General features: G+C 70.5%; 819 protein-coding genes, 13 tRNA genes, 6 rRNA genes, 2 other RNA genes, 29 pseudogenes and 3 riboswitches (1 of these 872 running past the window's edge). Of the genes and pseudogenes, 485 read left to right on the top strand and 384 right to left on the bottom strand.

Going from position 1 to position 922,746, the window contains the following annotated elements; genetic code table 11:
• The 8 genes from REH65_RS12905 to REH65_RS12870 all read left to right on the top strand — a co-directional run.
• Window positions 1-984: the 3' portion of a M16 family metallopeptidase gene (locus REH65_RS12905; protein WP_406692604.1), read on the top strand. It extends 336 nt beyond the left edge of the window; 984 of the gene's 1,320 nt are visible here — the last part of the coding sequence; the start codon falls outside the window, past its left edge; its stop codon occupies window positions 982-984.
• Entirely contained in the window at window positions 981-2,348 is a 1,368-nt protein-coding gene (locus REH65_RS12900; RefSeq protein ID WP_406692603.1) for a M16 family metallopeptidase, read from the top strand. Before REH65_RS12905 ends, REH65_RS12900 begins: the two co-directional genes overlap by 4 nt.
• A 25-nt stretch (window positions 2,349-2,373) precedes the next feature.
• Window positions 2,374-3,300, top strand: a complete 927-nt coding sequence (gene nudC, locus REH65_RS12895; protein WP_406692602.1) for an NAD(+) diphosphatase — start codon at window positions 2,374-2,376, stop codon at window positions 3,298-3,300.
• 166 nt (window positions 3,301-3,466) lie between these two features.
• The gene (locus REH65_RS12890; protein ID WP_406692601.1) at window positions 3,467-5,542 is read left to right on the top strand and encodes an ATP-dependent DNA helicase UvrD2; all 2,076 of its coding nucleotides are present in this window, start codon (window positions 3,467-3,469) and stop codon (window positions 5,540-5,542) included.
• A 116-nt stretch (window positions 5,543-5,658) separates the two neighbouring features.
• Window positions 5,659-5,853 (top strand): hypothetical protein, encoded by a 195-nt coding sequence (locus tag REH65_RS12885; protein WP_406692600.1) that lies wholly within the window; start codon window positions 5,659-5,661, stop codon window positions 5,851-5,853.
• A 138-nt stretch (window positions 5,854-5,991) separates the two neighbouring features.
• Window positions 5,992-6,342, top strand: a complete 351-nt coding sequence (locus tag REH65_RS12880) for a WhiB family transcriptional regulator (protein ID WP_281456352.1) — start codon at window positions 5,992-5,994, stop codon at window positions 6,340-6,342.
• Window positions 6,339-6,548, top strand: a complete 210-nt coding sequence (locus REH65_RS12875; protein WP_281456351.1) for a hypothetical protein — start codon at window positions 6,339-6,341, stop codon at window positions 6,546-6,548. The genes REH65_RS12880 and REH65_RS12875 overlap by 4 nt, the downstream gene beginning before the upstream one ends.
• A gap of 164 nt (window positions 6,549-6,712) precedes the next feature.
• Window positions 6,713-7,594 carry a class I SAM-dependent methyltransferase gene (locus REH65_RS12870; RefSeq protein WP_406692599.1) on the top strand — a complete coding sequence of 294 codons (882 nt, stop codon included), beginning with the start codon at window positions 6,713-6,715 and terminating at the stop codon, window positions 7,592-7,594.
• An 8-nt stretch (window positions 7,595-7,602) separates the two neighbouring features.
• On the opposite strand, the gene REH65_RS12865 is transcribed toward REH65_RS12870, so the two are convergent.
• Both REH65_RS12865 and REH65_RS12860 read right to left on the bottom strand, forming a co-directional pair.
• Window positions 7,603-8,922, bottom strand: a complete 1,320-nt coding sequence (locus REH65_RS12865) for an ABC1 kinase family protein (RefSeq protein ID WP_406692598.1) — start codon at window positions 8,920-8,922, stop codon at window positions 7,603-7,605.
• Window positions 8,923-9,191: 269 nt separating this feature from the next.
• Entirely contained in the window at window positions 9,192-9,341 is a 150-nt protein-coding gene (locus REH65_RS12860) for a DUF5679 domain-containing protein (protein ID WP_010693945.1), read from the bottom strand.
• Between the two features lie 227 nt (window positions 9,342-9,568).
• On the opposite strand from REH65_RS12860, the gene REH65_RS12855 reads away from it, so the two are divergent.
• Window positions 9,569-10,138, top strand: coding sequence for a YgjP-like metallopeptidase domain-containing protein (locus REH65_RS12855; protein WP_406692597.1), 570 nt, complete (start codon window positions 9,569-9,571; stop codon window positions 10,136-10,138).
• A gap of 164 nt (window positions 10,139-10,302) precedes the next feature.
• Here the strand turns inward: REH65_RS12855 and REH65_RS12850 are convergent, their stop codons facing one another.
• Window positions 10,303-11,739 carry a zinc-dependent metalloprotease gene (locus tag REH65_RS12850; protein ID WP_406692596.1) on the bottom strand — a complete coding sequence of 479 codons (1,437 nt, stop codon included), beginning with the start codon at window positions 11,737-11,739 and terminating at the stop codon, window positions 10,303-10,305.
• Between the two features lie 142 nt (window positions 11,740-11,881).
• On the opposite strand from REH65_RS12850, the gene REH65_RS12845 reads away from it, so the two are divergent.
• Entirely contained in the window at window positions 11,882-12,880 is a 999-nt protein-coding gene (locus REH65_RS12845) for a PDZ domain-containing protein (RefSeq protein ID WP_406692595.1), read from the top strand.
• On the opposite strand, the gene REH65_RS12840 is transcribed toward REH65_RS12845, so the two are convergent.
• Window positions 12,881-13,405 (bottom strand): PPA1309 family protein, encoded by a 525-nt coding sequence (locus REH65_RS12840; RefSeq protein ID WP_281456345.1) that lies wholly within the window; start codon window positions 13,403-13,405, stop codon window positions 12,881-12,883.
• 276 nt (window positions 13,406-13,681) lie between these two features.
• On the opposite strand from REH65_RS12840, the pseudogene REH65_RS12835 reads away from it, so the two are divergent.
• The 14 genes and pseudogenes from REH65_RS12835 to REH65_RS12770 all read left to right on the top strand — a co-directional run bounded on the left by REH65_RS12835 (window position 13,682) and on the right by REH65_RS12770 (window position 26,020).
• Window positions 13,682-16,554, top strand: a pseudogene (locus REH65_RS12835) (UPF0182 family protein).
• A 175-nt stretch (window positions 16,555-16,729) separates the two neighbouring features.
• Window positions 16,730-16,803: transfer RNA gene (locus REH65_RS12830), tRNA-Met, on the top strand.
• Window positions 16,804-16,868: 65 nt separating this feature from the next.
• Window positions 16,869-17,294: a nuclear transport factor 2 family protein gene (locus REH65_RS12825; RefSeq protein ID WP_406692594.1), complete on the top strand. Its 426-nt coding sequence runs from the start codon at window positions 16,869-16,871 to the stop codon at window positions 17,292-17,294.
• 333 nt (window positions 17,295-17,627) lie between these two features.
• Window positions 17,628-17,701: transfer RNA gene (locus tag REH65_RS12820), tRNA-Met, on the top strand.
• Between the two features lie 629 nt (window positions 17,702-18,330).
• Complete coding sequence (locus REH65_RS12815; protein WP_093414959.1) at window positions 18,331-18,828, top strand: PadR family transcriptional regulator; 498 nt, start codon at window positions 18,331-18,333, stop codon at window positions 18,826-18,828.
• A gap of 143 nt (window positions 18,829-18,971) precedes the next feature.
• Entirely contained in the window at window positions 18,972-20,078 is a 1,107-nt protein-coding gene (gene prfB / locus REH65_RS12810) for a peptide chain release factor 2 (RefSeq protein WP_281456340.1), read from the top strand.
• 102 nt (window positions 20,079-20,180) lie between these two features.
• Complete coding sequence (gene ftsE, locus REH65_RS12805) at window positions 20,181-20,870, top strand: cell division ATP-binding protein FtsE (protein ID WP_093414956.1); 690 nt, start codon at window positions 20,181-20,183, stop codon at window positions 20,868-20,870.
• A 68-nt stretch (window positions 20,871-20,938) separates the two neighbouring features.
• Window positions 20,939-21,841 (top strand): permease-like cell division protein FtsX, encoded by a 903-nt coding sequence (gene ftsX / locus REH65_RS12800; RefSeq protein ID WP_281456339.1) that lies wholly within the window; start codon window positions 20,939-20,941, stop codon window positions 21,839-21,841.
• Window positions 21,842-21,919: 78 nt separating this feature from the next.
• Window positions 21,920-22,396: an SsrA-binding protein SmpB gene (gene smpB / locus REH65_RS12795; protein WP_093414952.1), complete on the top strand. Its 477-nt coding sequence runs from the start codon at window positions 21,920-21,922 to the stop codon at window positions 22,394-22,396.
• A gap of 1 nt (window position 22,397) precedes the next feature.
• Window positions 22,398-23,300: an amidohydrolase family protein gene (locus REH65_RS12790; RefSeq protein ID WP_406692593.1), complete on the top strand. Its 903-nt coding sequence runs from the start codon at window positions 22,398-22,400 to the stop codon at window positions 23,298-23,300.
• Window positions 23,301-23,385: 85 nt separating this feature from the next.
• Window positions 23,386-23,755, top strand: a transfer-messenger RNA (tmRNA) gene (gene ssrA, locus REH65_RS12785).
• Between the two features lie 427 nt (window positions 23,756-24,182).
• Complete coding sequence (locus REH65_RS12780) at window positions 24,183-24,782, top strand: DUF6230 family protein (RefSeq protein ID WP_406692592.1); 600 nt, start codon at window positions 24,183-24,185, stop codon at window positions 24,780-24,782.
• Window positions 24,783-24,797: 15 nt separating this feature from the next.
• Window positions 24,798-25,235 (top strand): DUF6114 domain-containing protein, encoded by a 438-nt coding sequence (locus REH65_RS12775; protein ID WP_406692591.1) that lies wholly within the window; start codon window positions 24,798-24,800, stop codon window positions 25,233-25,235.
• A complete protein-coding gene (locus tag REH65_RS12770) occupies window positions 25,232-26,020 on the top strand; it encodes a hypothetical protein (protein ID WP_406692590.1) in 789 nt (262 codons plus the stop codon). The genes REH65_RS12775 and REH65_RS12770 overlap by 4 nt, the downstream gene beginning before the upstream one ends.
• Here REH65_RS12770 and REH65_RS12765 read toward each other — a convergent pair whose 3' ends face one another.
• From REH65_RS12765 to REH65_RS12750, 4 genes are all read right to left on the bottom strand, one after another.
• Window positions 26,021-28,012, bottom strand: coding sequence for an iron ABC transporter permease (locus REH65_RS12765; protein ID WP_406692589.1), 1,992 nt, complete (start codon window positions 28,010-28,012; stop codon window positions 26,021-26,023).
• Window positions 28,009-28,653 (bottom strand): ABC transporter substrate-binding protein, encoded by a 645-nt coding sequence (locus REH65_RS12760; protein WP_406693152.1) that lies wholly within the window; start codon window positions 28,651-28,653, stop codon window positions 28,009-28,011. Before REH65_RS12760 ends, REH65_RS12765 begins: the two co-directional genes overlap by 4 nt.
• Before the next feature lie 339 nt (window positions 28,654-28,992).
• Window positions 28,993-29,787 (bottom strand): ABC transporter ATP-binding protein, encoded by a 795-nt coding sequence (locus REH65_RS12755; protein ID WP_406693151.1) that lies wholly within the window; start codon window positions 29,785-29,787, stop codon window positions 28,993-28,995.
• A 128-nt stretch (window positions 29,788-29,915) separates the two neighbouring features.
• A complete protein-coding gene (locus tag REH65_RS12750; protein WP_406692588.1) occupies window positions 29,916-30,830 on the bottom strand; it encodes a DUF559 domain-containing protein in 915 nt (304 codons plus the stop codon).
• A 355-nt stretch (window positions 30,831-31,185) separates the two neighbouring features.
• On the opposite strand from REH65_RS12750, the gene REH65_RS12745 reads away from it, so the two are divergent.
• Together REH65_RS12745 and REH65_RS12740 are read left to right on the top strand one after the other, a co-directional pair.
• A complete protein-coding gene (locus tag REH65_RS12745) occupies window positions 31,186-31,698 on the top strand; it encodes a GNAT family N-acetyltransferase (protein WP_406692587.1) in 513 nt (170 codons plus the stop codon).
• Window positions 31,699-31,799: 101 nt separating this feature from the next.
• Entirely contained in the window at window positions 31,800-34,790 is a 2,991-nt protein-coding gene (locus REH65_RS12740; RefSeq protein ID WP_406692586.1) for a glycine--tRNA ligase, read from the top strand.
• Window positions 34,791-34,920: 130 nt separating this feature from the next.
• Here the strand turns inward: REH65_RS12740 and REH65_RS12735 are convergent, their stop codons facing one another.
• Window positions 34,921-35,340 (bottom strand): GtrA family protein, encoded by a 420-nt coding sequence (locus tag REH65_RS12735; protein ID WP_406692585.1) that lies wholly within the window; start codon window positions 35,338-35,340, stop codon window positions 34,921-34,923.
• Between the two features lie 215 nt (window positions 35,341-35,555).
• Here REH65_RS12735 and REH65_RS12730 point away from each other — a divergent pair, with 215 nt between their 5' ends.
• From REH65_RS12730 to REH65_RS12720, 3 genes are read left to right on the top strand one after another with little or no spacing between them, the layout of a single operon-like run.
• Window positions 35,556-36,560 (top strand): glycosyltransferase family 2 protein, encoded by a 1,005-nt coding sequence (locus tag REH65_RS12730; protein ID WP_406692584.1) that lies wholly within the window; start codon window positions 35,556-35,558, stop codon window positions 36,558-36,560.
• On the top strand, window positions 36,523-38,001 hold the full coding sequence (locus REH65_RS12725; RefSeq protein ID WP_406692583.1) for a DUF2142 domain-containing protein: 1,479 nt from the start codon (window positions 36,523-36,525) through the stop codon (window positions 37,999-38,001). Before REH65_RS12730 ends, REH65_RS12725 begins: the two co-directional genes overlap by 38 nt.
• A gap of 13 nt (window positions 38,002-38,014) precedes the next feature.
• Entirely contained in the window at window positions 38,015-38,722 is a 708-nt protein-coding gene (locus tag REH65_RS12720; RefSeq protein ID WP_406692582.1) for a class I SAM-dependent methyltransferase, read from the top strand.
• A gap of 13 nt (window positions 38,723-38,735) precedes the next feature.
• Here the strand turns inward: REH65_RS12720 and REH65_RS12715 are convergent, their stop codons facing one another.
• Together REH65_RS12715 and REH65_RS12710 are read right to left on the bottom strand one after the other, a co-directional pair.
• Complete coding sequence (locus REH65_RS12715) at window positions 38,736-39,791, bottom strand: sodium:calcium antiporter (protein ID WP_406692581.1); 1,056 nt, start codon at window positions 39,789-39,791, stop codon at window positions 38,736-38,738.
• A 128-nt stretch (window positions 39,792-39,919) separates the two neighbouring features.
• Window positions 39,920-41,272 carry a LytTR family transcriptional regulator DNA-binding domain-containing protein gene (locus tag REH65_RS12710; protein WP_406692580.1) on the bottom strand — a complete coding sequence of 451 codons (1,353 nt, stop codon included), beginning with the start codon at window positions 41,270-41,272 and terminating at the stop codon, window positions 39,920-39,922.
• 163 nt (window positions 41,273-41,435) lie between these two features.
• Between REH65_RS12710 and REH65_RS12705 the strand changes: the two genes are divergently transcribed.
• The 3 genes from REH65_RS12705 to REH65_RS12695 all read left to right on the top strand — a co-directional run bounded on the left by REH65_RS12705 (window position 41,436) and on the right by REH65_RS12695 (window position 44,669).
• Window positions 41,436-41,945, top strand: coding sequence for a Chromate resistance protein ChrB (locus REH65_RS12705; protein WP_406692579.1), 510 nt, complete (start codon window positions 41,436-41,438; stop codon window positions 41,943-41,945).
• A gap of 59 nt (window positions 41,946-42,004) precedes the next feature.
• Window positions 42,005-42,421 carry a YkvA family protein gene (locus REH65_RS12700; RefSeq protein ID WP_406692578.1) on the top strand — a complete coding sequence of 139 codons (417 nt, stop codon included), beginning with the start codon at window positions 42,005-42,007 and terminating at the stop codon, window positions 42,419-42,421.
• A 148-nt stretch (window positions 42,422-42,569) separates the two neighbouring features.
• A complete protein-coding gene (locus REH65_RS12695; protein ID WP_406692577.1) occupies window positions 42,570-44,669 on the top strand; it encodes a BTAD domain-containing putative transcriptional regulator in 2,100 nt (699 codons plus the stop codon).
• Window positions 44,670-44,677: 8 nt separating this feature from the next.
• On the opposite strand, the gene REH65_RS12690 is transcribed toward REH65_RS12695, so the two are convergent.
• Together REH65_RS12690 and REH65_RS12685 are read right to left on the bottom strand one after the other, a co-directional pair.
• Entirely contained in the window at window positions 44,678-45,970 is a 1,293-nt protein-coding gene (locus REH65_RS12690; protein ID WP_406692576.1) for a hypothetical protein, read from the bottom strand.
• Window positions 45,964-47,019: a hypothetical protein gene (locus REH65_RS12685; RefSeq protein WP_406692575.1), complete on the bottom strand. Its 1,056-nt coding sequence runs from the start codon at window positions 47,017-47,019 to the stop codon at window positions 45,964-45,966. The genes REH65_RS12690 and REH65_RS12685 overlap by 7 nt, the downstream gene beginning before the upstream one ends.
• 439 nt (window positions 47,020-47,458) lie before the next feature.
• Between REH65_RS12685 and REH65_RS12680 the strand changes: the two genes are divergently transcribed.
• Genes REH65_RS12680 through REH65_RS12665 form a run of 4 tightly spaced genes read left to right on the top strand, consistent with a single transcriptional unit; the run spans window position 47,459 to window position 51,502 of the window.
• Window positions 47,459-48,823, top strand: coding sequence for a condensation domain-containing protein (locus REH65_RS12680; RefSeq protein WP_406692574.1), 1,365 nt, complete (start codon window positions 47,459-47,461; stop codon window positions 48,821-48,823).
• Window positions 48,820-49,779 carry a condensation domain-containing protein gene (locus tag REH65_RS12675; RefSeq protein WP_406692573.1) on the top strand — a complete coding sequence of 320 codons (960 nt, stop codon included), beginning with the start codon at window positions 48,820-48,822 and terminating at the stop codon, window positions 49,777-49,779. The genes REH65_RS12680 and REH65_RS12675 overlap by 4 nt, the downstream gene beginning before the upstream one ends.
• Window positions 49,776-50,240, top strand: coding sequence for a hypothetical protein (locus REH65_RS12670; RefSeq protein WP_406692572.1), 465 nt, complete (start codon window positions 49,776-49,778; stop codon window positions 50,238-50,240). Before REH65_RS12675 ends, REH65_RS12670 begins: the two co-directional genes overlap by 4 nt.
• 2 nt (window positions 50,241-50,242) lie before the next feature.
• Window positions 50,243-51,502, top strand: coding sequence for a condensation domain-containing protein (locus tag REH65_RS12665; RefSeq protein ID WP_406692571.1), 1,260 nt, complete (start codon window positions 50,243-50,245; stop codon window positions 51,500-51,502).
• Here REH65_RS12665 and REH65_RS12660 read toward each other — a convergent pair.
• Entirely contained in the window at window positions 51,436-52,344 is a 909-nt protein-coding gene (locus REH65_RS12660; protein ID WP_406692570.1) for a LysR family transcriptional regulator, read from the bottom strand. The genes REH65_RS12665 and REH65_RS12660 overlap by 67 nt on opposite strands.
• Before the next feature lie 93 nt (window positions 52,345-52,437).
• Here REH65_RS12660 and REH65_RS12655 point away from each other — a divergent pair.
• A pseudogene (locus tag REH65_RS12655) lies at window positions 52,438-52,617 on the top strand (YybH family protein); the annotation flags it as partial.
• 285 nt (window positions 52,618-52,902) lie between these two features.
• On the opposite strand, the gene REH65_RS12650 reads toward REH65_RS12655, so the two are convergent.
• Window positions 52,903-54,813 carry a UvrD-helicase domain-containing protein gene (locus tag REH65_RS12650; RefSeq protein ID WP_406692569.1) on the bottom strand — a complete coding sequence of 637 codons (1,911 nt, stop codon included), beginning with the start codon at window positions 54,811-54,813 and terminating at the stop codon, window positions 52,903-52,905.
• A gap of 102 nt (window positions 54,814-54,915) precedes the next feature.
• Window positions 54,916-56,574, bottom strand: coding sequence for a DUF885 domain-containing protein (locus REH65_RS12645; RefSeq protein WP_406692568.1), 1,659 nt, complete (start codon window positions 56,572-56,574; stop codon window positions 54,916-54,918).
• Between the two features lie 75 nt (window positions 56,575-56,649).
• On the opposite strand from REH65_RS12645, the gene REH65_RS12640 reads away from it, so the two are divergent.
• From REH65_RS12640 to REH65_RS12615, 6 genes and pseudogenes are all read left to right on the top strand, one after another.
• Window positions 56,650-57,471, top strand: a complete 822-nt coding sequence (locus REH65_RS12640) for a GNAT family N-acetyltransferase (protein ID WP_406692567.1) — start codon at window positions 56,650-56,652, stop codon at window positions 57,469-57,471.
• 242 nt (window positions 57,472-57,713) lie between these two features.
• Window positions 57,714-58,154, top strand: a pseudogene (locus REH65_RS12635) (MFS transporter); the annotation flags it as partial.
• 82 nt (window positions 58,155-58,236) lie between these two features.
• Window positions 58,237-58,854 carry an MFS transporter gene (locus tag REH65_RS12630; protein WP_406692565.1) on the top strand — a complete coding sequence of 206 codons (618 nt, stop codon included), beginning with the start codon at window positions 58,237-58,239 and terminating at the stop codon, window positions 58,852-58,854.
• 68 nt (window positions 58,855-58,922) lie between these two features.
• Complete coding sequence (locus REH65_RS12625) at window positions 58,923-59,174, top strand: DUF6158 family protein (protein WP_281456307.1); 252 nt, start codon at window positions 58,923-58,925, stop codon at window positions 59,172-59,174.
• Window positions 59,167-60,510 carry an NAD(P)/FAD-dependent oxidoreductase gene (locus REH65_RS12620; protein ID WP_406692564.1) on the top strand — a complete coding sequence of 448 codons (1,344 nt, stop codon included), beginning with the start codon at window positions 59,167-59,169 and terminating at the stop codon, window positions 60,508-60,510. The genes REH65_RS12625 and REH65_RS12620 overlap by 8 nt, the downstream gene beginning before the upstream one ends.
• Before the next feature lie 218 nt (window positions 60,511-60,728).
• Window positions 60,729-60,801, top strand: a tRNA-Ala gene (locus REH65_RS12615).
• Here the strand turns inward: REH65_RS12615 and REH65_RS12610 are convergent.
• Together REH65_RS12610 and REH65_RS12605 are read right to left on the bottom strand one after the other, a co-directional pair.
• Entirely contained in the window at window positions 60,767-62,569 is a 1,803-nt protein-coding gene (locus REH65_RS12610) for a recombinase family protein (RefSeq protein ID WP_406692563.1), read from the bottom strand. The two genes, REH65_RS12615 and REH65_RS12610, sit on opposite strands and share 35 nt — an antisense overlap.
• Before the next feature lie 48 nt (window positions 62,570-62,617).
• Window positions 62,618-63,028: pseudogene (locus REH65_RS12605) on the bottom strand (recombinase family protein); the annotation flags it as partial.
• Window positions 63,029-63,090: 62 nt separating this feature from the next.
• Here REH65_RS12605 and REH65_RS12600 point away from each other — a divergent pair.
• The gene (locus REH65_RS12600) at window positions 63,091-63,357 is read left to right on the top strand and encodes a hypothetical protein (RefSeq protein ID WP_406692562.1); all 267 of its coding nucleotides are present in this window, start codon (window positions 63,091-63,093) and stop codon (window positions 63,355-63,357) included.
• Window positions 63,358-63,597: 240 nt separating this feature from the next.
• On the opposite strand, the gene REH65_RS12595 is transcribed toward REH65_RS12600, so the two are convergent.
• Genes REH65_RS12595 through REH65_RS12585 form a run of 3 tightly spaced genes read right to left on the bottom strand, consistent with a single transcriptional unit; the run spans window position 63,598 to window position 66,050 of the window.
• Entirely contained in the window at window positions 63,598-64,110 is a 513-nt protein-coding gene (locus tag REH65_RS12595) for an AMP-binding enzyme (protein WP_406692561.1), read from the bottom strand.
• Entirely contained in the window at window positions 64,059-65,711 is a 1,653-nt protein-coding gene (locus tag REH65_RS12590) for an AMP-binding protein (RefSeq protein WP_406692560.1), read from the bottom strand. Before REH65_RS12590 ends, REH65_RS12595 begins: the two co-directional genes overlap by 52 nt.
• Before the next feature lie 45 nt (window positions 65,712-65,756).
• Window positions 65,757-66,050, bottom strand: coding sequence for a hypothetical protein (locus tag REH65_RS12585; RefSeq protein WP_183659039.1), 294 nt, complete (start codon window positions 66,048-66,050; stop codon window positions 65,757-65,759).
• Between the two features lie 661 nt (window positions 66,051-66,711).
• On the opposite strand from REH65_RS12585, the gene REH65_RS12580 reads away from it, so the two are divergent.
• The 5 genes from REH65_RS12580 to REH65_RS12560 all read left to right on the top strand — a co-directional run bounded on the left by REH65_RS12580 (window position 66,712) and on the right by REH65_RS12560 (window position 71,299).
• Window positions 66,712-67,056, top strand: coding sequence for a helix-turn-helix transcriptional regulator (locus REH65_RS12580; RefSeq protein ID WP_183659037.1), 345 nt, complete (start codon window positions 66,712-66,714; stop codon window positions 67,054-67,056).
• A gap of 81 nt (window positions 67,057-67,137) precedes the next feature.
• A complete protein-coding gene (locus tag REH65_RS12575; RefSeq protein ID WP_343054164.1) occupies window positions 67,138-67,620 on the top strand; it encodes an NADH-quinone oxidoreductase subunit B family protein in 483 nt (160 codons plus the stop codon).
• A complete protein-coding gene (locus tag REH65_RS12570) occupies window positions 67,617-69,635 on the top strand; it encodes a proton-conducting transporter membrane subunit (protein WP_183659035.1) in 2,019 nt (672 codons plus the stop codon). Before REH65_RS12575 ends, REH65_RS12570 begins: the two co-directional genes overlap by 4 nt.
• Window positions 69,632-70,588: a respiratory chain complex I subunit 1 family protein gene (locus tag REH65_RS12565; RefSeq protein WP_406692559.1), complete on the top strand. Its 957-nt coding sequence runs from the start codon at window positions 69,632-69,634 to the stop codon at window positions 70,586-70,588. Before REH65_RS12570 ends, REH65_RS12565 begins: the two co-directional genes overlap by 4 nt.
• Window positions 70,589-70,636: 48 nt before the next feature.
• Window positions 70,637-71,299: a hypothetical protein gene (locus REH65_RS12560; RefSeq protein WP_183659031.1), complete on the top strand. Its 663-nt coding sequence runs from the start codon at window positions 70,637-70,639 to the stop codon at window positions 71,297-71,299.
• 166 nt (window positions 71,300-71,465) lie between these two features.
• Here REH65_RS12560 and REH65_RS12555 read toward each other — a convergent pair whose 3' ends face one another.
• Entirely contained in the window at window positions 71,466-71,840 is a 375-nt protein-coding gene (locus REH65_RS12555) for a hypothetical protein (protein ID WP_406692558.1), read from the bottom strand.
• Between REH65_RS12555 and REH65_RS12550 the strand changes: the two are divergent.
• From REH65_RS12550 to REH65_RS12520, 7 genes and pseudogenes are all read left to right on the top strand, one after another.
• A pseudogene (locus tag REH65_RS12550) lies at window positions 71,722-72,498 on the top strand (proton-conducting transporter membrane subunit); the annotation flags it as partial. The gene REH65_RS12555 and the pseudogene REH65_RS12550 sit on opposite strands and share 119 nt — an antisense overlap.
• Window positions 72,499-72,775: 277 nt before the next feature.
• A complete protein-coding gene (locus REH65_RS12545) occupies window positions 72,776-74,305 on the top strand; it encodes an NADH-quinone oxidoreductase subunit C (RefSeq protein WP_406692557.1) in 1,530 nt (509 codons plus the stop codon).
• 288 nt (window positions 74,306-74,593) lie between these two features.
• On the top strand, window positions 74,594-74,803 hold the full coding sequence (locus REH65_RS12540; RefSeq protein WP_406692556.1) for a hypothetical protein: 210 nt from the start codon (window positions 74,594-74,596) through the stop codon (window positions 74,801-74,803).
• Window positions 74,800-75,135, top strand: coding sequence for a metalloregulator ArsR/SmtB family transcription factor (locus REH65_RS12535; RefSeq protein WP_183658447.1), 336 nt, complete (start codon window positions 74,800-74,802; stop codon window positions 75,133-75,135). The genes REH65_RS12540 and REH65_RS12535 overlap by 4 nt, the downstream gene beginning before the upstream one ends.
• Before the next feature lie 191 nt (window positions 75,136-75,326).
• Window positions 75,327-76,052, top strand: a complete 726-nt coding sequence (locus REH65_RS12530; protein ID WP_406692555.1) for a hypothetical protein — start codon at window positions 75,327-75,329, stop codon at window positions 76,050-76,052.
• Window positions 76,053-76,472: 420 nt separating this feature from the next.
• Entirely contained in the window at window positions 76,473-78,287 is a 1,815-nt protein-coding gene (locus REH65_RS12525; RefSeq protein ID WP_406692554.1) for a phosphoenolpyruvate carboxykinase (GTP), read from the top strand.
• Window positions 78,288-78,626: 339 nt separating this feature from the next.
• Window positions 78,627-79,064: a DUF5313 family protein gene (locus tag REH65_RS12520; protein ID WP_183658434.1), complete on the top strand. Its 438-nt coding sequence runs from the start codon at window positions 78,627-78,629 to the stop codon at window positions 79,062-79,064.
• Between the two features lie 75 nt (window positions 79,065-79,139).
• Here REH65_RS12520 and REH65_RS12515 read toward each other — a convergent pair whose 3' ends face one another.
• The 5 genes from REH65_RS12515 to REH65_RS12495 all read right to left on the bottom strand — a co-directional run bounded on the left by REH65_RS12515 (window position 79,140) and on the right by REH65_RS12495 (window position 83,674).
• Complete coding sequence (locus tag REH65_RS12515; protein WP_183658431.1) at window positions 79,140-79,973, bottom strand: hypothetical protein; 834 nt, start codon at window positions 79,971-79,973, stop codon at window positions 79,140-79,142.
• 83 nt (window positions 79,974-80,056) lie between these two features.
• On the bottom strand, window positions 80,057-80,719 hold the full coding sequence (locus REH65_RS12510; protein WP_221219868.1) for a carbonic anhydrase: 663 nt from the start codon (window positions 80,717-80,719) through the stop codon (window positions 80,057-80,059).
• 79 nt (window positions 80,720-80,798) lie between these two features.
• Complete coding sequence (locus tag REH65_RS12505) at window positions 80,799-81,656, bottom strand: DUF2637 domain-containing protein (protein ID WP_406692553.1); 858 nt, start codon at window positions 81,654-81,656, stop codon at window positions 80,799-80,801.
• Complete coding sequence (locus tag REH65_RS12500; RefSeq protein ID WP_406692552.1) at window positions 81,653-81,955, bottom strand: hypothetical protein; 303 nt, start codon at window positions 81,953-81,955, stop codon at window positions 81,653-81,655. Before REH65_RS12500 ends, REH65_RS12505 begins: the two co-directional genes overlap by 4 nt.
• A 912-nt stretch (window positions 81,956-82,867) precedes the next feature.
• Window positions 82,868-83,674, bottom strand: a complete 807-nt coding sequence (locus REH65_RS12495; protein WP_406692551.1) for a MerR family transcriptional regulator — start codon at window positions 83,672-83,674, stop codon at window positions 82,868-82,870.
• Window positions 83,675-83,760: 86 nt separating this feature from the next.
• Here REH65_RS12495 and REH65_RS12490 point away from each other — a divergent pair, with 86 nt between their 5' ends.
• The 8 genes from REH65_RS12490 to REH65_RS12455 all read left to right on the top strand — a co-directional run bounded on the left by REH65_RS12490 (window position 83,761) and on the right by REH65_RS12455 (window position 90,002).
• The gene (locus REH65_RS12490) at window positions 83,761-84,567 is read left to right on the top strand and encodes an SDR family oxidoreductase (protein ID WP_406692550.1); all 807 of its coding nucleotides are present in this window, start codon (window positions 83,761-83,763) and stop codon (window positions 84,565-84,567) included.
• 15 nt (window positions 84,568-84,582) lie between these two features.
• Window positions 84,583-84,915, top strand: a complete 333-nt coding sequence (locus REH65_RS12485) for a nuclear transport factor 2 family protein (protein WP_406692549.1) — start codon at window positions 84,583-84,585, stop codon at window positions 84,913-84,915.
• A gap of 184 nt (window positions 84,916-85,099) precedes the next feature.
• Window positions 85,100-85,327: a DUF2795 domain-containing protein gene (locus REH65_RS12480; RefSeq protein ID WP_406692548.1), complete on the top strand. Its 228-nt coding sequence runs from the start codon at window positions 85,100-85,102 to the stop codon at window positions 85,325-85,327.
• A 204-nt stretch (window positions 85,328-85,531) separates the two neighbouring features.
• Window positions 85,532-86,233: a M15 family metallopeptidase gene (locus REH65_RS12475; protein WP_406692547.1), complete on the top strand. Its 702-nt coding sequence runs from the start codon at window positions 85,532-85,534 to the stop codon at window positions 86,231-86,233.
• A 151-nt stretch (window positions 86,234-86,384) separates the two neighbouring features.
• Window positions 86,385-87,719 (top strand): lipase family protein, encoded by a 1,335-nt coding sequence (locus tag REH65_RS12470; protein WP_406692546.1) that lies wholly within the window; start codon window positions 86,385-86,387, stop codon window positions 87,717-87,719.
• A 293-nt stretch (window positions 87,720-88,012) separates the two neighbouring features.
• A complete protein-coding gene (locus tag REH65_RS12465) occupies window positions 88,013-88,699 on the top strand; it encodes a GPP34 family phosphoprotein (RefSeq protein WP_406692545.1) in 687 nt (228 codons plus the stop codon).
• Between the two features lie 84 nt (window positions 88,700-88,783).
• On the top strand, window positions 88,784-89,545 hold the full coding sequence (locus tag REH65_RS12460; RefSeq protein WP_406692544.1) for a PIG-L deacetylase family protein: 762 nt from the start codon (window positions 88,784-88,786) through the stop codon (window positions 89,543-89,545).
• Window positions 89,546-89,717: 172 nt separating this feature from the next.
• Complete coding sequence (locus tag REH65_RS12455; RefSeq protein ID WP_406692543.1) at window positions 89,718-90,002, top strand: hypothetical protein; 285 nt, start codon at window positions 89,718-89,720, stop codon at window positions 90,000-90,002.
• A gap of 272 nt (window positions 90,003-90,274) precedes the next feature.
• Here REH65_RS12455 and REH65_RS12450 read toward each other — a convergent pair whose 3' ends face one another.
• Complete coding sequence (locus REH65_RS12450; RefSeq protein WP_281456299.1) at window positions 90,275-91,066, bottom strand: ion transporter; 792 nt, start codon at window positions 91,064-91,066, stop codon at window positions 90,275-90,277.
• Window positions 91,067-91,208: 142 nt separating this feature from the next.
• Between REH65_RS12450 and REH65_RS12445 the strand changes: the two genes are divergently transcribed.
• On the top strand, window positions 91,209-91,763 hold the full coding sequence (locus REH65_RS12445; RefSeq protein ID WP_406692542.1) for a glycerol-3-phosphate responsive antiterminator: 555 nt from the start codon (window positions 91,209-91,211) through the stop codon (window positions 91,761-91,763).
• Window positions 91,764-91,864: 101 nt separating this feature from the next.
• Here the strand turns inward: REH65_RS12445 and REH65_RS12440 are convergent, their stop codons facing one another.
• The 4 genes from REH65_RS12440 to REH65_RS12425 all read right to left on the bottom strand — a co-directional run bounded on the left by REH65_RS12440 (window position 91,865) and on the right by REH65_RS12425 (window position 96,349).
• Entirely contained in the window at window positions 91,865-93,274 is a 1,410-nt protein-coding gene (locus tag REH65_RS12440) for an FGGY-family carbohydrate kinase (protein ID WP_406692541.1), read from the bottom strand.
• A gap of 60 nt (window positions 93,275-93,334) precedes the next feature.
• Window positions 93,335-94,714: an FAD-binding oxidoreductase gene (locus REH65_RS12435; RefSeq protein ID WP_406692540.1), complete on the bottom strand. Its 1,380-nt coding sequence runs from the start codon at window positions 94,712-94,714 to the stop codon at window positions 93,335-93,337.
• Window positions 94,715-94,798: 84 nt separating this feature from the next.
• Window positions 94,799-95,575 (bottom strand): SDR family oxidoreductase, encoded by a 777-nt coding sequence (locus REH65_RS12430; RefSeq protein WP_406692539.1) that lies wholly within the window; start codon window positions 95,573-95,575, stop codon window positions 94,799-94,801.
• Window positions 95,576-95,761: 186 nt separating this feature from the next.
• A complete protein-coding gene (locus tag REH65_RS12425) occupies window positions 95,762-96,349 on the bottom strand; it encodes a TetR family transcriptional regulator (protein ID WP_406692538.1) in 588 nt (195 codons plus the stop codon).
• 95 nt (window positions 96,350-96,444) lie between these two features.
• On the opposite strand from REH65_RS12425, the gene REH65_RS12420 reads away from it, so the two are divergent.
• Window positions 96,445-97,476 (top strand): NAD(P)-dependent alcohol dehydrogenase, encoded by a 1,032-nt coding sequence (locus REH65_RS12420; protein WP_406692537.1) that lies wholly within the window; start codon window positions 96,445-96,447, stop codon window positions 97,474-97,476.
• Here REH65_RS12420 and REH65_RS12415 read toward each other — a convergent pair.
• Window positions 97,440-97,961, bottom strand: a complete 522-nt coding sequence (locus tag REH65_RS12415; RefSeq protein WP_406692536.1) for a molybdopterin-binding protein — start codon at window positions 97,959-97,961, stop codon at window positions 97,440-97,442. The two genes, REH65_RS12420 and REH65_RS12415, sit on opposite strands and share 37 nt — an antisense overlap.
• A gap of 192 nt (window positions 97,962-98,153) precedes the next feature.
• On the opposite strand from REH65_RS12415, the gene REH65_RS12410 reads away from it, so the two are divergent.
• Window positions 98,154-99,077: an alpha/beta hydrolase gene (locus REH65_RS12410; RefSeq protein WP_406692535.1), complete on the top strand. Its 924-nt coding sequence runs from the start codon at window positions 98,154-98,156 to the stop codon at window positions 99,075-99,077.
• A gap of 292 nt (window positions 99,078-99,369) precedes the next feature.
• Here REH65_RS12410 and REH65_RS12405 read toward each other — a convergent pair whose 3' ends face one another.
• Window positions 99,370-100,578 carry an acyl-CoA dehydrogenase family protein gene (locus REH65_RS12405; protein ID WP_281456290.1) on the bottom strand — a complete coding sequence of 403 codons (1,209 nt, stop codon included), beginning with the start codon at window positions 100,576-100,578 and terminating at the stop codon, window positions 99,370-99,372.
• Window positions 100,579-100,608: 30 nt separating this feature from the next.
• Window positions 100,609-101,902: pseudogene (locus REH65_RS12400) on the bottom strand (acyl-CoA dehydrogenase family protein).
• A gap of 361 nt (window positions 101,903-102,263) precedes the next feature.
• Between REH65_RS12400 and REH65_RS12395 the strand changes: the two are divergent.
• The gene (locus REH65_RS12395; protein WP_406693150.1) at window positions 102,264-103,754 is read left to right on the top strand and encodes a potassium/proton antiporter; all 1,491 of its coding nucleotides are present in this window, start codon (window positions 102,264-102,266) and stop codon (window positions 103,752-103,754) included.
• A gap of 3 nt (window positions 103,755-103,757) precedes the next feature.
• Here the strand turns inward: REH65_RS12395 and REH65_RS12390 are convergent, their stop codons facing one another.
• The 5 genes from REH65_RS12390 to REH65_RS12370 all read right to left on the bottom strand — a co-directional run bounded on the left by REH65_RS12390 (window position 103,758) and on the right by REH65_RS12370 (window position 108,193).
• Complete coding sequence (locus tag REH65_RS12390) at window positions 103,758-104,105, bottom strand: hypothetical protein (RefSeq protein WP_406692534.1); 348 nt, start codon at window positions 104,103-104,105, stop codon at window positions 103,758-103,760.
• A gap of 84 nt (window positions 104,106-104,189) precedes the next feature.
• The gene (locus REH65_RS12385) at window positions 104,190-104,489 is read right to left on the bottom strand and encodes a hypothetical protein (protein ID WP_281456288.1); all 300 of its coding nucleotides are present in this window, start codon (window positions 104,487-104,489) and stop codon (window positions 104,190-104,192) included.
• Between the two features lie 112 nt (window positions 104,490-104,601).
• Entirely contained in the window at window positions 104,602-106,269 is a 1,668-nt protein-coding gene (locus REH65_RS12380; RefSeq protein WP_406692533.1) for a sodium:solute symporter family protein, read from the bottom strand.
• Window positions 106,270-106,441: 172 nt separating this feature from the next.
• On the bottom strand, window positions 106,442-107,320 hold the full coding sequence (locus REH65_RS12375) for a LysR substrate-binding domain-containing protein (RefSeq protein WP_406692532.1): 879 nt from the start codon (window positions 107,318-107,320) through the stop codon (window positions 106,442-106,444).
• Window positions 107,321-107,437: 117 nt separating this feature from the next.
• Window positions 107,438-108,193 (bottom strand): SDR family oxidoreductase, encoded by a 756-nt coding sequence (locus REH65_RS12370; RefSeq protein ID WP_406692531.1) that lies wholly within the window; start codon window positions 108,191-108,193, stop codon window positions 107,438-107,440.
• A 237-nt stretch (window positions 108,194-108,430) separates the two neighbouring features.
• On the opposite strand from REH65_RS12370, the gene REH65_RS12365 reads away from it, so the two are divergent.
• Window positions 108,431-108,874 (top strand): hypothetical protein, encoded by a 444-nt coding sequence (locus REH65_RS12365; protein WP_406692530.1) that lies wholly within the window; start codon window positions 108,431-108,433, stop codon window positions 108,872-108,874.
• Window positions 108,875-108,954: 80 nt separating this feature from the next.
• Here the strand turns inward: REH65_RS12365 and REH65_RS12360 are convergent, their stop codons facing one another.
• Window positions 108,955-109,581: a LysE family translocator gene (locus REH65_RS12360; protein WP_406692529.1), complete on the bottom strand. Its 627-nt coding sequence runs from the start codon at window positions 109,579-109,581 to the stop codon at window positions 108,955-108,957.
• Between the two features lie 86 nt (window positions 109,582-109,667).
• On the opposite strand from REH65_RS12360, the pseudogene REH65_RS12355 reads away from it, so the two are divergent.
• Window positions 109,668-110,165: pseudogene (locus REH65_RS12355) on the top strand (protein phosphatase 2C domain-containing protein); the annotation flags it as partial.
• Between the two features lie 246 nt (window positions 110,166-110,411).
• Here REH65_RS12355 and REH65_RS12350 read toward each other — a convergent pair.
• Window positions 110,412-110,900: a Pycsar system effector family protein gene (locus REH65_RS12350; RefSeq protein WP_406693149.1), complete on the bottom strand. Its 489-nt coding sequence runs from the start codon at window positions 110,898-110,900 to the stop codon at window positions 110,412-110,414.
• Between the two features lie 145 nt (window positions 110,901-111,045).
• On the opposite strand from REH65_RS12350, the gene REH65_RS12345 reads away from it, so the two are divergent.
• From REH65_RS12345 to REH65_RS12325, 5 genes are all read left to right on the top strand, one after another.
• The gene (locus tag REH65_RS12345; protein ID WP_406692528.1) at window positions 111,046-111,729 is read left to right on the top strand and encodes a Crp/Fnr family transcriptional regulator; all 684 of its coding nucleotides are present in this window, start codon (window positions 111,046-111,048) and stop codon (window positions 111,727-111,729) included.
• 142 nt (window positions 111,730-111,871) lie between these two features.
• On the top strand, window positions 111,872-112,651 hold the full coding sequence (locus tag REH65_RS12340; RefSeq protein WP_406692527.1) for a hypothetical protein: 780 nt from the start codon (window positions 111,872-111,874) through the stop codon (window positions 112,649-112,651).
• Complete coding sequence (locus REH65_RS12335; RefSeq protein WP_406692526.1) at window positions 112,638-114,614, top strand: hypothetical protein; 1,977 nt, start codon at window positions 112,638-112,640, stop codon at window positions 114,612-114,614. Before REH65_RS12340 ends, REH65_RS12335 begins: the two co-directional genes overlap by 14 nt.
• Window positions 114,611-115,618, top strand: a complete 1,008-nt coding sequence (locus tag REH65_RS12330) for a hypothetical protein (protein ID WP_406692525.1) — start codon at window positions 114,611-114,613, stop codon at window positions 115,616-115,618. The genes REH65_RS12335 and REH65_RS12330 overlap by 4 nt, the downstream gene beginning before the upstream one ends.
• Before the next feature lie 89 nt (window positions 115,619-115,707).
• Entirely contained in the window at window positions 115,708-116,055 is a 348-nt protein-coding gene (locus REH65_RS12325) for a helix-turn-helix domain-containing protein (protein WP_406692524.1), read from the top strand.
• Between the two features lie 69 nt (window positions 116,056-116,124).
• Here the strand turns inward: REH65_RS12325 and REH65_RS12320 are convergent, their stop codons facing one another.
• From REH65_RS12320 to REH65_RS12310, 3 genes are read right to left on the bottom strand one after another with little or no spacing between them, the layout of a single operon-like run.
• Complete coding sequence (locus REH65_RS12320) at window positions 116,125-116,946, bottom strand: FAD binding domain-containing protein (protein ID WP_406692523.1); 822 nt, start codon at window positions 116,944-116,946, stop codon at window positions 116,125-116,127.
• Window positions 116,943-117,416, bottom strand: coding sequence for a (2Fe-2S)-binding protein (locus REH65_RS12315; protein WP_406692522.1), 474 nt, complete (start codon window positions 117,414-117,416; stop codon window positions 116,943-116,945). The genes REH65_RS12320 and REH65_RS12315 overlap by 4 nt, the downstream gene beginning before the upstream one ends.
• A gap of 54 nt (window positions 117,417-117,470) precedes the next feature.
• Entirely contained in the window at window positions 117,471-119,729 is a 2,259-nt protein-coding gene (locus tag REH65_RS12310) for a xanthine dehydrogenase family protein molybdopterin-binding subunit (protein ID WP_406692521.1), read from the bottom strand.
• A gap of 229 nt (window positions 119,730-119,958) precedes the next feature.
• On the opposite strand from REH65_RS12310, the gene REH65_RS12305 reads away from it, so the two are divergent.
• From REH65_RS12305 to REH65_RS12280, 6 genes are all read left to right on the top strand, one after another.
• Entirely contained in the window at window positions 119,959-121,785 is a 1,827-nt protein-coding gene (locus tag REH65_RS12305) for a hypothetical protein (RefSeq protein ID WP_406692520.1), read from the top strand.
• A gap of 89 nt (window positions 121,786-121,874) precedes the next feature.
• Window positions 121,875-122,165, top strand: a complete 291-nt coding sequence (locus REH65_RS12300) for a hypothetical protein (RefSeq protein WP_406692519.1) — start codon at window positions 121,875-121,877, stop codon at window positions 122,163-122,165.
• A 110-nt stretch (window positions 122,166-122,275) separates the two neighbouring features.
• Window positions 122,276-123,076 carry a hypothetical protein gene (locus REH65_RS12295; protein ID WP_406692518.1) on the top strand — a complete coding sequence of 267 codons (801 nt, stop codon included), beginning with the start codon at window positions 122,276-122,278 and terminating at the stop codon, window positions 123,074-123,076.
• Between the two features lie 11 nt (window positions 123,077-123,087).
• The gene (locus tag REH65_RS12290; RefSeq protein ID WP_406692517.1) at window positions 123,088-124,980 is read left to right on the top strand and encodes a fumarate reductase/succinate dehydrogenase flavoprotein subunit; all 1,893 of its coding nucleotides are present in this window, start codon (window positions 123,088-123,090) and stop codon (window positions 124,978-124,980) included.
• Complete coding sequence (locus REH65_RS12285; protein ID WP_281456273.1) at window positions 124,980-125,720, top strand: succinate dehydrogenase/fumarate reductase iron-sulfur subunit; 741 nt, start codon at window positions 124,980-124,982, stop codon at window positions 125,718-125,720. The genes REH65_RS12290 and REH65_RS12285 overlap by 1 nt, the downstream gene beginning before the upstream one ends.
• Window positions 125,721-126,516: 796 nt before the next feature.
• Complete coding sequence (locus REH65_RS12280; protein ID WP_406692516.1) at window positions 126,517-127,296, top strand: VanZ family protein; 780 nt, start codon at window positions 126,517-126,519, stop codon at window positions 127,294-127,296.
• Window positions 127,297-127,561: 265 nt separating this feature from the next.
• On the opposite strand, the gene REH65_RS12275 is transcribed toward REH65_RS12280, so the two are convergent.
• Entirely contained in the window at window positions 127,562-128,434 is an 873-nt protein-coding gene (locus REH65_RS12275; RefSeq protein ID WP_281456271.1) for an SDR family oxidoreductase, read from the bottom strand.
• A 128-nt stretch (window positions 128,435-128,562) separates the two neighbouring features.
• Window positions 128,563-129,096: a DUF305 domain-containing protein gene (locus REH65_RS12270; RefSeq protein ID WP_406692515.1), complete on the bottom strand. Its 534-nt coding sequence runs from the start codon at window positions 129,094-129,096 to the stop codon at window positions 128,563-128,565.
• A 367-nt stretch (window positions 129,097-129,463) separates the two neighbouring features.
• On the opposite strand from REH65_RS12270, the pseudogene ctaD reads away from it, so the two are divergent.
• From ctaD to REH65_RS12255, 3 genes and pseudogenes are all read left to right on the top strand, one after another.
• Window positions 129,464-131,253: pseudogene (ctaD, locus tag REH65_RS12265) on the top strand (cytochrome c oxidase subunit I).
• A gap of 345 nt (window positions 131,254-131,598) precedes the next feature.
• A complete protein-coding gene (gene serB, locus REH65_RS12260; protein WP_406692514.1) occupies window positions 131,599-132,825 on the top strand; it encodes a phosphoserine phosphatase SerB in 1,227 nt (408 codons plus the stop codon).
• A gap of 39 nt (window positions 132,826-132,864) precedes the next feature.
• Window positions 132,865-133,647 carry a peptidyl-tRNA hydrolase gene (locus tag REH65_RS12255; RefSeq protein WP_406692513.1) on the top strand — a complete coding sequence of 261 codons (783 nt, stop codon included), beginning with the start codon at window positions 132,865-132,867 and terminating at the stop codon, window positions 133,645-133,647.
• Window positions 133,648-133,923: 276 nt separating this feature from the next.
• Here REH65_RS12255 and REH65_RS12250 read toward each other — a convergent pair whose 3' ends face one another.
• From REH65_RS12250 to REH65_RS12215, 8 genes are all read right to left on the bottom strand, one after another.
• The gene (locus tag REH65_RS12250; protein ID WP_406692512.1) at window positions 133,924-134,529 is read right to left on the bottom strand and encodes an energy-coupling factor transporter transmembrane component T family protein; all 606 of its coding nucleotides are present in this window, start codon (window positions 134,527-134,529) and stop codon (window positions 133,924-133,926) included.
• Window positions 134,526-135,200, bottom strand: a complete 675-nt coding sequence (locus tag REH65_RS12245) for an energy-coupling factor ABC transporter ATP-binding protein (RefSeq protein ID WP_406692511.1) — start codon at window positions 135,198-135,200, stop codon at window positions 134,526-134,528. Before REH65_RS12245 ends, REH65_RS12250 begins: the two co-directional genes overlap by 4 nt.
• Complete coding sequence (locus REH65_RS12240; RefSeq protein WP_406692510.1) at window positions 135,197-136,306, bottom strand: thiolase family protein; 1,110 nt, start codon at window positions 136,304-136,306, stop codon at window positions 135,197-135,199. Before REH65_RS12240 ends, REH65_RS12245 begins: the two co-directional genes overlap by 4 nt.
• Complete coding sequence (locus tag REH65_RS12235) at window positions 136,303-137,568, bottom strand: AMP-binding protein (protein WP_406692509.1); 1,266 nt, start codon at window positions 137,566-137,568, stop codon at window positions 136,303-136,305. The genes REH65_RS12240 and REH65_RS12235 overlap by 4 nt, the downstream gene beginning before the upstream one ends.
• A gap of 1 nt (window position 137,569) precedes the next feature.
• Window positions 137,570-138,148: a biotin transporter BioY gene (locus REH65_RS12230; protein WP_406692508.1), complete on the bottom strand. Its 579-nt coding sequence runs from the start codon at window positions 138,146-138,148 to the stop codon at window positions 137,570-137,572.
• A 96-nt stretch (window positions 138,149-138,244) separates the two neighbouring features.
• Entirely contained in the window at window positions 138,245-140,308 is a 2,064-nt protein-coding gene (locus REH65_RS12225; protein ID WP_406693148.1) for an ATP-dependent DNA helicase, read from the bottom strand.
• A 122-nt stretch (window positions 140,309-140,430) separates the two neighbouring features.
• Window positions 140,431-141,003, bottom strand: coding sequence for an isochorismatase family protein (locus tag REH65_RS12220; protein WP_406692507.1), 573 nt, complete (start codon window positions 141,001-141,003; stop codon window positions 140,431-140,433).
• Window positions 141,004-141,044: 41 nt separating this feature from the next.
• Window positions 141,045-142,331, bottom strand: coding sequence for a nicotinate phosphoribosyltransferase (locus REH65_RS12215; RefSeq protein ID WP_406692506.1), 1,287 nt, complete (start codon window positions 142,329-142,331; stop codon window positions 141,045-141,047).
• A gap of 114 nt (window positions 142,332-142,445) precedes the next feature.
• Here REH65_RS12215 and clpS point away from each other — a divergent pair, with 114 nt between their 5' ends.
• Together clpS and REH65_RS12205 are read left to right on the top strand one after the other, a co-directional pair.
• Complete coding sequence (gene clpS, locus REH65_RS12210; RefSeq protein WP_281456258.1) at window positions 142,446-142,739, top strand: ATP-dependent Clp protease adapter ClpS; 294 nt, start codon at window positions 142,446-142,448, stop codon at window positions 142,737-142,739.
• Window positions 142,740-143,303, top strand: coding sequence for a DUF2017 domain-containing protein (locus tag REH65_RS12205; RefSeq protein ID WP_281456257.1), 564 nt, complete (start codon window positions 142,740-142,742; stop codon window positions 143,301-143,303). It begins immediately after the preceding gene.
• A 160-nt stretch (window positions 143,304-143,463) separates the two neighbouring features.
• On the opposite strand, the gene REH65_RS12200 is transcribed toward REH65_RS12205, so the two are convergent.
• Genes REH65_RS12200 through REH65_RS12185 form a run of 4 tightly spaced genes read right to left on the bottom strand, consistent with a single transcriptional unit; the run spans window position 143,464 to window position 147,698 of the window.
• A complete protein-coding gene (locus tag REH65_RS12200; RefSeq protein ID WP_281456256.1) occupies window positions 143,464-144,357 on the bottom strand; it encodes a TAXI family TRAP transporter solute-binding subunit in 894 nt (297 codons plus the stop codon).
• Window positions 144,357-145,703, bottom strand: a complete 1,347-nt coding sequence (locus REH65_RS12195; protein WP_406692505.1) for an ATP-binding protein — start codon at window positions 145,701-145,703, stop codon at window positions 144,357-144,359. The genes REH65_RS12200 and REH65_RS12195 overlap by 1 nt, the downstream gene beginning before the upstream one ends.
• Window positions 145,696-146,358 carry a response regulator transcription factor gene (locus tag REH65_RS12190; protein WP_406692504.1) on the bottom strand — a complete coding sequence of 221 codons (663 nt, stop codon included), beginning with the start codon at window positions 146,356-146,358 and terminating at the stop codon, window positions 145,696-145,698. The genes REH65_RS12195 and REH65_RS12190 overlap by 8 nt, the downstream gene beginning before the upstream one ends.
• Before the next feature lie 41 nt (window positions 146,359-146,399).
• Window positions 146,400-147,698 (bottom strand): MFS transporter, encoded by a 1,299-nt coding sequence (locus REH65_RS12185; protein ID WP_406692503.1) that lies wholly within the window; start codon window positions 147,696-147,698, stop codon window positions 146,400-146,402.
• A 114-nt stretch (window positions 147,699-147,812) separates the two neighbouring features.
• On the opposite strand from REH65_RS12185, the gene REH65_RS12180 reads away from it, so the two are divergent.
• The 4 genes from REH65_RS12180 (at window position 147,813) to REH65_RS12165 (ending at window position 150,711) form a co-directional block, all read left to right on the top strand.
• On the top strand, window positions 147,813-148,844 hold the full coding sequence (locus REH65_RS12180) for a P1 family peptidase (RefSeq protein ID WP_406692502.1): 1,032 nt from the start codon (window positions 147,813-147,815) through the stop codon (window positions 148,842-148,844).
• Between the two features lie 101 nt (window positions 148,845-148,945).
• Entirely contained in the window at window positions 148,946-149,401 is a 456-nt protein-coding gene (locus REH65_RS12175) for a Mov34/MPN/PAD-1 family protein (protein WP_093414820.1), read from the top strand.
• Between the two features lie 69 nt (window positions 149,402-149,470).
• Window positions 149,471-149,749, top strand: coding sequence for a MoaD family protein (locus tag REH65_RS12170; protein WP_281456251.1), 279 nt, complete (start codon window positions 149,471-149,473; stop codon window positions 149,747-149,749).
• Between the two features lie 11 nt (window positions 149,750-149,760).
• Window positions 149,761-150,711, top strand: a complete 951-nt coding sequence (locus tag REH65_RS12165) for a cysteine synthase (RefSeq protein ID WP_281456250.1) — start codon at window positions 149,761-149,763, stop codon at window positions 150,709-150,711.
• Window positions 150,712-150,952: 241 nt separating this feature from the next.
• Here REH65_RS12165 and REH65_RS12160 read toward each other — a convergent pair whose 3' ends face one another.
• The gene (locus REH65_RS12160) at window positions 150,953-151,795 is read right to left on the bottom strand and encodes an SMP-30/gluconolactonase/LRE family protein (protein ID WP_406692501.1); all 843 of its coding nucleotides are present in this window, start codon (window positions 151,793-151,795) and stop codon (window positions 150,953-150,955) included.
• Window positions 151,796-151,975: 180 nt separating this feature from the next.
• Here REH65_RS12160 and REH65_RS12155 point away from each other — a divergent pair, with 180 nt between their 5' ends.
• Genes REH65_RS12155 through REH65_RS12130 form a run of 6 tightly spaced genes read left to right on the top strand, consistent with a single transcriptional unit; the run spans window position 151,976 to window position 156,420 of the window.
• Window positions 151,976-152,617 carry a rhomboid family intramembrane serine protease gene (locus tag REH65_RS12155; RefSeq protein WP_343231387.1) on the top strand — a complete coding sequence of 214 codons (642 nt, stop codon included), beginning with the start codon at window positions 151,976-151,978 and terminating at the stop codon, window positions 152,615-152,617.
• On the top strand, window positions 152,614-153,429 hold the full coding sequence (gene murI / locus REH65_RS12150) for a glutamate racemase (protein WP_281456248.1): 816 nt from the start codon (window positions 152,614-152,616) through the stop codon (window positions 153,427-153,429). The genes REH65_RS12155 and murI overlap by 4 nt, the downstream gene beginning before the upstream one ends.
• Window positions 153,426-154,196 carry an MBL fold metallo-hydrolase gene (locus REH65_RS12145; RefSeq protein ID WP_406692500.1) on the top strand — a complete coding sequence of 257 codons (771 nt, stop codon included), beginning with the start codon at window positions 153,426-153,428 and terminating at the stop codon, window positions 154,194-154,196. Before murI ends, REH65_RS12145 begins: the two co-directional genes overlap by 4 nt.
• A gap of 50 nt (window positions 154,197-154,246) precedes the next feature.
• Window positions 154,247-155,002: a ribonuclease PH gene (rph, locus tag REH65_RS12140; protein WP_281456246.1), complete on the top strand. Its 756-nt coding sequence runs from the start codon at window positions 154,247-154,249 to the stop codon at window positions 155,000-155,002.
• Entirely contained in the window at window positions 154,999-155,604 is a 606-nt protein-coding gene (gene rdgB / locus REH65_RS12135; RefSeq protein ID WP_406692499.1) for an RdgB/HAM1 family non-canonical purine NTP pyrophosphatase, read from the top strand. The genes rph and rdgB overlap by 4 nt, the downstream gene beginning before the upstream one ends.
• Window positions 155,605-155,661: 57 nt before the next feature.
• On the top strand, window positions 155,662-156,420 hold the full coding sequence (locus tag REH65_RS12130; RefSeq protein WP_281456244.1) for a sulfite exporter TauE/SafE family protein: 759 nt from the start codon (window positions 155,662-155,664) through the stop codon (window positions 156,418-156,420).
• 42 nt (window positions 156,421-156,462) lie between these two features.
• On the opposite strand, the gene bcp is transcribed toward REH65_RS12130, so the two are convergent.
• Together bcp and REH65_RS12120 are read right to left on the bottom strand one after the other, a co-directional pair.
• Window positions 156,463-156,936 (bottom strand): thioredoxin-dependent thiol peroxidase, encoded by a 474-nt coding sequence (gene bcp / locus REH65_RS12125; protein ID WP_406692498.1) that lies wholly within the window; start codon window positions 156,934-156,936, stop codon window positions 156,463-156,465.
• Window positions 156,937-156,967: 31 nt separating this feature from the next.
• Entirely contained in the window at window positions 156,968-157,099 is a 132-nt protein-coding gene (locus tag REH65_RS12120; protein WP_406692497.1) for a hypothetical protein, read from the bottom strand.
• A gap of 215 nt (window positions 157,100-157,314) precedes the next feature.
• On the opposite strand from REH65_RS12120, the gene REH65_RS12115 reads away from it, so the two are divergent.
• The 3 genes from REH65_RS12115 to REH65_RS12105 all read left to right on the top strand — a co-directional run bounded on the left by REH65_RS12115 (window position 157,315) and on the right by REH65_RS12105 (window position 160,548).
• Window positions 157,315-159,048 carry a pyruvate dehydrogenase gene (locus REH65_RS12115; RefSeq protein WP_281456241.1) on the top strand — a complete coding sequence of 578 codons (1,734 nt, stop codon included), beginning with the start codon at window positions 157,315-157,317 and terminating at the stop codon, window positions 159,046-159,048.
• A gap of 456 nt (window positions 159,049-159,504) precedes the next feature.
• Window positions 159,505-160,353 (top strand): helix-turn-helix transcriptional regulator, encoded by an 849-nt coding sequence (locus tag REH65_RS12110; RefSeq protein WP_281456240.1) that lies wholly within the window; start codon window positions 159,505-159,507, stop codon window positions 160,351-160,353.
• Window positions 160,354-160,548, top strand: a complete 195-nt coding sequence (locus REH65_RS12105; RefSeq protein WP_406692496.1) for a DUF397 domain-containing protein — start codon at window positions 160,354-160,356, stop codon at window positions 160,546-160,548.
• An 18-nt stretch (window positions 160,549-160,566) separates the two neighbouring features.
• On the opposite strand, the gene REH65_RS12100 is transcribed toward REH65_RS12105, so the two are convergent.
• From REH65_RS12100 to REH65_RS12090, 3 genes are all read right to left on the bottom strand, one after another.
• Window positions 160,567-162,087: a PH domain-containing protein gene (locus REH65_RS12100; RefSeq protein WP_406692495.1), complete on the bottom strand. Its 1,521-nt coding sequence runs from the start codon at window positions 162,085-162,087 to the stop codon at window positions 160,567-160,569.
• Window positions 162,084-162,578: a PH domain-containing protein gene (locus REH65_RS12095; RefSeq protein WP_406692494.1), complete on the bottom strand. Its 495-nt coding sequence runs from the start codon at window positions 162,576-162,578 to the stop codon at window positions 162,084-162,086. The genes REH65_RS12100 and REH65_RS12095 overlap by 4 nt, the downstream gene beginning before the upstream one ends.
• A gap of 68 nt (window positions 162,579-162,646) precedes the next feature.
• A complete protein-coding gene (locus REH65_RS12090; RefSeq protein WP_406692493.1) occupies window positions 162,647-164,149 on the bottom strand; it encodes an ArnT family glycosyltransferase in 1,503 nt (500 codons plus the stop codon).
• A gap of 182 nt (window positions 164,150-164,331) precedes the next feature.
• On the opposite strand from REH65_RS12090, the gene REH65_RS12085 reads away from it, so the two are divergent.
• The 4 genes from REH65_RS12085 to REH65_RS12070 all read left to right on the top strand — a co-directional run bounded on the left by REH65_RS12085 (window position 164,332) and on the right by REH65_RS12070 (window position 168,713).
• Window positions 164,332-165,570 carry a sensor histidine kinase gene (locus REH65_RS12085; protein ID WP_406692492.1) on the top strand — a complete coding sequence of 413 codons (1,239 nt, stop codon included), beginning with the start codon at window positions 164,332-164,334 and terminating at the stop codon, window positions 165,568-165,570.
• Window positions 165,563-166,222: a response regulator transcription factor gene (locus tag REH65_RS12080; protein ID WP_281456234.1), complete on the top strand. Its 660-nt coding sequence runs from the start codon at window positions 165,563-165,565 to the stop codon at window positions 166,220-166,222. The genes REH65_RS12085 and REH65_RS12080 overlap by 8 nt, the downstream gene beginning before the upstream one ends.
• Before the next feature lie 708 nt (window positions 166,223-166,930).
• A complete protein-coding gene (locus REH65_RS12075) occupies window positions 166,931-167,719 on the top strand; it encodes a serine protease (protein WP_281456233.1) in 789 nt (262 codons plus the stop codon).
• A gap of 214 nt (window positions 167,720-167,933) precedes the next feature.
• Window positions 167,934-168,713, top strand: a complete 780-nt coding sequence (locus REH65_RS12070) for an IclR family transcriptional regulator (RefSeq protein WP_281456232.1) — start codon at window positions 167,934-167,936, stop codon at window positions 168,711-168,713.
• Between the two features lie 244 nt (window positions 168,714-168,957).
• Here the strand turns inward: REH65_RS12070 and REH65_RS12065 are convergent, their stop codons facing one another.
• Window positions 168,958-169,725, bottom strand: coding sequence for a dioxygenase (locus REH65_RS12065; RefSeq protein ID WP_406692491.1), 768 nt, complete (start codon window positions 169,723-169,725; stop codon window positions 168,958-168,960).
• A gap of 72 nt (window positions 169,726-169,797) precedes the next feature.
• Between REH65_RS12065 and REH65_RS12060 the strand changes: the two genes are divergently transcribed.
• From REH65_RS12060 to REH65_RS12035, 6 genes are all read left to right on the top strand, one after another.
• Entirely contained in the window at window positions 169,798-170,256 is a 459-nt protein-coding gene (locus tag REH65_RS12060) for a MarR family winged helix-turn-helix transcriptional regulator (protein ID WP_406692490.1), read from the top strand.
• A 72-nt stretch (window positions 170,257-170,328) separates the two neighbouring features.
• Window positions 170,329-171,192, top strand: coding sequence for a fumarylacetoacetate hydrolase family protein (locus REH65_RS12055; protein ID WP_406692489.1), 864 nt, complete (start codon window positions 170,329-170,331; stop codon window positions 171,190-171,192).
• Between the two features lie 103 nt (window positions 171,193-171,295).
• Window positions 171,296-174,091: a penicillin acylase family protein gene (locus REH65_RS12050; RefSeq protein ID WP_406692488.1), complete on the top strand. Its 2,796-nt coding sequence runs from the start codon at window positions 171,296-171,298 to the stop codon at window positions 174,089-174,091.
• Between the two features lie 107 nt (window positions 174,092-174,198).
• Complete coding sequence (locus REH65_RS12045; protein WP_281456227.1) at window positions 174,199-176,202, top strand: hypothetical protein; 2,004 nt, start codon at window positions 174,199-174,201, stop codon at window positions 176,200-176,202.
• A 168-nt stretch (window positions 176,203-176,370) separates the two neighbouring features.
• The gene (locus REH65_RS12040) at window positions 176,371-177,756 is read left to right on the top strand and encodes an ABC transporter substrate-binding protein (protein ID WP_406692487.1); all 1,386 of its coding nucleotides are present in this window, start codon (window positions 176,371-176,373) and stop codon (window positions 177,754-177,756) included.
• Between the two features lie 21 nt (window positions 177,757-177,777).
• A complete protein-coding gene (locus REH65_RS12035) occupies window positions 177,778-179,016 on the top strand; it encodes an amidohydrolase (RefSeq protein WP_406692486.1) in 1,239 nt (412 codons plus the stop codon).
• Window positions 179,017-179,125: 109 nt separating this feature from the next.
• Here the strand turns inward: REH65_RS12035 and REH65_RS12030 are convergent, their stop codons facing one another.
• Both REH65_RS12030 and REH65_RS12025 read right to left on the bottom strand, forming a co-directional pair.
• Complete coding sequence (locus REH65_RS12030) at window positions 179,126-180,001, bottom strand: virginiamycin B lyase (protein WP_406692485.1); 876 nt, start codon at window positions 179,999-180,001, stop codon at window positions 179,126-179,128.
• Window positions 180,002-180,168: 167 nt separating this feature from the next.
• Window positions 180,169-180,699 (bottom strand): TetR/AcrR family transcriptional regulator, encoded by a 531-nt coding sequence (locus tag REH65_RS12025; RefSeq protein ID WP_281456223.1) that lies wholly within the window; start codon window positions 180,697-180,699, stop codon window positions 180,169-180,171.
• Between the two features lie 96 nt (window positions 180,700-180,795).
• Here REH65_RS12025 and REH65_RS12020 point away from each other — a divergent pair, with 96 nt between their 5' ends.
• Window positions 180,796-181,659 carry an aldo/keto reductase gene (locus REH65_RS12020; RefSeq protein ID WP_406692484.1) on the top strand — a complete coding sequence of 288 codons (864 nt, stop codon included), beginning with the start codon at window positions 180,796-180,798 and terminating at the stop codon, window positions 181,657-181,659.
• A gap of 16 nt (window positions 181,660-181,675) precedes the next feature.
• On the opposite strand, the gene REH65_RS12015 is transcribed toward REH65_RS12020, so the two are convergent.
• Window positions 181,676-182,242 carry a TetR/AcrR family transcriptional regulator gene (locus tag REH65_RS12015; protein ID WP_406692483.1) on the bottom strand — a complete coding sequence of 189 codons (567 nt, stop codon included), beginning with the start codon at window positions 182,240-182,242 and terminating at the stop codon, window positions 181,676-181,678.
• A gap of 225 nt (window positions 182,243-182,467) precedes the next feature.
• On the opposite strand from REH65_RS12015, the gene REH65_RS12010 reads away from it, so the two are divergent.
• The 6 genes from REH65_RS12010 (at window position 182,468) to REH65_RS11985 (ending at window position 189,869) form a co-directional block, all read left to right on the top strand.
• A complete protein-coding gene (locus tag REH65_RS12010; RefSeq protein WP_406692482.1) occupies window positions 182,468-182,971 on the top strand; it encodes a (2Fe-2S)-binding protein in 504 nt (167 codons plus the stop codon).
• Window positions 182,971-183,933 (top strand): FAD binding domain-containing protein, encoded by a 963-nt coding sequence (locus REH65_RS12005; RefSeq protein ID WP_406692481.1) that lies wholly within the window; start codon window positions 182,971-182,973, stop codon window positions 183,931-183,933. The genes REH65_RS12010 and REH65_RS12005 overlap by 1 nt, the downstream gene beginning before the upstream one ends.
• Complete coding sequence (locus tag REH65_RS12000; protein WP_406692480.1) at window positions 183,930-186,092, top strand: xanthine dehydrogenase family protein molybdopterin-binding subunit; 2,163 nt, start codon at window positions 183,930-183,932, stop codon at window positions 186,090-186,092. The genes REH65_RS12005 and REH65_RS12000 overlap by 4 nt, the downstream gene beginning before the upstream one ends.
• A gap of 355 nt (window positions 186,093-186,447) precedes the next feature.
• Window positions 186,448-187,464 carry an alpha-amylase family glycosyl hydrolase gene (locus REH65_RS11995; protein WP_406692479.1) on the top strand — a complete coding sequence of 339 codons (1,017 nt, stop codon included), beginning with the start codon at window positions 186,448-186,450 and terminating at the stop codon, window positions 187,462-187,464.
• On the top strand, window positions 187,356-188,069 hold the full coding sequence (locus REH65_RS11990; RefSeq protein WP_406692478.1) for a hypothetical protein: 714 nt from the start codon (window positions 187,356-187,358) through the stop codon (window positions 188,067-188,069). The genes REH65_RS11995 and REH65_RS11990 overlap by 109 nt, the downstream gene beginning before the upstream one ends.
• Before the next feature lie 174 nt (window positions 188,070-188,243).
• Window positions 188,244-189,869 carry an alpha-amylase family glycosyl hydrolase gene (locus tag REH65_RS11985; RefSeq protein ID WP_406692477.1) on the top strand — a complete coding sequence of 542 codons (1,626 nt, stop codon included), beginning with the start codon at window positions 188,244-188,246 and terminating at the stop codon, window positions 189,867-189,869.
• Between the two features lie 118 nt (window positions 189,870-189,987).
• Here REH65_RS11985 and REH65_RS11980 read toward each other — a convergent pair whose 3' ends face one another.
• On the bottom strand, window positions 189,988-190,146 hold the full coding sequence (locus REH65_RS11980; protein ID WP_406692476.1) for a hypothetical protein: 159 nt from the start codon (window positions 190,144-190,146) through the stop codon (window positions 189,988-189,990).
• On the opposite strand from REH65_RS11980, the gene REH65_RS11975 reads away from it, so the two are divergent.
• The gene (locus tag REH65_RS11975; protein ID WP_406692475.1) at window positions 190,145-192,121 is read left to right on the top strand and encodes an Ig-like domain-containing protein; all 1,977 of its coding nucleotides are present in this window, start codon (window positions 190,145-190,147) and stop codon (window positions 192,119-192,121) included. The genes REH65_RS11980 and REH65_RS11975 overlap by 2 nt on opposite strands.
• Before the next feature lie 210 nt (window positions 192,122-192,331).
• Here the strand turns inward: REH65_RS11975 and REH65_RS11970 are convergent, their stop codons facing one another.
• The 5 genes from REH65_RS11970 to REH65_RS11950 form a co-directional block, all read right to left on the bottom strand.
• A complete protein-coding gene (locus REH65_RS11970; protein ID WP_406692474.1) occupies window positions 192,332-192,949 on the bottom strand; it encodes a dihydrofolate reductase family protein in 618 nt (205 codons plus the stop codon).
• Between the two features lie 89 nt (window positions 192,950-193,038).
• On the bottom strand, window positions 193,039-194,190 hold the full coding sequence (locus tag REH65_RS11965) for a sensor histidine kinase (protein WP_406692473.1): 1,152 nt from the start codon (window positions 194,188-194,190) through the stop codon (window positions 193,039-193,041).
• 14 nt (window positions 194,191-194,204) lie between these two features.
• Complete coding sequence (locus REH65_RS11960) at window positions 194,205-194,948, bottom strand: ABC transporter permease (protein WP_406692472.1); 744 nt, start codon at window positions 194,946-194,948, stop codon at window positions 194,205-194,207.
• Window positions 194,945-195,850 carry an ABC transporter ATP-binding protein gene (locus tag REH65_RS11955; RefSeq protein WP_406692471.1) on the bottom strand — a complete coding sequence of 302 codons (906 nt, stop codon included), beginning with the start codon at window positions 195,848-195,850 and terminating at the stop codon, window positions 194,945-194,947. The genes REH65_RS11960 and REH65_RS11955 overlap by 4 nt, the downstream gene beginning before the upstream one ends.
• Window positions 195,851-195,933: 83 nt before the next feature.
• Window positions 195,934-197,061 carry a sensor histidine kinase gene (locus REH65_RS11950; protein ID WP_406692470.1) on the bottom strand — a complete coding sequence of 376 codons (1,128 nt, stop codon included), beginning with the start codon at window positions 197,059-197,061 and terminating at the stop codon, window positions 195,934-195,936.
• Between the two features lie 161 nt (window positions 197,062-197,222).
• Between REH65_RS11950 and REH65_RS11945 the strand changes: the two genes are divergently transcribed.
• Window positions 197,223-197,471, top strand: coding sequence for a PLD nuclease N-terminal domain-containing protein (locus REH65_RS11945; protein ID WP_281456208.1), 249 nt, complete (start codon window positions 197,223-197,225; stop codon window positions 197,469-197,471).
• On the opposite strand, the gene REH65_RS11940 is transcribed toward REH65_RS11945, so the two are convergent.
• The 3 genes from REH65_RS11940 to dnaE form a co-directional block, all read right to left on the bottom strand.
• Window positions 197,468-198,115 (bottom strand): response regulator, encoded by a 648-nt coding sequence (locus REH65_RS11940; RefSeq protein ID WP_406692469.1) that lies wholly within the window; start codon window positions 198,113-198,115, stop codon window positions 197,468-197,470. The two genes, REH65_RS11945 and REH65_RS11940, sit on opposite strands and share 4 nt — an antisense overlap.
• Before the next feature lie 48 nt (window positions 198,116-198,163).
• Complete coding sequence (locus REH65_RS11935; RefSeq protein ID WP_406692468.1) at window positions 198,164-199,018, bottom strand: SDR family oxidoreductase; 855 nt, start codon at window positions 199,016-199,018, stop codon at window positions 198,164-198,166.
• Between the two features lie 383 nt (window positions 199,019-199,401).
• Window positions 199,402-202,992, bottom strand: coding sequence for a DNA polymerase III subunit alpha (dnaE, locus tag REH65_RS11930; protein ID WP_281456204.1), 3,591 nt, complete (start codon window positions 202,990-202,992; stop codon window positions 199,402-199,404).
• Between the two features lie 292 nt (window positions 202,993-203,284).
• Here dnaE and REH65_RS11925 point away from each other — a divergent pair, with 292 nt between their 5' ends.
• Window positions 203,285-203,413 carry a hypothetical protein gene (locus tag REH65_RS11925; protein WP_406692467.1) on the top strand — a complete coding sequence of 43 codons (129 nt, stop codon included), beginning with the start codon at window positions 203,285-203,287 and terminating at the stop codon, window positions 203,411-203,413.
• Window positions 203,414-203,453: 40 nt separating this feature from the next.
• Here the strand turns inward: REH65_RS11925 and REH65_RS11920 are convergent.
• Window positions 203,454-203,527: transfer RNA gene (locus REH65_RS11920), tRNA-Leu, on the bottom strand.
• A 145-nt stretch (window positions 203,528-203,672) separates the two neighbouring features.
• Here REH65_RS11920 and REH65_RS11915 point away from each other — a divergent pair.
• Entirely contained in the window at window positions 203,673-203,894 is a 222-nt protein-coding gene (locus tag REH65_RS11915; RefSeq protein ID WP_093414760.1) for a DUF3618 domain-containing protein, read from the top strand.
• A 51-nt stretch (window positions 203,895-203,945) separates the two neighbouring features.
• Here REH65_RS11915 and REH65_RS11910 read toward each other — a convergent pair whose 3' ends face one another.
• The 10 genes from REH65_RS11910 to REH65_RS11865 form a co-directional block, all read right to left on the bottom strand.
• Window positions 203,946-204,656, bottom strand: coding sequence for an MOSC domain-containing protein (locus tag REH65_RS11910; protein ID WP_406692466.1), 711 nt, complete (start codon window positions 204,654-204,656; stop codon window positions 203,946-203,948).
• Between the two features lie 51 nt (window positions 204,657-204,707).
• A complete protein-coding gene (locus tag REH65_RS11905) occupies window positions 204,708-205,310 on the bottom strand; it encodes a TetR/AcrR family transcriptional regulator (protein ID WP_406692465.1) in 603 nt (200 codons plus the stop codon).
• A 141-nt stretch (window positions 205,311-205,451) separates the two neighbouring features.
• Complete coding sequence (locus tag REH65_RS11900) at window positions 205,452-205,751, bottom strand: hypothetical protein (protein ID WP_281456201.1); 300 nt, start codon at window positions 205,749-205,751, stop codon at window positions 205,452-205,454.
• 103 nt (window positions 205,752-205,854) lie between these two features.
• Window positions 205,855-206,430: an NTP transferase domain-containing protein gene (locus tag REH65_RS11895; protein WP_406693147.1), complete on the bottom strand. Its 576-nt coding sequence runs from the start codon at window positions 206,428-206,430 to the stop codon at window positions 205,855-205,857.
• An 81-nt stretch (window positions 206,431-206,511) separates the two neighbouring features.
• Window positions 206,512-207,930, bottom strand: coding sequence for an NCS2 family permease (locus REH65_RS11890; protein ID WP_406692464.1), 1,419 nt, complete (start codon window positions 207,928-207,930; stop codon window positions 206,512-206,514).
• 379 nt (window positions 207,931-208,309) lie between these two features.
• Window positions 208,310-208,795, bottom strand: a complete 486-nt coding sequence (locus REH65_RS11885) for a nucleoside deaminase (RefSeq protein ID WP_406692462.1) — start codon at window positions 208,793-208,795, stop codon at window positions 208,310-208,312.
• A 29-nt stretch (window positions 208,796-208,824) separates the two neighbouring features.
• Window positions 208,825-211,161: a xanthine dehydrogenase subunit D gene (gene pucD / locus REH65_RS11880; RefSeq protein WP_406692461.1), complete on the bottom strand. Its 2,337-nt coding sequence runs from the start codon at window positions 211,159-211,161 to the stop codon at window positions 208,825-208,827.
• 2 nt (window positions 211,162-211,163) lie between these two features.
• A complete protein-coding gene (locus REH65_RS11875; RefSeq protein WP_406692460.1) occupies window positions 211,164-212,504 on the bottom strand; it encodes an 8-oxoguanine deaminase in 1,341 nt (446 codons plus the stop codon).
• On the bottom strand, window positions 212,497-212,967 hold the full coding sequence (locus REH65_RS11870) for a (2Fe-2S)-binding protein (RefSeq protein ID WP_093414750.1): 471 nt from the start codon (window positions 212,965-212,967) through the stop codon (window positions 212,497-212,499). The genes REH65_RS11875 and REH65_RS11870 overlap by 8 nt, the downstream gene beginning before the upstream one ends.
• Window positions 212,958-213,821, bottom strand: a complete 864-nt coding sequence (locus tag REH65_RS11865; protein ID WP_406692459.1) for an FAD binding domain-containing protein — start codon at window positions 213,819-213,821, stop codon at window positions 212,958-212,960. Before REH65_RS11865 ends, REH65_RS11870 begins: the two co-directional genes overlap by 10 nt.
• A 325-nt stretch (window positions 213,822-214,146) precedes the next feature.
• Here REH65_RS11865 and REH65_RS11860 point away from each other — a divergent pair, with 325 nt between their 5' ends.
• From REH65_RS11860 to REH65_RS11845, 4 genes are all read left to right on the top strand, one after another.
• Window positions 214,147-215,646, top strand: coding sequence for a PucR family transcriptional regulator (locus tag REH65_RS11860; protein ID WP_406692458.1), 1,500 nt, complete (start codon window positions 214,147-214,149; stop codon window positions 215,644-215,646).
• Between the two features lie 130 nt (window positions 215,647-215,776).
• A complete protein-coding gene (locus REH65_RS11855; protein WP_406692457.1) occupies window positions 215,777-217,000 on the top strand; it encodes a type III PLP-dependent enzyme in 1,224 nt (407 codons plus the stop codon).
• Between the two features lie 82 nt (window positions 217,001-217,082).
• Window positions 217,083-217,475, top strand: a complete 393-nt coding sequence (gene speD / locus REH65_RS11850) for an adenosylmethionine decarboxylase (RefSeq protein ID WP_406692456.1) — start codon at window positions 217,083-217,085, stop codon at window positions 217,473-217,475.
• A 236-nt stretch (window positions 217,476-217,711) separates the two neighbouring features.
• Window positions 217,712-218,584, top strand: a complete 873-nt coding sequence (locus tag REH65_RS11845) for a spermidine synthase (protein ID WP_406692455.1) — start codon at window positions 217,712-217,714, stop codon at window positions 218,582-218,584.
• Between the two features lie 137 nt (window positions 218,585-218,721).
• On the opposite strand, the gene REH65_RS11840 is transcribed toward REH65_RS11845, so the two are convergent.
• Complete coding sequence (locus REH65_RS11840; RefSeq protein WP_406692454.1) at window positions 218,722-219,792, bottom strand: hypothetical protein; 1,071 nt, start codon at window positions 219,790-219,792, stop codon at window positions 218,722-218,724.
• A gap of 33 nt (window positions 219,793-219,825) precedes the next feature.
• Between REH65_RS11840 and REH65_RS11835 the strand changes: the two are divergent.
• Window positions 219,826-220,191, top strand: a pseudogene (locus REH65_RS11835) (PfkB family carbohydrate kinase); the annotation flags it as partial.
• Complete coding sequence (locus REH65_RS11830; RefSeq protein ID WP_406693146.1) at window positions 220,125-220,793, top strand: PfkB family carbohydrate kinase; 669 nt, start codon at window positions 220,125-220,127, stop codon at window positions 220,791-220,793. The pseudogene REH65_RS11835 and the gene REH65_RS11830, both read left to right, overlap by 67 nt.
• Window positions 220,794-220,906: 113 nt before the next feature.
• Here the strand turns inward: REH65_RS11830 and REH65_RS11825 are convergent, their stop codons facing one another.
• Window positions 220,907-221,251: an Lsr2 family protein gene (locus REH65_RS11825; protein ID WP_281456188.1), complete on the bottom strand. Its 345-nt coding sequence runs from the start codon at window positions 221,249-221,251 to the stop codon at window positions 220,907-220,909.
• A 359-nt stretch (window positions 221,252-221,610) separates the two neighbouring features.
• Between REH65_RS11825 and REH65_RS11820 the strand changes: the two genes are divergently transcribed.
• From REH65_RS11820 to REH65_RS11800, 5 genes are all read left to right on the top strand, one after another.
• Window positions 221,611-222,054 carry an Lsr2 family protein gene (locus REH65_RS11820; RefSeq protein ID WP_406692453.1) on the top strand — a complete coding sequence of 148 codons (444 nt, stop codon included), beginning with the start codon at window positions 221,611-221,613 and terminating at the stop codon, window positions 222,052-222,054.
• Between the two features lie 1,059 nt (window positions 222,055-223,113).
• Window positions 223,114-224,636, top strand: a 16S ribosomal RNA gene (locus tag REH65_RS11815).
• Between the two features lie 218 nt (window positions 224,637-224,854).
• Window positions 224,855-227,930, top strand: a 23S ribosomal RNA gene (locus REH65_RS11810).
• A gap of 128 nt (window positions 227,931-228,058) precedes the next feature.
• Window positions 228,059-228,175: ribosomal RNA gene (rrf, locus tag REH65_RS11805) — 5S ribosomal RNA — on the top strand.
• The 16S, 23S and 5S rRNA genes sit together here, the layout of an rRNA operon.
• 127 nt (window positions 228,176-228,302) lie before the next feature.
• On the top strand, window positions 228,303-230,684 hold the full coding sequence (locus REH65_RS11800; protein WP_406692452.1) for a glycoside hydrolase family 3 protein: 2,382 nt from the start codon (window positions 228,303-228,305) through the stop codon (window positions 230,682-230,684).
• Between the two features lie 50 nt (window positions 230,685-230,734).
• On the opposite strand, the gene REH65_RS11795 is transcribed toward REH65_RS11800, so the two are convergent.
• Both REH65_RS11795 and REH65_RS11790 read right to left on the bottom strand, forming a co-directional pair.
• A complete protein-coding gene (locus tag REH65_RS11795) occupies window positions 230,735-231,658 on the bottom strand; it encodes an ABC transporter substrate-binding protein (protein WP_406692451.1) in 924 nt (307 codons plus the stop codon).
• 141 nt (window positions 231,659-231,799) lie between these two features.
• A complete protein-coding gene (locus tag REH65_RS11790; RefSeq protein WP_406692450.1) occupies window positions 231,800-232,321 on the bottom strand; it encodes a DUF5134 domain-containing protein in 522 nt (173 codons plus the stop codon).
• A 252-nt stretch (window positions 232,322-232,573) separates the two neighbouring features.
• Between REH65_RS11790 and REH65_RS11785 the strand changes: the two genes are divergently transcribed.
• Both REH65_RS11785 and REH65_RS11780 read left to right on the top strand, forming a co-directional pair.
• Window positions 232,574-234,244, top strand: coding sequence for a hypothetical protein (locus tag REH65_RS11785; RefSeq protein ID WP_406692449.1), 1,671 nt, complete (start codon window positions 232,574-232,576; stop codon window positions 234,242-234,244).
• A gap of 35 nt (window positions 234,245-234,279) precedes the next feature.
• Window positions 234,280-235,077 carry a LuxR C-terminal-related transcriptional regulator gene (locus tag REH65_RS11780; RefSeq protein ID WP_406692448.1) on the top strand — a complete coding sequence of 266 codons (798 nt, stop codon included), beginning with the start codon at window positions 234,280-234,282 and terminating at the stop codon, window positions 235,075-235,077.
• 42 nt (window positions 235,078-235,119) lie between these two features.
• Here the strand turns inward: REH65_RS11780 and REH65_RS11775 are convergent.
• Together REH65_RS11775 and REH65_RS11770 are read right to left on the bottom strand one after the other, a co-directional pair.
• Window positions 235,120-235,192: transfer RNA gene (locus REH65_RS11775), tRNA-Lys, on the bottom strand.
• A gap of 149 nt (window positions 235,193-235,341) precedes the next feature.
• A tRNA-Lys gene (locus REH65_RS11770) sits at window positions 235,342-235,414 on the bottom strand.
• Between the two features lie 346 nt (window positions 235,415-235,760).
• On the opposite strand from REH65_RS11770, the gene REH65_RS11765 reads away from it, so the two are divergent.
• Window positions 235,761-236,879 (top strand): Ig-like domain-containing protein, encoded by a 1,119-nt coding sequence (locus REH65_RS11765; RefSeq protein ID WP_406692447.1) that lies wholly within the window; start codon window positions 235,761-235,763, stop codon window positions 236,877-236,879.
• 116 nt (window positions 236,880-236,995) lie between these two features.
• On the opposite strand, the gene REH65_RS11760 is transcribed toward REH65_RS11765, so the two are convergent.
• From REH65_RS11760 to REH65_RS11725, 8 genes are all read right to left on the bottom strand, one after another.
• Window positions 236,996-237,229 (bottom strand): hypothetical protein, encoded by a 234-nt coding sequence (locus REH65_RS11760; protein WP_406692446.1) that lies wholly within the window; start codon window positions 237,227-237,229, stop codon window positions 236,996-236,998.
• Window positions 237,230-237,525: 296 nt separating this feature from the next.
• A complete protein-coding gene (locus REH65_RS11755) occupies window positions 237,526-237,840 on the bottom strand; it encodes a hypothetical protein (RefSeq protein ID WP_406692445.1) in 315 nt (104 codons plus the stop codon).
• 84 nt (window positions 237,841-237,924) lie between these two features.
• On the bottom strand, window positions 237,925-238,245 hold the full coding sequence (locus tag REH65_RS11750; RefSeq protein ID WP_406692444.1) for a hypothetical protein: 321 nt from the start codon (window positions 238,243-238,245) through the stop codon (window positions 237,925-237,927).
• 494 nt (window positions 238,246-238,739) lie between these two features.
• Window positions 238,740-238,812, bottom strand: a tRNA-His gene (locus tag REH65_RS11745).
• 123 nt (window positions 238,813-238,935) lie between these two features.
• Window positions 238,936-239,577: an oligoribonuclease gene (gene orn / locus REH65_RS11740; RefSeq protein ID WP_406692443.1), complete on the bottom strand. Its 642-nt coding sequence runs from the start codon at window positions 239,575-239,577 to the stop codon at window positions 238,936-238,938.
• A gap of 63 nt (window positions 239,578-239,640) precedes the next feature.
• Window positions 239,641-241,278 (bottom strand): AMP-binding protein, encoded by a 1,638-nt coding sequence (locus REH65_RS11735; RefSeq protein ID WP_406692442.1) that lies wholly within the window; start codon window positions 241,276-241,278, stop codon window positions 239,641-239,643.
• 174 nt (window positions 241,279-241,452) lie between these two features.
• Window positions 241,453-241,650, bottom strand: coding sequence for a hypothetical protein (locus tag REH65_RS11730; protein ID WP_281457209.1), 198 nt, complete (start codon window positions 241,648-241,650; stop codon window positions 241,453-241,455).
• 251 nt (window positions 241,651-241,901) lie between these two features.
• Window positions 241,902-242,642, bottom strand: coding sequence for a hypothetical protein (locus tag REH65_RS11725; protein ID WP_281457201.1), 741 nt, complete (start codon window positions 242,640-242,642; stop codon window positions 241,902-241,904).
• Between the two features lie 174 nt (window positions 242,643-242,816).
• On the opposite strand from REH65_RS11725, the gene REH65_RS11720 reads away from it, so the two are divergent.
• The 4 genes from REH65_RS11720 (at window position 242,817) to REH65_RS11705 (ending at window position 245,269) form a co-directional block, all read left to right on the top strand.
• Window positions 242,817-243,053, top strand: a complete 237-nt coding sequence (locus REH65_RS11720; RefSeq protein ID WP_281457200.1) for a hypothetical protein — start codon at window positions 242,817-242,819, stop codon at window positions 243,051-243,053.
• 41 nt (window positions 243,054-243,094) lie between these two features.
• Window positions 243,095-243,189, top strand: a riboswitch (TPP riboswitch).
• Window positions 243,177-243,974, top strand: a complete 798-nt coding sequence (thiD, locus tag REH65_RS11715; RefSeq protein WP_281457199.1) for a bifunctional hydroxymethylpyrimidine kinase/phosphomethylpyrimidine kinase — start codon at window positions 243,177-243,179, stop codon at window positions 243,972-243,974. (Overlaps the previous riboswitch by 13 nt.)
• Before the next feature lie 102 nt (window positions 243,975-244,076).
• Window positions 244,077-244,787 (top strand): thiaminase II, encoded by a 711-nt coding sequence (gene tenA, locus REH65_RS11710; RefSeq protein WP_406692441.1) that lies wholly within the window; start codon window positions 244,077-244,079, stop codon window positions 244,785-244,787.
• Between the two features lie 221 nt (window positions 244,788-245,008).
• On the top strand, window positions 245,009-245,269 hold the full coding sequence (locus tag REH65_RS11705; protein ID WP_406692440.1) for a hypothetical protein: 261 nt from the start codon (window positions 245,009-245,011) through the stop codon (window positions 245,267-245,269).
• On the opposite strand, the gene REH65_RS11700 is transcribed toward REH65_RS11705, so the two are convergent.
• The 4 genes and pseudogenes from REH65_RS11700 to REH65_RS11685 all read right to left on the bottom strand — a co-directional run bounded on the left by REH65_RS11700 (window position 245,260) and on the right by REH65_RS11685 (window position 247,835).
• Window positions 245,260-245,832, bottom strand: a complete 573-nt coding sequence (locus REH65_RS11700; RefSeq protein ID WP_406692439.1) for a hypothetical protein — start codon at window positions 245,830-245,832, stop codon at window positions 245,260-245,262. The two genes, REH65_RS11705 and REH65_RS11700, sit on opposite strands and share 10 nt — an antisense overlap.
• Window positions 245,833-245,957: 125 nt before the next feature.
• A pseudogene (locus tag REH65_RS11695) lies at window positions 245,958-246,395 on the bottom strand (polysaccharide pyruvyl transferase family protein); the annotation flags it as partial.
• An 80-nt stretch (window positions 246,396-246,475) separates the two neighbouring features.
• Entirely contained in the window at window positions 246,476-246,868 is a 393-nt protein-coding gene (locus REH65_RS11690; RefSeq protein ID WP_406692438.1) for a hypothetical protein, read from the bottom strand.
• 34 nt (window positions 246,869-246,902) lie between these two features.
• Window positions 246,903-247,835 carry a hypothetical protein gene (locus REH65_RS11685; RefSeq protein ID WP_406692437.1) on the bottom strand — a complete coding sequence of 311 codons (933 nt, stop codon included), beginning with the start codon at window positions 247,833-247,835 and terminating at the stop codon, window positions 246,903-246,905.
• A gap of 304 nt (window positions 247,836-248,139) precedes the next feature.
• Here REH65_RS11685 and REH65_RS11680 point away from each other — a divergent pair, with 304 nt between their 5' ends.
• From REH65_RS11680 to REH65_RS11640, 9 genes are all read left to right on the top strand, one after another.
• Window positions 248,140-249,492: a GNAT family N-acetyltransferase gene (locus REH65_RS11680; RefSeq protein ID WP_406692436.1), complete on the top strand. Its 1,353-nt coding sequence runs from the start codon at window positions 248,140-248,142 to the stop codon at window positions 249,490-249,492.
• 92 nt (window positions 249,493-249,584) lie between these two features.
• Entirely contained in the window at window positions 249,585-256,625 is a 7,041-nt protein-coding gene (locus tag REH65_RS11675; protein ID WP_406692435.1) for an amino acid adenylation domain-containing protein, read from the top strand.
• A 34-nt stretch (window positions 256,626-256,659) separates the two neighbouring features.
• The gene (locus REH65_RS11670; protein ID WP_093424246.1) at window positions 256,660-256,848 is read left to right on the top strand and encodes an MbtH family protein; all 189 of its coding nucleotides are present in this window, start codon (window positions 256,660-256,662) and stop codon (window positions 256,846-256,848) included.
• Window positions 256,848-258,245, top strand: a complete 1,398-nt coding sequence (locus tag REH65_RS11665; protein WP_406692434.1) for a DHA2 family efflux MFS transporter permease subunit — start codon at window positions 256,848-256,850, stop codon at window positions 258,243-258,245. Before REH65_RS11670 ends, REH65_RS11665 begins: the two co-directional genes overlap by 1 nt.
• 108 nt (window positions 258,246-258,353) lie before the next feature.
• The gene (locus REH65_RS11660; RefSeq protein ID WP_406692433.1) at window positions 258,354-259,181 is read left to right on the top strand and encodes a siderophore-interacting protein; all 828 of its coding nucleotides are present in this window, start codon (window positions 258,354-258,356) and stop codon (window positions 259,179-259,181) included.
• A 90-nt stretch (window positions 259,182-259,271) separates the two neighbouring features.
• Window positions 259,272-260,573 (top strand): lysine N(6)-hydroxylase/L-ornithine N(5)-oxygenase family protein, encoded by a 1,302-nt coding sequence (locus REH65_RS11655; RefSeq protein ID WP_406692432.1) that lies wholly within the window; start codon window positions 259,272-259,274, stop codon window positions 260,571-260,573.
• Between the two features lie 199 nt (window positions 260,574-260,772).
• Window positions 260,773-261,831: an LLM class flavin-dependent oxidoreductase gene (locus REH65_RS11650; RefSeq protein ID WP_406692431.1), complete on the top strand. Its 1,059-nt coding sequence runs from the start codon at window positions 260,773-260,775 to the stop codon at window positions 261,829-261,831.
• Window positions 261,832-262,044: 213 nt separating this feature from the next.
• On the top strand, window positions 262,045-262,434 hold the full coding sequence (locus tag REH65_RS11645) for a DUF3817 domain-containing protein (protein WP_281457187.1): 390 nt from the start codon (window positions 262,045-262,047) through the stop codon (window positions 262,432-262,434).
• Window positions 262,431-263,372, top strand: coding sequence for a heme o synthase (locus tag REH65_RS11640; RefSeq protein WP_406692430.1), 942 nt, complete (start codon window positions 262,431-262,433; stop codon window positions 263,370-263,372). Before REH65_RS11645 ends, REH65_RS11640 begins: the two co-directional genes overlap by 4 nt.
• Window positions 263,373-263,406: 34 nt before the next feature.
• Here REH65_RS11640 and REH65_RS11635 read toward each other — a convergent pair whose 3' ends face one another.
• Window positions 263,407-264,030, bottom strand: coding sequence for a maleylpyruvate isomerase N-terminal domain-containing protein (locus tag REH65_RS11635; protein WP_406692429.1), 624 nt, complete (start codon window positions 264,028-264,030; stop codon window positions 263,407-263,409).
• Window positions 264,031-264,149: 119 nt separating this feature from the next.
• Between REH65_RS11635 and REH65_RS11630 the strand changes: the two genes are divergently transcribed.
• From REH65_RS11630 to REH65_RS11620, 3 genes are all read left to right on the top strand, one after another.
• Complete coding sequence (locus REH65_RS11630) at window positions 264,150-265,757, top strand: GTPase-associated protein 1-related protein (RefSeq protein WP_406692428.1); 1,608 nt, start codon at window positions 264,150-264,152, stop codon at window positions 265,755-265,757.
• 226 nt (window positions 265,758-265,983) lie between these two features.
• Window positions 265,984-266,592, top strand: a complete 609-nt coding sequence (locus REH65_RS11625; RefSeq protein WP_406692427.1) for a hypothetical protein — start codon at window positions 265,984-265,986, stop codon at window positions 266,590-266,592.
• A gap of 212 nt (window positions 266,593-266,804) precedes the next feature.
• Window positions 266,805-266,975, top strand: a complete 171-nt coding sequence (locus REH65_RS11620) for a hypothetical protein (protein ID WP_281457182.1) — start codon at window positions 266,805-266,807, stop codon at window positions 266,973-266,975.
• A 59-nt stretch (window positions 266,976-267,034) separates the two neighbouring features.
• On the opposite strand, the gene REH65_RS11615 is transcribed toward REH65_RS11620, so the two are convergent.
• On the bottom strand, window positions 267,035-268,372 hold the full coding sequence (locus tag REH65_RS11615; protein ID WP_406692426.1) for an MFS transporter: 1,338 nt from the start codon (window positions 268,370-268,372) through the stop codon (window positions 267,035-267,037).
• A gap of 423 nt (window positions 268,373-268,795) precedes the next feature.
• On the opposite strand from REH65_RS11615, the gene REH65_RS11610 reads away from it, so the two are divergent.
• A complete protein-coding gene (locus REH65_RS11610) occupies window positions 268,796-270,394 on the top strand; it encodes a FadD3 family acyl-CoA ligase (protein ID WP_406692425.1) in 1,599 nt (532 codons plus the stop codon).
• On the opposite strand, the gene REH65_RS11605 is transcribed toward REH65_RS11610, so the two are convergent.
• Complete coding sequence (locus REH65_RS11605) at window positions 270,369-271,391, bottom strand: acyl-CoA dehydrogenase family protein (RefSeq protein ID WP_406692424.1); 1,023 nt, start codon at window positions 271,389-271,391, stop codon at window positions 270,369-270,371. The two genes, REH65_RS11610 and REH65_RS11605, sit on opposite strands and share 26 nt — an antisense overlap.
• A gap of 202 nt (window positions 271,392-271,593) precedes the next feature.
• On the opposite strand from REH65_RS11605, the gene REH65_RS11600 reads away from it, so the two are divergent.
• The 7 genes from REH65_RS11600 to REH65_RS11570 all read left to right on the top strand — a co-directional run bounded on the left by REH65_RS11600 (window position 271,594) and on the right by REH65_RS11570 (window position 281,047).
• Window positions 271,594-272,163 carry a hypothetical protein gene (locus tag REH65_RS11600; RefSeq protein ID WP_406692423.1) on the top strand — a complete coding sequence of 190 codons (570 nt, stop codon included), beginning with the start codon at window positions 271,594-271,596 and terminating at the stop codon, window positions 272,161-272,163.
• A 239-nt stretch (window positions 272,164-272,402) separates the two neighbouring features.
• A complete protein-coding gene (locus REH65_RS11595; protein ID WP_406692422.1) occupies window positions 272,403-272,801 on the top strand; it encodes a hypothetical protein in 399 nt (132 codons plus the stop codon).
• Window positions 272,802-272,819: 18 nt separating this feature from the next.
• On the top strand, window positions 272,820-274,388 hold the full coding sequence (locus REH65_RS11590) for a PPE domain-containing protein (protein WP_406692421.1): 1,569 nt from the start codon (window positions 272,820-272,822) through the stop codon (window positions 274,386-274,388).
• Entirely contained in the window at window positions 274,385-275,137 is a 753-nt protein-coding gene (locus REH65_RS11585) for an ESX secretion-associated protein EspG (protein ID WP_281457175.1), read from the top strand. Before REH65_RS11590 ends, REH65_RS11585 begins: the two co-directional genes overlap by 4 nt.
• Window positions 275,138-275,156: 19 nt before the next feature.
• Window positions 275,157-275,714, top strand: coding sequence for a type VII secretion target (locus REH65_RS11580; protein ID WP_406692420.1), 558 nt, complete (start codon window positions 275,157-275,159; stop codon window positions 275,712-275,714).
• Window positions 275,715-275,789: 75 nt separating this feature from the next.
• Window positions 275,790-276,392 carry a YbaB/EbfC family nucleoid-associated protein gene (locus REH65_RS11575; RefSeq protein WP_406692419.1) on the top strand — a complete coding sequence of 201 codons (603 nt, stop codon included), beginning with the start codon at window positions 275,790-275,792 and terminating at the stop codon, window positions 276,390-276,392.
• A gap of 44 nt (window positions 276,393-276,436) precedes the next feature.
• On the top strand, window positions 276,437-281,047 hold the full coding sequence (locus tag REH65_RS11570) for an RHS repeat-associated core domain-containing protein (RefSeq protein WP_406692418.1): 4,611 nt from the start codon (window positions 276,437-276,439) through the stop codon (window positions 281,045-281,047).
• 117 nt (window positions 281,048-281,164) lie between these two features.
• Here the strand turns inward: REH65_RS11570 and REH65_RS11565 are convergent, their stop codons facing one another.
• Complete coding sequence (locus REH65_RS11565) at window positions 281,165-281,788, bottom strand: LysE family translocator (RefSeq protein ID WP_406692417.1); 624 nt, start codon at window positions 281,786-281,788, stop codon at window positions 281,165-281,167.
• Between the two features lie 148 nt (window positions 281,789-281,936).
• On the bottom strand, window positions 281,937-282,377 hold the full coding sequence (locus REH65_RS11560; protein WP_406692416.1) for an ArsI/CadI family heavy metal resistance metalloenzyme: 441 nt from the start codon (window positions 282,375-282,377) through the stop codon (window positions 281,937-281,939).
• An 84-nt stretch (window positions 282,378-282,461) separates the two neighbouring features.
• Between REH65_RS11560 and REH65_RS11555 the strand changes: the two genes are divergently transcribed.
• The 3 genes from REH65_RS11555 to REH65_RS11545 are packed head-to-tail and all read left to right on the top strand — an operon-like array spanning window position 282,462 to window position 284,363.
• Window positions 282,462-282,830: an ArsR/SmtB family transcription factor gene (locus REH65_RS11555; RefSeq protein WP_406692415.1), complete on the top strand. Its 369-nt coding sequence runs from the start codon at window positions 282,462-282,464 to the stop codon at window positions 282,828-282,830.
• Window positions 282,827-283,921: an ACR3 family arsenite efflux transporter gene (gene arsB, locus REH65_RS11550; RefSeq protein WP_406692414.1), complete on the top strand. Its 1,095-nt coding sequence runs from the start codon at window positions 282,827-282,829 to the stop codon at window positions 283,919-283,921. The genes REH65_RS11555 and arsB overlap by 4 nt, the downstream gene beginning before the upstream one ends.
• A gap of 34 nt (window positions 283,922-283,955) precedes the next feature.
• Window positions 283,956-284,363, top strand: a complete 408-nt coding sequence (locus REH65_RS11545) for an arsenate reductase ArsC (protein ID WP_406692413.1) — start codon at window positions 283,956-283,958, stop codon at window positions 284,361-284,363.
• Between the two features lie 96 nt (window positions 284,364-284,459).
• Here the strand turns inward: REH65_RS11545 and REH65_RS11540 are convergent.
• Window positions 284,460-284,533, bottom strand: a tRNA-Arg gene (locus REH65_RS11540).
• Between the two features lie 132 nt (window positions 284,534-284,665).
• The gene (locus REH65_RS11535) at window positions 284,666-285,250 is read right to left on the bottom strand and encodes a DUF3558 domain-containing protein (protein WP_406692412.1); all 585 of its coding nucleotides are present in this window, start codon (window positions 285,248-285,250) and stop codon (window positions 284,666-284,668) included.
• A 195-nt stretch (window positions 285,251-285,445) separates the two neighbouring features.
• On the opposite strand from REH65_RS11535, the gene REH65_RS11530 reads away from it, so the two are divergent.
• From REH65_RS11530 to REH65_RS11505, 6 genes and pseudogenes are all read left to right on the top strand, one after another.
• On the top strand, window positions 285,446-287,401 hold the full coding sequence (locus tag REH65_RS11530; RefSeq protein ID WP_406692411.1) for a cytochrome c oxidase assembly protein: 1,956 nt from the start codon (window positions 285,446-285,448) through the stop codon (window positions 287,399-287,401).
• 67 nt (window positions 287,402-287,468) lie between these two features.
• On the top strand, window positions 287,469-289,142 hold the full coding sequence (ettA, locus tag REH65_RS11525; protein WP_281457164.1) for an energy-dependent translational throttle protein EttA: 1,674 nt from the start codon (window positions 287,469-287,471) through the stop codon (window positions 289,140-289,142).
• 29 nt (window positions 289,143-289,171) lie between these two features.
• Entirely contained in the window at window positions 289,172-291,616 is a 2,445-nt protein-coding gene (locus tag REH65_RS11520; protein ID WP_406692410.1) for a hypothetical protein, read from the top strand.
• 141 nt (window positions 291,617-291,757) lie between these two features.
• Window positions 291,758-296,697 (top strand): annotated as a pseudogene (locus REH65_RS11515) (NAD-glutamate dehydrogenase).
• 59 nt (window positions 296,698-296,756) lie between these two features.
• Window positions 296,757-297,182, top strand: coding sequence for a thioesterase family protein (locus tag REH65_RS11510; RefSeq protein WP_281457162.1), 426 nt, complete (start codon window positions 296,757-296,759; stop codon window positions 297,180-297,182).
• Complete coding sequence (locus tag REH65_RS11505) at window positions 297,175-297,816, top strand: hypothetical protein (protein WP_281457161.1); 642 nt, start codon at window positions 297,175-297,177, stop codon at window positions 297,814-297,816. Before REH65_RS11510 ends, REH65_RS11505 begins: the two co-directional genes overlap by 8 nt.
• 138 nt (window positions 297,817-297,954) lie before the next feature.
• On the opposite strand, the gene REH65_RS11500 is transcribed toward REH65_RS11505, so the two are convergent.
• The 5 genes from REH65_RS11500 to REH65_RS11480 form a co-directional block, all read right to left on the bottom strand.
• A complete protein-coding gene (locus REH65_RS11500) occupies window positions 297,955-299,181 on the bottom strand; it encodes a heparan-alpha-glucosaminide N-acetyltransferase domain-containing protein (RefSeq protein ID WP_406692409.1) in 1,227 nt (408 codons plus the stop codon).
• Window positions 299,182-299,342: 161 nt separating this feature from the next.
• Entirely contained in the window at window positions 299,343-300,404 is a 1,062-nt protein-coding gene (locus REH65_RS11495) for a DUF3459 domain-containing protein (protein WP_406692408.1), read from the bottom strand.
• A gap of 35 nt (window positions 300,405-300,439) precedes the next feature.
• Window positions 300,440-300,823, bottom strand: a complete 384-nt coding sequence (locus REH65_RS11490) for a globin (protein WP_281457158.1) — start codon at window positions 300,821-300,823, stop codon at window positions 300,440-300,442.
• Between the two features lie 235 nt (window positions 300,824-301,058).
• A complete protein-coding gene (locus REH65_RS11485) occupies window positions 301,059-302,039 on the bottom strand; it encodes a mechanosensitive ion channel family protein (RefSeq protein WP_406692407.1) in 981 nt (326 codons plus the stop codon).
• Between the two features lie 133 nt (window positions 302,040-302,172).
• Entirely contained in the window at window positions 302,173-304,281 is a 2,109-nt protein-coding gene (locus REH65_RS11480) for a prolyl oligopeptidase family protein (RefSeq protein ID WP_406692406.1), read from the bottom strand.
• Between the two features lie 278 nt (window positions 304,282-304,559).
• Here REH65_RS11480 and REH65_RS11475 point away from each other — a divergent pair, with 278 nt between their 5' ends.
• Complete coding sequence (locus tag REH65_RS11475; protein ID WP_281457155.1) at window positions 304,560-305,207, top strand: HNH endonuclease; 648 nt, start codon at window positions 304,560-304,562, stop codon at window positions 305,205-305,207.
• Between the two features lie 33 nt (window positions 305,208-305,240).
• Here REH65_RS11475 and REH65_RS11470 read toward each other — a convergent pair whose 3' ends face one another.
• Window positions 305,241-305,558, bottom strand: a complete 318-nt coding sequence (locus tag REH65_RS11470) for a hypothetical protein (protein WP_406692405.1) — start codon at window positions 305,556-305,558, stop codon at window positions 305,241-305,243.
• 411 nt (window positions 305,559-305,969) lie between these two features.
• On the opposite strand from REH65_RS11470, the gene REH65_RS11465 reads away from it, so the two are divergent.
• Together REH65_RS11465 and REH65_RS11460 are read left to right on the top strand one after the other, a co-directional pair.
• Window positions 305,970-306,227 (top strand): hypothetical protein, encoded by a 258-nt coding sequence (locus tag REH65_RS11465; protein WP_281457153.1) that lies wholly within the window; start codon window positions 305,970-305,972, stop codon window positions 306,225-306,227.
• Window positions 306,214-306,732: a DUF5130 family protein gene (locus REH65_RS11460; protein ID WP_406692404.1), complete on the top strand. Its 519-nt coding sequence runs from the start codon at window positions 306,214-306,216 to the stop codon at window positions 306,730-306,732. The genes REH65_RS11465 and REH65_RS11460 overlap by 14 nt, the downstream gene beginning before the upstream one ends.
• A 254-nt stretch (window positions 306,733-306,986) precedes the next feature.
• Here REH65_RS11460 and pepN read toward each other — a convergent pair whose 3' ends face one another.
• Window positions 306,987-309,560 carry an aminopeptidase N gene (gene pepN / locus REH65_RS11455; protein WP_406692403.1) on the bottom strand — a complete coding sequence of 858 codons (2,574 nt, stop codon included), beginning with the start codon at window positions 309,558-309,560 and terminating at the stop codon, window positions 306,987-306,989.
• Between the two features lie 233 nt (window positions 309,561-309,793).
• Here pepN and REH65_RS11450 point away from each other — a divergent pair, with 233 nt between their 5' ends.
• Window positions 309,794-310,411: a DsbA family protein gene (locus tag REH65_RS11450; RefSeq protein WP_406692402.1), complete on the top strand. Its 618-nt coding sequence runs from the start codon at window positions 309,794-309,796 to the stop codon at window positions 310,409-310,411.
• A 196-nt stretch (window positions 310,412-310,607) separates the two neighbouring features.
• Here REH65_RS11450 and REH65_RS11445 read toward each other — a convergent pair whose 3' ends face one another.
• The 5 genes from REH65_RS11445 to REH65_RS11425 are packed head-to-tail and all read right to left on the bottom strand — an operon-like array spanning window position 310,608 to window position 315,718.
• Window positions 310,608-312,011 carry an MmgE/PrpD family protein gene (locus REH65_RS11445; protein WP_406692401.1) on the bottom strand — a complete coding sequence of 468 codons (1,404 nt, stop codon included), beginning with the start codon at window positions 312,009-312,011 and terminating at the stop codon, window positions 310,608-310,610.
• The gene (locus REH65_RS11440) at window positions 312,008-312,835 is read right to left on the bottom strand and encodes a cyclase family protein (protein WP_281457149.1); all 828 of its coding nucleotides are present in this window, start codon (window positions 312,833-312,835) and stop codon (window positions 312,008-312,010) included. The genes REH65_RS11445 and REH65_RS11440 overlap by 4 nt, the downstream gene beginning before the upstream one ends.
• On the bottom strand, window positions 312,832-313,728 hold the full coding sequence (locus tag REH65_RS11435; protein WP_406692400.1) for an HpcH/HpaI aldolase/citrate lyase family protein: 897 nt from the start codon (window positions 313,726-313,728) through the stop codon (window positions 312,832-312,834). The genes REH65_RS11440 and REH65_RS11435 overlap by 4 nt, the downstream gene beginning before the upstream one ends.
• Window positions 313,725-314,921 (bottom strand): CoA transferase, encoded by a 1,197-nt coding sequence (locus tag REH65_RS11430; protein ID WP_281457147.1) that lies wholly within the window; start codon window positions 314,919-314,921, stop codon window positions 313,725-313,727. The genes REH65_RS11435 and REH65_RS11430 overlap by 4 nt, the downstream gene beginning before the upstream one ends.
• Complete coding sequence (locus tag REH65_RS11425) at window positions 314,918-315,718, bottom strand: IclR family transcriptional regulator (protein ID WP_281457146.1); 801 nt, start codon at window positions 315,716-315,718, stop codon at window positions 314,918-314,920. Before REH65_RS11425 ends, REH65_RS11430 begins: the two co-directional genes overlap by 4 nt.
• A 193-nt stretch (window positions 315,719-315,911) precedes the next feature.
• Between REH65_RS11425 and REH65_RS11420 the strand changes: the two genes are divergently transcribed.
• From REH65_RS11420 to REH65_RS11390, 7 genes are all read left to right on the top strand, one after another.
• Window positions 315,912-317,294: an FAD-binding protein gene (locus REH65_RS11420; RefSeq protein WP_406692399.1), complete on the top strand. Its 1,383-nt coding sequence runs from the start codon at window positions 315,912-315,914 to the stop codon at window positions 317,292-317,294.
• Window positions 317,291-318,757 (top strand): dihydroorotase, encoded by a 1,467-nt coding sequence (locus tag REH65_RS11415; protein WP_406692398.1) that lies wholly within the window; start codon window positions 317,291-317,293, stop codon window positions 318,755-318,757. Before REH65_RS11420 ends, REH65_RS11415 begins: the two co-directional genes overlap by 4 nt.
• A gap of 44 nt (window positions 318,758-318,801) precedes the next feature.
• Window positions 318,802-320,082 (top strand): MFS transporter, encoded by a 1,281-nt coding sequence (locus tag REH65_RS11410; RefSeq protein WP_281457143.1) that lies wholly within the window; start codon window positions 318,802-318,804, stop codon window positions 320,080-320,082.
• Complete coding sequence (locus REH65_RS11405; RefSeq protein ID WP_406692397.1) at window positions 320,079-321,434, top strand: MmgE/PrpD family protein; 1,356 nt, start codon at window positions 320,079-320,081, stop codon at window positions 321,432-321,434. The genes REH65_RS11410 and REH65_RS11405 overlap by 4 nt, the downstream gene beginning before the upstream one ends.
• Window positions 321,435-321,442: 8 nt before the next feature.
• Window positions 321,443-322,078: an aspartate/glutamate racemase family protein gene (locus tag REH65_RS11400; protein ID WP_406692396.1), complete on the top strand. Its 636-nt coding sequence runs from the start codon at window positions 321,443-321,445 to the stop codon at window positions 322,076-322,078.
• Between the two features lie 131 nt (window positions 322,079-322,209).
• Complete coding sequence (locus REH65_RS11395) at window positions 322,210-322,332, top strand: toxin-antitoxin system, antitoxin component, PHD family protein (RefSeq protein WP_406692395.1); 123 nt, start codon at window positions 322,210-322,212, stop codon at window positions 322,330-322,332.
• Window positions 322,333-322,380: 48 nt separating this feature from the next.
• On the top strand, window positions 322,381-322,521 hold the full coding sequence (locus REH65_RS11390; protein WP_406692394.1) for a hypothetical protein: 141 nt from the start codon (window positions 322,381-322,383) through the stop codon (window positions 322,519-322,521).
• A gap of 322 nt (window positions 322,522-322,843) precedes the next feature.
• Here REH65_RS11390 and REH65_RS11385 read toward each other — a convergent pair whose 3' ends face one another.
• The 6 genes from REH65_RS11385 to REH65_RS11360 all read right to left on the bottom strand — a co-directional run bounded on the left by REH65_RS11385 (window position 322,844) and on the right by REH65_RS11360 (window position 329,532).
• Window positions 322,844-323,704 carry an immunity 49 family protein gene (locus REH65_RS11385; RefSeq protein ID WP_406692393.1) on the bottom strand — a complete coding sequence of 287 codons (861 nt, stop codon included), beginning with the start codon at window positions 323,702-323,704 and terminating at the stop codon, window positions 322,844-322,846.
• A gap of 9 nt (window positions 323,705-323,713) precedes the next feature.
• Window positions 323,714-324,184 (bottom strand): hypothetical protein, encoded by a 471-nt coding sequence (locus REH65_RS11380; RefSeq protein ID WP_406692392.1) that lies wholly within the window; start codon window positions 324,182-324,184, stop codon window positions 323,714-323,716.
• 22 nt (window positions 324,185-324,206) lie between these two features.
• Complete coding sequence (locus REH65_RS11375; protein WP_406692391.1) at window positions 324,207-327,737, bottom strand: hypothetical protein; 3,531 nt, start codon at window positions 327,735-327,737, stop codon at window positions 324,207-324,209.
• A 14-nt stretch (window positions 327,738-327,751) separates the two neighbouring features.
• Window positions 327,752-328,081, bottom strand: coding sequence for a WXG100 family type VII secretion target (locus tag REH65_RS11370; protein ID WP_406692390.1), 330 nt, complete (start codon window positions 328,079-328,081; stop codon window positions 327,752-327,754).
• On the bottom strand, window positions 328,078-328,638 hold the full coding sequence (locus REH65_RS11365) for a YbaB/EbfC family nucleoid-associated protein (protein ID WP_281457136.1): 561 nt from the start codon (window positions 328,636-328,638) through the stop codon (window positions 328,078-328,080). Before REH65_RS11365 ends, REH65_RS11370 begins: the two co-directional genes overlap by 4 nt.
• A 120-nt stretch (window positions 328,639-328,758) precedes the next feature.
• The gene (locus tag REH65_RS11360; protein ID WP_406692389.1) at window positions 328,759-329,532 is read right to left on the bottom strand and encodes an MBL fold metallo-hydrolase; all 774 of its coding nucleotides are present in this window, start codon (window positions 329,530-329,532) and stop codon (window positions 328,759-328,761) included.
• Between the two features lie 48 nt (window positions 329,533-329,580).
• On the opposite strand from REH65_RS11360, the gene REH65_RS11355 reads away from it, so the two are divergent.
• Together REH65_RS11355 and REH65_RS11350 are read left to right on the top strand one after the other, a co-directional pair.
• Window positions 329,581-329,886, top strand: a complete 306-nt coding sequence (locus tag REH65_RS11355) for a hypothetical protein (RefSeq protein ID WP_406692388.1) — start codon at window positions 329,581-329,583, stop codon at window positions 329,884-329,886.
• A 77-nt stretch (window positions 329,887-329,963) separates the two neighbouring features.
• On the top strand, window positions 329,964-330,773 hold the full coding sequence (locus REH65_RS11350) for an Fpg/Nei family DNA glycosylase (protein ID WP_406692387.1): 810 nt from the start codon (window positions 329,964-329,966) through the stop codon (window positions 330,771-330,773).
• A 90-nt stretch (window positions 330,774-330,863) separates the two neighbouring features.
• Here REH65_RS11350 and REH65_RS11345 read toward each other — a convergent pair whose 3' ends face one another.
• From REH65_RS11345 to REH65_RS11330, 4 genes are all read right to left on the bottom strand, one after another.
• Entirely contained in the window at window positions 330,864-332,870 is a 2,007-nt protein-coding gene (locus tag REH65_RS11345) for a GNAT family N-acetyltransferase (protein WP_406692386.1), read from the bottom strand.
• A 43-nt stretch (window positions 332,871-332,913) separates the two neighbouring features.
• Window positions 332,914-333,534 (bottom strand): 2'-5' RNA ligase family protein, encoded by a 621-nt coding sequence (locus REH65_RS11340; RefSeq protein ID WP_281457128.1) that lies wholly within the window; start codon window positions 333,532-333,534, stop codon window positions 332,914-332,916.
• 60 nt (window positions 333,535-333,594) lie between these two features.
• Window positions 333,595-335,058, bottom strand: a complete 1,464-nt coding sequence (locus REH65_RS11335) for a DHA2 family efflux MFS transporter permease subunit (protein WP_281457127.1) — start codon at window positions 335,056-335,058, stop codon at window positions 333,595-333,597.
• 186 nt (window positions 335,059-335,244) lie between these two features.
• Window positions 335,245-335,315, bottom strand: a tRNA-Gly gene (locus tag REH65_RS11330).
• Between the two features lie 128 nt (window positions 335,316-335,443).
• Between REH65_RS11330 and REH65_RS11325 the strand changes: the two genes are divergently transcribed.
• The 7 genes from REH65_RS11325 to REH65_RS11295 all read left to right on the top strand — a co-directional run bounded on the left by REH65_RS11325 (window position 335,444) and on the right by REH65_RS11295 (window position 341,521).
• Window positions 335,444-335,517, top strand: a tRNA-Pro gene (locus REH65_RS11325).
• A 122-nt stretch (window positions 335,518-335,639) separates the two neighbouring features.
• Complete coding sequence (locus tag REH65_RS11320; protein ID WP_281457126.1) at window positions 335,640-335,843, top strand: hypothetical protein; 204 nt, start codon at window positions 335,640-335,642, stop codon at window positions 335,841-335,843.
• Between the two features lie 161 nt (window positions 335,844-336,004).
• The gene (tig, locus tag REH65_RS11315) at window positions 336,005-337,411 is read left to right on the top strand and encodes a trigger factor (RefSeq protein ID WP_406692385.1); all 1,407 of its coding nucleotides are present in this window, start codon (window positions 336,005-336,007) and stop codon (window positions 337,409-337,411) included.
• 253 nt (window positions 337,412-337,664) lie between these two features.
• On the top strand, window positions 337,665-338,291 hold the full coding sequence (locus tag REH65_RS11310; RefSeq protein ID WP_281457124.1) for an ATP-dependent Clp protease proteolytic subunit: 627 nt from the start codon (window positions 337,665-337,667) through the stop codon (window positions 338,289-338,291).
• A gap of 44 nt (window positions 338,292-338,335) precedes the next feature.
• A complete protein-coding gene (locus REH65_RS11305) occupies window positions 338,336-338,968 on the top strand; it encodes an ATP-dependent Clp protease proteolytic subunit (RefSeq protein WP_093421173.1) in 633 nt (210 codons plus the stop codon).
• Between the two features lie 472 nt (window positions 338,969-339,440).
• On the top strand, window positions 339,441-340,721 hold the full coding sequence (gene clpX / locus REH65_RS11300) for an ATP-dependent Clp protease ATP-binding subunit ClpX (protein WP_281457123.1): 1,281 nt from the start codon (window positions 339,441-339,443) through the stop codon (window positions 340,719-340,721).
• A gap of 161 nt (window positions 340,722-340,882) precedes the next feature.
• Window positions 340,883-341,521: an alpha/beta hydrolase gene (locus REH65_RS11295; protein ID WP_281457122.1), complete on the top strand. Its 639-nt coding sequence runs from the start codon at window positions 340,883-340,885 to the stop codon at window positions 341,519-341,521.
• A 134-nt stretch (window positions 341,522-341,655) separates the two neighbouring features.
• Here REH65_RS11295 and REH65_RS11290 read toward each other — a convergent pair whose 3' ends face one another.
• Window positions 341,656-342,507, bottom strand: a complete 852-nt coding sequence (locus REH65_RS11290) for an alpha/beta hydrolase family protein (RefSeq protein WP_281457121.1) — start codon at window positions 342,505-342,507, stop codon at window positions 341,656-341,658.
• Window positions 342,508-342,562: 55 nt separating this feature from the next.
• The gene (gene fdhD, locus REH65_RS11285) at window positions 342,563-343,399 is read right to left on the bottom strand and encodes a formate dehydrogenase accessory sulfurtransferase FdhD (RefSeq protein ID WP_406692383.1); all 837 of its coding nucleotides are present in this window, start codon (window positions 343,397-343,399) and stop codon (window positions 342,563-342,565) included.
• Window positions 343,400-343,507: 108 nt separating this feature from the next.
• Between fdhD and REH65_RS11280 the strand changes: the two genes are divergently transcribed.
• The 4 genes from REH65_RS11280 (at window position 343,508) to REH65_RS11265 (ending at window position 349,868) form a co-directional block, all read left to right on the top strand.
• Window positions 343,508-344,845 carry an OFA family MFS transporter gene (locus REH65_RS11280; RefSeq protein WP_406692382.1) on the top strand — a complete coding sequence of 446 codons (1,338 nt, stop codon included), beginning with the start codon at window positions 343,508-343,510 and terminating at the stop codon, window positions 344,843-344,845.
• A gap of 244 nt (window positions 344,846-345,089) precedes the next feature.
• The gene (locus REH65_RS11275; RefSeq protein WP_406692381.1) at window positions 345,090-347,741 is read left to right on the top strand and encodes a valine--tRNA ligase; all 2,652 of its coding nucleotides are present in this window, start codon (window positions 345,090-345,092) and stop codon (window positions 347,739-347,741) included.
• A 292-nt stretch (window positions 347,742-348,033) separates the two neighbouring features.
• Window positions 348,034-349,392 (top strand): bifunctional tetrahydrofolate synthase/dihydrofolate synthase, encoded by a 1,359-nt coding sequence (gene folC, locus REH65_RS11270; RefSeq protein WP_406693145.1) that lies wholly within the window; start codon window positions 348,034-348,036, stop codon window positions 349,390-349,392.
• Window positions 349,389-349,868 (top strand): DUF4233 domain-containing protein, encoded by a 480-nt coding sequence (locus tag REH65_RS11265; RefSeq protein WP_406692380.1) that lies wholly within the window; start codon window positions 349,389-349,391, stop codon window positions 349,866-349,868. The genes folC and REH65_RS11265 overlap by 4 nt, the downstream gene beginning before the upstream one ends.
• 9 nt (window positions 349,869-349,877) lie before the next feature.
• Here the strand turns inward: REH65_RS11265 and REH65_RS11260 are convergent, their stop codons facing one another.
• The gene (locus REH65_RS11260) at window positions 349,878-350,978 is read right to left on the bottom strand and encodes a zinc-binding dehydrogenase (RefSeq protein WP_406692379.1); all 1,101 of its coding nucleotides are present in this window, start codon (window positions 350,976-350,978) and stop codon (window positions 349,878-349,880) included.
• A 165-nt stretch (window positions 350,979-351,143) separates the two neighbouring features.
• Here REH65_RS11260 and REH65_RS11255 point away from each other — a divergent pair, with 165 nt between their 5' ends.
• From REH65_RS11255 to REH65_RS11230, 6 genes and pseudogenes are all read left to right on the top strand, one after another.
• Window positions 351,144-352,676: an alkaline phosphatase D family protein gene (locus tag REH65_RS11255; RefSeq protein WP_406692378.1), complete on the top strand. Its 1,533-nt coding sequence runs from the start codon at window positions 351,144-351,146 to the stop codon at window positions 352,674-352,676.
• A gap of 188 nt (window positions 352,677-352,864) precedes the next feature.
• Window positions 352,865-353,280, top strand: a pseudogene (gene ndk, locus REH65_RS11250) (nucleoside-diphosphate kinase).
• A gap of 302 nt (window positions 353,281-353,582) precedes the next feature.
• On the top strand, window positions 353,583-355,547 hold the full coding sequence (locus REH65_RS11245) for a TIGR03960 family B12-binding radical SAM protein (protein ID WP_406692377.1): 1,965 nt from the start codon (window positions 353,583-353,585) through the stop codon (window positions 355,545-355,547).
• 219 nt (window positions 355,548-355,766) lie between these two features.
• Window positions 355,767-356,561: a TIGR03936 family radical SAM-associated protein gene (locus tag REH65_RS11240; RefSeq protein ID WP_406692376.1), complete on the top strand. Its 795-nt coding sequence runs from the start codon at window positions 355,767-355,769 to the stop codon at window positions 356,559-356,561.
• Window positions 356,562-356,728: 167 nt separating this feature from the next.
• Window positions 356,729-359,755, top strand: coding sequence for a translation initiation factor IF-2 N-terminal domain-containing protein (locus tag REH65_RS11235; protein WP_406692375.1), 3,027 nt, complete (start codon window positions 356,729-356,731; stop codon window positions 359,753-359,755).
• A 71-nt stretch (window positions 359,756-359,826) separates the two neighbouring features.
• A complete protein-coding gene (locus tag REH65_RS11230; RefSeq protein WP_406692374.1) occupies window positions 359,827-360,732 on the top strand; it encodes a hypothetical protein in 906 nt (301 codons plus the stop codon).
• Here REH65_RS11230 and REH65_RS11225 read toward each other — a convergent pair.
• Genes REH65_RS11225 through REH65_RS11215 form a run of 3 tightly spaced genes read right to left on the bottom strand, consistent with a single transcriptional unit; the run spans window position 360,717 to window position 363,663 of the window.
• Window positions 360,717-361,010: a helix-turn-helix transcriptional regulator gene (locus tag REH65_RS11225; protein ID WP_406692373.1), complete on the bottom strand. Its 294-nt coding sequence runs from the start codon at window positions 361,008-361,010 to the stop codon at window positions 360,717-360,719. The genes REH65_RS11230 and REH65_RS11225 overlap by 16 nt on opposite strands.
• Window positions 361,007-361,969, bottom strand: coding sequence for a glycosyltransferase family 2 protein (locus REH65_RS11220; protein ID WP_406692372.1), 963 nt, complete (start codon window positions 361,967-361,969; stop codon window positions 361,007-361,009). Before REH65_RS11220 ends, REH65_RS11225 begins: the two co-directional genes overlap by 4 nt.
• Window positions 361,966-363,663 (bottom strand): hypothetical protein, encoded by a 1,698-nt coding sequence (locus REH65_RS11215; protein WP_406692371.1) that lies wholly within the window; start codon window positions 363,661-363,663, stop codon window positions 361,966-361,968. The genes REH65_RS11220 and REH65_RS11215 overlap by 4 nt, the downstream gene beginning before the upstream one ends.
• Window positions 363,664-364,117: 454 nt before the next feature.
• On the opposite strand from REH65_RS11215, the gene rplU reads away from it, so the two are divergent.
• From rplU to proB, 4 genes and pseudogenes are all read left to right on the top strand, one after another.
• Window positions 364,118-364,426: a 50S ribosomal protein L21 gene (rplU, locus tag REH65_RS11210; protein WP_093421132.1), complete on the top strand. Its 309-nt coding sequence runs from the start codon at window positions 364,118-364,120 to the stop codon at window positions 364,424-364,426.
• A 14-nt stretch (window positions 364,427-364,440) separates the two neighbouring features.
• Entirely contained in the window at window positions 364,441-364,698 is a 258-nt protein-coding gene (gene rpmA / locus REH65_RS11205; RefSeq protein ID WP_093421130.1) for a 50S ribosomal protein L27, read from the top strand.
• 198 nt (window positions 364,699-364,896) lie between these two features.
• Window positions 364,897-366,397: pseudogene (gene obgE / locus REH65_RS11200) on the top strand (GTPase ObgE).
• On the top strand, window positions 366,394-367,509 hold the full coding sequence (proB, locus tag REH65_RS11195; RefSeq protein ID WP_406692370.1) for a glutamate 5-kinase: 1,116 nt from the start codon (window positions 366,394-366,396) through the stop codon (window positions 367,507-367,509). The pseudogene obgE and the gene proB overlap by 4 nt, the downstream one beginning before the upstream one ends.
• A gap of 33 nt (window positions 367,510-367,542) precedes the next feature.
• On the opposite strand, the gene REH65_RS11190 is transcribed toward proB, so the two are convergent.
• Window positions 367,543-368,814, bottom strand: coding sequence for an MFS transporter (locus REH65_RS11190; RefSeq protein ID WP_406692369.1), 1,272 nt, complete (start codon window positions 368,812-368,814; stop codon window positions 367,543-367,545).
• Between the two features lie 136 nt (window positions 368,815-368,950).
• Here REH65_RS11190 and REH65_RS11185 point away from each other — a divergent pair, with 136 nt between their 5' ends.
• Window positions 368,951-370,540, top strand: coding sequence for a DUF885 domain-containing protein (locus REH65_RS11185; protein ID WP_406692368.1), 1,590 nt, complete (start codon window positions 368,951-368,953; stop codon window positions 370,538-370,540).
• On the opposite strand, the gene REH65_RS11180 is transcribed toward REH65_RS11185, so the two are convergent.
• Window positions 370,518-372,638 carry a RecQ family ATP-dependent DNA helicase gene (locus REH65_RS11180; RefSeq protein ID WP_406692367.1) on the bottom strand — a complete coding sequence of 707 codons (2,121 nt, stop codon included), beginning with the start codon at window positions 372,636-372,638 and terminating at the stop codon, window positions 370,518-370,520. The two genes, REH65_RS11185 and REH65_RS11180, sit on opposite strands and share 23 nt — an antisense overlap.
• 199 nt (window positions 372,639-372,837) lie before the next feature.
• Between REH65_RS11180 and REH65_RS11175 the strand changes: the two genes are divergently transcribed.
• The 7 genes from REH65_RS11175 (at window position 372,838) to REH65_RS11145 (ending at window position 378,818) form a co-directional block, all read left to right on the top strand.
• Complete coding sequence (locus tag REH65_RS11175; protein WP_093421117.1) at window positions 372,838-374,166, top strand: glutamate-5-semialdehyde dehydrogenase; 1,329 nt, start codon at window positions 372,838-372,840, stop codon at window positions 374,164-374,166.
• A 2-nt stretch (window positions 374,167-374,168) separates the two neighbouring features.
• Window positions 374,169-374,750 carry a TetR family transcriptional regulator gene (locus tag REH65_RS11170; protein WP_406692366.1) on the top strand — a complete coding sequence of 194 codons (582 nt, stop codon included), beginning with the start codon at window positions 374,169-374,171 and terminating at the stop codon, window positions 374,748-374,750.
• 83 nt (window positions 374,751-374,833) lie between these two features.
• Entirely contained in the window at window positions 374,834-376,042 is a 1,209-nt protein-coding gene (locus REH65_RS11165; RefSeq protein WP_406692365.1) for a cytochrome P450, read from the top strand.
• Window positions 376,043-376,070: 28 nt separating this feature from the next.
• Window positions 376,071-376,292, top strand: a complete 222-nt coding sequence (locus REH65_RS11160; protein ID WP_406692364.1) for a ferredoxin — start codon at window positions 376,071-376,073, stop codon at window positions 376,290-376,292.
• Window positions 376,293-376,598: 306 nt separating this feature from the next.
• Window positions 376,599-377,207: a nicotinate-nucleotide adenylyltransferase gene (gene nadD, locus REH65_RS11155; RefSeq protein WP_281457099.1), complete on the top strand. Its 609-nt coding sequence runs from the start codon at window positions 376,599-376,601 to the stop codon at window positions 377,205-377,207.
• A gap of 136 nt (window positions 377,208-377,343) precedes the next feature.
• The gene (locus REH65_RS11150) at window positions 377,344-377,886 is read left to right on the top strand and encodes a type IV toxin-antitoxin system AbiEi family antitoxin domain-containing protein (RefSeq protein WP_093421105.1); all 543 of its coding nucleotides are present in this window, start codon (window positions 377,344-377,346) and stop codon (window positions 377,884-377,886) included.
• On the top strand, window positions 377,883-378,818 hold the full coding sequence (locus tag REH65_RS11145; RefSeq protein WP_406692363.1) for a nucleotidyl transferase AbiEii/AbiGii toxin family protein: 936 nt from the start codon (window positions 377,883-377,885) through the stop codon (window positions 378,816-378,818). The genes REH65_RS11150 and REH65_RS11145 overlap by 4 nt, the downstream gene beginning before the upstream one ends.
• A gap of 375 nt (window positions 378,819-379,193) precedes the next feature.
• Here the strand turns inward: REH65_RS11145 and REH65_RS11140 are convergent, their stop codons facing one another.
• From REH65_RS11140 to REH65_RS11130, 3 genes are all read right to left on the bottom strand, one after another.
• Window positions 379,194-379,604 carry a hypothetical protein gene (locus REH65_RS11140; RefSeq protein ID WP_406692362.1) on the bottom strand — a complete coding sequence of 137 codons (411 nt, stop codon included), beginning with the start codon at window positions 379,602-379,604 and terminating at the stop codon, window positions 379,194-379,196.
• Between the two features lie 347 nt (window positions 379,605-379,951).
• Complete coding sequence (locus tag REH65_RS11135) at window positions 379,952-380,671, bottom strand: DUF1990 family protein (RefSeq protein WP_406692361.1); 720 nt, start codon at window positions 380,669-380,671, stop codon at window positions 379,952-379,954.
• Window positions 380,668-380,877 carry a hypothetical protein gene (locus REH65_RS11130; protein ID WP_139274129.1) on the bottom strand — a complete coding sequence of 70 codons (210 nt, stop codon included), beginning with the start codon at window positions 380,875-380,877 and terminating at the stop codon, window positions 380,668-380,670. Before REH65_RS11130 ends, REH65_RS11135 begins: the two co-directional genes overlap by 4 nt.
• 90 nt (window positions 380,878-380,967) lie before the next feature.
• Between REH65_RS11130 and REH65_RS11125 the strand changes: the two genes are divergently transcribed.
• From REH65_RS11125 to REH65_RS11100, 6 genes are all read left to right on the top strand, one after another.
• Complete coding sequence (locus REH65_RS11125) at window positions 380,968-381,660, top strand: DUF1990 family protein (RefSeq protein WP_406692360.1); 693 nt, start codon at window positions 380,968-380,970, stop codon at window positions 381,658-381,660.
• 393 nt (window positions 381,661-382,053) lie between these two features.
• Window positions 382,054-382,437, top strand: a complete 384-nt coding sequence (gene rsfS, locus REH65_RS11120) for a ribosome silencing factor (protein ID WP_093421092.1) — start codon at window positions 382,054-382,056, stop codon at window positions 382,435-382,437.
• Window positions 382,434-383,054, top strand: a complete 621-nt coding sequence (locus REH65_RS11115) for a histidine phosphatase family protein (protein ID WP_093421090.1) — start codon at window positions 382,434-382,436, stop codon at window positions 383,052-383,054. The genes rsfS and REH65_RS11115 overlap by 4 nt, the downstream gene beginning before the upstream one ends.
• 35 nt (window positions 383,055-383,089) lie before the next feature.
• Window positions 383,090-383,950 (top strand): DegV family protein, encoded by an 861-nt coding sequence (locus tag REH65_RS11110; protein ID WP_406692359.1) that lies wholly within the window; start codon window positions 383,090-383,092, stop codon window positions 383,948-383,950.
• Between the two features lie 123 nt (window positions 383,951-384,073).
• A complete protein-coding gene (locus REH65_RS11105; RefSeq protein WP_406692358.1) occupies window positions 384,074-384,886 on the top strand; it encodes a helix-hairpin-helix domain-containing protein in 813 nt (270 codons plus the stop codon).
• A complete protein-coding gene (locus tag REH65_RS11100; protein WP_406692357.1) occupies window positions 384,883-387,234 on the top strand; it encodes a DNA internalization-related competence protein ComEC/Rec2 in 2,352 nt (783 codons plus the stop codon). The genes REH65_RS11105 and REH65_RS11100 overlap by 4 nt, the downstream gene beginning before the upstream one ends.
• Before the next feature lie 84 nt (window positions 387,235-387,318).
• Here the strand turns inward: REH65_RS11100 and thrC are convergent, their stop codons facing one another.
• Entirely contained in the window at window positions 387,319-388,587 is a 1,269-nt protein-coding gene (gene thrC / locus REH65_RS11095) for a threonine synthase (RefSeq protein ID WP_406692356.1), read from the bottom strand.
• A gap of 14 nt (window positions 388,588-388,601) precedes the next feature.
• A riboswitch (SAM riboswitch) is annotated at window positions 388,602-388,739 on the bottom strand.
• Window positions 388,740-388,836: 97 nt separating this feature from the next.
• Between thrC and holA the strand changes: the two genes are divergently transcribed.
• Complete coding sequence (gene holA / locus REH65_RS11090) at window positions 388,837-389,823, top strand: DNA polymerase III subunit delta (RefSeq protein ID WP_281457093.1); 987 nt, start codon at window positions 388,837-388,839, stop codon at window positions 389,821-389,823.
• On the opposite strand, the gene REH65_RS11085 is transcribed toward holA, so the two are convergent.
• Together REH65_RS11085 and REH65_RS11080 are read right to left on the bottom strand one after the other, a co-directional pair.
• Complete coding sequence (locus REH65_RS11085; protein ID WP_406692355.1) at window positions 389,824-390,699, bottom strand: EamA family transporter; 876 nt, start codon at window positions 390,697-390,699, stop codon at window positions 389,824-389,826.
• 23 nt (window positions 390,700-390,722) lie between these two features.
• Window positions 390,723-391,529 (bottom strand): TSUP family transporter, encoded by an 807-nt coding sequence (locus tag REH65_RS11080; protein WP_406692354.1) that lies wholly within the window; start codon window positions 391,527-391,529, stop codon window positions 390,723-390,725.
• A gap of 208 nt (window positions 391,530-391,737) precedes the next feature.
• Between REH65_RS11080 and rpsT the strand changes: the two genes are divergently transcribed.
• Window positions 391,738-391,998, top strand: a complete 261-nt coding sequence (rpsT, locus tag REH65_RS11075) for a 30S ribosomal protein S20 (RefSeq protein ID WP_281457090.1) — start codon at window positions 391,738-391,740, stop codon at window positions 391,996-391,998.
• Window positions 391,999-392,059: 61 nt separating this feature from the next.
• On the opposite strand, the gene manD is transcribed toward rpsT, so the two are convergent.
• Window positions 392,060-393,271, bottom strand: a complete 1,212-nt coding sequence (manD, locus tag REH65_RS11070) for a D-mannonate dehydratase ManD (protein ID WP_406692353.1) — start codon at window positions 393,269-393,271, stop codon at window positions 392,060-392,062.
• On the bottom strand, window positions 393,255-394,619 hold the full coding sequence (locus tag REH65_RS11065) for an MFS transporter (RefSeq protein ID WP_406692352.1): 1,365 nt from the start codon (window positions 394,617-394,619) through the stop codon (window positions 393,255-393,257). The genes manD and REH65_RS11065 overlap by 17 nt, the downstream gene beginning before the upstream one ends.
• Before the next feature lie 85 nt (window positions 394,620-394,704).
• On the opposite strand from REH65_RS11065, the gene REH65_RS11060 reads away from it, so the two are divergent.
• The 4 genes and pseudogenes from REH65_RS11060 (at window position 394,705) to lepA (ending at window position 398,065) form a co-directional block, all read left to right on the top strand.
• Window positions 394,705-395,418, top strand: coding sequence for a GntR family transcriptional regulator (locus REH65_RS11060; RefSeq protein WP_406692351.1), 714 nt, complete (start codon window positions 394,705-394,707; stop codon window positions 395,416-395,418).
• Window positions 395,415-395,603 carry a hypothetical protein gene (locus REH65_RS11055; RefSeq protein WP_406692350.1) on the top strand — a complete coding sequence of 63 codons (189 nt, stop codon included), beginning with the start codon at window positions 395,415-395,417 and terminating at the stop codon, window positions 395,601-395,603. The genes REH65_RS11060 and REH65_RS11055 overlap by 4 nt, the downstream gene beginning before the upstream one ends.
• A 26-nt stretch (window positions 395,604-395,629) precedes the next feature.
• A complete protein-coding gene (locus tag REH65_RS11050) occupies window positions 395,630-396,010 on the top strand; it encodes a VOC family protein (protein WP_281457086.1) in 381 nt (126 codons plus the stop codon).
• A gap of 202 nt (window positions 396,011-396,212) precedes the next feature.
• Window positions 396,213-398,065 (top strand): annotated as a pseudogene (gene lepA, locus REH65_RS11045) (translation elongation factor 4).
• Window positions 398,066-398,255: 190 nt separating this feature from the next.
• Here the strand turns inward: lepA and REH65_RS11040 are convergent.
• Entirely contained in the window at window positions 398,256-398,990 is a 735-nt protein-coding gene (locus REH65_RS11040) for an SDR family oxidoreductase (RefSeq protein WP_406692349.1), read from the bottom strand.
• Between the two features lie 122 nt (window positions 398,991-399,112).
• Between REH65_RS11040 and REH65_RS11035 the strand changes: the two genes are divergently transcribed.
• The 3 genes from REH65_RS11035 (at window position 399,113) to REH65_RS11025 (ending at window position 403,215) form a co-directional block, all read left to right on the top strand.
• Window positions 399,113-399,541, top strand: a complete 429-nt coding sequence (locus tag REH65_RS11035) for a MerR family transcriptional regulator (protein WP_406692348.1) — start codon at window positions 399,113-399,115, stop codon at window positions 399,539-399,541.
• Between the two features lie 379 nt (window positions 399,542-399,920).
• Window positions 399,921-402,269, top strand: a complete 2,349-nt coding sequence (locus REH65_RS11030; RefSeq protein WP_406692347.1) for an arylsulfatase — start codon at window positions 399,921-399,923, stop codon at window positions 402,267-402,269.
• A 61-nt stretch (window positions 402,270-402,330) separates the two neighbouring features.
• The gene (locus REH65_RS11025) at window positions 402,331-403,215 is read left to right on the top strand and encodes a LysR family transcriptional regulator (protein WP_406692346.1); all 885 of its coding nucleotides are present in this window, start codon (window positions 402,331-402,333) and stop codon (window positions 403,213-403,215) included.
• A gap of 237 nt (window positions 403,216-403,452) precedes the next feature.
• Here the strand turns inward: REH65_RS11025 and REH65_RS11020 are convergent, their stop codons facing one another.
• The gene (locus REH65_RS11020) at window positions 403,453-404,919 is read right to left on the bottom strand and encodes a helix-turn-helix domain-containing protein (protein WP_406692345.1); all 1,467 of its coding nucleotides are present in this window, start codon (window positions 404,917-404,919) and stop codon (window positions 403,453-403,455) included.
• 119 nt (window positions 404,920-405,038) lie between these two features.
• Between REH65_RS11020 and aceA the strand changes: the two genes are divergently transcribed.
• The 11 genes from aceA to REH65_RS10965 all read left to right on the top strand — a co-directional run bounded on the left by aceA (window position 405,039) and on the right by REH65_RS10965 (window position 415,425).
• Window positions 405,039-406,352 carry an isocitrate lyase gene (gene aceA / locus REH65_RS11015; RefSeq protein ID WP_281458020.1) on the top strand — a complete coding sequence of 438 codons (1,314 nt, stop codon included), beginning with the start codon at window positions 405,039-405,041 and terminating at the stop codon, window positions 406,350-406,352.
• 495 nt (window positions 406,353-406,847) lie between these two features.
• Window positions 406,848-407,897, top strand: coding sequence for an NAD(P)H-dependent flavin oxidoreductase (locus tag REH65_RS11010; RefSeq protein ID WP_406692344.1), 1,050 nt, complete (start codon window positions 406,848-406,850; stop codon window positions 407,895-407,897).
• 57 nt (window positions 407,898-407,954) lie between these two features.
• Window positions 407,955-408,605 (top strand): MOSC domain-containing protein, encoded by a 651-nt coding sequence (locus REH65_RS11005; protein WP_406692343.1) that lies wholly within the window; start codon window positions 407,955-407,957, stop codon window positions 408,603-408,605.
• A gap of 103 nt (window positions 408,606-408,708) precedes the next feature.
• Complete coding sequence (locus REH65_RS11000; RefSeq protein WP_281458017.1) at window positions 408,709-409,227, top strand: EF-hand domain-containing protein; 519 nt, start codon at window positions 408,709-408,711, stop codon at window positions 409,225-409,227.
• Between the two features lie 275 nt (window positions 409,228-409,502).
• The gene (locus tag REH65_RS10995; RefSeq protein ID WP_406692342.1) at window positions 409,503-411,002 is read left to right on the top strand and encodes a CoA-acylating methylmalonate-semialdehyde dehydrogenase; all 1,500 of its coding nucleotides are present in this window, start codon (window positions 409,503-409,505) and stop codon (window positions 411,000-411,002) included.
• 58 nt (window positions 411,003-411,060) lie between these two features.
• Window positions 411,061-412,224: an isobutyryl-CoA dehydrogenase gene (locus tag REH65_RS10990; RefSeq protein ID WP_406692341.1), complete on the top strand. Its 1,164-nt coding sequence runs from the start codon at window positions 411,061-411,063 to the stop codon at window positions 412,222-412,224.
• Window positions 412,225-412,268: 44 nt separating this feature from the next.
• The gene (locus REH65_RS10985) at window positions 412,269-413,303 is read left to right on the top strand and encodes an enoyl-CoA hydratase/isomerase family protein (protein WP_406692340.1); all 1,035 of its coding nucleotides are present in this window, start codon (window positions 412,269-412,271) and stop codon (window positions 413,301-413,303) included.
• Between the two features lie 50 nt (window positions 413,304-413,353).
• Window positions 413,354-414,241: a 3-hydroxyisobutyrate dehydrogenase gene (gene mmsB, locus REH65_RS10980; protein WP_406692339.1), complete on the top strand. Its 888-nt coding sequence runs from the start codon at window positions 413,354-413,356 to the stop codon at window positions 414,239-414,241.
• A 118-nt stretch (window positions 414,242-414,359) separates the two neighbouring features.
• Window positions 414,360-414,599, top strand: a complete 240-nt coding sequence (locus tag REH65_RS10975) for a hypothetical protein (protein ID WP_406692338.1) — start codon at window positions 414,360-414,362, stop codon at window positions 414,597-414,599.
• Complete coding sequence (locus REH65_RS10970) at window positions 414,596-415,012, top strand: ribonuclease domain-containing protein (protein WP_406692337.1); 417 nt, start codon at window positions 414,596-414,598, stop codon at window positions 415,010-415,012. Before REH65_RS10975 ends, REH65_RS10970 begins: the two co-directional genes overlap by 4 nt.
• Window positions 415,013-415,017: 5 nt before the next feature.
• Window positions 415,018-415,425 carry a barstar family protein gene (locus REH65_RS10965; protein WP_093421031.1) on the top strand — a complete coding sequence of 136 codons (408 nt, stop codon included), beginning with the start codon at window positions 415,018-415,020 and terminating at the stop codon, window positions 415,423-415,425.
• Window positions 415,426-415,507: 82 nt separating this feature from the next.
• Here the strand turns inward: REH65_RS10965 and REH65_RS10960 are convergent, their stop codons facing one another.
• From REH65_RS10960 to REH65_RS10910, 11 genes are all read right to left on the bottom strand, one after another.
• Window positions 415,508-416,284, bottom strand: a complete 777-nt coding sequence (locus REH65_RS10960; RefSeq protein ID WP_406692336.1) for an enoyl-CoA hydratase family protein — start codon at window positions 416,282-416,284, stop codon at window positions 415,508-415,510.
• A gap of 203 nt (window positions 416,285-416,487) precedes the next feature.
• Window positions 416,488-418,821 carry an ADP-ribosylglycohydrolase family protein gene (locus tag REH65_RS10955; RefSeq protein ID WP_406692335.1) on the bottom strand — a complete coding sequence of 778 codons (2,334 nt, stop codon included), beginning with the start codon at window positions 418,819-418,821 and terminating at the stop codon, window positions 416,488-416,490.
• A gap of 6 nt (window positions 418,822-418,827) precedes the next feature.
• Window positions 418,828-423,606, bottom strand: coding sequence for a type VII secretion system-associated protein (locus REH65_RS10950; protein WP_406692334.1), 4,779 nt, complete (start codon window positions 423,604-423,606; stop codon window positions 418,828-418,830).
• Between the two features lie 268 nt (window positions 423,607-423,874).
• Entirely contained in the window at window positions 423,875-424,099 is a 225-nt protein-coding gene (locus tag REH65_RS10945) for a hypothetical protein (protein ID WP_406692333.1), read from the bottom strand.
• A 134-nt stretch (window positions 424,100-424,233) separates the two neighbouring features.
• Window positions 424,234-424,989 (bottom strand): sirohydrochlorin chelatase, encoded by a 756-nt coding sequence (locus REH65_RS10940; RefSeq protein WP_281458007.1) that lies wholly within the window; start codon window positions 424,987-424,989, stop codon window positions 424,234-424,236.
• Complete coding sequence (locus tag REH65_RS10935) at window positions 424,986-426,329, bottom strand: sulfate adenylyltransferase subunit 1 (protein ID WP_406692332.1); 1,344 nt, start codon at window positions 426,327-426,329, stop codon at window positions 424,986-424,988. The genes REH65_RS10940 and REH65_RS10935 overlap by 4 nt, the downstream gene beginning before the upstream one ends.
• Window positions 426,330-426,592: 263 nt before the next feature.
• Window positions 426,593-427,519 (bottom strand): sulfate adenylyltransferase subunit CysD, encoded by a 927-nt coding sequence (gene cysD, locus REH65_RS10930; protein WP_281458005.1) that lies wholly within the window; start codon window positions 427,517-427,519, stop codon window positions 426,593-426,595.
• 67 nt (window positions 427,520-427,586) lie between these two features.
• Entirely contained in the window at window positions 427,587-428,318 is a 732-nt protein-coding gene (locus tag REH65_RS10925) for a phosphoadenylyl-sulfate reductase (RefSeq protein ID WP_281458004.1), read from the bottom strand.
• Window positions 428,318-428,473: an Insertion element protein gene (locus REH65_RS10920; RefSeq protein WP_281458003.1), complete on the bottom strand. Its 156-nt coding sequence runs from the start codon at window positions 428,471-428,473 to the stop codon at window positions 428,318-428,320. Before REH65_RS10920 ends, REH65_RS10925 begins: the two co-directional genes overlap by 1 nt.
• Complete coding sequence (locus REH65_RS10915; protein ID WP_281458002.1) at window positions 428,470-430,167, bottom strand: nitrite/sulfite reductase; 1,698 nt, start codon at window positions 430,165-430,167, stop codon at window positions 428,470-428,472. Before REH65_RS10915 ends, REH65_RS10920 begins: the two co-directional genes overlap by 4 nt.
• Before the next feature lie 119 nt (window positions 430,168-430,286).
• Window positions 430,287-430,379, bottom strand: a complete 93-nt coding sequence (locus tag REH65_RS10910; RefSeq protein ID WP_343231403.1) for a putative leader peptide — start codon at window positions 430,377-430,379, stop codon at window positions 430,287-430,289.
• Between the two features lie 66 nt (window positions 430,380-430,445).
• Between REH65_RS10910 and hemW the strand changes: the two genes are divergently transcribed.
• The 18 genes from hemW to REH65_RS10820 all read left to right on the top strand — a co-directional run bounded on the left by hemW (window position 430,446) and on the right by REH65_RS10820 (window position 445,842).
• Window positions 430,446-431,669: a radical SAM family heme chaperone HemW gene (gene hemW, locus REH65_RS10905; RefSeq protein ID WP_406692331.1), complete on the top strand. Its 1,224-nt coding sequence runs from the start codon at window positions 430,446-430,448 to the stop codon at window positions 431,667-431,669.
• 142 nt (window positions 431,670-431,811) lie between these two features.
• A complete protein-coding gene (gene hrcA / locus REH65_RS10900) occupies window positions 431,812-432,834 on the top strand; it encodes a heat-inducible transcriptional repressor HrcA (protein ID WP_281458000.1) in 1,023 nt (340 codons plus the stop codon).
• Window positions 432,835-432,896: 62 nt separating this feature from the next.
• A complete protein-coding gene (gene dnaJ, locus REH65_RS10895) occupies window positions 432,897-434,072 on the top strand; it encodes a molecular chaperone DnaJ (protein WP_406692330.1) in 1,176 nt (391 codons plus the stop codon).
• Window positions 434,073-434,076: 4 nt separating this feature from the next.
• On the top strand, window positions 434,077-434,811 hold the full coding sequence (locus REH65_RS10890; RefSeq protein WP_406692329.1) for a 16S rRNA (uracil(1498)-N(3))-methyltransferase: 735 nt from the start codon (window positions 434,077-434,079) through the stop codon (window positions 434,809-434,811).
• A 345-nt stretch (window positions 434,812-435,156) separates the two neighbouring features.
• Window positions 435,157-435,522, top strand: coding sequence for a histidine triad nucleotide-binding protein (locus tag REH65_RS10885; protein WP_281457997.1), 366 nt, complete (start codon window positions 435,157-435,159; stop codon window positions 435,520-435,522).
• A 118-nt stretch (window positions 435,523-435,640) separates the two neighbouring features.
• The gene (locus tag REH65_RS10880) at window positions 435,641-436,702 is read left to right on the top strand and encodes a PhoH family protein (RefSeq protein WP_406693144.1); all 1,062 of its coding nucleotides are present in this window, start codon (window positions 435,641-435,643) and stop codon (window positions 436,700-436,702) included.
• Window positions 436,699-437,259: an rRNA maturation RNase YbeY gene (ybeY, locus tag REH65_RS10875; RefSeq protein ID WP_406692328.1), complete on the top strand. Its 561-nt coding sequence runs from the start codon at window positions 436,699-436,701 to the stop codon at window positions 437,257-437,259. The genes REH65_RS10880 and ybeY overlap by 4 nt, the downstream gene beginning before the upstream one ends.
• A gap of 10 nt (window positions 437,260-437,269) precedes the next feature.
• The gene (locus REH65_RS10870) at window positions 437,270-438,592 is read left to right on the top strand and encodes a hemolysin family protein (RefSeq protein WP_281457995.1); all 1,323 of its coding nucleotides are present in this window, start codon (window positions 437,270-437,272) and stop codon (window positions 438,590-438,592) included.
• Entirely contained in the window at window positions 438,585-438,950 is a 366-nt protein-coding gene (locus tag REH65_RS10865) for a cytidine deaminase (protein WP_406692327.1), read from the top strand. The genes REH65_RS10870 and REH65_RS10865 overlap by 8 nt, the downstream gene beginning before the upstream one ends.
• A gap of 70 nt (window positions 438,951-439,020) precedes the next feature.
• The gene (gene era, locus REH65_RS10860) at window positions 439,021-439,926 is read left to right on the top strand and encodes a GTPase Era (RefSeq protein ID WP_281457993.1); all 906 of its coding nucleotides are present in this window, start codon (window positions 439,021-439,023) and stop codon (window positions 439,924-439,926) included.
• Window positions 439,927-440,051: 125 nt separating this feature from the next.
• The gene (locus tag REH65_RS10855; protein WP_281457992.1) at window positions 440,052-440,795 is read left to right on the top strand and encodes an RDD family protein; all 744 of its coding nucleotides are present in this window, start codon (window positions 440,052-440,054) and stop codon (window positions 440,793-440,795) included.
• Window positions 440,792-441,238, top strand: a complete 447-nt coding sequence (locus REH65_RS10850; RefSeq protein ID WP_406692326.1) for a DUF2752 domain-containing protein — start codon at window positions 440,792-440,794, stop codon at window positions 441,236-441,238. Before REH65_RS10855 ends, REH65_RS10850 begins: the two co-directional genes overlap by 4 nt.
• A gap of 76 nt (window positions 441,239-441,314) precedes the next feature.
• Window positions 441,315-441,734, top strand: a complete 420-nt coding sequence (locus REH65_RS10845; RefSeq protein WP_406692325.1) for a CD225/dispanin family protein — start codon at window positions 441,315-441,317, stop codon at window positions 441,732-441,734.
• 51 nt (window positions 441,735-441,785) lie between these two features.
• Entirely contained in the window at window positions 441,786-442,601 is an 816-nt protein-coding gene (gene recO / locus REH65_RS10840; RefSeq protein WP_406692324.1) for a DNA repair protein RecO, read from the top strand.
• Window positions 442,602-442,659: 58 nt separating this feature from the next.
• On the top strand, window positions 442,660-443,490 hold the full coding sequence (locus REH65_RS10835; RefSeq protein ID WP_281457988.1) for an isoprenyl transferase: 831 nt from the start codon (window positions 442,660-442,662) through the stop codon (window positions 443,488-443,490).
• Between the two features lie 3 nt (window positions 443,491-443,493).
• Window positions 443,494-443,919: a hypothetical protein gene (locus REH65_RS10830; protein ID WP_281457987.1), complete on the top strand. Its 426-nt coding sequence runs from the start codon at window positions 443,494-443,496 to the stop codon at window positions 443,917-443,919.
• A 190-nt stretch (window positions 443,920-444,109) separates the two neighbouring features.
• Window positions 444,110-445,141, top strand: a complete 1,032-nt coding sequence (locus tag REH65_RS10825) for a permease (RefSeq protein WP_406692323.1) — start codon at window positions 444,110-444,112, stop codon at window positions 445,139-445,141.
• Complete coding sequence (locus REH65_RS10820; RefSeq protein ID WP_406692322.1) at window positions 445,141-445,842, top strand: TIGR03943 family putative permease subunit; 702 nt, start codon at window positions 445,141-445,143, stop codon at window positions 445,840-445,842. Before REH65_RS10825 ends, REH65_RS10820 begins: the two co-directional genes overlap by 1 nt.
• A gap of 58 nt (window positions 445,843-445,900) precedes the next feature.
• Here REH65_RS10820 and REH65_RS10815 read toward each other — a convergent pair whose 3' ends face one another.
• Together REH65_RS10815 and REH65_RS10810 are read right to left on the bottom strand one after the other, a co-directional pair.
• Window positions 445,901-446,326 (bottom strand): Fur family transcriptional regulator, encoded by a 426-nt coding sequence (locus tag REH65_RS10815; RefSeq protein ID WP_281457984.1) that lies wholly within the window; start codon window positions 446,324-446,326, stop codon window positions 445,901-445,903.
• Window positions 446,323-446,778, bottom strand: a complete 456-nt coding sequence (locus tag REH65_RS10810; RefSeq protein WP_406692321.1) for an ArsR/SmtB family transcription factor — start codon at window positions 446,776-446,778, stop codon at window positions 446,323-446,325. The genes REH65_RS10815 and REH65_RS10810 overlap by 4 nt, the downstream gene beginning before the upstream one ends.
• Window positions 446,779-446,959: 181 nt before the next feature.
• On the opposite strand from REH65_RS10810, the pseudogene REH65_RS10805 reads away from it, so the two are divergent.
• The 6 genes and pseudogenes from REH65_RS10805 (at window position 446,960) to REH65_RS10780 (ending at window position 452,747) form a co-directional block, all read left to right on the top strand.
• A pseudogene (locus REH65_RS10805) lies at window positions 446,960-448,347 on the top strand (glycine--tRNA ligase).
• 88 nt (window positions 448,348-448,435) lie between these two features.
• Window positions 448,436-449,089, top strand: coding sequence for a YdcF family protein (locus REH65_RS10800; RefSeq protein WP_281457982.1), 654 nt, complete (start codon window positions 448,436-448,438; stop codon window positions 449,087-449,089).
• Between the two features lie 138 nt (window positions 449,090-449,227).
• Window positions 449,228-450,505, top strand: a complete 1,278-nt coding sequence (locus tag REH65_RS10795) for a deoxyguanosinetriphosphate triphosphohydrolase (protein ID WP_406692320.1) — start codon at window positions 449,228-449,230, stop codon at window positions 450,503-450,505.
• A gap of 176 nt (window positions 450,506-450,681) precedes the next feature.
• Window positions 450,682-450,867 (top strand): hypothetical protein, encoded by a 186-nt coding sequence (locus REH65_RS10790; RefSeq protein WP_093420954.1) that lies wholly within the window; start codon window positions 450,682-450,684, stop codon window positions 450,865-450,867.
• Window positions 450,868-450,986: 119 nt separating this feature from the next.
• Window positions 450,987-452,075 (top strand): serpin family protein, encoded by a 1,089-nt coding sequence (locus REH65_RS10785; RefSeq protein ID WP_406692319.1) that lies wholly within the window; start codon window positions 450,987-450,989, stop codon window positions 452,073-452,075.
• A 105-nt stretch (window positions 452,076-452,180) separates the two neighbouring features.
• Window positions 452,181-452,747: a carboxymuconolactone decarboxylase family protein gene (locus tag REH65_RS10780; protein ID WP_406692318.1), complete on the top strand. Its 567-nt coding sequence runs from the start codon at window positions 452,181-452,183 to the stop codon at window positions 452,745-452,747.
• Here the strand turns inward: REH65_RS10780 and sigJ are convergent.
• The gene (gene sigJ / locus REH65_RS10775) at window positions 452,744-453,631 is read right to left on the bottom strand and encodes an RNA polymerase sigma factor SigJ (RefSeq protein WP_406692317.1); all 888 of its coding nucleotides are present in this window, start codon (window positions 453,629-453,631) and stop codon (window positions 452,744-452,746) included. The two genes, REH65_RS10780 and sigJ, sit on opposite strands and share 4 nt — an antisense overlap.
• A gap of 70 nt (window positions 453,632-453,701) precedes the next feature.
• Here sigJ and dnaG point away from each other — a divergent pair, with 70 nt between their 5' ends.
• The 5 genes from dnaG (at window position 453,702) to REH65_RS10750 (ending at window position 457,817) form a co-directional block, all read left to right on the top strand.
• A complete protein-coding gene (gene dnaG, locus REH65_RS10770) occupies window positions 453,702-455,594 on the top strand; it encodes a DNA primase (protein ID WP_406692316.1) in 1,893 nt (630 codons plus the stop codon).
• Window positions 455,591-456,118 carry a hypothetical protein gene (locus tag REH65_RS10765; RefSeq protein WP_406692315.1) on the top strand — a complete coding sequence of 176 codons (528 nt, stop codon included), beginning with the start codon at window positions 455,591-455,593 and terminating at the stop codon, window positions 456,116-456,118. The genes dnaG and REH65_RS10765 overlap by 4 nt, the downstream gene beginning before the upstream one ends.
• A gap of 81 nt (window positions 456,119-456,199) precedes the next feature.
• Entirely contained in the window at window positions 456,200-456,961 is a 762-nt protein-coding gene (locus REH65_RS10760; RefSeq protein WP_406692314.1) for a trans-aconitate 2-methyltransferase, read from the top strand.
• A gap of 113 nt (window positions 456,962-457,074) precedes the next feature.
• Window positions 457,075-457,147: transfer RNA gene (locus REH65_RS10755), tRNA-Asn, on the top strand.
• 100 nt (window positions 457,148-457,247) lie between these two features.
• Window positions 457,248-457,817 carry a thymidine kinase gene (locus REH65_RS10750; protein WP_406692313.1) on the top strand — a complete coding sequence of 190 codons (570 nt, stop codon included), beginning with the start codon at window positions 457,248-457,250 and terminating at the stop codon, window positions 457,815-457,817.
• Window positions 457,818-457,852: 35 nt separating this feature from the next.
• Here the strand turns inward: REH65_RS10750 and REH65_RS10745 are convergent, their stop codons facing one another.
• Together REH65_RS10745 and REH65_RS10740 are read right to left on the bottom strand one after the other, a co-directional pair.
• On the bottom strand, window positions 457,853-458,998 hold the full coding sequence (locus REH65_RS10745; RefSeq protein WP_406692312.1) for a magnesium and cobalt transport protein CorA: 1,146 nt from the start codon (window positions 458,996-458,998) through the stop codon (window positions 457,853-457,855).
• Between the two features lie 298 nt (window positions 458,999-459,296).
• Window positions 459,297-459,971 (bottom strand): annotated as a pseudogene (locus tag REH65_RS10740) (SAM-dependent methyltransferase); the annotation flags it as partial.
• 714 nt (window positions 459,972-460,685) lie between these two features.
• Between REH65_RS10740 and REH65_RS10735 the strand changes: the two are divergent.
• The 6 genes from REH65_RS10735 to REH65_RS10710 all read left to right on the top strand — a co-directional run bounded on the left by REH65_RS10735 (window position 460,686) and on the right by REH65_RS10710 (window position 463,787).
• Window positions 460,686-460,892, top strand: coding sequence for a hypothetical protein (locus REH65_RS10735; protein WP_281457967.1), 207 nt, complete (start codon window positions 460,686-460,688; stop codon window positions 460,890-460,892).
• Window positions 460,893-461,469: 577 nt separating this feature from the next.
• Window positions 461,470-461,544: transfer RNA gene (locus REH65_RS10730), tRNA-Ile, on the top strand.
• A gap of 81 nt (window positions 461,545-461,625) precedes the next feature.
• Window positions 461,626-462,633, top strand: a complete 1,008-nt coding sequence (gene xerC, locus REH65_RS10725) for a tyrosine recombinase XerC (RefSeq protein WP_406692311.1) — start codon at window positions 461,626-461,628, stop codon at window positions 462,631-462,633.
• Window positions 462,572-462,709, top strand: a complete 138-nt coding sequence (locus REH65_RS10720) for a tyrosine-type recombinase/integrase (RefSeq protein ID WP_406692310.1) — start codon at window positions 462,572-462,574, stop codon at window positions 462,707-462,709. Before xerC ends, REH65_RS10720 begins: the two co-directional genes overlap by 62 nt.
• A gap of 292 nt (window positions 462,710-463,001) precedes the next feature.
• Complete coding sequence (locus tag REH65_RS10715) at window positions 463,002-463,487, top strand: hypothetical protein (protein WP_406692309.1); 486 nt, start codon at window positions 463,002-463,004, stop codon at window positions 463,485-463,487.
• Window positions 463,488-463,532: 45 nt separating this feature from the next.
• The gene (locus REH65_RS10710; protein ID WP_406692308.1) at window positions 463,533-463,787 is read left to right on the top strand and encodes a hypothetical protein; all 255 of its coding nucleotides are present in this window, start codon (window positions 463,533-463,535) and stop codon (window positions 463,785-463,787) included.
• Between the two features lie 237 nt (window positions 463,788-464,024).
• Here the strand turns inward: REH65_RS10710 and REH65_RS10705 are convergent, their stop codons facing one another.
• Genes REH65_RS10705 through REH65_RS10695 form a run of 3 tightly spaced genes read right to left on the bottom strand, consistent with a single transcriptional unit; the run spans window position 464,025 to window position 466,361 of the window.
• Complete coding sequence (locus REH65_RS10705) at window positions 464,025-464,333, bottom strand: hypothetical protein (RefSeq protein ID WP_406692307.1); 309 nt, start codon at window positions 464,331-464,333, stop codon at window positions 464,025-464,027.
• Between the two features lie 3 nt (window positions 464,334-464,336).
• Window positions 464,337-466,049: an alpha/beta hydrolase gene (locus tag REH65_RS10700; RefSeq protein WP_406692306.1), complete on the bottom strand. Its 1,713-nt coding sequence runs from the start codon at window positions 466,047-466,049 to the stop codon at window positions 464,337-464,339.
• A gap of 42 nt (window positions 466,050-466,091) precedes the next feature.
• Window positions 466,092-466,361: a hypothetical protein gene (locus REH65_RS10695; protein ID WP_406692304.1), complete on the bottom strand. Its 270-nt coding sequence runs from the start codon at window positions 466,359-466,361 to the stop codon at window positions 466,092-466,094.
• A 461-nt stretch (window positions 466,362-466,822) separates the two neighbouring features.
• Here REH65_RS10695 and REH65_RS10690 point away from each other — a divergent pair, with 461 nt between their 5' ends.
• Entirely contained in the window at window positions 466,823-467,203 is a 381-nt protein-coding gene (locus tag REH65_RS10690; protein ID WP_406692303.1) for a DUF4440 domain-containing protein, read from the top strand.
• 55 nt (window positions 467,204-467,258) lie between these two features.
• On the opposite strand, the gene REH65_RS10685 is transcribed toward REH65_RS10690, so the two are convergent.
• Window positions 467,259-467,459: a cold-shock protein gene (locus REH65_RS10685; RefSeq protein ID WP_093420904.1), complete on the bottom strand. Its 201-nt coding sequence runs from the start codon at window positions 467,457-467,459 to the stop codon at window positions 467,259-467,261.
• Between the two features lie 276 nt (window positions 467,460-467,735).
• Between REH65_RS10685 and REH65_RS10680 the strand changes: the two genes are divergently transcribed.
• Entirely contained in the window at window positions 467,736-468,743 is a 1,008-nt protein-coding gene (locus REH65_RS10680) for a hypothetical protein (protein ID WP_406692302.1), read from the top strand.
• A 50-nt stretch (window positions 468,744-468,793) separates the two neighbouring features.
• Here REH65_RS10680 and REH65_RS10675 read toward each other — a convergent pair whose 3' ends face one another.
• Together REH65_RS10675 and pobA are read right to left on the bottom strand one after the other, a co-directional pair.
• Entirely contained in the window at window positions 468,794-469,489 is a 696-nt protein-coding gene (locus REH65_RS10675) for a class I SAM-dependent DNA methyltransferase (protein WP_406692301.1), read from the bottom strand.
• Between the two features lie 124 nt (window positions 469,490-469,613).
• Complete coding sequence (pobA, locus tag REH65_RS10670; protein ID WP_281457948.1) at window positions 469,614-470,786, bottom strand: 4-hydroxybenzoate 3-monooxygenase; 1,173 nt, start codon at window positions 470,784-470,786, stop codon at window positions 469,614-469,616.
• Window positions 470,787-470,908: 122 nt separating this feature from the next.
• On the opposite strand from pobA, the gene REH65_RS10665 reads away from it, so the two are divergent.
• Complete coding sequence (locus tag REH65_RS10665; protein ID WP_281457947.1) at window positions 470,909-471,532, top strand: TetR/AcrR family transcriptional regulator; 624 nt, start codon at window positions 470,909-470,911, stop codon at window positions 471,530-471,532.
• A 7-nt stretch (window positions 471,533-471,539) separates the two neighbouring features.
• Here the strand turns inward: REH65_RS10665 and REH65_RS10660 are convergent, their stop codons facing one another.
• The 3 genes from REH65_RS10660 to REH65_RS10650 all read right to left on the bottom strand — a co-directional run bounded on the left by REH65_RS10660 (window position 471,540) and on the right by REH65_RS10650 (window position 474,867).
• On the bottom strand, window positions 471,540-471,746 hold the full coding sequence (locus REH65_RS10660; protein WP_281457946.1) for a YbdD/YjiX family protein: 207 nt from the start codon (window positions 471,744-471,746) through the stop codon (window positions 471,540-471,542).
• The gene (locus REH65_RS10655; protein ID WP_406692300.1) at window positions 471,743-473,878 is read right to left on the bottom strand and encodes a carbon starvation CstA family protein; all 2,136 of its coding nucleotides are present in this window, start codon (window positions 473,876-473,878) and stop codon (window positions 471,743-471,745) included. Before REH65_RS10655 ends, REH65_RS10660 begins: the two co-directional genes overlap by 4 nt.
• A gap of 164 nt (window positions 473,879-474,042) precedes the next feature.
• Entirely contained in the window at window positions 474,043-474,867 is an 825-nt protein-coding gene (locus REH65_RS10650) for an LLM class F420-dependent oxidoreductase (protein WP_406692299.1), read from the bottom strand.
• Window positions 474,868-475,106: 239 nt separating this feature from the next.
• Between REH65_RS10650 and REH65_RS10645 the strand changes: the two genes are divergently transcribed.
• From REH65_RS10645 to REH65_RS10635, 3 genes are all read left to right on the top strand, one after another.
• Complete coding sequence (locus tag REH65_RS10645) at window positions 475,107-475,637, top strand: SigE family RNA polymerase sigma factor (protein WP_406692298.1); 531 nt, start codon at window positions 475,107-475,109, stop codon at window positions 475,635-475,637.
• Window positions 475,634-476,623 carry a hypothetical protein gene (locus REH65_RS10640; RefSeq protein ID WP_406692297.1) on the top strand — a complete coding sequence of 330 codons (990 nt, stop codon included), beginning with the start codon at window positions 475,634-475,636 and terminating at the stop codon, window positions 476,621-476,623. Before REH65_RS10645 ends, REH65_RS10640 begins: the two co-directional genes overlap by 4 nt.
• Window positions 476,624-476,746: 123 nt before the next feature.
• On the top strand, window positions 476,747-477,349 hold the full coding sequence (locus tag REH65_RS10635; protein ID WP_406692296.1) for a hypothetical protein: 603 nt from the start codon (window positions 476,747-476,749) through the stop codon (window positions 477,347-477,349).
• Window positions 477,350-477,434: 85 nt separating this feature from the next.
• On the opposite strand, the gene REH65_RS10630 is transcribed toward REH65_RS10635, so the two are convergent.
• Window positions 477,435-478,661 carry a hypothetical protein gene (locus tag REH65_RS10630; RefSeq protein ID WP_406692295.1) on the bottom strand — a complete coding sequence of 409 codons (1,227 nt, stop codon included), beginning with the start codon at window positions 478,659-478,661 and terminating at the stop codon, window positions 477,435-477,437.
• Between the two features lie 381 nt (window positions 478,662-479,042).
• Between REH65_RS10630 and REH65_RS10625 the strand changes: the two are divergent.
• Together REH65_RS10625 and REH65_RS10620 are read left to right on the top strand one after the other, a co-directional pair.
• Window positions 479,043-479,557 (top strand): annotated as a pseudogene (locus REH65_RS10625) (DUF3145 domain-containing protein).
• A gap of 49 nt (window positions 479,558-479,606) precedes the next feature.
• Window positions 479,607-480,173, top strand: a complete 567-nt coding sequence (locus REH65_RS10620; protein ID WP_281457938.1) for a hypothetical protein — start codon at window positions 479,607-479,609, stop codon at window positions 480,171-480,173.
• 63 nt (window positions 480,174-480,236) lie between these two features.
• Here REH65_RS10620 and REH65_RS10615 read toward each other — a convergent pair whose 3' ends face one another.
• The 5 genes from REH65_RS10615 to REH65_RS10595 all read right to left on the bottom strand — a co-directional run bounded on the left by REH65_RS10615 (window position 480,237) and on the right by REH65_RS10595 (window position 485,073).
• Window positions 480,237-481,481: a beta-ketoacyl-[acyl-carrier-protein] synthase family protein gene (locus REH65_RS10615; protein WP_406692293.1), complete on the bottom strand. Its 1,245-nt coding sequence runs from the start codon at window positions 481,479-481,481 to the stop codon at window positions 480,237-480,239.
• Window positions 481,478-481,717: an acyl carrier protein gene (locus tag REH65_RS10610; RefSeq protein WP_281457936.1), complete on the bottom strand. Its 240-nt coding sequence runs from the start codon at window positions 481,715-481,717 to the stop codon at window positions 481,478-481,480. The genes REH65_RS10615 and REH65_RS10610 overlap by 4 nt, the downstream gene beginning before the upstream one ends.
• A 74-nt stretch (window positions 481,718-481,791) precedes the next feature.
• Window positions 481,792-482,772 carry a beta-ketoacyl-ACP synthase III gene (locus REH65_RS10605; protein WP_281457935.1) on the bottom strand — a complete coding sequence of 327 codons (981 nt, stop codon included), beginning with the start codon at window positions 482,770-482,772 and terminating at the stop codon, window positions 481,792-481,794.
• A complete protein-coding gene (locus tag REH65_RS10600) occupies window positions 482,769-483,689 on the bottom strand; it encodes an ACP S-malonyltransferase (protein ID WP_406692292.1) in 921 nt (306 codons plus the stop codon). The genes REH65_RS10605 and REH65_RS10600 overlap by 4 nt, the downstream gene beginning before the upstream one ends.
• 169 nt (window positions 483,690-483,858) lie before the next feature.
• On the bottom strand, window positions 483,859-485,073 hold the full coding sequence (locus tag REH65_RS10595) for a helix-turn-helix domain-containing protein (protein ID WP_281457933.1): 1,215 nt from the start codon (window positions 485,071-485,073) through the stop codon (window positions 483,859-483,861).
• Between the two features lie 240 nt (window positions 485,074-485,313).
• Here REH65_RS10595 and REH65_RS10590 point away from each other — a divergent pair, with 240 nt between their 5' ends.
• Together REH65_RS10590 and REH65_RS10585 are read left to right on the top strand one after the other, a co-directional pair.
• Window positions 485,314-486,051, top strand: a complete 738-nt coding sequence (locus tag REH65_RS10590) for a mechanosensitive ion channel family protein (protein ID WP_281457932.1) — start codon at window positions 485,314-485,316, stop codon at window positions 486,049-486,051.
• 125 nt (window positions 486,052-486,176) lie between these two features.
• A complete protein-coding gene (locus tag REH65_RS10585; RefSeq protein ID WP_406692291.1) occupies window positions 486,177-487,052 on the top strand; it encodes an N-acetylmuramoyl-L-alanine amidase in 876 nt (291 codons plus the stop codon).
• Between the two features lie 47 nt (window positions 487,053-487,099).
• Here the strand turns inward: REH65_RS10585 and REH65_RS10580 are convergent, their stop codons facing one another.
• Window positions 487,100-487,327 carry a DUF3263 domain-containing protein gene (locus REH65_RS10580; protein WP_281457930.1) on the bottom strand — a complete coding sequence of 76 codons (228 nt, stop codon included), beginning with the start codon at window positions 487,325-487,327 and terminating at the stop codon, window positions 487,100-487,102.
• A 161-nt stretch (window positions 487,328-487,488) separates the two neighbouring features.
• A riboswitch (FMN riboswitch) is annotated at window positions 487,489-487,617 on the top strand.
• A 99-nt stretch (window positions 487,618-487,716) separates the two neighbouring features.
• Between REH65_RS10580 and REH65_RS10575 the strand changes: the two genes are divergently transcribed.
• Window positions 487,717-488,361, top strand: a complete 645-nt coding sequence (locus REH65_RS10575; RefSeq protein ID WP_406692290.1) for a nicotinamide riboside transporter PnuC — start codon at window positions 487,717-487,719, stop codon at window positions 488,359-488,361.
• A 99-nt stretch (window positions 488,362-488,460) separates the two neighbouring features.
• Here the strand turns inward: REH65_RS10575 and REH65_RS10570 are convergent, their stop codons facing one another.
• Together REH65_RS10570 and aceE are read right to left on the bottom strand one after the other, a co-directional pair.
• Window positions 488,461-489,516 (bottom strand): isocitrate/isopropylmalate dehydrogenase family protein, encoded by a 1,056-nt coding sequence (locus REH65_RS10570; RefSeq protein WP_406692289.1) that lies wholly within the window; start codon window positions 489,514-489,516, stop codon window positions 488,461-488,463.
• 243 nt (window positions 489,517-489,759) lie between these two features.
• On the bottom strand, window positions 489,760-492,534 hold the full coding sequence (gene aceE, locus REH65_RS10565) for a pyruvate dehydrogenase (acetyl-transferring), homodimeric type (protein ID WP_406692288.1): 2,775 nt from the start codon (window positions 492,532-492,534) through the stop codon (window positions 489,760-489,762).
• Window positions 492,535-492,834: 300 nt separating this feature from the next.
• On the opposite strand from aceE, the gene REH65_RS10560 reads away from it, so the two are divergent.
• The 3 genes from REH65_RS10560 (at window position 492,835) to REH65_RS10550 (ending at window position 494,030) form a co-directional block, all read left to right on the top strand.
• Window positions 492,835-493,269 (top strand): DUF3052 domain-containing protein, encoded by a 435-nt coding sequence (locus REH65_RS10560; protein ID WP_093420851.1) that lies wholly within the window; start codon window positions 492,835-492,837, stop codon window positions 493,267-493,269.
• A gap of 124 nt (window positions 493,270-493,393) precedes the next feature.
• Window positions 493,394-493,858, top strand: coding sequence for a peroxiredoxin (locus tag REH65_RS10555; RefSeq protein ID WP_281457926.1), 465 nt, complete (start codon window positions 493,394-493,396; stop codon window positions 493,856-493,858).
• A gap of 100 nt (window positions 493,859-493,958) precedes the next feature.
• Window positions 493,959-494,030, top strand: a tRNA-Val gene (locus REH65_RS10550).
• A gap of 634 nt (window positions 494,031-494,664) precedes the next feature.
• Here REH65_RS10550 and REH65_RS10545 read toward each other — a convergent pair.
• From REH65_RS10545 to REH65_RS10505, 9 genes are all read right to left on the bottom strand, one after another.
• Window positions 494,665-495,078, bottom strand: a complete 414-nt coding sequence (locus REH65_RS10545; RefSeq protein WP_406692287.1) for a DUF3592 domain-containing protein — start codon at window positions 495,076-495,078, stop codon at window positions 494,665-494,667.
• Between the two features lie 71 nt (window positions 495,079-495,149).
• Window positions 495,150-495,959 carry an SAM-dependent methyltransferase gene (locus REH65_RS10540; RefSeq protein ID WP_406692286.1) on the bottom strand — a complete coding sequence of 270 codons (810 nt, stop codon included), beginning with the start codon at window positions 495,957-495,959 and terminating at the stop codon, window positions 495,150-495,152.
• Window positions 495,960-496,026: 67 nt separating this feature from the next.
• Window positions 496,027-496,650, bottom strand: coding sequence for a LysE family translocator (locus REH65_RS10535; protein WP_406692285.1), 624 nt, complete (start codon window positions 496,648-496,650; stop codon window positions 496,027-496,029).
• A gap of 158 nt (window positions 496,651-496,808) precedes the next feature.
• On the bottom strand, window positions 496,809-497,303 hold the full coding sequence (locus REH65_RS10530) for a DUF1059 domain-containing protein (protein ID WP_406692284.1): 495 nt from the start codon (window positions 497,301-497,303) through the stop codon (window positions 496,809-496,811).
• Window positions 497,263-497,685 (bottom strand): methyltransferase domain-containing protein, encoded by a 423-nt coding sequence (locus REH65_RS10525; RefSeq protein WP_406692283.1) that lies wholly within the window; start codon window positions 497,683-497,685, stop codon window positions 497,263-497,265. Before REH65_RS10525 ends, REH65_RS10530 begins: the two co-directional genes overlap by 41 nt.
• A complete protein-coding gene (locus REH65_RS10520) occupies window positions 497,682-497,879 on the bottom strand; it encodes a hypothetical protein (protein WP_406692282.1) in 198 nt (65 codons plus the stop codon). The genes REH65_RS10525 and REH65_RS10520 overlap by 4 nt, the downstream gene beginning before the upstream one ends.
• 182 nt (window positions 497,880-498,061) lie before the next feature.
• The gene (locus REH65_RS10515) at window positions 498,062-498,916 is read right to left on the bottom strand and encodes a GNAT family N-acetyltransferase (protein WP_406692281.1); all 855 of its coding nucleotides are present in this window, start codon (window positions 498,914-498,916) and stop codon (window positions 498,062-498,064) included.
• Window positions 498,913-499,557, bottom strand: a complete 645-nt coding sequence (locus REH65_RS10510; RefSeq protein ID WP_406692280.1) for a helix-turn-helix domain-containing protein — start codon at window positions 499,555-499,557, stop codon at window positions 498,913-498,915. Before REH65_RS10510 ends, REH65_RS10515 begins: the two co-directional genes overlap by 4 nt.
• Before the next feature lie 33 nt (window positions 499,558-499,590).
• The gene (locus REH65_RS10505; protein ID WP_406692279.1) at window positions 499,591-500,484 is read right to left on the bottom strand and encodes a DMT family transporter; all 894 of its coding nucleotides are present in this window, start codon (window positions 500,482-500,484) and stop codon (window positions 499,591-499,593) included.
• 95 nt (window positions 500,485-500,579) lie between these two features.
• On the opposite strand from REH65_RS10505, the gene REH65_RS10500 reads away from it, so the two are divergent.
• Window positions 500,580-501,161, top strand: a complete 582-nt coding sequence (locus tag REH65_RS10500; protein ID WP_406692278.1) for a TetR/AcrR family transcriptional regulator — start codon at window positions 500,580-500,582, stop codon at window positions 501,159-501,161.
• Between the two features lie 12 nt (window positions 501,162-501,173).
• On the opposite strand, the gene REH65_RS10495 is transcribed toward REH65_RS10500, so the two are convergent.
• Entirely contained in the window at window positions 501,174-501,662 is a 489-nt protein-coding gene (locus tag REH65_RS10495; protein ID WP_406692277.1) for a YbaK/EbsC family protein, read from the bottom strand.
• A 214-nt stretch (window positions 501,663-501,876) separates the two neighbouring features.
• Between REH65_RS10495 and REH65_RS10490 the strand changes: the two genes are divergently transcribed.
• Entirely contained in the window at window positions 501,877-502,674 is a 798-nt protein-coding gene (locus REH65_RS10490) for a thioesterase family protein (protein WP_406692276.1), read from the top strand.
• Window positions 502,675-502,857: 183 nt separating this feature from the next.
• Entirely contained in the window at window positions 502,858-503,604 is a 747-nt protein-coding gene (locus REH65_RS10485; protein WP_406692275.1) for a D-Ala-D-Ala carboxypeptidase family metallohydrolase, read from the top strand.
• 585 nt (window positions 503,605-504,189) lie between these two features.
• On the opposite strand, the gene REH65_RS10480 is transcribed toward REH65_RS10485, so the two are convergent.
• Window positions 504,190-504,405 carry a hypothetical protein gene (locus REH65_RS10480; RefSeq protein ID WP_281458861.1) on the bottom strand — a complete coding sequence of 72 codons (216 nt, stop codon included), beginning with the start codon at window positions 504,403-504,405 and terminating at the stop codon, window positions 504,190-504,192.
• Window positions 504,406-504,415: 10 nt separating this feature from the next.
• Window positions 504,416-504,592 carry a hypothetical protein gene (locus tag REH65_RS10475; RefSeq protein ID WP_406692274.1) on the bottom strand — a complete coding sequence of 59 codons (177 nt, stop codon included), beginning with the start codon at window positions 504,590-504,592 and terminating at the stop codon, window positions 504,416-504,418.
• Between the two features lie 101 nt (window positions 504,593-504,693).
• Between REH65_RS10475 and REH65_RS10470 the strand changes: the two genes are divergently transcribed.
• The 3 genes from REH65_RS10470 to mshB all read left to right on the top strand — a co-directional run bounded on the left by REH65_RS10470 (window position 504,694) and on the right by mshB (window position 507,379).
• A complete protein-coding gene (locus tag REH65_RS10470; RefSeq protein WP_406692273.1) occupies window positions 504,694-505,410 on the top strand; it encodes a Clp protease N-terminal domain-containing protein in 717 nt (238 codons plus the stop codon).
• Between the two features lie 64 nt (window positions 505,411-505,474).
• The gene (locus tag REH65_RS10465) at window positions 505,475-506,437 is read left to right on the top strand and encodes a DUF3048 domain-containing protein (protein WP_406692272.1); all 963 of its coding nucleotides are present in this window, start codon (window positions 505,475-505,477) and stop codon (window positions 506,435-506,437) included.
• 99 nt (window positions 506,438-506,536) lie between these two features.
• The gene (gene mshB, locus REH65_RS10460; RefSeq protein WP_406693143.1) at window positions 506,537-507,379 is read left to right on the top strand and encodes an N-acetyl-1-D-myo-inositol-2-amino-2-deoxy-alpha-D-glucopyranoside deacetylase; all 843 of its coding nucleotides are present in this window, start codon (window positions 506,537-506,539) and stop codon (window positions 507,377-507,379) included.
• Between the two features lie 200 nt (window positions 507,380-507,579).
• Here mshB and REH65_RS10455 read toward each other — a convergent pair whose 3' ends face one another.
• The gene (locus REH65_RS10455; RefSeq protein WP_406693142.1) at window positions 507,580-508,302 is read right to left on the bottom strand and encodes a maleylpyruvate isomerase family mycothiol-dependent enzyme; all 723 of its coding nucleotides are present in this window, start codon (window positions 508,300-508,302) and stop codon (window positions 507,580-507,582) included.
• Between the two features lie 189 nt (window positions 508,303-508,491).
• Here REH65_RS10455 and REH65_RS10450 point away from each other — a divergent pair, with 189 nt between their 5' ends.
• The 3 genes from REH65_RS10450 (at window position 508,492) to REH65_RS10440 (ending at window position 512,270) form a co-directional block, all read left to right on the top strand.
• A complete protein-coding gene (locus REH65_RS10450; protein WP_406692271.1) occupies window positions 508,492-510,072 on the top strand; it encodes an alpha/beta hydrolase in 1,581 nt (526 codons plus the stop codon).
• A gap of 408 nt (window positions 510,073-510,480) precedes the next feature.
• Window positions 510,481-511,122 (top strand): TMEM165/GDT1 family protein, encoded by a 642-nt coding sequence (locus tag REH65_RS10445; protein ID WP_406692270.1) that lies wholly within the window; start codon window positions 510,481-510,483, stop codon window positions 511,120-511,122.
• A 101-nt stretch (window positions 511,123-511,223) separates the two neighbouring features.
• Window positions 511,224-512,270, top strand: coding sequence for a saccharopine dehydrogenase family protein (locus REH65_RS10440; protein WP_406692269.1), 1,047 nt, complete (start codon window positions 511,224-511,226; stop codon window positions 512,268-512,270).
• Window positions 512,271-512,380: 110 nt separating this feature from the next.
• Here REH65_RS10440 and REH65_RS10435 read toward each other — a convergent pair whose 3' ends face one another.
• Complete coding sequence (locus REH65_RS10435) at window positions 512,381-512,932, bottom strand: VOC family protein (protein WP_281458854.1); 552 nt, start codon at window positions 512,930-512,932, stop codon at window positions 512,381-512,383.
• A gap of 83 nt (window positions 512,933-513,015) precedes the next feature.
• On the opposite strand from REH65_RS10435, the gene REH65_RS10430 reads away from it, so the two are divergent.
• A complete protein-coding gene (locus REH65_RS10430; RefSeq protein WP_406692268.1) occupies window positions 513,016-513,501 on the top strand; it encodes an N-acetyltransferase family protein in 486 nt (161 codons plus the stop codon).
• Window positions 513,502-513,503: 2 nt separating this feature from the next.
• Here the strand turns inward: REH65_RS10430 and REH65_RS10425 are convergent, their stop codons facing one another.
• The 4 genes from REH65_RS10425 to REH65_RS10410 are packed head-to-tail and all read right to left on the bottom strand — an operon-like array spanning window position 513,504 to window position 521,711.
• On the bottom strand, window positions 513,504-514,724 hold the full coding sequence (locus REH65_RS10425; RefSeq protein WP_406692267.1) for a DUF2399 domain-containing protein: 1,221 nt from the start codon (window positions 514,722-514,724) through the stop codon (window positions 513,504-513,506).
• Between the two features lie 29 nt (window positions 514,725-514,753).
• A complete protein-coding gene (locus tag REH65_RS10420) occupies window positions 514,754-518,872 on the bottom strand; it encodes a TIGR02680 family protein (protein ID WP_406692266.1) in 4,119 nt (1,372 codons plus the stop codon).
• A complete protein-coding gene (locus tag REH65_RS10415) occupies window positions 518,869-520,068 on the bottom strand; it encodes a TIGR02678 family protein (RefSeq protein WP_406692265.1) in 1,200 nt (399 codons plus the stop codon). Before REH65_RS10415 ends, REH65_RS10420 begins: the two co-directional genes overlap by 4 nt.
• Window positions 520,065-521,711 (bottom strand): TIGR02677 family protein, encoded by a 1,647-nt coding sequence (locus tag REH65_RS10410; protein WP_406692263.1) that lies wholly within the window; start codon window positions 521,709-521,711, stop codon window positions 520,065-520,067. The genes REH65_RS10415 and REH65_RS10410 overlap by 4 nt, the downstream gene beginning before the upstream one ends.
• Before the next feature lie 139 nt (window positions 521,712-521,850).
• Here REH65_RS10410 and REH65_RS10405 point away from each other — a divergent pair, with 139 nt between their 5' ends.
• Window positions 521,851-522,786, top strand: a complete 936-nt coding sequence (locus tag REH65_RS10405) for a cobalamin biosynthesis protein (RefSeq protein WP_406693141.1) — start codon at window positions 521,851-521,853, stop codon at window positions 522,784-522,786.
• A 188-nt stretch (window positions 522,787-522,974) separates the two neighbouring features.
• Here the strand turns inward: REH65_RS10405 and REH65_RS10400 are convergent, their stop codons facing one another.
• Genes REH65_RS10400 through REH65_RS10390 form a run of 3 tightly spaced genes read right to left on the bottom strand, consistent with a single transcriptional unit; the run spans window position 522,975 to window position 525,369 of the window.
• Window positions 522,975-524,048 carry an SURF1 family cytochrome oxidase biogenesis protein gene (locus REH65_RS10400; protein WP_406692262.1) on the bottom strand — a complete coding sequence of 358 codons (1,074 nt, stop codon included), beginning with the start codon at window positions 524,046-524,048 and terminating at the stop codon, window positions 522,975-522,977.
• Between the two features lie 47 nt (window positions 524,049-524,095).
• Window positions 524,096-524,980, bottom strand: a complete 885-nt coding sequence (locus tag REH65_RS10395; RefSeq protein WP_406692261.1) for a fructosamine kinase family protein — start codon at window positions 524,978-524,980, stop codon at window positions 524,096-524,098.
• On the bottom strand, window positions 524,959-525,369 hold the full coding sequence (locus tag REH65_RS10390; protein ID WP_406692260.1) for a low molecular weight protein-tyrosine-phosphatase: 411 nt from the start codon (window positions 525,367-525,369) through the stop codon (window positions 524,959-524,961). The genes REH65_RS10395 and REH65_RS10390 overlap by 22 nt, the downstream gene beginning before the upstream one ends.
• A gap of 307 nt (window positions 525,370-525,676) precedes the next feature.
• On the opposite strand from REH65_RS10390, the gene cobC reads away from it, so the two are divergent.
• The 16 genes and pseudogenes from cobC to REH65_RS10310 all read left to right on the top strand — a co-directional run bounded on the left by cobC (window position 525,677) and on the right by REH65_RS10310 (window position 541,562).
• Window positions 525,677-526,723, top strand: a complete 1,047-nt coding sequence (gene cobC / locus REH65_RS10385) for an Rv2231c family pyridoxal phosphate-dependent protein CobC (protein ID WP_406692259.1) — start codon at window positions 525,677-525,679, stop codon at window positions 526,721-526,723.
• Complete coding sequence (locus REH65_RS10380) at window positions 526,704-527,579, top strand: Nif3-like dinuclear metal center hexameric protein (protein ID WP_406692258.1); 876 nt, start codon at window positions 526,704-526,706, stop codon at window positions 527,577-527,579. The genes cobC and REH65_RS10380 overlap by 20 nt, the downstream gene beginning before the upstream one ends.
• Window positions 527,576-528,301, top strand: coding sequence for a zinc ribbon domain-containing protein (locus tag REH65_RS10375; RefSeq protein ID WP_281458843.1), 726 nt, complete (start codon window positions 527,576-527,578; stop codon window positions 528,299-528,301). Before REH65_RS10380 ends, REH65_RS10375 begins: the two co-directional genes overlap by 4 nt.
• Window positions 528,298-529,428: a bifunctional RNase H/acid phosphatase gene (locus tag REH65_RS10370; protein ID WP_406692257.1), complete on the top strand. Its 1,131-nt coding sequence runs from the start codon at window positions 528,298-528,300 to the stop codon at window positions 529,426-529,428. The genes REH65_RS10375 and REH65_RS10370 overlap by 4 nt, the downstream gene beginning before the upstream one ends.
• A 52-nt stretch (window positions 529,429-529,480) precedes the next feature.
• Window positions 529,481-529,873, top strand: an RNA gene (gene rnpB / locus REH65_RS10365) — RNase P RNA component class A.
• Between the two features lie 808 nt (window positions 529,874-530,681).
• The gene (locus tag REH65_RS10360; protein WP_281458841.1) at window positions 530,682-530,972 is read left to right on the top strand and encodes a hypothetical protein; all 291 of its coding nucleotides are present in this window, start codon (window positions 530,682-530,684) and stop codon (window positions 530,970-530,972) included.
• A gap of 6 nt (window positions 530,973-530,978) precedes the next feature.
• Window positions 530,979-531,448 (top strand): annotated as a pseudogene (locus tag REH65_RS10355) (hypothetical protein); the annotation flags it as partial.
• A 75-nt stretch (window positions 531,449-531,523) separates the two neighbouring features.
• The gene (locus REH65_RS10350) at window positions 531,524-534,415 is read left to right on the top strand and encodes an ATP-binding protein (protein WP_406693140.1); all 2,892 of its coding nucleotides are present in this window, start codon (window positions 531,524-531,526) and stop codon (window positions 534,413-534,415) included.
• Entirely contained in the window at window positions 534,412-536,373 is a 1,962-nt protein-coding gene (locus REH65_RS10345) for a hypothetical protein (protein ID WP_281458839.1), read from the top strand. Before REH65_RS10350 ends, REH65_RS10345 begins: the two co-directional genes overlap by 4 nt.
• Window positions 536,373-536,960, top strand: coding sequence for a hypothetical protein (locus REH65_RS10340; protein ID WP_406692256.1), 588 nt, complete (start codon window positions 536,373-536,375; stop codon window positions 536,958-536,960). The genes REH65_RS10345 and REH65_RS10340 overlap by 1 nt, the downstream gene beginning before the upstream one ends.
• A gap of 2 nt (window positions 536,961-536,962) precedes the next feature.
• On the top strand, window positions 536,963-537,976 hold the full coding sequence (locus tag REH65_RS10335) for a C40 family peptidase (protein WP_281458837.1): 1,014 nt from the start codon (window positions 536,963-536,965) through the stop codon (window positions 537,974-537,976).
• A gap of 57 nt (window positions 537,977-538,033) precedes the next feature.
• Window positions 538,034-538,480: a hypothetical protein gene (locus REH65_RS10330; RefSeq protein ID WP_406692255.1), complete on the top strand. Its 447-nt coding sequence runs from the start codon at window positions 538,034-538,036 to the stop codon at window positions 538,478-538,480.
• 154 nt (window positions 538,481-538,634) lie between these two features.
• A complete protein-coding gene (locus tag REH65_RS10325) occupies window positions 538,635-538,778 on the top strand; it encodes a hypothetical protein (RefSeq protein WP_343231412.1) in 144 nt (47 codons plus the stop codon).
• Window positions 538,779-538,784: 6 nt separating this feature from the next.
• The gene (locus REH65_RS10320; protein ID WP_406692254.1) at window positions 538,785-540,236 is read left to right on the top strand and encodes an RNB domain-containing ribonuclease; all 1,452 of its coding nucleotides are present in this window, start codon (window positions 538,785-538,787) and stop codon (window positions 540,234-540,236) included.
• A 79-nt stretch (window positions 540,237-540,315) separates the two neighbouring features.
• Entirely contained in the window at window positions 540,316-540,981 is a 666-nt protein-coding gene (gene npdG / locus REH65_RS10315; RefSeq protein ID WP_406693139.1) for an NADPH-dependent F420 reductase, read from the top strand.
• A gap of 194 nt (window positions 540,982-541,175) precedes the next feature.
• Window positions 541,176-541,562, top strand: a complete 387-nt coding sequence (locus tag REH65_RS10310) for a DUF4326 domain-containing protein (RefSeq protein WP_281458834.1) — start codon at window positions 541,176-541,178, stop codon at window positions 541,560-541,562.
• Between the two features lie 62 nt (window positions 541,563-541,624).
• On the opposite strand, the gene panB is transcribed toward REH65_RS10310, so the two are convergent.
• The 5 genes from panB to REH65_RS10285 all read right to left on the bottom strand — a co-directional run bounded on the left by panB (window position 541,625) and on the right by REH65_RS10285 (window position 549,433).
• The gene (gene panB / locus REH65_RS10305; RefSeq protein WP_281458833.1) at window positions 541,625-542,494 is read right to left on the bottom strand and encodes a 3-methyl-2-oxobutanoate hydroxymethyltransferase; all 870 of its coding nucleotides are present in this window, start codon (window positions 542,492-542,494) and stop codon (window positions 541,625-541,627) included.
• 119 nt (window positions 542,495-542,613) lie between these two features.
• On the bottom strand, window positions 542,614-543,402 hold the full coding sequence (locus REH65_RS10300) for a transporter substrate-binding domain-containing protein (protein ID WP_406692253.1): 789 nt from the start codon (window positions 543,400-543,402) through the stop codon (window positions 542,614-542,616).
• Window positions 543,403-543,694: 292 nt separating this feature from the next.
• Window positions 543,695-544,498, bottom strand: a complete 804-nt coding sequence (locus REH65_RS10295) for an SWIM zinc finger family protein (protein WP_406692252.1) — start codon at window positions 544,496-544,498, stop codon at window positions 543,695-543,697.
• The gene (locus REH65_RS10290) at window positions 544,491-547,469 is read right to left on the bottom strand and encodes a DEAD/DEAH box helicase (RefSeq protein ID WP_406692251.1); all 2,979 of its coding nucleotides are present in this window, start codon (window positions 547,467-547,469) and stop codon (window positions 544,491-544,493) included. The genes REH65_RS10295 and REH65_RS10290 overlap by 8 nt, the downstream gene beginning before the upstream one ends.
• A gap of 218 nt (window positions 547,470-547,687) precedes the next feature.
• Window positions 547,688-549,433 carry an NAD+ synthase gene (locus REH65_RS10285; protein ID WP_406692250.1) on the bottom strand — a complete coding sequence of 582 codons (1,746 nt, stop codon included), beginning with the start codon at window positions 549,431-549,433 and terminating at the stop codon, window positions 547,688-547,690.
• 83 nt (window positions 549,434-549,516) lie between these two features.
• On the opposite strand from REH65_RS10285, the gene REH65_RS10280 reads away from it, so the two are divergent.
• The 11 genes and pseudogenes from REH65_RS10280 to REH65_RS10230 all read left to right on the top strand — a co-directional run bounded on the left by REH65_RS10280 (window position 549,517) and on the right by REH65_RS10230 (window position 568,853).
• Complete coding sequence (locus REH65_RS10280; RefSeq protein ID WP_406692249.1) at window positions 549,517-551,097, top strand: alpha/beta hydrolase; 1,581 nt, start codon at window positions 549,517-549,519, stop codon at window positions 551,095-551,097.
• Between the two features lie 58 nt (window positions 551,098-551,155).
• Window positions 551,156-552,769 (top strand): SLC13 family permease, encoded by a 1,614-nt coding sequence (locus tag REH65_RS10275; protein WP_406692248.1) that lies wholly within the window; start codon window positions 551,156-551,158, stop codon window positions 552,767-552,769.
• Between the two features lie 73 nt (window positions 552,770-552,842).
• Window positions 552,843-554,185, top strand: a pseudogene (locus tag REH65_RS10270) (glutamine synthetase family protein).
• 222 nt (window positions 554,186-554,407) lie between these two features.
• The gene (locus REH65_RS10265; RefSeq protein ID WP_406692247.1) at window positions 554,408-557,365 is read left to right on the top strand and encodes a glycosyltransferase; all 2,958 of its coding nucleotides are present in this window, start codon (window positions 554,408-554,410) and stop codon (window positions 557,363-557,365) included.
• Window positions 557,275-558,108, top strand: coding sequence for an FkbM family methyltransferase (locus REH65_RS10260; protein ID WP_406692246.1), 834 nt, complete (start codon window positions 557,275-557,277; stop codon window positions 558,106-558,108). Before REH65_RS10265 ends, REH65_RS10260 begins: the two co-directional genes overlap by 91 nt.
• 607 nt (window positions 558,109-558,715) lie before the next feature.
• Window positions 558,716-560,237 (top strand): 16S ribosomal RNA (locus REH65_RS10255).
• Window positions 560,238-560,455: 218 nt separating this feature from the next.
• Window positions 560,456-563,532: ribosomal RNA gene (locus REH65_RS10250) — 23S ribosomal RNA — on the top strand.
• Window positions 563,533-563,658: 126 nt separating this feature from the next.
• Window positions 563,659-563,775, top strand: a 5S ribosomal RNA gene (gene rrf / locus REH65_RS10245).
• Between the two features lie 93 nt (window positions 563,776-563,868).
• The gene (locus REH65_RS10240; RefSeq protein WP_406692245.1) at window positions 563,869-564,615 is read left to right on the top strand and encodes a type 1 glutamine amidotransferase; all 747 of its coding nucleotides are present in this window, start codon (window positions 563,869-563,871) and stop codon (window positions 564,613-564,615) included.
• Between the two features lie 52 nt (window positions 564,616-564,667).
• Complete coding sequence (locus REH65_RS10235) at window positions 564,668-567,706, top strand: bifunctional [glutamine synthetase] adenylyltransferase/[glutamine synthetase]-adenylyl-L-tyrosine phosphorylase (protein WP_406692244.1); 3,039 nt, start codon at window positions 564,668-564,670, stop codon at window positions 567,704-567,706.
• A gap of 286 nt (window positions 567,707-567,992) precedes the next feature.
• A complete protein-coding gene (locus REH65_RS10230) occupies window positions 567,993-568,853 on the top strand; it encodes an SMP-30/gluconolactonase/LRE family protein (protein WP_406692243.1) in 861 nt (286 codons plus the stop codon).
• 119 nt (window positions 568,854-568,972) lie between these two features.
• On the opposite strand, the gene glnA is transcribed toward REH65_RS10230, so the two are convergent.
• Window positions 568,973-570,397 (bottom strand): type I glutamate--ammonia ligase, encoded by a 1,425-nt coding sequence (glnA, locus tag REH65_RS10225; RefSeq protein WP_281459143.1) that lies wholly within the window; start codon window positions 570,395-570,397, stop codon window positions 568,973-568,975.
• A gap of 263 nt (window positions 570,398-570,660) precedes the next feature.
• On the opposite strand from glnA, the gene REH65_RS10220 reads away from it, so the two are divergent.
• Window positions 570,661-571,086: an RDD family protein gene (locus REH65_RS10220; RefSeq protein WP_406692242.1), complete on the top strand. Its 426-nt coding sequence runs from the start codon at window positions 570,661-570,663 to the stop codon at window positions 571,084-571,086.
• An 86-nt stretch (window positions 571,087-571,172) separates the two neighbouring features.
• Here the strand turns inward: REH65_RS10220 and REH65_RS10215 are convergent, their stop codons facing one another.
• The 3 genes from REH65_RS10215 to REH65_RS10205 all read right to left on the bottom strand — a co-directional run bounded on the left by REH65_RS10215 (window position 571,173) and on the right by REH65_RS10205 (window position 574,019).
• Entirely contained in the window at window positions 571,173-571,901 is a 729-nt protein-coding gene (locus REH65_RS10215; protein ID WP_281459141.1) for a DUF4191 domain-containing protein, read from the bottom strand.
• A gap of 351 nt (window positions 571,902-572,252) precedes the next feature.
• Window positions 572,253-573,254 carry a lipoyl synthase gene (gene lipA, locus REH65_RS10210; RefSeq protein WP_281457343.1) on the bottom strand — a complete coding sequence of 334 codons (1,002 nt, stop codon included), beginning with the start codon at window positions 573,252-573,254 and terminating at the stop codon, window positions 572,253-572,255.
• A 273-nt stretch (window positions 573,255-573,527) separates the two neighbouring features.
• A complete protein-coding gene (locus REH65_RS10205; protein ID WP_406692241.1) occupies window positions 573,528-574,019 on the bottom strand; it encodes a hypothetical protein in 492 nt (163 codons plus the stop codon).
• Window positions 574,020-574,130: 111 nt separating this feature from the next.
• On the opposite strand from REH65_RS10205, the gene REH65_RS10200 reads away from it, so the two are divergent.
• The 3 genes from REH65_RS10200 to REH65_RS10190 all read left to right on the top strand — a co-directional run bounded on the left by REH65_RS10200 (window position 574,131) and on the right by REH65_RS10190 (window position 578,809).
• A complete protein-coding gene (locus REH65_RS10200) occupies window positions 574,131-574,733 on the top strand; it encodes a TetR/AcrR family transcriptional regulator (protein WP_406692240.1) in 603 nt (200 codons plus the stop codon).
• 43 nt (window positions 574,734-574,776) lie between these two features.
• Window positions 574,777-575,721, top strand: a complete 945-nt coding sequence (locus REH65_RS10195) for an LLM class F420-dependent oxidoreductase (protein WP_281457340.1) — start codon at window positions 574,777-574,779, stop codon at window positions 575,719-575,721.
• Window positions 575,722-575,935: 214 nt separating this feature from the next.
• On the top strand, window positions 575,936-578,809 hold the full coding sequence (locus REH65_RS10190; protein WP_406692239.1) for an FAD-binding and (Fe-S)-binding domain-containing protein: 2,874 nt from the start codon (window positions 575,936-575,938) through the stop codon (window positions 578,807-578,809).
• Between the two features lie 112 nt (window positions 578,810-578,921).
• On the opposite strand, the gene REH65_RS10185 is transcribed toward REH65_RS10190, so the two are convergent.
• From REH65_RS10185 to lpdA, 6 genes are all read right to left on the bottom strand, one after another.
• Window positions 578,922-579,404 (bottom strand): ArsR/SmtB family transcription factor, encoded by a 483-nt coding sequence (locus REH65_RS10185; protein WP_406692238.1) that lies wholly within the window; start codon window positions 579,402-579,404, stop codon window positions 578,922-578,924.
• A 14-nt stretch (window positions 579,405-579,418) separates the two neighbouring features.
• Window positions 579,419-580,501 (bottom strand): serine hydrolase, encoded by a 1,083-nt coding sequence (locus REH65_RS10180; RefSeq protein ID WP_406692237.1) that lies wholly within the window; start codon window positions 580,499-580,501, stop codon window positions 579,419-579,421.
• Window positions 580,502-580,558: 57 nt separating this feature from the next.
• Window positions 580,559-581,305: a lipoyl(octanoyl) transferase LipB gene (gene lipB, locus REH65_RS10175; protein ID WP_406692236.1), complete on the bottom strand. Its 747-nt coding sequence runs from the start codon at window positions 581,303-581,305 to the stop codon at window positions 580,559-580,561.
• A 45-nt stretch (window positions 581,306-581,350) separates the two neighbouring features.
• Window positions 581,351-582,238: a TIGR01777 family oxidoreductase gene (locus tag REH65_RS10170; RefSeq protein ID WP_406692235.1), complete on the bottom strand. Its 888-nt coding sequence runs from the start codon at window positions 582,236-582,238 to the stop codon at window positions 581,351-581,353.
• Between the two features lie 152 nt (window positions 582,239-582,390).
• Window positions 582,391-584,154 carry a 2-oxoglutarate dehydrogenase, E2 component, dihydrolipoamide succinyltransferase gene (sucB, locus tag REH65_RS10165; protein ID WP_406692234.1) on the bottom strand — a complete coding sequence of 588 codons (1,764 nt, stop codon included), beginning with the start codon at window positions 584,152-584,154 and terminating at the stop codon, window positions 582,391-582,393.
• Window positions 584,155-584,222: 68 nt separating this feature from the next.
• Window positions 584,223-585,593: a dihydrolipoyl dehydrogenase gene (gene lpdA, locus REH65_RS10160; RefSeq protein WP_281457333.1), complete on the bottom strand. Its 1,371-nt coding sequence runs from the start codon at window positions 585,591-585,593 to the stop codon at window positions 584,223-584,225.
• A gap of 236 nt (window positions 585,594-585,829) precedes the next feature.
• On the opposite strand from lpdA, the gene REH65_RS10155 reads away from it, so the two are divergent.
• Complete coding sequence (locus REH65_RS10155) at window positions 585,830-586,180, top strand: oxidoreductase (protein WP_406693138.1); 351 nt, start codon at window positions 585,830-585,832, stop codon at window positions 586,178-586,180.
• An 84-nt stretch (window positions 586,181-586,264) separates the two neighbouring features.
• Here REH65_RS10155 and REH65_RS10150 read toward each other — a convergent pair whose 3' ends face one another.
• Both REH65_RS10150 and REH65_RS10145 read right to left on the bottom strand, forming a co-directional pair.
• Window positions 586,265-586,765 (bottom strand): OsmC family protein, encoded by a 501-nt coding sequence (locus REH65_RS10150; protein WP_281457331.1) that lies wholly within the window; start codon window positions 586,763-586,765, stop codon window positions 586,265-586,267.
• A 121-nt stretch (window positions 586,766-586,886) separates the two neighbouring features.
• Window positions 586,887-588,374, bottom strand: coding sequence for a leucyl aminopeptidase (locus tag REH65_RS10145; RefSeq protein ID WP_406692233.1), 1,488 nt, complete (start codon window positions 588,372-588,374; stop codon window positions 586,887-586,889).
• Window positions 588,375-588,588: 214 nt separating this feature from the next.
• On the opposite strand from REH65_RS10145, the gene REH65_RS10140 reads away from it, so the two are divergent.
• Together REH65_RS10140 and REH65_RS10135 are read left to right on the top strand one after the other, a co-directional pair.
• Entirely contained in the window at window positions 588,589-589,845 is a 1,257-nt protein-coding gene (locus REH65_RS10140) for an APC family permease (RefSeq protein WP_281457329.1), read from the top strand.
• Between the two features lie 7 nt (window positions 589,846-589,852).
• A complete protein-coding gene (locus REH65_RS10135; protein ID WP_406692232.1) occupies window positions 589,853-590,518 on the top strand; it encodes a DUF402 domain-containing protein in 666 nt (221 codons plus the stop codon).
• Here the strand turns inward: REH65_RS10135 and REH65_RS10130 are convergent.
• Entirely contained in the window at window positions 590,511-590,807 is a 297-nt protein-coding gene (locus tag REH65_RS10130; protein ID WP_281457327.1) for a hypothetical protein, read from the bottom strand. The genes REH65_RS10135 and REH65_RS10130 overlap by 8 nt on opposite strands.
• Window positions 590,808-590,942: 135 nt before the next feature.
• Between REH65_RS10130 and REH65_RS10125 the strand changes: the two genes are divergently transcribed.
• Window positions 590,943-592,046, top strand: a complete 1,104-nt coding sequence (locus tag REH65_RS10125) for a branched-chain amino acid aminotransferase (protein WP_281457326.1) — start codon at window positions 590,943-590,945, stop codon at window positions 592,044-592,046.
• A gap of 51 nt (window positions 592,047-592,097) precedes the next feature.
• Here REH65_RS10125 and REH65_RS10120 read toward each other — a convergent pair whose 3' ends face one another.
• Window positions 592,098-592,514, bottom strand: coding sequence for a pyridoxamine 5'-phosphate oxidase family protein (locus tag REH65_RS10120; protein ID WP_406692231.1), 417 nt, complete (start codon window positions 592,512-592,514; stop codon window positions 592,098-592,100).
• Window positions 592,515-592,596: 82 nt separating this feature from the next.
• Here REH65_RS10120 and REH65_RS10115 point away from each other — a divergent pair, with 82 nt between their 5' ends.
• Window positions 592,597-593,535, top strand: a complete 939-nt coding sequence (locus tag REH65_RS10115; protein WP_406692230.1) for an AraC family transcriptional regulator — start codon at window positions 592,597-592,599, stop codon at window positions 593,533-593,535.
• Window positions 593,536-593,581: 46 nt separating this feature from the next.
• Here REH65_RS10115 and cobS read toward each other — a convergent pair whose 3' ends face one another.
• The 11 genes from cobS to REH65_RS10060 form a co-directional block, all read right to left on the bottom strand.
• Window positions 593,582-594,319, bottom strand: a complete 738-nt coding sequence (gene cobS / locus REH65_RS10110) for an adenosylcobinamide-GDP ribazoletransferase (RefSeq protein ID WP_406693137.1) — start codon at window positions 594,317-594,319, stop codon at window positions 593,582-593,584.
• Window positions 594,319-595,374, bottom strand: coding sequence for a nicotinate-nucleotide--dimethylbenzimidazole phosphoribosyltransferase (gene cobT / locus REH65_RS10105; RefSeq protein WP_406693135.1), 1,056 nt, complete (start codon window positions 595,372-595,374; stop codon window positions 594,319-594,321). Before cobT ends, cobS begins: the two co-directional genes overlap by 1 nt.
• A gap of 76 nt (window positions 595,375-595,450) precedes the next feature.
• The gene (gene cobU / locus REH65_RS10100; protein ID WP_406692229.1) at window positions 595,451-595,990 is read right to left on the bottom strand and encodes a bifunctional adenosylcobinamide kinase/adenosylcobinamide-phosphate guanylyltransferase; all 540 of its coding nucleotides are present in this window, start codon (window positions 595,988-595,990) and stop codon (window positions 595,451-595,453) included.
• A 181-nt stretch (window positions 595,991-596,171) separates the two neighbouring features.
• Window positions 596,172-597,326, bottom strand: coding sequence for a hypothetical protein (locus REH65_RS10095; RefSeq protein WP_406692228.1), 1,155 nt, complete (start codon window positions 597,324-597,326; stop codon window positions 596,172-596,174).
• Window positions 597,323-597,628, bottom strand: coding sequence for a type VII secretion target (locus REH65_RS10090; protein WP_406692227.1), 306 nt, complete (start codon window positions 597,626-597,628; stop codon window positions 597,323-597,325). Before REH65_RS10090 ends, REH65_RS10095 begins: the two co-directional genes overlap by 4 nt.
• Window positions 597,628-598,029, bottom strand: coding sequence for a YbaB/EbfC family nucleoid-associated protein (locus REH65_RS10085; RefSeq protein ID WP_406692226.1), 402 nt, complete (start codon window positions 598,027-598,029; stop codon window positions 597,628-597,630). The genes REH65_RS10090 and REH65_RS10085 overlap by 1 nt, the downstream gene beginning before the upstream one ends.
• A gap of 24 nt (window positions 598,030-598,053) precedes the next feature.
• The gene (locus tag REH65_RS10080) at window positions 598,054-598,869 is read right to left on the bottom strand and encodes an ESX secretion-associated protein EspG (RefSeq protein ID WP_406692225.1); all 816 of its coding nucleotides are present in this window, start codon (window positions 598,867-598,869) and stop codon (window positions 598,054-598,056) included.
• Window positions 598,866-599,192, bottom strand: a complete 327-nt coding sequence (locus REH65_RS10075; protein ID WP_406692224.1) for a hypothetical protein — start codon at window positions 599,190-599,192, stop codon at window positions 598,866-598,868. The genes REH65_RS10080 and REH65_RS10075 overlap by 4 nt, the downstream gene beginning before the upstream one ends.
• A 14-nt stretch (window positions 599,193-599,206) precedes the next feature.
• Entirely contained in the window at window positions 599,207-600,316 is a 1,110-nt protein-coding gene (locus tag REH65_RS10070; RefSeq protein ID WP_406692223.1) for a hypothetical protein, read from the bottom strand.
• Window positions 600,317-600,810: 494 nt separating this feature from the next.
• The gene (locus REH65_RS10065) at window positions 600,811-601,950 is read right to left on the bottom strand and encodes a glycerol dehydrogenase (RefSeq protein ID WP_406692222.1); all 1,140 of its coding nucleotides are present in this window, start codon (window positions 601,948-601,950) and stop codon (window positions 600,811-600,813) included.
• A 157-nt stretch (window positions 601,951-602,107) separates the two neighbouring features.
• Window positions 602,108-602,746 (bottom strand): DUF3043 domain-containing protein, encoded by a 639-nt coding sequence (locus REH65_RS10060; RefSeq protein WP_406692221.1) that lies wholly within the window; start codon window positions 602,744-602,746, stop codon window positions 602,108-602,110.
• Window positions 602,747-602,976: 230 nt separating this feature from the next.
• Here REH65_RS10060 and REH65_RS10055 point away from each other — a divergent pair, with 230 nt between their 5' ends.
• A complete protein-coding gene (locus REH65_RS10055) occupies window positions 602,977-603,339 on the top strand; it encodes an iron-sulfur cluster assembly accessory protein (protein ID WP_093416791.1) in 363 nt (120 codons plus the stop codon).
• Window positions 603,340-603,396: 57 nt separating this feature from the next.
• Here the strand turns inward: REH65_RS10055 and REH65_RS10050 are convergent, their stop codons facing one another.
• The gene (locus REH65_RS10050; protein ID WP_281457313.1) at window positions 603,397-603,612 is read right to left on the bottom strand and encodes an RNA-binding S4 domain-containing protein; all 216 of its coding nucleotides are present in this window, start codon (window positions 603,610-603,612) and stop codon (window positions 603,397-603,399) included.
• 145 nt (window positions 603,613-603,757) lie between these two features.
• Here REH65_RS10050 and REH65_RS10045 point away from each other — a divergent pair, with 145 nt between their 5' ends.
• Complete coding sequence (locus REH65_RS10045) at window positions 603,758-604,690, top strand: carbohydrate kinase family protein (RefSeq protein ID WP_281457353.1); 933 nt, start codon at window positions 603,758-603,760, stop codon at window positions 604,688-604,690.
• A 180-nt stretch (window positions 604,691-604,870) separates the two neighbouring features.
• Window positions 604,871-606,319 (top strand): alpha-amylase, encoded by a 1,449-nt coding sequence (locus tag REH65_RS10040; RefSeq protein ID WP_406692220.1) that lies wholly within the window; start codon window positions 604,871-604,873, stop codon window positions 606,317-606,319.
• Between the two features lie 212 nt (window positions 606,320-606,531).
• Here the strand turns inward: REH65_RS10040 and mmuM are convergent, their stop codons facing one another.
• From mmuM to REH65_RS10020, 4 genes are all read right to left on the bottom strand, one after another.
• Window positions 606,532-607,425, bottom strand: coding sequence for a homocysteine S-methyltransferase (mmuM, locus tag REH65_RS10035; protein ID WP_281457311.1), 894 nt, complete (start codon window positions 607,423-607,425; stop codon window positions 606,532-606,534).
• Window positions 607,426-607,550: 125 nt separating this feature from the next.
• Window positions 607,551-608,447, bottom strand: coding sequence for a carbohydrate ABC transporter permease (locus tag REH65_RS10030; protein WP_281457310.1), 897 nt, complete (start codon window positions 608,445-608,447; stop codon window positions 607,551-607,553).
• Complete coding sequence (locus REH65_RS10025) at window positions 608,447-609,364, bottom strand: carbohydrate ABC transporter permease (RefSeq protein WP_406692219.1); 918 nt, start codon at window positions 609,362-609,364, stop codon at window positions 608,447-608,449. The genes REH65_RS10030 and REH65_RS10025 overlap by 1 nt, the downstream gene beginning before the upstream one ends.
• 2 nt (window positions 609,365-609,366) lie before the next feature.
• Window positions 609,367-610,596 carry an extracellular solute-binding protein gene (locus REH65_RS10020; protein WP_406692218.1) on the bottom strand — a complete coding sequence of 410 codons (1,230 nt, stop codon included), beginning with the start codon at window positions 610,594-610,596 and terminating at the stop codon, window positions 609,367-609,369.
• Window positions 610,597-610,786: 190 nt separating this feature from the next.
• Here REH65_RS10020 and REH65_RS10015 point away from each other — a divergent pair, with 190 nt between their 5' ends.
• The 3 genes and pseudogenes from REH65_RS10015 to REH65_RS10005 form a co-directional block, all read left to right on the top strand.
• Complete coding sequence (locus REH65_RS10015) at window positions 610,787-611,809, top strand: LacI family DNA-binding transcriptional regulator (protein WP_406692217.1); 1,023 nt, start codon at window positions 610,787-610,789, stop codon at window positions 611,807-611,809.
• A 90-nt stretch (window positions 611,810-611,899) separates the two neighbouring features.
• Window positions 611,900-613,456, top strand: coding sequence for a glycoside hydrolase family 13 protein (locus REH65_RS10010; RefSeq protein WP_406692216.1), 1,557 nt, complete (start codon window positions 611,900-611,902; stop codon window positions 613,454-613,456).
• A gap of 68 nt (window positions 613,457-613,524) precedes the next feature.
• Window positions 613,525-614,043: pseudogene (locus tag REH65_RS10005) on the top strand (M23 family metallopeptidase); the annotation flags it as partial.
• Between the two features lie 65 nt (window positions 614,044-614,108).
• On the opposite strand, the gene asnB reads toward REH65_RS10005, so the two are convergent.
• Window positions 614,109-616,037: an asparagine synthase (glutamine-hydrolyzing) gene (gene asnB / locus REH65_RS10000; protein WP_281457305.1), complete on the bottom strand. Its 1,929-nt coding sequence runs from the start codon at window positions 616,035-616,037 to the stop codon at window positions 614,109-614,111.
• A gap of 236 nt (window positions 616,038-616,273) precedes the next feature.
• Between asnB and coxB the strand changes: the two genes are divergently transcribed.
• From coxB to REH65_RS09985, 3 genes are all read left to right on the top strand, one after another.
• Complete coding sequence (gene coxB / locus REH65_RS09995) at window positions 616,274-617,212, top strand: cytochrome c oxidase subunit II (RefSeq protein WP_281457304.1); 939 nt, start codon at window positions 616,274-616,276, stop codon at window positions 617,210-617,212.
• A gap of 42 nt (window positions 617,213-617,254) precedes the next feature.
• Window positions 617,255-617,653, top strand: coding sequence for a cytochrome c oxidase subunit 4 (locus tag REH65_RS09990; RefSeq protein ID WP_093416763.1), 399 nt, complete (start codon window positions 617,255-617,257; stop codon window positions 617,651-617,653).
• A gap of 100 nt (window positions 617,654-617,753) precedes the next feature.
• The gene (locus REH65_RS09985; protein ID WP_281457303.1) at window positions 617,754-618,038 is read left to right on the top strand and encodes an Lrp/AsnC ligand binding domain-containing protein; all 285 of its coding nucleotides are present in this window, start codon (window positions 617,754-617,756) and stop codon (window positions 618,036-618,038) included.
• A gap of 1 nt (window position 618,039) precedes the next feature.
• On the opposite strand, the pseudogene trpD reads toward REH65_RS09985, so the two are convergent.
• From trpD to REH65_RS09970, 3 genes and pseudogenes are all read right to left on the bottom strand, one after another.
• Window positions 618,040-619,073 (bottom strand): annotated as a pseudogene (gene trpD / locus REH65_RS09980) (anthranilate phosphoribosyltransferase).
• A gap of 172 nt (window positions 619,074-619,245) precedes the next feature.
• A complete protein-coding gene (locus REH65_RS09975) occupies window positions 619,246-619,653 on the bottom strand; it encodes a hypothetical protein (RefSeq protein WP_281457301.1) in 408 nt (135 codons plus the stop codon).
• 138 nt (window positions 619,654-619,791) lie between these two features.
• Window positions 619,792-620,229, bottom strand: coding sequence for a hypothetical protein (locus tag REH65_RS09970; protein WP_406692215.1), 438 nt, complete (start codon window positions 620,227-620,229; stop codon window positions 619,792-619,794).
• Between the two features lie 86 nt (window positions 620,230-620,315).
• Here REH65_RS09970 and REH65_RS09965 point away from each other — a divergent pair, with 86 nt between their 5' ends.
• The 5 genes from REH65_RS09965 (at window position 620,316) to REH65_RS09945 (ending at window position 625,118) form a co-directional block, all read left to right on the top strand.
• Window positions 620,316-620,927 (top strand): heme-copper oxidase subunit III, encoded by a 612-nt coding sequence (locus REH65_RS09965; RefSeq protein WP_281457300.1) that lies wholly within the window; start codon window positions 620,316-620,318, stop codon window positions 620,925-620,927.
• 88 nt (window positions 620,928-621,015) lie between these two features.
• On the top strand, window positions 621,016-621,822 hold the full coding sequence (locus tag REH65_RS09960) for a cytochrome c (RefSeq protein WP_281457299.1): 807 nt from the start codon (window positions 621,016-621,018) through the stop codon (window positions 621,820-621,822).
• A complete protein-coding gene (locus REH65_RS09955; RefSeq protein WP_281457298.1) occupies window positions 621,819-622,949 on the top strand; it encodes a ubiquinol-cytochrome c reductase iron-sulfur subunit in 1,131 nt (376 codons plus the stop codon). Before REH65_RS09960 ends, REH65_RS09955 begins: the two co-directional genes overlap by 4 nt.
• Window positions 622,946-624,598 carry a cytochrome bc complex cytochrome b subunit gene (locus tag REH65_RS09950; RefSeq protein WP_281457297.1) on the top strand — a complete coding sequence of 551 codons (1,653 nt, stop codon included), beginning with the start codon at window positions 622,946-622,948 and terminating at the stop codon, window positions 624,596-624,598. The genes REH65_RS09955 and REH65_RS09950 overlap by 4 nt, the downstream gene beginning before the upstream one ends.
• Before the next feature lie 94 nt (window positions 624,599-624,692).
• Entirely contained in the window at window positions 624,693-625,118 is a 426-nt protein-coding gene (locus REH65_RS09945; protein WP_406692214.1) for a PPOX class F420-dependent oxidoreductase, read from the top strand.
• A 136-nt stretch (window positions 625,119-625,254) separates the two neighbouring features.
• On the opposite strand, the gene REH65_RS09940 is transcribed toward REH65_RS09945, so the two are convergent.
• Window positions 625,255-626,970, bottom strand: a complete 1,716-nt coding sequence (locus tag REH65_RS09940; RefSeq protein ID WP_406693134.1) for a DEDD exonuclease domain-containing protein — start codon at window positions 626,968-626,970, stop codon at window positions 625,255-625,257.
• Between the two features lie 127 nt (window positions 626,971-627,097).
• Here REH65_RS09940 and REH65_RS09935 point away from each other — a divergent pair, with 127 nt between their 5' ends.
• From REH65_RS09935 to REH65_RS09925, 3 genes are all read left to right on the top strand, one after another.
• Entirely contained in the window at window positions 627,098-628,408 is a 1,311-nt protein-coding gene (locus REH65_RS09935; RefSeq protein ID WP_406692213.1) for an NYN domain-containing protein, read from the top strand.
• A 385-nt stretch (window positions 628,409-628,793) separates the two neighbouring features.
• Window positions 628,794-629,840 carry an NlpC/P60 family protein gene (locus REH65_RS09930; RefSeq protein WP_406692212.1) on the top strand — a complete coding sequence of 349 codons (1,047 nt, stop codon included), beginning with the start codon at window positions 628,794-628,796 and terminating at the stop codon, window positions 629,838-629,840.
• A 99-nt stretch (window positions 629,841-629,939) separates the two neighbouring features.
• On the top strand, window positions 629,940-631,229 hold the full coding sequence (locus REH65_RS09925) for a hypothetical protein (RefSeq protein ID WP_281457292.1): 1,290 nt from the start codon (window positions 629,940-629,942) through the stop codon (window positions 631,227-631,229).
• Between the two features lie 209 nt (window positions 631,230-631,438).
• Here the strand turns inward: REH65_RS09925 and REH65_RS09920 are convergent, their stop codons facing one another.
• The gene (locus tag REH65_RS09920) at window positions 631,439-633,247 is read right to left on the bottom strand and encodes an AMP-dependent synthetase/ligase (protein ID WP_406692211.1); all 1,809 of its coding nucleotides are present in this window, start codon (window positions 633,245-633,247) and stop codon (window positions 631,439-631,441) included.
• Window positions 633,248-633,519: 272 nt separating this feature from the next.
• Here REH65_RS09920 and REH65_RS09915 point away from each other — a divergent pair, with 272 nt between their 5' ends.
• The 5 genes from REH65_RS09915 (at window position 633,520) to REH65_RS09895 (ending at window position 637,325) form a co-directional block, all read left to right on the top strand.
• Complete coding sequence (locus REH65_RS09915; protein WP_406693133.1) at window positions 633,520-634,311, top strand: metallophosphoesterase; 792 nt, start codon at window positions 633,520-633,522, stop codon at window positions 634,309-634,311.
• A gap of 86 nt (window positions 634,312-634,397) precedes the next feature.
• Window positions 634,398-634,838 carry an SRPBCC family protein gene (locus tag REH65_RS09910; protein ID WP_406692210.1) on the top strand — a complete coding sequence of 147 codons (441 nt, stop codon included), beginning with the start codon at window positions 634,398-634,400 and terminating at the stop codon, window positions 634,836-634,838.
• Window positions 634,839-634,845: 7 nt separating this feature from the next.
• Window positions 634,846-636,063: an ArsA family ATPase gene (locus tag REH65_RS09905; protein ID WP_406692209.1), complete on the top strand. Its 1,218-nt coding sequence runs from the start codon at window positions 634,846-634,848 to the stop codon at window positions 636,061-636,063.
• 6 nt (window positions 636,064-636,069) lie between these two features.
• Window positions 636,070-636,417 (top strand): hypothetical protein, encoded by a 348-nt coding sequence (locus REH65_RS09900; protein ID WP_406692208.1) that lies wholly within the window; start codon window positions 636,070-636,072, stop codon window positions 636,415-636,417.
• Window positions 636,411-637,325 carry an ROK family protein gene (locus REH65_RS09895; protein ID WP_281457287.1) on the top strand — a complete coding sequence of 305 codons (915 nt, stop codon included), beginning with the start codon at window positions 636,411-636,413 and terminating at the stop codon, window positions 637,323-637,325. Before REH65_RS09900 ends, REH65_RS09895 begins: the two co-directional genes overlap by 7 nt.
• A gap of 198 nt (window positions 637,326-637,523) precedes the next feature.
• Here the strand turns inward: REH65_RS09895 and REH65_RS09890 are convergent, their stop codons facing one another.
• Window positions 637,524-638,009 carry a DUF308 domain-containing protein gene (locus REH65_RS09890; RefSeq protein ID WP_406692207.1) on the bottom strand — a complete coding sequence of 162 codons (486 nt, stop codon included), beginning with the start codon at window positions 638,007-638,009 and terminating at the stop codon, window positions 637,524-637,526.
• Window positions 638,006-638,767 carry an alpha/beta hydrolase gene (locus tag REH65_RS09885; protein WP_406692206.1) on the bottom strand — a complete coding sequence of 254 codons (762 nt, stop codon included), beginning with the start codon at window positions 638,765-638,767 and terminating at the stop codon, window positions 638,006-638,008. Before REH65_RS09885 ends, REH65_RS09890 begins: the two co-directional genes overlap by 4 nt.
• A 246-nt stretch (window positions 638,768-639,013) precedes the next feature.
• Between REH65_RS09885 and REH65_RS09880 the strand changes: the two genes are divergently transcribed.
• The 5 genes from REH65_RS09880 (at window position 639,014) to REH65_RS09860 (ending at window position 643,685) form a co-directional block, all read left to right on the top strand.
• Window positions 639,014-639,760, top strand: a complete 747-nt coding sequence (locus REH65_RS09880) for a lysophospholipid acyltransferase family protein (protein WP_281457284.1) — start codon at window positions 639,014-639,016, stop codon at window positions 639,758-639,760.
• Between the two features lie 45 nt (window positions 639,761-639,805).
• Window positions 639,806-640,309 (top strand): polyadenylate-specific 3'-exoribonuclease AS, encoded by a 504-nt coding sequence (locus REH65_RS09875; protein WP_406692205.1) that lies wholly within the window; start codon window positions 639,806-639,808, stop codon window positions 640,307-640,309.
• A 154-nt stretch (window positions 640,310-640,463) separates the two neighbouring features.
• Entirely contained in the window at window positions 640,464-641,489 is a 1,026-nt protein-coding gene (locus REH65_RS09870; protein WP_281457350.1) for a 6-phosphofructokinase, read from the top strand.
• A 182-nt stretch (window positions 641,490-641,671) separates the two neighbouring features.
• Complete coding sequence (locus tag REH65_RS09865) at window positions 641,672-643,117, top strand: MFS transporter (RefSeq protein ID WP_406692204.1); 1,446 nt, start codon at window positions 641,672-641,674, stop codon at window positions 643,115-643,117.
• A gap of 94 nt (window positions 643,118-643,211) precedes the next feature.
• On the top strand, window positions 643,212-643,685 hold the full coding sequence (locus REH65_RS09860) for a PPOX class F420-dependent oxidoreductase (RefSeq protein ID WP_406692203.1): 474 nt from the start codon (window positions 643,212-643,214) through the stop codon (window positions 643,683-643,685).
• A gap of 218 nt (window positions 643,686-643,903) precedes the next feature.
• On the opposite strand, the gene REH65_RS09855 is transcribed toward REH65_RS09860, so the two are convergent.
• The gene (locus REH65_RS09855) at window positions 643,904-644,128 is read right to left on the bottom strand and encodes a hypothetical protein (protein WP_406692202.1); all 225 of its coding nucleotides are present in this window, start codon (window positions 644,126-644,128) and stop codon (window positions 643,904-643,906) included.
• Between the two features lie 93 nt (window positions 644,129-644,221).
• On the opposite strand from REH65_RS09855, the gene REH65_RS09850 reads away from it, so the two are divergent.
• On the top strand, window positions 644,222-645,412 hold the full coding sequence (locus tag REH65_RS09850; protein WP_406692201.1) for a helix-turn-helix domain-containing protein: 1,191 nt from the start codon (window positions 644,222-644,224) through the stop codon (window positions 645,410-645,412).
• Between the two features lie 201 nt (window positions 645,413-645,613).
• Window positions 645,614-646,999, top strand: a complete 1,386-nt coding sequence (locus REH65_RS09845; protein ID WP_281457278.1) for a class II 3-deoxy-7-phosphoheptulonate synthase — start codon at window positions 645,614-645,616, stop codon at window positions 646,997-646,999.
• A 244-nt stretch (window positions 647,000-647,243) separates the two neighbouring features.
• Here REH65_RS09845 and mptB read toward each other — a convergent pair whose 3' ends face one another.
• Complete coding sequence (gene mptB / locus REH65_RS09840) at window positions 647,244-648,812, bottom strand: polyprenol phosphomannose-dependent alpha 1,6 mannosyltransferase MptB (RefSeq protein WP_281457277.1); 1,569 nt, start codon at window positions 648,810-648,812, stop codon at window positions 647,244-647,246.
• Window positions 648,813-649,020: 208 nt separating this feature from the next.
• Complete coding sequence (pknB, locus tag REH65_RS09835) at window positions 649,021-651,012, bottom strand: Stk1 family PASTA domain-containing Ser/Thr kinase (RefSeq protein ID WP_406692200.1); 1,992 nt, start codon at window positions 651,010-651,012, stop codon at window positions 649,021-649,023.
• Window positions 651,013-651,159: 147 nt separating this feature from the next.
• Between pknB and REH65_RS09830 the strand changes: the two genes are divergently transcribed.
• A complete protein-coding gene (locus tag REH65_RS09830; protein WP_175548061.1) occupies window positions 651,160-651,525 on the top strand; it encodes an Rv2175c family DNA-binding protein in 366 nt (121 codons plus the stop codon).
• Between the two features lie 46 nt (window positions 651,526-651,571).
• On the opposite strand, the gene REH65_RS09825 is transcribed toward REH65_RS09830, so the two are convergent.
• The 4 genes from REH65_RS09825 to REH65_RS09810 form a co-directional block, all read right to left on the bottom strand.
• Window positions 651,572-651,994: a PPOX class F420-dependent oxidoreductase gene (locus tag REH65_RS09825; protein WP_281457275.1), complete on the bottom strand. Its 423-nt coding sequence runs from the start codon at window positions 651,992-651,994 to the stop codon at window positions 651,572-651,574.
• Between the two features lie 137 nt (window positions 651,995-652,131).
• Entirely contained in the window at window positions 652,132-653,607 is a 1,476-nt protein-coding gene (gene crtI / locus REH65_RS09820; RefSeq protein WP_406692199.1) for a phytoene desaturase family protein, read from the bottom strand.
• Between the two features lie 4 nt (window positions 653,608-653,611).
• Window positions 653,612-654,730: a polyprenyl synthetase family protein gene (locus tag REH65_RS09815; protein ID WP_406692198.1), complete on the bottom strand. Its 1,119-nt coding sequence runs from the start codon at window positions 654,728-654,730 to the stop codon at window positions 653,612-653,614.
• A gap of 147 nt (window positions 654,731-654,877) precedes the next feature.
• On the bottom strand, window positions 654,878-655,540 hold the full coding sequence (locus tag REH65_RS09810; protein ID WP_281457272.1) for a DUF3153 domain-containing protein: 663 nt from the start codon (window positions 655,538-655,540) through the stop codon (window positions 654,878-654,880).
• Window positions 655,541-655,652: 112 nt separating this feature from the next.
• Between REH65_RS09810 and REH65_RS09805 the strand changes: the two genes are divergently transcribed.
• On the top strand, window positions 655,653-657,335 hold the full coding sequence (locus REH65_RS09805) for a DUF885 domain-containing protein (protein ID WP_406692197.1): 1,683 nt from the start codon (window positions 655,653-655,655) through the stop codon (window positions 657,333-657,335).
• 64 nt (window positions 657,336-657,399) lie between these two features.
• Here the strand turns inward: REH65_RS09805 and REH65_RS09800 are convergent, their stop codons facing one another.
• Window positions 657,400-657,960, bottom strand: coding sequence for a GNAT family N-acetyltransferase (locus REH65_RS09800; protein WP_281457270.1), 561 nt, complete (start codon window positions 657,958-657,960; stop codon window positions 657,400-657,402).
• 249 nt (window positions 657,961-658,209) lie between these two features.
• Here REH65_RS09800 and REH65_RS09795 point away from each other — a divergent pair, with 249 nt between their 5' ends.
• From REH65_RS09795 to REH65_RS09785, 3 genes are read left to right on the top strand one after another with little or no spacing between them, the layout of a single operon-like run.
• Window positions 658,210-658,665 carry an SAV_6107 family HEPN domain-containing protein gene (locus REH65_RS09795; RefSeq protein WP_406692196.1) on the top strand — a complete coding sequence of 152 codons (456 nt, stop codon included), beginning with the start codon at window positions 658,210-658,212 and terminating at the stop codon, window positions 658,663-658,665.
• A gap of 22 nt (window positions 658,666-658,687) precedes the next feature.
• A complete protein-coding gene (locus REH65_RS09790) occupies window positions 658,688-659,422 on the top strand; it encodes a maleylpyruvate isomerase N-terminal domain-containing protein (RefSeq protein ID WP_406692195.1) in 735 nt (244 codons plus the stop codon).
• Window positions 659,423-659,480: 58 nt separating this feature from the next.
• Window positions 659,481-659,999, top strand: a complete 519-nt coding sequence (locus REH65_RS09785) for a GNAT family N-acetyltransferase (protein ID WP_406692194.1) — start codon at window positions 659,481-659,483, stop codon at window positions 659,997-659,999.
• Window positions 660,000-660,002: 3 nt separating this feature from the next.
• On the opposite strand, the gene REH65_RS09780 is transcribed toward REH65_RS09785, so the two are convergent.
• Together REH65_RS09780 and REH65_RS09775 are read right to left on the bottom strand one after the other, a co-directional pair.
• Window positions 660,003-664,568 carry an ATP-dependent helicase gene (locus tag REH65_RS09780; RefSeq protein WP_406692193.1) on the bottom strand — a complete coding sequence of 1,522 codons (4,566 nt, stop codon included), beginning with the start codon at window positions 664,566-664,568 and terminating at the stop codon, window positions 660,003-660,005.
• A gap of 234 nt (window positions 664,569-664,802) precedes the next feature.
• Window positions 664,803-664,925 carry a hypothetical protein gene (locus REH65_RS09775; RefSeq protein WP_281248770.1) on the bottom strand — a complete coding sequence of 41 codons (123 nt, stop codon included), beginning with the start codon at window positions 664,923-664,925 and terminating at the stop codon, window positions 664,803-664,805.
• Window positions 664,926-664,962: 37 nt separating this feature from the next.
• Between REH65_RS09775 and REH65_RS09770 the strand changes: the two genes are divergently transcribed.
• Complete coding sequence (locus REH65_RS09770) at window positions 664,963-665,157, top strand: DUF3046 domain-containing protein (protein ID WP_281457265.1); 195 nt, start codon at window positions 664,963-664,965, stop codon at window positions 665,155-665,157.
• A 6-nt stretch (window positions 665,158-665,163) separates the two neighbouring features.
• On the opposite strand, the gene REH65_RS09765 is transcribed toward REH65_RS09770, so the two are convergent.
• Window positions 665,164-665,910 carry a DUF4383 domain-containing protein gene (locus tag REH65_RS09765; protein WP_406692192.1) on the bottom strand — a complete coding sequence of 249 codons (747 nt, stop codon included), beginning with the start codon at window positions 665,908-665,910 and terminating at the stop codon, window positions 665,164-665,166.
• Window positions 665,911-666,187: 277 nt separating this feature from the next.
• Between REH65_RS09765 and recA the strand changes: the two genes are divergently transcribed.
• From recA to REH65_RS09750, 3 genes are all read left to right on the top strand, one after another.
• On the top strand, window positions 666,188-667,243 hold the full coding sequence (gene recA, locus REH65_RS09760; protein ID WP_281457263.1) for a recombinase RecA: 1,056 nt from the start codon (window positions 666,188-666,190) through the stop codon (window positions 667,241-667,243).
• A 16-nt stretch (window positions 667,244-667,259) separates the two neighbouring features.
• Window positions 667,260-667,856 (top strand): regulatory protein RecX, encoded by a 597-nt coding sequence (locus tag REH65_RS09755; protein ID WP_406692191.1) that lies wholly within the window; start codon window positions 667,260-667,262, stop codon window positions 667,854-667,856.
• 145 nt (window positions 667,857-668,001) lie between these two features.
• Window positions 668,002-668,658, top strand: a complete 657-nt coding sequence (locus REH65_RS09750; protein ID WP_406692190.1) for an HAD family hydrolase — start codon at window positions 668,002-668,004, stop codon at window positions 668,656-668,658.
• Window positions 668,659-668,716: 58 nt separating this feature from the next.
• Here REH65_RS09750 and eda read toward each other — a convergent pair whose 3' ends face one another.
• A complete protein-coding gene (eda, locus tag REH65_RS09745; protein WP_406693132.1) occupies window positions 668,717-669,340 on the bottom strand; it encodes a bifunctional 4-hydroxy-2-oxoglutarate aldolase/2-dehydro-3-deoxy-phosphogluconate aldolase in 624 nt (207 codons plus the stop codon).
• A 41-nt stretch (window positions 669,341-669,381) separates the two neighbouring features.
• Window positions 669,382-671,229, bottom strand: a complete 1,848-nt coding sequence (edd, locus tag REH65_RS09740; protein WP_406692189.1) for a phosphogluconate dehydratase — start codon at window positions 671,227-671,229, stop codon at window positions 669,382-669,384.
• A 179-nt stretch (window positions 671,230-671,408) separates the two neighbouring features.
• On the opposite strand from edd, the gene REH65_RS09735 reads away from it, so the two are divergent.
• Window positions 671,409-671,993, top strand: coding sequence for a transporter substrate-binding domain-containing protein (locus REH65_RS09735; protein ID WP_406692188.1), 585 nt, complete (start codon window positions 671,409-671,411; stop codon window positions 671,991-671,993).
• A gap of 58 nt (window positions 671,994-672,051) precedes the next feature.
• Here REH65_RS09735 and REH65_RS09730 read toward each other — a convergent pair whose 3' ends face one another.
• From REH65_RS09730 to REH65_RS09715, 4 genes are all read right to left on the bottom strand, one after another.
• Window positions 672,052-672,924: an amino acid ABC transporter permease gene (locus REH65_RS09730; protein ID WP_406692187.1), complete on the bottom strand. Its 873-nt coding sequence runs from the start codon at window positions 672,922-672,924 to the stop codon at window positions 672,052-672,054.
• Window positions 672,921-673,580, bottom strand: a complete 660-nt coding sequence (locus tag REH65_RS09725; protein ID WP_406692186.1) for an amino acid ABC transporter permease — start codon at window positions 673,578-673,580, stop codon at window positions 672,921-672,923. Before REH65_RS09725 ends, REH65_RS09730 begins: the two co-directional genes overlap by 4 nt.
• A 74-nt stretch (window positions 673,581-673,654) precedes the next feature.
• A complete protein-coding gene (locus REH65_RS09720) occupies window positions 673,655-674,530 on the bottom strand; it encodes a glutamate ABC transporter substrate-binding protein (RefSeq protein WP_281457257.1) in 876 nt (291 codons plus the stop codon).
• A gap of 66 nt (window positions 674,531-674,596) precedes the next feature.
• Complete coding sequence (locus REH65_RS09715; protein ID WP_406693131.1) at window positions 674,597-675,325, bottom strand: amino acid ABC transporter ATP-binding protein; 729 nt, start codon at window positions 675,323-675,325, stop codon at window positions 674,597-674,599.
• A gap of 278 nt (window positions 675,326-675,603) precedes the next feature.
• Here REH65_RS09715 and miaB point away from each other — a divergent pair, with 278 nt between their 5' ends.
• Entirely contained in the window at window positions 675,604-677,088 is a 1,485-nt protein-coding gene (miaB, locus tag REH65_RS09710; RefSeq protein ID WP_406692185.1) for a tRNA (N6-isopentenyl adenosine(37)-C2)-methylthiotransferase MiaB, read from the top strand.
• Window positions 677,085-677,528 carry a hypothetical protein gene (locus REH65_RS09705; RefSeq protein ID WP_406692184.1) on the top strand — a complete coding sequence of 148 codons (444 nt, stop codon included), beginning with the start codon at window positions 677,085-677,087 and terminating at the stop codon, window positions 677,526-677,528. The genes miaB and REH65_RS09705 overlap by 4 nt, the downstream gene beginning before the upstream one ends.
• A gap of 74 nt (window positions 677,529-677,602) precedes the next feature.
• Here REH65_RS09705 and REH65_RS09700 read toward each other — a convergent pair whose 3' ends face one another.
• Window positions 677,603-678,928, bottom strand: coding sequence for a DUF349 domain-containing protein (locus tag REH65_RS09700; protein ID WP_406692183.1), 1,326 nt, complete (start codon window positions 678,926-678,928; stop codon window positions 677,603-677,605).
• A 332-nt stretch (window positions 678,929-679,260) separates the two neighbouring features.
• Here REH65_RS09700 and REH65_RS09695 point away from each other — a divergent pair, with 332 nt between their 5' ends.
• The 4 genes and pseudogenes from REH65_RS09695 to hflX all read left to right on the top strand — a co-directional run bounded on the left by REH65_RS09695 (window position 679,261) and on the right by hflX (window position 683,368).
• Window positions 679,261-679,971: a hypothetical protein gene (locus tag REH65_RS09695; RefSeq protein ID WP_406692182.1), complete on the top strand. Its 711-nt coding sequence runs from the start codon at window positions 679,261-679,263 to the stop codon at window positions 679,969-679,971.
• A gap of 29 nt (window positions 679,972-680,000) precedes the next feature.
• Entirely contained in the window at window positions 680,001-680,912 is a 912-nt protein-coding gene (gene miaA, locus REH65_RS09690; protein ID WP_406692181.1) for a tRNA (adenosine(37)-N6)-dimethylallyltransferase MiaA, read from the top strand.
• Between the two features lie 9 nt (window positions 680,913-680,921).
• Window positions 680,922-681,764, top strand: coding sequence for a diaminopimelate epimerase (gene dapF / locus REH65_RS09685; RefSeq protein WP_406692180.1), 843 nt, complete (start codon window positions 680,922-680,924; stop codon window positions 681,762-681,764).
• A 232-nt stretch (window positions 681,765-681,996) separates the two neighbouring features.
• A pseudogene (gene hflX / locus REH65_RS09680) lies at window positions 681,997-683,368 on the top strand (GTPase HflX).
• Between the two features lie 486 nt (window positions 683,369-683,854).
• Here hflX and REH65_RS09675 read toward each other — a convergent pair.
• Both REH65_RS09675 and lexA read right to left on the bottom strand, forming a co-directional pair.
• Window positions 683,855-684,028: a hypothetical protein gene (locus REH65_RS09675; RefSeq protein WP_406692179.1), complete on the bottom strand. Its 174-nt coding sequence runs from the start codon at window positions 684,026-684,028 to the stop codon at window positions 683,855-683,857.
• Window positions 684,029-684,473: 445 nt separating this feature from the next.
• The gene (lexA, locus tag REH65_RS09670; protein WP_406692178.1) at window positions 684,474-685,184 is read right to left on the bottom strand and encodes a transcriptional repressor LexA; all 711 of its coding nucleotides are present in this window, start codon (window positions 685,182-685,184) and stop codon (window positions 684,474-684,476) included.
• A gap of 569 nt (window positions 685,185-685,753) precedes the next feature.
• On the opposite strand from lexA, the gene REH65_RS09665 reads away from it, so the two are divergent.
• The 4 genes from REH65_RS09665 (at window position 685,754) to REH65_RS09650 (ending at window position 690,301) form a co-directional block, all read left to right on the top strand.
• Entirely contained in the window at window positions 685,754-685,906 is a 153-nt protein-coding gene (locus tag REH65_RS09665) for a LysM peptidoglycan-binding domain-containing protein (protein WP_406692177.1), read from the top strand.
• 260 nt (window positions 685,907-686,166) lie between these two features.
• Window positions 686,167-686,658, top strand: a complete 492-nt coding sequence (nrdR, locus tag REH65_RS09660) for a transcriptional regulator NrdR (RefSeq protein ID WP_281457248.1) — start codon at window positions 686,167-686,169, stop codon at window positions 686,656-686,658.
• A gap of 176 nt (window positions 686,659-686,834) precedes the next feature.
• Window positions 686,835-689,660, top strand: coding sequence for a vitamin B12-dependent ribonucleotide reductase (locus REH65_RS09655; RefSeq protein WP_281457247.1), 2,826 nt, complete (start codon window positions 686,835-686,837; stop codon window positions 689,658-689,660).
• A gap of 266 nt (window positions 689,661-689,926) precedes the next feature.
• Window positions 689,927-690,301 (top strand): hypothetical protein, encoded by a 375-nt coding sequence (locus REH65_RS09650; protein ID WP_281457246.1) that lies wholly within the window; start codon window positions 689,927-689,929, stop codon window positions 690,299-690,301.
• A gap of 60 nt (window positions 690,302-690,361) precedes the next feature.
• Here the strand turns inward: REH65_RS09650 and REH65_RS09645 are convergent, their stop codons facing one another.
• The gene (locus tag REH65_RS09645) at window positions 690,362-691,639 is read right to left on the bottom strand and encodes an aminotransferase class I/II-fold pyridoxal phosphate-dependent enzyme (RefSeq protein WP_406692176.1); all 1,278 of its coding nucleotides are present in this window, start codon (window positions 691,637-691,639) and stop codon (window positions 690,362-690,364) included.
• A 201-nt stretch (window positions 691,640-691,840) separates the two neighbouring features.
• Here REH65_RS09645 and REH65_RS09640 point away from each other — a divergent pair, with 201 nt between their 5' ends.
• Window positions 691,841-692,581: an SDR family oxidoreductase gene (locus REH65_RS09640; protein ID WP_406692175.1), complete on the top strand. Its 741-nt coding sequence runs from the start codon at window positions 691,841-691,843 to the stop codon at window positions 692,579-692,581.
• On the opposite strand, the gene REH65_RS09635 is transcribed toward REH65_RS09640, so the two are convergent.
• Window positions 692,568-692,861 carry a hypothetical protein gene (locus REH65_RS09635; RefSeq protein ID WP_281457243.1) on the bottom strand — a complete coding sequence of 98 codons (294 nt, stop codon included), beginning with the start codon at window positions 692,859-692,861 and terminating at the stop codon, window positions 692,568-692,570. The two genes, REH65_RS09640 and REH65_RS09635, sit on opposite strands and share 14 nt — an antisense overlap.
• A gap of 149 nt (window positions 692,862-693,010) precedes the next feature.
• Here REH65_RS09635 and REH65_RS09630 point away from each other — a divergent pair, with 149 nt between their 5' ends.
• Together REH65_RS09630 and REH65_RS09625 are read left to right on the top strand one after the other, a co-directional pair.
• Window positions 693,011-694,795, top strand: coding sequence for a Xaa-Pro dipeptidyl-peptidase (locus REH65_RS09630; protein ID WP_406692174.1), 1,785 nt, complete (start codon window positions 693,011-693,013; stop codon window positions 694,793-694,795).
• Window positions 694,796-694,986: 191 nt separating this feature from the next.
• Window positions 694,987-696,087, top strand: coding sequence for a DUF4192 domain-containing protein (locus REH65_RS09625; protein WP_406692173.1), 1,101 nt, complete (start codon window positions 694,987-694,989; stop codon window positions 696,085-696,087).
• A gap of 26 nt (window positions 696,088-696,113) precedes the next feature.
• Here the strand turns inward: REH65_RS09625 and galE are convergent, their stop codons facing one another.
• The 3 genes from galE to REH65_RS09610 form a co-directional block, all read right to left on the bottom strand.
• On the bottom strand, window positions 696,114-697,076 hold the full coding sequence (gene galE, locus REH65_RS09620; protein ID WP_406692172.1) for a UDP-glucose 4-epimerase GalE: 963 nt from the start codon (window positions 697,074-697,076) through the stop codon (window positions 696,114-696,116).
• Between the two features lie 63 nt (window positions 697,077-697,139).
• The gene (galK, locus tag REH65_RS09615) at window positions 697,140-698,318 is read right to left on the bottom strand and encodes a galactokinase (protein ID WP_406692171.1); all 1,179 of its coding nucleotides are present in this window, start codon (window positions 698,316-698,318) and stop codon (window positions 697,140-697,142) included.
• The gene (locus REH65_RS09610) at window positions 698,315-699,010 is read right to left on the bottom strand and encodes a metal-dependent transcriptional regulator (RefSeq protein ID WP_281457238.1); all 696 of its coding nucleotides are present in this window, start codon (window positions 699,008-699,010) and stop codon (window positions 698,315-698,317) included. The genes galK and REH65_RS09610 overlap by 4 nt, the downstream gene beginning before the upstream one ends.
• 122 nt (window positions 699,011-699,132) lie before the next feature.
• Here REH65_RS09610 and REH65_RS09605 point away from each other — a divergent pair, with 122 nt between their 5' ends.
• From REH65_RS09605 to REH65_RS09585, 5 genes and pseudogenes are all read left to right on the top strand, one after another.
• Window positions 699,133-699,984 carry a sulfurtransferase gene (locus REH65_RS09605; RefSeq protein ID WP_406692170.1) on the top strand — a complete coding sequence of 284 codons (852 nt, stop codon included), beginning with the start codon at window positions 699,133-699,135 and terminating at the stop codon, window positions 699,982-699,984.
• An 84-nt stretch (window positions 699,985-700,068) separates the two neighbouring features.
• Entirely contained in the window at window positions 700,069-701,244 is a 1,176-nt protein-coding gene (locus REH65_RS09600) for an acetoin utilization protein AcuC (protein ID WP_406692169.1), read from the top strand.
• Between the two features lie 12 nt (window positions 701,245-701,256).
• Window positions 701,257-703,930, top strand: a pseudogene (locus REH65_RS09595) (GNAT family N-acetyltransferase).
• A gap of 80 nt (window positions 703,931-704,010) precedes the next feature.
• Window positions 704,011-704,892: an alpha/beta fold hydrolase gene (locus REH65_RS09590; RefSeq protein WP_406692168.1), complete on the top strand. Its 882-nt coding sequence runs from the start codon at window positions 704,011-704,013 to the stop codon at window positions 704,890-704,892.
• A gap of 265 nt (window positions 704,893-705,157) precedes the next feature.
• Entirely contained in the window at window positions 705,158-705,460 is a 303-nt protein-coding gene (locus tag REH65_RS09585) for a hypothetical protein (RefSeq protein ID WP_281457233.1), read from the top strand.
• A gap of 191 nt (window positions 705,461-705,651) precedes the next feature.
• Here REH65_RS09585 and REH65_RS09580 read toward each other — a convergent pair whose 3' ends face one another.
• Window positions 705,652-707,307, bottom strand: coding sequence for a fumarate hydratase (locus REH65_RS09580; protein ID WP_281457232.1), 1,656 nt, complete (start codon window positions 707,305-707,307; stop codon window positions 705,652-705,654).
• Between the two features lie 177 nt (window positions 707,308-707,484).
• Between REH65_RS09580 and REH65_RS09575 the strand changes: the two genes are divergently transcribed.
• A complete protein-coding gene (locus REH65_RS09575; protein WP_281457231.1) occupies window positions 707,485-708,192 on the top strand; it encodes a tyrosine-protein phosphatase in 708 nt (235 codons plus the stop codon).
• Between the two features lie 235 nt (window positions 708,193-708,427).
• Here REH65_RS09575 and REH65_RS09570 read toward each other — a convergent pair whose 3' ends face one another.
• The 3 genes from REH65_RS09570 to REH65_RS09560 form a co-directional block, all read right to left on the bottom strand.
• On the bottom strand, window positions 708,428-709,399 hold the full coding sequence (locus REH65_RS09570; protein ID WP_281457230.1) for a sigma-70 family RNA polymerase sigma factor: 972 nt from the start codon (window positions 709,397-709,399) through the stop codon (window positions 708,428-708,430).
• Between the two features lie 300 nt (window positions 709,400-709,699).
• Window positions 709,700-710,125, bottom strand: a complete 426-nt coding sequence (dtd, locus tag REH65_RS09565) for a D-aminoacyl-tRNA deacylase (protein ID WP_406692167.1) — start codon at window positions 710,123-710,125, stop codon at window positions 709,700-709,702.
• Complete coding sequence (locus tag REH65_RS09560; RefSeq protein ID WP_406692166.1) at window positions 710,122-711,636, bottom strand: methyltransferase; 1,515 nt, start codon at window positions 711,634-711,636, stop codon at window positions 710,122-710,124. Before REH65_RS09560 ends, dtd begins: the two co-directional genes overlap by 4 nt.
• A 122-nt stretch (window positions 711,637-711,758) precedes the next feature.
• Between REH65_RS09560 and REH65_RS09555 the strand changes: the two genes are divergently transcribed.
• Window positions 711,759-712,316 (top strand): isochorismatase family protein, encoded by a 558-nt coding sequence (locus REH65_RS09555; RefSeq protein WP_406692165.1) that lies wholly within the window; start codon window positions 711,759-711,761, stop codon window positions 712,314-712,316.
• A gap of 47 nt (window positions 712,317-712,363) precedes the next feature.
• Window positions 712,364-713,080 carry a class I SAM-dependent methyltransferase gene (locus REH65_RS09550; protein ID WP_406692164.1) on the top strand — a complete coding sequence of 239 codons (717 nt, stop codon included), beginning with the start codon at window positions 712,364-712,366 and terminating at the stop codon, window positions 713,078-713,080.
• 10 nt (window positions 713,081-713,090) lie between these two features.
• Here REH65_RS09550 and REH65_RS09545 read toward each other — a convergent pair whose 3' ends face one another.
• Window positions 713,091-713,921 carry a hypothetical protein gene (locus REH65_RS09545; RefSeq protein ID WP_406692163.1) on the bottom strand — a complete coding sequence of 277 codons (831 nt, stop codon included), beginning with the start codon at window positions 713,919-713,921 and terminating at the stop codon, window positions 713,091-713,093.
• Window positions 713,922-714,005: 84 nt separating this feature from the next.
• Between REH65_RS09545 and REH65_RS09540 the strand changes: the two genes are divergently transcribed.
• Together REH65_RS09540 and REH65_RS09535 are read left to right on the top strand one after the other, a co-directional pair.
• Entirely contained in the window at window positions 714,006-714,461 is a 456-nt protein-coding gene (locus tag REH65_RS09540; protein ID WP_406692162.1) for a hypothetical protein, read from the top strand.
• A 44-nt stretch (window positions 714,462-714,505) separates the two neighbouring features.
• Window positions 714,506-715,084 carry an HhH-GPD-type base excision DNA repair protein gene (locus REH65_RS09535; RefSeq protein ID WP_406692161.1) on the top strand — a complete coding sequence of 193 codons (579 nt, stop codon included), beginning with the start codon at window positions 714,506-714,508 and terminating at the stop codon, window positions 715,082-715,084.
• An 85-nt stretch (window positions 715,085-715,169) separates the two neighbouring features.
• Here REH65_RS09535 and REH65_RS09530 read toward each other — a convergent pair.
• From REH65_RS09530 to REH65_RS09510, 5 genes and pseudogenes are all read right to left on the bottom strand, one after another.
• Window positions 715,170-716,791 (bottom strand): annotated as a pseudogene (locus tag REH65_RS09530) (allophanate hydrolase).
• Window positions 716,792-716,826: 35 nt separating this feature from the next.
• The gene (gene uca, locus REH65_RS09525) at window positions 716,827-720,390 is read right to left on the bottom strand and encodes an urea carboxylase (protein WP_406692160.1); all 3,564 of its coding nucleotides are present in this window, start codon (window positions 720,388-720,390) and stop codon (window positions 716,827-716,829) included.
• Window positions 720,383-721,009, bottom strand: coding sequence for an urea amidolyase associated protein UAAP2 (locus REH65_RS09520; RefSeq protein ID WP_406692159.1), 627 nt, complete (start codon window positions 721,007-721,009; stop codon window positions 720,383-720,385). Before REH65_RS09520 ends, uca begins: the two co-directional genes overlap by 8 nt.
• Window positions 721,006-721,836, bottom strand: coding sequence for an urea amidolyase associated protein UAAP1 (locus REH65_RS09515; RefSeq protein WP_406692158.1), 831 nt, complete (start codon window positions 721,834-721,836; stop codon window positions 721,006-721,008). The genes REH65_RS09520 and REH65_RS09515 overlap by 4 nt, the downstream gene beginning before the upstream one ends.
• 11 nt (window positions 721,837-721,847) lie before the next feature.
• Window positions 721,848-723,317, bottom strand: a complete 1,470-nt coding sequence (locus REH65_RS09510; RefSeq protein WP_406692157.1) for an amino acid permease — start codon at window positions 723,315-723,317, stop codon at window positions 721,848-721,850.
• Window positions 723,318-723,490: 173 nt separating this feature from the next.
• On the opposite strand from REH65_RS09510, the gene REH65_RS09505 reads away from it, so the two are divergent.
• Entirely contained in the window at window positions 723,491-724,135 is a 645-nt protein-coding gene (locus REH65_RS09505) for a TetR/AcrR family transcriptional regulator (protein ID WP_406692156.1), read from the top strand.
• 22 nt (window positions 724,136-724,157) lie between these two features.
• Here the strand turns inward: REH65_RS09505 and REH65_RS09500 are convergent, their stop codons facing one another.
• The gene (locus REH65_RS09500; RefSeq protein WP_406692155.1) at window positions 724,158-724,832 is read right to left on the bottom strand and encodes a lysophospholipid acyltransferase family protein; all 675 of its coding nucleotides are present in this window, start codon (window positions 724,830-724,832) and stop codon (window positions 724,158-724,160) included.
• A gap of 136 nt (window positions 724,833-724,968) precedes the next feature.
• Between REH65_RS09500 and REH65_RS09495 the strand changes: the two are divergent.
• Window positions 724,969-725,317 (top strand): annotated as a pseudogene (locus REH65_RS09495) (DUF3099 domain-containing protein).
• 72 nt (window positions 725,318-725,389) lie between these two features.
• Window positions 725,390-725,641 (top strand): DUF3039 domain-containing protein, encoded by a 252-nt coding sequence (locus REH65_RS09490; protein ID WP_093416538.1) that lies wholly within the window; start codon window positions 725,390-725,392, stop codon window positions 725,639-725,641.
• A gap of 26 nt (window positions 725,642-725,667) precedes the next feature.
• Here the strand turns inward: REH65_RS09490 and REH65_RS09485 are convergent, their stop codons facing one another.
• Window positions 725,668-726,828 (bottom strand): YihY/virulence factor BrkB family protein, encoded by a 1,161-nt coding sequence (locus REH65_RS09485; protein ID WP_406692154.1) that lies wholly within the window; start codon window positions 726,826-726,828, stop codon window positions 725,668-725,670.
• A gap of 257 nt (window positions 726,829-727,085) precedes the next feature.
• Between REH65_RS09485 and REH65_RS09480 the strand changes: the two genes are divergently transcribed.
• Window positions 727,086-728,855 (top strand): DEAD/DEAH box helicase, encoded by a 1,770-nt coding sequence (locus REH65_RS09480; protein WP_406692153.1) that lies wholly within the window; start codon window positions 727,086-727,088, stop codon window positions 728,853-728,855.
• Window positions 728,856-728,920: 65 nt separating this feature from the next.
• Window positions 728,921-730,132 (top strand): cysteine desulfurase-like protein, encoded by a 1,212-nt coding sequence (locus REH65_RS09475; RefSeq protein ID WP_406692152.1) that lies wholly within the window; start codon window positions 728,921-728,923, stop codon window positions 730,130-730,132.
• Window positions 730,133-730,211: 79 nt separating this feature from the next.
• Here REH65_RS09475 and REH65_RS09470 read toward each other — a convergent pair whose 3' ends face one another.
• From REH65_RS09470 to ppgK, 3 genes are all read right to left on the bottom strand, one after another.
• Window positions 730,212-730,400, bottom strand: a complete 189-nt coding sequence (locus REH65_RS09470; protein WP_281457218.1) for a hypothetical protein — start codon at window positions 730,398-730,400, stop codon at window positions 730,212-730,214.
• A gap of 483 nt (window positions 730,401-730,883) precedes the next feature.
• Window positions 730,884-732,266, bottom strand: coding sequence for an RNA polymerase sigma factor (locus REH65_RS09465; protein ID WP_406692151.1), 1,383 nt, complete (start codon window positions 732,264-732,266; stop codon window positions 730,884-730,886).
• A 423-nt stretch (window positions 732,267-732,689) separates the two neighbouring features.
• Entirely contained in the window at window positions 732,690-733,451 is a 762-nt protein-coding gene (gene ppgK, locus REH65_RS09460) for a polyphosphate--glucose phosphotransferase (RefSeq protein ID WP_406692150.1), read from the bottom strand.
• 87 nt (window positions 733,452-733,538) lie between these two features.
• Between ppgK and REH65_RS09455 the strand changes: the two genes are divergently transcribed.
• Window positions 733,539-734,342 (top strand): inositol monophosphatase family protein, encoded by an 804-nt coding sequence (locus tag REH65_RS09455; RefSeq protein ID WP_406692149.1) that lies wholly within the window; start codon window positions 733,539-733,541, stop codon window positions 734,340-734,342.
• Between the two features lie 91 nt (window positions 734,343-734,433).
• Here REH65_RS09455 and cei read toward each other — a convergent pair whose 3' ends face one another.
• A complete protein-coding gene (cei, locus tag REH65_RS09450; protein ID WP_406692148.1) occupies window positions 734,434-735,135 on the bottom strand; it encodes an envelope integrity protein Cei in 702 nt (233 codons plus the stop codon).
• 481 nt (window positions 735,136-735,616) lie between these two features.
• Here cei and REH65_RS09445 point away from each other — a divergent pair, with 481 nt between their 5' ends.
• Window positions 735,617-735,916, top strand: coding sequence for a DUF4193 domain-containing protein (locus tag REH65_RS09445; protein ID WP_093416518.1), 300 nt, complete (start codon window positions 735,617-735,619; stop codon window positions 735,914-735,916).
• A gap of 271 nt (window positions 735,917-736,187) precedes the next feature.
• Here REH65_RS09445 and REH65_RS09440 read toward each other — a convergent pair whose 3' ends face one another.
• Window positions 736,188-736,697: a DUF3093 domain-containing protein gene (locus tag REH65_RS09440; RefSeq protein WP_281457213.1), complete on the bottom strand. Its 510-nt coding sequence runs from the start codon at window positions 736,695-736,697 to the stop codon at window positions 736,188-736,190.
• A 24-nt stretch (window positions 736,698-736,721) separates the two neighbouring features.
• On the opposite strand from REH65_RS09440, the gene dut reads away from it, so the two are divergent.
• The 4 genes from dut to REH65_RS09420 all read left to right on the top strand — a co-directional run bounded on the left by dut (window position 736,722) and on the right by REH65_RS09420 (window position 739,097).
• Window positions 736,722-737,216 carry a dUTP diphosphatase gene (gene dut / locus REH65_RS09435; protein WP_406692147.1) on the top strand — a complete coding sequence of 165 codons (495 nt, stop codon included), beginning with the start codon at window positions 736,722-736,724 and terminating at the stop codon, window positions 737,214-737,216.
• 57 nt (window positions 737,217-737,273) lie between these two features.
• Window positions 737,274-737,846 (top strand): DUF3710 domain-containing protein, encoded by a 573-nt coding sequence (locus REH65_RS09430; protein ID WP_406692146.1) that lies wholly within the window; start codon window positions 737,274-737,276, stop codon window positions 737,844-737,846.
• A gap of 178 nt (window positions 737,847-738,024) precedes the next feature.
• A complete protein-coding gene (locus REH65_RS09425) occupies window positions 738,025-738,402 on the top strand; it encodes an OB-fold nucleic acid binding domain-containing protein (protein ID WP_406692145.1) in 378 nt (125 codons plus the stop codon).
• Window positions 738,399-739,097, top strand: coding sequence for a DUF3159 domain-containing protein (locus tag REH65_RS09420; protein ID WP_281457210.1), 699 nt, complete (start codon window positions 738,399-738,401; stop codon window positions 739,095-739,097). The genes REH65_RS09425 and REH65_RS09420 overlap by 4 nt, the downstream gene beginning before the upstream one ends.
• Window positions 739,098-739,154: 57 nt before the next feature.
• On the opposite strand, the gene REH65_RS09415 is transcribed toward REH65_RS09420, so the two are convergent.
• Together REH65_RS09415 and REH65_RS09410 are read right to left on the bottom strand one after the other, a co-directional pair.
• Complete coding sequence (locus tag REH65_RS09415; RefSeq protein ID WP_281457803.1) at window positions 739,155-739,817, bottom strand: TrkA family potassium uptake protein; 663 nt, start codon at window positions 739,815-739,817, stop codon at window positions 739,155-739,157.
• Entirely contained in the window at window positions 739,817-740,482 is a 666-nt protein-coding gene (locus REH65_RS09410) for a TrkA family potassium uptake protein (RefSeq protein WP_281457802.1), read from the bottom strand. Before REH65_RS09410 ends, REH65_RS09415 begins: the two co-directional genes overlap by 1 nt.
• Window positions 740,483-740,725: 243 nt before the next feature.
• On the opposite strand from REH65_RS09410, the gene REH65_RS09405 reads away from it, so the two are divergent.
• The 4 genes from REH65_RS09405 to REH65_RS09390 all read left to right on the top strand — a co-directional run bounded on the left by REH65_RS09405 (window position 740,726) and on the right by REH65_RS09390 (window position 746,109).
• Window positions 740,726-742,753, top strand: coding sequence for an APC family permease (locus tag REH65_RS09405; protein WP_406692144.1), 2,028 nt, complete (start codon window positions 740,726-740,728; stop codon window positions 742,751-742,753).
• The gene (locus tag REH65_RS09400) at window positions 742,725-743,975 is read left to right on the top strand and encodes a class I SAM-dependent RNA methyltransferase (RefSeq protein ID WP_406692143.1); all 1,251 of its coding nucleotides are present in this window, start codon (window positions 742,725-742,727) and stop codon (window positions 743,973-743,975) included. Before REH65_RS09405 ends, REH65_RS09400 begins: the two co-directional genes overlap by 29 nt.
• A gap of 137 nt (window positions 743,976-744,112) precedes the next feature.
• Window positions 744,113-744,979, top strand: a complete 867-nt coding sequence (locus REH65_RS09395) for a hypothetical protein (protein ID WP_406692142.1) — start codon at window positions 744,113-744,115, stop codon at window positions 744,977-744,979.
• Complete coding sequence (locus REH65_RS09390; protein WP_406692141.1) at window positions 744,976-746,109, top strand: hypothetical protein; 1,134 nt, start codon at window positions 744,976-744,978, stop codon at window positions 746,107-746,109. Before REH65_RS09395 ends, REH65_RS09390 begins: the two co-directional genes overlap by 4 nt.
• On the opposite strand, the gene REH65_RS09385 is transcribed toward REH65_RS09390, so the two are convergent.
• The 3 genes from REH65_RS09385 to REH65_RS09375 are packed head-to-tail and all read right to left on the bottom strand — an operon-like array spanning window position 746,106 to window position 748,108.
• A complete protein-coding gene (locus tag REH65_RS09385) occupies window positions 746,106-747,278 on the bottom strand; it encodes a hypothetical protein (protein WP_406692140.1) in 1,173 nt (390 codons plus the stop codon). The two genes, REH65_RS09390 and REH65_RS09385, sit on opposite strands and share 4 nt — an antisense overlap.
• Window positions 747,279-747,287: 9 nt before the next feature.
• A complete protein-coding gene (locus tag REH65_RS09380; protein WP_281457796.1) occupies window positions 747,288-747,596 on the bottom strand; it encodes a WXG100 family type VII secretion target in 309 nt (102 codons plus the stop codon).
• Entirely contained in the window at window positions 747,596-748,108 is a 513-nt protein-coding gene (locus REH65_RS09375) for a YbaB/EbfC family nucleoid-associated protein (RefSeq protein WP_406692139.1), read from the bottom strand. The genes REH65_RS09380 and REH65_RS09375 overlap by 1 nt, the downstream gene beginning before the upstream one ends.
• A gap of 242 nt (window positions 748,109-748,350) precedes the next feature.
• On the opposite strand from REH65_RS09375, the gene dxs reads away from it, so the two are divergent.
• From dxs to REH65_RS09350, 5 genes are all read left to right on the top strand, one after another.
• Complete coding sequence (gene dxs, locus REH65_RS09370; RefSeq protein WP_406692138.1) at window positions 748,351-750,267, top strand: 1-deoxy-D-xylulose-5-phosphate synthase; 1,917 nt, start codon at window positions 748,351-748,353, stop codon at window positions 750,265-750,267.
• A 137-nt stretch (window positions 750,268-750,404) separates the two neighbouring features.
• Entirely contained in the window at window positions 750,405-751,091 is a 687-nt protein-coding gene (locus tag REH65_RS09365; protein WP_281457793.1) for a response regulator transcription factor, read from the top strand.
• Window positions 751,091-752,227 carry a sensor histidine kinase gene (locus REH65_RS09360; protein ID WP_406692137.1) on the top strand — a complete coding sequence of 379 codons (1,137 nt, stop codon included), beginning with the start codon at window positions 751,091-751,093 and terminating at the stop codon, window positions 752,225-752,227. The genes REH65_RS09365 and REH65_RS09360 overlap by 1 nt, the downstream gene beginning before the upstream one ends.
• A gap of 34 nt (window positions 752,228-752,261) precedes the next feature.
• Window positions 752,262-752,534 (top strand): type II toxin-antitoxin system Phd/YefM family antitoxin, encoded by a 273-nt coding sequence (locus tag REH65_RS09355; RefSeq protein ID WP_406692136.1) that lies wholly within the window; start codon window positions 752,262-752,264, stop codon window positions 752,532-752,534.
• The gene (locus REH65_RS09350; RefSeq protein ID WP_406692135.1) at window positions 752,534-752,935 is read left to right on the top strand and encodes a type II toxin-antitoxin system VapC family toxin; all 402 of its coding nucleotides are present in this window, start codon (window positions 752,534-752,536) and stop codon (window positions 752,933-752,935) included. The genes REH65_RS09355 and REH65_RS09350 overlap by 1 nt, the downstream gene beginning before the upstream one ends.
• Window positions 752,936-752,997: 62 nt before the next feature.
• Here the strand turns inward: REH65_RS09350 and REH65_RS09345 are convergent, their stop codons facing one another.
• The 5 genes and pseudogenes from REH65_RS09345 to REH65_RS09325 all read right to left on the bottom strand — a co-directional run bounded on the left by REH65_RS09345 (window position 752,998) and on the right by REH65_RS09325 (window position 759,714).
• Window positions 752,998-755,094, bottom strand: coding sequence for a 3-hydroxyacyl-CoA dehydrogenase NAD-binding domain-containing protein (locus REH65_RS09345; RefSeq protein WP_281457789.1), 2,097 nt, complete (start codon window positions 755,092-755,094; stop codon window positions 752,998-753,000).
• Window positions 755,091-756,332, bottom strand: coding sequence for a thiolase family protein (locus REH65_RS09340; protein ID WP_406692134.1), 1,242 nt, complete (start codon window positions 756,330-756,332; stop codon window positions 755,091-755,093). Before REH65_RS09340 ends, REH65_RS09345 begins: the two co-directional genes overlap by 4 nt.
• A 279-nt stretch (window positions 756,333-756,611) precedes the next feature.
• Window positions 756,612-757,867: pseudogene (locus REH65_RS09335) on the bottom strand (HRDC domain-containing protein).
• Between the two features lie 99 nt (window positions 757,868-757,966).
• Window positions 757,967-758,620, bottom strand: a complete 654-nt coding sequence (locus REH65_RS09330; protein ID WP_175548076.1) for a response regulator transcription factor — start codon at window positions 758,618-758,620, stop codon at window positions 757,967-757,969.
• Between the two features lie 494 nt (window positions 758,621-759,114).
• Window positions 759,115-759,714 carry a DUF3000 domain-containing protein gene (locus REH65_RS09325; RefSeq protein ID WP_281457786.1) on the bottom strand — a complete coding sequence of 200 codons (600 nt, stop codon included), beginning with the start codon at window positions 759,712-759,714 and terminating at the stop codon, window positions 759,115-759,117.
• A gap of 198 nt (window positions 759,715-759,912) precedes the next feature.
• On the opposite strand from REH65_RS09325, the gene hemE reads away from it, so the two are divergent.
• From hemE to hemQ, 3 genes are read left to right on the top strand one after another with little or no spacing between them, the layout of a single operon-like run.
• Window positions 759,913-760,998 (top strand): uroporphyrinogen decarboxylase, encoded by a 1,086-nt coding sequence (hemE, locus tag REH65_RS09320; protein WP_406692133.1) that lies wholly within the window; start codon window positions 759,913-759,915, stop codon window positions 760,996-760,998.
• Window positions 760,998-762,443, top strand: coding sequence for a protoporphyrinogen oxidase (gene hemG, locus REH65_RS09315; protein WP_406692132.1), 1,446 nt, complete (start codon window positions 760,998-761,000; stop codon window positions 762,441-762,443). Before hemE ends, hemG begins: the two co-directional genes overlap by 1 nt.
• 4 nt (window positions 762,444-762,447) lie before the next feature.
• Window positions 762,448-763,143: a hydrogen peroxide-dependent heme synthase gene (hemQ, locus tag REH65_RS09310; RefSeq protein WP_281457783.1), complete on the top strand. Its 696-nt coding sequence runs from the start codon at window positions 762,448-762,450 to the stop codon at window positions 763,141-763,143.
• A 97-nt stretch (window positions 763,144-763,240) separates the two neighbouring features.
• On the opposite strand, the gene msrB is transcribed toward hemQ, so the two are convergent.
• On the bottom strand, window positions 763,241-763,657 hold the full coding sequence (gene msrB / locus REH65_RS09305) for a peptide-methionine (R)-S-oxide reductase MsrB (protein WP_281457782.1): 417 nt from the start codon (window positions 763,655-763,657) through the stop codon (window positions 763,241-763,243).
• An 87-nt stretch (window positions 763,658-763,744) separates the two neighbouring features.
• Entirely contained in the window at window positions 763,745-764,044 is a 300-nt protein-coding gene (locus REH65_RS09300) for a hypothetical protein (RefSeq protein WP_281457781.1), read from the bottom strand.
• 135 nt (window positions 764,045-764,179) lie between these two features.
• Here REH65_RS09300 and REH65_RS09295 point away from each other — a divergent pair, with 135 nt between their 5' ends.
• Window positions 764,180-764,950 (top strand): DUF4389 domain-containing protein, encoded by a 771-nt coding sequence (locus REH65_RS09295; protein WP_406692131.1) that lies wholly within the window; start codon window positions 764,180-764,182, stop codon window positions 764,948-764,950.
• 275 nt (window positions 764,951-765,225) lie between these two features.
• Here REH65_RS09295 and REH65_RS09290 read toward each other — a convergent pair whose 3' ends face one another.
• Entirely contained in the window at window positions 765,226-766,782 is a 1,557-nt protein-coding gene (locus REH65_RS09290) for an alpha/beta fold hydrolase (RefSeq protein WP_406692130.1), read from the bottom strand.
• A gap of 284 nt (window positions 766,783-767,066) precedes the next feature.
• Between REH65_RS09290 and REH65_RS09285 the strand changes: the two genes are divergently transcribed.
• A complete protein-coding gene (locus tag REH65_RS09285) occupies window positions 767,067-767,939 on the top strand; it encodes an EamA family transporter (protein WP_406693130.1) in 873 nt (290 codons plus the stop codon).
• Here the strand turns inward: REH65_RS09285 and REH65_RS09280 are convergent.
• From REH65_RS09280 to REH65_RS09235, 10 genes are read right to left on the bottom strand one after another with little or no spacing between them, the layout of a single operon-like run.
• Complete coding sequence (locus REH65_RS09280; protein WP_406693129.1) at window positions 767,936-768,196, bottom strand: ketopantoate reductase C-terminal domain-containing protein; 261 nt, start codon at window positions 768,194-768,196, stop codon at window positions 767,936-767,938. The two genes, REH65_RS09285 and REH65_RS09280, sit on opposite strands and share 4 nt — an antisense overlap.
• Window positions 768,163-768,831 (bottom strand): 2-dehydropantoate 2-reductase N-terminal domain-containing protein, encoded by a 669-nt coding sequence (locus REH65_RS09275; RefSeq protein ID WP_406692129.1) that lies wholly within the window; start codon window positions 768,829-768,831, stop codon window positions 768,163-768,165. Before REH65_RS09275 ends, REH65_RS09280 begins: the two co-directional genes overlap by 34 nt.
• A gap of 10 nt (window positions 768,832-768,841) precedes the next feature.
• Entirely contained in the window at window positions 768,842-769,945 is a 1,104-nt protein-coding gene (locus REH65_RS09270) for an ATP-dependent DNA ligase (RefSeq protein WP_406692128.1), read from the bottom strand.
• Window positions 769,945-770,547: an alkaline shock response membrane anchor protein AmaP gene (gene amaP / locus REH65_RS09265; protein WP_406692127.1), complete on the bottom strand. Its 603-nt coding sequence runs from the start codon at window positions 770,545-770,547 to the stop codon at window positions 769,945-769,947. Before amaP ends, REH65_RS09270 begins: the two co-directional genes overlap by 1 nt.
• Window positions 770,544-771,080, bottom strand: coding sequence for a DUF6286 domain-containing protein (locus tag REH65_RS09260; RefSeq protein ID WP_406692126.1), 537 nt, complete (start codon window positions 771,078-771,080; stop codon window positions 770,544-770,546). Before REH65_RS09260 ends, amaP begins: the two co-directional genes overlap by 4 nt.
• 3 nt (window positions 771,081-771,083) lie before the next feature.
• Window positions 771,084-771,449, bottom strand: a complete 366-nt coding sequence (locus tag REH65_RS09255; RefSeq protein ID WP_406692125.1) for a hypothetical protein — start codon at window positions 771,447-771,449, stop codon at window positions 771,084-771,086.
• The gene (locus REH65_RS09250) at window positions 771,446-771,628 is read right to left on the bottom strand and encodes a hypothetical protein (protein ID WP_281457773.1); all 183 of its coding nucleotides are present in this window, start codon (window positions 771,626-771,628) and stop codon (window positions 771,446-771,448) included. The genes REH65_RS09255 and REH65_RS09250 overlap by 4 nt, the downstream gene beginning before the upstream one ends.
• A 31-nt stretch (window positions 771,629-771,659) precedes the next feature.
• Entirely contained in the window at window positions 771,660-771,941 is a 282-nt protein-coding gene (locus REH65_RS09245; protein ID WP_406692124.1) for a hypothetical protein, read from the bottom strand.
• Between the two features lie 43 nt (window positions 771,942-771,984).
• Complete coding sequence (locus tag REH65_RS09240) at window positions 771,985-772,287, bottom strand: hypothetical protein (protein ID WP_406692123.1); 303 nt, start codon at window positions 772,285-772,287, stop codon at window positions 771,985-771,987.
• A gap of 35 nt (window positions 772,288-772,322) precedes the next feature.
• Window positions 772,323-772,838 carry an Asp23/Gls24 family envelope stress response protein gene (locus REH65_RS09235; protein WP_281457770.1) on the bottom strand — a complete coding sequence of 172 codons (516 nt, stop codon included), beginning with the start codon at window positions 772,836-772,838 and terminating at the stop codon, window positions 772,323-772,325.
• Between the two features lie 267 nt (window positions 772,839-773,105).
• On the opposite strand from REH65_RS09235, the gene zapE reads away from it, so the two are divergent.
• The gene (gene zapE, locus REH65_RS09230; protein ID WP_406692122.1) at window positions 773,106-774,137 is read left to right on the top strand and encodes a cell division protein ZapE; all 1,032 of its coding nucleotides are present in this window, start codon (window positions 773,106-773,108) and stop codon (window positions 774,135-774,137) included.
• A 213-nt stretch (window positions 774,138-774,350) separates the two neighbouring features.
• On the opposite strand, the gene rocD is transcribed toward zapE, so the two are convergent.
• Both rocD and REH65_RS09220 read right to left on the bottom strand, forming a co-directional pair.
• Window positions 774,351-775,577: an ornithine--oxo-acid transaminase gene (rocD, locus tag REH65_RS09225; protein WP_406692121.1), complete on the bottom strand. Its 1,227-nt coding sequence runs from the start codon at window positions 775,575-775,577 to the stop codon at window positions 774,351-774,353.
• A 113-nt stretch (window positions 775,578-775,690) separates the two neighbouring features.
• The gene (locus REH65_RS09220) at window positions 775,691-777,313 is read right to left on the bottom strand and encodes a serine/threonine-protein kinase (RefSeq protein ID WP_406692120.1); all 1,623 of its coding nucleotides are present in this window, start codon (window positions 777,311-777,313) and stop codon (window positions 775,691-775,693) included.
• Between the two features lie 230 nt (window positions 777,314-777,543).
• Between REH65_RS09220 and REH65_RS09215 the strand changes: the two genes are divergently transcribed.
• The 4 genes from REH65_RS09215 (at window position 777,544) to REH65_RS09200 (ending at window position 782,183) form a co-directional block, all read left to right on the top strand.
• Entirely contained in the window at window positions 777,544-779,052 is a 1,509-nt protein-coding gene (locus REH65_RS09215; protein WP_406692119.1) for a sugar ABC transporter ATP-binding protein, read from the top strand.
• Complete coding sequence (locus REH65_RS09210) at window positions 779,045-780,055, top strand: ABC transporter permease (RefSeq protein WP_093416417.1); 1,011 nt, start codon at window positions 779,045-779,047, stop codon at window positions 780,053-780,055. Before REH65_RS09215 ends, REH65_RS09210 begins: the two co-directional genes overlap by 8 nt.
• Window positions 780,056-780,088: 33 nt before the next feature.
• Window positions 780,089-781,093: a substrate-binding domain-containing protein gene (locus REH65_RS09205; protein ID WP_281457765.1), complete on the top strand. Its 1,005-nt coding sequence runs from the start codon at window positions 780,089-780,091 to the stop codon at window positions 781,091-781,093.
• A gap of 265 nt (window positions 781,094-781,358) precedes the next feature.
• Window positions 781,359-782,183 carry a serine hydrolase gene (locus REH65_RS09200; RefSeq protein ID WP_406692118.1) on the top strand — a complete coding sequence of 275 codons (825 nt, stop codon included), beginning with the start codon at window positions 781,359-781,361 and terminating at the stop codon, window positions 782,181-782,183.
• Here REH65_RS09200 and REH65_RS09195 read toward each other — a convergent pair.
• Window positions 782,167-783,357: a low temperature requirement protein A gene (locus REH65_RS09195; RefSeq protein ID WP_406692117.1), complete on the bottom strand. Its 1,191-nt coding sequence runs from the start codon at window positions 783,355-783,357 to the stop codon at window positions 782,167-782,169. The two genes, REH65_RS09200 and REH65_RS09195, sit on opposite strands and share 17 nt — an antisense overlap.
• A 360-nt stretch (window positions 783,358-783,717) precedes the next feature.
• On the opposite strand from REH65_RS09195, the gene REH65_RS09190 reads away from it, so the two are divergent.
• A complete protein-coding gene (locus REH65_RS09190; RefSeq protein WP_406692116.1) occupies window positions 783,718-784,578 on the top strand; it encodes a 3-hydroxybutyryl-CoA dehydrogenase in 861 nt (286 codons plus the stop codon).
• Window positions 784,579-784,608: 30 nt separating this feature from the next.
• Here REH65_RS09190 and REH65_RS09185 read toward each other — a convergent pair whose 3' ends face one another.
• Window positions 784,609-785,259, bottom strand: a complete 651-nt coding sequence (locus REH65_RS09185) for a GntR family transcriptional regulator (RefSeq protein ID WP_406692115.1) — start codon at window positions 785,257-785,259, stop codon at window positions 784,609-784,611.
• A 118-nt stretch (window positions 785,260-785,377) separates the two neighbouring features.
• Between REH65_RS09185 and REH65_RS09180 the strand changes: the two genes are divergently transcribed.
• Both REH65_RS09180 and REH65_RS09175 read left to right on the top strand, forming a co-directional pair.
• Window positions 785,378-786,559: a CoA transferase gene (locus REH65_RS09180; RefSeq protein ID WP_281457760.1), complete on the top strand. Its 1,182-nt coding sequence runs from the start codon at window positions 785,378-785,380 to the stop codon at window positions 786,557-786,559.
• On the top strand, window positions 786,556-787,749 hold the full coding sequence (locus tag REH65_RS09175; protein ID WP_406692114.1) for an acyl-CoA dehydrogenase family protein: 1,194 nt from the start codon (window positions 786,556-786,558) through the stop codon (window positions 787,747-787,749). Before REH65_RS09180 ends, REH65_RS09175 begins: the two co-directional genes overlap by 4 nt.
• A gap of 61 nt (window positions 787,750-787,810) precedes the next feature.
• On the opposite strand, the gene REH65_RS09170 is transcribed toward REH65_RS09175, so the two are convergent.
• A complete protein-coding gene (locus REH65_RS09170) occupies window positions 787,811-788,173 on the bottom strand; it encodes a hypothetical protein (RefSeq protein WP_406692113.1) in 363 nt (120 codons plus the stop codon).
• Between the two features lie 62 nt (window positions 788,174-788,235).
• Between REH65_RS09170 and REH65_RS09165 the strand changes: the two genes are divergently transcribed.
• The gene (locus REH65_RS09165; protein ID WP_406692112.1) at window positions 788,236-788,982 is read left to right on the top strand and encodes an MFS transporter; all 747 of its coding nucleotides are present in this window, start codon (window positions 788,236-788,238) and stop codon (window positions 788,980-788,982) included.
• Window positions 788,983-788,988: 6 nt separating this feature from the next.
• Here REH65_RS09165 and REH65_RS09160 read toward each other — a convergent pair whose 3' ends face one another.
• On the bottom strand, window positions 788,989-789,792 hold the full coding sequence (locus REH65_RS09160; RefSeq protein WP_406692111.1) for an SAM-dependent methyltransferase: 804 nt from the start codon (window positions 789,790-789,792) through the stop codon (window positions 788,989-788,991).
• Between the two features lie 185 nt (window positions 789,793-789,977).
• Between REH65_RS09160 and REH65_RS09155 the strand changes: the two genes are divergently transcribed.
• The 5 genes from REH65_RS09155 (at window position 789,978) to REH65_RS09135 (ending at window position 795,001) form a co-directional block, all read left to right on the top strand.
• The gene (locus tag REH65_RS09155) at window positions 789,978-791,060 is read left to right on the top strand and encodes an S-(hydroxymethyl)mycothiol dehydrogenase (RefSeq protein ID WP_406692110.1); all 1,083 of its coding nucleotides are present in this window, start codon (window positions 789,978-789,980) and stop codon (window positions 791,058-791,060) included.
• Between the two features lie 35 nt (window positions 791,061-791,095).
• A complete protein-coding gene (locus tag REH65_RS09150) occupies window positions 791,096-791,725 on the top strand; it encodes an MBL fold metallo-hydrolase (RefSeq protein WP_406692109.1) in 630 nt (209 codons plus the stop codon).
• Between the two features lie 211 nt (window positions 791,726-791,936).
• Window positions 791,937-793,178: a sensor histidine kinase gene (locus REH65_RS09145; protein ID WP_406692108.1), complete on the top strand. Its 1,242-nt coding sequence runs from the start codon at window positions 791,937-791,939 to the stop codon at window positions 793,176-793,178.
• A gap of 37 nt (window positions 793,179-793,215) precedes the next feature.
• Window positions 793,216-793,914 carry a response regulator transcription factor gene (locus tag REH65_RS09140; RefSeq protein ID WP_093416391.1) on the top strand — a complete coding sequence of 233 codons (699 nt, stop codon included), beginning with the start codon at window positions 793,216-793,218 and terminating at the stop codon, window positions 793,912-793,914.
• A gap of 25 nt (window positions 793,915-793,939) precedes the next feature.
• Window positions 793,940-795,001, top strand: coding sequence for a Gfo/Idh/MocA family oxidoreductase (locus REH65_RS09135; RefSeq protein WP_406692107.1), 1,062 nt, complete (start codon window positions 793,940-793,942; stop codon window positions 794,999-795,001).
• Window positions 795,002-795,160: 159 nt separating this feature from the next.
• On the opposite strand, the gene REH65_RS09130 is transcribed toward REH65_RS09135, so the two are convergent.
• Both REH65_RS09130 and REH65_RS09125 read right to left on the bottom strand, forming a co-directional pair.
• Complete coding sequence (locus REH65_RS09130) at window positions 795,161-795,358, bottom strand: DUF397 domain-containing protein (RefSeq protein WP_406692106.1); 198 nt, start codon at window positions 795,356-795,358, stop codon at window positions 795,161-795,163.
• A gap of 23 nt (window positions 795,359-795,381) precedes the next feature.
• The gene (locus tag REH65_RS09125; RefSeq protein WP_406692105.1) at window positions 795,382-796,221 is read right to left on the bottom strand and encodes a helix-turn-helix domain-containing protein; all 840 of its coding nucleotides are present in this window, start codon (window positions 796,219-796,221) and stop codon (window positions 795,382-795,384) included.
• A 118-nt stretch (window positions 796,222-796,339) separates the two neighbouring features.
• On the opposite strand from REH65_RS09125, the gene REH65_RS09120 reads away from it, so the two are divergent.
• From REH65_RS09120 to REH65_RS09085, 8 genes are all read left to right on the top strand, one after another.
• Entirely contained in the window at window positions 796,340-796,561 is a 222-nt protein-coding gene (locus REH65_RS09120) for a hypothetical protein (protein WP_406692104.1), read from the top strand.
• Window positions 796,562-796,680: 119 nt separating this feature from the next.
• A complete protein-coding gene (locus tag REH65_RS09115) occupies window positions 796,681-799,056 on the top strand; it encodes a phosphoketolase (RefSeq protein WP_406693128.1) in 2,376 nt (791 codons plus the stop codon).
• A complete protein-coding gene (locus REH65_RS09110) occupies window positions 799,041-800,141 on the top strand; it encodes an acetate/propionate family kinase (RefSeq protein ID WP_406692103.1) in 1,101 nt (366 codons plus the stop codon). The genes REH65_RS09115 and REH65_RS09110 overlap by 16 nt, the downstream gene beginning before the upstream one ends.
• A gap of 248 nt (window positions 800,142-800,389) precedes the next feature.
• Window positions 800,390-801,274, top strand: coding sequence for an ectoine/hydroxyectoine ABC transporter substrate-binding protein EhuB (gene ehuB, locus REH65_RS09105; RefSeq protein ID WP_406692102.1), 885 nt, complete (start codon window positions 800,390-800,392; stop codon window positions 801,272-801,274).
• Window positions 801,275-801,280: 6 nt separating this feature from the next.
• Window positions 801,281-801,982, top strand: a complete 702-nt coding sequence (gene ehuC, locus REH65_RS09100) for an ectoine/hydroxyectoine ABC transporter permease subunit EhuC (RefSeq protein ID WP_406692101.1) — start codon at window positions 801,281-801,283, stop codon at window positions 801,980-801,982.
• Window positions 801,979-802,635, top strand: coding sequence for an ectoine/hydroxyectoine ABC transporter permease subunit EhuD (gene ehuD / locus REH65_RS09095; protein ID WP_281457747.1), 657 nt, complete (start codon window positions 801,979-801,981; stop codon window positions 802,633-802,635). The genes ehuC and ehuD overlap by 4 nt, the downstream gene beginning before the upstream one ends.
• A 4-nt stretch (window positions 802,636-802,639) precedes the next feature.
• Entirely contained in the window at window positions 802,640-803,395 is a 756-nt protein-coding gene (gene ehuA / locus REH65_RS09090; RefSeq protein ID WP_406693127.1) for an ectoine/hydroxyectoine ABC transporter ATP-binding protein EhuA, read from the top strand.
• A gap of 149 nt (window positions 803,396-803,544) precedes the next feature.
• Window positions 803,545-805,533: an APC family permease gene (locus REH65_RS09085; RefSeq protein WP_406692100.1), complete on the top strand. Its 1,989-nt coding sequence runs from the start codon at window positions 803,545-803,547 to the stop codon at window positions 805,531-805,533.
• A gap of 7 nt (window positions 805,534-805,540) precedes the next feature.
• Here REH65_RS09085 and REH65_RS09080 read toward each other — a convergent pair whose 3' ends face one another.
• Complete coding sequence (locus REH65_RS09080) at window positions 805,541-806,509, bottom strand: LLM class flavin-dependent oxidoreductase (protein ID WP_406692099.1); 969 nt, start codon at window positions 806,507-806,509, stop codon at window positions 805,541-805,543.
• Between the two features lie 57 nt (window positions 806,510-806,566).
• Complete coding sequence (locus REH65_RS09075) at window positions 806,567-806,749, bottom strand: PspC domain-containing protein (protein ID WP_093416368.1); 183 nt, start codon at window positions 806,747-806,749, stop codon at window positions 806,567-806,569.
• Window positions 806,750-806,828: 79 nt separating this feature from the next.
• Between REH65_RS09075 and REH65_RS09070 the strand changes: the two genes are divergently transcribed.
• Both REH65_RS09070 and REH65_RS09065 read left to right on the top strand, forming a co-directional pair.
• The gene (locus REH65_RS09070) at window positions 806,829-807,629 is read left to right on the top strand and encodes a hypothetical protein (protein WP_406692098.1); all 801 of its coding nucleotides are present in this window, start codon (window positions 806,829-806,831) and stop codon (window positions 807,627-807,629) included.
• Window positions 807,630-807,874: 245 nt separating this feature from the next.
• The gene (locus tag REH65_RS09065) at window positions 807,875-809,314 is read left to right on the top strand and encodes an Nramp family divalent metal transporter (protein WP_281457743.1); all 1,440 of its coding nucleotides are present in this window, start codon (window positions 807,875-807,877) and stop codon (window positions 809,312-809,314) included.
• A gap of 156 nt (window positions 809,315-809,470) precedes the next feature.
• Here the strand turns inward: REH65_RS09065 and REH65_RS09060 are convergent, their stop codons facing one another.
• Window positions 809,471-811,498, bottom strand: coding sequence for a glycosyltransferase (locus REH65_RS09060; protein ID WP_406692097.1), 2,028 nt, complete (start codon window positions 811,496-811,498; stop codon window positions 809,471-809,473).
• A 69-nt stretch (window positions 811,499-811,567) separates the two neighbouring features.
• The gene (locus REH65_RS09055; RefSeq protein WP_406692096.1) at window positions 811,568-811,912 is read right to left on the bottom strand and encodes a hypothetical protein; all 345 of its coding nucleotides are present in this window, start codon (window positions 811,910-811,912) and stop codon (window positions 811,568-811,570) included.
• Window positions 811,913-812,056: 144 nt separating this feature from the next.
• Between REH65_RS09055 and REH65_RS09050 the strand changes: the two genes are divergently transcribed.
• Entirely contained in the window at window positions 812,057-813,010 is a 954-nt protein-coding gene (locus REH65_RS09050; RefSeq protein ID WP_281457740.1) for an LCP family protein, read from the top strand.
• A gap of 5 nt (window positions 813,011-813,015) precedes the next feature.
• Here the strand turns inward: REH65_RS09050 and REH65_RS09045 are convergent, their stop codons facing one another.
• From REH65_RS09045 to REH65_RS09015, 7 genes and pseudogenes are all read right to left on the bottom strand, one after another.
• Entirely contained in the window at window positions 813,016-813,492 is a 477-nt protein-coding gene (locus REH65_RS09045; RefSeq protein ID WP_281457739.1) for a (2Fe-2S)-binding protein, read from the bottom strand.
• 18 nt (window positions 813,493-813,510) lie between these two features.
• Window positions 813,511-815,847, bottom strand: coding sequence for a molybdopterin cofactor-binding domain-containing protein (locus REH65_RS09040; protein WP_406692095.1), 2,337 nt, complete (start codon window positions 815,845-815,847; stop codon window positions 813,511-813,513).
• Window positions 815,848-816,039: 192 nt separating this feature from the next.
• Window positions 816,040-816,366, bottom strand: coding sequence for a hypothetical protein (locus REH65_RS09035; RefSeq protein ID WP_406692094.1), 327 nt, complete (start codon window positions 816,364-816,366; stop codon window positions 816,040-816,042).
• Window positions 816,363-818,360, bottom strand: a complete 1,998-nt coding sequence (locus tag REH65_RS09030) for a hypothetical protein (RefSeq protein ID WP_406692093.1) — start codon at window positions 818,358-818,360, stop codon at window positions 816,363-816,365. Before REH65_RS09030 ends, REH65_RS09035 begins: the two co-directional genes overlap by 4 nt.
• Entirely contained in the window at window positions 818,357-819,034 is a 678-nt protein-coding gene (locus tag REH65_RS09025; protein ID WP_406692091.1) for a TIR domain-containing protein, read from the bottom strand. Before REH65_RS09025 ends, REH65_RS09030 begins: the two co-directional genes overlap by 4 nt.
• A gap of 35 nt (window positions 819,035-819,069) precedes the next feature.
• Complete coding sequence (locus REH65_RS09020) at window positions 819,070-820,038, bottom strand: transcriptional regulator (RefSeq protein ID WP_406693303.1); 969 nt, start codon at window positions 820,036-820,038, stop codon at window positions 819,070-819,072.
• A 177-nt stretch (window positions 820,039-820,215) separates the two neighbouring features.
• Window positions 820,216-820,428 (bottom strand): annotated as a pseudogene (locus REH65_RS09015) (helix-turn-helix domain-containing protein); the annotation flags it as partial.
• A gap of 58 nt (window positions 820,429-820,486) precedes the next feature.
• Between REH65_RS09015 and REH65_RS09010 the strand changes: the two are divergent.
• Window positions 820,487-820,768, top strand: a complete 282-nt coding sequence (locus REH65_RS09010; protein ID WP_406692090.1) for a hypothetical protein — start codon at window positions 820,487-820,489, stop codon at window positions 820,766-820,768.
• Between the two features lie 99 nt (window positions 820,769-820,867).
• Here the strand turns inward: REH65_RS09010 and REH65_RS09005 are convergent, their stop codons facing one another.
• A complete protein-coding gene (locus REH65_RS09005) occupies window positions 820,868-821,851 on the bottom strand; it encodes a sugar-binding transcriptional regulator (RefSeq protein WP_406692089.1) in 984 nt (327 codons plus the stop codon).
• Between the two features lie 130 nt (window positions 821,852-821,981).
• On the opposite strand from REH65_RS09005, the gene REH65_RS09000 reads away from it, so the two are divergent.
• The 5 genes from REH65_RS09000 to REH65_RS08980 all read left to right on the top strand — a co-directional run bounded on the left by REH65_RS09000 (window position 821,982) and on the right by REH65_RS08980 (window position 826,755).
• Window positions 821,982-822,983, top strand: a complete 1,002-nt coding sequence (locus REH65_RS09000; RefSeq protein WP_406692088.1) for a zinc-dependent alcohol dehydrogenase family protein — start codon at window positions 821,982-821,984, stop codon at window positions 822,981-822,983.
• The gene (locus REH65_RS08995) at window positions 822,976-824,334 is read left to right on the top strand and encodes a sugar ABC transporter substrate-binding protein (protein ID WP_281457731.1); all 1,359 of its coding nucleotides are present in this window, start codon (window positions 822,976-822,978) and stop codon (window positions 824,332-824,334) included. Before REH65_RS09000 ends, REH65_RS08995 begins: the two co-directional genes overlap by 8 nt.
• Complete coding sequence (locus REH65_RS08990; RefSeq protein WP_281457730.1) at window positions 824,331-825,254, top strand: carbohydrate ABC transporter permease; 924 nt, start codon at window positions 824,331-824,333, stop codon at window positions 825,252-825,254. Before REH65_RS08995 ends, REH65_RS08990 begins: the two co-directional genes overlap by 4 nt.
• Window positions 825,254-826,075 (top strand): carbohydrate ABC transporter permease, encoded by an 822-nt coding sequence (locus tag REH65_RS08985; protein ID WP_406692087.1) that lies wholly within the window; start codon window positions 825,254-825,256, stop codon window positions 826,073-826,075. The genes REH65_RS08990 and REH65_RS08985 overlap by 1 nt, the downstream gene beginning before the upstream one ends.
• A gap of 269 nt (window positions 826,076-826,344) precedes the next feature.
• Window positions 826,345-826,755 (top strand): FHA domain-containing protein, encoded by a 411-nt coding sequence (locus REH65_RS08980; protein ID WP_281457728.1) that lies wholly within the window; start codon window positions 826,345-826,347, stop codon window positions 826,753-826,755.
• 66 nt (window positions 826,756-826,821) lie between these two features.
• On the opposite strand, the gene REH65_RS08975 is transcribed toward REH65_RS08980, so the two are convergent.
• Window positions 826,822-828,150, bottom strand: coding sequence for an MFS transporter (locus REH65_RS08975; protein WP_406692086.1), 1,329 nt, complete (start codon window positions 828,148-828,150; stop codon window positions 826,822-826,824).
• Between the two features lie 371 nt (window positions 828,151-828,521).
• Here REH65_RS08975 and REH65_RS08970 point away from each other — a divergent pair, with 371 nt between their 5' ends.
• Complete coding sequence (locus REH65_RS08970) at window positions 828,522-829,685, top strand: LLM class flavin-dependent oxidoreductase (RefSeq protein ID WP_406692085.1); 1,164 nt, start codon at window positions 828,522-828,524, stop codon at window positions 829,683-829,685.
• A 51-nt stretch (window positions 829,686-829,736) separates the two neighbouring features.
• On the opposite strand, the gene REH65_RS08965 is transcribed toward REH65_RS08970, so the two are convergent.
• Window positions 829,737-830,147, bottom strand: coding sequence for a hypothetical protein (locus tag REH65_RS08965; protein ID WP_406692084.1), 411 nt, complete (start codon window positions 830,145-830,147; stop codon window positions 829,737-829,739).
• Window positions 830,148-830,564: 417 nt separating this feature from the next.
• On the opposite strand from REH65_RS08965, the gene REH65_RS08960 reads away from it, so the two are divergent.
• The gene (locus REH65_RS08960) at window positions 830,565-831,494 is read left to right on the top strand and encodes an LCP family protein (protein WP_406692083.1); all 930 of its coding nucleotides are present in this window, start codon (window positions 830,565-830,567) and stop codon (window positions 831,492-831,494) included.
• Window positions 831,495-831,567: 73 nt separating this feature from the next.
• Here REH65_RS08960 and REH65_RS08955 read toward each other — a convergent pair whose 3' ends face one another.
• Window positions 831,568-832,452: a formylglycine-generating enzyme family protein gene (locus tag REH65_RS08955; RefSeq protein WP_406692082.1), complete on the bottom strand. Its 885-nt coding sequence runs from the start codon at window positions 832,450-832,452 to the stop codon at window positions 831,568-831,570.
• Window positions 832,453-832,612: 160 nt separating this feature from the next.
• Between REH65_RS08955 and REH65_RS08950 the strand changes: the two genes are divergently transcribed.
• Window positions 832,613-834,016 (top strand): PepSY-associated TM helix domain-containing protein, encoded by a 1,404-nt coding sequence (locus REH65_RS08950; RefSeq protein ID WP_406692081.1) that lies wholly within the window; start codon window positions 832,613-832,615, stop codon window positions 834,014-834,016.
• Between the two features lie 463 nt (window positions 834,017-834,479).
• Window positions 834,480-835,931, top strand: a complete 1,452-nt coding sequence (locus tag REH65_RS08945) for a DHA2 family efflux MFS transporter permease subunit (RefSeq protein WP_406692080.1) — start codon at window positions 834,480-834,482, stop codon at window positions 835,929-835,931.
• Window positions 835,932-836,126: 195 nt separating this feature from the next.
• Here REH65_RS08945 and REH65_RS08940 read toward each other — a convergent pair whose 3' ends face one another.
• Complete coding sequence (locus tag REH65_RS08940) at window positions 836,127-837,545, bottom strand: FAD-dependent oxidoreductase (RefSeq protein WP_406692079.1); 1,419 nt, start codon at window positions 837,543-837,545, stop codon at window positions 836,127-836,129.
• 61 nt (window positions 837,546-837,606) lie between these two features.
• A complete protein-coding gene (locus tag REH65_RS08935) occupies window positions 837,607-838,509 on the bottom strand; it encodes a diiron oxygenase (protein WP_281457720.1) in 903 nt (300 codons plus the stop codon).
• Between the two features lie 103 nt (window positions 838,510-838,612).
• On the opposite strand from REH65_RS08935, the gene REH65_RS08930 reads away from it, so the two are divergent.
• Window positions 838,613-839,299 carry a TetR/AcrR family transcriptional regulator gene (locus REH65_RS08930; protein ID WP_406692078.1) on the top strand — a complete coding sequence of 229 codons (687 nt, stop codon included), beginning with the start codon at window positions 838,613-838,615 and terminating at the stop codon, window positions 839,297-839,299.
• A gap of 1 nt (window position 839,300) precedes the next feature.
• On the opposite strand, the gene REH65_RS08925 is transcribed toward REH65_RS08930, so the two are convergent.
• Both REH65_RS08925 and REH65_RS08920 read right to left on the bottom strand, forming a co-directional pair.
• Window positions 839,301-840,191 carry a diiron oxygenase gene (locus REH65_RS08925; RefSeq protein ID WP_406692077.1) on the bottom strand — a complete coding sequence of 297 codons (891 nt, stop codon included), beginning with the start codon at window positions 840,189-840,191 and terminating at the stop codon, window positions 839,301-839,303.
• Window positions 840,192-840,463: 272 nt separating this feature from the next.
• Window positions 840,464-840,874: a DUF5997 family protein gene (locus REH65_RS08920; protein ID WP_281457717.1), complete on the bottom strand. Its 411-nt coding sequence runs from the start codon at window positions 840,872-840,874 to the stop codon at window positions 840,464-840,466.
• Window positions 840,875-840,916: 42 nt separating this feature from the next.
• Between REH65_RS08920 and REH65_RS08915 the strand changes: the two genes are divergently transcribed.
• Window positions 840,917-841,654 carry a LysR family substrate-binding domain-containing protein gene (locus REH65_RS08915; protein WP_406692076.1) on the top strand — a complete coding sequence of 246 codons (738 nt, stop codon included), beginning with the start codon at window positions 840,917-840,919 and terminating at the stop codon, window positions 841,652-841,654.
• An 88-nt stretch (window positions 841,655-841,742) separates the two neighbouring features.
• On the top strand, window positions 841,743-842,177 hold the full coding sequence (locus REH65_RS08910) for a nitroreductase family deazaflavin-dependent oxidoreductase (protein ID WP_406692075.1): 435 nt from the start codon (window positions 841,743-841,745) through the stop codon (window positions 842,175-842,177).
• Window positions 842,178-842,244: 67 nt separating this feature from the next.
• Here REH65_RS08910 and REH65_RS08905 read toward each other — a convergent pair whose 3' ends face one another.
• A complete protein-coding gene (locus REH65_RS08905) occupies window positions 842,245-843,660 on the bottom strand; it encodes an amino acid permease (protein ID WP_406692074.1) in 1,416 nt (471 codons plus the stop codon).
• A 933-nt stretch (window positions 843,661-844,593) separates the two neighbouring features.
• Between REH65_RS08905 and REH65_RS08900 the strand changes: the two genes are divergently transcribed.
• Window positions 844,594-845,307, top strand: coding sequence for a C39 family peptidase (locus REH65_RS08900; RefSeq protein ID WP_406692073.1), 714 nt, complete (start codon window positions 844,594-844,596; stop codon window positions 845,305-845,307).
• A 379-nt stretch (window positions 845,308-845,686) separates the two neighbouring features.
• Here REH65_RS08900 and REH65_RS08895 read toward each other — a convergent pair whose 3' ends face one another.
• Entirely contained in the window at window positions 845,687-846,292 is a 606-nt protein-coding gene (locus REH65_RS08895) for a glycoside hydrolase family 25 protein (RefSeq protein ID WP_406692072.1), read from the bottom strand.
• Between the two features lie 498 nt (window positions 846,293-846,790).
• Between REH65_RS08895 and REH65_RS08890 the strand changes: the two genes are divergently transcribed.
• Window positions 846,791-846,919 (top strand): hypothetical protein, encoded by a 129-nt coding sequence (locus tag REH65_RS08890; protein WP_406692071.1) that lies wholly within the window; start codon window positions 846,791-846,793, stop codon window positions 846,917-846,919.
• A 171-nt stretch (window positions 846,920-847,090) separates the two neighbouring features.
• Entirely contained in the window at window positions 847,091-847,897 is an 807-nt protein-coding gene (locus REH65_RS08885) for an SAM-dependent methyltransferase (RefSeq protein WP_406692070.1), read from the top strand.
• A 15-nt stretch (window positions 847,898-847,912) separates the two neighbouring features.
• On the opposite strand, the gene REH65_RS08880 is transcribed toward REH65_RS08885, so the two are convergent.
• Window positions 847,913-848,830, bottom strand: coding sequence for a hypothetical protein (locus REH65_RS08880; RefSeq protein WP_281457709.1), 918 nt, complete (start codon window positions 848,828-848,830; stop codon window positions 847,913-847,915).
• Between the two features lie 203 nt (window positions 848,831-849,033).
• Here REH65_RS08880 and REH65_RS08875 point away from each other — a divergent pair, with 203 nt between their 5' ends.
• Entirely contained in the window at window positions 849,034-849,795 is a 762-nt protein-coding gene (locus tag REH65_RS08875) for an SGNH/GDSL hydrolase family protein (RefSeq protein WP_406692069.1), read from the top strand.
• Between the two features lie 118 nt (window positions 849,796-849,913).
• Here REH65_RS08875 and REH65_RS08870 read toward each other — a convergent pair whose 3' ends face one another.
• The 12 genes from REH65_RS08870 to sbnA all read right to left on the bottom strand — a co-directional run bounded on the left by REH65_RS08870 (window position 849,914) and on the right by sbnA (window position 863,690).
• Window positions 849,914-850,771 (bottom strand): SAM-dependent methyltransferase, encoded by an 858-nt coding sequence (locus REH65_RS08870; RefSeq protein WP_406692068.1) that lies wholly within the window; start codon window positions 850,769-850,771, stop codon window positions 849,914-849,916.
• A gap of 285 nt (window positions 850,772-851,056) precedes the next feature.
• A complete protein-coding gene (locus REH65_RS08865; protein WP_406692067.1) occupies window positions 851,057-852,526 on the bottom strand; it encodes a sulfatase in 1,470 nt (489 codons plus the stop codon).
• Between the two features lie 138 nt (window positions 852,527-852,664).
• On the bottom strand, window positions 852,665-853,258 hold the full coding sequence (locus tag REH65_RS08860; RefSeq protein ID WP_406692066.1) for a class I SAM-dependent methyltransferase: 594 nt from the start codon (window positions 853,256-853,258) through the stop codon (window positions 852,665-852,667).
• Window positions 853,259-853,359: 101 nt separating this feature from the next.
• Entirely contained in the window at window positions 853,360-854,538 is a 1,179-nt protein-coding gene (locus REH65_RS08855) for a type III PLP-dependent enzyme (RefSeq protein WP_406692065.1), read from the bottom strand.
• A complete protein-coding gene (locus REH65_RS08850; RefSeq protein WP_406692064.1) occupies window positions 854,531-855,304 on the bottom strand; it encodes an HpcH/HpaI aldolase family protein in 774 nt (257 codons plus the stop codon). Before REH65_RS08850 ends, REH65_RS08855 begins: the two co-directional genes overlap by 8 nt.
• Window positions 855,298-857,073 carry an IucA/IucC family protein gene (locus REH65_RS08845; RefSeq protein ID WP_406692063.1) on the bottom strand — a complete coding sequence of 592 codons (1,776 nt, stop codon included), beginning with the start codon at window positions 857,071-857,073 and terminating at the stop codon, window positions 855,298-855,300. Before REH65_RS08845 ends, REH65_RS08850 begins: the two co-directional genes overlap by 7 nt.
• Window positions 857,070-857,516 (bottom strand): IucA/IucC family C-terminal-domain containing protein, encoded by a 447-nt coding sequence (locus REH65_RS08840; protein WP_406693126.1) that lies wholly within the window; start codon window positions 857,514-857,516, stop codon window positions 857,070-857,072. The genes REH65_RS08845 and REH65_RS08840 overlap by 4 nt, the downstream gene beginning before the upstream one ends.
• Entirely contained in the window at window positions 857,488-858,471 is a 984-nt protein-coding gene (locus tag REH65_RS08835; protein ID WP_406692062.1) for an IucA/IucC family protein, read from the bottom strand. Before REH65_RS08835 ends, REH65_RS08840 begins: the two co-directional genes overlap by 29 nt.
• A gap of 380 nt (window positions 858,472-858,851) precedes the next feature.
• Window positions 858,852-860,072, bottom strand: coding sequence for an MFS transporter (locus REH65_RS08830; RefSeq protein ID WP_406692061.1), 1,221 nt, complete (start codon window positions 860,070-860,072; stop codon window positions 858,852-858,854).
• On the bottom strand, window positions 860,072-861,709 hold the full coding sequence (locus tag REH65_RS08825; RefSeq protein ID WP_406692060.1) for an IucA/IucC family protein: 1,638 nt from the start codon (window positions 861,707-861,709) through the stop codon (window positions 860,072-860,074). The genes REH65_RS08830 and REH65_RS08825 overlap by 1 nt, the downstream gene beginning before the upstream one ends.
• Window positions 861,709-862,728: a 2,3-diaminopropionate biosynthesis protein SbnB gene (sbnB, locus tag REH65_RS08820; protein WP_406692059.1), complete on the bottom strand. Its 1,020-nt coding sequence runs from the start codon at window positions 862,726-862,728 to the stop codon at window positions 861,709-861,711. Before sbnB ends, REH65_RS08825 begins: the two co-directional genes overlap by 1 nt.
• Window positions 862,729-862,757: 29 nt before the next feature.
• Entirely contained in the window at window positions 862,758-863,690 is a 933-nt protein-coding gene (gene sbnA / locus REH65_RS08815) for a 2,3-diaminopropionate biosynthesis protein SbnA (RefSeq protein WP_281457804.1), read from the bottom strand.
• Between the two features lie 401 nt (window positions 863,691-864,091).
• Here sbnA and larA point away from each other — a divergent pair, with 401 nt between their 5' ends.
• On the top strand, window positions 864,092-865,372 hold the full coding sequence (gene larA / locus REH65_RS08810) for a nickel-dependent lactate racemase (protein ID WP_406692058.1): 1,281 nt from the start codon (window positions 864,092-864,094) through the stop codon (window positions 865,370-865,372).
• Here larA and REH65_RS08805 read toward each other — a convergent pair.
• The 4 genes and pseudogenes from REH65_RS08805 to menD all read right to left on the bottom strand — a co-directional run bounded on the left by REH65_RS08805 (window position 865,365) and on the right by menD (window position 870,463).
• Window positions 865,365-866,384, bottom strand: coding sequence for a methyltransferase (locus tag REH65_RS08805; RefSeq protein WP_406692057.1), 1,020 nt, complete (start codon window positions 866,382-866,384; stop codon window positions 865,365-865,367). The two genes, larA and REH65_RS08805, sit on opposite strands and share 8 nt — an antisense overlap.
• Window positions 866,385-866,402: 18 nt before the next feature.
• Window positions 866,403-867,578 (bottom strand): isochorismate synthase MenF, encoded by a 1,176-nt coding sequence (locus REH65_RS08800; RefSeq protein WP_406692056.1) that lies wholly within the window; start codon window positions 867,576-867,578, stop codon window positions 866,403-866,405.
• 14 nt (window positions 867,579-867,592) lie between these two features.
• Window positions 867,593-868,747, bottom strand: a complete 1,155-nt coding sequence (locus tag REH65_RS08795; RefSeq protein ID WP_406692055.1) for an acyl-CoA dehydrogenase family protein — start codon at window positions 868,745-868,747, stop codon at window positions 867,593-867,595.
• Window positions 868,748-868,763: 16 nt separating this feature from the next.
• A pseudogene (gene menD, locus REH65_RS08790) lies at window positions 868,764-870,463 on the bottom strand (2-succinyl-5-enolpyruvyl-6-hydroxy-3-cyclohexene-1-carboxylic-acid synthase).
• A gap of 352 nt (window positions 870,464-870,815) precedes the next feature.
• Between menD and REH65_RS08785 the strand changes: the two are divergent.
• The 10 genes from REH65_RS08785 (at window position 870,816) to REH65_RS08740 (ending at window position 879,576) form a co-directional block, all read left to right on the top strand.
• On the top strand, window positions 870,816-871,082 hold the full coding sequence (locus REH65_RS08785) for a hypothetical protein (protein WP_406692054.1): 267 nt from the start codon (window positions 870,816-870,818) through the stop codon (window positions 871,080-871,082).
• A gap of 74 nt (window positions 871,083-871,156) precedes the next feature.
• Window positions 871,157-871,765: a malonic semialdehyde reductase gene (locus REH65_RS08780; protein WP_281457690.1), complete on the top strand. Its 609-nt coding sequence runs from the start codon at window positions 871,157-871,159 to the stop codon at window positions 871,763-871,765.
• A 22-nt stretch (window positions 871,766-871,787) separates the two neighbouring features.
• Entirely contained in the window at window positions 871,788-872,711 is a 924-nt protein-coding gene (locus tag REH65_RS08775; RefSeq protein ID WP_406692053.1) for a 1,4-dihydroxy-2-naphthoyl-CoA synthase, read from the top strand.
• Window positions 872,712-872,782: 71 nt separating this feature from the next.
• Window positions 872,783-872,905, top strand: coding sequence for a type B 50S ribosomal protein L36 (gene ykgO / locus REH65_RS08770; RefSeq protein WP_093416249.1), 123 nt, complete (start codon window positions 872,783-872,785; stop codon window positions 872,903-872,905).
• A gap of 430 nt (window positions 872,906-873,335) precedes the next feature.
• Entirely contained in the window at window positions 873,336-874,127 is a 792-nt protein-coding gene (locus tag REH65_RS08765; RefSeq protein ID WP_406692052.1) for an enoyl-CoA hydratase/isomerase family protein, read from the top strand.
• Window positions 874,128-874,190: 63 nt separating this feature from the next.
• Entirely contained in the window at window positions 874,191-875,447 is a 1,257-nt protein-coding gene (locus REH65_RS08760) for an acyl-CoA dehydrogenase family protein (RefSeq protein ID WP_281457687.1), read from the top strand.
• A 161-nt stretch (window positions 875,448-875,608) separates the two neighbouring features.
• Window positions 875,609-876,901, top strand: coding sequence for a phosphotransferase family protein (locus tag REH65_RS08755; protein WP_406692051.1), 1,293 nt, complete (start codon window positions 875,609-875,611; stop codon window positions 876,899-876,901).
• A complete protein-coding gene (locus REH65_RS08750; RefSeq protein ID WP_406692050.1) occupies window positions 876,894-878,549 on the top strand; it encodes a class I adenylate-forming enzyme family protein in 1,656 nt (551 codons plus the stop codon). Before REH65_RS08755 ends, REH65_RS08750 begins: the two co-directional genes overlap by 8 nt.
• Window positions 878,546-878,731 (top strand): hypothetical protein, encoded by a 186-nt coding sequence (locus REH65_RS08745; protein ID WP_406692049.1) that lies wholly within the window; start codon window positions 878,546-878,548, stop codon window positions 878,729-878,731. The genes REH65_RS08750 and REH65_RS08745 overlap by 4 nt, the downstream gene beginning before the upstream one ends.
• A 14-nt stretch (window positions 878,732-878,745) precedes the next feature.
• Window positions 878,746-879,576, top strand: a complete 831-nt coding sequence (locus REH65_RS08740) for a phosphotransferase family protein (RefSeq protein WP_406692048.1) — start codon at window positions 878,746-878,748, stop codon at window positions 879,574-879,576.
• A 163-nt stretch (window positions 879,577-879,739) separates the two neighbouring features.
• On the opposite strand, the gene REH65_RS08735 is transcribed toward REH65_RS08740, so the two are convergent.
• The 3 genes from REH65_RS08735 to REH65_RS08725 all read right to left on the bottom strand — a co-directional run bounded on the left by REH65_RS08735 (window position 879,740) and on the right by REH65_RS08725 (window position 882,374).
• A complete protein-coding gene (locus tag REH65_RS08735) occupies window positions 879,740-881,197 on the bottom strand; it encodes an MDR family MFS transporter (protein WP_406692047.1) in 1,458 nt (485 codons plus the stop codon).
• Window positions 881,198-881,442: 245 nt separating this feature from the next.
• The gene (locus REH65_RS08730) at window positions 881,443-881,658 is read right to left on the bottom strand and encodes a hypothetical protein (protein WP_406692046.1); all 216 of its coding nucleotides are present in this window, start codon (window positions 881,656-881,658) and stop codon (window positions 881,443-881,445) included.
• Complete coding sequence (locus tag REH65_RS08725; protein WP_406692045.1) at window positions 881,655-882,374, bottom strand: hypothetical protein; 720 nt, start codon at window positions 882,372-882,374, stop codon at window positions 881,655-881,657. The genes REH65_RS08730 and REH65_RS08725 overlap by 4 nt, the downstream gene beginning before the upstream one ends.
• A 234-nt stretch (window positions 882,375-882,608) precedes the next feature.
• On the opposite strand from REH65_RS08725, the pseudogene REH65_RS08720 reads away from it, so the two are divergent.
• From REH65_RS08720 to REH65_RS08710, 3 genes and pseudogenes are all read left to right on the top strand, one after another.
• Window positions 882,609-888,088, top strand: a pseudogene (locus REH65_RS08720) (carboxyl transferase domain-containing protein).
• Window positions 888,089-888,406: 318 nt separating this feature from the next.
• Complete coding sequence (locus tag REH65_RS08715) at window positions 888,407-889,720, top strand: Nramp family divalent metal transporter (RefSeq protein WP_406692044.1); 1,314 nt, start codon at window positions 888,407-888,409, stop codon at window positions 889,718-889,720.
• An 18-nt stretch (window positions 889,721-889,738) separates the two neighbouring features.
• On the top strand, window positions 889,739-890,659 hold the full coding sequence (locus REH65_RS08710; RefSeq protein WP_406692043.1) for a D-isomer specific 2-hydroxyacid dehydrogenase family protein: 921 nt from the start codon (window positions 889,739-889,741) through the stop codon (window positions 890,657-890,659).
• On the opposite strand, the gene REH65_RS08705 is transcribed toward REH65_RS08710, so the two are convergent.
• The 10 genes from REH65_RS08705 to REH65_RS08660 all read right to left on the bottom strand — a co-directional run bounded on the left by REH65_RS08705 (window position 890,642) and on the right by REH65_RS08660 (window position 902,578).
• Window positions 890,642-892,438 (bottom strand): FAD/NAD(P)-binding protein, encoded by a 1,797-nt coding sequence (locus tag REH65_RS08705; RefSeq protein WP_406692042.1) that lies wholly within the window; start codon window positions 892,436-892,438, stop codon window positions 890,642-890,644. The two genes, REH65_RS08710 and REH65_RS08705, sit on opposite strands and share 18 nt — an antisense overlap.
• Window positions 892,435-893,739, bottom strand: coding sequence for a cytochrome P450 (locus tag REH65_RS08700; RefSeq protein ID WP_406692041.1), 1,305 nt, complete (start codon window positions 893,737-893,739; stop codon window positions 892,435-892,437). Before REH65_RS08700 ends, REH65_RS08705 begins: the two co-directional genes overlap by 4 nt.
• Complete coding sequence (locus REH65_RS08695; protein ID WP_406692040.1) at window positions 893,736-894,662, bottom strand: ACP S-malonyltransferase; 927 nt, start codon at window positions 894,660-894,662, stop codon at window positions 893,736-893,738. Before REH65_RS08695 ends, REH65_RS08700 begins: the two co-directional genes overlap by 4 nt.
• A 38-nt stretch (window positions 894,663-894,700) precedes the next feature.
• Window positions 894,701-895,594, bottom strand: a complete 894-nt coding sequence (locus tag REH65_RS08690) for a DUF4429 domain-containing protein (RefSeq protein WP_281457675.1) — start codon at window positions 895,592-895,594, stop codon at window positions 894,701-894,703.
• Between the two features lie 176 nt (window positions 895,595-895,770).
• Window positions 895,771-895,965: a hypothetical protein gene (locus REH65_RS08685; RefSeq protein ID WP_281457674.1), complete on the bottom strand. Its 195-nt coding sequence runs from the start codon at window positions 895,963-895,965 to the stop codon at window positions 895,771-895,773.
• Between the two features lie 47 nt (window positions 895,966-896,012).
• Entirely contained in the window at window positions 896,013-897,560 is a 1,548-nt protein-coding gene (locus tag REH65_RS08680) for an MFS transporter (protein WP_406692039.1), read from the bottom strand.
• Window positions 897,561-897,566: 6 nt separating this feature from the next.
• On the bottom strand, window positions 897,567-898,745 hold the full coding sequence (locus tag REH65_RS08675) for an MFS transporter (RefSeq protein WP_281457672.1): 1,179 nt from the start codon (window positions 898,743-898,745) through the stop codon (window positions 897,567-897,569).
• Window positions 898,746-898,905: 160 nt separating this feature from the next.
• The gene (locus REH65_RS08670; RefSeq protein ID WP_139274061.1) at window positions 898,906-898,989 is read right to left on the bottom strand and encodes a SapB/AmfS family lanthipeptide; all 84 of its coding nucleotides are present in this window, start codon (window positions 898,987-898,989) and stop codon (window positions 898,906-898,908) included.
• Between the two features lie 306 nt (window positions 898,990-899,295).
• The gene (gene lanKC, locus REH65_RS08665; RefSeq protein WP_406692038.1) at window positions 899,296-901,890 is read right to left on the bottom strand and encodes a class III lanthionine synthetase LanKC; all 2,595 of its coding nucleotides are present in this window, start codon (window positions 901,888-901,890) and stop codon (window positions 899,296-899,298) included.
• A gap of 22 nt (window positions 901,891-901,912) precedes the next feature.
• Window positions 901,913-902,578 carry a GNAT family N-acetyltransferase gene (locus REH65_RS08660; protein ID WP_406692037.1) on the bottom strand — a complete coding sequence of 222 codons (666 nt, stop codon included), beginning with the start codon at window positions 902,576-902,578 and terminating at the stop codon, window positions 901,913-901,915.
• A 556-nt stretch (window positions 902,579-903,134) separates the two neighbouring features.
• Here REH65_RS08660 and REH65_RS08655 point away from each other — a divergent pair.
• The 6 genes from REH65_RS08655 to fabI are packed head-to-tail and all read left to right on the top strand — an operon-like array spanning window position 903,135 to window position 911,168.
• Window positions 903,135-904,076 (top strand): ribonucleotide-diphosphate reductase subunit beta, encoded by a 942-nt coding sequence (locus REH65_RS08655; protein ID WP_406692036.1) that lies wholly within the window; start codon window positions 903,135-903,137, stop codon window positions 904,074-904,076.
• A 49-nt stretch (window positions 904,077-904,125) separates the two neighbouring features.
• Window positions 904,126-906,801, top strand: coding sequence for an aldehyde dehydrogenase family protein (locus REH65_RS08650; protein ID WP_406692035.1), 2,676 nt, complete (start codon window positions 904,126-904,128; stop codon window positions 906,799-906,801).
• Window positions 906,794-908,419, top strand: coding sequence for a thiamine pyrophosphate-binding protein (locus REH65_RS08645; protein WP_406692034.1), 1,626 nt, complete (start codon window positions 906,794-906,796; stop codon window positions 908,417-908,419). Before REH65_RS08650 ends, REH65_RS08645 begins: the two co-directional genes overlap by 8 nt.
• Window positions 908,416-909,678 carry a beta-ketoacyl-ACP synthase II gene (gene fabF, locus REH65_RS08640; RefSeq protein ID WP_406692033.1) on the top strand — a complete coding sequence of 421 codons (1,263 nt, stop codon included), beginning with the start codon at window positions 908,416-908,418 and terminating at the stop codon, window positions 909,676-909,678. The genes REH65_RS08645 and fabF overlap by 4 nt, the downstream gene beginning before the upstream one ends.
• A 3-nt stretch (window positions 909,679-909,681) precedes the next feature.
• Window positions 909,682-910,377, top strand: a complete 696-nt coding sequence (locus REH65_RS08635; protein ID WP_406692032.1) for an SDR family oxidoreductase — start codon at window positions 909,682-909,684, stop codon at window positions 910,375-910,377.
• 26 nt (window positions 910,378-910,403) lie between these two features.
• Window positions 910,404-911,168: an enoyl-ACP reductase FabI gene (gene fabI, locus REH65_RS08630; RefSeq protein WP_281457664.1), complete on the top strand. Its 765-nt coding sequence runs from the start codon at window positions 910,404-910,406 to the stop codon at window positions 911,166-911,168.
• Between the two features lie 52 nt (window positions 911,169-911,220).
• On the opposite strand, the gene REH65_RS08625 is transcribed toward fabI, so the two are convergent.
• From REH65_RS08625 to REH65_RS08600, 6 genes are all read right to left on the bottom strand, one after another.
• A complete protein-coding gene (locus REH65_RS08625; protein WP_406692031.1) occupies window positions 911,221-912,195 on the bottom strand; it encodes an acetyl-CoA hydrolase/transferase C-terminal domain-containing protein in 975 nt (324 codons plus the stop codon).
• Window positions 912,081-912,728: a hypothetical protein gene (locus REH65_RS08620; protein ID WP_406692030.1), complete on the bottom strand. Its 648-nt coding sequence runs from the start codon at window positions 912,726-912,728 to the stop codon at window positions 912,081-912,083. Before REH65_RS08620 ends, REH65_RS08625 begins: the two co-directional genes overlap by 115 nt.
• A 277-nt stretch (window positions 912,729-913,005) precedes the next feature.
• The gene (locus REH65_RS08615) at window positions 913,006-913,413 is read right to left on the bottom strand and encodes a hypothetical protein (protein WP_406692029.1); all 408 of its coding nucleotides are present in this window, start codon (window positions 913,411-913,413) and stop codon (window positions 913,006-913,008) included.
• A gap of 167 nt (window positions 913,414-913,580) precedes the next feature.
• Window positions 913,581-913,994 (bottom strand): ribonuclease domain-containing protein, encoded by a 414-nt coding sequence (locus REH65_RS08610; protein ID WP_406692028.1) that lies wholly within the window; start codon window positions 913,992-913,994, stop codon window positions 913,581-913,583.
• A 328-nt stretch (window positions 913,995-914,322) separates the two neighbouring features.
• Window positions 914,323-915,081, bottom strand: coding sequence for an enoyl-CoA hydratase/isomerase family protein (locus REH65_RS08605; RefSeq protein ID WP_406692027.1), 759 nt, complete (start codon window positions 915,079-915,081; stop codon window positions 914,323-914,325).
• Window positions 915,078-916,001 (bottom strand): SMP-30/gluconolactonase/LRE family protein, encoded by a 924-nt coding sequence (locus REH65_RS08600; protein WP_406692026.1) that lies wholly within the window; start codon window positions 915,999-916,001, stop codon window positions 915,078-915,080. Before REH65_RS08600 ends, REH65_RS08605 begins: the two co-directional genes overlap by 4 nt.
• Before the next feature lie 261 nt (window positions 916,002-916,262).
• On the opposite strand from REH65_RS08600, the gene REH65_RS08595 reads away from it, so the two are divergent.
• Entirely contained in the window at window positions 916,263-916,583 is a 321-nt protein-coding gene (locus REH65_RS08595) for a nucleotide pyrophosphohydrolase (protein ID WP_406692025.1), read from the top strand.
• Window positions 916,584-916,688: 105 nt separating this feature from the next.
• On the opposite strand, the gene REH65_RS08590 is transcribed toward REH65_RS08595, so the two are convergent.
• Window positions 916,689-917,729, bottom strand: coding sequence for an NAD(P)-dependent alcohol dehydrogenase (locus tag REH65_RS08590; protein ID WP_406692024.1), 1,041 nt, complete (start codon window positions 917,727-917,729; stop codon window positions 916,689-916,691).
• Window positions 917,730-918,069: 340 nt separating this feature from the next.
• Here REH65_RS08590 and REH65_RS08585 point away from each other — a divergent pair, with 340 nt between their 5' ends.
• The 3 genes from REH65_RS08585 (at window position 918,070) to REH65_RS08575 (ending at window position 920,682) form a co-directional block, all read left to right on the top strand.
• Window positions 918,070-918,483, top strand: coding sequence for a hypothetical protein (locus REH65_RS08585; RefSeq protein ID WP_281457656.1), 414 nt, complete (start codon window positions 918,070-918,072; stop codon window positions 918,481-918,483).
• A gap of 339 nt (window positions 918,484-918,822) precedes the next feature.
• On the top strand, window positions 918,823-919,275 hold the full coding sequence (locus tag REH65_RS08580) for a hypothetical protein (RefSeq protein ID WP_406692023.1): 453 nt from the start codon (window positions 918,823-918,825) through the stop codon (window positions 919,273-919,275).
• Window positions 919,276-919,353: 78 nt separating this feature from the next.
• The gene (locus REH65_RS08575; RefSeq protein WP_406692022.1) at window positions 919,354-920,682 is read left to right on the top strand and encodes a DUF222 domain-containing protein; all 1,329 of its coding nucleotides are present in this window, start codon (window positions 919,354-919,356) and stop codon (window positions 920,680-920,682) included.
• Window positions 920,683-920,800: 118 nt separating this feature from the next.
• On the opposite strand, the gene REH65_RS08570 is transcribed toward REH65_RS08575, so the two are convergent.
• Window positions 920,801-922,204 carry an MFS transporter gene (locus REH65_RS08570; protein WP_406692021.1) on the bottom strand — a complete coding sequence of 468 codons (1,404 nt, stop codon included), beginning with the start codon at window positions 922,202-922,204 and terminating at the stop codon, window positions 920,801-920,803.
• 270 nt (window positions 922,205-922,474) lie between these two features.
• Here REH65_RS08570 and tatA point away from each other — a divergent pair, with 270 nt between their 5' ends.
• On the top strand, window positions 922,475-922,681 hold the full coding sequence (tatA, locus tag REH65_RS08565; protein ID WP_406692020.1) for a Sec-independent protein translocase subunit TatA: 207 nt from the start codon (window positions 922,475-922,477) through the stop codon (window positions 922,679-922,681).
• Window positions 922,682-922,746 lie beyond the last annotated feature (65 nt).

The raw sequence follows: 922,746 nt of genomic DNA, 5'->3' as shown, positions 1-922,746 counted from the left end.
GAAGCCGACCGGATGCGCGCCCCCAAGCTCACCGAGGAGAACCTCGCCAACCAGGTGGACGTGGTCAAGGAGGAGATCCGGCTCAACGTCCTCAACCGCCCCTACGGCGGCTTCCCCTGGATCCTGCTCCCCCCGGTGCTGTACTCGACCTTCGCCAACGCGCACAACGGTTACGGCGACTTCACCGACCTCGAACAGGCCACCGTCGACGACTGCGCCGCCTTCTTCGACACCTTCTACTCGCCCGGCAACGCCGTGCTCACCGTCGCCGGTGACCTCGACGTCGACCGGACGATCAAGCTGATCGAGAAGCACTTCGGCGACGTCCCCGCCCGCGGCGTCCCGCAGCGGCCGTCGTTCGGCGAGCCGTTCCCCACCAGCGAGGTCCGCGGCAAGCACGCCGACCCGCACGCGCCGCTGCCGGCCGTCGCGCTCGGCTACCGGCTGCCCGACCCGGTCGGCGAGCTCGACGCCTACCTCGCCAACGTCGTGCTCTCCGGCATCCTCTCCGACGGCGACGCCTCCCGGCTCCAGCAGCGCCTGGTGCACGGCGAAGCCCTCGTCGTCGACGTCAGCGCCGGAACCGGCCTGATGGGGGCGCCGCTCGACGCGCGCGACCCCGACACCTTCACCTTCACCGCCATCCACACCCCCGACGTCGGGGTGGAGCGCGTGATCGGGGCCATCGACGAGGAGCTCGACAAGCTCGCCACCGAAGGCCCCACCGAGGAGGAGCTGCACCGGGTCACCGCCCGCTGGGCCGCCTCGCTGCACCGCGAGAACGACCGCGTCGTCTCGCGCACCCTCGACCTCGGCAGCGCCGAACTGCTGCACGGCCGGGCCGAGCTCATCTCCGAGCTGCCCGACCGGATCGGCAACGTCCGCGCCCAGGACGTCGCCAACGCGGCCAAGGAGCTGCGCTCCGACGCCCGCGCCGTGCTCGAGATCGAACCCGCTGGTGACGAGAACGGAGGTGCGGCATGACCCGCGCAACGCACCGCAGCGCCGAGGAGATCGGCCGCACCGAGCTCGGCCCGCGGCCGCTGCCGCCGCTGGGCGAGGCCCGCACCGGCGTCGCCCCCGCCGTCGTCGACACCGTCCTGGCCAACGGGCTCCGCGTCATCGCCGCCCGCCACGGCCAGGTGCCGATGGTCGAGATGCGCCTGCGCATCCCGTTCGCCGGAGACGACGCGATGCACCCGGCGACCGCCGAGGTGCTGGCCGAAACGCTGCTCACCGGCACCGAACGCCGCGACCGCGTCAAGATGGACACCGACCTGGCGGCCGTCGGCGGCGACCTGCACGCCGTCGTCGACCCCGAGCGGCTCAGCATCGCCGGCGACTCCCTCGCCAGCGGCCTGGACACGCTGCTCGACGTCCTCGCCGACGCGCTCACCGGCGCCACCTACACCGACGACGAGATCAACGCCGAGCGCGCCCGCCTCGTCGAGCGCATCGGCGTCGCCCGCTCGCAGCCGCGCGTCATCGCGCGCGAGGAGCTGCAGCGCCACCGCTACGGCGACCACCCCTACGTCCGCGAGGTGCCCGAGGCCGAGGACGTCGCCCAGGTGACGCCCGAGCAGGTCCGCGCCCTGCACCGCTCCCACGTGCTGCCGCGCGGCTCGGTGCTGGTGCTCGTCGGCGACATCGATCCCGACGCCGTCACCGGCGAGGTCGAGCGGGCCCTGTCCGGCTGGAGCTCCTCGGAATCCGCGCACGAACTGCCCGCGCTGCCGCCGGTGACCGGCGGGAACGTGCGGCTCGTGCACCGGCCCGGGGCCGTGCAGTCGCAGCTGCGCTTCTCCGCGCAGGCGCTCGCGCGCACCGACGAGCGCTACCCGGCGCTGCAGATCGCCAACCTCGTCTTCGGCGGCTTCTTCTCCTCCCGGCTGGTGGAGAACATCCGCGAGGACAAGGGCTACACCTACGGCGCGCACTCGTCGTTCGAGTTCACCCGCGGCAACGGCACGCTGCTCGTCGACGCCGACACCGCCAGCGAGGTCACCGCGGCCGCGCTGCTGGAGACCCGCTACGAGCTCGCCCGGCTGTCGCTGGTGCCGCCGACGGAGTCCGAGGTCGAGTCGGCGCGCCAGTACGCCATCGGCGGACTGCTGACCTCGACCGCCTCGCAGGCGGGCCTGGCCTCGACGCTGTCCGCGCTGGCCTCGGCGGGCCTGGACCAGAACTGGCTGACCGCGCACCCCGAGCGGCTGCGCGAGGTCACCGCCGAGCAGGTCGCCGAGGCGGCGAAGCTGTTCGCTCCCACCGCGTTCACCGGCGTCGTCGTCGGTGACGCCGACAAGCTCGCCGACCAGCTGCGACTGCTCGGCGGCGTGGAGCTGCCATGACCCGGTTACCGGATGGAGCGCAAGAATGACCAGCGAAGTGTTCGCCGGTGCGGGCTTCCAGCTCGACTCCCCGCCCCTCCTCTCGCGGTCCACAGTGGACCGCCGGGAGGAGTTGCGGGAATCCCTCGACGGCGGCGCGAAGCTGTGGCACAGCGGCAAGGTCGTCCTCGTCGACGCCAAGGGGCGCACCCAGATCGACGAGGACTCCCGGCTCGTCGTGCAGCCGGCCGTCGACTTCGGTGAACGGCCGTCCCCGAACGCCGTGCTGCTCGGCGTCGAGGACGACGTCAGCTACTGGGCGCTGCGCACCGACCACGACGGCGCGGCCGACGAGTGGCGGGACCTGCGCACCGGCGGCGCGCTGCTCAACGACACCGACGCCGGCCTGCTCACCACCGCCGTCGGACTGCTCGGCTGGCACGACAACGCCCGCTACTGCGCGGTCTGCGGCGCGGCGACCACCCGCGTCAAGGTCGGCTGGGCCCGGCGCTGCTCGGGCTGCGACCGCGAGGAGTACCCGCGCACCGACCCGGCGGTGATCTGCCTGGTCAGCGACGGCGCGGACCAGGTCCTGCTGGCCCGCCAGCCGATCTGGCCGAAGTACCGGTTCTCCGTGCTGGCCGGGTTCGTGGAGGTCGGCGAGTCGCTGGAGGCCTGCGTCTCCCGCGAGATCGCCGAGGAGGTCGGGGTCCGGTGCACCGGCATCCGCTACCTCGGCAGCCAGCCGTGGCCGTTCCCGCGGTCGCTGATGCTCGGCTTCGCCGCCATCGCCGACCCGGAGGCCCCGCTGGTCCCCGCCGACGGCGAGATCGAGGAGGCCCGCTGGGTCCACCGCGACACGATCCTCGCCGCCCTGGAAGCCGGAGGAGAACCGGTCGACGGAGTCCGCCTCCCCCCGAGCGTCTCCATCGCCTACCGCATGATCAAGGGCTGGGCCACCACCAAGCCCTGACGAGCCGCCGCCGGCAGGGCGATTCGGGTGTCGCGCGGATCCCGAGCGGGAATCCGCGCGACATTCGTCTCCGTCCGCGCTGGTCAAGGTCGTGGGGACGCGATCTGGGCGACACACGGTGGTGGGTATCGGCTGGGCGGGGTCGGGGGTCTGCGAGGATGCCTGCATGGCCGATCAACCGCGACTCCTGGAAGGTTTGGACCCGGAGCAGCGGCAGGCCGTCACCGCACCGCGCGGACCCGTGTGCGTCCTGGCCGGTGCGGGAACGGGGAAGACCCGGACCATCACCCACCGCATCGCCTACCTCGTCCAGCGCGGGCTGGTGACGCCCCGGCAGGTGCTGGCCGTGACGTTCACGGCGCGCGCCGCCGGTGAGATGCGCACCCGGCTGCGCGAGCTCGGCGCCGCGGGGGTGCAGGCCCAGACCTTCCACGCCGCGGCCTTCCGGCAGCTCCGCTACTTCTGGCCGCGCGTGCACGACATGGCGATGTGGCAGCTCACCGACAACAAGTTCCGCCTGGTCATGCAGGCCGCGAACCGGTTGGGGCTGTCCACCGAGCGCGAGGACGTGCGCGACCTCGCGGGCGAGATCGAGTGGGCCAAGTCCTCGCTGATCAGCCCCGAGCAGTACCCGGCCGCCGCGCAGCAGGCCGGTCGTGAGACGCCGATCCTGCCCGAGCTGATCGCCAAGGCCTTCGCCGGGTACGAGCGGATCAAGAGCGGCGCGCAGATGCTCGACTTCGACGACCTGCTGCTGCACATCGCCGCGATCCTGGAGGACCGCGAGGACGTCGCCGAGGAGTTCCGCAGCCAGTACCGGTCGTTCGTCGTCGACGAGTACCAGGACGTCAACCCGCTGCAGGCGCGCGTGCTCGACGCCTGGGTCGGCAACCGCGACGACCTCACCGTCGTCGGCGACGCCAACCAGACCATCTACTCCTTCGCGGGCGCCTCCCCGAAGTGGCTGATCAACTTCCCGCGGAAGTACCCCGAGGCGACCGTGGTCCGCCTCGAACGCGACTACCGCTCCACCCCGCAGGTCGTGGGCCTGGCCAACCAGGTCATCGGCGCCGCCCGCGAACGGCCCGCCGGGACCCGGCTCAAGCTCGTCGGCCAGCGGCCCGACGGCCCGCGCCCCGACTTCGCCGAGTACGACGACGAGACCGACGAGGCCGACGCCATCGCCCGCAAGGTCGCGCAGCTGGCCAAGCGCGGCGTGCCGCTGTCGGAGATCGCGATCCTGTTCCGCGTCAACGCCCAGTCCGAGGTCTACGAGAAGGCGCTGTCCGACGCCGAGATCCCGTACCAGGTGCGCGGCGGCGAGCGGTTCTTCGCCCGCGCCGAGATCCGCCAGGCGATGGCCACCCTGCGCACCGCGATCGCCCGCGACACCGATGCCACCGACCTGCCCGGGACCGTGCGGGAACTGCTCGCCGAGGTCGGCCTGACCGACGAGCCGCCCGCCGGCGGCTCCGCCCGCGAGCGCTGGGAATCGCTGATCGCGCTCGTCGAACTCGCCGAAGGGCTGGTCGGCACGGTTCCGGACGCCGACCTGCAGCGCTACGTCGCCGAGCTCGACGCCCGCGCCGAGGCCCAGCACCCGCCGACCGTCGAGGGCGTCACCCTCGCCTCGCTGCACGCCGCCAAGGGCCTGGAGTGGGACGCGGTGTTCCTCGCCGGACTCGTCGAGGGCACGCTGCCGATCCAGCACGCCGACACCGACGCGGCCGTGGAGGAGGAGCGGCGGCTGCTCTACGTCGGCGTCACCCGCGCCCGCGAGCACCTGCACCTGTCGTGGGCGCTGGCCCGGGCGGGCGGCAAGCGGTTCCGCCGCCGCAGCCGCTTCATCTACAACCTCGTCCCCGACGGGCACCCGGCCGCGCTGCCGAGCAAGGCCAAGCCGCCGCAGCCGCCCGCGCGGCAGGCGGCCACGATCAAACCCGAGTGCCGGGTGTGCTCGACGACGCTGGTCAGGACGATGGACATCAAGCTCGGACGCTGCTCGGACTGCCCGTCCGACGTGGACGAGACGCTGCTGGAGCAGCTCAAGGCCTGGCGCAGCGAACGCGCCCGGCAGCTCAAGGTGCCCGCCTACGTGGTGTTCACCGACGCGACGCTGACCGCGATCGCCGAGCAGCGGCCCACCGACGAGTCGGCGCTGGTCGGCATCTCCGGCATCGGCGCGAGCAAGATCCAGAAGTTCGGCGGGGACGTGCTCGCCCTGATCAACCGGGTGAACTAGCGAAATCGCAGGTCAAAAATGTGTTGCGGCTTCTGGGGCCCGGCACATAACCTCGTAGACACGCGCGGGCCGAGAGTCCGCTTTGGCCGACCGAGACCGAGAAGGAGGTGGGGACAGTGAAGATCTTCGAGATCATCAACGACGCCCCGCGTTCCTTCATGGCCGGGGTTGTTTCGCTGCTCCCGGGCACCTTTGTGCCCTTCGCCGATGAGCTGCGCGTCGAGAAGCCGCGTGGCTACCGCACCAACCCGGCGACCCCGCAGCACCCGTGCACTTCGGTCCGTTGGCACTTCCTGGATCCGCTGATCTAGGAGAGCCCCAGGCTTTTCACAAGGCCGCGGACCTGCACACAGGTCCGCGGCCTTTTTGTGCTTCGGGTTGATCCACATCCACAACCACATCCATCCACAACCACGATTCGCCTGCCATCGACTACTGGAGGAAGTCGTATGTTCACCGCGAGTGTGCCGATACCCGAGTCGGCCGTGGACTCGCAGTTCGAGCCCGAGCAACCCTCGGCCTCATCGCTGCAGCGCCGCCTGCCCTGCCGCCGGGACCCGGACCTGTGGTTCGCCGAGAACCCGTCCGACCTGGAGCAGGCCAAGGTCCTGTGCAGCGACTGCCCGATCAAGACCGAGTGCCTGGCCGGCGCGCTGGACCGCTGCGAACCCTGGGGGGTCTGGGGTGGCGAGATCTTCGAGCGCGGCGAGGTCGTGGCCCGCAAGCGCAGGCGCGGTCGCCCGCGCAAGCACCCGCGTCCGGAGGAGACCGGACCCCGCAAGCAGGAGCAAGCAGCATGACCAGCGAGAACACCATCAGCCTGATCCAGCCGAACGCTCTGGAGACGCGCATGCACCCGACCGAGGAACTCCTGCGATTACACCGCAGGGAGAGATTGGCCGAAGCCGAGCGACAACGCGAAGCCCGCTCGCTCACGGCCGGACGGAGATGGCGGGCCCTGGCCCGCTACGCGACGAGGAGAGCCGAAGCCGCTGAGCAGCGCTGAACTCACGTGATCGCGCGCTCGCGGATGCCGCGTCGGCCGTCGTGTCGGTGGGGAGGTTTTCATGAAAACTTCCCTCCCCGACGGCCGACGCACTCTCGTCGCTCTTTGCTGGAACCGCAAACGAACGTGCGTGATTCGCCGCGCCGGGTTTAGTGTTCCGGCTCGTGGGAGCACATTCGCACGACAACATCGACTGGGACGCGCACCTGCAACGGCTTCGCGCGGCCGACGACTTCATCGCACCCGACATCACGCAGGTGATCGGCAGACTCCTGCGACCCGACGACCGCTCGGTGATCGAGATCGGTGCCGGAGCCGGTGGCACGGCGGCGATCATCGCGAAAACCCTGGCGGCGCACGGCGACGACGCGCAGCTGACGATCGTCGACACCGCCGAGCAGCTGCTCAACGCGGCGGGGGAGCGGGCCGCCGCCGACGGCGTCGAAGTCCGCACGGTCCGCGCCGACGCGGCCGCCGACACCCTCGCCGAGGAGATCGAGAAGGCCGGCGCCACCCCGCAGGCCGACCTGGTCTACGCGGCGTTCGTGGTGCATCACCTGCCCGACCAGCTCGCCGGGCTGCGCAGGCTCGCCCGGCTGGTCAAGCCCGGCGGGCGGCTCGCCGTCGTCGAGTTCGGCCTGCAGACCCGGGTGCTGCCCGCCGACATCGGCCAGGGCGAACCCGGCCTGGAAGCGCGGCTGCTCAACGCGAGCGAGCAGTGGTTCCAGAAGATGCGCGCCGAGATGGACGGCGCGGTCCGGCTCCCGATGGGCTGGTCGAAGGCCATGACCGAAGCCGGTCTCGTCGAGGCGACGTCGTTCAGCTACCTGATCGACCGCCCCGCCCCGCTGGACGACACCGGCCGCGCCGCCGCGATCCGCCAGCTGGCGATGCTCCGCCGGGACGCCGACGAACGCCTTCCCGCCGCCGACGTCGAGATCCTGGACCAGCTCCTCGACCCCGACGGCGAGCACTACGCCGGAAACCGGGACGACCTCCACTACCTCGGCGCCAACACCGTCCACGTCGGCACCAAGCCCAGCTGACCTGCGGTTCAGGCCTCCGCTTCGGCGAAGCCGGGTTGCCACTCGGCGATGATGTCCCGGGTGGCGACCTCGGCGTCGAGCTGGCAGAGGATGCCCGTCGCGCCCAGGGTGACCCGGTGGATCAGGAGGTAGTCCGGGGGCAGGTTCAGGAGGCGGCCGGTGCGGAAGTCCTGGCCGCGCAGGTCGGAGACGCGCTCGGCCTGGCGCTGCAGCCAGCTGCGGGTGAAGTGGAACGTCTCGGTGCGGGCCGGGTCGACGAACGGGGCCAGGTAGGCCAGCACGTCCTCGGCGTGCAACTCCTGGTCGGGCTGGACGAACCGCTCCTCGCGCAGCAGCTCCAGCAGCTCGATCGACTTGTCCTGCAGCGCCAGCCGGATCATCTTGCCGAACGTCGGCGGCAGACCGCCGGGAAGCCGCGACACCGCGCCGAAGTCGATCACGCACAGCCGCTCGTCCGGCAGCAGCATGAAGTTGCCCGGGTGCGGGTCCGCGTGCAGCAACCCGACCTTCGCAGGGGTGGAGAAGTGGAACTCCGCCAGCAGCCGCCCGGCCAGGTCCCGCTCGGCCTGCTCGCCCTCGGCGATGATCTTCGCGAACGGCGTTCCGGTGACCCACTCGGTCACCACGACCTTCGGCGCGCTGGCGATCACCGCGGGCACCACCACCCGGGGATCGTCGGCGAAGACCTTCGCGAACGTGCGCTGGTTGTCGGCCTCGATGCGGTAGTCGAGCTCCTCGACCATCCGCTCCTGCAACTCCTCCAGCAGCGGCTTGACCTCGGCGCCCGGCGCCAGCGACTGGAACACGCGGGAGAACCGCATCAGCTGCCGCAGGTCCGAGCGCAACGCCTCGTCGGCACCCGGGTACTGGACCTTGACCGCCACCTCGCGGCCGTCGTGCCACACCCCGCGGTGCACCTGGCCGATGCTGGCCGAGGCCGCGGGCTCGTCGTCGAACGACGCGAAGCGCTTGCGCCACGACGACCCCAGCTGCTCGGTCAGCACCCGGTGCACGCTGGAGGTCGGCATCGGCGGCGCCGCCGACTGCAACTTGGTCAGCGCCTCGCGGTAGGGGCCGGCCATCGCGTCGGGCACGGCGGCCTCGAACACGCTCAGCGCCTGCCCGAACTTCATCGCCCCGCCCTTGAGCTGCCCGAGCACCGCGAACAGCTGCTCAGCGGTCTTGGCGGCCACGTCGGCGTTGATCTCGGCGGCGTTCTGGCCGGTCAGGCGACGTCCCCAGCCTGCGGCGACCCGTCCGGCGACGCCCAGTGGCAGGCTGGCGAGCTTGGCGGTGCGGTGTGCTGCTTGGCGGGGAATGTCGGCCACGAATTCTCCCTAGGTGCGCGCAGGAAAACCCTCTCGAAGCCCGAAAGGCGTGCGGTCACCATTCGGAAAACGAGAAACCCATCAACATGCTAGTCGTTCAAGCGGGCATGGTGGGTCGTGATCGGCATTCCGGGTGAGCGGGGTTCGTTCCCGCGGCCGAATGTGATGGGCCGACGGGAACGATTGAACGGCTCAAAACGGATTAACTGCGTCGGGAAACCCCGTGAAACCAGCGCGGGGTGGGCCGCTGGCGGCCCACCCGTGCCCGGTCACGCCTTGCCGAGGATGCGGGTCATCTTGGTCCCGCACACCGGGCATGTGCCCTTGGCCATCCGGCGACCGTTGGTCTCCGAGACCTCACCGGAAAAGTCGCGCTTCTCCCGGCACTTCACGCAGTAGCCGTTGTACGTCTCGGCCACGGCTCCCCTCCTTCTGGTAATTGACCCAGCGCCATAGCTGGATCTCCTGCGCCCTCCTGCGGACGGCTGGGGGAACCGTACAGGCGGAGTAATTGAGATGCATGCATTACGCACAGGGCATGTTCGACTCGATGGAGTAATGATTCGCCCATTGACCACAGCGGCGAGTTGAGGTGCAGCTCACAGGGGGAACCGTTTGTCGGAGCCAGTCGCTAGGGTCCACTTCCGTGGCTGAACCGCAGGTCGAGGTCCGCCGCAGCAAGCGCCGCCGCCAGACGGTGAGCGCCTATCGCGACGGCGACAAGATCGTGGTGCTGCTCCCGGCTCGGATGAGCCGTGCGGAGGAAAAACGCTGGGTGGCGGACATGCTGAGCCGTCTCCAGCGCAGTGAGACGCGACGCCGATCCCCCGCGCGCAACTCGGACGAGGCGCTGGTGCAGCGCTGCCGTGAGCTGTCCGTCAAGCACCTGGACGGCAGGGCGGATCCGAGCAGCGTCCGGTGGGTGCCACCGATGCGCACGCGGTGGGCCTCGTGCACGCCCAGCGAGGGCACCATTCGGGTGAGTCAGCGGCTGCGAGATGTACCCGGATGGGTGCTCGATTACGTGCTCGTCCACGAGCTCGCGCACCTGCTCGTGCCCGGCCACGGCCGCGACTTCTGGAAGTGGGTCGAGCGCTACCCCAAGACCGAGCGCGCCATCGGCTACCTCGAAGGTCTGGTGGCCGCAACTCAGCTCCAGATCGGCCTCACCGACGACGAGACCGACGACGAGGCCGAGGACTCTGACGGCGACTGACCCGCAGCGGTCTGACGGTGTCAACGGCCGTTGGCGTTGGGACAGTTTTAGCCATAATCACCCATGATCAATGTCCGTTTTGTCCGGGCAATTATGGCTAAAACTGTCCCAACGCAAGACCACCCGCCCTCCGCGGGGTGCGGCGAGCGGGTGGTGCGCGCGAATCAGGGCCTGGGGTTGTCCGGGCCCTGGTCTTCGTCCTGGTCCGTGCTGGGGTTTTCGTCGCCCTGGTGGTTCGGGGGGTTTTTGCCCTTCTCGGCTTCCTCGGCGCGGCGGATCGCCGCGATGGGGTCGTCGAGGTCGGAGGACGAGCCCCAGCGGTCGGCGAAGTCCAGCGGTTCGTCCAGGTCGGAGCTGTCCGGCAGCAGGTCCGGGTGGTCCCACACCTGGTCGCGGGCGTCGGTGCCGTGGCGCTCGGCCATCAGCCGCCAGAGGTTGGCCGCATCGCGCATCCGGCGCGGGCGCAGCTCCAGACCGATCAGCGTCGCGAAGGTCTGCTCCGCCGGTCCGCCGCTGCCGCGACGGCGACGCATCAGCTCGCCCAGCGCCTCGGCGCCCGGCAGCCGGTCGCCCAGCGCGTCGGCGACGACGACGTCCACCCAGCCCTCGACCAGCGCCAGCAGCGTTTCGAGCCGCGTGAGCGCGGCCTCCTGCTCGGGCGTGGTCTTCGGTTCGAGCATGCCGGAGCTCATCATCTCCTGCATCGACGCCGGGTTCGACGGATCGATCTTGCCCGCCAGGTCCTCCAGCGCGGAGGTGTCGATGTGGATGCCGCGCGCGAACTCCTCGACACCCGCCAGCAGTCGCTGCGCCAGCCACGGGACGTGCCCGAACAGCCGGTGGTGCGCCGCCTCGCGGGCGGCCAGGAACAGGGTGGCCTCGCTGATCGGTCGGTCCAGCCCCTCGATGAACCGCGCGATGTTGGCCGGCAGCAGCGCCGCCGTGCCCTCCGGGCCCAGCGGCAGGCCGACCTCGGTGGAGGTGAGCACGTCGCCGCCGAGCTGGGCGAGTCCGCTGCCCAGCTGCGAACCGAAGGTCATGCCGCCCATCTGGCCGAGCATGTTCAGCAGCGGACCGGCCGCCTGCTTGGCCTCCTCCGGCAGGGCCTCCAGCCACGCCGAAGACATGCGCTGCGCGATCGGGTCACACAGCCGCTGCCACACCGGCAGGGTCTTCTCCACCCAGTCCACCGAGGACCAGGTCTGCACCGAACGCACTCCGGCGGGCAGCGAGGTGCTGCCGTCGAGCCACAGCTCGGCGAGCCGGACCGCGTCCTCGATCGCCTTGACCTGCTCCTGGCTGGGACGTTCGGTCTTCTGGTTGTTGTGCAGCTGCTGCACCGCGAGCTGCTTGGCCAGGTCGTAGTTGACCGGCCCGGACTGGCCGCCACCGGAGTGGCTCAGCGCCTGACCGAGCTGGGTCAACATCTGGCCGAGCTGCCCGATGTCGAAGTTGCCGCCCGGTCCGGGCATGCCGGCGAAACCGAAGGGGTTGTCCCCAGGGTTGCCACCGGACCCGCCCTCAGAGCGGCCTTGCGACGAGTCGCCCTTGTCAGGGTCGTCGGGGTCCTGCGAGCTGAACCCGAACGGCATATTGGTCATAGTTCCACCGTACGCGGCCTAGGCCGCCCCTTTGAAGGATCCACCGGACTGGTCGGGCGCGAGCACCGGGCACATCGCCAAGAGCGAACACGTACGCTGTCGCCTCGTGAACCGCCGTACCTGGACGCTGTTGACGAGTGTCGTGCTGGTTGTCGCCTTCGGTCTGCTCGGCGCGTTCGCGCGAGTGCCGTTCGTGGCGCTGGGCCCCGGGCCCACGTACGACACGCTCGGCCTGGAAGGCGACCACCCGGTGATCAGCATCGAGGGTCAGGAGACCTACCCGACTGCCGGTCATCTCAACATGACCACGGTATCGGTCACCGACCAGCTGTCGCTGTTCGGTGCGCTGGGCCTGTGGGTCTCCGGTCGCTACGCGCTGGCGCCCCGCGACGTCTACTTCCCGCCCGACAAGAGCGAGCAGCAGATCGAGCAGGAGAACACCGAGGCGTTCAACGACTCGCAGACCACGGCCGAGGCCGCGGCGCTGCGCTTCCTCGGGTACCCGCACAAGGTGCTGATCGGGCAGATCGTCAAGGGCAGTCCGGCCGACGGCACGCTGGAGCCGGGAGACCGCCTGATCTCCGCCAACGGCAAGCCGATCACCGACGCGGCCTCGCTGAAGGCGGCGCTGACCGGCGTCAAGCCCGGCGACCGCGCGGAGATCCGCTACCAGCGGGGCGACCAGCCCGAGCAGGTCGCCAACGTGCAGCTGGGGACCAACACCGAGCAGGGAGGCGACCCGGCGCAGGGCTTCCTGGGGGTGGCCGCGACCGAGCGCCCGGACGTGCCGTTCGACATCAAGATCAGCCTGGCCGACGTCGGCGGTCCCTCGGCCGGTCTCATGTTCACCCTCGCGATCATCGACAAGCTGACGCCGGGCGAGCTCAACGGCGGCAAGTTCGTCGCGGGCACCGGCGAAATCGACCCGGCGGGCAACGTCGGCCCGATCGGCGGCATCCCGTTCAAGATGATCAAGGCTCGGGAGGCCGGCGCCACGACGTTCCTGGTCCCGGCCGACAACTGCGCCGAGGCCAAGTCGCAGGCCCCGGAGGGCCTTCAGCTCGCCCGAGTCGGCAACCTCGTCGACGCCACCAAGGCCCTGGACGCCCTGCGCAACAACCAGGCTCCAGCGCCCTGCTGATCAGGCGAAGGTGGCCTGCAGGGCCTTGACCAGGTTCGGGGCCAGCGACGGATCGTTGAAGACCTCGTCGTCCTCGCCCTCCCGACCGCGCAGGCGCATGACGCAGGACTGGGCCTCGCCGCCGCGGAGAACCGCCCCCACCAGGCGCGCCTCGCGCCGGTCGGGGTGCTCGGCGGCGAGCTTGCGGGCGCCCTCGGCGTCCTCGGGCAGCGCGGCCTCGGCCTCCGGCGGCAGCACCACGATCTCCTGGACCAGGGCGCAGCCGATCACCTGCTCCGGCCACTCGATGCGGGCCAGCGCCTCACCGAGGTCGTCGGAGGGCAGCGACTCCTGCGCCAGCGGCGTCAGGGGAGAGGCCTCCGGGTCGAGCTGATCGGCCATGTCGGGGGCCGCGGCCAGCATCGTCTCGGTCGCCACCAGGGCGAAGATCTGCGTCGGCTGGTCCCAGCCCGCAGCGGCGACGAACTCCTCGACCTCGCGGGTCGCGACGGGCAGGGCGAACCCCAATTCCTCAACGGACGGCATGCCGGTCATCGTCGCATCACCGGCGCCGACGTCCGGCAGCGCGCCGCGTCGGGTCGGTCGGGTGCACGGCGTCGGGTCGGTAGGGCGGCGCGCCGGGTCGGGTCGATCGATACCGATCTGTGTCCGAAAAATACCGTTCGCGCGGGGCCTTCCAGGAACTTCACACCTGGGTCGTAGAGTTGAACATCACGAGGGATCGTGTTCACCAGCACGATTACCAAGTTCAGCTGACCGTCCCCAGGAGCGTGCGCTGTGGCCATGCGGCCCCCGGTAGGAATGCCGAAACTATCCCGGCGAAGCAGGATCCTGCTGATTCTGGGCGGAGTGGTCCTGCTCGCCCTGATCCTCGGATCACGACTGCTGGGCGCCTACGTCGACTGGTTGTGGTTCGGCGAGGTCGGCTACCGCGGTGTCTTCACCACCCAGATCCTCTCGCGACTCGGCCTCGGCGTCGTGGCCGCGGTGTTCCTCGGCGGCGTGCTGCTGCTGAACCTGTGGATCGCCTACCGCAACCGCCCGGTGTTCGTGCCGGTCAGCGGCCCGGACGACCCGCTGACGCGGTACCGGACGGTCATCAGCGAGCACTCCCGGCTGTTCGGCCTGGGCGTCCCGATCGCGATCGCCGCGATCGGCGGGCTCGCGGCCCAGGCCGACTGGCAGACGCTGCAGCTGTTCCTGCACAGCACCCCGTTCGGGCGGACCGACCCCGAGTTCGGCAAGGACATCAGCTTCTACGTCTTCCAGCTGCCGTTCTGGCGGCTGCTGCTGTCCTGGGCGTTCATCGCCGTGACCGTGTCGTTCCTCGGCTCGCTGGTCACCCACGACATCTTCGGCGGCATCCGGCTCACCGGCCGGGCCGGCCAGCTGTCGATGCCCGCCCGCGTCCAGCTGGGCGTGCTGGCCGGGCTGTTCGTGCTGCTCAAGGCCGTCGACTACTTCTTCGACCGGTACGACCTGCTGCTGTCCCAGCGCAACAGCCTGTTCACCGGTGCCAGCTACACCGACCTCAACGCGGTGATGCCGGCGAAGCTGATCCTGATGTGCATCGCGGTGTTCTGCGCCCTGGCGTTCTTCTCGGTGATCTTCCTGAAGAACCTGCAGATCCCCGCGCTGGCGACGGTTCTGCTGCTGCTGTCCAGCGTCGTGGTCGGCGCGGTGTGGCCGGCGCTGCTGGAGCAGTTCTCGGTGCGGCCGAACGCCAACCAGCGCGAGGCCATGTCCATCGAGCGCAACCTGGAGGCCACCAAGGCCGCGTTCGGCATCGGCGACGACAAGGTCAAGTTCGTCGACTACCCGGGCCGGACCCAGCTGCAGCCCAGCGAGGTCGCGCCGACGACGCGGGGACGATCCCCAACATCCGGCTGCTCGACCCGAACATCCTGGCGCCGACGTTCACCCAGCTCACGCAGCAGTACAACTTCTACGGCTTCCCGGACAAGCTGGACGTCGACCGCTACCGCGACGCCAACGGCGAGCTGCAGGACTACCTGGTCGCGCTGCGCGAGATCAACACCGACGGCCTGGCCGTCAACCAGCAGAACTGGATCAACCGGCACACCGTCTACACGCACGGCAACGGCTTCGTCGCCGCACCGGCCGACCGCGTCGACTCGACCTTCAACGAGGGCGCCACGCAGGGCGGCTACCCGGTGTTCCAGATCAGCGACGTCGCCAACGACGGCAAGGGCGCGATCCCGGTCAAGCAGCCGCGCGTCTACTACGGGGAGCTCGTCGGGCCCGACGACTACGCCATCGTCGGCGGCAACCCGGGCGAGGCCCCGCGCGAGTACGACACCGACACCCAGCAGTTCACCTACGACGGCAGGGGTGGCGTCCCGATCTCCAACCCGCTGCAGCGGCTGGCCTTCGCCGCCTACTACGGCGAGCGGAACTTCCTGTTCAGCGGTGTGATCGGCGAGAACTCGAAGCTCATCTACGAGCGCAACCCGCGTGACCGGGTCCAGAAGGTCGCACCGTGGCTGAAGCTCGACGGCGACCCGTACCCGGCCGTGGTCGACGGCCGCATCAAGTGGATCGTCGACGGCTACACCACGCTGAACAACTACCCGTACTCGAAGATGACCGAGCTGGGCGAGGCCACCAACGACACCCTCACCGGTGTCGAGCGCCAGCCCAACCAGCAGATCAACTACATCCGCAACTCGGTCAAGGCCACCGTCGACGCCTACGACGGCACGGTCGACCTGTACTCCACCGACGACAACGACCCGGTCCTCAAGACCTGGGAGGGCGTGTTCCCGGGCGTGATCAAGCCCGCCAGCGCGATCTCGCCGGAGCTGCGCGAGCACTTCCGGTACCCGGAGGACATGTTCAAGGTGCAGCGCAAGCTGCTCACCGAGTACCACGTGGACAATCCGGGCGACTTCTTCTCCACCCAGACGTTCTGGGAGGTGCCGAACGACCCCACGGCCCGCGGCGCCGTCGGCAGCAGCGAAGGGCAGCAGCCGCCGTACTACGTGCTCGCCCAGGTGGAAGGCCAGCAGCAGCCGAACTTCCAGCTGACCAGCGCGTTGACCGCGCTGCGGCGGCAGAACCTGTCGGCGTGGGTGTCGGTGTCCTCGGACCCGAAGAACTACGGGCAGATGACCGTGCTGCGGCTGCCGACGAACACGCTGACCCCGGGTCCGAACCAGGTCCAGAACCAGATGGAGTCGACGCCCGAGGTCACCGAGAACCGGACGCTGTTCAACAACCCGAACGTCACCGCGATGTTCGGCAACCTGCTCACGCTGCCGGTCGCCGGGGGTCTGCTCTACGTCGAGCCGATCTACATCCAGCGCAACGAGCAGGAGTCGTACCCGCAGCTGGCGCGGGTGCTGGTGTCCTTCGGCGGCAAGGTCGGGTTCTCCGAGACGCTGCAGGGCGCGCTCGACCAGGTCTTCGGGTCGGGCGCCGGGCAGGGCACCCAGCCCGGGGAGCAGCAGCCGCCGCAGGGCCAGCAGCCCGGGCAGCAACCGCCGGCGCCGGGGACTCCCGACACCGGGCAGGCCGTGGGTCAGATCCGGGACGCGCTCGAACGGGTCCGGCAGGCCCAGCAGTCCGGCAACTTCGCGGAGCTGGGCCAGGCGTACCAGCAGCTCGACGAGGCCATCAAGCGCTTCGAGCAGACCCAGGGCACCGGCGGCTGAGCCGACCGTGTGGAAGTCGGCGGGGTGGTGACCGGCGCGGTCGTCACCCCGCCGACGCTTCTGCGGTCCAGGTCAGCGGGGTGCGACGGTGTTCGGGGACCCCGGTTTGAGGCGCTGGTGAGCGGTGCGTACACTTGAGGGCACAACTTCAGCAGCCGGTTCTTCCGGCTGACGGCGCGGGGTGGAGCAGTTCGGTAGCTCGCTGGGCTCATAACCCAGAGGTCGCAGGTTCAAATCCTGTCCCCGCTACTGATCGAGAGGCGCTTTCCGGATTTTCCGGGAAGCGCCTCTCCTTCTTCTGTGAGGATGCGGGGATGATCCAGCAGATCCAGGACCGCTTCGCCATCGAGGACGTCCTCATCCGCTACACCCGCGCCATCGACACCGGCGAGTGGGACCGCCTCGACGAGGTGTTCACCCCCGACGCCCGCATCGACTACACGGCCTCCGGCGGTATCGAGGGAGACCTGGCCACCGTGAAGCCGTGGCTGGCCGAGAACCTGCCGATCTTCCCGAGCCGGATGCACTCGCTGCACCAGATCGCCATCGACCACGACGGCCCGGACGAGGCCCGGGTCGCGGCCTACTTCCACAACCCGATGACGCTCCCGCAGGGGGACGGCCAACCGGACCTGCTCGTCGAGTTCGGCGGCATCTACCACCACCGCTTCACCCGCACCCCGGAAGGCTGGCGCAGCCGCCACCTCCACGAGCAGATCTGCTGGAAGCGGGGGCTATGACCGAGGACGGTTCTTCCTCGAAACACCCGTGATCGATATCCGCCTCGTGTCGGGACAGTTTTCATGAAAACTGTCCACTCCCGCGCCCGGGGGCCGTGCGATGTGCTGTGTTCGGGGAAGAAGTCGATCGTGGTGCTGCACGGAGACGGGCTTCGCCCGATTCGGTAAGGGCGACGGTCTCGACGTGATTCCGACCAGTCGCTGCTCCGGGCCCTGTGACCTGCGGTTCGGGGGCTGCGGGCGAGAACGGGGACCCCGCGTTCGGATCGATTCGGCGCGGGTGTAGAGTTCTAATCACAACAGAACGAAGCAGCCGGAAATCGCGGCTGACGGCGCGGGGTGGAGCAGTTCGGTAGCTCGCTGGGCTCATAACCCAGAGGTCGCAGGTTCAAATCCTGTCCCCGCTACTAGAGAAAGAGTGCCTCCGGTGATCCGGAGGCACTTTTCTTTTCGCTCAGTCCTTCAAACCCTCGGCCCATTTGCGAGCGCAGGTGGGGGAGCAGACCCTGCCCTCGCCTCGGACCACGGCCGTCTGGCGCATGGTTCGGCCGCAGACCATGCAGGCGTCCGTCTCGGCGCCGCGCTGCGTCGGGACCATGGACTTGGCTCGTTCGGTGACCCGCTGAGCCACCTTCGTCTTGTTCTCACTGACCTTGGTACGCAACCAACTGCGATGCACGCCCGAACCTCCTGCTATCCATGCCGTGCGCCCACCGGTAGCCCGGCGGCCAACAGCAGCGTGAGGGTAACCACCTGTAGTTGTGCAGTTTCAGAACGTGATAGCACCTCATTGCGCGCCCAAGAACCCCCATCCAGGCGAACGAGAGGCCGGGTGGTTGCAATGCGTGCAGGAGAGGCGGCTGCATTCGGGTGGGATCCGGGATTCGCGGGCCTTCCGGCGTCGAAGAACCCGTGATCCCGGTCTGGAACCAATGGCGGAATCGTTCGTCCACTTGGACCAGTGGGGTGCAACCACTGTGGACAGAAGCGCCGACCACTGTGGACAGCTCAGGCGGGACGTGGCACCGTTGGTGTCGTGAGCGAGCTGAATGCGACATCCGCTGCCCTGTTGGGACTACTGCACGAAGGGCCGAAAACCGGTGGCCAGCTGGTCGCCGCGGCCACCGAGCGCTTCGCCGGGTTCTTCAGCGTCACCCGCAGCCAGGTCTACCGGGAGCTGCCCGCGCTGACCGAGGACGGCCTGCTGCGCCTCGGCAAGCAGGGGCCGCGCTCCAGCCAGCAGTACGCGATCACCGCCGCGGGCAAGAAGGCCTTCAAGGCCTGGTTGAACACCGCTCCCGGGCCGGACAACGTCCGCAGCCCGCTGATCCTGCGGCTGGTCTACTCCGGCACCCTCACCCCGCGTCAGCGCGCCTCGCTCGTGGAGTCGGCCCGCGCGCAGACCGCGGTGAAGATGGACGAGGCTCGCAACGCCGCCAAGACGGCGGGCGACCCCTACGAGAAGGCCGCCGCCGACTTCACCGTCGCCTACAACCGGGCGATCATCAAGCTCCTGGACTCGATCCCCGACTGACGGCAGGGTCCCCGCTCGCGAACGACGGCTGCGCCGATCACCGGCGCAGCCGTCGTTCGCGTTCAGCCGAGGGCGGAAGCCGATCTCGCCGCAAGGTGCCGTCCTCGTGGGCGGCCGCTCACCCGTGAAGTACCCTGAGCACTGTGAATCCCGACGTCGCGGCCTCCCTCAAGGAACTGTCCAACACGCTCGAAGGCATCGAGAGCGTGATGGATCTCGACGCGCTTCGCGCGGAGATCTCCGAACTGGAGGAGGAGGCGGCCAAGCCCGACCTCTGGGACGACGTCGAGAACGCGCAGCGCGTCAGCAGCCGGCTCGTGCACCGGCAGTCCGACCTGCGACGCATCACCGAGCTCCGCCAGCGCGTCGAGGACCTGGAGGTCCTCTACGAGCTCAGCGAGGACGAGGGCGACAGCTCCGGCCTGGCCGAGGCCGACGAGGAGCGCGAGCGCCTCGCCAAGGACCTGGAGACCCTCGAAGTCCGCACCCTGCTCTCCGGTGAGTACGACTCCCGCGAGGCCGTGGTCACCATCCGCGCCGAGGCCGGTGGCGTCGACGCCGCCGACTTCGCCGAGATGCTCATGCGCATGTACCTGCGCTGGGCCGAGCGCCACGACTACTCGACCGAGGTCTACGACACCTCCTACGCCGAAGAGGCGGGTCTGAAGTCGGCGACCTTCCGGGTCAACGCCCCCTACGCCTACGGCACGCTCTCGGTCGAGCAGGGCACGCACCGCTTGGTGCGCATCTCGCCGTTCGACAACCAGGGCCGCCGCCAGACCTCCTTCGCCGGTGTCGAGGTGCTGCCGGTCGTCGAGGAGACCGACCACGTCGAGATCCCGGAGAAGGACATCCGCGTCGACGTCTTCCGCTCCTCCGGTCCCGGTGGGCAGAGCGTGAACACCACCGACTCGGCCGTGCGCATCACGCACATCCCGACCGGTGTGGTCGTGTCCTGCCAGAACGAGAAGTCGCAGCTGCAGAACAAGGCCGCCGCGATGCGCGTGCTCCAGTCCAAGCTGCTGGCCCGCAAGAAGGAGGAGGAGCGCGCCGAGCTGGACGCCCTCAAGGACGGCGGCTCCAGCTGGGGCAACCAGATGCGCTCCTACGTGCTGCACCCGTACCAGATGGTCAAGGACCTGCGCACCGAGCACGAGGTGGGCAACCCCGACGCGGTGCTCGACGGCGACCTCGACGGATTCCTGGAATCCGGCATCCGCTGGCGCCGCCAGCAGCAGAGCGTGGCCTGATCGACGCCCAGCGGGTCGATCAAAACCCCTGGTCATCGGTGGTGCAACCACCTCTGTGGGTGAGTGCCGGTCGCCTCATCGGGCGGGGGTAAACTCCCGCCCGTGATCCGCCTTGAGCACGTGTCCAAGTCTTACAAGACGTCGACCCGGCCCGCTCTCGACGATGTCTCGGTGGGCATCGACAAGGGCGAGTTCGTGTTCCTCATCGGGCCATCGGGCTCCGGTAAGTCGACGTTCATGCGCCTCCTCCTGCGCGAAGACGTGCCCAGCCGCGGTCGGGTCTTCGTCGCCGACTGGAACGTGGCGAAGCTGCCGCGCCGCCGGGTGCCCCGGCTGCGCCAGCGCATCGGCTGCGTCTTCCAGGACTTCCGGCTGCTGAACAACAAGACCGTGGCGGAGAACGTCGCGTTCGCGCTGGAGGTCATCGGCAAGCCCCGCGGCGACATCCAGCGCGTGGTCCCGCAGGTGCTGCAGCTGGTGGGCCTCGACGGCAAGGCCGACCGGATGCCGCACGAGCTCTCCGGTGGTGAGCAGCAGCGCGTCGCCATCGCGCGCGCGTTCGTCAACCGGCCGCTGGTGCTGCTGTGCGACGAGCCGACGGGAAACCTGGACCCCGACACCAGTCAGGACATCATGCTGCTGCTGGAGCGGATCAACCGCACCGGCACCACCGTCGTGATGGCCACGCACGACCACGGCATCGTCGACTCGATGCGCCGTCGCGTCGTGGAGCTCAGCTACGGCCGGGTCATCCGCGACGACGCCCGCGGCGTGTACGGCGTCGGCCGCTGATCCGCGACGAGATCGCCCGGCCCGTGCACCTGACACACACCCCCGAACGGCAGGAAAGCTGACCCAAGATGCGTGCGAGCTTCGTATTCAGCGAGGTCGTCAACGGCCTTCGGCGCAACGTGACGATGACCATCGCGATGATCCTGACGACCGCCATCTCGGTGGGTCTGCTCGGTGGCGGTCTGCTGGTCGTCCGGCTCATCGACAAGATGCAGGACACCTACCAGGACCGCGTCGAGGTCGTGGTGTTCATGACCGACGACGTCAGCGCCAATGACACCGATTGCAGCCAGGAGCCCTGCTCCTCGATCAAGTCGGCGCTGAGCAGCGCCGAGGGCGTCGAGTCGGTCAAGTACGAGAACCGCGAGCAGGCGTTCGCCAGCTTCAACAAGGTCTTCGAGTCGCAGCCCGAGCTCAAGGACGTCGCCCGCGCCGAAGCGATGCCGGCGTCGCTGCGCGTGAAGCTCTCCGACCAGGAGCGGTTCCCGCAGATCCAGGCCGAGTTCGCCAGCAAGCCGGGCGTGGACAGCGTCGTCGACCAGGCGGAATACCTGGACAGGCTGTTCGACATCCTCAACGGCGTGCGCAACGCGACCTTCTCGATCGCGCTGGTGCAGGCGCTGGCGGCACTGCTGCTGATCTCCAACACCATTCAGCTCTCGGCGTTCACCCGCCGCACCGAGACCGGCATCATGCGCCTGGTGGGCGCGACCCGCTGGTACACCCAGCTGCCGTTCCTCCTGGAGGCGATGGTCTCCGGTCTCATCGGTGCGGTCCTGGCGATCGCGGGCCTGCTGATCGCGAAGGCGGCGTTCATCGACAGGGTCATGGGCCCGGTGCTGGGCACCGGCATCATCCCGGCCGTCGAGTGGGGCGACATCGCGCTCATCTCGCCGATCCTGCTGCTGGTCGCGGCGGCGATCTCCGCGGTGACCGGCTACGTCACGCTGCGGTTGTACGTGCGGCTGTAACCTGGTGCTCGGCGGCCTCCTGGTTGGGGGCCGCCGAGTTCCGTTTAAACGGGTGACACGAGGACTAGAGTTGTTCGCATGGTGAAGGAACGCGGCCGCAAGGTCATCTCGCAGAACCGCAAGGCGCGGCATGACTGGTCGGTGCTCGACACCTACGAGGCGGGCATCGCGCTGACCGGTACCGAGGTCAAGAGCCTGCGCCAGGGCAAGGCGCAGCTCGTCGACGGCTTCGCCACGGTCGACGACGGCGAGGTCTGGCTGCGCAACGTCCACATCCCCGAGTACACCGAGGGGACCTGGACCAACCACGAGCCGCGACGCTCCCGCAAGCTGCTGCTGCACCGGCACGAGATCGAGCGGCTGGTCGGCAAGATCAAGGAGAGCGGGCTGAGCCTCGTCCCGATGTCGCTGTACTTCAGCGACGGCAAGGCCAAGGTCGAGCTCGCTCTGGCGCGAGGCAAGAAGGCGCACGACAAGCGCCAGGACATCGCCAAGCGCGACGTGGAACGCGAGATCCAGCGCGCCATCGGGCGCGCGCGAAAGGGCCGGCGCTGACTTGACGGCACCGCGTGACGACAACCGAATCCCCACCTGGCTCGACGAGCTCGGCCTGCCGGGGCTGGTCGACATCCACACCCACTTCCTGCCGCCGAACGTGCTGGACAAGGTGTGGGCGTACTTCGACAACGCCTCCGAGCACTACGGGATGCGGTGGGACATCTACTACCGCCACGACGAGCCCACCCGGGCCCGGTTGCTGCGCGAGTTCGGCCTGCGCGCCTACGCGCCGCTGGTCTACGCCCACAAACCGGCGATGGCCGAGTGGCTCAACGACTGGGTGCGCGACTTCGCCGAGCGCACCCCGGACGCGGTCCCGACCGCGACGATCTACCCGGAACCCGGCGTCGGCGACTACCTCGCGCGCGCCCTCGACGAGGGCGCCCGGTGCGTGAAGATGCACGTCCAGGTGGGCGGTTTCGACCCGCGCGACCCGCTGCTGGACCGCGCGTGGGGCCTGCTCGCCGAGACCGGCGTGCCGGTCGTCGTCCACTGCGGGCACGGGCCCATCCCCGGTTCCTACACCGGGCTGGACGTGTTCGAGGGCGTGCTGCGCAGGCATCCCGACCTGACCGCGGTGCTCGCGCACGCCGGAATGCCGGACTACCTCGCGGCGTTGAGCCTGGTGGAGCGGTACCCGCGGGTCCACCTGGACACCACGATGGTCGGCGTCGCGTTCAGCGAGAAGTTCGCGCCGCTGCCCAAGGACTGGGCGGCCCGCATCGCCGCGCACCAGGACCGGGTCGTGCTCGGCACCGACTACCCGAACATCCCGTACTCCTACGCCGACCAGCTCGCCGCCATCGCCGGCTGGGCGGACTCCGACCAGCGCCTGGGCAAGCAGTTCCTGCGCGCGGTGCTGCACGACACACCGGCGAAGCTGCTGGGTCTGGGCGGTTGAGGGATATGGGAATGATCGTCGGGACCCGACGCGTTATCCTGTTGGACACCGGTTCGACAACCGGTGCGAGTGGAAGTACAGACATGGGGGTGAACGGTTTCGACTCCGTACGTTGATCCTTGGGAAGCGTGCCGGTGCAGGCGGGAGACCACCGAGAGCGTCGCCGCAAACAAATAAGCGCCGACAAGAGTCAGCGCGAGTTCGCCCTCGCCGCCTGAGCGAGGAGCGACTCTGTCGGACCGGGAAAGCCTCCGTCCCGGAATCCGGCATCAGCTAGGAGGCTCCACTGCGAGGTTCGGTCGCGGGACCTCGTGGGACATCAAACAGCGACTGGGCTCGTCACACCGGCTGGTTCGCGTGACCGGTGGAGCCGAGTAGAGGCATAGCGGACTGCGCACGGAGAAGCCTTGGTGAGGCGACGGAGGACCCGGGTTCGATTCCCGGCACCTCCACTCGGCTCGGGGCGGGGTGTGTTCGCGGAACGCGCGAACCATCTCGCCTCGTTGTGTTGGTTGCGGGGGCCGAGCCCCCGCAGGCCCCCACGGTGCGGTGGCCGGTCTTCGTTGGCTCCTCGCCCTGCGAGCGGTTCTCGGCCTGCTCACCGACCAGCAGTGCGGTTTCGGGCATGCCGCGGCACCCTCACGGTGCCGGGAGCACGTTCTGCGTGCTCCCCGCGTTTTTCGTTGCTCCCGGGCCAGCCCCATCGGTCGCGCGACTTCTGTGGTGGGTGGGGTTCTTGAGGTGCAATCGGACGGGATTACTTGCATTTGTGTGCGTTTAGTGACTTCGGTCACAGCGATCTGTGTGACGTTTGGCTTACGTTTGCGCCCGTTCGGAGTAGTGCCCATCACGCTGCGAACACTCCGAGTGAGGGGAGCCGATGTGGGTGAGACAACGAGCGGCCGGACCCGCTGGCGTCTGTTCGGACTGGTCCTGGTGGCCGGGATGGTCGGCGTCGTGCTGATGTTCACCGGCCTGTCCCAGGGCGCGATCGCGGCCTCGTTCGCCGTCGCGGGCACCAGCTACAAGGCATCCGCCGACCGGCTCGACGCCCAAGGCGTCGTGCAGTACGGCTCGGTGGACCGCAGCGCCGACCAGGCGCACCCGGTGCTGGTCAACGGTTTCCGGAAGGCCAAGCTGGACAACTTCTGCCAGTCCATCGTCGTCCCGGACCTGCCCGGGGTCGGCGACATCACCGTGAAGATCGCCGCGCCCGGCGGCATGACCGCCGACAACCTCGTCCTCGGCATCGAGGAGGTCACCGGCGACCTCACCCTCAACAACGTCGAGATCGGCCGCGACGCCGGGACGATGGACAAGGGCCCCAACGGCGTGACCGGCGGCGCGGGCACGTTCGGCATCCAGGCCGACAGCACGCAGATCTCCGGGCTGCGCCAAACGGCCTGGTCGACGACGGCGTCCACGCTCAAGCTCAACCAGGTGCACATCACGGCCGGCGCAGGCCGCCACGAGTGCTTCTGATCGGTGGGTGAACTCATGAAGAAGACCGACTCGAAGTTCCGCCAGTGGCGGCGCTCCCGCCCGTTCTGGGCCGGGATCTGCACGCTGGCCTCGGGACTGCTGATCCTGTTCCCGCCGTACGCGTCGCTGAAGTTCGGCGACATCGTCGTCTCGCTGAACACGCTCACCGGGCTGTCCGCGATGGTTATCGGGGTGCTGCTGGTGTGCTGCGGGCTGTCGTTCTGGACGCGGCAGGAGTTCCGGCTCCCGGCCGGGATCGTGACGCTGCTGCTGTCGGTGGCCGCCATCGTCACCGCCAACCTAGGGTCGTTCCTGATCGGCACGCTGCTCGGCCTGGTCGGAGCGGCGCTCGGCATCGCGTGGACGCCGCGCGCGCGTCAACCCAGCGCCGCTCGGGAGCGCGTCGAGGGGACCTCCACGCGTCCGGCGCACATCGCGGGAGGTCATGCGTGAGCAGTCCCCGCCTGCTCGCGGGGGTGCTCGGCGCGGTCGTGGTCCTCGGGGCGTTCGCCCCGGTGGCCGCGGCGCAGGAGACCGACGGCGGTCTGATCGGGTTGCTGCCGCTGCCCGCTCCATCATCGGAGCCCGCTCCGACTTCGGAACCCGCTCCGATGTCGGTGCCTGCCCCGACATCGGTGCCTGCCCCGACATCGGAGCCTGCCCCCACTTCGGTTCCTGCACCTACTTCGTTGCTCGCGCCCGCGCCCGTGCCCGTGCCGGTTCCGGCACCCGTGCCCGCCTCTGCTCCGGCCCCTGCCCCTGCTCCTGCTCCGGCGCCTGCGCCGAAGCCGCCGCCGGCCTCGAACTCCGACGCCGAGCCCGGGCCCGGGCGGGAGTGGACGCTGACCGGCAGCGCGCTCAAGCTCGTCGGCTCCCGCTACCGCGGCGTCGTCGACCGCGACGGGGTGCGGACGCTGCACTTCACCGTCGACCGGCTGGAGATCACCGACCTCGTCCAGCGCGGCGACCTCGGAAACGGGCGCGTCGTGCGCACCTCGGCGCGAGCGGGCAGCGTGTCGACCGTGACCGACGGACCCATCGAGCTCTACACCCGCGAGCTCACCGGGAACCTCGGCGTCGCGCGGACCACGCTCACCGCCGACTCGGTGCTCATGCCCGATGTGGACCTGGGCTTCCTGCAGCTGCCCGAGCTCACCTTCACCGACGTCGTTGTCCGCAACACCGACCTCGCCGGTGGTGTCCTGACCATCCCCGGTGGCCGCGTCGGCCTGGAGTGATCAGGCGCGCGTGCGGCGCAGCAGGTGCAGGAAGTACGGGGTGCCGATGAGCGCCGTGATCAACCCCGCCGGGAGCTGCTCCGGAGCGATCGCGCTGCGGCCGATCGCGTCCGCGGCGCACACCAGGACACCGCCGAGCAGCGCCGCGACCGGCAGCGACCGGGAGTGCCTGCGGCCCACGAGGGCGCGTGCCGCGTGCGGCGCGACCAGCCCGACGAACGCGATCACGCCGACGGCCGCCACCGCCGTCCCGGTCAGCAGCACCGCGCACAGCAGCAGGAGCAACCGTGCCCTCGGCACGGGAACGCCCAGCACGCGCGGGGTCTCGTCGTCAAGGGACAGCAGGTCGAGCTCGGAACGGGCACCCGCCAGCAGCGGGATCGCCACCAGCAGCGCCAGCGCGATCGGCAGCAGGTGCTCCGGCAGGCGGCCGTAGGTCGAGCCGCCGAGCCAGGTCAGGGCCTTGGTCTCGTTCCACGGGTCGGTGAGCGTGATCAGCAGCGTGATCAGGGCTTGCGTTCCCGCCTGCACGCCGAAACCGATGAGCACCAGGCGTTCTCCGGCGAATCCGCCGCGCGCCGCCACCGCGAACACGACCCCGGCCGCGATCGCCGCGCCGATGCCCGCCGCCGTCGCCTGGGCCCAGAAGCCCGCGCCCGGCGCGAACGTGATCACCGCGACCGCGGCGACGCCCGCGCCGCCCGAGGTGCCGAGGATCCCCGGTTCCGCCAGGGGATTCCGGGTCACGGCCTGGATCGCGGCACCGGCCAGGGCCAGCGCCGCGCCCGCCAGCAGCGCCGCGAGCACGCGCGGCACCCGGTTGCCCATCACGTTCGACACGATCGGCCCGGCCTGCCCGCTCGCCCAGTTGGCGACGTCGCCGAGCAGCAGCAACCGGTCGCCGAGCAGCACCGACAGCACCACGACCAGGACGGCGGCGACCACCGACGACACCAGCACGAGCCGGAAGCGCCGCGCGCTCACCGAGCCCCGCGCACCCGCCGACGGCGGCTCGGACACCGCGCGCGAGACGCGGATTCCCCTGGCCAGCGCGATCAGGAACAGCACGCCCAGCAGCGTCGTCACCACGCCCGCCGGAACCTCCAGGGCGCCCTGGGCGCCGACGACCGCGCGCAGCAGCACGTCCGCGCCGAGCAGCAGCACCACGCCCGTCGCCGCCGACACCGGGATCAGCGCCACGTGCCGGTGCAGGCCCGGCACGACGTTCGCAGCGAGCCGCACCACCGCCGGTGCGGCCAGGCCGACGAAACCGATCGGACCGGCCAGGGTGACCGCCGAAGCGGCCATGAGCACCGCCAGCGCCACCGCGCCCAGCCGGATCCGTCCTACGTGGACACCGAGCGTGCGGGCGTGGTCGTCGCCGAGGTGGATGAGGTCGAGCTTGCGGGCCAGCGCCAGCAGCCCGACCAGCGCGCACAGCACGACAGGGGCGAGCGCGGCGACGCCGTCGAGCCCGTTCTGGCTCAGCGATCCCGCACCCCACGCGAACAGGCCCTGGGTCTCCTCGGAGAACAGCAGCAGCAACATCTGCGTCACCGAGCTCATCGCCAGCGCCAGCGCCGTGCCGGCCAGCACCAGCCGCACCATCCCGGTGCCGCCGGACAGGCCCAGCACCACCAGCGCCGCGGCCAGCCCGCCGACGAAGGCGATGCCCGCCATGCCCAGCAGCGGCACCGACACGCCGAACGCGGCGACGGCCACGATCGCCAGGTGCGCCCCCGCCGACACCGCCAGCGTGTCCGGCGCGGCCATGATGTTGCGCGACACCGACTGCAGCACCGCGCCCGCCACCGCCAGCGCGGCACCGACCAGCACGGCGGCGAGCAGGCGCGGCAGCCGGGACTGGAGGATCACCGCCGCCTGGGCGTCCGGGTTCAGGACGTCGACGTCGGCGGTGCCCTGCGTCAGGTGCACCAGCGAGCCGGCGGCGATGAGCGCGCCGAGCCCGATGATGACCAGCGGCGGCCTCACTCCCGGACCGCGGCGATGGCCGCGTCGACGAACCGCTCCATGGACTTCGGGCCGCCGAACGTCCAGAGCGCCTCCGGAAGGCGGTGGACCTCACCGCGCTGCACGAACGGCAGGTTCGTCCAGATCGGGTTGGCGGCGAGGTTCTCGGCGAACGGGTCGCCGGAGCTGCCGGAGTACCAGAACGGGACGTCGCCGAGCTGCGTCAGGCCCTCGACGTCGGTCTGCGCCATGCCGTAGGCCGGGTCGCCCTGCATCCGCCAGGCGCTGGGCAGGCCGATCCGGTCGAAGACCGAGCCGACCAGGGAACCGCTGGTGTAGGGGCGGATGGTGACCGATCCCGCGTTGACGTAGCCGTCGGCGAAGGCCACCGGCCTGCCCGCCATCCCCGCCTGCTGGACGGCCGCGCGGCCCTCCTCGATCTTGGCGTCGAACTCGGACTTCAGGCGTGCGGCGGCGGTTTCGGTGCCGGTGGCCCGGGCGATCAGGTCGACGTTGCCGAACATGGCGCCGATCGGGTCCTGCGCGTTGCCGCCGGGGACGACGATGACGGGGACCTTCGACTCGATCTGGGCGAGCGCGCCTTCGGGGAGTCCGCTGGTGACGACCACCAGGTCCAGGTCCAGCGAGCCGAGGGTGTCGATGCTCGGCTCGCCGCGGGTGCCGATGTCGGCGACGGAGGCGTCGAGCGGGGCGGCGCCGGAGTACTCGCCGTAGCCCCACGTCGGAGACCGCGGCGGGCATGACTCCGAGCGAGACCAGGTATTCCGCGGCGTTCCACTCGGTGGCGGCGACGCGGCGGGCCGGGTGGTCGAGGTGGACCTCCTTGCCGCGCGAGTCGACGACCGTCACGGGCGGGCCGCTCGCTTCCGGTGCCGGGCCGGTCGGTGCTTCGGTGGTTCCGCAGGCCGTCGACAGCGCGCCCAGGGCGAGAGCGGTGGCGAGGAACGCACGTCTGGTGCGCATGGTGTCTCCCTTGAGGGCTAGTGCGAGGTGCCGTTGAAGCGGCCGACCGCGCGGGTGTGTATGCGTCCGTCGGCCCGGTGGACCTCGACCTCGATGCCGTAGGCGCGGGTGAGGTTCTCGCCGGTCAGGACGTCGTCGGGGGTTCCTTCGGCGCTGATGCGGCCGTGTTCGAGCAGCAGCAGGTGGTCGGCGAGGGCGGCGGCCTGGTCGAGGTCGTGCAGCACCACGCCGACGCCGACGTCGTGCTCGTCGGCGAGATCGCGCACCACGTCGAGGATTTCGACCTGGTAGCGCAGGTCGAGGAAGGTCGTCGGCTCGTCGAGCAGCAGCAGCGCGGTGTCCTGCGCGAGGCAGGCGGCCAGCCACGCCCGCTGGGCCTGCCCACCGGAGAGCGCCTGCACCGGGCGGTCGGCGATGTCGCCGAGCCCGGTGAGCTCGATGGCCCGCTCGACCGCTGCGGGCCCGTCCGGGTCGTGGCCGCTCCAGCGGGAGCGGTGCGGGTGGCGGCCGAACTCCACGAGCTCGCGGACGTTGAGCCCACCGGGCGCGGTGCGCTGCTGGGAGAGCAGGGTGATCCGGCGGGCCAGGTCCTTGGCCGACAGGGCGCGCAGCTCGGCGCCGTCGCCGAAGCGGATGTCGCCGGACGCCGGCGGGTGCAGCCGCGCCAACGTTCGCAGCAGGGTCGACTTCCCGCTGCCGTTCGGGCCGATCAGGGCCGTCACCGCTCCCGCCCGCAACGTCACCGACGCAGCCCGGACGACGACGTCCCGCCCGTACGCGACATCGACCCCCTCAGCGGAAACAGACCCCAACGATGAGTAGCGCGACACACCATCACACTAAAGTGAGCCTTACCTAAACCTCAACCCAGGTCGGGCATCACGACAGTTTTTCCTCGAATTACCCATGATCAATGTCCGTTTTGCTCGGACAGTTTTCACTAAAACTGTCCACTGCTGAGGAGTTCACGAGCCGAGCAGTCCCGCTCACCCCTCTCGCGCACCGCGCGGACGACGGTGTCGACGAGGTGATCCGGAGCCGTCGCCAGGTCCTCCGCGGTCACCACGATGATCAGCCAGCCGTTGGATCGGAGCCAGCGACGGCGTCGCTCGTCGCGGCGGAACTGGTCGGGGTCGGCGTGCCAGCGGCCTTCGTACTCGACGATGACCTTGGCGTCCGGGAAGCCGAGGTCCCCGCGGAGGGTGGCGCCGAATTCGCCCGGGATCTCCAGCTGCGGGACCGGGTGGAGCCCTCGGAGCCGGAACTTCACGCGTAGCACGGATTCCGGGAGCGACTCCGCGCGGCCGTCCAAGAGCTCGAAGCCGCGACGGGCTCGGATGATGCCGTCGTCGTGCCGGCCGTCCATGAAGCGGCCGAGCGCTTCGCGGGACAGCATCCCGGAGTGCAGCAGGGCGTCGACGCAAGCGACGCCCTGCTGCAGGGGGTTCTTGGTGAGCAGGTCGAGGGCCGTGCGAACGAGGGTCGCCATCTGCACTCCGCCCCACGGCAGGTATTCAGAGTGGTGCCTGCGGGTGTCCCAGACCCGCAGGCCGTGGGCTCGCTTGAGGTTCTTGGCCAGAACCTCCACCGGGTCGTAGGTGCTGGCCAGTTCGATGCCGTGCAGCGTTGCCGCCGAACGGCCGGTGATCACGGCGCTAGACGGCAGCACCATCGCGGCGCCGAGACAGCGCAACTCGTGGGTCACCGGTACCGACTCGTGGGCGTACACACCGTGGAAGATGCGCCGGAAAGGACCCTTCTGCAGCTGCTTGTCCGTGAAACCCTGCTGCAGGGCTTCGGTGCGGGTGAAGAGGCCTCGGGTGCGGCCGATGGCGATCTTGTTCGATGCGGACATGAGGCCAAAGTGCTCGGTGAAAGCTCCTGGAACCAAGCACATTTCGAGATCTGTGGACGGATTCGCGGGTTGTGGACAACTCTCGGGGCTCCTTCGGGGGAATGTGGACAGTTTTTCCTCGAATCACCCATGATCAATGTCCGTTTTGCCCGGACAGTTTTCACTAAAACTGTCCACTGCCGCGCGGACCACCATCCCGACCCTCGCACTGCCGCTCGGTGCCGAGGACCGAGGGATGAGTGCGGGAGGATCGGTGCGGTAGTGCGGTAGTGCGGTAGTGCGGTAGTGCGGTAGTGCGGTAGTGCGGTAGTGCGGGCGTCGGGTGTTGCCGTCGTTGTGGGTTGGGGGTGATGTGGTGGACGTTGCTGTCGAGATTCCTGCGGGGGCCTACCGGCTTCGCCGTTGGCGGTCGGTTGATGCCGGGCAGGTGTTCCGGGCTTGCCAGGGCCCCGAGATCCAGCGGTGGACGACCGTTCCGGTGCCCTACACCGAGGCGGATGCCGAGGGGTTCGTCGCCGGGGCCGGGGACGAACCGCTGTTCGCGGTCACCGAGCGCGGTGACGACGTGCTGGGGTCGTTCGGGCTGGTCGTCGTCGAGGGCGAGCGCGCCGAGGTCGGCTGTTGGGTCGCGCCCTGGGCTCGCGGGATCGGGGTCGGCGAGGCGGCTGGGCGGGCGCTCGCGCGGTGGGCGCTCGGCGAGCCGGGGTTCCGGAGGCTGGAGTGGATCGCCGACGTCGGCAACGAGGCCTCGCTGCGACTGGCTGCGCGGATCGGGTTCGCGCCGGAGCGAACGCTGCCCGGTCACCTGGAGAACCGGGACGGGACTCGCTCCGACGCCGTGCTGGCGGTGCTCGACGAGACGCCCTGAAGCGGCCGGGCGGGGGCCGGAACCGAGCGTCAGCAGAATGCGCCTGGTCGAAAAACCCAGAGTATCCACATGACCACGGGCGATTGAAGGGTTCGGAACCGGTGACCGAGAGCAGCACACCGACGATGCAGGACGCGCTGCTGGCGCTGCAACGCTACTGGACCGAACGAGGTTGCATGATCATGCAGCCGTTCAACACCGAGGTCGGTGCCGGTACCGCGAACCCCGCCACGATGCTGCGGGTGCTCGGGCCGGAGCCCTGGCACGTCGGCTACGTCGAGCCCAGCGTCCGTCCCGACGACGCCCGCTACGGCGAGAACCCGAACCGGCTGCAGACCCACACCCAGTTCCAGGTGATCCTCAAGCCCGACCCGGGCAACCCGCAGGAGCTCTACCTGGGCAGCCTCGAAGCGCTCGGCGTCGACACCAAGGCGCACGACATCCGCTTCGTCGAGGACAACTGGGCCTCCCCGGCGCTGGGCGCCTGGGGCCTGGGCTGGGAGGTCTGGCTCGACGGGCTGGAGATCTCGCAGTTCACCTACTTCCAGCAGGCCGGTGGCCTGGTGCTCGACCCGGTTTCGGTGGAGATCACCTACGGGATCGAGCGCATCATCATGGCGCTGCAGGGCGTCGACCACTTCAAGGACATCCGCTACTCCGACGGCGTCTCCTACGGCGAGATCTTCGGCCAGTCCGAGTACGAGATGAGCCGCTACTACCTCGACGACGCCGACATCGAGGCCACCCACCGCATGTTCGACACCAGCGCCGCCGAGGCGGACCGGCTGCTGGACCTGCGGCTGCCCTCGCCCGCGTACGTGCACGTGCTCAAGTGCAGCCACATGTTCAACGTGCTCGACGCGCGCGGCGCCATCAGCACCACCGAGCGCGCCAAGGCGTTCGGGCAGATGCGCAGCCTGACCCGTCGCGTCGCCCAGCTGTGGGCCGAGCGCCGCGAGGAGCTCGGCCACCCGCTCGGCGTGGTCGAGGCGTCCCCGGCGGCCACCGCCGGGGACCTGCCGAGCGCGAGCGAGCCGGCGACGCTGCTGTTCGAGATCGGCCTGGAGGAGCTGCCGCACGCCGACGTGTCCACGATGGCCGGTTCGGTGCGGGACTCGCTGGAGTCCAAGCTCGCCGGAACCCGCCTGGAACACGGCGAGATCAGCGCCTTCGCCACGCCGCGGCGGATCATCGTGCAGGTCGCCGACGTCGCCCCGGCCGAGCCGGACGCCGAGCGCACCGTGCGCGGCCCGAAGACCGCCGCCGCGTTCGGCCCCGACGGCGCGCCCACCAAGGCCGCCCAGGGGTTCGCCGGCAAGCACGGCGTGGCGCCCGAGGACCTCAGCCGCGTCGAGGTCGACGGCACCGAGCACGTCGCCGTGGTGCGCACCGAGGAGGGCCGCACCGCCCCGGTCGTGCTGGCCGAGCTGCTCGCGCAGCTGGTCGGCGAGCTGCGGGCCGACAAGAACATGCGCTGGCGCGACCCGAAGCTGTCGTTCAGCCGCCCGGTCCGCTGGCTGCTGGCGCTGCTCGGCGACACCCCGCTCCCGGTGGCGGTGTCCTCGCTGGTCAGCGGCACCACCACGCGGGTGCACCGCACCGCGGCGGAACCGGTCGTGGAGGTCTCCTCCGCCGACGGCTACCTGGAGTTCCTGGCCGGGCACGGCATCGTCGCCGACGCCGCCGAGCGCCGCCGCAGCATCGTCGCGGCGGCCACCGAGCTGGCGTCGAGCGTCGGCGGCACCGTCGACTTCGCCGTTGAGGCCGGGCTGGTCGACGAGGTCACCAACCTCGTCGAGAGCCCCACGCCGATCCTCGGCGGCTTCGCAGAGCGGTACCTGGAGCTGCCCGAGCAGATCCTCACCACCGTGATGCGCAAGCACCAGCGCTACCTGCCGGTGCGCGGCGAGAACGGCCTGCTGCCGCACTTCATCACCGTCGCCAACGGCGACTGCGACACCGACCTGGTCCGGGAGGGCAACGAGTCGGTGCTGCGGGCCCGCTACGAGGACGCCGCGTTCTTCTGGCGCGCCGACCTCAAGCGCAAGCCGGAGGAGCTGCGCGAGGGCCTGCACAAGCTGACCTTCGAGGAGCGGCTGGGTTCGATGGCCGATCGCGCCGACCGGATCGCGCGCGTCGCGGTCTCCCTCGGCGACACCACCGGCCTGTCGGAGGCCGACCGGGCGACCGTGGCGCGTGCCGGTGAGCTGGCGAAGTTCGACCTGGCCTCGCAGATGGTCGTCGAGCTGTCCGGCCTGGCGGGCACGATGGCCCGCGAGTACGCGGCGCGGGCGGGCGAAACCCCCGCCGTGGCCACGGCTCTCGCGGAGATGGAGCAGCCGCGCGGTGCCGGGGACGCGCTCCCGGAGACCAACCCGGGCGCGGTGCTCGCGCTGGCCGACCGGTTCGACCTGCTGGCGAGCCTGTTCGCGATCGGTGCGAACCCGACCGGCAGCTCCGACCCGTTCGGGCTCCGCCGCGCCGCCGGTGGTGCGGTGACGATCCTGCGCGCCACCCCGGCCGCCGCGGCGGTGACGCTGCGGGCCGGTCTGGAGGCCGCTCGTGCGCAGGTCGCCGAGCAGGGCTCGACGCTCAGCGACGAGGCGCTGGCCGAGGCGCACGACTTCATCGTCCGCCGCTACGAGCAGCAGCTCCTCGACGCCGGGCACGAGCACCGGCTCGTGCAAGCCGTCCTGCCGCTCGCCGACGCCCCGGCGCTGGCGGACACGGCGCTGGCGGAGCTGGAGAAGCGGATCAACGACGAGGACTTCGCAGCGCTGGTCGCGGTGATCCAGCGGGCCCGCCGCATCGTCCCGGAGGGCACCGCGGCGGCCTACGACGCGGACCGGCTCACCGACCAGGCCGAGCGGGACCTGCACGCCGAGGTCGCCGAGGTCGCCCAGCAGCTGTCGGGCACCACGACGCTGGCGGAGTTCACGGCGATCGCGGGTCGTCTGGTCGCGCCGGTCAACCGGTTCTTCGACGAGGTCATGGTCATGGCCGAGGACGCCGGCCTCCGCCAGGCCCGCCTGGGTCTGCTCGCCACCATCACCGACCTCGCGGACGAGGTATTGGACTGGCGAGCCCTCTGAGGGTTCGGCACCACCGAGCAGCCCCGGAACCGCGCGGTTCCGGGGCTGTTTCGCGTCTCACGTGGGGTGTGTCCCCGGCAATGGACAGTTTTAGCCATAATCACCCATGATCAATGTCTGTTTTGCCCGGTCAATTATGGCTAAAACTGTCCCCCTCCAGCACCCGCTCGGGTCGGGACGGGGTTCGGGTGAGCACGAGCTGCGTGACGGCGAAGGTCGCGGGGACCGCGAGGACCGTGGCCAGGAGGGGGGCCGTCCGCTGATCCATTCCGAAGAATTCGACCAGCACGTAGAGGAACACCGTCACGCCCGCGAAATTGGTGATGTTGGTCAGCGGGAAGAGGAGGAATTTTCGCATTGATGGGCGGGTGCGGAACGTGAATCGGCAATTGAGGAAGTAGGACACGATCACCGCGGGCGCCATCGCCATCAGATGCGCGATCAAGTACGGGAAGGCGCCGCGCAGCAGCAGGTACGCCGCGTAGTAGACGAGCGTGTTGATCAGGCCCACGACGCCGTAGCGCGCGATCTTGCCCAGCAGTGATGTCACTGTTGCGACCTTCCCCACGGAATCCCCGGAGTGCACGATTCATCATTCGGACTGATGAGCGCAATTCGCTCGATGGGTCGATGTTGGCCCGCGATTCCTCGCGAATTAGAGGAAGCCGCTGGTGCTGCGCTAACGTGCCGGGCATCCGATCCACGGCCAGCGTGCACGAATGGACCGTGAATTCGCAAATAGCTTTCACAGTTTCGGGAGATTCCGTGTTCTCCTCCACGACCGAGCTGCGCCCGCTGCCCGAACCCGGCGGACCGCGGATCGCCGCGATCGTGCCCTGCCACAACGAGGCCCTGTCGGTGACCTCGGTCGTCCGCGACCTGCGCAAGGCCGTCCCCGGCATCACCGTCTACGTCTACGACAACAACTGCACCGACGGCACCGCCGAGATGGCCGAGCGAGCCGGGGCGATCGTGCGCCGAGAACGCCTCAAGGGCAAGGGCAACGTGGTCCGGCGGGCCTTCGCCGACGTCGACGCCGACGTCTACCTGCTCATCGACGGCGACGACACCTACGACGCCTCCCGCGCGGGAGAGCTCGTCGACGCGCTGCTGGAAGGCCCGTACGACCAGGTCATCGGCACCCGCACCGGCACGGCCTACCGGCGCGGCCACGCGGCGGGCAACCGCATGTTCAACCTGCTGGTCGGCTCGCTGTTCGGCATGCCGGTGCGCGACATGCTCAGCGGCTACCGGGTGCTGTCGCGGCGCTTCGTGAAGTCCTTCCCGGCCGCGTCGCGGGAGTTCGAGATCGAGACCGAGCTGACCGTGCACGCCATGAACCTCCGCGTCCCGCAGGTGGAGGTCCCGGTCGGGTTCAAGGAACGCCCCGAGGGCAGCGAGAGCAAGCTCCGCACGGTCCACGACGGCAGCCGCATCCTGTGGCTCATCGGCGAGCTCACCCGGCACGAGCGCCCGATGCTCTACTTCGGACTGATCTCGCTGGTGCTGGCGGTGCTCGGCCTGCTGCTCGGGCTCCCGGTGATCGCCGAGTTCGCCGAGACCGGCGTCGTGCCCCGGCTCCCCACGGCGATCTTGGCCTCCTCGCTGATGATCCTGGCCCTGCTGATGCTGGTCAGCGGCCTCGTGCTGGACGGCCTGCGCCGGTCCCGGCGGGAGGCGACGCGACTGGCCTACCTCGCCCTGCCCGCCCTCGGCGACGACGGAGATGAGAGTGACGAACACCGACACCACCGCGTTCGAGCACGTTGACGACGTCGCGGAACCCGCCGCGCCGCGGGTGCCCGAACCGCGTCGGCGGCGACCGAAGGACCCGTGCGGCCTGGTGTTCGTGGCGCTGAGCCTGCTGTTCGGCTGCGCGTTCGCGCTGATCACGCCACCGCTGTGGGGTTTCGACGAGGCCACGCACTTCTCCCGCGCCTACGCCGTCGACCACGGCCGCATCCTGCCGCAGCTGATCCCGGGCTCCGACGTCGTCTACGGCGGGCCCATCCCGGAGACCGTCGCCGAGCTGTCGCACTTCGCCGCCAACGGCTTCAACAACGTCCCCGCCTTCCCGGAGCACGGCGTCGCGCATCCGGAGACCTACGCCGAGTTGCTCGCCCAACCGCTCAACGCGCCGCTGGTGGACGTGGGGTTCGTCAACACCTCCTCGTACTCGCCGGTCGCCTACGTCCCCAGCGCCCTGGCGCTGCGCGCCGTCGAGGTCGTCGACGGTTCGGTGGGGCTGGCGCTGACGCTGATGCGGCTGGCCGACGTCCTGGCCTTCACCGGCGTCGTCTGGCTGACGCTGCGGGCGCTGCGCGGTCTGCGGTTCCGGTGGGTGGTGTTCGTGGTGGCGCTGATGCCGATGACGGTGTTCGTCGCCGGGATGATCACCGCGGACGCGCTCACCAACGCGTTGTCCCTGCTGTTCGGCGCGCTGTTCGTCAAGGCGGTCCTCCTCGCGAAGAGGCTGTCGCGGTGGGAGACCGCGCTGCTGTTCACGGCCGCGGTCCTGCTGCCGCTGGCGAAACCGACCTACGTGCTGCTGGTGCTGCTGCTGCCGCTCGTCCCGGGCTCGCGGATGGCCGCGCGCCGCTGGGCGGGCATCGCCGCGACCGCCGCCGGGGTCACCGGGTTCGGGATCTGGACGGCGCTGTCGGCGCGGACCAGCGAGGGCATGCACGTCATGCGCCCGAACGAGGTCGTCGACCCCGGTCTGCAGGTGCAGTACCTGCTCACCCACCTCACCGACGTGCCCGGGCTGCTGGCCAGGACCTTCGCGGCGCAGGAGCAGGGGATCGTCACCGGGTTCTTCGGCGTGTTCGGCAGCAGCTTCGTGCTGGCCCCGGCCACGGCCGGGCTGGCGACGCTGGCAGCGGGCGCGCTGGCGTTCGGCATCACCGATCGGATGCGCGCTACCCGCGCGCAGTGGATCACCTCCGCCGGGTTCGTGCTGGTCAGCGCGGCGGCGCTGTTCGGCACGCTCTACCTGGAGTTCAGCCCGGTCGGCCAGTACCAGATCGAGGGCGTGCAGGGCCGCTACTTCCTGCCGCTGGTGGTCATCGCCGTCGCGGTCCTGGCGCGGGTGATCCCGCTGCGCCTGGAGATCCCGCGCGCCCGGCTGCTGCGCGGGACCGAGGTGGCCATCGTGGTCCTGGTGTTCTACGCGCTGCTCTCCAGCGCCTTCAAGTACGAATTCCTCCTCTAGGAAAGGGAGATCGATGACGCAGATCAGCGGCGACACCCACCTGCAGTCCGACGCGCTGGAGGACCTGACCTCGGCGGTCAACTACCGGAAGTGGTTGTGCTCGCTGGGTTTCCCGCACTTCGGCGACGACGTGCTGGAGATCGGTTCGGGCCTGGGGCACTACGCGTCGGAGTGGGCCGACATGGGCGCCCGGATCACCGCCAGCGAAGCCGACGAGAGCCGCCTGCGCACGCTGCGGAAGCGCTTCGCCCACGACGCCCGGGTGACGGTCCGCGAGCTGACGGTGCCGATCTCCGAGACCGCCGACTACTCCTCGGTCGTGGCCTACAACGTCCTGGAGCACATCGAGGACGACGTGGCAGCGCTGCGCTCGTTCTCCGGCCTGCTTCGGCACGGCGGCGCGATCGTGCTGGTCGTGCCCGCGTTCGAGTTCGCGATGAGCCGGTTCGACCGAGCGATCGGGCACCACCGCCGCTACCGCGCGGCCGGGCTCGCCCGGGCGCTCACCGAGGCGGGCCTGACCGTCGAGCACTGCCACTACATCAACGGTCCCGGCCTGCTGGCCTGGTACGTGACCTGCAGGCTGCTGGGCGGGCGCCCGAAGGAGGGGCCGATGCTCACCGCCTACGACAAGCTCTACGTGCCCGTCGAACGCCGCATCGAGTCCCGCCTGCGGATGCCGTTCGGCCAGTCGGTCTTCGCCGTGGCCCGCCGCCCGTGAGACGCGCCGGCGATCAGTCGAGTTCGACGGGGGCGATGCCGAGGACGCCGTAGCTGACCGCCCAGTACAGGACGTAGCCGGCGAGCAGGACCACGCCGTGCCAGCGGCGCAGGTAACCGGTGGACAGGAAGTAGGCGGCCAGCGCCGTGAGCACCACCAGCGCCGGGAGGTGCCATCGCAGCACGCTCGAGTCGACCACCAGCCCCCCGGCCAGCAGGATGATGCCGAGCTTGCCGGTCACCGAGAACAGCACGCTGCCGATGACGTTGCCGACGCCGATCTCCGGAGCACCGCGCCGGGCGGGTTCGACGGTGAGGAAGATGTCCTCGACGGTCAGCACCAGCGTCGCGATGGTCGCGCCGAACAGGGTGCCCTCCAGGCCGAACTCCTCCAGGACGCCCTCGGTGCCCATCCCGGTCGCCGAGGCGCCCACGATGAGGCCGACCAGGGCGAGCAGGGCCAGTCCGGCACCGGCCCAGCCGGAGAGCCTGCGGGCCGAGGCGAAGGGCATCTGGTCGGCGAACCCGGGCTGCTTGGGCACGTCGGGCGGCAGCTCGGCCACGGCCGTACCGCCGCGGTCGCGGGTCGAGGCGAACGCCTCGTAGAGCTCCGCGTCGCGGAACACCGGCTGCGAGCTGCGGGACTCGCGGACCACGACGTAGCCGAGGAACGCCGCGAACAGCGCCAGCAGCACCACACCGGTCAGTGCGGTCATCGGCACGAACGCCACGAATCCCACCAGCACCAGGGGCGCGCAGGCGAACAGCGCCAGGTAGTCGCGCGGGATGTTCACCTTCGTCGGGGTGAGCAGCGCGGCGACGGCCAGCACGACGCCCGGCAGCGACAGGGCGGTGCCGAACACGATGCCGAGCGCGACCCCGTCGAGGTCCTCCAGGTTGAGCGCCACGCCGAGGAAGATGTCGTCGAACTCGATGCCGGTGAAGATGATCGCCAGCAGGAACAGCGAAATCCGCAGTCCCGCAGCCATTCCCACGAGGTAGCCGACCAACTTCTCCGCGCTGTAGATCAGCAGGGCCGCACCGGCGGCGAAGACGAGCATCGATTCCATGACACCTCGAATCCTCGTGCCGACGGGAGCTCACAACACCATGGAGCGGCCGGAACCGACGGGCAACCTTCCGCGCCACGGGCGGGAGATCATCCGCAACGAGCGGCCGCGATCCCGGAACGGGCGGTCTAGACGCCCAGGATGCGCCGCACCTGCGGCACGTGCCTGCGGGCGACCGGGATGAACTCCGGCGCGCGCGGGTCGGTGATGAGCAGCAGCTCGCCCCGGCCACCGCGTTCGAGTTCGGCGACGCGGCGCATGTTGACCAGGAAACGCCGGTGCACGCGGCAGAAACCGTGCGGCGTCAGGACCTCGTCGACGTGGTCGAGACCGCGCATCGCGGCCTGGATCCGGCCCCGGTCGGTGCTCAGCCACACGGTGTTGCGGTCGGCCTCGGCGTAGCGGATCTCGGCGGGCATCAGCACGACCAGCCGTTCGTTGCGCAGGCCGATGATCCGGTCCGGCGCGGGGGAGGGGACGTGGTCGCCGCGCGGGGTGTGCGGTTCGCCGTCGGCGACGCCAAACTCGCAGGTGAACCCGACCAGCCGGTCCTCGACGTGCAGCGGCCGCAGGGTGATCGGCCGTTCTCCGGAGGGCGTGGTGAGGAGCGCGGACCCGGTCCAGTCGGGGGCGCCGGAGGCGCGTCCGGCCGCCCACGCGACCACTGTGGACAGTTCGGCGGCATCGGGTTCCCGGCGGTCACCGGGGGCGATCATCGGGGTCGATCCGGGGAGTCCGAGCAGTTCGGCGGCGGCGTCGTTGCCGATGACGGCGCGCCCGCCGACGTCCACGCCCAGCAGCGGGTTCCGGGTCCGGGGCTGCTGATCGGCGAACGCGGCGACCAGCCGCCGCCCGTCGGCCACGGCGCGCTGGTGCAGCTCGGCCTCGACGCCGCGCGCCGCGCGCTCCAGCCACCCGGTCGTCCGGTCGGACAGCGGTTCGCCCCAGCGGGAGATGTCGAGCATCCCGATCGGTGCGCCGGTGACGACGTCGCGCACGGCGATGCCCGCGCAGGCCCAGTCGTGGAAGCCCTCGCACCAGTGCTCGGCGCCGGTGACGGTCACCGCCCCGGTGGTCTCCAGGGCGGTGCCCAGGCCGTTGGTGCCGGTGGTGTCCTCGGCCCAGGTGGCGCGCGGGGCGAGGTTGCTGGCCTCGGCGCGGCGCTGCGCCTCCGGGTCGCCGTAGCTGGCCAGGACGCGGCCGGAGCCGTCGGCGACCGCGATGAGACCGCCGGAGCTCTCCATCTCCTGCCCGGCGATGGCGGCGAGCCCGCCGAGCTCGGCGAGGACGACCTCCTGCTCCAGGCAGTGGTCGGCGTGCTCGGGCGCGGCGGGCGCGATGCGCAGCGCCGGATCGACGTCGTAGCGGTCGCGGCAGCGCGACCAGGAGGCGAGGATCTCCGGGCGCACACCCGCTGCGACGTCGCGGCCGGCGGCGAAGTCCTCCCGCGCCCGCGCCACGGGTTCCGCGCTGATCGTCACCGGTAGCCACCTGCCCATCGCGAACGCAGCATCACCGTGACCCCCATCACAGGCTAGCGATCTCAGCTCACCGGCTCAACCCGTCTGCGCAGGCCACGGGGTTGCGAGATCCGCGCGCCGCCCGGTGCGGGAGACTGGGGGAGTGACTGGTGGGGCGTGGTTGATGCTGGTGTACAGGGTGCCGGGCGAGCCCTCGCGGCTGCGGGCGACCGTGTGGCGACGGCTCAAGGCGGCCGGGGCGGTGTACCTGGCGAACTCGGTGGCGGTTCTGCCGTCCTCGGTCGAGGCGGAGCGGACGTTGCGCAAGCTCCGCGCCGAGATCGAGGGCATGGGCGGCACCGGGCAGTTGCTGCGGGCCGAGGCCCTGGCCGGGCAGGACGAGGTCGTCGCCGCGTTCAACGCCGCCCGCGACGCCGAGTACGACGAGGTCCTGTCGCGCTGCGAGGACTTCCAGGCCGAGCTCGACAAGGAGTCCGCGGCGAGCAAGTTCACCTACGCGGAGCTGGAGGAGAACGAGGAGGACCTCGCCAAGCTCCGCCGCTGGATGGACAAGATCCGCTCCCGCGACACCCTCGGCGCACCCCGCGGCGAGCAGGCCGTGGAGGCCGTCGAGCGCTGCGCGCAGGCACTGGACGCCTTCGCGGAGCGCGTCTACGCGGCCGAGGCGGAGTGATCTGGTGCCATCTCTCACTGGCACTACCAGCGAAGTCTAACCGCCGTTACACTTCAGGAATGACGCTCGTGACCATCCTCCTGTCTCTGGCCGCGGGGCTGCTGCTGGCGTGGCTGGCGCTCGTGGTGGTCCTGCTCGTGATGTGCCCGCGCAAGGGCATGCTGACCGAGGCGCTGCGGCTGCTGCCGGACACGCTGCGGCTGCTGCGCAGGCTCGCCGCCGACCCCGGCATGCCGCGCGGCGTGCGGTTCCGGCTCGGCGCGCTGCTGGCCTACCTCGCGCTGCCGTTCGACCTGGTGCCCGACTTCGTCCCGGTGCTGGGCTACGCCGACGACGCCATCGTCGTCGTGGCGGTGCTGCGCTCGGTGGTCCGCAAGGCCGGTCCGGAGGCCGTCCAGCGGCACTGGCCGGGTTCCGACGAGGGTTTCGCGGCGCTGTCGCGGCTGGCCGGATTGCGCGCGCACGCGGTGGATTAGAGCGGATTTCTCGTTTTTGGAATACTCCACTGGAAACATCGGGCAGTTTCGGAAGAAACACCGCCGCATTTCTTGCGCGCGCACCCCGAACCCGAGGAAACTCGGAAGATCGGCGTGACCTCGTTCTCTGCGTGGGGGTGGAATTCCGTTGCGGTTCGACGTGCTGGGACCGGTTCGGGTGCGGCACGGCACCGTGGAGGTACCGGTTCCCGGTCTGCTGCGGCAACGTCTGCTCGGGCTGCTCCTCGCGCACGCCAACACCCCGGTTTCCGCCGAGTGGTTGTCGACGGCGCTGTGGGGCGGCGAACCCGAGCGCCGCGGCGGCAGCAAGCTGCACCTGCTGGTGCACCGGCTGCGCAAGACCCTCGGCGAACCCGAGCGCCTGGTCTCCGACGCGGGCGGGTACCTGCTGCAGGTCGAGCCCGACGAACTCGACTCTGAGCGGTTCGAGACTCTGCTGGACCTCGCCGAGCGCAACTTCGACCCGCAGCGCCGCGCCGACCTGTTGCGCCAGGCCCTGCGGTTGTGGCGCGGAGCGCCGTACCAGGACCTCGACCTGGCCGAGCTCGCCGGTGAGGCGCAGCGCATCGAGGAACGCCGGCTGGTCGGGCTCGAACAGCTGCACGCGGCCGAACTCGACTGCGGCAGGCACTCCTTCATCATCGCCGAGCTCTCCGATCTGGTGCGCGAGAACCCGCTGCGGGAACGCCTGCACGCCCTGCTGATGACTGCGCTGTACCGCGCCGGACGGCAGGCCGACGCGCTGGCGGTCTACCGCCGCGCCCGCCGCACGATGGTCGACGAGCTCGGGCTGGAACCCGGTCCCGCACTGCGCGATCTGGAGCAGCGCATCCTCGCCGGCGAGCACATCGAGTTCGAGCCGCCGACCGCGCGGCCACCGACGCGACCGGCCCAACTCCCGCACGACGTACCGGGTTTCGTCGGTCGCGACGCCGAGCTCGCCGAGCTCGACCGGCTCGGCGAGAAGGCCGAGGTGCCGATCGCGGTCGTCGCGGGCACCGCCGGTGTCGGCAAGTCCGCGCTGGTGACGCACTGGGCGCACGCCGCCCGGGAGCGCTTCCCCGACGGCCAGCTCTACGTCGACCTCCGCGGCTACGGCCCGGACCAGCCGCTGACGACCACCGAGGTGCTCGCCGGATTCCTGCGCGCGCTGGGCATCCCGGGCGACGCGATCCCCGCCGACGCCACCGAGCGCGCCGCCCGCTTCCGCACCGTCGTCGACCAGCGGCGGATGCTCATCGTGCTGGACAACGCCGCCGCACCGGGTCAGATCCGGCCGCTGCTGCCCGGCACCCCCACCAGCTTCGTGGTCGTCACCAGCCGCGATTCGCTGTCCGGGCTCACCGCCCGCGACGGCGCCTACCGGCTGGTCCTCGACCGCATGGACTCCGACGAGGCGCACGCGCTGCTCACCGACCGGCTCGGCGAGCAGGTGATGGGCGCCGACACCTCGCGGCCGCTGATCGAGCGCTGCGCGCGGCTGCCGCTGGCGCTGCGGGTCGCCGCCGAGCGCATCCACCAGAGCAGCAGCCGCGACGTCTCCGAACTGCTGGAAGAGCTCACCGACGAGCAGCGCGGACTCGACGCGCTCGACACCGGCGACGAGCACACCTCGGTGCGCGCGGTGTTCTCCTGGTCCTACCGCAACCTGCCCGACGACGCGGCCCGCCTGTTCCGGCTCTACGGCTTCACCTGCCGCCACGCCGGGCACCGCATCGGCGTCTTCGCGCTCACGGCCCTGCTGGGCTGCGACGACGTGCAGACCACCCGGCGGCTGCTGGACGTGCTGGTGCGGGCGCACCTGCTCACCGAGGTCAGCTACGGCCGCTACGAGATGCACGGGCTGCTCGGCGACTACGCCGCGGAGCTCGCCGAGCTGGAGCAGGACCGGCCGGCGATCGTGGCCCGGCTGCTCGGCTTCTACCTGCACACCGCCGACCAGGCGATGCGCATCCTGCACCCCGGCCGCGACCCCGACGCGGGCGGCCTGCCGCGCCCGGTGGCGATGCCGACCCTGTCGAACCAGGAGTCGGCGGTGAAGTGGCTGGACACCGAGCGCCCCAACCTCATGTGCGCCGCGGAGAGCGCCGCGAAGGCGGGCATGCAGGACCTGGTCACCGTCCTGTTCCGGATGCTGCACGGCTACTTCGCCGACGGCGACCGCTACTACGACGACGCGCGGCGCCTCGAAACCCTCGCCGGAGGAGCGATCCCGGACGACTGCTGAGCGGGCGGTCACCAGGGGGTGGCGGGGATCGACCAGGTGGCGAGGGTGTTCGCCGCGTGGTCGCGCAGGGTTCGGGCGTCCGGGAAGTGATCGGGGTCGAGGGCCAGGACCGCGAGGGTGAGCGTGCCGCCGGTGCGGGTGAGCCAGGCCGTGAGACCGCCGCCGCGGGCTCGGAGGAGGGCGGGGCTGGTGCCGCCCGTGAGCGACCGCATCATGACCGAGGTGGCCGGAAAACCCGTGGGAGCAGCGAATTCTCGGGGGAGTTCGCCGAGGTTCGAGCACAGGCACAGCGGAACCGGGGAGTTCTCGGCGGTTCTGGCGACGACCGCGTCGGGCAGGAGCTGGACCAGCGGTTCCAGCAGGCGCGTCGGGCTCTCCTCCGCCGCTGAGGCGAAAGCCCGCTTGCTGGCGGCGCGGATGGCGGCGAGGTCGGTGACGCGGCCGCCTGCCGGGGTGACGGCGAGGGAGACACCGGTGGTGGCGTTGGAGCGGTCGTCGTCCTCGCGGCGGGTGCTGACCGGCAGCGACACCTTGATCGGCGCGTCCGGCGAGACACGCCCGGAAGCCAGCAGGATCTCGGTGAGGACCGCGATGAACAGCGTGTTCGCCGAGCCTCCGCGCGCGGCGGCGGCGACGTCCCACGCCTCGGCGTCGCAGTCGAAGACCGCGCACGGCGGGCGCGCCGGGGTCTCGTCGCCTGCGCGCTCGCGGGTCCGGGACGTCTGCGTGCCCGGCGGCAGCGGTGCGCCCTTCGGGGCGCGCGCGGCCCGCAGCACGCCCCGCCCGGCGCGGAGGAGCTGTCCGCCCGCGTCGCGGACGTCGTCCCACCACCGCACCGGTGTCGGAGCCGGACGTCCGGCGCGGACGCCGCGCACCGCCTCGACGACCGCGTTCACGTGCACGCCGCCGTCGCCGACGACGTGCGAGACGACCAGCGACAGCACCGATCCGCCCGCTGCGGTGGGCGCGCAGGCCAGCCGCCAGCCGGGACCGCGCACGGGATCCAGGCGCTTCTCCGCCTCGGCATCGGCCCAGGTCAGCACGTCCTCGACGGGCTCAGTACGCACCGCCACCGGCGGTACCGCCTCCGACGGCACCCAGCGCGCCCGCGCGCCCGGGACGGCGCCGCGCACCACGCGCCTGCCCAGCCGCCCGGTGCCCAGCCGGTGGGCGAGCTCGTCGAGCTCGGCGGTGTCCAGAGCGCGGTCGAAGCGCCACACGCTCTGGTTGGTGACCGGGATGCCCAGCACCCGCTCGGAGCGCAGGAACAGGTCGTCGTCGAAGGTCAGCCGGTTCACCACGCGCGCACCACGACTCCCCACGACGCGAACTCCGCGACCACGAGCTCGCGCAGCTCCTCGACCCCGCTGATCCGCCCGGGAGCCAGCCCGCACACCGAGATCGTGCTGCGCTCGCCGCTGTCGCTGAGCCACCCGGTGACGCCGTCGCCGATGGTGGCGACCTCCTCGGGCCCGGCGCCGGGGTAGTGGGCGGTGGCCGACGCGCTGCGCACCGGAGCCCCGCACAGCTCGCCGGGCAGGCGACCGACGTTCGAGGCCAGCACCGTCGCCGCAGGTGGTGGCGGCAGTCGGCGCACCACGGCGTCCGGCAGCATCTGCAGCAGCGCCAGCGGCTGCGCGGCCGAGGAACTCGCCGCGAGCCGCTGGTAGGCGCGCTTGCACTCGGCCTTGACCTCGGCGAGGTCCTGCTCCTCCAGCACCGACCGGTCCAGGCCCGCGACGGCGATGCGGGTCGAGTTCGCCCGCGCGTCACCGGGTTCCCGCCCGCTGACCGGCAGCGCCGCCGGGAGGACGTCGCCGGCGCACCCGGCCGCGGCGGCGACCCGCGAGAGGGCCGCGACGAACAGCGAGTTGACCGAACCTCCGTGCGCGGCAGCGGTTCTCGCGAGCTCGTCGCTGCCGCACTCGACGACGACGTGCGGCACCCGCCACCCCTCCGGGGCCTGCGGCGGGACGGGCCTGGTCGGCGGGGACGACTTCTCGCCGCGCTGCCGGGTGATCGCCCAGCGCACGGCGGTCCTCAGCTGCCTCCCGCCGTCGGCGAGATCGTCGAGCACCGTCGGGATCAGCCCGTCGCGCTCGGCCACCGGGGCCGGGGTTCCGCCGTCGGCGCGGACCACGGCGTCGAGCAGCGCGGCGCCGTCGGCGATCGCGTGCGCCGCCACCAGCGACAGCACCGCGCCTCCGTCGGTGGTGCGGGCGAACGACAGCTCCCAGCCGCGTCCCGCAGCCGGGTCGAAGTCCGCGGACACCCGCCCGTCGAGCCAGCCGAGCACGTCTGTCACCGGCTCCGGTTCGACGTGCAGCGGGGTGCGGCCGGACGCGCGCACCCACCTGTCCCGGGCGGCCGGGAACCACGCCCGTTCCACTTTCCGGGAAAGCGCGCCCTTCGCGATTCCTTCATGGAAATTTTTCACGCTGGACATATCGGGCGGGGTGTCGAATCGCCAGCCGAACTGGTTTATCGCGGGTGTTCCGAGTCCCCGATGGCGCCGCATGAACAGATCGTCGGCGAATTCGAGTCTTGCTGAGCGGGAAATGACGCCTCCTGCGGTGGAAAACCCCGAGCGAAGGCGCGTTTCACCAGCTTGAAACAACGCGCGTCGAGGTGGTACCGATTGTGGCCAATGCTCGTCCGAGCATGAAACCGACAATGCGGTGACCATCAACACACTCGATTGGGCGTGTGTTGTGGGGATACTCTGCGGCCCTGCGGTCAACGGTGATTGCGCGTGGGGCACTTGCTGAAATACCGGGGGAGATCGCGACGTGGAATACACCGAATTAGCTGACTACCCGCTGCCCGACGGCGCGGTCACCACGTGGTCCCCGGTGTGCGCCCCGGAGTCGTGGACCGACGACGACCGCAGGCTCACCCACGACCACGAGGCGCACCTCGCCTCGGCCGCGGACGGCTCCTGGATCGGCTCGGTGCTGCGCATCCCGCTGCGCCACGACGCCGGAGCCCTGCGCCGCGCCCTGCGCGCCTGGATCGCCCGGCACGAGGCCCTGCGCACCACGGTCAGCCGCGACGGCGAGTCCTCCTGGCGGCGCCACCTCGTCGCCGAGGACGCCGTGGACGTCGACCCGCAGCCGCGCGGTGAGCTGACCGGTTCGGCCGCCCACGACCTCATCGCGGACTTCTTCGCCGGGGTCACCCCGGATCGCTGGCCGCACTGCCGTTTCGCCACCGTCGTCGGCGACGACGGGTTCGTGCTGGCCTTCGGCGCCGACCACAGCGTCATGGACGCCTACTCGCAGCTGCTGTTCTTCGGCGAGATCGTCGAGCTCTACGAGCGCGCGCTGGCCGGGGACCGCGACGGTGAGATGGCCGCGCTCGACGTCGGCAGCCACGTCGACCACAGCGCCGCCGCCCGCTCCCTGTCCGAGGTCGTCGACGCCGAGCACCCGGTGGTGGCGCACTGGCGCGAGTTCCTGCACGACGGCGAGTTCCCGGCGATGGAAGGCGCATCGCCGCAGGTCCCCGCGTCGTCGGAGCTGCCGCAGCACTCGCTGTCGCGGTGGGCGGTCCGGCCCGCCGACGCCGACCGCATGGAACGGCTGTGCTCGAACCTGGGCACCGGGCCGCAGTCGGGCGTGTTCGCCGCGATCGCCCTGGCGATGCGGGAGCGGACCGGCTCCGAGCGGCTGCGGTTCGTGCTGCCGATGCACACCCGCAGCGACCGGCGGCACGCCGGTGCCGTCGGCTGGTACGTGGGGTTGTGCCCGGTGGACGTCGACCTGGGCGGCGTCACCGACTTCGGCGAGGTCGTCGCCCGCACCCGCGCCGGCATCTCCGGTGGACGCGGTTGCGTGAAGACCTCCTTCGCCCGCGTCGCCGACATCCTGGAGCTAGACGCCGAGCCGCGCTTCGTCATGTCCTACGTGGACGTTCGCAAGGTGCCCGGCTCCGAGCGCTGGCCCGAGTGGAACGCCCGCGCCCTGCGCAGCCCCGAACCCAGCCGCGACGAGGTCTACCTGTGGCTGGTGCACTCCGACGAGGGCATCAGCGTCTCGGCCCGCTGCGGCCGCTCCGAGCGCTCGCTGCTCGCGGTCGAGAGCCTGATCACCGGGTTCGAGAAGACGTTCACCGAGGTCCTGGGCGCGCCCGAGGCGTTGGAGGTGGGTGCGTGAAGCTCGCCGCGATGGCCGACTGGCGCACCGCGCCCGGCCGCGTCCTGCGCTGGACGCCGACCGCCGCGGCCCGCGCGGCCGCCGCCGACGCCCCGGTCGATCCGGGCCCGCCGTCGGACCTGCAGTCGGATCACCTGGGCGCGTTCCGCGCCTTGGGGCGGAACCGGGCGTGGACCGGGGTGGCCACCGACGTCGACGGCGACCTGGACCGGGCCGCGATGACCCGCGCCCTGCGGCGGCTCGTGCGCTCCCACGGCGGTTTCCGCACCTGGTTCGACCTGTCCGGTCCGGAACCGGTGCGTCACCTGGTGCCCGCCGACGCCGTCGACTTCGAGGTCGAGGAGATCGCTGCCGAGGACCTCTCTGCCGGTGAGGGCGACTGGGATTCGGCGTTGCAGGAGCACCTGGCCGCGCGCTTCGACGAGGAGTGCACGCCCGACTCCTGGCCCGGGTTCGCCCTCGGCGTCGTCGAGCGGCCCGGCGGGTTCGGCCTGTTCTGGGGCTGCGACCACGCCTTCACCGACGGTGCCTCGCAGATCCTGCTCGGCTCCGAGCTCGCCGACCTCTACGCCGCCGAGCTCGCCGAGCCCGGTGGACCGGAGGTCGTCGAGGGCGCGCTGCCGAAACCCGAGGAGCGCGGGGACTTCCGCGACTACGTGGAGGAACAGCGCGAGGCCGCAAGGGGTTTCACCGCCGACTCGCCGGAGGTCCGCGAGTGGGTGCGGATGGTGTCGTCCCACGGCAACCGGCTGCCCCGGTTCCCGCTGCCGCTGGGGCTCGACGAGGGCGAGAAGGCGCCGGTGCGCATCCGCACCCTCACCTTCCTCGAAGGCGACGAGGTCGCCGCGTTCGACCGGGCTTGCAAGGAGGCGGGTGCGCGGATCAGCGGCGGGGTGTTCGCGGCGGGGCCGCCACCGAGCGGGAGCTGGCCGGGCGGGACCGCTACTTCGGCATGACGGTGCTCAGCACCCGCGATCGCGGCCCGTACTCGCGGTCGCAGGGCTGGTTCTGCACCTTCGCCCCGGTCGAGTTCGAGGTCGGCGACGCCGGTTTCGGCGAGCTCGCGCACCGCGCGCAGGAGGCGCTGCGCCACGCCAAGCGGCTCGCGCAGGCCCCCGTTCACCTGGTCGTCGACACCCTGCTGCGCAGCGGCACCTGCACCCCGGCCGACATCGGCAGCCCGCAGCTGCTCTCGTACCTGGACCTGCGCTGGTTCCCCGGCGCGGGCCGCCCGGCGGACGAGCGCGGAGTGCACTTCACCGGCACCGGCCGCACCTCCAACGCCTCCATGTGGATCAACCGGGACGCGGACAGCCTCTACCTGCTGGCCCAGGTCCCCGACACGGACCAGGCCCACGACGCGGTCGAGACCTACCACCACCGCCTGCGGGAGACCTTCCGCAGCGCAGCCACCTGACCGTGCACGTCACCGCGGCCGACCTCTGGCACATCCCCCCGGGCGAGGTCCGCGCCTGGACAGCCACCCCGACCAGCACCCCGGAGCCGGCCACCCTCTCCGTCAACCAGCGCAACCACCTCGCCTCCGCGGCAGCGGGTCACCCCACGATCTGGCTGGCAGCCACCTTCGAGGTGGAAGGGCCGATCGACGAGCGATCCCTCACCGAAGCCTTCAAAGCCCTCCTCACCAGGCACGATTCCCTGCAGTACGAGTTCCACCCCGACACCGCCACCGCCGTCCGCCACGACCCCGGTCACTTGACCGTCCGCCCGATCCCCCTCCCACCCGAATCGAACAGCGCAGGCGTCGAGGCGCCGCGGGTGCGGGCGTTGCTGGATCGGGAGTGCGCGCCGTCGACGTTCCCGGCGTTCGCGCTGGTAGCGGTGTCGCGGCCGGGGCGTTCGACGGTGGTGTGCGGTTTCGACCACGCGCACGTGGACGCTCACTCGATCGCGTTGATCGCGAGGGATCTCCACGCGCTCTACACCGGGGCCGAGCTACCGGTGGCGGGGAGCTTCGCCGCGCGGGTCGCGGAGTGGTCGCGGCCGTCCGAGGCGTCCGGGCCCGCGATGGCGAGTTGGCGCGAGTTCCTGGACGCCGTTGATCACCGGTTGCCGGTGTCGCCGGTGAGGACCGGTGTGCCGGAAGGGGGAACGGCGGAGCAGGTCACGGATCGGCGGCTGCTGGCCGATTCCGGGGCCGTCGCCGCGCTGAGCGAGGTCGCCCGCGGATCGGGCACCACGACCTTCGGGGCATTGCTGTCGACGATGGCCTCCGCCGCGGGGGAGGTGCTGCCGGTGCTGGTGCCGGTGCAGACGCGGGAGCCGGAGGACGCCGACGCGGTCGGCTGGTTCACCACCACGGTCCCGGTCTGGGCCGATCCCGACCTGGCCCGCATGGGCGAGCACCTGCGCCGAGCCCGCGAGCGAGCCGAACCGCCGCTGGACCAGGTCCTCGCCTCGCTCCCGCGCCCGTTGCGCGCCGACCGCCGCGACGTGTTCATGGTCTCCTACATCGACTACCGAAGGCTCCCGAAAACCCCAGCAGCGCAGCACGTCTCAGGAACAGCCCCCGCGGACGACGTGCAGCTCTGGCTCTCCCGCACCGACGACGGCGTTCACGTCCGCACCCGCTACCCGAACACCCCCGGAGCTCACCGCGGGGTCACCTCACTGCTGGAGACCTGGTCGTCCGAAATCCGAAAAGCCGTGCGGCAGTAGCGGATCAGCTCCCGCGCAGCGGCGCTCGCGCCAGGTCGCCAGGCGAGCGCCAGCAGGGCGGGCTCGCGGGCATCGGTGATCGGCAGCGGCGTGAGCGCGTCGAACTCGGCCGCCATCGACTCGCTGAGGACCGCCACGCCGAGCCCGCGCGCCGCCAGATCCGCGATCGCCCCCGCCGCACTCGCCTGCAACGCGATCACCGGCTCGACGCCGCGCGTCGCGCAGGCCCGGTCGAACACCGCCCGCAGCCCGGTGCCCGGCGGCATGCACACCACGGGGTGCGCGGCGAGCTCAGCGAGCGACACCTCGGGTCCGACCAGCTCGTGACCCGGTGGGACGGCCGCGACCAGCGGTTCCGCGACGACCGTGAGGCAGTCCAGCCCCTCGGGTCGGGTCTCGGCGCCGATGAGCGCGAGGTCGAGCGACCCGGTGCGCACGTCGTGGACGAGCCGGTCCGAGTTGTCCTCCCGCAGCGACAGCTCCACCCCCGGATGCGATTCGTGGAAGGCCGCCAGGGCGTCGAACAGCGGCGTCACCGCGCACCCGATGACCATCCCGATGCCAAGGTTCCCGCGTAGCAGCCCGGTGATCTCCCCGACGGCCTGCCCCACGGCTCCCGCCGCGGCGAGCGCCGCCCGCGCGTGCTCCAGCGCGGCCTCGCCCGCCGCGGTCAGCTCCGCCGACCGCCCGGACCGGTCGAACAGCTCGGTCCCCAGCTCCTTCTCCAACCGGCGGATCTGCGCGCTCACCCCGGACTGGCTGATGTGCACGCGCTGCGCCGCCCGGGTGAAGTTCCGCTCCTCGGCCACGGCCACGAAGTACTCCAGCTGCCGCAAGTCCATAACCGGTGATTCTAGTTCTCATCACAACCAGCTGTTGGACTTCTACCTGAGCTCGGAGCAGCCTGGACCCAGAACCCGAGAGGAGACAACGCCGTGCGCGAGAAGGCCCGCGAACCCGAAGACCTCACCCGCCTGTTCGTCGAACGCAGCAACGCCGGAGATGCCGAAGGCGTCGCCGAGCTCTACGAACCCGACGCCGTCATGGCCTACCCGCCCGGCGAAACCACGGTCGGGCGCGCGGCCATTCGAGCTCTCTGGGAGGAGGTCCTCGCCCACAACCCCCACTTCGAACCGGAGCCGCCGCTGCCGACCCTCATCAGCGGCGACATCGCCCTCACCGCCACTCCGCCCCAGGACGGCACGGGCGCTCGCGCCCAGGTCGCCGCCGCCAACCCGACGGCACCTGGCTCCGCCTCCTCGACCAACCCGAATTCCGCCCACCCGAGTGAACCTCCACGCCCACCACGTCGAAAACCGCTGTTTTCACGCGACGAAAACCGCTGTTTTCGACGCGCGAATGCTGCGGTTTTCGCGCGACGAATGCTGCGGTTTTCGTTGTCAGGGGGTGCTCGGGTGGGCGAGCCAGAGGTGGTCCTGGGCTCTGGTCATGGCTGTGAGACGGCGGCGTTGGTGGGTTTCGCGGTCTTCGAGGGAGTCCGGTGGAGGAGCGGGTTCGAGCGGGAGGAAGACGGAGCGGAACTCGGCCCCCTTGGCGTGCAAGCAGGTTCCGACGAGGATGTCGGTGGTGTCGCGGCCGTCCCACGCGGCCAGCGGTCGGGCGGCGACGCCGGCTTCGCGGAGGACGCGCAGCCAGTGGTCGGCCGCGGCGTCGGTCTCGGTGATGACGGCCGCCGACGAGTCGTCGTCGAGGGCGAGCAGGGCGCCGAGCAGAGCGCGCTCCTGGTCCCGGCCGTGCCACTCGACGACCTTGCCGCCGCTGCGGACCGGCAGCGCCGCGCTCAGCGGCAGCGACGGGCCCTCGTCGAACCGGTTGATCGCCTCCACCTGACCCGCGCGCTCCAGCACCATCGCCCGGTTGCGGTAGTCGTTGCGCAGCGCCTCGCCGCGCCCGTGCAGCGAGATCCCGGCCTCGGACAGCCGCCAGCCGCCCGCCAGGACCTGCTGCTGACCGTCGCCGACCAGCAGCAGCTGGTCCGGCCCGGCCCCGCTGATCGCGTGCGCCAGCCGCAGCCCGGTCAGCGTGAGCTCCTGCGCCTCGTCGACGACCACGCCGGTGTACTGCCGGGGAAGCGGGCGCCGCTCCAGCTCTGCCAGCGCGCGCTTGAGCACGTCGTTGTGGTCGAACACGCCCCGCTCGGACAGCTCCCGCTCGTACTCGCAGTAGAAGCGCCAGGCGTGCGACCGGAAGTCCGACGGCAGCTGCCCGCCCCGGCCCTTCCGCGACACCGTCCGGTAGACGTCGAACGACGAGATCCCGCGGCCCTTGATCACCCGGTCGATCTCGTCCCGCCAGTACTCCCGCGAGTTCCGCAGCCCGTGCAGCACCACGTCCCGCGACCACACCGCGTCGAACGCGCGCCGCACCTCCCGCTCGTCGACCTCGGCCGCGCGCCCGCGCCCGGCCAGCAGGTCCCGCGCCCACGCGTGCAGCGAGCTGAACTCGATCTGCCCGGCGAGCTCCGGTGCCATCTGGTCGAACCGCACCGCCGCGCGCGCCGCGACCCACGGCAGCGGTGAGGTGCACAGCAGCTTGCCGTCGCCGCGCCGCGCCAGGTACGCGAGCCGGTGCAGCGCCAGCGTCGTCTTCCCGGTGCCGGCGGGGCCGCTGATCTGCGCCGGACCCGAGTAGCTGCGCCGCACCGCGCCCAGCTGCGCGTCGTCCAGGAAGTACCGCCAGTCCCGGAACGGCCGCCGCGTCGACGGCGCCACCGGTTCCTGCAGCACCTCGGGAACGCTGCCGCGCTGACGCGGGATGCGCTGCGAGTTCCACATGATCGGCGTCAGGTCGAACGTGCGGCTGTCCAGGTGCCTCGCCAGCGCCAGCGCCTCGTCGGAGGTCAGGATCCGCTCGCCGCGCTTGAGCAACCGGTCCAGCTCGTCCTCGGTGATCGCCAGGTGGTCGGTGCTGCGGCCCTTGCGGCCGGTGTGCTCGATCGGGTGCACCACGACCGCGCGCAGCACCGACTCGCTGAGCATCCCGGACCCGATCGAGGCGCCCGCCAGCAGCTCCGCGGTCCACACGAACGCGGCGCGCGAGTCCTCCCAGTCCGGCTCCGCCTCCCGCAGCAGCACCACCAGCACCCCCATCCGGCCGACCAGCACCAGGTCCGGGCGCTGCCGGGGGGTGTGCGGCGCGAACTGGTTGAGCAGCGGGTACCAGCCGTTGTCCCGTTCGGCGGCGAAGCGGTGCAGCACCCGCTTCTGCCACGACGGCAGCGGCCGGTCCCGCAGCTGCACCTCCGCTTCGCGCCGAAGCAGTTCCTGGCGGTGGTGGAAGGTCCCGGTCACGGCGCCTCCTGTTCCCACAAGGCCTGGTCGCGCGCAGCGATGGACACGGTCGGTATCGACATTAATGCGTTGCGTGGCGAATTCGAGCGTGTCGGGACGTCATCACCTGGATGTCGCAGGAGGCTGGTCGTTGACGAGGAATTCGAGCGTCGAGATCGGCAGCGCCCCGTGCCCGAGGACCGCGTCGTGGAACCGGCGGATGTCGAACTCCGCGCCCAGCCGCTGCCGCGAGGTCTCCCGGATCCGCTCCAGCTCCAACCTCCCCACCAGGTACGACAGCGCTTGAGCGGGGTAGACGATGTAGCGGTCGACCTCGGAAGCCGCCTCCAGGTCGGACAACGTGGTGCTGGAGATCATCGTCTCCAGCGCGCGCTGCCTGCTCCAACCGAACTCGTGCAGCCCGGTGTCGACCACCAGCCGGGCCGCGCGCAGCAGGTCCTGCACGACCATGCCCAGCCGCATCAGGTCGTCGGAGTACAGCCCCATCTCGTCGGCCAGCCGCTCGGTGTAGAGCCCCCAGCCCTCGGCGTAGGCGTTGAACTCGGCGATCCTGCGCAGCAGCGGCAGCTCGGTGAGCTCCTGAGCGAGGCTGACCTGGAGGTGGTGGCCCGGCACGACCTCGTGGAAGGCGATCACCTCGGACGCGAACCGGGGCCGCTGCTCGGCCCGCAGCGTGTTGGCGAAGTACACGCCGGGCCGGGACCCGTCCAACGCCGGCCCCATGTAGAAGCCGATCGGGGTGCTCTCCGACGGCGTGCCCGGCACCGGCCGCACCTCGCACGGTTGCTGCGGCAGCTTCCCGAACCAGCCCGGCGCGGCCTGCTCCGCCTTGGTGATGGCCGCGCGGGCGGCGGCCAGCATCTCCTCGCCGTCGTTCCAGCACAGCGACGGATCGGTCTGCATCCGGTGCAGCACCGCCTCCGGGTCGGGCTCGTTCCAGATCCGGGCGCCGAGCGTGGAGATCTCCGCGCGCAGCGACGCCAGCTGCGCCCGGCCGATCTCGTGCAGCTCGGCAGGGGTGCGCTCGGTGGTGGTGTGGGCGTGGATCAGCCGCTGGTAGATCTCGTGCCCCTCGGGCAACCAGCGCAGGCCCGGCCGGTCGTCGCCGCGCGCGTGCGGCGCGATCTCGCCCGCCAGCACCTCCCGGTACTCGGCCAGCGCCGGGTTCACGACCTCGTCGATCAAGCGTTTCCGCTGGTCGGCGAGGTCGTCGGGGAGCTGCTGGGTGAGCAGCGGGTCCTGGTCGGGATGAGTCAGGTGGGAGTCGAGGTGCGCGACCGCGTCGTCGAGCAGCGAGCGCACCGGGACCCGCCCGGCACGCACGCCCTCGCGGTGGCGCTGGGCGGCCGCGGCGGTGAAGTCGGGGATGCGGGCGATGCGCCGCAGGTAGTCCTCGCCCTGCTGCCGCCCGCTCACCGGTACCTGCCCGAGGAGGAACAGCAGGCCCGCCACCGGCGCGAACATGTTCCCGCTCAGCGTGTACTCGGGGGAGCGGGAGTCGAGCCGGTCGACGGTCGACTGGGCGTGCTGCACGACGACCGCGATGGTCAGCCGGTCCTCCAGCCCGCAGTGGGTGGTGTCGACGGCCATCGCGCGCACCCGGATGTCCTCGGCCCGCTCGCGGTGGGAGAGCTCGGCGGCAGCGGAGATGTCCGGCAGCAGGTGGTCGCGGCCGGGCAGGCCGTAGAGCGAGGCGCCGATCGGATCGGCGTCCAGGTCCAGGTCCAGGAGTTCGTCGGCGAGCTGATCCGGGGTCGTCACGGACCAATCGTGCCCCTTCGGGCCGACATCCGGCAGGGCATCCGGTCCTGCGTTCGAGCGAGGGACAATGGCCGTGTGGACCCGCTGCACGATCCGGACGACGAAACCCTCCTCGACCCCAGGCAGGCCCGAGACCTGGCCGGGCTGGTCGAAACCGCCCGTCTGGCCTCGGCCGTGGTCCGCTACGGCGTGAGCACCCGGGTGGGTGTGGGGACGGTGGTGCTCAACCAGGACAACCCGCTGCCGGTCGCCAACCACGCGTGCGCGCTGTGGGGCACCGGCGCGCAGGTCGCCGGCACGCTGATGGAGCTGGAGCAGGTGTTCGCGGAGGCCGGGCGCTCGGAGGCCGTCGTCTACGCCTCGCCGACGACCGTCGGGGAGATCGAGGGCATCGCCGACGACGCGCTGTGGCGCGCGGTCGAGGAGCAGGTGGTGCTGCTGCACCGCGACCGGGGTTTCAGCCGCGGCGTCGCCAGGCCCGTCGAGGACCGTGACCTGGAGGGCGTCGTCGAGCTCTACGCCGACGAGACCGGCCTGTCGGAGGAGGGCGAGCAGCGCCTGGCCCGCCACCTCGGCCACCGCGCGGACGAGAACCGGGCCGTCCTGCTCGTCGTCGACGACCCGGGCGTGGACCGCATCGCCGGGTTCGTCCAGGGCTTCGTCGAACGCGGCGTGGGTCTGATCGAGCAGGTCGTGGTGCGTCCCGGCCGCCGCAGGCGCGGCTACGGGCACGACCTGGTCACCGAGGCGGCCGAGGAGCTGCGCCGGATGGGCGCGCTGCTCGTCGCGGGCCACGCCGAGGAGGGCGGCACGGCGCAGCGCTTCGCCGAGGCCACCGGTTTCGAGGTCGCCTACGGCGTCACCGCCTACGCCCGCCGCATCGACGACCTCCTCTGACGACCCGTCCCGGCATGTGGACTGGACCAGCCGGGTGAGGTGCGCGCCACGAAACCGCCCCGGCGGAATTTCGGCGGTACCGGGCGGCGTTGGGGTTCTTGGCTCGGACTGTCGAGAATTCGGGGAGGAACCCTGTGGCCAGCGGCGCAGCGTCGGAGAAGACCAGCAGGGGCCCAGGGATCAGCGACCTTCCCCGGGAGATCTGGATCCTCGTCGCGGGCAGTTTCATCGTCGCCGTCGGCATGGGGATCGTCGCTCCCGCGTTACCGGCGTTCGCCACGAGTTTCGACGTCGGGGTGACCGCGGCCGGGTTCATCGTCAGCGCCTTCGCGATGATGCGGCTGATCTTCGCGCCGCTGAGCGGGCGCCTGGTCTCGGCGGCGGGCGAGCGCACGATCTACGTCATCGGCATCACGATCGTGGGCATCAGCAGCACCGCGTGCGCCTTCGCCGACTCCTACTGGCAGCTGCTGGTGTTCCGGGCGCTCGGCGGCATCGGGTCGACGATGTTCACCGTCTCCGGCGTCGGCCTGCTGATCCGGTTGTCGCCGCCGCACCTGCGCGGACGCGCCTCCGGCTTGTGGGCGACGAGCTTCCTGCTGGGCAACATCTCCGGTCCGATCGTCGGTGGTGTGATGGTCGGGTACTCGCTGCGGCTGCCGTTCGTCACCTACGGCATCGCCCTGTTCGGCGCGGCCTTCCTCGGCTGGTTCATGCTGCGCAAGTCGACCCTGGCGGCCCCGCTCGGCGACGACCACCCCGGCGATGCCGCTCGGCGAAGCCCTGAGGATGCGCTCCTACATCGCCGCGCTGCTGTCGAACTTCGGCACCGGCTGGGCGGTGTTCGGCGTCCGGATCGCGCTGGTCCCGCTGTTCGTGGTGGAGGCGCTGAAGGCGCCGCAGTCGATGTCGGGCATCGCCCTGTCGGTGTTCGCCGCGGGCAACGCGGGCGCGCTGCTGGTGTCCGGGCGGATGGCCGACCGGCACGGCCGCAAGCCGCTGGTGCTGATCGGCCTGGTCGTGCAGGGCGTGGCGACGGCGTCGCTGGGCTTCACCGACTCGGTGCCGCTGTTCCTGGCGGCGTCGCTGATCGCGGGCATGGGTGCGGGCGTGCTCAACCCGGCGCAGAACGCGGCGGTCGCCGACATCATCGGCGGCAACCGGCGCGGCGGCACGGTGCTGGCGACCTTCCAGCAGTCGGCGGACCTGGGGGCCATCCTCGGACCGCTGATCGCCGGAGCCCTGGCCGACACGGTGTCGTACCAGGCGGCGTTCCTGGTCACGGGCGCCACGGCGGCCCTGGGCCTGCTGGCCTGGGTCGGCGCCCCGGAGACCCGGCCGCGCCCGGAGTCCGACCCGGAGCCGCAGCGCGCCACCGCCTGAGGTGTCGATCCCGCCCGGGTCGGGTACTCATGGGGTGACGCCGCGGGCGTCGTGGTGACCCCTGCCCGATGCGGGAGGACGACATGAACACCACCGGGATTCCCGGACATGAGCTGACCGAGGACCTGCTGCTGCGGGAGCTCGGGCACCTGCACCGGACGCGCAACGAGACGTTCCTGCACGGCTCTCCGGACGCGCTGCGCGAGCACACGGCCCGCACGTTCGAGCTGGAGCAGGAGTACCTGCGTCGCCACCCGGAGCGCGAGGTCGATCCGCGTCGCACGCGCGACGGTGCCCGAGGGGAGCCGCAGCATGCCTAGTCCACGCGTGGTGATCATCGGTGGCGGGCACGTGGGCCTCACCCTGGCGCTGCGGCTGCAGAAGAAGCTCGACGCCGGTGAGGCGAGGGTGACCGTCATCGACACCCAGCCGCACATGACCTACCAGCCGTTCCTCCCGGAGGCCGCGGCCGGTTCGCTGGAACCCCGCCACGTGGTGGTGCCGCTGCGGGAGGCGCTCAAGCGCTGCGAGGTGCTGACGGCCCAGGTCAGCACGATCGACCACGCGAACCGGTGCCTGACGGCGACGTTGGGCGACGGCAAGGTCGAGCAGCTCGGCTACGACATCCTGGTTCCGGTGCCGGGTTCGATCTCCCGCGCGCTGCCGATCCCGGGCCTGGCGGAGCAGGGCGTCGGGTTCAAGACCATCGGCGAGGCGATCTACCTGCGCAACCACGTTCTGTCCAGGTTGGACATCGCCGCGAGCACGGAGGACGAGCGGCTGCGGCGGAGGCTGCTGACGTTCCTGTTCATCGGCGGCGGTTACGCGGGAATCGAGGCGCTGGCGGAGCTGCAGAGCATGGCCCGCTACGCGATCCGCAGCTACCCGCAGCTGTCCGAGCACGACATGCGCTGGGTGCTGGTGGAGGCGATGGGCCGGATCATGCCGGAGGTCAGCCCGCCGATGGGCGAGTACACCCGGCGGCAGCTGGAGAGCCTGGGCATCGAGGTCAAGCTCAACACCACCGCGAACTCCCTTGTGGACGGACGCGTGGAGCTCTCCGACGGCGACGTCTTCGACTCGGACACGATCGTCTGGACGGCGGGCGTGAAGCCGCACCCGATGCTGGAGGACAGCGACCTGCCGCGAGATGCCAAGGGCCGCTTGGAGTGCACGACGAGACTGCAGGTGAAGGGCACCGATGATGTCTTCTCGGCGGGCGACTGCGCGGCGGTGCAGGACCTCACCAGCAGCGACCCGGAGGCGTTGACGAGCCCGTCGGCGCAGCACGCGGTCCGGCAGGCGAAGCTGCTGGCGGACAACATCATCGCCCAGCTGCGCGGCGAACCGCTGCACGAGTACCGGCACAAGCACGCGGGCTCGGTCGCGGGCCTGGGCCTGTTCCGCGGCGCCGCCGAGGTCTACGGCATCAAGCTCAAGGGCCTCCCGGCGTGGCTGCTGCACCGCGCCTACCACCTGATGAAGATGCCGACGGCCTCCCGCAAGGCCCGCATCCTCGGCGACTGGCTCCTGGAACTCCCGTTCCACCGCCAGGTCGTGGCCCTGGGCGAACTCCACGACCCGAGAGCGGAGTTCGTGAAGGCCGCCAACACCAGGGGCCTCCCACAACCCCGAAGGACCACAGCAGCGGGGTGATCGAAGTGACCGTCCTCACGGAGCTCCGGGGACTCCGTGAGGACGGCACCCCTCCGGGATCGATCCGGGTAATGTTTCCGCAGGTCAGGATGGATGCAAAGCGGCTCGACGCACTAATGAGACCCCCCTGAAAACGCCCCCGAACGACTGTTGTACTGTATTGGCACACGAGATGAGCGGGACGGAAACGAACCGAACACCTCGGGAAAACAGAACAAGGGGCTGTGGCGCAGCTGGTAGCGCACTTGACTGGCAGTCAAGGGGTCACGGGTTCGAATCCCGTCAGCTCCACCTTAGAGGTACTACTAGAACACGTGCCTGATTGAAGGCCCTGGAGTAGTACCTCAACGCCGGAAGGCGTGGATGGGCCACCCGCTTGGCGGGTGGCCTTTTTGCTGTCTCGGGGCTCCGGAATGGCGGGCATGGTGTGCTGTGCGTGCGTTGACCGTTGCGTCTGCTGGATGGCGTGGAGCTGATTGAAGGGTTCCTGGAGGTCGTGGTCGGTGACCTCCTCGTCCTCGATGTAGATGTTGTGGAAGATCGCCTGGTTGAGTAGGCGCCGCTGCTCGTCGTTGCACCGCCGGTACAGGTCCTCGGGGCGTTCGAGCAGCTTCAGGCTCACGTCGATCAGTCGGGCGGCATCGGTGAGGTCGGCGGAGGCGGTGGCCAGGCGCCCGGTGAGGTGCCGTCTCTGGCGTTCGATGTCGCGGAGCTTGGCTTTGACCTTGGTTTGCGGCAGGGTGCCGTCGGCTGCCAGGTCGATCACGTTCTCCTCCTGGGTGTCGAGTTCGGCGAGCTGGGTGGAGAGCTGCTGGTGCAGCAGTCGTGCGGACTTTTCCTGTTCGCTGATGACGGTGTCGATCTGGGCTCGCACGTCGCTGATGAACGACTGGCTGAAGCGGATCGTGGCGTAGTGCCGTTCGATGGCGTCCTCGACGAGTTCGGCGTTGACGTGCGGGGCGTCGCAGGTGCTGTTCTGCCGGTTGCGGCAGAAGAAGTACAGGTACTCGGCCCCCTTGGAGTTGATGGTGCGCTGGATGATCATCCGTTGGGTCACCCCTGCTCGTCGGCAGCGCCCGCAGAACAGTGAGCCCTTGAGGTAGTGGTGGTGCAGCCGGCGCCGCTCCTTGGCCGCGGATCGGGAGTTGATCCGGTCCTGAACCCGGTCGAAGAGGTCTTCGTCGATCAACGGCTCGTGTCGGCCTCGGACCTCCTCGCCTTTGTAGGTCACGTAGCCGATGTAGTAGCGGTCCCGCAGCATCTGGGAGAGCTTGTTGATCGAGACCTTCTTCGCCGGGTGCTTGGCGGTGGGTCGCGTGCGGAGGCCGCGGTCGTAGAGTTCGTCGGCCAGCTCATCGAGCGTGTAGTTGCCGGTGTCGTACAGCTCGAAGGCGAGCTGTACGAAAGGTGCCCGTTCGTCGTCGAGGACGATGGTGCGGATCACCCGGCCGTCGGAGTGGTCGATGTGGTTGAGATACCCGATCTTGGCGCGGCCGAGAGTGCCGCCAGTGCGGGCTTTTTGCCCCATCTTGTTGGCGATGTCGGCGCCGGACTGGCGGGACTGGTACTCGTTGAAGGTGGCCAGGATGCCGTGCATGAGCTGTCCGACGGGCGAGTCATCGACTGCCTCGGTGGCGGAGACGAGCGTGACGCCGCGTTTGCGGAGGTCGGCCATGACGATGGCGTCGTCGTAGCGGTTCCGTGCCATGCGGGAGAGCATGTAGACGATGACGTAGTCGACATCGCCTTGGCCGCGCACACGGGCCAGCATCCGTTGGAATGCTTCCCGTTTGGTCATCTCCGTCGCCGAGCGGCCGGGCTCGACGTACTCATCGATGACGGTCAGGCCCAAGTCCTTGGCTTTGCGCAGGCACGCCTCCCGCTGGGCCGGGATGGAGATGCCTTCGGGGTCGTAGTCGGTCTTGACCTGCCCGGTGGAGGACACGCGCAGGTAGATCACCGCACGCGTCCCTGGTTCCACGCCATCCGCAGGGTGCTCGACAGGAACAGCGATATCCTGCTGCAACTCGTCGTTGGAGTCAGCGTATGCGCTGGTCATGACAGCCCTTCGTGATTCGTTGTGAGCAAACGGATTTCGTCCAAGGGCTCACTGGTTAATAGCGGCGCTCTGGCCAACCTGTCGGCCAGTGACCGAGCGGCCCAGGTCCTGGCCAGGCGAACAGCCGTTGCTCAACCCGGCGCTGGAGCCTCGTGCAGCACGGCGATCTTCGAGCGCTCCTTCTTCCTCGAACCGGGCAAAAGAGCCCAGCATCTGCATCTGGAACCGGCCCGTGGGAGTCGAGGTGTCGAAGGAGTGGTCGAGGGCCGAGTGGAAGACCACGCCGTACGAGTCGAGTTTTCCGAACAGGAAGTGGAGGTGACGCTCCTTGCGGGACAGGCTGTGGACGTGGCCTACCAGCAGGACGTCGAGCAATCCTGCGCGTGCGGCGTCCAGAACGCGTTGCAGCCCTGGCCGATTCAACGTTCCGCCGGACGCATGGTCGGAACACCGCATGACCGTGTGCCAGCCGGGTCGAGACTCTGTTCACTGAGACGCAGTTCGACACCTTCCTGACCGGGGTGCGCTCCGGTGAGACCGTCGGTCTTTGCCTGGAGATGACCCGCCGCACCGACGGGATGTACGCCTTCCGCGGCACCGTGCCCCAGCCCTCCGGGACCGGCGCTGAGCTGAAGTTCACCGAGGCGGAGGTCGTAGCCTTCCTAGACGGCGTCGCCAAAGGCGAGTTCGACCAGGAAACCACCCCGGACATGGCCGTGTGCGGCAAACCGGCCCCAGGGTTCGTTTCGGTCGACTCGCTTCATAGTCCACGGTCCGTAACGCGCTGATCGCACGTTGTCGGGGTCGGGGTACATGCTGCTGGTATGTCGGTTGCGGAACTTCGTACTTAGTTGACGCCTGGTTGCGCAACTTCCCGTTTCCCAGCTCTCCACCGCCCACCGCAGCGCCGAGGGTGTCTTGCGGTTAGCCGGCCGGTAGCTCGACTCGATGCCCCTCCAAGCCAGGAAGTCGACGAGTCTCAGCGGGCCAACCGGGTGGGGACATGACCGGCCCGGCGGGGCCAGCGACTATTCGACCCGGCCGAACGATTGGATCTCCTCGGCTTCCTGTGGTGTGAGCTGGCGGGGGACATCGCCGTGGGCCAGTTTGTCGCTCTGGATGTGGTGGCGGATGTCGTCAACGATCTCCGGGTTCGCCAGTGTCGAGACATCCCCGACGTCGCCGAAGTTGGAGATGCTTGCGATGACGCGTCGCATGATTTTCCCGGAGCGGGTCTTGGGCATGTCGGTGACGACCCAGACGTTCTTTGGTCGCGCGATCTTGCCGATCTCGCGGTCGATCGCCTGGGCGACCCTGTCCTCGATGTCCTTGCTGGGCTTCAACCCCGGTTTCAGGGACACATACATCTCGACGGCCCGCCCACGGAGCTCGTCGACAACCGGGACCGCGGCGGCTTCGGCGATCTCCTCGACGGTGAGGCTGGCCGATTCCAACTCCTTGGTGCCGAGCCGGTGGCCAGCCACGTTGATCACGTCATCGACCCGGCCGAGGATCCGGAAATAACCATCGGCGGCCTGCACGGCGCCGTCACCGGCGAAGTACGGCCAGTCGTGCCAGTCCTTGCTCTCGGGGTCGCGGCAGTACTTCTGGTAGTAGGTCTCGACGAACCGGCCGGCTGGCCCCAAATGGTCTGGAAGATCCCGGGCCAGGGGTTGCGGATGCAGATGTTTCCCGCCTGACCGCTCCCGGCCTCGACGGTGTTGCCGTCCTCGTCGTAGATCACCGGGTAGATACCCAGTACGCCGGGACCGCAGCTACCTGGTTTCATCGGCTGCAGGGCAGGCAAGGTGCTGCCGAGGAATCCCCCGTTCTCGGTCTGCCACCAGGTGTCGACGATGGCTGCTTCGCGCTTGCCGGCGGTCTCGTAGTACCAACGCCACACCTCCGGCTCGATCGGCTCGCCCACCGTCGTCATGTGCTTGAAGCGGTAGTGGTACTTGCCCGGCTCGTCCGGGCCGAGCTTGCGCAGCATCCGGATCGTCGTCGGCGCGGTGTGGAAGATGCTCACCCCGAGCCGTTCGGCGATTCGCCAGACCCGGCCAGGATCCGGATAGGCCGGTGCGCCCTCGTACATCACGCTCGTGGTGCCCAGTGCCAGCGGCCCGTAGACGATGTAGGAGTGCCCGGTGATCCACCCGATGTCCGCGCAGCACCAGTACGTGTCGTCGGGATGGATGTCCTGGTAGTACTTCGAGGTGCCCGCCACGTAGGCGAGATACCCGCCGGTCGAATGCTGGCAGCCCTTGGGCCGTGCCGTCGTGCCGCTGGTGTACATCAGGAACAGCGGGGCTTCCGCGGGCATCGACACGGGATCGACCACCTTCCCGCGCTGCTCGGCGAGCAACTCGTCGACGAAGAAGTCCCGGCCCTCGACCATCGGACTCTGCGACCCGTAGCTACCGGGGTGCCGCCGCCACACGAGCACTTTGTCGATCTCGTGGCCGCGCTCGTGGGCGGTCGCGACAGCCTCGTCGGCCTTGGCCTTGTGATCGACCAGCTGACCGTTCCGGTAGTAACCGTCCATCGTCACCAGGACGTGGCTGGTCGCGTCAGCGGCTCGGTCCCCACACGCCGCACCGCTGAACCCGCCGAACACCTCGGAATGGATGGCGCCCAGCCTGGCGCAGGCGAGCATGGCAACGGGCAGTTGCGGAACCATCGGTAGGTGGAAGGTCACCCGGTCGCCGGTCTCGACGCCGCAGAACTCGCGCAGCACGGCGGCGAACTCGTTGACCTGCTGGTATAGCTCCTGATAGGTGATCGCCTGCGTGGTCTCGCCTTCAGGCTCGGGTACCCAGATCAGGGCTGCCTCGTTGTGTCGCGTGGCCAGGTGCCGGTCGACGCAGTTGTAGCAGGCGTTGAGCCGACCCCCGACGAACCACTTCCAAAACGGTGGGTTACTGGAATCGAGGATGGTGTGCCAGTAGGAGTCCCAGGTGAGCAGTTCCGCGTACTCCTTGAAGCAGTCGGGAAAGTACTGTTCGCTAAAGCGTTCGAAAATAGCCGGATCGGCCGCATTCGCCTGGCCAATGAACCTCGCCGGCGGCTGGTAGTACTCCTCCTCACGCCAATGGACGGAGATCTGCGCCTCGGAGACCTGCGGCTCATGTGCTGTGGTCATGGCTTAACCTCCCGTAGGTAACTTCGATCTGGGAGGGCTTCGGCGCTAGCCCTCGGTGAGCAGCCCAGCGCACACGCTGAATTCGTAAAGCTCGGCGGACACCGCGGCCTCGCGGTTGAACGAGGCCACGTCTCCGCGTGTCACTGAGCTCCAGCACAAGACATCGGCGAGGTCGATCGCACGATTGGCGATCGAGGCCAGCTCGGTCAGCGGGTCGGTCTCCGCGTGGTGACGCAGCGACGCGACCCTACGCAGCGAGGTCTCGTCCGCGGCCAGTGTCTGCAGCTGCGCCAAGCGCAGGGACAGTTCACCGGCGAGGTACTGCTGTGTCATCGCCATCGCCGCCCACCCGTTCCAGGTCTCCTCGGGGAGGGGGCCACCTCCACGAGGTCCTGAGTGCGCCACCCATGTCTGCTTGATCACATCGGCGCCCAGCGGATCTTCTAGTGGACGTCATCCGTGGCGGACTCGATTGCTCGTAGCAAGCCGACAGTCAGCGTCTTGGTGAAATCCATCGTATCTCCGGAGATGCCCCCCGGGCACGTCAGCGCTGATGCCAGTCGCGCCGCTCCGTCATAGCTGCCTGCCCCTCGGGTTTCGCCTCGTAGCTCCCGGCGCGAGCCGAGGTCACCGAGCGGGCGCGGGCGGATGGCAGTGCTGGATCGCCGCGCCGCTTGCTCCCGCTCTCTTAACTTAAAGCCAGCTCGCGTGCTTGCCTCGAACCGAGGCGTGGTGGGCAGGGATGGCGATCTATCCGCTCCATCCGCCTGCTGTCGGACTGGCTTCGTGCAGTCTTGTTGCGGTGTATGACGTCTGTCCCCGCGTGCCTTCCCGGAGTAAATAATTGCTAAGGTTTGCAATTGCTGACTTCTTGTGTTCGGCTGAGCGGCGCGGAGGGATCGATGCGTAGGACTCGACTTCGTCGGGCAGGCGCAGGCCGGGGCCTGGCGTGTGCACGCTGGTGGTGGACACGCATCGAGGGTTCCGTGGAGGGAGCTGGATGAGCACGCCGCTGTATCAGCTGAAGGCTGAGTTCTTTAAGACGCTGGGACATCCTGCGCGGATTCGGGTGCTGGAGCTGCTGAGTGAGCGTGAGCATGCCGTCTCCGAAATGCTCCCGGAGGTCGGGATCGAGTCGGCAAACCTCTCGCAGCAGTTGGCGGTGTTGCGCCGGGCCGGGCTTGTCACCACGCGCAAGGAAGGCTCCGCCGTCTACTACTCATTGACGAGTCCGCATGTGGCGGAACTGTTGGCGGTGGCGCGGACAATCCTGACCAAGGTGCTGTCCGGGCAGGCCGAGCTGCTGGACGACCTACGCAATCCTGGCGCGTCCGCGAGCGCGTGAGCTGCGGTCACCCTGCCGTACCGGGGTCCTGCCGATCGGCAGGGTGACCGCTCCCCTCCGAAGAGGAATTGGGAGCACAGTGTGTTGAGTTTGTGGCGCAAGATCCGCAGGACGGGTCGGGTCGCCGAGCCTGCACCGTCGCAGCCGAGCGAGGAGCTTTCGGTTGCGGCGGAGTTGGGTGGTTCGGTGCAGATCCGGCATGTGGATGCCGGGTCGTGCAACGGCTGCGAGGTCGAGATTGGGTCTGCGTTCGGGCCGGTGTATGACGCCGAACGCTATGGTGCTCGGCTGGTGGCCTCGCCTCGTCATGCGGACGCGCTGCTAGTGACCGGCCCGGTGACTCGGAACATGGCCGAGCCACTGCGGCGGACCTACGAGGCGCTGCCGGAGCCGAAGTTCGTTGTGGCCGTCGGCGACTGCGCCCGGAACTGCGGAGTGTTCGCCGAGGCGTACGGGGTCACGGGTGCCGTGCGGGACGTGGTGCCTGTGGACGTGGAGATCGCGGGTTGTCCGCCTCGCCCGGAGGAGATCGTCGAGGGCTTGCGGAAGTTGACTGGTCGATGAACCTCGTCCATGCGGGCCTCGGTGCGGCCGTGGCCGTCGGTGTGCTGAGCGCGTTGCTCGCCCTGATCACTCCGCGACGACTTCGTCTCGTCCCTGTCGGAGTCGGGACGGTGCTCGTTGGGGCATTTGGCGTGCTGGCAGGGGCTGTTGCTGTGGCCGGACAGGCGTACTCGGTGGAGATCCCCGCGCTGTTGCCGTTGTTTGGTGTGTCGTTTGCGGTAGACGCGCTGAGCGGGTTATTCCTGGTTGTGACCGGGGGTGTCGCGATCGCGGTCGCGGTGTATGGCATCGGTTATGCCCGCCACGGACTCGACGGCCGGGGCGTCCAAGCGGTGTTGCCGCTGTTCGTGCTGGCCATGCTGCTGGTTCCGGCGGCGGCCAGCGTGGGCACGTTCCTAGTGTGCTGGGAACTGATGGCGCTGACCTCGCTGGTACTGGTGCTCGCCGAGCATCAGCAGCGCGACACCGTGGCGGTCGCCGGGCGCTGGTACGCGGTGATGACCCATCTGGGCATGGTGGCGATCCTGATCGGGTTGCTCGTGCTGGTGGCGCATTCCGCCGATGACTCGTTCCCAGCTTTGCGGGCCGCTGCAACGAATCTGTCGCCGGTCGTGGCCAACGTCGTGTTCGTGTTGACTCTGGTGGGGTTCACATCCAAGGCCGGGATCTTGCCGCTGCACGCCTGGTTGCCGCGGGCGCATCCCGAGGCCCCGAGTCATGTGTCGGCGCTGATGTCGGCAGCGATGGTCAACCTCGGTATCTATGGCATCGCCAGGGTCGGTTTCGACCTGCTGGGCGGCGGCCCCAGATGGTGGTGGCTGCTGGTGCTCGTGCTGGGCGCACTGTCTGCGGTCTACGGGATCTTGCAGGCCGCAATGAGCAGCGACCTGAAGCGGCTTTTGGGCAATTCGACGACCGAGAACATGGGACTTGTGCTGGTCGGAGTCGGAGCGGCCGGGCTTTTCGCCTCCGCGGGCGACGATGTGCTGGCGGGGGTGGCGTTGTCTGCGGCGCTGCTGCACGTGATCAATCATGCCGCGTTCAAGACCTTGTTGTTCCTCTCTGCCGGCTCGGTGCTGCACGCGACCGGCAGCCGTGATCTCGACGCGTTGGGTGGGCTTCGGGCAGGTATGCCAGTCACCACGTGGGGCTTCGGGCTCGGAGCGCTGGCAGCCTCGGCATTGCCGCCAGGAACCGCGTTCGTCAGCGAGTGGCTGCTGTTGCAGGCCCTGATCCACGGGCTGCCCGCCTCGGGCGCGGCGACCGCGATCGTGATGCCGGTGGCCGTGGCGGCCGTGGCACTAACCGCCGGGTTGGCCGTGGCCACCTTCGTCAAGGCGTTCGGAGTCGGGTTTTTGGCTCGGCCACGCAGCAGCGCTGCCGCGAATGCCACCGAAAGCCCGGTCAGCATGCTGGCCGGGATGGGGCTTGCGGCAGTGGCCTGCGTCACATTGGCCCTGGTGCCCAGCGTGGTCCTGCCCGCGGTCGGCTCCGCGAGCACCATGACCCTGGGGACTGCGCAGCCCGCTGTGAGCGGGCAGGTCACGCTGCAGTTGAACGGGGTCGCGGGAGCGCTCTCGCCCTTGCTGCTGACCGTCGCCCTTCTAGTGGTCAGCGTCGTCCTTGTCGGAGCGGTGCGCCTGATCGCGGCACGCCGAGCCCGGCGCACCGCCCGACTGTGGGACTGCGGTGCGGGACCACTGTCGCCCCGCATGGAGTACACGGCGACGTCCTTCGCCGAACCGCTGCAACGGGTCTTCGACGACGTGGTGCAGCCAGAACAGGACATCGACGTGACCCACCATCAGGAGTCGAGCTACCTCGTGCAAGCCGTGGAATACCGCCAGCGCGTGCCCGATCGCCTCGAACGCCGCCTCTACGAGCCTGTTCTGCGATTGATCACTGCCTGGGGGAGTGTTGCCCGCCGGCTGGCCACCGGCAGTGTGCACCGCTACCTCGGCTACGGCTTCTACACCGTGTGCGGCTTGTTGATCCTGCTGGTGGTGATCCGATGAACGCGTTGGGCGTGATCGGCGGGGTCCTGCAGTTCGTGCTCGTCGTCGCAGGATCACCCTTCTTGGTAGGGGTGATGCGCCAGGTGCGGGCACGGCTGGAAGGCCGTGCCGGGGCGGGAATCGGTCAACCGTGGCGGGACTTGCGCAAGCTGCTGCGCAAGGAGTCCATCACGCCACGCGGCACCAGCGAGGTGTTCCGGATCGCGCCGTTGGTGCTAGTGGCCACGACCGTGGTCGTCGCGATCGTGGCCCCGTTCGTGACGACCGCATCCGCCGTGGATTCGGTCGCAGACCTGTTCGCGGTGGTCGCCCTGCTGGCGCTGGGCACCGTCGCGCTGGCGTTGGCCGGGTTAAACACCGGCACCGCGTTCGGCGGCATGGGCGCCAGCCGCGAGATGACCATCATCGCGCTCGTCGAGCCGACACTGCTGGTGTCGATCTTCGCGTTGTCGGTGCGAGTCGGGTCGACCAATCTGGGCGCGATCGTGACCTCGACCTTGCAGGACCCGGCCCGGGTGATCTCCCCGGTCAGCCTTTTGGCCGCGGTGGCCCTGGTCGTGGTGATCATTGCCGAGACAGGGCGGCTGCCGGTGGACAACCCCTCCACGCACCTGGAACTGACGATGGTGCACGAGGCAATGATCCTGGAGTACGCAGGCCGGGACCTGGGCCTGGTCGAATGGGCCTCGGCGATGCGACTGACGGCATTTCTCGGGTTGCTGGCGAACCTGTTCGTTCCGTGGGGCATCGCGACCGCCGCCACGCCCGTCGCCCTGCTCGCGGGAGTCGCGGCCTTCGTGATCAAGGTGGTGCTGCTCGGGGTCCTGCTCTCTGCGGGGGAGGTGTTCCTGGCCAAGTTGCGTCTGTTCCGGGTGCCCGAGCTGCTGGCCGGATCATTCCTGCTGTCGTTGCTGGCCGTCACCGCCTCCTTCTTCCTGGCACAGCCCCACTGACGAATCTTCGATGGGAACCACCATGACGACCGAGCATCTGAGATCGCGATGAGTCACGACCTCTACGTCCAACTGTTGGACTTGGCCTGCGGCGTCCTGCTGCTCACTGCTGTACTCGTGCTGTGGCGCCGGGAACTGGCCGTCATCATCCGCGTGTTCGCGCTGCAAGGACTGGCACTGGCCGCTCTCGTCGCGGTCCTGGCTGCGCACGAAGGCTCGATCGAGTTGGGGGCCGTCGCAGTCGGAATCCTAGTGCTGCGTGCTGGGGTGCTTCCCGCGTTGCTGCGACGCGCGCTGGCGGCGGCTGGCGAAGAGCGCCGGGAGACCCGGCCACTGGTCAACGTCGCCTCGTCCCTGCTCGCTGCAGCGGTGCTGACGCTGCTGGGGTATGCGGTGTCCCAACCGTTGGTCGCCTTGGCTCCGTCACCGGCGACGCAGGCCGTCGCCGTGGGCATGACCGTCGTATTGATCGGGTTCTTCGTGCTGGTCACTCGACGGCGCGCCCTATCCCAGTTGGTCGGCTTCCTGCTGATGGACAACGGCATCACCGCAGTCGGATTCCTCACCACCTCCGGAGTCGGACTCGTCGTGGAGCTGGGGGTGTCCCTGGACGTGCTGCTGGCCGTCCTGGTCCTGCAAATTCTGACCACGCGCATGCGGGCCACGTTCGGCGATACCGACCTGGACGAACTGCGGGAGCTGCACGACTGATGACTCACCTTCTCCTCCTTGCCCCCGTCGTCGTCCCCGCGCTCGGAGCCGTGATCTACGCGCTGGCGGGATGGCGCCGCGCCACCGCCTGGGTCAGCGCCGCAAGCGCGGCGCTCGTGCTCGCCACCGCGATCGCCACCTCCGCCGCGGTCGTCAACGACGATCCTCACACCGTCTTGGCAGGGTTGCTGCGGGTTGATGCGCTGAGCGCGTTCATGCTTGTCGTGATCGGAGCCATCGCTTTCTTGGCCACGGCAGCGACACCAGACCACCTGCGTACCGAGATCATCGCCGGGCGGGCCAGTTCGCGCACCGCCGCTCGGCACTGCCTGCTGGTCCAGTTGTTCCTGGCGGCGATGGCACTCGCGGTGTTGGCCGCGAACCTGGGGATGCTGTGGGTCGCGGTCGAGGCCACCACCATCGTGACCGCGTTTCTGGTGGGACAGCGGCGAACTCGTCCCGCGGTGGAGGCGGCGTGGAAGTACGTGGTGATCTGCTCAGCGGGCATCGCGTTGGCGCTGCTGGGCACGTTCCTGCTCAACTACGCCTCGCAGCACACTGCTCCCGGTGCGGGTCTGAACTGGGCGGAGTTGGCTGCCAGTGCCCACACCCTCGACCCGGGCGTCACTCGCATCGCCGTCGTGCTGCTGATCGTCGGGTTCGGGACCAAAGCGGGCCTGGCGCCCTTGCATGCGTGGCTGCCCGATGCGCACAGCCAAGCACCGGCGCCCGTGTCGGCGTTGATGTCCGGGGTGCTGCTCTCCGTGGCCTTCTACGCAATTCTGCGGGTGAAAGTGATCGCCGACGCCGCACTGGGAACCGGCTTCGCCCGGACGCTCCTGGTGGTGATCGCCCTGGCTTCGCTGGCACTCTCGGCGTCACTGCTGCTGGCCCAACGTGATTACAAGCGGATGTTGGCCTACTCCAGCATCGAGCACATGGGCCTGCTGGCCTTGGGGGCCGCGGTCGGCGGACGACTCGCGATCGCTGCGGTCTTGCTGCACATCCTCGGCCACGGGCTGGCCAAGAGCGTGCTGTTCCTCGGGTCCGGACACATCCTGCAGATCACCGGCACCAGCCGCATCGACCAGGTTCGGGGCCTGGCCGCCCGACAGCCGGTCCTGGCCGGATGTTTCGGGCTCGGTGTCCTCGCCCTCATCGGGTTGCCACCGTTCAGCCTGTTCGCCAGCGAGCTTGGCATCGCCCGAGCAGGATTCACCGCAGGACTCGGCTGGGCGATGGCCGCTGCGCTCGTCCTCGTCCTCGTGATCGCCGCCGCCTTGGTAACCCATACCAGCCGCATGGTGCTCGGGGCCGCGCCCGATGGGCCGGGTGCGGCCACCGCGTCGCCCCGAATGAACGTCATCGCCGGTGCCGCACTGGTCGTCGGCCTCCTGGCCTGCGCCGCGATCGGGGTCACCACCGGCCGTTGCACCCGTTGCTGTCCCTGGCCGCCGATCTCCTCGCGGGAACACCATGACCACACCCGAACACCACGCTCACGGCGAATCGGTCGGCTACCGCCGCACCGCGCTCACGATCAGCCCCGACGCGGTCCCCGGACAGGTGGGGGAGCTGCTGGATGCCGGATTCCGGATCGCTCTGATCGCCGGGCACGACGACGGCGACGCGCTGCGCGCCGTCTACCTGTTCACGCAGGCGGGCACCGATCGTCGCATCGAACTGCACGTGCCACTCGACCGCGACCATCCGCACCTGCCGAGCGTGGCAAGGTTGTCCTTCTCCGCCGGCCGCTTCGAACGCGAAATGCGCGATCTGTTCGGCATCGTGCCCGACGACCACCCGCTGCCACGCCGACTGGTCCGGCACTTCCACTGGCCCCAAGGCTGGTACCCGATGCTGCACGACGCCGGGGAGCCACCAGAGTTCGGCGACGTCGACGGTCCTTACCCCTTTCGCACCGTCGAAGGCCCCGGCGTCTACGAGATTCCCGTGGGGCCAGTACACGCCGGGATGATCGAACCCGGCCACTTCCGCTTCTCGGTCGTCGGCGAAACCATCCTCAACCTCAAAGCCCGCCTCTGGTTCGTCCATAAAGGACTGGAAAAGCTGTTCCAAGGACGCCGCCCCGAGGAAGCATTCGAACTCGCCGAACGCGTCAGCGGCGACACGGCTGTCGGGCACACGCTCGCGTTCTGCCAGGCCATCGAAGACGCCCGGTCGCTGTCAGTCCCGGTACAAGCCCAGCAGCTCCGCGCGATCCTGCTGGAACTGGAGCGCCTCTACAACCACGTCACCGACCTCGGCGCCTTGTGTAACGACGCGGGACACAGCATTCTCAACGCCCACGCTGGCCGCATCCGCGAACAACTGCTCCGCATCAACGATCACGTCGCCGGTCACCGGCTCCTGCGTGGCGGCATCCACCTCGGCGGCACCGCTGTCCGGCACCTGCCCGACACCGATACGCTGGCTTCCATCGGCGAGGACATTGCCGAGCTGGCCAGCCTCGCGCTGGGCCATAGCGTGGTGCGGGACCGCTTCTCGGGGACCGCGGTCTTGACTCATGAGCAGGCCACCGACCTCGGTACGCTGGGCTACGTGGCCCGCGCCAGCGGACTTGCCGTCGACGCCCGGCACGACCATCCCACTCTTCCTGAACCCGGGGAGCGTGCCTCCCACAGCCACACTCAGGGCGATGTCCTGGCCCGCTTCACTGTCCGCACTGAGGAGATCGCCCACTCCATCGAGCTGATCACACGTCTGGTCAAGGTTCTCGACGGCCGGACGACCTCTCCGGGCGACACCTCGGATGCCGGCCCCCATGCCGCTGGCTCCGGCGTCGGCATCGTCGAAGGCTGGCGCGGCACGATCGTGCACCGCGTGGAACTCGCCTCCGACGGCACCCTGCGCCGGGTCAAGGTCGTCGACCCCAGCTTCCTCAACTGGCCCGCCTTGCCCGTCGCACTGACCGACACGATCGTGCCGGACTTCCCGCTGACGAATAAGAGCTTCAACCTCTCCTACGCCGGCAACGACCTTTAGTCACAACCGCGGCCTAGGCCTCATCCGAGGAGTCTGGGCTGGTCCATGACCCACAACCTGGTTCGGTCTGCCTGCCGGCGGGCTACCTCGCTGGTGGCTCACCAGCGAGTCGGACTGAGGTGAGCCAGGTCGCCGTCGTGCAGAGAGCGAAGCATCCGACACCCAACCATCGCGCCGAGGTAGGCATCTTCCACTTCACATAAGTGCATACTTGCAAAACTCTTTAACTGCATACATCATTGAGGCATGCTGCGTGGCGGATTTGTGACGGCAGGAAGAGGCGGGGCGATGAACGAGTTTCTGACGGTCCTGCGGGACCGCATCGACGCTGCCCAGCACGGGCTGGAGCAGGCCGAGAAAGCCGGCCACGAGCACGAGGTCCACCTGCACAGCGCCCGGCTCCTGGACTTGGTCGACCGTGCCACCAGTCACGGAGTGGACACCACAGAGTGGGTACCTTCCGTCGTCCTGGCGACCGCGACCAGGAGCGTCCGATGACCGTGCCGCTGTATCAGGTCAAGGCCCAGCTCTTTCGTACGCTGGGACATCCGGTGCGCATCCGTGTCCTGGAGCTGCTACTGGACGGCCCCAAGGCGGTGCACGAGCTGTTGACAGAGCTTCCGATGGGATCGGCCAAGCTGTCGCAGCAGTTGGCCGTTCTGCGCGGAACCGGCGTGGTGTCGGCACGTCGAGACGGCAACACGGTCGAATACTCGCTGAGCACCACCGATGTCGGTGACTTGTTGCGCGCGGCACGCCTCGTCTTGACCCAGCACGCGGTAGGGCAAGGAAAGCTGCTGGCCGAACTGCGCATGGAGACAGCATCGTGACATCGCTATCGTCCGGTGGGTACTCCAAGCGTCAGCCGGCCATTCCCGGCCAGCGCCCCTCCGGACCGGAACCAATCGGTCGTGCCAGGTCGGCACACCACAACCGAGCCGAACGCGGCGAGGTTGTGATCGTCAGTGATGGCAGTGGCCTGCGGCACCAAAGGCCACCTCGACTACGGGTGCAACCGACGGTGCGCGCTTACGCGGCCTTGATCAAGGACCTCGGTGGACCCCACGCCGTTTCGCAGCCGGTCACCGCCCGGAGTAACCGCGAACTCATCGGCTCTCTCCAGGCGCTTCCCGCTGACACCGGGGCCGTTTATCTGGCACACACGGACCCCGAACGAGGGTTCGTGGCCCAACGCGCGTTGTCCGAGGCTGGTGGGCCGCCGCTGATCACCGATCAGGACACCACCGCGATCGGACTGACGGCCGAGTTGCTGACCGCGTTGATGCGTGCTGGACGCCAGCTAGCGACCAGCTACGTAGTGGTCGCGGGCGCCGATGCCATGCCCAACCTCTGCCCACTGCTGATGGCCGCCGGCATTCGCGACATCGGCATCTGGAAACAAGCCGACGCCGCAGTGCTTCCGCTCGCCCAAGCCATCCAGGGAGCCGACGCTGTCATTGACGTCCGGGATCGAGCCAGCAGCCCACACGACTCAGGGATCGACGGCCCGAGCGTGGTGGTCGCCCCGAACGACCCCACCTGCTCGATCGTCGCCGTTCCAGGATTGCTGCGGGCGGTCGTGGACGCGGCGAATCCGCGGATGGACGTGGGTGTTTATGGGGCCTGCGCTCATGCCCTAGTGATGGCGACGCCGGCCGATCGCTGCCTGCCCGCGCCCGACCTCGCGCTCACTGACAGCGTCGCGTGGGCGACCGCGCAAGCGCTCAAGCATGATCCCGGCACATGACGAATACTGACCGATCTTCCCATTTCTCGTCCCACGGACAGGAGGAGGTAGAACACTAAACAAGAACGGCATGGGGTGCACCGAGAAAGTGTCGAGCAATGCGGGAGTATCGGAGTTAGTTGCCAGCTTCCGTTTTCGGTAGTGTGCGCAAGAATGCGACTAGGCATTTTCTTGAGGCAGCATCTTGGCAGTTCAGATGCGGTGCTGTGGACGTCGGCTGTCACCAATCTAAGGCTGTCTAGATCCTGTCCGCGCTTCTGTGGCGGCTTTTTGCCTTCGCTACTTAATCGATTCCCAAACTGATGGAGTGAGTAAAAATACATACTGATCGTTCCGTGATTTGAAGGCATTCCCGTTACTCTGGTGGCCATCCCTTCCAACGATGTGAATGGTGCCTATGCACCTGTGAGGAGCGGCAGGATGACCGCAGCGACCATCCCCGGTCTCGACCAGGCACCGACCACGCACGAGCGTCTGCTGTCGTGGGTGCGCGAGGTCGCCGAGCTGACCACACCCGACCAGGTCGTGTGGTGCGACGGTTCGCAGGAAGAGTGGCAGCGACTCACGGACCAGCTCGTTGAGGCCGGCACGTTCACTCGTCTGGAGAAGAAGCCGAACTCCTTCTGGGCCGTGTCCGACCCCAGCGACGTCGCACGGGTCGAAGGCTCGACCTACATTTGCTCGGAGAAGCCGGAAGACGCGGGTGTCACCAACAACTGGATGCACCCGGTCGACATGAAGATGATCATGCGGGAGCTCTACCGGGGCGCCATGCGTGGCCGCACGATGTATGTCGTCCCGTTCTGCATGGGCCCGGTGGACGCCGAGCCGCCGAAACTGGGCGTGGAGATCACCGATTCCGAGTACGTCGTGGTTTCGATGCACATCATGACGCGGATGGGCTCGAAGGTCTTGGAGCGCTTCGGCGCCGACGCGGAGTTCGTCCCAGCGCTGCACTCGGTAGGTGTTCCGCTGGAGCCGGGCCAGCAGGACGTGGCCTGGCCGTGCAACGACACCAAGTACATCACCCACTTCCCCGAGGAGCGGATGATCTGGAGCTTCGGCTCCGGTTACGGCGGTAACGCGCTGCTGGGCAAGAAGTGCTACTCGCTGCGCATCGCGTCGGTCATGGCCCGCGACGAGGGCTGGCTCGCCGAGCACATGCTCATCCTCAAGCTGACCTCGCCGGAGGACAAGGTCCACTACGTCGCCGCCGCGTTCCCGTCCTCGTGCGGCAAGACGAACCTGGCGATGCTGCAACCGACGATCCCGGGCTGGAAGGTCGAAACGCTCGGTGACGACATCGCGTGGATGCGCTTCGGCGAGGACGGTCGCCTTTACGCGGTCAACCCCGAGGCCGGGTTCTTCGGCGTCGCCCCCGGCACGGACTACCACACCAACCCGACCGCGATGCGCACCATCGAGCAGGGCAACACGCTGTTCACCAACGTCGCCCTCACCGACGACAACGACGTCTGGTGGGAAGGCATGGGAACCCCGCCCGCGCACCTGACCGACTGGAAGCAACGGGACTGGACCCCGGACTCTGAGGAGCCCGCGGCACACCCGAACTCCCGCTACTGCACGCCGATGTCGCAGTGCCCGATCCTTGCACCGGAGTGGGACGACCCGAAGGGCGTGCCGATCTCGGCGATCCTCTTCGGTGGCCGCCGCAAGACGACGGTGCCGCTGGTGAACGAGGCGTTCGACTGGCAGCACGGCGTATTCATGGGCGCCACCATGTCGTCTGAGACTACGGCAGCGGCCACCGGCCAGGTTGGTGTGGTGCGACGTGACCCGATGGCCATGCTGCCGTTCATCGGCTACAACGTCGGCGACTACCTGCAGCACTGGCTGCACATCGGCGAGACGGCGGACACCTCGAAACTGCCGCGGATCTACTACGTCAACTGGTTCCGCCGCGACGAGTCGGGAAAAAAGATCGTGTGGCCTGGTTTCAGCGAGAACTCCCGCGTGCTGAAGTGGATCATTAATCGCATCGAAGGCAACGCCACAGCCGAGGACACCGCCATTGGCAGGGTGCCCTCAGCCGATCAGATCGACCTGTCGGGCCTAGACACCCCGCGTGAGGACGTCGAAACAGCGCTCAACGTGGACGTCGAGGAATGGAAGGCCGAGATCCCGCTGATCGAAGAGTGGTTCGCCAAGATCAGCAACTCGCTGCCAATGCCCTTGGGCGACGAGCTGAACGCCCTCAAACACCGCCTCGGATAGGCGCCACAGGTCGGCTCGCGGTACTGCCAAGCGGCACGCTGAGGTTTGGCAATGACTGCTCAGTCGAGGGAGTCGTGGTGACTACATCCGACTCCCCAAAGCGGGCACGGAAAGTCCAGTGGGCTGTCCAGTGCGACAGCCCACTGGGCATCGCTCGGCGCCGACCAGCCTGGAACGTTCGCAAAATGGACGTTCGGGACCACTCGTTGGTGATCTTCGATGGATCCACTGGCTTTGAGCCGAGCGGCTTTGCGGATGCCGCGCTCCGCCATCGCTAGATGGCAAGGTGAGGGTGCCCAACACACGCTTACGCTGACCTCGCATTGATGGACCGAATCTATGTGCCAAGATCTTGAATCTGCCAGCCAGTCTGTAGGCGAGGGAGGTCGGCGACGTCCAAATCCTGCGCTGTGGCTGTACTACCAGTATGGAGGCAGGCTGCCAGCGAGGTACAGCAAATGGATTCTCCACGACGGAACATGTACAACATGGCTGCTGCGTGTCCTGATCCGCAGCCTCGTGCAGATCGCTCCAATCGCCATCGCGCTGTTCGTTACGCTAGGCGTGCTTGGCGGTAATTGGCCACTTGCTGCCGGCTCACTCCTGCTCGGGATTCTGGTCGTCGTCAGAATTTCACTGACCAGCGCAACGGACAGTGTTGACAATCGGCTTGCGAATTACGGGTTCCCGCCAGGACACGGGTCAAGAGTGCGTAGTCAAATCGACGAGGCTGCAGCGGCGCGATACCGCGCGAGATGGCGACAAGACCGCCCCTAATTGTCATGACAACTTAGTGCGATAAGTGTCTTTACCTCTCCTTGGGATTTATCAGCCCTTGGTTCGAGGCGCTTCTCATGTGCCACGTGGATGTCGCACCGCCTGGCGAACGGTCCATTCAATACTGTCCGTCAGGGCGGGATCTATACCGGGGAAATCCTGGTCTGGTGGAGTCATCGTACACAGAGCTTGAGCCACTGCGGCGTACACGTCGATATCGATCCTTGTTATGGGCGAGTCCAAGGCGACGTTGAGCAGTCCAGGCAAGGCCCCGATGGAGCCGACGAAATCTTTGTCTTTGGGGGTGAGGATCGCAGGTCCGGTTTCGCCTAGCGCGCGGAGGTCATCATGCTGCTCGGTTCGCAGGTCGATAACGGCATCGGCGTCCTGAGAAACGCGTTCTAGTGGAAAAATTGGGGCATCTGCTTCCTTCCAGAACGCGATGTCAAAGATCTGGACAGCCATGAGCAAGGGGCCGAGGTTGGGCAGGGTGCTGCCTTCGGCGAGGACGACTTGACTGGTAGCAGTCGCGCGTCCTCTGCGCGTCAGGATTGTCAACAACTTTGCGCACAGGGCCATTGCAGTGACGTCCTGATCAGCGATCACAAGGCGTCCCCCGGACCCGCCTCCCAAGTTTCGCTGAACGGTCGCCAGTCGCGAAGCGTCCGTGTGTACGAGGTAGACCGCCCGGACCTCCGCAGGCAAGGCGCGCAAACCATCAACAAGCTCATGGGCGTCGTAAGCATTCAGCAGGATGTCGCAGGCCCTTGGCCCTCCGAGTTGCCGAAGCAACCTGGCGTACCCGCGTAGCACCGAGTCCAGCTCGAATCCCACGGGTTCGGCCAAGCCGCTCCCGTCACTGACCACGGCGACGGGCATAGCGAGGCCGTTGGACTGGTCGGTGGTCACCGTTTCACTCTCGCACTTGTGGAGGCTGATCGATCCCGCCACCGTCGTGTGCAGTTGTCCTTTGCCACGGACAGGTCAGTAGGTCACTGATCCCGTCGCTCGGACGGAAAGGCGGTTCCGTCTTCCGTTGGAAGCCCGCGGCTTGCCACCAGTCCCGCCGTGCCCTCGGCCAGCCGGTACGACAGGCCCGCGATCGCACAACGGCCGGCTTCGACCTCGGCCGCGAGCAGGGTGGAGCGCCCCACCAGATAGTCGACGGTCCGCCGGATGTGCTCATCCACAAACTGATTGATCTCGGTCAGGCCAGCCGCACGTCCAGACAGCACACTCGGCGTCACTCGCTCCACGACATCCCCCAGGTAACCGGCTGGCGCGACACCGTCACGGTGAGCCTCAGCGGCTGCCGTGACAGCTCCGCACGAGTCATGCCCGAGCACCACTACCAGTGGCGCCCCTAGCACGCTCACCCCGTATTCGATGCTTCCTAGAACCTCCGGCCCTGACACATGGCCAGCCGTACGTACGACAAAGAGATCGCCCAGACCGCGGTCGAAGATGATCTCGGCCGCGAGGCGGGAATCCGAACACCCGAAGAGCACAGCGAAGGGACGTTGGCCCGGCGTCAGGGCGGATCTGCGGTCCGCGTCCTGGTTCGGGTGCAACCGGTCGCCGTGCACGAAGCGCTCGTTGCCCTCCACCAAGACAGCGAACGCGTCTTCAGGAGAGGAGGGGATGAAGCTGGACATACGTAGCAAATTACCGAACTATCGATGAGGACGGGCCGTGGCACTTGTCACCCGCAGTCCAACGCCTGGCTTCTAGGACTCACCCAACGTGAGGTAAGAGGACGGCGGGCTGCCGAGGTTCGACAGCTGCTGCGGTTCGGGTGTTCATTCCACTGCCGCCAGCACGGCTCCGGGTTGGCGGTGTTGGCGGATGTGGCGGGTGAGGGTGCGGGCTCGTTTCGAGCCGATGCTGAGTTTTCGGCGGAGGGTGTCGGCGGAGATCGGACGTTGGTAGAGGTTCCAGTGTTCGGCGGTATGCCTCCTCGCGCAGCGGATCATCGTCCTCACCGTGCGGTACCTCTGAGTCTGCGTCGGTGGTGTTGGCGCTGTGACCGGGCACGTTGTTCACGACCGTGCGCAGCGCTGGCACATCGTCGGCCTCTTCGGGCACCTCTGGTGACGTGCTGGCTTCGCCCGAGTCCGTCGAGTGCGGCTGCGCTGATGCGCTCTCGTCGGACTCGGGAACAGTCCCACTCGTCGTCTCGGCGTGGCGCCGTTTGAGTGCCTGGTTGAGTAGTTCGACTGACAGCAGTAGCGCTAGTGGTGGGCAGGCGGCTACGGCGATGGAGAAGGTGTTCAGTTCGGGTGCGGAGGCGATGTTGGCGCATAGCGATAGCCCGATGCCGAGGGCGAAGGAAAGCCATGCTTTCCACTGCCCGGTGGCGCGGTGGCGGTGGCCGGTTTTCCAGAGTTCGATGGTGGCCATCGTCAAGAGTCCGTCGACGATGAGTGGCCAGAGGGTGGCGGTGGTTTCGTCGGCGCCGAAGCGCAGGGCGAAGTCGCGGCCGTGCCGGTAGGAGACGTAGGCGGCGCCCGCGGCCACCAGGAGGGTGCAGGCGCACTGTAGATGCAGTGATCGATCGGGGGTGGGGCTCGGTGTGGATGGCGTGCTGGTCATCGGGCTTCACCTGCCCGGGGCTGTCCGTGGGTGTCGCGGATCGGGACGCCGCGTTCGTGCAGGCGTTGGCGGACGGTGCCGGCGGCGACGTCCATGCGTGCGGCGATGCGGGTCAGCGACCATCCCTGGTTGTAGAGCCGGACGGCGTCGTCGATCTGCTCGGTGGTCAGGCCGCGGCGGCGCATCGGGATATCGTGGCGGTGCAGGATCGCGCTGACGGTGCGGCGCTCGATACCGAACTGATCACCCAGCTCGTAGACGGTGGAGCCGGACTTGTAGCCCTCGATCAGTTGCTGCACCTGGTCGTCGCGGAGTCGCCGGGTGCGGCCGGGCTTTGCCCGCTTTGGTGTCGGTTGGGACGGTGCAGTCAGGTCCGGCAGCTCCTTTCGCAGTGTTTCCAGTGCGCTGACCTGGGCTTTTGTGTTCGAGTAAGCTCCCCCAACCTCCACCTCGATGACCAGGGCCGATGCTTCCGAGCATCGGCCCTGGTCTGTTTCTGCCTGTCTAACGCTCTAACAAGCTCTTCGTCGTTCTGGCGAGAACTTGGTCAACACGGCTCACCCTGTCGTCCGACGGGTAGTGGGTCCCGGTTGCTGCCCGTCCGAATGGTGTTCACGGGTGGGCAGGCACCCGAATCCGCTACTTCACTTCACCGCGCTCTCGGCGGTCACCGGGTCGCGGTTCCCGCTTCGCAGCAGCATCAGGCTGCCACCCCACAGGGCGAAGAGCAGCAGCACTCCCAGACGCGCCACGGGCGGCTCGTCTGCGTGGGGGCCGCCGGGAAGTTCCCACGTGCACGTTCGGCCCGGCGGGAGCCAGGACCATTCAGCGGTGCCGAACACGGACGTTCCCGGGCCGAGTTCGCAGGAGGTCGTGCCAGCGAGATACCCCTCGGCCGCCAACATGATGATCCATCCCGCCAGGGCAAGCGCCCAAACCGCGCCCAACAGCCCAAGTTTCGAACTGAGCGGCATCATTTGCGCTCCTTTTGGCGGATTCACGTAGCAGCATCCTTGGCCTCGTGGGGGTTGGGCTGTCCGCAGGACGCCCGGGACCGGAGCGGGGTTGTTCCGAGAATGCTTGTGCCGCACCGTCTTGTTGTCCATCGGCTACCCGACTCAGCCCCCACGCCACCGAAGGCAGCGCCCTGGCGGTGACGCTCCGGCGAGGATCGTCCCTGGTCACCGCTGCCGCTGCCAGTGCCGGGTCATTCACGTCGAGGACAAGTGGAAGACGGGCCAGCCGATCTCCGTGCGCCACGATTCCGGCGCGGGGTCGTCGCGAGGTCCGCACAGGTAGGTCTCGTGGGTGGGGCCGTCAACGGCGAGAGCGTGCTCGGCGACCCAGGAACCGAGCCTGCCGTACGTGACGTCGATGTCATCGTGCGGGCCGCGATGGACCGCGACCGCGAGTTCCACCGCTGGCAGGGTGTGCGGGGCGACGCGACCGGTTGCCCGAACCTCGCTGACCGGCCGGTAGACCAGGACAGTGCCTCGCCCCGCGGTGAACAGCTCGTTGTCGTACAGGCCTCCCGGCGGTCCGACGCACCCGGCGACGGCGGCGTCGAGTTCAGCCATCGCTTCGTCGTACCAGGCCAACACTTCGTCCAGCCCGACCGTTCCGCTGACTGCGGCCACAGTCCGGGCCGGCACCGATCGCAGCTCCACCGCCAGCCGCTCGACGTCCGGCCAGAGCAGCTGACGCAGCGACGTGACCGCGGCCCGGGTCCGATCGAGCTGAACCTCCATCCGCCGCAGATGCCCGGCGATCAACCCCGAGCGCTCCTCCGTGTCCTCGGTGGCGAGGATCCCCTTCACCTCGGCGAGCGGCATGTCCAGCTCCCGAAGCCGGTGGATTACCTGCGCGTTGGGGATCTGCCCACTGGTGTAGTAGCGGTAGCCGGTCGCCGGATCAACTGAGGCCGGCTCCAACAGCCCGGACTCGTGATAGCGGCGCAACGTGCGCACGCTCAGGCGGGTCAGCTGGGCGAACTCCCCGATGGTCAGGCCGTGGCGCATGCGACCACTGTGCACCCTCTCCCCGCGGGAGGCTCAAATCCATGCGGCTGGTACTCTCTCCCCAGGTGAGACCCCACGGTCGCAGCATGACGAACTCAGGACGTGCCGGCCGGATCAGCGAACGCCTCGATGGCAGGCGGGCATTGGTGACCGGTGCGAGCAAAGGGACCGGCGCCGCGATCGCCACCCGGTTGCGGGAGGCTGGGGCGACGGTGATGGCGATCGCCCGCACGCGCCCAGCGGACCATCCGAGCCCGGGCCTGTTCCTCACGGCCGACCTCACCACACGCGAAGGCGTCACCACCGTCGTCGACGAAGTGCGCGAACGGCTCGGCACGGTCGACATCCTCGTGCACACGCTCGGCGGTTCGCATACCTCGCCCGGTGGCTTCGCCGCGCTTACCGACGACGACTGGGACGACGAGCTCAGGCTCAACCTGCTCGCTGCGGTCCGCCTGGACCGCGCCCTGCTGCCACCGATGATCGAGGCCCGCCGCGGGGCGGTGGTGCACGTCTCCTCCATCCAGCGACGTCTGCCTCTGCACGACTCGACCCTGGGCTATGCCGCGGCAAAGGCAGCACTGACCACCTACAGCAAAGGGCTCGCCAACGAAGTCGGCCCGCACGGCATCCGGGTCAACGTCGTCTCGCCCGGCTTCATCCGAACGGCTGGTGCCGACGGCCTGATCGACCGGACGGCTCAAAGCCTGGACATCTCCCGGGAACAGGCGCTGAAGCAGATCATGGATTCTCTCGGAGGCATCCCGCTCGGCCGCCCTGCCGAGCCCACCGAGGTCGCCGAACTCGTCGCGTTCCTCGCCTCCGACCGCGCCGGCGCCATCACTGGAACCGAACACACCATCGACGGCGGAACCGTCCCGACCGTCGGCTGAACCTAGGAGTACTCCATGACCACCGAACTACCCCACCCGATCAGCTCATTCCTGGCCGCCCACCGCGTCCGCGACGTCGACGCGGCGATGCGGTACCTCACCACCGACGCCACCGTCACCGATGAAGGCCGCACCTACCGCGGGTCAACCGCGATCCGCGCCTGGGTGCAGCGAGGGGGCAGCGAGTACACCTACACCAGCGAGCTCACCGAAACCGAGAAGGTTGACGACGACCACTACGTGGCGACCCACCACCTGGAAGGCGACTTCCCCGGCAACGTCGTGGACCTTCGATTCCAGTTCACCCTCCGCGATGCGCAGATTACGAGCCTCGTCATCACCCCCTGAGAGCTGGTTCACCGTGGTTTTCGCGGTCACCTCCCAGGTGATGCGGTCGGAACCCGGTCCGCTTCTCAACGTCTGCACGGCCTCCACCGGCGCGGACGGCCTCGCCGTCCTGGGCGCGTGGGGAACGGGGAAAGCGGGTAGCCCTCGCGTGGACCGTGCATCAGCGACGAGGGACGGAGTGGTCATGACCAGGAGAGATGACATGCGGGTCGCCAAGGCGCTGCAGGGGCTCGACTTCCCCGCCGACCGCGATCAGATCCTCGATTTCGCCACCGACCGCGAGGCCGACGCGGAAACCCTCAGCGCGCTCCGGTCCATCCCGTCCGCGCGGTACGCCAGCAAGGACGAGGTCGTGCACGCGGTTCCCCAGGAACCCGAGGGCGATGCCCCGGGTGGTACCGCGCGCGGCTGACTTCGCGTTCGCAGGCCGTCGAGCGCCCCCGGAGCTATCGTGACCGGCATGGTCCGGGGGCTGGCTCTTCTCGTGTTCGCACTGGTGGCGGCGTGCGGGACCACCTCGCCGCCACCACCCGCTCCCAGCGCGCCCCCTCCCAGCACGCCCGCACCGAGTCCCGCCCAGCCGCCGCCCCCTGCGCCGTCGCCCCCCGCGCTTCCGGTGAAGCAGGCTCCCGACGGGTTCGTGCGGTTGCGGGATGTGGATTCCTCGATCTTGGAGGACGTGCGGTACGCGACTCCGCACAACTTCACCGGGGATCCCGTGCCCGGGTACGACGAGCCGATGTGCGTGCTGACCCGCCCGTTGGCGGAGGCGTTGCACCGGGCTCAGCAGCAGCTCGTGCCCGAGGGGTATTCGCTGAAGGTGTACGACTGCTACCGGCCGCAGCAGGCCGATGACCGGTTCGTCGAGTGGGCGCAGAACGACGACCACCGGATGAAGGACGAGTTCTACCCGGGCCTGGCCAAGTCGGAGCTGTACTCGGCGGGCTACATCGCCGAGAACTCCGGGCACAGCAGGGGGAGTTCCGTCGACCTGACGCTGGTGCGGTTGCCCGCCGCGCCGCAGCGGCCCTACGTGCCCGGTGAACCGCTCCACCCCTGCACCGACCCCGAAGGCAAGCGGTTCCCGGACAACAGCGTCGACATGGGCACCGGGTTCGACTGCTTCGACGACCGCGCGCACACCGACGACCCGCGCATCACGGGGGAAGCGCGGGCCAACCGGGACGTGCTGCGCGACGCGATGACCTCCGTCGGGCTGCAGGGCTACTCGGGTGAGTGGTGGCACTTCAACCTGCCCGACGAGCCGTTCCCCGGCGAGTACTTCGACTTCCCCGTCAACAGCGCGGCTTTCCGCTGATCGGGCGGTTCGGACCAAGTTCGTCGTTGCGCGACGCAACTTTCGCGGTGGTGCGTCGTTGACCATCCCGACATGACACGCACGGGTCGCCTCGCGGCCCGATCGACTTGCGCAGTTCGCACCATCCAAAGACGCAGGGAGCGACCCGCAAATGCCCCGATCCGTCCTGCCGGCGCGCGGAATCATCACCGCGGCCGCGTTGTCGCTGGTCATCGCCGGTGTGCAGGCAGCACCCGCGCTGGCCGACGAGGCGCCGACCACTCCGCCGATGGTCAGCGCCGACTTCTACGACCCGCCCGCCGAGCTCCCCGACGCCGACGGGGCCCTGGTGCGCACCGAGCCGCTGCCGCTGGCGCTGAGCCTGCCCAGCATCGGCGGCCAGCGGCTGCCCGGAACGGCGACGCGGCTGATGTACAAGACCACCGACTCCACCGGCAAGCCCGCCGCGGTGACCGGGGCTTACATCGAACCCGCAGCTCAGTGGCGCGGCGAAGGTCCGCGGCCGGTGGTGGCCGTGGCGCCCGGGACGATGGGGCAGGGCGACTCCTGCTCGGCGTCGATGGGCCTGGAGCGGCCGATCTCGCTCAACGGCGACTCGGTGTCGGTCGGCTACGAGGACATCGCGATCTACCGGCTGCTCGCCGAAGGCGCCGCCGTGGTCGTCACCGACTACGTCGGGCTGGGCACCACCGACCGGCTGCACACCTACGTCAACCGGATCGACGGCGGGCACGCGGTGCTCGACGCGGTCCGCGCGGCCCGGTCGCTGCCCGGCACCTCGATCACCCCGGACTCGCGGGTCGCCCTCTACGGCTACAGCCAGGGCGGCGGCGCCACCGGATCGGCGGCCGAGCTGCAGCCGACCTACGCCCCCGACGTCCCGCTCGCCGGCGCCTACGTCGGTGCACCGCCCGCGAACCTCACCGAGGTCATCGGCGGCATCGACGGCAGCGCCCTGGTCGGGGCGCTCGGCTGGTCGCTCAACGGCTTCATCCAGGCCAACCCCGAGCTGCAGCCCATCGCCGACGAGTACCTCAACGAGGATGGCAAAGCCGCGCTGGAGGACCTGTCGACCTCCTGCATCGGCGACGGCATCTTCCGCTACGCCTTCGGCCGCAGCTCGCAGTGGACCACCACCGGGCAGACCCTCGGCGAGGTCGTCGACGCCGAACCCGCGGTGCGCGATGTCCTCGACGAGCAGCTGATCGGCACCCACCAGCCCGCCACCGCGGTCCGCGTGGCGACCGGCGTGCAGGACGACATCGTGCCGCACGAGCAGGCCCGCCAGCTCGCCGTCGACTGGTGCAACGCGGGCGGCGACGTCACCTACGCGCCCGTGCAGATCCCCGACCTGGGCAAGGGGCTGCTGACGAACCACCTGGTCCCGCTGCTCAACGACCAGGGCGCGGCCATCTCGTGGCTCACCGACCGCCTCAACGGCACGCCCGCCACCAACAACTGCAGCACCCTCCCGGAACAACCCTGACGCGCAACGGGGCCGCGCCCCTCGCGGCCCCGTTCGCAGGGTCCGGCCGACGCTGGAGTTGATCTCGGAGGTGCTGCGAGGACGGTTTTTCCTCGAATCACCCATGATCGATGTCCGTTTTGCCCGGACAGTTCTACTGTCACCTGGCGACCCTCGTGGCCTCGCCAGGCGGCGAACACCGCGCTCCTTCGAGGTGTTCGTGCGGAGCCGCGTGCGCTCGTGGATCGTGACTTGAGCGTGCCGCAGCGGCATGGTTTACACCTGCTCTCGGGAACACGTCCGAGAGGAAGACCATGCACCACGACCTGCTGATCGTCGAAGACCTGATGTTGCTGCTGCTCCACGACGAGCACGGCACCATCGCCCAGGCCGGGACCCTGCACTACACGCTCGGCGGGGCGATGCTCGTCGAACTCGCGCTGCGCGGCGCGATCGAGACCGAGGAAGGCGGGGCGAGCCTCAACGGCCCCCGGGTCCGGGCGGTGGAGAGCGCGGTGCTCGAAGATCCGCTGCTTCGGTCGGCTCACGCCGAGGTCGCGCGGAAAACCCAACGCGCGCAACCACTCCTGATCAGCATCGGCGGCGGACTGCGGGAACCGGTGATCGACCGGCTCGTCGAGCGCGGCCTGATCCGCCGTGAGCAGAAGCGGGTGCTCGGGGTCTTCCGCACGACCACGTGGCCGGCCGAGGACACCCGGCACGAGGCGGAGCTGCTGGCCCGGGTGCGCGCCGTCCTCGAAGACGGCGAGGAACCCGATCCGCGCACGGCCGCGGTGATCGCGCTGCTGTCGTCGAGCGGCGCGCTGCCCGGGCTCCACCCGAACCCGAAGTGGTCGAGCCGGGTCGCCACGCGGGCCAAGGAGATCGAGCAGGGCAACTGGGGTGCGACGGCCGTGAGCGCCGCCGTCACCCGGACCGCGGCGGCCCTGGCCGCCTCGACCGCGGCGGTCAGCGTCACCGTCATCACCGCGGTGCAGTAGCCCGAACAGCGGTGCGAAGGTGCGGCGGAGCGGGGTTGGCGGGGGCAGAATCGGGGCACCTGCGACCGAGGGAGGGCCGTCGCGATGGTGCTGCCCGCTCTGCCCGACGAGACGTTCCGGCGCGTGCTGTGCGTCGTGGCGCACCCGGACGACATGGAGTACGGCACGTCGGCTGCCGTCGCCCGCTGGACGTCGCGCGGTATCGACGTCGGATACCTGCTGCTCACGCGGGGTGAGGCGGGGATGCCGAACCCGCCGGAGGAGACCGCTCGGCTGCGACTGGCCGAGCAGCGCGCCGCGTGCGCGACCGTTGGCGTCGAGCACCTGACCGTGCTCGAACACCCTGACGGGGTGCTCGAGCACTGTGTGGGGCTGCGCCGCGACATCTGTCGGGAGATCCGCCGGTTCACCCCCGACGTCGTGGTCATCGGCACGCCGTTCGAGATCGAGACCCCGATGGGCTTCAACCAGGCCGATCACCGAGTGGCGGGCGTGGCGACCGCCGACGCCGTCAACGACGCCGGCAACCGGTGGATCTTCCCCGAGCAGGTCGACGACGAAGGGCTCGCCACCTGGAACACCCGGTGGATCCTCATCCCCGGCATCGCAGGGGAGCTCGCCGCCACCCACGCCGTCGACGTCAGCGGCCGCCCCCTCGAACTCGGCGTCGCGTCGCTGGAGGCCCACGCCGCATATCTCGCCGCCATCCCGGACCACCCGGCGCCGGACGACTTCATCCCGAAGATCCTCGCCGCCAACGGCAAGCACGCCGGAGTCGACCACGCGGTCCTCTTCCGGGCCCAGGACCGCCACGCACCCCCGACGTTCCTGGAGGACCTGGTCTGATCACACGTTCCCGGTGAAGTAGGCCGTGGTCGAGGCGAACGCGTTCGGCTTCACCGACAGCTGCAGATCGCCGGAGGACCCCTCGACCTCGAAGCTTTCAAGCACCGCGGGTTCAGCAGCCCGGCTACTGGTCGTCTGAGGTGTTCTCCGAGCGGTACCGGCATTCACGGCAGTGGAAGTGGATGTCACGGATCGAATTGGCCTGCACGACGGTGTCGGCACGGTCTACGACGAGTTCGTTGCGGACCCGATCCGACGTGTCTTGGTCGGAGGCCATCGGCTCAGGAGCGCGATTCGGGAAGAGCTTCGCGGAGCATCGGTCGGCGAGGCCGATCGCTATCCGAACCAGGAACGTGGTCAAGGCTATGACCAGCGCTATCGCGCCTCCGTAAAGGAGGATCCGGATCGTGTTTTGGGCAGTACTCCCCGCAAGGGCATTAGCAGAAAGGATGCATAATGCTCAAGTCAAACGGGTTCAATTCGCTGACGGTCCTTTCGTCGCGAGGCTGCCGCATTGATCGTACCGCTCATTCGATCGCTGCGGAATGGTCTGATCGGGGTGAGAGCCGAGAGCACCTGGCCGGTTGGGGTTTTTCGGGGCTGGCTTTGGACGTCGTAGGGGCGGGCTCGACGGGCTGAGGTTGTGTGGCTCTGCTGGGGAGGCACTATTCGCTGCCAGGGTGTCGTTCATGGTGATGACGTTCTCGGCCCCGGCGATGGCGTGCCTTCTCAGCGGTACTCGGCGCGGTAGGCGGTGGGGTCTGCCGGGGGTTCCGGGTCGGGGTCGGTTTCGTGGAGGCCGAGCTGGACGGAGCGGCGGATCTGGTCGCGGTTCTCGCGGACGACCTCGGTGAAGAACTGGTCCGTGCGCTCGTCGTTGAGCACGTCGAGGATGACCCGGATCGTGGTGTCCACGATGGACTTGACGATCTCGTCGTGGAACGGCAGGTGCTTGATCCGGCCCACCTGCTGGTCGTTCTTGAGCTTCTCGGTGACGATCTCGCGCAGCACCTCGCGGTGCTCGCCGAGCGAGCGCGCGACGTTCTCCGGGTAGTGCCCGGTCTCGACGACCTTGACGACCTCGTCGAGCACCGCCACCGTGATCGGCTTCTTGATGGCCAGCACGATCGGCCGGGAGAAGCGCTCGATCACCCGCTGCGTCACGCGCTCGCCGAACGCTCGGTCGGCCGTGCGGGCCAGCCGCATCAGCACCACGACGACCCGCAGCAGCCGGAACCCGCGCAGCGCGGGGTGGGCGACCGGGATCATGCCGAGGATCTCGTACCAGCTGGCCAGCGGGAACCGCCGCTGCCAGCCGGTTCCGCGCCACCGCCAGAGGAACTCGACGAAGAACACCCCGCAGATCGCGGTGTCGATGACGAACACCGCGTGCGCGGTCTCGGGCGAGGTGTCGAAGAACATCGCGTAGCAGAGCAGGCCGAGCGAGAACACGGCGAGCACGAGCATCGAGATGTCCACGGCGGTGGTGCTGCGCCGCGGAGCTGCGATCGCGCTGGTCATGGTCCCGCATTGTGACGGTTGTTCGCGTCCGCCCGGTACAGGCGCGCGTGGTGCCCGGCCGAACCGTTATCGGCACCGTGACCGACAGCACCCCGCGAACCGGCTGTCGGTGCAGGTCGCGGGGGTGCGAGCATGCCTTCTCGTGGAAGAACTGCTGCTCGATAACCCGGTCATCGCCAGCGTCAAGGACGAGGCCGGGGTGGACGCCGCGCTCCGGGCGGAGTGCCCGGTGGTGTTCCTGCTGTTCGGTTCCGTGCTGACGCTGCCGCCGCTGGTGGAGCGGCTGATCGCCGGCGGCAAGACCGTGCTGGTCAACGTCGACATGGTCGACGGGCTGGAGGCCAAGGACGTCGCCGTCGAGTTCGTGCGGGCCCGGACCGGTGCGGCGGGCGTGCTCAGCTCCAAGGCGGCCGTCGTCAGGGCCGCGCGGGCGCACGGGCTGCTCGGCGTGCACCGCTGCTTCCTGGTCGACTCGTTCTCCTACCGCAACGTCGGCAAGCAGCTCGCGATCTCCAAGCCCGACTACGTCGAGATCCTGCCCGGCTGCGTCCCGCGCGTGATCAGCTGGCTGCGCGCGGACGTCGAGGTCCCGATCATCGCCGGCGGCCTGGTCTGCGACAAGGACGACGTCGTCGCAGCTCTCGGCGCCGGCGCCACGGCCATCGCCTCCTCCAACACCGACGTCTGGTCCATGTGACCCGTCCCCGGCATCGAAAACCCCGGCATTCGTCGCGTGAAAACCGCAATTTTCGTCGCGTGAAAACCGGAGTTTTCGACCGGGGGACACTCGGTGCGGGGTCAGCCGAAGAGGGTTGTTGAGCGGTGGAAGATCTGGTCGGTGTGGTGGGTGATGTCGCGGTGGATCTCGCGCAGTCGGGTGTAGAGGTGGTGGTCGTCGGGGTTCGGGGTGAACACCTCGGGGGTGGCGACCATCGTTGCCGCCGCTTCGTCGGCGTTGGGGAACAGGCCGAGGCCCACGCCTGCTGTGATCGCTGCGCCCAGGGCTGCGCCGTTGTTCGCCGTGCGCGAGGCGGGGAGGCCGAAGACGTCGGCGATGATGCGCATCATCACGTCGGCCTCCGCGCCGCCGCCGGAGACGATCACCCGCGAGAACTCGGTGCCCAGCTCGGCGGCCATCGCCTCGGCGTGCTCGACCATCGTCAGCGCGATCGCCTCCAGCACGGATCGGTGCAGGTGGAAGCGGCCCTGCCTGCCGTCGAAGCCGAGGAAGGCCCCCTTGCGGTGCGGTTTCTCGGTCGGAGCGAGCCAGTCGAGCACGGTCATCAGCCCGTCGCTGCCCGCCGGAACCCGTGATGCGCCGTCGTCGAGGTACTCCTCGGGGCTCAGCCCGGCCTCCCGCGCGGCGCGCGCGACCTCCTCGCCGAACAGCTCCCGCAGCCAGCTGACGGTCCACATGCCGCGCCGGATCCCGCCGCTCTCGTAGAGGTACTCGCCGGGCACGCACCCGAAGTTCGTCCAGAACCCGGTGGCGTCGCGGACGTTGCGCGACCCGGTGGTCATGCCCGCGATGTAGGTGCCCAGTGACAGCAGCAGGGAACCCGGCTCGCGCAGCCCGCTGCCCAACGCCTCGACCGCCTTGTCGTTGGCGGTGGCGACCACCGGCAGACCAGCGGGCAACCCGGTGCGCTCGGCGGCCGACGCGGTCACCGTCCCCAGCACCTCACCCGGCATGACCAGGTCGAACAGCATTTCGCGGGGAACGCCCCCGGTGTCGCCGCGCCACTGCCAGGTGTCGGTGTCGATCGGCCACGCGCCCTGGTAGTTCGCCGCCGTGTCGCGGAACTCGCCGGTCAGCCGGTGCGTGATGTACCCCGAGGACGTGGTGACGCGGGCGACGGCGGGATCGGTGTGCTCGTAGGGCCGCGACACCCGCTCGTCCATCCAGCTCAGCACCGGTGCCGCCAGGGTCCCGTCGGCGCGCAGCAGCGCCCGGCAGAACCGGATCGTGCACAACCCGACCGCGACGATGTCGCCCGGATCGCCGTCGAAGGACGCCATCGCCTCCCGGCAGGCCGCGCCGATCGAGGTCCACAGGTCGTCGTCGGGGTGCTCGACGACGCCCGGGCGCGGGGTGTGGTTGGGCCGCAACGGTCGTCGGCCCCGGCTGACGACGGTGCCGCGCTCGTCGAAGATGCTGACCTTGGTGCTCTGCGACCCGTTGTCGATGCCGACCAGGTAACGCGTCAACGTGGAAACCAATCGAGGGAGGAGGGGGAGGCGGCCGCGCCGTTGCGGCCGCCGCGCTGGTCAGGCCGGGAAGATGGTGCCCCGGTTCATGATCCCGTTCGGGTCGAAGGCCAGCTTGAGCCGCTGCAGCACGGGGTAGGCGCTGCCGTGCTCCTGCTCGGTCCACTCCGCGCGGTACTTGCCGATCCCGTGGTGGTGCACCATCGAACCGCCGTGCCGCAGCGCCTCTTCCACGATGATCGCGTTGATCGGCTTGTGGTACTTCTCGATCTCCTCGCGCGGCTCGCAGTTGATGACGTAGTCGTAGACGAAGTACATGTTCGTGCCGGTCTGGTAGCTGTGCGAGGAGTGCCCGCCCAGCATCGTCAGGTCCGCGGCGTGCGGGTACTCGGTGCGGACCCGGTGCATCACCGCGTCGTAGATCGCGCCGACGCTCGACCAGTCCGCCGAGACCTCGGTGGTGTAGCCCAGGCGTCGCTCGGCGAGCATCGTCTCCTTCTCGGCCTCGATCTTGTCCTGCCCCCAGTTGAGGTTCTCGAACCAGGTCTCGATCAGCGCCGGGTCGACGGGGGAGTGGGAGTGCTGGGCGACGACGCGGTCGATCTCGGCGCTGGTGGCCTCGACGATGCCCTTCGGCCCCTCGGCCACGAAGATCACCACGCAGCGGCCGTCGGCGAAGTGCGCGAAGTGCTGCGCGGCGTCCTCCTCGGAGTACACCCGCGCCACCGACGGCCGGAACCCCTCGGTGATCACCTCGCGGAGGATGGAGATGCCGGTGTGCACGTCGTCGACGAGGAAGCCGTGGAACCGGTTGTTCTCGGGCGCGTGCTTGAACAGCTTCACCGTGACCTCGGTGACGAAGCACAGCGCGCCCTCGTTGCCGATCACCACGTGCCGGATGTCGGGTCCGGCGGCGCGGCGCGGCACGTTCTTGATCCGGCTGATCGTGCCGTCCGGGAACACCGCCTCCAGGCCGACGACCATGTCCTCGATCCCGCCGTAGAGCGTGGAGAACTGGCCGATGGAGCGGGTGGCGACCAGCCCGCCCAGCTGCGCCAGCGGCTTGGACTGCGGCGAGTGCCCGGTGGTCAGCCCCTGCTCGCGCAGGGTGTCCTCCAGCACCTGCAGCGGCACCCCGCACTGGGCGGTGACCTGCATGTTCTCGACGTCGATGCGGATGATGGCGTTCATGTCGGAGCCGTCGAGCACGATCGTTCCCTCGACGCTGGTCTCCAGGCCGCCCTCGGTTCCGGTGCGGCCGGTGCGCGGCACGACGTTGATCCGGTGCTCGTCGGCGAAGGCCAGCACCGCGGCGACCTGCTCGGCGGAGGAGGGGTGCACGACCGCGCGGGGGAGCGGGCCGTCGAAGATGCCGTGCACGGCGGTGTACTTCTTGAACCGGTCCACGCTGGACTCGCGCAGCACCTGCTCGTCGGTCACCACCCGGTCGCTCCGACGAGGTCCCGCAGCTCGGCGATGATGGGGTCTGTCACGGTTGTCGTTCTCCGTATCGTGGAAGGGTTTTCAGCGGGTCAGGTAGCCGCCGTCGACGGTGAGCACCTGGCCGTTGACGTAGTCGGAGGCGCGGCTGGCGAGGAATACCGCCGCGCCCATCAGGTCGGCGACCTCGCCCCAGCGGCCGGCCGGGATGTGGTCGAGGACGCGCTGGTCGGTCTCGGGGTTCGCCCGGGTCCGCTCGGTGATGGCGGTGGCGAAGTAGCCGGGCGCGATGGCGTTGACCTGGATGTTGTGCTGCGCGAGCTCGTCGCAGTAGGCCCTGGTGAAGCCGACGATGCCGTGCTTGGTCGCCGCGTAGGCGGGGGACCACCGGCCGCCGAGGAAGGAGAACAGCGACGCGATGTTGATGATCTTCCCGGAGCGCTGCTCGACCATGAGGCGGGAGGCCTCGCGCCCCAGCTCGAACGGCGCGGTCAGGTTCACCCCCACCATCGGGTCCCACTGCTCGCGGCCGAAGTCGGCGACCTCGGCGGTGTGGCAGATCCCGGCCGAGTTGATCAGCACGTCCACCGATCCGAGCCGCGTCGCGCACTCGTCGACGACCCGGCGCGGCGCTCCGTCGGCTGTGATGTCGACGTGCAGGAACTCCATCCGGCGCCCCTCGGCCTCGACGAGCTCGCGGGTGGCGCCGTCGTCGTCGAGCACGCTGGGCACGAACACGTCGGCACCGGCCTTGGCCAGCGCCAGCGTGAACGCCTGCCCGAGCCCGGTGTTGCCGCCGGTGACGACGGCGTTCTTGCCGGCCAGCGAGAACGCCTCCAGCGAGAAGTCGCGAATGTCCATGGAACGCCTTCCTCCGGCGCGCGGCCGGACCTCTCGGGCATGAAAAAAGAGAACAGTGGTCCCCGGGATGAGCACGGGTCACTGTTCTCTGAGTCTCTAGCGACCGCCCGCCATGAGCGGGCGAGTATGCGGTTGTCCGGCCCCTGGGCCGTGAAGCGGAACGCTAGCCACCGCCCGCGAACCCTGTCAAGAAGCCACCATGACGGCGCGGTGGACCGAGTCGCGGAGCAGTTGGCGGCGGCGCTCGTGGGTTTCTTCGGGTTCGTCGGCGTGGGCGGCGAAGACGTTGCTGACCGGGGACCAGGCCATCGACATCGAGATGACCAGGGCCATCACGTCGAACGGGTCTCCGGGGCGGATCCGGCCCGCGTCCTGGCCCTCGGCGATGGCGCGCAGCTTGTGGTCGTGGCGGTGGTCGGCGTCGGGCAGCAGGTCGCCTGTGGGGCGGCGCTCCAGGCGTGACCAGGTGGCCAGCCGGACCAGGTCGGGTCGTCGCAGGTAGTCGTCGTAGAGGCGGACGGCCCAGTCGGCGAGGTCGTCGCCGATCGGGACGGCGTCGACGATCCGGTCCAGGGAGGCGTTGAAGATCGCGTCGAACAGCGCTTCCTTGTTGCCGAAGTAGCCGTAGAGCTGGGCCTTGTTGGTGCGCGCGTCGGCGACGATCCGCTCGATGCGCGCTCCGGCGATCCCGTGCTGGGCGAATTCGCGGGTGGCGATCTCGATGATGCGGTCGCGCGTGGCGGCTCCGCGCGAGGTCAGCGGCTTGTCGACCATCCTCGCAGGGTAGCAAACAGAACAGTTGGTTTGCTTTTGGTGCGATCCGGGGCTAGCTTGAAATAGACAGAATGGTCTGTTTGGAGGGGCTTCGGATGAGGACCACCACGGGATGGCGGGCGGACGGACCTGCGGCGACCCTGCGCCAGGCCCCCCTCGAACGGCGCGACCTGCGCGCCGACGACATCGCGGTGCGCGTCGAGCGCTGCGGCGTCTGCCACACCGACCTGCACAGCATCAACAACGCCGACGGGGCCGTCGTGCCCGGCCACGAGTTCACCGGGACCGTGACCGAGATCGGCTCGGCGGTCGCCGGTTTCGCGGTCGGCGACGCCGTGGCCGTCGGCAACATCGTCGACTCCTGCGGGCAGTGCGCGATGTGCCTGGCCGGGCAGGAGAACTTCTGCCACGAGTTCCCGACGATGACCTACGGCGGCACCGATCGGCACGACGGGACGACCACCCTCGGCGGCTACGCCCGTGAGTACGTCGTGCGGGAGTCCTTCGCCTACGCGCTGCCCGACGGGCTCGATCCGGCGGCCGCCGCGCCGCTGCTCTGCGCGGGCGTCACCGTGTGGGAACCGCTGCGCGCGCTCGGCGTCGGTCCCGGCAGTCGCGTCGCCGTGGCGGGTCTGGGCGGGCTGGGGCACCTGGCGGTCAAGTTCGCGGTCGCGCTCGGCGCGGAGGTCGCGGTGATCAGCCGAACGCCCGACAAGCTCGACGACGCCCTGGAACTCGGCGCCCGCGACCTGATCGTGTCCACTGAGGACGACCGGATGGCGGCCTCGCGCGAGAGCTTCGACGTCGTCATCGACACCATCTCCGCCGCCCACGACCTCGGCTCCTACCTGCGGCTGGTGGCCGTGGACGGCACGCTCGCCGTGGTCGGTCACCTCGGCCCGATCTCGCTGGAGGCGATGGACCTGCTGGTCGGCCGCAAGAAGCTCACCGCCGCCGGGAGCGGCGGGCGTCCCGCGACGCGGGCGATGCTGGAGTTCTGCGCCGAGCACGACCTGGTCGCCGACGTCGAAGTGCTGCCGTCCGCGCAGGTCAACGAGGCCCTGGAGCGTCTGGGGCGGGGTGACGTGCGCTACCGGTTCGTGCTGGACATGTCCGACTTGGACTGAGGTTCGTCCTGCGGGGGCACGGTGACGAGGCGGAGGCGGCAGAGGTGGCGGACGTAGCGGCTGGCTCGTCCGTCGCCGGGGAGCACCAGCGTCGGGCGCCGCAGGGTCTCGTCGTTGTAGCGGGTGGCCAGCAGCGCCCCGCTGGCGCCGAACTCCGGGTCGATCTCGGCCAGCGACAGCACCACCTGGAAGCCGTCCTCGGAGATCGCGACGATCACGACGTTGAGCCGGCCCATCTTGTGCCGCCGGTCCCAGCGCGGCTCCAGCTCGGACAGGACCTCGTGCAGCGGGACCCCGCGCACCCGGTGCACCTCGCGGATTCGCCTGGTCGCGTAGTCCACGTCCAGCGGTTCGCCCGCGCGGGCGTCGAGGTCGCGGGTGTCGATGAGCTTGTCGTCGGCCACGTCGCCGGTGACTAGCACCTGACCCGGTTCGAGAGGCTTCCGCTGGGTCGGCACGAGCCTGTCCATGCTCGACGGGTTCATGATCAAGCACGGTAGAGCGCTGCGGAGGGGGTCACATCCGCCGATCAGGGGTGGGTTCGAGCCGCAGACGATCACTCGCAGCAGTGGTTCGCACGCATCTGCGGATCATTCGCGTTGTTGCCAACGCATCTGCGGAACGCGACGCGAAGCGGGAGAGTTGTCGGCCGGGTGATCGGCGCTCACCCTGGTGGGGTGGACAGCGCGAGTTATGCCCGCTTCCTGCCGGATTCCTACCGGCGGCGCGCCACCGCGGTGGAGCCGACGTCGACCTGGTGGCGCTGGCGGGGCGGTCACGTGCACATCGCCCGAGCGGCGGCCCCGGACGCTCCCGCCCGGGTGATGGCGATCCACGGCGCAGCCGGTCACTCCGGGGCGCTGTGGCCGGTGTGCTCGCCGGTCGCGGGCATGGCCGACCTGCTGCTCCCGGACCTGCCGCCCTACGGCGCCAGCGCCGTCGACCGGCCCGGCCGGATCCGCTACGGCCACTGGGTGGAGCTGCTGTGCGAACTGGTCCTCGCCGAACGGCTGCGGGACGACCGGCCGCTGGTGCTGGTCGGCGCGAGCATGGGCGGGATGCTGGCCTACGAGGTCGCCGCCCGCACCGGCCAGGTCTCCGCCGTGGTCGCCACCTGCCTGCTCGACCCGGCCGACCCGGACGCCCGTCGGCACGCGGCCCGCGGCGTCCTCGGCTCGATCCCGGCGCCCCTCCTGGCCGTGGCGGAGCGGCTGGTCGGCGGGGTGCGGGTGCCGATGCGGTGGATGGCCGAGGTCGGCAGGATCAGCCGGAACCCGGAGCTCTCGGCGCTGTGCGCCGCCGACCCCCGGGGCGGCGGGCTGCACGCCCCGATCGGCCTGCTGACCAGCTTCGCCCGCTACCGCCACACGCCACCGGAGGACTTCGCCGAGGCACCGGTGATCCTCACCCACCCGGCGGCCGACGACTGGACGCCCCCGGAGCTCAGCCTCCGCTTCCTCGACCGGATCAAGGCCCCGACCGCGGTCGTCATGCTCGAAGGCTGCGGCCACTACCCGGCCGAAGAACCCGGCCTCACCCAACTCGCCGAAACCCTCTACAGCCTAGTCGGCAACACCCTCGGAGAGGTCGCGGAAGGCTGAACGCCCGGTTCCGGGCACGGGGAAGTTCTCATGAAAACCTCCCGTCCACCCCAAAACCGAAGTTTTCATGAAAACTGTCCCCACAACCATCCACCCGAGTTGTCGGAAGACCCCCGTGAGGGGTCTCCTGACGTGCGGATCCCTCCTCGAGTGGGGAAGTTTTCATGAGAACCTCGGTTCTGGTGGGGGAGGGAAGTTTTCATGAAAACTTCCCTCCCCTTGAGGCGGGACCGGCCCGGGGTCGTCCACTGAGGACGGTCCCGGGCCGGGTTCGCGTTGAGCGGGGGAGGGATCACTTGAGCTCGGCGCTGGACTTGCCGAGCAGGCGGCGGGCGACGATGAGCTGCTGGATCTGCTGAGTCCCCTCGAAGATGTCGAGGATCTTCGAGTCGCGGGACCACTTCTCCAGCAGCGACTCCTCGGTGTAGCCGACGGTGCCGCACAGCTCGACGCAGCGCAGGGTGATGTCGACGACCGAGCGACCGGCCTTGGCCTTGGCCATCGACGCCTGCAGCGAGTTCGGCTTGCGGTTGTCGGCCATCCACGCCGCCTGCAGCGTCAGCAGGTACGCGGCCTCGTAGTCGGCCTCCAGCTGCAGGAACGCAGCGGCGGCGGCGTGCTGCGAGTTGGCCGGGCGGTCGTAGTCGACCGTCACGCCCGCCTCGGCGAGGACCTTCTGGGTCTCCTCCAGCGCGGCCCGCGCGACGCCGATGGCCATCGCGGCCACCAGCGGGCGGGTGTTGTCGAAGGTCTGCATGACGCCCGCGAAGCCCGACTTGGTGTCGATCTCCGGCGAGCCCAGCAGGTTCTCCTTCGGCACCCGGCAGTTGTCCAGCCGGATGACCGCGGTGTCGGAGGCCTTGATGCCGAGCTTGTGCTCCAGCCGCTCCACCTTGATGCCCGGGCGGGTCTTCTCCACCACGAACGACTTGATGGCCGCGCGGCCCTTCGTCTTGTCCAGCGTCGCCCACACCACGACCGTGTCGGCGCGCTGACCTGCGGTGACGAAGATCTTCTCGCCGTTGAGCACGTACTCGTCGCCGTCGAGCTCGGCGGTGGTGGTGATGTTGGCCGAGTCCGAGCCGGTGTGCGGCTCGGTGATGGCCATCGCCGCCCACACGTTCGCGAACCGCTTGGCCTGCTCCTCGTTGGCGACCGAGGCGATGGCCGCGTTGCCCAGGCCCTGGCGCGGCATGGCCAGCAGCATCGCGACGTCGCCCCAGCACATCTCCATGGTGCCCAGCACCAGGTTCAGGTTCGCGCCGTTGCGGTTGCCCTTCTGGGCGTCGTCGCCGCTCTTGCGCACGCCTGCCGCGCCCGCGCCGCCCTCACCGGACGAGTTGAGCCCGTCGAGCAGGGCGGCGAGGGTGTCGAGCTCCTTGGGGTAGTCGTGCTCGGCGCGGTCGTACTTGCGCGAGATCGGGCGGAAGACCTCGGAAGCGGCCTGGTAGGCCTGGTTGACCAGCGCGGTCGCCTTCTTCGGGACCTCAAGATTGATCATGGGATTAAGTCCTTCGCGTCTCGAAAGCCCTCAGACGAGGACCGCGCCTTCCATCACGCCGATGGCGCGCAGGTCTCGGTACCAGCGCTCGACGGGGTGTTCCTTGGTGTAGCCGTGGCCGCCGAGCAGCTGCACGCCCGCGCTGCCGATCTGCATCCCCTTGTCGGTGGCCAGCTTTCGCGCCAGCGCGACCTCGCGGGCGAACGGCTTGCCCTGCTCGGCGCGACCGGCGGCGCGCAGCGTGGTCAGCCGGATGCTCTCCAGCTCGATGCCGATGTCGGCGACGTTGAAGGCCACGGCCTGCCGGTGGCTGAGCGGCTCGCCGAACGCGGTGCGCTCGTTGACGTAGGGGATGACGTAGTCGAGCACGGCCCGGGCGGTGCCCGCTGCGAGCGCGGACCAGGCCAGCCGGGACAGCCGCACCAGGTCGGTGAACACGTCGAGGTCTCCCTCGCCGAGCAGCGCGGTCCGCGGCACCTCCACCTGCTCCAGGTGCACCTTGCCGGTCGCCGCCGAGCGCAGGCCCATCGCGGGCTCGGCCTCGACGGACAGGCCCGAGGTGGAGGACTCGACGAGGAACAGCGCGGGCTTGCCGTCGAGGTTCGCCGAGATGATGAACAGCTCGGCCTGGGCGGCGCGCGCGCACCATCGACTTCACGCCGGTGAGCCGGTAGCCCTGCGGGGTGCGCTGGGCGGTGGTGGTCGGGTTGAGCGGGTCGCCGAGTGCCACCCGCTCCTGCAGCGCCAGCGCGGCGGCGGGCACGTTCTCGCCGGTGAAGGCGGGCAGGTAGGTGGCCTGCTGGTCCTCGTCGCCCCACAGGGTCAGCGCGGTCGAGACGGCCGACGGCGCGAGCACCGCGACGGCCAGGCCCATGTCGCCGTGGGCGAGGGCCTCGCTGACCAGCACGTTCGTCACGGCGGAGCGCTCGGTGCCGATGCCGCCGAGGGACTCGGGGATGCCCACGACGCTCAGGCCGAGCTCGGCGGAGCGCTCCAGCAGGCCGTCCGGCGGGGCGAGCTTGGCGTCGCCGCCCGCGGCGGCCGGGCGCAGCTGCTCGGCGGCGAACTCGCGCACCGTCTCGGCGATGAGCGCCTGCTCCTCGTCGGGCTCGATGTCGAAGAGGTCCTTGGACGGGGCCGGGGTGAGCCGCGCGGGCTTGTTGTGGCCCTGGGCCTTCTTGAAGGACCGGGTGGCGGCGCCGGCGGCCTTGAAGCCGGTTCTCGTGCCGGACTGCACCAGGTTCTCGAACTGCTTGCGCAGGCCGAACTTGTCGATGATCGGCGCGCTGGCGATCTTGGTCAGGGCCGCGAGGCCGAGGCCCATGGCGTCGCGCTTCTTCGCGCCGCCAGCCTGTCCGGGTTGGGCGTTTGACACGGTGCGTCTCCAATCGGCCGGCTGCACGGCCGGGCATTACCTACTGACGAGTAAAATAACGCGTTCGAGTGCCGCCGCGCCAGAGACCCCGATCACGACTTGCTTGCGTTCTCGCCCACCCCTGGTCCGCAACCCACCCGTGGGTCCCCCGAACGAAAACCCCGGTTTTCGTCGCGTCGAATGTTGCGGTTTTCGACGCGACGAAAACCGCAACATTCGACGCGGGGAGGGGGTGGGGATGTCGTCAGGTCGCGTGGGTGAAGCGATTGGCTAGTATCACTGGCCGATTCCGTTCGGGGGACTCATGTCGTTGGAGCAGCTCTACCTGGTGCTGCTCGCCGGTGGGCTGGTGCTGCTGGCGGGTGTGGTGGGCACCCGCGTCGCGCACGGGGCGGGGTTGCCGAGCCTGCTGCTGTTCCTCGCGCTCGGCGTGCTGCTCGGGGAGAGCGGGATCGGGTTCGACTTCGACAACGCCGAGCTGGCGCGCAACCTCGGCACGGCCGCGCTCGCGGTGATCCTCGTCGAAGGTGGTCTGACCACGAAGTGGTCCGACGTGCGCAGGGTGGTCGCCCCCGCCGGGGTGCTGGCCACGCTCGGCATCGTCGTCAGCCTCGCCGTCACCGCCGCCGGGGCGCACTACCTGATGGGCTTCGACTGGCAGCTGGCCCTGCTGCTCGGCGCGATCGTGTCCTCGACGGACTCCGCCGCGGTGTTCTCGGTGCTGCGGGTGCTGCCGCTGCCGCGCCGGGTCGCCGGACTGCTGGAGGCCGAGTCCGGTTTCAACGACGCGCCCACGGTCATCCTGGTGCTGCTGTTCAGCGCCACCCCGTTGCTGTTCGAGCCCGGCCACCTGCTGCTGAGCCTGGTCTACCAGCTCGGTCTGGGCGGGCTGCTCGGCGTGGGCGTGGGCTGCCTGGGCGCCCTGGTGCTGCCGCGCGTGGCGCTGCCCGCCTCCGGGCTCTACCCGCTGGCGGCGTTCGGGCTCGGGTTCGTCGCCTTCGCCGCCGCCGGCGCCGCCCACGCCAGCGGGTTCCTCGCCGCCTACGTGTCGGGCGTGGTGCTCGCCAACAGCGGCCTGCCGCACCGCTCGGCGACGCGGTCGTTCGCCGAGGGGCTGGGCTGGCTGGCCCAGATCGGGCTGTTCGTGCTGCTCGGGCTGCTGGTCTCGCCGAGCAGGCTGCCGCTGGAGGTGGTCCCGGCGCTGGTCGTCGGCCTGGTGCTGCTGCTCCTCGCCCGGCCGCTGTCGGTGGTGCTGTCGCTGGTGTGGTTCCGGGTCCCGCTGCGCGAGCAGGTGTTCCTGTCGTGGGCGGGGCTGCGCGGCGCGGTGCCGATCGTGCTGGCCACGTTCCCGGTGGTGCAGGGGGTGCCGGGCAGTCAGCGACTGCTGGACGTCGTGTTCGTGCTGGTCATGGTGTTCACCGTGGTGCAGGGGCCGAGCCTGCGGTCGCTGGCGCGGTGGATGGGGCTCATCCCGCGCGAGGCCACCCGGGAGATCCAGGTCGAGGCGGCCCCGCTGGACGTCCTCGACGCGGAGCTGCTGTCGATGGAGGTGCCACCGGGTTCGGCGATGCACGGCGTGGAGGTCCGCGAGCTCCGACTGCCCGAACCCGGCGTGGTCACCCTGATCATCCGCGACGGCCACACCTTCGTCCCGGCGCCGGACACCGCCGTCGACAACGGGGACGAGCTGTTCATCGTCACCACGCTGGCCCAGCGCCAGGCCACCGAGAACCGGCTGCGCGCGGTGAGCAGGCGGGGCCGCCTCGCCCACTGGTTCGGCGAGTTCGGCGAGCCCGCCTGATCCTCAGCTCCGTCGCGCGACCTCGGCGGTGAGGATCTCCGACTCGTGCCGGGCTCGGATGCGCCCGAAGGACCAGATCGTCACCGCGTGCGCCGCGGCCAGGACCAGCAGCAGCGCGCCGATCCGCCCGACCACGGTCTTGGGCTCACCGCCCAGGTCCATCGGCAGGATCGCGATGAGCGCGACCAGCCCGAGCGTCGCGAGGTGGAACACGACGGTGACCAGCTGGTTCAGCGGCGCCGCAGTGCTCCCGAGCTCTCGGAGGTAGGCGGTGCCGCTGCGCCGCAGCAGGTGTCCGTCGACCGCGACCAGCAGGGTTCCGGCGACCAGGAACGTCAACAACGATGCCATCGGACGACTCCTTCCCTCGCCCGACGCGGTACCCGGAGATCCACTGGGGCGAAACCGGAGATCAACCGAAAGCACCAGTCGCGTCTACTCCTTCGGCGGCGTCTGCAGCGGCCGCAGCCGCAGCCACAGCAGGAACAGACCGCCGACGACCAGCATCGACACGCCCGTCCACAGGTTGATGTTGATGCCCTGCGCCTTCTCCAGCTCGGCGGCGTCGGGGGCGATCCCGGCGGCGCCGATGAGCACGCCGTAGATGAGGAACAACCCGCCGATCACGGTGCGCACGTCGAACAACCGCGACGCCGTGCCGGACTGCCGCTCCAGGTCGGCGATCTCCGCCGCGTGGTGGGCGATCTCTGTTTCTTCGGGCTGGTTTTCGGCCATCACATTCTCTTTTCGGTGAGTGGTCTCGCAGCCGGCACCGCCGGGGGTCTGAGCGGCTTCGTGGCGAGCGCGCCGCGACGCCGTGCGCCGAGCAGCAGGAGCGGACTCTTCGTCAGAGGGTGAACGGGATGTAGCAGAGGGCGGAGAGGACCAGCGCGCCCCAGCCGAGGACGGCGGGCTTGCGGTACCAGGCGTCGTCGCCCGCGGCCACCACGCCCTTGTCGCGGGCGGAGGCGCGGGTGTAGACGAGGCCTTCGAGCTCGGCGTCCGGCTTCGGCTTGGTCGCCAGCGCGATCGGGACGCTGACCAGCAGGTCCACCGCGAATGCGATCATCGAGGCGGTCATGTTCGCGCCCTGGTCGGAGCCCATCTCGACGATCCCGGCCTGGTAGGCGAAGTAGAACGCGATCGGCGCCGCGGTGCCCAGCAGCAGGCCCCAGAACCCGGCCTTGGCGGTCATCCGCTTCCAGAACAGCGCCAGGATGAACGTGGCGAACAGCGGGACGTTGAAGAACGCGAACAACGTCTGCATGTAGTTCATGATGTTGCTGAACGAGGCGGCCAGGAACGCCGTTCCCATGCCGATGACCACGCCGATCGCGGTGATCGCCCGGCCCACCCGCAGGTAGTGCGCGTCGGGCATGTGCGGCTTGATGTAGGCCCGCCAGATGTCGGTGGTGAACACCGTGTTGAAGCTGGAGACGTTGGCCGCCATGCCCGCCATGAACGAGGCCATCAGACCGGTGACCGCGAGCCCGAGCACGCCGTTCGGCAGCAGGTCGCGCATCAGGATCGGGATCGCGTCGTTGTAGTCGTAGCCGCCGGTCTTGCCGATCGTCGGCTCGATGACCAGCGCGATGATGCCCGGCAGCACCACGATCAGCGGGATGAAGATCTTCGGGAACGCCGCGATCAGCGGGGTGCGCCGCGCGGCGGAGAGGTTCTTGGCCGACAGCGATCGCTGCACCTCGGCGAAGTTCGTCGTCCAGTAGCCGAAGGAGATCGCGAAGCCGAGGCCGAGGGTGATGGTCAGCCAGTTGGTGCCGAGCGGGTTGGTCTCGCCGAATCCCGTTCCGGCCCAGGTGGACATGAACATCTCGCCCTGCTGCGAGGTCACCTTGTCGATGAGCCCGTCGACGCCGCCGACCCGGACCAGGCCGAGCACGGTCAGCGGGATGAGCGCGGCGACGATGACGAAGAACTGCAGGACCTCGTTGTAGATCGCCGAGGACAGCCCGCCGATGACGATGTAGGCGAGCACGAAGATCCCCGCGGTGAAGATCGAGACCGGCAGCGGCCAGCCCAGCAGCGCCCGCAGCACGATCGCGAGCGCGTAGAGGTTCACCCCCGCGATGAGCACCGAGGCGACCGCGAAGATCACCGCGCTGAGCAGGTGCGAGGAGCGGCTGAACCGCAGCAGCAGGAACTCGGGAACGCTGCGCACCTTGGAGTTGTAGTAGAAGGGCATCATCACCAGGCCGAGGAACACCATGGCCGGGATCGCGCCGATCCAGTACCAGTGCACGGTGTAGGCCCCGTACTGGGCGCCGTTGGCGGCCATGCCCAGGATCTCGGTGGCGCCGAGGTTCGCCGACACGAACGCCAGACCCGTGACCCAGGCGGGCAGCGCTCGGCCCGCCAGGAAGAAGTCAAGGCTGTTGCTGACGCTGCGCCGCGCGGCCACTGCGATGCCGAGGACCACGGCGAAGTAGATGACCAGGATGAGCGTGTCCATCCAGTTCATCGACAACCTGAGGTCGCCCGCTGCTGCCAGTGCCATGGTTTCCATCCCCGTCGTCGTCGCTGACGATGTTCGACCAGCCGGACATCGTTCGGCACGCTACGTCAGGGGCTATGGCCGGGTCAATCATCCGTTCGCAGTGCGCGATGATGCGCCGATCGGCTGTGAACCCTTGTGGCGCCGAAACTTTCAAACCCTCCACAGTGGAGGATCAGTGCTCGGCGGCGGCGCTCAGGAAGTCCTCGCGGGCGGGGGAGAGGGTGTTCGCGGGCCACAGCGCGTGCAGCGGAGCGAACGTCGGCGGCAGCAGGTCGACGACCTGGACCGCGCCGCCGAGCGACGGCCCCGCCGGGGCGGTCACGAGCGCGACGTCGTCGCCGCCCTGCACCGCGGTGACCGGCGGAGTTCCCTGGATGGGGTTGCGGCGGACGACGGGTTCGAACCCGGCCCGGCGGCAGTGCGCGATGAGCAGATCGGTGTAGCCGGAACGCCCGGGCCTGCCCCACATCACGATCGTCTCGTCGGTGAGCTCGCCGAACTCCACCGACTCCCGCCGGGCGAACCGGTGCCCGGCGGGAACCGCCACCCGCAGCCGGTGGTGCGCCAGCGTGGCCCGGGACAGCCCGGGCTCGGGTTCCATGCCCCGGCACAGGCCGAGGTCGAGCTCCCCGGCGATCAGCTGCTCGGTGAGCTCGCCCGGGTATCGCTGGTTGACCTGCGTGGACAGGTCCGGTTTCGCGTCGTGGACGCGGTGCAGCAGCGCGGTCACCTCGTCACCGGCGACCGCCGGGGTGTGGCCGATGCGCAGCATCTCGGGCTCGCCGCGGCCGATCCGCCGGGCGCGCAGCAGCGCCGACCGGGCGGCCCCGTGCAGCAGGCGCGCGTCGGCGATCAGCGCCTCACCGGCGGGCAGCACGGTCAGCTTCGCGCCGCTGCGGTCCAGCAGGTCCACGCCGACCTCGCGCTCCAGCGCGCGGATCGACGTGGACAGCGCCTGCTGCGACAGGTGCAGCCGCCGGGCGGCGCGGGTGAACCCGCCCTCCTCGGCGACCGCGATCAGGTGGGCGAGCTTGTTCAGGTCGAGCACCATCTACGACCGGTCCGCGCGAACATCGGAGTCGAACACCACGACCCGACCGTATCCCCACGTCAGGGGCATGTGCAGGCTTCCTCCGGGAAGGGGCGGCCCGCACGGGCCGCCGTCGGATCAGCGAGTGGTGTAGCCCCCGTTGGGGAACAGGGTCTGACCGGTGAACCACCAGCCCTCGGTGGCCAGGTGGCGGATGATCGGCACGATGTCCTCGATCTGCGTCAGCTGCCCGCCCAAGGCCTGGGACTTGTGGAACTCGACCCGCTCCGGCGTCTCCTGCGGGTAGAAGAACGGGGTGTCCATCGGCCCGGGCGCGACGACGTTCACCGAGATCCCCCGGTCGGCGAACTCCTTGGCTGCGGCCCGCGTGAAGTGCTCCAGCGGGGCCTTGCCGCCGGCGTAGGTGGAGTAGCCGTCGGTGAAGGCCGCCAGCAGCGAGGTGCCCAGGCTGATGATCTTCCCGTTGTCGTTGAGGCGGCGCCCGGCTTCCTGGATGAAGAAGTAGCCGGCCTTCGCGTTGATCGCGAACATCCGATCGAACTCCTCCTCGGTGGTCTCCAGGATCGGCTTGCGCAGCACCATCCCGGTCGTGTTCACCGCGACGTCGGCGCCGCCGAAGGTGTCCACCGCCGTGTCGAAGAGCCGCCGCACGTCGGCCACCTTCGTCAGGTCGCCCTGCACCGCGGCGGCCTGGCCGCCCGCCTCCTGCACGGCCCGCACCGTCTTGTCGGCGTCGTCCGCGGAGGCGTCGCCGTGGTAGTGCACGACGACCTTCGCGCCGTCGGCGGCCAGCGTCCGCGACAGCAGTCCGCCGAGGTTCTTCGCGCCCCCGCCGATGACCACCACCCGGTCGCGCAGTCCGTTCTCGCTCATCGTCATCCCCTTCTGATCGGCTCCCGGTCCGACGCTAGGTCCTGAACGGGGGAGGCGGAAACACGAACGACTGGTGACGCCACAAAGGACTCCTGTAGCAGCAGGTCAGCGGGGGTCCGTTCGGTCGAGCGACCGCCCGGTGCAGCACTTTCCGGTGACGGCGTCGAAACGGCCCGCAGCGGAGTCCTGATCACCTACACTTCGCCGCGACATGCGCGCCGTTGCCGGGAGGTACACGTGGCGACCTGGGAAGACCTGAGCACGTTCATCCGTTCCGAATACCTGCCGCCGCCGGAGGAAGAGGACGACGACCTGGAGGAGGAGCCGGAGTACCGGATCATCGAGTCCAGCGAGGAGGAGATCCGGATCCTCGTCGAGTACGAGGACGACCGCAGCCAGATCGTCATCGTGGCCCGCGAGCGGCTCGACGACAGCGAGGACTGGGTGCAGGTCGTCTCCGTGATCGGCCGCGCCGAGCAGGTCGACCTGCACAAGGTCCTCGACGAGCTCGGGCAGACCTCGGTCGTGTGCGGCGCCGTCATCATCGGCGACTACCTCGTCCTCCGCCACGCGGTCCCGCTGCTCAACCTCGACATCAACGAGTTCACGGACCCCCTCAACTTCGTGGCCGAAACAGCGGACGACCTGGAAGAGATGTTCTTCCGCGAAGACGACCACTGACCCGCTGCCCCCGCGACGAGTCCTGCGGTGCTCGACCGGTCCGCAGGACTCGTCGGGGCGATGCTCGCCTCCGGGAACGGTCAGTCGGGGCGGCCGGTGAGGACGACGGTGGCGCCGAGACCGATCATGGTGGCGCCGCCGGTGCGGGTGAGGCGGGTGAGGCGGCGGGGTGAGCGGCCGAACCAGGTGCGGGCGGCGGAGGCAGTGAGGCCCCAGGTGCTGTCGGAGAGCAGCTGCAGCAGGGCGCCGGCGAGGCCGAGGACGAGCATCTGGACGATGACGCCGCCGGCGTCGCGGTCGACGAACTGCGGCAGCACCGCCATCAGGAACACGATGCTCTTGGGGTTGCTGACGCCGACCAGCGCGCCCTCCCAGATCCGGCGACGTCCCGGAACCGGCGGTGCGGCACCGATCTCGGGAGCGGGCGAGCGCAGGGCCTGAACGCCCAGGTGGATCAGGTAGGCGGCACCGCACAGCTTGACCGCGGTGAACACCAGCGCCGACTGCGCCACCACCGTTCCCAGCCCGAACGCCACCGCGACGACCAGCGCGTACCCGCCGAGCGCGTTGCCCAGCGCCGAGGACAGCGCGGCCCGTCGGCCGTGCGCGAGGGCGCGGCCGACGACGAAGAGCACGCTGGGCCCCGGGATCGCGGACAGCAGCAACGACATCGCGCAGAACGCGATCAGTCTCTGCAGGTCAACCACGCGTCGAGGATGCCACGCGGATCGGCCGAGCGGGTCCGGAACGCCTATAGTTCCGGCGGAATCGGTGGTGCGGAGGAGGTGCGCGGGTGTCCGTGACGGGGGCGACGGTCGCGACTCCGGGGCGTCGCAACGAGGACCACTTCGCGATCGGCCCGGGCTGGGCGTTCGTGCTGGACGGCGCCACGGCGCCGGACGGCGTGGACAGCGGGTGCGTGCACGACGTCGTCTGGCTGGTGCGACGTCTCGGCGGAGCGCTCGCGGAACTGCTCACGACCAGCGACGATCCGCTGCCCGAGCTGCTGGCCGAGGCGATCGACCGGCTCCGCGCCGCTCACGCCGACACCTGCGACCTGAACAACCCCAACAGCCCGTCCTCGACGGCGACGCTGCTGCGGCTGCGCGATCGGGCCGAGCACCTGGTGCTCGCCGACAGCCCGCTGGTCCTCGACGTCGACGGGGAGGTCCGCGCGATCACCGACGACCGCATCGACCACCTGCCCAGCTACACCCGCGAAGCCGTCGCCGAACTCCGCAACACCGAGCGCGGTTTCTGGGTCGCCTCGACGGATCCGGAAGCCGCCCACCACGCCGTCACCGGCACCACCGCCCCGTTCAGCCGCGCGGCCCTCCTCACCGACGGCGCGCCTCCCGTCACGTCGACCACTTCGCGCTCACGGACTGGCCGGGCCTCCTCGACCTCCTCGCCGAACAAGGCCCGAACACCCTCCTCACCCAGGTCCGCCACGCCGAAACCACCGGCCCACCCCCACCCAGGGCCAAACCCCACGACGACGCCACAGCCGTCCTCTGGATCCGTTGAACCCGGGCGTTCAGCGGAGCACGCCCGCAGCGAGAGCGTTGATCAGTGCGAATCCCAACAGCCAGATCGCCGGCGAGACGTTGCGGAACTTGCGCCGCGCGATGTGACTCGTCGTCCACACCTGCTCGGCGAGAGCTTTCTCGAATTTCGTCGCGTCGTTGAGCAGTTTCCGGTATTCGGTCACGAATTCCGACGGATCGGTGAAACGGCGGGCGATCGTGCCGAAGTAGAGCAGGGAACGGGGGCGATCGTTGCTCAGCCGGGGTATGAACACGCGCAGCGCGAAGAGGATGCTCGTGGCCACCGCGGCGACGCCGACGAGGAGCAGCGTGACGTGCGGCCATGCGGCCGACCATTCGCCGTGCGGTGGCAGGACTTTGAGGAGCACGCCACCGAGCACGCCGTTGCCGGTGACGATCGCCGCGGCCTTCGCGTCGGCGACCTTGATCAGATCATGGTTCTGCTGAAGGATCTTCCACGCGTCCTCGCTGTGCGACATACCTTCGAGCGTGCGGCGATCGTTCCGGAATGCCAACGCCATTCGAGTGAGACGCTCGTGACTTTCGGTGCGCGGTCTGCTCTCTTCGAGCGGACTCTCGCCGAATTGCTCGCCCGCCTCTTCCCGCACGCGGTACCGATTCCCCGTGCATGACCACGATGACGCAGATCTCCGAGGCTTCGCGGAACTGCTGGGGGAACGACGGTGGCGGCTGCTGGCGACGAGAGGCGGGATCCGCCATTACAAACCGGGGGAGGCACTGCTCCGGCAAGGAGAGATGGGGAGTTTTCTGCTTGTCCTGCTCCAAGGAAGGGTCAAGGTGCTGGCCGGAGACAGCGAGGGATCGGAGCTGCTGCTGTCGCTGCGGGGACCTGGCGACCTGGTGGGGGAAATGGCCGCAGGTCGCTGCACACCTCGGACGGCCACCGTCGTGGCGCTCGAGAAGTGCACGGCCCGAACGCTGACGCGGGCGGAATTCGATCGCTTCCTCGAAGAGCAAGGAGCACGGGCGACGTACGCCGACTACCTCGTCGGCAAGCTCTCCGAGACCGTTCCGTACCAGGTCCAGCAGGTGCACTTCCCGCCGAGGCAACGCCTCGCGCGACTGTTCCTGGAGGTCGTTCGGCTCGCGGACCCGAACCGGCCGGACTGCTATCGGATCCCGTTCTCGCAGGACGCGCTGGCCAAGGCGCTGGGGCTGGTCCGGAGCACCGTCGCGGAGCAAATCCGCACCATGCGCGCCGACGGCGTCCTAACCCCCGGCCCCCGCCTCGTCGTCGCCAACATCCGAGCACTGGCCGACGATGCGAGAGCGGTCCGCCTTGAGTGATCGGGGTCACATCAAGACTGTCCGATGGCGGACAGTTCGAGGGTGTGAAGTTCGGGATCTTCCAAGCATGGACGATGAAATCGCAGTGCGGGCCGAACGCCCCGTTCGTCACGAGCCGATCGAACTTCCTCCGTACCGGGCCGTGCTGGTCGCGGACGTCAAGGACTTCAGCGGCACGAAGAGCCGCTACCACTCCGAGATCACGTGCGAGATCCCGCGCATCCTGGAGAACGCCTTCGCCCGTTGTGGGCACGGATACCTGGGCGATGCGGGATTCGGAGGTCCCTCCGGCGGAGACGGCTACTGCCGGGTCCTCGACCCGGGCTACCTGCCGTACCTGGTGAACCCGTTTCTCCAGGCTCTGCAAGACGAGCTCACCGAGCAGAACAACATGCTCCCGAGGGCGTACGGGAACCTCCGGATGCGCGTGAGCCTGTCGGTCGGGCCCGTGACCGACTCGGGCAAGGAACTGCTCGGAGACGGCAACGGGGCGACCCGCATCGAGGCTCACCGGATCCTCGATTCCGAGCCGGTCCGGGACATCCTCGACCGTTCGAGCGACGTCACTCGCGTGGCGGCCATCGTCTCCCAACGGGTGTACGAGGACGCCGTCCTGGCGGGGTACACGGCGGAGGAAGTCGAGGAGTACGTCGAGGTCACGGCCAAGGTGAAGACCTTCAACAGCCACGCCTACCTGCGCGTCCCGAAGCCGTCCGGTCGGCTCCTCCGGGAGGGTTTCCTCACCGGCAAGCCGGCGAGCGCTGAGGTGGGGGAGGGGGAAGTGAGTCGAACTCGCTCGCCGGAAGTGGCGCCCAGAATTGAATTCCACGGTCGGGCGACGCAACAGACCGCTATCGGGTCCAACTACGACGGACTGCACATCGGGGACAGCTACTCGGGTGGACCCGATGACGACCGATGAGGAAGAACGTCTCCCGGTCGGCATGAAGGACGTCGACTCGAAGTACGCCACGACCGTGGCCAGAGCCGATACCGTCTTCATCGGAGAATGGGGCGAGGCCCAGCGGCGACGGTTGCGCCAGAACCTCCCCAAACCAGAGCTGGCCGAGTCCAGGTTGAAGTGGTTGAAAGACAGGTTCGTCGAACCCGGCAATCTCGATGAGGCGCGAGTCAGGGTCAAGGAATCGCGCACGGTCCTGGTGGGTGGTTCTGCCGGAGCCGGGCGGCGCAGCGCCGCGAAGATGCTGCTCCGCGAGTGCGCGGGCGCGAGCTCACCGGTCAGAGAGGTTCCTGTCGACACCGAGGAGGAGGAGAAGGACTTCCTCAAGCCCGAGACCGTTCTCCGAGGCGAATGCCTGCTGGTCGACCTCTCCGCGGACAGCGAACTGCGTCGGCTCGATGCCGGCGAGGGGACGTTGGAGTCCTTCCTCGGGGCGGTTGAGAAGGCCGAAGGCCACGCGGTGGTCGTGCTACCTCCTGAGGCCGGTGACTTCCTCTCCGTGGAGTTGTCGTCGGAGCTCGTGGAGATCGAGCGGCCCGATGCGGCGCAGGTTCTCGCTCTGCACCTGAATGACCTGAGTTCGGAGTTGTCTCCCGACAGGTTCAACGACGAGGACCTGGCGGACTTCCTGTCCACCGCCTCGATGGAAGAGATCGGGCGGCTGGCCGAGCGATGCTCGAAGCTTCGCAGGCAGCGGCCGGGGCAATCCGTCGAGACTTGTCTGCACATAGCGCTGCAGGCGGTGTCCAAGCGGGACAAGACGTTCGAGAAGTTCGTCGCGATCCTGCCGGCGCCCAAGCGGGCGCTGCTGCTGTCCGCCGGCTTCCTGGAAGGTGCGCACGCCGATGTCGTGGGCGACGCGGCGGAGAAGCTGCACGCACAAGCAGAAGGGTTGGAAGAGCGGCTTCCCGTGCTCAGCAGCGCGGGCTTGGACACGCAGCTGCGTGAGCTGCGGCTCGAACTCACGGAGTCGCGGGAGGTGCGTTTCGGCGAATGGTCGGCCGAAGCCGTCGTGAACCACTTCTGGTACGCGTTCCCGCGGCTTCGTCCGGTTCTGCTGGAGTGGGTGGGACGGTGCTGCGCCTCGTCGCTGCTGACCGATGCCGACCGAGAGCAGCTCGTGAAGCGGTTCGCATCGGTGTGCAGACAAGGGCGGCACGGCGCGGACCTCAGCGCCCTCGCAGCCTGGCTGTTGCGGTTGGATTCCCGCTACCAACCACCCCACGTGCAGGACTGGGCCGCGCGAATCCTGACCGAAGGTCTGAAGGAAGAACCGGGTGCTCTGGCGATCAGGCGACAGATCTACGAGTGGGTCACGAGCCGTTCTCTCGCGGCGGACCTGGCTGATGTTCTGGTGTTCGTCTGCTCGAACGTGCTGGCTGAAACCCATCCTGAGCAGGCGATGGTGCGGTTGCGTCATCTCACGAGGCATTCTGATCACCGAATCGCTCGGAACGCCTCGGACGCGCTCGTGAATCTCGTCGAGGACCACCGGATCTTCTTCGACCTGCTCTGGCGCTTGCCCCGTGCTTACAAGCGCGTAGACGCCGATGCGGATCTGTTCCTGCGGATCGCTGATCCGGAGCGGTTTCTCCGCGCACCCGGATTGCTCAAAAGCGCGGCTGTACGTGAGCAGCTGACCAGGAACTGGGCCGTTGTCGTCGAACGGCCCAGGGAGTGCTGGTCGGCGCGGGTGCGCGATTGGCTCGATGCCGTCATCGCGGACAACTCGGCAGAGGCCCTTCTCGACGTGCTGGTGGACGCCGCCGGACGGGCCGGACGCGTGGGGCGGTTGTACGTCGTGCTGCGGGATTGGGCGCCTGACGGTGGGCAGACCTCGGCCGAAGAACGTCGTCCGACGGTGCAGCTGCTGCGGAAGAAGATCGACGAAGTGCAGCTCAGCACGGCTGAGGAGGCGAAATGACCAGGGAACAGCGCAGTGCGGTGCGGATCGCCTCATTGCTGGCCGCCATTCTGTGGGTGGTCCTCGGGTTGATGCGGGGGTGGGCGCCGGGAGTGTGGGTCGTCCTCGCGGCGGTGACCGCGATCGCTCCGTCGTTGTTGGCCGGGCCCGTCAGCCAGTGGCTGCACGAGCGGCGACGGCCAGAACCTCAGCCCGTCATCGCTGCCGTGGCGCCTGTTGAACCTCCGCCCCCGAGTCGGTACGAGCTGTCGTACGTCCCGCTGTCGAGTGCCAGGGCTGACTACCGACTGGTCCTCTCGTGCGTGGTGTGGTGGCGACGCAAGTCGCCCGAGCCGGGGATTCCGCACGCGGACCCGGGCAGTTTGGCCGCTGAAGTGGTGTTGGAGCAGTCGCGGCAATTGGTCGGGGCCGCTTCTCCGGAGGAAGTCGAGATCGCCCAGGCGAAACTCACGTCGTATCTGGGCGTTGTGCGCGCCGATGCGACCGGGCACATCGAGGTGTGGGCGACGGACGTGGCGTTGAGGCTGCCGGAGTCCGATGCCGACCGGTTACGCCGACTCGCGGATGTGCGGAAGGAAGAAGAGGTCTGGGAGCACGAGCGCAATCACGAGCGGAAGAAGCGCGAGTACCTCGGTGGCGACGTGCTCAAAAGCGCTGGTAGCGCGCTGGTGTGGTGGCTGGCTCGTGATGAGAGCCAGATCGACGACGCGGTCGGGAAGATCCCGAACCTGCGCAAGCTCACCGCTGCCGCGCACGATGAACGGGTTCCCGAGCTTGATGTGGAGCGTGGGGAACTCGGTGCTCAGGACCACCTGGTCGAACTCATCCGGGGTCTGCAGCCGGAAGATGAGGACGAGCGCGCGTTGTTGAGCGACAGCATCGCCTCCGCGCTCGAGAGGCGCGGGCAGAGCGAGCTCGCGGCGAAGATCCGCGCCGAGTTCGACTCGCCCGATGCCGCACCGAACCCGGAGGCCAACGGCCACGTTCGAGCGAGAAGTACCTGACGAGCAACGCTCCGCGCTTGTGATGGCGACTTGGCGTGGCAATAATCCCTGCATTATATTCGCTGGCTGAGTTGGAGGAGGGCTGAGCGATGGGACGTTCCTGGGACGAGGTCAAGAAGGACAAGCACGCCCTGGACCGCGCGCGGGGGCGGGACGTGGAGGCGAACCAGGAGCACGCCCGCGCGGCCACCCACGCCTACATCATCGGTTATCGGCTTGCTCAGTGCCGTGAGGAGCTCGGCTTCTCGCAGACGCAGCTCGCCGCTCGGATGGGCGTGAGCCAGCCGCGGATCAGCAACCTGGAGAAGGGAGATCTCGCCCAGTTCGAGGTGGGAACCATCGAGCGGTACGTGCAGGCGCTCGGCGGGTCGCTGCGGTTGGTGGTCAACTTCGGGGAGCAGGACATCACGCTGGACCAGCCCGCGGTGTGCGCGTGACCGGTCGTCTCTCGCGCTGACGACGAAGGGCGCCCCCGGCTGGTGCTGGGGGCGCCCTTCGGGTGTTCGTCAGGAATTGCGGGTGGTTGCTGCTTCGAGGGCTCTGCGGACCAGGACCTTGGCGAGGTGGTGGCGGTACTCCGCCGTGGCCGAGGGCTGGTCCGGGGGAGAGGTGTTCTCCGCGGCGCGCTCGGCCGCTTCGGCCGGGGTGGCGCCGGAGGCCAGGGCCTCCTCGACGCCTGCCGCGCGCATCGGGGTCGGGCCCATGTTGACCAGGGCGACGCGGTTGCCCGCGACCGCCACGCCCACGACCGCCCAGTCGATGGCGCGCTTGGTGAACTTCTGGAAGTCCCAGCCCTGGTTCGGGTTCTTCTCGACGCGGATCTCCACCAGCAGCTCGTCCTCGCCGAGCGAGGTCTCGAAGAAGTCGGTGAAGAAGTCCGTGATCGCGATCTCCCGGGTCCCCGACGGGCCCTGGGCCACCAGCACCGCGTCCAGCGCCAGCGCCACGGCCGGCAGGTCCGAGGCCGGGTCGCCGTGGACCAGCGAACCGCCGATCGTGCCGCGGTGGCGGACCTGCGGGTCGCCGATGGTGCCCGCCGCGTGCGCGAGCAGCGGGATCTCGCGCCGCAGCAGCTCCGAGTGCTCCAGGTCGTGGTGCCGGGTCAGGGCACCGATGCGGATCTGCGAACCCTCATCGCGGATGTAGGACAGGTCGCGCAGGCCGCCGACGTCGATGACGACCTCCGGCACCGCGAACCGCAGCTTCATCAGCGGCAGCAGCGAGTGCCCGCCCGCCAGCAGCTTCGCGTCGTCGCCGTGCTCGGCGAGCAGGTTCAGCGCCTCGTCGACCGTGGTGGCGCGCTTGTAGGTGAAGGCGGCAGGAATCATTCCGCGGCCCCCTGCTTCTCCTGGGCCGCGTCGAGCACGGCCTGAACGATGTTGTGGTAGCCGGTGCAGCGGCAGAGGTTGCCCTCCAGCCCGGACCGCACGTCGGCCTCGGTCAGGTTCGGGTTCTCCTCCACCAGCGACACCGAGGCCATCACCATGCCCGGCGTGCAGTACCCGCACTGCAGGCCGTGGTTCTTCTGGAACGAGCGCTGCATCGGGTGCAGCTCCTCGCCGTCCGCCAGGCCCTCGATGGTGGTGACCTCGCGGCCCTCGGCCTGCGCGGCCAGCACCGTGCAGGACTTGACCGACTCGCCGTTGAGCAGCACCGTGCACGCACCGCACGACGTGGTGTCGCAGCCGATGTTGGTGCCGGTCAGCTCGCAGTCGTCGCGCAGGTACTGGACGAGCAGGGTGCGGTCCTCCACGTCGTGGGTCCGCTGCTCGCCGTTGACGTTGATCGAAACTTGCACGAAGGAACTCCTAGGCTTCTCAGGTGCACTACCTGAACGAGATCAGCGGTGTTTCTATGCCTGGTTGATCGCTTCCCACACCCGCTGGGGCGTGGTGGGCATGTCGATGTGCCGGACGCCGAGGTGGGACAGCGCGTCCACCACCGCGTTCTGCACCGCGGGAGTGGACCCGATGGTCCCGGCCTCGCCGATCCCCTTCACGCCCAACGGGTTCAGGGTGGTGGCCGTTTCCATGGTCAGCAGCTCGAAGCTCGGCAGCTCGGCGGCGGTGACGATCGCGTAGTCGGCGAAGCTGGCGTTCTGCGGGTTGCCGTCGGAGTCGTAGGAGACCTCCTCCAGCAGCGCCTGCGCCGCGCCCTGGGCGATGCCGCCGTGCCGCTGGCCCTCGGTGAGCACCGGGTTGATGATCACGCCCGCGTCGTCGACCGTGACGTGCCGCAGGTAGTCGACCTTGCCGGTCTCCACGTCGACCTCGACGACCGCGAGGTGGCTGCCGAACGGGAACGTCGGCCGGTCCTCCACGAAGTGCACGTCGGCGGCCAGGCCGTCGGCGGACTTCTGCGCCAGATCGGCCCACGACACCGTGACGTTCGGGGCGCCGCGCACCTGCCACTTGCCGTCGGTGAGCTCGATGTCGGCCTCGTCGCTCTCGATCATCTCGGCGGCCAGCTTGCGGGCCTTGTCCTTGACGTCGATCGCGGCCCGGTGCACGGCCGTGCCGCCCAGCTGCAGCGAGCGCGAGCCCATCGTGCCCACGCCCTTGGGGATCAGGTCCGTGTCGCCGTGCACGACCTCGATCTTGTCCAGGTCGATGCCCAGCTGCTCGGACACCAGCATCGCGTAGCTCGTCCAGTGGCCCTGGCCGTGCGGGGAGCTGCCGGTGAGCACCAGAACGCTGCCGTCGGGCCGGATCTCGACGTGCCCGGTCTCGCCCTCGGTGTTGTTCGGCGCGGTGATCTCCACGTAGCTGGCCAGGCCGATGCCCAGCTGCTTGGCGCTGCCGTCCGCGCGCCGCTTCGCCTGCTCCTCGCGCAGCGAGGCGTAGTCGGCGGCCTCCAGGACCGAGTCGAGCCCCTTGATGTACTCGCCGGTGTCGTAGAGCATCCCGCCCGGCGTCTGGTATGGGAACTGCTCCGGCTTGACCAGGTTCTTGCGTCGCACGTCGGCCGGGTCGGCGCCGATCTCGGCGGCGAACAGGTCGATCGCGCGCTCCACGGCGGCGGTGGCCTCCGGGCGCCCGGCACCGCGGTAGGCGCCGATCGGCGTGGTGTTGGTGACCACGGTCTGCGCCCGCGACTCGACCTTTGCGATGTCGTAGACGCCGCTGGCCATCATCTGCGTGAACACCGGCAGGAACGCGCCCATCCGCGGGTAGGCGCCGACGTCCTGCACGATCTCCAGCCGGTAGGCCTGCACCCGGCCGTCGCGGCTGCCGCCGATGGTGATCTGGTGCCGCTGCGCGCGGCCGTGCGTCATCGCGACCAGGTTCTCGCTGCGGGTCTCGACCCACTTGACCGGCTTGCCGATCTTGCGGGACACCAGCGACAGCAGCGCGGCCTCCTGCTCGGAGCCGATCTTGGCGCCGAAGCCGCCGCCCACGTCGGGCGTGATGACGCGCAGCTTGTCCTGCGGCAGGCCGAGATTGCCCATCAGCTCGTCGCGGCAGGACTGCGCGTTCTGGTTGGACAGCCACAGGGTGACCTTGTCGCCCTCCCAGGCGCAGGCGGCCGAGCGGCCCTCCAGCGAGGCCGCGGCCACGCGCTGGTTGACGATCTGCCTGGTGACCACGACCTCGCAGTCGTCGAACAGCGAGTCGTCGAGCTCGCCCGCGGTGCCGATGACGTTGGTGCCCGCTTCCGGGAACACCAGCTTCTCGCCGGCCAGGGCCTCGTCCAGGTCGATCACCGGGTCGAGCGGGTCGTAGTCGATGGAGACCATCTCCGCCGCGTCCTGGGCCTGGGCCAGGGTTTCGGCGGCCACCGCCACGACCGGTTCGCCGACGTAGTGCACGACGCCCTTGGCCAGGTGCGGCCGGTCGAGGCCGGGCGGGGTGGGGCCGGAGAGGCTGCCGCCCGAGGCGTAGGGCGGGAGGTCGACGTCGTCGGCGGTGAAAACGCCGTGCACGCCGGGCGCCGACCTGGCTTCGTCGACGTCCACTTCGGTGATGGTGGCGTGGGCCAGCGGACTGCGGACGAACAGGACGTGCAGTGCGCCTTGCAGGGCGGGTTCACGCAGGTCGTCCACGTAGGTGCCGCCGACTGTGAGAAGGCGTGGGTCTTCGACACGTTGGACCCGGGTGCCGAGAATGCTCAAAGCTGCCTCGCAGTCAACAGGATCAGATAGTTCGGGAACCGTACGGGAGTCTTGTGCTCCGGACTGTGAGCCACAAGACTTAGCGGCCAAAGAAGTCGGCGTGTCGCGGATTCCGCGTGAGGGGAGAATCGTCGCGCGGTTGGGCCGAAAGAGTGAACCCTCTTCGTGACAACGTTGAATGTCACAGTAAAGCCTGACAGCGTTAGAGGGTTTGGTGTTCGATCACCGCATGACCTCGCTCATCCAGCAGTCGCCGGGCTCCGGCCCGGCGGGAGGCGCGGACCTCGATCAGATCCTCATCGCTTCCGGTAGCGCCGCACTGCTGGCCGCGCTGCTGATCGCGTTCGGCTACGGGCACCGCACCGGCAAGATCACCGCGCTGGCCCGCCACGCCGAACGCGCCGAGCACTCCTGGCTGCTGCGGGGGCTCCCCGGCTGGTCCGCGCTACCGCTGCGGATCGCGCTGATGTCGCTGCTGGTGACACTGCTCGGGCTGTACTGGGACATCGCCCTGCGGATCACGCAGGGACGCGGCCACGGCCCGCTGGCCAACATCGCGCACTACCCGATCCTGTTCGGGCTCTTCGGCCTCTGCGTCGCCGGAACCCTGGCGACGGTGCTGCCGGTGGGCGAGAGCCCCGGCCGCGCGGCGCTGCGCATCACCCGCTGCTGGGAGGCCCCGACCAGCGGACTGCTGCTGGGCCTGGCCGGGTTCTTCTCGCTGCTGGGGTTCCCGCTCGACGCCGTGTGGCAGCGGCTCTTCGGCCAGGACGTGACGCTGTGGGGGCCCGCGCGGCTGATCATCATCGGCGGCGTCTCGCTGTCGCTGGTCGCGATGGCCCTGCTGGAGCGCGAGGGCCGGTTCGTGCGCACCGGCCGCGCCGAGACGATGCGCGCGCTCTACGTGCGACGCGGCCTGCTGTGCGGGGCGCTGCTGGTCGGGCTGTCGCTGTTCCAGGCCGAGTGGGACTTCGGCGTCCCGCAGTTCCGGATGGTCTTCCAGCCGCTGCTCATCGCCGTGTCCGCCGGGTGCGCGCTGGTGGCCGCGCGGCTGTGGATCGGGCGCGGGGGAGCGGTGCTGGCCGTCGCGCTGTTCCTGCTCACCCGCGGCGGGATCGCGCTGCTGGTCGGAACGGCCCTGGGCGGGCCGACCTCGGCGATGCCGCTCTACGTCGTCGAGGCGCTGTGCGTGGAGATCGCCGCGGTGGCCCTGGTGCGCAGACCGCTGGTGCTGGGCGTGTTCTCCGGCCTGCTCATCGGCACCATCGGCTACACCAGCGAGTACGTGTGGACCTCCGCCGCCTACCGGCTGCCGTGGTCACCGGACATGCTGCCGGAGGGCGTGCTGATGTCGCTGCTCGGCGGCGTCTGCGGTGGCCTGCTGGGCGCGCTGCTGGTGCGGGCGCTGCGCGGTGAGCTGCCGCCCGCTCGGGTTCGCGTCGGCGTGTTCGCGGCGGCGCTGAGCGGCATCGCGATCGCCGTGGTCAACGGGCTGGTGGGCGCCGCGCCGGGAGACGTGCGCGCGGAGGTGACCGTCGACGAGCGGACTCGGCAGGCCGAGGTGCGCATCGAGCCCGCGCCGATCGCCGAGCACCCGACGTGGCTGACGATCACCGGCTGGCAGGGCGGAGCGCTGCACGTCGACCGGATGACCGAGATCGGCCCCGGCGTGTACCGGACCAATCAGCCGATGCCGATCAGCGGGCCCTGGAAGACGATCATCAGGCTGCACTCGGGCCGCGCGATCCTCGCGACGCCGGTGTACTTCCCGGCCGACGCGTCCCGCGACAAGCCGGGCGTGTCCGCGCCCGCGCAGTTCACCCGCCCGGCCATGCCCGAGTACCAGCTGCTGCGCCGCGAGGCGGCCCCCGGCGTTCCGGAGTGGCTGTGGCCGTCGGCGTCGGCGGTGGTGATCGCCTGCTCGCTGGGCTACGTGCTGGCGCTGGGCTGGGGCGCTCAGCGCATCGGCCGCGCGATCTCCGGCCCGCCCTGCGCCGAGCGCGACGCGGCCGAGCGGACCGCGTCCCGGCGCCCGTTCGAGGGACGCATCGGATGATCGTTCGATGTGGTACTTGTCACATTTGACGGAGGCGGGCAGAGTCCTAGGGGGAGGTTCCACCACCTAGGCGCGAGAGGTGTTCGCCGATGGCCTCGACTACGACCGAACTGGCCGAGTTCCAGCGCGTTCTGGCGCAGCTCAAGAGCAGCGCCGGGGCTTTGCGGCAGCGCTACGGCGACGCCGCCGCGCTCCGCCGGATCCACAACGACATCGAACGACTCGACATCGACGCCGCCGAGCTCGTCACCGAGCTGCCCGCACCGCGGCGCAGCGACGAGACCCGCGACGACGTGGTGATCGTGCCGGACACCCCCTACGACTCGTCGCTCTGGCAGGACGCCGACGACGAGGGCCTCGGAGGCCACCCCCGGCGCTGAGGCGGCGGCGATTGAACCTTACGGGGGACTAGCAGCGGACTGTGGCCTGATCCACAATGAGCGGCCTCAAGGTGAGCACGTCGGACGACTCATGACAACGAGGTCAACGAATGTCCGCACCCGCTAGCGCCACCGGCCGGGCCCGCATCGGCGCGCGCACCCTGCGCACCGACCGCTGGTGGCTCCCGCCGCTGGTGACCTTCCTCGGCCTGACGGCCTTCGTGGTCTACGGCCTGATCCGCACGTTCATGAACCAGTGGTACTGGGTCCCGGAGCACAACTACCTGGCGCCGTTCTTCTCGCCGTGCCTGTCGGCGGCCTGCGTGCCCGGGTCCAGCCACTTCGGACAGCCCTTCCCGGACCTGGGGTGGCTGGTGCCACCGCCGATCTTCGTGCTGCCGTTCGTGCTCGGGTTCCGGCTGACCTGCTACTACTACCGCAAGGCCTACTACCGGGCGTTCTGGGCGTCGCCGCCGGCCTGCGCCGTGGGCGAACCGCACCGCCGCTACACCGGCGAGACCCGGTTCCCGCTGATCCTGCAGAACGCGCACCGCTACTTCTTCTACGCGGCGATGCTGGTCGCGTCGGTGCTGACCTACGACACGGTCATCGCGTTCAAGGGCACCGACGGCGGTGTCGGCGTCGGTCTCGGCACGGTGCTGATGGTGGTCAACGTGGTGCTGCTGTGGGCCTACACGCTGTCCTGCCACTCCTGCCGCCACCTCATCGGCGGCAGGCTCAACCACTTCTCGAAGCACCCGGTGCGCTACTGGCTCTGGACCAAGGTCACCTGGCTCAACGGCAAGCACATGCTGCTCGCCTGGTGCTCCCTGGCCTCGGTCGCGCTGGTCGACCTGTACGTGATGCTGGTGGCCAGCGGCGCCATCAGCGATCCCCGGCTGTTCAACTAGAAGGACTGGATGTGGAGATCGAACGGCACGAGTACGACGTGGTCGTGATCGGCGCCGGTGGCGCGGGTCTGCGCGCGGCGATCGAGACCCGCTCGGCGGGACTGCGCACCGCGGTGGTGTGCAAGTCCCTGTTCGGCAAGGCGCACACGGTCATGGCCGAGGGCGGCATCGCCGCCTCGATGGGCAACGTCAACTCCCACGACGATTGGCAGGTGCACTTCCGCGACACCATGCGCGGCGGGAAGTTCCTCAACAACTGGCGGATGGCCGAGCTGCACGCCCGCGAGGCGCCGCAACGGGTGTGGGAGCTGGAGACCTACGGGGCGCTGTTCGACCGCACCCCCGACGGCCGGATCAGCCAGCGCAACTTCGGCGGGCACGAGTACCCGCGGCTCGCGCACGTCGGCGACCGGACCGGGCTGGAGCTCATCCGCACGCTGCAGCAGAAGATCGTCTCGCTGCAGCAGGAGGACCACGCCGAGTTCGGCGACCACGAGGCGCGCATCAAGGTCTTCCAGGAGTGCACGGTCACCGAGCTGACCAAGGAGGGCGACCGGATCTCCGGGGCGTTCGGGTACTGGCGGGAGTCCGGGCGGTTCGTGCTCTTCGACGCGCCCGCCGTCGTCCTCGCCACCGGCGGCATCGGCAAGTCCTTCAAGGTCACCTCGAACTCCTGGGAGTACACCGGCGACGGGCACGCGCTGGCGCTGCGCGCCGGGGCCTCGCTGATCAACATGGAGTTCGTGCAGTTCCACCCCACCGGCATGGTGTGGCCGCCGAGCGTGAAGGGAATCCTGGTCACCGAGTCGGTGCGCGGCGACGGGGGAGTGCTGCGCAACTCCGAGGGCAGCCGGTTCATGTTCGACTACATCCCCGAGGTGTTCAAGGACAACTACGCCGACAGCGAAGCCGAGGCCGACCGCTGGTACGACGACCCGGACAACAACCGCAGGCCGCCCGAGCTGCTGCCGCGCGACGAGGTCGCCCGCGCCATCAACAACGAGGTCAAGGAGGGCCGGGGCTCCCAGCACGGCGGTGTGTTCCTCGACGTGGCCACGCGGCTCCCGGCCGAGACGATCACCAAGCGGCTGCCGTCGATGCACCACCAGTTCAAGGAACTGGCCGACGTGGACATCACCGCCGAGGCGATGGAGGTCGGCCCGACCTGCCACTACGTGATGGGCGGCGTCGAGGTCGACCCGGACACCGCGGCCTCGCGGGTGCCGGGGCTGTTCGCGGCCGGTGAGGTCGCGGGCGGCATGCACGGGTCGAACCGCCTGGGCGGCAACTCGCTGTCGGACCTGCTGGTCTTCGGCCGCCGCGCCGGAACCGGCGCCGCCGATTACGTGCGGGGCCTGTCGGGCAGGCCCGCGATCGCCGAGTCCGATGTGGACGCCGCGGCGCGGCGCGCCGCCGACCCGTTCAACCCCGAGGAGGGCCGCAGCGAGAACCCCTACGCGCTGCACTCCGAGCTCCAGCAGTCGATGAACGACCTGGTCGGCATCATCCGGCGCGGCACCGAGATGCGCGAGGCGCTGGACCGGCTGCGCGAGCTCGTCGCCCGCGCCGAGCACCTGGAGGTGGAGGGCAACCGGCAGTTCAACCCCGGCTGGCACCTGGCGCTGGACCTGCGGAACATGCTGCTGGTCAGCGAGTGCGTCGCCCGGGCAGCGCTGCTGCGCACCGAGAGCCGCGGCGGCCACACCCGCGACGACCACCCGGGGATGGAGGCCCAGTGGCGCCGGAAGCTGCTGGTGTGCACGAAGTCCGGCGACGGCGTCGAGGTCGCCGAGCAGCAGCAGCCGCCGATGCGGCACGACCTGCTGGAGCTGTTCAAGCTCGACGAGCTGCGCAAGTACTACACCGAGGAAGAACTCGCGGACGTCCAGGCTGAGGAGCGGTGATGGGATACCAAGCGCACTTCCGCGTGTGGCGCGGCACCGACGACGGCGAGCTGCAGGACTACACCGTCGAGGTCAACGAGGGCGAGGTCGTCCTCGACATCATCCACCGGCTGCAGGCCACCCAGGCCCCGGACATGGCGGTCCGCTGGAACTGCAAGGCGGGCAAGTGCGGTTCGTGCTCGGCGGAGATCAACGGCCGCCCCCGCCTGATGTGCATGACGCGGATGTCGACGTTCACCGAGGACGAGACGATCACCGTCACCCCGATGCGCACGTTCCCGCTGATCAAGGACCTCGTCACCGACGTGTCGTACAACTACGTCAAGGCCCGCGAGGTCCCGGCGTTCACCCCGCCGGCGGGCCTCGAACCCGGCGAGTACCGGATGCAGCAGGTCGACGTGCAGCGCTCGCAGGAGTTCCGCAAGTGCATCGAGTGCTTCCTGTGCCAGGACACCTGCCACGTCATCCGCGACCACGAGGACAACAAGGAGGCGTTCTCCGGTCCTCGCTTCCTCATGCGCGTCGCCGAGCTGGAGATGCACCCGCTCGACGAGGCCCGCGACCGCCCGGAGGAGGCCAGGGGAGACCACGGCCTGGGCATGTGCAACATCACCAAGTGCTGCACCGACGTCTGCCCCGAGCACATCCACATCACCGACAACGCCCTCATCCCCCTCAAGGAACGAGTCGCGGACCGCCGCTACGACCCCCTCCGCCGCCTCTTCAAGAAGAAGGACTGACGACGAGCACCACCGCGGCCCACCGGTTCTGACGAGCCGGTGGGCCGTTCTCGTCAATCGGGGGCGGTAGGGGTAGGTTGGGCCCCGGTCCGGTTGGGGCACGGTCCGGTTGGGGCGCGGGTTGCGGTTCGGGTGGGTTCACCGCGGGATTCCCCGTTATTCACGGACTTGTCGTCGTGTTCACGTGCGGTTACGCGGAATTCACGAATGAACGCGCGCTGGGAATTGTGGGAATATTCGGACCGGTTCGGCGACTCCGGTACTTGATCGTTGCAGATTCGCAGTTCACGGCGCTTTTCGCGGCCGTTCTCGTCCATTGTGGAGAGCTATTCGGGCTATGGCGTCTTCTTGCCATTCCTGTCTTTCGACCTGCGATTCCGGTTACCTTTCACTGCGAACGGAGTCGATTCAGATGGACACCACCAGACCAGTCGCGGGGACCGCGTCGTGGTCGGCCGGACGGAAGCCGGGACCCGTACCCCGACGAGGGCCCGGAAATCCGCCGAATGGCCTGCTACGTCGCGAAACCCCGCCCTGCCGCCCCAGCGGTGGCAGGGGTCCGGCGGCCGGACGTCGCGAAACCCCGAGGCGGCGTCCGGCCGCCACCGGCCGATGCAGACCCCAGAAGATCTCGGTCAACGCCGACCGCTGGAAATGACAATTCCCAACGGTTTCCAGGTATTCGGTAGATCCGCTGAGGATTCACCGCGTGCCTTGAGTCCTGGCGCTGGCTGCCAGAGGAAGTGCGGCGGACGTGCAGCAGATTCTCGTGGCATTCGACGGATTCGTTCCCGTGGTGACGACGCTGCTCCTGGTCGCGCTCGCCGTGGGGTGCGGATCCGGAGTGTTCCGCGGCTATTCGACCGAGCCGTTCGTGATGCGGGAACCGCTGATCGACGGAGCCCTGGCCTACTCGATCCTCGTCGTGGGCTACCTGGTCTTCACGCCCCAGGTGCCGACGCTGGAGCCGTTCCGGCCCGAGATCGGCAACGACGTCACCGAAGCGCTCAGCGCGGCCCCCGGTGATTCGCAGCCGTGGCTGCAGCTGGCGGGCAACCTCGTGCTGCTGCTGCCGCTGAGCGTGCTCGTGCCGCAACGGCTCCCGTGGTTCGACAGCGTCGCCAAGATCGCCGTCGGCGGCATGCTGTGCTCCGCCTCGATCGAGGCCATCCAGTTCGTGGCCATCAGCGGCCGCGTCTGCTCCGCCGACGACGTCGTGTGCAACACCATCGGCGCCGTCCTCGGCGGCATGATCGTGCGGCTGCCGTACTGGATCAGCCCCGCCAACCGCCCGCAGCACCGGCCCACCGGCGAAGGGGATCCGACGGTCTGGCTGCTCATCGCCCGCATCGAGCACGAGCGGCAGTGCTACCAGGCCGCCGCGCAGAGCCGCCGCAGCCTCCCGCGCCGCCGTCCCGTCGTCCCGCAGCAGCCGGTGCTCGCCAAGCGCCCGGTCCTGGCCGGTCACGACGTGTTCCACCCGGCGCGCGCCGCGCTGCCGCAGCGGGGGCCGCTCGGGCACCAGCGGACCGTCCCGCAGCAGCGCCCCCTGGTCGGCCAGCAGAACGCCCGCTGACCCCGGTGGTCGGGAGCTCTCCCGTCGCGATCCCGACCACCGGCCCTCGGGGCCGGATCCCGGCTCCCGCGCAGTTTTCATGAAAACTTCCCCCACCACGTCCCCGAACCGAGGTTCAACTGAAACCTCAACCGCATCGAACTGAGAGAACGTGCTGGTGGTGGGGTGTCCGGGGTTCGTCGGGGGAAGTTTCAGTTGAAATTTCCTCTGGGTGGGTGGTCGGGGAAGTTTTCATGAAAACTTCCCCGGTCGACGAGTGCGGGGATCAGGAGTTCAGCTTCTGGTTCCGCTCGCTCATGTAGCGGCCGAGCTCGCGGACCTCCTGCTCGAGCTGCGGGATGAGCTTGATCAGCTGCGGGCGCATGAACAGCTCCACCAGCGCCGAGCCCGGCACGTTGCGCAGCCAGTGCATGAGCATGACGCCGCGCGGGACGTAGACGCGGCGCTTGCGGCGCTCGACGGCGTGGGCGAAGGCCCGCGCGCACGCCTCCGGGGTGGTGATGGCGCGCATCGGCCACGGCAGGCGCTTGCGCATCTCGGTGAAGGTCTTGAGATCGCCCGCGACCTCGCGGACCAGGTCGGTGTCGATCCACGAGGGGTGCGCCGAACCCACCGAGACGCCCAGGTGCAGCACCTCCATGCGCAGCGCGGAGGCGAACGCCTCGGAGGCGGCCTTGCTCGCCGTGTAGGCGGCCATGCCGCCGATCGGCGCGAACGCCGACAGCGAGGACACCACCAGCAGGTACCCCTTCGACTCGGCCAGGGCGGGCATCACCGCGCGGGCGGTGTGGAACACGCCGTTGACGTTGACGTCCATGGTCTTGAGGAAGCCGCGCGGATCGCTCTCGCGGATGCTGCCCAGCGGGGCGATGCCTGCGTTGGCGATGGCCGCGTCGATCCTGCCGAACTTCTCGCGCGCCGCGTCCACCGCGGTCTGCAGCGACTCGGGGTCCGTGACGTCGGCCTCGGCCCAGAAGTGACCTTCGCCGAGCTCGGCGGCGACCTCCGCCAGCTGCTCGGGCTCCAGGCCGACCAGGGCGAGCTTGGCGCCGCGCTTGGCCAGCTCGCGCGCGGTCTCGGCGCCGATCCCCCTCGCGGCCCCGGTGATCAGGACGACCTTGCCGGCAACGTTCGGCATCTGCTCTCCCTTGAGTCAACCCGCTATCTACTCCGCAGTAGCCTACTCGCAGTAGGTTGGCTCGTGAAGAGCGAAAAGAAGAGGCACCCGCGACGACTCGCGGGTGCCTCTTCTGCAGAGCTCGTGGATCAGGCGACGGCGTTGAGCTTCGCCGTGATCTCCTGCTGCTCGGTGGTCAGCTCGGTCGCGAGCTCGGAGAGCTCGGCGTCGCCCTGGGCCAGCGTCGGGGCCTGGCCGACCAGCGAGAGCACCTTCTGCTTCCACTGGGCGTCGAACGCCGCGCCGCTCAGCGCGGACAGCGCGGCGTCGGCCTCCGGGGCCTGGCCGGTGGCGCCACCGGCGAGCTGCTTCAGCTCGGTGACCTGCTCGGTCGCCGACTGCTGGAGCTCCGCGGCGACCTCCTTGGCCTGCGGGCTGGTGGCCTTCGTGGCGGCGAGCTCGGCCAGCGCCAGCACCTGCTGGCGGTTGCTCAGCAGCTGCGCGGCCGCCCCGCTCTCGCCGGTCGAGCCGTGGCCGGTCGAGGCCTGACCGGCCATCTTCGGCGCGTCGGCGGGCGGCGTGCCCGGGGCCGGCGGCTGGTCGCTGTCGTACTCGGCCGGTGTGCAGCCCGCGAGTGCGATACCGCCGACCAGCACAGCGCCGATGATCGTGCTCTTCCGCACGTGCTTCCCCTCCAGGATCTGGTGGACGTCGTCCCAGGGCTGCCCGGTGCGAACGCAGGTGGGCTGCCGGACCTGTTGCCACGTAGGTTATCTGTCCGCCTCGCGCCCGGTGCGCGCGACGTCGTCCACGTCGCGCTGTGTCTGATGGATCTCACCGCGGGTGACGATCGGGGCCCCGATGAATAGGGTGGCTACGGCCCGGCCGAACTCCGGCCGGACCCCGGGACTAGTATCCGCAGTCGGCGGCATCGCGACCGGCTCGTCATGCAGGGTTCCTGCCGGGCATCGCATGCTGTCACCGGCCCACCCGGGTCGGGGCGGACCTCGTTCGGGTCCGAGAAGGCTTCAAGGGAGTGCAGGAGGCACCGTGACGGCCGTCGCGCCACAGCCGATCGCCACGCGCCCCTATCCGGTGCGCAAAACGGTCAAGGGGTCGTTCCTGGCGCGGATGTTCCGCACCACGGACCACAAGCAGATCGGCATCCTCTACCTGGTCACCTCGATCGCGTTCTTCCTGGTCGGCGGCCTGATGGCGATGCTGATCCGCGGTGAGTTGGCCGTTCCGGGACTTCAGTTCCTGTCGCAGGAGCAGTACAACCAGCTGTTCACCATGCACGGCACGATCATGCTGCTGCTGTACGCGACCCCGATCCTGTTCGGCTTCGCGAACTACATCCTTCCGCTGCAGATCGGCTCGCCGGACGTCGCGTTCCCGCGGCTGAACGCGTTCGGGTACTGGCTCTACCTGTTCGGCGGCCTCATGGTCGTCAGCGGCTTCCTGCTGCCGGGTGGCGCGGCCGACTTCGGCTGGTTCGCCTACACCCCGCTGTCGGACGCCCTGCACTCTCCGGGCCACGGCGCGGACATGTGGATCGCCGGTCTCGCCGTCTCCGGTCTGGGCACGATCCTCGGTGCGGTCAACATGCTGACCACCGTGATCTGCCTCCGCGCGCCGGGCATGACGATGTTCCGGATGCCGATCTTCACCTGGAACATCATGGTCACCAGCGTGCTGATCCTGATGGCGTTCCCGATCCTGACCGCCGCCCTGATGGGCCTGATGGCCGACCGGCACCTCGGTGCCCACGTCTTCGACCCGGCCAACGGCGGCGTGATCCTCTGGCAGCACCTGTTCTGGTTCTTCGGCCACCCCGAGGTCTACATCGTCGCGCTGCCGTTCTTCGGCATCGTCTCGGAGATCTTCCCGGTGTTCAGCCGCAAGCCGCTGTTCGGCTACTCGGGTCTGGTCTACGCGACCCTGGGCATCGCCGCGCTGTCGGTCGTCGTCTGGGCGCACCACATGTACGCCACCGGCGCCGTGCTGCTGCCGTTCTTCGCGTTCACCACGTTCCTGATCGCGGTCCCGACCGGTGTGAAGTTCTTCAACTGGATCGGCACCATGTGGAAGGGGCAGCTGACCTTCGAGACGCCGATGATCTTCTCGGTCGGCTTCCTGGTCACCTTCCTCTTCGGTGGTCTCACCGGTGTCCTGCTGGCCATGCCGCCGGTCGACTTCCACGTCTCGGACACCTACTTCGTGGTCGCGCACTTCCACTACGTGCTCTACGGCACGATCGTGTTCGCCACCTTCGCCGGCATCTACTTCTGGTTCCCGAAGATGACGGCCGGATGATGGACGAGCGGCTGGGCAAGCTGCACTTCTGGCTGACCTTCATCGGCTTCCACGGCACGTTCCTGGTCCAGCACTGGCTGGGCAACGAGGGCATGCCGCGCCGGTACGCCGACTACCTGGAGTCCGACGGCTTCACCACGCTGAACACGATCTCCACGATCGGCGCGTTCATCCTGGGCGCCTCGATGCTCCCGTTCCTGTACAACATCTTCAAGAGCTACCGGTACGGCGAGGTCGCCGAGGTCGACGACCCGTGGGGCTACGGCAACTCCCTGGAGTGGGCGACCTCCTGCCCGCCGCCGCGGCACAACTTCAAGGAGCTGCCGCGGATCCGCTCCGAGCGCCCGGCGTTCGAGCTGCACTACCCGCACATCTCCGAGCGGATGCGGCTCGAAGCGCACCTGTCGCTCACCGGCAAGACCTTGGCCCACAAGCACGAGGAAGGTGCCGGCGGTACCGCCACCCTGACTCAGCCGCCCAAGACCAAGGACGACTCGGATCGGGACGACACCACCGAGAAGTGATTTCGTCGATAGCCCCGAACGGCACGGCTGTGCCAGGCTAGGGCTAGCTCGACGGCGAGCCCCGGCGGGTTTCCCGCCGGGGCTCGTTGCGTTTACAGAAGGTGAGGGAATGGCGAACGCGGCGGTGCGGGTAGCGGAACCTGAGGCGGTCCTCCTGCTCCGGGCGCCACTCCTGATGTGTGCCGATGCACGGCGTCGCGGCGTCCTCGCAGGAGAACCGCATCAGAACCCGCGGCGGTGCGAGCTGCCCGGGTGGTGGAGGAGGAAGCGGCTTCGCCGCTCGGCCACGGCCGTCCCCACGCCTTCTGAGTCCACTTTCTCGGGTAGAGAGGAAACATCGCAGTCGTGAGCTCGCATGCGACCACCGTGCTGATCACCGTCACCGGCAAGGACAAGCCCGGCGTCACCTCCGTGCTCTTCGCGGCGCTGACGCGCCACGGCGTGGACATCGTCGACGTGGAGCAGGTGGTGATCCGCAGTCGCCTGGTGCTGGGCGTGCTGGTGTCCACCGAGGCCGATCCGGAGAGGCTGCAGGAAGCCGTCGAACAGGCGATGGCGACGGTCGGCATGACCGTCGACGTGGAGATCGGCGCCGAGGACATCGACGCCGCCAAGCTCGGATCCACGCACGTCGTGGTCGTGCTGGGACAACCGGTGACGGCCCGCAACTTCAGCGACGTCTCGCGCGCGCTGGCCGAGATCGACGTCAACATCGACTCGATCCACCGCGTCGCCGACTACCCGGTCACCGGGCTCGAGCTGAAGGTCACAGCACCCGACGCGGAGGACGACGACGAGCTCACCGAGGCGATGGCGGCGCTGGCCGCCCGCACCGGCGTCGACCTCGCGGTCGAGCGCACCGGGCTCGCGCGCCGCGCGAAGCGCCTCGTGGTCTTCGACGTCGACTCCACGCTCATCCAGGGCGAGGTCATCGAGATGCTGGCCCGCCGCGCGGGCTGCGAGGACCAGGTCCGCGAGGTCACCGAGCGCGCGATGCGCGGCGAGCTGGACTTCGCCGAGTCGCTGCGCCAGCGGGTCGCGGTCCTGGAGGGCCTGCCCGCCACGGTGCTCGACGAGGTCGCCGCCGAGCTGGAGCTCACCCCGGGCGCGCGCACCACGATCCGCACGCTGCGCCGGCTGGGCTTCCACACCGGTGTCGTCTCCGGCGGGTTCACGCAGATCATCGATCAGCTGGTGGACGAGCTGGGGCTGGACTTCAGCGCGGCCAACGAGCTGGAGGTCGTCGACGGCAAGCTCACCGGCCGGGTCATCGGCGAGATCGTGGACCGGCCCGGCAAGGCCAAGGCGCTGCGCCGCTTCGCCGAGGACTACGGGGTTCCCGCCGCCCAGTGCGTGGCCGTCGGCGACGGTGCCAACGACATCGACATGCTCAGCGCGGCCGGTCTGGGCGTGGCGTTCAACGCCAAGCCCGCGCTGCGCGAGGTCGCCGACACCGCGCTGTCCTACCCGTTCCTGGACACGGTGCTGTTCGTGCTCGGCGTGACGCGCGCCGAGATCGAGGCGGCCGACGCCGAGGACGGCGTGCTGCGACGGGTGCCACTCGAACAGTGATGCCGGAACACCTGCGGCGTGGTGGGAGTTGAGCGAGACGTGTTGCCGCTTTCCGTGCTCGACCCGCTCGTCTCCCGCTACGCCCGGTGGCTCGCCCTGCCCGGCGAGGCCACCGCTGACACCTCCGACGAGGACCCCGACAACGTCGTGCTGATGCCGATGGTGCTGCGCATCGAGCGCCGCGAACCCCCGGCCCGCACGGCGCTGCTGGAGGCCGCCGCCGCGGCGGCGCTCGCGGTCTGCCTCGACGAGCGGTGCGCTCCCGGCGGGGAGTGGCACGAGGCGATGCACGGCTGGATCTCCGGCCGCATCCGCAAGGTCACCCGCCGCGCCCGCGGCGCGCACTGGGAAGCGGTGCAGGCGCTGCCCGGCATCACCGTCGACGTCGGCGGAGCCGAGGTCCGCGCGCTGCTGCCGATGCGGGTCGCCGACATGCCCAAGGAGCTCAGCCGCCTGCAGATCTCCGGCAGCGAGCTCGAAGCCGACGAACCCGGCCCGGTCCCGGACGGCGTCCCGGTCCTGTGGCTCAACCCCGACGTCCCGATGAGCGCGGGCAAGTCCGCCGCCCAGGTCGGCCACGCCACGATGATCCTCGCCGCCCAGCTCCACGGCGAGGGCCTCGACGCGGACCTCCGCCGCTGGGCCACCGCCGGCTACCCCTGCGCGGTCCGCCGGGCCACCCCGGACACCTGGGCCGACCTCCACCCCGGCGACGACCCCGAAACCGCCTGGCGCAAGTCCCGAGTCGCGATGGTCCGGGACGCGGGCTTCACCGAGGTCGACCCGGGCACCGTCACAGTCCTCGCCCAGTGGCCTTCATGAGCGAAGTTCTCATGAAAACCTCCCGGTTCAGGAGTGGGGGAAGTTTTCATGAAAACCTCTCCCACCCCACACCGAAAACCCTCGACATCTTCGGTCTCGGGGAGAGTGCAGTTTTCATGAAAACTTCCCCTACCTCGGGGTCTCGGTGTGCCTGGGGCGGGGTTCGTGGGTGGGTGCAGTTTTCATGAAAACTGCGTCTCACTCGGGCACTTGAGGTCGTCGGTGTCGTGAGTGGTGGGGGAGGGAAGTTTTCATGAAAACTTCGCTCTGAAGGTGTCAGTCGTCGTCGAGGCCTCTGGCTGTGAGGGCTTCTCCGAGGTCGTCGGCGTGGCGGAGGGTCCTGACGAGGAAGGGGATGGCGAACGCCTGGAGCGAGCGGTCGGCTCCTCTCGCTCGTTGCGCTTCTCTGACCTGGGTGGCGATGGTCGAGAGGGTGGCGATGGCTTGGACCGTGAGGCCGACGAGGAGGCCGACCCGGTCGGGGCGGATGCCGAAGCGGGCGAACGGGGTCAGGGCACGCTCCACCGATGACACGAGGTCGTCGACCTTGGTGACCAGGGTGAACAGGTTCGCCGCGGCGAGGGTGGCGAGCAGCCGGAGGCTGATCGTCTCGGCCCGGGCGAGGTCGAGCATCCACCACTGCAGCGCGAAGACGATCGCCATCAGCGGGAGCAGCACCCGGGCGAGCTGCCAGACGCGGCGGAGCCGGATCCCGGCCAGCGCGTAGCCCAGGGCCGCCGCCAGCGCGCACGCCGACAACGCCACCGGGCCGCTGAGCACGAACGTGACGACCGCGAACACCAGCAGCGCCAGCAGCTTCCAGCCCGCGCCGAGCCGGTGCAGCGGGCTGGTGCCGGGTTCGTGCAGGCCCAGCGGGTTCACCCGATCAGCTCCCGGTAGAAGCCGACGGCCCGGTCCGGGACGTCGTCGGCGACGACGCGGCCCCGGTCGAGGACGATGACGCGGTCGAAGCCGTCGAGCAGGTCGAGGTCGTGGGTGACCAGCACGACCTGCTGCTCCAGCCCGGACAGGACCTCGGCGAAGTGCCGCTTGTTGCGCAGGTCCAGCAGCGTCGTCGGCTCGTCGCACACCAGCACGTCCGGTTCCAGCACCAGCATCGAGCACAGCGCCAGCAGCTGCTTCTGGCCGCCGGAGAGCTGGTGCGCGGGGTGCTCGGCGTAGCCGTCGAGGCCGTGGCGGGCCAGCACTTCGACCGCGCGGCGCTGCCGCTCGGACTTCGACAGGCCCTGCTTGCGCAGCGAGAACGCGACGTCCTCGCCCGCGGTGGGCATGACGATCTGGCTGTCGGGGTGGGTGAACACGAACCCGACGCGGCGCCGGACCTCGCGGCCCTCGCGGGCCACGTCCCGCCCGTCGACGCGAACCCGGCCGCGACCGGGGCGCACCAGGCCGTTGATGGTGCGGGCGAGCGTGGACTTGCCGGAGCCGTTGGCCCCGACGAACGCCACCCGCCGCTCCGGGATCCGCAGGTCCACGCCGTCCAGCACGGTGCGCTCGTCGTAGCTGTGCCCGACGCCCTCGAACTCGATCAACCCACTCGCTCCCACATCGTCGCCACGCCCAGCCCGCCGCCGGAGGACAGCGCCGCCAGGCCGAAGCGCGGGCCGTCCTGCCGCACCATCCGGCTGAACAACCGGACCACCAGCACCGCGCCCGACGCGCCCCACGGGTGCCCGAGCGCGATCGCGCCGCCGTCCGGTCCCGCCAGCTCCTCGTCGATCCCGGCTCCGTCCAGGCAGGCCAGGGCTTGCCCGGCGAAGGCCTCGTTGAACTCCACGACCTCGGGCGCGTGCCGCTCGCACAGCGCGCGCATCGCCGGGACCGCGCCCAGCCCGAGCCGGTTCGGATCCACCGCCGAGGTCCGCGCGCCGACCAGCCGCAGGCCCGGCACGCCCAGTCTCGCGCGCTGCCGCTCGCTGGTGATCAGCACCGCCGCGGCGCCGTCGCTGATGCCGCACGAGTTCGCCGCCGTCGCCGTGCCCTCCGCGGTGAACGCGGGCCGGAAGCGGGCGAGCCGTTCCGGGGTAAAACCGCGCCGGGGCCGCTGGTCCCCGGCCGCCGAGCCGATCCGGACCAGCTCGTCGTCGAAGCGGCCCGCGTCCTGGGCGGCGACCGCGCGGGCGTGGCTGCGGGCGGCGAACGCGTCCTGGCGCTCCCGGCCGACACCGGCCTCGGCCGCCACCAGGTCGGCGGCCGGGCCCATGTCCGGGTCGCCGATCTCGGCCGGGGCGAACGGGGCGCGCCCGTAGAAGCGCGGCGGCTCGGTCGCGGTGCGCGGCCGCCAAGCCCGCCACGGCGCGGTGGAGGCGCTCTCCACGCCTCCGGCCAGGAAGAACTCGTCGCCGGTGACCATCGCGGCGGCCGTGGTGATCGCCGACAGGCCGCTGGCGCACTGCCGGTCGAGCGTCATTCCCGGGACCGACTCGCCGAGCCCGGCGCGCAGCGCGGCGACCCGGGCCGGGTTGCCGCCCGGACCGAGGACGTTGCCCAGCAGCACGTCGTCGACGCGCTCGACACCGGCGTCGTCGAGCACCGCGCGCAGCACCGGTGCCGCGAGCCGGTCGGCCGCCACGTCGCGCAGGACGCCGCCCGCCTCGCCGATCGGGGAGCGGCGCGCTGCGATGATCACCGGGGTCACAGGGTGCCTCCGCTGGTCAGCCGCTCGTCGATCACCGCGCGGGCGGGCTTGCCGGAGGAAGTGCGGGGGAGCGCGTCGACCGGCAACCAGCGGCGCGGGCGCTCGGCCGGGTGCAGCCTCTCGCGGGCGTGGGCGCGCAGCGCGCGCACCGGGGCCTCGCCCTCGACCACGGCCGTGACCAGCGCCCCGAAGCGCGGGTGCGGGGTCGCGGCCACCACCACGTCCCGCACGCCGTCGACCTCGCGCAGCACGGCCTCCACGGCCTCCGCCGCGACCAGCCGGGCACCGGTGTCGATCACGGCTCCCGCGCGGCCGAGGATCTCCAGCGAGCCGTCGGGACGCTGGACAGCCCGGTCACCGGTCCCGTCGGAGTCGGCGGGGACGAGTTCGCCGCACTCCAGGTAGCCGTCGAAGGCCAGGTCGGAGCGCACCCGCAGCCGCCCGCCGGTGACCTCCACGTCGACCACCGGCATCAGCCGCTCGTCGTGGCGGACCGCGATCAGCGACTGCTCCGCCGAGCCGTAGTACTCGACCAGGCGGCATCCCGGGATCGCCTCGGCGAGGCGCTCCTCCAGCGCGGGGTCGACCTTCGCGCCGCCGCAGATCACCAGCCGCAACGCCGACTCACCGCCGTCGTGCTCCAGCACCGCCAGCAGCGCCGACAGCTGAGCGGGGACCAGGTGCACCGCGGTCGCCTCGCGCGCCGCCTCGGCCGCGGCCCGCGCCGACCAGCGGCCCAGAAGTCGCAGGTCAGCGCCGCAGTGCAGGGCGTGCAGGGCGCCGAACAGGAACAGCGAGGAGCTCAGCGGACCGGGGATCAGCACCCGGTCGCGGGCGTCGAGGGGCACGCCGAGCGCGGTGAAGCTGCGCAGCCACGAACCGCGCGAGCGCACCAGCACCTTCGGACGCCCAGTGCTGCCCGAGGTCGTGGGCAGGTAGAAGCGGGTCGACTCGTCGCCCACCGGGACCTCGGTGCCCAGGTCCTCGCCCAGCGCGGCGTCGGCGTCGAGGTGCACGTCCGGGCGGGCGTCGTCGAGCACCGCCGCCGGGTCCGGCCACTCCGGGTCGACCAGCAGCGAGGCGCATCCGGCCAGGTCGGCGCCCAGGAACGCGATCAGCCGGGCCGTCTCGTCCGATCCCGAGATCGCCACCCGAGCCCCCGGCGGCAACCGGCGGGCGACCCGGTGCGCGGCCTCCGCCAGCTCCGGACCCGACAGGTCACCGACACAGGAGGTGGGGGCGCGTCCCAGGATCGGCAGCACGTCAGCCCTCGGCGGGCCGCCGCGACGCGCCCGGCAGCGCCTGCGGCACCGCCCGGTGCACGGCCACCGCGATCAGCGACACCGCCACCAGCTTCACCGCGTCGCCCGGCAGGAACACCAGCGACTGCACCGCCGCCGACGGCAGGTCGCCGATCATCGCGCCCCAGAACGGGATGCCGATCAGGTAGTCGGCGGCGACACCGGCGAGGTTCGCCAGCAGCAGCACGCCGATTCCCGGTTTGGCCGAGCGCTGCACGATCAGGCCCACGACCAGCGCCGACAGGATCCAGCCGAGCAGGAAACCCCCGCTGGGGCCGAGGAACGGGGCGATACCGCCGCGCCCGCCGGACAGCAGCGGCAGGCCGATCGCGGTCAGCGCCACGAACAGCAGCACCGACGCGGTCCCGCGCCGGGCGCCGAGGATGCTGCCCGCCAGCAGCGGGCCCGCGTTCTGCAGCACGACCGGCACGGCCGCACCCGCGAGGTAGAAGCCCGGGAAGATCCCGAGCACGGCGATGAAGGCGGCGAACACCACGGTGCGCGCCAGGTTCGCGGCCGGCGAGGACGGGCGTTCGGACACGGCGGACTCCCAGAAGTCGAGGTCGGCGACCGGATGAACCTACCCGCAGCCGAGCGGGCGGCGGGAGCGAGTGGGGCAGTTTTACCCCGGTCGGCCTCAACCGGAGGTGAGGCGCTTCAGCGCACCCCGGACCACCTCGGGATCGTGCGTGGTCCAGAACGGCGGCAGCGACGCGCGCAGGAACCCGCCGTAGCGCGCGGTCGACAACCTCGGGTCCAGCACCGCGATCACGCCCCGGTCGTTCGGCGAGCGCAGCAGCCGCCCCGCGCCCTGGGCGAGCAGCAGCGCGGCGTGCGTGCCCGCCACCGTGAGGAAGCCGTTGCCGCCGTGCTCGGAGATCCGCTGCTGGCGGGCCGAGGCCAGCGGGTCGTCGGGACGCGGGAACGGGATCCGGTCCATGATCACCAGCTGCAGCGACTCGCCGGGCACGTCCACGCCCTGCCACAGCGACAGGGTGCCGAACAGCGAGGTCTCCGGGTCCTCGGCGAAGCGCTTGACCAGCAGCGCCGTCGTGTCGTCGCCCTGGCACAGCACCGGCGTGGACAGCCGCTTGCGCAGCTCCTCACCGGCCTGCTCGGCGGCGCGGCGGGACGAGAACAGCCCCAGCGTCCGGCCACCGGCGGCCTGCACCAGCTCGGTGATCTCGTCGAGGACCTGCGGCTGCAGGCCGTCGCGGCCCGGCGGCGGCAGGTGGCGGGCGATGTAGAGGATGCCGCTGCGCTGGTGCTCGAACGGCGATCCGACGTCCAGGCCGGTCCACTTCAGCGTGCCGCCGTCCGACGGCGCCTCCTTCGCGGTGGCCATCCCGGCGGCCTGCTCCACCTGCTGCTCCGGCGGCAGGCCCCACTGGCGGGCCAGGGTGTCGAAGGACCCGCCCAGCGACAGCGTCGCCGAGGTCAGGACCGTCGTGCGCTGGCCGAACAGCCGCTCGCGCAGCAGGCCGCCGACGCCGATCGGCGCCACCCGCACCGCCTTCGGGCGGTTCAGCTCGCCGGAGACCCACACGACGTCGTGCTGCTGGTCGCCGAAGCCCTCCAGCAGCCGGACCGCGGTGTCGTGCACGTCCTCGGTGAGCGCGTGCGCGAGCTTGCGGGCGGTGCTGCCCTCGACGTCCTCCTTGCGCTCGGGCCCCAGCGCCGAGATGCACGCCCACGCCGCGTCGCGGACCACCGCCAGCGCGCCGCCCAGGGCTTCCGGCAGCTCTTCGAGCCTGCCGGGGGCGGCGTCCTCCAGCACCAGCTCCAGGCCCTCGGCGGCCTCGTCGAGGCGGTCGGCGGTCTCCTCGTCGACGGCGCGGCCGCAGCGGCGGGCCGCCAGCTTCACCGCCCCGGCGGTGAGCTCGCCGGTGGCCGCCGAGGTGACCCGGTCGACCAGGTCGTGGGCCTCGTCCACCAGCACCACGTCGTGCTCGGGCAGCACCGGGCGGTCGTCGAGGGCGTCGATGGCCAGCAGCGCGTGGTTGGTGACCACGATGTCCGCCCGCCCGGCCTCGGCGCGGGCGCGCTCGGCGAAGCAGTCGGTGCCCACCGGGCAGCGGTGCACGCCCAGGCACTCCTTGGCGGTGACCGACAGCTGCCGCCACGCCTGGTCGGTCACGCCCGGCACCAGCTCGTCGCGGTCGCCCGTCTCGGTCTCGGTGGCCCACTCCTGCACCCGCTGCACCTGGCGTTCCAGGGCGGAGGCGGCGAAGGCGTCGAACAGCGCGTCCTCGTCGGGCTCCGACGGGGCGTTGCCGTGGATCCGGTTCAGGCACAGGTAGTTGCGGCGTCCCTTGAGGATCGCGAAAGTCGGTCTGCGGCCCAAGGTCTCGGCCAGCGCGTCGGAGAGCCGCGGCAGGTCGCGGTCGACGAGCTGGCGCTGCAGCGCGATCGTCGCGGTGGACACGACCACCGTGGTGCCGTCGGCGACGGCGTGCCGGATCGCCGGGACCAGGTAGGCCAGCGACTTGCCGGTGCCGGTGCCCGCCTGCACCGCGAGGTGCTGGCCGGTGGTGATGGTGTGCTCCACGGCCTCGGCCATCTGAGCCTGGCCCTCGCGCGGGACGCCGCCGACGGCCTCGACGGCCACCTTCATCAGGGTCGCGAGGTCCGGGATGTCCTTGCGCGCCTTGGCCAGCGGGAGCTTCGGCTCCTCGTCGCCGCCCCTGCTCGCCCGCTCCAGGTCGGCGGCGATCTCCGGCGGGAGCTCGTCGGCGTCATCGGACTCGAACGCGACCGGGTCGGACCAGCGCGGGACAGAGGTGGGCACCCGGCGAATCTACCGCCCGCCCCCGACGGGATCGGTCAGGAGACCACGACCGGGTCTCCCAGCAGGGTGGTACCGGCCGCGTCGAGGTCCTTGAGCGCCTGATCGACGGTCGCGCGCGACACGCCCGCGGTGAGGTGGAGGTGCACGGTGGTGTCCAGCCCGGCCGCGACCGCGTCCAGCGCGGTGGCGCGCACGCAGTGGTCGGTGGCGATGCCGACGACGTCGACGGCGCGCACGCCCCGGTCCCGCAACCACGTAGCCAGGTCCTGGTGCGCGCGGTCCACGCCCTCGAAACCCGAGTAGCCGTCGCTGTACTGGCCCTTGGAGAACACCGCCGTGACCGGGGCGACGTCGAGCTCCGGGTGGAACGCCGCGCCCGCCGTCCCCGCCACGCAGTGCCTCGGCCAGGAGCGCACGAAGTCCGGATCGTCGCTGAAGTGCGCGCCCGGGTCGATGTGGTAATCGCGGGTGGCCACCACGTGCTGGTGGTCGGAATCAGCCAGGAACTCCGAGATCGCCGCGGCGACCCCGGCACCTCCGGCGACGGCGAGCGCCCCGCCCTCGCAGAAGTCGTTCTGCACGTCGACGATGATCAGCGCCGTGCTCATCGGGTCTCACCTCCACGGGATCGCCCGATTCTTCCGCACTGTCAGGCTCCGTGGAAGACCGTCGGGATGGCCGGTTCGCCGTTGGACAGCTTCAGGCCCTCCCACGGCAGGGTCACCAGCGCCCGGCGCAGCCGCTCCCGGTCCTGCTCCAGCGTCGGCAGGCCCTCGACCCGCTTGCCGTCGCGGATCAGCGGGATCTGCAGGCGGCGGTCGTGCGGCCCCAGATCGGGTTCGGCTCCGACGCGGTGCACGACCTCCTCGACGGCCGTGCCGGTGTCCTTGTAGCGGCGGATCGCGGCCTTGCGGCCCCCGCGCGACTCCTTGTGCGAGCTGCGCTTGGCCACCGGGCGGCCCTCGACCTCCACCAGCTTGTAGACCATCTCCGCGGTCGGCGCGCCCGAGCCGGTGACCAGCGACGTTCCCACGCCGTAGCCGTCGACGGGCTCCGCGCGCAGCGACGCGATGGCGTACTCGTCGAGGTCGCCGGAGACCACCACGCGGGTGTTGGAGGCGCCCAGCGAGTCGAGCTGCTCGCGGGCCTGGCGGGCCAGCACGCCCACGTCGCCGGAGTCGATGCGGACCGCGCCCAGCCCCGTCCCGGCCACCTCCACGGCCAGGTCGATGCCGCGGCTGATGTCGTAGGTGTCGACCAGCAGCGTGGTGCCGGTGCCCAGCGCGGCGATCTGCGATTCGAACGCCGAGCGCTCGTCGTCGTGCAGCAGCGTGAAGGCGTGCGCGGCGGTGCCTGCGGTGGGGATGCCGTAGCGGCGCCCGGCCTCCAGGTTGGAGGTGGCGGTGAACCCGGCCAGGTAGGCGATGCGGGCGGCCGAGACCGCCGACTCCTCGTGGGTGCGGCGCGAGCCCATCTCGATGATCCGACGGCCGTTGGCGGCCGAGACCATGCGGGCCGCCGCGGCGGCGATCGCGCTGTCGTGGTTGAGGATCGACAGCACCACGGTCTCCAGCACGACGGCCTCGGCGAAGGTGCCGCGCACCGTCAGCAGCGGGGAACCGGGGAAGAAGAGCTCGCCCTCCGGGTAGCCGTCGATCTGGCCGCTGAACCGGTAGTCGCGCAGCCACTCCAGGGTCCGCTCGTCGACCACGCCGTGCTCGGCGAGCTGGGCGATCTCGGCGTCGCCGAAGCGGAAGTTCTCCACCGCGTCGAGCAGTCGGCCGATGCCACCGGCGACGCCGTAGCGGCGCCCGTTGGGCAGCCGCCGGGTGAAGACCTCGAACGTGCACTCGCGGTGCGCGGTGCCGTCGCGCAGGGCGCTGGCCAACATCGTCAGCTCGTAGTGGTCGGTCAGCAGCGCGGTGCTAGAGCTCATGGTCCAGAGGTTACGTGGTGCGTGTGGGGGACCGACCTGGCGAGTCGGTCACCGACGGCCCGATTTGTTCGTGCGGTGGGCACGTGCCCGAGGGGGCCGTGCGACGATGGGGGCATGACCTCGCCCGCTGAAATCGAGCGCGCGCAACTCGAGCAGGACGCCGAAGGCGCTGCGGACAAGCCGTGGGTGACCGTGGTCTGGAACGACCCGGTCAACCTCATGTCCTACGTGACCTACGTGCTCCAGAAGATCTTCGGGTACTCCCGGGATCACGCTACGAAGTTGATGCTGGACGTGCACCACAAGGGCAGGGCGGTGGTGTCCTCGGGTTCCAAGGAGAAGGTCGAGGGCGACGTGGCCAAGCTCCACTCCGCCGGCTTGTGGGCGACGATGCAGAAGGATTCGTGAGTGGACGGCTGGACCCGCAAGAACGGCCACGTGCAGGCCGAGCTCTCCCAGCAGGAGGCGGCCGTCATCCGCGGCCTGGTCGGGCAGATCAAGGACATGCTCACCGCCCGCGCCGACGAGGCCCCCAAGGATGAGCTGGCGGAGCTGACCGGCATCCGCACCGGCCCGTCGACACCGCCGGAGGACCGGGTGGTGGCGCGGCTGCTGCCGGACTTCTACCGGCGCGACCCGGTCACCGGGGACACCGACGAGGAGGAGACCGACGCCGCGGGGGCCATGCGGTCGCTGCACGAGCCGGAGCTGCTGGAGGCCAAGACCGGTGCGGCGCAGCTGATCCTGGAGACCTGCCCGCCGATGGGCGGCAAGGTCAAGCTCACCAGCGAGCAGGCCGACAACTGGCTGACGGCCCTCAACGACGTCCGCCTCGCCCTGGGCACGGCCCTGGACGTCGAGGAGGACATGCCCGACGAGCTGCCGGAGGACGACCTCCGCCGCGAGCACCTCGGCGTCTACCAGTGGCTCACCTGGGTCCAGGACTCCCTCGTCTCCGCCCTCCTCGGCTGATCGCCGTCGGTTGAGCTCTCGTCAGGTGATCGCCCTCGGTTGAGCGTCGTGCGGCAGTGGACAGTTTTAGCCATAACTGTCCGGGCAAAAAGGACATTGATCATGGGTGATTATGGCTAAAACTGTCCACTGGTGACGCACGAGCTCGTCGCGCCCGGCCTCACCCGTGGAGGTCGCGGTAGGCGGTGGTGGCTCCCGGGTGGAGGGGGACGTCCCCGGTGCCGATGAGGTTGCGGACGTCCAAGAACTGCGTCCCGACCGTTTCCCGGGGGACCAGGAACGGGGCCCTGCGGACCAGGACGCGGACCACCGCCGCGGCGAGGTCATCGGGCAGGTCCGGGGTGCAGGCGAGCACGTTGGGGACGCCGATCGTCGAGACTCCCGCCGCGTGGCGGTAGGCGCCCGCCGGGACCAGGACCTGGTCGCAGACCGGTGTGCAGCGGGCGGCGACCGCGTCCAGCGGCAGCAGCCGGATGCCGATCCGGTCGTCGAGCGTCTTCAGCAGCGGCGTCGGAAGTCCGCCCGACCACAGGAAAGCCTCGATCCGCCGCTGCTCCAGCGCGGCCACCGCCTCCACCAGGCCGAGCGCCTCGGTGCGCACCTGCGGCCGGTCGGCGAACAGCCGCGCTCCCATCAGCGCCGTGCCCGACTTCGGCGCGCCGATCGACACCGAGCGCAGCTCGCCGAGCTCGCGGACCGGTGAGTCGGCCCGCACGACCAGCTGCGTGTAGTTCTCGTACACCCGCCCCACCGCCCGCAGGTCCGCAGCCGGTCCGAGCTCCCCGGCCAGGGCCGCGTGCGCGGCATCCGCCAGCACCATGCCCAGGTCGGCGCGGCCGTCGCGCAGCATCTCCAGGTTCTCCACGCTGCCCTGGCTGGGCAGCACCACCGCGTGCACGCCCGGGTCGGCGGCGGCGATCTCGGCGGCGAGCAGCGTGCCGAACGCGGTGTAGAACCCGCCGGGCTCGCCGGAGGCGATGCGCAGCTCGCGCACCGGTTCACCGCGCCCGCACGCGGCCAGCAGCCCCAGCCCGAGGAACGCGCGCCGCCGCATCAGCGCACCTCCGGCAGGTCGAGGTGCGCGGTGAGGCCGTGCGGCGCCGTCCGGGCCAGGCGCAGCGCGCCGCCGTGCGCGGCGAGCAGCTGCCCGGCGATGGCCAGGCCGAGCCCGCTGCCGCGGCTTCCCCGGTGCTGATCGGCCCGCCAGAACCGTTGCGCGGCCAGCGAGATCTCCTCCTCCGGTAGTCCCGGACCGGTGTCGGCGACGCTGAGAGTCCGCCCGTCCCAACCGATCTCGACCGACGCGCCGGGCGCGTACTTCACCGCGTTGTCCAGCAGCACGTCGAGCACCTGCGCCAGTTCCTCCGCGGACAGCGCGACCCGGGCGGGCGGGATCTCGGGATCCGGCAACGACAGCCCGGCGGCTTCGGCGGCGGGACGCCACGCCAGCACCCGGTCGGCCACCGCCGCGGCCACGTCGCCGGGCTCGCCGGAGACCGCGGCCCGGTCGGCGTTGGCCAGCGCCAGCAGCCGGTCCAGCAGGGCCTCCAGCCGGTCGACCTCGCCGACCGCCGACCGGTAGGTGCGCTCGCCGTCGGGGGTGATGCGCCGCTCCAGCGCGTCGACCCGCAGCCGCAGCGCCGCCATCGGGTTGCGCAGCTGGTGCGAGGCGTCGGCGACCAGCTGCCGCTGCCGCTCGTCGGCCTCGGCCACCGCCTCCGACATCCGGTTGAACGACGCCGCGACCTCCCGCAGCTCGGGCGGCCCCGCGTCGACCGGCACCCGCGAGCGCCGCGAGCCCGCGCTGATCGCCCGCACCCCGGCGCCCAGGTCGGCCAGCGGTCGCAGCACCCAGCGGGCCAGCACCAGCGCCAGCAGCCCGCACACCACCAGCGCGGTCAGCGCGCCCGCGCCGATCAGCGCCCAGTGCGCGGCGATGTCGGCGGTGGCCTGCCGCACCGAGGCCTCCAGCACGACCGCGCCGGTCACCCGAGTGCCGTCGCCGACCGGCCGGTAGCGCACCAGGTCGTCCCGGGACCACGGCCGCAGCCACGGCACCGACCCGGCGGGCTCGTTGCGCAGCGCCTTGTCGACCGACCCGGCCACGTCGGACGCCCGCACCCCGCCGGTCTCCACCACGGGCGCGCGCGAGGCGTCCACGACGACCAGCGGTTCGCCGTAGAGGTCGGTGTAGCGGCGGGCCTCGGCGCGCAGCACGGTGGCGTCGCCGGTGCCGAAGGCGCGGTCGGCGAGCCCGGCGAAGCGGTCGAGGTCGGCGTTGCGGGCCAGCACCAGCTGCTGGGTGCGCTCGGCGGCGGTGGCGCGCAGCAGCGGGGCGGCGAACCCGGCCACGGCCAGCACCGAGAACGTGAGCAGCACCAGCAGCAGCCGCTTACCCATCGTCGCCCAGCCGGTAGCCGAAGCCGCGGATGGTGACCAGCAGTTCCGGGCGGCCGAGCTTCGCGCGGAGCTGCGCGATGTGCACGTCCAGCGACCGCGACACGGTCAGGTAGGCGTCGCCCCACACCTCGTCCATCAGCCGCTGCCTGCTCACCGCCGTGCCCGCCTCCGACGCCAGGATCGCCAGCACGTCGAACTCCTTGGGCGTGAGCTCGACCTCCTGCCCGGCGACCTGCACCCGCCGGGTGCGCAGGTCGATCCGCACGTCGGCGACGTCGACGGCCTCGGAGCCGGGGGAGAGGTGCCTGCCGCGCCGGGCGACGGCTTCGATGCGGGCGATCAGCTCGGCCATCCGCACGGGTTTGACCAGGTAGTCGTCGGCACCGGAGCGCAGTCCGCGCACCACGGTCCGCTCCTCGCCGCGCGCGGTGAGCACCACGACCGGGATCGGGCCGATGCGCCGCAGCTTGCGCAGCACCTCCAGGCCGTCGGTGTCGGGCAGGCCGAGGTCGAGCAGCACCAGGTCGTGCTCGCGGTGCCGGAGCAGCGCGTCGGCGCCGCGGCTGACGCGCGTCGTGCGGTGTCCGTGGGAGTCGAGGACGTCGACGAGCGCGTCCGCCACGCCGTCGTCGTCCTCGACGAGCAGAACCCGCACCGGCCACACCTCCGAACCGAGAGTATGGCCGGTGCCGGGAATCATTTCCGCATCCGGGAATCCTTCGAGGTCTCCCGCATCTTCAGGTAGACCAGCAGCGAGATCAGCACGCAGCCGGAGACGTAGTAGAAGAACACGCTCTCCATGCCCGCCTTCTTCAGCCACAGCGCCACGTACTCGGAGGTGCCGCCGAAGATCGCCACGGTCAGCGCGTAGGGCAGCCCGACGCCCAGGGCGCGGATGTTGGACGGGAACAGCTCGGCCTTCACGATCGCGTTGATCGAGGTGTAGCCGGTGACGATGATCAGACCGCCCATCATCAGCAGGAACGCCGCGATCGGGTTCTGCGTGCCGCCCAGCGCGGTCATCAGCGGCACGGTCAGCAGCGTGCCGGCGACGCCGAAGAACATCAGCAGCTTGCGGCGCCCGATCCGGTCGGACAGCGAGCCCGCCAGCGGCTGCAGGACGCCGAAGGCGAGCAGCGCGAGGAAGTTGATCCAGGCGGCCGTGGGCTTGTCGATGCCGCCGGTGTTGACCATGTATTTCTGCAGGTAGGTGGTGTAGGTGTAGAACGCCACCGTGCCGCCGAGGGTCAGGCCGACCACCAGCAGGCACTCCTTCGGGTACTGCAGCAGCGCCTTGATGGTGCCCTGCTCGGCACCGGATTCCGAGGCGGCCTTGTAGCTCTCGGTCTCGTCCATGCCGCGCCGCAGCCACAGCACGACCAGCGCGCCGACGGCGCCGATGACGAACGGGATGCGCCAGCCCCAGGCGTCCATCTGTTCCTCGGCGAGGAACTGCTGCAGGACGATCTGCACGCCGAGCGCGACCAGCTGCCCGGACACCAGCGTCACGTACTGGAAGCTGGAGTAGTAGCCGCGCTTGCCTTCGGTGGCGACCTCGGAGAGGTAGGTGGCCGAGGTCGCGTACTCGCCGCCGACGGAGATGCCCTGCAGCAATCGTGCGGCCACCAGCAGCACCGGCGCGGCCAGGCCGATCGAGTCGTAGCCCGGGGTCAGCGCGATGACCAGCGAGCCGAACGCCATCAGCGCCACCGACAGGGTCAGCGCGGCCCGCCTGCCGAAGCGGTCGGCGTAGCGGCCCAGCATCCACCCGCCCAGCGGGCGCATCAGGAATCCCACGGCGAACACCGCTGCGGTGTTGAGCAGCTGCGCGGTCGAGTCGCCCTTGGGGAAGAACGTCGCGGCGAAGTACACGCTGAACGCCGTGTAGGCGTACCAGTCGTACCACTCGATGAGGTTCCCGATGGATCCTCGCACGACGTTGCCGATCACTCGGCGTTCGGAGCGAACCGCCACATCGCGGTTTGCAGTCGTCATCTCAGCCTCCAGGTCTTGCGAGCTGAGAAGTGACGATGAACAGCCGAGGGCGTCCGGACAACGCCCGGCGGGCTTCCTTTACATCGGGATAACGTGATCGCCGGGAGGTGCGCGATGTCGTGGCAGCCGGGTGAACTGGACGCGCTGGTCGACGTGGGGGGTCTGCTCGTGGGCCATGACCAGCGGCTCGACGAGCACTGGGCGACCGGGGCGACCGCCGTGCTCGCCCCGGAGGGCGCCACCGGGGCGGTCGACGTGCGCGGGGGAGGCCCGGGCACCCGCGAGACCGACGTGCTCGAACCCAGCCATCTCGTGCAGCGGGTCAACGGGCTGGTGCTGGCGGGCGGCAGCGCCTACGGGCTGGCCGCGGCCGACGGCGCGATGCGCTGGCTCGGCGAGCGCGGCCACGGCGTCCCGGTGGCCGGACCCGGCCAGGTCGTGCCGGTGGTGCCCGCTGCGGTGATCTTCGACGTGCCGATGAACGACTGGGGCAACCGTCCCGACGCCGAGTTCGGCTACCGGGCGTGCGAGAACGCCAGCGCCACCGAGACCCGGCAGGGCAACGTGGGGGCCGGGGCGGGCGCCGTGGTCGGGCCGGTCAAGGGCGGTGTCGGCACCGCCAGCGCCGTGCTGCCCGACGGCACCACGATCGGCGCGCTGGTGGTGGTCAACGCTGCCGGGTCGGCCGTCGACCCCGACACCGGCCTGCCGTGGACGCCCGTGCCGGGACTCCGGGCGCCCGGTTCTCAGGAAGTGGAAGCGGCCCGCCCTCGTTACGCGGGGAGACCCGGCCGTAACGGACCGGTCGACCGGCCGCTCAACACCACCCTCGGCGTCGTGGCCACGGATCTGGAGTTGAGCAAGTCGGAGTGCCGGAGGCTGGCCGTGGCCGGTCACGACGCGCTGGCCCGCGCCGTGCGGCCCGCCCACCTGCTCGTCGACGGCGACACGATGTTCGCCCTGGCCACGGGCACCGGCGAGGCCCTGCCGGAGCCCGGCGAGCCGGGCTGGGCGCTGCGGTTGGACCAGGTCAGCGCGGTGGCGGCCGAGGTGGTCGAGCGGGCGATCGTGCGCGGGATGCTCGCGGCGGAGCCGGTCGGGGAGGTGACGTGCTACACGAGCCTCTACCCCTCCGCGCGGGAATGAATCATCGTTGAGCGTCGTTTGCCGAAACGACGAAGCCGCACCGGCGACCCCGCGATTTCACATCCTGGGAGCCCGGTGCCCCACCTACTAGGATGGTTGCTGTGCTGGTGATCCGACGCGACCTCGTCGACGCGATGGTCGCGCATGCCCGACGGGACCACCCGGACGAGGCGTGCGGCGTGATTGCCGGACCGGAAGGGTCCGACCGTCCGGAACGCTTGATCGAGATGATCAACGCCGAGCGTTCGCCCACGTTCTACCGGTTCGACTCCGCCGAGCAGTTGCAGGTGTGGCGAGGCATGGACGCCGCCGACGAGGAGCCGGTGGTCATCTACCACTCGCACACCGCGACCGAGGCCTACCCGTCGCGCACCGACGTGTCCTACGCCTCGGAGCCCAACGCGCACTACGTGCTCGTGTCCACGCGGGATCCCGAGACCCACGAACTGCGCTCCTACCGCATCCTCGATGGCGAGGTCACCGAGGAGCCGGTGGAGGTCGTCGAGTCGTACATGTTCGCCCACACCGGTGGCGACGAGGTTCCCGACCGCGACTGATCCGCGGCTCGATCCCCAACCGCATGTTCGCGTTCCCTATGTAGTCCTTTGTGGACAGGAGGATTCCTCATGGCAGTCAACGTTTCCATCCCGACCATCCTGCGGACCCACACCGACGGGCAGAAGTCCGTGGAGGCCAAGGGCGACAACCTCGCCGCGGTGATCGACGACCTCGACACCAACTTCAACGGCCTCAAGGACCGCCTGGTCAAGGAGGGCAACCTGCACCGGTTCGTCAACGTCTACGTCAACGACGAGGACGTCCGCTTCGCCGGTGGCCTGGAGGCCAAGGTCTCCGACGGCGACAACGTCACCATCCTGCCGGCCGTCGCCGGCGGCATGCGCTGACGGAGGCTCCCGTGGCTCGATTCGGCTCGCTGCTCGACGCGCTGGGTGAGACCCCGCTCGTCGGGTTGCCGCACCTCTCACCCGCACCGGACGTGCGGCTGTGGGCGAAGCTGGAGGATCGCAACCCGACCGGTTCCATCAAGGACCGGGCGGCGTTGAACATGATCGAGGCCGCCGAGAAGGAAGGTCGGCTCACCGCCGGCTGCACCATCCTCGAACCCACCTCGGGCAACACCGGCATCTCGCTGGCCATGGCCGCCAAGCTCAAGGGCTACGGGCTGGTCTGCGTCATGCCGGAGAACACCTCCGAGGAGCGGCGCCAGCTGCTGCAGGCCTACGGCGCGCGGATCATCTCCTCGCCCGCGGCGGGCGGGTCGAACCAGGCCGTCGCGATGGCCAAGGAGCTGGCCGAGCAGAACCCGGACTGGGTGATGCTCTACCAGTACGGCAACCCCGCCAACGCCGACGCGCACTACCGGGGCACCGGGCCGGAGATCCTGCGGGACCTGCCGACCATCACCCACTTCGTGGCCGGTCTCGGCACGACCGGGACGCTGGTGGGCGTGGGCCGGTACCTGCACGAGAACAAGCCGGGGGTGCAGGTCGTCGCGGCCGAGCCCCGCTACGGCGAGCTCGTGTACGGCCTGCGCAACCTGGACGAGGGCTTCGTGCCGGAGCTCTACGACCCGGACGTGCTCTCGCGGCGGTTCTCCGTCGGCTCCTACGACGCGTTGCGCCGGACCCGGCAGCTGCTGGAGAGCGAGGGCATCTTCGCCGGCATCTCGACGGGCGGCGTCCTGCACGCCGCCCTGACGATCGCGGAGAAGGCCGCCGCGGCCGGGGAGTCCGCGGACATCGCCTTCGTCGTGGCCGATGCCGGCTGGAAGTACCTCTCCACCGGCGCCTACAGCGGCACCATCGACGAAGCGGCCCAACGCCTCGAAGGCCAGCTCTGGGCCTGACCCCGCACCGCAGAACCCCCGCCTCCCCCTGGGACGGCGGGGGTTTTCGCGTATCCAGGGCTCGATCTCGGGTGCTCGGGGTGGGGAAGTTTTCATGAAAACTTCCGCACCCCCACATCGATTCGGACGTTTTCAAGGGAAACGTTCGGGGTGAAGTTCCTGGTGAGCGGGTTGTGGGTGCTGAGTGGGGGAAGTTTTCATGAAAACTTCGCGGTCCTCAGGAACGTGAGGGTGGGTTCGGTCAGCCGGTGAAGGCGAAGGCTCGGAGGCCTTCGGCCGGGGTGCGGAGGGTGAGGACGGTGCCGTCCGTGCTGGTGGGGGACGGGACGTCCTCGCGGGACGTGGTGATGTAGAGGTCTCGGAGGTCCTGGCCGCCGAAGCAGAGGTTCGTGGGGCGTTGGGCCGGGAGCGGGATCGTCTCCGCGAGCTCACCGGTCGGGGAGTAGCGGTGGAGCTCGGCCTTGTCGCGGACCGCGGTCCAGAGGGTGCCGTCGGTGGCGACCGCCAGCCCCGACGGCTGGCCGCCGACCTCGCAGAGGGTGCGGCGGTTGCCCATCAGACCCGCGTTGACGTCGAAGTCCAGGACCTCGATCCGGCCGGTGCCCGCGTCCGCGATGTAGAACCGCGAGTCGTCCGGGCTCGTGGCCAGGCCGAACCCGGCCTTCAGGTCCTTGATGATCACGCCCGCCGAACCGTCCGGGTTCACCCGCGCCAGCCAGCCGTCACCGGACTCGTCGGTGCGCATCGTGGTGGCCCACATCCGGCCCTTGCGGTCGATCATCGTGGCGCCCGCGGTCATCCCCTCGCGGGCCCAGTAGACAAGCCAGGTGCGCTGCTCGCCGTGGGCGTCGAACAGCGCGATGCCCTCGTGCAGGTGCAGCGCCAGACCGCCCCGGCTGCGGGGCTTCGCGCCGCCGGTCCGCTGCTGCAGCGTCATCGTGGCGTTGGTGTGGCCCGGCCGGTAGCGGTGCACATCGCCCGCCAGCGGGTCCGTCCACAGCAGGGTCTCGGTGCCGATGTCCCAGGTGGGCGCCTGTCCGGAACGCGCCGCCGCCTGCACTGCGATGTCGACCTGGGCGTGCACACTTCACCTTTCAACCACACGACGCAACGGGGCCGAACCTTACCGCGCGGATCACCCGACGGGGCCGGATGGAGGAAACCTCCCCGAGATCCGCAACGCTCCCGTCACCACCCCGATGCGCACCCGGAATCGGGGGCATTCCCGATCCCCCGCCCGATTTCTGCGGCTAGGCTCGGTGGGGTGACACGCCCGATGGAACGTCCGCGCCCGCGAGTCCTGCCGACGAACCCGCTCAAGGCCGCGATCGGCATGCTCGTCACGGTCGCCGTGCTGTTCGGCATCGAGCTCTACGACGTGGCGACACCGGTGCCGAACCCCGCGATGGACCTCGACGCCAACGGGATCCAGCCGCGCACCCTCGACGGGCTCGACGGCATCCTCTGGGCGCCGCTGCTGCACTTCGGCTGGCAGCACCTGATCAGCAACTCGCTGCCGCTGTTCGTGCTCGGCTGGCTGCTGCTGGCAGGCGGGCTCCGGCAGTTCATCGGCGTCACCGCCGTGGTGTGGATCGTCGCCGGGGCCGGGACCTGGCTGATCGGCGCGCCCGGCTACCACGTCGGCGCCTCCGGCGTGATCTTCGGCTGGATGGTGTTCCTGCTGCTGCGCGGGTTCGCCCAGCGCAGCATCGCCCAGATCCTGGTGTCGGTGGTGCTGTTCTTCTACTGGGGCGGCATGCTCTGGGGCGTTCTGCCCGGTCAGCCGGGCATCTCCTGGGAGGGGCACCTCTTCGGCGCGATCGGTGGGGTGCTCGCCACGTGGCTGGTGGCGCGCAGCACTCGGCGGCGGGTTTCGCGGGCCGAGCCTGGCACACTGGCCGGGTGACCAACGCTCCGATCGGGATCTTCGACTCCGGTGTCGGCGGGCTGACCGTGAGCCGCGCGATCATGGACCAGCTGCCCGGCGAGACCGTCCACTACGTCGGTGACACCGCCAACGCCCCCTACGGGCCGATGCCGCTGGCCGAGATCCGCTCCCGCACCCTCGCGATCACCGATTCGATGGTCGACGGCGGAGTGAAGATGCTGGTCATCGCCTGCAACACGGCCTCGTCGGCCTGCCTGCGCGACGCCCGCGAGCGCTACTCCGTCCCGGTGGTGGAGGTCGTGCTGCCCGCGGTGCGCCGGGCCGTGGCCACCACCCGCAACCGCAAGGTCGGCGTCATCGGCACCGACGCCACCATCCGCTCCCGCGCCTACGACGACGCGTTCACCGCGGCCCCGGACATCGCGCTGACCACCGCGGCCTGCCCGCGGTTCGCCGACTTCGTCGAGCGCGGCATCACCAGCGGCCGCCAGGTCCTCGGCCTGGCGCAGAACTACCTGGACCCGCTGCAGCAGGCGGGCGTCGACACGCTGGTGCTGGGCTGCACGCACTACCCGCTGCTCACCGGGGTCCTGCAGCTGGCGATGGGCGAGGACGTGACGCTGGTGTCCAGCGCGGAGGAGACCGCCAAGGACGTCGTGCGGGTCCTCACCGAGCGGGACGAGCTCGCCGAGCCCGGCCACGTGCCCTCCCACGAGTTCCGCGTCACCGGCGCGCCCGAGCGCTTCGCCCGGTTGGCACGCCGCTTTCTCGGTCCGGCTCCCTCGGCCGATGCCGTTCTGCCGCTGCGCATGTCAGGCTCTCCCGCATGAAGCTGACGGTCCTCGGTTGCGCCGGGAGCATTCCCGGACCCGACTCGCCCGCCTCCGGATACCTGCTGGAGTCCGGGGGCACCCGGATCGTGCTGGACCTGGGCAACGGCACCCTCGGTGCGATGCAGCGCTTCCTCGACCCGTTCGACCTGGACGCGCTGCTGTTCAGCCACCTGCACCCGGACCACTGCGCCGACTTCGGCGCGCTCGCGGTCTACCGGCGCTACCGGCCGAACCCGCCCTACGACCCGCGCGCCCGGCGGCTGCCCGTGGTCGGCCCGGCCAACGCCCCCGAGCGGCTCGCCGCGCTGTACGCGCCGAACGCCGAGGAGCTCGCGGAGACCGACCTGTCGGACGTGTTCGAGTTCCGTCCGGTGAGCACCGAGCCGGTGACGGTCGGGCCGTTCACGATCCGCGCGGTCGAGGTGGCGCACCTGTGCCAGACCTGGGGTTTCCGCGTCGAGGCCGAGGGCCGGGTGCTCGCCTACACCGGTGACACCGGCCCGTGCGAGCAGCTCACCGACCTCGCCGCGGGCGCGCACGCGCTGCTCGCCGAGGCGTCCTGGGAGCACCACGAGGACGCCCCGGAGAACGTCCACCTCTCCGGCCGCCAGGCGGGCGAGGTCGCCAAGACCTCCGGCGCCGAGCGCCTGCTGGTCACCCACCTCGTGCCCTGGACCGACCACGCCGCCATCGAGGCCGAGGCCAAGGCGGCCTTCGGCGGCCCGGCCCACCTCGTCGAAGCGGGCGCCACCTACGAGGTCTGACGCGCGGGGGCTTCCGCGAAGGTGCGGGTGCCTGGGCTTAGGGTTGGGGCGTGGCTAGAGCGGATGGACGCAGTGACGATCAGCTGCGCGATGTGAAGATCACGCGCGGGTACCAGGACTGGCCGGCGGGCTCGGTGCTGGTGGAGTTCGGGCGCACGCGGGTGCTGTGCGCGGCCAGCGTGCAGGACGGCGTTCCGCGCTGGCGGACCGGCTCCGGCCTGGGCTGGGTGACCGCCGAGTACGCGATGCTGCCGTCGGCGACCAACACGCGCGGCGCCCGCGAGTCGGTGAAGGGCCGCATCGGCGGCCGCACCCACGAGATCTCCCGGCTGATCGGCCGCTCCCTCCGCGCCTGCATCGACATGGCGGCGCTCGGCGAGAACACCATCACCCTGGACTGCGACGTCATCCAGGCCGACGGCGGCACCCGCACCGCCGCGATCACCGGCGCCTACGTGGCGCTGGCCGACGCGGTGACGTGGCTGGGCTCTGCCGGTCGGCTGTCCGACCCGAAGCCGCTGTCCTGCTCGATCCAGGCGGTCAGCGTCGGCGTCGTCGACGGCCGGGTGCGGCTGGACCTGCCCTACGAGGAGGACTCCCGCGCCGAGGTCGACATGAACGTGGTCGCCACCGACCACGGCACGCTGGTCGAGGTGCAGGGCACCGGCGAGGGCGCCACCTACACGCGGTCCACGATGGACAAGATGCTCGACTTCGCGCTGGCCGGCTGCGGTGAGCTCGCCCGCCTGCAGGAGGCCGCGCTGGCCGAGCCGTACCCGGGCGAGCTGCCCGGAGACGCCGCATGACCCGGTTGCTGCTGGCCACCCGCAACCAGAAGAAGCTGGTGGAGCTGCGCCGGATCCTGGAGGCCGAGGGCGTCACCGGTCTGGAGGTCGTGGGCCTGGCCGACGTGCCGGAGTTCCCGGAGGCACCGGAGACCGGGGCGACGTTCGAGGAGAACGCCGTGGCCAAGGCCGCCGACGCGGCCCGCGCCACCGGCCTGCCCGCCGTCGCCGACGACTCCGGCCTGGAGATCGACGCGCTCAACGGCATGCCCGGGGTGCTCTCCGCGCGCTGGTCCGGCGAGCACGGCGATGACCAGGCGAACCTGGAGCTCGTGCTGGGCCAGCTGGGTGACGTGCCCGACGAGCGGCGGGGCGGCGCGTTCGTCTCCGCCGCCGCGCTGGTGCTGCCCGACGGCACCGAGACCGTGGTGCGCGGCGAGTGGCGCGGCGCGATCATCCGGGAACCCCGGGGCACCAACGGCTTCGGCTACGACCCGATCTTCGTTCCGGAGGGTGAGACCCGCACCAGCGCGGAGCTCACCCCGGCCGAGAAGGACGCCGGTTCCCACCGAGGCCGAGCCCTCCGCCTGCTGCTTCCCTCCCTGAAACCGCTCGCCGGGTGATGTGACTCCGCTCGCCCCGGTGGGGGCGGGACGTGGTTGGACGGCTAACTTCGGTTCGTGTTCACGGATTGGTTGGAGCTGGGCCTGCTCGTCGTCGTCGGATTCCTGTCCGGCGCGGTGAACGCGGTGGCCGGTGGCGGCTCACTGCTGGTGTTCCCGGCGCTGCTGGCGACGGGGATGCCCCCGCTGGTGGCCAACGTGACCAACTCCGTGGCGCAGGGGCCGGGTTTCGTGGGCGCGGCGATCAGCCAGCGCGACGACCTGAAGGGGAATTCGCGCAGGCTGTGGACCACGTCGATCGCGGCCTGCGCGGGTTCGGCGATCGGCTGCGCGCTGCTGATGGTGCTGCCCGGCGAGGTCTTCGACGCCGTGGTCCCGGCGCTGGTCGGGCTGTCGGCGGTGCTGATGGCCTTCCAGAACACCATCCGCACGTGGCTCGGCTCGCCCGCCGAGGGCGCGCCGGACCGGACGGTGCTGCTCACCGTCGGGATCTTCCTGGCCTCGATCTACGGCGGCTACTTCGGCGGCGCGCGCAGCGTGATCCTGATCGCGATCCTGGTGCTGGCGGCCACCGACAGCATGCGCAGGCTCAACGCGCTCAAGAGCTGGCTGGGCATGATCGGCAGCGCGGCCACGCTCGTCGTCTACGCCCTGATCGCGCCGGTCGACTGGGTCGCGGTGGCGATGCTGGTGCCGACCACGGTCATCGGCGGTTTCGCGGGCGGCAAGCTCGCCCAGCGCCTGCCCTCGACGCTGCTGCGCTACCTGGTGGTCGTCATCGCCGCGGGCGTGGCCCTCTACATGGCCTTCGACTGACGCCGCCCGGGCGGTCGCGGTGACCTGCCCGGGCGGGCGGGATCAGACCCCGATGTCTTTGCGCAGCCGGTCTACGTGGCCGGTGGCCTTGATGTTGTAGAGGGCCTTGGCGATCTTGCCGTCGGGGTCGACGACGAACGTCGAGCGGATGACGCCCTGGACGATCTTGCCGTAGTTCTTCTTCTCGCCGAAGGCGCCCCAGGCGGTCATCACCGAGCGGTCCTCGTCGGACAGCAGCGGGAACGTCAGCCCCTCCGCGTCGCGGAACTTCGCGAGCTTGGCGGGCTTGTCCGGGGAGATGCCCACCACGTCGAACCCGGCGTCGTTGAGCTCGGCGAGGCTGTCGCGGAAGTCGCAGGCCTCCTTGGTGCAGCCCGGGGTGCTCGCGGCGGGGTAGAAGTAGACGACGACCGATCGGCCGCGGTAGTCGCTGAGCGAGACGGTGTTGCCTTCGGCGTCCGGCAGCGAGAACTCGGGCGCCGCGTCGCCGTCCGCAAGTCGGTTCTGTTCGGTCATGCCCGCGACGCTAGCCGATGGGCCGGACGGCTCACTCGGGCAGCGCCGCACCGCCCGCGGCGGGAGTGAGCTGGGACACCTGCTCGATGGCGGGCGGGTCCGCCTGCTGATGCGTGACGAGGAATCCGCCGACGATGAGCCCGGCCAACGCCGAAGTGGTCACGGCAACAGCGCACCTGATGTAGACGCGGACGGACACCGTCGAAATTCCTTTCGTAGCGCGAGAAAACCGCTTCCGAGGCGGACGTGGTGGAGATCGCCGGAATCGGGCGGTTCGTTACCGGTATCCCTCGAACGGGCTACCGGGTTGCGGGTGCCTGGTGCCGCGCGTAGACGAGTGGGTGGCCCCATCGATCAACCGTTCACGGAGGAGCGAGCATGCCGACCGTCGCCGAGCAGTTCATCGAAGTACTCGTGCAGGCCGGGGTGAAGCGGATCTACGGCATCGTCGGGGACAGCCTCAACCCGGTCGTCGACGCCGTCCGCCGCACCGAGGGGATCGAGTGGGTGCACACGCGGCACGAGGAGGCCGCCGCGTTCGCCGCCGGCGCCGAAGCGCAGGTCACCGGCAGGCTCGCGGTGTGCGCGGGCAGCTGCGGGCCCGGCAACCTGCACCTGATCAACGGGCTCTACGACGCGCACCGCAGCGGAGCGCCGGTGCTGGCGCTGGCCTCGCACATCCCGTCGGAGCAGATCGGCACCGGCTTCTTCCAGGAGACCCACCCGGAGGAGCTGTTCAACGAGTGCAGCCACTTCTGCGAGCTGCTGTCCCAGCCCACCCAGATGCCGCGGCTGCTGCGCAGCGCGATCCAGACCGCCGTGGGCAGGCGCGGGGTGTCGGTGCTGGTGATGCCGGGTGACGTGGCCGAGGAGTCGGCGGCCAAGCCGACCGGTCGGGGCGTGGTCGACTGGGAGCCGCCGACGCTGCTGCCCTCGGCCGACCAGGTCTCGGCGCTCGCGGAGCGGATCAACCGGGCGGAACGCCCGATGCTGTTCTGCGGCGCGGGTTCTCGCGGCGCGCACGCCGACGTGATGGAGCTCGCGGAGAAGATCAAGGCCCCGGTCGGGCACGCGCTGCGCGGCAAGGAGTGGATCCAGTACGACAACCCCTTCGACGTCGGCATGAGCGGCCTGCTGGGCTACGGCGCCTGCTACGAGGCGATGCACAAGGCCGACCTGGTGCTGCTGCTGGGTACCGACTTCCCGTACGACAACTTCCTGCCGCAGGCCAACACGGTGCAGGTCGACATCGAGCCCACGCACCTGGGCAGGCGCACGGTGCTGGACCTGGCCGTGCACGGCGACGTCGCCGAGACGATCCGCGCGGTGCTGCCGCAGCTGCGGACCAAGACGGACCGCTCGTACCTGGACCGGATGCTGCGCGAGCACGCCGGACAGCTGGAGAAGGTCGTCGACGCCTACACCCGCAACGTCGAGTCGCAGGTGCCGATCCACCCCGAGTACGTGGCCGACGTGCTCGACGACCTTGCGGCCGAGGACGCGGTGTTCACCGTGGACACCGGGATGTGCAACGTCTGGGCCGCCCGCTACGTCACGCCGAACGGGCGTCGCCGGGTGCTGGGCTCGTTCGTGCACGGCTCGATGGCCAACGCGCTGCCGCAGGCCATCGGCGCGCAGCTGGCCGAGCCGAACCGGCAGGTGGTGTCGATGTCCGGCGACGGCGGGCTGGCGATGCTGCTGGGCGACCTGCTGAGCCTGCGCACCCACCGGCTGCCGGTGAAGACCGTGGTGTTCAACAACTCCTCGCTGGGCATGGTGAAGCTGGAGATGCTGGTCGACGGCCTGCCGGACTTCGGCACCGATCACGACGGCGTCGACTTCGCCGCCATCGCTCGCGCGGCGGGCATCCACTCGGTGCGGGTGGAGAAGCCGGGCGAGGTCCGGGACGCGCTCGCCGACGCGCTGTCGCGGCCGGGCCCGGCGCTGGTGGACGTGGTGACCGATCCCAACGCGCTGTCGCTGCCGCCGAACATCACGGCCGAGCAGGTCAAGGGCTTCGCCCTGGCGGTGAGCCGCACGGTGCTCTCCGGCGGGGTGGGCAAGATGCTCCAGCTGGCCCGAAGCAACCTCCGCAACGTCCCGCGACCCTAGAACTGTTGCTCTGGTCGCGCTGCGTGGCGGTGCGGGTGGCGGAACCCGAGCGCCTTCGTGGTCTCCGTGCGCCGCTCCTTGAGCATGTGAATACGCGGCGTCACGGCGTACTCGCCACGAAGGCGCTCAGAACCCGCGCCGGTGCGAGTTGCTCGGGTGGTGGAAGAGAACGCGGCTCCGCCGCGTGCACGAGCAGTCCCTGAGTCAGTCCCGGGGGCGTCGGGGTGCGAGGTGGCCGGCTCGCCACCACAGCAGCAGGCCGAAACCGAAGAACGCGGCCCACACCAGCACGGACACCATCATGAGCAAGTACACCTGTCACCCCCACCGCGCGGCGGTCCGGCCCTCTCGCTCGGGCCGCCGCACACCAGGATCCCCGGAAGGAGCGGCCGCGTGAAGATGTCGTACGGGTGATCGGGTTGTGACTCGTCGTGGTTGGCCGGGCAGGATGGGGGCATGACAGTCAGTCCCACGGTGCGTCGCCGCAGACTGGCCGCCGAACTGCGCAGGTTGCGCGCCCGTTCGGAGGTCACGCAGCAGCAGGCGGCCAGTCATCTCGGTTGCACGCAGGCGAAGATCGGTCGATTCGAGACCGCGAAGAGATCACCCTCGGTCGGTGACGTGTCGGCGCTGCTGGACTTCTACGGGGTGGACAGCGCCGAGCGGGACCAGCTGATCAACCTCGCCCGCGACGCCCGCAAGCGCGGCTGGTGGCACTCCTACAGCGACGTGCTGCCCGAGTGGTACGAGACCTACGTGGGTCTCGAAGCCGAGGCGTCCAGCATTCACACCTACGAGTCCGAGGCGATCCCCGGGCTGCTGCAGACGCGTGAATACGCCTACGCCATCACCAAGTCCACGCTCATCCGCGCGCACGACGCGGAGATCGGGCGACGCGTGGACCTGCGCATCCAGCGGCAGGAGCGGGTCACCGGGGACAACCCGCTGGAGCTGTGGGCGGTGGTCGGCGAGGCCGCGCTGCGGCGTCGCGTCGGCGGTGACGGCGTGCTGCGCAGGCAGCTGGAGCACATGCTCAAGCTGGGGCAGCTGCCGAACGTGACGCTGCAGGTGATGCCGCTGGACGCCGGTGCCCACCCGGCGCAGGCCGGTCCGTTCGTGATCCTGCGCTACTCCAACCACATCGACCCCGACGTGGTGTACCTGGAAACCCATGTGGGTGGCCTGTACCTGGAGCGCGAGATCGAGCTGACGAACTACGCCACGATGATGGATCATCTGAGGGCGCACGCGGTAGATCCCGAGGGCTCGGTCGATTTCATCCAACAACGCATAGGAGAGCTGTAGATGGCGCACATATCCGGCTGGCGCACGAGTTCCCGATCCCAGGGGCAGGGGCAGTGCGTCGAGGTCGGCTTCGGAGCCGACCACGTTGGTGTGCGGGACACCAAGAACCGGGGGGCGGGGCGCATCGAGGTCGCCTCGCAGCTGTGGAAGGACTTCGTCGGCGGCGTGAAGAACGGCCGGTTCGACCAGGACTGAATCCGACGGGGGAGCGCGCTAATTCGGGGGGCGCTCCCCGTCAGAAATCGAAACAGACTCTGCCGCAGCGTCTTCCAGGAAAGGCGTGAGGAGACCGGGAACGGCTTCATCGGCCAGCGCCAGGCCGTCGCCGGTGCGGACGTCGTAGACGCGGTAGAGGCTCGACCCGGCGGCGGTCGTCGCGCCCACGGTCATCAGGTCGGCGCGGCGCTGGAACACCGTGCGGGAGATCCGCCAGCCGATGATGTTCTCGCGCTGCAGCGCGACCGTGCTCCGAGCCGCGCTTCCGTTGCGCGCCACCAGGTATCGCTCGCCCAGCGCGTGCCCGAGGCCGCGGTGGGCGTCGACGGCGAAGCCGAGCCCGACCGCCAGGGCGAGCACCACGAGGACGACGGCGAAGGACGTCGGGATCCAGCCGGGCACCGCCGGGATCGCCACCACGACCGCCACGCCCAGCGCGCTCCACAGCGCCCAGCCGATCCGCCGCCGCAGGGCGGCGCGCGGGTGCGGGGCGAGGGCCAGGTCGAACGGCCGGTCGCGCAGCACGGCCGCCGCCACGCGGCGGGCCTCGGCGCGGGGCGCGGGCGGCAGCAGGGTCTTGCTCTCCGGCTGCTTCTTGTCCTGCGACCTGACCTGGAGCCCGGTCGCGACCGCGCCCAGCCGGGCGCCGCCGGCCAGCCGCAGCGGCAGCGGCTCGCCGAGCTCGACGCCGCGCAGCCGGCGCTCCTCCAGCGACAGCGAGCGGGTGGTGAGCAGGCCGCGCTTCACGCGCAGCGTGCCGGGTTCGCGGGTGAGCTGGTAGCCCCACCACATCTCCAGCGACAGCAGGAACGCCCCGACGACCCCGACGACCAGCGCGATCCCGGCCACGACCAGCACGAACGCCACGATGCCCAGGGTCACCACGACGCCACCGAGGGCCTCGAACACGCCCCACGCGCGCAGCAGCTGGTCGAAGGAGCCGACGGCGGACCCGATGGCGCCCCACACCACCAGCATCAGCGACGTGGTCAGCGCCGAGTAGCCGAGCCACCGCGGTTCGAGCCGCGACAGCACTCCCTCGTCCGGCGCGTCGTCCACAGTGGAGCCGTCGCCGAGGGTCATGCCGCGGCGCAGCGACTCGGCGTCTTCGCGGGAGATCGACTGGAGCTTGATGGTCGCCTCGTCCGCTTGCGCCCCGGTGCTCACCTTCACCGTCGCGATGCCGAACAGCCGCTCGTGCGGCGCGGCGGTGATGTCGACGGTGCGGATCCGCTCGCGCGGGATCGACCGGTGGTTGCGGAACACCCCGCCCTGCCGCTGCTCGAAGCGCTCCTCGGTGATCCGGTACCGGAAGAAGACCCGCTCGTAGATCGCGCCGCCGACGATGAGCAGCGCGGCGCCCAGGCCGACCAGGACCGTGATGAGCAGCGCGGTCGTCCCGGCACCGGCCAGGGCCATGACCAGCAGCGTCGGCAGCATCGGCGCGACCACGATCGCGGCCGAGGCGGGGATGGCCCTCACGTCCAGCCGGTGCCACTGCCCGTCGACGACGTTCACGTCGCATCTCCCGGGGTGGCCTGGGTGGTCGCGGTGAGCTGCTCGACGACCGCCGTCGCCCGCTCCCGGTCCATGCCGTCGATGGTCAGCGGCCCGGCCGCCGAGGCGGTGGTGACGGTGACGCTGGAGAGGTCGAACAGCTGCTGCAGCGGTCCGCGCACGGTGTCGACGGTCTGGATCCGCGACATCGGCGCGATCCGCCACTCCTGCCGCAGCCAGCCCGCCGCGGTGTAGACGGCGTCGTCGGTGATCTCCCAGCGGTGCACCCGGTACCGCCACTGCGGCATCACCACGACGTAGACCGCGCCCAGCACCGCGATGAGCACCGCGGGCAGCAGCAGCCAGAAGCGGGCCGGTGCGATCAGGACGCCCAGCACCACCAGCACGATCACCGGCGGCAGCACGGTGGCCAGGGCCTGCGCCGTCCACCAGCCGATCGCCCGCTTCTCCACGCGGTGGTGCGGTGGGCGCAACCGCAGTTCCTCGGCCATCTCGGGCCCCTTTCGTGGACGTGCAGCCGATTGTGTCGACATCGCGGGTCCGCCGCTCGGGTTTCGGCTCATCGCATCGACCTGACGGCGGGCCAGATCTGCGCCCACGGCTCGGTGCGGCCGCTGAGCACCCACACCTTCAGGTCGCCGCCGGGGACGGCGAGCCGGGCGTCGGTGAAGAACGGCCGGATCTCGTCCGCGCTGCGCGCGAACAGCACGATCGTGTCGATCCCGTCGTCGGGGTGGCCGAAGAACCCGTAGCCGCGGTGCGGGCTGAACACCTCGGGCAGCGGGTGGTGCCTGCCGCCGATGTCGAGCATCGAGGCGGAGATGTAGCTGTCGCCGATGACGGCGGTGCGCGAGCGCTGCTCGGGTGGCAGCGCCCGGTAGACGTCGGAGACCTGCCGCGCGATGCCGTCGCTGATCCGCTCGGCCTGCACGTGGGTGATCGCCGAGGAGAACCCGCGGTTGATCGCGTCGGCGGTGAAGATCATGGCTCCGGCCGCCAGCGCGGTGACCGCGTAGACCGGCCAAGCCGCCCACCCCCAGCGGGACGGCTTGGCCTCGCGCCTGCGCTGCAAGCCGACGACCGCCGCCGCGATCGGCAGCCCGTACATCCCGATCAGGTAGTAGGGCCGCGCGGCGGTGACGACGAAGAAGATCCACAGCACGATCATGGCCGGCGCGAACATTCGGTACGGCCGCAGCCGCTCCTCCGCCAGCAGCAGCCACAGCCCCATCAGCACCAGCGCCGTGCCGAGGACACCGGCGTAGAGCAGCAGCATCACCGCCGTGCCGCCGCGACCACCCGACAGCACCGGCGACTCGGCGGCCACCACCCGCGACATCTCCAGCTGCGGCCAGCCGTGCAGCGCCTGCCAGATCAGCGCGGGCGAGGCGATGAGCAGCGCGATCCCGGCGCCCGCCCACAGCTTCGGCCGGGCCGGCAGCGCCCGAGGACCGACCACCAGGGTGCTCAGCAGCAGCGCCGCGCACAGGATCGCGACCTGGAACTTGGCCTGCAGGTTGATGCCCAGCAGCAGCCCGAACACCAGCAGCAGCCGGTCGTCGGCCACGCCCTGCGAGTGCTGCCGCAGCCAGCGCACCAGCGGCAGGAACAACGCCGTCCACAGCAGCGGCTCGAAGCTGTAGGGCGCCAGCCAGTGCCCCACCAGGTTCGCCCACAGACCCGTGGCACCCGCGAACGCGGCGATCGTCTGCGCCCTCCGGTCGGCGCCGAACTCGCGGGCCAGCAGGGCTATCAGCACGACCGTCGCCCCGGTGGCCAGCGCGACCGGGAGCCGCAGCACGAACATCGAATCCGGTGCCAGGAAGTCCATCGCGGCGCCGATCATCGGCACCAGCGGCGGCTGGTCGGCGTAACCCCAGTCCGGGTGGAAGCGCCCGGCCGCGAGCATGTAGACCTCGTCGATCCAGTAGTCGCCGAACGCCCCCATGACAGCGTGCGCGACGGTCAGGGCGCCGGCGATGGCCAGCGTCGGCCACATCGCCCACGGGTGCGGAGGTCGTCCCGCGCTCGCGCTCGACCGCTCGGTCTGATCGATGATCATCGGTTCCCCCAGGAATCGCGGTGCGCCACCAGTGAAGCGCGGTCGCCGAGCGGCTCACCACCGCTTTTCGTCGAGCGCTCGCGCGCCGGAAGTTGCGGGCCGGTGCAACCTTCGTCTACTCCTGCGGGCTGCTCGGCGGTTCTCGCCGGGTGCGCCGCGCACCGGCGCCTACCGTGGGAGCTGTGGAACACCCGTGGTGGCGGCTGCTGTGGAACGATCGGCGCGAAGCGGTCTTCGACATCGCGCTCGTCGTCGGGCTGCACGTGTTCGTCTGGACGCTCGGCAGGCTCTACCCGGAGGTGTCCTCTCCCGAGAGCTACGACTGGATCGGCGGGCTCTGGCTCGCCGACGTCCTCAACACGGCCTTCGGCATCGGACTGCTGGTGCGCCGCCGCTACCCGATGTGGCTGCTGTGGCCCGCCGCCGCGGTCTCGGTGGCCCAAGCGCTGCTCATCCAGTTCGGTCCGGGCCCGTTCATGCAGGTGAACCTGCCCTCGGACCCGTGGGCGCCGGGACTGACGCCGCTCATCCTCTACGCCGCCGTCGTCTACCAGCGCCGCTCCCGGGGCCTGATGTGGGTGCTGATCGGGGTCGTGACGGCGGTGTGCCTGCGCCCGTGGACCTTCCCCGACGCCGACACGGTGCTGGGCGGCGCGCTGTGGTCGATCGTGCCGATCCTGCTCGGCCTCTCCGCGCTCGGGCTGCGCGACCGCGCCGAACGCGCCGAGCGAGAGCAGGAGCTGCGCGCCGCGCAGGCCCGCGCCGACGAGCGGGCGCGGCTGGCAGTCGAGATGCACGACGTCGTCACCCACCGGATCAACCTGATGGTGCTCCAAGCCGGCGCGCTGGCCGTCGCCGGTGAGGACCCGGCCGTGCGCCGGGCCGCCGACGAGCTGCGCGCCAGCGGCAGCCAGGCCCTGGCCGAGCTGCGCGACCTGGTCGGCGTGCTCCGCCGCAGCGAGACCGACCCGCAGGAGGACCGCGCCGAAACGCCCGAATCCCCGCCCGATCTCGACGAGCTCGTCGCCGAGTCCCAGGCCGTCGGGATGTCCGTCGAGTACACCGTGGACGGAGCAGCGGGCCCGGTGACCGCCGCGGTCGCCCGCACCGCCTACCGCGTGGTGCAGGAAGGGCTGACCAACGCGCACAAGCACGCTCCCGGCGCCCACGTCGACGTCCGCGTCCGCTACGGCGACGACCGGGTGCGGGTGCTCGTCCGCAACACCGCCACCGACGGACCCCGCGAACACGCCGACAGCGGCGGGGGAGTCGGGCTGCTCGGGCTCCAGCAGCGGGTCGAGCTCGTCGGCGGCACGTTCCGCTCCGGGCCCGTCGACGGCGGGCCCGAGGGCGCGGGCGGCTTCGAGGTCGAGGCGGTACTGCCCGGATACGTGCCCACCGAGGAGAGCGCCGATGCGTGAGACGATCCGCGTGCTCGTCGTCGACGACGAGCCGATGGTCTGCGCGCACCTGCGCACCATCCTCGGCTCCGCGCCCGACATCGAAGTCGTCGACGACGCCCAGGACGGCGCCGCCGCCGTCGAAGCCGTTGTGCGGCACCGGCCCGACGTCGTGCTCATGGACCTGCGGATGCCCGGCGTCGACGGGCTCACCGCCACCGAGCGGATCTGCGGGATGCCCGAGCACCCGTCCGTCGTCGCCCTGACGACCTTCGACGCCGACAAGTACGTGCTGCGCGCCCTGCGCGCCGGAGCCGTCGGGTTCCTCGTGAAATCCACGCCCCCGCACGACCTCATCGGTCTCGTGCGCGTCGCCGCCGACGGGCACACCGTGCTCTCCGAGGAGGCCAAGCGCCGGCTGCTCGCCGCCACCGGAGGCGAGCAGACCGCGCGCGACCGCGCCCTGCGGATCACCCGCGACCTCACCGAGCGCGAGATCGACGTGCTCACCTGCCTCGGCCGCGGCATGTCCAACGCGCAGATCGCCTCCCGGCTGCACCTGTCGGAAGCGACCGTGAAGTCCTACGTCTCGCGGATGCTCGTCAAGCTCGACTGCGAAAACCGGTTGCAGGCCGGGCTGCTCGCCTACGACGCCGGACTCGTGCCCCGGTGACGCACGACACAGCGGTTTGTCACTAGGCCATCCGGGTGGATTGGGCCAACAGGTTTAACGATCAATCGAGTGAGGTCCGCCGATTGGCTCTGGAATATTCCACCCAAGATCGGTACACCATAGGAGACGCGTTCCACGCGGTTGTCGGGGCCGGGAACGCGTCAGCGCCATCGGTTCGGGGATCGACGGCGCAACCGGTCGGAGGGGTCCGGCCGAAACGAAGGTGCCCTCGGCGCAATCGGGGTGCGCCGAGGGTTCCTTTTTGCCGTGGTCCTTCGGGTCTGCTGACGATGGTCTTGTTGCTTAGCGGTGCGGGTAGGGGAACCTGAGCGGCTCCGTGGACTCCGCGCGCCCCGACTTATGTATGTCCAATACACGGCGTCGAGGCGTGCTCGCCACGAAGCCGCTCAGAACCCCCGGCGGTGCCAGTGCCTTGGGTGGGGTGGTGAGAAAGCACCTCCGGTGCTTGCCTGACGTTGTCTTGTTGCTATTTCTTGGTGAGCAATTGTCGCCGTGTTGTTGATTTCTTCGTTCTCCTTGAGGCTGTGACCTGCGGGTTAATGGGGAAAAGCGGTAAAAAGCTTCTCTTTCGCGGTTGTTCTTTGGTTGGTTAGTGTTCGATCAAGATTGCTGCGGGGAGCCGGTTGGGGGAAGGCAGGCCTTCGGCTGGAGTTCTCGTGGCATGACCTTCGGACAAGGAGATTCACGATGGTCGATGCCCCACGTCGCCTCGCCCGGTTCGCCGGTGTCGCTGCGATCGCCGTTGCCGCGCTGACCTCGGCCTCCGTCGCGCAGGCGGCCCCGGCCGACGTCAACCCGTACATCGTCGGCGGCCAGGACGCCGAGATCGCCGACCACCCGTTCACCGTCGCGCTGACCACGCCGGACGGCCAGCAGTTCTGCGGCGGTTCGATCGTCGCGCCGACCAAGATCCTCACCGCCGCCCACTGCACCGACGGGCAGCAGGCCGCCGACATGAAGGTCGTCAGCGGTCGCACCACCATGAGCTCCACCGAGGGCACGGTCTCGGACGTGACCAACATCTGGGTGCACCCCGAGTACACCGACGCCACCAAGGGCTTCGACGTCTCGGTGCTGACCCTCGCCGCCCCGGTGCAGGAAGCGCCCATCGAGCTCGCCACCGCCGACGACCCGGCCTACGCCCCCGACACCCAGGCCACCATCCTGGGCTGGGGCAACACCTCCGAGGGCGGTCAGCAGTCCGACCACCTGCAGATGGCTCAGCTGCCGGTCAACGCCGACGAGACCTGCTCCAAGGCGTACCCGGAGTACAGCAACGAGTCGATGGTCTGCGCCAGCGTGCCGGAAGGCGGCATCGACAGCTGCCAGGGCGACTCGGGCGGCCCGATGGTCGCCGACGGCCGCCTCATCGGCGTCGTGTCCTGGGGTCAGGGTTGCGCGCAGCCCGGCTTCCCGGGCATCTACGCCCGCGTCGGCGCCTACAACGACGTGATCACCGAGCAGATCAACTCCTGACGAGCGGCCCGGCCGGGGTTGTCATCCCGCTGGCCCCGGCCGGGCCCGCTCCTCGGGGAAGGCGAAGGCCGTGGACGCTCGTAGTCCACGGCCTTTCGCGCGCCCGAACCCCCCCTCGCAGGTGGAGCCGCGCGGTCACCGCGCGCCCGCTGTACTGTTCGGTAGGTTCCGCTCCGGATGCGGCGGGACGACGAGGAGCAGGAGGATTCGAGGGGTGACGGCGGAGAGCGCGGCCGGCTCTAACGGGCACAACCTGGTGAAATCGGCGGATCGGGCGCTGATCATTCTGGAACTGCTCTCCCGGGGCAGGCACCGGCTCAGCGACATCGCCGAGACGCTGCGGCTCCCGCTCTCCAGCGTGCACGGCCTGCTCGGCACCCTCGTGCACCGCGGCTTCGCCGAGTTCGACCCCACGACCCGCACCTACGGGCTCGGGCTCAAGGCGTGGACCGTCGGGCAGGGCTACACCGGGCACCGCGACATCGTCGGGCTCGCGCTGCCGCTGATGGAACGACTCGCGCAGCAGACCGGTGAGACCGTGCAGCTGTCCCGGCTCGACGGCATCGAGAACGTCTACATCGCCATCGCCGAATCCCCGCAGCCGATGAAGCTCGTCTCCGCCGTCGGCATGCGGTTGCCCGCCCACTCGGTCGCGCTCGGCAAAGCCCTGCTGGCGGGCCTGGACGACGACGAGGTCACCGCCCGCTACGCCGACGTCGAGCTCGAACGCTTCACCGACAACACCATCACCGACCTCGGCGAACTCCTCGCCCAGCTCGACCAGGTCCGCCGCGACGGCTACGCCACCGACGACGAGGAGTACATCATCGGTTGCCGCTGCCTCGCCGTCCCGATCCGCGACCACGCGGGCGAGGTCGTCGCCGGCATGTCGGTCTCAGCCCCCACCCCCCGCTGCGGCCCCAACTGGACCGAGGAAACCCGAGCCCCCCTCGCCGAAGCAGCAACCTCGATCCACCACCAACTCCGCCACTGACCACGAAACACCGAAACCCCAACCACGCAGTGCCAACCACGAATCGCCAACCGCGAATCGCTCGCGGCGAATCGCTGCCCGCGAGTTGCTGACCGCGAGCGCCGAGCTGTGGCTTCCGGGGGTGATGGTGCTCGGCAGGGGACAGTTTTTCCTCGAATCACCCATGATCAATGTCCGTTTTGCCCGGACAGTTCTCACTGAAACTGTCCCCTGGTGAGGGGGCGGAGCAGCGGGACGAGGGAAATCAGCCGAATTGGATGGAGCGCTTGGCTAGGCCCCACCAGAAGCCCTCGATGGGGACGGACTGGGTGTCGAGGTCGTCGCCCGCGGCGCCGAGGGTGACGAACAGCGGGGCGAAGTGCTCGGTGCGCGGGTGCGCCAAGCGCCCGGCGGGGGCCTTGCGCTCGAAGTCCAGCAGGGCGTCGACGTCGCCGGACGACAGCGCGCGGCCGCCCCAGTCGTCGAACTCCACCGACCAGTTCGGCGTCGACGGCGAGCGCAGCGCGGCCAGGTTGTGGGTGAAGAAGCCGCTGCCGACGATCAGCACGCCCTCGTCGCGCAGCGGTTGCAACGACCGGCCGAGGCGCATCAGGGCGGTGGGTTCCAGCGTCGGCATCGAGATCTGCAGCACCGGGATGTCGGCGTCGGGGTACATCTCCTTCAGCGGCACGTAGGCGCCGTGGTCGAGGCCGCGGTCCGGCACGTCGACCACCGGGGTCTCCGCGCCGCCGAGCAGCGCCCGAACCCGCTCGGCCAGGGCCGGAGCGCCCGGCGCGGCGTAGCGGACCTCGTAGTAGCGGTCCGGGAAGCCCCAGAAGTCGTAGACCAGCGGAACGGTGCTGGTCGCGCCGATGGCCAGCGGTGCTTCCTCCCAGTGCGCGGAGATGATCAGGATCGCGGACGGCCGGGGCAGGTCGGCCGACCAGGCGGCGAGTTCGCCGGGCCAGAGCTCGTCGTCGGCCAGCGGCGGGGCGCCGTGGCTGAGGTACAGGGCGGGCATGCGGGAGGACATCCGACACCTCCTAGTTCGAATTCGAACCAACTCTAGCTCGTCGTTCAAATTTGAACAAGATAAGATGGCGGGGTGACCGAACCGCGTTGGCTCGACGCCGATGAGATGGCCGCCTGGAACGCCTTCGTCGAGGCGGGCAACCTCGTGAACCGCCGCGTGGAGCACCAGCTCCGCGAACAAGCCGGACTCTCGCACCCGCAGTACGAGATCCTCGTCCGGCTCTCCGCCGCGCCGGGCGGCGAAGTCCGCATGTCCGAGCTGGCCGAGCTCGTCGTGACCTCCAAGAGCGGCCTGACCTACCAGGTCACGCAACTGGAGAAGGCTGGCCTGGTGAGCCGCCGCACCTGCGACACCGACGACCGCGGCGTGATCGCCTGCCTGACCGAGGACGGCCGCCGCAAGCTGGAGGCCACCGCGCCCGGGCACGTCGAGATCGTCCGCGAGCACCTCATCGACGTCCTCGACCGCGACCAGCTGCGCGCGCTCACCGCCGCGCTCGACGTGGTCTCCCGCAAACTGCGGAGCTCTTGACGCCGGTCGTCCGCGCTGATCGGATTTCGCTTGCTTGAACGGTCTTCGAACAGGTGAAGCGGAGTCGGTGTGATGAGGTTTCTGAGGCTGGGGTCGTTGTCCGAGGAGCGCCCGCACGTGCTCGACGACCGGGGGCGGCTGTTCGACCTGAGCCCGGTGACCGGCGACATCGACGGCGCGTTCCTGTCCGGTGACGGCGTCGCGCGCGCCCGCGCGGCGCTGGCGGCGGGCGAGCTGCCCGCCGTCGACGACCCGGCCGACGGCACCGGGTTGCGGGTGGGCGCGCCGATCGCGCGGCCGATGGCGGTGCTGTGCATCGGCCAGAACTACGCCGCCCACGCGGCCGAATCCGGTTCCGCGCCACCGGAAGTCCCGATCCTGTTCTTCAAGCACCCGAACACCGTGGTCGGGCCCTACGACGAGGTCGCGATACCGCGCGGAGCCGAGCGGGTCGACTGGGAGGTCGAGCTCGGCGTGGTCATCGGGCGCCGCGCGAGCTACCTCGACAGCGCCGAGCAGGCCCTGTCGCACGTGGCCGGCTACGTGCTGGCCGACGACGTCTCGGAGCGCGCGTTCCAGAAGGAGCAGTCCGGCGGCCAGTGGTCGAAGGGCAAGTGCGCGCCGACGTTCAACCCGGTCGGCCCGTGGTTCGTGCCCGCCGACGAGGTCGGCGACCCGCAGGCGTTGCGGCTGCGCAGCTGGGTCAACGGCGAGCCGAGGCAGGACTCCAGCACGGCCGACATGATCTTCGGCGTCGGCGAGATCGTCCGCCACCTCTCGCAGTACCTGACGCTGGAGCCGGGAGATCTGGTCATCACCGGAACCCCGGAAGGAGTGGCGATCTCGGGCAGGTTCCCGTTCCTGGCGGCGGGCGACGTGGTGGAGATGGAGATCGACGGCCTGGGCCGGCAGCGCAACGACGTGCGGTCCGCCTGAGGCTGCGCCGTTCGGATCAAACACAACGTGAAAATCTTTCTATTCAACGTCGGGGTAGCTAGCGTGCCGATGCCGGAGTGATCCGCATCGGAAAGGGCTTGGCATGGCGCGACGTTCACTGGTCACCGTCCTCGTGGCGGCCATCGCGGGGTCCCTGCTCATCGCTCCCGGGGCCGGTGCCCAGGACGTCGCGCCGCCGGAGGACCACTGCCGCGACCAGTGCCACGACATCCTCCCGCCAGGTCAGAACGGCAACGCCACCTTCGCCGAGCTGGTCTCGCACATGCTGCTGGGCACCCGCCCGAAGCACTCCGACGACCAGCTCGGCAAGTACGGTTCCCTGGCCGGTGGCTACGAGGAGCTCACCACCGGCACCATCCGGGAGTTCTTCAACGACCACTCCTTCGGCGTGAAGCCCGAGGACGTCGAGCGCACCTACCAGCCGCGCGCCGACGTCACCGTCGTCCGCGACAAGACCGCCGGCGTCCCGCACGTCTACGGCGAGACCCGCTCCGGTACCACCTTCGGAGCCGGGTTCACCACCGCCGAGGACAAGCTGTTCCTGATGGACGCGCTGCGCCACGCCGGACGCGGCGAGGTCACCCCGTTCGCGGGTGGTGCGCCCGCCAACCGGGAGCTGGAGCAGAGCTTCTTCTCCGTCGCGCCCTACACCGAGCAGGAGCTGCAGGACCAGATCGACCGGGTCGCCGCTCAGGGCGAACGCGGCCGAATCGCGTTGCAGGACGCGCAGTCCTACGTCGACGGCATCAACGCCTACGTCCAGCAGGCCCACCGCGGCCGCTACTTCCCCGGCGAGTACGTCGCCACCGGCCACGTCGACCCCGTCACCAACCGGGGCACCATCGCGCCGTTCGAGCTCACCGACCTGGTCGTGCTCGCCTCGCTGGTCGGCGCCCAGTTCGGCGGTGGCGGCGGGGGAGAGGTGCAGAACGCCGTCGCCCGCATGTCGCTGCACGAGCGCTTCGGGCCCGAGCGCGGCGAGCAGATCTGGGCCGCCTTCCGCGCCGAGAACGACCCGGAAGCCATCAGCACCATCCACGACGGACGGTCGTTCCCCTACGGCAACGCCCCGGCCAACCCGACCGGCGTCGCCATGCCGGACCCGGGATCGGTGCGCGAGCAGCAGCTCGTCTTCGACCCGACCGGCTCGGCCGCCGAGCCCGACGAACCGCCGTCGCGCCGGGTCGTCGACCCGCAGGACCCGCTGCGCGGCATGTTCGACGACGGCGTCCTGCCCGCCGACATGGCCGAGCGGCGCGGCATGTCCAACGCGCTGGTCGTCTCCGGCGAGCACACCGAGAGCGGCAACCCGGTGGCCGTGTTCGGCCCGCAGACCGGCTACTTCTCGCCGCAGCTGCTGACCCTGCAGGAGCTGCAGGGGCCCGGGATCTCCTCGAAGGGCGCCTCGTTCGCGGGCCTGAGCTTCTACACGCTGCTCGGCCGAGGCCAGGACTACTCGTGGAGCGCCACGACGGCCTCCCAGGACATGATCGACACCTACGCGGTCGAGCTGTGCTCGCCCTACGGCGGCCCGGTCACGACGGAGTCGAACTCCTACCTCTTCCGCGGCGAGTGCCTGCCGATGCAGACCATCGAGCGCCGCAACTCCTGGGAGCCCAACCTCGGCGACGACACCCCGGAGGGCTCCTACCGGCTGGTGTCGTTCCGGACCCGCTACGGGCCGGTGACCCATCGGGCCACAGTGGACGGAAAGCCCGTCGCCTACACCACGGCGCGCTCCACATTCCTGCACGAGGTCGACTCGATCATCGGGTTCCAGCAGTTCAACGACCCGTCGGCGGTGCGTTCGGCGCGGGACTTCCAGCACGCCGCGCACGACATCAACTACACGTTCAACTGGTTCTACGCCGATTCCCGCGACACCGCGTACTTCAACTCCGGCGCGAACGTGGTGCGCCGACCCGACGTCGACCCGAGCATGCCGATCGTCTCCGATCCCGCCCACGACTGGCCCGGCTGGGACCCGGAGACGAACACCGCGACCTACCAGACCTTCGACCAGCACCCGAACTCCCTCAACCAGGACTACTACATCAGCTGGAACAACAAGCAGGCTCCGGGAACCGCGGGCGACCGCGCGGAGAAGAACGCGGTGCAGCGGGGTGACCTGCTCGACCGCCGGGTCCGCGAGCAGATCGAGTCCGGCGACGACTTCAGCCGCGCCGAGCTGGTGCGGGCGATGGCCGACGCCGGCGTCACCGACCTGCGCGCCGAACGCGTCCTGCCCGACCTGCTGCGCGTCGTCGGCGAACCCGACGAGCGCACGAAACCGCTGGTCGACGAGCTGCGCGCGTGGCTGGACGACGGCGGCAAGCGCGTCGAGACCGAACCGGGGAGCAAGCGCTACGCCCACGCCGAGGCCATCGAGCTGCTCGACGCGTGGTGGCCGCTGCTGGTCCGCGGCCAGTTCGAACCCGCCGTCGGCGCCCCGGCCTACCGGGCGATGACCTCGATGATGCAGATCAACGAGTCGCCATCCGGCTGGCAGAACGGTGAACCCGGCCTGCACGTCGGCCAGGGACATCAGGGCTCGTCGTTCCAGTTCGGGTGGTACGGCCCGGTGTCCAAGGACCTCCGCGCCGTGCTCGGCGAGAACGTCCCCGGCGGCTTCGGCGCCCCGCTGTGCGGCGGCGGCGATCCGGCCGCGTGCCGCCAGATGCTGCTGGACACCCTCGCCCAGGCCGCCGAGGTGCCGTCCGAGGAGACCTACCCGGGCGACGGCGACTGCGACCCCGGCGACCAGTGGTGCGCCGACGCGATCGTGCACAACGAGGTCGGCGGCATCCAGCAGGACCCGACCACCTGGCAGAACCGCCCCACGTACCAGCAGGTCGTCGAGTTCCCCGAGCACCGTTGACCCGTTCGGCCCAGCGCTTTCCGGTCGAACCGACCCCGCGCGATCTCCGCGAGCCGTAGAATCGACGGCCAAATCGGGCATCGGTGTCCGAGGCGAGGGGGACGCGGATGACGGAGCCCGTGCGGTTGACCGACAGCGCCATGCTCGCTCGACGGCTCCTGTGGAACCGGGCCGTCGACGAGCCGTCCAGCGCACAGCCCGTCGTGGTGCTGCTCGGGCCGACCGGATCGGGCAAGACCCGTGCTCTGCAGTCCATCTCGCAGGACTGCGGGAACGGCGTGGTGCACGCGCAGCCCTTCGACTTCGCCCGCGAGCAACCCGCCACCACGGTCGAAGCGCTGGCCACGATCTCCGACGACCTCTCCCGGCGCTGGCCCGCCCGGCGCAGCGCGAAGTTCACCCGCTTCGCGCTCGGGCTGGTCGCCGTGCACACCAACCTCGACTCCTACGACCGGGTCAAGGCCCGGGCCGCGATGAACAGCGCCCTGCGCGAGTTCGCCGACAGCCCCCGAGCCAACGACCTCGCGGGCCAAGTGGATTCGGTGGCCGACGCCGCAGAACCCGTGCTGGACAACCCGATGCTGGTCACGGCCGCGAAACTGGTGCTGCCCAGGCTGATCCGGACGATCGGCCGCCGATCCCTGGGCAGCGCAAAGCGCTGGCACGCCGACATCCCGGAGGCCGAGGGCGCCGAGCCGCTGGACGCGCTGATCCAGCTCAGCCGACGCGCCCGCAACGAACCCGAGGCGATGACGGCCTGGCTGACCTCGGCGTTCCTGGCCGATGTGCGGGAGAGCCACCCGGTCATGGCGCGCCCGGAGCTGGGCAGCCCGTGCGCCTGCGAGAACGAGGCGGGAAAGACCCACGCGCACAACTGGGTCGTGCTGCTGGACAACCTCGACAACCCCGGTGGGTACCGGTTCCTCGACGACATCATCGCCGCCCGGGAACGACATCTGCGCCAGCACAACGAGCACGACCCGCTGCTGCTCATCGGCACCAGCGGCCGGTGGAACCCCGAATGGGAATCGCACTGGCACGCACCGTGGAAGTCCGCTGCCACCAGGTCCGACGAGGTCCTGGTGGTGCCGCGCTGCCGCGACGCGGGCCACTGGCGCAGCAATCCCGAGGTGGACAGGCCGCAGGCGCACGTGCACCCGGTCCTGCTGGAGCCGCTGGAGATCGAGGAGACCGCGAGCCTGATCGACCGCAGTCCCTACTTCAGCGAGGCGAAGCTGGCGCAGCGCGCCACCGCCGGGCTGCCGAAGGCCGTCGAGGCGGTCGCCGAGATGCTGCCCAACGCCCGGCTGCGGGAGGGCAGGCGCGACATCCTCGAACCCGCCGAGTCGACCCCCGAAGCGTGGCAGCAGCGCCTGGCCGACCTGCGCGTCTCCGAACAGCTCCAGGACGTCGACCTCGCCGAGTTCGTCAACGCCGCCCCGTTCGCGACCGCCCCGTGGCTGGTCCCGGCCGAGTCGACCAGCCTCGTCTCGTTACCGCAGACCGGGCGCATCCTCACCGAGCTGCGCAGCGCGCTGTGGGTGATCGCCCCGGACCGCGACGGCGGGACCGAGGACCAATCCCTGCTGCACCCGTGGATCGCTCGGACGCTGCTGTTCGCCCTCAACGCGCGTGGCGAGCAGGACGGGGGCTCGTACGAGACGCAGTTCCAGGCTTTGCTCGACGACCCGCACACCCGGCGCGACCTCGCCCGCTCCTCGTACTGCCGGCTCGCGCTGGGACGGTTCGCCGAGGTCGTGGGCACCCTGCACGAACGCTTCGACCAGATCCCGCACCAGAAGTGGGTCGACCTGCTGATCCTGATCACCAGCGCCCCGGACGGCAAACCGCTGCACCGCGACAACGCCGAGGTCTACGCCGACCTCGTCGAGCAGGACCTGTGCGACGGCCCGGCCGACCGCGGTCAGGTCCGCAACGTGCTCGCCCGGCTGATCGCCGCGTACTGGCTGCTCGCGAACCCGCTGGCCGGTCCGGACCGGGAGTGCAAGAGCGTCGTCGTGCAGAGCTTCTACGAACTCGCGCCGCTGTCACACCGCCCGGACGTCGCGGCCCTCTACGAGGCCGCGCGTCGCGCCGACCAGCTCTTCTAACCCCGGATTGGACCGGTCATGCCGCTGCTCCGCCGCTCCACCTCGCCCGGCCCGCTGCAACCCCGATCGTGGGTGCGCCGCCACAAGTTCGTGACCGCCGCAGTGGTTCTCGCGGTCGTGGCCGCCGGATTGGCGGTGTGGCAACCGTGGAGACCGTGCGGTGCGGGGATGTCCGCAGCAGGCTCATCGGGCAGCTGCGTCGGTCTGAACGTCGAGAGCGGCTCGTTCGGCACCAACGACGCGGTCGCCGCACTGCGGGAACGGGTCGTCGAGCACAACGCGGGCGTGACCGACCCGGACTTCGTCACGGTCGTGGTGCTGGACAACATGACGCCGGATCCCTCGATCGACAGCATCGGGGGTGACACCGTGCGCCACGGCGTGGAGGGCGCGCTCACCGCAGCGCGGCGCGCCAACGACACGACCGCGGTGGGGGCCAAGACGCCGAAGGTGAAGCTGCTGCTCGCCAACTACGGCACCGACGAGGTCCAGGCGGCGGAGGCGGTGCGGCAGATCGAGCTCGCCCGCGAGCAGGAGCGCATCGTCGCGGTCGTCGGGCTGGGGCAGAGCCTGGAGCACTCCCGGACGGCGGCGAGCGGGCTCGCCGATCACGGGATCGCCGTGGTCAGCGGGATGGCCAGCGCTGACGACATGAACCAGCACGTCGACACCGGTGAGAAGCTCCACGAGTTCTTCCGGATCACCCCGACCAACATCGACGCTGCCAAGGCCGGCGCCGCCTACCTGCGGCAACAGCGGCCGGAGAAGGTGATGCTGGTCGAGGACACCAACGACGCCGACAGCTACTCGCTCACGCTGGCCGAGGCGTTCAAGGACGCCTACCGAGACCAGGAGATCAGTTCGGCCGAGTTCACCTCGTTGAGCGATCCCTCGGGAACAGCGCGGCCGGACTTCATGGCCGGCGAGTTCGCCCGCGTCTACTCGAGGATCTGCTTGGAGAAGCCCACTCACCTGTACTTCGCCGGTCGCGGCAACGACTTGAGATCGTTGCTCGACGTCATGTCGCAGAACACGAACTGCACCGGGATGTCCGACGTGGACGTGATCACGAGCGATGACGCCACCAACCTCGTGGGGCGACCGCTGCCCAGGTTCGACAACCGCCAGGTGCGGGTGCTCTACACCAGCGTCGCGACCAAGGGGCAGTGGGACGGCGTGCCCGGGCAGGAGGAGAGCCGGGCCAGCTACGAATCCTTCGAGTCGGCGTTCGTCGGGATGGGGATGGACAACGCCGACGCCCTGATCGACGGTTACGCGATGTCGGTCCACGACGCGTTCCTGGTGGCGACGAAGGCCGCCCGTGAGGTGGGCGGGGCGTACGGCATGGTGGCCGACAAGATCAAGGCCCTCGACTGCGTCGAGCCGTTCGGCGGTGCCACCGGCAAAATCGCGTACAAGAACGGTCATGCCGGGCAGGGGAATCCGGTGGGCAAGGCGATGCCGATCATGCGCCTGGACGTGAACGGGCACCCGGTCCAGGAGTCCCTGGTCTGGCCTTCCGGGCAGCCGTTCGGTCCGCAATCGTGCGAGTAGGCGGCGACATCGGAGGCTGAGATGGATTTCCGGCGGCTGGACGACATCCGCGACGACCTGCACGTCCTCTACGAGGACCTGCACGCCCACCCGGAGCTGTCGTTCCAGGAGCACCGGACGGCGGCCGAGGTCGCGCGGCGGCTCGGTGAGCTGGGTCTGGAGGTCACCACCGGGGTCGGCGGGACCGGCGTGGTGGGCGTGCTGCGCAACGGGGACGGGCCGACGGTGCTGCTGCGCGCGGACTTCGACGCGCTGCCGGTGCTGGAGCGGACCGGCCTGGACTACGCGAGCACCCAGCGGGCGACGGCCGCCGACGGCTCGGACGTGCCCGTGATGCACGCGTGCGGTCACGACATGCACGTGACCTGCCTGGTCGGTGCGCTGGACCTGCTGGTCTCGGCTCGTTCGCGCTGGTCGGGGACGGTGCTGGCGGTGTTCCAGCCCGCCGAGGAGATCGGCGCCGGGGCGCGGGCGATGCTCGACGACGGGCTGCTGGAGCGGTTCCCGCGCCCGGACGTGTGCCTGGGGCAGCACGTGTTCCCGTTCCAGAGCGGGCTCGTGGGGATGATGCGCGGGCCGAGCATGTCGGCCGCGGACACCCTGAAGATCACCATGTTCGGGCGCGGCGGGCACGGTTCGCAGCCGCAGAACGCGGTGGACCCGGTGGTGATGGCCTCGGCGACGGTGCTGCGGCTGCAGACCGTGGTCTCCCGCGAGGTCGCCGGCGACGACACGGCGGTGGTCACGGTCGGGTCGATCCGCGCGGGCACCCAGGGCAACATCATCCCCGATCAGGCGGAACTGCTGGTCAACGTTCGCTCGTTCGACGAGCGCGTCCGCGAGCGGGTGCTGGCCGCCATCCGCCGCATCGTCCGCGCCGAAGCGGTGGCTTCCGGCGCCGACCGGGAGCCCGAGTTCGAGCAGCTCAACCGCTTCCCGCTGCTGGTCAACGACCCCGATGCCACCGACCGCACCGCCAAGGCCCTGCGCACCGCGCTGGGCGAGCACGCGGTCCTCGACCTCCCACCGGCGATGGCCAGCGAAGACGTGGGCCTCTTCGGCACCGAAGCGGGGGTCCCGACCTGCTACTGGTTCTTCGGCGGTACGGAACCCGGCCGCTTCCAGAAGGCCCTCGCCGAGGACGCGGTGGCCGAGATGATCCCCGCCAATCACTCCCCGCACTTCGCCCCCGAGATCGAACCCACCCTCACCACCGGAGTCAAAGCTCTCGTCACCACCACCCTCGAATGGCTCTCCTGACGTCCCGTGCTCCGCGTCCCGTTCCCGACGTCGGTCAGCAGGGGACAGTTTTAGCCGTAATCACCCATGATCAATGTCCGTTATGTCCGGACAGTTATGGCTAAAACCGTCAGCTGGTGAGGGCGGTCCAGGCCAGAGCCCCGGATTCCAGGGCGACCCAGAGCGTTCCGTCGGGCGCGGTGGTGAGCCCGTGGGGTTCGGAGTCCGGGCGGGGGAGGGCGTGGGTCTCGATGCCGCCGGACGGGGTGATGCGGCCGATGCGACCGGTGGCCCACTCGGTGAAGCAGCAGGAGCCGCCGGGAACCGCAGTGATCGCGTGCGGGCGCGCCTCGCGGTCCGGGAGCGGGTGCTCGACGATCTCACCCTCCGGAGTGATGCGGCCTATTTGACCTGCGCCGATCTCGACGAAGCAGAGGGCGTCGCCAGTGCTGGTGATGCCGACCGGGGCCGCGTTCGCGGTCGGCAGCGGGAACGTGCGCACCGCGCCTTCGACGTCGATCCGGCCGATCGCGTTCGCCTGGTTGAGCGTGAACCACAGCGCGCCGTCCGGGCCGGTGGTGATCATCGACGGGAAACCGCCCGGGGTCGGCAGGTCGAACTCGCTGATCGCGCCGTCGATGGTGATCCGCCCGATCCGGTCGGTGTTCATCGCCGTGAACCACAGGGCCGAGTCCGGGCCGACCGCGAGCCCGTACGGGTTGGCGCCCGGAACGCCGAAGCACCGCACCGACCCGTCGAGCCCCACCCGCCCGATCCCGTTGCCCTGGTACAGGCTGAACCACATCGCCTCGTCCGGACCGGCCACGATGACGGTGGGCCGGCAGTCCACGGGACCCACCTGAAAACCCCGGTAGTCGCCGTCGGCCCCCAGCCGCCCCACGCGCCCGCGGTGCACCTCCGTGCACCACACGTCCCCGTCGAGATCGACGGCCACCCCGTAAGGCCCGCACCCGGCCTCGCCGACCTGCACCTCGGTGAACTCCACCCGGGCAGCCTGCTCCCCGGACCCGTCCCCGGCAACCGATTTTCAGCTCTCCGGAGGCCGCGCCGTCCGCTCGAACCCCACCAGAACTCGGAAACCGTCCAGGCGCCCTCTGATCAGTGGCGACGGCCTCGGTCCCGAGGCTCGAAGAAGTTCCCTCGGGCGAGTGGTCAGGGGCGGAGGGCGTCCATGAAGAGGTCGAGGATTCTGGCGGCCTGCTCGGGATCGTCGGGGGTGGCGAGGTGGATGCCGACGACGGCGGCGACGACGTCCTCGGGCAGGACGTCGGGGCGCAGCGAGCCGTCGGCGGCGCCCGCCTCCAGGACTGTGCGGGCGGCTTCGGCGAGCTCGGCTCGCTTGGCCGACAGCGGGATGGTGGCGATGACCGCGCGCAGCGCCTCGGCCATCTCGCGCTTGGTGGCGACGTACTCGCCGAACCGGGCCATCCAGGCGCGCAGCGCGGCGTCCGGCGGGAGTTCGGCGAGGAGTTCGGCGGCGCTGTCGCGCAGCGCGGCGAACTCGGTCTGGTAGACGGCCTCGGCCAGCGCCTCCCGGGTGGGGAAGTGCCGGTACAGCGTGCCGATGCCGACGCGGGCCGCGCGGGCGACCGAATCCAGCGACACCTTCGGCTCGCCCGAGGCGAACGCCTCCCGGGCCGCCGCGACCAGGCGCTCCCGGTTCCGGCGCGCGTCGGAGCGCATCTCCTGCTGGTTAATCGGAGGATCCTCCGCTTCCGTGCTAGTCTGGTTGAAGCGGAGGGTCCTCCGCCTCGTCCTCCACTATCCCAGGGGTGCGCCATGAACACCTACTCCGACCTCGCCGGACGGCGCGTCGCGCGCGTCGGATTCGGCGCGATGCAGCTCCCCGGCCGGGACCGGGACACCGCGATCGCCGTGCTGCGCCGCGCCGTCGAGTCCGGCGTCAACCACATCGACACCGCGCACTTCTACGGTCCGGGCGAGGCGAACGCGCTGATCCGCGAGGCGCTGAGCCCTTACCCGGACGATCTCGTGCTGGTCAGCAAGGTCGGCGCCGAGCACGCACCGCAGACCGAGATCGGCCTGGTCCTGGCCCAGCGCCCGGAGCAGTTGCGCGCCGGGGTCGAGGCCAACCTCGCCCAGCTCGGCGTCGAGCGGATCCCGGTGATCAACCTGCGCCGCACCGACATCCCACCGGGCGTCGTCGCCGAGGGCGACCAGGTCGTCGACCTCGACGACCAGCTGGCCGAACTCGCCGCGCTGCGCGACGAGGGCAAGATCGGCGCCATCGGCCTCAGCGCCGTGTCCGCGGAGAAGCTGAAGCAGGCGCTGCCGGTCGGGATCGCCTGCGTCCAGAACGCCCACAGCGTCCTCGATCGCGGGTCCGAACCGGTCCTGGACCTCTGCCGCGAGCACGGCATCCCGTGGGTCCCGTTCTTCCCGTTGGGCTCGGCCTTCCCAGGAGCGCCCAAGGTCACCGACAACCCCGCGGTCAAGCGGATCGCCGACGAGTCCGGCGCCACCCCGGCCCAGATCGGCCTCGCGTGGGAACTCGCCCACTACGAGAACGCGCTGCTCATCCCAGGAACGGCCGACCCGGACCACCTCGCCGAGAACATCGCCGCCGTCGACGTCGAGCTCACGCCGCAGGCCAAGTCCGAATTGGACGTCCTGGCAGCCTGATCCGGACGGGCCCGGTTCAGACGCGCATGCCGCGCCAGAGGAGGTCGAGGAGGTCGCTGGTCTCGGTGCGCCAGTCGCTCTTGGGGTCGAGGTAGAGCAGGCCGCCGAGGCCGCGCATCACCGTCTCCGGGTTCAGGTCCGGGCGGAGGTTGCCCGCCTCGGCGTTGGCGCGCAGCAGCGCGCTCAGCGCCTCGACCAGCGTCTCGTGGGCGTTGACCGGCAGCTCGGCAGGGGAGGACGACGCGGCGCTGAGCGCCTTGGCGAGACCGCGCTTGGTCATCATGTAGTGCGCCAGGTGATCGGTGACCCAGGTGCGGAACGCCTGTTCGGGATCGTGCCTGTCCAGCAGCTCCGGGGCGACCTCGCCGAGGTGCTCCAGCTCGCGCCGGTAGACGGCGATGATCAGCGACTCCGGGGTGGGGAAGTGCCGGTAGACGGTGCCGACGCCGACCCCCGCCTGCTTGGCGATGTGGTTGAACGAGACCCGTTCGGTGCAGGCCAGCGACTGGGCGGCGGCGTTGAGGATGGCCTCGTGGTTGCGCCGGGTGTCCGCGCGGCGCGGGTTCACCGAGCCCGTCGTCATCGTCCCTCCCCGGTCGGCTACCTGGTCTTAACCCGGAATGTAGTGCACCGCTCGCCGAACCTGGGCAACCTTGAGGGTGAGAACACTCGTTGCGAAGCGGATAAGAATCCGGTAGCTTCGGATCCACCTGAAGCGGATGACTATCCGTTCAGGGTCGAGTCTAGCTCCCACCACCACGAGCATTCCGCCCTCCGCGTTCTGCGTGCTGGGCGGGGAAGAGATTCTGTGGACCTCTCACTGGAAATCAACGGCAGGACGGAAGAGCTCAGCGTCGATCCCGGCGTGACCCTGCTCGACGCGCTGCGCGAGAAGCTCGACGTGACCGGCCCCAAGAAGGGCTGCGACCGGGGCCAGTGCGGTGCGTGCACCGTGCACGTCGACGGCCGTCCCGTCCTGTCCTGCCTCACGCTGGCGGCCACCGTGCAGAAGCCGGTGACGACCATCGAAGGGCTCGCCGACGACGAGTCGCTGCACCCGGTGCAGCGCGCGTTCCTCGACCAGGACGCGCTGCAGTGCGGTTTCTGCACGTCAGGCCAGATCATGTCGGCCGTCGCGGCGGTCGAGCAGGACGTCGAGGACGTCCGCGAGTTCATGTCCGGCAACATCTGCCGCTGCTCGGCCTACCCGAACATCGTCGCGGCAGTGGAGCAGGCCAGGCAGGGCCCCGAGAAGGCCGCGCAGGGCCCCGAGATGGCCACGCAGGACTCCGAGAAGACGAGGCAGGGCTGATGCGCACCTTCGAACTCACCGCACCCACCACGATCGACGAGGCGCTCGGCGACACCGGAACCTTCCTGGCCGGCGGCACCACCCTCGTCGACCTCATGAAGCTCGACGTGCTCACCCCGCAGCGGGTGCAGAACATCAACGGTCTGCCGCTGCGCGGGATCGACACCTCCCACGGCCTCCGCATCGGCGCGCTGGAGCGGATGAGCGACGTCGCGGCGAATCCCGGCGTGTACCCGGCGATCTCGCGGGCGCTGCTGCAGAGCGCCTCGCAGCAGCTGCGGAACATGGCCAGCATCGGCGGCAACCTCATGCAGCGCACGCGCTGCGGGTACTTCCGCGACGTCGACATGCCCTGCAACCGGCGCGATCCGGGCAGCGGCTGCCCGGCGATCGAGGGCGCCAACCGGATGCACGCGATCCTGGGCACCAGCGACTCCTGCGCGGCCACCCACGCCAGCGACCTCGCGGTCGCGCTGGTCGCCCTCGACGCCGAGGTCCGGCTGGTCAGCGCCGGAGGCGAGCGCACCGTGAAGCTGGCCGACTTCTACATGCAGCCGGGCCAGACGCCGGAGGCCGAGCACGACCTGCGCGAGGGCGAGCTCATCGGCGAGGTCGTCGTGCCGAAGCTCGACTGGGCCGCGAACTCGACCTACGTCAAGGTCCGCGACCGGCAGTCCTACGAGTTCGCGCTGACCTCGGCCGCTGTGGCGCTGGACGTGCGCGACGGCGTGATCGCCGACGCCCGCGTCGCAGCGGGCGGTGTGGCGACGGTGCCGTGGAAGCTCGGCGTCGTCGAGGACGTGCTGCGCGGCAAGCCAGCCACCCAGGAGACCTTCGAAGCCGCCGCCGCGCTCGCCGCCGAAGGCGCGAAGCCGTTGTCCGGCAACGCCTTCAAGGTGTCCCTGCTGAAGCGGACGATCGTCCGCGCCCTGCTCGAAACCACCGAAGGGATGCAGCTGTGACCGCTCGGCTGGACGGCCCGCTGAAAGTCACCGGCCAGGCCAAGTACGGGGCCGACAACAACGTCCCCGGCACGGTCTACGGCTACCTCGTGCTCAGCACGATCGCGCACGGCGAGATCGAGAGCATGGACGTCACCGCCGCCAAGAGCGCGCCCGGTGTGCTCGGCGTGTACACGCCGTTCGACAAGCTGGAGTTGAACACACCGACCTCGATGCTGGGCGAGACGTGGGTTCCGCTGCAGGACCGCGAGGTCACCTACTACGGCCAGCCGATCGGGTTCGTCGTCGCCGAGACCTTCGAGCAGGCCCGCGACGCGGCGGCCCTGGTGCGCACCGGCTACCAGGCCAGGCCCGGCAAGACCTCGTTCGAGGCGGGACTGGCCGAGGCCGAGCCGGCACCGGGCCGCGAAGACCTGGAGATCCTCGACGAGGAGTCCGGCGTGACCTCGATCGCCGAGGCGTTCGAGGCCAGCCCGGTCGTGGTGGAGCAGACCTACTCGACCGCGACCCAGAACCACGCCGCGATGGAACCGCACTCCGCGGTCGCGGTCTGGGAGGGCGACCAGCTCACGCTCTACACCCCGAACCAGGGTTCGCACCTGCTGGCCGCCGACATGGCCGCCGCGCTGGGCGTGGACGCCTCGAAGGTCCACGTCGTGAACCCGTACGTGGGCGGCGCTTTCGGCGGCAAGGGCAAGACCTCCACGCCGGCGTTCCTCGCCTCGGCGGCCAGTCGCGCTCTGGGCCGGCCGGTCAAGGCGACCCTGACCCGCGAGCAGGTGTTCACCGCGACCGCGGGCCGCGCCGCCACGCAGCAGAAGGTGGCGCTGGGAGCCGACCGCGACGGCAACCTGATCGCGGTCCGGCACGACTCGTGGTGCACCACCGACGCGGCGCGCTCGTTCGTCGAGCCGACCTCGCACGGCACCTCGCTGGAGTGGTACGCGACGCCGAACCTCGCGGTGTCGCAGCGGATCGTGCCGCTGAACGTGCCGCCGACGACGTTCATGCGCGCCCCCGGTGAGGCGCCGGGCTCGTTCGCGCTGGAGAGCGCGATCGACGAGCTGGCCGTCGAGCTGGGCATGGACCCGATCGAGCTGCGCAAGCGCAACAACTCGACCGCCCCGCCCGGCAAGGACCTGCAGTGGTCCAGCAAGCACCTCGACGAGTGCTTCGACCTCGGCGCGCAGCGGTTCGGCTGGGCCAACCGCACTCAGCAGGGCCGCACCGAAGGCGACTGGCAGGTCGGCATGGGCGTGGCGGTGGCCATGTTCCCGGCGCTGCGGTTCCCGGCCACGGTCGGCATCCAGCTGCGGGCCGACGAGACGGCCGTGGTCTCCACCAGCGGTGCCGACCCGGGAACGGGCCTGCTGACGGTGATGCGCCACATCGGCGCGGAGTCGCTGGACCTGCCGGAGGACCGGATCACGCCGCAGCTGGGCGATTCCGCGCTGCCGCCGGGCGGCCTGTCGGGCGGCTCGACGGCGACGGCCAGCGTCGGCACCGCGATCCAGCTCGCGGGCACGGCCGCGGTCGACGAGCTCACCGCGCTGGCCTCCGGGCCGGGTGCGCCGTTCGCGGGCAAGGACGTCACCTACGCCCACGGCGAGCTGTTCGCCGACGGCGAGTCGATCACCTTCGGCCAGCTGCTGCGGGCGCTGGGCCGCGACTCGGTGTCGGTGACCGGTACTTCGCAGCCGGGGGAGGAGCTGACCAAGCACTCCTTCAGCTCGTTCGGAGCGCAGTTCGTCGAGGTCAAGGTGCACAGGTGGACGCGCGAGACCCGGGTGTCGCGGATGCTCGGCGTGTTCGACTGCGGCCGGATCATCAACGAGAAGCTGGCCACGAGCCAGCTGCAGGGCGGCATGATCTGGGGCATCTCGGCGGCGCTGCACGAGGCCGTGGAGGTCGAGGACAACGGCCGGCTCGCCAACGGCGATTTCGCGAGCTACCTGCTGCCGGTCAACGCCGACATCCCCGAGGTCGACGTGGAGTTCGTGAAGTACCCGGACACGCTGCACAACTCGGTGGGAGCCAAGGGGCTCGGCGAGATCGGCACGGTCGGCGTCGCCGCCGCGGTCGCCAACGCGGTCCACAACGCCACCGGCGTCCGAGTCCGCCACATCCCGATCACCATCGAAGACCTGCTGGTGGACTGAACCCTCCCCGCGAGGAGAACCTGGCACGAAGCGGCCCCGGGGGAACCCCTCCGGGGCCGCTTCGTGGTCGTGGGGTGCGTCCGTCACCAGTGGACAGTTTTATCCATAATTGACCGGGCAAAACGGACATTGATCATGGGCAATTATGGCTAAAACTGTCCGCAGCCCAGGCACTCCCACCCGGATGGGCGTCGTGATCACTCGATCGGCCTGAGGCTCGGGAAAAACGGCAACCGGGAATGGTCTGGGCCAGTCGGGTCTTGATGGGTTCTTGCACGTTCCGCGCGGTGATCGACCGGCGTAGCTTCGGCCGGGCATTTTCATACGCATTCCGATTGGGGAACAGAGTATGACGGTGTCCAGGCGAACGTTCCTGATCTCCGGTGCGCTGGTCGCGGGAGCGACCGCGCTGCCGATCTCCCGGCCTCTCACCTCGATGGCGAGCGCGGACGGCTCGTGGCTGGCCGATTCCGTGATGTACCAGATCTACCCGCAGACCTTCGCCGACTCCGACGGCAGTGGCGTCGGCGACCTGCAGGGCATCATCGACCACCTCGACCACCTGCAGTGGCTCGGCATCACCGCGGTGTGGATGAACCCGATCTTCTCCTCCCCGCTGACCGACGCCGGTTACGACGTGTCCGACTACGTCGGCGTGCACGAGCGCTACGGCACGCAGGACGACGTGGTCCGGCTCGTCGACGAAGCGCGCAGGCGCGGCATCCGCATCCTGTTCGACCTGGTCGCCGGGCACACCTCGGACCAGCACCCGTGGTTCCTCAACTCGCTCAACGACCCCGCGGACGACCGGTTCGTCTGGGCGACCCCCGATCAGTTCCCGAACGGCGAGCTGCCGGAGAACTTCGTCGCCTCACCGGGTCCCCGCGAGGGCGCGTTCCTGAAGAACTTCTACGACACCCAGCCCGCCATCAACTACGGCTACGCGCGGATGAACCCGGACGAACCGTGGCGGCAACCGATCGACGCCGAAGGCCCCAAGCGCAACCGGGAAGCGATGCGCGAGGTGATGGATCACTGGCTGCGGCTGGGCATCTCGGGTTTCCGGTGCGACATGGCGGGCAGCCTGATCAAGGACGATCCGGGCCTCGTCGAGACCGGCGGGCTCTGGGTGAGATGGCGGCCTGGCTCGACGACAACCACCCCGACGCGGTGCTGGTCTCGGAGTGGGGCGACCCGAAGGTCGCGGTTCCGGCCGGTTTCGACGGCGACTTCTTCTTCCAGACCGGCGAGGCATGGCGGTCGTTGTGGCAGGACAACCCCTACTTCGGCGCCGACGGCACCGGCACGGCGAAGATCTTCGTCGACGCCTGGCGCGAGGCCGAGGACGCCATCGGCAGACCCGGGGGAGTGATCCTGCCGTCGGCCAACCACGACACCGCGCTGCGGCTGAACAACGGCGTCCGCACGCCGGAGGAGATCCCCGCGGTCTACGCGTTCTGGCTGACCTGGCCGATCGTCCCGCTGATCTACTACGGCGAGGAGATCGGTATGCGCCTGGTCGAGGGCCTGCCGGACGTGGAGGGCAGCGACGGGCGGCAGAACAACCGCACGCCGATGCAGTGGAACACCGGTCCCAACGCCGGTTTCTCGACCGCTCCCGCCGAAAACCTCTACCTCCCGCAGGACCCCGACCCGAACCGGCCGGACGTCGAGACCCAGCGCAACGATCCGGGATCGCTGCTGAACCTGGTGCAGCGCCTCATCGCCCTGCGGCAGTCGCACGCCGAGCTCGGCATCGGCGCCGACGTGCAGGTCTTCCACGACGGCTACCCGCTGACCTACCTGCGCGGCGACCGGTTCCTGGTCGCGGTCAACCCCAGCCGGAACCCGGTCACCGTCACGGTCCCCGACGATCGCCTGGCCGGCGCCACCCCTGTCGAGGACAGCGGGGTCACCGTCGACGGTCACGACCTCGCGGTCCCGGCCTTCGGCTACGCCGTCCTCGACCTGAAGTGACCTCGTGGCCGCGCTCGGTGGGAGCCGGGCGCGGCCGCGGTCGAATTCTGGGAACGGGAGGGGAATGTGAAAACGACGTGCCTTCCGTGATCGATCCGGATGACGTACATTCCACCCGGCTTTGAATACGTATTCAGACGGGAGCTGGGTGCTGTGGTGTCGAGGCGGTCGTTCATGGTCGGTACGGGGGCGGTGCTCGCGGGAGCGGCTGCGCTGCCGATCGCGCGGGTGAGGCCCGCCGCGGCGTCCGGTCAGCCCTCGTGGCTGGCCGACGCCGTGCTCTACCAGGTGTATCCGCAGAGCTTCGCCGACACCGACGGCAGCGGGATCGGCGACCTGCGCGGCATCACCGAACACCTCGACCACCTGGCCTGGCTCGGCGTGACCGCGATCTGGGTGAACCCGGTCTACCCGTCGCCGTTCACCGACGCCGGCTACGACATCACCGACTACGTCGGCGTGCACCCGCGCTACGGCACGCAGGGCGACGTGGCCGCGATGGTGGAAGCGGCGCGGTCGCGCGGCATCCGGGTGCTGTTCGACCTGGTCGCCGGGCACACCTCGGACCAGCACCCGTGGTTCCTCAACTCGCTGAACGACCCCGCTGACAGCCGCTACGTGTGGGCGACACCGGACCAGCTGCCGCCGGACGGCAGCCTGCCGGAGGACTTCGTGGCCTCGCCCGGACCGCGCGAGGGCGCGTTCCTGAAGAACTACTACGACACCCAGCCCGCGATCAACTACGGCTACGGCCGGATGAACCCGGACGAGCCGTGGCGCCAGCCGGTCGACGCCGAAGGCCCCAAGCGCAATCGGGAAGCGATGCGCGAGGTGATGGATCACTGGCTGCAGCTGGGGATTTCCGGCTTCCGCTGCGACCTGGCGGCGACGCTGGTCAAGGACGACCCGGGTTGGGTCGAGACCGGCAAGCTGTGGGGCGAGATGCGGGCGTGGCTCGGCGAGAAGCACCCCGACGCGGTGATGATCGCCGAGTGGGGCGACCCGGCCACCTCGGTCCCGGCGGGTTTCGACGGCGACTTCTTCCTGCCCGTCAACGGTCCCGGCGACGGCGCGCCGTGGAAGACGTTGTGGCAGGACAACCCCTACTTCGGCGCAGACGGGACCGGGACCGCCAAGGTCTTCGTCGACGCGTGGAAGGAGACCGAGCGGACCATCGGGCGTCGCGGGCACATCCTGTTGCCCTCGGCCAACCACGACGGCGCGCTGCGGCTCAACAACGGGGTCCGCAAGCCGGAGGAGATCCCGGCGGCGTTCGCGTTCTGGCTGACCTGGCCGACCGTTCCGACCCTGTACTACGGCGAGGAGATCGGGATGCGCCTGATCGAAGGGCTTCCCGACGTCGAGGGCAGCGCGGGCAGGCAGAACAACCGCACGCCGATGCAGTGGGACGACGGGCCCAACTCCGGGTTCTCCACGGCTCCGGCCGATGAGCTCTACATCCCGCAGGATCCCGACCCGAACCGGCCGACGGTCGCCGGCCAGCTCGCCGATCCGGGTTCGCTGCTGAACTTCGTGCAGCGGGTCATCGCGCTGCGCAAGCGCCACCCGGAGCTCGGCAGCGGGGGTGCGGTGGAGGTGTTCCACGACGGGTACCCGCTGACCTACCTGCGCGGTGACCGGTTCCTGGTGACGATCAACCCGAGTCGCGAGGAGGTCGCGGTCGAGGTGCCCGACGACCGGCTGGCGCGTGCGAAGCCGGTGGAGGACAGCGGTGTCCGCATCAGCGGGCACACCGTGACGGTTCCGGCTTTCGGATACGCAATTCTCGATCTTCGATGATGTTCTGGTGAGCGGCCGGACTCGGATCACCCCGAGTCCGGCCTTTTCTTGATCGCATTTCGAGAAGGCTCATACCGCAATTCTTTTCATGTTTCGACCATCCGACCAAATAGGATGTTCAGGTCGCCCAATGGTGGTTGCCGCCGGGCCGAATTCGAATTGGAAGCTTAAGCTCCATAACGATCTTCGCATGATCGTTGATATTGCTCCCTCGGTTCGGAAAGGCGTTCTCCATGTCCAAGCGCCGATCGAAATCGGCCTTCATCTCAGTGCTCATGGCACTGTCCATGGGGGTCTTGGCCCACGCACCCGCGTACGCGGAACCGCTTCCCGCGCAATACTCCGGATCCACCTCCGGTGACGTTCTCTCCCTCGGCCTCAGCGGTCTCGGCGTCCCCACCGTCGACGCCGACATCGGTCATTCGGCCACGGACGTCAACAGCACCGAAGACCCTCGGGCGCACGCGGAATCCTCCAACGTCGGGGCGAACGCGCTGGGCCTGCCGGTCGACCTGATCAGCGGTGAGGCCAATTCCGGGCCGGGAACACCGACCGATTCCTACGCGATGGGCCTCGGTGACATCAGCGTTCCGGGCGTGCTCAACGTCGGCGCGCTGCAGGGCTCGGGCAGCACGAACTGGCCGGGGGACCTCTCCTGCGTTCCCGACGGCACGCCCATCGCCGAATCGACCACCGAGCTGGCCAACGCCAACCTCGGGCTCGACGTCGCAGGCACCGGGCTGAACGTCCTGAACGTGGGCGCGGTGTCGACGTCGGGCAACACGACGCTCAACTCGGGTTCGGTCGTCTCGACCGCGACGGGCAACGTCGCGAGCCTGTCGCTGATCAACAACCTCGTCCAGGTCCAGGTGCTCGACTCGCCCACGATCACCGCGACCTCCGACGGGATGACCGGCACGGTCACCGCCGACGACTACTCGGTCGCGGTCACGATCGCCGGGCAGACCACCGTGCTCACCGCGGGCATGTCGATCCCGATCAACCTCGACCTCGGGTTCGCGCAGACGAACCTGACGCTGAGCGTCGGTGAGCTGCAGGACAACTCGGTCGGGGCGACCGCGTCGGGCTCGATGGACTTCCTCAACCTCAGCGGTTCCATCTCGGCACCGCTGCTGGGGCAGATCGCGAACCTGGACCTCGGACTGCTGCCGCTGAGCGCCACGGCGACGGCCCCCGAGGGCGGCGTGGAGTGCGACCGCGTCGACGCGCCGACGATCACCTCGCCGCTGGACGGCTCCACGGTCACCGACAACCCGCCGACGATCACCGGCACGGGTGTTCCCGGCGCGGAGGTGACCGTCTACGACAACGGTCAGCCGATCGGCACCACGACGGTCAATCCGGACGGGACGTGGACGTTCACGCCGACGGAGCCGTGGAGCCCCGGTGATCACCAGATCACCGCGACGCAGTCGGGTCCCGACGGCGCGACGTCGGACCCGTCGAACTCCGTCACGGTCACGGTTCCCGGCCCGCCCGCTCCGGAACCGCCGGTGATCACGTCACCGGCGACGGGGACCACTGTGGACGACACCACGCCGGCGATCACCGGGACCGGTGAGCCGGGGGCGACCGTGACCATCATCGACAACGGCCAGCCGATCGGCACCGCGGTGGTGGGGTCGGACGGGACGTGGACGTTCACGCCGACGACCCCGCTGACGCCCGGCGATCACGAGCTCACCGCGACGCAGACGAATCCCGCGGGGGCCACGTCGACGCCCTCGGATCCGGTCGTGATCACGGTGGTCGAGCCGGCGTCGCCGGAACCGCCGGTGATCACCTCGCCGGCCGCCGGCTCCACGGTCGACGACACCACGCCACCGATCACCGGTACCGGTGAGCCGGGCGCGACGGTGACCGTCTACGACAACGGTCGGCTGATGGGCACGGCCGTGGTCAACTCCGACGGCACCTGGACGTTCACCCCGAGCGAGCCGTTGTCCTGCGGCGAGCACACCATCACGGCGACGCAGACCACCGACGCCCGCGCGGCTTCGGAAGCGAGTGCTCCCGTGACGATCACGGTCGCCTGCCCGTCGGGCGGCACCGGTGACGGTGGTGGAGCGGGCTCCGGCGTTCAGCAGACCTCGGGATCGGGTGGCGGCTCGACCGCGCCGCTGGCGCAGACCGGTTCGCCGGTCGACGTCGGACTGCTGGGACTGCTCGGCGTGCTGCTGATGATCCGCGGCGCCACCGCGGTGCACCGCACCCGCAACACCAGGTCCTGACACCGGGAGGGATCGACACCGGCGCCGGGCACCCTCGCGGTGCCCGGCGCCGGTCTTCGTCCGGGTGGGGCGCGGCGTTCGAGGTGGGTGTTGGGACAGTTTTAGCCATAATTGTCCGGGCAAAACGGACATTGATCATGGGTGATTATGGCTAAAACTGTCCCAACCCTCCGCCGAGGCCGGGAGCCCGGGGGCCTGCCCGGACGGTTTTCACCAGAACTGCCCCGGTCCCTGCTCTCGTGGGTCCGGGTGGCCCTGCCCCGAGCGTTCGGAGTCGAGGATCGTCGGGGTGTATTCGAGTAGTTGGAGGCGGTTGTCGAAGGTGCGGCTGGTGATCAGGTCGAGCTTGATGTCGGGGTAGCCGTCGAAGATCCGCTCCCGGCCGGTCTTACCGGTGATGATCGGGAAGACGACCACGCGGAACCGATCCACGACGCCGGCTTCCAGCAGCGAACGGCTCAGGCCGAGGCTGCCGATGGTGCGCAGTTCCCGGGTCTCGCGTCGCTTCATCTCCCGGACCGCGGTGACGGCATCGCCCGTGATCAGCTCGCTGTTCTCCCAGGCCAGCGGCGCGGTCAGGGTGGAGGAGAAGACGACCTTGGGCAGTGCGGTCAGCTCGGCGAGTCCGGCTTCCGACGGTGCTTCGGCGGCGAAGCCGGACATCAGCCGGTAGGTCGTCGCGCCCATGAGCGCGACGTGCTGCGCCTCGGCCTCCCCGGCGATCCAGTCGAGGTATTCCGGCCCCTCCATTCCCCAGAACCCGGGCCATCCCTCGGCGGACGCGTACCCGTCGAGCGAGATGATGAAGTCCACCATCAGTTCCGACATCTCGATCTCCTTCCAGCGCAGCTCCTGCGAGGAATGACCGATGCGGGGGCGGAAACTCATCGGTCGTCGGAGCCGAGCCCCAGGAGCCCTCAGCCGTCGGCGCCCGAGGTGAGGGGGAAGGAGGCGTGGACTCGGTAGCCGCCCTCGGGGGTGCGGCCGGTGTGGAGGGTGCCTCCGGTGAGGGCCACCCGTTCGCGCATGCCGACCAGCCCGAACCCGGAGGTGGGGAGTGCGACGTCGTGCCCGCGAGTGCTCCGGCGGTTGGTCACCTCCACCGACAGCTCCTCGTCCTCGCAGCGCACCTCCACCCGAACCGCCGCGTGCGGGGAGTGCTTGGCGGCGTTGGTCAGCGCTTCCTGCACCACGCGGTAGGCCGCGCGCCCCACCTCGGGCGGGACCTCCGGGGCGGGTTCGGGCATCTCCAGCCGCACGTTCGCCCCCGACCGCACGGCGCCGTCGACGAGGTCGGCGATGCCGGTGGTGCTCGCCGACGCGGGCTCCGGTTCGGCGTCGTCGCGCAGGGCGCGCAGCATGTCGTGCAGCTCCGACATCGCGGTCGCGCTGGTCGAGCGGAGGACCTCGGCGAGCTCCGCGCTGCGCTCGTCGGCGGCCTGGCGGGCGAGCGCGTCGGCGTGCCGGGAGACCACGCCGATGCGGTGCGCGACGACGTCGTGCATCTCGCGGGCGATCTCGCGGCGCTGCGCCTCCACGGCCCGCTCGGCCAGCAGCTCCCGCTCGCGCTCGATCTGCGCGGCCCGCTCCCGGAAGTCGGCCAGCGCGCGCCGGCGTCCGAACACCCACAGCCCGAGAAGCAGCGGCACGACGACCGTTCCGACGATGACGCTCGCCATCGGGACCAGCACGAACCGCTCCCAGCCCCAGATGAGCGGCACCTCGGCCCCCAGGTGGGCGGCGACGGCGATCCACGTCAGCCCTCGCGGGCCGAGCCTGCTCGCCGCGGTGTAGAGCGCGACCTCGGACAGGCCGATCACGGGATTCATCGGCAGGCCGGTCGCGGCGACCACCAGCGCCACCGCGAACGGGAAGCGCCTGCGCACCACCAGCGCGAGGAATCCGGTGATCAGCGCCGCGATCGTCAGCGGAGCGGTGTCGCTGAGACGGCCGCCGTGCGAGTAGAACTCCCCGGCGATCGGGGCCGCCGCCACCGCGAGGTCGAACAGCAGCGACCGCGGCGAACCGTCCCACCACGACAACCACGAGCGCTTCCGTTCGACCAGCACGCCCGTCACGGTACTCACACGTCGCGACGGGTCAGCACGATGGCGGAGGCCCCCAGCAGCACCGCCGCCAGCCCCAGCAGCGGCAGCGCCCCCGGCCACTCGGGCGAGTCGTTGATCAGCTGCCGCGCCGAGTAGAACGGGTGCAGCACGGTCAGCAGCCACTCCGGCAGGTCCAGCCGGTTGATCAGGAACATCTCGATCTGCGGCCACACCACCAGCATCGCGATCGGCGTGATCGACCCGTGCAGCAGCACCGCGAGCCCCAGCCCCACCAGCGTGGCCAGCGCGGTGTAGACGACCGCCCCCGAGCCCAGCGCCAGCGAGGTCGACACCGTCGGCGCCGCCCCGAACATCCCCGCGAGCACCAGCCAGGACGAGGCGAGAACCGCGCACTCGGTGACGATCGCGGCCGAGGTGACCACGACGGCCTTGGCGAGCAGCACGTGCGTCCGGGACCGGGCGGTGAGCACCGTCGTCACGATCGTCCGGTGCCGGTACTCGGTCCCGAAGGCGTTGACCCCCAACGCCGCCACCAGGACCGTGAACAGCCACGCGACCGAGAGCACCTTGTCGAAGGTGATGTCGCCGGTGTCGCGGCCGTCGTGCGCGACGATCGTCAGCAGCAGCTGGACGACCACCGCGGACCCCATCAGCACCCAGTTGGACCGCAGGCTCCGGAACGCGGCCCACTCGTACCCCAGCGAGCGCCCGAAGCCGGCGGATCGGTCGGCGAGCGGCTGGGCTTCCAGCGTCCTCATGCTGCTTCTCCTCGGTAGCTCGTGGCGTCGGCGGTGGCGTTGAAGAACGCGTCCTCCAGGCTGCTGCGGCGGGTGTGCAGCTCGCGGATCGCGACACCGGCCCGGCGGGCGGCGGCGCTGACCGCGTCGACGTCGCCGCTGTCGACCCGCAGCGCGCCGTCGTCCTCCTGCGCGACCGGGAACCCGTTGGCGCGCAACCACTCCTGGAACCGATCGGCGTCAGGGGTCCGGACGACGACGTGGGTCCGGGTGTGCGCGGCGATGAAGTCGCGCACCGGCTCGGCGGCGATCAGCCTGCCCTCGCCGATGACCACGAGGTCGTCGGCGAGCTGCGCGACCTCGGAGAGCAGGTGCGAGGAGACGAACACGGTCTTGCCCTCGTCGGCGAGGTTGCGCAGCAGCGCCCTGATCCAGCGCACGCCTTCGGGGTCGAGCCCGTTGGTGGGCTCGTCGAGGATCACGTGCTCCGGGTCGCCGATGAGCGCCGCCGCGATGCCCAGCCGCTGCTGCATGCCGAGGCTGAACCCGCCCGCGCGGCGGAACCGCACGTCGTCGAGCCCGACGGCGGCCAGCACCTCGCGCACCCGCTGCTCGGGGATCCCGGCGCCCGCCGCGATCATCCGCAGGTGCTGGAGCGCCGTGCGGCCCGGGTGCACGGCCCGAGCGTCGAGCAGCGCGCCCACGCTGCGCACCGGGTTCGGCAGCTCCCGGTAGGTGCGGCCGCCGAAGCGCACCTCGCCCTCGCCGCGGTCGAGGCCGAGCATGAGCCGCATCGTCGTGGACTTGCCGGCCCCGTTCGGGCCGAGGAAGCCGGTCACGACCCCCGGCCGGATGGTGCAGGTGAGCTGGTCCACGGCGAGCTGGTCGCCGTAGCGCTTGGTCAGTTCCCTGATGGTGATCAACCCTGCTCCTCGATGTCGGATCGGATGTCCCGCATGGCATCGAGAATCGCGAATCCGCAGGGCGCGGGGCGTCTTACTTCCAGCTACGAGTCGGTACGACTTTCGGGCACCTTCGGCAGCACCGCCGCCACCCGGAACCCGCCGTCGCCGGTCGGCCCGGTCTCCAGCGTCCCGCCCGCGAGGGCGACCCGCTCCCGCATCCCGAGCAGCCCGTACCCGGCGCCGGAGGCGGGTGGCTGGGTGCTCGGGCCGTTGGTGACGGTCACCGACAGCGCGTCACCGGCCTCGACGACGACGGACACGTCGGCGTCCGGCGCGTGCCGCGCGGCGTTGGTCAGCGCTTCCTGCACCACCCGGTAGGCGGCGCGGCCGGTGGTCCCGGAGGTCTCCGGCAGCTCATCGGGGATGCTCAGCCGCACCCCGGGCCCGTTCTCGCGCACCAGCTCGGCGATGTCGCCCGCGGTCGGCGCCTCGGCGATCTCCGACGGGCCTTCGCGCAGGACCCGCAGCATGCCCCGCAGCTCGGTGAGGGCCTTGGCGCTGTTGTCCCGGATGATCTCGGCGGTCTCGGCGGTGCGCTGGTCCTTCGCGTGCATCGTCAGCGCCCCGGCCTGCAGCGACAGCACGCTGGCCCGGTGGGCGATGACGTCGTGCAGCTCGCGGGCGATGCGGCGCCGCTCGTCGCCGACGGCCCGCTCGGCCCGCAGCGCGCGTTCCCGCTCGGCCCGCTCGATGCGCTCGCGGGTGGCGGCCACGAGCACCTGCCGCTGCTGCAGCCACAACCCGAGCATGCCCGGGACCGTGAACAGCGCCGCGTTCACCCCGATGCTCAGCACGGACGCGAACCCGTCCCAGCCCGGGTAGCGGACGAAGTTCGAGCCGACCCCCACGGTGATGATCACGACACCGGTGATCCACGTCGTGCGGGACGCGCCGTAGCGCCGCGCGCAGGTGTAGAGCGCCACCCAGGCCACCGGCAGGTACTGGGCGAACACGAGCAGCGCGATCGACACGGCCGCGAGCGCCAGCGGGAACCGCCTGCGCACCACCATCGCGAACAGGCCCGCGAGGTGCAGGAGGAACACCCACGGCGAGTCGAATTCCCGGAACAGCCCGCAGAAGCACAGCGCGACGGCGACGTCGATCAGCAGGTGGTGCACCTTGCCGTCCCACCAGGACAGCAGGCGCTCATGGTCGAGGAGGTGGCGCACCGGATCGACTCTAGCTGCGCCGATCGCCGCTCACCTTCGCCGACCGGCCGGGGTGGGTACGACTTTCGGCCAAGTTCGGTCGAGCGGGTAGGGGGACGTCCCGACGGCCGCGGATCCATAGCGTTGGTGATCGAACGACGAACTCGTGGAAGGGACACGCAATGGATTGGGAACAGCTCTTCAACAGCCCGGAGCAACTGCTCGCGTTCGGCGGCTTCGGTCTGGTCGGCCTGCTGCTGATCGGCTGGCTGGCGCTGTTCATCTGCGCGGTGGTGAGCATCATCGGTTCGCCGCTGTCGTTCGGCATGACGCTGGTGTGGCTGGTGATCGCCTTCTGCGCCCCGTTCCTGGGCGTGCTCGCGTGGTTCCTCATCGGCCGCGGAGACGCCTACCGCCGAGCCGCCTGCTAGGCCAGACCGGCGTCGTGGGCGATGATCGCGACCTGGGTTCGGTTGACGGCGTCCAGCTTGTGCATGATCCGTCCGATGTGGACTTTCACGGTGGACTGGCTCATGTAGAGGTCGGCGGCGATCTCGGCGTTGCTCGAACCCTGCGCGACGGCCACGGCCACCTCGCGCTCCCGCGCGGTCAGCTGCTCCATCTTGGTCTTCGCCGACCGCGCGGCTCCGCCGCCGGTGGAGAAGGCGGCCAGGAGCTTCCGGGTGATGCGGGGCGAGAGCATCGCCTCGCCCCCGGCGAGGGTGTGCACGGCGGCGACGAGGTCGTGCGGCCGGGTGTCCTTGAGCAGGAATCCGGCCGCCCCGTTCTGCAGGGCCGCGTGCACGTACTCGTCGATGTCGAAGGTGGTCAGCACGCCCACCGCGGGCGGGTCGGGCAGCGCGGCGATGCGCCGGGTCACCTCCAGGCCGCCGACCTCGGGCATCTGGATGTCGGTGAGCACCACGTCCGGCGCGTGCTTGGCGACCAGGTCGACGATCCCGCTGCCGTTGGCGGCCTCGGCGACCACCTGGATCTCGGGGTCGGACTCCAGGATCATCCGGATCCCGGACCGCACCAGGTCCTCGTCATCGAGCAGAACAACCTTGACGCTCACCGATCACCACGTCCGCAGCTAGAGAAGATCCACCACCTCAACGGTATATCAGCCCGCGATGTCGGCGATCAGCTTCTCGGAAACGGCCCACAGCCGCTGCCGCACCTCGACGTCGTAGGAGGTCTTGCTGGTGGCCACCGGGCGGCGCTTGATGAAGTACTCGCCGGTGACGTCGGCGACCTCCGGCGAGTTCGCCAGGTGCAGGATCGTGTCGGCGCCCTTCTCCGGCGAGATGCCGAAACCCGCGTAGAAAGCCCCGATCACGGCCTTGACGACGCCGTCGGTGCCGTTCTTGAACCCGGACGCGACGGCCCCGGGGTGCATCGCGTTGACGGTGACGTCGGTTCCGCGGAGCCGTTCGGCGAGCTCGTAGGTGAACAGGATCTGCGCGAGCTTCGACTGCCCGTACCCGCGCATCGCGTTCTTGCCGCTGCGGTTCTGGAGGTCGTCGAAGTCGATCCGCGCACCCTTGTGCGCCATCGAGCTGACGTTGACGATCCGCGCGTGCCCGGCGGCCTTGAGCCGGTCGAGCAGCGAGGTGGTCAGCAGGAAGTGCCCGAGGTAGTTGCCCGCGAACATCGCCTCCAGCCCCTCGGAGGACTCGCGGCGGGTCTGGGTGATGCCCCCGGCGTTGTTGACCAGCACGTCCAGCGTCGAGTGCCGTTCGGTGAACTCCCGCACGGCCCGGCGCACGTCGGCCATCTCGGCCAGATCCACCACGATCAGCTCGACCCGATCGTTCCCGGTCTCGGCCACGATCGCAGCCCGCGCGGCCTCGCCCTTCTCGGCGTTCCGGCACATCATCACGACGGTCGCCCCGCCCCGGGCGAGCTCCAACGCCGTCACGTACCCGGTCCCCGAATTGGCCCCGGTCACAACACAAACCCGTCCGTCACTACCCATGCCCAACCCCAATCAGAAGTAAGCAACCGCCTACAAAGACCCTACGACCGAACCGCAACCCGAGACCCGCCAGGACGCGTATCCCCGACCCGATTCGATCAGTCGCAGCAGCAGGTCCCCCGGAGGCGGTTTTAGCCAGAACTGTCCGGGCATAACGGACATTGATCATGGGCGATTATGGCTAGAACTGCCCCGGGGCGAACTCAGAAGCGATGCTCATGAGTCCGCAAGTGCGGTAGTCGATCGAGCGCGAAATGCGATGCGTCTGACAGCGGGGAACCCGAGTTGCACGCGAGAGGGCGGCGTCGACGTCGTGGCGCTGGGGCACTTGGCGCCGTGAGAAGTCCGTGGTCCGGAGCTGGAGGCTCCGGACCACGGGTGTGTCAGCGGCCTGCTCTTTCCACCGCGATTCCGCGGACCGACTTGAGCTCGGAGACGAGTTCGGTGCAGACGTTGACCGGCCACTTCGGGAGTTCCAGGCGGGTCTTGCCGAGGTGCACGTGCACCGGGGTGGTGCCCTTGTGCGCGGCGAAGGTCTGCTTGAGCTCGCTGATCACGTCCTCGGTGAGCTTGCGGGAGTCCGCGCGCAGCACCAGCGGCGGTTCGCTGCCCGGGTCGGTCTCGGCGGCGGTGATGTCGATCGGCACGGCGTCGGAGGCGAACACGCTGATCTCGCCCTCGCGCTCGTTGACCCGGCCCTTGACCGCCAGCGCGTTGTCCTCGACCAGGCAGTCGGCGAACATCTCGTAGGACTTCGGGAAGAACAGCACCTCGATGCTGGCCTCGAAGTCCTCCAGGGTCACGATCGCCCACGGCTGCCCGTTCTTGTTCAGCCGCCGCTGGATGCCGGAGATCATCCCGGCGATCTTGGGCTGCTGCTCCTTGCTGCCGTAACCGCTGGGTTCGCGCTCACCGCCGACGAGCTCGGCGATGCTGGTGTCCTGGTACGGCGCGAGGAGCCGCTCGGCGCCGTCGAGCGGGTGCGCCGAGACGTACAGGCCCAGCATCTCGCGCTCGTAGGCCAGCAGCTGCTTGCGCGGCCACTCCTCGTCGGTGAACTGCAGGTGCGCCAGCGGCGAGGTGTCCTCGGACGGTCCCGCGTCGTCGCCGCCGAAGAGGTCGAACTGGCCCATCGCCTGCTGCCGCTTGAGGCCGATCACCGCGTCCACCGCGGCCTCGTGGTGGGCGTTGAGCGCCATCCGGGTGTGGCCGAGCGAGTCGAACGCACCCGCCTTGATCAGCGATTCGATGACCCGCTTGTTGCAGGCGGTGATCTCGATCTTGTCGAGGAAGTCGGTGAACGACGAGAACTTCCCCTTCTCCTCCCGCGAGGAGATGACCGACTCGACGACGTTGGCGCCGACGTTGCGGATCGCGCCCATGCCGAAGCGGATGCGGCCCTCGACGGCCGTGTGCTGGGTCATCGACTCGTTCACGTCCGGCGGCAGCACCTGGATGCTCATCCGGCGGCACTCGGACAGGTAGACCGCGGTCTTGTCCTTGTTGTTGCTGTTCGCGGTCAGCAGCGCGGCCATGTACTCGGCCGGGTAGTGGGCCTTGAAGTAGGCGGTCCAGTAGGTCACCAGGCCGTAGGCGGCGGCGTGGGACTTGTTGAACGCGTAGCCGGCGAAGGGGAGGACGGTGGCCCACAGCTGCTCGATCGCATCCTTCGAGTAGCCGCGCTCCTGCATGCCCGCCGAGAAGTTGGCGAACTGCTCGTCCATCACCTCCTTCTTCTTCTTGCCCATCGCTCGCCGCAGCAGGTCCGCTTGTCCGAGCGTGTACCCGGCGACCTTCTGGGCGATCGCCATGATCTGCTCCTGGTAGACGATCAGACCGTAGGTCTCGCCCAGGATGTCCTTGAGCGGCTCGTCCAGCTCCGGGTGGATCGGCTCGACCGGCTTCTTGCCGTTCTTGCGGTCCGCGTAGTCCAGGTGCGCGTTGACGTCCATCGGGCCCGGCCGGTACAGCGCCACGCAGGCGACGATGTCGCCGAAGCGGGTGGGTTGCATGCGCTTGAGCAGCGACTGCATGCCCCCACCTTCCAGCTGGAACACTCCCAGGGACTCGCCGCGGCCGAGCATCTCGTAGGTCTTGGTGTCGTCCAGCGGGATGTCCAGCGGTTCGACCTCGGTGCCGTGGTTGGCCTTCACCATCCGCACGGTGTCGTCGATCGTGGTCATGTTGACCAGCCCGAGGATATCGATCTTGAGCAGGCCCACGGCCTCGCACTGCGGGCCGTCCCAGCCGGTGATGATCTCGCCGTCGTCGCGCTTCCACAGCGGCAGCACGTCCAGCAGCGGTTCGCGCGAGATGATGTGGGCGCACGCGTGCACGCCCGCGTTGCGGATCAGGCCCTCCAGGCCGCGGGCGGTGTCGAAGATCTTGCCGATCTGCGGATCGGTCTCGATCAGCGAGCGGACCTCGGCGGCTTCCGGGTAGCGCTCGTGCTCGGGATCGACGATGCCCGACAGCGGGATGTCCTTCGCCGCGATCGGCGCGGGCAGCGCCTTGGAGAACTGGTCGGCGAGCTGGAAACCCGCCTGCCCCATGTGCACGCGGGCGGCGTCCTTGAACGCGGCCTTCGTCTTAATCGTGCCGTAGGTGATGACCTTGGCGAAGTACTCCTCGCCGTACTTCTCCTTGGCGTACTGGATGACCCGCTCGCGCTGGCGCTCGTCGAAGTCGATGTCGATGTCGGGCGGGGAGTCGCGCTCCGGGTTGAGGAACCGCTCGAACAGCAACCCGTGCTGCAGCGGGTCGATGTCGATGATGTGCAGCACGTACGACAGCAGCGCACCCGCCGCCGAACCACGACCCGGGCCCACCCGGATGCCGTTGTTCTTGGCCCAGCGGATCATGTCGCCGACCACCAGGAAGTAGGAGCTGTAGCCCTTCTCCGTGATGACCTTGAGCTCCCACTCCAGCTGGTCGCGGTACTCCTGGGTGAACTGGCCGTCCTTGAAGCGGGTCGGGATGAACGACTCGACCTCGTCGCGCAGCATCTCGACGTCGGTGCGGCCGGCCTCGACCTTGGCCTGCGGCATCCGGTTGTGCGGCGCGAACGCCTCCTCGTAGCCCTCGACCATGTCGGTGATGAGCAGCGTGCTGTCGGCCGCGCCCGGGACCTCCTCGTCCCAGTACGCGCGCATCTCCTCGGAGCTCTTGATGTGGTAGCCGTCGCCGTTGAACTTGAACCGGTCGGTGTCGGCGATCATCGAGCGGGTCTGCAGGCACAGCAGCGCGTCGTGGTGACCGGCCTGGTCGTTGGTGACGTAGTGGCTGTCGTTGGTCGCCACCGTCCGCAGGTCCAGCTGCTTGGCGAGGTCCAGCAGCTCGGTCCGGATGTTGCGCTCCATCTGGATGCCGTGGTCCATGACCTCGATGAAGAAGCGGTCCGGCCCGAAGATGTCCTTGTAGTCCGAGGCGGCCTGCAGCGCTTCCTGCTTCTGCCCCAGGCGCAGCCGGGTCAGGATCTCGCCCGCGAGGCAGCCGGAGGTGGCGATGATGCCCTCGGAGTGCTCGGCGATGAGCTCCTTGTCCATCCGCGGCTTGCGGAAGAAGCCCTGGAGGCTCGCCAGCGAGGACAGCTTGAACAGGTTGCGCAGCCCGGTCGAGTTCTGCGCGAGCATCGTCATGTGCGTGTAGGCACCGGCGCCGGAGACGTCGCCGCTCTCGCCGTACTCGTCCACTTCCTTCTTGCCGGTGCGCGCCCGCTCACCCCAGAAGACGGGCTTCTTGTGGTAGCGGCTCTCCGGTGCGATGTAGGCCTCGATGCCGATGATCGGCTTCACCCCGGCCTTGGTGGCCTTGGTGTAGAAGGAGTGCGCCCCGTACATGTTGCCGTGGTCCGTCATCGCCACCGCGGGCTGTTCGAGCCGGGAGACCTCGGTGAACAGCGCATCATGTTTCGCAGCACCGTCGAGCATCGAGAACTCGGTGTGCACATGCAGGTGAACGAACTGATCAGACACGCAGACCTCTCCGAAGACATCGACCCGGGCGGAGCTCTCCCGACTCTAGTCGCCCCACCCGACGTGATTGGGAAGGCTCGCCAGCGTGGTCACGACAGCTCGGGGAGGGGCCGCCAGAGGGCGTTCCCGGTCCGAATCGACCAGGCAAAACGGACGTCGAACCTGGACACTTCCGACCGAATTGGCCAGTGGCGCCCCGGCGGGACGCACGGGGGGATCATGTCGCCCGAGGAGGTGGTGGCTGTGAACGCCGAGGAGTTCGACGAGCGCTTCGACGGCGGCGCAGCTCGACATGACGACGGTCCAGCGGCCGAACCTGGAGGTCGCCTACGACTCCGCGTGGGCCGAGTTCGACGCGGACGAGGACGCGGAGCTCTGGGACACGGTCAGCGCCGACAGCCCCGACGATGCGGCGCGGTGACCTGGGGGCTGTCCACCGGACGGGGTGCTGGTGAATGCGGTGGGGCCGGAGGGACTCGAACCCTCACTGTCTAGGACCTAAACCTAGTGCCTCTGCCAATTGGGCTACGGCCCCTCAGTGGACACAGCGTATCGCGTGTGTCGATCATGTTTTCGGCGGTGGGCGCCAGACCCGAGCAGGGGACATGGGCGCGGCTCGTGCGTCGAGTGATCCGCCGTGAACTACGGTGTGGGCAGCCAGGTGAACGTGAGGAGGACACGTGGCCCGTGATCAAGATGCCATCGAGCGTGACATCGAGCAGGCGCGTGACGCGCTGGCCGACACGCTGGACCGGCTGAGCGTGCAGGCGAACCCGCAGAAGTTCGTCGACGCAGGCAAGGCCAGCGTCAAGGAGAAGCTGAACGACCCCAAGGTGCGCTACGCGCTGATCGGGGTCGGCGCACTGGTCACCGTCGTGGTCGTGCGCAAGCTGTTCAAGTGAGGTGCCGTTGTTCTGGGGTCTCGGACCTGGCCCCAGGACAACGGAACCCGCTCACCCCGCCGCGACGGCGTCGCCCACGGCGACCGTGCCCGGCCGGGTCACCCTCATGATCACGCCGAACTTGTTCTCGTGCCGCTGGATCAGGTGAGCCTGCAGCTCCCGCCAGCGCTCCCGCCCCTCGGCGTCCCAGCTCGGCACCGCGCAGCGGATGCACGGGCCGGAGTGCTCGCCGGTCACGGCCAGCTCCACGTCGCCGACGGTGATCGTCGTGCCCGGTTCCCAGTCCTGCTCGGCGAACGGCGGCAGGTCTCCCCCGACGTGCAGGTTCGTCCGGAACCGCCGCAGGTCGACGTCGGCGCCCAGCTCCTCGCCCAGACCTCGTCGCGAGGACTCGAAGGTGACCAGCACCGTCGGGCCCCGGTCCTGCTGGCCGTCGGCCGGGTTCAGCCGCACCGGGATGTCCAGCGACTTCGAGAGCTCGCCGGTCAGCGCCGGGTCGTCCCAGGAGAGCTGCTGGGATTCCGGTCCGACCAGGGTCGGTGAGTCCACCGGGTCCGGCCGGTCGCCGTAGTGGGCCGACCAGGACAGCAGCGACTGGTTCTGGCGGACCGTGACGATGTTGCCGACGCGGTTCGGCCGCTCGTCGAGCAGCGCGTAGGCGCGGTCACCGGCCATGCCGCGCTCGTCGAAGCGGGCGGCGGTCACCTGCTCGCCGCGCAGCGACTTCACCGGCCAGCGGCTGAGCGAAACAACCTCGGACACGAACGACCTCCCTCCGGGACGTCCTGCGACCCTAACCGGCCGAACGGAGGCTCAGCGCTTGAGCAGCGGCAGCAGGGCCTCGTTGAGCAGGCGGTCCACGAAACCGGTGTCCAGCGGTTCGTCGGCCAGCATCAGCCGGTAGATCAAGCCCGCACCGGCCAGCTCGCCGACGGTGTCGATCGGGGCGTTCGGGCTGATCTCGCCGCGCTGCACGCCGCGCTCCATGATCCGGCGCAGCACGTCGCGCTGCGGCAGCAGGAACGACTCGCGGAACTTCACCGCGAGCTCCGGTTCGTGCGGCAGCTCGCCGACCAGGGCTTGGGCGGCCTTGCCGACCGGGCCGGTCAGCAGCGTGGCGAACGAGCGCAGGAACTCGCCGAGGTCGGCGGCCACCGACCCCAGGTCGGGTTCGGGGATGCGGCGCTGGACGAGCTCGTTGCAGGTGTCGATGACCAGGTCGAGCTTGGAGTCCCAGCGGCGGTAGATCGTGGCCTTGCCCGCGCGCGCGTGCGCGGCGACGGCGTCCATCGTCAGGGCCCGGTAGCCGACCTGCGCCAGCACCTCCATCGCGGCCTGGCGCAGCGCGGCGTCGCGGGAGGCGTCCCGCGGGCGTCCCCGGCCGGCGGGCGGCCTGCTCGGTTCGAGGCTGGCCACCGCTGCTTCCTCCTGGAGTGCACTACTGGTCGGCGCGTTCACGGAAGCCATCCTAAGGTCCCGGCGCGTTCATCCCCTGTGCACGTGATCGGTGGGTCGCGAAGAGTCACCGAGCGGTGGCTCCGCGCCCGTTGCCGAGGACTACTGCGCGGGGGCGTTGGCGACGGCGGCGCGGGCCGCGCTGTCGGTGGCCTCGTCGGACAGGCCGTGCCGGGCCTGCAGGTAGGCGGTGGTGAAGGCGAACCCGTCGCCGTCGAGCAGGTGGATCACCACGCGACCGGCCTTGCCGGGCGAGAGCTGCTCGATGAGCTGGTCGGCCTGGTCCCGGGCGGCGATCAGGCCGGGCGCACGCGCGGTCTTCTTGTCGTCACCATCCGTGACGATGATCTGCCAGTCATCGCCCTGGGGTACGTAGTTCGCGGTGATATGACCGCCAGCCATGAATGCCTCCGCTCTCCACTTTGCTCGGGCGTTGGAGCTCTTGACCGGAAGACAATGCTAGGCGCACCGGCTCTCAACAGCGCCTCTCGGTCGCCCTGGCACTCTACGTGGCAGGGCGGCCCAGATCTTCAGGCCGGTCGACATCAAAGCCCTCCGATATGTCGTCGCACGACACCATCGTCACCGTGCGTTTCCGGAGGTAGTCGCGAGCACCCGCATCACCCGTCGCAGAGGCGGCTGCACCGGTCCAGTGCTCGCGTCCCAGCAACACGGGGTGACTGCGCCGCCCGTCGTGCGAGGCGGCCGCGAGGACGTCGGGAGCGGTCAGCGCCGCGACCCGGCGAACGGCCTCCGGGCCGATGCCGGGCATGTCGACCGGCAGGATCAGCGCGGCTGGCGCGTCGGAATCCCGCAACGCCTCCAGCCCGGTCCGCAGCGACGACCCCATGCCCGTCGACCACTCCGGGTTGTAGGCGGTGGTGACCCCGGCGAGCTCGGCCCGCTCCCGGACCTCATCGGCAGCAGCCCCCAGCACCACGACCACCGGATCGCACCCGCCCTCGGCGAGCACCCGCGCGGCCCGGTCGACCAACAACGATCCCTGGTGCTCGACCAGGGCCTTCGGCATCCCGAACCGCCGTCCCGCCCCCGCGGCGAGCACGATCCCAGCTGGCGACATCACGCCCCCGACGGTAGTACCCGCGTCGAAAACCCCGGCTCTCGCGGCACGAGGACCGGGGTTTCCGACGCGGGGAGGGGATCAGACCCCGGTGAGGCCGGAGACGAGGAAGTAGACGGCGAAGACGATGGCGAGGGAGCCGACCAGCCAGCCGATCTCGCGGACCTTGCCCCGGGCGAGCTTGATGACCGCGAAGGCGATGAGACCTGCGCCGATGCCGTTGGTGATCATGTAGGTGTAGGGGATGACCGCCAGGGTGAGGAACGCCGGGATGATGTAGTCCGGGTCGTTCCACGGGATGAGCCTGACCTGCGACATCATCAGGCCGCCGACGATCACCAGGGCCGGGGCGGCGGCCTGGGCCGGGACGATCGAGGCCAGCGGCGTGATCAGCAGCGTCACGCAGAACAGCAGACCGGTGACCACGCTGGCCAGGCCGGTGCGGGCGCCTTCGGCGACACCCGCCGCCGACTCCAGGAACACCGTGTTCGGGGCGGCGCCGGTGAGCCCGCCCGCCGCGGCGGCCACGCCGTCGACGGCCAGAATGCGGCCCATGCCCTGCACCTTGCCGTCCTGGGCGAGCCCGGCCTGCGAGGAGACGCTGGTGATCGTGCCCATCGCGTCGAAGAACCCGGACAGCACCAGCGTGAACAGGAACACCGTCGCCGCCACACCACCGGCCGCGGCGAACCCGCCGAACAGGTCCACCTGGCCGAACAGCCCGAAGTCGGGGGTGCCGACCAGGTTCGCGGGCAGCTCGGGAACCACGGTTCCCCACTCGTCCGGCGCCACGTCCAGCGCGGCGTTGGCGATGAGCGCCAGCACGGTCCCGGTCACGATGCCCAGCAGGATGGCCCCGGGCGTGCGGCGGGCCATCAGCCCGATCATCACCAGCAGCGTCACGCAGAACACCACGATCGGGATTCCGGCCAGGTGCCCGTCGGTGCCCATCTGCACCGGCACCGTCGTCTCCTGCGAGTCCGGTACGCGTGTCACGAACCCGGCGCTGACCAGGCCGATCAGCGCGATGTAGAGGCCGATGCCGACGGTGAGCGCGATCTTGAGCGGCTCCGGGATGGCGTTCATGATCTTCTCGCGGACGCCGCTGACCGCCAGCGCCACGATCACCACGCCTTCGAGGACCACGAGCCCGAACGCCTCGGCCCAGGTCATGGTGGGGGCGATGGTGAACGCCACGACCGCGTTCACGCCCAGACCGGTCGCCAGCGCCAGCGGGGCGTTGCCGACCAGGCCCATCACGATGGTCATCACGCCCGCCGTGGCGGCGGTGGCGGTGGTGAGCTGCTCGGGGGAGAGCTTCGCCCCGGTCGCGTCGGTCCCGGAACCGAGGATGAGCGGGTTGAGCATCACGATGTAGGCCATCGCGACGAAGGTGGTCAGGCCGCCGCGCAGCTCGCGGCTGAAGGTGGAACCGCGCTCGGTTATCCGGAACACGCGGTCCAGACCGCTGTCGGGTCTGGTGGTCACTTGCTGGGTCATTGCGTCCTCCCATGCCGGTGGGCGCCCCCGGGACGTCGGTTTTCCGGGCAGGGTTGAGCCCGGCGAGAATTCGCCGAAAGCCAGGTGCGGGGCGTTTGGTGACGGAACCGCTGGTCAGCGGCTCGTTTCAGGTGGCGACCCGGTCATCGCCGTGGAAAAGCGCGGGTTTTCCGCTTGATCTTTTGTTCTTAAGCGGCGGAGCCACTTTCTTGGTGAGCGGTCTCGCGGCTTGCACCGCCGGGGGTTCTGAGCGGTTTCGTGGCGAGCACGCCACGACGCCGTGCATTGGCATGCATCAGGAGTGGCGCGCGGAGTCCACGGAGCCGCTCAGGTTCCCCTACCCGCACCGCCAAGCAAAAGGACCACATACCGCTCCTTCTCAGTAATCGACTCGGTCGGCTTTGTCGCGCCAGGCGTCGAAGGCGTCGTTTCGGTTGTGGATGTCGATCCGCACGACCGCGGTCGGGTTCTGGGCGGGGTCGACCATCGCGTCGTAGAAGGCGCGGTCGTCGAAGCCCGCGGCCGCCGCGTCGTCGCGGTCGGCGGCGAACAGGACCCGGTCGACCCGGGCCCACATCGCCGAGGCCAGGCACATCGGGCACGGCTCGCACGAGGTCACCAGCACGCAGCCCGTGAGCGAGAACGTGCCCAGCTCCCGGCAGGCGTTGCGGATCGCGACGACCTCGGCGTGCGCGGTCGGGTCCAGGTCGGGGGTGACGCGGTTGGCGCCGGTGGCCACGACCTCGCCGTCGCGGACGATCACCGCGCCGAACGGGCCGCCGCCGGTGTGCACGTTGGCGGTGGCCAGCTCGATCGCGCGGGCCATCCAGGACTGCTCCTGCTGGGTTGCCACGTCGACGGACATCGTTTCACTCCAATGGTTTTCGGTGACGCTCAGATGATGTGCCCGGGAGCGACCGGGGTGTGGGTGAGGAACTTGCCGGTGGCGGCGCGGATGGCCGCGACGACCGCCGGCGTGGTGGAGATCGTCGGCGGCTCGCCGACACCGCGAACCCCGTAGGGCGCGTTGTCGTCGGCGCGCTCGACGACGTCGATCTCCATCGTGGGCATGTCGAGGATCGTCGGGATCAGGTAGTCGGTGAAGGAGGGGTTGCGGATCTTCCCGTCGCGGACCTGGATCTCCTCCATCACCGCCAGCCCGAGCCCCTGCGCCGAACCTCCCTGGATCTGGCCGAGCACGGCCTCCGGGTTGACGGCCTTGCCGACGTCCTGCGCGCAGGCCAGCTGCACGACCTTGACCAGCCCCAGCTCGGTGTCGACGTCGACGACGGCGCGGTGCGCGGAGAAGGCGTGCTGCACCTGCACCACGTCGCTGCGCCCGTCGGCGTCCATCGGGAAGGTCTGCCGGTGGTGGTACTCGCGGGTCTCCTCGATGACGTCGTCGCCCAGCACCTCGGCGAGGTCGGCGACCACGCCCTCGGCGGAGACGACCTTGCCGCCCTGCAGCGCCAGGCCCACCGTGGTCCCGAACCGCTCGGTGACCCGCGCGAACAGCGCCTCCCGCACCGCCTGGCACGCCTCCCGAACGGCACCACCGGTGACGTAGGTCTGGCGCGAGGCGGAACTGGAACCGGCCGGGCCGACGGAGGTGTCGTTGGGGTGGATGGTCACCCGCTCCACGCCCAGCTCGGTGCGCGCGATCTGCTGCTGCACGGTCACCAGGCCCTGGCCGACCTCGGCGGCGGCGGTGTGCACCATCGCGGCCGGTTCGCCGCCGATGAGCTGCAACCGCACCCGCGCCGTGGCGAAGTCGTCGGCGCCCTCGGAGTAGCAGATGTTCTTGATCGTCACCCCGTAGCCGATGCCGCGCACCACGCCCTCGCCGTGCGTCGTGTTGGACGCGCCGCCGGGCAGCTCGCGGATGTCGGTGGTGTCGCGCTCGGCGGGCATCGGCAGCGCGCGGACGCGTTCCAGCAGCTCGGCGACCGGGGCGGGGGAGTCGACCACCTGCCCGGTCGGGATGGTCTCGCCCTGGGAGATCGCGTTGCGCACGCGCAGCTCCACCGGGTCGATGCCGAGCTCGGCGGCGAGCTTGTCCATCTGCGACTCGTAGGCGAAGGTCGGCTGCACCGCGCCCAATCCGCGCATCGCGCCGCACGGCGGGTTGTTGGTGTAGAGGCCCCAGCCGTCGATGCGGACGTTCGGCACCACGTACGGGCCGACGCCCAGCGTGGTCGCGTTGCCCACCACCACCGGCGTTTTCGACGCGTAGGCGCCGCCGTCGAAGTACTGGGCGGCCTTGACGTAGACGAGCTTCCCGTCGCGGGTCGCGCCGTGCTCGTAGTACATCTTCGCCGGGTGCCGGTGCACGTGGCCGTAGAACGACTCCTCGCGGCTGTAGTACATCTTCACCGGCTTGCCGACGTGCATCGCGAGCATGCACACGTGCACCTGGATCGACAGGTCCTCGCGGCCGCCGAACGCGCCGCCGACACCGGACATCGTCATCCGCACCTTCTCGGGCGGCAGCCCCAGCGCGCGGGCGGTCTGCTTGAGGTCGGAGTGCAGGTCCTGGGTGGCCAGGTAGAGGTCGACGCCGCCGTCCTCGGCGGGGATCGCCAGCCCCGACTCCGGGCCGAGGAACGCCTGGTCCTGCATGCCCACGGTGTAAACGCCGGAGACCACGACCTCGGCGGTGGCTTCCGGATCGCCCTTGACGATCCGCTGGTGGCGCACCACGTTGCCGTCCGGGTGGAGCTTCGGCAGGTCCTGGTCGTGCGCGGCCCGCTCGGCGTCGAGCACCGGTTCCAGCACCTCGTAGTCGACGACGATGCGCTCCAGCGCCCGCCGCGCCGTCTCCGGGTGGTCGGCGGCGACCAGCGCCACCGCCTCGCCGACGTAGCGCACCACGTCGGAGGCCAGCACCGGCTGGTCTACCGTCTTGAGGCCGTAGATGTTGTCGCCCGGCACGTCTTCGGCGGTGAGCACGGTGTGCACGCCCGCCATCGCCATCGCCGGACCGATGTCGATCGAGCGGATCCGGGCGTGCGGGTGCGGGCTGCGGAGCGTCGCGCCCCACAGCATGTCCTCGGCCCACAGGTCCGAGGCGTAGGCGAACTCGCCGGTCACCTTCAGGCCCGCGTCGGGGCGCAGCGGGGACTCGCCGATGCCGCCGTCGATGGCGTCGTCGAGCCGCTGCGGGGTCCTCGTGGGTGCCTGAGCGCTCGGTCGATCGGTCCCGAGTCGATCGGTCCCAAGTCGATCGGTCATGGTCACGACACCTCCACCAGGCGCAGCCGGGCGCTCGCCCGGTCCAGCTCTTCGACGACGTTGTTCTGCTCGATGACTTCGATCCCGCCGCACAGCAGCGTTTCCACCTGCGGCAACCGGCCCAGCACCAGCGCGGCGACCGGGTCGGCGATGCCGGTGTGGTCGAGCCCGCCGAGCCGCCACACCGCGAGGTCGGCGAGCTTGCCCGGCTCCAGCGACCCGATCTCGTCCTCGCGGCCGAGGCAGCGCGCACCACCCCGGGTGGCCAGCCACAGCGCCTCGCGCACCGACAGCGCGCGGGGTCCGCCGGTCGCGCGGGCCAGCAGCAGCGCCTGGCGCATCTCCTCGCCCAGCCCGCCGGACTCGTTGGAGGCGACCCCGTCGACCCCCAGTCCGACGGGGGCACCGGCGTCCAGCAGCCCCCGCACCGGCGCGATCCCGGCGCCGAGCCTGCCGTTGGAGCTCGGGCAGTGCGCGGCACCGGTGCCCGTCGCGGACAACCTGCGGATCGCCGCGGGGGACAGGTGAACGGCGTGCGCGAGCCACACGTCCGGCCCCAGCCAGCCCACGTCCTCGGCGTACTCCACCGGCGTGCGGCCGAACTCGGCGCGGCACTGCTCCTCCTCGTCGGTGGTCTCGGCGAGGTGGGTGTGCAGTCGAACCCCGTTGCGGCGGGCCAGTTCCGCGGCTTCGCGCATCAGCTCGGTGCTCACCGAGAACGGCGAGCACGGCCCCACCGCGACCCGGACGCGGGCGCCCGGCGCGGGGTCGTGGAAGTCGTCGATGGCCCGCTGCGTCGCGGCCAGCGCCGCGTCTCGGTCCTCGACCACCGAGTCCGGTGGCAGACCGCCCTGGGAGCAGCCGCGGTCCATCGAGCCGCGCACGGCGTGCAGCCGCAGCCCGATCCGCTCGGCGGCGGTGACCACCGCCCCGAACACGTCACCGCCCTCGCGCGGGAACACGTAGTGGTGGTCGGCGGCGGTGGTGCAGCCCGAGCGGGCCAGCTGCGCGAGACCGGCGGAGGCTGCGGCGTGGACGATCTCGGCGTCCATCCGCGCCCACACCGGGTAGAGCTCGGTGAGCCACTCGAACAGCGTCGAGTCGGCGGCGTAGCCGCGCGTGGCCCACTGGTAGAGGTGGTGGTGGGTGTTGATCAAACCCGGGGTGACCAGGCAGCCGGTGGCGTCGATCCGGCGCACCGGGACGTCCTGCGGCGGAGCCGATCCCGGCCCCACCGAGAGGATCCGGTCGCCCTCGACGACCACGTGGCCCTCGGCGTGCTCGGTCCCGGCGTCGTCGACCGCGACGACCGATCCGCCCTCGACGACGATCCGCTCAGCCATCGCTCCTCCGCGAGGCCGCGAGGCGGACCGCGTCCATGATCTTCTCGTAACCCGTGCAGCGGCACAGGTTCCCGGCCAGGGACTCGCGGATCTCGGCGTCCGAGGGCTGCGGGGTGCGCTCCAGCAGGTCGTGGGTCTGCACCAGCAGTCCCGGGGTGCAGAAACCGCACTGCACGGCGCCGGTCTCGACGAACGCCTGCTGGACCGGGTCCAGCTGCTCGTCGTCGGCGAGGCCCTCCACGGTCCGCACCTCGCGGCCCTCGGCCTGACCGGCCGCGACCAGGCAGGAGCAGGCGGGGACGCCGTCCAGGTAGACCGTGCACGACCCGCATTCGCCCTGCTCGCAGGCGTTTTTCGAGCCCGGCAGGCCGAGCCGCTCGCGCAGCACGTACAGCAGGGACTCGCCCTCCCAGACGTCGTCGGCCTCCTGCCGGCGCCCGTTGACGGTGAACTTCAGGCGCATTCCTGCCTCCCGGAACGGTGCTCGTGCCAGGCCCAGTTCAGGGTCCGGCGGGCCAGCACGCCCAAGGCGTGCCTGCGGTAGTCGGCGGTGCCGCGCACGTCGTCGATCGGGGACGCGGCCTGCGCGACGAGGTCGCCGAAGCGGCGGGCCACCGCGTCGTCCAGCGACCCGTCCCAGTCGAGCTCGGCGGCCAGGAAGTCCTCGGCCTCCCGCGCCCGCAGCGGGGTGGGTCCGGCCGAGCCGATGCCGGTGCCGACGGTCCCGGCGGCGGGGTTCAGCGAGACGGCGAAGGTGCACACCGCGATGACCATCGCGTTGCGGGTGCCGACCTTGGAGAACTGCTGCGGGCCCGGCGCCGGCGCGATGCGGATCGCCGCGATCAGCTCGTCGTCGGCGAGGGCGTTGCGCTTGGGGCCCGTGAAGAACTCGTGAGCGGGGATCACCCGCGATCCGCGCACGGACTCGACCTCGACGCCCGCCCCGGCCGCCAGCAGCGGTGGGTGGGCGTCTCCGGCAGGTGAGGCCGAGCCGAGGTTGCCCCCGACGGTGCCGCGGTTGCGGATCTGCGGGGACCCCACGGTCCGGCCGGCCATCGCCAGACCGGGTACTCGGGTGCCCAGCTCCTCGATGAGGCGTGCGTAGGGGACGCCCGCGCCGATGCGCAGCACGTCTCCGTCCGGCGCCCACTCGGCGAGCTCGGGCACGGTGGTGAGGTCGATGAGGACCTCGGGCCGGTGCCGGTCGAAGTTCAGCTCGACCATCACGTCGGTGCCGCCCGCGATCGGGACCGCGCCCGGATGCGCGGCCTTGGCCTCGAGCGCTTCCCGCCACGTGGCGGGGCGGAGGAATTCCACGACGTACTCCTTCTCGACCGGCGCCTGGTTCTGATCTGGCCTGCTCGGGGTGAGCCCGTCGCTCCGATGCGGCCCTCGTTGGTGATGTGGCCCAGTACACATTCGTCGAGCAGCCCCTGGCTAGCGGGCGAAACCCCGAAAAAGGTTCGCCCACGACCGCCCCCGGTTGTATGTTCCTACAAACCACGAAACCCGCCCGTCGTGCTCACCGCCCACCCCGAGCACGCGCACCCGCGCCACGCGTCGAGAACCGACGCATTCGCGCGACGAAGATCGGGGTTTTCGGCCGGTGGGGCGTGCCGGGCGGGTGAGGGACGGAGGGCGCGTGCGGCTCAGGGACCTGCTGGAGGACGACGAGCTCGGGTTGGTGCTGCTCAGCGACGCCGGGGGGTTGGAGCGGGTCGTCCGGGGCGTGTACATCACCGATCTGATCGATCCCCGGCGGTACCTGACCGGCGGCGAGCTGGTGCTGAGCGGGCTCGTGTGGCACTCCGGGCCGGAGGACTCCGAGCGGTTCGTGCGGGCGCTGGTCGACGCAGGCGTCGCCGGGCTCGCGGCCGGGACGGCGCGCCTCGGGCACGCACCGCCGGACCTGGTCGCGGCCTGCCGCGAGCACGGGTTGCCCGCGTTCGAGGTGCCGATCTCGGTGAGCTTCAACGCGCTGGCCGAGCGGATCCAGTGGCGCTCCGCGCCCCGCCGCGAGCTCATCTCCGCCGTCGCCGCGGGCGCCGACCTCGACCGGGTGCTGCGGATGGCCGCCGACGACCTCGGCGCCGACTGCTGGGTCCTGTCCGGCGCGGGATGGGTCGTCGGCGGCACCGCCGACCTGCCCGAGGAGACCCGCGCGGGCGCGCTCGCCGAGTTCGCCCGGGGCCGCCTGCCGCGCACCTGGCGCGCCGGCGACCCGCACGTGCTGTGGCCGGTCGAATCCGGCGCCGAACCCGCAGCCGCCCAGTGGTTCGCGCTGGTCAGCGGCGACCTCGTCGAGTGGGACGAGCACCGCGAAGCCGTCGCCACCGACCTGGGCACCGTGATCTCCCTGGTGCGCGCCCGCGTCGACGAGGCCCGCCGCATCGCCGGCCGCTCCGTCGAAGCCGCCCTGCGCAGACTGCTGGAGGGCAGCTCCTCACCCGCCGAGGTCGCCGCCCGCCTGGAGACCGCCGGGCTGCCCGCCGACGAGCCGCTGCGCGCGGTGACGCTCGGCGTCGGCGATCCCGGCGAGTCCACGACGCTGCTCCGCGAGATCGCCGCCGCCACCGGCATGGCCTCGGTCACCGCCCCGCTCGGCGACGGCGCCGCCGCGCTGTTCGTCGACGACCCCGACCACCTCGCCGACCTGGACCGGCAGCTGCGGCGCATCGTCGCCGAGACCGAAGCCGGGCTCGGCGAGCGGCGCCTCGCGATGGGCATCAGCGACACCACCGCCGCCACCGCCCTGCGCGGCGCCCTCGACGAGGCCGCCTACGCCCGCAGGCTCGCCGAGCAGCGGCGGGGCCGGGCCGAAGTCGCCGCCGCGGCCGAACTCGCCTCGCACGAGGTGCTGCTGGCCTCCGCACCCGACGAGCTGCGGCGCTCCTACCGGCAGCGGCTGCTCGCCGACGTGTTCGCCTACGACGCCGCGCACGGCTCCGAACTCGTCCGCACGCTGCGGGTGTTCCTGGACAACAACGGTTCCTGGTCGCGCTGCGCGCAACTGCTGCACGTGCACGTCAACACGCTGCGCTACCGCGTCCAGCGGGTGGAGGAGCTCACCGGACGCGATCTCTCCGACTTCGCCGTGCGCGTGGACTTCTACCTCGCGCTGCGCCTCGATCCGGACGCCTGATCGGTGCGCGTGCTCACAACTTCGCCGGCGGTTCGAAATCTGGCGGTGGGGGCGGTACCGTGCTTGGTCGCAGTTGCGGTCGCTGAGCGCCCAGAACAGCGCAGCGAGGACCCAGACGGAGGTAACGGGATTGACCGATCTGTCCGCCACCACCGGCGTGACGGACCGCCCTAGCGGCACCGCGCAGGAGCCCGGGCGGGGCAACGGGAATCCGGATCCGATCCGGCGGTTCCTCGATCAGCACGACCCCGAAACCCCTTGCCTGGTCATGGATCTGGCGCAGGTGCGGGACCGGTACCGGCAACTGCGCTCAGCCCTGCCGGACGCGCGGATCTGCTACGCGGTCAAGGCCAACCCCACACCCGAGATCGTCGGCGAGCTCATCGCCGAGGGCGCCTCGTTCGACGTGGCCAGCCCCGGTGAGATCGAGCTGTGCCTCGCCAAGGGCGCCGCACCCGAGTCGATCTCCTACGGCAACACCATCAAGAAGCGCCGCGACATCGCCCGCGCCTTCGAGCAGGGCGTGCGGCTGTTCGCCACCGACAGCGACGCCGACCTCACCAACATCGCCGAGGTCGCGCCGGGCGCGCAGGTGTTCTGCCGCGTCCTGGTCGACAACACCGGCTCGAAGACCCCGTTCGGCCGCAAGTTCGGCTGCACCCCGCAGCAGGCCGCGAACCTGCTGGTGCGCGCCGCCGAGCTGGGGCTGGACGCCTTCGGCGTGTCGTTCCACATCGGATCGCAGCAGCTCGACCCGGCCGCCTACCGGCACGGCATCGACGCCGCCGCGCAGGTCTTCGTCGACTGCGCCGAGCGCGGCGTGCGACCGCGCATGGTCAACCTCGGCGGCGGGCTGCCCGCCGGGTACACCGAGACCGCGCCGCCGCTGGCCGACTACGTCACGGCCGTCGAGCAGGCGCTGGAGCGCGCCTTCGGCCCGGACCGGCCGGAGCTGCTCGTCGAACCCGGGCGCTTCCTCGTCGGCGACGCCGGAGTGCTGCGCAGCGAGGTCGTGCTGGTCACCGACTCCTGCGACGGGCAGCGGCGCTGGGTGTACCTCGACATCGGGCGCTACAACGGGCTCGCCGAGACCGAGGGCGAGGCCATCACCTACCGGCTGCGCACCTCGCGCGACGGCGACCCGGAAGGCCCGGTCGTGCTGGCCGGGCCCACCTGCGACGGTGACGACGTGCTCTACCAGCGGACCCGCTACGACCTGCCGCGCACGCTGCGCGGCGGTGACTGGGTCGATCTGCTGTCGGCGGGCGCGTACACCGCGAGCTATTCATCGGTGGGTTTCAACGGGTTCACCCCGCTGCCCACCTATTGCGTCGACGGCGATCAGCGGCCGTGATCTGCTGCGGGCGGCGAGGTCCGCTCGCAGGGGGACGAGAAGGAAGACGCGGCAAATCTGCGAAATGATGGGAGGTCGATAGATGTCCGTTGACACCGGAGCACAGGTCGGTCTGTTCACCGGCAGGCACGTCCTGGCCGAGCTCGAGGGCGTCGCGCCGGAACTGCTGGACGACGAGCAGTACCTGCGGGACGCGCTCAACGACGCCTTGAGCGCGTCGGACGCCACGGTGTGCCAGATGATCGCCAAGCGGTTCGACCCGCAGGGCGTCACGGTGTTGGCGCTGCTGTCGGAGTCCCACGCCTCGATGCACACCTACCCGGAGGACGGCTCGATCTTCATCGACGTCTTCACCTGCGGGCACACCGCGAAGCCCGAACTCGCCGTGCAGCTGCTCGCCGAGGCGCTCAAACCGACGAGCCAGAACGTGCAGACCATCCAACGCGGCCACGACTACGCCGAACTGGTCTGCTGAAACTCCGTGGTCGACTCGTTCTGCGCAGCGCGGCGTCCTCGCCGCGAAGCCGCTCAGAACCTGCGGCGGGGCCAGTCGCTCAGGCGGGGCAAGGAGAGAGCGGCTTCGCCGCTCGACGAGCGTTGGGCAGTGGGACCGGAGGCGTGGACGGTTTACTTTCGCGTGTCGGCGAGCCCGCCACGGGAGCCGGCGGGATGCTGGGCACACATCATTTGGGGAATTCAGGAGGAAGACCGTTGATCGAACTCGACGGGCACCGGTGGATCAAGGAGCCGATGGGCGCCGACCTGCAGCGCCTGTGGCGGGTGGATGACGTGCTCTGGGAGGGCGACACCCCCTACCAGCACGTGGTGATCGGGCGGACCGGTCAGGGCGTCTCGCTGTTCTGCGACGACGACCGGCAGAGCACCGAGTTCTCCCAGCTGGTCTACCACGAGGCCATGATGGTGCCGGCGTTCCTGATGGCCGCGCAGGTGGAGCGGGTGCTGATCATCGGGTCGAGCGAGGGCGTGGCCAGCCAGATGGCGGTGGCCGCCGGCGCGACCCGCGTCGACCACGTCGACATCGACGAGCTGTGCGTGCGCAAGTGCGCCGAGCTGCTGCCCTACGGCTACACGCCGGAGGAGCTGGCCGCGGCCGAGAAGGGCGAGGGACCGGTCACGATCCACTTCGCCGACGGCTGGAGCTTCCTGGACACCGCGCCGCCGGAGGGCTACGACATCGTCGTGGTGGACCTGCCGGACGAGCGCGCCGACGACGCCGACGGCCAGCACAACCGGCTGTACGGCCTGGAGTTCATCCAGCGCTGCCAGTCGGTGCTCTCGGCCGGGGGAGTGGTGGCGTTCCAGGGCGGCTGCCCGACGGTGTGGCGCAACGAGACGCTGATCCGCGCCTACAACCGGTTCCAGTCGGCGTTCGAGACGGTCGCCTACTTCGGTTCGGACGAGCACGAGTGGGCGTTCCTGTTCGGCCGCGTGGAGCCGATCGACGACCCGATCAACCTGATGCTCGAAGCGCTCCCGAACAGCGCCTACGAGCCGCAGACCATCGACGACGCCTCCCTCATCGGCGCCACGGTCCCCCCGCACGCGGTCCGCAACCAGAGCTGACGGGTCCACCACCCGGCCGGCGGGCCTCCGGGGACGACGTCGCTGCAGCGGTGACAGTTTTAGCCATAATTGACCGGACAATACGGACATTGATCATGGGTGATTCTGGCTAAAACTGTCGCCCACCCGGCCCGGGATCAGGGCGAGTCGAGGTACGGGTGGTACGGGCCCCCGTCGCGGGGCAGGAACCACTGGTCGAAGGCGAGACCGCGGTCGTGCAGCTCCGCCTCGACCTTGGCCGCCTGCTCGACGACCTCCGGCTCCGCATCGGCGGCCAGCGGGACGTCGATCTCGTAGAGCTCGTCGTACCGGGCCCCGGCGAAGGCCGCCGTCGCGAACGCCTCGAACACCGGCTCGCTGTCGTCCCAGGACATGAGCTCGGCGGCCTCCAGGACCACCCGCGCCTCGTTGATCACCAGCCGCAGCGCCAGCGCCTCGGCCACGCTGCGCGGCGGCGTCCACGGCGCCTCGGTGAGCCGCACCGCCACCGCGGCCGAGGCCAGCACGAACGAGCGCGCGAAGAACGCGTCGTAGCGGTGGTCGTAGCAGGGCGGCAGCTCCTCCAGCACCAGCAGCCCGGCCGCGTCGGCGACCGTCGCGTTGTTGACCGCCAGCGCGAGCTCGTCGTAGAAGACCTCGTCCGTCACCACCCGCACGGCGTGCACCAGGGCACCGGCCGCCAGCGCGGCCCGCTCGCCCTCGACGCCGAACGCCTCGGCGGAGAACGCGCCCAGCCGGGGCGTGAGCTCGGTGAGCCTGCGCTTCCAGTGCTCGGCGTCCATCGCGGGTTCTTCGGAGGTCTCCAGGGCCTCCTCGATCGCCGCCTGCAGCGCCTCGTCGGTGTCGACCTCGTCGGCGGCGGCCAGCCGCTCGTTGAACTCGTCCTCGGTGATGCGCACGGCCGAGGACGCGACCGACCAGCCCAGCAGCAGCTCGGTCTCCGAGATGAGCTCGTCGAGCACCGACGCCGCGCCCTCCTCGGCGGCCTGCAGCGATGGCGCGTCCAGCGCCAGCAGCACGCTCACACCGGTCTGGTGCACGGTGATCCGGTAGTCGAGGACGTCGATGTCGGACTCCTCCGGCCCGCTGACCCCTTCGACCATCGCGAGGTGGCGGTCCAGCACGGCCGCGACGCCCTCCTGCTGCAGCGGGTCCAGCTCCACCACCTCCGCAGGTGGTGCCAGCTCTGCCGTCACCGCGTAGTCCACCGCGTATCGCCCTCTCCTCGACTGCTGGTCGGCATGGTACGACGTCGCCCTGCGCGTGACCCGTCCAGCGGGCGGGGTGTCGGAGCCGGGCATGATGGCCCGGTGACGACGAGCGTGGTGGTCTTCGGCAGCTGCAACATGGATCTGGTGGCCTACGTGCCGGTCGCGCCCGGGCAGGGCGAGACGGTCACCGGCCGCGAGTTCCGCACGGTCCCCGGTGGCAAGGGCGCCAACCAGGCGATCGCCGCCGCCAAGGCGGGTGCGGACGTGCGCATGATCGGCGCGGTCGGGGAGGACGACTTCGGCGCCGAGATTCGGCGCACCTTCCGGGAATCCACTGTGGACATCCAAGGTCTGCGCACGGCACCGGGTCGCAGCGGGACCGCGCACATCGTGGTCGACGACGAGGGGAACAACTCGATCGTCGCGGCCCCGCGGCCAACGGCACCGTCGACGCGCTCGCCGAAGGCGACGAGGAGATCATCGCGGCGTCCGGCAGCCTCCTGCTGCAGCTGGAGATCCCGCAGTCCGGCGTGGCCGCCGCGGCCGCCGCGGGCAAGCGCCACGGCGTGCGGGTCGTGCTCACGCCGGCCCCCGCCGTCCCGCTGCCCGAGGACCTGCTGCGCGACGTGGACCTGCTGGTGCCCAACGAGCACGAGGCGGCCGTGCTGACCGGCCAGGAGGACCCCGAGCGCGCCCTGTCGGCGCTGCTGGAGCTGGTGCCCGAGGTCGTGATCACCCTCGGTTCCCGCGGATGCGTCTACGGGCACCGCGACGGCGTCCGCCACGAGGTGCCGGCGTTCCCGGTCCAGGCCGTGGACACCACGGCGGCGGGCGACACGTTCGTAGGCGTGCTCAGCACGGCGCTGGGCGAGGGTGCGGACGTCCCGGAGGCGTTGCGCCGCGCGGCGGCAGGGTCGGCACTGTCCGTGCAGCGCACCGGTGCGACCAGCGCTATGCCCGGTCGGGAGGAAATCAACCGCTTCTTGGCGAACCGGTAGTCGATGCATCCGATTGCCGTAGTACGCTCCCGCCATTGCGCTGCAATTGGCGGGATATTAACGAGGCGGCCGGATATGTCCGTTGCCCAATCCGGCCGCCCGTCCCCGGGTGTTCACCCAGCGTTGTCGTAAGCCTCGACGATCTCAGCCGGAATGCGGCCTCGGTCGGAAACCTGCATGCCCTGTTCCCGCGCCCATTCCCGAATGGCCTGGTTGCGTTCGCGGTCCGCCTGGGTCGGAGCCCCGGCGGGCTTGCCCGGCTTGCCGCCAGACCGCTTGCGGCCACCGGTCTTACGGGCGTTGGCCACGAAAGAGGCCAGCGAGTCCCGCAGTTTCGCGGCGTTGTCGGCGGACAGGTCGATTTGGTAGTTCACCCCGTCCAGGGCGAACTCGACGGTGCTGTCGGCTGTGGTGCCGTCGACATCGTCGACCAGCTGCACGGTGACTTTCTGCGCCACGGTTAAACCTCGATTCCGGCTCGAATCCAGTCTCTGCGCGCACGTGCCCGCGCGACGAAGAGCGAGCGAACAATAAACGATGCTCGGAAGAATGTTCCACCCGGTATCCCAATTCGGCCGCCGCCCGGATTACCTTGGGTTCAAAACGACCGCGTTCGGTTACCGTCAGTTAGGCCGACAGGGCGAGAGCTGCTCCCGGTGTCCGGAACACCGAGCGGTTTTCGGCCGATCGAACCGGGTGCACTATGGTCGAGTGCGAGACATCTGCCCACCGTCGTGCTACAACGTGGTCAGGACTAGCAGTAGTCTTACCTGGAAGTCGCGGATCGAGACGGGGCGCGTTCCCGAGACAGGTGATCATGGCCGAGCGGATTCAGGTCGATCTCGTCGATGACATCGACGGGTCGCCAGCCAAGCACACCGTCACCTTCGCGCTGGACGGCGTGACCTATGAAATCGATCTGAGCGAGAGCAACGCGCAAGCGCTCCGCTCACTGCTCGACCGCTACATCAAGGCATCCCGCGCGCCGAAACCCGCCGCCCCGCGCACCACCAAGCAGCAGGAGCGCGAAGAGGAGCAGGCGCGCCAGGCCAACAAGCAGTTGACCGAGCAGATTCGCGGCGCCGCGCAGCGCACTCGTGAGGCGCTGAAGAAGAACGAGAGCGCCGAGGAACCGGTCGAGGCTCAGATCGAGGAATCCGAGCCGGAGCCGATTCCCGCCGCCGAGCCGGCCGCCGACAAGCAGGCTTCCGCCGACGGACCCGCCGTCTCGCTGCCGCTGTTCTCCTCCGCCGTCGACTGAGAGCGCTTCAGCTCATCCGGCGGAAGTCCGATATCGGCGATGGGTGCGGTTGATCCGCGCTCGATGGCGGACGCGCCTGATTCCGGGCGCAAAAAACCGCACCGGCGCTGTGGTCCGGTGCGGTCGGGAGATCTCGGGGCGTCAGTCCGCCGCGCGGTGTCTCCGCGCGCGGGAGCGCGCGCCGCTCGCGCGGGATTCCTTCGCCGGTGCCGATTCCGCTCCTTCGGCGAGCCGGGATGCGAACTCCGGCGGGGCGCTCGGGCCCCAATCGCGGTCCTCCGGATCGGCCAGAGTGTTGCGCAGCTCGGTGTATATCGGAGTCGAGTCCACTACTACCCCCGTTCTGACAAGTCGTCGGCAGGCTACCCGTGAAATCCAAGTACACCGGCTCCCGCGACCGACAACCACCCGAAGGTGGAGATCCCGCTGGGCCGGTCGGGGAGTGCCCGTGAACGGGGAAAAGGACCGGTTCGCAGGCCCTGACCTGGGGTTTCACCCTTAAAGGGGGGGGGTGGTGTTCAGGGGGTTTTCGGGTGTGCGTAAAGTATTCCATGTCAGCGCGACACGGACCGGGGAAAACCGGGCCGGGCCTGACGGGGCCCCGAGAACCTCGCTTAAACCTTCGGGTGGTAGCGTGTTCGGAGCCCGGTGAGAACGGGTAAGACCTTTTGATAATGTGAATACCGATTGAGCGGTTGTTTCGCTTGATGTTGCGGAGTACGGGACTTGCTTGAAGGTCACGGAAAAGCAACGGCCGAGAATGAGACCCCCCGGTTTGACCGAGGAAATCAGGATGGTCTAAAGTGGGAAACACCGCGAGAGCGGGAATCACCGAGGAAATGACTCCCCGGACTTTGCGGCCCTGGAATGGGTGGTGAGGGATGGTGTGGGTGTGTTCTTTGAGAACTCAACAGTGGACTGTTTTGGTTAGTGTTCTTTTATGCCCCTAACCAACTGGATGCGGGTTTTGCCTGCTGATGGTGGTTGGTGGTTTCTTTGAGTATCACGCTCCGACCTTTGTGGTTGTTGAGTGTGTGCTGGGATTGTTTCAACAAGGCATTGTTGGAGAGTTTGATCCTGGCTCAGGACGAACGCTGGCGGCGTGCTTAACACATGCAAGTCGAACGATGAAGCCGCTTCGGTGGTGGATTAGTGGCGAACGGGTGAGTAACACGTGGGTAATCTGCCCTGCACTCTGGGATAAGCCTTGGAAACGAGGTCTAATACCGGATACGACACGTCACCGCATGGTGTGCGTGTGGAAAGTTCCGGCGGTGCAGGATGAGCCCGCGGCCTATCAGCTTGTTGGTGGGGTAGTGGCCTACCAAGGCGACGACGGGTAGCCGGCCTGAGAGGGTGACCGGCCACACTGGGACTGAGACACGGCCCAGACTCCTACGGGAGGCAGCAGTGGGGAATCTTGCGCAATGGGCGAAAGCCTGACGCAGCAACGCCGCGTGGGGGATGACGGCCTTCGGGTTGTAAACCTCTTTCGACAGGGACGAAGCGCGAGTGACGGTACCTGTAGAAGAAGCACCGGCTAACTACGTGCCAGCAGCCGCGGTAATACGTAGGGTGCGAGCGTTGTCCGGATTTATTGGGCGTAAAGAGCTCGTAGGCGGTTTGTCGCGTCGGCCGTGAAAACCTGCAGCTTAACTGTGGGCGTGCGGTCGATACGGGCAGACTTGAGTTCGGCAGGGGAGACTGGAATTCCTGGTGTAGCGGTGAAATGCGCAGATATCAGGAGGAACACCGGTGGCGAAGGCGGGTCTCTGGGCCGATACTGACGCTGAGGAGCGAAAGCATGGGGAGCGAACAGGATTAGATACCCTGGTAGTCCATGCCGTAAACGTTGGGCGCTAGGTGTGGGGATGGGTTCCACCGTTTCCGTGCCGTAGCTAACGCATTAAGCGCCCCGCCTGGGGAGTACGGCCGCAAGGCTAAAACTCAAAGGAATTGACGGGGGCCCGCACAAGCGGCGGAGCATGTGGATTAATTCGATGCAACGCGAAGAACCTTACCTGGGTTTGACATGCACTAGACAGCCTCAGAGATGGGGTTTCCCTTGTGGTTGGTGTACAGGTGGTGCATGGCTGTCGTCAGCTCGTGTCGTGAGATGTTGGGTTAAGTCCCGCAACGAGCGCAACCCTTGCCCTATGTTGCCAGCGCGTGATGGCGGGGACTCGTAGGGGACTGCCGGGGTCAACTCGGAGGAAGGTGGGGATGACGTCAAGTCATCATGCCCCTTATGCCCAGGGCTTCACACATGCTACAATGGCCGGTACAGAGGGTTGCGATACTGTGAGGTGGAGCGAATCCCTTAAAGCCGGTCTCAGTTCGGATCGGGGTCTGCAACTCGACCCCGTGAAGTCGGAGTCGCTAGTAATCGCAGATCAGCATTGCTGCGGTGAATACGTTCCCGGGCCTTGTACACACCGCCCGTCACGTCATGAAAGTCGGTAACACCCGAAGCCCATGGCCTAACCCCTTGTGGGAGGGAGTGGTCGAAGGTGGGACTGGCGATTGGGACGAAGTCGTAACAAGGTAGCCGTACCGGAAGGTGCGGCTGGATCACCTCCTTTCTAAGGAGCAATACACCCCAGTTTTCGTGCTGGGAGTGTCCGAGTTGAATGTCCGCACGTGGCATTGCTTGGGTGCTCGATGGATTGTGGAACACACTAACGTTTAGCGAAACGGTTCACTGTTGGGTATCTGAGAGAGCACACTGCGCTCGTTGTGAGTGTGTGTTGTTTCTCGGGTTGTTGTTTGAGAATTGTATAGTGGGTGCGAGCATCTTTGTGGCCAAGTTTTTTAGGGCACATGGTGGATGCCTTGGTACCAGGGGCCGATGAAGGACGTGGTAGGCCGCGATAGTCCTCGGGGAGTTGTCAAACGAGCTGTGATCCGAGGGTGTCCGAATGGGGTAACCCAGCCCGAGTGATGTCGGGTTACTCATGCCTGAATATATAGGGTGTGAGGGGGAACGCGGGGAAGTGAAACATCTTAGTACCCGTAGGAAGAGAAAACACTGGTGATTCCGTGAGTAGTGGCGAGCGAAAGCGGAAGAGGCTAAACCGTGCGCGTGGGATACCTGGTAGGGGTTGCGTGTGCGGGGTTGTGGGACACTGTTGGGCGGATCTACCAGTCCGCCAGCGTGGCGATGATGGCTAGTTGAATAGGTTGGGAAACCTGACCGTAGACGGTGAGAGTCCGGTAGGCGAAAGTCATTGTTGTGCGTGTGGTGGTGTTCCCGAGTAGCAGCGCTTTCGTGGAGGGTGCTGTGAATCTGGCGGGACCACTCGCTAAGCCTAAATACTTCCTGGTGACCGATAGTGGATAGTACCGTGAGGGAATGGTGAAAAGTACCCCGGGAGGGGAGTGAAATAGTTCCTGAAACCATGTGCCTGCAATCCGTCAGAGCCTCCTTTGCAGGGGTGATGGCGTGCCTTTTGAAGAATGAGCCTGCGAGTTACTGCTGCGTGGCGAGGTTAACCTGGTTGTGGGGTAGCCGGAGCGAAAGCGAGTCTGAATAGGGCGTTCTAGTCGCGTGGTGTAGACCCGAAGCGGGGTGATCTACCCATGGCCAGGGTGAAGCGCGGGTAAGACCGTGTGGAGGCCCGAACCCACCAGGGTTGAAAACCTGGGGGATGAGCTGTGGGTAGGGGTGAAAGGCCAATCAAACTCCGTGATAGCTGGTTCTCCCCGAAATGCATTTAGGTGCAGCGTCGCATGTTGCTTGGGTGGGGTAGAGCACTGGTTGGTTGATGGGCCTTCACGGGTTACTGAGATCAGCCAAACTCCGAATACGCCTGAGTTGAGTGTGGCAGTGAGACGGCGGGGGAGAAGCTTCGTCGTCGAGAGGGAAACAGCCCAGAGCATCGGCTAAGGCCCCCAAGTGTGCGCTTAGTGGGAAAGGATGTGGGATCGCTTAGACAACCAGGAGGTTGGCTTAGAAGCAGCCATCCTTGAAAGAGTGCGTAATAGCTCACTGGTCAAGTGGTCCTGCGCCGACAATGTAGCGGGGCTGAAGCGCACCGCCGAAGCCATGCCAATCCAGATTTTTCTGGGTTGGGTAGGGGAGCGTCCTGCACGAGGTGAAGCGTCCGCGGAAGCGTGGTGTGGATTGTGTGGGAGTGAGAATGCAGGCATGAGTAGCGAGTGAAGAGTGAGAATCTCTTCCGCCGGATGACCAAGGGTTCCTGGGGAAGGTTCGTCCGCCCAGGGTGAGTCGGGGCCTAAGGCGAGGCCGACAGGCGTAGTCGATGGATAACGGGTTGATATTCCCGTACCCGTGCATATGCGCCCATGATGAATTCTTTGATGCTAACCATCCGCGAGCTTCTGATCCTTCGGGTGAAGTGGTGAGTGCATGGGACCCGATAAGTTAGTAGTCAAGTGATGGGGTGACGCAGGAGGGTAGCTCTGCCAGTGAGTGGTTGTACTGGTGTAAGCCTGTAGCCCGGTGTGTAGGTAAATCCGCATGCCTTGTGGGTGAGGGGTGATGCGTAGCCGTTGTGGTGATGTGAGTGATCCCATGCTGCCGAGAAAAGCCTCTAGCGAGTGTGTGCACGGCCCGTACCCGAAACCGACACAGGTGGTCAGGTAGAGAATACCGAGGCGGTCGGGTGAACTGTGGTTAAGGAATTCGGCAAATTGCCCCCGTAACTTTGGGAGAAGGGGGGCCACTGCTGGTGAACGCCCTTTGCGGTGGGAGCTGGTGGTGGTCGCAGAGGCCAGGGAGAAGCGACTGTTTACTAAAAACACAGGTCCATGCGAAGCTGTAAGGCGATGTATATGGACTGACGCCTGCCCGGTGCTGGAACGTTAAGAGGACCCGTAAAGCCCTTTGGGGTGTAGCGGAGAATTTAAGCGCCAGTAAACGGCGGTGGTAACTATAACCATCCTAAGGTAGCGAAATTCCTTGTCGGGTAAGTTCCGACCTGCACGAATGGCGTAACGACTTCTCCGCTGTCTCGACCACAGGCCCGGTGAAATTGCAGTACGAGTAAAGATGCTCGTTTCGCGCGGCAGGACGGAAAGACCCCGGGACCTTTACTATAGCTTGGTATTGGTGTTTGGTTCGGCTTGTGTAGGATAGGTGGGAGACTGTGAAGCTATCACGCTAGTGGTGGTGGAGTCGTTGGTGAAATACCACTCTGGTCGTTCCGGTATCTAACTCGGGTCCGTGATCCGGATCGGGGACAGTGCCTGGTGGGTAGTTTAACTGGGGCGGTTGCCTCCTAAAGGGTAACGGAGGCGCCCAAAGGTTCCCTCAGCCTGGTTGGCAATCAGGTGTTGAGTGTAAGTGTATAAGGGAGCTTGACTGTGAGACTGACGGGTCGAGCAGGTGCGAAAGCAGGGACTAGTGATCCGGCACTGGCTGGTGGAAGCGGTGTCGCTCAACGGATAAAAGGTACCCCGGGGATAACAGGCTGATCTTGCCCAAGAGTCCATATCGACGGCATGGTTTGGCACCTCGATGTCGGCTCGTCGCATCCTGGGGCTGGAGTTGGTCCCAAGGGTTGGGCTGTTCGCCCATTAAAGCGGCACGCGAGCTGGGTTTAGAACGTCGTGAGACAGTTCGGTCCCTATCCGCCGCGCGCGTAGGAGACTTGCGGAAGGCTGTCCCTAGTACGAGAGGACCGGGACGGACGAACCTCTGGTGTGCCAGTTGTTCTGCCAAGGGCACGGCTGGTTGGCTATGTTCGGGAGGGATAACCGCTGAAAGCATCTAAGCGGGAAGCCTGTTCCTAGATGAGGTCTCCCGCCCCTTTGTGGGTTAAGGCTCCCGGTAGATGACCGGGTTGACAGGCCGGATGTGGAAGCACAGTAATGTGTGGAGCTGACCGGTGCTGATAGGCCGAGGACTTGCTCACGAAGGTGTTACGCACCCACTATACGATGTCTGAGACAACAACCCATGGGTTGTTGATAATCGGATATGTGTGTCAACGTTGATTGACACCCGAAGGTTTCCGACCCTGTGTGGGTTGGGCAGAGGGTTGTCGGTGGCGATGGCGGGGAGGGTCCGCCCGGTCCCATTCCGAACCCGGTAGCTAAGCTCCCCAGCGCTGATGGTACTGCACTCGCTAGGGTGTGGGAGAGTAAGACACCGCCGACACATTCCTTACAACGGGGCCGATTGATCCGATCAGGATTGATCGGCCCCGTTTTGTGCTTCTGAGCTCGACAGCTTCCGGTTGGTGGTCGAGACTTGCGCCCGGAGTCCGGGTGGAAGGGGCACGGGAGTGAACGAGGACGAACTCCGTTCGTTGGTGGGCGAGCTGACCGTGGCGGAGAAGGCTCGGTTGGTGACCGGCGCCGACTTCTGGACGCTGCACCCCGAACCGAAGGTCGGATTGCGTCGGCTGGTGCTGTCGGACGGCCCGAACGGCGTCCGGGGCACGACCTGGGACGAGCGCGACACCTCGCTGCTCCTGCCGGTGGCGTCGGGCTTGGCGGCGACCTGGGATCGGGACGCGTTGACGCGGGCGGGCGAGCTGTTCGGCGACGAGGCCGTCCGCCGCGGGGTTCACGTCGTGCTGGCACCCACGATCAACCTGCACCGGAGTCCGTTCGGCGGCAGGCATTTCGAGAACTTCTCCGAGGACCCGCTGCTGACCGGTGTGCTCGGCGCGCGGATCGTCGCCGGCATCCAGTCCCGGGGTGTCGCGGCCACGCCGAAGCACTACGTGGGCAACGAGAGCGAGACGGAGCGCTTCACCTACGACGCGGTGATCGACGAGCGGACGCTGCGCGACTGCTACCTGGAGCCGTTCCGCAGGATCGTTGCCGAGGCGGGCCCGTGGGCGATGATGGCCGCCTACAACTCGGTCAACGGGCACACGATGACCGAGCATTCGCTGCTGGTCAACGAGGTTCTCAAGGGCGAGTGGGGTTTCGACGGCGTCCTGGTCTCGGACTGGTTCGCGACCCGGACGTGCGCTCCGGCCGCCAACGGCGGGCTGGACCTGGCGATGCCCGGTCCGAAGAGCCCGTGGGCCGAGGGCGCGCTGGCCGAGGCCGTCCAGGACGGCGAGGTCGCCGAGGAGGTCCTCGACGACAAGGTCGTGCGGCTGCTGCGCCTGGCCGACCGGGTCGGTGCCTTGGGCGACGAGGAGAAGAGCGCGCCGGTGAACGACGGTCCGCCGGAGCAGGCCCGCGCGGTGATCCGGGACCTGACGGCCCGCGGTTTCGTGCTGCTGCGCAACGAGAAAGCGCTGCTGCCGCTGGATCCCGGCGTCACCAAGATCGCCGTGATCGGTGAGAACGCGACCTTCCCCGCGGTGCAGGGCGGGGGTTCTTCGCACGTCAGCCCACCGCACGTGGTGACTCCGCTGGAGGGCCTCCGCAAGGCCCTGCCGAACGCGGAGATCCAGCACCGGCGCGGCGTCCGGCATCGCAGGCTGCTGGATCCGATCCCGCGCGAGGAGATCCTGGACCCGCAGGGCGAGGGCAGCGGTCTGCGGGTGGAGTACCTGGGCGAGAACGACGAGGTGCTGAGCAGCGAGCTGCGCGGTGCGGAACGCCTGATCTGGCAGCTCGGCGCGATGCCCGAGGGCACCCGGAAGCTGCGGATGAGCGGAAGCCTGTCGCTGGAGCTCGGCGAGCACGTGTTCGGCGTCAACGGCACCGGGCACTTCCGCGTGGAGATCTCCGGCCGCGAGGTCCTGACCACCGACGTCGCCGCCGAGGGCGAGGCCGACGACCCGCTGGGCGACATGCTGGCCCCGCCGGAGCAGCGCTTCAACGTCGTGCTCGTCGACTCGGACGTGGACGGGAAGGGCCGGGCCTGCCTGACGGTGGAGTTCACGCCGCAGAAGATCGACGCGGACCTCATCGCCGTGGGCCTCGGGCATCGGGCGGAGGGCTGGGACGACGCCGCCGAGCTGGAGGCGGCGTTGCGGGCGGCGCGGGACTGCGATGTCGCGGTGGTCGTGGTCGGCACCAACGACGAGGTCGAGACGGAGGGCCGCGACCGCGGTTCGCTGGACCTGCCGGGACAGCAGGACGAGCTGGTCGCGCAGGTCGTCGCGATCAACCCGAACACGGTGGTGGTGGTCAACGCGGGCGGTCCCGTGCTGATGCCGTGGTCGTCGGACGCGCCGGCGGTGCTGTGGACGTGGTTCGGCGGCCAGGAGTACGGCGACGCGCTAGCCGACGTGCTGATGGGCGCGGTGGAACCCGGTGGCAGGCTGCCCACGACGCTGCCTGCCCGGTTGGCCGACGTGCCGGTGCCGCTGCCGGGCGTGCAGCCGGTGGACGGGGCTCTGCGCTACTCGGAGGGCCCGCTGATCGGTTACCGCGCCTACGAGAACCGCGGCGTCACACCTGGTTTCTGCTTCGGGCACGGGCTCGGGTACACGTCGTGGTCCTACGACGAGGCGTCCCGCGACGGCGACGCGGTCGTGGTGAAGCTGCGCAACACCGGCGACCGCGCCGGCCGCGAGGTCGTCCAGGTCTACGCGGACAATCCGGTGCGGCTGGTGGGTTTCGCGGTGGTGACCGCGGAGTCCGGGGCCGAGGCGGAGGTGACCGTGCCGGTCGAACCCTGTGACGGGGATCTGCGGGTCGGACGCAGCGCAGGAGACCTCCGCCTCGACGTCGTGCCCGGATCGGACCAGCCCTGAGGAGATCAGCGCTGACGGGACCAGCGCTGACCGGATCGGGCTGGACCGGATCAGGGTTGGGCGACGAACTTCTCCAGGTCGTCGAGGACCAGCCCGGCGGCGATCGGTCCGAGGCCGAGGTACCAGGTGTCGTCGGGGACCTCGACGGCCTTGCCGGTGCGGACGGCGTTGAGCGTCGTCCACTGCACCGAGCGGGTCACCTCGCCCATCTGCTGCCGGGCGTTGTCGCCGTAGGCGCCGTAGAACAGCATGTCGCCGTCGGCCTGCGAGATCTGCTCGCGGCTGAGCTTGGTGAAGGTCTTGTCGCCGAGCTGGTTGTCGGGCCGGTTGAACCCGGCGTCGGCGAGGATCGTGCCGATGAACGAGCCCTTGTTGTAGAGCCGGATGTCGCCGGGGATGAAGCGCAGCATGCTGACCTTGCGGCCGGCGGCCTGCTTGCCGACCTCGGAGGCGCGGGCCTGGTAGTCGGCGAGGATCTTGTCGGCTTCCGCGCGCTTGCCCAGCGCGTCGGCGTCGAGGAGGAAGTTCTCCTTCCAGGTCTTGCCGACGGATTCGGCGAAGACGGTGGGCGCGATCTTGCTGAGCGCGTCGTAGTGCTCGTCGTCGCGGGTCTTGCTGGACAGGATCAGGTCCGGCTTGAGGGCGGCGATCTTCTCCATGTTGGGGGAGCCGATGGTGCCGACGATCTCGACGTTGCCCGCCTTCTCCGCGAGGTAGGGCTGGATCTGGGTGTTGGCGTCGGGCAGCACGGTGGCGATGGGCTTGACGCCGAGGGCGAGCACGGAGTCCAGTTCGCCGGTGTCGAGGACGACGACGCGCTGCGGCGTTCCGGTGATGTTGGTCTGGCCCTTGGCGTGCTGGACGACGCGGGACTGCGGCGGCGGGGGCTGGTCGGAGGCCGGTGAGCCGCACGCGGCGACTCCCAGGGCGAACACGGCGGACAGCGCCGCGAGAAGTCTGCGATGACGCAGCATGGGGGGACACCCAATCTGTCGGAATCGTGAAAAAGTTTGGGTAGCCTAACCTGGCAGACGGGTTCCGAGAAGACCCGGTGCTTGTAATAGTGATCATTAGCAGCCGAAACTGTCAGCGCCTGCTTACCTGCGGTTTTTGGTCTAGAGCATTGCCAGGAACATGTGCGCCATCGATGCCGAGAGGACCAGTTCGATCACCGAGCGGGCGCGCGGTGGCGGGGTCCGGACGAGGTCGGTGGCGGCGAATCCGGCGGCGAGCGCGCAGTAGCTCATCAGCGCCCAGGCGAGCAGCGGGAGCACCAGGCCCGGGGTCTGCGCGGCGACGGTGACCGGCCCGTGGTGGTGCCCGGCCGCGATCAGGGGCGTGCCGGCGGGGCCGGTCTGCTGCCCGGCGAACATGTAGGCCATCGCCAGCGATCCGATCGCGTGGTGCAGGAACGAGCTCGTGCGCGTGCGCGCAGCGCGGAACCCCAGCCAGCAGCCGAAGGCCACGAACGGAGCGGCCAGCAGCGGGGACGGGGCCAGGTACATCGCGATCATGCCCAGCCCCATCAGCAGCTGCGCGACGTCGACGTGGCAGAGCGCGTGCCGGCGCAGTCCGAGCCGCACCAGCGCTGTCGCCGTGGCCGCGATGACCGTGCCGGTCATGACCTGCTCGAACATGCCCCTCCACTGCCGCCTGAGCCGTGCCGTGATCGATTGTTGAGATCGCGGCCGCTCGCAGATACCGCCTTGCGAGCAGACTTCCGCCCAGCGGTGGTGACCCGGCGTGGTGATGCCCCGAACGTCCACTGTGGATCCCCGCCACCCCTGCCGCGCGCTCCCGTCCGAGAAGCCCGTTCACCGATTCGGGGTTGCGAGGGGTGCGAACTCGCTACGCTGCGACGGAGTTCGGCGAGGCGATGTGGTGGAGACGTGGAGATCTTCGGGCGAGACGAGTCGTTCCGGCTGCTGGAGGAGGCCACCGCCGCCGCGCGAGCCGGTCGCGGTGCGCTGGTCGTGGTGCGGGCCGACCCCGGGATGGGCATCACCGCGCTGCTCGACGCGCACTGCGCCGCGGCCCGGGACTCCGGGATGCGCACCCATCGGCTTCCCGTCCTGGTGCCGTCGGGCCGAACCCCGCTCTCGACCGGTCCGGTGAGCTGGGACGAGCCCGCCCTGGTCGTCCTCGACGACCTGCACCGCGCCGATGACGACACCCTCCTGGCCCTGCACGAGCTGGCCGAGCAGGTGGGCGACCGCAGCCTGCTGATCCTCGCCGGACGTCACCGAGGGGCGACTCCGGAGCGCTTCGCGGTCCTCGACCGCTCGGCGACCACGCACGATCTGGAGCCCTTGGACGCGGCGGCCGTTCGCGCGATGACCGGAGCCGAGGTGGCCGAAGCGGGCGGGAACCCGTGGCTGCTCAGCAGGTTGACCGCACCCGACCGCGCCGCGCAGGTGACCGGCTGGGCGACGGGGCTCGCAGGCGACGACGCCGGCGTGCTGCGGTACGCCGCCCTGCTCGGCGAGCGGAGCTCGGTCGACGAGCTGGCCTCCGTCGCGGAGAGCTCCCCGGCGGAGGTGCTGGCCGCGATCCGGCGACTGGCCGCGCTGGGCCTGGTCGACGAGGTCGACGGTCGGGTGAGCGTGCGGTACCCGCTGCTGCGCGACGACCTGGTGGCGACCTCGGCCGGGCTGCGCGGGACGGTGGCGCGTGCACTCGCCTCCCGCGACGCCGCGCCGGAGGACGTCGCCGCGCACCTGGTCCACGCACCCCTCGATTCCCGGGTCGTGAACTGGCTCGCCGAGCACGCGGAGCGGCTCGCCGCCGAACACCCGCTGCTCGTGGTCGACCTGCTGACCCGCGCCGTCGACCGGCTTCCGCCGGGCCACCCCGAGCGGCACCGGATCGGCGCCTCGCTGGCCGAAGCGCAGCTGTGGTCGGGACGTACCGAGCAGGCCCGCCGGAGCGCCGGCGCGGGGTTGGTCGTGCGCCCGGACGAGCAGGTCCGGCACCGGTTGCGGGCCGTGCTGGCGAAGATCGCCATCGGCGAGTTTGACGGAGCCGGCGCGATCGAGATCCTCGACGCCGAGCGGGAAGAGGGGAAGCTGCCCGCCCGGTTGGCCGTGCTGGACGGGCTCGCCAGGTTCCTCATCGCGGACCTGGACGGAATGCAGCGCGCCGCGGAACAGGCAGCGCCTGCGGCGCCGCACGACCCGATCGTCGAGTTGAGCCTGCTCAACTTCGAGGCCATCGCGTTGAGCTTCCAGCGCGATTTCACCGGCGCGCTCGCCGCCCTGGACCGAGCCGAGGCGCTGCTGAGCGTCGCCGAGGATCCGCTGCAACGGGGTTGGGCGCTGTTCGTGCGGGTGGTCGCGCTCGACATCACCCAGGACATCAGGGTGTTGGACGTGCTCGAACGGGGCAGGCCGCTGGCCGAGCGGGTGGGCATGGGCATGTTGCCGCTCTTGCGCACTGGTGCGGCGGTGATCGCGTACAACTTCGGCCGCTGGGACGATTCGCTCGCCGAGATCAGAGCAGCGGCGGAGCTGCCCGACCTGTACGGGCTCGGAGGGCCGAGCAGCACGCCATCGCTGCTCTGATCCTGCTGCAGCGAGGGGACCTTCCGGCCGCCCAGTTGCACATCGAACTCGCCGAGAAGGATCTCGGTGGTCCTCTCAGTCATCTCTACGACTCGCTCATCAACTGCGCTCGCGCGATCATCGCCGAGGCGGTCGGCGACATCGACAAGGCGTTGGGACTCGTGCGGAACCTGGTGGAGGGCTCCGACGTGTGGGATCGCGACGATCCGGCGATGACTCCGGTTGCCGCGCCCCTGGTCCGGATCGCCCTGGCCGGCGGTGATCGTGAACTCGCGCAAGTGCTGCTCGACCAGCTGCGGAACTTCCAGACCGACGAGTCCGCCGAGCCCTACAGCGCGGTCCTCTACTGCCAGGGCTTGATCGACGGCGATGTGGACCTGCTGCTGGGCGCCGCCAAGAACTTCGCCGATGCCGGGTTGCCGATGGCCGCAGCGAACGCGGCCGAGGACGCCGCCGTGGCGCTGGCCGCGTCCGGCAAGACGGCCGAGGCCAAGGCCGCCGACCAGATCGCCATCGACCACTACGCGAACCTGGCAGCGGACCGCGAGATCAACCGCTCCGGGGCCGCGCTGCGCTCCTACGGGGTGCGTCGCGGCGCGACCGGGTCGCGGGACCGGCCCAAGCACGGCTGGGGGAGCCTGACCGCCGCCGAGCTGCGCGTGGCGGAGCTGGTCGCTCATGGGCTGACCAACCGCGAGGTCGCCGAGCGGCTGGTGGTCTCGGTGCGCACCGTGGATTCGCACGTGGCTCGGGCCCGGACCAAGCTCGGATGCGCTTCGCGGGTCGAACTCGCCGTCAAGTTCGGGGAATGGGTGAAAGAGGGGCGGGAATGAGAAAGCGCCCTCGGCCGGAATGGCGGAGGGCGCTTCGTCGTGTGCGCCAACAGGGACTCGAACCCCGAACCCGCTGATTAAGAGTCAGCTGCTCTGCCAGTTGAGCTATTGGCGCTGGCCTCACCGGGTCTCCCCGGCAACGCGAAAAAGATTAGCACGGGCTCGGAACGGCCTGCGCAGCAGGTCCGATTCGTGTTCTGGGGCACAATTCGGCGGATCGGAAAACGAAAAAGGCCCGCCGGGAAGGCGGGCCTTTCGCTGCTGTGCGCCAACAGGGACTCGAACCCCGAACCCGCTGATTAAGAGTCAGCTGCTCTGCCAGTTGAGCTATTGGCGCTGGCGTGTCCTCCGGGGTTTCCGTCCGGTCTCCCTGGCGACGTCGAAAACTCTAGCACGGCTGTGCGCGGGTCCTCCGGCAGGGGGTCACCCGGATCGCGAGCGCAACCCGGGAGGCCGACGCGCGTCCTCCGGAGGGGTGTGATGAGCGACCGAGGACCTGCGGAATATGACACTGCGTGGGGGCCTGGTCGCTGCACGCACGGTCGGGCGATTACGGCACACTGGTCGTGAGGCGCAGGTGTGCTTTGTGACGGGACGGATAGTTGCCAATGACTGGAAGGTGTAACCCGGTCGGGTTTTTCTCGCGGGTTGGCCGTCCGACGGCTGGGCTGGTCGTCGGGCTGGTGGGTTTGCTGGTCGCCGGGTGCAGCGGTGGCGGGGGAGCGTCAGCCGAGGAGGAGCAGGGGCCGCAGGCCCCGGTGGTCCAGTTCGCACCGCAGAACGGGACGAAGGACGTGTCACCGCTGGACCCGGTGACGGCGAAGGTCAGCCGCGGCAAGATCGTCAACGCGAAGCTGACGAACTCCGACGGCAAGGAGGTGCCCGGTCAGATCTCTCCGGACGGCGTGAGCTGGACGTCGACGGAGAAGGCCGGGTACGGCAAGACGTACACGCTGGCGGTGACGGCGCAGGGCGAGGGGCCTGCGATCACGCAGCAGTCGACGTTCACGACGGTTCAGCCGAAGTCGCAGACCTACGTCTCGATGATCCCGCTGGACGGCGAGACCGTGGGCGTCGGGCAGCCGCTGGTGTTCCGGTTCAGCAAGGACGCGCCCGCGCCGGACAAGGCGAAGGCCGAGGAAGCGATCAAGATCGCGACCGAACCGGCCGTGGAGGGCGCGTTCTACTGGTTCAACAGCCGCGAGGTGCACTGGCGGCCGAAGGACTACTGGCAGGCGGGCACGAAGATCTCGATCGACGTCAACGCCTACGGCCACGAGTTCGGCCCGGGTCTGTGGGGTGAGGAGGACCGCGAGGCCACCATCACCATCGGCGACCGCGTGGTGCTCAAGGCCGACGGCGCATCGCACCAGATGAGCGTCGAGAAGAACGGCCAGGTCATCCGGACCATGCCGGTGGCGCTGGGCAAGCCGGAGTTCCCGTCGAACAACGGCATCCACGTGGTGACCGAGCACCACCGCAAGAAGATGATGGACTCCACGACCTACGGCCTGCCGCTGGAAGCCGGTGGCTACCAGACCGAGGTCGAGTGGGCGGTCCGCATCTCCAACGGCGGCGAGTTCCTGCACGCGGCCCCGTGGTCGGTCGCCGACCAGGGTCACCGCAACGTCAGCCACGGTTGCATCAACATGAGCAACGAGAACGCCGAGTGGATCTTCAACCTGCTCAAGAAGGGCGACGTGGTCGAGATCACCAACTCGGGCGGCCCGGACCTGCGCTCCTGGGACGGCTTCGGAGACTGGCAAGTCCCCTGGGAACAGTGGAAGAAGGGCAACAAGTAAGACAACCAGAGCAAAGCGACTGCGTCAGGCAAGCGACGCAGTCGCTTTCTCTTTGCCCGCCCCGGGTGGAAGCTCGCCGCGCACGGCGCCGCCGTGCGCCGGAGCGGGCCGTGCCGTCAGTCGTCTCCGTCTTCGCAGGCGATGTAGAGCGGAGTGCCGGGTTCAGCGAAGTCGCAAACGGGGTCGTCGTCGTCTTGGGCGGCGGCGCTCCCGGCCATGCCGAGAACAGCGGCGCCGGCGAGCGTGACGGCAGCGAGTGTGGCGCGAATGCGCATTGCTTCGATTCCCTTCCAGCCGGATTCGAGTTCTTGCGCCGTCCAGAGGTACGGCGTGCGCGGTGCTCCTGCCACTCGGATGCCCGTGTCAGGTGAATCGCTCTCGGCGGTCGCCGCGCCGGCGAGCGGGCCCCGGTGCGAGCGGAGAACGCGGGACGTGAGCCCTGACGACCGGTCCTGGCGGGCCCGGAGGAGGTGCGGGAGCCGTACCTCGCTCGACGAGCTGCTGGAACCCATTCCGCTCCCGGAATCAGACGTGGCAGAACCAAAAAACTCCGGTCGACAGCCCGCTGGGCTATCGACCGGAGTTCTGACCTGCAATTTGGGCCGAGGGACATAGCTCAGGGTGCGGAGACTGCCGCAGGCGTGACTCAGTTGCCTCCGGTGACATTCTGGAGGGCAGCGGAGCTCGCATCGGCGGCGGCAGCAGCGATTGCGTCTGGGACGACGTTGACCATGTCCACAGGATTCGCGGGGTCCGGGGGTTCGGCCGGTGCTGCGGCTGCGGCCGGAGCAAGTGCAATCCCGCCGGCGAGGGCTGCTGCGGCAGCTGCCAGGATCGTGCGCATCATCGTCGATTCCTTCCGCTCGAACGGAAACTTGCCGCGCATGACGCTGCCGTGCGCCGGAGCGGGCCGCAGGACAGCCACCACCAATGGATGTCCCCCGACCAGCGAAGAGATCACGCCGACGGCGGTGGGTGCGAGCAGCGGCAGTTCTCAAGCACCGGGCCTGGCGATCGCCGCCGACCAGCGACGCAAGTGTTCAGCTCACTCCAGCGCTCTGACGCTGTAGCCGATGGGGTTGGGCTCCAGGGTCTGCTGCTCGCCCGGCATCACTTCCTTCACGGGGTCGCCGCTGCAATTGCCACCGAGGAAGACCCCGAGCGGGTCACCGCTGCCGTTGCTGACCTGGTTGAACGTCGGGCTTACGGGGATGCAGCCTTCGTCGAGGCTGTGTTCTTCGTTTGCCCCGAGGTCGTTGGAGAAGTGCACCTCGGCATCATCGGCGTGGGCGGGCAGCGTCAGGGGCAGAGCTAGCGCTCCGGCGGCGGCCAGAGAACCGAGCAGGGACAGCGTGCGGCGAGACATGGCGGCCTCCATACCAGCGAATTCACGAGAAGTAACCGAATCGTGACGCTACGAGTCTGAATCGCGTGATGCAGAACGGGTCGGGTCGGGTGGGACCCCCAACTTCGCCATTCACGCCCACTTCCCCAGGACCACCCGGGGCGCAGCGCATGTAGCGATCCGCTGCAGCAGGGTGAGTGGTCCTGACTCAAGCCATGACGTCGACAAGGTGTTGCTCGGGCAGCTGATCCGTGACCGACCGCGTCTGCGAGGAATACGACACCTTCGGAATAAGGGCACTACGCCGGCTAAGCGCGTCGCTGGGAGCTCGCGCGAAGCCAACTCTGCACTCGCCGGTGCCGCTGCTCGACGAGCTGCTGACGCCCTGTCGGGAGCCGTGATCCGGGAGGTGCGCTCCCATTCCGCTCCCAATATCGGACATCGCAAGGTTAAAAAACTCCGGCCGACTGCCCTTTTGGCAGTCGGCCGGAGTTTTGACCTGCAACTTTCTCTAGGGTGAGTGACGGGAATCGAACCCGCGACACCTGGGACCACAACCCAGTGCTCTACCGACTGAGCTACACCCACCTCGGCCGCTCGGACCGCGCCCTGCCGGGCCCCGTCCGGAGCAACGAGAACCATCCTAGCGTGTGCCCGCGAGGGGTTTTCCACCGGCTCCGGTTTTCGCGTCCGAGCAGCTCAGCGGCAGTCTCAGGACTGCTCGCGGGCCTTGGTGGTCCCGCTGACCCCTTCGTTGTCGCTGAGGAGTTCGGCGGCGACGGCCTGGGCCTGCTCGCTGCTGGGGCCGGGGTGCGGGACGAACGCGGTGCGCCGGTAGTAGGCCAGTTCGCGGATGGATTCGCGGATGTCGGCCAAGGCGCGGTGGGCGAGTCCCTTTTCCGGCTGCGCGTAGTAGATGCGCGGGTACCAGCGCTTGCAGAGCTCCTTGACGGAGGAGACGTCGACCATCCGGTAGTGCAGGTGGGCGTCGAGCTGCGGCATGTCGCGGGCGATGAACCCGCGGTCGGTGGCGATGGAGTTGCCGGCCAGCGGTGCGGAGCGCACGTCGGGCACGTACTGCCGGATGTACTCCAGGACCTGCTGCTCGGCCTCGGCGAGGGTCACCTGGGAGGCGCGGACCTCGTCGGTGAGCCCGGAGCGCGCGTGCATGTCGCGCACGACTTCGGGCATCCCGGCGAGGGCGTCGTCATCGGCGTGGATGACGATGTCGACGCCGTCGCCGAGGATGTTGAGGTCGGCGTCGGTGACCAGGGCGGCGATTTCGATCAACGCGTCCTTGCCGAGCTCCAGCCCGGTCATTTCGCAGTCGATCCACACTAGACGGTCATTCACTCGACGCAGCCTAACTCCCGCGACCCCCGGGCCGCGGGAAGAGTGTCTTGATCGGTACCTCGGCTATTCGTCGAGGTGGGATCGCAGTTCGCGGGGGACGACCTTGCCGGTGGGGTTGCGGGGGAGCTCGTCGAGGAAGATCACATCGCGCGGGACGGCGAACTTCGAGACGCACCCGCGCACGTGGTTGCGGACCTGGTCGGCGTCGAGGGCGCCCTTATCGCGGGGCACGACGAACGCGGCCAGGCGCTGACCGAAGTCGGCGTCGTCGACGCCGATGACGGCGGCCTCGGCCACCTCGTCGAGCCTGGTGATGGCGTCCTCGGTCTCCTTGGGGTAGACGTTCTCTCCGCCGGAGATGATCATGTCGTCCTCGCGGCCCGCGATGAACAGGCGTCCGGATCGGTCGAATCGTCCCAGGTCGCCGGTGGACATGAGGCCGTCGCGGCGTTCCCGGCTGTTGCCGTTGGTGTAGCCGTCGAACAGCATGTCGTTGCCTGCGAAGATCCGCCCGGTCTCGCCTCGGCGGACCGGTTCGCCGTTGTCGTCGAGGATGCGCACCTGCGTGCCGCGCGGCGGCCGCCCGGCCGAGCTCGGGGCGGCGCGCAGGTCGGCGGGCGTGGCGATGCTGACCCACGAGACCTCGGTGGAACCGTAGAGGTTGTAGAGCACCGGGCCGAAGGCGCGCTGGAATCGGGTGGCCAGGTCACCGGGCAGCGCGGAACCGCTGGCGGCGACGATGCGCAGCGACGAGGTGTCGAACCGCTCGCGCTCCTCGGCGGGCAGGTCGAGGATCCGCTGCAGCATCACCGGGACGCCGAACATGGCGCTGACCCGGTGCCGCTGCACGGTCCGCAGCGTGTCGACGGCGTCGAACTTGCGGCGCAGCACCAGCGTCGCGCCGAGCACGGCGGAGAGCTGGAACCCGGCGATCGCCCAGGTGTGGAACAGGGGAGCGCTGAGCAGGACGCGCTCGCCGGCGCGCAGCGGGATGCGGGAGAACACCGCGCCCGCGGGGTTGAGGCTCGGCGGGTCGGGCCGGCGAGCGCCCTTGGGCGTCCCGGTGGTGCCGGAGGTGAGCACGATCAGCCGCGAGTGCCGCGGCGGCCGCGGGAGCTTGGTGGCGGGCTCCGTGGCGATGAGGTGGTCGAGCGTGTGGTGCTCGGTGGGCCCGTCGGCCCACCCGAGGACGACGTCGAGGTCGCTGGGCAGGTCCTGGAGGTGTCCGGCGAACTCCTCGTCGAGGACGAGCAGGCTGACGTTCTGCTCGGCGAGCACGTCGGCGAGCTGGCGGGTGCTGAGCCCGACGTTGAGCAGCACGACGTCGACGCCGAGCTTGGCGGCGGCCACGATGACCTCGACGGGCCCGTGGTGGTTGCGGGTGAGCACGCCGACGCGGGTCCTGGCGGGCACCCGGTCGCGCAGCGCGGCGGCCAGCCGGGTGGTGCGGGTGGCGAGCTCGGCGTAGCTGAGCGCTCCGCGCTCGTCGATCACGGCCGGTCGGTCCGGGTGGCGCGCGGCGCCGACGGCGAAGCCGAGCGGCAGGGTGATGCCCCAACGGCGGTAGGCCAGGGCGATGCGGACCAGCCTGTCGGGCCGCATCGGTCGCACCACACCCTGCTTGACCAGCACGAACAAGGTGTGCAGGGCCGGTGCGGCGTGGTTGGTCAGAAAGCTCGGCAGTCGCCGCAGAAAGCTCACTCGGTCACCCCTCGTCCGCGAAACCTACTCGGGAGTAGATTGTGCCGTGAGTAATCCTCCCGGCCAAGCCCTCCGTGTCGAGTATCCCGATTCCGCGGTCGCGACGTAGGCGGCGCGGCGGGTGAGGGGGGAGCCTCTCCCGCCGCGCCGACCCCCAGTGATCCGGGTCGGGGCCTACTCGGTCCCCGCCGCGGTGACGACCGCGTCGCGCAGGGCCGCGCGCAGACGGCCGACCTCCAGCGGTGAGAGCACCGCCGTCTCCCCGGGCGGTGACACGATCACGACCCGGCCGTGGTTGACGAACACCGACATGTCCTGTCGCCGTCCGGCGACGTCGCGGCAGCTGATGTGCCACTCCTGGTTGGGCCCCACAGTCCCAGCCTCCCTGTGCCGATCCGCCAGATGCGGTGAAGCGGCGCGCTGCGCGCTTCCGGTGTAGGGACGCGCCGGCCCGACGTGCATGACGGCACTGCGGCGAAATCACCTGAAAACGCTGTGAGCCATGTCCGGACCTGCGGTTCCCCGGTCGCGACCCCGGACACGACTCAGGGGCGATCCCACAACGGGAATCGCCCCTGAGCCGGTGCTGTTAGCCGGATACACCCGTCCGGTGTCAGATTTGGTCAGACCGGGCGAACCTTCAGCCCGGCTTCCTCGGCGGAGAGCACGACCGCGCCTTCGAAGTCGGCGATCGGCAGCTCGTCGCGCACCAGGCGGTGCGGTGCGTCGGAGGCCTGGACGCGGATCGTGCCGGTGGTGACCGCCTGCTCGGCCAGGTCCTGGCCGCCGAACTGCACGCTCAGCGCGTCGCCGGAGACCGTCGCGGTCAGCCAGCCGCCCTCGATGACCTGCTCGGAGCCGTCGAAGGACACGGTCAGCCGACCCTCGGCCGGGTTGTCGCCGCGGACCGCGACGTGCGAGAGCGCGACGTCCCGCTTGCCGGACTCCTCGCCGGCCAGCGCGATGACATCCCTGGTGGCCTCCTCGCCCGGCTCGGTGCCGGGCTTGGGGGTCAGCACCGGGGCGCGCAGCTGCGCGGCCAGCCGGTAGGGCTGCCACGAGCCGGCGCCGATCAGGTTGACCACCGCGCTGACCGCCACGTCGGTCAGCAGCCGGTCACTGCCCGGGGCGGGCGTGACCTCGATCGCCGGCACGTCGCGCCGGGACAGCAGTTCGCGCAGCGCTTTGGCGCGCTGACGGCTGTTGCGGTCGAATCCGCGGGTGATCGCCACCGTCCCCGATCCGGCGGCCGCGACGGCGGCCTCGGTCAGGTCCGCTAGCGGCGCCCAGATCTGCGCCGGGTCCTGAGCAGGACGCTGCCGGCGCGAGCGGGCGAAGCCTGGGGCATCGGTCGTGGTTTCCATCGCCCTCCACTTTAGTCTTCGACGAAGGGTGACCTTGCCTTCCGGTGGGGGCTTTCACGGTGTGAAATCGATCGCGATCGCACTGCTCCATCGGGGTGGCTTTTCCTGCGGGTGGGCTCATCCGCTGCGGCATTCGCCGCATCCTGACCGCTCGGCGAGGCGGGGGGCCGCGAGATGACCGAGTTGCACCTGCCGGGCGCGCGGCCCGGCCCGGACCGGTGGGTGGTCGTGCGGTGGCTGGTGCCGGACGGCAGCCGGGTGCGGGCGGGTCAGCCGCTGGCCGAGCTGCGTCCGGCCGACTCCGACGGCCCCGGGATCAGGGTGCGGGCGCTGGCCACCGGCACGGCGTGGCACCAGGTGCGGGCGGGCGAGGTGCTCAGCGTCGGCCAGGTGCTCGGGTTGATCGACTGAACCGCGCGGGGCCGGGGCTTGCCCTCGGTTGTTAGGTTGGTGCCAGTGACGCGGGGTGCCCCGGCCAGGGGCTGAGAACAGACCCGTTGAACCTGACCTAGCTCGTACTAGCGGAGGGACGTCATGGCCCCCAACGTGCTGACCATCGCCGGGACCGATCCGAGCGGCGGTGCCGGTATCCAGGCCGACCTCAAGGCCTTCTCCGCCAACGGCGCCTACGGCATGTCGGTGATCACCGCGCTGGTCGCGCAGACCACGACCGGGGTGAGCCGGGTGCAGGAGGTGCCGCCGGACTTCATCACCGACCAGCTGGTGACGCTGCTCGACGACGTCCGGGTGGACGCGGTCAAGATCGGCATGCTGGCCAACGCCGAGGTCATCCGCGCCGTCGCGGCCGTGCTGGAGCGCTACGCGCCGCGGTTCGTGGTGCTCGACCCGGTCATGGTCGCCAAGAGCGGCGACCGGCTGCTGGCGCCGGAGGCCGTCGGCGCGCTGCGCGACGTGCTGCTGCCGCGGGTGGACCTGATCACGCCGAACCTGCCGGAAGCGGCCGACCTGCTCGGCGAGTCCGAGATCGGCAGCCCCGACGAGATGCCGGCGCAGGCCGAGCGGCTGGCGGGCCTGGGCGCCAAGCAGGTGCTGCTCAAGGGCGGTCACCTGGACGGGGAGACCAGCGTCGACCTGCTCCACGGCGACGGGCTGGCCGAGTTCCTCAGCAGCGAGCGGGTGGCCACCACCAACGATCACGGCACCGGCTGCACGCTCTCGGCGGCGATCGCGGCGCTGCGCCCGCAGCGCGCGGATTGGCTGGAGGCCGTTCGCGAGGCCAAGCAGTACCTCACCGACGCGCTGCGCGCCTCGGAGCGCCTCGACGTGGGCCGCGGTCACGGTCCGGTGCACCACTTCCACCGCTGGTGGTGACAGTTTTAGCCATAATTGACCGGACATTTCGGACTTCGATCATGGACAGTTCTGGCTAGAACTGTCCGACTCCCGGACCCACCGATCTCTGCGAGGGTTTTCATGAGCACCTTGCCCGCACCGCCTGCCGGGGGTTTCTGCGCTGAGGCGTGGGACCGGACCGCCGGACTCCAGAAGGCGATCGAGGAGCACCCGTTCAACGTCGCGCTCGCCGACGGCAGCCTGCAGCGGGACGTCTTCGCCTTCTACATCGTCCAGGACGCCCGCTACCTGGTCGGCTTCGCGCAGGCGCTGTCGGCCGCGGCGGCCCGTGCCGACGACGCCGCGGACGCGGCGTTCCTGGCCGGTGCCGCGCAGGGCGCGCTGATCGAGGAGCGCCGGCTGCACGCCGGCTACGTCGCCGAGTTCGGGCTGACCGACGAGGAGATCGCCGGGATCGACACCTCGCCGACGTGCCTGGGCTACACGTCCTACCTGCGGGCCTGCGCGCTGACCGAGTCCTACCCGGTGCTGCTGGCGGCGATCCTGCCGTGCTTCTGGGTCTACCAGCACGTCGGCAGCACGATCCTCGACGCGACCGGCGCCATCGACGGTCACCCGTACAAGGCGTGGATCACCACCTACGCCGACGACGAGTTCGCCGAGGCGGTGCTGTCCGCGCGCGAGCTCACCGACAAGGTCGCGGCGCGCGCCGACGAGGCGACGCGGGAGCAGATGTTCGCCGCGTTCGCCCGCGCGACCGAGTACGAGTGGCTGTTCTGGAACAGCGCGTGGATCAAGGAGACCTGGCCGACCGCGAAATTCCTTGCCTGACAAGGAATTCGCATCTCAGTTACGCTGACGGCGGCTCATCGCGAGCGGTGGGCCGTCACCCTCTTCGGATAACACCAAAGCGTGATTCATGTTGTGATGCAGGTCACGATCTTGTGGTGTTAACGAAGCGCCCAGCACAGCGACATCCAGGGCGAAACCCCTGCTCGAGCTGGGCATTCAGGGGGCGGTCGTTCTTCAGGCGTGGATGGAGTCCCGGGGCAGTGAGTTCTCTTCTGATCGTGTTCATCGGCATGTCGGTCCCGATCCTGGCCGCCGCGCCGTTCTACATCGCCGACCGCCGGAACCAGACCGAATCCGACGAGCCCGAGAAGGCCGAGCTCGGGCCCGAGATCACCGAGGCGCCCCGGATCTGGCCGGATCCCGAGGAAGGTCCGGCGTGCGAGATCCCGGAGGCCCGCACGCCGGAGGACGCGCCCGTCCACGCGGCTCACGCCGAGCCGGACCGGGTCGCTCAGCCGTAGATGGTCCTGGCCAGCGCCGACTTGCGCTGCTGCAGCTCGCGCAGCGCGGCGGTGCTGAACCCGCCCCCGCTCGGACTCGCCGGGATCTCCAGGCCCTCGCTCAGCTGCCAGCCCGAACCGCGCTCGATCAGCGACCGGTGCTTGTTGGTGTAGTAGCCGGAGTTGATCGACACCGCGACGCCGCTCGCCCCGGCCGCGGCGGCCAGCAGGTGCAGGTGGAACCGGGTCGACAGCCACCGCTGCCCGGGCTTGGCGGGCAGGCCCTCGCGCATGATCTCGTCGAAGGCGTGGAACCGGGCTCCGGGCAGGTCGTGCTCGACGAGCGCGAAGACCTCCCGGTCGGCGCGCGGGATGCCCTCCACGAACGCCACCTGCTCGGGGTCGACCTTCCACTCGCGCAGCGTGTCGAGCAGGAAACCGGCCAGCGCCGGGACCGTCTCGTCCAGCAGGTCCGACTGCATGCAGACCATGACCTCGCGGACGTCGTCGTCCTCGGTGCGGAACAGGCCGGGCTCGACGCCGAAGAACATGTCGTCGCCGGTGGTGGAGGCGTTGACCAGCATCGCCGCCGACGGCTCGTCGCGGACGTCGACGACCTCGAACTGGTCGGCCAGGCTGCGCAGCAGCGGTTCTCCCCCGTCCGCGACGGGGAGAGGCCCTGGCCGGTCATCACCGCGCGGCCGCCGGAGCGGTGCGCGGCCGCGGCGGTGGCCGCGAGCAGGCCGATGTGGCGGGGCCAGATGCCGTTGATGAAGCCGCCGCCGATCACGTGGAACAGGTCCATCTGCCTGACCAGCTCGATGCCGGCGACCCAGCGCGGCGCCAGTCCGGGGTTGTGGATCGCGTGCTGCACGAACGCCGCCACGGCCCACGGCTCGTCCTCGGGGGCCTCCCAGCACAACCGCCAGAACGTGTCGGTGAAGCGCACGTTGGGGTGCAGGTCGGAGAGCATCACCGAGCTGGGCCCGGGGTTGGGGCAGTCGATCCAGATCTCGCTGCGCGGAGCGACCTTCGCCAGGTGCTTGAGCCACGCCGCGGCGATCAGCTCGTCGCCGTAGTTGGGGTGACCGGTGGTGGCGACGAGGTATATCCGGTGCGGGGTGTTCACCAAGGAGGCTCCAGCCATCGGTTGCGCGGTTCGTTCACGAACCTAGCAACCGGTGGGACACCCGTACCATCTTCGCACCGCACGGACTCGCGGCCGGCTCAGCCGGTCTTGCTGATCTCCGAGCGCAGGCGCTCCAGGCGGCGCTTGGAGCGGTTGAACTTGGCCTGGTAGCGGGCCTCGAAGATGTCGGTCGGGATCTCCGGCATCTCCATCGGCTCGGGCGCGCGCGGCTGCGGCGCGATCGCCTCGTCGATCTTCACCGGCTGGGTGGGCTCGCCCTCGCGGTCGGTCTTCTCGCCCTCGGAGGACGCCTCGGCCGTCGCGGTCTCCTCGCCCGGAGCCGCGGCGGCGCCCAGCGCGTGCTTGCCGCGCGGGGCCGCCTCCGGCTGCTGGGACGCTTCCGCCTTGCGGTTCGCGCGGTGGAGCAGTGGCCAGAACACCAGCGTGGCCACCGCGAGACCGCACACGAACATCAGAAACAGCATTTCCACCAGCCGCCTCCGGGGTCAGCTCTGCCGAGCGCTGTCAGTTCTGCCGCGCACCGGGAGCCTGGGCGGCTCCGTTGGTGGTGTGCTGCGGCTCGATCGGGATCGTGTAGGTCTGCACGTCATCGCGCTGCTCGGGCAGCGTGACGTGCTGGAGCCGGTGCTCGTCGGGCTCCACCGGCCCGTCGGTCTCGACGGGGCCGTCGGTCGTGCTGCGCAGGTTCGCGGCGGACTCGTCGAGGACGCGCTTGGCGCCGTCCATCGCCTGCAGCACCGAGGAGCGCAGCTCCTCCAGCCGCATCCGCTCGACGCGGATCTCCTCGAGGGCTTCGAGCCGCATCTGCTCCGACTCGGCGTCCCACTGCCCGCACTGCTTGCGGGTCTCGGCGATCAGCGAGTCGGACTCCTCCTGGGCGTCGGTGACGACCTTCTTGTACTCGTTGCGGATCTCCTGCCGCATCCGGTACTCGCGGCTGCGCTGCTCGCTGAGCTTCTGCTCGTGCTCGCGCTGCAGCTTGGCGCGCCGCGACTCGACGTCGGAGACGAGCTCGTTGCACTCGTCGCGGAGCTCGGAGGCGGCCTGCTCGGCTTCGCTGATCAGCGCGCGGGCCTCGGTCTCCGCCGTGCCGCGGATGATCTCGGCCTGGCGCTTGGCCTGATCGCGCAGGGTCTGCACCTCGTCCTCGGCGATCGCGAGCATGTTCTGCACTCGCTGCGAGGCGGCCGGCAGGCCGGTGTCGGAGGATTCGATGCTCTTGAGGCGCTGCTCGGCCTGATCCAGGCTGCGGCGGGTGTCGTCGCAGAGCTTGCGCAGGTCGTTGTTGAGCCGGACCGCTTCGTTGCGATCGATGGTGACCATGCGCAGCTGGTCTTCCAGGAGCTCGATGTGCTCGATGACCTGGTGGCGGCTGAAACCGCGGACCTGGATGTCGAAACCCGGCCGGAGCGGCACGACTGCGTCGGCGTCATCCATGGGTGATCTCCTCTCCGGACGGTAGGCCCATTCGATGCTTCGGAGAGTAGGGCGGATGTTCGGGCAACGCCCAGCGAGACACAACGATCATCACCGGATCAGGTGTTGATCAATCGTGTTGGCCGGCTTGCCGCGTCCGGAGATGTTGGCACCGATCTGTCCACAGTGCACGCCGGAATCGGGGTGATCGGCTCGCCCGGCCGTTGCCGCCGCGCGGCGATCGCCGGTGACGCTCTATCGCCCGATCAAGTGCTTAGGTTAGGCTCCGCTTACAAAGATGTTCACAGATGGAGGGGAGCGCGGCGTGTCTCACGGAGCCGACCTGGTCGGGCGACAGCACCAACGGGCCTCGGTGCTGCTGCGGCGTTGGCTGGCCGAGACGCACACGCCGGTCGCCGAAGGTCCGCTGCGGCTGACCATCGGATCGCTGTCGCTGCACGTGGACGTCGTCTACGACTCCCCGACGGGTGCGCACGGGTTCGGTTCGATCGGTGTGCTCGACGCCGAGGGCCGGACGCTGGTCTCGGCGGACCCGGCGCTGCTGGCCGCCGCCTGCTCGGCCGACGCGCGGGCGCGCTCGCGCGCCGAGTCGCCGATCAACCGGCCGGAGTCCGGCACGCTCGTCGACTGGCTGCTGGACGCCCTGCCGCGTCGCGAGGTGGATCCGCTGCCGCTGCGCGATGACCTGGTGGCCGTGGGCCGTCAGCTGTCCAACGCCGCCGAAGCCCAGCGCTGGCTGACCCGGCACGTCGAGGAGCGGCTGCTGCCGGAGGTGCTCGCGTTCGACGGCACCGACCGGGGTGGGCTCACCGCGCGGCTGCTCAGCCGGGGCGTGCTGGTCGTCATCGGCCTGCTGGGCCGGCGCGGCGTGGTGCACGAGGAGTACCTGCTGGCCGAGCTGGCCAAGCGGCTCGGCGGGATCGCCGAGCAGCACTCGCAGGTCGCCGAGCTGGTCGAGCACTGGCTGACCAGCCCGACCCTGACCGATCTCGCCGCGCTCAACGGCTCGCAGCTGCGGTACCGCGACGAGACGGGTGCGGTGCGGGTGCGGCCGGTTCCCTTCGAGCACCGCAACCCGCTGCGGCTCGACCCGCCCGCTGACGTGCCCGGGGTGCCGCTGCCGGAGCTGGGCGAGGGCTGGTCGCTGCGACCGGTGGCGATCACCGGCGAGGACGGCGGTGCGGACGTCGCGCTGGTGCACCGCTGGATGAACCGCGAGCACGTCGCGGTCAACTGGAACCAGGACTGGCCGCTGGAGCGGTGGCGCGACGAGCTCGCCACCCAGCTGGCCGGGGAGCACTCGGTGCCGTGCGTGGTGGCGCGCGACGGGCGCGACATCGGCTACCTGGAGCTCTACCGGGTGCAGCGGGACAAGCTGGCGCGCTGCTACTCGCACGCGCCGCACGACCTCGGCGCGCACATCGCGATCGGCGAGCCGGACGCGATCGGCAAGGGCGTGGGCTCGGAGCTGCTCGGCGCGGTCGCGCGGGGCCTGCTCGCGGCGGACCCGGCGTGCCGGAACGTCGTCGCCGAACCGAATGTCCACAATGGAGCGTCGGTGGGCGCGTTCGGCAAGGCGGGCTTCGCGCAGGCGGCCGAGGTCGGTTTGCCGAACAAGAACTCCGCGTTGATGGTGTTCGCACGCCCGGGTGAGTAGCCCCACGTCAGGCGGTCCGGTGTGCGGGTGTACTCCCGATCGAATCTTGACTAAGGTTAGCCTTACTTATCTTGTTGATCGTGGGGAGAGCAATGCCGTCGCGAGCTGACCAGTTGCCGCACCAGTTGCCGCTGTCCGCGGCGCAGGCCGGGATCTGGTTCGCCCAACAACTCGACCACGCCAACCCGATCTTCAACACCGCCGAGCGCGTGGAGATCGAGGCGGAGATCGACCCGGAGCTGTTCGCCGAAGCCCTGCGCACCGCGGTCGCCGAGGCCGAGACGCTGCGGATCCGGGTCGTCGACGACGGCGAGGGCCCGCAGCAGGTCGTCGACGAGCTCGGCGCAGTCGAGCTGCCGGTGCTGGACTTCTCCGGCGAGGCCGATCCGGACGCCCGCGCCGAGGAGTGGATCCGCGCCGACCTGGACGCGCCCGTCGACCTCACCCGGGGGCAGGGCGACGGCGGCCGGTTGTGGACCGCGGCGCTGTGCAGGCTGGGGGAGCGGCGCTGGTGGTGGTACCAGCGCATCCACCACGTGGCCGTGGACGGGTACGGGTTCTCGATCATCCTGCGCCGCGTCGCCGAGGTCTACAGCGCGCTCGTCGCCGGTGAGCAGCCGGGCGAGTCGCCGTTCGCGGGCCTGGCGGAGCTCGTCGACGACGAGCGGGACTACCTGGCCTCGCCGAAGGCCGAGCGCGACGCCACCTACTGGCGCGAGCGCTTCGCCGACGACCCCGACGTGGTCACCCTCACCGAGCGCTCGCGGCCCACCGCGCGCACCTTCCACCGGCAGCTCGCCGCCGCCTCCTCGCTGGAGGCGCTGGGCGCGGCCGCCGAGGAGGCGCGCACGATCTGGCCGGACGCGCTGATCGCCGCCTTCGGCGCCTACCTGCACCGGATGACCGGGGCGAACGACGTCGTGCTGGGCCTGCCGGTGATGGGCCGGATGGGCTCGGTGGCGCTGCGCGTGCCCGGCATGGTCGTCAACGTCCTGCCGCTGCGGCTGCGGGTCGACGCCGGCACCACCCGCGACGAGCTGATCGCGCAGGTCGCCAAGGCCGTGCGGGACCTGCGCAAGCACCAGCGACACCGCAGCGAGCAGCTGCGCCGGGACCTGATGCTGCTCGGTTCGGACCGGACCCTGTTCGGACCGATGATCAACATCAAGTCCTTCGACTACGACCTCGACTTCGCCGGGGCGCCCGGGAAGGTGCACAACGTCGCCGCCGGGCCCGTCGACGACCTCAGCGTGCTCGTCCGCACCGAGGGCGACGAGCTGCGCTTCGAGTTCGACGCCAACCCCGACCGCTACACCGCCGACGAGCTGACCGCGCACCGCGAGCGGTTCCTGCGGTTCCTCGACACCTTCGCCGACGCCGCCGGCGACACCCCGGTCGGCGGCGTCGAGCTGCTCACCCGCGACGAGCGCACCCGCATCCTCGACGAGTGGAACGCGCCGGTGCCCGGCTTCGCCGAGGCCGAACCGGCGACGCTGCCGCAGCTGTTCGAGGAGCAGGCGCAGCGCACCCCCGACTCGGTCGCGGTGACCTTCCAGGGCGCGTCCCTGACCTACGGCGAGCTCGACGCGCGCGCCAACCAGCTCGCGCACCACCTCATCGACCACGGCGTCGGGCCCGAGCAGCTGGTGGCGCTGGCGCTGCCGCGCTCGACCGAGCTCGTCGTGTCGCTGCTGGCCGTGCTCAAAGCCGGAGCGGCCTACCTGCCGCTGGACCCCGGGCACCCGGCCGAGCGGATCGCCTACATCGTCGGCGACGCGCAGCCGACCATGCTCATCAGCGACCGCGAGCACGCCGACCGGCTGCCCGAGGGCATCACCCGCGTGCTGCTCGACGACGGGACCGCCATCGCCGAGATCGTGCGGCACTCGCAGCGCAACCCCAAGCCCGGCGAGCGCGGGCCGCTGACCAGCGAGCACGCCGCCTACGTCATCTACACCTCGGGCTCGACCGGGCAGCCCAAGGGCGTGGCGATCCCGCACCAGAACGTGGTGCGGCTGTTCTCGGCCACCGACCCGTGGTTCGGGTTCACCGGCGACGACGTGTGGACGCTGTTCCACTCCTACGCCTTCGACTTCTCGGTGTGGGAGCTGTGGGGAGCGCTGCTGCACGGCGGCAGGCTCGTCGTGGTGCCGCACGAGGTCAGCCGCTCGCCGGAGGAGTTCCTGGAACTGCTGCGGCGCGAGCGGGTCACCGTGCTCAACCAGACGCCCTCGGCGTTCTACCAGCTCAGCCAGGCCGATCGGGAGAACCCGGGCGCCGAGCTGGCGCTGCGCTACGTCGTCTTCGGCGGTGAGGCGCTGGAACTGTCCAGGTTGGACGACTGGTACCGGCGGCATCCCGAGACGCCCAAGCTGATCAACATGTACGGGATCACCGAGACCACCGTGCACGTCTCCTACGTCGAGCTCGACGCCGACCTGGTGGCCCGCCGCGACGGCAGCGTCATCGGGCGGGGAATCCCGGATCTGCGGGTCTACCTGCTGGATTCGCGGCTGCAGCCGGTCCCGCCCGGCGTGACCGGCGAGATGTACGTGGCCGGTGCGGGATTGGCGCGCGGGTACCTGGGGCGGCGCGGGCTGACCGCGCAGCGGTTCGTCGCCGACCCGTTCGGCGAGCCCGGCTCGCGGATGTACCGCTCCGGCGACCTCGGGCGCTGGCGGCCCGACGGGACCATCGAGTTCATGGGCCGCGCCGACCAGCAGGTCAAGGTGCGCGGGTTCCGCATCGAACTCGGCGAGATCGAGGCCAACCTGGCCGTGCACCCGCAGGTCAAGCAGGCCGCGGTCGTGGTGCGCGAGGACGTCCCCGGCGACCGGCGGCTGGTCGGCTACACCGTCGGCGGGGCCGACCCGGCGTCGCTGCGCGCCCACCTCGCCGACCGGCTGCCCTCCTACATGGTCCCGGCCGCGTTCGTCGACGTCGACGAGATCCCGTTGACCGCCAACGGGAAGCTCGACGCCGAGGCGCTGCCCGCGCCGGAGGTCTCCGGAGGCGGCGGGGAACCGCGCACCCACGCCGAGCGGGTGCTGTGCCGGTTGTTCGGCGAGGTGCTGGGCGTGGATGAGGTCGGGGTCGACGACGGCTTCTTCGAGCTCGGCGGGCACTCGCTGCTGGCGACCCGGTTGCTGACCCGGGTGCGCGCCGAACTCGGCGCCGAGCTCGGCATCCGCACCCTCTTCGACCACCCGACCGTCGCGGAACTGTCCGAGCGGCTGCGGGTTTCCGGCCACGCCCAACCCGAACTGCGCCCGGTGCAACGCCCCGACGAGGTGCCGCTGTCGTTCGCCCAGCAGCGGCTGTGGTTCCTCAACCGGCTCGAAGGCCCCAGCGCCACCTACAACATGCCGCTGGTGCTGCGGATGAGCACCGAGCCCGACGTGGCCGCGCTGCGCGCCGCGCTCGGCGACGTCGTCGCCCGGCACGAGAGCCTGCGCACCACGTTCCCCGACACCCTCGGCGAGCCCCGCCAACTCGTCGGCGACCACGTGCCGGAGCTGAACGTCACCGATGTGTCCGATGTGGACTCCGCGCTGACCGAGGCGGCGCGGCGGGGATTCGACCTGGCCACCGAGGCGCCGATCCGCACCGAGCTGTTCCGCGACGGCGACCGGACCGCGCTGCTGGTGCTGCTGCACCACGTCGCGGGCGACGAGTGGTCGGTGCGCCCGCTGGTGCACGACCTGTCGGTCGCCTACGCCGCGCGGCTGAACGGTGCTGCGCCGCAGTGGGATCCGCTGCCGGTGCAGTACGTGGACTACGCGCTGTGGCAGCGCGAACTCCTCGGCGACGAGGCCGACCCGGGCGGTGTCGCCGCCCGGCAGCTGGAGTTCTGGAAGCAGGCCCTCGCCGACCTGCCCGACCAGCTGGAGCTGCCCACCGACTACCCGCGCCCGGCCGCGTCCAGCCACCGCGGCGAGTCCGTGCGCTTCAGCCTCGACGCCGACCTGCACCGCCGACTGCGGGACCTGGCGGCCGAGCACCAGGCCAGCGCGTTCATGGTGCTGCAGACCGCGCTCGCCGCGCTGCTGACCCGGATGGGCGCCGGCACCGACGTCCCGATCGGCTCGCCCGTGGCCGGACGCGGCGACGACCGGCTCGACGACCTCGTCGGGTTCTTCGTCAACAGCCTCGTGCTGCGCACCGACACCTCCGGCGACCCGACCTTCGCCGAGCTGCTGGACCGGGTGCGCCAGACCGACCTCGCGGCCTTCGACAACGCCGAGCTGCCCTTCGAGCGGCTCGCCGAACTGCTCAACCCGACGCGCTCGCTGGCCCGCCACCCGCTGTTCCAGGTGATGCTGGCGTACTGGGGCGCCGCCGACTCGGTGCGCGCCGACCTGCCCGGGATCGAGACCTCCGTGGACACGATCCCGGCGGGAGCGGCGAAGTTCGACCTGGCCTTCAGCCTCCATGAGAGCGCTCACGGCGACGTCAGCGGGCTGGTGCAGTACAGCACCGACCTGTTCACCGAGCGCACGGTCGAATCGCTGGTCGACCGGTTCGTGATGTTGCTCGAATCCGCCGTCGCCGCACCGGACACGCCCATCGGGCGGCTCGACGTGCTCGGCGACCGGACCCGCAAGCAGGTCCTGGCCTGGGGCGACGCGACCGGCGACGTCGGGCCCGCGGGCACCTTCCCGCAGCTGCTCGCCGAACGCGCCGAAGCCGCGCCGGACAAGCCCGCGCTGGTCTTCGCCGACACCGAGCTCACCTACCGGCAGCTGCGCGAGCGCGTCACCGAGCAGGCGAAGATGCTGGTGGAGCGGGGTGCCGGGCCGGGCGACATCGTCGGCGTGATGCTGCCGCGCTCGGCCGAGCTGATCATCGGCCTGCTCGCGGCGATGCACGCCGGAGCCGCTTACCTCGCGCTCGACCCCGAGTACCCGCCTGAACGCCTGCGGCACATGGTCGACGACGCCCGGCCGCGGTTGGTGCTCACCGACGACCTCGACGCGGACCTGCCCACGACGCTGGTGCACCACGCCGACCGCCCCGAGGGCGACCCGCGGCTGCCGGAACCCGAGCTCGACGACGCCGCCTACGTCATCTACACCTCCGGCTCCACCGGCACGCCCAAGGGCGTGATCGTGGCCCACAGCGGCATCGGCAAGCTGCTGGCCACCCAGACCCGCCGCGTCGGGATCACCCCCGACAGCCGGGTGCTGCAGTTCGCCTCGCCGAGCTTCGACGTGGCGTTCTGGGAGATGTGCATGGGCCTGCTCAGCGGCGGAACGCTCGTCGTCGTGCCCTCCGACCTGCGCGTCCCCGGCGAGGCGCTGGCCGAGTACGCGCGGCGCCACGAGGTCACGCACCTGGCGATCGGGCCGTCGATGATGGGCATGTTCCCCACCGACGTGCGGCTGCCGGAGAACGCGACGCTGCTGTGCGGCGCCGAGAAGGTGCCCTCGGACCTGGTGCAGCGCTGGGGCCGGGACCGGCCGATGCTCAACTGCTACGGACCGACCGAGGCCACCGTCAACACCACGCTGTGGGACTGCGACCCGGACGCGGTGTCGAGCTCGGTGCCGATCGGCGTGCCCGACCCGGGCGCCCGCGTCCACGTCCTCGACGAGCGGCTGCAGCCCTGCCCGCCCGGGGTCGTCGGCGAGCTCTACGTCTCCGGGCTCGGGCTCGCCCGCGGCTACCTCAACCGGGCCGGGCTGACCGCCGAGCGCTTCGTCGCCGACCCGTTCGGCGAACCCGGCGCCCGCATGTACCGCACCGGCGACCTGGTGCGCTGGCGCGCCGACGGGACCCTGGACTTCGCCGGCCGCGCCGACGACCAGGTCAAGATCCGCGGTTTCCGCATCGAGCTCGGCGAGGTCGAGGCGGTGCTGGCTCAGCACGCCGACGTCTCGCAGGTCGCCGCCGTGGTCCGCGAGGACACCCCCGGTGACAAGCGGCTGGTGGCCTACGTCGTCGGCGACTCCGACGCGGCCGAGTTGCGCAGGCACGTGGGCGAGGAGCTGCCCGACTACATGGTCCCGGCGGCCGTGGTGTTCGTCGACGCGCTGCCGCTGCTGCCCAACGGCAAGCTCGACCGCCGCGCGCTGCCCGCGCCCGACCTGGCCGAGGCGGTCGGCAACGACATGCCGCGCAACCCCACCGAGGAGATCCTCTGCGGGCTGTTCGCCGAGGTCCTGGGCCTGCCCCGGGTCGGCGTGCACGACGGGTTCTTCGACCTGGGCGGGCACTCGCTGCTCGCGGCCAAGCTCATCGGGCGGATCCGCGACGCGCTGGGCATCAAGGTCAACGTCGGCAGCCTGTTCGCCGCGCCCAGCGTGGCCGGGCTCGCCGAGCGCCTGCGCACCGGCGGGGGCCGCGACGCGCTGGAGATCCTGCTGCCGCTGCGCACCAGCGGCGCCGAGCCGCCGCTGTTCTGCGTGCACCCGGCGGCCGGTCTGGCCTGGCCGTTCTCCGGGCTGCTCAAGCTGATCGACGACGAGCGGCCGATCTACGGCATCCAGACCCGCGGGCTGGCCGAACCGGCGCCGGTGGCGGGCAGCCTCGCCGAGATGGCCGCCGAGTACCTGGAGCACGTCCGCGCGGTGCAGCCCCGCGGGCCGTACCACTTCTTGGGCTGGTCCTTCGGCGGCGTGGTCGCCCACGAGATGAGCACCCAGCTGCAGGCCCAGGGCGAGGAGGTGCGCTTCCTGTGCATGCTCGACTCCTACCCCAAGGACGTCTGGGACGTGCTGCCCACCGAGGAGGAGGCGCTGCGGGCCCTGCTCTACATGGCCGGCTACGACCTCTCCCAGCTCCGCGACGGGACGCTGACCCGCGAGTACGTGCTGGAGGTCCTCTCGGCCGAGGGCAGCGCGCTGGCGAACCTGGAGGAGCACAGCGTCACCGCCATCATCGACAACTTCGCCAACTGCGCGGTCCTGGAGAACACCACCGAGCACGACCGGTTCCGGGGTGACGTGCTGTTCTTCTGCGCCACCGTGAACCCGGCGAAGGAGTCGCTGACCAGCGCCATGTGGCAGCCCTACGTGGACGGTGCCGTGATCCACCACGACATCGCCTGCGAGCACAAGGACATGACTCAGCCGGAACCGCTGGCCGAGATCGCAGCGATCGTGCAGGAATCGCTCGACGCGCTCGACGGGTGACCGGGCGAGGGCGAACGCGAGGAGGAACGAACCGATGACCAACCCGTTCGAGGATCCGGACGCGCAGTACTACGCCCTGATCAACGATCAGGACCAGTACTCGCTGTGGCCGGCCGCGATCGAGGTGCCGGCCGGCTGGACCGTCGCGCACGGGCCGACCGACCGGCAGTCCTGCGTCGACCACATCGAGGTCCACTGGACCGACATGCGGCCGGCCCGCTGATGGCCCCCCTGATGGTCACCGCCGGGCGGCGGGTGAACCCGCAGGTCGCGGTGTGCGTCTGCTACGTCGCGGCGATGTTCATGAACGGCATGGACGCCACCATCGTCAACGTGGCGCTGCCCGCGCTGGTCGACGAGTTCTCGGTGTCGGCGAGCGCGGCGTCGGCGGTCAACGTCGGCTACCTCGTGAGCCTCGCGGTGTGCATCCCGGTGTCGGGCTGGCTCGGCGACCGCTTCGGCACGAAACGCGTGTTCCTGGCGGCGTTCGGGACGTTCGTGCTCGCCTCGGCGCTGTGCGGGATCTCCGGCGACCTGACGCAGCTGACCCTGGCGCGCGTCCTGCAGGGAGCGGGCGGCGGCGTGATGAGCCCGGTCGCGCTGACGCTGCTGTTCCGCGCCTACCCGCCCGCTGAGCGGATCCGGCTGTCCCGGGTTCTGCTGCTGCCCACGGCGGTCGCACCCGCGCTGGGGCCGGTGCTGGGCGGGTTCTTCGTCGAGCACCTGACCTGGCGGTGGGGCTTCTTCGTGAACCTGCCGATCGGCCTGGCAGCGCTGGTCTTCGGCGCGCTGCTGCTGCGAGAGCACGTGGAGGCTCCCGACAAGCGCTTCGACCTGCGCGGATTCGCGCTCGCCGCACCGGGTCTCGGGCTGGTCGTGTTCAGCCTCGAAGGCATCGCCAGCGGTACTTCGGCGGTGCTGAGCTGGGGCGCCGGTGCCGCCGGGCTCGTGCTGCTGGGCCTGCTGGTGCGGTCCCAGCTGCGCACCGAGCACCCGATGCTGGACCTGCGGTTGTTCGCCGACGACCACTTCCGCCGGGCGAGCCTGATCCTGTTCACCTGCCTGGTCGGATTCCTCGGCACGCTCTACGGGTTCACCCTGATGTACCAGGTGGAGCTGGGTGCCTCGGCGTGGGAGACCGGCCTGGTGACGCTGCCGAAGGCGGTCGGGCTGATGATCGCCTCGCAGCTGGTCGCCTGGGCGCACCGCAGGTTCGGGCCGCGGTTGCTGATCGCGGTGGCGATGCTGGGCGCGGCGGCCTCGTTCGCGATGATGAACCTCATCGGGCCGCACGACGCGTGGATGGCCGCGTTCGTCCAGCTGGCGTCCGGGTTCTTCGTCGGGGCGGCCACGGCCGAGCTCCAGGTGATCGCGTTCAGCACCATCGACAAGGCCGCCACCGGCGGCGCTTCGACGCTGTTCAACGTGCAGCGGCAGGTCGGTTCGGCGCTGGGCGTGGCCATCACGGCCAGCGTTCTCGCCGCTTCGGGACCGGGCCTGGGTTCCTACCACCTGGCGATGCTGACCTCCGCCGGGTTCGCGATCGTCGGTGTTCTGCTCGCCTTGCGGGTCACGGAAGTCGTGGCGCCGCAACGGGAACCGGTCGCGGCCGGGCGCTGAGAAGACGCGAGAGATCTGAGCCACCACGGGGAAGACATTCTTCCGATCTATGGTTAGGCTAGCCTTAACTGAGTGATCGTTGGTGGAGCGGAAAGGAACGCACGGTCGATGGGTACTGCGGATCGACTCCGGCGCAACCGGCCCCCGGCACGCGACCTCGAGGTGCTGCGCACCGCCGAGATCAGCCCGTCCATGCGGCGGGTCACCCTCGGCGGCGAGGAGCTGGAAGGCTTCCTCGACCAGCACACCGGACCCAACGTCAAGGTCTTCGTGCCGCGCCAGGGCCAGGAGCGCCCGATCCTGCCGCAGCTGGACCCCGAGACCGGCCGGTACACCTGGCCGGCGCCGGAAGTCCGGCCCACCATGCGCACCTACACCGTCCGCCGCTACGACGAGTCGCGCGGCGAGCTCGACATCGACTTCGTCATGCACGGCGAGCACGGGGTGGCCTCCAACTGGGCCCGCAACGCGCGGCCCGGCGACCGCCTCGGCGTGATGGGCCCCGGCGGCCGCGTCTGCCGCGCCGCCGACTGGTACCTGCTGGTCGGTGACGAGACCGCGCTGCCGGCGATCTCCAGCCTCGTCGAGGAGCTGCCGCCCACCGCGCGCGGCCAGGTGCTCGTCGAGGTCGACACCGCCGCCGACCGGCAGCACGTGCAGTGCCCGCCGGACCTGCGGTGGACCTGGATGCACCGCGACGGCCGCTCGGCAGGCCTGTCGCGCCAACTGATCAACGCCGTGCAGGAGCTGGACGTGCCCGCCGACGTCGACGTCTCCGCCTGGGTGGCGGGGGAGTCCGGCGTGGTGCGCGGAATCCGGCGGCACCTGCGCGACGAGCGGGGCATGGACGCCCGGTCCGTGCTGGCCATCGGCTACTGGAAGTACGGCATGGCCGAGACGGAATACCACGACAAGCACAACCACGATCGGGACTGACCGACGCGGCGACCAACCGGCCTGACCTGCGCGGTCTCGCCGTACCAGGACTCGCCCGCGAGTCGGGCTCCGGCGAACCGAGGGGACGACGTGTCTGCGGCGCTGAACCAAGAGAAAGTCCACGACGTGCTGGGGATCGGTTTCGGGCCCTCCAACCTGGCGCTGGCGATCGCGCTCGACGAGCACAACCGCGGCGCCGACGACCCGGTCGACGCGGTCTTCTTCGAGCGCCAGGCGTCCTTCGGGTGGCACCGGGGCATGCTCATCGAGGGCACCACGATGCAGGTGTCCTACCTCAAGGACCTGGTCACCATGCGCAACCCGGCCAGCGACTTCTCGTTCCTGTCCTACCTGCACGACAAGGGCAGGCTGGCCGACTTCATCAACCACAAGACGCTGTTCCCCACCCGCGTCGAGTACCACGACTACCTGGCGTGGGCGGCCGAGCGGCTCGACGACGTGGTCCGCTACGACTCCGAGGTCGTCGAGGTCCACCCGGTCGACGAGCACTACGAGGTCGTCGTCCGGCACGGCGGGCAGCTGGCCGTGCACAAAGCCCGCAACATCGTCATGGCCATCGGGCTGGAAGCCTCGGTGCCCGAGGGCGCCGAGCTCGGCGAGCGGGTCTGGCACAACCTCGACCTCATGCACCGCGTCGGCGAGCTGACCGAGTCGCCCCGGCGCTGCGTGGTCGTCGGCGCCGGCCAGTCGGCCGCCGAGGTCACCGACTACCTGCACCGCACCTTCACCGACTCCGAGGTGTGCGCGGTGTTCGGCCGCTACGGCTACAGCCCCGCCGACGACAGCCCCTTCGCCAACCGGATCTTCGACCCGCAGGCCGTCGACGACTTCTACGCCTCCTCGCCCGAGGTCCGCGCCAAGCTCATGGACTACCACCGCAACACCAACTACTCGGTGGTCGACCTGGAGCTGATCGAGGAGCTCTACGCCCGCGCCTACCAGGAGAAGGTCAAGGGGACCGAGCGGCTGCGGATCCACAACGCCAGCAGGCTCGTCGGCGTCGACACCCGCCCGGACGGCGCGGAGGTCACCGTCGAGTTCCAGCCCACCGGCGAGCGCAGCGTCCTCGACGCCGACCTGCTCGTCTACGCCACCGGCTGCCGCCCCCGCGACCCGTACACGCTGCTCGGCGAGCTGGCCCGGTACTGCGAGTGGGACGAGCAGGGCTCGCTGCAGGTCGAGCGCGACTACCGGGTGCGCACCGCGGGCGACCTGCCCGGCGCCATCTACCTCCAGGGCGGCACCGAGCACACCCACGGCATCACGTCGTCGCTGCTGTCCAACGGCGCGGTCCGCGCGGGCGAGATCCGCGACTCGCTGCTCACCCGCCGCAAGACCCCCACCAGGGACTACGCCCTCTCCCGCAACTGACCCCCGGTCCCGGCCCGGACGAGAAGAACCCGGATCACGGCCGCTCACGGAGTCCCGACTACGGCCGTGATCCGAGTCCCGATTACGGCCGTTTTCCGGGGGGTTGGCTACGGCCGTTTTCCGGGGGTTGATCGCGGCCGTGGTCCGGGTGGTCCGTGGGGTGGGAACACGGTTGCGGGTCGGGTGGTTGTAGGGAGCGATGAGTGGACTCGTGAGTGGTGGGGACCCCGTGCGCGGGGTGGCCCGCGGTGAGGCGCTGGTGCCGCTGTCCGTGCTGGACCTGGCGACCGTGGGAGTCGAGGATTCGCCGTCGGACGCCCTGGCGGCGACCACCGAGCTGGCCCAGCGGGTGGAGGAGCTCGGGTTCCACCGCATGTGGGTGGCCGAGCACCACGGGATGCCCGGCATCGCCAGCTCCTCGCCCGCCGTGGTGATCGCGCACCTGGCCGCGCGCACCCGGACGCTGCGGCTCGGCTCCGGCGGCGTCATGCTGCCCAACCACGCGCCGCTGGTCGTCGCCGAGCAGTTCGGGACGCTGCAGGCGCTGCACCCCGGTCGCATCGACCTCGGCGTCGGCCGCGCGCCCGGCACCGACCAGGCCACCGCTCGGGCGCTGCGGCGGACCGAGGGTCCGCTGTCGGCGGAGGACTTCCCGCAGCAGCTCGGCGAGCTGATCGCGTTCCTCGACGACGACTTCCCGCTGGACCACCCGTACGCCGGGGTCCAGTCCGTGCCGCACGGGCCGCTGCCGCCGGTGTGGCTGCTGGGCTCCAGCGGGTTCAGCGCGCAGCTGGCCGGGGCACTCGGGCTGCCGTTCGCCTTCGCCCACCACTTCAGCGCGCAGAACACGCTGCCCGCCCTGGAGCTCTACCGCGAGTCCTTCCAGCCCTCCGAAGTCCTCGACGAGCCCTACTCGATGATCGGCGTGCAGGCGGTGGCAGCCGACACCGACGAGGAGGCGCTGGACATCATCCGCCCCGTCGCGCTGAGCATGCTCAAGCTCCGCCAGGGCGCCCCGGGCAAGCAGCCGACCCGGCAGCAGGCCCGCGACTACCCCTACACCGACCTCGACCGGGCCTTCGTCGACCACTGGCTCGCCGACGCCGTCCACGGCAACCCCGACACCGTCCGCGCAGGTCTCGACGAGCTCCGCGACCGCACCGGCGCCGACGAGCTCATGCTCATCGCCAACCTCCCCGACGCCGCCACCAAGCTCCGCTCCTTCGACCTCATCGCGAAGTCCTACCGAATGACCTGATTCGTCCCCTCCCGTCGAGAACCGCGCGGGAACCGGGGTTCGCGCGCGACGAACGCAGGGGTTTTCGACGGGGGAGTGTGGCTCGCCACTCTAGGTCGAGGTCGCGGGCGAGCTCGAAGGGCGCGTGTCGTACGGTCTATTGACACCGGTGTTGCCAGGCGCCCGAACGCGGGCGCGACGGTGTGGGGCACGACGCGGGATTGAGGGATTGGCGTGAAGCCTGGTGTGCTGATCTTCTACCGGATCATGGCGTACGTCACTGCCGTGCTGCTGATCCTCTTGTGCGCCGCCATGGTGCTCAAGTACGGCCACTTCCTCGGCCTGTGGGCCGAGGGCTCGGCGACGCAAGAGACCGGTACGACGTGGGTGACCACGATCGGCATCGCGCACGGCTGGCTCTACATGGTCTACCTGCTGGTCGCCGTGGTGGCGACCACCCAGCTGCGCGTCCCGATGGGCCGGATGCTGCTGGTCCTGCTGGCCGGGACCATCCCGTTCGGCGCGTTCTTCGCCGAGCGCAAGGTGGTGCGCTGGCACGAGCTGCGGATGGCGGGCAAGCCGATCGTGCAGCAGCAGACCGCGGAGGAAACGACCGCCTCATGACAGCCATCCCCGAGTCCGTGGACCGGACGCAGCAGACCGCGCCGGAGAAGCCGGTGCGCCGCCGCACGGTGGTCGGCGCCTACTTCGCGCTGACCAAGCCGCGCGTCATCGAGCTGCTGCTGGTCACGACCATTCCCGCGATGTTCCTCGCCGAGCGCGGCATCCCGTCCCCGTGGTTGGTGATCGTCACGCTGGTCGGCGGCGCCATGTCCGCGGGCAGCGCCAACGCGCTCAACTGCGTCGCGGACTCCGACATCGACGCCGTCATGGACCGCACCAAGAAGCGCCCGCTGGTGCGCTACGAGGTGCCGCGCCGCAGCGCGCTGATCTTCGGCATCGCGCTGGGCGTCGTGTCGTTCCTGGTGCTGTGGCTCGGGGCGAACCTGCTGGCCGCGTCGCTGTCCACGGCCGCGATCCTGTTCTACGTCTTCGTCTACACGCTGGTGCTCAAGCGCCGCACCTCGCAGAACATCGTCTGGGGCGGCGCCGCCGGCTGCATGCCCGTGGTGGTCGGCTGGGCCGCGGTGACCGGCAAGGTCGAGTGGCCCGCGATCGTGATGTTCGGCGTGGTGTTCCTGTGGACACCGCCGCACTTCTGGTCGCTGGCCATGAAGTACAAGGACGACTACGCCCGCGCGGGCGTGCCGATGCTGCCGGTGGTCGCCACCACAAAGCAGGTCTCGGCGCGCATCCTCGCCTACAGCTGGGCCACCGTCGGCTGCACGCTGCTGCTGTTCCCGGTCACCAGCTGGGTCTACATCGCGCTGGCCGGCATCTCGGGCGTGGTCTTCCTGGTGGTCGCGCAGCGCCTGCACAACAACGCCCGCAAGGGCCTGGCGCTGAAGCCGATGACGCTGTTCCACCTGTCGAACTCGTACCTGACGCTGGTGTTCGTGGCGATCGCCGTGGACGCCGCGCTGACCCCGGTGATCGGCTGACCCCCGTGATCGGTTGACCCCGTGATCGGCTGAATCAGCGCATCACCGGCAGCACCGGGGCGTCGCTGCGCCCGGTCGCGGCGTCGATGAACGCGATCGGGTCGGCGGTTTCGGCGAGCAGGTCGACCGCCACCCGCAGCGCCTCACCGGCCAGCGGGCCGGGGCGGTCGAGATCCAGCGCGGCGGCGATGTCGAGGTAGTGCGCGACGCCCTCCAGCACGAAGATCCGCAGCGCCTCGCGCGCCGGCACCACCGCGAACCCGCCGTAGTGCACCGTGCGCTCCAGGTCGGCCTCGCGGAGCTCCGCGACGGCCTGCGGGGCGATCTCGGCGAACTGCGCGACGAGCTCGCCGGTCGACATCGTCTGCGACCGCGCGGTCGCCGATTCCTTGAGCAGCTCCGCGCTCTGCTCGGCCACCCCGCCCGGTTCCTGCATGAACGCCAGCAGCCCGGCGGCGTCGTCGTGGCTGACCGGGGCGTCGGGTGAGGGAGCCTCGATGCCCGCCTTCGTCGCCGACGGGAACGGGCTGACGTGGGTGTAGACGTCCTTGACGGTCCAGCCCGGCAGCCGCGTCGGCCGCGCCCACTGCTCGTCGTCGAGCTGCGCGCCGAGTCGTGCCCACGCCTGCCAGGTCTGCTCCAGGGCGTCGATGATCATGCGGCTCCTCTCGGTCGGCAGGTTTTCGGCCTGCGGTACCCATTCACTCACGCGTGGTCGGGGTCCGCGGATAATCTCTTCGGGTGGCCCGGTGATCGTCAGCGGAACGGGAGCGTGCGATGAGCGGAGGGATACCGGCGCAGCCGGAACCGCCGAGTGCCGACGAACCGCCTCGGGCGGCACCGGAGACCCGACGCTGGGTGCCGCGCGTCCTCACCCCCGACTCGGTCGAGGTCGTCGACTCCATCGAGCTGGCCGACGAGTTCGCCCGCGCCCGGGGCGAGCAGCACGCCGGTCCCGCCGACCGGCTGGCCGCCGGGGTGATCGTGCTCGGCGAGGAGCTCGCCACCGAGGACTGCGCTCTGCTCGCGGCCTGGCTGCGCAGCGCCCCCGCCGACGTGCGCGGACCGGTCCTGTCGGCGGTGCTGGCCGCCGACCCGCCCCGTGAGGTGCTCGCGGACCTCGCCGCCGAGCACGCCGGTTCGGCCCGGATGGCCTTGCTGCGCCGCGAGATCGCCGGGATCGTCGCCGGCGGGCGGGTCCCGGAGTCGCCGCTGACACCGCACCCGTGGGGCGCCGACGAGGCCGAGGAGGCCCGCTCGCTGCTGTCCGCGGCCGCCGACGAGGTCGCCCCGGACCGCGTCGACCTGCTGTTACGCACCGCCACCCGGTTCGGGGCGGACCTGCCGCCGCACCGGTTCACCGCCGAGCGGTTCGTGAGCTGGTGGGCCTCGCACCCCGAAGCCGCGCTGGACCCGTCGCTGTGGCCATGCGCCGACGAGCTCGTCGCCCTGCTGCGGGCCACGCTGGTCGCCCGGCTGGAGCACTCCGAGACCGTGTTCACCGCCGTCACCGAGCACTGGTGGCCGCTGCTGCGGCACATCGCCACCGACCCCTTCGAGCCGCTGGACGCCGCGGTCCTGTCCGCCGCGGTACGCGCCAAGGGCGACACCCGCCGCGAGACGATCGACCTCTTCGCCGAGCGGATGCGCGATCCCGATCTCCCCGACGCTCCCGAGGCCGTGCTGGCCGCCCTGTTCGGCGCCGCGTCGCCCACCGTCGACGAGCTGCACCGGTTGATCGGGGCGCTGCCGGCCACCGCCGTCACCGAGTCGATAGCGCAGCGCGCCTTCGCGGTCCTCGACAAGGCCAAGGTCACCGGCCGCTACCTCGACCTGCTGCGCGTGCTCGGCCACCACCTCAGCTCCGACCTGCGGGAACTGTGGTCCGAGGACGCCCGGGTGCGGTCCTGGATCGCCGCGTTCGGCCGCGACTCCGAGGTCGGGTCGCTGTCCGGGATCTCCGATCGGGTGCTGCGCGCGCGGTTGCCCGAGGTGGTGACCGCGCTGCTGGCGGCCGATCCCCGCGCGGCCGTGCGCGCGATCGGCAGGGCCGGGCCGAACCTGCAGCAGCTGCTCCTGCGGGAGCTGCCCGCGATCTTCGGCGACGCGCGGGCCGAGGAGTCCCGACGCGACGGCGCCGTGGCGCTGGCGTTCGTGCTGGCCTGGTCCGACGGTGCCACGACCGAGATGCGCACCTCCTACGACCGGGAGCTGGAGCGGTGGGTGCGCAGCGGCAGGCGCGCCGATCACCGCCGGGTCAGCAAGCTGCTGCGGTCGTCGGCCGCCGACCACGCCGCGGCCTGGCACGAGTGGCTGCAGGAGATCGTCCGGACCCCGGCCGAACCGGACCGCGGGACCCGCAAGTGGTGGCAGCGACGCCGCTGAGTGGTCGACGGGCCCCGCGCTCTCACTGGAAGGTGTTGCGGTGCGGCCGAAAGCGTGACACCGCGGATCAATAACGGACATTCGTCGCATCGATAGTGTATGACCGGTCACGGTGCGATAACGATCGATGTCCCGCCGGGCATACTCCTCGTGGGTAGTCGTTGCGCAGGGCCACCGCGATCTCACCGCGGGTTCCTGCGCCCAAGGATCCACGGGAGGTTCGCTCATGGGGGCGGCGCTCAAGGCGCACGCGGCGTGGCTGGTCAACTCGCTGAGCATCGGGAGGAACCCGCTGCGCAGGCCGATCGACCGGCTCGCCGCCGGGCTCACTCTGCTGCTGGTGATGGTCGCGATGATCGCGGTCCCGGTGTCCGGCATGTTCGCCGAGTCGACGCACCGGGACCTGTCCGAGCGGGCCGAGCAGGCCGCGGCGACGAGCCGCTCGGTGAACGCGGTGGTCACCACGGCGCCCTCGCTGAGCATCCCGGTCTCGGAGGTCTACAGCCAGGACGCGGTCAGCTCGACGGCGGTCGTGGAGTGGCGCAACGGCCTGCACGAGCAGCGCTCCCGCGTGCAGGTGCCGTCCTCGGCGAAGGTCGGCGACACCGTTCCGGTGTGGGTCGACCAGCAGGGCGACCGGGTGCCGCCACCACCGGACGCGCAGTCGGTCACGGCCTCGGCGGTGTTCGCCGGGATCCTGCTGCTGGTCGTGCTGGAGATCGGCAGCTTCGCGCTGATCGGCGCGGTGCAGGCCGCCGCGCGCCGGATCGGCATGCGCGCCTGGGGCCGCGAGTGGGACCTGGTGCAGGGCGGCGGGACCTGGTCGCAGCGCTGATGCGCCGCAGCGCCGAGGGAGCAAGCGATCTTCACCCGTAAGGGTTAAATGTTGCCGCCGAACTTGTCTGCGGGGCCCGGCGTTGTGTTTGGGTACCCGCGTGGATCTCCACAGCGGAGCTCCATCTGTGACGGGCCCGTCGGTGCCGAGGCGGGCACGTCATCGCAGGGACGAGGAACCTCGCCCGCTGACGATGATGAGGGGATGCGGCAATGGGGGAGAAGAAGACCGAGACGGCCGACAGCGTGCCGATCTACGAGGAGCTGGCCAACGAGCTGTGCGACCCGGCGGACACCACGTGGCAGTTCTCGCCCGCGCCGTCCTTCGTCTCGGAGCTGACCGAGACCGCGGACGGCGACGAGTCGGCCGCCGTGGCCAGCTGACCCGGGCCTGACTGACGGGCTTGATCTGACGGGGCCTGACTGACCGGGCTGGGCCGACCTCACGGCTGGGTGCGGTCGGTGTCCGGGGCCGCGATGTCCACGCTCCGCGTCTCGCGGGAGAACGCGAAGGCGATCAGCGAGATCAGCGCGGTCGCGATCATCCACACCGCCACCATCCGGCCGGAGCCTCCGCCCTGCAGCACCAGCGCGGAGGCCACCAGCGGGGAGAACCCGCCCAGCGCCGCGCCGATCTCGCGGGACGAGGCGAACCCCGTGTAGCGGACCCGGGCCCCGAACAGCTCCGCGTAGAACGCGGGCTGCACCGCGATCATCGGCGCCAGTCCCAGTCCGGCCGCCACCACCAGCGCGAGCCAGATCAGCAGCGGTTGCTCGCTGTCGAGCAGGGCGAAGAACGGGAACGCGAACAAGCCGGTGAAGATCACGCTGAACAGGTTCAGCGGTTTGCGGCCGATGCGGTCCGACAGCGCGCCGTAGACCGGTTGCAGCACGATCACCACGAACGTCGAGGTGATCACGCCGGTCAGCCCGACCCAGCGCGGTAACCCGAGGGTCTCCTGGAGGTAGGCGACGCTGAAGGTCGCGTAGATGTAGACCACGGCGGTGTCGCAGATGTGCGCGCCGATGCCGATCAGGAAGTTGCGCGGGTAGCGGCGCATCGCCTCGAACACCGGCAGCTTGACCGTGCGTCGGCCGGTCGACATCCGCTCGAACACCGGGGATTCCGCCACCCGCAGCCGCACGTACAGCGACACCGCGATCATCGCGAAGCTGAGCAGGAACGGGACCCGCCAGGCCCACGCCTGCACGGCCTCGGTGCCCAGGGATTCCACCAGCAGGAAGGTCACCGTGCCGAGCAGCAGGCCGATCTGCACGCCGGTCTGGGCGTAGGAGCTGAGGTAGCCGCGCCGGTGCGGCGGGGCGTGCTCGCACAGCAGGGTCGATGCGCCGCCGAACTCCGCGCCCGCGCCCAGTCCCTGGCAGACCCGCAGCAGCGTGAGCAGCACCGGAGCCCACACGCCGATCGTCTCGTAGGTCGGCAGCAAGCCGATCAGGCCGGTCGAGACGCCCATGATCAGCGTCGTCAGCACCAGCGTGGCGCGGCGTCCGACGCGGTCCCCGAGGTGGCCGAACAGGAAACCGCCCAGCGGCCGGATGGCGAAGCCGACGCCGAAGGTCGCGAAGCCCGCGATGGTGCCGACCGCCGGATCGCTGGTGGGGAAGAACAGCTTGTTGAACACCAGCGTGACGGCGAAGCCGTAGATGAAGAAGTCGTACCACTCCAGGGCCGTGCCGACCACCGACGAGGTGACCACGCGGCGGAGTTCTCGGGGATGGGTGGGCGGGATCTGCTCGGAACCGATGGCGGCGCTGCTCATCGTCCCTCCTCGGCGGAGTTGGGCCGCGAAAGACCGTCATGGGAAGCGGTTTTCGCGCTGAGTCCGAATGGCGAGGAATGCCTGAAACCGCCGTTTCCGGGCAATTCGCGGCACATGCTGCCACACCGGATCCGAAGGAGGAACCGTCCGCTTGCGCCCGGCCCGCCTTCGTGACCGGCCTGTTCCCGCCTTCCCCCGAACGGCCGCCCCCGCTGCTCCGCCTGCGGGTCCGGGGTGGTGGTCCCGTCGGGTGCGTGCGTCACCAGGGGGCAGTTTTAGCCATAATCACTCATGATCAATGTCCGGTTTGTCCGGACAATTATGACTAAAACTGTCCCCTCCCGAGGGTCTACCAAGCGGGTGCTTGCTTGGGTAGGCTGCGTGCCGGGTTCGCGACGTCGGTGTCCGACCGGGGAGGGCGAGATGGCTCGTGCGCAGGGCGTGGAGTCGATTCCGGCAGCGGTCCGGGGTGCGGCGGAACGCTTCGGCGAGATCGAAGCGCTGGTGGACGGACCCGTCCGGCTGACCTTCGGTCAGCTCGCCGAGCGGGTCCGGGAGGTGGCGCGGACGTTCGTCGCCGTCGGCGTCCGGCCCGGCGACCGGGTGGCGCTGAACTCCCCGAACACCCACCACTGGGTCCTCGCGGCCCTCGGCGCGTCCTACGCGGGAGCGACGCTGATCCCGGTCAACACCCGCTTCACCGGCGTGGAATCCGCCGAGCTGCTGCACCGCAGCAAGGCTCGCGCGCTGGTCGTCGCCGACGAGTTCCTGGGCGTGGACCGGCTCGCAGGCATCCACGAGGCCGCGGGCGACGGCCCGGGCGAGGTCGTCGCCGGACTGCCCGAGCTGCGCGCGGTCCTGCGCGTCCCCGTCGGCACCGCGACCCCCGCCGGGCCCGGCGTCCACGACTGGGACGAGATCGCCGACCTCGCCGCCAAGGTCCCCGAATCCGAGGTCGAGCGCCGTGCCGACGCCGTCACCGCCGACGACCTCGCCGACGTGCTGTTCACCTCCGGCACCACCGGACGGGCCAAGGGCGTGATGTCCCTGCACCGCCAGTCCCTCGGCGTGGCCGCGGCGTGGGCGGAGTGCGGCGCGGTCCGCAAGGGCGACCGGTACCTGCTGGTCAACCCGTTCTCGCACAGCTTCGGCTACAAGGCCGGGATCCTGGTGTGCCTGCTGACCGGCACCACCATGCTGCCGCAGGCGGTCTTCGACGCGGCCTCGACGCTCGACGTGATCGACACCGAGCGCATCTCGATCCTGGCCGCCGCCCCCACGATCTTCCAGACCCTGCTGCACGCCCCCGAACGCGGCGGCCGCGAGCTGCCGGGCCTGCGGCTCGCGGTCACCGGCGCGGCCACCGTGCCCGTCGCGCTGGTCGAGCGGATGCGCTCCGACCTGGGTTTCGACACCGTGCTCACCGCCTACGGCCTCACCGAGGCCGTGGTGGCCACCATGTGCCGGCCCGGCGACGACGCCGAGACCGTCGCGCACACCTGCGGCCGGGCCGCCGCCGGTTTCGAGGTCGCCGTGGTCGACGCCGACGGCCGGGACATGCCCCCGGGGCAGGCGGGCGAGGTGGTGCTGCGCGGGCCGAACGTGATGCGCGGCTACCTCGACGACCCGGGCGCCACCGCGCACGCCGTCGACGCCGACGGGCGGCTGCACACCGGCGACATCGGCGTCCTCGACGAGCGCGGCTACCTGCGCATCACCGACCGGCTCAAGGACATGTACGTCTGCGGCGGGTTCAACGTCTACCCGGCCGAGGTCGAGCAGGCCCTGGCCTACCTCGACGGCGTGCGGGACGTGGCGGTGATCGGGGTGCCGCACGAGCGGCTCGGCGAGGTCGGCAAGGCCTACGTGGTCGGCGACGCCGCGCTGACCGAGGAGGCCGTGCTGGCCTTCTGCAAGCAGCGGTTGGCCAACTTCAAGCTGCCCCGCTCGGTGGAGTTCGTCGGCGAGCTGCCCCGCAACGCCTCCGGGAAGATCCTCAAGCGGGTTCTCGCGGAGCGGTGAGCCGGTCCAGCAGCGCGGACTTGATCGCCGGGCGCGAGCCGAACAGCAGCAGGAACGTGGCCTCGCGGACCAGCCGCTGCGCGTGGCTCCCCGGCAGCACCGACCGGCTCCCGTGGTGCACCGCGGCGGCCGAGGCCGCGCGCATCGCCAGTTCGGAAGCCCGCGCCCGCACCTCGGAGAGCTCCTCGGCACCGGCCTCGACGAGACTCGCCCGCGCCGCGTCCAGCTCGGTCGGCAGGCCGCCCGCGTCGTCGCCGAGCAGCGCGATCGCGCGTCCGGCCACGCCCAGCGCCAGCGCCCCGTTGAACCGCACCGAGCCCGAATCGCCCTGCAAGTAGTCGGCCTGCGGCACGGTCGAGGCGATCCGGTCGCGCGGCACGAAGTACCGGTTGAACCGCAGCGTCACGGTGCCGCTGGCCTGCACGGCCATCAGCTCCAGCGGGTCGGCGTGCAGCACGTCGCTCTCGGCCACGTCGAGCATCGCGAAGACCAGCGTGTCGTCGGAGGTGCGCCCGGCGACCAGCAGCGAGTCGACCATGCCCCAGCCGGTGAACCAGGGCGCCACGCCTTCCAGCAGGTAGCCGCCGACGACCGGCTCCGCGCGCAGCGGGGCCGGACCGGTCCGCAGCGCCGAACCGAGCGCGATCCCGCCCCGGCGCTTGCCGCGGACCAGGTCGGACAGGTAGTTCTCGCGGAGGTTGCGGTTCTTGGTGGTCTCGGCCGCGGCGAGCACGCCGTGGTGCTGGATCCACACGAACGTCGTGGTCAGGCAACCGGAGGCGAGGACCTCGATGAGCCGCAGCACCGAGGGGAAGTCGCCGACGTCGAGCGGGGTCGTCTCCGGCGAGGCCGCGAGACCGTAGAAGCCGCGCTCGGCGAGCAGTTCCAGGTGGCTCTCCGGAACGCGCTCGGCGGCGTCGACCTCCAGCGCGGCGGGGAACAGCACGTCCTCGGCGATCCGCCGGGCCTCCTGCAACGCGGGCGACTCCTGAGTCATCACCCCAGTTTCCCCCAACCCCCGGAAGCAGCACGACGGGGCATGATCGACGCCCCGTGACCAGCCGTCCGGACGCCGGCGACGTGATGTGACTCGCGTGTTCGTCACGGGGAGCGGGGCGGGTCGTTGGGTTGGCGGTGTCGTGCCGAGCGGTGTCGTGGGAGCGGGGCCGTGGTGAGCGCTTGCGAGGGAGTGCGTGTCGATGGACGACCTGGCGGGCGGTTCGGGCGGGAAGCGGTCGATGCGGGTCCTGCTGATCGGGGGCGCGGTCGTCTACCTCGTCACGATGGGGCTCTTGCAGTACAACTTCTCGCGGATGCACTCCCAGATCGATTCGGTCACCTCGAATCTGGATCGCACGAACCAGCAGTTGTCCGCGCTCGGCAACCTCGAAATGCTCAGAGCGGAGATGTCCGAACTCGATCGGAACATCGTCGCGATGCGCGACTTGATGGGACCGTTTCCGGACATGGCGCAGAGCGTCGGCGCGCTCAACGGTCAGATCGCGAGTCTGAGCCGGACCATCGTGATGTTGCAGAGCGACACCGCCGGACTCCCGTCGGTGGCCGCGAGCATCCGGCAGATGAGCGCGGAGCTGCGCAGCATCACCGCGCGCATGGACGAGATGAACCACAACGTGTCCGGGACCAGCGGGAACGTCGCCGACATGGAGGCGCAGGTCGGGGCGATGCAGCGCGCTCTGGGCGAGCTCCAGGCGGATGTGTCCGACATGGACCAGCGCCTCAAGTTCCTCCCGAAGGCGCCCGGCTGATCTCCCTCCACTGTGGAAATGAATTGCGTGCGACAGTGGGCGGAATCATGCCGTTGCGGCATGGTTGCCTCGTGAGTTCGTCGGTTATCTCACACTTCTCGTCCTCCGGGTAAACAACTGATCACGATGGCGGTGAACCGCCCGGCGGCCGAACGCGTGTGGTTAGTGTTGGCCTGTTGGGGGCGTTGATCAGTTTCAATCGGATGGGGGCCGCTTTCCTTGTTGTGCCGGGGGAATCGATGAACAAGCCAGATGAGCAGGCATCGTCGTCGCTCGCCGACTCGACGGATTCCGTCGCGGCCATGCGCGATGGCGTCGAGAAGCTGGACCTGAAGTTGGACCCGGACGCCGGTGAGGCGATCCGTTCCGCGCTGGACGAGCGCTTGCACGCGGTGGACAACTGGTTGTCGCGGGCGCGGAACCTCGCCCGGGAGGCCCCGTTCGGGAAGAACCCGGTGGGCACGGCGATGGCGGGGAAGTTCGCGGGACGGGCCGAAGGCGGTGAGAACTCGCTGGTCTCGGTGCTCACCCGGTACCGGGAAGTCCTGGTGGACGCGCGGGACGCGATCGAGGACGCGATGCGCACCTATCGCAACACCGACGAGCGCGTAGCCGACTCCTTCCAGAAGCTCATCTGATCCGCCTGGGGAGAGACCATGCCTGAGCAATCACCCGACCTCGCGTTGGTGGAAACCCAGAACTGGGCGTCGCGCAGCCACGAAGAGCTCTACGACGCCGTGCACATCGACAACGACCCGGGACGAGCGGGACAGCTCGCCGACGAGTGGACGAAGCTCGGCCGCGAGATGGCCGAGGCCGCCGACCGGATGTCGGAGAAGCTCCGCGCCACCGAAGCGGGCTGGCAGGGAGAGGCCGCCGACGCCGCGCGCTCGGCGATCCAGAAGCTGGCCGATTGGAGCCGCGACGCCGGTGAATCGGCCGGTGCGCTGGCCGAGCGCATGTCGGAGCAGGGCCGGATCATGGAGAAGGCCAAGGCCGAGATGCCCGAGCCGGTCAAAACCGACGACAGGAAGCTCGGTCTCACGGTCGCGACGGCGTACGCGGCCGGTGATCTGGAGTCGTTCGTCAAGGCGCAGGACGACATCCGCGTCGCCGAGGAGCGATCCTCCAACGCCCACGAGCAGGCCGTGCGCGTGATGACGCGGATGGAGTCCTCCTCCCGCGAGATCGACGGCGACACCCCGCGGTTCGAGCGGCCCCCGGACCCGATCGAAGACCTGAAGAAGAAGCCGTCGCCCGGTTCAGGCGACGACGTGTCGGCGAAGAACTCCGAGCAGGGCCCCGCAGGCACCCGGCAGCAGTTCGCCGACGGCGGATCCCAGGCGACCCAGAAGATCAGCAAGTCGTCCCTCCCTCCGTCCGGGCAGCAGGCGCCCCCGCTGTCGTCGCAGACCGGCGGGACGGGGCCCGAGGGCGCTCCGCTCTCGGCGCAGCAAGGCCCGACACCGCCCGGTGCGAACGCGCCGACGAAGAAGATGCAGCTCCCGGGCATCACCAGCCAGAGCTCGGCGGACGCCCCCACGATGAAGGCGAACCCGGTGAACCCCGCGAGCAGCGGGCCGCAGCAGAACCCGCCGCAGCTGGGCGATCACAAGTCGAACCACACCACCCCGCAGGGCTCGTCGTGGCAGGGCGGTGACAGCGCGCAGGCCAAGACCCGGAAGATGCGCCCGGTCCAGGGGCCCGGCGACGGGTACCAGGGTCCCGGCGGGCGTCGCCCGAACGGCCGGAACGACCGGGGCGGGAACCGGAACTGGGAGGGGAAGCTCCCCCCGATCCCGGAGACCGGTGGCCCGGGGAGCGAGTTCCCGGGCAACGCGCAGACCAACCTGGCCAGCGGTGGTTCGGCGGGCGGAGGCGGCGGTTCCGTCCCGCAGATGCCGGCCGCCGGTGGCGCGGCCGGGAGCAACCTGACGCCCGGCGGTTCGGTCGGTGTCGGCGGTGGTCAGGGCGCCGACCACGGTGCACCTGCCCAGGGGCCGTCCGGTGGGTCCGCCGCCGGTCAGTCCGGCGGCATGACGGGCGGCGGCGCGATGGGGGCCGGTGCGATGGGCGGCGCGATGGGTCGCGGCGGCCAGGGCAACCAGGACGAGGAACGCAAGGTCAAGTACGTCGAGGGCGGCCCGGTCGTCGAAGTCCCGGGCAAGGACCTCCCGCCGCCGGTCATCGGCGAGGGCAAGAAGAAGAAAAAGAGCGAAGAATGACGAATCCGGACTTCGTGCTCTCCACGGCCGAGTTCGACCTGGTCTGGTCCGCTCTCGGCCTCGGCAGGATTCCGCACCCGCTGGAGGTTCCGAGCCTCGGCGCGACGATGGAGGAGCGGGCGGAACTCGCCGACGAGGTGTTCCGCTCGCTGGCCCGGCGCGGACTCGCCACCGGCCGCGAACTCGATCCGCGGCTGGTGGACCTGCTGCGGTTGCTGGTGGAGCACGACACCTCGGTGGACGTGATCGGGCATCGGGACCGGCCGATCCTGGCGCTGGCGGCGGTCGCGCGCCGCAGCGGGGTGCTCGCGGAACTCGACGGGAACGAGCTGCGGCTGACCGAGATCCGCCCCACGTCCCTGGCGATGTCCGCCGTGGGCGTGCTGCCGCCGTGCGAGCAGGGGCAGCAGCGGGCGATCTCGATCCCGGCCGATGCGCTGACGAAGGCGCTCGCCGAGGACGCTGACGACCCGTTCGGCGGTGACGTCGACGAGGACGTCGCGCTGGTCAAGGCCGGGCTGTCGCCCCAGGATGCGGCGACCGTGCTCGAACTCGCCAACAACCGGCGGGCAGGCGGGCAGTTCGGTGTTTCACGCGGAACACGCCGTGCCACAACCCTCGTGACCTGGTTCGACACCCACCAGGGCCGCTACCTGATGGTCAAGCAGGGGGAGTGGCTCAGCATCGCACCGGCCGACAACCAGCGCATCGAGCACCGCCTCGCCGACGTCGTGTCCGCGGTGGCCTGAGGAATCCGAGGAGGAAGCCATGACGTCGTTCAAGGTCCAGGCCGAGGACCTGACCGCGCACGCCAGCCACCTGGACGGGCTCACCGACCGCTTCGACACGGCGATCGCGGCCGCCGAGAGCGTGAGCATGTCCGACGAGGCCTACGGCCTGCTGTGCTCCTTCCTGCCGCCCATCGTCAATCCGGTGGAGGAGGAAGGGATCAACGCGCTGAAGGCGGCCAAGGAGGGCGTCAGCAGCACGGCCGAGAACGTGCGCTCGACGGCCAAGGAGTACCAGGAAACCGACGACGCCAACTCCGACGAGCTGAAGAAGCTCGACGACGCGGTCAAGGTGAACAAGTCCGCGGTGGCGCTGCGCGGCGTCCCCGCGGTCGCCGACGGCGGAGCGCAGCACGAAGGCATTCCGGTGATGGAGTCGCGGCACGCGGCGGAGCAGGGGACTCCGGCGGCGGAGCCGCAGCATCAGGGGACGCGTCCGGCCGAGCAGGGGACTCCGATGACGGAGCCGCAGAAGCAGGCGTTCTCCCCGCAGCACCAGGGCGCGACACCGACGATGCGGGGCGATCTGCAGGCCTGAGACCGGCACGTCGGCGCAGCTGCGCGGATCGCGTTGAGCAGCAGGGACTTGTGAGATTTCGATGGAGGTTGTGCGATGACGGGCCAGGGCACGGGAGGGTTCGCGGTCGCCGGAGCCGACCCGGACGAGGCGGAGCGCCGGATTCAGCAGTGGGCGCAGGGCTTCGCCGACAAAGCCCAGCGCTACCGGGAAGTTCAGGCGCAGACCGAGCAGCTGAGGTTGTCGGCCAGCAGCCCTGACGGTCGTATCAAGGTGACCGTGCGCGCCGACGGCAGCGTCACGAACCTGGAGTTCACCGACAAGATCCGCTCGATGGCGCCGAACGAGCTCGCCGCGCAGATCCTGTCGACGATGCACCGGGCGCAGGCCGACATCGCCACCAAGGTCGGCGAGACGATGCAGGAGACGCTCGGCGACGAGGACCAGCAGACCCGCTCGATGATGCTGGACAACCTGCGCGAGCGGTTCCCGGAGCAGCCCGAGGACGAGGTCGAGGAGGAAACGTCCTCGAAGTGGGATGCCCCTGCCGACGAGGAGGAGGCTCCGGCACCGACGGCTCAACCGACTCCACCCGCCACGCCCTCGGCGTCGATCCCTCCCGCGCAGCCGAAGAAGCCGCGCTTCGAGGACGAGGACGACGACGAGTTCGGCCCGGACTTCGACCCGCTGCGCGACTGATCTGCTTCTGCTCTTGACCTTGTTGGCTGATTCTGGGGGTTTTCGTGGCGAATCCGTTGATTGCCGAGCGTGAGGATTCGACGAAGGCGTACAGCGGCGTTCCGATCGCGGAGTCGGTTGCCGATACGCAGAAGGCGATCGAGTCGGGGGACTGGGCCTCGGGCGTCATGGGTGCCGTGGGGACGGGCCTGGACGCGTTGGGGATGGCGCTGGATCCGTTCGGCGCGATCTTCTCGGCCGGCGTCGGCTGGCTGATCGAGCACGTCGGCCCCGTCTCGGATGCGCTGGACTCGCTGACCGGTGATCCGGACGAGATCAAGGCCCACTCGGAGACGTGGAAGAACGTCGCGTCGGAGCTCGACGCGATCAACACCGAGATGAAGGACCTGGTCAAGGCCGACACCGCCAACTGGATGGGCGATGCCGGTGATGCCTACCGCAAGCGCAGCGAGGACACCGCGAACCTGATCGATGCGGCGAAGAAGGCCGCCGAGGGCGCCGCGGACGGGATCGGCACGGCCGGTGAGGTTGTCGGCGCGGTGCGGACGCTGGTGCGCGACATCATCGCCGAGCTGGTCGGCCACCTGATCAGCTGGGCGCTGCAGGTGGTCTGCACGCTGGGCATCGCGATGGCGTGGGTGGTCCCGCAGGTCGTCGCGGAGGTCGCCAAGGTCGCCGCCAGGATCGCCGACATCACGACGAAGCTCGTCAAGGCGATGAAGGCCCTGTCGCCGCTGCTGAAGAAGCTCGGCGACGGCTTCGGAGACGCCAAGAAACAACTGGACAAGATCAAGAAGGACGACGGCAAGTCCGACGGGCCTGCCACGACGAAGTCGGCGAGTGCGGACAACAAGCCCGACGGTGGCGCGAACAACACGAACCAGCAGTCGACCGACCGGTCGCCGGACAACGGTGACTCCGGCTCGGGCGGCGGCGGGAATTCGGGGGCGAACGGCCCGGCGGGCACGAACGCCGCTGGGGCGAGCAGGTCGCTGGGAGGGCAGCAGCCGAACCCCAAGGCGCCCGACAAGCTGAACACCTGCGGTGACCCGATCGACGTCGCTACCGGTCAGATGGTCATGGCGGAAACCGATGCGGAGTTCTTGGGCGAGCCGCCCCTCGTCTTCGAGCGCACCCACTTCTCCTCGTACCAGAACGGCCGTTGGTTCGGGCCCAGCTGGATGTCCACATTGGATGAACGGCTTGAGGTCAACGAGAAGGGCGTGAGCTTCGCCGCCGCAGACGGCACGATTCAGCACTTCCCGATGCCGATGCCCGGTGAATGGGCCATCAGCGACCGAGGTCCGAATCGTCGCTTGCTGCGCGTGGAGGACGGCGGCTGGGTCATCGTCGACCCGGACCGCGGGTGGTTGGTCTTCACGCCGTGGCTGGCCATCGAATCGATCACCGACGGGCTCAAGAGTCGGATCGAGTTCATCTACGACGAGAACGGCACGCCGCTGGAGGTCCGGCACAGCGGCGGCTACCGGATTCGGGTCGAAACCGAAGGCGGACTCGTCACAGCGCTGCACTCGACCGGCGCCGAGGGCGACGAAGTTCCGCTGATGCGCTACCGCTACGACGGGCGCAGGTTGGTGGAGGTGATCAACGAGTCCGGACGTCCTGTGCGCTTCGACTACGACGCGGACGGGCGGATCATCGGCTGGACCGACCGCAACGGCGAGTGGTACCGCTACGTCTACGACCACGCAGGACGCTGCATCCGCACGGATGGTTCCGGCGGATTCCTCGCGGGCGCTCTGGAGTACGACGTCGAGAACCGGGTCACCTATTACACCGACTCCTTGGGGCACCGGACCGAGTTCCACCTCAACGAGGCCGGTCAGGTGATCAAGGAAGTTGATCCGCTGGGCGCCGCGGTCACCACGGAGTGGGACGCCGACGACCGGCTGCTCCAGCGCGTTGACGAGCTGGGGCGCGTGCTTCGGAACGATTACGACGAAGCAGGTCTGCTGATCGCGACTGTCAACCCGGATGGGAGCCAGCGGCGCTTCGAATACGACGAGCTCGGTCGGCCGGTCGCGCTCATCGAACCGGATGGAGCTGTGACCCGACGGGAGTACGACGAGAACGGTCGTCTTGCCGCGGTCACCGATCCGGCAGGGGCGACCACCCGATTCACGCACGACGAGCGCGGCAACCTCGTTGCCGTCACCGACCCGCTGGGCAAGACGTCGCGTTTTGAGCTGAACTCGGCCGGCCTGGTCACCGCCATCATCGAACCGACCGGGGCGACCACGAGGTACGAACGGGATCGTTTCGGCCGGATCACCGCCTTGGCGGACCCGCTCGGTGCCGTGGAGCGGCGGGGGTGGACGGTGAGCGGGAAGCTCGCCTGGAAGCAGCGGTCGGACGGCGTCATCGAGCGCTACTCGTACGACGGGGAGGGCAACTTGCGGGAGGCCCTCGACGAGTTGGGCGGGGTCACCCGGTACGAGGTGGGGCACTTCGACCTCCTGACGGCCGAGGTCCGCCCCGACGGAACTCGCCTTGAGTTCGCCTACGACAGCGAGATGCGGTTGACCGGCGTCACCAACGAACTGGGGCAGGTCTGGAGCTACGAGTACGACCCGGCCGGGAACCTGGTGCGGGAAAAGGACTTCGACGGTCGGGCGGTCACTTATCGGCGGGACCTCGCTGGGCGCGTGGTCGAGCGGGTCGACGCGGCGGGAGACAGCACTCGCCTTCGCTACGACCTGGCCGGGAACCTGGTGGAGCGCAGCACCGGTCAAGTCACCCGGAACTTCACCTACGACGCGGTAGGACGCCTGCTCCACGTCGCTGACGGCACGAGCGCGGTTTCGTTCCAATACGACGCGGTTGGCCGGGTGGTCGCGGAGTCGGTGGACGGACGCACCGTCACCTCCGGATATGACCAGTTGGGCAGGCTGATTCGTAGGCGGACTCCGTCGGGCGCGGAAAGCGCGTGGGAGTACGACTCCAACGATCAGCCGGTCGTGCTGCGCACCGCCGGCCGGACCATCAGGATCGAACGCGACCAGCTCGGTAGGAACGTTCGGTTGAGCCTGGGCTCGGGAGCTTCCGTGGAACAGACCTGGACGGCCGGAGACCAGCTGGAATCCCAGCAGATCACGGCCGTCGATGGGAAACCGGTGCAACAGCGCTCCTACGCCTACCGGGCGGACGGAGAGATCACCCGCGTGAAGGACGAGATCACCGGCCCTCGCACCTACGTGATGGATCGCTCCGGACGCGTCACCTCGGTGCGCGCGTCGGGATGGACTGAGAACTACGCCTACGACCAGGCCGGAAATGTGACCGAGGCGTTCTGGCCGACGCGCGGCGACCAGGACGGAGTGGGAGCTCGCTCGTACCGCGGGACCGCGGTGCAGAGCGCTGGGCAGGTTCGATACGTCCACGATTCGCGCGGAAGACTCACTCAACGCCACCATCCATCGGGCACGTGGCACTACTCCTGGGACTCCGAAGACCGCTTGGTCAGCGTCACCGACCCGGCCGGGGCGCAGTGGCGCTACCGGTACGACGCGCTCGGACGGCGGGTTGCCAAGGAACGACTCGACGGTTCGGCGGTCGTGGAACGAGTCGAGTTCGCCTGGGACGGCTCGGTGCTCGTCGAGCAGGCCCGGTTCGACGCGAGCGGCGGTCGGGTAACGGCATGGGACTACGAGCCGGACGGTTTCAGGCCGTTGAGCCAGCGTGATCGGGTAGCGCCTGGACAACGGGAATGGATCGATGAGCGCTTCCACTTGATCGTGACCGATCTGCTCGGCACGCCAACGGAGCTGATCGACGATCAGGGGGAGATCGCTTGGATCCCGCGAACGTCGTTGTGGGGCAGCGCTGTGCAGGAGAGCGGGACGCCGCTGCGGTTCCCCGGCCAGTACTTCGATCCTGAAACCGGCTTGCACTACAACTTCCACCGGTACTACGACCCGGTGACAGCGCGGTACCTGAGTCCGGATCCGGTCGGTCTCGACGCCGGGCCCAACAACTACGCATACGTGTCGAACCCGAACACGTGGTCGGACCCGCTGGGCTTGACCCCGTGCCAGACCGACAAGTACGGCTCGAAGAGCCCCAGCACCCTCGACGAATTCGAGGAGCGACGTCGGAACAGGGCCGATCACCAGTCGAAGAAGGATCGGGCTCGGCAGGCCAGGAAAGACCTCGCCAAGCACGTCCGCGACAACTTCGGCCCGCAGAAGGGGGACAAGTACAACGCGTTCGAGAAGGACGACAGGAAGAAGAACCTGGTCGACCACATCTTCAAGGGCCACCGCAAGGAAGATGGCAAGAACCCTTCCGGTCTGCACGCTTACACCGATGGGAAATTGCCGGACAACATCAAGGACGTGCGGGTCACGAAGGGGCGCGTCGACGGCGTCCACGAGATCGAGTACAGGCGAGAGGACCTGGGCGGGAAGAACGGGGACAAGCTCGTCTCGAGCGAGACCAAGACGAGCACCATGTTCCCGAGGCACTGGTCGCAGGATCAAGTCCTCTCCTACATCGGCGCGTCCAACTCGAACTTCCGAGGCGGTGTGAACCTGCACGGCATGAACCCCGAGGACCTGCAGAAGCGGATTGCGATGAACGACAAAACCTTCGGAGTGACCTCGATGGGGAAGAACACGGCCTTCCCGAACCTGTAGTGGAGAGCCCGGCCGCGACCGTGATTTCCGATGACCACCGTGAACGGCGAGCACGGGGGACCGGCACGATGCCCGCTGGGACGGGACGCGATCCGCAGCGTTCGTCGCGGAAGGTGATCAGACCTCGGCGGCGAGCTTCACGCCGAGGCCGAGCAGCACCGTTGCCGTGATGCGGTCCATCCAGCGGCGGACCCGGGCCTTCTGCAGGAAGGCCCGGGCTCGTCCGGCCATCCAGACCAGGCTCGGCAGCCAGAGCAGGCCGACGGTGAGGTGGATGGCCACCAGCAGGGCTCCCCAGGCCGAAGCCGTCGGTCCGGTGGGGAGGAACTGGGGCAGCAGGCTCATGTAGAAGACGCCGACCTTGGGGTTGAGCAGGTTGGTCATCAGGCCCGCGCGGAAGGCGGAACGCCCGGCCGGGATCTGGACGTCTTCCGGCTCCGCTTTCCTGTTGCGGGGCAACGTCTTCCACAGCGCCGACGCGCCGAGCCAGATCAGGTAGGCGGCGCCGAGGACGCGGACGACGTTGTAGGCGATGTCCGAGGCCGTGAGCAGCGCCGTCAGGCCGACGATGCTCGCCGTGCCCCAGATCAGGCAGCCCGTCGTGATCCCGAGGACCGCGGTGAACCCCGCGCGGCGGCCTCCGAGCAGCGCGTGGCGCAGGGCGAGCATCGTGTCCAGGCCGGGCGTGAGCACGGCCAGCACCGCCACGACGGTGAACCCCCACAGCGCTGCGCTGGTCATGACCCCTCCTGAACCGGCTCCGAACGCGGACGGCTCATTGCAACACGGCGGCGCGGCCGGTTCACCGTGCAATGCGACACGACGCTTCGCCAGGGTCGGCCGGAGAGGTGCGCCCGCCGACCGGTGCCGGGCCGCGATCGACGGCGAGTTATGCGCTGGCGGTCTCGTCGGTGGTGCAGCAGGGTGCAGCGCCTTCCTCGGTCGTCGAGGCGCCGAAGGTCTGGGAGTCGGCCTTGACGACGTAGACCTCCCAGGGTTCCCGGCCCGGGCCGCGGACCCAGACCTTGTCCTGGCGGGCGTAGCAGCAGGTGGTGTCCTCCTCGACTTCGGTGAACAACCCGAGTGCCTTGAGCCGGTCGGTGGCGTCGCTGACCTGCTCGGTGTCGTCGACCTCCACGCCCAGGTGGTCGATGGCGGTGTCCTGCCCGGATTCGCCTTCGACGAGCACGAGCTTGAGCGGCGGTTCGGCGATGGCGAAGTTGGCGTAGCCGGAGCGGAGCTTGGCGGGTTCGGTGCCGAAGAGCTTCGAGTAGAACGCGATCGAGCCGTCCAGGTCGCCCACGCGCAGAGCCAGTTGCATGCGAGACATCTCAACCCCTTACTTCGATGTTCATCGAAACAGATGGACACTCGGAGCTTGCGCCCTGGATTCGACGGCTGTCAAGATAGAAGCATGTCGAAACAAGGGTCGCCGGTGGATGACGAGGCGCTGTGCTGCTCGCCGGTGATGCGGGAACCGCTCGATGCTGAGCAGGCGGCAACGCTCGCGCGGGTGTTCAAGGCGATCGGTGAGCCGGTGCGGCTGCGGCTGCTGTCCCTGATCGCCTCGCACGCCGGTGGCGAGGCCTGCGTGTGCGACCTGACCGGGGCGTTCGAGCTGTCGGGGCCGACGATCTCGCACCACCTCAAGGTGCTGCGCGAGGCCGGGGTGATCGAGGGCGAGCGGCGCGGGACCTGGATCTACTACCGCGTCCGGCCGGACACGATGCGCCTGCTGTCCGACTCGCTGGCACCCGCTCAGAACGTGGCGGTGTCGGCATGACGCAGCTCCAGGACAACGCCGTCGTGGCGAAACTGTCCGCCTTGGACCGGTTGTTGCCGGTGTGGATCGGAGCCGCGATGCTCGTCGGGCTCCTGGCCGGCCGGTGGATCCCCGGGCTGGGCTCCGCGTTGGACGCCGTGCAGCTCGACGGCGTCTCGCTGCCCATCGCACTGGGCCTGCTGGTGATGATGTACCCGGTGCTGGCCAAGGTCCGCTACGACCGGCTCGACACCGTCACCGGCGACAAGCGCCTGATGGTCTCCTCGATCGCGCTCAACTGGGTGCTCGGCCCAGCGCTGATGTTCGCGCTGGCCTGGATGTTCCTGCCCGACCTGCCGGAGTACCGGACCGGGCTGATCATCGTCGGCCTGGCGCGCTGCATCGCGATGGTCATCATCTGGAACGACCTGGCCTGCGGGGACCGCGAGGCCGCCGCCGTGCTGGTCGCGCTCAACTCGGTGTTCCAGGTCGTCGCCTTCGCGGGACTCGGCTGGTTCTACCTCTCCGCGCTGCCCGGTTGGCTCGGCCTGCCGGTCGCCGGGCTGGAGGTCTCGGCCTGGGAGATCGCCAAGAACGTGCTGATCTTCCTCGGCATCCCGCTGCTGGCCGGATACCTCACCCGCCGGTTCGGCGAGCGAGCGAAGGGCCGCGAGTGGTACGAGTCGCGGTTCCTGCCCAAGATCGGCCCGGTCGCGCTCTACGGGCTGCTGTTCACCATCGTGATCCTCTTCGCGCTGCAGGGGGAGGCGATCACGTCCAGCCCGCTGGACGTCGCGCGCATCGCGCTGCCGCTGCTGGTCTACTTCGCGGTGATGTGGGCCGGATCGTTCGCGCTGGGCAAGGCCATCGGCCTGAACTACGAGCGCTCCGCGACGTTGTCGTTCACCGCTGCGGGCAACAACTTCGAGCTGGCCATCGCCGTCGCGATCGCTACCTTCGGCGTCACCAGCGGCCAGGCCCTGGCCGGTGTCGTGGGGCCGCTGATCGAGGTCCCGGTGCTGATCGCGCTCGTCTACGTCTCACTCGCCGCCCGGCGCTGGTTCAGCGGCACCACGCCATCGGAAGCCCACCACGTCCGAGCCGACGCCTGATCACCACGACATCGCTGAGAGCCGAGGAGCCATCGTGTCCAGCACCCCCGAGGTCCTGTTCGTCTGCGTGCACAACGCCGGCCGATCCCAGATGGCCGCCGCCCTGCTGCACCACCGCGCGCAGGGCGCGGTCGCCGTCCGCTCCGCTGGTTCCGCGCCAGCCGGCACGATCAACCCAGCCGTGGTCGAAGTCATGAACGAACTCGACCTGGACCTGTCGCGGGAAGTCCCGAAGAAGCTCACCACCGACGCCGTCGAAGCCGCCGACGTGGTCATCACCATGGGCTGCGGCGACGCCTGCCCCGTCTTCCCCGGCAAGCGCTACCTCGACTGGGAACTCACCGACCCCGCGGGACGAGGCGTCGACGCCGTCCGCGAGATCCGCGACGACATCGACCGACGAGTCCGAGAACTCCTCGCCGAACTCGTCCCCAGCGCCTGACCCCGAACAGATCCGGAACGAGCGGGTGCGGGGGGGTGAAGCGGAGGTTGATCTCGTACCAGATCAACCCCCCACTTGCGCTACCAGGGGGTTCGGCGCCCCCAGCAGGACTCGAACCTGCGACCTAAGGATTAGAAGTCCTTTGCTCTATCCGGCTGAGCTATGGGGGCCGTTCGGTGGGCGGTATGCCCGACGTTGTGCAGCAAGGAGGGTAGCGGTCGGCCGCATCGCGTGTGGGAACGACGCGGCAACGTTGCCGAGCCGGTACACAACGGCAAGCTTTTCGACAACCGGCAAGCGGGTTACGCCGGGGGCAGTTTCCGCAGGGCGGTAGTGGTGAGGCCGAAGAGGCGATCCGCGGTGTCGGCGGCCGAGGCGTCCTTGAGGGACAGCATCGTCAGCAGCGATCTGTCCGATCTGATCGCCGTCGCCGCCGTGCACGTCTGGTAGCCCGTGACCGGTTCGCAGTACAGCCAGCTGGAGTAACCGAGCACGTCCACTTCGACGCCCCTCGGTTGCCGCTTGGCGAGGACCGGGTACGGCTCGTGGAAGCCGGCGGCGGCCGTGTTGTCCGGGTGGCCGCCCAGCAGGTGCGCGCACGCGCCCGGGACCGGGTTGCCGGGATGCGGCGGGCCCACCGCGCCGCCGACCGGGACCAGGTCGGCGGGGGCGAGCAACGTGCACGGGTCGACCTCGCCGCGCGGGCCCGGGATGCTGGGCGGCGTCGCGATCGCCGAGCGGGTCTGCGTCGCCTCGGGCTGGTCGTGGAAGCCCGCGGCCGGGATGGGCGTGCCCGCGACGTCGGACGCGCACCCGGTCAGCGCCGGTCCGCCGATCAGCACGCACAGCACGAGCAGACGTGGCAGGCGGTCACGGAACTTCGGCACGGGGTAACCGTAGCGGCGGTGAGTGCGGGAGACCACGCCCAGGTGCGCCATCCTGACCGGTGATCGGCGCACAGCGACGGTTACGCTCGGTACGTGCCATCCGAGTCCGCCGCCGCACAGAGTTCCAGCCCTGGTCCACGGCCCACTGGTCAGCGGCCCACTGGTCAACGGCGCAGCGCCTCCGGCACGGTCGGCGTGCTGGTCTTCACCGCAGGAGTGCTCGCGGCGCTGATCGCCGCCGCCCTGACCGCGCTGTCCGCCGGGGCCAACTACGCCCTGCTCGGACTGCCCGACCCCGGTCCCGTCACCCAGTACGGACTGCCCGTGGTCCGGGTGATCGCCGAGACCGGAGCCGTGGTCGCCGTCGGCTCCCTGCTGCTGGCCTCGTTCGGCATCCCCGCGAAGCGCTCCGGAGCGCTGCTCGCCGACGGCTACGCCGCCGTGCGCGCCGCGGGCTGGGGAGCCTCGGTCTGGTTCGTCGGCGCCGCGCTGATGGTGCCGTTCATCTGCGCCGACGCCACCGGCCGCCCGGTGAACGAGGTGCTCAGCGCCGACGTGATGCTCGGCCTCCTCGACGCGCTCGAAGAGGCCAAGGCCTGGGCGCTGACCGCGATCATCGCGTTCGTCGTCGCCCTGGCCTGCCGGATCGTGCTGTCCTGGGGCTGGACCGTGGTGACCTTCGCGCTCGGCCTCGCCGGGCTGCTGCCGGTCATCGCCACCGGGCACTCCGCCAGCGGCGGTGCCCACGACATCGCCACCAACAGCCTGCTGTTCCACCTCGTCGGAGCCGTGCTGTGGGTCGGCGGGCTGATCGCGCTGATCGCCCACGCCGCCCGCGGCGGGGCGCACCTGCCGCTGGTCGCGCGCCGGTTCTCGGTGATCGCCCTGGTCAGCTGGGTCGCGATGGCGCTGTCCGGGGTGATCAACGCGCTGGTGCGGGTCTCGCCGGAGCAGCTGTTCGGATCGACCTACGGGCTGCTGGTGCTGCTGAAGATCATCGGCTTGCTGGTGCTGGGCGTGTTCGGATACCTGCAGCGCAGCAAGGTCGTCGCCCGGCTGGAGGCCGGGTCGTCCGGGCTGCTGCGGCTCGGCGCCGTCGAAGTGCTGATCATGTTCGCCACCCTCGGCGTCGCCGTCGCGCTCGGCCGCACCCCGCCGCCCGGCGGCTACACCACCGTGCCCAGCCGCACCGAGCTGATCATCGGCTACACCCTCGACGCGCCGCCGGACACCCTGCGGCTGCTGTTCGACTTCCGCTTCGACCTCGTCTACGGCACGGCCGCCCTGGTCCTGGCAGGCTTCTACCTGTGGGGCGTGCACCGGCTGCGCGCACGCGGCGACAAGTGGCCCGTCGGGCGCACCATCGCCTGGCTGTGCGGCTGCCTGACGATCCTCGTCGCCACCTCCGCGGGCGTCGGCCGCTACGCGCCCGCCGTGTTCAGCGTGCACATGGGCCAGCACATGCTGCTGTCCATGCTGGCGCCGGTGTTCCTGGTGCTGGGCGGGCCGACGTCGCTGGCGCTGCGGGTGCTCAAGCCCGCGGGCAAGGGGCAGCCGCCCGGTCCGCGCGAGTGGCTGACGGCGTTCGTGCACTCGCCGCTGACCCGCGCGCTCACCCACCCCGTCGTCGCGCTGGTGCTGTTCGTCGGGTCGTTCTACGCGCTGTACTTCACCGGCCTGTTCGACCTGGCGCTGAGCCAGCACTGGGCGCACCTGGCGATGAACGCGCACTTCCTGCTGGTCGGCTACGTCTTCTACTGGCCCGTCATCGGCATCGACCCGTCGCCGCGCCAGCTGCCGCCCATCGGCAAGGTCGGCATGGTCTTCGCCTCCATGCCCTTCCACGCGTTCTTCGGCATCGCCCTGATGATGTCCGCCAAGCCCATCGGCGCCGACTTCTACCGCAGCCTCGACCTGCCGTGGATGACCGACCTGCTCGCCGACCAGCAGCTCGGCGGTGGTCTCGCCTGGGCCTCCGGTGAGGTGCCGCTGGTCGTGGTGATGCTGGCGCTGCTGATCCAGTGGTCCCGGGCGGACGATCGGCAGGCCCGTCGTCTCGACCGCAAGGCCGACAAGGACGGGGACGCGGACTTGACCGCGTACAACGAGATGCTCAAACGCCTGGCCGATCAGGACTCGCCGCGCAGCTGAACACCCCTTCGTCCTCCCGGGGGCCCGCGTGCGGGGCTCGGGGTGGGACGCCACTACGATTCGGGGTATGGCCGAGTTCATTTACACCATGAAAAACGTGCGCAAGACGCATGGTGACAAGGTCATCCTCGACAACGCGACCATCCAGTTCTACCCGGGCGCCAAGATCGGCGTCGTCGGGCCGAACGGGGCTGGCAAGTCGACCGTGCTGCGCATCATGGCGGGACTCGACCAGCCGAACAACGGAGAAGCGTTCCTGTCGCCGGGTTACACCGTGGGCATCATGCAGCAGGAACCCCCGTTGAACGAGGAGAAGACGGTCCTCGGCAACGTCGAGGAGGGCGTCGGCGAGATCAAGGTGAAGCTCAACCGCTTCAACGAGATCGCCGAACAGCTCGCGACCGACTACTCCGACGAGTTGATGGAGGAGATGGGCAAGCTCCAGGAGGACCTGGACCACGCCGACGCGTGGGAACTGGACTCCCAGCTGGAGCAGGCGATGGACGCCCTGCGCTGCCCGCCGCCGGACGCCGAGGTCAAGCACCTCTCCGGTGGTGAGCGACGCCGCGTCGCGCTCTGCAAGCTGCTGCTGAGCAAGCCCGACCTGTTGCTGCTCGACGAGCCCACGAACCACCTCGACGCCGAATCCGTGCTCTGGCTGGAGCAGTTCCTGGCCAACTACCAGGGCGCCGTCCTCGCCGTGACGCACGACAGGTACTTCCTGGACAACGTCGCCGGCTGGATCCTGGAGCTCGACCGCGGTCGCACCTACCCCTACGAGGGCAACTACTCCACCTACCTGGAGAAGAAGCAGGAGCGCCTCGCGGTCCAGGGCAAGCGGGACGCCAAGCTGCAGAAGCGCCTCAAGGACGAGCTGGAGTGGGTCCGCTCCAACGCCAAGGCCAAGCAGACCAAGTCGCGGGCCCGCCTGGCCCGCTACGAGGAGATGGCCAACGAGGCGGAGAAGACCCGCAAGCTCGACTTCGAGGAGATCCAGATCCCGCCGGGCCCGCGCCTGGGCAACACGGTGGTCGAGGTCGAGCACCTCAAGAAGGGCTTCGACGAGCTGCTGATCGACGACCTGTCGTTCAGCCTGCCGCGCAACGGCATCGTCGGCGTCATCGGCCCGAACGGCGTCGGCAAGACCACGCTGTTCAAGACCATCGTCGGGCTGGAGGAGCCGGACAGCGGCACGGTCAAGGTCGGCGACACCGTCAAGCTCTCGTACGTGGACCAGAACCGCGCGAACATCGACCCCGACAAGAACGTGTGGGAGGTCGTGTCCGACGGTCTGGACTACATCCAGGTCGGCCAGGTCGAGATGCCGTCCCGCGCCTACGTCAGCGCGTTCGGCTTCAAGGGCCCGGACCAGCAGAAGCCGGCGGGCGTGCTCTCCGGTGGTGAGCGCAACCGGCTGAACCTGGCGCTGACGCTCAAGGCCGGCGGCAACCTGATCCTGCTGGACGAGCCGACGAACGACCTGGACGTCGAGACCCTGGGCTCGCTGGAGAACGCGCTGGAGCAGTTCCCCGGCTGCGCCGTGGTCATCTCCCACGACCGCTGGTTCCTGGACCGCGTCGCCACGCACATCCTCGCGTGGGAGGGAGATGAGGAGAACCCCGCCAAGTGGTTCTGGTTCGAAGGTAACTTCGAGGGGTACGAGGAGAACAAGATCGAGCGGCTGGGCGCCGACGCCGCCCGTCCGCACCGGGTTACCCATCGCAAGTTGACCCGCGGCTGAACGGAGGCGCCTTGGCGAGCGTGGCCGCTGTGGCAGAGCCCAGCTCGGTGGAGGGATTGCTCGAACCCGCGTGGCAGATGCGGTGGAGAGTTCCCGAACTCACCTTGGTGCTCAGCGACAGAGCGGCGGCGCTCGCCAGGCGCACCGGCGACCGGGGCGCGCGGCTGCGCGCCGAGGCGCTGGCCCTGTTCGCCGCCAACCGGCTGGGACGCGGGGTCGCGGCCACCGGCCGCGCCCTCACCGCCGTCCAGGACGCCGAGACGGCCGGGTTCCCCGACGTCCTGACCAGGCTGCGCATCGAGCTCGGCTGGTGCGCGGTCGGCTCCGGCAGCCACGAGGTCGCCGTCCGGCTCCTGCGCCGCGAGCTGGCGCGCGACCGGATCGACCCCGTGCTGCGCGCTCACGCGCTGCTCGCGCTGGCCTCCGCGCTGCCCGGGCAGCAGGACGTCGACGAGCGCGCCGACGTCCTCGACGAGGCCGAGCGCCTCTACGCCGACTGCGACTCCGAGCAGGACACCACCCGCGTGCTCAAGGCCCGGGTCTGGGCGTTGCGGGCAGCGCACCGCCGCAGGCTCGGCGAGTTCGCCGAGGCCGTGGCCGCCACCGACACCGGGCTCGGACTGCTGCGGCGGCTCAGCGACCCCGAGGCCGAAGGCGGCGAGATCCAGACCCGCCTCCTGCTGGAGCGCGTGCACGCCCTGCTCGACCAGGGCCACCGCGTCGAAGCCGTCGAGACCAGCCAGGCCGTGCTGGCCGAACCCGTCCGCGCCGCGGCCGCCGGGCCCACCGGGTGGCTCGGGCTGGCGCTGGCCACCCGCGTGCACCTGCCGGGCGGGGACCACGAGTCCGCGCTGCGGGTGCTGGCCGAGACCGCCGCGATCTCCGAGCGGCACGGCCTCGACGGCCTGCTCGCCGAAGCCCTCAACGCCCTCTCCCGCGCGCACGAGCGGGTCGAGGAGATCGCCGAGGCCCTGCAGACCCTGCGCGGCGCCTACTCGGCCGACCGCCGCTGGCGGTCCCAGGTGCACCACGCCCGCCTCAGCCTCCTCAAGGCCTACCCGGCGGACTCCGAGGCACCCGCCCCGGACGGGCGCCGGGGCCGTCGCGCCGCTCCCGTGGCCGTGGTGCCGGAGCGCGAAGTTTTCATGAAAACTTCCCCCACCCACGAACCCGCTCCGGACCGAACCACTGCACCCGGAGCGGTTGAACCCCCTGTGACCAGTCATGACGTGGTTTCGGTGGAGGATGACGACCTGAACGGGGTCGGGTCCGACCGCCGGGAGACCTCCGAGGGGGAGGGGGAAGTTTTCATGAAAACTTCCCCCACTTCTGAAACGGGACCCGAGGTGGTTCGGGAGGAGTCCGCGAAGGCCGAGGGGACGCGGGGTGGTTACGCGGCGGCGCATGACGCTGCGCGGTTGTTGATGGAGGCTTTGACGAGTCGGGTGGCGAAGGAGGCTGAGGATCGGGAGAGCGCCGATGTGTCCGCTCCCGCCGAGACTCCCGCTCCTGTTGAGGCTGCTGAGGCCTTTGGTGGGGGTGGATTGCCCGAGCCTCGGGTGGCTTTCGACTCGGCTTCGCCGAGCGAGGTGTTCGAGGTTCCCGAGGAGAACGCCCCTGCGGAGCGTTCCGCGGGGAGCTGGTGGCCCTCCGACGAGCCGGAACGCGTCGAGCCCGACACGCACGAGGAAGCCGGTGGGCACGAGGACGGCTACGGCGAGGAGGACCCCGGGCAGCGGTGGAGCGGGGATCCGCTGGCCGCGGCGGCCGACAGCCTGCGGCGGATCACCGAGGCGCACGACCGCCGCGAGCACGCGCCCCGGCCCGAGCCCGAGCCCGTCACGCCCGCGCAGGGCTTCCCGCTGCCCGAGCCCGAGGACGTCCCGGCGCCGAGCGCGCACGCCCGCCCCGAGGAGCACGAGCCCCAGGAGCAGGGCGGACGTCGGTCGCGGGGCAAGTCGCTGGCCGAGATCCGGGCGGAGCTGAAGCTCCCCGCCGACCACCAGCCGTCCCGCCGCCGGGGGCGGCGGCACGCCGACCCCGACCCGCTCGCCGCGTTCCAGCCCGACCCCGAGTCGTCGGCGCGTTCCGCCGAGGACACCGACCCGAACCTCCGCCAGGTGGAACCCGATCCGGAACCGACACCGCCGGAACCGAGCGCCGACGCGAGCCTGGCCGACCTGCTCGCCGACGCGCTCATGGCCTACAACGCCGGACGGACCGACGAGGCCGAGCAGCAGGTGAGCGGGGGAATCGCGGCCATCGGGTATGGCGGTCGCCACAAACCCGGTTACGGTGAGCCCGGATATGGCGACAGCCACAGCGACGGCGATTCGAACCACACGGATCACGACACCGGCGGCGAGACCGGACGCAACCGACACGAGTCCACAGAGGATGATCGACACGACGGCTTCGGGGCCCGGCACCGCGCACCCGGAATCGGTGGCGCGGCAGTGGATCCGTTGCTCTGAGAAACCTCCCGGACATCGATCGTTGCGCCTGTTTTCACCACCACACCTCGATCAGATCCCGGCCCCGTGAGCGGGAACTGGCAGTCTTAGAGTGGAACCTGTTGGCACAACGAGGTGCCGTAAAGCGTGGAGCTGCCTGACATGACCTCGAATCCCGGACAGCTGCTGACCGGAACCACCGGCGAGCAGTCCGAGAACCCTGAACTGGCCAAGCGTCGGTTGCTGGAACGAGCCGTCGAGTTCGCACCCGAGCTCGGCGAGCTGCTTCGCACCTACTACCGCCACGTGCCGGCCGAAGAGCTCGTCGACGACGATCCGAACGATCTCGTCGGAGCCCTCAGAACGCACCACCGGCTGGCCGCGTCCCGCGCCGCCGGGCGCCCGCTCGTGCAGATCGTCAACCCGACGCGCGACGAGCACGGCTGGCAGAGCCAGGCGACCGTGGTGCAGACCGTCACCGACGACATGCCGTACCTGGTGGACTCGCTGATCGCCGAGCTCGGTCGCGACAACGCCGACGTGCTGCGCGTCATCCACCCCATCGTCGTCGTCCGCCGCGACCTCGCCGGTGAGCTGCTGGAGGTCCTGCCCGAGGCGGACCCGGCCGACCCGCCGGACGGGGCGATGGCCGAGAGCTGGATGTTCGTCGAGGTCGGCCAGGTCGTCGACCCCGACCGCCTCGCCGCGCTCAAGCAGGACCTCGCCGACGTCCTCAACGACGTGCGCGAGGTCGTCGAGGACACCGAGCGGATGCACGCCTGCGCCCGCTCGCTGGCCGACGAGCTGGAGAAGACCCCGCCGCCGCTGTCGTCCGAGCAGGTCACCGACGGTGCCGGCCTGCTGCGCTGGCTCGCCGACGGCCACTTCACCTTCCTCGGCTACCGGCACTACGAGCTCGTCGAGGGCGACGGCGAGTCGCTGCAGGCCGTGCTGGCCTCCGGGCTGGGCGTGCTGCGCAGCGACAGCGTCGCCGCCCGCAGCCTGACCACCGGCCCGGACTCCAAGGCGCACGCGCTGTCGTCGGAGCTGCTGGTGCTCACCCAGGCCAGCGCACCGTCCACAGTGCACCGTCCGGTCCACCCGTTCTACGTGGGCGTCAAGACCTTCGACGACTCCGGCCGGGTCACCGGTGAGCACCGCTTCCTCGGCCTGTTCACCACCACGGCGCTGCACGAGGACGTCCTGGACATCCCGTTCGTCGAGCGCCGGGTGCGGGACGTCATCCACCGCGCGGGCTTCCCGCTGGAGTCCTACTCCGGGCAGCGGATGCTGGAGGAGATCCAGAGCTACCCGCGCACCGAGCTGTTCTCCACCGACTTCGAGACGCTGCAGGAGACCATCACCGGCGTCCTGGCCCTGGCCGAGCGCCGCAAGCTCAAGCCGTTCCTGCGCCGCGACGCCTACGGCCGGTTCTTCTCCTGCCTGGTCTACCTGCCGCGCGACCGGTACACGACCAGCTCGCGGCTGGCGATGCAGGAGGTGCTGCTCGACGAGCTCGGCGGCACGAGCCTGGAGTACAGCACGCGCGTGGGCGAATCCACGCTGGCGCGAGTGCACTTCGTCGTCCACACCGACCCCGACGAGCAGGTCGAGCCGAACCTGCAGCGCATCCAGCAGCGGCTCGACGAGGCCATCCACACCTGGGACGACCAGATGGTCGCCGAGGTCGACGCCGAGCGCTCCGGCCGCGCCGAGGGCGGACCGGCGCGAGCCCTGTCGGAGGCCATCAGCCAGGCCGGGCAGGACTACGCCTCGGTGTTCCCGGAGGCCTACAAGGAGGACTTCAGCGCCGCCGAGGGCCTGCGCGACCTGCGTCGGCTGGAGTCGCTGAGCGGCGCCGACGACCTGCGCATGTCGTTCTACGTGCCGCGCGACGCCAGCGCCGGGCAGCGCCGCTTCAAGCTCTACGTCGGCGGCCGGGTCACGCTGTCCCGGGTGCTGCCGGTGCTGCAGAGCATGGGCGTCGAGGTCGTCGACGAGCGGCCCTACGACGTGAACCTGGAGAGCTCCGGGCGGCAGTGCTACATCTACGACTTCGGGCTGCGGCTCGACGCCGGGCTGCTCGACAGCACCGACGCGCAGCTGCTGGACTCGCTGCGGCAGCGGTTCGAGGACGCCTTCCGCGCGGTGTGGCTGGGCGACGCCGAGGTCGACCGGTTCAACGCGCTGGTGCTGCGGGCCGGGCTGAACTGGCGGCAGGCCGCGGTGCTGCGCGCCTACGCCAAGTACCTGCGCCAGGTCGGCATCGCCTACACCCAGGACTACATCGAGGACACCGTCCTCCAGCACCGCACCACCACGACCGCGCTGGTGCGGCTGTTCGAGACCCGCTTCGACCCGGAGCTGGGCGAGGCCGACCGCAAGGCCCGCGAGGCCGAGCTCACCGAGTCGGTCACCACGCTGATCGACGAGGTCACCAGCCTCGACGCGGACCGCATCCTGCGCAACTACCTGAGCCTGATCCGGGCCACGCTGCGCACCAACTACTACGTCGACACCAGCGAGCGGGAGCGCCCGTTCCTGGCGTTCAAGCTCGAACCCCGCGAGATCCCCGGCCTGCCCGAACCCCGGCCGCAGTTCGAGATCTTCGTGTACTCGCCGTTCGTGGAGGGCGTGCACCTGCGGTTCGGCTCCGTCGCCCGAGGCGGTCTGCGCTGGTCGGACCGGCCGCAGGACTTCCGCACCGAGATCCTGGGCCTGGTCAAGGCGCAGGCGGTGAAGAACGCGGTGATCGTGCCGGTCGGCGCCAAGGGCGGGTTCGTCGTCAAGCGCCCGCCGATCGCCACCGGCGACCCGGCGGTGGACCGCAAGGCCGCGCAGGACGAGGGCGTCGCCTGCTACCGGATGTTCATCTCCGGCCTGCTCGACCTCACCGACAACCTGGTGGGCGGCGAGGTCGCCCCGCCGCCGAACGTGGTGCGCCACGACGGTGACGACACGTACCTGGTCGTCGCCGCCGACAAGGGCACCGCGACGTTCTCCGACATCGCCAACGACGTCGCCCAGTCCTACGGCTTCTGGCTCGGCGACGCCTTCGCCTCCGGCGGCTCGGTCGGCTACGACCACAAGGCGATGGGCATCACCGCCAAGGGCGCGTGGGAGAGCGTCAAGCGGCACTTCCGCGAGCTCGACGTGGACACCCAGAGCGAGGAGTTCACCGTCGTCGGCGTCGGCGACATGGCCGGTGACGTGTTCGGCAACGGGATGCTGCTCTCCGAGCACATCCGGCTGGTGGCCGCGTTCAACCACATGCACATCTTCATCGACCCGAACCCGGACGCGGCGAGCTCCTTCGCCGAGCGGCGCAGGCTGTTCGACCTGCCGCGCTCCACCTGGGACGACTACGACCGCACCAAGATCAGCGAGGGCGGCGGCGTGTGGTCGCGCTCGCTGAAGTCCATCCCGCTGAACCCGCAGATCCGCGAGGCGCTGGGCATCGACGAGTCGGTGCGCGGACTCGCCCCGGCCGAGCTGATCAAGCGGATCCTGCTGGCCCCGGCCGACCTGCTGTGGAACGGCGGCATCGGCACCTACGTCAAGTCGGCGGCCGAGAGCCACGCCGAGGTCGGCGACAAGGCCAACGACGCGGTCCGCGTCAACGGCGCCGACCTGCGGGTCAAGGTCGTCGGCGAGGGCGGCAACCTCGGCCTGACCTCGCTGGGCCGGATCGAGTTCTCCCGCACCGGCGGCAAGGTCAACACCGACGCGCTGGACAACTCCGCCGGCGTCGACTGCTCCGACCACGAGGTCAACATCAAGATCCTGCTGGACCACCTGGTCAGCGACGGCAGGCTCACCGGACCGCAGCGCAACGAGCTGCTGGCCGAGATGACCGACGAGGTCGGCGACCTGGTGCTGGCCGACAACCACCGGCAGAACGCGGTGCTGGGCATCTCCCGCGCCCACTCCGGTCCGATGCTGCCGGTGCACGCCCGGCAGGTCGCGGCGCTGGAGCAGTCCGCGGGCCTGGACCGGGAGCTGGAGGCGCTGCCGACCAAGAAGGCGTTCCGCGACCTGGAGAAGTCCGGCGACGGGCTGAGCTCGCCGGAGCTGGCGACGCTGATGGCGCACGTGAAGCTCCAGCTCAAGCGCGACGTCCTCGACAGCGGCCTGCCCGACGCCGAGGCCTTCGCCGAGCGGCTGCCGGAGTACTTCCCGAAGCCGCTGCAGGAGCGCTACGGCGACGCCATCGCCGCGCACCCGCTGCGCCGCGAGATCATCACGACGCTGCTGGTCAACGAGATGGTCGACGGCGCGGGCATCTCCTACGCCTACCGGCTGGCCGAGGAGCTCAGCGCTTCCAGCACCGACGCGGTGCGGGCGTTCGCGGTCGTCACCAACGTCTACGACCTGCGACGGCTGTGGGCCGACATCGACGCGCTGGGCGGTTCGGTGCCCAGCGCGATCGCCGACGAGATGGTGCTGGAGAGCCGGCGCCTGCTCGACCGGGCGGCCCGCTGGATGCTGACCAACCGGCCGCAGCCGCTGGCCATCGGCGCCGAGATCACCCGGTTCCGGCCGGTCGTCGACGAGCTCACCCCGACCGTGCGCGGACTGCTGCGCGGCCGGGCCGCCGAGGGCGTCGCCGCGCAGATCGAGCGCGCTGGGTGGCCGCCGGGGTGCCGGAGGAGCTGGCCGAGCGGGTCGCGGTGCTGCTCGACGCCTACGCGCTGCTGGACATCCGCGAGGTCGCCGAGCTCGCCGAGCGCGACGCGGGCATCACCGCCGAGCGCAGCCCGCGGGAGAGCGCCGAGCTGTACTACGCGCTCTGGGCCCACCTGGACGTGGAGCGGATGCTCATCGCGGTCAACGAGCTGGAGCGCGGCAACCGGTGGCACGCACTGGCTAGGCTGGCGCTGCGGGATGATTTCTACGCGTCGCTGCGCGCGATCACCGTGGACGTCCTGCGCACCTCCGAACCGGAGGACGGCTCGGAGGAGAAGATCGCGCGCTGGGAGTCGGCGAACGCCTCCCGACTGGCGCGGGCCAACTCGTCGCTGGAGCAGATCGTGAGCTCCGGGCGGCTGGACCTGGCCACGCTGTCGGTGGCGGCGCGTCAGCTCCGCAGCATGGTCCGGTGAACATCGGGTGGGGAAGTTTTCATGAAAACTTCCCCACCCCCACAGCAGAGAGGAACCCCGTGGGCGCCTTCGTAGCGGAAGTGGCCCTGCGCTGGTCCGACATGGACGCGTTCGGTCACGTCAACCACGCCAGGACGATCACGTTGCTGGAGGAGGCGCGGGCCGATCTGCTGTTCACCGAGGCCGAGAAGCAGGGCCTGCTGGGCATGGCCGAAGGCATGGTCGTGGCCCGCGTGGTCATCGACTACCACTCGCCGCTGATGTACGCGGCCCGCTCGCTGCAGGTCCGGATGTCGGTGCGCGACCTCAAGGCCGCGTCGTTCGTCCTCGACTACACCGCGTTCGCGCAGGAAGCCGTGTGCACCGCGGAGACGCTGATGGTGCCCTACGACCTGCGCGCCGGGCGGCCGCGGCGGCTCACCGCCGAGGAACGCGACTTCCTGTCCGAGTGGCGGGCCGAGCAGCTGGAGGCGCACCGTGCCTGAGCTCCGCATGCCGGATCGGGTCGAGCGCGACGACCTGGGCGCCTTCGTCGCCCGCGCGGTCCGGCTCGACTCCCAGACGGTGGTCCGGATGCGCAACCGCCCCGGCACCGACCGGATGGACGTCTGGGCGGCCACCCCCTTCGACGCCCTGTCCACCCGCGCCGTGGAGGGCTCGGTCGACCCGGCCGACCTGACGATCTCCGGCAACGAGCTGCTGGCGACGCTCACGGTCGCCGGGGGCGACGTGATGGACCCGGGTGCGCCGAAGGACCTGCTGTGGCGCTCGGAGCTGCCGCCGGCAACCGGGTGGCAGCTCGTCGAGGACCTCCCGGCCTCGCTGGTCGGCGAGGTCGCCGAGCGCGGCATCGACGTCGCCAAGGAGAACGTCGGCCCCAAGGGGACGCCCCCGGCGTCGCTGCTGGACCAGGAGGTCTTCACCGTCCAGGGCTCCGGCTTCGACGTGAAGGTGCCGCTGCGCTGCCTGTTCGTCCTCTCCGGCATGGGGTTCCTGGTGAAGGCGCCCGGCGAGGAGGAGATCGTCCGGGTCAGCGCCACCGACTCCTGGCTGCGCCTCGACTCCCGCTACGGCGCCGTCGTCCGCCGCCGCCACGCCCTCCTACCGCTGCTGCTCTGAACCCGAACCCGGAACACGTCTCGGCAATCCGGCTGTCGGACGGATTACGGCCGTATTCGGTGGCCGGAGTGCGGCCGTGATCCGGGTCGTGGACGGGATGCGGCCGTGTTCGGGAGATGGAACTCGGCCGTGATCCGGTCAGGGCATGGGCTTCGGGGTGCGGGAGGTGACGACGCGGACGATGTCGCTGACCAGGGCTTCCAGCGGGCCGCGGCGGAAGAAGCGGCGCCAGGTGCAGGTGAAGGCGAAGGTGAAGATCAGGAACACCTCCGGCATGAAGGTGTTCACGAACGCGGTGAGACCCGTCGGCTCGTGACCGTCGCGCGGGAACCACGGCAGGTTCGGGTCGTCCGGCAGCGACGGGCCCGAGCTCGCCAGGTGCGCCAGGTCCTCCGGCACCCCGCTCAGCGGCCAACCACCGGAGACGATCTGCCAGGCCAGCGCCAGCGCGTGCGCCGCGTACAGCGTCAGCGCCATCGACCCGGCCTTGGCCAGCGGCGTCAGCGCGCTCCCCGTCCGATCGGCCAGTTCCAGGCACAGCGCCAGGATGATCAGCGCGATCCCGCCCGAGCCCAGCAGCTCGAACGTCGTCCCGCTGTGCGCGTTGGCCGCCAGCAACCACTCCGGGTGCCCGACCGGGATCGTGCCCTCCACCGGGGCAGGCGGGCCGACCGGCACCAGCAGGAACGACACCTGGTAGCCCACCAGCGACAGCACCAGGCCCACCGCGCCCAGCCGCAGCCGGAGCCACCGCGAGGTCAGATCCATGCGGCCCACGGCCAGCCCCGCCAGCACCAGCGGCAGGTAAGACGCGGCCGGGTAGAAGCCGAGCAGCAGCAGGTCGAACAGGCCCTCATCGGCCAGCAGATGCCCCGGGTCGACGTCGTTGACCAGCGACACCAGACCCGCCAGCGGGGTGTCCGCCGCGATCCAGCCGCGCAGCACGAACGACAGCTGCGGCCCCACCGCCGCGCTCACCGCCGCGGCCACGACCAGACCGCGCGCCCGCAGCCGCAGGAACGGTACCGCCAGCAGGAAGTACAAGCCGTAGAACGGGATGATCACCGTCAGCAGGAACCCGGTCGCCTCGGTGGCCTTCGCCAGCGCCAGGCCCAGCACCAGCAGCGCCACCGCGCGCACCGCCACCCGCAGCCGAGCGTCGCGCAACGCGCGGCCCGACGGCGGCGTCGCACGACCCGTCATCAACGCCAGCGACACACCCGCCAGCAACGTGAACAGCGCCGTCGAGCGGCCGCTGAAGAACTGCGCCGCCCACACCTCCGGCAAACCGGTCGTGAACGGCACCCCGAAGTGGATGCAGAACATGCCGAACACGGCCACGAAGCGGGCCACGTCCACGCCCACGAGCCGGGACGGCCTCCTGGAGGTAGCGGCGGGCGCCCGGCGTGAACTCCGTTCCGGCGCAACCGCAGTCATGACATCCAGGTGATCTCGGGGGCTTCGACCGGAAATCTACCGACCGCTTCCGCGCGCCCCCGCACCTGCCCGCGCCCGCGAGGCCCGGCTCACACGAGCCAGGCGGCGGTGCCCGGCGGCAACTCGCCCGCCACCAGCGGCCGCGAGCTCAGCAGCACCTCGCCCGGAGGCAGCGGAACCGGCTCGGCCGAGGTGTTCAACGCGCAGATCAGGCTGCTGCCGACCCGGCGGAACGCGAAGCAGTCCTCCGGCGCCCCGAACCACTCCACCTCGTCACCCGTGAACGCCGGATGCGTCGCCCGCATCTCCATCGCGTGCCGGTACAGCGACAGCGTCGACTCCTCGTCCTCCAGCTGCGCCTCCACCGTGAAGTGCACCCAGTCGTGCGGGATCGACGACCAGTCCGCCCGCGCCGCCGAGAACCCGAAGGGCCGCATCAAGCCCTCCCACGGCATCCGGACCCGCTCCGTGCCCGGCAGCCCCAGCTCCTCGCCGTGCCGCAGGCACACCGCGCCCGGCAGCGCCAGCTGCACCAGCGCCATCGCCCGCACCGGCGTCAACGCCGCGTGATCGCGGATGCGCGTGCTGTCCCGGCTCGCCATCGCCCACGCCGGGCGCGGGCCGGGGGAGTCCAGCACCGTCGTGATCGCCTTGCGCACCGGCTCCGCCGAGAACCCCGCCACCGCCAGGTCCAGGCCGAACAGCAGCTGCCAGCCACCGGTACCGCTGCCGATCACGATCCGATCCGGGTACTCGGCCACCACCGAGGCCACCGCGTCCGCCGGATCGTTGCGCGGCGCGAGGTGGAACCCGTCCACACCCTGATCCAGCCACGGCCGCAGCACCGGACCCGGATCGGCGCGCGCCGGATCGACGTCCATCGCCATCAGCACCCGGAGCCCGTTGTCGTGCGCCTCCGCCAGCAGTCTCGCCAGCGCCGGAGAAGCCGGATCGGAACCGGCGATGCCGGCCAGCACGATCACGTCGACGCCCAGCAGCTCCAGGTAACCGAGCCTGCCGCGAATCCCGTCGAGGTCGCCGACCCCGTCACCGTCGGCGTCGGCGAACGCGCCGACGTCGATCTGGTAGCACACCGCGTCGAACCACCACGGCCTCTCGCCGTGGTGGTCCTGCGTGCCCACCTGCCGCATCACCAGGTCCTTCGCTCCTAGATCGGGTCCGCCGGTCAGAACCACGAGTTCATCATGCTGTTGGCGGCCATCTCCAGGTACTGCCAGAGCTGGTCGCGGTGTTGGGGCTGCAACCCGGCCTCGTCCACGGCCAGCCGCATGCAGCGCAGCCAGGCGTCCCGCTCGGCCGGACCGACCTTGAACGGCGCGTGCCGCATCCGCAGCCGAGGATGTCCCCGCTGGTCGGAGTAGGTGTGCGGGCCGCCCCAGTACTGCATCAGGAACAGCCGCAGGCGCTCCTCCGCCGGCCCCAGGTCCTCCTCGGGGTAGAGCGGGCGCAGCAGCTCGTCCTTGGCCACCTCCTCGTAGAAGCGGGCCACGATGCGGTGGAAGGTGGGTTCGCCGCCGACCTGCTCGTAGAAACTCTCCACGGAAGTCACGGCTCCATCCTCTCAGGTTGGTTCGGGGCGTTGGCTTCAGTGGTCGGTCGGGTGCGGTGCGTGCCTGCTTCCTTCTACTGACAAGACTCCGTGGTCATCCTGCTCGGCGATGCGGGTAGAACCCGCGGCGGTGCAGGTCGCTCGGGTGGTGAAAGAGGAAGCGCCTTCGCTGCTTGTCTTCGCTACTAATACGGGATCCCCCGGCCGGAAGGTTCGGCTCGGGGGATCCTGCTGGTCAGTTGGTCGAGACCGTGTTCGGGGGCAGCGGGCGCCCGTTCGGGTACGGGGGCTCGATGGCCGAATCGTCGTAGGCCCGTTTGATCTCGACCCGGAGCCTGCGCTGCACCGCCCACTGGCGGCCCGGCCGGACCTTGACCGTCAGCCTCAGGGTGACCGTGTCCGAGGTGATCTGGTCGACGCCGAGCATCTGCGGCTGCTCCAGGACGTCCTTGGAGAGCGGCTCCTTGGACGTCGCGTCCGTGGCGACCCTGCCCGCGACCTCGATGGCCTTCTCCACGTCGGAGCTGTGCGAGATCGGGAAGTCCACGACCGCGACCGCGAAGCCCTGCGAGGAGTTGCCGACCCGCAGGATCTCGCCGTTGCGGACGTACCAGACGGTGCCGTTGATGTCGCGCAGCGTGGTGACCCGCAGGCCCACCGCCTCGACGTTGCCCACGGCCTCGCCGAGATCGACGGAGTCGCCGACGCCGTACTGGTCCTCGACCATCATGAACATGCCGGACAGGAAGTCCCGCACCAGGTTCTGGGCGCCGAAGGCGACCGCCACGCCCAGCACACCGGCCGAGGCCAGCACCGGGGCGATCTGCACGCCCAGCACCTGCAGGACGTAGATCACGGCCAAGCCGTAGATGACGAACGAGACCAACGACTTCAGCACCGAGCCGATGGTCTTGGCGCGCTGCCTCCGGCGTTCGGACAACAGCTCGGAGGTGAGGCTGTCACCGCGGCGCTCGCGCAGCGGGGCCAGCAGCTTCGGGGGTTTGCCGTTGCCCTGCGTCAGGCGGTTGATCATCCGGTGCAGCAGCCACCGGATGACGAAAGCGACCACCAGCACCAGCAGGATCTGCAGCGGCTTGGCGATGAGCAGGTCGGCGTAGCCGGCAAGCCAGGCGTTCTGGGTCCAGTCGTACACCGCCTGGCACCAGAGCTCGGACTCGCCGCACGTCGGCGGCTGGGATAAAAGCGGCAAGTTCATGGGTTCGGGGGTCTCCACGTGCTGTCGTTCAACGGGTGCGCCGCATCGCGCGAGCACCGGCCGGCTCGAACTTCGTGCACGCCCCGCAGCGCACGACGATCGAAAACCGGTCGGCCGGAACCGAGTTCGGGGCTCAGTCCCAAGCGAGACCGGTCGCCTCCGCGAGGAAGACGAGCTGGTCGGTCGTCAGCCCCACGGTACGGGACACCGACCGGGCGGCATGGCCCACCTCGGTCTCCCGGCGGATCAGAATAGGCCGTTTGTCCGGGTCGGATCCAGTGGCGTGCTGCAACGCCGCGCACATCTTGCGCGCGTGGTTCGGGTCCACGCGTGAATCGGACTCGAAGACCGTGAACAGCACCGACGGGTAGTCCGTGTTCTCCGTCACGTTGTGGTACGGCGAGTACGACAGCAGCCAGCCCAGCTCCTCCGGATCGTCGGCCGTGCCGTACTCGTCGTTCCACGTCCGGCCGAGCAGGAACCGCTCGTAGCGCACCATGTCCAGCAGCGGAGCCGAGCACACCACCGCCCGGTACAGCTCCGGCCGCTGCGTCAGGGCCGCGCCCACCAGCAGGCCGCCGTTGGAACCGCCCGAGATCGCCAGCTGCTCCGCGGTCGTCCAGCCCGTCTCGATCAGGTGCTCGGCGGCGGCGTGGAAGTCGTCGAAGGTGTGCTGCTTCTGCTCGCGCATCCCGGCGACGTGCCACTCCTCGCCCTCCTCGCCGCCGCCGCGCAGCGACGGCAGCGCCCACACGCCGCCCGCCGCCACCCAGGCCAGCGCCGAGGGCATGTACCCCGGCTCGCGGGACAGCGAGAAGCCGCCGTAGCCGGTCAGGAACACCGGTCGCGGGCGGTCCGGCTCGGCGACCGGCGCCAGCACGAACATCCGCACCTCGGTGCCGTCGGCGGAGCGGTAGGTGACCTGCCGGGTGTGCACCGGCGGCAGCTCGGCCGTCCCCGGAGCGGAGGACTCCAGCGCGACCTCGCCGGTGCCGCGGTCGTAGACGTGCACGCACGGCGGGGTCGCGAAGTCCGTCCAGCCGATCCACAGCTCGTCGCGGTGCTGCTCGGTGGCCGAGTCGACCGTGGTCAGCGCGGTGATCTGGCCGGTGCCGGGCAGCGGGATCTCGGCGGTGCGCTCACCGGTGACCGGGTCGTGCAGCGTCAGCTCGGACACCGCGTGCCGGGTGCGCAGCACCACCAGGCGCGGGACGTCGCCGTCGAAGTGGCGGACCGCCTCCAGCACCGAATCCGGTTCCTCGGCGATCAGCTCGGTCCAGTTCTCCGGCTCGGGGTGCTCCGGATCGGCCACGCACAGCCGCCAGCGCGGCGCGTCCTTGGTGGTCATCACGTATATCCGGCCGTCGCGCTCCACCCACGCGGCCACCCGGTAGCCGTCGGTGGTGTCGACGATCTGCCGGAGAGCGGGGACCCCGGTGCAGTCGGAGAGGTCGGCGATCCACACCGCGTCGCGGCGCGCGGTGCCCATGCTGCCCTCGATGATCAGCCAGCGGCCGTCCCGCGACACGTGCGTGCCGTAGTAGAAGGTGTGGTCCAGGCCCTCGCCGTGCACCAGCACGTCCTGCTCGGGATCGGCGCCCACCCGGTGCCGCCACACGCGGCGGTGGAACTGCTCCTCGCCGTCGGGCACCAGGTCGGGGTGCAGGCGGCGGATGTAGAAGAACTCCTGCCCGCCCGGCAGCCAGGAGATCGTCGAGTACCGGCAGCGGTCGATCGGGCCCTCGACCAGCTCGCCGGTGGCCACGTCGATGACGTGCAGCAACGACTCCTCGTCGCCGCCCACCGAGATCTGGTAGGCCAGCAGATCGCCCTCCAGGCTCGGCACCCAGCTGTCGAGCGTGGTCAGCCCGGACGGGTCGAGCTCGGTGACGTCCAGCAGCACCCGCTCGGTGCCGTCGGCCTCGCGCACGTGCAGCACGCTGAACTCCTGGTCAGGCTCGCGGCGGGTGAAGAACGCCCGCCCGTTGCGCCACAGCGGCGCGCCCACGGAACCGGTCGCCAGCAGCGAGCGCAGCCGCTCCGCCACCGCCTCGCGGCCCGGCATCCCGTCCAGCCAGGAGCGGGCCAGCTCGTCCTGAGCCGACGACCACGCCTCGGTGGCCGGCGCGGACACGTCCTCCAACCACCGGTACGGGTCGGCGACCTCGCGGCCGTGGAGGATCTCCACGACGTCCTCGCGGGCGGCGGTCGGGTAGCTCAGGTGCGCTTGAACGTCGGTCACGAGCGCGACGATACGTGGCGGGCGGGGGAGCGGGAGGGGTCCGGCGACCCTCGGGGCGTGATTCACCCGAGCTGATCAACGCGGTTCCGGGTTCGGTGATCGACAATCGGGAGCGTGGCGCCGACGAGGCGGGCGACGGCTGACGTGATCGCGGTGTGGGTCTCTCACCTGCGAGAACGGCAGGCGCAGTCGCCTCGGCGGCGTGGCGTGGCGAATCACACGTGCGTTCGGACCTGGTTCTGTGCTGAACTTTGCCCGACACCGGTGGAGGTGGTCGCGTGCCAGACCGACAACCGATCCGACAACCGGCGCTCAAGGCCACGGGCCTGGCGTCGCGGGCCCCGCTGTGCCCGACGAGCCGAGGCTCGGGGCCACCGCAGGCGGATCGGCCTCCCGGTCACGCCACGTCCTGGCGCAAGCGACGGGTCCTGCTGCTCAACACGACCTTCGAACCGCTCACCGCGCTCCCGCTGCGCCGCGCCATCGTGATGGTCGTCTGCGGCAAGGCGGAGGTGGTCCACGGTGACTCGGCCGGGATGACCCTGCACTCCGCGAGCGCGGAGGTCGAGATCCCGTCCGTGATCAGGCTGAGCACCTTCGTGCGCGTGCCGTACCGCGGCCGGGTCCCGCTGACCCGGGCCGCGTTGATGCTCCGGGACAACCACCGGTGCGTCTACTGCGGCGCACGAGCGGAAACGATAGATCATGTTCTCCCGCGCAGTCGCGGGGGGCCGCACACGTGGGAGAACTGCGTCGCCTGCTGCACCAAGTGCAACCACCGCAAGGCCGACAAGACCCTCGCTGAGCTGGGGTGGCGGTTGCCGACCGCCCCGCAGGCGCCGCGCGGCCGGCACTGGCGGTTGCTGGCGGGCCTGAACGAGACAGACCCGCTGTGGTTGCCGTACTTGGGGGAGTCGGCGGCGTGATCTCGCCGGTGGGCGCGTCCGGGGCGTGCCGGGTCAGCTGATCCGCACGCCGTCGCGGGCGCGCCCGCTGATCCGCACCCCGTCGCGGCGCCCGCTGATGCGGACCCCGTCCCGGGCGTGGCCGCTGATCCGCACGCCGTCGCGCTTGCCGCTGATCCGCACCCCGTCGCGAGCGTGCCCGCTGATGCGCACCCCGTCCCGGCGCCCGCTGATCCGGACGCCGTCGCGCTTGCCGCTGATGCGGACCCCGTCGTGGCGGCTGCTGATTCGCACTCCGTGATCAACGAGCGGTTGGCCGGTCATCGAAAGGGTGAGTTCGCTGCGCTGGGTGGCGGCTTCGATGCGCGACATGGGGGCCTCCCGAATACATAGGGTGCTCTGAACGCATGTGATCAAATATGCAAGACCCATACAGGTGAAAAACTATGATCAGAAGCCGCCAGGAACAAGCCGCCAACCTGCCGCGAACTACGCCCGTCCGGTCCGACTCCATTCGGGTGCAAGGTTTGCCCCGAAGAGAGTTAAGAAGCGTGATTTGGGTCACCACACTCGGAGTGCGGAGGGTGGAGGCGGAAAACCCGGCTCGTCCGGATTCGGACGGTCGAGGGCGTCACCCTCGGTGGCGAGATCCGCTCAACCGGAACGAGGCGCTGGTGCTTCGGGTGAATTGCCGGATGATCACACCGCCGGTCACCGCACCAAGATCGCGGCACCCGGACGGACGCGCACACGGAAGCCGGTCGATCGGCTACCGTACTGGGCGTGACTGCTCTGGAGAGTGTGCTGGTCCTGGCGGTGATCCCAGCGGCCATCTACGGCGTGATCGTGCTCATCGCGATGTGGCCCAAGCTGTCCCGCGCGCGCTACCGCGCGGGGGAGGACTGGGACTTCGCTCCGGTGTTCTGGTCTGCCCACCCGCAGGGCGTGAACGCCGCGGTGCCGGCGGACGGCGAAGGTGAGGACGTGCCGGACGACGCACGGCCCGTCACGGCTCGGGGAGGCGCAAGTGGCAAGTGGTGAGATGGCTCCAGAGACCGGTCAACCAGAGACCGGTCGAACGGAAAGCGGTGGGCTCGGAACCGGGGAGGCTCGCATGGCGACGGGTCGCCTGTCCGTGGCGCGGCGCGTCGAGCCGGAGCGCCCGCGGCTGCCGTTCAGCACGAGCGAGCTCGCCCGCCTCGACGAGGCGATGGCGGTCGCCAGTCGCAGCACCGGCCTGGAGTTCGCCGTCTACCTCGGCGACCTCGGCGAGGACACCCGCAAGCAGTCCGAGGAGCTGCACGCCAACCTCGGCGCGCAGGCCCCGGAGGCCGCGCTGATCGCGGTCTCGCCCGGTCAGCGCAAGTTCGAGATCGTCACCGGCGAGGAAGCGCACCGCCGGATCCCGGACCGCAGCTGCCAGCTGGCCGCCATGAGCATGGTCGCCTCCTTCAAGGAGGACGAGATCATCGACGGCCTCATCAGCGCGGTCCGCATGCTCGCCGACGCCGCTGGCACCTCGTTCAAGTCCGCGGACCACCACTGATCGCAGACGCGAAGAAGCCGCCCCGGTCACGACCGAGGCGGCTTTTCAACGCCCTGAGGTGGACGAAGTTTTCATGAAAACGTCCCTCCACCGGAGAACGCGAGGTTTTCATGAAAACTTCCATCTCCCCGCACTCGTCCGAGGCCAGAAGCTTCTCGTGGAACCGTCACCTCTGGTGGGGGACGAAGTTTTCATGAAAACTTCGTCCTGGTGCGGGTGGGGGAAGTCCTGAGAACCTCCCCCAACCCGCGGTGTCAGGAGCGGTCGAACTCGCGGGCGGCGAGGGCGCGGACGATGCCCGCGCGGCCCTCCGAGACCAGGCGGCGCAGGGCCGCCGGGCGGTCGCCCGCCAGCCACGCGTCGGCGGCCGCGACGGTCTCGTCGGTGACCGCCCAGGACGGGAACAGGCCGATCACCGTCGGCTGAGCCCGCTCGCTGGAGCGGCGCTGCCAGACCTCGTCGATCGACTCGAAGTACCGCTGCACGTACGGCGCCAGCAGCTCGCGCTGGGCCGGGTGCTGGAACCCGGCGATGATCGAGTCGCTGACCGCGTTCGGCAGCTGGTCGTCGTGCACCGCGCGCTGCCAGGCCTTCTCCTTCGACCCCGCGGTGGGGATCAGGGCCCGGGCCCGCTCGGCGCGGCGGCGGCCGGTCGCGGTCTGGTCGGACTCCAGCTCCGCGTCGATCTCCGCCTCACCGGCCGCGCCGTGCGCGACCAGCGCCTGCAGCAGACCCCAGCGCAGATCGGTGTCGACCGTCAGACCCGGCAGCGGGGCCGAACCGTCCAGCCAGCCGCGCAGCTCGTCGACCTGCTCGTCGGAGAGCACCGACCCGGTCAGCGAGTTGACGAACGCCAGCTGGTGGTCCGAACCGGGCGCCGCGGCGCGGGCCAGCTCGAACAGCCGCGAGCTGAACCGGCGCCAGCCCTCGGGCTGCCAGGACGGGTCCGCGTAGGAGTTCAGCGCGGTCTGCGTCTGCAGCAGCACCCGCTGCACCACGCCGATCTGGCTCTCCGCGCCGATGCCGGCCTCGGCCGAGGCGCCCAGCACCAGGGTCACGAAGTCGCGGGCCTTGAGCTCGGCCTCGCGGGTCATCTCCCACGCCGTGGACCAGCACAGCGCGCGCGGCAGCGACTCGTCGATGTCCCCGATCCGGTCCACCAGCGTGGCCAGCGACTCGGGGTCGAAGCGCAGCGAGCAGTAGGTCAGGTCGTCGTCGTTGACCAGCACCAGCTTGCCGCGGTGCACGCCGACCAGGTCCGGGACCTCGGTGACCTCGCCGGAGACGTCGAGCTCGACGCGGTGCCTGCGCACCAGCTTGCCGTTCTCGTCGTCGTAGATGCCGATCGCGAGGCGGTGCGTGCGCAGCTCACCGGCACCGGGCCGGGCCCCGTTCTGCACCACCGAGAACTGGGTGAACCGGCCCTCGTCGTCGGTGCTGAAGCGCGGGCGCAGCATGTTCAGGCCGGTGGTCTCCAGCCACTGCGCGCTCCACCAGGACAGGTCGCGGCCGGAGGCCTCCTCCAGCGCCTTGAGCAGGTCGTCGAGGGTGGCGTTGCTCCAGGCGTGCCGGTCGAAGTAGACCCGCAGCCCGGCCAGGAAGTTGTCCAGACCGACGTAGGCGACCAGCTGCTTGAGCACCGAGGCGCCCTTGGCGTAGGTGATGCCGTCGAAGTTGACCTCCACGGCCTGCAGGTCCGGGATGTCGGCGGCGACCGGGTGCGTCGAGGGCAGCTGGTCCTGGCGGTAGGCCCAGGACTTCTCGACGCTGGCGAAGGTCGTCCAGGCGGCGTCGTACTCGGTGGCGCCGACCTGGGCGAGCACGCTGGCCCAGGTCGCGAAGGACTCGTTGAGCCACAGGTCGTTCCACCAGCGCATGGTGACCAGGTCGCCGAACCACATGTGCGCCATCTCGTGCAGCACGGTCTCGGCGCGGCGCTCGTAGAGGTAGCCGGTGACCTTCGACCGGAAGACGTAGTCCTCCAGGAAGGTCACGCACCCGGCGTTCTCCATGGCGCCCGCGTTGAACTCCGGCACGAAGCACTGGTCGTACTTGCCGAACGGGTACGGGACGCCGAACGCCTTGTGGTAGAAGCCGAATCCCTGCTTGGTCTCGGTGAACAGCCGCTCTGCGTCGAGGTGTTCGGCCAGCGAGGCGCGGCAGTAGATGCCCAGCGGGATCGGGTCCTGGCCGTCCTCGCCGGGGAACTCGTCGCGCCACTCGGCGTAGGGGCCGGCGACCAGCGCGACCAGGTAGGTCGACATCGGCCTGGTGGTGTCGAAGACGTGGCGCTTGCCCGAGTCCGTCTCGGTGATCTCGCCGGCGGCGTTGGAGATGACCTTCCAGTCGCCCGGGGCGTCGACCGTGATCTGGTAGGTCGCCTTCAGGTCCGGCTGGTCGAAGCAGGTGAACATCCGCTTCGCGTCGGCGGTCTCGAACTGGCTGTAGAGGTAGACGGCTCCGTCGACGGGGTCGATGAAGCGGTGCAGACCTTCACCGGTGTTCGTGTAGGCGCAGTTCGCGCGCACCACGAGTTCGTTCTCGGCTGCCAGGCCGGGCAGGCGGATGCCGGTCGACTCGTCGTAGTCGGAGACGTCGAGCTCGACGCCGTTGAGCACCGCGCTGCGCACCTCGTCGGCCACCAGGTCGATCCAGGTGTCGGCGCCGGGCTGGTTGCTGCGGAAGCGAACCGTGGTCGTGGAACCGAAGGTCTCCACTTCCACACCGCCCGCGCCGGCGGAGAGGTCCAGTTCGATCACATAGGACTGGACCTCCAGCAACGCGGCGCGCTGCTCGGCCTGTTCGCGGGTGAGGTTCGGCGGTGCCACGGATCACCTCGTAGTTCGTAGGGACGGTCATGGCCGGTGTGGATGCCCGGCGCAGGCATCAAATCACGTCGGGCCGGAGTCGCGCTCCCGGGCACGCACCTCCGCGATCATCGGCGTGTCGGAGGCGCCGGGAAGACAATCGGCCGCGGCGTGGTTACCACTTCGGGGCCGCCGCGCCCCAGACGTGGTGCCGCGCCCAGGCACCTGCCCGACTTCGACTGATGGAGGCACGGATGACCGCCGCTGCCCGCCCCAAGGTGGACTTCTACTTCGACCCGCTGTGCCCGTTCGCCTGGGTCTCCTCGCGCTGGATCCTGGAAGTCGAGAAGGTCCGCGACATCGACCTGAGCTTCCGCGTGATGAGCCTGGCCGTGCTCAACGAGGGCCGCGACCTTCCCGAGCAGTACCTGGACCTGATGAAGCGCGGCTGGGGCCCGGTGCGCGTGTGCATCGCCGCGGCCAAGCACCACGGCGACGAGGTCCTCTCGCCGCTGTACACCGCGCTGGGCCAGCGCATCCACGACCGGGGCATCAAGGACTTCGACGAGGCGATCGAGGGCGCGCTGGCCGAGGTCGGGCTGCCCGCCGAGCTCGCGCAGGCCGCGCACAGCACCGAGTACGACGAGGAGCTGCGGACCAGCCACCACCAGGGCATGGACCCGGTCGGCGACGAGGTCGGCACGCCCACCCTGCACGTCGACGGCGTCGCCTTCTTCGGCCCGGTCATCACGCGGGTCCCGAAGGGCGAGGAGGCCGCCAAGATCTTCGACGGCGCGGTCGCCATGGCCGGCTACCCGTACTTCTTCGAGCTCAAGCGCAGCCGCACCGAAGACCCGCAGTTCGACTACTGATCCACTGCACACCGGTCGAACACCGCGGGGTTCCGGCCCGGGTGGGAAAGTTCCGATGTTTACCGGATTTTTCCCAGGCGGCGGGGTTGAGCTGCGAGAACGGGTGCGGGCGGGTTTTTCCCGGTCATCACGGTTCTCGGGTGCCCGCGGAGGCCGGCCCCGGTCGGGGGACGGGGCCGGCCTCCGGGAACGCGGGTCACGGGGCGTGCAGCCCGGACATCACCTCGGTGACGGGACGGTCCTCGCGGAGGGTCCAGAGCGAGGCCACGATCTCGGCGGCGCGGTCGGGTCCGACCGCGCGTTCGGCGTTGCCGGTGAACTTGGCCGCGAGCTCGTCGGCCGACAGGGGGCGTTGCGGGCCGCCCCGGTTCTCGCGGATCCGCTCGGTCACCGTCGTGCCGTCGGTGAGCTCGGCGGTGAGGACCGCGGGGAACTGGCGCGGGAATCCGGCGGTGGCCTCGTCGTCGGCGACGACCCGCACCCGCCCGGCCAGGTCCAGGCGCGCCGGGTCGGCCGCGGCGGCGTCGGTGAAGTCCTCGTGGAACACGCCCAGCCCGCCGCCGCCGAGCAGCGCCGCCGCCACGGTGTAGGGGCCCGAGAACGCCGCGTGGTAGCCGGAGCGGGGCCGCCGCTTCTCCTCGGCGGGTTCGGCGATCGTGCGCATCACCGGGGCCGGAACGCCGAGCACCAGCTCCCGGACCTGGTCGGCGGTGACGCCGCGCTCGCGCAGCCGCAGCGCCGCGTCGACGCCCGCGTGCGTGAAGTGGTTGCACGGGTAGGGCTTGAAGAACACCCCGGTCGTCTCCCACCGCTCGCCGAGGCCCTCGGTGACGCGCTCCGGGTGGGTCCGCTCGCCGCAGAAGGCGCGCAGGAACCCGAACCGCCCCTCGACGACCGTGGGCGGCCCGGTCAGGCCGTGCCTGGCCAGGTCGGCGGCGGCGACGCCCGCGTGCGCGGCCCAGCCGCAGTGCACCCGCTTGATCGTGCCGCCGGTGCGGTTGGCCTCGATGACCCCGGCGCCCATGCTGGCGGCGATGCCGATCACCGAGGTCAGCTGCTCGGCGTCGAGCCCCTGCAGCATGCCGGAGGCCACCGCCGCGCCGACCGCGCCGCAGATCGCCGTCGCGTGCTGACCGTGCTCGAAGAACACCGAGTTGCCGAGCTCCTCGTCGTAACCGGCCATGCCCAGGCGGCAGGTCACCTCGATGCCCATCGCGGCGGCGGCCAGCAGCGCCGCGCCGCCCGCGCCGGTGCGCTCGGCAGTGGCCAGCGCGGCGGGGACGACGGCGGCCGACGGGTGCAGCACCGACGGCAGGTGGGTGTCGTCGAAATCGAGGCTGTGCGCCAGGGTTCCGTTCACCAGGGCCGCCGACGGGGCCGGGAGCCGTTGTCCCAGACCGATTCCGGTGGCCTGCGGGGTTCCGCCCCACTCGGTGGCCACGGCGCCGGCGATGCGGGCGGGTTCCTCGCGGGTGGCGGCCAGCGAGTTGCCGACGACGTCGACGATGCGCCGGACCAGGTCGTCGGCCAGGACGTCGTCGACGCCCTCGGTCGCCAGCCGGGCGCCGACCTCGCCGATGCGCTGCGCGGGAGTCGTCATGCCGGGACCACCGCCAGCGGGCGGACCGGGGCGCCGGTGGCGCCGACGATGCGCAGCGGGGCGAACACGGCCAGGAACTCGCCGATCCCGGCCTCGGCCGCGTCCTCGCAGGCCATGTGCTCGACGATGTGGATGCCGTGCTCGACCAGCAGGACCCGGTGCACCGGCAGCACGCGGTGCCCGGCACCGGCCGGGATCTGCTCGTAGGCGGTGGTGTCGGTGCCGGTGGCCACGATCCGCCGCTCGGCCAGCCAGTGCGCGGCGTCGACGGTCATGCCGGGAACACCGGTCTCCTTGCCGACGTAGGCCTGCGCGTCGCCGAACAGCCTTCCCCAGCCGGTGCGCACCACAGCGATGTCGCCCGCGCCGGGCTCGGCCCCGGCGCGCTCGGCGGCGCGGGCCAGGTCCTCGGCGGTGACGCCGTAGCCGGGTTCGAGGACGTCGACGCCGCGCACCGCGGCGACGTCGAGGAACACGCCCCGGGTGACCATCGGCGGGATGGTCTCGGCGCCGTGCACGGTGTGCTTGCCGCCGCGCTGGGACTCGGCGGCGTCGACGCCGCCGTGCAGCAGCCCGTCGTGGCTGACGTGGGCGAGGGCGTCGACGTGGGTGCCGGTGTGCCCGCCGGTGACGATGACCTCGTTGGACGCCGAGCCGCCGTCGGGGCGGATCGCGTCGCCGTGGCGGCGCTCCAGCGTCATCCGGAAGCCCGGGTGGTTCGGCGAACCTGCCATGCCGGTGTAGAGCGGGTGTCCGAGCTCGATGACCCGGGTCCCGGCCCGGACGGCGTCGAGCAGGTCGGGGCCTGCGGAGGTGGTGGTCACGAGGTGCTCCTTCCCGGCCGGGCACCGGCCGGTTCGTCGTGATCGTGCGGTGACGTCGTGCTCGTGGGGGAGCCGCCGAGCGCGTCGGCGAGCTCGGTCACCCAGCGGGCTCCGGCGACGACGGCCGGGTCGACGAAGCGCCCCCGGTCGTCGACCCACGCCGCGGAGTCGCCCGCGACGTCGAGCGCGTCGAGGAGCGCGCGGGCTCGCTCGACCTCGTCGCGGTCCGGGGTGAAGGTCTGGTGCACGGGGTCGATCTGCCCCGGGTGGATCACCGAGCGGCCGAAGAACCCGGCGTCGCGCAGCGCGGCGCTGTCCTCGGCGAGCCCGGTGGTGTCGGACAGGTCGGTCCAGACGCTGGCGACCGGGCTGGGCAGCCCGGCGGCGCGGTTGGCGGCCACGATCCGGGCGCGGGCCCAGGCGAGTTCGCGGCGGTCGCGAATCCGCAGGTCGGCGGCCAGATCGGTTTCGCCGGGGGAGACCCCGGCGATCAGCGGGTGGCACTCGGCGAGCTCGAACACCGCGCGCAGGCCGCGGGCGCTCTCGACCAGCAGGTGCAGCGGCAGCCCGGTCCGCTCGGCGAGATCGGCGACAGCGGAGGGGGATTCGGCCTTGGGAACCCGAATCCCCGCCGCACCGCTGCCGATCAGCGCCGCCGCGTCGGCTTCGGACCAGGTGGTGCCCGCGCCGTTGATGCGGACCCACACCCGGTCCGGCCGGGACCGGCAGGTCCGCACCGCGACGTCGCGGGCCTGGTCCTTGTGCGCGGGCGGGACCGCGTCCTCCAGGTCCAGCACGACGGCGTCGGCCGGGCCGTCGAGCGCCTTGCCGACGAGGTCGGCGCGGTGCCCGGGGACGTAGAGCCAGCTGCGGGCCAGGCCGATGGTGGTCACAGAACCCCCTGCGCGCGAAGGCTTTCCAGCTCCTCGGCGTCGACCCCGAGCTCGCCCAGCACCTCGGCGGTGTGGGCTCCCAGGCGCGGGCCGGTGGTGGCGATCCGGCTGGGCGTGTCCGACAGCCGGAACGGGGTGTTCTGGAACCGGACCGGGCCCAGCTCCTCGTCGTCGAGGGTCACGATGCTGCCGAGGGCGTTGAAGTGCGGGTCGGCGAGCACGTCGGCGGCGGTGTAGATCGGTGCGACGGCGGCCTCGGCCTTCTCGAAGGCGTCGACGACCTCGTCGCGGTTGCGGGCGGCGATCCAGGAACCGACGGCGGCGTCCAGCTCCTCGACGTGCTCGGCCCGGCTCGCGCCGCTGGCGAACCAGGGCTCGTCGATCAGCTCGGGCGCGCCGACCAGCCGCATCACGCGTTCGGCGATGGAGTGGGCGCTGGTGGACACGGCCACCCACTGGCCGTCGGCGCACTGGTAGGTGTTGCGCGGGGCGTTGTTGGTGGAGCGGTTGCCGGTGCGCGGCTGCAGCACGCCGAGCTGGTCGTAGGCGATCAGGCCGGGGCCGAGCAGGTGCAGCAGCGGTTCGATGATCGCGGTGTCCACGACCTGCCCGCGGCCGGTGGTCTCGCGGGCGCGCAGCGCGGTCATGATGGCGAACGCCGTGGTCAGCGCGGCCACGCCGTCGGCGAGGCCGAACGGCGGCAGGGTGGGCGGACCGTCGGGCTCACCGGTCATGGCGGCGAACCCGCTCATCGCCTCGGCCAGCGTCCCGAACCCGGGGCGGCTGGAGTAGGGGCCGGTCTGGCCGAAGCCGGTGACCCGCGCCAGCACCAGCTCGGGGTTGCGGGCCGACAGCTCCTCCCAGCCCAGGCCCCAGCGCTCCAGGGTTCCGGGCCGGAAGTTCTCGATGACCACGTCGGCGTCGGCGGCCAGGTCGAGGAACAGCTCGCGGCCGCGCGGGGTGGACAGCACGAGGGTGATCGCGCGCTTGTTGCGGGCCAGCATCTTCCACCAGAGGCCGACGCCGTCCTTCTGCGAGCCGTGGGTGCGGGCGGGGTCGCCGCGCGGGTGCTCGATCTTGATGACGTCGGCTCCGTGGTCGCCGAGCAGCGTGGCGGCCAGCGGGCCCGCGAACAGGGTGGAGGCGTCGAGGACCTTCAGGCCCCCCAGCGCGGCCGGGTGGTCGTGGCTCATGTCGTCCTTCCGGTGGTGGCGACGGCGCGCGCGGGTGCGGTGCCGCCGAGTCGAGCGGTGATCCGGTCGGCGGTCTCGATCAGCTGCGGGGCGGTGGCGGCGACGAACTCCTCGGTGACCCGGAAGCGCGGTCCGCACACCGACACCGCGCCGACGACCCCGACCGGGCCGAACACGGCAACGGCGACCGATCCGGCGTCGCCCTGGCGCTCACCGGCCGAGGCGGCGTAGCCGCGCTCGCGGATGCGGGCGAGCTCGGCGCGCAGGGCTTCCGGGTCGGTCGGGGTGTTCGGGGTGAGCGCGAGGAGGTCGCCGGAGAGCAGCCGGTCGACCTCGTCGGGGTCGCAGTGGGCGAGCACGCACTTGCCGGACGAGCCGGCGTGCAGCGGGAACCGCTTGCCGAGCTCGACCGACATGGTGATCTCGTGGGTGCCGACGACCTGGTCGAGGTAGACGCGGCCGCCGTGCACCTTGGCGCTGATGGTGACGGTCTCGTGCAGCTTGTCGCGCAGCTCGGCCAGGAACGGCAGGGCCGCCGCCCGCAGGTCGGAGTCGCGCAGCGCCCGGCTGCCCAGCGCCGCGGCGGCGGGCCCGAGCCGGTACTCGCGGGTCTCCGGGTCGTAGGCGATCAGGTTCCTGCTGGTCAGCGACTGCAGGATGCGGTGGACCACGGCTTTGGACAGGTCCAGCTCCCGGGCCACCTGGCTGACGCCGAGGGTGGGAGGCCCGTCGGTGAACAACAGCAGGACGTCGGCCACGCGCTCGGTGGCTCCGGTGCCGCCGCTCGACTCCGCCACGCGATTCTCCTCGTCGTCAAATACGTACCGCTGGACGGAACAAGAATGTTGGGGATCGCCGTTCGTGTCAAGGAATTTACATCGCAACTCTTGCACTTATCCAGGCTGCCTGGTGTTATCGACCTCACCGAACGGCCGGGACGCCTGTTTCTCTCAGCGGAACGGCATCCGTCGGTCGGGATGAGGAGGAACGATGACGTTCGACGTGGACCTGGTGGTCGCGGGCGCCGGTGGCGGCCTGACCGCCGCGATCCGCGCAGCCGAGCTGGGTCTCGACGTGCTCGTGGTGGACTCCGATCCGAACTTCCGGCGCGGCAACAACACCTCGATGTCGACCGCGATGATCCCGGGACCAGGATCGCGTTTTCAGGCTCAAGCGGGGATCGAGGACTCCCCGGAGCGGTTCATCGCCGACATCGCGCGCAAGACGGCCGGATCCGCCGACGCGCGGATCGCCGCGGCGCTGGCCCACGTCGGTGCCGAGCTCGTGGAATGGCTCGCCGACCACGTCGGGATGCCGATCGAGCTGCCCACCGACTTCAGCTACCCCGGGCACTCCGCGCCCCGGGTGCACAGCGTGCCCGGCAGGCACGGCTCCTCGCTGCTGCGCCACCTGCTGGAGGCGGTGGAGCGCAGCGAGCGGATCGACCTGATGGTTCCCGCGCGGCTGACCGGAGTGGAAGCGCGCGACGGCGGCCGGATCGCCGTGGTCGAGACCCCCGACGGCGGGCGCGAGGAGATCAGCACCCGCGCGGTCCTGCTCGCCACCAACGGCTACGGCGCCGACCGCGAGCTGGTCGCGAAGCACCTGCCCGAGATCGCGGGCGCGCACTACCACGGCGGCGAGCACTCCCGAGGTGATGCGCTGCGCATCGGCGGCGAGCTCGGCGCGGCCGTCGGATTCCTCGACGCCTACCAGGGCCACGCCGCCCTGTCGGCGTCCGCGCAGACCCTGGTGACCTGGACCGCGGTGATGCACGGCGGCGCCGTCGTCGACTCCGGCGGTGAGCGCTTCGGCGACGAGACCACCGGCTACTCCGAGTACGCCGCCACCCTCGCGGCCCGGCCGGGCGGGCGCGGCTGGCTGGTGTTCGACGAGCGCGTCGACGGCCTGTGCCGCTCCTTCGGCGACTACCAGGACGTGCTGGCCGCGGGCGCGGTCCGCAGCGCGGACTCGCTGCCCGAGCTGGCGGCGGCCATCGGCGTGCCCGCCGAGCCGCTGGCGGCCGAGATCGCCGCGTTGGCGCAGGTCGATCCGGGTGAGACCGACCGGTTCGGCCGCTCGGCCGCGACGCCGCTGCGCGCGCCGTTCCGGGCCGTGGAGATCATCCCGGCGCTGTTCCACACCCAGGGCGGGTTGCTCGTCGACGAGCACGCCCGCGTCCTCGACACCGCCGGCGACCCGATCCCCGGCCTCTACGCCGCCGGTGGTGCCGCCGCCGGCATCTCCGGCCACGGCGCGGCCGGCTACCTGGCCGGCAACGGCCTGCTCCCCGCGCTGGGCCTCGCCTACCTCGCCGCCGGGCACCTCGCCCGGTCGCTGCCCACCGCTCGAACTCCGGAAGGTGCCCGATGAGCAAGCCCGATCTGATCATCCGCGACGTCCGCGTCGTCCGTCCCGGTGGTGGGGAGCCCGTCGCCGCCGACATCGCCGTCACCGGCGGCGTCATCACCGAAGTCGGTGCGGGACTGGACGTTCCGGAGGGCGCGACCGTCCACGACGGACGCGGCAGGCTCGCGTTCCCCGGCGTCGTCGACGCCCACCAGCACTGGGGCATCTACAACCCGCTGTCTGACGACACCGAGACCGAGAGCCGGGCGTGCGCGCAGGGCGGCGTGACCACCTCGCTGACCTACATGCGCACCGGCCAGTACTACCTCAACCGCGGCGGCCCGTACTCCGAGGTGTTCCCGGAGGTGCTGAGCGCCGCCGAGGGCCGGTCCTACGTGGACTACGCGTTCCACCTCGCGCCGATGCAGTCCTCGCACATCGACGAGATCCCCGCGCTGGTGCGCGACCACGGCGTGACCTCGTTCAAGATCTTCATGTTCTACGGCAGCCACGGGTTGCACGGCCGCTCCACCGACCAGAGCGACTTCCTGATGATCCCGGAGGGCGAGCGCTACGACATCGCCCACTTCGAGTTCGTCATGCGCGGCATCCAGGCCGCCCGCGAGGCCAACCCGGACATCGCCGACCAGATCTCGCTGTCGCTGCACTGCGAGACCGCCGAGATCATGACCGCCTACACGCGGCTGGTCGAGGAGGAGGGCGAGCTGTCCGGCCTGGAGGCCTACAGCGCGTCGCGCCCGCCGCACTCCGAGGGCCTGGCGGTGACCATCGCCTCCTACCTCGCGCACGAGACGGGCCTGCCGACCATCAACCTGCTGCACCTGTCGTCGGGCAAGGCGATGGAGGCGGCGATGCTGATGGCCAAGACCTTCCCGCACGTCGACTTCCGCCGCGAGGTCACCATCGGCCACCTGCTGGCCGACGTGACCACCGCCGACGGCGTCGGCGGCAAGGTCAACCCGCCGCTGCGCCCGAGGGCCGACGTCGAGAAGCTCTGGGAGCACCTGCTCGCCGGTGACGTCAGCTGGGTCGTCTCCGACCACGCCTGCTGCCGCGAGGAGCGCAAGTTCGGCGAGGACCACGACGACGTCTTCGCCGCCAAGTCCGGCTTCGGCGGGACCGAGTACCTGCTGCCGGGCCTGGTCGGCGAGGGCCGCAAGCGCGGGCTGTCGATGTCGGCCGTCGCCGAGCTCACCTCCACCAACCCCGCCCGGCGCCTCGGCCTGCCCACCAAGGGCGACATCGCGCCCGGATTCGACGCGGACATCGCGCTGGTCGACCCGGACCGCTCGTTCGTGGTGGACCCGGCGGACTCCGAATCCACCCAGGAGTACACGCCGTTCCGCGGCATGGAGATCGGCGCCACGGTGGAGACCACCTTCCTGCGCGGGCAGCGGATCTTCGACCAGGGCGCGGTCGTGGGCGAGCCGCGCGGCAGCTACCTGCACCGGCCGACGGGCCGCTGATGACCGGCAAGCGTGAAACCAGTTCGGACGCGAGGGAATCCACCATGAGAACACGGTTCCGCTTCGTGACCTTGGGGCTGATCGTCAGCCTCATCGTCATCAACTACATCGACCGCAGCGCGGTGTCCTACGCGGTCGAACCGCTGGAGCAGGCCTTCGGCATCACCACCGCGCAGTACGGGATCATCAGCTCGGTCTTCTCCGTCGGCTACATGGTCGCGGCGTTCCTGTCCGGGCCGCTGGTGGACCGCTTCGGCTGCCAGCGGGTGCTGCTCGCCGCCGTCGCGCTGTTCTCGATCACCACGGCGCTGATCCCGGTCGCGGGCTCGTTCGCGGGACTGCTGGTGATCCGGCTGCTGCTCGGCGTCGGCGAGTCGCCGGCGTTCCCGGCGGCGACCCGGACGGTGAGCCGCTGGCTGCCGATCCGGGAGCGCGGTGTGGCGCTGGCGCTGTGCGGCGGCGTCGCGGTCTCGGGCAGCCTGCTGATCTCCGGTCCGCTGCTGACGCGGCTGATGGACCTGGTCGGCTGGCAGGGCATGTTCTGGACGCTCGCGGGCCTCGGCGTGGTGTGGGCGGTCCTGGCGATGTGGCTGCTGCGCGACCTGCCCGACGAGTCGCCGCGGCTCGACGACGCCGAGCGCGCGCTGATCGCCGCCGATCAGGAGGTCGAGGCCACCGGTGGCCGGGCGAAGGTGCGGTGGCGCCCGCTGCTGACCAACCGGAACCTGTGGGTCGTCGCGGGCGGCTACTTCGCGTGGGGCTTCATGTTCTGGGGCTTCATGTACTGGCTGCCGTCGTTCCTGTCCGGTGCCTACGGGCTCAGCGTGAAGCAGGCGGGCGCGTTCTCGATCGCCCCGTGGGCGTGCGGCATCGTCGGTGCGCTGGTCGGCGGCGTGGTCGTGGACCGCGTCTACCGGCGCAGCCCGAAGATCCGCAGCCGGTTCGCGGTGATGGGCGTGGCGCTGCTGCTGGCCGGGTGCTCGCTGGTGCCGCTGGCGATCGCACCGACCCTGACGGTCGCGCTGATCTCGATCTCGGCGGGCGTGGGCTTCGGCTTCATCACCGGCGGGATCTGGTGGGTGGCCTCGATCGACGCGGCCCCCGACCAGCCGGGCAGCGCGGCCGGGTTCGCCGACGCCGCGTTCGCCTCGGCCGGCATCGTGGCGCCGTCGTTGATGGGCTTCATCGTGTCCAGCACCGGCAGCTTCACCAGCGGGTTCGTGGTCATGGCGGGTCTGGCGGTGGCCGGTGCGCTGCTGATGCTGCTGGTGCCGCGCGAGCGCACCACGACGTCCAGCGCCGCGCCCGCCGCGGTGGAGGCATGACGGTGGAGCAGCAGGAGGCGGTCCGGGGCGCGGTCGGCGGGCTGGGCGAGTGGGTGGCCCGGCTGCGCTGGTCCGACGCCCCGGCCGAGGTCCGGGAGCGCCTGCTGACGGTGCTGGTCGACGCCGTGGCGGTGACGGCCCTCGGCTCGCGCGAACCCGCGCAGCGCGCGCTCGTCGAGGCGTGGGACGCACCGGACGGCCCGGCACCGGTGTTCGGCACCGGCCGCACCGCGGCGGTGGACGCCGCCGCGTGGCTCAACGCCTCGGCGGCGGTCCGGCTCGAACTCGACGACGGGCACCGGCCGGCCGGGGGACATCCGGCGGCGCACGGGTTCCCCGCCGTCCTGGCCCTGGCCTCCCGCGGGACGACGACGGGCGCGGAGCTGTGCGCCGCGCTGCTCGCCGCCTACGAGGTCGCCGCCCGCTTCGGCCGCGCGACCAGCCTCCGGCCGGGCACCCACCCCCACGGCAACTGGGGCGTGGCGGGCGCGGGCGCCGGTTGCGCCCGGGTCCTGGGACTCGACGGGCAGGGCGCGACGGCCGCGATCGACGCGGCGAGCGGGATGCCGATCGCCGGGCCGTTCTCGGCCGCCCTGGACGGAAACCCGGTGCGCGACACCTGGATCGGCGCCGCCAACCAGTCCGGCCTGGTCGCGGCCCGGCTCGCCGCGACCGGCGCCGGGCACCCGACGGGCATCGCCGCGCACGCCCTCGGCGACCTGCTCGGCACCCTCGACCCGGCCGCCCTCGACGAGGGCGTGGGGGAGCGCTGGGAAGTCCTCGGCGGCTACTTCAAGCAGCACTCGTCGTGCTCGTTCACCCACGCCGCCATCGACGCGGCCCTGTCCCTGCGCGACCAGGTCGACGAGGGGACGGCGCAGGTCCTGGTGGAGATCCACTCGCTGGGCGCGCAGCTCGACCGCGCGAGCTGGCCGACACCGCTGGCCGCGATGTTCTCGCTGCCGTTCGTGGTGGCCACAGCCCTGCGCCGGGGCCGCGTCGTCCCGGCCGACCTCTCCGCGGACGCCCTCGCCGACCCGGCGACGGCGGACCTCGCCCACCGCGTCGTGGTGCGGCCGGCGGCCGACCTCGACGCCAGGTTGCCGGACGAGCGCCCGGTCCGGGTCACGGTCACCTCGGACCGGGGCCGCCACGTCGCCGAGCGCCCGAACCCGGTGGGGGACGCCGCGTTCCAGCCGTTCACCGCCGACGACCGGATCCGCGTCCTGGGCGACCTGCTGGGCGACCCGGCGGCGGTCGCGGCGATCCGCGACCGCGTCGCGGAGCTGCCGGACGCCCCGGACGCGGGGAAGACCTTGCGCGCACTCGGTTCCGCGCTGGGCACTCGATGAGGAGGAACATGCTCGTCCACGCCGTCACCCCGATCACCGTCGGCCCGGCCGAGGTGGCTCGCCGCCAGGCCCGCTACGACGCGCTGTCCCCGGCGGGCATCGAGATCGTCCTGCGCGATCTCCCGGACGGACCCCGCGCGCTCAACACCGCCGACGACGTCCGACGTTCTGAGAAGCTGGTCGCCGCAGCTCTTTCCGCGGCACCGGAGTGCGACGCGGTGCTGCCGGACTGCGTCCTGGACCCGGCGGTACCCGCCGACGGCGGCGCGCTGGGCGGTACACCGGCCCTCGGCCTGCTGCGCCTGACCGTGGGCGCCGCCGTCGCCGCCGGGCACCGGGTCGGCGCGATCACCCGCAACGAGGCGATCGCGGCCGAGCTCCGCGACCGCATCACCGCCTACGGCTGGGACTCGGCGTTCCACGAGGTCAGCGTCCTGGACCTGGAGGTCGAGGACATCACCGACCCGGACCGCTGGGCCGCCGCGATGCGTCCGGCCCTGATCGCGGCCCGCGACGCCGGAGTCACTGCAGTGGTCAACGGCTGCTCCGCGGTGGACACGACCGCCCAGGACCCGGACCTCCCGCTGGTCCTCGACCCGATCCGCACCGGCCTCGCCGTCCTCGCCGCACTGCAACCACGCTGACCTGCGGCAGCGCTGACCTGCGTAAACCGGCGTGCGGATAGAAGCGGACCACTTGGGCCGACAAGCCGTCCGCGCTCTTAGCTGAAGCGGAGCACGGCGGCGAGGTCGTCATCTCCCGCGGAGATACTCCCGTGGCGCGGTTGATTCCTGTGCAAGAAGTGGCGGAGCGAGAACTGGGTTTCGTCCGTTACGACGTTCCAGATGCGTTCTTCGACCCGCTTCCAGACGATGAGCTGGAGGCATGGGAATCGTGACCAGAGGTACATGATCGATACGCATGTCCTCCGACCAACGAGCACAGTGTGCTCGCCGGCTCCATGGACTGGGGGCACCGGGACCCGTTCGATCGAATGATCGCCGCCCAATGCATGATCGAGTCGCTCGCCTTGGTCTCTGCTGACAAGGCGTTCGCGACGCTGCCGGGCATCCAGGTTCTGTGGTGAGACGAAGGCTGTCCCGAACCTGCCCGATCCGGGGCGGCCTTCGCCAGTTGAAATGGTGACGTCTGCGGCAACCGGGCTGGAATCCTGAGCTACGAGATGCTCTCGCGGACGCCCTTCACTGCGTCGAAACTCCGTCGTCGGATGATGCTTCCGCCGTCTGAGAACTCCACTTCACTGGCGAGAGCGCCGTTCGGACACGCCAGGTGCGGTGTGTGCCAATAGGCATGCCTTCTCGGAAGTTGCCCCCGGACTTGAGCGTGCTGTCCGGATATCATTCGCGGTCGACGCCGTCCTGCCGCTCGTCGGTATAGGTCGGACTGTGTCATTGCTGGTTCGTCTCGGTCTGGTTCACCCAGTAGCCGGTCACGAAGTTGCGGGGGATGTACTCCGACTCGATGTTCGCGGTGATTCCGCGGTCGTGCGCGACCGCCGCCAGAGCGGTCGGGGCCAAGGCGAGGAAGCCGTCCGGGTGAGCAGCTCGATTCGTGTTGGCGGTCCAGAAACGTTGGTGCAACTCGATCGCTTCGCGGAGATCTTCGTTGAACTGGCCTGCTTCGCCGCTCGCGAGGCTGAAGAGGAGCTTCATCGAAGGGAAGTACCGCAACAGCGCGATCTCTGCCGCGTCGTTGTCCAGTTGTGCCGGATCGGTCAGCTCGATGCTTCTATTGATCTTGGCGTACAGGTCGTCGCCGCTGGTGAAGAAGGTCTTGAGCGCGTCGATCCACGCGTAGACGTATTCGTCGTACTGCCCGGCAGCGCGGAGGGTCTCCTCTGGCGTTCGGCAGAGATCGTCGATGAGGTTGCGCGCTCGGCAGATCGTGGCTGACCACAGCGCGTCCAACCACGCTGCAGGACTGTGCTTGTGAGTCGGGCCGGTCGCCTTGAGGGAAACCCGGTCCCGGATGATGCAGTCGAAGTGATCGTCGCTGGTGTTCGCGCTCTTGAAGAGCGCTGCGCCGGATCGAGCGGCCACGAGCAGGCTCGAATAGGTGTCGAACCGATCCGCAGCCGGATCCAACAGCAGTTGACGCTGCGTGACTTGCAGCGAGTACTGCGCGACGTTGAGAGCGAGAGCCGGCGCTTCGCCGAGGTTGTCGTAGAAGCGATCGATGTTCTTCGACAGGGCAGCGATCCTCTTCTCGGTGCCCTCGATGCTCTGCGAGTGCCTGTTGATGACCGTCATGACCCGTCCCTACCTCGGCCGCAGATCGAAGTTGCGACGATTGTATCCGCCGTAGCTTTCCGTCGTTTCGCCGCCTTCGCTGCGCTTTTCGACCTTCGGCTTGACCTCCTCGTAAATGACGCTTGGCTCGAAATCTGGGTCATCGCGCCGTACGTCATCCAGTTCGAGTTGAGTCTGAATGCGTCCCACAAGATCGATGTCGTCCGGATCTGCTGTCTTGCTCATGTTGTCGAGAATGGATTCTGCGTAGGGGCGGGTTCCCTGTTGAGAGCGGTTGCCGTCAAGATCGATTCGCGAGCCGAGTTCCGCGTTCGGTCCCTTGGCCTCGATGATGACGATGCGGCCGTCCGGGGTTTCACCCACGACGTCGAAAACGCCGGATCCGTGGAAGACGCGGATGGTCTCAGGGGCGCAACCGTGGTCGTGGACCAGAGAGTCACGAGCAGCGACCTCGCCGAATTGCTCGCCGATGTCGCGCACGTTGGTGTGCGCATCCCGAAGATCATCGGCGCTCTGCTGCTTCGTCGGATGTGTCGCGAGGGATCTCGTTCCCGTCCGCGTCCTTCCGAGCAGCGAACTGCTCGTCGTGGGTCTTCGCGTCTGCGAGCTGGTCGATTGCGGCGCGTCGCTGATCGATCAGGTTCTGATAGCGTTCGACATCTCCTGGGCGCGGCTCTTGTGTCCCGAGGTTGTCGAATTCGGCTTCGTGGGTGAGCCCGTTGTCAGGAACGTAGTAATTCTTGGTGCCGTCCGGATTTTCCGTGTAGCGCAGCGGAGGTACCGGCTCGCCTGTGGCGTCCGTGGCTTCTTTGGACCGCCGATTGCACACGCCGTTCCCATCCGGAGCGTTGTAATAGCGGTTCCGGTAGTCCGGGTCCATCGTTGCCCGTTGCTCAGCCGTGGGCAGGAATTTCGGGTTGGGACTACCGTCCGGTGATAGTTCGTGTTCAGACGCGGCGTGCGTCTCGCGCGGTTGCCGAGGGCCGCGTGCTTCCGCTTCGTCGGGGCGCTGTCCCGGATCCTCTCCATCCCGAGTCGGGTGGAAGCCGTCGTTGCTGGAGGGGGTGGTGGTGCCGTCGGGGTGGTGGGTTTCCCAGGTGCCGTTCGGGGGCCAGCCGGGGCGGCCGTCGGGTCCCATGTCGGTGGCGAAGACTCGGCCGTTGCCGTCGGTCCAGGCGAGGCCGTTGGGGGCGGTGACGGGGACTCCGAGCTCGTTCGACAGGTCTCGGGCCAAGCCGCTGGTGCCCGCGTCGCAGGAGAGGAGGCGGACCGGTTTGGTGCCGTCGAAGTTCGGGTCCCGGCGGAGCATGTCGGCGAATTCCTTCGCCGAGAACGTGTGGTCGCCGATGCGGACCCGGCCGTCGGGTAAGGCGTGGGCGTCGACCGTGTGGTGGACGCCGTCGTCCGGGACCCGGTCCGCCAGGTCGCGCATCCTCGGGTCGTCGTGGAACGACGAGCCGGCCGGGGTCTCCTGGCGGGTGGACTCGGCCTGGTCGAGCTGCTCCTGGCGCTCCGGCGTGCCGGGTTCGGCGTCGCGGGGCTGGTCGGAGTCGTGGTCCGGGCCGTCGTGCCTGCCGTCCTCGGGGTGGGTGCCGTCCGAGTCGTCGGGACGCCGAGCGGGGTCGGGGTCTGTCCCGTCGGGGCGCTGGTCAGGCGTATCCGGGTTCGCGCCGTCCGGACGTGCGGCGGGTGAGTCGGAACCGTCTGGGCGGCTTCCTTCTGGGCGCTGACCAGGGGTTTCCGTCGTGGGGCCGCCGGGGCGCTGGCCCGGGCCGTCCGGGCGGGGTGTCGTGGCGTCGGGCCGGGTGGACGTGGGGGAGTCCGGGCGCGAGGTGCGCTGCTGGGGGACGCCGGTGTCGGGACGCGACGGGGCGTCCGCGCCTCGGGGCGTGGTGCGGGGCGCGTCCGGGCGCGTGCCCAGATCACCGCTCATCGGGCGGGCCGCTGCGCCGGGGGAGCCCGCGGTTCCCGTCCAGCCGCCGCTGCCGCCGGGGCGGCCGCCTCCTGCGGACGGCGTCGCACCCGCTCCACCGGTCGTGCCCGGGGCGCCACCGGCCATGCCGCCACCCACCGGGCCACCCGCTGCGGGCTGGTCGGCGCGCGGAGCGGCCGGAGCGGGACCGGCTGCGCTGGGGGCGGGGGCTGCGGGGGCGTCCACGTTCGCCGCCGCCGTGCTCGCCGGGGAGCTCGGTGCGCGGTCGCCGTCGACGGGCAGCGTGCCGCTGAACGATCCGCCGCCGGAACCACCCGAGTGCGAGCTCGACGATCCGCCTCCGCCCGCCTGGGGCACTCCGCCTCCGCCGGAAGCCCCGCCGCTGCCGGAGGAACCGTTCGACGACGAGCTGGACGAGTCCGAAGAGGACGGTGCGTCGGAGCGGCCCGGATCGGTCGTGCCGCCTCCGGACGAGCCGGTGTCGGCGGAGGAGCGCGCGTCAGCGGCGGAGGAACCGCCGTCGGAGCTCGACCTCGCGTCGGAGCCCGACGAGGAGTCGGCGCTGGACGGGCCGTCCGAAGTCTGCGAGCTCGACGAGCTGCTGGAGGAATCCGAGGTGCCGGCGGTCGAGGCACCGGAATCCGACGACGAACCGCCGGAATCCGCGGCGCGGCTGGAACCCGAGTCCGAGGACGAGCCGGAATCCGACGAGGAACGGCTGTCGGGCGAGGAGTCCGACGTCGAGCCGGAACCGGAATCTGATGACGACGAGCCCGATGAGTCCGAAGCGGACGAGCCGGGATCGGTCGACGAAGATCCGCTGTCGGAGGACGAGGAACGGCTTTCGGACGACCCCGAGTCGGACGACGAGCTGTCTGACGACGCCCCACCCGAGTCGGAGGAGCCGCTGTCGGAGGAGGACGCGCTCGAATCGGAGGAGCCGCCGTCGGACGAGCCGGAATCCGAGGACCCGCCGTCGGTCGACGAACCCGAGTCGGTCGACGAAGAGCTGTCCGAAGACGACCCGGAGCCGGACGACGAGCTGTCCGACGAAGACCCACCCGAGTCCGACGACCCCGACGAGCCGCCGTCGGTGTCGGGTACGTCGACGCCGCCGAACTCGTTCTTCGCGCCGCCGATGCCGCCCATGAGCGATCCGGTCGCGCCGCCGGACATGGCGCCGGTGCCGACGTCGCTCCAGTCGAGCTTGCCCTCGGTGATGAGCTGTTCGGCCGCGCTGCCCACCGCGCCTTGGGCGGAGCCGAGCGCGCCTTCCTTCAGGGCCTCCTTGCCGATGGACTTCGCCGCGCTCTCGGCGGCCTCACCAGCAGCCTCACCTGCGGCGTCGCCCGCCGCGCGCCCGGCGGCGGTACCCGCGTTGCCCGCCGCGTCCCCGGCCGCGTCGCCGAGGGCGTCGCCGGCGCCCTTGCCGAACGCCTTGCCCGCGCCTTCGAAGACGCCGCCCACGGCGCCGCCGATGGCACCGCTGATCGCGGCGTCCTTGAACTTGCCGCCGTCGAGGCCGTCGCGGGTGCCCATCGCGACCTGGGTGCCCTGCACCGCGAACTCGATCGCCACCGACGTCGCGACCTCGATGGCGACGTTCTTGAGGATGCTGAACACGAGCTGCTTGAAGATCTGCAGCACCACGGCTCGCGTGATGCCCTGAGCAGCGGCGATACCGGCGGTGGAGGCGCCGAAGGTGGCCGGTGCGGCGGCGATCATCGCGGCGATCTGGATGGCCAGCGCGATCAGCGACGCGATGATGGTGAGCTTGGTGTGCTCGACGTCGAGGGCCGCGTCGTCGCAGGACTTCGCGAGCTTCTCGCACGCTTCCTTCAGCTTCGGCAGAGCCGCGTCGCCGCCGTCGCCGATGTCCTTCCACAGCTTGGTGAACGCGTCCGCGGTCTGGCCCTCCATCGCGGACTTGGCCTGCTGCGCACCGCCGTTGGCGGAGTTCCGGACGCCGTCGATGCCTTCGGCGGCCGTTCGCCACGCGTCGGCCATCCGGCGCATGGCGTCCTCGTCACCCTCCGGCCAGGACTGCCCGACGACGATCGGCAGCAGCCACTTGACCTCGTCGGGCATCTCGATGCTCACGTGTGGTCAACTCCCTACCGAGGCATGTTTGAGCCGGACTTGCCGATGCCGCTCGCGTTCTGCTCGTCGCCGGATTCGGTGTCGTCGGCGGTGGCTTTGAGGTTGTCGTCGATGTCGCCGAGCGCCTTGACGACCTTCTTCAGGCTCTCCAGGACGCTGTCGCGGCCCTTGGTGTAGTCACCGCCGAACTTCTGGCCCGCCTCGTCGTCGCCCCAGCACTCGCCTTCGCCGTCCAAAGAGGACTTGAGGGTGTTCAGGACCTGGTCGAGGTCGTCCCCCGCGTTGCCGATCTTCTTGCCGCCCGAGCGGATCTCCTCGGGCTGCATCCGCATCTTGCCGCTCATCGGCGGCCGCCTCGGCGGTTGCTCTCCCAGTCGTCGTCCCAGTCGTCCGGTCCGGCCTGCACCTGCGGCGCGGACGCGGCACGGCCGGAGTGGGACTCCTCGCTGCGGCGCTGGGCGCGCTCGGCTTCGGGATCGGGCGGTGCGACCAGCGGACCGCTGTTGAGCAGGCCCTGCAACGACGGCATCCCGGGCACCTCGGGAACGTGGGAGGTGTCGGCCAGCGGCGCGAATTCGGACTGCAGCTGCCGCTGCGCGGTCCCGGACGCCTCGCGGATCACGCTGGTGATCGACCGCGCCAGCTTCTCCGGGTTGGTGCGCTCGAACGCCTTGTCCGACAGGCGGACTTCCTGCACGGTCCCGGTCGCGTCCACCCGAGCGCTGACCAGGCCGTCGTCGGAGGTGGCCTCGAACGTCTGCCGCGCGGCGCTTTCCCGCTTCTCCTGGATGTCGGCGGTGCGCTTGCGCAGGTCGTCGAGCATGTCGTCGATCTGGTTCCGCAGCGCGGCGTTCCGCGCGACCTTCTCCTCGCTCGACGCGTCGAAGTCCCGTCCAGACATGATCAGCCTTCCCCCGGCTCAAACGGCACGTGCAGTGCGGCTTCGTGGCTCCGGTCAGTGTGACGTGTGCTCGGTCCGGTCGGTGCCATCGACTAGCACAATGCGGCCGAACGATGCCATTCACTCGGCTGAACGGTCTAGCGCTGACCGGGTGGTTTCCGGTGGGAAGGGCGATTCGTCCGGTGATGTCCGGCCTCGGCAGATCTCGGCGAGGCGGGCCAGGTCCGCCGATTGGTCCCGTGCGAACTCCGCCGTGACGGGGAGTCCGTGGCCGGGGACCACGGTGGTGGGGTTCAGGTCGAGGAGTGCGTCCACTGTGGAGGGCCAGTGCAGGGGGTGGGCGTCTTCGAAGTCCGGGGGTGCGCCCTGCTCGACCAGGTCTCCGGCGAAGACCACCGCGGCGTCGGGGACGTGCACGACGAGGTCGTGATCGGTGTGGCCGGGGCCGAAGTGGTGCAGGTGCACCTCCCGGCCGCCGAGGTCGAGCACGGCGGTGTCGGTGACGAGGTGGTCGGGGCGGGCCGGTGCGGAGGCGGCGAGCGCGTCGGCGGTGTCGGCGCCCTGCTCGCGGTAGTGGGCGACCCAGTGTTCGCGCTGGTCAACGGCGGTGCGGTCGAGGAAGTGCGGGCATCGGGCCTGCGCCCACACCGGGGCCGGGAGGAACGCGGAGGTGCCGAAGCAGTGGTCGAAGTGGCCGTGCGTGAGGGCGATCCGGAGCGGCAGCGCGGTGATCTCGCGGACCGCCTCGGCGAGCTCGGCGCCCTGGCGGTGATCGCCCCGGGTGTCGATCACCAGCGCCGCCTCGTCGCCGACGACGAGGCCGGTGGTCAGGTCCAGCTCGGCGTGGCGGCGGGCGAACACGCCCGCCGCGAGTTCGATCCAGGTGTCGTCCACGCGGGAAGCCTAGTGCGACCCCCAGCTGATCTCTGCCAGACTCGGCGAATGCGTCTCTACGCCGCTCTCACCGCGCTGATCGGGACCGCCATCGGCGTCGGCGTGCTGTTCTTCGCCAACAGCGCCCTCTCCCCGCTGCTCCTCGGCGGGCCCGGTTCGACCTGCCCAGAGCCCGACTGCGCGTTGGGCGCCGGGTTGTGGTTGATCGCCGGGGCGGTGGCGGTGGTGCTGGTCGCGTTCCTCGCCGGGCTCCTGCGACCCGCCGAGCAGCCGGTGCGTCGCGGGCTGTGGATCGCGCTCTGGTGCACGGCGGTCTACCTGGTCGAATCGGTTGTGGTCTGGGTCCTCATCTGAGCATCCCCGGACGGGTGGTGCGACGCCCGTGTGCTTGACTTTTCTCCCGCGCGCACAACGACTTCGGGAGGACGGTTTTGCCGGAGGGCCACACGCTGCACCGGCTCGCCGGGGTGCACCAGGAGCTGTTCGCGGGCACCCGGGTCCGGGTCAGCAGCCCGCAGGGGCGCTTCGCCTCCAGCGCATCGGAGCTGGACGGAGCCGTGTTCGAGCGCGCTGAGGCGCACGGCAAGCACCTGTTCCACTGCTACGGCGCGGACCGCGTCGTGCACGTCCACCTCGGGCTCTACGGCACGTTCACCGAAACCGAGCTGCCGGTCACCGAGCCGCGCGGGCAGGTGCGGATGCGCCTCGTCGGCCGAACTCACTTCGCCGACCTGCGCGGTCCCACCCGCTGCGAGCTGATCACGCCGGACGAGGTCGCGGCCGTCCGCGACCGGCTCGGCCCGGACCCGCTGCGCGTGGACGCCGATCCCGAGCGCGCGTGGACGCGGATCTCGAAGTCGCGCACCAGCATCGCCGCGCTGCTGATGGATCAGAAGGTCCTCGCCGGCGTCGGCAACGTCTACCGCGCCGAAGTGCTGTTCCGGCACGGCATCCCGCCCATGACGCCCGGACGCGACCTGGGGCGCGAGCGCTGGGAGCTCATCTGGGCCGACCTGGTCGAGCTCATGGCCGACGGCGTCAAGGTCGGCCGCATCGACACGGTCCGCCCCGAACACCTCCCCGAGGCCACCGGCAGAGCCCCGCGCCAGGACCGCCACGGCGGCGAGGTCTACACCTACCGCCGCGCCGGAATGCCCTGCCTCATCTGCGGTGACGAGATCGCCAGAGCCGACCTCGTCGCCCGCAACCTCTACTGGTGCCCCACCTGCCAACCCGAATGACCGGCACTGGACAGTTTTAGCCATAATTGTCCGGGCAAAACGGACATCGATCATGGGTGATTATGGCTAAAACTGTCCGTTGCCGAGCGCTCAGAAGCCGAAGCCGCCGAGGTCGAAGCCGTCGAGGCCGCCGTCGTTGAAGGTGTCCGGGTTCATGCCGTCCGCTCCCGGGTCCATCCCGTCGGGGCCTGCGCCGTCGGCGTTCATGCCGTCCGCGTAGCCGTCGGCGTAGGCGGCCTCCGCGGGGACCGTGGCCATGCCCACGAACATGGCCGACATCAGCGCGTACGAACCCGCGGTCCACACGCCTGCGGCCAGGGCGGGCTTCCACCACGGGTCGCTGTACCAGCCCTGGGGGACCGGCTTCCCGGCGACCGTGCCGCCGGGGTAGTAGTGCGGCGTGCGCTCGCTCGGGTGCGGCGAGGCGACCTGCGTCCTGCCGTCGACCTCGACCTCGCGTTCCTCGTCGACGTGGCCCGCGTAGCGCTGACCCGTCAGGACCGGCAGCTCCGGACCGGGGTCCATGTCCATCGCCAGGCGTGCGGCGCGCACGTAGCACAGGCCCTCCATCGCCGTCTCCGAGGTCAGCCGGGCCTGCTTGGCCGTGGTGGCCGCCTCCAGCTGGGTGAGCGCCGCGGCGTGCCGCTCGGAGGCGTCGGCCAGGGCCTGCTTGGCGGCCTCGTCGGTGCCGACGAGGTTGAGGACCTGACCGCCCAGCCGCTCCACCCAGCGGCGGGCCTCGGCCTTGTCGTCCTCCAGCTGCTTGCGCTGGTGCGCCAGCACCTTCCGCCGGGACCACCACACGGCGGTGCCCAGCACGACTAGCACGATCAGCAGAACCACGAGTGCGCTGGTCATCCCTGCCTCCCCGGGGGACGCCGTTGCCCTCGACGGTACGCGCGTCAGAAGGCGTCGGGACAGCTCGGAGCGCGATCGCCCGCCAGCGCCCGAAGCGGCGGTCAGCGCACCCGGCTCCAGCTCGCGCACCCGCCCGGCCGCTGCGAGCTGGTGCAGCGTGCTCCCGCCCAGGTAGGCCGCGGCCAGATCCGCCACGTCCAGCGCCAGCTGCGCCGGCTCGGAGGTGCGCTCGACCGCGCTCGCGCGGGTGCGCAGCCGCCAGCGGCCCTCGTTCCACGGGCAGAACGCGTCGCGCACCTCCAGCACCACGTCCACGTCCGCGAGGTAGTCGCGGGAGGTCAGCGCGGCTTCGAGGTCGACCAACCGCAGCCACACGCCGTCGACGACGCGCTGCGCGGCCGCGCGCGGATCGACCAGCATCCGCACCACCGGCTCGTCGACCGCCGCCTTGCGCCAGGTGACCTCGCTGACCAGGTCGAAGTCCAGCAGGTGACGGCACAGCGCGGCGTAGGAGGCGGGGTCGTCGGCGACCAGCGAGACGACCTCCATCCGGTAGTCCGGGCCGCGCTCCGTCCAGTCCGGGGAAACCCGGTAGATCGCGTGGCCGCCGTCGTGCAGGGCGCAGCGGTAGGGCGCGCGACCCGCGCGGGCCTGCCGCATCCGCTCCCGGGCCCGCCACGCGCTGTCGCGGCCGATCCAGCCCGGCCGGCTCGCCGCCGCCCGCGCGTGCTGCGCGTAGATCGCCGGCAGCGCCTCGTCCAGGTCGATCTCGCGCACCGGCCGCTCGTCGACCTCCACGTCACCGCGGAACGCGACCCGGCCGGGCAGCGAGAGGTGGTTCTCGAAGCTCGCCGTGCCGTAGCCGAACCGGCCGTAGATGGCGCCTTCGGAGGCGTACAGCGCGGCCAGCGGGACGTCGGCGTCGCGCAGGCCGTCGAGCTGCGCGCGCATCAGGGCCGTCAGCACGCCGCGACGGCGGTGACCTGGCTTGACGCCGACGAGCGTCACGCCCGCGACGGGGCAGCTCCGCGCACCGGGCAGGCTCATGTACGTCGAGTAGTGCCCGCCGCAGCCCACCATCTCGGCCTCGTCGAACACCCCGAGCGGCGTGAGGTGCGAGACGATCGGCCTCAGCCGCGCCAGGTCCGCCTCGGAGTCCTCCAGGAACGCGGCCCCGAACACGGACGTGAACTCGTCGTGCTCGGAGTCGTCGAGCCGCCTCGCCTCAAGATTGCCCATGCAGCATTGGTACCGCTCCGGGGAGATCGAGGCGACCCGTTTTTCAGCCGCCCAGCGGCACCTCGGCGATCGTCTCCCACTCGGTGCTGGAGTGGTCGCGGCTCATCTTGACCAGCGACAACGCCGAGACCTTCGCGGTCGCCGACTCGACGATGGTGGCCTGCAGGGTCGCGATGGCGAAGATCGCCGGACCGTCGGTCGTGGAGTGGGCGAGGCTGACGTGCTTGTCGATGTCCTCGGGCTCCGACGGGACCGAGTCGAGCACCTCAGAGGTGGCCTCGCGCACGGCCGCGCGCAGGTCGAGCACGCTCGATTGCGGCTCGGCGGGCAGCGCCAGCGACTCGGGCAGCACGACCGCGTGGTGGAACGCCAGCGTCAGCGGCATGACCTCGGCCAGCTTCGGCCGCGCGGCCTCCAGCAGCGGCTCGATGCGGGACGGATCCACCTCGTCGGTGAACCCGATCTCCTGCACCAGGATGTGCATCCATTCCAGCGGGACCAGGTCGAAACCGGGCAGATCGCGCAGCGCGTACTGGTAGTCGTTGACCAGTTTGCGCAGCCCGGGCTGGTCGGCCAGCGGCAGCACCCAGGCGTAGCCGGTGCGGCCGCGGTGCCAGTCGGTGCGCCAGCGGGTGTGATTGCGAACCTGATCGGCATGTGGCATGTCGGTCACCCCTCACATAGTGCCCGGACGTGTCCGGAAGTGGGGCGCGCTTGACCTATCTCACGGCTTCGACGGCTCGGGTTCACCCTGCCGTGCGGCGGCTTTCGGGCGGTCGAGAGTGGCCGCGGCATCGGCGTCGCGCACCCGCAATGCGAGCACAATACCCAGCACCGCGAACGCCACCGAGACCAGGAACGCGCCGTGGAACGCGCCCAGCTGCGCTTCGGCCGCAGCCGCAGGCACGGACGGGTCCACAGTGGATTGGTTGTGCTGCGAGAGGACCGTGAGCACCGTCGCCACCACCGCCGTGCCCAGCGCGGTGGCGACCTGGCGGGTGACGTTGAACATCGAGCTCGCCATGCCCATCGCGGGACCGGAGATCTGAGCGAACGTCGCGGTCTGCACCGGCGTCATCAGCAGGCCCATCGCCAGGCCCTGGGTGGCCAGCATCAGGCCCAGCGCCCACAGCGGCGTCGACAGGTTCTGCAGCTGCAGCATCCCGCCGATGATCAGCTGGACGACGAACCCGGCGATCACCAGGCGCTTCGGGCCGATGCGCCCGTAGACGCGGCTGACGACCTGCGTGGTGGCCAGCATCGCCAGCGCCTGCGGCATCAGCACCAGGCCCGCGAACATCGGCGACACCCCGCGCAGCGTCTGCAGGTAGAGCGGGATGAGGAACAGCACGCCGAACATCGCCCCGGTCATGCACAGCAGCAGCAGGTTGCCGGTGCCGAACAGCCGGTCGCCCAGCAACCGCAGGTCCAGCATCGGCGAGCGCACGGCGAGCTCCCGCCACACCAGACCGCCGATGAGCAGCGCGGCCGCGATCAGGCTCAACCACACCGCGGGCCGCGTCCAGCCGATCTGCGCGCCCTGGTCCAGCCCGACCAGCAGCGTGGCCAGGCCCGCGCCGGCGAGCACGAAGCCCGGCACGTCGAAGCGGCCCGGGTCGCGGGTGCTCTCCTCCTTGAGGAACAGGATCGTGAACAGCAGCGCCAGCGCGCCCACCGGCAGGTTGATGAAGAAGATCCACCGCCAGCTCGCGAACTCGACCAGGACGCCGCCGAGCAGCGGTCCCAGCATCGGTGCGACGGTGATCGGGATCGACAGCACCGCCCCGGCCTTGGCGCGCTCGTGGGCCGGGAAGGCGCGGAACATCATGGCCTGGCCGACGGGCACGAGCATGCCGCCGCCGACTCCCTGCAGGATGCGCGAGCCGACGAGCATCTCCATCGACACCGCCAACCCGCACAGCATCGAGGCCAGCGTGAAGATGACGACCGCGGCCTGGAAGGTCTTCTTGCTGCCGAAGCGGTCGGCGATCCAGCCGGACGAGGGGATGAACACCGCCAGGCTGATCATGTAGCCGGTCAGCACCCACTGCAGCTGCGCGGGCTCGGCGTGGAACTCACGACCCAGCGTGGCCAGGGCCACGTTGAGGATCGTGACGTCCAGGATCTGCATGATCAGCGCCAGCACGAACGTGATGCCGACCAGCCACTTGTACTCGAGCCGCCGCACGAAATCCCCCCGCCGAAAAGACCGGAAACACCTTCAGCATCCCGCACTCGGCCGACAATCCCCAAGACGATGTTGTCGCCGGTCACAGGCGTCTCGCTGGTCGAAAACCGCCCCTCGCGAGTCGAGCGCGGGCACGAAGAAGGGCGGAGATCCCGGCTGCGTCACCGGGGTCTCCGCCCTGCTCGGAGCGGGCGACGGGAATCGAACCCGCGTAGCCAGTTTGGAAGACTGGGGCTCTACCATTGAGCTACGCCCGCGTGCCGGTTCCACCTGGTCGCCGCGGGGTTGCCGCGGTCCGTTGGTGACCTTGCGTGCCCTAGCTTAACCGGTCGCGATAAGCTCTTCGCAACGCACCCGGTGATTCCCGGGTGCGCCGCACGTCGGACGGGGTGTGGCGCAGGTTGGTAGCGCACTCGCTTTGGGTGCGAGGGGTCGTGGGTTCAAATCCCGCCACCCCGACGTGTCGGCCGGCCGCTCGCAGTGCTCGCGAGTGGCCGGTTCCGCTTCTCCCGGGGTGATCCCCGCCGCACCGGCGGGTGGTCCCCGGTAACGACTCGGTGAACCGCTCCGATTTCCCCGGCGTGCGTGATGCGATTCCGGCCGGAACCGGCGTTCAGCGGTCCGCCGCCGCGGTGTGCGCGGCCCTGTGCGCCGCCGCCGTGGTGGCGCTCGTCGCCGTGTCGCTGTGGGTGCCCGGTCCGCAGGTCGTCCCCACCACGTCTCCGGCGGCGGGCATCGTGACCGCTGCGACGCCGACCGAGCTGGGCGTTCCGCCCGCTCGCTGAGCCGGTGCGAGGGCCGGTGCGGGGCACTTGTCGCAACCCCGGACCGTGTGCTCGGGTGGGAAGCAATAGACTCGGTGGTCAGCCCGGCATTGGACGTGGTGTTTGGCCGCGCCCTCAAGGCCAGCGCCGGGGAATCAAGCACGTTCGCACTAGGAGACCACGTGAAGAGCACCGTCGAGCACCTGAGCCCGACGCGCGTCCGGATCAACGTCGAGGTGCCGTTCGACGAGCTCAAGCCGAACTTCGACCGCGCGTACAAGGAACTCGCCCAGCAGGTCCGCATCCCCGGCTTCCGGCCGGGCAAGGTCCCGGCGCGGGTGCTGGAGAGCCGCATCGGTCGTGGGCCCGTGCTCGACGAGGTCGTCAACGAGGCGGTTCCGGCCAAGTACCTGGAGGCTGTCAACAGCGACGAGCTGCGCACCCTCGGTCGCCCGGACATCGAGGTGACCAAGATCGAGGACGGCGCGGAGATCGCGTTCACCGCCGAGGTCGACGTCCGCCCCGAGATCACCGTGCCCGCCTTCGGCGAGCTGTCGGTGAGCGTCGACGACGTCGAGGTCGCGGAAGAGGACGTCAACGAGCAGCTCGACTCGCTGCGCGCTCGTTTCGGCACCCTGACCGGCGTCGACCGCCCCGCGCAGGAGGGCGACTTCCTCAGCATCGACCTGTCGGCCACGGTCGACGGCGAAGAGGTCGAGGACGCCCAGACCTCGGGCCTGTCCTACGAGATCGGCTCGGGCCAGCTCGTCGAGGGCATCGACGACGCCGTGATCGGCGCGACCGAGGGCGAGACCAAGACCTTCACCACCAAGCTGGTGGCCGGCGAGTACGCCGGCAAGGACGCCGAGGTCTCGGTCAAGGTGAACTCCGTCAAGGAGCGCCAGCTGCCCGAGGCCGACGACGAGTTCGCCCAGATGGCCAGCGAGTTCGACACCGCCGAAGAGCTGATCGCGGACCTGCGCGAGCGCCTGGGCCGGGTCAAGAAGATGGAGCAGGGCATGCAGGCCCGGGACAAGGTCCTGGACGTGCTGCTCGAGACCGTCGAGATCCCGCTCCCGGAGAAGGTCGTCGAGCAGGAGATCGAGGTGCGCCAGCACGACGCGGTGCACCCGTTCGACCACGACGAGAAGGCCTTCGAGGCGTACCTGGAGTCCCAGGACAAGACTCGCGAGCAGTTCGACGCCGAGACCCGCGAAGAGGCCGAGAAGGCCGTTCGCACCCAGCTGGTGCTGGACACCATCGCCGATGAAGAGGGCGTGTCGGTCTCGGACGAGGAGCTGACGCAGCGGATCATCTACCAGGCGCAGCGCTTCGGCATGAGCCCCGACCAGTTCGTGCAGCAGGCCCAGGAGTCGGGCCAGATCGGCGCGCTGTTCGCCGACGTCCGCCGCAGCAAGGCGCTGTTCTCGGTGGTCCGCCAGGCCACCGTGACCGACGCGTCGGGCAACGCGCTGGACATGGACGAGCTGTTCGGTCCGCAGGAGGACGAGGAGACCCCCGCGGTCGTCGAGGGCGACGCCGCCGAGGTCGAGGCCGACGACGAGAAGGCCGAGTCCGCCAAGCAGTGACCGGGCTCTCGCCGGACAACTTGATACGCAAGCTCTAAGCGAACGTGGGCGGTACTGGGAAGCTGGTGCCGTCCACGTTCGTTAGGGTCGGTTGTAGCGGATCACCCGAGTAGGGAAGCAGGACATCACCTGCGGTCGCCGAGGACTCCCGGTGGTTCGTCCGGTCCATTTTGGAAGGACCGCCGACGAGCTCCGGGACGACCCGACCGACCAGGGTGGACAAGGGCCCAATGTGGGAGAAGGCAGGGGAGACGTGACGCAGCACCTGACTGTTCCGGCGTCCGACGCGCAGGCGCCGTCCATGCGGACGGGCACGAACGGACTCTCGCTCAACGACTCGGTGTACGAGCGACTGCTGCGCGAGCGGATCATCGTCCTCGGCTCCCAGGTCGAGGAGAACATCTCGAACCAGATCTGCTCGCAGCTGCTGCTGCTGGCGGCCGAGGACCCGGACCGCGACATTTCGCTGTACATCAACTCGCCGGGCGGTTCGGTCACGGCGGGCATGGCGATCTACGACACCATGGAGCTGATCAAGCCGGACGTCGCCACGGTCGCGATGGGCATGGCGGCCTCGATGGGGCAGTTCCTGCTCTCCGCGGGTGCCAAGGGCAAGCGCTTCGCGCTGCCGCACGCGCGGATCATGATGCACCAGCCCTCGGCCGGACTGGGCGGAACCGCGGCCGACATCGCGATCCAGGCCAAGATGTTCTCCAAGCACAAGGAGGAGATGGCCTCCCTGATCGCCGGGCAGACGGGCAAGTCCGTCGAGACGATCATGACCGACTTCGACCGGGACCGGTGGTTCACCGCCGAGGAGGCCCGCGACTACGGGCTCGTGGACTACGTGGCGAGCGCGGCGAACCTGCCGACCAGCTGATCACCTCTCCCGCACCCGGACCGAATTACGAGGAGTCACCCGTCGTGAACCCTTACCAGTCGTTGCAGTCCCGGTACGTGCTGCCGTCGTTCGTCGAGCGCACCGCGTACGGGGTCAAGGAGTCCAACCCGTACAACAAGCTGTTCGAGGAGCGCATCGTGTTCCTCGGTGTCCAGGTCGACGACGCCTCGGCCAACGACGTCATGGCGCAGCTGCTGTTCCTGGAGTCCGACGACCCGGACCGCGAGATCCAGATGTACATCAACTCCCCCGGTGGCTCGTTCACCGCGATGATGGCCATCTACGACACCATCCAGTACGTGCGCCCCGACGTGCGCACCATCTGCCTGGGCCAGGCGGCCTCGGCGGCGGCGGTGCTGCTGGCCGCGGGCACCGAGGGCAAGCGCCAGGCGCTGCCCAACTCCCGCGTGCTGATCCACCAGCCGTCCGTGGAGGGCATCTACGGTCAGGTCTCCGACCTGGAGATCCAGGCCGACGAGGTCCAGCGGATGCGCGACCTCATGGAGTCCTCGCTGGCCAAGCACACCAAGCGCTCCCAGGAGCAGGTGCACGAGGACGTCGACCGCGACAAGATCCTCACGGCCGAGCAGGCCAAGGAGTACGGCATCATCGACGAGGTCGTGCCGTACCGGAAGCTCTCGTCGCAGCAGTCCTGAGGCTTTGCCGCCGCACTCACCTCGCTTGGCGGTGCGGGTAGCGGAACCTCAGCGGTCCTCCGGGGCCGGGCGCCACTCCTGATGCACGCCAGTGCACGGCGTCACGGCGTCCTCCCCGGAGAACCGCTGAGAACCCGCGGCGGTGCAGGTTGCGAGCGTGGTGTGCACGGCTCGCGGCTGCGCCGCTTGCACGAGGTCACAGGGCCGGGAGCGTCAGCGCTTCCCGGGGGCCTCCGGGTCCCCGGGAAACGTTCCGGCAGCGTGAGTTCCGGTCGCGGGCACGCGGCTCGACGGGCGCCACGCCCGGCCGCACGGGCCGCGACACGCCGAGCGCGACGCTGGTCACAGCACGCACGGCGATGGCGGACACTGTGAGTCTCCCCGAACCCGGGGAACGACAGGTACCGTCGGAGGCACATACGGTCAGGCACGCCGTTCGGAGGGTGTGCCGGAGGGGACGGGGTCAGCGGTCATGGCACGTATCGGTGACGGCGGCGACCTGCTGAAGTGCTCCTTCTGCGGGAAGAGCCAGAAGCAGGTGAAGAAACTCATCGCCGGCCCCGGCGTGTACATCTGCGATGAGTGCATCGATCTCTGCAACGAGATCATCGAGGAGGAGCTGGCCGAGGCCGGCGAGGTCAAGCTCGACGAGCTGCCCAAGCCCGCGGAGATCCACGAGTTCCTCGACCAGTACGTCATCGGGCAGGACCCGGCCAAGCGCAACCTCTCGGTCGCGGTCTACAACCACTACAAGCGCATCCAGGCCGGTGAGCGGCGCGAGGCGCGGGGTGAAGAGGCCGTCGAGCTGGCCAAGTCCAACATCCTGATGCTCGGCCCGACCGGCTGCGGCAAGACCTACCTGGCGCAGACGCTCGCCAAGATGCTCAACGTTCCCTTCGCGATCGCCGACGCCACGGCGCTGACCGAGGCCGGCTACGTGGGCGAGGACGTCGAGAACATCCTGCTCAAGCTGATCCAGGCCGCCGACTACGACGTCAAGCGCGCCGAGACCGGCATCATCTACATCGACGAGGTCGACAAGATCGCCCGCAAGAGCGAGAACCCGTCGATCACCCGCGACGTCTCCGGTGAGGGCGTCCAGCAGGCGCTGCTGAAGATCCTGGAGGGCACCACCGCGAGCGTGCCGCCGCAGGGCGGACGCAAGCACCCGCACCAGGAGTTCATCCAGATCGACACCACGAACGTGCTGTTCGTCGTGGCCGGCGCGTTCGCCGGGCTGGAGAAGATCGTCGAGGAGCGGGTCGGCAAGCACAGCGTCGGCTTCGGCGCGGAGCTGCGGTCCAAGACCGAGATCGACACCGCCGACTACTTCTCCGACGTGATGCCCGAGGACCTGATCAAGTACGGCTTGATCCCGGAGTTCATCGGTCGTCTTCCCACGATGGCGAGCGTCACCAACCTCGACAAGCCGTCGCTGGTGCAGATCCTCACCGAGCCGCGCAACGCGCTGGTGAAGCAGTACAAGCGCTTGTTCGAGATGGACAACGTGGAGCTGGAGTTCACCAAGACGGCGCTGGAGGCCATCGCCGACCAGGCGATCCTGCGGGGCACCGGGGCGCGCGGTCTGCGCGCGATCCTGGAAGAGGTCCTGCTGCCGGTCATGTACGACATCCCGAGCCGCTCGGACGTGGCCAAGGTCGTGATCACCGAGCAGACCGTGCGGGAGAACGTCAACCCGACGATCGTGGCCCGTCAGGCGTCCCGCCGGGAGCGGCGCGAGAAGTCCGCCTGAGCTGTCACTTCGCGAGCGCCCCGTGCCGAACCCGGCACGGGGCGCTTCGCCGTTCGCGCACCTGACGCGGTCATGTCGGACACCCGGTGCCACGTCCTGCGCGGCCGCGGGGAATAGTTGATATTGGATGGGTGGCGACGACGAGTCCGGGAGTGCCTGCCATGAGCGAGATGCGTGTTGTGCTGGTCCACGGGATGACCGGTGCGGGCCCCTGGCACTGGCAGCAGTGGCTGGCGACGCGGCTCCGGGACGAGGACGTCCACGTCGACGCCCCCGTGCTCCCCGATCCGGACCGCCCCGACCTGCGTCGTTGGCTGCCGGTGCTGCGCGAGCACCTGGCCGCCGTGCCGCCGGAGGCGGAGCTGGTGGTCGCCGCGCACTCCTGCGGCGTCGCCCTGTGGTTGCACCACGCGGCCACCATCGGACCCGACGACCGCCGCGCGGACCGGGTCCTGCTGGTCGCCCCGCCGGACACCGAGTGGGACCACCCGGACGCTCGTGACATCACCCCGTACCCGGTCGACGCCACGTCCCTGCGCCGCGCCGCGGGCGTGACCCGCCTGGTGGTCGGCACCGGGGACGCCTTGCTGCCGATGCACCGCGCCCACGCCCTCGCCGAGGACCTCCAGGTCGAGATGGACGTCATCCTCGACGGCGGCCACCTCAACACCGACGCCGGCTACGGTCCCTGGCCCTCCGCCCTGCGCTGGACCCTCTACGGCACGGCCCCGCTCCACGACCGCTTCGACACCGACGCCTACACGGCAGGCCGCTCCCAGGAACAACTCCGCCTCGTCTAGGCCCCCACCAGCCCAAACACACCCCCGCGTCAAGAACCGCAACATTCATCGCGCGAAAACCGCAACATTCATCGCGCGAAAACCGGGGTTTTCGACGCGATGAATGTTGCGGTTTTCGATCGGGGGACCACTGGTCAGGGGTGGATGTGGCCGCCGATGAAGTCGACGAGTTCGGGCAGGGCCTTGCGGAAGTAGGTCTTGTTGTGGCGGCCCGGACTCGTCGAGGCGTAGGTGGGGTGGGTGAGGCGGATGAAGCGGCGGGTGCCTTCGATGAAGCGGTCGGCGTTCCCGCACCAGACACCGATCGGCAGGTCACCGAGGGCGTTGAGGTGGTGCAGCGGGTCGATGGCGCGCCACTCCGCCTCGTTGGTGAACGCGCGTCGCTTGCGCATCTCCCGCCAGCTGGTGTGCAGGGCGGGCGCGATGACGCCCGCGGTCTGCAGCGGGTCGCCGAGCTCGCGTCGCCGCCGGGCGTAGACCAGGGCGCCGAAGCCGCCCATCGAGATGCCCGCCGCCGCGATCGGCTTCCCGAGCTCGCGCTCGGAGAGCCACTGCGGGACCTCGTCGAGCAGCATGCCCATCGCGTCGTCACCGGGACGGCGATGCCAGTAGTTGTTCGGACCACCGTCCACCGACAGCAGCGTGAACGGCGGAATCCGCCCGGCCGCAACGGAGTTCGACAGCCACATCGGCAGCCCGGAGACCGAGTCCAGCGCGTCCCCGAAGCGCCCGTGCAGCATCAGGCACACCGGCAGCCCCCGCGGATCGACGCCCTTGGGGTGGATGACCACCATGTCCACGGCCTGCTTGCGGGCCTGCGAGTAGATCCGCTCCACGGAGACGTTCTTGGCCAGCGACACGCGCTGCTCGACGGGAGCGCTCGTGCTGTCGGTGGTGAGGCCGAGTCCGGCTGCCGTGAGCCCGGCGGCCCCCGCCAGCAGCGCGCGGCGCGACAGGGCCCCGCCGATCGATCTCCGGTTCGGCAATGCAGTCCTCTCCTCGAACACCTGCGGCAATCATCCCAACTCCGGCAGGCGTCCGTCACGCGGATTCCGCGATCGTCACCCGCTCCGCTCCGGTGTAGACGTTCATCGAGGACCCGCGCAGGAAACCGATCAGCGTCATGCCCTGCTCCTCGGCCAGCTCCACCGCCAGCGACGAGGGCGCCGAGACCGCCGCGAGCAGCGGAGCACCGGCCATCGCGGCCTTCTGCACCAGCTCGAACGAGGCGCGGCCGGAGACCACGAGCACGCACCCGCTCAGCGGAACACGGCGCTGCATCAGCGCCCAGCCCATCACCTTGTCCACCGCGTTGTGCCTGCCGACGTCCTCGCGCACCGCGAGCAGCCGCCCGTCCGAGGTGAAGAGCCCGGCCGCGTGCAGGCCCCCGGTGGAGTCGAACACGCGCTGGGCCGAGCGCAGCGCGTCCGGCAGGCCGATGAGGGTGTCCGTCCGGATGCGCACCGGATCGGCGGCGGGGGAGTGGCGGGTGCGCAGCTTCACCGAGTCCAGCGCGGCCTTGCCGCACACCCCGCAGGAGGAGGTCGTGTAGAAGTTCCGCTCCACGGAGGCGTCGGGCATCGGAACGCCCGGGGCGAGCGCGACGTCGAGCACGTTGTAGGTGTTGCGGCCGTCGGGACCGGGGCTGTCGCAGTAGCGCGCGGTCGCCAGCTCCTCGGCGTCGCCGATGACGCTCTCGGTGAGCAGGAAGCCGTGGGCCAGTTCGACGTCGTGGCCGGGTGTGCGCATCGTCACCGTCAGCGGCTTGCCGTTGACCCGGATCTCCAGCGGTTCTTCGGCGGCGAGGGCGTCCGGCCTGCTGCGATGCCCGTTCGAGGCGATCCGCAGCACCGGTCGTCGCACCGTGACGCGTCCCATCGGGCCTCCTCGGAACTTTGTTTCAATTTAAAACAGATGGGTCGTTCCGGGTCCTGGTCAACAGTATGCTCGGCGCGCTTTATCAACGTCGCGAAGCCGGGAGGCCCAATGGTTTCAGGGCTGCTGTCACCCAGTCGAATCGTCGCACCACCGGACTGGAGCAGGTGGCTGATCCCGCCGGCAGCGCTGGCCGTGCACCTGTCGATCGGGCAGGTCTACGCGTGGAGCGTGTTCAAGCCGGCGCTGGAGGACTCCCTCGGGCTGTCCGGGACGCTGAGCGCGCTGCCGTTCCAGCTGGGCATCGTCATGCTCGGCCTGTCCGCCGCGGTGGGCGGCACGACGGTCGAGAAGCGCGGCCCGCGCTGGGCGATGACCGTGTCGGCGGTCTGCTTCTCGCTGGGCTTCCTGATCTCCGCGCTGGGCGTGGCGCTGGGCCAGTACTGGCTGGTCGTGCTCGGTTACGGCTTCGTCGGCGGCATCGGCCTGGGCATCGGCTACATCTCGCCGGTGTCGACGCTGATGAAGTGGTTCCCGGACCGCCCGGGCATGGCCACCGGCATCGCCATCATGGGCTTCGGCGGTGGCGCGCTGATCGCCTCGCCGTGGTCGACGTCGATGCTGTCCGCCTTCGGCGAGGACCGCTCCGGCATCGCGCAGACGTTCCTGGTGCACGGCGTGGTCTACGCGGTGTTCATGTCGCTGGGCGCGCTGCTGGTCCGCACCCCGGCTCCGGGCTGGAAGCCGAAGTCGATGCCCGAGCACGTCGCCAAGCCGATGATCACCACGGCGAACGTGACCGCCAAGAACGCGCTGCGCACTCCGCAGTTCTGGCTGCTGTGGGTCATCCTGTGCTGCAACGTCACCGCGGGCATCGGCATCCTGGAGAAGGCGTCGCCGATGATCGTGGGCTTCTTCGCGCACAGCGCGACCCCGGTCGCCACCGGCGCGGCCGCCGGTTTCGTGGCGCTGCTGTCGCTGACCAACATGGCCGGGCGCTTCGTGTGGTCGTCCACTTCGGACATCGTGGGGCGGAAGAACATCTACCGCCTCTACCTCGGTGGTGGAACGCTGCTGTACCTGGGCATCCTGCTGTTCGGCGCGACCGGCGTCCCGGTGTTCGTGATCTGCGCGATCCTGATCCTGTCGTTCTACGGCGGCGGGTTCGCCACCGCTCCGGCGTACCTGAAGGACCTGTTCGGCAGCCTGCAGGTCGGCGCGATCCACGGCCGGCTGCTCACCGCCTGGTCCGCGGCGGGCGTGCTCGGGCCGCTCATCGTCAACGCGGTCGCCGACTCGCAGGAGGCCGCCGGTGCCCAGGGTCCCGACCTGTACGCGGTCTCCCTCTACATCATGATCGGCCTGCTGATCGTGGGCTTCATCGCCAACGAGCTGATCCGGCCGGTCGACCCGAAGTTCCACGAACCGGCGAAGGGAGAGCAGCAGTGAGCACCGTGAACCGCCAGATCCTCCTGATCGTCGCGTGGCTGTGGGTGGGCGTCCCGTTCCTCTACGGCCTCTACGAGCTCATCACCAAGGTCACCAAGCTGTTCACCGGCTGACCTGCGGCGCCGACGGGGCCCGGCTCATCGCGAGCCGGGTCCTTTCGCGTGCCTCACCTCACGTACCCGCTGGTGGCGGCGGGTGGTATGCCCGGGGAAACCGCCGTTCGGGCACTCGTAGAATCCGACGTGTGACACAGACCCACGCAGCCGCAGCCAACCGTGAACTCCCGTCGACCTGGAACCCGGCCGACGTAGAGGCCGAGCTGTACGAGCGCTGGGTGGCCGCCGAGTACTTCACCGCCGACGCGAACAGCGACAAGCCGCCGTTCTCGATCGTCATCCCGCCGCCGAACGTCACCGGCAGCCTGCACATCGGCCACGCCTTCGAGCACACCCTCATGGACATCCTCACCCGGCGCCGCCGGATGCAGGGCTACGAGGCGCTGTGGCTGCCGGGCATGGACCACGCCAGCATCGCGGTGCAGGCGCTGGTCGAGAAGCAGCTGCGCGAGGAGGGCGTCGACCACCGCGAGCTGGGCCGCGAGAAGTTCCTGGAGCGCGTCTGGCAGTGGAAGGAGAAGCACGGCGGGGCGATCCTGTCGCAGATGCGTCGCCTCGGCGACAGCGTCGACTGGTCCCGCGAGCGCTTCACCATGGACGACGGGCTGTCCCGCGCCGTGCAGACGATCTTCAAGAACCTCTACGACGACGGTCTGATCTACCGCGCCGAGCGGCTGGTCAACTGGTCGCCGGAGATGCGCACCGCGATCTCCGACATCGAGGTGGAGCACAAGGAGGTCGAGGGCGAGCTCGTCTCCATGCGCTACGGCGACGGCGAGAACTCGATCGTGGTGGCCACCACGCGCGTCGAGACCATGCTCGGCGACACCGCCATCGCGGTGCACCCGAACGACGAGCGCTACCGGCACGTGGTCGGCACCGAGGTCGAGCTGCCGCTGACCGGCCGCATGATCCCGATCGTGCCGGACGAGCACGTCGATCCCGAGTTCGGCACCGGCGCGGTCAAGGTGACCCCGGCGCACGACCCGAACGACTTCGAGATCGGCAAGCGGCACGACCTGCCGATGCTGACGATCATGGACGAGCAGGGCCGCATCGCCCACACCGGCACCCGGTTCGACGGCATGGACCGCTTCGAGGCCCGGGTCGCGGTGCGCGAGGCGCTGCGCGAGCAGGGCCGCATCGTCGCCGAGAAGCGCCCCTACCTGCACAGCGTCGGCCACAGCTCGCGCTCCAAGGAGCCGATCGAGCCGCGGCTGTCGTTGCAGTGGTTCGTCAAGGTCGGCCCGCTGGCGCAGGCCGCCGGCGACGCCGTCCGCGACGGCCGGGTCGCCGTGCACCCGCCGGAGATGGCCAAGCGCTACTTCGACTGGGTCGACAACCTGCACGACTGGGCCATCTCGCGGCAGCTGTGGTGGGGCCACCGGATCCCGATCTGGTACGGCCCGAACGGCGAGGTCGTGTGCGTCGGACCGGACGAGGAACCGCCGTCGGGCGACGGCTGGCGCCAGGACGAGGACGTCCTCGACACCTGGTTCTCGTCGGGCCTGTGGCCGTTCTCCACGATGGGCTGGCCGGACGAGACCCCGGAGCTGGAGAAGTTCTACCCGACGTCGGTGCTGGTCACCGGCTACGACATCCTCTTCTTCTGGGTCGTCCGGATGATGATGATGGGCCTGTACGCGATGAAGGACCGGGACCCGGCCCGCGCCATCCCGTTCAAGACCATCGCGCTGCACGGCATGGTCCGCGACGCGCACGGCAAGAAGATGTCGAAGTCCGCGGGCAACACCGTCGACCCGCTGGAGTGGATGGACACCTACGGCACCGACGCGCTGCGGTTCACCCTGGCGCGCGGCGCGAACCCGGGCACCGACTCGCCGATCAGCGAGGAGTGGGTCTCGGCGTCGCGCAGCTTCGGCACGAAGCTGTTCAACGCCACCAAGTTCGCGATGATGAACGGCGCCCGGCTGCCGGAGTCCACTCTGGACCGCGCTGCGCTGACCGACGCCGACCGCTGGATCCTCGACCGCGCGGACGCCCTGGTGTCCTACGTGGACGAGATGATGGAGGACTTCCAGTTCGCCAAGGCCACCGAGGCCCTCTACCACTTCACGTGGGACGAGTTCTGCGACTGGTACCTGGAGCTGTCCAAGGTCCAGTTCGACGGCACCGAGGAGCGCGCCGAGCTGACCCGCCAGGTGCTGGGTCAGGTCCTCGACACGCTGCTGCGGCTGCTGCACCCGACGATCCCGTTCCTCACCGAGACCCTGTGGACGGCGCTGACCGGCCGCGAGTCCGTGGTCATCGCGGACTGGCCGCAGGCCACCGGCGCGGGCGTCGACACCGGTGCGGCGGACCGGATCGCGGCGACGCAGAAGCTCATCACCGAGATCCGCCGGTTCCGGTCCGACCAGGGCCTCAAGCCGGGCCAGAAGGTCGCGGCGCGGCTCAGCGGCGTCTCCGAGCTGGGTCTGGACGCGCACGTGCCGGCGGTGCGCTCGCTGGCGAAGGTGACGGCGCCGGAGGACGGCTTCACCTCGTCGGCCTCCATCGAGGTGGGCTTGGCCGAGGGCACCGTGACCGTGGAGCTCGACCTGTCCGGGGCGATCGACGTCGAGGCCGAGCGCAAGCGCCTGGCCAAGGACCTCGCCGCCGCGGAGAAGGAGCTGACCGGGGCCGACAAGAAGCTCGGCAACGAGTCGTTCCTGGCCAAGGCGCCGGCCGAGGTGGTGGACAAGATCAAGGCCCGCCGCGAGACCGCGGAGGCCGACATCGCCCGCATCACGGCCCGCCTCGAAGCCCTCCCGCAGAGCTGACCCCCGCGTCCGGGGCGCCCCCGGTGTCCGGGGTCCTTCCGGGCGGGAGGGGCCTCACGGTGGCGGCGATCCTCACCAGGCGACAGTTTTAGCCATAATCACCCATGATCGATGTCCGTTATGTCCGGACAATTATGGCTAAAACTGTCCCGCTCCAGCGAGGTCACCACCGGAGCCGCACCGCTCCGGGGATCTTCGCGTTGAGCGGGTGCGGGGTGGGGGCGACCTGGGGAGACGTAGACTTCAACTTCGGCATTTCCGTCGTCGCTAGGGGAGTGGCTACTTGACCGGCATGGATCCCGCCGCGCTGCACGAGCTGCGCGTGGTGGAGGCCGAGCTCAACGAACGCTGGCCGGAGACCAAGATCGAGCCGTCGCTGGATCGCATGCGCGCGCTCACCGACCTGCTCGCCGAGCCGCAGCGCGGCTACCCGGTCGTGCACATCGCGGGCACCAACGGCAAGTCGTCCACGACGCGCATCATCGACGCCCTGCTCACCGGGCTCGAACTGCGCACCGGTCGCTACACCAGCCCGCACCTGCAGCTGGCCACCGAGCGCATCGGCGTCGACGGCGCCCCGATCAGCCCGGAGGGCTACGTCGAGGCCTACCGCGACGTCGCGCCCTACGTGTCCATCGTGGACTCCCAGAACGACGTGAAGATGAGCAAGTTCGAGGTGCTCACCGGCATGGCGTTCGCGGCCTTCGCCGAAGCGCCGGTGGACGTCGGCGTCGTGGAGGTCGGGCTCGGCGGCAGCTGGGACGCCACCAACGTCGCCGACGCCAACGTCGCGGTGATCTGCCCCGTCGCGCTCGACCACGCCGAGTACCTCGGCACCGACCTCGCCGGGATCGCCCGCGAGAAGGCCGGGATCATCAAGCCCGATTCCGTCGTGATCATGGCCTCCCAGCCCGCCGAGGCGCAGCCGGAGATCATGAACCGGATCGCCGAGGTCGACGCCACCGTGGCCCGCGATGGCCAGGAGTTCGGCGTCCTGGAGCGCACCGTCGCCGTCGGCGGTCAGCTGCTGAAGCTGCAAGGCCTCGGCGGCGTCTACGACGAGATCTTCCTGCCGCTGCACGGTGAGCACCAGGCCCGCAACGCGGCCCTCGCGCTGGCCGCCGTCGAGGCCTTCTTCGGCGCCGGAGCCGACCGGCAGCTCGACGTCGAGCGGGTGCGGTCCGGGTTCGCCTCGGTGATCGTGCCCGGCAGGCTGGAGCGCGTGCGCGCGGCACCGACGGTGCTGGTCGACGCCGCCCACAACCCGCACGGCGCTCGAGCCCTCGCCGACGCGCTGAGCTCCGAGTTCTCCTTCCGCAAGCTGGTCGCGGTGATCGGCGTGCTCGGCGACAAGGACGCGCGCGGCATCCTCGCCGAGCTGGAGCCGGTGGTGGAGGAGCTCGTGCTGACCCGCAACTCCTCGCCGCGCTCGATGGACCCGGACGAGCTGGCCGGGGTCGCGCTGGAGATCTTCGGGCAGGACCGGATCATGGTCGAGCCGCGGCTGGACAACGCCGTCGAGCAGGCGATCCAGCTGGCCGAGGAGACCGACGACCCCGGTGAGTCGGTGTCCGGCGGCGGCGTGGTGATCACCGGGTCCGTGGTGACCGCGGGAGAGGCCCGCGCCCTGTTCGGCAAGGAGCCCGCGTGAACGAGACGGGAGCGGTCGTGGCCGACGAGTCCCAGCCCGAGAATCCCCAGCCCGAGAAGGGCCTGCCCGAGGCGCCCGAGGGCGTGCGCGACCCGTGGAAGGGCCTGCGCGGCATCATGGCCGCCACGCTGGCGCTGGAGTTCATCACGTTCCTGCTGGCGCTGCCGGTGGTGTGGAAGTTCGGCGGCGGGGTCTCCAGCGCGGGCTTCGTGATCGTCATCGTGCTGTCGGTGCTGATGCTGGTGGCGGCCTTCGTGCAGCGCCGCCCGTGGGGCCTGGGCTTCGCCCTGGGCCTGCAGGGCGCGATGATCCTCTGCGTCTTCATCCACCCGTCGATCGGCATCATGGGCGCGATCTTCGCCCTGATCTGGGCCTACATCCTGCACCTGCGCAAGGACATCGCCAAGCGCATGCGCGAGGGCCGGCTCTACGACCAGCTCGGACACCCTCCGGGCCACCCGGAGGGCACCGACTGATCTCGCCGGTCAGCCGAGGTCGACGACGGCTCGGCCGAGGATCTCGCCCCGGTTGAGGGCGTCGAAGGCGTCCTGGACCTTCTCGAAGGGGTAGCGGCGGCTGATGGCGTCCTGCGGGCGGAGGTGGCCGCGGGCGACGAGGTCGAGCAGGACCGGCATGTCGCGGCGCGGCTTGGCGCCGTAGGAGCCCTTGATCTGCAGCTTGCGCCGGGCGATCGTGGCGAGGTCGAACTCGCCGGTCGTGCCCTTCGCGGCGATGCCCACGACCACGACCTGGCCGCCCTCGACGACCGAGTCGCGGGCGACGTTGAACGTCGGCACGGCTCCCAGCGCCTCGAACGCGACGTCCACGCCGCGACCGCCGGTCAGCTCGCGGATCACCGCCGGAGCGTCCACTTCGGACGAGTTGACCACGTGCGTGGCGCCGAGCTCGCGGGCGGCGGTGAGCTTGTCGTCGCTGATGTCCACCGCGATGATCATCGACGCGCCGAAGACCGCGGCCAGCTGGATCAGCGCCGAACCGACACCACCCGCCGCGACGACCGCGACGGTGTCGCCCACCTGCACGTTCGCCGCGTGCCGCAGCGCGCCGTAGGCGGTCATCGTCGAGCAGCCGACCGAGGCGACGTCGGAGAGCTCCACGCCGTCGGGAACCCGGTACACCGAGGTCACCGGGGTCACGCAGCGCTCGGCCATGCCGCCCTGGGAGTACATCCACACCGGCTCGCCGCCGGGGCGGTGCAGCCGGGTGTCGTCGTCGTAGAGCTTTCCCTGGCCCCGGTTGAACCGGAAGAACCGCTCGCAGATCTCCTCGTTGCCGCGCGAGCACTGGCCGCACTGGCCGCAGGGCATGATGAAGCTGGTCACGACCGGGTCGCCCACCGACAGACCGCTGACGCCGGGCCCGAGCTCGGCGACCACCCCGGCCACCTCGTGGCCGAGCACCGCGGGCGTCGGGAACGGCAGCTCGCCCTTGATCACGTGCAGGTCGCTGTGGCAGGCGCCGCAGGAGCGCACGTCGATGGCGACCTCGCCGGCCTGCGGCGTCGGTTCGTCCAGCTGCTCGATCCGCAGCGGTTCGTTGGCGGCGGTGTGCACGGCGGCGCGCATCGTGACCTCCTCGTCAGACCGGCCAGTCGGTTTGCTCGTGAAGCTATCGGTCCGAGCGGGCCCGCACCAGAGCGCGCGCGGGCGCGGCAAAGCAACACCGAAGTTTCACCCGCTCGTCGACCGGCCGTGAGCACCGCGCGGTCTGACCGGATTAGAACCGGGCCCATGACCCCCGAGAACCTGACTCGCCGCGCGCTGCTGCGCCGCGGCGCAACCGGTGCCGGCCTGCTCGCGGCCGGCGCTCTGCTGCCCGGGACCGCGTTCGCGCGCTCCGGCCGTCCCGTGCTGACCCACGGCGTGCAGCTGGGCGACCCGCGCCCGGACGGAGCCGTGGTGTGGACCCGCGCCGACCGCCCGTCCCGGATGTTCGTGGAGATCTCCCGCCGCCCGGACTTCCGCGACGCGCTGCGCGTCCCCGGCCCGGAGCTGACCCCCGACACCGACGGCACGGGTGAGCTGCGGCTCTCCGGCCTGCCCGCCGGGACCGAGGTGCACTATCGGGTCACCGCCGAGGACCTCGACGGCCGGGTGGCGAGCGAGGGCCTGACCGGCACCTTCCGGACCGTGCCGCAGGATCGCCGCGACGTGCGGTTCCTGTGGTCGGGCGACGTGGTCGGACAGGGCTGGGGCATCAACCCCGACATCGGCGGCATGACGATCTACCGCGCGATGGCCGACCGCCGGCCGGACTTCTTCCTGCACAGCGGCGACACCGTCTACGCGGACGGGCCGGTGGAGGAGTCGGTGACGCTGCCCGACGGCCGGGTCTGGCGCAACGTCGTCACCCCGGAGAAGAGCAAGGTCGCCGAGACGCTGGCTGAGTACCGGGGCCAGTTCGCCTACAACCTGCTCGACGAGAACGTGCGGGCCTTCGTCGCGAACGTGCCGCAGCTGATCCAGTGGGACGACCACGAGGTCACCAACAACTGGTACCCCGGCGAGATCCTCGACAACGACAAGTACACCGAGAAGCGGGTGGACGTGCTGGCCCAGCGCGCGTTCCAGGCGTTCCACGAGTGGCAGCCGGTCCGCAGGCAAGACGCCGTCGACGGCCGCGTCTACCGCAAGGTCTCGCACGGCCCGCTGCTGGACGTCTTCGTCCTCGACATGCGCAGCTACCGCGACGCGAACTCCCCGGGCACGACGCCGGAGCGCATCCTCGGCGACGAGCAGGCCCGCTGGCTGGTCGACGAGCTGACGAAGTCCCGCGCGACCTGGAAGGTCATCGCCTCGGACATGCCGCTCGGCATCATCGTCCCCGACGGCGACAGCATCGAGGCCGTCGCCAACGGCCTGCCCGGCGCGCCGAACGGTCGCGAGGCCGAGCTGGCCCGGGTGCTGCAGGAGATCAGCCGCCGCCAGGTCCGCAACGTCGTCTGGCTGACCGCCGACGTGCACTACTCGGCGGCGATCCACTACTCGCCGGAGCGCGCCGCGTTCTCCGGGTTCGACGCGTTCTGGGAGTTCGTCTCCGGTCCGCTCAACGCCGGTGCCTTCGGCCCCAGCGAGATGGACCCGACGTTCGGCCCGGAGGTCGCCTTCGTCAGCGCCCCCACCCGCCAGGGAGCCTCGCCGCTGGAGGGCTTCCAGCACTTCGGCGAGGTCACCATCGACGGCGCCACCGCCCAGCTCACCGTCGACCTCCGCGACCAGCGGGGCACGTCCCTCTGGACCAAGACCCTCGACCCCCAGCGGTGACGTCCCCGGGGAATCGGATTTCGATGGAAGTCGGGAACCTGATTTCCATTGAAGTCGGGGTCCCACCTACCCGGGCGTGATCGATTCGGGCCCCGGGAGGGGTCGGTTCACCTGCGTCGATACGCTTGCGGTCAATTCGGGCGCCGGGTCGTCGCGCCTGGCGCAACCGTGAAGTGAGGAGAGAGAACGTGAGCGAGCGCACTCTGGTGCTGGTCAAGCCCGACGGCGTCGAGCGGGGCCTCGTCGGCGAGGTCATCAGCCGGATCGAGCGCAAGGGCCTGAAGCTGGTCGCGCTGGAGCTCAAGAACGTCGACCGCCAGCTCGCCGAGCAGCACTACGCCGAGCACGACGGCAAGCCGTTCTTCGAGAGCCTGATCGAGTTCATCACCGGCGGTCCGGTCGTGGCGGCCTGCGTCGAGGGCTCGAACGCCATCGCCGCCTTCCGCCAGCTGGCCGGCGGCACCCACCCGGTCGAGAAGGCCGCCCCGGGCTCCATCCGCGGCGACTTCGGCCTGGAGGTCCAGTTCAACCTGGTCCACGGCTCGACTCCCCGGAGTCCGCAGCCCGCGAGCTCAAGCTCTGGTTCCCCGACCTGGGTGCCTGACACCTGTACTCGTGGTCGTTCTGCTTGGCGGTGCGGGTAGCGGAACCTGACACGTCTTCTGGACTCCGTGCGCCACGGCTTGTGTATGTCCAATGCACGGCGCCGCGGCGTACTCGCCAGAAGACGTGTCAGAACCCGCGGCGGTGCGGGCTGCGAGGGTGGTGTTCACGCCTCGCGGCTGCGCCGCTCGCGCGTGGGCGAACGACTGGTTCAGGCCAAGGTCACGGTGGTTTCAGCCGGGTGCTCCCCGGCTGGAATCGCCCCCGCTCGGCGCCCCGTCGGGGGACCTCTACCCTGGTCGCGTGGCTGTGGAGTCCGTTTTCGACAGGTTGGAGCCCTTGCTGCCGCGGGTTTCCAAGCCCGTGCAGTACGTGGGCGGCGAGCTCAACTCGACCGTGAAGGCGTGGGAGGACACCACCGTTCGGTGGTGCCTGATGTACCCCGACGCCTACGAGGTCGGTCTGCCCAACCAGGGCGTCCAGATCCTCTACGAGGTCCTCAACGAGCAGGAGGACGTGCTCGCCGAGCGCACCTACGCGGTGTGGCCGGACCTCGAAGAGCTGATGCGCGAGCACGACATCCCGCAGTTCACCGTGGACGCCCACCGCCCGGTCGGCGCCTTCGACGTCTTCGGCATCAGCTTCGCCACCGAGCTCGGCTACACCAACCTGCTCAGCGCGCTGAACCTGGCCGGCATCCCGCTGCACGCCACCGACCGCACCGACGATCACCCGATCGTGCTGGCCGGTGGGCACGCCGCGTTCAACCCGGAGCCGATCGCCGACTTCCTCGACGCGGCCGTGCTCGGTGACGGCGAGGAAGCCGTCCTGGAGATCACCGAGGCCGTCCGGCGCTGGAAGAACGAGGGTTGCCCGGGCGGTCGCGACGAGCTGCTGCTGCGGCTGGCCGAGTCCGGCGGCGTCTACGTCCCCAAGTTCTACGACGTCTCCTACGGCGACGACGGCGCCATCGCCGAGGTCGTGCCCAACCAGGAGCGCGCCCCGTACCGGGTGTTCAAGCGCACCACGATGGAGCTCGACGACTGGCCGTACCCGAAGCAGCCGCTGGTACCGCTCGCCGAGAGCGTGCACGAGCGGATGAGCGTGGAGATCTTCCGCGGCTGCACCCGCGGCTGCCGCTTCTGCCAGGCCGGGATGATCACCCGCCCGGTGCGCGAGCGCTCCATCGAGGGCATCGGCGAGATGGTCCAGCAGGGCCTGCAGAACACCGGCTTCGAGGAGGTCGGCCTGCTGTCGCTGTCCTCGGCCGACCACTCCGAGATCGCCGAGATCACCAAGGGCCTCGCCGACCGCTACGAGGGCACCAACACCGGTCTGTCGCTGCCCTCGACCCGGGTCGACGCCTTCAACATCGACCTGGCCAACGAGCTGTCCCGCAACGGCCGCCGCTCCGGGCTGACCTTCGCGCCCGAGGGCGGCAGCGAGCGGATCCGCCGGGTGATCAACAAGATGGTCTCCGAGGAAGACCTGATCCGCACCGTCTCGGCGGCCTTCGCCAACGGCTGGCGGCAGGTCAAGCTGTACTTCATGTGCGGCCTGCCCACCGAGGAGGACGAGGACGTCCTGCAGATCGCCGAGATGGCCAAGGAGGTCATCCGCGCAGGTCGCGAGGCGTCGGGTCGCAAGGACATCCGCTGCACGATCTCCATCGGCGGGTTCGTGCCCAAGCCGCACACCCCGTTCCAGTGGGCGTCGCAGACCGACCCGGAGACCGTCGACGACCGGCTGCGCAAGCTCCGCGAGGCGATCAACACCGACCGCTCGCTGGGTCGCAACATCGGCATGCGCTACCACGACGGCAAGCCGTCGCTGATCGAAGGACTCCTCTCGCGCGGCGACCGCAGGCTGGGCCGGGTCATCGAGCGGGTGTGGCGCGAGGGCGGCCGCTTCGACGGCTGGAACGAGCACTTCTCCTACGAGCGCTGGGTCGACTGCGCCGAGGCCGAGCTCGCCGAGGTGGGCGTGGACCTCGCCTGGTTCACCACCCGCGAGCGCACCGAGGGCGAGGTCCTGCCCTGGGACCACCTGGACTCCGGGCTCGACAAGGAGTGGCTGTGGGCGGACTGGCAGGACGCCCTCGACGCCCGCGAGCAGGACGACTGCCGCTGGACGCCGTGCTTCGACTGCGGCGTGTGCCCGACGATGGGCACCGACATCGAGGTCGGCCCGACCGGGCGAAAACTGCTGCCGATCTCGCCGGTCGGGCAGGGCTCGCCGGTCCGGAATCCGGCGTTCAGCAACGGTTGACCTGCGCGTTCGCGCGCGGCGAGGGTGTCGCGCGCGAACGTGCGCGACACCGTCGGCCAGGTACGGTCTGGATCGAAAACTTCCCGCGAGGTGTTGTCACCGCGCGGTTGAGCACGCAAGCATCGCCATCGTGAGCGGTCCTGGGGGACCGGCGGTGACGATCATGGTCGGGGAGGCATTCTGAGTCGGCGAGATCACCCCAATCCTTCGGCGCCGCCGGTGCAGAAGCTGCGCCTGCGGTACGCCAAGCGGGGCAGGCTGCGGTTCACCTCGCACCGCGACGTGGCGCGCACCTTCGAGCGCGCGCTGCGCCGGGCCGGCGTTCCGATGGCCTACTCCCAGGGCTTCAGCCCGCACCCGAAGGTGTCCTGGGCCGGAGCCGTGCCCACGGGCGTGTCCAGCGAGGCCGAGTACGTCGAGCTGCAGTTGGTGGAACGGGTCGAGCCCGAGGCGCTGCGTGCCGAGCTGGACTCCGCGCTGCCCGACGGGATCGACCTGCTCACGGCGGTGGAGGCGAGCCCGGGCCCGCTCGCGGACCGGCTGGAGGTCAGCAAGTGGCGCATCGACGTGCCCGGCATCGAGGTGGACGAGTTGCGCCGGGCGGCCGAGCAGCTCATGGCCGCGGACAGCGCGCTGGTCGAGCGCATGACCAAGGACGGCAGGCGGACCATCGACGCCCGGGCCGCGCTCCTCAGCGCCGAGGTCCTGGAAGGTCCTCGGCCGATTGCGCAGCGTGATCAAATACGCGGCGCGACCCCCCGGGTGGACGATTGGCCCGAGGCGTGCGCACCGTATGGGATACTCGTTACGGTCGTGCGGCAGACAACACCCGTCGTACGACCCGACGACGTACTGAGCGCCCTGCGTGTCGTCGCCGGTCTGGCACCGTCGGCCGCCGCGAGCGCGACCCGGCTGGAACAGGGTCGGCTCGATGACGGGGGAGGCATTGCCGACCCGTTGGCCCAGGACTCAGGCGGCGACCGGACTCCGGCGGGAGAGCCCGCGGTCGGGTGACGGACGGCGTGACGTCGTCGACCCGCCGTACGGCTTCCCGGACTGCAGGTCCGGGGCGGAGGGACCACGAAGAATTGCCGTCGCCCGCGGGCGGCGGAAACCAGAAGATCGCACATGCCTCTGTGCGGCCGCGTCCACCCGGACGCGCCCGGGGGCGGAGGAGCTGGATGTTGAACATGGACACGCCCGCTGGGAACAACGCCAGCGGGCAATCGCCCACACCCACCCAGGAGGAGCAGGGCACGATCGAGCTGCCCGCGAAGCTCCGGGTGCACGCACTCGCCAAGCTGCTGGGCGCCAGCAGCCGGGAGGTCATCAAGGCGCTCGACGAGATCGGTGAGCCGGTCCGCAGCGCCCAGTCGAACATCAACCGGGACGTCGCCCTGCGCGTCGTGCAGTCGCTGAACCCGGAGATGGTCGCCGACGAGGGCGACGAGGGGACGGCCGAGGCCGCTCCGGTCGCCGAGACCTCCGCTGCTGAGACCCCTGCCGCCGAGGCCCCTGCGGCTGAGACCGCCGAGCAGACCGCCGAGCCGGAGCAGGCGTCCGTGCCCGCGGCCGACTTCGCCCCGGCACCGGCGTCGCAGCAGGAGACCTCGGCCGGTGGCCTGACGCCGCTGTTCGCGGCCCCGGAGGCCATGTTCCTGGCGCCGCAGGCGCCGGTGGAGCGCCCGGCCGCCGCGCCGCAGACCGAGGCGGCTCCCGAGCCCGCCGAGACCACCTCCGCGGAGGAGCCCTCCTCGGCGGAGGAGCAGACCGACACCGCCGCCGAGGACGACTCCGACGACTCCGGTGACTCCGGCAACCGCCGCCGTCGTCGCCGCGGTCGCCGTGGCCGCGGCCGGGGCCGGGGTGCCGACTCCGACACCGACAACGGTGGCGACGAGACCTCCGAGGGCGGCCAGGCCGGGGGCGGGCAGTCCGAGGGCGCGCAGGCCGACAGCGCCGGCGAGCCCGCGGAGGAGACGTCCGAGGAGCAGCCCGCCGAGTCCGAGGGACAGGGCGAGGGCTCGCGCCGCCGCCGTCGGCGCCGTCGTCGCAAGGGCACGTCCGACGACGAGAGCGGCAGCCGCGAGGACGACCCGCCGAACACCGTGGTGCACGTCCGGGAGCCCTCCGAGACCTCCTCGCGCCAGGACTCCAGCGACGACGAGGTCCGCGCCGTCAAGGGCTCGACCCGCCTCGAGGCCAAGCGCCAGCGCCGCCGGGACGGCCGCGAGGCCGGTCGCCGCCGCGCGCCCGTGCTCTCGGAGTCGGAGTTCCTGGCCCGCCGCGAGTCGGTGGACCGCAAGATGGTCGTCCGCCAGAACGGCGAGCAGACCCAGATCGCGGTGCTGGAGGACAACGTCCTCGTCGAGAACTTCGTGACCTCCTCGGGCTCCGGCTCGCTGGTCGGCAACGTCTACCTGGGCCGCGTGCAGAACGTGCTGCCCAGCATGGAGGCCGCCTTCGTCGACATCGGCCGGGGCCGCAACGCGGTCCTCTACGCCGGTGAGGTCGACTGGGACGCCGCCGGGCTCGCGGGCAAGGCGCGTCGCATCGAGCAGGCGCTGCAGACCGGCGACAGCGTCCTGGTGCAGGTCACCAAGGACCCGGTCGGCCACAAGGGCGCCCGCCTGACCACCCAGATCAGCCTGCCGGGCCGGTTCCTGGTCTACGTGCCCGGCGGCGGGGCCACAGGCATCAGCCGCAAGCTGCCCGACAACGAGCGCAAGCGCCTCAAGGAGATCCTCAAGCGGATCGTCCCGGAGAACGCCGGCGTGATCATCCGCACCGCGTCCGAGGGCACCAGCGAGGAGGCCCTCGACCGCGACGTGCGGCGGCTGCAGGCGCAGTGGGAGGTCATCAAGGAGAAGGCCGAGACCCCCGGCGCCAACGCCCCGCAGCTGCTCTACGAGGAGCCCGACCTGCTGATCAAGGTCGTCCGCGACCTGTTCACCGAGGACTTCTCGTCGATGACCGTCCAGGGCAACGACGCGTGGGAGACCATCGAGGCCTACGTCGGCCACGTGGCGCCCGACCTGGCCGCGCGCTTGGAGAAGCACGTCGGCAAGAACGACGTGTTCCACGAGAAGCGGATCAACGAGCAGATCGCCAAGGCCCTGGACCGCAAGGTCTGGCTGCCCTCCGGCGGTTACCTCGTGATCGACCGCACCGAGGCCATGACGGTCATCGACGTCAACACCGGCAAGTTCACCGGCTCCGGGGGCAACCTGGAGGAGACGGTGACCCGGAACAACCTGGAGGCCGCGGAGGAGATCGTCCGCCAGCTCCGGTTGCGCGACATCGGCGGCATCATCGTCATCGACTTCATCGACATGGTGCTGGAGTCCAACCGCGACCTGGTGCTGCGCCGGCTCACCGAGTGCCTGGGCCGGGACCGCACCCGCCACCAGGTCGCCGAGGTGACGTCGCTCGGCCTGGTGCAGATGACCCGCAAGCGCGTCGGCACCGGCCTGCTCGAGGCCTACAGCAGCACCTGCGAGCACTGCCGCGGGCGCGGGCTGATGGTCTCCACCGAGCCGATCCACCACCAGCACGGCAACGGCGGTGGCGGCAACGGCGGCGGCAACCAGAACGGCAACGGCGGGGGTCGCCGGAACCGCAACCGCGGCAAGCAGCAGGACACCGAGCAGCAGGCGCCCGAGCCGAAGGCCGCCGAGAAGTCCTCGGAGAAGGCCGCCGAGAAGGCCGCTGAGAAGGCTCCCGAGCCGAAGGCGGCGGAGCCGAAGCAGGAGTCCAAGCCGAAGGCCGAGCCGAAGGCTGAGCCCAAGGCGCCGGAGCCCAAGCCCGAGCCGAAGGCGGAGGAGCGCAAGCCCGAGCCGAAGGCCGAGCCCAAGCCCGCCGAGTCGAAGCCGGTCGAGACCGAGCCCGCTGCGACCAAGCCCGCCGGGACCGCTGCACCGGTCGCGGAGAAGCCGCAGGTCAGCGAGGCCCCTGCAGCTCCGGTCGAGCCGAAGCAGGAGCCCGCCGAGTCCGCCAACGGTGCCCGGCCGCGTCGCAAGGCCGTCCGGTCCGCCGGGAGCGCGGGCGCACCGGTGCAGCCGCTGGTGGTGTCCAAGCCGGCCGAGCAGCAGTCCACCGTTGACGCCCTGGCCAACGTCGAACCGGCCGCCCCGGTTCGCCGGGCCCGGCGCCGCGCGGTCTCGCGCCCGTCCGGTCCGTCGGCGAACGACCAGCCCGCCGAGAGCTGAGCAGGGCAGTGATCCCGGAGATGGCCGATCCGTTCAAGAACGGGTCGGCCATCTCCGCTTAGCGTCGGGACATGACTCGTCTCACCCCGCAGCGCCTGGCCGACGCCGAGCGCTTCATCTGGCTGACGGCGCGCGTGCTGGAGCAGCGCCGCTTCGAACACCTCCACGCCGGGGGACCGGCCGAGCCCGTGCGCACCGCGCTGGAGGCCTACCGCTGCTCCGACGGCGGGTTCGGCTACGGGCTGGAACCGGACGCGCGCGGTCCCGTCAGCCAGCCGCTGCAGACGTGGACGGCGTTGACGATCCTCGACGAGATCGGTCAGTGCGCCGAGGCCGCGCCCGCGATCTGCGACCACCTCACGACCATCACCCGGCCCGACGGCGGCGTTCCCGCCGGTGACCTGCGGTTGCGCGACTACCCGCACGCACCGTGGATCCCGATCGTCGAGGAACCCGAGGGTGCGCTGCTGACCACGGCGCTGCTGGCCGGGGTGCTGCACCGCAACGCGGTCGCGCACCCGTGGCTGGCGGGAGCGACGGAGTTCTGCTGGAAGCGCGTCGACGCGCTCACCGAGACCCACCCGTACGAGGCCATCGCCGCGATCGCGTTCCTCGACCACGTGCCGGACCGCGAACGGGCCCGCGCCGCCGCCGAGCGCCTCGGGGGCCTCATCCGTGAGGCCGGGTACGTGCTGCTCGACCCCGCCCACCCGGAGCGGGCGCGGACCGCACCCGGCTACGCCTCCGGGGAGGTGCCGCTGACCTGCGACTACGCGGCGAACCCGGCCAGCCTGGCGCGGGGCTGGTTCGACGACGCCGAGATCGAGCGGGGGCTGGACCACCTGGTGGGGCAGCAGGGCGAGGACGGGGGCTGGCCGATCCACTGGCTGGAGTGGTCGCCGGGCACCGCTCTGGAGGGCAGGCCGCGGGTCACGCTCGACGCGTTGCGGGTGCTGCGGGCCTACGACGAGGCCTGACCGAGGAACCGCTTCGGAGTCGTGCCGGTGAGCCTGCGGAACTCCCTGGTCAGGTGGGCCTGGTCGGCGTAGCCGCAGCGGTGGGCGAGGTCGGCGAGCGCCCCGCCGCCGCGCGCGGCCCGCTGGAAGCGCAGCACGCTCACCAGGGTTCGCGGCCCGTAGCCGACGGCGTCGCCGATCCGGCGGCGCAGCTGACGTTCGGAGACCCCGACGCTGTCGGCGAGCCCGGCCACCGACGGCGGGTGCGGATCGTCGAGCGCTTTGAAATGTTTGGTCACGAAGCGTGGTGTTCGGAAATTCCGGTTTGCTCCGTGACCAGCACCGTCACGTCGTGTTCGCGCCCTGTTCGGTGCAGCACGAGTTCGGCCAGAAGACCCAGTGAGATCATCTGGACACCGAAGATCTCCAGCAGAATCCCGAGCGTCAGAAGCGGACGGGTTCCGATCGATTCCGGGGTGAACAACCAGACCCCGGTGAGGTAGAGCAGCACCGCCGTCCCGAGAGTGCCCGCGATCATCCCGAGACCGCCGAACAGGTGCGCCGGACGGCGCCCGTAGCGGGTCAGCGCCATCACCGTCAGCAGGTCCAGCGCGCCGCGCGCGTAGCGCTCCAGCCCGTACTTGGACACCCCGTGCTGCCGGGGCCGGTGGTTGACGGTCCGCTCCACGACCCGGTAGCCCAACTGGTGCGCCAGCGCCGGGATGTAGCGGTGCAGCTCGCCGTAGAGCGGAACCCGCCGGTAGACCTCGGTGCGCGCGGCCTTGAGCCCGCAGTTGTGGTCGGACAACCGCAGCCCGGTGATCAGGCCGGTGACCCAGTTGAACACCTTCGACGGCAGCCGCTTGCCCAGCGGGTCCTTGCGCTCGGCCTTGTGCCCGCTGACCAGGTCGGCGCCGTCGTCGAGCTCGGCCAGCAGCCGGGGGACCTCGGCGGGATCGTCCTGCAGATCGGCGTCGAGGGTGACCATCAGCTCGCCGCGCAGCTCGGCGACCCCGGCGGCCAGCGCCGCGGCCTTGCCGAAGTTGCGGCGCAACCGGATGCCCCGGATGCGGGGGTCCAGCGCGGCGTGCTCGGTGATGATCCGCCAGCTGTCGTCGGTGCTGCCGTCGTCGACGATCACCAGCTCCCACTCGCGGTGCTGCCGGGCCATCGCCTCGCGGATCTCGGTGAAGAGCTTCGGGAGGCTGTCGCGCTCGTTCTTGGCCGGGGCCAGCAGCGAGACTTCCGGGACACTCATGGCGCCACCTGCGGTTTCTCGGTGAGCGGCCGGATCCACCAGCCGTCGGGGAACTGGAAGGCCACGCGCAGCGGGCCCGGCTGGGCCGGTGCCGCGGCCTGGAACCCGAGCCCGCTCTCGATGCCCGGCGTCGCGGCCTCGGCGTCGGAGCGGGGGATGTCGACGACTCCGCCGCCGACGACGGTGCCGGTCCTGTCGAGCACGGCCACGCAGCGCGCGCGTTCGATGCCGGAGATCGCCCAGCCCTTGAGCATCCGCGCCCCGCCCAGGACCTGGTCGGTCTCGACGTTGAGCACGACGTCGCGGCCGTCCGGCCGGGGTTCGCGCAGCGAGTCGACGCTGGGCGTCCGCCAGCCCGCGGTGCTGACCCGGTCGCCGACGGTGAGCCCGTCCGGGCAGCCCAGGGAGAACTCGGGGGAGAAGGGGTAGTGCCCGAGCGCCCGGAGCCGCGGCAGCAGCTGCTCCGGCGACGGGAAGCGGTCGGTGAAGGCGTCGGGGTGCCCGATCCGCGCGGCGACCGCCAGCAGCTGCTGGTTGGGCGCGTCGGCCCGCACGCTCTGCGCCATCGGCGCCCCGAGCGCGACCGTGGCCAGCACCGTGCCGCCGACCGCGACGGCGCGGAACCGCGGCCAGCGGGCCCAGGCGACCACGATCACCAGCACCGCGATCCAGAGCGCCGCGGTCATGCTGTTGTAGCGGCTTTGCAGCCCGGCGGACTCGCCGAACGCGGCCCGCGAACCGGAGATCATCACCGCGCAGCCCAGCGCGTACAGCGCCAGGCCCCACCAGGGCGCGGCGATCCGCCGCTCGGCGGTGCTCTGCCGCGCGTGCAGCACCAGCGCTCCGATCCCGGCCACCCCGGCCAGCAGCGCGACCGAGGGTTCGGTGCCGGTCCACACCATGCCGAGCATGCTCAGCCCCGCCAGCATCGCCTGAGCCGGATCGTCGGTCGGCGAGCTCCCGCCGCCGCCCTGCGGTCCGCGCAGCACCAGCCATGCCGCGACCACGACGAACCCGACCACCAGCGGGGTCGCGATCCACTTGCGCCGGTCGCCGCGCAGCCAGGCGACCAGCGCCAGCGCCGGCCACACCGCGAACGAGGTGCCGTAGCTGATCGAGGCCAGCAGCCCCAGCACCACGGCGATCACCCGGTGCTCGCGGTGCATCGCCAGCAGGGCGCCCAGCACCAGCAGCATCGCCAGGATCCAGGAGGCGCCGCTCATCGAGCGCACGTAGTTGTGGATGCCGTGCGGGTTGAACACCAGCGTCGAGGTGGCCGCGACCAGGCCCGCGCGCTGCCAGGCGTCGAGGTGCTCCGGCAGCATCGCCCGCACCAGCAGCACGCAGCCCGCGCCCATCGCCAGCACCGCGAGCCCGAGCGGCTGGTTGAGCCCGTGCCCGAACCGGGCGCTGAGCCAGAACAGCAGGCTCGGCAGCACGAACGGGTGCTCGTTGCGGAAGCCCAGCAGCGCCTCCGGGCGCAGCGCGCCGTCGGCGTCGGTGATGTCGAGCAGCACCCACCAGTAGTCGTAGAAGTGCATCTGCGGGTAGCGCAGGACCTCGCGCAGCATCATCAGCGGCGGCACGACGGCCGACAGCCCCAGCAGCAGCGGGCCGAAGCGCCGCAGCGGGCCGGGGGCGACCGGTGTCGGGGCGGCGGCCTGGCGGGCGGTCTCCGGAGCGGTGTCAGTCACTGAGCGTTTCCCTAGATCATCACGAGCGGCCACTGACGGTAGCAAGAGCAGGTCATGGCGGTGGCGGAACGGGCGGATCCGGCCGGAACCCGCCAGGGCGGCGGACGGACCGGTGGGGCGGTTCGCCGGGCTCGGGTGAGCTCGCTTATGCTGTTCCGGCTCGCCCGTCAGCGCGGGGTCCGCGAGGATCCGCACTGGTGGTACACGGCCCCGGTCGATCGGGGACGGAAACCTGGTCTGTATGATGGGTGAGAACTTCTCGCCGCCGGACGGGCGGAGAGATTAAACGCCTGTTTCGAGTGCGGTCGCTCGCGCGGTCCTCGCTGCTGAGACAGGAACCCACCGAGACGCTGCACCGGCGGCGTGGTAGGAAGCCCCGGCCTTCGCGGCAGGGGCGGACGTCCGCCGCACACTGGTGAATTAGCGAAACCGAGCAGCAGGAGACTTCCGACTCATGTACGCGATCGTCAAGACCGGCGGCAAGCAGTACAAGGTGGCTGTCGGGGACGTCGTCCAGGTCGAGAAGCTCGAGGGCGAGCTGGGCTCCGAGGTCGCGCTCCCGGCGGTTCTGGTCGTCGATGGCTCCGACGTCACGACCGACGCCGACGCGCTGGCCAAGGTGTCGGTGACCGGCGAGCTGGTCGAGCAGACCAAGGGCCCCAAGATCCGCATCCACAAGTTCAAGAACAAGACCGGCTACCAGAAGCGCCAGGGTCACCGGCAGAAGCTGACCCGCGTGAAGGTCACCGGCATCAACAAGTGAGGACCTGAGTAGTCATGGCACACAAGAAGGGCGCATCCAGCTCTCGGAACGGCCGCGACTCGAACCCCAAGTACCTCGGGGTGAAGCGCTACGGCGGCCAGGTCGTCAAGGCCGGCGAGATCCTGATCCGTCAGCGTGGGACCAAGTTCCACCCGGGTCTGAACGTCGGTCGCGGCAACGACGACACCCTGTTCGCGCTGTCCGCCGGTACCGTCGAGTTCGGGCGTTACCGCGGCCGCAAGGCCGTCAGCGTGCAGCCGGTCGAGGCCTGATCCGGCTCTCGACGCAGGCCAGCAACTTCCCGGCGAGGGGCGGAACCGGCATGTCCGGGCCGCCCCTCGCTTTGTGTTGTCCGGGGTGACCCGCGTTGCGGTCGGGAAGCGCGAGCGCCCTTCGGCTGTTGCACTCAGCGTCATCGCACTCGTGAACCCAGAGCTACACCCGCCGGGCACCCGTTCGGCTTGATCTTCCTGGAGGCATTCGTGTCGCGGTTCGTCGACCGCGTGACCATCAACGTCGCCGCAGGCGACGGGGGAAATGGCTGCGCCTCGGTGCACAGGGAGAAGTTCAAGCCGCTGGGCGGTCCTGACGGGGGCAACGGCGGCAAGGGCGGCGACGTCCGGCTGGTCGTCGACTCCGGCGTGCACACCCTGCTCGACTTCCACTACCGCCCCAACGCGCAGGCGGTGAAGGGCCAGCCCGGCAAGGGCGGTCACCGCAACGGCGCGCAGGGCGACGACCTGGTGCTGCCGGTCCCGGACGGCACGGTCGTGCTGTCCCCGGACGGCGAGGTGCTGGCCGACCTGGTCGGGCCGGGCACCACGTTCGTCGCGGCGGCCGGTGGTCGCGGCGGCCTGGGCAACGCCGCGCTGGCGTCCAAGGCCCGCAAGGCTCCCGGGTTCGCTCTGCTGGGCGAGCCCGGTGACGAGCTGGAGCTGGTGCTGGAGCTGAAGTCGGTCGCCGACGTCGGCCTGCTCGGCTTCCCCTCGGCGGGCAAGTCCTCGCTGATCTCGGTGCTCTCGGCGGCCAAGCCGAAGATCGCCGACTACCCGTTCACGACCCTGGTGCCGAACCTGGGTGTGGTCACCGCGGGCGAGACCGTGTTCACCGTTGCCGACGTGCCCGGCCTGATCCCGGGCGCCAGCCAGGGCCGCGGTCTGGGCCTGGACTTCCTGCGCCACATCGAGCGCTGCGCGGTGCTGGTCCACGTCGTGGACTGCGCGACGCTGGAGCCGGGCCGCGACCCGATCTCCGACATCGACGCGCTGGAGAACGAGCTCGCCGAGTACACCCCGGCGCTGGCCGCCGAGCACGGCGGGGCCGACCTCGCCGACCGCCCGCGCATGGTGGTGCTCAACAAGATCGACGTGCCGGAGGCCCGCGAGCTCGCCGACTTCGTGCGCGCGGAGGTCGAGGAGCGCGGCTGGCCGGTCTTCGAGATCTCCACGGCCTCCCGCGAGGGCCTGCGCGAGCTGAGCTTCGCGATGGGCGCCGAGGTCGAGCGCTACCGCGAGACGCTGCCCGAGCCGGAACCGGCGCGCGTGGTCGTGCGGCCGACCGCGGTCGACGACGGCGGTTTCACCGTCGAGCCCGACCCGGAGGACGAGGACGCCTTCATCGTGCGCGGCGAGAAGCCGGAGCGGTGGATCAGGCAGACCGACTTCAACAACAGCGAGGCCGTGGGCTTCCTCGCCGACCGGCTGGCCAAGCTGGGCGTGGAGGACGCGCTGGCCAAGCAGGGCGCCGAGCCGGGCAGCCAGGTCACCATCGGCACCATGACCTTCGACTGGGAGCCCCACCACCCCGGCCGGGATGGCCAGCGTGCTCGGCCGACGCGGCCACGACCTGCGGCTGGAGACCGACGACCGGGTCTCGGCGCACGATCGCAAGATCGCCAAGAAGCTGCGCCGCGGCACCGGGCTCGACGAGTTCGGCCGCTACGTCGGCGACGAGGACGAGGACGACGAGTGAGCCCCTCGGCGACTCGGAAGGCCGTCGCGGCCGCGCAGCGGATCGTGGTGAAGATCGGTTCGTCGTCGCTGACCACCACCGAAGGCGGCCTGGACGCCGAGCGGCTGTCGGTCCTGGTGGACACGGTCGCCAAGCGGGTCGCCGCCGGCGGGCAGGTCGTGCTGGTGTCCTCGGGCGCCATCGCCGCGGGCATCGCCCCGATGGGGTTGCGCCGCAGGCCGAAGGACCTGGCCACGCAGCAGGCCGCCGCGTCGGTCGGGCAGCTCGCGCTCGCGCACGCCTACGCGGAGTCGTTCGCCCGCTTCGACCTCACCGTCGGCCAGGTGCTGCTCACCGCCGATGACGTGGTGCGCCGCAGCAACTACCGCAACGCCCAGCGCACCCTGAACCGGCTGCTCGGGCTGGGCGTGGTGCCGGTGGTCAACGAGAACGACACGGTGGCCACCACGGAGATCCGCTTCGGCGACAACGACCGGCTCGCCGCCCTGGTCTCGCACCTGGTCGGCGCCGACGCGCTGATCCTGCTGTCCGATGTGGACGCGCTCTACGACGGCGATCCCCGCAAGGGCGGGGCGAAGGTGATCCGCGAGGTCACCGGCGCCGCCGACATGGAGGGCGTGGACGCCGGCAGCACCGGCGCCTCCGGCCTGGGCACCGGGGGCATGGCCTCGAAGGTCGCGGCGGCGAAGGTCGCCTGCACCTCCGGGATCCCGGTGCTGCTGACCTCCTCGGCCAACGCCGCGAGCGCGCTGGGCCCGGCCGACGTCGGCACGGCCTTCGCCGCCACCGGGAACCGCCTGTCGGCCCGCCGCTTCTGGCTGGCCCACGCGGCGGGCGCCAACGGCCGGCTCTGGCTCGACGACGGTGCCGTGGCGGCGGTGGTCAAGCGCCGCCGCTCGCTGCTCGCGGCCGGGATCACCGCCGTGGAGGGCGCTTTCGACGGCGGCGACGTCGTGGAGCTGCTCAACCCGACCGGCAAGGTCGTGGCGCGCGGAGTGGTCGCCTACGACGCCGAGGAGCTGCCGACGCTCATCGGCCGCTCCACCCACGACCTCCCGGCGGAGCAGCGCCGCGAGGTCGTCCACGCGGACGATCTGGTCCCGTTGAGGTGAAGGGGAAGTTTTCATGAAAACTTCCCCCAGCACTCAACGGAGCTCGGTGTTCCGGGTCTCGGGAAGGGTGCGGATGACGAAGAACGCGATCACCGCGCCGATCGCGATGTAGTAGAAGAACCCCGTGGCCAGGTCGAACTTCGCGAAGGCCTGGATGACCAGCGGCGCGGTGCCGCCGAAGACGGCGACGGTGAGGTTGTACCAGGCGCCGATGCCCAGGCCGCGCAGCTCCGTGGGGAACAGCTCCGACATGATCGCCGGCGCGATCGAGGTCATCGCGGTGTAGAGACCGACGCCGATGCAGAACACCACCAGCAGGCTGCCCAACCCCGGCCGCACCAGGTAGGACAGCGGGACGATGAGGACCGCCATCGCCGCCGACCAGGCCAGGAGCTGCGGTTTGCGGCCGTAGCGGTCGGACACCGCGCCCATGGGGTACTGCAGCGCGATGAACAACGCGGTGGCGATGGACAGCGCGAGGAACACGTCGGTGGCATCGGCATCCCGGTTCTTCACCGCGAACGGCGTCAGCGCGCTGAAGAACGTGTAGTAGCACAGCGTCGAGAGCATCGAGAACCCGACGAGCTGGCCGACGGCCTTGGGATGCTCCCGCAGCGTCAGCATCAGCGGGTTCTTCAGGGACTTCGCCTTGGTCTTGTTCTCCTCGTACTGCTCGGTCTCGCTCAGCGTGCGCCGCAGCCACATGCCGATGAGCCCGAGGAGCCCGCCGATGATGAACGGGATCCGCCAGCCGTACGCCGCCAGCTGCTCCTCGCTGAGCACCGAGGTCAGCACGTACCCGAGCAGCGAGGCGATGAGCAGCGCGGCACCGGTGGAGATGTAGAAGAACGACGAGTACCGGCCGCGCCGCGAGGGCGGTGCGATCTCGGCGAGGTAGGCCGAGGCGTTGGAGACCTCGCCGCCGAGCGAGAGCCCCTGCCCGATGCGGGCGAGCACGAGCAGCACCGCCGCGAGCCAGCCGATGCTCTCGAAGGTCGGCAGGACACCGATGATCAGCGACCCGCCTGCCATCAGCGAGATCGTCACCAGCATCGCGGTCTTGCGCCCGCGCAGGTCGGCGAAGCGCCCGAGCAACCAGCCGCCGAGCGGGCGGAAGAAGAACGCGAGCGCGAACGTGGCCAGCGTGTTGATCAGCGCCCACTCGCCGGGGAAGAACGCGGAGGCGAAGTACACGCTGAACGCGGTGTAGATGGTCCAGTCGTACCACTCGATGGCGTTGCCGATGCTGGCCGCGACCAGCGTCCGGACCGGCAGCTTGTGCGCCACCGCTTCGTCCTGGGGCATCGAAACCTCCGCGTCGCGCCCGGGAATGAGGTGCCGACACGGTAAGCGCTCGACCAGGTGGGAGAAAGGTCCGAATCCGATTTGGAATCACCGAAATCCGGATGAGATCACCCCGCTTCCGGGGCACACTGCCCGGATGGTGCGCGACGTGGCCGACGACATCCTCGACGTGCTGATCGAGGAGAACCCGCTCAACGAGCAGCTGCAGGGCCTGCCCGGCACGACCGGCAGGCTCCCCGATCCCCGCGAGGGCGCCGAGTTCGCCCTGCGCGCCCGAGCCCTGCGCATCGCGGCGGAGGCGCGCGACGGCGACGATCTCACCAGCGAGGTGGTGATCGCCGAGGCGGAGGGCGTGGCCACCCGTGTCGAGTCCCGGCTGGTCGAGCACACGATGCACGACTCGACGGTCTCTCCGCTGAGCAAGCTCCTGGAACTGGTGCCGGAGCAGCATCCCGAAACCCCTGAGCAGGAGCGGGGTTTCCTTCGCCTGCTGGCGGAGATCCCCGATTTCCTCACCCGGAGCGGGCAGCGGCACCTCGCCGGAGCGCGGGCGGGGCGGCTCCCGGTCGCCCGCCGGGTCCGGGTGGCGATCGAGCACGTCGACGCGCACCTGGCCGCACCCCAGCGCGATCCGCTGCGCAAACCACCGCTGACCTCGGAGGACGAGCGGAATCGCCTGCTGGAGGAGCGGGTTCGGCCCGCGTTCGCGGCCTACCGCGAGGTCCTGCGGGACCTGCCCGGCCGTTCCGACGACGAGCCGGGGCTGTGCTTCCTGCCGGACGGCGAGCGGACCTACGCGTCGCTGGTCCGGATGCACACCACGACCGAGCGCACCCCCGAGGAGCTGCACCGGACCGGTCTGGAGCTGCTGGCGGAACTCGACGAGGAGTACGCCGAGATCGGCTCCCGCGTCTTCGGCCTGCGCGACGTCGCCGAGATCCGGCACCGGATGCGCACCGACCCGGCGCTGTACTGGTCCAGCGGGCAGGAGCTGCTCGATGCCGCGAAAACCGCTGTGACCAGGGCGGAAGAGGTCGCGCCGCAGTGGTTCGGCCGGACCCCGGCGCAGCGCTGCCGCGTCTCGCCCTTCCCGGAGGACCAGGCGCCGGACGCCGTGGGTGCCGCCTACCTGCCGGGACCGATCGACGGGTCGCGGCCGGGCACCTACTTCGCCAACACCCACGCCGCCGAGCGGCGGCCGCGGTTCCTCGCCGAGCCGCTGGCGTTCCACGAGGCCGTTCCCGGGCACCACTTCCAGATCAGCCTCGCCCAGCAGCTCACCGACGTCCCGACGATCCGCAAGGTCGCCGGTTTCAACGCCTACATCGAGGGCTGGGGCCTCTACGCCGAGCGGCTGGCCGACGAGATCGGGCTCTACAGCGACGATCTCAGCAGGTTGGGCTCGCTGGCGATGGACTCCGCGCGTGCCGCCCGGCTCGTCGTCGACACCGGGCTGCACGCCTTCGGCTGGACCCGGCAGCAGGTCGTGGACTTCCTGCGCACCCGCACTCCCACGGCCGAGGTGGAGGTGCAGAGCGAAACCGACCGCTACATCGAGGCGCCGGGCCAGGCGCTGTCCTACATGGTCGGGCGCTTGGAGTTCCAGCGGTTGCGCGCGCAGGCCGGGGTCGACCTGCGCGCCTTCCACGACGGGGTGCTGGCCACCGGTCCGCTGCCGCTGTCGGCGCTGGCCGCGGAGGTGGCTAGCTGGTCGAGGCGAGGGTGAACGGCAGCACCGCGGGTGCACCGGCCTGGCGGAGCATGCGGCCGACGACCGTTGCGGTCCACCCGGTGTCGGCGTAGTCGTCCATCAGCAGCACCGGCCCGTCCAGGCCGGACAGCGCGCCCGCCAGCCCATCGTCGATCTTGAACTGCCGCCACAGCGACGCCACCCGCTGCGCGCTGTTGGTGGCGCGGTTCGGCGTCGTGTTCGGGTTCGTCAGGACCTCGCCGAGCAGCGGCAACCGGCCGATCCCGGCGATGCGCTCGGCCAGGCTGCGCACCAGCTTCGGCCGCCTCCGCGAGCCCAGCGCCACGACGCCGACCGGGCGCTGCTCCCACTCCCACGCGGCCAGCACCTTGATCGCGGCCTGGAACAGGTCGTCCGGCAGCTCCTGGTCGGGGGCGCCGGTGGCCAGCAGTTCGCGCAGCCGGTTGCCCCAGCCGATGTCGGTGAGCCTGCCGACCGCGCGCCCGGTCGTGGTCTGCTCGTCCGCCGGTAGCTTGCCGGAGGCCTCCACGCCGAGCGCGGACATGCCGCTCGGCCACATCTTCCGCGGTGCGATGTCCACGCCCGGCCGCTGCAACCGCTCCTGCGCCTGCTGCACGGCCTGGTCGTCGACCTCGGCCGAATAGCCCGCGCCGGTGCAGTTGTCGCAGCGCCCGCAGGGCTCGGCGTGCGGGTCGTCGAGCTGGCGGCGCAGGAACTCCATCCGGCACGACGACGTCGTCTGGTAGTCGAGCATCGCCTGCTGCTCGGCCTGCCGCTCGGTCTCGATGCGGCCGTAGCGCTCGGCGTCGTAGTGCCAGGGCTCGCCGGTGGCCTCCCAGCCGCCCTTCACCCGCTGCACCGCGCCGTCGACGTCGAGGACCTTGAGCACCATCTCCAGCCGGTTGCGGCCCAGCTCCACGTGCGGTTCCAGGGCGGCGGTGGAGAGCTTGCCGTGCTCGGTGAGCGCGTCGAGCACCGCGCGCACGGTCGGTTCCGGCGGGAACGCCAGCGACGCGAAGTAGCTCCAGATCTCGCGGTCCTCCGGCCCGGGCAGCAGCAGCACCTCGGCGCGCTGCACGCCGCGACCGGCACGACCGATCTGCTGGTAGTAGGCGATCGGCGAGGACGGCGCGCCGACGTGCACCACGAAACCCAGGTCGGGCTTGTCGAAGCCCATGCCCAGCGCGGAGGTCGCCACCAGCGCCTTGACCCGGTTGTTGAGCAGGTCCGCCTCGGCCTGCTCGCGCTCGGCCGGGTCGGTGCGGCCCGAGTACGCGGCCACCTCGTAGCCCTGTTCCCGCAGGTAGGAGGTGATCTCGTGGGCGGCGGCGACGGTGAGCGTGTAGATGATGCCGGAACCGGGCAGCTCCTTGAGCTGTCCGGCGAGCCAGCCGAGCCGGGCCTGCGCGGTGGGCAGCCGGAGCACGCCGAGCCGCAGGCTCTCGCGGTCCAGGGTGCCGCGCAGCACCAGCGTCTCCTGCGGATCGGTGAACTCGCCTCCGACGCCGAGCTGCTCGGAGACGTCGGCGACCACCCGGTCGTTGGCGGTGGCGGTGGTGGCGAGCACCGGAACGCCCTCGGGCAGTTCGGTGAGCAGGGTGCGCAGCCGCCGGTAGTCGGGGCGGAAGTCGTGGCCCCAGTCGGAGATGCAGTGCGCCTCGTCGACCACCAGCAGCCCGGCGCTCTGGGTGAGCTCGGGCAGGATCGTGTCGCGGAAGTCGGGGTTGTTCAGCCGTTCCGGGCTGACCAGCAGCACGTCGACCTCGCCGGAGGCGACGCGCTCCTCGATGTCGTTCCACTCCTCGGGGTTGGCCGAGTTGATGGTGGCGGCGTGCACGTCGGCGTTGGCCGCGGCGGCGACCTGGTTGCGCATCAGCGCCAGCAGCGGCGAGACGATCACGGTCGGCCCCTCGCCGAGCTCGCGCAGCAGCGCGGTCGCGATGAAGTACACGGCCGACTTGCCCCAGCCGGTCCGCTGCACGACCAGCGCGCGGCGGCGTTCGAGGACCAGCGCGCGGATCGCCGCCCACTGGTCCTCGCGCAGCGCGGCGTCGGGGCCGGCCAGTGCGCGGAGTCGTTCCTCGGCGAGTTCCCGCAGCGCTTCTTCGTCCACGACCCGAATTCCTACCGGACGTCCCCGACGGGCCACGCCCGGGGCCGCGCGGGCGTGTCGGGACCGCCTTCGCCCACCACTCCCGACCGCTTCGCCGGGAGCGGCTGACCGACTTCCGGATCAGGGGGTTGGCGGAGCAGCCGGTCACGTTGCCGCGAGGATCGGGAAATGCGTTGCCGGGACGGATTAGGCTGGTGGAGTGACCGTCATCGAGTTCCCCACCTCTGACAGGGCCACCGGCGACGAGCTGCGCGAACAGGTGCGCGAGGCCGCGCGCCGGGCGCGCGGGGCCGCCGCCGAGCTGGCGCAGGCCACGCGCGGCACCAAGGACGCGCTGCTGCACGCGATGGCCGACGAGCTGGTCGAACGCGCCCCGGAGGTGCTGGAGGCCAACGAGCGCGACGTGACCGCCGCCCGCGAGTCGGGCACCGCCGAGGCCATGATCGACCGGCTGAGCCTGAGCACCGGACGCATCGAGGCGATGGCCGACGGCCTGCGCACCGTCGCCGGCCTGCCGGACCCGGTGGGGGAGGTGCTGCGCGGTCAGGTGCTGCCCAACGGCGTCCAGCTGCGCCAGGTGCGGGTGCCGCTCGGCGTGGTCGGCATCGTCTACGAGGGGCGTCCGAACGTGACGGTCGACGCCGCCGGGCTGACCCTGAAGTCGGGCAACGCGGTGCTGCTGCGCGGCTCGTCGTCGGCGGAGGCCTCCAACACGGCGCTGGTGGCGGTGCTGCGCGACGTCGTCGCCGAGCACGGCCTGCCCGCCGACTCGGTCCAGCTGCTGCCCTGCCACGACCGCGCCTCGGTGCACCACCTGATCACCGCGCGCGGCCTGGTCGACGTGGTCATCCCGCGCGGCGGTGCCGGGCTGATCTCGGCGGTCGTCGAGCAGTCCACGGTCCCGGCGATCGAGACCGGTGTGGGCAACTGCCACGTCTACGTCGACTCCAGCGCCGAGATCGACGTGGCGCTGCGCATCCTGCTCAACTCCAAGGCCCGCCGCCCCAGCGTGTGCAACGCTGCCGAGACGTTCCTGGTGCACGCCGACATCGCCGAGGAGTTCCTGCCGCGCGCGATCGCCGAGCTGGGCGAGGCGGGGGTCACGGTGCACGGCGATGAGCGAGTGGTGGCCGTGGGCGGTGCGAACGTCGTGCCGGTCACCGACGAGGACTGGGACACCGAGTACCTGTCGCTGGACATCGCCGCCGCGGTCGTGGACTCGATGCCCGCCGCGATCGAGCACATCCGCGAGCACGGCTCCGGGCACACCGAGGCCATCGTGACCAGCGACGTCCGCTCCGCTCAGCAGTTCACCGCGCAGGTCGACGCGGCCGCGGTCATGGTCAACGCCAGCACCGCGTTCACGGACGGCGGGGAGTTCGGGATGGGCGCCGAGATCGGCATCTCCACCCAGAAGCTGCACGCGCGCGGCCCGATGGGCCTGCCCGAGCTGACCTCCACCAAGTGGATCGCCCACGGCGACGGCCACGTGCGGCCGGGCTCGGCTCCGGCCAAGCCGGGGAGCTGAGCTTGACGCAGGCGCCGCGACGCAAGCGCGACTCCGCGGCCACGAAGGAAGCACTGCTGAACGCCGCCTCGGAGCTGTTCACCGAGCGCGGCTTCAGCGCGACGACGGTGCGCGACGTCGCGGCCCGGGCCGGCGCGAACCAGGCGCTGCTGTTCCGCTACTTCGGCTCCAAGCAGGAGCTGTTCGCGGCGGTGCTGACCCGCAACAGCGAGCAGGTGGTCGCGGAGCTCTCCGCCGAGGAGCTGCCGCGGCAGCTGCTGCTGAGCCTGATCGACAGCGCTCAGCCCAACGGGGAGCACCCGCTGGTGGCGATGCTGCGCTCGTGGAGCGACGAGCGGGCGGCCGAGATGCTGCGCGGCGAGCTCGGCGCCCGCTACACAGAGCGGCTCGCCGAGCTCACCGACGCCGATGACGCGATGTTGCGGGCGGACCTCGTGCTGGCGTGGGTGTTCGGCATCGGCATGGTCCGCTCGGTGCTCGGCAAGAGCCCTCTCGCGGAGGCCGACCCGGACGACATCGTCCGCTACGTCTCCCGTGCCGCATCCGCGATCCTGGAGCGAACGGACCTTTCGGACGATCGCTGATCAGGGCGTGCGCAGCGGTTTTCCCGGGCGTAGCGTGATGTTGTAAGCGAGCGCTTACAACCGCTGTCCGCCGGGAGCTGCGCATGACCACCACGGAGCCGAGGACCTACCCGTTCAACGTCGCCGAGGCGCTCGACCTCGACCCGATCTACGCCCGGTTGCGCGCGCAGGAGCCGCTGAGCCGGGTCAAGCTGCCCTACGGCGAGGAGGCCTGGCTGGCCACCCGCTACGAGGACGTCAAGCTCGTCCTGGGCGATCCGCGCTTCAGCCGCGCCGAGGTCCTCCGCCGCGACGAGCCGCGCATGCGGCCGGCCAAGCCGACCGGCGGGATCCTGAGCATGGACCCGCCGGATCACACCCGGTTGCGCCGCCTGGTCGCCAAGGCCTTCACCCAGCGCCGGGTCGAGAAGCTGCGCCCGCGCACCCAGGACATCGCCGACGAGCTGGTCAGCGGCATGATCGAGCGGGGCGGCCCGGCCGACCTCGTCGAGGAGTTCGCGCTGCCGCTGCCCATCACGGTGATCTGCGAGCTGCTCGGCGTGCCCTTCGCTGATCGCGCGGACTTCCGGGTGTGGTCGGACGCGTTCCTGTCCACCAACAAGCTCACCGCCGAGCAGACCAGCGACTACATGGACCGGATGATGGACTACATCGCCGGTCTGATCGCCCAGCGTCGCGCCGAGCCCGCCGACGACCTGATCACCGGGCTCATCGCCGCCCGCGACGAGCAGGACAAGCTCACCGAGGACGAGATGGTTCGGCTGGCCGCCGGAATCTTGGTCGCGGGTCACGAGACGACCGCGTCGCAGATCCCCAACTTCCTCTACGTGCTGCTGACCCACCCCGAGCAGCTGGAGGGCCTGCGGGCCGATCTGGACCTGGTCCCGTCGGCCGTGGAGGAGCTGTTGCGCTTCGTGCCGCTGGGCGTGGGCGCGGGGTTCGCGCGGTACGCGATCGAGGACGTCGAGGTCGGCGGCGTGCTGGTCCGCGCCGGTGAGCCGGTGCTGTCCAGCGTCGGGTCCGCCAACCGCGACGAGTCCGTCTTCGACGACCCGGAGTCCCTCGACCTGGCTCGGGCGGAGGCCTCGCACGTCGGGTTCGGGCACGGCCCGCACCACTGCCTGGGCGCTCAGCTGGCCCGGCTGGAGCTGCAGGTCGCGTTGCGCACCCTGCTCACCCGGCTGCCCGGTCTGGACTTCGCGCACTCGCCGGAGCAGGACGTGGACTGGAAGACCGGTCTTCTGGTGCGGGGGCCTCAGCGGATGGTGCTGTCGTGGCAAGGTGGCGAGTGATCTCGCTCATAGGGAAGAAGGTGGACTGATGAGCTGGTCGATCGAGATCGACGCGAACACCTGCATCGGGTCGGGCATGTGCGCTGGGGTCGCCCCGGACCACTTCGAGCTGGTCGAGGGCTACTCGACCGCGCTGCGGGACCGGACCGAGCCGTCCGACGACGTCGTGGACGCGGCGGAGTCGTGCCCGGTGGAGGCGATCCTGGTCAAGGACGTCGAGACCGGGAAGGTCGTCGCTCCCGAGGAATGACCGCAACGAGTGACGTGCATGTGACTCAGGTCACTTCAGAATTCACGTCATGAATCCCGAAGCGCGCGGGTCTCACCCGTGCGCGCCCGAGAGGCAGCGCCCGCGAACCGAGGTGGGCCCCCAGCCGCCGAGGTTCGTGCAGGGCTGCGGGGCCCGGTCGAGGGGGGAGCCTGGACCGGGCCTCGTGGTCAGCCGCGGGGCCCGGCGTGGGGTTTGAGGGGAGTCCACGCCGGGACCGTGTCCTCCGACACCCCCGAGCGCCCCGCTGACGTGCCTGGTCGTGACGCTTATCTAGGGTTGTCAGCTATGTCTCGACGCCGGATCGGGGTCATGGGTGGCACCTTCGATCCCATTCATCACGGCCACCTCGTGGCCGCCAGCGAAGTGCAGGCGCAGTTCGGCCTCGAACAGGTGATCTTCGTGCCCACCGGGCAACCGTGGCAGAAGAGCCACGAGGTCGTCTCGCCGGCCGAGGACCGCTACCTGATGACCGTGATCGCCACCGCGTCCAACCCGCGGTTCCTGGTCAGCCGGGTGGACGTCGACCGCAAGGGCCCGACCTACACCGCCGACACGCTCAAGGACCTCCACGAGGAGTTCCCGGACGCGGACCTGTACTTCATCACCGGCGCCGACGCCCTGGAGCAGATCCTGTCCTGGCACCGCGTCGAGGAGATGTTCGAGCTCGCCCACTTCATCGGCGTGACGCGCCCCGGCTACTCGCTCAACAGCGCGCACCTGCCGGACGGCTCGGTGTCGCTGGTGGAGATCCCGGCGATGGCGATCTCCTCCACCGGCTGCCGGGACCGCGTCCGAGCGGGCCTCCCGGTCTGGTACCTGGTCCCCGACGGAATCGTCCAGTACATCACCAAACGCGGCCTCTACCGCGAAACCCCAGCCGAGTGGGGTCCTTAGCGGGGAGAACGCCCGAAGACGCACCCAAAGCATCACCTGGCGTGGAGGGGGTTGGGCTCACTCGCGGTCCGTCGCCCTGCGAAATGTCGATACCGTACCGTAAGTGGTACGCTTTTGACGGCGTTAGGGGTGAGTCATGGGTTATCGGCGTGACCTGTGGGAGATCGCTGCGGAGAACCACGGCGTGGTAACCGTCCTTGAGGCCGAAGACGTCGGCGTGCCTGCCGTGGAGGTGCGCAAGCTCGCGCATCGCGGTGCTCTGAGGCCGTATGGCAAGGGTGTATATGTACATCGGGATATCCCACCCGATGAGCTGACTCAGTCGGCAGTAGCGGCAGCGCTAGCCGGCGACGGGGCATTTCTGCATCGCGAAGCAGTCCTGGACGTACTGAGACTTGGGCAGTTCAATCCACGCCGTATCAGGGTAGCCAGCCGTCGCCGGGTGCGTAGGACTCTCCCGGATTGGGTTGACCTCGAAGTCCGTGCGGATATCGCAGATGAGGAACTGACGCAGCACGAGGGCATCCCCGCCACCACCGTGCGGCGTGCTTTGAAGGATGTGTTCGACAGGATGCCGGTGGAACGCTGGAGGGTGCTCGTCGATCAAGCGCACCGACGTGAATTGATCGACGATCGCGAAGTCGCAGAGCTGAGGAGCTGGAAGGAGCACGTTAGGTGAGCTCCGCCTTCGCGCCACTGACAATCGCGCAGCTGAACGCCCGGGTCGAGGAGGTGTCCCGCGATCTCGGGGTGCCCAGCGCGCGCGTGCGCCGCATGCTCTGCACCCTCATCGTGTCCCAGATGCTTCCCGATGCCGTCGCGATCAAGGGCGGAATGGGCGTCAAGCTACGAATGGGCGAGACGGGCACCCGTGCGACGGCGGATCTGGACGTGTCCACCCGGCAGCGAGGTGAACCCTTCGAGCAGGAGTTCCGCGCGCGCCTGAAGCAGGGATGGGGCACGGTTCCTGCGTCCAAGGGCGCACTGCGTCAGAACCCAGACGCGCCGGATCGTGTGGCGTTCTCTGCGACACTGAAGCCTCAATCGCTCCACGATCCGGGTCTCCAGCAGCCCCAATATGTGATACACCCCTACAAGGTCACGCTGTCTTTCCTGGGCAAGGTCTGGGCGGCTCTTGATGTGGAGGTGTCTGATCCTGAGATCGAACCGCATGCGCACACACGCCGCGCCGTCGACGCGGACCTCGCCGAATTGAGTGCGCGTTTCGGTTTCGGCGAGGTCCGCCCAGTGGAATTGATCGACTTGGAGTACCAGATCGCCCAGAAGATCCACGCCATCACGGATCGCTATTACGAACGTGCCCACGACCTGGTGGATCTGCAGCTCCTGTGGCAGGCCGGACCTGAACTCCCAGTCGTGAGGGAGTTCTGCCTCCGAACGTTCGCGTTCCGTCGCGCCCAAGAATGGCCGCCATTGCCTCTGCGGGCTATGGACGGATGGGAACTCGCTTACCTCGAATCCCGGGAAGAAACAGAGATCGACGGTACCTCGCCAGTGCTGGAAAGCATCGACTTGGCTCGCGAATGGTTCGAGCGCGCGATCGCATCGATCGATGCGGCTGCCCACCCAGGCGCGTCGCAGCAGGCATGAACAAAACACTGACTTTTGGACTGACCATCGGGGCGACGGCCGGCGCGACTGCCCGCCGCTGAACCATGCGGGACTGAGCAGATTCCGCACCATCCGAAGTTCCGGCCTCACCTCCCGCTCATTTTTTGTAGCTGGTCATGCTCCTGGTCCTTTACCTCGTTCTTGTCGGGATCGTCAGCCATGCGGCAATCGTCATAGACGCCGATGGTCAACGCCTAGTACAAGATTGGCCGCGGATGACGACAAAAGATGGGTCACGTCGGACTCGCTGAACGGCGCCGCTATCGCAGCGTGTGAGGCGTGCTCGCAAGCGTAAGGATCCGGGTTCGAGCCTCCGGAGATGAGCGGTCCCGTCCTCTCAGCCTTGGAAGTCTCTCACGCTGAGAACAGGGCGGGGATGTTGTTGACGCGAAGCAGGTCTTGGAGCTCGGCACACCGCTTTGCCTGGGCCGGGATCACGAACCCGGTCAACATCTCCAGGCGCAACACCAAGGACCGTCCGTCGTCGTCCGTGAACGCGATGTGGAGGTTGTTGCGCTGGTTGAGCTGCCGTGAGTCCAGCCCTCCGGCAATCGCCTCGAAGGTGCTCACCTGGCGGCCCGCGATCGTGACGTCACTGACCGACGTGTACGGGATGACCAAGTCGGACCAGAACCTGCTCCCGCTCTTGCCCGTCAACGCGAAACGATCAGGCCAGACAGCCAGGTTGACGCCGCCGGACTTGGCTTTCGGAAGACCGGGCAGGCCTCCCCGGTACGTGACCGTGTACGACGCCAACGGTTTCATGAGCTGGTCCTTGCAAGCGCGGTTCCTGCCGAGGAGGGCACTGGCTTCACGAGGGTCACGCGAACTTGACGCCGCGACACAGAGCCAAACGACCCTGTTCGCTTGCATCGAGAGCTGGGAGCTATATCCGTCAGAACATGAGCAATTGGGTACAAATCCGGCACAAGTCGGTGTGGCAGCCGTCAGAGGACGACGACAAACTCGCACCGGTGTTTTCCTGTTCAAGGCCCTCATGAAGGGTGTGTTCGCTGGTCGCGGCGCCTCGTGGTGCGCTACATCACCAAACGCGGCCTCTACCGCGAAACCCCAGCCGAGTGGGGTCCTTAGCGGGGAGATTCGCACGCGGGTCAGCCCGGGTGTTCGAGGCGGACGTGGACGACGTCGAACCGGTGCGGAGCCGCGTCGGAGGGCGCCAGGACCACGCCGTCCGAGACGTGCGCCGGGCCCGGCGCACGTCCGGCCAGGGCCTGCTGCACCAGCCGGTTCAGCCGCTCGCCGCAGTGGCGGTAGAACCGGAGCTGCGTGCTCCTGCCGAAGACCGCCCAGCCCAGCTTCACCACGGGGCCCAGATCGGGTGAGCGCTGCGAGTACCCCGAGACGAGGAACTCCACGCGGCCCGAGGTGGGGTGCTTGGTCACCAGGTAGCTCATCTTCCCGCGTTCGAGGTGCCCGTCGAGGGTTTCGTACGACCAACCCCAGATCCGCTCGGAACCGGTCTCGTCGACGATCTCCGTCACGCGCACGCCCATGTGGAAGCGCAGGCCGGCGAAGTGGCCCTCCAACAGCAGATCCCGGCCCAGCAGCGCTGATCCGCTCCGGTAGATCGCGCGAATCCGGCCCGGGGTGGCGAACTCGTAGTCGCGCACCAGCCGGCACGCGGTCTCCCAGATCCCGCCCGGTTCGGGCGGACCGGGACGTTCGACGCCGAGGGACCGGCGGTGGGAGTCGACGTTCCAGAACGGCGCGCGCACTTCCTCCGCCGCGTAGTTGACCTGCCGCCGCCCCAGGTCGTCCAGCGCTGCGACGTGATCGACGCCGGTGAGCAGGCCGCCGCGGGAGCCGCTCACTCCAGCTCGCGGAGGGTGTCGCCGATCAGCCACAGGGTGGGCGGCCACAATCCGACGAACAGGGCCCTGCGCTCGGCGTTGCCCCGTTCCTCCTGGTCGACGGTCTTCGCCCGGATCCACAGGCCGATGCACAGGGCCACCGATCCCATGGACGCCGCCTGCAGGTACGCGCTGCGCACGCCGATTCGGTGTAGTTGCGCGATCACCGATGTCACCTCGCTGACGTGTGATCCTGCTCGACTGGAGGGACCATGCCAGCATCCCTGCTCCCAGCCGGTTCCGCGAAAGGGAACGAGATGGCCGAGATCACCGGGCGCGTCACCCTGCTGACGGGGTGGTTGCTGGGCATGGCGCTGGTCTCCTGGCGCTACCTGTGGCAGACGACTCCGCTGCACCGCAGCGAGGTGCGGGTGCGGACCGATGAGCGGCCGTCGCCGGAGATCCCCCGCGAGCTGCGCGACGAGCGCTCCCAGCCGGAGGCGGCCGGGGTGGGCGAGCTGTACCACCGGCTCTTCAGCGTGCGCATCGAGGACGGGGTGCGCGGCCCCGCTGAACTGATGGAGCAGGTGAAGGAGAACCTCAACTGCGCCGCCCCCACCGAAGTGGCGAGGTTCTACAAGACCAGCGGCGAGACCGACGCCATGCGCCTCGGCGACGAGTTCGTGGTGCGCATGCCAGGACCGTGGGACGGTCCCGTGCGGGTCGTCGCGTGCGAACCCGACCGCTTCCGCTTCGTGACGTTGCGGGGGCACCTCGAAGCGGGGCAGATCGAGTTCCGCGCGGTTCCGGGGGACGACCACCTGCGCTTCGAGATCGAGACGTGGGCCCGCCCGAGCAGCGGGCTGGTGAACCTCCTCTACGCCCAGCTCCGGCTGGCCAAGGAGATGCAGCTGAACATGTGGGTTCGCTACTGCTTGAGCATCGCGGGCGTGTGCGGGGGCCGAGCCAGCGGGGGAGTGACCATCGAGACCCGGCGCGTACTCGCTTGAGCCGCCGACGGGGAGCCTCGCGCCCAGCGGTCCGCGCGTCGCATGACCATCACCACAGCCGGACGTGCACCGGCCGGTTGGTTCCGCGCCCGTCACCCGAGCGGTTCGCCTCGGTGCGGTGCGAGTGCAGCAGGCCGATGACCGGTTGGGAGGTCAGCTGTTCCTCCTGGTCAGGGCCCGAGCCGGGGCGTCGTCGCTGGTAGCCGGTCTCGTGGTGAGCTTCGACGACGAGCGCGGCCGCACCGCCAGAGCGATCCGCGGGCCCGCGTGGACCCGGGCGCAGCGCTCGGGCATAAAGGACTCGTACGCGAAGGCCGGGCGGATCCCAGCCGGGACCGGCGGCCTATCCTGCTACCCGGCGTGGGCACACCGAGCCCGGCCGAGAGGAGTGACGTGGCAGCCACCGAGAACGCCCGCGAGCTGGCCCTGATCGCCGCCCAGGCGGCGGCCGACAAGAAGGCCACCGACGTGGTCCTGCTGGATGTCTCCGAGCAGCTGGTCATCACCGACTGCTTCATGATCGCCTCCGCGCCCAACGAGAGGCAGGTCGAAGCGATCGTCGACTCGGTCGAGGAGAAGCTGCGCGCGGCGGGCGTCAAGCCGGTCCGGCGCGAGGGCGCCCGCGAGGGGCGCTGGGTCCTGCTGGACTTCGTCGACCTCGTGGTGCACGTCCAGCACGACGACGAGCGCGCCTTCTACCAGCTGGAGAAGCTGTGGAAGGACTGCCCGCGGATCGAGTTCGTCGACCAGGGCGCGCCCGCGGAGGACGCCGAGTGAGCCTCGACCGGCTCGTGCTGTGGCGGCACGGCGAGACCGACTACAACCTCGCCGGCCGCATCCAGGGGCACCTGGACAGCTCGCTGACCGCCAACGGCGTCGAGCAGGCCGAGCGGGCCGCCCCCGACATCGCGGCCTTCGAGCCGTCGGTGGCCATCAGCTCCGACCTCAACCGCGCGCGGACCACCGCCGCCGCCTACGCCAAGGTCAGCGGTGAGCCGGTGAAGCTGGACAAGCGGCTGCGGGAGACCCACGTCGGCGAGTGGCAGGGGCTCAGCGGCGCCGAGGTCGAGCACGGCTGGCCCGGTGCGCTCAACACCTGGCGGGCGAACCCCACGTGGGCGCCGCCGGGCGGGGAGTCCCGGGTGGAGGTCGCCGCGCGGGCCGTCGAGGTCGTCGCCGAGCTGGACGACCAGTTCACCGACACCGCGCTGCTGGTCGCCCACGGCGGGCTGATCACCGCGCTCACCGCGAAGCTGCTCGCCCTGCCCGTGGAGCTGTGGCCGGGCCTGGGCGGTGTGCGCAACTGCCACTGGGTGGTGCTCAAGCGCCGCAGCCCCAGCGATCACCGCTGGCGCCTGATGGCCTACAACGCCGGCGCCCAGAGCCACGCGTGATCGCATCCGCCGTCTGACGTCGTAGGGTTGCGCTCGTGTCCATTGCCGTCGTCACCGATTCCACGGCCTACCTGCCTCCCGGGTACGCCTCGCGGTACGGGATCCGGGTCGTTCCGCTGCACGTCAGCGTGGACGGCGGGAAGCACGTCGACGAGACCGGGTTCTCGCCCTGCGACCTCGCCGACGCCCTGGAGCGCAAGCAGCGGGTGACCACCGCCAGCGCGACCTCCGGAGAGCTGGCCCGCGCCTACCGTCGGGCTCTCGACGACGGGGCCGAGGGCGTGGTCGCGGTGCACCTGTCCCGGCAGCTGTCGGGGACGTGGGACGCGGCGCGGCTGGCGGCGCGGGAGACCGATCCCGACCGGATCCGGGTCGTGGATTCCCGGTCCGCGGCGATGGGTCTGGGCTTCTCCGTGCTGGCCGCCGCCGACGCGGCGACCGCCGGGGCGGATCTGGCCGAGGTGGAGCACACGGCCGCGGTCACCGCCGCGCGCACGACCACCACCTTCTCCGTGCAGACCCTGGAGTACCTGCGGCGCGGCGGCCGGATCGGCACCGCTGCGGCGGTGCTGGGGACCGCGCTGTCGATCAAACCGCTGCTGCACGTCCACGACGGGCGCATCGACGCCCTGGAGAAGGTGCGCACCACGACCCGGGCGATGGCGCGGCTGCGCGATCTGTCGCTGGAGGCGGCGGGTTCCGGATCGGCGGCGATCGCGGTGCACCACCTCGCCGCGACCGAGCACGCCGAGGAGCTCGCGGCGCGCTTCTCCGTCGAGCTGGGGGAGTCGGTCGAGTGCGTCGTCTCGGAGGTCGGCGCGGTCATCGGGGCGCACATCGGTCCCGGATCGGTGGGTGTCGTGGTTCTCCCGAACGGGTGGCGTTTCGGCGGTTGAAAACCCTTCGGGGCGCGGATTCCACACCATCGAGCTGAATCTCGGCGGGTATCCATCCACAGTAGTCAGATACACCAAAAATGAACGTGCGCAACGTCTTTCGCTCGCGCTACCGTCGTCGACATGTTCGACTCCAAGCTCTTCCACGCCACCGATGACGACTCCTACGAGCAGCTCGGCACCCGGTCCCGGCTGCAGACGCTGCGCCGCGAGGCCGAGCACGACGAACCGACCGATCGGATCGAGCGCAACTACTCGGTGAAAAAGCCCGAGGGCGGCCGAAGTTCGCCCCTGTCGCGGCTCGCCGAGCGATGGCTCCCGGAACCCCTGCTGCGGTCCAGAGTGGACCCCGGCCGAGCCGGGCTGCTCGCGGTCGCGCTCGTGGCCGCCGTCGTGCTGGCCGGGGTCCTCGTGCTCGCCTGGTCGGACCGGCCCGAGGCCGAGTCCGCGCCGCCACCGCTGCCGCCTCCGCCCGCACCCGTGTCGACCGGTCCCACCGCTCCCGCCGAGCTGGTGGTCAGCGTCGTGGGCCGGGTGGAGCGCCCAGGCCTGGTCACCGTGCCCGCGGGCGCGCGGGTCGCCGACGCCGTGTCGGCGGCCGGTGGCGCGCTGCCCGAGACCGACCTGACCGGGCTCAACCTCGCCCGCCGCCTCGCCGACGGCGAGCAGCTCTACGTCGCCATCCCCGTGCCACCTGAAGCCCAGCAGGCCCAGTCCGGGCAGCCGGGTTCCGGTGGTGGTGACGGCAGGCTCGACCTCAACGCGGCGACGAAGGAGCAGCTCGATGGACTGCCCGGGGTCGGCGAGGTCACCGCCGAGCGAATCCTGCAGTGGCGCACCGAACACGGCCGCTTCGACTCCGTGGACCAGCTCGGCGAGGTCGGCGGGATCGGCGACGCGCGGCTGTCCAAGCTGCGCGACCTGGTGCGGGTGTGATCCGGCGGCCGGACCTGCGGCTGGTCCCGGCCGCCGCGGCGGTCTGGCTGGTGACTCTGCTGGGCCTGCGGGCCGGGTGGGTCTGCGCGGCGGTGGTGGCCTCGGCGGCCGCGATCGCGGCCCCGCTGGTCCGGGGGTTCTCGCGGCGCCGGGCGGGAGCCAGGGCCGTGCTGGTGGTCCTGCTGCTGGCAGGGGTCGCGGGCAGTGCGATCGCGGTCCGGGTCCACGACGTCGCCGAGCACCCGCTGCGGCGGGCGGCGACCGAGGGCGAGGCGGTGACGGTGCGGGTCGAGCTGACCTCCGCCCCGACCCCGCTGCGCGGCGCGGCTTTCGGCGGCAGCCGGGCGCAGGACCGCTCGCTGGCGCGCGCCGAAGTGGTGACCACCGAGGTCGCCGGTCGGCGCGTCCAGTCCGGCGGTTCGGTGGTGCTGCTGGTGCCGACCGACCGGTGGCGCGGGCTGATCGCCGGGCAGCGGCTCACCGTCCGGGGCAAGGCGGCACCGCCCCGCGAGGGCCGGCTGGTCGTCGCGATGCTGCCGATCCACCAGGCGCCGAGCGAGGTGAGCCCGCCACCGCGATGGCAGCGGGGCGCCGCCGACCTGCGGTCGGGGCTGCGCGAGGTCTCCGCCGAGCACCTGTCCCCGGAGGCCTCGGGCCTGCTGCCCGGGCTGGTGGTCGGCGACACCGCGGGTCTGCCACCGGAGGTGGAGCAGGACTTCGAGACGGCCGGGCTCAGCCATCTCACAGCCGTGTCGGGCGCCAACCTGGCGATCGTGTGCGGCGCGGTCCTGGTGCTGCTGCACCTGCTGGGACTCGGCCCGGTGGTCTGCGCGGTGGGCGCCGCACTGGTCCTGGTCGGGTTCGTGGGGCTGACCGGACCGGAGCCGAGCGTCCTCCGCGCGGCCGCGATGGGGGCGATCACGCTGCTGGCGCTGGTGCTGGGGCGGCGACGCTCGGCGCTGCCCGCCCTGGCGGCGAGCGTCGTCGGGCTGCTGCTCCTGCTGCCGGAACTGGCGACCAGCGCCGGGTTCGCCCTGTCGGTCGCGGCGACGGCGGGACTGGTGCTGCTCGCCCCGGCCTGGGCGGCCGCGCTGCGCGCCCGCGGTGTCCCGGTCGGGCTGGCGGAGGCGATCGCGGTGCCGGTGGCCGCCCACGTGGTCACCGCGCCGTTGATCGCCGCGATCTCCGGTGGGGTGAGCCTGGTCGCGGTGCCGGCGAACCTGCTGGCGGCACCGGTGATCGCACCGGCGACGGTGCTCGGCGTGCTGGCCACCGTCACCGCACCGGCGTCGACGTGGCTCGCGGGGCTCCTCGTCGAGCTGGCGGGCCCGGAACTGGCGTGGGTGCTGGTGATCGCCGATCGCGCCGCCGCGGTGCCGGGGGCGGTGTTCGACTGGCCGACCGGGACCGGTGGGGGACTGCTGCTCGCGGTGTTGCTGCTGGTGGGGCTGATCGCGTTGCGAGGAAGGAGGATTCGGCTGCTGGCGGTGGTCGCGGTGCTGCTCAGCGCCCTGGTCGTGCTGCCGGTGCGCACGATGCTGCCGGGCTGGCCGGTGCCGGGCTGGAGCGTGGTGGCCTGCGACGTCGGGCAGGGCGACGGGCTGGTGCTGGCCACCGGCACGCCGGGGGAGGCGGTGGTGGTCGACACCGGGCCGGACCCCCGACGGTCCGCGAACTGCCTGCGGCGCTTGGGGATCCAGCGCGTGTCGATGGCGGTGCTGACGCACCTGCACGCCGACCACGTCAGCGGCCTGCGCACGGTGCTCGGCGAGATGCCGGTCGGTGCGGTGGGGATCGGACCGCTGCGGGAACCGGAGTGGGCGTTCGACGATCTGGTGCGCGACACCCGCGCGCACCGCGCACCGATCGTCGCGCTGCAGGCCGGGCAACGGCTGACCTGGCCTTCCCTGGTGCTCGACGTGCTGGCCCCGGATCCGAGCGTGACCCGGACCCAGACGGCTGACGACGCCAACGACGCCTCGCTGGTGATCCGCGCGACCACCCCGGCGGGCCGGGTGCTGCTCACCGGAGACGTGGAGCTGCCGGGGCAGGGGCGGCTGGTGTCGTCGCGGGAGGACTTGCGAGCCGACGTGCTCAAGGTGCCGCACCACGGATCCCGGTACAGCGCACCGCGTTTCCTCACCGCGGTGCGGCCCGGGCTCGCGCTGATCAGCGTCGGCGCGGGCAACGACTACGGCCACCCCAACGCGTTCGTGATCGACACGCTCACCCGCGCCGGTGCCCGGGTGCTCCGCACCGACCAGGAAGGGGACATCGCGGTCCTGCCGGGGCCGCAGGGGCCGCGCTTCGTCTCGCGCGGAGATCCCTTGCGCGCCGAGGAGAACTGACCGTCCGCTGTGGACGACGAAGCGGGTGGCCGCCCGTGGGGCGACCACCCGCTCGCGAAAGAGGAGGCTCGTCCTACAACTGGATCAGAGGCCCAGCGCCTGGTTCACCGACTCGGTCGTCGGCGCCACGGTGGCCTTCGGGCCCAGCTCGCCCTCGACGGCGTCCAGGGTCTTGAGGCCGTCACCGGTGATCAGCAGGACCGTCTCGGCGTCCGGGTCGATCTTGCCGGCCTCGATGAGCTTCTTGGCGGTCGCGACGGTCACGCCACCGGCGGTCTCGGCGAAGATGCCCTCGGTGCGGGCCAGCAGGCGGATGCCGGCGCGGACCTCGTCGTCGGTGACGTCCTCGATGGCGCCGCCGGTCTTGCGGACGACGTCGAGCACGTACGGACCGTCGGCGGGAGCCCCGATGGCCAGCGAGCGGGCGATGGTGTCCGGCTTGACCGGCTGCACCACGTCGTGGCCGTTGCGGTAGGCGGTGGAGACCGGGGAGCAGCCGGTGGCCTGCGCGCCGAAGATCTTCACCGGGGAGTCCTCGACCAGCCCGACCTGGCTGAGCTCGTTGAAGCCCTTGTAGACCTTGGTCAGCTGCGAGCCGGAGGCGATCGGCACCACGATCTGCTCGGGACGCCGCCAGCCCAGCTGCTCGGCGACCTCGAAGGCCAGGGTCTTGGAGCCCTCGGAGTAGTAGGGCCGGACGTTGACGTTGACGAACGCCCAGTCCTCGTGCTCACCGGCGAGCTCGGTGGCCAGCCGGTTGACGTCGTCGTAGTTGCCGTCGACCGCGAGCAGCGAGCCGTCGTAGACCGCGCTCATCAGGATCTTGGCGCGTTCGAGGGTCTTGGGCACCAGCACGACCGAGTCCCAGCCCGCGCGGGCAGCGGCGGCGGCCACGGCGTTGGCGAGGTTGCCGGTGGACGGGCAGGCCAGCACCTTGAACCCGAACTCGCGGGCGGCGGCCAGGGCCACGGCCACGACGCGGTCCTTGAAGGAGTGCGTGGGGTTGCCGGTGTCGTCCTTGATCCAGATCTTCTTGACGCCCAGGGCCTTGGCCAGGTTGTCCGCCTGGATCAAGCGGGTACAGCCGGGCTCGGTGTTGGGGATCTGGTCGACGTTGCTCGGCACCGGCAGCAGCTGCTTGTAGCGCCAGATGGAACGCGGACCGGCCTCGATGTCCTCGCGGCGGAGCTGGGGGAAGTCGTAGGCGACCTCGAGCGGCGAGAAGTCCTCGAGGGAGACGAACTCAGGAGCCAGGGGCTGCCGGTGTCCCTCTTCCTTGGACACCAGTTCGACGGCGTTGCCGAGATCGAACTTCTTGCCGGCAGTGGTGGCGGCGTGGGCAGCAGCAGTCATCGCGCGAGGTCCTCTCCTCATCTGTCCCGCGGACGGGTCGGAATTGGCACCTGTTTGCGTCCGTGACCTCGCGCCGGTTTTTCGCACGATGCATCGGACGAACGGTTGCCGGGGCTTCAACGGGCCGTTCCCTCTGCCCCTCTGGATGAGCTATTCGGTTGTGGCGGCAACGTTAGTGGAACGCACGTCTTCCTGGCCAGTGCGCATCCAGATGGCGGGACTGTCGCCGCTCCGTGGGACCATGCCCGCATGAGCTCACCGACCGTTGTCGCCGACCCCCTGCACCTGGTGCTCGGGGACGAAGAGCTGCTGGTCGAGCGCGCGATGTGGGCGGCGGTCGGTGCCGCGCGCGCCGCCGATCCGGAGGCCGATTTCAGCCGGGTGAAGGTGAGTGAGCTCACCCCTCCTGAGCTCGCTGAAATGCTGAGTCCCTCGCTGTTCGCAGAGGCGCGGGTGCTCGCGATCGAGTCGGCTCAGGACGCGGGCAAGGAGATCGCCGAAGCCCTGCTGACCCACGCCAAGCAGCCCGCCGAGGGCATCACGCTGATCGTGGTGCACAGCGGCGGTGGCCGGGCCAAGCACGCCAAGGAGCTGCCCAACGCGCTGAAGAAGGCGGGCGCGCGCGTCACCGAGTGCAAGAAGCTCACCAAGCCCGCCGACCGCGAGGCGTTCGTCCGGGACGAAATCCGCCGCGCGGGAGGCAAGTCCGACTCGGGCGGGGTCAACGCCCTCATCGAGGCGGTCGGCTCGGACCTGCGGGAACTGGCGGCGGCGGCCTCGCAGCTGGTGGCCGACACCGGCGGCAAGATCGACGCGGACGCGGTCGGCCGGTACTACCGGGGCCGCGCCGAGGTGACCGGGTTCGCGGTCGCGGAGAAGGCCGTGGTGGGCGATCGCGCCGGGGCGTTGGAGGCGCTGCGCTGGGCGATCCAGCTCGGGGTGCCGCACGTGCTCATCGCAGACGCCCTGGCCGATTCGGTGCGCACCATCGGCCGCGTCGCGGCAGCGGGCGGCCGCAACGATCCCTACCGGCTGGCCGGGGACCTCGGCATGCCCGCGTGGAAGGTGAAGAAGGCCCTGTCCCAGTCCCGGGGCTGGACGCCGACGAGCCTGTCCGCCGCGCTGCAGGTCGTCGCCGAGGTCAACGCGGGCGTGAAGGGCATGGCGGCCGACGCCGACTACGCCCTGGAGAAGACCGTCCTGCGCCTGGTGTCGCTGCGCAACCAGCGCAGCTGATCACGCCACCCCGAGCAGCACCACTCCGGCCAGCACCACGACGGCCCCGGTCAGGCGCCGGACCGGTTGCGCCTCGCCGAGCACCCGCCAGGCCAGCAGCCCGGCGATGACGATGCTCAGCTCCCGCGCCGGGGCCACCAGGCTCACCGGCGCGAGCTGCATCGCGAACAGCACGAGGATGTAGGCCAGGGGCGAGAGCAGGCCGACGGCGATGATCTCCCGGCGGTGCTCGGACCAGATCCGCGCGAGCACGTCGCGGCGGCGGATCGCGTAGGGGGAGAGCAGTGCGCTGCGGGTGAAGTTGTTGGCCCAGTCGAACAGCAGCGGCGACAGCGCCAGCCCGGTCACGGCGTGCGCGTCCCAGACCGTGTAGGTGGCGATCAGGGCCCCGGTGAGCAGCCCGAACCCGACACCGGCGAGGTTCGCCCCAGAGCGCGGCACGCCGTCGGACAGCCCGATCACGAACACCCCGCACACCACCAGCAGCCCGCCGCACGCGCCGAGCCAGCCCGGCCGCTCGTGCAGCACGAGCACGGCCACCAGCATCGACAGCATCGGCCCGGTGCCCCTGGCCAGCGGGTACACCACCGACATGTCGCCGACGGCGTAACCGCGCTGCAGCAGCAGGAAGTACCCGAGGTGGATGGTCGCGCTGACCACGACGCCCAGGAGGAACGTCGTGGGGGCGGGGAAGTCGTCGTGAGAAGCTCCCCACAGCAAGGCGCCCGAGGCGACCGGCAGGTAGAGCACGGCGGAGCAGCTCGCGGTCAGCCACACGAACCCGGCCCCGGACGAGCCGGCCCGCTTGGCGAAGTAGTTCCACCCCGCGTGCGCGAACGCGGCGAGAACGACGAGAACGACGGCGACAGCCCCCATGATCCTCAGGAGCCTAGTCCTGATCAGCCGCTGAGCGCGATCTTCCAGCCGAGGCTGACGACCAGGCCGACGACGACGGTCAGGAAGACCCGGCGCACGAACGCCGATCCGCGACCGGCGGCCAGCGTCGCGCCCAGGACGCTGCCCGCGATGTTGCTCGCGGCCATCACCAGGCCCAGTCCCCACAGCACCTTGCCCGCGGGGATGAAGAAGACCAGCGCGCCCAGGTTGGTGGCCACGTTGACGACCTTCGCGGTGGCCGAGGCGGTGACGAAGGCGAATCCGACGAGGCTGACCAGCCAGAACACCAGGAACGATCCGGTTCCGGGCCCGGCGATGCCGTCCCAGAAGCCGATCGCAGCGCCGCCGAGCAGCATCAGCACCAGTTGGAGACGTCGCGCGAACCGGGGTGCGTGCACCGACCCGAGGTCGGGTTTGCGCCACGTGTAGATGCCGACGACGACCAGGGCGACGAGCACGACGACGTTGAGCACCGAGGACGGCAGCGCGTCGGCCAGCGCCGCTCCGCCCAGCGATCCGAGCAGCGCCACCAGCGCCATCGGCAGCGCGGCCCGCCAGTCCATCGGCGTGCGCTTGGCGTAGGTTCGGGCCGCGGCGGAGGTCCCGGCGATGGCGGCGATCTTGCTGGTGGCCAGCGAGTAGATGACCTCGCCACCGGGCAGCAGCATGAGCATCGCGGGCAGCTGGATGAGCCCACCGCCGCCGACGATGGCGTCCACGGCCCCGGCCAGGAACGCCGCCGCGCAGAGGAACAGCAGCCCGGCGAGGGTGAGATCGGCGAATCCGGGCCAGTTCAACGCGGTGAGCACGAGGCATCACCGTATGGCCTGCGCACACCGGATTCCGAGCGGGTGTGAGCGCTCTCGCGGCGCCGGGACCACCCGGCGAAGCCGCAGGTGAGCCTTGTTAACATGGACGATCGTGTCGTACGGCATTCCGCCGTGGAGGAAGACCGGTCCCCGGACCGGGCCGATCGAGTGCGGCACGCGATTCGACTGACGAGGAAGAGGCGTACCAGTGGCCAACATCAAGTCCCAGATGAAGCGGATCAAGACCAACGAGGCGAACCGCCAGCGCAACAAGGTTGTGAAGACGTCGCTGAAGTCCGCCATCCGCAAGTTCCGCGCGGCCGCTGACGCCGGCGAGAAGGACAAGGCCGTCGAGCTGCAGCAGGCCGCCAGCCGTCAGCTGGACAAGGCCGCCAGCAAGGGCGTCATCCACAAGAACCAGGCCGCCAACAAGAAGTCGGCCATGGCCGCTCGCGTGAACAAGATCTGAGTCTTCTCGGTCGTCGAAACGGCCCCTTCCCCACGACGGGGGAGGGGCCGTTTCGCGCGCGTCACCAGTCGTGCACCGACCCGTCGCGGCGGCGGTTGACCGGCAGGTAACGCGGCTCGTACGGGAACCGCTCGGCAGCCGCCTCGTCGACCCACACGCCCAGGCCGGGTTCGTCGCTGGGATGCAGGTAGCCGTCGGCGAAGGTGTAGCCGGAGTGGAACACCTCGGAGGTCTGCTCGGTGTGACCCATGTACTCCTGGATGCCGAAGTTCGGCACCACCAGGTCCACGTTGAGCGCCGCGGACAACGACACCGGTGAGAGGTCTCCGGCACCGTGGGAACCGGTGCGCACGCCGTAGAGCTCGGCGAGGGCGAAGATCCGCCGCAGGTGCGTGATGCCGCCCGCGTGCGAGACCGAGGTGCGGATGTAATCGATCAGCCGCTCGGTGATGAGCTGCTGGCAGTCCCAGATCGAGTTGAACACCTCGCCGACCGCGATCGGAGTGGTGGTGTGCTCGCGGATCAGCCGGAACGCGCTCTGATCCTCGGCGGGGGAGGGGTCCTCGATCCAGAACATCCGGTGCTCTTCGAGGTCCTTGCCCAGCCGCCCGGCCTCGATGGGGGTGAGCCGGTGGTGCACGTCGTGGAGCAGGTGGAAGTCGAACCCGAACCGCTCCCGCACCGCACCGAGCACCTTCGGGGCGTGCCGCAGGTAGGACTCGCCGTCCCAGCGACCTTCCTCCGGAACCGCCGACGATGCGGGCTCGTAGAACTCGCCCTTGGCCGCGACGCCGTAGGCCTTGTCGACGCCGGGCACCGAGGCCTGCGCGCGGACCGCCAGGAACCCCTGGTCCAGGTGCGCGGCGACGTCGTCGAGCAGCGCGGGGATGTCCTCGCCGGTGGCGTGGCAGTAGGCCAGCACGCCGTCCCGGGCTGGACCGCCGAGCAGCTGGTGGACCGGCATCCCGGCGACCTTGCCCTTGATGTCCCACAACGCGACGTCCACAGCGGCGATCGCGGTCATGGTGACCGGCCCGCGCCGCCAGTAGGCGCCCTTGTACAGGTACTGCCAGGTGTCGTCGATGCGCTGCGAGTCGCGTCCGATCAGCTGCGGGCACAGGTGATCGCGCAGGTAGGACGCCACCGCGAGCTCGCGCCCGTTGAGCGTCGCGTCGCCCCAGCCGATCACACCGTCGGAGGTGGTGATCTTGAGCGTCACGTAGTTGCGCCCGGGCGAGGTGACGATGACCTTCGCATCAACGATCTTGGACAACCTCTGTCCTCTCGGGTCGTTCCTCGGCGCCGGGCCAGTCGGCGTACTCGGCGCCGCTGCGGCGGTTCGGAGCGGTTTCGGGGAGGAAGCGCAGGCCGATCAGGCTCAGCACGATCAACCCCGCCACGTAGACCGCGACCCAGGTGAAGCCGCCATCGGCGAGCACCAGCAGCGCGGAGGCGACGACGGTGAACGGACCGCTGGCGATCATCGCCCCGAACTGCCACACCACCGACACCCCGCTGTAGCGGGCGCCGGAGGGGAACAGCTCCGGGAAGTAGGAGGCCTGTGGCGCGTAGGTCCCGGCGTGGCCGAAGGCCAGTCCGGCGATCATGAGCAGCGTGATCAGCACGACGTCGCCGCTCTCCACGGCCAGGAACGCCGGCACCAGCAGCACCAGGTTGAGCACGGCGGCGCCGATGAACGTGGTGCGGCGGCCGATGCGGTCGGTGAGCTTGCCCCAGAACGGCAGCATGATCAGCTCGGCGAGGATCGCGATGATCACCGCATCCAGCACGATGGAGCTGTCGACGTCGTGCGCTTCGGCGTAGGAGACGAGGAAGACGGTGTAGAGCGGGAACACCGCGGCTTCGACGAACTTGGCGAGCATGCCGCCGAAGACCTCGCGCCGGTGGTCGGTCAGCAGCCGCTTGAGCGGCGCGCGCTGCGGTTCCTGCTGCTTGACGGCTTCGAACGTCTCCGACTCGGGCACCCGCATCCGGATGTAGAGACCGATGATCACGACGACCGCGCTGAGCAGGAACGGGACGCGCCAGCCCCAGGAGAGGAACTGGGTCTCGGGCAGCTGCGCTTGGAGCACCGCGAACAGCACGGTCGGGATCAGGTATGCGGCGGGCGAGCCCATCTGAACGAAGCTCGCGTAGAAGCCGCGCTTGCCCGGCGGTGCGGCCTCGGCCGTGAGCAGCAGCGCTCCGCCCTGCTCGCCGCCGACGCCGAAGCCCTGCAGCAGCCGCACCAGCACCAGGATGATCGCCGCCCACAGCCCGATCTGCTCGTAGGTGGGCATCAGGCCGACCGCGAAGGTGCCGAGCCCGGTGAGCAGCAGCGTGTAGACCAGGGTCTTCTTGCGCCCGAGCCGGTCGCCGATGTGGCCCCACACCAGGCCACCGAGCGGACGGGCGAAGAAGCCGACCGCGTAGGTGGAGAACGCGGCGAGGGTGCCGACGAGCGGATCGACCTCGGGGAAGAAGACCTTGTTGAACACCAGCGCCGAGGCGGTGCCGTAGATGAAGAAGTCGTAGTACTCGGCGATCGTGCCGATCACCGAGGCGGCGACCGTGCGACGCAGCGATCGTCCGCCCGCGCTCGGTGCGAGGTCCGTCGACATTGACCCTCCTCCGGGGATGAATACCAGCGCTACCATACAAGTGCTGGGATCCCAGAGGTCAAGGGTTGTCGATAGGGTGGTGACCATGACCAGCACAGCGGGCAAGACCTCGGCGCGAGTGACGGTGCACCGCGAGATCCGCCGGCGCATCATCACCCTGCAGCTGCCCCCGGGGCACCCGCTGTCGGAGAACGAGCTGGCCGGTGAGCTGGAGGTGTCCCGCACCCCGGTCCGCGAGAGCCTGTTGCTGCTCGCTGAAGAGGACCTGGTCCGCGTCTTCCCGAAGCTCGGCTCGTTCGTCTCCCGGGTCGATCCGCAGCGCATCGCCGACGCCCAGTTCGTCCGCGAAGCCGTCGAGGTCGCCTCGCTGGCCGACGCGGTGCGGCTCCGCACCGACTCCGACGTCGAGGCCCTGCGCGACCTGCTGGAGGAGCAGCGCGCCGCGGCCGACGATGTCAACGGGTTCTTCGAGCTCGACGAGGCCTTCCACCAGCGCCTGCTCGCCGCAGGCGATCATGCCAACGCCTGGCGCACGGTCGAACAGGCCAAGGCCCACCTCGACCGCGCCCGCCGCCTCGGCCTCCGCACGGTCAGCCCGGTCCCGGATCTGATCGACCAGCACGCCGAGATCGTCGACGGCCTCGAAGCCCGCAACCTCGACGCCGCCGTCGAAGCCCTGCGCAGTCACCTGCGCGCCGTGTTCGAAGACGTCGAAAGGATCCGATCGGAGTCACCCGACCTCTTCGTCAACAGCGCCGAAGAACGCCCCATCAGACGCAGCATCACAGTCCTCCAGTGACGACCCCGGTCGCTCGATCCGAGTGGATTCGCGGCGTGCTGGTCGCTGCTGCTGCGGGCGAGGGTGAATCTTCCATGTCCAAGGTGGGCCGGCGTCGGGCTGCGGATCTGCTTCGCCGATTGCAGCGGCTCATCGATCCGGATGCGCGGCAGCGGCACGCGGCTGATGAGGACGTGTGCGGATGACCGAACCGGCCGGTAGAACTACCGGCATGGAGGTCTTGAACAGCCGGATGATCTTGCGGCCCGGCGATCACGATCGGTCGGTGCGGTTCTACCGCGACGTGCTGGGGTTGGCGATCTGCCGCGAGTTCCCCGGTGGCACGGTGTTCTTCCTGGGGCAGGGATATCTGGAGGTCTCCGGGCGGGGTGGTCAGGGGCCGAGCCCGGACCAGGTCCTGTGGCTCCAGGTCCGGGACCTGCGCGCCAGCTTCGACGAGCTCCGCGACCAGGGCGTCACCGTCCTCGCCGAGCCCGAGCACAAGCCGTGGGGCCTGCACGAGGGCTGGATCGCCGATCCCGACGGCATGAGGATCGTCCTGGTCGAGGTCCCCGCCGACCACCCCATCCGACGCGACACCCGAGGCGACTAGCGCTCCAGCACCTCGAGGCGGAACGGTTTGCCGTGGTGGCAAGCGGGGGTGCGGGGGATGACCGGGAGTTGGGCGTCGGGTACCGGGCGTGGCGTGGGACTATGGGGTGAACCCTGCGCGTCACCCGCCGGGGAGCCCGGGCCGACGTCTGCCGACGAACGCCGACAGCCGTAGGAACGCCGCCGACATCCGAGGAACCCGAGTGAGCAGTTTCGCCGACACCACCTTCACGCCGCCGGAGCGGATCCGGAACTTCTGCATCATCGCGCACATCGACCACGGCAAGTCGACGCTGGCCGACCGGATGCTGCAGCTGACCGGTGTGCTGGGGGAGCGTGCCTACCGGGCCCAGTACCTCGACCGGATGGACATCGAGCGCGAGCGCGGCATCACGATCAAGGCGCAGAACGTGCGCCTGCCGTGGGCCGTCGACGGCGAAGAGCACGTGCTGCACATGATCGACACCCCCGGGCACGTCGACTTCACCTACGAGGTCAGCCGGTCGCTGGCCGCCTGCGAGGGCGCGATCCTGCTGGTCGACGCCGCGCAGGGCATCGAGGCGCAGACCCTGGCGAACCTCTACCTCGCCATGGAGCACGACCTGCAGATCATCCCGGTGCTCAACAAGATCGACCTGCCGGCGGCCGAGCCGGACAAGTACGCCGCCGAGCTCGCGCACATCATCGGTTGCGAGCCGGAGGACGTGCTGCGCGTGTCGGCCAAGACCGGTGACGGTGTCGGCGCGGTCCTCGACGAGGTCGTCAAGCAGGTCCCGGCGCCGGAGGGCGTCGACGACACCGCCCCGCGCGCGATGATCTTCGACTCGGTCTACGACACCTACCGCGGCGTGGTCACCTACATCCGGGTCGTCGACGGCAAGATCACCCCGCGGCAGCGGATCAAGATGATGTCCACCGGCGCCACCCACGAGCTGCTGGAAGTCGGCATCATCTCCCCGGAGCCCAAGCCGTCGAAGGGCCTGGGCGTCGGCGAGGTCGGCTACCTGATCACCGGTGTGAAGGACGTCCGCCAGTCCAAGGTCGGCGACACCGTCACCGCCGAGCGCAAGGGCGCGACCGAGCCGCTGGCCGGCTACCGCGAGCCCAAGCCGATGGTCTACTCCGGGCTGTACCCGATCGACGGCTCCGACTACCCCATCCTGCGCGAGGCGCTGGAGAAGCTGCAGCTCAACGACGCCGCGCTCACCTACGAGCCGGAGACCTCGGGCGCGCTGGGCTTCGGTTTCCGCTGCGGCTTCCTCGGCCTGCTGCACCTGGAGATCACCCGCGACCGGCTGGAGCGCGAGTTCAACCTGAACCTGATCTCCACCGCGCCGAACGTCGTCTACGAGGTCGAGATGGAGGACGGCACCGAGCTCGTGGTGACCAACCCGTCCGACTGGCCCGAGGGCAAGATCAAGGACGTCTCCGAGCCGATCGCCAAGTGCACGGTGATCGCCCCGTCGGAGTTCGTGGGCACGATCATGGAGCTGTGCCAGGGCCGCCGCGGCCAGCTCGACGGCATGGACTACTTGTCGGAGAGCCGCGTCGAGCTGCGCTACACGCTGCCGCTGGGCGAGATCGTCTTCGACTTCTTCGACCAGCTCAAGTCCCGCACCCGCGGCTACGCCTCGATGGACTACGAGGAGTCGGGGATGCAGACCTCCAACCTGGTCAAGGTCGACATCCTGCTGCAGGGCGAGCCGGTCGACGCTTCAGCGCGATCGTGCACCGCGACGGCGCCTACGCCTACGGCACGAAGATGGCCACCAAGCTGCGCGAACTCATCCCGCGCCAGCAGTTCGAGGTCCCGATCCAGGCGGCCATCGGCTCGCGCATCATCGCCCGCGAGACCATCCGCGCGATCCGCAAGGACGTCCTCGCCAAGTGCTACGGCGGTGACATCAGCCGGAAGCGCAAGCTGCTGGAGAAGCAGAAGGAAGGCAAGAAGCGGATGAAGACCATCGGCCGCGTCGAGGTCCCGCAGGAAGCCTTCGTCGCGGCCCTCTCCACGGAGGAAGCCAAGGACGACAAGTCCAAGGGCGGCAAGAAGTAACCCCGAGCGCCCCCGATGATCTGACGTCGACGCCCTCCCCCGACTCCGTGTCGTGGGAGGGCGTTCTCGTCCCCAGGGGACAGTTTTAGCCATAACTGTCCCGACATTTCGGGCATTGATCATGGGTGATTATGGCTAAAACTGTCCGGTGCCCACCACCGTCGTCGCGGTGCGTACGGGAAGGCCCGGATCAGCGCCTGGTGAGGCCTCCGTCGACCGCGTATTGGGCGGCCGTGACGTAGGTGGCGTCGTCGGAGAGCAGGAACAGCGCGATGGCGGCGGCTTCCTCGGGTGTGCCGATGCGGTGGAGCGGGACTCGGCTGAGCACGTCGTGCTCGAAGTTCTCCCGCGTCCGGTCGGGCATGAACGCGCGGAAGTTCGTGTCGATCGCTCCCGGGACGAGGGTGTTGACGCGGATGCCGCGGTCGGCGAGGGCGGACGCCCAGCCTCGCGCCATCGCGACGAGCGCACCCTTCGTCGCGGCGTAGACCGTGGCCACCGGCGAACCTTCGTAAGTCGAGGTCGACGAGGTGACCACGACCGACGCGCCCTCGTTGAGGTGCGCGGACAGCCGCGCCAGCTGCAGGGCCGGGCCGCGCACGTTGACGCGCATCATCCGGTCGAAGAACTCGGCGTCGAGCTCGGCCACATCGCCGGTGTCGGCGTAGCCGGCGTTGAGCCACAGCCCGTCGAGCCCGCCCTCGGCCACAGCGTCGGCCAGGGCTTCCCCGGTGCGGGGGTCGGCGGCATCGTCGGCCAGCACCTGCGCCGCCGGGATCGCCTGCCGCAGAGCGGTGAGGCGTTGCGGGTCGGTGCCGGTCAGGACGAGCTCACCGCCTTCGTCCGCGATCCGCCGTGCACCGGCCAACCCGATACCGGTGGTCGCCCCGGTGATGAGCACCCGCTTGCCGACGAACCTCGTCATCGTTCCTCCTGCGCCTGCCGTCGATGGACGTTCAGCGGCGACGCTAGGAGCTGGAGTGCGCTCTAGCTCAAGCTCGCGGGAAGTGCTGCTGCTCGGCGCCGTGGGCCCGTAGCTTCGGGGTCATGTCGAACGAGCTGGGCATCGGCGAGGTGGCGGAGCGCACCGGCCTGAGCGTGTACGCGCTGCGCTTCTACGAGCGCGAGAACCTGCTGCTCGCGCCGGTTCGGCGGACCTCCGGCGGCCGTCGCGCCTACACCGAGCAGGACGTGGATTGGCTGGCGATCTGCACGCGGCTGCGCGACTCGGGCATGCCGCTGGCGGACCTGCGGGCGTTCGCCGCCCTCGTGCGCGAAGGCCCGGGCAACGAGGAGCAGCGCCTCGCGCTGCTCCGTGGCCACCGATCCCGCGTGCAGGCCCAGCTCGCCGACCTGCGGTCCTGCCTGGACCTGATCACGTGGAAGGTCGGCGTCTACGAACAACGCCTCGCCGAAGGCACCGCGACCGGCGTCTGGGACCCCACCGCGGGCGGGGACGCGGCGGCTCGGGGCTGAGGTCCTGGAGGGGGACAGTTTTAGCCATAACTGCCCACGAGCGATGTCCGAAATGTCGGGGCAGTTATGGCTAAAACTGTCCCCTGGTGACCATCGTCGTCACCGCTCGTGCCCGTGCGAACTCGGGTTCCGGGGGGCATAAAGGGTCTTTATGGGGTGGATCGAGGATTGGTCTGATTCTGCGGTGATCTGGGGCGATGCGGGGGATTCGTGATGTGCGTCTCGGTCCCAGAGCGTGGATCGGGGTTGTGCGGTTCAGACCTGTGGATAGCATTCGAGCGCAAAGGTCTTGCGGTGTTTCGGTTTCCGCCGAGCACATCGATGTTTTCGCTGGTGCGCCACCAATAGTGGCGGGCTCGACGCTGCCTGGAGGTTGCTCGTGGAGGAGTTCTCCCGCGAACGTTTGCCGATCCCCGATCCTCAGCCGCCTGCCGCTACCTCGCTCGACGCGCGTGATCAGAGCCCGGCGTTCCAGCCGCGGCAGCCGCTGCGCCCGCCGCAGGGGGCGCCGAACGTCGTCGTCGTGCTCATCGACGACATGGGGTTCGGGGCGCCCAGCGCGTTCGGCGGACCCTGCAACATGCCCACCGCGGAGCGGTTGGCCGACAACGGCCTGCGCTACAACCGCTTCCACGTCACCGCGATCTGCTCGCCGACCCGGCAGGCGCTGCTGACCGGCCGCAACCACCACTCCGTCGGCATGGGCGTCACCACCGAGATGGCCTCCGCCGCGCCCGGCTACTGCGGCATCCGCCCGCTCAGCGCCGCCACCATCGGCCAGATGCTGCAGGGCAATGGCTACAACACCGCCGCGTTCGGCAAGTGGCACCAGACCCCGGCGCGCGACGTCAGCGCGGCAGGCCCGTTCGACCGGTGGCCCACCGGCGAGGGCTTCGAGAAGTTCTACGGCTTCCTGTGCGCCGAGATGAACCACTGGTACCCCGTGCTGTTCGACGGCACGAAACCCGTTGAGCCCACCCGCAAACCCGAGGACGGCTACCACCTGTCCGAGGACCTGGTGGACAACGCGATCGACTGGGTGCGCGACCAGACCGCGCTCAAGCCCGACAACCCGTTCTTCGCCTACCTGCCCTTCGGCGCCACCCACGCGCCGTACCACGTGCCGCAGGAGTACCGCGAGAAGTACCGGGGCAAGTTCGACCACGGCTGGGACCGGCAGCGCGAGATCACCCTGGAACGCCAGAAGGAGCTCGGCGTCGTCCCGGAGGACGCCGAACTCGCGCCGTGGTCCGAGGGCGTGCCGCACTGGGACGAGCTCTCCGCCGAGGAGCAGCGGGCCGCCGCCTCCCTCATGGAGCTCTACGCCGGGTTCGCCGAGCACACCGACGACCAGGTCGGACGCCTCGTCGACGCCCTCGACGAGCTGGGCGAGCTCGACAACACGATGTTCGTCTACATCCTCGGCGACAACGGCGCCTCCGCCGAAGGCGGCCTGGGCGGCACGCTCAACGAGCACCGCTTCGCCAGCGGCATCCCCGACAGCGCCGAGTTCATCAACGCCCACGACGCCTCCCTGGGCGACGCGACCACGCACGCGCACTACCCGGTCGGCTGGGCGCTGGCGATGAACACGCCCTACCAGTGGACCAAGCAGGTCGCCTCGCACTTCGGCGGCATCCGCGACGGCATGATCGTGCACTGGCCCGCGGGCATCACCGAGCGCGGCGGGCTGCGCGACCAGTTCCACCACGTCATCGACATCGTGCCGACGATCCTCGAAGCCGCGGGCCTGCCGCACCCGACCGAGGTCAACGGCGTCGCGCAGCAGCCCATCGAGGGCACCAGCATGCTCTACAGCTTCAACGACGCCGACGCGCCCGACCGGCACCGCGTGCAGTACTTCGAGATGGTCGGCAACCGCGGCATCTACCAGGACGGGTGGATGGCCGTGACCCGCCACGGCACGCCGTGGGTGATGGTGCAGGACGGCGTCCGGCGCTCCTTCGACGACGACAAGTGGGAGCTGTACAACACCAACGTCGACTGGACCCAGTCCCACGACCTCGCCGAGGAGCACCCGGACAAGCTGCGCGAGCTGCAGCAGCTGTTCCTGGTGGAGGCGGCCAAGCACAACGTGCTTCCGCTGGACGACCGGATGACCGAGCGGGAGAACCCCCTCGAAGCCGGGCGGCTGGACCTGATGGGCGACCGGCGGTCGGTGACCTTCCACGCGGGCGCCAAGCGGCTCACCGAGGAGACCGCGCCCAACGTCAAGAACCGCTCGCACACCCTCACCGCGCTGGTCGAGGTGCCCGAGGGCGGTGCCGAAGGCGTTCTGGTGGCCCAGGGCGGGCACACCGGCGGGTGGTCGTTCTACTTCCACGACGGGAAGCCCTGCTACGCCTACAACTACTTCGGCACGGTCGTCCAGCACGTCCGCGCACCGGAAGCGGTGACAGCGGGCGAGCACGAGGTCAGCGTGCGGTTCGACTACGACGGCGGCGGTGTCGGCAAGGGCGGCACCGCGACGCTGCGGATCGACGGCACCGAGGTCGCCTCGGGGCGGGTGGACGCGACGATCCCGTACTACTTCGCCTTCGACGAGACCTTCGACATCGGCGTGGACCGGGCCAGCCCGGTCACCGACGACTACGCGCCGGTCGACAACGCCTTCACCGGCGGGCTGCGGCGGCTCCGCGTGGACCTCGACGACGACCAGTGGTCCGATGTGGAGGCGGCGTCGGCGTTCCGCACCGCGCACGAGTAGGCGGCGTCCCGCCTGCCCGGTGCACTGCCGGGCAGGCGGAACGCGCGGGAAGGCAGGTGTGATGGACCGGCGGGAGCTGGAGTACTTCCTGGCGATCGTCGAGCACGGCAGCTTCACCGCCGCCGCGCAAGCGATGCACGTGGCCCAGCCGTCGCTGTCGCACGCCATCCGCAACCTGGAGAAGGAGCTGGGCGGCAAGGTCTTCCACCGGCTGCCGCACGGCGTGTCGCTGACCCCCGCCGGGGACGCGCTGGTCGAGCCCGCCCGGCAGGTGATGCGCGACCTGAGCACCGCGACCGCATCGGTCCGCGAGGTGCTGGGCCTGGCCAGCGGGCGGTTGGACGTCGTGGCGCAGACGACGCTGGCCGTCGACCCGCTCGCCGAGCTGATCGGCGATTTCCTGCGGGAGAACCCCAGGGTGGCGGTCAACGTCGCCGACCCGGAGCTGGGCACCGACGTGACCTCAGCGGTGCGCGCCGGTGAGTGCGAGCTCGGGGTCGTCGACTCGGAGCACCCGATCGGCGACCTGGAGTGCATGGTGCTGCGGGGGCGGGAGATCTTCGCCGTCCTGCCGCCCGGGTCCGCGCCCGGTCAGAAGCGGTTGAGCGTGCCGGAGCTGTCCACGCTGGACTGGATCGCCACGCCGCCGGGCACGGCGACGCGCGCGGTCATCGAGGACACCGTCGGCGCCCGGGGCGGCGAACCGACGTTCGCGGTCGAGACCGCGCACCAGGCGATGATCGTCCCGCTGGTGCTGGCCGGGGCCGGTGCCACGCTGCTGCCCCGGTCGATGGCCCGCGACGCGGCCGCGCGCGGTGCGGTCGTGCTCCCGCTGCGACCCCGGGTCGTGCGCCGAGGTGTCCTCTTCTGGCGCCCGGGACCCCTGTCCCCGGCGGCGGCCCAGTTCCTCGCGATGGCCGGAGCCATCGCCGAACTACCCCGGTGACCTGGGAAAACGAAGTTTTCATGAAAACTGTCCCCACCCCAGAACCCTGGTGACGGTGGTGATGAGGTGGGGAGGTTTTCATGAAAACTGTCCCCGCCACCGAACGGGGTGTCGTGAGGACTGGGGAGGGTTCCGCCCCTGGTGGGGGTGGTTTCGTGAAAGATCCCCACTTCGTGGGTGGGGGAAGTTCTCATGAGAACTTCCCCCACCCACGACGGAGTTGGAGCGGGGTGCGGTTCAGTCCTGGTGGGCTTCGACGAAGGCGTAGACGTCGGCTTCGTCGACCCCGGGGAAGGTGTCGGCCGGTAGGGCCGCCAGGACGTGCGAGTGGGCTCGCGCCGACGGCCAGACCATGCCCTCCCAGCGGCTGGCGAGCTCGGCCGGCGGGCGCTGGCAGCACTCGCCGTTCGGGCAGCCCGACTTCGAGTGGTTGTTGGTGTCACGACCCCGGAACCAGCGCGACTCCGTGTAGGGCACGCCGAGGGTGATCGCGAAGTCCCGGCCGCGGCTCGGGTCGACGTGGCCGACGCACCAGTGCGTGGCACCCGGCTTGTCGGTGTACTGGTAGTACGTCGAGTACCGGTCCGGTGAGGCGAAGACCTGCCGCCCGGCCCAGTACCGGCACATCCGCTGACCCTCGATCGCGCCCGTCGGGTCGGTGGGGAACACCAGCCCGTCGTTCTCGTAGGCCTTGTGGATGATGCCGGTCTCGTCGTTGCGGACGAAGTGGCAGACCAGGTCCAGGTACTGGGTGGCCAGGTTGGTGAACCGGTGCGCCGCCATCTCGTAGGACACCGAGAACACGTCGCGCAGGTCCTCCACCGCCAGGTCGCGCTCGGCCTTGGCGTCCTGCAGGAACGGCACCGCCGACTGCTCGGGGACCAGCACGGCGGCGGCGAAGTAGTTGGCCTCCACCCGCTGCCGCAGGAAGTCGGCGAAGTCGCGCGGCTGGCTGTGGCCCAGCGTCAGGTGGCCCAGCGTCTGCAGCAGGATCGTGCGCGGGCTGTGCATGCCCAGCGATTCCCTGCGCAGGAAGATCCGGCGGTTCTTCTGGTCGGTCACCGAGCGCACCGAGCGCGGCAGGTCGGTGACGAACTTCAGCCGGTAGCCCATGTGCGTGGCGATGGACTGGATGAGCCCCTCCGAGAGCGGCCCGCCGTGGTACCCGATGCGCTTGAGCAGGTCGCTGGCGGCCTTCTCGATCTCGGGGAAGTAGTTGTTGTGCTTGCGCATCATGCCGCGCAGCTCGGCGTTGGCCTTGCGGGCCTCCTCCGGGGTGGCGACCTTCTGCGTCTCGCGGCGCTTGAGCTCCTCGTAGAGGCTCAGCACGTGTTCGAGGGCCTCGGTCGGCAGCCGCTTGCCGACCTTCAGCGGTGGCAGCGACAGCCGCTGGTAGATCGGGTCGAGCTGGGCCTTCTCCACCGCGATCTCCAGCTCGGCGCGCCGGTTGGGGGCCTTCTTCGACAGCAGTTCGTCGACGGAGGTGCCCAGCGCGTCGGCCAGCGACCGCAGCAACGACAGCTTCGGCTCGCGGTGGCCGTTCTCCAGCAACGACAGCTGTGACGGCGCTCTCCCCACGCGGTCGCCGAGCTCAACGAGGGTCAGTCCGGCGGCTCGGCGCAAGTGCCTGAGGCGCTGACCAAACACCAGAAGGTCGTGTTCCGTAGAAAAACTACGGTCTTCTTCACTCGCGAACTCCGTCATGGCGTTGATGCTAGCAGAAAAACTCGGAAATTTACCTCGGAAATCTGGCCCAGTTTCGCTTGAAGGCGCGCAATATTGATTGCAGCAGGTCGCCAGCGATCCCGGAAGGGGAAAAAATCATGAGCATCCGCGAGCAGGCGAAGAAGGCCGCTGAGGAGCTGCAGCGCGAGTGGGACACCAGCCCGCGCTGGAAGGGCATCGAGCGTACGCACTCGGCTGAGACCGTCGTCCGCCTCCGCGGCTCGGTGCAGGAAGAGCACACCCTGGCCCGTCAGGGCTCGGAGCGGCTGTGGAAGCTGCTGCACGAGCTCGACTACGTCAACTCGCTGGGCGCGCTGACCGGTAACCAGGCCGTCCAGCAGGTCCGCGCCGGTCTCAAGGCCATCTACCTGTCCGGCTGGCAGGTCGCCGCCGACGCCAACCTGGCCGGCGAGACCTACCCGGACCAGTCGCTGTACCCGGCCAACTCGGTCCCGCAGGTCGTGCGCCGCATCAACAACGCCCTCAAGCGCGCCGACCAGATCAACTGGGCCGAGGCGCTGGACCCGGAGGGTGGCGCCATCGAGGGTGAGGACACCCACTGGCTCGCCCCGATCGTCGCCGACGCCGAGGCCGGCTTTGGTGGCGTCCTCAACGCCTACGAGCTGATGCGCGGCATGATCGCCGCCGGCGCCGCGGGCGTGCACTGGGAGGACCAGCTCGCTTCCGAGAAGAAGTGCGGCCACCTGGGTGGCAAGGTGCTCATCCCCACCAGCCAGCACGTCAAGACGCTGAACGCCGCCCGCCTGGCCGCCGACGTCGCCGGTGTGCCGTCCCTCGTCATCGCGCGTACCGACGCCGAGGCCGCGACGCTGCTGACCAGCGACATCGACGACCGCGACAAGCCGTTCATCACCGGTGAGCGCACCGCCGAGGGCTTCTACAAGGTCCGCAACGGCATCGAGCCCTGCATCGCCCGCGCCAAGGCCTACGCGCCGTACTCCGACCTGATCTGGATGGAAACCGGCACGCCGGACCTGGAGATGGCCCGCAAGTTCGCCGAGGCCGTCAAGTCCGAGTACCCGGACCAGATGCTGGCCTACAACTGCTCGCCGTCCTTCAACTGGAAGAAGAACCTGGACGACAGCACCATCGCCAAGTTCCAGCGCGAGCTCGGCCACATGGGCTTCAAGTTCCAGTTCATCACCCTGGCGGGCTTCCACGCCCTGAACTACAGCATGTTCGACCTGGCCAAGGGCTACGCCAGCGACGGCATGACCGCCTACGTCGAGCTGCAGGAGAAGGAGTTCGGCTCGGAAGACCGCGGTTACACCGCCACTCGCCACCAGCGCGAGGCCGGTACCGGTTACTTCGACACGATCAGCACTGCCATCAACCCGGACTCGTCGACCACCGCGCTGGCCGGTTCGACCGAGACCGCGCAGTTCCACTGATCGTGTGGTTGATGGTGGCCGGCGCGCCTGCTGCGCCGGCCACCCCCTGAACGCACCAGCGGCCCTGTGGCGGGGTGTCGGAAAAATCGCAATGGTGCGAAAGCGGGAGGGACCCAGGCGTCGGGTCCCTCCCGTTTTTTCTTTCCTAGTCGATCTTGAGTTTTTCGTGGCGTGCTGCGGGGCTGAAACTTCCTGTGGCGTAGTTGGTTTCGCTCACTGACAAGACTCTGTGGTCCCTGTGCTCGACGGTGCGGGTAGCGGAACCTCAGACGCCTTCTGGCTCCGGGATCCGAGGCTTGTGTATGCGCCAATACACGGCACGTCGGCTGTCCTCCCCAGAAGACGTCTGAGAACCCGCGGCGGTGCGGGTTGCTCAGGTGGGGTGAGGAGAAACCGCCTGCGGCGGTTGCCTGACGGGTGTTGGTGCTGGTGTCTTTGTTCGGGTTCTGTGAACGGTGGGGGCGTTGTGGTGTGGATCGGAGGTAGCGTTTCAGCATGATCTTCACGGGGCGGGTGCCGGTGGTGGTGGCGCCGATGGCCGGTGGGCCGAGCACTCCTGAGTTGGCCGCTGCGGTGAGCGGGGCCGGGGGAGTGGGGTTCCTGGCCGGGGCTCTGCTCAGCGAGGAGAAGCTCGGTGAGCAGATCTCGCGGATCCGGGGGCTGACTTCCGAGCCCTTCGGGGTGAACATCTTCGTGCCGAGCGAGCGGCGGGACCTGCCGCTCGACGAGTTCCGGGAGCGGGTCGCCGAGGTCGCCGGGCGGCACGGTGCCGAGCCCGGTCCGGCGGACTGGGACGACGACTCCTACCCGGCCAAGGTGCGGCTCCTCGTCGAAGCGCGGGTTCCGGTGGTGTCGTTCACCTTCGGGCTGCCCGAGGCCGCCACCGTGGACGAGCTGCACTCCGTCGGCTCCGAGGTCGTGATCACCGTGACCACCGCCGACGAGGCCCGGCAGGCCGCGCGGGTGGGGGCCGACGCGGTGTGCGTGCAGGGCATGGAGGCCGGTGGGCACCGCGGGGTGTTCTACGACGACCCCACCGAGCCCGGCGGCGGGCCGCTGCTCGGGTTGCTGGCGGCGATCCGCTCGGTGCGGGACGCGGTCGACCTGCCGATCATCGCCGCGGGCGGTCTGGTGCACGGTGCTGACGTGGCCGCGGTGCTCACCGCCGGTGCGGTCGCCGCGCAGCTGGGGACCGCGTTCCTGGTCTGCGACGAGGCCGGTACGCAGCCGGTGCAGCGAGCCGAGATGGCCGACGGGCAGCGGCAGACCGCGATCACCCGAGCCTTCAGCGGTCGCCCGGCGCGCGGTCTGGTGAACCGCTTCATGACCGGCAACCCCGACGCACCGGCGGCGTACCCGCAGGTCAACAACCTCACCACCAAGCCGATGCGCGGTGCCGCGGGCAAGGCGGGGGACGCCGAGGCCATCTCGATGTGGGCGGGCCAGAGCTACGCCCACGCCCGCCCGATGCCCGCCGCGGAGCTGGTCGCGGTGCTGCGCCGGGAGGCCCAGGAGGCGCTGCGGTCGGTGACCGACCGGCTGTGACCTTCGCGGCCGCGAAATCCGTTGGGGCCGTTGGTCGAGGTCGGATACGTTGATCCCATGAGCGCTGTGACGTCGGTGAACCTGGCTGTCGTGCGGACCGGGGAGTGGACCGGTCGCATCGGGAAGTCCGGTATCGACAAGCGCCCGGCCGGGGGCCCGGTGCGATTCACCGACACCGGTGTCGAGGGCGACTCGGTCTGCGACACCAAGCACCACGGCGCCTGGTACCAGGCCGCCTACGCCTTCGACGCCGAGGAACTCGCGTTCTGGTCGGCCGAGCTCGGCGCGGAGCTCGTGCCCGGCAACGCGGGCGAGAACCTGACGCTGTCCGGCGCCGACAGCACTTCGGCGCTGATCGGGGAGCGGTGGGCGATCGGCGACGCCGTGCTGCGGGTGACCGGCCCGCGCCAGCCCTGCCGGGTCTTCGCCGGGTTCTGGGACCTGCCCGGCCTGGTCAAGCGCTTCACCGCGCACGGCCGCACCGGCGTCTACCTGGCCGTCGAGCAGCCCGGCGAGATCAGCGCGGGCGACGAGATCCGCGTGCTGTCCCGGCCGGACCACGGCGTGGAGGTCGCCGAGTTCTTCGCGCTGACCATGCGGGGGCGCAGCGACCTCGCCGAGCACGTCGCGGGCTGCCTGCCGGACCTGCCGGAGAAGTGGCGCACCACGGCCGCCGCCAAGATCGAATCGGCGCGCGTCACGACCTGACACCGCCGGTCACCAACAGTGATCGCGATGATCACTCGCACGCCCGAGCGGAATGCCCGTCCGGGTGTTGGCCGGGCGTTGAGGGCGCTGCCAGGTTGGTGTCATGGCGAGCGATTTGCAGCGGAAGAAGGTCTCCGTCGTGTTCACCGCGATGGACGCCGACGAGGACGGATTCCTGGAGCGCGCGGACTTCGAGGCGCTCACCGACCGGTGGACGGGCATCCGCGGCGGTGACGGCGCCGACCTGCGCGAGATCATGATGCGCTGGTGGGACGCGCTGAGCGCCACGGCCGACGCCGACCGCGACCAGCGGATCACCCAGGAGGAGATGCTCGCCGCCGTCGGCAACCTCCAGGCGATGCTCGACCTCGTGGTGGCGACCGGTGAGGCGATGTTCGAGGCCGTCGACGAGGACGGCGACGGTCGCGTGGCCGAACCCGAGTACGCCCGCATGATCGAGGCGTGGACCGGGCGCAGCGCGCCGAGCCGCGGCGAGTTCGGCCGCCTCGACCGCAACGGCGACGGCACCCTGTCGAGGTCCGAGTTCGTCACCCACTGGCTCGAGTTCTGGAGCGGCGACGACGAAGGAGCCCCCGGCAACCACCTCTTCGGCCTGATCTGACAGCGATCGGAATTCGTGGTCACCCCGCTTGGCGGTGCCGGCCGGTCCCACACCTGAAGCAGCGCCCCCGCCGCATTCTCATCAGCTGCACCTCCGCTTATCCGGTCTTTCCCGCGTGCTCCGCCAAAGGTGGATGGAACGGCGTGAAGTGCGCAGAATCGATACTGTGACGCGGCACACCCTGTTGTGCGGGCGTTCCTTGTGGGAAAGATTGGGCTACAAACAGTTTGGCTTCCTAGTATTTGTGGGGGCCGGTTCGGCGGAGGTGCGGCGAGATGACGAGCGAGCTGGAGCACTTCATCGGAGGCAAGAGGGTGCCGGGGACCTCCGGCTCCTTCGGTGACGTGTTCGACCCCAACACGGGGCGGGTGCAGGCCAGGGTGCCGCTGGCCTCGGTGGACGAGGTCGCGGCCGCGGTCGACAACGCGGCCGCGGCGCAGCCGGCGTGGGCCGCGCAGAACCCGCAGAAGCGGGCGCGCGTGCTCATGAAGTTCCTGCAGCTGGTCAACGACGAGATGGAGGACCTGGCGCGGCTGCTGTCCTCCGAGCACGGCAAGACCGTGCCCGACGCCAAGGGCGACATCCAGCGCGGCCTGGAGGTCGTCGAGTTCGCGATCGGCATCCCGCACCTGCTCAAGGGCGAGTTCAGCGACAGCGTCGGCACCGGCATCGACGTCTACTCGCTGCGCCAGCCGCTGGGCGTGGTCGCCGGCATCACCCCGTTCAACTTCCCGGCGATGATCCCGCTGTGGAAGGCCGCGCCCGCGATCGCCTGCGGCAACGCCTTCGTGCTCAAGCCCTCCGAACGCGACCCCTCGGTGCCGCTGCGACTCGCCGAGCTGTTCATCGAGGCGGGCGGCCCGCCCGGCATCTTCAACGTCGTCAACGGCGACAAGACCGCCGTCGACGCGCTGCTGACCGAACCGCGCATCGAGGCCGTGGGCTTCGTCGGTTCCTCCGACATCGCCGAGTACATCTACTCCACCGCCGCCGCCCACGGGAAGCGCGCGCAGTGCTTCGGCGGCGCCAAGAACCACCTCATCGTCATGCCCGACGCCGACCTCGACCAGGCCGCCGACGCCCTCATCGGCGCCGGGTACGGCTCGGCGGGCGAGCGCTGCATGGCGATCTCGGTGGCCGTGCCGGTCGGCGAGGCCACCGCGAACGCGCTCGTGGACAAGCTCGTCGAGAAGATCGCGGGCCTGAAGGTCGGCACCAGCTTCGACGCCGACGCCGACTACGGCCCGCTGGTCACCCGGCAGGCCTGGCAGCGCGTCCACGACCTCATCGGCGCAGGCGTCGACGAGGGCGCGAAGCTCGTGGTCGACGGCCGCGACTTCGCGCTGGAGGGCAACGAGGACGGCTTCTTCATGGGCCCGACGCTGTTCGACGACGTCACCGCCGACATGCGGATCTACCGCGAGGAGATCTTCGGCCCGGTGCTGTCGGTCGTGCGCGCCGCCGACTACGAGGAAGCGCTGCGGCTGCCCAACGACAACGAGTACGGCAACGGCGTCGCGATCTTCACCCGCGACGGCGACGCCGCCCGCGAGTTCGTCAACCGGGTCAACACCGGCATGGTCGGCGTGAACGTCCCGATCCCGGTGCCGATCGCCTACCACACCTTCGGCGGCTGGAAGCGGTCCGGATTCGGCGACCTCAACCAGCACGGGCCCGACTCGATCCGCTTCTACACCAAGACCAAGACGGTCACCTCCCGCTGGCCCTCCGGACTCAAGGAAGGCGCCAGCTTCACCATCCCGACCATGCACTGATCGCGCGGGTGGGGACCGGCGAACCCGGTCCCCACCCGGCCGCGAGGAGGGAGTCGACGTGTCCGTCGCAGCAGTGGCGAGCTCGCCCTTCGAGCTCACCGACGACCAGCGCGCCATCCGCGAGGCCGCGCTGGAATTCGCCCACGACCAGCTCGCCCCGCACGCCGTGGAGTGGGACCAGGACAAGCACTTCCCGGTCGAGACGCTGCGGGCAGCCGGAGAACTGGGCATCGGCGGCGTCTACGTCGACGAGGCCCACGGCGGCAGCGGGCTGAGCAGGTTCGACTCGGTGCTCATCTTCGAGGCGCTGGCCGGCGGGGATCCGTCGATCGCCGCCTACATCTCGATCCACAACATGTGCGCGGGGATGATCGACCGGTTCGGCAGCGACGCCCAGCGGGCGCGTTGGCTGCCGGGGTTGTGCTCGATGGAACGCCTCGCCAGCTACTGCCTGACCGAGCCCGGCGCGGGTTCCGACGCGGCCGCGCTGCAGACCAGGGCTGTCCGCGACGGCGACGACTACCTGCTCACCGGGGTCAAGCAGTTCATCTCCGGCGGTGGCAGCTCCGACGTCTACGTGGTCATGGCCCGCACCGGCGAGCCCGGCCACAAGGGCATCTCGACCTTCGTCGTGGAGGCCGGGGCCGAGGGGCTCTCCTTCGGCGCCAACGAGAAGAAGATGGGCTGGAACGCCCAGCCCACCCGCCAGGTCATCTTCGACGGCGTCCGGGTGCCCGCCGACCAGCGGCTGGGCGAGGAGGGCATCGGCTTCCGGATCGCCATGGCCGGGCTGGACGGCGGACGGCTCAGCGTCGGCGCCTGCTCGCTCGGCGGCGCGCAGGCCGCGCTGGACAAGTCGCTGGGCTACGTCCGCGAGCGCAGCGCGTTCGGCTCCAAGCTCAGCGAGTTCGAGGCGCTGCAGTTCAAGCTCGCCGACATGGCCACCGAGCTGGAGGCCGCGCGGCTGCTGCTGTGGCGGGCGGCCTGGGCGCTGGACACCAAGGACCCGTCGGCCACCAGGTTGTGCGCGATGGCCAAGCGGCTGGCGACCGACGTGGGGTTCACCGTGGCCAACGAGGCACTTCAGATCCACGGGGGATACGGATACCTTGCCGAGTACGGCCTGGAGAAGATCGTCCGCGACCTGCGGGTGCATCAGATCCTGGAAGGCACCAACGAAATCATGCGGCTGATCATCTCCCGCGGTCTGCTGGCGGCCTGACCGCCGCCGCGGGGGCAGCACCTTGCACAACGATGGAGTTTCCGATGACGGAGTCCGAGATCCTGGTCGCCGAGAACGGCTCGCTCGGGCGGATCACGCTCAACCGCCCGAAGGCCCTCAACTCGCTGACCCTCGGCATGGTCCGGGAGATGACCGAGGCGATCGAGGGCTGGCGCGACGCCGGGCACATCCGGGCGATCCTGATCGACGGTGCCGGTGAGCGCGGCCTGTGCGCGGGCGGCGACGTGCGCGCCCTGCACGACGCCGCCAAGGCCGGGGACGAGTCGCTGCCCTCGGCGTTCTGGACCGAGGAGTACCGGCTCAACTCCGCGCTGGCCAACTACCCGAAGCCGGTCGTGGGGATCATGGACGGCATTTGCATGGGCGGCGGCGTCGGCATCACCGCCCACGGCTCGCACCGGGTGGTCACCGAGCGCTCCAAGGTCGGCATGCCCGAGACCGGCATCGGCTTCATCCCCGACGTCGGCGGTACCTACCTGATGTCGCGCGCCCCCGGCGAGCTGGGCACGCACCTGGCGCTGACCGGCAGCGCGGTCGGCGGTGCGGACGCGCTGTACTGCGACCTGGCCGACCACTACGTCGACAGCGCCCGGCTGCCCGCGCTCGTCGAGGCGCTGAGCAGCGGCGACGTCGACGAGGTGCTGAGCCGCTTCGCCGCCGAGGCGCCCGAGCCGCCGCTGGCCGAGCACCGCGAGTGGATCGACGCGGCCTACGCTGGCGACGACGTCGAGGCGATCCTGTCCCGCCTGGCCGAGCGCCCGGAGCAGGCCGCGCAGGACGCCGCGAAGACCATCGGGACCAAGTCCCCGACCGCGCTGAAGGTGACGCTGCGGGCGCTGCGCAGCGACTACGCCTCGCTGGAGCAGGCGCTGACCCAGGAGTACCGGCTGGCGATGGCGTGCGTGCGCATCGGCGACTTCGTCGAGGGCGTGCGCGCCACCCTGGTGGACAAGGACCGCAACCCGCAGTGGTCGCCCACCAGCCTGTCCGAAGTGGACGAATCGCGGGTGCAGAAGTTCTTCGAACCGGCAGCCGACGAGCCGACGATCTTCGGCTGAGCAGCGGGTGCCGGGGCCTTGGCGGTAGTTCGAGCAGAAGGGTAGTGACAATGGCTGTCATCGGTTTCATCGGACTCGGTCACATGGGCGGTCCGATGTCGGCGAACCTCGTCAAGGCCGGGCACACCGTGCGCGGTTACGACCTCGTCCCGGCCGCGCTGGCCACCGCCGCCGACAACGGCGTGACCACGGTGTCGTCCATCGCCGAGGCGGTGGACGGGGCCGACGCGGTGATCACCATGCTGCCCAGCGGCAAGCACCTGCTGGACGCCTACGACGAGGTGCTGCCGAACGCCGCCTCCGGCGCGCTGCTGATCGACTCCTCCACGGTGGACGTCGCCGACGCGCGCACCGCGCACGACCGCGCGCAGCAGGCCGGTTTCGGCAGCATCGACGCCCCCGTCTCCGGCGGCACGGCCGGGGCCGAGGCGGGGACGCTGACGTTCATGGTCGGCGGCTCGGAAGCCGACTTCCAGCGCGCCGAGAGCGTGCTGGAACCGATGGCGCGCAAGGTGATCCACTGCGGCGGTCCCGGCAACGGGCAGGTCACCAAGATGTGCAACAACCTCATCCTGGGCGCCTCGATGATCGCCGTCGGCGAGGCGTTCGTGCTGGGCGAGCGGCTGGGGCTGTCACACGAGGCGCTCTACGACGTCGCCTCGGTCTCCACCGGCCAGTGCTGGGCGCTGACCACCAACTGCCCGGTGCCCGACCTGGTGGACACCAGCCGCGCCAACCACGACTACGAACCCGGCTTCGCCGCGGCCCTGATGCTCAAGGACCTCAACCTGGCGGTGTCGGCGGCCGAGCAGTCCGGCACCGACACGGCCATCGGCCGCCTGGCCACCGAGCTCTACCGCCGCTTCAACGAGGAAGGCGGCGGCGGTCAGGACTTCGGCGCCATCATCAAGTCCATCCGGGAGCACTCCGGGAGCTGACGCCGCTGAGCGCTCGGCCGGGTGACGACGTCGCCCGGCCGAGCGCTGTGCGACGGGCGCCACGGTCACCCGCCGGGGGTGCGCGCAGTGCGGCGGTGCCGCGCGTACGCTGCGCGTTGTGTTGGAGTTGCTGGTCGAGTGGTACGACGGCGTCGAGCTGTGGTTGGTGCAGCTCGTCTACCCGCTGCAGGTCGCCCTGGTCCTCGCAGTCCTGGTGCCGTTGTGCTGGGGGGTGGCGCGAGTCGTCGACCGCGCGGTGGACGGCATCAGCGCCCGCTTCACCCGCGCGCGTGACTCCGAACCGCCGATCGAACGCGGCGACGGGGAGATGACCGGGCGGAGGGGAAGAGCTGCGTGAGCTCGCGGAAGCGCATTACGTCGGCGTTGGTCGGGCTGGTCGCCCTGGTCGTGCTGGGGTGGTTCGGCAAGGACGTCGTCGCCGACTCGCCGACCAGCACCGAGGTGCCGGGTGCCGGCCAGTCGGGGCTGCAGGTCCAGCAGCTGTCGAAGCTCCCGCCGGAAGCGGGCAAGACCTACCAGCTGATCGTCAAGGGCGGGCCGTTCCCGTACCCGGGCAAGGACGGCTCGACGTTCGGCAACCGCGAGGGCGAGCTGCCCGCGCAGAAGTCCGGGTACTACAAGGAGTACACCGTGCCGACCCCCGGATCGAAGGATCGCGGGGCGCGCAGGCTGGTCACCGGCAGCCAAGAAGAGGTGTACTACACCAGTGATCACTACGAGTCGTTCGTGGTTGTGGATACGACGGGTTGAGTGCCATGTTCGGGACGAAACGGGCCAGCAGGTTGCGGAAGGAGCAGCCGGTGAGTGACCAGCCGACCGCCGACGTCACGACGCGCGAGGCCGTCGCCGCCGCCGAGGAGCGGGGCGCGACCGCTCACGTCCTCGACGGCGTCGACCTGACCAGCAAGCGCACCACGCTCGACGGGATCGCCGCGGTCCTGGACTTCCCGGAGTGGGCGGGGCGCAACCTGGACTCGCTGTTCGACTGCCTGACCGACCTGTCCTGGCTGCCCGAGGGCGAGCACGTGCTGATCTGGTCGGGCTTCCAGGACCTGGCCGACCACGATCCGAAGGCCTTCAACGGCATCAACTCGGTGCTGCGGGACGCGGCCGAGCGCCCCATGTGCGGCCGCCGCTTCACCGCGGTCCTGACCCGGTCGTGATCAGCCGGGTCGCGATCAGCCGCTGGTAATAGCGAATGCCGATGGCCGGTGGAACTTCCACCGGCCATCGGTCGTTTCGGGGTCACTTCAGGGCGTCGGGGACCCAGCTGGGTTTGCGCTTCTCGGCGAAGGCCGTGATGCCCTCCTGGCCCTCCTCACCCGCGAAGTGCTTCGCCGAGAGCTGCAGCATCTCCGCGAAGTCCTCGGACATCGACGCCGGGCGCTGGGCGGTGAGCATGGCCTTGGTGGCGGCCAGCGCGTTCGGGCCGCCGAGGGCGAGCATGTCGGTGTAGCGCTTGACCTCCGCATCGAGCTGCTCGGCCGGGACGGCGGAGTTGAGCAGGCCGATCTCGGCGGCGCGGGTGCCGTCGAAGGTCTCGCCGGTGAGGAACAGCTCGTGCGCCTGGCGGGCGTCGAGGCGGGGCAGCACGGTCACCGAGATCACCGCCGGGACCACGCCGATGCGGACCTCGGTGAAGGCGAACGTGGCGGACTCGGCGGCCACCGCGATGTCGCAGGCGGCGACGAGACCCACCCCGCCGGCGCGGGCCGGGCCCGCCAGCTTCGCCACGACCGGCTTCGGGCTGGTCCAGATCTGCTCCAGCAGCGCCGGGAACTCGTTGACGCCCTGCTGGTCGGAGTCCGCCGAGCGGGACTCCTTGAGGTCCATGCCCGCGCAGAACACCTTGCCGGTGTGGGTCAGGACGATCACGCGCACCGCGTCGTCGTCCATCGCGGTGTCCAGGTGCGCCTTGAGCTCGCGGCGGAGCTGGGCTGACAGGGCGTTGCGGTTGTGCGGCGAGTCCAGGGTGATCGTTCCGACCCCGTCCGCCACCTCGAAGTGCACGAGCTCATCCATGCCCGAGACGTTAACCAGCCCAACACCTCCGGCGCCACACCCGTTCCTCGACCTGGGTGCGGTTTTTCGGGGAGGGGCAGTGGGACAGTTCTAGCCATAATTGTCCGGGCAAAAAGGACATTGATCATGGGTGATTATGGCTAAAACTGTCCCACTGCCGAGGACCTTCGGCGCCCCCCGGGGAGAGACCTCGGGTGTGGGGGTCAGGTGGGTGGGTAGCGGGTGGTCCAGGTGGGTGGGCGGGGGCCGAACTCCTGGACTGCGTCTTGGGCGAGTTGGGCTACGACGTCGTGGAGTTCCAGTTCGGCGGTCCAGCGCTGGGGGATGGCGGCAGCGCCCGCGCCTGCGGCCGCGAGGGTGCCCGCGATGGCCGTGGTGGCGGCGCTGTTGCCGGAGTGGTTGGCCGCGATCGGGAGGGCGCGGTCGAACTCGCCGTCGGCTGCGAGGGCCGCGTGGAGGCCGATCGCGAGCGCCTCGGCGGCCGTGCCCGCCGTGCCGAGCTCGCGCTCCAGCTCCTCCGGGGTGAGCCGCTCTCCGGCCGCGAGGTCGCGGGCGGCCGTCAGGCGGCGGGTGACCTCCTCGTGCCCGGTGTGCGGGGCGAGCTGGGCGAGGACGCCGGTGACGGCGTCCTCGAGCGGCTCGCCGACCAGCAGCCGCGAGACCAGGAACCCGAGCGCGCCCGCGCTGAGCAGCGCCGTCGGGTGGCCGTGGGTGAGGGCGGCGCTGCGCATGCCCAGCGCGAAGACCTCCGACGGGTCGTCCGACCACAGCGCCGCCGGGACCGCGCGCAGGATCGCGCTGCTGCCCGCCGAGTCGCTGACCGGTTGCTCCGGGGTGCCCATCGGCTGCTGGCCCTTGGCGAACGCGATCAGCGTGCGCATCATGGTGCGCCCCGGGTTCCGGGTCTGGAAAAGCGCCCGCTGCCGCACCAGCCAGCCGTCGGGTTCCGGCGTGCCACTCAGGAACTCGCCCGCGGCGCGCGGCCAGCTCAGGTGCTGGGTGTGCAGCCAGCGCTGGTACGCGTGCTGCAGGTGCCGGATCGGGTCGTCGGCGTCGCCGCTGCGGCGGGCGACGTTGGCGCGCAGCACGCCCTCGACGGAGAACAGCAGCAGCTGGGTGTCGCTGCCGACCCGGCCCGACGGGTGCCCGGCGGGGACGTAGTCGGTGAGCCCGTCGGCGCCGTGCCGCGCGCGGATCTCGTCCCACGGGTCGGAGGCGATCGGCATGCCCATCGCCTCGCCGACCGCGCAGCCCAGCACCGCGCCCAGGAACCGGTCCCGCGAGGCCGCCAGCCGCGGCACGCCGCTCAACCCGGTCCGGTAGTCCGATGTGGACGGAACGGCGGCGCCCGCGGAGTCGTCGGCGGGGTAGCGGCCCTCCCAGGCGGCGGATTCGTCGGGCTCGGGCCCGAACTCGGTCAGCGCGTCCCGCCCGAGCCGCTCCACCACCTCGACGATCGGCAGCCGCTCCAGCAGCTCGGCCGGGATCGCGGTCGGGCCGTGCAGTGCGCCGAGCAGCTGCCCGCACAGCATCGCCGCGCTCGCCGGGTCGCCGTCGTGCTCGGCGGCCGAGTCGATCGCCGCGCCGAAGTCGTCCTCGCAGGCCAGCGCCACCCGCGCGGCCGCCGCCAGCACGCCCAGACCGCTGCGGGAGGTGCCCAGGTGCGTCGAGCGCGGGCGGACGCACGCGGGGCTGAGCAGACCCAGCCGCAGCGCCTCGCCGAGCGCCGTGCGACCCGACTGCCATCCCGAGATGCCTTGCCGCAGCGAGGTTTCCAGGTCGTGTCCGCGCAGCAGCCACAGCGTCGCGGCGCCGAGCACGCTCGCCGGGTTGTGCCCGTGCGGATGCCCGTGGGTGAGCGCGGCCAGATCGCCGCCGAGCGCGAACACCGCGCCCGGATCGCCCGACCACAGCGCGGCCAGCGCCCCCAGTGGCACGGCCGTGGCCGAATCGGCGTGGTTGATCGGGTGCTGCCTGCTGCCCTGCGGGTGCCCGGCGACGACCTTCGCCACCGAGGTCAGCAGCGTCGGCTCGTCGCTGGCGCGATCGCGCAGGCCGGGCTCGGTCACCAGCGAACCGCTGGGCCGGGGCGCGTCGCCGCCGCAGTCCCGCCACGGCACGCCGCGCGTGTGCAACCAGCGGCGCAGCGCCGACTGGACGGCGGCGGTCGGCTCGCCGGAACCGGTGGAGCGCAGCTGGGTGTGCGCGCGGATCAGCCCTTCCAGCGCGAACAGCAGCGCACCGGTGCGCTGACCCACGCGGCCGAGCGCGGCGAACTCGCCGACCGCACCGCCCAGCAGCAGGCCGAGCACGCGGGCCGAGGCACCGGGCAGACCGCCGTCGCGGCCGGCGAGACCGGTGTCCGCTGACCCGGCCCCCGGCGAGAGGCGGTGCTGGAGCTCGGCCGCCCACAGCGGGCGGGACGCGGGGTGGCCGTCCCAACGGCGCCAGACCGCCAGCAACCGGCGCTCCACCGGGTCGCGCCGGCACGCGGCCAGCAGCGCGCGTTCGTCCGAGTCCAGCCCGCGTACGTCCACTGGGGATTACCCGGCGTGCTGCGCCGCGGGTTCGGGCGTCTCGACGGGTTCCGGCCGCTCGACGGGTTCCGGGGCTTCGACCTCGGACGTGTCCGCCTCGGCCAGCAACCGCTCCAGGAGCTCTCTCAGCTCCAGCTGTTCGAGCCACTCCGGCGGGAGCTCGCCGGCTCCGCGCGCGGTGCCCATCAGGGCGCCGCAGATCGCCGCGGTCGCCGCGCTGTTGCCCGCGTGGGTGGCCGCCAGCGACACCGCGTCGGACACCGAGTTCGGGTGCGACAGCGCCGCCGCCACCGCGATGGCCAGCGCCTCCGGCGCGTGCCAGCCCAGTCCCAGCGACTCCAGCACCGTCGGCGACACCGGGCCGCTGGTGGCGATCTCCACCGCCGCCCGCAGACCGCGAGCGGTGTTCTCGGCGCCCTCCATCCGGTCCAGCTCGGCGAGCACGGCTTGCGCGGAGTCGATCAGCGTCCGGCCGCCGTCCAGCCCGCACACCAGGCCCGCCAGCGCCGCCGCAGGCAGGTAGCCGTCCGGGTGGCCGTGGGTGAGCACGCCGATGCGGGCACCCAGCTCGACGGCCTCGGTCAGGTCGGCGGCCTGGAAGCCGACCACCGCGCCGCGCGCCGCCGCGGTGGCGTTGCGGGCGTCGTTGGGCGGGTTGCCGGGGGTGGGGTTCTCGCCCCGGTCGCCCCAGCGGGCCATCGCGGTCAGCGTCGCCTCGTCCGGGAACCGCTGCGCGCGCAGCACCTCGGTCTCGGCGAGCTTGCCGCCGCCGTCCGGCGTCGGGCGGCCGCCCTGGGTGCGCACCCAGTCCCGCAGCGAGGCCCGCACCAGCGACGGCTTGTCCGGGTTCTCGCCGTTCAGCCCGGCAAGCACGAACGCGGTCTGCTGCGCGTAGGACGTGCCGGAGCCCCGGCGGCCGAACAGCTCGGCGTACTCGCGGACCCCGTCGGGGTTCTCGCGAAGCGTGGTGAGCAGGTCGCTGAACATCCAGGGCGCGCCGAGCGCGTCGCCGACGGCCGTGCCCAGCACGCAGCCGGTGAACCGGTCGTGGCGGCTGGGCCGGACCTGCTCCTCCTCGACGAGCTCGGGTTCCTCCTCGGGAACCTCCTCCTCGGCGGCGGCTTCGCCGACGAGCTGCGCGGCGCGCTCCTCGCCGAAGGCCTCCGCCAGGAGCTTGTGCAGGCCCTGGCCGAGGTCGGCGTTGGTGCTGCCGTCGTCGTTGTCGCGGAACTTGCGCCACGCGAGCAGCAACCGCAGTTCCTCGTCGGAGAGCCCGTCGTCGTCGGATCCCTGCTCGGCCGCCGAGGACTCGGCGGCGGGCTGCTCGGCAGCGGGCTCGGGGGTCGGTTCCTCGACCGGGGTCGCCGCGACGGGAGCTTCCTCCTCGACGACGGTCACCTCCGGTTCCGGCTCCTCCTCGACGACGGCGTCCTCGACGACGGGGGCGTCCTCGACCTCGGCATCCTCGACCGCGGGGGCATCCTCGACCGCGGGGGCATCCTCGACCGCGGGGGCCTCCGGCCGCTCCTCGGGAACCGGGTAGCGCGCCGCCCACAGCTTCCCGGACGACGGCTTCGGGCCGAACTCCAGATCCGCGTCGGCGGCCAGGAACTCCAGGGTCTCGCGCAGTTCCAGCTTGTCCTGCCAGTGCGGCGGGATCGCGGTGGCGGTGTGGGCCGCGCCCATGATGCCGCCGCAGATCGCCGCGGTGGAGTCGCTGGCGCCGGAGTGGTTGGCGGCCAGCACCAGCGCGTCCGGGAACGACTCCGGGTGGGTCAGCGCCGCGCAGACGGCGATCGCCAGCACCTGGGCGCCCGAGTGCGCGGTGCCGAAGGCCTCCTCGATCTGCTCCGGCGTCGGCGTGCCGGTGGCGGCGAGCTCGACGGCCTTGCGCAGCGCGGTGATGGTCTCCTCGTGACCGTCCCACTCGGACAGCGCGATGAGCGTGCGATCCACCGCCTGCGGCAGCGAGCGGTTGGCCAGCAGCTGGTGCACCAGCAGCGCGAGCGCACCCGCGGGCAGGTAGGCGCTGGCGTGGCCGTGGGTGAGCAGCGCGGTCCGCACACCGGTGCGGAAGGCCTCGGCCGGGTCGTCGGACCACAGCGCGGCCGGGGCCGAGCGGGTCACCGCGCCCCAGTCGGCGGCGTCGTTCGGCGGCTTGTCCAGCGAGCCCTGCTCGTTGCCCCCGGCGAAACCGCGCAGCGCCTGCATGCTGGTCATGCCCCGGGCCCGGCGGTCGAACAGCTCGCGCTGGTCGACCAGCCAACCGTCGGGCTGCTCGCCGCTGCCGCCCGCCTCGGCCCAGTCGACGCCCTGGGTGTGCAGCCAGCGCTGGTAGGCCTGCTGCACGTGGTCGGCCGGGTCGGCCGAACCGTGCAGGCGGCGGGCGGTGGAGGCGCGGATGAGGCCCTCGGTGGTGAAGGCGGTCAGCTGCGTCTCGTCGCTGATCGACCCGGCGGGCCGGTGACCGTCGACGTAGTCGATGAGCCCGGAATCGCCGTACTTGGCGCGGATCTCGGCCAGCGAGTCGGCCTCGATCGGGAAGCCGAGCGCGTCACCGGCGGCGGTGCCCAGCAGCATCCCCAGGATGCGCTGGGTGCGCAGGTCCTCCGGGGTGCTCGGCGGGGCGGGCGCGGCCGTTTCCGGCGGCGACACCACGGATTCGACCTCGGGGGCGGTCACGACCGGTTCGGGGGACTCCTCCGGTTCCCCTGCGGTGCCCGGGGTTTCGCCGTCGTCGACGGGGGTTTCGGCGCTGGGAGCTTCGGCGCCCGGGGTTTCCGGTTCGGGGGTTTCCGGGTTCGGCGCCTCCGCGCGCGGCAGGGAGGCGGCGAAGTCCAGGTCGGAGACGTCGCCGGCGGCCGGGTAGCGCTTGGCCCACGCGTCGCCGGTGGGCGGGGTGCCGCGGAACTCCAGCAGACCGTCCTTGGCCAGGGATTCCACGACCTCGCGCTGCCGCAGGTCGCGCAGCCACACGCCGGGCAGCGCGGCGGCGCCGTGCCGGGCGCCGACGATGTTGCCGCAGATCGCGGCGGTCGAGTCGCTGTCGCCGGAGTGGTTGATCGCGATCATCAGCGCGTCGGCGATGGTGTCGGTGCTCAGCGCCGCGCACACCGCGATGGCCAGCGCCTCGTGCCCGGACCAGCCGCTGCCGAGGACGTCCTTGACCTGCTCGGGCGTGGGCTTGCCCTTCCCGGCGAGGTCGACGGCGGCCTGGAGCGCGCGGTCGGTGTCCTCGTGGTCGCGGCAGGTCTTGAGCAGCTCGCGCGCCTGCGCCAGCGCGGACTCCAGGGATTCCTCCCGCAGCAGCCGGTGCACCAGCACCGCCAGCACACCGGCGGGCAGGTAGGCGTTGGGCTGGGAGTGGGTCAGCGCAGCGGTGGCGGCGGCGAGCTCGAAGACCGAGCGGGCGTCGTCCGACCACAGCGCGACCGGGGCGGCGCGGACCACGCCGCCGCAGTCGTCGGAGTCGTTGATGGGCCGCTCGAACGTGCCGGGCGCCCCGACCGAGGCGAACTCGCGGAGCGCGCTGATGGAGCTGCTGTTGGGGGAGCGGACCGCGAACAGGTCGGACTGCTCGACCAGCCAGCCGTTGGCCTTGGGGTGCTTGGCGGCGAACGGGCCGGCCGAGCGCATCCACGCGTAGCCCTGGGTGTGCAGCCACCGCTGGTAGGCCAGCTGCACCGCGGGCAGCGGACCGGCGGAGTCGCCGCTGCGGGCCAGGCTGTGCGCGCGGATCAGGCCTTCCAGCGTGAACAGGGTCAGCTGGGTGTCGTCGGTGAACTCGCCGGGGTGCTCGGCGTTGCGGTCGTACTCGGTGACGCCGTCGTCGCCGAAGCGGCTGCGGATCTGGTCGATCGGGTAGAACTCCACCGGTGCGCCCAGCGCGTCGCCGATCGCCCCGGCCAGCATCGATCCCAGGAACCGGCGGCCGAACTCGGTCTCGGCCGGGTCGGCGGGACCGGCGGAGCCGGCCGGCGTGGTGGGAACGGCTGGGGTGGCGGGACCGACCGGCACGGCCGGGGCCGGGGTCGGCGGCACCGGGGGCACGGCGGTCCCGGCGGGCGGCGACATCGGCGTGCCTGCGGGCGGGGAGGCCGGAGGTCCAGGGGGCACCGGAGTGCTCGGAGCGACCGGGGTGCCGGCGACCGAGTTGCCGGCGACCGGGGTGCCGGCGGGCGGGGACATCGGCACGCCAGCGGGTTTCGGCGGCACCGAGGCGGCGATCCGGACCAGGTCCTCACCGGGCATCCGGGCCTTGACCGGGCTCGTCGGGTTGATCTGCAGGTCGACCCCGGCGAGCGGGTTCGCGGCCAGCTGCCTGCCGGTCATGCGCTGCCAGGTCGTCCAGTTCGGCGGCAGGAAGCCGTCGGAGGTGAACACCTGGAGCTGGCGGCGCCCCGACTCGTGCTCCATCGTGAACAGCCCGCTGCCCTGCGGCTGGGCGAACAGGATCAGCTCGGAGTCGAGCATCGCGGCCAGCAGCGCCTGGCCCTGGGCGTACCCGGTGGTGGTCAGCTGCAGTGCGCGCTCGACGTCGTTGGTCGGCGCGGGAAGGCGCAGCGCGACCGGGGACGGGCGGTAGTTCGGGTTGGGGGAGAAGTCGTCGGTGATCTCACCCTGCTCGTCGACGCGGTAGCCGCCGATGAACCCCCACGGCGGCACCTCCGCGTTCGGGTCGGTGAAGATCGGGTCGACCACGTACAGCCAGGTGTTGGGCTGCTTCTTGGCCTGTTCCCGCATAGCCGGTGTGATGACCGGTCGACTCGGCTGCTGCGTGTTCATCTCGCCCTGTTGTCCCTGACTCCCTGTCCAGCCTTGCATTGATCGCCCCCACAGCGACGGTCACTCGAACGCGCGGGCCTGGCGGGTGAACGATGCACGGTGAGCTGCCGGTACCCCGTCCAGACGCCGCCCTGCACTCTCTCATGACCTCATGGGATGAATCGTAGTCTTTGGGAGAACAACTCTGCGTGAAAACTCAGCGGCGTGGGGTCCGGTGGATCACACGGCGGCCGGGGCGGGAAGGGTTCACCCGGCGGGACCGGAGCGCTCAATCGGACAGCGCGGCGGCCATCAGGCAGCCCAGGCACGGCATGCCCGCGGGCCCCTCCAGCGCCTCGGCCTGGCCGGGCGCGATGCTGAAACCGCAGTAGGCGCGCAAGGTTTCGGGAAGCGAGCTGCCGCTGGGCACGGGGAAGAAGTGGCAGGACTTGTCCTGCTCGCTGCGCGCGAACTCAGGGCGGACCCGCGCGATCAGGTGCGGGATCGAGCTCATCGGGCACTGACCCCCTGCGCGCGCAACCCTGGCATCAACGGCACAGATCACATCATGCCGATCGCGTTGTGAGCGCGAACCCACTTGGCGAATTCTCGCCAATGCGTTGCGCGCGAGACGAATCGCGCTCCCGCTCAGGTCAGAGCGGGTACGGGAGCCTCGACCGAGGCCAGGTCGTAGCGGTGCAGCACCAGATCGGCGACACCCGCGTCGTCGGCCATCGGCGCGGCGAGCAGCGGCGCGCCGGCGTGCGCCGAGGCGAGCTCGACGATGCGGTCCGGCAGCAGGCCCGGCGCCAGGAACCAGGAACCGACGGCGAACCGGCGCGCACCCCGGGCGCGCAGCAGCTCGATCGCCGCCGGAACGTCCGGTGCGGCGGCGGCCGCGAACGTCGCCACCGTGCCCGCCCACGCGGTGCGGGACTGCCAGCGGGCGGCCACGTCGGCCACCAGCCGGTTGGCCGGGGCGTGCGAGGAACCGGCCCCCGCCAGCAGCACGCCCAGCTCCGGGTCGTCCGGATCGGCGCCGGTGGCCAGCAGGCGCCGCCACGCGGCGGCGTCCAGGCGCGGGTCCGGGCCGAGCACGTCACCGATGCGCACCCGCAGGTCCGGGTGGCGCTGCTGCGCCTCGGCCACGGCCGCGGGCACGTCGACGCGCGCGTGGAAGGCGTGGCCGAGCAGCAGCGGCACGACCACGGCCTCCCGGTGCCCGTCGGCGCGCACGGCGTCGAGGACGTCGCCCAGCAGCGGCTGGGACAGGTCCAGGAACGCCGCGCGCACGTCCAGCTCCGGCCGCAGCGCGCGCACCACGCCCAGCAGCCGGTGGACCGTCTCGGCGGAGCGAGGGTCCCGGCTGCCGTGCGCGACGGCGACCAGCGGCGCGGAGGTCATCGCGACGCTTCGGCGAACGGAGCCAGCGGAACGCCGATCAGACCGGCGGCCAGCGTGGTGCCGTCGGCGGGGTCGATCACCAGGAACGACCCGTTGCGGCGGCTGGCGGAGTAGTCGTCGACCGGCAGCTGCTCCGCGGTGCGCAGCTGCACCCGGCCGATCTCGTTGAGCTGCAGCGAATCCGGCGCGGCCACGCTGGTCAGCTGCTGCTCGTCGAAGCGCGCCGACAGCTCGGTCACCATCGCCTGCACGGTGCGCGCACCGTGCTTGACCAGCACCTTCTGGCCCGGGTTCAGGGCCTTCTCGGCCAGCCAGCAGACCGTGGCGTCGAGCTCGTCGGTCAGCGTCGGCGCGGTGTCGGCCGCGGCGATGAGGTCACCGCGCGAGATGTCGACGTCGTCGTCCAGCAGCAGCGTCACCGAGTGACCGGCCGCGGCTTCCGCGCGCTCGCCGTCGGCGGTGTCCACCTTGGACACCTTGGTGCGCACCCCGGCGGGCAGCACGACGACGTCGTCACCGGCCCGCACCACACCGGCGGCGACCTGACCGGCGTAGCCGCGGTAGTCGGGGTGCTCGGCGGTGCGCGGGCGGATCACGTACTGCACCGGCATCCGGAACGGCGCGTCGTGCGGGTCCGGCGCGACCGGCACGCTCTCCAGGTGCTCCAGCAGCGACGGGCCGGAGTACCACGGCGTGTTCTCCGAGCGCTCCACCACGTTGTCGCCCAGCAGCGCCGACACCGGGATGGTCACCACGGCGTCGTCGGCGTAGCCCAGCGCCTCGGCGTGCGCGGCGAACTCCTCGGCGATGCGGGTGAAGGTCGCCTCGTCGAAGTCCACCATGTCGATCTTGTTGACCGCGAGCACCAGCTGCGGGACGCCCAGCAGCGCCAGCACCGCCGCGTGCCGCCGGGTCTGCTCGACGACGCCGTTGCGGGCGTCGACCAGCAGCACGGCCAGCTGCGCGGTGGAGGCGCCGGTCACGGTGTTGCGGGTGTACTGCACGTGGCCGGGGGTGTCGGCCAGCACGAAGGTGCGCTTCGGGGTGGCGAAGTAGCGGTAGGCCACGTCGATGGTGATGCCCTGCTCGCGCTCCGCGCGCAGGCCGTCGACGAGCAGCGACAGGTCCGGCGTGGCCAGGCCGCGGTCCGCGCTGGCGCGGTGCACCGCGTCCAGCTGGTCGGCCAGCACGGACTTGGTGTCGTGCAGCAGCCGACCCACCAGCGTGGACTTGCCGTCGTCGACGGAGCCCGCGGTGGCCAGGCGCAGCAGGTCGGTGTGCACCGGCAGCGTCACCTCGGTGCCGCTGTCCGGAGCGGTGCGGGTCGTGGTCTCGGTCATCTGGAAACCCACTCCTGGTGGTAAAGGCTTGGTCGTCGGGAAAGTTTCAGCGGGTCGCGAGGGTCGGGCGTCAGCCAAGCGGCGTGAGCCGCTTTCTCTTCCACCACCTGAGCAAATTGCACCGCCGGGGGTTCTGAGCGGCTTCGTGGTGAGGACGCCGCGACGTCGTGTATTGGCATACATGAGGAGTGGCGCCCGGAGCCACGGAGCCGCTCAGGTTCCCCTACTGGCACCGCTAAGCAGGTCAAGTGCGACCCAATTTGTCAGAAGTAGCCTTCGCGCTTGCGGTCTTCCATGGCCGCTTCGCTGATCCGGTCGTCGGCTCGGGTGGCGCCGCGCTCGGTGAGGCGGCTGGCGGCGACCTCGGCGATGACGTCGTCGACCGTGTAGGCCTCGGACTCGACCGCGCCGGTGCAGGAACCGTCGCCGACCGTGCGGTAGCGCACCGTCTTGGACTCCGGGTTCTCGCCCTCGCGCGGACCGCCCCAGGGACCGGAGGTCAGCCACATGCCGTCGCGCTGGTAGACCTCGCGGCGGTGCGCGAAGTAGATCTCCGGCAGCTCGATCTTCTCCCGCTGGATGTAGCGCCAGATGTCCAGCTCGGTCCAGTTCGACAGCGGGAACACGCGCACGTGCTCACCCGGGCGGTGCCGTCCGTTGTAGAGGTTCCACAGCTCCGGGCGCTGCCGGCGCGGGTCCCACTGCCCGAAGGCGTTGCGCAGGCTGAAGATGCGCTCCTTGGCGCGGGCGCGCTCCTCGTCCCGGCGACCGCCGCCGAAGACGGCGTCGAACTTGTTGTCGCTGATGGAGTCCAGCAGCGGCTGGGTCTGCAGCGGGTTGCGGGTGCCGTCGGCGCGCTCGGCGAGCCGTCCGTCGTCGAGGTAGTCCTGCACCTTGGCCACCACCAGGCGCAGCTGGTGCTTCTCGACGATGTCGTCGCGGAAGTCCAGCACCTCCGGGAAGTTGTGGCCGGTGTCGACGTGCAGCAGCGAGAACGGCACCGGGGCGGGCCAGAACGCCTTGATCGCCAGGTGCACCAGCACCGTGGAGTCCTTGCCGCCGGAGAACAGGATGACCGGGCGGTCGAACTCCCCGGCCACCTCGCGGAAGATGTGGATCGCCTCGGACTCCAGCGCGGCCAGGTTGTCCACCTGCGGCGGCGCGGACACCTCGGTGTCTGCTGTGGTCATTTCCCCTCCGTCGTCTCCCCGGACACCCGAACCCGGGTCAGAAAGTCGTTCTCGTGCGGCTGAGAGCTCAGCCGTGCAAACCGCATTCGGTCTTGGAGCTGCCCGCCCAGCGTCCGCTGCGCGGGTCCGCTCCGGGCAGCGGCTTGGCGGTGCAGGGCTGGCACCCGATGGACGGGTACCCCGCCGGAACCAGCGGGTTGACCAGCACGCCGTTGTCGTCGATGTAGCGCTGCATCTCCTCGTCGGACCACGCCGCCAGCGGGTTGACCTTCACCAGCCCGTTGCGGTCGTCCCAGGTCAGCACCGGGGTGTTGGCACGCGTCGGGGCCTCCACCCGGCGCACGCCCGTCACCCAGGCCTCGTAGCGGGACAGCGTGTTGCGCAGCGGCACGACCTTGCGCAGGAAGCAGCAGCGCTGCGCGTCGCGCTCGTGCAGGCGCGGACCCTCGGTCGCGTCCTGCTCGGCCACGGTCTGCTCCGGCAGCGCGTTGACCATCTTCACGTCGTAGACCTGCTCGACCGCGTCGCGCGTGCCGATGGTCTCGGCGAAGTGGTAACCGGTCTCCAGGAACAGGATCTCCACGCCGGGCATGGCCTTGGCGGCCAGGTCGACCAGCACCGCGTCCTGCATGTTGGAGGCCACGATCAACCGGCCGTCGCCGAAGTTCTCGGCGGCCCAGCGCAGGGACTCCTCGGCCGTGGCCTCGGCCAGTTCCGGCGCGGCCTTCTCGACCAGGGCCTTGAGCTCCTCGTCGCTGCGCCGCGACCCGATCTTCGTGGTGGTGGTTTCGGCGGTCATCAGTCTCCGTTCCCTCCCAGCGCCAGCCCGACCATCCGGACGGTGAACACCCGTCGGCAAGCCTGGCACTTCCAGGCCCCGGAGGGTTCTTCCTCCGGGGTGAGGTCCTCGTCACCGCAGTACGGGCAGTACTGCGGCACCGCCCGCTCGCTCACTTGAGGTCGTCTTCCTCGGCCCGGGCCACCCACTGCGCGAACCGCTCGCCGTCCTCGCGCTGGTCCAGGTAGTTGCGGACGAGCCGCTCCACGTAGGGGCCGACCTCGGCGGAGGTGACCTTGTGGCCGCGGATCTTGCGCCCGAACCCGGCGTCGACGGTCAGCCCGCCGCCCAGGTGCACCTGGAAGCCCTCGACCTGGTTGCCGTCACCGTCCGGGACCATCTGGCCCTTCAGGCCGATGTCGGCGACCTGGGTGCGGGCGCAGGCGTTCGGGCAGCCGTTGAGGTTGATCGACACCGGGTCGGTGACCCCGGCCTGGACGTCGTCGAGCCGCTTCTCCAGCTCGGCGACCAGGTCGATCGCGCGCTGCTTGGTCTCGACGATCGCGAGCTTGCAGAACTCGATGCCGGTGCAGGCCATCACGCCGCGCCGCCACGGCGACGGGTCGGCGTGCAGGCCCAGCTCCGCCAGGTCCGCGATGAGACCGTCCACATCGGACTTCGCGACGTCGAGCACCAGCAGGTTCTGCTCGACGGTGGTGCGCACCCGCTTCGAGCCGACCCGCTCGGCGGCCTTGGCGACCTCCATCAGCGTCGAACCGCTGACCCGGCCCGCCGCGGACTTCACGCCCACGTAGTAGTTGCCGTCGACCTGCTCGTGCACGCCCAGGTGGTCGCGGTGACCCGAGGGGGCCTCCGGCGCCGGGCCGTCGACGAGCTTGCGGCCCAGGTACTCGTCCTCCAGCACCTGGCGGAACTTCTCGGCACCCCAGTCGGCGATGAGGAACTTGATGCGCGCGCGGTGCCGCAGCCGGCGGTAGCCGTAGTCGCGGAAGATCTGCACGACCCCGTGCCAGACCTCGGCGACGTCCTCCTGCGGAACCCAGGCGCCCAGCCGTACCGCCAGCTTCGGGTTGGTCGACAACCCGCCGCCGACCCACAGGTCGTAGCCCGGTCCGTGCTCGGGGTGCACCACGCCGACCAGCGAGATGTCGTTGATCTCCGGAACGGTGTCCCAGCGCGGCGAACCCGAGATGGCGCTCTTGAACTTGCGCGGCAGGTTCGACAGCGACTTGTCGCCGATGAAGCGCTCGGTGATCTCGGCGATCGCCGAGGTGCCGTCGATGATCTCGTCGGCGGCGATGCCCGCCACCGGCGAACCCAGCACGACACGCGGGCAGTCGCCGCACGCCTCGGTGGTCGACAGGCCGACGCTCTCCAGCTTCTCCCAGATCGTCGGCACGTCCTCGACCCGCACCCAGTGCAGCTGGATGTTCTGCCGGTCGGTGATGTCGGCGGTGTCGCGCGCGTAGGTCTGCGAGACCTCGCCGATCACGCGCAGCTGCTCGGTGGTCAGCGCACCGCCGTCGATGCGCACCCGCATCATGAAGTAGCGGTCGTCGAGCTCCTCGGGCTCGATCGTGCCGGTCCGAGCGCCCGGGATGCCCGGCGCGCGCTGCGTGTACAGACCCCACCAGCGGAAGCGACCGCGCAGGTCACCGGGATCGATCGAGTCGAATCCGCCGCGGGCGTAGATGTTCTCGATCCGCTGGCGCACGTTGAGCGGATTGTCGTCCTTCTTGGAGCGCTCGTTGGCGTTGAGCGGTTCGCGGTAGCCGAGCGCCCACTGGCCCTCGCCGCGACCCTTGCGCTTGCGGGCTGGACGTGCAGGCGATTCCGTCGGGGGAGCCATGTCCGCGACCTCCGGGACTTTCAGGCGCGAAACCCCCGCGTGGCAGCACCGTCGGCGTGACGGCTCTCACTCCTCGGAGGCCCGGCGCCGACTGAACAAGACAAAAAGACGGCGGGGGATCAGGACGTGCCGAGGCACAGCGCGCTGGCCACCCGCCGCAGGTCAACGTACCGGCGGGCGACCAGGAGAAGCTTCAGCACAGTCGCACCCACGTCGCGCAGCCTGCCACGCGAGAACCGGCGGATCCAACCCGATCCGCATGGTGAGACAGTGGAGGTGTGCCTGCTCAACCCCCTACCGGAGAGCCCGCTCCGGCCGACGGGAGCCTGCCCGGAACGGCCTTGACCGGGCTGGGTTCGCGCCCCTTCGGCGTCTACGTCCACGTGCCCTTCTGCGCCACCCGCTGCGGGTACTGCGACTTCAACACCTACACCGCCGATGAGCTGGGCTCTTCGGCGAGCTTCGGCAGCTGGCTGGACGGTCTGCGGGCCGAGCTGGAACTCGGCGCGAAGGTCCTCTCGGCGGGGCCCGCGCCGGCCGCCGACACGGTCTTCGTCGGCGGCGGAACGCCGTCCCTGCTCGGGGCCGAGCGGCTGGGGGCGGTGGTCGATGCGATTCGCGACACATTCGGCCTGGCAGCGGGCGCCGAGGTCACCACCGAGTCCAACCCGGAGTCCACCTCCCCGGAGTTCTTCGAACGGATTCGAAACTCCGGTTTCACCCGCGTGTCCCTCGGCATGCAATCGGCCGCCGAGCACGTCCTGAAGGTCCTCGAACGCACCCACACGCCCGGGCGCGCCGTGGCCGCCGCCCGCGAGGCCCGCGCCGCCGGGTTCGAGCACGTCAACCTCGACCTCATCTACGGCACACCGGGGGAACGCGAGCAGGACCTCGCGGCATCCCTGGACGCCGTCCTGGAGGCGGGCGTGGATCACGTCTCCGCGTACTCGCTGATCGTCGAGGACGGCACCGCGATGGCCCGCAAGGTCCGCCGCGGCGAACTGCCGATGCCCGACGAGGACGTCCTCGCCGACCGCTACGAGCTCATCGACGCCAAGCTCGCCGAGGCCGGGCTGCACTGGTACGAGGTCTCCAACTGGGCGACCGACGCCGACGCCGAGTGCCGCCACAACCTCGGCTACTGGCAGGGCGGCGACTGGTGGGGCGCCGGTCCCGGCGCGCACAGCCACGTCGGCGGAGTCCGCTGGTGGAACGTCAAGCACCCCGCCCGCTACTCGGCCGCCCTCGCCGAGGGCAGCTCCCCGGCCCAGGCCCGCGAGCTGCTCACCGCGGAGGACCAGCGCATCGAGCGCGTCATGCTCGAACTCCGGGTCCGCAGCGGCCTGTCCGTCGACGCGCTCGACGACGACGGCCGCCGCGCCGCCGAGCGGGCCGCCACCGACGGCCTGCTGCACCCCGCCGCCCTCGACGCGGGCCGCTGCGTCCTCACCGATCGGGGCCGCCTCCTCGCCGACGCCGTCGTCGCCGACCTCCTGGGCTGAGAGCTGCGGCTCTCGGATCTGGAGGACGAACACCGTAAACTCGAAGGGGGTGCCCGGGGCGCCAAGCTCCGGGTGCGCGGATTCGCGTGGGCCCGTCCGCTCGCGAAATCCGCTGGGCAGGCTGTTGAGGAGGTGGCGCGGGTTGAACGCCGATGAACGCCGTTTCGAGGTCCTGCGGGCGATCGTGGCCGACTTCGTGTCGTCCAAGGAGCCGGTCGGGTCCAAGGCGTTGGTCGACCGCCACAACCTCGGTGTGTCCAGCGCCACGGTCCGCAACGACATGGCCGCGCTGGAGGAGGAGGGCTTCATCGTCCAGCCGCACACCAGCGCCGGGCGCATCCCCACCGACAAGGGCTACCGGTTGTTCGTCGACCGGTTGCACGAGGTCAAGCCGCTGACCGGTCCCGAACGCCGGGCCATCCGCAACTTCCTGGACGGCGCGCTGGACCTCGACGACGTGATGCGCCGCAGCGTGCGGCTGCTCGCGCAGCTCACCCAGCAGGTCGCGGTCGTGCAGTACCCCACCCTGACCCGGTCCACCGTCCGGCACGTCGAGGTGGTCACCATCACCCCGGCGCGGCTGATGCTGGTGCTCATCACCAACACCGGCCGCGTCGACCAGCGCATGGTCGACCTCGGTGACGTGATCACCGACGACGACGTGGCCCGGCTGCGCACCGTGCTCAACTCGGCGATGGCCGAGAAGCGGCTCGCCGACGCCTCGGCCGCGGTGGCCGAACTGCCCGACCAGGCCCCGCCCGAACTGCGCGACGCGCTGATCCGGGTGTGCAGCGTGCTCATCGAGTCGCTCGTGGAGCACCCGGAGGAGCGGATGGTGCTGGGCGGCACGCCCAACCTCACCCGCAACGTCGCCGACTTCCCGAACTCGTTGCGCCAGGTCCTCGAAGCGCTGGAGGAGCAGGTGGTGGTGCTCAAGCTGCTCGCCGCCGCCCGCGACTCGAGTACCGTGCGCGTCAGCATCGGGGCCGAGAACGAGGCCCTGGAGATGCAGACGACTTCGGTGATCTCCACCGGATACGGTTCGGACGGCATGGTCTTGGGCGGCCTGGGCGTCGTGGGCCCGACCCGCATGGACTACCCCGGAACGATGGCGGCGGTCCGCGCCGTGGCCGCGTACGTGGGTGACATCCTGGACGGCCGGTGAGGTGGCACCGGCCTTGAACGGCGTTCACTCGACTTGAATCCAGCAGAGGAAGTACGGAGAAGGTGGCCAGGGACTACTACGCGACCCTCGGGGTTCCCCAGGACGCGACACCCGAGCAGATCAAGCGGGCGTACCGCAAGCTCGCCCGGGAGCTGCACCCCGACGTCAACCCGGACGATGCGGCGCAGGAGCGCTTCGCGGAGGTGACCACCGCCTACGAGGTGCTCTCCGACCCGAAGAAGCGCCAGGTCGTCGACCTCGGCGGGGACCCGCTGGGCAACGGCGGTGGCGCCGGGGGAGGCATGGGCGGCGATCCGTTCGCCGGCTTCGGCGGCCTCGGCGACATCATGGACGCCTTCTTCGGCGGCGGGGGCGGAGGCGGCGGAGGCCGCGGCCCGCGCAGCCGCGTCCAGCCCGGTTCCGACGCGCTGCTGCGCCTGGAGCTCACGCTGGAGGAGTGCGCCAGCGGCGTGAACCGCGACATCACCGTGGACACGGCGGTGCTCTGCGACGTCTGCGACGGCGGCGGCTCGAAGGCCGGCAGCGCGCCCTCGACCTGCGACACCTGCGGTGGTCGCGGCGAGGTGCAGTCGGTGCAGCGGTCCTTCCTGGGCCAGGTCATGACCTCCCGCCCCTGCCCGGTCTGCCGCGGTTTCGGCGAGGTCATCACCGACCCGTGCCAGCAGTGCTCCGGCGACGGCCGGGTCCGCGCGCGGCGCACCATCACCGTCAAGATCCCGGCCGGTGTCGGCGACGGCATGCGCGTCCGGCTCGCCGGTGAGGGCGAGGTCGGTCCCGGCGGCGGACCGGCCGGCGACCTGTTCGTCGAGGTCGAGGAGCAGCCGCACGAGCGGTTCACCCGCGACGGCGCCGACCTGCACTGCAACGTCGAACTGCCGATGACCGCGGCCGCGCTGGGCACCGTGCTGCTGCTGGAGACGCTGGACGGCTCCCACGAGGAGGTCACCGTCGAGCCCGGCACGCAGCCCGGCACCGAGCACGTGATCACCGGTCGCGGCCTTCCCAAGCTGCGCTCGAACGGCAAGGTCAGCGGGCACGGCGACCTGCACATCCACCTCGACGTCGTGGTGCCGACCAACCTCGACGACACCCAGGCGGAGATGCTGCGCGACCTGGCCAAGCTGCGCGGCGAGGAGCAGCCCGAGCCGACCGTGACCGCCAACGGCAACGGCAGGCAGGGCCTGTTCTCCCGGTTCCGCTCCTTCGGGCACCGCTGAACCCGTGTCGCTGCCGGTCTTCACCGTGGAACGGCTGCCCGCCGTCGGCCCGGCCACCCTGGACGGCCCGGAGGGCAAGCACGCGGCCACCGTGCGCCGCCTGCGCGTCGGCGAGGAGCTGCTGCTCTCCGACGCGCAGGGCGGCATGGCGCGCTGCGTCGTGGAGTCCGCCGAGCGCGACTCGCTGGGCCTGACGGTGTCGCAGACGTGGCACGAGCCGCTGCCCGACCTGCGTGTGCGCGTGGTCCAGGCGCTGGTCAAGGGTGATCGCGGGGAGCTCGCGGTCGAGCTGGCCACCGAGGCGGGCGTCGACGGGGTCGTGCCGTGGCGCGCGGCGCGCTGCGTGGCCAAGTGGGACGACGGCCCGCGCGGCGCGAAGGCCCTGGCCCGCTGGCGCAGCACCGCCGCCGCGGCCGCCAAGCAGGCCCGGCGCGCCTGGACCCCGGAGGTCGCCGAGCCGGTCGGCACCAAGCAGCTGGCCCGGCTCGTCGCCGAGGCCGACGCGGTGCTGGTCCTGCACGAGTCGGCGACCCGCCAGCTCACCGACGTCGAGCTGCCGGAATCCGGCGAGCTGCTGCTGGTGGTGGGCCCTGAGGGCGGCATCACCGACGACGAGCTCGCCGCGCTGAGCGAGGCGGGAGCCCAGGTCACCCGCCTGGGGCACACGGTGCTCCGCGCGTCCACGGCCGGTGCGGTCGCGCTGGGCGCGCTGGGCGCGCTGACGACCCGCTGGGCCTGACGCTCGGCACATCAAGATCAAAAACCCGGTGGGTTGCGTAGCGCGATCGGTTGATGCGGGGTTACGCTCGGTGGCGACACTCGCCGGACTCCTCCCCCCTTGGTCCGGCGAGCGCTGCGCCGCAAGTGGAGCCCCTCCCCCCAGCCCCGGTTGCGGCGCAGCACCCTCAACCCCTCGCTCCCAGGGCCTGCGAAGTTTTCATGAAAACTTCCCCCTCCCACGTCCACAACGGATGTGACCAGGTGTTCTCGGTGGCGCCGGAGGTGTCACGTCCCGTGGGTGAACGGAAGTTCTCATGAAAACTTCCCCTCCGTCTCGAACATCCACTTCGGATAACCTGCGGGCATGAGCGAGGAGACGGAGCTGTTCCTGCGCATCATCGCGCGGGAGATCCCGGCCGACGTCGTGCGGGAGAACGAGCGGGTCATCGCGATCCGCGACATCAACCCGCAGGCGCCGACGCACGTGCTGGTCATCCCCAAGAAGCGGTACCGCAACGCCGCCGAGCTCGCGGCCGCCGACCCGGCGCTGCTGAGCGAGCTGATCAGCACCGCCCACGAGATCGCCGAGGCCGAGGGAATCGACGAGTCCGGTTATCGGTTGTTGTTCAACACCAACGCCGACGCGGGCCAGACCGTCTTCCACGTCCACCTGCACCTGCTCGGCGGGGAATGGCTCGGCGGCATGACCGGCGGTCCGCTCAAGGGCTGACCGGGACGTTCCGGGGGAGCAGGTCGGCAACTCGGTTGCTCCCTTGGACTACCATCGGTGCCAGGGAGAACTGACCGAACGACCCGCGCGCTACGCGCAGAAGGTAGGCCCGAACTACGTGGCCGGTTTCGCAGCGGGTGGCGCCGCCGCCCAGTCCGGTGAGCAGTCGCAACCCGCAACCGCTCAGTCCAAGGTGAACGTCCCCGACGACGTCGTGCTGACGCTGGTGGGGACTCGGGACGAGAACCTGCGGGTGATCGAGGACCTGCTCGCCGCCGACGTCCATGTCCGGGGCAACGAGGTGACGCTCTCCGGGGATCCTGCGGAGGTCGCGTTCGCCGAGCGGGTGTTCGCCGAGCTCATCAGCCTGATCGGCAAGGGCGGTCAGCTCAAGCCCGACGTCGTCCGCCGCAGCGTGGGGATGCTCGCCGCCGACGACCAGGAGTCGCCGGCCGACGTGCTCAGCCTCGACATCGTGTCGCGGCGCGGGCGCACCATCCGCCCCAAGACGCTCAACCAGAAGCGCTACGTCGACGCCATCGACCACCACACCGTGGTGTTCGGCATCGGCCCGGCGGGCACCGGCAAGACCTACCTGGCGATGGCCAAGGCCGTGCAGGCGCTGCAGGCCAAGCAGGTCAACCGGATCATCCTGACCCGCCCGGCCGTCGAGGCCGGGGAGCGCCTGGGCTTCCTGCCCGGCACCCTCCACGAGAAGATCGACCCGTACCTGCGGCCGCTCTACGACGCGCTGCACGACATGGTCGACCCGGAGTCGGTGCCCCGCTTGACCCAGGCCGGCACGATCGAGATCGCGCCCCTGGCCTACATGCGCGGCCGGACCCTGAACGACTCCTTCATCATCCTCGACGAGGCGCAGAACACCACGCCCGAGCAGATGAAGATGTTCCTGACCCGGTTGGGCTTCGGGTCGAAGATCGTGGTCACCGGTGACGTCACGCAGATCGACCTGCCGGGCGGCCAGCGCAGCGGCCTGAAGATGGTGCAGGAGATCCTCGGGGACGTCGAGGACGTGCACTTCTCCCAGCTCGACAGCCACGACGTGGTGCGGCACCGCTTGGTCACCGACATCGTCAACGCGTACGACCGCTGGCACGCGCTCCACGACGACGACCAGCACGACGGACGACGCAACGGCCAGCGACGAGGACGAGCATGACCATCGAGATCGCCAACGAATCCGGCGTCGCGGTGCCCGAGGAGACGATCGTCTCGGTGGCCCGCTTCGCCCTCGACAAGATGAGCGTCAGCCAGCTCGCCGAGCTGTCCATCGTGCTGGTGGACCTCGACGTGATGGCCGACCTGCACGAGCGGTGGATGGACCTGCCCGGTCCCACCGACGTGATGTCGTTCCCGATGGACGAGTACGACTCGGCCCGCCGCCCCGATTCCGCCGGATCGGGTCCGGCGCTCCTCGGCGACATCGTGCTGTGCCCGGCGTTCGCCCGGGACCAGGCGAAGAAGGCCGGTCACAGCACGCTCGACGAGCTGCACCTGCTGACGGTGCACGGCGTCCTGCACCTGCTCGGCTACGACCACGCCGAGCCGGAGGAGGAGCGCGAGATGTTCGGCCTGCAGAACCGCATCCTGGCCCAGTACCGCGAGGCGCGGGACGAGGACGAGCGGGCGAAGACGCAGCGCAGCATGGACGACAAGGTCCTGGGCGCGGTCGGACTGGACGACGAGCCGGGCTCCGGCCCGGCCCCGGCGAACTAGGGGAGTGGCGTTGGCCGGTTCCACCGCGTTCCTGGTGCTCGCGGTGCTGCTGGTGCTGGCGGCCGGGGTGTTCGCCGCCTCCGAGGCGGCCATCACGGTGGCCTCGCAGGCGCGCGCCGAAGACCTGGCCCGGCAGGGCCGCACCGGCGCCAAGCAGCTCATCGCGCTCCTCGGCGACCGGCCGAGGCACGTCAACCTGCTGCTCCTGCTCCGGCTCGCGTGCGAGATGGGCGCGACCGTGCTGGTCACGGTGGTCGCGCTGCGCATGGCCGAGTCCGAGACGTGGGCGCTGGTCATCGCCGTGCTGATCATGCTGGTGGCCTCGTACGTGCTGGTCGGCGTCGGTCCGCGCACGCTCGGCAGGCAGCACCCGTACGGCATCGGGCTGAAGATCGCCGCGCCGGTGCGGGTGCTGGCCAGGGTGCTCAACCCGCTGACCCGGCTGCTGATCCTGATCGGCAACATGATCACGCCCGGCAAGGGCTTCCGCGAGGGTCCGTTCTCCACCGAGGTCGAGCTGCGCGAGCTGGTCGACCTGGCCGGGGAGCGCGGCGTGGTGGCCGCGGGCGAGCGGGAGATGATCCACTCGGTCTTCGAGCTCGGCGACACCCTCGCGCGCGAGGTGATGGTGCCGCGCACCGAGATCATCTGGATCGAGCAGACCAAGTCCGCTCGGCAGGCGCTCGCGCTGTGCCTGCGGTCGGGCTTCTCCCGGATCCCGGTGATCGGCGACAGCGTCGACGACATCGTCGGCCTGGTCACGCTCAAGGACCTCACCCGGCTGGTGCTGGAGACCACCGACGCCGCCGGGCCCGCCGTGGCGGACCTGATGCGCCCGGCGAGCTTCGTGCCGGACACCAAGCGCCTCGACGAGCTGCTGCGCGAGATGCAGATCTCGCGGGCGCACCTGGCCATCGCCGTCGACGAGTACGGCGGGACGGCCGGGCTGCTGACCATCGAGGACATCGTGGAGGAGATCGTCGGGGAGATCACCGACGAGTCCGACCGCGAGGAGCACCGCCCGGTCGAGCGCCTGGAGGACGGGATGGTCCGGGTCAGCTCCCGGCTGCCGGTCGAGGACCTGGGCGAGCTGTTCGACGTCGAGCTCGACGACTCCGACGTGGAGACCGTGGGCGGCCTGCTGGCGCAGCGGCTGGGCCGGGTCCCGCTGCCGGGCGCCGAGACCGAGATCGCCGGGCTGCGGCTGCGCGCCGAGGGCGGCAAGGACCACCGGGGACGGATCCGCATCAACGCGCTGCTGGTCCGCCCGGTGAACAACGATCAAGCGCCGCTGCGCGGTGCCGAGCAGGAGGGAAGCAACAGCCGTGGCTGAGCACGTCGAGAAGGCGGCACCGCAGGAGCTCGACCCGGAGGACGCCAAGATCGTCACGCTCGCGCGCTCCTCCCGCGCCCGCAACGGCGCCGCCGAGGGAGCCGCGGTCCGCGACACCGACGGCCGCACCTACGCGGCCACCACGGTCGCCCTGCCGTCCCTGCAGATCACCGCCCTGCAGGCCGCGGTCGCCGCCGCGGTCTCCAGCGGCGCCGAAGGCCTGGAGGCCGCCGCCGTCGTCACCGACGCGGACGCCCTGGATCACGCCTCGATCGCCGCGGCCCACGACCTCACCAAGAACACCCCGGTCATCCGGGCCAACGCCCGGGGCGAAGCCCAAGGCCTCATCGCCGACTGACCCGACCCGGCTCCGGGACGGGGTGGTGGGTGGTGAGCAGCGGGAGACCGGGAGCCGTCACAATGGGGCGGTGACCTCCGAAGATGCCCACCGTTCCGGATTCGCCTGCTTCGTGGGCCGGCCCAACGCCGGCAAGTCGACGCTGACGAATCGCCTGGTCGGAACGAAGGTGGCGATCACCTCCAGCAAGCCCCAGACGACCCGTCACGCGATCCGCGGCATCGTGCACCGCCCGGACGCCCAGCTCATCATCGTCGACACCCCCGGTCTGCACCGCCCGCGCACGCTGCTCGGCCGCAGGCTGAACGACCTGGTCTACGAGACCTGGTCCGAGGTGGACGTCGTCGGTTTCTGCGTGCCCGCAGACGAGAAGGTCGGCCCCGGCGACCGGTTCATCGCCGAGCAGCTCAAGAAGGTCGCCCGCCGCACCCCGGTGGTCGGCGTCGTCACCAAGACCGACCTGGTGCCCAAGCAGCAGGTCGCCGAGCAGCTGCTGGCGCTGCAGGAGGTGATGGACTTCGCCGAGCTCATCCCGGTCTCGGCCAAGGACTCCTTCCAGGTCGACGAGCTCTCCGACGTGCTGGTCTCGCAGCTGCCCGAGGGCCCGCAGCTCTACCCGGACGGCGAGCTGACCGACGAGCCGGAGTCGACGCTGATCGCGGAGCTGATCCGCGAGGCGGCGCTGGAGGGCGTGCGCGACGAGCTGCCGCACTCGCTGGCGGTCACCGTCGAGGAGATGGTCCCGCGCGAGGGCCGCGACGACCTCATCGACGTGCACGCGCTGATCTACGTCGAGCGCTCCAGCCAGAAGGCCATCGTGATCGGCCGGGGCGGGGAACGCCTGCGCACGGTGGGTTCGCAGGCGCGCAGGCAGATCCAGGCGCTGCTGGGCAGCAAGATCTACCTGGACCTGCACGTCAAGATCGCCAAGGACTGGCAGCGGGATCCCAAGCAGCTGCGCAAGCTGGGGTTCTGATCACGTTTTGCTCGCGGGTTTCGCGGAACCGCCTTCGCGCGGTGTGCGTCTGAGCTACGTTTCCGAACGGCCTCGCAGCGGGCCTTCAGACGCTTCGAAAACCCTGTGACAAAAGGAATCCTGTCGTGAATTACCCCTACGGCGGCCCGCCGTCCGGTCCGCAGCAGCCTTACGGCGGCCCGCCTTCGGGCCCGCAGCCGCAGCAGCCCTTCGGTCCCCCGTCGGGGCCCCAGCCCCAGCAGCCGTACCCGCCGCAGCAGGGCTACCCGGGCCAGTACCCGCCGGCGCCCTACGGTGCGCCGGGTGCGCACCCGGCCGGTCAACTGGCGGAGTGGGGCACGCGCGTGCTGGGCTACCTGATCGACGGTGGCATTCCGATGTTGGCGTTCTTCGTCCTGTACATGATCTCCGGCGCGGTGATGGGTGGTGTTCTGGCCGGTACCGGCGGCGATGAGGACACCGCGATGACCACCCTGATCATCTTCGGCATCGTGATGGGGATCTTCTACCTCGCGCTGCTGGTGTTCACGATCTGGAACACCTGCTACCGGCGCGGCACCACCGGTCAGACGATCGGCCAGAAGGTCGCCAAGATCAAGACGGTTTCGGAGGCGACCGGGCAGCCGATCGGTTTCGGCAACGCCTTCCTGCGCCAGATCTGCCACGTCCTCGACTCGGCGATCTGCGGTCTGCCCATCGGCTGGCTGTCGCCGCTGTGGGACGAGAAGAAGCAGACCTGGGCGGACAAGATCATGAAGACGGTCGTGGTCGCGGCCCCGGACGTGCCGCAGGCCCCGCAGGCGCCGGGAGCGCCGGGCGCCTTCCAGCCGCCGCAGCAGGGCTACGGACAGCCGCCGCAGCAGTGGTGAGCTCGACCCGGATCGATGCCGTCGCGGGACGTCCCGCGACGGCATCGTCGTTCCTCCACCGGATGCGGCTGCCCGCCGCGACGGTGCTCGTCGGCTGCGCGGGCGCCGCGCTGGTGCTCGCCGTCGACCCGACCTCGGACGGCGGTTTCCCGCTGCCGCCGTGCCCGATCAAGCTCCTGACCGGCCTGGACTGCCCGGGCTGCGGGGGCACGCGGATGTTGTTCAGCCTGCTGCACGCCGACCTGCCCGCCGCGTGGCACTACAACGCGCTCGCCGTCCTGCTGCTGCCGCTGCTGGCCTGGTCGTGGATCGCGTGGGCGGCCGGCCGGCTCGGCACCGCCCTGCCGACCTGGACCCGGTGGCGCGGGACCCCGCACGTCCTGCTGGCCGTCACCGCCGCGTGGGTCGTCCTCCGCAACACCGTCCCCGCCCTGCGCGTCTAGCTCGGCGGACGACACCGTGCGGACCCCGGGATCGAAGTACCGTGGCCGGGCGAGACCGATACATGGGGGTGGAGCGATGACCGAGGAACCCGCACCGCAGGGCCAGCAGCCGCCGAGCGGCGAGCAGCCGCCGAGCGTCGAGTACCCGCCGAGCGTCGAGTACCCGCCGCCCGGGCAGTTCCCGCAGCCGCAGTTCAACTTCACCCCGCAGCCGCCGATGCCGATCAGGAACCACCTCGGCTGGGCGATCGCGGGCATGCTGCTGTTCTGGCCGCTCGGCATTCCCGCGCTGGTCAAGTGCGTGGAGGTCGCCCCGCTCTGGTACCAGGGCAACTACCGGGGCGCCGAGGACTCGTCGCGCGCGGCGAAGAACTGGGGCAAGGCCGGTGTGATCACCGGGGCCGTGCTCTACGGGCTGCTCTTCCTGCTCATGATCGTCTACTTCATCGCCTTCTTCGCCATGATCAACCAGATGCGGCAGGAGATGCCGTACTGATCCGCGCTCACGCGCGTCCGAGGCAGGGCGGCCACGTGCGAAAATGGACGGGTGAGCCTCTACCGGGATACCGCGGTCGTGCTGCGGGTGCAGAAGCTGGGTGAGGCGGATCGGATCATCACGCTGCTGACCCGCCGCTACGGGAAGGTGCGCGGGGTCGCCAAGGGCGTGCGCCGCACGACCTCGCGCTTCGGCGCGCGGGTCGAGCCGTTCTGCCACGTCGACGTGCAGCTCTACACCGGCCGCACGCTCGACGTCATCACCCAGGTGCAGACCGTCGACGCCTTCGGCGTGCAGATCGTCGAGGACTACCAGCGGTACACCGCGGCCTGCGCGGTGCTGGAAACCGTCGACCGGCTGGCCGCCGAGGAGGGCGAGCCGGTGCTGCGCCTCTACCTGCTGGCCGTGGGCGCGCTGCGCGCGCTGTCCGGCCGGGACCGCGACTCCTCCCAGGTGCTCGACGCGTTCCTGCTGCGCGCCATGTCCTTCGCCGGGTGGGCGCCCGCGCTGACCGAGTGCGCGCGCTGCGGCCAGGCCGGTCCGCACGCGGCGTTCAACGTCCAGGCCGGTGGCGCGGTGTGCGCGACGTGCCGTCCCGCCGGATCGGTCCGGCCATCGTCGTCGACGTTGCCGCTGATGGAGGCGTTGCTGCACGGTGACTGGGACGCCGCCGAGGCCGCCGCGAACCCGGTCCGCCGGGAGGCCAGCGGTCTGATCGCCGCGCACCTTCAGTGGTACATGGAGCGGCAGTTGCGGTCGTTGCCGTTGGTGGAGCGGACGGTGCCCGAGCTGATCCGCGAGCGGGCCGCGGAAGCGGCGCTGGTCGGAGCGGCGGAGGCCGAGAGCGGGCAGCCGCTGAACGGGTGACCGCGCTCGACGGGGACAATGGCCACGCACGTCGAGCACGCCGAAGGAGAACCTGGATATGTTGCGACGCCGCGGACGAGGCAAGGACGACCCGACGGTCCGGGCACCTGAGCCGCACTCCTCGGGGGCCGAGCCGCCGGCGTTGCCGGCCGAGTTCGTGCCCAACCACGTCGCGGTCGTCATGGATGGCAACGGGCGCTGGGCCAACGAGCGCGGGCTGCCGCGCGTCGAGGGGCACAAGCGCGGCGAGGCCGTGGTGCTGGAGCTGGCCAAGGGTGCCATCGAGCTCGGCGTGAAGTGGCTGTCGCTGTACGCGTTCTCCACGGAGAACTGGAAGCGCAGCCCCGAGGAGGTGCGCTTCCTGATGGGCTTCAACCGGGACGTGATCGCGCGCCGCGTCGACGAGCTCGACGAGATGGGCGTGCGGGTCCGCTGGGCGGGGCGCAAGCCGAAGCTGTGGCGCAGCGTGGTCAACACCCTGCAGGACGCCGAGGTTCGAACCGCTGGCAACGAAGTGCTCAACCTGACGATGTGCGTGAACTACGGTGGGCGCGCGGAGGTCGGTGACGCCGCGCGGGAGATCGCGCGACTGGCGGCCGCCGGGAAGATCAACCCGGACCGGGTGGACGAGCGGACGATCGCGAAGTACACCTACCAGCCGGAGATGCCGGACGTGGACCTGTTCATCCGGCCGTCGGGGGAGCAGCGGACGTCGAACTTCCTGCTCTGGCAGTCGGCCTACGCCGAGATGGTCTTCCAGGACACGCTGTTCCCGGACGTCGATCGCACGCACTTCTGGCAGGCGTGCGAGCAGTACGCGCGCCGGGACCGCCGCTTCGGCGGCGCAATCGATCGGTCGGCGACAGCCACGTCGGCCCAGGAGGGCTAGTTGATGACCCAAGAGGCCGCAACCACCGCGCGGTTGATGACCGCGGCCAAAGAAGCGCTGGAGAACTACCACGACGTGCACGTCGACGACGACGGTGCGCTGACGTTCCGGCACTCGGAGGTGCCGTGCGCGGTTCAGGCGATGCAGCTGGCAGAGGGCCTGACGGTGCTGAGCCTGACCTGCGTGGTCGCGTGGGACCTTCCCGCGGGCGACGAGCTGGCCCAGTCGGTCGCCGAACGCGCAGGTCAGGGTCTGTTCGGCACGTTGGGCGTGGTGCGCACGGAGCGGGGCGTGGACGTGACCCTGCGCTACGCGTTCCCGGCCGAGGGCATGGACCCGTCGCCGCTGGGCACGCTGCTGATGCTGGTGGTCGCCACGGCGTCCCAGCTGCGCTCGGAACTGCTCGCGGAGTCCGAGGGGACCGCCTGAGCCTCACCAGGTGACGGTTTTAGCCATAATCACCCATGATCAAAGTCCGTTTTGTCCGGACAATTATGGCTAAAACTGTCCGCACGGCACTCCCGCGGGTGACTCGCCGGTGTGTCGGGATCCCGACTGACCTGGGGCTTCGTCACATCGGCGGTCGCGGCCCCGCGGATCGGCCCGGGCCACTGGCACGATGGCGCTCGTGACCGAGATCGCCGACCCGCAGCGGATGCCCGGACCGCGACGAACGCGCCGTCCCGTCATCACCTCGTTGGAGGTGATGTGCGGGCTGCTCGTGCTGGCCGTGATCTTCCAGCCGCAGCTGACCGCGGTGCTCGACGTCCCGGCGCTGCGCACCGGGGCCACCGTGTTCGTCGCGGTGTGCGTGCAGGCCATGCCGTTCCTGGTGTTCGGGGTCCTGCTCAGCGGCCTCATCGCGGCGTTCGTGCCACCTCGGGTGCTGCGCCGCGCGCTGCCCGCGCGCACCGGCGCGGCGGTGCCGGTGGCCGGTCTCGCCGGGGTCGCGCTGCCCGGCTGCGAGTGCGCGTCGGTGCCGGTGGCGCGACGGCTGATGCAGCAGGGCGTCACCCCGGCCGTCGCGCTGACGTTCCTGCTGGCCGCGCCCGCGGTGAACCCGGTGGTCCTGGTCTCCACGGCGGTGGCCTTCCCCGCCGATCCGTGGATGGTGCCCGCGCGCTTCCTCGGCTCGCTGCTGACCGCCTGCGCGATGGGCTGGCTGTGGGCGAAGCTCGGCCGCGCCGAGTGGCTCGCCGAGCGCGCGCTCCGCCGCGTCGAAGCCCACCACGGCGAGGGGCGCCGGTGGGCGGTGTTCGCCGAATCCGCCCGGCACGATCTCGTCGAGGCGGGCGGGTTCCTCGTCCTGGGCGGGCTGACCTCGGCGGTGTTCAACGTGCTGGTGCCAGCCGAATGGCTGGAGACCCTCGGCGGCCAGCTGCTGCTCGGCGTGCTGGTCATGGCGGTGCTGGCGGTGGTGCTGGCGCTGTGCAGCGAGGCCGACGCGTTCGTGGTGGCCTCCATGCCGGGCTTGCCGCTGCTGCCGAAGCTGGTGTTCCTGGTGGTCGGCCCGGCGGTCGACCTCAAGCTGATCGCGCTGCAGTCCGGGGCCTTCGGCCGCCGCTTCGCCGCGCGGTTCGCACCGGCGACGTTCCTGGTCGCGATCGGATGCGCGTGCGCCGTGGGCGCCGCGCTGCTGGGGGGTGCCTGATGCGGCGGGAGAGCCAGAACATCCTGCTGGTGCTGCTCGGCGGCGCGCTGCTGAAGATCGCGCTCACCGGCAACTACCTGCGCTACGTCAAGCCCTCGCTGCACCCGTGGCTGATCGCCGCCGGGGTGGTGATGATCGCGCTCGCCGGTGTCGCCATCGTCCGAGACGTCCGCGCCGGGCACGCCGTGGACGGGCACGAGCACGGCACCCGCAGCCCGTGGATGCTGCTGCTCCCGGTCTTCGCGATCTTCCTGGTGGCCCCGCCCGCGCTGGGCTCCGACTCGGTCACCCGCGACCGCGCCGCCGCCGCTCCGGCCGAACCGAGCCAGGCGCGCTTCCCGCCGCTGCCACCGGGGGAGGCGCCGATGCTGAGCATGTCGGAGTTCCTGACCCGCGTGGTCTGGGACGACACCGGCGAGCTCAACGACCGCACGGTGCGGCTGCAGGGCTTCGTCGTGCACCCGACACCGCAGACCACCCAGCTCGCCCGGATGCGGATCAGCTGCTGCGCGGCCGACGCCACCCCGGTCAAGGTCGACCTGGCCAGCCCGCGCGCCGAGCAGCTCCCGGCCGACACCTGGATCGAGATCACCGGACGCCTCCGCCCGGGCACGGCCACCGAGGCCAACGACTACGTCCCGACCGTGGACCCGCAGACGATCAAGCAGATCCCGGCCCCGCCGGACAGCTACGAGTACTAGGTGAGGTCTCCCGGGTCCCGCTGCCGGAACCGCGCAGCGCAGAACCGCGACACCGTCGTCAGAGGCCCTTGGCGGTGCAGTCCGGGCACGTGCCGACGATCTCGACCGTGTGGCTGACGTCGGAGAAGCCGTGCTCGGCACCGATGCGCTCGGCCCAGCTCTCCACCGGCGGGTCGGCGACCTCGACGGTGCGACCGCAGTGCCTGCACAGCAGGTGATGGTGGTGGTGGCTGGAGCAGCGGCGGTAGACCGCCTCGCCCGAGGGCGTGCGCAGCACGTCCACCTCGCCGGCGTCGGCGAGGGTCTGCAGCGTGCGGTAGACGGTCGTCAGACCGATCCCCTCGCCCTGCCGCCGCAGCTCCTCGTGCAGCTCCTGGGCCGAGCGGAAGTCGTTGACCTGGTCAAGCAGCTGCGACACCGCAGCGCGTTGCTTGGTGGCCCGCAGTCCCGGTACTCCGACGGTGGGCTCCTGGCCGGTGGTCACGCTGTCTCCGTCTCCTGTCCGCCGTTGCTCGCGTCGTCACCCGCGCGCTCGCGGGAGATCTCCTCGGCGTGGGCCGCCGCGTCCACCACGATATGCGCCAGGTGCTCGTCGACCAGTCGGTACATGACCTCCCGGCCGTGCCGCTCGCCGTAGACGACGCCCGCCGACTTCAGCACCCGCAGGTGCTGGCTGATCAGCGGCTGCGCCACGCCCAGCGCGTCGACCAGCTCGTGCACGCAGCGCTCCGAGGTGCGCAGCTGCAGCACGATCGCGATCCGCACGGGCGCGGCCAGCGCGCGCAGCAGCTCCCCGGCGTCGTGCAGCACCCGCTGGTCGCGCACCGGAACCGGCCGCACCTCGCGGTCCGGCGAGTGGACGTGGTCCTCCGGCCGGTCCGGACGCGGAGCCGCGCTCTGGTCGGGGGCCACGCCATGACGTTCCACGCGCCCCATCCTACGGGTAGCGGGGGAGCGCCCCGATCGGTCGATGCCGGTCCGATCACCCGCCGCGAGCGCACGGCGCCGCAGCGCGCACGGCCCAGCTCGAAAGCGGCGGTCGCGGCATCGGTACGCTGGGAAACCCCAGCTGGAACGGCTGGTTCGACAGGTTTCCAGTGACATCTCCGGAGTGAACGTGCCCGCCGACCAGATCGACACGATCGTCAGCCTCTGCAAACGCCGCGGATTCGTGTTCCCGTCCGGCGAGATCTACGGCGGTACCCGGTCGGCCTGGGACTACGGACCGCTGGGCGTGGAGCTCAAGGACAACATCAAGCGCCAGTGGTGGAAGCACATGGTGCAGGGCCGCGACGACGTCGTCGGCCTGGACTCCTCGGTGATCCTGCCGCGCCAGGTCTGGGAGGCATCCGGGCACGTCGGCGCCTTCCACGACCCGCTGGTGGAGTGCACCTCCTGCCACCGCCGCTTCCGCGCCGACCAGCTCGCCGAGGAGTACTCCGAGCGCACCGGCAAGGAGGTCACCGAGGACGACCTGTCGGACGTCCCGTGCCCGAACTGCGGCAACCGCGGCCAGTACACCGAGCCGCGCGAGTTCAACATGATGCTCAAGACCTTCCTGGGCCCGGTGGAGTCCGAGGAGGGCCTGCACTACCTGCGGCCGGAGACGGCGCAGGGCATCTTCATCAACTTCGCCAACGTGATGACCACCGCGCGCAAGAAGCCGCCGTTCGGCATCGGCCAGATCGGCAAGAGCTTCCGCAACGAGATCACGCCCGGCAACTTCATCTTCCGGACCCGCGAGTTCGAGCAGATGGAGATGGAGTTCTTCGTCGAGCCCGGCGAGGACGAGCAGTGGCACCAGTACTGGATCGACCAGCGGATGCGCTGGTACACGGACCTGGGCATCGCGGCGGACAACCTGCGGGAGTACGAGCACCCGGCCGACAAGCTGTCGCACTACTCCAAGCGCACCGTCGACATCGAGTACCGGTTCCGCTTCGGCGGTCAGGAGTGGGGCGAGCTGGAGGGCATCGCCAACCGCACCGACTTCGACCTCACCACGCACTCCAACCACTCGGGCGTGGACCTGACCTACTTCGACCAGGCCAGCAACTCCCGCTACCGGCCGTACGTGATCGAGCCGGCGGCGGGCGTGGGCCGTCCGATGATGGCGTTCCTGATCGACGCCTACACCGAGGACGAGGCGCCCAACGCCAAGGGCGGCGTGGACAAGCGCGTGGTGCTCAAGCTGGACCGCAGGCTGGCTCCGGTGAAGGCCGCGGTGCTGCCGCTGTCGCGCAACGCCGAGCTCTCGCCGAAGGCCCGCGACGTGGCGGCGATGCTGCGCCGCAACTGGAACGTCGACTTCGACGACGCGGGCGCGATCGGCCGCCGCTACCGGCGGCAGGACGAGATCGGCACGCCGTTCTGCGTGACGACGATCGACTCGACACCCTCTCCGACCAGGCGGTCACGGTCCGCGAGCGGGACACGATGAGCCAGGAGCGGGTGGCCGTCGACAAGCTGGAGGAGTACCTCGGCGCCCGGCTGATCGGCTGCTGATCACGATGCGGAACACCGGATCGCCGGGTCCGTCCCAGGACGGGCCCGGCCCGGTCGCGGCCGAGTGCGGATCTGCGAGGATGCCTGGGTGAGCGCACATCATCCCGCCCACCGGTCGCGCACCGGGCGCATCCTCTCGCGTGCCCTGCTCGGCACGCTGCTGGTGGTCGTCCTGGTGATCGGCGGTACCGCGATCCGCGTGTGGCAGGTCGCCCGCGCCGACGACCGGCAGCCGGTGGACATCGTGGTGGTGCTGGGTGCCGCGCAGTACCACGGCAAGCCGTCGGACATCCTCGAAGCGAGGCTGGAGCAGGCCCTCGGGCTCTACGAGGACGGGCTGACCGACTACATCGTCACCGTCGGCGGCCGCAAGGCGGGCGACACCTACACCGAGGCGCAGGCCGGCAAGAACTGGCTGGTGGAGAACGGCGTTCCGCGCGACAAGATCGTCGACGTCGACGTCGGCAGCGACACCCTCGGCAGCATGCAGGCCGTCACCGACCTGGCCGAGCAGCGCCGCTGGGACACCGCCCTGATCGTCAGCGATCCCTGGCACTCGCTGCGCGCCCGCACGATGGCCACCGACATGGGCCTGGAGTCGTGGGCGTCCCCGGCCCGCTCGGGCCCGGTGGTGCAGACCCGCGAGATCCAGATGAAGTACATCGTCCGCGAGACCGGCGCCCTGCTCTACTACCGCCTCACCCACGCCCCGGCGGAGCTCAACGGCGACGGCCTGGGCTGAAGGCCGCGTTCTTCGCGCGGCGGTGCCGGTCGCTTGCTCGGGATGGGGCGAAAGCGCCTGCGGCGCTCGCCCGACGGTTGGGCCGCTCGTCGGGGTCGTGACGAGGTTTTGTCATCCCGGGGCTTTAGCCTCGGAGCGATGAGCTCCGTGAACCTGGCCGGGTACGGCGAGCACGACCTCCAGCGGTGGCACCCCGAGACGCCGAAGGAGGCCGCGTCGGCGCACCCGGACGACCGGACGCCCTTCGCGCGCGATCGCGCCCGGGTGCTGCACTCCGCGGCGTTGCGCCGACTCGCGGGGAAGACGCAGGTCATGGGTCCGAACGAGGGCGGGGACGTGCCGCGCACGCGGCTGACGCACTCGCTGGAGGTCGCGCAGATCGGCCGGGGCATCGCCACCGCGCTGGGCGCCGACGCCGACCTGGTCGACACCGCGGGACTGGCGCACGACATCGGCCACCCGCCGTTCGGGCACAACGGGGAGAAGGCCCTCGACGAGCTCGCGACCGGCTGCGGGGGGTTCGAGGGCAACGCGCAGACGCTGCGGATCCTCACCCGGCTCGAACCGAAGGTCACCGACGACGGTGAGATCGGGCGCGGCCTGAACCTCACCCGCGCCTGCCTGGACGCGGCGACGAAGTACCCGTGGCCGCAGCGCCCGGGGGAGACCAAGTTCGGCGTCTACGGCGATGACCTGGAGGTCTTCGAGTGGCTGCGCGAGGGCGCGCCCGAGGGTCGCCGGTGCCTGGAAGCGCAGATCATGGACTGGGCCGACGACGTGGCGTACTCGGTGCACGACGTCGAGGACGCGGTGATCTCCGGCCGGATCTCGCTGCGCGCGCTGACCGATCCGCAGGAGCGCGCGCAGATCGCCAAGCTCGCCGACGAGCGTTTCCTGCGCAGCGGGGAGACCGCGCTGCTGGAGGCGGCGGCCGAGGACCTGGTGCGCTGGCCGGTGGTGGCCGCGGTGCTCGACCACGACGGCACGCTCTCCGCGCAGGTCGCGCTCAAGCGGCTGACCAGCGAACTCGTCGGCCGGTTCGTGGCGGCGGCGGTCTCGGGCACGGTGGCCCGCTTCGGCCCGGGGCTGACGCGCTACCGCGCTGACCTGGTGCTCCCGGAGAAGGCGGTGGCCGAGGTGACGGTGCTCAAGGCGATGGCGGTGCGCTACGTGCTGCACGACGCCGAGCGCAGGCGCAAGCAGGCCCGGCAGCGGGAGCTGCTGGCCGAGCTCGTCGAGGCTCTGGCCGCGAGCGCCCCGGCGTCACTGGATCCGGTGCTGCGCGATGCCTGGATGCGAGCTTCGGACGATTCCTCCCGGTATCGGGTGGTTCTGGACCAGGTGGCGTCGCTGACGGATGCGCAGGCGGTGACCTGGCACGAACAGCATGTACACAACGTGTCCAAACCACTGTGACGTTAATCCGAATGGGGGTGAATGGATCTCGCTTCGTCGGGGACAATCCTTACCCAGAGTGGCGACCGGCGGTTCTGCCGGCGGCACTGTGCCCTGATCCCCGTACCGCGCGGCACCCCGAGCCGAGCGGCGGCGGCCCGTCGTTCCCCCGACGCCGGGCCGCGAGGAGACCCCGAATGCGCAACCGGCACTACATCCAGAAGCTCGTCGTCGGTGGAGAGCCGTACGTCAACGCCGACAACCTCGCCGATTGGATCAAGGACCTCCGCTGGCAGGACCCCGCCGGCCAGCGGGCGGCCGAGTACATCGCCCAGGAACTCCGCCTCATGGGCCTCAGCGACATCGAGGAGTCCCTCCGCTGAGGCGGAACGGGAAAACCGGCTAGGAACCGGCGGCGTTCGCAGGCCGGTCCGACCTCCGCGCTCTGGCAGACTCGGGATCAAGCCCGAGCCCCCTCGACGCGGAACGGAGCCCTGCGGACGTGAACCACCTCGACTTCGCCCTGGCCCTGCACGAGCGCCTGGCTCCACCGCCGACGAAGACCTTCTGCTGGTCGCCGTACTCGGTGAGCAGCGCGCTCGGGCTCGCCGCCACCGCCACCGGCGGCCGCACCAGGCAGGAGCTGGTCGGCGCGCTGCGCGACGAACCGGCGACCCTGCTGGAACTGCTCGGCGCGTCCGCGGAGCTGACCGCGGCCTCCGGTGAGCAGCCGGTGCTGGCCGTCGCCAACACCCTCTGGGCGCACGCCGAGCTGCCCGTCGAGGACTCCTACCGGCTCGCGCTCCAGGACTGGCCGGGCAGCGCGGTGCGCAACGCCCCGTTCCGCGACGACCCGGAGGCGGCCCGCAAGCTCATCAACGCCGACGTCGCCGAGACCACCCGCGACCTCATCCCCGAGCTGCTGCCCGCCGGATCGGTCCACCCCCAGACCGTCGCGGCCCTGGTCAACGCCCTCTACCTGAAGGTCTCCTGGAAGGAGGCGTTCGAGGAGACCAAGACGGCCCCGCGCCCGTTCCACGCGCCCGACGGCGACCGCGACGTGCCCACCATGACGGCCTCGCGGACCCTCGGGCACGCCGCCACCGACGGCTGGCAGGCCGTCGCGATCCCGGCCGCCGGGGGAGTGGAGGCGATCGCCCTGCTGCCCGACGAGGACCTGGCCACCGCCGAAGCCGGTCTCGACGCCGCGCGGCTGTCCGGCCTGCTCGGGGCGGTGGAGCAGCGCAAGGTCGAGCTGCTGATGCCGCGCTTCAAGGTCACCGGCGGAGCCGAGCTCACCGAACCCCTCGGCGCGCTGGGCGTGCACGACCTGTTCACGCCCGCCGCCGACTTCACCCCGCTCACCGACCGGTCGCTGCGGGTCTCGGAGGTCCTGCACGAGGCGGTCCTCGACGTCGACGAAGCGGGTCTGGAAGGAGCGGCGGCGACGGCGATGATGATGCGGCTGACCGCCGTCGTCCGCGAACCCGACCCGGTCCGCGTCGAGATCGACCGCCCGTTCCTGTTCCTGGTCCGCCACCGCGACAGCGGTGCGCTCTACTTCCTGGCCCGCATCACCGATCCGAGCTGATCCGGGCGGGGTTGATCCGAGCCGGGACTGTCACGCTTCGCGATCCCGTCTCGTCACTCCGGTGACGAACCCCGAGAACCGGGGTGACGAGGAGGGAGAGAGCAGATGCCGCGCATTCCGGGCGTGCCGACCAGCGAAGCGAACCTGCTGACCAGGCTCACCTACAAGTTCTCCCGGCGCCGCTACGGCGCGGTGCTGGACCCGCTGGCCGTGGTCGCCCACCACCAGGGCCTGCTCATGGCCGCCGGCGTGTCGGAGATGGCGGTGGAGAAGGCCGCCACGACGTTGCCCGCGAACCTGCGCGAGCTGGCGATCTACAAGGTGGCCACCAAGATCGGCTGCTCCTGGTGCGTGGACTTCGGCGTCATGCTGCAGCGCAACGACGGCCTGGACGTCGAACGGCTCAAGCACATCGACGACTACCAGGACTCGGACTCCTACTCCGAGATGGAGAAGCTCGTCCTCGCCTACGCCGACGCCATGACCGAGCAGCCCATGCAGGTCACCGACGAGCAGGTCGCCGAACTCGACCGGCGCCTCGGCCACAAGGGCATGGTCGAGCTGACCCACATGATCGCCGTGGAGAACCAGCGCACCCGCTTCAACCACGCCCTCGGCCTCACGGCCCAGGGCTTCACCAGCGGCGAGGCGTGCAAGGTCCCGATGCCCTAGAACTCGACGTGGGTGAGCTTGTCGGGGTTGACGATGTCGAACACCTCGGCCGTCCGCCCTTCGCGGACGGTCAGCGCGAACACCCGGGGGCCCGTTTCGGGAGTGCCCGGGAACAGCAGCCCTAAGTCGCCGTTGACCAGCACCGGGCGGGCCGAGGTGACCAGTTCGGCGCCGTACTTCTCGATGAGCCCGACGGCGAAGCGCGCCACCTTCTCAGCGCCGACGACGGGACGGCGCGCGGTGCGGGCCTTGCCGCCGCTGTCGCCGTAGACGGCGGCCGTCGGGTGCAGCAGCCGGGTGACGGCGGCCAGGTCCGCGGCCGCCACCGCGGTCAGGAACTCCTCCATCGCCCGCTGCTGCTCCGGCAGCGGCACCCGCTCCGGCGGGGCGGCGTCGGCCATCGCCCTGCGCGCCCGCGAGGCGTGCTGGCGCGCGGTCGGAACGCTGCAGCCCAGCACCTCGGCGATCTCGGCGAAGGGCACCTCGAAACCGTCGTGCAGCACCAGCGCGAGCCGTTGGTCCGGCGGCAGCTCGTGCAGCACCCGCATCGCCGCCATCCGCAGGTCGTCCTGCCCGGCCACGATGTCGCCCGGATCCGAATCCACCGCGCTCACCAGCGGTTCCGGCAGCCACGGCCCGACGTAGCTCTCCCGCCGCACCGCTGCCGAGCGCATCCGGTCCAGGCACAACCGGCTGACGACCGTGGTCAGCCAGGCGCCGAGGTCGCGGATCTCGCCGGGATCGCTGTCGGCGAGCCGCAGCCACGCGTCCTGCACCGCGTCCTCGGCGTCGGTGAGTCGTCCGGTCAGCCGGTAGCCGAGCCCGACCAAGCGGCTGCGGTGCCGGTCGAACTCGGCGGCGAGGGTGCTGGTGTCGGGGCTCACGCGATCGATTCTGCCGCATCGGGGCGGCCACCCGGTCGTGTTCGATCGCCTTGGCCCTAGACTGGGTGACGTGGCAGGGAGGATCCGGGAGAGCGACATCGCCGAGGTGCGCGATCGCAACCGGATCGACGACGTCGTCGGCGAGTACGTCGCGCTGCGCAACGCCGGTGGTGGCGCGCAGAAGGGCCTGTGCCCGTTCCACGACGAGAAGACCCCGTCGTTCAACGTGCGCCCCAGCCACGGCACCTTCCACTGCTTCGGCTGCGGTGAGGGCGGCGACGTCATCGCCTTCATCATGAAGATCGAGCACCTCGGCTTCGTGGAGTCGGTGGAGCGGCTGGCCGACCGGGTCGGGCTCCAGCTCCAGTACGAGGGCGGAGCGCCCGGGCCCAAGCGCGACCGGGGAAGCCGGTCCCGCATGGTCGAGGCGCACCGCATCGCCGCCGAGTTCTACGCCGAGCAGCTGCGCTCGCCCGAGGCCCAACCGGCCCGCGAGTACCTGACCACGCGCGGTTTCGACGAGGCCGCCGCCCAGCGCTTCGGCTGCGGGTTCGCGCCCAGCGGCTGGGACAAGCTCACGAAGCTGTTGCTTTCCAAGGGTTTCGAGGTCGAAGAGCTGATCAAGTGCGGGCTCTCCCGCGAAGGCCGGCGCGGCCCTATGGACCGGTTCCACCGCAGGTTGCTGTGGCCGCTGAAGGACCTCGGCGGTGACGTGGTCGGCTTCGGCGCGCGGCGGATCTTCGACGACGACCCGATCGAGGCCAAGTACGTCAACACCTCCGCCACCCCGATCTTCAACAAGTCGCAGGTGCTGTTCGGCATCGACCTGGCCAAGCGGGAGATCGCCAAGCGCCGCCAGGCCGTGGTCGTCGAGGGCTACACCGACGTGATGGCCATGCACCTGGCGGGCGTGCCCACCGCGGTCGCCTCCTGCGGCACGGCGTTCGGCGACGAGCACATCTCGGTGCTGCGGCGGCTGATGATGGACGACGACGCCTTCCGAGGCGAGGTCATCTTCACCTTCGACGGCGACGAGGCGGGGCAGAAGGCCGCGATGAAGGCTTTCGAGGGCGAGCAGCAGTTCGCCGGCCAGACCTACGTGGCGATCACCCCGGACAACATGGACCCGTGCGAGCTGCGCGAGTCGCAGGGCGACGCCGCGGTGCGCGACCTGGTGGCCCGCCGCAGGCCTCTGTTCGAGTTCGCCATCCGCAGCCTGCTCACCGACTACGACCTGGACTCGGTGGACGGCCGGGTCGCCGCGCTCAAGCGCACCGTGCCGCTGGTCGCCCAGATCAAGGACCCGGCCAGCCGCGACGGCTACGCGGCGAAGCTCGCCTGGTGGGCGGGCTGGAACGACGAGAACCAGGTGGTCAAGAGGGTCCGGGAGAGCTCCGGTGCCCCGGTGCGCAAGCAGCGCCGCCCGCGTCGCGACGACAACCAGCAGTCGCTGGGCATGGAGATCGAGCTGCCGCCGAAGCCGCCGCGGCACGATCCGCGCTGGCTGCAACGGGAGGCGATCAAGGCGGCGTTGCAGGTCCCGGCGCTGGCCGGTCCGCTCTACGACTCGCTGCCCGCCGAGGCCTTCACCGAGCCCGCCTACGCCGAGCTGCAGAAGGCCCTGCTGGCCGCGGGAGGCACGGCTTCGGGCCTGAGCGGCGCCGCTCTGGTCGACGCGGTCGCGCAGCGGTGCGAGAGCCAGATCGGTGCCCGGCTTTGCACGCAGCTGGCGGTCGAGGTCCTGGAGTGGACGACCGAGGACGACCCGCGCTACGTGGAAGCGATCATCGCCCGGTTGCAGGAACGCCTGGTCAGCAGGCAGATCGCGGACATCAAGTCCAAGGTCCAGCGGATGTCCCCGCTGGAGGACGCCGAGGAGTACAACGCCCTGTTCGGCGACATGGTCGCCCTGGAGGGTTACCGCAAGGCACTGCTCGAGCAGGCGATGGGAACCACGCTGTGATCAAGAGGCTGCTGGCGAAGCTGGGCGGAACCGCCGAGGTCCCGGAGGACTTCCCGGGCAGCCTCGACGCCGACGAGCAGGTCCTGGCGGTCGCGCCCTGCGCGGAGGGCTCGGTGGTGGCCACCCACCTCGGCCTGTGGCTGCCCGAGGGTCGGCGGGTCGGCTGGCACCTGGTCAGCAAGGCCACCTGGGGCGGCGACGTCCTCACCCTGACCGAGGCCGAGGAGACGCGGCAGATCGACGGCGCGGTGTTCCTGCGCGACCTGGCGCCGCGCCGGTTGGCGCTGAGCGGCGAGTCGCGGTTGCCGGACGTGGTGCACGAGCGCGTCACGCGCTCGATCCGCACCCGCCACCACCGGGAGCTGCCGGGCGGGGGCGCGTGGTTCATCCAGCGCAAGGTGCCGGGCCGGAACGGCATCGAGCTGCAGGTCCGGCCCGATCCGGGCACCGACGAGGCCGCGCTGGACCGGCTGGTCGGGGCCCTGGTGCAGCGCCTGCGCGAGTCCCGCGACCTGCCGGCCTGAGGTCGTTCCACCTCGAAACACCCTCGACGGCACCGCGCGATCCGTATACAGTACGGACGTACTGCTATCGGAGGTGGCGGCATGTGGGATCCGGGCAAGTACCTGACCTTCAGCGATCAGCGCGATCGCCCGGCCTTCGACCTGATCGCCAGAGTGCGCGCCGAGAACCCGCGCCGCGTCGTCGATCTCGGGTGCGGGGCGGGGAACCTGACGGCGCTGCTCACCGGCCGCTGGCCGCGCGCCGAGCTGGAGGCGCTGGACGCCTCCGAGGAGATGGTCGCCGCCGCGCGTGAGCGAGGGGTGCCCGCGCGGGTCGAGGACGTCCGCGACTGGAAGCCGCAGCCGGACACCGACGTGGTGCTGTGCAACGCGGTCCTGCAGTGGGTGCCCGACCACGTCGAGCTGCTGCACCGCTGGCTGCCGGAGCTGCCCGGCGGGGCCTGGTTCACCTTCCAGGTCCCCGGCAACTTCGACGCCCCGTCCCACGCGTCGATCCGCGAGCTGGCCGCCGAGCCGCGCTGGCGCGGCAAGCTCGACGGCGTGCTGCGCCACGACGACGTCGTGCGCGACCCGCTGGAGTACGCCGACGAGCTGGCCGATCCGGACCTCGAGGTCGACGCCTGGGAGACGACGTACGTGCACGCGCTGCGCGGCGACAACCCGGTGCTGGACTGGGTGACCGGCACTGCGCTGCGACCGGTCCGCGCGGCATTGGACGACGAGGAGTGGGCGGAGTTCCGAACCGAGTTGTCGAATCGGCTTTCGCACGCCTATCCGCAACGCCCCGACGGCGTGACCTGGTTCCCGTTCCGCCGCGTCTTCGTCGTCGCCCACCGTGCGTGACCTGCGCGAACCCGGCGGATGGGGTTAATGTGGGGGGTGCCGTGAAAGGCCTTTCGGCCGTCCGCTAAAGTAGTTCCCGTCAGCGCGAGAGAGCGCCGACGACAAGAGAACATTCCTCCGTAGCTCAATCGGCAGAGCATTCGGCTGTTAACCGAAGGGTTACTGGTTCGAGTCCAGTCGGAGGAGCGCAAAGCCCAGGCCTGAGGCCTGGGCTTTTTCGTACGCCGTTGTTCACGGTTGTGGCTGGTTGTGGGGTCGTGGTCGGGGATCGCTACTGTGTTCGGTCGTGGCGAAGCTCTACTTCCGGTACGGGGCGATGAACTCCGGCAAGTCGACCGCGCTGATCCAGGTCGCGCACAACTACAGGGAACGCGGCCAGCAGGTCTTCGTGGTGAAACCGGAGATCGACACCAAGAGCCCGGTGGTTCTGTCGCGGATCAACGTGACGCGGGACGTCGACCTGGTCTCCGACGCCGACACGGCCCTGCGCGCCGTCGTGCTCGCCTCCGGGAGGCCGGACTGCGTGCTGGTCGACGAGGCGCAGTTCCTCACCGGTGAGCAGGTGGAGGACCTGTTCCGGCTGGCGGTGCTCGACGGCATCCCGGTGATCGCCTACGGGCTGCGCAGCGACTTCCGCACCCGCGGGTTCCCGGGGAGCCTGCGGCTGATGGAGCTCGCGCACTCCATCGAGGAACTCAAGACGATCTGCCGCTGCGGCCGCAAGGCGACGCTCAACGCGCGGACCGTCGACGGCGAGTTCACCCAGGACGGCAGCCAGGTCGCCATCGAAGGCGACGTCGGCTACGAGTCCATGTGCGGCACCTGCTACTTGAACAAGGTCGGCACGCTGGGCTGATCGGCTTCGCCGTCGCGGCCTCCTGCTACGACGGATCAGAGCCAGTTCCGGCGTTTGAAGATCGTGTAGAGGCCGAGGCAGACGGCCATCATGAGCACGAGCGCGAACGGGTAGCCCAGGCTCCAGTGCAGTTCCGGGATGATGTCGAAGTTCATCCCGTACACCGTGCCGATCAGGGTGGGGGCGAACAGGATCGCCGCCCACGAGGAGATCCGCTTGATCTCCTCGTTCTGCGCGTAGCTGGCCTCGGTCATGCGCTTCATCTCCTCGTTCTGCGCCTGGGTGACCAGCGTGGCGTTGACCGTGAGGATGTTGTCGAGCATCTGCCGGAAGCCGTCGACGCGCTCGGCGACCGTCGTGGCGTGGTCGGCGACGTCGCGCAGGTAGCGCTGCAGCTCCTCGTCGATCTCGTACTTCTCGAACCCGGCCTCCAGGCTGCGCAGGATGCCCAGCAGCGGCCGGGTGGCGCGCTGGAACTCGATGACCTCGCGGGAGAGCTCGTAGATGCGGCGCGACACGTGGGGATCGGCGCCGAAGACCTCGGTCTCGATCTCGTCGATGTCGTTCTGCAGGCCCGCGATGACCGGTGCGTAGCCGTCCACGACGTGGTCGAGCACCGCGTAGAGCACGGCTTCGGGTCCGCGCCGCAGCAGCTCCGGGTCGGCCTCCATCCGCCGCCGCACCACCGACAGGTCCGGGGCCTGGCCGTGGCGGACGGTCAGCACGAAGTTCGGGCCGATGAACAGGTGCAGCTCGCCGAAGCTGACCTCCTCGACGTCGTCGAGGTAGGTGGCCGCGCGCAGCACAACGAACAGCGTGTCGCCGTAGCGCTCGATCTTGGGGCGCTGGTGGGCGACGATCGCGTCCTCGACCGCCAGCTTGTGCAGGTCGAACTCCTCGGCCGCGGCCAGCAGCTCCTCCTCGGCCGGCCGGTAGAGGCCGATCCAGGCCATCGTGCCGTCGGCGCCGGGCAGCTGCCGGTAGGTCTCGCCGAGGCTGACCGGGGTGGAGATGCGGACGCCGTCGCGGTAGATCGCGGTGTCGATCAGCGGCCGGTCGGCCAGCGGGCGCTCGTCCCGGGCGCGCGGATCCATCGAGTGCTCGGGCGCCGCGTCCTGACGGGTCACCGGCTCGGGTTTGCTGCCGCGCCTGCGCAGCGGGCGAGGGCGCCATTCGGGCACGGGGGACCTCCCGAGGTCGTCGGGGCAGGCGATCGGGTCGAGCGTACCCAGCGGCGAGGGCGGCGCGCTGGTCCCGGAAGCATCGAAGCCGCCGGGACCAGCAGGTCACGGCGGCCTCGCGGCGGTGTCGATCAGGGTTTGCGCGCGACTCCCGCCCAGACCACCGAGTCGTTCGGGCTGTCGAACTCGACCACCGGCGCGTTCTCGCCGGACTCCTCCGGGTGCCACACAGCGTCCAGGTGCAGCCGGGCTCGACCAGCTCGTAGTCGCCGAACAGCTCCTCGATCTCGCCGTGCGGCCGCCAGATCACCGGTGTCGCCGACTTGTCGTACATCTTCCCGAAGTCGGCCATCTCCTGCTTGCGGCTCTCCGGGACGTCATCGGCGGTGCCGTGGGTGACGACCAGGAACGAGCCCTGGGGCAGCAGTTCGCGGAAGCGCGCCACCGACTGCGGGCCGATGTCCTCGCCGTCGCTGCCGGGCTGGGTCACGTGCAGCACGGCCAGCAGCAGCAACGCCACCGGCTGCTCGATGTCGATGACCCCGCTCTCCTCGATCTGCTTCCACAGCCGGTCGGGTTCGCGCAGGTCGGCGTGCAGGACGGTGTGCTGATCGGTGACGTCCTCCTGCTCCAGCAGGATGCGCGAGTGCGCGACGGCGACCGGTTCGTTGTCGACGTAGACCACGCTGGCGTCGTCGACGATCTCGTCGGCGACCTGGTGGGTGCTGCCCATCGTCGGAACGCCGGAGCCGATGTCGATGAACTGCCGGATGCCCTGCTTGCACAGGTAGCGCACCACCCGGTGCAGGAAGAGGCGGTTGGCCTTGGCCGCGGCGGCGACGAACGGGTAGCGCTCCAGCGCCTTCTCGCCGAAGACGCGGTCGACCGCGTAATTGGCCTTGCCACCGAGGTAGTAGTCGTAGACCCGGGCGACGTTGGGGTGCTCCAGGTCCACGCCTTCCGGCGTGAACATCTCCGCCCTCGACTGACTCACGGTTTCTACCCCTTCGCGGTACCCGTACTCCCGTGACGGAACGTAGCGATCACGTCACGCTCACTCGCCGCCGTAGTCTGCCACCGAACGGGTGTTGGGTCATACACCCATCGGGTTGATTCCATTCCGCTTCCATGGAGAGCGAAAACCGCCCGTCGGGGCCGCCGCGCCTTGTTCGCAGGTCGTTCCGGGAGTCCGGAATCGACGTTCCGCTCGCTTCGAATTCGCATTCGATCCGCTTTGATCGATTCCGAAGCGCAACGCGTCCGAAACCGAACGGAACCTGATCGTCCGGGGCCCGATCGGCGGTTCCAGCGGGCGGCGACCCGGACGAAGATCGAGGACGGTGGATGTGAGAATCTTGGTGTGATCGGCGATGTTCCAGCGTGGGGGCGTCCTGATCACCCAGCATCGCCAGTCCGCACGCCGCGGACCGCCGGCCGGATAACGATCCAGGGTCGAAATGCGCGATGTCGCCCTCGTTCGGCGCGCGGCCGACGGTTCTGGTGCGGATGATTCGTGCCAAGCCCGGTGGCGCGCAGCCGCCTCAAGGGCCGACCGCGCCGGCTGATTCGATCGATTTCCGACCGAGACGAATTCGTGATGCGAATTGGCGCAACGGTTCTCCGTTGCGCTCCGTCCCTCGAATGCAGGTGGTCGTTCGAGGGGACTGACACAGGACGGGGGAGTCAGATGTCCGCACCAGGGATCGGCAAGGAACCGCACATCGCGCTGCCTGACCTCACTTCGGTCAGCAAGCTGCCGAAACCGATCAAGGCAGTCGTGTACTTGATCATCATGTCGGTGCTGACGGTGGCCGCCATCGGGGCGCTGATGGCCACCATCGCGATCATCGGTCAACTATCCGGGGCGTTCGACATCTTCCGCCTGCTGGGCTGAAGACCGACACCTCCGCGAAGGCCCGGCGTCCCCCACAGGCGCCGGGCCTTCGTCATGCCCGGACCCGATCACTGCGGTCGCGAGGCGGGGCAGCGACCCCGATACTCGGGCGTCCCGGAAGTGCCGCAGGCGGAGGTGCGGGTGATGAGCAGACCGATCGCGACCACGGTTCTCGCCGTGGCCCTGCTCGCCTGCCCGGGCGCGCCGGGAGGGCCGTCCATGCTGAGCGGAGGCGGTCGTGACGATTCTCGGCAATTCCCGTCCGATTCCGGGTACCGGCACTCCGCCGTGGAATATGACGATCCGGCGGGATTTCCGCAATGCGCCGCAGCGCTCGGTCCGCGAGCCCCCGGAACCGAGGGGCACGGCGCTCACCTGTGCGAACAGCCCGTGATCGACCCGTCCGAACGATGATCGGGGACTCCGCTCGCGAAGATCGGTAGACCAGCCGACGCAACGCCCGTGCGCTGCGGTTTCCGCCGTTCCGCCCAACGCCTTGATGGGCCGTCCGGCCGGAACACCCGGCGACCCCGCTCCGTCACACCCTCGATACGATCGCCGATACCGAGCACCCCACGGGGCAGTAGCTCAGCTGGTCAGAGCAGCGGACTCATAATCCGTCAGGTCGTGGGTTCAAGTCCCACCTGCCCCACTCTTGAGCAGGCAAGACGGCCTATTTTGGCGAGCGCGTTTTCTCCTGGGTGCGGTTTTGGGTGCGAGTAGCCTCGCATCCATGGCGCACGCACCCAGGGAAGACCGTTCTCGGGGACGCATCGAAGAGCGCGCCCGGACACTCCGAGTGATCGTCTACGCCGGCATCGACCCGGTGACGGGCAAGCGCGTCTATCTCCGCGAGACGATCCAGGGCACGGACAAGGCCGCGCACAAGCGTGCGAACAAGGCACTCAACAAGCTGCTGGCCCAGGCCGACAAGCAGCAGACCGCGACGTCGTCGGTGAAGTTCTCGTTCGCGCTCGACGAGTGGATGCGCACGAACGAGATCGAGGACAGCACCAGCAACACCTACCGCGGCTACATCAATCGAACGATCGTTCCCGCGCTCGGCGAGCAGCCGGTCAACAAGATCTCGGCCCGGACGCTGGAGTCCTTCTACTCAGATCTGCGCCGCTGCCGGGCGCGGTGCGACGGCAAGCCGTACGTCGGACACCGGAAGCCCGACGAGCACGACTGCCAGAAAGCGAAGTGCCGACCGCACGCGTGCAGCCCGATGGCGCAATCAACGGTCCGGCAGATTCACGCGATCATCAGCGGCACCCTCGACGCGGCCGAGCGCTGGGAGTGGATCGACTCCAACCCCGCCCGCGTCGCCCGCAAGCCGAAGCAGAAGCGCCCCGAACCCACACCGCCCACCCCAGCCGAGGCCGCACGCTTGTCCGAGGAAGCGTTCAGGATCGACGACGACTGGGGCACCCTCGTCTGGCTGGCCATGACCACCGGCATGCGCCGAGGCGAGCTGGCCGCACTGCGCTTCTCCCACATCGAACTGGACCAGGAAGTCGTCTGGGTCCACCGAAACTTGGTGCGAGGCAAGGAGAAGGACACCAAGACCCACCAACGCCGCCGCATCGCCCTCGACTCAGAAACCGTTTCAGCAGCGTCGAGACCCCAGACCACACCGGGCCGTACTCCCAAACGCCATGACACCCCGCTACAAGTAGATGGCGACTCGCCTCGGTATCGAGACCCACCTACACGCCTTGCGCCATTACTCGGCGACTGAGTTGCTGACAGCGGGCGTGGATCTACCGACGGTTTCAGGTCACCTCGGACACGGTGGGGAGGAGCGACGACGCTGAAGGTCTACGCGGCATGGGTAGCGGCGTCCGGACCGGAAGGCCGCCGAGAGCATCGGAAGCAGAATGCCGAAACGGAAACCGGCGGAAGGGTTTTGAGCCGATGAGGCATCGAGCTTCGCTCTCGGTCCCGCGGATGGGTAGTTGGCGTCAAATTGGCCGACCGGGCTAGTCCGTATAGGCGATTAGGGTCGGAAACATTCCGCCCCGGCTGACAATCCGTCATACTGTCGCGCAACGCGCTCGATTATTGCTGGACCAGAGCTCTAGGCGGGAATAACTCAAGCTGGTGGGTATGCGGGACGAATTCGATGACGACGACGAGATCGACGAGTACTATTATAATGATTTCTCTGGTCAGGCTGAATATGTCGTTCAAGCCGGGCCCTTAAACGGGGGTGTGGAGCTTAACGATGTGGATATCAGCCACCACAGCCACTACTATGACCGCGACTATGACACTTTCGAGTATTCGATCATGAGGGGCGCTGGTTTCCTCTTCTTCTTGGCCTTGTTCATCGCAGGTTCAACTTATGCTGCACTATTCGCAGAGTTAGATCTCGCGTTCTTCGACTGGGTCAAGCTCGCGATCAGCAGTGGCATACTTACCGTCGTTTTCGTCACCTCTGAGCACTGGATATTCGACAACCCTAGTTTCGGCTTTCTGAGATTCTTTGTCTCCGTAATATTGATCATTTTGGGGTACAACTACGGGGAAAATCTTCAAGCCCTTCAGGAGTTGAACTCGATCATTTCGGGGTGGCTCGTGTGGAAGTTCTAGCTCGAACTTGGAGAAACGTACGACGAGATCGCCGAACTGCGACAGATGCACAGCTTGCCCGGAAACATCCGTCAGCAACTCGCCGTCATCCTCACCGAACTCCACACGCTCGCAGGCCGGCAAGCCCTCGATTTCGGCAAGACACAGAAACCCTGGCAGCACTACGAACGGGCGAACCAGGCCGCACGCGAGACCGGCAGCGAGTCGCACGAGATCCACACAGCAGCCGAACAGGCCTTCGTGCTTCTTGAACTCGGTGAAACCGAGAAGGCTAGGGTTCCTAAAGGAAGCCCGTATTGATGATGACCGAGGATGGAAGGAAGCGGCGACCAGAGAGCAAGCGATGAAGGACTCGTCTACCTCAAAAGAGGAGGACGAGATTACGATTGACATTATGGCGACAGGAGCTGAAGCTCCGCAGAGGGCTGAAATGTTACCGAACTTGAATAAGTTATCCGAAGGGTGTGCCCGCAAGGTGGATTCGCCTACAGGCTGATTTCGCTAGAATCCTGTATGGCTTCCCTCGCAGAAACGCAATCAAGGCTGGATATGCAGCGCGGAAGCAACAAGTATCGCTGCGGCAAGCAGCGCGAGATAGATCCAGAGTGCTGGGCGGCTTGAGCGGTGTTCACTGGCGGCGATGGCGCTGAATCCGATCGCGCCACCTACTCCGTAGACAACGGCTCCGATGGTGGCGAAGCCAGCCTCGACCGTGATTTGGGTGGCGAAGAAGAGGGCTGACCCGGTCAAGGGAATGATGACGAGCCATACGACGATTGCCAGTGCGAGTACGAGCCAACCTACGATCGTCCCGGCAGTCGGGGGCTTCGTGGCGTCGATTTTCATTAGTCAGTTTCCCTTGCCGTGGTTGGCGACGACGCGAGCCATCCCATCAACGGCCTCGTCGTATGTCCAGTAGTCGCCGTGGTAGGACCAGTCGTGGACCGGGAGCTCCTGGCCGCCGAAGCTCGGATCCGATGGGTTCCGGCCGAACCAATGATCATCGGTGGTTTCAAGTCGGCCGTAATCGGCTGGGTTCGGCGACGGGGTGAAGTAGTCGATCGCGTCGAGATTGGCTGTGCCGGACCAGACTCGGTTCGGGTCGACTCCGAGTTCGCTGGCATGGTCGACGCCGACGCCGGGGGAGCCGAGGAACACGATGTTGTCCGCGTGGATACCGTGATCCCGTGCGGCGTATCCGACCTCTGTAGTCCCGTACGAGTGCCCGATGACCGTGTTGTTGCTCGGCTGGTCGAGTTCGTGGCCGACACGCAGCCCTTCTTGGAACTCCGAGAGTCCGCGGCTTCCTTCCTCGGCGAAGCGGCCATTGGCGGCGTCCGGGAGGCTCGGCGGTGACTCGTACCCGGCGTAGGTGATCGAGGCGAAGGACTGGTTCGGTTCGAGTGCCTGCGCGCGCTGCATGACCTTGTCGGCGTCAGTCGAGTAGTTCATGACGTCGCCGAGGTCGGAGTAGGTTCCCGGCACAGTCGTCATGACGTTCTGCGCTGTGTCCGGATTACCGTTCGCAATGATGGCTTGTCCGCGACCACCGCTCGCAGTCGCATCGATGCCCAACAGGTAGTGGCCGGGCTGGTGGACAGTCGCATCGAGCTGCTTGAGGCCAGCAAGTGACTCCTCGAGCTGCTCCTTCTGCGTCTCCAGCCGCTCCTTCTCAGCGGCCAGACCATCACCAGGACGGATGTCGGCGATTCGCTGCTGCACAGCACGGTACTTCGACTCCAGAGCCTGACGCTGGCTGGCGAGCAGTGACAAATTGGCCTCGTGCCGGACAGTCGTGGGCAGGCCGTTGCCGTTCCCGATCATCTGCGGGAATCGGTCCATCAGGTCGGCTCGCTGCGCTGTCGATAGCGAACCCCAGCAGGCGCGTGTTGCTGCTGGTCCTTGCGCCGTGGCCTGCTCGAATATGCCCTTGGTCGCCTCGGCAGCGCGTGTCTCCATCGCGGTCGCGGCGCCCGCGAGCGTCGTACCTGCTGGGCTGGATGGGTTCGCGCCGGCCTGTTCCCACGCTCCGGCCTGGGAGATCAGGCCCATCTCGTTCTTGGCCGAGTCCAGTGCGCGGACGAGCTGGGCGTGCGCCGAGCGCTCCATGTCGCGTGCTTGATTCACAGTGGCTTCAGCTTCGGCATAGGCGGCTTCCGCCTGCGCATGCTTCGCCTGTGCCGCCTCGCTTTGGGCTTGAGGAGGCTGCGTTCCGCTCCCGGGGATCGCGTTCGGATCCGCTGCGGGGAGCGGTTTCGGTGGGTAGATCAGGTCGCGGAGCACGATGAGACCGCCACCGTTCGCGACCTGTTTCGCCTGCTCCATCCGCGACTTCACAGTGTCGATCTCGTCGCACCACGCCTCTACAGCGCTAGCGACTCGGCCGAACACCCTGGCTAGTGCGTCTCCGTCACCGCCCTGCTGAGACGTCCAACCTTGGAATGCCTCAGAGGCGGCTCCGTCCCACTCAGCTGCCGCTTGATTCCGAGCATCGAAAGCACCGGTCGCGACCTTTTCGACACCGCTGCTGAGCTTGTGCACCTGCTGCGCGTAGCCGCGCATTGCGCCGGGATTCCCGGCGACCCATGTGTTCAGCACGATCGGTCAGCGCCCCACCCGCTCGAACATCCCGGCGTTGCCGTCGTCCGTGCCGCTGTAGGTCGCCTTGTTCGCGTCCAGGTCCGACGCGCCGCGATGCACCGTCTCCACGAAACCGGCGGCAACGCGCAACAGATCGGCTGTCGTCGCTGAAACCGCCGCACTCGACGGCCCGGCATCGCCAGGCGGCAACGGTTGCGCACGCCCCAGTTCGTCGGTCGACCGTTCCAAGCCGCCAGCCATCACGCCGAGCCTGGACGGCTCGATCCGCAACACCAACTTGGCCCCTCTCCGCAAAGGTCACGTTGTGTCAGTGCCCCGGACGATAACCAACTTGACCTGCGGAGGACTCCGGAGTTCTACTCATTCTCGACCGTCGCCACTCGAACAGAGCAGCGGTAGGAGCGCACCCGTGACGTGGGCTACAGGGATGATGGATCGCTGGGTGCGGGACTGGGTGCGAACTCCCGCGAAAGGTGCCCGCTGGGGCCCTCGGATGTACTCGGTGCGCCCGATTTGCCCCTGTTCTACAACGGAGCGATAACAGATGGCCGACTCATAATCCGTCAGGTCGTGGGTTCAAGTCCCACCTGCCCCACGTCTTCGCGGCAGAGAGATCCTCTCCACGCTTTCCCCGCACATTCTTCGAACAGTTCCGCTTCGTCGAGCCTTCGGCGTGACGCTCTTCGGGGCTGGGTGGGTTATGGGTTGAGCGCCGCGGTGCCATGGTTGTTCTCGTGGGTGAGGGGGATGTGGCTCTCGGGGCTGATGGGCAGGTCGCGGAGGCGGTGGCGGCTGAGCTGGAGTCGTTGAGCAACGCGTGCCGGGCTGATGCGAGTCGGCTGGGGCGGTTGATCGCGCCGGACTTCCACGAGTTCGGTTCGTCAGGCGGGGAGTTCGGGCGCGAAGTGGTTGATCGCGTTGCGGCGGAGACGGATCCGGGAGGTGAGTCGGTCGGCGTGCGGAACCTGCGCGGATGGCTCATCGCCGACGGCGTCGTGATGCTCAAGTACACCAGCGAGTTCGGGGGTCGGCGATCGAACCGCACCTCGCTGTGGCGGCGCGTGGGGCCGGGTCACTGGCAGATGTTCCACCACCAGGGAACACCGGTGACGTAGAAACGCGCCGGCCGCTCACGCGAGGTGAGCGGCCGGCGCGTTGGTTCTACGAGGCTCAGACGCGGACCGAGCTGGCCTGCGGGCCCTTCGGGCCCTGGGTGACCTCGAAGGTGACCTGCTGGTCCTCCTCGAGGCTGCGGAAGCCGCTGGCGTCGATGGCCGAGTAGTGGACGAACACGTCCGGGCCACCGTCGTTCGGGGCGATGAAGCCGAAGCCCTTTTCAGCGTTGAACCACTTCACGGTTCCCTGTGCCATGTCTTCTCCTCCTGGGAGTTGGAGCGTGTGACGGGCGCCCACACCGCGTGAGAGCCCGGGCCGGAGATCTCGAACGGCGGCTATTCCAACTGCAACCAGGGGGGACAGCTGCTCGCTCGCATCACAATCCTGCGAGCGTGCGCAAACACGAACCCAGAAAAACAACGACCGCGGCCCAGCTTACACACCCCGCCCCGGGACCACACCGGACACGCTTCGACACCGGGGTCGGAAATTCGGTGTCGGGGAAGCGGAGGCGATCGCTACCGTCCGGGCGTGGGGTTCGCCGAGGAACTGGTGGCAGCGCCGCGGGGGCGGCGGTCGTGCGTCAGCGCGCTCGCGGGACGCCAGGTGCTGCGGCCGGACGAGGTGGGGGAGCTCGTCGAGCGCGACCTCGGGACCCCGGGAGACCGGGAGCTGCTCGCGGCGTTGGCGAGCTCGGTCGACGTGGCGATGTACTGGCAGGAACCCGACGCCGTCGATCAGGCGTTGGCGGACCCCGGCATCGGACCGCGGTTGTTGCCGGTGGCTCGGGCCATCGCCTCCGCCCCGGACGCGCGGTGGTGGTCCTCGGGAATCGACCTCGATGCCCAGGTCCACGTCGAGATGGAGCGGACGGCACCGCCCACGGATCGACCGGGTGCCGAGATCGTGGGCCGGTGGCGGGACGAGACCGTTGAGGACGAACGCCGATCTCGTCAGCGGCCGTCCGACCCGTCGGCGAACTTCAGCGGGCACTGGTGGTCCGCGCCGCCCCGCGAGCTGATCACCACCACGCGGGCGCGGCCCGCGGCGCTCGGACTGTGCTTGGAGGAGGACAGCTTCGGTCCGGAATGGGCCTGGTGCCGGTCGGTGCGCACGACCCGGGAGCCGCGCGTCCTCGAGATCACCGGGCCGGAGGCGTGGTGCGAGATCGTCGAGCGCTACCCGCTGGAGGTGACGCTGTCCCGCAGGCACGACTGGTGGCGGGTCACCGGGTGGGCCGGCCGCTGGCTCATCCCGGACTGGAACGCCGTGGCCGCCGACCACGACGCCGTGCACCTGACCTGCGCCGGATACCTGACCACCGCTGGGCGGGCGCTGCCCGTGGACGAGGCGCGGACGATGCTCGCGGGCTGGGACCCCGACCAGACGTACTGGTTCAGCGATGACCTCGACGTCGGTGAACCGGTCTTCTGGCGCGGTGAACCCGAGGACCTCGACACCTGGGCGCCCGCCGATCCCGATGAGGTCCTGCCCGAACCACCGCCACCGCCACCACGGCCGCGAGGGCGGCGGTGGTGATTCAGGGGCTTCCGGAAACGCCCGGGACAGGCCTCCGCGTACCGGAAGGGCTAGTTCTTGCGCCAGGTGTAGGCGGCGGAGAACGGGTGGTTGCGGAAGCGGGTCCACTTCGGCTTGATCTTCAGCCAGTCGTCGTCGATGACGTTCTCGTGCAGCTCCGCCAGGCGCCAGCCCGCGCCGACGCCCGCCGCGACGTGGTCGCTGATCAGGTGGACGTGAGTGGCGATCGCGACCGGCTCGCCCTCGGCGTTGGTGTAGTGGGTGGGCATGCCGGAGGTCATGATGAAGTGCGGGTGGTACGTGACCAGCACGAACGCCGCTCCCGGGGTGGCCAGCCGGTGCGCTTCTGCGTAGAGCGGGCGCAGGTCGGGCAGGTGCTCGTCGATCAGCGAGCAGATCACCAGGTCGTAGGACTCACCCGGGAGCCCGGTCGCCGAGGCGTCGGCCTCCACCAGCCGCTCGTGGGCGCCCCTGCGCCGGGCCAGGTCCAGCATCTCCGGGGTGACGTCGACCCCGTCGACGTGCTGCACACCGCGGTCCCGCAGCCACTGCCCGGTGCGGCCGGTGCCGCAGCCGAGATCGGCTGCCCTTCTGACCTGGGGCCACGACGGCTCGGCCAGGCGCTCCAGCAGCGCCAGGTCCATCACGTCCTCGACGGTGCTCTCGTAGTGGGCGACCCACTCGCCGTACCCGGTCCGGACATCGACGGTCCGGTACCCCCGCGCGTCAAACGTCTCGAAATCCACGCGATCCATGCTTGCGCACGGGGGTCCAGGCCGAAACCGAATTTCCGGGACCGCCCCGGGACGGATCGCTGCCGCAATCGGGTACCGGAACACGGCCGCAATCCCGTCACCCGGGGCCGGGAGGTCAGCGGAGGGGCATGCCGACGTAGTTCTCCGCGAGGGTCGTCGCCGAGGCGTGCGAGGAGCGGAGGTAGTCGAACTGGGAGCGCTGCAGGCGGCGGTCGAAGGCCTGGTCGGGGCCTTCGAAGCGGTGCGTCAGCGACGTCATCCACCACGAGAAGTGCTGCACCCGCCACACCCGCTCCAGGCACCTCGCCGAGTACTCGTCGAGGCCGGTGTCGCTGCCCGTGCGGTAGTGGTCGACCAGCGCCTCCGCCAGCCGGTCCACGTCGGCCACCGCCAGGTTCAGGCCCTTCGCTCCCGTCGGCGGGACGATGTGGGCCGAGTCCCCGGCGAGGAACAGCCTGCCGTGGCGCAGCGGCTCGGCCACGAAGCTGCGCATCGCGGTGACCGAGCGGTCGATGATCGGCCCCTCCTGCAGCTTCCAGCCCGGCGAGGCCAGGCGGGTGCGCAGCTCGTCCCAGATGCGCTCGTCGGACCAGTCGTCCAGCTGCTCGTCCGGCGCGCACTGCAAGTAGAAGCGGCTGATCGTGGACGAGCGCATGCTGTGCAGCGCGAACCCGCGTTCGTTGTTGGCGTAGATCAGCTCGTCGGTGGACGGCGCGACCTCGGCCAGGATGCCCAGCCAGCCGAACGGGTAGACGCGCTCGTAGACCCGGCGCACGTCCGGCGGGATGACGTCCCGGCACACGCCGTGGAACCCGTCGCAGCCGGCGACGAAGTCCGCGTGCAGCACCTGCGCCCGCCCGTCGTGGGTGAAGGTCACGCTCGGGCTGTCGGTGGTGACGTCGTGGACGGCGACGTCGTCGACCTCGAACAGCACCTGCCCGCCGTCGGCGCGCCGCCGCTCGTTGAGGTCCTTGACGACCTCCTGCTGACCGTAGACGGTGATCGCGCGGCCGGTCAGCTCGGTGAACGGGATGTGCAGCCGCTCCTCGTCGAACTGCAGGTGCACGCCCTCGTGCCGGTCGCCCTCGCGCAGCATCCGCTCGCCGACGCCGACCTCCCGCAGCAGGTCGACGGTGCCCTGCTCCAGCACGCCCGCGCGGACCCGCTGCTGGACGTACTCCTGACTGCGCCGCTCCAGCACCACCGAGTCGATGCCCTGCAGGTGCAGCAGGTGGGACAGCAGCAGACCGGCGGGACCACCGCCGACGATCGCGACCTGGGTACGCAAAACACGGCCTCACTTCTCCGGGGGACCACGGACAAGCATCACTGTCGGATCCGGGACCCGCTCGAACGATGCCTCCGCTTCTGCTGGACGGAAAACGGACCCCCGGATGCCAGGATGTGCCCGTGGCGAAGGCGCAGCGATCGGGACGACCCCGCGATCCCGGGGTCGAGCAGCGCGCGCTGGCCGCCGCGCGAACCGTCTACGCCGAGCGCGGCTGGAGTGGTTTCTCCCTCGACGAGGTCGCCCGCCGCTCCGGGATCGGCAAGGGCTCGCTGTACCTGCGCTGGCCGGACAAGGCCGCGCTGCTGGTCGCGGCGGTGCGGGAGCGGGCCGGGTTCATCGCCGAGATCGACACCGGTTCGCTGCGCGGGGACCTGCTGGCCTTCGCACGCGGCTGGCGGGACTACCTGCGCACCGACGAGGGCGCGCTGATCTTCCGGCTGGGCGTGGACGCCACGTTCTCGCCACAGCTGGCCGACGCCTTCGCCGACGACCCGTACCCGGAGCACATCCGCGCCACGCGCGCGATCGTCCGCCGCGGCATCGACCGGGGCGAGCTGCCGCCGCACACCTCGGTCGCCCTGGTCGCCGATCTGGTGGCGGGCGCGGTCACCAACCACGTGCACACCACGCCTGCGCACCTGCTCGACTCCCAGAACGCCGACCACGTCGACGATCTCGTCGACGTGGTCCTGGTCGGAACGCGAAAGAGGTCGGAGGTTCCCGCGGAAACCTCCGACCTCTGAGCGAACCTCAGCAGCAGCGGGAGCCGGGGTTGGCGTCCTGCTTGTCGATGTGGGCCTTCCAGAACTCGCGCTCGGACATCGGCTGCTGGTCCGGGTGGTGGGTGCGGTGGTGTTCGAGGTAGGTCTCGTAGGCCGTCTCACCCACCACGCCGCGCACGATCTGCCAGGCCGCGCGGACGGATCCGCGCAGCCTGGTCAGCGTCGTTCCGGTCAACTCCCGCTCCCGGACGCGGCGAGCTCCTTCTGCTTCCGGCGCTCCTCGGCCGTCGGGATGAGGCCCGCGGGCGCCCACAGCTCCGACTCGACGTACTCGGCCTCGGTGCTGGGCAGCGGCTCGGTGGCGCGCAGCGCCTTGATCCAGACGCGGACGGCGTCCACCAGCACGATGATGATCAGCACCGCGAACAGCACGCTCAGCACGCCGTCCACAGTGGAGTTGACCACGACCTTCTGCATCTCCTCCACGGTGGAGGCGCTGCCCTTGCTGGTCTGCCCGGCGTCCAGCGCCGCCTGGTAGGACGCCCGCTGCGCGAAGAACCCGATCTTGGCGTCGGAGGAGAAGATCTTCTGCCAGCTCGCCGTCAGCGTCACCGCCGCGTCCCAGGCCAGCGGGATCAGCGTGACCCACGCGTACTTCGCCTTGCCCGCCTTGATCAGCAGCGTCGTGGCCACCGCGAGCGCCACCGCCGCCAGCAGCTGGTTGGCGATGCCGAACAGCGGGAACAGCTGGTTGATGCCGCCCAGCGGGTCGTTCACGCCGGCCCACAGGAAGTAGCCCCACGCGCCCACGATGATCGCGCTGGCCAGCCAGTTGCCCGGCTTCCAGCTGACGTCGCCGAAGCGCTTCCAGACGTTGCCGACCGTGTCCTGCAGCATGAACCGGCCCACCCGGGTACCGGCGTCCACAGTGGTCAGGATGAACAGCGCCTCGAACATCACCGCGAAGTGGTACCAGAACGCCTTCATCGCGTCCCCGCCCATGACCTGCGAGAACACCTCGGACAGGCCCAGCGCCAGGGTCGGTGCGCCGCCGCTGCGGCCCACCAGGGTCTCCTCCTCGACGGCCGCGGCGGCCGCCGACAGCTGCTCGGGGGTGACGTGGAAGCCGATGCCGGCCACCGCCTGCGACGCCGACTGCACGGTGTCGCCGAGCGCGTTGGCGGGCATGTTCATCGCGAAGTAGATGCCCGGATCGATGATGCAGGCCGCCGCCAGCGCCATGATCGCCACGAACGACTCGGTGAGCATGCCGCCGTAGCCGATGACCCGGATCTGCGATTCCTTCTCGACCATCTTCGGCGTGGTGCCCGAGGAGATCAGCGCGTGGAACCCGGACAGGGCGCCGCAGGCGATCGTGATGAACACGAACGGGAACAGCGCACCCGAGAACACCGGGCCCTTGCCGTTGAGCGCGAAGTCGGTGACCGCCTCGGTCTGCATCGCCGGCATCGCGATCAGGATCGACACCGCCAGCAGCACGATCACGCCGACCTTCATGAAGGTGCTCAGGTAGTCGCGCGGCGCCAGCAGCATCCACACCGGCAGCACCGAGGCGATGAAGCCGTAGATGATCAGCGCGAAGGTGACCTCGTTGCCGGAGAGGGTGAAGAACTCCGCCATGCCGGACTCGGCCACCCAGCTGCCGCCCGCGATCGCGGCCAGCAGCAGCACGATGCCGATCACCGACACCTCGACGATCTTGCCCGGGCGCAGGTAGCGCAGGTAGAAGCCCATGAAGAGGGCGATCGGGATCGTCATGCCGATGGAGAACGCGCCCCACGGCGACCCCTTCAGCGCGCCCACCACGACCAGCGCCAGCACCGCCAGCAGGATGATCATGATGGCGAGCACGGCGATCAGCGCCGCCACGCCGCCCACCGGGCCGATCTCCTCCCGGGCCATCTGGCCCAGGCTGCGGCCGTTGCGGCGGGTGGAGAAGAACAGCACCACCATGTCCTGCACCGCACCGGCGAAGATCACGCCGAGGATGATCCAGATCGTCCCGGGCAGGTACCCCATCTGCGCGGCCAGCACCGGGCCCACCAGCGGACCGGCACCCGCGATCGCGGCGAAGTGGTGACCGAACAGCACCCGCCGGTCGGTCGGGTGGAAGTCAGCACCGTTGTTGAGCCGCTCCGCCGGAGTCGCCCGCTTGTCGTCGACGCCCAGGACCCGCTTGGAGATGAACCGCGCGTAGAAGCGGTAGGCGATGGCGTAGGAGGCCAGCGCCGCGAAGACCAGCCAGGCGGCCGAGATCTCCTCACCGCGCACCAGCGCGATCACGCCCCAGCTGACCGCGCCGACGAGCGCGACCAGCACCCAGACCACGATTTCCTTGGCACTCATTCTGCGCTTCCGAGCCGATCCACCGCTCGGGGCCGTTGTCGTAGCCACCGTCTCGGACTCCAATCCTGCTGTGCGAGACGCGTGTGCACAGCAGTTCTAGAGCATCGGCGCGCGCGTCTGGAATGTCCAGCCCGTTTCGCCAGCGTAATCAGGATGTGAAGTCCTCACCCGACGTCGCGGGTGAGCGCGGCCAGCTCGTCGAGCTTCCGCAGCGTCTCGTCGCGCGGAAGCGTCGGCAGCATCAGCAGCGCGCGGTCCACACCGGCCTCCGCGTAGCCGGTGAGCTTCGCGGCGTCGTCCTCGGCGCCGAACAGCGTGACCGGGACCCTCTTCCCCGCTTCGTCGCGCACCCGGGAGATGAGGTCGCCGAGGTTCTCGGTGCCGCCGCGCGGCAGCCAGCCGTCGCCGAACTCGGCGACCCGGGCGATCGAGCGCTCGCTCTCACCGCCGATGTAGATCGGCGGGTGCGGCCGTTGCACCGGCTTCGGCCACGCGTAGATCGGGTCGAAGTCGACGAACTCGCCGTGGAACTCGGCCTTCTCCTGCGTCCAGATCTCGCGCATCGCCCGGATCCGCTCGTCCATCAGCCTGCCCCGGGTGCGCGGATCGGTGCCGTGGTTGCGCATCTCCTCGCGGTTCCAGCCGGCGCCGACGCCGAAGACGGCCCGGCCGCCCGAGATCAGGTCGAGGCTGGCGACCTCCTTGGCGGTGGTGATCGGATCGCGCTCGACGACCAGTGCGATACCGGTGGCCAGCAGCAGGTTCTCGGTGACCGGCGCGATCGCCGACAGCGCCACGAACGGGTCCAGAGTGCGGTAGTAGATCCGCGGCAGCTCACCGCCGCCCGGGTACGGCGACTCGCGGCTGGCCGGGATGTGGGTGTGCTCGGCGAGGAACAGTGCGTCGAAACCGCGCTCCTCCAAAGCCCTGCCGAGATCCACCGGTCCGATGCCCTCATCGGTGACGAACGTCGAGATGCCGAACTTCATGGCGACTCCTCCTCGCAGGATGCGGCCGCCACCAGCCCTACCGGTGCGCGCGGGGGACGGCAAGGCGGTCCCGGGGCGTGGGCCGGTGGCGTGAATGCGCCCGACGGACTGATCAACACGGCCGCGCGTCGGTAGAGTCGCCGCAGTTGATCGCTGCCGATTCGGTAACGACCGAGAACCGGCCACAACCCAGGAGGGGGTCCCGGGCGTCGTGCACAGATGTGACGGTGTCGATCGCAATGCCTGCGACCGTCCGGCCCGGTGACAGGTCGGCGGTCATGGACGAGCTGACGAGCAAGCTGACCGACCTCTACCAGGAGCACTACGCGCAACTGCTGCGCATCGCGGTGCTCCTGGTGGACGACCGCGCCTCCGCCGAGGACATCGTGCAGGACGCCTACCTGCGCGTGTTCGACTCGCGGAACCGGTTGCGCGATCCCGACAAGGCGCTGGCGTTCCTGCGGCAGGCGGTGCTCAACAGGGCGAGATCGACGTTGCGCAGACGCCTGGTGGCGCGCAAGTACCTGCCGAAGCTGGCCGTGGACGACAGCCTGCCCGACGACACCGGGCGCGGGCTCGACCGCGCCGTGCTCGCCCAGGCGCTGGCGCGGCTGCCGCGCAGGCAGCGGGAGGCGATCGTGCTGCGCTACTACGCCGATCTGAGCGAGATCCGCACCGCCGAGGTGATGGGGTGCAGTCAGGGCTCGGTGAAGTCCTACTGCTCACGCGGGGTGTCGCGGTTGTCGGAACTGCTGGGGGAGAGGGTGTGAACGAACTCGATCGCGACACCGAGCTGGTGCGCGCCCGGCTGCAGCGGGCGGTCGCCGACGTCGAACCGGCGCCGGACGCGCTGCCCAAGCTGCTGTCGGCAGCACGGCGTCGTCGCGCGCCGTACCGGAGACCGACGTTCCTGATCGTCGCCGCGGCCGTCGTGGTGGCGGTGTTCGCGGGCGTCGCGGTGGGATTCCAGACGCCGACGCCGCAACCGGTGAGCGTCCGCCCGGGCGACTACCTGGCCGCCGTGGGGGCGGGGGTGATCGCCTCGTTCGACGTCGCCTCCGGGCGCGAGCAGGCCGAGCTGGCCCGCATCGACGGGGGAGAGGTCACCGAGCTGGCGGGCGACCGGGGGCGGGTGTACGCCGCGGTGTCCACTGGCGACGGTGGCCGGGTCGTCGAGGTGGCCGCGGGCGGGCAGCGTCCGCTGGCCGAGGTCCGCGACGGCCGCGCGCTCACCGCCAACGGCGGTCGCGTCGCCTACGCCGACGGGGATCGCGTCGTGGTGTGGGCCGGTGGCGCGCGCCGGGACCTGCCGACCCCGGGACTGCGGGTGCTCGACCTGGCGCTGTCCGGCGACGGCAGGCTGGCCCTGCTCGCCGAGCGCGGCGGCCCCGCCGAGCTGCTGCTGACCGGACCCGAACCGACCACTGTGGACGGGGCTGAGGAGCTGCCGACCGGGCCCTGCGCGCCGCTGGCGATCACCGGATCGGGCCAGGACATCGCGGCCCTGGAACCGGCCGACTGCACCGCGCTCGACCGCGCCCGGGTCGCCACCTACGCCGCCGACACCGGCCGCAAGATCGCCGCCGGCACCCCCTTCGCCACACCACCGCTGACCGAGGGGCCGGTGGGCCTGTCCACCGACGTCCAGGGCCGGGCCCTGGTCGCCCTCCCGGGCCGGGGCCAGTGGCTGGTCGACGGCTCCCAGATCCTCCCGCTCCCGCTGCCCTGCGAGTGCCGGGTCCCCGCCACCTTCTGACGCCTTCACCCGAGCGGGGGAGAGAAGTTGGTCGCGGGTCGGGAGGTGCCCCATCCTCGTGGAGGCCCACGAGGGCCGGGGCGCGGAAGGGTTGGGGTGGTCGTGCGGGGATTGCGGCGATTGGTGCTCGTGGCGTTGGACCGCCCCCGGTGGCAGCAGCTCGTGGCGTGCTGCGTGTCGCTGTGGGCGCTGGCGTGGATCGCCGGGCAGTTCGTGGACCCCGACGACGCGCCGAGCGCGCTGGGCGTGCTCGGCGATCTCGCCGCCCGCTTCGGGATGACCGGCGGTGGCTGGGCGGAGCGGGTCACCGAGACCTGGCAGCACAGCGGCGGAGGTCTCGCGCTGTTCGGCGGACTGCTGTGGGCCGCCACCACCGAACGCGGCCAGCTGCCCGCGCTGCTCGGCTGGGTCGCGGTGATGCTCGGGGCCGAACGGCTCGGCTACCGGCCCGCGATGCTCGCGGCGCTGGCCGGCATGGTCGGCTTCGTGCTGCTGCTGTGGATCACCGCGCACCTGTCCCGCCGATTCCTGGACGGGACGACGCTGTTCCCCAACGACGTCGTGCGCGCCGGGGTCACCGCCGCCGCCCTGGCCGCCGTGGTGCCGCTCTACGCGCCGATGCTGTTCCTCACCCGGCTCGGCAACCCCTACCTCACCAAGGGACCCCGCCCGGTCCCGGCCCAGCGGCGCGAGGAAACCCAGATCACCGATCGCGAACGGGCCTGAGAACTGTCGAGGACTCGCTTTGCTCGGCGGTGCGGGCTGCGAGGGTGGTGGAAGAGGATGCGGCTCCGCCGCATTCACAAATCCCTTAGGGGTTGAGCCGGAGGCCGCGTTCGGCCATCGCTCGTAGCTCCAGGTCGTCGGGGTGGGAGGGGCGCTGCGACCAGACGACCTGCACGACCCGGACCTGAGTTCCGTTCTGCTGCACGGCCTGCGCCGCGTCGCCGAACTCGCGCGGAGCGCCCGGCCAACCGCGGCCCTGCGCGAGGAGATCGGTGACGCCGCCGGTCCCGGCCGACTCCAGCAGCTCGCGCAGCCGCGTCCCCGAACCCTGGTCCGCCACGTCCACGATCGCGACCGACACCGCCACCGGCGACGGGCCCAGGCGCGTCTCGAACACCCCGCGCCGCAGGCTCCGGCACGGTTGCTGCTGGAACCACCGCTGCACGTCGCCGTAGGAGTTCGGGGCGCACGCGGCGACGTGGTCGGCGGCGCGCAGCGCGAACTCCACGCCGTCGACCCGCTGCGCGGCCGCCTCGGGCGGGCTCGCCGACGGAGATCCCAGCAGCAGCGCGCCGACCAGCGCGCACAGCAGCACCGCCACCGCTGCGCCGATCAGCTTGCCGCGCGGCGCCGGTCGAGGAGGTTCGGCGGCGGGCGGGTCCTCGGAGTACTTCGGGATGAGCGCGGTCTCGACGCGGGACAGGTCCACGTCCGGCGAGGCCGGGAACCCCTCCTCGACCAGCTGCTCGTCGGTGACCTCGGCGCCGAGCACCTCCAGCAGCGCCCGCGCCGACCCCGCGCCGCACGAGCTCTCGTAGGTCGCCAGCTCGCGCGCCGCCGACAGCACCGAGGTCGTGTTCGGCGAGACGACCCGCACCCCGCGGTGCAGGTCGGTGGTCGGCTGGGTGACCTGCCCGACGTAGGGGCCGACCGCGACGACCGCCGCCACCGGCAGCGGTTCGAGACCGCGGGTCTGCAACCCGCGGGCCAGCGCAGCCGCCGATTCCAGCCCCTCCTGAGCCGGGTTGACCTTGCCCTCGGTGCGCACCAGCGGCCAGCCGTCCACCGTCCACGGCGTGCCCACCGGGGCTTCCAGCTTCAGCGCGGGCTCCGGCAGGTCCACGCCGAGCACTACGATCACCCCGCGGGGAAGCACGATCACCGCGTCGAGCTCGCGCGGACCGCCCGGAGGGCGGCAGCCGAGCACGGCGACGCCGCCGAGCACCGAACGGCCCGCGCCCCACGCGGCGATGGCCGCCCGGACGTCGGCGCCGACCTCGGTCGGTTCCGCTCCGAGCCGCACCAGGTGCATCGGGCCTCCTCGGGAATCGCGGTGTGCCGGGCCCTTCCAGGCCGACCCGACGACGGTAGCGGGGGTGGGGGCGCCGCGTACCGCAGATCGCGCATTCGCCCGATCGAGTGGTAATCGCCACTCGTCTGCCGAGGTCGGGTTGCTGCGTCCGAGGGATGTCGATCACCCGGCACGACGCTCGGATCAGCGGTTTCAGTGAATCTTCGTCACCGGAGCACGAGTGGTCTCGGCTGGTGCCGGGCGTTTTCGGTGGTGGACGCGTGTTGATGTCGCGGTGGCGAAGATCTCCACCGGCGATGCAGAATGACGCCGCAACTGGTGATCGCCGGGTTCGCGAGGTCGTAGGGGAAGACGTCCCTCGTCGAATAGCGGAGGTCAGCAGTGAGCACCCGTGGCAGCGACAGTGGCCTCACCAGCGGTGTGGTCTACATCCACTCGTCGCCGTCTGCGGTCTGCCCGCACGTCGAGTGGGCGATTTCCGGCGCACTCGGCACTCGGACGGAACTCCGCTGGACGGCGCAACCGGCAGCCCCAGGTCAACTCCGCGCGGAGTGCACCTGGACGGGCGAGCGGGTACCGGAGCACGCCTGGTGACCGCGCTGCGCGCGTGGCCCATGCTTCGCTTCGAGATCACCGAGGACCCCAGCACCGGGGTCGACGGGCAGCGGTACTGCCACGCGCCCGGACTCGGCCTCTGGCGCGCCTGCACCAGCGCCAATGGTGACATCGTCGTGACCGAAGATCAACTCCGCACGCTCGCGGCGAATGCCAAGGGCCCGGAGGCCTTCGCTCACCGCGTCGAGCAGCTGCTCGGCGCGGCGTGGGACGACGCCCTGGAGCCCTTCCGGCGCGCGGGTGACGGCGCACCGGTGACCGTGCTGCACCGCGTCGGCTGATTCCGGGGAACCGCGCACGCGGGTGATCCCGCTGTGCGAAGCTGTGGCCGTGCGTTCTTGGCTGAAATGGGGCATCCCGCTCGCCGTCGTCGTGCTGCTCGCGGCCGGAGGTGGTGGGGTGCTGCTGGCCCAGAACGTCTACTACGGGGAACGCCCTAGGGCCACCAGCAACGGCGTCTCGCCCCAGCGGGGCCTGGTGTCGCGCTCCGGCGTCGAGTACACGCCGGACGCCGCCGCCTTCCCGGACCAGCGGATCATCGAGGGCCTGCTGGACAACTACTTCGACGGCATCAACCGCAAGAACTACGAGCTGTGGAAGTCCACGGTCCCGCCCAGCAAGTGGCGCGAGCTGCCGCAGAGCAAGTGGACCGAGGCCTACGACACCACCCGGGACTACGAGATCAAGGTGCACCGCATCGACCCGGGCCAGGACCGCTCCGCGCTGGTCATGCTCAGCTTCAAGAGCGAGCAGAGCCTCGAGGACGCGCCTCCGCAGGTCAAGGCCACCTGCGTGTCGTGGAACGTCGTCTACCCGGTCGTCGTGGACGAGAACGGCAACGCCGTGCTCGACATCAGCAAGCTGCCGAACAGCGCCATCGCCGAGCGCTGCGGCTGAGACCGGGGACCGGGGAAGCACCGGAACGCGGGGACGGGAACGCGCCCGCCCCCGCGATCGGTGTCATGCCTTGGCGAAGGCGAGGGCCACGTTGTGGCCGCCGAAGCCGAAGGCGTTGTTGATGGCGGCGGTCTGCTCGACGTGACGCGGCTTGTCGGCCACCACGTCCAGCTCCACCTTGGGGTCGAGGTTCTCCAGGTTCTGCGTCGCCGGGATGACGCCGTGGTGCAGCGAGAGGATCGTGACGATGCTCTCGACCGCCCCGGCCCCGCCGACCAGGTGCCCGAGCGAACCCTTCGGCGCGGTCACGACCGCGCCGTCCCCGATGGCCTTGCGCACCGAGTTCGCCTCGCCCACGTCACCGACCACGGTCGAGGTGGCGTGCGCGTTGACGTGCCCGATGTCGGACGGCTGCAGCTCGGCGGCCGCCAGCGCCTTGCGCATGGCCGCGACCTGACCCAGACCGTCCGGGTGGCTGCCGGTGATGTGGTAGGCGTCCGAGGTGATGCCGAACCCGGCCAGCCGGCCGTAGATCCGCGCACCGCGCGCCTTGGCGTGCTCGGCGCTCTCCAGGATCACCACACCGGCGCCCTCGCCCATCACGAACCCGTCGCGGTCCGCGTCGAACGGGCGGGAGGCGCGCTCCGGCTCGTCGTTGCGGGTGCTCAGGGTCCTGGCCTGGGCGAAACCGGCGATGGTGACGGGGTGGATGCAGGACTCCGCACCACCGGCCACCACCACGTCGGCGTGCCCGTACTGGATCATCTCGGCTGCCTTGGCCAGGCCCTCCGCACCGGACGCGCACGCCGAGGCCGGCGAGTGCACCCCGGCGCGGGCGCGCAGCTCCAGGCTGACCATTGCCGCGGGCCCGTTGGGCATCAGCATCGGCACGGTCAGCGGCGAAACCTTGCGCAGGCCACCGGCTTCCAGCAGGTCGTCCTGCTGCAGCAGGGTGAGCGGGCCACCGATGCCGGTGCCCAGCGCCACGCCGAGCCGATCCGGGTCGACCGGTTCGGTCTCGTCCGTGGGCATCTCGAAGCCGGCATCCGCCCACGCCTCGCGAGCCGCGATGACCGCGATGGCCTCGCAGCGGTCCATCCGGCGCAGCTGCACGCGCGGCAGCACCTCGCTCGGGTCGACCGCCAGCGGGGCGCCGATCTTGGCGGGAAGCTCGTAGGTGTCGAGCCATTCGGCTTCCATGCGGCGGATACCGCTGGCACCGTTGAGGATCCCGTCCCAAGTGGACGCCACGTCACCGCCGAGCGGTGTCGTCGCGCCCAACCCGGTGATGACGACTTCGCGGGTCATTTGTTGTTGACGATGTAGTCGACCGCATCGCCGACGGTCTTGAGGTTGGCCAGCTGGTCGTCCGGGATCTTGACGCCGAACTTGTCCTCGGCCTGCACGGCGATCTCCACCATGGACAGCGAGTCGATGTCCAGGTCGTCGACGAAGGACTTGTCGGTGGTCACGTCGGCCGCGTCGGTGCCCGCGACCTCCTCGACGATGGTGGCGAGACCCTGGGTGATTTCTTCGTTCGACACTGGTTTCGTTCCCTTCCTGGTTCTTACGTCCCTACCGGCGGGCCTGCGGCCTGGCGGTGGCTTACTGGTGGTGATCAGGGGCAGACGGCGACCTGGGCGGCGTAGGACAGCCCGGCCCCGAAGCCCACGAGGAGCATGACGGCGCCGCTGGGGATCTCCCCGGCCGCCCGCATGTGGTCGATCGACAGCGGGATCGACGCCGACGACGTGTTGCCGGAGTAGACGATGTCACGCGCGACGACCAGGTCGTCGCGGGCACCCTTGCTCTGCAGCTTCTTGCCGATGGCCTCGACGATGCGCAGGTTCGCCTGGTGCGGGACCAGGACGTCGATGTCGGAGAGCTGCAGACCCGCGGCCTCGACGGCCTCGATGGCCACCGGCGCGATCTGGGTCGTCGCCCACCGGAAGACCGACTGGCCCTCCTGGTAGATGTACTTGTTGTCGCGCAGGTAGATGGTGTCCACCAGATCACCGGCGCTGCCCAGCACGCCCGGCCCGAGCTGCGGCTCCTCGGCCGCGCCGACCACGCAGGCGCCCGCGCCGTCGGCGAAGATGATGCAGTTGGCGCGGTCCTCCCAGTCCAGCCACTCCTGGAACCGCTCGGAACCGATGACCAGCACGTTGCGCGCCGACCCCGCGCGCACCGCGTCGGAGGCCTGCGCGGTCGCGTAGACGAACCCGGCGCAGGCGGCGTTGAGGTCGTAGGCGCTCTTGGCCTTGATGCCGATCTGGTCGGCGACCTGGGCCGCGGCGTTGGGGATGCCACCCGGCATCGTGCAGGTCGCGACGATCACCTGGTCCACGTCGGACGGGTCCAGCCCGGCGTCGGCGACGGCTTTCGCACCCGCCTCGACGGCCATGCTGACCACCGTCTGGTCCTCGTCGCCGAGGCGGCGGTGCACGATCCCGACCCGCTGCTGGATCCACTCGTCGTTGGTGTCGACGATCTTGGCCAGGTCGTGGTTGGTGACGATCCGGTTGCCCTGGCTGCTGCCGAAGCCCAGCAGCTTGGTACCCGCCACGGCGGGTTTCGATGCGATGCGGGGCAGGCTCACGCGGCGCTCCCGAGCTGGTCGGCGACCTTGTCCAGGTCGGCAGGGGTCTTGAGGGCGATCGTCTGCACGCCCTTGAGCGCGCGGCGCACCATGCCGGTCAGCGCACCCGCGGGCGGGAACTCGACCACGGCGTCCACGCCGCGCTCGCCCAGGGCGGTCATGCAGCTGTCCCAGCGCACCGGGCTGGTCACCTGGCTGACGAGTCGATCGAGGATGTCACCGGCGGAGGTGACCACCGCGCCGTCGGCGTTGGACAGCAGCGGCAGCACCGCGTCGGTGGCCTGGACGTCCTCCGCGTGCTTGGCGAGGGTGTCCCGGGCCGGGGCCATGAAGCGGGTGTGGAAGGCCCCGGCGACCGGCAGCGGGCGGACGCGCGCACCTTCCGGCGGCTCGGCGGCCAGCTGCTCCAGCGCGCCGTTCTTGCCCGCCGCGACGATCTGACCGGCGCCGTTGCGGTTGGCCGGGTCGAGACCGAGGCGCTCCAGGGTCTCCAGAACGGTCTGCTCGTCGCCGCCGAGCACCGCCGCCATCCCGGTGGGCTCCAGCGCGCAGGCCGCCGCCATCTCGCGGCCGCGCACCGCGGCCAGCGCCACGGCGTCGTCGGGGGAGAGCGCACCGGCGACGGCGGCCGCGGCGAGCTCGCCCACCGAATGACCGGCGACCGGGGTGTCGGCGGGGACGTCGAAGCGGCGGCGCAGCTCCTCGGCCGCGATCAGCGACAGCGCGACGACCAGCGGCTGGGTCACCGAGGTGTCCTTGATCTCGTCGGCCTCCGCGGTGGTGCCGAGTCTGATCAGGTCCAGGCCGGTGAGCTCCGACCAGCGGCCGAGTCGGTCCTCGACGTCGTCGAGCTCCAACCACGGGTTGAACATCCCTGGGGCCTGGGACCCCTGTCCGGGAGCGAGAAGCGCGATCACTCTTGCTACTGAACACCTGGTGGCGGTGGCGGGGTGATGCCGACGGGGACGAAACCCGGCTCGCAATGTTGTGGAGTGTCTACAAGCACCGCCCTGAGCAGGGGTTCTTAACTGGGGAATTGTTGTCGGGCGTGTCCGGTCGGTGACTCCGCGAGGGGAGAGACGGCCGTCACCACAGGCCGCGCGCCTTGGCCAGCCTGCCCACGGCGAGCCCGACCCGGAGCACGTGCGCGTCGCGGGCGTTGGAGGGCGTGCGCCCGGTCAGCTCGGCGACGCGCCGGAGGCGGTAGCGGACGGTGTTGGGGTGCACGTAGAGCTGGCGGGCGCAGTTCTCCAGCACGCCGCCGACCTCCAGGTAGGTGTCGACGGTCTCCATCAGCGCGCCGCCCGCGTCGACCAGCGGCAGCACGATGCGCTCGACCAGCTGCCGCTCGGCCTCCGGATCACCGGCCAGCGCGCGTTCCGGCAGCAGATCCGCGGAGGGCACCGGGCGCGGGGCGGTCGGCCAGGCCACGACCGAGCGCAGGGCCGACATCGCGTCGGCGGCGGAGCGGTGCGCGTCGGCCAGGCTCGGCATGCTCGGCCCGGCCACCACCGGGCCCTCGCCGAAGGCATCGGTCAGGCCGAGGGCGATCTCGTCGTTGTGGCGCTCGTCGCCGGCGCCGCCGAAGACGACGACCAGCCGCGAGCCCTGCACGCCCAGCAGCACCGGGCAGCCGATCCGGGCGGCCTTGCTGCGCACCTGGTAGACGACGGTCGGCGGGTCGTCGGAGGGCGCGTTGCCGACCAGCACGGTGGCCTCCGAGGCGGGGTCCCAGCCCAGCGCGGCGGCGCGCGAGAGCAGCGACTCCTCGGCGTCGCCGCGCACGATGCCGTCGACGACGAGCGCCTCCAGCCGGGCGTCCCACGCGCCGCGGGACTCGGCCGCGGCGGCGTAGGAGGTGGCGGCCGCGAAGGCGATCTCGCGGGTGTAGCGCAGGATCGCCTCCAGCAGCACGAACCGCTCGTGCTCCTTCTCGGCCAGCTCGGGGAGCTGCTGCTCGAAGACGTCGATGGCGACGCGGACCAGCTCCAGCGTCTGCCGCAGGCTGACCCAGCGGGACAGGTCGCGGGGCGCGTTGCGGAACGCCTCGGCGGTCAGCCGGATGGACTGGCTGGAGTCCTGCATCCAGGCGACGAAGTTGGAGACCCCGGTCTGGGTCACCAGCTGCACGCTCGCTCGCTGGTCGGCGGGCAGCCGTTGGAACCAGGGGAGTCGCTGCTCCATCGCGGTGATGCTGGCCCCGGCGAGCCCGCCCGAGGCCCGCTCCAGTCGCCGCAGCGTCGCGGCGCACACCTGATCTTGCGTACCGGTGTCCCGCTCACCAGCGTCTTCGGTACTCATGCGGACAGAATCGCACGCCCGAGATCAGCGCGGTCGTGGGGCGCTCGGGGAAGCGAGACGGCTCACGCGCGGCACATCCGTATTCGCAGCGTTATCGGAGAATTGAAGCATTCACTCGAATTGATGACTAAATACGCCCAAACGTGAAGCCTGTCGGAGTTGCCGCCCGATGAGTGATCGAGAACCATTCCTCCGACGCGAATTCGCCCCTGATTCTGGTTTTTTCGAGGAGCAAGAAATATGGGAGCTCTCCAACAAGGATTGGCCGCCGCCTGGTCGGCCGTGGCCACCTTCGTCCCGAAGCTGGTCGTCTTCCTGATCCTTCTGCTGGTCGGATGGCTGATCGCCAAGGCGGTCTCCAAGGCAGTGCAGATGGCGTTCAAGAAGCTGGGATTCAACAAGCTGATCGCCAAGGCCGGACTCGGTGATATGACGTCCGGTTCCGGAATCGACGTCGGCGAAATTCTGGTCAAGCTGGTCTACTACTTCATCCTGCTGATCTTCCTGCAGCTGGCGTTGAGCGCGTTCGGCCCGAACGCGGTCAAGGACCTCATCGACCAGGTCGTGCTCTTCCTGCCGCGCATCGTCGTCGCCGTGGTCCTGGTGCTGGTCGCCGCCGCCATCGGCCGCGCCGTGGGCGACCTGATCCGCAGCTCGCTGGGCAACCGCCCGGTCGGCCCGCTGCTGGGCAAGATCGCATTCGGATTCATCCTGGCGCTGGGCATCATCTCCGCGCTCAACCAGATCGGGATCGCGGTCACCGTGACCACCCCGGTGCTCATCGCCGTGCTGGCCTCGGCCGCGGGCGTGATCATCGTCGGCGTCGGCGGCGGCCTCATCCAGCCGATGCAGCAGCGCTGGGGTCGCTGGCTGGCCAACGCCGAGTCGCAGTTCTCCGCGCAGGGCGGCCAGCAGGCCGGTCAGGGGCAGCAGGCCGGCACCGGTCAGGGGCAGCAGGGGCACAGCGGCACCCTCTGACGCAAGTCCGGAAGATCGGGGCTCACCCATCGGGTGGGTCCCGATTTTTCATTCTCCTGGCCGTTCCGGGCCGCGCCGGAACCGGACATCATTGGATCTCGGGATCTGCTTGGGGGTGATCACCGGTGGCGCTACCGCTCGTGTGGCTCGCCGACGTCCTGCGCGCGGCCGGACTGGCCGTCGTGGAGACGCCCGGCTGGAAGGAACGCACCGCCTCGGGGCAGCAGCCCGCAGCGATCGGAGTGCTCGAACACCACACCGCGACCTACGCCTCGTACGAGAACCCGGCGCCCACGGTGCAGATGTGCATCGACGGGCGCGAGGACCTCGCCGGACCGCTGTGCCACGCGGTGATCGGCTTCGACGGGGTGGTGCACGTGATCGCCGCGGGCCGCGCCAACCACGCGGGCAAGGCCAAGGCCTCCGGCCCGAACCCGGCCGGTGACGGCAACACCCTCTACGTCGGTTTCGAGTGGGACTACCAGGGCGTCGAGCAGGGGCCGAGCCCCGAGCAGTACGGCGCGGCGCTGACCGCGACCGTCGCGGTGCTGCGCCATCTCGGCCGACCGCTGGAAGCCGCGCGCGGGCACAAGGAGACCAGCGTCACCGGCAAGATCGACCCGGGCCACGTCGACATGGACCGCTTCCGCGCCGACCTCGTGACCAAGGACCAGGAGGACGAGATGACCCCGGAACAGGACGCGATGCTGCGGCGCCTGGAGCACGAGCTGCTCGGCCCGCGCGGACCGGAGGGGCAGATCCAGGGATGGCAGACCGCGGTCGGCCCGCGCACGATCGTCGCGATGCTCGTCGACCTGGTCAACGACATGGCCGCCGACAACCAGAACCCGCAGGCGGCACCGCCCGCTCCGCAGAACGGGTTGCAGGGGCCGGAGGCGATCAAGGCGGCGTTCGAGGCGATGCCCGCCGATCAGGCCGCGCCGCTGCTGGCCGAGCTCGTCCGCATCCAGCAGCAGCGCCAGCCGGCGCCCGGTGCTTAGGGGCTGGTGCTACCCGCACCGCCGAGCGAGGTGAGTCCGAAGCGGTTCTAGACCGCGCGGCGCTTCTGGGCGCGCTCGTCGCGGCGGTTGAGCAGTCGCTTCACCAGAGCCGGTTGCTGGGCTAACGCCTCGGGCTCGTCGAGCAGCCGGTTCAGGCGCTGGTAGTAGCGGTTCGGAGAGAACCCGAAGCGCTCCTGGATCACGCGTTCCTTGTTGCCCTGGTACTGCCAGTGCTCCAGTTCGAAGGCGAGGATGGCGCGGTCGGTGTCGTTCATCCGGCGTTCCCCCCTCGTTCAGCTTCGGACGATCAAGTCTAGGCGATCGGGGTACGCGTGTTCGATCGGCCATCGGTGGTGTCGGCGTGTTGTGATCCGACCCACGTGGGGCCCGCGGAACAGATCCACCGGAGCAGGATGTTGCGCAGTGCAGTACGAACTCGTGCGCTCCGGGGTCGGTGGAACTCCGAACCGGCGGTGAAAGTCCGCGAACCGGCACCTCCGCGGGTGCCGGCCGATCCGGTGGAATTCCGGGACCGACGGTCATAGTCCGGATGAGAGGCGCGCACGGGCCACCGCGACGCGCGAATCCGGGCTGGTCGAGCCGTTTTCCGCGGCTCTCGCGGTCGCCCGCGCACACCCCGGCGCACCCGGCGGGAGGAGCGGGCGTGCAAGCGGTGGCGGAATGGCTGCTCGGCAACGGGATCACCGTGCTGGGCCAGAAGATCTCCTGGGCCGAACTCGTCGGCCAGCTGTGCGCGCTCGCGGTGGTGTTCCTGGCGCAGCGGCGCTGGGTGGCGACGTGGCCGGTGCAGGTGGCCGCGACCGTGCTGCTGTTCGCCGTCTACGCCTCGGCTCATCTCGGCGGTCTCGCGGTCCGGCAGGTGGTGATCCTGCTGATCTCGGTCTACGGCTGGTGGGCGTGGAACCGCCGCACCGACCCGGTTTACGGCGTCGCGATCCGCAAGGCCACCGGCGTCGAGCGACTGGTCCTGGTCGCGTTCCTGGCGGCGGGCACCTCGGCGTTCGCACTGCTGCTGAGCGCCTTGGACGCCTCGTGGGCGCCGTGGCCGGACGCGTGGATCTTCATCGGCACGGGCGTCGCGTTCTGGGCGCAGGGCCGCGGTCTGGTGGAGTTCTGGCTGGTCTGGCTGGCGGTCGACGCCGTCGGCGTCCCGCTGCAGCTCGCCTCCGGCCTGCACTTCAGCGCCGCCATCTACATCGTCTTCGCCGCCCTGGTCGTCCACGGCTGGTGGACCTGGACCCGCGCAGCCCGAGCTCAACGCACCCTCACCACCGTCGCAGACGGTTGATCAGGTCAGGCGTTCTCGTTGCTGCGGTGCTGGTGCAGGCCCCGGTGGCCTCTCCACCCGCTCGGGTGCGACGCCGCCGGGGCCATGTGCGTTCTGCGGTCAAACCCCACGTCGAAGACGGGTGAGGACTGCTTCGGTCACTCCTCGGGTGCCGCAGGTGGGGGTGCCGTCGGGGTTGAGGCGGACGGCGCCGTCGGCGTAGGCGGACTCGACCGCGGCGGTGATGCGGCGGGCGGTGCCGGTGGCGCCCACGTGGTCGAGCAGCATCGCGGCGGTGAGCAGCTGCGACGTCGGGTTGGCCTTGTCCTGCCCGGCGATCGACGGGGCGCTGCCGTGCACGGGTTCGAAGTAGGCGGCGTCGTCGCCGATGTTGCCCGACGGGCACGTCCCGAGTCCGCCCGCGGTCGCCGCGCCGAGGTCGCTGAGCATGTCGCCGACGAAGTTCTCGGTGACCAGCACGTCGAAGTGGCCGGGGTCGGCGACCAGGTCGTGCGCGGCGGCGTCGGTGTAGCGGTGGTCGGCCTCGACGTCGGGGTGGTCGGCGGCGATCTCGTCGAAGATGTCCCGGAAGAACGCGAAGCTGCGCAGCACGTTGCTCTTGTCCACGCAGGTCACCCGGCTCACGCCGTCCTTCGGCGCGCCGGAACGCGCCCGCGCGGTCTCGAAGGCGAACCGCACGATCCGCTCGACGCCGACGCGGGTCATGAGCAGCTGGTCGCTGGCGGCCCGCTCGTTGCGCACCCCGCTGCCGCGCGAGAGGTAGAGGCCCTCGGTGTTCTCCCGCACGATCACGTAGTCGATCCGGTCGACGTCCGCGCGGATCCCGGGCAGCAGCCGCACCGGTCGCACGTTGGCGTAGGTGTCGAGCCCGTTGCGCAGCACCCCGCCGAGCACCCCGGCCTCGGTCCCATCGGGCTTGCGCACCTCGGGCAACCCGACGGGCCCCTTCAACACGGCGTCGTACTCACCCCGGAACCGCTCCAAAGCCCCGGCCACCAGCGGCTCCCCGGTTTCCAGGTAGGTCCGGGCGCCACCGGCCTCGAACCCGAACTCGACGTCCAGCTCGTCCAGGGCCGCAGCAGCCGCCAGCACCTCCCGAGCGCTGGCCATCAGCTCGGGCCCGATCCCGTCCCCGTCGACACACGCGATACGCACACCCCCACCCCACCACACCCGACGTCCCGCGAACTCCACCCCGAAACCGGTTTCACAGCCCGGGGCACGTCCCCCTCGCACCACCGAACCGCACCCGGACCAGGTGGTTCACGATTTCAACGGAAATCGGACCTCCGACTTCCATTGAAATCCGAAAACCCGGGTGCCCGCGGGACGACGAAGGCCCCGGTGACCTCCGCCGCGGGGGCGGGGTGACCGGGACCTTCGGGGTGATCGTTCGGGTCAGGAGACGCCGGGGTCGGAGGTCTGCGGGCCTGCTGCCTGGACGTCGTCGATGCGGTACTTGCGGGCGGCCTCGACGACCGTGGCCTGGTCGATCCGGCCGCTGCGGGCCAGGGCCGCCAGCGTCGCGACCACCGTCGACTCGGCGTCGACGAGGAACACCCGTCGCGCCGCGGGGCGGGTGTCGGAGAAGCCGAAGCCGTCCGCGCCGAGGCTGACCATCTCGCCCGGCACCCACGGCCGGATCAGGTCCGGGACGGCCCGCATCCAGTCGCTGACCGCCACGACCGGGCCCTCGGCCTGCGACAACGCGCGGGTCACGTAGGGAACCTGCGGTTCGGCGCCGGGGTTGAGCAGGTTGTGCCGGTCGGCCTGCTCGGCGTCGCGGCGCAGCTGCGCCCACGACGTCGCCGACCACACGTCGGCCCGCACGCCCCAGTCCTCGCCGAGCAGCCGAGCGGCCTTGATCACCTCCGGCAGCAGGACGCCCGAGCCCATCAGCTGGGCGCGCGGACCGGACCCGGCGGGCGCGGCCTGGTACCGGTAGAGCCCGCGCAGCAGCCCGTCCACGTCGAGCCCTTCGGGCTCGGCCGGCTGCTGGTAGGGCTCGTTGTAGACGGTCAGGTAGTAGAAGACGTTCTCGGCGTTCTCGGCGAACATCCGCCGCAGCCCGTCCTTGACGATGTGCGCCACCTCGAACGCCCACGCCGGGTCGTATGCCACCACCGCCGGGTTCGTGGCCGCGATGAGCTGCGAGTGCCCGTCGGCGTGCTGCAGGCCCTCACCGGTCAGCGTCGTGCGCCCCGCCGTGGCGCCCAGCACGAACCCGCGCGCCATCTGGTCGGCGGCCGCCCAGAACCCGTCGCCGGTGCGCTGGAAGCCGAACATCGAGTAGAAGATGTAGACCGGGATCATCGGCTCGCCGTGCGTGGCGTAGCTGGTGCCCGCGGCGGTGAACGACGCGGTGGAGCCGGCCTCGTTGATGCCCTCGTGCATGATCTGCCCGGACTCGCTCTCCCGGTAGGCCAGCATCAGCTGGTAGTCCACCGGCGTGTAGAGCTGGCCGTGCGGGTTGTAGATCTTCTGCGACGGGAACATCGAGTCCATGCCGAAGGTCCGCGCCTCGTCCGGGATGATCGGCACGATCCGGCCGCCGATCTCGCTGTCCTTGGCGAGGTCCTTGAGCAGCCGGACGAACGCCATCGTGGTGGCGACCTCCTGCTTGCCGGAGCCCTTGCGGATCACCTCGTAGACCTTGTCGCCGGGCAGCACCAGCGGCTTGGGCCTGGCGCGGCGCTCCGGCAGGTACCCGCCGAGCTGACGACGGCGTTCCTGCAGGTACTGGATCTCCGGCGAGTCCTGCCCGGGGTGGTAGTAGGGCGGCTCGTAGGGGTCGAGCTGCTCGTCGGAGATCGGGATCCGGAGGCTGTCGCGGAACAGCTTCAGGTCGTCGAGCGTCAGCTTCTTCATCTGGTGGGTGGCGTTGCGGCCCTCGAAGTGCGGGCCGAGGCCGTAGCCCTTGATCGTCTTGGCGAGGATGACCGTCGGCTGCCCGTGGTGCTCGGTGGCCGCCTTGTAGGCCGCGTAGACCTTCCGGTAGTCGTGCCCGCCCCGGCGCAGGCCCCAGATCTCGGCGTCGCTGAGGTGCTTGACCATCTCCTTGGTGCGCGGGTCGCGGCCGAAGAAGTGCTCGCGCACGAACGCGCCGTCGTTGGCCTTGTAGGTCTGGTAGTCGCCGTCGGGGGTGGTGTTCATCAGGTTGACCAGGGCCCCGTCGCGGTCGGCGTGCAGCAGGTTGTCCCATTCGCGACCCCACACGACCTTGATCACGTTCCAGCCCGCGCCGCGGAAGAACGCCTCCAGCTCCTGGACGATCTTGCCGTTGCCGCGGACCGGTCCGTCGAGCTGCTGCAGGTTGCAGTTGACCACGAACGTCAGGTTGTCCAGACCTTCGTTGGCGGCTACGTGCAGCAGGCCGCGCGACTCGGGTTCGTTCATCTCGCCGTCGCCGAGGAACGCCCACACCCGCTGCTGCGAGGTGTCGGAGATGCCCCGGTCGTGCAGGTAGCGGTTGAACCGGGCCTGGAAGATCGCGTTCATCGGGCCCAGGCCCATCGACACCGTCGGGAACTCCCAGAAGTCCGGCATCAGCCGGGGGTGCGGGTAGGACGGCAGTCCGCCGCCGGCTCCGGCGTGCGAGTGCTCCTGGCGGAACCCGTCGAGCTGGTGCTCGCCGAGCCTGCCCTCCAGGAACGCCCGCGCGTAGATGCCGGGGGAGGCGTGGCCCTGGATGTAGAGGTGGTCACCGCCGCCGGGGTGGTCCTTGCCGCGGAAGAACCAGTTGAAACCCACCTCGTAGAGGCTCGCCGACGACGCGAACGAGGAGATGTGCCCGCCGACGCCGATGCCCGGCCGCTGCGCGCGGTGCACCATCATGGCCGCGTTCCAGCGCATCCACGCCCGGTAGCGGCGTTCGGTCTCCTCGTCGCCGGGGAACCACGGCTCCTGCTCGGTGGGGATGGTGTTGACGTAGTCCGTGCTGGTCAGCGAGGGGACTCCGACGCCGCTCTCGCGGGCGCGCTGCAGCAGCCGCAGCATCAGGTAGCGGGCGCGCTGCTGCCCGTTGGCCGACAGCACCGAATCGAAGGACTGCAGCCACTCGTCGGTCTCCTGCGGATCGATGTCGGGCAGGTGGGAGGCCAGGCCGTCCCGGATGACCCGGACCCGCTGGGCGGGGACGGCGTCGTGAGTGGCGTCGTTGTTGAGCGCGGACAAGGGAACTCCTCGACTACGTCGGGATTCGTGGCAGGGTGTGGCGCCGGACGTGACATCCGACACCCCCCATGTTCCCCCATGTGCGGGCCCGATGGGCGCATCCGAAATCGACGACGACGCACCGCAGGCTGTTGGTGCGGGCGAAGCCGGTCTAGAGTCGGACATCAACGCGTTGCTACGGCGTGTCGTGCGCCTAGCAGTTGCGCCGGTGGCGGTCCGCAGTGTTCGCTATCGGCCAGGTTTGGAAGACGTGCGGGGCCAGGGGTCATCGCACCGGTGCATTGGAGGAGTGAGCAAACCGTGGTCGCCGCGGGAGACGCCGGTAAAGGCGAAGCCGACGTCGCCGAGAGGCTCGACATCGAGCCGGAGATGGTTGTCCAGGAAATCGGCTGGGACGAGGACGTCGATGACGACGTCCGGGCCTCGATCGAGGAGCGTTGCGGGAGCGATCTCCTCGATGAAGATGCCGACGAAGTGGTCGATGTCGTGTTGCTGTGGTGGCGCGAAGACGATGGCGACCTCACGGACACGCTTCTCGATGTGATGACGCCCCTGTCCGATGACGGGGTCATCTGGGTGATGACCCCCAAGACCGGCCGCGACGGGTACGTCGAACCGGCCGACATCGCCGAGGCCGCCTCAACGGCGAACCTGGCGCAGACCGCGAACGCCAGCGTCAGCGAAGGCTGGATGGGCACCCGGCTGGCGTACCGCCGGGCCAAGGCCCGTCGCTGAGTCGATTCGTGCTTGGAACCGTGGGCACCGATGTCGCCATCGGTGCCCACGTTCGTGGCCCCACTTCCCTCGCGCCGTGTAGGTTCGGCCGGGACAAGGTCATGTCGAACTGGAGGGTGCTCTCATGACTGTTGAGGTCGGTGCGCAGGCGCCGGACTTCACGCTGCCCGACTACAACAAGGAAAAGGTCTCGCTGGCCGATTTCCGGGGCAAGAAGAACGTCCTGCTGGTGTTCTACCCGTTCGCGTTCAGCGGCGTCTGCCAGGGCGAGCTCTGCCAGGTCCGCGATGACCTGAGCGACTTCGAGAACGACCAGGTTCAGGTCATCGGCGTCTCGGTGGACACCCCGTTCTCGCTCAAGGCGTGGGCCGAGCAGCAGGGCTACACCTTCCCGCTGCTGTCGGACTTCTGGCCGCACGGTGAGACCGCCAAGGCCTACGGCGTGTTCAACGACGCCGCCGGCATGGCCAACCGCGGTACCTTCCTCATCGACACCGAGGGCAAGGTCCGCTTCGCCGAGGTCAACCAGCCCGGCGAGGCCCGCGACCAGAACGTCTGGAAGAAGGCCCTGGCGGAACTCACCGCCTGAGTCCTCCCGGAACAGGTGGTCGACCGGCCCGAACACGGGCACAACACCCCGGTATCCTTACCGGGGTGTTCGCCCGGCAAGCGCCGATCGATCACCCCAGGGGCGCATAGCTCAGCGGAAGAGCACTTGCCTTACAAGCAAGGGGTCGTTGGTTCGAACCCAACTGCGCCCACTCCTGAATTCCAGCTCAACCGGAACGCCGTCCGCGTTTCTCTCCCGCTGTCGGAATGTGCGACTCCGGTTCGATCCCGTCGGTTCTTAGTGGTGACTGCTGGTCACGCTGTCATGCAAAGAGCGCACGTGGTCGCTCGGCGAGAATTCGCCGAGCGACCACGTGCGGTCACCTGGGCGTGGTGCTGTTGGTCGTGGGTGATCTGCCGGTCAGTTCTGTCCAGGTGGTGCGTGACCGGCGGGGTTCTGGTTCTCGCTGTTCTGGGTCAGGCCGCTTCCGGTGCAGCTGGGCTGCTGTCCACCGGGTTGGTGCCCGCCGTTGTTCACGCACGAAACGGGCTCTTCCGTGATTTTCGCGGAGGCGACACCCGCGGGGACCAGGATCATCCCTAGTGCCGCCGCCGCAGCACAGAATCCTGCGGCAATTCGCTTCCTAGTCATTCTGCACTTCCTCGTGCGAAATCATTCACCGCTCGTCTCCTGGAACGGGGCAAGCACCTTTGAGCGTGCTCCCCTCCGGAGGTGGCGTCAACGATGAGTGAGCGGAAAACGATTGCGCATTTCGGTTCGAAGCGCATTTCGAATTGTCAATTTCCACCACCTTCAGCAGCAGCGGCCGTTGAACGTCCACAGCCTCACCGCGTGAGCGACTGGATGCCTGCCACGAGGGACCACACGCCGAGGGCCAGGAGCACGAGGGTGATCGGGAACAGGACGTTCAGCCAGGTCGTCGAGGCGGCTTCGCTGCGGCCGGGGTCGTCGGGGTCGTACACGACCGCGATGTCGCTCTTGCGGCCAGGCGCGCGGAACCAGGGCGTGTCGGCGCCGCTGCGCTGCTGTCCCGTCGCGTCGGTGTAGCGGTAGTGGACGGTCGTCCGGGTTTCGCCGTCGTTGCGCCGCTTCGTCCGCACCGACGTGACGGTGCCGGTGACGCGGGTCCAGGTGCGGCGTCGGGCGCGGGTGCGCACCAGCATGATCAGGACGAACGGGAAGTGAGCGGCGAGGACCAGGCCCAGCCCGATGAAGAACCACGCGTCGCCGCTGCTCATGCCGATTCCGATCTCGAAAGGCCGTTGTCGCCGGTCACCTTAGCCGGACGGCGGACCCGATCAGCGCGGTTCTACGAGATGTGGGCCAGGGCAGCCCAGAAGGCGGTTCGGGCGCCTTCGGCCGGTACCGTGCCCGGGTCGGGGCGCCAGTCGGTGGCGTACACCGCGCCCGGGTCGACGAGCTCTCGATCGCCGATGAGCCTGGTGAAGTCCTCGAAGGTGCGGTGCCGGGCTGCGTTCGTGGTGCTGGAGTACAGGCGGTCGATCTCGGCGACGCGCTCCGGGGTGTCGTAGTGGTCGGTGATGTGCGAGACCGCCAGGAAGCTGCCCGGGGCGACCGCATCGCAGTAGGCGTCGAGCATGCCTGCCGGGTTCTTGGAGTCCGGGACGAAGTGCAGCACCGCGACCGCCAGCACCGCCACGGGCTCGCTGAAGTCCAGCAGGTCGGCGACGCCGGGGGACTTCAGGACTTCCTGCGGATCTTGGAGGTCGGCTTGGGTGACGGTGACCGCGGAGGTGTCCGACAGCATGCGCCTGGTGTGCGCGACCGCGATCGGCTCGATGTCGACGTAGGCGACCCTCGTCGACGGGTCGATCGCGTGCGCGATCTCGTGGACGTGGCCGACCGTGGGAATGCCCGATCCCAGGTCGAGGAACTGCCTGATGCCGGCGTCGAGGCAGAACCGGACCGCGCGTTGCAGGAACGCCCGGTTCGCGCGGGCGCCCGGGATCATCGTGGGGGTCACCTGCACCGCCCGGGCCGCGGCCTCGCGATCGGAGGCGAAGTTGTGCGAACCGCCGAGGTAGTAGTCGTACATGCGGGCCGCGTTCGGCGTCTCGACATCGAGGTCGTTCGCGTCCCAGCTGGGCGTCTCGCTCACGTTCCGGCCTTTCCTTCGGTGCCTTCCTCCGATCAGCTGATCGTGTCGATCACGGTGGTGTCAACGGTCAGTTCTGGACGGCGAGGCCCGCGCCGAGCGTGATGAGCGCGGCAGCGGAGGCGCCGGTGATGGTGCGCTGGATCTTCCGGCGCTGCAGCCACGTCTGCACCCGGCCGAGCACCGCGATCAGCAGCACGTACCAGGCCAGCGAGAGCAGGCAGAACAGCCCCGCGAGCAGCGTGTGCTGCGCCAGGGTCGGCATGCCGGGGAGCGCGAACTGCGGGAACAGGGCCAGGTAGAACGCGGCGACCTTCGGGTTGAGCAGGTTGCTGAGCAGGCCCTGCCGGAACGCCTGCGCGCTCGCCAGGCTCGGGGCCGCGACCGCCGTCTCGGGCTTCTCGCTCCGGCGGGTGAGGCTGATCAGGGCGCGAACGCCCAGGTAGATCAGGTAAGCCGCGCCCGCGAGGCGGATCGCGTTGTAGAGCGGTCCGGACGCCTCCAGCAGCGCCGTCAGGCCCGCGACCGCGGCCGTGGCGAGGATCGTGTTGCCCGTCATGATCCCGCCGGCCGTGGCGGCAGCCCCCGGGCGGCCGGCAACAGCCGCGTTGCGCAGCAACAACGCCAGATCGGGGCCGGGAACGATGATGACGGCCAAGCACGCCCCGACGAACGCCACCAACTGCGCTGACACCCAAGCCCCCTCGACACCGATCCCGCGTGGCCGCCCCATGCTCCACGACGCGGTGCGGCATCGGAACCCGGTGGCTGCGCACTGTTCCGCGGCTCACGTTCGGGGGGGAGTGGGGGAAGTTTTCATGAAAACTTCCCCCACCCCCCCGAACGGGCGCGTCAGAGCGCTTCGGCGCGGACCACGTCGAGGTTGTGGAACGTGGGTTCGCCGTCGCAGAGGTCGCGCATGCGGTGCGAGAGCTCGTCGGTCTCGGGCAGGTTCGAGTTGTGGATCGCCTCGTCGTAGGACGGGAACTCCACGAACTCGAAGTAGGTGTCCGGCTGCTCGTGGTCCTGGGTGAGCACCGCGCGGGTCGCCGTCCGCTTGCCGCCGGTCCGGTCCTCCCACTCGTCCATGAGCTGGTTGATCTCGTCCTTCCGGTGGGTCTTGAACTCGATGAGCTGGACGAACCGCATCCCGTCCGACTCCGGTCGCACCTCGTTCTCGAGCATGCCGCGGAGCTGTTCGCGCAGCTCAGGGGTGTCCTCGTGGCCGTGTGCGGAGACCGCGTGCTCGACGGCCGCCCGGATCACCTCGTGCTCCTCGCCGCTGATGGTGAGCGAGCAGTTGATGTCACTGGGAGCCTTGCGGCAGTCCGCTACTTTCCTCGTCATCGTGATTGCCTCCTCGTGCTGTTCCGAGCAGCCAGGCGATCTCGCGCTCGTACTGCGCGGACGGATGCGTCGCGATCCCCTGCACCAGCCAACGGGGGTGCGCGCGAGTCCTGGTCCGCTCGATGTCGTGCGTGACGAGCCCGCTGATCCGCAGGTGGGTCACCGGGTCGACGCGCCTCGCGTCACCTGCGGCCTCGAGGAACAGCAGATGCCCCTTCCACCGCAGCACCCGGGCGATCTCCCGTGCCGCGAGGGCCGGATTCGCCGCGCGGGACAGGGCGAACCGGCACACCACGGCGTCGAACGACCGGTCCGGGAACGGGAGGTGCTCAGCGTCCGCGTCGATCTTCTCCGCGCGCAGCGGGAGATCCGATTCGCTCACCTCGGAGGGGAATTCGACCAGGGCCAGGTGGCCGAGGTACTGGTAGTCGGCAGGTCGGAGAGCCGACGCGCACCGATGTCGAGCACCCGCCCGGAGGCGCGCCGCGCGGCCTGCACGCGGAACCGCGCCAGCGGCCCCAACGTCGTGCGCACGCCGTCGTCACCCGGCGAAGCAAGCGCCCGGAGTTCTGTCATACCCGAACCCTCGCCGGAACCGAGCGAGATGACCAGAGGCTTTGGTCCGGTTCGGTCCAGTCACGAGCGACGCGCACGGATTACGGCAGTAACCGGGACCCCGATTACTGCCGTAATCCGCATGGATCTTCGAACAGCCGCTTCTCGAACAGGATGACGGCAAACCGCTCGAAGTCCCGACGTCATCGGTCGTGGACGTCGTGTTGGTTGTGGCTGGGGGCTCGGGAGGTTCGGGTGGGGTGGGGTTTGCGGAGGCCGAGGGCTCGGCGGAGGTCGCGTCTGGTCTCGTCGAGCATGATGCGGAGCGGCCGGAAGGCGACGACGAGCACGATGGCGTCGCGCGGGCCGAGGAGGGTGTCGAACCACGTGTCGATGTCCGGGCGGTCCGACGTCGGACGGGTCGTCCACAGCCCGGACTCGGTGTCGTCGTAGGCGTCGGTGATGACCAGCGTGGCGGGGTCGAGCCGGTCGGCTTGGCCCAGCGCGGTCGCGGCGTCCTCGGCGATGCGGCCGATGTGCTCGGGAATCTCCGCACCGGGTGCCGGCCAGGCGGTGTCGCTGCGGCCTGCCGCGGTCGACCACGCGCCGTAGACCAGTGGATTTCCCGTCCGCATGACCGCGTGCAGGGTGCGCGGGGCGGACCTGATGAGCGCCGCGCGCAGCAGCGCACGCCAGATCCGGCCGGAGATCCCCGTTCCCTGGTGGTCCGGGTGCACTCCTGCGGAGTTGGCGTAGAAGCACTTGCGCCCGCCGAACACCCGGTTGTTGCTGGCGACCCACGCGATCGGCAGACCCGACGAGTCGAAGACGACGACCAGGCCGTCGAGCTCGTCCAGGTTGTCGTCGGAAAGCCAGTCCTGCCAGTACTGCTCGGTCGTCGCCGTGAACGCCCGCACCGCGACCGGTGGGAACGTCCTGCGCAGGTGCTGCCTGGCCGGAGCGGTGAGCGTGGTGCGGACCCGGGTCCAGAGCAGTCCCGTGAGATCCGGGCCGACGGAGATCTTCTTCGCGCCGGCGAGCACTTCCGGAGGTGTCATCGTCGATTTCCCGGTGTGGTCGGTTCGTGCTGGGCGACCGCGCGCACGGCCGCTTCGAGGCGGGTTCGCAGATCGGTGCTGATCCGGACCGGGGCGGGTTGGTCGAAGGCCCGGCGCAGCAGGGCCGTCGGCAGGTCGACGACGCAGGTCGTGATCACATCCACGGCGCCGCCGTCCCCTCGCCCCCACAGCTCGGTGGCCAGGCGGCGCAGCACCTCCGACACCAGCCTGCGGTCCAGGTCGAGCAGCGAATCCGCCAGTTCCGCGGGAAGTTCGGGGCCGAGCAGCTGCTCCCGGCTCACCGTCATGAGCAACCGCGCGGCCGACGGGCGCCGCTCGGCGAACACCGTCGGCGCGTCGGCAGCCGCGACCAGCGCGTTGACCGCCGCCGACTCCCCGGCTTCGCGCAGCGCCCGATCGATGAGGTCGGTCTGCAGGTCCAGGAAGTCGATCGCGGCGCGCAGCCACAGCTTCCCGCGCAAGGCCGCCAACGAGCCGAAACCGTGGTAGATCGCCCCGTTCGGCACACCGGACTCCGCCGCGAGCGCGCGCACGGTGAGCCGCTCCGGGCCGGACTCGGCGACGAGGCGCTCGGCCACGTCCAGCACCCGGTCGAGGTCGTGCACACGAGGTCTGGCCATGCCCGGCACAGTAATGGAGCGCCTGCTCCAGAATCAAGCGGTCGCCATCTCCCCTCGCGTTCCCGCGGGTCGCTTCGCGGGTGCGCGGAGGGTGAGGACTCCGGTCAGGGCGAGGAGGAAACCGGGGATCGTGGTGAGGTGGAAGGGCTGGTCGAGGGCGAGGGTGCTCCAGGTCGCGGCGACCGCGGGGGTGAGGAAGAGCAGGGCGCTGACGGTCAGCGGCCCCGAGCGGTCCAGGATCAGCAGGTAGCACCCGTAGCCGCCGACGAACGGCAGCAGCACGAGGAAGGCGATCGCGGTCCAGAACTCGGGTGCGGCAGGTGGGGTGACACCGCCGCCTGCCATCGCGACCAGGGCGAACCCGGCCAGCGCCGCGGCCGATTGCACGGTCAGCGAGTCGAGCAGGTCGTGGCCTTCGGGGCGGGGTCGGCGGTCGCCGAGCAGCGTGGCGAGGGTGAGACCGGCCGTGCCCGCGACGACCGCGAGCATCCCCAGCGCACCGCCGCCGGATCCGATGTCGGTGACGACCACGAGCGCGACGCCGGCGACTCCGGCCGCGAGGCCCAACGTCCTTCGCGCGCCCAGTGGTTCGTGCGCGAGCCTGCTGGTGAGCACCGCGACGAGCACCGGCTGCAGCGACGCGATCAGCGCGCTCGTGCCCGCCGGGACCCCCAGCGACGCGCCGTGGAAGACGCCGGACAGGTAGATCGCCTGCCCGAGCGCGCCGAGGACGATCTCGTGGATCAGGAACGCGCGCCCGTACCGGCGACGTCTCGCAACGGCGATGGCCAGCAGGATCGCGGTCGTCACCGCGTAGCGCCAGAACAGGCTCGTGTTGGCCGAGGCGCCGGTGTCGGCCGCCATGCCCGCGCCGACGAAACCCGAACTCCAGAACACGACGAAGGCGATCGGAAGCAGTGCTCGCATGTGGCCAAGTAACCATACCGGTCGGTATACTCGCAGTGTCCTTCCAGTCGAGTACCGCGGTTCTCGACTGGAGTGCCCGATCGGAGGGGGTTGTGGTGGCGCGCACTGCGAATCCGGACACGCCTGCTGGGCGGCGGATCCTCGAGGTCGCCGGGGTGCTGTTCTACGAGCGGGGGATCGGTGCCGTGGGCGTCGATCTGATCGCCGAGGAGGCGGGGACGACCAAGAAGACGCTCTACGACCGGTTCGGGTCGAAGGACGCGTTGGTCGCGGCCTACCTCAGGCGGCGCGAGGAGCGGTGGGAGGAGTTCCTCGACGAGTGGATGCGGACCCGCGCGCCGCGGTCCGGGCTCGATCGGGTGCTCGCCGTGCTCGACGCGGAGGAAGCGTGGTGGGCGGGCAGCAGGCGCGGCTGCGCGTTCGTCAACGCCCACGCCGAGCTCGGGGAGAGCGACCACCCGGGGCACGAGGTGCTGCGCGAGGGAAAGCGCCGCTCCCGCGCGAAGTTCATCGCCCTGCTCGCCGAAACCGGCGTCCCCGACGCCGAAACCCTCGGCGCCCGGGTCCACATGGTCTACGAAGGCGCCATGGTCAACCTCACCGTCGGGGGAATGACCGGCGCCTTCGACGAAGCCCGAGCCACGATCCGCGCCCTCGTGGGGGAGGGGGCCGGGTGACGAGCCGGCACGTCAGTCCGCGGCGACTCGGATCTTCTCGCCGTCGGTGAGCTTCACGAGCTGGTCGACGTCGAGGGGGACGATGGTGTGCGGGGTGCCCGCGGCCGCCCAGATCGTCGGGTGGTCGTCGAGGGCTTCGTCGATGAACGTGCGGAGCGGGGCCGGGTGCCCGATCGGGGCCACTCCGCCGATGGCCTGGCCGGTGGCGGCGCGGACCTGCTTCGCCGAGGCCATCCGGACCTCGTCGGCGCCGATGTTGCGGGCCAGCAGGTCGGTGTCGACCCGGTGCCTCCCGCTGGTCATCACCAGGACCGGCTGCTCGTCGGCGAGGAAGACGAGGCTGCTGGCGATCGCGCCGACCTCGCACCCGAGCGCCGAAGCCGCCTCGGCGGCGGTGCGCGTGGAGTCCGGCAGCTCCCGCACCTGCGCGGTCACCCCCGCTTCGATCAAGCTCTCCTGCACGATGCGACTGCGCTCGGGAAGCTGCTGATCACCCAACATCTGTGACGATTCCCTCCGACGTCGTTCTCCGAAGCGGCACGAGGAACACCTCTGATGCAGCGAAAACTACATCCGGATGGGGGGAACGCCGCACCTACCTCGTAGTTCTCGCCGCGTCGGCATCGGTCGTGATTCCGGTCCTGTTCGGGTTTCGCGGGGGTGGGGGGCTCATATGCTGGGGTGGTTGTTCCGCTGAACGGGGGAGTGCAGTTCGTTGGGTGAGACGGTCCGGACCGGGTACTTCGAGCGCGTCGGGGACGGTCGGTACAAGCCGACCGCGCACGTCGGCGGGGCTTGGCGGGTCGACGAGCAGCACTTCAGCCCGCTCGGCGGGCTGATCGTGCACGCGATCGAGCGGGCCCGTGCCGCCGAAGGCCGTCCTGAGCTGGTGATGAGCCGGATCAGCTTCGACATCCTCGGGCAGATCGCGCTGGAGGAGTTCGAGGTCCAGGTCGAGATCGTCCGCCCGGGGCGGACCATCGAGCTCGTCGAGGCGACCGCGGTGATCGGCGGCCGGGCCGTCGTGCGGGCGCGCGCGTGGCTGCTGGCCGAGGTCGACACCGGGATCGTCGCCGGAGGGGAGCCCGAGAGGCTGACACCGCCGGAGCAGGTGCCGCCGTGGCCGATGGATTCGGTGTGGTCCGGCGGTTTCATCGAATCGCTGAGCACCCGCGTCATCGGCGAGCCGCAGCCCGGCCGGACCACCGCGTGGGTGTCCACCGGCTACGACCTCGTCGCCGGCGAGCAGGTCAGCTCGCTGGCGTCGTTCGTCGCGCTCATCGACACCGCCAACGGCATCGCCGTGCGCCAGGAACCCACCAAGTGGATGTTCCCCAACGTCGACCTCACCATCCACCTCTACCGCGAGCCCGAGGGCGACTGGACCGGGCTGGACACCAAGGTCACCTTCGGCTCCCGCGGTCAAGGTCTGACGAGCACCGACCTGCACGACGTCACCGGCCCGGTCGGTCACGCCGAGCAGATCCTCACCGTCCGCCCGCTGACGACGTGAGCTAGGGGTTGCTGCGGGGGTCGGCGACGGCCGCCGGTGGTGCGGCGGATCGTCCTTCTGGGCGGCGGGATTCGACCGCTGTGCGGCTTTTTTGGTGAATTCCTGACAAGGTCACTTCTTCGTGGGGTTCTTCCGGGAGCATCCGCTGCGCAGAACTTCCCCCGCAGCGAGAGGTGTCCCCGCATGAAGACCCGATTAGCCGGCGCGACCGCCGCTTTCGTGGCCGGTGCCGCCGCGTCCTTCGTCGCACCCGTCGCGGTCGCCGCCCCCGCGACTCCCGCGCCCGCCGCCGACGGCTGCTACACCTGGAGCCAACCGCTCAGCGAAGGCGCATCCGGTGATGAGGTGCGCAACCTGCAGATCCGGGTGGCCGGATATCCCGGGAACGGCGGGCGGCTCGCCATCGACGGCGTCTACGGCGCAGGCACCCGGGACGCCGTCGCCCGGTTCCAGGAGGCCTACGGCCTGAGCGCGGACGGCGTCGCGGGCGAGTCGACGTTCGCCAAGATCTACGAGCTGCAGGACGACGACTGCTCGCCCGTCAACTTCGACTACTCCGAGATCAACAACTGCAACTCCGACTGGTCCGGCGGCAAGGTCTCGGCCGACGAGGCCAAGTCCAACGCGCTGGTGACCATGTGGAAGCTGCAGGCCATGCGGCACGCGATGGGCGACGCGCCGATCCAGGTCAACGGCGGTTTCCGCAGCGTGACCTGCAACGACTCCGTCGGCGGCGCGCCCGACAGCCGCCACCTCTACGGCGACGCCGCCGACCTCGGCGCGGGCTCCCAGGGCTTCTGCGCGCTGGCGCAGCAGGCCCGCGACCACGGCTTCGGCGAGATCCTGGGCCCCGGTTACCCCGGGCACGACGACCACGTCCACGTCGCCGGTGGCGCCGACACCTGGTCGGCCCCCGATTGCGGGATCTGACAGGCGTTCTCACGCCGCGGGCACCCGGTCCTCGCCGGGTGCCCGTACTGCACCCGCAGGAGAACGGCACGTGTTCGCGAGATGTCGATCGGGTGTTACGCGGGTGTGGCGGGCATGACGTGTGATGTGACTATCCGTAGCCGACGCTGACAACCGCGCGTCATCTCCGACATAATGGTTGAAGCTTCCACGACGCAGTCGGGAGCGCTCCGCGGGGAGCCGGCCACCCGGACAGGTGCGCAACGCCGCCCCCGCCGTCACCACGAGAACTTCTCCACCTGCGGTTCGCCGCGCCCCGATAGCGGCGAACCGCGCACCACCCCGTCACTTCCGGACGCGAGTCGCTCCCGCGGCTCGCCCCGGCCGGGCGCGGACCGAACCCCCAGTCGGACCCCCGGCCGGAGAGGGAGCGAGCCGGGACCCTGTTCCCCCGGGGTCCCGCCTCGCGAATCCCCGAACGGGGATTGAACGGGCCGACGGAGATTCCCCCCAACTTCCGTCGGCCCGTTCACCTTCTGCGGTCGAGCTCGGCGGTGCGGGTTGCTCGGGTGGGGTGAGGAGAAACCGGCTTCCCCGGTTGCGGCTTCACGCCGGGGGGTTGATGCCTCGGTGGTAGCCCTTGCCCGTGCAGTGGGGGCAGGTTCGCCATTCGGCCATGGTCATGCCGGTCTGCATCTCCTCGGTGGCCTGGATCATGTAGAGGCGCGGCTCGCTGATCTTCTTGAGGCCGCCGCAGGTGAAGCACAGGGCGTTGGGGCCGTTGGCCTCGATACCGGCGTTGTCGCCACCCTCGTCCGACATGGGTCGATCCTCACACGGGCGGTCCGCAACCCCGCTGTCGCCCCGGGTTTTCCCGGCAGTGCGGGCAGCGGGCCAACGACATCACCGTCGAGACCTTGCCGGTGTCGACCGACATGAATCGGCGGGCCACCTTGATGTTCCCGGTGCCGTCGCAGCCCCGGCACTCCGAGCTCTCCTCCTCGGGCACGTCCTCACCTCCGTCGCCGCGACGCTACCGCCGGACGACCGGCACGTCACTTTCGTCAACCAGCGGTTGACGACACTCGTTCGTCAACCTATGGTTGACGCATGGCTGAGAACATCCCACCCACCATCCGCCTCGACGACCTCATCGACGGCATCAAGAAGTCCAACGGCGACGCGCTGTCCCAGCTGGAAGGCGCCGTGATCGTCGCCGACCACCTCGGCGACCTCGCCGACCACCTCATCGGCCACTTCGTCGACCAGGCGCGCCGATCCGGCGCCTCCTGGACCGAGATCGGCCGCAGCATGGGCGTTTCGAAGCAGGCCGCGCAGAAGCGCTCCGTGACCAAGGGGTTCGACGACGACTCCGGCAACGGGTTCAGCCGGTTCACCCCGCGAGCGCGCAACGTCGTGGTGCTCGCGCAGACCGCCGCGCACGAGGCGCGCAACGACGAGATCCGCGTCGCGCACCTCGTCCTCGGCCTGCTCGGCGAGCCGGATGCCGTGGCCGCCAAGGTGATCGAGGACCAGGGCGTCACCTTCGACGCCATCCGCGAGGCCGCGACCGCGACGCTGCCCGGCGCCGTCGACGACCTGCCCGCGCTCGTGCCCTTCGACGCCGACGCCAAGAAGGTGCTGGAGCTGACGCTCCGCGAAGCCCTGCGGCTCGGCCACAACTACGTCGGCACCGAGCACATCCTGCTCGCCCTGCTGGAGCACGAGGGCGGCGACGGCCTGCTCTCCGGCCTCGGCCTGAACAAGGCCGCAGCGGAGGAGCGGATCACGGCCGTCATCGGCGACATCGTCCGCGGCCAGTCCTGAAGCTGGGCCGTTCGGCCGCTTGTTCTCGCCCGGGCGCCGGGTGAGGCTACGCGGTGGAGGGGCGATGTGGGTTCTGCGCGTGGTCGGCACACTGGTGTCGATGGTCGTGCTCGTGGCCGGAGCGATGGCCGTGCAGCCGACCGTGACGGTGTCGTTGCCGATCATCGATCCGGTGCCGCAACCCGCACCTGAACCGCCGCCTCCACCGCCACCGCCGCCCGGACCGCCGGTGCTCGCGGTCAAGATCGACAACGCGCCGCAGGCTCGCCCGCACACCGGGACCGGTGCCGCCGACATCGTCTACGTCGAGCCCGTCGAAGCCGGAATCAGCCGCCTGATCGGCATTTTCGCCTCCCGGACGCCGCCCGTGGTCGGGCCGGTGCGCAGCGCGCGGCAGACCGACCTGCGGTTGCTGGCCCAGTTCGGCCACCCCACGCTCGCCTTCTCCGGAGCTGCGCCCGAGCTGCTGCCCGAGATCGGCCGCGCGCCGCTCACCAACGCCTCCCAGCAGACGCTGCCCGGCGCGTTCCACCGCGGGCCCGGCGTGATGCCGCACAACCTGTTCGCCCGCACCGACCGGCTGCCGCCCGGCGCGGGCTGGTCGCCCGCCGCCCCGCTGGTGTTCGGGCCGGCCCCGGCGGCCGGGGGCGTGCCCACCGGGCACGAGGAGATCGCCTACCCGCACGCGCGCGTCGGTTTCGACTGGGACGGCGCGCGCTGGCTGGTGTCGATGGACGGGCGGCCCTACGTGACCACCGACAGCGGTCGCGGCGCCGCGAGAACCGTTGTGCTGCAAGAGGTTCCGGTGTCCAGCTCGCCGTTCCAGGACGTCTCCGGCAACGTCTCGCCGTTCGCCGAGACCGTCGGCGGCGGGCGGGCCGTGGTGCTGCGAGACGGCCACAAGTTCAACTCCTACTGGAACCGCCCGGCGCCCGAGGTCGGCACGACCTACACCACCGAGGCCGGGGAACCGATGACCTTCGCGCCCGGGCAGGTGTGGGTGGTGCTGGTGCCGCAGGCCCGGTGACAGATCGCGAAACCCGAGCGGGACGGCGACGAACGCCACATCGGCGACCGCTGTCGGTGTCAGTCGCTACTCTCGGAAGACATGAGCGATCGCCGTCTGCTGCTGGTCCACGCCCACCCCGATGACGAGTCCACCGGGACCGGCGCCACCATGGCCCGCTACAGCTCCGAAGGCGCCACCGTCAGCCTCGTGACGTGCACCAGCGGTGAGCTCGGCGAGGTCATCGCCGACGACCTCGCCCACCTGCGCGGAAAGCCGCAGGAGCTCGGCGAGTACCGGCGCGGTGAGATCGAGCGCGCGCTGGTCGAGCTCGGCGACATCCGCCAGCACTGGCTCGGCGGCCCCGGCCGCTTCCACGACAGCGGCATGGCCGGGGAGGACTCCAACGACGACCCCCGCGCCTTCGCCAAGGCCGACCCGGCCGAGGTGACCCGCGCGATGGTCGCGGTGCTGCGCGCCGAGCGACCGCACGTCGCCGTCACCTACGACCGCAACGGCGGCTACGGCCACCCCGACCACATCGCCGCCCACGAGGCGCTGATGGGCGCGCTGGAGCCCGCCGCCGACCCGTCCTACGAGCCGGACCTCGGCGATCCCTGGGACGTGCCGAAGGTGTACTGGACGGCCATGCCGCGCTCACTGCTCACGCGCGCCGTCGAGGAGGGGTTCCTGGCCGAGGACGCCGTCGCCGCCTTCGAACCGAGCACGGTTCCCGACGAGGAGCTGACCGCGCAGATCGACGGCCGCCGGTTCCACGCGAACAAGCTCGCGGCCCTGCGCACCTACCGCAGTCAGGTCAACGTCGACGACGACGGCTTCTTCGCCAAGATGGTCAACGACGAGGAGTTCGGCCGCGAGCACTACGTGCTCGTCCGCGGCGACCGCGGCCCGGGAGAAGGGCCGCACAACTGGGAAACGGACTTGTTCTCGGGCCTGGACTAGGAACTGGTTCGCAGTCGCGGCCGAGCCGCTGTTCCAGGTGTGGGGCTCAGCCGGCGCCGCCGCGGGTTCTGAGCGCCTTCGTGGCGAGTACGCCGGGACGCCGCGTATGCACATACTCAAGGAGCGGCGCACGGAGTCCACGGAGGCGCTCAGGTTCCGCTACTGGCACCGCCACGCAGAGCGACCACAGCAACGGTTCCTCAACCCGCTGCCAAGTGGGAGCGGTCCGCTGGGGTCGGGTGTGGTGGCCAGGGGCCGAGTTCCGGGAGGTCGCCCGCGGGGAGGCGCTGGGGAGGGCGTCCTGCCAGCCAGGCCGCGAGGTCGTGGGCCCGGCCGGTGATCTCGACGTCGGCGACCGGGCTGATCTCGCCGTCGGCGGACCAGCGGCGGGGGCCGTCGGTCTGCCGCAGCGCGACGCCGGCGGGCAGCCGGGGCAGCAGGAACTCGATGGCGTGGTGGCAGAAGTCCTCGGTCCACTCCTGCGGCCCGACGCCCAGATCCAGGTCGACCAGGTGGATCCAGACCTCGCGCCAGCGCATGAGCACGATCCCGGCCAGGTCGCCGTTGCGGAAGCGCACCGGGCGCTCCCAGTCGGCGGGGGAGGCGTGCGACCAGACGGCTTCGAGCACCCCGACGTGGCGGTTCAGGCCGTCGTGGTGGGAGAACGCGTTGCCGCCCGACAGCCCTTCGATGATGGCGTCGCGCTCGGCCTGACCTCCCTCGTAGGCCTCGACGAGCTCGCCGTTCAGCGCCAGCGAGCAGACGCGGGCGAACGCGCGGGCGTTGTCGGTCAGATGTGCCAGCACGTGCCCGCGGGACCAGCCGGGCAGGAGTGAGGGGGCGGCCACCTGCTCATCGGTGAGCGTGGCGGTGAGGCCGAGCAGCCGCCGGTGGCCCTCTGCAACAGCTTTCAACGGAGGCATCACGCGGCGTGATCCTAGGGGCGGATCACCGGTTTGAAACCACCTCGGCCTGATCGGTACCCGAAAGAGGTTATCGGCGCGGTTATCAAACTGTGTTGTCGGGAAACAGGATTCGTGCGTTCTGCGGTGTCCAAGATCCTTTTCGGATTGTTCGATCGGCGAAACGCCCACTGATCGGACACGAGGAGGATGCACGTGGCGACGCGACGCGTGCGATTACGGAGAACGCTCGCCGTGGCGGCGAGCGTGCTGGTCACGGGCACTGCGGTGGTCGCGGGAACCTCGGCGGCTCAGGCGTCGCCGGTGACCTGGGGGCCGTGCGAGAAGGCCGTGCTGCGGGACGTCCCGCTCACCGAGCGCCACCTGTACAGCTGCGCGAAGTACCCGGTTCCGGTCGACCACGCCGATCCGGGCAAGGGCACCGTCGACATCGCGATGATGCGGCGGGCCGCGAGCGAACCGGGCGAGCGCATCGGCTCGCTGTTCCTCAACCCCGGCGGTCCCGGGGGAGCGGGGTTCGACATGCCGGTCGGTGCCGTGGACCGCTTCGACCCGGCCGTGCTGGAGCGCTTCGACGTCGTCGGGTTCGACCCGCGCGGCATCGACCGCAGCACCCGCCTGCGCTGCTTCCGCAACGCCGAGCAGGCCGACGCGGTGCTGGGCCGGATGTCGTCGGTGCCCGTCACCGAGGGGCAGATCGGCACCACGATGGGCGCCTACGGCGACTACGGGGACGCCTGCGCGAAGAACGCCGGTGAGCTGCAGCGGCACATGAGCACCGCTGACGTCGCCCGCGACCTGGACCTGATGCGGGCCGGTGTCGGCGACGCGCAGCTGAACTTCGTCGGCTTCTCCTACGGGACGCTGCTCGGCGCGACCTACGTCAATATCTTCCCGGACCGCAGCCGCGCGATCGTGCTGGACGGCAACGTCGATCCGGCGCTGCGCACCGCCGACGGCGTGCAGTACGACCGGGAGCGGGCCGCAGGTTTCGAGCTCGCGCTGGACGCCTACCTCAAGCGCTGCGGCGCCGAGGCGGCCAAGTGCGCGTTCGGCGAGGGCGACACCCGGGCGAAGTTCGACGAGATCCGCACCGTCCTGCGGCGGGGGCCGATCGCGATGCCCGACGGCACGAAGATCGACCTGGACCAGTTCACCGACGCCGTCAGCAGCGCGCTCTACGACCCGGAGCAGTTCCGGCAGCTGGGCAGCGACCTGCAGGGCCTGCACCTGACGCTGCACCCGAAGGCCGGGCTGATCCCGGATCTGCTGCGGGTGCTGCAGCTGCCCGCGAACAAGCACCGCAAGGACGCCGTCGGCGACGCCGAGAAGTCCTATGTGGACGACTCGTACTTCGCGGTGAACTGCACCGACAAGCCGTTCCCGAAGAAGCCGGGTCTGGTGCCCGCGATCGCCGCGCAGTGGGAGTCGGAATCGCCGACCTTCGGGCGCAACCAGGCGTTCAGCGACCTCGCCGGCTGCTCGCAGTGGCCGCCGACCAGCCCCGACGTGCACCGCGGCCCCTGGGCGCACCGGGCGGCCAACCCGGTGCTGCTGTTCGGCAACTTCTACGACCCGGCGACCCGGTACGAGTTCTCCCGTCGGATGGAGGGCGAGCTGGGCAACGCGCGACTCGTCAGCGTCGACGCCTTCGGCCACGCCATCCTCGGCGACAGCTCGTGCGCCGACAGCCGTGCCGCCGACTACCTGATCAACCTGCGCGTCCCGCGGCCGGGTGAGGTCTGCCGGCCGGACGAGCAGCCGTTCTGAGGGCCGACGCGAGGGCCGTCGCTCCGAGGAGAAGGAGCGACGGCCCTCGTCGTGGGCAGGGGTCGATGCGCCGGTCGCCTCTCGGCGAGTGGCGCGACGCGGCTCCAGCCGGACGGTATTCCGCGAAGGCGGTAGATGAGGCCCGGGGACTCGGAACGCTCGACCGGTCGGTTCAACGGCGCCCGGTTCCGCGTTGTTCCACCCCTGGAGGTGAGCCCGCTCTCATCGCACCGGCGCATTCGATTTTGCGGTGCGCCGAAACCCGCATTTGGTGAAATGGAAACGCGAATTCCTCCGTTCCCCGATATTTGACGCATTCATCGATTCCGGTAATGTCTTCCGCGGTTGAAGGGGAGTAGTCCGAGAATTCGCGGTCGACATGCTGGTGCGGCGTCATCGCACCCGGCCGTGAGCCTTGCGTTCGAGGTGGGCGAGACCTTCGTGTTCTCGGAAGGTGGGTTTCGCATCGTGCTGGGCAGCATCGCGCTGAGTTCCGCAGCAATTTTCGTCGCCGAGCTTGGCGACAAGTCGCAATTGATGGCGATGACGTTCGCCACCCGATACCGGTGGTGGCAGGTGCTGCTCGGCATCACCGTCGCGACCACGCTCGTGCACGCCATTTCGGTGGCGCTGGGATTCGGTCTCGGCGAACTGATGCCGACCGAGTGGATCGCGCTCATCGCCGGTGTCGCGTTCCTGTTCTTCGCGGCCTGGACGCTGCGCGGCGACCGCCTCACCGAGGAGGAGAAGCAGCGGGCCCACCGCGGGTTCACCTCGGCCGTGATGGTGGTGACGCTGGCGTTCTTCCTCGCCGAGCTCGGCGACAAGACGATGCTGGCCACCGTCACGCTGGCCACCCACCACGACTGGCTCGGCACCTGGATCGGCTCGACCGTCGGCATGGTGCTGGCCGACGCGCTGGCCATCGGAGTCGGCCTGCTGCTGGGGCGTCACCTGCCGGAGAAGGCCGTGCGCTACGGCGCGACCGCGCTGTTCGTCCTCTTCGGCGGCTGGCTGATCATCGACTCCGCGTTCGCGCTGCTGGCATGACGGGAGTTCAGGTCTGACCGGGTGATCGCCGCCGCGCCGGGCAACCCGTGACCGCTGCCGGGGGTGTTCGTTAGCGGGGTGGGCACGGCGGAGGGAACGCGATGACCTGGATGATCTACGGCGCGAACGGGTTCACCGGACGGCTGGTGGCCGAGCTGGCGGTGGAGCGCGGGGAACGCCCGGTGGTCGCGGGTCGCGACCCCGGCGAGGTCGCCGCCTTCGCCGCGCCGCGCGGGCTGGAGTCGCGGATCTTCGACCTCTCCGAGCCCGCCCGGGTCGCCGAGATGCTGCACGACGTCGATGTGGTCGCGCACTGCGCCGGTCCTTTCTCGGCGACGTCTGCGCCGATGGTCGAGGCCTGCCTGCGCTCGGGCACCCACTACCTGGACATCACCGGGGAGATCGACGTCTTCGAGTCGATCTTCGCCCGGGACTCCGACGCCCGCGACGCCGGAGTGGTGCTGCTGCCCGGCGCCGGGTTCGACGTGGTGCCCACCGATTGCCTCGCCGCCCTGGTCGCCGCCGAACTGCCCGGCGCGACCCGCCTGGACCTGGCGTTCCAGGCGGGCGGCCGGATCAGCCCCGGCACGCTCGCGAGCGCCCTGGAGGGCGCCGCGATCGGCGGCCGCGCCCGCGTCGACGGCGAGCTGCGCGCGGTGCCGCTCGCGTGGCGGCGCCGCGAGGTCGCGTTCCCGTCCGGTCCGCGCCAGGTGACCTCGCTGCCCTGGGGCGATGTCGCCACCGCCTACCGCAGCACCGGCATCGGCACCATCACGACCTTCGCCCGGCTCCCGATCCCGGACCTCGGCGACGGCCTCGGCAAGGTGGGTCAGGCGGTGCTGGGTTCGACGCCGGTTCAGCGCTTCGGCAAGGCCGCCATCGGCGCCTTCGTCAAGGGCCCGGGGCGGGGGATCCGCTCGCGCAGCTGGGTGGAGGTCTACGCCGAGGCCGCCGACGACGCGGGGCGGTCGGTCTCCGCCGCGCTCATCGGCCCCGACGTCTACGACATGACCGCGGACGCGGTCCTGCGCGCGGTCAGCGCCCTGCGCGCCGACCCGCCCGCACCCGGTGCCCACACCCCGTCGACGGCGTTCGGGGCCGACTTCATCCGCCGCCTCCACGGGGTGAAGGTCATCGAGCCCGCCTAGGGCTCGGGAGGGGACGGTTTTTCCTCGAATCACCCATGATCGATGTCCGAAATGTCGGGACAGTTTGGACTGAAACTGTCGCCCTCCCGGTCCCCGTCGCTTCGGCGCGGTCACCCCGGGAGGATGCGGAGCATTCCCGGGCGGGGGTTCTCGTCGTGGAGGAATTCGAGGTGTGGTCCTTCGCCCGACGGCGGGCGGAGGGCGGCGAACTCGGGCTGCTCGGTGACGATGTCGTAGTCGAGCTCCTCGGCCCAGGCCCTGGCCTGCTCGCGGGGGTCGGTGGTGCCGACGACGACCGCGGCCAGGGGGCCGGTGCAGGCGTAGGCCTTGCGGGGTTCGAGGGCGCAGAGCTCGTTGCCCTCGACGTCGGCCATCACCACCCACGGGACTTCGGTGCTCTGGCCGATGTCGGCGAACCGGGCGCCGTGGTTGAACAGCCGCTCCACGACGCGGGTCTGCTCGTCGTGCGACTCGCTGCGCAGGTCCAGGTGCACGTCGTTCTGGCCGGTCTTGGCGCGGTCGGCGAGGAGGAAGCGCAGCGGCACCCCGGGGCCGTCGGGGCGCACCCCGGTCTCGTCCACGACGGTCCAGCCCAGCACCTCGGCCCACCACCGGGCCAGCCGCGCGGGGTCCTGCGCGGCGAACTCCACCACCAACGGCATACCGGGAAGCTACCGGAACAGGACGAATCGGCCAGCCCGAAAACCCGGTGCGGGCGATCGCCGACGTCGTGGAGACTGGGGACATGGAGATCAGGGAGGCCGAGGCGGCCGATTGGGACGGGATCTGGCCGTTCATGCGGCGGATCGTGGCCGCGGGGGAGACCTACGCGTGGGACCGGGACCTCGACGAGCAGCGGGCGCGCCAGCGCTGGTTCCCGGCCCCGCCCTGGCGGACCGTCGTCGCCGTGGAGGGCGACCGGGTGCTGGGCACGGCGATCTCCGGACCGAACCGGGAAGCCCAGGGCGCGCACGTGGCGACCGCGAGCTTCATGGTCGACCCGAACGCCGGCGGACGCGGCGTCGGCCGCGAGCTGGGCAAGCACGTGCTCGACCGGGCGCAGGCCGACGGCTACCGGGCGATGCAGTTCAACGCCGTCGTGGAGACCAACACCCGCGCGGTGGCGCTGTGGGAGTCCCTGGGCATGGAGATCGCCGCGACCCTCCCGGAGGCCTTCCACCACCCGACGCTGGGCTACGTCGGCCTCCACGTGATGTACCGGCGGTTCTGACCTCAGAGGCCGCGGCGCAGGTCGTCGAGGAGGGGCTGGAGGGCGTGCTCCTCCTCGACGGCCCGGGCCGCGGTGGTCATGAGGTCGGCCAGCTGGGGATCCCACGGCGTGGGGATCGGGGTGCCGATGAGGTTGGGCAGGTCCGTGCGGTCCTGCGACGCCCGGTCGAGCGCCGAGCGGTAGTCGGCGCCGGACATGCGCCAGGGCACCGCTTCGTGGCGCTGGGCCGTGAGGGCGGCGGCGATGCCGGGCCAGTCGAAGTCGGCGTGCACGTGCAGCACCGCGCCGTCGGCGGAGAGGCGCTCCAGGAGAGCTCGGGCCGCCGTCGACGGCAGGCCGGACAGGCAGAGCACCGGGTGGTGCAGGGCTTCCCGGATCGCCGCCTCCACCACGCGCGGGTGCTCGCACACCGCGATCGCCGTGCCCTCCGGCACCAGCCGCGCCGGGGCGGCACCGAGGTCCAGGTGCGTGAGGTGCGCGGGCAGTCCCAGCTCGGTGCGGGCGCGGATCCCGGCCGACCACGCGTCGTCGCCGGGAACCGGCAGCGCCCAGGTCAGCACCGTCGCCGACACCCCGTCCGGGGAAACACCGCAGCGCTCCCACAGGGCGCGGCGGTCGCGCTCGTTGCCCGGGGCCTCGACGCCCTGCGCCAGCGCCGCGGCCTTGAGCACGACGCGGCTCAGCGCCGTCCCGTCGTCCAGCGAGTGCGGGAACCCGATCCGCCCGGCCAGCGACGCGCGCGAAGTCCAGGAGCGCGGCGGCTCGGACAGCGACATCGCCGCCAGCACCCGCGCGGCGGCGTGGACGATGCCGGTCAGCTCGGCCTCGCCGACCCGCCCGTACTGCCGCACCCACCGCAACCACGGCGCCGCCCACGACGCACCGGCCGGCCCGTGCTCGTCGAGCACCTCCAGCAGCTCGTCGGCCTCCTCGGCGACCGGCTCGGCCTCGGCGACCGCGCCGCTCAGCGCCTCGACGACCTGGGAGAGCCCGGCGCCGAACCGGTTCCGCAATGCTTCGTCCAGTTTGGACACGCTGATCCGGGTGCCCTCGCCCCACATCGGACGCCCGTAGAGCTCGCCCACCGCGGTGCGGGTGGCGTCGTCGGGAAGCTCCAGCCGGAACGTCGGCTTCGACGACGACAGCGCCTCGCGCGCCGCCTCCCACAGGCCCCGCAACTCCGGAACGCCGAGGGCCTCCCGGATCTCGTCCGTGACGGCCACGGCGAATACCTCCGATTGAGAACTGCTGGTCAGGCGTCCGGACGCTGCAGGTCCGTGCCCGTCCAGGTGGTGTGCGTGGTCGCGATTCCGTGACCGCTGCGCGGTCGCAGCACGTCGTAGATGTGCATCTTCGGGATCTTCGGCGAGACGCCCCAGCCGCTCGGCCAGGTGATCAGCCAGTCCATGTCCAGGTCCACCAGCAGCCCCAGCATCCGCGCGATCGTCGGATCGTCGAGCCGCTCGAACGCCTCGTCCAGCAGCACCAGCCGCAGCGGACCGCGACCGTCCGAGGACACGCTCACCGCGTCGTAGAACGCCGCCGCGGCCGCGAACAGCGTCACGTACGAGATCAGCCGCGTCTCGCCCGACGACAGCTGCCGCAGCCGCCGCACCCGAGGCTTGCCGTCCGGGCCGGTGTCGCGCACCCGCACCGTGAACGCGAACCAGGACCGGTAGTCCAGCGCCCGCGCCAGGATCTCCGCGTACCCGCCCGATGCGCTGTCCCGCTCGGACTCGATGAGGTCGGTGAACACCCGCCGCAGCAGCGAGTCCTGGTCCTCGCTGCGGTTCGCGAAGGGCGTGCGCACCAGGTCGATCGCCTGCTTGATGTCGTCGCCCAGCGCCGCCGACGGCTGCCAGTCCAGCTGGACGTGCACGCCCTGGCTGGACCGGGCGCCGTCGAGGACCTCGTTCATCCGCTTGCACAGGTCCTCGGCGATGGTCATCTGCCCGCGCAGCCGCTCCGCCAGGTCCCGGATCAGGTAGTCCGCGAAGATCGACTGGTAGCGCTCGTTGAGGTACCCGCGCTGCTCGCCGAGCCGCTCGGAGACCCGCCGCGCGGCCTCGGCGACCGGCTGCGGCCCCTCCTCGCCGGTGACGGTCACCGTGAGCAGGCCGTGCTGGTCGGCGGCGGTGATGTCGTAGTTGCCGCTCAGCGCGTGCTGCAGCGTCTGCAACCGGTTGAGCACCGTCGACTCGGTGGAGCCCTTGCGGTCCGAACCCACCAGCAGCTCGGCGGCCTCCGCCAGCTCACCCGGTGGCTCCTCGGAGACCTCGGCCGCCGCCCACAGGCCCGGGATCTCCAGGGCCCGGCGGAACGCGGTCGTCGCCGACTCGGCGTCCTGCTCGCGACCGGCCAGCTGCGATTGCTTGTTCTCCAGCTGAGTCTCCAGCCGGGCGGCGGCCTCGCGCAGGGTGCTGATGCGCTCCCGCTCCTGCGGCAGCTTCTCCCGCAGCTCGGTGCGCTCGCGCTCGAAACCGCTGACCTTGTCGGCGATCTCCTGCGCCGCACCGCCCACCGCCGACGTCAGCTCCGACAGGCCACCGGCCTGCTCGGCGTAGTCGGCGCAGCGGCGCTCGGCCTGCGCCTCGGCCTCCATCCGGTCGGCCACCGCGACGTCGTGGTGCAGCGAGATGTCGCGCAGCTCCGCCAGCGTCGGCAGGCAGCGCGACTCGACGGCCTCGCGCAGCGCGTCGATGCCCGAGCGGGCGTCCACCGCCGCGCGGTGCGCCGCGTCGAGCGCCTGCGTCTCTGCGGGCAGCCCCGCCTCACCGGCGGCCCGGACCAGCTCGCTCTGCGCGGCCTGCCAGCGCTGCTCGACCTCCAGGTGCTGCTCGCGCAGCTGCACCACCTGGCGCTCGGCGTCCTCGGCCGTCTCGATCGCCGTCGCCAGCTTCGCCTGCGCGGTCAGCAGGTCCCCGTCGTCCGGGAAGACCTCCAGGTGCTGCTCCAGCGCCGACGCGTGCTCACCGGCCTCGGCCTGCCGCCGCTCCGCCTCGCCGATCGACTCGCGCAGCCGGGCGAGCTCGTCCTCCAGCTCGCTGATCCGCCGCGCCCGGGCGTCCTCGCGGGCGCCCGCGCCCACGTACTCGGCGGCGTCCTTGTGCCAGGAACCGCTGAGCGCCCCGGCCTTCCAGGACCCGTCGGTGGACACGCACAGCCCGGTGCCGCCACCGGTCGAGACCGTGGTCAGCAGCCCGGCGACCCGCTCCGGCGGCACCGGCGAGTCCGCCACGGCGGCCGGGGTGAGCAGCGCGTTCAGCGTGCCGCCGGTGGTCGGGTCGACCGGGCCGGCGGGCGAGGCCAGCAGGTCCGTCAGGCCGGGCACGTGCCCGGTGGCGGTGACCCAGGCGTTGAGCAGCCCGCTGGACTGCAGCGCCGCCTCCAGGCCCGCCCGGTCGGCGTCGCTCAGCGACGGCGCGAAGTCGACCAGCTCGTAGAAGGCGCGGCCCTGCGACGGGTCGCGTTCGGCTTCCACCCACGTCGGCAGCTCGGGGCGGCGCTCGTGACCCGCGCGCAGTTCGGCGAGTTCCCCTTCGCGCATGCGGGTTTCCGCGCGCAGCTCGGTGATCTCCTGCTCCACCGCCGACACCGCGCGCCGCGCCTCGTGCAGCTGCGGGCGCGCCCACTGCCGGGCCTGCTCGCGGGAGGTGCGGCTGGCACCCCGGTCGTTGATCAGGTCCTCGACGGTCGGCGGCTCCGGCGGGGCCTGCTCGGTCGCGGCGGGCCACTCGGTGGCCCACTTGCGCGCCAGCTCCACCCACACCGCGGCGGCGTCGGAGAGCTCCTGCTGCGCCTGGTTGCGGCGACCCGCGGCCTCGGTGGAGGTCAGCTGCGCCTGGCGGGCGTTGCGCTGGATCTCGGCGACCTGCGCCTGCTCGGAGTCGAGCTCGCGGGCCTGCTGGTGCAGCGCCAGGGTCAGCGCCGCGCGCTCCCGCGCCTCGGTCGCCGCCTGCGCGGAACTGCCCACCGCGGAGCGGAATTGGGCGGCCAGCGCGTCGGCGTCCAGCTGCGGCGGCTGGTAGCGCTCCACCTCGGTCGGCTCGGCGTCCGGCTCGGGCGAGGTGCGCACCGACTCGGTCTCGGCGACCAGCTCGGCGGCCGGGACCGGCGGCGGCTGCGGCACGGTCGCACCGCCCAGACCTGCGGTGCTCAACTGCTGACCAGCGCGGGTCGCGGCCTGCCCGGCGGCCTCGGCGTCACCGGCGAGCCTGCGCAGCACGCCCAGCACCGACTCCGCCGAGCGGGTCTCCTGCGCCCGGTGCCGCGTCGCCGTGTCGAGCGCGGAAACCGCTGCGGCGCGGGAACTCTCGACCAGCTTCTCCCGGTCGCGCAGGTTCTGCAGCTCCGAGTAGGCCGGGTGCGAGCGCAGCGCGTCGATGCTCGACTCCAGCTCGCTCTCGCGCTGCTCCAGCTCGGTGATGGTGCGCTGCGCGGACTCCCGTTCCTCGCGCTTGCCGGTGAACTGCTCGTCCAGCCTCGCCAGGTCCTTGCGCAGCGCCGCCAGCTTCTGCTGCGCCGCGCGCATCGCCTCCGCGCGGTCGCGCAGCGCGCCGAACGCGTAGCCGGAGTAGGTCGACAGGAACGCGGTCAGCGCCTTGTCCGCCCCGGTGAGCCGGACGATGTTCTCGCGGATCGACTCCAGGTCGTCGAACGAGGTCGCCAACCGCTCGATCAGGCCCGCGTCCAGCGGCGGCAGCGCGTCGGACAGGATCTGCTCCAGCTGCCCCTCCAGGACCTTCAGGCCCACGTCGGGGTTGCGCAGCGTGCGCTGCAGGTGCAGCAGGTCGCCGTAGCGCGCGGCAGGCACGCCGTAGACCGAGGCCGCGACCTTCGCGCGGAACGACTGGTCGTCGAGCACGCAGTCGGCGCCCAGCAGCTCGCGCAGCTGCGCCGCCCCCAGCGGAACCCGGTCGGCGCCCACCAGGTGCAGGTTGATGCCCACCCGGCGGCTCGTGATGAACCGCCACGAGTCGCTGATCGACTGCGAGGTCTTCGACGCCTTCACCCCGAGACCGCAGGTGAGGAACTCCTCGCCGCCCTCCGGGGTGTCGCGGCGCAGCTCGATCCAGGCGTAGCCGATGCGGTTCGGCCCGCCCGGGTACTCGTCGAGCATCAGCCGCCGGATGCTGACCGTGTCGAAGCCCTTCGACCCCAGCTGGCGCAGGTCGCCGTCGAGGCACAGCGGCAGCAGCAGCTCCAGGGTCCGGGACTTGCCGGAACCGTTGGTGCCCTGGAAGATCGCGCGTCCGCCGTCGAGGTCGAACGTCGTCTCGGCGTACTGCCAGATGTTGACGATCCCGCCGCGGTGCAGGCGCCACCGGTGGGCGGACTCCGCAACGGCCGCTTCGGTGCTGTGTGGGCTCACCGCGTTGCCTCTTCCATCTCGTCGAACAGTGACAGGCCCGGCGGTTCGGGCGCCGGCGGTTCCGCTTCGCGCTGCTGCTGCGCCGGTGTCGCGTCGGGCTGCGGGAGCCAGCGGTGCGCGGCCGGGCTGAGCAGCCACGACCCGTCGGACTCGCGGAGCAGGCCCAGCCTGCCCAGCAGGTCGATGACCGAGCGCACCAGGTCCTGGTGGTCCTCGGTCGCAGCCCGCGACCACGCCGACGGGTAGGACTCGACCAGCTCCTGGCAGACGTCGGCGAAGTCCTGCCAGGACACCGGATGCCGCCCTGCCGAATCGGGTTCGGCCTTGTCCAGCAGTTCCGGCAGCGCCAGCAGCGCGATCCGCGCGACCGTTCCCGGGCCCGGGAACGCGAGGTCGGTGAGGTAGTCCTCCGGGTCGCACACCACCACGCCCTCGGCGCGGGCCTCGCCGACGAGGCCGAAGAACCGCTCCAGCAAACGGGATTCGTTGATGACGTGCTCGCGCAGCCAGCTCGCCTGCTCCGGCGGCAGGTCCGCGTAGAGCACCACCGGGTCCTCGATCAGCTTGCGCCGCACCGCGTGCTCGATCCGGCGCGGACCGGCGGCGGAGGCGAGCTTGACCAGCTGCTGCGGGTCCTCGGCCTCGGCCAGCGGGCCCGCCACCAGCTGGCCCAGCATGTCGGTGTCGATGGTGATCAGCGCCTCGGCGGCGGACTCGGCCGTCACCGAGCCCTCGGTCTCGGTGATCACGCCCAGCGCGACCAGGTGCCGCAGCGCCGCGGTCAGCGCGCGCCGGTCCGCCGGGTCGTCGGCGATCTCGATCCCCGCCTCGGCGGCGGCCGCGCGCACGTCGCTGACCAGCCGCGACAGCAGGACCTGGCGTCCGATCCCGGTCAGCGCGGCCAGGGTCAGCGCGAAGTAGGCGTAACCGCGCGGGCTCAGCGATTCCACGCCGCGCCCCGCGTCCTCGCCCGGACCGGACTTGTACAGCCGCGCGAAGCGGCGCTCCACCACCAGCCGGTACCCCAGCAGCCCCGCGAAGACGTCCTGCAGCGCGGCGCGCTGGCGGTAGATCATCGGCAGCAGGTCGCCGTCCGGCCCGTCGGCGCGCAGCAGCGGCCTGCGCAGCAGAACCCGGGCGCAGCGCACCACGTTCGCCGCGTCGATGTCGGGGAGCTCGTCGAACGTCGAGATCATCGGGCGGCTCCTCGCAGCGGTGCCTCGGAGTCGGGTAAACCGCCGTCCCCGACCAGTTCCAGGACGGTGTCGCGCAGCGTCAGCTCACCGGCCGCGCTGCGAATCCTGGTCTCCTGCCCGGATTCCGGGCGGATCGTCACGCGCAGCCGGTGCACCGGGTCCAGCGCCGTGCCCTCGTCGTCGGAGCCGTCGCGCTGCGCCATCGCCAGCGTCAGCAGCTCGCACAGCACGCCCAGCGCGTCCGGCGACAGCGTGCGCCGCCCGACGTCGGCGCCCGCCTCGGCGAGCTCGGCGACCGCGGCGCTGCGCCGCTGATCGGCCTGGCGGGCCTGCTGCAGCAGGGTCTCCTCGGTCATCGGGTCGTCGAGCACCCGCGACGTGCGGCCGCGCGCGCCGCGATCGCCGCGGCTGCGGACGCTGACCGTCACGTCCTGCACCGGTCCGTCGCGCCACGGCACCTTGTCGTTGTCGGAGTCGTAGTCCGGCGCGGGCTGCAGGTGCCGCGCCGAGTGCAGGCCGAACGCCGCCGCGTAGAGCCGGTGCGAGGTGCGCTCGTCGGCGCGGTCGAACCACTTCGCCAGCTTCAGCAGCTCGCCGCGCCTGCCGGGCACCAGACCGCCGCCGGAGGTGGCGCGCTTGACGCTGGCCAGCAGCGATCCGATGGCGCGCGCGGTGGCCTCGCGCAGCGCCGCGACCTGGCTGGGGCGGCCGGGGGCGTCGACGAACCAGTCGGTCAGCTCCTGCCAGTCGGCCTGGGTGCGGCCGCGCGCCCGCTCGACGTCGGTGCCCAGCTGGTCGGCCGGGCCCAGCAGCCGCAGCAGCTCACCGCGCGCCCCGGTCAGACCGGCCAGCGAACCGGCGATCGTCTCGGTGTGCCGCAGCACGTCCTCGACGACCATCTGGATGTACTCGACCAGCAGGTTCCGGAAACCCGAGATCTCGTCCGGCGCGAGCTGGTGGCGGGTGACGACCTGGCCCAGGTAGGCGTAGAAGTCGCGGACCGTGGCGGCCAGCTCGGCGTGCTGCAGGAACACCGTCGTGACCTGCTCGGCCAGCCGTTCCCGCGCCTGGCGGGCGGTTTTGCCGCGCGGGTCGTGGCGCTCGGCGGCCAGCGCCTCGGACAGGGCCTTGCCGATGCCGGCCAGACCGCGGTCGATGGCGGGCAGCAGCTCGCGGGAGACCTCGCGGGCGCCCTCCGGCACCCGCAGCAGCGCGTCGACGTCGCGCTGCACGCGCACGGCGAGCTTGCTGACCTGGTAGCGGACGCTGCCGTGCTGGAACTCGGCGATGCTGGAGGCGATCGTCTCGCGCCGACCGACGACCAGGTTGCCCCACTTGACCAGCTGCTTGAGCCGGTCGATCACCGTGTCCACATCGGACTCACCGGGGGCGACCCTGCCCTCGCGCTCGGCCGCGGCCAGGGCAGCGGCGACCTCGCCGGCCGACAGGTCCGCCAGCAGCGTCGAGGTGAACAACCGCATGATCGCCAGGTAGGTGCGGTGCTCCTGGGCCTGCAAGTAGGCGAACAGCTGCAGCCGCTGCGCCTCGTCCGGCGTCGTCTCGGCAGCAGCGGGCGGCACGCCGGTCGCGTTTCCCGCGACACCGGCGCGCAGCACATCGGCTTCGTGATCAGGGGCCGTCACGGTCCGCCACGATATCCCGTCGCCCGAGCACAGCCGGTCACCTGGGATGCCGTGATCGGTCACAGCCGCCGTCGGGGTAGCGTGCGGTGCTGCTTTCGAGGTGTTCGAGATCGTCTTCTCAGCGGTGGTGGAGGTGCGGGTGAGCGCGGGACGAGCGGTCGGTCTGCTGCTCGGCGTGGCGGCGGACGCGGCGCTGGGCGACCCCCGGCGCGGGCACCCGGTCGCGCTGTTCGGGCGCGTCGCCCAGAAGCTGGAGAAGGCGCTCTACCAGGACCGGCGCCCCACCGGGGTCGTCTACACCGGGGTCCTCGTCGGCGGTACCGCCGTGCTCGGGGAGCTGCTGCAGCGCTCGGTCCGCCGCAGCCCGGTGCTGGAGGCGGCCGCTACCGGCGTGGTCACCTGGGCGGTGCTCGGCGGCACGTCGCTGGCCGACGAGGGCACCGCGATGGCGCGGCTGCTCGACGCCGGGGAGATCGACGGCGCCCGCGAGCGCCTCGGCCACCTCTGCGGCCGCGACGCCGCCGTCCTCGATGGGCAGGGCCTGGCGCGCGCGACCGTCGAGTCGATCGCCGAGAACACCTCCGATGCCGTGGTGGCCCCGCTGGTGTGGGGCGCGGTGGCGGGCATCCCCGGGCTCGCGGCCTACCGCGCGGCCAACACGCTCGACGCGATGGTGGGGCACCGCTCGCCCCGCTACCGCGAGTTCGGCTGGGCCTCGGCACGGCTGGACGACCTGCTCAACCTCGTGCCCTCGCGCTTCGCGGCCGCGCTGACCGCGGTCTGCGCCCCCGTCGTCGGCGGGTCCGGCGGCGGCGCCTGGCGCACCTGGCGGCGTGACGCCTCCGCGCACCCGAGCCCCAACGCGGGCCAGGTCGAAGCGGCGTTCGCGGGAGCCCTGGAGATCCGCCTCGGCGGCCGCACCGTCTACGGCCACGTCACCGAGCAGCGCCCGATCATGGGCGAGGGCCGCACCGCCGACGCCGGTGACGTCACCCGCAGCGTCGAGCTCTCCCGCCTCATCGGCACGGTCACCGGCGCCGCAGCGGCCGCCACCGCCCTCCTCCGCCACCGCTGACGAACCCGCAGCCGCCCGTCCCGCAGCCGTCTGTACGGGAGCCGTCCGTCCCGGGGCGTCGGTCCCTCGCTCGGGGGAGCGTCGTTACCTGTGGACAGTTTTAGCCATAATTGCCCGTGATCAATGTCCGAAATGTCTGGACAGTTATGGCTAAAACTGTCCACTGCCCAGGCCTCGGTGCGGCGGGGTCAGGACTCCCGGGAGTTGCGCTCGAGGGATTCGGCTTCGCGGCGCTCTTCCTCGGCGACGGCTTCGGCGACGGAGAGCTTGCGGCGGCGCTTGGGGGCGGACTTCCGGGAGCTCGCATAGCGGGGGGTGGCCGGGCTCGGGGCGGAGCCCTGGGAGCTCGACGTGTTCGCGTGCGCTGCCTCGGAGTCCGGGCGCCCTGTCTCGGAGTCCGGGCGTGCTGTCTCGGAGTTCGGGCGTGCTGCTTCGGAGTCCGGGCGTGCTTCCTCGGAGTTCGCGTGCGCTGAGTCGGGCTCCGGCGTGCCGGGCTCCGGCTCGTCGGAGTCCTGACGGCGCCAGGCCGGGACCGAGTCCGGGCGGAGCTCCGTGTAGATCAGGTAGCCGATGGTGATGATCGCCATGATGCCGAAGGCGATCCACTGCAGGGCGTAGGAGAAGTACGGGCCCGACTCCAGGCGCGGCAGCGGCAGGGCGCCGAGGACGCCCGGCTGGCCGTCGGAGAGGGCGGCGTAACCCGGGCGCAGCGCGAGCCCGGTGCCCTCGGAGATCGTGCCGGAGTTGACGGCGTAGGCCCACCGGTGCCCGTCGTGGTCGAACAGCGGCCGCTGCTTGCTGTCGGTCTCGTCGGCGCGGATCCGGGCCGTGAGCGTCACCCGGCCCGACGGCGCGGCCGCGAAGTCGGGTGCGCGCGTGCCGTCGACCGGCCGCACGAAACCCCGGTCGACCAGCACCGTCGTCCCGTCGTCCAGCCGGAACGGGGTGATCACCTCGAACGCGGGCTCGCCGAGCACGGTGCGCTGCCAGGCCAGCGTCTCCGACGTGTGCAGGTACTCGCCGGTCAGCAGCACCTGCGACCACTCGGTGGTGACGTCGGGCGTGCGCCCGGCGGGCAGCACCTCGTCGATCGGCTTCGGGGCGGCGTGGAAGGACTCGGCGATGGCCTTGTTGCGGATCTCGGCCTCCTCGCTGCGCCCGAACTGCCACGGCGCGAGCGTCGTGAAGCACAACCCCGCGAACACCACGACCAGCGCGATCGCACCCAGCCACCCGGGCCGCAGCAAGAACTTGAGACGCACACCCCCACGGTAGGCCGCGCGACCGGCGCGGTGGCTGAGACCCCGTCTCAGTGTGACCTCAACGCCTGCCCGGCGGCCCGGGCGGCCTGCGCGCCGTAACCGCCGCCGAACAGCACCGAGTGCACCAGCAGCGGGAACAGCTGGTGCAGCGCGATCCGCTCCCGCCACCCGTCCGCCAGCGGGTGCACCTCCTGGTAGGCCGCGACGATCCGCTCCAGGTGCGGGCACCCGAACAGGTGCAGCATCGCCAGGTCGGTCTCGCGGTGACCGCCGTGCGCGGCCGGGTCGATCAGCCACGCCCGGTCGCGGCCCCAGTGCACGTTGCCGCTCCACAGGTCGCCGTGCAGCCGGGACGGCGGCTCGGCGGGCCCGGCCAGCTCCGGCAACGCCTCGCACACCCGGTCCAGCACCCGCGCCGACCCCGCCTCCAGCGCGCCGGAATCGACCGCGCGCCGGACGTAGGGCCGCACGCGGTGCCGGGCGTAGAACGTCGGCCAGTCCGGCTCGGGCTCGTCGCGCATCGGCGCCAGCCCGATCCACGCGTCGGCGGGCCCGCCCGGAGGGGCGCTGCCGAACGCCGGAGCCCCGGCGTCGTGCAGCCGAGCCAGGCCGCGTCCGAGCTCCTCGGCCGCCCGCGCCGTCGGCGACGCGGCCGCGACGTGCTCGGTGACCAGGACGTCATCGCCCTCGCCGAGCACCTCCGGCACCGGCACCGCGCCCGGCTCGGCGAGCCAGCGCAGCGACGCAGCCTCGGCGGCCGCCGCGCCCGGCATCGACGGCGAAGCGGACTTGGCGAACACCTCGGTCCCGTCGTCGAGCCGCACGGCGAACGCGGCCGCGGTGTCCCCGCCGGAGAGCCGGCGGACCTCGGCGACCTCGCGCCCGGTGATCCGGGCGACCTCCGCGGCGATCACAGCCGTTCCCGCACCCACGCCATCAGCTCCGGCATCGCGGCCTCGACCATCGCCAGCACGTCGTCGAACCCGTTCGGGCCGCCGTAGTAGGGGTCGGGCACCTCGGTGCCGTCGGCGTCCGGGTCGAACGACCGCAGCAGCCGCACCTTCTCCGGGTCGTCGACCAGCCGCCGCACCGCGCGCAGGTGCCCCTCGTCCATCGCGACCAGCAGGTCCGCGCCCAGGTGGTGCTCGTCGATCTGCGCCGCGACGTGCTCGGTCGGGTAGTCGTGGGCGGCCAGCACCTTCTCGGTGCGCGGGTCAGCGGGTTCGCCGACGTGCCACGGCCCGGTCCCGGCGCTGGAGACCTCGACCCGCGAGTCCAGCCCCGCCCGCCGCAGCTCGTCGGCGAAGATCAACGCCGCCATCGGCGACCGGCAGATGTTGCCCGTACAGATGAAGGAGACATGCACGCCTCCCGAGGGTACGGACCACCTGAAGCACTCCGACGTGGACGTTCAGGGATTGTCGAGGAGTTGCTTTGCGTGGCGGTGCGGGTAGCAGAACCTGATCGGCTCCGTGGACTCCGTGCGCCGCTCCTGATGTATGCCGATACACGGCGTCCCGGCGTACTCGCCACGAAGCCGATCAGAACCTGCGGCGGTGCGAGCTGCCAGGGTGGTGAACGAGGATGCGGCTCCGCCGCATTACTCAACAGCTCTTAGACTGCCCACGATGAGCGGGGACGATCGGGAGCTGTTGCGCCACCACGGCGACGTGGACGCGGCGCGCGGGCTCGCCGACTTCGCGGTCAACGTGCGGCTCGACCGGCCGCCGCGGTGGCTGCGCGCCCGGCTCGCCGAGGCCCTCGACGACCTCGGCTCCTACCCGTCGGCCGAGGCCGACGAGACCGCCCGCCGCGCCGTCGCCGACCGGCACGGCAGGCACCCCGACGAGGTGATGGTGCTGGCCGGGGCCGCGGAGGGCTTCGCCCTGCTGCCCGCGCTGCGCCCGGCGCTCGCCGCGCTGATCCACCCGTCGTTCACCGAACCCGACCTCGCCCTGCGCACCGCGGGCGTCCCCGTCGAGCGCGTCGTGCTCGACGCCGCCGACGGCTACCGGCTGCGCGCCGAGCAGGTGCCCGAGGCGGCCGACCTGGTCGTGCTCGGCAACCCGACGAACCCGACCTCGGTGCTGCACCCGGCCGAGGAGATCCGCAGGCTGCTGCGGCCCGGCCGGATCGTGGTCGTCGACGAGGCGTTCATCGACGCCGTCCCCGGCGAACGCGAATCCGTCGCGCACCTCGCCGATCCCGGACTGCTCGTGCTGCGCAGCCTCACCAAGATGTGGGGCCTGCCCGGGCTGCGCGCCGGCTACGCGCTCGGCAGCCCGCAGGTGCTCGCCGAACTGGGCCGCGCCCGGCCCCACTGGCCCGTCAACTCGCTGGTGCTCACCGCCGTGCGCGCCTGCTGCGAACCCCGCGCGATCGCCGAATCCGAAGGCGCCGCAGCGGAATTCACCGAGAACCGCACCGGACTGCTCGACGGCCTCGCCGGAGTGCCGGGGGTCGAGGTGGTGGGCGCGGCCGAGGCGCCGTTCCTGCTGCTGCGGGTGCCCGACGGGCAGCGGGTGCGAGAAGCGCTGCGGGAACGCGGGATCGCGGTGCGCCGAGGCGACACCTTCCCCGGCCTGGACACCGACCACCTCCGCGTCGCCGTCCGGGACCCGGAGCAGAACTCGTTGTTGGTCAAGGCTTTTCAGGATGTCGTGGAACGTGGGTGAAACGGTGCGGATTCGGGACGTGATCGGCGCGCTGGAGAAGGCGTACCCCACCGGGCTCGCCGAGGACTGGGACGCTGTCGGCCTGGTCTGCGGCGATCCCGACGCGGTCGTGCAGCGCGTGCTGTTCTGCGTCGATCCCCTCGAAGCCACCGTGGACGAGGCCGTCGACTTCGGCGCCCAGCTGCTCGTCTCGCACCACCCGCTGCTGCTGCGCGGCGTCCACGGCGTGCCCGCCGACGACCACAAGGGACGCGTCGTGCACCGGCTGATCCGCGCCGGCATCGGCCTCTACTGCGCCCACACCAACGCCGACAAGGCCAACCCCGGCGTGTCCGACGCCCTGGCCGGGGCGCTCGGCCTGACCCGGACCCGGCCGCTGATGCCCGTCGCGGCCGACGCCGACACCGGCCTCGGCCGCATCGGCGAGCTGCCGCGGCCCGAGCCGTTCCGCGACTTCGTCCGCCGCGTCGCCGACGGCCTGCCCACCACCGCGTGGGGCGTGCGCGGCGCGGGCGACCCCGACCGCGAGATCCGCCGCGTCGCCGTCTGCGGCGGTGCCGGCGACTCGTTCCTGACCGCCGCCGCCGAAGCCGGCGTCGACGCCTACGTCACCGCCGACCTGCGCCACCACCCGGCCGGCGAGCACCTCGCCCAGGCCGACGTGCCCGGCACCTCCGTGCCCGCGCTCGTCGACGTCGCGCACTGGGCCAGCGAGTGGCCCTGGTGCCAGCAGGCCGCGGACCTCGTGTCCGCCGCCCTGCCCGATACAGTCGAAGTCCTCGTTTCCACCCGACGCACCGACCCGTGGACCGTGCACGCCGGTGCGAACCCAGACCCAGGGAGGGCGCTCGCGTGAAAGCCGACCCCGCCGTTCAACGACGGCTGCTCGATCTCGCGGAGGCCGACGCGGAGCTCAACCGCGTCGTGCACCGCAGGCGCACGTTGCCGGAACTCGAGCAGATCGGTGCCGCCGAACGCGAGGTGCAGACCAAGCGCGACGAGCTGGTGGTCGCCCAGACCGCGTTCAACGACCTCGACCGCGAGGTCAAGCGGCTGGAGAACGAGGTCGACAACGTCCGCAAGCGCGAAGCCCGCGACCGCGACCTGATGGCCGCAGGTGGGCCCGCCAAGCAGCAGGAGGAGCTGGAGCACGAGCTGCAGACCCTCGCCCGCCGCCAGGCCGTCCTGGAGGACGAGCAGCTGGAGGTCATGGAGCAGCGCGAAGCGCTCGAGACCAACGTGACCAAGTCCGCCGAGGCCGTCACCGAGGCCGAGCAGCAGCTCGCCGGCATCCAGGAGCGCCGCGACGAAGCGCTCGCCGAGCTCGACACCGCCGAAGCCCGTCGCCAGCAGGAACGCGACATCATCGCCAAGGCGCTGCCCGACGACCTCATCGCCCTCTACGAGCGGGTGCGCGGCCAGCGCGGCGTCGGCGTCGGCCTGCTGCAGGGCGCCCGCTGCGGCGCGTGCCGCATCGAGCTCGACCGGCACGCCCTCAACGAGGTCCGCGAAGCCGCCCCCGACGACGTGGTCCGCTGCGAGGAGTGCGGAGCGATCATGGTGCGGGAGAGCAAGTGAAGGTCATCGTCGAAGCCGACGGCGGATCGCGCGGCAACCCCGGACCGGCCGGTTCCGGCGCCGTCGTGCTCGACGCCGACACCCGCGAGGTCCTCGCCGAACGCGCCATCGGCCTCGGCGAGACCACCAACAACGTCGCCGAGTACCAGGGCCTGATCGCCGGGCTGCGCGCCGCCGCCGAGCTCGGCGCCACCGAGGTCTCCGTGCGGATGGACTCCAAGCTCGTCATCGAGCAGATGGCCGGGCGCTGGAAGGTCAAGCACGCGAACCTCCAGCCGCTCAACGCCGTCGCCCGCGAACTCGCCGCCGACTTCCAGCACGTCGACTACGAGTGGATCCCGCGCGCCGACAACGCCGCCGCCGACAAGCTCGCCAACGACGCGATGGACGGCAACACCGTCGAGCCGGGCACCGCGGCGGCCGAATCGGGGCAGGTCAGCGAGGCCGAGAGCGCCTCGGCGCGGACCCGCCCCTCCGGCTGGCAGAACCTCCGGGGCGCCCCGGTCAAGATGCTGCTGCTCCGCCACGGGCAGACCCCCATGTCGGTCGACAAGCGCTACTCCGGCCGCGGCGACGTCGAACTCACCGAGCTCGGGCAGCGCCAGGTCCACGCCGCCGCCAAGCGCCTCGCCGCGATGGACGGCGTCGTCACCCCCGACGGCGCGGCGCCCATCATCGCCTCGCCGCTCACCCGCACCCGGCAGAGCGCCCAGGCCGTCGCCGACGCCACCGGCGGCGAGCTCGAATTCCACGACGGCCTGCTCGAAACCGACTTCGGCGAGTGGGAGGGCCTCACCTTCCTCGAAGCCGCCGACAAGTACCCGGACCTGCACCGGAAGTGGATCGGCGACCCCACCGTCGTGCCACCCGGCGGCGAGAGCCTCGCCGCCGTCCACCAGCGCGTCACCGCCGCCCGCGACGACCTCTTGGAGCGCTACGCCGGGCAGACGATCATCGTCGTCAGCCACGTCACGCCCATCAAGTCCCTGCTGCGCACGGGCCTGGGCGTCGGACCAGAGGTCTTCTACCGGCTGCACCTCGACCTCGCCTCGCTGTCCATCGTCGAGTTCTACCCCGACGACAACGCCTCGGTCCGGCTCGTCAACGACATCTCCCACTGGGCCTGAACAGGCCTGGCCGGAGCGCCGAACCGGCCAGCGGTAAAATCGGCGGAGCGGAAGAGCCGGTCGAGTGACCGCGGCGGGCGACGACCCGTCGAGGAAAGTCCGGACTCCACAGAGCAGGGTGGTTGCCAACGGCAACCCGGGGCGACCCGCGGGACAGTGCCACAGAAAGCAGACCGCCCGGCGCACGCGCCGGGTAAGGGTGAAACGGTGGTGTAAGAGACCACCAGCACCTCGGGTGACCGAGGTGGCTCGGTAAACCCCACCCGGAGCAAGGCCAAGATGGGCGCCTCGGCGCCCGCGCGGACGGTTGAGGGTTGCTCGCCCGAGGTTCGCGGGTAGGCCGCACGAGCTCGTCGGCGACGGCGGGCCTAGATAGATGGTCACTGAACGGGTTTGGTCGTGAGACCCCCGGGAACAGAATCCGGCTTACAGACCGACTCTTCCGCTTCTCCCTTATTGGGTTTTTCCTGGTCCTCGGCGTCTTTCGGGGTTCTGGGTGCCTGTTCCGCGGTTGGTTTCGTTGTACTGACAACTACTCTGTGGTCCCTGTGCTTGGCGGTGCCAGAAGCGGAACCTGACACGCCTTCTGGCTCCGGGATCCGAGACTGATGTATGCCAATACACGGCGTGTCGGCTGTCCTCCCCAGAAGACGTGTCAGAACCCGCGGCGGTGCAAGCGCCTCAGGTGGGGTACTGAGAAACCGGCTTCGCCGGTTGCCTGACGGGGGGCCGGTTGCCTCGTGGGGGTTCTTTGGTTCGTCCGTTTGTCTCAGTGGTTTTCGGCTTTTCGGGCTAGGTGTCGGTATGCATGCCCTGGGGGGAACTGTTCGTGTTGGGGGCGTTACCCTGATTCGTGCGCGCCAAGATCACCTCGTTCTTTCGGGTTCGGCGATCACGTCGAGTGATCCAGTCGGGTGCTTCCTGGCGCGATGTGCGGAAATCCACTGGACCACCGCGATGTTCACGGTGCGTTACGAAGGGGCTCGCAAGCGGGTGAACAGCCACGAGATCCAGGCTCGAAACCGGCCTCCTGAGCGCCGATTCCGCGATGACCAGCCGGTGGTGGCTTGCTCGAATGGCCTATTCGCCGCGTGATGGCCGTGGTGTCGTCCCGCTGTAACCCGCCACACCCGAGCTCGCAACCACTACTTCTGGTGACCATGTCATGTTCTACTCGTATCTGCGCGTCGCGGATCACCGCCACGCGTTGAGGTACCGGCCCGCCGACACTCCGCGTACTCAGGGGTAAAGAGATGACCGCCATGCCGCTGGAAACACTGGCGCACCTGGACGTACTCGCCCAGCAGACTCAACTGGGCACCGAAGGCATTCGCGGTTGGATCCTGAACAACCTGCTACCGCTGCTGCTGCTGACCGTGGCGATCCTGCTGCTGTGGCTCGGCGGCGGCAAGGGCGACAACGCGGGTGTGATGCGCCGTCTCGGCGGTGTCCTCGTCGCCCTGGCCATCGTCGGCATCGCGGTCACCAACGCGGGCATCGACATCGGCACCTTCATCGCACAGCTCTTCAGCACCAGCGGGTGATGCCCAGTGCGGATACGCACCGATGACGAGGTGTACCGGGTCGACGCCGTCTGGCTCGGCCCCCCGAAGGCGACCTTCCCGTGGCGCGCGCGCTACGTGGCGTGGGGCGTCGGCACGGCGCTGTTCCTGCTGATCCTGTTCATCGAGCGGCAGGTCAACATCGGGTTCGGCTTCTTCTCCACGGCGTGGGCCGTGGTGATCACCGTGGCGCTGACCCGGCTGATCTGCGGGAAGATCGGGCACGAGCGCCCGCTCGGCCGTCATGCAGATGTGGGCGCGCGAGCTGACCGCACCCCGCGAGAAATCGCAGGCCACCGGCGGAGCGGCCAGCGCCGCCCGCGTCCGCGTGCGCCGGGGCCGTCCCATGCCCAAGAACAAGCGCTCCCGCCGCGGACAGCCGCGGCAGGGACAACCCCAGCGGTCCCAGCGACAGACCCAGCGGCAGTCGCAGACCCGGAGGCAGCAGGGCCGGCAGGCGCAGCAGCAGCCGCGCACCGCCCGGTCCACCCAGCAGGTCGGAAGCAGGCGCACCCGTAGCAAGGAGGTTCGCGGTGTTCGGTCGCCGTCGAGGCGGTGAGCAGCAGCCGCAGCAGGTACCCCGCGGCTCCAGCGGCAAGGTCCGCGGCGCCAAGGGCAGCGGCAAGCCGCGCAAACGGGCGCGGGGCCTGGGTGACGAGCAGTCCATCCCGACCTACACGCCGTCGATCGCCGCGCGCACCATCGACGGTCACCTGCTGCGCACCGGCCAGGACGTCTTCGCCTGGTACCGGCTCTCACCGCAGCGCTGGTCCTTCCGCTCCGACTCGCAGCGCCAGGACCTCGTCGCCGCCATCGCGGGCCAGTACGCGGAACTCCAGGGCCGCTGGCTGCACCTGCGGGTGACCAACCGGCCCTACCCGATCCGGATGTGGGCCGAGGCGCACGTGCACAACGCGCGCAACCCGCTGCCGGACGCCGACGGCGCGCTGAGCTTCGACGACTACATGGTCGGCGAGCAGCAGCAGCTGATGGGCCGATCGATGGCGGAGAAGGAGGTCTACCTGGGCGTCCAGGTCCAGACCCGCAACGTCGTCGACCGGGCCGTGGAGCGCGCCGCGCCGCTGCTGCAGAAGGTCTTCCCCGAAGCCGTCGACGCCGAGCTCATCGCGCTCGACAGCGAGATCGAGCACCTGGACCAGGTGATCGGCTCCGCGGGCCTGGACGGGCGACCCGTCACGGCCGAGGAGATCTCCTGGCTGATGCACCGGTCCTGCTCGCTGGGCCTGCCCGCACCCCGCAACCTGCCCGCCGTGCCGGGTGCGCCGTGGGAGCCCGAGGACCTCGCGTCGTTCACCGACGCCTCCGACATGCACCAGGACCCGTACTCGCCGACGGTGACGGTGCGCGGCCGCACCGGCTCCAACGCCGGCGTCACCCGGCACGTCGCGGTGCTCACCGTCGGCCAGACCCACGGCCTGCAGATCCCCGAGATCGACGACCCGTGGATGCAGCACTCCGACCGGCTGCCCGCCCCGGTGGAGTGGTCGGCGCGGATCTACGTCCGCAGGCCCGAGGACGTCGGCGGCGAGCTGCAGCGGCAGATGAACAAGGTCCGCTCTCAGGTCAGGCACTACACCGAGGAGCACGGCCTGGAGCCGCCGACCTCGCTGGCCCGCCAGGCGGGCCGGGTGCTGGAGATCGACGACGAGATGACCTCCGGCTTCACCGCCCTGGCCACCCGGGTCAAGTCCTGGTGGCGGATGGCGGTGTCCGGGCCGACCGAGCGCGACGCGCTCAAGCTCGCCCAGCAGATCCTCGACCTGTACAAGCCGAAGGTCGCCATCGAGCACCCCGAGGCGCAGTACGCGATGGCGCGGGAGTTCATCCCCGGCGAACCGCTCGCCAACACCGCCTACCTGCGGCGCGGCTCGGTCGTGTGGGCCGCCTCGGCGGTCCCGCAGGCCACCGCGGAGGTCGGTGACCGGCGCGGCATCCTGCTCGGCGAGACCTGCACCGCCACCCGGCGTCCCGTCGCCTGGGACCCGTGGATGGCGCAGGAGGTCCGCGACGCCTCGGGTCTGACGGCGATGGTCGCCGGTCTCGGTGGTGGCAAGTCCTTCCTCGGCGGCGGCACCGTCTACAAGACGCTGCGGGCCGGGGCGCACTGGACGCTGCTGGACCCGTCGGGGCCGCTCGCCGAGCTGTGCAACCTGCCGGAGATCAAGCCCTACGCCCGCAACATCAACCTCCTCAACGCCCAGCCCGGCATCCTCAACCCGTACCGGGTGGTGGCCGAACCGGAGCTGGAGCACTTCGTCGACGAGGAGGACCCCGAGCGCGGCTGGCGGCGCGAGCGCGCGCTGGCCGCCGCCACCCGGCGACGCCTGGTGCTCGACGTGCTCACCGGCCTGCTGCCCTACGAGGTCGCGAAGCTGCCGCAGACCCGGATCGTGCTGCTGCGCGCGGTCCGCGCCGTCGGCGGCCGGGTCGACGCGCACCCCGGCATGGTCTTCGAGGCGCTGCGGCGCGACGCCAGCGAGCACCACGAGCACGCGGTGGTCGTCGCCGACTTCCTCGACGAGATCCGCGAGCGGATGGCGCTGCTCATCCCGGAGAACGACGCCGACCCGTACTCCGAGACCCGCGACGACCGGCTCACGGTCCTGACGATGGCCGGGCTGACGCTGCCCAAGGACGGCGTCGGCCGCGAGCACTGGACCGACGCCGAAGCGCTCGGCGTGGAGATGCTCAACCTCGCCGCGTGGCTGACCCAGCGCTCCATCTACGAGCGGCCCAAGGGCGAGCGCAAGGGCGTCTGGATCGACGAGGCGTTCTTCCTCTCCGAGGTCCCGACCGGTCGCGTGCTGATGAACCGCTTCGCGCGCGACTCGCGGAAGTGGAACGTGCGAGTGCTGCTGTCCAGCCAGATCCCGGCGGACTTCCTGCGCATCCAGGGCTTCGTGTCGCTGCTGGACTCGGTGTTCATCGGCCGCCTCGACGACGAGCAGGCCCAGGCCGACGCGCTGCGGCTGCTCAAGGTGCCGGTCGACGCCGGCTACGAGCAGGTCGTCGCGGCGCTGGGACGGCGCCCGGGCCCGGCCCGCAACGCCACCCAGCGGGACCGCTCGCCGCGCCAGTTCATCTTCGGCGACGGGGCGGGCGGCGTGGAGAAGATCCGCATCGACTTCTCCGGCCCGCACCTGGAGCACCTGCGCGACGCGCTCGACACCACCCCGGCGTCCGAACCCGACGCCGAACCGCGCGCCCTGGCGCCCTCGGTCGGCGGCGACGGCGTCAACTCCGACTCCAGCGCCTCGGCGCTGAACCCGGCTGAGGACGACTACGGGGACGAATTCGAAGCGTTCGACGAGCTCGAACTCGAAAGCGTCGGCATCGGTTTCGATGACGGCACCGAGAGCTCGACCCGCCGGCCGGGCGAGCGGGGTGGGGACGACGCGCGGTGAGCGGGGCGGTCTTGGGCGTCGTGCTGATCGCCGCTGCGCTGGCGGCGGTGATCGGCACGCTCGTGGTCAATCGCCGGACGCGGTCGGCTGAGGTCCTCACACCGCGACGCCGCAAGGCGTACCTGCTGGTCGCGGGCCTGCTGGCGCTGCAGTCCCTGATGGCGGTCCCGGCGTGGGGCCAGAGCCTGGACTGCAAGGAGGCGCCGAACCCGGAGCGCCCCGGCTCGGGAATGGTCGGCGCGCTGGACCCGGCGCCGATGGGCGCGGGCAACCCGGGCAGCGCCTACGACGAGGTCGGCTACGCCGGTCTGATCTGGCACACCTACGACCTCGGCTGCGGCCCGCAGGGCGTCACCAACCCGGACGCGCTGGTCGACACCTGGGTCGGCAACGAGCTGTTCAACCTCGCCAAGAACCTGGTGGGCGCCACCAACGGGCTGCACTACGCGCTGCTCAACGGCGACCTGATGGACCCGCTGGACGAGGTGATCGCCACCGGCACGGTCGCGCTCTACGACAGCGTGTTCGCGCCCTGGTTCGGGCTGGTCGCGCTGGTGCTGGCGGTCGTGCTGTTCCGCTACATCTGGCAGGGCGACCTCGCCAGCATCGGCAAGCGCGGCATGTGGGCGCTGGCGGGCCTGTGGTTCGCCTCGGCGACCTACCTGACGCCGCTGGTCTACACGCACGCGCTCGACGAGATCGTGATCACCGGGACCTCTGCCGTGCAGGCCGGTTTCCTGCACGAGGTCGGGGTGGACGAGGCCAACGCGCTGCCGACGCTGCTGCACGACCAGGTCGTCTACCGCAACTGGCTGCGCGGCGAGTTCGGCTCGCCCGACACCCCGCAGGCCCAGCAGTTGGGCCGGGAGCTGCTGCGCGCTCAGGCGTGGACGAAGCAGGAGGTCAACGCCGGGGCCGACGCCGGTTCGCCGGAGCCCAAGAAGCAGGCGTTCGAGGACGTCGCCGGCAAGATGGGCAGCTCCTACGGCTACTTCCAGGGCATCGACGGCAGCCGCGTCGGCGCGGGTGTGCTGGCCAGCGTCCAGTCGCTGGCCTACGCCTCGTTCCAGCTGCTGGCCAAGGCGACGATCCTGCTCGCCCAGGTGCTGCTGAGAGTGCTGATCCTGGCCGGGCCGCTGATCGGCCTGGTCGCGCTGGTCTACCACCAGATCCTGCGGCTGATCGGCCGCGTCGCCGGGGCGGCGGTGCTCAACGTCGTCATGGTCTCGGCGCTGGCCGGTCTGCACACGCTGATCCTGACCTGGATCTTCGACCCGACGCGCGGGTTCTCGGCGCTCACCCAGATCCTGCTGGCAGCGCTGATCACCATCGTGTTCCTGCTCGTCGCCAAGCCGGTCCGGCGGCTCACGCAGATGGTCGAGCTGTCGGTGGGCACGGTCGGCCGCGCGGTGCCGCGCTCGCCCGGCGGGATCTTCGCGCGCTTCGGGCGTCGCGGCGAGAGCCCGACCGGCGAGCAGTTCTGGGACCAGGTCCGCGAGAACGACCCGGACGCCGCCTACGGCGGGGATCGACCGGGCAGGAAGCGCCCGGAGGCGCTGCTGCCCGCGGTCGCGCAGCGGCTCGACCGCGACGACGACGCGGCGCAGGGCGCGCTGCCGACCGGTGGGCCGTCCGGCGGGACGACCGCGGGCGCGCTGCCGTCCGGCGGAGCCGGACCGCGCCGGCCGGGCGGGATGCAGGGCGTCGCGGAGGCGCGGGCGTCCAGTCGGGTGGTCGATACCAACCCGGTGGCGGATGCCAAGTGGGACGGGACCGACGAAGATCCGGTGTTGATCCCGTCGCGCGCGACGGTGGAGCGGGTGTCGGAGCAGCCGTCCGGGACCGACTCGCCGCGCCTCGCCGAGCGCGAGGTCGTGCAGGGACGTCCGGTGCACGTGATCTACCGGCCCTCCAGGGGGCTCGAGGTGGCCGATGGCGACCAGATGAGGGGGAGCTGATGCCGATCCGGACGCACCGCGGGCGAGCCGCGGTGTACCGCAGGTTCTGGGGCTGGCCGCTGCGCTCGCCCAAGCACCTGGCGATCTCTCTGGTCGTGGTGGGTGCGGCGGCGACGGTCGTCGGCCTCCTGCTCCCCGAGCCGCCGCCGAGCCGCAACGAGGCCGCCGGTGGCGGTCGCACCACGTCGTACACGCTGCCGCCGCAGAAGTCCGCCGTGGTGCCCACGACCGCCAAGCCGCCGACGATCTCCGTCCCGCAGGGCGGTCCGACGCCGACCGCGCCGGACCCGGCGGGCGTCGCGATCGTCGAGAAGTGGGGCGAGGCCTGGGTGAACCACCCGGTCGGCGCCGACCGGCAGCAGTGGCTCAACGGCCTCCGCCCGCTGACCACCGACGAGTTCCTCACCGAGCTGTCCACCGTGGACCCGGTGAACGCGGGCAACGTGATCACCGGCGCTCCGGCCGCGGTGACCTCCACCGAGGGCTCGATGGTCGTGCGCCTGCCCACCGACATCGGCGTGCTCAACGTGACCGTGAACCGGACCCCGGCCGGGTGGCGGGTGGCTCAGTACGACAAGGAAGGTTGACGATGCGCAAGCTCGTGGTCGCCCTCATCGTGCTCGCGGGTTTCGCAGGAATGATCGGTCTCGGCGTGCTGACGATGCTGATCAGCAGCAGCGGCGGCAACCAGGGCTGGTCCAACTGCAGCGCGAACCTCGGACCGTGGGGTGACGGCGCCGGGCGCGGCGAGAGCGACGCGGGCTCGCTCAACCCGGAGTCGGTCGGCCTGGCCAAGCGCATCATCGACGTCGGCAAGCAGCGCGGGCTCCCGCCGCGCGCCTGGCAGATCGCCATCCAGGCGGGCAAGACCGAGTCGAACCTGGCGAACCTGACCCACGGCGACCGCGACTCGCTCGGCATCTTCCAGATGCGGCCCTCGATGGGCTGGGGCACGGTCGCGCAGGTCACCGACGTCGACTACCAGATCAACAAGTTCTACGACGTGCTGCTGGCCGTGCCCGGCTGGGAGGAGCTGCGGCCCGGCACCGCCGCGCAGCGCGTGGAGCGCTCGGCGTTCCCGCTGCGCTACCACCGCTGGGAGCCGATGGCCGCGCACCTGGTCAGCGTCGAGGGCAACGTCCCCGGCATCACCGACTGCGACGACCTGCCCGGTTCCAGCGTGCTGGCGGGCCAGGCGCTGTCGTTCGCGAAGGCCCAGCTCGGCAAGCCCTACGTGTGGGGCGCGGCCGGTCCCGACACGTTCGACTGCTCGGGTCTGACCCAGCAGGCGTGGAAGGCGGCCGGGGTCGAGATCCCGAAGTACTCGCAGACCCAGTACTTCCAGGGCGGCGTCCACGTGCCGCTGGCGCAGGCCCAACCGGGTGATCTCGTGTTCTGGGGATACGGCCGGGATCCGCACGGAATTCACCACGTCGGGCTCTACTTGGGCGACGATCAGCTCCTGCACGCTCCACAGCCGGGTGAATCAGTCGAGGTCACGAAGCTGTGGGACGGCGGGCAACTGCTGCCGACGGTCGTGCGGCCCGCGGCGGACACGCCCGCGCCGCCGGGCGCGATACCCGCCGCGGGTGGCGCGCGGTAGGTCACAATGGCGTGAGACCCAGGCCAGCGGCCTGCTGAAACTCCGGAAGGGTTGCACATGTTCACGCCGGACCCGATCCCGCGGCCGACCGGTCCGCCCGCGTCGAGCACGCCGCTCGGTGACTACCTGAACCAGTCGCCGCCAGGAAGTTCAGCGGGTTACGCCGTGTTACCGCGTTCGCTCGCCGAGGCGATGCCGCTGCCGTGGCAGCACCAGATGCGCAACCTGCTCGCCGAGTTCCACCAGGCGTTCGGCCACGTGCAGTGGCCCGTCTACCGGGTCGTGCCGTCCCGCTACGAGCGGCTCGCCAACCTGGACGACGATCAGCTGGCCGAGGTCGGCTGCACCGTGGAGGTCGGCGACGACGGCGAGCTGGAGTACCGGATGCGCGACGGCCGCCGGATCGAGGACCCGGAGCAGCACCAGGTGCTGGTGTCCTGCCTGGACCCGATCCCGCCGCGCGGCGCGCAGCCGCCGGCCGCCCCACCGCCGCCCGCCTGGTGACCGCCCGCCTGGTGACGCCGCCCGGTGACGAGCGGGTGACCGCGTTCGGACATCTCGGTCGTTCCCGCTCGGCAGGCGTGACAGGTCGGCCTCGGCGTGCGAGGCTCGGGGCATGGCCCGCGGAGGTTGGTACTTCTGTTTGAAGCATCGGCAGGTGGAGCCCAAGTCGGGCTGCCGCGCCGCCGACCGCTTGGGCCCGTACCCGGATCAGCAGACGGCCGCTCGCGCGCTGGAGATAGCCGAGGAGCGCAACAAGGCGGCCGATGAGGCCGACCGCCGCTGGAAAGAAGAGGACTGAGTTCTCGTGGCGGCGGCGGAGAGGTCCCCGGACGGCGTCCGCGCTGTCCTTCCCGCTGCCACGCCCCGGTGGGGGCTGGACTTCGCCGCGGTCCGCCGCGAGCTGAACCTTCCCCGGGACTACCCGACCGGCGCCCTCGCCGAGGTCGAGCAGACCGTCGCCCAGCCGCTGCCCACCGGCGATCGCCACGACGCCACCGAGCTGCCGCTGGTCACGGTGGACCCGCCGGGCGCCAAGGACCTCGACCAGGCCGTGCTGCTGCGCCGCCGGAACGGCGGCTACCGCGTGCACTACGCGATCGCCGACGTCGCCGCGTTCGTCCCGCCCGGCGGTGAGCTGGACCGGGAGGCCCGGCGCCGCGGGCAGACGCTGTACCTGCCGGACGGCAACATCCCGCTGCACCCCACCCGGTTGTCCGAGGACGCCGCGAGCCTGCTGCCCGACCAGGTGCGCGCCGCGGTGCTGTGGACCATCGACCTCGACCCGGACGGATCACCGGAGCGCGTGGACCTGCGCCGGGCCTGGGTGCGCTCGGTGGCCCGCCTCGACTACGAGGGCGTGCACCGCTCGCTGGTGCAGGGCTGCGCGCACCCGTCGATCGACCTGCTGCCGGAGATCGGCAGGCTGCGCCGGGAGCAGGCGCTGCGGCGGGGTGCGATCGAGCTGGGCCTGCCGGAGCAGCAGGTGGAGTCCGACGGCAACGGGGGCTGGCGGCTGGCGCTGCGGCCCCGGCTGGTCGTCGAGGAGTGGAACGCCGAGATCTCGCTGCTCACCGGCATGTGCGCGGCCGAGATCATGCTGGAAGCCGGTGTGGGCATCCTGCGCACGGTGCCCGATCCGGACGCCGACACCGTCGACCTGCTGCGCCGCTCGGCCAACCAGCTGGGCGTGCACTGGCCGGTGGGCCTGTCGCCCGCCGAGGCGCTCGCCGAGCTCGACCCCGCCCGGCCGGAGGCGCTGGCGGTGCACGTCGCCGCGACGCGGCTGCTGCGCGGCGCCGGGTACACGGCCTTCGGCGCGGGGGCGCCCGCCAAGTCCGGGCACGCCGGCATCGGTGCCTCCTACGCGCACGTCACCGCCCCGATCCGGCGCCTGGTCGACCGCTACAGCGCGGAGGTCTGCCTGGCGGTCGCGGCGGACCGCGAGATCCCGGAGTGGGTGCTGGAGGCGCTGGGCGAGCTGCCGTCGGCGATGGGCGGGTCGGACCGGACCGCCGCGCAGGTCGAGCGGACCTGCATCGCCCAGGCGCAGGCGTGGTCGCTGGAGTCGCGGGTGGGCGAGGAGTTCCCCGCGACGGTCCTGCGCGTGCCCAACGGGGTGGCGGGCGAGGTCTTCGTCGCCGATCCGCCGATCATCGCCCGCTGCACCGGCAGCGGTCTGGCCGAGGGGCAGCAGGTCAGGGTGCGGCTGGTGACCGCCGACCCGAGCAGTCGCGACGTCGGCTTCGAAGTGGCTTGACGCACACCTCGTGGCATTCTCGGGGCCGCGGGTCGATTGTGGATCGTGGAAGTCGATGGCGACGAGAGGGGCCGTGAAGGTGACGAGCGTGCGCGAGATGACCGTCGGGGTGCTGGGCGGTACCGGAGCTCAGGGCCGGGGACTGGCGATCCGCTGGGCCAAGGCCGGGCTGAAGGTCGTGATCGGGTCCCGCAACGCGGAGCGCGCGCAGCAGGCGGCCGACGAGATCAAGGAGATCGCGGGCGGCGACGTCACCGGTGCCGACAACGCGGGTTGCGCGTCGGCCTCGGACCTGGTGCTGGCGGCGCTGCCGTGGGAGGGCCACGCCGAGACGCTGAAATCGCTGCAGGCCGAGCTCGCAGGCAAGATCGTCATCGACTGCGTGAACCCGCTCGGCTTCGACAAGAAGGGCCCCTACGCGCTCCCGGTCGACGAGGGCAGCGCCGCCCAGCAGGCGGAGCAGATCCTGCCCGACTCGCGGGTGACCGCGGCCTTCCACCACGTCTCCGCCGTCACCCTCGCCGACCTCGCCGTCGGCCACGTCGACCTCGACGTCCTGGTCCTCGGCGACGACCGCGAGGCCACGGACGTGGTCCGCGAGCTCGCCGACGTCATCCCCGGCGTCCGGGGCATCTACGGCGGCCGCCTCCGCAACGCCCACCAGGTCGAGGCCTTCACCGCCAACCTCATCGCCATCAACCGCCGCTACAAGGCCCACGCGGGCCTCCGCATCACGGATGTGTAGGGAGACCGCGGTTTCTTCGCTTGGCGGTGCGGGTAGCGGAACCTGACACGCCTTCTGACTCCGGGATCCGGCCAATACACGGCGTGTCGGCCGTCCTCCCCAGAAGACGTGTCAGAACCCGCGGCGGTGCGAGCTGAGCCCCACACCTGAAACAACGGCCCCGACGTGGCACGGTGGGGCCGGAGGTGGTGTGGGTGCTGCCGGACGAAGCGAGCTGTTGGAGCGATGACGAGCGGGAGCGGGCGGACGCGCTGCTCGACGGGCACGCCGTGGTGGTCAACGTCCGCAAGGACGGGCCGCACAAGCACTTGGTCCCGTGGCTGGTCGAGCAGGACCTGCTGACCTACGTCGGCCACTCCGGTCCCCGGCACGGCTGGCCGCAGTCGGACTTCGCCAGCCCGTTCGTCTCGGAGGCCAAGACCGACCGCGAGGCGATGGTCCGCCACTACGAGCAGTGGCTCGACGACCAACCCGGTCTCCTGAAGCGCCTCCGCGAAGGGGAGCTCGCGGGCAGAGCCCTGGGCTGCTGGTGCGCCCCGAAGCCCTGCCACGCCGACGTCCTCGCCCACCGGGCTCGCTGAGCTGCCCGGAGCGTTGAGGAGCCGGGACGTGCCCAGCACGTCCCGGCTCCTCACGCGGTGATTCAGTGGAAGGAGTGCTCCGGGCCGGGGAAGGTGCGGCCCCGGACGTCGGCGGCGAACTCCTCGGCCGCGCCGCCGAGGATCTTGCCGAGCTCGGCGTACTGCTTGACGAACCGGGCCGTGCGGCCGGTGTTCATGCCGGCCATGTCGGTCCACACCAGCACCTGCGCGTCGGTGTCCGGACCTGCGCCGATGCCGACGGTGGGGATGCGCAGCTCGTGGGTGACGCGCTTGGCGGCCTCGGCGGTGACCATCTCCAGCACCACCGAGAACGCGCCGGCCTCCTGCACGGCCAGGGCGTCGTCGAGCAGCTGGTCGGCCTGGTCGCCGCGGGCCTGGACCCGGTAGCCGCCTAGGCCGTGCTCGTGCTGCGGGGTGAAGCCGATGTGGGCCATCACCGGGATGCCCGAGGCGGTCAGCGCCTCGATCTGCGGGGCGAAGCGGCGCCCTCCCTCCAACTTCACCGCGTGCGCGCGGCCCTCCTTCATGAACCGCGTCGCCGTCTCCACCGCTTGCTGCGGCGAGGCCTGGTAGGAGCCGAACGGCAGGTCGGCGACCACCAGCGCGTGCTCCACGGAGCGGGTCACCGCGCGGGTCAGCGGCAGCATCTCGTCCACGGTCACCGGCAGCGAGGTCTCGTAGCCGTAGACGTTGTTGGCCGCCGAGTCACCGACCAGCAGCACCGGGATCCCGGCCTGGTCGAAGATGCGGGCGCTGTACATGTCGTAGGAGGTGAGCATCGGCCACGGCTCGCCGCGCTCCTTGAGCTGCTGGAGGTGGTGGATGCGCACCTTGCGGCGGGTCGGCCCCGATCCGTAGGGGGCCGCGGTCTCGCCCTTGTCCTGGGCACCCTGATCTTGGGCAGCAGTCATCGTTGACCGTCCTGTTCCCTCGAGGCCCGTGCGGGTCCCCGGGTAGTTGCGGATGGTTGCCCTTCCAGCCTCGCACGACGAACTCGGGGAGGCGATGACTGCGGGCTCACATCACAGGCTCAACCGAGCCAGGGCTGCGCGAAGCGCTGGTAGGTGCCGTCGTTGCGGGCGATGTCGAGGTAGTGGTTCACCCACTGCTGGAACGCCACGTCGCCCTGCGGGAGCATGTAGGCCTTCTCGGCGAAGGTGAACGGCTGCTCCGGGTGCACGGAGCACAGCTCCGGGTGCTGCCGCGCCTGCCAGCGGGTCTCCGAGGAGTCGGTCATCATCAGGTCCGCGTGGCCGTCGATGATCTGCTGGAAGATCGTGTTGTTGTCCGGGTGCTCGACGATCGTGGCCCGCTTCAGGTTCTGCTTGGCGAACTTCTCGTTCGTCCCGCCCGGGTTGACGACCGCGCGCACGCCCGGCCGGTCGATCTGCTCCAGCGTCTGGAACCGGGCGACGTTCTCGCAGCGGGTGATCGGCGTCTTGCCGTCGACCCCGAACGTCGAGCTGAAGAACGCCTTCTGCGCCCGTTCGAGGGTCACCGACACCCCGCCGACGGCGATGTCGCACCGCGCGGCGAAGTCGTCCATCAGGGTCTTCCACGTGGTGGGCACGATCGTGGCGCGCACGCCGAGCTTCGCGGCCATGTCGTGGGCGACGTCGATGTCGATGCCGCTCCACGAGCCGCGCTCGTCGCGGTAGGTGAAGGGCCGGTAGTCACCGGTGCTGCAGACCCTCAGTTCACCGCGCCGGCCCACGTCTTGCAGCCGGTCCGGGGCCGGTTGGGGCGCGGGCGGGGGAGTCGAGCACCCCACCGTCACGGCCGCGATGACCAACCCGATGCCGAACTTCACCCAGCGCATGCGCCCTCCGATTCTCCGTGCGGGACAAGACATATCCCGCCGTGAACCGGAAAGCCAGCCCCGGTGATCGGAGGAACGGCAAAAACGGGAAAAGCGGGCGCGCAACCTCGCGGGGAGGCGGACGTCCTACGGACGGAGCGCGTGGGAGCCGTGCCGCGGCGGGGAGGGGAGCCACCTGGGGGTGCTCTCCTCCCCGACCTCGCTCAAGGCTGTTTGGGAGTTGCTCCGCTCGGCGGTGCGAGCTGCCAGGGTGGTGGCGGAGGAGGCGCCCCGCCGCATCGCTCAACGGCTTCTAGCCGCGGAACGCGCGGTAGGCCGGGCGCAGCAGGTCGGTGACCGGCGTGCCGCCCACCGTCACCGGCAGCGGCTCCAGCTCGTCGAGCACCGGGGTCCCCGACACCGGAGCCTCGGGGGTGCGGGCGGGGGAGGGGCTGGTCCAGAAGTCGTGCAGGTGCTCCGACAGCGGCGCTTCCCCGGAGCTCTCCTCGGCGACGACCTGCTGGGTGCCGCGCAGCGCGCGCAACCGGTCGAGCAGTTCCTCGCGGCTGCGGCCGCGCCACGCCAGGATCTGGAACGGGTCCTCGTCGAAGGACTCCGCCAGCAGGTAGCAGGTCGCGGCCAGGTGCTTGCAGGGGATCTCCCAGTCCGGGCACGAGCAGTCCATCGTCAGCTCGCGCATCGTCGACGGGAACAGCTCCAGCCCGAGCTCGGCGAACACCCCCTCCAGATCGGTGGGCATCTCACCGGCCAGCAGCTTCGCCGCGTACAGCGCCTGACCTGCCAGTTCCCGCTCGATGTGGGCCCACTGCTGGGAGCTGAACGCCTTGATCCCGATCCGCGCCCGGTACGGCTCGGCGCGCGAGCCCTGCACCAGCCCGACCACGACGCTGGTCGACAGCGTCAGGTTCAGCACCTGACCGGAGCGCGCGTAGTTCTTGCCGCGCTGCAGCCGGCCGCCCATGCCGAAGGACTCCAGCACCTCGATGAACCGCTGCGACCACCAGGTCTGGGCGATCGTGCCGCGCTTGCTGCGCGCCTTGATGCCGCCTTCGACCCGGATCGGGCCGCGGTGGTCGAACTTCCAATGATCAGGCACCGATCGCCTCCGCGTCCAGCGTGACCAGCTCGCGCAGCTGCTGGGTGGACAGCTCGGTCAGCCAGTTCTCGCCGCTGCCGACGACCAGCTGCGCGAGCGCCTTCTTGTCCTCGATCATCCGGTCGATCTTCTCCTCCAGGGTTCCGATGCAGGTCAGCTTGCGCACCTGCACGTCCCGGCGCTGGCCGATGCGGAACGCCCGGTCGGTGGCCTGGTCCTCGACCGCGGGGTTCCACCAGCGGTCGAGGTGGATGACGTGGTTGGCGGCGGTCAGCGTCAGACCGGTGCCGCCGGCCTTGAGGGAGAGCAGGAAGATCCGCGGCCCGTCGGGGTCCTGGAAGCGCTCGACCATCGCGTCGCGGGCCTTCTTCGGCGTCCCGCCGTGCAGGAACGGCACCTCGGTGTCGAAGCGCGCCGACAGGTGCGGCACGAGATGCCCGCCGAACTCGGCGAACTGGGTGAACACCAGCGCCTTGTCGCCCTCGGCCAGCACCGAGTCGAGCAGCTCCTCCAACCGCGCGAGCTTGCCCGAGCGCCCGGCCAGGGCGGAACCGTCGCCGAGCAGCTGGGCCGGGTGGTTGCAGACCTGCTTGAGCTTGGACATCGTCGCCAGCACCAGCCCGCGGCGTTCCATGCCCTCGCTGTCGGCGATGCGCGCCAGCATGTCGTCCACCACCGCCTGGTACAGCGTGGCCTGCTCGGTGGTGAGGTTGCACAGCTGCTTCATCTCGATCTTGTCCGGCAGGTCGGAGATGACCGAGGGATCGGTCTTGACCCGCCGCAGCACGAACGGGCCGGTGACCCGGCGCAGCCTCGCCGCCGCGTCGGTGTCGCCGTCGCGTTCCACCGGAACCGCGTAGCGCGCGCGAAAAGTGCTCAGGGAACCCAGGATTCCCGGGTTCGCGAAGTCCATCACGGACCACAGCTCGGCCAGCCGGTTCTCCACCGGGGTGCCGGTCAGCGCGAGCCGCTGCCGCGCCGACAGGCCGCGAACCGCCTTGGCCTGGCGGGAATTGCTGTTCTTGATGTTCTGCGCCTCGTCGAGAACCACGCGCTCCCAGCGGATCTCGCGCAGCGCCTCGGAATCCCGCGCCGCCAGCGGGTAGGTGGTGATCACCAGGTCGTAGCGCTCCACCTCGTCGCGCAGGTCCTCGCCGCTGAGCCGCCCGCCGCCGTGGTGGACGTGCACCCGCAGTCCCGGCGCGAAGCGCTCGGCCTCGCGCTGCCAGTTGCCGACCACCGACATCGGGCACACCAGCAGCGTCGGCGGGCGCGACTGCTCGGCGCGGGTGAGCGCCTCCAGCGCGAGCAGCTGCACGGTCTTGCCCAGCCCCATGTCGTCGGCGAGGCAGCCGCCGAGACCCAACCGGCTCAGGAACGTCAGCCATGCGAGCCCGCGCCGCTGGTAGGGCCGCAGCGCCGCGCCGAAACCGGCGGGCGGGTCGACGGGTTCGAGGTGCTGGTCGGCCTGACCGGACAGCAGGTCGCCGAGCCATCCGGTGGCGTTGACCTCCACCACCGGCAGCGGCTGCTGCTCGCCCTCGCCACCGGCCTGCTTGATCAGGTCCAGCGCGCTCATCCGGCCGGTCGCGTCCTGCTCCAGCATCGCCAGGCCCGCCGCGAGCCGCTTGCGGTCGACCTGCACCCAGCGGCCGCGCATCCGCACCAGCGGCACCTTCGCGGCGGCCAGCTCGGCGAGCTCCTCCTTCGAGAGGGTCTCGTTGCCCAGCGCCAGTTCCCACCGGTAGTCGATCAGGGCGTTCTTGTCGATGCCGGATTCCTTGGTGACCGCGCCCGCGGTCCCGGCACTGGTGGCGTTGAGCTTGAGCCCCAGCTCCCGCTGGCTGCGGCCCCACCAGGACGGCAGCAGGACCGCGAACCCGGCCTGGTCGAGGTGGGCGGCGCGGCTGAGGAACTCGTAGGCGCCCTCGGTGTCGAGCACCAGCTCGCTCGGGTGCGACGAGCGCAGCGCCCCGTCGAGCTCCGGGCAGATGCGGCTCGCCCGGCCGAGCTCGGCGAGCAGCAGCTCCTGCGGCTCATCCACCCAGCGGCGCAGCACCTGCGTGTTGTCGGCCCACACGTCCTGCGCGGAGATCAGCACGCCCGGGTCGTCGACGGACTGCAGCAGGAACTCCACGATCCAGTCCGGGTCGTCGTCCTCGGGGGCGTGCAGCCGGAAGCAGGTGCGCAGCGGGCTCTGCCCGGGCACGCCGGTGTGCCAGGTCTCCAGCCGGCGGGCCAGCGCGCGCAGCTGCGCCCGGTCGCCGTCGAAGTGCGCTTCGCCGGTCAGGGCGTTGAGCCAGGCCGCCGTGGTGCCCCTGGCATCGGTGAGGTCCGCTTCGAGCCGGTTGCGGGCCCGGTCGTCGACCAGCGCGTTCAGCGTCGTGCGCAGGACGGTCTCTGGTGCGTCGTCGTTCGCGGCGCGCAGCGCGTGCGGCATGGCGTCGCGCAGCGCGACGAACCGCGCCGAGTCCGAGCCGGACAGGGCGGGGATCCAGCGAGCGGCGGGCCGATCGCCCTCGAAGACCAGGGTCGGCAGCACGCGCCCGCCGGTGATCAGGTCGTCGGCGAAGTCGGTGAGCTCACCGAGGAATCGCAGGTCGGAGCCGAACCGGCAGCCGGGCAGCTCGGCGCCGAGCAGCGCCGGGAGGTCGTCCGGGGACAGCGACACGGCGGGCACCTGCCAGTGCCGCAGCCGCAGCTTGCCGCGCGGCGCGCTCCCGGCGGTCAGCGGATCCCGCACCAGTTCGGGCGAGGACACCGGGGCCGACGCGAACGACGGCAGCGCCAGCTCGACGCTCGCGGCCGCGACCCCGTCGACGACGTCGATCAGCTCGTGAGCGGGCACCGCGAACGGATGCCCCAACACCCCGGCAGGAGCCCGCCCGGGAATCCGAGCGGGCAGCTCCGAGTCCTCCGCCCAGACCAGCAGCCGGCCCCCGGAGTCGCACAACCCGTGCACAACCCACACAGCCGGCCTCCGATACCTGAGACGAACCCGGAACCCCGCTCGCGCAATCCCCCGGAACCACTCCCGGCGAGTCTAGGCCCGGCATCCCGGCACCCGTTCGGGTGGCGGGTGCTGGAGCAGGACGGTTTTAGCCATAACTGTCCCGGCAAAACGGACATTGATCATGGGTGATTATGGCTAAAACCGTCCGCGGTCCCAAAACACCCGACGCGAGGCCCCTACGGGGCGATCTCGTGCCAGCGGTTGGTGATGGGCAGGCGGCGGTCGCGGCCGAAGGCCTTGAACGAGATCTTCGTGCCCGGCGGGTACTGGCGGCGCTTGAACTCCGCCTTGTCCACCATCCGCAGCACCCGCTCCACCAGCTCGGCGTCGAACCCGTCCGACACCAGGTCCTGGTAGCCCTTGTCGCCCTCGACGTAGCCGTCGAGCACCACGTCCAGCACGTCGTACTCCGGCAGCGAGTCCTGATCGGTCTGATCCGGCCGCAGCTCCGCCGACGGGGGCTTGCTGATCGAGTTCTCCGGGATCGGCGCCACCTCACCGCGCTTCTCCGCGGCCTCGTTGCGCCACCGCGCCAGCTTCCACACCAGCGACTTCGGCACGTCCTTGATCGGCGCGAACGCGCCCACCGCGTCGCCGTAGATCGTCGAGTAGCCCACCGCCAGCTCGGTCTTGTTGCCCGTGGCCAGAACCAGGTGCCCGTGCTGGTTCGACAGCGCCATGAGCAGCACGCCGCGCACCCGGGCTTGCACGTTCTCCTCGGCCAGCCCGGTCAGCTCCAGCTGCCGCACGTAGGTGTCGACCATGTCGGCGACCGCGTGCGTCTCGAAGTGGCAGCCCAGCCGCTGCGCCAGGTCGGCGGCGTCCGAGCGCGAGTGCTCGGAGGAGTACACCGACGGCATCGACACGCCGTAGACCGAGTCCGGCCCCAGCGCGTCGACGGCCAGCGCGGCGCACACCGCCGAGTCGATGCCGCCGGAGAACCCGAACGTCACCGTCCGCGCGCCGTTCTTGTGCACGTAGTCGCGCAGGCCGGTGACCAGCGCGCCCCACACCTCGGCCTCCTCCGACAGCGGCTCGGAGGGCGGCGGCAGCGGGCGCGGCTCGTAGCTCGGCAGCGGTTCGGGCTGCAGCACGAAGCGGTGCACGTCGAACGCCGGCATCCGGATCGGGCCCGGCTCGGCCGGAACGGTCGTCGAGGTGTGCCCGCCCGCGGTCAGGTCCAGGTCGGTGATCAGCAGGTTCTCGGTGAACTGCGGTCCGCGCGCGATGATCTCGCCCGCGGCGTCGGCGATCAGCGAGTCGCCGTCGAAGACCAGCTCGTCCTGCGCGCCCACCAGGTTCACGTACGCCAGCGGCGCCCCGGCCTCCACCGCGCGCCGCGACACCAGCGGCACCCGCTGGTCGTCCTTGGAGCGCTCGTACGGCGAGGCGTTGATGCACACGACCAGGTCCACGCCGACCTTGCCCAGCGCCGCGACCGGACCGCCGTTCTGCCAGATGTCCTCGCAGATCACCACGCCGACGTCCACGCCGTGCAGCTTGACGATCGGCAGGTCGAAACCGGGCGCGAAGTTGCGGGCCTCGTCGAACACGCCGTAGTTGGGCAGGTGGTGCTTGTTGTAGGTCGCCACGACCTCGCCGCCGTAGAGCAGCGACGCGGAGTTGCGCGGTCCCTCGTCGTCGCGCCCCAGGTGCCCGACGATGACCAGCGCGTCACCGCACCCCTCGGCCTGCAGGTCCAGCGCCAGCCGCTCCAGCGCCTCGCGGTTCGCCGCGGCAAAGGACTTGCGCAGCGTCAGGTCCTCGATCGGGTAGCCGGACAGCGTCATCTCCGGGAACGCCACCACGTGGGCGCCGTCCTGCACAGCGCGCCGGGTCCAGTCCAGGACGAGCGAGCTGTTGCCGACGATGTCGCCGACACACGTGTTGACCTGTGCGAGTGCGATCCGCAGCTGGGGCATGCGCCCATCTTCGCGCACCCACCCGGGTGGTGTGCCGCAGCCCGACGTGAATCACACGGGCACGTTCATGTCAGGATCACCGAATGGCCCGCCGACTTCGAGTGCTGACCGCGATGGCCCTGCTCGTGCTGGCCGCCGGAGGCTGCGGCGCCCCGAGCACCCAACCGCTGCAACCGCACCAGGAGCGCAAGGGGCCGGTCGGCCCGATCCCCACCGGCATGGACCGCTTCTACGGCCAGGCGATCGACTGGGGCCGCTGCTCCGACTACGCCACCTCGTCCGCCGACCGCACCGCCTTCCAGGACCCGGAGCTGGAGTGCGCGCGGCTGGAGGTGCCGATGGACTACGCGCACCCCGACGGCAAGACCATCCGGATCGGAGTCCTGCGCAAACCGGCCGGCGACCCGCAGGCGCGCATCGGCTCGCTGATGGTCAACCCGGGCGGTCCGGGCGCGTCGGGCATGAGCGCGGCGGCGAGCCTGGCGGGCAGCGTCGCCAACAGCGAGGTGGGGGAGCGCTTCGACCTGGTCGGCTTCGACCCGCGCGGCATCGGTGCCTCCGAACCCGCGGTGCGCTGCCTGACGGACTCCGAGCGCGACGCCGAACGCCTCGACTCCGACGCCGACACGTCACCGTCCGGTGTGGCCGAATCCGAGCAGGAGGAGCGCGACTACGCCGCCAAGTGCGCCGAGCGCACCGGCGCGGACATGCTCGCCAACGTCGGAACCCGCGACGTGGTGCGGGATCTGGACGTGCTGCGCTCCGCGCTCGGCGAGGAGAAGCTGAACTACCTCGGCTACTCCTACGGCACCCGGATCGGCTCGGAGTACGCCGAGAGCTTCCCCGGCAACATCCGCGCGATGATCCTCGACGGCGCCATCGACCCCGGCCAGACCACAGTGGACGCGCTGGTCGCGCAGGGCGCCGGGTTCCAGCGCGCCTTCGACGACTTCGCCCGCTGGTGCGCCGGGCAGTCGACGTGCGCGCTGGGGCAGGACCCGAAGCAGGCGGTCCACCGGTTCCAGCAGCTCACCCGCCCGCTGGTCGACAAGCCGGTCCAGGCCGGCTACGGACGCGAGCTGTCCTATTCGGACGCCACGATGGCCGCGATCCAGGCGCTCTACGCGCCGTCGCTGTGGGAGGCCCTCGACACCGGGCTCGCCGAGCTGCAGCAGGGCCGCGGCCAGACCCTGCTGAGCCTCGCCGACAGCTACTTCGGCCGCGAGGCCAACGGCAGCTACACCAACACCACCGACGCCTTCGACGCGATCCACTGCGTCGACGACAAGCGCGTGATGGACCCGGAGGAGGTCCGGGCGGCCGACCGCCGCTACCGCGAGGCCGCCCCGTTCCTCGACGACGGCAACCCGCCGAGCTCGGCCCGGGACATGTGCGCGTTCTGGCCGGTCCCGGTCACCGGCGAGCCCACCCAGCCGCAGGTCGGGGCGCTGCCGCCGGTCCTGGTCATCTCCACCACCGCCGACCCGGCGACGCCGTACCAGGCGGGCGTGCAGCTGGCCCAGGCGCTGCACGGCAGGCTGCTGACCTACGAGGGCACCCAGCACACGGTGTTCCTGCAGGGCGTGAGCTGCGTCGACGACGCGGGCACGAGCTACCTCGTGGACCTGGAGGTCCCGAAGGACGGGACCCGCTGCTCGGGTTGATCGATTCTCCTGATCACGGCTGTGGTGAATCAGGTCACATCCCGCTTATCGTCGCCGCATGGATCATGCGGACGAAACGGGCGGGAAGCCCGCGGAGCAGAGCGTGACGTCGGTGCTGCTGTCCGGCAGCACGTACAAGAGCCTCGGTGAACAGGTCCTCTCCCCGGCGGAGGAGCGCTTCGAACGCGCCCGCCGCACCACCGGCCTGTTCCTCGCCCCGGCGCTGACCGTCCTGTTCCTGCTGCTGCCGACGCAGCTCGAACCCGCCCAGCACAAGCTCGCCGCCGTGCTGCTCGGCGTCATCGTGCTGTGGGTGTGCGAACCGGTGCCGATCCCCGTCGGCGGCCTGATCGGCGTCGCGGCGGTGGTGCTGCTCGGCGTGATGCCGCCCGACGACGTGCTCGAACCCTTCGGATCCTCGACGGTGTTCACCTTCATCGGCGCGTTCATCCTCGCCCAGGCGATGCTGCGGCACGGCGTGGCCAGGCGCTTCGCCTTCACCATCCTGTCGCTGCCCGGTGTCGGCAAGAGCGCCTGGCGGGTCATCGTCGCCTTCGGCGTGATCACCGCCGTGCTGTCGGCGGTGGTGTCCAACACCGCCACAGTCGCGATGCTGCTGCCCACCGCGGTCGGCATCCTCGCCGTCATCGCCGAGCTCGTCCGCGCGCAACTGCCCGAAGGACAGCCCTTCGACCCGCTGCGGCTGCGCGTCGGCGTGGCCCTGATGCTCATGCTCGCCTACGGCGCCAGCGTCGGCGGTCTGCTCACCCCGATCGGCTCGCCGCCCAACCTCATCGGCCGCGGCCTCATCGAGGAGGTCACCGGCCAGCGCATCTCGTTCCTGCAGTGGATGGCGATGGCCGCGCCCGTCTGCCTGCTCATGTTCGCCGTCCTGGCCGTGGTGCTCCTGCTGCTCAACCGCCCGGAGATCAACCGGCTCACCGGGGTCGAGGACTACGTCGCGGGCGAGCGCGCCAAGCTCGGGCCGCTGTCCCGCGCCGAGAAGAACACGCTCATCGCCTTCGCCGTCACCGTCGTGCTGTGGGTGACGCCCGGGTTCGTCGCGCTCATCGCAGGCAACGACTCGGCCGCCTACGACGCCGTCAGCGACCGGCTCGACGAGGGCATCGTGGCGGTGCTCGGCGCCGCGCTGCTGTTCGTGCTGCCGACCGACTGGTCCCAGCGCCGCTTCACCCTCACCTGGACCGAGGCCTCCCGCATCGACTGGGGGACCGTGGTGCTGTTCGGCACCGGCATCATCTTCGGTTCGCTGCTGGCCGACACCGAGCTGGCCCGGACCATCGGTGAGGGCACCGCCGGGACGCTGGGCCTGACCAGCGGCGTCGCCATCACGCTGTTCGCGATCGTGCTGGCCGTGCTGGTGTCGGAGACCACCTCCAACACGGCCGCGGCCTCGGTGGTCGTCCCGATCGTCATCCCGGTCGCCCTCGCCGCCGGCACCAACCCGTTCGTGCCCGCCCTGGCGGCGACCTTCGCGGCGTCCTTCGGGTTCATGCTGCCCGTGTCGACGCCGCAGAACGCCGTCGTCTACGGCTCGGGCGCGGTGCCGATCACCAAGATGATCCGCTCCGGCGCGGTGTTCGACGCCGCCGGCGCCGTCGTCATCGGTCTGGTGCTGCCGCTGATGGTCGCCGCGCTCGGCTTCGGGTGACCGCCTCGGCGTGGCCGGTCACCGGCCACGCCGATCACCCCGAGCACGAGGCCAGGAAGTTAGAGTGCGGGGCATGAACCGCCAGCAGGAGTTTGTGCTCCGCACCCTGGAGGAACGTGACATCCGCTTCGTGCGGCTGTGGTTCACCGACGTCCTCGGCATGCTCAAGTCGGTGGCGATCTCGCCCGCCGAACTGGAGGGCGCCTTCGCCGAGGGCATCGGGTTCGACGGCTCGGCGATCGAGGGCTTCGCCCGGGTCTACGAGTCCGACATGGTCGCCAAGCCCGATCCGACCACGTTCCAAGTGCTGCCCTGGGAAACCGCCGACGGCGAGCACTACTCGGCCCGGATGTTCTGCGACATCCAGATGCCCGACGGTTCGCCCTGCTGGTCCGACCCGCGACACGTGCTGCGCCGGACCCTGGCGCGCGCCACCGAATCGGGATTCACCTGCTACGTGCACCCCGAGATCGAGTTCTTCCTGCTCAAGGGGCTTCCCGGCGACGGCAGCGAGCCGGAGCCCGCCGACTCCGGCGGCTACTTCGACCAGTCCAGCCACGACGCGGCCCCGCACTTCCGCCGCAACGCCATCGAGACCCTCGAAGCGATGGGCATCTCGGTGGAGTTCAGCCACCACGAGGGCGCGCCCGGCCAGCAGGAGATCGACCTGCGCTACGCGGACGCGCTCACCATGGCCGACAACGTCATGACGTTCCGGTACGTGGTCAAGGAGGTCGCGATCACCCAGGGCGTGCGCGCCTCGTTCATGCCCAAGCCGTTCAGCGCGCAGCCGGGCTCGGGCATGCACACCCACTTCAGCCTGTTCGAGGGCGACCAGAACGCCTTCTACCACCCGGAGGACCCCTACGAGCTGTCCGAGACCGGCCGGGCGTTCCTCGCGGGCATCCTGCACCACGCGCGCGAGATCAGCGCCGTGACCAACCAGTGGGTGAACTCCTACAGCGGCTCGTCGTCGGCGGCGAAGCCCCGACCGCGGTCTGCTGGGGCCACGCCAACCGGTCCGCGCTGGTCAGAGTGCCGATGTACTCGCCGGGCAAGTCCTCGTCGCGCCGCGTCGAGGTCCGCAACCCCGACTCCGCCTGCAACCCGTACCTGGCCTACGCGGTGATCCTCGCCGCGGGCCTGCGCGGGGTGGAGAAGGGCTACGAGCTCCCGCCGGCCACCGAGGACGACGTCTGGAGCCTCACCGAGCACGAGCGCAAGGCCGCCGGCTACGCCAACCTGCCGCAGAACCTCACCGAGGCGCTCGGCGAGATGGAGAACTCCGAGCTGGTAGCGGAAACCCTCGGCGAGGAGGTGTTCAACTTCTTCCTGCGCAACAAGCGCGAGGAGTGGAACAACTACCGGAGCCGCGTCACCCCGTACGAGCTCTCCTCGATGCTCCCGGTGCTGTGAAACCGTCCGTCAGGCAACCGGCGGTGCCGGTTTCTCCTTTCACCACCTGAGCAACCGGCACCACCGGGGGGTTCTGAGCGGTGCTGTGGCGAGTGCCCCGCGACGCCGTGCATGAGTCGTGGCGCACGGAGTCCGCGGCACCGCTCAGGTTCCCCTGCTCGCACCGCCGAGCAAAAGGACCACGGAGTTCTCCTGTGGTTCTTGGGGCGATAGGTTGCGGCTGTGACTGATTCGCAGCCGCACCCCGAGCACGACGAAACGCGCTCCGGCGAAACCGCCGTCGAGCTGCAGTCGGGCGTTCTGGAGCAGTCGTCCGAGTCGTTGGAACCGGAGTGGCCCGCCGAGCAGCCGGCCGCCGCCCAGCCGTCGTCCTTAACCCTGCTCGGCTGCACCCTGGCCTGCCGCGATCAGCTCCCTGCCGCGCGCGTGCTGCGCACGACCTTCCGCAAGCACCACCCGGGCGCCGGGTTCGTGCTGCTGCTCGTCGACGAGCCCGAGGCCGTGCGGGACGAGCCCGACGCGCTGTCGATCGCCGACATCGGCGTCGACCCGCAGGAGTTCGCGCGCCTGGCCATCGGCTGCACCGCCGAGCAGCTGCGCGGCGTGCTGCGCCCGCGCCTGCTCAAGCACCTGCTGCGCTCGGGCTCGACCGTCGTGCACTTCGAACCGTGGGTCCAGATCTTCGGCCCCTTCGACGACCTGCTCACCGGCCTCACCCCGGAACGCCCGGTGGCCCTGGTGCCGCGGGTGCTGCACCCGCTGGCCGCCGACGGACTCCGCCCCGGCCCCGCCGACCTGGCCGAATCCGGCACCTTCGACTCCAGCGCCTTCGCGGTCCGGCCCGGTGCCGAGGACCTGCTCACCACCTGGATCGAGCAGCTGCGCGCCGACCCGACGATGACCGCCCCGGTCCTCGACGGCGCCCCCGCCCTGGTCGATCACCAGGTCATCCGCGATCCCGGCGTGGGCCTGTCGGTGTTCAACGCCGCGCAGCGCCAACTCGACCTCGCCGACGGCGAGCACCGCGTGGACGGATCGGCGCTGCGCAGCGTGCACTTCGACGGGTTCCAGCCGCAGCGCCCGTGGCTGCTCTCGGCCGACTACGCCGACAACCCGCGACTGCTGCTGTCCGAGAACCCGGTGCTGGCGGGTCTGTGCGCGAGCTACCGCACCGCGCTGGTCGACGCCGGTTACAGCCGCGAGCAACCGCACCCCTTCGACGCCCTCGCCGACGGCGTGCGCCTGCCCGACGGCTTGCGCCGCCAGTACCTGGAGGCCTGGCTCCGCGACGACGCGCCGCCGAGCCCGTTCGAACCCGACGGCGCGGCCGCGTTCCAGGAGTGGGCGTGCTCCCCGGCCGACGACCGGCAGCGCAACTCCGGCGGTTCCCGCTGGACAGCGGCGGTGTGGGCGGACGACGAGCTGCTGCGCCGCGACTACCCGGACCCCTTCGGCGCGGACGCCGAGGCGTTCCACGAGTGGTGCGCGGGCGTGGGAGTGGCCAGCGGTCGCGTGCCCGCCGAAGCCGTGCGCCGCAGGACCGGCGGCGACCTCGCGCTCGTCGACCAGCTCGGCGTCGCGGTGCTCGGCAGCGGCCCGCTCGCCGACCTGATGCGCACCGCGGTCGGCTCCTCGGGCCTGCCCTCGGCCGACACCGCCTACTACCCGGTGGTCCTGCGCTGCTCGCCCGGCCTGGCCGTTCCCGCGGGTCGCTACGTCATCGACGTGCACACCGGGGGAGGAACCGACGCGGACGCGGCCGAGACCTGGGTCCTGTCGGAGAGCAGCCGCAGCGCCGTGCGCCGCACCGGCAGCCGAACCCGCGTGGTGACGCTGCCCGCGCCGGAGCGCGAGCGCATCGACCTGCCGACCCGCAAGGGCGCCCGCGCGCGGTTCGAGCTGTCCGACGAGTTCGTCCTCGCCGCCCACGTAGACCACGCTGCCGAGCGCGCCGACAACGCGCTGGGCCTGGTCTCGGCGTTCCTCACCGCGTTCGCCGAGCGCGACGACGTGCGCCTGCTGGTGGGCGTGGCGGGCGCGACCCGCCACCCGGAGGCCGCCGAACGGCTCCGCCTGGCCACCGCCTCGGACTCCCGGATCAGGCTCGTCGAAACCGACGTCGACCTGCACAAGCTGCTCGCCGCCGCCGACTGCTTCGTCTCGCTGCACCGCGGCGACGCGGGCGACGAGCACGCGCTGCGCCTGCTGGAGGTCGCCGCCCACGGCGTCCCGGTCATCGCGGGTGAGCACGGCGCGGTCGCCGAGCTGCTCGGCGCCCGGTGCGCCCGGCTCGTGCCCTGCCAGGGTGCCGGGGAACCGGACGTCGAGGCGGCAGCCGAGATCATCCGGGACGCCGCCGACGACCCCGAGGGCACCGCGGCGTTCGGCGTCGCCGCCCGGGAGACGCTGCTGGGCACCCACACCGTCGCGCGCGCGGGAGCCCGCCTGCGCGAACGCGTCGAGCACGCCTACCGCAACTGGCGCACCAAGTGGGCGGGGGACAAGCACGGCCAGTTCGACGACCCGCTGCGCCCGCTGCTCGTCGCCCGGCACGCCCTGCACCGCGCGCCGGACGTCGGCCAGAGCGGGAGCAGCTCGATCGCGCCCGCCCTGCGCAAGGCCGTGCTGCGCGCGCTCAGCCACTACGACGACCACATCCGCGACGTGCTCCGCTCGCTGGTCGACGGCGTCGAGCAGACCGCGGGCGAACTGCTGCGCCGCCAGTACGAGGCCGACGGGGACGGCGACGTCGAGTCCGTGCGCGCCGAGCTCGCGCAGCTGCTGCGCCGCCAGGACCAGTTCGGGGCCCAGCTCGTCGGCACCGACGACGGCCTGGTCCGCGCCCGCGCCGACCTCGCCGACCAGCACCGCAGGCTCCGACGTCTGGAGGAGTCGGGCGTCCCGGTCGACGTGACCGGCTCGGACCAGCGCGTCGACGCCCTCGCCGAGCGGATGGACGGGCTGACCGGCGCGCTGGAGAAGGTGCTCGACCGGATGGACGCGATGGAAGCGCGCCAGCCGGACCGCGACCTCGAAGCCGGTGTCGCAGCGCGGCGGGAGACGCGGCCAGCGCGCTGCAGCGCACCGACGTGCTGCAGCGGATCCTGCTGCGCGAGCACGAACGCGCCACCGGCAGCGGGGACGGCACGACCACGCCGGTGCTCTGCGACGCGGGCCTGATGCGCCTGCCCGCCGACGACCCGCTGATGCTGCCGTGGCTGTCGTCGAACCCGGCTTGGGACGCGGAGGTCTCCGCGCTCATCGACTCGCTGCTGGAACCCGATGGGGTGTTCCTCGACGTCGGCGCCTACGTCGGTTACCAGGCCGTGCGGGTGCTCAGCAGGCTCGGCAACAGCGGCGCGGTGGTCGCGGTGGAGCCCAGCGCCCAGGCTCGCGCGCTGCTCAAGCACAACGTCGAGATGAACGTCCCGTCGGCGTGGGCGCACCGCTTGCTCCTCATCGAGGGCGCGGCCTGGGACGGCCCGGGTGAGCTGGCGGCAGAGCCCGCACTCGCCGGCGGCGTGTCGGTCGAGCCGATCGCGGCCGAGGGCGAGGAACAACCGCAGGAGAAGGTCCCGGCGTTCCGGCTCGACAAGGAGCTGGAGAACCACGCCTCGCTGGAGGACCTCAAGCTCTCGGTCGTGCACGTCGACGTCGGGGGCCGGGTGCACCGGGTTCTCGGCGGCCTGGTCCGGATGCTGCGCCGCGATCGCCCCTCGATCGTGTGCTCGTTCACACCGGACGCGATCAGCGCCCTGGGCGATGATCCGGCCGCTGCTCTCCGTGAGTTCGGCACGTGGGGGTACGAGCTCGTCCCGGTCGGCCGCAACCGCCCGGTCGAGGCCTCTGACCTGCTGGAAGCCATCAAGTCGGCGGGCAGCGGCAGCACCGTGCGGCTCTGGCTGCGGCCCAAGCAGAAGTGATCGACACTGAGCCGAACGGGTGGCGTCAAGGCCTGAGCAGGCGATTTGACTTTGACGCAGAGTGTGCGTAACTTTCTCTTCGTCGCACGGAAAGCCGAACGACGCGAAGCACTCGCGGCGAACGGCACCGGGAGCGCCGCGAAGCGCCGGACCTCGGTTCGGACCACCGCGACAGCGCAGACCGGTTCGGGGCGGGCGGGTTTGACACCGCGAAGCGCACCGGGTAACGTAAGGCGGTCGCTGGAAGTAGCGAGGGCTTCGGCCCTGCTCCAACCGGCAGTTGATAACTCGAATACGGGCTCGCTCTTCCGGCGAGATCGCAAAGGGGACCCCCCTGAAAGCGCCGAAATGAGGGCCTGCTAGAGTAATCAACACAAGAACGAGGAAATGACTCCCCGGATCTTGCGGCCCTGGAATGGGTGGTGAGGGATGGTGTGGGTGTGTTCTTTGAGAACTCAACAGTGGACTGTTTTGGTTAGTGTTCTTTTATGCCCCTAACCAACTGGATGCGGGTTTTGCCTGCTGATGGTGGTTGGTGGTTTCTTTGAGTATCACGCTCCGACCTTTGTGGTTGTTGAGTGTGTGCTGGGATTGTTTCAACAAGGCATTGTTGGAGAGTTTGATCCTGGCTCAGGACGAACGCTGGCGGCGTGCTTAACACATGCAAGTCGAACGATGAAGCCGCTTCGGTGGTGGATTAGTGGCGAACGGGTGAGTAACACGTGGGTAATCTGCCCTGCACTCTGGGATAAGCCTTGGAAACGAGGTCTAATACCGGATACGACACGTCACCGCATGGTGTGCGTGTGGAAAGTTCCGGCGGTGCAGGATGAGCCCGCGGCCTATCAGCTTGTTGGTGGGGTAGTGGCCTACCAAGGCGACGACGGGTAGCCGGCCTGAGAGGGTGACCGGCCACACTGGGACTGAGACACGGCCCAGACTCCTACGGGAGGCAGCAGTGGGGAATCTTGCGCAATGGGCGAAAGCCTGACGCAGCAACGCCGCGTGGGGGATGACGGCCTTCGGGTTGTAAACCTCTTTCGACAGGGACGAAGCGCGAGTGACGGTACCTGTAGAAGAAGCACCGGCTAACTACGTGCCAGCAGCCGCGGTAATACGTGGGTGCGAGCGTTGTCCGGATTTATTGGGCGTAAAGAGCTCGTAGGCGGTTTGTCGCGTCGGCCGTGAAAACCTGCAGCTTAACTGTGGGCGTGCGGTCGATACGGGCAGACTTGAGTTCGGCAGGGGAGACTGGAATTCCTGGTGTAGCGGTGAAATGCGCAGATATCAGGAGGAACACCGGTGGCGAAGGCGGGTCTCTGGGCCGATACTGACGCTGAGGAGCGAAAGCATGGGGAGCGAACAGGATTAGATACCCTGGTAGTCCATGCCGTAAACGTTGGGCGCTAGGTGTGGGGATGGGTTCCACCGTTTCCGTGCCGTAGCTAACGCATTAAGCGCCCCGCCTGGGGAGTACGGCCGCAAGGCTAAAACTCAAAGGAATTGACGGGGGCCCGCACAAGCGGCGGAGCATGTGGATTAATTCGATGCAACGCGAAGAACCTTACCTGGGTTTGACATGCACTAGACAGCCTCAGAGATGGGGTTTCCCTTGTGGTTGGTGTACAGGTGGTGCATGGCTGTCGTCAGCTCGTGTCGTGAGATGTTGGGTTAAGTCCCGCAACGAGCGCAACCCTTGCCCTATGTTGCCAGCGCGTGATGGCGGGGACTCGTAGGGGACTGCCGGGGTCAACTCGGAGGAAGGTGGGGATGACGTCAAGTCATCATGCCCCTTATGCCCAGGGCTTCACACATGCTACAATGGCCGGTACAGAGGGTTGCGATACTGTGAGGTGGAGCGAATCCCTTAAAGCCGGTCTCAGTTCGGATCGGGGTCTGCAACTCGACCCCGTGAAGTCGGAGTCGCTAGTAATCGCAGATCAGCATTGCTGCGGTGAATACGTTCCCGGGCCTTGTACACACCGCCCGTCACGTCATGAAAGTCGGTAACACCCGAAGCCCATGGCCTAACCCCTTGTGGGAGGGAGTGGTCGAAGGTGGGACTGGCGATTGGGACGAAGTCGTAACAAGGTAGCCGTACCGGAAGGTGCGGCTGGATCACCTCCTTTCTAAGGAGCAATCAAACCCCGAACGTGGTTCGGGAGTTTCCAGATTTAGCATCCGAGTGTGGTGCTGTCTGGGTGCTCGATGGATTGTGGAACACACTAACGTTTAGCGAAACGGTTCACTGTTGGGTATCTGAGAGAGCACACTGCGCTCGTTGTGAGTGTGTGTTGTTTCTCGGGTTGTTGTTTGAGAATTGTATAGTGGGTGCGAGCATCTTTGTGGCCAAGTTTTTTAGGGCACATGGTGGATGCCTTGGTACCAGGGGCCGATGAAGGACGTGGTAGGCCGCGATAGTCCTCGGGGAGTTGTCAAACGAGCTGTGATCCGAGGGTGTCCGAATGGGGTAACCCAGCCCGAGTGATGTCGGGTTACTCATGCCTGAATATATAGGGTGTGAGGGGGAACGCGGGGAAGTGAAACATCTTAGTACCCGTAGGAAGAGAAAACACTGGTGATTCCGTGAGTAGTGGCGAGCGAAAGCGGAAGAGGCTAAACCGTGCGCGTGGGATACCTGGTAGGGGTTGCGTGTGCGGGGTTGTGGGACACTGTTGGGCGGATCTACCAGTCCGCCAGCGTGGCGATGATGGCTAGTTGAATAGGTTGGGAAACCTGACCGTAGACGGTGAGAGTCCGGTAGGCGAAAGTCATTGTTGTGCGTGTGGTGGTGTTCCCGAGTAGCAGCGCTTTCGTGGAGGGTGCTGTGAATCTGGCGGGACCACTCGCTAAGCCTAAATACTTCCTGGTGACCGATAGTGGATAGTACCGTGAGGGAATGGTGAAAAGTACCCCGGGAGGGGAGTGAAATAGTTCCTGAAACCATGTGCCTGCAATCCGTCAGAGCCTCCTTTGCAGGGGTGATGGCGTGCCTTTTGAAGAATGAGCCTGCGAGTTACTGCTGCGTGGCGAGGTTAACCTGGTTGTGGGGTAGCCGGAGCGAAAGCGAGTCTGAATAGGGCGTTCTAGTCGCGTGGTGTAGACCCGAAGCGGGGTGATCTACCCATGGCCAGGGTGAAGCGCGGGTAAGACCGTGTGGAGGCCCGAACCCACCAGGGTTGAAAACCTGGGGGATGAGCTGTGGGTAGGGGTGAAAGGCCAATCAAACTCCGTGATAGCTGGTTCTCCCCGAAATGCATTTAGGTGCAGCGTCGCATGTTGCTTGGGTGGGGTAGAGCACTGGTTGGTTGATGGGCCTTCACGGGTTACTGAGATCAGCCAAACTCCGAATACGCCTGAGTTGAGTGTGGCAGTGAGACGGCGGGGGAGAAGCTTCGTCGTCGAGAGGGAAACAGCCCAGAGCATCGGCTAAGGCCCCCAAGTGTGCGCTTAGTGGGAAAGGATGTGGGATCGCTTAGACAACCAGGAGGTTGGCTTAGAAGCAGCCATCCTTGAAAGAGTGCGTAATAGCTCACTGGTCAAGTGGTCCTGCGCCGACAATGTAGCGGGGCTGAAGCGCACCGCCGAAGCCATGCCAATCCAGATTTTTCTGGGTTGGGTAGGGGAGCGTCCTGCACGAGGTGAAGCGTCCGCGGAAGCGTGGTGTGGATTGTGTGGGAGTGAGAATGCAGGCATGAGTAGCGAGTGAAGAGTGAGAATCTCTTCCGCCGGATGACCAAGGGTTCCTGGGGAAGGTTCGTCCGCCCAGGGTGAGTCGGGGCCTAAGGCGAGGCCGACAGGCGTAGTCGATGGATAACGGGTTGATATTCCCGTACCCGTGCATATGCGCCCATGATGAATTCTTTGATGCTAACCATCCGCGAGCTTCTGATCCTTCGGGTGAAGTGGTGAGTGCATGGGACCCGATAAGTTAGTAGTCAAGTGATGGGGTGACGCAGGAGGGTAGCTCTGCCAGTGAGTGGTTGTACTGGTGTAAGCCTGTAGCCCGGTGTGTAGGTAAATCCGCATGCCTTGTGGGTGAGGGGTGATGCGTAGCCGTTGTGGTGATGTGAGTGATCCCATGCTGCCGAGAAAAGCCTCTAGCGAGTGTGTGCACGGCCCGTACCCGAAACCGACACAGGTGGTCAGGTAGAGAATACCGAGGCGGTCGGGTGAACTGTGGTTAAGGAATTCGGCAAATTGCCCCCGTAACTTTGGGAGAAGGGGGGCCACTGCTGGTGAACGCCCTTTGCGGTGGGAGCTGGTGGTGGTCGCAGAGGCCAGGGAGAAGCGACTGTTTACTAAAAACACAGGTCCATGCGAAGCTGTAAGGCGATGTATATGGACTGACGCCTGCCCGGTGCTGGAACGTTAAGAGGACCCGTAAAGCCCTTTGGGGTGTAGCGGAGAATTTAAGCGCCAGTAAACGGCGGTGGTAACTATAACCATCCTAAGGTAGCGAAATTCCTTGTCGGGTAAGTTCCGACCTGCACGAATGGCGTAACGACTTCTCCGCTGTCTCGACCACAGGCCCGGTGAAATTGCAGTACGAGTAAAGATGCTCGTTTCGCGCGGCAGGACGGAAAGACCCCGGGACCTTTACTATAGCTTGGTATTGGTGTTTGGTTCGGCTTGTGTAGGATAGGTGGGAGACTGTGAAGCTATCACGCTAGTGGTGGTGGAGTCGTTGGTGAAATACCACTCTGGTCGTTCCGGGCATCTAACTCGGGTCCGTGATCCGGATCGGGGACAGTGCCTGGTGGGTAGTTTAACTGGGGCGGTTGCCTCCTAAAGGGTAACGGAGGCGCCCAAAGGTTCCCTCAGCCTGGTTGGCAATCAGGTGTTGAGTGTAAGTGTATAAGGGAGCTTGACTGTGAGACTGACGGGTCGAGCAGGTGCGAAAGCAGGGACTAGTGATCCGGCACTGGCTGGTGGAAGCGGTGTCGCTCAACGGATAAAAGGTACCCCGGGGATAACAGGCTGATCTTGCCCAAGAGTCCATATCGACGGCATGGTTTGGCACCTCGATGTCGGCTCGTCGCATCCTGGGGCTGGAGTTGGTCCCAAGGGTTGGGCTGTTCGCCCATTAAAGCGGCACGCGAGCTGGGTTTAGAACGTCGTGAGACAGTTCGGTCCCTATCCGCCGCGCGCGTAGGAGACTTGCGGAAGGCTGTCCCTAGTACGAGAGGACCGGGACGGACGAACCTCTGGTGTGCCAGTTGTTCTGCCAAGGGCACGGCTGGTTGGCTATGTTCGGGAGGGATAACCGCTGAAAGCATCTAAGCGGGAAGCCTGTTCCTAGATGAGGTCTCCCGCCCCTTTGTGGGTTAAGGCTCCCGGTAGATGACCGGGTTGACAGGCCGGATGTGGAAGCACAGTAATGTGTGGAGCTGACCGGTGCTGATAGGCCGAGGACTTGCTCACGAAGGTGTTACGCACCCACTATACGATGTCTGAGACAACAACCCATGGGTTGTTGATAATCGGATATGTGTGTCAACGTTGATTGACACCCTGAGGTTTTCCCGCGGGTTCGTGGGAACGAGGGTTGTCGGTGGCGATGGCGGGGAGGGTCCGCCCGGTCCCATTCCGAACCCGGTAGCTAAGCTCCCCAGCGCTGATGGTACTGCACTCGCTAGGGTGTGGGAGAGTAAGACACCGCCGACACATTCCTTACAACGGGGCCGGTAGAAGGTAACTTCTACCGGCCCCGTTTTTCGTTGTTGAGATCGAGAACCGCGCGCACGTAGCCTCGGTGGCATGAGCGGTGTCCGGATTCTCGTGGTGCAGCCGTCGCGTTCCGATCCACCCGGTGCCTTGGGCGACTGGCTGGAGGAAGCCGGCGCGGAACTCGACGTGGTGCTCCCCGCGGAAACCGTGTTGCCCGCGGTGGAGGACTACGACGCCCTGCTCGTTCTCGGAGGCGAGATGGGTGCCTACGACGACCTGGACTTCCCGTGGCTGGCGGACGTGCGGCTGATGCTCAGCGGCGCGGTCGCGAAGAGCATGCCGGTGCTGGCGATCTGCCTGGGCGCCCAGCTGCTCGCGGCGGCCACCGGTGGCCAGGTGCGGCAGATGAAGAAGGGCCCGGAGGTCGGAACGCTGCTGGTCGCCAAGCGCGACGTCGCCGCCGAGGACCCGCTGCTGGGGCCGCTCCCGCTGACCCCGGACGTCGTGCAGTTCCACAGCGACGAGTTCAGCCTGCCGCCCTCGGCGCAACTGCTCGCGTCGTCGCCGAAGTGCGACAACCAGGCCTTCCGACTGGGCGAGTGCGCCTACGGCCTCCAGTTCCACGTCGAGACGTCCCCGGAGGTCGTGCTGGAGTGGGCGCGGATGTCACCGGAGATGGCGGAGACGGCGCGGCCGGGGCAGCTCGACCCCGAGCACTTGGCCGAGTTCCACGCGGATCTGGCGGAGACGTGGCGGCCGGTGGCGGAGCGGTTCGTGCGGATCGTCGCGACACCGCCGGAGGAGCGGAAGGCCAGCAGGTTCCTGCCGTTGGCGTGACGCGGGCGCAGGTGGGTCCACGAACGGGATCGAGGCGGACTACGGTTCGATTATGGCCAACAGCAACTCGTCCAGGTCCGGTTCGCCGTCGACGGCTCGGTACGGGTTCAGCGACGCCGAACGCTCCGAGGAGCAGTTGCGGCGCGCGGGCTGGTGGTCGGATCGCGGGCCGGGTGAGGCAGAGCCGATCGTGGCCGCGCTGTCACGCACTCCCGACCCGGATCTGGCTCTGCACTCCCTCGACCGGTTGCGCGAGGCCGATCCGGAGGAGTGGGGTCGGCTGGCGGAGGCGCTGGGGGAGGACGTCGGGCTCCGCGGCCGGCTGTTCAGCGTGCTCGGTGATTCCACCGCGTTCGCCGATCACCTCGCCGCGCATCCCGCCGACTGGAAGCGCCTGACGTCGGAGGCGACTCCGCCGGAGACCATCGACGAGTGGACGGCCGCCCTGCTGGAGGCGGTCGGGGCCGAAGGGGACGGTGAGCCCGGTACCGAGGGCGGACCTGTCGCGAAGCTGCAGGGGCCGGAGGCGGTCCGGGCGCTGCGGGCGGCCTACCGGGCGTTGTTGCTGGACGTGGCGGCGCGCGACCTGGGCGGCATCGCCGAGCCCGGCCTGCCGACCGTGCCCTACGACGAGATCGCCGAGATGCTCGCCGACATGGCGGTCGCCGCGCTCAAGGCGGCGCTGGCGGTGGCCGTGGCCGAGCTGCGCGGTGCCGGCGTCGAGCAGCTGCCGCGGATCTCTGTGATCGCGATGGGCAAGTGCGGTGGCCGGGAGCTCAACTACGTCAGCGACGTCGACGTCGTGTTCGTCGCCGACGGCGAGGCCGACATCGCGGTGGGAACCCGGTTGGCGAGCACGATGATGCGGGTGGTCGGACCCGCGTTCTTCGAGATCGACGCGAACCTCCGCCCGGAGGGCAAGGCGGGCGCCCTCGTCCGCACCCTCGACGGGCATCTCAGCTACTACCGGCGGTGGGCGAGGACCTGGGAGTTCCAGGCGCTGCTGAAGGCGCGTCCGGTCGCCGGCGACGCGGAGCTGGGCGTGCGGTACCTCAACGCGGTGCGGCCGATGGTGTGGACGGCGGCCGAGCGCGAGGACTTCGTGGCCGACGTGCGCTCGATGCGTCGCCGGGTGGAGGACCACGTACCGACGGATCTGGCGGAGCGGGAGCTCAAGCTGGGGCGCGGAGGTCTGCGCGACGTCGAGTTCGCGGTGCAGCTGCTGCAGATGGTGCACGGCCGCAGCGACGAGGCGCTGCGCTCGTCGACGACGCTGGAGGCGCTGCGGGCGCTGGGCGAGGGCGGTTACGTGGCGCGGGCCGACGCCGCGGATCTCATCGATTCCTACCGGTTCCTGCGGACCGTGGAGCACCGGCTGCAGCTGCGGCAGCTGCGGCGCACCCACCTGTTCCCGGAGTTCGACGACGCCGAGGCGCTGGGCGTGCTCGGCCGGGCGGTCGGGTTCCGCTCCAGCGGCCGCAACACCGCGGCGCAGGCTCTGGTCGCCGAGTTCCGCAGGCACGCCAAGCGGGTTCGGCGGCTGCACGAGAAGTTGTTCTACCGCCCGCTGCTGGAGGCGGTGGCGAAGGTGCCGACCGAGGCGATGCGGCTGACGACGTCGGCCGCGGCCGAACGGCTCGCGGCGCTGGGCTACACCTCGCCGCAGGGCGCGCTGCGGCACATCGGGGCGCTGACGTCGGGGGTGTCGCGGCGGGCGAGCATCCAGGGCGCGCTGCTGCCGGTGCTGCTGGACCTGCTGGGCAACACCCCGGATCCCGACGGCGGCCTGCTGGCCTACCGCAAGGTGTCCGAGGCTCTGGCCGAAACCCCTTGGTACCTGCGGTTGTTGCGGGACGAGGGCGTGGTGGCCGAGCGGCTCGCGCAGCTGCTCGGCACGTCGAAGCTGGTGCCGGAGCTGCTGATCCGCGCCCCGGAGGTGCTGCGGCTGCTGGGCGACACGCCGGCGCTGGCCGAGCGCGGTTCGGGGGAGGCCGCGGCGTCGTTGCGCAGCACGGTCGGCCGCTACACCGATCCGCAGCGCGCGGCAGCGGCGGCGCGGTCGTTGCGCCGCCACGAGCTGCTGCGCATCGCGAGCGCGGATCTGCTGGGGCTGGTGGAGCTGGACGCGGTGTGCCAGGGGCTGTCGAACATCTGGGTCGCGGTGCTGGAGTCGGCGCTGGACGTGTCGGTGCGCGACACCGCAGCGCGCTGGGAGGGTCCGGTGCCCGCGAGGCTCGCGGTGATCGGGATGGGCCGTCTGGGCGGTGCGGAGCTCGGTTACGGCTCGGACGCGGACGTGATGTTCGTGTGCGAGCCGGTCGACGACGCCGACGAGGCGACGGCGCTGAAGTTCGCGGGCACGGTCGTGGAGCAGGTGCGGCGGCTGCTGGGCGCGCCGAGCCAGGACCCGCCGCTGGAGGTCGACATCGACCTGCGCCCGGAGGGCAAGCAGGGGCCGCTGGTGCGGACCCTCGACTCGTACGTGTCGTACTACCGGCGTTGGGGCGAGGCGTGGGAGTTCCAGGCGCTGCTGCGGGCCCGGGCGGTGGCCGGAGACGCGGATCTGGGGGAGCGGTTCTGCCGCGCCATCGACCCGATCCGCTATCCCGAGGGCGGGATCGACGAGGCCAAGGCGCGGGAGATCCGCCGGATCAAGGCGCGCGTGGACGCCGAGCGCCTGCCGCGCGGAGCCGATCCGGCCACGCACACGAAGCTGGGCCGGGGTGGCTTGGCGGACGTGGAGTGGACGGTGCAGCTGTTGCAGTTGCAGCACGCCCACGCGGTGCCGCAGCTGCGCACGACCTCGACGTTGGACGGTCTGCGCGCGGCGGCGGAGGCGGGGCTGCTCGATGAGTCCGACGCCCAGGAGCTGATCGCCGCGTGGACGCTGGCGACCCGCTTCCGCAACGCGGTGATGCTGGTCCGCGGCAAGCCGGGCGACCAGCTGCCCAAGCACGTCCAGGAGCGCGCCGCCGTGGCGGCGGCCCTGGGCTACTCGGCCGAGGTCGACACGGGCGAGGTCGTCGACGATTACCTGCGAGTCACCCGTCACGCCAGGAGCGTCGTGGAACGGGTCTTCTACGAAGCATGATCGTTCCCCACCGCCCCGCTTTCTGAAAGAAACCGACACACCCCGCGCGTGTCGGTCTCGGCGACGAAAACCCCGGTTTTCGTCGCGCGAAAACCGGGGTTTTCGACACCGGGTTTCGCGGTGACGGGGTGGTCGGGTTGAGCGGCGGGGAACTCGGCCGGTCGAGTGGTTCGGACCGCCGGGGCCTCGGTGAGCGCGGAAAACCCGCCGGTCGGCGGTCCCCTCGGGGAGGAATGGCTCCCTAACCTGATCACTGCACCGCGGTCGGGGAAAAGGGGACTGGAAAATGTCCGAGGACTTCGAGCTGCTCGTCGACCGACAGGCGTTGTGCGGTACCGGTCCGCTTTGGATGTCCGCCCAGAATTGCGTGTATTGGGTGGATCTGCTGCGCAGGGAATTGCACACCTTCTACCGGGACACCGGTGTGGACGAGGTGCGGGTGCTGCCGGGCAAGGCGACCGCGCTCGGAGCGACGCGGCAGGGCCAGCTCATCGCGGCCGCTGACGGCGGGTTCGCCCGGGTGCACCTCGGCCGGTCCGGGCTGGAGCCGGTGGTGCAGGTCCGCAACGGCGACCGGATGAGCATCGGAGGCTGCGATCCGGCGGGGCGCTTCGTGGCCTGCACCGCCACCCGCTCCGCCGAGCTCCGCGCCAGCGGCTGCTACGTCCTGGAGGGCCACCGGGCCCGCCTGCTGCTCGACGGTCTGACCGCGCCGGGCGGGGTGGCGTGGAGCCCGGACGGGACGCGGATGTACGTGGTCGACCTGCGCACCATCTGGATCTACGACTACGACGCCGAGCGCGCCCGCGCCCACGCCGGCCGCAAGTGGGTGGTGTGCGCGGAGTCCGAGGGCAGCCCGGAGGGCATCGCGGTGGACTCGGACGGGTGCGTCTGGGCGGCGATGCACTGGTCGGGCCGGATACACCGCTACTCGCCGGCCGGAGATCTGGAGACGGTGCTGTGGGCGCCGACCCGGCGGGTCACGGGCCTGGCGTTCGGCGGCTCTCGCCTGGAGGAGCTCTACGTGACCTCGGCCTGCTTCGGCTACGACGAACCCGCCTTCACCGCCGACCCCTACGCGGGCTCGCTCCTCCGCTTCCACCCCGGCGCCACGGGCGCCCCGCTCACCCCCTGGCAGGGCATCTGACCGGCTTGCTGATCAGCCAGTAGTACTAGCGGATCGAACGACGTGCTCGCCCCGGGCCCACGACGACGAGAGGCCCCGCCGGTCTGTGACCGGCGGGGCCTCTCGGGCTGGTCATCGACTCACACGTCGAAGTACAGCGAGAACTCGTGCGGGTGCGGGCGGAGGCGGATCGGGTCGATCTCCTCCTCGCGCTTCAACCGGATCCAGGTCTCGATCAGGTCCGGGGTGAAGACGCCACCCTCGAGCAGGAAGTCGTGGTCGGCTTCCAGGTTGTCGATCGCCTCGGCCAGCGAGCTGGGGACGGTCGGCACGTTCTTGGCCTCTTCCGGCGGGAGCTCGTAGAGGTCCTTGTCGATCGGCTCGGCCGGCTCGATCTTGTTCTTGATGCCGTCCAGGCCGGCCATCATCATCGCGGCGAACGCCAGGTACGGGTTGCCGGACGGGTCCGGGCAGCGGAACTCGACGCGCTTGGCCTTCGGGTTCGAGCCGGTGATCGGGATGCGCATGCAGGCGGAGCGGTTCCGCTGCGAGTACACCAGGTTCACCGGGGCCTCGAAGCCCGGCACCAGGCGGTGGTAGGAGTTCACCGACGGGTTGGTGAAGGCCAGCAGCTTCGGCGCGTGGTGCAGGATGCCGCCGATGTAGTAGCGCGCGGTGTCCGACAGACCGGCGTAACCGGCCTCGTCGTAGAACAGCGGGCTGCCGTCCTTCCACAGCGACTGGTGGGTGTGCATGCCCGAGCCGTTGTCCTCGAACAGCGGCTTCGGCATGAACGTCACGGTCTTGCCGTTCGCCCAGGCGGTGTTCTTGATGACGTACTTGAACAGCTGCAAGTCGTCCGCCGCGTGCAGCAGCGTGTTGAACTTGTAGTTGATCTCCGCCTGACCGCCGGTGCCGACCTCGTGGTGGGCCCGCTCGATCTCGAAGCCCGAGTCCTGCAGCTGGGTCACCATCTTGTCGCGGAGGTCCGCGAAGTGGTCGTACGGCGAGACGGGGAAGTAGCCGCCCTTCATCCGGGTCTTGTAACCCCGGTTGCCGCCCTCCTCGTCGCGACCGGTGTTCCACCAGCCCTCGACGGAGTCGACCTCGGCGAAGGTCTTGTTGGGGGCTTCCCCGAACTTCACCGAGTCGAAGATGTAGAACTCGGCCTCGGCGCCGAAGAACGCGGTGTCCGCCACGCCCGACTCGGCCAGGTACTGCTCGGCCTTGCGCGCGATGTTGCGCGGGTCGCGGCTGTAGGGCTCCAACGTGAACGGGTCGTGCACGAAGAAGTTGAGGATCAGCGTCTTCTCTTCGCGGAACGGGTCCAGCCGCGCGGTGTACGGGTCCGGCAGCAGCAGCATGTCGGACTCGTGGATCGACTGGAAACCGCGCACCGACGAACCGTCGAAGGCGAGGCCGTTGGTGAACGCGTCCTCGTCGAACGCCTTGGCGGGCACGGTGAAGTGCTGCATGATGCCCGGCAGGTCGCAGAACCGGACATCGACGAACTTCACGTCCTCGTCGGCGATGAACCGGAGGACCTCGTCTGGATTCTTGAACAAGCTCGGTGGCTCCTTCACGCAGTCGTACAGCTCACCGGTGCCACGTCGATTGGTCGCCGCCGGCTCGTGGCTCACGGTATGTCACCGGTGTTGCCCCGGCGTCTCCTGAATGTTTCGTGGGCGTTAACTGCCACCTGAACGGGTGGTCCCGGTTACACTTCGCGGCTGAACCCGATGCTCCGGGTGGCCCGACGAGAGCAGTGCGTACCCTGGATGACGTGCGAAATGTCCTCGGCTCGTGGCTGGATGGCCCGAAAAGCGCAGTGAACAACGCGCGTGAGCAGGCCGACGAGAACCGGCCCGCCTTCCGCGGTGAGAAGCTGGGCCTGCCCGAATCCGGCCCCGGCTCGGCCGCCCCGCTGGGCAAGCGGCTGCTGGCCTTCGTGGTCGACCTGGTGCTCGCCGCGCTCATCACGGCCGCCTTCACCGCCCCCGCCTACCCGGGCGACTGGAGCCTGCTGACCTGGCTGATCATCACCGTGGTGCCGGTGTCGTTCTTCGGCGCCACACCCGGCATGGCGCTCGCCAAGATCTGGGTCGCCCGCGTGGACTCCACCAGCATGGTCGGCCCGCTGCGCGCCCTGATGCGCGGCCTGCTCACCGTGCTGATCATCCCCGCGGTCATCTGGAACTTCGACGGTCGCTCCTGGCACGACCGGCTCAGCGGCACCCTCGTGCTGCGCCGCTGACCTCGTGCACCGCTGACCTGCCTGGACGAGAGAACGGGCCCGGGGAGTGATCCCCGGGCCCGTTCCGTCCGCTGTGCCGGACCGGGTCACTTGGCGCGGCGCATCGCCCGCGAGACGTTGCGCATCTTCGCGCCCTGCGGAACCGGGCCCTTCGGCATCGCGTTGCCGCGGCTCGCCAGCGCGGCCAGGCGGTTCTCGATGCTGTCGATCTGCGCCGGACCGATGTTGCGCGGCAGCTTCATGATCCGCTGCTGCAGCTTCGGCAGCGGGACCTGGTTCTCCTCGTTGCCCACGATCAGCTCGTAGATCGGGGTGTCGCCCACCAGGCGCGACACGCGCTTCTTCTCCTGCGCCACCAGGTTCTTGACCCGTCCCGGCGAACCCTCGCCGACCAGGATGATGCCCGGGCGACCGATGATCCGGTGCACCGCGTCGAGCTGCTGCGTCCCGGCCACCGCCTGGGCCACCACCCAGCGGCCCCGCAGGTTGTCCAGCGCCCAGCCGGCCGCACCCGGCTGCCCTTCCGCCTTCCGGAACACCGTCGCCTGCACCCGGCGGCCGAAGATGATCACGGCCGCGAGCAGGCCGAACGCCAGCCCCACCGGCAGGAACACCCAGTGCAGACCCCAGATCATGCCCAGCAGGAAGACCACGACGGTCACACCGAGGAACGCCCCGAGCATCAGCGGCAGGAGGAGCTTGTCCTCCCGGCGCTGCATCTTGAACGCCTCGAAGATTTGCTTGACGCGGCCTACCGAAGCCTGACGTCGCTGTTTGGCCGCCTCTTTCTTAGCGGCCTTGTCCTGCTTGGCCATGTCTCTCAGGATACGGCTCTCTTTGTCTGGGTTGTAGTTGCGTCCCTGGTGCCGTGATCGAGATGTGTCGCGACCGGGGTTGGTCTCGTCTACTGACAAGACTCTGTGGTCTTGTTGCTTGGCGGTGCCAGAAGCGGAACCTGACACGCCTTCTGGCTCCGGGATCCGAGACTGATGTATGCCAATACACGGCGTGTCGGCTGTCCTCCCCAGAAGACGTGTCAGAACCCGCGGCGGTGCAAGTGCCTTAGGTGGGGTACTGAGAAACCGGCTTCGCCGGTTGCCTGACGTGGGGTTTTTGGGTGACAAGAAGGGGCGCTTCCTTTCGGGAGCGCCCCTCTTCTCGTCTCGTCAGCGGTTGAGCAGTGCGCTGGCCTCTTGGGCTGCTGTGCCTGCTTCTGCGAGGTGGGCCATGTTGTCCGGGAGGGGCATGCCCCGGTGGACCGTGGCCTTGGCGAACAGGCGGCCCGCCCGGTAGCTGGAGCGGACCAGGGGACCGGCCATGACGCCCGGGAAGCCGATCTCCTCGGCCGCCTTCGTGTGCTCCACGAACTCCTCGGGCTTGACCCAGCGGTCCACGGGGTGGTGCCTCGGGCTGGGGCGCAGGTACTGCGTGATCGTGATGATGTCGCAGCCCGCGTCGCGCAGGTCCTGCAGCGCGGGCCGGACCTCGTCGGCGGTCTCGCCCATGCCCAGGATCAGGTTCGACTTGGTGACCAGGCCGGCGTCGCGGGCCTGCGTGATCACGTCGAGCGACCGCTCGTAGCGGAAGCCCGGGCGGATCCGGCGGAACACGCTGGGCACGGTCTCCAGGTTGTGCGCCAGCACCTCCGGCCGGGAGCCGAAGACCTCGGCGAGCTGGTCGGGCTCGGCGTTGAAGTCCGGGATCAGCAGCTCCACGCCGGTGCCCGGGTTGAGCTCGTGGATCTGGCGGACCGTCTCGGCGTACAGCCAGGCGCCGCCGTCCTCCAGGTCATCGCGGGCGACGCCGGTGACCGTGGAGTAGCGGAGGCCCATGGCCTGCACGGACTCGGCGACCTTGCGCGGTTCGGAGGTGTCCAGCGCGGCAGGCTTGCCGGTGTCGATCTGGCAGAAGTCGCAGCGCCGGGTGCACTGGTCACCACCGATGAGGAAGGTGGCTTCGCGGTCTTCCCAGCACTCGAAGATGTTCGGGCAGCCCGCCTCCTCGCAGACGGTGTGCAGCCCCTCGCGCTTGACGAGGCCCTTGAGCTCCTTGTACTCGGGACCCATCCGCGCGCGGGTCTTGATCCACGACGGCTTCTTCTCGATCGGAGTCTGGCTGTTGCGGGCCTCCAACCGCAGCAGCTTGCGACCCTCAGGCGCCACAGTCACGCGCCCAGGCTACGCCCTCCACCCCCGGTGTTGGTCAAGGGTGCGCGGCTGAGCAGCGGAAATCGTCGCAGGTCGTGACGGCTGTCACCCCGTGCTCGGAAGCTGTGCGGAATGCTGCTCGCGGCGCTCCGGGAACGGGCAGAGTGCACAGTCGCGCCGAGATGCGGGCCCGAGCGCGTCCCCGGCGGTGGCCGCGGTTGAGCGGGGGGCCGCTCTCGACCGCGCTGTGGCCGCCGGTGATCGCGAGGTGCTCGGAAGCACCCCGCGATCAGGTCAGAAGCTCGGGATGAGCTTGCGGAGCCGGCCCGGCCGGGCGTGTCGGCCCGAGTCCGGAGCGGCGCGGAGCAGCTGGACGAAGGCGCGGCCGACGCGTGCCGCGTCCTGCGGCGGCTCGTGCTCCTCGGCCAGTCCGGCGGCGATCGCGAGCATCCGGTGCTCGCGGGCCGTGACGTCCTGCAGCGCCGGGTTGCCCGCGTGGAGGTCGAGCGCGGCGCGCAGGCCCGGGTTGTCCTGAGCGGTCCGGCGCCACGCCGCGGTGACGGCCTCGACGCGGTCGCCGTGCGGGGCGGCGTCGGTGTCGGTCAGCGCGACCTCGACGCGGCCGGTCAGCTGCAGCATCCACTTGCGGTGCAGCGCGGCGAGCAGCTCGTCGATGTCGCGGAAGGGGCCTGGAACGGTTTCGAAGGCTGCCGAGAGGTCCCGACGAGCGCTGTCGAGGACCTCGGCCAACGCCTGTTGCCGCTGGTAGAAGTCATTCCAACTCATGGCGTTCTCCAGGGATCGGGGATACCCGAGGTTCAGCGACATACTGTCGGTATGTCACTGAACCCACGGTAGCACGGCGTCGTACCGTCGGTATGTCATAGGGTTGTGAGCATGGCTACAGCTCGTCCGCGGCGCATCGAGTACTCCGAATCGACCAGGCAGGCACTGGTGGATTCGGCGGTGGAGCTGTTCACCGAGCACGGGTACTCGCAGACCTCGCTGGACGAGATCGCCAAGCGCGCCCGCGTCACCAAAGGCGCCCTGTACCACCACTTCGGCGGCAAGCAGGCGCTGTTCGAGGCGGCCTTCAGCGCCGTGGAGGCCGGGGTCGTGGCCAGGTTGTCCGAGGTCGTCTCGGACTCCGGTGACCCGTGGGAGGCCACCCGCTCCGGTCTGCGAGCGTTCCTGGAGGTCTGCCTGGAGCCCTCCTACCAGCGCATCGTCGTGCAGGACGGTCCCGCGGTGATGGGGTGGGACCGCTGGCGCGAAGCCGAGGAGGCCTACACCTTCGGCGTGCTGCGGGCCGTCGTGGCCAACCTCCTCGCCTCGGGCGAGATCGGCGACGACCTGCCGATCGACGCCCTGGCCCGGATCATGTTCGGCGCCCTGTCGGCGGGCGCGACCGCCATCGCCGGGTCGGCCTCGCCGATCCAGGAGCGCGCCGACATCGCGGTGTGCGTGGAACGCGTCCTCAACGGACTCCGCGTGGGCTGACCGCTACGGCGGGTCCAGGTCCGGACCACTAGCCTCGGTGGCCGTGACACAGAACTTCACCTTGCGGATCTTCACCGAGCCCCAGCAGGGCGCGAGCTACGACGACCTGCTGCGCGTCGCCAAGCACGCCGAGGACACCGGCTACGACGCGTTCTTCCGCTCCGACCACTACCTGAAGATGGGGTCGGTCGCCGGTGACCCGGGCCCGACCGATGCCTGGGTGACCCTCGGTGGCCTCGCTCGCGAGACCAGCCGCCTGCGGCTGGGGACCTTGATGACCGCCGGGACGTTCCGGCTGCCCGGGCCGTTGGCGATCTCCGTCGCGCAGGTAGACCAGATGTCCGGCGGGCGCGTCGAGTTCGGCCTCGGCAGCGGGTGGTACGAGGAGGAGCACACCGCCTACGGCATCCCGTTCCCGTCGCTGAAGGAGCGGTTCGACCGCTACGCCGAGCAGCTGGAGATCATCACCGGCCTGTGGGAGACGCCCGAGGGCGAGACGTTCTCCTTCGACGGGCAGCACTACCAGCTCACCGACTCGCCCGCGCTGCCCAAGCCCGCCCAGCGGCCGCGCCCGCCGGTGCTCATCGGCGGTGCGGGCAAGAAGCGCACCCCGGCGCTGGCCGCCCGCTTCGCCGACGAGTTCAACCTGCCCTTCGTCGACGTGGACACCGCCGCCGCGCAGTTCGAGCGCGTCGACGCCGCCTGCCAGGCGATCGGCCGGGACAGCGGGGAGATCGTCCGGTCCGCGGCGATGGTGCTGTGCGTCGGCAAGGACGAGGCCGAGCTCGCCCGCCGCGCCCAGGCCATCGGCCGCGAGGTCGACGAGCTGCGCGCCAACGGCCTGGCGGGGACCCCGGCGGAGGTCGTCGACAAGATCGGTTCCTGGCGGGAGCGCACCGGCATCAGCCGCCTGTACCTGCAGGTCCTCGACCTGACCGACCTCGGCCACCTGGACGTCGTCGCCTCCGAGGTCGCCCCGCAGCTCTGACCGCCTGTGTCAGGGGTGGGGAAGTTTTCATGAAAACTTCCCCACCCCACGAACACCGACCCCCGCACTCCGGACGCCACGAACCCGGGTGGACGTCGGTGGCCGTAGCGTCGAAAACCCCGGTTCTCATCGCGACGAGAACCGGGGTTTCGACGGGACGAATGCAGGGGTTTTCGACGGCCGGGTTGGGTGCGTTCGGTGGGAGGTCGTGCTGGTGCAGGTGGAGACGGGTGCGGTGCTGGGGGAGCTCGAACGTGCGGTGCCCGGGAAGGTTCGGACGGACCTGACCTCGTTGGCGGCGTACGGGTCTGATGCGTCGATCTACCGGCGGATTCCGGTGGCGGTGGTGGAACCGGAGTCCGAAGAGGACGTCGCGCGAGTGGTGCGGGTCGCGGCCGCGTGCGGAGCGGCCGTGACCGCTCGGGGCGGTGGGACGTCGGTGGCGGGCAACGCGATCGGGTCCGGTGTGGTGCTGGACTTCTCGCGGCGGATGGACCGGATCCTGGAAATCGACCCCGACGCGCGGACGGCGCGGGTGCAACCGGGCGTCGTGCTCGACGACCTGCGGGCCGCCGCTGCCGAGCACGGGCTGACCTTCGCGCCCGACCCCTCGACCCACTCGCGCTGCACGATCGGCGGGATGATCGGCAACAACGCCTGCGGTGCGCACTCGGTCGTGTGGGGCACGACCGCCGAGAACGTGGTGTCGCTGCGGATGATCCGGGCCGACGGCTCGCCGCTCACCGCCACCGCGAGCGGCAGCGACAACCCCGAGCTGGACGATCGGCTGCGCGAGCTGGTGGCCGGCAACCTCGCGGTGCTGCGCACCGAGCTCGGCCGGTTCCGCCGCCAGGTCTCCGGGTACGGGCTCCAGCACCTGCTGCCCGAGTGCGGGTTCGACCTGGCCAAGGCCCTGGTCGGCAGCGAGAGCACCTGCGGGATCGTCACCGAGGCCACGGTCCGGCTCGTCCCGGTACCCGCCGCCCGCGCGCTCGCGGTGATCGGCTTCCCGGACGTCTACCGCGCCGCCGAGGTCGCGCCCGAGCTGGCGGCGGCCGGGGCGATGACCGTCGAGGGCATGGGCGCCGACCTGCTCGCCGCGCTCCGGTCCCGGCCAGGCAAGCAGGACGCCGGGCAGGAGCTCCCGGGCGGGCGGGCCTGGTTGTACTGCGAAGCCGGGGGAGAGGCGCAGGCCGAGGCCGAGCAGCGGGCCGCCGAGCTCGCGCGACTGGCCACCGAGCGGATCGACGGGGCGGAATCGCTGGTGGTCACCGACCCCGTGCGCACCCGGGAGCTGTGGCGGATCCGGGAAGGCGGCGCGGGCATCGTCACGCGCCTCGCCGACGGCGGCGAGGCGTGGCCCGGTTGGGAGGACTCCGCCGTCCCGCCCGAGAACCTGGCCGCCTACCTGCGCGATCTCTACGCGCTGCTGGACTCCCACGGGCTGCGCGGGGTGCCGTTCGGGCACTTCGGTGAGGGCTGCCTGCACCTGCGCGTCGACTTCCGGCTGGGCACCGAGGAAGGGCTGGCCGCTTACCGGTCGTTCATCACCGAGGCCGCGCGGCTGGTCGCCGCCCACGGCGGCTCGGTCTCCGGCGAGCACGGCGACGGCCGGGCGCGCTCGGAACTGCTGCGGCACATGTACTCCCGGCAGGCGCGGGACTGCTTCGCGGAGTTCAAGCGGATCTTCGACCCGCACGGCCTGCTCAACCCCGAAGTGCTGGTCGACCCGGCGCCGATCGACGCCGGCGTGCGGCCCGGTCCGGGGCATCGCGCGCTGGAGGTCACCCCGGTGCACGCGCTGAGCCGCGACGGGGGATCGTTCGCGGCCGCGGTCAACCGCTGCGTCGGTGTCGGGTCCTGCCGCAACCTCGACACCGGCAGCATGTGCCCCTCGTTCAAGGTGACCCGCGATGAGGTGCACTCCACCCGGGGCCGGGCGCGGGTGCTGGCCGAGATGTTGCGCGGCGAGTCCGTCGTCGACGGATGGGGTTCGGGTGAGGCGCTGGAGGCGCTCGACCTGTGCCTGTCCTGCAAGGCCTGCGCGAGCGACTGCCCGGTCAACGTCGACATGGCCACCTACAAGGCCGAGTTCCTGCACCACCACTACCGAGGTCGGGTCCGGCCTCGGGCGCACTACTCGATGGGTCGGTTGCCGGTGTGGCTCCGGGTGGTCTCGGCGGTGCCGGGCCTGGCGGCGGTGAGCAACGCGCTGCTCGCACTCCGTCCGGTGTCCGCGCTGGTCAAGCGGGCGGGCGGGATCGAGCCGCGTCGGGGGATGATCCGCTTCGCGCCCCGGTCGCTCACCCGGCGGGTGCGGCGGCGGGAGCGCGGGGGTGCGACGGTCGTGCTGTGGCCGGACACCTTCACCAACCACCTCAGCCCCGAGGTCGGTGAAGCCGCGGTGGAGGTCCTGGAGGCGCTGGGCTATCGGGTGGTGCTGCCGGAGGGCTTCGTGTGCTGCGGCCTGACCTGGCATTCCACCGGTCAGCTCGACGGCGCGCGGAAGGTGTTGCAGCGCTCGCTGGCCGCTCTCGCGCCGCACCTCGCCGCCGGGCGCGCGGTGATCGGGCTGGAGCCGTCCTGCACGGTGATGCTGCGCGACGAGGCGACCGAGCTGCTGCCCGGTGACGGGCGGGCCCGGCGGCTCGCGGCGCAGACGAGGACGTTCGCGGAGTTCGTCGCCGAGCACGACGGTCCGCTGCCGTTCGGGCGACTCGACGTCGAGGCGATCGCGCAGGTCCACTGCCACCAGGAGGCCAAGGGGAGCTGGGATCCCGACCGGGCGCTGCTGGAACGGCTCGGCGTCGACCTCGACGTCATCTCCGCGGGGTGCTGCGGGTTGGCGGGCAACTTCGGCTTCGAACCGGGCCACTGGGACGTCTCGCAGGCCTGCGCCGAGCGCGAGCTCTACCCGAAGGTCCGCGAAGCGGCGGAGGACACCCTCGTCCTCGCCGACGGCTTCTCCTGCCGCACCCAGATCGCCCAGGGCACCGAGCGCCGCGCCACCCACCTCGCCGAGCTCCTCCGCGATGCCCTACCTCGGGAGTCCGGTTCCCCCCAGTCCGGTTCGCTGCGGTCGCGATAACTCGGCAGGGGACAGTTTTTCCTCGAATCACCCATGATCAATGTCCGTTTTGCCCGGACAGTTCTCACCAAAACTGTCACCTGGTGAGGAACGGTGCGGACGGGAGGTCGGCTCAGCGGAGTTGGTCGGCGATGTCGGAGGCGGCGGTGAGGAGGACGAGGGCGGGGATGGTGGCCTTCGGGCGGAGGCGGTAGGTGCCGCGCTTGTCCTGCTCGACGAGGTTCGCCGCGGTCAGGGACTTGAGGTGGTGGTAGAGGCGGCCGGGGGAGCCGAGGTCGGCCGCCTCCTGGAGCGTCGCGGCGGGTTGGGGCCCCTGGGCGGCGAGGAGCCGGACGATGGCGGCGCGCGCCGGGTGGCCGAGGGCGGCCAGGACGTCCGTGCGCGGGCCGTCGGGCAGTTCGAGCACGCGGGCCGGGTCGACGGTGATCACCCAGTCCAGCTCGGTGGGCTCGGCCAGGTGCCCTTCGTAGCGCACGTGGCCGCCGCTGGGTTCCGGGTAGCTGGGTTTTGGGGCCGGTTCCGCCTCGGCGGAGCGGCCGGACTCCAGGGCGGCCACGCGGGCTTCGAGTGCTTCGACGCGCTGTTGCAGGTCCACGCGACGAGCTTGCCTCAGCCGCCCAGCGCCGTCGCCAACCGGTCCCGCCAACCCGGGTCCTCGATGGCCAGCAGCAGCGGCAGTCCCGGATCGCCGGTGCTCAGCTGCTCGGCGCTGATGTCGCCGTGCGCCAGCAGCGCGCCCCAGCCGAGCGTGCCGTCCGCCCGGCGCACCGAGATCCCGCTGGTCAGCACGCCGGGAAGGCTGCCTCCCTTGATCCCGATGCCGCTCACGCCCGGTGGCAGCGATCCCGCGAGCGGCCGTTCCAGGTGGGTGCGCGCGATCCCGCCTTCGGCGCTGAGCGCGCGGTGCGCGGCCGCCAGCCGGTCCGCCGACCCGGCGGCGGTCGTCGACGCCCACGCGAGCTGCGCCGGGTAGCCGGGGACGCCGGCCTGCAGCCGTCGCAGGACCTCCTGGCGCAGCGCGGGCTCGTCGCGGTGCCTGCGTTCCAGGGCGAACCCCCACTCGCGCCGCGCCGGCACCGGAAGTCCTGCGGGCGGCGCGGTCTCGGGCAGCACGACGAACAGGTACTCCGCGCACAGCGACCGCACGTCGGCCTCCGGCCAGCCGCGCGCGGCCCCGGCCGCGATCACCGCCTCGGCGCCCAGCCGGTCGCGCAGCAGGTCGGGCGCGGCGCTGTCGCTGAACAGGATCATCACCGCGACCACGTCGTCCAGCGCGACCCGCTGCTCGGGATCGGCCGCGTGGAGCCCGGTTTCGGCGAGCGGGACGCCGAGGTGGCGCAGCGCGGCCGGGTGCGCGCCGCCGTCGGTGGGCACGTAGTAGCGCTCCCAGTCGCCGACCCTGACCTGCTCGCGCGGGTCGAGCCGGCCGGCCGCGACGGCGTCCGCGTAGGCCGCCAGGTGCAGCACCTTGACCGCCGAGGCCAGCGGCCGGGCGACGTCGGCGCGGTGGCTCAACCGTCCGCCGCGCCCGTCGTCGAGGCGCAGGCTCAGCCCGGCGCGGTGAGCGGAGATCCAGCTCAGCCAGCCCTCGGGCGTGCTCAGGTCCGGTGGTGCGGCCAGGGCGGGGCGGGCGAGCAGCAGGGGAGCCGCGGCTCCGGCCGCGACGAGAAGGCTTCGACGGGACAGCGACATGGCCACTCCTCCAGTAGTCCGTATTTCCGGAATACTAGAGGAGTGGAGTCGTGTCTGTCAGCGCAAGCTCGGATCCAGCGCCAGCGTGACGCCCGCCGCCGCGGGCTGGTGACGCGGGATGTTGCGCTCGGTGATCTCAAGGCGACCGTCCAGCGCGTCCTGAACGGCCTGCTCCACCAGCGGATACGCCTCGTCGACCGGGACGTCGCGGCCCAGCTCCGCCGACAGCGACGTGGTCCCGGCATCGGCGATGCCGCACGGGATGATCCGGTCGAACTCGCTCAGGTCGGCGTTGCAGTTGAGCTCCAGGCCGTGCATCGTCACGCCGCGCTGCACGCGGATGCCGATCGCGGCGATCTTGCGCTCCGGGCGGCCGTCGACGGCGGGCAGCCACACGCCGCTGCGGCCCTCGACCCGGCCCGCCTCCAGGCCGAACTGGTCGCACACGTGGATCAGCGCCTGCTCCAGGCGGCGCACGTAGTCCACGACGTCGATCGGGTCCGTCAGCTGCACGAGCGGGTAGCCGACGATCTGCCCCGGGCCGTGCCAGGTGATCTTGCCGCCGCGGTCGACGTCGATGACCGGCGTGCCGTCGGTCGGGCGGTCCTCCGGCTGGGTCCGCTTGCCCGCGGTGTAGACCGACGGGTGCTCCAGCAGCAGGAGGGTGTCCGGGTTGCGGCTCTCCGCGCGGCCGGTGGCCAGCTCGCGCTGCAAGTCCCACGCGTCCAGGTAATCGATGGTTCCCAGGTGCCGCACGGCCATCGGTTCGGACGATGCGCGGCACGAAGAATTGGCACGACTCACGGCGCCAGGCTACGCCTCGGACACCTCCCGGCGGCCGAAGGTCGGCTACTTCCCGGTAGCCGCGGCCAGCGCCGCACCCAGCGTCGGGTGCTGGAACCCGAAGCCGTTGGCCTCCAGCACCGTCGGCATCGCCCGCTGGCCGGTCAGGGCGGTGTTGGCGAACTCGCCGAGAACGATCCGCAGCGCGAAACCGGGCACGATCCACGGCGCCGGGCGGCCCAGGGCCTCGCCCAGCGCGCGGGTGAACTCGGTGTTGGTCACCGGCGCCGGGCCGGTCAGGTTCACCGGCCCCGACACCTCCGGGTTCTCCAGCGCGAAGCGGATCGCGGCGACCTCGTCGTCCAGCGAGATCCACGGCATGTACTGGCTCCCCGAGCCGAGCCGGCCGCCGAGCATCAGCGAGAACAGCGGCCTGAGCCGGCCGAGCAGCCCGCCGGACGGCGAGATCACCAGGCCGGTGCGCAGCAGCACCACCCGGGCCCCGGCGTCGGCGGCCGGGGCTGTCGCGGCCTCCCAGCGGCGGCACAGCATCGCCAGGAAGTCCGTGCCCGGCGGGGACGCCTCGGTGACCGGGTGCGATCCGGTGTCGCCGTAGAACCCGACCGCCGAGGCGTTGGCCAGCACCGGGACACCGGCCTCGGCGACGGCGTTCGCGAGGACCTCGGTGGCCCGCACCCGGGCGCGCAGCAGGTGGCGCTTGCGCTCCGGGCTCCAGCGCTTGTCGCCGATGCCCGGGCCGCTGAGGTTGACCACCGCGTCGGCGCCCTCCAGGGCATCGGCGTCGAGCCTGCCGGTGCCGGGGTCCCAGCCGCGCTCGTCCGGGGCGGCGGGCAGGCGGCGGACCAGGCGCACCACCTCGTGCTCGGCCTGGCGGAGCCCGGCCACCAGCGACGTACCGATCAATCCCGACGAACCGGCGACAACGACGCGCATGCCCGGCATCGTGCCGCACCGGGCGCGCGCGTGCGAACCGTTCGGACGCGAAAAGAGCGACCGCCCACCGGAACCGGTGAGCGGTCGCTTCAACTCGTTTCAGGTGCGGGACTCAGCCCGCACCGCCAAGCAAGGCGAGTGCGAACCCTCCTTCAGAGGCCCAGGTCGGCCTCGAAGGCTCCCTCTTCCAGTCGCTGCTTGAGCGTGGTCAGGAAGCGGGCGGCGTCGGCGCCGTCGACCAGGCGGTGGTCGTAGGACAGCGCCAGGTACACCATCGAGCGGATCGCGATCGTGTCGCCGCCGTTCTCGTCGGCGACGACGACCGGGCGCTTCACGACGGTGCCGGTGCCCAGCATGCCCACCTGCGGCGGGTTCAGGATCGGCGTGTCGAACAGCGCCCCGCGGCTACCGGTGTTGGTGATGGTGAAGGTGCCACCGGAGAGCTCGTCGGGCTTGATCTTGTTGTTGCGGGTCCGCGCCGCCAGGTCCGCGATCTTGCGGGCCAGGCCACCGAGGTTGAGGTCGCCCGCGTCGTGGATCACCGGCGAGACCAGGCCGCGCTCGGTGTCCACCGCGACCGAGAGGTGCTCGGCGCCGTGGTAGGTGACCGAGCTGCTCTCCTCGTCGATCGAGGCGTTCAGCTTCGGGTGCAGCTTCAGCGCCTCGGCCGCGGCCTTGGCGAAGAACGGCAGGAACGAGAGCTTGACGCCCTCGGCCGCTTCGAAGCTGCCCTTCGCGCGCTCGCGCAGCCGCGCGATGCGGGTGACGTCGACCTCGATCACCGTGGTCAGCTGCGCCGCGGTCTGCAGCGACTCGACCATGCGGCGGGCCAGCAGCTGCCGCAGGCGCGACATCTTCTGCGTGGTGCCGCGCAGCGCCTTGGCCTCCTCCGACGGCTCGACCGCGGTGGCCGGGGCGGCGGTGGTGGCGGCAGCGGCCGGGGCGGCCGGAGCCGTCGGGGCCGGGGCCTGGCTGGCGTCGATCGCGGCCTGGACGTCCTGCTTGCGGATCCGGCCGCCGACACCGCTGCCCTTGATCGAGGTCAGGTCGATGCCGTGCTCGTTGGCCAGCTTGCGCACCAGCGGCGTCACGTACGGGGCGCCACCGTTGTTCGCCGGAGCCTCCTCCTCGGCCGGAGCAGCCGGAGCGGCGGGGGCAGCGGGAGCAGCCGGGGCGGCCGGAGCCGGAGCGGCGGCGGCCGGAGCCGGGGTGGGCTCCGGGGCCGGAGCGGCCGGGGCCGGAGCGGCCGGGGCCGGGGTCGGCTCGGGAGCCGGGGCGGCCGGAGCGGCGGCGGCACCGGCGGCGCCGATCACCGCGAGCTTCGCGCCGACCTCGACGGTGTCGTCCTCACCGGCGGTGATCTCCAGCAGCGTGCCGGCCACCGGGGACGGGATCTCGGTGTCGACCTTGTCGGTGGAGACCTCCAGCAGCGGCTCGTCGACCTCGACCGAGTCGCCGATCTGCTTGAGCCACCGGGTGATCGTGCCCTCGGCGACGCTCTCGCCCAGCGCGGGCATGGCGACGTCGGTGCCCTGCGCGCCACCGGCCGGGGCGGCGGGGGCCGCCGGAGCGGCGGGCGCCTCGGCAGCGGGAGCGGGCTCGGGCTCGGCGGCCGGAGCCGGAGCGGCGGCCGGAGCCTCGGAGGCGGCGGGAGCGGAGGGAGCGGCGGGCGCCTCACCGGCGTCGCCGATGACCGCGAGCTCACCACCGATCTCGACGGTGTCGTCCTCCTGGGCGACGATGCGCTGCAGCACACCGGCGGCCGGGGACGGGATCTCGGTGTCGACCTTGTCGGTGGAGACCTCCAGCAGGGGTTCGTCGACCTCGACGGTCTCGCCCTCCTGCTTGAGCCACCGGGTGATCGTGCCTTCGGCGACGCTCTCGCCGAGCGCCGGCATCTGAACGGAGAAGGCCATCTGTTGCTGACTCCTCGTGGGTGTGGCGGGGTGCGGCTGTCCTGTAGCTGCTGACGGTGCGGCTGCGCTCAGCCGTGGACGTGCAGCGGCTTGCCGGCCAGGGCGAGGTGGGCCTCGCCCAGGGCTTCGGTCTGGGTCGGGTGGGCGTGGACCAGGGGAGCGACGTCCTCCGGCAGCGCCTCCCAGTTGTAGATCAGCTGCGCCTCGCCGATGAGCTCACCGACGCGGTCGCCGACCATGTGCAGGCCGACGACGGGACCGTCGGTCGCGCGGACCAGCTTGACCGCGCCCTGCGTCTTGAGGATCTGGCTCTTGCCGTTGCCGGCCAGGTCGTAGGTGAAGGTCTCCACCGAGCCGTACTGCTCCTTGGCGGCGGCCTCGGTCAGGCCCACCGAGGCGACCTCCGGGTGGCAGTAGGTCACGCGCGGGATGCCGGCCTCGTCGATCGGCTGCGGGTTCAGGCCCGCGATCTCCTCGGCGATGAAGATGCCCTGCTGGAAGCCGCGGTGCGCCAGCTGCAGGCCCGGCACGATGTCGCCGACGGCGAACACGCCCGGGACGTTGGTGCGCAGGCGCTCGTCGGTGCGGACGAAACCGCGCTCCATGTTCACGCCGACCTGCTCGAAGCCGTGACCGGCGGTGTTCGGGCCGCGGCCGACGGCGACCAGCAGCAGGTCCGCGTCGTAGGTCTCGCCGTTCTCCAGGCTGACCGACACGCCGTCGTCGTTCTGGGTGGCGCCGGTGAACTTCACGCCGGTCTTGAACTTGATGCCGCGCTTGCGGAAGGCGCGCTCCAGGCGCTTCGAGGCGAACTCGTCCTCGTTGGGCACCAGGTGCGGCAGCGCTTCCACGACGGTGACCTCGGCACCGAAGGAGGCCCAGACGCTCGCGAACTCCACGCCGATCACACCGCCGCCGAGCACGACGACCTTGTTCGGGATGAAGTCCAGGTTCAGCGCCTGCTCGCTGGCGATGATCCGCCCGCCGAGCTCCAGGCCCGGCAGCGACTTCGAGTAGGAGCCGGTGGCCAGCACCACGTTCTTGCCGGTGTAGCGGGTGCCGTTGACCTCGACGGTGTTGGCGTCGACGAGCGTGCCCGCGCCTTCGACCATCGTCACCTTGTGGGCCTTGGCCAGACCCTGCAGGCCCTTGTACAGGCCCGAGATGATGTTGTCCTTGTACTTGTTGACACCGTCGATGTCGATGCCTTCGAGGGCTGCGCGCACCCCGAACTGGTCGGCGTCTCGGGTGGAATCGGCGACCTCGGCCGCGTGCAGCAGGGCCTTGGTCGGGATGCAACCTCGGTGCAGGCAGGTCCCACCGAGCTTGTCCTTTTCAATGAGGACGACGGACAGGCCGAGCTCGGCCGCGCGGAAAGCGCAGGCGTAGCCGCCCGAACCGCCGCCGAGAATGACCAGATCGGCGGACGTGTCGGTCACTTCGCACTCCTCGACAGGGCGTCATTGACTTGCAGTCGGCTGCGTGACCTGGTGGTCATGCACACCACCGGCCATCTTGTCACCACCCGACCGGCCGATGCGCGGTGGGCCGGGTGATCTGTGCTGCATTCGGCACTCGCGGTCGCGCATTCTCAGCTCGTTTTCACACTCCGCACATGTTCGCGGTGGCAAAATCGAACGAGACCGGCCTGAATTGGCTCGGGGAGGGGAGTGCCGTGGGATTTTTCGACCGGTTCCGCAGCCGTCGTCCCGGCACCGGGCGACGCGCCACTTCCGCGGACACCGATCACCTCCGGGACTGGGCGGCGCGGCGCCGTGGTGTCGAGGGCTTCCTGGAACCCCGCACGTTCGTGACCGAGACGACGTTGCTGCTCATCGCGCACGACGGGGAATGGACCCGGCGCCGGGTCGCATCGCCGTCGGCGGCGGGGCGATTCACCAAGCAGCTCGGAATTCCGCTCTACGAGGTCGCGAAAGTCGGATATCCGCAGCGGATGCGCGATTACCAGGCCCGGCAGCGCATTCTTCGCCGCCGCGCGCAGCGCGCCGCCGACGAACGGCCGTGAACGCGCGATCGCGCTTTTACCGGATTCGCTGCGTCACGGCCGTCCCGAAGGCTGAATCGATTCTCCCGTGATCGATTCCCGGTGTCAGTTCGCGACGCGCGTCGTCGGCGTGCACCGCACCGGGAAGGTCACGGACTTGGCGATGTAGCAGAGCTCGTGGGCGCGTTCGTGCAGCGCTTCGGCGACGTCGACGGCGGCGAGGTCGCAGACGGTGACCTCGGGTGCGAGCTCGACGGCCTCGAACTGGCCGGTGCCGTCGGAGTTCTCCGCGAGGATGCCGCGCGCGCGGTCGTGGTAGCCGGTGACCACGATCCCGGAGTCGGCGGCCAAGTGCAGGAACCACAGCATGTGGCACTGCGACAGCGAGGCGACGAGGAGCTCTTCGGGGTTGTAGCGGTCGGCGTCACCGAGGAACACGGGGTCGGCGGAAGCGTCGATGGAGTCCTTGCCGACGGCGCGCACCTCGTGCGTGCGCTCGTAGCTGCGGTAGGTGGCGGTGCCCTGGCCGGTGTTGCCGGTCCACACCACGTCGACCTGATAGCCGTGCCTGGTCGCGGTCAGCGTGGCCGGTTGCGATTCGGTCATCAACCCATCGTGACATCGGTGCACCCCCGGGTGGTGACCTTTTCATGACCCGAGTCACAAAAGCCGGGATTCCCGGCGGGAATCCCGGCTCCTGCGAACACCCGGGGTCAGCGACCCGGGATCAGCCGTTCTCGGCGATGTCGGCGAGCACCGCCGCCAGCGTGCGGACCGGGACGCCGGTGCCGCCCTTCGGCGTGTAGCCCCACGGCGAGTTGGTGTTGTAGGCCGGGCCGGCGATGTCGATGTGGGCCCACTGCACGCCCTCGGCCACGAACTCCCGCAGGAAGATGCCCGCGGCGAGCATCCCGCCCCAGCGGTGGTTGGTGACGTTGGCCAGGTCGGCGAGCTTGGAGTCCAGGTCCGCGCGCAGCTCGTCCGGCAGCGGCATCGGCCAACCGCCCTCACCGGCGGCCTGCGACAGCTTCGCGACGCGGTCGCGGAACGCGTCCTCGCCCATCACGCCCGGCGTGCGGTTGCCCAGCGCGACGACCTGCGCACCGGTCAGCGTGGAGGTCTCGATGAGGTAGTCGGGCTCGTCCTCGCAGGCCCGCACCATCGCGTCGACCAGGACCAACCGGCCCTCGGCGTCGGTGTTGAGCACCTCGACGGTCTTGCCGCCGTACATCTTGAGCACGTCGCCGGGCCGGTAGGCCGTGCCGGACGGCATGTTCTCGGCCATCGGGACGGTGGCGGTGATGTCCAGCGGGTAGTTCAGCTTCGCGGCCAGCACCATGGTCGCGATCACCGAGGCGGCGCCGGACATGTCCGAGGTCATGTTCTCCATGCCCCCGCCCGGCTTCAGCGAGATGCCGCCGGTGTCGAAGGTGATGCCCTTGCCGACCAGCGCGACCTTCTTCGCCGCCTTCGGGCCCTTGTGCCGGATCCGCACCAGGCGCGGCGGACGCGACGAGCCGGCGCCGACGCCGAGGATGCCGCCGAAGCCCTGCTTGCGCAGCGCCGCGTCGTCGAGGACCTCGACCTCCAGGCCCGCGCCCTTGGCGAGCTCGGTGGCGCGCTCGGCGAACGACGCCGGGAACAGGTCGTTCGGCGGGGTGTTGATCAGGTCGCGGGCGATGTTGACCGCCTCGCCGATCGCGCTGCCGCCCTTGAGCGCGTGGGTGGCGGTGTCGGCCTTGGCGTCGGCGACCACGAAGTCCACCGTGGCCACCGGGCCGTCGCCGTTGCTCGACTTGTACTCGGTGAAGCCGTAGGCGCCCATCACCGTGCCCTGCACGGTGGCCGGCAGGTCGGCGGCGGACAGCGTGGTGGCGGCGTGCTCGACGCCGGACAGCGCGCGGGCCGCGGCACCGGACGCGCGGCGCACGGACTCCGCGGTCGGGCCGTCCTCACCGGCCTTGCCGAGACCGACCGCCAGCAGCACGGTCGCGGCCAGGCCGCTCGCGGGCAGCTTGACGACCTCGTCGGCCTTGCCGCTCGCACCCAGCGACGTCAGCACCTTCACCAGGTCGCCGTCGAAGGCGGTGGCGACCGGCTCGGCCCCGGGCGCGAGCTGCAGGCCGTCGGCGCCGGAGACGGTGCCGATGACGAGCGCGTCCGCGCTCAGCTTGGCCACCGCGGTGTCGGTGAGGGCGAGTTTCGGGGTCGTCACGTGGTCATCCTCCGGATCGGTGCTGTGGTTCTCCCAGAGCCTGCCCGCACTCTAGAACGCCGGGCCGACCGGGGATCGGCGTGTTCGCCCTGGGCGTGGCGAGGTGGCGCGAGCCGAACGGTTCGCGGTCCGTCATACGCTCTGTCACGGACGCTCGCCACGAGTCAGCCGACAGGCGGCTGAAGTCCCCGCACGCGTCTGCAAGGGTGGGCCGGTGACCCGACAGGTTGAATCGGACGGCCGATTGACGACCGGTCGTGACGCGCTCCCGCTCGCGCTCAGCGGCATGATCGGCGTCGGAGTGCTGCTCGGACCGGCGCCCGCTGCCGCTGCGGCGGGCCCGTGGGCGCTGTTGGGGGTGCTGGTCGCGCTGCTGACCGCGGTGTGCGCGGCGTCCGCGACGGCCTACCAGTCCAGCAGGTACCGGGGCCCGGGCGCGGCCTACGCGTGCGTGCGCGAGCGGATGGGCGTGCTGCCCGCCCGCGTCGGCGCCTCGGCCTACCTCGCCGCCCACGTCGCCGCGATGGCCGCGATCGCCCGCGTGATCGGCGAGTTCTTCCTGCCGAGCTCCAGCGCGCTGGTGGCGGGCGCGGTGATCCTGCTGGTGGTGCTCGCCACGACCACCGGGCTGCGGATCCGGGGCGCGGCGGCGTGGCTGTGGGTCGGGCTGAGTGCGGCGGTGGTCCTGCTGGTGGTGGCGATCTGCTTCGCGATCGCCCCGGCGGGCGGTCCCGTCGCGCACGTCGATCCCGGCGCCTCCGACGACAGCGCGGTGGGCATCATCGGCGCCGGTGGAGTGCTGTTCCTGGCCTTCACCGGCTTCGAGCGGCTCGCCGCGCCCGCCGACGACGCCGATCGCGCGCCGTGGACCACGATCCGCAGCGCCACCCGGATCTCGCTGATCGCGGTCGCGGCGCTGCTGGTGCTGATGACCGCGGCCCTGACCTACCAGCTGGGCTGGGAGCGGCTGGCGCTGTCGCCGATGCCGATCCGCGACGTGCTCACCGCCGCCGCGGCCGCCGACCTGGTGCCGCTGGTGTGCGTCGGCGCGGCCGTCGCGCTGCTGCCGGTGCTGCTGGGGGCGCTGGAGTCGGCGCGCTCGACCGGGCTCGCGCTGGTGCGCGACCGGGAGCTGCCGCGCGCCCTCGGGCGCACCGGCCCGTCCGGCACGCCGTACCCGCTGGACCTGATCATCGGGGTCGCTGCGGTGGTCGTCTCGCAGCTGATCGACCCGATCGCGTTGCTGTCGTTCGCGGCCTGCGCGCTGCTGCTGCACTACGCTTTCGCCAACGCAGGCGCCCGTTTGCTGCTCTCCGATGGGCCCACATGGCCCATGCGGGGTGCGTGCCTTGGGATGGGTTTGTCGGTCGTGCTGGCGATGAGCATGCCGATCTCTGCGATGCTGACAACGCTCGGTGTGGTTGTTGTCGGTCCGTTGCTGGCGGGAGTCGTTTCACGCCGGTGGAAATGAGGCGGTCATGCCCAACGCGATGGTGGACGAGAAGACCTGGGGCGCTCCGCGGTACCAGTGGGCCCCGGGTGACGACGTGCTCTACAGCTTCTGGCGCCTGGACGGTTCGCTCGGGACCGTGCACCCGGCCCGCGTCGTCTCCGACGACGGCGCGGAACTGCTGTGCTGGGTGCTGCCCGACACCCCGATCCGGATCACGACGTCCCCGGACGGGAGGAGTCCGCGCGAGATGCCGCTCGCGGAGCGGTTCTCCGGTCCCCGGGTGCCCGCGCGCTCGACGTGGCGCGGGACGCCGACGCTGCGGCTGGTCCACGAGCACCGCTGGTCGTCGGTGTGGTGGTTCTTCGAGCCCTCCGGCGAGTTCCGGAACTGGTACGTGAACCTGGAGATCCCGCGCGGCCGCGACGAGCACGGCGTGCGGCGGGTCGACGGGGTGCTCGACGTCGAGGTGATGCCCGACGGCAGCTGGTCCTGGAAGGACGAGGACGAGCTCGAGGACGCGCTGGCCGCAGGCCGTTTCAGCACGTCCGAGCTGGCGACCCTGCGCGCCGAGGGCGAGGAGATGATCTCCCTGGCCAAGGACGGCGCGTTCCCCTTCGACGGCACCTACTGCGACGCGCGCCCGGACCCGACCTGGCCCCGCCCCGACCTGCCCGGGTGGCTGCTCAGCTGATCGTGATGAAGAGCAGCAAGGTGATCACCGCGATCAGGACCGTCTGGCCGACGACCGTTCCGGTGGTCACCTGCTGCGGGAACCACTGCTGGTGCTTGCCGCGCCACCAGAAACCCCAGCCCGCGACGCCGACGGCCGCGAGCACCAGCCCGAACCAGCCGATCCACGCGTAGCCGAGGGTCAGCAGCATGCCGGCGCCGAAGGGCATCAGGGCGGCGATCACGGCTGCTCGGACGTCCTGCTGGACCGAGGTGGGCTGCGGCGCGGGGGTGTTGTGGGCCTGCGTCATGACCACATCATATGTCGGATTCGGTGGCGGAATCAGCAGAATCTCCGCGTCCGTTCGGCAACGGCTCGATACTTGGATGACCAACTGAACCCGAGCCGGTTTTCACTGCTCCAGCGCACGCGATACCGTACGCGCATGAGCGGAGAGCTGTCTTTCACCCGGAACCCCAACCCGCAACCGGCCTCAGCCGAGCGCCGCGCGGAAGTGCTGGCGAATCCCGGGTTCGGCAAGTTCTTCACCGACCACATGGTGACGATCAAGTGGTCCGAGGACCAGGGCTGGCACGACGCCCGCCTGGAGGCGTACCACGCGCTGGAGTTCGACCCCGCCACGTCGGTCCTGCACTACGCGCAGGCGATCTTCGAGGGCCTCAAGGCCTACCGGCAGCCCGACGGTTCGATCGCGGCGTTCCGCCCGGACGCCAACGCCCGCCGCTTCCGCGACTCCGCCAAGCGGATCGCGATGGCCGAGCTGCCCGAGGAGCTGTTCGTCGAATCGCTGCGAGAGCTGGTCGCGGTCGACCGCGAGTGGGTCCCGAGCACCGGTGAGAGCTCGCTGTACCTGCGTCCCTTCATGGTCTCCACGGAGATCGGGCTGGGTGTGAACCACCCGTCCAACAGCTACCTGTACTCGCTGATCGCCTCACCTGCCGGGTCGTACTTCGCCGGTGGCGTGAAGCCGGTGACGGTGTGGTTGAGCCACGAGTTCGTGCGCGCCGCGCCCGGCGGGACCGGTGCGGCGAAGTTCGCGGGCAACTACGCGGCGTCGTTCCTGGCGCAGGCGCAGGCCGTCGAGCAGGGCTGCGACCAGGTCGTCTGGCTGGACGCCTGCGACCGGCACACGGTCGAGGAGATGGGCGGGATGAACCTGTTCTTCGTGTTCGGCTCGGGTGCCGACGCGAGGCTGGTGACCCCGGCGCTGAGCGGCAGCCTGCTGCCCGGCGTGACCCGGTCCTCGCTGCTGGAGCTGGGCAAGGAGCTCGGCATGCAGGTCGAGGAGCGCAAGATCACCGTCGAGGAGTGGGAGAAGGCGGCCACCACCGGCGAGCTCACCGAGGTCTTCGCCTGCGGCACCGCCGCGGTGATCACCCCGGTCGGCCACGTCAAGCACCGCGACGGCGAGTTCGGCATCGCCGACGGCCGGCCGGGCGAGGTGACCTTGAAGCTCCGCGAGAAGCTGACCGGCATCCAGTACGGCTCGGTCGAGGACACCCACGGCTGGATGACCAAGCTGGGCTGACACCTCTTCCACGGCGCCCCCTGCGATCGATCGCAGGGGGCGCCGTCGTGCCTAGAACTCCAGGCGGGCGATCTTGTCCGGGTGGAGGACGATCCGCAGCCAGGTGCCTGCGCGCAGCCCGGCCAGGTCGTCCTGCCGGGCCGGGTCGGTCAGGTCCCAGTAGCGCGCGGCGAGGCGTTCGACCAGCTCAGCGGTGCCGTCGGAGGTGATGGTGGTGCGGCCGGTGATCGACACCCACCGCTCGCGCTCGGTGGCCGGGGCGGCGACGATCAGCGAGGCGCGCGGATCGCGGCGCAGGCGCGGCACCTTGGCCGAGTCCGGGTCGGTGAACAGCTCGATCGTGCCTCCGGCGGTCGCCTCGAACCACACCGGGCGCGGCTGCGGCGGGACGGGGCCTGCGGCCACCGTCAGGAAGCCGTGCAGCGGGCGGTGGAGGAAGTCGCGGTCCTGGTCGGTCAGCGTGCTCATGGCGTCGAGTCAACCGCGCCCGCTCGGACGACGACATGGGTGAGAAGCCGGATCACCTGCGTCATCGTCTAGCGTCGGTGCCGTGGACGCGTTCGGTGACCTCTTCCGGGGTGTGCGGGCCCAGGGCTCGTTGTTCGGCAGCACGACCCTGACCCCGCCCTGGTCGCTGCGCTTCGTCGACGGCGCGCCGCTGACGCTGGTCACCGTCCTCGACGGGCGGGGCTGGATCATCCCGGAGGGCGGTGAGCCCGAGCCGCTCCACGACCGCGACACCGTCGTGGTGCGCGGGCCGGGCACGTTCACCGTCGTCGACGAGCCGGGGACCGCGGCGGAACCGCTGGACTGCGGCGAGTTCTGCTCGGCGCCCGAGCTGGGCGGTACCCGGCACCGGCTGGGCTGGCACGACCCGGGGGAGGGCGGTGGGGCGACGCTGATCGTCGGGGCCTACCCGCTGCGCGGCGAGATCAGCCGTCGGCTGCTTGAGGCGCTGCCGGTGGTGCTGCGGGTGGCCTCGGGCGGGACCGGTGATCCGGTGCTCGATCACCTCGCGGCGGAGGTCGCGGTGGACGCGCCGGGGCAGCAGCTGGTGCTCGACCGGCTGCTGGACTGGATGCTGGTGTGCACGTTGCGCGAGTGGTTCGACCGGCCCGGCGGCGAACCCCCGGGCTGGTGGCGGGCCCAGCGCGATCCGGTGGTGGGTGAGGCGCTGCGGCTGCTGCACGCCGAACCGGCGGCGCCCTGGACGGTCGCCGAGCTGGCCCGGCGCGCCGGTGCGTCCCGCTCGACCCTGGCGAAGCGGTTCACGGACCTGGTCGGCGAACCGCCGCTGACCTACCTCACCCGCTGGCGCATGACCCTGGCGGCGGATCTGCTGACGGGTGACGACACCAGGACCATCGCCGAGGTCGCCCGCACCGTCGGCTACGCCGACCCGTTCACCTTCAGCGCCGCCTTCAAGCGCCTGCGCGGGGTCAGTCCCAGCGGTCACCGCCGTGCGGAGTTGGGTGCGGGACAGTTTTAGCCATAATCACCCATGATCAATGTCCCTTTTGCCCGGACAATTATGGCTAAAACTGTCCGCTGCCGAGCACCGAACCCACCAGGACCACCGTCGTGGCGAGTTCCGAGGCGGCGCCGAGGACGTCGCCGGTGATCCCGCCGAAGCGGCGGCGGACGTGGCGGGTGAACAGCACCAACAACCCCGCGGCGACGAGGACGGAGACCGCGGCGGCGGGGCTGATCAGCAGCGCGGCCAGGGTCGCGATCAGCCACCAGCCGAGCACCAGCCACAGCGGCTGGCTGCCCGCGACGAGCGCGCCCATGCCCTCCGGGCGGGCCGAGGGCAGACCGGCGCGGCAGCACAGCACGAACGCCGCGCGGCCCGCGGCGCACGCCAGGACCAGCGCCCACGGCGTCGCCGCGAGCTCGCCGATGCTCACCGCCTGCACGCCGATCACCAGGATCAGCGCGACCACCGCGAACGGTCCGGCGCCGCCGTCGCGCATCACCTGCAGCGCGCGCTCCGGAGGCCCGTAGCAGCCGAGCCCGTCGACGCTGTCGGCCAGCCCGTCCACGTGCATACCCCTGGTGACCAGCACCAACAGCGCCACCACGAGCAGTCCGGCCAGCAGCGGGGGAGCACCCAGGGCGCTGAGACCCCACAGCACCAGCGCCCCGATCCCGCCGACGAGCGCGCCGACCAGCGGGGCGAACGAGATCGCCTGCCGGCACGCGCGGTCGTCGACCTGACCGGACCGCACCGGCAGCACCGTCAGCCAGGAGACCGCCAGGCGCAGGCCGTCGATCACGCCCCGGCCTCGTCGGAGCTGCCCGCGACCCCGGCTTCGTCGAAGGTGGCCATCTCGGCCAGCACCTTCACCGCCGCCGTCAGCACCGGCAGCGCCGTCAGCGCGCCCGAGCCCTCGCCGAGCCGCAGCTGCATGTCCAGCACGGGTTCGAGGTCGAGGTGCCGCAGCACCATCGGGCCGCCCGGCTCGGCCGACCGGTGCCCGGCCAGCCACCACTGCCGCGCCCCGGGCGCGAGCTCCTCAGCGGCCAGCGCCGCGGCACCGACCACGACACCGTCGAGCAGCACCGGCGTCTTGCGCACCGCGGCCTGGGCGAGGAACCCGGCGAGCGCGGCGATGTCGGCCCCGGTGGAGGTGCGCAGCAGCGCCACCGGGTCGTTGTGGACCTTGCGGGCGCGGCGCAGCGCGTCCCGGATCGCGGCGGTCTTGCGCATCCACGCCTGGTCGTCGATGCCGGTGCCGCGCCCGACGACGGCGACCGGCTCGGTGCCGGTGAGCAGCGAGATCAGCACGGCGGCGGGCGTGGTGTTGCCGATGCCCATGTCCCCGGCGATGAGCAGATCGGCCCCCGAGTCGACCTCCTCGTCGGCGATGGTCCGCCCGGCCCGGATCGCGGCCCGCACCTCCTCGTCGGTGAGCGCGTCCTCGCGGTCGATGGCCCCGGAGCCGCGGCGCACCTTGTGCGCGCTGACCACCGGCGGGGTGTCGACGGCGACGGCCATGTCCACCACGCGCACGGTCGCCCCCGCGTGGGAGGCCAGCACGTTCACCGCGGCACCGCCGGAGAGGAAGTTCGCGACCATCTGCCCGGTGACCTCGGGCGGGTAGGCGGACACGCCGTGCTGCGCGATGCCGTGATCACCTGCGAAGACGACGACCCGCGCGCGGGCGGGCGGGCGCGGCGGGCAGGCGCCCTGCCGCCCGGCGAACCACACGCCCAGCTCCTCCAGCCGTCCCAGGGAACCGGCCGGCTTGGTCAGCTGCGCCTGCCGCGCCGCGGCTTCCCGCGAGGCCTGCTCGTCGGGCGCCGGGACCGGCGGGAACTCGATCATGCCGGGGTCGTTCTGTTCGGTGGACAAGCGAAAACCTCCGTGTTGAAAAACCGCAGCTCAGCAAGGCCCTGCGGGCTCATCGGACGCGCAGCGGACATCCGGCGACCAACAGCAGCACCTCGTCGCACACCGCCGCCAGCCTGGCGTTGAGCGAGCCGAGCTCGTCCCGGAACAGCCTTCCAGATCGCGTACCGGGCACGACGCCGAGGCCGACCTCGGCCGACACCAGCACGACCCGCCCGGCGCACCCGGCCACCGCCGACACCAGCGCGTCGCAGTGCCGCGCGACGACCGCCAGGGCGGCCGGATCCCGATCCCACGCCCCTGCGTCGTCGAGCACCCCGGTCATCCAGGTCGCCAGGTCGTCCACCAGCACGTGCTCACCGCCACCGGCCTCGGCGAGGACCCGCCGCAGCGCCTCGGCGTCGGGCGCCTCCACGGTCCGCCAGCTCGAAGGCCGCCGAGCCACGTGCTGGGCGATCCGCTCGTTCCACTCGGCATCCGAAGGATCCCGCCGCGCCGTGGCCACGTACACCACCGCACCGTCCTCGGGCACCAACCCCTCGGCGTGCGCCGACTTCCCGGACCGAGCCCCGCCCAACACCAAAGACCGCACGAAACCTCCCGCACAACAACCGCCGAGACCGTACCCGGAGATCGCCCGGTCACCACCCCAGCCGTGTCGTGCGTCATCCCGTCGCCAGGTTCTCGGTCCGGGTGTCGGGTCCGGTGCGCGGGGTGGTCCAGGTGGCGGGCACGGCAAGCGCCGCCCCGGACCGCGCCGTCACGGGTACCGGTCAGGACCGGTAGCCGTGATCGTCCTGCTTCGGGAACTCGGTTTCCGCGTTGAGCCGGTTCGAGAGGCGCGAGGTGCGCTCGGTCTCGGTGGTGTCCTGCTGCTTGCGCTGCGGAGTCATGGGCGCCATCCCGAAACCACCCGCGCCCGAGGCGGCGGCGCCGGCGGCGTTCGGGCCCGCGAGACCCGCGGCCGGTGAACCCTGGACGGGTCCGGCGTGCGCCGCACCGCCGGGGCTCGGCGTCGACTGCGCACCGCCCGCGCCACCGGCCAGGGAGGCCGCGGTCGTCATGCCCGGCGAGGCGCTTCCGCCCGTGCCGAGGTGCGGGGGCACGGCTGTCGCGCTCGAACCCGCCGCGCTGGAACCTGCCGCGCTGGAACCGGACGGGCTCGTGGCGCCCTCGGTGATCTGCTCGGCCTGGTCCGCGATCTTGCCCACCACGCCACCGATGGCGGTGACGACCTTCATGACCTCGTCGACGTGCCCCATCAGCCCCTGGGCGCTGTTGAGCAGGTTGCCCATGTGCCCGGAGATCCGGACGCCGTACTCGGTGGCGACCTGCACGACCTGGGGGATCGCCGCGGCGATGCTCCCGCCGAACGTGGCCTGGGCTGCCGCGATGGCCTGGTTCATGATGACGACGATCCGGCCGACGGCCTCGTTGACCAGGATCGTCACCTCGTTCGCCGTCTTGGCGGCCGCATCGCCCAGACCGGCCAGCGCCGCACCGAGACCGGAGGCGGCTTCCCCGAGCCCCTGGAGACCGCCGACGAGTTCGGCTGCGGTCTTGAGGTATTCGGTCGCCGCGGCGCCGGACCACCCGCTGGTCTCCGGGCCCGCCGCCTGACCGTAGGACTCGGAGATCGACGCGACTCCGCTGCCCATGTCCTGCAAGCCCTGCACGCCGGCGGCAACCGCGCCCGGGTCGCCCGCGAGCTGCTGCAGCGGTTCCCCCAGGAACGGCACGAGATCGGCCACGAACCCGAACCCCGAGCCGACCAGCGCCGACAGCGGGTCGCCGCCCGCGGCGGCACCGGTGTCGCCGCCGGAACCGTAGCTCCCGGAGTCCCAGCCGCCACCCTGGACCGCGTCGTTGGTGGAGCGCACGTCCGCGACGAGCGCCATGGTGCCCGCCGCACCCAGGGGGAGGCTCATCGGTCCTCCTTCGCCAGCAGCGCGACGCCCTCGTCGTCGGCGCGCTGGTAGTCCTCGGCGCTGCGCGCCAGTCCTCGGCTCACGCTGTCCAGCGCACCCGAGGCGGCCGAAACCGCTTGCGCCGCTTGGGTCATGGCCTCGCCGAACCCCAGGGTGGCGAACTCCACGAAGCTGCCCAGCGCGTTGCCCGCCGGCCCGCCCGCCACCGCGCGGGCGGTCGAGGACAGGCCGTCGGACAGGCCCGCCACGGTGCCGGCGTGGGCGCGGATCTGCTCGTGGTCGACGTGGAACTCGGCGCTCATCAGACGATCACCCGCGGGTTGGCGAAGAAGTCGTCGTCGTCCTGCGGCGGTTCGTCGGTGTCGACCGGCATGTTCTCCCGGACGAATTCGAGCGCCGGGCCCTCGCCGAGGTAGTCGGTCATGATCTCCATGACGTGCGTGCCCACCATCCGCTGCGCCTGCTGGGTGGTGGTGAGGATGAGTTGCGCGAGCTTCTCGGCTTCGAGGGCTCGCGCCGCCGGGGTGAGCCGGATGTCCACCAGCGCCCCGCTCGGGCCGACCTGCACCGAGATCTCGCCGCGCGGGGAGGTCGCCGTGCCGTTGACCTGCTTGAGACTGGCGCTGGCGGCCTGCGCGTCGGCTGCCGCCCGGGCGAGCGTGGCGTCGTAGTCAACGAGCCACTGCTGAGCTGAGTTCACCATGATTCCTCTCGAAACGTGTTCGGGTCAGCGCGGTTCGCGGGCGGTCGAGACGAGGTCGGTGAGCGCGGCCCGCACCACGGCGGGCCGCAGCGGGTTGAGGCTCACCCAGCCGCCGTCGGTCCGGTTCACCCGGAGCCTGCCGTGCGGACCGTCCAACCAGGACAGTTCCGCGCCTCGGCGCTCGTCGCCCCGGCTGGTCCGGCGGGTCGCGCCGAGCTGGCCGCGGCCGGTGAGCGCGGGCAGCACCGCGACCAGCCGGTCCAGCGCGCCCGGATCGCCGCCGCAGTCCCGGACGAGCTCCCGGAAGCGCCGCTGCTTGAGCCGGTCGTCGTCGATCTCGTTGAGCGTCGTCACGTCGTCCAGGACGCGGTGCGGCAGGTTGATCGGCATCGACTTCGCCGGTGGGTGCTCCGGCACCAGCGCGACGAGCTCGTCCACGAGCGCCTTCGGCGCGACCCGGCGGATTCGCACGGTGGTGGCCGGGTCGTTGTCGAGCCGCTGCTCGAAGACCAGCACCGAGGAGCGGTAGAGCATCGCCAGCACAGCGGTCGCACCGGTCTCGTCGACCAGCACCAGGTCGACCGTGCCTCGGTACTGGCGCAGCGCGGTGACCAGCTCCGCCGCGGCCCCGGCGGGGCCGTCGTCGTCGGCGAGGCCGCGCAGCCGCAGGGTGTGCCCGGCCGCCGCGAACAGCGTCTCGCGCTCCCCGGCGATGCGCCCGAACGACGGGATGCGCAGCGGGAACGGCCAGGTCGCCCCGGCGTGCGCGGCCAGCAGGTCGAGCTCGACCTGCCCGAAATCGATCCCCTCCCGCTTCGGACGGGCCGTCGCAGCGGTCATGTCGCAGAGTCCGCGCCGCGCAGCAAGTCCGCAGCGGTGGTGTCGGAGTGCTCGTACCCGGTCGCGGTGTCGTGCAGGGCGCTGTGGAAGTCGCCCAGCGCGGCGTGCGCCGCGGTGATCTCGTGGGCGAGACCGGATTCCCCTGCGCTCCGGCGCAGCCGCATCGCCAGGTGCAGCGCGGGTGGCGCGGTGCCCAGCATCGGCATCCGGTCGGCGAGCTGCCGAGCGGAGGTCACCAGCCCGTCGGTCTGCTCACCGACCTGGGACAGCTCCTTGGCCTGCGCGGCGAGGTCTTCCGTCGCGACGCGATATCCCTTGCTCAACGTTCACTCCTGCGTCAGCCGATGACCGGCGCGCTGGCCGGCCGGTCGTCGTCGAAAAGTCCGCGGTCGATGGTGGGCAGCTTGTTCTCGTGCACCTGCTCGTCTTCCTCACCGCTCGCCGCCCCGGCACGCCCGGGGGCCATGCCGCCCGCTCCGGCCGCGCCCAGGCCCCGGAGGGCTCCCGCCGCGCCGCCGAGCCCCGCGGCGGCCCGTCCCGCGCCGCCGCCCAGCGGATCGGCTCCGCCCACCAACTTCGCCCACGGGACGCCGCCGCTGGCCGCTGCGCCGACTCCCGAGATCCCGGCGGCCGTCGTGGCGGCGGGCGCCGGTCCGCCTGCGGCGCCGGGGGTTCCGGGCGGAGCGATGGCGGCGCTGCTCCGGCGCAGCGCCGCCTCGTACTGCGTCATCACGTGCACCGCCTCGGCCTTCTTCGCGGCGGCGTTCGTCGAGGCCAGGAACATGCTGGTTCCCCCGGCCGCCGCCGCGCCCACGGCAGCGCCGATCATCGCGCCGGGCACCGCGCCGACACCGCCCGCGGCGGCGCCGATGACGCCGCCGACCACCGCGCCCGCACCTGCCCCGGCGACACCGGTGCCCGCCACGGTCCCCGTCGGATCACCGGGCGGTGGCGGCATCGAGTTGCGGGCCGACGACAGGGCGTCGCCCGCGTTCTGGGTGGCGTGCGAGACGGTGCTGGCGCGTTCGCCGACGCCGGAGGTCCGGTCGCCGATCAGGCCGAGCGCGCTGGTGGCGGCATCGGCCGATTCGCTGGTCCAGTGCTGCTGCATCGTCGACCGCTGCCGGTGCATCGCGTCGGCGTGACCGGCGAGCTCCGTGCTGTGCCTGCCCCACTCGTCGGCGATGCCGGTGGCGTCGGCGGCGTCGGCGTTCTCCCACACCATCGCGTACAGCTGCTCGTGGGTGTAGGCGTTCCAGTTCGTCCCTTCGGGAGGGATCGGTGCGCCGAAGTAGCCCTCCCAGACGTTGGTCAGGGCGCGCACGACGGGCTTGCCCACCTCACCGGCCGGACCCGCCTGGTCGAGCACCGAGGTGGTGGCCCTGGCCAGGTCCTGCACCCCGGCGGACGCGGTGGCGATGACGTTCGCCTCTCCGGAGTCGGTCATGTCCGGTCTCTGCCTTCCTCTGATCGGCCGTGCCGTGAGCCGAGCGCTCGAAGACTTCGCGAGACGGGCGTGACCGCGGCGTTCGCCGGTGAACGCCGCGGTCTCGCCCCTGCGTGCCCCCGCTGTCCCCATGCCGGCGACGCGCTCCAGCGCGATGCATACAGATCACCAGAACCGCGCGGCGGGAACATCGGCAATGTTGCCGATCTTCATCGGCGGGCTAGCGCCGTTCCCGGTGCTGACCAGTGATCAGCAGTCGTGAGGTTTTCATGCTGCGTCGACGACGTTCTTGATCAAAGCGGCCGAGTCGTTCGAGTGCTCGGACGAGGAGATCCGGGACCGGGGGTCGCCACGTGGCGGAAGAACTTCAAGAGGTGGTCGACGGATCACCGTCGAGGTCTCGCGGGAGTGAAAGACCCGGCTCGGCACCGCTTTCCCGCATAGCGCCGAGCCGTGCGGCCGGTCGGTACTGGTCGTACCGACCGGCCTTGGGCTCAGTGGTTGGCCGTGTAGGGCTCGGGGGCTGGGAGGTTGGCGTTCTCGCGGATTCTGGTGGCGTGGCGGTCGATCGAGGTGAGGGCTGCTGCGACGTCGTCGGGGGTGACCTCGAAGGGCATCGAGTGGATGGTTTCGCCTTCGGCTGCTGCTGCGGTGGCCACGGCTCGGATCGTGTCCGCGTCGTCGGGGCGGATGCCGACCTCGGTGAGGGTGGTGGGCAGGCCGACGGCGGTGGTGAACTCGATGAACTCGCGCAGCTCGGCGGGGGCGGCGCCCTCCAGGACCAGCTGGGCGACCGAGCCCAGGTTGACCTTCTGGCCGTGGGCGAGGCCGTGGGTGGCGGCGACCGAGGTCAAACCGTTGTGGATCGCGTGGGCCGCGGCCAGCCCGCCCGACTCGAAGCCCAGGCCCGACAGCAGCGTGTTGGCCTCGATGACCTTCTCCACCGCCGGGGTCACCTGGTTGTCGCGGACCGCGTCGATCGCCGGCAGCGAGTTCTCCCACAGGACGTCCCAGCTCAGCTGGGCCAGCGCGGTGCCGGTGACCGTGGGCAGGCCGCCCGCCATCGTCGCCGAACCCGACCGGGACGTGGCGCGGGCCTCCAGCCAGGTCGCCAGCGCGTCGCCGACACCGGCGACGAGGAACTCCGCCGGGGCGTTGGCGACGACCTGCGAATCGACCAGCACCAGGTCGGGGTTGCGGGGGAAGAACCGGTACGCCTCGAACTCGCCGTCCTCGGTGTAGATCACCGACAGGGCGCTGCACGGGGCGTCCGTCGAGGCCACCGTGGGTGCGTTCGCCCAGCGGACGCCGGCCAGGTGACCCGCGGCCTTCACCGCGTCGATCGTGCTGCCGCCGCCGATCGCGACCACCACGTCGGCGCCCGTCGAGGTGATCTCGCCGACCAGCCGGTCCACCTCCTTCGAGCTCGGCACACCGCCGAAGCCCCGGCGAACGACCGGCAGCCCCGCCGCTGACAGCGATGCCTCCACGTCGTGGCCGACGAAACCCCAGACCACGTCGTCGGCGACGAGCAGCGGCTTCACACCGATCTGCGCCACGTGCTCGCCGAGCTGGTGGATCGCTTCCGCGCCCTGCACGTACCGGGCCGGGCTGATCATCGTGCGGATCGTCATGGTCGCCGCTCCTTCGGGGCTGCCGGGGATGAGATCGGCCGAGCGTAGGAGCGGTGGGCGGGCGGCAGCAGGCCGAGCATGTCTCAACTTGAGACGGCCGCGCGCGAAAGAAGACGCGCCCCGCTCACGAGCGGGGCGCGTCGGAGGAGCCGCGAGATCAGTTGATCTTGGCGATGTCCTTGGGCGAGTAGCGCGGGCGCGGGACCCGAAGCTTGCGGATCTGCATCGCACGGGTGAACGCGTACCAGCCCAGCGAGAACGGCCGGTCCTTGTGGTCCGGGAACTTGGCCCGCACCCGCTTGTTGACGTAGCGGCCCAGCAGCGAACCCTCGATCACCATCATGACCAGCAGGAACAGGCAGAACAGCGTCGCGTACTGCTGGATGAGCATGTTCTGCGCCAGCGTGGTGGCGAACACGATCAGCACCAGCGGCATGAACAGGCCCATCAGGTGCCTGCGGGTGTCCACCAGGTCGCGCACGTGAGCGCGCACCGGGCCCTTGTCGCGGGGCATGAGGTAGCGGTCGTCGCCCTGCATCATGCGCTCGCGGCGCTCGGTGGCGGCCTTGCGGCGCTCCTCCTTGTTGCCCCGGGCGCGCTTGACCGCCTCGCGCTGGGTCATCGGGGGCGGCGGAACCGGGCCGCGCCGCTTGCCCTCGGCCTCACGCCGCGACGGCGTGGGCTTGCCCTTCTTGGGGGTGTGATTCTGCGCGCGCTCCTCCGCGGACTGCTCGACCTCGGTCTCGGCGTCCGTGCTGGCGGTCTGCTCTGCGCTGCTGCGGCGAAGGAACCTCACACCCCCAGGTTATGTGACGCGCCCAGCGGTCTTGCAGGAGGCTCAGCGGGCTTGCAGGAGACCGTCCGGTACGTCCGTGCTCACCACGTCACACCTGATCGGCCCGGGCTTATGCCACCATGTAGGGAGGAGACGAAACCGTCCCCGGGTTCGCCCGCGGGAATACCCCGGATCCGGACGTGGTTGAACGTCACGCCGGAATCGGAGAGCGAGACCACGAGGGAGTGTCCATGACCGCCCCGAACACCACTGAGACCGAGGCGCCCGCTCACGGTGTCACGCTGACCGACTCTGCTGCCCAGAAGGCCAAGGCCCTGCTGGACCAGGAGGGTCGCGATGACATGCACCTGCGCATCGCCGTCCAGCCGGGTGGCTGCGCCGGTCTGCGCTACCAGCTCTTCTTCGACGAGCGCAGCCTTGACGGCGACGCTCGCCGCGACTTCGAGGGCCTCGGCGTGGTCGTCGACCGGATGAGCGCCCCCTACCTGGAGGGCGCGGTCATCGACTTCGTCGACTCCATCGAGAAGCAGGGCTTCACGATCGACAACCCCAACGCGGGCGGTTCGTGCGCCTGCGGTGACTCGTTCCACTGATCGAGCCTTTTCCGGTATCGAGGCCGGCACCCGCTCGGGTGCCGGCCTCGATGCTGCTCAGGCCGTGCTGACGACGCGGACGATCTCGTCGTCGAGCACGATCTCGTCGCCGTCGACGAGCTGACGGCCGCGGCGGGTCTCCACCGCGCCGTTGACCTTGACCAGGCCTTCCTCCAGCACGTCCTTGGCCTCGGCGCCGTGCTCGACCAGTCCGGACAGCTTCAGCAGCTGCCCCAGCCGGATCATGTCGTCGGAGATCTCCACATCGCGCATGCCCCCATTGTCTGCCGCGCCCGGGTGGAAACGGGGACGGACCTCGACGTGAGCGCTACGGTTGACGCTTCCGTCACCTTCCGTAGTGAAATGGAGGCGCGCTGTGTCCGTCGCAGTGACCGGCAGCATCGCCAGCGACCACCTGATGCACTTCCCCGGCAGGTTCACCGACCAGCTGGTCTCCGACAGCCTGCAGCAGGTCTCGTTGAGCTTCCTCGTCGACGATCTGGTGGTGCGGCGCGGTGGCGCCGCGGCCAACATCGCCTTCGCGCTCGGCGTGCTGGGCCGGGACCCGGTGCTGGTGGGGGCCGTGGGCGAGGACTTCGCGGACTACCGGTCGTGGCTGGAGCGCCACGGCGTGAACTGCGACGGGGTGCACGTCTCCGAGTACGCCCACACCGCGCGGTTCGTGTGCACCACCGACCAGGCCTTCAACCAGATCGCCTCCTTCTACGCCGGGGCGATGACCGAGGCGCGCAACATCGAGCTCGCCCCGGTGGTCGCCGAGCACGACATCGACCTGGTGCTGATCAGCCCGAACGACCCGAAGGCCATGCTGCGGCACGCCGACGAGTGCAGGCAGCGCGGCTACCGCTTCGCCAGCGACCCGTCGCAGCAGCTCGCGCGGCTCAGCGGCGAGGAGATCCGGCGGATGGTCTCGGGCGCCGACTACCTGTTCGCCAACCACTACGAGTGGGGCCTGCTGCTGCAGAAGACCGGCTGGAACGAGGACGACGTGCGCGGCGAGGTCGGTGTTCGCATCACCACGCTCGGCGCCGACGGGGCCGAGATCGTCGACCGCGACGGGCAGCGGCTGGAGGTGCCCGCCGTTCCGGAGGTGGCGCGGGCCGACCCGACGGGCGTCGGGGACGGGTTCCGCGCCGGGTTCCTCGCCGCCGTCCAGAGCGGCCTGTCGCTGGAGCGGGCGGCGCAGCTGGGCTCGCTCATCGCAGTGCACGTCCTGGAGGTCACCGGGACCCAGGAGTGGACCCTCGACCACGGCCGGGCCGCCAAGCGCTTCGCCGAGGCGTACGGGCAGGACGCGGCCGACGAGATCGCGGCGGTGCTGCCGCTGTAACCGCGACCTAGCCCGGTCCGGGTGCTGCTGCGCGGCCGTTGATTCGCATTGAATTGCAAGAATTTGCGAAGTGTCATTGCTGGTAAATTGCCGGTTCGGTTGGCGTATTGACTTAACTCGCGCAAGAAAATGTGATCGTAGGCGTTCGCTTCACCGCTCGACGACGCGAAGGAGAAGGTCATGCGATTACCGGCGATAGCGCTGGCCGCCGCCGTGGTCGGCACCGCCCTGGTGCCCGCCGCGTTCGGCCAGGCCCCGGCCCCCGGTCCGGCCACCGCACCCTTGGCCGGACCGATCGTGCAGATGTTCCAGTGGAACTGGGACTCGATCGCCAACGAGTGCACCGGCTTCCTCGGGCCGAAGGGCTACGGCGCCGTCCAGGTCTCGCCGCCGCAGGAGCACATCGTGCTGCCCGAGGCCGGTCACCCCTGGTACCAGGACTACCAGCCGGTCAGCTACCAGATCGAGAGCCGCCGCGGGAACCGCGAGCAGTTCGCCAACATGGTCAAGACCTGCAACGACGCGGGCGTGCAGATCTACGCCGACGCCGTGGTCAACCACATGGCCGGGTCCGACGGCGACCACCCGGGCAGCGCGGGGTCGGAGTTCACCAAGTACGACTACCCGGGCACCTACTCGGACGCGGACTTCCACGACTGCCGCCGCGACATCGCCAACTACGAGGACAAGTGGGAGGTCCGCAACTGCGAGCTCGTCGGTCTCTCCGACCTCAAGACCGAGAGCGACTACGTCCGCCAGCGCGAGACCGCCTACCTCAACGACCTGATCAGCCTGGGCGTGTCGGGCTTCCGGGTCGACGGGGTCAAGCACATGCCTCCGGAGGACGTCGGCGCGATCTTCGGCGGTCTCGACGCCGTTCCCGGGACCGGGCAGAAGCCCTACGTGTTCCAGGAGGTCATCGCCGACTCCACCACGACGGCGGGGGAGTACACCGGCAACGGTGACGTCACCGAGTTCGCCTACCACGGCAAGGTCAGCGACGCGTTCAAGAACGGCTCGCTCGCGCAGCTGGCCGACCTGGGCAGTTCGATGACCCTGCCCAGCGAGCAGGCCGTCGTGTTCATCGACAACCACGACACCCAGCGCAGCACGCCGACCCTGACCTACAAGGACGGCGCGGCCTACGACCTGGGCGTGGCCTTCGAGCTCGCCTACCCGTACGGCACGCCGCAGCTCATCTCCGGTTACGCCTTCGACAACTCCGACCAGGGCCCGCCCGCGGAGACCGACGGCACGACCAAGCCCGCGAACTGCGACGACCAGGCGTGGGTGTGCGAGCACCGGCACCCGGTGATCGCCGGGATGGCCGGGTTCCACGGCGCCGTCGCCGGAACCGGTCTCAGCAACTGGTGGGACAACGGCGGCGGGCAGATCGCCTTCGGCCGCGAGGACAAGGGCTTCGTGGTGATCAACCGCGAGGGCGGCGAGCTGTCGCAGACCTTCCAGACCTCGTTGCCCGCGGGCAGCTACTGCGACGTGCTGTCCGGTGAGCTCGCCGACGGTGCCTGCACCGGCCGGACGATCGACGTCGGCGACGACGGCAAGTTCACCGCCACCGTCGCCCCGAACTCCGGAGTCGCACTCCACGCCGGAGCCAAGCTCGGCTGACCGGGCCCGACACCTCGACGGGTGGGGTGGTTCTCATGAAAACCTCCCCACCCGTCGAGGATGACAGTTCTCATGAAAACTTCCCCATCACTGAGGTCCGGAATTCTCCGTCGCACCTTCTCATCGCTGGGAGGACGCAGTTTTCATGTAAACCTCCCGGTCTCGGGGGTGGGGAAGTTTTCATGAAAACTGCGCCGTCGTTGAGAAGTTCGTCAGGACTCCGAGTCCATGAGGGCTTCCGCCACCGCGGTGATGTCTTCCGGGCGGACTCGGCAGCAGCCTCCGACGAGGAGGGCTCCGGCGTCGCGCCAGCGGCGGGCCTGTTGCGGGGACAGGCGGGCATCGCCGGTCCAGGCGTGCTGCTCGGCGTCCCAGCCCTCGCCGCTGTTGGGGTAGGCGACCAGGGGCTTCGCCGTTGCGGCGCGGGCGGTTTCGAGCGCCGGGAGGACGTCCTCGGGTGCTGAGCAGTTGATGCCGATGGCGGTGACCGCGTCCGACTCGGCCAGCGCGAACGCGTCGGCGAGCGGCTGGCCACCTCGGGTGCGGACGCCGTCGACGGTGAACGACAGCCACGCCGGGACGCCCAGCCCCTCCACGGCTTCGACCAGGACCTCGGCCTCGGAGAGCTCCGGGATGGTCTCCAGCGCGAGGATGTCCGGCGCGGCGCTCGCCAGCGTCTCCAGGCGGGGCAGGTGGAACTCGCGCAGCTGCTGCTTGGTCAGCCCGTAGTCGCCGCGGTACTCGGAACCGTCGGCCAGCGTCGCGCCGTAGGGTCCGACGGAGGCGGCCACCCACCGGCGCTCGCCCGGCTCCACCTCACCGGCCAGCCGCGCGAGCTCGACGCTGCGTCGCATCAGCCGCTCCGCCCCGGCGCGGTCCAGGCCGCGCTCGGCGAACCCCTCGAACGACGCCTGATAGCTGGCGGTGGTGGCGACGTCGGCGCCCGCGCGGTAGAACGCGGCGTGCGCGGCCACGATCTCCTCAGGGGCATCGGTCAGCAGGCGAGCCGACCACAGCGCGTCGGCGAGCTCGTGCCCCATCGCCTCCAGCTCCGTGGCCAACCCGCCGTCGAGCACCAACGGCCGGTCGAGCCTGAATTCCGCCATGCCGTCCAGCGTAGTGGTGTCGCACAACGCCGACCCCTCCGAAACCCGGCGTGGGAGAGTCGGATTTCCCGCGAGATCCCAAGCGGAGGTCCCGGATTCGAACTTCGCGGCGAAGTCCGGGCCGCTCAGCCCTTCACGCTGCCCGCCGCCAGACCCGAGACCAGGAAGCGCTGCACGGCGTAGAACACGATCACCGCCGGGATCGCCACCAGCACCGAGGCCGCCGCGAGGTGACCCCACTCGGCCCGGTTCTGCTGCACGAACACCTGCAACCCGACCGCGAGGGTCTTCGACTCGTCGGCCGCGGACAGGAACGCCGAGGCGAACGCGACCTCGCTCCAGGCCACGATGAACGAGTAGAAGCCGGTCACCGCCAGCCCGGGCCGGGCCAGCGGCAGCACCAGACGCCAGAACACGCCCCACGGCGAGAGCCCGTCGACCCGGCCGGCCTCGTCGATGTCGGCCGGGATGCCGTCGAAGTAGCCCTTGAGCATGAACGTGCAGAACGGGATCGCGGTGCTGCAGTACACCAGCACCAGACCGAGCGCGCTGCCCTGCAACCCCAGGGTGAGCAGGACGTTGTACAGCGGCACGATCAGCACCGCGAACGGGAACATCTGCACGACCAGGAACGACAGCAGCATCCAGTGCCTGCCCGGGAACCGGAAGCGGCTCAGCGCGTAGGCGGTGCTGGCCGCCAGCAGCACGCCCAGCACCGTGGTCAGCGCCGCGATGAGGACCGAGTTGCCGAACCACGCCAGGAACGAGCCCTTCGCGCCGCTGAGCACGTCGGCGTAGTTGTCCAGGCTGGAGTCGGCGAACAGCGTCGGCGTCGCCTCGACGGCCTTGGCGTCGGGCTTGAACGACACCACCACGACCCAGAACACCGGGAACACCGCGATCAGCGACGCCAGGACCAGCGCGCCGTGCAACCCGATGCTCGCCCACGTCGAACGCCTTCCCCGGCCCCGAGGCCGGGCCGCGGCGGAGGACGCCCGCAGGGACGCCGCGTCGATGCTCATCACAACACCTCTCCTTGCCGCGCCATCGCGCGGCGGTAGATCGCGGCGAAGACCAGCAGCACCGACAGGATCAGCACGCCGTAGGTGGAGGCGATCGCGTAATCCCTGGTGGCGCCGGAGAAGAACCGCTCGAAGGCGTAGGTCACCAGGATCCGGGTGTGCGGGTTGTTGCCGGTGATCAGGTAGATGACCGGGAACATGTTGAACGTCCAGATCACGCCGAGCAGCACCACGCTGCTCGACACCGGCCGCAGCCCCGGCAGCGTCACGTGGACGAACCGCTGCCAGGGCGTCGCGCCGTCCATCTCCGCGGCCTCGTAGAGGTCCGACGGGATGGCCTGCAGCCCGCCGAGCAGGGCCACCATCATGAACGGCACGCCCAGCCACACGTTGACCACGATCACCGACACCAGCGCCAGGTCCGACTGCCCGAGCCACACCTGACCGGGCAGCCCCAGCGCCTTTAGGACCCAGTTGACCAGCCCGTACTCGGCGTTGAGCAGGTAGCGCCAGGCGAAGGCGCTGATGAACACCGGCACCGCCCACGGCAGGATCAGCAGCACCCGGTACAGCCCGCGCCCGCGCATCCGCCGGTTGAGCAGCATCGCCAGGCCCAGCCCGATGCCGTAGTGGCAGACCACGCACGCGAACGTCCAGATCACGGTGCGCACCAGCGTCGACCAGAACGACCCGAACGCGGCCGAACCGGACAGCACGTTGAGGTAGTTGTCCCAGCCGACGAAGGAGTACCGCGCCTCCCGGTCCAGGACGGGGTTGGCGATGGTGGTGTCGTTGATGTCGGTGAACCCGAAGTAGAGGCCCTGCAGCAGCGGCAGCACGACCAGCAGCGCGAGGACCGCGACCACCGGCAGCACCATCGCGTAGCCGAACCAGTACCGGGCGAGGAGGTTCCGCATGGTCAGCGCTTCGCGTAGTCGGTGAGGATCGTGGACTGGTAGGTCCGCGCGAGCTCGTCGAGCGCGGCCCGGGTCGGCTTGCGTCCGGAGAGCACGTCGCCATACGCGGTCTGCAGCGGTTCGAGGAGTTCGGCGTTCTGCGGGATCCACGCCCGCGAGTGCGTGGTCGCGGCCAGCGGGCGGAAGGCGGTGACGATCGGGTTCGCGGCCACGGCCGGGTCGTCGTAGGCGGACCGGCGGGTCGGCAGCAGACCCAGCTCGGCGGCGACCTTCGCCTGGTTGGCGCTGCTGCTCATGCAGGACACGAACTTCTGCGCGGCCTCGGTGGCGTCGCTGCCCTGCCGGATCACGTAGTCGTGCCCGCCGACCGGCGACGGGGTCGCCGAGCCGGGAACCGGGGCGATGCCGAGGTTGGCGGGGTCGGCGAACTCGGGGGAGGCGGTGAACTCGGAGACGGCCCACGGCCCGTCGATCACCATCGCGGTCTCGCCGGTGGTGAAGGCGGTCTTCATGCTGGTGTAGGAGTTGGGCTGGTCCAGCGAGGTGCGCGCGGCCTTGGCGTCGAGCAGGTCCTTGGCGACCTGCACGCCGCGCACCGCCTCGGGGGAGTTGACGGTGATCATCCGCGCGTCGGGGTTCACCAGGTCGCCGCCGTGGGTGTAGATGAACGGCAGCGCGTAGTACTCGTCGTTGTTGAGGAACAGCGCGTTCTCGCCGCCGAGCTTCGGCGCGATGGCCTTGAGCTCGTCCCAGCTCTGCGGCGGTGCCACGCCGGCGGCGTCGAGCTTGCGCTTGTTGTAGAACAGCGCGAGCGCGTCGGTGACCTGCGGGACGGCGTAGGTCTTGCCTTGGAACCGCGTCGATTCCAGCGTGTTAGGCAGGAAGTCGGCGGTGTCGGTGGCCAGCGGCGTGCCGGTGAGGTCCTGGACGAGCCCGGCCTGGGCGAGCTGGGCGACCCAGCCGACGTCGGCGCGCAGCACGTCCGGTCCCTGGCCGCCCTGGGCCGCGGTCTTGTAGTTGTTGAGGGCCTGGTCGAAGGCCACCGTCTCGACTCGCACCCGGTAGCCGCCGGTGCGGCCGCACTCCTGGGCGATCTCGCCGAACACCGCGCTCTCGGCGGAGCCGCTGGTGTCCCAGTACACGACTTCGTTCGCGTCGCCCGTCGATCCGCCGCACCCGGCCAGGGCGAGGGTGGCGACCAGGGCAGCGGTGACCGTGGCCTTGGGTCTCATGTCCAGACCTCCTGTGTGCAAATTTTTGCGAGCGCCTGGCGTTAGATTGCATACCCGGAATGTGATCGTCGTCAAGATGTTCGAGCAGAAATGGCCAGCATTGCGGTAACCGGGAACGGAAGACGTTGCAAATTCTTGCCGCACCGTGCAGGATCGGGTCAGCAACATCGGCAGTGGAGGGAGACTGGCGTTGGCGGGTCTGGCCGAGATCGCGGAAGCGGCCGGGGTGAGCGTGTCCACGGTGAGCCGCGTGCTCAACCGCAAGTCCGGCATCGCCGAGGAGACCCGGCAGCGCGTGCTCGACGTGGTCAACCAGCTGCCGCACACCGCGCGCGGCGTCGGCGCGCTGCGGCGCACCGGGGTCATCGGGCTGCTGGTGCCCGAGCTGTCCAACCCCGTGTTCCCGGCCTTCGCCGAAGCACTGGAAAGCCGTGCCGCGCAGGCGGGTTACGCCTCGCTGCTGTGCAACACGCGGGCGGCGATGAGCGAGCGCGAGTACGTGCAGATGCTCCAGGCTCGCGGTGTGGAGGGGATGATCTTCGTGTCGCCGGAGATCGCGAACCCGGACACCGACGAGCGCCGCACTCGCGGCTACTACGAGAAGCTGGGGCGCGAGGGCGTCCGGATGGTGTTCGTCAACGGCGGCGCTCCGAGCCTGGACGTCCCGGACATCACCGTCGACGAGCACCTGGCCGGGCACGCCGCCGCCCGGCACCTGCTGGAGCTGGGGCATCGGCGGATCGGCTTCGTCAGCGGTCCGTCGCGCGCGCTGCCCTCGCGGCTCAAGCGCGCGGGCTGGGCCGCCGCGCTGGAGGAGGCGGGTGTCGAGCCCGTCGACGACCTCGTCGCGCACGGCGCGTTCTCCGCCGACGGCGGTGCGGAGGCGATGGCCCGGTTGCTGGAGACCTCGCAGCCCACGGCGGTGCTGTGCTCGTCGGACGTGATGGCGCTCGGGGCGATGGGGGAGGCCAAGCGGCGCGGCCTGGCCACCCCGGACGACGTCTCCGTGGTCGGGTTCGACGACATCCCGATGGCCGCCTACTGCCAGCCCGCCCTGACGACCCTGGCCCAGCCGATCCGCGACATGGCCGCCGCGGCCGTCGACGAGCTGTTGCGGCAGCTCGACCCCGACGGTGCCGAGCGCGGCTCGACGAGCTTCAGCCGGTTGTTCCGCCCGAACCTCGTCGTGCGGGAGTCCACCCGAGGGCTGTGAGGACAGTTTTAGCCAGAACTGTCCATGATCGAAGTCCCTTTTGTCCGGTCAATTACGGCTAAAACTGTCCCGATCCAGGAGGGAAGCACGATGGCTTGGTGGCGTGATGCCGCGGTGTACCAGATCTACGTGCGCAGCTTCGCCGATTCCGACGGCGACGGCGTCGGCGATCTCGCCGGCGTGCGGGACCGGTTGCCGCACCTCGTGGACCTCGGCGTCGACGCGATCTGGCTGACCCCGTTCTACCCGTCGCCGATGGCCGACGGCGGTTACGACGTGGCCGACCACTGCGGCGTGGACCCGCTGTTCGGCGACCTCGCCGACCTCGACGCCCTGCTCGCCCAGGCCCACGACGCGGGACTGCGGGTGCTCGTCGACATCGTCCCCAACCACACCTCCGACCGGCACCCGTGGTTCGCCGAAGCCCTGGCCGCCGAACCGGGTTCGGCCGAGCGCGACCGCTACCTGATCCGCGACGGACGCGGCGACGGGCCGCCCAACGACTGGGAGTCCGTCTTCGGCGGCCCCGCCTGGTCCCGGCTGCCCGACGGCCAGTGGTACCTGCACCTGTTCGCGCCCGAACAACCAGACCTGAACTGGCGAAACCCGCAGGTGCGCGCGGACTTCCGCAAGGTGCTCAAGTTCTGGCTGGACCGCGGCGTCGACGGGTTCCGCATCGACGTCGCGCACGGCATGATCAAGCACCCCGACCTGCCCGACACCGGCCTGGACGAGCAGATCTCGCTGCTGGGACGCGGTGAGCTGCCGTACTTCGACCAGGACGAGGTGCACGAGATCTACCGCGACTGGCGCGCGCTGCTCGACTCCTACTCGGGCGGCCGGATCGGCGTCGCCGAGGCGTGGGCCTCGACCCAGGAGCGGCTGGCCCGCTACGTCCGGCCCGACGAGCTGCACCAGGCGTTCAACTTCGCGCTCCTGGAAGCCCCCTGGTCGGCGGCGGAGTTCCGGCAGGTCATCACCGAGTCGCTGGCCACCACCGGTCAGGTCGGCGCGACCACGACGTGGGTGCTGGGCAACCACGACGTCCAGCGGCCGGTGACCCGCTACGGCGGCGGCGAGCTCGGTCTCGCCCGCGCCCGCGCGGCGGCGCTGCTCAGCTTCGCCCTGCCCGGCTCGGTCTACGTCTACCAGGGCGAGGAGTTGGGACTGCCCGAGGTGCTGGAGCTGCCCGACGAGGTCCGCCAGGACCCGATCTGGACCCGCTCCGGCGGCACCGACGTCGGGCGCGACGGCTGCCGGGTCCCGCTGCCCTGGTCCGGCGAGCGGCCCCCGTTCGGCTTCGGCCCGGGCGGGAGCTGGCTGCCCGCGCCGGGGGAGTGGGCGGACTCGACGGTGGAGGTCCAAGGCGCGGACCCGGCCTCGGTGCTGCGGCTCTACCGCGCGGCCCTCGCGCGACGCCGCGAGCTGCCCGCGCTGGGCGACGGGGAGCTGACCTGGCTGGACGCCCCCGACGGCGTGCTGGCGTTCCGCCGCGAACCGGGCTTCACCTGCGCCACCAACCTCGGCGACGCCCCGGTCGCGCTGGACCTGCCGGGTGAGCTCCTGATGAGCAGCGACGGGCTCGCCGCCTGGACCGGTGAGCTGGCGCCGAACACCACGGTCTGGCTGGAAAACCGGGAAAAGTGAACGACGTGTGGGTCTATTTCCGCCCAACTGAACGTGGTCACATGTGAATCGCCAACAACACGGAGGTGATTCGCGTGATGCGACGATTAGGCACGACCGCGGCAGCGGCGGCTCTGTCCGCCGTCGCCGTGGTCGGTTTCCAGGCGCCCGCCTCGGCGGCTCCGAACTTCCAAGTGCCCTTCAAGTGCGGCGTCGAGGTCACGGCCGCCACGTTCAGCGGGCACAGCCCGGCCAACTCGGTCGACTTCCAGCGCGACGGCATCACCGGCATGGCCGTCCTCGCCTCGGCGGGCGGCACGGTGACCCGGTCGGAGAACGAGGGCGACACCAGCTACGGCCGCTGGATCGAGCTCGACCACGGCAACGGCTGGCGCACCCGCTACGCCCACCTGTCCAGCCAGGGCGTCTCCGTCGGTGAGAAGGTCTCGGCGGGCAGCAAGATCGGCGAGGCCGGCGCCACCGGCGGCGTGACCGGCCCCCACCTGCACTACGAGCAGATCCTCGACGGCGCCGACCGCAAGGTCGTCCTCAACGGCGAAGCCGTCCCCTACTACGACCACACCCCGTTCACCAGCAAGAACAACTGCTGACCCGGGACGCGAAAACGGCCGGTCCGCCTCCCGTGGGGTGGACCGGCCGTTGTGCGTTCGGGTCAGAGGCGCACGGGGTAGTGGGGCTCGGGGACCTCGGGGGAGAGGCGGCCCTCGATGAAGATGGCGTGCCAGAGCATGAACACCAGCAGGGCCCACAGGCGGCGGCTGTGGTCGAGGACGCCGGAGCGGTGCTCCTCCAGCAGCTGCAGGATCGCGCGGCGGTCCAGCAGGTGATCGGTCTGCGACTGCTGGATGATGTTGCGCGCCCAGTCGTGCATCTCGTCCTTGAGCCAGTGCCGGATCGGCACCGGGAAGCCCAGCTTGCGCCGGTTGAGCACGTGCGCCGGGACGACCTGGTACATGGCCTGGCGCAGCGCGTACTTGGTGGTCTCGCTGGTGATCTTCTGCTCCAGCGGCACCGTGCTCGCCACCCGGAAGACCTCCGGGTCCAGGAACGGCACCCGCAGCTCCAGCGAGTTGGCCATCGTCATCTTGTCGGCCTTGACCAGGATGTCGCCGCGCAGCCAGGTGAAGAGGTCCACGTGCTGCATCCGGGTCACCGGGTCCCAGTTCTTCGACAGGGAGTACGGAGCGCCGGTGATGTCCTTGTGCGAGACGCCCGGGTCGAAGGCCCGCATGATGTTGCGCAGCTGGTCGTCGCGGAAGATCCGCGCGTTGCCGTAGTAGCGCTCCTCCAGGTCCAGCGAACCGCGCCGCAGCAGGTCCTTGCCGCGCACGCCCTCCGGGATCCGGGTGGAGACCTTGCCCATCGCCTTGCGCAGCGCGCCCGGCACCTTCTCGAACGGCGCCAGCGACAGCGGCTCGCGGTAGATCGTGTAGCCGCCGAACAGCTCGTCGGCGCCCTCGCCGGAGAGCACGACCTTCACGTGCTGGCGGGCCTCGCGGGCGATGAACCACAGCGGGACCAGCGCCGGGTCGGCCACCGGGTCGTCGAGGTACCAGGTGATCAGCGGCAGCGCGTCCATCATCTCCTGCGCGGAGACGGTGCGGACCACGTGCTTGACGCCGATCGCCGCGGCCGACTCGGCGGCCACGTCCACCTCCGAGTAGCCCTGCCGCTCGAAACCGGTGGTGAAGGTGATCAGGTTCGGGTTGTGCTCCTTGGCGAGCGCCGCGATCGCCGTGGAGTCGATGCCGCCGGACAGGAACGAGCCGACCGTCACGTCGGCGCGCATGTGCTTGGCGACCGAGTCGCGCATCACATCGACGATCTCGTTCTGCAGCCGCCGGACGTCGGCGTCGGTGTTGGCCGGGCGCGGCCGGAAGTTCGGCTGGAAGTACCGCTCGGTCACCACCTGGCCGCCGGGGGCGACGGTGAACGAGGTGCCCGACTCGATCCTGCGGATCTGCCGGTGCAGCGACTCGGGCTCCGGCACGTACTGCAGCACGAAGTAGTGCTGCATCGCCTTGTGGTCGAGCTCCTCGCTGATCTTCAGCGTGTTCGCCAGGCTGAGCAGGCTCTTCTTCTCGCTGGCGAAGGCCGTGCCGCCGGGACCGGTGGCGAAGAACAGCGGCTTGATGCCGAACGGGTCGCGGGCGCCGTAGACCACCTTGCGCTCGCTGTCCCAGATCATGAACGCGAACATGCCGCGCAGCCGGCCGACCGAGTGCGGGCCCATGTAGTGGTAGGCCGCGACGATGACCTCGGTGTCGCCGTCGGTGCCGAAGCGGGCGCCGTACTGCTCGATGAGCTCGGCGCGCAGCTCCAGGTAGTTGTAGATCTCACCGTTGAAGGTGATCGTGTAGCGCTGCGGGTTCTCCGGCGGACCCCAGGTCAGCGGCTGGTGGGAGTGCTCCAGGTCGATGATCGACAGGCGGTTGAAGCCGAGGACGACCTCACCTCCCTGCCAGGTGTCGCTCTCGTCCGGTCCCCGGTGGCGTTGACACGGCAGCGCGTTGGCCACGGCGTTCACGCTGTAACCGGCAGTTTCTTCGGTGGGACAGATGAGTCCAAGCAGGCCGCACACGCGTCTCGTGCACCTCTCCGAGTCGGGGGGAAAAGGCTGCGTCCAGTATGCAGAACCTCGGCCCGCGCGCTGCACGCGCGTGGTGCGGGCGTGATCTCCGCCCCCGGAGCAGTATCGCGGCTACACCTGGGCTAGGCTCTGCCCAGGATTCCGGCGGCGGATCTGCGGTCGCCTGCGGGCGAGCGAGGATCCACCCAAGCCGCTTCGGTGAGTTTTGCACGAGGAGGCGTCGCGCAGTGGGCCTGAAGGAGGGGACCCGAGTGCCACGGCTGGTCAAGGTCGCTGGTCTGATCGGCCTGGTTGGTGTCGCGGCCACTGGCTGCACGACCGACGAGGTCCTGCGGTTCGGATGGCCAGAGGGTGTCACCCCGCAGGCCGAGGCGATGCGGAACCTGTGGACCTGGTCGGTCATCGCAGCACTCGCGGTCGGTGTGTTGGTGTGGGCGCTGATCTTCTGGTCGGTCGCGTTCCACCGCAAGAAGAAGAAGGACGACGAGCTGCCGCGGCAGTTCCAGTACAACCTGCCGCTCGAACTCATCTACACGGCGATTCCGTTCGTGCTGGTGGTCGTGCTGTTCTACTTCACGGCGGTCACGCAGAACACGGTCCTGGCCAAGCCGGCCAACCCGGACCAGACCGTGAACGTGGTCTCGTTCCAGTGGAACTGGGAGTTCAACTACCCGGAGTACAAGACGCCGGACGGGCAGCCGGTGCGCACCGTCGGCAGCAGCAGCGAGATCCCGCTGCTGGTCGTGCCGGTCGGCGAGCGCGTCGAGTACCACATCAGCTCCACCGACGTCATCCACTCGTTCTTCGTCCCGGAGTGGCACTTCAAGCGGGACACCTTCCCGTACCCGGACAAGAACAACCAGGACAACGTCTTCCAGAACACCGTGGAGCGAGAAGGCTCGTTCGTGGGCCGGTGCGCCGAGCTGTGCGGCACCTACCACGCGATGATGAACTTCGAGGTCCGCGCGCTGTCGCAGGACAAGTTCGACCGGTACATGCAGCTGCGCACCCAGGTGAACCCGCGGACGGGCCAGCCGTACACCGCGGCCGAGGCGCTCGGCGAGATGAACTGCGGTGAGCTGTGCACGCCGCACGCGGTGACCGGTGTTCCGTTCAACACCGATCGCACGGGTGGTCAGCCCTCCGGCATCGGGACGAACAGCTAGGGGTGCCCTCGACGGGGCGTACGGCGTGAGAGCGAGGACTCCATGAAGGTCGAAGCGAAGATCTTCAACATCATCACCGTTTTCTTCTTCCTGTCCGCAGTGGTCTACGGGCTCTGGGCCAAGGAGCCGGTGGGCACCGTGGCGCTGATCCTGGTCGGCGGACTGTCCCTGATCATCGGCAGCTACCTGTCCTTCGTGGCTCGCCGGATCGAGGACCGCCCCGAGGACAACCCGGACGCGGAGATCAGCGACGGTGCCGGTGAACTGGGCTTCTTCAGCCCGGGCAGCTACTGGCCGGTCGGCCTGGCCGCAGGCGCGGCGTTCGCGGGCATCGCCCTGGCGTTCTTCCACGTCTGGATGATCGTGCTCGCGGTCGGCTTCCTGCTGATCATGGTCGCGGGCCTGGTGTTCGAGTACCACACCGGCCAGAGCAGCCACTGACGCGCTAGACGCGAAGAGGCCCCTCGGTTCCCACCGAGGGGCCTCTTCGCGTCTAGGATTCGTCCGTCGAAGCACCCGCGCAGCCAGGAGGATTCCCGTCGTGATCACCGCGATCGTGCTGATCAAGACCGCCGCTGACCGCCTCGCCGAGGCGGCTCAGGAGATCGCCGACCTCGACGGTGTCGACGAGGTGTACTCCTGCGCCGGCGACGTCGACCTCATCGCCATGCTCCGCGTCGCCAAGCACGAGGAGCTGGCCGACATCGTCCCCGGGAAGATCAACAAGGTGGCGGGCGTCGAGGACACCGACACCCACATCGCCTTCCGCTCCTACTCGCGCAGGGACACCGAGGCCGCCTTCTCCATCGGCCTCGAGGAGGAGTGAGTCAGCGCAGCTCGGCGCACAGCGTCGTCCAGCGGTCCAGGAGGGCCGCCGAGGCGCCCGAATCGATCGCCTCGGCCACCCGGGCCAGACCGGCCTCGAACTGGGTCTTCAGGTCGGCTCCGGGCCCGTCGTAGGCGACGCGCGCGCCCGCGGCGTTGAGCAGGACCGCGTCCCGGACGGGTCCCTTCTCTTCCCGGCCAGCAGGTCCCGCACGACCTGGGCGTTGTCCTTGGCGTCGCCGCCCTGGAGGTCCTCGGCGCGGGTGCGGGCGATGCCGAAGTCCTGCGGATCGAGCGCCTCCTCGCGGACCGTGCCGTCGTGGACCACCCAGACCGTGCTAGCGGCCGTGGTGGTGATCTCGTCCATGCCGTCGTCGCCGCGCACCACCAGGGCCGAGTTGCCGCGGGCCGCGAAGACGTCGGCGACCACCGGCGCCATCCGGCGGTCCGCGCAGCCGATCAGGCCGGCGGCCGGACGGGCCGGGTTGGTCAGCGGGCCGAGCAGGTTGAACGCGGTCGGGATGCCGATCTCGCGGCGCGGGGAACCGGCGTGCTTGAAACCGGGGTGGAACACCGGCGCGAAGCAGAAGCCGATGCCGACCTCCTCCACGCAGCGGGTCACGTCCCGGGGCGCCAGCTCGATCGCCACGCCGAGCTCTTCGAGCACGTCGGCGGTGCCGCACTTCGAGGACGCCCGGTTGCCGTGCTTGACGACGGTGACCCCGGACGCGGCCAGCACGATCGAGGCCATCGTGGAGATGTTCACGCTGCCGCTGCGATCACCGCCGGTGCCGACGATGTCCACCGCGCGCTGGGTGATGTCCAGGGTGCGGGCGTGCTGCAGCATCGCGTCGGCCATGCCGCGCACCTCGGAGGGCGTCTCGCCCTTGGCCCGCAGCGCGACCACGAACCCGGCCACCTGGGCCGGGGTCGCCTCGCCGGACATGATCAGGTCCATGGCCCAGGCGGTGTCCTCCGCGGACAGGTCCGTACCCGCGACCAGGCTGCCCAGCAGCCCTGCCCAACTTCCCGCCATGGTTCCCACGATCTACTCCGTCGGTGTTGCCTGTTCGAAGAAACTACCCTGCCTTCCGCCGCGCCTCCTGATCCGCCGGTTATGGCATGGATCGCAACGAGGTGACCGGATTTCAACGGAAAACGGAGTCCTGACCTCCGTTGAAATCCGGTCACCACTCGCAGCGTTCGGGTCAGGCGGGGACGGGCTTGCCCTGGGTGCGCAGGACCTCGGCGACCGTCTCGGCGGAGGCCAGCGGGTCCAGCGGGTGGACCAGGACCGCGTCGGCCTGGGACCAGGTGGCCAGCCAGCGGTCGTCCTTGCGGCGGACCGCGACGACGATCGGCGGGCACTGCGCGATCTCGTTCTTGAGCTGGCGCGAGACGCCCATGCCGCCGGTGGGCTGGGCCTCGCCGTCCAGGATCAGCAGGTCGACCTTGCCCGCGTCGACCTCGCTGAGGACGTCGGCGACGGTGCCCGCCTCGACGTAGTGCAGCCGGTCCAGATCGGGTGCCGGGCGGCGCCCGACGGCGTTGATGATCGCCTCCCGGACCTCGGGGCGGTGGCTGAACACGAGAACGTTCGTTGTTGCGGTGCTCATCACTGGCTCCTCGTCGAGCTGGCGGTACACCCGCACCCGATGTGCGCAGCACGGGGCTTGACTCGTGACGAATGCTAGCCGCCGGAGCGGGTGTGACAGTAGCCACCTCGCCGGATTCGATCAGTCGGTCCGATTCGATCAGTCGGGTCCGGGTTGCAGCGCGTCCCAGCCGAAGACCTGGCCGCCGTGCCGCTGGGCCAGTCCGGCCATCCGCGAGCTCTCCTGTGAGCAATGCAACGCATCCAATCGCTGCACACGGAGAGCGACCAACGGGGTCAATCCGGACACGCTGAGCTCCTCCGCGCGCCCTCCGGGCCGCAGGACCCAGTCGTCCTGGGCCAACAGCGCCTCAGCGGTGTCGACCACGTCACCCGGAAGTGCCAGGTGGTGCCGCAGCACGGCCGGGTGCTCGGGCTCCCACCCGGTGGCGCGGGCCAAGGCGGTCGAGGCCGCCTCGGTGTCGTCGTAGGACCACACCACCACCTGCAGACCGGGATCATCGATGCTGATCACGGGCTTGCCGGTGCGGCGGCGGCCGAGCCCCAGGGCCGCCAGCGCGGTCCGAAGAGTTTTCACGTTGAGTTACCTCCAGATCGCGATCCGATCACCCCGCGGTCGTAGGGGAGGCCCCGAGGGCGCGAGGGGAAAAGCTGCAAGACATAATGCGTCGCGTGACAACGGCAGCGCCCTCAATCAGTCAACGCGTGCACTCGCTGAACCGACCCAACATGGTCAGCGTCGGCACCATCGTTTGGTTGGCCAGCGAGCTGATGTTCTTCGCTGGGCTCTTCGCCATGTTCTTCACGGTGAAGGCGCAGAACGAGGGCGTGTGGCCACCACCGCCCACTCACCTGAACCTCCCGTACGCCCTCCCGTTCACGATCATCCTGGTGGCGTCCTCGTTCACCTGCCAGTGGGGCGTGTTCGCGGCGGAGCGGGGTGACGTCTTCGGTCTCCGCCGGTGGTACGTGATCACGCTGATCATGGGCACGATCTTCGTGCTCGGGCAGGCCGGTGAGTACTTCCAGTTGGTCACCGAGCACGCGACCACCATCGCGTCGTCGGCCTACGGCACGGTCTTCTACATGACGACCGGCTTCCACGGGCTGCACGTCGTCGGCGGTCTGGTCGCGTTCGTCTTCCTGATCATCCGGACGAAGCTCAGCAAGTTCACGCCGGCCCAAGCCATCGCAGCGATCGTCGTGTCGTACTACTGGCACTTCGTGGACATCGTGTGGATCGGCCTCTTCGCCGTGATCTACCTCGTCCCGTGATCGCTCCTCCAGCGAGGAACCTCGATCGCCTGGCACGAACGAGGCCGAAACGAACACCCCGAACCGGACAGCAAGGGTTGCCGCACTCATGACCACCACTAAGAAACGGAACCGCGCGGGCTCGAAGCTCAAGCGGCGGATCTCCGGTGTACTGGCGCTGGGCATCGCGCTGGTGGGTGCCGGTGGGCTGTACACCGTCGTGACTCCCGAGCCGCAGACCGCGCACGCCGCAGCGGACCCGGCGCTGGTGAGGCAGGGCGAGCAGCTCTACAACAACGCCTGCATCAGCTGCCACGGATCCAACCTGCAAGGCGTGCAGGACCGTGGCCCCAGCCTGACGGGCGTCGGCGAAGCCGCCGTGCACTTCCAGGTCTCCACCGGCCGCATGCCGATGGTCCGCCAGGAGGCGCAGGCCATGCGCAAGCCGCCGAAGTTCAGCCCGGAGGAGATCGACGCGCTGGGCGCCTACGTGCAGACCTACGGCGGTGGGCCGGAGTCGCCGAAGCAGTCCGGTGAGGCGCTGCAGGGCGGCGACCCCGCCCGCGGTGGCGAGCTCTACCGCCTGAACTGCTCCTCCTGCCACAACTTCACCGGGCGCGGCATCGCGATGTCCTCCGGCAAGTTCGCCCCGAACCTGCACGAGGCGACCGAGACCGACATCTACAACGCGATGCTCACCGGGCCGCAGAACATGCCGAAGTTCTCGGACCGGCAGCTCACCCCGGAAGAGAAGAAAGACATCATCGCCTACGTCAAGTCCGTGACCAACGGGAACAACAACCCGGGCGGCAATGACCTCGGCGGCTACGGGCCGGGACCGGAGACGGTGATCGCCTGGGTCGTGGGACTCGGCGCGCTGATCGGCCTCACCCTGTGGATCGGAGCCAGGGCATGAGTGACCAAGAGAACAAGGAATACACCGAGGCCGAACTGGCCGAGATGAGCCGCGACGAGAAGATGCGTCTGGGCCTGGCCCTCGACGACGTCGAGCTCGTCGAGTACCGGGACAACTTCCCGGTCAAGGGCACCCGCGCCGAGCGCCGGGCCGAGCGCAACGTCTCCGCCTGGTTCGCGCTGGCCGGTCTGTCCGCGCTGGCCTTCGTCGCGGTCTTCATCTTCTGGCCGTGGGAGTACCAGCCCTACAACGAGCCGCGCGGGCACTTCATCTACTCGCTGTACAACCCGCTGATCGGGTTCTTCCTCGGCCTGTCCATCCTGGCCGTGGGCATCGGCGTGGTGCAGTACCAGAAGAAGTTCATCCCGCACGAGGTCGCGGTGCAGCAGCGCCACGACGGCCACGGCTCCAGCGAGGTGGACCGGCAGACGACCGCCGCGATCCTGGCCGACGCCGGGGAGCGCAGCGGCATCGCCCGCCGCAAGATGATCACGCGGTCCGCGGGCTTCGGCCTCGGCGCCTTCGGCCTCGGTGCCGGCGTGTTCGTGCTCGGCGGCATGGTGCGCAACCCCTGGGCCGAGGAGGGCCAGGCGTCGCTGCTGCACACCGGCTGGATGCCGGAGCACCCGGGCGAGAAGATCTACCTGCGTCGCGACACGGGCAACCCGCACGACGTCTCGCTGCTGCGTCCCGAGGACATCGACGCCGGTGGTTTCGAGACCGTGTTCCCGTTCCGCGAGGCATGGCGGCACAACGAGGAAGAGCTCATCACCTCGATGCGCAAGGGCGACGCGCCGGTCATGCTGATCCGGCTCCGCCCCGGCAGCAAGCCGGTCAAGCGCAAGGGGCAGGAAGACTTCAACTACGGCGACTACTACGCCTACTCGAAGATCTGCACCCACCTGGGCTGCCCGACGTCGCTGTTCGAGCAGCAGACCGGCCGCCTGCTCTGCCCGTGCCACCAGTCGCAGTTCGACGTGGTCAACACCTATGCGAAGCCGGTGTTCGGCCCGGCCACGCGTGCCCTGCCCCAGCTGCCGATCACGGTGGACGAGGACGGCTACTTCGTGGCGAAAGGCGACTTCATCGAGCCCGTCGGTCCGGCGTACTGGGAGCGTAAGTCATGAGTTCGATCACCACGCCCACGAAGGGAGAGAGCAAGCTGTACGGCAAGGTCGCGCACGCCGCCGACGAGCTGGACACGCGCTACCGCTTCGCTCCCGGCATGCGGCGGCAGCTGAACAAGGTCTTCCCGACGCACTGGTCGTTCCTGCTCGGCGAGATCGCGCTCTACACGTTCATCCTGCTGCTGATCACGGGCACCTACCTGGCGTTCTTCTTCGACCCCTCCATGCAGGAGGTCGAGTACCAGGGCGTGTTCACCAACCTGCGCGGCGTCGAGATGTCGCGGGCGTTCGAGAGCGCGCTGGACATCTCCTTCGAGGTCCGCGGCGGTCTGTTCGCCCGCCAGCTGCACCACTGGGCGGCGCTGCTGTTCATGGCGTCGATGGTGGCGCACATGCTGCGCATCTTCTTCACCGGCGCGTTCCGCCGCCCGCGTGAGACGAACTGGATGATCGGCGTCACGCTGTTCATCCTCGGCATGTTCGAGGGCTTCACCGGCTACTCGCTGCCGGACGACCTGCTGTCCGGCACCGGTGTCCGGATCGCCTCCGGCATCGCGATGTCGATCCCGGTGCTCGGCACCTGGGTGCACTGGATCCTGTTCGGCGCCGAGTTCCCGGGCACCGACCTGATCCCGCGGTTCTACCTGTTCCACGTGTTCCTGCTGCCGGGTCTGATCCTGGGTCTGGTCGCGGCGCACCTGGCGCTGGTCTGGTACCAGAAGCACACCCAGTTCCCGGGCGTGAAGCGCACCGAGAGCAACGTGGTCGGCGTCCGGATCATGCCGGTGTTCGCGGTCAAGGCCGGTGCGTTCTTCGCGATGGTCGTCGGCGTCTGCGCGATCATGGCCGGTGTCTTCCAGATCAACCCGATCTGGAACCTGGGCCCGTACATCGCCTCGCAGATCTCCGCCGCGTCGCAGCCCGACTGGTACATGATCTGGACGGACGGCTCGTCGCGTCTGTGGCCGGCCTGGGAGGTCTACCTGGGACCGTTCACGATCCCGGCGGTGTTCTTCCCGACCGTGCTCTTCATGGGCATGATCTTCACGACGGCGATCATGTACCCGGCCATCGAGCGCAAGCTCAGCGGCGACGACGCGCACCACAACCTGCTGCAGCGTCCGCGCGACAACCCGGTACGCACCTCGCTGGGTGCCATGGCGCTGACGTTCTTCATGGTGCTGATGATCTCCGGTACGAACGACATCATCGCGTTCGAGTTCAACATCTCGCTGAACGCGATGACCTGGGCCGGCCGCATCGGCCTGCTGGTCGCACCGCCGATCGCGTACTGGATCACCTACCGGATGTGCCTGGGCCTCCAGCACAGCGACCGCGAGGTGCTCGACCACGGCGTCGAGACCGGCATCATCAAGCGGCTCCCGCACGGTGAGTTCATCGAGGTCCACCAGCCGCTCGGCCCGGTGGACGACCACGGTCACCCGCACGAGCTCCCGTACCAGGGCGCTCCGGTGCCGAAGAAGATGAACAAGCTGGGCGCCGCCGGCCACCCGGTCGAGGGCAGCCTGCTGCGGCCCGACCCGGTCGACGAGACCGCTGCTCTGGAGCAGGCCCGTCACGACGACGCGGTCCGCGAAGCGGAGGAGCGCGCGCAGCTCGCCGCAGGCAAGTCGCAGTCGGCGGAGTAAGCACCGCGGTCGAAGCGGCCCGGTACCCCTCGGGGTGCCGGGCCGCTTCGCTTTCTCCAGGCGCGGGCCGAGGGCGGTCGGTAGCGTCCCGGGCATGGCTACGCTGCAGGATCCGAAGGTCCGCGAGTTCCTCTCCCAGGGCACCCGCACCGGGTTGCTCGGTTTCACGGCCGCCGACGGGCGCCCGCTGGTGGCGCCGGTGTGGTTCGTCGTGGACGGCGACGTGCTGGTGTTCAACACCGGCAAGGACACGGCCAAGGGCAAGTCGATCCTCCGGGACCCGAGGCTGGCGCTGTGCGTCGACCTGCCCCAACCGCCGTTCGCCTTCGTCCAGGTCCAGGGCACGGCGGAGATCTCCGAAGACCCGCAGGACCTCGTCGACACGGCCACCACGATCGCCGCCCGCTACATGGGCCCCGACAAGGCCGAGGAGTTCGGCCGCCGCAACGGCGTCCCCGGCGAGCTCGTCGTCCGCCTCCGCCCCACCAAGATCAATGCCGCCTTCGACATGACCGCCTGACCCGACGCCGCGGACCGGATTACGGCAGTAATCCCATCCCGGATTACGGCCGTAATCCGGGTGGTGACCGGAATACGGCCGTAATCGGTGGGGGGAATGCGGGAGGGGTCCTGTGTTCCGCGCTCGGGTGGTGGGGTCAGTCGAGGGCGGCGTAGGGGGTTCTGCCGGTGGTGGCCTTGTCGAGCCACGAGCGCCAGGTGGCGGCTGCCGAGGCGGGTTCGGTCCAGGGGGTCGTGGTGCGGACGAGGCGGGTGCCGCCGGTGGTGAGCCATCGGTAGAGGACTCGGGTCTCGTCTGCGGTGGCGCCGTGGAGCGGGCCGGGGCCGTCGAGGACGGTTTCCGCCGAGGCCCGGAGCAGGTCGACGACCGGCATCGGGGGGACGCCTCGGCGGGCGACCCCGGCCGACGCGAGGCGGCCGTGCCGGATGACCGACAGGTGCCAGCCCCGGCGGCCGTCGGGTCGGGCCGCGACGAGTTCCGGGATCGACGCGAGGGCGGCGAGCCGCTGACCGCGGTCGAGGGAGCGCACCAGGTCGGCGAGCCGGTCGCGGTGGGTGGCGGCGTCCTCGAACCGCTCGGCGTCGGAGAGCCGCTGGAGCTCCTCGCGCAGCCGTTCCAGCAGGTGCCCGCTGCGCCCGCGGATGACGTCGCGGATCGCGATCACCTCGGGCTCGTAGTCCTCGGTGCTCTGCAGCCCGGCGCACGGCGCCCCGCAGCGGCCCAGCTCGTGCAGGGCGCACGGGCGGAGCGTCTTGCGCGGCGAGAGCCGGTCGGTGCAGCGCCGCACGAGCGTCGCCGACTGCAGCGCTTCGACGGCGGTGCTCGCGGCGTGCCGCGACCCGAACGGGCCCAACGCGTCCTCGCGCGGCGTGCGCACGATCGACAGCCTCGGGAACGCCTCGTCGGTGAGCACGACCCACCACGCGCGCTGCGGGAACTTCGAGCGCCGGTTGTAGCGCGGCTGGTGCGCTGAGAGCAGCCGCAGCTCCCGGACCTCGGCCTCCAGCGGGTGCGCGCACTCGACGTGGTCGACGCGCTCGGCGATGCCGACCATCTCCTTCACCCGCGCCCGGCGCTCGCCCGCGGTGAAGTACTGCCGGACGCGCCGCCGCAGGTCGGAAGCGGTGCCGACGTAGAGGACCTCGTCGTTGGGGCCCCGGAAGAGGTAGACGCCCGGCGAGTTGGGCAGCGCGTCGGCGAGCCCGCGCTTGCGCTTCTGCTGCGGGGTGACGTCGGGCAGGTGCCCGAGCAGGTCCTCCAGGGTGCGCACGCCGAGCGGGCCGACGCGCTCCAGCAGCGAGTGCAGCACGTCGACGGTGGCGCGCGCGTCGTCCAGCGCCCGGTGCACCGGTTGGGTGCGCGCGCCCAGGACGCGGGCGAGCGTGCCGAGCTTGTGGTTGGGCGTCTCGTCGCGGGTGAGCACCCGGCGCGCGAGCCGGACGGTGTCGACTACCTGCGGTTTCGGCCACTCCAGCCCGAGCTTCTGGCAGCCGGCGCGCAGGAACCCGATGTCGAACGGCGCGTTGTGGGCGACCAGCACCGCGCCCCGGCAGAACTCCAGGAACGCGGGCAGCACGCTGTCCCAGCGCGGTGCGTCGTGCACCATCGCCTCGGTGATGCCGGTGATCGACACGACGGCGGGCGGGATGCCGCGTTCGGGGTTCACCAGCGTTGCGAACTCGCCGAGCACCTCCCCGCCGCGGACCTTCACCGCGCCGATCTCGGTGACCGCGTCGCCCTCCCGATCACCCCCGGTCGTCTCCAGGTCGACCACCACGAACGTCGCTGCGTGCAGCGGGATTTCGTCGCTGATGGCGATCTCGTCGAAGCTCAGCTGGCGGTGCGCGGACATCATCGGCACGTTACGTCCTCCTACCGACAACGCGGCGGTGGCACGGGTGGGGGACGTCGGCGATTAGCCTGGGGGGATGGCGACGGCGAGTTCGGGACAGGACGGTCCCACCCCTGAGGAGTCCGCTGTGGACGGTGCACAGCGCACTTCCGGCGCTGCGCCTGTCGATTTCGAGGACCTGCCGCCGCCGCTGCGCGCGCGGCTCGCCGACCTGGCAGCCGGGGCGCTCGACGAGATGCGCCCGTCGGACGTGCCGGCGGCGCTGCGCCCGGTGGTGCGCTTCGCACCGGCCAAGCGCGCCAAGCTCGGCCAGCCCGCGCTGCTGACCGCGCTGAGCGAGTCGTCGGTGTTCCGGACGTCGGTGCTGGACTGGTGCCGTCACCACCGCCCCGACGCGCTGTCGCTGGAGGACCCGGATCCGGTGGTGGTCGGGGCCGCCGCGGTGCTGCGGGGCGCCGCGATCGCGCCGCACTACGTGGAGCTGATCGCCTTCCGCAGCGAGCAGGGTCAGCTGCGGGCCGAGCGGGATTCGGCGCTGGCCAAGGTCGAGCGCCTGGTCGCCGAGGTCGACCGCCTCAAGGGTGAGCTGGCCGAGGCGCGGGAGTCGGCGGACCAGGCGGCGGGCAACGAGGAGGCCGACCGCCTGCGCAAGCGCCTGCGGGAGCAGGGCATGCGGCTGCGGGAGGCCAAGGACGCGGCCGAGGCGGCCCGCGAGGAGCTCGCGCGGGCGCGCACCGACCGCGAGGCGGCGATCGCCGAGATCGCCGCCGACCGGGACCGGGAGCAGGAGCGCGCGCGGGAGGAGCGGCAGCGCGCCGACCGGGCCGCCGCCGAGGTGCAGGTGGCGCGGGAGAGCGCCCGCGAGGCGCGGCAAGGCGACGAGGTCCGGTTGGCGCTGCTGCTGGAGACCCTGGAGGGCGCGGTCGGCGGGCTGCGCCGGGAGCTGGGCGCCGCCGGGTCGGGTCCGCGCCCGGCCGACGTGGTGCGGCGGGTGCGGGAGCAGACGGCGGTCGCCGGTGCGGTGGCGGACGTGGCCGCGCTGGACCGGTTGCTGGGCCTGCCAGCGGTGCACCTGATCGTCGACGGCTACAACGTCACCAAGACCGGGTACCCGGAGCTGCCGCTGGCGGATCAGCGGGATCGGTTGGCGCACCAGCTCGCCGCGCTGGCCGCGCGCACGGGTGCGGAGGTCACGCTGGTGTTCGACGGGGCGGACGTGCTGGCGGTGCCGACGGCCGGGCCGCGCGGGGTGCGGGTGCTGTTCAGCGAGTCGGGCGTGCAGGCCGACGACGTGATCCGCGATCTCGTCGCGGCCGAGCCGGAGGGCAGGCAGGTCGTGGTCGCCACGTCGGATCGGGCGGTGGTGACCTCGGTGCAGCGGCGCGGGGCCTACGCGGTCTCCTCGGCGATGTTGCTGGCGCGGTTGAACAGGGTCTGACCGTTCGCCGCTGGAACGGGCCCGCCTGGCGACTTCCGCCACGTGTCGGAAGTCATAGAAGATCACCCGAGCACGCTCCGTGTCCCGAAGGTGGGCGTGTTGTTGTCACTGTTCCAGGTGATAAGTCCGAATGATCCATCACTGTGAGCGAGCAACTATCCTCCGTTAGGGGAGATCAGTCGCGCTCAGTAGAAAACAGGACCCGCGTATAGACGCGCCGCCTCACCTTTCGTAACCTACCTGAGTCCTCGTGGCGATCAGTCGTCCAGACCGGGCGACACGCGAGGCGCCGCTGATTCGGTTTTGTCGGGGAACCGGGCCGCGTTCCAGCGGGTTTTCCGCATGCGGTCAGGCGGTTTGGACGCACGAAGGAGCTGTGCGCGACGTGGCGTCGCACGGAATCAAGCGCTCATTGCGAGGTGCCCTGGCCGCAACCGCGGTCGCAGCCGTCGTCGGCATGACCTCCGGCGGAGCCGCCCTCGCAGATCCGCCTCTCCCGAACACCGCCTCGGACGCGGCCAAGCAGGTCCGCGAGCTCCAGCACCAGGCTGAGCAGCTCACCGAGGAGAAGAAGAAGGCCGAGGACGACCACGAGGCCAAGAAGGCCGAACTGGCCCGTTCCGAGGCTCAGGCCGCGCAGGCCGAGCAGGTCGCCAACCAGGCCCGCGGCGAGGAAGAGAAGTTCCGCGGCCAGGTCGACAAGCTCACCCACGCCTCCTACCAGGGCGCGCGGATGAACAAGCTCTCCGCGCTGCTGGTGAGCGAGACCCCTGACGACTTCCTGGACCGCGCCTCCGCGCTGGACGCGCTGGCCAAGGACAACAACGACGCGGTCAAGGCGCTGGCGGCCGCCACACACCAGGCCGAGACGGCCGAGCGCACGGCCAAGGACGCGCGCAACCGCGCCGCCCAGGCCGAGCAGGACGCCGCGCGCATCTCCGAGGACCTGAAGAACAAGTCCAAGGCGATGCAGGACCAGATCGACAAGGTCGAGGAGAAGTACGCCGAGCTCAGCGGTGAGGACCAGGACTCGCTGATCTCCGACGGCGACACCGGTGTCGGCTCCATCGCCGGTGCGGGCGCGGCGGTCGAGGCCGTCAACGCCGCGCTGAGCAAGCAGGGCTCCGCCTACGTGTGGGGAGCCAAGGGTCCGAGCACCTTCGACTGCTCCGGTCTGATGCAGTGGGCCTACAAGCAGGCCGGCGTGAGCATCGGCGGTTCCACCAAGACCCAGGTGACCGAGGGCAAGTCGATCTCGGCGAGCCAGCTCAAGCCGGGCGACCTGATCTTCTACTACAGCCCGGTCAGCCACGTGTCGATGTACATCGGCAACGGCAAGGCCGTGCACGCCCCGACCTCGGGCGACGTGGTCAAGGTCAGCGACTACAAGTCGATCGGCGACGTCACCTCGATGCGTCGGGTCGCGGGCTGATCCAGCGCTCGTTCGGGGCCGGTTCCTCCGGGGACCGGCCCCGAACTGCTCTCCGGGGCCACATCGACCGGGGTGGTGATCGGACTTACGATGCGATCCGTGTCTTCGACCGGGAAAGCGCGCGGCTGGCTGGTGCTCGCCGCGTCGGCCGCGGTGCTCGGCGGGCTCGCGCTGGTGGGTCTGCCCGAACCGGCCCCGGTCACCCCTCGGCCCGCCCCGGCGGAGAACGCCGGTCTGGCGGCGCGGCTTCCCGCCCCTGAGACGGCCGTGCGCGAGCTGCTGGCGCGTCGGCAGGACGCGATCCGCAGCGGTGATGAGGCGGCGTTCGCGGCCACCGTGGACCCCGAGGCGCCCGCCGAGTTCCAGCAGCGGCAGCTGCAGCTGTTCCACAACCTGCAGACGGTGCCGCTGACGACCTTCGACTACCGGCTCGACGGCGCTCCGCTGCCGCACGCCCCGGTGCCCGCCGCCGACGGCGTCCTGGCGTCCCGGGTGGCGCTGCGCTACGCGCTGTCCGGTGCGGACTCGGTGCCGACCGAGCGCCCGCTGGGCTACCTGTTCGCCCGGCGGGGCGCGTCCTGGTACCTCACCGACGACACCGGTGTCGTGCCGGACGCCTGGCGCGGACCGTGGGACTTCGGGCCGTGCGAGGTGCGGCGCACCGATCGCGGGCTGGTCGTCGGCCACGACGCGAAGGCCGTGGACCGGGTGGCGGCGCAGCTGGACTCGTCGGTCGCCGACGTCACCGAGGTGTGGGGGAGCGGCTGGGCGCAGCGGGTGGGCGTGCTGGTCCCCGAATCGCCCGAGGAGCTGCGGGCCCTGGTGGGGCCGGAGTTCGCCGTCGACGGCATCGCCGGGGTGGCGGTCGCCGATCTGGTGGACATCCGGACGAAGCGGGTCGAGGGCGCCCGGGTGGTGCTCACCCCGCGCACGTCGGTGGAACTCCCGGAGGTGGCGCTGGGGGTGGTGCTGCGGCACGAGATCACCCACGTCGCGGCTCGCGCGGTCACCGCCGACGGCGCTCCGATGTGGATGCTGGAGGGATTCCCGGACTACGTCGGCTACCGCAAGACCGGGCTCGCTCCGCGCGACATCGCTCCCGAGCTGGCCCGCGTGGTCAGCGAGGTCGGGCCGCCGCTGCGGCTGCCGACCAACAGCGAGTTCCACCAGGCCGGAAGCCGCCTCGACGTCACCTACCAGCAGTCCTGGTCGATCGTGCACTACCTGGCCGGACGCATCGGCGAGGACCGCCTCACCGACCTCTACCGCCGCATGGCCACGGCCACCACCCCGGAAGCCGCGGAGTCGGCCCTCCTGGAGACCACCGGCCTCACCAGCCCCCAACTCCTCCAGGCCTGGGGAGAAGATCTACCACGCACCCTCTCCTGACCCGGCACCTCCGGACCGAACCCCGCGCCCTTCGACACCCTCCGGACGCACGAAAACGGCGGTGCGAACACCGGTTTCCCGGTGATCGCACCGCCGAAGTTCACCCGAACCGGCCCCTCAAGTCGAAAACCGCTGTTTTCGACCGGACGAAAACCGCTGTTTTCGTCGCGCGAATGTTGCGGTTTTCGAACGGGGGTCCGTCGGTGGGGTCAGGAGTAGATGGCTTCGATGTCCGCTGCGTGGTTCTCGGCGACCTTGTTGCGCTTGAGCTTCATGCTCGGGGTGAGCTCGCCGGTGGCCTCGGTGAAGTCCTCGGTGAGGATGCGGAACTGCTTGATCGCCTCCGCGCGCGAGACCGCCTTGTTGGCCTCGTCGACCGCGCCCTGGACCTCGGCCCGCAGCGTCGGGTCGTTGATCAGCTCGGACATCGGCGTGTCGGCCGACCGGCCGTTGTTGGCCAGCCAGGACGGCACGAACTCCGGGTCCAGCGTGATCAGCACGCCGATGAACGGCTTCTGATCGCCGACCACCATGCACTGGCTGATCAGCGGGTGGGAGCGCAGCGCGTCCTCCAGCACGGCCGGGGCGACGTTCTTGCCGCCCGCGGTGACGATGATCTCCTTCTTGCGGCCGGTGATGCGCAGGTAGCCCTCGTCGTCCAGGGAACCCAGGTCGCCGGTGTGGAACCAGCCGTCCTCGATGGACTCCTTGGTGGCGGTCGGGTTGTTCCAGTACTCCTTGAACACCACGTCGCCCTTGATTAGCACCTCGCCGTCGTCGGCGATGCGGATCGTGGTGCCGGCCAGCGGGCGGCCGACGGTGCCGACCTTGAAGCCGTCCTCGACGTTGACCGCGGCGGCCGCGGTGGTCTCGGTCAGGCCGTAGCCCTCCAGCACCGGGACGCCGACGCCGCGGAAGAAGTGCGCGAGCCGCTCGCCCAGCGGGGCGCCACCGGACACCGCCGCGATGCAGCGGCCGCCGAGCGCGGCGCGCAGCTTGCCGTAGACGAGCTTGTTGAACACCGCGTGCTTGACCTTGAGGCCGAGCCCGGCGCCGCCGTCGTCCATCGCCTTGGAGTACTGGACGGCGGTTTCCTCGGCGGCGTCGAAGATCTTGCCCTTGCCGTCGCCGTGGGCCTTCTGCTTGGCCGTGTTGTAGACCTTCTCGAACACGCGCGGCACGGCCAGCACGAACGTCGGCCGGAACGAGCCGAGGTCGTTGATCAGGTCCTTGACGTCCGGCGTGTGGCCGAGGGTGACCTTGCCGTAGATGCACATGATGGTGATCGCGCGGGCGAGCACGTGGGCCATCGGCAGGAACATCAGCAGCGAGTTGCCCGGCTTGGTCAGCTGCGGGAACGCATCGATGTCGGCCCGCACCTCGGCGAGCATGTTGCGGTGGGTCAGCACGCAGCCCTTGGGGCGGCCGGTGGTGCCCGAGGTGTAGATGAGCGTAGCCGGGTCCTCGGCGTTGACCGACTTGCGGCGCTCGTGGACCTGCTGGTCCGATACCTCCGCGCCGAGCGCGGTGAGCTCGTCGATCGCGCCGGCCGCGCCGCCGCTGGTCGGGCCCTCGATCTGCCACACGTGGCGGACCTCGGAGAGCCGGTCGATCACCTTGTCGACCTCGGCGCGGTGGGCCTCGGTCTCCACGATGGCCGCCTTCGCGCCCGAGTCGGTGAGGATCCACTCGGCCTGGTCGGACGAGGAGGTCTCGTAGATCGGGACTGTGACGCCGCCGACAGTCCAGATCGCGAAGTCCAGCAGCGTCCACTCGTAGCGGGTGCGGGACATCAGCCCCACCCGGTCGCCGGACCCCACTCCGGCTGCGATCAGGCCCTTGGCCACGGCCAGGACCTGCGCCGCGAAGTCCGCGGCGGTGACGTCGACCCAGGTGCCGTCCACCCTGCGGCGGAAGCTCACCGTGCTCCCGAAACGCTCCGCGTTGGCCCACACCATGTCGGTGAGGTTCTCGTCCTCTGCCACTGTCGTAGTGGCGGGTGCGCTGAACTCTCGCACGTCGAAACCTCCGGGAAAAAAGCCTGTCTAGTGGGCACAACCTAACGCTGATAGTTACTGGGCGGTAGCCCCCGTTATCTCAGGCCACACCAGCGGTCACAGCCTAGACCTCGTCGATTCGGATGATCTCCCACCGGTCACGGGCATCACACGCGAGGAACCGGGTAGGCAGGAACAAGTGCACAACGGGCGGTGCGATTCGGCACCTCGGCGGATTAGGTTTGGGGCCGATCAGGTTCGGGGGAGGCCCGTCGTCGGAAAAGAGGTTGAGGTTGCGCGTTCACGTCGTGTCGGACGTTCACGGAAACGTCGAGGCATTGAAACGCGCCGGAGACGGGGCCGACGCGCTGGTCGTGCTGGGGGACCTGATCGACTTCGTCGACTACCAGGACCACGGCAACGGCATCCTCGGCCGGGTCTTCGGGGCCGAGAAGGTCGCGCGGTTCGCCGAGCTGCGGCGCAGCCGTCGCGGGCCGGAGTTCGGGGCCTACATCCGCTCGCTGTGGGCGAGCCTGACCGACCCGGCCGCGACGATCACCGAGGCGGTGCGGGAGCAGTACGCCGAGCTCTTCGGCGCGATGACCGCCCCGACCTACGCCACGCCCGGCAACGTCGACGCGCCGCACCTGTGGCCGGAGTTCGCGAGCGAGGGCATCCGGATCTTCGACGGCGAGACGGTCGAGATCGGCGGGCTGACCTTCGGCTTCGTCGGCGGCGTCCGGCTGCCCGAGGGCGCGACGCTGCGCCAGCACTCGGCGTGGGTGCCCTACCTGCGCGTCGCCGAGGAGTACGACGCGGCGGTCGCCGCGCTGCCGCCGGTGGACGTGCTGTGCACCCACCAGCCGCCCGCCGTTCCGGAGCTGACCTACGACGTCGTGGCGCGCAACCAGGAGGCCGGTGCCGACAGCGTCCTGGAGCGCATCCGCGCTGATCAGCCCCGGTGGTCGCTGTTCGGGCACGTGCACCAGCCGCTGTCGCAGCGGATGCGGCTCGGGCGCACCGAGTGCGTCAACGTCGGGCACTTCAAGCGGACGCAGACGCCCTACGTCCTGCGGTGGCGATGACGCCCGAGGAGGTGAGTTTCGCGGACTTCGCAGAAACCTTGCTCCTCGTTGACGTCGTGCCGGGGGCTACCCGGTAACCTGCGCGCATGGTCGATCAGTCCACCCAGTCCATCGAGATCGAAGCCCCGGCTGCGCGGATCATGGCGGTCATCGCGGATTTCCCGGCCTATCCGGAGTGGGCGGAAGCGGTCAAGGAGACCGAGGTGCTCTCCGAGGACTCCGGCGGCAACGCCGAGCGGGTCCGGTTCGTGCTGGACGCGGGCGTGGTCAAGGACACCTACACCAACGTCTACGACTGGTCCGCCGACGGTCTCTCGGTGAGCTGGGAGCTGACCGAGGGTCAGGTGCAGAAGGCACAGCAGGGCAGCTACACGCTCAAGCCGCTCGGCGACGAGCGCACCCAGGTGACCTACAGCCTCGCGGTGACGCTGGCGATCCCGATGATCGGCATGTTCCGCCGCAAGGCCGAGAAGATGATCATGGACACGGCGCTCAAGGAGCTCAAGCGCCGCGTGGAAGCGGAATAGGCCGCCCTTGCGCATCCTGCTGTTCACCGGGAAGGGCGGGGTCGGCAAGACGACCCTGGCCGCGGCCACCGCCGCGCGCGTCGCGGGCGAGGGCGGCAAGGTGCTGGCCGTGTCGACCGATCCGGCGCACTCGCTGGCCGACGCGCTGGGGGCCGAACTCGGCGCGCAGCCCCGCGAGGTCCGCGTCGGCGAGACCGGGGCGGCGCTGCACGCTGCCGAGGTGCAGACCCGGGGACTGGTCGACGGCACCTGGCGCGAACTGCGGGAGCACCTGCGAACCCTGTTGCGCGGCGCGGGAATCGGCGACGTCGACGCCGAGGAGCTCACCGTCCTCCCCGGCGTCGAGGACCTGCTGGCGCTGGCCGAGGTGCACCGGCTCGCCGCGAGCGGGCTGTGGGACACGGTGATCGTCGACTGCGGCCCGACCGCCGAGACGCTGCGGCTGCTCGCCCTGCCGGAATCCCTGGCCGGATACCTGGAGCGGCTGTTCCCCGCGCACCGCAGGGCCGTTCGCGGCCTGCTGGCCGGGATCGCGGGCAGCGACCAGGTCGAGCGCTGGGACGCGGTGGCCGACGGGCTCGGCAGGCTCGCCGAGCAGCTGGCCGCCCTCAAGGACATGCTCACCGACGCCGGGACGAGCGTCCGCCTGGTGCTCACCCCGGAATCCGTGGTCGCCGCCGAGACCCGCCGGACGCTGACCGCCCTGGCGCTGCAGCGCATCCGCGTCGACGGGCTGGTCGCCAATCGCCTGGTCCCGCACCCGGGTTCGGCCCGCGGCGACGCGGCGAGCTGGCTGCGAACCCGCCGCAAGGAGCAGGAGAACGTCCTCGACGCGCTGCGCGCGGCCACCGACCTGCCGCTGCGCACCGTCGAGCACCGGGCCGCCGAGCCCGTGGGCACCGAGCAGCTGCTGGACCTGGGCGCCGAGCTCTACGGCGACGGCGATCCGCTCGCCAACGACGCCGCAGCGCCGGAGATGCGCGTCGGTGGTGGTGGCCGGTCGCTGGACTCGGAGTACACGCTGCGGATCGGGTTGCCGCTGCACCCGGCGGCCGAGCTGGACCTGGCCCGGATCGGTCCGGAGCTGGCGATTACCGTCGACGGTCGGCGACGGCTCGTGGCCCTGCCCGCTGTGCTGCAGCGGTGCGTGGTGACCTCGGCCGTGGCCGGCGACGACGGGCTGACGGTGCGATTCCGTCCCGACCCCGATCTCTGGATGCGGTGAGGCGAGATGCGCGAGCACGATCGACTGCTCGAAGAGCTGCGGCTGCTGCTGGACGCGCTGGCCGGCAAGGCCGAGGAGTACCTGCGCGGTTGCGAGCAGGCACCGGAGCAGGACGGGGCCGGCTGCGGCTGGTGCCCGCTGTGCGCGACGATGGCGCTGGCTCGCGGGCAGCGCCCGGAGCTCAACGATCAGCTGCTGGGCATCGTGCAGCTGCTGCGCCAGGCGCTGGTCGACCACTCCGGGAACGCGGCGAACGAGACGCCCGCCGACGAGGAACCCGAGCCGAAGGTGCAGCGCATCCAGGTCCAGCGGGTCGCGGGCCCGGTGCTCGCGGAGAGCGACGCGGTGTGCTGACGATCGGCGTGGACGTGGGCGGCACCAGTGCGCGGGCGGCCGTGGTGGACGAGCACGGCCAGATCCTGCGGACGCACCGGGTGCCGACCCCGAAGACGGGTGCCGAGCTCAACTCGGCGATCGCCGACACCGTCCGGGTGCTCACCGACACCTACCCGGTCGACGGCGTGGGCCTGGCCGTGGCCGGGTTCGTCAGCGAGGACCTGCGGGTGGTGCGGTTCGCGCCGCACCTGCCGTGGCGGCACGTCGCCGTCGCCGACGAGCTCTCCCACCGACTGGGCCTGCCGGTGGTGCTGGAGCACGACGCGAACGCGGCCGCGGTGGCCGAGCAGCGCTTCGGCGCCGCCGTCGGGGCGCGGGTGGCCGCGCTGGTGGCCATCGGTACCGGAATCGGCGGGGCGCTGGTGATCAACGGTGAGGTCTTCCGCGGCGCGTTCGGCGTCGCCCCCGAGCTGGGCCACCTGCGCCTGGTGCCGGACGGCCGCGAGTGCCCGTGCGGCAAGCGGGGCTGCTGGGAGCGCTACTGCAGCGGTACCGCGCTGGCCGCCACGGCCGCCGACCTGGGTGCCACGGGGCTGCCGACGGGCGTCGACGTGGCCCGCGCGGCCGACGCCGGCGACGAGCTCGCCCAGCGCGCGATGCACGACCTGGCCCGGTGGCTGGGGGAGGGGCTGGCGCTGGTCGCCGACGTCTACGACCCGGAGGTCGTGGTCATCTCGGGCGGCGTCTCGGACTCGGCGCACCTGTTCCTGGACCGGGCCCGCGAGCACTACGCCGCCGCCGTCACCGGCTCCGGCCACCGCCCGCTCGCCCGCGTCCGCGTCGCCCACCACGGCGACCCCGCGGCCATGATCGGCGCGGCGGCCATAGCCCGCCAGCATGTCCTGACAGGCCCGAAGGTCCGCTAGACGCCTTGTGCAACCGCGGCGGGAGCCGGTGTTTCAGGTGTGGGACTCAGCTGGCACCGTCGCGGGTTCTGGGCGCTTTCGTGGCGAGTACGCCGGGACGCCGTGTATTGGCATACATCAGGAGCGGCGCACGGAGTCCACGGAAGCGCTCAGGTTCCGCTACCCGCACCGCCAAGCAAAAAGACCACAAAAACAGCGCTAGACCTGCGCTCCGTCGTCGTCCGCGTCGTGGGGTGGTGTGCGGCGGAGGCGGAAGAGGAGCCAGCCGATCCCGGCGCTGATCAGCACCAGGCCGAGCGGGAGCTTCACCGTCGCTCCGATGCCGGCGATGCCGGGCACCAGCAGCACCAGCACGCCGACCAGCACGATGCCGATGCCCAGGAACGTCGCCGCGCTGGGGACCGGCATCGGCGGAGGTTCCGGGGGGACGTAGTGCTCCTCCTCTTCCTCGCCGGGCGTCCAGTCGCGCGGGCCCTCGGGCTGCGGAGCGGGAGCCTCGGCCGGTTCGGGAGCCTCAGCCGGTTTGGGGGTCTCGGTCCTGCCGGAGGTCTCCGACTCGTCGGCGGACTCGCCCTCGCCGGGCCACTTGCCGAACTCCTCGTCGCGCTCCAGGTCGGCGACGATCTCGGCGAAAGCGGCATCGATGTCCTCCGGACCGTCGGAGGAGTTGTGGCGCGCGCTCATACGGTCTCCCCGGCCCGTTCGCGGTGGACACGGTGCACGAACTCGACGCTGTCGCCGAAGATCCGCGGCGCGTCGTGATCGAGGGTCGCGACGTGGTAGCTGTCGTCGAGCACCACCTCGGTGACGTCCTCGCTGCTCACCTCGTTCAGCACGATCGCGGAGTTCTCCGGCTCCACCACATGATCGACCGCCGAGTGCAGCAGAAGCAACGGTTGCCGCACGGATGCCAGATCGGCCCGCACCACGCCCCACAGCTGCTGCAGGCTCGCCATGCCGCGCAGCGGCAGCCGCGAGTAGGCCAGCTCCACGGTCTCGGGCTTGGCGATGTCACCGGCGATCGCGGCCAGCGACGGCACCACGCGGCTGATCAGCGGGAGCAGCTTCGCCTCCTTGCGCAAGGTCATCACCGACGGGTTGACCAGCACGATCCCGGCGATGTCGGGGTGCTGCTCGGCGAGCCGCAGGGTCAGCGTGCCGCCCATCGACAGGCCGAAGACGAACACCGTCCGGCACCGGCCGCGCAGCTCGTCGAGCGCGTGCTCGACGGCGCTGTACCAGTCCCGCCAGGTCGTGCGGTTGAGGTCCTGCCACCGCGTTCCGTGCCCGGGCAGCAGGGGGCAGCGCACGGACAACCCGGCCTCGGCCAGGTGCTCGGCCCACGCCCGCATGCTCTGCGGGGTGCTGGTGAAGCCGTGGCACAACAGCACGCCGATGTCCTCGGACCCCTCGTGCGCGAACGGTTCTGCGCCTACGAGCACGGACCCTCTTCCTCCCACCCGCGAACCTCCCAATCCGGATGCGCACCGCGGCACCGGTCAAGCCGGACCCATCGTCGCACGCGTCGCCGACGTTCGGGACCGGCTCGCCGCGCGCGTCCGGCGCGACCGGAAGGGGTCCATACCAGGTGTGACGTGATCGGTTTCCGGGCGGGTGCGCATTGTGCGCAAAGTGCGCGCTCCGTAGGCTGAACAGCACCATTTCACGCGTGAGGAGGCGGCGGCGCCGTGATGTACTGGGTGATGAAACACCTACTGCTCGGTCCCCTCATGAAGTTGTTCTGCCGCCCGCGCGTCGACGGGGTCGAGCACGTTCCGCTCGACGGTGGCGCGATCCTGGTCAGCAATCACATGGCCGTCGCGGACTCGTTCTTCATGCCGCTGATGATGCCGCGACGGGTGACGTTCCTGGCCAAGCGCGAGTACTTCACCGGCAAGGGCGTGCGCGGCAAGCTCAAGAAGGCCTTCTTCTCCGGCGTCGGCCAGGTCCCGATCGACCGCTCCAGCGGTGCCGCCGCGCAGGCCGCGCTCGACACGGGCGTCCGGCTGCTCAGCGAGGGCAAGCTGCTCGGCGTCTACCCGGAGGGCACCCGATCCCCGGACGGCCGCCTCTACAAGGGCAAGACCGGTGTGGCGCGGATGGCGCTGGAATCGGGGATGCCGGTCATCCCGATCGCGATGTTCGGCACCGACAAGGTCAACCCGATCGGCTCCAAGATGTGGTGGCCGCACAAGGTCGTGGTCAAGGTCGGCGAGCCGCTGGACTTCTCCCGCTACGAGGGCATGGCCGGTGACCGCTTCGTGGAGCGCTCGATCACCGACGAGATCATGTACGCCCTGATGGAGCTCTCCGGTCAGGAGTACGTCGACGTCTACGCCGCGAAGGTCAAGGACGAGCTCGCCGCGCAGGGCAACGACCTGGGCGGGTGGAGCAGTAGTTCGGCGTCCCGGCTGCCGGAGTCCAAGGCGGGCTGACGGGCCGAGCCCGAGCGCGGGAGCAGCGGCGCATACGCTTCCCGGGTGCGGTACTTCTACGACTGCGAGTTCATCGAGGACGGGCGGACCATCGATCTGGTGTCGATCGGTGTGGTCGACGAGACCGGCCGCGAGTTCTACGCGGTGTCCACCGAGTTCGACGCCGCCCGGGCGGGCGCCTGGGTGCGCCAGCACGTGCTGCCGCAGTTGCCGCCGCCGGCCGAGCAGGTGTGGAAGTCGCGGGCGCGCATCCGCGAGGACCTCTACAAGTTCCTGACCTCGCGGAACGGGAACATCGAGCTGTGGGCCTGGTACGCCGCCTACGACCACGTGGCGCTGGCCCAGCTGTGGGGCCCGATGCCGACGCTGCCCTCGCGCATCCCCAAGTTCACCCGCGACCTGCGGCAGCGGTGGGAGGACGTCGGCAAGCCGAAGCTGCCGTCGGCCCCCGACAACGCCCACGACGACGCGCTGGCCGACGCCAAGCACAACCTGGAGCGCTGGAAGGTCATCGAGGAGGTCCAGCGCAAGCGCGGCTACCCCCTCTGAGCCGAGCACTCGCTGTGTACCGGTGATTACCGGAGGGTAATGGCGCCAAGTCCTTGCTGCACCGATCCAGTCCGTGAAACTCTGTCTCCGAGGGGGAGACGTGGATCACTCATGGGTTGGATTCGAGGAGGCGGCAACAGCGATGCCCGCTGGAATGCGTGTCGGAGTACTCACCGGTGGCGGCGACTGCCCGGGGCTCAACGCGGTGCTCCGCGCGGTGACCCGCAAGGGGATCTCGGTCTTCGGCCACGAGATCATCGGTTTCCGGAACGGCTGGCTAGGCCCGATCGACGGCCTGACGACGCCGCTGACGCTGGACAAGGTGGAGGAGATCCTCAACCGGGGCGGCACGATCCTCGGTTCCTCCCGCACCAATCCCTACCAGGTCGACGGGGGAGTGGAACGGCTCAAGGCCACCGTCGCCGAGCAGCGGATCGACGCGCTGATCGCCATCGGCGGTGAGGACACCCTCGGCGTGGCCGAGAAGCTCACCGCCGACGGCGTGCCGGTGGTGGGCGTGCCGAAGACGATCGACAACGACCTCGACGCGACCGACTACACCTTCGGCTTCGACACCGCGGTGCACATCGCGACCGAGGCGATCGACCGGCTGCGCACCACCGCCGAGTCGCACCACCGCGCGCTGGTCGTCGAGGTGATGGGCAGGCACGCGGGCTGGATCGCGCTGCACTCGGGCCTGGCGGGCGGCGCGAACGTGATCCTGGTGCCGGAGCAGGAGTTCAGCGTCGATCGCGTCGTCGACTGGGTGGAGCAGCGCTTCGAGCGCCAGTACGCCCCGATCATCGTCGTCGCGGAGGGCGCGATCCCGGAGGGCGGCGAGGAGCTGCTGGCCGGCGGCGAGAAGGACGCCTTCGGGCACGTCCGGCTCGGCGGTGTCGGCACCTGGCTGGCCGACGAGATCGCGCACCGCACCGGCAAGGAGTCCCGCGCGGTGGTCCTGGGCCACACCCAGCGCGGCGGCACCCCCACGGCCTACGACCGGGTGCTGGCCACCCGTTTCGGCCTGCACGCCATCGACGCCGTCGCCGAGGGCGACTTCGGCAAGATGGTCGCCCTGCGCGGCACCGACATCGTCCGCGTCCCGCTCCGCGAGGCCACGGCCTCCCTCAAGACGGTCCCCAAGGAGCGCCTCGCCGAAGCAGAAGTCCTCTTCGGCTGATCACCGATCCAACCGCCGCCCTTCCGATCCCGGTCGGGCGGCGGTTCGCGGTTGAGAGCCTGCGTTCCAGCATGTGGACGAGGGTTCTCGTCCGGTTAGGCTCTTCCTTCGCCGTTCGAACGGTTCGCAGGCCCCTCGTCGGTGCCGCGGCCGTGTTCCCCGTTCCATGCGAAGGAGCCCGCGTGTCCACGCAATCCGCCGCCGAGCGCCCGCCGGTGCTCATCCGCTCGGCGCAGGACGTCACAGAACTGGTCAACTCGGGTGCGGCGCGCGGCAGCCACGCGAAGATGATCGTGCTGCTGGCGCTGGGCGGGATCTTCCTCGACGCCTACGACCTGACGTCGCTGGCCTACGGCATCACCGACATCAAGCAGCAGTTCGGGCTGAGCTCGTTCGGCGCGGGCGCGGTGACGGCGTCGATCAGCGTGGGTGCGATCCTCGGCGCCTGGTTCGGCGGCGTGCTGGTGGACCGGCTCGGCCGCTACCGGGTCTTCATGGCCGACATGCTCTTCTTCGTCGTCTCCGCGATCGGCTGCGCGCTGGCGCCCAACGCCGAGGTGCTGATCCTGTGCCGGTTCCTGATGGGAATCGGTGTGGGCATGGACATCCCGGTCGCGATGGCCTTCCTCGCCGAGTTCTCCCGGCTGCGCGGCAAGGGCAGCAAGGGCGCGCGCACCGCGTCCTGGTCGACGGCCTGGTACGTGGCCACCAGCGGCTGCTACGTCGTGATCATGGCGCTGTACTTCCTGCTCCCGGAGGCCCACCTCGGTCTGCTGTGGCGGTTCACGGTCGGTTTCGGCGCGGTGCCCGCGGTGGTGATCCTGCTGGTGCGCAACAAGTACATGAACGAGTCGCCGTCGTGGGCGGCCGACAACGGCGATCTGCACCGCGCGGCGGAGATCCTCACCCGCTCCTACGGCGTGAACGCCGTCGTCGCCGAGGGCGCGGAGGTCCCGCGCAAGCCCGAGCGCAAGGGACTTCCCGAGGTCAAGCGGCTTTTCGAGCGCCGCTACCGGGCCCGCACCTTCCAGGCCCTGACGATCGGGCTGGCGCAGACCTTCGGCTACAACGCGGTCGCCTACGGGCTGCCGGTGATCATCGCGAGCATCCTGGCGCAGGGCGCGCTGAACACGATCAGCGCGTCGCTGGTGCTCAACCTGGTCTTCGCCGTCACCGGTGGTGTGCTGGGGATCCGGCTGGCCAACCGGGCCGGCGCGTGGCGGCTGACCTTCGTCGGCTTCGCCGTCCAGCTGGCCTCGCTGGTGGTGCTGGCGCTGATCGGCGAGCCCGACGGCACGGCCTACGTGCTGTTCGCGATCGCCGCGCTGGGCGCGTTCATGTTCGCCCAGGCCTCGGGGCCGGGCGCGCACTTCATGAGCTTCGCCTCGTTGAGCTACCCGACGTCGATGCGCGGCACCGGCCTCGGTTTCAACCAGGGCACGCTGCGCGTCGGCTCGACGCTGGCGCTGTTCTTCTTCCCGGTCCTGAGCACGGCCCTGGGCAGCGGCGTGTTCTGGGTGATCGCCCTCGCCCCGCTCATGGGCCTCGTCGCCCTCCTCGCCAAGCGCTGGGAACCCGTCGGCTACGACGCCGACGCCCAGGAAGCGGAAGCGGTGGCGGTGCGCTGAGCTTCGTTACGTGACAGCAATGCTGTCACGTTGACGGGGTCGGCGGGGCGGCACAGGATTGACGCACCACCGGCTCAACGGGAAGCGAGTGCTCATGTCGCGGCGCGGTCAGATCACCATGTCCGAGGGCGAGATCGTCGAGTTCATCGGCGAGCGCAGGGTGGTGATCCTGGCCAGCGTGAAGTCCGACGGGCGTCCGCACCTGGTGCCGATGTGGTTCGTGCCGAACGGCACGACGATCGAGGTCTGGTCCTACGGCACCTCGCAGAAGACGGTGAACCTGCGCCGCGACCCGCGCGCCACCCTGCTGCTGGAGACCGGCACGGACTACGGGGAGCTGCGCGGCGTTTCGCTGGAGTGCGACGTCGAGGTCCTCGAAGGGCCGGACGAGATCGAACGCCTCGGCCTGGCCATCGCCGTCCGCTACGGCCAGCTCACCGAAGCCGAGGCTCAGGACGAAGGGGTCCGCGAACTCATGCGAGGCCGGGCCGCCAAGCGAGTCGGCCTCCGCTTCACCCCCACCCGAACCATCACCTGGGACCACCGGAAGCTCGGCGGGACCTACTGACGCGCGCTCGGACCGCGCGTGCCGCCGTGGCCCGGGAGCGGGACAGTTCTAGCCATAATCACCCATGATCAAAGCCCGAATTGTCCGGGTAATTATGGCTAAAACTGTCCCCTGGCGACGAACGACCACCGGACCGCGCGCTCGTCGGGCGAATTGCTCCCGTAATCGGGGGCCCGAATGCGGGAGCAATCCGGTCGCTGAGAACGGGCGTGATCGGGTCATCCCGGGTGGCCGGCTTTGAGGGTTTCGTTGCAGGTCTGGCAGGTGGGGGCGCAGATCCAGTCCATTTCGGACGGAGTTGCCAGGGCGAAGACCTCGCCGCAGTGCGCGGGTTCGGCGGAGCCGGCGTCGGCTCTGCGTCCGGGGAACGCGTGGCGGGTCAGGCCGTAGCCGTGCGAGTTGTCCGCGACCGGGAGCCAGAAGTGGCGCGCGGCGAGGGTCATCCGTGCCTCCAGCACTGCTGATTACGTAACGTTGCACGAATGACACTAGGAGTCACTTGCGGTCCTGAGGGACAACGCGGGGACAATGCTCGGGTGGAGAGCGCCGGGACTCGGATCGCCGTGCTGCGCAAGCTCGCCGGGTGGACGCAGCAGCAGTTGGCCGCGCGCACCTTCGTGTCCACGAGCCTGGTCAAGAAGGTCGAGCAGGGGCGGACACCACCGAGCCCCGCGTTCCTCTCGGCCTGCGCGAAGGCGTTCGGGGTTGATGCCCGGGAGCTGCACGGGGTTCGCATCGCCGACGTCGTCGCCGACTTCCACAGCGAGCAGGCCGACATCCCCGAACTCCGGGAAGCGCTGCACGCCTTCGACGATCCGCGGCCCAGCGGCCGCGAGCTGAGCACGCCTGAGCTGAGGGCGCTGCTCGACCGTGCCGAACGGCTCCGCGCCGCGCAGCGCTACGCCGACCTCGCGCGGCTGCTCCCGCAAGCCCTGCACCACCTCTTCGCGCTGGTCGGGGACACCTCGCCGGGCACCGACGACGGCGAGCGGGCACGGGCGGTGCTGCACGACACCTACCGGCTGAGCGCGTCCGTCGCGGGCAGGTTCGGGCATCCGGACCTCGCCGCGATCGCGACGGAACGGCACGTGGCGATCGCGCCGGACACCGGTGATCCGCTCCGCCGAGAGGTCTCGGCGTGGCACCGGTCGAGCCAGTTCCTGCAGTCCGGGCACCACGCCTCCGGTGCGCGGCTGCTCGATCGCGCGCTGCACCGCGTCGCCGACCGGACGGACCCGCGAGCCCTCGGCGTCCGGGCGCAGCTGCACCTGCGGGCGGCGGTGCTCGCCGCGCGCGGCGGCGACGGCGACCGCGCCGACGAGCACGTCCGCTCGGCCCGGGAGCTGGTCCGGGCGGGAGCCGAGGCGGCGCCGTACTGCAACACCGATGCGAGCGAGCTGAACGTCGACGTGCACTGGTGCGCGGTCCCGGTCGAGCGCTACGACGCGACGGAGGCCGTCAGCCGGGGAGCCCGGGTGTCGATCGTCGACGCCGCGCGGCCGGAGCGCGTCGCGCGCCACCACATCGACCAGGCTCGGGCGTGGACGTTGCACGGGAATCGGGACCGGGCGCTGGACGAGCTCAACTCCGCCCGCCGGGTCTCCCCGCATCAGGTCAGGGCCCATCCGTCGGTGCGGGAGACGGTGCGGGCGCTGCTCGCCGGGGAGCGGCGGCCTTCCGGTGGGCTGACGGGTTTCGCGCGCTGGGCCGGGGTGAGCGGGCTCTGAACCGATGTCGGCCGTTCCCCGCCGGGTTTTCCGGTTTCGGGTCGGGGTGGTCGTTCGGTGGGGGACGTGTGATGAGCGGGGCTCGTGGTGGGGTGGGCGGATTCTGAATCGACGCCGACCGGTAGCGGACGTGGTGGGTCCGAGTGTGAGACTGCGCTCCCGGCGGAAAACCAGTGGCGCCGAGCGCCTATTCTTTACCGTGTGAACTGGACCGTCGACGTCCCCGTAGATGACCTGCCCGAGTTGCCTCCGCTGCCCTCGGAGATGCGCGCGCGTCTCGACGACGCCCTCGCTCGCCCGGCGGCCCAGCAGCCGACGTGGCCGGACCAAGAGGTCGGCAGCGTTCGCAAGGTGCTGGAGAGCGTTCCCCCGGTGACCGTGCCCACCGAGGTGGACCAGCTGCGCCGCCACCTCGCCGCCGTCGCGCGCGGCGAGGCCTTTCTGCTGCAGGGGGGTGACTGCGCGGAGACGTTCGCGGACAACACCGAGCCGCACATCCGCGGCAACATCCGGACCCTGCTGCAGATGGCCGTCGTCCTGACCTACGGCGCGAGCATGCCGGTGGTCAAGCTCGGACGCATCGCGGGTCAGTACGCCAAGCCGCGCTCCAGCGACACCGACGCCCTCGGCCTGCCGTCCTACCGGGGCGACATGGTCAACTCGCTGGTCGCCACCGAGGAGGCCCGGCGGCACGACCCGTCGCGGCTCATCCGCGCCTACGCCAACGCCAGCGCCGCGATGAACCTGTCCCGCGCGATGACCAGCGCCGGGATGGCCGCGCTGACCAAGGTGCACGACTGGAACAAGGACTTCGTGCTCAACTCGCCGGCGGGTGAGCGCTACGAGTCCGTCGCCGCCGAGATCGACCGCGGCCTGCGCTTCATGCACGCCTGCGGCGTCGACGACTCCAGCCTGCACTCGGTGGAGTTCTTCGCCAGCCACGAGGCGCTGGTGCTCGACTACGAGCGCGCGATGCTGCGTCTGGACACCAGCGGTGACCAGGCCAAGCTCTACGACCTGTCCGGTCACTTCCTGTGGATCGGCGACCGCACCCGCCAGCTCGACGGCGCGCACATCGCCTTCGCCGAGCTGATCTCCAACCCGATCGGTCTCAAGATCGGCCCGACGACCACGCCCGAGCAGGCCGTGGAGTACGTCGAGCGGCTCGACCCGAACAACGAGCCGGGTCGGCTCACGCTGATCAGCCGGATGGGCAACGGCAAGGTGCGCGACGTGCTGCCCGACATCGTCGAGAAGGTCACCGCCTCCGGGCACCAGGTGATCTGGCAGTGCGACCCCATGCACGGCAACACCCACGAGGCCAGCACCGGCTACAAGACCCGTCACTTCGACCGCGTCGTCGACGAGGTGCAGGGCTTCTTCGAGGTGCACAACCGGCTGGGCACCCACCCGGGCGGCATCCACATCGAGCTGACCGGCGAGGACGTCACCGAGTGCCTGGGCGGTGCCCAGGAGATCTCCGACTCCGACCTGGCCGGCCGCTACGAGACCGCCTGCGACCCGCGCCTGAACACCCAGCAGTCGCTGGAGCTCGCGTTCCTCGTCGCCGAGATGCTGCGCGGCTGAGTTGTGAACGGGGTTCCCGCTCCCGTTGCTTGGCGGTGCGGGTAGCGGAACCTCAGACGCCGTCTGGTTCCGGGATCCGCGACTGATGTATGTCCAATACACGGCGCTGCGGCTGTCCTCACCAGACGACGTCTGAGAACCCGCGGCGGTGCGAGTTGCTCAGGTGGTGAAAGAGAAAGCGGCTTCGCCGCTTGCCTGACGAGAGAGCGGGGCCCGGATTCGTCCGGGCCCCGCTTCGTCGTTCCTAGCGGCGGAGCTGCGGGGAGCGGAGGTCCCGGGTGAAGTCGCGGATCGGGTCGCTGAGGCCGAGCGGGTCGAAGCGCACCAGGGAGATCCCGCCCAGCACGGCCGCACCGATGCCGACCGCGACGAACGGCCAGTTGTACATCGCCTGCTCGCCGTCGGGGTAGTAGGCCAGCACCAGCGCGATCGACGCCCCCACCACGTAGGACAGGGCGCGGGGCGTCCACGCGAACGCCGAGCCCAGCGCCAGGCCCCAGGTCAGGTACCAGGGCAGCACCACGGGCGAGAGCAGCGCGCCGCAGCACAGCACGATCGCCGCGCGACGCACGGCCTCGGTGCCGCCGTCGCGGGCCTGCCACCAGTTCCAGGCCAGCAGCGCCAGCAGCAGCATCGAGCCGAGCGTGCGGGTGGTGCCCACGATCGGCCAGATGTTGAGCTCGCCGAACAGCGACAGCACCGTGTGCGCGGCCTGGCCGACGGCCGTCGGCGCCGACAGGTAGTTCACGATCATGCCCGGCGCCGACAGCGCCGACAGCCAGCCGAAACCGACCTTCGCCAGCGCCGTGCACGCGCCGAAGACCACCACGAACACGCCCAGCGCGGGCACCACGGCGTGCACGAAGCGGCGCAGCCTCGGGCCCTCCAGCCGCTCCGCCCACAGCCACACCAGGAACGGCAGCGCCAGACCTGCGGTCGCCTTGACGGCCATCGCCGCCGACACCAGTCCGATGCCGAGCACCTTGCGGCCCTTGAGCATCGCCAGCGTCCCGGTCGCGAGCAGGCCGATCATGAGCATGTCGTTGTGCGGGCCGCCGACCAGGTGCACCACGGTCATCGGGCTCGCCGCCACCAGCCACAGCGCGACCGGGAGCCGCCCGCCCAGCCGCTCGACCAGGCCGGGAAGCGCGCAGATCAGCAGCACCAGGCCGCCGAGCAGCACCAGGCGCATCACGATGACGCTGGCGATCACGTCGTGCCCGGCCAGCAGGATCACGCCCTTGGCCACGCCGATGAACAGCGGTCCGTAGGGCGCGGGCGTGGTCTGCCAGGTGGGGTGGACGTTCTCCGGGATCGGCCCGGTCAGCATCGCCGGGCCCACGCCGTAGGGGTCCATGCCGTGCAGCGCCAGCAGGCCCTGGCCGAGGTAGCTGTAGACGTCGCGGGTGAACAGCGGTGGGGCGACCATGATCGGCGCCAGCCACGCGGCCGTCGCCCACAGCACTCCGCGCGCGGTGACCAGCTCGGCGAGCACGCCGCGCCCGAGCCGCACCCACGCCCACACGAGCAGGGCGAAGCCGAGGTAGACGGAGGTGATGGCGACGTCGCGGCCGTGCCCGTAGCGCAGCACCGACAGCGGGCCGTCGCCCAGGACCGGGTCGTGGATCAGGGTTCCGGCGGCGCCGATCGAGCCGGCCAGCAGCAGCGCGGAACCGATCGCGCCCAGCGCGATGGTGCGCCAGGGCAGCGGACGTCCGGGGAGACGCCCGCCGGGGCTGAACGGGTCGGCTGTCGTGTTGGTGGTCCGCTCGGACCGGTCGGGGGCCGACTCCACTGAGACGCTCGGGGCCATTGTGCGTTCAATAGTTCCACAAGCGCCTGCTCATCCGGCTCTGACCAGGCCAGATCGCGTCGGGGAGGGCGGCCGGAGCTGATCTTCGAAACCCGGGTCGCCCCAGGTAGATCCACACGTCGGAGAAACGTTACAAGTCGGACACGAGATCAGGATCACACTGCCGGGTGGAGATCTTCCACCGAAGAGGCGACCCCGAGGCTGGTGATCAGAACGCCGTGACGTGGATGGCCGAGCCCGGCTGCACGCGACTGCCCGGCAGCGGGTACTGACCCAGGATGACCATGTCCTGCCGCTGGAACAGCGCCTGCACGCTCAGCTGCAGCCCGAGCTGGGCGACCTGGGCCTGCGCCTCGGTGACCTTCATGCCGTTGAGGCTGGGGACCGGGACCGCGTTGGACACGACCACGCCGATCCGCGGCTGGCCGACCAGCTTCACCTCGGTGCCGATCGCCGGGTTGGTGCTGATCACCTTCCCGGCGTCGATGTCGCCGTCGAACTGCTGGCCCGCGTCGTAGGGCTCGAAACCGGCGTTGCTCAGCGTGGTGAACGCGTCCTCGCGGCTCATCCCGCGCACGTCCGGGACCTGCACCGGCGGCGGGCCCTTGCTGACGATCAGCGACACCTCGGAGTTGAGGTTCACCCGCGTGCCCGGACCCGGGTCGACGCCGATCACGCGGCCCTCGGGAACGTTGCGGTCGTACCGGGAACCGGAGGAGTCCTGCTTGGGCTGCAGCTTGGCGTTGCGGATCAGGTTCTCGGCCTCGGCGACCGTGACGCCCGCCGCGATCTGCGGGACCGCGGGCTTGCCGAGCGAGACCACGACGTCGACGGAACCACCGCTGCGCACCTTGGAGCCCTCGGCGGGGCTGGAGCTGAGCACGATGCCTTCCGGCACGTCGTTGTCGTTCTCCTTGCTCACGTTCGCGCTCAGGCCCGCGCTCTCCAGCGACTGGACGGCCTGCTGCTCGGAGACCCCGACCAGCTTGGGCACCGCGACGGAGCTGCCGAAGCCGAGCCAGAACGCGGCCCCGCCCACCAGCGCGGCCACCACCAGCACGACCAGCGCCCACATGGCCCCGTTGCGGCGGCCCCGGCGGCGTTCCGGTGCCATGCCGGAACCCGGCGGTGGGGCGTGGTACTCGTCGGTGGCCGGGCGGGCGAGCGCGCGGGTGTGCTGGCGCGGCGGCTGGGCCGCGGGCAGCGGTTCGACCCGCGTCGGCTGGGCGCGCACGGTCGGGAACTGCTCGGTCGGCGGGTCGGCGACCGGCGGCATCAGCGCGGTCCGCGCCTCGGAGGCCGGCACCGGCACGGCCACCGGTTCGATGCCCAGGTCGGTCCGCGCCTGGTCCAGCTCGGCCAGGAACGCCTCGGCGTCGGCGGGCCGCTGCGCCGGGTCGCGCCGGGTGGCGCGCAGCACCAGGGCGTCGATCGCGGGCGGCACCTCCGGCGAGGTCTGCGCGGGAGGCGGGACGTCGTCGTTGACGTGCTGGTAGGCCACCGACATCGCGGTGTCGCCGACGTAGGGCGGGCGACCGGTCAGCAGCTCGTAGAGCACGATCCCGGCGGCGTAGACGTCGGTGCGCGCGTCGGCGGCACCCGTCGTGACCTGCTCGGGGGAGAGGTAGGCGACGGTTCCCAGGATGATGCTGCCGCTGGTGGTGCCCGCCTCGGCGGCGGCGCGGACCAGCCCGAAGTCGGCGACCTTGACCGAACCGTCGTTGCCGATGAGCACGTTCTCCGGCTTGACGTCGCGGTGCACCATGCCCGCCCGGTGCGCGGCGGCCAGCGCCGAGAGGACCTGCTGCATGACGCTGAGCGCCATCGCCGGCGGCAGCTTGCCGCCCCGGTCCATGATCAGATCGCGCAGCGTGCAGCCCTCGACGAGCTCCATCACCAGGAACACGTGGTCGCCGTCGGGGCCGTGGTCCACGCCCTGGTCGTAGACGGCGACGACGTCGTTGTGGTGCAGTTTCGCGGCGGACCGGGCCTCGCGCTCGAAGCGGTCGACGAACGAGCGGTCACCGGAGTAGCGGCCGTCCATCACCTTCAGCGCGACCGGGCGCTCCAGCCTGGTGTCCAGGCCCCGGTAGACGGTCGACATGCCGCCGCGAGCGATGACGGAGTCCACCCGGTAGCGACGCTCGAGGAAGGCTCCGACGAGGCCGTTGCCCTGCCCTTGCCGCGTCTCAGATGTCATCGCTCGCCATTCCCCGGGTTCCTTGCCACCCCCGATTGTGGCAGGTACGCGCACGATACCGGTGGTCGGTCGGGCGAGGGTGTTGATCAACGAGATTACGCGAGCGGTGCTCGGCACACCGGGCTGCGATGTGGCAAGGTGTTCGACGTGGTTGCAATCCCTGCTGCCCCGGACGTGCTGGCCCCCGACGTGGAGGTTGTGCCGCTGACCGCCGTGGCTGAGAAGCTCGGCCGGTCCGTCACCCGGGTGCATCAACTCATTCGTGATGGTCATCTGCTCGCCCTGCGCCGGAACAAGGAGCTGGGCGTTCCCAGCGCCTTCTTCCTCGACGACGAGATCGTGAAGGGGTTGCCCGGCACGATCACCCTGCTCCGGGACGCCGGTTACCACGAGGACGAGATCCTGCGCTGGTTGTTCACCGCCGACGACACGCTCCCGGGCACTCCGATCGACGCCCTGCGCGGCGATCGGGGCCGCGAGGTCAAGCGGCGCGCTCAAGCGATGGGCTTCTGAGACCGGCGCGGGTGGCGACAGGTGCGCCACCCGCGGCCGGTGCGGCTCAGCCGGGCTGGTTGTTGTCCTTCATGGCGCCCCAGCCGTGCCACCTGTCGACCTCGATCCACGCGGTGACCCGCGGGTTCTCCCGGTTTGGGTACTTGTCGCCGAGGTAGTGCTGCGCGAGCCGGTCGATGTGGACCAGGCCCTCGTCGTCGGCGAACTCGGTCACCCGGCCGACGATGGTGACGTGGGTGTACCAGTCGCCGGAGTCGAGGACGCTCAGCGTCACGCGCGGGTCGCGCCGGATGTGCTTGAGGCGAACCCGCCCGGCGTCCATGTTGATCATGACTCGGCCGTCGTCCTCCCACAGGTACCAGGTGGGGGTCGAGACCGGCGTGCCGTCGGAGCGCAGCGTCGTGATCACGGACGGGTTGGCGCGGCGCAGCAGCTCGACGGCGTCGGGCGGCAGCGGCGGCTTGGACATGCGAACTCCTAGCTCACTGGGTGTCGTTGCGGGACCGCGATGATCAGCCCCCCAGCATCATCGTCAGAGTGCCCGCGTGGCGCCATCCGGGACGGGTTTAGCCATAATCACCCATGATCAATGTCCGTTTTGCCCGGTTAATTATGGCTAAAACCGCCCACCACGCGCTGCGCGGCGAGCTTGCCCGAGATCAGCACCGGCGGGACGCCGACGCCCGGCGTCGTCCCGGACCCGGCGAGGACGACGTTGCCCAGCCCCCGGACCAGGTTCCTCGGCCGGAACGGCCCGGTCTGGGAGAAGGTGTGCGCGGCCGAGAACGGCGTCCCGGCGGCGTGCCCCTCCGCCGCCCACTCCAGCGGCGTCACCAGCTCCGACGTCTCGATCGCGGCGTCGAAGCCCGCGAAGCCCCGGCGTTCTAGGACGCCCACCAGCTCGTCCCGGTAGCGAGGCCCCACGCGCCGCCAGTCGATCGGCCCGGTCCGCAGGTTCGGGCACGGCGCGAGCACGTAGTGCAGCTCGCGGCCCTCCGGCGCCAGCGACGGATCGCTCGCGGTCGGCCTGGTGATCAGCAGCGACGGATCGCTCATCGGACGGCCGTCGCGGATGATCTCGGCGAAGGTGTCCTGCCAGGCCTCGCCGAACGAGATCGTGTGGTGCGCCGAACCCCAGTCGCGCGTGGTGCCCGCGTGCAGCACCACCGCCGACGGCGACCAGCGCAACCGGCGCCTCGGGCTCCGGCCCAGCAACCGGTGCACCACCGGCAGGTCCGGGGTGAGCACCACGGCGTCGGCCGGGACCCGCTCGTCGGCGGTGCGGACCGCGGTGATCCGATCACCGCTGCGCTCCAGCCCGGTGACCTCGGCGCCGTAGCGGAACTCCACGCCGGCGCTCGCCGCCGCTTCGGCCATCGCCGTCGGCACCGCGTGCATGCCGCCGCGCGGGAACCACACGCCGTTGACCGTGTCCATGTAGGAGATCACCGCGTACAGCGCCAGCGCGCGGCGCGGGTCCAGCCCGGCGTAGAGCGCCTGGAAGGAGAACACCCGTCGCACCCGCTCGTCGCGCAGGAACCGCCCGATCGCCGGGCCGAGCCTGCCGAACCCGCCGAGCGCGACCAGTCGCGCCAGCTCCGGCGAGACCAGGTCCAGCGGCGAGTCGAAGTTGGCGTCGATGAACCGGTGCATCTCCGCCCGGTGCACCTCGGTCAGCCAGCGCCGCAGCCGCCGGTACCCGTCGGCTTCGCGCGGCCCGGCCAGCCGCCGGACCTCCTGCTCCATCGCCTCGGCGTCGGTGTGCACCGCCAGCTCCGAGCCGTCGGCGAAACGCGCCTGGTAGGCCGGGTGCAGCGGGACCAGGTCGAGGCGTTCGCGCACCGACGAGCCGACCGCGTGCAGCGCCTCGTCGAGCAGCTCGGGCATGGTCAGCACCGTCGGCCCGGTGTCGATCCGGTACCCGTCGAGCACGTGCAGCCCGGCGCGCCCGCCGGGCACGTCGGCGCGTTCCAGCACCGTCACGCGACGTCCGGCACCGGCCAGGTGCAGCGCGGCCGACAGACCCGCGAGACCTGCGCCGACGATCACCACGTGGTCGGTGCGACCGGCGACCGCGCGCATCGGATCAGTGGCTGCGGTCGGTGACCGCGATGGCCAGCTCGGCCAGCCGCGACGCCGCCGGCTCGTCGAGCCCGGCGGTGTGCAGCGCGAGCATCGCCGACCCGGTCAGCTCGGTGATCCGCTTCTCCACGGCGGTGACCGCCCCCAGCTCGGTGAGCACCTCGCGGGCCGCTTCCACCCGCTCCTCGGTGAGCAGCGGGTCGCCCAGCACCTCGTGCAGCAGGTCCAGCTTCTCCTGGTCCCCGCGCTCGCGGGCCTCGGCCACGGCCTCGGCGATGAGCACCGTGCGCTTGCCCTCGCGGAGGTCGTCCCCGGCGGGCTTGCCGGTCACCACCGGGTCGCCGAACAAGCCGAGCAGGTCGTCGCGCAGCTGGAAGGCCACACCGATGTCGGAACCGAAGCGGCGCAGCGCCGCCAGCTCCTCGGGGCCCGCCCCGGCGATCTCGGCGCCGATCTCCAGCGGCCGCTGGACGGTGTAGGAAGCGGCCTTGAGCTGGCAGATCTTCAGCGCGGCCTCGGGCGACTCGTCGACGTTCACCTGGCCCAGCACGTCCAGGTACTGGCCGGAGAGGACCTCGGTGCGCATCGCGCGCCACGGCCGCAGCGCTCGCTGCATCGCCTCGGCCGGGATGCCGGCGGAGTGCAGCATGTCGTCGGCCCAGGCCAGCGCCAGGTCGCCGAGCAGCACGGCGGCGGCCATGCCGAACTGGGTGTCGTCGCCGGTGTAGTCGGAGTCGCGGTGCTGCTGCTGGAAGCGCCGGTGAACGGTCGGCTTGCCGCGCCGCGTGTCGGACTCGTCGATGAGGTCGTCGTGCACCAGCGCGCAGGTCTGGATCAGCTCCAGCGCGCTCGCCGCCTGCAACATCGCCGCGGCCTCCGGCCCGTCGGCCGCGCCGCCGCAAGCCCGCCAGCCCCACCAGGCGAAGGTCGGGCGGATGCGCTTGCCGCCGCCGAGCACGAAGTCGTTGAGCTCGGCCACAGCGGCCCCGACGGCGGGATCGAGGTCGGCCGCCTCGTCGCGCCGCGCTTGCAAGTAGGCCGTCAGCGTCCGCTGGACGTGACCGGGCAGATCAGCTTCGAAATCGGCGTTGCCGCCGGGGGCCCGCATGGTGGCCGAATACATGGGAGGCACACCTCCATCCTGCGCGATGCGTTCGCGCGGCTTCCTGCGGGGCCACTGCGTTGCTCCCCGTAGCTGGGAAAACTCCGGAGCGTGACGGCGCTGGGTTCCGCCGTCCGCGCCGCCGCGCGGAGCGATCCCCAGCACGTCTCAGAGCCGAGCACCGGGTCTGGTGCGCAGGTGGTTGCGCAGGGCGAGCGCGCCGACCAGCGCCGCCGAGACGATCGCGACACCGCAGACCAGCAGCGCCCAGCCGATCCAGTCCAGGCCGGAGCCGGTGGAGAACTGGAAGGTCGCCTGCGGTTGGGTGATCTCGCCCGGCTGCAGCAGCCAGGTGACCGTGCCGGCGCTCTCCTCGCCGTTGGTGGTGGTGATCTCGCCCGGCGCGCTGATCTTCAGCTCGATCCCGGAATCGGTGTCGGCGAGCGGCGTGAGATCCGCCGATCCCTCGAAGACCACCAGCGAGCCGGTGCGGTACATCTTCAGCGAGAAGCGCGAGTCCGCCGGGCTCATCGCGGCCGCCAGCTGCTCGATCTCCTGGTAGGAGAGGTCGTTGAACGACAGGTTCGCGCCGACCCGGGTGCCCTCCTTGTAGGGGCGCACGTGCACGCGGTCGGCGAGATCGGGAGGTGGTCGCAGCTCGAACGGCACCTTGCCGTCCGGGGTTTCGGTGGCCACCAGCACCTCGCCGGAGACCTTGTCCTCGCCGGAGATCGTCATGGCGGCTCTGACGTGCAGGCAGCCGCTGAGCAGCGTGCACAGCACGACGACCAGCAGCAGCTTCAGCGCGCGACGCGGTGTGTTCCCCTCCACGCGAGGGATGCTGCCACCGAAACGGGACCTTCGCCGTTCGTGTGATCGACTCACGCGTGTCCGCTTTTCGTCGTATCGCGTCGGTTCTTTCGGCGCGCGCTAGCGTGGCGGCATGGGAGTTGACCACAACGGCGTACACGCGATCAGCGACCGGTTCGTCGACGAGCTGGCGGCGCTGGATCCGATCGCGAGCACCTACCTGGGCGTGCCCGGTGGGGAAGAGGAACTGACCGACTACTCGCCCGACGGTCACCGGGCCCGCGCGGAGCTGGCGGCTCGGAGCCTCGCCGCGGTGCGCGAGGCGACTCCGGCCGACGACTCCGAGCGGATCGCGCAGGCCGTGTTCACCGAGCGCGTCGGTCTCGACGTCGAACTGCACGAGATCGGCGCGGACATGTCCTCGCTGAACGTCATCGCCAGCCCCGCCCAGGAGCTGCGCCAGGTCTTCGACCTCATGCCCGGCGACACCGCCGCCGACTGGCGGACGATCGGCCGCCGCCTGGCGGCGATGCCGCGCGCGGTGCTGGGGCTGCGCGCCGGGCTCGCCGAAGCCGCCGCCTCCGGCGACGTCGCGGCCGCGCGGCAGGTCCGCAAGGTCGCCGAGCAGTGCGACACCTGGTCCGGGCGCACCGGCGGTGAGTCGTTCTTCGCCGCGATGGTCGGCCGCGCCCAGGTCGTCGAGGACTCGCTGCGCCGGGAGCTGGAGACCGCCGCCGAGCAGGCTGCCGAGGCCTACGCGGGCCTGGCCGACTTCCTGCGCGGCGACCTGCTGCCCCAGGCCCCGGAGAAGGACGCGGTCGGCGAGGAGCGCTACCGGCTGTGGTCCCGCTACTTCACCGGCGCGAAGCTGGACCTGCGCGAGGCCTACGAGTGGGGCTGGCAGGAGTTCTCCGGCATCGAGGCCGAGATGAAGCAGGTCGCCGACCGGATCAAGCCGGGCGCCTCGCTGGCCGAGGCCGCCGCCGCGCTCGACGCCGACGAGCGCTACCGGGTGCGCGGGCAGCGCGAGTTCGAGCGGTGGATGCAGCGGCTCTCCGACCAGGCCCTGGCGGACCTGCGCGGGACGCACTTCGAGATCCCGGACGCGCTGATGCGGCTGGAGTGCAAGATCGCCCCGCCCGGGGGCGGTGTCGGCGCCTACTACACCGGTCCCACCGACGACTTCTCCCGTCCGGGCCGGATGTGGTGGTCGGTGCCCGCCGACCGGGAGGACTTCCCGACCTGGCGCGAAGTGTCCACTGTGTACCACGAGGGCGTGCCGGGGCATCACCTGCAGGTGGCGACCTCGGTGCACGAGGCGGAGCGGCTCAACAAGTTCCAGCGGCTGGCCTGCTTCGTCTCCGGGCACGGCGAGGGCTGGGCGCTGTACGCGGAGCGGCTGATGCGCGAGCTCGGCTACCTCTCCGACGACGGCGACCTGCTGGGCATGCTCAACGACCAGCTGTTCCGCGCCGCGCGCGTGGTCGTCGACATCGGCATGCACCTGGAGCTGGAGATCCCGGCCGGGACCGGGTTCCACGAGGGCGAGCGGTGGACGCCGGAGCTCGGGCTGGAGTTCATGCTCTCGCGCACCATCACCGACCCGGCGCAGGTCCGCGACGAGATCGACCGCTACCTGGGCTGGCCGGGCCAGGCCCCGTCGTACAAGCTCGGCGAACGCCTCTGGCGCGCCGCCCGCGACGAGGCCCGCCGGCGCCACGGCTCGGCCTTCGACGTCAAGGTGTTCCACACCGAAGCCCTGAAGATGGGCTCGATGGGCCTCGACACCCTCCGAGACCAGCTCACCCGGCTCTGACGCGGCGTCGCCGTCGAAAGCCCCGGTTCTCATCGCGCGAGGACCGGGGCTCTCGACGCCGGGTCTACAGGGGGAGGGGGCGGCCGAGGACGGCGAAGGGCCTGGGGTCGCCGGTGAAGCTGTAGTTGCGCAGGACGTCCTGGAAACCGACGCGCTGGTAGAGCTTCCAGGCGCGGGTCGGCCCCTCCGGGGTCGACAGCAGGACCTTGCTGCCCGGCGCGCCGTCGAGCAGCCTGCGCAGGATCTCCTCGCCGAGCCCCGCGCCCTGGGCGCTGGGGTGCACGTGCAGCTCGGTGAGCTCGAAGTAGTCCTCGAGCCAGGTGCCCGGGTCGCCGCCGGTGTCCTCCAGGCCGCGGCGGACCTGCTCGTGCCACCACTGGCCGGGGGCGCCGAGGTAGCCGTAGCCGATGCCGGTGAGCTCGTCGTCGTCGTTGAACGCGCCGATGCAGCGCCAGCCGGCGCGCAGCATGTGAGCCGACCACATCGGTGCGCGCTGCTGAGCGGTCACGGGCGGGTAGCCCATCGCGGTCACGTAGATCCGGAGGGCCTCGGGGAGTCTCGCTCGCAACTGATCGGTGGTCAGTTCGACAACCCGGTCGCAGCTGGGGGAGGGCGCAGCGGTCACGGCCGAACACTAACTCCTCCCGCACTCGCGGTCCTTCTCGCTCCCGGACTACGCGATTCAATGATCACCTCCGCAGGTTCGCGACTCGAACAGGTGAGCTACAGCGCATCGCTTGAGTCGATCTCCGGCTGGCGCTAATCTGGCCATGTTCGAACGGCAGTTCGACGAACTCTCGTTCGAACACCGGTCCGGCGACGGGGTGGGGGAAGCGCCCCGCCGCCGGACCCCACAGCCGAAGGGAGAGAGCCGATGTCTTATCCCACCGACCTGTCGATCCCGTCGCCGCGCCACTCCGCCGAGAACCGCGGGCCCACGCCGGAGGCGGACACGCCGGCCGGCGCGCTCTCGCTGCTGCTGCACGCGCGAACCTGCCTGCACGAGGCCGAGACCGCCCAGCGCCCAGGCGAGCGGTTCGTGGCCGCGCACCTGGCGGCGCTGCGGGCGGCCACAGCGGTGGTCGTGGCGCGCGCGACGCACCGCCAGGACAAGCGACCGGCGAGTGTCTGGCAGCTGCTGACCGCGGCTGCTCCCGAACTGCGCGAGTGGGCGGCCCACTTCGCCGCGCACACCAACCGGCGCGCCGCCGCCGAGGCCGGAATCCCGACCACGACCGACGCGCACGCCGACGAACTGCTGGACAACAGCCGGGAATTCCTCGGCATCGTGGGACGAAGCCTGCTGGGGGCGACGCGTGAACGGTACTGATGTGGCACTCGAACACGAACGCATGCTCGACCAACTGGGGATCGAGGCGCAGCTGCTGACCGCGGCGACGCACGACGTGCACGTCGACGCACCGGTGTTCAGCGCGTCCGGCCGGACCGTCGGCCAGACGGTCCGGCACCTCGGCGACCTGTGCGAGGACGTGCTGTCCTGGCTCGGATCGCCGGAGGCGCACCGGCGCTGGGAACTCCCCGGCACGCCGGATCTGCGGGAGCTGACGAACCGGTTCGCCGTGCGGATGGCCGACCTGCTCGCCGAGTTCGTCTCCCGACCACCGCACGACCCGTGCCCGACCTGGTGGCCCGAGCAGCACACCGCGGCCTTCTGGGTGCGCCGGATGCTGCACGCCACCACCGTGCACCGCGCCGACGTGCAGACGGCCGCCGGGATCGAGCACACGCCGATCGATCCGGAGGTCGCCACCGACGGCGTCGACGAGGTGCTGCGGGTCTTCTTCGGCTACCGGCTGCACTCGCTGCAGATCACCGCCACGCGGCCGTGCTCGGTGGGCGTGCACGTGCCCGGCCGCAACTGGTTGATCACCGCCGACCCGAGCGGCGCCGCGGTCACCAGCTCGCAGGACGTGGCCACCACGACACCGGACGCGGTGGTCGGCGGCGATCCCAGCGCCGTCTACCTGTGGATGTGGGGCAGGCTGCCCAACCGCGCCGTCGAGACCAGCGGGGACCCCGACGCCATCGCTCAGCTCTGGGGGCTGCTCCAGCTGGCCACCCGGTGACGGGCGGGCGCCGCGAAATTCGGTTGCCCGGAACGAGGAGGGAGCACATCGTGGGCGGATGCTGATCCGCCGCGAGAACGCCGCCGACATCACCGGGATTCGCCGCGTGCACGCCGAAGCGTTCGCCGACACCGAGAACCCGCAGGCCCTCCCCGCCGAGGTGGGGCTGGTCGACGCCCTGCGCGCGAGCGCGGCGTGGTTGCCGGAGCTCTCGCTGGTCGCCGAACGCGACGGCGAGATCACCGGGCACGTGGTGTGCAGCCGCGCGCACATCGGCGACGCACCGGCGCTCGGGCTCGGCCCGCTCGGCGTGCACCCGGCCGCTCAGCGCACGGGCGTCGGATCGGCGCTGATGCACGCTGTGCTCGGTGCCGCCGACGCCCTCGGCGAACCGCTGGTCGTCCTGCTCGGGCACGCCGACTACTACCCGAGGTTCGGCTTCGAACCCGCCGCGCAGCTCGGCATCACGCCACCGGTTCCCGAGTGGGCCCCGCACTTCCAGGCCCGACCGCTGACGACCCACGACCCGTCTGCCCGCGGCGAATTCGCCTACGCCGCACCGTTCCTGGAGCTGTAGGGCTCACGCCCGCAGGCGCAGGCCCTTCGGGGTGGCCCGGAACCCGACCTCGGTGAGGACCTCGGCCAACTTCGAACCCCAGGCGCCCTCGCCGTCGGCGCGCTCCACCGAGAGCTGGTCGAGCCAGCCCTCCCGGACCACGCGTGCCAGCCCGGCCGCAGCCGCCCGGAGCGCGGACTCGTCCTCGGTGAACGACAGCAGCGACTTGCCCCCGCGTTCGACGTAGAACACGGCCTCGCCGCCGACCAGCACCACCAGCGCGCCCGCCTTGCGGCCGGGCCGGTGCCGGGTCTCGCCCATCGCGGCCGGCCAGTCGAGCGCACCGCCGTAGGGCTGCGCCGGGTCGGCGGCGGCCAGCACGACCGCGTCACCGCCGGTCTCGTCGTCACCGGCGAGCGCCCGCAACCGGTCGATGGCGCCCGGGACCGCGAACTGCGCGGCACCCAAGCCCTCGATCACGTACCCGCGACGGCAGCGCCCGGACTCCTCCATCGCCCGAAGAACCTTGTACACGGCGGAGAAACCCCCGGTCACCCGCTCGACGTCCAGAGCGCCCCTGGTCAGCACCCCGTGCCGCTCCAGGAACGCCTCGGCGCGCGCGTGCGCGCGACGCGTCGGTTCGGCGGCCGGTCGCGGAGCCAGCGACCAGCGCCCGGACACCGTCGGCGGCCCGCCGCGCGGCGGCATCGCCGGGCGCCCCGCCCGCAGCCGCGCGTACCGGCCGCGCGGGGCGCTGCGACGCGGCTTGTGCGCGGCACCCCGGCCGGAGACCAGCGAGCGCAACGGTGCCAGCGTGTCGTTGGTGACCGTCCCCGCCCACACCAGGTCCCACAGCGCGGCCGTGACCGCGTCGTCGGCGGGCGCCGCCTCCTCCTGCTCCAGCAGCAGCGCCCCCGCGCGGTCGGCGAGCTGCCGGAAGAACAGCGCGCCGCCCTCCAACGACGACACCACGGCGCGGTGCAGCGGCGAATCCGGCGGCTCCTCGGGAAGGTCCGGCAGCAGCAGATCGGCGACGTCGGTGGGCGCCAGCGCGATCCACCCGTCGCCCCCGGCCAGCGAGCCCGAGCCGACCCAGCTCACCTCGCCGGTCGCGGTCAGCTCGTCCAGCAGGGCGGGGGAGTAGCCGGGCAACCGCGCGGGCAGCACCAGCGACTCCAGCGCGCTCGCCGGAACCGGCGCCCCGGCCAGCTGCTCGACCACCGCGTACACGTCGTCCACGGTCGGCGCCGTGCGCAACCGGGCCCCGATGCCGTGCCACACGGGCAGGAACCGGCCCAGCGCAGCGGGTTCCACCGGTTCGACCTCGGCGCGCAGCCGGGCCAGCGACGCCCGCCGCAACCGGCGCAGCACCTCCGCGTCGCAGTACTCCAGCGCGCCGCCGCCACCGGACTCCAGCGGGCGCAGCTCGCCGCGCACCAACCGCCCGGAACCGGTGAGCCGGTCCAGCACGCCGTGCACCACCGCCACGCCCAGCCCGAACCGCTGCGCGGCGGCCTCGGCGGTGAACGGGCCGCGGCAGCGCGCGTAGCGGATCAGCAGGTCCCCGAGCGGATCGGCGACCGGTTCGGTGAACGCCTCGGGCACGCCCACCGGCAGCGCGACGCCGAGCGCGTCGCGGACCTTGCCGGCGTCCTCGATCGGGATCCAGCGCTGCTCCCCGGCCATCCGGACCTGCAGGACGCGGCGCTGCTCGGCCAGCTCCTCCAGCCATTCCGGCCGCACACCGCGCTTCTCGGCCTCCGACGTGGACAGATCGCCGAGGAAGTGCAGCAGGTCGGCCGCGCCTTCGGCGTCGCGCGGCCGGCGATCGGGGTCGAGGCGCTGCAGCTGCTGCTCGATCTCGTCCAGCGACTCCGGATCCAGCAGCTCGCGCAGGGCCTCCGAGCCGAGCAGCTCGGCGAGCAGGGTCGAGTCCAGGCTCAGCGCGGCCGACCGGCGCTCGGCCAGCGGAGCGTCGGTCTCGTAGAGGAACATGCCGATGTAGCCGAACAGGAGGCTGCGCGCGAACGGCGACGGCGTCGGCGTCTCCACCTCCACCACGCGCACCTTGCGGGCCGCGACCTGCTGCATCAGCTCGGTCAGCCCCGGCACGTCGTAGACGTCCTGGAGGCATTCCCGCATCGCCTCCAGCACGATCGGGAACTGCTCGTACTGCGACGCCACGGCCAGCAGCTGCGCCGACCGCTGCCGCTGCTGCCACAGCGGGGTGCGGCGGCGCGGATCGCGACGCGGCAGCAGCAGCGCGCGAGCCGCGCACTCCCGGAACCGCGCGGCGAACAGCGCCGAGCCGCCGACCTCGTCGGTGACCAGCTGCTGCGCCTCCTCGGGCGGCAGCAGGACGTCGTCGGCGGTGGGCAGCACCTCGGCCCCGGACTCGTCCAGCGCGTCGGCCAGCCGGATCACGATGCCGTCGTCGGAGGAGGCGATCTGCGGTTCGATGCCGCGGCGCTCCCGGATCCGCGCGCCGACGGCCAGCGCCCACGGGCCGTTGACCTGGGCGCCGAAGGGGGAGTGCACCACCATCCGCCAGTCGCCGAGCTCGTCCCGGAACCGCTCGACGACGATCGTCCGGTCGTCGGGCACGTGCCGCGTGGCCCGCCGCTGCTCGTCCAAGTAGGACAGCAGGTTGTCGCACGCCCACTCGTCCAGTCCCGCGGCGGTGATGCGCTCCCGGGCCGCTTGCGCGTCGGCACCGGTCAGCTCGCGGACGAAGGCCCCCAGCGCTCGGCCGAGCTCCAGCGGACGGCCCGGTTGGTCGCCGCGCCAGAACGGCATCCGCCCCGGCTGGCCCGGCGCGGGCGTGACGACGACCCGGTCGTGGGTGATGTCCTCGACCCGCCACGCGCTGGTGCCCAGCAGGAACGTGTCGCCGACGCGGGATTCGTAGACCATCTCCTCGTCGAGCTCGCCGACCCGCACGCCGCCCCGCCCGGCCTCCTCGTCGCCGGGCGTGGTCACGGTGAACAGACCCCGGTCGGGGATGGTGCCGCCGGAGGTCACCGCGAGCCGCTGCGCTCCCGGCCGGGCGCGCAGCTCGTCGTTGACCCGGTCCCACACGATCCGCGCCCGCAGCTCGCCGAACTCCTCGCTGGGATAGCGCCCGGCGAGCATGTCCAGCACCGCGTGCAGCGCCGAGTCGGGCAGGCCCGCGTAGGGCGCCGACCGGCGGACCAGCGCGGCGAGCTCGGTCACCGGCCAGTCGTCCATCGCCGTCATCGACACGATCTGCTGGGCCAGCACGTCCAGCGGGTTGCGCGGGTAGGTGAGCGACTCGATGAGCCCGTCGGCCATCCGCTCCGACACCACCGCGCAGCCGACCAGATCACCCCGGAACTTCGGGAAGACCACCCCGCGCGACACCGCGCCGACCTGGTGGCCACCGCGGCCGATGCGCTGCAGACCGGACGCCACCGTCGGCGGCGTCTCGACCTGGATCACCAGGTCCACCGCGCCCATGTCGATGCCCAGCTCCAGCGAGGACGTGGCCACCACGCACGGCAGGGTCCCGGACTTGAGCTCCTCCTCGACGACGGCGCGCTGCTCCTTCGACATCGACCCGTGGTGCGCCTTGGCCACCACCGGCGGGGCTCCCGCGCCGACCCCGGAGCCGCCGACCGCTTCGGCGGGGAAGCGGGACATCGGCTCCGGCTGCTCGACGGCGAGCTCGTTGATGCCCGCCGTGAGCCGTTCGGCGAGCCGCCGGGAGTTGCTGAACACGATGGTCGACCGGTGCTGCCGGATCAGTTCCAGGATTCGTTCCTGCACCGACGGCCAGATGGAGGTGTGCTGGTCAGGGGTCTGGTCGCCGTCGTCGCCGGAGGACGCGCCGAGCTCGGCCATGTCCGGCACCGGCACCTCGACCCGGACCTCGACCTCCTTGGGGTGCGCGGGCTGCACGGTGCGCACCGGCCGGCCACCGGCGAGGTAGGTGCTCACCTCCTCGACCGGGCGCACGGTCGCCGACAGCCCGACGCGCTGCGCGGGACGGTCCAGCAGCGCGTCGAGCCGTTCCAACGACAGCGCCAGGTGCGCGCCGCGCTTGGTCCCGGCCACGGCGTGCACCTCGTCGACGATCACCGTCTCCACCCCGGTCAGCGACTCGCGCGCCGCCGAGGTGAGCAGCAGGAACAGCGATTCGGGGGTGGTGACGAGCACGTCCGGCGGTTTGCGGGCGAACGATCGACGCTGGTCGGCGGGGGTGTCGCCGGTGCGGATGCCGACCTGGACGTCCGGTGGTTCGCCGCCCAGCCGCCGGGTGGCCTGCCGGATCCCGGCCAGCGGAGCGCGCAGGTTCCGCTCCACGTCGACGGCCAGGGCCTTCAGCGGCGACACGTAGAGGACCCGGCAGCGCTTCTTCGGGTCGGCGGGCACGTCCTCGGCGGCGAGCCGGTCGAGCGCGGACAGGAACGCCGCGAGCGTCTTGCCGGAACCGGTCGGTGCCACCACCAGGGCGTGCTCGCCCGCCGCGATGGCCTCCCACGCGCCCCGCTGAGCCTCGGTGGGCGCGTCGAAGGCCCCGCGGAACCAGTCGCGGGTCGCCGCGGAGAACCCCTCCAGCACGTCGTTCACGTCCCCATGCTGGACCACGTCACCGACAGTCGGCCTGGTCGCTGATCGCAGTGCGGCGGGAGCCGCTGTTTCAGGTGTGGGACTCAGCTGGCACCGTCGCGGGTTCTGAGCGCTTTCGTGGCGAGTACGCCGGGACGCCGTGTTTGGCATACATCAGGAGCGGGGCACGGAGTCCACGGAAGCGCTCAGGTTCCGCTACCCGCACCGCCAAGCAGGGTGACCACAGCACAGTTCCTAGCGGCGGTTCTGCCAGAAGAAGCGGATGGCCAGGACGATCACCGCGATGAGGGTCGCGGCGATCACGAGCTTGCCGAGGGGCGTGGACATGCCGGTCGGGTCGGCCTGCAGGAGCAGCACATCACCAGGTTACGGGGGACACGTACGCTGGTCGACGATGCGCCACACCGCTTTCCGCCACCGCATGGCCGAGGAGTTCGGCCGGGTCAGGTCCGAGATGCTCGCCCAGGACCACGTGTTCTCGTCCTTGGGCGGGCGCACCGTGGACCAGGCCCTGGAGGACGGCTACACGACCAAGGAGGTCTGGTCGGCGGTCTGCGACGCCTTCGAGGTCCCGGCCGAGCGCCGCTGAGGCACCTCACCCGGCAGGGCTGGACTTCTCCGGCCTCTCCCCGTCCTGGAAGTCGGCCCAGAGGTTCTGGGCGCTGATCTCCTGCTGCTCGGTGCGGTGGGACTCGCGGTAGTGCTCGTAGGCGCGGCGCCGCTCCTGGCGCAGGTGCCGCATCCGCTCGGCGGCGACCCGGCGCTGCTGCTCGGGGGTGGCGCGGCCCTCGGCCACGGCCATCTCGTCGTTGCACATCGGTTCCAGCTCGGAGATCCGCCGCTCGTCGGCGAGCACCGAGTCGGGGTCCTCCTGCACCGGCGGTTCGTGGTGGCGGTAGCGCACGTAGGGGTTGTCCTGCGGAAGCCCACCGCTGACCCGGCCGTAGAAGCCGAAGAACATCAGCACCAGGCCCGCGACGAAGCTGAACACCACGTTCTGCATCTCGAAGGCGAAGATGTTCCACGACGTGCTGATCAGGACCAGGTTGACCAGCCCGGACAGGAAGAACAGCACTCCGATGGCGGCCGTGGTGGTGGAGGAGACCGGTCCGCCCCAGGCGGCCGCTCCGACCAGGATCGCGCCGACGACGATCGACACGACGGCCAGCAGCCCGTTGCTGGACAGGCCCAGCACGTCGATGCCGTCGGTGGTGAACAGCGGGACCCGGTTGGCGAGCCCGAGCACGCCGAAGGCCATCAGGCACGCCCCGAAGACGGCGGCGGCGACCCGGTAGAAGCGGTTCAGCGGGTGCTCCGGCGGAAGGTAGCGATCCATGCGCATGATGAGCACCTCCTGGGAAAACACGAGGTCGTCCCGAGTGTCCTCCCACGAGCCCCTGATCGCACCGTCACACGACCAGGTGATTCGACCGGCGTGTCGGTTCGGCGCTCGAACATCCGTTCGCTTAGTATGGGTGCCACGGGACCGGGAGCGCCCGCAAACCCCGCGAGTCGGATTGTCGGTCCCAGCCCGTAGCGTCTGAAACGACGTGAACGACTCGCCCGCAAAGAGAGTCGCCCGAAGACCCGACTCGAAGACTTCACCGAGGTGGACCCCGATGGCAGCAGCGACACCGGACAAGGGCAAGGCGCTGGAGCTGGCGCTCGCCCAGATCGACAAGCAGTTCGGCAAGGGATCGGTCATGCGGCTCGGCGACGACTCGCGGCCGCCGGTCGAGGTCATCCCGACCGGTTCCATCTCGCTCGACGTCGCGCTGGGCATCGGCGGCCTGCCGCGCGGTCGCATCGTCGAGGTCTACGGCCCGGAGAGCAGCGGTAAGACCTCGGTCGCCCTGCACGCCGTGGCCAACGCCCAGAAGCTCGGCGGCACGGCGGCCTTCGTCGACGCCGAGCACGCGCTGGACCCGGAGTACGCCAAGGCGATCGGCGTCGACACCGACGCGCTGCTGGTGTCCCAGCCCGACACCGGTGAGCAGGCGCTGGAGATCGCGGACATGCTGATCCGCTCCGGCGCGCTGGACATCATCGTCATCGACTCGGTGGCCGCGCTCGTGCCGCGCGCCGAGATCGAGGGCGAGATGGGCGACAGCCACGTGGGTCTGCAGGCCCGGCTGATGAGCCAGGCGCTGCGCAAGCTCACCTCCGCGCTCTACAACGCCAAGACCACCGCGATCTTCATCAACCAGCTCCGCGAGAAGGTCGGCGTCATGTTCGGCTCCCCAGAGACCACCACCGGTGGTAAGGCGCTGAAGTTCTACTCCTCGGTGCGGCTGGACGTGCGCCGGATCGAGACGCTCAAGGACGGTTCCGACGCGGTCGGCAACCGGACCCGCGTGAAGATCGTCAAGAACAAGGTCGCGCCGCCGTTCAAGCAGGCCGAGTTCGACATCATCTACGGCGTCGGCATCAGCCGCGAGGGCTCGCTGATCGACATGGGTGTGGAGCAGGGCATCATCCGCAAGTCCGGTGCCTGGTACACCTACGAGGGGGACCAGCTGGGCCAGGGCAAGGAGAACGCCCGCAAGTTCATGCGGGAGAACCCCGACGTGGCCAACGAGATCGAGAAGCGGATCAAGGAGAAGCTCGGCATCGGCGCCACCCTCGACGCCGAGGGCGACAACGCCGCCGCCGAGCCCGCGCCGGTCGAGTTCTGATCCGGCCTTGGCGCGGATGAACGACGAAGGCCGGAGTCGGGGGCGCGGACGTCGCACCCCCGACTCCGAACCGCGGGACGGCGCTGCGGACACCAAGCCGCAGCGCAAGCCCGACGACCCCGCCGCCCAGGCGCGCGACGTGGTGTACCGGCTGCTGGCCAGCCGCGCGCGCAGCCGTCTTGAGCTGCGGCAGGCCTTGCTGCGCAAGGACATCGACGAGGAGATCGCCGATGCCGTGCTGCAGAAGTTCGTCGACGCGGGCCTGGTCGACGACGCCTCGTTCGCCGAGGAGTGGGTCAACCAGCGTCAGCGCTCGCAGGGGCTGGGCCGCAAGGCGCTGGGGTTCGAGCTGCGCCGCAAGGGCATCGACGAGCACCTGGTGGAATCCGCTCTGTCCAACGTGGACAGCGATGCGGAGGCGGAGCGCGCCCGCGAGCTCGTGCAGCGCAAGCTGCGCGGCATGGGCTCGGTCGAGCACACCGCGAAGATGCGCCGCCTGGTCGGCATGCTCGCCCGCAAGGGCTACTCCGAAGGTCTGGCCTACCGGATCGTCAAGGAGGAGATCGAGAACGCCGGGGATCCCGCGGCGGACTCGGACCTCGACCTGCCCTGATCCGCCCCTGGGTCGCTGGGGTGAAAGCCGGTTGAATCCCGCGAGCTGAACGGCCCGCTCCCGGGGCCCGGTGCGCTCGCCGGAGCTCTCCGACTGTGGGACGCGGGTACCAGAACGTCGGGCGGGCGTCGTAGGGTCCGGGGTCATGACCAAGTCGAGCCCCCGGCACATCGTGTGGGACTGGAACGGAACGCTCCTCGACGACAACCACGCCGTGGTGTCGGCGGTGAACAGCGTCTGCACGCTCTTCGACCGCGAGCACATCGACATCGACGAGTGGCGCGCGATCTACAGCCGGCCGCTGCGCGACTGCTACGCGCGGCTGCTGCGGCGCGAGATCACCGAGGACGACTGGGCCCGCGTCGACGAGCTCTACCACGTGGCCTACCGGGAACTGCTGGATTCCTGCGGCATGGCCGAGGGCGTCCCGAACGCCCTGCGGGACTGGGCGGACACCGGCGGCACCCAATCGCTGCTGTCGATGTGGTTCCACGACGACCTGGTCGACCTGGTCACCGCCCGCGGCCTGCACGGGTTCTTCGACCGGATGGACGGCCTGCGCACCGCGGTCGGCGGAGGGTCCAAGGACGAGCACCTCCGCGCCCACCTCAAGGTCCAGGAACTCGACCCGGCCGAGGTGGTCCTCATCGGCGACGTCCTCGACGACGCCCACGCCGCCGAACGAGCAGGCGCCCACTGCATCCTCGTCACGACCGGAGTCATGGACCGCACCAAGCTCGCGACCTCCGGCCGCCCGGTGGTCGACTCCATCCCCCAAGCCCTCGCCCTCCTCGCCTCCTGAGAACCGGGGTTTTCCCGCTCGGGTGGGGGCGCCCGCCCGCTGACGGGCGCCCCGGGGATCAGCGGAGGGCGGCTGCTTCGGCGGCCAGTTGTTCGATCTTGGCCCAGTCGCCCGCGGCGAGGAGGTTCTTCGGCGCGAGCCAGGAGCCGCCCACGCAGCCGACGTTGGGCAGCGCCAGGTAGTCCGGCGCGGTCGCCGGGCTGATGCCGCCGGTCGGGCAGAACCGCAGGTGCGGCAGCGGCCCGGCGATGCCCTTGAGGAACGGCACACCGCCGCTGGGCTCGGCGGGGAAGAACTTCATCGCGCTCGCCCCGCGCTCGGCCAGCCGCATCGCCTCCGAGACCGTGCCCGCACCCGCCAGGTACGGCACGCCGGAGGCGTCCAGGTCGTCGAGGAGCCGGTCGGTGGTGCCGGGCGTGACCAGGTAGCGGGCACCGGCGTCGGCGGCCTGCTTGGCCTGCCCGACCTCGGTGATGGTGCCCGCACCCGCGACCATGTCGGGCACCTCGGCCGCGATCCGCTCGATCGCCGGAAGCCCGGCGGCGGTGCGCAGGGTGACTTCGATGGTCCGGATCCCGCCGCGCAGCAGCGCTTCGGCCAGCGGAACGGCGTGCTCGACGTCGTCGAGAGCCACGACCGGCACCACGGGAGCCAGGTCGAACACGTCGGCTGCGGTGTTCATCTTCGATTCCAATCGCGTCAGGGCGGTGGTTCCGCCGCTGGTCATGCTCGCACCTGGTCGGTTCGCGGCTGCGCCTGCCCGAACACGCTCGCGCCCTGGTCGGCGCGGCCGACGGCCTGGCGGAACGCGGTGAACAGCTCGCGCCCGGTGCCGAACGGAGCCGGGTTCGCGCCTGCGGCGGGCTGCCGCGCGGCGAGCTCGGCCGCGGGCACCAGCGCTTCGAGCGTGCCGCGGTCGGCGTCGAGCCGGAGCACGTCGCCGTCCTGGACGCGCGCCAGCGGCCCGCCCGCGGTGGCTTCCGGGGTGAGCTGGATGGCGGCCGGGATCTTGCCGGACGCGCCCGACATGCGGCCGTCGGTGACCAGCGCGACCTGGTGCCCGCGATCCATCAGCACGCCCAGAGCCGGGGTGAGCCCGTGCAGCTCGGGCATGCCGTTGGCCTGCGGACCCTGGTTGCGGATGACCACGACGACGTCGTGGTCGATCTCCCCGGCGGAGAAGGCGGCGCTGAACGCGTGCTGGTCGTCGAAGACCCGCGCGGGCGCGGTCACGGTGCGGTGCTCGGCGGCCACCGCCGACACCTTGATCACCGCGCGCCCGAGGTTCCCCTCCAGCACCCGCAGCCCGCCGTCCGGTGCGAACGGGTCGTCGACGCCGCGCAGCACATCGGTGTCGAGGCTCTTCGCGGGCGCGTCCCGCCACACCAGCTCACCGTCGTCGAGGAACGGCTGCTGCCGGTAGCGGTCCAGCCCGGGACCGGCGACGGTGCGGACGTCGGCGTGCAGCAGACCTGCGTCGAGCAGTTCACCGATGAGCGTCTGCACGCCCCCGGCCGCCGCGAAGTGGTTGATGTCGGCCGAACCGTTCGGGTACACCTTGCCCAGCGAAGGCACGACCGCCGACAGGTCGGAGAAGTCGTCCCAGGTCAGCTCGATGCCCGCTGCTGCGGCGATGGCCGGCAGGTGCAGCGTGTGGTTGGTCGAGCCGCCGGTGGCCAGCAGCGCGACGACGCCGTTGACGATCGCCTTCTCGTCGAGCACCTCGCCGATCGGGGTGCGCTGCTCGGCCTCGCCGAGCCGCACGACCTGCCGCCCGGCTTCCTCGGTCAGCGCCTTGCGCAGCGGGGTGCCCGGCGGCACGAAGCTGGACCCGGGCAGGTGCAGGCCCATGACCTCGACGACCAGCTGGTTGGAGTTGGCGGTGCCGTAGAACGTGCAGGTGCCGGGGGAGTGGTAGGAGGCGGATTCGGCCTCCAGCAGGTCTTCCCGGGTCGCCTTGCCCTCGGCGAACAGCTGCCGGATGCGGCTCTTCTCCCGGTTCGGCAGCCCCGAGGGCATCGGTCCGGCGGGCACCAGCAGCGTCGGCAGGTGGCCGAAGGCCAGCGCGCCGATCAGCAGGCCCGGCACGATCTTGTCGCAGACCCCGAGCAGCAGCGCCCCGTCGAACATCTCGTGCGACAGCGCGACACCGGTGGCCATCGCGATCACGTCGCGGGAGAACAGCGACAGCTCCATGCCGGTGCGGCCCTGCGTGATGCCGTCGCACATGGCGGGCACGCCACCGGCGAACTGCGCGACACCACCGGCCTCGCGGACGGAATCCTTCAGCCACGCGGGGAACTCGTCGTAGGGCTGGTGCGCGGAGAGCATGTCGTTGTAGGCCGACACGATCGCCACCCCGGGCTTGCGCGCGCCGCGGATCGCGAGCCGGTCCGATCCGCTGCAGGCGGCGAAGCCGTGCGCGAGGTTGCTGCAGGGCAGGTCGCCCCGGACGGGGCCGTCCGCCGCTGCGGCGGCGTTGATGCGGTCGAGGTAGGCGGAGCGGGTCTGCGCGCTGCGTTCTGCGATGCGGCGGGTGACCTGCTCCACGACGGGATGCAGTGGCGCCATGATCGCCTCCGAGGTTGAGCTGGACAAACGGGCGACGACGTTGGCGCCACATGGCGCGCGTCACACTAGCGGGTGTGGCCTGGATTTCACAATCGATCCAGTCGATGGGAATGCGTTCCCGCAGGACACAGCGGGTGCGCGATCATGGGCGTCGACGCCCCGATGGTGAAGGAGTGGTTGTGAGGATTCGCCTGCTCACAGTGGCGGCGCTGGCCGTCGGTCTGGCCGGGTGCGGGCACGCGGAACCCGCCGCGCCACCACCCGCTCCGCCCGCCCCGGCGCCCGCGCCGGACCCCTCGGCGGGCAGCGACGTCGAGCTGGGCAGCTCGCCGACGCTGACGGCGATCAAGCAGCGCCAGAAGCTGATGGTGGGCGTGCGCGCCGATCAGCCCGCCTTCGTCACCCGGGACCCGGCCGGCGAGTACCGGGGCTTCGACGCCGACATCGCGCGCGACCTGGCCCGGCGCATGGGCCTGAACCCGGAGACCCAGGTGCAGTTCCGCCGGTTGCCCCCGACGCTGCTGCGCGACGCGGTCGGTGCGGGCAACGTCGACGTCCTGCTCGGCGGCACCGCCGACGTCCCGCAGCTCACCCAGATCCCCTACGCGGTCACCGACACCGAGCGGAACCTGGTCATCAAGGCCGACGACCCCAAGCTCGCCGAGGAGCTCCGGGGCATGATCGAAGCCGGAGTGGGCGACGGCACCTGGCAGCGCCTCGCCGACGCGAACCTGACGCCCCAGGGCATCTCGGCCCGACCGTGAAGAACGGGGCGCCGCCCACGCGATGTGGGAGGCGCCCCGCTTCGTCGGGCCGAGCCGGTCAGAGCCGAGCCGCTTCGCCGGCCTCGGTGACCTCGACCTTGCCCAGCTTGCCCTTGCGGCCCTGGCTGAGGCGGCGTTCGGTGTAGGTCGCCAGCCTGCTCAACGCGTAGTTGATCAGGATGAAGATCGCGCCGACCACGATGTAGGTCTGGATCGGGTTGTTCAGGTTCTGGATGATCACCTGAGCCTCCCGGACCACGTCGACGTAGGCGACGATGAAGCCCAGTGAGGTGTCCTTGACGATCACCACGAGCTGGCTGATCAGCGCGGGCAGCATCGCCCGGAACGCCTGCGGCAGCAGCACCGAGCCCAGCACCTGGCCCCGGCGCAGACCGATCGCGTAGGCCGCTTCGCTCTGGCCCTTGGGCAGCGCCAGGATCCCGGCGCGCACGATCTCGGCGATGATCACCGAGTTGTACGCGGTCAGGCCGATCACCAGGAACCACATCGGCGACAGGTCCAGGCCGAGCGAGGGCAGCACCCGGAACGCGAAGAAGACCATGATCACGACCGGGATGCCGCGCAGCAGCTCGACCACGCCGACCACCAGCCAGCGGTACCAGGGCGCGCTCACGACCCGGGTGATCGCCAGCAACGTGCCGATGACCAGCGAGAACACCATCGCCAGCACGGCCGCGGTGAGCGTGCCCAGCAGACCGGTGCCCAGCAGGCCCCACAGCGCGGTGAAGGTGCCGTTGGTCGGGTCCAGCAGCGGACCCCACTTCTCGGCGGTCAGCTGCCCCTGGCTGCCCAGCGTGTAGAGCACCCAGCCGACGACCGCGAGCAGCAGCAGCCCGACCACGGCGCTGGCCACCAGCGAGCGGCGCTTGGCCTGCGGGCCGGGTGCCTCGTAGAGAACCGAGTTGGTCATCGCGCGATCGCCACCTTCCGCTCTAGGTACCCCAGCAGCAGGCCGGCCGGGATGGTGAGCACCAGGTAGAACAGCACCACGCCGAGCAGCACCGGCAGCGCGGCCAGGCCGCGCGCCGAGGTGAGCGTGTCGCCGACCGAGAACAGGTCGCCGCCGACGCCGAAGGCGCCGACCAGCGCCGAGTTCTTGATCATCGCGATGATCACGTTGCCCAGCGGCGGCACCACCGTGCGCACCGCCTGCGGCAGCACGACCAGCGACAGCGACTGGCCGAAGGTCAGGCCCACCGCCCGCGCCGCCTCGGCCTGACCGGCCGGGACGGCGTTGATGCCGCTGCGGATCGCCTCGCACACGAACGCCGAGGTGTACAGCGCCAGGCCGATCGTGCCGAACCAGAAGTAGGAGCCGTTGATGCCCAGCTCCGGCAGCCCGAAGGCCATGAAGAACAGCACCACGGTCAGCGGGCAGTTGCGCAGCACGGTGACCCAGCTGGTCCCGGCGGCCCGCAGCGGGGGCAGCGGGGAGACCCGGAAACCGGCCGCGATGGTCCCGAGGACCAGCGCGAGCAGACCCGCCAGCAGGCAGATCTCCAGGGTGCGCACGAGGCCGCTCAGGTACAGCGGCAGGTTGTCGATGATGACTTGCACAGATTCCACTCCGGCCGAAGAGATGGGGCCCAAGAGATGAGGGTGCCGACCCGATCGGGCGGCACCCTCATTCCGCGATCAGGTCAGCTGCAGGGATCGGGCTGCGGCAGGGCCGGCGTCTGCGGCGACACCTTCCCGGCCGTGGCCTGCCAGGCCTTCGCGTAGGTGCCGTCCTGGCCGGCCTGCGCGAGGGTCTGGTCGATGAACTCGCAGAACTTCGTGTCGCCCTTCTTGATGCCGATGCCGTAGGGCTCCTCGGTGAAGGGCTTCTCCAGGATCTTGAACTGGCCGCCGCTCTTCTCGACCAGCCCCATCAGGATCACGTTGTCCGTGGTCACGGCCTGGACCTGGCCGGTGCGCAGCGCGTCGGCGCACTTGGAGTAGACGTCGAAGAGCACCAGGTTCTGCGGGTCGACGTACTCCTTGATCTTCTCGGCCGGGGTCGAACCCGTCACCGAGCAGACCTTCGCCCCGGTGGGCCGCAGCGTCTCCGGACCGGTGATCCGGGAGTCGTCGGACTTGACCATGATGTCCTGACCGGCGGTGTAGTACGGCCCGGCGAAGCTGATCCGCTGCTTGCGCGAGTCGTTGATGGTGTAGGTGGCCACCACCATGTCGACGCGGCCCTGCTCGATGATCTCCTCGCGGGTCTTGCTCGGCGCCTCGACCCACTGGATCTTGTCGGCCGGGATGCCCAGCTTCGCCGCGACCAGCTTGGCCATCTCGACGTCGAAGCCCTGCGGCTTGCCCTCCAGATCGTTCAGGCCGAACAGCGGCTGGTCGATCTTGGTGCCGATCCGGATGGTGCCCGCCTGCTTGAGGTTGGCCATCGTGGTGCCGGGTTCGAACTGCGCGTTCTGGTCGACCGGGATCTCCGGGGCGCCACCGCCGCCGGCCAGCTGGTTCTCGCCGCCCCCGCCGCAGGCGGACAGCGCCAGGGCCAGCGATGCCGTCAGCACCGTGACCAGACGAAACCTCTTGCCTCGCATCTGCTTAACGCCTCTCTGTGCAGTGGGTGGAGAACATCAGTGGGTGAGGATCTTGCCGAGGAAGTCCTTGGCCCGGTCGCTCTTCGGCTCGCCGAAGAACTTCTCGGGCTCGGCGTCCTCGACGACCTCGCCATCGGCCATGAACAGGACGCGGTGCGCGGCGCGGCGGGCGAAACCCATCTCGTGCGTGACGACCACCATCGTCATGCCCTCGTCGGCCAGGCCGGTCATCACGTCGAGCACCTCGTTGACCATCTCCGGGTCCAGCGCGGAGGTCGGCTCGTCGAAGAGCATCACCTTCGGCTTCATCGCCAGCGCCCGGGCGATGGCCGCCCGCTGCTGCTGGCCACCGGAGAGCTGCGCCGGGTACTTGTCGGCCTGGTCGGCGATGCCGACGCGCTCCAGCAGCTTCGTGGCCTCGCGCTGGGCCTCGTCGCGGTTCTGCCCGCGCACCTTGATCGGCCCGAGCGTGACGTTCTCCAGGATCGTCTTGTGCGCGAAGAGGTTGAACTGCTGGAAGACCATGCCGACGTCGGCGCGCAGTTCGGCCAGGGCACGTCCTTCGGCGGGCAGCGGCACGCCGTCGATCTCGATCGAACCGGAGTCGATCGGCTCCAGCCGGTTGATGGCCCGGCACAGCGTCGACTTGCCGGAGCCGGAGGGGCCCAGCACGACGACGACCTGTCCGCGGGGCACTTCGAGATCGATCGACCGCAGCACGTGCAGTGAGCCGAAGAACTTGTCGACCGCGGACATCCGGATCATCGGGGAGTCCGAGGGGGCTGCGGTCATTCAGTGCTCCCGAATGCGTCGTTTGTGGACTTCGTTGGCGGAAACTTAAGCCTGTCGCGCAGCCGGAGTCCAGTGGTTGGGATCGATACGTTGTTTCAACTCAGTTACGCAACGCGGTTGTCCTCGTCCGCGTAAGGGCTTAACCCGTGCACCCGTGTTGCGCTCCGTAGTTGCCCGGTGTGGTCCGGCGCCGCCCCATCATCGGTCCGGGCGGGTGAATCGGCGATCTGACCAGGCGCTACCGTGGAACGGTGAGCACGAAGACGTACGAGATCCGCACTTTCGGCTGTCAGATGAACGTGCACGACTCCGAGCGGCTCGCGGGCATGCTGGAGGACGCCGGATACGTGCGGGCCGCCGGTGGCGGGGAGATGCCCGCCGACGTGGTCGTGTTCAACACCTGCGCGGTGCGCGAGAACGCCGACAACCGGCTGTACGGCACGCTCGGCCACATGCGTCCGCAGAAGGACGTCAACCCGAACATGCAGATCGCCGTCGGTGGCTGCCTCGCGCAGAAGGACCGCGACACCATCGTCAAGAAGGCGCCCTGGGTCGACGTCGTCTTCGGCACCCACAACCTCGGCTCGCTGCCGACGCTGTTGGAGCGCGCGCGGCACAACCAGGAGGCCGAGGTCGAGATCCTGGAGTCGCTGGACGTCTTCCCGTCCACGCTCCCGGCGCGCCGCGACTCCGCCTACTCCGGCTGGGTCTCGGTGTCGGTGGGCTGCAACAACACCTGCACCTTCTGCATCGTGCCGTCGCTGCGCGGCAAGGAGAAGGACCGCCGCCCCGGCGAGATCCTCTCCGAGGTCGAAGCGCTGGTCTCCGAGGGCGTGCTCGAGGTGACCCTGCTGGGTCAGAACGTCAACGCCTACGGCGTGGAGTTCGGCGACCGCTTCGCCTTCGGCAAGCTGCTGCGCTCCTGCGGCCAGATCGAGGGCCTGGAGCGGGTCCGCTTCACCTCGCCGCACCCGCGCGACTTCACCGACGACGTCATCGAGGCGATGGCCGAGACGCCCAACGTCTGCCCGCAGCTGCACATGCCGCTGCAGTCCGGTTCGGACCGGGTCCTCAAGGCGATGCGCCGCTCCTACCGCAGCGAGCGCTTCCTCGACATCGTCGGCAAGGTCCGCCAGGCCATGCCGGACGCGGCCATCACCACCGACATCATCGTCGGGTTCCCGGGGGAGACCGAGGAGGACTTCGAGGCCACGATGGAGGTCGTGCGCCGCGCCCGGTTCTCCAGCGCCTTCACCTTCCAGTACTCCAAGCGCCCGGGCACGCCCGCCGCGGACATGCCCGACCAGCTGCCCAAGGAGGTCGTCCAGCAGCGCTACGACCGGCTGGTCGCGCTGCAGAACGAGATCTCCTGGGAGGAGAACAAGAAGATCGTCGGCCGCGAGGTCGAGCTGCTGGTCGCCGAGGGGGAGGGGCGCAAGGACGCCGAGACCCACCGGCTCAGCGGCCGCGCCCGCGACGGCCGCCTGGTGCACTTCACGCCCACCGGCGCGCTCGACGGCGAGATCCGCCCCGGCGATCTCGTGCGGACCACGATCACCCGCGCCGCCCCGCACCACCTGGTCGCCGACACCGAGATCACCGGCCACCGCCGAACCCGCGCCGGCGACCACTGGGAGGAAGGCGTGCGACCCAAGACCTCCGGGGTCAGCCTCGGGCTGCCCTCCATCGGCGCCCCGGCCCCGCAGCCGGCGGCGCAGCAGGGATGTGCGTGTTGAGCGAGGAACAGGACGTCAAACCCCGCATCGCGGTGTTGCGGCGCTTCGACCCCGGCTCCAAGGCGCTGGTCATCGCCACGGTGATGCTGGTGCTCGTGGTGAGCGCGCTGCTGCCGTGGGCCGGTGACAGCGCGGGCTGGCAGGTGCTGGCCGGGCAGGCCGACCCGGGCCTGAAGGTGGGCCTGCTGCCGCGGCTGTTCGCGATCAACGCCACCATCATCGGGCTCGGCTTCGGCGCGCTGGCGCTGATCACCCGATTCTGGGGAGCGGCGTTCGTCGCCGGTCTCGCCGGACTCGTGGTCACCTTCGAAGGCATGATCGCGATCTGGTCGCGGCAGACGAGCGGCACCGGGGGGCCGGGCGTCGGCCTCCTCCTCGCCGTGGCGTGCATGCTGATCCTGGCGATCCAGTGGATGCGCATCGTCTGGTCCCGCGACTGACCGGTCCCGCGATTGCGACCGCTCGTGAAGAAGCCCCGCACCCGTTCCGGTGCGGGGCTTCTTCGCGTTCTGGCTCAGCGGCTGGCGATGGCCTGCTCCGCTGCGCGCAGCCACTCGCGCCACTGGGCGGCCTGCTCGTCGGCCTTCTTGGCGCGACGCTCGTCACCGGCGGCCCGGGCCTTCTCCGCCTGCGCCTCGAACTGCTCGACGCGGCCGCGGAACTGGTCGACGCGGGCCTGGGCCTCCGGGTCGGTCCGGCGCCACTGGGCGTCGGCGGCCTCGTGGACCTTGTCGGCCACCGCGCGCAGCCGACCCTCCAGCTCGCGCATCCGCTCGCGCGGAACCTTGCCGATCTCGTCCCAGCGCTCCTGCAACCGCTGCAGCTGCGACTGCGCCGTCTTCAGATCGGCCGACGGATCGATCTGCTCGGCCTCGACCAGCAGCTCCTCCTTCAGCTTCGCGTTGGCGGCGTACTCGGCGTCGCGCTCGGAGAACGCCGCCGAACGGCGGCTGAAGAACCGGTCCTGGGCGGCGCGGAAGCGCTGCCACAGCTGCTCGTCGGTGTCCTTGGGTGCCCGCCCGGCGGCCTTCCACTCCTGCATCAGCTGCTTGTAGCGGTTCGCCGTCTCGCCCCAGTCGCTGGACTCGGTCAGCGACTCGGCCTCCTCGACCAGCTCCTGCTTGTGGACCTTCGAGGCCGCGCGCTGGCGGTCCAGCTCGGCGAAGTGCGAGCCGCGACGGCGGCTGAAGGCGTCGCGGGCCTTGGAGAACCGCCGCCACAGCTGCTCGTCGGTCTTGCGGTCGACGCCGCGGACCTTCTTCCACTCCTCCAGGATCTGCCGCAGCCGGTCGCCCGCCGACTTCCAGTGCGTCGACTCGTGCGCGATCTCCTCGGCCTCGGCGACCAGCGCCTCCTTGCGGGCGATGGCCTCCGCGCGGGCGCGCTCCTTCTCGTGCTTGGCGCCCTCGACGGCCTCCTCGGCCCGGGCCACCAGGTGCTCTAGGCGGGCGGCCAGCGCGCCGAGATCACCGATCACGGCCGCCTCGGGCAGCGCCTCCTGGAGGTGCTTGGCGCTGGTCAGGGTGTGCTTCGGCTCCCCGGCGTGGGTGCCCAGCCGGGTTTCGAGTAGCTCGACCTCGGTGACCATGTCGTCGAACTTGCGGGCGTAGAGGGCCAGGCCTTCGGCCGCATCACCGGCTTGCCACGAACCGATCGCCCGCTCGCCGTCGGAGGTGCTCACGTACACCGTCCCGTCGGCGTCGACCCGACCCCACTTGGACGGGTCCGAGGAGGCTTTCGGTACTGCGGGCGCGACCGCGGGTGACCCGGTGTTGCTGCTGGTCGAGTCCGCGACCGCCTTGTTGGCGACCGACTCGGGGGTCGTGTCCTGGTGCGTCATGGCCGGCTTCCTCCTTGCGTGCCCGCTCCGATGCCCGTGTCCGGCACGGGCGCCCCGCATCGACGGGGCCCAGCAAGCGTCAGCCCGAACCGTCGGATGGTCCGGCTTCCGCTGGCGCATTCAAACAGGTCAGCAGCCGATCCGGTACTCCACGTCCGAATCGGTGCCCGGCCGAAACCTCGCGACGCCATGACCTGCACGGCTTCATTGTCATCGGAGGCCCGCCCAGCGGCAGCGAGCAGGGTGCCGATGCCTCGCACCGGTCCGCACCGCCGCGCTCCGCGGCCACCCGCTCCAACCAAGTCGACCGTGACCTCTTAACGTGCACGGATGTGATCACCCGAGTCGCCGTCGTGCCGCACCCGCCGCTGCTGGTTCCCGCCCTGACCGTGCGGGCCGATGCCGAAACCGAGCGGTTGCGAGGCGCCTGTTTGCGCGCCGTGTCCAGTCTGGCGGATTCGAGCGCCGAATGGGTGGCCGTTGGCGTAGATCCCTCCGGCCCGATCCGATTCAGTTCGACCACCTCGGGCACCTTCGCCGGCTACGGCCGGGACGTGCGCGTCTCGCTCGGCGACCCATCGCTCGGGGATGCGGCCGAACCGGGAACGGAGCTGCCGCTGCCCGCCCTCATCGCCGGGCTGCTGCGCGAGCAGGCGGGCGCCCGGACCGTCGACGTGCGGCTGCTGGCGCCCGGCACCCCGGCTGAGCAGTGCCGCGACCTGGGTGCGGAGCTCGCCGGATCGGACACCGCGCTGCTGGTCCTGGCCGAGGGCAGCAACCGCTCGGACGAGCGCTCCCCGCACCGGCCCGACCACCGCGCCCGGCCGCTGGACGAGCTGCTGGCCACCGCCCTGGCCCGGGTCGACGCCGAGGTCCTGATGGAGCTGGACCCCGCGCTGTGCGCCGAGGTCGGGGTGTCCCGCGAGGCCCTGCAGGTGCTACCGGGAGTGGTCGCCGAGGGCACCTGGAGGGGTGAGCTGCTCTACTCGGGCACCCCGTTCGGGGTGACCTACGACGTCGCCACCTGGACCAGGGACGACTGAGGCGCCGGGCGAGCTCTTAAGGTTCTGGTGTGTCCCCGCTCCCGCACCCCGTCGCCGTCGTCGGGCCCACCGCGACCGGCAAGTCCGACCTGGCCGTAGCGCTCGCCGAACGTCTCGACGGCGAGGTGATCAACGCCGACGCCATGCAGCTCTACCGAGGCATGGACATCGGCACCGCCAAGCTCACCTCGGACGAGCGACGCGGCATCCCGCACCACCAGCTCGACGTCCTCGACGTCACCGAGACCGCCTCCGTCGCGGCCTACCAGCGCGCCGCCCGCGCCGACGTGGAGGACGTCCTCGCCCGCGGCCGCACCCCAATCCTCGTCGGCGGTTCCGGGCTCTACGTGCAGGCGGTCGTCGACGACCTGACCTTCCCGGGGACCGACCCCCAGGTGCGGCAGAAGTACGAGGACGAACTGGCCCGGCTCGGCCCGGTCGCGCTGCACCGCAGGCTCGCCGAGCTCGACCCGGCAGCGGCGACGGCCATCCTGACCAGCAACGGGCGGCGCATCGTGCGGGCGCTGGAGGTCATCGAGATCACCGGCGAGCCGTTCTCGGCGAATCTGCCCACGCCCGGGCCCGCCCGCTACGGCACCGTCCTGATCGGCCTGGACCGCCCGGCCGAGGACCTCGACGACCGCGTCGACGAGCGCGTGACCCGCATGTTCGACGCCGGCCTGGCCGACGAGGTGCGCCACCTGGAAGAACAGGGGCTGCGGCACGGCCGCACCGCCAGCCGGGCCCTGGGTTACCAGCAGGTGCTCGCCGAGTTCGACGGGGCGGGCGACATGACCGCCGCGGCCGCCGAGACCGCGCGGCTGACCCGTCGCTTCGTGCGACGGCAGCGCTCCTGGTTCCGCCGCGACGACCGCATCCGCTGGTTCGACGCCGCCGACGCCTCGCTTGCCGACGATGTCCTGGCCCTGGTGAATCCGTAGACTGGCGACGTGCACGCCTTCGCAGGACCCGAGTACATCAAGGGCCACGGGACCCAGAACGACTTCGTCATCCTCCCCGACCCGGACGGTGAGCTGGAGCTCACCGAGGACCGGGTGCGCGCGCTGTGCGACAGGCAGCGCGGCCTGGGCGCTGACGGCGTGCTGCGCGTGATCCGAGCGGCCAACCTGCCCGACGCTCCCGCCGACGTCCCCGGCGACGTGTGGTTCATGGACTACCGCAACGCCGACGGCTCCATCGCCGAGATGTGCGGCAACGGCGTGCGGGTCTTCGCCCGCTACCTGGTCGAGTCCGGCCTCGCGCAGGCCGGTGACCTGCCGGTCGGCACTCGCGCGGGCATCCGCCCGGTGCGCACCCACGACGACGGCCGGGTGACCGTGGAGATGGGGCAGGCCAAGATCTTCGGCGAGTCCACCACGGCCGTGACCGGCCAGGTCTTCTCCGGGGTCGCGGTCGACGTCGGCAACCCCCACCTGGTCTGCGTCGGCGACCACGACCTCGACGCGCTGAACCTCGACACCGCCCCGCCGCACGACGCGCACCTGTTCCCGGAGGGCGTGAATGTCGAGTTCGTCCGGCCGCTGGGCGGCGACGAGGTGCGCATGCGGGTGCACGAGCGCGGCGTGGGCGAGACCCGCTCCTGCGGCACCGGCACGGTCGCCGCGACCGCCGCCGCGCTGCACGCCGCAGGTCAGACCACCGGGCACCGGACCGTGCACATCCCCGGCGGCACCGTCGAGGTGGAGATCACCGCCAGCGGCTCGACCCTGACCGGACCGGCCGTGCTCGTCGGCGGGGGACGGCTCGACGCCGGTTGGTGGCAGAACCCGTGACGACGGAATTCCCGAAAGCGCAGGTCAACGCCGGTCTCGGCGGTGCGCGATCGGGCGCGTGCGAGCGCTGCGCGGGAAAATGGGTCGCGCAGCGTGGGACAATGACCCTGAGATGAGAGATTCCTTGACCGCATCCCCAGAGCTCGACCAGGACTCGGCGTTGGAGCCGGACGTGGCCGACGTCGACGAATTCGAACCGATCCTCGACGGGGACGAGCCGTCCACCGGCGAGATGGAGCTGGAGGAACGCGCGTCCCTCCGGCGGATCTCGGGCCTGTCCACCGAGCTCGAGGACATCACCGAGGTCGAGTACCGGCGGCTGCGCCTGGAGCGCGTCGTGCTGGTGGGCGTGTGGACCGAAGGCGACGCCGAGCACGCCGACGCCTCGCTGACCGAGCTCGCGCGCCTCGCCGAGACCGCGGGCTCGGAGGTGCTCGACGGCATCATTCAGCGCCGCGACCGGCCCGACCCGGGCACCTACATCGGCTCGGGCAAGGTCCGCGAGCTGCGCGACCTGGTCGCCTCCAACGGCGCCGACACGGTCATCTGCGACGGCGAGCTCTCGCCCGGCCAGCTGCGGCAGCTGGAGGAGAAGCTCAAGGTCAAGGTCGTCGACCGAACCGCGCTGATCCTCGACATCTTCGCGCAGCACGCCCGTTCCAAGGAGGGCAAGGCGCAGGTCGAGCTCGCTCAGCTGCAGTACTTCCTGCCGCGCCTGCGCGGTTGGGGTGAAACGATGTCCCGTCAGGCCGGTGGCCGGGCGGGCGCCAACGGCGGCGTGGGCACCCGCGGTCCCGGTGAGACCAAGCTGGAGACCGACCGCCGGAGCGTGCACAAGCGCATCAGCAAGCTGCGCAAGGAACTGGCGGCGATGAAGACCGTCCGCGGCACCAAGCGCAGCCGCCGCGAGTCCAACGAGGTCCCGGGCGTGGCCATCGCCGGCTACACCAACGCCGGCAAGTCCAGCCTGCTCAACGCCCTGACCGGCGCCGGTGTGCTGGTCGAGGACGCGCTGTTCGCCACCCTGGACCCGACCACCCGCAAGGCGGTCACCCCGGATGGCAGGCCGCACACCCTCACCGACACCGTCGGGTTCGTCCGGCACCTGCCGCACCAGCTGGTCGAGGCGTTCCGCTCCACCCTGGAGGAGGTCGCCAGCGCCGACCTGCTGGTCCACGTGGTCGACGGCTCCGAGTCGTCGCCGCACGAGCAGGTCGCCGCGGTGCGGGAGGTGCTCAGCGAGATCTCCGAGGAGCACGCCTCGGAGATGCCGCCGGAGCTGCTGGTCGTCAACAAGATCGACTCGGTGGACGCGACCAGGATGGCCGAGCTGCGCCGCCTGCTCCCGGAGGCCGTGTTCGTCTCCGCGCACAGCGGCAAGGGCATCGAGGGTCTTCGCGAGATCATCGCCGACCGGCTTCCCCGACCGGAGCTGTTCGTCAACGCCCTGATCCCCTACACGCGGGGTGATGGTGGCGCGGCTGCACAGCGACGGAGAGGTCGTCGTCGAGGAGCACACGCCGGAGGGCACCCGCATCCAGGCCAAGGTCCGGCCGGACCTGGCCTCGTTGCTCGAGCCGTTCGCGGCCGACGGTGCGGCCTGACCGAGCCGGCGGCCTGACCGGGGCCGCGCTGCTCGCCGCGGGCGTGATCGTCACCGGCACGCCCGCGCACGGCCAACCGGGACCGGTCGAGGTGTGCACGGTCGAGGACTCCGAGCTCTCCGAGCTGTCGGGCCTGGCCTCCGACGGGAACCACTGGTACGCCGTCGGTGACGGGGGATCGTCGGTGCAGGTGTTCCTGCTGAACCCGCAGACCTGCGAAGTGGTGTCCCAGCGCACCAGCACGGCCAACCCCTACGACGTCGAGGACCTGGCGCTGGCGCCCGACGGCGCGGTGTGGCTCGCCGACACCGGCGACAACCGGCACGACCGCAAGACAGTCGCGCTGCACGTCCTGCCCGCGGGTGGCGGCTCGACGCTGTACCGGATGCAGTACCCGGACAGCCCGCACGACGCCGAAGCGCTCCTGCTGGATCGCGCGGGGGTGCCCTACGTCGTCACCAAGGAACCGCTCGGCTGGGCGGGCGTCTACCGGCCCGCGCAACCGCTGGACCCGGACGCCACCGTCCCGATGGAACGAGTCGGCACGGTGTCGTTGCGCGCCACCAGGACGCCGGGCGGGCCGATGGACGGGTCGATGGGCTCGGTCCTGGTCACCGGCGGTTCGGTGAGCGCGGACGGCACGCTGGTCGCGCTGCGCACCTACACCGAGGCCTACGTCTACCGCTCGCCGAACGGCGACGTGCTCGAGGCGCTCCGCGGCGAACCCGTGCGCATCCCGCTGCCGAACGAGGAGCAGGGCGAGGCCATCGCCTGGGAACCCGGCGGCGGGCTGCTGTCGGGGTCTGAGGGCAACGAGCCGATCCGCCGCGTCTCCGGTGCGGACGGGGACCCGTCCGACGAGCCGCGGCGAACCCCGCACCCGGCGACGGCGATCAGGCCCAGCCCGCGGCCGAGGAGGACGGCGTGTCCACCGGCCGCTCGCTGGTCTTCGCCGGAGTCGTCGCCGCCCTGCTGGTCTACCTGGTGGGCTGGCGCCGCAGGCGCTCCTGACCGCCTCGTTCGCAGGAGGACCTCGTCCGGAGGCGGTCTTCGGTCAGGGACGGCCCCCAGGTCAGGGATGGCGCAGGTCAGAGACGGCCCCAGGTCAGAGACGGCGCAGGACCGCGACGACCTTGCCGAGGATCTGGGCGTCGTCTCCGAGGATGGGTTCGTAGGCGGAGTTGTGCGGCATCAGCCAGACGTGATCGTCGGTGCGCTTGAGCGTCTTGACCGTGGCCTCGCCTTCGATCATCGCTGCGACGACCTCGCCGTTGTCGGCCTCGGGCTGCTGGCGAACCGCGACCCAGTCCCCGTCGGTGATGGCCAGGTCGACCATCGAGTCGCCGACGACCTTGAGCAGGAACAGCGTCCCGTCGCCGACGATCTCCTTCGGCAGCGGGAAGACGTCCTCGATGGACTCCTCGGCGAGGATCGGGCCACCGGCCGCGATACGCCCGACGACCGGCACGTAGGCCGGCTTGGCCTGGGTCTCGCTCTCGGACTCGCCGCCGACGAGCACGCCCACGGTGCGCGGCCGGTGCGGGTCGCGGCGCAGGAAGCCCTTGCGCTCCAGCACGCGCAGTTGGTAAGCCACCGACGAGGTGGAGGTCAGGCCGACCGCGTCGCCGATCTCCCGCACGCTCGGTGGGTAGCCGTGCTCGCTCATCCACTCCCGGATGGCTTCGAGGACCTTCAGCTGGCGGTCGCTGAGCTCCTCGGCCGCCGTGGCCTGTTCCGGCACGGTGTCCACCTCGGCAGGGGAGTCCTTGATGTCGTGTACGCGGCCCCCGACAGAGCCGGTCGCATTCGTCGCCACCGCTGCCTCCTGAATCCGTGTGAACTGCGGTGCTGGTGTGGGTCGAGCGGTGCGTCGCCCCGGTTCTGGTCGCCGGTGACCGCCGTTCGCCGCTCGCTTTCCACAGTAGACGCGACAAACACGGAGATCAAACACCTGTTCGAGTTAATTTCAGGCTCGGGTCTCGCGCTGAAGGCCACTCTTGGTACACAATCGCACGGAGGTTCGATCGAACAACCTTTCGATCATTGTTTCCGCGCGGGAGGCGACATGACCACGTTCATCGACACAGTACGGCGGGTTCGGCCGGTTGAGCGGGAATCGCTCGCCGTGCGGCCGGAAGTCGAACCGATCGTGTCGCCCCGCCGACGTGCGGAAGAGCGTCGCCCACATGGGCGGGTGATCCAGGCGGCCGGTCGTGGCCGGGTGGGCGAGGTCAGATCGTGCGCGCGGCCGGTGCGCGCGATCGGCAGAGCCGGCGAGTGGCTCGTGCTGGGCGGCGTCGCGGCCGCGACCTTCCTCGTCGTGGTGCTGGTGGGACTGTTCGGGATCGGCGACGCGCCGGTGACGGAGGTACCACCGTTGTGCAGGTGCGAACGGGGGACACTCTCTGGGGCATCGCGACGCGGATGGCTCCCGACGAGGACCCCCGTGCGGTGGTCGAGCGCATCGTCGAGCTCAACGGTCTCGGGGGCGCTTCCGCCGAAGCGGGACGCCACCTGGTGGTGCCGGTCGGTAGCTGACCGAACCACTAGATGTTGTGGTTCGCCGGGTTTTCGCAGCTGGGGCGAGGAGTGCGTCATCCGGCCGGGCGACAAGGGTGTGTCGGTTTGCAACGCGGTTGGACGCGGGTTTAGAGTCGACCACAACATCTAGTAGTTACGTCCATGTGGTTAGCCCAGAGATTGGGCTTCCGGTCTTCCGGGTACTCCATGGGCGTACGTGGTCGTGGGCCGGTGGGAGTCGGTCGGCGGCCGCTCAGGGGGAAGGGGGTGCATGGCCGGTGCGGTGCCCGTTCTGCCGCGGCGATGACTCCAGGGTCGTGGACTCGCGCGAGGTCGAGGACGGCCAGGCGATCCGTCGTCGGCGTTCGTGCTCGGCGTGCGGTCGCCGGTTCACGACCATCGAAGAACTGGTGTTGTCGGTCGTGAAGCGGTCGGGTGTCACCGAACCCTTCAGCCGGGACAAGGTGGTGACCGGTGTGCGCCGCGCGTGTCAGGGGCGTCCGGTAGAAGAGGACGCGCTGCAGCAGTTGGCGCACCAGGTGGAGGAGGCGATCCGGTCCTCCGGCATCGCCGAGCTGCCCAGCCACGAGGTCGGGCTGGCCATCCTCGGTCCGCTGCGGGAGCTGGACGAAGTCGCGTACCTGCGCTTCGCCAGCGTCTACCGCGCGTACTCCTCGGTGGAGGACTTCGAGAAGGAAATAGCCGACCTGCGGTCCGCGAGGGAGACCCAGCGGGACGGCGAGCAACGAGACGTGGAGAGCGGCGGTTGAGCAAGCCGCGACGGCGCGCGTCCCGCAGAGGGGGCGGAAGCGCGAAACGCCAATCGGCGTCCCGGGCGGGCACGCCGAAGAGAACAGAGCCGCGACCGAACCGGACGGGGAGCCCGGACGGGGCCGACAGAACGCGATCGACTGAGCGAGCGATGAAGAACGAAAAGGGGCAGGTCATGACAGAGACCGTCGGTAGCCCGGCCGGCGCAGCGGGGGAGCCGGAAGCAGGTGCCCGCGAGGGCATCCGGGTGGAGCGCGTCTACACCACCGAGGGGGTGCACCCCTACGACGACGTCAAGTGGGAGCGCCGCGATGTGGTGATGACCAACTGGCGGGACGGTTCGGTCAACTTCGAGCAGCGCGGGGTCGAGTTCCCCGACTTCTGGTCGTTGAACGCGGTCAACATCGTCACCAGCAAGTACTTCCGCGGTGCCGTCGGCACCGACGAGCGCGAGAGCAGCCTGCGGCAGCTGATCGACCGGGTCGTCAAGACCTACGTCGCCTCGGGTGTCGAGAACGGCTACTTCGCCACCGACGCCGATGCCGAGATCTTCGAGCACGAGCTGACCTACATGCTTCTGCACCAGGTCTTCAGCTTCAACTCGCCGGTCTGGTTCAACGTGGGCACCAGCTCCCGCCAGCAGGTCTCGGCCTGCTTCATCCTGTCGGTCGACGACACGATGGAGTCGATCCTCGACTGGTACAAGGAAGAGGGCCTGATCTTCAAGGGCGGCTCCGGCGCCGGACTGAACCTGTCCCGGATCCGCTCCAGCAAGGAGCTGCTGTCCTCCGGTGGCACGGCCTCCGGCCCGGTGTCGTTCATGCGCGGCGCCGACGCCTCCGCGGGCACCATCAAGTCCGGTGGCGCCACCCGCCGCGCGGCCAAGATGGTCGTCCTCGACGTCGACCACCCCGACGTCGAGGAGTTCATCGAGACCAAGTCGCGCGAGGAGCACAAGATCCGCGCGCTGCGCGACGCCGGTTTCGACATGGACCTGGGCGGCGCGGACTCGAACTCGGTGCAGTACCAGAACGCGAACAACTCGGTGCGCGTCTCCGACGAGTTCATGCGCTCGGTCGAGAGCGACGGCGACTTCGGCCTGCGCTCCCGCACCGACGGCGACGTGATCAGCACCGTCAAGGGCCGCGAGCTGTTCCGCAAGATGGCCAAGGCCGCGTGGGAGTGCGCCGACCCGGGCATCCAGTACGACGACACGATCAACGACTGGCACACCTCGCCGGAGACGGGCCGGATCACCGCGTCCAACCCGTGCTCGGAGTACATGCACCTGGACAACTCCAGCTGCAACCTGGCTTCGCTGAACCTGATGAAGTTCCTGCGCGATGACCTGACCTTCGACGCCGAGCTGTTCTCCAAGGCCGTCGAGTTCGTCATCACCGCGATGGACATCTCGATCTGCTTCGCCGACTTCCCCACCGAGTCGATCGGCGTCACCACCCGCAAGTTCCGCCAGCTGGGCATCGGCTACGCCAACCTCGGCGCGCTGCTGATGGCCACCGGTCACGCCTACGACTCGGACGGCGGTCGTGCGCTGGCCGGGGCGATCACCTCGCTGATGACCGGTACCGCTTACAAGCGCTCGGCTGAGCTGGCCGGTGTCGTGGGCCCGTACGAGGGCTACGCCCGCAACGCCGAGGGCCACCAGCGGGTCATGCGCAAGCACGCCGCGGCCAACGACCTGGTGCGCACCTACCACCACAACGACAAGACCGTGCACAAGCTGGCCACCGAGGTCTGGCAGCAGGGTCTGGAGATCGGTGGCCGCAACGGCTGGCGCAACGCCCAGGCGTCGGTGCTGGCCCCGACCGGCACCATCGGCCTGATGATGGACTGCGACACCACCGGTGTCGAGCCCGACCTGGCGCTGGTGAAGTTCAAGAAGCTGGTCGGCGGCGGCTCGATGCAGATCGTCAACCAGACGGTGCCGCGCGCCCTGCAGGCGCTGGGCTACCAGGAAGAGCAGATCGAGGCGGTCGTCGAGTACATCGCCGAGCACGGCCACGTCATCGACGCGCCGGGTCTGCGCCCGGAGCACTACGAGGTCTTCGACTGCGCGATGGGCGAGCGCTCGATCGCGCCGATGGGCCACGTCCGGATGATGGCCGCGGTGCAGCCGTTCATCTCGGGTGCGATCTCCAAGACGGTCAACATGCCGGAGTCGGCCACCGTCGAAGAGGTCGAGGAGCTCTACTTCGAGGGCTGGAAGCTGGGCCTGAAGGCGCTGGCGATCTACCGCGACAACTGCAAGGTCGGCCAGCCGCTGTCCGCGGGCAAGGGCGACAAGGGCGAGTCGGAGAAGGCGGTCGAGAAGCAGATCGAGTACCGCCCGGTCCGCAAGCGCCTGCCCAAGAAGCGCCCGAGCCAGACGGTGTCGTTCACCGTGGGCGGTGCCGAGGGCTACCTTCACGCCGGGTCGTACCCGGACGACGGGCTGGGCGAGATCTTCGTCAAGCTCGGCAAGCAGGGCTCGACCTTGGCCGGCGTGATGGACGCCTTCTCGATGTCGATCTCGGTGGGTCTGCAGTACGGCATCCCGCTGGAGTTCTACGTCTCGAAGTTCCAGAACCTGCGCTTCGAGCCGGCCGGTATGACCGACGACCCGGACATCCGGATGGCCAGCAGCGTCCTGGACTACCTGTTCCGCCGCCTGGCTCTGGACTACCTGCCCTACGAGAAGCGCGCCCAGCTGGGCATCTTCACCGTGGACGAGCGGGAAGCCCAGGTCAACAACACGGAACCGGCTCCGGCGTCGGACAACGTCGACCTGGACACGATGCGGTCCACGGTGGACTACTCGAAGGCCGAGGAGAAGTCCGAGTCCAAGGACGACGTCCGCGCGGGGAGCTCCACCGAGCTGCTCGAGCTCCAGCTGGGCAAAGCCGCCGACGCGCCGCTGTGCATGACCTGCGGCACGAAGATGCGCCCGTCCGGTTCCTGCTACCTCTGCGAGGGCTGCGGTTCCACCTCGGGCTGCAGCTGAGCCTGAGGGCTGAATGACCGAAGTCCGGGGTGGGTGTGACCAACACACCCACCCCGGACTTCTTTCGTGTCAACACTGTTCGCGTTTGGCCAGGTGAGGCGTTCACGGTCAGGCGACGCCCGTCGGGCGACCGCCGGAAGAACCCGGTGGGGCGCCGCGGATTCGGCACGCTCGTCCGCACCGAACAAGCGGAGGTGGAGATGCGGGCACGAAACCTGTTGAAGAACGCGATTCTCTTCGCGGCACCTGGGATTCACGTCCTGACCGTGACCGGGCTCCCGGACCCGGACCGGTCCGTGACCACCCTGGCGGCGATCGACTACGCCGGGGAACTGGCCTTGGAGAACCCCGAGGCCGAGCACTACCTCGACGAGTTGCTCGACGAGGAAGCGGTGGTGTCGATCGTCCTGCACTCGCTCAGCGAGGAGGTCGCGTTCACCGATGCGCGCGGCGAGGACGTGCTGGTCAAGCACGTGTACGGATGGTTCATCGAGGGTGGTGTGATCTCGCCGGTCACCGCGGCCGAGGCGTTCGACCTGGGCTGCGTGGATCCGGACACGGGAGAGCCCGTCCCGCCGGAGCCCGGTGTCGTCTACGAGGACGCCTGGCCGCTGGTGCTGGAAGGTGAGAGCTCCAGCTGATCAGACGACGAAGGCCGGTGCGGTTCCGCGGAACCGCACCGGCCTTCGTCGTGCTCGGGGTCAGGACTGCTCGTCCGCCAGCAGCTTCTCGGTGGCGATCAAGCGGACGCAGACGGCCAGGCCCGCCGTGGCCGCCTCGACGTCGGCGAGCTCCGGGAAGGTCGGCGCGATGCGGATCACCGAGTCGGCCGGGTCGTCACCGTGGGGGTGGGTCGAACCGGCCGGGGTGAGCGCGATGCCCGCTTCCTTGGCCTTGGCGACGACGGCCTTCGCGCAGCCTTCGGGAACCTCCAGGCTGATGAAGTACCCGCCGGCCGGGTTGCTCCACCGAGCGAGGCCGGTCCCGCCCAGTTCGGCGCTGAGGATCTTGTCCACGGCTTCGAACTTGGGCCGGATCAGCGCGGCGTGCTTGCGCATGTGCTCGCGCAGCCCGTCGCGGTCGCGCAGCAGCCGGGCGTGCGCCCGCTGGTTGACCTTGTTCGGGCCGATGCTGCGCTTGGAGGTCGATGCCAGCCACCACTCGATGTTGGCGGGGGAGGAACCGAAGAACGCCACGCCCGCGCCCGCGAAGGTGATCTTCGAAGTGGAGCCGAACACCAGCGCGCGGTCCGGGTTGCCGTTCTCGGCGCACAGCGCCAGGAGGTCGGCGATCTCAGCCTCGTCGTCGGTGAGGTGGTGCACCGCGTAGGCGTTGTCCCAGAAGATCCGGAAATCGGGTGCGGCGGTGCTCATCGCCGCCAGCCGCCGCACGGTCTCGTCGGAGTAGACGGTGCCGTCCGGGTTGCTGTACTTCGGCACGCACCAGATGCCCTTGATCCGGGAGTCCTCGGCGACGAGCCGCTCGACGACGTCCATGTCGGGGCCGTCCGCGGTCATCGGAACGGTGATCATCTTGATCCCGAGACGCTCGGTGAGAGCGAAGTGGCGGTCGTAGCCGGGAACCGGGCACAGGAACGCGATCTCCGGCTCGGCGACCCAGCGCTGCGAGCCGCCGGGAACCCCGTTGAGCAGCGCGAACACCAGCGCGTCGTGCATCAGCTCCAGGCTGGAGTTGCCCGCGGCGAGCAGCTGGTCGACCGGCACCTGCAGATCGGTGCTGAAGATCTCGCGCAGCTCGGGCAGGCCGTTGAGGCCGCCGTAGTTGCGCAGGTCGGCGCCGTCGGCGTCGGTTCCGCTGGCGAGGTCGAGCAGCTCGTTGGAGAGGTCGAGTTGCTTCGGCGAGGGCTTTCCTCGGGTGATATCCAGTTTCAGGCCACGCGCCACGAGATCTGCGAACTCCTGGTGGGCGCGGTCGCGCTGGGCGGTCAGCTCTTCGATGGTTGAAGCTGGATCGGGCACCGGTTGAATCCTTCGCCGTATCGGGTAACGAGCAGGAAACAGCCTAGTCGTTGTGGCCGGTCGGTGTGAGCACGACCTGCGGTCAAGCCGACACCGCACCGCTCATCTATGACGTGGATCACCGGATTGCGCTGGTCATGGCGTCACGTCGGCGGGGTTGACCTCGTCTGCCCGGTGAGACTTCGAGGGGAGGGCCACGACGTGGGAAAGTCGATCTTGGTCACCGGTGGGACCGGAACGCTCGGCAGCGCTCTCGTGCGGCGACTGCGGGAGGATGACGAGGACGTCGAGGTGCTCAGCCGCCGCCCGGGCACCGGGCGGGTGGTCGGCGATCTGCGCACCCGGCAGGGACTCGCGGACGCGGTCTCCGGCGCGGACGTGATCGTGCACTGCGCGACCACCAACAGCGGTCACGACGTGCAGGCCACCCGCAACCTGGTGGAGTTCGCCCGCCGGTCCGGCCGACCGCACGTGGTCTACATCTCCATCGTCGGCATCGAGCGGATCCCGCTGTTCTACTACCGCGCCAAGCTCGAGTCCGAGCGGCTGATCAGCGAATCCGGGCTGCCGTGGACGATCCTGCGCACCACGCAGTTCCACGACCTCGTCGCCAAGTTCAGCGCCGTGCAACGCCGCTCACCGGTGGTGGTGGCGCTGTCCGGTGTGCGGTTCCAGCCGATCTCGGTGCGCGACGTCGCGGAGCGGCTGGCCGAGCTCGCCCGCGGCGACGCGGCGGGACGAGTGGCGGACCTGGGCGGCCCGCAGGTGCGCAGCCACGAGGACCTGACCAGGGCCTACTTCCAGGCCGACGGCCTGCGCCGACGGGTGTTGCGACTGCGCCCGCCGGGCTCGTTGTTCCGGGAGCTGCGGTCCGGGGCCAACCTCGTCCCGGACCGGGCGGTGGGCCGGGAGACCTTCGAGGAGTTCCTCAGCGGCGGGTGAGCAGGTGCGCAGCGGTGGCCGTCGCCGCGGTCACGGTGAACACCGACGGCCAGGCGCCGATCTTCTTGGCCAGCGGGTGCGATCCGACCAGCGCGGTTCCGTAGGTCGCGCCCAGGGCCAGCGCGGGCACGACGCCGGCCCGGCGACGGCAGATCTCCATCGCGCCCAGGCCGGCGCCCGCCGCGACGACTCCACCCCAGTGCCGGTGCTGCGAAGCGCGGGCCACCGCGAAGCCACCGATCAACCCGGCCGAGGTCAGCAGGCTGGAGGGAATCGACATGCGCACTCCTTGGGTTCCGGTTCGGATGCTTCGACCTTACTGCCGCTCGGGTGGTTCTGGCGGGAACCCGCCGCATCGGTGTTTGACTTCCCGTTTCGCGCTAAGAAAAGTGCCGGTGTCGTCCACTTCTCCAGCTTCGGGAGCCCCGCATGCGGCGCGTTCGGACAGGTTTGCTCGCGGCGATCGTCGCCCTGCCCCTGATCGGGTCCGCGGCCGCGGGGGCCGAGCCGCCGCAGGGTCCGGTGTTCGCCGACGGCGAGGCGCAGCCGGTGTTCGACCCGGCGCGGGCGGTGCGGCAGGACCTGTTCGTCACCGCGCCGGTCGACAGCGACCACGACGGATCGCAGGACCGGGTGCACGTCCAGGTGGTGCGGCCCGCCGAGTCCGACCAGGGACTGCGGGTGCCGGTGGTCTACCAGGCCAGCCCGTACTTCTCCGGCGGCAACGACGTGCCCAACCACAACGTCGACACCGAGCTGCACGTGCCGGAGCGGTCCGGTGCCCGGACGACGCTGAGCGCCTCCGGTGACGAGCGGATCGCGGTGGCCGCCGAGATCGACTGGGCCTACGAGCAGTACCTGCTGGCCAGGGGATATGCCGTGGTCTACGCGGAGTCGCTGGGCACGGGGGCGTCCACCGGGTGCCCGACCACGGGGGCCGAGAATGAGACGATCGGCGCCAAGTCCGTGGTGGACTGGCTCAACGGCCGGGCACCGGGGCACGACGCCGCAGGCACCGATGTTCCGGCGACCTGGTCGACCGGCAAGGTCGGCATGATGGGCGTCTCCTACAACGGGACCCTGCCGAACGCCGTCGCCGCCACCGGCGTCGAGGGGCTGGAAGCGATCGTGCCCATCGGGGCCATCTCCAACTGGTACGACTACTACCGCACCGACGGCGCCGTGGTCGCTCCCGGTGGGTACCAGGGCGAGGACGCCGACGTGCTGGCCGAGTACGTCCACACCCGAGCCGACCGCGAGCCCTGCCGCCCGGTGATCGACGGGCTCACCGCGGAGCAGGACCGCATCACCGGTGATGACAGCCCCTTCTGGGACGAGCGCAACTACCTCGGCGACGCGGACCGGGTGCGCGCGGCGGTGCTGTCGGTGCACGGGCTCAACGACTGGAACGTCAAGACCCGCCAGGCCGCCCAGTGGTACGGGCTGCTGCGGGAGCACGACGTGCCGCACAAGATCTGGTGGCACCAGTCCGGCCACACCGACCCCATCGAACTGCGCGAGCAGGAGTGGCTGCGGACCCTCAACCGGTGGTTCACCCGGTACCTGCACGGCGTGCCCAACGGGGTCGAGGACGAGCCCCGCGCCACGGTCCAGCGCGAGGACGGCAGCTGGACCGAGGAGGCCGAATGGCCTGCTCCGGGGGCTGCCGAGACGGTGCTGCGGCCGACGGCGGGCGGCTCGCAGCGCGGTGGTCTGAGCGCCGAAGCGCCCGCTCAGCGAGCGGTGGAAGGGCTCACCGACGACGCGGGCCAGAAGGCCGAGGACCTCGCTTCCGCCGCCGGCTCGCCGAACCGGTTGGCCTACTTCACCGAACCGCTCGCCGAGCGGGCCCGGGTCAGCGGGGAGGTGCGCGCAGAGCTCGGACTCAGCTTCGACGAGCCGGCCGCCAACGTGACCGCGCTGCTGGTCGATCAGGCACCGGACGGATCGGTCTCGGTGGTCACGCGAGGCTGGGCCGACCCGCAGAACCGCGAGGCCCTGGACCGGACGACGCCGATCGAGCCGGGTCGCCAGTACGCGATCACCGTGCGGATGCAGCCCGACGACTACGTATTCGCGCCGGGGCACCGGCTCGGCGTCGTGGTGCTCTCCAGCGATCACGACTTCACGTTGCGGCCCCGTCCGGGTGCGGGACTGGCGCTGGACCTGGCGCGCACGCAGGTCTCACTTCCGGTGGTCGGGCGGATCTCGTGACGGTCTTTCGCGAAAACCGGTGTCATGGCGGACGGTGATACCCGATCGAGCAGTGAATTGACCTGACCGATCGACGCTGATCGGTGTGGTTTCAAGGGTTTCAACCGCGATCCGTCCACAGCGGACGAAGTTGTCCAGAGATTGTCGAATTCGCTTTCGACGGAGGCGTTTTCGTCCGCATCGTGGTGGTCATGACGACGCGATTGAACACCCAGCTCTCGCTGAGCGACCCCGGGGACGTGCTCGCCGCGATCCCGCACATGCTCGGCTTCCACCCGACCGACTCGTTCGTGCTGATCACGATGCACGACCTGACCGGAACACCGAGGTTCGGCGCGACCATGCGCGTCGACCTGCCGTGCCCGTCACAGGCATGCCTGTTCAGCGAGTTCCTGCTCACCGGGGCCGTGGGCAAGCAGCAGGCCGAAGGCGTGTTCATGATCGTGATCGGGGACCGTCCCAACCTCGCCGCGTGCCCGGAGACCTGCGGCGGGGCCTGCCACGCCACCGAGACCCCCGGCGACGGCTCAGGGCCGCCGCTGCACGACGTCGTCGAAGTGGTGCGGAAAACCCTGCTGCAGGCGGGAATCATCACCGCCCACGCGGTGCACACCCCGGCGATCGGGGTCGGTGAGCCGTGGACGTGCTACTACGACGAGGACTGCCACGGCGTCGTCGCGGACCCGAAGGAATCCCCGATGGGCGCGCTGATGGCCGCCCAAGGATCGGTGACCTTCGGCAGCAGGGAGGAGCTCCGCGAGCTCGTCGCGCCTGAATCACCGGAGGTCCTCAACCGCTGGTCGGCCAAGCTCGACGCGCTCGTCGAAGACGCCATCGACTCCTACGACCCGTCCCGGCACGCCACGGACGTGCGCACGGTCTTCGGCGCGATCCGGCGCATCGCCACCGGTTCGGCGCTCACCGAGGACGACCTGCTGGGCGTGCTGCAGGCGGTGTCGGACGTCCGCGTCCGCGACGTCGTCATCGGTGCCGCGCTGACCGAACTGGCGCGCCCGGCCGAGGAGCTCTGGCTCACCCTCGTGCGCAAGGCACCGGAACCCGAGGTGGTCGAGGTCGCGGCGCTGCTGGCGTTCTCGGCCTACGTCCGCGGCGAGGGCGCGCTGGCCAGCGTCGCGCTCGAACGCATCGAGCAGGTCAAGCTCGACCACAACCTGGGGGTCCTGCTGCGCCGGTCGCTCGACGCGGGCCTCCCGCCGGCGGAGCTGGCCGGCATCGCCCGGGATTCGGCCGACGACGTCCAGCTCCTGCTCGACGAGGAGGGACCCTGCTGATGTGCGCGAAGAAGAGGGAGCAGCGCTCAGGACGCGTGGCGGGCGCGGGTGAACTCCCACGCGTCACCGACGATCACGCCGAGGTCGGCGCGCTGGGGCTGCCACCCCAGCTCGGCCCGGGCGCGCTGACTGGAGGCCACCAGCGTCGCGGGGTCGCCGGCCCGGCGGGGAGCGACCTGGGCGGGGATCGGGTGTCCGGTGACCTCGCGGCAGGTGTCGATGACCTGCTTGACCGAGAAGCCCGTGCCGTTGCCCAGGTTGTAGATGCGGTGCTGGCCGCTCGTCGCGTTTTCCAGCGCCAGCAGGTGCGCGTCGGCGAGGTCGGTGACGTGGATGTAGTCGCGGACGCAGGTGCCGTCGGCGGTGGGCCAGTCCTCGCCGAAGATCTGCACCTGCTCGCGCTGGCCCAGCGCCACCTGCAGCACGATCGGGATCAGGTGGGTCTCGACGGCGTGCCGCTCACCGAAGGCCCCGTGCGCTCCGGCGACGTTGAAGTACCGGAGGCTGACCGCGCCGATGCCGTGGGCGGAGGCGTACGACGTGATCGCGTGGTCGATCGTCAGCTTGGTCGCGCCGTAGGTGTTGGTGGGCCGCGTCGGGAGGTCCTCGGTGATCGGGGAGGACTCCGGTTCGCCGTACGTCGCCGCTGTGGAGGAGAACACCAGGCGCGGCGTGCCGTGTTCGCGCATCGCGTCCAGCAGTCGCAGCGACGTTACGACGTTGCCCTGCCAGTACTTCTGCGGCTGCTCCATCGACTCGCCGACGAGCGACTTCGCCGCGAAGTGCAGCACGCCGTCGAACTGCTCCGCGAGCAGTTCACCCGCCGCCGAGGCGATGTCCGCCTCGACGAACTTGCAGCCGTCCGGGATCGCGTCGGCGTGCCCGGTGGACAGGTCGTCGACCACGACGACCTCGTGGCCTGCTTCCACCAGGCGTGCTGCGCACACGCTTCCGACGTAACCGGCACCGCCTGTGACCAGGAGCTTCAACTGCGCACTGCCTTCCGTGGGAGAACCAATCGACTCAGCGGGAAGCGGCCGAGGACCGGGTCGTCACCTGTCCCGCCCCGCACCGGCGGAGGGTATCGCGATGAACACGCGCGGTTCGGCCAGGCTCCGCTCGGCGAACGCGTCCCGAACGGCCGACTCGACCCGGGCGCGGTCGGCCGTCGGGATCAGCGCGATCGCCGAACCGCCGAAGCCACCGCCGGTCATCCGCGCGCCCAGTGCGCCGGCCTGCACCGCTGCGTCCACTGCGACGTCGAGTTCGAGGCAGGAGACGCGGTAGTCGTCGCGGAGGCTGGCGTGGGAGGCGTTGAGCAGCGGACCGATCTCGGCGTACCCGCCGGAGCGCAGCAGCTCGACGGCGGACAGCACTCGCTCGTTCTCCGTCACCACGTGCTTGACCAGCGGCTGAAGCTCGTCCGGAAGCTTCTCGTTCGCCTCCGGCAGCTGCGCCGCCGAGATGTCCCGCAGTGCCTTCACCTCGAGCAGCTCCGCCGCCCGCTCGCAGCCCTTCCGGCGTTCTCCGTAGCCGGATTCGCTGTGCGAGTGCTTGGCGCGGGTGTCGATGACGAGCAGTTCGAGACCCGCGCCGCGGGGATCGAACGGGACCTGCTCGGCGTCACCGGAGCGGACGTCGAAGAACAGCACGCGGGACTCGACGCAGCGCAGCGACGCCGTCTGGTCGAGCAGGCCGGTGGGGGCCCCGACGTAGTCGTTCTCCGAGCGCTGCACCAGCCGGGCGATCTCCGCCAGGCTCGGCGCGCCAGGCTCGCCCGGTGCCAGGCCGAGATGATCGAGCATCGCCAGCGCCAGAGCGCACTGCAGAGCGTGGGAGGAGGACAGGCCGGCGCCGGTGGGGACGTCACCGACGATCAACAGGTCCAGGCCGGGGACGGCGTGACCGGCTTCGCGCAGCGCCCATGCGACGCCTGCGGGAAACGCGGGCCAACCGGTGGGGGAGCCGGGCCGGAGGTCGTCGACGACGAGCTCGTCCGCCTGGTGGAGCTCACCGTCGTCGCCCCACGTCGTGGCCACGAGCTTGCGGTCGTCGCGCGGACCGATGGCCACCGCGACCCGGTGCGGGATCGCCATCGGGAGCACGAAACCGTCGTTGTAGTCGGTGTGCTCACCGATGAGGTTGACCCGGCCGGGTGCGGACCACACCGCGCTGGGCGCGCGGCCGTGCTCGGCGGCGAAGAGCTCCGCCGCTCGGGTGGAGACGCTCACTTGGCCGTCACCATCACCGCGTGCGCGATGCTGGGGGTCAGCTCTGCGGCACCGCTCTGGCCGCGGACCTCGATCGGCTTGTTCGCACCGACTACCGACATGATCTCGACCTCGTTGCCCGGGACGACCCCGACTTCCTTGAGGTCGGTCATCAGATCCGGGTCGAGCTGCACGTGCTCGGAGATCCGGCGGATGACCGCGCGGCCACCGCCGTTGCGGGCGATCTCGTCGACCCGCTGGAGCTCACCGTCGATCGCGGTGTCGATGTGGTCGACACCGAGGTCGTCCAGGCCGGGGATGGGGTTGCCGTAGGGAGAGGTGGTGGGGCCGCCGAGGAGCTTGACGAGCTTGCGCTCGACGGCCTCGCTCATCACGTGCTCCCAGCGGCACGCCTCGTTGTGCACGTGCTCCCACTCGAGGCCGATCACGTCGACGAGGAGCCGTTCGGCGAGGCGGTGCTTGCGCATCACGCTGATCGCGCGGGCGCGGCCGGCCTTGGTCAGTTCGAGGTGGCGGTCCTCGGCGACCGTGAGCAGGCCGTCCCGCTCCATGCGGGCCACCGTCTGGCTGACGGTCGGTCCGCTCTGCTCCAGGCGCTCGGCGATCCGGGCCCGCAGCGGCACCACGCCCTCTTCCTCGAGGTCGTAAATGGTGCGGAGGTACATCTCAGTGGTATCGATGAGATCGTTCACGTCGGCTCCCCATTCAAGTCCCAACCACGATGCTAGTCGCTGCCAGCGACAACGGTCAGTGGCCGGGGAGTTGACAGCCAGGATCAGCGACCGACCTCGTCGGCGGGCTTCGAAAGGCCGTCATGCATCCCTTGATCAGTACCGATGATCTCATGACCGCACTGGGTGCGGAGCCGCACCCGACCTTGCTGGACGTGCGGTGGTCACTGCTCGGCCCACCGGGCCGCGACGACTACGCCGCGGGGCACCTGCCCGGAGCGGTTTTCGTGGATCTGGACGCCGAACTGGCCGCTGAGCCGAGTTCGGCCGGGCGGCATCCGCTGCCCGATCCGGCCGCGCTGCAGGAGGTGCTGCGCCGGGCGGGCGTGGACGCCGACCGCCCGGTCGTGGTCTACGACGCCGACAACGGTTCGGCGGCGGCGCGGGCCTGGTGGCTGCTGCGCTGGGCGGGACACCGGTCGGTGGCCGTGCTCGACGGCGGCTACGCGGCGTGGACCGCCGAGGGCAAGCCGACCACCACCGACGTCCCCGAACCCGGTGATGGCGGGTTCCGGGTGCGTCCCGGGGCGATGCCGGTGATCGACGCCGACCAGGCGGCGGAGCTGGCCCGCGACGGCGTGCTGCTCGACGCCCGCGCACCGGAGCGCTACCGGGGCGAGGTGGAACCGATGGATCCGCGCGCCGGGCACGTCCCGGGCGCGCGCAACGCGCCGTTCAGCGAGCACGTCGGGCCCACGGGCCGGTGGCGTTCGCCGGAGGAGCTGGCCGAGCGCTTCGCCGCGCTGGGCGTCACCGGAGACACCTCCGTCGGGGCCTACTGCGGCTCGGGGGTCACGGCCTGCTCGGTGCTGCTGGCGCTGGAACACGCCGGGGTCACCGACGCCCACGCGCCCGCTGCGCTCTACGCGGGCTCGTGGTCGAACTGGGCGGCGGACCCGTCACGACCGGCGGCGACCGGTCCGGAAGCCGGGTGAGCGGTCGGCGAGATCCATCCGATTCGGCTCCTCGGACCGTCGAGACCCTGTGTCGGGGCGCGTCCGGCAGGTAGCGTCCCGCCCATGGGTTCTCAGTTGGCCGTGGTCTGGGACGAGTCGGTGCTCGAGTACGACCTGGGCGGGCACCATCCGCTGCATCCGATCCGGCTGGACCTGACCATGCGGCTGGCCAACTCGCTCGGCGTGCTCGACGGCGTGGAGACGATCAAGCCCGAACCCGCCACCGAGCAGGACCTGCTGCGCGTGCACACCGCCGAGTACATGGCGGCGGTGCGCGCCGCGCCGCTGAGCGCTTGGGAAGTCGGGCACGGGTTGGGCACCGATGACAACCCGATCTTCGACCGGATGCACGAGGCCTCGGCCTTGATCGCCGGAGCGTCGATCAAGGCCGCCGAGCAGATCGTCTCGGGCGCGGCGGACCGGGCGGTCAACATCGCCGGGGGACTGCACCACGCGATGGCCGACCGCGCCGCCGGGTTCTGCGTCTACAACGACTGCTCGGCGGCCATCGCGTGGATGCTGGAGCAGGGCGTGGAGCGCATCGCCTACCTCGACGTCGACGTGCACCACGGCGACGGGGTGCAGGCGGCCTTCTACGACGACCCGCGGGTCATGACCATCTCGCTGCACCAGCACCCGGTGACGCTGTGGCCGGGAACCGGTTTCGCCACCGAGGTCGGGCGCGGCAACGCCGACGGCACCGCGGTCAACGTCCCGCTGCCGCCGGGCACCGGTGATGCCGACTGGCGTCGCGCCTTCCACGCCGTGGTCCCGTCGGTGCTGGACCAGTTCCGGCCGCAGGTGCTGGTCACCCAGTGCGGGGCCGATGCGCACCGGGACGACCCGCTCGCCGACCTGTCGTTGACCGTCGACGCCCAGCGCGCCACCTACCAGGACCTCCGCGACCTGGCCGAGAGCTACGCCGGGGGGAAGTGGCTGGCTCTGGGCGGTGGTGGTTACTCGCTGTTCCGCGTGGTGCCGCGAGCCTGGACCCACCTGCTGGCGACGCTGCTGAACCGGGATATCGCGCCGGAGACGACCATCCCCGAGGATTGGATCGCGTACGCCGTCCGGCGTGCGCAGAACGTGCCGATGCCGACGTCGATGTCGGACGGGGCCGACCCGTCCTTCGAGCGCTGGTCCGGGGTGACCGCGTCCGCGGTCGACACCGCGATCCGCGACGCCCGGCACGCGGTGTTCCCGCTGCTCGGGCTGGACCCGGCTGACAGTCGCGACTGAGGAGTGCCCGAAGTGGACGAAGAAGCGAGAGAGGAGACCGGGCCGCAGCAGGACTACCCCCGGCAGTGGGAAGCCGACGTCGTCCTCTCCGACGGCGGCACGGTGCACATGCGGCCGATCACCCCGGCCGACAAGGACAAGCTGGTCGCCTTCCACGGGAGGCTCAGCGACCGCACCAGGTACTACCGCTACTTCGGCCCGTACCCGCGGATGCCCGAGCGCGACGTGCGCCGGTTCACGCAGGTCGATTACGTCAACCGGGTCGCGCTGGTGGCGCTGCTCGGCGATGACATCGTCGCCGTCGGCCGCTTCGACCGCCTCGGAGAGCAGGAGTCGGCCGAGGTCGCCTTCGTCGTCGAGGACGGTCATCAGGGGCGCGGTCTGGGGTCGATCCTGCTCGAACACCTCGCCGCGGCCGCGCAGGAGTGCGGTCTGCGGCGCTTCGTGGCCGAGGTGCTGGCCGAGAACTCCACGATGGTGCGCGTCTTCCGCGACGCCGGTTACCAGGTGAGCCGGGCGATGGAGGAAGGCGTGGTGCACCTGGAGTTCGACATCGACCCGACCGAGGAGTCCGTGGCGGTGGCCCGGGCGCGCGAGCAGGCCGCGGAGGCGCGCAGCGTGCACAACCTGCTGCGGCCGCGGGCGGTGGCGGTGATCGGCGCTTCCACCGACCACCGCAAGATCGGCCACGCGGTGCTGACCAACCTGCTCACCGCCGACTTCAACGGGCCCGTCTACCCCGTCAACCCCGAGCACCGCTCGGTGCGCGGGGTGCGCGCCTACGCCTCGGTGCTCGACATCCCCGACGAGGTCGACCTGGCGGTGGTGGCGATCCCGGCGGCCGGCGTCAACGAGGTCCTCGACGACTGCTTGGCCAAGGGCGTGAAAACGCTGGTCATCGTCTCCTCCGGGTTCAGCGAGACCGGTTCGGAGGGGCGCGAGGTGGAACGCGAGATGGTGCGCGCCGCGCGGGTGCACGGCATGCGCGTGGTCGGTCCGAACGCGCTCGGCGTGGTCAACCCGGACCCGGAGTTCCGGCTCAACGCGAGTCTCGCACCGCAGCTGCCCGGGCGCGGCCGGACCGGGTTCTTCTGCCAGTCCGGTGCGCTGGGGGTGGCGATCCTGGAGACCGCCACCGAGCGCGGGCTCGGCCTGTCGACGTTCGTCTCGGCGGGCAACCGCGCCGACCTGTCCGGCAACGACCTGCTGCAGTACTGGCAGACCGACCCGGCCACCGACGTGGTGCTGCTGTACCTCGAATCGTTCGGCAACCCGCGCAAGTTCGGCCGGTTGGCCCGGCGGCTGGCGCGCAGCAAGCCGGTCGTGGTGGTCAAGTCGGGCCGCAACTCGGTGCGGGCCGGGCTGGCGGCCACGACGGTGGAGATCGACGAGACGAGCGTGCAGGCGCTGTTCGAGCAGTCCGGCGTGATCCGCGTCGAGTCGGTGGCGCAGATGTTCGACACCGCGCTGCTGCTCGCGCACCAGCCGTTGCCGCAGGGCGACCGGGTGTCGATCGTGGGCAACTCCTCGGCGCTGGGCATGATCGCCGCCGACGTGGCGCAGGCGCAGGGGTTGCAGCTGGCGCACGAGCCGGTCGACGTCGGCGCCTCGGCGGAGCCCGACGAGTTCGCGGCCGCGGTGCGCGATGCCGCCCTGCGCGACGACGTCGACGCGCTGATCACGGTGTTCGCCCCGCCGGTGGCGGTGCCCGGCGCGGCCTACGCGCGGGCGCTGCGGGAGGCGTTGCACGAGGCCGACGCGACCCGCTCGAAGCCGGTGGCGACCACGTTCCTGGCGGCCGAGGGCGTTCCGGACGAGCTGCGGGTGCCGGGCCCGGACGGCACGACCGGCAAGGGTTCGGTGCCGTCGTACCCGAGCCCGGAGCGCTCGGTGCTCGCGCTGGCGCGCGTGACCCGCTACGCGAAGTGGCGCGCAGCGCCGAAGGGGCACTTCGTGCGCCCGGACGTGGCGGCCGAGGAGGCGTTCGCTGGTCGAGCAGTGGTTGGCCGAGGGCGTCTCCGAGCTCGGCGACGAGCGCACGGTGCGCCTGCTGGAGTGCTACGGCATCGAGCTGGTGCCCTTCCGCAAGGTCGGTGACGTGGACGCGGCGGTGGCGGCGGCCGAGGAGCTGGGCTACCCGGTGGTGCTGAAGTCGACCAGCACGGATCTGCGGCACCGCAACGACCTGGTCGGCGTGAGGCTGGACCTGACCGGGCCGGAGGCGGTGCGCACGGCCTACGAAGACGTGCGGCGGGTCTCCGGCGTCGAGCAGGTCTACGTGCAGCGGATGGCCGGGCGCGGGACCTCGTGCGTGATCGACCTGCTCGACGACCCCTCGTTCGGCACGTTGGTGTCCTTCGGGCTCTCCGGCGTGGCCAGCGAGTTGCTGGGGGACAAGGCCTACCGCGCGCTGCCTTTGACCGACGTGGACGTCGCGACGTTGGTGCGCGCGCCCCGCGCGGCGCCGCTGCTGGTCGGCTACCGGGGCGTGGAGCCCGCGGACCTGTCGGCGCTGGAGGACCTGGTGCTGCGGGTGGCGACGCTGGCCGAGGATCTGCCGGAGGTGCGCTACCTGGCGTTGCAGCCCGTGCTGGCCTCGCCCACCGGGGCTGCGGTCACCGGCGCGAAGGTGTCCTTGGGCGAATCGCCCGCGGCGTTGGACACCGGACCGCGTCGACTGCGGTAACCGTCTGCGTCGGGTGCCGACTGCGACGGGGGACACAGACCCGCAGATCGAAACCGGGTCGTTCCGTTAATCTGGTGCGCGTGGATGAGGTCACGACCCGGAAAGTCGACGCACCGGCGCCCGTGCTCGGCGTGGTCCCCGCGGGCCAGTACCGCATCAAGGTGCGCGCGGTGCAGCAGGACGACCCGAGCGCGCCGGTCGCGGTGCTGGCGCCGGCCATGGGCGTGCCGGCCGGCTACTACCGGCCGTTCGTCGCCGAGCTGCACCGGCTCGGCATGACGGTCGTGTCGTTCGACGTGCGCGGCCAGGGCGAGAACAAGCCCCGGGCCCGGCGCGGCGTGCACTTCGGCTACCAGGACTTCGTCGACGACCTCGACGCCGTGCTCGACCTCGTCGAGTCCGTCTTCCCCCGGGCGCCCCGGTTCGTCCTCGGGCACAGCCTCGGCGGCCAGATCGCGCTGCTGCACACCGCCGCCAACCCCGGCCGGATCAGCGGCGCGGCCCTGATCGCCACCGGATCGGTCTGGTACCGGGGCTACCCGGGCCTGGCCAAGTACTACTACTCGCTGCTCGGCACCCAGACGATCGCGCTGGCCTCGACCCTGCTCGGCTACTGGCCCGGATACGTCTTCGGCGGCAAGCAGGCGACCGGGCTGATGCGGGACTGGGCGCGCCAGGCGCGCACCGGCCGCTGGCGGCTCCGCGGTTCCGACCTCGACTACGACGCGGCGATGGCCGAGGTGACGACCCCGCTGCTCACGGTGACCGTGGCCAACGACGAGCTGGCCCCGGCATCGGCGATGGACGACCTGGTCAAGCACTCCACCCGCGCCGAGCGGACGAGCCGCCACTACACCGCCGACGACGCGGGAGGGCCGGTGGACCACTTCAAGTGGACCCGCAGCTCCGGTGAGATGGCCGCCTGGATCCAGGACTGGATGAACGGCGTCCTCGAACGCTGATCAGGTCCGCCGAGGAGGTTTCGGCCCGGCCGGGTGAATTGTGTGAAAGGTGGGTACCGATCCACTTCGGCCGGGACGCAACCCGCTACTCCCGCGCGTCCGTCTACAAGGCATGAGACGCCTACGAACCGCAGTGGGCGCGGGGAGTCTGCTACTGGTGCTGGCAGCCTGCGCCCAACAACCGACCAACGACGTGGGGTTCGGTGGTCAGCCGCCAGCGCCACCCGGACCGGTTCAGCCGAAACCTGAACCGGAGCGGACGCCGGTGGCCGCGGAAGCCATCGACCTCTCGCAGCTGCCGCGAGGATATCCGAAGAAGGTCTGGACTCAGGACAACGGTACCGCAGTGGTCGCCACCGGTCAGGAGGGCGGCTGCAGCAAGGTGCGCGCCGAAGTGGCGGAGCAGACCGCTGACCACGTGAAGATCCTCCTCGTGGAGGAAACGCCGGATCCGCCGGGAATCTGCACGATGGACCTGCGGTACCCGCCCGTGGCGGTGAGCCTCAGCGCCCCGCTGGAAGGGCGAAAGGTGGTCCTGGAGCAGAAGGATGTGAAGGTCCCGCGCTGATTCGGCTGCTGCGCGGCGGTAACCTGCCGCCGCCGCGCGTGAAGCCGGTTCGCCGCCGGAGGTGGGGCTCCACGGCGCACCGGGTTCGGCAGTTCGTTCCTCACGGGTCCGCACAAGCGGGATGACCGCGGCCGCTCGGGCTCACCCGCGCCTCGCGCGCGGGTGAGCCCGGGACCGGTCGTGCGAGAACCTCAGCGGCCGAAGGAGATCTGCAGGGTCGGCTGCGTGGAGTTGGCGAAGAAGTCGTTGCCCTTGTCGTCGACGACGATGAAGGCGGGGAAGTCCTCGACCTCGATGCGCCACACCGCTTCCATGCCCAGCTCGGGGTACTCCAGCACCTCGACCTTGCGGATGCAGTCCTGCGCCAGCCGCGCGGCCGGACCACCGATCGAACCGAGGTAGAACCCGCCGTGGTTCTGGCAGGACTGCGAGACCTGCTTGGACCGGTTGCCCTTGGCCAGCATGACCATCGAGCCGCCCGCGGCCTGGAACTGCTCCACGTACGAGTCCATCCGGCCGGCGGTGGTCGGGCCGAAGGAGCCCGAGGCGTAGCCGTCGGGCGTCTTGGCCGGACCCGCGTAGTACACCGGGTGGTCGCGCATGTAGTCGGGCATCGGCTCGCCCGCGTCGAGCCGCTCGGCGATCTTGGCGTGCGCGATGTCGCGCGCCACCACCAGCGGACCGGTCAGCGACACCCGCGTCTTGACCGGCAGCTTCGACAGCTCGGAGCGGATCTCGTCCATCGGCCGGTTGAGGTCGATCTTGACGACCTCGTCGGAGAGCTGCTCGTCGGAGACCTCCGGCAGGTACTTCGCCGGGTCGCGCTCCAGCTGCTCCAGGAACACGCCCTCCGGGGTGATCTTGGCCTTGGCCTGCCGGTCCGCCGAGCAGGACACCGCCACGCCGACCGGCAGCGAGGCGCCGTGCCGGGGCAGGCGGATCACGCGCACGTCGTGGCAGAAGTACTTGCCGCCGAACTGCGCGCCGATGCCGAACTGGCGGGTCATCTCCAGGACCTGCTGCTCCATCTCGACGTCGCGCAGCGCGTGGCCGGAGCCCGAGCCCTCGCGCGGCAGCTCGTCGAGGTAGCGGGCCGAGGCCAGCTTGGCGACCTTGAGGTTGTACTCGGCCGACATGCCGCCGACGACGATCGCCAGGTGGTACGGCGGGCACGCCGCGGTGCCCAGCGAGCGCAGCTTCTCCTCCAGGAAGCGGCCCAGCCGCGTCGGGTTCAGCAGCGCCTTGGTCTCCTGGTAGAGGAACGTCTTGTTGGCGCTGCCGCCGCCCTTGGCCATGAACAGCAGCTCGTAGAACGGGTCGGTGCCCGGCTTGTTGAACAGCTCGATCTGGGCGGGCAGGTTGCTGCCGGTGTTGCGCTCCTCCCAGAAGTTCAACGGCGCCATCTGCGAGTAGCGCAGGTTGAGGTCCTGGTAGGCGTTGAAGATGCCGCGCGCCAGCGACTCCTCGTCCTGGCCGCCGGTGAGCACCGTCTCGGTGCGCTTGCCGATGACGATCGCCGTGCCCGTGTCCTGGCACATCGGCAGCACCCCACCGGCCGACACGCAGGCGTTGCGCAGCAGGTCCGTGGCCACGAACCGGTCGTTCGCGCTGGCCTCCGGGTCTTCCACGATCGACTTCAGCTGGGCGAGGTGCGACGGACGCAGCAGGTGCTGGATGTCCTTGATCGCCTCGGCGGCCAGCGAGGTCAGCGTGGCGGGCTCGATCTCCAAGAAGCGGCGCCCTGCGGCTTCGACGACCTTGATGCCTTCATCGGTCACCAAGCGGTACTCGGTGTCGTCGGGGCCGAGGGGGAGCACCTCGGTGAAGTCGAAATTCGTGGTGGTCACGTCGCGGCTCCTTTGCGCGCGTTCGGGTTACGCGTGCACTCATGTAACCGCGCAGCGGATCACGGCGTCCACACGGGTCGGCAATGTGTGACGGAGACCCGCGGCGGGAGCTGGTCGAAATGCGCTCGGGTTGAGATTCTCGAACCTGGACGGCTCTTCTCCCGATTCGGAGGCCTCATGGCGCTCGACGAACTGGTCAACCTGCGCGACCTCGGCGGTCAGCCCACCGGCAGCGGTGTGCTGACCAGGAGCGGAGTGGTCTACCGCAGCGACGCACCCCGGCTCGGGGACCGCGACCCGAGCGGACTGCCCGCGTGGCCGCCGCGCGTGGTCGTCGACCTGCGCGAAGCCGCCGAGACCCGGGACGAGCACCCGATGGCCACGGCGAGCCTGGTGCACCGCGTGCGGGTGCTGGAGGGGCTGGACACGCCGGACGAGGACGACGAGGCGGTCCACGAGCTGACCACCCTCTACCGGGGCATGCTGCAGGGCGCGCCGAAGAAGCTGGTGGAGGTCTTCCGGCACGTCCTGGCGGCCGACGGCCCGGCGCTGGTGCACTGCGCGGCCGGCAAGGACCGCACCGGCGTGGTCTCGGCGATGCTGCTCAGCGCCGCGGGAGTGCGACCGGACGCGATCGTCGCCGACTACGTGCGCACCGACAAGAACATGCTGCGCGTCCTGCAGCGCCTCGAAGAGCTGCCGGAGCTGCCGCCGGGCGTGGACGAGGAGATGGTCGCCGAGCTCATGGCCACGCCGACGCAGGCCATCGAGAGCGTGCTGGAGATCTTCGACGAGCACCAGGACGCGGCCGCGGGCTGGTTGGCCGGCCACGGCGTCACCGACGACGAGCTCGATCGGTGGCGGGAGAAGTTCCTGGAGAAGTAGGTGAGGAGGTCGGACCCGCCCTTTCGACGAGTCCGGCCTCCTCCAGCAGGCGGTGGAGGACCCCACCGCTCAAGTTTGCGGAAGAAGATCTTCGCCCCGCGGGGTGTCTCGGGTCAACGAGCCGTTCGGGTGCAAAGTGACGCCGAATTCCCCCGAACAGGGCACGGGCCGCCTCAGGCGTCACATCAGTGGCGAGAGAAGGGGCGCCCTTCGCGGTGAAGGGCGCCCCGATGGGTCAGCTGGCGTAGGCGCGGAGCTTGTCGGCGCGGTCGCCCTGGCGGAGCTTGGACATGACCTCGCGCTCGATCTGGCGGACCCGCTCGCGGGACAGGCCGAAGGCCTTGCCGATCTGGTCCAGGGTGCGCGGCTGGCCGTCCTCGAGGCCGTAGCGCATCCGGATGACCGCCTGCTCGCGCTCCTCGAGCGTGGACAGGACCCGGCGCAGGTCGTCCTGCAGGAAGCCGGAGATCACCGCGTTCTCGGCGTCGGCGGACTCGGCGTCCTCGATGAAGTCGCCCAGCGGGGCGTCCTCCTCGGTGCCCACCGGCATGTCCAGGCTGACCGGATCGCGCGAGTGGTCCATCAGGTCGAGGATCTTCTCGACCGGGATGCCCGCCTCCTCCGAGAGCTCGTCGTCGGTGGCCTCGCGGCCCAGCTTCTGGTGCAGGTCGCGCTTGATGCGGGCCAGCTTGTTGACCTGCTCGACGAGGTGGACGGGGAGCCGGATGGTGCGGCTCTGGTCGGCCATGCCCCGGGTGATGGCCTGCCGGATCCACCAGGTCGCGTAGGTCGAGAACTTGAAGCCCTTGGTGTAGTCGAACTTCTCCACCGCGCGGATCAGCCCCAGGTTGCCCTCCTGGATGAGGTCCAGCAGGGGCATGCCGCGGCCGGTGTAGCGCTTGGCGAGGCTGACGACCAGGCGGAGGTTGGCCTCCATCAGGTGGTTCTTCGCGCGACGACCGTCCCGGACGACGGCATTGAGGTCCGAACGCCGCTCGGGGGAGAGGTTCTTGCCGGTTTCCAGCAGGTGCTTGGCGAAAACCCCGGCCTCGATGCGCTTGGCGAGGTCGACCTCTTCCTGTGCCGTGAGCAGCGCGGTGCGCCCGATGCCGTTGAGGTAGACGCGCACCAGGTCGGCCGATGGTCCCTGGGTGTCCAGTTCTTCGGCGACGGCGACGTCTGGCTTGGTGGTCTGCGGGACGGTCATGAGCTCCCTCCCTGACGGGCTGGCTAGCGGGGCGCAATTCACACCGACGCATCGGTGCGCGGTGTGCAGGACGCGTACGCTCGGTATTAACCGGGGCTTCCGCGCCTACGTTCTTCTCCGGGTGCCGGGTCGGTGCCGGACTGTTCCGGCCACCGCGGACGGCATGGCCGTCGAAGCTTCGTTACCTGGAAAACGACGGGCGCGACGAATTCGTTCCCGAAGTTCTCGATTCGAAGACGTCGCGGCCGTCACATCGGTTGCGCCCTGAGTCTGAGGATTTGCTGAGAGCTCTCGTTACATTTAGACCTCAACCAAAAGTGTGAATGGTCCGTCGTTCACGCTTTCGACCGCCATCATCGCGCCGAACGCCCCGGTGGACACCCGCGCGCCCCGTTCCCGGAGCTCCGCCACGACAGCGTCGACCAGTGGTTCGGCCTGCTCCGGTCGGGCGGCCTCGGTCCACGAGGGGCGGCGGCCCTTCCTGGTCGACCCGTAGAGGGTGAACTGGCTGACCACCAGCAGCGGGGCGCCCGTGGTGGCGCAGGACTCCTCGTCCCGGAGCGCGCGAATCTCGTGCAGTTTCCGGGCCATTTTTGCGACTTCCTCACGCCCGTCGGAATGGGTCACACCCAATAGGACCAACAGCCCTGGTTCTTCGATCTTCCCGACGACTTCGCCGTCGACCGTTACGGAGGCGCGAGTGACCCGCGTGACGATTGCCCTCATTGATCAACACCTCGCCATTCGGCCGGAACGACCATTCCGTGCCGGATGAGTTCCCGCACCATCGGAATGGCAGCGGAGGTCAAGTCCTCCACATCTTCGCCGTAACCCATCGCCAGCAGTTCCAGCAGTTCCTCCAGGGGCAGCGCACCCCGGAATCCCGCCAGCAACCGGACGCCGAGCTCATCGATCTCGTGCTGCCACCCGGGACCGTCGGTGCGGTGCAGCCGGTGCACCAGCGGTTCCCAGCCCTCGTCCCCGGGTTGCGAGACCTGCTCCAGGACGGTGCTGTCGGCGGTGACCAGCCTGGCGGCCAGCAGGTCGTCGTCGGAGTCGTGGTCGCGCAGCCAGTCGACCCGGCGCAGCCAGGCGTCGGACTCCGGTCCCAGCGGGTCGTCGAAGGCGTGCCGCAGGTCCTCGCAGACCACCTCGCCGGGCCCGTCGGCGCGGCGCAGGGTGACGAAGCCGAAACCGATGCCGATCACGTCGTTGGCCTCGAACCAGTCCAGCCACTCGGCGGCCTTGCGCAGGCCCTGCTCGGAACGCAGGTCGTAGCCCGCGTCGCGCAGCCAGGTGCCCACGTAGAGATCCGGGTCGGCGACGTCGCGCTGCACGAACCACGCGTCCACCCCGGCGCCCGGCGGCAGCCAGGAGGCGACCCGGTCCTCCCAGTCCTCGCCCTCGCGGTGCACCCATGAGGCGAGCAGCTGCCCGGTGCCGCCCTCGTTGAGGAACGACGGCAGCTGGCGCACCACCAGCGCGCTCGCGTCGTCCCCGGCCAGCCCGGAGTCGCGGTAGGTGAAGTCGGTGCGCGGCGGGCCCACCACGAACGGTGGGTTGCACACGACCAGGTCGAACTTGCGGCCGCGGACCGGCTCGAACCACTCGCCCTCGCCGACCTCGGCGTCGACCCCGTTGAGCCGGAAGGTCGCCTCGGCCAGCGCCAGCGCCCGCTTCGAGACGTCGGTGACGGTGATGCTCCGCGCGTGCGTGCTCGCGTGCAGGGCCTGCACGCCGCAGCCGGTGCCCAGGTCGAGCACCGAGCCGACCGGCCGCCGGGTGGTGGCGCGCACCAGGCTCAGCGACGCGTGACCGACGCCCAGCACGTGGTCGGCGTCGACGGGACGCCCTCCGCGCAGGTCGGAGTCCAGGTCCGACACCACCCACCAGGAGTGCTCGCCCTCGCCGTAGGGGCGGATGTCCAGGCCGGCGCGGAGCAGCTCGCCGTCGGCGGCCAGGATGCCCGCGGCCAGCGCGTCGTCGGTGCTCAGCGAGCCGAGGGCGGCCTGCACGTCGGGCCGCGTCTCGGCCTGGCCCAGCAGGAACAGCCGGACGAGCGTGCCCAGCGCACCGGCGCCCTCGGTGGCGCGCAGCGCGGGCACCGGCTCACCGCGGCCGAGCGCGGCGTGCGCGGAGTGGCCGAGCAGGTCGAGGACGCCGTCGGCGTCGTAGGAGGCGGCGCGGAACGCGTCGCGAAGTCGGTCGATGCGGTCAGCGGACAGATCTGGAATCACGCCCTGAATCCTCACACGCCCGCCGACCCGCGCATCCGCTCACTCGGCCGGGGAGGTCCGGGACGGCCGACACCGTCGGTGGCCCGGCTTAGCATCGGGGTATCGGCGATGGGGGAGATGCCATGACCACTCTGGAGAACAGGCCGAACACGGCGTTGCTCGTCATCGACGTGCAGAACGGCGTGGTCGCCGACGCCCACGACCGGAACCGCGTCGTGGCCAACATCGGCGACCTCGTGGACCGGGCGCGGGCGGCCGGGGTGGACGTGGTCTGGGTCCAGCACCACGACGACGGCCTGATCCGCGACAGCGAGGGCTGGGACCTGGTGCCCGAGCTGGACCGGGGCGACGCCGAGTCGTTGGTGCACAAGTCCTACGGGGACGCCTTCGAGGGCACCGAGCTGGAGAAGGTGCTCGCCGCGCGCGGCATCGGCCGGGTGATCGTGGCGGGAGCGCAGACCGACCAGTGCGTGCGGTGCACCCTGCACGGGGCGTTCACCCGCGGTTACGACGCGACGCTGGTCAGCGACGCGCACACCACCAGCGACCTGACCCGCTACGGCGCGCCCTCGCCGGAGGAGGTCATCGCGCACACCAACCTGTACTGGCAGTACCAGGTCGCCCCAGGCCGCACGGCGGGCACGGTCAGCACGGCCGAACTGGACTTCGCGTCGCAGTGAGCGGAAAGGCGGTACGCATCGCGCGCCCGCGCCGCTAGATTCGGCCGGTGCCTGACGCGATGTTCGCCCATCCCTGGCTCGCGCCGCTCTACGACGCGTTCGAACCGGACCGCAGTGACCTCGACGCCTACCTGGAGATCGCCGACGAGCTGGGCTCGGCCCGGGTCCTCGACGTCGGCTGCGGCACCGGCTCTTTGGCGATCCGGCTTGAGGAGACCGGGCGCACGGTCGTCGGGACCGACCCGGCCGAGGCATCCCTCGCGGTCGCCCGCGCCAAGGACGGGTCTGCCCGCGTCGTCTGGGTGCGCTGCGACGCCACGATCCTGCCGACGATCGCCGCCGACCTGGCGGTGATGACCGGCAACGTCGCGCAGCTCTTCACCACCGACGAGGAGTGGACGCGAGTCCTGCTCAGCGTCCGCGCCGCCCTGCGGCCGGGAACCCACTTGGTGTTCGAGAGCCGCAAACCGGCGCGCCGGGCGTGGGAGCGGTGGCCCGGCACCACCAGCGTCGACCTGCCGGGTATCGGCCTGGTCGAACGGCACGACGAGCTGACCGACGTGACGCCGCCGCTGATCTCCTTCCGCAGCACCTACCGCTTCCCCGACGGCGAGGAGCTCCTCTCCGACTCCACCCTCCGGTTCCGCACCGAGGAGGAGATCGCGACGAGCCTCGCCGAAGCGGGCTTCGACCTCCTCGAAGTCAGGGAGGCCCCGGACCGCCCCGACGAGGAGCACGTCTACCTCACCCGGCGCACCGACTGATCAACCCACCTCAACCGGCCCGGACGAGCTTGTAGTGCAGGCGCACCACGGGGGCGGACCACAGGTGCAGGGCGTGGTCGGTGCGCAGGGTCCCCTCGTTGTCGACGAAGACGTGGAAGGTCTCGTGGATCGGGATGCGGGCGGCGAAGGTGCGCCCGCCGTCCGCGACGACGGCGTAGGCGCCGTCCTGGCCGAACGCACCGGCGGGCGACCGCAGCTCCAGACCGCCCCCGGGCAGCGCCACGGGACGCAGGAAGACCTGGACGTTGCCTGATTCGAGTGGGAACGCCACGTGCACGCTCGGGCTGCGCCGACCCGGCAGCGTCCGGGTCGCGTAGTGCCCGCTGTAGACGTACTCGCCGGTCGAGCGCAGCGTCCGGATCCACGCGGCGGCACGCCGGGTCCCGCCGGGATCTAGGACGGGCACGACCTTGCTGTCCATGCCGCGGGCCACGTCGAGCGGCCGGGTGGGCAGCGCGAGCTGCTGCACGCGGCGTCCGAACAGCCGGGAGACGACCTCACCGCCGGGCTGGAACACCGGGTTCCACTGGGTCCACACCTCCATCCGCCACCGCGAGGTGCGCTCGTAGAAGTCCCGGACGTCCGGGTGCAGGTCGGCCGCTCGGAAATCCGGCCCGTCCAGCTCCGACATGTCGGCGAGCAGCCCGGTCTCGTCCGCGTCGGCGTGGTCGTGGGGGAGCAACCAGTCCTCGCCGACGACCGAGCGGTCGTGCATCGGCGCGTCGAGCCAGGGCTCGGAACCGGCGAGGTCGACGGGGCGGCCGGTGATCCGCCAGAACAGCCGCGTGGCCCGATCGAGGCTCGACGTCCAGGTGCGCACGCGCCACAGCCTGCCAAAGCGCCCAGGGTGCGTGTTCGGGCGGAAGCGGTCACGAGCGGTCGTTCGGCGCGTAGCGTGCGGCGGGTGGAGGTCTCGCAGCTTCCCCGCATCGATGAGCACTCGGTCGGGGTCGACGCCGATCCCGACGCGGTGTGGCTCGCGCTGAGCGCGCGGCTCGACGGGATCGCCGGAGCTCCGGCCGGCGCGTACGCCCGTCTCATCGGATCGCCCGACCACGCCGCGTCCGGGCCGCGGCCGCTGGCCGAGGGCTCGGTGCTGCCCGGGTTCCGGGTGGTCAGCGCGACGCGGGGAGAGGAGCTGACGCTCCGGGGACACCACCGCTTCTCGGTCTACGCGCTGCGCTTCCGCATCGAACGCGAGGGCGTCGGGCGCTGCCGGCTCACGGCTGAGAGCCGGGCGACCTTCCCGGGTGTCGGCGGTGCGATCTACCGGTTCCTCGTCATCGGCACGCGCGGTCACGGGTTCGCGGTGCGCCGTCTCCTCGCCGGGGTCGCTTCCCGCGCGGAACTGGCCGGGTGAGTCGGGAGCACGCCCTGGCCCCGGGTGCGTGAGATGATGCGGGCATGTCCGACGCACTGCACCTGACCGGCGACGCCGAGGCGGACCGCCTGCTCTCCGAGGACTCGTTCGCCCTGCTCACCGGCATGCTGCTGGATCAGCAGGTGGCGATGGAGCTGGCGTTCGCCGGGCCGAAGAAGATCGATGACCGGATGGGCGGGTTCGACGTCACCAAGATCGCCGAGTGCGATCCGGAGGAGTTCGTCGAGCTCTGCGTGCAGAAACCGGCGATCCACCGCTACGGCGGGTCGATGGCCAAGCGCGTGCAGGCCCTCGCGCAGCACGTCGTCGAGCACTACGACGGGCGCACCGAGCGGATCTGGACCGACGGCGACCCCGACGGCAAGGAAGTCCTCAAGCGGCTCAAGGCCCTGCCCGGCTACGGCGACCAGAAGGCCCGCATCTTCCTCGCCCTGCTCGGCAAGCAGCGCGGCGTCCAGCCGAAGGGCTGGCGCGAAGCAGCGGGCGCGTACGGCGACGACGGCTCCCGCCGCTCCATCGCCGACGTCGTCGACGAGCAGACCCTCCAGGAGGTCCGCTCCTTCAAGAAGGAGCAGAAGGCCGCCGCGAAGGCCGCGAAGTGACCACGGGACAGTTCTAGCCACAACTGCCCGGACACTTCGGACATCCCCCGGGGGTGGTTGTGGCTGGAGCTGTCCACTGCCGGGTTCAGCGATCCGCGAGGTAGGCGCGCCAGCTCCCGTGGTGCGTGATGTCCTCCGCGTCGTGGAGGGCGGTGGGTTCGCAGAGGAAGCCCCGGACCGTCGAGCCGTCGGCGAGCTCCACCGCTCCGATGGTCATCGGGGCGGGCAGGGCCGCGACGAAGGAACCGAACGCGGCCGCGGTGAGCTCCCAGACCTCGACCTCGACGGCCTTGCCCGCGTCGGCGCGCACCAGCCCCGGTTTCGGCGGCGTCGTGCGCAGGGCGTGCAGCCGGTAGGTCGGCGCCGTCGTGGTGCTGCGCACCAGGCGGGCGTTGCGGTCGGTGAGCTGGTGGTTCAGCGGCTGACCGCTCAGGTGAGCCCCGGCGACCGCCAGCAGCACAGGCTCGGGCTCCTCGAGCAGGGCCGCGAGGTGCGCGAGGGCGCGGTCCTGGTGCGCGGCGCCGACCAGCGTGACGCCGAACGGCAGACCGCCGACCCGGCCCGCCGGGATCGCCAGGGCCGCGAGTCCCAGCAGGTTCGCGAAGTTGGTGAACCGCCCCAGCGCGCTGTTCACCCCGACCGGGTCGGCCGCGACCTCGGCGATCGTGGGATGCCCGGTGGTGGTCGGCAGCAGCAGCGCGTCCACCCCGCGCAGCTGGATCTGGGACTCGGCGCCGAGCTCGGCCAGCCGCCGCCGGTCGGTGAACACCTGGTGCGCGGGGATCCGGCCCGCCGCGGAGATGATCTCACCGACCACCGGATCGACCTCGTCGCGGTGGGCGTCGACGAACTCGCCGACCGCCGCGTACCTCTCGGCCACGAACGCGCCCTGGTACAGCAGCTCCGCCGCGCGCAGGAACGGGTCGAGGTCGACGGGCACCAGCTCCGCACCCGAGGCCCGGAACCGCTCGGCGACCTCGGCGAACGCCTCCGCCCAGCCCGGGGCCAGTTCGCCGAGGGCGTCCGGGACGCCGATGCGGTGCGGGGCGGCCGGGGTCGACGCCGGGACCAGTGGGGCGAGCACGTCCAGCGCTCGGTGTGCCTCGGCCACCGTGCGGGCGAAGACGGTCACGCAGTCGATGCTCGCGCACGCCGGCACGACGCCCTCGGTGGAGATCAGGCCGTTGGTCGGTTTCAGCCCCACGATCCCGTTCAGCGCGGCCGGGACCCGGCCCGACCCGGCGGTGTCCGTGCCCAGAGCGAGATCGGCGATGCCCAGCGCGACCGCCACCGCCGAGCCCGAACTCGACCCGCCCGAGATGCGCTCGGGATCCACGGCGTTGCGGACGGCGCCGTGCGGGGAACGCGTCCCGACCAGGCCCGTCGCGAACTGGTCGAGGTTGGTGGTGCCCAGCACCAGCGCCCCGGCCGCGCGCAGTCGCGCCACCGCCGGCGCGTCGGAGGCGGGCCGGTAGGCGTAGGCCGGGCACCCGGCCGTAGTGGGCAGCCCGGCGACGTCGATGTTGCCCTTGACGGCGACCAGCTTCCCGGCGAGCGGCAGCGGTTCCCCGGCGCGCAGCCGGACGGCGATCTCGACCGCCTCCTCCAGCAGTTCCGGTTCGGGCCGCAGGTCGACCCACACCTGGGGCGATCGACCTCGGCGATGCGCCGGTAGGCGGTCCGCACTCGGGCGCGCAACGACTCCAGTGACGACACGTCGTCTCCTTTGCATGAGCGGGGTGTCAGGGGGCGAGGGTGAGCAGCGGAGTGCCGGGACCGACCTGGTCCCCGGGGGCGACGAGGAGTTCGGCGACCGTGCCGGTGATGGGGGCCGTGATCGGGGCTTCGGTCTTCATGGCCTCCAGCGCCAACAGCGACTCACCGGCTTCGACGCGCTGACCCGGCCGGACGTCGGTGCGCCAGACGGTGGCCACGAACGGCGCCTCCACCACCTGCCCGCCCGCCGGCGCCTCGACCGTCGCGGTCGTCGCGGGAGCCTGCTCCGGTTCGGGTTTCGGGTCGAACTCGCCCGCGGCCTCCCACGCCTGGCGCTCGGCCTCGAACGCCTCGGCCTGCGTCCGGCGGAACTCGTTGATGCTGTCGGCGTTCTCGGCCAGGAAGCGCTCGTGGTCGGCGAGCACGAACTCGTCCTCGGTGATGTCGAGCTCCAGCCGCCCGGCCGCGCAATCGGCGCGCAGGTCCAGCAGCTCCTCCGCCGAGACCGGGTGCCACTTGATCCGGTCGAAGAACCGCAGCAGCCACGGCGATCCCGGCTCGAACGAGCCGCGCTGCTGCCACCCGCTCCACACCTGCACCGTGCGTCCGACGAACTGGTAGCCGCCGGGGCCCTCCATGCCGTAGATGCAGAGGTAGGCACCGCCGATGCCGACGGAGTTCTCCGCGGTCCAGGTGCGGGCCGGGTTGTACTTCGTGGTGATCAACCGGTGCCGCGGGTCCAGCGGGGTGGCCACCGGCGCGCCCAGGTAGACGTCACCCAGACCCAGCACCAGGTAGTCGGCGTCGAACACCGTCCGGTACACGTCGTCCACACTGGACAGGCCGTTGGCGCGGCGGATGAACTCGATGTTCCACGGACACCACGGCGCGTCGTCGCGGACACCGGCCATGTAGCGCTCGATGGCCTCGCGGGTCGCCGGATCGTCCCAGGACAGCGGCAGGTGCACGGTCCGGCTCGGCACTCGCAACCGCGAGGTCGGCGGCAGCTCCGCCTCCAGCTCCCGGACCAGCCCGAGCGCCTTGTGCACCGACAGCTCGTCGGGGGCGACGTGCAGCTGCAGTGACCGGATGCCCGGCGTGAGGTCGACGATGCCGCCCAGCCGCTGCTCGCGGAGCTTCTCGGCCAGCGCGTGCACCCGCATCCGCAGCGCCAGGTCCAGCTTCATCGGCCCGTACTCGACCAGCAGGTTGTCGTCCCCGCTGCGCCGGTAGGTCACCGACGGGCGCGTCTCGTCGGCCTCCAGCGCCCCGAGCACGCCGCCGTCCTGCACCACCGGACGACTCGACCGCAGCGCCGAACCGGGACGTCGTCGCAGCTCGGCGGCGTGGTCGGTGCTGATCGGCGTGAACCGGACGGTGTCGCCCGGTCGCAGCTGGCCGAGCTTCCAGCGCTCGCCGGTGGCCACCGTGGCCGGGCAGACGAAACCGCCGAGGCTGGGACCATCGGGTCCGAGCAGGATCGGCAGATCGCCCGTGTAGTCCACCGCCGCCACCGAGTACGGGGTGTCGTGGATGTTCGACGGGTGCAGCCCGGCCTCGCCGCCGTTGCTGCGCGCCCACGTCGGGCGCGGCCCGACCAGCCGCACCCCGGTGCGCGCTGAGTTGAAGTGCACCTGCCAGTCGGTGGCGTAGAAGGTCTCGACGTCCTCGGCGGTGAAGAACTCCGGCGCCGAGTGCGGCCCCTCCAGGGCACCGATCACCCACGCCTGCGTGAGCTGCGGGCGACGCTCCGCAGGCACCGGGCCGGCCGGTTCGCCGGAGGCGGCGCCGGGCTGCAGCACGTCGCCGACGCGCAGCGCGCGGCCACCGTGCCCGCCGAATCGGCCGAGCGTGAACGTGCTGGCGCTGCCGAGGAATTCCGGCACGTCGAAGCCGCCCGCGACCAGCAGGTAGGTGCGCAGCCCCGGTCCTTCGGTGGTGCCGATGTCGAGCACCCCGCCGGCCGGGACCTCGAACGGCTGCCACATCGGCATCGCCGCGTCGTCGACGGCGACCGGGGCGGGCGCGCCGGTGACGCAGACCGAGACCGGGTGCGAGAACCGCAGCGCCGGACCGTCCACGGTGCACTCCAGGCCGGGCGCGCCCTCGGGGTTGCCCAGGGCGGTGTTGCCCAGCCGGAACGACAGGTCGTCCATAGGCCCGCACGGCGGCACCCCGACGTGCCAGAACCCGAGCCTGCCCGGCCAGTCCTGCACGGTGGTCATCGTCCCGGCCCGACGCACCTCGATCGTCGGTTCGTCGTCGGTGACCTCGGCCAAGGTGGCCGTGTCGTGGACGACGCCGCGGAATCGCGGCTCGTCGAGCGCCGCCCGCAGCAGCCCGAGGTTTGTGCGGATTCCGTCGACGCGGGTCGCGCGCGCCGCCCGCGCGGCGGCCTCCAGCGCCTCGGCGCGGGTCTTGCCGGTGACCACGAGCTTGGCGAGCAACGAGTCGTAGTGCGAGGTCACCTCGGTGCCTGTCTCCACCCACGTGTCCGCGCGGGCCCCTGCGGGGAACTGCACGCGCGTGAGCAGCCCGGCGCTGGGCCGGTGGCCGCGAGCCGGGTCCTCGGCGCAGACCCGCAGCTGCACGGCGTGACCGCGCGGCTGCGGCGGCGCGTCGAGCATGTCCGAGTCGCCGCTCGCGACGCGCAGCATCCACGACACCAGGTCGACTCCGAAGACTTCCTCGGTCACCGTGTGCTCGACCTGCAACCGGGTGTTGACCTCGAGGAACGCAGCCTCGCCGCGCTCGACGTCGTAGACGAACTCCACCGTTCCCGCAGACCGGTAGTACACCGATGAGCACAGCGTGAGCGCCGCGTCGGTGATCTGCCTGCGCAGGGGTTCCGGCAGATCCGGTGCGGGGCACTCCTCGACGACCTTCTGGTTGCGGCGCTGCAGGGTGCAGTCCCGGTCGCCCAGCGCCAGCACGTTCCCGCTGCCGTCGCCGAAGACCTGCACCTCGACGTGCCGTGCCCGCTCCACCAGTCGTTCCAGGAAAACTCCTGCGGTGGCGAAGTTCTTGGCGGCCACGTCCTGCACCGACTTCCACGCCGAGCGCAGCTCGCCGGTGTCGCGGCAGGCGCGCATGCCGATCCCGCCGCCACCACCGGTGGCCTTGAGTATCACCGGGAAACCGATCTCCTCGGCGGCCGCGACGGCTTCCTCCGCCGTGGACAGCAGGCCGGTTCCCGGCAGCAGCGGCACGCCCGCGTTGATCGCCTGCTCGCGCGCGGTGTGCTTGCTACCGAACAGCTCCAGCTGATGCGGCGTCGGGCCGACGAAGGCGATGCCCGCGTCCTCCACGGCGCGCGCGAAACCCGCGTCCTCGCTGAGGAACCCGTACCCCGGGTGGATCGCGTCGGCACCGGTGCGGCGAGCGGCGTCGAGCACGCGCCCGACCGACAGGTAGCTCTCCTCGGCCGGCGAACCACCCAGCAGCACCGCCTCGTCGGCCAGCCGGACGTGCGGAGCGCAGCGATCCGCGTCCGAGTGCACCGCGACGGTCGCGATGCCCAGTTCCCGCGCGCTCCGCAGGATCCGCACCGCGATCTCGCCCCGGTTGGCCACCAGCAGCTTGTCAACCACGCGGCACCTCGCCCTCGGAATCGGTGACCACCATCCGCACCTCGGACGGCTTGAACCCGTTGCACGGGTTGTTGATCTGCGGGCAGTTCGACACCAGCACCAGCACGTCGGTCTCGGCGCGCAGCGCGACCCGCAGGCCCGGCGCGGAGATGCCGTCGACGATGCCGAGCGTGCCGTCGTCCTCGACCGGCACGTTCATGTACCAGTTGACGTTGCCCACCAGGTCGCGCTTGCCCAGTCCCCAGCGGGAACCCTCGATGAGGAAGTTCTCCACGCATCCGTGCTGGTGGTAGGTGTGGTGGCCGTACCGCAGCGTGTTGGACTCCTTGCTGCAGGCGCCGCCGATCGTGTCGTGCCGCCCGCAGGTGTCGGCCACGACGGTCATCAGCGGGTCGTCCTCGTGGCTGCGCAGCACGCTGCCCGTGGTGAGGAAGATGTTGCCCTGCCTGGCGATCGTGGAGCCCGCGCTGTAGCGGCGGGAGGTGTTGGCGGCGTCGTAGACGAGGAAGTCCACGGCCTGGTTGCCCTGCAGGTCGATGATGTGCAGCACGTGCCCGCGCTCGACGACCGCCGAGAACGGAGCGCGCGGGGCGACGACCTGGTCCAGCACGGTGCTCATGCGATCCCCCTCGCGGCGAGGTAGTCGGCGGTGTTGGCGAAGGCCCGGCGGCCTTCGGGAGTCCGGGTCCGCAGCGCGTCGTCCGGGCCGGTGGGCGTGCCGCGCCAGGCCAGGACCTCCAGCGTCGAGGCGGTGTAGTCCGGGCGGGGATCCAGCGGGTGCGGGGTGTTGGCGATCGAGACGATCACCGGCATCTCCACCCGCAGAGTCACCGACGCGCCCGCCCCCGTGCCGCCGGTGAACTCCAGCCCGCCGTCACCGGAGACCTGGATTCCCTTGAGCAGCGCGAGGCTCGGCGCCACGTCGCGCGGGCCGAGACCGTGCTTGGCGAGTGCGAGCTTGAGCAGCTCGCGCCCGGCGGGGGAGTCGCTGTGCGGCTCGCCCGCCCCGTACTTGGCGGTGTTGCCCGCGAGCGCGGACGCCGAGCACAGCGCGTCGTGCGCACCGGAGGTGTCGGCGACGATCGTGGCCAGCACGCGCGCCTGGTCGGACAGCAGCAGGTCGCCGGAACCCAGGTAGGCGTTCCACTGCACCTTCACGGTGTCGTTGACGTTGAGCCGTTCGATCGGCTCGAAGGCGTTGTGCAGCAGCAGGTTCGCGCAGGCGTCGCCGTTCAGGTCGGTCAGCCGCAGGTGCGTGCCGCGCGCCAGGACCTTGTGCGCGTAGCCGCCGCCGGCGACGGTCTCGGCCCACACCAGCGATTCCGGCGCGACGCCCTCGGGCGGGGTCGGCCATGCCGACGCGGGCAGTACCGGCATCGCCTCGGCGGTGGCCCCTTCCTGCGCCCGTGCGTGCTCGCGGGCTCCGTACGTGGTCGCGGTGGTCACGTTCGCCTCCTTCATGCTTCGACGGGTTCGGGAGTGGGCGCGGCGCGGCACCAGCACAACCAGCCGGTCAGCGCCGCGAACGCGAGGAACTCGAGGGGGAACAGCAGCAACCAGACCGATCCGGTGCCGGAGGCGTCGTAGACCTCGGGGCGCGGCCAGGCGATGTTGACGATCATCAGCACGCCCCACACGACCGCCGCGACGTTGACCGGCAGCGCCCAGCGGCCCAGCGAGAACAGCCCGGGCCGGGCGCCGAACTCGCCGCGGATCCGGCGGCGCAGCAGCGGCAGCGTCACCAGCAGGTAGGCCACGTAGACCACGACGACCGAGGTGCCGGTGATCGCGCTGAAGATCGTCGGGTTGCCCAGGTTGACCAGCAGCAGCGCGACCGCGACCGCGCCCGAGACCAGAGCGGGCAGCAGCGGGGTGCCGGTGCGCGGGTTCACCCTGGCCAGCCGCGCGGAGGCGGGGAGGGCCCCGTCGCGGGCCATGGAGTAGCAGAGCCGGATGGTGCCGGTCTGGATCGTCAGCGTGCATACCACGACCGCGATCGCCACGTCGGCCAGGAAGATCCGGCCCAGCACGTCGCCGAAAACGGCCTGGATGACGTACGGCAGGCCCTGGTCGGCGAGGTTGCCGTCGGTCAGGCTCGGCGCGGCCATGAGCGCCACCAGGATCACCGCCAGACCGCCGAGACCGGAGATCAGCAGCGCCCGCAGCACCGCTCGCGGCGCCGCTTTGCGGGCGTTGACGGTCTCCTCGGCGACCGAGGCGGCGGTGTCGAAGCCGTAGAGGACGTAGCCCGCCATCAGCGCCGAGGCCAGCAATCCCGCGCCGGTCCCGGTGTCCGGCAGCGGCGCGGTGACCACCTGCGGGCCGCGCACGGCGAACAACGCCAGCCCGGCGACGAGTACCGCGACCCCGGCGAGCTCGGCGGCCACGCCGATGTCGTTGATGCGCGCCATGATCCGCACCCCGGCGACGTTGGCGGCCGTGGTGCACACGATCAGCGCGCTGCCCAGCAGCACCGCGTTGGTCGCGCCGGTCGGTGAGGTGATCGACGGATCGCCGCCGACCAGCTGGAACCCGCTCCACACCGACGGCAGCACGACCTGCAGCGCGATCGCCGCTGCGGCCAGCGCCACGGTGCAGCCCAGCAGCATCATCCATCCGGCCAGCCAACCCGCGAAGCCGCGGGAGACGTGCTTGGCCCACTGGTAGATCGACCCGGCCAGCGGGTAGCGGGCGGCGAGCTCGGCGAAGTTCAGCGCCACGAGCAGCTGACCGGCGATCACCACCGGCCAGGTCCAGAAGAACATCGTGCCGCCGAAGGAGTAGCCGAGCCCGAACAGCTGGAAGACGGTGGTCAGGATCGACACGAACGAGAACCCGGCGGCGAACGCGCTGAACGAACCGAGCGTGCGGCGCAGCTCCTGCCGGTAGCCGAAGGCGGTCAGCTCATCGGTGTGGGTGGCTGTCACGCGACCTCCTCGAGGTCTATTTCTGTCGCACGACAGAAATTAAGGACCTGCGAAGACGTGCGTGTGCCGACGAGATCACGTCTGGGTTAGCCGGTGTGAGAACCGTGTTTCGCGAACCCGCCGCTCCGCCTGTCGCCCGCTCGCGCCGCAACGGCATCGGGGAGGATGGGGGCGTGCGAACGAAGGTGGGACGGCCCAGGGCGGGATCGGCGGGAACAGGCGATTCCCGGGAGGACCTGCTGGCCGCGGGTGCGGCGTTGTTCACCGAGCGGGGTTTCGCGGCCACGACCACGCGGGCGCTGGCCGAGCGGGCGGGGCTGCGGCAGGCGGCGCTGTACCACTACTTCGAGACCAAGGAGGACGTCCTCGCGGCGCTGCTGGAGCGCACCGTGCGGCCCTCGGCGGAGTTCGCCGCCGCGCTGCTGCAGCGCCCCGAGGACCCCGCCGTGCGCTTGTGGGCGCTGTGCCGCACCGACATCGCGCTGCTGGCCGGTGGCGAACACAACCTGGGTGCGCTGTACCTGCTGCCGGAGATCGCCGGGCCGCGGTTCGAGGAGTTCCGCCGACAGCGCGCAGAGCTCAAGGACGCCTACCGGGTCCTCGTCGAAACCCTCGCCGGTCCGGAGGAGACCTCCCGCGCCGACTTCGTCTTCGGCGTCGTCGAGAGCGTCATCCTCATCCGCCGCGACGCGCACCACCTCGATCCCGACGACTTCGCCCGCGCCGGTGCCGACGCCGCTCTGCGCGCCGCCGGTGTCGGCGACGAGGGTCTGCCCGAGATCCGCGAGGCCGCCGACGCCCTCCGCCGCCGCACCTGATCCCCGGGGGAGAGAGCGGAGGTCAGGCGGCCGCTGCTGCGCCCGGTTTCTGGTACTTGTCGACGTACTCCTGGTCCGAGAGCTCGGCGATGGAGTACATGATCTCGTCGGTGATGGAGCGCAGGACCGGCAGCGAGGACTCCATGCCCGCGTAGCGGGAGAAGTCCAGCGGGTCGCCGAAGCGGACCGTGACCGGGGCGAGCCGGGGGATCTTGGTGCCGCGCGGCTGGAGCTTGTCGGTCCCGGTCAGCGCGACCGGGACGACCGGGGCACCGGTGCTGAGCGTGAGCCGGGCGACGCCGGTGCGGCCCCGGTAGAGGCGGCCGTCGGGGGAGCGGGTGCCCTCCGGGTGGATGCCGAAGGCACCGCCGTCGCGCAGCACCTGCTCGGCCGCGCCGATCGCCTCCATCGCGGCCCGGCCGCGCCCCCGCTCGACGGGGATCGCGCCCAGCGAGCTGAACAGCCACTTGCTGAGGCCGCCCTTCACGCCGGTCCCCTGGAAGTATTCGGCCTTGGCCAGGAACGCCACCGGGCGCGGCAGCACCAGCGGGACGATGAAGCTGTCCAGCACGGCGAGGTGGTTCGGCGCGAGGATCACCGGGCCCGTGGTGGGCACCTTGTCCGCGTCGATGACCTTCGGCCGGTAGACGGACCGCGCCACCGCGCCCACGACCCGTTTGCTCACCGCGTACAGCATCGTCCTGCCTCTCCCGCTGGTTCTCGCTCCGCCTCGAATCTAACCCCAGGAGGTTTCGAGCGTGGGTCTCGCGGGTCAACCGGAGGGGGCAATCGGCCGCCCCCGGGGGTATCGGCGGGCAGGCGCGGGTGGGAGCATGGAATTCGGAGGTAGCGTCGTGAACACTTCACATCGTGACGACTCCCCGGTGCTGATCACCGAGGCCCAGCCGTCGATGGACGATCAGCAGGCGATGCGTCGCCGCCGATACGCGATCATGATGGCCAGCCGCATCCCGTGCCTGATCGGAGCGGTGGTCGTGTTCCAGCTGTGGCAGCTGTGGTGGTTGTCACTGATCATCCTGGCGATCTCCATCCCGCTGCCGTGGATGGCGGTGCTGATCGCCAACGACCGGCCCGCGCGCGCAGACCGAGCACGTCAACCGGTTCCGCCGGTCGCACCGCAGCATCGAATCCCCAGGGCACCAGGTCATCGAAAGCGCCTGACCTTCGCTTTCCGCGAAGCGGGTGCGCCACCGCTGCGGACAGACCCATGCGGTGTGCGGCATCATTGGTGACATGAGCACGATGACGCTGCCGGAGACCGACACCCGGAACGAGACCGCTGATCAGGAAAGCGATGATCGTCCCGAGGTATTCCACTACGTGCAGAAGGACAAGATCGCCGAGAGCGCGGTCATGGGCACCTTCGTGGTGGCGCTGTGCGGGGAGGTCTTCCCGGTGACCAAGTCCGCCAAGCCGGGCTCGCCGGTCTGCCCGGACTGCAAGGAGATCTTCGAGTCGCTGCCCCCGGGCGGCGGTGACGAGTAGAGCGGTGCTCCCCGAACCGCCGCGGGTCAGCCGCCGTGCGGTTCGGGCTGGCCCGGGCGCTTGAAGGCCACCGGCTTGCCGTTGGTCGGCGGTTCCGGATCCGACGGCGGGTCCGCCTTCGGCTGCTGCCCGGATCGCGGCTCGGGCTCGTCGTCGTGCGGCGGGGGAGTGTTGTCCTCGCGCCACGCCCGGTAGCCGTCCTCGGTGTGCATCCGCTGCGCCAGCCGCCGCATCTCCAGGCGGCGCCAGCGGCGACGTTCCCGGCGCGTCATCTTCGCCGGCCACATTTCCTGGATCGCGTTGTTGAACTCGGCGCCCATGATGATCGCGAACCCGATGAAGAACGCGAACAGCAGGAACGCGATCGGCGTGGCCAGCGCGCCGTAGGTGTAGCCGGTGCTGGTGATCCACGTGATGTAGACCCGCAGCCCGTAGCTGGCCACCAGGAACAGCACCATCGCCAGCAGCGCGCCCGGCACGCCCCGGTGCCAGGGCAGCTTGCGCGGCAGCGCCACGCTGTAGAGCGTCGCCAGCGCGATCACCAGCCCGGCGGCCGTGGCGGGGTAGTAGATGGCGTGGATCAGCCAGGTGACGTCGTCCTGCAGGAAGTGCGGGAACACCGTGGGCAGCCACTCCGGGCCCAGGGCGATCACCGGCAGCCCCACGATCGCCAGCACCAGCCCCACCAGGTACAGCAGCAGCGCCACGATCCGCTGCCAGACGCTGTTGCGCACCAGGTACTGGTCGTAGGCCTGCGTGATCGAGTCGACCAGCGACGCCAGCGCCGACGAGCCCGCCCACAGCGACAGCAGGAAACCCATCGAGGCGATCTCGCTGCGCCCCTTGGTGAGGATGTCGCCGACCGTCGGCCCGATGATCTGGTCCACGACGCTGCTGGTGAACACCGTGGAGCAGAACGCCAGGATCTTGTCGTGCACCGCGTCGACGATCGCGGGGCCGAACCAGTCGCCCAGGTAGCCCAGGCTGCCCAGCAGACCCAGCAGCAGCGGTGGCAGCGACATCGTCTGCCAGAACGCGGCGGCCGCCGACTCGGAGAAGATGTTGTCCCACCACGCCTTGTCCAGGGTGCGCGCGATCAAGCGCAGGGGACCGCGGCGGACCGGGACCTCGTCCCGCGCCGCGGTTGCGCTGCGCCCCCGACTGTCTGGCGAACTTGGCGAACCCATCTCGCCTACAAGGATGCTGCATGGACCGCGCGCGCAGGCGTCGAGGTGTTGAAACCGGAGTGTCGGAACCGTCTCGATCGGCCGAACCGGTGTTGATCGAAGCGCGAAGGTAAGCTGCACGACGGCCCGCCACAAGTTGATCGGTGCTGGTTGATCCGGTTCCGGTGGCTCCGGGGGGAGCGTGGCGGTAGCGGGGCTCAACGGATGTGCCCGCACCATCCGGTTTGGGGAGACGAGGAAGGGAGCGGCGAGCCGGCGTGTCCGAAACGCAACTCGACTATTCCGTCCGATCAGTTCTGAGCAATCCCTCGCAGGCACCGTCCCGGCCACTTCGAGCCTGGCAGCGGCGAGCCCTCACCAAGTACCTGGCCAACCGGCCGCAGGACTTCCTCGCGGTCGCGACGCCGGGGGCGGGCAAGACGACCTTCGGTCTGCGGGTGGCCGCCGAGCTGCTGGCCGACCGCACCGTCGAGCAGGTCACCGTGGTCGCGCCGACCGAGCACCTCAAGCACCAGTGGGCGCTGGCGGCGGGCGGCGCCGGGATCCCGCTGGACTCGAACTTCCGCAACGCCGACGGCATCACCTCCAGCGACTACCGCGGCGTCGTGGTCACCTACGCGCAGGTCGCCGCCCACCCCAACCTGCACCGGGTGCGCACCGAGCGCCGCAAGACGCTGGTGATCCTGGACGAGGTGCACCACGCCGGTGACGCCAAGTCCTGGGGCGACGCGATCCGCGAGGCCTTCACGCCCGCGGTGCGGCGGCTGTCGCTGACCGGTACGCCGTTCCGCAGCGACGACTCGCCGATCCCGTTCATCGGCTACGAGCCCGACGCCGACGGCTCGCTGCGCAGCCGCGCCGACCACTCCTACGGCTACTCCGACGCGCTCGCCGACGGCGTCGTGCGACCGGTGCTGTTCCTGGCCTACTCGGGCGAGGCGCGCTGGCGCACCAACGCCGGGGACGAGTTCAGCGCACGACTCGGCGAGCCGCTCACCGCCGAGCAGACCGCCCGCGCGTGGCGGACCGCGCTGGACCCGGCCGGGGAGTGGATCCCGGCGGTGCTCAAGGCCGCCGACACGCGGTTGGAGCAGCTGCGCCAGGGCGGCATCCCGGACGCGGGCGGGCTGGTGATCGCCACCGACCACCCCACGGCCAAGGCCTACGCCAAGGCGCTGCACGAGATCACCGGATCGGAACCGGTCGTGGTGCTCTCCGACGACCCGCAGGCGTCGTCGCGGATCGGCGATTTCGCCGAGTCCGAGGACAAGTGGATGGTCGCGGTCCGGATGGTCTCCGAGGGCGTCGACGTGCCGCGCCTGGCCGTCGGCGTCTACGCCACCAGCGCCTCCACGCCGCTGTTCTTCGCCCAGGCCATCGGCCGCTTCGTGCGGTCGCGGCGGCCGGGGGAGACGGCCAGCATCTTCCTGCCCAGCGTGCCGGTGCTGCTGGAGCTGGCCAGCCAGCTGGAGGCGCAGCGCGACCACGTGCTGGGCAAGCCGCACCGGGAGAAGGACGGCTGGGACGACGAGCTGGTCGCCGCGGCCAACGCCCAGCGCGACGAGCCCGGCGAGGAGGAGAAGGCGTTCACCTCGCTGGGTGCCGAGGCCGAGCTGGACCAGGTGATCTACGACGGGTCGTCGTTCGGCACCGCCGCGTTCAGCACCACCGACGAGGAGCAGGACTACCTCGGCCTGCCGGGCCTGCTGGAACCGGACCAGGTCAAGGCGCTGCTGCGGCAGCGGCAGTCGCAGCAGCTGCAGGACGTCGGCAAGCGCGAGGCGGAGGCGAAGGCGGCCAAGGCCGCCGAGCAGGCCGAGCAGGCCGCGCGCCCGCAGACCGTGCAGGAGCGGCTGCAGAAGCTCCGCAAGGAGCTCAACACGCTGGTGTCGCTGCACCACCACCGCACCCGCAAGCCGCACGGGAAGATCTACAACGAGCTGCAGAAGGCCTGCGGCGGCCCGCCCACGTCGATGGCGACCGTCGAGCAGCTCGAGGAGCGCATCGCCACCCTCCGCTCCTGGTGACCACCCTCGGCACCCGCGACAGGGCGATGATCTTGGTGGGGTGTCCGGTCTTCTAGGGTCGTGGCATGGGATTCGACGTTGAGAAGGTACGGGCGCAGTACCCCGCCCTGGCCGACGGCCGGGCGTGGTTGGACGGGGCTGCGGGCACGCAGGTGCCCGAGGCGGTGATCGAGGCGATCAGCGACGCCTACCGCTCCGGGCTGTCGAACGTGGGCGGGCCCTACGAGTCGAGCCGCCGCTCCGCCGGGATCGTCGCCGAGGCCCGCGGCGCGGTCGCCGACCTGGTCGGCGCCCCCGACCCGGCGTGCGTGACCTTCGGCCCCAGCATGACGGCCTTGACCTACCGGTTCGCCGGCGTGCTGGCGCTCGGCTGGAACCCCGGCGACGAGATCGTGGTGACCAACCTCGACCACGACGCCAACGTCCGGCCGTGGGTGCAGCTCGCGCAGCGGGCCGGGGCGACCGTGCGCACCGCCGAGATCGACCCGGCCACCGGGGAGCTCCCGGTCGACGAGGTCGTCGGGCTGATCGGGGACCGCACCAAGCTCGTCGCCGTCACCGCCGCCTCCAACATCCTCGGCGTCGTGCCGGACCTCAAGCCCATCACCGACCGGGCGCGCGAGGTCGGCGCGCTGTCCTACGTCGACGGCGTGCAGCACTGCCCGCACGCGCACGTGCGCATCGCCGATCTGGGTGCGGACTTCTACGCCACCAGCGCCTACAAGTGGGCGGGCCCGCACCTGGCCGCGGTCGTGGCGGCGGACCCGTGGGGATTGGAGAACCTGCACCCCGACAAGCTCAAGCCCTCGCCGGAGAGCTCCCCGGAGCGCTTCGAGCTCGGCACCAACCCGTTCGCCGCGATGGCCGGTGTCGTCGCCGCCGTCGAGCACCTGGCCGACCTGGACACCGACGCCACCGGAACCCGGGCCGAACGGCTCGCGACCTCGCGGGAGGCCGTCGCCGCCCACGAAGCGCGGCTGGCGAGCCGCCTGTTCGACGGTCTGGCCGGGTTGAGCGGCGTGCGGCGGCACGGCGCCCCGCAGGGGCCGACGACGCCCACGGCGTTCTTCAGCGTCCGGGGCAAGGCGCCTGCGGAGGTCTCCGCAGCGCTGTCGGAACGCGGGCTCAACGTCTCCGCTGGGCACTCCTACGCGTGGGAGCTCGTGCACGCCCTCGGCATCGGCCCTGAGGGCGGGGTCCGGGCGAGCCTGTCGCACTACTCGACCGCCGAGGAGGTCGACCGCCTGCTGACCGCCCTGGGCGAAGTCAGCGCCTGATCCGCCCGAGCGGGCCGAAACGCACCGGGCCCCCGCAGCGCGCGGCTGCGGGGGCCCGGTGACCTGGCTGATCAGGTTGTCACTGCTGCTCGTCCTGCTGGAGGTCGGCCTGGACGTCCTTCAGACCGGCCTCGTAGGCGCGGGCGTGGTGCCCGCAGAACAGAAGCTCGCCACCGGACGGCAGTACGGCGCGAAGCTTGGCAGCGGCCCCGCAGCGGTCGCAGCGGTCGGCGGCGGTCAGCTCGGGGCGGGTGAGCGTTCCCGGCATCGATATCTCCCTCCGTCCCGGCGTCGGATTTCATCCCGACGCCCTCGATCCTGCTACGACCACCGGTGTCCTACTGGCTGCAGGGTCGGTGCTCGTTGGCTCCACTCTTCCAGACGTTCTGGCCGGAGTCAGTGTTCCCGCGCGGGCTAGCGACGGTCGTCACCATGAAGCACCCGGTTGCAGCAGCGATCCTCGCGGAGTGTGATCAACAACTGCAGCGAGGCCCTGACCTGCGACGATGTGAAGATCAATGGATCTAGCTGGGCAAACGTCCGGTCGCGTCAAGGGTTCTCACCGTGCCCTGGATCACAAATATGACGATCTGTGGTCGACTCCGTTCCTCTGGAAGCGAACAGCGAATCTCAGCCCTCGGACCGGAATCCGGCCTCCGGAGCCGCTCGAACCGCCCTCCGAGGACCGAAGTGGACACACGAAACCGGCCGCCGACCCGAGAGGATCGACGGCCGATTCCGGACAATCCGGTCAGTCCAGGTAGTCCCGGAGGACCTGGGACCGCGACGGGTGGCGCAGCTTCGACATCGTCTTGGACTCGATCTGCCGGATCCGCTCCCGGGTGACCCCGTAGACCTGGCCGATCTCGTCCAGCGTCCGCGGCTGGCCGTCGGTGAGGCCGAAGCGCAGCCGGACCACGCCCGCCTCGCGCTCCGACAGCGTCGCCAGCACCGACTGCAGCTGGTCCTGCAGCAGCGTGAACGACACCGCGTCGACCGCGACGACCGCCTCGGAGTCCTCGATGAAGTCACCGAGCTGGCTGTCGCCCTCGTCGCCGATGGTCTGGTCGAGCGAGATGGGCTCCCGGGCGTACTGCTGGATCTCCAGCACCTTCTCCGGGGTGATGTCCATTTCCTTGGCGAGCTCTTCCGGCGTGGGCTCGCGACCGAGGTCCTGCAGCAGTTCGCGCTGGATGCGGCCGAGCTTGTTGATGACCTCGACCATGTGCACCGGGATGCGGATGGTGCGCGCCTGGTCGGCCATCGCACGCGTGATGGCCTGGCGGATCCACCAGGTTGCGTACGTGGAGAACTTGTAGCCCTTGGTGTAGTCGAACTTCTCGACCGCGCGGATCAGGCCGAGGTTGCCCTCCTGGATCAGGTCCAGGAACGCCATGCCGCGGCCGGTGTAGCGCTTGGCGAGGCTGACCACGAGCCGGAGGTTGGCCTCCAGCAGGTGGTTCTTGGCGCGCTCGCCGTCACGCACGATCCAGCGCAGGTCTCGCCGCATCTGCGTGGTCAGCTGCTCGCCGGACTCCTCGATCTGGCGCAACCGCTCGGCACCGTAGAGGCCGGCCTCGATGCGCTTGGCCAGCTCGACCTCTTCCTCGGCGTTGAGCAGCGCGACCTTGCCGATCTGCTTGAGGTAGGCCCGCACCGAGTCCGCGGACGCGGTGAGCTCGGCGTCCTTGCGCGCCTGGCGGAGCGCCTCGGACTCCTCCTCGTCCCAGACGAAGTCGCCGGACTCCTTGGAGTCCTCGTCCGGAACCGGTTCTTCGGGAATCTCCACCTCGACGTCCGCGAGATCGCCGACCTCCGGGGAGGTCAGGTCGGTCTCGATCGGTTCGTCGATCTCCATGCCCTCGCCGTTGCCCTTGGCGGAAGCCGACTTCGCCGTCTTCTTCGCCGGGGTCTTGGCGGTGCTCTTCTTGGCTGCGGTCTTGCGTGTCGTCGACTTCGCACCCGCGGAGCTCTTGGCGGTGCTCTTGCGCGCGGCAGGCTTCGTCTGCTCGACGTCAGACGAAGCAGCCGCCTCCGAAGCTGGGGTGGCCTGGGACTGGCCCGACTCGGCTTGGGCGCCGCCGGCGGTTGCGGCGGTGCTGGAGCGTCGGGTTGCGGTTTCTGCGGCTGCCACGTACGCCCTTTCGCGACGGTCGATCAGGGCTGGCCGGAGGGCGCGAAACCTCGGCCGCCAAAGGTCGGGGAACAGCCCACCCGATTCGGCGTCCTGGCTGGCGAACGATCACCCGAACTGCCGGGGTGGTCGGCTCGCCGGCGCACCGGCCCCCGCCGTCGGTGTCGGTTTGCACCAGCGGGCGGGTTCACCAGTGTTCACCAGCCAAAAGGACTTCGAACCAAGTGGGTCGCGTTCCATTGTAACCGCGATGCGGGGGTGCGGTTCCGCTGCAAGGCGGAGTCCGCGGGTCTCGATGTGTGCTAGGCACGGCTCCGGAGGCCCGTTGCGAGCCGTGCCGAACACTCCGACGGGGGTCACTCGATCAACCCCGCCGCGGCCGGGCCCAGCGCGCGGTCGTCGCTGTGCCCGGCAGCGGTCGGATCAGCTGTGCTCGCTGCTCGCGGCGGCCATGGCGGCGCCGACGATGCCGGCGTCGTTGCGCAGCGCGGCGGCCACCACGGGGGTGCGGGTCTCCAGCAGCGGGATCCACTTGTGGCCCTTCCGGCTGACACCGCCTCCGGCGATGAACAGGTCCGGCCAGATGAACTTCTCCAGGGACTGGATGTACCGGGTCACCCGCGGCGCCCACTCCTCGTAGGAGAGCTCCAGATCGTCCTTGACCGACGCGGCGGCCTGCGACTCGGCGTCGTGGCCGTCGACCTCGATGTGGCCGAACTCGGTGCTGGGGATGAGCTTGCCGTCGATGAACATCGCGCTGCCGATCCCGGTGCCGAAGGTCAGCACCACGACCTGGCCCTGGTGTCCGACGCCCGCGCCGACCCGCATCTCCGCGACACCGGCCGCGTCGGCGTCGTTGAGCACGACGATCTCCTCCCGGGCGCGTCCGAGGCGCTCCGCGAACAGCGACTGGGCATCGGTACCGATCCAGCCCTTGTCGATGTTGGCGGCCGTCAGCGCCGTGCCGTCCTTGATGACGCAGGGGAGCGTGACTCCGACCGGGCCGGTCCAGGCGAACTTCTCGACGATCTCGGCCACGGAATCGGCAACCGCGTCCGGGGTCGAGGGTTGCGGCGTCGGGATGCGCAAGCGCTCCTCGGCCAGCACTCCGGCATCGATGTCGACCGGCGATCCCTTGATGCCGGATCCGCCGATATCCGCGCCGAACCCGCGGGCTGTCGCCATGGCTGATCCTTCCTATTCGATTCAGACCAAGGTGTGGAGACCTTAACGGGACTGTGTTGCGATGTCTGCGTGGGATTGGCAAAAGATGTGGACGCAACAGCTTTGTCCGAGGTCGCGGTGCGGATCGCGCGCGAGGCCGCCGAACTGGCTCGCACCGTGCGTGACGAGGCGGTGACCGACGGTGTCGGCACGAAGAGCACCGAGACCGACGTCGTCACGATGGGCGATCGCGCCGTGGAACGCCTGGTGCGCGAGCGCCTCGCCGAGCTGCGCCCGGGCGAGTCGGTGCTGGGCGAGGAGGAAGGCGGCGACGGCGCCCTGGACGGGCTGCGCTGGGTCGTCGACCCGATCGACGGCACCGTGAACTACCTCTACGGATTCCCGTTCTACGCCGTCTCGCTCGCCGCGCAGCTCGACGGCCGGTCGGTCGCCGGTGCCGTCGTCGAACCCGTCTCCGGGCGGGTCTGGAGCGCCGCGGCCGGGCGCGGCGCGTTCCTCGACGGGCGGTCGCTGCGCGTCTCCGGGGCCGACCGGCTGGACCTGGCGCTGGTGGGCACCGGCTTCGCCTACGACGTGCGGCGGCGCACCGCCCAGGCCCGGGTCGTGGGCGACCTGCTGGGGCAGGTGCGCGACATCCGGCGCGCCGGAGCCGCCTCGCTGGACCTGTGCGCGGTCGCGGCCGGCTGGCTGGACGCGACCTACGAGGTCGGGCTCAACCGCTGGGACTGGGCCGCCGGGGCGCTGGTCGCCGAGGAGGCCGGGGCGACGCTGCGGCTGCCCGCCGCGGGTTCCTCCGACGGGCTGGGCGACGAGATGCTGGTGTGCGCCACCCCGGGCGTGGCCGACGGGCTGACCGCCGCGCTGCGCGCCGCCGACGCGGGAGCGGTCTAGAGACGACGGTGGCGGAAACCCGCCACCTCTCGGCCGGGTTTCCGCCACGGGATCGTTGAGGAGCCGTTGCCGGCCCTGTGGTGAATCGTTATCAGCAGTGCACGTCGCGCGCGTTGGTGAGCAGCTCCTCGCTGATCTTCGGCGGCGTGACCTCCTGCTGCGCGCTCTCCTGCTGATCGCGCTGCGGCACCCAGTTCTGCAGCTGCTGCAGGATCTGCTTGGCCTCCTGGGTGCTCTTGATGTCGTCGAACTCCGCGCCCAGCGCGAAGTCCACGCCCGCGTCCTCGCGCTCGTCGCGCACCAGCTGCGCGCACGGCGCGATCAGGCTCAACGTGCGCGCCGCGCTCATGCCTGCCGCGCCGAACCGGATCTGGCCGTGGCACTGCAGGTCGTAGTTGACGTAGACGGCGTCGTTGTCGGCGCCGGCCGGCGTGAAGCCCAGGCTCGCGAGCTCGTCGCCGACCAACGTGGCCTGGCGGCTCTCGCCGTTGCCGTTGAGCACCCGCACGTGCACGTCCTGCGGCGGCACCGGGGTCGTGGAGTCCAGCGCGTCGCGCTCCAGCATGGTGCCCAGCGGGACCTGCGCGGGCTGCCCGCTGACCTCGGGCGGGGCGGTCGGGGCTCCCGGCGGGTTGCACGTGGTGGCGGCGTCGATGTCCTCCACGGAGCCGAAGACGCGCGTCCACAGCAGTCCGGACAACACCACCAGCGCCACCAGCACGACCAGCGCGGGCAGTGGTCGACGGCGGCGATATCCGACCCGACGACCCCACCTTGCACCTACGGCTGCCACGTCCGCCCCTCCCTGGATGCCTCGGTACCGCGTGCTCCCGCCCGCACTGGATCAGCCTAGGGGTTGAACCTGTGGTGCGCGGTGTTGGTCGCCGCTGCCGTGTCTTGATCTCCCCGTGATCATCGCGATGCCGACGTCGCCCGGGAAACCGCGAGCGCATCGCATCACGAGGCGATCGGGGGAGCAACCGGGAGAGCGGCTCCGCGCGCCCCCTCGGCTCGTCCGATCTTGATCTACGATGCCCGCCGGATGCGCGTAATGCCACACCTACGGGTGACCTGCTGCGTGTTCGCAGAAGTAATGAGCTACCCTCTCGGCGCCTCACGGAGTGCCGGGTTGAGGCGAGTCGCTCTTTACGGGGGAACTAGACGCGTTGCAGGGCGAGACCGCGATCACTGTCCCATCGGGCACAAATTCGGGTCCTGGAACGTTTACCAGCGGCACACCATTGCAGTCTCCACTAACGCAGGGGTGAATCACGATGGCGACCGACTACGACGCTCCTCGCCGCGAGTCCGAGGACTTGGCGGAGGACTCGTTGGAGGAGCTGAAGGCGCGACGCAACGATGCGCAATCCGGCGTCGTCGACGAAGACGAAGGGGCGATCGCGGAGAACTTCGAACTGCCGGGCGCTGACCTGTCCGGTGAGGAGATGACCGTCAAGGTGCTCCCGAAGCAGGCTGACGAGTTCACCTGCTCAAGCTGCTTCCTCGTTCATCACCGCAGCCGGCTGGCCGAGACCAAGAACGGCCAGTTCATCTGCCGTGATTGCGCCGCCTGAGGCGCACGTCGACGACGCACAAGCGGGAAGTAGCTGGGCACACGCGGGGCGTGTGCCCAGTGTTTTTCCTATGAGAACGCTCAACGGATCACTGCGCTCGGCGGTGCGGGTAGCGGAACCTTCCGGCTCCGGCGGCCGCGACTCGTGCACGCCGATGCGCGGCGCGGCGGCCGCCCTCACCGGAGGACGCGTCAGAACCCGCGGCGGTGCCGGTTGCCCAGGTGGTGAGTGGAGGGACCGGCCCTGCCGGTTTCCTGAGGCCGTCGTGCGCTCAGGACTCTCCGAGCAGCACCGCTCTGAGCTTCTCGGGCTTGCGGGTGCTGACCACCCAGTACGGGGTGGGGTCGTCCGGGTCGTCGAGCCAGACGCGGACCGAGGTGCGCACCCACGAGCGGTGCACCAGGAACGCGGCCGGATCCAGGTCCGGCCCGAGCGCCCGGCGCTGCTCGGCGGCGGGGACGATCTCGACCTCGTCGATGAACCGCAGCGGCAGGTGGGCGTCCCCCACCCACAGCTCGTCGTCCGCGACCTCGATCTTGAGCCTGCCCAGCCACAGCGGGATCGCGATGGCCAGCGGCACCAGCACGACGTAGGGCAGCCAAGCGCGCACGCCCGGGTAGCCCATGTGCACCTGCGCGGCCATCAGCACCGCCGCGATCAGCGGCAACGGCCAGGTCCACCAGGACGCGTACAGGCGCTCGCGGAACACGGCCTGCCCCTTCGCATTCGCCTGACCGGGGGTGTCCCCGTTCGTGGTGGCTGCTTCTACGCTTTCCGACACGTGTTCAGGGTAGTCTCGCCGCCCGTGTCGAACGTGAAGGTCCTGCTTACCAGAGTCGACCCCGACGTACCGCTTCCCGAATACGCCAAACCGGGGGATGCCGGTGCCGATCTGGTAACCACCAGTGATGTGGTTCTCGAACCGGGTGAACGCGCCCTAGTGGGCACCGGCGTCGCCGTGGCGCTGCCGGAGGGGTACGCGGGCTTCGTGCACCCCCGCTCCGGCATGGCCGCCAAGACCGGCCTCAGCGTGGTCAACACGCCCGGCACGATCGATTCCGGGTACCGCGGTGAGATCAAGGTCTGCCTGATCAATCATGATCGGGTGCAGCCGGTGTCGCTGCGACGAGGTGACCGGATCGCCCAGCTCGTCGTGCAGAAGGTCGAGCACGCCGTGTTCACCGAGGTCGACGAGCTGCCCGAGTCGTCGCGCGGTGCCGGTGGCTATGGCTCCACAGGTGGTCACGAGGTGCTGACGGCGTCGGGAACGACCGGTGCCGGTCACAGGACGGAGGTCTGAGGGGATGTTCAAAGGGGCCGGGGCAAGTCCAAGCGCGAGGCGGCCGTCGAGGACGAGGTGCCGGAGCCGCAGGCTCCCGCCCGGGGGCCGTTCGACGAGGCCGAGGCGCCCGAATCCGGGGTGGAACGGCTCGACCTCGGCTCGGTCCGGGTTCCGGTGCCCGAGGGCGGTCAGCTGCAGGTCGAGGTCGACCCGGCGGGCCCGGTCCGCGCGGTGCACCTGGTCACCCCGGTCGGCCGGCTGACGGTGAGCGCCTTCGCGGCGCCCCGCAGCGGCGGGCTGTGGGAGGAGGTCAGCAACGAGCTGGCCGAGCAGCTGCGCAAGGACGGCGCGCGGGTGCACACCGAGCAGGGCGACTGGGGCGTCGAGCTGGTCGCCGACTCGCCGAAGGCCGCGCTGCGGTTCGTCGGCGTCGACGGCCCGCGCTGGCTGCTGCGCGGCGTGGCGGCCGGTCCGGCGGAGTCGGCCAAGGAGTGCGCGCGCCTGCTCTACGGCGTGCTGGACGACACCGTGGTCGTCCGGGGGACGGAGCCGATGCCGGTGCGCACGCCGCTGCCGATCGAGCTCCCCGAGGCGATCCTCCGGCACATCCAGCAGGCGCAGACCGAGACCCCCAACGGCCAGGTCTGAGGTGGTCGGGGCGGGGTGGCCGCACCACCCCACCCCGCGCCCGATCGGGTGAGGCGGAATCGCCGGTGTGCGGTGGGTTTCTTAATCCCGCCGGGCGTGGGTTTCCCCCTGCCTGGGCGGTTACGCTGGAACGTGCACGGGCTGCGGATTCGAGCCCCGAGGCGCACAGGAGCGCTAGATGAGCAAGACCGAAGGCGGCTACTGGAAACGCTTCGTGCGGAGGCTGACCAGCGACGTCGCCGAACTGGACGCCGACGACCTCTCCGACCGGTCGCAGGCGGGCGGTGCGCAGCGGGCCAGCGAGTGCCAGTGCGGGCAGGAAGCGGTGGTGCTGGGCCGGGTGCGCAGCGTCGAGCTCTGCCCCAAGACATCCGCTCCCACCCTGGAGGCCGAGCTCTACGACGGCACCGAAGGGGTGACGTTGGTGTGGCTCGGCCGGAGGCGCATCGTCGGCATCGAGCCGGGCCGTATCGTGAAGGCCCGTGGCCGGATCGCAGTCCGGGACGGTCGCAAGGTGCTGTACAACCCCTACTACGAGTTGCAGAACACCGCATGAGCGAACACGACGCCTCGGCCGCCGGGATCAACGCCCGGCAGGCCGACGACGACCGGCGGCCCGAGGGCCGGACCGGTGTTTCCGAGCAAACCCTGCTGGAGCAGATGGGCGGTGTCAGCGGGCTCGCCTACTCCGCTGTGCCGATCGTCGTGTTCGTGGTGGTCAGCTCGTTCACCTCGATGATGCCGGCGATCTGGGCCTCCATCGGGGTCGCCGTCGCCATCGCGATCTTCCGCATGGTGCGCAAGGAACCGCTGCAACCGGCGATCTCCGGCGTGCTGGGCGTGGCGGTCTGCTCGTTCATCGCCTACCGGTCCGGCGAGACCAAGGGCTTCTTCCTGCTCGGCATCTGGACCAGCCTGATCTACGGCGGCGTGTTCCTGGTGTCGGTGGCGGCCCGCTGGCCGCTGGTGGGCGTGGCCTGGTCGGCGCTCAACGGCCTGGGCATGAGCTGGCGCAAGCAGCGCCGCGCGATGCGCGCCTACGACATCGCCACGCTGTCCTGGACCGCGGTGTTCGCCGCGAAGTACGTGGTGCAGCAGTGGCTCTACGACAACGACCAGACCGGATGGCTGGCCTTCGCCCGGATCGCGATGGGCTACCCGCTGACCGGCATCGCTCTGATCGTCACGGTGTGGGCGATCCGCAGGGCCAAGAAGGTCGCCGAGGAATCGGCGGCGGTCGCCGAGGCGTAGCGCCCGAGACGTGAAGCGGGGGCGGTTCCGACGGAACCGCCCCCGCTTCACGTCTCACTACGACTGGTCGTGGATGACCGCGCGGATCTCGTTCTCGACGTTGCTGGTGGCCACGAACAGCATCTCGTCGCCCGCCTCCAGCGGGTCGTCGGCCTGGGGGACGATGACCCGGCCGCCGCGCAGGATGCTCACCAGCGCCGCGTCGACCGGCAGCTTCAGGTCGCGGACCCGGCGCCCGGCCAGCGGCGTGGACTCCGGCAGCGTCACCTCGACGAGGTTGGCCTGGCCCTGGCGCAGCGTCATCAGCCGGACCAGGTCGCCGACGTTGACGGCCTCCTCGACCATCGCGGCCAGCATCCGCGGCGTGGACACCGCGACGTCGACGCCCCAGGCGTCGGTGAACAGCCACTCGTTGCGCGGGTCGTTGACCCTGGCCACGACGCGGCGCACCGCGAACTCCGTCTTGGACAGCAGCGAGACGACGAGGTTGACCTTGTCGTCGCCGGTGGCCGCGATGACCACGTCGCAGGACTGCAGTCCCGCTTCCTCCAGCGACGCGAGCTCGCAGGCGTCGGCGAGCATCCACTCGGCGCCCGGGATGAGCCTCGGGTGGTAGTTGGCGGTGGTGCGCTCGATGAGCAGCACCTCGTGCTCGCCTTCGAGCAGCTCCCGCGCGATGGACTGGCCGACCGCGCCGGCTCCCGCGATCGCGATGCGCATTACTCGCTCTCCTCGGGTGTGCGTCGGGCCGCCGCGGTCACGTCGGTGACGGTGCCCGACAGCGCCGCGACGTAGACGGTGTCGTCGGCCTGGATCACGGTCTTGCGGTCGGGGAGCACGCCGCTGCCGAACCGCATGATGAACGCCACCCGCGCCCCGGTCGCCGACTCGACCTCGGTGACCTTGCGGCCGATCCAGCTCTCGTGCAGCGGCAGCTGCAGCACCGCGACCGCGCCGGACGGCTCCCGCCACGCGGTGGCCACGCCCTCCGGCAGCAACATCCGCAGGAAGCGGTCGGTCGTCCACGGCACCGTCGCCACGGTCGGGATGCCGAGGCGCTGGTAGACCTCGGCGCGCTTGGGGTCGTAGATGCGGGCCACGACGTGCGCCACGCCGAAGGTCTCCCGCGCCACCCGGGCCGAGACGATGTTGGAGTTGTCCCCGTTGGACACCGCGGCGAAGGCGCTGGCCTGCTCGATTCCCGCCTCTTCCAGGATGTCCCGGTCGAAGCCGTTGCCAGTGACCTGCTGACCGCGGAAGTCCCTGCCCAGGCGGTGGAACGCCTGCGGGTCCTTGTCGACCACGGCCACGGTGTGATCGAGCCGTTGCAGGGCGGCGGCCAGGGAGGCCCCGACCCGGCCGCAGCCCATGATCACCACGTGCACGACCTTGTCTCCTCGCTGCGGGGTGTGCTCTCGGACTTGCTGCTCAGCGGCGTCGTTCGGACGCCGCTGACCGTACCCGGGCGGACGCGATCAGGGGACCGCGACGACCGTCCGGCAACGGGCTGGTGCACCGTACCGGGTGACCGCTCGGCAGGGGCACCACGCCACCCCGGATGTGACCTGAGAGCAATTCGAAAGCCCGCATTCACCGGTCCCCCCGCCCCACCGCTTACGCTCTGTGCCGTGTCCAAGCTCGCAACCGCCGCGAAACGGTTGATCGTCGGTCGGCCGTTCCGCAGCGATCGCCTCGCGCACACGCTGCTGCCCAAGCGCATCGCGCTGCCGGTGTTCGCCTCCGACCCGATGTCCAGCGTCGCCTACGCACCCGAGGAGATCCTCCTGGTGCTGTCGGTCGCGGGCGTCTCGGCCTACGCCATCAGCCCGTGGATCGGCGGGCTGGTCGCGCTGGTGATGATCGCGGTGGTGGCGTCCTACCGGCAGAACGTGCACGCCTACCCCTCGGGCGGCGGCGACTACGAGGTCGCCACCGTCAACCACGGCCCCCGCTGGGGCCTGGTGGTGGCCAGCGCGCTGCTGGTCGACTACATCCTCACCGTCGCCGTCTCGATCTCCTCGGCAGCGGCCAACATCGGCTCGGTCATCCCGTTCGTCGCCCAGCACAAGGTGCTGTTCGCGGTCGGCGCGATCGCCCTGCTGACCGCGATGAACCTGCGCGGCATACGCGAGTCGGGCACCTTGTTCGCGATCCCCACCTACGCGTTCGTGATCGGCGTGCTGGGGATGATCTTCTGGGGCTTCTTCCAGTCGTTCGTGCTGGGCTCGGACCTGCGGGCGGAGAGCGCCGGGTTCCAGCTCGCGCAGGAGGAGAGCCAGTTCGCCGGGGTGGCGTTCGCGTTCCTGATCCTGCGGGCCTTCTCCTCCGGCAGCGCCGCGCTGACCGGTGTCGAGGCGATCAGCAACGGCGTGCCGGCCTTCCGCAAGCCCAAGTCCCGCAACGCCGCGACCACGCTGGCGCTGATGGGCGGCCTGGCGATCCTGATGTTCCTGGGCCTGATCATGCTGGCCCGCGTCACCGGTGCCGTCGTCGCCGAGGACCCCGCGCACCAGCTCATCGGCGCCCCCGAGGGCTACCACCAGAAGACGCTCATCGCGCAGCTGGCCGGGGCCGTGTTCGCCGGCTTCTCGCCGGGGATCTGGTACCTGGTGTTCTTCACCGGTCTGATCCTGGTGCTGGCCGCCAACACCGCGTTCAACGGTTTCCCGGTGCTGGGCTCGATCCTGGCGCAGGACCGGTTCCTGCCGCGGCAGCTGCACACCCGGGGTGACCGGCTGGCCTTCTCCAACGGCATCCTGTTCCTGGCCTTCAGCGCGATCGTGCTGGTGATCGCCTTCGACGCCGAGGTGACCCGGCTGATCCAGCTCTACATCGTGGGCGTGTTCGTGTCGTTCGTGCTCAGCCAGAGCGGCATGATCCGGCACTGGAACCGGCTGCTGCGCTCCGAGACGGACCCGGCCGCGCGGCGCCGGATGCGCCGGGCGCAGGCCACCAACGCCTTCGGCCTGTTCATGACCGCCAGCGTGCTGGTCATCGTGCTGATCACCAAGTTCACCCACGGCGCCTGGATCGCCATCGCCGCGATGGCCGCGATCTACGTGCTGATGACGGCGATCCGCAGGCACTACGTCCGGGTCGCCGACGAGCTGGAGGAGTCCGAGACCGACGCGGTCCTGCCCTCCCGCAACCACGCGCTGGTGCTGGTCTCCAAGCTGCACCTGCCGACGATGCGGGCCATCGCCTACGCCCGCGCCACCCGGCCGGACGAGCTCGAAGGCGTCACCGTCAACGTCGACGAGGAGGACACCCGCGAGCTGACCGCCGAGTGGGAGCAGCAGAACCTGCCGCTGCCGCTGAAGGTCCTCGAATCGCCGTACCGGGAGATCACCCGGCCGGTGCTGGAGTACGTCAAGCGGATCCGGCGGGACAGCCCGCGCGACGTGGTGACGGTGTTCATCCCCGAGTACGTGGTGGGGCACTGGTGGGAGCAGCTGCTGCACAACCAGAGCGCGCTGCGGCTCAAGAGCAGGCTGCTGTTCCAGCCGGGAGTGATGGTCACCAGCGTGCCGTGGCAGCTGGAGTCGTCGACGAAGGTGCGAGCGCAGCGGATCACCTCGATGCCCGGCGCGACGCGCCGAGGACTGGGGAGCAATGGAAAGGGAAGCGGTGACCGAAAAACCGGACTGGACCGGTAGGCGCCTGGAGGTCGAGATCGGCCCGGTGGCCCACGGCGGCCACTGCGTGGCCCGGCACGAGGGGCGGGTCGTGTTCGTCCGCCACGCCCTGCCGAGGGAGACCGTGATCGCGGAGGTCACCGAGGACAACGGCGGCGGTTTCTGCCGCGCCGATGCCGTCGAGGTGCTCCGGGCCGCGGCCGGGCGGGTCAGCCCGCCGTGCCCGCTGGCCGACATGGCGCTGGGCTCCGACCGCTGCGGTGGTTGCGACTTCCAGCACGCCGACGGGGAGACGCAGCGCGCGCTCAAGGCCGCGGTGATCACCGAGCAGCTGCAGCGGATCGCGGGCCTGGACTGGCCGGTGGAGGTCCGCGAGCTGCCCGGCGGGTTGCTGCGCTGGCGCACCCGCGCGCGGCTGGCCGTCGACCGCAAGGGGCACGCGGGGTTCCGCCCGAGCCGCAGTCACCGGGTGATCCCGGTGGCCGACTGCCCGATCACCGTGGAGGGCGCCGTCGAGGAGCTCGCCGACCGCCGCTGGCGGCCGGGCGCGGAGCTGACGGTGGCCGCCGACGGCGAGGGCGAGCTGCACGTCACGGCCCTGGACCGCAAGCCGCAGCGGCGCCGCGGGCACCAGCAGGCCGTGGCGCGCCAGGTCGCGGGCAGCGGCGTGGCGCACGAGTCGGTGCGCGGCCGCTCCTTCGAGGTGGCGGCTCAGGGCTTCTGGCAGGTGCACAAGGCCGCTCCGGAAACCTTCACCGAGGTCGTGGCCCGCTTCGCGGCGGTCCCGTCCGGCGGCACGGCCTGGGACCTCTACGGCGGCGTGGGCCTGTTCGCGGCCGACCTCGCCGAGCAGGCGGGCCCGACGGGTTCGGTGCTGCTGGTGGAGTCCTCGCGCCGCGCCGTGGAGGACGCGCTGACCAACCTCCGCGACCAGCCGCAGGTGGAGTTCCGCGCGGGCACCGTCGAGCGAGTCCTGGCCGACGAGGACCTGCCGAACCCGGACGTGGTCGTCCTCGACCCGCCCCGCAAGGGCGCGGGCCGCGAGGTCGTGCGGGCCATCACGGCCCGCGAGCCGTCCCGGATCGTCCACGTCGCCTGCGACCCGGCGGCCCTGGCCCGCGACGTCTCGCTGTTCGCCGAGAACGGCTACCGCATGGTCGAGCTGGAGTCCTACGACGCCTTCCCGATGACCCACCACATCGAATGCATCGCCCTCCTGGAGCCCGTCTCCGCGAGGGCCTGACAGCGGAGACGGGCTCCTCGGTGGAAGCCGTCTCGTGAGCGCTTCGACCCGGCTTCGCGGGACCGGTTGACCGGGCACGCGTGCGCCGACGAGGCGACTCCGATGGTTAGGGTGGCCGCTGGTTGAGGAGGTGGGCCGTGTTCGGTGAGGTGCCTGGGCGGGTCGATCGGCGGACGGCCGAGGCCGTGGGACGGCGTTGGTCGCGCGCGAACGCGCTGCTGTCGGTGACGTGGGCGTGGTGCGCCGCTGAGCTCGTCGTCTCGCTGGTGGCGCTGGCCTGGACCGTGCTCTCGGGGCCCGAGCTGCCGCTGGTCGGCAGCCCGAAGCGCGGCGACCTCGTCGGGCTCGCGTTCGTCGCGCTGATCGTCCTGCTGCCGATGCCGCTCGCCTCCTGGGCGGGCAGGCGCGACGCGGACGGGATCGACTGGCGGCTCAAGCCCGACGGCTGGCTGATGTACGGATTCGTCGTGGGGATCGCCCAGGCCCTCGGGCTGTTCCTGTCGATCACCTACACGGCTCTGCCGCTGTGGGTCCGCATCGGTGTCGGGATCGTCGGGGCGGCTGTTCCGGTGGTGGCGGCTCTCCTGGCTCGGCGGGCGATCCTGGCCGAGCCGTTGCGGGAGATCGGGGGCAGCGAGTTCGTGCTGGTGAAGGGGCTGCGCTCGCCTCAAGGCGGGGGAGAGGACTCCGTCAAGATCACCGGTGACTCGATGCGGCTCTCGGTGCGCACCGCTGCCGGACGACCGGCGGGCCAGGCCGCGGCGAAGGACATCCGGCTCGCCGACATCACCGAGATCGGCGTGCGGCCCGCTCGGCCCGACGACGGCGCCTGGGCACCGCTGGCCGACGGGCGGGGTGCCTCGCTGCCGGAGGGCGACGTCGTCGTCATCCGGACCCGGACCGACACCCAGCTGCTCCCGGCCGACGCCGAACTCGCCGAGCTGCTGCGGGCGCGAGCCGCCCTGCACGGCGCGGAACCCGCACGCATCGAGGACTGGACATGAGCGCGCAGGAGCACATCCCCGAAGTCCTCCCGGCCCCGCCCGAGACCGGCACCGAGACCACCCCGGTCGCCGGGAAGCCCAGTGCCGCACCGGAAGCGGTTCCGGGCCGCGTCGTCCGGGCATTCGCCCTCGGGGCGTTCGCGATCGTGGTGATCCCGCTCGGGTTCGTCGTGTGGAGCATGCGGGAGCTCGTGCCCGGTGTCGGCATCGCCGGTGTGGTCGGCGTCGCGGTCGCGACCGTCGCCTGGCTCCTCGACGTGCGCACGCCGCGGCGCTGGTTCGGGTGGGCCCTGCTGGCCGGGTTCTCGGCGGCCTACGCGAATCTCGCGCTGGCACCGGTCGGACTGCTCGCGCTCGTCGCGGTCGTGGTGTGCCCGCTGCTCGCGCGAACGGCGCACGAGCGCCTCACCGCACCGGGTTTCGACCTCGCCGAGCGCGACGTCGAGGTGGGCTTCCCGATCTACCGGCACCAGAGGGCGCAGCTGCGGGTCGAACGCGACCGCGCCGTCCTCGCGCTCGGCCGGATGGCGGGCGGCGGTCACGTCGACCAGGCGATCCCGCTCGCCGAGGTGTCGCTGGCCCAGCCCGGCGAGATCGTCGGCGGGGACGCCTGGCCGCTGCCGGGCGCGACGGCGCTCCGGCTGGTCGAAGGACCCGCCGTGCGGGTCGTGGCCGGGCAGCAGCAGTGGATCGTCAACGTCGAGGACCCGCGGCTGGTCGCCGCGATCCTGCGCAGGCGGCAGAGCGCCGCGTGGTCGCTGCGGACCGGCCCGCAGGACCTCGGTTCCTGGCACGCGCTGCGTAAGTGGGCCACCGCGCAGAACACGACATTCCGCAACGGCAAGCGGTCCCAGTCCTACCGGGTCTTCCGGCCGCTGCTCGGGTTCTTCTTCGGCGTGCTCGGCCTGATGCTGCTCACCATGCAGATCACGGGCGGCGCCGCGACGCCGAGCGCGTGGCTCGCCGCCGCGGCGATGCTGCTCGTCGGCGCGTTCCTGGTGGCCGGCTGGCTCCGGCAGCGCGCGCGACTGGCCCGCGCCGAGCTCCACTCGCTGCCGCCGAACAGCCCGAAGTGGGGCGACCCGCGACCCGAGGTCGCCCCACTGCCGAGCTGGCGTCCCTGGGCCTAGCCCGGTCCGTCCGGGAGGTTCAGCTTCTCCGGCGTCTGCTGCTTCTCGGCGTCGACCTCGCCGTAGGAGTTGCCGTTGACGTTGTTCGGGCCGCCTTCGATGTTGGCGTGCTGGCCGACCGTCGCGGAGTTGACGTCGTTGCTGTAGGGGGTGTCGACGTTGGCGCCGGTCACGGAGCCCTCGTCGGTCTCGAAGCGCCACCCCTGCGTGTTGGAGCCGGAGACCCACTCGCCGCCGTCGCCGGTCGCGCCGCGGCCGTTGCCCTCCCAGGTGGCGTTGAGGCCCTCGTGGCGGCTCTGCATCCCGCCGGTCGCCCCGCTGATGCCGCCGGAGATGGCGCCCGAGGTGATGTCGTTGATGCCCGGTGCCTGGCCGTGGAAGCCCTGGTTGATCGTGTTGCCGAGCACGCCCGAGATGGAGCCGCGCGCGGCTCCGTAGGCGGCGGCTTCGGTGAAGTTCTTGGTGGCGTTGCCGGTCAGGTCCTTGCCGACCTGCTGGCCGATGCCGGGCGCGACGCCGTCGACCAGGCCACCGGCCAGACCGGCCGCGACACCGGAGACCGCCGCGTTGCCGGTGTTGGACCAGTCCCAGGACTGCCGGTCGCCCTTGGCGAACTGGATGCCCTGGATCGCGGCGTCGACGCCCATGTTGATCCCGACGTTGAGCAGGACCTGCTGGCCGATCTTCGTCAGCAGCTGCTGGAAGAACGTCCGCACCGTCAGCTGCGTGGCGGCCTGCGCGATCGGGATGCCCGCCGTGCTGGCGCCGAAGGTCGCCACCGCTGAGGCGATCATCGCCGCGATCTGCGCGGCCAGGATGACCAGCGCGGCGATGATGCTCATCTTGGTGTACTCGATCTCCAGCGCCGCGCTGTCGGCTCCCTCGCCGAGCGCCTCGCAGAGCTTCTTCAGCTCCGGCAGGTGACCCGAACCGCCGTCGCAGAAGTCCTTCATGAACGTCTGGAAGGCGTCGTGCGTGTCGCCCTTCATGGTGGCCAGGGCCGCGCTGACGGCGCCCTCGGTCTCGCCGATCACGTCGTCGATGTCCACGCCGCACTGGGTCCACGCCTCGGCGACCCTGCGCAGCGCCGTCTCGTCGCCCTCGGGCCAGCTCGCGCCGACCACGATCGGGAACAGCCAGCTGACCTCACCCGGGATCTCGATGCCCACGTCGCCCCCTCAGCCCTGGCTCTTGATGCCGTCGGCGTTCGCCCGGTCGACGTCGTCCCAGGTCCGGGCGGTGGCGTCGAGCTCACCGCGGACCTGGTGCAGGGCCTTGGACAAGCCCTCGATGCCGTCGGTGCCCTGCTGGGAACCGGGCTCGTAGTTCTTGGCGAACTCCTGACCGGCCTCGTCACCGCCCCAGCACGCGCCCTCGGCCTGCAGCACGCCGTTGAGCTTGTCCAGCGCCGACTTCAGCTTGTCCGACGCGGAGTCGAACTTCGGCGAAGCGCCCATCAGCGCCTCGGGGTCGACCTCGAATCCCATTACCAGCGGTCCTTTCGGAAACGGGACCGGGGTTCGAAGTCGTCCCAGTCCTCCTCTACCGGCGCCTTGGACGCACTCGACGGGGTGTTCGGTTCCGGCAATTCCGGAGCGGACGGGATCAGCTGGGCCAGCGAGGGCGCGTCCGGGAACAGATCCGGCAGGTCGGGGACGTTCTCCTGCAGCGGGGCGACGGCCGCGTCGGCCCGCGCCCGAGCGTCCCGCGCGGCCGACTGGGCGGCCTCGGTGAAGCTCCTGGCGAGCTTCTCCGGTGCGCTCGTGCGCAGCGCCGACGGCGACAGCGCCGTGTCGGTGACCACGCCGGCCGCGTTGACCCGCACCGTGACCAGACCGTCGGACGAGGTGGCCTCGCCGGTCGCGGCGAGGGCGCTGGCCTGCGCCTCGCGCAACTGGGCGGTCTGGCGTTGCAACCCGTCGAGCATCGAGCTCACCTGCTCGCGCATCGCGGCGTTGCGCGCTTCGAGCTCCGCCTTGCGGCCGTCCGGACCAGTCATGTCGCCTCCCCTGGGATCAGACGAAAGGTAGCAACACCGCTTTCCGGGGGACACCCTCCACACGAACGTCACATTCGCAGGTCGGGCGGGTCCTGGGAGCATCGCTGCAGGTGCGCGACCACACCCGGTCGCCGCATGGCCCCTCCGTAGACTGGGGCGCACTATGCAGACGGAGCCAGGTTGCCGGCCAGGCCCCGGATTGCCTCTGTGACCGACCGGCACGACAAGCGAGGTGGAACACGGTGACGCTGCTGGGGTCCGTGCGCAGTCCGGCCGACGTCAAACGCCTGACGCACGCCGAACTGGTGGAGCTGGCCGACGAGATCAGGCAGTTCCTGATCCAGAAGGTGTCGCGGACCGGTGGGCACCTGGGGCCGAACCTGGGAGCGGTCGAGCTGACCCTCGCGCTGCACCGGGTCTTCGACTCCCCGAACGACGCGCTGCTGTTCGACACCGGGCACCAGGCGTACGTGCACAAGATCGTCACGGGACGTCAGGACGGCTTCGACCAGCTGCGCAAGCGGGACGGCCTGTCCGGTTACCCGTCGCGCGCCGAGAGCGAGCACGACTTCGTCGAGAACAGCCACGCCTCGACCGCGCTGTCCTACGCCGACGGCCTGGCCCGGTCCTTCCAGGTCACCGGGGCCGACCGCCACGCGGTGGCCGTCGTCGGCGACGGCGCCCTCACCGGCGGCATGTGCTGGGAGGCGCTGAACAACCTCGCCGCCGACCCCGAGCGCCCGGTGGTCATCGTTGTCAACGACAACGGCCGCTCGTACGCGCCGACGATCGGCGGGCTCGCCGAGCACCTCGCCGCGCTGCGGCTCAACCCCAGCTACGAGAAGGCCCTGGAGTCCGGCAAGCGCACGCTGCGCAAGATGCCGGTCGTGGGCCGCTCGCTGTACACCGGCCTGCACGCCGCCAAGAGCGGCATCAAGGACGCGATCAGCCCGCAGGTCATGTTCTCCGACCTCGGCCTGAAGTACCTGGGCCCGGTCGACGGCCACGACATGCGCGCGATGGAGCACGCGCTGCAGATGGCCAAGTCCTTCGGCGGACCGGTGATCGTGCACGCCGTGACCCGGAAGGGCAACGGCTTCGCCCCGGCCGAGAACGACGAGGCCGAGCAGATGCACCAGGTCAAGGTCATCGACCCGGAGACCGGGCTGCCGAAGAAGCCCGCGCCCAAGAGCTGGACCGACGTCTACGCCGACGAGCTGGTCTCGATCGGCGCCGAGCGCTCCGACGTCGTGGCCATCACCGCGGCGATGCTGGGACCGACCGGGCTGAAGAAGTTCGCCGAGGCCTACCCGGAGCGCTGCTTCGACGTGGGCATCGCCGAGCAGCACGGCATGACGTCGGCCGCCGGTCTGGCGATGGGCGGTCTGCACCCGGTGTTCGCGGTGTACTCGACGTTCCTGAACCGCGCCTTCGACCAGCTGCTGATGGACGTCGCCCTGCACAAGCAGGCCGTCACCGTGACGCTGGACCGCTCCGGAATCACCGGAGACGACGGCGCCAGCCACAACGGCATGTGGGACCTGTCCATCCTCGGCCTGATTCCCGGCATCCAGGTGGCCGCGCCGCGCGACGCGGTGACGCTGCGGGAGGAGCTGCGCGAGGCCGTCGCCGTCGACGACGGGCCGACCGTGCTGCGCTTCTCCAAGGGCTCGGTCATCGAGGAGGTCCCGGCCGTGGAGCGGACCGGCGGCGTGGACGTGCTGCGCGCCGACGACCGCAAGGACGTGCTGCTGGTGGCCGTCGGCGCGTTCGGCAAGCTCGCCGTGGCCGCCGCCGAGAAGCTGGCCGCGATGGGCGTCGGCGTGACCGTGGTCGACCCGCGCTGGGTCGTGCCGGTGCCGTCGAAGGTCGTCGAGATGGCCGCCGAGCACCGCCTGGTGGTCTCGCTGGAGGACTCCGGGCGGCACGGCGGGTTCGGCTCGTCGCTGGCGGCCGCGCTGCGCGACGCAGAGCTGGACGTGCCGCTGCGCGACCTGGCGGTGCCGAACAACTTCCTCGACCACTCCTCGCGGGAGGAGGTCCTGGCCGACCTCGGTCTCACCGAGACCGACATCGCGACCAAGGTCAACGACTGGCTGTCGGGCCGTCGCGGCGCGCAGCTCCGCGTCGCCACCGAGGCCGAAGCCGCCCACGGCTGACCAGGTGGTTCCCGATTTCAATGGAGGTTCAGGTCTCTGATCTCCATTGAAATCGGGAACCGGGTTTCCGTTGGAATCGCGTCACCCCGGCGCTGACGTCGACTGCTGCGGGCGCCTGCTGTGGCAGGGTGGGTTCCGTGCGAATCCTGGTCGTGGAGGACGAGAAACCGCTGGCCGAGGCGGTGGCGAGGGGACTGCGGCGCGACGGCATGGCCGTTGACGTCGCCTACGACGGCGAGAGCGGTCAGGAGAAGGCCGCGATCACCCGCTACGACGTCGTCGTCCTCGACCGCGACCTGCCCGGCATGTCCGGCGACGACCTGTGCCGCGACCTGGTCGGCTCCGGCGGCCTGACCAGGGTCATCATGCTGACGGCCTCGGGCACGGTCGCCGACCGCGTCGCCGGGCTGTCGCTGGGCGCCGACGACTACCTGGCCAAGCCCTTCGCGTTCCCCGAGCTCATCGCCCGGGTGCGCGCGCTGGGCCGCCGCGCCACGCCCGCCCCGCCACCGCTGCTGACCGCCGAGGACCTGCGGCTCGACCCGGCCCGCCGCACCGTCACCCGCTCCGCCGGTGAGGTCGAGCTGACCCGCAAGGAGCTGGGCGTGCTGGAGGTCCTGCTCTCGGCCGGTGGCGCCGTCGTGAGCTCCGAGGAACTGCTGGAGCGGGTCTGGGACGAGAACGCGGACCCGTTCACCACCACCGTGCGGGTCACGATGATGACCTTGCGCAAGAAGCTGGGGGAGCCGGGCATCATCGAGACCGTGGTCGGTTCCGGCTACCGGGTGCCCTCGGCGTCGCGCGCCGAACACGTCCGGGACTGATGGTGGGCGCGCTCACCCGGCGCGGACCGGGACTGCGGGTTCGCCTCACGCTGCTGGCGACCTCGCTGGTCGCGCTGGTCAGCGCGATGCTGCTGTGGCTGGGCTGGGTGCTGGTCGGCAACGTCGTGGCCGCCGTGCCGCGGTTGCCCGCGGGGACGCCGGTGCGGGTCGGGGGAGTGGACGTGCCCGCCGAGCTGCTCGGCGAGGCGCTGCGCGACTCCGCCCGCAGGCAGGTCCTGCTGATCGGCGGGCTCGCGTTCGTCGCCGTGGTCGCCGCTGCCGCGCTGCTGGCCTGGCTGGTCACCGGGCGGGTGCTGCGGCCGCTTCAGGAGGTCACCGACACCGCGCAGCGGCTGTCGGCGGAGTCGCTGGACGAGCGGATCGAGCTCAGCGGTCCCCGCGACGAGGTGGCCCGGCTCGCCGACACCTTCGACGCGATGCTGGACCGGCTGCAGGCGGCCTTCGACGCCCAGCGCCGGTTCGTCGCCAACGCCAGCCACGAGCTGCGCACCCCGCTGGCGGTGGTGCGCACGGAGCTGGACGTGACCCTGTCGGATCCGGACGCCGACGAGGCCGAGCTGCGCCGGATGGCCGACGTGGTCCGCGAGGCCACCGCCCGCGCCGAGCGCCTGGTGGAGGCGCTGCTCCTGCTGGCCCGCACCGAGGGCGTGGAGCTGGCGGTCCGGGAACCGGTCGACCTCACCGACGTCGTCGGCCGGGCCCTGCGCGCCGTCGAACCCGAGGCTCGCAGGCGCGGGCTGCGCGTGCGGCGGTGCACCGAACCGGCTCGTGCCGTCGGCGACCCGGCCCTGTTGGAGCGGGTGGCGGGCAACCTGCTGGAGAACGCGGTCCGGCACAACCTCGACGGCGGCTGGCTGGAGGTCAGCACCGGCGGCGACGCGACGTGGACGACGCTGCGCGTGGCCTCCTCCGGCCCGGAGATCCCCGCGGAGTCGGTGAACGGCCTCTTCGAACCGTTCCGCCGCGCCGGCGTTCAGCGCACCGCCCGCAACGGCACCGGCCTGGGCCTGTCCATCGTCCAAGCCGCCACCACGGCCCACCACGGCAAGATCCACGCCACGGCGCTGCCCGCGGGAGGCCTCGCCGTCACCATCCAACTCCCAGCCGCGCCGTGAATCGCGTAGAACATTTTTGTAGTACTATGGATCCATGAGTGAGGTCCCGGTGCGCCAGTTGAACCAGGAAACATCCAGTGTCCTGGCCAGGGTGAAGCACGGCGAAGAGATCGAAATTACGGAGCGGGGTTCGGTGATCGCTCGCATCGTTCCGGCTGAGCCCCACCCCTTGGCGGACTTGCTGACGTCCGGAAAATTTCGGCCCGCGACTTTGCAGGGGCCGATGCCGCGACCGCGGGGCGCCGTGAACAAGGAAGCCGATGCCGGTGAGCTGATGCGCGAGCTCAGGGACGAGGAACGCTTCTAGTGATCTATCTTGATACTGCAGCGCTCATCAAGCTCGTTCGTCCTGAGCTGGAAAGCGATGCCTTGGGCGATTGGCTTGAGAGTCAGCCCGATGTGCCCCTGGTTGCTTCTGCTCTGGTCGAGGTCGAAATGCCGAGAGCGCTCCGGCGTTGTGCGCCGGAGCTGATGGGGTCGGTACCGGCTGTGATGAAGCGGATCGGTGTGTACGACATCGACGAGGTCGTTCGTGCCACGGCGGCCGCGTATCAGGACGTGATGTTGCGATCCCTCGACGCGATCCACCTCGCTACCGCACATGCGATCTTCGGACCGCATCTCACGGCGTTCGTCACTTACGACCGACGCCTGCACGAGGCGGCTGCGGCGCTTGGTTTGCCGACGGAGCAGCCGGGCGCCGTCTGATCACACAAAAGACCGGGGTCGGCGCCAGTGGCGCCAACCCCGGTCTTGCGGTCGTGCTCGGATCAGGCGGGCAGGGAGGCCACGCCCGGGGCGAGGAACCGCTTGCCGTTGACCCGCTCGGACACGCCCGCGCGGTCCAGGTACGGCGTGATGCCGCCCAGCCAGAACGGCCAGCCCGCGCCCAGGATCATGCACAGGTCGATGTCCTGCGCCTCGGCGACGACGTCCTCGTCGAGCATGATCCGGATCTCCTCGGCCAGCGCGCCGAGCGCGCGGTCGCGGACCTGCTCGCTGGTGGAGGGCGCATCGCCCTGCTTCCACAGCTCGGCGACCTCGGGGTCGACGACCACGTTGCCGGACTCGTCGAACGTCCAGACCGCGGTCTTGCCCGCGTCGACGAACCGCTGCAGGTTGTCGCTGATGCCGAAGCGCTCCGGGAACGCCGCGTGCATGGTGCCGTTGACGTGCTGGGCGACGGCCGGGCCGACCAGCTGCAGCAGCACCATCGGGCTCATCGGCAGACCGAGCTCTTCGAGGGCGTTGTCGGCGACCTCGAAGGGCGTGCCCTCGTCGACCGCGGCGATGACCTCGCCCATGAAGCGCGTCAGCAGCCGGTTCACCACGAACGCCGGAGCGTCCTTGACCAGCACCGAGGACTTCTTCAGCTTCTTGCCGACGCCGAAGGCGGTGGCCAGCGAGGCGTCGTCGGTCTTGTCGCCGCGCACGATCTCCAGCAGCGGCAGCACCGCGACCGGGTTGAAGAAGTGGAAGCCGACGACCCGCTCCGGGTTCTTCAGCTTCGAGGCCATCTCCGTGATCGACAGCGACGAGGTGTTGGTCGCCAGGATCGCCTCGGGGGAGACGTGCTCCTCCAGTTCGGCGAAGACCTTCTGCTTGACCGTCATCTCCTCGAAGACGGCCTCGATGACGAAGTCGGCGTCGGCGAAGGCCTTCTTGTCCAGCTCGCCGGTCACCAGCGCCTTGAGGCGGTTGGTGGCGTCCGGCGACAGGCGGCCCTTGCCGGCGAGCTTGTCGATCTCGCCGTGGATGTAGGCGACGCCCTTGTCGATGCGGGCCTGGTCGATGTCGGTGATGACCACCGGCACCTGCAGGCGGCGCACGAACAGCAGCGCCAGCTGACCGGCCATCAGACCGGCGCCGACCACGCCGACCTTGTTCACCGGGCGGGCCAGGCCCTTGTCCGGCGCACCGGCCGGGCGCTTGGCGCGCTTCTGGGCCAGGTCGAACGAGTACAGCCCGGCGCGCAGCTCGTCGGACATCAGCGCGTCGGTCAGCGCCTCGGTCTCGGCGGCGTAACCGGCGTCGATGTCGTTGTTGCGGGCCAGCTCGATCAGCTCGACGGTCTTGGTGACCGCGGGCGAGGCGCCCTTGGTCTTGGACTCGACGATCTGCTTGGCGCGCGCAACCGCGTCGTCCCAGCCCTGGCCGCGGTCGATCTCCGGGCGCTCGACGGTCTTGTCGCCGTTGACGACGCGGACCAGCCAGCGCAGCGACTCCTCGAGGAAGTCCGCGCCTTCCAGCAGCTCGTCGAAGATGCCCAGCTGCAGGCCCTTCTTCGGGTTGAGCATCTTGTTCTGGCTCAGCGCGTTCTCGATGATCACCGTCACGGCCGCGTCCGGGCCGATCAGGTTCGGCAGCAGCTGCGTGCCGCCCCAGCCCGGGAACAGACCCAGGTAGCACTCCGGGAACGCGATGGCGCCCGCGTTGGAGGCCACGGTCCGGTAGTGGCAGGACAGCGCCAGCTCCAGGCCGCCGCCCAGGGCCGCGCCGTTGACGAAGGCGAACGTCGGGATCGTCGACTCGGTGAGCCGGCGGAACACGTCGTGGCCGGTCTGCGCGATGGCCTGCGCGTGCTCGCGCTGCGACACCTGGCCCACCCCGGTGAGGTCGGCGCCGACGGCGAACACGAACGGCTTGCCGGTGACCGCGATCGCGGCGGGCTCGGCGGCGAACGCCTCGTCCAGCGCGGCGTTCAGGCTGCTCAGACCACCCGGGCCGAAGGTCGACGGCTTGGTGTGGTCGTGGCCGTTGTCGATGGTGATGAGCGCGAGCTTGCCGGTCAGACCGGGAACGTCGACGAGGCGGGTGTACGCCTTGGTCACGACCTCGTCGGGGAACAGCGCCGCGAAGTCAGTCACTGCTCGCCTCCTGCGTTGTAGTTCGGGTTCTCCCAGATGACCGTTCCGCCCATGCCGATGCCGATGCACATGGTGGTGATGCCGTAGCGGACCTCGGGGTGCTCTGCGAAGTGGCGGGACAGCTGCGTCATCAGCCGCACGCCGGAGGAGGCCAGCGGGTGACCGCAGGCGATCGCGCCGCCCCACGGGTTCACCCGCGGGTCGTCGTCGGCGATGCCGAAGTGCTCCAGGAAGGCCAGCACCTGCACGGCGAAGGCCTCGTTGATCTCGAAGAGGCCGATGTCGTCGATCGTGAGACCGGCGCGCTGGAGGGCCTTCTCGGTCGCCGGGACCGGGCCGACGCCCATGACCTCCGGCTCGACGCCGGCGAAGGCGTAGCCGACCAGGCGCATGCCGACCGGCAGGCCGAGCTCCTCGGCGGTCTCCGCGTCGGCCAGCAGGGCACCGGTCGCGCCGTCGTTGAGCCCGGCGGCGTTGCCCGGGGTGACGCGGCCGTGCGGGCGGAACGGGGTCTTGAGACCGGAGAGGGTCTCGACCGTGGTGCCCGGGCGCGGCGGCTCGTCGGTGGTGGCCAGGCCCCAGCCCTCGTCGGAGCGGGTGGCGACCGAGACCAGGTCGGGAGCGATCTTGCCCGCCTGCATCGCCTCGTCGTAGCGCTGCTGGCTCAGGGCCGCGTACGCGTCGGTGCGCTCCTTGGTCAGCGACGGGTAGCGGTCGTGCAGGTTCTCGGCGGTGGAGCCCATGACCAGCGCGGACGGGTCGACGATCTTGTCGGACACGAAGCGCGGGTTGGGGTCGGCGCCCTCGCCCATCGGGTGGTTGCCCATGTGCTCGACGCCGCCCGCGATGACGACGTCGTAGGCGCCGAAGGCGATGCCGCTGGACACGGTGGTCACGGCGGTCATGGCGCCGGCGCACATGCGGTCGATGGCGAAGCCCGGCACGGACTTGGGCAGCCCGGCCAGCAGCGCCGCGGTGCGGCCGATGGTCAGGCCCTGGTCACCAATCTGGGTCGTCGCGGCGATCGCGACCTCGTCGATGCGCTCCGCCGGAAGTTCCGGGTGGCGGCGCAGCAGTTCCCGGATGACCTTGACGACCATGTCGTCCGCGCGCGTCTGGGCGTACTGGCCCTTCGAGCCGGCCTTGCCGAACGGCGTGCGTACGCCGTCGACGAAGACCACGTCCCGAACCGCTGGGCGGCTGCGGCTGTCGGCGGGTGCCGACGCAGGTGCGGCCACGGCGTGCTCCTCACTGGCTTGGTGGATGGTGCTCGGCCGAGGTCCGCGAGAGGCGGCGCCTTACCGGCCGGTAACCGCACTCTAGCGCTTATTACCCACCGGTAACCACGTGCCTGCCCCTGTCGGTTGTCTCACATGCTGACCAGCTCGAACCCGGCGCGGCTGATCTTCCCCGAGGGAGCGCCGGTGCGCTCGGCGAGACATGGGGCGGTTCCAGCCATGATCACCCATGATCGAAGTCCGTTTTGCCCGGTCAATTGTGGCTAGAACCGTCCTCGCTCAGGACTCCTCGTCCGGAACGGCGTGCAGGGCCTTGGAGAATGCCGCCGCGGTGAGGGCGATCTGCCACTCCCGGGCGCCCTTGGAACGCAGCAGCTCGGTCACCGCCTCGACGCGAGGTCCTCTGGAGGCGCCCAGCAGGTGCGCCGCACCAGATCGGGCAGCAGCAGGTTCTCCACCGGCAGCGAGTGCTCCTCGGCGATCGCGTTGAGCGCCGCGCGGGCCGCGGTGAGCCGCGCCGCCGCGGCCGGGTCGCGATCCGACCAGCGGTTGGTCGGCGGAGGCCCGTCGTTCGGCGTCGATGCGGCGGGCAGCTCCTCGTTGCTCAGCCGCCGCGCCGAGCGCAGCGCCTGCAACCACATCGAGGCGCGGCGGCGCTGCTGGCGCCCGCCGAACACCGGCATGGCCACCAGATCGCCCTCGGACTTGGGGTTGGCCTGCGCCGCCAGCACGATCGAGGAGTCCGGCAGCACGCGGCCGGGCGCGATGTCGCGCTCGCGGGCGAATTCGTCCCGGGTCTGCCACAGCGCGCGCACCGCGGCGAGTTGCCGGGGGCTGCGCACCTTGTGGATCCCGGAGGTCCGGCGCCAGGGTTCGGCGCGCGCGGGGGAGCGGGCGGCGGCGGTGCGGACGGCCTCGAACTCCTCGAAGGCCCAGTCCAACTTGCCCTGCCGCTGGAGCTCGTCGTGCATCTCGTCGCGCAGCGCGACCAGCAGCTCCACGTCGAGAGCCGCGTAGACCAGCCAGTCCTCGGGCAGCGGCCGTCTTGACCAGTCGGCGGCGCTGTGACCCTTCTCCAGCCGGTAGCCGAGCATGCGCTCCACCAGCGCGCCCAGCGAGACCCGGTCGAAACCGGCCAGCCTGCCGGCGAGTTCGGTGTCGAACAGCTTCGAGGGGTGCAGGTCGAGTTCGGCCAGGCACGGCAGGTCCTGGGATGCGGCGTGCAACACCCATTCGGTGTCGGCCAGGGCCGGGACCAAGGGGTCGAGCGCGCCCTTGAGAGCGATCGGGTCCACCAGAGCGGTTCCCGATCCCTCGCGACGCAGCTGCACCAGGTAGGCGCGCTGCGAGTAGCGGTAACCCGAGGCGCGCTCGGTGTCCACCGCGACCGGCCCGGTGCCTGCGGCCAGCGCTTTCGCGGCCGCTTCCAGCGCGGCCGGGGTGTCCACCACCGGCGGCACGCCGTCGGCGGGTTCGGTCAACAACACCGGCTCCGGGCGGCCGGATCCGACGGTCTCGGGGCTTGCAGCTTCCACGGCTAACAGACCTTACGTGCTTTGGCCCGCGTCGTGTGGCTGGTCCGCCCGACGTTCTCGGGTCCGGCCGCACCGGTGCTGGTGTTCGTCAGCGATCCGTCACCGGATCACGCCGGCGCGCATGGCCAACGCGACCATCTGCGCTCGGTCGCCCGTGCCCAGCTTGCGCCCGATCCGCGACAGGTGAGACTTCACCGTGAGCGCGGACAGGTTCAGGGCCTCGCCGATCTCCTTGTTGGACCGGCCGTCGGCCACCAACTGGAGAACTTCGACCTCACGCCCGGACAGCTCGCGAGGTGTGTTGTCCGTTCCCGGCACGCGGGTACCGGCGGCGAGCACCGGAGCCACGCTGGGATCGGCGTACACACCGCCGTCGAGCACGCGGCGCACGCCGTCGGTGACCACCATGGGCGAGGCCGACTTCAGCAGGTACGCCTGAGCGCCTGCTTGGAAGGCGGCCCGGACCGCATAGGGGTCATCGGACGAAGCGAGCACCACGATCCGCGGCCAGCCCTGGCTCCGGAGTTCGGTAACCAGTTCGATGCCGGTCCCGTCCGGGAGCCCGAGATCGAGGATTGCGAGGTCGCACGGACCGGTCGCCAGGGCGCGAGCCCTGGCTTCGGCCATGGATGCGGCCTCGTGCACCGTGCCGGCGCCCATCTGCAGCAGCCGAGCGGCGATCGCCTCTCGGAGCAGCGGATGGTCATCCACCACGAGCACCGTGAACAGCTCTTCCCGCGGGTGCGGGACCATGTTGGCCGGCAAAGCGCCGGCAGGCGTGGTTCGAGCGGCCTGACCTAAGCCGACGGCAGCCACGTCACTACCTCCCTGGAGTCGGTCGTGCCCCCCGACCGGCACCGGGACTCTCGACCAATCAGCCGCGCCACTGATCGACCGAAAGTGGTGTCGTCGGGGTGAGCGTAACCGCCCAAGCGGGTCAGCGGGACGATCAATCGGGTATCTATCCCGATCGAGTTGTGACGACACCATACTTTTGTCGCACTTTCGGGTGACTCAGAGCGACGGCCGTAACGGCGGAGCGTGGCCATGCGACATATTTCGAATGCGCATGGTGAAAATCTTGCACCGACAAGCACTTCGAAGAAGCCGAACGAACTTCGCGAATGAAAATCGGACATCGGCGTGTCGCGCTTCGGCGTGTCGGATTCGAGGGGGTGCGGGAGGGTCGCGGGCCGAACGCTACGCGCTGCGGCGACCCGCCGCAGCCGATGATCGGGCGACCTCGATCAGTCCTGGCGGACTGCGCCGTTCGGGCGCCTGCCGAGCAGTGCAACCCCTTCCGGCGGAAGACCCGCCGCGCTGGCCATGAGTTCGTGGAACGCCTCCGCGTGCGGCCGGAGGTCGATGTCGCCGTCGCCGAACACCGAGGGTGTCGGAGTCCAGGAGCCGCGCAGCTCCAGGTCGTGGCTGCGGGACGGGCCCGCGATGTCGCCGAACCGGGCCGAGGAGGTGAGGGTGACCGTGCCGCCCAGGGCGGTGAAGTGCGCTCCCGCGTTCTCCAGCGCGTCGGTGAGCCACGACCAGCCCACCGCCGGCAGCAGCGGATCGTCGGCGACCTCGGGATCGAGTTCGGCCTTGAGGTAGACCACCAGTCGCAGCACGCCGTCCCAGGCGTCCTGGCCCTCCGGGTCGTGGAGCAGCACGAAGCGCGCCGTCGCCAGCTCGCCCGCCGGTCCGTTCGCCTCCGCGGCCAGCGCGTGGGCCCACGGGGCCAGGCGCTTGGGTGGACCGACCTCGCCGAGCTCGATCTCGGCACGCGGCTGAGGCGACGTCAACGCGGCAACCGCCTGCCGGAAAACTTCGGGCGCTGCCGACATCTCCGTCACGGCGACGACTCTAGATGCCGCCCGCCGCGCGTGGGCGGAGGCGCGCCGTGGAGGACGGCGGGCGCTTGGAGTGGGAGCGCGGACGCCGTGCGAAGATTGTCTGCGCCAGCCCGGCCGTCCGTCGTGGCAGATCCGCTCCAAGACCGCCCGCAGACCGCACCGGGATCCGACGATTCGACGTACGGACACCGACCTTCGATGACGAACTCCGCACCGGTCTCCACTCGCCGGGACCTCGCCGACGCCCCTCTGCTCGTGGCCGCTCGCGGCGGACAGCCCCGGCACACGCCGGTCTGGTTCATGCGGCAGGCCGGGCGGTCGCTGCCCGAGTACCGCAGGGCCCGCGAGGGCACCCCGATGCTGCAGGCCTGCCTGACGCCGGACCTGGTCAGCGAGATCACCCTGCAGCCGGTCCGCAGGCACGGCGTGGACGCGGCGATCCTGTTCAGCGACATCGTGCTGCCGCTCTACGCGGCGGGCGTCGGGCTCGACATCGTGGCCGGGACCGGTCCGGTGGTGAGCAACCCGATCGAGGGCCCCGCCGACGTCAGCGCGCTGCCGTCGCTGGACGCCGGTCAGGTCGAGCCGGTCGCCGAGGCGGTGCGCCTGCTGGTCTCCGAGCTGGGCAGCACGCCGCTGATCGGGTTCGCCGGGGCGCCTTTCACGCTGGCCTCCTACCTCGTCGAGGGCGGGCCGAGCCGCAACCACGAGCGCACCAAGGCGCTGATGCACTCCGACCCGAAGACCTGGCACGCGCTGCTGGAGAAGCTGGCCGACACCACGCTGGAGTTCCTGCGGGTCCAGGTCGGTGCCGGGGTCGACGCGATCCAGCTGTTCGACTCGTGGGCGGGCGCGCTCTCGCTGCGCGACTACCGCGAGTTCGTGCTGCCGCACAGCCGCCGCATCTTCGAGGGCGTCGCCGAGCTCTCCGACATCCCCAAGATCCACTTCGGGGTCGGCACCGGTGAGCTGCTCGGCGCGATGCGCACCGCCGGACCCGACGTGGTCGGCGTCGACTGGCGCGTGCCGCTGGACACCGCCGTCGCCCGCCTGGGCGCCGCCGAACCGGAATCCGCGAAGCCCGTCGTGCAGGGCAACCTCGACCCGGCCGTGCTGTTCGCGGGCTGGGACGCCGTCGAGCGCGAGGTGCACCGCATCCTCGCCGAGGGCCGCGAGGCCGGCGGGCACATCTTCAACCTCGGTCACGGCGTGCTGCCGACCACGGACCCGGAGATCCTGACCCGGGTCGTCGAGCTGGTGCACACCACGACCGCCCAGCGCTGATGGCCCGCCGCGTCGCGGTCGTCGGCGGCGGTGCCGCCGGGCTGGCGGCCGCCCACCGGCTGCGCCGGGAGCTGGGGCCCGAGGCCGAGATCGTGCTGCTGGAGCAGACGTCCCGGCTGGGCGGCAAGCTGCGCACGGTCGAGCTCGCCGGTCGCGGCTACGACCTGGGCGCCGAGGCGTTCCTGGCCCGGCGGCCCGAGGTGCTGGACCTGGCCGAGGAGCTGGGCGTGCGCGCCGACGTCGTGCACCCGGCCCGCGCGGCCGCGACGGTGCGCGCCGGTGGCCGGACCCAGCGGTTGCCCGGCGGGACCGTGATGGGCGTGCCCGCCGAGGCCGAGTCGATCGCCGGAGTCCTCTCCGAGGATGGGATCGCCGCGGTGCGGGCGGAATCCGGCATGCCGCCGATCGAGCTCGGCGACGCCGACATCTCCGTCGGCGACTTGCTGCGCGCCCGGGTCGGCGACGAGGTCGTCGACCGGCTGGTGGAGCCGCTGCTCGGCGGCGTCTACGCGGGCGACGCGAACCGGCTGAGCCTGCGCGCCACGATCCCGGCGCTGGCCAAGGCCCTCGACGACGGAGCCGGATGGGTCACCGAGGCCGCGCGCTCGTCCCTCCCGGCGCCCAAACCCGGTGCGCCGCAACCCGTTTTCGGCGCGTTCCGGAACGGGTACCGGGAGCTCCTGGACCGGCTGGTGCTCGCCGCCGACGCCGAGGTGCGGCTGGGCCTCCCGGTCCGCGCGCTCGCGCGCAACGCCGAGGGCTGGCGGCTGGAGATCGGGTCGGCGCCCGCGCCGGAGCACCTCGACGTCGACGCCGTCGTGCTCGCGGTCCCCGCCCCGGCGGCGCGAAAACTGCTGCAGGGGCCCGTTCCCGCGGCGTCGGCGAAGCTCGCCGAGATCGAGCTGGCGTCGATGGTCGTGGTCGGCCTCGCCCTGCCGCCCGGCACCGAACTGCCCGAGCGCGACGGCACCCCGGCCTCGGGAACGCTGATCGCGCGCGGCGAGCGGCACGACGGCGGAACCCCGTTCACGGCCAAGGCCTTCACCTACTCCAGTGCCAAGTGGGAGCACCTGCGCGGGGCCGGGGGAGAGGTGCTGGTGCGCGGGTCGGTCGGCCGCTTCGGCGTGACCGAAGACCTGCGCCTGGACGACGAGGAGCTGCTGCGCCGGGTCCGCGCGGACCTGGCCGAGCTGACCGGCATCACCGCCGAGCCGGTGGAGTCCGCGGTGCTGCGCTGGGGCGGCGGTGTGCCGCAGTACGGCGTCGGGCACCTGGACCTGGTCGCCGACGTGGAACGCGAGGTCGCCGCTGTTCCCGGGCTGGCGATCGCCGGGGCCGCGCTGCACGGCGTCGGCGTTCCGGCGTGCGTGGCGACCGGCGAGGCGGCAGCGACCAGCATCACGCGGGACCTGCTGCAGCCCGGCCCCCGAGAAGTGGGACGATGAGCTCATGGCGCGGCTGAATTACGACGAGCTCAACGACACCATCCGCTACACCATGTGGTCGGTCTTCCGGATCGAGCAGGGGACCCTGCCCGAGGACCGGGACAAGGCCGCGCAGGTGACCCGGGAGTACCTGGAGTCGCTGGCCGAGTCCGGTGTCGTGGTGCGCGGCGTCTACGACGTCTCGGGGCTGCGCGCCGACGCGGACTTCATGATCTGGTGGCACGCCGAGGACGTCGAGGCCGTCCAGGCCGCCTACACCGGCTTCCGCCGCGAGACCCCGCTCGGCCAGTCCTCCGAGCCGGTCTGGAGCAACGTGGCGCTGCACCGGCCCGCGGAGTTCAACAAGAGCCACATCCCGGCGTTCCTGGCCGGTGAGGACCCCAAGAAGTACATCTGCGTGTACCCGTTCGTGCGGTCCTACGAGTGGTACCTGCTGCCCGACGACGAGCGCCGCAAGATGCTCGCCGACCACGGCAAGGAGGCCCGCGACTACCCGGACGTGCGCGCCAACACCGTCGCCTCGTTCGCGCTGGGCGACTACGAGTGGATGCTCGCGTTCGAGGCCGACGAGCTGCACCGCATCGTCGACCTGATGCGCCACCTCCGCGCCACCGAGGCCCGCCTCCACGTGCGCGAGGAGGTCCCCTTCTACACGGGCCACCGGGTCGAGGTCACCGACCTCGTCACCCGTCTTCCCTGAGGTCGGACGGAAGCACCCCGAAGGCCCAGTGCTCAGAAGGCCCAGTGCTAAAGAAGGCCCAGCGCTCCACGAGTGCTGGGCCTTCTCGCGTCGCCGGTCAGCTCTCGACGAGGCGGACCGCGATCGAGTTGATGCAGTAGCGCTGGTCGGTGGGGGTGGGGAAGCCCTCGCCGGTGAAGACGTGGCCGAGGTGGCCGTGGCAGGAGGCGCACAGGACCTCCGTGCGGACCATGCCCATGCTGCGGTCCTCGCGGAGGATCACCGCGTCGGAGTCGGTCGGGTCGTAGAACGACGGCCAGCCGCAGTGCGATTCGAACTTCGTCTCGCTGCGGAACAGCTCCGCGCCGCAGCCCCGGCACTCGTACACGCCGGTGGTCTTGGTGTCGACGTACTCGCCCACCCACGCCGGCTCGGTGGCCGCCTGGCGCAGCACCGCGTACTCGTTCGGGGTGAGCTGCTCCTGCCACTCCTGCTCGCTCTTGGTGACCTGGGGAGTGCCTGCAACCGGATCCATGCTTCCACGCTAATGCGATCGAAGATCGATTGCTAAGTCGCCCGTCCTCATCGAGGCCCACGCCACGATCAACCCGGGTCGCCCGGCTCAGGAGGAACCGAAGAACACCCCGAGCATGTAGACCAGCGCGTTCCACACCGTGAACAGCACGCCGAACAGGATCAGCACCACGACCGACACCGCCAGCAGCCTGCGGTGGCCGCCGGTGCGGTTGGCGCTCTGGGCGAACTCGTCCACCCCGCGCAGCATGCCCTCCACGGTCGCCTCGGAGTGCGGGCGATCCATCCGCGCGCGGTGCTCGGCGAACGCCCGGACCTCCGGGTCCTCGTGGTCGAGGTCCGCCAGGTCGCCGAAGCGTGCGGTGTCGTCCGGTTCGCGGCGCTGCATCGGCTCACCGTATCGCCTGCTCGGGACGAGCGGAATCGTCACGTTCACCGGATGGGGTGTGTCGGAACCATTCGTCGTCGACCTCCGTCGCCTACTCTCGGAAGAATCCACAATGGATCGAATGAGAGGGTGTTGATGAGCGAGTCAGCCGGGGTCGCCGACGGTCGGTTCCTGCCGGAAATGCAGATCACGCACCCGGAACGGCAGCGCCGCTGGACCGTGCTGCTGCGGTTCCTGCTGCTGATCCCGCACTTCATCGTGCTGTGGGCGCTGGGCATCGCGGCCGCCGTCGTGGCGTTCATCGGCTGGTTCGCGGCGCTCGTCCTGGGGCGGCTGCCCGAGTGGATCTCCGGTTTCCTCACCCTCTACATCACGTACAGCATCCGGGTGAACGCCTCCGCGTGGCTGCTGGTGGACCGGTACCCGCCGTTCGTCGTCGGCGACCCGCAGTTCCCCGTCGACGTCGAGATCCGGCCCGGTCGGCTCAACCGGTGGGCGGTGCTGTTCCGGTTCATCCTGATCATCCCGGTGGGGATCGTGACCGCCGTTCTCACCTACGGCTGGGGCGTGCTGGCGTTCTTCCTGTGGCTGATCGTCCTGATCACGGGCCGGACCCCGCGCCCGATCTTCGACGCCTCGGCCGCCGCGCTGCGCTACATGCTGCGCACCAACGCCTACACCTACATGCTCACCGGCGCGTACCCGAAGAAGTTGTTCGGCGACGCCCGCGAGGAGGGCGAACCGGCGAAGGTCTCGTCCGGCACCCGGCCGCTGGTGATGTCGCAGGGCGGCCGGATCCTGCTGATCGCGTTCCTCGTGCTCGGCGTGCTCACGGCGGTCGGCAACGGCGCGGTGACCGCCACCCAGACGCCACCGACGGAGTACCAGTACGACTACGCCGGCTGAGCGAACCCGACGGCGTCGCGGTCACCGACCGCAGCCGCCGGGTTCCGCTCGTCGGGCGACGTCGTGTCGCTCTAGCAGCGGTGTTCTGCCCGCTGGAGCGGCGAGGAACATCGACAGGTGCTGGTATCCCACACCGATCGGAGGTCGGGAATGGTCCGCACCGATGCACCCCACCAGGGCGGGTGCAGCTGCTGCAGCAGCTGCAGCGGCCCCTCCTGTGGCTGCTGCTCCAGCTGCGGCTGAAGCGGCGGTGGCTTGCCCGGGGTGTTGCGGGATCACTCCGGGCAGGCCATGCCTTCGGTGGGCACGACGCCCTGGACCAGGAACCGGCTGACCGCGTCGGTCACGCACGACGAGCGCGCGATCGCTCCGTGCCCGGCGCCCTGCCAGCGCATCGCCACCCCGGTCGGCAGCTCGGCGGCCAGGTGATCGGTGCCCAGCGCCAGCGACCTCGGATCGTGCGCCGTGGTGATCACCGGGATCGGTGGGAGGTCCGCGCGGCGCGGTGACGGCAGCGGCTGCTGCGGCACCGGCCACGACCCGCACCACACCACCCGCTGCGCCGCGATCCCGCCGAACAGCGGGAAGCGCCCCACCCAGTCCTGCGCCAGCTCGCTGCTGCGCTGCGGCGGCACGCGCAACGTCGTGTCGTTGCAGCTGGTGATGAGGTCGCCGTCGAACCACGGCGGGTTCACGCCCTGCGGTGTCACCAGCGGCGCGGAGAGCTCCGCGAGCCGGGTGCCGTCGCCCCGGGTCCCCGCCGCCAGCGCGTCCGCCAGCGCGGGCCAGGCGTTGCGGTCCGCCAGGGCCTGCAGCAGAGCCCGGGTGACGCGCCCCGCCGGAACCGAGGTGCCCGGCGCGGGCAGCGGTGCGGTGCGGGCGCGCTCCACGAGATCGGTGACCGCCTGGCGCGGGTTCGGGCCCAGCGGGCATCCTCGGCTCGCGCAGTCGTTCGCGAAGACGTCGAAGGTCTGCTCGGCGGCCTGCGCTTGGTACTCGGCCTGGCCCATCGAATCCCGGGTCGGGTCCGGGGCACCGTCGATCACGAAGCGGCCCACCGAGTTCGGGTAGCGCTCGGCGTAGGTGGTCAGCAGCCGCCCGGCCTCGCCGCGACCGATCGCGTGCAGCCTCGGCACGCCCAGCTCCAGGCGCAGTTCCTCCAGATCGGAGGCGGTGCGCCAGGTGTCGTAGGCCTGCAGCCGCTCGTCCAGCTTGAGCAGGCACTCCTGGCTTGCCTTGAGCACCGAATCCAGCAGCTGGTCCAGCTGCGCGCGCTCGGTGGCTCGCGGGTCGAAGCCCATCACCTGCTCGCGCTGCTGCGGCGGCACGCAGTCGGCCGGCTCCGACTCGCCGGTCCCGCGCCGGTCCATGCCCACGATGTCGAAGGTGTTGCGGATCTCCGGCGGGAGCTGGGTGGCCAGCCGCGCCGCGAACGTCGTCCCCGGCTCGCCGCCCACGTCACCGACCACGACCAGCGGCACCTTGCCCGCGCCCGTGCGGATCAGCGAGTTGCGCGCGGTGCCCCGCTCGGGAGCCTCCGGCGCATCGAGCGTCGAGAGCAGGCGCGCGCAGGAGAACGTCATGCCCGGCGGCAGCGCGCCGAGCTCGGTCCGGGTCTGGTCGGTGCAGTCCTGCCAGCTCAGCGAGTCGCTGGGGGCCGACCCCAGCGGCGGCACCGGCTGCGGCTTCGGGGGCTGCGGCGCGGGCGCGATCTGCTGCTCGCTGTCGTGGTAGGCGACCGCGGGGCGTTGCGAGGGCCCGACCGAACAACCGGCGACCAGCAGCAGCAACGGCAGCAGCGCGGCCCAGGCCCGGTTGATGCAGCGAGGCACGGGAACTCCTAGAAAGCTGTGTTGTGGTCACCTGGCTCGGCGGCCGCAGCCACCTCATGTTCAACACGGGGACGGACTCCCCGCGAAGCATCCCATGATCGGCGTGTGGCCCTGGTGAGGGGACGTTCCGGCCCGCGACCCGGGGTGGTGAAGGTGACCTCCGATGCGGGTTCTGGTGGGTCGTTCGCTGGGTTAACGTGCTCGGGGTTGTTCTTTAGCCGTGAAGGAGCGTTGTGCAGGTCGCCTGGGGACCGGGGGAGGAACGGCGGTTCAGCGCGAGCCGGATGTCGGCCGCTGCGCTGGGGGCGGTGCCTCCGCCGATGCTGGTGCTGGTGGGGGTGATCAGCGTCCAGGTCGGGGCCGCCTTCGCCAAGCAGCTGTTCAGCGTGGCCGGAGCGTCCGGGGTGGTGACGCTGCGGCTGGTGTTCGCCGCGGTGATCCTGCTGGCCGTCTTCCGCCCCGCGCTGCGGATGGACTGGCCGACGCTGCGGGTCGTCATCGGCTACGGCGCGGTGCTGGCCGGCATGAACATGTGCATCTACCAGTCGTTCGAGCGGATCCCGCTCGGTGCGGCGGTGACCATCGAGTTCCTGGGGCCGCTGGCGGTGGCGCTGTTCGGCTCGCACCGCAAGCTCGACGTCGTGTGGGCGCTGCTCGCCGGGACCGGCGTGTTCCTGCTGTCCCGAGTCGAGGGCGGGCTCGACTGGATCGGCGTCGCGTTCGCCCTGGCGGCGGGTGCCTGCTGGGCCGGCTACATCCTGCTGGGCGCCAAGCTCGGCAGCCGCACCACCGGGACCTCCGGGCTGGCGCTGGCGATGGGCTTCGGCGCGCTGATCGCGATCCCGATCGGCGCCGTCGACTCCGGTCCAGCGCTGCTGAGCCCGACGGTGCTGCTCATCGGCCTGCTGGTGGCGCTGATGTCCTCGGTGGTGCCCTACACGCTGGAGCTGGAGGCGCTGCGCCGGATGCCGCCGCGCGTGTTCGGCATCCTCATGAGCACCGAACCCGCCGTCGCCGCGCTGGCGGGCCTGGTGGTTCTCGGCGAGCTGCTGACAGGCTGGCAGTGGCTCGCCATCTGCTGCGTGGTCATCGCCTCCGTCGGCTCGGTCGCCACCGCCCGCACCACCCCCGGGGCCAGCGATCCGCCCGCCAACTAGACGCCAGGGATCGGAGCGGGCTTGATCGCGCGGAGGAGCGTCAGCAGGGTGCGGTTGAGCGGGACCGGGATGCCGTGGCGGTCGGCGGCGTTCACGAGGGCGCCGGTGATGTGCTCGTGCTCCAGCGGGAGGCCGGCGATCCGGTCGTAGAGCATCGAGGTCCCGTTGGTCGGGGGCATCCGGGCGGTGTAGTCGGCGAGGACCTTGTCCGCGTCCTGCTGGGTCAGCGACGCGCCCTCGGCCCGGGCGACCGCGATCGCCTCCGCGAGGATCCCGGCGCACAGCTCCGCACGTCGTCGTCGGCGAGCACGTCCAGGCGGCGCAGGGTCAGCGCCGTGATCGGGTTCGGGGCCACGTTGGTGAGCATCTTGCGCCACGCCGCGGTGTGGAAGTCGTCGGTCGGCCGCAGCTTCACCGCGGACCCCTCCAGCAGCGCCACGAAGCGCGACCCGAGCTCACCGCCCTCGACCTGCATGGTCGTGGGGGAGCGGCGCACGACGCGGCCGGGACCGGTGCGCTCGGCGCCGACGTAGATCAGGGCGGGCAGCACCGGTGCCCGCACCCCGAGCTCGGCGACCGACTCGCGGTGGGCGACGCCGTTCTGCACCACCACCAGCGGCGTGCTGCCGTCGTCGAGCTTGTTCAGCCACGGCGCGGTGCCGGGCACGTCGTGGACCTTGGTGGTGAGCACGATCCAGTCGCACTCGCCGACCGCGCCGGGGTCGGTGGCGACCTCCACCGGGATCTCGGACGTCCCCTCGGGCGCGTCCAGCACCAGCCGCTCGAACGGGGTGCGCACGCACATCGTCACCTCGTGGCCCGCGGCGTGCGCCGCTTCGGCGATCACGCCGCCGATGCCACCCGAACCGATCACCGCAATCCGTTGTGCCACGAGCCGGAGGTTACCGGCCCGAACGATCCGTCCGGTGCGCGGAACCGAACAGCACCGAGTCGAGGTCGTAGCGCGCCGGTTCCTCCAGCTGGGCGTAGTCGCAGGAGCCCGGATCGCGGTCGGGCCGCCAGCGCACGAACTGCGCGGTGTGCCGGAACCGGGCCGGGACCCCGCCCTCGGTGTGGTCGTAGGAGACCTCCACGACCCGCTCCGGGCGCAGCGGCACCCACGGCTGCTCGGTGCTGTTCCAGCGGTTCACCGAACCCGGGAGCCGCCGCCCGGTGGCGTTCTCGCCGACCCACGGGTGCTCGCCCTCGGTGATGAGCTCGGCGAGCTCACCGGCCAGCTCGCGCCGCCGCGCGGCGGGGAAGGCCCCGACGACGCCGACGTGGTGCAGCACCCCGCGCTCGTCGTGCAACCCCAGCTGCAGCGAGCCGACGGCGGTGCCGGGTTCGGTGTTGGCGTGCCAGCGGAGCCCGGCGACCACGCAGTCGGCGGTGCGCGAGTGCTTGATCTTGAGCATGGTCCGCTTGCCCGGCACGTAGGCGCCGTCGAGCGGCTTGGCGACGACCCCGTCCAGCCCGGCGCCCTCGAACAGCCGGAACCACTCCTCGGCCAGCTCCGGGTCCTCGGTGGCCGGTGTCGTGCGCAGCCCCGACCGGTCCAGGCCGAGGTCGGTCAGCAGCTCGCGGCGCTCCGACTGCGGCGAGGCGGTGAGGTCCTGGTCGTCCAGGGCCAGCAGGTCGAAGGCGATGAACGTGGCCGGGGTGCGCTCGGCGAGGGTGTTGACCCTGCTGGCGGCCGGGTGGATGCGCTCGCTGAGCAGGTCCCAGTCGAGCCGGTCGCCCTCGTCGTCGCGGCGGATCACCACCAGCTCGCCGTCGAGCACCGCGGGGCGCTCCAGCTGCTCCGCCAGCGTCGACCGCACCTCCGGGAAGTAGCGCTCCAGCCCGCGCCCGGTGCGCGACTGCAGCAGCGGCGGCGATCCCGGTTCGACGAAGGCCAGGCAGCGGAAGCCGTCCCACTTCGGTTCGAACAGCAGGCCGTCGCGGTGCGGGACGCCGTCGACCGGGCTGGCCAGCATCGGTTTCACCGGCGGCTGCAGCGGCAGCATCAGCGCACCCGCTGCTTGGGTCCCCGGTCGAGGCGCAACCGGATCGCGGTGGGCAGGGTCTCGCGGCCCAGCGCCTGGCGGGCGCGGGCGAGGACCTTCTCGTCCAGCTCCTCCCACACGTGCCGGACGTTGGTGCCCTCCTTCAGCGACAGCGTCAGGCGCAGCGACGGCGACCGGTCCGTCCCGGCCATCCGCACCCGCGCCCGCGTGACGCCCGAGACCTGCTCGGCGTCGGTGCGCACGGCGTTGGCCAGCGCGCCCGCGGTGACGTTCAGGTCGCCGGCGTCGGCGTGCTCCAGGCGCACGTCCGGCCGCTGCTCGGGGCGCAACGCGCGCACCACCCACCACAGGCCGATCACGAACAGCATCACCCCGGCGACCAGTCCGATCACCCCGGCCAGCTGCGCGTGATCCGCCAGCCACTGCGCCAGCAGCGGGTCCGCCACCGGCCGCCGGGCGCGGAACACGCCCAGCGCGCCGGAACCGACCACGATCGCCGCCGCGCCCGCCAGCAGCGACAGCACGCCCAGCAGGACCACGGCGCCGCGCTCGAACGCGGCGCTGCGACCGATCGGCGTGCTGCTCGGCTTGATCTCGGTCATCGGCGCTCCTTGGGCGCGGTCACCGACACCAGCACCTTCGGCGTGCTCGGCAGCGGCAGGTCGGCGACCGCGTGCTCAGCGGTGGACGTCAGCCGTTCCCGCAGGTCACCGGATTCGTGGAAGCGCGCGGCGGCCTTGACCCGCACCCGCTTGGAGCCCGCCGTGACGGTCGCTCCCGCGACACCGTCCTGGTCGCGGACCTGGTGGCCGACCAGCCGCGCCAGCGAGCGCCGGTCCGTGGTCACCGTGACCTCCGGCGCCGGGTCGTGCAGTCGCAGCTCGCGGTGGCCCGAGGCGATCGCGGCGATCAGCAGCACCACGCCGAGCACGACGAGCGCGATCGCGACGATCCGCACCGGCGCGTCGTCCCACGAGAACCCGCTCAGCGCATCGCGCACCGCCGCGGGACCCACGATCAGCCCGCGCGCGCCGGGCCGGATCAGCGACCACGCCGACTCGACGGTCAGCAGCACCCCGACCGCGGCCCCGACGACCCCGGCGACGGCGGTGATCAGTCTTACGAACAGGCGCATCGCTCACTCCACCCTCGGCGGTGCGGCCGGCGGGACCAGGGCGGACACCGTCACGTCGACGCTGCGGACCCGGCAGCCCGCGATGCGGGCGAGCTCGGTGCCGACGCGCTCGCGCATCGAGGCCACCGCGTCCCGAACCGGGTTCGGGTAGCGCAGCGCCACGGTCAGTCGGACCCGCAGCGCGTCGTCAGGGCCGCTGACCTCGGCCCCGGCGGTGTGCTTGCGGCCGCTGCGCGCGCTGCCCGGGTCGACGTCGGCGGCGTGCGCGGCGATCTTGCGCAGCACCGACCGGTTGACGTGCAGGCTGCCGCGCTCGCCGGAGTCCTCGTCGGGGACGGTCTCCTCGGGGCTGGTCGCGGTTGCGGTCATCGGCGGTCCTTGGCGCGGCCCAGCAGGTCGCCGATCTCCAGCTCGCCGTCGAGGATCCGGCCGATCACCAGACCGACGATGCCGATCAGCAGCGCGATCAGGAACCCGCTGAAACCGCCGACCGCGGCGGCGGTGCCGAGGATCAGTCCGGAGATCAGTCCGGTCTGCGTCGCATTCATCTCCGAGCCTCCTGTGGAAGAAACGAGCGGGTCATCGAACTCGGGGTGGGGCGTGGTGGCGCCGCCACCGGCACCGGGCGCGGTGCAGCAGGCCGCGGACCCCGCGCGGCCTCACTTCGACGACGATCGGTGCCCAAAACCGGGGATCGTCGAATCGGGGGTCGTCGTCGCGGGCATCGTCGGGAAGGCGGGCGCGCAGCCGAGCGAGCCCGACGGCGAAGGCCTCCGGGTCCCCTCCCACGTCCGGGTGGTTCTCCCGGACGAACGCGCGGATCTCGGCGCGCGTCGCCGGATCGTGCTGCACGTCCACCATTCTGCGCCTCCCGTCCGGTCCGGCCGGTTCAGCCGACCCCGGCTCACCCCGCCTCCGGGGCGTCGTCGCCGGCGTCCACGTCCGAGACGTAGATGTCCACCCGGGTCCCGCCGAGCCGTTCGGCCAGCGCACCGCGCAGGTCGTCGACGGTCTCGGTGAGCGGGCGGTCCAGCCGCAGCACCACGCCGATCTCCACGGGCCCGTCCTCGGACATCCGCACGCCGGTGATGCGTTGTCCGGGGAAGTAGGACGCGATCTCGCCGAACGCGCCGCCGTGCAACCGCGCCACCGACGGGTGCGCGAGCACCGCATCGGCGAGCTCCTGAGCGGTGTGCTGCTCCGGCACCTGGGCCTCCTCGGCGGTGTGGGTGGGGGACGACGTCACTCCACGCGCGAGGGCGCGGGCTGCGACGCCTCCTCCTCGTCCTCGCTGGGCAGGTGGATGTCGTTGACGACGATGTTGACCTCGATGACGTCGAGCCCGGTCATCCGCTCCACGGCGGTGATCACGTTGCGCCGCACCGCGCGGGAGAGGTCCACGATGGACGCTCCGTACTCGACGACGATGTCCAGGTCCACCGCCGCCTGCTTCTCGCCGACCTCGACCTGCACACCCGAGGTGGAGGAGGTGCCGCTGCCGCCCGGGATCCGGTCGCGCAGGGCGCCGAAGGCCCGCGAAACTCCGCCGCCCATCGCGTAGACGCCGGAGACCTCGCGCGCGGCGATCCCGGCGATCTTCTGCACCACCGAGGCGGCGATGGTCGTCTTGCCCTGCGAGGTCTCGTCGGCGAGCCGTGCGGGTGAACCGCCGGTCCGCGTCTCCGGAATGCGCCGCTCGGTGCTCGAAGTGCCCGCCTGGGTGGTCTGACCGGACGGCGTGCCGCTGTTCTGGGCCATGGAAATGCAGCTCCTTCCCGGTAACGCCGAAGCGATTCGGCGAGGTGTGACGCGAGTTCTGGTCGCACCTGATCCGAGGGTGTCCCAGGTGCGGGGACGGCACCATTCGGTGCCGGACGACGGCGCCCCATCCGTCACTCGCGCATTCTTCCGCAACGCAGAGGCGGCGGCGAACCGGCTCCCGAACGCGGTTGATCACGCGACGGTGAGCAGGAGCACGTGCCGGTGAGAGCTGGCGCGGCGGGCCCCGGTTATAGAGTCGGTCGCATGAATTTCGCCCGTCTGGTCGACCGCCGTCCAGAGATCACCCCGGACGAGCTGGTCCAGGCGATGACGCCGCCTCCGCGCTTCGAGGCGGCCCGCTTCGAGACCTACATCCCCAACCCCGAGGAGCCCAGCCAGGCCGAGGCCGTGCGGGACTGCTCGGCGTTCGCCCAGCGCATCAACGCTTCCGGCAGCGGTGGCGGCGGTTGGCTGCGCGGGATGTTCGGGGGCAGGAAGAAGACCGACGGCGACAAGCGCGGGCTCTACCTCGACGGCGGGTTCGGCGTCGGCAAGACCCACCTGCTGGCCTCGCTGTGGCACGCCACCGAGGGCACCAAGTCCTACGGGACCTTCGTCGAGATCACCAACCTGGTCGGCGCGCTGGGCTTCGCCGAGACCGTGCGGCGGCTCTCCGAGCACCGGCTGCTGGCCATCGACGAGTTCGAGCTGGACGACCCGGGCGACACGATGCTGGTGACCCAGCTGATCGCGAAGCTCACCGACGCCGGCGTGCACGTGGCGGCCACGTCGAACACGCTGCCGGACAAGCTCGGCGAGGGCCGGTTCGCGGCGGTGGACTTCCTGCGGGAGATCCACGCGATGTCCAACCGGTTCGGCGTGGTGCGGGTCGACGGGCCAGACTACCGGCACCGCGGTCTGCCCGACGCGCCGCCGCCGATGGCCGACGACGAGCTGTCGCGGCTGGCCGAGGCCACCGACGGGTCCACGCTCGACGACTTCGACGAGCTGTGCGGATTCCTCGCGGGCCTGCACGCCTCGAAGTACGGTCGGCTCGTCGACGGCATCACGGCCGTGCACCTCTCCGGTGTGCACGCCGCCCCGGACCAGGACGTGGCGTTGAGGCTGGTGGCGCTGGCCGACCGGCTCTACGACCGCGCCATCCCGGTCCGCGTCTCCGGGACCCCGCTGTCGGGCCTGTTCACCGAGGAGATGCTGCAGGGCGGCTACCGCAAGAAGTACCTCCGCGCGATCAGCCGCCTCACAGCCCTCTCCCGAGACCTCACCAAGTCCTGACCCCACCCGAGACCCCGATCCACCCGAGATACCGCGTCCTGGGGTGCTGCGTGGGGCGCGGTGCTGCGGAGGTGACGGTTTTAGCCATATTGTCCCGACATTTCGGACATTGATCATGGGTGATTATGGCTAAAACCGTCCACTGCCCACGGTCGTCGTCACCGTGACCGCGGGCGGTGAACGGGTTCCGGCATCAGCGCCGCAGCGGAGCGGTCACTTCGCGAGGACGTCGGCGATGGCGTCGATGCCGGTGTCGAGGTCGTCGCGGCTGATCGTCAGGGGCGGGGCGATGCGCAGGGTGGTGGCCTGGGTTTCCTTGCAGAGGACGCCCCCGGCCATCAGCGCTTCGCTCGCCTGGCGGCCGGTGGGGCCGCCGGGGGCGATCTCGACGCCCGCCCACAGGCCGCGGCCGCGGACCTCGGCCACCCCGGAGAGTCCGGTGAGGCGTTCGTGCAGGTGGGCGCCCAGTTCGCGGGAGCGCTGCTGGAACTCCCCGGTGCTCAGCAGGCGGATCACCGCGCGGCCGACGGCCGCGGCGAGGGGGTTGCCGCCGAAGGTCGAGCCGTGCTGGCCGGGCTGCAGCACGCCGATGACGTCGTCGCGGCCGACCACGGCCGAGACCGGGAGGATGCCGCCGCCCAGCGCCTTGCCCAGCGTGTACAGGTCGGCGCGGACGCCGTCGTGGGCGCTGGCCAGCAGCTCACCGGTGCGGGCCAGGCCGGACTGGATCTCGTCGCAGATCAGCAGCGCGCCGTGCTCGTCGCAGGCGCGCCGCAGCCGCGGCAGGTAGTCCGCGGGCGGCACGATCACGCCGGCCTCGCCCTGGATGGGTTCGACCAGCACCGCGGCGGTCCGCTCGCTGATCGCGGCCTCCACCGAGGACGCGTCGCCGTAGGAGGTGACGGTGAACCCGGGCGTGTAGGGGCCGAACTCGGCGCGCGCCTCCGGATCGGTCGAGAACGACACGATCGTGGTGGTGCGGCCGTGGAAGTTCGACCCGGCCACGATGATCTCGGCCTGGTTCTCCGGCACGCCCTTGACCCGGTAGGCCCACTTGCGGGCGATCTTGATCGCCGACTCGACGGCCTCGGCGCCGGAGTTCATCGGCAGCACCCGGTCGGTGCCGGTGAGCTCGGCGAGCTCGCGGCAGAACGGCCCGAGCTGGTCGTGGTGGAACGCGCGGCTGGTCAGCGTCAACCGGCCCAGCTGCTCGGTGGCCGCGGCGATCAGGTCGGGGTGGCGGTGGCCGAAGTTCAGGGCCGAGTAGCCCGCCAGGAAGTCCAGGTACCGGCGACCGTCCACATCGGTCATCCAGGCGCCCTCGGCCTCGGCGATCACGACCGGCAGCGGGTGGTAGTTGTGCGCGCTGTAGCGCTCGTCGAGCGCCAGGAACTCGTCGGCGCGGGACTGGGTGTCGAGGTGGGGGTGGACGGTAGCCATGAGCACAAGGCTATGACGGCGGTCCAGTTGATTTCAGTCGTCGAGCCTTGCTTGTCGCGTCGCTTCGTTGCGTAGATTCGAGCGAAGGCGGAGCTTCGTTGTGCCCGTGGGTGTCAGAGGATGCGTGAGTCGTACCGTCCCGGGGCGTACTGCTCCAGGGCCGTCCGCAGCCGGCGGGCCTCCTGCCGCCGGGCGATGAACCCGCCGGTCGCTCCGATCGGGTAGACCCGACCGCCGCCGTGGTAGCGCCGCACCCGGAGCCACAGCGCCGAGCTGGGCGCCGAACCGTCGGCCAGCCACAGCGCCAGCGCCGTCGACTTGCCGCGACCGACCACGCCGACCCGAGAGATCTGACTCCACGGGTACTCGCGGGTCAGCCCGAACCGGTGCACCACGACGCCGTCGCCGTTGACCTTCAACCGCAGGCTCGGCGCCAGCATCCGCCCCACCGACCAGATCGCGCCGAACACCAGCAGCCCGGCGCCGAGCAGGAACAGCGGTTCCCGGTCGACGCTGACGCGCTCGGCGAGGTAGGCGACACCGACCAGCAGCGCCGCGAAGAACGCCGCCCAGATCCCGGCCGACACCCGTCCGGCGGTGCGGAACTCGGGGCCGGGCCCGTCCCGGCGCACCTGGACGACCTGCGCCTGGGTGGCGCGCTTCTGCGGCGCCGCGGGCGTGATCGGCTGCCGCATCGGCGAAGCCGGAGCCGCCGCGACGGGCGCGGCAGGAGCGGCAGGAGCGGCTGCGGACGGGGCCGGAGCGGACGGGGCGGGTGCGGACTGGGTGTAGGTCCGGGTCTGCTGCTTCGGCGGGTTCAGCGGCGCGGGCGGTGCCGGGGGAGCGTCCGGTGCCTGCGCGGTGCGCTGCAGCTCGGTGGCGTGCTGGGCGATCACCGCGGTGATGGGTTGCGGCAGCCAACCGCTGCCCTGCGGGCTGGTCTCGCCGATCCGGTCCAGCATCTGCGTCGGGGTCGGCCGGTCCGCCGGGTCCTTGGCCAGGCACTCCGCCAGCAGCGGCCGGAGTCCGTCGGGAACCTTCTCCAGGTCGGGTTCGGCGTGCGCGACCTTGTACAGCAGCGAAGCGGTGCTCTCCTCGCCGAACGGCCCGCAGCCGGTCGCGGCGAACACCAGCACCGCGCCCAGCGAGAACACGTCGCTGGCGGGTCCCACCTCGCCGCCGAGCGTCTGCTCGGGCGAGAAGAACCCCGGCGTCCCCAGGAAGATGCCGGTGGCGGTCAGCGAATGCCCGGTCATGGCGCGGGAGATGCCGAAGTCGATGACGCGCGGCCCGTCCGGCCCCAGCAGGACGTTGGCGGGCTTGAGGTCGCGGTGCACCAGCTCGGCGTTGTGGATGGCCACCAGCGCCTCGGCCAGCCCCGCGCCCAGGCTGCGCACGGTGGCCTCGGGCAGCGCCCCGTGGTCGGCGACCGCCTGGTGCAGCGTCGGCCCCGGGACGTACTCGGTGGCCAGCCACGGCTGCTCGGCGTCCGGGTCGGCGTTGACGACCGCGGCGGTCCAGAACCCGCCGACCGCGTGCGCGGCGTCGGCCTCGCGGCGGAACCGCTCGCGGAACTCGGGGTCCTCGGCGAGGTCGGCGCGGATGACCTTGACCGCGACCACGCGACCGCCGCGCGAGCGGCCGAGGTAGACCCCGCCCATCGCGCCGCGGCCCAGCCGCGCCAGCAGCCGGTAGTCGCCGACCGCGGTCGGATCACTGGCGAGCAACGGCTGCACGGCGTCTTCGCCCCCTAGATCATCGATGTCGCATTCGCGCTGTCCCCGACCGAAAGCTTACGTACCCACCGCATCCCTGTCCGGGAGTCGTCCGGATTCCGCGGCTCGCGCCGCTCCGGTAATCGGTTACTTGGCTTCGTTCCAGCCCTTTCACGATGAGCTGCGCTGTGGGTATGATCCGGCGCACCGTGACCTGGAGCACGATCAACGACGATCGAGGGAGGCACGCCGTGACAGCCAGCGGACGACGCCCGGCGGTGGCGCTGCGCGGCGTCGGCAAGCGGTTCCCCGGGGTGGTCGCCGTCGACGGGGTGACGCTGGAGATCGAACCCGGCGAGGTGCACGTCTTCGCAGGTGAGAACGGTGCCGGCAAGTCCACGCTGATGAAGCTGATCGCCCAGGTCGAGCCGCCCACCAGCGGTCGCGTCGAACTGGACGGTGAACCGGTGGTCCACCAGGGGCCGGGTGCGGCGCGGCGGCTCGGGGTGTCCATGGTGCACCAGGAGTTCGCCCTCGCCCCGGACCTGTCGGTAGCTGAAAACCTCTTCATCGGGCACGAACCCGGTCGCAGCGGATGGATCTCCCGCGCGGCCGAGCGCCGCGACGCGCGGGAGCTGCTCGCCCGCGTCGGCCTGGACGTCGACCCGGGGCGGCGGGTGTCGCTGCTGTCCACAGCGGAGCAGCAGCGGGTCGAACTCGCCAAAGCCCTGGCGGTGCGGGCGAAAGTGCTCATCCTCGACGAGCCGACGGCCAGCCTCACCGAACGCGAGACCGAGGAGCTGTTCGGCATCGTCCGCGAGCTCACCGGGCAGGGCATCGCCGTCCTCTACATCTCGCACCGGCTCGACGAGATCTTCGAGATCGGCGATCGGGTGACGGTGATGCGCGACGGGGCGGTCGTGGAGACCGCGCCGGTCGACGGCCTGGACGAGGCGCGGCTGGTGCAGCTCATGGTCGGCCGCGACGTCGCCAACCTCTACCCGCGCACCCACCGGGCGCCCGGCGAGGTGCGGCTGGAGGTCGACGGGCTCAGCCGCGGCGAGCGGGTGCGCGACGTGTCCTTCCAGGTCCGCGCCGGCGAGATCGTGGGGCTGGCGGGGTTGGTCGGTGCGGGCCGAACCGAGTTGGCGCGAGCCGTCTTCGGCGCCGAACCGCCCGACCGCGGAACGATCACAGTGGACGGTCGCGCGCTGCGCATCCGCGGCCCGGCCGACGCCATCGCGGCCGGCATCGGCTACCTCACCGAGAGCCGCAAGGAAGACGGTCTGGCGCTGCAGCTGGGCGTGGACAAGAACATCACGATGGCCAAGCTGCCGATGCTGCGCTTCGGGCTCATCGACCTGAAGGCGGAGCGGGACATCGCCGAGCGCGAGCGGGAGTCGCTGCGCATCCGGGTCCCGCGCGTCGGGCGGCAGGCGCAGACCCTCTCCGGCGGCAACCAGCAGAAGGTCGTGCTGGCGCGCTGGCTGGAGACCGGTGCCGACGTGCTGTTCTTCGACGAACCCGGCCGGGGCATGGACGTCGGCGCCAAGTCGGAGATGTTCCAGCAGCTGGATTCCCTGGCGGAGCAGGGGAAAGCGGTCGTGCTGATCTCCAGCTACCTGCCGGAGCTGCTGAACATGTGCGACCGGATCCTGGTGATGCGCGGTGGCCGCATCACCGGGGAGGTGCAGCGGACGGAGTTCTCCGAGGAACGCGTGGTCGCGCTCGCGACCGGAGCGAAGGGCAACCATGACTGAGCAGACCAAGGCACCGTCCACAGGGGACCGCGGGCTGCTGGGCGGCCTGGGCGACCGGCTCTCCGGAGCGGTCTCGCAGGTCGCGGCGGCGGGCGCGCTGATCGTCGTGTTCATCGTCCTGTCGATCGTCGCGCCGTCGTTCCTCACCGCCGACAACCTGTTCAACCTCGGGTCGCAGACCTCGGTGAACGCGGTGATGGCGGTGGGCGTGACGCTGGTGATCATCACCGGCGGCATCGACCTGTCGGTGGGATCGGTTGCCGCGCTGTCCGGGGTGATCGGCGTGCTGCTGATGGCCGAGTACGGGTTCAACCCGCTGCTGGGCATCGTCGGCGGGCTGGTCGTCGGCGCGCTGGCCGGGCTGGTCAACGGGCTGCTGGTGTCGGTGGTGGGGCTGCCGCCGTTCATCGCCACGCTCGGGATGCTCAGCGTGGGCCGGGGTCTGGTGCTCATCGCCACCGGCGCGGTCGCGGTGTTCGGCGCGCCGGACTCGTTCCGGCTGCTGGGGCAGGGCGTCATCGGCATCCTGCCGATCCCGATCGCGCTGATCATCCTGGTGGCCGTGCTCGGGTACGTGGTGCTCACCCGCACCCGGCTGGGCCGCTACGCCTACGTGATGGGCTCGAACATGGAAGCCGCGCGGCTGTCCGGCGTCCCGGTCAAGCGCTACATCACGTCGGTGTACGTGCTCTCGGGTGCGCTGGCCGGACTCGGCGGCATGATCGCGGCGTCGCGGATCAACTCGGGTCAGCCGAACTTCGGCGAGGGCCTGGAGCTGGACGTGATCGCGGCGGTCGTCATCGGCGGCGCCAGCCTCATGGGCGGGCGCGGGACCGTGCTGGGCTCGCTGATCGGGGCCTTCCTGGTCGCGGTCATCCGCAACGGCGCGGTGCAGCTCAACATCGGCACCTTCTACCAGAACGTGCTGATCGGCGTGATCATCTGGCTGGCGGTCTGGTGGGACCTGTACCAGCGCCGCAAGCTCGGCGGCGACGCCGGATAGCCCTGTTTTCGCGATGAGCAAAGGAGCTCTGCGGTGAAGAAGGTTCTGACGGCAACGTGCGTGCTGCTGACGCTCGCCGCCACCGGCTGCAGCGTCGGGGTGCGCGAGCAGACCGGCGGCGGTGGGCAGGACGGCGGTCCGATCAAGATCGCGGTGGTGCCCAAGGCGATCGGCTTCGACTTCTGGGAGAAGGTCCGCGTCGGCGCCGAGTGCGCCGGGTCCAAGCAGCAGGGCGTCGAGCTGCACTGGGACGGCGTGAGCGCGGAGAGCGACGTCAGCGGCCAGCAGAGCCTGCTGCAGGACATGCTCGCCCAGGGGGACGTGAAGGGTCTGGTGTACGCGGCCACCGACGCCAAGGCGCTGTCCGACGTCACCAAAACGGCGCAGGGGCAGGGGACCACGGTGGTCAACATGGACTCCGGGACGACCCCGCAGCCGCCGGACGTGCCGGTGTTCGCCACCAACAACGTCGCCGCCGCCGAGCAGGGCACCGACGAGCTGGCCAAGCAGCTGGGCGGGCAGGGCAAGGTGGCCTTCATCGAGTTCCAGGCCGGGACCAGCACCAACGAGACGCGCGGCCAGGGCTTCAAGAACGGACTGGCCAAGCACCCGGGGCTGCAGCTGGTGGCGCAGCAGTCCAGCGACAGCGACTACAACAAGGCGCTGCAGGTCACCCAGGACATCCTGACGGCGAACCCGGACCTCAACGGCATCTACGCGGCCAACGAGCCCAGCGTGCTCGGCGCGGCCGAGGCGGTCCGGCAGTCGGGCAAGGCCGGCCAGGTCAAGATCATCGGCTGGGACACCTCGGAGGGCCAGATCCAGTCCCTCCGCGACGGCGTGATCACCGGCCTCATCGCCCAGAACCCGTTCAAGATGGGCTACGCGGCGGTCAACACCGCCGTCTCCAAGATCCGGGGCTCCGCCGAGCAGGCCCCGGCCACCGACACCGGCGCCACCCTCATCACCAAGGACAACCTCGACTCCCCGGAGATCCAGAAGATCCTGAACCCCACTTGCGAGAACCCACCCCAGTAACCGATCCCGAAATCCACACCGCGTCAAGAACCCCGGTTTTCGCGCGACGAGAACCGGGGTTTTCGCGCGACGAATGCAGCGGTTTTCGACCGGGTGAGCGGTGTGATCCAGCTGCGGGGGTGGTCGGGGTGTGTTGTCGTGGGATTTGAGGGGGTTTCGCGAACCGAGTTCGTGTGTCGTTTCGTGCCTGACCACGACATCGGGGGGTTCCGTGTTCGGTGGGCATCGGTGTTCGACACGTCCGCCGCGCCGGTGCGCGGTGGAGGTGGCCGGTGTCGTCGTGGGGGTGCTGGTGAGCGGGTGCTCGCCGCCGGCGGTGGCGACCTGGGAGGGGCACGGCCAGGAGCAGGTCAGCACCTACGAGGCCGTCAACCGGCCGACCGGGGCCGCGGCCGCCGCGATCAACGCGGTCGACCAGCTGTCCGAGGCTCGGGGGAACTCCCTGGGCATCGCCGTGCTGGACCGCTCGACCGGCGAGCTGTCCTGGGGGCGCGACGGGGCGCGGCAGATGTACTCGGCGTCGCTGTCGAAGGTCGTCGTGGCGGTCGAACTGCTCGAACGGGGAGACGTCACCCCGCAGGACCGGGAGCTGATGCGGCGCGCGCTCGGTCCCAGCGACGACGAGGCCATGAACGCCCTCTGGGACCGCCACGGCGGCAGCTCGCTCATCGCCGACGCCGCCGAGCGGATGCGCCTCCAGCAGACCCGGCCGCCCGCCGACCCGGGGCGCTGGGGCGACACCCTCACCTCGGCCCGCGACATCGCCGCGGTCTTCCAGCACCTGCTCGGCCGGATGCCGTCGGCCGACCGCGATTTCGTCCTCGCCGCGCTGCACGCGGCGCCGGAGCGGGCGGCCGACGGGGTCAACCAGAAGTTCGGTCTGATGGCGGTGCGCGCCGAGGCGGTCAAGTCCGGCTGGATGTGCTGCCAGCTCGGCAGGGTCTGGGTGCACAGCGCGGGCGTCGTCGACCCCGACCGCCGGCGCTACGTCGTCGCACTGCTCAGCGACCAGCCCAGCTCGGTCGGTTACGGCGAGGCCGTCGCCGACATCACCGAGGCCGCCCGCACCGCGCTCAGTCCGCTGCGCTGACCGGGTTCCGCTGGGTGAGCAGCCCGGCGGTCAGGATCAGCGCCATCAGCACGCCCAGCAGCAGCACCGTCAGCGCGATGCCGAACGTGTGCGCCAGCAGCGCCGTGCCCACCAGCAGCACCGAGCCGACCACCGAGATCAGCATGGCGGTCCGGCCCGCGTCGGCGTATCCGGTGTGCAGCAGGCCGATCAGCAGCAGGTACACCACCAGCGGCACGGCCAGCGTCAGCGCGGCCGAGACCTCGCCGATGTGCGCCTTGTGCGCGTGGGAGTCGATGGCGACCTCCAGCCCGGCGCCCACCGCCGCGACCGAGGCGAACACGAAGATGTGGCTGTACCCCCAGGTCAGGGCGGTCTTGACGCTCTCGCGCAGGTGCTGCACGGCGGAGTGCTTGAAGTAGATCCACCACATCGCGAAGATCAGCAGCAGGCCGCCGACGCCGATCTGCAGCAGCCCGGCCGACCAGCCGCCGTCGGCCACGTCCTCCTGCATCGCCGCGGTCACGCCCAGCACGACCTCGCCCAGCGAGATGATCGTGAACAGGCCGTAGCGCTCGGCGATGTGGTGCGGGTGCCAGTTGGTCTGCGAGCGGCGCTCGGCGATCGCGGGCACCGCGAGCTCGGCGGCGACCAGCACCACGAAGCCGATCTCGCCGTAGGGGTGCGGCAGGAGCAGGCGCAGGAGCCAGCCGACCTGCACGATCGCGATGCCGCCCGCGTAGCGCAGCGTGCAGCCGCGGTTCTCGGGATGTTCGGCGGCGGCGCGCAGCCACTGCGCGATCATCGCCACCCGCATCACCACGTAGCCGAAGGTGACGATCCGGAAGTCGTAGTCGTGGAACGTCGCGGGCACCCCGGCGGCCAGCACCAGCACGCCGCCCATCTGCAGCAGCGTCAGCAGCCGGTAGGGCACGTCGTCGGTGTCGTAGGCCGACGCGAACCAGGTGAAGTTCATCCACGCCCACCAGATGGCGAAGAAGACCATCAGGTAGCCGAGGGCGGTGGGCGCGAAGTGCCCTTCGGAGAGCCCGTGGTGCAGTTGCACGGCGGCCTGTCCGACCGCGGCAACGAAGCACAGGTCGAACAGCAGCTCCAGCGGAGTCGCCGCGCGGTGACGTTCCTCCGGATCGCGCGCGACCATCCGGCCCCGCAGCGGCGGCAGATTGTTGCTCATGGTGGCGGAGTATGACAGCACGTCGCTTCGATCAGCGTTCACGCAGGTGGGGGAGTTGCGGGAACGAAATGATCGTCCACTGTGCATGACCGGAGCGCATGCGCCCGGACACGGACAGTGCGGTAGCCTCGGGGGTGCAAGGGGGTCAGGGTCGGACAGTCGGGGGACGACCGGGAGCCGGGTCCGCACGCCAGGACCCGGCTCTCCGTGCGTTTCGCCCCGGTGCGCGGTGGCCCGGTGCGCGGTGCCCCGGTGTGCCTTCAAGCACGGTTGATCGGTCCCGTTCGGCGGTTTTTGGCATGATCCGACGCGGATAGCGTCATGAGCGGCAGTGCGGCCGGGACCGGAAGGAACTGTGTGGTGACCAAGATCGAACGCCTGGGAGTCGTCGGTGGCGGGCAGATGGGCGGGGGCATCGCCGAGGTCGGCGCCCGCGCGGGTCTGGACGTGATCGTCCGCGAGATCGATGACGACGCCGCCCGGGCCGCTCGCTCTCGGCTGTGGAAGTCGCTCAACCGCGCGGTCCAGAAGGGCAAGATGACCGAGGCCGAGCGCGACGCCACGCAGGAGCGCCTGCACTTCACCACCACGCTCGCCGACCTCGACGACCGCGACATGGTGATCGAGGCGATCGCCGAGGACGAAGGTCTCAAGCTCAAGCTGTTCGCCGAGCTGGACGAGCTGCTCACCGACCCGGACGCGATCCTGGCCTCGAACACCTCGTCCATCCCGATCGCCAAGCTCGCCGGCGCCACCAAGCGCCCCGACAAGGTCATCGGCGTGCACTTCTTCAACCCGGTGCCGGTGCTCAACCTCGTGGAACTGGTCCCGTCGCTGCTCACCAGCGAGGAGACCGTCGAGCGCGCCGGTGCCTTCGCCACCGAGCAGCTCGGCAAGGAGACCATCCGCGCCGAGGACCGCTCCGGCTTCATCGTCAACGCGCTGCTGGTGCCCTACCTGCTCTCGGCGATCCGGATGTTCGAGGACGGCCACGCCAGCGCCGAGGACATCGACAACGGCATGGTGCAGGGCTGCGCCCACCCGATGGGCCCGCTGCGGCTGTCGGACATGGTCGGCCTCGACACCCTCAAGGCCATCGCCGACTCGATGTACGAGGAGTACGCCGAGCCCACCTACGCCGCCCCGCCGCTGCTCAAGCGCATGGTCGACGCCGGGCTCAAGGGCAAGAAGAGCGGCCAGGGCTTCTACGCGTACGAATGATCGGTTCGGCCCGGACAGGGTGGTCCGGGCCTACTCCTTCTCGCCGATGGTGCCGCGCAGCGCGTCGACGGCGTGGTCGCGGTGCGCGGCGAGCAGGTGGATCAGGTCGTCCGAGCGGCGGTCGTGGGCCGCGGAGATGATGGCCTCGTGCTCGCGGCGCACGCGTTCGCGGTTGGTGCCCGAGTTGTAGTAGACCGCGCGGTAGGCGTCGGTGGCGTCCCACAGCGTGCGCACGACGCGCAGCAGGCGCGGCATGCCGGCGGGTTCCAGCAGCGCGAAGTGGAAGCGGCGGTTGGCCGCGATCATCGCCACCAGGTCGCCGTCCTCGGCGGCCTTCTCCACGTCCTGACCGGCGTCGGTGATGCGCGTCAGGTCGGCGTCGGTGAGCTGCTCGGCGGCCACCCGCACCGCCTCGGCCTCCAGCAGCTCGCGCATCCGGTAGACCTCCAGCAGATCCGCCAGCGACAGCTCGGCCACCGAGTAGCCGCGGTGCGGCTGGTAGACGACCTGTCCCTCCGCTTCGAGCGTCTTGAGGGCCTCGCGCAGCGGCACGCGGCTGACGCCCAGGCCCGCTGCGATGGTGTCCTGGCGGATCGGCTGCCCCGGCGTGAGATCGCCGGACACGATGGATCTGCGCAGCTCATCGAGGACGAAGGCCTGCGTCGTGGGTGGTCTGCGCATCGGGAGCTCCAACCTCGGGTGCGGACACGCGGGCGGCGAGTTCGGGTTGACCGCGTCTCGAGCAACTGTATATTGGATCCACATTTCCGGACGCGCAAGCCGTCGGAGAGGTGGGGGCATGGAAACGCTGCCGTTGGACGGCGTGCTCGTCGCGGACTTCAGCCGGGTCCTGGCCGGGCCCTACGCGACGATGCTGCTGGCCGACCTCGGAGCCACCGTGATCAAGGTCGAGCGGCCCGGCACCGGCGACGACACGCGCTCCTGGGGTCCACCGTGGACGGACAACGGGTCCGCCTACTTCGAGTCGGTCAACCGGAGCAAGCGCAGCGTCGCCCTCGACCTGTCCGACCCCGACGACCGCGAGGCCGCGCGCGAACTCGTGCGGCGGTCCGACGTGCTGGTGGAGAACTTCAAGGTCGGCTCGCTCGCGCGGTACGGCCTGGACTTCGACTCCGCCCACGAGCTCAACCCCGGGCTGATCTACACCTCCATCTCGGGCTTCGGCTCCGCCGAGGGCGCCGAGCTGCCCGGCTACGACTTCGTGGTGCAGGCCCTGGGCGGGCTGATGAGCATCACCGGCGAGCCCGAGCGACCACCGGTAAAGGTCGGCGTCGCCGTCGTCGACGTGCTCACCGGCAAGGACGCGGCGCTCGGCATCATGGCCGCGCTGCGTCACCGCGAGCGGACCGGGCTGGGGCAGCACGTCGAGGTCAACCTCATGTCGAGCCTGCTGGGGTCGTTGGCCAACCAGATGTCGAGCCTGCTCACCACCGGTATCGCCCCGCAGCGGATGGGCAACCGGCACCCGAGCATCGCGCCGTACGAGACGCTGCGCTGCGAGGACGCGTTCCTGGCCGTCGCGGTCGGCAACGACGCGCAGTTCCGCAAGCTCTGCGAGGGGCTGGGGCTCGTGTCGATGCCCGACGAGCCCGAGTTCGCCACCAACGCCCAGCGCGTCGCTCACCGCGAGGAGATGGTGCGGCGGCTGGAGAACGTGCTCGGTGCCCGGCCGGCCGCCGACTGGCAGCGGCGGCTGCAGGGCCTGGGCATCGCGTGCGGGCAGGTCAACGACCTGTCGGGGGCGGTGCACTACGCCGAGTCGCTGGGTCTGCGGCCGATGGTCGACCCGGGCGGCGGTGCGGCGATGCAGGTGCGGATGCCCATCGACTTCTCCGGCCACGGCAGCGCCGAGGTGGCCCCGCCGCCGCTGCTGGGCCAGCACGACAAGGAGGTCCTCGCGTGGCTGCAGGACCCCGAGCGACCGCTTCCCCCGATCTCGTCCAGGAAGGACTCGCAATGAGCACCGGTGGTTCCCGACCGAAGTTCGACCCGCACGACCCGCTGGGCATCGACGCCGAGTTCACCTCGGAGCAGCTGGCGATCCGCGACAGCGTCCGGGCGCTGTGCCGCGACCACGTTCAGCCGCACGTCGCCGAGTGGTACGAGAACGGCGAGTTCCCGCAGGCGCGCGAACTCGCCCGGGAGCTCGGCAAGCTCGGCGTGCTGGGCATGCACCTGGAGGGCTACGGCTGCGCCGGTCTGTCCGCTGTGGACTACGGGATCGCCTGCGAGGAGCTGGAAGCCTGCGACTCCGGGCTGCGCTCGCTGGTGTCGGTGCAGGGATCGCTGGCGATGTTCGCGATCTGGCGCTGGGGTTCGGAGGAGCACAAGCAGCGCTGGCTGCCGCAGATGGCCGCGGGCGAGGCGATCGGCTGCTTCGGCCTGACCGAGCCCGACCACGGCTCCGATCCCTCGTCGATGCGCACCGCTGCGCGCCGCGACGGTTCCGACTGGATCCTCAACGGCCGCAAGATGTGGATCACCAACGGCAGCATCGCCTCGGTCGCCGTGGTGTGGGCGCAGACCGATGAGGGCGTGCGCGGGTTCGTGGTGCCCACCGACACCCCGGGCTTCTCGGCGCCGGAGATCAAGCGCAAGCTCTCGCTGCGCGCCTCGGTGACCGCCGAGCTGGTGCTCGACGACGTCCGGCTGCCCGGCGAGGCCGTGCTTCCCGAGGTCACCGGCCTGCGCGGGCCGCTGTCCTGCCTCAACGAGGCCCGCTACGGCATCGTGTGGGGTTCGGTCGGCGCCGGGCGCAGCTGCCTGGAGGCGGCGCTGGACTACGCGACCACCCGGGAGCAGTTCGGCCGCCCGATCGGCGGGTTCCAGCTCACCCAGTCCAAGCTCGCCGACATGGCGGTGCGGGTGCAGAACGGCAGGCTGCTGGCGCTGCACCTGGGCAAGCGCAAGGACGCCGGTCAGCTGAGCCCGCAGCAGGTCAGCTTCGGCAAGCTCGACAACGTCCGCGGCGCCCTGGAGGTCGCGCGCACCGCGCGGACGATCCTCGGAGCCAACGGGATCTCGCTGGAGTACCCGGTGATCCGGCACATGACGAACCTGGAGTCCGTGCTGACCTACGAGGGCACCAGCGAGATGCACGCGCTGACCATCGGCCAGGCGATGACCGGGATTCCCGCGTTCCGGGGATGACGGGTTCGTCACCTTAGCCTTGCTAAGGATTGTCCGGCGTCGGAGGCTGACGGGACCTGGACTAGGGGGTCGTGATGTCAGCCGTGGTGGTCGGGCAGCGCAGCGTCGGGATTCCGCGGGTGCTCTCGTCGGTGGCCGCGGTGGTGACCGTCGGCGTCTTCCCGGTGTTCCTGGTCGGCGGGCTCGGCGTGCAGCTCCAGCAGGACCTGCGCTTCGGCGCCGCGCTGCTGGGCGTGGGCGCGGCCGGGTTCTTCGGGGTCGCCTCGGTGTCCTCGCGCGGCATGGGCTGGGTGGTGGAGCGAATCGGCGCCCGGCTCGGCATGCGCATCGGCGCGCTGGGCAGCTCGGTGTGCCTGTTCGGGTTGGCGGCCGCGCCGAACGCGGTGTGGCTGATGGGTCTGCTGTGGCTGGCGGGCCTGCCCAACTCGCTGGCCCAGCCCGCCTCGAACCTGCTGATCGCGCAAGGGATTCCGGCACCACCGGGGCATGGGGTTCGGGGTCAAGCAGTCCTCGATCCCGGTCGCCACGCTGCTGGCCGGTGTGGCGGTGCCGGCCATCGCGCTCACCGTCGGCTGGCGCTGGGTGTTCCTGATCGGCGGCGTGGTCGGGCTGGTCGCGGCCGCGGCGGTGCCCGCGCTGCCGCAGGCCGAGCGCTCGGCGGCCACCCGTCCGGGCGGGGGCGGTGCGGGCGCGAACTTCACGGCGCTGCTGCTCATCGCGATCGCCGGGGGCTTGGGATCGGCGGCGGCCAACGCGCTGGGCGCGTTCGTCACCACCACGGCGGTCGAGGTGGGCTTCAGCCCGTGGGCGGCCGGACTCGTGCTGTCGGTGGGGTCGGCCGTGGGCCTGACGATCCGCCTGGCGGCGGGCGTGGCCGCCGACCGCCGGAATCCGGACCTGATCCGCGTGATCACGGTGATGCTGCTGATCGGGTCGCTGGGCTTCGGCCTGATGGCGGTGGAGTCGCCTCCGGTGTTCCTCGTCGGCGTGGCCGTCGGCTTCGGCGCGGGCTGGGCGTGGCCGGGACTGCTGAACTTCGCGGTCGCCAAGATCGCCCCGGATCGGGTGGCCAGCGCGACCTCGTTCACCCAGACCGGCATCTACTTCGGCGGCAGCCTCGGCCCGCTGCTGTTCGGCCTCCTCGCCGAGCACGCCGGTCTCGCCGGGGCATGGCTCGCCGCGGGCGCCTGCGCCATCACCGCGGCGATCCTGCTCCTGTTCGTCCGCCGCTGAGCGGGCTCAGCCCTTGCGGGCGATGCCGCCGTGCACCAGCCGGTAGGGCGACGGGGCCGGCGTGCCCGGGTCGGGGCGCCAGTCGGCGAGGCAGGCCGTGCCCGGGGGAACCGGGTCGAGGTCGCCGAAGAACGACTCGATCTCCCGGATGTCGCGCAGGTGGATCGGGTCTGAGGTCTCCGCGTAGTGCTCGGCGAGCACCCGCGCCGGGGCCGGCTCGTGGCTGTCGGTGACGTGCGAGATCACCAGGTGGCTGCCGGGGGCGAGCACCTCCCGGTAGGTGGCCACCAGCTCCGCCGGCTGGTCGGAGTCGGGGAGGTAGTGCAGCACCGAGGACATCAGCAGGCCGACCGGCTCGTCCAGGTCCAGCAGCGCCCGGACCTCGGGCGAGCACAGGACCGACTTCGGGTCGCGGATGTCGGCGTGGGTGATCGCCGCGTTGATCTCGGCGGCCAGCAGGGGTTTGCTGTGCGCGACGGTGAGCGGTTCGTTGTCCACGTAAACCACCCGGAAGTGGCGCGTGCGTCGGCGTGCCACCTCGTGCACGTGGCCGATGGTCGGGATTCCGGACCCCAGATCGAGGAACTGGCGAACGCCGTGGGCGAGCAGGTATTCGACCGCGCGCCGCAGGAAGGCGCGGTTCTCCCGGTACGTTCCGCCGATGCCCGGCAGCGCCGTCTCCAGTCGCTCCACGATGGAGCGTTCGACGCCGAAGTTGTGGCAGCCGCCCAGGAACGCGTCGTACATCCGGGCCGAGGCGGGACGGTTGATGTCCATCTCCCGGATCGCCGTGCTGCGCGTGTCCATCATCGCTCGTCCTCCCTCTCCGCTGAAATCATACAGTAATCACGTTGTCACGATGAGTGTTCGCAACGATCGGGGGCACTGATCAATGCGCTCTTGTGATGGCCCGTTGCGCATATGACGATGTGCCTGGGCTGCACCAGCCCAGGCGAGTGATCAGCACCCCGACGATGTGGTCCCGGGAGGCAGTCGTGTCCGACGTGCAGGCGGTGGTTTCGACCGGCAAGGGCAGTCCGGTCGAGGTCGTGACGATCAAGGTCCCGGACCCGGGTCCGGGTGAAGCGGTGGTGCGGGTCCAGGCCTGCGGGGTCTGCCACACCGACCTGCACTACCGCGAGGGCGGCATCAGCGATGACTACCCGTTCCTGCTCGGGCACGAGGCCGCCGGCGTCGTCGAGCAGGTCGGCGAGGGCGTCACCGACGTCTCGCCCGGTGACTTCGTGGTGCTCAACTGGCGCGCGGTCTGCGGCGTCTGCCGGGCCTGCAAGCGCGGCCGCCCGCAGTACTGCTTCGACACCCACAACGCCGCCCAGCCGATGACGCTGGCCGACGGCACCCGGCTCGAGCCGGCGCTGGGCATCGGCGCGTTCGCCGAGAAGACCCTGGTCCACGCCGGGCAGTGCACGAAGGTCGATCCTTCGGCGCGAGCCGCGGTGGCGGGTCTGCTGGGCTGCGGCGTGATGGCCGGGATCGGCGCGGCGGTCAACACCGGCGGCGTGGGCCCGGGCGACACGGTCGCGATCCTGGGCTGCGGCGGTGTCGGCGACGGCGCGGTGGCCGGAGCCGCGATGGCCGGGGCGCGGCGCATCATCGCAGTGGACACCGACCCGAAGAAGCTGAGCTGGGCCGAGGGCTTCGGCGCCACCCACACCGTCAACGCCGCGGAGAACGACAGCGTCGAGGCGATCCGCGAGCTCACCGGTGGTTTCGGCGCCGACGTGGTGATCGACGCGGTCGGCCGCGTGGAGACCTTCAAGCAGGCGTTCTACGCCCGCGACCTGGCCGGGACGGTGGTCCTGGTCGGCGTGCCGACCCCGGAGATGACGCTGGACCTGCCGCTGCTGGACGTCTTCGGGCGCGGCGGCGCGATCAAGTCCTCCTGGTACGGCGACTGCCTGCCCGAGCGCGACTTCCCGATGCTCATCGAGCTCTACCAGCAGGGCAGGCTGCCGCTGGAGAAGTTCGTGACCGAGGAGATCGCCCTGGACCAGGTGGAGCAGGCGTTCGAGAAGATGCACCGCGGCGAGGTCCTGCGCTCCGTGGTGACCTTCTGAACGAAAACGACCCCGATTTCCCGGTGGTGTGAACAATGACGCTGCGAATCGACCACGCGGTGACGTCCGGAACGTTCTCGCTGGACGGGCAGACCTTCGACGTGGACAACAACGCCTGGGTCGTCGGCGACGACTCGGAGTGCGTGGTGCTCGACGCGCCGCACGACGTGGCCGCGATCCGGGGGCTGGTCGGCGACCGGACGGTCCGCGCCGTGCTGTGCACGCACGCCCACGACGACCACGTGCGCAAGGCGCCGGAGCTGGCCGACGCCGTCGGCGCACCGATCCACCTGCACCCGGACGACCGGGTGCTGTGGGACATGACCCATCCCGACCGGAAGCCGGACCGCGAGCTCACCGACGGCGAGGTGATCGAGGTCGGCGGCGGCGAGCTGCGGGTGCTGCACACACCGGGCCACGCGCCCGGCGCCGTGTGCTTCCACGTCCCCGGCTTGGGCGTGGTGTTCACCGGCGACACGCTGTTCGCCGGTGGGCCCGGGGCGACCGGGCGGTCCTACTCGGACTTCGGCGTGATCACCGACTCGATCCGGGACCGGCTCCTGCCGCTGCCCCCGGAGACCGAGGTCCGTCCCGGTCACGGGGAGTCGACGACCATCGGCGAGGTGCGCGGTCAGTTCGACGAGTGGGTGGCGCGCGGCCACTGATCAGTCGTCGGTACGAGGTGGGGCGTTCTACACTCACACCTTCGACTGATGAGCTGGGGCCGGACGGCGGGCAAGATCTGGAGCCCGCCGTCCGCAGCGCCGGTCTGGCGGGAGCGGCGTGCTGCGGAGCCGTGACTCCGGTGTTCGCGGCACGCCGAGCGGGCGGTGCCGTGCGCGGTTCCGCGAGCCCCGTTGCAGACAGGCAGGTGCGATGGTCGACCAGGTCGCCGGAAGACTGGTGTTCTCCCGCTCCCGCTCGGGGTTGTGGACCTGGGCGCTGAACCACCGCGTGACGCTCTTCGACGTCTCGTTCGTGCTCGCCGCCTCGGTGCTCTACGTCTTCGACGCGGCGCTGGCCGACCACCCGCCGTCGATCCCGTGGTGGGTGCCGATGGCCATCGGCGGCCCGGCCGGGCTGCTGCTGACCTTGCGCCGCCGCGCGCCGTGGACGGTGCTGTTCCTGCTGACCGCCACGGCGGTCGGGCTGACCGCGTTCCAGCTGAGCATCGGCGCGCTGAACCTGGTCATCCAGGTCGCGCTCTACTCGGTGTGCGTGCGCACGACGCCGTCGATGATGGTGGCGGCCGCGACGCTGGCGATGTGCTACCCGGTCTCCGACGCGATCGCCTACGGGATGGGCCCGCTGATGGGGACGTTGCGGGTGATCGGCGCGGTGGTGAACCTGGTGATCGTGGTGGGCCTGGCCTACGCGGTGCAGATCGGGCGCAGGCGCGCCGAGCAGCTGGAGCGGACCCTGGCGCTGCTCGACGACGCGCGCGATCAGCTCGCCGCCGACGCGGCCTCGATCGAACGCGCCCGCATCGCGCGGGAGTTCCACGACATCGTCTCGCACAACCTGTCGGTGGTGGCGCTGCGCGCGGGCGTGGCGCGGGCGGTGATCGACCGCGACCCCGACCACGCGCGGCAGACCTTGCAGGAGCTGGAGAGCAGTTCGCGCGGGGCGCTGGGGGAGATGCGCGACATGCTCACCGCGCTGCGGGAACGCGATTCCAGCGGCAAGGAGACCATCGACTGGCAGCCCACGCCGACCCTCGACGGGCTGGACGCGCTGGTCGACTCGGTGCGCGGCGGGCAGGTCACCTGGAAGCTGGACCGGCGCGGGCCGGTGCGCGAGCTCGGCGCGGGCGTGGAGATGACGGCCTACCGCATCGTCCAGGAGGCGATGACCAACGTCCTCAAGCACGCCGGGTCCGGGCGCGCGCGGGTGCTCGTCGAGTACGCGGCGGCGACGTTGCGGATCGAGGTGACCAACGAGTTGGCCGCGACCGACGGCGAGGTGCAGCGGCCGGTGTCCCAACAGTCGGGTCACGGGTTGATCGGGCTGAGGGAACGCGTTGCGCTGCTGGGCGGAACTTTGACAGCACATCCGGTCATGAACGGATTTCGGCTCGAGGCCGTGTTACCGTGCCCGGAAAATTCGGACCTGACCTGAGCCGTAAATGTCAGGCCGCCAGGACTAGGAGGCGTCGGTGGGAACTGCGGAGACGACCGTCCTGGTTGCCGATGACCAGGCGATGATCCGCGCCGGGTTGGTGGCGCTGCTGTCCAACGAGCCGGGTCTGCGGGTCCTCGCCGAAGCGTCGGACGGTGATTCGGCGGTGGCGGCGGTGCGCCGCAGGCGCCCGGACGTGGTGCTGCTGGACGTGCGGATGCCCGGCAAGGACGGCATCGCCGCCGCGCAGGAGATCCTCGCCGAGACCGACGGCGCGACGTCGGTGATCATGCTGACGGTGCACGACCTCGACGAGTACGTCTACGGCGCGCTGCGCGCCGGCGCCAGCGGTTTCCTGCTCAAGGACGCCAGTCCCGAGGAGCTGGTCAAGGCCGTGCACACCGTCGCCGCCGGTGAGGCGCTGCTGGCGCCCCGGGTGACCAAGCGGCTGCTCCAGCGCTTCGCCGCGCTGGGCGTGCGCGATGCGCGCAGCGAGCTGTCGGTGCTCACCGAGCGCGAGGTGGACGTGCTGCTGGAGGTCGCGCGCGGCGGTTCCAACGCCGAGATCGCCCGCAACCTCGGGCTGGCCGAGCTGACGGTGAAATCGCACCTGTACCACGTGATGCAGAAGCTGCAGATCTCCTCGCGCACGCAGCTGGTGATCCTCGCCTACGAGACGGGCCTGGTCTGCCCGGGCCAGGACAACGCGCGGCCCCCGAGCCAGGTCTCGGTCTGAGCGCACCGGCGTGTCTAATGGGGACATGCACGGCTCGGAACAGCACGAACTCAAGGTCGGACTCGTCGGCTACGGCTCGGGCGGGAAGATCTTCCACGCGCCGCTGATCGCCGCTCACCCGCGGCTGCGGCTGGACGCGGTGGTCACCGCGAACCCGGAGCGCCAGGCGCAGGTGCGCGCGGACCTGCCGGGCGCCGAGCCGGTGGCCGACCTCGACGCGCTGTTCGCCCGCGAGCCGGATCTGGTGGTCATCACCACCCCGAACCGCACGCACGCCGAGCTGGCCAGGACCGCGCTGGACGCGGGCGTGCCCGTGGTGGTGGACAAGCCGTTCACGCCGACCGCGCAGGAGGGTCGCGAGCTCGTCGAGCACGCGCGCGAGCGGGGGCTGCTGCTGACCGTGTTCCAGAACCGCCGGTGGGACAGCGACTTCCGCACGGTCCGCAAGGTGCTGGAGAGCGGTGAGCTGGGGCGGGTGCACCGGTTCGAGTCGCGCTTCGACCGCTGGGCGCCGCAGCCGAAGCCGACCTGGCGCGACTCCGGCGGTGCCGAGGACGTGGCCGGGCTGCTCTACGACCTGGGCAGCCACCTCATCGACCAGGCGCTGCAGCTGTTCGGCCCGGTCGCCTCGGTCTACGCCGAGATCGACTGCCGGAGGCCGGGGGTGCGCGCCGACGACGACTCGTTCGTCTCGCTGACCCACGTCAACGGCGTCCGCTCGCACCTGTGGATGAGCAAGCTCGCGGCAGTCCCGGGGCCGCGACTGCGCCTGCTCGGCGACCGGGGCACGTTCACCAAGCACGGCACCGATCCGCAGGAAGCCGACCTCCGCGAGGGCAAGCGACCGCTCGACGACGCGTGGGGCCGCGAACCCGAGGACATCTGGGGCGAGCTCGGCGACGGCGACACCACCCGCACGATCCCCAGCGAGCCGGGCGCCTACCAGTCCTTCTACGACGGAGTCGCCGACTCCCTGCTCACGGGCGCCCCGGCCCCGGTGGACCCCACCGATGCCATCACCGCCCTCGACATCATCACCGCGGCCCGGCGCTCCGCCGAGAACCACACGGTCGAGACCCTCACCTGACCCCGCGCACCCCGGGCCGGGATGCCGCTGCCCGTTGCCGACGTCCGTTGGCAACGGGCAGTTTTAGCCATAATCACCCATGATCGATGTCCGTTTTGCCCGGACAATTATGGCTAAAACTGTCCCCTGGTGAGCGAGGAGCCCTCCGCCGAGCAGTGCTCAGCGGTCGTAGCGCCCTGCTTTGAGGGTGGTGAGGAAAGCGGCCCACTGGGCGGGGGCGGTGGTGAGGTGGGCTGCGTGGGGGTTCTTGCTGTCGCGGATGCCGATGGCGGTCGGGGTGATCGCGACCTCGACGCACTGCCCCGCGTTCGCGCTGCGCGAGCTCTTTCGCCAGGTCGCCTTGGCCAGGTCGCTCACTCGCGCCTCCTCTGATCGCCGGTCTACTCCTCGGCAATCGTACGCACGAGCGAAAGCGATTCGCGTTGCGGCAAGGCGGCCGCTCGCACCTCGTCGAAGAGGTTGCGCAGCGTGCCGACGTCATGAGGGTCCTCGATCACGTGGCCGCCGAGCGGGCCGTCCATGTACGCGACGTCGGGGTCGGCCTGCTCGGCGAAGGTCAGCACGGTGAATCCGCTCGGCATGCTCGCGTGCGCACCTGCGGAAAAGGGAATCACCTGCAGGATCACGTTCGGGAGGCCGCCGAGGTCGATGAGTTGTCGCAGCTGCTCCCGCATCACGTCCGGGCCACCGACCGAGCGTCGCAGCGCTCCTTCGCTGATCACCAACCGCAGTTCGAGGGGATGCTCGCCGGTGAGGCGCTTCTGCCGCTCCAGTCTTGCCGCGACGCGCTTCTCCACGTCCTCCGGCTTCGTCAGATGTTCGCCCGAGCTGTGGATTTCGCGGGCGTAGGACTCCGTTTGGAGCAGGCCGGGGATGAGCTCGACCTCGAAGTTGCAGACCATCGCGGCGTCGGTTTCGAGGCCGACGTAGGGCTTGAACCACTCCGGGAGCTTGTAGGTGCTCCACCAGCCGCGTTTCGACCCCTCGCGGCGGGTCTCCTCCAGCTGCGAGCGCGTGTCCGCGGCTGCGCCGTACTTGTCCAGCAGTGCTGCGAGCTCCACCTTCTTCATGGTGGAGGTGCCGCGCTCCCAGTTGCGGATGGTCTGGGCGGTGCAGCCGAAGAACTCCGCGACGTCGGCGGTCGTCAATCCGGCGGCGTGACGGAGTTCTGCGAGGTGAGCGCCGAGTCGACGGCGCCGCGCGGTGGGTCCGAGCGTCATGTCGAAGACCTTAGCGATGTTCTTCCAGCCAGAAGATCACCCAAACGAGCAATTCTCAAATCTTTGGCAAAAGATTTAACTTCAGCCCACTCGGTTTCTCGGAGATCTGGAGGTTGGGATGACGACGTTGCGGGCGAATCGGCACTACTGGCTGCCGGTTCCGAACGAGGGCACGAGCGCGGGAACGCGCCACGCCTTCCGCGGGCCGCGCTGGGAGGGGCAGCGGCAGGAGCGGGCCGTGTGCGGGAAGGAGGTCGGCATGGCGCAGCCGTCGGAGATGGACTGGATCCTGTTCCCCACCTGCGCGGACTGCTTCGGGGTTCTCAAGGGGGAGGGGTAGTCGCTCGTCGTCACCCCGAGTTGCGGGTTGGGGCTGGGGGACCACGCTGAGTGCGTGGGTCGACGTTGCAGGGGGTCGGGATGAGCAGTGACGTGGAGGTCGCCGAGGTGGGTTGGACGATGACGCCCGCGGTGAGCGAGCACCTGGACCCGCAGGAGCTCGACGGGCTGCACCTGTGGTGGCGGGCGGCGAACTTCTTGTCAGCGGGCCAGATCTACCTGATGGACAACCCGCTGCTGCGGGAACCGCTGCGGGCCGAGCACATCAAACCGCGGCTGCTCGGGCACTGGGGGACCACGCCCGGGCTGAACTTCATCTACGCCCACCTCAACCGCGCGATCCGGATGCGCGACCTGGACATGATGTACGTGATCGGCCCCGGGCACGGCGGCCCCGGCCTGGTCGCGGCGTCGTGGCTGGAAGGCACCTACAGCGAGATCTACCCGGACGTCGCCCAGGACAACGAGGGCCTCAAGCGGCTGGTCACCCAGTTCTCCTTCCCCGGCGGCATTCCCAGCCACGTCGCGCCGGAGACGCCCGGCTCGATCCACGAGGGCGGCGAGCTCGGCTACTCGCTGTCGCACGCGTTCGGGGCGGTGTTCGACAACCCCGACCTGATCGTGCCGTGCATCATCGGCGACGGCGAGGCCGAGACGGGTCCGCTGGCCACGAGCTGGCACGGCAACAAGTTCCTCAACCCCACCACCGACGGGGCGGTGCTGCCGATCCTGCACCTCAACGGGTACAAGATCGCCAACCCGGCGGTGCTGGCGCGCATCCCCGACGAGGAACTGCTCAGCATGCTGCGCGGTTTCGGCTACGAGCCCTACCTCGTCGCCGGTGACGAGCCGGCGCCGATGCACCACCTGTTCGCCGCGACGCTGGACCGCTGCCTCGACGAGATCGCCGCGATCCAGCGCCGCGCCCGGCGCGACGGATTCGGGCAGCGGCCGCGCTGGCCGATGATCGTGCTGCGCACCCCGAAGGGCTGGACGGGACCCGACACCGTCGACGGCAAGTACGTCGCCGGGACCTGGCGCGCCCACCAGGTTCCGATCACCGATCCGCGCGGCAACCCGGAACACCTGTGGCAGCTGGAATCCTGGATGCGCAGCTACGAACCCGGAGACCTGTTCGAGTCCTCGGGCGCCCCGGTGCGCGCGATCCGCGACCACAACCCGGTCGGGGATCGGCGGATGAGCGCCAGCCCGCACGCCAACGGCGGGCACCTGCTGCGGGCGCTGCGGCTGCCCGAGTTCCGGGACTACGGCGTGGAGGTCGATGAGCCGGGCGCCGCCACCGGCGAGGCGACCCGCGTGCTCGGGCGGTTCCTGCGCGACGTGATGCGGTTGAACGACACCGAGCACAACTTCCGCATCTTCTCCCCGGACGAGAACAACTCCAACCGGCTGGGCGCGATCCTCGACGTCACCTCCCGCACCTGGGAGGCGGAGATCCTGCCCGGAGACGACTCGCTGGCGCGCGACGGACGCGTGATGGAGGTCCTCTCCGAGCACACCTGCCAGGGCTGGCTGGAGGGGTACCTGCTCACCGGCAGGCACGGGTTCTTCTCCTGCTACGAGGCCTTCGCGCACATCGTGGACTCGATGGTCAACCAGCACGCCAAGTGGCTCAAGGTCACCGGCGGACTGGCCTGGCGGCAGCCGATCGCCTCGCTGAACTACCTGCTCACCTCGCACGTGTGGCGGCAGGACCACAACGGTTTCTCGCACCAGGACCCGGGTTTCATCGATCACGTGGTGAACAAGAAGGCCGAGGTGGTGCGCGTCTACCTGCCGCCGGACGCCAACACGCTGCTGTCGGTGGTCGACCACTGCCTGCGCAGCCGCGACTACATCAACGTGGTGGTCGCCGGCAAGCAGCCCGCGCCGCAGTACCTGGACGTCGAATCGGCGGTGGTGCACTGCACGAAGGGGATCGGGATCTGGGACTGGGCCTCCAGCGACGCCGACGGCGACCCGGACGTGGTGATGGGCTGCGCGGGCGACGTGCCCACGATGGAGACCCTCGCCGCGGTGGACCTGCTGCTGCGGGAGTTCCCGGACCTGCGGATCCGCGTGGTCAACGTGGTCGACCTGATGCGGCTGCAGGACGAGCGCGAGCACCCGCACGGGCTGTCCGACGCGGAGTTCGACAGCCTGTTCACCCGCGACCGGCCGGTGATCTTCAACTACCACGGCTACCCGTGGCTGATCCACCGGCTGACCTACCGCCGCCACAACCACGAGAACATGCACGTGCGCGGATACAAGGAGGAAGGCACCACGACCACGCCGTTCGACATGTGCGTGCTCAACCAGATCGACCGGTTCAACCTGGCCATCGACGTCATCGACCGGGTCCCCCGGCTCGGCCCGCGCGCCGCGTACGCGCGAGAGGCGTTGAAGACCAAGCTGATCGAGCACCGGCACTACGTGTCCACGCACGGCGAGGACATGCCGGAGATCCGGGAGTGGGTGTGGCCGGGCCGGTGAGGGTGCTGACGGTCAACGCCGGTTCCAGCAGCCTCAAGCTGGGCCTGCTCGACGGCGACGAGCTCGTCGACGAGCACCACGCCGAGCGCTGGGACGGTGAACCCGAGCCCATCGCGGAGTTCCTCGACACCCACGGCGCCGAGGTCATCGGGCACCGGGTGGTGCACGGTGGCGCCCGCGTCACCGAGGCGACGGTGGTCGACGACGAGGTGCAGGCGTACCTGGAGTCGCTGGCGGAGCTGGCGCCGCTGCACCAGCCGCGCGCCGTCGCGGGGATCCGGGTGGCGCGGCGGATCGCGCCGGAGGTGCCGTCGGTGGTGTGCGTCGACACCGCGTTCCACGCCCGGCTGCCCACCGCCGCCGCGACCTACGCGCTGCCGCGCGAGTGGAACGAGCGGTACGGCCTGCGGCGCTACGGTTTTCACGGTCTCTCGCACGCCTACGCGGTGCGTCGCGGGGCGGAGCTGACCGGGCTGGAACCCGGGCGCGGGAAGGTGCTGAGCTGTCACCTGGGGGCCGGTGCGTCGATGGCGGCGGTGCTCGACGGCCGCTGCGTCGACACCACGATGGGGTTCACGCCGGAGGAGGGCCTGGTGATGAACACCCGCAGCGGCAGCGTCGATCCGGGCCTCCTCGGCTGGCTCATCGACGCGAGAGGTGTTGCGCCGCAGGAGGTCTTCGAGGCGCTGGCGACCCGGTCCGGGATCGCCGGGCTGTCCGGGGGATCGGGCGACCTGCGCGACGTGCTGGACGCGCGGGAGAACGGGGACCACGACGCCGCAACGGCCTTCGACGTCTACCGGCACAGCCTGGTGCGGCACGCCGGGGCGATGCTGGCGGTGCTCGGCGGGCTGGATCTGCTGGTGTTCACCGGCGGCATCGGCGAGCACCAGCCGCCGGTGCGCGCGGCGGTCGGCTCGGCGCTGGTGTTCGCCGGGGCGGCGATCGACCCGGCGCGCAACATCCACGCCGAGGAGGGGGAGATCAGCGCCGCCGGGGCCGGAGCGCGCAGCGTGGTGGTGCGGGCGCGGGAGGACCTGGAGATCGCGCGGCAATCGCGCGTCGCGGTCGCCGTGCGCGGGTGAGGTCTGACCTTCACCCGTCCGTGTTGAATCGCCATCTGAACGAATTTCGTCCGCTTTGCGGGGCGCTGGTCCGACATCCTCTGTTTGCGCTGGAATGCGACTCGATGCGCTGCGTCGGCGCGATTTTCGGAAACCGCTCGGTAACACGTCACGGGCTGTTTTCGCGTTGACACGGACAAACGCGCGTCTTACGGTCTCTGCCCAACCGCATCACTCGAATGGGCGATGCACTAGGGAGGTTTGGGCCGATGCTCAGGACCGAAATGTCCCGACGACAGTTGCTCCGCGCCGGTGGAGCGGCCGCAGTAGCCCTGCCGGCCGCCGGGTTCCTCGCCGGGTGCAGCTTCACCCAACCCGGCACCGGGCAACCGACCGGATCCACGTTGGACCGCCTCAAACAGCAGGGATACGCCCGGATCGCGATCGCCAACGAACCGCCCTACACCCAGATCAACCCCGACGGCAGCGTCACCGGAGCCGAGCCCGACGTGGTCGCCGCCGTCCTCAAGCGGATGGGCGTGCCGCGCATCGAAGGCGTCGTCACCCCCTACGAATCGATGATTCCGGGACTCAACGCCAACCGGTGGGACATCATCGCCGCCGGATTGTTCATGAAGCAGTCCCGCTGCAGCCAGATCAGCTACTCCGAACCGCAAATCGTGTCCACCGAATCGTTCGCGGTTCCCGCCGGGAACCCCAAGAAGCTCACCGGAATCGCGGCGGTGAAAGCCGATCCCGCGCTCAAGATCGCGGTGCTCCCGGGCGGGTTCGAGGACGGCGCGCTCAAGACCGCCGGAGTTCCCGCCTCGCAGATCGTCAACATCCCCGACGGCCGCAGCGGGATCGAGGCCGTGCAGGCCGGCCGGGCCGACGCGTTCCTCCTGCCGACCCTGTCGCTGGACGCGCTCAAGACCGAGGGCATCGAGATCACCGGTGCCATCACCGACGTGCAGCAGACCGGGTCCGGCGCCGGGTTCCGGCAGGCCGACGGCGCCCTGGTCGCCGCCTACGACGAGCAGCTCAAGGCGCTCAAGGGCACCCCGGAGTTCGACCAGATCCTCGGCAAGTGGGGGTTCTCCGGCGAAGCCGCGCGAGGGGTCACCCGCGACCAGCTCTGCTCCGTAGCGGGCTAGCCGCCGATGTCGGAGATCCTCCCGTACTTCCCGCTGCTCGGTGAGGGCCTGCTGATCACCATCGCGCTCACCCTCGCGGGCATGGTGCTCGCGGTGGTGGTGGCCTTCGCCGCCGGCATCGCCCGGATGTCGCACCGCCGCTGGCTGCGCTGGCCCGCGGCGGTGTTCATCGAGAGCTTCCGCGGCACCTCGATGCTGGTGCAGCTGTTCTGGCTGTTCTTCGCGCTGCCGTTCTTCGGCATCCAGCTGGTGCCGTTCGCCGCCGCGATCCTCGCGCTCGGTCTCAACGAGGGGGCCTACGGCGCGGAGATCGTGCGCGGCGCGATCACCGTGCTGCCGCGCGGCCAGCGGGAAGGCGCCATCGCGCTGAGCCTGAGCCCCTACCAGCGGATGCGGTTCGTCATCCTGCCGCAGGCGGTTCCGGCGATGATCCCGCCGTTCGGCAACGTCATGGTCGACCTGCTCAAGAACACCTCGCTGGTGTCGCTGGTGACCGTGGCCGACCTGACCTTCACCGCGCAGATGGTCCGCAACACCACCGGAGCCACCGCGGCGGTGTTCGGCACGATCCTGGTGCTCTACTTCGTGGTCGCCTACGCGCTGTCGCTCGGATCGTCGTGGCTGGAGCGCCGCGTCGACCCGACCCGTCCCGCGCGGTCGCAGGGCTTCTGGCAGCGGGTGCTGCCGGATCGGCGGGTGATGTCGTGATCTGGGACTGGTCGTTCGCGGCGCAGATCGTGCCGTTCCTGCTGCAGGGCCTGTGGGTCACCGTGCAGATCACCCTGATCGGCATGGCGATCGCGCTGGTCGTCGGGTTGTTCGTGGCCGTGGTGCGCTACTCCGAGGTGCCGGTGATCAGCAAGCTGTTCACCTTCTACGTGCTGTTCGTGCGCGGCACCCCGCTGCTGGTGCAGGCCTACTTCGCGTTCTTCGTGCTGCCGAGCGTCGGCGTGCAGTTCTCGCCGATGATCACCGGCATCGTCGTCATCGGCCTCAACTACAGCGCCTACACCGCCGAGGTCTACCGCGCCGGAATCCAGAGCGTGGCCGCAGGGCAGTGGGAGGCGTGCACCGCGCTGAGCCTGTCGACCTGGCAGCGCTGGCGGTTCGTGGTGCTGCCGCAGGCCATCCGCGACGTCATCCCCGCGCTCGGCAACTACCTGGTGCAGATGTTCAAGGACTCGGCGATCCTGCACGCCATCACCGTGTTCGAACTGCTCGGGCACGCGACCGCGATCGGGTCCAGCAGCTACCGCTACCTGGAGCCGATGACGATCGCCGCCCTGCTGTTCCTGGCGGTCAGCCTCCCGGCGGCGAGGCTGATCAAACGATTGGAGCTGCGTCTTGCCCACCCCAGATGACGCGATGATCTCCTTCGCCGGCGTGGGGAAGTCCTTCGGGGACAACCACGTGCTGCGCGAACTCGACCTGACGGTGGCGCCGGGGGAGAAGGTGTCGATCATCGGGCCCAGCGGCTCCGGGAAGACCACCATCCTGCGGCTGCTCATGACCCTGGAGAACCCCGACAGCGGGCTGATCGAGGTCGACGGCGAACCGCTGTGGGACTGCAGGGAGGGCGCCCGGTTCGACGCGAAGAAGCAGGCCGAGGTGCGCCGCACGATCGGCATGGTCTTCCAGCACTTCAACCTGTTCCCGCACATGACCGTCCTGGACAACGTGACGCTCTCGCCGGTGCAGGTGCTGGGCATGAGCCGCGAGGAGGCCGGGAAGCGCGCGGTCGAGCTGCTGCAGCTGGTCGGCCTGGACAAGCACATGTCGCACAAGCCGGGCCAGCTCTCCGGCGGTCAGCAGCAGCGCGTCGCCATCGCCCGCGCCCTGGCGATGCGGCCGAAGGTGATGCTCTTCGACGAGGTCACCTCGGCGCTGGACCCGGAGCTCATCGGCGAGGTCCTGGCGGTCATCCGCGACCTCGCCCACACCACGGCCATGACGATGCTGCTGGTCACCCACGAGATGCGCTTCGCCGAGGAGATCTCCGACCGCGTCCTCATGTTCGACTCCGGCTCCGTCGTCGAATCCGGCCCCCCGTCGCAGATCCTCCAGAACCCCCAGCACGAACGAACCCAGCGCTTCCTCAAGGCCGTCCTCGAACGCAAATGACCTCGTCCCCCAGGGGCGAACCGATTTCAACGGAGATCGAGACCGGATTTCAACGGAGATCCGGTCTCTGATTTCCATTTAAATCCGGAAGACCACTCGCACGGAGTAGTTCGTCGGTGGGGTGGCGGGCGCGAACCTAGCCTGGGTCGGTGGCGTCGTTCCGGCAGGTGGTGAAGCGGCTCGTGCTCGGGCCTCCGGTCCGCAGCGACCGGATGCGCGAGACGTTGCTGCCCAAGCGGCTCGCGCTCCCGGTCTTCGCCAGCGACCCGCTGTCCTCGGTCACCTACGCCACCCAGGAGATCCTGCTGATCCTGTCCCTGGGCGGGCTGGCGGTGCTGCACCTGGCGCCGTGGGTGGGACTGGGCGTCGTGCTGCTGCTGGCGGTCGTCGTCGCCTCCTACCGGCAGGTGGTGCACGCCTACCCCAGCGGCGGCGGGTCCTACGAGGTCGCCGCCCGCAACCTCGGCCGGAACGCGAGCCTGGTGGTGGCCGCGGCGCTGATGGTGGACTACGTGATGACCGTGGCCGTGTCGGTGGCGGCGGGCGTGGACAACCTCGTCTCGGCGGTGCCCGCGCTGTACCCGTCGCGGGTCTGGCTGGCGGTGGTGCTGGTGCTGGTGCTGGCCGCGCTGAACCTGCGCGGTGCCCGCGAGTCGGGCCGCGCCTTCGCCGTGCCCACCTACCTGTTCGTCACGGCGATGGGGCTGACCGTGCTGGTCGGACTCGTGCAGACGGCAGCAGGTCACCCACCGGTGGCCGAGAGCGCGGGCTGGGGGATCCGGCCCGAGCAGACCGACCTGACCGGGATCGCTCTGGTGTTCCTGCTGCTGCGCGCCTTCGCGTCCGGGTGCACCGCGCTGACCGGTGTCGAAGCGATCTCCAACGGGGTGCCGGCGTTCCGCCGCCCGAGGGCGCACAACGCCGGACGCACCATGCTGATCATGGGTGGCCTGGCGATCGGGCTGTTCAGCGGCGTCACCGCGCTGGCCGTGATCAGCGGGGTGCGGGTCGCGGAGAACCCGTGCGATCTGATCGGGTTCCCCGGCGACTGCCGCAACAGCGGCCAGCGGACCGTGATCGCGCAGCTCGCCGCTTCGGTGTTCGGCGACGGAAGCGTCATGTTCTTCGTGGTGCAGGCAGGCGCGGCGCTGATCCTGGTGCTGGCGGCCAACACCGCCTTCAACGGCTTCCCGATGCTCGGCTCGCTGCTCGCCCAGCGCCGATACCTGCCGCGACAGCTGCACACCCGAGGCGACCGGCTGGCGCACTCCAACGGCATCGTCGTGCTGGGCGCGGTCTCGATCGCGTTGATCGCGTCCTTCGGCGGGTCGGTGACCGCCCTGATCCAGCTCTACATCGTCGGCGTGTTCCTGTCGTTCACGCTGTGCCAGGTCGGCATGGTGCGGCACTGGAACCACGAGCTGCGCGAATCCGATGACCCGGGCAGAGCTCACCGGGCACGGCTGATCAACGCCGTCGGCGCGGTGCTGACGGCCACGGTGCTCTGCGTCGTGCTGGCCACGAAGTTCACCCACGGCGCCTACCTGGTGGTGCTGGCGATCCCGCTGCTGTTCCTGCTGATGCGCGGCATCCACCGGCACTACCGCCAGGTGCGGCGCGAGCTGGAACCGGAGTCCGGACTGCTGGACTCGCCGAGCCGGGTGCACGCCGTCGTGCTGGTGTCCACAGTGCACAAACCGGCGCTGCGCGCGATGGCGTTCGCCCGCGCCGCCCGGCCGGACACGCTCACGGCGCTGACCGTCGAGGTCGACGAGGCCGACACGCACCTGCTGCGCAGCGAGTGGGAACGCCTCGGCATCGACTTCCCGCTGGAGGTCGTGGAGTCGCCGTACCGGGACATCACCCGGCCGATCGTTGGCTACATCAAGGACCTGCGCCGCTCCCGCGCGCGCGACCTGGTGTGCGTCTACATCCCGGATTACGTCGTGGGGCACTGGTGGGAGGGGCTGCTGCACAACCAGAGCGCCCTGCGCCTGACCTGGCGGCTGCGCTTCGAACCGGGTGTGGTCGTGGTCAGCGTTCCCTGGCAGCTCGACTCCAGCCACCGCCGGGAGGTCGACCGCGCGCACCACCCGCCGGGCCACGTCCGGCGCGGAATCCGACCGGACTTCCATTGAAATGGCCTCACCCGGTGAGGGCGGCGAGGTGGCGGTAGGAGTCGAGGCGGGCTTCGGGGGAGTGGGCGGTGGTGGTGACCAGGAGTTCGTCGGCTCCGGTGGTCGCGACGAGGTCCTTGAGGGCCACCGCGACCTCGTCCGGGGTGCCGTAGGTGTGGCCCTGCATGGCTCGGGTGAAGTGGGTGCGCTCGCGGTCGGTCATGTCGCGGGCGAGGATCCGGTCCGGGTCGTCCAGCGGCGGGAACTCGCCGCGTGTGCGGGACCAGACGCCGGCCCAGGCCTCGGGGACGAGCAGGCGGCGGGCGTCCTCGGTGGTGTCGGCGACCGCGATGGAGCGGGCCACGACCACGTGGGGCTCGGCCGCGCGGGGCGACGGGCGGAAGCGCTGCCGGTAGTCGTCGATCGCGCGCAGCATCTGGTTCTCGCCCAGCGGTGAGGCGATGACCAGCGGCAACCCGAGCTCGGCCGCGCTGGTGGCGGTGCGGGTGGCCAGCACGAACACCGGCAGGTCGAGGCCCTCGGCGGGGATCGCGTGCACCCCGGCGACGCCGCCGTCGAGGTAGGCCAGCAGCTCGGCGAGCTGCTCGGTGAAGCCGCTCGCGTCCTCGGCGCCCAGCGCCTTGCGGATGCCTCCGGTGAACCCCAGCGACCGTCCCAGGCCGACGTCGACGCGGTCGCCGAACAGCGACGCGAGCACGCCGAACTGCTCGGCGACGACCAGCGGGCGGTGGTTGGGCAGCATCACCCCACCGGTGCCCACCCGGATGCGGCTGGTGGCGGCGGCGACGGCCGAGGCCAGGACGGTGGGGGCGGCTCCGGCGACGCCGGGCACGCTGTGGTGCTCGGCGACCCAGAACCGGTGGTAGCCGAGCCGCTCGACCTCCTGCGCGAAGCGCACCGTCTCCCGCAGCGCCTCCTGGGCGCTGCCGCCGACGGGGATGTGCGAGCGGTCCAGCACGGACAGGCGGGGACTCACGTCAAGTGCAACGCCTGCCGGAACCGAAGATTCCGGCAGGCGCGTGTGACCTCCCCGTCAGCGAGCCTTCGGCAGCAGGATCCACAGCAGGATGTAGAGCACGAACTGGGGACCCGGGAGGATGCACGAGACCACGAAGGCGAGCCGCACCAGGAACACGGGCAGCCCGAACCGGTGAGCGAGGCCCGCGCACACGCCGGCGATCATCTTTCCGTTGCGAGGACGCTCCAATGCCGTCATGACTCCACCCTGCCCGCGCTCCGACGATCTCGCCAACCCGCGTCTCGCGTGCCGCCCGTCCGGATGGCAGGTTGAGGGCGTGGACCTGCGGGAAGTGGCACGGGAGCTGTGCACGGGCGATCCGGTGGACTTCGTCACCGCCCGGAACGCGGCCGCCGCGCGCGCCCGCGAGTCCGGCGACACCGGGCTGGCCGAGCGGATCAAGAAGCTGCGCAAGCCCACCACGGCGGCGTGGGCGGTGAACCTGCTCGCCGACCGCGAACCCGACGAGCTGGGTGCCCTGCTCGACCTCGGTGACCGGCTCCGCCAGGCGCAGCGCGAGCTGCGCGGCGACGAGCTCCGCGACCTGGCCGCCGAACGGACCCGCCTGCTCGACCGCCTCACCACCCGCGCGGCCGAGCTCGCCGTCGAAGGCGGCCACGAGATCGCCGACTCGGGCCGCGAGCAGATCACGCAGACCCTCACCGCCGCCCTCTCCGACCCCGAAGCCGCCGCCGAGGTCCAGCGGGCGACCCTGACCAAGCCCCTCGAGTACAGCGGCTTCGGCCTCGACGACCTCGCCGTCGCGGCGATCCAGCGCCAGGCCGCACGACCCCGAACCTCCCGCAAGAGCGAGGAGTCCGGTGAGGGGAAGGTCCTGGAGCTGCGAAACCGATTGCGGGACAGCGAGAAGCACCTCGACACCGCGGCCGCCGAGCTCACGAGGGCCGAAACCGCGTGCCGCGAGGCGGAAGAGCGCCACGAGCAGCTGCGCGAGGAGCTCGCCGACGCCGAGGCGGAGCTCCGGGTGCGCCGCCGGGACGTGAAGACCGCGCGGCAGGAGCACGAGCGGGCGGTCAAGGCCAAGGACGCCGCCGCCCGGGCCCTGGGCGAGGACTGAGGACGGTTTTTCCTCGAATCACCCCGTGATCATGTCCGTTTTGTCCGGACAATTCGAGGAAAAACTGTCCCCTGGTGAGAAGGACGCGCTCCCCACCGCGCTCCTCGGTGGTGGCGGGGTGGTGAGCAGAGCTGATGTTGCTCGGGCGTAGGCGACAGAAGTATTACTTTTCGCCGGGTTGTGTTGTTCGGGCGCTTACGTTGGCGGCTCTCGCAGGACAAGCACAACGAGCAAGGGTGCCGACGATGGCAGATCGCAACGACGCGAGCCCGGTGAGCCCGGAGGCGGCGTTCCCCGACAAGTACATCCCGAGACCGCAGGTGCGCGACCTGCCCGAGCCGCCGCGCGACCAGTGGCGGCTGATCGGCCCGGGCATCGTCGCGGCGGGCGTCGGCCTGGCCAGCGGGGAGTTCATCCTCTTCCCCTACATCACATCGCAGGTCGGCCTGACCTTCGTGTGGGCGGCGCTGCTGGGCCTGGTCACGCAGTACTTCCTCAACATGGAGATCGAGCGCTACACGCTGGCCACGGGCGAGACCGCCGTGACCGGTTTCAGCAGGCTGTGGAAGCACTGGGGCCTGGTCTTCGCGATCATGGCCTACTTCGCCAACCTCTGGCCGGCGTGGGCGACGAGCTCGGCGACGCTGATCACCTACGCGATCGGCGGCGACAAATCCCTGATCGCGGTGGGAATCCTGGTGCTGGTGGCGCTGATCCTCACCCTCGCGCCCGCCGTCTACACGGCGCTGGAGCGCGCCGAGATGCTCAAGGTCGCCGCGATCGTGCTGCTCATCGTGATCGGCTGCCTGTTCGTCATCGGAGCCGAGAGCTGGCAGGCGCTGCCCACCGTGGTCACCGAACCCGGGTTCCCGGCCGCCGAACTCGGCTTCGCCGTGCTCATGGGCGCTCTGGCGTTCGCCGGTGCCGGTGGTGGCCAGAACCTGGTGCAGAGCAACTGGATCCGGGACAAGGGCTTCGGCATGGGCCACTACGTGCCCAAGATCGTCTCGCCGCTGACCGGTCAGTCCGAGGCGCGCGGCCAGGCCGGGTTCATCTTCCCGGCCACCGAGGAGAACCTGGGCCGCTGGAAGGCGTGGTGGCGCTTCGCCAACAAGGAGCAGCTGATGACCTTCGTGGCCATCACGTTCCTGTCCATCATGTTCATGTCGCTGCTCGCCTACGGCACCGTGTTCGGCCACCCCGGGCTGGAGAACGACGTGTCGTTCCTGCGCATCGAGGGCGAGAAGATGTCCGAGACGGCCGGCGGCTGGTTCGGCTACTTCTTCTGGGTCGTGGGCGCGTTCTCGCTGTTCGCCGCGGCGCTGGGCATCGTCGACTACACCAGCCGGCTGGCCGCCGACGTGCTCAAGACCAGCTACTTCCCGGACGCCTCCGAGAGCAAGATCTACGCGATCCTGGTGTGGGGCCTGTGCATCATCGGCACCGTGGTGATCATGGCCGGGATGGACCAGCCGCTCGTGCTGGCCACGATCGCGGCCTGCACCGGTGGCGTCATGATGTTCATCTACTCGGGGCTGCTCATCGCCATCAACCGCAAGATGCTGCCCGCCCAGATCCGCATCTCGGGCGTGCGCCTCGGCGCGCTGATCTGGTCGATCGTCCTGTTCGGCGTGCTCGCGGTGCTGACCGTGCACCAGCAGGTCGGGGAGCTGCTCGGCGGCTGAGGGGTGGGGGAAGTTCTCATGAGAACTTCCCCCAGCCTGGGGAGCCTCCGGTCGCTCGGGCCGGAGGCTCCGCCGTGCGGGGAGCCGAATGCTCCACGTGCCAGCGCGGAGCGCCCGCCGGCACCACCAGGATAGCTCGCTCACCTGCGGTTTCGTCTACCTCTGGGCCGGGGTGAGCTGGCCTCGGCGGTCGAGCTTCTGCCACGGCAGGCGGGCGCCCGCTAGGGCCGTGATCACCGACTGCACCACCACCAGGTACATCAGCTGCCGGTAGGCGACCTGCTGCAGCGGCAGCGCCCACAGCGGGCGCAGCCGCTCGCCGTCCATCCGGAACGCGATGATGCCCGGCAGCAGCTGCATCGCCAGGAACGCCAGCCAGGTCAGCGCGAAGGTGCGCCCGTCGGCGCTCAGCAGTGCGAAGAACGCAGCCACGTCCACCACCGGGGCGATGACCTGCAGCAGCACCTGGAACACCAGCAGGTAGGGCAGGCCGAGGCGGCCGAGCCTGCCGCCCGGACCGCGTTCCAGCACCGAGCGCCGGTGCTTCCAGGCGGCCTGCAACGTGCCGTAGCACCAGCGGTAGCGCTGCTTCCACAGCTGACCGGCGGTCGCGGGCGCCTCGGTCCAGGAGATCGCGTTCTCCTCGTAGGCCATCCGCCAGCCGTCGCGTTCCAACGCCATCGTCAGGTCGGTGTCCTCGGCCAGCGTGTCGTCGCTGACGCCGCCGACCGCGAGCACCGCCGAGCGCCGGAACGCGCCCAGGGCACCGGGAATCGTCGGCGTGCAACCGAGCATCTCGTAGACCCGGCGGTCCAGGTTGAACCCGATCACGTACTCGATGTGCTGCCAGCGGCCCAGCATCGTGCGCCGGTTGCCGACCTTGACGTTGCCGGACACGGCCCCGACCGACGGGTCGGTGAAGTGGTCGACGAGCCGCGACACCGCGTCCGGTTCGAGGATCGTGTCCCCGTCGACGACCACCACCAGCTCCGAGCGCGCCGCGGCGAGCCCGGTGTTGAGCGCGGCGGCCTTGCCCGCGTTGCGCTGCTGGATCAGCCGGACGTGCTGGTGCCGCCCGAACTGCTGCTCGACGATCTCGGCGGTGCGGTCGGTGGAACCGTCGTCGACGACGATGACCTCCACCGGGTGGTCGGAGGCCAGGATCGTGCGCACCGTCGCGGCGATCCCGGCCTGCTCGTTGTAGGCCGGGACGATGACGCCGACGCGTTGGCTGATCTGCCACGGCGGCACCCAGCGGCGCGAGCGCCACCGCTGGACCGGGGCCAGGACCAGCACGAACACCATCCGCAGGATGCCCAGCGCGGCCGCCGCCCACAGCAGGGCGCGCAAGGCGTCGGCGAGCCAGGCCGAGGCGACCACCACGCCCACGAACAGCGATCCGGCGACCCGGTAGAGCAGCCCGGCGGGCACGGTGGTGGTGCTCAGGCCGAACGCGGCGCCGACCGAATCCACCTGCCATCCGGTGCTTCTGAGCTGGGGCAGCAGCCGTTCGAGCGCGGCGACCGTGTCGGGACCGGCCGCGTCGTGCATGAGCAGGACCGTGCCGCGGTCGTCGCGCGGGGTGGAGGCGGCCAGCACGGCATCGGGTCCCCGGCCGCGCCAGTCCCCCGAGTCCCGGTCCGGCACCACCACCTGGTGACCGTGATTGCCGATGCGCAGCAACGAGTTCCACGCGGCCTGGTCGAGCGAACCGGTGGTCAGGTGCGCGGGTTGGGCCAGGGTCGTGGTGATCCCGGCGGCTCCGGCCAGCGCGAGGTCGGTGGACTTCAGCTCCAGCTGCACGCGCCGTGCTCCGACCTCGCGCAGGTCGGTGCGGGTCAGCGTGCGGTTGCCGATCTCGTGCCCGGAGTCGACGATCTCCCGGATCAGACCGGGGTTGCGCGCGGCCTGCGCGCCGGTGACGAAGAACGTCGCGCGCACGTCGTTGCGCGCCAGCACGTCCAGGACCCGCGGTGTCCACTGCGGATCGGGTCCTTCGGCGAAGGTCAGCGCCACGGTGCGCGGCGGCACCGGGCGCACGGTGGGTTCGCGCGGGTCGATCACCGACCCGCCGTCGAAGGCGGTCGGGGGCACGAACTGGCGGGTGCCGCTGGGCGTGCCGTCGGTGCCGACGCGGCTGAGCAGCACGTCGAGCCCGAGCAGGCTGGAGATCACGAGCAGCACCAGGCCCAGCAGCAGCCAGTGGGATCGGGGGGTTCGGGGTTTTCGGTTTCGGGGCAAGGGGTTTCCGAATCAGCGGGTGGCTTCGGGGGTGTTCGGCAGCGGGGGAGCCGGGGTGGGGGAGTCGAGCATCGCGGCGGCCAGCAGCAGCACGAGCCCGGTCAGCACGAGGCTGATCAGCAGCACGAAGCGCCGCACCGCGCGGCGTCGCCGGCCGCTGCCGTCGACGAAGACCGGGTCCGCCGGGTGGTAGTGGCGCTGGAGCCGCCGGTCGGGGGTCAGGCCGACGGTCTCGGCACCGCGGTAGGTGGCCGGGTCGGTGCGCTCGGTGCGCACCAGGACCGAGCCCGGACGGCGACGGTGCCGGTGCCGGGTCGGTGATCCTTGCCGGGGCGCGGGGTGGCCTCGGGAGGGCATCGATACTCCGAATGTAGGGGGTGTCATTCACTCGTTATGGTGATCTAGGCTCGGTACGATAACGCTAAGGTCACGTTGATCCAAGGCGCGCTGGTTGTCGGGGTGGTGCGCGAGGACTCCCGACAACAGGAGTGAACACACGCGGTGAGGAAGTTCTTGCGGCGCGCGATCAGGTCGCTCGCGCTGGTGCTGGTCGTGCTCGCGATGGCCGGGTTCGGCATCACCGGCTACGTCGACCACGTGCTGACCCGGGTTCCGGCGGCCACCGACTACGCCGGGCGCACCGCGCCCGTACGGGGCACCAACTGGCTGCTCGTCGGCTCCGACAGCCGGGAAGGGCTCACCCAGGAGCAGGAGCAGGACCTGGTCACCGGCGGCACCGCCGACGCCGAGGGCGCGCGCACCGACACGATCATGCTGCTGCACATCCCGGCGGGATCAGGGGCTCCGACGCTGGTCAGCCTGCCGCGAGACTCGCTGGTCGACATCCGCGGACGTGGTCCGGACAAGCTCAACGCCGCCTACGCCACCGGGGGACCGGCGCTGCTGTCGCGCACGGTGGAGGAGCGCACCGGGCTCCACGTCGACCACTACCTGGAGATCGGTCTCGGCGGGTTCGCCGGGGTCGTCGACGCCATCGACGGCGTGCGGATCTGCCTGCCGCAACCGATCGAGGACCCCAAGATCTCGCTGTCGCTGCCCGCCGGCTGCCAGGACCTGACCGGGGCGCAAGCGCTGGGTTTCGTGCGCACCCGGAACTTCGCGGGTGGCGACCTGCAGCGCGCCGAGCACCAGCGCCAGTTCCTGACCGCGCTGATCGACAAGGCCACCAGCCGGGAGGTGCTGCTCAACCCGCTGCGCACGGTGCCGATGACGTGGCGGCTGGCCGACACGATCACCATCGGCGACCCCGACCACCTCGACGACCTCGGCAGGCTCGGCTACCAGGCGAGCCTGGCCGGGACGGGGCTGACCACCGAGACGGTGCCGGTCGGCGGCACCGAGGAGATCCCCGGTGTCGGCTCGGCCCTGCGCTGGGACGAACCGCGTGCCGCAGCGCTGTTCGACGCGCTGCGGCACGACCGGCCGCTGCCGTGAGCGGGTCACATCTTCGCGGCGCCCGCCTTGATGGCCTCGCGGATGCGGAAGTAGGTGCCGCAGCGGCAGATGTTGCGGATCGAGTCCAGGTCCTTCTCGGTGATCTGGCGGCCCTCGTCCGACGCGCGGCGCACCAGCGCCACCGCCGCCATGATCTGGCCCGGCTGGCAGTAGCCGCACTGCGCGACGTCCTGCTCCAGCCACGCCTCCTGCATCGGGTGCAGCTCGGCGTCCGCGGTGGCGGGAAGGCCCTCGATGGTGGTGATCTCGTCCTCGGCGGAGATGTCACCGACCTTCACCGAGCACGGGTTGAACGCCTTGCCGTTGATGTGGCTGGTGCACGCCTTGCAGACGTTGATCCCGCAGCCGTACTTCGGCCCGGTCACGCCCAGCAGGTCGCGCAGCACCCACAGCACCCGCACGTCGTCGGCGACGTCGACCGTGACCTGCTCGCCGTTGAGTCGAAAAGTGTGCTCAGGCACGGGAAATCCTCCAGGTCCTCACTGCGCGTGGCGCAGGCCGTCGGTGGGCGATTCCGGCATCGGAGGCACGTTCGGCTTGGGTTCGAACGACAGCGTGCCGTGGTTGATCGGGAAGCTCGTCGGCACCGAGCCGGTCGCGCGGGCGTAGGCGCAGGCCACCGCCGCCTGGGCGGAGGCGACGCCGAGCTCACCGGCACCACCGGGCTTGCCGGTCGTCGGCGGCATGATGATGATCTCCAGCTCCGGCGGCGAGTTCCACTGCCGGGTGTAGAAGTAGTTGTCCCAGCTGGCTTCCAGGAAGTAGCCGTCGGTCAGGTGCAGGCTGGAGGTCAGCGCGTTGGCGATGCCGTCGTTGATGCCGCCCATGATCTGGGCCTCCAGGCCGCGCGGGTTGACCGCCAGACCGATGTCGACCGCGCAGACCGCCTTGGTGACGCGCGGGCCGGTCACGGCGTCGCGGACGCGGCGGTTGACGGTCTCCGGCGAGCAGTCGATCTCGACCAGCGTCGCGATCGCCGCCCGGTACTCGTTGTGCAGCGCGATGCCCTGGGCGTGACCGGCCGGCATCGACCGGCCCCACCCGCCGGTCCTCACGACCTCGTCCAGCACCGCCTTGAGCCGCTCCTCCTGCAGGAACCGCTTCCGGAACTCGTAGGCGTCCTCACCCATCCTTGCGGCCAGCTGATCGATGATCAGCTCCCGCGCGGTGACGACGTCGGGGGAGTAGATGTTGCGCATGCTGCCGGTGTTGAAACCGCGGTCGGTCTCGTTGAGCAGCATCGTCGTCGCCCCGAAGCCGTAGGGCATCGTCTGGGTGTAGTGGAAGATGGTCTGCGAGAACGTCGCGTCGGCGATCGGCAGCTTCGCCGCGCTGGCGGTGAGGATCTCGCCGAAACCGTGGCTGAAGTCGGTGAACACGCTGGTGTGCCGCTGCTCGTAGCTGAGCACGTCGTTCCCGGCGACGCCGACCCGCACCCGCGAGGTCGCCATCGGGTGGGTGCGGCCCTGCCGCGAGTCGTCGGCGCGGTGCCACATCAGCTTGACCGGCTTGCCGATCTCGCGGGAGATCTCGGCGGCCTCCATCGCGCCGTCGTTGAACAGCTTGCGGCCGAACGACCCGCCGCCCTCGGTGACGTGCACCTTCACCGCGCTGAGCGGGAGCCCGTACTGGGCGGCGATGCTCTCCTTGGTGACGATCGGGTTCTTCTGCGCCGACCAGATCTCCGCCCGGTCGCCGCGCACGTCGGCGATCGCGCAGTTGGTCTCCAGCGCGCTGTTGCTGCGGAAGAAGAAGGTGAAGTCGCCCTCGACGCTGTCGTCGCCCTTCGGCGCCACCAGCGGGACCTCGGCCGCGCGCAGCTCGTCGAGGACCGATTCGTCGGACTTGCCCTCGATCGTGCCGGGCTTCCAGTCCACGTCCAGCGCCCGCACGGCGTCGATGCACTGGCCGAAGGTCTCCGCGCGCACCGCGACACCGGTGGAGACCGCCACGACGTCGGTGACGCCGGGCATCGTGGCGACCTCGCCGCGGTTGCGCACGGTGCCGGGCTTGCCGTTGAGCGTCGGCGGGCGGCACACCATCGTCGGCAGCGCGCCCGGGATCTTGAGGTCCATCGCGAACTTCTTCGACCCGGTCACCGCCGCGAGCGCGTCCACGCGGTTGCGCGGGGTGCCGATGACCGAGAACTCCTCGTCGGCCTTGAGCTGCACCGGGACCTCCTCGGTGCGCTGGCCGGCAGTTTTCTCTGCCAGCTCGCCGATGCCGAGGGTGTGGCCCAGCAGGTCGGTGATCACGCCCTGCTTGAGGCGCAGCGTCGCCACGGCCTGGCCCAGCTCGACGGCGGCGGCCTGCAGCAGGCGGCCGCGCGCGACGGCGGCGGCGACGCGGATCGGGGTGTAGGTCGACAGCGTGGTGCCGGAACCGCCGGTGATCTGGTTGAACACCAGCTCCGGGCGGGCGTCGGCGAGCGAGACGTGGACGTTCTCCAGCGGCACGTCCATCTCCTCGGCGATGAGCATCGCGGTGGAGGTGGTGATGCCCTGGCCGACCTCGGCGCGCGGCAGCTCGAACGACACGGTCCCGTCGGTGTTGACGGTGACGGTGATGAGGTTCGCGGTGGGCGCGGCGGAGAACTCCAGCAGGTCGCTGAGATCGGCGACCTCTGCGAGCGCGGGGGAGGGAACCGGAGGCAGCCCTTCGGCTCGCGCCGCGGGGGCGGTCAGGTTCAGATCGGCCGCGGCGACCAGCGTCGGCGCCGCCAGCACGTAACCGAGGAAGCCGCGACGCCCGACGGCGTGGGACGGGGCTTCGGCCGGCTCCGAAGGTGGCGGTGAGGTTCGGTCCGCGGTCGTCATCTCGCTCCCCCTCCGCCGGACGCGCCTGCGTGCCCGGCAGCCGGAATAATGGGCGTGGCCTGGGAAAACACGTTTCCCAGGCCATTCGAACAGCGGAACTGTAACGTTGAACGTTGAACAGGTCAACGGATCGGCCCCGGAACAAGATCACGATCGAATCAAGCGGCCAAAGTGCCCGATCCGCCGTCCGTTTCACGCGTCCGGCGAGTCGAACCGGCGGCGGACGTCCTCGGCGACCTGCGGGTGCCCGGCCGCCTCGATGAGCTTCGCGAACCGGTGCGCGGTCAGCCTGCGCACCGGGTTGCGCTCGCCGTGCAACCCGAGCTGGTCGAGCAGCATACCGACGTGGTCCGACGGCGTGCGCGCCCCACCGGTCAGCTTCTTGAACACGCCCCACCCGACGCACGCCAGCAGCGGAACCACCACCCACGCAGGCCATTCCAGCACGAGCCCGAACACCACCGGGATCAGCGCGGCGATCCCGAGTCCGATGTAGAGGATCCGGTTCTCCTTGCTCACAGCACGAACTCCTCCGGTCGTGGGTACGCGTAGTCCTGGTTCTGCACGCCCTGAGCACGATCGATCAACTGCGCCAACCGGATCGCGACGTGCGGGTGACCGTGTTCGGTTCGGCTCCAGTCCTGCCCGATGACGTAGAGCCGCCCGAGCAGCCGCACCGAGCTCTTCGCCGCCTCGACCGGAATCGTGAGCAGCAGATCGGCGTTCGACACCCGTCCCGCTGTCGCGAGCCATTGGCCGAGCAGGTGATCGGCGTAGTCCAGGCGATGCGCGAACAGCGCGCGCCACCCGGCGACGAGGCCGCTCCGCGCCTCCGGTCGTGCGGCGAGCGGGCGGGAGACCCGGGAGACGTCGGTGAGCCGGTTCGGCTCGGCCAAGCGGGCGAACAGCGCGAAGTCGACGTCCCAGGGGTGCTCGCGGCCCAGCCCGCGTTCGAGTCGCTGGAGCAGGTGGAGGAGCAGGAAGTCGTTGTCCGCCACCAGGTTCAGCAACGCCTCCTGCGCGAGGGGAGACCCGCGCTCCCGGCGGCTCCGGTGGTGCAGCCGCACCACCGCCTGGGCCGGGTAGTCGGGCGCGATCAGGTTCGCGGTGAGCGTGACCAGGATCTGCCCGACCTCGTCCGGCAGCTCGGGGTCCGTCGCCCAGTCGTAGATCAACCGGCGAAAGCGCCTGCCGTACCGGTGATCCTCCAGCCCGTTGGTCAACGCCTGGACGGCGAAGTCCCGCAGCGGCCGGCTCCGGTGGTTGTGCCGCTCCATCCACCGCTCGATCAGCCAGACGACGTGCCCGGGGCTGCCCGTGCGCAACGCCTGAGCGGTGAACCGGTCGACCAGGTCGATGCGATCCGCGCCGGTCAGCGGCTCCATCCTGATGACCTCGTCCACCCAGCTGCAGAACGTCCGGCGCAGGTCCGGGTAGTTGTCCCAGAAGTGCTCCAGCAGCGCGCGGTCGAAGTCCCACTTGCCGAGGTCGATGCGGTTCGGCGTGACGAGGTCGATGCCGAGCTCGTCGAGCTGCGTCCGGTACCCGCTCTGCTCCAGCCGCGGTGGCTCGGACGCGTCGAGCTCCATCAGCTCCACCAGGCGGTGGGCGGCGAAGAACACCGCGTCGCCGGAGGCGCCGTGGCACAGGGCGGAGGCGAGCAGGATGGCGCGTTCCCGGCCTCCGGGCCGCTGCTCCACCAGCTTGGACACCTCGGCCCGCCGGTCCGCTCGTTGGGAGAGCGCTTCGGCGAGCAGATCGTCCACGCGGACGCCCGGTGCCTGCCTGCTGATCGCGACGATCCGGCCCGCCAGAGCCGCGATCTCGGACATCGGGAGTTCGAGAGCGGAGGAGACGCGATCCGGGGACAGCTGATCGCCGGTGCGGTGGAGGCCCTCGGCCTTCAGGTGGCTGCGCAGCACCCGCTCGCCCGCCGGGCGGCCGATCCGCTCGGTGAACTGCCGCAGCTCGTCACCGAGGAGCGGGACGAACTCGTCGGGCACCACCACGACCAGGTGCGCCCCCGCGCTCACCAGCCTGGTTCGGAACTCGGGTAGTTCGCGCAGCCGCGCCCGGAACACCTCCTCGCCGGAGTCGAGCAGGTCCAGCACGAGCCGGTGATCGGCCAGCAGCTCGACGGCGTGCAGGTGCCTGCTCAGCTCGTAGGGCTCGTCGGTGAGCAGCGAGTACGGCGAGGCGTCGCCGGCGCCCATGTTGACCAAGATCTTCGCCGCCGTGCTGCGGCCGCTCCCGGCCGGTCCGGTCAGGAACACCGTCCCGTTGCGGCGCAGGGCTTCGTGCGCGGCGTCGAGACCGGGCGGTGCCACGAAGCGCCGCTCGCTCCACCCCAGATCGCCCTTGAAGGTCAACCTGGGGCCGCGCAGCCGGCTCATGACGCTCTCGTAGCCGGAGTCGTAGAGGTGGAAGATGTGCCCGGTGCCGGTGTGGATGGAGGAGTCGGTCACCTCGGCGTCGAAGTGGGTTTCGGTCGCGGGTTCGGCGTCCTCGGTCATCGGCGGTCGTCCTTCGGGTGCTGGATGAACTGGTCGCCCGAGCCGCTGTGGTGCGGGCCGCTGGTGGGGGCGTTGAAGTGCGTGGTGGCGCCGCCCATATTGAGACCGCCGTTGATGGTTCCGGCCTGGACCCGCGGGCCGTCTCCGGTGCTGTGGTCGTAGTTGTGGACGTGGCCGGAGGAACTCGGTCCCTCCTGGTCGTCGTCGAGCGCGGGCACGAGTTTCACGAGGTGGCGGGCGAGGCGGTCGAGGTCGTCGTCGGCGTTGCGGACGTCGAAGTCCAGCGCGTTGAGGAAGGCGAGGAACTCCAGCTCCGCGGGGAGGTCCTCGGATCTGAGGTGCGGCAGTCCGCGCCCGCAGTGGACCGGGATGATCCGAGCCCCGGCGCGCTTGGCGTTGAGTATCTCGAACCGGATGAAGTCGTTCTCCCGGGCCAGCAGCGGGTTCCCGTCCTCGTCCGGGAACTTCGCCCAGCCCGCCCCCATCAGCACCAGCAGGACCGTGGTGGTCGACGACTCGCGGTGCAGCCGCGTCCGGTAGTTCTCGCCCGGATCCATGTTGGCGTCCCGGAATACCAGCTTGTCGCCGAACCGATCGGACAGGGCCTTCTCGACGGGCACCGCGGCGAACTCACCGCTGTCGCCGGATCGGTAGTTGACGAAGATCTCGGGCACGACGGTTCTCCTGTTCGGTTGCAGGGCAGGGTGATTCAGCCGTTGTGGTGGTGCAGAGAGGTGATCAGGGCCGGTTGGAGGGCCTGGACCGCGGGGACGCGGTGGTGCCGGGCCAGCAGCTGGCTGAGCTTGCGCAGGTCCGTGAGGACGGTGGCGGAGGCGACCGCGTCGACGACCGGCAGCACCTCGCCGGTGAGCGCGCAGGCGTGCTCGATCTGGCCCGCCGCGGCGTGGGCGAGGGCGCGGCGGAGGCCGTACCGGGCGCGATTCCGCAGCGCCTGCTCGGGCAGTCCGGCGACCTCGCGGTCGAGGACTTCGGTTGCCTGGTCGGTGCGGCCCAGGTCGTGCAGGCACCAGCCGGTGATCATCGAGACCGGGTCGCTCAGGTTCGACGCGCCCAGCACCGGACCGGACTCCGGTTGCGCTGAGTCGAGGTGCGCTCGGGCGAGGTCGAGCGTGCGCATGCAGCGGTCGTAGTCGCCCGCCAGCGCGTGCCCCTGGGCCTCGTGCAGCGCGGCCCAGCCCCGGATGCGGTCGGTGAGCGCGTCGCGCCGGGCCCGCCGGGCGATGTCGATGGTCTCCCGCGCGTCGTGGCGGTAGAGGGTGACCAGCGCGCGGCGCACCAGCGCGTGGGCGCCCAGGCTCCGGTCGCCGCCGGCCTCGGCCAGCCGCACCGACTTGTCGGTCCACCACAGCGCGGTGCGGTCGTCCCCGGCTTCCTGGGTCATCCAGCCCGCGAACTCGGCATAGCGGGCCGTCAGCGCCAGGATCTCCGCCGCCTGCGCGGGATTCGCGTTGCGGGCCATGTCGCGCAGCGAGTGCGCCTGGGCGACCAGGCTCGGCAGCACCAGCGAGGGGCCTGCGGTCTGCCCGAGCGCGCGCAACTGGGCGAACATGGCCTGGAACGGTTCGGTGGCACCGGTCGCGGCGAGCGCGCGCGAACCGCCCACGCCGAAGGCCACCGCGGAGGCGGCACCGGCCGTCAGGACGCTCCTGCGGTCCACCGGTTGGAACGAACTGCTTCCGTCGGAATCGAGTCGCAACACCCACACCTCATCACCGTCGGTCGGGATATCGGATGGCAGAGGTGCTTTCGACGAATGCTCGGCGACGAGGTCGGACAGCGTTCCCCCGGAATTCAGCGCGACATCGGCTCGGCGCGCCAGATCGGGAGTCGGTGGTTTGCCGCCGGTTTCGATTTTGCTGAGATAACCCTTGCTGTAGTGCAGGAGTGCCGCGAGCCGGGAGAGCGACAGTCCGGCCTCGTTCCGCAATCGTCGAAGCTCTGCCCCGAACAGTGTGGGCCGCTCGGTCAACTCGCCCCCCGGGTTGCCCGTTTCCCGTTCACCCCGGCGCCGGGAAACGGGTGGTCGGGCGCTCCTGCCAGCGCACATGGTGGGTTCAGCGGGTCCAGTCCTGAAGCTGGAACTCCGCCTGACCCTAGGAGAAGTGATGTTGACCGACGACCTCTCCCGCGAATTGACACCCGAACAGCGCAGCGCTTCACCTGCGCGCCTGCTCGGCCGCGTGGCGACGACGCTGGGATTCACCGCCGTCCAGGTGTGGGCGTTCTTCGAGTTGGCCTCGTTGCACGTGTCCGGACCGGTTCTGGTGGCGCTCGTCGTCGTCATGGCCGCCGCATTCCTCGTCACCGTCGAAGCCTGGATGGAAATGCGCTGGCTTGCGTCAGCAGCGCTGCGCACACCGACGGATTCTGGCGGAGATCGGAACTGAGAGCGGCGGTTCACCAACGGTTTCCCGTTTCCCGTTCGGTCGTGAACCGGAAACGGGAACGGGGGAGCGGAGCGAGGCTGGGGGTCTCGCTCCGCTCCTTCACGTTCGCAGGGGGCGGTGGGAGATGAGTTGGAGGAGGAGCTCGGAGACGTCGAAGTCGGTGATGAGGCTGGTGACGATGCCCGAGCGCAGCACCGCGTCGATGGCGCGGGCCTTGGGCGTGGTGTAGCCGACGGCGATGACCTCGGGGACCGCGCGCAGCTGCTCGTGGGGGATGGCCAGGACGTGGTGGGCGAGACCGGTGGACAGCTCGTTGCCGTCGGCGTCGAAGAGGCGGGCGGCGATCTCGGCGGTGGCGCCGCGCTCGCGGATCGACTCCCGCTCGGCCGGGCTCAGCGAGTCGTAGACGGTCGACTCGTTCTCCTGCCAGGCCCCGATGCTCACCACCGCCTTGGTGAGGTGGTGGAACTGCTCGAAGGTCTCGGCGATGCCGGGCTGGTTGCGCAGGATCTCGGTGGTGCGGCGGTCCGGCAGCACCAGCGGACCGTAGATGGGGTAGGACTCGCCGCCGGCGACCGCGGCCACCCGGCCCACCGTCTCCACCGAGCGGTCCCGCATGTCCATCCCGGCCTGCACGCCGCAGAGCTGCACGATCGGGCACTTGGGCAGGCTGCGGACGGCCTCCGCCATCGCGTTGACCGAACGCGCCCAGGACAGGCCGATGACGTCGCCCGGCACGGTGATCTCGGAGAGGAGCTGCGCGGCCAGCGCACCGACCCGGCGGCGCAGGTCGGGACGCTCGGCCTTGGACTGCGCTCGGCTGAGCACCAGCGCGCGCCGCAGGCCGTAGGCGGTGCGGAGTCGTTCGGACTGCTCCACGTCGACCGGGAACGGCAGCTCGAACGAGATCTTGATCAGGCCGCTCTCCTGCGCCGATGTCAGGATCCGGGCGACCTTGAAGCGGCTGATGCCGAACTCCTCGGCGATTTCCAGCTTCGAACGCCCGGCGACGAAGAACCGGTGCGCGATGGACGCCGCCGTCATGGTGTCGATGAGCCCGCTACGTGGCCGGGAAGTGCTCATATGAGCACTATAACGTGAAATCTGAACGAAAGGTTGACGTCATCAACAGTGAACCTCTTCAATGCGTGGCAAGTTCAGGGCAGAGTACAGCGCAGTTCGCTCAGATGAGCGCTCTGGAGTCGGAGGTGTGATGCGGGCCGCGATCATTGACGAACCCGGTTCCATCCGGGTTGGCGACGTACCGGATCCGGTACCTCGGGAGCGGCAACTGGTGGTGAAGGTCGGCGCCACCGGCATCTGCGGCACCGATGTGCACATCGCCGACGGGCACTTCCCGCCCACGCCTTACCCGATCGTGCCGGGCCACGAGTTCGCGGGCGAGGTCGTCGAGGTGGGCCCGGACGTCCCGGGCGACTGGGAGGTGGGCGACCGGGTCGCGGTCGACCCGTCGCTGTTCTGCGGGTACTGCACGCCCTGCCGCAACGGGCACGGCAACCTCTGCGCGAACTGGGGCGCCACGGGTGACACCGTCGACGGCGCGTTCGCCGAGTACGTCGCCGTTCCCTCGGCCAACTGCTACCGGATGCCCGACGAGCTGACCTGGCAGCAGGGCGCTCTCGTGGAACCGGTCTCCTGCGCGGTGCACGGCGTCCGGCAGATCGGCGTCGAAGCCGGCGAGAAGTTCCTGATCATCGGCGCGGGCACGATGGGCCTGCTGATGCAGCAGCTGCTCCAGCGCGCGGGCGCGCAGGTCACCGTCGCCGACCGCAACGCCGCGCGGCTGCCGCGCGCCGAGCGGCTGGGCGCGGTCGCCACCACCGAGGACGCCGCCGAGCTGGAGGGCGGTTTCGACGCCGCCGTCGACTGCACCGGTGCCGCCCCGGCCATCGAGACCGCCTTCGACAAGCTGCGCCGCGGCGGACGACTGCTGGTCTTCGGCGTCGCCCCGGCCGAGGCGCGGATCTCGTTGTCGCCGTTCCGCATCTACAACGACGAGATCAAGATCGTCGGCTCGATGGCGGTGCTGCACAGCTTCGGTCCCGCGCTCGACCTGATGGCGATGGGCGCCATCGACAGCGACGAGCTGCTCACCGACGCGCTGCCGCTGGAGGAGTTCGGCAAGGCCCTGGAGCTCATGCGCAGCGGCGCCGGGCTCAAGGTCCAGGTGCTGCCGGGAGGTGCCGATGCCTAAGTCGTTACGGCGCGGCCGGATACGGCTCGCGCTGCTGGCGATGGTCGGCTTGCTGCTGACCAGCTGCGCCGGAGCCGGGGCGCTGGGCTCCGGCGGACGAACCCTGGTGATCGCGATCGTGTCCAACCCGCAGATGGAGGACGCGGTCGCGCTCAAGGGCGAGTTCGAGAAGGAGAACCCGGGGATCAACCTGAAGTTCGTGCAGCTGCCGGAGAACCAGGCGCGCGCGAAGATCACCGCCTCCACCGCCACCCAGGGCGGTGAGTTCGACGTGGCGATGATCAGCAACTACGAGACCCCGCAGTGGGCGGCCAACGGCTGGCTGGAGAACCTCCAGCCCTACATCGACAAGACCCCCGGCTACGACGCCGACGACTTCATCCCGACCATCCGGGACTCGCTGTCGCACGACGGGTCGATGTACGCGGTGCCGTTCTACGGCGAGTCGTCGTTCCTGACCTACCGCAAGGACCTCTTCGAGCAGGCCGGTCTGGTCATGCCCGAGCACCCGACCTGGCAGCAGATCGCCGATTTCGCGGCCAAGCTCGACAACCCGGCCACCGGCATGTCGGGCATCTGCCTGCGCGGCAAGCCCGGCTGGGGCGAGAGCCTGGCGCCGTTCTCCACGGTCGCCAACACCTTCGGGGCCCGCTACTTCGACGAGAACTGGAACGCCCAGATCACCTCGCCGGAGTTCAAGGCGGCGGCCAACTTCTACGTGAACCTGGTGCGCGAGCACGGTGAGATCGGTGCCTCCAGCGCCGGGTTCTCCGAGTGCGGCACGCACTACGCGCAGGGCCAGGCCGCGATGTGGTACGACGCGACGGTCATGGCCGGCACCAACGAGGACCCGGCCGAGAGCAAGGTCGTCGGCAAGAACGGCTACGTCGCCGCCCCGGTCGAGCGCACCCCCGAGGCCGGTTGGCTCTACACCTGGTCGCTGGCAATGCCCAAGGTCGCCAAGGACAAGGACGCCGCCTGGCAGTTCATGAGCTGGATGACCTCCAAGCGGTTCGTCAAGCAGGTCGGCACGACCTTCGGCTGGAACCGGGTTCCGCCGGGCGTGCGCAAGTCGACCTACGAGATCCCGGAGTACCAGCAGGCCGCCGCGGCCTACGCGCAGCCGACGCTCTACGGCATCGACAAGGCGAAGCAGTCCAACACGATGGCGAACCCCGTTCCGTACCCGGGGATCCAGTTCGTCGGCATCCCGGAGTTCCAGGACCTGGGCACCCGGATCAGCCAGCAGTTGTCGGCGGCCATCGCCGGACGGATCACCGTCGACGAGGCCCTGGAGCAGTCCCAGGAGTACGCCGAGTCCGTCGGCGAGTCCTACCGGGAGACGCGATGAGCCAAACGGTGGTCGAAGAAGTCCAGGCGCCCGCGGTGCGCAAGAACGAGACCGCGAAGTCCGGTGCCTGGCTGCGGCGGGCGCCGCTGCTGCCCGCGCTGCTGTTCACGGTTCTGGTCACGCAGATCCCGTTCCTGATGACTGTGGTCTACTCGTTCCAGTCCTGGAACCTGGTGCGGCCCGGTTCGCGCCACTTCGTGGGTCTGCGCAACTACGTCGACGTCTTCGCCGACAGCCAGTTCCGCGGGGCGCTGCTCAACACCGTGGTGCTGACCGTGGTGTGCGTGTTCATCTCGATGCTGCTGGGCCTGGGCCTGGCGATCCTGCTGGACCGGAAGTTCCTGGGGCGCGGCGTGGTCCGCACCCTGCTGATCACGCCGTTCCTGATCCTGCCCGCGGCCGGTGCGCTGCTGTGGAAGACCACGATGTTCGACCCGACCTACGGGCTGCTGAACTTCGTCTTCGGCGGCGACACCGACTGGCTCGCGGAGTTCCCGCTGGCGTCGGTGATGACGCAGGTCATCTGGCAGTGGACGCCGTTCATGATGCTGCTGATCCTGGCGGGCCTGCAGGGCCAGTCCAAGGAGGTGCTGGAGGCCGCCGCGGTCGACGGCGCCGGGCGGTGGCGGACGTTCGCGTCGATCACGCTGCCGCAGCTGTCGCGGTACCTGCAGCTGGCGGGTCTGCTGGGGGCGATCTACATCGTCAACAGCTTCGACGCGATCTTCCTGATGACGCAGGGCGGTCCGGGCACGGCCAGCACCAACCTGCCGTACTACATCTACCAGCGCGCGTTCGAGGGCTTCGACATCGGCCAGTCCTCGGCGATGGGCGTCGTCGTGGTCATCCTGACCCTGATCGTCGCGAACTTCGCGCTGCGCTTGATGTTCCGCACCTTCGGCCTGAGCGAGGCGCGCTGATGCATACCTCGAACCCGATCGGCCGGTGGGCGCTCACGGCGTTCACCTGGGTCGTGGCGATCCTGTTCGTCTTCCCGCTGCTGTGGATGGTGCTGACCTCCTTCAAGGAGGAGGCCGACGCCTACACCGATCCGCCGCGGCTGCTGTTCACCCCGACGCTGAGCCAGTTCGCCGGGATCATGGAACGCGGCTTCCTGCCGTACCTGGGCAACTCGGCGTTCGTGACGATCGTGTCGACGCTGCTGGTGCTGCTGCTGGCGGTCCCGGCGGCCTACGCGCTGTCCATCTCGGCGGTGCCCGGGACCCAGGGCGTGCTCGGATTCTTCTTGTCCACCAAGATGCTTCCGATCGTGGCGGCGATCATCCCGCTGTACGTCATCTCGCAGAACATCGGTCTGCTGGACAACGTCTGGGCGCTGGTCATCCTCTACACGGCGATGAACCTGCCGCTGGCGGTGTGGATGATGCGGTCGTTCTTCCTGGAGGTGCCCAAGGAGATGGTCGAGGCCGCCCGGGTCGACGGCGCACCGCTGCCGGTGCTGCTGTTCCGGGTGATCCTGCCGGTCGTCGCACCGGGCATCGCGGCGACGGCGCTGATCTGCGTGATCTTCTCCTGGACGGAGTTCTTCTACGCGGTCAACCTCACCGCCGCCCAGGCCGGCACCGTGCCGGTCTTCCTGGTCAGCTTCATCACCAGCGAGGGCCTGTACTGGGCCCAGCTGTCGGCGGCGGCCCTGATGGCCTCGCTGCCGGTGATGGTCATCGGCTGGATCGCGCAGAACCACCTGGTGCGCGGTCTGTCGATGGGCGCCGTGAAGTGAGGCGCCGTCAAGTGAGGCGCCCCGAAGAGAGGACGCCGGTGAGGTAATCCGGACCGGGGCCGTCGGAGATATCGCGCGTTTCCGGCGGCCCCACCCGGAAAAGTCTCCCCGAATTCACCGAGACCTGGCTCACACTCCACGTCAGGTTCGGTGAATTGAGGACGTTGGTCCTAGCGAGTGCGGTCGTTCCTTCGGCATGCTGTGTGTAGCCGCTCGATTACGGGCAGGTGCGTTCGGAGGTTTCACGCTTGTTGGCTAGGGAGACGACCATGGAACAGACCAGGATCGGCGCGTCCGCATCGCACGCAGTCGAGAAGCAATCCGAGACTGCCAGGGCGTCCGCTCCTCATGAACTTCCGGCGCCTCGCTCCGCCGACGAGCTCAGCGGCAAGCCCCGCCTGATGATCACCCGCGGCAACGCGGTGGGCAGTGGTTTCGTGCTCCAGGCGGAGCGCACCACGATAGGGCGGGACGCCATATGCGACATCGTCGTAGATGACATCACCGTCTCCAAGGAGCACGCCGAGATCCGGCGCCGGGGCGAGGCCCACGTGCTCGTCGACGGCGGCTCGCTCAACGGCACGTACCTCAACAGGCTGCCGGTGGACACCGCGGAGCTTCACGAGGGCGACGAGATCTGGATCGGCAAGGCCCGGTTCACCTACCGCACGGGGCTGTGAGCGCGACGCGGGCGTCGACCGGGGGTTCGAAGCTCTCCCGGTCGACGCCCGCGCTCGTCCGCTCGATCAACGGGTTTCCGCCGCGCGCAGGTCGGCGGGCCGCAGCGCGAGGGTGGCGGTGAGGCCGATGAGGCCGGTGAGCACCAGGTAGCCGCACGCCCACCACGGCGACCCGCCGCCGACCGCGATGAGCGCGGTGACGATGAGCGGGGTCAGGCCCGAGGCGTAGATGCCGGAGAACTGGTAGACGAACGACATCCCGGTGTAGCGCGAGCGCACCGGGGCCAGCTGGGCGTAGAGGGTGCCCTGGGGCGCGTAGAGCAGCGCGTGCACCACGCCCAGCACCAGCACGATGATGATCCCGGACAGCAGCAGGTCCCGGGTCTGGAACGCCACGAACGCGGGGTAGACCGACAGCGCGAACAGCCCGGCGCCCAGCGCGTAGGCGCGGCGGGGCGTGATGCGGTCGCTGACGCGTCCGAACACCGGCAGCAGCACCGCCAGCACGGCCGAGGCCAGCATCACCGAGATCAGCACGCCGTTGCGCGGCAGGTGCAGGGTCGAGGTGGCGTACGACAGGAAGAACACCGCCCAGGTGTTGAACGCGGCGCCCTCGGCCCACCGCGAGAGCAGTCCCAGCACGGTGTTGCGGCGGGTGGTGCGGTCGCGGAACAGCTCCACCAGCGGTGCCTTGGCGGCTCCCTGGGTCTCCCGCATCCGCTCGAACGGCGGGGTTTCGGCCACCCGCAGCCGGATCACCAGGCCGATGAGGACCAGCAGGATGCTCACGCCGAACGCGATCCGCCAGCCGTAGCCGAGGAACTGCGCGTCGTCGAGGACGTTGCCCAGCAGCGCGAACAGCCCGGTGCCCAGGCCGAGGCCGAGCGCGAGGCCGACCTGCGGCCACGCGCCGTACCAGGCGCGCTTGCCGGGCGGGGCGTACTCGACGGCCATGAGCACGGCGCCGGCCCACTCGCCGCCGATCGCCAGCCCCTGCACCACGCGCAGCAGCACCAGCAGCAGCGGCGCGAGCAGCCCGACCTGCTCGTAGGTGGGCAGCGCGCCCATCGCCGCCGTGGACAGGCCCATCAGCAGCATGGTGGTCACCAGCGTGCGCTTGCGGCCGATGCGGTCGCCGATGTGTCCGAACAGGATCCCGCCGAGCGGGCGGGCGACGAACCCGACGAAGAACGTGACGAACGCCAGCATCGTCGACACGGCGGGGTCGTCGGTGGGGAAGAAGAGCTTGTCGAACACCAGCCCGGCCGCGGTGCTGTACAGGAAGAAGTCGTACCACTCGACCGTGGTGCCCATCAGGCTCGACACGATCACGGTGCGCACGTCGCGGCGCGAGACCTCGCGCACGTCCGGAGCAGGCTGCAGGCCCGCGGTCATCACTGCCTCCAAGGCCGGGGTCCGGCCGGTTAAGAACGGGTGTCGGGATCAGGTACCCGGACACGCCGCGGAGGCCACGCGGAGCAGGTCGACGTGGTGGCGGGAGGTCAGCAGTGCGGGGTGGAGCACGGGCCGAGCTTCGCCGCCGGGCCCCGGCCCGGTCAACAGTGGGAGCAATTTTCCACTTTGTGGGATGCGTCGCGCGTTCGTTGACTTCGCTCCGCCCGCTGCCGAACGATGAAGCGCGTGGAACCCCTGACCCGCCGCCGCCACGTGGACCTGCTCCGCGTGGTCGCGCAGGCCTGTCGCAGCTGACTTCCCCTCCCGCTCAGATCGGACAGGCAGTCCACGTCGGACTTTTGGAGAAGCAGATGTCCCTCACCTTCCACTGGTTCCTGCCCACCTACGGCGACAGCCGCTACCTCGTCGGCGGCGGGCACGGCACGCCCACGCACACCGCCGGTGGCGCCCGCCCGGCCACGCTGGGCTACCTCGGGCAGATCGCGCGCAGCGCCGAGCAGCTCGGGTTCGAAGGCGCGCTGACGCCGACCGGTGCGTGGTGCGAGGACGCGTGGCTGTCGACCGCGATGCTCGCCGAGGTCACCGAGCGGCTGAAGTTCCTGGTCGCCTTCCGGCCCGGCCTGCTCTCGCCGACCCTCGGCGCGCAGATGGCCGCGACCTTCCAGCGGCACTCCGGGCAGCGGCTGCTGCTCAACGTCGTCACCGGCGGCGAGAGCCACGAGCAGCGCGCCTACGGCGACTTCCTGGACAAGGACGCCCGCTACGCCCGCTGCGACGAGTTCCTGGAGGTCGTGCGCGGCCTGTGGCGCGGCGAGCGGGTCGACTTCCACGGCGAGCACGTCCGCGTCGAGGGCGCCGAGCTCACCCGCGTGCCCGACCCGGTGCCGCGGGTGTACTTCGGTGGCTCGTCACCGGCCGCGGGCGACGTCGCCGCCAAGCACTCCGACGTGTACCTGACCTGGGGCGAACCGCCCGCGAAGGTCGCCGAGAAGATCGAGTGGATCCGCGGCCTGGCCGCCGCGCAGGGCCGCTCGCCGCGCTTCGGCATCCGGCTGCACGTGATCAGCCGCGACACCGCCGAGCAGGCGTGGGCCGAGGCGCAGCGGCTGCTCGACGCCCTCGACCCGTCGGTCATCGAGCAGGTCCAGGCGGGCCTGGGCCGCAGCGAGTCCGAGGGCCAGAAGCGGATGCTGGAGCTGCACCGCGGCTCCACCTCGGAGCTGGAGATCTACCCGAACCTGTGGGCGGGCGTCGGCCTGGTGCGCGGGGGAGCGGGCACGGCGCTGGTGGGCAGCCACGCCGAGGTCGCCGAGCGCATCGAGGAGTACCACGCGCTGGGCATCGACGAGTTCGTGCTCTCCGGTCACCCGCACCTGGAGGAGGCGTACTGGTTCGGCGAGGGCGTGCTGCCGATCCTGGAGCGCAAGGGCCTCTGGCGGCACCCGGCCCGCGCGGAGGCCGAACCGGCCCCGGCGAGCATCCCCTTCGCCGGAGCGCCGACTCCGGCTTCCTGAGCCGAACCCGAGACGACCCGGACGAGCGCTCTCGTCCGGGTCGTTCGCGGTTCAGCGGCGCAGCGCCTTGATGATCAGCTGACCGATGACGACGTAGACCAGCGCGGCCAGTCCGTAGTTGAGGACGACGCCCAGCAGCGCGTCGTCGGGGGTGAACACGTCACCGAGGCCCAGCACCAGGGTCTTGGCCAGGACGTAGACGACCGAGACGAACTCGTTGCCCTGGTTGGCGTCGAAGACGACGAACAGCACGTGCAGCAGGAAGATCGTGAGCACGACGCCGAGCACGACGCGGACGACGTGCGCGACGCGGGCCGAGCTCTCGTCGCGGCGGCGCCGCTCCTCGTAGTAGTCGTCCTGCGGGGGCCGACCCTGCGGGGGATAGCCGTGGCCCTGCGGCGGGTACGGGCCGCCCTGGTGCGGCGGGTAGGGGCCGTGGCCCGGGGGCTGCGGGTAATTCATGGGGCCGGATTGTGGTCAGTCGGAACCGGTCGGAACAACCCCGCGGCGATTGCGGAGAGTGGAGAGGAACGCCACGAACAACCCCTCGAAATGAGAAGAGGAATTCCGCAACCGGCGAAGACCTGGGAAATCGAGGAGTCGCCCTGCGTGAACAATTTAGCCGGGGTAAGCGAACGTTGTTCTCGCGTGATTCCGGCGAGTCCGCATCGTTGTTCCGGGCTGTGGGATCACTCCTATTCCGGATGCATGATCATCTGGCATGCTCGCCCGCCGCGCGGTAGGTCGGGGAGCGCGAAAAACCTTGCCCGAACACGACTTCTCGGATGGCAGATGAACTACGCTCAGCAACAGATGGTACACGGACGGCCACCGAACCATCGGCCGAAACGCCGTCGCACGGGCAGGAAGATCCTGGTCGTGCTGCTGGTCCTGGTGCTGGCGCTGGCCGGTTTCCTGATCTACGTGGACTACTCGCTCAAGCGGGAGGCGGCGCTGCCGACCGACGGGGAGCGGCCCGCCGACGGGCCGGGCACCAACTGGCTGCTCGTGGGCTCCGACAGCCGCGAAGGGCTCGACGCCGACCGCCAGGCCGAGCTGGGAACCGGTGACACCGCGGGCCGCCGCACCGACACCGTCATGCTGGTGCACATCCCGCAGGCCGGCGGCAAGCCCACGATGGTGAGCCTGCCGCGCGACTCCTACGTCTCGATTCCGGGGCGGGGCAAGGACAAGCTCAACTCGGCCTTCGCCTACGGCGGTCCGCAGCTGCTGACCCGGACCGTCGAAGCGTCCACGGGCGTGCGGGTCGACCACTACGCCGAGATCGGCCTGGGCGGCTTTGCCGACATGACCGACGCGATCGGCGGCGTGGACCTCTGCGTCAAGGAGCCGATGCAGGACCCGAAGGCCAACCTCGACCTGCAGGCGGGCTGCCAGGAGCTCAGCGGCCCGCAGGCGCTGGGCTACGTGCGCACCCGCGCATCGGCGCGCGGCGACCTGGACCGGGTGCAGCGGCAGCGCGAATTCCTCGCCGCGCTCACCGAGAAGGCCTCCTCCCCAGAGGTTTTCCTCAACCCGCTGCGGATCTTCCCGCTCATCCTGGACACCTCGGGCGCGTTCATCGTCAACACCGACGACCACGTCTGGCACCTCGCCGGGCTCGCGTTCGCGATGAACGGCATCGCCTCCGGGCAAGGCGTGACCACCACGGTCCCGATGTCCGGGTTCGGCGAGACCAGCGAAGGCGCCTCCGTCGTGAAATGGGACAGGGAAAAGGCGGAAACGCTTTTCGGGGCGCTCGCCAACGACACCGAGGTCCCGTCGGACGTCATCGTCACGGGAATGTGAGTCCCGGATTCCCGGCACCGAATCGGAACAATTCATTCCGATTCTGTGCCGGGATGCGCCCGGAAGAATTCCCTCAGGCGTCGGCGGCGCAGCGGAAACCGAGATTCCCGCTCGAACTGTCCGGGGTGTTCGACGTCCTCGCCGCGACCCGATAGCGGTTGCAGTAGGAGTCGTGGCACAGGTAGGACCCGCCGCGCATCGAGCGGTTCTCGATCCCCTCCGCGAAGCGGTCGGCGCACCACTCCCACACGTTGCCCGAGACGTTGTGCAGCCCGAAACCGTTGGGCTCGAAGGAATCCACCGGCGCCGTGCCCACGTGGCCGTCCTCGGCGGTGTTGCGGACCGGGAACCGCCCCTGCCAGATGTTGCAGCGGTGCTCGCCGCCCGGCGTGAGCTCGTCGCCCCACGGGTAGCGGGCCTGGTCCAGGCCGCCGCGCGCCGCGTACTCCCACTCCGCCTCGGTCGGCAGCCGCTTGCCGGCCCACGTGCAGTAGGCGACGGCGTCGTTCCACGAGACGTGCACGACCGGGTGGTCCCAGCGGCCGTCGAGGTCGCTGCCGGGTCCCTCGGGACGGCTCCAGCTCGCGCCGCTCACGCCGCACCACCACGGAGTCTGCTCCGGGCGCGGCGACTCCTTGCGCAGGTGCCCCGGCAGGAACTTGGCGAACACGTAGGTCCAGCCGAACCGCTCGGCCTCGGTGACGAACCCGGTGGCCTCGACGAACTCGGCGAAGCGCGCGTTGGACACCGCGTGGCGGTCGATGGCGAACGAGTCCACCCGGACCTCCCGGACCGGGCCCTCGGCGTCGTCGGGGAACCCGTCGGCGTCCTCGGTGCCCATCCGGAACACGCCGCCCGGCAGCACCACCATCCCGTCCCGATCGAGACCGCCCGGCGTGATCGGCTGCTCCGGCCCGCTCGCGGAACCGGAGCGCGACGGGGGACAACAGCTCGCCACTCGGCACCTCCCGCACTCGTCTTGCGCTGCGCGACGACGTTACCCGCGCGCGTCCCGCGCGGGAGGACGGCTTCCGGTGTGACGGCGGCAACTCCCGGGAACCCGGACGGACCCGGCACCGACATCTCGAACGGACGCACGACGCGCGAACGGAGACGAGATGAGCACCGAGGCGACCCCGGCTGACGAGACGACCCCGGCTGCCGAGAGGACCGCCGCCGGGAAGACCACGCCCACCGCCGGAACGTGGGCGGCGCTGCGCCCGCTGGTGCTGCGGCTGCACTTCTACGCCGGACTGCTCATCGCCCCGTTCCTGGTCGTGGCCGCCACCACCGGACTGCTGTACGTGTTCAGCCCGCAGCTGGAGCAGCTGGTCTACGACCACGAGCTGCACGTGCCCGCGAGCCCGCACCACGTGCCCGTCGACGACCAGCTCGCGGCCGCCCGCGAGGCGTTGCCCGGCGCCTCGGTGATGTCCATCCGACCCGCGCCCACGCCGACCGACACCACGCAGGTCCTGTTCGCCGCCCCGGACCTGCCGGAGAGCTTCCAGCGCACCGCGTTCATCGACCCGCACACCGCCGAGGTGCGCGGCGTGCTCGACACCTACGGCAGCGGCCAGGCGCTGCCGCTGCGCGCGTGGATCGACAACCTGCACCGCGGCCTGCACCTGGGCGACTTCGGCAGGCTCTACAGCGAGCTCGCGGCGAGCTGGCTGTGGGTGGTGGTGCTCGGCGGTCTGCTGCTGTGGTTCCGGCGCCGCCGCGCCACCCGCAGGTCCCTCGTCGTCCCCGCGCCCGCGGCCACCGGGCGCAAGCGGCTGCTGTCCTGGCACGGTGCGCTCGGGACCTGGATCGCGCTGGGCCTGCTGTTCCTGTCGGCGACCGGTCTGACCTGGTCGAACTACGCGGGCGCCAACGTCACCGCGCTGCGCGGGGCGCTGTCCTGGGAGACCCCGACCGTCTCCGCATCGGCCGTCGCGCCGGAGCACCAGGGCCATCACGGCCACGGCGGGCACGGCGCGCACACCGGCGTCGACGTCGGACCGGAGCGGGTGCTGCGGGCCGCCGAGGCCCAGGGCCTGACCGGGCCGGTGGAGATCACCCCGCCGTCCCACGGCGGCGCCTACGTGGTGCAGCAGATCCAGCGGCACTGGCCCACCCAGCAGGACTCCGCCGCCGTCGACCCGGCCACCGGCCAGGTCGTCGAGACCGTGCGCTTCGCCGACTGGCCGCTGATGGCCAAGCTCGCGCGCTGGGGCGTCGACGCGCACATGGGCCTGCTGTTCGGCGTGGTCAACCAGATCGTGCTGGCCGGACTGGTGGTGGCCCTGCTGACCGCGATCGCGCTCGGCTACCGGATGTGGTGGACGCGCCGCCCGGCAGGCAGCTTCGGCGCCCCGGTGGCCCGCGGCGCCTGGCGCCAGGTCCCGCTGCGGGTGCTGCTGCCGCTGGGCGCGGTGACGCTGGTGGTGGCGTTCTTCCTGCCGCTGCTGGGGATCTCGTTGCTGGCGTTCCTGGTCCTCGACACCGCGCTGGGGCGCTGGCGGGCGGCTCGTTCCTGACGTGACGTTCATCATCCGCTTCGCGGGAGGAACTCCGGGCCCGGGCGGCTCGACCGGCCGGGAAATTCGCTTGACCAGCCCGGATGATGGAAGACGTCGCGCACGCCGGTGAACATGTCGGTTTCGCGATGCCTCGTCGCGACGGGAATTTTCGTTCGCGCCGAGCGTTAAGCTGAACCGGAGCTCTTGGGGGACGAGCACGCTCGTGAAGGAGAAGGTTCACGTGCCGCCCCGGCACTGGACCCGCTGATCCGCCGGCCGAGATCCGGCCGCGCCCGACGCCGTCGCGGACCCCACAGCCGTGTGGGGCGATCCGCCGCGCGAGCGGACCTGACGCGCCCGCCTGAGAGCGCAGAACTCCACCGAATCGCCGTCAGCGACGCGGCGAGCCCGACCGGCAGACCGGCCGGGAGGAACACCGGCCGCGACCAGGCCCCACACGAGCGAGGTGCACGAGAACCCCATGACCGAGACGGCCGAGATCGCGGAGCCTGACCGGCAGACCACGCCGCCGAAAGCCGCCACCGTGCTGCTCGGCGTGCTGGTCGCCTCGGCGTTCGTGATGATCCTCAACGAGACGATCCTGAGCGTCGCGCTGCGCGACCTCACCGTCGACCTCAACGTTTCCACCACGACCGTGCAGTGGCTGACCAGCGGATTCCTGCTGACGATGGCGGTGGTCATCCCGATCACCGGGTTCCTGCTGGAGCGCTTCACACCCCGCCAGGTGTTCCTCACCGCGATGACCCTGTTCAGCCTCGGCACGCTGCTGAGCGGGCTGGCGCCCGGCTTCGGGATGCTGCTGTTCGGCCGCATCGTGCAGGCCGCGGGCACGGCGGTGATGCTGCCGCTGCTGATGACCTCGGCGATGCGGCTGGTCCCGCCGAACAAGCGCGGGGCCACGATGGGCACCATCTCGATCGTCATCGCGGTCGCCCCCGCCGTGGGCCCGACCATCGGTGGTGCGGTGCTGTCCTCGCTGGGCTGGCGCTGGATGTTCTGGATCGTGCTGCCGCTGGCGGTGCTCGCCCTTGCGATCGGTGCGGTGTGGATGCGACTGGACAGCGAGACCCGGTCGGTCCCGCTGGACGTGCTGTCGGTGCTGCTGTCGGCGATCGGCTTCGGCGGCCTGCTCTACGGCCTGTCGGCGATCGGCGAGTCCGGTGGTGCGCACGCGATCCCGCCGTGGGTGCCGCTCGTGGTGGGCGCCGTGGCGCTGGTCCTGTTCGTGAGCCGTCAGCTGCGGCTGCAGCGCGACGACAAGGCGCTCCTGGACCTGCGGCCGTTCCGCAACCGCTCGTTCGTGGTGCCGCTGGTGCTGGCCGCGCTGCTGTTCATGTGCCTGCTGGGCGCGGCGGCGATCCTGCTGCCGCTGTACCTGCAGACGGTGCTCAAGACCAGCACGTTCGTCAGCGGTCTGGCGGTGCTGCCCGGTGGTCTGCTGATGGGCCTGATGGGTCGGCCGGTCGGCAGGCTGTTCGACCGGGTCGGGCCGCGCCCGCTGGTCATCCCGGGTGCGGCGGCGATGGCGGCGGCGCTGTGGCTGTTCGCCACGCTCTCGCCGGAGTCCCCGCTGGGCGCGGTGATCGGCTTCCACCTGCTGCTGATGCTGGGCCTGAGCCTGATGATGACGCCGCTGATGACCTCGACGCTGAGCTCGCTGCCGGATCACCTGTACTCGCACGGCAGCGCGATCCTGGGCACGCTGCAGCAGGTCGCGGGCGCGTTCGGCACGGCGGTGTTCGTGACGGTCTCGTCGCTGAGCTCGACCAACCCGGCGGGCATCCCCGACGCGGCGGGCCTGCGCACGGCGTTCATCGTCGCCGGTGGCATCGGCCTGCTGGCCTTCGCCACCGCCCTGTTCATCCGCAAGACCGACGGCCAGGGCGCCTCGGCAGCGGCCGCGGCGCACTGACCGAACCGTCGAAAGAGGCCGGGGGCACGTGGAAACCCACGTGCCCCCGGCCTCTTTCTGGCGCCCCCCGGCCTCTTCTGCTGGTGTTCAGTTCGGTGCGTTCCTCACCAGTGGACAGTTTTAGCCATAATCACCCGTGATCAATGTCCTTTTTGTCCGGACAATTATGGCTAAAACTGTCCGACTCCAGGACCCCTACTTCCGGGAGCGGAGGAGCTTGTTGAAGGACTTGGCGTTCTTCGGGGCCGCGTGGAGGCGGCCCGCCGCCGCGTCGTCGATCAGGGCGTCGACGGTCTCCGCCGCGCACGCGCGGTTCGCACCGATGCCGCCCGCCGCGCCGCGCTTGGCCCAGCCCACCACGTAGGTGCCCGGCTGAACCCGGCCCGCGGTGTTCGGGATGACCCCGCTGGCCTCGTCGAACGGCAGCTGCGGGATCCGCACCCCGCGGCTGCCCACCGACCACAGCACCATCCCGGTCTCCACGTCGCGGCTGCCGGAACCGTCGCCGACCCGCAGCGCGCGGACCTGCGCGTCCCCGACGACCTCGGTCGGAGCCGACGAGAACCGCAGCACCAGGCGGCGGTCCCCGGCCGGAGCCCGGTCCCAGTCGACGTCCTCGACCGGCAGGTCGCGCAGCAACCCGGCGGTCGAGCCCTCGGCCGCCGAGGCGATGACCTCGCCCGCACCGCCGTGGCCGTCGACCACGATGCGGCCCGCCAGCCGCTGCTGGATGCCGACCCACTCCGAGCGCGTGAACGCCGCGTGCTCGGGCCCGCGCCGCGCCAGCAGCACGACCTCGCGGACCTTGCTCTTGCGCAGCGCCGCGAGCGCGTGCTCGGCGATCGGGGTGCCGACCAGCTCGTCGGGATCGCTGAGCAGCAGCCGCGCCGCGTCCAGCGCGACGTTGCCGTTGCCCACGATCACGACCCGTTCCGCCGACAGCTCCACCGCGTCGGCCGCCAGGTCCGGGTGCCCGTTGCACCAGGCGACGAACTCGCGCGCGGCGAGCGTGCCGGGCAGGTCCTCGCCGGGCAGCCCGAGCGTGCGGTGACCGGGCGCGCCCACGGCGTAGATCACCGCGTTGTGGTGCTCGGTCAGCTCGGTGTGGCTGACGGTGCGGCCCACCTCCACGCCCAGGTGCATCCGCACCCGCGGGTGCTTGTAGCTGGTCGCGAAGGTGTGCTCGATCTGCTTGGTGCTGGGGTGGTCCGGCGCGACGCCGAACTTGATCAACCCGCCCGGCGTGGTCATCCGGTCGATCAGCGTGATCTCGGCGTCGGTGGAGCGCAGCAGCGACTGCACCGCGTAGCCGGCGGCCGGCCCGGTTCCCACGACCGCCACGCTCGGCGCAGCGGCGTGCGTCGGCAGCGATCGTGGGAACTGCGGCTGACCCCAGGGGTAGGAGGCCGGGATCTCGGAGAACCGCTCCCGGTTGATCTCGGCGTGCACGGACAGCTCACCGGTGAGCTTGTCGATCGGGAACACCGCGTCCACCGGGCACGCATCGGCGCAGGCGCCGCACCCGATGCAGGCGCGCGGGTCGATGTAGAGCCGGTCGGTGGTCCCGAAGTCGGGCTCGTCCGGGGTGGGGTGGATGCAGTTGACCGGGCACACCGAGATGCACGATGCGTCGGCGCAACAGGATTGCGTGATCGCGTAGGTCATGGCCGTGTGCTCAGATCATGTGGACGCGCTTGTAGAACGCGATCGAGGTGCGGGTGAGCAGGCCGGCTTCGTCGAGGAACTCGATGAGCCCGGCGCTGGCGTTGCGCATCAGCGACTTGCGGTGCTCGTTGGACTTGACCTCCGCCAGCGCGCGCTTGGTGTCGATCCCGACCGAGGCGTAGACCTTCGGGCTGACCAGGGCGTTCACGATGACGTAGGCGGCGATGCTGATGATCGCGGCGCTGATGTGGCGCTTGACCCGCCCGATGCTCTGCATGTGCTCCTTGATCTCCTCCCGGGCGAACTTCATGTGCCGGGACTCCTCGACCACGTGGATCTTGGAGCTGGTGCGCACGATGTCGAGGACGTTGTCGCCGCGCATCCAGTCGCGCTGCATCACGTCGAGCACTTCCTCGGCGACCAGACCGGCGCCGTAGGCGACCTCACCGGTGGCGAGGCTCTTCAACCCCCGCGCGAGCTCGATGACGCCGCGGCTGGGGAAGTAGGCGGGGACTTCGAGCTTCTGGCAGATGCGGGCGAACATGATCGAGTGCCGGCACTCGTCGGCGACCTCGGTGAGGGCGAACTGGAACTCGGAGTTCGCGGGGTCCTTGACGTACTGGTCCCGGAGGATCATCTGCTGCAGGATCATCTCGAACCAGATGCCCGTGCTCATGATCGAGCAGACTTCGTGCCTGGTCAGCGCGATCCGCTGCTGTTCGGTGAGCTCATCCCACAGCTTGGTCCCGTAGAGCGTGCTCCACTCGGGGTTGAGGCCGTACTGGTCCTCGGGCAGCGGGCTCTCCCAATCGATTTCCGTGCTGGGGTCGTAGGAGAGCGTCTGCGAGGACTCCAGCAGGCGGCTGGAGAAGTCCTGCTCGGCGCTCTGGCCGGCAACACCGACGGCGGTCATTGCGCACCTCCGCAGTTCGTCGTACTCGAAGTAACAGGAACAGACTGTACCCCATAAATCCGCGGTTGCGGAGTCCCTTTTTCCCGGCGGCTAGACTTTGCGGGTGACCGCATCAACGACACGGCAGGTGGACGGCCGCAGCGCCCGGTGGGCGGGGTATCGAGAGAAGCGGCGGAAAGAGCTGGTCGATGCGGCGCTGAGAGCCATCGCCAAGCATGGGCCCGAGGTGTCGGTCGAGCTGATGGCCGAAGAGGCCGGGGTGGCCCGGCCGCGGCTGTACAAGTACTTCAACGACACCGCCGACCTGGGCGCGGCGATCGCCGAGCGCGTCGCCGAGATGGTCACCGAAGAGCTCGCGCCGATGTTCAACCCGCGCGGCACGCCGAACGAGATGATCCGCGCCGCGATCGGCGCGCACACCAACTGGCTGGCCGAGCACGGCAACCTCTACCGCTACCTGAGCATGAACTCGGCGACCGGTGGGGCCGGGCAGAACGTCGTCACCGACGTCAAGACGGTGATCGCCCGCCAGGTCACCGGGCTGTTCCAGTTCTTCCTGGACCAGTTCGGCGTCCAGATCCCGGTCGTGCAGCCGCTGGCCTTCGGGATCGTCGGTCTCGTCGAGTCCGGCGCGAACAGCTGGCTGGAGGACCCGGGCGGGCTCACCCTCGACGAGCTCACCGACTGGCTCTGCGACTGGACCTGGCACCTGCTCGACCAGTCGCTCCAGGTCTACGGCATCGAGCTGGATCCGAATCTGCCCTTGGCAGAAGCGGATCCAGCCGACTGACTCAGAGCATGTTCGCCTGCCGGTAGACCGCCACCGCGGGTGGGGTGAGCAGGCCCGCTTCGTCGAGGAAGTCCATCAGGCCCGCGCAAGCGTTGCGCAGCATGGACTTCCGGTGCTCGTTGGCCGCGGCGGCGGCCACCCCGTCGCGGGGCCGGATGCCGACCGCCTTGTAGACCTGCGGGCTGACCAGGCTGGTGATGATCGCGTAGGCGACGCCGGAGATCAGCAGCGCGCTGGCCTGGCGCTGCAGGGTTCCGATGCCCTGCACGTGGGCCTTGGTCTCCTCCCGGGCGAACTTCATGTGCCGGGACTCCTCGACCACGTGGATCTTGGAACCGGTGCGGACGACGTCGAGCACGCGGTCATCGCGCATGAAGTCGCGCTGCATCACGTCGAGCACTTCCTCGGCGACGAGCGTGCCCGCGTAGGCGACCTCCCCACCGGCGACGCTCTTGAAGAACCGCGCCAGTTCGATGACCACCTTGTGCGGGAAGTAGGCGGGAACTTCGAGCTTCTGGCAGGCGCGGGCGAACATGATCGAGTGGCGGCACTCGTCGGCGATCTCGGTGAGGGCGAACTGGAACTCGGAGTTCGCGGGGTTCTTGACGTACTGGTCCCGGAGGATCATCTGCTGCAGGATCATCTCGAACCAGATGCCGGTGCTCATGATCGAGCAGACTTCGTGCCTGGTCAGCGTGATCCGCTGCTGTTCGGTGAGCCCGTCCCACAGCTTGGTCCCGTAGAGCGTGCTCCACTCGGGGCTCAGCCCGTACTGGTTCGCCGGCAACGGAGCGTCCCAGTCGATCTCGGTCATCGGGTCGTAGGACAACATCTCCGACGATTCGAGCAATCGCGTGGAGAAGTCCGGTTCCACGTGATGGACAGCAGTCATGTCCACACACCTCCGCACTACGCTGTACTGGAAGTAACAGGAACACGACTGTAACCCATATTTTCCTGATGCAGAACACCGTCTGACCAGCGGTGCGGGTAGCGGAACCTCAGACGCCGCCTGGACTCCGCGCGTCACCCCTGACCTATGCCGATGCACGGCGTCGCGGCGTGCTCGCCGGACGACGCCGAGAACCCGCGGCGGTGCCGGTTGCGGGCGTGGTGGTCACGCCTCGCGGCCGGCGCCGCTCGCGCGCAAACCTGCGGTCCTGATCAGGAGTTCTCGCGCGCCTTGGCGGCTTTCGCGGCCTTGTCGGCCTTGCGGGCGCGGGCCCGCTCCTCCTCGCGGCGCGCCTCGACGCGGGTGGTGCGCTCCTGCTGGAGCCACTCCGGGTCCTCGTCGCGGAGGGCGTTGATCTGCTCGGTGGTCAGCGGGTCGGCGTAACCGTGGCGCGCCAGGCCGCTGATCGACACCCCGAGCTTGGCCGCGACGACCGGGCGCGGGTGCGGGCCGTTGCGGCGGAGATCGCGCAGCCACTCCGGCGGGTCGGCCTGCAGCGCGTTGAGCTCGTCGCGCGAGACCACGCCCTCCTGGAACTCGGCGGGGGTGGCCTCCAGCAGCACACCGAGCTTCTTGGCCGCCGTGGCGGGCTTCATCGTCTGGACGGATTTGCGCGACGTCATCCGACCAGCGTATCCGGTGACTCCGGTAGGTAGTCTGGCCAGGTGACAGACTCGGCCGACTCCTTCGACCTCGCCTACGTCCCCGGCGTGACGCCCGACAAGTGGGCGCGCAAGTGGCAGGAGCGCGAGCCCCGGGTTCCGCTGCACCTGCACCAGACCCCGCCCGCCGAGGCGACCGGGCTGATCCGCGGGGGAGAGGTCGACGCGGCGCTGCTGCGGCTGCCGATCGATCGCACGGGCCTGCACGCCATCCCGCTCTACACCGAGCAGACCGTGGTCGTGGTGCCCAAGGACCACCTCATCGCCGCCGCCGACGAGGTCACCCCCGAGGACCTGGCCGAGGACGTGGTGCTGCACCCGCTCGACGACGCCCTGGACTGGGAGCGCCCGCCGGGCCTGCCCGCGATCGAGCGCCCGGCCACCACCGCCGACGCGATCGTGCTCGTCGCCGCCGGGGTGGGGCTGCTGGTCGTGCCGCAGTCCCTGGCCCGGCTGCACCACCGCAAGGACCTCACCTACCGGCCGATCGGCGACGTGCCGGAATCCACCGTCGCGCTGAGCTGGCTCGTCACCGACGAGACGCCCGACCTGATGGAGCAGTTCATCGGGATCGTCCGCGGCCGCACGGTCAACAGCACCCGGGGCAAGCAGCAGGCCGAACCCGAGCGGAAGGCCAAGAAGGCGCCGGCCAAGGCGCAACCGGCCAAGCCCCAGCCGCGCAAGCCCGGGAACCGGCGGGGCCCGGCCCCGGCGAAGGGCCGCAAACCGCGCCGCCGCTGAGGTCTCGATCGGGTGAGCCGCGTGGAATGCGCGGCGGGCCCGTGATGTTGTCGTGGTCACATCCAGTTCTCGTGATGGAGGTACGACGATGCCGTTGACGGGCGAGTACGAGCCGAGCCCGACCGAGTTCGTGCGCGACCAGGTGGAGAAGTACGAGAGCTCGGGCGGTACCGAGGGCGCGACGATGCACGGGTACCCGGTGGTCGTGCTCACGACCAAGGGCGCGAAGTCCGGCAAGATCCGCAAGACTCCGCTGATGCGCGTCGAGCACGACAGCCGCTACGCCGTCGTCGCCTCGCTGGGCGGCGCCCCGCAGCATCCCGTGTGGTACCACAACATTCGGGCGAACCCGACCGTCGAACTGCAGGACGGGCCGGTGCGCAAGGACTACGCGGCGCGCGAGCTCTCCGGTGACGAGCGGGAGCTGTGGTGGGACCGCGCGGTCGCGGCCTTCCCGAACTACGCCGAGTACCAGACCAAGACCGACCGGACGATCCCCGTCGTCCTGCTCGAACCCGCCTGATCTTCCCGCAGCTGAACGAAAAAACGGCTTCCGGGTCCGCGCCCGGAAGCCGTTCTTCGTTCAGCGGTCAGGAACCGAGGGACTGCTTCGCGCGGTTGCGCGAGATCGCCCACCAGCCGAGCGCGATCACCAGGACGATCGCCGGGATCGAGTAGAACGCGATCTGCTCGGCGCCGTCGGAGAAGCCCATCAGGAGCACCACCAGCGCCAGGAAGGCCAGCGTCAGCCAGTTCGTGTACGGCGCGCCCGGCATCCGGTAGGTCGGCCGCTCGATCTCGCCGCGAAGCGCCTTGGTGCGCAACCGCATCTGGCAGATCACCAGCGTCGCCCAGGTCGCGACCACGCCGAGCGAGGCGATGGCCGTGGCGATCTCGAACGCCTGCTCCGGCACCACGCCGTTGAGGACGACGCCCAGCACGAGAGCGACCGCGGTGAACAGGATCCCGCCGAAGGGGATGTTGTTGCGGTTCATCCGCGCGGCGAACTTCGGGGCCTCGCCGTCGTTGGCCAGCGCCCGCAGGATCCGGCCGGTCGAGTACAGCCCGGAGTTGCACGACGACAGGGCGGCGGTGAGCACCACGGCGTTCATCAGGTCGCCGACGCCGGGGATGCCCAGGCGGGAGAACACGGTGACGAACGGGCTCTCGTCGGCGTTGAACACGGTCCACGGCAGCAGCATCGCCAGCAGCAGCACGGAGCCGACGTAGAAGATGGCGATCCGCCACACCACGCCGTTGATGGCCTTGGGCAGCACCTTGCGCGCGTCCTTGGCCTCACCGGCGGCGATGCCGACCATCTCGATGGCCGAGTAGGCGAAGACCACCGACTGCATCGCCATCAGGGTGACGCCGAAGCCGCTGGGGAAGAAGCCGCCGTGCGCGGTCAGGTTGGCGGGGCCGGCCGGCGATCCGCCGATGTCGGTCGCGGTGAACACCAGGCCCAGGCCCACGACCAGGAACACCAGGATCGCCACGACCTTGACCAGCGAGAACCAGAACTCCAGCTCGCCGAACAGCTTCACCGACACCAGGTTGACGGCCAGCAGCACGCCCAGCGCGATCAGCGCCGTGATCCACTGCGGCAGGTCGGGGAGCCACCGGTGCACGTAGATGGCGACCGCGGTGATCTCCGCGATGCCGGTCATGGCCCAGTTCAGCCAGTACATCCAGCCCGAGGCGAAACCGGCCCAGGGGCCGATGAACTCGCGGGCGTACTCCACGAAGCTGCCCGCGACCGGCCGGTACAGCACCAGTTCGCCGAGCGCGCGCATGACGAAGAACGCGGCCAGACCGCACAGCGCGTAGGCGACCACCAGCGAGGGGCCGACCGCGGCGAGCTTGCCTCCCGCACCCAGGAAGAGCCCGACGCCGATCGCTCCACCGATGGCGATCATCTGCACCTGGCGGTTGCCGAGCGACTTCGAGTAGCCCTCGGCGTCGGTCGTGGGCGCAGCATCAGGCCCCGACCGCAGCGATGAATCCACGAAAATCAAGTCCTTTCGTGACCAGGACATGTCGGAAAAATGCGACGTCCAGGCGTTTCCGTGCCGGTGATGGGTCATCCGGCGGGGCGATACTAGTCATCTGCTTTTTGCGTTCGTGTTGCGCACGAGTCGGATTCGCGTGGTTCACATCGGTTCTTCCCAGAATCCTGCTGGTGTGTCCTGCGTCTCGTCCTCGCTGGTGGCGGACGTCCGGGGGAGTGCGAGGCCGGGGCCTGCTAGGCCGTACAGCTGCCCGGCGCGTCGGCGTTCGTCGTCATCGGAGATCCATCAAATGGGAAATTCTCGCCCCGCGCGCCCGGAGATCGAAAAGGAGGAATGGTGCGATCTCGCTCAATGCGGATCAATTCGGGCTTGGCCGGTGGGCGCCCGGTTGCGGAGTGTTCGCGCGGAGTGACCGCGAATGTCTTGATCGACGGATCGCCGAGTGATCCTCTTGTGCTCGCCGGCCTGGTTCGGAATGTGACGCTGATTACTGGTTCGACATTGTGTGGTCGGATGATTACAGAAGAGTTCTCGGCCGGGGCCACGCTCCGTCAATTGCGGGTTCGCGCACTGCATCGCAATTATCGCGGATCGTGTTCGCCTGTTCACCGACAGTTCTTGTCCGGGGAAGTCGATCGCGTCGCCGTGATCCTTGCTCGTGCCTATGACCTGGGGAAACGATCACGTGACAGCGAGTGAGAAGGTGGCGCGGGTCTCGATGGATTGCTCCATTCGGCCCATTAAAGGATCGTCGCTTGGCGTAAGGATATGAAGTTGTAATGTTCCCGCCCCGAAACGGAGACTTAGATGCCCCGGCTCGCAGTTGCGGTAGCCCCGATCGGATTGGCCGCAGCCTTGGGCCTCGGTGCATTGGCAAGCGCCGAAACATCGACCCCGCACAGCGTTGACGCCGCTACGCAACCGGTCGGTGTGCAGAGCCCCTCCCCCGCCCTGACCCCCGCAGCCCCCGAAACCCGCGCGCCCATCGCGCTGGCCCCCTCGGCCCCCGCCGCCGTCCCCGCAGCACCGGCCGCCCCCCAGGCCGACGAGAAGGCGGAGAAGAAGCCCGAGGAGGCCGAGAAGAAGGTCGAGAGCAAGCCGGCCGAGGTCGTCCCGCAGGCCGTCACCAAGTCCCTCCCCGTCAACTACGAGGCCCAGGTGACCGGCTACTGGTGCGGTCCCGCCGCGACGCGCATCGCGATGTCGAGCAAGACCGGCGAGCTGCCCTCCCAGACCGAGCTGGCCGGCCTGCTCGGCACCACCGAGAACGGCACGGACCACGTCGGCCAGGTCGCCGACGGCCTGAACAAGCTGCTCGGCCCGACCGGCACGCAGTACGTGGCCAAGGACCTCAGCAGCCGTCAGGTGTCCCCGGAGATGAAGAAGGAGCTCTGGGACGACACGGTCCGCAACATCGACGGCGGCAAGGCGATGGTCGCCAACATCGTCGCGCCGCCCGGCAACCAGCCGCCCGGCTACCCGTCGAGCCAGACGATCTACCACTACGTCTCGATCGTCGGCTACGACGCGGAGAAGAACAACGTCCAGATCGCCGACCCGGCGAACTTCGGCGGCAACAAGGAGTACTGGCTCAGCCTCGACCAGCTGACCTCCCTGGTCCAGCCCCGCGGCTACGTCGCCTGACGCTCCAGCACGACCACTGCGCGCACCGACTGCGCACACCGACTGCGGCGGTCCCCACCCCCGGGGGACCGCCGCAGTCGTGTTGGTGGAGTGATCCGGACAACGTCGAAGCGGTGTCGGGCGTCTGACGGATGTCTCGATCACTCGGAGGAGGGCGACCGTGCTCAGGAGAGCCGGGATCATCACCGCGCTCGTCGCGACCTACGAGCGGACCCGCTGGCAGGCCGTCGAAGGCCCGGCGGAGGGCCCGCCGACCGCCGGAGCCGAGACCGGCGACGGGCGCCTGGTGGTCATCGGCTCCACCGGGGGAGCCGTCGCGGGAGAACCCCTTCACCGCGATCCACCAGGGCTGAACCGCGCGGGGTTCGGGCGGTCTCGCTCAGAGCGTGAAGGAGGCCAGGTTGTAGGCGCCGACGGTGGCGTTGCGGTCGACTCCGCCGGGGATCCCGGGCACCTGACCGGCGTCGGTGTGCTGGTGCAGCGCCAGGCGCGGGTGGCCCCAGCCGGGGTTGCCCGGGTCGCCGTTGTAGCGGGCGATCCACAGCAGGACGTCGTCGCCCGCCCACAGGTTCGGGTCGATGACGTTCTGGAACCAGTTCAGGCTGGAGTACACCAGCACGCCGCGGACGCCGGTGGCGATGCGCAGCAGCCGCACGAACTCGGCGATGAACCCGTTGGGGTCCGGGATCTCCGGGTCCTCCATGTCGAGCATCGGCCACATGTTGCCCGGTTCCTTGAGCCCGTGCTGTCCCAGCCACCAGGCGAAGTGGCCGACCTGCGGGTCGATCGCCCCGGGCCGGGCGAAGTGGTACCCGCCGGTGACGACGCCCGCTCCGCGCGCTCCGGCCGTGTGCGCTCCCGCCGCGTCGTCGACCCACGACTGGCCCTCGGTGAGCTTCATGCTCGCGAAGGTGATGTTGTTGCCGCGGACCGCGGCCCAGTCGTCGACGGCGTTGTGGTGGCTGATGTCGATTCCGTAGTCCATGGGGTCCCTCATCCTGGTGTTCTCGGGTTGCGCAACGCTCGCGAGGGCACGGCGACGAGGGAGGCCGTCGGCGTTCCCCTGGCCGGACGGTCGGCTGCGCTGGTGATCAACCCATGTCCGCCCACGATCTCAGGAAAAGATCTCCCCGTGGGGTGAACATCTGGAATTCCCGCCCGCGAAGCACCCGGATGGCCCAGTTCCGACTGGTCCTGCCGGGGGAGTGTTTCGGGATGTTGCGCGGAGGAAACGGAATGCCGGTGCGCCACCTGCGAAGGTCTGTGCCGCCGACCACGACCGGGTGGCCGGTGTTCAGAGCCTGCTAAGTGCCGGTTAATCCCCTTGTCCGGAAAATCCCGGTTCGGGAGCGTTCTCGCTGCCTGCGCAACACAGCGAGAACAGGAGAATCACCATGAGCAACACCGTCGAGCAGCACACGAGGCCCGGACCGGTTCGCGCGCCAAGCGCATCGCCTTCGGCGCCCTCGCCGTCCCGGCGCTGATGATCGGCCTGGCACTGCCGGCCAACGCGGCCGAGCTCACGCCGATCGCGGAGGTCCTGGACACCACCATCGCCGACACCCTGTCGTCGGTGGGCGCGGCCCTGGACGCCCTCGGCCTCGGTGCCTGATCTCGCCCGAGGGCCTGATCTCGCCCTGACGAGTGGGGCGGGGACCCGGACTCCCGGGTTCCCGCCCCGCGCTCGTTCCGGGCCAGATGTGACGTTCGCGGTGCGAAGATCGGTGGACGCCGGATGTTGATCATTGAAAGGATCCGGGCGCCAGCGGTGGGAGGAGCAGCGATGAGCGATGGCACGCAGGACCTGCGCACGGACGTGGCGCACGGCGCCCGGATCTACGACTACATCCTGGGCGGCAAGGACAACTACGCCGTCGATCGCGCGGCCGCGGAGGCGTCCCAGCAGGTCTGGCCGGCGCTGCCGGTGCACATGCGCGCCAACCGCGAGTTCATGCACCGCGCCGGCCGCTACCTGGCCACCGAGTGCGGCATCGACCAGTTCCTCGACATCGGCACCGGCATCCCGACCCGGCCGAATCTGCACGAGGTCGTCCAGGCGGTCGAGCCGGACGCCCGCATCGTCTACACCGACAACGACCCGATCGTGCTGGCCCACGCCCGCGCGCTGATGTCGCGCAGCGGCCAGGGCGCGACCGCCTACGTCGACGCCGACCTGCGCGACCCGGACACGATCCTGAGCTCCCGGGAGTTCCGCGAGACGCTGGACGCGAAGCGCCCGATCGGTCTGATGCTCATCGCGGTCGTGCACTTCATCGAGGACGACGACGAGGCCCTGGACGTCGTCCGCCGCATCGTCGACGTGCTGCCCTCGGGAAGCTACGTGGCCGCCACGATCGCCACCGACGACTACGCGCCCGAACTCCTCGCCGAGGTCCGCCGCGCGTACCGCGAGCACGGCGAAACCCTCAAGTTCCGCACCCACGACAAGGCGCTGCGCTTCTTCGACGGCCTCGACATCGTCGACCCCGGCCTCGTCCAGATGCACAAGTGGCGCCCCGACGACCTCGAACACCTCAAGATCCCCGAAGCCGACATCGCCATGTACGCAGCAATCGCCCGCAAACCCTGAGGCTCGGGCCCCGACTCAGGTCCTGGCTGGGCGGTTGGCCAGTTGTTGGGTGGCGGGTTCTGCCGGGGTGAGCTTGCCGGACTGGTGGGTGCGGCCGGTCTGAGCGGCGCTCGGCGGGACCGCCGGGGTGAGCTGCGTCTGCTCGGCGTCGGGCTGCGGGGCGTTCGGGGCCTGGGTGAGCTGGGTCTGGGCGGTGCCGTTGGCCTGGGGGACCTGGTGGCCGGCGTTCTGGCCGTTGGGGGCCTGCTGCGGGGTGGAGAGGTTCGAGCTGACGATGCGCTGCAGGTTGCGGTGCGCGTTGTTGAGCTCGTGGCGCATGCCGTGGATCTGCTTGGTGAGCGTGTCTCCCTCGCCGAGGGTGTTGGTCTCCACCGCGCGCAGCAGCACGCCGATGTGGCCGTGCAGCCGCTGGTGCACCTCGGCGAACGTGGCGACCTGCTGCTGCATCTCCAACGGCGGCTGGGTGCGGGCGATCGCCTTGATCATGGTGTCCTGCCAGCGCTGACCTGCCTGGCGGTAGTGCCGGTCGGCGGACTGCCGGTAGTGCGGGGCGACCTGGGTGTCCAGCGAGACGCGGATGAGCTCGTGGCAGCTGTTGACCAGCTCGCGGGCGGCGGTGGTCAGCGCGTAGGCCCACTCCCACTGCTCGGCCTGGGTGCTGGCCTGCCGCTCCTGGCGGGCGTCGTCGAGCTGGCTGCGGGTGAGCTTGACCTGCTCCCAGGCGCGCTCGGCCTGCTCGGTGGCGGTCGTGGCGGCGCGGCCGGTCTTCTCGGCGCTGGCCTCCACGGCACCGGCCATCCGGCGCACGGCCTCGGCGCGCTGCGCGGTCTCCTCGGACGCCTTGCGGGCCGACCACAGCAGCCAACCGGCGACTCCGACCGCCACGAGCGCCAGAATCGCCGGGATCCACGTCAGCCATACCTCGGTCCCCATGTGTCCGACGATGACACATCCGCGGTTACGCCGGTTGGCCGCCTGAGAAAAACCCGGTGACGACTACGCGCAGTCGCGAAACGTGACTCTGCGCGGTTGGAAGCGGACGATTGGTGACGAAAACACGGACTGCCCGCCTCCTTTCGGACGCGCCGTGATGTGCTGTGCTCGCGGAGTCATCGTCGGGAGCGCGAAGGTGGGGCATGTACGCGAAGTACGTGGCGATCGGGGACAGCCAGACCGAGGGCGTCGGCGACGGCGACGACCGGAGCGGCCTGCGCGGCTGGGCCGACCGGCTCGCCGAGCAGCTGGCCGCGCTCGACCCCGGCTTCCGGTACGCGAACCTGGCGGTGCGCGGCAAGCTCATCGGCGAGGTGCGCGCGGAGCAGCTCGAACCGGCGCTGGCGCTCGCTCCCGACCTGGCCACCGTCGTCGCCGGGCTCAACGACGTGCTGCGCAGCCACTACGACGGCGACGCGGTCGCCGCGCAGCTGGACGAGATGATCGGCGCGCTGGCGGGCGCGGGTGCGCGGGTGGCGACGGTGACCTACCCGGACATCGGGGAGATCGCGCCGATCGCGCGGCGCTGGCAGCCGCGGCTGACCGAGTTCAACGCGCGCGTGCGCGAGATCGCCGCGAAGCACGGCGCCGTCGTCGTCGAAGCCGACCGCCACCCGGTCTGCGCCGACCGGCGGATCTGGAGCACCGACCGCCTGCACCTCAACCCGTCGGGCCACGCCCTGCTGGCCAACGGTTTCGCGCACGCGTTGGAACTGCCCGGAAGCGACGACGGGTGGAGCCGCCCGCTGCCGGAACGGCGAGCACCGGGGCTCCTGAAGACGGTCGCGGACGAGATCCGTTGGGCCGCTGTGTTCTTGGCGCCGTGGCTGTGGCGGCGGATCACCGGGCGCTCGTCCGGCGACGGCCGGACCGCGAAGCGACCGCGGCTGCAGCCCTTGAGCTGAGGCGTTCGGCAATCCGATGTGGACCGGGAGCTGTCGAGGAGTGCGGCGGGCGCTGCGTCAGGTGCGGGGCTCAGCCCGCGCCGCCGCAGGTTCGAGCAGCGCGACTCCTGAGCGGTTCCTAGCGCTGGTTCTTGCGGCCCACCACGCCGGCGATGCAGCTCTCGGCCTGGTTCAGCGGGCGCTGCCGGGGGCCGTTCGGCCACCAGAGGTCGCAGAGCTCGATGTCGGCGGGGGAGTCCGGCCCGGGCGGGAGGATGTCCAGGCCGGGGAGCAGCGCGCGGATCTGGTCGCGGGTGCGGAAGAGGCCCGAACCCATCGGGCTGTGCAGGAAGAGCTCCTCCATCCTGCGGGCGAGGTCGCTGTGCTCCGGGGTCTCCGGGTCGAAGAAGTGCGCGAGGACGACGTAGCTGCCCGGGGCGAGCGCGTCGATGTAGGTCCGCATCAGTTCGGGGCCGTCGTCGCCGAGGTAGTGGTGCAGGGTTCCGATCTGCAGCAGCGCGATCGGCTCGTCGAAGTCGAGGTGCCGGCGGACGGTCTCGTGGCCCAGCACCTCGCCCGGGTCGAAGATGTCGGCGGAGGCGAAGTGGGTGTGGTCGTTCTCCTCGAGCAGCGCCTTGCCGTGCGCGATGACCACCGGGTCGTTGTCGATGTAGACGACCTCGGCCTCGGGGTCCACCCGCTGCACGATCTGGTGCGTGTTCTCCGCCGTCGGCAGACCCGATCCGCAGTCGAGGAACTGCCGGACACCGGCCTCGTCGGCGAGGTACTGGCACGCCCTGTTCAAGAAAGCGCGGTTCGACCACGCCATGGTCTTGACCTCCGGCGCGGCTCGGGCGACCTCGTGCAGCACCTGGCGGTCGACCTCGAAGTTGTCCTTGCCGTTGAGCGCCGCGTCGTAGACGCGGGCGATGCTGGCCGTGGCCGTGTCCACGCCGACCGGTGCGGAACTCGGCGCCTTCGAAGGCGTCTCGGACATGCCTGCTCCTGCTTGCTCGGTGGCCACGATCACGAAGCTACCGGACGGTATTCCCTTCGAGGGGAACAGGATTCGCCGCGAATCGGCTGATCTTCATCCGCTTCCCGACGACCCAGGCGTCCCGTCCGGCGCACAACAACCTCGCACGGAATCTTCTTGTGGGCAAGATATCTTGACGCGTGTCACCTCTTCGGCGCGGGTTTCGCGGAAGAGGCTTGCGCGGAGAGCGCTTCACCTGCGAGGAGGGACCGCACCCGCCGGACGGCCTTCGCCCGGCGGGTGCGGTCAGGGTGTCGTCGCCGCCTCGGTGCACTGGGCGGTGCCGCGACAGCCGGTCATCGCCGTGAGAGCGCGGTGGAGCGCGTCGCGGCGCTCCGGCGGCAGGGCGTCGTAGACGTTGTTCAGCTGGTACGGGTCGGCGCGGTCGTCGTAGTACTCGCGCTCGCCGCCGAGGTACTCGACGTAGGTTCCCCCTGGATCCCGGATCGCGTTGTAGGTCGGCGGCACGCCGTCGGGCTTCTCCTGGTGGTCCGGGTCCTCCCGGGACGCCCGCGGCTCGTGGTGCTCGACGAGCGCGACGTCGCGGCCCGTGCCCGGCCCACCGCGCAGCAGCCCGGCGAAGCTCGCGCCGTCGACGCCGGGACGTGGTGGCGCACCGGCGATCTCGGCGAAGGTCGGCCGGAAGTCGATGTTCTGCACCGAATCCGCGACCTCCCTCCCGGCCGGAACGCCAGGACCGGTGGCGACCAGCGGGACCCGCACGTCGTGGTCGAAGGCGGTCTGCTTGCCCTCGGCCAGCGCGTGCTCGCCGAGGTGGAACCCGTTGTCGGAGGTGAAGATGACGTGCGTGCGCTGCTCCTGCCCGGTGTCGTGGAGGGTGCGCTGGAACCCGGCGAGCATCTCGTCCACGGCCTGCAGCGACTGGGCGCGCTTGCGGAACTTCACGTCCGCGGCCGCGATCTTGTTCGCGGGCAGCGGCGGGAGTCGGCGCAGCCACTCCGGCTTGTCGGTGCGGTCGGCCTCGTCGAACGACGGCACGCGCGGCGCGGTCAGCCCGGGGAACGCGTCGGCGTGCCGGGGCGCCGGGGTCGACGGGCCGTGCGGCGCGAACGGCGCCACCTCCAGGAAGAACGGCCTGCCCTGCGCGGCGTTGGTGCGGATGAAGTCGTTGCCGCGCTCGGCCAGCACGTCGGTCAGGTAGTCGCCGGGCCGATGCCCGTGCGGCTCCACGTGACCGTTGACGTTGAGCTTGTAGTCGTACTCCGGGTAGCCGTTGCCGGCCACGGCCCACTCGTTCCAGCCCGGCGGCACGAACGGCCGCTCACCGCCGAGCTCCTCCCCGGGCTGGTAGCCGTTGAGGTACTTGCCCATGAACCCGGTCCGGTACCCGGCCTGCTGCAGCTGGGTGCCGATCGTGTCGCGCTCGTCGCGCTGGTGGAACACCTTGAAACCGCCGTCCGGCGGGTCGTTGGTGAACACGCCGGTGTTGTGCGGGTACTTCCCGGCCAGCAGCGAGGCCCGGGAGGGGCAGCACAGCGAGTCGGTGACCGTGAAGTTCGAGAACGTCACGCCTTCCCGCTGCATCCGCTGCACCTGCGGCATGAACCGCAACAACCCCTGGTCCATGTCGTCGACCAGCACGAACACGATGTTCGGCGGGCGGTCGCCGGTCGGCGCAGGCGGGGGAGCGGCGGAGCATCCGGCCAGGACCAGGCCGATGACGATCACGCAGAGGGCCAGCCGCGAACGCGGCATCACGATCATCCTCCAGCCCGGTCGGCGTCGTGCGGGCACGCGCAAGCATGACCCGCGAACGCGGCCGCGTCCATGACCGCGTCGGAAACCCGCCTCGGGTCGGCCGCGCGGAGTCGGCGGTCCAGTGTGGATGACCGGTCAGCGGACGGCGATCAAGCAGGTGAGGGACGTCAGCTCGCGACGCGTGACCGTGCCGAAGACGTCGCGGAGCGCTCGCTCGATCTCGTCGAGCTTCTCCGCCGGGAGGGCGTTGCTGCGCGTGATCAGCGACGGTCGGGTTCCGCCGTGCCAGGCGATCAGCGCCCGACCGCCGGACCGGGTCACGCGGTGCAGTTCGGTGAGGCCGGCTCGGAGGTCCGGCCAGATGGCCACGTTGTTGACCGCGACCACCCGGTCGAACTCCGCCTCCGCGAAGCCCGTGTCGGCAGCGGTGCCCAGCCGCAGGTCGATGCGTCCCGCGATGATCTCCGCGCGGTGCGGCCGGCTCGCGAGGTCGCGCATCTGCACCGAGGGGTCGACACCGCAGATCCGCCTCGCGCCCGTCCGCCGCAGCAGGCGGATCAACCCACCAGGTCCGTAGCCGACTTCGAGGACGGCCGCACCGGGTGGGACGTCGAGGAGGTCCAGCACGTCCTGCTGCCGGTTCAACCACAACATGACGTGCCCCGCGAGCCGACCGGGGACACCGCTCGGCAGCGCGACGGTGAGCGGGTCGGCTCGTCCCGGCTCCACGGTGTCCTACCCATGCACCAAGCCTTCCGCGTCGACCCGGTTTCAAGCCCCCCGCGAGGAATCGGACCCAACACTACCCACGCGCGAGGCGGTCGGCCTGGTCAGTGGAACACCATCTCCGGGTGCGGGTGGCTGAGGAAGTCGTGGTGCGAGATCTCCCAGCCGTAGGCCCCGGCGTGGCTGAAGATCAGCACGTCACCGGCCCGCACCCGCGACACCGGCACGTCGCGGGCGAGCACGTCCTTCGGCGTGCACAGCTCGCCGACCACCGTGATCGGACCGTCGGCCTGCGGGCGCGGCGCCGTCGAGTCCCACTCGTCCACCGGCAGCACGGTGAACGGGTGGCTGTGCTGCCACGACGACGGCAGCCGGAACTGGTGCGTGCCGCCGCGCACCAGCGCGTACTGCACGCCGTGGTTGCGCTTGACGTCGAGGACCTCCACCGCGTAGCTGCCGCACTCGGCGACCAGGTAGCGCCCGCACTCGAAGTCGATCTCCCGCACGTGCGCGGGGAACTCGGCCAGCATCGTCGGCAGGCCCCGGGCGAAGCGCGGCCAGTCGAACTGCCGGTCCAGCCGCGCGTAGTCGACACCGATGCCGCCGCCGACGTTGACCACCTCGCAGCGCAGCCCGAACTCCCGCTCCCACGCCGAGACCGTCCGCCCGTAGTGCGCCACCAGCTCCAGGTGAGCCTCGGCGGAGAGGTTGTTCGACAGCGAGTGCAGGTGGAACCCGGTCAGCCGCACCCCCGGCAGCGCGCGAGCGGCCTCGACGATCCCCGGCAGGTCGTCCTCGGCGATGCCGAACTGGGTGGGCTTGCCCGCCATCGCCAGCGTCGCCGCCGGGAACGGCCCGGCCAGGTTGACCCGCAGCAGCACCTCGGCGGTCACGCCCAGCCGGGTCGCCGCGGCCGACACCCGGTGCAGCTCCAGCGCGCTCTCCACGTGCAGCCGCAGCACCCCCTGCTTGAGGGCCTGCTCGATCTCCGCCGGCGTCTTCGCCGGACCGCCGAAGATCACCGGCACGTCCGCGCTCACGACCCGCGCCTTGTCCAGCTCACCGCCGGAAGCCACCTCGAAGCCCGCGACCAGCGGCGCGAGCGCGCGCAGCAGCGGATCGGCGCTGTTGGCCTTCATCGCGTAGAACATCCGGCACCGGTGCGGCAGCGTCGCGGTGATGGCGCGGACGTGATCGGTCAGCCGGTCCAGGTCGTAGGCGAACAGGCACACCGGATCGCCGCCGACGCGCTGCCGGACGAGGTCGTGCAGTCGCTCACTCATGGTTCTCCCGGTGCAGGTCGAGGTGGGCTCGCAGAGCGCGGGCGGCCAGGCCGCGCTCCTCGCCGAGCACGAACGTGCGCACCCCGGCCGCGCGCCACACGCGGTGGTCCTCGGGGGTGCGGGGGATGGCGCAGAACGGCACGCCGCGCGCCTCGCACTCGGCGTGCACGCGGGCCAGCGCGTCCTCGACCAGCGGGTGCCGGGTCTGCCACGGCACCCCGTAGGACTGCGACAGGTCCGCCGCGCCCTCCAGCACCAGGTCGACGCCGCCACCGGCCAGGATCGACGGCAGGTCCTCGACGCCTTCGGCGTCCTCGATCATCGCGATCACCATCGTCTCGGCGTTGGCGCGCCGCACGTACTCGGTGAGCTCGATGCGCCCGAAACCCGGCACCCGGCCGCCGTTGAGGCTGCGCATGCCCTCCGGCGCGTAGCGTGCGGCGCGGATCGCCGCGTCCACGTCGGCCCGGCACCGCACGTGCGGCACCACCACGCCCAGCGCTCCCGCGTCCAGCGCCCGCAGGATCGCGCCCGGGTCGGCTTCGGGAACGCGCACGAACGGCACGAGGTCCACGGCCTCCGCGGCCCGGATCAGGTTCTCCAGCTGCTGCGGATCGACCAGCGCGTGCTCGCTGTCGAGGATGACGAAGTCGTATCCCGCGCAGCCGATCATCTCCACCAGCGCGGGTGACGGGATCGAGCAGAACAGCCCGTGGCTCTCCCCGGTCCCGGCCAGCCGCTGCTTGACGGTGTTGGTCCTCAGCACTTCTCGACCTCCGCGAGCGGGTTGGGCACGGCGTGCAGCCGCAGCTCGGTGTCCGGGTGCAGCCTGCGGCTGGTCAGCTTCTCCACCTCGATCGCCGGGGTGAACAAGTCGAACAGCGCGAAGCGCTCGGCCAGGTCGGGGAATCGCTCCTGGTGGGCGCGGATCTCCTCGGCCACCACCCGCCAGAAGTCCCGCTCCGCCAGCTCTCCCCGGTCGTCCAGGAAGATCGCGAGCTCACCGAGGTTGATGAAGAAGAACGCGTCCAGCAGGAAGTCGGTGACCAGGCTCAGCTCGTCGGTCTCGACGAAGGAGTTGCGGTTCTGGTGGTGCGCCGGGGGAGCGGCCAGCTCCGGCGCCTCGCCCGCGAGGTGCTGCGGCGAGAACCGCACGCCGTCGTGGAAGTCCTTGAGCACCACGCGTTCCGGGACCCCGTCGACGTGCACCAGCGCCATGTTCTGGGCGTGCGACTCCAGCGCGATGCCGTGCGCGCACAGCAGGTGCACCAGCGGGATCGCGGCGACGCGCACGAGCCCGCGCACCCAGTTCTCGGCGCCCTGCTCGCGGAGCCACTCGGCGATCCGCGGCGTCCCGTCCCGCAGGCAGGAGGTCAGACCGGTGAACGGCATCGCCCGCTCGCCGGGTTCGAGGTGCGGGTGCAGGCTCTCCCGCCAGATGCAGGCCAGCGCGCCGTAGGTGTCGGGCCGCAGCAGTCCCGACTCCGGCGTGACCGCCACGCCCAGCTCCTCGCCGAGCAGGATCGGCCGCAGCTCCCCGGACAAGTAGGCGTCGCCCGCGACGACCTCGCGCAGCCAGTCGGTGACGCGGGGCGCGTTGCGCACGGTGTGCGCGGCCAGGCCGCGGGAGGTGGAGGTGTTCACCATCGACAGCGACAGCTTCAGGTACGGCCGCTCGGGCGCGTCTCGGCAGGTCAGGGTGCGGAGGGACTGCTGGGGGAGGAACTCGTGCGGGTCGGGCCCCAGCGGGATCAGCTCGCCGCGCGCGAGCTGCTCGGAGAAGGCCCGGGCGAGGCGTTCCCGCCACTGCCACGGGTGCACCGGCACCAGCACGTACTCGTCGGGCTCGCCGACGTCCTCGATGAGCCGGTGGAAGCGGGTCGCCTCGCCGCCGAGCTGATCGGCCAGGTACTGCCGGTCCAGCGAACCCGAGGCGCTGACCTCGGTGATGTCGCGGTGCGCGGCCAGCCACAGCGGCCGCAGCGGGTTGGCGAACTCGGGGCCGAAGGCGAGGTCGTCGGCGACGTCGAAGCCCACCCGCGACTTGTACGTGGGGTGGTAGCGGTGCCCGTCGGTGATCGCCGTCTCCAGCGCGTCGTGGTCCGCAGTGGACGGTGGATCTTCCCGGAGGTGTTCCGACAGGGCGTCTTTGAACAGCGTCTCCTCCAGCTCGCGCGCGAACGCGACGAGGTGCTCCGGGTCCGCGTCGAGGGAGCCCTGGACCTCGGTGAGGAACCGGGTGACCGAGTCCGCCTCGACGCCCTCGCGCAGCACCGGCGAGGTCAGCCCGACCCGGTCGAACCCGAAACGCCGCACCGCCCGGAAGGAGTAGCGCACCGGCTTCCCGTCGCGGTCCTCCCCGGTCACGACGTGCTCGTGACCGTCCCGCTCGGTGCCTGCGTTCTCGGTGGCTGCGTTCTCGGTGGTCAGGGCGCCTTCGTAGAGCAGGGATTCGAGCAGCTGGCGGAACACGCGGCGCCGCACCTCGGGGAACCGGGGATCGGTCAGCGCGGCCCGCACGAGCTCGGCGGTCATCGGGTCACCTCTCGGATCGGGTTGGGGATGTCGACGTAGAGCGGGCTCTCGCCGCGCTCGGCGAAGCGGCTGAGCAGGTTCGCCTTGGCGGGCAGCGTCGGCGCCTCGCGCAGCTCGGCCGCGTAGCGCCCGGGCAGGCCGCCCAGGAACTCGCGCACCACCGACCACAGCCGCCGCTCACCGGCCGGGGTGCACCGGCCGAGGACCGCGACCAGGTGGCCGAGGTGGTTGGTGACCAGGTGGTAGCGCAACCGCAGCCACGCCTCGGCGTCGTCGTAGAGCACCGGGCTGCCCGGCGGCAGGACGCCGTCGGCGACGCGCTCCCGGTCGGCGCTGGTGCCCTCCATGTCGCGCACGCAGAAGCGGTTCGGCCAGCCGTTGTCCGTGTGCAGCAGGCTGTTCTGCACGTGGGCCTCAAACCCGACGCCGTCCTCGGTGAAGATCGCCAGCAGCGGGCCCAGCGAGATCCGCAGGTAGCGCTCCAGCCACTCGGACGCGTGCTCGGCGGTGAGCGGACCGGCCTGCTCGACGAGGTCGATCAGCGCCGGGCGCCGGCCGGGTCGTTCCTCCAGCAGCGCGGCGAGCACACGCGGGGCGAGGTCGGTGCCCGCGAACGGGTTCCGGCGGAACAGCACGCCGAAGTCCGACGCGGTCACCGACCGACACCGGGTCGAGGGTGCGGTAACCGGACTCGGCGAGCACCTCGAAACCATCGTGATTCCAGTTCTTTTCGAGCGCGGAGACCAGCCGCCCGGCATCGGCGGCGCGGCGCAGGTGCTCGAAGGGGTTGTTGCGCACGAAGTTGGTGATGCGCACGTGCAGCGGCAGCTTCCACGACGTCGGGAAGTCCGGGTCGCACACCGTCCGCACCGACGACGTCGCGTACACCTCGGGACCCACCGCGCCCAGCGGGCTCAGCAGCCCGGCCGCGATCAGCTCCTGCACCCGGGGGTGTTCCCGCAGGTAGCGGTCCTGCCACGGGTGCACCGGCAGCACCGCTTCCGGCTCGCCGGGCAGCCACGGGCCGTCGCACACCCGGTCCTCCAGCAGTAGCCCCGGATCCACCGCCCAGTGGTGCAACTGGAACGACGCCCCGAGCTCCGGCGCGTAGCGCTCCAGGTCCTCGTCGCTGATGCCTTCCGCGCTCTTCGGGGTCGGGTGGAACGGATGCCCCAGCAGCAAGGACTGCTCAGCCCGCCGAGTGACCTCCTGGGGCGTGGCCGGTTCCGGAAGAGGCCCCCGGTCCAGGTACCGAGCCGACCGGGCCACGCTGTTCCCGACCTGCCTCCGGAACCGCTCCACGACCCCCTCGTCCACCTCGCCGCACCGCGAGGCCAACTCCGCGGCCACCACGGCCACGAACTCCTCGTGCCCCAGCACCACCCCGTCCAGTGTCACCTCGTCGCCGTACGCGTGATGCCCCGCGGGCGACCAGTGCCGAACCTCCACCTCCAAAGAACCCGAAGTTTTCATGAAAACCTCCCCCGGTTCCGTCTCCAGGGGAGACGAAGTTTTCATGAAAACTTCCCCGACCTCTTCCCTCCCGTGAGACTCGGTCTCCGCAGGTAGTACCTCTGGTCCGGGGTCGGGGGTGGGTACAGTTCTCATGAAAACTTTCCCCAGGTCTGTGTCTTGGGGTGGGGAAGTTTTCATGAGAACCTCCCTCCATTCGGATCGGAGGGGGATGTGGAGGGACGTGGGGGTGTGCTCGCCTCCCAGCTCTCTGGCGAGCGCGTTGAGCAGCCGTTGGCGGGTTGCTGCGCGTGCTGCTTCCTCGTTCACCGCATTACCTTCTCGTGAGTTTCGACCGGATCGTGGGAGGTTTCAGCGGAAACCTCCGGCTTGGCGCGGCCCGCGACGGCCAGCAGGGCGGCCGCGCCGAGCATCGCGCCGATGAGGGGGAACACCGCCGACGACGGCAGCAGGACCGCCAGGGACGCGCCCGCGAGGGGGCCGAAGACCTGGCCGAGGTCGAGGACTCCGGTGCTGAACCCGAACGCAGTGCCCGAGCCCCGCTCCGGGGCGTGCCGGGAGCTGACGTGCAGCACCGATTGCAGCAGCGCCGCGAAGCAGAAGCCCTGCGCCACCCGCAGCGGCAGCAGCAGCTCCACCGGCACGACGCCCTGCAGCGCCACCGCGACGGCGCAGCACGCGGCGGCCACCGCGAACCCGAGCTGCGCGGAACCCCGGTCGTTTCGGCGCCCCCACCAGGGGCTCCCGACGCACGACGCGGTCCACGTCACGGCCTGCAGCACCCCGACCCACGTGGTGGCGGCGGCGACCGAGCCGGAGATCCGCTCGACCTGCGGCGCGAACACCACCACCAGCGCGTAGATCGCGGCCTGCGCGGCGAACCCGGCCAGCAGCATCAGCCGGGTCTCCCGGCGACGCAGCAGCAGCGCGGCGATCGCGCGTGGCGAATGCCGTTCCCGCGCCTGCGCGGGTGCCTCGGCCAGCGACACCGCGGCCAGCACGCTGGAGACCGCAAGCATCCCGGCGACCGCCGCGAACAGCGGCCCGAACCCGAGCCGGGTGGCCAGCAGACCGCCCACCAGCGGGCCCAGCAGCGATCCCGCCGCGGTGGCGGCGAAGAGCATCCCGAGCGCCCGGCCCCGCCGGTCGGTGGAGGCGGCGGCGCTCGCGTACGAGGCGGTCGCGCTGACCACCCCGCCGCACGCGCCCTGCAACAACCGGCAGGCCAGGAACTCCTCCGGCGTGTCGGCCACCGCCATGAGCGCGATGGCCAGACCGAGCCCGGCGTGCGCGCGCACGACCATCGCCTTGTGCCCGAACCGGTCGCCGACCCAGCCCCACAGCGGTCCGCTGACCAGCTGCACCACCGCCGGGGCCGCCACCGACACCGCCGTCCACCAGGGGATCTCGCCTCGCGGCGTGCCGATCCCGGCCAGGTAGAACGGCAGCAGCGGCACGACGATCGTCAGCCCCGCCGTCGCGGCGAACTGGCCCAGGCACAGCACCGGATAGGTCCGGCCCCGCATCACATCACCGCCAGCGGGTTCGGCACCGAACCGGTCCCGGCGGGCATGCTGACCCCGCTGGAGGCGCCCTGCCGCAGCAGCGGCTCCAGCACCCGGCGGCTCGGCCACGTCTCGGCCCGCAGCAACCGGTCGCGCAGCACCTCGCGCACCGGTTCCGGCTGGCCGGGCAGGTGCTCGACCACGGCCTCCCGCAACCGGTCCCACAGGACCCGCTCGTCCAGGTCGAAGTGGCGGCGCAGCGCGTCGGCGATGCCGTGCAGGTTCACCTGGAACCCCAGCGTCTGCAGGTAACCCACCAGCGACTCCGCCGAGTCGAGCCGAAGTGACTGCGGCGCACCGGGTTTGATGACGTACTCCGGATCGGGGGTGTCCGCGAGCCGCATCCACTCGTCGAACAGCCGCAGCGTGTCGTGGTCGCGCAGCACGAACCGCTCCACCTGACCGGCGCGCAGCTGCACCACGACGTTCTGGCCGTGCAGTTCCGGCAGCACGCCCCGGCTCAGGAAGCCGAACGCGACCTCGCATAACGAGCGCGCCAGGTCGCCGAAGAACCCGACCGGGTCGAACCGGTCGGAGATCGCCGGTGCCAGCACGTCCCACTCGTGCGCGGCCAGCGCCGCCATCGGCAGCACGAGCCCGTCGAGCCCGGGGTAGATCCGGACCTGCGCGGCGAGCTGACCGGGCCGGTCGCCGAAGGGATCGTCCGGGTCGTGCCACCCGGCCCACACCTGCTCCTCGCACAGCGCGACCCGCTTGCCCAGCACCGGATCCCGGTCCAGGACCTCGGCCATGCAGCGCTGCGCCCGCTCGGCGTTGGCGAGGTAGCGCGGCGGCAGCAGCCGCGTCGCTCCCAGCGTGGCCACCCCGAGCGGGAGCTTGACGTGCCGGTCGCTCTCCGGCGAGGTGGTCAGCGTCCGCAGCGACGAGGTCGGGTGGAACCCGCCGATCCCGCGCGCCAGCGGCACCACCGATCCGTCGGCGATTTCGCCGGCGAAGCACTCGCCCAGCACGTGCTCGTACTGCCACGGGTGCACCGGGATCGCCTGGTGCTCGTCCCCGACCGCGCCGAGGGAGCGCAGTTCGGCGGGGGAGAGGACCAGCTCGGCGAGGTGCTGGGACAGCGGGTCGCTGCCGCGGGCGAGCCGGTCGCGGCGCACCGCGACCCAGTCCAGCCCCAGCGGCTCGGCCCGCATCGGCCCGTACCGCGCGACCTCCTCCGCGGACCAGCCCGCCGCCGCCCGCGCCGTGGGGTGGAACGGGCGGTTGCGGGTCGCGGCGAGCCGCTCACCGGCCAGCGCACCGCCGCCCGGGGTCAGGTCGAGCGCCGACCGCTGCTCGCGCAGCACCTCGGTGTGCTCGACCGCCGCCCGCAGGTCCGCGCCGACCGCGGCCGAGTCCTCCCGCACCAGGGCGAGGAGCTCGGCCGGGGTCAGCGGTCGAGCTCCGTCGAGCAGGACCGGACCGGTGTCGTAGCGGTACCGCTGCAGCGCGCCGCCGGGCCGGACGGGCACGGTCACCGCGCCGCCGGGAGTGCGGAGGGTGGCCCGGTCCGCCTCTTCGGTGAGCTCGACCAGCTCCTCCTGCAGCAGCACGTCGACGAGGTCCCGCATGACCAGCTCGGCCGATCCCGCCCCCATCAGTACAGGTCCAGCCAGGTGCCGACGCCCTGCTCGCGGGCGCGCTCGTAGACCGCGCCGGCGCAGGCGATGTCCTCCACGGCCATGCCCATCGGGTTGAGCACGATGATCTCGTCGTCCTCGGTGCGGCCGGGCCGGGTTCCGGCGAGGATCTCGCCGAGCTCGGCGTGCAGCTGCTCGCGGGAGAAGGAGCCCTCCAGCACCAGCTGGTTGATGATCTTCTTCTCGCGGTTGCTCTGCTCCCAGTCGTCGACGACGACCTTGTCGGCCTTGAGGAAGACCTCCTTGTGCACGTCCATGATGGACACGTTGCACAGCAGCGCGCCGCGCTTGAGCCAGTCGAAGGCGATGTAGGGCTCGCTGGTGACGGTGCACGGCACCACCAGGTCACCGGCCCGCACGGCGTCCTCGGCGGTCTCGGCGACGCGCGCCTCGACCGACGGGTGCTCGCGGCCGATGCGCTCGGCCAGGGCCCGCGCGGCCTCCGGCCGCTGGTCGTGCAGGTGGACCCGCTCGATCGAGCCGAACTGCTGGAGCAGCGCGGTGATCTGGGTGCTGCCGATGACGCCGCAGCCCACCAGCGCGACGTCGGTGAAGCCCTCGCGCGCCAGGTGGCGGGCGGCCAGGCAGGTCACGCCCGCGGTCCGCCAGGCGCTGATCAGGCTGCCTTCGAGCACGGCCACCGGGTAGTTGCTGGCCGGGTCGTTGAGCACGATGACGGCGCTGGCGCGCTCCCGCCCGCGCTCGGCCGGGTTGTCGTGCTTGCTGCCGATCCACTTGATGCCGGACAGCCCGGGGTCGCCGACGTGCGCGGGCATCGCGATGATCCGGTCGGCGATGTGGCCCTGCTTGCCCGCCACCCGCAGGTACGGCTTGAGCGGCTGCACGGTCTTGCCCTCGGAATGGGCGATCAGCCCGGCGTTGAGCGCCTCCACGTAGAGCTCGGCTTCGTCCCCGCCGACGGCGGCGATGTCGCTGCGGCTCAGGTAGAGCATCTGCGGCGATTTTTCAGAGGACACTTCTTCTCCTTCGTGTGATGGATTTCTCGTCAGTTCTCGCAGCGCTGCCGGGCTGCGTCGAACCAGTCGTCGTCGTAGACCAGGTCGAGGTAGCGGTCCCCGCGATCGGGGAAGACGGCCACCACCCGGCAGGGGCGGGGCAGTCGCGGCAGGGTGCGCTGCATCGCCGCGACGACGGCTCCCGTGGAGCCGCCGGCGAAGATGCCTTCGGTGGCCAGCAGTTCCCGGCAGCCCACCGCGGCCTCGAAGTCGTTGACGTGCACCACGTCGTCGATCTCGGCGGGGCTGAACAGCTCGGGCACGCGGCTGGCACCGATGCCCGGCACGTCGCGCTGCCCCGGCGGTCCGCCGAAGATCACCGATCCGACGGCGTCTACGGCGATCACCCGCAGGTCCGGGAAGTTCTCCCGCAGGCGGCGGGAGCAGCCCAGCAGGCTGCCGGTGGTGCTGACCGCGCCGAACAGGTACGACGGCGGCTCGGCGAGCTGACGGGTCAGCTCGTCACCGGTGCCGTGGTAGTGGGCCTGCCAGTTGCGGTCGTTGGCGTACTGGTTGATCCAGATCGCCCCGGGCGAGTTCGCCACGATCTCGCGGACCCGGCGGATGCGGGTGTGCAGGTAACCACCGGTCTCGTCCGGCTGGTCGACCACCTCCACCTCGGCGCCCAGGTGGCGCAGGATGGCGACGTTGGCGGGCACGGCCTTGGGGTCGAGCACGCAGGTGAAGCGCAGCCCGTGGATGCGCGCGGCGATCGCCAGCGCGATCCCGAAGTTCCCGGAGCTGCTCTCGACCAGGTGGCTGCCGCGCTGAATGGACCCGTTGCGCAATCCGGATTCGACGATGTGGCGCGCTGACCGGTCCTTCATGCTCCCGCCGGGGTTCATCAGCTCGAGTTTGGCGATCACCTCGACATCGGATTGGGGGAAAAGCCGGTTCAGCACGACCGCGGGAGTGTTTCCCACGCATTCGAGAACCGACTCGAAAGCGGATTCGGTCTGGGTGTCGACGGCCACGTTTCTCCTCAGATCGACAACCGAAAGGGCGGAGCTACGAGCGAAAACGCTAACAAAGGCAAGCCTAACTTAACAGGATTGATCTACGAGAGCCAGCACACATCGGAGTGGTCTAAGCGGGTGCTCACGTTCCGCCGTGAATGGTCTGACCGAATTGCGGAAGCGGGGTTGATCTGCGGTTCCTCGGGATAGTCGAGAGGAATTGGAACGATCGTTTCCGCATTCGGGCGGTCGATCGGATTTCAAGGCTCCGAATGAGCGACGCGGTGATCACTCCGGGTGCCGGTGTCCCGGCGCGGTGTTCGCGGAGGCAGGATCGCCGGGAGGACCGAGCGGATCTGGAGTGGTGGATGTCGGAGAAGGTGTCCGTTGACCTGGCCTACGGCAGGACGGGACTGACCGTGGAGCTGCCCGACGAGCGCACGACCGTGGTGGCGCCCGCGCACCCGCCGGCCGCGCCCGACGTCGAGGTGGCGTTGCGCGGGGCGCTGGCCGAGCCGGTCGCCGGGCCGCCGCTGCGCGAGCGGGTGCGGCCGGGGCAGCGGATCGCCGTGTCGCTGTGCGACGCGACGCGACCGCAACCCCGCGAAGCGATGGTGCGCGCGCTGCTGGCCGAGCTGGAGGGCATCGCGACGCGGGAGGACTTCACGCTGCTGGTGGCCACCGGAACCCATCGCGGCAACACGGACGCGGAGCTGCGCGCGATGCTCGGCGACGAGCTCGTCGACACGATGCGCATCATCAACCACGACTGCCGCGATCCCGAGATGCTGCGCCCGATGGGGACTTTCGGCGACGGCGTGGCGGTGTCGCTGAACCGGCACTGGGTGGACGCCGACGTGCGGATCACGACCGGCTTCGTCGAACCGCACTTCTTCGCCGGGTTCAGCGGCGGCCCCAAGCTCGTCGCCCCGGGCCTGGCGGGGCTGGACACGGTGCTCACGCTGCACGACGCCGCGCGCATCGCGAGCCCGCGCGCGACGTGGGCGGTGTGCGAGGGCAACCCGGTGCACGACGACGTCCGCGCGATCGCCGACGGCACCGGCGTGGACTTCGCCTTCGACGTGGTGCTCAACCGCGAGCAGCAGGTCGTGGAGGCGTTCGGCGGCGACCTGCTGCCGATGCACGCGGCCGCGCGGGAGGTCGTGCGCGAGCTGTCGATGCAGCCGGTCCCGCAGCGCTACGACGTCGTGGTGACCACGAACTCGGGGTTCCCGCTGGACCAGAACGTCTACCAGGCGGTGAAGGGCATGACGGCCGCCGCGACCGTGGTGAAGCCGGGCGGGCTGATCATCTGCGCGGCCGAGTGCAGCGACGGCTTCCCCGACCACGGCTCGTTCCGCGAGGTCCTGGCCTCCGAACCGACCCCGGAAGCCCTGCTGCGCAGCATCTCCGGCAGGACCGAGACGGTCCCCGACCAGTGGCAGGTCCAGATCCTCGCGCGAGTCCTGGCGACGGCCCGCGTCGGCGTCCACACCACCCACGTCACCGACGCCGACCTCCGCACCGCCCACCTCTACCGCGTCGACGACATCGCCACCGCCGTCGCCGAGGAGCTCGCGGCCCGGGGTCCGCAAGCCCGCGTCTGCGTCCTGCCCGAAGGTCCGCAGACGATCCCGTACGTCACCTGAGCTCAGCCTCGATGACGCAGGTCGCGGTGCCGGTCGGCACCTGCCGGACGACGCGCAGCCCGGCCGCGGCGAGCAACTCGGCGTACTCGGCGGCGGTGCGCTCGCGGCCGTGGGTCAGCGCGGCCATGATCAGGTCGAGTCGCTTGCCGAGGTGGGGTTCGTCGTCGTCGGGCAGCACCTTCTCGACGACGAGCAGGCGGCTGCCCCGGGTCATGGCGCGTGCGCAGGAGCCCAGCACGCGCGAGCAGGTCTCGTCGTCCCAGTCGTGCAGGATGCGCGAGAGCAGGTAGGCGTCGGCCCCGGCGGGCAGCGAGTCGAGGAAGTCGCCCTCGACGATCTCGCACCGGTCGGAAACCCCGGCCGCGGCGATGTTCCGGCGCGCCTGCTCGATCACCCCGGGCAGGTCGACGAGCACGCCGCGCACGTGCGGGAACCGGCGGAGCACTTCGAGCAGCACGGTGCCGATGCCGCCGCCGACGTCGACGAGCCGGCCGACCTCGGAGAAGTCGTAGGCGCGCGCCACGGCAGCGGGCTCGTCCCCGCTGGTGGCGATCATCATCCGGTTGAACCGGGCCGCCTCGGCGGGGCGTTCCGCCATCAGCTCGAAGAACGGCTTCCCGCAGACGATCTCCGGCCCGGTCCGCCCCTCGGCGACCCGTTCCGGCAGCACGCGCAACGCGTTCCAGAACAGCTCGCCCTGCATGGTCAGCACCATGTCCCTCGTACCGGACGGATGACCCTCTCGGAGGGTCTGCCCGAGCTCCGTGATCGAGAATCGCTGGTGCGCGCCGGTTTCCGGCCCCGGCTCGGTGCGCAGCAACCCGGTGGTCGCCACGGCGCGCAGCACCTGGTGCAGCGGAACCCGTTCGACGCCGAGGCGGTCCGCGAGGCTCGCGCACGAAATCGGCCCGTCGGCGAGCAAGTCGGGCACGCCGAGGTCGGTGACCACGAACAGGGCGCGGGCGAGGAAGGTGGCGTGCATCGTGTCGAGCACGATCTGCGGCGTGCGCACGGCGTCTCCTGTCGGTGATCAGGCGCCGAGCGCTTCGCGCACGGCGGCGAACTTGGCATCGGTCTCGCGGACCTCCACGTCGGGATCGGACTCGGCCACGATCCCGCACCCGGCGAACAACCGCGCCCGCGAGCCGGACAGCTGGGCGCACCGCAGCGCGAGCCCCAGCTCGCCGTCGCCGTTCGCGTCCAGCCAGCCCACCGGCGCCGCATAACGGCCCCGGTCGAGGTCTTCCAGCTCGGCGATCAGGTCGGCCGCCGCGCGTCGCGGGGTTCCCCCGACGGCGGCGGTCGGGTGCACGGCGGCGGCCAGGCCGAGCAGGTCGACACCGGTGGTGAGCGTGGCGCTCACATCGGTGGCGAGGTGCGCGATGTTGCGCAGCCGCAGCACGCTCGGCCCGGAGGCGCGCACGTCGGCGCAGTGCGGTGCGATGGCCGTCAGCAGCGACTCCACCGCGAAGTCGTGCTCGTCCCGGTGGGGCTGCGACGCCAGCAGCTGTTCACCGTCCCCCGACCAGCTCGAACCGGCCAGCACCTGCGACGTCACCTGATCTCCCCGGCGCCGCAGCAACATCTCCGGCGTCGCACCGATCAGGCCGTCGACGGCGAAGGTCCAGCACTGCGGGTGTCGGCGGGCCAGCTCCCGCAGCAGGAAGCGCGGGTCGAGCGGCTGGTCGGTCTCGGCGAGCAGGTCCCGGGCCAGCACGACCTTTTCCAGTTCGCCCCTGCGCAGCCGCCGCACGGCCTCGGCGACCGCCTCGCGCCACCGGTCGCGGGGCAGCGCGCCGTCGCTCCAGCGCACCCGGCCGGGTCGTGCGATCGGGGTGCGCGGCGAGGGAGTCCCGGGACCGATGGTGGTGACCCGGTTGCGGTTCTCCCGGCGGGTGACCAGGACCTGCGGCACGATCAGCACCGAACGCCCGCGGTCGTCGAAGGAGAAGCTCGCGAACGCGACGGCGCTCGCCGCATCACCACCGAGCAGCGAGACGAAGCCGGACCACGCCCGCGCGGCCTGCTCGTACTGGCCGGGGCCGGTGATCTCGAACCGGGCCGCCTCGCCCCAGCCGATCATCCCCCGGCCGTCGTGCATCCACGACACCGTGGCGTCACCGCTCGGCGGGAGCGCCCAGAGGTCGGCGTCGTCCTCGATCTCGCGGACGCGGACCGATCTGCGTTGCGGGAGTGCGGTCGTCATGCGGGCCCCTGTCCTCAGATCATGTCGGTGATGTTCGGTTCGACCCCCAGCAGCGCGCGCCCGAAGATCTCCGAGCAGGAAGCCGGGTTGGCCACGGCGTGCCGGGACGCGGCGTGGATGTCGCGCACGTAGGCCTGCAGCGGGTTGGACTCGGCGAACGCCGATGCGCCGTGGGCGGTGACGAGGTCGTCGACGGCCTGCCGGCACAGCTGCGCGGCGTGGCCCGTGTGCAGGCGGACCCGTGCTCTCGCGAGCTGGTCCGGGAAGGTTCCGGCATCGGCGTGGCCGTCGACCACGGCCGCCGAGTTCTCCGCGATCAGCCGGGCGACGTCGATCTTCGCCGTCGCCTCGGCGACGGCCAGCTGGAACGCCGTGGAATCGCGCTGCCGCTCGTAGTGGCTGAAGGCGATGCCCTTGGTGTCGGCGTCCGCGACGACGTGGTCCAGCACGGCGGTGGCCATCCCGAGGTACGGGGCGATCATGTAGGAAGCCAGCGCGGGCATGACCGCGGCGCGGTAGCGGGGCTCCGGGAGCCCGGCGGGGAAGCGGCCGTGCACGGCCGAGCTCAGCGGGAGCACCCGGTGGTCCGGCACGAACAGGTCCGTTCCCGCGAGCAGGTTGCTCCCGGTCGCCCGCATTCCGACCGTGTACCAGGTGTCCTCGACCGTCAGCTCGGTCATCGGGACCAGCGCCAAGGACCCTCCGCCGTCACCGCCGGGAAAACCGAGCATCGCCCACTGCGCGTGCAGGCAGCCGGAAGCCGGCGCCCAGCGCCCGCTCAGCACCCACCCGCCGTCGACCTGCCGCGCCGTGGATCGCGGGGCCAGCACGGTGCACACGCTGGCGTCCGGACCGTCGGCGTAGACCTCCTCCTGCGCGCGTGCGGGGAACAGACCGCTGATGAACGCGCCGGAACCGAGGATCATCACCACCCACCCGGCGGAGGGGTCGGCCTTGGCGATCTCGCAGGTCGCGTCGATGGCGGTGCGCAGTCGGCACTCGCCGCCGCCGAAGCGCGCGGGGACGAGCGCGCGCAGCAGACCGGTGTCGTTGAGGCAGGCGACCGTCTCATCGCTGAGGCGGCGCTGGTGGTCGTTGGTCTCGCGGTTGCGTTCGAGCACCGGGCGGGCCGCGGCGGCGAGGCGCGGGAGGTCCGGGTTCGTGGTCACGTGGTCTCCTCGAAGCTCAGGGCGAGGCGGCCGCGACGCGAACCGGTTCGCTCGTCGCGTCGGCGATCGCGTTCGAGACGGCCGCCCGCAGTCGTTCGTGCAGTTCGCGGCGGTGCGACCGGTCGACGCGCACCTCGACCACGCGGATCCCCGCTGCACCGACCAGCTCCGCTGCCAGGTCGGTGGGATCGTCGGCGAGGACGTGCTCGATCCCGCACGCTGCGCACAAACCGGCGATGTCCACCCGTTGCGGCGTGCCGAAGATGCGCTCGAAAGCCGGGGCGTAGGCGGCGGCACCCTGTTCCAGCACCGTGAAGATGCTACCGCCGTCGTCGTTGGCGACGACGATCGTCAGCTGCGGTACCGGCTCGTCCGGGCCGATGAGCAATCCGTTCGAGTCGTGCAGGAAGGTCAGGTCGCCGAGCAGGGCGTAGCTCGGCCCGTCGTGCGTCAGAGCGGCTCCGACGGCGCTGGAGACGACGCCGTCGATCCCGGCCACGCCCCGGTTGGCCAGCACCGCCACGTCCGGCCGGGGGTCCGCGGCCAGAGCGATGTCCCGGATGGCGTTGGACGGCCCGGCGAACACCTGGGACCCCGGTGGCACGCCTGCGAGCAGCGCACGAGCCACCTGCGGTCCGGTCGTCCGGGGCGACTCGACCCGGTCGATCGCGGCGCACGCGGACCTGTCCGCGAACCGCCACCGATCGCCGAACTCGGGTGGCGGTTCCCAGCCCGAGGGGAGGCAGCCCACCGCGCGGACCGTCCCGGGAACGTCCGTCCACACCGGACGGAACCGATCTCCGGAGGAGTGCGGTACCGCGAAGACCGCGACCCGGTCGTCCGCCAGCAGCCGCTGGACGGATCGGTGCATCGTCGGCCTGCCGAGCACCACAACCTGCTCGGGAGCAGCTGGTCGGCACGGCCGGACAACGCCTCCGCCAGCAGCAGCGGTCCCGATCGCAGCGACCGGTGCCACAGCGGTGACCCCGGCTCGGCGAGCACGGGCAGCTCGGGCGGGACCGCACCTGCCCCGCCCTGACCCGCGATGACCAGGGTGGGAGCCCCCGGCGACAGCGGCAGGGCGCCCGCGAAGCTGCCGCCGGGCACGACGGCGCTCCAGGCGAGCCCGGCGGCGCGGCCGGTGTTTCCACCGGCGGTCTCGTCGAGGTGGTCCGGTACCAGCGGTTCGCGCAGCGGGACGTTGAGCTGGACCGGTCCGGGGTCGTGCGACAGCGAACCGAGCGCGCAGGACACGACGCGGTCCACAGTGGTCCTCCAGTGCCGGGAGCCGGACGAACCGGCGGTGGGCATCTCGGCGAAGCACCGGAGCGCGCTGCCGAACAATCCGTGCTGGTCGATGGTTTGGCCCGCGCCGGTGCCTCGTAGCTCGACCGGGCGATCCGCGGTGATCGCGACCAGCGGGAGACCGGCGTGGTCGGCCTCCAGCACCGCGGGGTGCAGGTTGGCGGCGGCCGTTCCGGACGTGCACACCACGGGGACCGGACCGCCCGCGCGCATGGCGAGGCCGGTGGCGAGAAATCCCGCGCTGCGCTCGTCGATTCGCACGTGCAGCCGCAGGCGCCGTTCGGAATCCGCTCTGTGGAGCGCGAAGGCGAGCGGCGCGTTGCGCGATCCCGGGCACAGCACCGCCTCGCGCGCACCGCATCGGATCAATTCGTCCACGATCGCGTTGGCCTGGTCCGTAGACGGGTTCATGGGTGCTGAACATACGGCCGGATCCCGTTTCCCGATGTGAATGCGCGGTTACGGAGTGCACACATCGGATGTTGTTACGTGAAGAGAAGTAGTTTCCAACCGCGGAACGCCGCATTCACCACCGCGCATCGGTTGCGCTGGTTGACTGCGCCCTGTGCGTCGGAAAAGCCCCGCATCCGTTGGGTATTCGTTTCAGGGTTCCCGATCGGTCTCACGTTCTGCGTGGTGGCACGGCGTTCGGTCGGCGATTTCGGTCGACCGGTAGGAATTTTCCGTCCAGGGAAGGGATGAAGGCTCCTTGAGCACTAACGATGTCGCGAACACCGGTCGACGTTCCCTCCGCGCGGCTGTCGTGCTGGCAGCGAGCGGAGCCGCGCTGGGACTGATGGGTGCCGGCACCGCCTCGGCCCACGAGTCCGCGCCCGAACCCACCGAAGGGGGACCGCTGGGCGCTGTTCAGCAGACCGTCGGAGTCGTCGTGCACCACCTCGATGAGTACCACCTCTCGGATCCCACCTGGGAGGTCAAGAGCCTGCTCACCAGCCCGCAGGAGAACCTCCGGATCCACCTCGCGATGGTGAACGAGGCGATCGACCCGGTCATCGGCCTGCTGCCGTGAACACGGGTGCGGTGGCCCGGTCCTGCCGGGCCACCGCACCGCTCCCGCTTCCCCAGGACGGAGGTTGAGATCCCATGACCACCAGCGAGAACACCGATCTCGTGCTGTCGGCCGAGGCGCAGGACCTGCTGTTCCGCGAGGCGCGCACGGCGAACTCCTTCAGCGATGAGCCGGTGACCGACGGGCAGCTGCGCGCCATCTACGACCTGATGCGCTGGGCTCCGACGTCGGCGAACGCGCAGCCGCTGCGGATCACGGCGGTGCGCACTCCGGAGGCGAAGGCGCGGTTGCTGCCGCTGATGGCCGAGGGGAACCGCGCCAAGACCGCATCCGCGCCGATGACGCTGCTGCTGTCCGCGGACCGGAACTTCGACGAGCACATGCCCCGACTGCTGCCGTTCGCCCCGCAGGCGCGCGAGATGTTCGCCGACCCGCAGGCGCGCGCCCAGGCGGCCGACTACAACGCCACCCTGCAAGCGGGTTACACCATCCTGGCCGTCCGCGCGGCCGGTCTCGCGGCCGGGCCGATGCTCGGTTTCGACCCGGCGGGCGTGGACGCCGAGTTCTTCCCCGACGGCGGGCGGCACGTCGTGCTGGTCGTCAACGTCGGCACGCCCGGCCCGGACCCCTGGTTCGACCGCCTCCCGCGTTTGGAGTACGAGGAAGTCGTCTCCCTCATCTGACCACATTGGACGGTTCGCCTCGATGCAGGATCCCGTTGTGTCTGAGCTGTTTGATCCGAAGTTGTGGGAGCCGGTCGAGGGCTTCGACTTCACCGACATCACCTATCACCGCTGCGTCGAGGACGGCCCCGGCAGGGGCACGGTGCGCATCGCTTTCGATCGCCCCGAGGTCCGCAACGCCTTCCGGCCGCACACCGTCGATGAGCTCTACCGCGCTCTGGACCACGCGCGGATGTCCAGTGACGTGGGGTGCGTGCTCATCACCGGTAACGGCCCGTCGGCCAAGGACGGTGGCTGGGCCTTCTGCTCCGGTGGTGACCAGCGCATCCGTGGCCGTTCCGGCTACCAGTACGCCGGGGGTGAGACCGCCGAGACCGTGGACCCGGCGCGCGCGGGCCGGCTGCACATCCTGGAGGTGCAGCGGCTGATCCGGTTCATGCCCAAGGTGGTGATCGCGGTCGTGCCGGGCTGGGCCGCCGGGGGCGGGCACAGCCTGCACGTGGTGTGCGACCTCACCCTGGCCAGCGCCGAGCACGCCATGTTCAAGCAGACCGACGCCGACGTCGGCAGCTTCGACGGTGGTTTCGGCTCGGCCTACCTGGCCCGCCAGGTCGGGCAGAAGTTCGCCCGCGAGATCTTCTTCCTCGGGCGCCCCTACACCGCCGGGCAGGCCCACGAGATGGGCATGGTCAACGAGGTCGTCCCGCACGCCGAGCTGGAGGCCACCGCCCTGCAGTGGTCCCGGGAGATCAACGGCAAGTCCCCGACGGCGCAGCGCATGCTCAAGTACGCGTTCAACGCCCTCGACGACGGGCTGGTCGGTCAGCAGCTCTTCGCCGGTGAAACCACCCGGCTCGCCTACATGACCGACGAAGCCGTCGAAGGCAGGGACGCGTTCCTGCAGAAACGAGACCCCGACTGGTCCCAGTTCCCCTGGTACTTCTGAACCCAGTATTGGAAATGGTTGTCATTTTCGTGTAGGTTGGGCGGCGGTTGCCGAGAGGGAGGTTTGGGAACGTGAAGGTGCGCAAGTCGTTGCGGTCGTTGAAGCAGAAACCCGGTGCTCAGGTGATCCGTCGGCACGGGAAGACGTTCGTGATCAACAAGAAGAACCCCCGCTACAAAGCCCGCCAGGGCTGAGCGGACCGATCACAACGCGGCGGCGTCAGGCGTGGCCCTCGGGCCGGGCTGACGCCGCCGCGTTGTGATCCGCCGGCTCCGCGAACGGAGCTTCCACCTGCGCTCCTCCCGTGCGGCGGTAGTGGTGACGATGGGTGGCGGCGTTGGGAGGTGGACAGTTTTAGTCATAATTGCCCATGATCAATGTCCGAAATGTCGGGACAATTATGGCTAAAACTGTCCCCTGCCGAGGCGTGCGCGCCGGAGGCGGGTTCCGGGCGCGACTCCGGCCTCCGCCTCGCCGCGCTGCCTCCGTGGTGCGGTGGGCTTCTCGTGCGAGGGGGTGCCCTGGGGGCGGTCGTGCAGTCTTCCGGGCGGTTACGTTCTGGGGTTGGGGGTGTTAACTTAGCGATCGATAAGGACATCGGGGTTCTTGGTCAGCGAGGGGCGTGTGAGCACAGTGGACAGTGACACCGTTCTGGTTCAGCGGCGCGGATCGGTGCAGGTGGTGACGGTGAACCGGCCGCATCGCAAGAACGCGATCGACGGGCCGACCTGGGGCGCGCTGCACGACGCGCTGCGGGGTGCCGAGCAGGACGAGGGCGTGCGGGCCGTCGTGCTGACCGGGGCCGGCGGGGACTTCTGCGCCGGTGCCGACCTCGCTGCCGGGCGCGGCGGGCATCCGCTGACCCGGATGCACCGCGTCAACGACGTCGCGCTGGCGCTGCACGAGCTGTCCAAGCCGGTGGTCGCCAAGGTGCGCGGGGTGGCCGTGGGGGCGGGCTGGAACCTGGCGCTGGGCTGCGACCTGGTGGTGTCGAGCGCGGACGCGCGGTTCTCGCAGATCTTCGCCAAGCGCGGTCTGTCGCTGGACTTCGGAGGCTCCTGGCTGCTGCCGCGCGTGGTCGGGTTGCAGCAGGCCAAGCGGCTCGCGCTGCTCGGCGAGATCATCGGAGCCGAGGAGGCCCGCGAGCTCGGGCTGGTGACCTGGGTGAAGCCCGACGACGAGCTGGACGGCTTCGTCGACGAGCTGGCGGACCGGCTCGCCTCGGGTGCGTCGGTGGCGATCTCGCAGAGCAAGGCGATGCTCAACGCCGCAGGTCAGCAATCGTTCCGCGAAGCGCTGGAGTCCGAGGCGCGGGCGCAGAGCGTCAACTTCGCCACCGCCGACGCGCCCGCCGCCTTCAAGGCCTTCACCGCCAAGACCGAGCCCGAGTTCACCGGCGAGTGGTTGGTCGACTGACGTCCCTTGTGCCGCCGTGCACGTGTGCTTAAGGTCACTGAACGGGCGCTAAGGAGGCTCGGCATGGACTTCTCACTGCCCGGTGAGCTCGTCGAACTGCTCGGTGAACTCGACGCGTTCATCGAATCCGAGATCGTCCCGCTCCAGCGGCAGGACGACAACGAGCGGTTCTTCGACCACAGGCGGGAGTACGCCCGCACCGACTTCGAGGCCGGTGGCACGCCGCGGCCCGAGTGGGAAGAGCTGCTGCACGAGATGGCCCGCCGAGCCGACGCGGCCGGTTGGTTGCGCTACGGCCTCCCGGAAGAGGTCGGCGGCGGGGGCGGCGGCAACTTCGAGATGGCGGTGATCCGCGAGCACCTCGCGGCCAAGGGCCTCGGCCTGCACAACGACCTGCAGAACGAGGCCTCGGTCGTCGGCAACTTCCCCGTGGTGCACATGATGCTGGAGTTCGGCACCGCCGCCCAGCGCCAGGAGTTCCTGGAACCGATGCTCACCGGGCAGGCCCGGATCGGCTTCGGGCTCACCGAACCCGACCACGGCAGCGACGCCACCTGGCTGGAGACCACCGCCGTGCGCGACGGTGATGACTGGATCATCAACGGCGGCAAGCGATTCAACTCCGGGATGCACTCAGCGACCCACGACGTCGTGTTCGCCCGCACCTCCGGCGAACCGGGCGAGGCGCGGGGGATCACCGCGTTCATCGTGCCCACCGACACGCCCGGCTTCTCGGTGGACTTCCACTGGTGGACCTTCAACATGCCCACCGACCACGCCGAGGTGTCGCTGCGCGACGTGCGGGTCCCGTCCTCGGCGATGTTCGGCGATGAGGGCGCGGGCCTGGAACTGGCGCAGTGCTTCGTGCACGAGAACCGCATCCGGCAGGCCGCTTCCGGTGTCGGCGCGGCGCAGTTCTGCATCGACCGCAGCGTCGACTACGCCCGTCAGCGGGTCACCTTCGGCCAGCCGCTGGCGCGGCGGCAGGCGATCCAGTGGCCGCTGGTGGAGCTGCAGACCGAGGCCGAGATGGTGCGCGGGCTGGTGCGCAAGACCGCCTGGGAGATGGACCGGCGCCCGAACTTCGAGATCAGCGACAAGGTCTCGATGTCCAACTACCGCGCGAACCGGCTGGTGTGCGACGCCGCGGACCGGGCGATCCAGGTCCACGGCGGTATCGGCTACACCCGGCACACGCCGTTCGAGCACATCTACCGCCACCACCGGCGCTACCGGATCACCGAAGGCGCCGAAGAGGTGCAGATCCGCAAGGTCGCCGCCTACCTGTTCGGCTTCGCCGGCCCGGGAAAGCGCGCATGAGCGGTGAACTCGGCGAACTCCTCGCCGCCCGACTCACCGCGCTCCAGCGTCGGGACCCGGATTGCGCCCGTAGTCGGAAACCGGAACACGGCCGTAATCCGGTCACGGAATACGGCCGCAATCCGGTCACGGAATGCGGCCGTAATCCGGGTTCCGGACCGGTGCGGGTGACGCGGCTGGAGCAGGCCAGCGGGGGCGCGAGCCGGGAGACGTGGTTCATCGGGCTGGACAACGGCGAGCGCCTGGTGCTGCGCCGCGACCCGCCCGGGCTGGCGCGCCCGGAGGGCATGGCCCGCGAAGCCGTCGTGCTGGAAGCCGCAGCTCAGGCCGGGGTTCCGGTCCCGGAGCTGGTCGACCACGGGACCGACGACACCGTGCTCGGATCGCCGTACGTGCTCACCCGCCACGTCGACGGCGAGACGATCCCCCGCCGCCTGCTGCGCGACGACGCCTACGCCGAGGCCCGGGCCGGACTCGCTCGCGAGCTCGGCCGCGCCGCCGCCCGGATCCACCGCATCCCGGTCCCCGAGGGCTTTCCGGAGCCAGATCCGCTGGAACAGCTCGTCGTCGACTACGACGCGCTCGGCGACCCGATCCCCGCCGTCGAGATCGCCTTCCGCTGGTTGCGGGAGAACCGGCCCGCCGGTGCCGGGCGAACGCTGGTGCACGGCGATTTCCGCAACGGCAACCTCATCGTCGACCGCAGCGGGCTCCGGGCGGTCCTGGACTGGGAGCTCGTGCACGTCGGTGATCCGATGGAAGACCTGGGCTGGTTGTGCACCAACGCCTGGCGATTCGGATCTCCGCTTCCCGCAGGCGGGTTCGGGTCGTTGGACGAGCTCTTCGACGGCTACGCCGAGGTCGCGGGCACCCGCCCGGACCCGGAGGTGGTGCGCTGGTGGGAGGTGCTGGGCACGGCCAAGTGGGGCGTGATCTGCCGGTCCCAGGCCGAGCAGCACCTCAGCGGCGCCCACCCGTCGATGGAACTCGCCGCGATCGGCCGACGGGTCTGCGAGCAGGAGTACGACCTGCTGGTGGCCCTCGGCGTGCCGGGGCCGACGCCGCCCGTGCAGGTCGAGTCCGAAGCTGCGGACCTGCACGGGCGGCCCACAGCCGCCGAACTCGTCGCGGCCACCCGGGATTTCCTGCGGGACGAGGTCCTGGCCCGTGCCGACGGGCGGATGAAGTTCCAGGCCCTGGTCGCCGCCAACGTGCTGTCCACAGTGGAACGAGAGCTGCGGTTCGGCGCCGAGCAGGAGCGACGGCACGCGGCGCGGCTCGCCGAGCTCGGCTTCGCCGATCGCGCCGCCTTCGCCGCAGCGCTGCGCGCGGGTGAGGCGGATCCGCGGAACGAGGACGTGGCCGGGCTGCTGTGGTCGGAGGTGTTCGACCGGCTCGCGGTGGCCAACCCGAAGCACATCCAGTCCAGGACCAGGGGAGGCAACGGTGCCTGACCAGCTGCGCGAACGCCTGCTCGACGAACTCACCGGACCCGGCGGTGACTTCGAGATGACCGACGCCGTCGTCCGCGGCATCCCCATGCGGGTTTACTCGAAACCGATCGGGACGCTGCGCGACGCCGCGCTGCTCAGCGCCTTCCACGGCGACAAGGACTTCCTGCTCTACGAGGACTACCGCTGCACCTTCACCGAGCACCACCGGCTGGTCACCGGACTCGCCCGAGCGCTGCGCGAGGAGTACGGGCTGACCAGCGGTGATCGCGTGGCGATCGCGATGCGCAACTTCCCCGAGTGGGTGCCGATCTTCTGGGCCATCCAGGTCGCCGGGCTCGTCGCGGTCCCGCTCAACGCCTGGTGGAGCGGCGACGAGTTGCGCTACGGCATGACCGATTCCGGCAGCCGGCTGGTCTTCGCCGACCCGGAGCGCGCGGCTCTGCTCGACCGCGACGTCCCGGTCGTCGAGGTGCGCGGCGGCACGCCCGACCCCGGCGTCCGGGCCTGGTCGGACCTCGTCGCGGCACTCCCCGACGACGCGCGGCCGCCGGAGGTCGACATCGACGCCGACGACGACGCCACGATCCTCTACACCTCCGGCACGACCGGGCGCCCCAAGGGCGCGATCGGCACGCACCGCAACCACGTGACGAACCTGCTCAACACCGTCGTCAACCGCAAGATCGGGATGGCGGTCACCAACGGCGGCACGTTCCCCGAACCCGGTCCGGACGACCCGCAACCCGGGGCGCTGCTGACGTTTCCGATGTTCCACATCGCAGGCATCACCGTGCTCAGCTTCGCGACCCTCGCCGGTGCCAAGCTCGCGACGATGTACCGGTGGGACCGGAAAGAGGCCGGGGAGATGATCCGCGAGCACGGCCTGACCAGCGCCGCCGGCGTGCCGACGGTGATGCGCGATCTCGTCGAGAACAGCGACACCGTGCGGAACCTGGAGGGCGTGACGATGGGCGGCGCGCCGATCCCGCCCGACCTGGTCGAGCGCATCGGCGGGCTCGGCAGCAGCGCCTCCAGCGGCTACGGGTTGACCGAGACGACCTCGACCGTCGTGGGCAACTCAGGTGAGGACTACCAGGAGCACTCCAACAGCGTCGGGCAGCTGATGCCGGGCGCGGAGATCCGCGTCGTCGACCCGGCCACCGGTGATGACCTCGGTGACGGCGAGATCGGCGAGCTGTGGTTCCGCGGGCCGAACGTCGTGCGCGGCTACTGGAACCTGCCCGAGGCCACCGCCGACGCCTTTACCGACGGCTGGTTCCACAGCGGCGATCTCGGTTACGTCCAGGACGAGTGGGTCTACGTCGTGGACCGGCTCAAGGACGTCGTCATCCGGGGCGGGGAGAACGTCTACTGCGCGGAGGTCGAGGCCGTGCTGCACGAGCACCCGGCGATCGCCGACGTCGCGGTGATCGGGCTCCCGCACCGCACCCTCGGCGAGGAGGTGTGCGCGGTGGTGAACCTCAAAACCCGCGCGGATGTGGAAGAACTGCGCGCGCACGTGCGAGAGCGACTGGCGGGGTTCAAGGTCCCCACGCACGTGGTGGTGCAGGAGGACCCGCTGCCGCGCACCGCGACCGGGAAGGTCCTCAAGCGGCGGCTCCGCGAGCAGATCGTGCAGCGGGGATGAGCGCCGTGGAGCTGCGAGGTATCGAACGCGAATCGGTCACCCGCTGGCTGGACGAGCGCGGAGTGCCCGCCCCGGTCGAGTTCTCGCTGGTCTCGGGCGGGAGGTCGAACCTGACCTACCGGGTCACCGGCGCCGACGGGCGGGTGCGCGCGCTGCGCAGGCCGCCGACCGGGGAGTGCTGAGCACCGCGCACGACATGAGCCGCGAGTGGCGGTTCATCTCGGCGCTGCACGGCACCGGCGTCCCGGTGCCCACGCCGATCGCCTACTGCGACGACACCGACGTCACCGGCGCGACGTTCTACGTGATGGACTTCGTCGACGGCCGCGTCCTCGCCGACCGCGACTCCGCGCGCCCGTTCTCGCGAGAAGCTCGGCACCGCGCGGGAACCGCGACGGTGGAGTGCATGGCGGCGCTGCACAACCTCGACCCGGACGCCGTCGGGCTCGGCGACGTCGCCCGCCGCGACGGCTACCTGCAGCGGCAGCTGAGCCGCTGGCAGAAGCAGGTCCACGCCTCCGGCGCCCCGGACCTGGGGCTGCTCGACGCGGTCCACGACGCGCTGGCCGCCCACGTGCCCGAGCAGACCACCGGCATCGTCCACGGCGACTTCCGCCCCGGCAACCTCTCCTACGACCTCGACGGCGAGGTCCTGGCCGTCTTCGACTGGGAACTGGCCACCCTCGGCGAACCACTCGCCGACCTCGGCTGGCTCATCGCCACCTGGGAAGAACCCGGTGACGACCTCCCGGCCGTCACCCCGGGCCCCACCGCCGAACCCGGCTTCCCGCCCCGCGACGACCTCATCGCCCGCTACCGCGCCCTCACCGGCCGAGACCTCGCCGACCTGCCGTTCTACGTCGCGTTCCAACGCTGGCGCTCCTGCTGCATCACCGCTGGAGTCAGAGCCCGCTACCGAGCGGGCCACATGGCCGACGACGGCTACGACGCAGCAGAACGAGCGGACACCGAACGACGCCAAGCCCAACTCGCCTGGACAGCGGTCAAAGACCTCGGCCTGGTGTGACCCCACCCGTCCGACTACCAGACACCTGTGTCCCCACGGGTCAATCGAATTGTCCGGGCATAGCGGACATCGGGGGTGGACAGTTTTCATGAAAACTGTCACCTCATGACACGCGGCCAGGACCGAGAGCCGCCTCGACGCGATCGCGAGGCTGCTGTGACCGTCAGACCGACGTCGTGGCTTCGTCGGGGGTGGAGGTCTTCTCGGTCTGCTTCGCGGGGTGGTCTTGGGGCATGAAGTAGGCGAGGACGAGGAGGGTGGCTCCGATCAGGAACAGGAGGCCGAAGACGATGTGCAGGGCGTCCATCAGGCCCGGTCCGGAGGGGGTTCCGTCGGCGGAGGCGGTGGTGCGGGCGTTGATGATGGCGCCGCAGATCGCCACGCCCACGGCCGAACCGAGGGAACGGGCGAACATGTTGATGCCGGTCACCGCGCCGCGCTCGCTGAACCGGGCCGACGACTGCGAGGCGATGAGCGTCGGAACGGCCGTGAGGCCCATGCCGATGCCGACGACGAACGTGAAGACTCCCACCGTGACCACCGCGGAGGACTCGCCGAGCAGCAGCGTCAGGGCGGTGCCGATGGTCACGAACGACGCGCCGATCAGCGCCGTCCACCGGAAGCCGAGCGCGAGGTAGACGCGACCCGCGTTGGTCGCCGCCAGCGGCCAGCCGACCGTCATCGCGGCCAGCGCGAACCCGGCGATCAGCGGGCCGACGCCGAGCACGCCCTGGGCGTAGATCGGGACGTAGGTGGACAGGCCGAGCACGATCACGCCCACCAGCAGCGCGATCGCCGTCGGCACGCCCACGACCCGCCGGCGCAGCAGCCGCAGGTTCAGGATCGGGTGCGACGAGCGCAGCGCGTGCACCGCGAAACCCGCCAGCAGCAGCACCGCCGCGGCGAAGATCGCCACCGACGGCACCGACAGCCACGCCCAGCTGGTGCCGCCCTCCAGCAGGCCCAGCAGCATCAGCGTGCTGCCGCCGGTCAGCAGCGACGCACCGAGGTAGTCGATCGGCTCGCGATCGCCCTCGCGCGGCGACTCGTGGTACTTGAGCACCAGCATCGTCGCGGCCGCGAAGCACAGCGGCAGGTTGATCCAGAAGATCCAGCGCCAGCTCACGAACTCGCTGAACACGCCGCCCAGCGTCGGACCGACCACCGACGAGATCGCCCACACCGAGGCCAGGTACCCCTGGGTCTTCGCGCGTTCCTGCAGCGTGTAGATGTCGGCGGCGATGGTCAGCGACACCGGCATCACCGCGCCCGCGCCCAGGCCCTGCAGCACGCGGCCGACGATCATCGCGGGCATCGACCACGCCGCCCCGCACAGCACCGACCCGACCAGGAAGAACCCGACACCGGCCAGCATCAGCCGCTTGCGGCCGAGCACGTCGGCGAGCCTGCCGAACAGCGGCGTGCTCACCGCCTGGGCCAGCATGTAGGCGGAGAACAGCCACGGGACCTGCGCGAAGCTGCCGAGATCCCGCGCGATCGTGGACGACGCGGTGGCGATGATCGTCGCGTCCAGCGCCACGAGCGCGGTGGACAACATCAGGGCGAGCAGGATGGGGCCGCGCTCGGAGCGCAGCCCGACACCGGAAGACGAAGCGGGCACGAACTCCATAAGACACCGGGCCGCCAAAATATTCCAGAAGTCGATCGGGATTCGCAGATTCCCCACTTCTCAGCGAGAAACGCTGCGAACGCGGGAAAAACGTGATCGAGCGAAGGCGGGTTGTTCCATTTTGAGCGGTGAGTCCGCCTTGGTTCGCGATGGGGACGTTCTCATGAAAACTTCCCCACAACCAGGGGTGTCACGCGGGTGACGTTTCCGCTGAAACTCCGGTTCCCGGAGCGGAGTCAGGGGTGTTGGGTGGTGGTGTCGACCTGGGTGTGCATGAGGGCGAGGGTTTGGTCGAGGGTGAGGCCGGAGTTCAGGGCGTGGTCGAGGTAGGTGAGGATGCGCTGGGCGTCGGGGTTGAGGACCTCGTTGGTCGAGTCGGCGGTGGCGGCGGCGAGCGTGCCGAGGGAGGCGCGCTGCTGGGCGGCGCGGACCGCGCGGCGCAGGATGATCATCTCCTGGGCGTTGGGGCGACGCCGCTCCTCGGTGAGGCGCGCGAGGATGCGGCGGACCGTCGTCGGTCGTGCTTGACCGTCGCCGTGCGGGCCGCGTAGGTGGCGACCAGCTGCGAGTCGCGGCGGTCGTCGGGCGCGTTCTGGCCCTCCTCGGCGTGGGCCGGGGGCACGTCGACGGCCAGGGCGTCCATCGCCTGCTGCACGCGGGCGTCGCGGGCGCGAGCGCGGGCGATCGGGTCCGGACGTCCCTCGCCGGCGCGCTCGCGGACCTGCCTGCGGGCCTGCTGCCCGGCCTCGGTGAGCCGCCGCGGCCGGGAGACCAGACCGTCGTTGATCTGCTGCTGGCGCTTGAGCCGCAGGTGCATGTCCAGCGACTGCCCGGCGCGCGGCGGGGCCAGCCGGGCGTTGCGCTCGAAGTCGTCGTCCTCCTCGCGGAACCACTTGCGCAGTCGCCGGACCAGGAAGTCCTCCGGCGACTCCTGATCGCCGCGCCGAGGCTGGAAGCCCTCCCGGTCCTCCGGCAGGTTGTCGAGCGCGACCTTGATCGCGTCCACGCACCACCCCGCGTCGAACCAGCGGCTGAGGATCGTGATGGCCTGCGAGGTCACCGGGTGGCCGGGGAAGAGCTCGCCGAAGAGCTTGCGGGTGGCCAGCTCGGCCTGCTCCCGGTCGGCCGGGATGACCCGGCCCGGCCAGGTCTGCGGGGTGAACGCCATCTGCTCCTCCGAAAGGTGCCGTGCCCGTCCGCGCGAACGGCACTGCGCGTGTGCTCCGAGTGTCCCCGCCCGGCTTCGGCGAGTGCCCGGACGATCTCCCGTTTGGTGGGTCCCGACTAATTTTGGGCCGCACCGCGCGGCACCGGCTACATATCCCTACCCGCGAGTAACCGGGAGGGTGTTCTTGAAGGTCGGGAGCGGCTGCTCCCGCGAAGAGCTTAGGAGGTCTGGTCGGTGTTCCGTCGTGTGGCGATCGTCAACCGCGGGGAAGCCGCGATGCGGCTGATTCATGCTGTGCGGGAGGTCGAGGCGGAAACCGGGGACCGGATCGAGACCGTCGCCCTGCACACCGACGCCGACCGCGCGGCCGCCTTCGTCCGCGAGGCGGACGTGACCTACGACCTGGGCCTGGCCCGCGACCGGCCCTACCTGGACATGGCCGTGCTGGAGCGCGCCCTGACCGAGACCGGCGCCGACGCGGCGTGGGTGGGCTGGGGCTTCGTCGCCGAGGACCCGGCGTTCGCCGAGCTCTGCGACAAGCTGGGCGTGACCTTCATCGGCCCCAGCGCCGAGGCGATGCGCAAGCTCGGCGACAAGATCGGCGCCAAGCTCCTCGCCGAGGAGGTCGGCGTGCCGGTGGCGCCGTGGAGCCGCGGCGAGGTCGCCGACCTCGACTCCGCGATCCGCAGCGCCGGTGAGATCGGCTACCCGCTGATGCTCAAGGCCACCGCCGGTGGTGGCGGGCGCGGCATCCGCGTGATCCACGACGAGGCCGAGCTGACCGAGGCCTACGAGCGCACCCGGTTGGAGGCCGAGCGGGCCTTCGGTTCCGGCGCGGTGTTCCTGGAACGCCGGTCACCGGGGCCCGGCACGTCGAGGTGCAGGTCATCGCCGACGGCCAGGGCACCGCCTGGGCATTGGGCGTGCGGGACTGCTCGGTGCAGCGCCGCAACCAGAAGATCATCGAGGAGTCCGCCTCGCCGGTGCTCAGCGCCGAGCAGGCCCGCGAGCTCAAGGAGTCCGCCGAGCGGCTCGCCGTCGCCGTCGACTACCGCGGTGCGTGCACGGTCGAGTTCCTCTACCACCCGGGCGAGCGGCTGTTCGCGTTCCTCGAGGTCAACACGCGCCTGCAGGTCGAGCACCCGATCACCGAGGCCACCACCGGCGTCGACCTGGTCAAGTACCAGCTGCACGTCGCCTCCGGCGGCAAGCTGGAGGGCGAGCCGCCCGCCGAGTCCGGCCACGCGATCGAAGCGCGGCTCAACGCCGAGGACCCCGAGCGCGACTTCGCGCCCTCGCCCGGCAAGATCGTCCGGCTCGACTTCCCGGCCGGTCCCGGTATCCGCGTCGACACCGGCGTCGGCGAGGGCGACACCATCCCCGCCGACTTCGACTCCATGATCGCCAAGATCATCGCCGTCGGCCGCGACCGCGACGAGGCCCTGGGAAGGCTGCGCCGCGCGATGGCGCAGACCACCGTCATCGTCGCCGGCGGCGCCACCAACAAGAGCTTCGTGCTCGACCTGCTCGACCGCCCCGAGGTCATCGACGGCTCCGCCGACACCGGCTGGATCGACCGCGTCCGCGCCGAAGGCGAGCTGCAGGCCGACCGCCACTCCGCGATCGCGCTGGCCGCCGCCGGGATCGACGCCTACGAGGACGCCGAGCTCGTCGAGCGGCAGCGGTTCTTCGCCGCCGCCCACGGCGGCCGCCCGCAGGCCCAGCACGAGAGCGGACGCCCCCTGGAATTCAAGCTGCGCGGCGCCGGCTACCGGGTGCAGGTCGCCCGCGTCGGGCACGAGCGGTTCCGCATCGGCATCAGCGCAGGCAACGGCTCCGCCGTGCACACCGCCGACGTCGAGATCGAGCGGTTCGACGCCCACGTCCGCCAGCTCACCGTCAACGGCCAGCGGTTCCGCGTCGTCACCGACACCCACGGCCCGGTGTGCCTGGCCGAGGTCGACGGCGTGGCCCACCGGGTCAGCCGCGACGAGGGCGGCGTGCTGCGATCCCCGGCCCCCGCGCTGGTCGTCGCGACACCGCTGGAGGTCGGCGCCGAGGTCGAGGAAGGCGCACCGGTCCTGGTGCTGGAATCCATGAAGATGGAGACCGTGCTGCGCGCCCCGTTCCGCGCGAAGCTGCGGGAATGCCTGGTGCGCACCGGGAGTCAGGTCGAGACCGGCGCGCCGCTGCTGCGGCTCGAACCGCTCGGCGACTCCGACGACGCCGCCGAGCAGACCACCACCGACACCACCGACCTCGAACTGCCCAGCACCCCCGACGGGCTCGGCGCCGCCGAGCGCGCCGAGCGCAACCGGCAGGACCTGCGCAGCATGCTGCTCGGCTTCGACGTCGACCCGCAGGACGAGCGCCGCGTCCTCAACGACTACCTCCGCGCCCGCGAGGAGCTCGTCGAGGCCGGGAACCGGCCGCTGGCCGAGGAGATCGAGCTGCTGGAGGTCTTCGCCGACCTCTCCGAGCTCAGCCGCAACCGGCCGGTCGGCGAGGAGACCGCGGCCGACTCCCGGGTGCACAGCCCGCGCGAGTACTTCCACACCTACCTGCAGAGCCTCGACGTCGAGCGCGCCGGGCTCTCCGAGACCTTCCAGGGCCGCCTGACCCGGGTGCTCGGCCACTACGGCGTCACCGACCTCGACCGCACGCCGGAGCTGGAAGAAGCCGTGTTCCGGATCTTCCTCGCCCAGCAGCGCGCCTCCTCCGACGAGGCGGCCGTGGCCACGCTGCTGCGCCAGTGGCTGGCCGAGGCCCCGCCGTCCGGCGCCCAGCGCCAGGCCGCCGGACTCGCGATGGAACACCTGGTCGCCGCCACGCAGGTCCGCTTCCCCGCGCTGTGCGACCTCGCCCGCACCGTGGCGTTCCGCTGGTTCGCGCAGCCGATGCTGCGTCGCCACCGCGCCGAGGTCTACGCGGGCGTGCGCAAGCACCTGCGGCACCTCGACGAGAACCCGGACGCACCGGACCGCGCCGAGCGCATCTCGGCGATGGTCTCCAGCGCCGAACCGCTGGTCCGCCTCGTCGGCCAGCGCATCGGGCGTCCCGGCACCGACCCGGCACCGCTGCTGGAAGTGCTCGCGCGCCGCTACTACGGCAACCGGGAGCTCGACGAGGTCCGCGCCTTCGACGCCGCGGGCTGCACGTTCGTCACCGCCGAGCACCGCGGCGCCGGTTCGCGCGTGGTGAGCACCGCGGTGGACTTCGCGGCGCTGCCCGACGTCGTGCGCGCCATCGGCGAGCTCGCCGCCGACGGCGACCTGGTCGCCGACGTCTACCTGGTGTGGGACGGCCAGCCCGACGACACCGACGCGATGGCCGCCCGCCTCGGCGAGGTGCTCACCGCGCAGCAGCTGCCCGCCGCCGTCAACCGGATCACCACCACCGTGGCCGGTCCCAGCGGTGCGGTGATGCACCACCACTTCACGTTCCGGCCCTCGGTCGACGGCTTCGCCGAGGAGCGGCTGATCCGCGGCCTGCACCCGCTGATCGCCGACCGGATGCAGCTGGAGAGGCTGCGCGAGTTCGACCTCACCCGCCTGCCCTCCTCCGACGAGGAGGTCTACCTGTTCCGCTGCGTGGCGCCGGAGAACCCCGCCGACGAGCGGCTGGTGGCGCTGGCCCAGGTGCGGGACCTCACCCCGCTGCGGGAGGACGACGGCAGGCTCGTCGCGCTGCCCGCCGCCGAAGGCGTGCTCACCGCCTGCCTCGACGCGATCCGCAAGGCCCAGAAGCCCAACGGCAAGAAGCGCGCCGGGACCAACCGGATCGTCGTCTACGTCTGGCCGCCGAACGAGCTCTCGCTCGACGAGCTCGACGTCGTCGCCCAGCGCGTGCTGCCCACCGCGGCCGGGGCCGGGCTGGAAGAGGTCCTGTTCCTGGTGCGGCAGCGCGACGCCGAGACCGGCGAGCTCGCCGAGGTCGCGGTGCGCATCGGGTCGAAACCCGGTTCGGGCGTGCGGATCTCGGTCGAGGAGCCCTCGACCGAGCCGATCAAGCCGCTGGACAGCTACCGGCAGAAGGTGCTGCGCGCCGAGAACCGCGGCACCACCTACCCCTACGAGCTGACCGGGATGCTCGCCGGTGCCTCGGGCTCGTTCGTCGAGCACGACCTCGACGACTCCGGCGTGCTGGTGCCGGTGGACCGCCCGAAGGGGCAGAACTCGGCGGCGATCGTCGCCGGCGTCGTCAGCACCCCGACGGCGCTGCACCCCGATGGCGTGAAACGCGTTGTGCTGCTGGGTGATCCGACCAAGGCGCTGGGCGCGCTGTCGGAGCCGGAGTGCTCGCGGGTGATCGCGGCGATCGACCTGGCCGAGGAGATGGGCGTGCCGCTGGAGTGGTTCGCGCTGTCGGCCGGTGCCCGGATCTCCATGTCGTCGGGCACCGAGAACATGGACTGGGTCGCCGCCGCGCTCAAGCGCATCGTGCGGTTCACCCAGGACGGCGGTGAGATCAACGTCGTGGTGGCCGGGATCAACGTGGGCGCTCAGCCGTACTGGAACGCCGAGGCCACGATGTTGATGCACACCAAGGGGATCCTGGTGATGACGCCGGATTCGGCGATGGTGCTCACCGGCAAGCAGTCGCTGGACTTCTCCGGTGGTGTTTCGGCGGAGGACAACTTCGGCATCGGCGGCTACGACCGGGTGATGGGGCCGAACGGGCAGGCGCAGTACTGGGCGCCGAACCTGGGTGCGGCCGCCGAGGTGCTCATGGCGCACTACGAGCACACCTACGTCGCCCCGGGCGAGTCCGGTCCGCGCAGCGCGGGCACCAGCGACCCGGTCGAGCGGGACATCTCGACCTACCCGCACGAGCTGGCCGGCAGCGACTTCACCACCGTGGGCGAGATCTTCTCCACCACCGCCAACCCGGACCGCAAGAAGTCCTTCGACATCCGCACCGTGATGCGCGCGGTCGCCGACCAGGACCACGAGGTGCTGGAGCGCTGGGCGGGGATGGCCGACGCCGACACGGCCGTCGTGCAGGACGCGCACCTGGGCGGTCAGCCGGTGTGCCTGCTGGGCATCGAGTCGCAGTCGGTGGCCCGTCGCGGGTTCCCGCCCACCGACGGCCCGGACACCTACACCTCGGGCACGCTGTTCCCGCGCTCCTCGAAGAAGGTGGCGCGCGCTATCAACGCGGCCAGCGGGAACCGTCCGCTGGTGGTGCTGGCGAACCTGTCCGGGTTCGACGGCTCGCCGGAGTCGATGCGCAAGCTGCAGCTGGAGTACGGCGCCGAGATCGGCCGCGCCATCGTCAACTTCGACGGCCCCATCGTGTTCTGCGTGATCTCCCGCTACCACGGCGGCGCGTTCGTGGTGTTCTCCAAGGCGTTGAACCCGAACATGACGGTGCTGGCCGTGGAGGGTTCCTACGCCTCGGTGATCGGCGGCGCCCCGGCGGCCGCGGTGGTCTTCGCCGGTGACGTCAACGAGCGCACGGCCAACGACCCGCGGGTGCGCGAGCTCGACGAGCTCGTGGCCAACGCCGAAGGCCCGGAGCGCGCGGCCCAGAGCCTCAAGCTCGCCGACGTCCGCGCCGAGGTCCGGGCCGAGAAGCTCAGCGAGGTCGCCGCCGAGTTCGACCGCGTCCACAGCATCCAGCGCGCGGTCGAGGTCGGCTCGGTGGACGCCATCGTCACCGCCGCCGAACTCCGCCCCAGCATCATCAACGCCATCACCACCCACCTGTCCTGACCCTCCCCACGTCAAAAACCCCGGTTTTCGCGCGACGAAAACCGGGGTTTTTGACGCGACGAATGCTGCGGTTTTTGACGCGAGGGGACCGGTTCGGGGGATGGTCATGCTGTTCGGGTATTGGTGGATGCTCATTTGATGTTGGACGGGCATGGGGCGGGGGCTTAGCGTCAGGGGCGATCATTCCGGGTGATTCAGAGCACTGCGACAGTCGCCAGCGGGTGGGGGAGTTGTTGGTGCCCCCGCCGCGGTGGGCTCCTGGGCGCGCCTGACGAGGGGCGGTGGGAGGCCTCGCTGGCTCGGGCAAAGGAGCCTCTCGTGGTTGAATCGAAGCCGAAGCCGACCGGTGCCGCCTCCGCTGAGGCCGTCGCGGCGCCTCCGCCCACCTCGTTCCTCGGGTACCTGAAGTCGTTCGGGCCGGGGATCGTCATCGCGTTGAGCTGGGTCGGGACCGGGGACCTCATCGACAACTCCGTGGCGGGCGGCAACTACGGGTACGCGCTGCTGTGGGTTCTGCCGCTGTCGCTGGTGTTCCGGTTCCTGTTCGTCAACAGCCTCGCCAAGTACCCGCTGTACAACGTGCAGCGGGACTCCAGCATCGTGCGCGGTTTCGCGCGCACGCACCCGGTTCTCGGCTGGCTGATGCTGATCTCGTTCATCCTCTACACGCACCTGCTGCTGGCGTTCAGCTTCAGCGGCGTCGGTGTGGCGCTGCACGGGCTCTTCGGCGGGCTGACGCCGTTCTGGTGGTCGGTGCTCGGCGCGGTGTCGGTGTTCGCGGTGACCTTCCGCGGCGCCTACGGCGTCCTGGAGAACACCTTCAAGGTCGTGCTCGCGGTGATGGTCGCCGCGTTCGTCGTCGGCGTGGTCATGGTGGGCATCAACTGGCCGGAACTGGTGCGCGGCTTCGCCTTCGAACTGCCGCCGCAGAGCGGGCTGTTCGACTCGTCGCTGGTGGCATCGAGTCTCGTGCTGGCGACGCTCGGGTCGATGGCCAACCTGTTCTACCCGCAGTTCCTGCGCGAGAAGGGCTGGGTGACCCCGGCCTACCGGCGCGTGCAGCAGTACGACCTGCTGTTCGGCTCGGTGGTCGTGCTGTTCCTCGGCGTGTGCGTGTGGGCGCTCGGCGCCGAGGTGCTGAGCAGCGGGGAGGGGGTGGAGGAGGCCTCCGACATCGCCGGGGCCCTGGGCACCGCGATCGGCCCGATCGGCACCTACCTGTTCTACCTGGGTCTGCTGGGCGCGGCATGGACGACGGTGGCTGGCTCGCTGTTCGCGCTGAGCAAGATGAGCGTCGAGGCCCTGCACACGGTCCGGCCGGGACGCCGCGAGCGCGTCGGCGACGATCCGCGCAAGGACGTCTTCTACAAGGTGATGGTCGTCTGGGGGCTGTCCGCGATCGTCTGGTCGCTGCCGGCCGCACCGGGTTTCGTCGTGCTCGTGGTGATCTCGCACGTGCTGACCTCACCGTTCCTGCTGATCATCGTGGTCGGCCTGATCGCGATGCTCAACAAGCGCCGGATCATGGGCGAGCACGTCAACACCTGGAAGGAGAACCTGGCCCTGGTCGTGGTGGCGCTGCTCGTCGCCGCCGCGGCGGTGCAGGGATTCGCCCAGGTCCTCGGATTCTGACCCCGGAAGAGGTTGACCATGAGCAAGCTCAAGATGGCCGTCCTGCCCGATCCCGACGGCAGCGCGGCCGACGTCGCCCGGCGGGCCGGGGCCGAGGTGGTGGGGCTCGACGAGGCCGAGGCGCTCGCCTGGACGACCTCGGCCACCGCCGAATTCCCCGCAGCTCTCCCGGATTCGATCCGCTGGGTGCAGCTCCCCTCCGCCGGGGTGGAGCAGTGGCTCGACGCCGGGATCATCGACGACGCAAGAACCTGGACCGCCGCCATCGGTGCCTACGCGGCCCCGGTCGCCGAGCACGCGCTGCTGCTGTTGCTGGCCGGGCTGCGCCGGATGCCGGACTGCGTCCGCGCCACCACCTGGTCCAAGTCCGAACTGATGCCGCAGGTGGGCACGCTTGGCGGCGCCGCGGTCGCGATCATCGGTTGCGGCAGCATCGGCAGGGCGCTGATCCCGCCGCTGCGCGCCCTGGGCGCGGAGGTCGTCGCGGTCACGCGCAGCGGCCGGGACGTGCCGGGAGCGGCCCGGACCCTGGCCGCCGCCGATTCCGGCGAGGTGTGGTCGCAGGCCGACCACGTCGTCATCGCCGCGCCCGCCACCAGCGACACCCGGCACCTCGTCGGTCGCGATCAGCTCTCCCGCATGCGGCCCGGAGCGTGGCTGGTCAACGTCGCGCGCGGCTCCGTCGTCGACACCGACGCCCTGGTCGGCGCCCTCGACGAGGGGCGCATCGGCGGTGCCGCGCTCGACGTCACCGACCCCGAACCGCTGCCCGACGACCACCCGCTGTGGACGCATCCGCGCGCGATCGTCACCCCGCACATCGCCAACCCGGCCGTCACCCTGCGCCGCGGCTTCCACGAGCGCTTGGCCCACAACATCGCGCAGCACCTCGCAGGACGGCAGCCGGCCGGGACCGTGGACCTAGTGCGCGGGTACTAGTCCTTCGAGCGCGGTGCGGGCGAGGAGGTCGCTGCTCGCGAAGAAGCCGGAGGCGCCCGGGCCGCTGGTGGGGGTGTGGACGCCGGCGACGTAGGGGCCGATGGCGAAGCGGTTCGGGTGCGGCGTGCCGTCGGCGCGCAGCACCCGGTGATCGCCCGCGCGGACGCTGATCTTGCCGGTGGTGTGCTCGGTGCCGTCGGCGTCGTGGTGGGTCTGCGGGACGCACTCGCCGGTCTCGCGCAGGCGCCGCAGCAGTGCGTCGGAGGTGTCCAGCAGCGACGGCGTGCGCAGCCGCGACTCGACCAGCACGCGCGCCTCCACCGGCTCGGGCGTCAGCTCTCCCGCGGCGCGGAAGACGCCGTCCTCGGGGCGGACCTCGGTGCCGGGGCCGAGGAAGTGGACCACTCCGGCGCGGGACAGCGCGAGCAGCTCGGCCAACCGGCGCGGCGGCGGCCCGCTGGTGATGTGGCTCAGCAGCGGCAGGAACCCGTGCTCCAGCTCCACCACCAGCGAACGGGCCGACAGCTCCTCGGCCTCCACCAGCTCGATGAGGACGCCCACCGCCGACAGCAGCCCCTGCACCGCCGCCAGCTCCGGGCTGAACGCCGGATCGCCGCGACGCCGCAGGTCATCGGCGATGTGGTCGCGGATCGCGGCCTGCAGGTCCGGGCCCGGGTCGGTGAGGTGGCGGTCCAGCAGGTCCCAGGAGAACCGATCCGACGGCTCCGGCACGCACTCGGCGACCAGCTGGTCCCGCTCCGGCCGGCCCCACGCGGCGCTGAACTCCGGCCAGGAGCAGCGCACGCGATCCGGGCGGGTGCGGAAGAGCTCGTGGTAGTAGGCGGCCGCGGTCTCCTCGAACACCAGCGGCAGCAGGTCCCGCTCGAACTCCAGCGGAACGCCCAGCGCCCGCGCGGCCTCGGCGGTGAAGAACTTCGGCAGCGGCGGGGATTCCAGCTCGAAGCCGAACTTCGCGCGATGCGGCAGGCCGCGCCGGGACCCCACGTGCAGCACCGGTTCCCGTCCGGACGGCCGGTACCGCAACCCGTGCACCGGGTCGGGTTCGAACCGGCCGCCCCGGCCCTCGCACAGCAGCGCCATGCAGTCGATGAAGGTCAGCCCGAAACCGCGCAGCAGCACCGGTTCCCCGGCAGGCAGCGAGCGCAACCGGTCCTCGTCGTAGTAGCCCGACGGGAAGTAGCTCAAGCCGTGCCGCTCGGCGTACCCGGACAGCTCCCGCTCCTCGTCGGTGGCCGCCGCCTCGAAGTTGCCCTGCGCCAGCACCACCTGGTCCACGACCAGCCGGGTGCCGTCGGCCAGCGTCACCAGCTGGCCCTCGGGGTGGTCGGTCAGCTCGACGGCGCGGGTGCGGTGCACGACCACCCGCACCGAATCGGGGGCGGTGGCCACGACGCGCTCGAACACCCACGAGAAGTAGGCGCCCACCACGGGCCGGGGCGCGAACGATCGCCCGGTCAGCGCGGTGAACTCCCCGGGCAGCTCGTGCGGGGCGACCGAGCCCAGCCACTCCTCGAACGTCGGCACCACCCCGGCGGGGCCGTGCCGGGCCGCGTCCGGCCCGGTGAACATCCGGACGTCGGCGACCGTGGAGTTCATCCACAGCAGGTCCGATTGGGCGCGCCGCCAGATCCGGCCCGGGCCGGGCGGGAACGGGTCGACCACGTGGAGCACCAGCGGTTCGTCCCCGGCCCACGCGCACAGCCGCTCCAGCACCGACGTCCCGCGCGGGCCCGCGCCCACCACGCAGATCGCGCTCATGCCGCGTCGCGCCGCCGCACGGTCACCGTCGCGAAACCCGCCGGGACCTGCGTCACGTGCCGCGCCTTTGCGGCCTCACCCGGGGCGTCGGTGGTCTCGAACTCGAAGTGGCGCAACAACTCCCGCAGCACCACCCGCGACTCCACCTGGGCGAACGTGGCGCCCAGGCAGCGCCGGTTGCCGATGCCGAAGGGCACCCAGTCGGCCATCGCGCCTCGTTCGAGGAACCGCTCCGGCCGGAACGCCCCGGGATCCGGGAACGACTCGGCCGAGGTGTGCAGCAGCTCGATGCTCGGCCACAGGCTCGTGCCCTTGGGCAGCCGGTACCCGGCGAAGTCGGCGTCGCGCGCCAGCTTCCGGCCCACGTCCGGCACCACCGGGCGGCAGCGCAACGCCTCCTTGATCACCGCGTCCAGGTAGGTGTCGTCGTCGGTGTCGGCGGCGCGCTGCGCCTCGGCCAGCACCTCCGGGTGGCGCACGAGGCGCTCCAGGCACCACGCCAGGCCCGTCGCGGTCGTCTCGTGCCCGGCCAGCAGCAGCGTGATCAGTTGGTCGCAGATGTTGGCGTCCGACATCCACCCGCCCTCGGCCTCCGAGGCGCGCAGCAGCATCGCCAGCACGTCGGTGCGCTCGTCGAGCCGGGGATCGGCGCGGTGCGCGGCGATCTGCTCGCGCAGCAGGGCGTCCGCGCGGGCGCGCATCCGCCTGCGCTTGAGCCTGCCGGGGTGCAGCGACGGGAACCGGTCGTGACCGGGCAGCACGTCGAACACCGACCCGGTGCGCAGCAGCCGCAGGACGGCCTCCTGCACCTGCTCCTTGAGCGCGGAGTCGTCGATGCCCATCACGTTGCGGGAGATGACCTCCAGCGAGATCGCCTGCATCTGCGGCAGCGCCTGCACCGGCTCGCCCACCGGCCAGGACGCGAGGTTGGCGGCGGTGATCTCGCGCATCAGCTCGACCTGGTCGCGGACCGCCTTGCCGTGGAACGCGGGCATCATCAGGGCCCGGGTGCGGGAGTGCTCCTCGTCGTCGATGACGAACACCGACTCGCGGCCCAGCACCATCTCCCCGAAGCTGTTGGCGCGACCGGCCTGGAACACCGACGGGTCGCTGCGCACCAGGGCCTTCACGTCGCCGGGATCGGCGAGGACGACGACGGTGCCGAACGGCCACAGCCGCACGGTGAACCGCGCGCCGAACTCCTCGTGGCAGCGGCGCACGAACTCGGCGGGGGAGCGCCAGTAGCGCCAGGTCTGGGTCAGCGCGGGAAGGGCAGGGCCCGGGGGTAATCGGGTGCTCATCGGTGAACTCGCTTCGCCGTCGCCGAGGGGTGGTCGGCGACCTTCTTGGGGGTGATGACGTCGGTGGGCAGCGCGTTGTTGGTGATCCGGGCGAACATGTTCCTGGGCCCGATGATGTGCGCGTGCTCGGCGCGGGCGGCGCGCATGCCCTCGACCACGGTGCTCCAGCGCACCGGGGTCACCCACCCGTCGAGCAGGTCCTTCTCGATCTCGGCCGGATCGGTCAGCAGCCTCCCGCTGACGTCCGACAGCATCGGCCACTTCGGACTGTTCCACGAAACGCGGTCGTACACCTCGGTTTCGAGTCGATCGCGCAGCGGCCGGACGGTGGAGCAGTGCTCCGAACGGTTCATCGTGTAGAACGGGTAGCCGCCGGACTCGCGCACGCGGTCCTCGAACAGCCGCAGGTCGGCGAGCGTGCCCGACACGGCGTGCACGGAATCGTCGAGGTAGATCGACACCTCCAGCTCGCCGGGGAAGTCGGCCACCAGGGCGTCGACCGTCCGCGAGTCCAGCCGGTAGAAGAACAGGCAGCCCAGCGGTTCCGGCACGGCCGCGAAGTAGTCGAGTTCCACGGCCGCGCTGGCGCGCACCAGCCGCAGACCGTCCTCGTAGGACAGAGCGCCGCTGAACACCGCGGCGATGATGGCGCCGAAGCTCTGCCCGCCGCACAGCACCGGGTCGAGTTCGACGTGGTCGAGCGCCCAGTCGGCCAAGGCCAGGGTCAGCACCAGGAACCCGGACTCGTAGACCTCCCAGTCGTAGACCTCGGCCTCGGCGTAGGCGTCCAGCAGCGAGTAGCCGAGCACGTCGTCGGCGACCTCGATCCGGGCGCGGGCGTGGTCGCTGGTGCGCAGGAAGTCCTCGATCGCGGAGAACTTCGTCGGCACCAGGCCCGGGAAGTAGAGCGCGTCACGGCGCACCGGTGTTCACCTCTCTGGCTTGCGATGGGCAGGCGCGATCAGAGCCGATCGAGCAGTTCCCGCTTCTTGGCCTCGAACTCCTGCTGGGTGAGGATGCCGTCGGCGTGCAGCTGCCCCAGCTCGCGGATCGTCGCGAGGATCTCCTCCCGCGACATCTCCGGCCGCTGCGGCGCGCCCGGCAGCATCCGCGGCTCCGGCGCGGCGCCGAGCGCGGTCAGCTCGGGCTGGGCCTGCCGGATCGCGGCCAGCACGGCGGCGGCGAACGGCAGCGAGTTGGCGGTGGTGCCGAACCCGAAGCCGAACAGCAGGGCCCGGATGTTGTCGGCGGGCGGGGCCTCGGCCCGATCGCCGTGCGGCACCAGCAGGAAGTGGCCCGAGGTCAGCCCCGGCTTGACCCACTCGACGCCGACGAGCTCGGTGAGCTCGTGGCGCCGCTTCGGCGAGCGGTGCTTGACCCGGGACGCGTCCGGGTGCCACTGGAACTCGACCGCGGAGCCGTCGAAGGACGCCTCCCCGTCGTAGCCCTTGAGCCGTCGCGGGGACTGGTCGACCTCGACGAGGAAGCGCGGCGCGAGCGCGTCGGAATCCGGGTTGAGATCGCAGTGGTCGTTGATGTGGTCGGCGTAGTAGGCCGCCAGTTCCTGCTGATTCGGTTCCAGCTCGATCTGGTTCGGTTCGGAATCGTCGGCGAGCTGGCCCGCGGCGACCTCGGTCAGCGGATCCGCGCCGGGTCGCAAGTGGAGCGTCAACTGCGGATGACCGTCGCCGCCGGCGGCGGTCGCGCGGGAAATGGCGTGGTAAGGGATGGTCCTGTGCTTGAGCTTGCGCAGCAGGCGGGGATGCCCGAGTCCGCTGGAGTAATTGATCTCGATTCTGTCGTGCTCGAACACCCAGGTGGCATTCGTGCCCGCCAGTTCCAGCCCCAGTCCCATGCGGTGAACCTACCAGTGGAAGAAATTGCGCGGCAATGATTCCGATGCGATCTTCGGGGTAGTAGGGGGCCTCATCGGAAAGTGTGAGTGAAGCCGGTGGCCGCCACCGCGACCACCGACGTCCTGCCCGAGTCCGACCAGGTCAGCGGGCGATCCCCCCCAGAATCCCCCGGGATCTACTTGAGCTTCTTCTCCGGGAAGAAGATGGAGGCGACGCCGATGACGGCCTCGATGCCACCGATGATGGCGATGACGTTGCCCACCGTCCGCAATTCGAACGGGCCGACCTCGGTTTCACCACCGTAGATCCGCAGCAGGACCCCGGCCACCACCATGAGCGCGCCGATGGCTATGTGCTTCGCATTCGACATGAATCCTCCGTCTGTGAATCAAATGCCGTTCATGATCGTAGCAGCGGTCACGACTCGAAAATCCTGTTCTGCTGGATCTCGCCGGAATCCCGGCTGAATTCGTGCCGCTGCCATTGCACCGTCGGCAGGTGCGCCGCACCGATTCGCGGAATCGGCTGGGTGAGTCCGGCGTCCGCCGACAACATCCACACCCGATGTCCGGGCGGGGAAGTGGGAATTCTGGGAATGGGCTGCGTCGCCAGGTGGTCGAACCGGCGGGGGATCGGTTGCGTCGCCTGCACCTTCCGCGGCAGCCGCCGCGTGACCTCGCTGCCGTCGACCGGCGTGGTGTCGAGCTTGTGCAGGTGCCGCACGAACACCAGGCCGACCGCCAGCGCCAGGTACCCGCAGCCCAGCGCGAGCATCGTCGTGCGCACGCCGACGCTGCTGATCAGCCCGGTCGCCGCGGCGACCGCCAGCGGAGCCGGGGCGCTGAGGACCGTGTTGGCGATGCTGATGACCCGGCCGAACAACCGTTTCGGCACCCGTTCCTGCAGTGCGGCCATGTAGAGCATGTCCAGCGGGCTGGTCACCAGGCCAGCCGCGGCCATCACCGCGAACGCCGGAGCCACGCCCAGCTCCAACGACATCAGCAGCACCAGCGCCGAGAACGCGAGGTAGACGGTGAGGTAGGTGCGGCGCTTCGGCAGCTTGTGCCCGACGGCGCCGTAGCCGATCGTGCCCACCAGCGAACCGATGCCGAACGCGCTGATCAGGCCGCCGTAGAGGGCGGGCTGGTGCAGGACCTCGGCGGCGTAGGCGGTCAGCCCGATCGTGGCGAAGCTGGAGTCGAACGCCGCGAACACCATCGTGGCCACCACCAGCGTGCGCAGCAGCTTGTCCTGGAACAGGTAGCGCAGCCCGATGCGGAACCGCCGGTAGTAGCTCATCCCGTCCTCGTCGGCGCCGACCTGCTCGGCGGCAGCGGTGCGCGGTGCGCGGGCGAACAGCAGCAGCACGGTCGTGCCGAGCAGGCCGGTGATGGCGTTGAGCAGGATCGTCCACTCGCTGCCCGCGAACGCCGCGATCCCGCCCGCCGCCAGCGGCCCCACCAGGTTCGAGGAGGCCGTGACGGTGCGCAGCGTCGCGTTGGCGCGCTCCAGCGGCACCCCGGCCTGCCCGGCCAGCTGCGGCACGATGCCGAAGATCGCCACTCGTCCGGGTTCGTCGGCGACGCTGCGCACCAGCGCGAGCAGCAGCAGGAGCGGCGGCGTGAGCAGGCCGGCCACGTGCAGCAGGTACACCGACAGGGTCGTGGCGGCGGCGAAGACGCTGGAGAACAGCATGCTGGCGCGGAACCCGAGCCGGTCGATCAGCGGTCCCTGCAGCAGGCCGGTGACCACCGAGCCGCCGACGCTGACCGTCGCGATCCAGCCGGTCAGCGCCAGGTCGTGCGTGGTTTCCAGGACGAACAGCGGTAGCGCCGCGGTACCGATGACGTCGCCGACGACGTTGATCGACGACCCGGTGAGCAGTCCCCGGTACGGTCCCCGCCTGAGCGGGCGCTCCCTCAACCGCACCGTGGGTGCGTCGGCGTGCGCGCGGTGTCGTCCCATCGGCCGCTACCCGCTGGTGTCCCGCAGCGCGGTGGTGGCGGTCAGCGAACGCCAGGCTACGGGCACGGCCGCGGCGGTGATGGCCAGCGCGACGGCCGCGACGGCGCCCGAGACGGCGATCCCGGCGGCCTGGTAGAGCGCGCCGATCGCGGCGGTGCCCGCGGCCACGCCCGCCAGCTGGGCGCTCTCGTAGTGGCTGAGGCGCGTGCCGATGCGGGCCCCGGCCCGCTCGGAGATGGCCGACTGCTCGGCGGGGATCGCGATGCCCAGCGCGGCCGCGGCGAAGATCCACACGACGCTGAGCACCCACGGCTCGGGCGCGGCGGCCAGCACACCGGTGACCAGGGCGCTGGCCAGCAGCGCGGCCATCACCGCGGTGCGCTTGCCGATCCGCGCGAGCACGCGGTGGGCGATGTTCGGGACCAGCACGAACGCGATGAAGCCCGGCGCCAGCGCGGAGGCGATCGCGTAGGGGCCGTAGTGGTGCGCGGTCTGCAGGTGCAGGAGCAGCAGCAGGCTCATCGCGGCCTCCAGCGCCGCGGTCACCCCGCAGATCACCAGGAAGGGCAGCAGGTCTCGCGTCGAGACCGGGTCGGACGGTGCCGGGGGACGCGGGTCGTCGCCGCGCGCGGTGAAGCCGAGCAGCACGGCGGCGAGGAGCGCGGAGACGGCGCCGAGCGCGAACACCGCGGGGTAGCCGAGGTCTTCGAGCATCGTGAAGCAGATGACGTAGGCGATGAGCTGGCCGGTTCCCTCGAACGACAGCAGCCGCCCGAAGCCGCGGCCGTCGTCGCCGCCGCTGCGGCCGCCGATCCAGCTGCGGACGCCGACCCAGAAGAAGGCGCTGCCGATGCCGGTCAGCGCCGCCATCGCGAAGGCCGCAGGCAGCCCTCCGCTCAGCGCGAACCCGGCCAGCGCGGCGGCGTGCAGCACCGCTCCGGCGGCGGCGACCACGAGCTCGTTGAGGCGGTCGGCCAGGTGGCCGCTCAGCGGCCGGGTCACCAGCGCCGCCAGCGCGCACACCGCGACCAGCGCCCCGGACTGGCCGGGGGCGGCGGCCAGCACGGCTCCGGCGTAGAGCGGCAGCAGGAAGTCCAGGACCTCCATCGGGCCGCTGGCGAACGCGGACGCGTGCAGCACTCGTTCTTCGCGGCCGAATCGCGGGCGGTCGGAGCTGGTGGTCATCGCGGTCCCGTTCCGTCATCGGGGGAAAAGATCAACTCGGGACAGTATCGCTGATCTTCCGGTCTTCGGGTGGGAGGAAAGGGCGATTCCGCCGGTTCGGAACCCTGTGGCCGAACCGGCGGAACGCCTGCTGGTGCTCAGCGGGTCAAGGCGAAACGCCTCAGCAGCCGCTGCTCCAGGTGCTGCCCGGGACGTGGGCCTCGGCGGCCGCGGTCTCCAGGGCCTGCAGGTCGAGGATCGACATGGGAAATCACCTCCTCTCGCGTCGTCGCGCCGTTCCTTCGCCCTGTTGGGGAGGGCGAGGAGATCAGCAGTTGGTGCTCGCGGTGCTGCCCGGCACGGAGGCCTCGGCCGCGGTGGTCTCCAGGGCCTGGAGGTCGAGGATCGACACGTCAATTCACCACCTAACTGTTCATCCGGATGTCCTCGCCGAACGGTCGACGGCGAAGTCTTCGGGAACCGAATCGCCCGGGAGGTGCTTTCGCGCAAGCGAATCCGTCGCCGAATCGGCGGGTGTTCTTCGCTTTCCCCAGGTTCGACTCGAATTCTATCAGGAATTGCTCTCCCGCAATGGGTTTCGATGATTGCCAGGGGTTGGTAGTGGTTCGAGGAAGGGCATGAATCCGACCGGCTCGTCCAACGACGCCAGCGCCGCGAGCACGCCCGCGTTGCCGGTCGCGAAATCCATCGACAACCGGAAGTTTCCCTCCCCGGGGAATGCGAGGTGCCCGTGGTAGCCCAGCGCGTGCCAGTGCAGCACCGACAGGTGCGCCACCGCCGATTCCGGCAGCCGCTCGCCGGGCGAGGACCGCGCCAGCGTCGCCAGCAGCCCGGCCCGGCCCGCGAACAACCCCGACTGCACCACCAGCGTGCTGCGGCAGCTGCGGTGCAACCCGGCCGAGCTGCCCGACAGCCGCTCGTCGGGCACGTGCCGCAGCACCTCGTCGGCCACCAGCGCGATGCCCGCCGAGCCGACGTCGAGGTACGGCAGGGTCCGGAAACCGCCGTCGACCTGCAGCGTTCCGTCCGGCCGGGACACGCACAGGTCCAGGTCGCGGTGCAGCGCGCGCACCGCCAGGTCCAGGTGGTGGCGCCGCCCGGTCGCCTCGTAGCAGCGCAGGAACAGCAGCGCCGGCCCGCTCCAGCCGCGCAGCAGCCCGCCGCGCGTGCCCGCGTCGCGCAGGCCGACCCGGCCGGCGGCGTCGATGCCGTGCGACCGGCCGCTGTCGACGGCCTCGGCGACCCGGTCGGCGATCTCCAGGGCTCGGGCCAGGTGCGCGGGGTCGCGCTCGCCCAGGTGCAGGTGGTTGAGCCCGATCCCGGCCAGCCCGCTGAACAGGCTCACGTCCTGGGTGCGCGCCACGTCCGGCGCGGCGCGGTCGACGAGCTCGGCCGCCCGCTCGGGGTGTCCCAGCAGGTCGAGGACGTGCGCGGTGCCGTGCGCCCCGTCGAAGAACCCGGGCCTGCCTGCGGACCGCTCGGCGCGCTCGGCCAGCCAGGCGACGTGCTCGGGCTCGACGTCGTGCCCGGCGGTGCGCAGCGCCCACAGCACCCCGGCCGCGCCGAACGCGAAATCGGTGCCGCCGTTGAGGAATCCCTGCACGTCGCCGGGGAACAGCCGGTCGTCGCGGTCGGGAGCGGCGGTGGCGCGGATCGCCTCGGCCAGCGAGTCCCGCGCGGCCCGGCGGCCGGGCTCGTCGGTGAACCGGACCTCGGGAGCCGCCGCGACCGACGTGGCCGGGGCGGGTCGGCGGATCCGGTCGAGGATGAGGGTGCGGACGTCGTCGGGCACGGTGAAGTGCTCCTCCACTGCGGCGAGCAGCTCGCTCGCCTTGCCGGGGTGCAGGGCGTTGAGACTGGTCAGCGGCAGGAACAGCCACAGCGCGAGCGCGCCGAGCGCCTGTCGGTCGACCTCGGCCCCGCGCGCGTCGGGGTCGGTGAAACCGGCGTAGCCCATGTGCTGGCGCCGCTGGTCGCCGATGTCGGAGGCGGCCTCGAAGTCGACCAGCCCCACCCGGTCCTCGTCGTCGACGAGGACGTTCGCCGGGTGCAGGTCGCCGAAGACCACGCCGCGCTCGTGGATCCGCTCGATCAGCGCGGTCGCCCGACGCAGCACCCGCACCGCGCGCTCGGCGTAGTCCCGCGCGGCTCCAGGGCTGGTCTCGGGTCCGACCAGCGGGTGGTGCAGCGCGCCCCACGCCTGCAGAGTGCGGCCGGGAACCCGGTCCAGCACGGCGAACCGGTGCTCCCACACGTCGACGACCTCGTGCACCCGGGGCACTCCCGCGACGCCCTCCAGCGCGCGCAGGGCGGTGACCTCGTGCTCCAGCCGCGCCACGGCGTCCCGGCCGGACGAGTCCAGCCCGGCCAGCGGGCGCGCCTCCTTGAGCACGACCTCGGTGCCGTCGTCCTCGCGGCGCGCGAGGTAGACCCCGCCGCCGTTGGAGAAGTGCAGGGCCTCGGTGATCCGGTACCCCAGCGAGGCCGACTGCCCGGACCGCGCGTCCAGGTGCGGTGCGAGGAATCCCGGCGTCGAAACCCACTCGGGCGTGGTGAGGAACGGGCGACGATCGTCGGGAACCAGCTCACCGTCGGGGTTCTCGACGGCCAGGATCTGCTCGCCGTCCGGGGTGAAGCAGTGCTTGACCGAAAAGCCGCCGTAGCGCACGAACACCGGTCCTCCGCCGATCCGCAGATCGGTGAGCACGTACGGGCCGCGTTCCCCGTCCAGGGCCGTCGACAGCGCCTTGACCGTCGTCTCCAGCTGGGCGTCGTCGACCGGGTAGAGCGTCAGCATCTTCCCGCTCGCCGAGCGCGGCGCGTACTTCAAGCTGTAGGCGCGCACCAGGTTCCGGGTGCGCAGGAACTTGAACGCCACGCCCGCCGCGAAGCAGTGCCGCGACACCTCGGCCAGCACGCGCGAGGAGTTCTCCGGCGTCGCCGACACGTGGACCTTCCAGCCCTGGTCGGGCAGGTCCGGTCCGTCGGGCCGGACCATGCACCAGTCGCCGTTGCCGCCGCGCACCCAGCCGTCCGGGAGCGCGGCCTCGACCAGCTCGAACGTCGTCGCTGCCGCCTCCCAGCGCGACGGCGCCTCGTAGAACACCCGGTCCGCCAGCGAGTACAGCTCCAGGTCCTCACGCATGCCCGCTCACCTCCCCGCCGCGTCAGTACGCGCGCGTCCGGTTGCTGCGCCGCTCGAAATCGCGCAGCGACGTGGGCGGGTCGTTGGCCAGGAACTTGCTCAGCAGCTCGCGCGCCTTCTCCTTGTCCTCGGCGGGGATCGCGTCGACCACCGGGAAGTGCTCGGCGCTGGCCGCGGCGTACTCCTCGAACTCCTCGCGCAGGATCGACCAGACGGTGCGGTCGTAGTACATGCCGTCGAGGTAGTGGTAGTCGCGCAGCACGCCCTCCAGCACGAACCCGCCCTTGGTCAGGATCTTGAGCGTCTCCTTGTTGTAGGCGGCCGTGGTGAACTCGACGCGGTGCGCGTTGAGCCCGTTGAACAGGTGCTCGATGACCAGGCCGAACGCCTCGGCCCCGTAGCCGCGGCTCCACTTCTGCCAGTCGCCGACGACACCGCCGAGGCTGTAGGAGCCGGAGCTGTTCACCGGCCGGTAGTTGACCGCGCCGACGCGCTCGCCGTCGTTGGCCACGGCCATGAAGAACCGCACGTTGCCGTCCTCGTTGGCGGCCTTCACCTTCGCCGGGGTCAGGAACTCCCGGGTGTCGGCGGTCATCGCCGCGGCCGGCGACAGCGGCTTCAGCCAACTCGCGATGAGCTCGTAATCGTCCTCGGTGGCCCATTCGATGCGGACGAGTCTTCCCTGCATTGGCACCGTCTTTCGGTCAGCGTTCGAGGGCGCGACGAACCGATGTGCTCGTACGCGCTGGTGTCATGGGCTTTTCGGCCCGTGGAGTTCGGGTTTACCCGCGATGCCTTGCTTCCTTCAGTCCCCCGTCCGACGTGGCTCGGCGTTCCCCGGTTCCCGCGAATTCATCACCGTATTCCCGGAATTCGCCGCGCCCCGTCGTGCAAGGCCCTTCGGTCGGCGCGAACGCTAAGTACGCCCTGGTGAGGTGTCAAGCGAAACGATCAGATTCGGTCGGGCTGCGGAAAAGCGTGAGTCTGTTCGGCGCAGCGCTGACCATTTCCCGCCAGATAGGGGTAGGGGTGCCCCAACCCCACATTCCCCCGATTCCCTTGACCCGCCTCAGAACTGCTGTTTCACTCGGGCCCTCTCCGGCGATTCACGGTTCCTTCAGTCTCTCCACACCGGTGGTCGGTGCGCCTTCACCCGCCTCCGGAACCCGTGTCGAACTCCGGCGATCCGCGCTGCCGCAACCACTCTCGCGCGGATCGCCACTGTGGTGCGAAGGACGTGAGAGATGAGTCGGTGGACGCCGCTGCTCATGGACGAGGCCTCGCTGAGCGAGCTGCCGAAGGTCCCGTTGAGCGAGGTGATGCAGCACGCGCACGTGATGGCCGCGCAGCGGCTCAAACCCCGGGAGCTCTACGAGCGGTGGGACCGCCAGCAGTGGTCCGCCGCCGACGTCGAGCTGGGACCGGACAAGGAGAACTTCGACCACGCGATCACGCCCGGCTTCCGCGCGATCGTCGCCGAGTCCATCGCGACGTTCATCATCGGCGAGTACACCGGGCTCGACATGCTCGGCCCGATCATCAGCGGTTCCCCGGACGAGCAGTACTCGGTGTTCCTCGGCACCCAGATCGCCGACGAGACCCGGCACACCCACCTGGTGTTCCGGCTCGGCGAGGAGATCCTGGGCATGGACCCCGACCCGAAGCGGATGCTCACCGAGAGCTGGAACCTCGCCGCCCCCGCCCACCGAGAGCTGAGCGTGCTGGAGGCCGGGATCGTCCGGGACCTGCACCGCAGGCCGCTGGACTACGGGCAGTGGCTGCGCGCGGTCACCCTGTTCCACATGATCACCGAGGGCGTGCTGGCGCTGGTCGGGCAGCGGGTGCTGGTCCAGGCGCTGCGCGACGTCGGCGGGCTCGACGGCATCAGGACCGCCTTCACCGCGATGTGCCGGGACGAGTCCCGCCACGTCGGTTTCGGCATGCACGCCCTGCGCACCGGGGTCCTGGAGGGACACCACGACGACATCTGCGAGGTCCTGGAGCAGGCGGTGCCGCTGGCGCTGCGCGTCGACCAGGAGACCTCGGCGGTGGGCAACCGCGGCTTCCGGCGGATGAGCTTGGACATCCTGCGCCGCCACATGCGGCTCATCGGCATCGACGAGGGGTTCCAGGAACACCTGATCACCACCGCGTCGGCGACGGCGGAGCGCGCCGGTGCGCGCTGACCCGGCCACCACCACCGTTCGCGCATCGACTTCAGGAAGGCGAGGAAACATGGGGGACAACGGACGCTGTGGGCTCATCACCACCGAAGGCGTGGTCGGCCGCGACCAGGTCGCCTGGGACTCCGCGCTGCTGGCCAACCGGCTGCGCGGCAGGGGAGTGCGGCCCGGGGACCGGGTCGTGCTCTCGGCGGCGAACTCCGCGGAGTTCGTGGTGGCGCTGTTCGCGCTGATCGCGGTGGACGCCTCCATCGTGCTCGTCGACCACCGGCAGTCGGCCAAGGAGCACCGCCGCGTCATCGACCACGCCAGGGCGAGATGGCTGCTGCGCGACCGCACCGTGCCGGCCGAGGACCTCGGCGCCGAGGTCATCTCGCTGGAGAACGCGCTCAGCGAGGTGCGGCTGGCCCGGCCGGTCGACGCGTTCGCCGACGTGCACGACGCGCTGTCGTTCGACGCCTGGTACGAACGCGCCGACGGGCTGGTCCTGTGGTCCTCGGGCACCACCGGCGCGCCCAAGGGCATCGTGCGCTCCGGTTCCTCGGTGCGCGCCAACATCGAACGCACCCAGGAACGGATGCGCTACGTCGCCGACGACGTGCTCATGCCGCTGCTGCCGTTCTCCCACCAGTACGGGCTGTCGATCATCCTGCTGTGGTGGTGGTCGGAGTTCACGCTGGTGGTGAACTCGTCCCACCGCCTCGACCAGGCGCTGGACCGGATCAGCGAGCACGGCGTGACGGTCGTCGACGCCACCCCGTCGAGCTACGACACGATGCTGTCGATCTACGGCAGGCGCAACCGCTACCACGGGTCGCTGGCGAGCGTCCGGATGTGGTGCGTGGGCGGGGCGCCGCTGTCGGCGGCGCTGAGCGGCCGGTTCCGCACCGTCATCGGCAAGCCGCTGCTGGACGGCTACGGCAGCAGCGAGGCCGGCAACATCGCGCTGGCCGTGGAACCGGACCCGCGCGGCGTGGGGCGCGCGCTCGACGGCATCGACATCCGGATCGTGGACGCGCACGGCGATCCGCTGCCGCCGGGCGAGCGCGGCGAGGTCGTGGTGCGCACCCCCGACTACCTCAACGCCTACCTCGGCGATGACGGCGAACCGGTGCCGGTCACCGACCGCGAGTACCGCACCCACGACCTCGGCTGGCTCGACGACCAGGGCAACCTGACCCTGATCGGGCGCAAGCGGGCGGTGCACCGCCTCGGCCACACGATCTACCCGGACGCGCTGGTCGAGAAGGTGGAGCGCTGCGGCAACCCGGTGCGGGTGGTCCCGTTCGACCACGAGAGGCTCGGCAGCGAGCTGGTGTTCGTCGTCGCCGACGAGCAGGACCGCAGCCCCGCGCACTGGCGGGCCCGCTTCGCGGCCGAGCTCGCCGAGTACGAGCGGCCCAACCGGGTCGTGGTGGTGCCGGAGTTCCCGCTCAACCTCAACGGCAAGGTCGACACCGAGGCGCTGCGCGAACTGGCCCGCGGCCGGACCCGGGCGACCCCGTCGATCCCGCACCCGGAGCGGCTGCAGGCGTTGCGCGCGGTCGTCGAGTTCCTGCAGTCCCAGCGAGCGCAGGTCCACGAGCTGCTCACCGAGGTCTCGCACCACGCGACGGTCAACGGCGAGATCGACCTGTGCATCCGGACCCTCGAAGGCGCCCAGGAGGAGGTCCTCAAGCACCGGCCCCGGCCGGTCGAGGGCGCTGCCGTGTTCATGCCCTCGAACATCCCGCTGTACTCGTACGTGCTGTACCTGCTGATCCCGAGCCTGTACTGCGATCACGTCAGCTTCCGCGCCTCCAGCAAGATCGCCGACGTCACCCGCAAGCTGCACGAGATGCTCTCGCCGGCGCACAAGCTGCCGATCCACGACTGCTCGATGGCGCAGCGCGAGTTCATCGCGGGGCCGGTCGCCGAGTCGGAGCTGGTGGTGTTCACCGGCACCTACCACAACGCCGAGAAGGTGCGCGGGCAGCTGGGTTCCGAGCAGCTGTTCGTGTTCTTCGGGCAGGGCGTCAACCCGTTCGTCCTCGGCCCGGACGCCGACCTGCGCAGCGCGATCCCGGCGCTGATCGACGTGCGGATGATCAACTCCGGGCAGGACTGCTTCGGGCCGGACCGCATCTTCGTGCACGACTCGCTGGCCGACGTGTTCGTGCCCGCGCTGTGCCACTACGTCGCCAAGCTCCGGCACGGCGACAACCGCGACACCACCAGCGACTACGGGTCGATGTACTACCTGGAGGCCTTCGCCGACTCCTTCGACTACCTGCGCAAGCACTCGCAGCACATCGTCTCCGGCGGCGAGGTCAGCATCATCGACATGCACCTGCGGCCCACGGTGCTGGACCTGCCGCTGGACCCGAAGGAGAAGGCGACGGAGATGTTCGCGCCGATCTTCAACGTGGTGCGCTACTCCGACGAGCAGGAGCTCCTGTCGGTGCTGAACTCGCCGTTCTACATCGACCGCGCGATGGGCGCCACGGTCTACGGCGACCTGCCGGAAGTGGTGTCGTTCCTGCGCAAGCGGCACCAGGTCACGGTCAACAGCACCCTGGTCGACCACGACGACGGCAACGAGCCCTTCGGCGGCAGGGGCATCGTCGCCAACTACGCGGCCGTGGGCACCAAGCGGGTCGCCGAGCCGCTGCTGCTGTCCAAGGCCGTCGCCGATCACCTCGGGACCGGGGCGCGACGTCGTGAGCTGATCGGTGCCGCCGATGTCTGATCACCTCGAAGGAGCCTGGACGGCGGTCCTGGAAGTGCTGCGGCAGCACGGCGTCAGCACCCTGTTCGGCCTGCCCGGCGACGACCTGAAGCTGCTCGACGCGCTGGAGCGCGCCGAGGACCCGCCGAGGCTCGTGCTGTGCCGGGACCAGCGCAACGCCCTGTTCATGGCCACCGGCCACGCCCTGCACACCGGTTCGGCCTCGGTCGCGGTCGTGGGCAAGGGGCCCGCGGCCACCAACGCCACCACCGGCCTGCTGGAGGCCCGGTGCTCCCGCGCTCCGGTGGTCCTGATCGGCGCGGGCACCGATCCGCACCACATCGGTGCCCGCGCTTTCCAGGAGCTGGACCAGGTCGCGGCGCTGGCGCCGCTGACGAAGTGGGCGCACCGCGTCGAGCACGCCGACCGCCTGGTCCCGGCGCTGCGCCGCGCGATGCTGGTGGCGGCGCGCGGCGCGCCGGGCCCGGTGTACCTGGAGGTGCCGGACCACCTGCCGGCGGCCGAGATCCCGCTGCGCGGTAGCGGTGTGGAGCTGACGACCGGTGTGCCGCAGCAGGTTCGGGACGCACGTCGGCCGATCCTGCTGGTCGGCGGCGGGATGCGGCACCGCAACGCCGAGCGCGTCGTGGAGCGGCTGGCCGAACGCCTGGGCGCGGCGATCTTCACCACCGCCTCCGGGCGCGGCGCCGTCGACGAGGACCACCCGCACTTCCTCGGGCTCTCCGGTCTCTACGCGGCACCCGCCACCGCCGAGCTGTGGTCCACGTCGGACTGCGTGATCGCCCTGGGCAGCAGGCTGGAGGAGACCGCGACCCTGGAATGGCCCGAACACGTGGGGGATTCGGTCCCGGTGGTGCAGCTGAACATCGCCGCCGAGGAGCTCTCCACCGAGCACTCGGGCCCGTGCGTCGTCGGCGACGCCGCCGCGACCGCCGAGTCGTGGCTGGCCGGTGACCTCGGCGGCGACCGCGCGGCGTGGGCCGACCTGGTCACGACCACGCGGCTGGCGCTGCGGCCCCGCACGTCCGGCATCCCCGACCTGCTCGCCGCCGTCCGGGAAATCGTGCCCGAGGGGCGAATCCTGGTGCAGGAGAACGGGTTGCAGGACATGTGGTCCTACTTCTTCCCGAACTACAGCTGCGGCCGCCACGGCGGCTCGGTGGTGCCCTCGGAGCAGACCAGCCTCGGCTTCGGCGCTGCCGCGGCGGCCGGGGTGAAGGCCGCCGAGCCGGACCGCCCGGTGCTGGCGCTGGTCGGCGACGGCGCCTTCGGCCTGTTCGCCAACGAACTGCGCACGCTGGTCCGCGAGCGCCTCGGAGTCTGCTACCTGGTGCTGCGCAACGGTGGCTACGGCTGGCTGCAGCAGCAGGCCGACCAGCACGAACCGCCCCTCACGCGGCACCGCTTCACCCGCGACGACGAACAGCTGGTGCGCACACCGGGCGCGCACCACGCGCTGGCGCGGCACCGCGACGAGCTCACCGCCGCCCTCACCGAAGCCCTCCGGCTCACGGCCGAGGGCGTCCCCTGCGTGATCGAGATCCCGGTGAGCCTCGACGACTCCGCCCTGCGACCCGAAGGCGACTTCGGCAGCCCCCAACCCGAGGAGAACCCGTGATTTCCGAGAACCTCCGCTCCCTGCGCCGCCGCGTGGTCGTCACCGGCGTCGGCGCCGTCACCCCCGTCGGCCTGACCTTCGAGAACACCTGGGAGGCGTTCCTGGCCGGGCGCAGCGGTGTCGCCGAGATCAGCACCTTCGACGCCTCCGACCTGCCGACCTCGATCGCCGGGCAGATCGAGGGCTTCGACCCCGCCGAGCACATGCCGCGCACGCTGGCCCGACGCATGGACAGCTACGCCCAGTACGCGATGGCCGCGGCGACCCAGGCCACCCGGATGGCCAAGCTGGACGTCGACGACGACAACGCCGACCGGGTCGGCGTGCTCATCGGAAGTGGCTACGGCGCCGTCAACTCCATCGACGGCTTCTCGGTCACCATCCGCGAGAAGGGCCCGCGCGCGATCAGCCCCTACGCCCCGATCACCGGTGCGATCGACAGCGCCGCAGGGGAGATCAGCATGGCCTTCGGCGCCCGGGGCCCCAGCCGCGCGATCAGCAGCGCCTGCGCCACCGGCACGGACGCGCTCGGCGAGGCGGCCCGCTGGATCCAGTTCGGCATCACCGACGCCGCGATCGTCGGCGGCGCCGACAACTGCGTCACCCGCGTCGACCTCGCGGGCAGCGGCAACGCCCGAGCCCTGTCCCGCCGCGTCGACGACCCGCGGGCCGCGTCGCGCCCCTTCGACGAGGACCGCGACGGCTTCGTGATGAGCGCCGGAGCCGGGGTCCTGGTCCTGGAGGACGCCGAGCACGCCGAGCGGCGGGGAGCCACGATCCTCGCCGAGGTCCTCGGCTACGGCTGCTCCTCCGACGCCCACCACTGGACGGCCCCGCAACCCGAGGGCCTGGGCGCCAAGCGCGCGATGCGCGCGGCCCTCGCCGACGCCGGGGTCGCCCCGGAGCAGGTGGATCACGTCAACGCCCACGGCACCAGCACCAAGCTCAACGACGCCTCCGAGATCGCCTCGCTGCGGGAGGTCCTGGGTTCGCGGGTCTCGGAGATCCCGATCTGCTCGATCAAGTCCATGACCGGTCACATGATCGGCGCGGCCGGTGCCGTCGAGGCCATCACGACGGTCCAGGCGATCCGCACCGGCATCGTGCCGCCCACGATCAACTGCCACCGGCCGCTGGCCGACGACATCAACTTCGTCGCCCACGAACCGCAGCAGCACGAGGTCCGGGTGGCCATGAGCAACTCGTTCGGCTTCGGCGGTCACAACGCGGTCGTCGTCCTCGGCGCCTGGGAGGGCTGAGCGGTGGCGGCGCTGGTGACCGGCGGGAACCGGGGGATCGGTCTGGCGATCGCCCGCGAGCTGCGGGACCGGGGAGAGCCGGTCGCGATCACCCACCGCGGCACCTGCCCGGACGACCTGTTCGGCGTGCCCTGCGACGTCACCGACACCGCCCAGGTGGAGGAGGCGTTCGAGAAGGCGGAGGCCGAGCTGGGCCCGATCACCACGGTGGTGGCCAACGCGGGCATCACCGACGACGGTCTCCTGCTGCGCATGGGCGAAGCGCAGTTCAGCGGGGTCCTCGACGCGAACCTGACCGGTGCCTACCGGGTCGCCCGGCGAGGCGCGCGCAGCATGCTGCGGCAACGCCGTGGACGGCTGATCTTCGTGTCCTCGGTGGTGGCGCTGCGCGGCGAGGCGGGCCAGGCGAACTACGCCGCGAGCAAAGCGGGCCTGGTCGGGCTCGCCCGCTCCCTGGCCCGCGAACTCGGCTCCCGGGGCATCACGGCCAACGTCGTCGCACCCGGCCTGATCAGCACCGACATGACCGACGAGCTCGGTGAGACGCGCAGGCGGCAGATCCTCGACGGGGTCCCGCTCGGTCGTCCCGGCGAGGCGGCCGAGGTCGCCGCCGCGGTCGGCTGGCTCGCCTCCGAGCAGGCGGGCTACGTCACCGGCGCGGTCATCCCGGTCGACGGCGGCGCCGGCATGGGCCACTGAGCATCACTACGAACGAGGAGCAGCAGATGGGATTGCTGGCGGGCAAGCAGGTCCTGATCACCGGGGTCCTCACGGAGTCCTCGATCGCCTTCCACGCGGCCAAGGTCGCCCAGCAGCAGGGCGCCCGGGTCGTGCTCACCGGATACGGCCGACTCAGCCTGGTGCGGCGCATCGCCAACCGGCTCCCGGACCCGCCCCCGGTGATCGAGCTCGACGTCACCGACCAGGCCATGCTCGACGACCTCGCCCCGCGGTTGCGCGAGCACGTCGACCGCCTCGACGGGGTGCTGCACTCCATCGCCTACGCACCCCCGAGCTGTCTCGGCGAGGACTTCCTCGACACCCCGTGGCAGGACGTGGCCACGGCCGTGGAGGTCTCGGCGTACTCGCTGAAATCCCTGGCCACCGCCTGCCGCCCGCTGATGGGCCGAGGCGGCTCGATCGTCGGCGTGGACTTCGACGCCCGAGTCACCTGGCCCGGCTACAACTGGATGGGAGTCGCCAAGGCGGCCCTGGAATCCACCACCCGCTACCTGGCCCGAGAGCTCGGCCCCGACGGCATCCGCGTCAACCTCGTCGCTGCGGGCCCGCTGCGCACGGTCGCCGCCCGCTCCATCGGCGGCCCGGACGACCTGGAGGAAGCCTGGAAATCCCGCGCCCCGCTCGGCTGGGACACCACCGACCCGGAACCGGTCGGCAGAACGATCTGCACCCTCCTCTCGGACTGGCTCCCCAGCACCACGGGCGCCCTCCTGCACGCGGACGGCGGCCTCCACTCCACGGGCCGGTGAGCCGGTCGTCGAAGGCGGGCTGCGGCTCGGTCGTCCCAGGCCGCGGACCGACTCACCGCATCGAACCGGTCCGGACGTAGCGCTGGTGCCAGGACAGGGACTCGTCGAGCAGGTGCGGTGTGTGCAGGCCGAACGCCGAGCGCTGGGACCGCTCGAAGTAGTCGCGCAGCGCCGGGCGGAAGTCGGGGTGCGCGCAGCGCTCGATGACGCGCTCGGCGCGCTGCTTCGGGGACAGGCCGCGCAGGTCGGCCAGGCCCTGCTCGGTGACGATGACGTCCACGTCGTGCTCGGTGTGGTCGACGTGCGAGACCATCGGCACGATCGTCGACACGTCACCGCCCTTGGCCTGCGACGGCGTCACGAAGATCGACACGTAGGCGTTGCGGGCGAAGTCGCCGGAGCCGCCGATGCCGTTCTGGATGCGGCTGCCCATCAGGTGCGTGGAGTTGATGTTGCCGTAGATGTCGGCCTCCACGATGCCGTTCATCGCCAGGCAGCCGAGCCTGCGCACCACCTCGGGGTGGTTGCTGATCTCCTGCGGCCGCAGCACGATCTTGTCGCGGAAGGCGGCGGCGTCCCGGTTGAACCGCTCCACCGCGGTCGGGCTCAGCGAGAACGCCGTCGCGGACGCCATTTCCATCCTGCCGGACTCGATCAGCTGCAACATCCCGTCCTGGATGACCTCGGTGTAGGCGGTCAACCCGTGGAACGGCCCGTTCTCCAGCCCGGCGAGCACGGCGTTGGCGACGTTGCCGACGCCCGACTGGATCGGCAGCAGTTCCCGGGGCAGCCGGCCCGCGGCGACCTCCAGTTCGAGGAAGTCCAGGACGTGCCCGGCGATCTGCTCGGAGATCGCGTCGGGCGGGGTGAAAGCGCCGTTGCGGTCGGGAGATTCGGTCTCCACCACCGCGATCACCTTCTCCAGCGGGCAATCCAGGTGCGGCACGCCGATCCGGTCGGCCGGGTGCGTGATCGGGATCGGCTTGCGGTGCGGCGGGAGCGCGGTCCCGTAGTAGACGTCGTGCATGCCCTCGAGGTGCTCGCTCTGCCAGGAGTTGCCTCGACGATCACCCGGTCGGCCTGCTCCAGCCAGGTCTTGTTGTTGCCCACCGACGACGACGGGATCAGCCTGCCGTCCTCGGTGATGCCGCTGACCTCCACCACCGCCACGTCCAGGTCGCCGTAGATGCCCTGCCAGACGCGCTGCGCCACGTGCGAGAGGTGGATGTCGGTGTAGTCCAGCCGGCCCTCGTTGATCTTCGCCCGGCTCACCGGGTCCGACTGGTACGGCAACCGCAGGTCGATTCCCTCGACCTCGGCCAGCGCCCCGTCCAGCTCCGGCGCCGTCGACGCCCCGGTCCACAACCCGACCTTCATCGGCTCACCGCGCTCGTGCGCCACGGCAACCCGCTTCGCCAGAGCCCCAGGCACCTCCTTGGGGTACCCGGCCCCGGTGAAGCCGCTCATGCCCACGTTCTCGCCCGGCCCGATCAGCCCGGCGGCCTCCTCGGCCTCGACGACCTTCGCCGCCCACTGGCGATTCCGAATCCTGCCGGACATCCACGACCTCCCGCTCACCGTTGAGACCACCGCGCCACCGGCGCTTCGTGTGACGCGGATCCTAAGCACGGGTCCGAGCGGGATTAACTGTGACGCGGGGCACGAACATCCCGGAACGCCTCGCGTGAACCTCCCGGCGAGCAGCCAACACGATGACTCTGACCAGCAACGACGGTGCTCCCGCCGGAACGCGCGGGATGGGGTGCTCGGTGATCTCCGCTCCGCTCGCGGGTGTTCGCCGGGTGACACGACCTGTCGCCCAGCGAACATCGTTCGCTCAAACGCCCTTCCGGCGAGCCAGCTCGGTGGTCACGGCGAGGACGATCACCCCGGCGGTCTCCACGACCAGCGAGGTGGGTGCGAGCTGGTAGTCGAGGCTCGACCGGAGCCCGAACAACGAGACGGGGCTCAACGCGATCACCAGCGCCAACAACGTCCCCAGCATGAACAGCAGGCTCAACGCGCTCACCCGCACCAGCCGTTGCCGGACCACGACGAGCGCGACGGCGAGCACGAGCGACCCGACCGCGTTGACCACGAACAACGCGCCGAGCAGGCCACCGGTCCCGCTGAAGACGAGGAAGAGGTGGATCTCGCCCATGGCGAGCAGGAACAGGGCGCCGATCACCCGCCACACCATCAACGGCCGCTTGCGGAATCCTCCGGCGCGACGCTCAGACGACATGACACACCCGCCTTCCGAACGGTCCGACGACGCGGGGGCTTCCCACCAGTCCACCACACCTGACCAGGCAGTGCTGGTCGTCGCACCCGTGCGCGGCGCCGGTTCCAACCGGAACTCCGTGAAGCGCGACGGATGGCAGTTCCGGTTGAAACCGACGGGACCTGCCGTCAGAGCAGGTGGAAGGTCTCGTAGTGGTCGGGGGAGAAGTAGACCTCGTTGGTGGTGGTGTCCACGACCAGGCGGTAGGCCTGGCGCTGGGCGCCGCACTCGCGCGGGGTCACGTCGAACTCCAGGTAGCTGTGGCCCTCGGGGAGTTCACCTTCGTAGTTGTTGTAGGTGCCACCGGCGAAGTTGCACTGCCCGTCCGGCCAGTCCACCCAGCCGCGCTCCGACGGGTAGTTCAGCGACGCCCAGGTCGCGTTCGAGCTGATGGCCTCGTCGCAGCCCTTGACCTCGCAGGCCTGCGCGACCGCGGCCGTGGCGTTCGGCGCGACGACGGCGCTGCCGCCGCCGAGCAGCCCCAGCACGGCGAATGCGGCGACGAGCAGCTTGATCACCGGGTTCATGCGGTTGTGGTTCACACGTCCTCCCGAAAGGTTGTCGGCGCCCGAAAGGTCGTCGGGGTCCCTGGAATCTAGAAGCGCCTCAGCTTCTCGGGGCGGATCTGCGACAACTGGACAGGCAGATCACCACAACGTGAACATCAGTGGTCCGCACCATTTCACCGGACGGCGACCTGCGCTGCGGGAACGCGACGCCGTCCTCGGGCGGCGAAGCGCTCGGGAAACGCCTCCCGCGTGTCGGTCACGTGCCCGCCACCGACGGTTCCCCGGCGTGGACGAGGCTCTTGATGCGCCGCGTGGAGAACGGGGACGTGGCGGCGATACGCCCGGCGGGCTCGGACATCGCTCACCTGCCGCGGTAGTGGGGTTCGCGCTTCTCCAGGAACGACCGCACGCCCTCGCGGTGGTCATTGGTCGCGAACAGCTCGCCGAGCGTCGTGCTCACCCACGCCCCGAGGTCGTTCCAGTCCGGGTCCAGCGCTCGCCGCAGCCCGCGCTTGATCGCGGCCACCGCCAGCGGGGGATTGGCCGCGATCACCCGGGCCCGCTCCACCGCGGTCGGCAGCAGCTGCTCGTCGTCGACGACACGCCCGATGAGCCCGATCCGCTCCGCCCGCTCGGCGTCGATCACCTCGCCGGTGAGCAGCAGCTCGGCGGCGCGTTCGCGTCCGACCAGCTGAGCCAGCCGGGCGATGCCCGCGACGTCGCTGCACAACCCGCGCTTGACGAACAGCTCCCCGAACCGCGCCCGCGTCCCGGCGATCCGCAGATCCGCCATGAGCGCCAGCTCCATGCCCCAACCCACCGCCGGCCCGTTGACGGCGGCGATCACCGGGACGTCGCTGCGAAGGAGCGCACCGGCGGCCGGGGTGAGCCGCGGTTCCGGCCGGGGAGGGGCGTCGCCGCCGTGCATCAGCTCGCGGACGTCATCTCCCGAGCAGAACGACCGACCGGCCCCGGTGATCACCAGGACCCGCTCCGACGTGCCGCGCACCAGCTCGGTGAGCTCGTCGTAGGTCTGACGGCGAAGCGCGTTGTGCACGTCGGGACGGTTCAGCGTCACGACCCCGACGTGCCCGTCGACGACGTAGTCGACGTCGCTCACGCCGAGAACTCCAGATCCAGGCCGGGTGAATCCCACTCCACCGCGTAGAGCAGACCCCGGCCCGAGGATGTGACGAACGCGGTTCGCGAATCCGCGCCCGCGAAGCAGATGTTGGTGACGAACGGATCCGGCTCGGGCACCGCGACCTGCCGCAACAGCGTCCCGTCCGGCGCGATCGCGCTCACCGCCCCGGTGACCAGCGTCGCCACGCACACGTTGCCGTCCCCGTCGACCGCCAGCGAATCCAGCATCTGCAGCCCCGAGAACCCGTGCAGCAACTGCGCGCGGCCGTCGACGCGACCAGGCCCGGCCAGATCCCAGAACCACACCCGCCCGGGCCCGGTTTCCGCGACGTACAGCCGAGACCCGTCCGGTGACAAGCCGACGCCGTTGGGCTGCACCAGCGGGTGCACGACCTCGGTGATCGAGGAGCCGTCCGGCTGCGCGTAGTACAGGGCACCGGTGTCGCTGTCCCGCTCGCGGGACTTGCCGAGGTCGGTGAACCAGAACCCGCCCCGCTCGTCGAAGACGAGGTCGTTCGGCCCGCGCAGCGGCCGACCGTCGCACTCGGTGTAGAGGTCGGTGACGTCGCCGTCCACCGATACCCGCTGGATCCGGCCGCCGATGTAGTCCGCCGGCTGATGCCCCGGCGCGGTGATCCCCCCGCGGTCGTGCCACTCGAAACCACCGTTGTTGCACACGTACACGGCCCCATCAGGGCCGATCGCGGCCCCGTTCGGCCCGCCGCCCAACTCCGCGACGACCGACACCCGACCGTCCGGGCTCACCCGCGACAACCGCTGCCCGCGGATCTCCACCAGCAGCACCGAACCATCGCTCAGAGCGATGGGCCCCTCCGGGAACTCCAATCCCGAAGCGACCAACCGCATCCGGGACCCCACCGCAGGCCCGACGGCCATCTCACGCCCCCTCGTCACCTTTGACGAACGATCGCTAATCAACGTATGCCGCAGGGCCACCGCGGTCAACGAAGCAGAAGCGGAGGAAGCCTTTCGGCGCAACGGTGCGATCACGGGTGCCGTGACCAGCGGCGGAGGGCGGCGCTGCGAGGGGAGCGAATATGCCGGCCGAACCCGACTTCGCCAGCCCTCGACCGAGCGGCCTGACGGTGTGAGCACGGGTCCGGCGAGTCGTGCTGCAGTGCTGGATACGGTGGGCTGATGGACAGTGTTGCGAGGCTTGGCGAGCGGCTTCAGGAATTCGCGGCAGCTCGGGACTGGGAGCAGTACCACACGCCGAAGAACCTGGCGATGGCTCTGAGCGGGGAGGCCGGGGAGCTCGTCGCCGAGCTGCAGTGGCTCAGCGACGACGAGACGAAGGCCGGGCTCGCCGAGGGACCGCTGAAGGAACGGCTCGCCGACGAGGCCGCGGACGTGATGCTGTACCTGGTGCGCCTGACCGACATGTGCGGCATCGACCTGATCGAAGCGGCCAACGCGAAGATCGAACGCAACGAAACCCGCTTCCCACCGAAGAGCTGAGCACTGGGCGTTGAACTTGCCCGGATCACGCGAAATGCGCTTCCGATTCGGTTCGGGCGCCTTCCTTCTCGGTTCCTTCCTCACCGGAAGGTAGCGGGAGTCGCGTCACCCGTGCGGTAGCACGACTGCTCGGCCGTTGACCGTGCCGTCGTGGAGGCGTTCGTAGGCTCGGGGTGCGTCGTCGAGGGAGTACGTCTCGGTGTGCACGGAGATGGCTCCGGCTCGGGCCAGTTCCAGGACCTCGTGGAACTCGCTTCGGCTTCCCCAGTAGGGCGCGGTGACGGAGGCTTCGAAGGGGAGGGCGCCGAAGCCGACGGGGAGGGTGCCGCCGGCGATGCCGACGATGGTGATGTCGGCTTCGACCGAGGCCACTGCGCCGGCGGTGGTCACCGTGGGCTGGGCGCCGACGAAGTCGAAGACGGCTTGGGCTCCGCGGCCGTCGGTGAGGTCGCGGACCTTGGCGGCGGCCTGGTCGTCGGACAGCAGGGTCTCGTGGGCGCCGACGGTGCGAGCGAGCGCGAGCTTGTCCTCGTTGACGTCCAGGGCGATGACGCGGGCGCTGGTCAGCGCGCGCAGGATCTGGACGGCGATGTGGCCGAGCCCGCCGACGCCGATGACCACCGCGGTCGCGCCCGGGACGAGCTTGGGGAGCGTCGGCTTGATCGCGTGGTACGGCGTCAGGCCGGCGTCGGTGAGCGGGACCGCGTCGACCGGGTCCAGGCCGTTCAGCGGGGCGAGGTGCCGCGGGTCGTCGACGACCATGTACTCCGCCATCGAGCCGGGGGAACCGAGTCCGGGCGGATTGATGCCCAGGTCGGCGGCGCGCAGGCAGTAGTTCTCCTTGCCCGCGGCGCAGTTGAGGCAGATGCCGCAGCCCCACGGTCCGTAGACCGCGACCGCATCGCCCTCGGCCAGGCCGCTGACGCCCGCGCCCAGCGCGGCCACCGTGCCGACGCCCTCGTGGCCCAAGGTCATCGGCAGCGCGTACGGGAAGCCCTCGGCGGGCCAGCTCATCACGGCGATGTCGGAGTGGCACGCCCCGGCGGCGGTGACCTTCAGCAGCACCTGCCCGGGGCCGGGTTCCGGATCGGGGACGGCGACGACCTCGGGTGCGGACCCGATCTCCCGGTACTGCAACGCCTTCATCGCCCGCTCCTCACCTGCGACACCGGTACGTCCCGCATCGTAAGTGAGCGAACCGGGTTTCGTGGTTTCAGAGATCCGTGGCCAAGACGGGCACTCCTTGAACACCTGTGCGGCACCCCGTGTGCGCATTGGCTTTGGTCAAAGAAGCCTTGTGCGAAGCCGGGTGGGCGGGTGCCTGCGTTGGTAGCGTCGCCCTGGAAGTTGCCGGTGGGACGCGGAGCGAATTCGCTTCAGCGAGATCTGAGGGCCGCCGGAACTCTCTTCACCGCGATGGGCAGTGCCGTGGATCAACGGTTCCTGCCCGGTCCTCGCGTGTTCACGACGAGAACAGGAGATGCAGATGCGGAAGAACCTGGTTCGCGCGATTCCACTGCTGGGGGCGCTGGTCCTGCTCGGGCCGGCTGCAACGGTGGCCCAAGCGGACCCCGTCCAGGCCATGGGAGAGGACGGTGGAGCCGTCACCCTCGACGACAACCCCGGCGGGAAGGCGATCTTCTTCCACGACGGTGACGTCCTCGAGGTCTGCGACATGCAGGAGGACGGGCTGCGTGCCTGGGGCTCGGTGAGTTGGAGCGACTCCAGCGGCAACCATCGCGTGCAGGCCGAGGACACCGACGGAGCCAACCCTCCCGACCGGTGCGAGTTCAAGAACGTGAACATCCCCGAAGGCAAGAGCGTCACGATCGAGGCGTGCCTGAAGGACGGCGCGGACGGTGCGCGACGCTACTGCTTCACCGGAAAGGGCGTCGCGTAAGCGACATCGGTGCGGATGCGCGGGGTGGGGTGGGGAAGTCGGAAAACTCTCCCCACCCCACGAGTTCGATTTCCGGTAGCGGAGAGCCTCTCTCGTCGATCACCGCGTGGGGTGGGGCACGGCTGTCGAGAGTTGTACGCAGGTTGGCGTACGTGGGGTGACGTGCTGGTGAGGACGACTTCGTGGGGTTGGCCTCGCACGATCTCCGGTGTCAGACGAGCAGCCGGGCACGGCTCGGTTGCCGACTCACCTGGAGAGCCGATGATCACGACCAAGAAGGCCCAGCCGAAGTCCCGGAGTCGCCGACTCTCCGCGCGGGCTCGGCGGGCGGTGTTGCTGGTGCACGTCGTCGCGGGTGTCGGGTGGTTCGGCATTGCCGCGGTGACGTTCGCGCTGACCGCTGCGGTGCTGGTTGAACCCGAACTCGGCGTCGTCCGGGCCGGTTATGAGTTCCACGAACTGCTCATCGGATGGTTGGCTCGGCCCGCTTCGCTGTTCACGCTCGGGACCGGGCTGATCCTCTCCGTCGGCACCAAGTGGGGCGTCGCGGCGTATCACTGGCCGTTGATCAAGCTGGTCTTGGTAGTGGTGACGATCGCGATCACCGCCAGTCTCGCGCCCGGCTGGATCGCAGCCGCCCAAGCCTCCGGAGCGCAGTCCGTCGGGGCGCAGGTGAATCTCATCGGCATGGCCGTGTTCCACGTCCTCACCATCGGGGCGGCCACCTGGCTCTCGATCTACAAACCGGGTGGTGGCATCCGGTGGAACCTGCCGTTTCCCAGAAGAATCTGAAAAGTGCTTGTTTCTCCGGTTTTTGGTCGTTCGATCACCTGATCTAGCGATGGTGTGCGCGGCGGGGCGGCGGGCACAATGGGGAACATGAGTTCGATGACGCAGGTTTTTGCCGATGCCGTTGCCACGGCTCGGGCCGCTGTTGCGGAAGCCGTGGCGTCACCGAGGCGTGCCGGTGAATTGGCCGGTGCCATAAGAGAATTGGAGTCGCTCGCGCGGTACGTGCACTCGGTGCAGAGCGAGTTGATCGCCGAGGCCGAGCGGTACGAGGTGGCGCGTGCCCACGGGGCGCGCAGCACCGGTGCGTGGTTGCAGGACGTGCTTGGGGTTGATCCGGGGCAGGCGCGTGGTCGTGTCGAGGTCGCCGTCAGCAGTGGGGCGAGCGAGGCGCGACGCGCGTTGGCCGAAGGGGCGATCAGCGTGGAGCACGCCCAGGTCATCGCCTCGTGCGTGAAGCGGCTTCCCGATCACGCCGCAGGTGAGGCGCCTCGGGTGGAGGCGGTGCTGGTGCAGCGGGCTCGGCGGTGTCGGCCCCGGGATCTGCGGCAGCTGGCCAACGGGATCAACACCGGTTACGACCGGAAGGCCGCGGTGTCGGAGGAGGCCGCGCAGCACGAGTCGCGAGAGCTGCACTACGTCACCACCGAAGACGGGAGTGTCGTGGTCAAAGCACGGCTGGACAAGGAGGTCGGGCGGAAGTTCATCGCCGCGCTGCGGCCTCTGTCCAAACCGTGTCCCGCCTACGACGGGACTCCTGACCCGCGCACTCCTGCTCAGCGGCACGCCGACGGATTGGCGACGTTGGTGGATCTCGCGGTCGGCTCCGAGGGGATGCCTAGGGTGGGCGGCCAGCGGGTGCAGGTCCAGGTCACCGTCGGCTACGACGACCTGGTGCGCAGTCTCGACCCCGACGCCGAGGGAGTCGTGCCCGGGATGTTCGCCGACGGGGAGCCGATCAGCGCTGACGCGGTGCGCCGCCTGGCGTGCGATGCGGGGATCCTGCCCGTGGTGCTCGGAAGCGACGGTGTCGCGCTCGATTACGGGAGGGAGGAGCGGACCGCACCGCCTCAACTGCGGGCCGCGCTGTTCCGGAGGGACGGGGTCTGCGCGTTCCCCGGATGCGAGCACCCGCCGGGGACCTCGCAGGCGCACCACATCGTCGAGTGGTTCAACGGCGGAGTCACGCGCCTCGACAACATGGTGATGCTGTGCGGGTTCCACCACCGGACCGTCCACAGTGATCACTGGAGCATCGCCGTCGACGAAGGGAGAACGCTGTTCACGCCACCCCGACGCATCGATCCGGATCAGACGCCACGGCCCGGGGGAACAGCTCGGCCGAGCGTCCACCAACAGCTGGTCCGGGAACTCGTCCCCGGACCTCGACAACCCGAACCCATCAGCTGAACCGGCCCGCGGCCGGGTATTCCAACACGCCCTCGTGGCACTTGCTGTTTGACAACTCCATCTGCCGGGGAACCACGTCGGGTGCCGGACAACGGCTCCGGCACCCGACGCGCCCGCACTACCGGGCTGCGGAGATCTCCTCGTCCGGGGCCGCCGAAGCGGGGGAACCCGGGAGGGGCCGTCCTGCGGACTCCTGGGCGAACCAGACCCCGATCGCACCGATGACGCCGGCGCCGATCAGGTAGTAGCCCGGCCACATCAGGTCGCCGGTCGCGGCGATCAGGGCCGTCATCACCGTGGCCACCGTGCCGCCGAACAGGGACACCGAGATGTTGAACGAGACCGACAGGCCGCCCTGGCGGATGTTGGTCGGGAACAGGGCGGGCAGGGTCGAGGGCATCGTGGCGCTGAAGACCACCAGCATCAACCCCATGATCATCAGACCGGCGAAGACCGTCGGGACCGTGTTCTGCTGGATGAGCAGGACCGACGGGACCGACAGGACCACCAGGGCGATGCAGCCGGTCATGATGACCGGTTTGCGGCCGAAGCGGTCGCTGGCGCTGCCGATGAACGTGATGACCACGAGCATCACCGCCATGACCACGATCTGCAGCACCGACGACTCCGTGTCGCTGATGCCGGGCGGCAGCTCGTCCGACAGGTAGGTCGGCATATAGGCGGTGAGCATGTAGTTGGTCACGTTGAAGACCAGGACCAAGGCGCCGCAGATCAGCATCGCCGGCCAGTGGCGGACGAAGATCTCCCGGAACTCGGTCTTGGCCGACTCGGCCTCGCGCCTCTCGTGGGTCTCGACGAGCTGAGCGAAGGCCGGGGTCTCCTCCAGCTTCAGCCGCAGGTACATGCCGACGACGCCCAGCGGCCCCGCGATCAGGAACGGGATGCGCCAACCCCACGACAGCAGCGCGTCGTCCGACATCGTGGCCGTGAGCACCGCGACGATCACCGCGCCGAAGATGTAGCCGGTCAGCGTGCCGAACTCCAGCCAACTTCCCAGGAAACCGCGCCTGCGGTCCGGGGCGTACTCGGCGATGAACGTCATCGCGCCGCCGTACTCGCCGCCGGTGGAGAAGCCCTGGACGAGCCGGGCCAGCAGCAGGAGGACGGGGGCAGCCAGCCCGATGGTGGCGTGGCTGGGGATCAGGCCGATGCAGAACGTGCCGGCCGCCATCATGATCATCGTGGTGGCCAGCACCTTCGTGCGGCCGATGCGGTCGCCGAGCGGACCGAAGAACATACCGCCGATGGGGCGGACCAGGAACGCCGCGGCGAAGGTGCCGAACGTCGCCAACAGCTGGGCGGTGGGGCTCGACGACGGGTAGAAGACCTTGCCGATCGTGGTCGCCATGTAGGCGAAGACGCCGAAGTCGAACCACTCGGTCACGTTCCCCACCGCCGCGGCGGCGACCGCGCGTCGCACCAGCGAGGGATCGACGACGGTGATGCCGCCGACGGACCGGACGCCGGGGGAGAACCCGGGATCTTCCTTCTTGCCGGTCACCACGACCACCTCCTCGTGCGGAGGGTCGCGGATTCGCAATGCGCAGATGCCTTCGTGCGGAGCGTGAGCATGGCGGAGGACGGTAGTGGAAGAAAGCGTGGCTGCCCAATCCGGCGAAACCGAAACAGGTCAGCATGCAATCAAAGCGGGCAAACCATTCATTTGGTGTGCGGAAAGCGGAAGTTCGCACCGCGAAAGATCGCGATCGGGCGGCCGGTAGACTGCGTGAACGGTTGTGGGCGGTAATGGCAGTAGCGGAAGGACGCGGGCATGGGATCGTTGAGCGCATGGCACTGGTTGATCGTGCTGATCGTGGTCGCGCTGCTGTTCGGTTCGAGCAAGTTGCCGCAGGTCGCGCGCTCGCTCGGGCAGTCCGCGCGGGTGCTCAGGGCTGAGGCGCGGGGCCTGCGCGAAGACGAGGAAGCGGCCAATCAGCGCGAGTCCGGAACCTCGCGGCCCGCGTCCGATGCGAACTGATCGCCCCATGCGCTGAACCCGGTGGGGTCACGTGCGTCCTAGTGATGGGACCGCGTGGTGAAGGT

It is taken from the genome of Saccharopolyspora sp. ID03-671 (genome assembly GCF_045278815.1).
In the GTDB taxonomy this organism is placed as follows: domain Bacteria; phylum Actinomycetota; class Actinomycetes; order Mycobacteriales; family Pseudonocardiaceae; genus Saccharopolyspora; species Saccharopolyspora ipomoeae.
Note: the sequence above shows the minus strand (reverse complement) of the source record. Positions and strands in the feature narration are given on the sequence as shown.

Excerpts from the sequence above, each read along its gene's own strand:
- REH65_RS09890 (WP_406692207.1), bottom strand. The coding sequence starts at position 638,009 with ATGAGCGCGCGCCACAACTCCTCCGACGGTCCGGAGGACATCGATGCC.
- REH65_RS10530 (WP_406692284.1), bottom strand. The coding sequence starts at position 497,303 with ATGACGAGGAAAGTAGCGGACTGCCGCAAGGCTCCCAGTGACATCAAC.
- xerC (WP_406692311.1), top strand. The coding sequence starts at position 461,626 with ATGGCGCACGCACCCAGGGAAGACCGTTCTCGGGGACGCATCGAAGAG.
- REH65_RS09375 (WP_406692139.1), bottom strand. The coding sequence starts at position 748,108 with ATGACTGGTCCGGACGGCCGCAAGGCGGAGCTCGAAGCGCGCAACGCC.
- REH65_RS12185 (WP_406692503.1), bottom strand. The coding sequence starts at position 147,698 with ATGACGACTGCAAACCGCGATGTGGCGGTTCGCTCCGAACGCCGAGTG.
- REH65_RS09380 (WP_281457796.1), bottom strand. The coding sequence starts at position 747,596 with ATGGGATTCGAGGTCGACCCCGAGGCGCTGATGGGCGCTTCGCCGAAG.
- REH65_RS12055 (WP_406692489.1), top strand. The coding sequence starts at position 170,329 with ATGAGGTTTCTGAGGCTGGGGTCGTTGTCCGAGGAGCGCCCGCACGTG.
- thiD (WP_281457199.1), top strand. The coding sequence starts at position 243,177 with ATGGCCCCCAACGTGCTGACCATCGCCGGGACCGATCCGAGCGGCGGT.
- REH65_RS10095 (WP_406692228.1), bottom strand. The coding sequence starts at position 597,326 with ATGAGCCTCCCCCTGGGTGCGGCGGGCACCATGGCGCTCGTCGCGGAC.
- REH65_RS10340 (WP_406692256.1), top strand. The coding sequence starts at position 536,373 with ATGCCGATCCGGACGCACCGCGGGCGAGCCGCGGTGTACCGCAGGTTC.
- REH65_RS08655 (WP_406692036.1), top strand. The coding sequence starts at position 903,135 with ATGAGTCGGTGGACGCCGCTGCTCATGGACGAGGCCTCGCTGAGCGAG.
- REH65_RS10780 (WP_406692318.1), top strand. The coding sequence starts at position 452,181 with ATGCCGCGCATTCCGGGCGTGCCGACCAGCGAAGCGAACCTGCTGACC.
- cobT (WP_406693135.1), bottom strand. The coding sequence starts at position 595,374 with ATGATCGAGTTCCCGCCGGTCCCGGCGCCCGACGAGCAGGCCTCGCGG.
- REH65_RS12170 (WP_281456251.1), top strand. The coding sequence starts at position 149,471 with ATGGCAGTCAACGTTTCCATCCCGACCATCCTGCGGACCCACACCGAC.
- REH65_RS12560 (WP_183659031.1), top strand. The coding sequence starts at position 70,637 with ATGAGTCACGACCTCTACGTCCAACTGTTGGACTTGGCCTGCGGCGTC.
- REH65_RS10960 (WP_406692336.1), bottom strand. The coding sequence starts at position 416,284 with ATGGATGAGCTCGTGCACTTCGAGGTGGCGGACGGGGTCGGAACGATC.
- REH65_RS10050 (WP_281457313.1), bottom strand. The coding sequence starts at position 603,612 with ATGCGCGATGTGGAGATCTCCGACGACATGATCCGGCTGGGGCAGCTG.
- REH65_RS10415 (WP_406692265.1), bottom strand. The coding sequence starts at position 520,068 with ATGATCTCGACGTTCGACGAGCTCCCCGACATCGACGCGGCGAACGTG.
- REH65_RS10590 (WP_281457932.1), top strand. The coding sequence starts at position 485,314 with ATGGGAGCTCTCCAACAAGGATTGGCCGCCGCCTGGTCGGCCGTGGCC.
- REH65_RS09575 (WP_281457231.1), top strand. The coding sequence starts at position 707,485 with ATGGCGCTCGACGAACTGGTCAACCTGCGCGACCTCGGCGGTCAGCCC.
- REH65_RS10945 (WP_406692333.1), bottom strand. The coding sequence starts at position 424,099 with ATGAGCTCGATCCCGCACCTGATCGCGCGGGTCCGCCCTGAGTTCGCG.
- mmsB (WP_406692339.1), top strand. The coding sequence starts at position 413,354 with ATGGCTGTCATCGGTTTCATCGGACTCGGTCACATGGGCGGTCCGATG.
- REH65_RS12335 (WP_406692526.1), top strand. The coding sequence starts at position 112,638 with ATGACGACCGATGAGGAAGAACGTCTCCCGGTCGGCATGAAGGACGTC.
- REH65_RS12470 (WP_406692546.1), top strand. The coding sequence starts at position 86,385 with ATGCCCCGATCCGTCCTGCCGGCGCGCGGAATCATCACCGCGGCCGCG.
- REH65_RS10085 (WP_406692226.1), bottom strand. The coding sequence starts at position 598,029 with ATGGTGAACTCAGCTCAGCAGTGGCTCGTTGACTACGACGCCACGCTC.
- REH65_RS11975 (WP_406692475.1), top strand. The coding sequence starts at position 190,145 with ATGGCACTGTCCATGGGGGTCTTGGCCCACGCACCCGCGTACGCGGAA.
- REH65_RS12020 (WP_406692484.1), top strand. The coding sequence starts at position 180,796 with ATGAACACCTACTCCGACCTCGCCGGACGGCGCGTCGCGCGCGTCGGA.
- REH65_RS12625 (WP_281456307.1), top strand. The coding sequence starts at position 58,923 with ATGCGGGAGGACGACATGAACACCACCGGGATTCCCGGACATGAGCTG.
- REH65_RS11650 (WP_406692431.1), top strand. The coding sequence starts at position 260,773 with ATGAGTGGACTCGTGAGTGGTGGGGACCCCGTGCGCGGGGTGGCCCGC.
- REH65_RS11725 (WP_281457201.1), bottom strand. The coding sequence starts at position 242,642 with ATGGAAACCACGACCGATGCCCCAGGCTTCGCCCGCTCGCGCCGGCAG.
- REH65_RS11635 (WP_406692429.1), bottom strand. The coding sequence starts at position 264,030 with ATGATCATCGACGCCCTGGAGCAGACCTGGCAGGCGTGGGCACGACTC.
- REH65_RS10710 (WP_406692308.1), top strand. The coding sequence starts at position 463,533 with ATGCACAGCTTGCCCGGAAACATCCGTCAGCAACTCGCCGTCATCCTC.
- REH65_RS12430 (WP_406692539.1), bottom strand. The coding sequence starts at position 95,575 with ATGGACATTCGCGACTTCTCGCTGGAGGCGTTCTCGCTGGCCGGCAAG.
- rocD (WP_406692121.1), bottom strand. The coding sequence starts at position 775,577 with ATGGCTACCGTCCACCCCCACCTCGACACCCAGTCCCGCGCCGACGAG.
- REH65_RS11890 (WP_406692464.1), bottom strand. The coding sequence starts at position 207,930 with ATGACCCAGCAAGTGACCACCAGACCCGACAGCGGTCTGGACCGCGTG.
- REH65_RS12700 (WP_406692578.1), top strand. The coding sequence starts at position 42,005 with ATGACGCTCGTGACCATCCTCCTGTCTCTGGCCGCGGGGCTGCTGCTG.
- REH65_RS11450 (WP_406692402.1), top strand. The coding sequence starts at position 309,794 with ATGACCGCCGCTGCCCGCCCCAAGGTGGACTTCTACTTCGACCCGCTG.
- REH65_RS09750 (WP_406692190.1), top strand. The coding sequence starts at position 668,002 with ATGACCAAGTCGAGCCCCCGGCACATCGTGTGGGACTGGAACGGAACG.
- REH65_RS10835 (WP_281457988.1), top strand. The coding sequence starts at position 442,660 with ATGTTGCGACGCCGCGGACGAGGCAAGGACGACCCGACGGTCCGGGCA.
- REH65_RS09135 (WP_406692107.1), top strand. The coding sequence starts at position 793,940 with ATGCACGGCTCGGAACAGCACGAACTCAAGGTCGGACTCGTCGGCTAC.
- REH65_RS08945 (WP_406692080.1), top strand. The coding sequence starts at position 834,480 with ATGACCGAGACGGCCGAGATCGCGGAGCCTGACCGGCAGACCACGCCG.
- dtd (WP_406692167.1), bottom strand. The coding sequence starts at position 710,125 with ATGAGGGCAATCGTCACGCGGGTCACTCGCGCCTCCGTAACGGTCGAC.
- REH65_RS12880 (WP_281456352.1), top strand. The coding sequence starts at position 5,992 with ATGTTCACCGCGAGTGTGCCGATACCCGAGTCGGCCGTGGACTCGCAG.
- REH65_RS10335 (WP_281458837.1), top strand. The coding sequence starts at position 536,963 with ATGCGCAAGCTCGTGGTCGCCCTCATCGTGCTCGCGGGTTTCGCAGGA.
- REH65_RS10515 (WP_406692281.1), bottom strand. The coding sequence starts at position 498,916 with ATGACACCTCCGGAAGTGCTCGCCGGCGCGAAGAAGATCTCCGTCGGC.
- REH65_RS08680 (WP_406692039.1), bottom strand. The coding sequence starts at position 897,560 with ATGGGACGACACCGCGCGCACGCCGACGCACCCACGGTGCGGTTGAGG.
- rplU (WP_093421132.1), top strand. The coding sequence starts at position 364,118 with ATGTACGCGATCGTCAAGACCGGCGGCAAGCAGTACAAGGTGGCTGTC.
- REH65_RS11005 (WP_406692343.1), top strand. The coding sequence starts at position 407,955 with ATGAGCGCTGTGACGTCGGTGAACCTGGCTGTCGTGCGGACCGGGGAG.
- REH65_RS10205 (WP_406692241.1), bottom strand. The coding sequence starts at position 574,019 with ATGAGTTGGAATGACTTCTACCAGCGGCAACAGGCGTTGGCCGAGGTC.
- REH65_RS11230 (WP_406692374.1), top strand. The coding sequence starts at position 359,827 with ATGACTCGTCTCACCCCGCAGCGCCTGGCCGACGCCGAGCGCTTCATC.
- REH65_RS11580 (WP_406692420.1), top strand. The coding sequence starts at position 275,157 with ATGACGTCGTTCAAGGTCCAGGCCGAGGACCTGACCGCGCACGCCAGC.
- REH65_RS12115 (WP_281456241.1), top strand. The coding sequence starts at position 157,315 with ATGCCGACCGTCGCCGAGCAGTTCATCGAAGTACTCGTGCAGGCCGGG.
- REH65_RS12705 (WP_406692579.1), top strand. The coding sequence starts at position 41,436 with ATGCTGGTGTACAGGGTGCCGGGCGAGCCCTCGCGGCTGCGGGCGACC.
- REH65_RS12520 (WP_183658434.1), top strand. The coding sequence starts at position 78,627 with ATGTGCCAAGATCTTGAATCTGCCAGCCAGTCTGTAGGCGAGGGAGGT.
- REH65_RS11900 (WP_281456201.1), bottom strand. The coding sequence starts at position 205,751 with ATGGCTGGCGGTCATATCACCGCGAACTACGTACCCCAGGGCGATGAC.
- REH65_RS11010 (WP_406692344.1), top strand. The coding sequence starts at position 406,848 with ATGATCTTCACGGGGCGGGTGCCGGTGGTGGTGGCGCCGATGGCCGGT.
- pknB (WP_406692200.1), bottom strand. The coding sequence starts at position 651,012 with ATGACATCTGAGACGCGGCAAGGGCAGGGCAACGGCCTCGTCGGAGCC.
- REH65_RS08975 (WP_406692086.1), bottom strand. The coding sequence starts at position 828,150 with ATGACCGCGGGCCTGCAGCCTGCTCCGGACGTGCGCGAGGTCTCGCGC.
- REH65_RS09255 (WP_406692125.1), bottom strand. The coding sequence starts at position 771,449 with ATGACCGCAACCGCGACCAGCCCCGAGGAGACCGTCCCCGACGAGGAC.
- REH65_RS10615 (WP_406692293.1), bottom strand. The coding sequence starts at position 481,481 with ATGACCCGCGAAGTCGTCATCACCGGGTTGGGCGCGACGACACCGCTC.
- REH65_RS08865 (WP_406692067.1), bottom strand. The coding sequence starts at position 852,526 with ATGCCGCGTTCGCGGCTGGCCCTCTGCGTGATCGTCATCGGCCTGGTC.
- thrC (WP_406692356.1), bottom strand. The coding sequence starts at position 388,587 with ATGACTGCTGCTGCCCACGCCGCCACCACTGCCGGCAAGAAGTTCGAT.
- REH65_RS11235 (WP_406692375.1), top strand. The coding sequence starts at position 356,729 with ATGTTGAACATGGACACGCCCGCTGGGAACAACGCCAGCGGGCAATCG.
- REH65_RS10480 (WP_281458861.1), bottom strand. The coding sequence starts at position 504,405 with ATGTCGGACGAGGGTGGCGACAACGCCGGTATCGAGGCCAACGGCCCC.
- REH65_RS11035 (WP_406692348.1), top strand. The coding sequence starts at position 399,113 with ATGTCGAACGAGCTGGGCATCGGCGAGGTGGCGGAGCGCACCGGCCTG.
- REH65_RS08925 (WP_406692077.1), bottom strand. The coding sequence starts at position 840,191 with ATGACTGCTGTCCATCACGTGGAACCGGACTTCTCCACGCGATTGCTC.
- REH65_RS09860 (WP_406692203.1), top strand. The coding sequence starts at position 643,212 with ATGTCGCGGCGCGGTCAGATCACCATGTCCGAGGGCGAGATCGTCGAG.
- REH65_RS12145 (WP_406692500.1), top strand. The coding sequence starts at position 153,426 with ATGAAGCTGACGGTCCTCGGTTGCGCCGGGAGCATTCCCGGACCCGAC.
- REH65_RS10655 (WP_406692300.1), bottom strand. The coding sequence starts at position 473,878 with ATGAGTGCCAAGGAAATCGTGGTCTGGGTGCTGGTCGCGCTCGTCGGC.
- REH65_RS11670 (WP_093424246.1), top strand. The coding sequence starts at position 256,660 with ATGACCAACCCGTTCGAGGATCCGGACGCGCAGTACTACGCCCTGATC.
- REH65_RS11615 (WP_406692426.1), bottom strand. The coding sequence starts at position 268,372 with ATGAGCAGCGCCGCCATCGGTTCCGAGCAGATCCCGCCCACCCATCCC.
- REH65_RS09795 (WP_406692196.1), top strand. The coding sequence starts at position 658,210 with ATGTCTTATCCCACCGACCTGTCGATCCCGTCGCCGCGCCACTCCGCC.
- REH65_RS11700 (WP_406692439.1), bottom strand. The coding sequence starts at position 245,832 with ATGCTGGTCAACGCCTCCACCACCGGCGACGACATGTTCTTCGGCGTC.
- REH65_RS11590 (WP_406692421.1), top strand. The coding sequence starts at position 272,820 with ATGCCTGAGCAATCACCCGACCTCGCGTTGGTGGAAACCCAGAACTGG.
- REH65_RS09475 (WP_406692152.1), top strand. The coding sequence starts at position 728,921 with ATGGGATTCGACGTTGAGAAGGTACGGGCGCAGTACCCCGCCCTGGCC.
- REH65_RS09535 (WP_406692161.1), top strand. The coding sequence starts at position 714,506 with ATGTCCGACGCACTGCACCTGACCGGCGACGCCGAGGCGGACCGCCTG.
- REH65_RS11340 (WP_281457128.1), bottom strand. The coding sequence starts at position 333,534 with ATGCCACATGCCGATCAGGTTCGCAATCACACCCGCTGGCGCACCGAC.
- REH65_RS09160 (WP_406692111.1), bottom strand. The coding sequence starts at position 789,792 with ATGATGGACACGCGCAGCACGGCGATCCGGGAGATGGACATCAACCGT.
- REH65_RS11980 (WP_406692476.1), bottom strand. The coding sequence starts at position 190,146 with ATGAGCACTGAGATGAAGGCCGATTTCGATCGGCGCTTGGACATGGAG.
- REH65_RS12775 (WP_406692591.1), top strand. The coding sequence starts at position 24,798 with ATGAAGAAGACCGACTCGAAGTTCCGCCAGTGGCGGCGCTCCCGCCCG.
- REH65_RS12495 (WP_406692551.1), bottom strand. The coding sequence starts at position 83,674 with ATGCGCCACGGCCTGACCATCGGGGAGTTCGCCCAGCTGACCCGCCTG.
- ehuB (WP_406692102.1), top strand. The coding sequence starts at position 800,390 with ATGCTCAGGACCGAAATGTCCCGACGACAGTTGCTCCGCGCCGGTGGA.
- REH65_RS08825 (WP_406692060.1), bottom strand. The coding sequence starts at position 861,709 with ATGGGGGCGGGATCGGCCGAGCTGGTCATGCGGGACCTCGTCGACGTG.
- REH65_RS12275 (WP_281456271.1), bottom strand. The coding sequence starts at position 128,434 with ATGCCGAACGTTGCCGGCAAGGTCGTCCTGATCACCGGGGCCGCGAGG.
- REH65_RS08990 (WP_281457730.1), top strand. The coding sequence starts at position 824,331 with ATGAGCCAAACGGTGGTCGAAGAAGTCCAGGCGCCCGCGGTGCGCAAG.
- REH65_RS12300 (WP_406692519.1), top strand. The coding sequence starts at position 121,875 with ATGGCCTCGACTACGACCGAACTGGCCGAGTTCCAGCGCGTTCTGGCG.
- nadD (WP_281457099.1), top strand. The coding sequence starts at position 376,599 with ATGTCTCGACGCCGGATCGGGGTCATGGGTGGCACCTTCGATCCCATT.
- REH65_RS10790 (WP_093420954.1), top strand. The coding sequence starts at position 450,682 with ATGCGCAACCGGCACTACATCCAGAAGCTCGTCGTCGGTGGAGAGCCG.
- REH65_RS11720 (WP_281457200.1), top strand. The coding sequence starts at position 242,817 with ATGACCGAGTTGCACCTGCCGGGCGCGCGGCCCGGCCCGGACCGGTGG.
- zapE (WP_406692122.1), top strand. The coding sequence starts at position 773,106 with ATGAATTTCGCCCGTCTGGTCGACCGCCGTCCAGAGATCACCCCGGAC.
- arsB (WP_406692414.1), top strand. The coding sequence starts at position 282,827 with ATGACGCAGCTCCAGGACAACGCCGTCGTGGCGAAACTGTCCGCCTTG.
- smpB (WP_093414952.1), top strand. The coding sequence starts at position 21,920 with ATGGTGAAGGAACGCGGCCGCAAGGTCATCTCGCAGAACCGCAAGGCG.
- REH65_RS10985 (WP_406692340.1), top strand. The coding sequence starts at position 412,269 with ATGACGGAGTCCGAGATCCTGGTCGCCGAGAACGGCTCGCTCGGGCGG.
- REH65_RS09940 (WP_406693134.1), bottom strand. The coding sequence starts at position 626,970 with ATGTCCGCGCACCGCCAGCTGAGCTTCGACGAGATCGCCATCAGCGAC.
- recA (WP_281457263.1), top strand. The coding sequence starts at position 666,188 with ATGGCAGCAGCGACACCGGACAAGGGCAAGGCGCTGGAGCTGGCGCTC.
- REH65_RS11935 (WP_406692468.1), bottom strand. The coding sequence starts at position 199,018 with ATGGGTAGTGACGGACGGGTTTGTGTTGTGACCGGGGCCAATTCGGGG.
- REH65_RS09555 (WP_406692165.1), top strand. The coding sequence starts at position 711,759 with ATGACCACTCTGGAGAACAGGCCGAACACGGCGTTGCTCGTCATCGAC.
- REH65_RS11985 (WP_406692477.1), top strand. The coding sequence starts at position 188,244 with ATGGTCGGTACGGGGGCGGTGCTCGCGGGAGCGGCTGCGCTGCCGATC.
- REH65_RS08890 (WP_406692071.1), top strand. The coding sequence starts at position 846,791 with ATGATCGGCCTGGCACTGCCGGCCAACGCGGCCGAGCTCACGCCGATC.
- REH65_RS10030 (WP_281457310.1), bottom strand. The coding sequence starts at position 608,447 with ATGAGCATCGACGCGGCGTCCCTGCGGGCGTCCTCCGCCGCGGCCCGG.
- REH65_RS12485 (WP_406692549.1), top strand. The coding sequence starts at position 84,583 with ATGACCACCGAACTACCCCACCCGATCAGCTCATTCCTGGCCGCCCAC.
- REH65_RS08675 (WP_281457672.1), bottom strand. The coding sequence starts at position 898,745 with ATGACCACCAGCTCCGACCGCCCGCGATTCGGCCGCGAAGAACGAGTG.
- REH65_RS09360 (WP_406692137.1), top strand. The coding sequence starts at position 751,091 with ATGGTGGGCGCGCTCACCCGGCGCGGACCGGGACTGCGGGTTCGCCTC.
- REH65_RS08910 (WP_406692075.1), top strand. The coding sequence starts at position 841,743 with ATGCCGTTGACGGGCGAGTACGAGCCGAGCCCGACCGAGTTCGTGCGC.
- REH65_RS12200 (WP_281456256.1), bottom strand. The coding sequence starts at position 144,357 with ATGCGGCGGCGCGCGTTCCTCGGGCTGGGGCTGCTGGCCGCGTGCGGG.
- REH65_RS08585 (WP_281457656.1), top strand. The coding sequence starts at position 918,070 with ATGCGGAAGAACCTGGTTCGCGCGATTCCACTGCTGGGGGCGCTGGTC.
- REH65_RS10650 (WP_406692299.1), bottom strand. The coding sequence starts at position 474,867 with ATGAAGTTCGGCATCTCGACGTTCGTCACCGATGAGGGCATCGGACCG.
- REH65_RS12015 (WP_406692483.1), bottom strand. The coding sequence starts at position 182,242 with ATGACGACGGGCTCGGTGAACCCGCGCCGCGCGGACACCCGGCGCAAC.
- REH65_RS11370 (WP_406692390.1), bottom strand. The coding sequence starts at position 328,081 with ATGAGCGGCAAGATGCGGATGCAGCCCGAGGAGATCCGCTCGGGCGGC.
- REH65_RS12385 (WP_281456288.1), bottom strand. The coding sequence starts at position 104,489 with ATGGCCGAAAACCAGCCCGAAGAAACAGAGATCGCCCACCACGCGGCG.
- REH65_RS11685 (WP_406692437.1), bottom strand. The coding sequence starts at position 247,835 with ATGGATGACGCCGACGCAGTCGTGCCGCTCCGGCCGGGTTTCGACATC.
- REH65_RS12390 (WP_406692534.1), bottom strand. The coding sequence starts at position 104,105 with ATGGCATCGTTGTTGACGTTCCTGGTCGCCGGAACCCTGCTGGTCGCG.
- REH65_RS11870 (WP_093414750.1), bottom strand. The coding sequence starts at position 212,967 with ATGCGCCTGAAGTTCACCGTCAACGGGCGCCGGCAGGAGGCCGACGAC.
- REH65_RS12590 (WP_406692560.1), bottom strand. The coding sequence starts at position 65,711 with ATGACCACAGCACATGAGCCGCAGGTCTCCGAGGCGCAGATCTCCGTC.
- REH65_RS11595 (WP_406692422.1), top strand. The coding sequence starts at position 272,403 with ATGAACAAGCCAGATGAGCAGGCATCGTCGTCGCTCGCCGACTCGACG.
- REH65_RS10450 (WP_406692271.1), top strand. The coding sequence starts at position 508,492 with ATGCACGTGGCGACGCGACGCGTGCGATTACGGAGAACGCTCGCCGTG.
- hemG (WP_406692132.1), top strand. The coding sequence starts at position 760,998 with ATGGCCCGCCGCGTCGCGGTCGTCGGCGGCGGTGCCGCCGGGCTGGCG.
- REH65_RS12490 (WP_406692550.1), top strand. The coding sequence starts at position 83,761 with ATGACGAACTCAGGACGTGCCGGCCGGATCAGCGAACGCCTCGATGGC.
- REH65_RS12095 (WP_406692494.1), bottom strand. The coding sequence starts at position 162,578 with ATGGCCGAGGAACTGCGGTTGCGCCCACCGCACCACCGCGTGGAGAAG.
- REH65_RS09815 (WP_406692198.1), bottom strand. The coding sequence starts at position 654,730 with ATGTATTCGGCCACCATGCGGGCCCCCGGCGGCAACGCCGATTTCGAA.
- REH65_RS08660 (WP_406692037.1), bottom strand. The coding sequence starts at position 902,578 with ATGCAGGGAAGACTCGTCCGCATCGAATGGGCCACCGAGGACGATTAC.
- rpmA (WP_093421130.1), top strand. The coding sequence starts at position 364,441 with ATGGCACACAAGAAGGGCGCATCCAGCTCTCGGAACGGCCGCGACTCG.
- REH65_RS08620 (WP_406692030.1), bottom strand. The coding sequence starts at position 912,728 with ATGTCCGGCAGGATTCGGAATCGCCAGTGGGCGGCGAAGGTCGTCGAG.
- REH65_RS10240 (WP_406692245.1), top strand. The coding sequence starts at position 563,869 with ATGAGCGGTGTCCGGATTCTCGTGGTGCAGCCGTCGCGTTCCGATCCA.
- REH65_RS11820 (WP_406692453.1), top strand. The coding sequence starts at position 221,611 with ATGGCCGAGCGGATTCAGGTCGATCTCGTCGATGACATCGACGGGTCG.
- REH65_RS10545 (WP_406692287.1), bottom strand. The coding sequence starts at position 495,078 with ATGAGCAGCGGCGACGCGTGGTTCTTCATCGGGCTGGGCCTGGTCCTC.
- REH65_RS09000 (WP_406692088.1), top strand. The coding sequence starts at position 821,982 with ATGCGGGCCGCGATCATTGACGAACCCGGTTCCATCCGGGTTGGCGAC.
- REH65_RS12525 (WP_406692554.1), top strand. The coding sequence starts at position 76,473 with ATGACCGCAGCGACCATCCCCGGTCTCGACCAGGCACCGACCACGCAC.
- REH65_RS09260 (WP_406692126.1), bottom strand. The coding sequence starts at position 771,080 with ATGCGCCTGTTCGTAAGACTGATCACCGCCGTCGCCGGGGTCGTCGGG.
- REH65_RS12040 (WP_406692487.1), top strand. The coding sequence starts at position 176,371 with ATGTCCGCAGCAGGCTCATCGGGCAGCTGCGTCGGTCTGAACGTCGAG.
- REH65_RS11430 (WP_281457147.1), bottom strand. The coding sequence starts at position 314,921 with ATGAGCCACGACCACCCGGCCGCGCTGGGGGGCCTGAAGGTCCTCGAC.
- REH65_RS08650 (WP_406692035.1), top strand. The coding sequence starts at position 904,126 with ATGGGGGACAACGGACGCTGTGGGCTCATCACCACCGAAGGCGTGGTC.
- REH65_RS10580 (WP_281457930.1), bottom strand. The coding sequence starts at position 487,327 with ATGAACGACACCGACCGCGCCATCCTCGCCTTCGAACTGGAGCACTGG.
- REH65_RS10215 (WP_281459141.1), bottom strand. The coding sequence starts at position 571,901 with ATGGCCAAGCAGGACAAGGCCGCTAAGAAAGAGGCGGCCAAACAGCGA.
- REH65_RS11675 (WP_406692435.1), top strand. The coding sequence starts at position 249,585 with ATGCCGTCGCGAGCTGACCAGTTGCCGCACCAGTTGCCGCTGTCCGCG.
- REH65_RS10995 (WP_406692342.1), top strand. The coding sequence starts at position 409,503 with ATGACGAGCGAGCTGGAGCACTTCATCGGAGGCAAGAGGGTGCCGGGG.
- REH65_RS08725 (WP_406692045.1), bottom strand. The coding sequence starts at position 882,374 with ATGGCGTTCACCCCGCAGACCTGGCCGGGCCGGGTCATCCCGGCCGAC.
- eda (WP_406693132.1), bottom strand. The coding sequence starts at position 669,340 with ATGAACACCGCAGCCGACGTGTTCGACCTGGCTCCCGTGGTGCCGGTC.
- REH65_RS10885 (WP_281457997.1), top strand. The coding sequence starts at position 435,157 with ATGAGCGAGGAGACGGAGCTGTTCCTGCGCATCATCGCGCGGGAGATC.
- REH65_RS09180 (WP_281457760.1), top strand. The coding sequence starts at position 785,378 with ATGGAAACGCTGCCGTTGGACGGCGTGCTCGTCGCGGACTTCAGCCGG.
- REH65_RS12850 (WP_406692596.1), bottom strand. The coding sequence starts at position 11,739 with ATGACCAATATGCCGTTCGGGTTCAGCTCGCAGGACCCCGACGACCCT.
- REH65_RS12025 (WP_281456223.1), bottom strand. The coding sequence starts at position 180,699 with ATGCGCTCCGACGCGCGCCGGAACCGGGAGCGCCTGGTCGCGGCGGCC.
- REH65_RS12670 (WP_406692572.1), top strand. The coding sequence starts at position 49,776 with ATGACGGTGCTCAGCACCCGCGATCGCGGCCCGTACTCGCGGTCGCAG.
- REH65_RS11385 (WP_406692393.1), bottom strand. The coding sequence starts at position 323,704 with ATGACGGTCATCAACAGGCACTCGCAGAGCATCGAGGGCACCGAGAAG.
- REH65_RS11140 (WP_406692362.1), bottom strand. The coding sequence starts at position 379,604 with ATGAAACCGTTGGCGTCGTACACGGTCACGTACCGGGGAGGCCTGCCC.
- REH65_RS11660 (WP_406692433.1), top strand. The coding sequence starts at position 258,354 with ATGGGTACTGCGGATCGACTCCGGCGCAACCGGCCCCCGGCACGCGAC.
- REH65_RS09855 (WP_406692202.1), bottom strand. The coding sequence starts at position 644,128 with ATGACCCTCGCCGCGCGCCACTTCTGGCTCCCGGTCGCGGACAACTCG.
- REH65_RS08980 (WP_281457728.1), top strand. The coding sequence starts at position 826,345 with ATGGAACAGACCAGGATCGGCGCGTCCGCATCGCACGCAGTCGAGAAG.
- nudC (WP_406692602.1), top strand. The coding sequence starts at position 2,374 with ATGACCAGCGAAGTGTTCGCCGGTGCGGGCTTCCAGCTCGACTCCCCG.
- REH65_RS11445 (WP_406692401.1), bottom strand. The coding sequence starts at position 312,011 with ATGACGACTCCCGCGCAGCGCATCGGCGAGGTCGGCGCCCGGCTGGCG.
- REH65_RS11945 (WP_281456208.1), top strand. The coding sequence starts at position 197,223 with ATGGATTGGGAACAGCTCTTCAACAGCCCGGAGCAACTGCTCGCGTTC.
- REH65_RS09870 (WP_281457350.1), top strand. The coding sequence starts at position 640,464 with ATGCGTGTCGGAGTACTCACCGGTGGCGGCGACTGCCCGGGGCTCAAC.
- REH65_RS12540 (WP_406692556.1), top strand. The coding sequence starts at position 74,594 with ATGAACGAGTTTCTGACGGTCCTGCGGGACCGCATCGACGCTGCCCAG.
- REH65_RS12465 (WP_406692545.1), top strand. The coding sequence starts at position 88,013 with ATGCACCACGACCTGCTGATCGTCGAAGACCTGATGTTGCTGCTGCTC.
- hemQ (WP_281457783.1), top strand. The coding sequence starts at position 762,448 with ATGGCGCGGCTGAATTACGACGAGCTCAACGACACCATCCGCTACACC.
- REH65_RS11000 (WP_281458017.1), top strand. The coding sequence starts at position 408,709 with ATGGCGAGCGATTTGCAGCGGAAGAAGGTCTCCGTCGTGTTCACCGCG.
- REH65_RS09960 (WP_281457299.1), top strand. The coding sequence starts at position 621,016 with ATGACCACCACTAAGAAACGGAACCGCGCGGGCTCGAAGCTCAAGCGG.
- REH65_RS12065 (WP_406692491.1), bottom strand. The coding sequence starts at position 169,725 with ATGTCCTCCCGCATGCCCGCCCTGTACCTCAGCCACGGCGCCCCGCCG.
- REH65_RS10700 (WP_406692306.1), bottom strand. The coding sequence starts at position 466,049 with ATGCGCGGCTACGCGCAGCAGGTGCACAAGCTCAGCAGCGGTGTCGAA.
- REH65_RS08745 (WP_406692049.1), top strand. The coding sequence starts at position 878,546 with ATGAGCGCCGTGGAGCTGCGAGGTATCGAACGCGAATCGGTCACCCGC.
- REH65_RS10940 (WP_281458007.1), bottom strand. The coding sequence starts at position 424,989 with ATGACCTCCGCGCCGCTGGTCGCCGTCGCGCACGGCAGCCGGGACCCT.
- REH65_RS09295 (WP_406692131.1), top strand. The coding sequence starts at position 764,180 with ATGAGCGAGTCAGCCGGGGTCGCCGACGGTCGGTTCCTGCCGGAAATG.
- REH65_RS12195 (WP_406692505.1), bottom strand. The coding sequence starts at position 145,703 with ATGGGTAAGCGGCTGCTGCTGGTGCTGCTCACGTTCTCGGTGCTGGCC.
- clpS (WP_281456258.1), top strand. The coding sequence starts at position 142,446 with ATGACCTCGCCCGCTGAAATCGAGCGCGCGCAACTCGAGCAGGACGCC.
- REH65_RS11280 (WP_406692382.1), top strand. The coding sequence starts at position 343,508 with ATGGTTTCAGGGCTGCTGTCACCCAGTCGAATCGTCGCACCACCGGAC.
- REH65_RS09415 (WP_281457803.1), bottom strand. The coding sequence starts at position 739,817 with ATGCGCATCGCGATCGCGGGAGCCGGCGCGGTCGGCCAGTCCATCGCG.
- REH65_RS12750 (WP_406692588.1), bottom strand. The coding sequence starts at position 30,830 with ATGTCCGCATCGAACAAGATCGCCATCGGCCGCACCCGAGGCCTCTTC.
- REH65_RS10715 (WP_406692309.1), top strand. The coding sequence starts at position 463,002 with ATGCGGGACGAATTCGATGACGACGACGAGATCGACGAGTACTATTAT.
- REH65_RS09700 (WP_406692183.1), bottom strand. The coding sequence starts at position 678,928 with ATGACGCACCAGGACACGACCCCCGAGTCGGTCGCCAACAAGGCGGTC.
- REH65_RS10045 (WP_281457353.1), top strand. The coding sequence starts at position 603,758 with ATGCACTTCCCCGGCAGGTTCACCGACCAGCTGGTCTCCGACAGCCTG.
- clpX (WP_281457123.1), top strand. The coding sequence starts at position 339,441 with ATGGCACGTATCGGTGACGGCGGCGACCTGCTGAAGTGCTCCTTCTGC.
- ettA (WP_281457164.1), top strand. The coding sequence starts at position 287,469 with ATGGCCGAGTTCATTTACACCATGAAAAACGTGCGCAAGACGCATGGT.
- REH65_RS11255 (WP_406692378.1), top strand. The coding sequence starts at position 351,144 with ATGACCCCCGAGAACCTGACTCGCCGCGCGCTGCTGCGCCGCGGCGCA.
- REH65_RS09770 (WP_281457265.1), top strand. The coding sequence starts at position 664,963 with ATGCGCCACACCGCTTTCCGCCACCGCATGGCCGAGGAGTTCGGCCGG.
- REH65_RS10170 (WP_406692235.1), bottom strand. The coding sequence starts at position 582,238 with ATGCGCGTCGTTGTCGCCGGTTCGTCGGGATTGATCGGTACGTCGCTG.
- REH65_RS12320 (WP_406692523.1), bottom strand. The coding sequence starts at position 116,946 with ATGATTCCTGCCGCCTTCACCTACAAGCGCGCCACCACGGTCGACGAG.
- REH65_RS10025 (WP_406692219.1), bottom strand. The coding sequence starts at position 609,364 with ATGCGGAACCTCCTCGCCCGGTACTGGTTCGGCTACGCGATGGTGCTG.
- REH65_RS12715 (WP_406692581.1), bottom strand. The coding sequence starts at position 39,791 with ATGGAATCGATGCTCGTCTTCGCCGCCGGTGCGGCCCTGCTGATCTAC.
- amaP (WP_406692127.1), bottom strand. The coding sequence starts at position 770,547 with ATGACCGAGATCAAGCCGAGCAGCACGCCGATCGGTCGCAGCGCCGCG.
- REH65_RS09245 (WP_406692124.1), bottom strand. The coding sequence starts at position 771,941 with ATGGTGGACGTGCAGCACGATCCGGCGACGCGCGCCGAGATCCGCGCG.
- REH65_RS08590 (WP_406692024.1), bottom strand. The coding sequence starts at position 917,729 with ATGAAGGCGTTGCAGTACCGGGAGATCGGGTCCGCACCCGAGGTCGTC.
- REH65_RS11565 (WP_406692417.1), bottom strand. The coding sequence starts at position 281,788 with ATGACCAGCGCAGCGCTGTGGGGGTTCACCGTCGTGGCGGTGCTGGCC.
- REH65_RS08600 (WP_406692026.1), bottom strand. The coding sequence starts at position 916,001 with ATGGCCGTCGGGCCTGCGGTGGGGTCCCGGATGCGGTTGGTCGCTTCG.
- REH65_RS09355 (WP_406692136.1), top strand. The coding sequence starts at position 752,262 with ATGAGTGAGGTCCCGGTGCGCCAGTTGAACCAGGAAACATCCAGTGTC.
- REH65_RS11790 (WP_406692450.1), bottom strand. The coding sequence starts at position 232,321 with ATGTTCGAGCAGGTCATGACCGGCACGGTCATCGCGGCCACGGCGACA.
- REH65_RS11485 (WP_406692407.1), bottom strand. The coding sequence starts at position 302,039 with ATGAACTTGCCGCTTTTATCCCAGCCGCCGACGTGCGGCGAGTCCGAG.
- REH65_RS12090 (WP_406692493.1), bottom strand. The coding sequence starts at position 164,149 with ATGATCATCGATCAGACCGAGCGGTCGAGCGCGAGCGCGGGACGACCT.
- REH65_RS10455 (WP_406693142.1), bottom strand. The coding sequence starts at position 508,302 with ATGCCTCCGTTGAAAGCTGTTGCAGAGGGCCACCGGCGGCTGCTCGGC.
- REH65_RS08615 (WP_406692029.1), bottom strand. The coding sequence starts at position 913,413 with ATGTCGTCTGAGCGTCGCGCCGGAGGATTCCGCAAGCGGCCGTTGATG.
- REH65_RS09300 (WP_281457781.1), bottom strand. The coding sequence starts at position 764,044 with ATGCAGCGCCGCGAACCGGACGACACCGCACGCTTCGGCGACCTGGCG.
- REH65_RS10330 (WP_406692255.1), top strand. The coding sequence starts at position 538,034 with ATGTTCACGCCGGACCCGATCCCGCGGCCGACCGGTCCGCCCGCGTCG.
- REH65_RS08800 (WP_406692056.1), bottom strand. The coding sequence starts at position 867,578 with ATGACGACCGCACTCCCGCAACGCAGATCGGTCCGCGTCCGCGAGATC.
- REH65_RS09125 (WP_406692105.1), bottom strand. The coding sequence starts at position 796,221 with ATGACGCTCGGACCCACCGCGCGGCGCCGTCGACTCGGCGCTCACCTC.
- ybeY (WP_406692328.1), top strand. The coding sequence starts at position 436,699 with ATGACCATCGAGATCGCCAACGAATCCGGCGTCGCGGTGCCCGAGGAG.
- rdgB (WP_406692499.1), top strand. The coding sequence starts at position 154,999 with ATGACCCGGTTGCTGCTGGCCACCCGCAACCAGAAGAAGCTGGTGGAG.
- REH65_RS12075 (WP_281456233.1), top strand. The coding sequence starts at position 166,931 with ATGGTCGATGCCCCACGTCGCCTCGCCCGGTTCGCCGGTGTCGCTGCG.
- REH65_RS09655 (WP_281457247.1), top strand. The coding sequence starts at position 686,835 with ATGACAGAGACCGTCGGTAGCCCGGCCGGCGCAGCGGGGGAGCCGGAA.
- REH65_RS09150 (WP_406692109.1), top strand. The coding sequence starts at position 791,096 with ATGACGCTGCGAATCGACCACGCGGTGACGTCCGGAACGTTCTCGCTG.
- REH65_RS11410 (WP_281457143.1), top strand. The coding sequence starts at position 318,802 with ATGAGAACACGGTTCCGCTTCGTGACCTTGGGGCTGATCGTCAGCCTC.
- REH65_RS09030 (WP_406692093.1), bottom strand. The coding sequence starts at position 818,360 with ATGACCGAGGACGCCGAACCCGCGACCGAAACCCACTTCGACGCCGAG.
- REH65_RS11125 (WP_406692360.1), top strand. The coding sequence starts at position 380,968 with ATGGCCGAGATCACCGGGCGCGTCACCCTGCTGACGGGGTGGTTGCTG.
- REH65_RS11165 (WP_406692365.1), top strand. The coding sequence starts at position 374,834 with ATGACCACCACGGAGCCGAGGACCTACCCGTTCAACGTCGCCGAGGCG.
- REH65_RS12080 (WP_281456234.1), top strand. The coding sequence starts at position 165,563 with ATGCGTGAGACGATCCGCGTGCTCGTCGTCGACGACGAGCCGATGGTC.
- REH65_RS11160 (WP_406692364.1), top strand. The coding sequence starts at position 376,071 with ATGAGCTGGTCGATCGAGATCGACGCGAACACCTGCATCGGGTCGGGC.
- REH65_RS09175 (WP_406692114.1), top strand. The coding sequence starts at position 786,556 with ATGAGCACCGGTGGTTCCCGACCGAAGTTCGACCCGCACGACCCGCTG.
- REH65_RS08645 (WP_406692034.1), top strand. The coding sequence starts at position 906,794 with ATGTCTGATCACCTCGAAGGAGCCTGGACGGCGGTCCTGGAAGTGCTG.
- REH65_RS10555 (WP_281457926.1), top strand. The coding sequence starts at position 493,394 with ATGACTGTTGAGGTCGGTGCGCAGGCGCCGGACTTCACGCTGCCCGAC.
- REH65_RS09570 (WP_281457230.1), bottom strand. The coding sequence starts at position 709,399 with ATGACCGTCCCGCAGACCACCAAGCCAGACGTCGCCGTCGCCGAAGAA.
- REH65_RS11220 (WP_406692372.1), bottom strand. The coding sequence starts at position 361,969 with ATGAGTGTCCCGGAAGTCTCGCTGCTGGCCCCGGCCAAGAACGAGCGC.
- REH65_RS10200 (WP_406692240.1), top strand. The coding sequence starts at position 574,131 with ATGGCTACAGCTCGTCCGCGGCGCATCGAGTACTCCGAATCGACCAGG.
- REH65_RS09065 (WP_281457743.1), top strand. The coding sequence starts at position 807,875 with ATGGCAGATCGCAACGACGCGAGCCCGGTGAGCCCGGAGGCGGCGTTC.
- REH65_RS10705 (WP_406692307.1), bottom strand. The coding sequence starts at position 464,333 with ATGAAAATCGACGCCACGAAGCCCCCGACTGCCGGGACGATCGTAGGT.
- mptB (WP_281457277.1), bottom strand. The coding sequence starts at position 648,812 with ATGGCCCCGAGCGTCTCAGTGGAGTCGGCCCCCGACCGGTCCGAGCGG.
- REH65_RS12325 (WP_406692524.1), top strand. The coding sequence starts at position 115,708 with ATGGGACGTTCCTGGGACGAGGTCAAGAAGGACAAGCACGCCCTGGAC.
- REH65_RS10280 (WP_406692249.1), top strand. The coding sequence starts at position 549,517 with ATGGCCCGCCGACTTCGAGTGCTGACCGCGATGGCCCTGCTCGTGCTG.
- REH65_RS10120 (WP_406692231.1), bottom strand. The coding sequence starts at position 592,514 with ATGAGCACGCTGACCGACCAGGACCGCGACTTCCTCCACCGCCCGCTG.
- REH65_RS09600 (WP_406692169.1), top strand. The coding sequence starts at position 700,069 with ATGGGTTCTCAGTTGGCCGTGGTCTGGGACGAGTCGGTGCTCGAGTAC.
- REH65_RS12510 (WP_221219868.1), bottom strand. The coding sequence starts at position 80,719 with ATGTCCAGCTTCATCCCCTCCTCTCCTGAAGACGCGTTCGCTGTCTTG.
- REH65_RS10090 (WP_406692227.1), bottom strand. The coding sequence starts at position 597,628 with ATGAGCGCCGAGTTCCACGTCGACCACGAGCAGATCCGCGCCCACGCC.
- REH65_RS10390 (WP_406692260.1), bottom strand. The coding sequence starts at position 525,369 with ATGGCGGCGTTGATCTTCGCCGACGAGCTGCGGCGGGCGGGGCTGGAC.
- REH65_RS11795 (WP_406692451.1), bottom strand. The coding sequence starts at position 231,658 with ATGCTGCGTCATCGCAGACTTCTCGCGGCGCTGTCCGCCGTGTTCGCC.
- REH65_RS12840 (WP_281456345.1), bottom strand. The coding sequence starts at position 13,405 with ATGCCGTCCGTTGAGGAATTGGGGTTCGCCCTGCCCGTCGCGACCCGC.
- REH65_RS10230 (WP_406692243.1), top strand. The coding sequence starts at position 567,993 with ATGTCCGAGGACTTCGAGCTGCTCGTCGACCGACAGGCGTTGTGCGGT.
- REH65_RS10595 (WP_281457933.1), bottom strand. The coding sequence starts at position 485,073 with ATGAGTACCGAAGACGCTGGTGAGCGGGACACCGGTACGCAAGATCAG.
- REH65_RS12105 (WP_406692496.1), top strand. The coding sequence starts at position 160,354 with ATGGCGCACATATCCGGCTGGCGCACGAGTTCCCGATCCCAGGGGCAG.
- REH65_RS09210 (WP_093416417.1), top strand. The coding sequence starts at position 779,045 with ATGACTGAGCAGACCAAGGCACCGTCCACAGGGGACCGCGGGCTGCTG.
- ehuC (WP_406692101.1), top strand. The coding sequence starts at position 801,281 with ATGTCGGAGATCCTCCCGTACTTCCCGCTGCTCGGTGAGGGCCTGCTG.
- REH65_RS10830 (WP_281457987.1), top strand. The coding sequence starts at position 443,494 with ATGACCCAAGAGGCCGCAACCACCGCGCGGTTGATGACCGCGGCCAAA.
- REH65_RS09900 (WP_406692208.1), top strand. The coding sequence starts at position 636,070 with ATGCGCGAGCACGATCGACTGCTCGAAGAGCTGCGGCTGCTGCTGGAC.
- REH65_RS11750 (WP_406692444.1), bottom strand. The coding sequence starts at position 238,245 with ATGTCTCGCCGCACGCTGTCCCTGCTCGGTTCTCTGGCCGCCGCCGGA.
- REH65_RS12285 (WP_281456273.1), top strand. The coding sequence starts at position 124,980 with ATGGGATACCAAGCGCACTTCCGCGTGTGGCGCGGCACCGACGACGGC.
- REH65_RS12110 (WP_281456240.1), top strand. The coding sequence starts at position 159,505 with ATGACAGTCAGTCCCACGGTGCGTCGCCGCAGACTGGCCGCCGAACTG.
- REH65_RS11960 (WP_406692472.1), bottom strand. The coding sequence starts at position 194,948 with ATGAGGACGCTGGAAGCCCAGCCGCTCGCCGACCGATCCGCCGGCTTC.
- REH65_RS10055 (WP_093416791.1), top strand. The coding sequence starts at position 602,977 with ATGACCGCCCCGAACACCACTGAGACCGAGGCGCCCGCTCACGGTGTC.
- holA (WP_281457093.1), top strand. The coding sequence starts at position 388,837 with ATGAGCTCACCGACCGTTGTCGCCGACCCCCTGCACCTGGTGCTCGGG.
- REH65_RS11575 (WP_406692419.1), top strand. The coding sequence starts at position 275,790 with ATGACGGGCCAGGGCACGGGAGGGTTCGCGGTCGCCGGAGCCGACCCG.
- REH65_RS08995 (WP_281457731.1), top strand. The coding sequence starts at position 822,976 with ATGCCTAAGTCGTTACGGCGCGGCCGGATACGGCTCGCGCTGCTGGCG.
- REH65_RS08710 (WP_406692043.1), top strand. The coding sequence starts at position 889,739 with ATGAGCAAGCTCAAGATGGCCGTCCTGCCCGATCCCGACGGCAGCGCG.
- REH65_RS09790 (WP_406692195.1), top strand. The coding sequence starts at position 658,688 with ATGCTCGACCAACTGGGGATCGAGGCGCAGCTGCTGACCGCGGCGACG.
- REH65_RS08740 (WP_406692048.1), top strand. The coding sequence starts at position 878,746 with ATGAGCCGCGAGTGGCGGTTCATCTCGGCGCTGCACGGCACCGGCGTC.
- REH65_RS08895 (WP_406692072.1), bottom strand. The coding sequence starts at position 846,292 with ATGGACTACGGAATCGACATCAGCCACCACAACGCCGTCGACGACTGG.
- REH65_RS12660 (WP_406692570.1), bottom strand. The coding sequence starts at position 52,344 with ATGGACTTGCGGCAGCTGGAGTACTTCGTGGCCGTGGCCGAGGAGCGG.
- msrB (WP_281457782.1), bottom strand. The coding sequence starts at position 763,657 with ATGGATCCGGTTGCAGGCACTCCCCAGGTCACCAAGAGCGAGCAGGAG.
- REH65_RS09520 (WP_406692159.1), bottom strand. The coding sequence starts at position 721,009 with ATGAGCACCGTGCTGGACCAGGTCGTCGCCCCGCGCGCTCCGTTCTCG.
- REH65_RS09250 (WP_281457773.1), bottom strand. The coding sequence starts at position 771,628 with ATGAATGCGACGCAGACCGGACTGATCTCCGGACTGATCCTCGGCACC.
- REH65_RS09010 (WP_406692090.1), top strand. The coding sequence starts at position 820,487 with ATGTTGACCGACGACCTCTCCCGCGAATTGACACCCGAACAGCGCAGC.
- REH65_RS10435 (WP_281458854.1), bottom strand. The coding sequence starts at position 512,932 with ATGCCGTTGGTGGTGGAGTTCGCCGCGCAGGACCCCGCGCGGCTGGCC.
- REH65_RS12330 (WP_406692525.1), top strand. The coding sequence starts at position 114,611 with ATGACCAGGGAACAGCGCAGTGCGGTGCGGATCGCCTCATTGCTGGCC.
- REH65_RS09755 (WP_406692191.1), top strand. The coding sequence starts at position 667,260 with ATGAACGACGAAGGCCGGAGTCGGGGGCGCGGACGTCGCACCCCCGAC.
- REH65_RS09785 (WP_406692194.1), top strand. The coding sequence starts at position 659,481 with ATGCTGATCCGCCGCGAGAACGCCGCCGACATCACCGGGATTCGCCGC.
- REH65_RS12375 (WP_406692532.1), bottom strand. The coding sequence starts at position 107,320 with ATGGTGCTCGACCTGAACAAGCTCGCCCACCTGATCGCGGTCGCCGAG.
- cysD (WP_281458005.1), bottom strand. The coding sequence starts at position 427,519 with ATGACCACAGCAGACACCGAGGTGTCCGCGCCGCCGCAGGTGGACAAC.
- REH65_RS08760 (WP_281457687.1), top strand. The coding sequence starts at position 874,191 with ATGGACTTCTCACTGCCCGGTGAGCTCGTCGAACTGCTCGGTGAACTC.
- REH65_RS09425 (WP_406692145.1), top strand. The coding sequence starts at position 738,025 with ATGAGCAAGACCGAAGGCGGCTACTGGAAACGCTTCGTGCGGAGGCTG.
- REH65_RS09965 (WP_281457300.1), top strand. The coding sequence starts at position 620,316 with ATGCGTCGCGTGACAACGGCAGCGCCCTCAATCAGTCAACGCGTGCAC.
- REH65_RS09490 (WP_093416538.1), top strand. The coding sequence starts at position 725,390 with ATGAGCACGATGACGCTGCCGGAGACCGACACCCGGAACGAGACCGCT.
- REH65_RS08830 (WP_406692061.1), bottom strand. The coding sequence starts at position 860,072 with ATGCGGGGCCGGACCTATCCGGTGCTGTGCCTGGGCCAGTTCGCCGCG.
- REH65_RS10685 (WP_093420904.1), bottom strand. The coding sequence starts at position 467,459 with ATGGCACAGGGAACCGTGAAGTGGTTCAACGCTGAAAAGGGCTTCGGC.
- REH65_RS10080 (WP_406692225.1), bottom strand. The coding sequence starts at position 598,869 with ATGACCGCTGCGACGGCCCGTCCGAAGCGGGAGGGGATCGATTTCGGG.
- REH65_RS12900 (WP_406692603.1), top strand. The coding sequence starts at position 981 with ATGACCCGCGCAACGCACCGCAGCGCCGAGGAGATCGGCCGCACCGAG.
- sucB (WP_406692234.1), bottom strand. The coding sequence starts at position 584,154 with ATGGCCTTCTCCGTTCAGATGCCGGCGCTCGGCGAGAGCGTCGCCGAA.
- tenA (WP_406692441.1), top strand. The coding sequence starts at position 244,077 with ATGAGCACCTTGCCCGCACCGCCTGCCGGGGGTTTCTGCGCTGAGGCG.
- REH65_RS11040 (WP_406692349.1), bottom strand. The coding sequence starts at position 398,990 with ATGACGAGGTTCGTCGGCAAGCGGGTGCTCATCACCGGGGCGACCACC.
- REH65_RS10135 (WP_406692232.1), top strand. The coding sequence starts at position 589,853 with ATGCCCAACGCGATGGTGGACGAGAAGACCTGGGGCGCTCCGCGGTAC.
- REH65_RS12005 (WP_406692481.1), top strand. The coding sequence starts at position 182,971 with ATGCGCACCTTCGAACTCACCGCACCCACCACGATCGACGAGGCGCTC.
- REH65_RS09715 (WP_406693131.1), bottom strand. The coding sequence starts at position 675,325 with ATGATCCGGATGTCCGCGGTCGACAAGTTCTTCGGCTCACTGCACGTG.
- REH65_RS10520 (WP_406692282.1), bottom strand. The coding sequence starts at position 497,879 with ATGACAGAACTCCGGGCGCTTGCTTCGCCGGGTGACGACGGCGTGCGC.
- larA (WP_406692058.1), top strand. The coding sequence starts at position 864,092 with ATGTCGGAGAAGGTGTCCGTTGACCTGGCCTACGGCAGGACGGGACTG.
- REH65_RS11415 (WP_406692398.1), top strand. The coding sequence starts at position 317,291 with ATGAGCAAGCCCGATCTGATCATCCGCGACGTCCGCGTCGTCCGTCCC.
- lanKC (WP_406692038.1), bottom strand. The coding sequence starts at position 901,890 with ATGCGTGAGGACCTGGAGCTGTACTCGCTGGCGGACCGGGTGTTCTAC.
- REH65_RS09075 (WP_093416368.1), bottom strand. The coding sequence starts at position 806,749 with ATGACGGCATTGGAGCGTCCTCGCAACGGAAAGATGATCGCCGGCGTG.
- REH65_RS10795 (WP_406692320.1), top strand. The coding sequence starts at position 449,228 with ATGAGCTCCGTGAACCTGGCCGGGTACGGCGAGCACGACCTCCAGCGG.
- REH65_RS09330 (WP_175548076.1), bottom strand. The coding sequence starts at position 758,620 with ATGGTCCCGCACCCGCGGGAAGAGCTGTTCACGGTGCTCGTGGTGGAT.
- REH65_RS08705 (WP_406692042.1), bottom strand. The coding sequence starts at position 892,438 with ATGAGCGCGATCTGCGTGGTGGGCGCGGGCCCGCGCGGGACGTCGGTG.
- REH65_RS10065 (WP_406692222.1), bottom strand. The coding sequence starts at position 601,950 with ATGACGATCCGCACGATGATCAGCCCGGCCCGGTACGTGCAGGGCGCG.
- REH65_RS10825 (WP_406692323.1), top strand. The coding sequence starts at position 444,110 with ATGGCGCTCGTGACCGAGATCGCCGACCCGCAGCGGATGCCCGGACCG.
- REH65_RS12305 (WP_406692520.1), top strand. The coding sequence starts at position 119,959 with ATGACCTCGCTCATCCAGCAGTCGCCGGGCTCCGGCCCGGCGGGAGGC.
- REH65_RS12545 (WP_406692557.1), top strand. The coding sequence starts at position 72,776 with ATGACCACACCCGAACACCACGCTCACGGCGAATCGGTCGGCTACCGC.
- REH65_RS11420 (WP_406692399.1), top strand. The coding sequence starts at position 315,912 with ATGACGTTCGACGTGGACCTGGTGGTCGCGGGCGCCGGTGGCGGCCTG.
- REH65_RS11060 (WP_406692351.1), top strand. The coding sequence starts at position 394,705 with ATGACCAGCACAGCGGGCAAGACCTCGGCGCGAGTGACGGTGCACCGC.
- REH65_RS10040 (WP_406692220.1), top strand. The coding sequence starts at position 604,871 with ATGCGATTACCGGCGATAGCGCTGGCCGCCGCCGTGGTCGGCACCGCC.
- REH65_RS08670 (WP_139274061.1), bottom strand. The coding sequence starts at position 898,989 with ATGTCGATCCTCGACCTGCAGGCCCTGGAGACCGCGGCCGCCGAGGCC.
- REH65_RS12565 (WP_406692559.1), top strand. The coding sequence starts at position 69,632 with ATGAACGCGTTGGGCGTGATCGGCGGGGTCCTGCAGTTCGTGCTCGTC.
- REH65_RS10720 (WP_406692310.1), top strand. The coding sequence starts at position 462,572 with ATGGCGACTCGCCTCGGTATCGAGACCCACCTACACGCCTTGCGCCAT.
- REH65_RS10380 (WP_406692258.1), top strand. The coding sequence starts at position 526,704 with ATGTCGTGGAACGTGGGTGAAACGGTGCGGATTCGGGACGTGATCGGC.
- REH65_RS11885 (WP_406692462.1), bottom strand. The coding sequence starts at position 208,795 with ATGTCCGTCGACGTGGCAACCCAGCAGGAGCAGTCCTGGATGGCCCGC.
- REH65_RS09185 (WP_406692115.1), bottom strand. The coding sequence starts at position 785,259 with ATGCGCAGACCACCCACGACGCAGGCCTTCGTCCTCGATGAGCTGCGC.
- REH65_RS10495 (WP_406692277.1), bottom strand. The coding sequence starts at position 501,662 with ATGTTGGGTGATCAGCAGCTTCCCGAGCGCAGTCGCATCGTGCAGGAG.
- REH65_RS11495 (WP_406692408.1), bottom strand. The coding sequence starts at position 300,404 with ATGCGGCAGGTGGGCACGCAGGACCACCACGGCGAGAGGCCGTGGTGG.
- REH65_RS11085 (WP_406692355.1), bottom strand. The coding sequence starts at position 390,699 with ATGGGGGCTGTCGCCGTCGTTCTCGTCGTTCTCGCCGCGTTCGCGCAC.
- REH65_RS09145 (WP_406692108.1), top strand. The coding sequence starts at position 791,937 with ATGGTCGACCAGGTCGCCGGAAGACTGGTGTTCTCCCGCTCCCGCTCG.
- REH65_RS11020 (WP_406692345.1), bottom strand. The coding sequence starts at position 404,919 with ATGACGGAGTTCGCGAGTGAAGAAGACCGTAGTTTTTCTACGGAACAC.
- REH65_RS11065 (WP_406692352.1), bottom strand. The coding sequence starts at position 394,619 with ATGTCGACGGACCTCGCACCGAGCGCGGGCGGACGATCGCTGCGTCGC.
- REH65_RS12890 (WP_406692601.1), top strand. The coding sequence starts at position 3,467 with ATGGCCGATCAACCGCGACTCCTGGAAGGTTTGGACCCGGAGCAGCGG.
- REH65_RS10925 (WP_281458004.1), bottom strand. The coding sequence starts at position 428,318 with ATGACCGCCGAAACCACCACCACGAAGATCGGGTCGCGGCGCAGCGAC.
- REH65_RS10965 (WP_093421031.1), top strand. The coding sequence starts at position 415,018 with ATGTTCGGGACGAAACGGGCCAGCAGGTTGCGGAAGGAGCAGCCGGTG.
- REH65_RS11260 (WP_406692379.1), bottom strand. The coding sequence starts at position 350,978 with ATGCGCGCCGCCGTGCACACCGCCGCCAACGAACCGCTGCGGATCGAG.
- panB (WP_281458833.1), bottom strand. The coding sequence starts at position 542,494 with ATGACTGCTGCCCAAGATCAGGGTGCCCAGGACAAGGGCGAGACCGCG.
- REH65_RS11345 (WP_406692386.1), bottom strand. The coding sequence starts at position 332,870 with ATGGGCAATCTTGAGGCGAGGCGGCTCGACGACTCCGAGCACGACGAG.
- edd (WP_406692189.1), bottom strand. The coding sequence starts at position 671,229 with ATGGCGCCACTGCATCCCGTCGTGGAGCAGGTCACCCGCCGCATCGCA.
- ehuA (WP_406693127.1), top strand. The coding sequence starts at position 802,640 with ATGATCTCCTTCGCCGGCGTGGGGAAGTCCTTCGGGGACAACCACGTG.
- crtI (WP_406692199.1), bottom strand. The coding sequence starts at position 653,607 with ATGCGCGCGGTCGCCGGTCGCACCGACCACGTGGTGATCGTCGGCGCA.
- REH65_RS10935 (WP_406692332.1), bottom strand. The coding sequence starts at position 426,329 with ATGACCGAGACCACGACCCGCACCGCTCCGGACAGCGGCACCGAGGTG.
- REH65_RS09910 (WP_406692210.1), top strand. The coding sequence starts at position 634,398 with ATGGTCGATCAGTCCACCCAGTCCATCGAGATCGAAGCCCCGGCTGCG.
- REH65_RS11105 (WP_406692358.1), top strand. The coding sequence starts at position 384,074 with ATGTTCGACTCCAAGCTCTTCCACGCCACCGATGACGACTCCTACGAG.
- ftsX (WP_281456339.1), top strand. The coding sequence starts at position 20,939 with ATGCGTGCGAGCTTCGTATTCAGCGAGGTCGTCAACGGCCTTCGGCGC.
- REH65_RS12460 (WP_406692544.1), top strand. The coding sequence starts at position 88,784 with ATGGTGCTGCCCGCTCTGCCCGACGAGACGTTCCGGCGCGTGCTGTGC.
- REH65_RS08855 (WP_406692065.1), bottom strand. The coding sequence starts at position 854,538 with ATGAGTGAGCGACTGCACGACCTCGTCCGGCAGCGCGTCGGCGGCGAT.
- REH65_RS08880 (WP_281457709.1), bottom strand. The coding sequence starts at position 848,830 with ATGGGGACCGAGGTATGGCTGACGTGGATCCCGGCGATTCTGGCGCTC.
- REH65_RS11640 (WP_406692430.1), top strand. The coding sequence starts at position 262,431 with ATGACAGCCATCCCCGAGTCCGTGGACCGGACGCAGCAGACCGCGCCG.
- REH65_RS12215 (WP_406692506.1), bottom strand. The coding sequence starts at position 142,331 with ATGAGCTCTAGCACCGCGCTGCTGACCGACCACTACGAGCTGACGATG.
- REH65_RS10150 (WP_281457331.1), bottom strand. The coding sequence starts at position 586,765 with ATGACCGAATCGCAACCGGCCACGCTGACCGCGACCAGGCACGGCTAT.
- REH65_RS12425 (WP_406692538.1), bottom strand. The coding sequence starts at position 96,349 with ATGGTCGACAAGCCGCTGACCTCGCGCGGAGCCGCCACGCGCGACCGC.
- REH65_RS10485 (WP_406692275.1), top strand. The coding sequence starts at position 502,858 with ATGAAGACCCGATTAGCCGGCGCGACCGCCGCTTTCGTGGCCGGTGCC.
- REH65_RS12450 (WP_281456299.1), bottom strand. The coding sequence starts at position 91,066 with ATGACCAGCGCGATCGCAGCTCCGCGGCGCAGCACCACCGCCGTGGAC.
- REH65_RS12535 (WP_183658447.1), top strand. The coding sequence starts at position 74,800 with ATGACCGTGCCGCTGTATCAGGTCAAGGCCCAGCTCTTTCGTACGCTG.
- REH65_RS12570 (WP_183659035.1), top strand. The coding sequence starts at position 67,617 with ATGAACCTCGTCCATGCGGGCCTCGGTGCGGCCGTGGCCGTCGGTGTG.
- REH65_RS12415 (WP_406692536.1), bottom strand. The coding sequence starts at position 97,961 with ATGAACCCGTCGAGCATGGACAGGCTCGTGCCGACCCAGCGGAAGCCT.
- REH65_RS10760 (WP_406692314.1), top strand. The coding sequence starts at position 456,200 with ATGTGGGATCCGGGCAAGTACCTGACCTTCAGCGATCAGCGCGATCGC.
- REH65_RS08780 (WP_281457690.1), top strand. The coding sequence starts at position 871,157 with ATGACCACCAGCGAGAACACCGATCTCGTGCTGTCGGCCGAGGCGCAG.
- cobC (WP_406692259.1), top strand. The coding sequence starts at position 525,677 with ATGAGCGGGGACGATCGGGAGCTGTTGCGCCACCACGGCGACGTGGAC.
- bcp (WP_406692498.1), bottom strand. The coding sequence starts at position 156,936 with ATGACCGAACAGAACCGACTTGCGGACGGCGACGCGGCGCCCGAGTTC.
- REH65_RS09285 (WP_406693130.1), top strand. The coding sequence starts at position 767,067 with ATGTCGGCCGCTGCGCTGGGGGCGGTGCCTCCGCCGATGCTGGTGCTG.
- fabI (WP_281457664.1), top strand. The coding sequence starts at position 910,404 with ATGGGATTGCTGGCGGGCAAGCAGGTCCTGATCACCGGGGTCCTCACG.
- REH65_RS08575 (WP_406692022.1), top strand. The coding sequence starts at position 919,354 with ATGGGGAACATGAGTTCGATGACGCAGGTTTTTGCCGATGCCGTTGCC.
- REH65_RS11470 (WP_406692405.1), bottom strand. The coding sequence starts at position 305,558 with ATGTCGCGCATCGAAGCCGCCACCCAGCGCAGCGAACTCACCCTTTCG.
- REH65_RS11585 (WP_281457175.1), top strand. The coding sequence starts at position 274,385 with ATGACGAATCCGGACTTCGTGCTCTCCACGGCCGAGTTCGACCTGGTC.
- REH65_RS10465 (WP_406692272.1), top strand. The coding sequence starts at position 505,475 with ATGTGGGTTCTGCGCGTGGTCGGCACACTGGTGTCGATGGTCGTGCTC.
- REH65_RS12050 (WP_406692488.1), top strand. The coding sequence starts at position 171,296 with ATGGCGCGACGTTCACTGGTCACCGTCCTCGTGGCGGCCATCGCGGGG.
- speD (WP_406692456.1), top strand. The coding sequence starts at position 217,083 with ATGTCCGTTGACACCGGAGCACAGGTCGGTCTGTTCACCGGCAGGCAC.
- REH65_RS11025 (WP_406692346.1), top strand. The coding sequence starts at position 402,331 with ATGGACCGGCGGGAGCTGGAGTACTTCCTGGCGATCGTCGAGCACGGC.
- fdhD (WP_406692383.1), bottom strand. The coding sequence starts at position 343,399 with ATGGGACGCGTCACGGTGCGACGACCGGTGCTGCGGATCGCCTCGAAC.
- REH65_RS10125 (WP_281457326.1), top strand. The coding sequence starts at position 590,943 with ATGAGCGGAGAGCTGTCTTTCACCCGGAACCCCAACCCGCAACCGGCC.
- REH65_RS10070 (WP_406692223.1), bottom strand. The coding sequence starts at position 600,316 with ATGACCGACTCCGGAGAGGCGAACGTCATCGCCACCGCGTCCGCCGGG.
- REH65_RS08970 (WP_406692085.1), top strand. The coding sequence starts at position 828,522 with ATGTCCCTCACCTTCCACTGGTTCCTGCCCACCTACGGCGACAGCCGC.
- REH65_RS11875 (WP_406692460.1), bottom strand. The coding sequence starts at position 212,504 with ATGGCTGAGCGGATCGTCGTCGAGGGCGGATCGGTCGTCGCGGTCGAC.
- REH65_RS09270 (WP_406692128.1), bottom strand. The coding sequence starts at position 769,945 with ATGCTGCCGCTGCAGCCGCCGGTGAAACCGATGCTGGCCAGCCCGGTC.
- REH65_RS10430 (WP_406692268.1), top strand. The coding sequence starts at position 513,016 with ATGGAGATCAGGGAGGCCGAGGCGGCCGATTGGGACGGGATCTGGCCG.
- REH65_RS09420 (WP_281457210.1), top strand. The coding sequence starts at position 738,399 with ATGAGCGAACACGACGCCTCGGCCGCCGGGATCAACGCCCGGCAGGCC.
- REH65_RS10020 (WP_406692218.1), bottom strand. The coding sequence starts at position 610,596 with ATGAGACCCAAGGCCACGGTCACCGCTGCCCTGGTCGCCACCCTCGCC.
- REH65_RS10300 (WP_406692253.1), bottom strand. The coding sequence starts at position 543,402 with ATGCGCTGGGTGAAGTTCGGCATCGGGTTGGTCATCGCGGCCGTGACG.
- REH65_RS10950 (WP_406692334.1), bottom strand. The coding sequence starts at position 423,606 with ATGAACACGCAGCAGCCGAGTCGACCGGTCATCACACCGGCTATGCGG.
- REH65_RS09470 (WP_281457218.1), bottom strand. The coding sequence starts at position 730,400 with ATGCCGGGAACGCTCACCCGCCCCGAGCTGACCGCCGCCGACCGCTGC.
- REH65_RS11620 (WP_281457182.1), top strand. The coding sequence starts at position 266,805 with ATGGGGGAGAAGAAGACCGAGACGGCCGACAGCGTGCCGATCTACGAG.
- REH65_RS09235 (WP_281457770.1), bottom strand. The coding sequence starts at position 772,838 with ATGGCCCAGAACAGCGGCACGCCGTCCGGTCAGACCACCCAGGCGGGC.
- REH65_RS09390 (WP_406692141.1), top strand. The coding sequence starts at position 744,976 with ATGAGCGCGCAGGAGCACATCCCCGAAGTCCTCCCGGCCCCGCCCGAG.
- REH65_RS11405 (WP_406692397.1), top strand. The coding sequence starts at position 320,079 with ATGACGGTGGAGCAGCAGGAGGCGGTCCGGGGCGCGGTCGGCGGGCTG.
- REH65_RS09625 (WP_406692173.1), top strand. The coding sequence starts at position 694,987 with ATGACGACGCGATTGAACACCCAGCTCTCGCTGAGCGACCCCGGGGAC.
- REH65_RS10630 (WP_406692295.1), bottom strand. The coding sequence starts at position 478,661 with ATGCACCTGGTGCGGCTCGGAGCGGAACCGACCGAGGTCGGCGCCGAC.
- REH65_RS12045 (WP_281456227.1), top strand. The coding sequence starts at position 174,199 with ATGACGGAGCCCGTGCGGTTGACCGACAGCGCCATGCTCGCTCGACGG.
- REH65_RS11925 (WP_406692467.1), top strand. The coding sequence starts at position 203,285 with ATGACGACGGTCCAGCGGCCGAACCTGGAGGTCGCCTACGACTCCGCG.
- ppgK (WP_406692150.1), bottom strand. The coding sequence starts at position 733,451 with ATGGCGACAGCCCGCGGGTTCGGCGCGGATATCGGCGGATCCGGCATC.
- REH65_RS11185 (WP_406692368.1), top strand. The coding sequence starts at position 368,951 with ATGGTGCGCGACGTGGCCGACGACATCCTCGACGTGCTGATCGAGGAG.
- REH65_RS08885 (WP_406692070.1), top strand. The coding sequence starts at position 847,091 with ATGAGCGATGGCACGCAGGACCTGCGCACGGACGTGGCGCACGGCGCC.
- REH65_RS12380 (WP_406692533.1), bottom strand. The coding sequence starts at position 106,269 with ATGGCACTGGCAGCAGCGGGCGACCTCAGGTTGTCGATGAACTGGATG.
- REH65_RS10845 (WP_406692325.1), top strand. The coding sequence starts at position 441,315 with ATGACCGAGGAACCCGCACCGCAGGGCCAGCAGCCGCCGAGCGGCGAG.
- REH65_RS12720 (WP_406692582.1), top strand. The coding sequence starts at position 38,015 with ATGACGCAGATCAGCGGCGACACCCACCTGCAGTCCGACGCGCTGGAG.
- REH65_RS08965 (WP_406692084.1), bottom strand. The coding sequence starts at position 830,147 with ATGAATTACCCGCAGCCCCCGGGCCACGGCCCCTACCCGCCGCACCAG.
- REH65_RS09165 (WP_406692112.1), top strand. The coding sequence starts at position 788,236 with ATGGGGTTCGGGGTCAAGCAGTCCTCGATCCCGGTCGCCACGCTGCTG.
- REH65_RS10010 (WP_406692216.1), top strand. The coding sequence starts at position 611,900 with ATGGCTTGGTGGCGTGATGCCGCGGTGTACCAGATCTACGTGCGCAGC.
- REH65_RS10180 (WP_406692237.1), bottom strand. The coding sequence starts at position 580,501 with ATGTCGCTGTCCCGTCGAAGCCTTCTCGTCGCGGCCGGAGCCGCGGCT.
- REH65_RS11610 (WP_406692425.1), top strand. The coding sequence starts at position 268,796 with ATGGCTCGTGCGCAGGGCGTGGAGTCGATTCCGGCAGCGGTCCGGGGT.
- REH65_RS09630 (WP_406692174.1), top strand. The coding sequence starts at position 693,011 with ATGCGGCGCGTTCGGACAGGTTTGCTCGCGGCGATCGTCGCCCTGCCC.
- aceA (WP_281458020.1), top strand. The coding sequence starts at position 405,039 with ATGAGCATCCGCGAGCAGGCGAAGAAGGCCGCTGAGGAGCTGCAGCGC.
- REH65_RS08935 (WP_281457720.1), bottom strand. The coding sequence starts at position 838,509 with ATGACCGCCGTCGGTGTTGCCGGCCAGAGCGCCGAGCAGGACTTCTCC.
- REH65_RS09120 (WP_406692104.1), top strand. The coding sequence starts at position 796,340 with ATGACGACGTTGCGGGCGAATCGGCACTACTGGCTGCCGGTTCCGAAC.
- REH65_RS11355 (WP_406692388.1), top strand. The coding sequence starts at position 329,581 with ATGCGTCTCTACGCCGCTCTCACCGCGCTGATCGGGACCGCCATCGGC.
- REH65_RS08875 (WP_406692069.1), top strand. The coding sequence starts at position 849,034 with ATGTACGCGAAGTACGTGGCGATCGGGGACAGCCAGACCGAGGGCGTC.
- REH65_RS10645 (WP_406692298.1), top strand. The coding sequence starts at position 475,107 with ATGCCTGCGACCGTCCGGCCCGGTGACAGGTCGGCGGTCATGGACGAG.
- REH65_RS09955 (WP_281457298.1), top strand. The coding sequence starts at position 621,819 with ATGAGTGACCAAGAGAACAAGGAATACACCGAGGCCGAACTGGCCGAG.
- REH65_RS08775 (WP_406692053.1), top strand. The coding sequence starts at position 871,788 with ATGCAGGATCCCGTTGTGTCTGAGCTGTTTGATCCGAAGTTGTGGGAG.
- REH65_RS11150 (WP_093421105.1), top strand. The coding sequence starts at position 377,344 with ATGGGTTATCGGCGTGACCTGTGGGAGATCGCTGCGGAGAACCACGGC.
- REH65_RS09635 (WP_281457243.1), bottom strand. The coding sequence starts at position 692,861 with ATGTCGATTCCCTCCAGCCTGCTGACCTCGGCCGGGTTGATCGGTGGC.
- REH65_RS09975 (WP_281457301.1), bottom strand. The coding sequence starts at position 619,653 with ATGAGCACCGCAACAACGAACGTTCTCGTGTTCAGCCACCGCCCCGAG.
- REH65_RS11665 (WP_406692434.1), top strand. The coding sequence starts at position 256,848 with ATGGCCCCCCTGATGGTCACCGCCGGGCGGCGGGTGAACCCGCAGGTC.
- REH65_RS11605 (WP_406692424.1), bottom strand. The coding sequence starts at position 271,391 with ATGACTCAGGAGTCGCCCGCGTTGCAGGAGGCCCGGCGGATCGCCGAG.
- REH65_RS08845 (WP_406692063.1), bottom strand. The coding sequence starts at position 857,073 with ATGACCGCCGAGCTCGTGCGGGCCGCGCTGACCGATCCCCGGTTCCCC.
- REH65_RS09040 (WP_406692095.1), bottom strand. The coding sequence starts at position 815,847 with ATGACGACCGCGGACCGAACCTCACCGCCACCTTCGGAGCCGGCCGAA.
- REH65_RS11630 (WP_406692428.1), top strand. The coding sequence starts at position 264,150 with ATGAGCGGAGGGATACCGGCGCAGCCGGAACCGCCGAGTGCCGACGAA.
- REH65_RS08625 (WP_406692031.1), bottom strand. The coding sequence starts at position 912,195 with ATGCACGACGTCTACTACGGGACCGCGCTCCCGCCGCACCGCAAGCCG.
- REH65_RS12035 (WP_406692486.1), top strand. The coding sequence starts at position 177,778 with ATGGATTTCCGGCGGCTGGACGACATCCGCGACGACCTGCACGTCCTC.
- REH65_RS09500 (WP_406692155.1), bottom strand. The coding sequence starts at position 724,832 with ATGCTGTACGCGGTGAGCAAACGGGTCGTGGGCGCGGTGGCGCGGTCC.
- REH65_RS08870 (WP_406692068.1), bottom strand. The coding sequence starts at position 850,771 with ATGTCCGAGACGCCTTCGAAGGCGCCGAGTTCCGCACCGGTCGGCGTG.
- REH65_RS12875 (WP_281456351.1), top strand. The coding sequence starts at position 6,339 with ATGACCAGCGAGAACACCATCAGCCTGATCCAGCCGAACGCTCTGGAG.
- REH65_RS10735 (WP_281457967.1), top strand. The coding sequence starts at position 460,686 with ATGTCCGCACCAGGGATCGGCAAGGAACCGCACATCGCGCTGCCTGAC.
- pucD (WP_406692461.1), bottom strand. The coding sequence starts at position 211,161 with ATGACCGATCGACTTGGGACCGATCGACTCGGGACCGATCGACCGAGC.
- REH65_RS11560 (WP_406692416.1), bottom strand. The coding sequence starts at position 282,377 with ATGTCTCGCATGCAACTGGCTCTGCGCGTGGGCGACCTGGACGGCTCG.
- REH65_RS08985 (WP_406692087.1), top strand. The coding sequence starts at position 825,254 with ATGCATACCTCGAACCCGATCGGCCGGTGGGCGCTCACGGCGTTCACC.
- REH65_RS10275 (WP_406692248.1), top strand. The coding sequence starts at position 551,156 with ATGGATCATGCGGACGAAACGGGCGGGAAGCCCGCGGAGCAGAGCGTG.
- REH65_RS12585 (WP_183659039.1), bottom strand. The coding sequence starts at position 66,050 with ATGGCGATGACACAGCAGTACCTCGCCGGTGAACTGTCCCTGCGCTTG.
- REH65_RS11600 (WP_406692423.1), top strand. The coding sequence starts at position 271,594 with ATGGACGACCTGGCGGGCGGTTCGGGCGGGAAGCGGTCGATGCGGGTC.
- REH65_RS09485 (WP_406692154.1), bottom strand. The coding sequence starts at position 726,828 with ATGGGTTCGCCAAGTTCGCCAGACAGTCGGGGGCGCAGCGCAACCGCG.
- REH65_RS11190 (WP_406692369.1), bottom strand. The coding sequence starts at position 368,814 with ATGCCCCAGGACGAAGCGGTGGCGCACAAGCTGCCGGTCCGGACGCTG.
- REH65_RS09005 (WP_406692089.1), bottom strand. The coding sequence starts at position 821,851 with ATGAGCACTTCCCGGCCACGTAGCGGGCTCATCGACACCATGACGGCG.
- REH65_RS09605 (WP_406692170.1), top strand. The coding sequence starts at position 699,133 with ATGCATCCCTTGATCAGTACCGATGATCTCATGACCGCACTGGGTGCG.
- REH65_RS11625 (WP_406692427.1), top strand. The coding sequence starts at position 265,984 with ATGGGGGCGGCGCTCAAGGCGCACGCGGCGTGGCTGGTCAACTCGCTG.
- REH65_RS10915 (WP_281458002.1), bottom strand. The coding sequence starts at position 430,167 with ATGGCTCCCCCGACGGAATCGCCTGCACGTCCAGCCCGCAAGCGCAAG.
- REH65_RS08685 (WP_281457674.1), bottom strand. The coding sequence starts at position 895,965 with ATGTCGAATGCGAAGCACATAGCCATCGGCGCGCTCATGGTGGTGGCC.
- tatA (WP_406692020.1), top strand. The coding sequence starts at position 922,475 with ATGGGATCGTTGAGCGCATGGCACTGGTTGATCGTGCTGATCGTGGTC.
- REH65_RS08950 (WP_406692081.1), top strand. The coding sequence starts at position 832,613 with ATGAGCACCGAGGCGACCCCGGCTGACGAGACGACCCCGGCTGCCGAG.
- REH65_RS12630 (WP_406692565.1), top strand. The coding sequence starts at position 58,237 with ATGCCGCTCGGCGAAGCCCTGAGGATGCGCTCCTACATCGCCGCGCTG.
- REH65_RS09115 (WP_406693128.1), top strand. The coding sequence starts at position 796,681 with ATGACGCCCGCGGTGAGCGAGCACCTGGACCCGCAGGAGCTCGACGGG.
- hemE (WP_406692133.1), top strand. The coding sequence starts at position 759,913 with ATGACGAACTCCGCACCGGTCTCCACTCGCCGGGACCTCGCCGACGCC.
- REH65_RS12610 (WP_406692563.1), bottom strand. The coding sequence starts at position 62,569 with ATGACCAGCGCATACGCTGACTCCAACGACGAGTTGCAGCAGGATATC.
- REH65_RS09195 (WP_406692117.1), bottom strand. The coding sequence starts at position 783,357 with ATGAGCAACAATCTGCCGCCGCTGCGGGGCCGGATGGTCGCGCGCGAT.
- REH65_RS09055 (WP_406692096.1), bottom strand. The coding sequence starts at position 811,912 with ATGCCCTCCCGAGGCCACCCCGCGCCCCGGCAAGGATCACCGACCCGG.
- REH65_RS12180 (WP_406692502.1), top strand. The coding sequence starts at position 147,813 with ATGTCGTGGCAGCCGGGTGAACTGGACGCGCTGGTCGACGTGGGGGGT.
- REH65_RS10810 (WP_406692321.1), bottom strand. The coding sequence starts at position 446,778 with ATGGGGCGCGTGGAACGTCATGGCGTGGCCCCCGACCAGAGCGCGGCT.
- REH65_RS09950 (WP_281457297.1), top strand. The coding sequence starts at position 622,946 with ATGAGTTCGATCACCACGCCCACGAAGGGAGAGAGCAAGCTGTACGGC.
- REH65_RS12350 (WP_406693149.1), bottom strand. The coding sequence starts at position 110,900 with ATGTCGCACAGCGAGGACGCGTGGAAGATCCTTCAGCAGAACCATGAT.
- REH65_RS10505 (WP_406692279.1), bottom strand. The coding sequence starts at position 500,484 with ATGCGAGCACTGCTTCCGATCGCCTTCGTCGTGTTCTGGAGTTCGGGT.
- REH65_RS10510 (WP_406692280.1), bottom strand. The coding sequence starts at position 499,557 with ATGGCCAGACCTCGTGTGCACGACCTCGACCGGGTGCTGGACGTGGCC.
- REH65_RS09945 (WP_406692214.1), top strand. The coding sequence starts at position 624,693 with ATGGCTACGCTGCAGGATCCGAAGGTCCGCGAGTTCCTCTCCCAGGGC.
- REH65_RS09805 (WP_406692197.1), top strand. The coding sequence starts at position 655,653 with ATGGGAGTTGACCACAACGGCGTACACGCGATCAGCGACCGGTTCGTC.
- REH65_RS12620 (WP_406692564.1), top strand. The coding sequence starts at position 59,167 with ATGCCTAGTCCACGCGTGGTGATCATCGGTGGCGGGCACGTGGGCCTC.
- REH65_RS10235 (WP_406692244.1), top strand. The coding sequence starts at position 564,668 with ATGGCCAACAGCAACTCGTCCAGGTCCGGTTCGCCGTCGACGGCTCGG.
- REH65_RS12370 (WP_406692531.1), bottom strand. The coding sequence starts at position 108,193 with ATGAGCGAGAACGGACTGCGCGACCGGGTGGTGGTCATCGGCGGGGGC.
- REH65_RS11295 (WP_281457122.1), top strand. The coding sequence starts at position 340,883 with ATGAGCGAGATGCGTGTTGTGCTGGTCCACGGGATGACCGGTGCGGGC.
- REH65_RS09445 (WP_093416518.1), top strand. The coding sequence starts at position 735,617 with ATGGCGACCGACTACGACGCTCCTCGCCGCGAGTCCGAGGACTTGGCG.
- REH65_RS12405 (WP_281456290.1), bottom strand. The coding sequence starts at position 100,578 with ATGATCAATCTTGAGGTCCCGAAGAAGGCGACCGCGCTGGTCAACCAG.
- REH65_RS12580 (WP_183659037.1), top strand. The coding sequence starts at position 66,712 with ATGAGCACGCCGCTGTATCAGCTGAAGGCTGAGTTCTTTAAGACGCTG.
- REH65_RS10440 (WP_406692269.1), top strand. The coding sequence starts at position 511,224 with ATGACCTGGATGATCTACGGCGCGAACGGGTTCACCGGACGGCTGGTG.
- REH65_RS12505 (WP_406692553.1), bottom strand. The coding sequence starts at position 81,656 with ATGACCAGCACGCCATCCACACCGAGCCCCACCCCCGATCGATCACTG.
- REH65_RS09990 (WP_093416763.1), top strand. The coding sequence starts at position 617,255 with ATGAAGGTCGAAGCGAAGATCTTCAACATCATCACCGTTTTCTTCTTC.
- REH65_RS10470 (WP_406692273.1), top strand. The coding sequence starts at position 504,694 with ATGGCTGAGAACATCCCACCCACCATCCGCCTCGACGACCTCATCGAC.
- REH65_RS09730 (WP_406692187.1), bottom strand. The coding sequence starts at position 672,924 with ATGACCAACTCGGTTCTCTACGAGGCACCCGGCCCGCAGGCCAAGCGC.
- REH65_RS12295 (WP_406692518.1), top strand. The coding sequence starts at position 122,276 with ATGTCCGCACCCGCTAGCGCCACCGGCCGGGCCCGCATCGGCGCGCGC.
- folC (WP_406693145.1), top strand. The coding sequence starts at position 348,034 with ATGGATCCCGCCGCGCTGCACGAGCTGCGCGTGGTGGAGGCCGAGCTC.
- REH65_RS11365 (WP_281457136.1), bottom strand. The coding sequence starts at position 328,638 with ATGTCTGGACGGGACTTCGACGCGTCGAGCGAGGAGAAGGTCGCGCGG.
- mmuM (WP_281457311.1), bottom strand. The coding sequence starts at position 607,425 with ATGGCGGAATTCAGGCTCGACCGGCCGTTGGTGCTCGACGGCGGGTTG.
- REH65_RS08920 (WP_281457717.1), bottom strand. The coding sequence starts at position 840,874 with ATGACGTCGCGCAAATCCGTCCAGACGATGAAGCCCGCCACGGCGGCC.
- REH65_RS12825 (WP_406692594.1), top strand. The coding sequence starts at position 16,869 with ATGATCCAGCAGATCCAGGACCGCTTCGCCATCGAGGACGTCCTCATC.
- REH65_RS09765 (WP_406692192.1), bottom strand. The coding sequence starts at position 665,910 with ATGCGCATGGATCGCTACCTTCCGCCGGAGCACCCGCTGAACCGCTTC.
- REH65_RS10285 (WP_406692250.1), bottom strand. The coding sequence starts at position 549,433 with ATGCCCCAGCTGCGGATCGCACTCGCACAGGTCAACACGTGTGTCGGC.
- REH65_RS11050 (WP_281457086.1), top strand. The coding sequence starts at position 395,630 with ATGGAGGTCTTGAACAGCCGGATGATCTTGCGGCCCGGCGATCACGAT.
- REH65_RS11400 (WP_406692396.1), top strand. The coding sequence starts at position 321,443 with ATGCTCGTCCACGCCGTCACCCCGATCACCGTCGGCCCGGCCGAGGTG.
- REH65_RS08690 (WP_281457675.1), bottom strand. The coding sequence starts at position 895,594 with ATGGGACTGGGGCTGGAACTGGCGGGCACGAATGCCACCTGGGTGTTC.
- REH65_RS09825 (WP_281457275.1), bottom strand. The coding sequence starts at position 651,994 with ATGTCCAAGCCGCCGCTGCCGCCCGACGCCGTCGAGCTGCTGCGCCGC.
- REH65_RS12480 (WP_406692548.1), top strand. The coding sequence starts at position 85,100 with ATGACCAGGAGAGATGACATGCGGGTCGCCAAGGCGCTGCAGGGGCTC.
- REH65_RS10360 (WP_281458841.1), top strand. The coding sequence starts at position 530,682 with ATGACCGCCATGCCGCTGGAAACACTGGCGCACCTGGACGTACTCGCC.
- REH65_RS08595 (WP_406692025.1), top strand. The coding sequence starts at position 916,263 with ATGGACAGTGTTGCGAGGCTTGGCGAGCGGCTTCAGGAATTCGCGGCA.
- REH65_RS11895 (WP_406693147.1), bottom strand. The coding sequence starts at position 206,430 with ATGTCGCCAGCTGGGATCGTGCTCGCCGCGGGGGCGGGACGGCGGTTC.
- REH65_RS08700 (WP_406692041.1), bottom strand. The coding sequence starts at position 893,739 with ATGAGCACCCGATTACCCCCGGGCCCTGCCCTTCCCGCGCTGACCCAG.
- REH65_RS08730 (WP_406692046.1), bottom strand. The coding sequence starts at position 881,658 with ATGATCATCCTGCGCCGCGCGGTCCGCGCCGCCCAGCAGCGCGCCTCC.
- REH65_RS12220 (WP_406692507.1), bottom strand. The coding sequence starts at position 141,003 with ATGAGCACGGCGCTGATCATCGTCGACGTGCAGAACGACTTCTGCGAG.
- REH65_RS10820 (WP_406692322.1), top strand. The coding sequence starts at position 445,141 with ATGCGGCGGGAGAGCCAGAACATCCTGCTGGTGCTGCTCGGCGGCGCG.
- REH65_RS12420 (WP_406692537.1), top strand. The coding sequence starts at position 96,445 with ATGAGGACCACCACGGGATGGCGGGCGGACGGACCTGCGGCGACCCTG.
- REH65_RS10130 (WP_281457327.1), bottom strand. The coding sequence starts at position 590,807 with ATGACGCAGGCCCACAACACCCCCGCGCCGCAGCCCACCTCGGTCCAG.
- REH65_RS11555 (WP_406692415.1), top strand. The coding sequence starts at position 282,462 with ATGTCGAAACAAGGGTCGCCGGTGGATGACGAGGCGCTGTGCTGCTCG.
- REH65_RS11970 (WP_406692474.1), bottom strand. The coding sequence starts at position 192,949 with ATGTCGGAACTGATGGTGGACTTCATCATCTCGCTCGACGGGTACGCG.